Here is a 922,746-nt window from a genome sequence, read left to right on the forward strand (position 1 = left end):
GTAAAAAAAGGGCCGGTATCGCTACCAGCCCGTTAAAAAGGTATTTTTTTATGATTTTAGTTCGCCGCTGGCAATTGGCTTGCTGACGGGGGAGCAGATTGTCGCCTGGAGTCCGAATTTTATCCAGTACTTTTTTTCATCACTTTTTGCCATTCTATGTTAAAAGGAAAACGGTCATGACCCCGGCAGTAAAATTCCTTGAAAAACAAAAAGTAAAATTTAAGTTACACAGCTATGAGCACGACAGCGGTGATACCCACTACGGTGATGAAGCCGTTCGCAAACTAAACCAGGACGCTAACCGGGTTTATAAAACGCTGCTGGTTGCCCTGAACGGTGATGCCAAAACGCTGGCGGTTGCCGTGACGCCCGTTGCCGGGCAGCTGGATTTAAAGCACATGGCGAAATCACTGGGTGTTAAAAAGGTGGAAATGGCCGATCCACAGATTGCGCAGCGTACCACGGGCTATCAGACGGGCGGCATCAGTCCGCTGGGGCAAAAAAAACGTCTGCCTACCGTTGTTGACGAGCTGGCGCAGCACTTTCCCACCATTTTTATTTCGGGCGGCCGCCGCGGGCTGGAAATCGAAATTTCCCCGCAGGACTTAGTGCAGCAGCTGGATGCGATTTTTGCCGATATTGCGAAACGTGATTAAAAAAGCGGTTCTCCGGCCTCGTCAGCAGGCTGGTCTGAAAGCCGGTCGAGCATCCAGCGGCCTGCCGGGCCCGGGGGCGACTGGCGTGACCAGACGGCATCCACCAGAATATTCTGCGGCCAGCCGCTGACGGGCAGCTCGCGCAGTAGCCGATGTCCAAACTGCTGCACCATCCAGCGCGGCAATACCGTCCAGCCAAATCCCTGCTCTGCCATCTCCATCAGCAGCAGATAAGAAGGTGCCGACCATACGCCCTTTCCCGCCCGATAGTGCCGGTTCGCGCCCGTATTCAGACAAAGTTGCCGCACGCTTTTTAAGGCGTCCTCACTGACTTCAGGTAGCTGTGCCAGCGGATGATCCCGATGCAGATAGATAGCCAACTGCGCCTTCACCTGTAGCCTCGTCGTTGCAATATCTTCCGGATAGCCGGGCTGGACGCGGATCACTCCAATATGCGCTCTGCCCGCCTGAATCAGATCGATAATGTCGCCGTCTTCGGCAATCATGCATTCAAAATCAATTTGCGGATAACGTACCGCAAAACGCTGCAGTAGTGATTCGTGATAGTCCGCCTGCCAGAAATCAGAAATGACCATGCTTAAACAGGGTTCAACAGCGCCCGCCAGCCTGACCGCCAGCTCATCCAGCCGCTCGCTGGCCGCCAGAATTTCTCTGACCTGTGCCAGCACGCGTTGCCCGCTTTCCGTTAATACTGGCGTACGTGCTTCCCGGCTGAACAGCATCAGGCCAAGATCGGCTTCCAGATTAGCGACCGCCGTACTGACAGTTGACTGGCTTTTGCGCAATGCACGCGCGGCGGCAGAAAAGGAGCCTTTTTCGACCGTCTGAACAAAAGCCTGCAAGGATTCCGGTGAATAACGCATCAAAGTATCGCTTTTTTCGATAGGTAATCATTTCATCTTAACAAAGAAAATGGCGAGAATGCGCGTTCACTAAAATGAAGGAGAGATCATGACGCGGACGTTAAAAGAGCGTTTTTTCCACGCAGTGGGTTTTGAGCTGCTGGCGGTGCTGATAGTTTCCCCGCTGGCATCATGGGCGATGGCAAAGCCGCTGTTTCAAATGGGTGCGCTTGCCGTGATGCTCTCAACCGTAGCGATGATCTGGAATATGATTTACAACGCCGGGTTCGATTATCTGTTCCCTGCGGGTAAGCAAGGCTGGCCGCTGCGTATTTTGCACGCGCTGGGGTTTGAAGGCGGCTTTATCCTGATTGGGCTGCCGATTGCGGCCTGGATGCTGGGGATTTCGCTGTGGCAGGCGCTACTGCTGGAAATCGCGTTTTTCCTCTTTTTTCTGCCTTATACCGTGGCTTATAACTGGGTATACGACACTTTGCGCGCGCGCAGAAGATGCCAGCAATAATTTATGCGTCAAAGATGCAGATAAAGAACAACGCCCGCTGCAAAGTCAAAGGCGAGGATAATTACCCTCGCCCATTTAATGTAAATTCAGCCGCGCGACCCGCTTTCGGGATGGCCCATCACCGTTTCTACAATGGCTTTACGCCATCTTTTCAGCGGTTCAAGGCTGCTTTTCTCGGCCTCCGGCGCGGTTGCCTGCAGCGGTTTTCCCTTTTGAATTTCACCGGCTGGCGCGAAAGCAGCGGCATCCAGCGGCGAGTGCTTTTCAATATACTGCTTCAGCACTTCAGCATCGACAAAGCCCGTGTTCACATAGCCCGGAAAAGAAGTGATGACCGGATAGCCATCTCCACCCGTGGCGTTAAAACTTAGCGTGGCCATGCGATAGGTTTTCTCTTTTTGCAGAGGTTCGCCTTTGATTTTAATCTCGCGCACGCCTGTGCCATCAGCCGTCAGGCTGACGTTGGCAAACTGCGCATATGCGCCGGAATCAACCTGCTTGTTAGCCACTACCGCCAGGTATTTTTCTACCTCACTGCCCTTCATATCGACATACACCAGCGTGTTGCCAAAGGGCTGCACTTTCAGCACGTCTTTATAGGTAATATCGCCAGCTTCCATAGAGTCACGCACACCGCCGCCGCTCATGACCGCAAAGTCAGCTTTAGTCCGCTCCATCTGTGCACTTAAAATCACTCTGGCAAGGCTGGTCTGCACAAAGCGCACTTTGCTGCGGTCCCCTTCCAGCCGGCCATTGGTGCTGCCGATTTTAACGTTAAGCTGCGCTTCGCCTTTTTTCTGGAATGGCGTCAGCAGCTTCATCATGGCCGGATTTTTAACAATTTCCTGGGTGTAGTTGACCCAGCTAACGCTGCCGTCGGCATTGGTGACCTTATGACGCAGGTTAATGGGCACCAGCTCGTAATGTTCCAGCGTCAGCTTACCGTTAAGAAAGGTGAAGTCAGCGCGGCCAATATATTTTCCCCACTCGTGCGCCTGCACTATCCACGTCCCATTTTGCCTGTCCGGCTGGCACGGCGTGCCCGGCACGTAGTCGGCTTGCTTAACATTTTCTTTGGCCATACAGACCGGGTCCTGAGAGTGCCCGCCGACAATCATATCCAGATAGCCCGCCGGTAATTCACGCGCCATCTCCACATCGCCAGGCGCATTGGAGCCGTGGTTACCATTGTCGTAGTGGCCCATGTGGGTGGCTGCGATAATGACGTCCGGTTTTTCTTTCTGCCGTAGCTCTTCCACTACCGTTTTGGCTTCTGCCGCCGGCCGGTGGAAAATGATATCGTCAAAATATTCCGGGTTACCAATTTTAGCCGTATCGTCAGTGGTTAACCCAATCACGGCGATTTTTAACCCCATGCGGTTAAAGAGCGCATAAGGCTGAAACAGCCGTTTGCCCGTGCTTTTCTGGTAGATATTGGCGGAAAGCAGCGGGAACTTTGCCCACTTTTGCTGCTGGCGGAGAACGGAGAGCGGCTTATCGAACTCGTGATTGCCGATGGCCATTGCGTCGTAGCCTATCAGGTTCATGCCGCGAAAATCGGGTTCCGCATCCTGCATATCTGACTCCGGCACGCCGGTATTGATATCGCCGCCGGACAGGATCAGCACCGCGCCGCCGTGGGCCTGCACCTCATATTTGATCTGATCCATCATTGTTTTCTGTGCGGCCAGGCCATACTCATCATGCTCGTTCTGCCAGAAGCGGCCATGATGATCGTTGGTGTGCAGCACGGTAAATTTATAAACCCGATCTTTTACCCAGGCCTGAGCAACGATCGGCGCACTAAGCAACGCCAGCGCCAACAGCGTCAGCGACTTTTTCTTCAGTAAAAGCACAGCGAATCTCCTTGTTTAAAGACTTATAAAGCTGGCGTTCCGCACCTGCCGCAGAGGTTCTGCACGGCAGACAAAGAGGCGTTAAACAGCAGTCGTGACGCCATTTTATTTCATCACGCCAGGCATGAAGGAAAGATGACTCACAGATCTAAGGCTTTCCTGTGGTAACCACTATTGCAGGCATATTTCCCAGACACTTCCCCAGATAAAAACGTGCCTGATGTCGACAAAACTATGACCAGCCATCAGGAAATTCAGCAAGAATTCGGTTTAACTTCAGGTTAAGCCTCAAAAATTTGGATTGCTATAGCATTTATTTGCCGAAGGCGTTTTTTTTGCGTTTTAACCAGAATACGCCAGGCAGGCTGACTTATTATGCCATACACTTAAAACTTACATCCGGATACATTTGCACACAAAGGGAGAAAAGCATGCATCATACTACGCCGCTTATCACCACCGTCGTTGGCGGTCTTGTTCTCGCTTTTCTCCTCGGTATGCTGGCTAATCGTTTACGCATTTCACCGCTGGTAGGCTATCTGCTGGCTGGCGTGCTGGCCGGCCCTTTCACCCCCGGTTTTGTCGCTGATACGAACCTTGCCCCCGAGCTGGCCGAGCTGGGTGTGATTCTGCTGATGTTTGGCGTTGGGCTGCATTTTTCCCTGAAGGATCTCATGGCGGTCAAAGCGATAGCTATCCCTGGCGCGGTAGCGCAGATTGCCGTCGCCACGCTGCTGGGCATGGGTCTTTCGTCAGCGCTGGGCTGGCCGTGGATGACCGGGCTGGTTTTTGGCCTTTGTCTTTCCACCGCCAGTACGGTTGTGCTGCTGCGAGCGCTGGAAGAGCGCCAGCTTATCGATAGCCGACGCGGGCAAATCGCCATTGGCTGGCTGATTGTAGAAGATCTGGTGATGGTGCTGGCGCTGGTGCTGCTACCCGCCATTGCGGGCATGATGGAAGAAGGCAGCGCCAGTCTAGCCATGCTGCTGACCGATCTGCTGATTACCATTGGCAAAGTCGTTGCCTTTATGGTGCTGATGATGGTGGTCGGGCGGCGTGCGGTGCCGTGGATCCTTGCCCGCAGCGCCGCCACCGGCTCACGCGAGCTTTTTACGCTGGCCGTTCTGGCGCTGGCGCTAGGCATCGCTTTTGGCGCGGTTGAGTTTTTCGACGTCTCTTTTGCGCTTGGCGCGTTCTTTGCCGGTATGGTGCTGAATGAATCCGAATTAAGCCATCGCGCCGCGCACGATACCCTGCCGCTGCGTGACGCCTTCGCCGTGCTCTTCTTTGTCTCTGTCGGCATGTTATTCGATCCTATGGTACTGGTCGACAAGCCGCTGGCCGTCCTCGGCGTGCTGGCCATTATCGTACTGGGCAAATCACTGGCCGCCCTGCTACTGGTGCGGCTGTTTGGCCATTCGCGCAGTACCGCCCTGACCATCTCTGTTAGCCTGGCGCAGATTGGTGAGTTTGCCTTTATCCTGGCGGGATTAGGCATCTCATTGAATCTGCTGACGCAGGAAGGCCGTAACCTGGTGCTGGCAGGCGCAATCCTTTCCATTATGCTTAATCCGATCCTGTTCGCTTTGCTACAGCGCTATGGCGACAAACGCGAAGCGCGGGAAGAACAGGCTCGCGAAGAGGCGCAGGCAGAAGAACCGCAGATCCCGGTCTCCTTGTGCAATCACGCTATTATCGTGGGGTTTGGTCGCGTCGGCAGTCTGCTGGGGCGAAAGCTGATAGAAAACGGCGTGCCGATTGTGGTGGTGGAAAACAGCCGCGCGCGCGTGGAAGCATTAAGAGAACAAGGTATCAGTGCGGTGCTGGGCAATGCAGCGCGCACGGACGTCATGGAGCTGGCGCGTCTGGACTGTGCCAGCTGGCTGCTGCTGACCATTCCTGATGGTTTTGAAGCGGGAGAAATCGTCGCCGCAGCCCGTGAAAAGCGCCCGGCCATTGAGATAATTGCCCGCGCCCATTACGACGAAGAGGTGAGCTATATCACCGAGCGCGGCGCTAATCGGGTCATCATGGGCGAGCGGGAAATTGCCAGCAGCATGTTGAACATCCTGCTGGCGGAAGCAAAGCCACAGGAATGTCCTGTGTGAGCCGCGACCGGAAGAGCTTAGCGTTCCCAGTAGGACTCTTCCAGACTATCCTCACGCTCCGGCAGCCCGCGCGTTAAGCGTGGCGAATGCTGGTTAAGCACCTGATAGCTGACGCGGTTAGCATATTTACAAACCTGAGCCAGCGATGAGTACGTCAGGTAGCGGCGGCCATGCTTGCTGGAGTTTGGCACGTTGAGACGATGGTAATCGTTAGCGGTGATGTCATGCAGCAGCGCCGCCAGCGCACCGTCGCCCGCGCCGTTGGTGTTCATGATTTTTTCCGGGCCGCCCATGTAAGGCGCAATATGCGAGAAAATCCGCAGCGGCTGCTCGCAGTCCTGATGGCGCATGGCGCGGCTGAACTCATACTGGTTGAACTCCGGGATCGCGCCGGGCAGCAGTGGATGCTGCGTTTTACGTTTGCCTTCCTCTTCCGTAAAGCCAGCCATGTACAGCCCGTTTGGGCCAGCGGTACAGAGCACCAGATCTACCCAGTCCAGCGCCATATTCGCCGCCTGTAGCGGATCGCTAAAGCCGGTCAGCGCTTCGCCCTCTTCCTCATTCATCGCCACCACGGATACATGGTCGCGAAGAAAATCGCGCCAGAACTGTGGGTTATCGCCAATCACATATTTGGTTCCCAGCGTCAGCACGACCGGAATATTGTGTTTTTTAGCCCAGGCAATCGCCTGCATGGTCGCTTCCGCCATCGGCTCACCCGGCTTGCAGCGCAGCAGATAAGAAGTCAGCAACAGCGCGGAGGCACCAGCAACGACCTCTTCCGGAATGCTCTCTTTTTTCAGCTGGTTCATCATGCCGGGACTAATGGCAAAGGTGCGCTCGCCGTGCTCGCCAATCAGCGTAAAGCAGCGGCCAATCGCGCCATCAACGCCCTGCAGGTAGTTCAGATCGGTGCGGCTGGAGGTATTACAAAGATAGCGATAGGCGTAACTGCCAATCTGTACGTTGCTGCACATCACGCCCAGCAACACCGACCTGTCGTCCGCCAGTACCGAATAGTTATGCAGCGTATTGCCGATGGTGCCGCCAGCAAACTGGTGGGTAATCAGGTTTTCTCGCGTTAGCTCTTCATACAGCGCCTCGGCTACGTCATCCTCAATCACCAGCGAATGCCCCATGCTCAGACCATAGCGAGCGACAAAAGCGTCATCCACTTTCGCTTCGATATCTACCAGGATCTGATCGATGCCGGCTATCCAGCTGGTGCCGGTTTCGCTTTCCGGCTGCACCGGTTTTAACAACGGATCGCGGGCGCTAACGGGGAAATAGTGTTTGGATTTACGCTGACCGGGAAATTTCATCTTGCTGACTTCAGGAAGGGATACAGGCGGGCAATCATAGCAGGGATGGGGCTGGCTGCCCACACCCCCTGATTTTTAGCGCTGGCTGTTGACCAGTTCGACCATCATATCAATGTGCAACGCATCATCGTTTAAAGCCGGAATGTATTCAAACTTCGTGCCGCCCGCGTGCATAAAGAACTCACAGTTCTGCTCGCTGATCTCTTCCAGCGTTTCCAGACAGTCGGCGGAAAAGCCGGGACTCATGATCTGCACGTGCTTGACACCTTTTGCCGGCAGCGACTGCATCGTCTCATCGGTATAAGGCGTCAGCCACGGTTCCCGACCAAAACGGGACTGGAAGGTCAGCATCGCTTCGTCACTGCGCAGCCCCAGCGCCGCTATCAGTGCCTCGCTGGTTTCGCGACAGCGCAGCGGATAGTCGTCACCTTCGTCAGCAAAGCGCTGCGGAATGCCGTGAAAAGACATCACCAGCAGATCCGGCTTGCCGTGTACGGCAAAAGAGCGTTCAACCGAAGCTTTCAGGGCTGCAATGTAGGCCGGATGAGTAGCGTAGTCGCGTATAAACTGTACCGAAGGCAGGCTGCGATAGCCCGCAAACACTTCTGTAATGCCGTCCCACACCGCCGCTACGGTAGAGCAGGAAAACTGCGGGTAAAGCGGCAGCACGATCAGGCGGGTCACGCCCTGCGCCATCAGGCTGTCGAGAGCGCTTTTCAGGCTCGGATTGCCATAGCTCATTCCCAGCTCGACCGGCATATCCAGCCTTGCCGCCAGCGCTGCGCGCTGGCGTTTGCTGAACACCATCAGCGGCGAGCCTTCCTCCATCCAGACCGATGCATAGAGTTTGGCGACGCGCGGTGAACGAATCGGCAAAATCGCGCCGTTCAGAATCGGCCACCACAGCCAGCGTGGCGTATCCACAACGCGCTTGTCGCTGAGGAACTGTTTCAGGTAGCGTTTTACAGCAGGCGTGGTGGGCGCGTCAGGCGTGCCTAAGTTCACCAGCAGCACGCCGGGTTTATCTTGCCGCATTGTTATTCCTTATCTGGCATCTCAGGTGATGAAAACGAGAATCATTCTAGCGGAAAATCAGGGAGGGGAAACCAATTGCTGTAACAGGGCCGGCTTTTACCGGCCCGGAAAGGGATTAACCGAAGATTTTTTCCAGTTCGGCGCTGACTTCAGACACTTTACGCGTGCCGTCAATTTTGTGGTAGGCGGTGTTGCCCGCTTCCGCTTCTTTGCTGTAGTAAGCAATCAGCGGCGCGGTCATCTGATGGTATTCCACCAGGCGCTTACGCACGGTTTCTTCCTGATCGTCTTTACGCGTGGTCAGCTCTTCGCCAGTCACGTCGTCTTTGCCTTCAACCTTTGGCGGATTGAAGGTAACGTGGTAAACGCGGCCGGATGGCGCGTGAACGCGACGGCCAACGATACGCTCGACGATCAGCTCGTCCGGCACGGCGAATTCCAGCACGTTATCAATTTTAATGCCCGCTTCCTTCATGGCGTCTGCCTGAGGAATGGTGCGTGGGAAGCCGTCCAGCAGAAAACCGTTGCGGCAATCTTCCTGAGCGATGCGCTCTTTTACCAGGGCGATAACCAGCTCGTCAGTGACCAGCTTGCCAGCATCCATCAATTCTTTGGCCTGTTGGCCCAGCTCGCTATTGGCTTTTACTGCCGCACGCAGCATGTCGCCCGTGGAGATCTGCGGAATGCCGTATTTCTCCATAATAAACTGAGCCTGAGTCCCCTTACCTGCACCCGGAGCACCGAGCAGAATAATACGCATTGCGTAAATCCCCTTGCGAATCGCTTTAATCAAATTATCCAGGGCATGAACATACCATTATGACCCTGTATCCACAAGGAACCCCGCAGCTTAGCGGTGTCCGCAGGCCGCGACGTTACCGGTAACTAAAGGGAAATTCGGTATGACTGGCACAGCTTTAAGCGGTTTCTGGCGTCAGCGGCCTGAAAGCCCTGTTTTCAGACTTTTTCACCCGATTAAGTAGCAGGATGACGCATAGTGAGGTCGTCAGTGAGGGGAAAGTAACCGGCGAGGAAATAAAAACAGGGAGCAAAGGTTTGCTCCCTGTAGCTGTGACGAAATTGCAGGCTCGAGAAACGGGCGCTTTCTATAAGGAAGTAAAAAGCGCGTTTCCTGACTGCCTTAGCCTGGCAGTTGCTGGTTCATACGACGGATAAACCGGGCAGCCTTAGCCTGGCAGCAGCTGGTTCATACGGCGAATAAACCGGGCAGCCTTAGCCCAGCAGCAGCTGGTTCATACGGCGGATAAACTGGTTAGGATCTTCCAGCGTACCGCGCTCGGCAAACATCGCCTGATCCAGCAGCAGTTCTACCCACTCGGCAAAACGTGCTTCGTCCTGCGTATCGGCAGCACGCTTCACCAGCGCGTGTTCCGGATTCAGCTCAAACAGATATTTTACTTCCGGCACCGGCTGGCCAGCCGCAGCAAACAGCTTCGCCATCTGCGTGCTCATTTCGTTAGCATCCGTGGTCACAATTGCTGGCGTATCGGTCAGGCGGTGCGTCAGACGCACATCCTTCACGCGCTCGCCCAGCAGCGTTTTCACGCGGTCAACAAAAGGCTCCAGCGCTTTCTCTGCTTCCTTCTGCTCTTCGCTCTCTTCATCGGCCAGCTTGCTTAACGCTTCGTCTGCTTTGCTGACGGACTGGAAGGTTTTACCGTCGAACTCGGTCAGATAGCTCATCATCCATTCATCGATGCGATCGGAAAGCAGCAGCACCTCGATGCCTTTTTTACGGAACAGCTCCAGATGCGGGCTGCTTTTCGCGGCGGCGTAGCTGTCGGCAGTGATGTAGTAAATTTTATCCTGCCCTTCCACCATGCGACTGACGTAATCTTCCAGCGACACGGTCTGCGCGGCACCTTCGCTGCTGGTCGAAGCAAAGCGTAACAGCTTAGCGATGGTTTCTTTGTTGGCGCTGTCTTCAGCCGGGCCCTCTTTCAACACCAGACCAAACTGCTGCCAGAATTTCTGGTATTGCTCTTCGTCATCCTTCGCCACTTTTTCCAGCATTTGCAGCGCGCGCTTACTCAGCGCGTTACGCAGATTCTGGGTAATGCGGCTGTCCTGCAGGATTTCACGCGAGACGTTCAGCGGCAGATCGCTCGAGTCTATCAGGCCACGAACGAAGCGCAGGTAGTTCGGCATGAACTGCTCGGCGTCATCCATGATAAATACGCGCTGTACGTACAGCTTCAGCCCGTGTTTATGATCGCGGTTCCACATATCCCACGGCGCCTGGGAAGGGATATAAAGCAGGCTGGTGTATTCCTGCTTACCTTCCACACGGTTGTGGCTCCAGGTCAGCGGATCGGCAAAGTCGTGGGAAACGTGCTTATAAAATTCTTTGTACTCGTCGTCGCTGATTTCGGACTTGTTGCGCGTCCACAATGCCTGCGCCTTGTTGATTTTTTCCCAGCTGGAAGTTTTTTCTTCTTCGTTGTGCTCTTCGATTTCTACCGGCAGCGCGATATGGTCGGAGTATTTGCTGATAATACTGCGCACGCGCCAGGCGTCCAGGAACTCATCTTCGCCTTCACGCAGATGCAGCGTGATTTCCGTTCCGCGATCTTCTTTATTTATATCGGCGATGGTGTATTCGCCTTCACCGGCAGATTCCCAGAACACGCCCTCTTCGGCGCTGGCTCCGGCTGCGCGGGTACGTACGGAAACCTTATCCGCCACGATAAATGCGGAATAGAAACCGACGCCGAACTGACCGATCAGCTGGCTATCTTTTGCCTGGTCAGAGCCCATCGATTCCAGGAAAGATTTGGTGCCGGATTTAGCGATGGTTCCCAGGTTTTCAATGACTTCGTCTCGCGTCATGCCGATGCCGTTATCGCTCAGCGTCAGCGTACGATTTTCCTTATCAACAGAAACACGAACCCGCAAATCGCCGTCGCCCTGATAGAGATCCGGCGTGGAAAGCGCGCGGAAGCGCAGCTTGTCGGCCGCATCGGAGGCATTGGAGATCAGTTCACGCAGGAAGATTTCTTTATTTGAATAGAGGGAATGGATCATCAGGTGCAGAAGCTGTTTTACCTCTGACTGGAAGCCACGCGTCTCTTGTCCTTTCATGGTCATTGCTACCTCATAACTGGTTTACGTTGAGAAGTAGAATGGGGACAGCGGGGAAAAATTCAAGGCGGCACGACGGATCGTGCCGTTAAATAGTTAAAATTTAATCTTATGGCGCCCGGCCAGAGAGTGCGACAGCGTGGTGCCGTCGACCATTTCCAGCTCGCCGCCAACCGGTACGCCGTGCGCGATGCGGCTGGCGTCAACGCCATATTGCCCGCACAGTTCGGCGATATAGTTGGCGGTCGCTTCTCCTTCTACCGTTGGATTGGTCGCCAGAATAACTTCCTGAATCGACTCTTTTTCCAGCCTCTGTTCCAGCCGGTCCAGACCGATATCGTTCGGGCCAATGCCGTCCAGTGGTGAAAGATGCCCCATCAGCACAAAGTAGCGGCCGGCAAACTGCCCGGTTTGCTCAATGGCATGGATGTCGGCAGGGCTTTCCACCACGCAGATCAAACCGGTTTGCTGCCGCCGGGAATTGGCGCAGATGGTGCAGATTTCCTGCTCGGTAAAAGTACGGCAATCGGCACAGTGGCCAATTTCCGACATGGCTCGGGTCAGCGCCTGCGCCAGACGCATTCCGCCGCTGCGATCGCGCTGCAGCAGCTGAAACGCCATGCGCTGTGCCGACTTGGGCCCTACACCGGGCAGGCAGCGCAGCGACTCCATCAGGCTTTCAAGGAGCGGGCTGGTTTGCATCAGAACGGCATCTTAAAGCCAGGCGGCAGCTGCATACCGCTGGAAACCGCAGCCATCTTGTCTTTCTGCGCTTCCGCTACGCGACGAGCCGCATCGTTGAATGCCGCAGCGACCAGATCTTCCAGCATATCTTTGTCGTCTTCCAGCAGGCTGGGATCGACTTCCACGCGCTTACAGTTGTGTGCGCCGTTGATGGTGACTTTTACCAGGCCTGCGCCTGATTCGCCGGTCACTTCCATCGCCGCGATCTCTTCCTGTACCTGCGCCATTTTGTCCTGCATTTGCTGGGCCTGCTTCATCAGGTTACCCAGTCCGGCTTTTCCAAACATAGTTCTCTCTCTTTAAGAAGGGCCGCACGCGCGCCGGAGCGCAGGTGCAGCGTTTCAAAGGGGGCGGATACTCTCTTCATCCACATCGGCGTCAAAGAAACGACGCAGCGTCTGAATATGATTATCCGCGATAATCGACTGACGCGCCTGCGCCAGTTTTTCTTCGTAAATTTTCTGCCGCCATTCCAGCGGCGTTAACACCGCCGGATTATCGTCTTCAATCAGCGTGAGTTCAACCGTCTGGCCCGCCGCTGCACTTAACGCCTCGCTCAGCGCTTTTTGCGCCGAAGGGGAATTAAGGTGCCGCTGGCTGGAACGCAGATGCAGGCAGAAACCGTTCTCCGTCTGCTCTTTCCAGGCATTCAGCGCCAGCTGCTGTACCAGCTTAGGCAACGTCAGCGCGGCTATCTCGGCCGCCCAGGCGTCACGCTGCTGGGATTCAATGGTCAGCTTGGCCATCAGCTCAGGCGTTTTCTCGTGTTCTAACGCTGAACGCAGCGCTTTTGGCGTGGCGACCGGCTCGGGCTTGACCTCTACCGTTTGCGCTTTCCAGCGGTATGCTTCAGGTTTTACCGGCTCAGCGGCAACCACGGCGCTTTGCCGTTTCTGACCACGCTCGGTAACGGCCGCCAGCCGCTCCAGCGCCGAGCCTGCCGGCCGCGCATTGGGCGCTGCCGGCTCACTCTTTTTTAGTTTGGTCGCTCCCTGCTGGCGCATTAGCTGCGTTCGCGCCTGCAGCAGCTGGCTGGTGGCGTCGGGGAGCGGTGCGGCATCCTGAACGGTATGCACCGGCGCTGCTCCCGCTGGCGGGACCGGATTCGGCTCTGGCGGCGGCGCACTTTGTGGCCGCTGCATTTCCTGCTGTGCCTGCGGCTGAGGTTGCTGCTGCCTTACCTGCGCCTGAGGCTGCTGTGAATGCGGCTGCATCTGAGGCTGCATCTGAGGCTGCGGCTGTGAATGCGCCTGCGGCACCATTGCAGGACGCGCTACCGGCTCGGCAATCACCTGTTTAGGATGAAAGGCCAGCGCACGCAGCAGCGTCATCTCAACGCCCATTCGGCGATCCGGCGCCAGCGGCAATTCTTTCCGTCCCACCAGCAGCGTCTGGTAATAGAGCTGCACGTCAGCGGGCGGCAACACGCGAGCCAGCTCGCGTAGCCGCTGCTCAATACTGGCGAACTCTTCGTCCAGCGCGGAAGGCAGAAGCTGGATCATCGCCACGCGGTGCAGCAGCGTCAGCATTTCTACCAGCAGCGCTTCCCATTCAACGCCTCTGGAAGCCGCCTGGTTAAGCAGCGACATCACCTGTTCGCCCTCGGCGTTGACCAGCGCTTCAACCAGCGCCAGCGGCTGCTCGTCATCGAGCGTGCCGAGCATACTGCTGACGGCCTCGGTGGTGACCTTGCCCTGCCCCATGGCGATAGCCTGATCGGTCAGGCTTAACGCGTCGCGCATGCTGCCGTCGGCGGACCTTGCCAGCAGCTGGAGCGCGCGCGTTTCGGCCTCGATCTGCTCTTCATTCAGTACATGTTCCAGCTGACCGCGAATTTGCCCGACGTCGAGCGCCTTCAGATGAAACTGCAGGCAGCGTGACAGAATAGTCACCGGCAGCTTTTGCGGATCGGTCGTCGCCAGCAGAAATTTGACGTGCTCGGGCGGCTCTTCCAGCGTTTTCAACAGCGCGTTAAAGCTGTGGCGGGAAAGCATGTGCACTTCATCGATCAGGTAAACCTTAAAGCGACCGCGCGCGGGAGCATACTGCACGTTATCCAGCAGATCGCGCGTATCCTCAACCTTGGTTCGCGAGGCCGCATCGATTTCAATCAGATCGACAAAGCGCCCTTGTTCAATTTCCCGGCAGTTGTCGCACTTGCCACAAGGCGTGGCGGTGATGCCGGTTTCGCAGTTAAGGCCTTTCGCCAGGAGGCGGGCAATAGTGGTTTTTCCTACACCCCGGGTGCCGGAAAAAAGGTAGGCGTGATGGATGCGGCCAAGCGACAGCCCGTTGGCCAACGCGGTCAAAACGTGCTCCTGACCGACCACATCACTAAATGCCTGGGGACGCCACTTGCGGGCCAGTACCTGATAGCTCATTAGTGCTTCATCATTGATTTATAAAGGATAATTAATCTAAACACCGTTAACCCGTGGTTTAGCCTCGTTTCAGATTACCCGCACAGTGTACCAGTACAGTCCACGTCATTCCTGTTATTTTGCGTAAAACCGCCCGGTAAATCTCCCGATGGCGCACAGGCTAAAAAAGGATATCTGGTTTGTTTAAGAAAAAATACCTGGGGGCCGCGCCGTAAATTTCTCCTAATCATTAAATGATGACAAATAAATAAAAAACCAGTCAATACTCCTAAAATTATAAAATTAATTTACTGGCAGCACACCAGAGTATTTAATAACAAAACCCTTAAGAAGAATCAGAAAAGTCAACCAGCAATAGGAGGTAATTCAATAGCAACAGACAACCTTATTTTTAATTTAAGTTATTGAGAATAATATACTTTATAAAATAAGTATCACGGTGTGATTATTCCCCTTGTTAAGCTGAAATTAATGGATTGATAAAATGAAAATTAAGGACAATAAGACGCCCTTGAAAGTCCCCGCTGCGGGAAACAAACATAATTTAATAATGACTCTTAACGCGCTGGCGATAATGACCCTGCCCGCGCTGGCCTGTATCAATATAAGCCGGGCAGCAGAAAATATTACTGTCGGTACTCAGGGCGGTAGCGGCGGCAACGGTGGTATGGCCAGCCAGCCTGGTGGCGCGGGTAACGGCAGCAACGGCGGCGATGGAGCCAGAGCGGCAGGAAGCAACAACGCCAGCAATGGCAACAGCGGCATTGATGGAAGTCATGCAGCCAGCGGCTCAGCAGGCGTTGATGGGGTGGCGGGTACGGCTGCTTCCGCCACCGCTTCTTCCCTACGCAACGTCAAAGGTCAATCAGGGCTATTGCAAATTGGTGCTGACGGCGGCGAAGGCGGTACGGCGGGTGAAGCCTCCAGCGGTTCCAGCGGCGGCAACGGTGGCAAAGGCGGCAACGGCGGTAACGGCGGCACTTCCGGAAGCGGCGGCGATGGGGGTAACGGCGGCAACGGCGGCACGGGCGGCGACGGTGCCAGCGGTGGCAATGGCGGCAGCGGCGCAGCGGGTGGCGATGGCAGCCTGACCGTCAGCCAAAGTACGTTTACCACTACGAAGCTGGTGGTCGGCGGCGCGGGCGGCAGTGCCAGCAATGGCCAAAATGGCCAGTCGGGAGGCAACGGCGGCGCGGGCAACAGCGGTGGCGAAGCGGGTTTGCATGGCGTACAGGCCGCTGCTGGCCTTCCGGGTAACGGCGGGAACGGCGGTGACGCTGGTCAGGGAGGACGCGGGGGCAATGGTGCGGCCGGTGGCAATGGCGGTGACGGGGTTTTACTGCTCAGCAATACAACGCTGAACGTACAAAATGCTTTGACGATTGGCGGGGCGGCAAGCCACGGATCGAACGGCGGGCATGGCGGCAGCGGCGGCAACGGCGGTGATGCAGGAAGAACCGCCAGTACTAACAGTGAAACTAATATTACCGGCGAAACGGGCAATAGCGGCCAGGGCGGCGCGGGGGGTCGAGGCGGCGATGGCGGCAACGGCGCTAACGGGGGCAACGGGGGCGAGGGAACGCTGACGCTCAATAACACTATTTTAAATGCCAGATCTGTGGCTATCGGTGCCAGCGGCGCAAATGGCGGTGACGGTGGCAGCAGTGGCGGTAACGGGAAAGCTGGCGTCGTCGACAGTATGGCCGCCGCAGGTAAAAGCGGCTCCGGCGGCAAAGGAGGAATAGCAGGAAACGGCGGCATAGCGGGCGCGGGTACGCTTAACATCGACAACACCACCCTCACCCTGTTTTCAATGCAAATTGGCGGTAACGGCGGCCATGGCGGTAACGGCGGCCATGGCGGTAATGGCGGCTCCCTTCAGGGCAGTGCGGCTGTTGGTAACGGCGGTGATGGGTCAGATGGGGCTACAGGCACGCTATGGTTCAACAGCGGCAAAGTGACCAACAGCGGCCACCTTCAGCTGGGAGGCCGGGGCGGCGATGCCGGTGATGGCGGTACTGGCCAGGGTGTCAGAGGCCGAGCGGGAAACGGCGGCCAGGCGGGTAATGGCGGTAAAGGTATAGCTATTTTTACTGGCGGCAGCGGCCAGATTGGCGGCACCGTGCAGTTAGGTGGAGAAAATGGCGGCCACGACGGCGTTTTAAACAGCAGCGCTTTTGCGCAAACTGCGGGGACAGGCGGTGCCGGACTGCTGGAGATCAGAGGCGGCACCTTTACGGCAGGCACGCTGAAGATTGGTACAGCCACGGTATGGGGCGCGCTAACGGGCGTAACGTCAACGGCGGAAAGTCAGTATCTCCAGAGCGGCGGTATTTTTCAGTCTGGCGCTACCGAGCTGAACAGCGGCAGCCTGATGGTTAGCGGCGGCACTTTTGCCAGCCAGACGCTGGAAGCCAATCAGGGCACGCTGGCCGTAAGCGGCGACGGCACGCTGATTTTCGGTTCAAACGAGCTGAACGCTAACAGCTGGCAGGAAAGCGTGGCGCTTTTGCAGCAAGCGCAACAGGTAACCTGGAACGGTAAGCTGATTCTGAGCGGCAACACGACGCTCGATCTTTCCAGCAGCGATCTTTCATGGCGGATCGGCGGTAATGATGCCACCTGGGGCTTGGGATCCTCATCGCTAACGGTGATCGATGCTCGATCTTATATTGAATCCGGGAATCCTGCGCTGGCGATGGGCAGTGCGCAAATTGCTTCAGATGCCAGACTGCTGGTGCTGACGGATGATGGCGTAACCGCAGGAGAAAGTTTTATCGCCGTAGCGGGCGCAGGCGGCACAACGCAGGCGGCACCAGCCTGGGCGCAAAGCAGTATCAACACGTCCAACCGGTTGCTGACCGCAACATCTTCTGCCGGTACGGAAGGCACGCTGCTGACGCTCGGCAACGCCGATATCGCTAAGACGATGCCAAAAATGTCCGCTCGCTCGGTCAGGCTGCTTAACGCGATGAGCAGCCAGATTGGCATTAATACCGCATCAGACAACGCCGCACAGCGCTTTCTTTCCCAGACAACGGATGTTCGCTACGTCAGCGATGCCACCACTGCCGCTCGCATTATGGAATCTGCGATCAACTTTGCCTCTGTCGCCAACGTGGCCGGCACCAGTTATCAGGTAATGACCGCAACAACCAGAGCTATTTCGCAGCACTATTCACAGAGCGAGCATTTTTTTGCAGGAACGCCCCGGGAAGAAGGGTTCAATCTGTGGACGTCGCTGCTTTATAACAATGCGGCGCTAAAAGGCTATAACGCTGGCGGTTTTAACGCCAGAACGAAAACCTGGCTGAGCGGCATTTTTATCGGCGCGGAAGATACGCTGATTACTAAATACGACGCGCTGCTGAAAACCGGCGGCGCGCTGAATATCGGCAAAGGAAAAAGCAGAGCAAGCGGTAATCTTTATCCCGTGAAGAACGATCTCGATTTCTGGGGCGGCTCGCTGTACGGCAGCTGGTTAAACAATAACTGGAACCTGATGGCCGATGTAAACTATTCACGTGCGAACCATGAGATGACGCAATCGCTGCCTGCCTACGGCTATTCGAAAATATCCGGCAAGGCAAAGTCCACAATTATCAACGGCGGCCTGACGGCAGAGTATCTGTTTCCCACTCGCTATCTGGACGTAATGCCGCATATTGGCCTTCGCTATACCTCGCTCAAAACCGACGACTTTAAGGCTAAAAGCAATAAAAAAACGCTGTTCAGCAATGCCAGCAGTTCAGCAGCGCTGTGGTCAGTGCCGGTTGGCGTCAGCGTGGGACGGGAATTTAAAACCAAATCGGGTTATACGCTGAAACCTAAAGCGGATCTTTCGTGGATTGTTAACGTCGGTGATAAAACCAGCGGAACGAAGGTGACGATGGCGGACGTTAGCGGTTCAGCCTGGAGCGAGGCGCGGATTGCCGACGGTTCGGCTTTGAACGCCAGCGCCGGTATTTTGCTACAGAAAGAGAGCCTGACTTATGGGCTGCATTACGGCGTACAGACCTCTTCGCATGAGGTTTCTCAGGCCGTTTCTGCTTCATTCAACGTGAAGTTCTAAAAAAAAGGCCGGCAAACGCCGGCCTTTTTTTATCCTCGGGCTTAATGGCCCGGGAAATTAACCAGGCTAAAGCAGGTTAATCCCATCGCATTCAGACGTGCTTCACCGCTCAGGTCGAACAGGTTGATAATAAACGCCGCATCTTTCACTTCACCACCCGCACGGCGGATCAGCTTAGCGGTCGCTTCTATCGTACCGCCCGTCGCCAACAAATCATCCACCACCAGCACTTTGTCGTCCGGGCCGATCGCATCGCAATGCAGCTCCAGACAATCCGTGCCGTATTCCAGCTCGTAGCTTTCAGAAAACGTTTTCCGTGGCAGCTTGCCCGGCTTGCGTACCGGCACAAAGCCAACGCCCAGCGCCAGAGCAACCGGTGCGCCAAACAGGAAGCCGCGCGCTTCGGTACCCACTACTTTAGTAATACCGACATCACGATAGCGTTCAACCAACAGTTCAATACTGAGTGCATAGGCTTTTGGATCTTCCAGCAGGCTGGTTACGTCACGGAACAGAATGCCTGGCTTAGGATAATCCTCAATGCTTTTGATACTGTTTTTAATAAATTCAAGCTGCTGCGCAGTCGCGGTCATAGTGTTATGCCTGGTAAATACAAATCTGACTCGCGCGGCTTTATGCCCTTACGAAGAAATTCGCAGAGCAAAACAGAAGTGTCCGGATGGAAGCCACGCACGAAAGCGACCAAATCTATGCAAATTGTCCGACAATTGCAACCGCTGGAAAGCAATTCAGCGCTTTTGTTGCGCATATCGCCCTCGTTGTGAAGCATAAGAAAGCGCGTCAGAACACAGATAAGGTGAATTAAGCGTATTATAGGCACGATTCCTCGCGGAGAGAAAAAATGAAAAGTGCCAATTTGCTGGCGCAGCTGGCAGAAAAACTGGAAGAGCTGGCGCAGGCTATCGCGCCGCACGCTAATAAGCGCACCCCAAAAGCGCGTTTTGATAGTCAGCTTTTCCATTGTCATACTACACGGCTGGGCGATTATTTACTGGAAGTGCGGCAAAGTCTGGCCTTGTTAACGCAGAGCGTAAACGGGCAGCGGACGGAACGCGTTGCCTGGATGGCTGAACGTGTCGTGCTGCAAATAAGCGCATTGCAGCGCGAGCTGGCGACGTTAAAACTGCGCAGCAGCGAAACCCAGCCGGAGCCTGAACAGGAAAATCTTTATGAAAAGCTGGCCAAACATCAGGACTATGAACGACGTCTGCGGGCGATGGTAGCCGACAGGGAAAGCCAGCTGGCCCGTCAGGAAACGCTGGCGCAGCAGCAAACCCTGCAGCGTGAAATTGCCGCGCTTGAGGGGCGCCTACAGCGCTGTTTGCAGGCGCTAAAGCGTATTGAACGCGCTATCGAAAATCGTGAGCGCTACGTTTGATGCCGTTGCTATACTTGCGAATAAAACTGGCTGGAGATAAACAATGGGATTGCTCTCCTGGATAATCATGGGGCTGGTAACGGGTTTCGCCAGCCGCTACTTCTTTCCCGGCCGTCCCGGCGGCCTGGTGGCGACGCTGGTACTGGCCGTGGTTGGCGCATTGATCGGCGGCTATATCAGCGTCTTTTTCGATTATGGTACGCTGGCCGCTATCGAACCCAGAGCGCTACTGATTGCCCTGGCTGGCGCGCTGCTGATGGTGCTGGTGGTAAAAAAATTAAAGATCTAACGCCCGGAGAACGCTATGTCGCTGGAAAGTGCCCCTGAAGAAATTAAGCTGGCCGTGGATTTAATCATGCTGCTGGAAGAGAACAAGATTGCGCCACAAACGGTGCTGGACGCTTTAGCTATTGTACAAAAAGATTTTGAACAGAAAGTCAGCCGCGAAAAAGAGAGTAGCCTCTCTGGTTAACCCGCAGTCGTGCGCAGCGCCTGGCTATGCTGCAGCATGTCCAGCACGACGTCGACCAGCTGCGGCGCATCTGCCGCCAGATCGAAACTCTCAGGCATAAACAGCCAGTTTTCCATAAGGCCCGTGATATAACCCCGCATGACGACAGCCGCGCAGCGTGTGTTCAGCTTCCCGGGTATCTGCCCTGCCGCGATACACTGACGCAGGACATCTTCTATTTTGTCATAACACTCCAGATAAAGCGTTTGCTGGAGCATCTGCAGAGTGGCCATTTCCCCGACAAATTCGCACTTGTGGAAAATAATTTCCATAAGCGCGCGTCGACGCGTATCCCTTACTGTTGCTTCAAGGACATAGATAAGCATGGCGCGTAAAACTGAGAGTGGATCGCCAGGGTATTTTAATTGATACTCAAGCTCTACGTTTTCCAGCCCGGATTCAGACTGAGCCCAAATTTCATTAAGTAAGTCAGTTTTGTTTCTGAAATGCCAGTAAATAGCACCGCGCGTTACCCCGGCAGCCGTGGCAATATCAGCCAGAGACGTTTTCGCCACGCCGTGTTCGGAAAACCTTGTAATAGCGGCATCAAGGATGTGATGGCGCGTTTCCAGCGCCTGCTGTTTGGTTTTTCGTGCCATAGGGTGATGTTAACAACCAGAGTAGACTTACATACATTTGCGAATGTATGTACCATAGCACGACCATAATTTAAACGCAGCAATGGGTTTATTGGGTTAAGACCCATTGAACAATCGATATCGGACACTCGAGGTTTATTTATGAACAAAAACAGAGGGTTAACGCCTCTGGCGGCCGTTCTGATGCTTTCAGGCAGCCTGGTGCTAACAGGATGTGACAATAAGGAAGCACAGCAAGGCGGTCAGCAGAAAGCGCCAGAAGTGGGCGTGCTTACATTAAAAAGCACTCCGCTGAAAATAACTACCGATCTTCCAGGCCGTACCTCTTCTTTCCGGGTTGCAGAAGTTCGCCCGCAGGTTTCGGGCATTATTCTGAAACGTAACTTTGTAGAAGGTAGCGATGTTAAGGCAGGTCAGTCTCTTTACCAGATCGACCCTGCCCCTTACCAGGCAGCCTATGACAGCGCCAAAGGCGATTTAGCTCAGGCCGTGGCGAACGCACAAATTGCCGCCGTGACCGTGAAACGCTACAAGCCGCTGATGGGCACCAAATATATCAGCCAGCAGGATTACGATAACGCTGCCGCCACGCAAAGCCAGACCGCCGCCGCGGTGCAGGTAGCAAAAGCCAGCGTAGAAACCGCGCGTATCAACCTTGCCTATACCAAGGTGATTTCGCCTATCAGCGGTCGTATTGGCAAATCTGCCGTGACCGAAGGCGCGCTGGTGCAGAGCGGCCAGACCACTGCCCTGGCCACAGTTCAGCAGCTCGATCCTATTTACGTTGACGTTACGCAATCCAGTGAAGACTTTATGCGTCTGCGTCAGGAGCTGAACTCTGGCAAGCTGCAGCAAACCGACGGTAAAGCTCAGGTAAAACTGCTATTACAGGATGGTAGCGAGTTTGCGCAAACGGGAACATTGGAATTCTCCGATGTCACCGTGGACGAGACCACCGGCTCTATCACCCTGCGCGCCGTGTTCCCTAATCCGGATCACTCTTTACTGCCGGGGATGTTTGTACGCGCTCGTCTGGAAGAAGGGACCAATCCTTCCGCGCTGTTAGTACCACAGCAGGCGGTAACCCGCACGCCTACCGGTCAGGCGACCGCGATGGTAGTGGGTGCAGACAACAAGGTTGAGTCGCGCAATCTGACCACCGAACAGGCTATCGGCGATAAGTGGCTGGTTACCGCGGGCCTTAAAGATGGCGACCGTGTCATCACCACGGGTGTACAGCGAGCCAAAGCAGGCGCCACTGTGACTCCGCAGGAAGTGAGCGCCGACGACGTGACCAAAACGCAGCAACAACCGCAGTCTTAAACAGGAGCCGCTGATACATGGCTAAGTTCTTTATCGATCGCCCCATCTTTGCATGGGTCATCGCCATCATCATCATGCTGGTGGGCGTGCTGTCGATTCTAAAACTGCCGATTGAGCAATATCCTAATGTTGCGCCACCGGCCGTACAGATTCGCGCCACCTACCCGGGTGCCGATGCAAAAACGCTGCAGGACTCCGTAACCCAGGTTATTGAGCAAAACATGAACGGTATTGATGGCCTGATGTATATGTCATCAAACAGTGATTCATCCGGTACGCTACAGCTGACCCTGACCTTCCAGTCAGGTACAGATCCGGATATCGCCCAGGTTCAGGTGCAGAACAAACTGCAGCTGGCTACCCCGCTGCTGCCGCAGGAAGTTCAGCAACAGGGTATTCAGGTACAGAAATCCTCCAGCAGCTTCCTGATGGTGGCGGGTTTCGTCAGCGACGACGGCAGCATGACGCAGAACGATATTGCGGACTATGTCGCCTCGAATATCAAAGATCCTATCAGCCGTACGCTTGGCGTGGGTGATACGCAGATCTTTGGTGCGCAATACGCGATGCGTATCTGGATGGATCCGCACAAGCTGAACAACTATCAGCTGACGCCGGTTGACGTTATCAGCGCCATTAACTCGCAGAACGCCCAGGTAGCCGCTGGTCAGCTTGGTGGTTCGCCGCCGGTGCCGGGCCAGCAGCTGAACGCCTCCATCATTGCGCAAACGCGTCTGACCTCTACCGACGAGTTCGGTAAAATCTTGTTGAAGGTCAACACGGATGGTTCTCGCGTGCTGTTGAAAGACGTCGCGAAAATTGAGCTGGGCGGTGAAAACTACGAGATCGTCGCGCGCTATAACGGCAAGCCGGCCTCGGGTATCGGTATCAAGCTGGCTACCGGCGCTAACGCGCTGGATACGGCAGCGGCAGTAAAAGCCGAGCTGGGCAAGCTTGAGCCGTTCTTCCCGGCAGGCATGAAGGTAGTTTATCCGTACGACACCACGCCGTTCGTCAAAATCTCGATCATGGAAGTAGTTAAGACCCTGATTGAAGCGATTGTGCTGGTGTTTATCGTGATGTATCTGTTCCTGCAAAACTTCCGCGCCACGCTGATCCCAACGATCGCCGTGCCGGTGGTGCTGTTAGGGACGTTCGCTATCATCAGCGCCTTTGGCTATTCGATAAACACCCTGACAATGTTCGGGATGGTGCTGGCGATAGGCCTGCTGGTGGACGATGCCATCGTGGTGGTGGAAAACGTCGAGCGCGTGATGGCGGAAGAAGGTCTGCCGCCAAAAGAAGCTACCCGCAAGTCGATGGGGCAGATTCAGGGCGCGCTGGTCGGTATCGCGCTGGTGTTGTCAGCGGTATTTATTCCGATGGCTTTCTTCGGCGGCTCTACCGGCGTTATCTATCGCCAGTTCTCGATCACTATCGTTTCCGCAATGGTGCTGTCGGTTATCGTGGCGTTGATCCTGACGCCTGCGCTCTGCGCAACCTTGCTGAAGCCGATTAAGAAAGGCGATCACGGTAAAACCACCGGCTTCTTTGGCTGGTTTAACCGCCTGTTCGATAAAAGCACGCACCACTACACCAACAGCGTCGGCCATATTATCCGCAGTACCGGTCGCTATTTGCTGATTTACCTGGTGATTGTGGTCGGCATGGCCTGGATGTTCGTTAAGCTGCCAAGTTCCTTCCTGCCGGAAGAGGACCAGGGGCTGCTGCTGGCGCAGGCTTCACTGCCGGCTGGCGCAACTCAGGGACGTACGCAGAAGGTGCTCGACCAGGTTACGGATTACTTCCTGACCAAAGAGAAAGATAACGTTCGCTCGGTCTTTACGGTTAACGGTTTTGGTTTTGCGGGTCGTGGCCAGAACACCGGTATCGCCTTCGTCAGCCTGAAGCCATGGGATGAGCGCAGCGGTGCAGCCAACAAGGTAGAAGGTATCGCCGGTCGCGCCATGCAGGCTTTCGGCGCGATTAAAGATGCCATGGTGATCCCGTTCAACCTGCCGGCGATTATCGAGCTGGGTAACGCAACCGGCTTTGACTTCGAGCTGATTGACCAGGGTAACCTTGGGCATGAAGCGCTGACCAACGCGCGTAACCAGCTGCTCGGCATGGCCGCTCAGCATCCGGATATTCTGGTCGGTATGCGTCCAAACGGTCTGGAAGATACGCCGCAGTATAAGCTGACCATTGATCAGGAGAAGGCGGAAGCGTTAGGCGTTTCTATTTCTGATATTAACACCACGCTGGGCGCGGCCTGGGGCGGCTCTTACGTTAACGACTTTATCGACCGTGGTCGCGTGAAGAAAGTTTACGTCATGGGCAAAGCGGACTCCCGTATGCTGCCGAGCGACATCGATAAGTGGTACGTTCGCGCATCCAACGGTGAAATGGTGCCGTTCTCCTCCTTCGCCAGCGCGAAGTGGCAGTATGGTTCACCGCGTCTGGAGCGTTATAACGGTCTGCCGTCGATGGAAATCCTGGGGCAGGCCGCACCGGGCAAGAGTTCCGGCGACGCTATGAACCTGATGGAACAGCTGGCTGCTAAACTGCCTCAGGGCATCGGCTACGAGTGGACGGGCATGTCCTATCAGGAACGCCTCTCCGGCAACCAGGCTCCGGCGCTGTACGCAATCTCGCTGATTGTGGTGTTCCTGTGTCTGGCCGCGCTGTATGAAAGCTGGTCGATACCTTTCTCGGTCATGCTGGTAGTACCGCTGGGCGTTATTGGCGCACTGCTCTTTACTACCGTGCGCGGTCTGAGTAACGACGTGTACTTTGTGGTTGGGCTGTTGACCACCATCGGTCTGTCGGCGAAGAACGCGATACTTATCGTCGAATTTGCCAAAGATCTGATGGAGAAAGAGGGCAAGGGGCTGATAGAGGCGACGCTGGAAGCGGTACGTATGCGTCTTCGTCCTATCCTGATGACCTCGCTGGCCTTTATCCTTGGCGTACTGCCGCTGGCAATCAGTACCGGTGCAGGTTCCGGTGCGCAGAATGCGGTAGGTACAGGGGTAATGGGCGGTATGGTGACAGCGACTATTCTGGCCATCTTCTTTGTACCCGTGTTCTTTGTGGTGGTTCGCCGCCGCTTCAGTAAACACAAGGAAGATCTGGAACCGCACGATGTACAGAACCATTAATTAAGCATTCAGCTTTATCAGGAGGCCGCCAGCGCGGCCTCTTTTTTTATCTGCTGCATCATCCGTTTATTAACCCCTCCCCTGTCTGTATTTATGGCTGTCGCTTCAGCTTCTTCCTGTATACATCCCGTCGCGTTTCGTCCCCTTACCTGCTGCTATCGCTTCTGTCCCTTTTTTCAGGCTGCCTTTTAACCGGCCCGTGCCGTTACACGGTAAATACGGCTTTAACTTTTATCATTGCATTTTCGTCACGCGCCGAGCATACTTGCTGTTATGTTATAACGTAACAATATCTGGAGTGCTTTATGAAACAGGATATCCATCCGGCCTATCGACCCGTTGCTTTCCACGACACCAGCGCCGACAGCTGGTTTATCGTTGGCTCTACCATCAAAACAGATCGCACCATTGAGCTTGATGGTAAAACCATGCCTTACGTCGTACTGGATGTTTCTTCCGCCTCGCATCCTTACTACACCGGCAAGCAGAAAGAGTTTGCTAAAGAAGGTAGCGCACATCGCTTTAACCAGCGTTTTGGCCGCTTTTTTAAATAAGGAAAGTCCATGCAGGTACTTAACTCCCTGGCTTCTGCCAGAAAACGCCATAAAGATTGTAAAATCGTGCGCCGCCACGGGCGCGTATTTGTTATCTGTAAAAGTAATCCGCGCTTTAAGGCCGTACAGGGCGGCAAGAAAAAGCGATAGCAGGCCCAGGACGTGCCAAACGAGCCTCCCTGGATGGATTTACGGCGTGTCTGTGTTCCGCTCAGCCTTTACAGCTCTTTACTGGCCTGAACGCGGCCTGAAACGTTTATCAAAGACCTCAGGCGGACCAGCAATGGCCCGCCTTTTCTATTATTTCATGCTGTTAAGCATGGCCGTTACGTTATGGCGGAAGGCAGTGATATAGGTATCGGCCACGCCGCCTTTCTCCGTCAGCGCCTCTGGATAGAGTTCGCCACCCGGCTGCGCGCCTGTCGCCGATGCAATCTGTTTAACCAGACGTGGATCGGTCTGATTTTCAATAAAATAGCTGTGGATATGCTCGTTTTTTAACTGGGTAATCAGTCCGGCAACATCTGAAGCGCTGGCTTCGGACTCGGTAGAAAAGCCGACTGGCGACATAAAAGTCACGCCGTAACGCTGACCAAAATAGCCGAACGCGTCGTGGCTGGTCAGCACTTTCCGCTTAGCCGCCGGTATCGCGGCAAAGCTGTCTGCCGCCCACTTATCCTGTTTTTGTAGCTGGCTCAGGTAGGCCGCACCGCGCTGGCGAAATAAAGCGGCATCCTGTGGATCGGCCGCAATCAGGGCGTTCATTACGTTAGTCGCGTAGGTTTCGCCGTTTTTCATGCTGTTCCAGGCGTGCGGATCGGTAATTCTTTTACCGTCTTCTTCCATTGAACGCGTGGTAATACCTTTAGAGGCTACTACTACCTCACCTTTGTATGATGATGCTGAAATCAGGCGATCCATCCAGCCTTCCAGACCCAGACCGCTGACAAAAACGACATCTGCCTTTGCCAGCGCCTCGCTATCCTGCGGCGTAGGCTCAAAGCTGTGCGGATCGCCATTTGGCCCTACCAGGCTTTTCACATGCACACGGTCGCCGCCTATCTGTTTGACGATATCAGCCAGCACGGTAAAGCTGGCTACCGTATCCAGGGTCTTTGCCATTGCCAGCGGCGTTGCACACAGCGTTGCCAGTGCCAGCACAACAGGTAACTTCTTCATACTTTCTCCTTACCAACAAGAAAAGGACGCGCGCGCAGAATACCGCCGCACGGCCCCATTAAAATCGAGATGAAAAACAGAATAGCGGCGCAGAGCACCACGGCCGGGCCAGCAGGCAACGCTAGATAGAAAGAAGCCGTAAGCCCGCTAAGGCTGGCAATCAGTGCCAGCATGATGGCAGAGGCGATCATCCCTGGCAGTTCCTGACGCCAGAAACGTGCCGCCGCTGCCGGTAACATCATCAGGCCCACGCACATCAGCGTGCCCAGGACCTGGAAACCCGCCACCAGGTTGGTGACGACCAGTACCAAAAAAACGCCGTGCACCAGCGGCGCAGTCCAGCGGTTTTGCGCGCGTAGAAAGGTGGGATCGAAAGCATCGATAACCAGCGGACGATAAATCAGCGCCAGCGCCAGCAACGTCACGGAAGAGATAGCGCTGACCAGCAGAATTGACGGGTTATCTACGGCCAGTAAAGAGCCAAACAGGACGTGTAGCAGATCGACGCTGGAGCCGCGTAGCGAAACCAGCGTGACGCCCAGCGCCAGCGATCCCAGATAAAATCCGGCAAAGCTGGCATCTTCACGCAGCGGCGTATAGCGGCTTACCGCACCGGAAAGTAAAGCGACGGTCAAACCAGCAATCACGCCGCCCACGCCCATAGCCACCAGCGAAAGCCCGGAAATAAGGTAGCCAATGGCGGCACCGGGCAGAACCGCATGGGAAAGCGCATCGCCTACCAGGCTCATCCTGCGTAACAGAAGAAATACGCCAAGCGGCGTAGCGCTGAGCGAGAGTGCTACGCATGCCACCAGCGCGCGGCGCATAAAACCAAATTCAATAAAAGGATGGATAAGCGCCTGGATCATGCTGACTCCCGCTTCATTACCTGAGGATTATTTTCTGACCATTCGGCACAATCTGTAGTGAATCGCAGCGTTTGTGGGAAAAACCGATCGACCATAGTCTTATCGTGTAGCACCACAATCATGGTGCAGCCTGCCCGGTGTCTTGCAGTCAGTAGCGCAAGCAGAAGTTCGGTGGTCGCGGTATCGATGCCGGTAAAAGGCTCGTCCAACAGCAAAAGCGAAGCATCCTGTACCAGCAATCTGGCAAACAACACGCGCTGAAGCTGGCCGCCGGAAAGCGTGGCAGGCTGCGCTGTGGCGAAATCCTGCATATTAACCTGATGCAGCGCCGCTATGATTTTCTGCCTCATCTGACGGGTGATCCCGCCGAACCAGCCGCACTGCCGCCAGCAGCCCATGGCTACCAGATCAAAGACGCTAAGCGGAAAGTTTTTTTCAATTTCCGACTGTTGCGGAAGCCAGGCCATATCCAGCTGCGAGCGGGCTGGCGTAATATGCCCTGCTACGGGCGGAAGCAGCCCGGCCAGCGTTTTGAGAAACGTAGATTTGCCGCAGCCGTTAGCGCCAACCAAAGCGGTCATCGAACCCTGGTGGAAAACGCCATTCAATAAGGGGGTGACGGCGCGCCCCTGATAACCCGCCTCTAAATTAACCATATTTATCATCAGGATATCGCCCAATAAGTAGAGGCGCAGAGCAAAAGCGTGGCCACTGTCGCTAACAGAAGACGGGCACTGGCCGAGTGAGTAAACAGCGTATGCCGTGGGGTAAAATGCGGAAAAGCCATAAGCGTGATATCTATTATGTTATAACATAACACTAGCATATGACGTCTGCTGAAGCGGCGCAGGATAAAAATGTATCGGATTATTTCAGAAGGGACTTAACGAAGCGATAAGGTGTTATATAAAAATAATTCAACTTAAAAGGGTTTTACTGTCGCAGAAAAAGGTTTTCTCTACTAAAATAATTAACTGATAAATCATTAAGATAGTTATTTATCATTTTCAGCACCTTGATTATTTCTCTATTAGTGCCGATGATCTTTATAAGTAATTATTAACCCAGTGGAGAAAAAATGCGCAAAAGTATTACCGTCTCTTCTGCCGTTAATGCAGCAAACAGCAGCGAGCTGATTGCTATTATTCAGCAGAGCCTGCCTGAAATAGAAGATGAGCTAACCGGCTCTCTGTTATGGTATTCACAAAATGCGCGATATGTTCCCGAAACTTTAAAAATTATTTCTGTTGAACAAATGAGTGAGTCAGGCTACAAGATGACTTATAGCTTTCGCTGGAACGTCTTTAATGCCTGTCTGGATATAGATGCGGATGAAACAACCGTCCAGTCGGTAAATTTTGTGCATCAACATGGTGCATTAATTTTTGACTTTATCGACACGGAACAAGCAACCGCTGCCGATGAACTCTAGTTTTAAGTAATAGCATTAAATATAGCGCTTAAAAGGATCGTCTTTATTTATACTGTCTGAACGAAATTCAGCATCACTTCCTGGCTCGTCACGGCTGGAAAGCCCGTGACATACCATTTTTCACTCGCTATGGAGGGGAAAAAGATGGACGAATACTCACCGAAAAGGCATGATATTGCCCAGCTGAAATTTTTGTGTGAAAACCTGTATGATGAAAGTCTGGCCACGTTAGGTGACAGCCACCACGGCTGGGTCAACGATCCTACTTCAGCAATTAACCTGCAGCTCAATGACCTTATCGAGCATATTGCTGCTTTTACCATGAATTACAAAATCAAGCATATTGAAGATAGCGACCTGATTAGCCAGATTGATGAATATCTGGATGATACGTTCATGCTTTTTAGTAATTACGGCATTAACGTTCAGGATCTTCATCGCTGGCAAAAATCAGCCAAACGGCTCTTCAATGTTTTCATAGAGGAATGTGCTGTTGTCACCGCACAAGCAAGCCATTCATTTTAGTAACTTTTATTTTCTCAATGGTTTAATAATGACAGATAAACTTCTGACTAAAACTGATTATCTGATGCGTTTAAGACGATGCCGTTCAATTGACACGCTCGAACGCGTTATCGAAAAAAATAAATACGAATTATCTGATAATGAACTGGCGGTCTTTTATTCTGCTGCTGACCATCGCCTGGCTGAGCTGACGATGAATAAGCTTTACGATAAAGTACCGGTTTCTGTCTGGAAGTTCGTACGTTAATTTAATGAGAGCGGCAGGGGATTCACGGGAAGAATTGGGTGGGGGCCCTGCCAGCTACATCCCGGCACACGCGTCACCTGCTGCGGCTGCTTCCTTCCGGATCTGACCGAGTTCACAAGTTAGCGTTGCGGGAGAACCAACCGGGCCCCCATTGACGGCTCCATGTTATGGAGCGAGGGCATTATCAATGAACCCCCCGGCAATTGCAACCCCAGGGCGGACGACCGTTGTTTTCTTGCACAAAACCCGCTTTTTTACCGCCCCGCTCCCTTTTTACTGCACTTTTTGCAGGCATTCATTTCCGCTTCCGGCTGCTTCGGGCTACTGTATGGCAGGCAAAGGAGCACTCGTGACTGAACAAGATACCTTTCAACAGCGGATCTGGCAGATTGTGGCCGCTATCCCCACCGGGAAAGTAACTACCTATGGCGATGTGGCTCGCCTTGCAGGATCGCCACGTGCGGCACGTCAGGTTGGCGGCGTGCTAAAAAGATTGCCCGCAGGCAGCCGTCTGCCCTGGCATCGGGTAATTAATCGTTCTGGTGAAATCTCGCTAAAAGGTAGCGATCTGGATCGACAGCGTAATGCTCTGCTGGCTGAGGGCGTCGAGGTCGACAGCAGCGGAAAAATCGCGCTTGAACGCTATCGCTGGCAGGGATAAACCGCCCCGGCAGGGGCGGTAAGCAACGATTACAGCGAAGTTGGCGCAGGAACCGATGACGACGGACTTACCTGGGTAGGTGAAGTCGAAGGCAGCGTCGTTGCCGGGCCTGGCAACGTTGGTAACGGCGTTGAAACCACAGGAACCAGCGTCAGGTCCTGCTTTGTTCCTCCGTCAGTAATAACGGTTTTAACCGATTCGGTATTCATAACCACTTTGCCATCCACCACTACGGCAGCACTCAGCAGAATGCGGGCGTTTGGCTGGATATCGGCTGGATTAAACGGCAGGATAAACCTGAAAGGTGCCTGTTTGCCGTCGGTCAATACCACGCGTTGGGAAATAACTTTAGACGGCGCGTTAGCCACGGAAGCATCGGAGAGCGTTACGGTTAACGAGGCTTTTGGCGGCAGCATAATTTTCTGACGAATATAAACAGATCCGCTGACGTTCGGCTGACGAAGCGTGGTGGATTCCCCCGCTACTTTTGAAGCCAGCGTTGCTGTTGGCACATCTCTACCTTTATCAGCACATCCGGAAAGCGCAACCGCCAGAGCGGCGCCGGTCAGTACAGGCCAAAATTTCATTGATTTATTCTCCTTATGATCAATGCCAAAGTGATGACTTAACCGAAAGAGACAGAGAAAAGCTGTCTCGTAAGCCCTAAGTCTGGCACAGGTTAGCGATTTTCGCCTCCGGGCAGGATAACAAGTCATTAAAGGGGCAGAATATTTTGCCGGAACGTTGACGACAGCGTACCTGGTTTCGCAAACTGAAATAAGTTCGTTCACTGAGGAAGCCGCAATGAGTCAGGCACTACATGACCTGTTAAATTTATTGAATCTGGAAAAACTGGAAGAAGGTTTGTTTCGCGGTCAGAGTGAAGACCTGGGCCTGCGCCAGGTATTTGGCGGTCAGGTTGTTGGCCAGGCACTCTACGCCGCCAAGCAGACCGTTCCCGCTGAACGCATCATTCACTCTTTCCACAGCTATTTTTTACGGCCTGGCGACAGCCAGAAAGCCATTATTTATGATGTAGAAACGCTCCGTGATGGCCAGAGTTTTAGCGCACGCCGGGTCAGCGCGATACAAAACGGTCACCCTATTTTCTATATGACGGCCTCTTTCCAGGCTCCTGAGAGCGGCTTTGAACATCAAAAGCCAATGCCGCAGGTCGCAGGGCCGGATAACCTGCCGGCAGAAGGTGAAATTGCTAAACAGCTTTCACACTTTATTCCTGAAAAAGCGCGAGAAAAGTTTCTGTCGGAAAAACCTTTCGAAATCCGTCCGGTTAAGTTTCACAATCCGCTGAAGGGGCACGTTGATGAACCGGCGCGCCACGTCTGGATCCGCGCTAACGGTCCAATGCCGGATGATAAACGTATTCATCAATATCTGCTGGGCTACGCTTCCGATTTTAACTTCTTACCCGTTGCGTTACAGCCGCACGGTAAAGGTTTTCTGGAGCCTGGCATGCAGGTTGCCACTATCGATCATTCAATGTGGTTCCACCGCCCTTTCGATCTGAACCAGTGGTTGCTGTACAGCGTGGAAAGTACTTCTGCATCCAGTGCCAGAGGTTTTGTGCGCGGAGAGTTTTATACTCAGGAAGGCGTGCTGGTAGCCTCTACGGTGCAGGAAGGCGTCATACGATTACGTCAGTAGCGGCATAAAGAAACGGCTCCTGAACGGAGCCGTTTGCCTGTTACTGGTTATAGGCGTTCTCGCCGTGGCTATTAACGTCCAGTCCCTCGCGCTCGTGATCTTCCGGAACGCGCAGTCCTACCGTCATATCTGCTACTTTAAAGCCGACAAAAGCAACGACGCCAGTCCAGACAATGGTGATGCCTACGCTGTAAAGCTGTACCCAAACCTGATGCCCCATGGTGACGCCAGAAGCGTAGCCGACGCCGCCCAGCGAAGAGGAAGCAAAGATCCCGGTAAGAATACAGCCAACAATACCGCAGACGCCGTGCACGCCGAATACGTCACAAGGGTCATCAACGCGCAGCCATTTTTTCAGTACCGTCACGCCCCATAATCCTGCCAGGCCGCCAATAAGACCAATTACCAGCGCGCCGCCTACGCCAACGTAGCCGCAGGCCGGAGTGATAGCAACCAGACCTGCAATAGCGCCAGAGCAAACGCCCAGCAGCGAAGGCTTGCCGCGCAGCGCCCACTCGCCGAAGGTCCAGCTGAGCATCGCACCAGCCGTCGCCATAACGGTATTTAAAAAGGCCAGCGCCGCAATTTCGTTTGCTGCGCTTGCTGAACCAGCGTTAAAGCCAAACCAGCCCACATACAGGATTGCCGTACCGGTAAAGACCATAGGCAGGTTATGTGGTTTAAAAGCTTCTTTGCCGAAACCGGCACGCTTGCCGATCATGTAAGCGCCCACCAGACCGGCAACGGCCGCGTTGATGTGCACAACCGTTCCGCCCGCGAAGTCCAGCGCGCCATCCTGCGCCAGCAGACCGCCAGACCAGACCATGTGGGCAATCGGCAGGTAAGAAAAAGTGACCCAGATTGCCACAAAAATCAGTACCGCCGAGAAGCGAATACGTTCAGCAAGCGCGCCGACGATAAGCCCCACGGTGATACAGGCAAAAGAAGCCTGGAAAGAAACGTGGATATATTGATAAAACGTGCCGACCAGCGCGGTTAGCTGAATATTTTTTAACATCGCCATGCTGAAATCGCCAAAAAAGGCGTTACCTGCACTGAATGCCAGCGAGTAGCCGTATAGCATCCAGAGGACGCAAACCATCGCAAAAGTCACCGAAACCTGGGTCAGCATAGAGAGAACGTTTTTAGCGCGGATTAATCCGCCGTAAAAAAGCGCGATGCCGGGTAGGGTCATAAACAGCACCAGAGCGGTGCAAATCATCATAAAGGCGTTATCCGCTTTATCCGCCACGGCCGGGGTCGCCGCCATCGCAAGCGAAGGTAACAGGCAGAAGCTGGCAAGGCCAAACTTAGTCATTTTTTTCATTTATTCCATCCCATCACAATTCGTAGCCTGGAGATTACAGTGCGGCTTCGTCCGTTTCGCCCGTGCGAATCCGGATAACCCGCTGCAGTTCAGCGACAAAAATTTTACCGTCGCCAATTTTGCCGGTGTAGGCAGCTTTGCTAATGACATCAACTACTTCATCCAGCTGATCGTCGGCGATGGCGATATCGATTTTGACTTTTGGCAGGAAGTTCACGCTGTACTCAGCGCCGCGGTAAAGCTCGGCATGGCCTTTCTGGCGACCAAACCCTTTAACTTCAGTTACGGTCAATCCCTGAATGCCAATAGAAGAGAGTGCTTCTCGCACATCTTCTAATTTAAACGGTTTGATTACCACGGTAACCAGCTTCATACGATCCCCTCCAGGCAAAGAAAACGGTTGTTCCACCCTACACGAAGTGATTAAAGCAAAGGCTGTGCCATAAATATAAAAGCGGCGTGACAGGCCGTAAAATGAACGGGCGGCGCGTACGCACGGCTGTAATAAACCGCGCGGCTTGACCCATTGAGCATAGCGCATAAAAAAAACGCACCATAAAGGTGCGTCGCGCGTCAGCGTTGTGCAAAACGCCGTTTCTTTTCTGGTGGCCGCCTGCTTTTAGTGCAGCGAAGCGGCCAGCGCTGGCATTACGCTTCCTCGAGCTCCTCACCCACCAGCTGTAGCTGATACATCTGCCAGTAGCGTCCCTTCTTCTCAAGCAGCTGCTGATGGTTACCCTGCTCCGCTGCCTGCCCACGATGCAGCACCAGAATGGTGTCAGCTTCGGTAATCGTTGAAAGCCGATGTGCAATAACCACCAGCGTGGTCTGTTTACGCACAGCCTGTAGCGCTTTCTGAATGGCCTGCTCGGTGCCGGAATCTATGTTGGCCGTCGCTTCATCAAGGATCAGAATCTGCGGCGAAGCCACCAGGACGCGAGCCATCGCCAACAGCTGCTTTTGCCCAACGGAAAGGTTGTTCCCCTGTTCCCCAAGGCGGGTATAAATCCCCGCTGACAGCGAGCGCGCCAGCCCCGCCAGCTGTACCGTCTCCAGCGCCTGCCAGACGGCTTCTTCGCTAATCTCCCGCCCCAGCGCGACGTTCGCAAAAAACGTATCTGCCAGCACCACAGGATCCTGCTGTACCATCGCTACGCCCTGACGCAGCACGCTGTGGCTAAGCGAAGCCAGCGGCCTGTCGTCCAGCCTGATCTCTCCCTTACTCACCGGATAGTAGCCCATCAGCAGATTAGCCAGCGTGCTTTTGCCGCTGCCAGTGTGCCCGACCAGCGCGACGAAGCTACGCGAAGGCACTTCCAGAGTAATATCGGTAAGCACGTTACGATCGCCACGGTAGGCGAAGCTCAGGTTATCGATGGTAATACGCCCGGATGCCAGCGGCCGGATATCCTGTCCGTAGCGCTGGCGAGGCGCATCCATCAGTTCGAAAATACGTTCGCCAGCGACGACCGCCTGCTGCAACATTGATTGCTGCGTAGTGAGTTCAATCAGAGGCTCATTCAGCCTGCCAAGATAGCTGATAAAAGCGTACAGCACGCCTACTTCGAACGTGCCGTTAGCGGAAAAGCCAAACAGCATCATTAACCCACAAAGGATCAGCGCGGAAAAAAGGCTGAGGAGCGGTCGCAGGAGGAAGCCATCCAGCCGCAGCGTTTCCATTCTGGCCAGATAGTGCGAGCGGCTGGCCTCGTTCATCCGTTCGCCGAAGCGCGCCTGCTGGCGAAACTGTTGGATAACGCTCATGCCGTTAATGACTTCGTTAAAGCCATTATTGATATCGGCCAGATAGCTGCGCACGCGCCGTACAATCGGCGTGCTGTAGCGTTGGTAGATCAGCATTACGGCTATGACGGCCGGAAAAATAGTGATGGCAACCAGCGCCATACGCCAGTCCAGGCTAAACATTGCCACCAGCATTGCGCCAATCAGCGCCGCGCTGCGCAGTACCGTTGCCACAACGGTAACGTAAAGATCGCGAACCACCTCGGTATCGTTGGTCACGCGTGAGATAATTTGCCCAACCGGCTGGGTATCAAAAGCGCCAAGCGGCTGGCGCAGCGCGGCGTCCATTACGTCCGTACGCAAGCGCTGCACGACGCCAACGGCAGCTTCGTTAAATAGCAACGCCTGCCAGTAGTGCAGCGCAGCAGCCAGCGCCTGCAGCAGAATGAAACTTACCGCCAGGCCAGCGACCAGGCCAAACGGCATATGGTGTTTAGCCACCATATTGTCAATAAAATAGCTGACCAGTACCGGCCCGAGCACTTCAGCCGCGGCGGCTATCCACAGCAGCAGTACCGCCAGACCAAGCGACTTACGCCACGGCGAGCCATAGCTCAGCAGACGCCTGAGCGTCGGCCAGAGCTGATTAAGATTCGCCATGCGGTACCCCTTTCTCAATATCATCCTCGTCCAGTGCGGCTTCCAGCTGCTGGTAACGATACATATCCTGATACCAGCCTTGCTGTTCCAGCAGCGCGCCGTGCTGGCCGCGCTGCGCCACCGTCCCCTGTTGCATCACCAGGATCTCGCTGGCTTCCGTTAGCGCAGAGAGGCGATGGGCGCTGATAATCACGGTTCTGCCCGCGCCCCATTTCCTTAAATTATGCAAAATCTGGTGCTCCGTACGCCCATCAACCGCTGAAAGCGCATCGTCCAGAATCAAAATCTCGGCGTTCAGTAACAAAGCCCTGGCTATCGAAATACGCTGCTTCTGGCCGCCGGAAAGCATCACGCCGCGCTCGCCTACTTCCGTCTCGTAGCCCTGCGGCAGCCGCAGTATATCTTCATGGACATTGGCCAGCCTTGCCGCTTTTTCAATATCGCTTTGCTGGGCCGCAGGACGCCCGAGCGCAATATTGTTCGCTACGGTATCGGAAAACAAAAACGGCGTCTGGCTGACCACGGCCATCCGGCTGCGCCAGCTGTCCAGCCGCAGCTGCGTAAGGGGAATACCGTGATAGCGAATATCGCCCTGCGCAATATCAAAGTGGCGCTGGATCAGGCTCAGCAACGTGCTTTTCCCGGATCCCGTTGGGCCGCACAGTCCCAGCATCTGGCCGGGCTTAAGATTAACGTTAACGTGCCGTAGCGAAGGCTGTTGCGCACCGGGATAGCAGAACTCACGAATGGCGATTTGCAGCTGTCCGCGCTCTTCCGGCAGCGTTTTGCTGCCATCTTCAACGGCGGGTGCTTCAGACAGCAGCGCGCGGATACGGCTCCAGGCCGCACTGCCGCGCTCGACGATATTAAACATCCAGGCAAGGGCCAGCATGGGCCAGATCATCAGCCCCAGGTACATAACAAAGCTGGTCAGCTGGCCCAGCGTCATGTTGCCGTGCCAGACCAGCCAGCTGCCGCCGCCAATCGCCAGCAGGTTCGATAAGCCAATGGCAATATAGATAGTGGGATCGAAACGGGCATCGATGCGGGCCACGCGCAGGTTTTTTTGTCCGGTATCGCGTGCGATATCAGCAAACTGAGCGGACTGATGGTTTTCCAGGCCAAACGCCTTGATCATGCGGATACTGGTCAGGCTCTCCTGCGTACGGTCGTTAAGGGAGGAAAACGCGGCCTGAGCATCCTTAAACCGGTGATGCAGCTGGTCACCATAACGTTTGATGACGATAGCCATAACCGGCATCGGCAGTAGCGCCAGCAGCGTTAGCTGCCAGCTAATCTGGGTGCTCATCACTATCAGTACCGCCAGCCCCATCACCAGTGAATCAACCAGCGTCAGTACGCCCTCTCCGGCAGCAAAAACGACGCGGTCCACGTCATTGGTGGCGCGGGCGATAAGATCCCCGGTACGATGCCGCAGATAAAATTCAGGATGCTGGCGGCTAAGCTGGCGGTAAAAATCCTGGCGAAGCTCGACGGCCAGCTGATAAGAAGCCCCGAACAGCAGCACGCGCCAGACATAGCGCAGCAGGTAGACCACCACGGCCGTCAGCAGCATTACGCCAATCCACATCATCAGGCGTGGCCCGCTCATTTGCTGATGGGAGATGCCATCAACGACGGTCCCGACTATTTTCGGCGGCAGAAGCTGCAGGATGGCAATGACGATCAGCAGAAAAACGGCCCCAAGGTAGCGTCGCCACTCGCGTAAAAAGTACCAGCTCAATTGGCTAAAAAGTCGCACAATAAACGTCCTGGTTAAGTTTGGGCAGGCGCTTTACCTGAACAGGAGCGCCAGTCTATTTATCTCTTCCGCAATAAAAGCGGCTATCTTGTTCAGGCCGGCGCCAGGCTGGCCAGATGCTGACAGAAGAGCTCGGTGTTTTTATCTTTGCAGCGTAACCGGGCAATAATGCTGTCAGCCAGCCCTGTGGTAAAACGACACGGGCGCGAATATAGCTTTCCTCTTCCAGCCTTTTCAAGCCTTTCCAGCAAGGCGTGGTTGTAAAATACCCGCTTACCGCTGGCGTTTGTATCAATAGCATACAGCCCCGTTACCTTAAACGCAGGCGTTCAACATACTTTTTATCTGTTGCGGCAGAATTTTGTAGCAGAAATTTCTATTAAGTTACTACTTTACAGTGAATAAACTAAATTTTTTCCCCTTAATGCCTTATACCTTAAAACGGCGAAAATAAACGCACTGGTCTTATGCTGCCGCAGGACGAAACGGTGGCACCCGGCAAGACTACCTTTCTGGCCGGGCAGGCAGTACCATATCGCACAACAGATTAATGAGGTAAACATATGAAACGTGCAGTAGTGGTTTTCAGCGGCGGCCAGGATTCTACCACCTGCCTGATCCAGGCATTACACCAGTATGACGAGGTCCATTGCCTGACGTTTGACTATGGCCAGCGCCACCGCGCGGAAATCGACACGGCTCGGGTGCTGTCGCAGTCTCTCGGCGCACGAGCGCACAAGGTGCTGGACGTAACGCTACTGAACGAGCTGGCCGTCAGCAGCCTGACCCGCGACAGCATTCCCGTTCCGGCCTACGATCCTGATGCCAGCGGCCTGCCCAGCACCTTTGTGCCCGGCCGTAATATTCTTTTTCTGACGCTGGCTTCTGTTTACGCTTATCAGGTAGAAGCCGAAGCGGTGATTACCGGCGTTTGTGAAACCGATTTTTCTGGCTATCCCGACTGTCGCGACGAGTTTGTCAAAGCGTTAAACCATGCCGTCGAGCTGGGCATGGCGCGACCTGTGCGTTTTGAAACGCCGCTGATGTGGCTGAACAAAGCTGAAACCTGGGCACTGGCGGACTACTGGCAGCAGCTGGCGCTGGTACGCAGCGAGACCCTGACCTGCTACAACGGCATTAAAGGCCATGGCTGCGGCGACTGCGCCGCCTGTCATCTGCGTGCTAACGGCCTGCGGGACTATCAGTCTGACAGCACGGCCGTTATGCAGGAGATGCAGCGCAAAACCGGCCTGCGCTAACCGGGTAGCTCCCGTCACCGTCGGCTTATTGCACCACGGACGACAGCAGCGGCATCAGTCACCGTGGCTTATTGCGCCACGGTCGACAGCAGCGGCATCAGTCACCGTGGCTTATCGCACCACGGACGACAGCAGCGGCATCAGTCACCGTGGGCTTATTCCACCAGCATCTGCCGCATCTTCTGCTCCAGCTCTCCCGTCATCGGCTGCGCTTTTTGCGTGCGCAGATCGATGCAGACAAAGGTCAGCGTAGCGTCAGCAATGGCTTCGCCAGTCGGCTGTAGCGTGACCGTCTGGCCTATTACCCCACTTTTCCCGCCCAGTTGTAACAGCTGGCTGTTGATGGCCAGCAGATCGCCCAGTACGGCCGGTCGGCGATAGTTAATATTGATATTAACCACCACAAAGGCCAGCCGGTTGTTATTCATCCAGTGAAAAGCCTCCATTCTTTCCAGCCAGGCCCAGCGTGCTTCCTCAAGAAATTCCAGGTAGCGGGCGTTATTGACGTGCTGATAGACATCCAGGTGATAACCGCGAACTTTAATTGTTGTTTCCATAGCCTGCCTCTGAAAAAAAGGCCATACCCACTGGTATGACCTCTTACAGAATAGCAGCCCGTCACGCTACGCAAACTGCCGGAAAAGGAGCCCGCGAACTTCATCACAGTTTCCGCCATGCAGCGTGACGGTTTTACTGCATGCGTACGGCTTGCGTAATCAGGTATAGCGCTTTGGCCACGACACATTAAAGCTTTATAGCGCTTTAACTATGGTACGTTAAGGCCTCCGCAACCGGGTACAGCGCTTTGGCCATGACACATTAAAGCTTCAGCTGTATGGCATAACGCTTCAGCAACGGTACGTTACGGCTTCCGCAACCGGGTATAGCGCGCTGGCCACGCGTTACAGCTTCAGCCGTGGAAGATTGCGCTCTACCAGCGCGTTGCCTATCCCCGGTACCTCTTTCAGCTGATCTATTTGGGTAAAAGGGCCATATTGCTCACGGTAGCTGATAATGGCCTGCGCTTTTTTTATTCCAACGCCGTTCATAACGGCGCTAAGCTCTTCGGCCGTCGCATGGTTAATGCTCACCTGTTCTTGCGACGCGGCAGCTTTTTGCGTGCTCGCCTGCGGCGCGCTGACGTTATCGACAGCCGGATCGGCATAAAGCGGCGAAGCGCCCCCCAGTAACAGGGTAAAACCTAAAGCCAGTAGTTTGTTTTGCATGCTGTTCTCCTCCATGTGTTTGACAGCAGGCTCAGCCTACGCCCGGCTTTCAGTCACGACAAACGGCAGATCACAGAAATGGAAAAGGCCGCATAAGCGGCCTTTGAGTTTGCAACGGGTTGCAGAATTTTTGCGAGGCTTATTGCGCCTGCGCCGCTGCGCCGTACTTGATTTTGGCTTCCTTACGCAGATTGCTCAGCAAGGCTTCAAAGGCGATTTGCGCGTTGTTTTGCGTAATGCCCTGAACCATTGCCTTCTTCTGCGCGTCCGGCATGGTGCCGCGGCGAACCTGATCCAGCGCCAGTACCACAACATTACCTTTGCCGTCTTCGCTCACGCCATACACCGGCTTATCTTTTTCCGGCAGCGCCAGCGTAAACGCCGTCTGGGTCAGCTGGTCCTGGCCCGCACGGGTCAGCGTTTGCTGCGCGCCAAAGCTAAGGCCAGCGGCTTTCATCGCTTCATCGCCTTTGCCCGCTTTCAGCTCGGTCAGCAGTTTTTCTGCCTGCGCCTTCGCCTGAGCCTGCGCCTTCTGGTTTTTCAGCGTCGCCACGATCTCTGCGTTGACTTCATTCAGAGGCTTAACCGCTTCAGGTTTATGCGCGGTGATGCGCAGAACAAAAGCACGGTCGCCGTCTACGGTAATGATGTCGGAGTTACTGCCCGGCGCGCCATTTTCACCCAGCAGGCCGCCGTTAAAGATGGCCTGCTCAACCGGCTGGAAGTTCAGCTCGGCTGGCGGTGCATCGTGGCTGAACCAGCCTGTTTCCACCGCTTTGACGCCTGCCACTTCTTCCGCACTTGCCAGCGATTCGTTATCGTTGCTGGCGGCATCGCTGACTTTTTGCTGCAGCTTATAGTAAGCATCGACAGCGGTTTCATGCTTCACCTTAGCGGCAATTTCATCATGAACAGCGGCAAGCGGTTTAATCTGCTGCGGCTGCACATCGTCCAGACGGGCAACGATAAAGCCAACGGAAGATTTGATTACGCCCGACAGCTGGCCCTTCTGCGTCAGGCCCGCGCCTTTCAGCTCGTCCGGCGTGGTATCCGGCTCCAGCCAGCCCATATCGCCGCCTTTGCGGGCTGAGATAGGGTCAATGGACTTCTCTTTTGCCAGCGCGGCAAAATCACTGCCCTTGTTTAAAGCATCCAGCACCGCTTTGGCATCCGCTTCGGTTTTGGTCTGAATGATGCTGAAACGGCTGCGTTGCGGCTGGGTATAGTCCTGCTGATGGCTGGCGTACCAGCTCTGGATGTCGCTCTCGCTGGGGTCTTTCTGCAGCGAAGCCGCATCCAGCTTGATATAGCTGACGCGGAACTGCTCTGGTGCCATAAAGCTGTTTTTGTTCTGCTCGTAGTAGTTTTTGACTTCTTCGTCGCTGACGGTCTGCTTCGCTGCCAGCGCCGCTACGTCGATAGTCGCTTCACGCACCAGACGCTCCTGAGACACCAGCGCGGCCAGCGAATCGGTTTCGCCTGGCAGCATAAAGTCGGTGCCGGTGACGGAAGCGATCAGCTGCTGCGTGGTCATCTGCTTGCGCAGTGCCTGAGCATACTGGTCGGCCGTAATGCCCATCTGGTTGATAATTGCCAGATATTTAGCATTATCAAACTTGCCGTTGGTCTGGAAAGCCGGCTGGCTGAAGATAGCCTGCTTGATTTGCGCGTCGCTGATGGCCAGATGCAGATTTTTTGCATATTGATCCAGCAGCGCCTCATCGATCAGCTGCGAAAGCGCCTGCTGACGAATCTGCTGCAAATAGGCTGGATTGCTTGCCAGCTGAGAGAACTGGTCGCCTAACATATCCTGCTGGCGCGAACGTTCATTGCCAAACGCTCTTTCCAGCTGTGCACGGCTGATTTCTTGTCCGTTAACTTTGGCTGCATAATCCCCGTTGCCGCCGATCAGGTAGTTGCCCACCCCGGTCAACACAAAAGACAGGATGATCAGACCCAGTATAATTTTGAGCACGACATGGTTCGACGCCGCGCGTAAATTGTCCATCATGGTGTGACAACACTCCGCTGTGTAATGAATGTAAACCCTTGCGCTGGCGACCCGTTTCCCGGGGACGCGCTACGCCGCTGCGTATCAGGCTCGCGACCGTTAAAACAAAAAAGGCACATCATTGTGCTGATGTGCCCCGTATGGTACATGAGAACGTCAGGACAATCCTCATTCCACCGAAGTATTTGCGCTAAATGCCGTTAATTAACCGCGTCTTTCAGCGCTTTACCGGCGCGGAAGCCCGGTACTTTACCGGCTGGAATGGTGATTTCTTTGCCGGTCTGAGGATTGCGTCCGGTACGCTCCGCGCGGTCACGTACGGAAAAAGTACCGAATCCTACCAGCGCAACTTCATCGCCTGCTTTCAGTGAATCCGTTACCGCTTCAATGAAGGCATCTAATACACGTCCTGCCGCCGCTTTAGAAATATCCGCACTGGCAGCAATATTGTCGATCAACTGTGACTTATTCACTCAATCATCCCCTATTTTTATTCGCTTCGCCGACGGTGTTTTCCGTAACGAATGCGTATCAGTTTTCATTTGCTGAGTCGTAAAGGCACGGTTGGTACAAACCTTCACCGGCTTAACAGCCCCCTAAATTAACGGCACAAAAAAAAGCTGGCAAGTCCGAATTCGTTTGCCAGCTCTGGATTTAGGGTGTTTTTGTCTTACATCACTATTTAGCGGTAGCAACCTGCATGCCGTAAGGCGCGTTTTGCAGTGCCAGCGTCAGGACTTCTTCAATGCGCTTAACCGGGTGGATATCCAGATCGGCAATCACATTATCCGGAATTTCTTCCAGATCGCGCTTGTTTTCGTCCGGGATCAGCACGGTTTTGATACCGCCGCGATGAGCTGCCAGCAGCTTCTCTTTCAGGCCGCCAATTGGCAGAACCTGACCGCGCAGCGTGATTTCACCCGTCATTGCCACATCGGCGCGCACCGGGTTACCGGTCAGACAGGAAACCAGTGCGGTACACATAGCAATACCGGCGCTTGGACCATCTTTCGGCGTCGCGCCTTCCGGTACGTGTACGTGGATGTCACGCTTCTCGTAGAAGTCGCCGTTGATACCCAGCTTCTCTGCGCGAGCACGTACCACGGTCAGCGCGGCCTGGATAGACTCCTGCATCACTTCGCCCAGCGATCCGGTATAGGTCAGCTTGCCTTTACCCGGTACGCAGGCGGTTTCGATGGTCAGCAGATCGCCGCCGACTTCGGTCCATGCCAGACCCGTTACCTGACCCACGCGGTTTTCGCTGTCGGCGCGACCATAGTCATAACGCTGTACGCCCAGGAAATCTTTCAGGTTGTCCGCGTTAATTTCAATATGGCTAACGCTCTTGTCCATCAGCAGCGTTTTCACTGCTTTACGGCACAGCTTGGACAGTTCACGCTCAAGGCTACGCACGCCCGCTTCACGCGTGTAGTAACGGATGATGCTGACAATCGCGCTGTCATCTACCGTCAACTCGCTGGCTTTCAGCGCGTTGCGTTCAATCTGCTTGGACAGCAGGTGCTGTTTGGCAATATTGAGCTTTTCATCTTCGGTATAGCCCGACAGCCTGATCACTTCCATACGGTCCAGCAACGGAGCCGGAATGTTCATGGAGTTAGAGGTTGCGACAAACATCACGTCGGACAGATCGTAGTCAACTTCCAGATAATGGTCGTTGAACGCGATGTTCTGCTCGGGATCTAACACTTCCAGCAGCGCCGAAGCCGGATCGCCACGCATATCCGAGGACATTTTGTCGATTTCATCCAGCAGGAAAAGCGGGTTTTTCACGCCAACTTTGGCCATTTTCTGGATAAGCTTGCCCGGCATAGAACCGATATAGGTACGGCGATGACCACGGATTTCCGCTTCATCACGTACGCCACCCAGCGCCATACGCACATATTTGCGGCCGGTCGCCTTCGCGATGGACTGACCCAGGGAGGTTTTACCCACTCCTGGCGGCCCAACCAGGCACAGGATCGGCCCTTTGATTTTGCTGACGCGGCTCTGTACGGCCAAATATTCCAGGATACGGTCTTTTACCCGCTCCAGGCCAAAGTGATCGGTATCCAGCGTTTCCTGCGCTTTAACCAGGTCTTTTTTCACTTTGCTGCGCGCGTTCCACGGCACCTGCACCATCCAGTCGATATAGCCGCGTACCACGGTGGCTTCCGCAGACATTGGCGACATCATCTTCAGCTTTTGCAGCTCGGCTTCGGTTTTTTCACGCGCTTCTTTCGGCATTTTCGCCGCGTCGATTTTGCGTTTCAGCGCTTCGTTTTCGTCAGGCGCATCGTCCATTTCGCCCAGCTCTTTCTGAATCGCCTTCATCTGTTCGTTCAGATAGTATTCGCGCTGGCTTTTTTCCATCTGCTTTTTAACGCGGTTGCGGATGCGTTTTTCAACCTGCAGCAGATCGATTTCCGACTCCATCATCGCCATCAGATATTCCAGACGCTCGTTGACGTCGGACATCTCCAGCACGGACTGCTTGTCGGCCAGCTTCAGCGGCATGTGGGCCGCCACGGTATCCGCAAGGCGCGCCGCGTCTTCAATACTGTTCAGCGAGGTCAGCACTTCCGGCGGGATTTTTTTGTTCAGTTTGATATAGCCTTCAAACTGATTGATCGCCGTACGGACCAGTACTTCCTGCTCGCGTTCGTCAATCTCAGGCGAAGCCAGGTATTCCGCCTGAGCGGTAAAATGATCGCCGTTATCGGCAAGCGTGGTGATATGCGCGCGCTGCAGACCTTCAACCAGCACTTTTACCGTGCCGTCAGGCAGTTTCAGCATCTGTAAAATTGACGCTACGGTCCCTACAGAGAAGAGATCGTTAATGCCAGGTTCATCCGTTGAAGCCTCTTTCTGCGCGACCAGCATGATCTTTTTGTCATGATCCATGGCGGCTTCAAGGCAGCGAATTGATTTTTCACGGCCTACAAACAACGGAATTACCATGTGCGGATAAACCACTACGTCACGCAACGGCAACACAGGGATTTCAATGCGTTCAGAACGCTCAGGATTCATAGAGCTCTCTCTTAGTTTAATTTCCGCCAGGGTGAGGGGAACCGCAATGGTCAGGCATGCAGTTTTACCCACAGGTAGTTGAGTATATGGGGATGAATGTAAGACATTCAACGTTATGTGCGAGAGAAAAGTGAAAGGGAGAATATTTCTCCCTTTTTTGAGATAACCGCTTGGAATGATGTGGTTATTTATTCACCAGACGCCTGCTGCGTATCGCCCTTGCCGTAAATCAGCATCGGCTCCGACTCGCCCGCTATCACCGACTCGTCGATCACCACTTTTTCCACGTCGTCCATCGACGGCAGGTCATACATGGTGTCCAGCAGTGCACCTTCCACGATTGAACGCAGACCGCGCGCGCCGGTTTTACGCGACATCGCCTTGTCCGCTATCGCCTTCAGCGCTTCCTCGCGGAACTCCAGCTCCACGCCTTCCAGGTTAAACAGCGCCTGGTACTGCTTGATCAGCGCGTTCTTCGGCTCGCGCAGGATCTGGATCAGCGCTTCGGCGCTCAGCTCGGTCAGCGTTGCCACCACCGGCAGACGGCCGATGAATTCCGGGATCAGGCCGAACTTAATCAGGTCTTCCGGCTCGACCTGCGCCAGCAGCTCGCCTTCCGTCGCCTTTTCCGCCTTGCCTTTTACCGTTGCGCCAAAGCCGATGCCCGTTCCGGTATCCACGCGCTGTGAGACAACCTTATCCAGGCCCGCAAACGCGCCGCCGCAGATAAACAGGATTTTCGAGGTATCCACCTGCAAAAACTCCTGCTGAGGATGCTTGCGTCCGCCCTGCGGCGGTACTGCGGCCACCGTGCCTTCTATCAGCTTCAGCAGCGCCTGCTGCACGCCCTCGCCCGACACGTCACGCGTGATTGACGGGTTATCCGACTTGCGGGAAATCTTGTCGATTTCATCGATATAGACGATGCCGCGCTGCGCTTTCTGCACGTCGTAGTCGCATTTCTGCAGCAGCTTCTGGATGATGTTTTCCACGTCTTCGCCCACGTAGCCCGCTTCGGTCAGCGTGGTGGCGTCGGCCATGGTAAACGGCACGTCCAGCAGGCGCGCCAGCGTTTCCGCCAGCAGCGTTTTACCGCTACCCGTCGGGCCAATCAGCAGAATATTACTTTTGCCCAGCTCGATGCCGTTGCTGCTGTCGCCGTTGCGCAGGCGCTTGTAGTGGTTATAAACCGCCACCGACAGCACCTTCTTCGCGCGCTCCTGGCCGATGACGTAGTCGTCCAGATGCTCGCGGATTTCATGTGGCGTCGGCAGCGAACTGCGCTCGCGATGCGGCGCAACTTCTTTGATCTCTTCGCGAATGATGTCGTTACACAGATCGACACACTCGTCGCAAATATAGACTGACGGGCCGGCAATCAGCTTACGAACTTCATGCTGGCTTTTGCCGCAAAAAGAGCAGTACAGCAGCTTCCCTGAACCGTCTTTGCGCTTCTCTGTCATCAGTTAACCTCATGCCTTATCAACGGCCCTTACAGGCTGACTTAATCAATAGACCAGCACTTAATATAGCGCATTTTGGCGCTATTTTGTCAGCTAAAGCCCGCCCTTCTGTGCCTGTCTGTTGATATTTTTCTTTTTCGTCCACGCGCCATAAAACTATTTTTTAGCGCGTATTAAAAACGGCTTCTTTTATTAACCTGCTGTTTTGGATGGTAAAAAATCGCATGCGCGACAGTTGATTTAGCTGGTGGATGGATTATGCTAAACTCTTGTCACTTATACAGATCGTATCCGATGGAGTCTAAATAATGTCTCAGGAGCCAAAGAAAGAAAGCCCGGAAGAGAAATCCTCTCTGGCGCTTAACAAGTTACTGCAAGCCCGATCTGTGATCATTTCTGGCGAAATAGATCAGGCTCTGGCGGAGAAAGTGACCGCACAGCTGCTGATCCTGCAGGAAATGGGCGACGAGCCAATCAAGCTGTTTATCAACAGCCAGGGCGGCCACGTTGAAGCAGGCGATACCATCCATGACATGATCAAATTCGTGAAGCCTAAGGTTCAGGTTATTGGTACGGGCTGGGTAGCCAGCGCCGGCATCACTATTTTCCTGGCGGCAGAGAAAGAAGATCGTTATACGCTGCCCAACACGCGTTTTATGATCCACCAGCCGCTGGGCGGAGTCAGAGGCAAGGTTTCCGATATTGAAATTGAAGCCAACGAGCTGCTGCGCGCGCGTGACCGCATTAACCATCTGATCAGCAAGGCGACCGGTCAACCGCTGGAAAAAGTCGAGCAGGATACTGACAGCAACTACTGGATGGGGCCACAGCAGGCGATCGAATACGGCATCGCCAGCCACCTGATTACCCATTGGGATGAGCTGAAAGGTTAACCCACGCTGTTTTTCGCTAAAAAAAAGAGAGCCTGTTGGCTCTCTTTCTTTTTAGCATACCGGCTAATATTATTCGCCAGATGCCTGCTGCGTATCGCCCTTGCCGTAAATCAGCATCGGCTCCGACTCGCCCGCTATCACCGATTCGTCGATCACCACTTTTTCCACGTCGTCCATCGACGGCAGGTCATACATGGTGTCCAGCAGCGCACCTTCCACGATTGAACGCAGACCGCGCGCGCCGGTTTTACGCGACATCGCTTTGCCCGCTATCGCCTTCAGCGCTTCCTCGCGGAACTCCAGCTCCACGCCTTCCAGGTTAAACAGCGCCTGGTACTGCTTGGTCAGCGCGTTCTTCGGCTCGCGCAGGATCTGGATCAGCGCTTCTTCGCTCAGCTCGGTCAGCGTTGCCACCACCGGCAGACGGCCGATGAATTCCGGGATCAGGCCGAACTTGATCAGGTCTTCCGGCTCGACCTGCGCCAGCAGCTCGCCTTCCGTCGCCTTTTCCGCCTTGCCTTTTACCGTTGCGCCAAAGCCGATGCCCGTTCCGGTATCCACGCGCTGTGAGACAACCTTATCCAGGCCCGCAAACGCGCCGCCGCAGATAAACAGGATTTTTGAGGTATCCACCTGCAAAAACTCCTGCTGAGGATGCTTGCGTCCGCCCTGCGGCGGTACTGCGGCAACCGTGCCCTCTATCAGCTTCAGCAGCGCCTGCTGCACGCCCTCGCCCGACACGTCACGCGTGATTGACGGGTTATCCGACTTGCGGGAAATCTTGTCGATTTCATCGATATAGACGATGCCGCGCTGCGCTTTCTGCACGTCGTAGTCGCATTTCTGCAGCAGCTTCTGGATGATGTTTTCCACGTCTTCGCCCACGTAGCCCGCTTCGGTCAGCGTGGTGGCGTCGGCCATGGTAAACGGCACGTCCAGCAGACGCGCCAGCGTTTCCGCCAGCAGCGTTTTACCGCTACCCGTCGGGCCAATCAGCAGAATGTTACTTTTGCCCAGCTCGATGCCGTTGCTGCTGTCGCCGTTGCGCAGGCGCTTGTAGTGGTTATAAACCGCTACTGCCAACACCTTCTTCGCGCGCTCCTGGCCGATGACGTAGTCGTCCAGATGCTCGCGGATTTCATGTGGCGTCGGCAGCGAACTGCGCTCGCGGTGAGGCGCAACTTCTTTGATCTCTTCGCGAATGATGTCGTTACACAGATCGACACACTCGTCGCAGACATACACTGACGGGCCGGCAATCAGCTTGCGTACTTCATGCTGGCTTTTGCCGCAAAAAGAGCAGTACAGCAGCTTTCCTGAACCGTCTTTGCGTTTATCTGTCATTAACTTGCCCCTCTATTTTTACGCCGACGGCCTGCGCCATCAGCCTGCCCTCATTACGGCAGCACTCTTTTTCACCGACCAGGGCGGAAATTAGCCGCGCTGGTTCAGGATGGAATCTACCAGGCCATATTCCACTGCTTCGCTGGCTGACAGGAAGCGGTCGCGCTGGGTATCGCGCTCGATGGTCTCGACGCTCTGGCCGGTATGTTTAGCCATCAGCTCGTTCATCATCTGCTTGGTTTTGATAATTTCACGCGCGTGGATATCAATGTCTGACGCCTGACCCTGGAAGCCGCCCAGCGGCTGGTGGATCATCACTCGCGAGTGCGGCAGGCAGTAACGCTTGCCTTTTGCGCCTGCCGTCAGCAGGAAAGAACCCATCGAGCAGGCCTGGCCCATACAGATGGTGCTGACGTCAGGTTTAATAAATTGCATGGTGTCATAAATAGACATGCCCGCAGTAATCACGCCACCAGGAGAGTTGATATAAAGGTGGATATCTTTTTCCGGGTTTTCCGCTTCCAGAAACAGCATCTGCGCGACGATCAGATTCGCCATATGATCTTCGACCTGACCGGTCAGGAAGATAATGCGTTCTTTCAGCAGGCGGGAAAAGATATCGTAAGAACGCTCTCCGCGAGAAGTTTGTTCGACCACCATCGGCACCAGCGCCATGTGAGGTGCTGTTTGTTCACGTTCGCCATTGTATGACATTACCGTCTCCTGGATAAATTTCATTTGGCAACACTACCAATTCTACTTGAGAGCGTTCCGGAACACTATGTCCCCAACTTCGTTCACCGAAAGCTATCGGCGACCCTGAAGCCGTGTAACTTTTCTATCTGGGGATGCAGCCCCGCTAATTCAAGCATAACAACGTTTTTCTCAACTGCTAACCAGGAAAAGTAGCATAGTCGATAATTTGCCGGTTTAATGAACGAATAAGGCCCATATTACGGCTCGTGGCGGCGGATAAATAAAAAAAGCCCGCGGTCATTACGGCCACGGGCTTTACTTTATCCTAAAATATCAGACGATCAGGCCGGTTGGGTCTGGTTCATCAGTTCCTGGAAATTAGTTTCTTTCTCGGTGACTTTTGCTTTTTCCAGCACGGCTTCCACCGCCTGCTCTTCCAGAGCCACGTTGCGCATGTTGTTCATCAGCTCGTTGTTCTTGCTGTAGAACTCGATGACTTCTGATGGATCTTCGTAAGCGGACGCCATCTCTTCGATCAGGGTCTTCACGCGATCTTCATCAGCTTTCAGCTCGTGGGTGCGAATCACTTCGCCCAGCAGCAGACCAACCATCACGCGGCGCTTAGCCTGCTCTTCGAACAGCTCACGAGGCAGTTCCAGAGCCTGCTGCTCGTTGCCGCCGAAACGCTGTGCAGCCTGACGCTTCAGCACGTCGATTTCGCTGTCGATCAGCGCAGCCGGCACGTCGATTTCGTTAGCGTTAACCAGACCGTCGATAGCCTGAGTCTTCACACGGTTACGCACGGCGCCTTTCAGCTCGCGCTCCATGTTTTTACGCACTTCGGTACGCAGACCCGCTACGGAGCCATCTTCCACGCCGAAACGCTTGATGAACTCTTCGGTGAATTCCGGCAGCTCGCGCTCTTCAACTTTCTTCAGCACGATTTCAAACTTCGCTGCTTTCCCTTTCAGGTTTTCAGCGTGGTAATCTTCCGGGAAGTTCACGTCGATGGTAAAGGTTTCGCCCGCTTTGTGGCCAACGATACCGTCTTCAAAGCCCGGGATCATACGACCCTGGCCCATGGCCAGCACGAAGTCAGACGCTTTGCCGCCTTCGAACTCTTCGCCGTCAACAGAGCCGGAGAAGTCGATGGTAGCGCGGTCTTCAGCTTCTGCTGCGCGGTCGGTCTCTTTCCAGGTGGCCTGCTGCTTGCGCAGCGTGTCCAGCATGGTGTCAACGTCTTCGTCGGTCACGGAGACAACCGGTTTTTCAACTTCGATTGCTTCCAGACCTTTCAGCTCAACTTCCGGATAAACTTCGAACTCGACAGAGTAGGTGAAGTCTTCGCCGGTTTTGTATTCGCCCGGCACGTAGTTTGGCGCGCCAGCCGGATTGATCTTTTCTTTGATGATCGCATCAACAAAGTTACGCTGCATCAGATCGCCCAGAACGTCCTGGCGAACGGAAGCGCCGTAACGCTGTGCAACGACGGTCATCGGCACTTTCCCTTTGCGGAAGCCGTCGATGCGTACTTTTTTAGATACGCTGACCAGCTCATTTTTCACCGCGTTTTCGATCACATCTTTAGCAACGGTAATCGTAACGCGACGGCCCAGGCCCTGAGTTGTTTCTACTGAAACTTGCATCTTATTACCTCAATAAATCACGTGCTCGGTCAACTTCAGACTCGCTTTACATCAATGATATAAAGGAAGACTAAGAACCGGGACGGCCTCTGATGTCAGAACCGCATTCCCTGTTGCCAGAAGCGTCCCGAAGACATTCGGAAAAACAGACGCAGCATTATAGCGGCAACGTCAAAGCGAGTCGAGGCTGCCGCACGCTGGCATTTCGTTAAGCTTCACGCTTTTTGCACCCGAAAGCCGTAAAAAAAGCAATGGACAGGGCTTTTTCGTCCAGAAACAACAAAGCGGCCCGCAGGCCGCTTCAGATTTTAAGCGTTTTTCTCAGGCCAGCGTACCGGCTCCGCGACAGTTGGGCGAGGCCGGTACGGTATCCTGTAATCCCGCCCACTCTTTCACGGTATAGGTATGCAGCGCCAGCGCGTGGACGCTTCCCGCCAGTTCGTCTGCCAGCGCGCTATAAATAGCACGGTGCCGCATCAGAAATCGCTGGTTAAGAAAGCTGTCGCTGACGATGACCACTTTAAAATGGCTTTCTGCTCCTGCCGGAACGTTGTGCCGGTAACTTTCGTCATGAACTTCCAGATGCACGGGTGCAAAGGCCGTTCTTAACTTTTCTTCTATTTGTTCGCGGATCATAACAACACTCCTCTACGATCTGATGCGCCCCATCTCTTTAAATACTAGCCGGATTTCGCCGTCTGCCGATTCGTTTTACAGAAAAATAGCGGCCGGAAAGCCCGCTACTGTGCATTCTCTGGTTTACGGCTGCAACTGCTTACGCGATAAAAGATGGCCGACGCGTGAAAAGCGGCAGGTTAAAAAAATGTAAGGGGATGAATTTGCGCGCGGACAGGGCTTCCTCTTGTTTCAGGCAATGATATGATGACCGCGGTTTGTCGGCACTACACCCCATAAAATCGAGAAGATAAGCATGCTAAAAAAATTATTTTTCCCCCTGCTGGCCGTTTTTATGCTGGCCGGCTGCGCAACCAGCAGCAACACACTGAATATTTCGCCAGCCATTAAGCTTCCGCAGCAGGATCCGAGCCTGATGGGCATTACCGTCAGCATTAACGGTGCCGATCAGCGTAGCGATCGCGCCCTGGCGAAAGTTAACCGCGATGGTCAGCTGGTTACGCTTACGCCTTCACGCGATCTGCGTTTCCTGCTGCAGGAAGTGCTGGAGAAACAAATGGGCGCGCGCGGCTATATGATTGGGCCAAACGGCGCGGTTGACCTGCAAATCGTGGTTAACAACCTTTATGCCGACGTAACCCAGGGTAACGTGCGCTACAGCATCACCACGAAAGCCGATATTTCGATTATCGCCACGGCGAAAAACGGCAGCAAGCAGGTGAAAAACTACCGCCAGACCTACAGCGTTGAAGGGGCTTTCAACGCCACCAACGATAAGATTACCAACGCGGTTAACTCCACGCTGGGCGATGTGATTGAAGATATGGCTCAGGACACCAGCATCCACGAGTTTATCAAGCAGAACGCCCGTTAATCTCCTGCCCGCCTGACGGCGGGCATCGTTTTAAGGTTTGTATGCCCAGTCACTATCTGCACATCTTTACCCGCCGCAACGCCGCGCTTCTGCTTCTGCTGGGTTTCTCTTCCGGTTTACCGCTGGCGTTGACCTCCGGCACGCTGCAGGCCTGGATGGCCGTTGAGAACATCGATATCAAAACCATCGGCTTTTTTTCCCTTGTCGGGCAAGCCTACGTTTTTAAATTTCTGTGGTCACCGCTGATGGATCGCTATACGCCGCCTTTTCTCGGGCGTCGTCGCGGCTGGCTGCTGATCACCCAGCTGCTGCTGATTGTCGGTATTGCACTGATGGGCTTTATGCAGCCAGACCGTGACCTGACGCTGCTGGCGTCGCTGGCCGTGCTGGTCGCTTTCTGCTCCGCCTCGCAGGATATTGTCTTCGACGCCTGGAAAACGGATATTTTGCCAGCCGAAGAACGCGGTAGCGGCGCCGCCATCAGCGTTTTCGGCTATCGACTGGCGATGCTGGTTTCCGGTGGACTTGCGCTGTGGCTGGCCGACCGCTTTCTCGGCTGGCATGCCATCTGGTGGCTGATGGCCGCGATGATGGTGCCTGGCCTGATTGCCACGCTGCTGGCCAAAGAGCCGAGCGAAGCCGTGGTTCAGCCACGCACGCTGGAAGAGGCCGTCATCGCACCTTTACGCGATTTCTTTACCCGCAATAATGCCTGGCTGATCCTGTCTTTGATCGTCCTTTATAAGCTTGGCGACGCCTTTGCCGCCAGCCTGACAACGATTTTTCTAATCCGCGGCGTGGGTTTTGACGCCGGAGACGTTGGCCTGGTTAACAAAACTCTTGGCCTGTTTGCGACGATCCTTGGCGCATTGTATGGCGGCGTGCTGATGCAGCGGCTGAGCCTTTATCGCGCGCTGATGCTGTTTGGCATTCTGCAGGCGCTTTCCAATATGGCTTACTGGCTGCTGTCGGTCACCGATAAGCACCTGTACAGCATGGCTGCTGCCGTATTTGCAGAAAACCTTTGCGGCGGAATGGGCACGGCGGCCTTTGTCGCCCTGCTGATGACGTTATGCAATAAGTCGTTTTCCGCCACGCAGTTCGCTCTGCTTTCGGCACTTGCCGCCGTTGGCCGCGTCTATGTCGGGCCGGTGGCAGGCTGGTTTGTGGAAAGCTGGGGCTGGCCGACGTTTTATGCCTTTTCCGTCGCCGCCGCGCTGCCTGGCCTGATTTTGCTGGCCGGCTGTAAGCGCACGCTGGATCGGGCGCAGCATGCGGAGTTTGTGCCGCGTACGCTGTGGCCGCAAGCCTATCGCTGGGCGATCCGCCTGCTGCTGCTGGGCTGCGCGCTTGCCGCTGGCGGGCTGATCCTGCTGGCGCTTGGCGCAACCGGCCTGCTGCACAGTAACCCTCTGCTCAGCCCGCTCTTCAGCAGCGCGGCAGGCTTTGGGCTGGCAGGCGTCGTGCTGGGTACGCTACTGGATTACCTGGCCGGTCGGCAAACGGCCTGAGTCAGAAGCGATATTCCGCGCCCAGCCAGTACTGACGCCCTGACTCGTAAAAGCCTTCCGTCAGGGCGTACTTTTTATCAAAAACGTTATTGATTGCCGCGTTCAGGTTCCAGCCCGCGCCCGGACTAAGCTCTGCACGCAGATGCGTCAGGGCAAAGCCCGCCGCCTTTTGTTTTGCGGTGCTGTCGCTATAGCTGAATGAACGCGCTTCTTCAGTGATACTCAACCCCCAGCAGCGCGGTTTGCCCACAGGCGGGACGAAAAGTCGAATAGCGCTCTTTTAACGTGGGAAAACGGCTGCGATCGGAAGGTTTCGCCGGTCATCCCACAGTCGATAATCAGATTGGGCTTTAGCAACATCAACTGCTCCAGTTAAGCGTTATATAAGGCACTACACAGAGAATTACCCCATGTGTTGTCAACCGGAAAATAATAACAGATCGAAATAGTGTGGCGTTGCTCACAAAAAGAAGGCGAGTCTACAGCAAACAGGCTGCGTCAGACAGGCAACTTAAGGCAAACTACGTGGCCTGAGGAAAGCGGGCAGACGTACTAAAAAGCAGCATTTATATTAGTGGTTCTACTACGAAAGCAATATATGCTGCCCGAACGCTTCCCATAGCAGAAAAATCACTAACAGCAACGTAACAAATGCGCTTTTTTTATCGCTAAAAACAGGGGCGAGTCGCCGTATATTTGACCGCTTTTTAACAATTGTGCCGCTTCGCTAATAAAGCGCCATCCGTTATTTCTTAAAGATTCTCGCCTTTACATTTACATCTAAATGCCAAATAAAAACCGCTGCGAAACTATTTCTGCTAATTTGATTTAGATCAATTGATACAGATATGTTAAATAAATGAGTACCATTTTCGCTGTTTATAGCATCCACGATTTTTGAAAGGGCTTTTCCATCTGTTTTTGTTATATTGAGGCCAAAGCCTTGCTGTTATTCATATTTTGTCACCCTCCGCAACATCTGTGACAGTGTTTGCAAAAGGTGTCAACGCCTTGCTGACACAAGCTGTTGCTGGTTTACAGTACTGAAACGTTCCCGTAAAATGCCGCCACACTTAAACGACAATAGAGCCCTTGTCATTGAGGTCGTTAAATGAGACTCAGGAAATACAATAAAAGTTTGGGGATTTTGTCATTAATCGCAGGCACTGTATTGTTAAGTGGCTGTGATAGTGCATTGTTAAATCCCAAGGGACAGGTTGCACTGGAGCAACGTTCGCTGATACTGACAGCCTTTGGCTTGATGATGATCGTCGTTATTCCTGCAGTCCTGATGGCCGTAGTATTCGCCTGGAAATATCGGGCATCCAATACTAATGCGAAATACAGCCCTAACTGGTCACACTCGAATAAAGTGGAAGCCGTGGTTTGGACTGTGCCGATCTTAATCATTCTCTTTCTTGGTGTTCTCACGTGGAAATCAACCCACGCGCTGGAACCAAGTAAACCACTGGCTTCCGATGTGAAACCGGTCGAGATTGATGTGGTCGCGCTGGACTGGAAATGGCTGTTTATCTACCCTGAACAGGGTATTGCAACCGTTAACCAGATCGCTTTCCCGGCTAATACACCAGTGACCTTTAAGATCACATCTAACTCCGTAATGAACTCCTTCTTCATTCCTACCCTCGGTAGCCAGATTTACGCTATGGCGGGCATGCAGACTGAACTGCATCTGATTGCGAATGAAGCCGGTACGTTTGACGGTATCTCCTCTAACTTCAGTGGTCGCGGCTTCTCTGGCATGAAGTTTAAAGCAATCGCCACGCCTGATAATGCGTCTTTCAATCAGTGGGTAGCGAAAGCCAAAGAGTCCTCTAACCAGCTGATGACCATGGATGATTTCGAGAAACTGGCTGCGCCAAGCGAAAACCATCCGGTTGAGTTCTTCTCCACGGCGAATCCTGAATTGTTCAAGCAGGTTATTGGCAAATTCAAGATGAACCACGGGAACATGAACACGCCAGCGCACGAAGGCATGGACATGAACGAAGCCTCTCATGCGGGAGCCGAGGAATAATACGATGTTGGGAAAATTAACCCTTGATGCAGTTCCGTACCACGAGCCGATTATCGTGGTTACGGTTGCCGCCATCATTCTTGGTGGTCTGGCCGTTGCTGGAGCGATCACTTACTTCGGTAAGTGGCAATACCTGTGGTCTGAATGGCTGACGTCAGTTGACCACAAAAAACTCGGTATCATGTATATCATCGTGGCTTTCGTCATGCTGCTGCGCGGCTTTGCCGATGCGGTCATGATGCGTAGCCAACAGGTGCTGGCTTCGGCTGGCGGGCCCGGCTTCCTGCCGCCTCATCACTACGACCAGATCTTTACCGCGCACGGCGTGATTATGATCTTCTTCGTAGCGATGCCGTTCGTTATCGGTCTGATGAACATTGCTGTTCCTTTACAGATCGGCGCGCGCGACGTGGCCTTCCCTTTCCTGAACAACCTGAGCTTCTGGTTCACGGCTGTCGGTGTGGTGCTGGTTAACCTGTCACTGGGCGTGGGCGAATTTGCTCAGACCGGCTGGCTGGCTTATCCGCCGCTTTCCGGCGCGGAGTACAGTCCGGGGGTCGGGGTTGACTACTGGATATGGAGTCTGCAGCTTTCCGGTATCGGGACGACATTAACAGGCATTAACTTCTTCGTTACTATCCTGAGAATGCGTGCACCGGGCATGACCATGTTCAAAATGCCTGTTTTCACCTGGGCATCGCTGTGTACTAACGTGCTGATCATCGTCTCCTTCCCGGTTCTGACCGTGACGCTGGCGCTGCTGACCCTTGACCGTTATCTGGGCTTCCATTTCTTCACCAATGAAATGGGCGGCAACATGATGATGTACGTCAACCTGATTTGGGTTTGGGGACATCCGGAAGTATACATCCTGGTTCTGCCGGTCTTCGGCGTCTTCTCTGAAGTCGTTGCGACCTTCTCGAAAAAACGTCTGTTTGGTTACACCTCGCTGGTTTGGGCAACGGTGGTTATTACCGTCCTTTCCTTCATCGTGTGGCTGCACCACTTCTTTACGATGGGTGCCGGCGCGAACGTTAACGCCTTCTTCGGTATCATGACGATGATTATCGCCATTCCGACCGGTGTTAAAATCTTTAACTGGCTGTTCACCATGTACCAGGGCCGCATTCAGATGCACTCTGCGATGCTGTGGACCGTAGGCTTCCTGGTCACCTTCTCCGTTGGTGGTATGACCGGTGTTCTGCTGGCGGTACCGGGTGCGGACTTCGTGCTGCACAACAGTCTGTTCCTGATTGCCCACTTCCATAACGTAATTATCGGTGGTGTGGTGTTCGGTTGTTTTGCTGGTGTGACCTACTGGTTCCCGAAAGCGTTCGGCTTCTGCCTGAACGAAAAATGGGGTATCCGTGCCTTCTGGTTCTGGATTATCGGCTTCTTCGTTGCTTTTATGCCGCTGTACGCGCTGGGCTTCATGGGGATGACCCGTCGTCTGAGCCAGAACATCGATCCACAGTTCCACCCTCTGCTGGTTGTTGCGGCATTCGGTGCGGCGCTGATCGCTTGTGGCGTACTGTGCCAGATCACTCAGTTCTGGGTATCCGTACGTGACCGCGAGCAGCTGCGCGATCTGACCGGTGACCCGTGGGGCGGTCGTACGCTGGAGTGGGCAACCTCTTCACCACCTCCGTTCTACAACTTTGCTGAAGTGCCTGTTATCCACGAGCGCGATGCGTTCTGGGAAATGAAAGAGAAAGGTGAAGCTTACAAACGTCCAGCTAAGTATGAAGAGATCCACATGCCGAAAAACAGCGGCGCGGGTGTCATCATCGGTGGTTTCAGCCTGGTGTTTGGTTTCGCTGCTATCTGGCACATCTGGTGGCTGGTAGGCGTGGCGTTCCTCGGAATGATCCTGACCTGGATTATTAAGAGCTTTGACGAAGACGTTGATTATTACGTTCCCGTTGCCGAGATCGAAAAAATCGAGAATCAGCACTTTGACGAAATTAGCAAAGCAGGCCTGAAAAATGTCAACTGAAACTCTGACTAAACACCACGACGCCCATGCGGAGCATGGGCATCACGATGCAGGAGCCAATAAGCTGTTTGGCTTCTGGATCTACCTGATGAGCGACTGCATTATCTTCGCAACGCTGTTTGCGACCTATGCGGTTATGGTCAACAGCACCGCTGGTGGCCCTGCAGGTAAAGATATTTTTGAACTGCCGTTTGTGCTGGTTGAAACCGCACTGCTGCTGGTCAGCTCCATTACCTACGGCTTTGCCGTTATCAGCATGGAAAAAGGCGCGAAAGGCGCCGTTCTGGGCTGGCTGGTGCTGACCTTCCTGTGTGGTATCGGCTTTATCTCGATGGAAATCTATGAGTTCCATCATCTGATCACAGAAGGCTTCGGCCCGCAGCGCAGCGGCTTCCTGTCCGGCTTCTTTACGCTGGTTGGTACGCACGGTCTGCACGTGACCTGTGGTTTGATCTGGATGCTGGTGATGATGTATCAGGTGGCCACTAAGGGCCTGACTTCCACCAACCACACCCGTCTGATGTGCCTGAGCATGTTCTGGCACTTCCTGGATGTGGTCTGGATCTGTGTGTTCACCATCGTTTACCTGCTGGGGGTCATTTAATGAGCAAAACATTAAGCGATCATGGTACCTCTCACGGTAACGTGAAGACCTATATGATCGGCTTTATTCTGTCGATCATTCTGACTGCGATTCCATTCTGGATCGTCATGGAAGGCGGCGCGTCTAAAACGACGATGCTGGCCGTGGTAGTGATTGCAGCCGTGGTACAGGTGCTGGTGCATCTGTATTACTTCCTGCACCTCAGCACCTCGACCGATCAGCGCTGGAATCTGGTGGCAATCGTCTTTTCTGCCGTCATCATTCTGATTGTCGTAGTAGGCTCTATATGGATTATGTGGAACCTCAATTACAACATGATGGTCCGTTAAAGAGTCGCCTGTGATGATTAAGCAATACCTGCAAGTAACGAAACCAGGAATTATTTTCGGGAATTTAATTTCTGTCATCGGGGGATTCCTGCTGGCTTCTAAAGGCAGCATCGACTATTCCCTGTTTCTCACCACCTTAGTCGGCGTTTCGCTGGTGGTCGCATCGGGTTGTGTTTATAACAACTTTATTGACCGTGACATCGACGTAAAAATGGAGAGAACCAGAAACCGTGTGCTGGTAAAAGGCCTCATTTCCCCGACAGTCTCTCTGGTTTATGCAACCGTTCTGGGTATTGCTGGATTCGCGTTGCTGTATCTCGGAGCAAACCCGCTGGCCATGTGGCTGGCGGTAATGGGCTTTGTGATTTATGTCGGCGTTTACAGCCTGTATATGAAGCGCAAGTCCGTTTACGGCACGCTGATTGGCAGCCTGTCTGGCGCAGCGCCACCGGTTATCGGTTACTGCGCCGTCAGCAACCAGTTCGATGCTGGCGCGCTGATCCTGCTGGCTATCTTTAGCCTGTGGCAGATGCCGCATTCCTATGCGATTGCCATCTTCCGCTTTAAAGATTACCAGGCAGCGAATATCCCGGTTCTGCCGGTGGTAAAAGGTATCTCCGTAGCTAAAAACCATATTACGCTGTATATCCTGGCGTTTATGGTGGCGACGCTGATGCTGACGCTGGTGGGATACGCGGGCTATAAGTATCTGATCGTTGCCGCAGCCGTGAGCGTCTGGTGGCTGGGAATGGCGCTGTCGGGCTACAAGACGCAGAACGATCGCGTCTGGGCACGTAAGCTGTTCGTTTTCTCCATCGTCGCCATCACTGCACTGAGCGTTATGATGTCGGTAGACTTTATGACGCCGGCCTCAAAGGACCTGCTGACCTACGTCTGGTAAGCATTCCTGTTGCAGTTCTGTTAAGGGCGCGTGATACCTTAAAAGGGTATTACGCGCCCTTTCTTTTTGTTACCACTTTAATTAATAATAATTTTACCCCCCTGCCCCAACCCCTTAAAATATGCCTACCAGATAACCTGAGGTAGTAATGAACGATAATAAAATGACTCCGGTCGAACTGCGTGCGACATGGGGTTTGGGAACGGTATTCTCCCTGCGTATGCTGGGAATGTTTATGGTTCTTCCCGTCCTGACCACGTATGGCATGGCGTTACAGGGAGCAAGTGAGGCACTGATTGGGCTCGCCATCGGCATCTACGGTTTAGCGCAGGCCGTATTTCAAATTCCCTTTGGTCTGCTGTCCGACAGAATTGGCCGCAAGCCGCTGATCGTTGGCGGATTACTGATCTTCGTTTTAGGCAGCGTAATTGCCGCCATCACCACGTCTATTTGGGGCGTGATCCTGGGTCGTGCCTTGCAGGGTTCCGGCGCGATTGCGGCGGCGGTAATGGCGCTGCTTTCTGACCTGACGCGCGAGCAGAACCGCACCAAGGCGATGGCCTTTATCGGCATCAGCTTTGGGATTACCTTCGCTATCGCCATGGTACTTGGGCCTGTGATTACGCACGCGCTTGGCTTACATGCGCTGTTCTGGCTCATCGCCCTGCTGGCGAGCAGCGGTATTGTCATTACGCTGCTGGTGGTGCCTTCCGCTTCAAACCACATGCTCAACCGTGAATCGGGCATTGTGAAAGGCAGTTTCCGTGCGGTACTGGCCAACACTCGCCTGGTGAAGCTTAACTTTGGCATTATGTGCCTGCACATTTTGCTGATGTCGAGTTTTGTGGCGCTGCCTGGCGAATTTGAGCAGGCGGGCTTTCCTGCCGAGCAGCACTGGAAAATCTATTTGATTACCATGCTGATTGCTTTCTGCGGCGTGATCCCTTTTATTATCTATGCCGAAGTGAAGCGTCAGATGAAGCGGGTTTTCGTTGCCTGCGTGGCGATTATTTTAATTGCCGAAATTATCCTGTGGGGCGCGGGTAACCACTTCTGGACGCTGGTTGTTGGCGTACAGCTGTTCTTTGTTGGCTTTAACCTGATGGAAGCGATTCTGCCTTCGCTGATCAGCAAAGAATCGCCGCCGGGCTATAAAGGCACCGCGATGGGCGTCTACTCCACCAGCCAGTTTATTGGCGTAGCGGTAGGCGGCAGCCTGGGTGGCTGGCTGTATGGCCATTTTGACGCCTCGACGGTCTTTGTCGTGGGTGCGATCATTGCGGCTGTCTGGCTGCTGGTCAGCTGCACTATGCAGGAGCCGCCTTACGTCAGCAGCCTGCGTATCGTGCTGCGCGATGAGAACGTTGATGCCGCCCTGCTGGAGAAACGCCTGAAGGCGCAGCCGGGCGTGGCCGCCGTCTTTATCGTGCCGGAAGAGCGTAGCGCCTATGTGAAAATTGACAGCAAGGTGACTAACCGTCCGGAGCTGGAAGCGCTGGTCGGCAGTTGCTAATGTTGTTCACTGGTTAAGTTTGTCAGCAATCTGGAAGGGGGTTTACGACCCCCTCTCCCCTCCCCCTTCCCTCGGCTATTTTTGACCTGAGTCATCTCGCGACCAGATACCTTTGCTAAATGATAATGATTATCTTTTAATAAGCTCCGTTTTCCGCTCACATGGACGAGGCTTATGCAGATTGATTTATCCCCCTGGTTCGCGCAGCCTGGCGCGCAGGCTTTTACCGAGCGCCGCGCCGCCATGCCCTGGCGCAATACGATTCCGCTGCCTGCGGATGCAGTGCAACCTGCCTGGCACCAGCTGCTGTTAAATCCCGCTCCGCCGCACAAGCGGTTGGTTTATCTTCACATTCCCTTTTGCGCCACTCGCTGCACCTTCTGCGGTTTTTATCAGCATAAGTTTCAGCCGGATGAGGCGGACAGGTACGTTAACGCTCTTCTGCGCGAAATCGAGATGGAAGCCGACAGCCCGCTATATCAGTCCGCGCCCGTTCACGCCGTTTATTTTGGCGGCGGCACGCCGACGGCGCTGTCGGCAGCCGGGCTGTATCGCCTTATCAGCCTGCTGAAAGCGCGCCTGCCTTTGGCACCAGATTGTGAAATCACGATTGAAGGCCGCACCCTGAATGTTGACGATGCGCGCATTGATGCCTGCCTGGATGCAGGCGCTAACCGTTTCTCCATCGGTATCCAGACTTTCGACAGCCGCATTCGTCAGCGTATGGGCCGTACCGCCGATCGCCAGCAGTCGATCGCTTTTCTTAAAAAGCTGTGCCGGCGCGATCGTGCCGCCGTGGTTTGCGACCTGATCTTTGGTTTACCCGGACAAACGGCCAGCCTCTGGCGGCAGGATCTGGCTACGATACGGGATATTGGCCTGGACGGCGTAGACCTGTATGCCTTAAACCTTTTACCCACTACGCCGCTGGCAAAGGCGGCAGATAATAAGCGGGTAATGCTGCCGGATATGGCTGCGCGTCACGCATTTTATTTACAGGGCGCAGGGCTGCTGGAGGAATATGGCTGGCGGCAGCTCAGCAACAGCCATTGGGCAGGAACTACCCGCGAGCGCAATCTTTATAACTTACTGATCAAGCAAGGTGCGGACTGCCTGGCGTCAGGCTGCGGGGCTGGCGGCAGCGTCAACGGACAGGCTTATATGATCGAGCGCAAGCTGGGCAGCTATTATCAGGCGCTGGCCCGTGGCCACAAGCCTGTCAGTATGATGACGCAAGCGGCTGGAGGGACGCATCAGTGGCGTCACCAGCTACAAGCCGGTATTGAAACAGGAAGGGTCGATCTGAAATTATTGACCGCACGCGCCGCGCTGTTGCAGCCGTTAGTCGATCAGTGGCATCACTCTGGCCTGCTGACCACAAACGATCTCTGTTTGCGCTTTACCGGCAGCGGCCGCTTCTGGGCCAACAATATTATGCAGTGCCTGACGGAGATTTTACTGCGTCTCTCTACCGTCAGCGGCGAAGGGAGTGAGCACGGCTGAGGGGTGCCAGCCTGCTCTGTTGCGCAGGCTGGTAGCTGGCTTAAAGGTCAGAGCATCCGGCTCGCCAGCATTGACCGTGTTAATCGCGGAAGTTTTTAAACTGGAAAGGCTGTCCCAGATTGCCGCCACGAATCAGCGCCATAGCGCCCTGCAGATCATCGCGAGATTTGCCGGTTACGCGCACTTCCTCACCCTGAATCTGCGACTGCACTTTCAGCTTGCTGTCTTTAATCAGCTTAACGACTTTCTTCGCGACGTCAGCCGGAATGCCTTTTTTCAGTTTGGCTTCCACGCTCCAGCTTTTTCCGCTGTGCTCAATTTCTTCCGGCACATCCAGCGCGCCGTTCTCAATGCCGCGCTTGAGCAGCTTTTCGCGCAGGATATCAACCAGCTGTTTTACCTGGAAATCTGACTCGCTCAGCACCTTGATAGATTCGTTTTTCTCGTTCAGCTCGTAGCTGGCCGTCACGTTACGAAAATCGAAACGGGTAGAGAGTTCACGGTTAGCGTTTTCTACGGCGTTGCGCACTTCCTGAAGGTCGACCTCTGAAACGATATCGAAAGATGGCATGATTTATTCTCCTGATTCTGTTGTGACAGGCATAATACCTGGTTAGCAACAGTAAAAAAACCATCGGCATGGAAAGCTATAATAAGAATAGCTCTGCTGGCGCGGCCCGATGGCCGGCAGAATCAACACAACCCGCGCGCGGGGAGGATGAATGAAAATTACCGTATTGGGATGCGGCGCTTTAGGACAGATTTGGCTGGCTGCGCTGGAAGCTCAGGGCAATGAGGTTCAGGGCTGGCTGCGCGTGCCGCAGCCCTGGTGTTCGGTGAACGTCGTCAACCTTGACGGCACCATCACCAACAAAACCTTCATTGCTAACGATCCCTCGTTTTTAGCGCAAAGCGATCTGCTGCTGGTGACGCTAAAGGCCTGGCAGGTTTCCGAGGCGGTCAAAAATTTGCAGTTTATTCTGCGCCAGGACTGTCCGATTCTGCTGCTGCACAACGGTATGGGCACGCTTGATGAGCTAAAGTCGCTTACGCAGCCCCTGTTGCGCGGTATTACCACCCATGCGGCGAAGCGCGACGGCACGGTTATCGTTCACGTCGCGTCCGGTATTACCCATATTGGCCCAACCTCTGCCGATAGCGCGCTGCTGAGCGATCTGGCAGAAATGTTACAGCAGGCGCTGCCGGATGTGGCCTGGCACAATAACGTTGCCTCGGCCGCCTGGCAAAAGCTGGCGGTCAACTGCGTGATCAATCCGCTCACCGTGCAGTACGACTGTACCAACGGCGAGCTGCTCAACCATCCGCAGGAAATTGCCGTACTCTGTGACGAAGTGGCGATGGTGATGGAACGTGAAGGCCAGCATACCTCGCGCGACGGGCTGTTGGCTTACGTGAAGGATATTATTACCGCCACGTCCGCCAATACCTCTTCCATGCTGCAGGATATCCGCGCGCAGCGGCGCACGGAGATAGACTATATTACCGGTTACGTTATTCGTCGTGCACGGGCGCAAGGGTTGTCCACGCCGGAGAACAGCCGACTTTATGAAATGATTAAGCGTAAGGAACAAGATTATGAGCGCGAACGTATCGGTGCTGGTTTGCCTGGCACCTGGCAGTGAAGAAACCGAAGCCGTCACGACTATCGACCTGCTGGCGCGCGCGGGCTTTACGGTAACCACCGCCAGCGTGATGGATGACGGCAGCAAAGAGATAGTCTGTTCGCGCGGCGTGCGGCTGCTGGCGGATGCCACGCTGGTAGAGGTTGCCGATAACGATTTTGCCGCTATCGTACTGCCTGGCGGCCTGAAAGGCGCAGAGGCTTTTCGCGACAGCCCGCTGCTGGTAGAAACCGTGCGCCAGTTTCATCTGTCCGGGCGCATCGTTGCCGCCATTTGCGCGGCCCCCGGCACGGTACTGATCCCGCATAACCTTTTCCCCGTCGGCAATATGACCGGCTTCCCCGGCCTGAAGGAGACCATCCCGGAAAGTCAGTGGATGGATAAGCGCGTGGTATGGGATCGGCGCGTAAACCTGTTAACCAGCCAGGCGCCAGGTACCTCAATCGACTTTGCCTTAAAGCTTATTGACCTGCTGGCCGGGAAAGAAAAAGCATACGAAGTCGCCCGGCAGCTGGTGCTGGCTGCCGGTATTTTCGATTACCGGGAATGGGTGGAATAGCAGCGCACTGACCTGACAAAAAAGAAAAGGCGCTGAAGTCAGCGCCTTACTTAAAACAGTGCAGATTTACGGACGATAAACCTTCACGTTTTTAAAGCCCTGCTCGTGAAGATAGAGCGCCTGCAAACGGCTCATCACGCCACGGTCGCAGTAAAGCAGCCAGGTTTTGCTTTGATCGAGATCGCCGAACTGCGTGCTGAGCTTGTAGAACGGCATGCCTTTAACGTCTACGCCTTCCAGCTCCAGCGGGCTGTTGTCCTGCTCGTCCGGCGAGCGGATATCCAGCACCACGTCGTTATCGCTAAAGGAAACCACGGTTTCGATTTCTACCACTTCCTGCTCGGTTTCTTCTGCAATCTGGCGAATATCCACGTTGGTGGCTTCTTCAATCACCTTATCCAGAATGGCGAAATCAAAGTTTTGCTCTTCCGCTTCGATTCTGGCCTTCACCGCTTTTACCGTCGGGCTTTTCGAAATTACGCCGCAGTATTCCGGCATGGTACGGGCAAAGTCTTCCGTGCCGATATGGCGCGCCAGCTTGATAATGTGCTCTTTATCATGCGAAATCAGCGGGCGCAGGATCAGCGTATCGGAAGCGTTGTCGATTAACCGCAGATTGGTCAGCGTCTGGCTGGAGACCTGCCCGAGCGCTTCGCCCGTAACCAGTGCCTGCACGCCGTAACGTTCCGCAATGGTGGACGCCGCGCGTACCATCATACGCTTCAGCACCACGCCCATCTGCCCGTCGTCCACTTTCTCCAGAATCTCACCGACTACCGGTTCAAAGTTGATGGCGACAAAGCGCACCTTGTGCGAGCGGCCAAAACGGTTCCACAGATAGTGCGCCACCTGACGAACGCCGATTTCATGCGCCGCGCCGCCAAGGTTAAAGAAGCAGTAGTGTACGCGGCAGCCGCGGCGCATCAGCATATAGCTGGAAACGCCGGAGTCAAAACCACCGGAAATCAGCGACAGCACGTCTTCCTGGCTGCCAATCGGGAAACCGCCGATACCTTCATAACGTCCGGTGATCAGCAGCAGGCGATCGTCTTCAATCTCTATATTAACGGTCACCTGCGGATGGTTCAGCTTCACCTGGGCGCTGGCAACGTGCTGGTTCAGGCCGCCGCCCACGTAGCGCTCCACGTCCTGCGAACTGAACTCGTGTTTGCCGCGGCGTTTTACGCGTACGGAAAAGGTTTTGCCTTCGATACGCTCGCGGTTCATCGCCAGCGTCTGCTCAAAGATGTTGTGCATATCGGTATAAGCCCGCTCTTCAACTTCCAGAACGTGATGAATACCAGGGATGCGCGTCAGCTCATCGATAATATAGTGGCGGTGGCTTTCGTTTTTAGAACGGACTTCGATATGATCCCAGTGGCGCACCACGGCCAGCGTATCGTCACACTGTTTCAGCACGTTACGAATGTTCGTGGTCAGCATTTTAATAAAACGCAAACGCACGGACTGGCTCTTAATGGTGATTTCCGGGAATAATTTAATAATAAACTTCATGGTGGCGCGGGCTCAACGGGCAATTAGTGCTGAAATGCAGGGCACTTAGCTGGTAAAATCAGAGGATTGCAAAGCGGTTTGTCCCCTTTGCATCCGGGGGAAGCGATTGTATCACATCTGACCGACGACTGCTTCTTCTCCTGCTGTCAGAATCATTATTTTGCTAATCAATTTGAGTCGGCTACCATGAGTGACCTGACAGTAAAAAACATCACCGAGCTAAACGTTATTATGCCAAAAAAAGCCGAACAGCCCGCCAGTTTTGAAACCTCGCTTGCTCAGCTGGAGCAGATTGTTTCACGTCTTGAAAGCGGTGACCTGCCGCTGGAAGAGGCGCTGAATGAATTTGAACGCGGCGTACAGCTGGCACGTACGGGCCAGCAGAAACTGCAGCAGGCAGAGCAGCGTGTACAAATCCTGCTTAACGACGATAAAAATGGCGATTTACAGCCTTTCACGCCGGAAAACGACTGATGGATTTTAGCGCTCTTCTTAACGCGCACCACGCGCGCGTGAATCAGGCATTACAGCGTTTTATCAGCAACCTGCCTTTTCAGAAATCGCCTCTGGTTAACGCCATAGAATATGGTGCATTATTAGGCGGCAAGCGCCTGCGGCCATTTCTGGTTTATGCGACCGGCAACATGCTGCATGCGGATGACAGCGCGCTTGACGCGCCCGCCGCGGCGGTCGAATGCATTCACGCTTACTCGTTGATTCACGACGATTTACCCGCGATGGATGATGATAATTTGCGGCGTGGGCAGCCGACCTGCCACATCAAATTTGGCGAAGATACGGCTATTTTAGCCGGTGATGCACTACAAACGCTCGCCTTCACTATACTTGCCGATACACCGATGGCAGGCGTAACGGCAGAAAACCGTATTGCGATGCTTTCCGAACTGGCGCAGGCTAGCGGCGTGGCCGGCATGTGCGGCGGCCAGGCGCTTGATTTAGCCGCGGAAGGCCGCCAGGTTAACCTGAACGAGCTTGAGCAGATCCACCGTTATAAGACCGGCGCGTTAATTCGCTCCGCCGTTCGCCTGGGCGCGTTGACCGCAGGTGAGCGAGGCCGTAGCGCCTTACCTCTCCTTGACCGCTATGCCGAAGCTATCGGCCTGGCGTTTCAGGTGCAGGACGATATTCTGGATGTGGTGGGCGATACCGCCATCATCGGCAAACGGCAGGGAGCCGATCAGCAGCTTGGAAAAAGTACCTACCCGGCCTTGATGGGACTCGAAAGTGCACGGGAAAAGGCGTGGGCCCTCTGTCAGGAGTCGTTCAGCGCACTGGAAATACTTGCCGCGCAAGGCTTTGACACAACATCACTACAAGCGCTTGCAAGTTACATAATTGAACGCAATAAATAACTTCCACAATGAGTCTCTGATGAGTTTTGATACTGCAAAATATCCGACGCTGGCGCAGGCCGCGACGGTACAAGAATTACGTTCGCTTCCTAAAGAGAGCCTGCCAAAACTCTGTGACGAGCTACGACAGTATTTACTCGACAGCGTAAGCCGCTCCAGCGGCCATTTTGCCTCTGGCCTGGGCGTCGTGGAACTGACGGTCGCGCTGCACTACGTCTATAACACCCCTTTTGATCATCTCATCTGGGACGTGGGCCATCAGGCCTATCCGCACAAGATCCTGACCGGCCGCCGCGATCGCATCGGCACCATCCGGCAAAAAAATGGCCTGCACCCTTTCCCGTGGCGCGATGAGAGCGAATACGACGTGCTAAACGTCGGTCACTCCAGCACCTCGATTAGCGCCGGTGTGGGCATGGCCGTTGCCGCAGAAAAAGAAGGTAAAGGCCGCCGTACCGCCTGCGTAATCGGCGACGGCGCGATTACGGCGGGCATGGCGTTCGAAGCCATGAACCATGCAGGCGATATCAAATCCGATCTGCTGGTGGTGCTGAACGACAATGAAATGTCGATTTCAGAAAACGTGGGCGCGCTGAACAACCGCCTGGCGCAAATTCTTTCCGGCAAAACCTATTCGCGCCTGCGTGAAAGCGGCAAAAAAGTGCTGACCGGCCTGCCGCCGATCAAAGAGCTGGTTAAACGTACCGAAGAACATCTGAAAGGCATGGTTGTGCCCGGCACGCTGTTTGAAGAGCTGGGCTTTAACTATATCGGCCCGGTTGACGGTCACGACGTGCTGACGCTGGTGCAGACGCTGAAAAACATGCGCAGCCTGAAAGGCCCGCAGTTTCTGCATATTATGACCAAAAAAGGCAAAGGCTACGCCCCGGCAGAAAAAGATCCGATCAGCTGGCACGCCGTGCCCAAGTTCGATCCTGCCAGCGGTCTGCTGCCAAAAGCCGCTGAAGGCCTGCCGAGCTACTCCAAAATCTTTGGCGAATGGCTGAGCGAAACCGCCGCGGATGACCACAAGCTGATGGCCGTTACGCCAGCGATGCGCGAAGGCTCCGGCATGGTCAGCTTCTCTCGCGATTATCCGGCGCAGTATTTTGACGTGGCAATTGCCGAACAGCATGCGGTTACCTTTGCTGCCGGACTGGCGATTGGTGGCTACAAGCCTGTGGTGGCTATCTACTCAACGTTTTTACAGCGTGCCTACGATCAGCTGATCCACGATGTAGCGATTCAGAAACTGCCGGTGCTCTTTGCTATCGACCGTGGCGGCATCGTCGGCGCGGATGGCCAGACGCATCAGGGCGCTTTTGATATCTCCTTCCTGCGCTGCATTCCTGGCATGGTGATCATGACGCCAAGCGATGAAAACGAATGCCGCCAGATGCTTTACACCGGCTACCACTACAATGATGGCCCAAGCGCGGTGCGCTATCCGCGCGGTACCGGCACCGGCGCGGCACGTGAGCCGCTGCGCTCGCTACCGCTGGGTAAAGGCGTGGTGAAGCGCGAAGGCGAAAAGCTGGCGATCCTCAATTTTGGTACGCTGCTGCCGGAAGCGGCCGCCGTGGCCGACTCGCTGAACGCTACGCTGGTCGATATGCGTTTTGTGAAGCCGCTGGATGAAGCGCTGGTGATCGAGCTGGCTGCCAGCCACGAAGCGCTGATTACGCTGGAAGAAGGCGCTATCAAAGGCGGCGCGGGTAGCGGCGTCATCGAGCTGCTGATGGCAAAACGCGTGCTGGTGCCGGTATTGAATATCGGTCTGCCGGACGAGTTTATCCCGCAAGGTACCCAGGAAGAGATTCGCCACGATTATCAACTTGATGCCGAGGGTATCGAACAGCAAATTTCCCGCTGGCTCGCGCTGTAACACCGCATTATGCTCCCCGTCCGGGGAGCATATACCTGCTATGCTCAGACTCTTATGTCCTCATCTTTGGCAGGAGCACCAATGAAAAAAATTCAGTTAGGCACCACAGACCTGACCGTTTCCCGTTTATGCCTGGGCTGCATGACCTACGGCGAGCCAGACCGTGGCCGCCACGCCTGGACGCTGCCGGAAGAAAGCAGCCGTCCGCTAATCAGGCAGGCGCTGGAAGCGGGCATTAACTTCTTCGATACGGCTAATAGCTACTCCGATGGCAGCAGCGAAGAAATTGTTGGCCGTGCCCTGAAAGAGTACGCGCGCCGCGATGAGATTGTGGTGGCGACTAAAGTCTATTTCCCGATGAGTAATCTTTCCGGCGGTCTGTCCCGCGCTAACATCATGCAGTCCATTGACGACAGCCTGACCCGCCTGGGTATGGATCACGTTGACCTGTTGCAGATCCACCGCTGGGACTACAACACGCCGCTGGAAGAAACGCTGGAAGCGCTGCACGACGTGGTGAAATCCGGCAAGGCGCGCTATATCGGCGCGTCTTCCATGTATGCCTGGCAGTTTGCCAAAGCGCTTTATACGGCGGATCGTCACGGCTGGACAAGGTTTGTCAGCATGCAGGATCAGTACAACCTGATCCAGCGCGAAGAAGAACGCGAAATGTATCCGCTTTGCCGGGCGGAAAACATTGCGGTGCTGCCGTGGAGCCCGCTGGCGCGTGGCCGTCTGACTCGTCCGTGGGGCGAAGCGACCGCGCGTACCGCTTCCGACGAGTATGGCAGCACCCTGTATGAAAAAACCGAAGAAAACGACGGCGCTATTGCGCAGCGCGTGGCGGCCATTGCCGAAGCAAGGGGCGTAAGCCGTGCGCAGATAGCGCTGGCCTGGCTACTAGCGAAACCGACGGTTACGGCACCGATTATCGGCGCGTCGCGTGCGGAACAGCTGGCTGATTTGGTCAGGGCGGTTGATATCGAGCTGACGCAGGAAGAGATTGCCGATTTGGAAAGCCTTTACCAGCCGCACAGCGTGGTGGGTTTTGACTAGGCCGACCTGAAGCAGATGAAGCGCGTCGCGATATAGCTATCGCGGCGCGAGCTGGCAGGGAAGCCGCCTTTTGCCTTTACGGCTGGCCTCCCTTCCTCACGCAGGTATCTGTAAACTACAGCGCCAGATGGTGTCCGGCGTAATAGAGAATACCCGCCGAGATAATCCCGGCGATGATATCGTCTACCATAATGCCCATGCCGCCGTGCACGTTGCGGTCGAACCAGCGGATTGGCCAGGGTTTCCACATATCCAGAATACGGAAGATCACAAATCCCGCCAGTACCCATTGCCAGCTGATAACCGGGATCGCCATCAGCGTGATCCACATACCGATAAACTCATCCCAGACAATGCTGCCGTGATCGTGTACGCCCATATCCTTTGCGGTACGATGGCAAAGATAAACGCCAATGCAGATACCAAACATTACCAGCAGCGAATAGATATCCTGTGGCAGAAAAGACATCAGGTACCAGAAAGGGATAGCCGCCAGCGATCCCATCGTGCCCGGCACCACCGGACTGAGACCGCTGCCGAAGCCGGTCGCCAGCAGATGCCAGGGGTTGCTCATTTTCAGGCGGGCTTTCGCCGTATGCTTATCCAAAATGGTCAAATCCTTTCAGGTCAAACGCCACGGGTTTGCCTTCCTGCATCATCACCAGACCTTCCGCCTGTGGCCCAAGCTGGCCAATGCAGGTAAAAGGAACGCCATAATGCCCCAGCGCCACGTCAAGCGCACCGCGGTTGAGTTCCGGCACGGTAAAGCAGAGTTCGTAATCTTCGCCGCCGCTTAACGCCCAGCGAAGAGCCTGCTGCCGTTCAAAGTGGCTTTTCATCGTTACTGATAGCGGCAGCGCGTCCAGATTGAGTCGTGCGCCACAGCCGCTGGCCTTGAGAATATGGCCCAGATCCGAAATCAGCCCGTCGGAGATATCGATAGCGGCGCTGGCCAAATCGCGTAGCGCCTGGCCCTGCAAAATGCGCGGCATCGGCCGTAAATGGCGCTTGATCAGCGCTTCATGGGCGGCCGGATCGCTGATTTTAATCTTGTGCTGCAACAGCGCCAGGCCCGCCGCGCTATCGCCCAGCGTGCCGGTTACGTAGATCCAGTCGCCCGGTCGCGCGCCCGAACGCTTCAGCGCCCTGCCAGCGGGTACCAGGCCGTGAATACTCAGCGTCATGCTCAGCGGGCCACGCGTGGTGTCACCGCCGATCAGCTGCATATTGTAGTAGTCCAGCAGCTCAAACAGGCTGTCGCTGAACTCTTTCAGCCAGGCTTCGTTGACCTCAGGCAGCGTTAACGCCAGCGTCAGCCACGCCGGATCGGCACCCATGGCGGCGAGGTCGCTGAGGTTGACTGCCAGCGCTTTGTAGCCCAGGTCGGCCGGGTGGATATCACGCAGAAAATGGACGCCCGCCACCAGCGTGTCGGTACTGATCGCCAGCGTTTGTTTCTCTGGCAAGTTCAGGAGTGCGCAGTCATCGCCGATGCCTTTTTCCACATCGCGACGAGAGCTTGTTACGCGATCAAAATAGCGCGTGATAAGTTCGAATTCGCCACATGCCATAATGCGTTCCAGCAGAAAAAAAAGAAGGCCGGATAAAACCGGCCTGGGAGGATTACTTCTTGTTAGGGCGGATATGCGGTGCGGCTTTATCCAGCACGCCGTTAACGAATTTATGGCTGTCTTCAGCACCAAAGACTTTCGCCAGCTCAATGCCTTCGTTAATCGCCACTTTATAGGGAACGTCGGAGCGCTTGCTCAGCTCGTACAGCGAAATACGTAGAATCGCTTTCTCCACCTGGCCCAGCTCTTCCAGCTGGCGGGAAAGATACGGCTTCATCAGGCCGTCAAGGTACGCGCTGTTGGTCGCAACGCCGCCCAGCAGCTCGCGGAAATAGCTGATATCAACGTCTTTGACGTCTTGCTCCGCCAGAAACTGGTATTCGACATCGGAGATGTCATTTTTGGACAACTGCCAGGAGTAAAGCGCCTGGACAGCACATTCACGGGCGCGGCGACGAGCAGCAGGTTTCACAAAATTCCCCTTAAAATCAGGCTTTAATGGCTTTCAATACGTTAATCATTTCGAGTGCGGTCAGGGCAGCTTCAGCCCCTTTATTACCCGCTTTGGTTCCGGCGCGCTCGATGGCCTGCTCAATGTTTTCCGTGGTCAGGACGCCAAAGGCAACCGGAATATCGCTGTTCATGGCGACGCTGGCCAGGCCAGAGCTGGCCTCACCCGCTACATATTCGAAGTGGGCAGTACCGCCACGGATCACGGTGCCCAGCGCGACAACCGCGTCATGCTTGCCGGCGTTAGCCAGCGCGCGCGCGGTCATTGGCATTTCATAAGCGCCCGGAACCCAGATAACGGTGATGTTTTCATCTTTTACCTGGCCAATACGCTTCAGCGCATCCAGGGCACCGCTCAACAGGCTGTCGTTGATAAAGTTGTTGAAACGCGCAATAACAATGGCCACGCGCGCATCAGGAGTAGCAACAGCAGCTTCAATAACGTTCATAATCTTCCTTTCAGGGTTTGTTATAGCCCCGCAGGGGGGCGGATTCTATCACACTCTTTAGCACTCTGCTTCCGCTTTCTACAGAGCCTTATCGTGGCGTCAGCGTCAGGCGTAAATCTGGCCCAACCTGACGAATATCGCTGAATGTAAACGCTGGCGCTTCAGCAAGTTGTGCTAAAGCGGGCAGATGGCACAAACCGCGTGCCGCATCGCCCAGTAATTTTGGGGCCAGATAAATAATCAGCTCGTCGACTACGCCAGCGGCCAGCAGCGCGCCGGCCAGCTGTGCGCCCGCTTCTACCCAGACGTTATTAATCTGGCGGCGTCCCAGCAGCATCAGCAAAGAGACCAAATCTGTCTGCCCGTTGAGACGCGGCACCGGGAGCTGCGTAACGTTTGCTGGCCACTCTCTTTCATCAGGCTGCTGGCGCGCCAGCCAGGTTTCGCCAGGCTGGGTAATCAGACGATGCTGTGGCGTGACGCGGTTATCGCTGTCAATCACCACCCTTATCGGCTGCCGCAGATCCTGTTGCGCGTAATCGGTCTGAATATCGCTGTTCAGCTCATCCCAACGCACGGTCAGGGAAGGATTGTCCGCCAGTACGGTGGCGCTGGTGCTCAGGATAGCGGAGCTTTGCGCCCGCAGACGCTGCACGTCGCGTCGTGCTTCGGGTGAAGTAATCCACTGGCTTTCGCCACTGGCCATCGCGGTGCGGCCATCCAGCGAGGCACCCAGCTTGAGCTGTACCCAGGGAAAACCGGTGCGCATGCGCTTAAGAAAGCCGCGATTGAGCGCCTCCGCTTCCTGCATCATCAGCCCGTGACTGACTTCAATGCCGGCCTGCTGCAAACGATACAGCCCGCGCCCTGCCACTTCCGGATTGGGATCCTGCATGGCGGCGACTACGCGGGTAACGCCAGCGGCAATCAGCGCGTCGCAGCAAGGCGGCGTGCGTCCGTGATGGCTACAGGGTTCCAGCGTAACATAAGCCGTTGCCCCGCGAGCTTTTTCGCCCGCCATCCGCAGCGCATGCACTTCGGCATGCGGTTCGCCCGCGCGAAAGTGATAGCCTTCGCCCACCACCTCGCCGTCCCGGACAATGACGCAGCCTACGTTGGGATTGGGTGTGGTAGTAAAGCGCCCGCGCCTGGCCAGTTCCAGCGCCCGCGCCATATAGAGTTCATCCATGCCTTAATCCTGTAGCCGGGCGATTTCTTCGCCGAATTCGCGGATATCTTCAAAGCTGCGGTACACCGAGGCAAAGCGGATATAGGCCACCTTATCCAGCTTCTTAAGCTCATCCATCACCAGATTGCCGATCATTTTGCTGGGCACCTCGCGCTCGCCGGTAGAGCGCAGCTTGCTTTTGATATGGCTGACGGCGTTTTCCACGTCGTCGGCGCTAACCGGCCTTTTCTCCAGCGCTTTCATAATGCCGCTGCACAGCTTGTCTTCGTTAAACGGCTCGCGGATATCATTGCTCTTCACCACGCGCGGCATCACCAGTTCGGCAACCTCAAAAGTGGTAAAGCGCTCATGGCATACCAGACACTGACGACGACGGCGCACCGAGGTTCCTTCCCCCACCAGGCGAGAATCGATGACTTTGGTATCCACAGCAGAACAGAACGGGCAATGCATGATAATTCCTGGATCCTGGAAAATTGTCCACAGTGTAGCGCGAAGTGGCGATCAACAAAATATTAGCCCGGTCTTTTGCTGTTCTTTCTGAACCGGGAGAGCTTTTCAGACAGCGGCGCGGCGCTGAAGCCGGAAGGATTTGTTAAACCCGCTATAATAACCAAACGCAACAGCGTTATTTTTTTTAAAACAAGGACTAGCCGGAGGATATATGGGTTTATTTAACTTTGTAAAAGAAGCTGGCGAGAAATTATGGGATTCAGTGAGCGGCGCGGGTGAAGACCAAAGCGCGAAGCTGAAAGAGTATATCCACAAGCTGGGCCTGCCGGGCAGCGATAAGGTTGACGTCAAGGTGGATGGCGATAAAGCCAGCATCAGCGGCGACAGCATTTCGCAAGAGCTGAAAGAAAAGATCCTGGTGGCCGCCGGTAACGTAGCCGGTATCACCCACGTTGAAGATAACGTCAAGGTTGACCAGGCAGCGCCAGAAGCCAAATTCTACACCGTGAAAAAAGGCGATACGCTGAGCGCGATTTCCAAAGAAGTGTATGGCGATCCAAACAAGTACAACCAGATTTTTGAAGCCAACAAGCCGATGCTCTCCGATCCGAATAAAATTTATCCGGGTCAGACCTTACGTATTCCTCAGTAGGCGCACATGGCCAGATACCTTAAAAAGGCATTGCTATTGCCTCTGGTTACGCTGCTGGCAAGCTGCGCTTCGCCGCAGCAGCCGCAGATTAACAAGCTGCATAACCAGGTTGGTAAACTGAATACGGAGATGCGCCAGCTGACCCAACAGGCCACCGCGCTTACCCAGCAGAACATGCTTAACAGCAATTCTAACCAGGGCGCGTGGCTGCTGCCGAGCACCAACACGGCAGTAGAGCTTGCAAGTCAGCTGGGTAAGGTGCGCCTGTCGCTGAGCCATATCGAAAGCGAAGCTAACGGCACGCGCGCGATACTGCATATTCGCGCCGCCGCCGATAATACGCTGCCCGCTTTTACCGCGACGGTAGAATGGGGCGAGCTGGATCCGGTGACCGGCAAACCGCTACAGGCTAACAGTCAGAACCAGACCTTTAGCGTGGCTGCCTCCCTGTTGCCGCGTAGCGAGGTCACCGTCCCGCTGCGCCTGAGCAATGTGCCGCCGGAACAGCTTGGCTACGTGCGCGTTCACGATCTGGTGACGCAAACGGCGCCAGCGCCATAAAAAAAGCGCCGCATTAGCGGCGCTTTTTCATATCGACAACAGCTTAAGGCAGAATCGAAGGCTGGTCCGCGCCCTCTTTCTCCACTTTTTGCTGCAGCAGATGCTCACGCTTCATCCCCAGCTTCAGCGCCAGCGCCGATGCCACGTAGATTGACGAGATGGTACCGATGGAGACGCCAATCAGCATGGTCAGCGAGAAGCCTTCCAGCAGCGCGCCGCCAAAGATAAACAGCATCAGCACCACCACCAGCGTGGTGGCGGAAGTCATAATGGTACGGCTCAGCGTCTGCGTCAGCGAGACGTTAAATATTTCGTAAGGCGTGCCGCGACGGATCTTGCGGAAGTTCTCACGAATACGGTCCGATACCACGATGCTGTCGTTCAGCGAGTAGCCGATAACCGACATTAACGACGCGATAATGGTCAAATCAATCTCAATGTGGAACAGAGAGAGAATGCCCATAGTGATAATCACGTCGTGCGCCAGCGCCAGTACCGCGCCTAACGCCAGGCGCCACTCAAAGCGGAAGCCGACATAAACGAGAATGGCGATCAGCGCTACCAGCAGCGCCATGCCGCCGGTCTGCGCCAGATCGCTACCCACGCTCGGGCCAACAAACTCAATGCGCTTAACCGTTGCGTTCTGCTGGGTAGCCTGGTTGAGAATGCTCACCACCTTGTTACCCAGCTCCTGGCCCGCGTTCCCCTCGTGAGGAGACATACGCACCAGTACGTCACGGCTGCTGCCGAAGTTCTGCACCTGCGGATCGGTGAAACCCGCTTTCTCCAGCGCGCCGCGCAGGTTGTCCAGCTCGGCCGGTTTTTCCAGGGTAATTTCAATGACCGTACCGCCGGTGAAATCCAGTCCCCAGTTAAACCCTTTCACGCCCATGATCACAAAAGAGGCGATCAGCAGCAGGCCGGAAAGGGTAAAGGCCAGTTTATCCCAGCGCATAAAGTCATGCACTTTACGCCCGTAGTTTAGTTGTTCAACGCTATAGTCCTGTGCCACAACGCACTCCTCAAATAGACAGCTTGTTGATGCGTTTACCGCCGTACAGCAGGTTGACGATGGCGCGAGTACCGACAATAGCGGTAAACATAGACGTCACCACACCAATTGCCGTGGTGATAGCAAAGCCTTTGATGGACCCTGTACCAACAGCGTAAAGAATGATCGCCGTGATAAGCGTGGTCACGTTAGCATCGATGATACTGGAGAACGCGCCGCTGTAGCCCTCATGGATGGCCTGCTGAACGGAACGCCCGTTCTTCAGCTCTTCCTTGATACGCTCGTTAATCAGCACGTTAGCATCCACCGCGACCGCCAGCGTCAGGACGATACCGGCAATACCCGGCATGGTCAGCGTTGCGCCCGGCAGCAGCGACATGATGCCGACAATCAGCACCAGGTTAGCAATCAGCGCGGTAGTGGCGATCATGCCGAACTTACGGTAGTAAACCACCATAAAGACGATAGAAGCGATCAGGCCCCACAGGCAGGCTTCCAGACCCTGAGTGATGTTCTGCGCACCCATCGTTGGACCAATGGTGCGTTCTTCCACAATCTGGATTGGCGCAATCAGCGCACCGGCACGCAGCAGCAGCGACAGCTGACGCGCTTCGTTCGGGTTGCTGATGCCGGTGATACGGAAGCTGTTACCCAGTCGGGACTGGATATTCGCCACGTTAATCACCTCTTCCTGCTTCGCCAGGATGGCGCGACCGTTAGCATCTTTCTTACCGCTGTCTTTGTATTCCACAAACAGCGTTGCCATTGGTTTGCCGATATTATCCTTGGTGAAGTTGGACATGATGTTGCCGCCCGCGCTGTCCAGCGAGATGTTTACCTGTGCCTGGTTGTACTCATCCTGGCTCGACGTGGAGTCAGTGATGTGGTCACCGGTCAGGATCACGCGCTTGTACAGCGTTACCGGCTGGCCGTCACGGGTATTCTTCACTTCAGAATCGCCCGGTACGCGACCGTTGGCCGCCGCCGTTGGATCAACGGAGGTGTTAACCAGACGGAATTCCAGCGTTGCGGTTGCGCCCAGAATCTCTTTCGCCCGCGCCGTGTCCTGAATACCAGGCAGCTCGACCACGATGCGGTCAGAGCCCTGACGCTGCACCAGCGGTTCAGCCACGCCCAGCTGGTTAACACGGTTACGTAGAATAGTGATGTTCTGCTGAACAGCATATTCCCGCGCTTCACGCATGCGATCGTCAGACATCACCGCTCGCAGCATGTTGCTGCCGCTGGCGTTGATCACCAGGTCACGGTGGCGACCGGTCAGATAGCTAACGGCGGCATCACGAGACTGTTCATCGCGAAAGCGAATCTCCAGGCCGTAATTGTCCGTTTTGCGCACGTTGGTGTAGGGGATATTTTTGTCACGCAGGTCGCTTCTGAGGTTGTCGATGTTCTGTTCCTGGAGCTTGCCCAGGGCAGTGTCCATATCGACTTCCATCAGGAAGTGTACGCCGCCGCGCAGATCGAGACCGAGTTTCATCGGCTCTGCGGCCAGCATGCTCAGCCAGGTCGGCGTTGCAGGCGCAAGGTTAAGTGCCACCACGTAATCTTCGCCCAGCACTTTGCTGATAGCGTCACGGGCGCGCAGCTGCACGTCGCCGTTAGCGAAGCGCGCCATGATAGCGCCGTTTTCCAGCGCGATAGATTTGCTCTGGATATTGTCTTGTTTTAAAGCTTCCTGGATCTGATTCAGCGTCTGCTCACTGGCGGCGCTTCCGCGCGCGCCGGTGATCTGAACAGCCGGATCCTCACCATACAGGTTGGGCAGTGCATACAGCAGGCCGACGAGCAGTACGGCGACCAGCATGATGTACTTCCACAAAGGATAACGGTTTAACACGGCAGTTCCCTTAGGGAAAACAAAAAATTACAGCGCCTTCATCGTACCTTTCGGCAGAACGGCAGCCACGAAATCACGTTTGACCACAACTTCCGTTGTATCGTTCAGCGCGATAGCTACATAGCCGGTTTCCGCGACTTTGGTTACGCGTCCAACCAGGCCACCGGTGGTCAGCACTTCGTCCCCTTTGGAGATTGAGTCCATCAGTTTTTTGTGTTCTTTGCTGCGCTTCTGCTGCGGGCGCAGGATCATGAAGTAGAAGATCAGACCAAAAACCACCAGCATAATCACCAGCGAATACGGGCTTCCCTGTGCTGGCGCGGCGGCTGCCACTGCGTCGGAAATGAACAAGCTCATTAATTTTCCCTCATTGTTTAATTATCAGACGTTTAACGGTGGAACCGTCTTGCCCGTCCGCTCGTAGAATTCGGTAACAAAGCGCTCTAATCTACCCTCTTCAATAGCCTTGCGTAAACCCGCCATCAGGCGCTGGTAATAACGCAGGTTATGAATCGTGTTCAGACGCGCGCCCAGTATTTCGTTGCAACGGTCAAGATGATACAGATAAGCGCGGCTATAATGGCGACACGTGTAGCAATCGCACTCTGCATCCAGCGGCGACGTGTCATCTTTATATTTCGCGTTACGGATTTTCACTACGCCGTCGGTAACGAACAGGTGGCCGTTACGAGCGTTTCGGGTAGGCATCACGCAGTCAAACATATCAACGCCGCGGCGGACGCCTTCAACCAAATCTTCCGGCTTGCCGACGCCCATCAGGTAGCGCGGTTTGTCTTCCGGGATTTGCGGGCAAACGTGCTCAAGAATACGGTGCATGTCTTCTTTTGGCTCGCCGACCGCCAGGCCGCCCACAGCGTAACCATCAAAGCCGATCTCTACCAGCCCTTTTACCGAGACATCTCGTAAATCTTCGTAAACACCACCCTGAATAATCCCGAACAGCGCGTTTTTATTACCAAGCGAATCAAAGCGGTCGCGGCTGCGTTTTGCCCAGCGCAGCGACATTTCCATGGAATTTTTTGCGTAATCCCAGTCGGCAGGATAAGGGGTACATTCATCGAAGATCATCACGATATCGGAACCGAGATCGAATTGGATCTCCATCGACTTTTCGGGATCGAGGAAAATTTTGTCGCCGTTGATTGGGTTGCGGAAATGCACGCCCGCTTCGGTGATTTTGCGGATATCGCCCAGGCTAAAGACCTGAAAACCGCCGGAATCGGTCAGAATAGGGCCTTTCCATTGCATAAAGTCATGCAGATCGCCGTGCAGCTTCATGATTTCCTGGCCCGGACGCAGCCATAAATGGAAGGTGTTGCCAAGGATAATCTGCGCGCCGGTATCCTGTACCTCTTCCGGCGTCATGCCTTTTACCGTGCCGTAGGTACCCACAGGCATAAATGCCGGGGTTTCCACCACGCCGCGATCGAAGACCAAACGGCCACGGCGCGCGCGCCCGTCAGTAGTATCTAATTCAAACTTCACGTTACCTCCACCAGAGAGACAGTCTGATGATTCAGAGTAAATCACCGCGCAAGATGCGCGCTGAGTATCACAACCGGCCAAACCGGCTGCTAAAAATTATTGGCTGACCTGCTCGTTAATTGCCTGCGGGTTGCGGGTAATAAACATCGCATCGCCATAGCTGAAGAAACGGTACTTTTCGGCCACGGCCTGCTGATAGGCGTGCATGGTATTGCGGTAGCCCGCAAACGCCGAGACCAGCATAATCAGCGTCGATTCCGGCAGATGGAAGTTAGTGACCAGCGCATCGATAACCTGGTATTCGTAGCCGGGATAGATAAAAATTTTGGTGTCGTCAAAAAATGGCGCAATCAGCGCATCCTTTGCCGCCGCCGCCGCGCTTTCCAGCGAGCGAACAGAAGTTGTCCCTACGGCAACCACGCGATTGCCGCGCGCTTTACAGGCCAGCACCGCGTCTACCACTTCCTGCGGCACTTCGGCATATTCGGCGTGCATAATGTGATCTTCAATGCTTTCTACGCGAACCGGCTGGAAAGTACCGGCACCCACGTGCAGCGTAACGAAAGCCGTTTCAATCCCTTTAGCGCGCAGCGCCTCCAGCAGCGGCTCATCGAAATGCAGCCCGGCGGTAGGGGCCGCTACCGCGCCCGGACGTTCGCTGTACACGGTCTGATAAAGCTCGCGGTCCGCGTCTTCATCAGGACGGTCGATATAAGGCGGCAGCGGCATGTGGCCAACGGCATCCAGAATATCCAGTACGGCACGTTCATCATCAAAATGCAGCTCAAACAGCGCGTCGTGACGGGCAACCATCGTCGCCTTCACGCTTTCATCATCACCCAGCAGCAGTTCAGCGCCAGGCTTAGGCGCTTTTGAAGCGCGAATGTGCGCCAGTACGCGATGCTCATCCAGCATGCGTTCAACCAGCACTTCTATTTTTCCGCCGCTGGCTTTACGACCAAACACGCGCGCCGGGATCACCCGCGTATTATTGAAAACCAGCAAATCGCCCGGATTGAGTAAATCCAGCAAATCGGTGAACACCCCATGCGTTAGCTCGCCGTCCGGCCCGTTAAGGGAAAGCAGACGGCATCCGCTACGCTGGGCCTGCGGATAATGGGCAATCAAAGATTCGGGTAACTCAAAAGAAAAATCGGCAACGCGCATGGTCATTCACTGTCAGAGAAATCAGGGCGCACATTCTAGCTGAAATCCCGTCGTTTCTAAACAATCCGCGTTATCTAATGACCGATGCGGCTATAACATAACCACAATCAAAGTAAAAAACAGCTGATGACCTGCGCAAATCAGAGGTTGTTAAGAGAGTATCAGGACAAACTGTGCGCAACGGCGGTTTGAAAATCTCCCCTGCCCCTTTCATTTTCCGCAAACGTGAAAGAAGCAGGTATACTGCCGCGATGAACTTTCTTGCACATCTTCATCTGGCCACGCTTGCCGATAGCTCGCTGCTTGGCAACCTGATGGCCGATTTCGTTCGTGGCAATCCACGAGAAGTCTGGCCCGACGAGGTCGCGCTCGGCATTTTGCTGCATCGCCGCATTGACGTTATGACCGATGCCTTGCCGGAAGTCCGCACTGCGCGTGGCTATTTCCGGGCAGAAACCTATCGCGTTTCGCCTATTGCGCTGGACGTCATCTGGGATCATTTTCTGTCACGTCACTGGGATAAAATCGTTCCGGAAACGTCTTTACCAGACTTTTTACAGCAGGCCAGGACGCTAATAAGCCCCCACCTGCCCGGCACGCCAGAACGTTTTCAAAATTTGAACCGCTATCTGTGGACCGATCGCTGGATGGAGAAGTACGCCGAAGCGCCTTATCTGCAAAATGTGCTGAGCGGGATGGCCAGCAGACGGCCTCGCCTGGCGGCGCTGGCGGACTGCTATCAGGATTTTACCGACAATTATCAGCTATTCGATGAGCTATTCTGGCAGTTCTACCCGCAGATGATGGCGAAAGCGCGACGGCAGTCGCTGTGAAAATTGATTGCTTCTTGCCCTTTTCATAAAAAAGGTTATTGTAGGCGATTGCCTTGAAAAAACATGGATTTTGATAGGTAAGACCTATCCGAGAAATCGGCGCTTATCGCTGGTTTGCAAACCGATGTCGCCCCATACTGGCGACCGTTTCCCTTAATTTATCCTTACAGGAGTGACTATGGTTCTCGTAACTCGTCAAGCCCCTGATTTTACTGCTGCTGCCGTACTGGGCAACGGTGAAATCGTTGAAAACTTCAACTTTAAAAAACACACCGCTGGTAAAGCCACCGTTGTGTTCTTTTGGCCAATGGACTTCACCTTCGTTTGCCCTTCTGAGCTGATCGCTTTCGACAAGCGTTACGAAGAGTTCCAGAAGCGCGGCGTGGAAGTCGTTGGCGTTTCCTTCGACTCCGAGTTCGTGCACAACGCATGGCGTAAAACGCCGGTTGAAAAAGGCGGCATCGGCGAAGTGAAATACGCAATGGTTGCTGACATCAAACGTGAGATCCAGAAAGCTTACGGTATTGAGCATCCGGACGCGGGCGTTGCCCTGCGCGGTTCTTTCCTGATCGACAAAGCCGGTGTGGTTCGTCATCAGGTTGTTAACGATCTGCCGCTGGGCCGTAACGTTGACGAAATGCTGCGTATGGTTGACGCGCTGCAGTTCCACGAAGAGCACGGCGAAGTGTGCCCGGCTCAGTGGGAAAAAGGTAAAGAAGGTATGGGCGCTTCTCCGGACGGCGTGGCAAAATACCTGTCTGAACACGCTGCCAAGCTGTAATTTTACTTAGCAGAACAAAGCTCGCTTCGGCGGGCTTTTTTATGTGCCAAAAATGGTCGGGAGATAGTTACGTGTGGGATTATTACGTTATTGATGTTGCGAAAGTGTACTTAACTGCTCGCTGTGCTACCCTGTCGACAGGTACACCTTAACGAGGGAAACAAGTGCCCCCAACAAAACCCGCTTATTCTTCAGAAATTTGCGCTCTTATCGGCAGGGCCGTTACCGAACTGCTGGAAGCCGGAGAGCCTGTAGGCAGACATAACATCCTGATTCGTCTTCAGGTTTATAGTGCACAAACCCGCGATGAACAGATGCAGGCCATTATCCAGCAAGCTTTCCGCTCACTTCTCGAACGCTTCCACTGATTTCTTACCCCGCCAGAAACGCCCGAGCGGCCGTTCCCCCGTTTACCTGCCACGGCTCACTGAGGCTACTCAGAGCGTCCCTATGGGTTATGCGTCATCAGGTGTACGGGCGACCACCACTTCCAGCGCCTGACGATAGATATCAAGCTGCACAACATCAGAGGTGTTTTCCAGCTTTTCTATCAGTTTCAGGATGATGCTTTTATTGGTGACATAGCCGCCTGCCGCGACGATCTCTCTGATCACCGCACCAATAACTTTTGTTTCCTGAGCCAGTAATTCGCCTTCCTTCTGGAAGTGTTCGAGGATCCCGGACTCTGAAGATTGCTGCTGCATAATTTTCGCCTTTATAAAGGGGCGGAACAACGCCACCTGAAGTTATTCAATGTTTTTTAGTGCCGTTCGGCGGGCCTTCGCTGGTAAACAGATGCGTGACGTTATCGGTGTCACGGATCTCGTGCGTATAGCGATTGCTGCCGGATTTGATATTGTTTCTGACGTCGGTAATAGCCTGACGGCAGGCACGCTGTCGGGTCGCGTTTTTCTCTACCGCGCTCATCGCCTGCAGCTGGCGTATAAGAGCAGCGTTATTAATGGCGGCATCGCCTTTCAACAACGCGAGAACGGCCTCACCCAGAACTATATCAACCAGTTTTTCTTCGTCGTTTCTGTACATAACCGCTTCTCTGATTCAGTGATGTGAGCCCATAGAAGGGGTCACAGTTCCCGGTTGCCTGTTGTGATACGCAAAAAATTTGCCAGCCGCCGCCGACAAAGCATTAGCGAGAAAGCAGACCGGACCGAGCAGAAAAGTTACGAACTTTTATAATCATTCAAGCCCAGGAACTCAGTCCTCACGGCCAAACAGCATGCCAATCAGCTCGTGGTAATGCTTTTCCTGCTCTGCATCTGAAGCCAACTCAAGGCGCCTCAGTAATTTTGAGCAGATCGCTTTGCGATTAATATTTCTGCCAGAGCGCAGAATCTCAACAACAATCTGCCCCAACGTCTCTTGTTGAGAGGGCATCATCGCCTTACTGAAGTAACGACTGATATCGTCTTCAGTTTTCGGGTTAGATCCATCCTGACGCATACAGCCCCCTTCAGTCGGTAGGTTAAAACGTATTTAAATTTTTCTGCGCTTAAGTTAACCATTTTCAGTAAATGTGTACAGCTATTTTGAAGTTGTACAACGAAAAAAAGTTGTTGCAAAAGGGGCTGCTGACAGGGTATTGCTCTGTGGTTACGGGCAATGAGAGGGTTATTTTGGCTCTTCATGCTCATATCTCTTTGTTTTTTACTCTTTCTGCTCACATTTAGCACAATCGACCGCTGCGGTTTAATAACAGGGACTTTACGCATGTACAAGTTTGCTCTTTGGTCATCTGGCGTGCTGCTCTCGGCTTTGTCCATCCTGGTTTGCCCCTGTGCAAAGGCCGAAACGCAGTATGTTCTGGAGAAAGTGGTTGAGGTTAGCCGACACGGCGTTCGCCCTCCTTCACCAGATAACCGTAGCGCGATAGAAGCGGGTTCCGCCAGGCGCTGGGCCAGCTGGCAGACAACGGATGGCTACCTGACGGGACACGGCTATACCGCCGCCTGGCTGAAAGGCCGTTTTGAGCGTGATGGCTATCTTAAAGCGGGACTGTTAAGGACAGGCTGCCCGGCTAAGGGGGATTTTTACGTGCGCGCCAGCCCTATGCAGCGTACCAGAGCAACGGCTCAGGCCATAGCCGAGGCGGCTTTTCCCGGCTGTGGCGTAGTGGTTCATTCGGAAGAGAAGGACGACCCGCTATTTCATTATCCGCCGGGCAGGGCCAGCAAAGCCGAGGCTGCCGCTCATTACCAGCAGGCACTTCGCGCTTTGGGCGGTAATGTGCAGGAAGCACAGCGGCGCTTATGGCCACAAATTGCCGCATTGAAACAGGCCGTCTGCCTGCCACAGCAGCCCTGCCCCGCTTTTAGCCAGCGCTGGCAGCTTACCGTCTGGTCAAACGGTACGATTGGCATGCAGGGACTGGATACGCTGGCGGCTATGGCGGAAACGCTGCGGCTGGAATGGAGCGAAAACAAGCCGCTGAAAGATGTCGCTTTCGGCAACGTGACGAGCCAGGCCGATCTGGTGAAGCTGCTGCCGCTGCTGAGTTTTAAGTATGATTACACCAATGATTTGCCCGGGGTGGCAAAACGTGGTGCCTCGCTGTTAATGGCGCAAATCGACAGCGCCCTGGCTTCAGGCATAAATATTGCGCCGCACCCTTCTTCCATAAATAGTCCGCCGGACGTGCGCTGGCTATTCTACGTGGCTCACGATATCAATATTGCCTGGCTGCGTACGATGCTGAATTTTAGCTGGCAGCAGGAGGACTATCCACACGGCAATATCCCCCCTGGCGGCAGTCTGGTTTTTGAGCGCTGGCGGCTTGGCGACAAGCGCTTTATCCGTATTTATTTTCAGGCACAGAGCCTGACGCAGCTGCGCCAGCTGACGCCGCTCGGCCCGACAAATTTGCCGCTGCTGACAGAGCTAAATTTTAAAGGCTGTGCAAAAACACCGGTCGGCACGCTTTGCCCTTTTCAGACCGCCATGCAGCGTATCGCGAAGAACATAGACCCATCATTGCGGCAGCCCGTCGCTTATCCTGATTAAAGCGTAAATATTACCGGGCCGGGTAATTTGCTGCGGCCCCGCCTGCGTTTGCCCTACTTATTGCGCTGGGGTTTGTCAGCCTGACGGTCAGCGCGGGCATTGTTGCCGATCGGCATACTCCCGGCAAACAGCAGCCAACTATCATCCACTCCGCTAACGGCACGCCGCAAATCAATATCCACACGCCCGGTAATAGCGGTAAGGCCATCAGCGGTGCAGCCTCACCCTACCTTGCTGAGCAGATACACAAGCTGACCGAAGGTAACCCGTAAGCAAAAGCGATGGCCCATACGGTCGTCGGGGCGGTAGCGTCTTACGTGCACGCTAACTCAGTTCTGGTGGTATGCCAGACGCCCAGACCGAGAAGAATTATCGCAATGAATAAAGGTTAGGAGTAATAAATTATTGTTTTACTTTTAAAGCCGTTATAAAAATAACGCCAGACGGCAGTATCTGGCGTTAACTTTATCACTACAGTAAAAAACGCTTATAACGATCAGCGGTCTTCAATCTGAATAAGGGCGCCCCAGGTATCTATTTTAATAACGCGAATATATTTCCCTGAAAGCTCATCATAGATAGCCTTCCCGGGCAGTAAAGGCGCATCTTTATTAGACGAAGTTTCAGGCGTGGTGTCGACAAGTACGCTTTTAACCGAGCTGCCGCTGTAGTGCATTACACGCACAGTAACGCCGTTAACAAAGGGATCATTGCTGTCCCACTTTTCAAAAGTCCCCTTCGGCTGGCGATACTCCAGCACCAGGACAGAGCCATCATTACGCTTAATCCGATAGCCTCGTCGACCGTCTGAGCGGCTAACGGGTACGATCATATTTTCTGAAAAAAGAGGATAAAGATTATAAATGCCCGCTTTTGTAATAACAGGCATCTCTGTGTCATTTAACCAGGTGGTGTAATGCTGATAGTTCGCCGGATAGAGTTTGCTACCTCCGCCACCCATGGTGTCTGTAGCGTCACCTCCGCCACCTTGCGTACAGGCCGAATTAAGCTGGACGATCCCCCCTGTAACCGGACAGCTTTTTAAGGTTGCGGAATGCTGAAAACCTAAATTATGGCCAAACTCATGGGACCACATCCAGACTTTATGACCGACATTATTAGAAATAATCCAGTTCCCCGGCATGGCCGCTAAACCTTCAAACGAACAGGCGGAAGTGCGCGAAATATCCACGAAAAGATAATCATAATCAGCCGGATTTACCCCCAACTTTAGCGCGGCAGCACGAGCGCTCGACAAAATATTGCTGGAGCTGCAGGTAGCAGGACGGTCGCCAATATTGACGTTACGCAGAAATATCCCTGTAAGATTAAGCTTCCCATGAGAGGCCTGCTTCACATAGTTACGAAGTGAGGCATCGCTATCCCGTTCCCCTAATACTGCTTTGCGAATGGGTTCCGGATCGTTTGGCGTAACGCCATTAAAGTGCGTTGCCATTAACAGAACTTTCTTTGTCCCCGTTATTGCTCGTACTGGCGCAGGGATCTCGCCAGCATAGTGCCATTGCATCTGCTCTACGTTGCTGGCGGTTGACATACCGATATTGGTGGCGGAAGTCGCATTAAGCGTTTGTTTTTTCCCCAAATCGTTATTGTATTTATTTCTTAAGGTAATAACGCCTGCCCTTCCTTCTTTTATATCCCATAGCCGCATTGAGGTATAACCGTCGCCGCTACAGGTGCCCAGTTTAACGGTAGTGCCGTTACCCAGAGTGCGTAAACATTTTTCCGAGGATTTATTGCGTATATAGTAATATGCTTCAAATTTTTCCAGCTTCCACTGTTGTGAACTAACGTCACTACAGGCCGAAAAAAGTAAACTGGCTCCATCACTCGCAAGGGTTAAACAGGACGCATTGCCGATAGCGTTATTTTTCAGGGGATAAAAATCTTGCTGTGCGGCTGAGGCAAAAAAGCTGACGGCGAGGCTCGCAACGATTGGCGATAATAGTTTCCTTACTTTCACAGATATATCCTTATAAAAAAAAGAATAGTCTATGAGAAAAATATCCCTAACGAATAAGTTATCCCATTAATTAATATTTTCTGCCCTCTTCTGTTAGCAGATAACAGGATACACAGTCTGAATAAGGCAGTTCATCAGGTCAGGTTGTTGGCACAAGCCAGAAACGTAGAGGAAAGCGTCAATATTGCCGCCGCCTTTAAGTTATCTCTTTCCACTGGGTTCGTGTCTTACTGAGAGCATCTTGCAGGCGTGGAAGCGAGGAAGGAAGCCGCCTTCATCGAAGGCGGCTTTTTATTATGCTTTGATTCTCTTTTTCACCAGCATCCAGCTTGCCAGCAGCAGCACTATCCAGCCGATGCCGACGTAAAGCGACACGCGGGTATCCGGGAAGTAGCCGATCAGGCCGATGATAAAGAACAGGAACAGAATGCCGACGATAGCGGTAAACACGCCGCCAGGCATAGCGAACTTAAGCTCTTTCGCCTGGGCTGGCGTCAGCGAGCGGCGGAAGCCAATCTGCGCGAACAGGATCATAATCCACACCCAGACGGTTGCAAAGGTGGCCAGCGAGGCGATGACCAGGAAAACTTTTTCCGGCATCAGGTAGTTCAGATAGACGGCAATCAGCATGGCTACCATCATCACCAGCACCGTGATCCACGGAATGCCGCGACGAGATACGGTTGCAAACATCGCGGGCGCATGGCCCTGCTCTGCCATACCGTGCAGCATACGACCAACGCCAAACACATCGCTGTTAATCGCCGAAAGCGAAGCCGTAATGACCACAAAGTTCAGAATGGCCGCCGCTGCCGCAATACCCATATGCTGGAAGGTCAGCACAAATGGGCTGCCGTTGGTGCCCACCTGGTTCCATGGATAGATCGACATAATCACAAACAGCGTGCCTACATAGAACACCAGAATACGCAGCGGCACGGTATTAATTGCGCGGGGAATAGAGGTAGCCGGATCCTTCGCTTCGCCAGCGGTAATGCCGATAATCTCAATACCGCCATAGGCAAACATCACAATCTGTAGCGACAGCACCATCCCGATAACGCCGTGCGCAAAGAAGCCGCCGTTCGTCCACAGATTACTGATGCCGGTCGGCTTACCGCCGTTGCCGATACCCCAGAAGATAATCCCGATGCCCGCCACGATCATAATGATGATGGTGGCTACCTTGAACAGCGACAGCCAGAATTCGACTTCGCCAAAGACTTTGACCGTCGCCAGGTTAATGGCGCCGATAATAAGCACCACGCTCAGCACCCAGGCCCAGTGCGGCACGTCCGGAAACCAGACGCTCATATAGATGCCAAAGGCGGTGACGTCGGCAATAGCGACAATCAAAATTTCAAAGCAATAGGTCCAGCCAGTGATGTAACCCGCCAGCGGGCCGAGGTAGTCCTGGGCATAGCGCGAGAAGGAGCTGGACTGGGGGTTATTAACCGACATTTCGCCCAGCGCGCGCATGATGATATAGGCGATAGCGCCGCCGATAATATAGGCGAGGATGACGCTCGGACCGGCCATTTTCATCGCATCGGCCGAACCGTAGAACAGGCCGGTGCCAATGGCAGAGCCCAGTGCCATAAAACGAATGTGGCGGGTACTCAGGCCCTTTTTGAGGGTATTATTTTCCATTTTTCATCTGCTTAAGTTCTGTCGACTTCTCCTGCCGGAGATGGGCAGGAGAAGGTATCACATTTTACTGCTGATGCGCATTCACAGCCTTCTGTCCCATGACGCGGTCGCACAGAACAACGACAACCAGCATAGCCAGCGAAGGCGGCAGCCAGGCCAGGCCTTGCTCAGCCAGCGGCAGGCTGCTGGTAAAAGCAGGCAGCGCGTCTTTAAAACCGGTGGTTTTAATGCCGTCAATAATGCCGAAGATCAGGCTGACCAGCATGGTCGGCGCGATAATACGGCTGCTTTTATTCCACCAACGCAGCGTAAAGCTCAGCAGGATCAGCACGATACAAGGCGGATAGATCGCCGTCAGTACCGGAATAGAGAACTGAATCAGCTGGCTAAGACCCAGATTAGATACCAGCATCGAGAACAGGCCCAGAATAAACACCAGCTGGCGATAGCTCAGCGGCAGATACTGCTGGAAGAACTCGGCACAGGCGCAGGTCAGGCCCACCGCCGTTACCATACAGGCAACGAAAATGAGCGCGGCAAGGAACAGGCTGCCTACGCTGCCAAAAGTATGCTGTACATAGGCGTGCAGGATGGCCGCGCCGTTGGCATTCTGATCGACGATAGAAGCACTGTCGGAACCCAGCTTAAACAGGGTCAGGTAAACCAGCGTCAAACCCACGCCCGCAATCAGGCCGGCAATGATGGTGTAACGTGTCAGCAGACCCGCTTCGCTTACGCCGCGGGAACGGGCTGCGTTAACGATAACGATACCGAATACCAGCGCGCCCAGCGTATCCATGGTCAGATAGCCGTTAATAAATCCGCTGGAGAACGCGGCATGCTGATACGATTCCGTTGCCGGAGCCAGGCCGCCTGCGGGCCAGATCAGCGCGGCGATGCCCAGCACGCCCAGCGCAACGATCTTCAGCGGTGCCAGAATATGGCCAACGGTATCCAGCAGTTTGCCCGGATAGAGCGAAATGCCAATCACCAGCGAAAAGTAGATCAGGCTATAAATGAACAAAGGCAGTGCGCCATCGCCGGTCAGCGGAGCAATACCCACTTCGAAAGAGACGGTCGCGGTGCGCGGTGTGGCAAACAGCGGCCCAACGGCCAGATAGCAGACTGTCGCCAGCACAATGCCTGCTGCTTTACCGATTGGCGAGCTAAGCGCGTCGATGCCCCCGCCGACTCGCGCCAGCGCAATGACGGTAATAACCGGCAGTCCAACCGCCGTCAGCAAAAAGCCAAGCGCCGCAATCCAGACATGTTCCCCGGACTGAATACCAACCATAGGTGGAAAAATAATGTTACCGGCACCAACGAACAGGGCAAAAGTCATAAAGCCCAGCGCGAGGATGTCTTTAGAAGTTAAACGTTTTGTCATAAGAAGCGGATATGCCTGTACTGGTGTTAAGTGAATGCGTGATGTTGGCTTTATTTCCCTGCACGCATCGATCGCTCAGTCTCCGTCGCGGCAGTCGATTTCCTGCTGACGTCGAACGGCGTGATTACGCTGTTTATGTTCTTTTTTCCAGGGAAATAAATTTAAAACGGCGCTAAGTAAAACGTTTATAGCGGAGAAAGACAATACGGGATCGAGAAACCAGAGTAATATAACGCAGAAATAGTACACACCAGTTAATAAGTCTGGTTTAACGGCTGGATGCCTTACATGATTTGTATCTTTTTTGCGCTTTGCGGCGTTATTTTCTGCACGAATTTACCGCTGGATGCACAAAAGGCGCGTATAAACGCGCCTTTTGCATTATTTGCCTGGCTTACCAGACCTGTTTAGCGATATCGACAACCAGACGCAGCTTGGCCCACTGCTGCTCTTCCGTCAGGCTGTTGCCCTCTTCCGTCGAGGCAAAGCCGCACTGCGGGCTCAGGCAAATCTGCTCCAGGCTGACAAACTGTGCCGCCTCGTTAATGCGCTTTTTCACCGTTTCCGCCTCTTCCAGCTCACCGTTTTTCGTGGTGATCAGGCCCAGCACAACCTGCTGCTTGCCCGGCCTGATAAAGCGCAGCGGCTCAAAACCGCCAGAACGCTCATTGTCATATTCCAGGAAGAAGGCGTCGACCTTCACCGTGCCGAAAAGGATCTCCGCCACCGGCTCATAGCCGCCTTCAGAAATCCACGTTGAGCGGAAGTTGCCGCGACAAACGTGCAGGCCTACGGTCATATCTTCCGGTTTGCCTTCCAGCGCTTTGTTCAGTACCTGCGCATAAATGTTAGCCAGCTCTTCCGGATTGTCACCGCGTTCGCGTATCTGACGCTTTTGATCTTCAGAACATAAATAGGCCCAGACGGTATCGTCCAGCTGTAGATAACGGCAGCCCGCCTCATAAAAGCCTTTAATGGCCGCACGGTACGTCAGCGCCAGATCGTTAAAATACTCTTTCAGGTCCGGATAAACGTTGGCGTCAATAACCTTACGACCACCGCGAAAATGCAGCACGCTCGGGCTTGGGATGGTCATTTTTGGAATAGCGTCGCCGCTGATGCTTTTCAGGAAACGAAAATCTTCCAGCATGGGATGATTGCCAAAGCCCAGCTTGCCGGTCACCTTCACGCCGCGAGCCTTGGTCTGCACGCCGTTGAATTGAATACCCTGCTCCGCCTCATAACGCTCTACGCCTTCCAGGCCGTCGAAGAAATCAAAGTGCCACCACGCACGGCGGAATTCGCCGTCGGTGACCACTTTCAGCCCGCTGGCGCGCTGTTGCTCAACCACGTCACGGATGGCTTCATCTTCAATCTGGCGCAGCGCGGCGGCGTCGATTTCACCTGTCTGAAACTGTTCGCGAGCCTGTTTAATCGCAGCAGGACGCAGGAAACTGCCAACAACTTCGGCGCGATACTGGGCTGATTCTCTTTGCATTTTCGGTCACTCCTGGCCTGCGGACGGGCACATCATTTAACGGTAAAAGTGTTATCTCTAAACATCACCAGACTTCTGGATGTCTAAATGGCTGGAAGTAAGAATGTCATGAGAAAGATTTAACGGCAAACGAAGAAATTTCACATTACATGAAAAAAATTCATGTTGATGTGAAGAAGCCGGTATAAAACCGCTATGAGCAGGCGTAACGGAAACTGGCAAAACCGCTACGGGCGGGCCGAAGCGGATATATGCAGGATAAGGTGGATACGGACAAGAGCAGCAAACACGTACAGGATACGGCGGATTCAGCAATTATAACGGACAGAGCATAACAGCCAGCCTTACTCGCCGATCATCGCCCTGACCCTGTTGAGCTGCTCATCAGAGAGCGGCAGATAGCCCGCCTGCCGCACCAGTGCCTGACCCTGCGGCGACAGCGCATGCTGTAAGAAAGCTTTGGTCAATGGCTCAAGCGGCTGACCCGGCGCTTTATTCACATAGATATAAAGCGGGCGGGCATAGGGATAGCGTCCGCTGCGAATACTGGCGACGCCAGGCGCTATCCAGTTAACGCCGTCGGGCGAAACCAGCAGCGTTTTTACTCCCGTCAGATGCGCGCCCATGCTGGCGTAGCCGATGCCGTTCAGCGTGCTCGCTACCGCCTGAATGACGGCCGCAGATCCAGGGTATTCACCGACATCATTACGGAAATCGCCGTTGCATAATGCCTGCTGACGGAAAAAGCCCCAGGTGCCGGACGCCGAGTTACGGCCAAAACGCTGTAGCGGCCGATGCTGCCACGCCGGTTGTTTTAACTGTAAATCGCCCCAGCTATGGACGGTGAAGTCTGCGCCGCAGCGGCGGGTAACGGAAAAAATAGCGTCGAGCTGCTGAGCGTTTATCCTCTCAAGCGGATTATCCTGGTTTACCACCACCACTAAGGCATCCAGCGCCACCGGCACGGCCAGCGGCGCATAGCCATAGCGTTTTTCAAACAGCTGGCGCTCAACGGCCTGCATTGGCCGACTCATCGCGCCCAGCTGCGCTGCGCCTGCCGACAATGCCGTTGGCGCGGTAGACGAACCCGCAGCCTGAATCTGCACGTTGACGCCCGGATACTGGCGGTTAAAACTTTCTGCCCACAGCGCCATCAGATTGCCTAACGTGTCTGATCCCACGCTGCTAAGGTTGCCAGACAGCATCCCCTCGGCCGCCCCGGCTTTTACGCAACACAGCAGCATAAAAGCCAAAAGTAACTTTTTCATTAATCTTGTCCGCTCACTCAGTGAACCGCATTCTGAGTCAATTGCTCACTCACGATCAACCTTGCCGGCAGTAAGAAGCTAAAACTGGTCTCTTTACCCGGCTGGCTGGCGATCTCCAGCCGCGTATTGTGATGGCCAAGCGCGTGCTTGACGATGGCTAGCCCCAGCCCGCTGCCACCGGTCTGCCGGGAACGGGCTTTATCAACCCGGTAGAAGCGTTCGGTCAGACGAGGAATGTGCTCCGCAGCAATACCAGGCCCGTTATCCTTCACTTTAAACAGCGCACCCTGCGCCGTTTTTTGCCAGCTGATATCAATGCGCGTGCCTTCCGGCGTATGGTTAACGGCGTTGTAAACCAGATTGGAAATGGCGCTGCGCAGCTGTTCATCATTACCAAAGACCCGCAGATGCGGATCGAAAGAGAAATGAATATCGTGCCGCCCCTGGCTAAGCGTCTCCGCCTCGCGCTGTAACAGTCGCAGCATCAGCGGCACATCCACTTTTTCCTGCAAATCCAGCGCGGGTGCCGCTTCAATCCTTGAAAGCGTCAGCAGCTGTTTAACCAGCGCATCCATGCGGCGCGTTTGTTCCTGCATAGTGTGCAGCGCTTTGTCCCGCGAAGGGCCTTCCAGCACCGCATCGCTCATCATCTCCAGATAGCCCTGCAGCACGGTAAGCGGCGTGCGTAGTTCGTGGCTGACGTTGGCGAAGAAGTTACGGCGTGCGCCTTCCAGCTGATGCATTTGCGTGACGTCACGCGATACCAGCAGCCACTGGCCTTCGCTGTAGGGCATTACCCGAAATTCCAGATGGCGATGGCTGTTCAGCACCAGGGTTAAAGGGCGAGAAAAATCGCGATCGCGCAGGTAGTGAGTAAATTCCGGATAGCGCAGCAGATTTAAAATATTCTGTCCGTTATCTTCCGGCCAGCGCAGTCCCAACAGCTGCTGCGCCAGGCCGTTACACCAGAAGATGGTGCCCTCTTCCGTGGTCAGCACCACCGCATCGGGCAGGGATTCTGCGCCGCTGCGAAAACGTTTAATCAGATGCCCCAGCTCGCGACGACGACGACGGTTACGCGCCTGCATCTGATAAAGACCATAGAAGAGCGGTTCCCAGCTGCCGCGTCCCGCTGGCGGCGTGATACTGCGATCGATCCAGAGCCAGTGGGAAAGACGAAGCAGGTTAGAAAAATGCCAGCCCAGCACGGCCAGCACGGCCAGCAGCAGCAGCCACGGCAGATAGCCGGTGAGCAGACCGATAATCAGCGCTGGCAGACAGGCGAGCAGCAGCTCAAGCAGCAATCTCTTCCAGGAGAGGCGTTCCAGCACGGTGAAAACTCCAGTGGGGACGATCAGTAACGTGCGGAGAAACGGTAGCCCGTACCGCGAACGGTCTGCACCATACGATCGTGCCCGGTCAGTTCAAGCGCTTTACGCAGGCGGCGGATATGCACATCAACGGTACGATCTTCCACGTAAACGTTAGTGCCCCAGACATGATTAAGCAACTGCTCGCGGCTGTAGACGCGCTCGGGGTGGGTCATAAAGAAGTGCAGCAGCTTATATTCGGTCGGCCCCATCTCCAGTGGCTGCGTTTCTGACATCACGCGGTGCGAAGACGGGTCCAGGCTCAGGCCCTGGATCTCAATCACCTCCTCCACCGCCATTGGCGAAATCCGGCGCATCACCGCTTTAATGCGGGCAACCAGTTCCTTAGGTGAAAAAGGTTTAATAATATAGTCGTCAGCCCCCACTTCCAGGCCCCGCACGCGATCCTCTTCTTCGCCGCGCGCCGTCAGCATCATCACCGGAATATCGCGGGTCATGGCTTCGCGCTTTAAATGACGGATAAACTGAATACCGGTGCCGCCTGGCAACATCCAGTCCAGCAGGATCAGATCGGGCCACGGCTCAATTAACATGCTGATCGCGCTGTCATAATCTTCCGCTTCTATTGGCTGATAGTCGTTTTGCTCCAGAACAAAACACAACATCTCACGGATTGGGGCTTCATCTTCGACTACCAGAATGCGCTTAGCCATCATTGCTCCTGCGTTTGTGACGGGATGTCACTGGATATGCGGCGTCATTATGCGTCAGATTTATGACACTTTTATGAAAAAAGCCTCAGCCATTCATCAGTTTTATAACACTTTCAGCAGGATGGAAATGCGTAGCTGAGGTTTTTTAGCCAGGCGTTTATAATCGGCCTTTCGCTTTTGCCATCCTGAAGGGATTCTATGCGACTCATTCATACCGCCGACTGGCATCTGGGCCAGTTTTTTTATACCAAAAGCCGTGCGCCGGAGCACGAGGCTTTTCTGACGTGGCTGGTCGCGCAGGTTGAGCTGCATCAGGTTGATGCCGTTATCGTGGCCGGCGACGTTTTCGATACCGGTTCGCCGCCCAGCTATGCGCGCGAGCTGTATAACCGCTTTGTGGTCAGGCTACAGCAAACCGGCTGCCAGCTGATTATTCTGGCGGGCAATCACGACTCGGTAGCCATGCTGAATGAATCCCGCGAGCTGCTGGCCTGCCTGAATACGCGCGTGATTGCCGCCGCCAGCGAAGATCCTGCCGACCAGGTGTTGGTACTGAATCGTCGCGACGGCCAGCCGGGCGCGCTGCTTTGCGCCATTCCTTTTTTACGCCCGCGCGATATCACGCTCAGCAAAGCGGGACAGTCGGGACGAGAGAAGCAGCAGACGCTGCTGGAAGCGATCACCCACCACTATCAGCGCAGCTACGCAGCCGCAACAGAAATGCGTGCGAAACTGAACGGCACGCTGCCCATCGTGGCGACCGGCCATTTGACCACCGTCGGCGTGACTAAAAGCGATGCGGTGCGCGACATCTACATCGGCACGCTGGACGCTTTTCCCGCCCAGGCTTTTCCGCCAGCGGACTATATCGCGCTCGGTCATATTCATCGTGCGCAGCGCATTGCCGATACGGACCATATCCGCTACAGCGGCTCCCCCATTCCGCTCAGCTTTGACGAGCTGGGCCGTGAAAAAAGCGTTTTCATGGTCGATTTTGCCGACGGTCAGCTTAGCCAGGTCAGGCCGCTGGCGGTGCCGCTCTTTCAGCCGATGCAGATGATTAAAGGCTCGCTGGCGGAGATTGAACGGCAGCTGGCAGCGATTCAGCCGCCGGAAACGGGCCAGAAGGTGTGGCTGGATATCGAAATCGTTTCGCAGACCTGGCTAAACGACCTACAGCGCCATATTCAGGAGCTGACTGAAAAACTGCCGGTCGAAGTTGTGCTGCTGCGCCGCAGCCGCGAACAGCGCGACAGCATCATTAACCGGCAGAATAACGAGACCCTGAGCGAGCTGAGCGTGGAGGAAGTGTTTCAACGCCGCCTGGCTTCAGAAGAAGAAGATCCGCAGCGCATTGCGCGCGCTACGCTGCTGTTCAGCCAGACGCTGGCCGAGATTGATGAGGAGCAGCCATGAAAATCCTGACGCTACGGTTTAAAAACCTCAACTCGCTAAAAGGTGAATGGAAAATTGATTTCACCGCCGAGCCTTTCGCCAGCAACGGCCTCTTTGCCATTACCGGGCCAACCGGCGCGGGTAAAACCACGCTGCTGGACGCTATCTGCCTGGCGCTCTATCACGAAACGTCGCGGCTGGGGAAGCTGTCGCAGACGCAAAACGATTTAATGACGCGCGATACTTCCGAATGCCTGGCTGAAGTCGAATTTGAGGTGAAAGGCGTCGCCTGGCGCGCATTCTGGAGCCAGAACCGGGCGCGAGGCGCGGTGGATGGCAACCTGCAGGCGCCGCGCGTAGAGCTGGCGCGCTGTGAAGACAATAAAATCGTCGCGGATAAAGTAAAAGACAAGCTGGAGATGCTTACCGAGCTGACCGGCCTGGACTTTGATCGCTTCACCAAATCGATGATGCTTTCGCAAGGTCAGTTTGCCGCTTTTCTTAACGCCGATGCCAACAGCCGTGCGGAACTGCTGGAAGAACTGACCGGCACGGAAATTTACGGTCGTCTTTCCGCCAGCGTGTTTGAGCGGCACAAAAACGCCAGAACCGCGCTGGAGACGCTACGGGCGCAGGCTGGCGCGATGGCCCTGCTGGATGAGGAACAAGTTCAGCAGCTTACCACCCAGTCTGAACAGCTGTTGGCAGAGGAGCAGGCGCTTACTTCTCAGCATCAGCACCAGCAGTCGCTGCTGCAGTGGTACCAGCAGTATCAGGCGGTGGGACACGCCCAAAAAGCGGCGGAAGCGGAGCACGAGCAGGCGAAAACGGCCTGGCAAGATGCAATGCCGCAGCTCAACCTGCTGGCACGAGCAGAGCCGGCCGAGAAGCTACGTCCGCAATGGCTCCTGCGTAACCAGCAGCAGCAGGACAGGCAGCGCCTTAACGAACAGCAGCAGCAAATTGAACAACAACAGCAACAGCTCGGCGAGCAGCTTGCAGCACTTGACGGGCAACTAAAAACGGCCGAAGCCGCCCGGCTCCAGCACGAAGCCGATCGTCAGCAGCAGGAAGCCTTAATAGCGGACAGGTTGCAGCCGCTGGATAACAGCATCGTCACGCTGACGCAGCAGAATCAGCAGCTACAGAAAGAAGTAAGCGATCACCAACTTTTTCTTGCGCAGCGGCGTCAGGCGCTTGAGCAAACGCAGCGCGAGCAGACGGAAAAAACCGCGCAGCAGCAGGAACATCAACGCTGGCAGCAGCAGCACGACCAACTTGCACGCTGGGGCGAATCACTGCCGCTGTGGCGCGCGCGCTTTGAACAGCAGCAGCAGAGCGAACAGGCGCTGGCGGCACTTCGTCAGCGCAAGCTTGAACAGCAGCAGGCAACAGAACAGCTACGAACGCAGCTTGCTCAGGCAGAGCAGCAGGCCAAACCAAAGCAGCTACAGCTTGAAGAAACGCGACTGCGCGTAACCGAAGCGCAGGCGGCGCTTGCTCATCAACAGCAACAGCATTCAGAAGAGCAGCTTCAGGCCTCGCTGGCCGCTCTTCATCAGCAGCGGCCGCAGCGGCAGAGCCTGGCGCTGATTGCATCGCAGTGGCAGCCGCTGATGCAGCGCATGCAGAAACAGCAGGCCAGCCAGCAGGCGCTGCAACAACAGCTTCAGCAGGCGCAGCTCGAACTGCAAAACCTGCGCACGGGCTGGAAGGAAAAACAGCAGCATTTGCAGGATCTGGAAAAACGCTGCGAGCTGGAACAGCGCATTGCCGACCTGGAGCAGCACCGCGCCCTGCTGGAGCCTGAGCAGCCCTGCCCGCTGTGCGGCTCCTGCCAGCATCCTGCCGTGGCGGCATACCAGGCGCTAAAACCGTCAGAAAATCAGCAGCGTCTTGCAGTATTAAAAAACGAAGTGGAGATGCTGAAAGATCGCGGTACGGCCAGGCGCGAACAGGTCAAAAACCTCGAGCTACAGTCGGGAAAACTACAGCAGGAACAGGCGGAAAACGAAAACGAAGCCGCCCGTTTACGCGACCAGTGGCAAACGATAGTGCAGGCCCTGAATCTTACCTTCACGCCTGATGAGACCACGCAAACCGCCGCCTGGCTGACTGCTCAGGAAAAGCAGGAAGACGACTTCCAGGCACGGCTGCTGAGCCTACAGCAAAGCGCCCGTCTGCTTCAGCAGCAGAAGGAAAAACTGGCCGTCCAGCAAAACGAGCTTAACGATATCCAGCAACAGCAAAAGCTGACCGGTCAGCAACTGCTTACTTACACTAACGCGCTGGAAGATCAGGAAAAAGCGCTGGCGACGCAGCAGCAAAGCGTAACGCAGCAGCACGAAGCCTTACGCGCCTCGCTGGCTGCGGTGGCACTGGTGCCGCCAGAGCCGGAAAGGGTCGAAAGCTGGCTTGGCGCTCGTCAGCAGGAGTGGCAAGAGTGGAACAGGCGCGCGCAAACGTTGACGGAGCTGGCTTCTCAACTGACCGCTCTGACAACGCAGCAGCAGGCGCTGCTGGCGGAAATCAACCGCGAGCAGGAGCAGGTAACCGAGCTGGAAAAACGTAGCCAGAGTGGGCAACAAGAGCTGGCCGCTTTACGCCAACAGCGCCGGGAACTATTTGGCGATAAGGTGATAGCCGAGGTTATGCAGCAGCTTCGTACGCTGTCGCAGCAGCATACTGAACGCTGTCAGCAGCTCCAGCAGCAGTGGCAGCAGCGGCAAAATCAGTTAAATACCCTGACCGGACAGCATAATTCACTGACTGAGCAGCTTCATGCGCTAACGCAGCGGTTGACGCAGGCACAACAGGCTTTTGACGCCGCGCTTCTGGCCAGCGATTTCAGCGACGAAGCGGCCTTCACCCGGGCTTTACTGGATGAAACGGAGCTCTTGCGCCTGCAAACCCTGCAAAAAACACATGAACAGCGGCTTCAGCAGGCCGCCGCGCTTCTTAGCCAGGCGGAAAAAAACCTGGCGGCGCTGGCAGAAAAACCGCAGGCGATGCCGGAGGATCCGCAAACCTTGCCTGCCACAATAGAGAACCTCGCCCGGCAGCTAAGGGAAAATGCGCGCCAGCAGGGCGAAGCGCAGCAGCAGCTTACCAGCGATGCGCAGCGGCGCGAGCAGCAAAAGCAGCTGCTGACCACTATCGAGCAGGAAACGCAGCAGCTGGAAGACTGGAGCTACCTGAACCAGCTAATCGGTTCGAAAGAAGGCGATAAGTTCCGTAAGTTTGCCCAGGGCCTGACGCTGGATCACCTTGTCTGGCTGGCGAACAACCAGCTAAACCGGCTGCACGGTCGCTATCTGCTACAGCGTAAATCGCAGGAGGCGCTGGAGTTACAGGTGGTCGATACCTGGCAAGCTGACGCCCTGCGCGATACGCGTACCCTTTCCGGCGGCGAAAGCTTTTTGGTAAGCCTGGCGCTGGCGCTGGCGCTTTCCGATCTGGTTAGCCACAAAACGCGCATTGAATCGCTGTTTCTGGACGAAGGTTTCGGCACGCTGGATGCCGCCACGCTGGACGGCGCGCTGGACGCGCTGGACGCGCTGAATGCCAGCGGCAAAACGATTGGCGTTATCAGTCATGTCGAAGCGATGAAAGAGCGTATTCCGGTGCAGATCAAAGTGAGGAAAGTTAACGGGCTGGGCTACAGCAGGCTGGAAGTGCCAGAAGCTTAAAAATAAGGGCACCGACAGGTGCCCTCTGTCCGGCAACCTAGGGTTTTACAGCCTTAGCCCGTGGGCCAGGCAGGATGGCGCCGTCGTCACCAGCCGTCAGCAGACGCGCACTGGTAATGGCCGCGATGTCATGTGCCTTATCCGTTACGTTACTGGCGATCTGGTTAATGGCGGCACCCACCAGCATGCCAAGCAGCGACTGGTTGTTGTTGTTGCCTTCATTATCGGAAGCCGCAGCCAGCCCGCTCCAGATTTGCTTGCCGCTGCGCAGATCCACCAGCCTCGCCGTGGCCGACACACGCGTTGTGCTGTCTACAACCATGTATTTGGTGCCGTAATCGGTGATATCGATGTACAGCGCCGCGTCGGCGTTGAAAATAGCATGCAGCTTTTGCGTCGGTACGTTCTGGATATCAGCAGCGTTAGTTAAGCCGTTCTGTTTAAAGGTTTCTTCAACCACCGCAACCGGGAAAACGTAATAGCCGGATTCCGCCAGCGGCTGCGTCACCAGCGAAACAAAGCTGTGCGCCGCATTAACGTCCGGCGTGCTGTTTTGCGCAGGAAGTACCAGAATGGAGGCGGGTTTACTGGCGCGAAACGCGCTGTAATCGTATGGCGTTTTCTTTGCACAGCCGGTCAGCGTCATCACAGCCAGCAGCGCGATAAAGGCGAAAAGCTTTTTCATTATTTTGCTCCCTGCTTATTACGCATCAGGAAATCCATATAGGCCGAAGATTCGGGAAAGGCGATTTTCTCATTGGTAAACTGCTGGAAAGCTTTATCCGGCTGGCCGGCATTGACATAAAGCAGACCCAGCTGAGCATGCAGCCCGGGCGGCAGCGGTTTATTTTTCGCTTTTGCCTGCTCAATAACTTTATTTAATGTGGCAATATCTTTTTCCGGCGCGCTGCCGTTCTGCCAGGCGCTATAAAGGGAGGACTGATAGTCGCCCCAGTAATAGACAGGTTCTTTTTTCTGCGCGCAGGCAGTCATCAGCAGTGCCGTCGCCAGCATGCCGGTTACTTTTAATAAACGCATTATTTTCTCCGTTATTTAACCGGGCGCCATGCACCAGACTGCAGGCCGTTGACCAGATGATTGACCGCTTCACGTACGGCCAGATCCATGACTTTGCCGTTAAGCGTCGAGTCATAGCTGGCGGTGCCGCCAAAGCCAATAACTTCACGGTTAGATAAGGCATATTCGCCCGCGCCCTGTACGGAATAGACCACTTCCGAGGTAGCGACATCCACTACGTTCAGGTTAACTTTTGCGTAAGCGACCTGAGTTTTGCCGCGTCCCAGAATGCCCCACAGCTGCTGATCGCCAACCTCTTTGCGACCGAACTCGGTGATATCGCCGGTAATAACGTAATCGGCACCTTTAACGGATTGTACGCTGTGCTTATAGCCCGCTTCGGTCTTTAGCTCATCAAGATTGGCGCGATCCAGCACGTTAAAGCGGCCGGTCTGCTGCAGGTGGGTAATAAGGATGGTTTTAGACTGATTGCCCAGACGATCTACGCCGTCCGAAAAAATGCCGTTCATATAAGAGGAGCGATTATCGAATTTGCCCACGGCGACAGGGCTTTTTACGCCCTGGTAAACCGGCTGGCTGGCAGCGGCCACCTGGGGAGCTTCAATCGCGCGGGAAGATTCAGTGGCGCAGCCGCTAAGAAGCGTGCAGCCTAATAAAGAGCATGCAACAAGGTTAGTGTGAAATTTCATTCTTTTCTTTTCCATGAATTAAAACATATCCAGACTTCGCGCACAGAATACAGGGATCAGGCCAAAAGTTCTGGATAATATTTGCGGCCCCCATTACAAAAAATTAATTATTCCTGTCAGGATGCCTGGTGAATAATCTGTAAATAGCTTACGGCCGCCGGAATACGCTGTCAGCCTGACGCTAACAGGGTAAACTATCGGCTTTCATCAGAAATTCTTTAGTAATCATGGGAAGAAAATGTCATCGGCGAAAATTAAAACGGGCGCGCTGGCGCTTTTAACGCTGCTGCTGGCGGCCTGTCAGAGCCGCACAGAGCCGCCTTTGGTCGCCGCCACGCCGCAGGAAATGCAGCAGTGGGCGCAAAAAAACTGTAGCCAGAGTAAAGATGAACACTGCGCTTACTTTGCACAGATGCAGTACGGGATCCAGCGCAATTTTTATGATGCGCACCGCTATCACGGACGCGAATGTGCGGTGACTATCAGCTGGGGCCAGAATGGCCGCTACAACGTGCAGAGCACGGCCGGGGACGAACAGCTGTGTCTGAAAACCTGGGGCGTGATTAGCAGCGCCAAAAACCTGCCGCCGCCGCCAGAGAACCTGCCCGCCACGATGGTGCTGGATTTTAAGCCGGACTAGCTGGCCTGGCGCCACTGGCGCGGGCTGACGCCAAACCAGCGGCGGAAAGCCCGCGAAAAGGCGCTGACTTCAGAGTAACCCAGCAATAGCGCCATTTCAGAAACGGGCAGCTGCCGCTGTTGCAGATACCAGGTTGCCATCTCGCAGCGCACCTGATCGACCAGTAGGGTAAAGCTCAGGTTTTCGCTGCGCAGGCGACGCTGTAGCGACCAGCTGGACATGCCCATCTTTTCCGCCACCTCCGGCAGTGCGGGTTCGCCCTGCATCAGCATCAGATGCACCTGCGAGCGCGCCTGATCGACAATGCTTTGCTGTGAGGTTGTGCTGTTGAGGCGGCGAATGGCATCCTGCATCACGGTTAACAAAACGGGATCGCTTTCCGGCATCGCGCGCAGCAGATCCTTCTTGGGGATCACCAAAGAATTAAAAGGCTGATCGAACCAGACTGGCGCATCGAATACTTTGCAGTGCTCGTGCCACTGTTCAGGGCGTGGATGCTCAAAGTGGACTTCGCGCGGTGCCCAGCTTTTACCGGCAACGTGGCGAATAAGATTCATAAACATGCCCAGCGTCAGCTCCGCATCCTGACGGCGGCACAGAATAGCGCCGTGACGAACCTGATAGTCCAGACGCCAGCAGTCGCCCTTGTCGGTCAGCCGCGTCAGCGTATCGTGCTGGTGCCAGGGGAAAGCATTTACCACGTTGTGCAGCGCCTGCTCCAGCGTGGCGGAACAAAGCCCGACATAGCCAATCAGGCCCAGCGACTGCGGCTTAAACTGCCTGCCGTAGTGCAGGCCAAAATTATCGAAGCCTGAACAGCGCGCCGCCTCCTCCATCACCCGGCAATAGTTCACCAGCCCCAGGCTCATGGTCGGGCTGGCCAGCTGCTCGGGATCGATGCCGCTGACGCCAAAAATCCTGTCGGCGTCACCGCCTTTTTCAGCAATAAACTCGCTCAGGCCGCTGGCGGCGGCGGCCAGTACGCCGCGATGGCTGGCAAAACTGGCGTTAAGCGCCGCCGTCATTTCAGGCTGTTTAATGACTCCGCTTTCCATGATTATTGCCCCGCTGCAGAAAACATACTGCTTAACTCAGCAATTTTCATACCAGCTCTGTTGGGCGGGCGAGAAACCCTCAGGCACCGATCGGCAACTCGCTGGTTTCAAGATAGCGATGGCATAGCCGCACCGAGTGGTCTGCCCACTGTGGCCCCAGGCTAAGCGCCATCTCCGTTTGCCGGTGGGAACCGACCCAGGCCAGCAGCTGAATGCGGCGCTGGATCAGCAGCGTCGGCACCATCTCCAGTTCCTTATCGCTGATATGGGCAACCTGTTCGTAGCCTTTGATCCAGTTCTCGACCCACTGTGCTGCACGAGGATGGTGCTCCACGAAGCTAATGGCTGCTGCAAGATCGTGCAGATACCAGCCCATGCCGCAGTCATCAAAATCGATCACCCGCGTTTCGCCTTTATGCAGCAACAGATTAGTTAACCGAAGATCCGCGTGGATCAAACCATAGCGGGAGGGATCTTTGCCAAACGCGTCCAGCTCGCTGCCTGCACGAGCAATCGCCTCTTCTACTACGGCGTCATCGCTGCGGCGCAGGCCTGGCGCATCACGCCAGTCGCCCCAGTGGCTTTGCGGGCTGACCATTGTCTGATGATCCCAGATAATGCGCTGAAAGCCAGCCGGTTTATGCCAGCTTTTGCTGTGCTGGTGCAGTTGCGCCGTAATGCGGCCCAGCTGCTGGAAAGCGCGCGGATCGACATCCGTTCCCGGCATGTCGCCTTCAATCCAGTCAAAAAGAACGGCATGCCGTACGCTACCGTCCTGCAAGGTCAAATCCTGGATCCTTTGCCCTTCTCTGTCCACAATCGCCTGCGGTACCACAATGCCCGTTTCACGTAGCGCGTCCAGCCACTGAAGCTCGCTTTCTATATCCGCGCGCTGATGATAGTTGCCGCGATGCAGGCGTAGCGCATAGCGTTTTCCGGCCGCTTCAAGCAGAAAAGTGGCGTTTTCCGACCGACAAAGCAGGCTGATTTTGCCCTGGAGCACTGCCGGATAACGCGTTATCGCCTGCTGCGCAAGCGCCAGCAGCGTGCTGCCGTCAAGATTGTCATATTGGCTGGCTGTCATATTTCTGTCTCCGGAAAAAAGGTAACGACCTGATGCCAGCATGGCGCGACGCCTCCCGATCTGCCTGACCGCAGGCCGCACTCTTTTGACCGCAGAAGACAGCAGGCACTTTTTTTGCTTCTGGTTTGACAGCAGAGCGCAAAAATCCTTATGCCCGCGTCAAGTTTCCTGACGGCGTCGGCTGCATTATCGACTGACACTAACTGGCGGGAAGAGTAATGATGACAACCAGGCTAAAGCCCACTCTGGGCACGATACATCTGTGGGGCATTGCGGTAGGTTTAGTGATTTCCGGGGAATATTTTGGCTGGAGCTACGGCTGGGGCGTGGCGGGCACGATGGGGTTCCTGGTCACCACGGCGCTGATTGCCACCATGTATACCTGTTTTATTTTCAGCTTTACCGAGCTGACTACCGCCATTCCGCACGCGGGCGGCCCTTTCGCCTATAGCCGCCGCGCCTTTGGTGAAACCGGCGGATTAATTGCCGGTATGGCTACGCTGATTGAGTTTGTGTTTGCTCCACCGGCCATTGCCATGGCCATCGGCGCTTACCTTAACGTGCAGTATCCGGACCTGAACCCTAAATATGCGGCGGTCGGGGCCTATCTGGTGTTTATGACGCTAAACATCCTTGGCGTAAAGCTGGCGGCGATGTTTGAACTGGTCGTCACCGTGCTGGCAGTCATCGAACTGCTGGTGTTTATGGGCGTAGTCGCACCGGGCTTTAGCCTGACTAACTTTGCGGCGCACGGCTGGTCGGGCGGCGACAGTTTCGGTATGCCGGCGGTTTCAGGCATTTTTGCCGCCATTCCTTTCGCCATCTGGTTTTTCCTGGCGATTGAAGGGGCAGCGATGGCGGCCGAAGAAGCCAAAGATCCCAAGCGTACCATTCCCAAAGCCTATATCGCCGGTATTTTGACGCTGGTGGTGCTGGCGATTGGCGTGATGTTGCTGGCGGGCGGCGCGGGCGACTGGCGCAAGCTGTCCGATATCAACGACCCGCTGCCGCAGGCGATGAAAATGATCGTCGGCGAACATTCTAACTGGATGCACATGCTGGTATGGATCGGTTTATTTGGCCTGATCGCCAGCTTTCACGGGATTATTCTGGGCTATTCACGCCAGTTCTTTGCGCTTTCACGTGCGGGCTATTTGCCTGCCGGACTGGCAAAGCTCTCCCGTTTCCAGACGCCACATCGCGCTATTATCGCAGGCGGCGTGATTGGCATCGCCGCGATTTTTAGCGACGGCTGGATTAATCTGCAGGGCATGACGCTGACGGCGGCGATGATTACCATGGCCGTCTTTGGCGCTATCGTGATGTATCTGATGAGCATGCTCAGCCTGTTCCGCCTGCGCCGCACGGCACCACAGCTGGAACGCAGCTTCCGCGCGCCCGGCTATCCTGTTGTCCCCGGCATTGCGCTCGTGCTGGCGCTGGTCTGCCTGGTGGCAATGCTGTGGTTTAATCCGGTTATCGGCGGCATTTTTGTGCTGTTTATGGCGGCAGGCTACGGCTATTTCCTGCTGACCAAAAGCCAGCGTGCCAGCGCGCCGCGTGATGCCATGCTGGCGGGAGAATAACGCGGAAAGGCAATGAAACCCCGTCGCCGATTCGCTATCATGCGCGCTGACTTTGAATAAGCGCGCATGGCGCGCCGGAGAGGGAAAGTACAATGCTGTGGTTTAAAAATTTGATGGTATATCGTCTGAATCGCGAGATCCCGCTGGCGGCAGACGAAATGGAAAAACAACTTGAGGCATTCTCTTTCACTCCCTGCGGCAGTCAGGACATGGCGAAAACCGGCTGGGTTTCGCCAATGGGCCCGAAAAGCGATGCGCTGACGCACGTCAATAACGGCCAGATCCTGATTTGCGCTCGCAAAGAGGAAAAAATCCTGCCGTCGCCCGTGATTAAACAGGCGCTGGAAGCCAAAATCGGCAAGCTGGAAGCGGAACAGCAGCGCAAGCTGAAGAAGACGGAAAAGGATTCGCTGAAGGATGAAGTATTACACAGCCTGTTGCCGCGCGCCTTCAGCCGCTACAGCCAGACTTTTTTGTGGATCGACACCGTTAACAACATGATTATGGTCGACTGCGCCAGCGCTAAAAAAGCGGAAGATACGCTGGCGCTGCTGCGTAAAAGCCTGGGGTCTTTGCCGGTGGTGCCGCTGACGCTGGAAAGCCCGATTGAGCTGACGCTGACGGAATGGGTACGCTCCGGCGAGACGCCAGCAGGCTTTGCGCTGATGGATGAGGCCGAACTGAAGGCGCTGCTGGAAGATGGCGGCGTGATCCGCTGTAAAAAGCAGGATCTGGTTTGTGATGAGATCGCCAATCATATCGAAGCGGGCAAGCTGGTTACTAAGCTGGCGCTGGACTGGCAGGAACGCGTTCAGCTGGTGCTGTCTGATGATGGCTCTCTGAAGCGGCTGAAGTTTGCCGACACGCTGCGCGAACAGAATGATGATATCGACAGAGAAGACGTGGCGGCACGCTTTGATGCGGACTTCATTCTGATGACAGGTGAACTGACCGCGCTGATAAGCAACACCATAGAAGCGCTGGGCGGCGAAGCGCAGCGTTAAGCGTAAAAAAGGCCGGATCCCCGGCCTTTTTCTTTTAATCTTTCAGATAGCGGCACAGATAGGCGGAAGGCTCGGCAACCTGCAGGTGGAATTCGCTGTGGCCCGGCACGTGAAAAACTTCGCCGGGTTCATAATGGCGCCATTCGGTTTCTTCCGGCAGCAGCACCTTCAGCGATCCGCTCACGACGGTCATCTCTTCCGGCTGGCCGGTGCCAAAGGTGTATTCACCTTCAGCCATCACGCCCACGCTGGCGCGGCCGGTGCTGGCGCTGTCAAACCCAATGGATTTTACCTTTCCTTCAAAGTACTCACTGACGTTGAGCATAAAATTATCCTTAACCAGTAAAGAACACAGATTGGCCGGCTTCCGCCTGCAATGTTAATCCACCAGATCCGCTGCCAGCTTGGCCAGCAACGCATTGGAAAGCAGAACGGGAATACCCAGCAGTTTTTGTAAAAAATCACGATGGCGCTGGTGATAGCCAAGGCAGTCAAGCACCAGAACGTCTGCGCCCTGCTCCTGTAGCTGTAAAGCCGCGTCAATCAGCTCATCATCATCAATCGCCCACGGGCTGGCCACGGCGAAGCACGGCGTAGAGGCCAGGCCCTGCCATTTGTAAGCCTGCTCGCCCAGATACTCTTCCCGCGCAACCATCACGCCCGGTTGCTGGCCGCCGATAATGGCATCGACCAGCGGAGGCAGCATGCGGTACGAATCCAGCAGGATGGCGTTTTTAGTCTTCAGGCCTTTATATTCGCCAGCGCACAGCACAAGGATATTTTCAAATCCTTTGCGCTCAAGCTCGCCGATCAGATTCTGTAACGCGGCTTCCACTTTTGCTGCTGACAGCACCACGTAAGAGCCATCTTCCATATGCGTCATCGCCATTTTCTCACCTGCTACCGGCCCATACAGACGCTCGATTTCGGCCATGGAAAGGCCATCAAGCAGTCCAAAATGGACAATATTTTCTTCAGGCAGGTGTTCCAGCAGCAAAGGAATCAGATCTCTGCGAGGCGCCTTTCCTAACGTTAAGGTAGCCACTTTTTTAAAGTTACTTTCCGCATCATTCAACATATCCGACATAAAGCTTCCGGAAAACAGAGAATTCATTCCGGAAAAAGTCGGCTGTACAGTGCTGGAAGGTAAGGTAGTGATGATGTCGGTCAATGGTCTGTCCAGTTGATGGCTGATGGAAAGCGTCAGGCTTTTTTCGTAAAACCGTTCAGCGAAAATAGGTTGCTGAGCAGGGATGGTCAAGCCTTAATGCCGATAATTTTCTAAGAGCAGACAGCAAAATATATTGAAAATAAAGGAATTAAATAAAAATCCTCTCTCTTTTCTCCCGACCGCCCGAAAAAGAAACGTTTATTGCCCTTTGGGCAGCAGCATTACCTGAACTCTCCATGGTAGCGCTTACATTACTTTTCTGAGTCGGGGTAAAGAATCACGCGGCATCCCTGCCGGCACGCCCTACTCTTTTTCGACGTCTTCGTAACGGGCTTTGGCGTCAATAGCTTCCTGTTCGCTTTCGTGTTCGCTAATTAACGTATCTGGCTTAGGGTGATCGGCACGCAGTTCGTACCATGTTTTACTATTGTCAGCCGTTCCTTTTTTGATCGGAACAACATGCGCTTCACGAGGATATGGCGGTCTGCCTGGCATACAACTTCCCTCCTTAAAGAATTAGAGCTGGCCGCAATAAAGCTGGCGGGCAACTGTCGTTCTTCAAGTATAGACAAAGGCTGACAATTCTCTGCACATCAGGAATAAGTTGAGAAAAATCGTCGCTAGCTGGCACGAGCAAGGGAAAGCAGGCTGATAATTTTTTCTATGACGGCATCCGGATGCTGCATGGCATTGACCACGTAGTGGGCAGCTTGATGGTAAAGCGCCTCGCGGGCGGCCAGCACCTCGACCATTTCATCTGCGATAGGACGTCCGGTCAACGTAGGACGCTGCGCCTGCTCCGGATAGGCTTCCAGCCTTGCAGCAAGCACGCCAGCTTCGGCCTGCAGATAGATAACCTGCCCTTGTTCGCGCATGTACTGACGATTTTGCTCTGCCAGCACCATGCCGCCGCCGGTGGCGATCACGGTATTTTTTGCCGTTACCGCCTGCAGCGAAAGCGACTCGCGCTGGCGAAAGCCTTCCCATCCTTCCGTTGCCACAATCTCCGTCACGGTTCGTCCCGTAGACTGCTGTAGGTGGCTATCGGTATCGCAAAAAGCGTAACCCAGTACCTGAGCCAAAGCATGACCAACGGTAGTTTTTCCGCAGCCGCGTGCGCCGATAAGATAAATGGGTAAGGACATAACAAGTGCTCCTCAGCGCTACATACGGGCTATTTTGATAGCGACAGGCGTTAATAATGTGTGCCGGGCATCATACCGAGAATTCTTTCTGCTCACCAGTAGTCACTTTTTCTTTACACCCTTCCCCCGCTATCAATAGAACATGTCATTGATCGTAAACAATAAAAACCGTGTAATGATAACGTTACACGAACTTTAAATAGCCGCAAGGCACGGCAACATTTTCTTACCCGAAGGCCGTTTACTTTCCCCTGAACTGTCCCAAAATAAACAGTACAGCCCGTAATTAAGGATCTCCTATGCAGAGCGAAGAACAAAAGTTAATTGAAAGCCTGTTTGGCCGACTAAAACAGGCTGAAACACAGTCTGGCCCGCGCGACGCGGCGGCGGAAAAACTGATCCAGCAGCAGCTACAGCAGCAGCCAGGCGCGCCTTACTATATGGCGCAGGCAATCCTGATCCAGGAAGCGGCAATGAAGCAGCTAAACAATCGGGTAAGTGAACTGGAAGCCCGGCTGGCCCAACAGCAGCAGCAGCCACAGCAAAGCAGCGGCGGCTTTCTTTCGGGTCTTTTTGGCGGCGGTCGTCAGCAGCAGCAGCAGGCGCAATCTGCACCCTGGGGTAATGCGCCGCAGCCACAGCAGCAATCCTGGAATAACAACCAGCAGCAGCCAGCGTGGAATAATGCGCAGCAACAGCCCTATTCTGCCCCGGCCGCGCCTTCTGCGACCAGAGGCTTTTTAGGCGGCGCGCTGCAAACGGCGGTTGGCGTGGCGGGCGGTGTGGTCATGGCGGATATGCTGACCAGCATGTTCCATCATTCTCAGCCGGAAGAGATCGTTAACATCATTAACGAACCGGCGATGCCGCAGGAAAGCTTCGACAATAATCTGGATACCTTTAACAACGGTACCGACGCGCCATTTCTGAATCAGGACGCTGGCCTGCCGCAGGATTACACCAGCGACTACAGTAATGATGATTTTGGTAGTGACGATTTTGACGACGACAGCTTTGTCTGACCGCTTTCCAGGCTTTTATCCGAGCAGATAACGGCGTTGATTGAGTAACAAAAAGGCGGGATTTTCCCGCCTTTTTTGCCTCTGGTGCTCCCCAAGGCGCTGAGGCATACCGGTTTTACAGGCTATTTAGCTTTCTGCGCCTGTAGCCATTTATCCAGCTCGTTGGCAAACTGCTGGCGATCGCGCTGGCTCAGCGTGGCCGGGCCGCCGGTCTGCACGCCGCTTGCCCGCATCGTATCCATAAAGTCGCGCATCGTCAGCCTTTCCCTGATGGTGGCTTCGCTATAGCGTTCTCCGCGAGGGTTCAGCGCCACGGCCCCTTTCTCCATGACTTCTGCCGCCAGCGGAATATCGCCGGTAATCACCAAATCGCCAGGCTCTGCACGACGAACAATCTCATTGTCCGCCACGTCAAACCCGGCCGGTACGCGCAGCGTACGTAAAAATTTTGAAGGCGGGACGCTTAAGGACTGGTTGGCGACCAGCGTTACCATTATTTGCTCACGCTCCGCCGCACGGTAGAGCACCTCTTTAATCACTTTTGGACATGCGTCCGCATCTACCCAGACCGGCATCGCCCTTTCCTTTTATCAGCACATACTGACAGCGATCTTGCCTGCCTTTTCAAAAATGGCAACCCTTCTGCACCGCCGGATACTTATTTATGCAGCGGGCGGGCTAAAAATGCGTTACTTCATGGGAATGATGCTGATTTTGCCATTGGTCTCCAGAATGGCGAATTTGATTTGATCTAAACGCTCCAGACCTGCCGAGGTGCGGGCGGAGTTAAGAATATCGTCTTTTGAAATGCCCGCCCGCTGCGCCCGTTCCGTCAGTAAATTGCCATTCTCCACCAGAATCAGCGCGCTGCCGTTAATCAGCAGGTCCAGACGTGGAAAGCGTGCTTTCATCATGCCAAACAGGATGTCGACCACTATCAGCGTAATAATCGTCAGCGAAGCACCCGTTACGGAGAAATCATTACCCAACAGCGCCTGCTGGGTAGCTTCACTGATAATCAGCAGCAGGATCAAATCAAACGAGGTCATTTCAAGCAGCGTGCGGCGTCCGGCAATTTTTAGCACCACCATCAACACAAAATAGATGCTGGTAGCCCGTAAAACGGTTTCCATATCTGCTCCTAAGGGTAGATCCACTGGGTAAAATGCACGCTGGCCTGCTGGTCCAGCGTAACGGTGACCGGATAGCGGCCAGGATTTTGCGCCTGCAGGCCAATCCAGACCGTCGCACCGGCAGGACTGCGCGGCATATCCCAGCTCAGTTCCAGCGCATTTTTGCTGCTGGTAGCCCGTTGCGGTTGCGGCTGTAGCGACTGGATCTGGAAATTATCCATCTCTTCCCCGCTGATCTTCAGCGTAAAGTGTTCCTGCTGCGGCTTCACCCTGATGGTCATCGCCATATCGCTGTCGAGCCGCCCAAAACGCTCGTACTCAACCTGTAAGCTTCCATCGTCAGTAGCCTTTCCCGTATCGCTTAATACGCCCTTAGAAAACAAACCGCACGCGCCAAGCAGTACGATGGTAAACAGGCAGGCATAGCCGATACGCTGTATTTTCCACTCCAGAATTTGCCAGCGCATATGTTCCACCACCGGATAGCGGCGGCTGCGCTCTTCATCTTTATTTTTCACTGCCACCTCGGACCGTCTGCTGTTGTTTAAGCGTAGCCGAAGCTGAATTAACCAGCTTAATGACGTAAGCTGGAAGCGATGAAAATGCAAAAAGGTATCGAGATGGAGAAGAAGATTGGTTTTATTGGCTGCGGCAATATGTCTAAAGCCATCATTGGCGGGCTGGTTCGCGCAGGCCAGGTGAAAGCAGAGAACATCTGGGTTTATGACCATAAACCTGAGACCAACCAGGCGATGCATAAAGAGTACGGCATCACGCCGGGCAACAGTGCGGAAGAGGTAGCAAAGCAGGCGGATATTCTGTTTGGTGCGGTCAAACCCAACGTTATTCTCAGCGTGCTGAAGGAGATCTCCGGCTGTTTAAACAAAGATACCCTTGTCGTTTCTATCGCTGCTGGCGTGACGCTGGACTCGCTGGCTCAGGCGCTGGGTCACGATCGTAAACTGGTGCGCGTTATGCCTAACACGCCTGCGCTGGTTAACGAAGGCATGACCTCCGTTACGCCAAACGTTCTGGTTACCAAAGAAGAAGCGGACGAGATCGTGGCCATTTTCAACGGCTTTGGTAAAGCGGCGCTGGTTCCGGAATATCAAATCCACGCGGTGGTGGGCGTCAGCGGTTCCGCACCGGCCTACGTGTTTATGTTTATCGAAGCGATGGCCGACGCCGCCGTGCTTGGCGGCATGCCAAGAGCCCAGGCTTACCAGTTTGCGGCACAGGCGGTAAAAGGCTCGGCGCAAATGGTGCTGGAAACCGGCAAGCATCCTGGCGAGCTAAAAGATATTGTCTGCTCGCCGGGCGGTACCACTATCGAAGCGGTAAAAGTGCTGGAAGAAAAAGGCTTTCGTGCGGCGATTATAGAAGCGATGCAGCAATGTATGGCGAAATCAGAACGTATGAGCAAAGCCTGATATAGCGCGCCCCTCATCAGCGAGGGGCGCAACGTCGTCAGCCCAGCACGGCTTTTTGCGCCAGCGCCGCCGCCTCCGCCATGGTCATCGGTTTTTGCATTCTGCGCACCAGTTCGGCGGTAAAGGTGTACATTCCGCATGAAGTCACGGCGGCAAGCTGGCCTTTCTGGCCATACAGCGCCACAAAGGTTTTCTCCTTCAGCGAGCCAATCAGCTGGAAATCGTCCCATTCCTGGGCATGTCCCAGATATTCGTAGCGCGTACCAAACTGCGCCGTCCAGAAAAAGGGAACGCGATCGAAAGCCTCGCCTCTGCCGAGCATATTTTTGGCGGCGACTCTGCCCTGCTGCTGCGCCACGCGCCAGTGCTCAATACGCATCGAACCAGAAGCGCCAGGGAATTTAGCAATATCGCCAGCGCTCCAGACGTTATTGGCAATTTCAAGAAACTCATTGCTGGTCAGGCTGCCGTCATCGTTAAGCGGGATATCGTGAATAAAGCCGGTGCCTGGCGCGACGCCCGTTGCCAGCAGAACAACATCGGCAGGAACAACGGTGCCGCTTTTCAGCACCACGCCGCTTACTTTGCCGTTATCGTTCTGCAATTCTGCCACTTCGCCCTCAATAAACTCCACGCCTTTCTCTTCGTGCAGTTCACGAAAGTAAGTGGCGATCTGCTCACCAAACTGCTTTTTAAACGGCAGCGGATCGCGCGCAATAACCTGAACTTTAACGTTTTGCGCACGTAAAGCAGAGGCCAGCTCCATAGCGATAAAACTGTTGCCCACTATCGCCAGCTGGCTCGTTTCATCCACTTCCTGCAGCAGCGTTGCCGCCTGTTCGAGACTGCGCAGTACGTGCACGCCAAACAGTGCCTTGCCGTTAAAATCGGGCCGCTGTGGAATGCCGCCGCTCGCAATCAGCAGCTTGTCATATTTCAGCGTTGAGCCGTCGGCGAAGCGCAAAAGCTGTTCGCGGCTGTCCAGCTGCTCCACATCTCCCTGTTTGCGTTCGGCATAGTGCCAGAAATCCTCATCCAGCAAAGGCGGAACATCTTCAATCGCCATGTTACCGGACGGCACAAACTTGGTTAATACGGTGCGGTCGTAAGGGGCTTCAGCTTCCCGGTCTACCAGCACCAGACGTCCTTTGAACCCTTCCCGACGTAGTGTCCAGGCCGCCGCCGCGCCTGCCGCTCCCGTCCCTAAGATAACGAAAACCGGTTCATCATCTTCTTCAGAAAAACGATAAAGCGGAGGAAGCGCCTGCGGACTTACCTGGATCATGCCGTTTTCAATTCTGACCGGGTAACGTTGCAGATCGCTTAAGGCCAGCGGCTCACAAAGGCTACCGTCGCTGATAGCAAAGTTGGCTTTATGCCAGGGACAAACCAGATAGCCATCATAGATCGCGCCTTGTTCAAGCGGCGCGCCGGAGTGAGGACATTTCGCCTGGTAGGCTTTCACCTCTTCTTTTTCGCGAATAAGCAGAATCTCCTGCTCGCCAATCGGTACTCTCACCGGTGTCAGCTGCGGTAAATCCTGCAAAACCATAGCATTTTGATAGCTCACGACAGGCTCCTTTCTTTTTATCTTATGCATTATCAGAACTAATAAGCCTGGCATTTACAGGGGGAACGGCCATAACAAGAAAGGAAAGTCAGGGGAATTAACGATTAACCAACTGTTTTATAAAAACTATTTCCCTGGAAAAATTATTACGCCAGGCGGGATGATGGCCACCACAAGATAACGTGCAGAAGACGTCCCGGTAAATTGCGGCCAAAAAAAACCGGAGAAATTTTCTCCGGTTTTCTCATTATCAGTGAGGGCCTTGTGAGAAGCCGCCGCGAGGACCGCCGCCGCCGCCCCAACCACCGCCGCCGCCACCACCCGGAGGTGGGAACAGACATCCACTGAGTGCTGTTACCAGCGCAACCACACTTACTGCTTTAATCAAACGACTCATAGCTCTTTCCTCGTGGTAACAATGGCGCTGATAGTAAGCGTCGTTGTTGCTGGCGACAATGCAGAAAACTCCTGTTCGGGTCCGTTTTTACGCGGCGTAACCGCGCTTAACGCTTTCATTGCACAAACCAGCAGATAACCTTAAGTAAAGGACAGCTTTCCGGAAAAAGCGCAGATAATTTGCTGCGAGATGCCTCGCAACTTGAACGCATTCAGCTTTACAGGTTTCCCGTTTCAAATCAGTGTGAGCGCAGAAAAACAATGAGGTATCAATCATGAGATCGCTCTCTCTGCAACAACGGCTCAGTGATCGGGACTGGGAAAACCCTGGCGTAACGCAGCACCATCGCCTGGCCGCGCATCCCCCTTTTTCCAGCTGGCGCTCGCTTCAGGCGGCAAAAGAAGATCTGCCCAGCCAGCAAAGGCAATGGCTGAACGGCTACTGGAACTTTAGCTATTTCACACGACCAGAACAGGTGCCGGAAAGCTGGCTCTTGCAGGATCTTGACGACGCGAGTCCGCTGGCCGTGCCCTCTAACTGGCAGCTCGCGGGCTATGACGCGCCCATTTACACCAACGTGCAGTATCCTTTTCTGGTTAATCCGCCGTACGTGCCCGCGGATAACCCAACCGGCTGTTATTCACGAACCTTTCAGTGCGACGAGGCGTGGCTGGCAGCAGGGCAAATCCGTATCCAGTTTGACGGCGTCAGTTCGGCCTTTTACCTGTGGTGCAACGGCCACTTCATTGGCTATTCACAGGACAGCCGCCTGCCCGCTGAATTTGAACTGACTCACGCCGTGCAGGCGGGCGAAAACCGTCTGGCAGTGCTGGTGCTGCGCTGGAGCGACGGTAGCTACCTGGAAGATCAGGACATGTGGCGCATGAGCGGTATTTTCCGCGACGTAAGCCTGCTGCATAAGCCTGACGTGCATCTTCAGGACGTGCAGATTGCAACGCATCTCAGCCCGGAACTGCTCAGTGCCCGCCTGCAGGTTTTGGCCGTCTGCTCGCAAACGGCGGCGGAAGGTTATCAGGCGGAAGTCACGCTGTATCAGGGCGATAGCTGCATTGCACAACTTCGGCAGCCGTTCGGGAGCCAGGTCATTGACGAGCGCGGACGCTATCCGGATCGCGTTACCCTGAATCTGCATATTGACCGCCCGGCGTTGTGGAGTGCGGAAACGCCTGCGCTCTATCGCGCTACCGTGGCGCTGTTCGATGCCGAAGACAGGCTGGTGGAAGTGGAAGCCTTTGACGTGGGCTTTCGTAAAATAGAAATTGACCGGGGGCTGCTGAAGCTCAACGGCAAACCTTTGCTGATCCGCGGCGCTAACCGCCACGAGCATCATCCGGAAAATGGCCAGGTAATGGATGAAGCGACGATGCTGCGCGATATCCGGCTCCTGAAACAGCATAACTTCAACGCCGTGCGCTGCTCGCATTACCCTAATCATCCGCTCTGGTATCGCCTGTGCGATCGTTACGGCCTGTATGTGGTGGACGAAGCCAATATCGAAACGCACGGCATGCAGCCGATGAATCGCCTGTCTGACGATCCGCAATGGTTCCATGCCTTCAGCGAACGCGTGACCAGAATGGTGCAGCGCGACAGGAACCATCCCAGCATTATTATCTGGTCGCTGGGTAATGAGTCGGGCCACGGCAGCACGCACGATGCGCTGTACCGCTGGGTAAAAAGCAGCGATCCCACGCGGCCCGTTCAGTATGAAGGTGGCGGCGCGGATACGGCAGCTACCGATATTATTTGCCCGATGTACGCCCGGGTAGATCAGGACCAGCCTTTTGAGGCCGTTCCTAAATGGGCAATTAAAAAGTGGATTGGCCTGGCGGAAGAAAACCGGCCGCTGATCCTGTGCGAGTATGCGCACGCGATGGGCAACAGCCTGGGCGGGTTTGCTGACTACTGGCAGGCGTTTCGCCAGTTCCCACGCCTTCAGGGCGGTTTCGTCTGGGACTGGGTTGACCAAAGCCTGACCCGCTATGATGAGCAGGGCAACGCCTGGCAGGCCTACGGCGGCGACTTTGGCGATAAGCCAAACGACCGCCAGTTTTGCATGAACGGGCTGGTTTTTGCCGATCGTTCGCCGCATCCGGCGCTGTTTGAAGCGCAGCGCGCCCAGCAGTTCTTCCAGTTCGCTCTGGAAAGCAGTACGCCATTGCGGCTAAAAGTCACCAGCGAATACCTGTTCCGCTCCACGGATAACGAGCAGCTACACTGGCAGATTGAACAGAACGGACAAAAGATTACCGGTGGCGAACTGCCGCTGAAGCTGATGCCGCAAGGGACGGCGACGCTGGATTTAGGCGAGCTGCCAGCGCTGGCCGGTGAACTTTGGCTAAACGTGGCCGTTATACAACCGGGCGCTACCAGCTGGTCAGACGAAGGCCATCGCGTGGCGTGGGATCAGTGGCAATTGCCTGCACAGCTTGCCCTTCCCCGGCCGCTGCCAGATTTGCCCGCGCCACGGTTAGACCAGACTACTGCGGAAATTACCGTTACGCTTGGTCAGCAGAGCTGGCATTTTTCACCGCAAAGCGGCGAGCTGGTGCAGTGGCATATTGACGGAGAGCCGCAGCTGCTTTCCCCCCTGCGCGATAGCTTTGTGCGTGCGCCGATTGATAACGATATTGGCATCAGCGAGGTGACAAAGGTCGATCCCAACGCGTGGATTGAGCGCTGGCAGCGTGCCGGTTTTAACCAGCTGGAAAGCGAGCTGCTTGAAATGCAGTGTGATTCGTTAAGCAATGGCGTACAGCTGACCACGCTGCATGCCTGGCGCGCCCAGAACGAGCTGAAATTCCTTAGCAGTAAGCGTTACCGCATTAACGGCGCGGGCGAAATGACGCTGGACGTTGAGGTCAGCGTGGCGGCAGGTTTGCCTTCACCGGCGAGGATTGGTCTGCGCTGCCAGCTGAATCAGCGCCCTGAAACCGTAAGCTGGCTTGGCCTTGGGCCCCATGAAAACTATCCGGATCGGCAGCTCTCGGCGCAGTTCTCCCGCTGGACGCTACCGCTGGAAGATCTTTATACCCCGTATGTTTTCCCCTGCGAAAACGGCCTGCGCGGCGGCACTAAAGAGCTGACTGCGGGCGCGGTGCATATCAGCGGCGACTTCTGTTTTTCGCTGGGTAGATTCGGCCTGGAGCAGCTGCGGGATACCTCGCATCGTCACCTGCTTAAAGCGGAAGAAGGCTGCTGGCTGCACCTTGACGGCTGGCATATGGGTATTGGCGGGGATGATTCATGGAGCCCGAGCGTCAGCCCGGCGTTTTTGCTCTCCGCCCAACGCTATCGCTATGCTGTCACCTTTGCGCCGGTATCTCTACGACGCCAGACCAGCGCCAGCTGAACGGTATTGATCAGCACCACTACCGCCGTGGCGGCGAAGACCCAACGGAAGCCGCCAATGGCGGAAACACCTGAGCCAATTAGCGGGCCAACCACGTTACCCAGATACATAAACGACTGGTTGTAGCCAAAAATACGGCCCGTTATGCGCTCGCTGGAATAGCGCAGCAGCAGGGTTTGCACCGCAGGCATCATCGCGCCTTCAGCAAACCCCAGCAAAAAGCGCAGCGCGCCCAGCTGTAGCGCGCTTCCGGCCCAGGACATGGCGATAAACAGTACGATGGTCAGCGTCAGCGCGGCAAAAAGAATGCGCTGAGCGCCAATTCTGTCACCCAGCTTGCCCAGGCGCGGCGCGGAAAAAAGCGCCGATACGCCCGGGATCGCCGCAACCACGCCGCTGATAAACGCAATATTTTCTACGTTCGGCTCCAGCTGCCGCACAAACAGCGTCAAAATTGGGCTAATGGAGCCGTTGCAAAGCTGGATAACCAGCGTGGTCATAAACAGGCTGATAATCAGACCAGGATGGCTAAGCGAACGAAACACCATGCTGCCGCTGAGCTTCTCCGCCTTGCTGATTTTACGGTGTCCGGTCTCTTTGATCAGAAACAGCGTGATCAAAAAGCTGGTTAGCAGCAGGCAGGCGGTAATCAGAAAAACAGCGCGCAGCCCCACCCAGTCGGCCAGAAAGCCGCCCAGCAGCGGCCCCATGATGACGCCGCATATCTGCGCGGTTGATACCATACTCAGCGCCCAGCCGCTACGATCGCGCGGTACCTGAGAGGCCACCAGCGCCATTGCGTTAGGAATATAGCCGGAGGTCAGCCCCATCAGCGCACGCAGCAGCAGTAGCTGCCAGACGTTGCTGACAAAAGCCTGGAGGAAAATTACCACGCCCATGCCCAGCGAGGCGCGCAGCAGCATCAGCTTACGGCCTTTGCGATCGGCAAGGCTGCCCCACATGGGTGAAACCACGGCGGAAACCATAAAAGTGATACTGAATATCAACCCGGACCAGAGCGTCAGCGAAGCGGGATCGGTAACGCCCAGCTGTTCCACATAAAGCGGCAGAAAGGGGATAATCTGGCTGATAGCCAGCCCGGTAAACAGACAGCCAAACCAGACCGAAATAAGGTTAACCTTCCAGGATTCCATCTTATTTTTATGCGCCTTGCAGGAGAGTGCGAGCAGTGAGTGTAACAAGGCCGGGCTTAAACGCAAAAAACCCGCCAGAGGGCGGGTTTTTGGTCTTCAGAGCGCGTTGCAGAACAACGGCCTGAAAGATTCTCTCGAATTACAGTGCAGTTACGTTAGCAGCTGCAGGGCCTTTCTGGCCGTTTTCGATAGAGAATTCAACTTTCTGACCTTCTTCCAGAGTTTTGAAACCCTGGTTCTGGATTGCAGAGAAGTGTACGAACACGTCTTTGCTGCCGTCAGTTGGGGAGATAAAGCCGAAACCTTTCTCAGCGTTGAACCATTTTACTAAACCAGTCATTTTGTTAGACATTTGTCTTTCCTTCAAAAGTATTAAGCCACAAAGGGCGCGGGGTTTGTCAACAGCATGGACTTATGAGGCACTCAAGAAGGAAGTCAGGAAGAAGAGATATCTGAGATAACGCTTTAACTGAAAACTGCTTTACTAAAATTGCTCGCATACGTTGTCTGTTTCAAAACCGACGGTGCATTTACTCATAACCGGCGTCGCAGCACAAGCCCCGCAGACCAAAAAAAGGTAATTTAATGTCAATCCGCTAATTTTAAAGGAAATAATTTTATGTTGTGCGACAGGAAATAAGATTATGCCCGCGCAATTCTTCACCGGGACAGTACGCCTGCGCTGTTTAAAGATAAAAATATTTTTGCGGCGGCTGGACATTCTTCCACGCCCATCCAGACTAATAAAATCCCCGCCTGTTTATTTTCCAGGCTAAGTGGCGATTTGCCTTTTCGGTAAATCAGGTCTGTCCGTTCCGTTTCCGATCTTATTGTCAGGCTACCCGGCCTGCGATAGCGCTTTGCTGGAGGTTTACCATGGTATATCACGCACCCGGCGCAGGCCGTGCTATTACAGATTACTTTAACAGTCCGGCATTCAGCGCGCCAAAAGAGAGCGAGCTGTTAGCGGCTATTATGACCGAGCTAATGCGTAGCGGCAGGCGCGGCACCAGTAACGCCTTAATCGCCACCGTCATTGCAAGGCTGGAGGGAGAGACAGACGAAGTACGCCTGCAAAGTTACCGCAGCTTATTGAAGCAGCTGCTTGAAGAAGAAGCGCCCTGAGCAGGTTAACTATCCGGCAAGCCCACCGGGACAACTCGGCCAACTCTGGCAAATCGGCCAACTCTGGCAACCCGGACAATTCAGGCAACCCGGACAATTCAGGCAACCCGGACAATTCAGGTAATTCAGGTAATTCAGGTAATTCAGGTAATTCAGGTAATTCAGGTAATTCAGGAAAAATGCACTAAACCGCATACGGCGAGCGGGCATATCGGTAGTGAGATCAAAACATCACCGCTGGTAGTAAGCTAAGGTAGCGCTTTGCTGTTGCAGAAATGTGACGTTCAAGACCTTTCATAACATGAAAGAGTCTTACCAAGAGAAGGTTAAAATGATGCTCCTGTCACTTTAACCTGTCAGCAGCGGATGGATCCGCTGCGTCTGTTCAGGTAAATGGAAATGCTAATACGCTCAACGCTGCGCAGGCAGCTAACGTCGTGGTTTTCTTCCTCTGGTTTTTACCCCCGCAACAATGTCAGCCAGGGCTTGCGTACCCTTTTTCTCCTGCTGCTGTCGATAGCGCTGCTGCTGTGGTTAATCGATCTTTTTCGCGCGCCAACAGCGCCTGAAGGGTTTGCGCAGCAAAGTCTGCATACGATTGATGGCCGAAAGCTTACCATTGCTGAACTCAGCGCAAGAAAACCTCTGCTTATTTATTTCTGGGCCAGCGGCTGTAGCGTCTGCACCTATACGACCAGCAACCTTATTGCGATGAGCGATAGCGGTTATAACGTGCTGGCCATCGCACAGCATTCAGGAAATGATATTCAGATTGTCCGTCTGCTGCGAGGCAAGCATTTAACCATGCCGGTGGTTAACGATCCTGCTGGCGAGATAGCAACGCAGTGGCGAATCAGCGTTGTGCCTACGCTGCTGATCGTGACTAAAGGCCGGGTGGTGCAAAGCACCACCGGCTGGACCAGCACCACGGGCATGCAGCTGCGCCTGTGGTGGGTAAAGAAATGGTATTAACCGGCTGCTAGCCGCAGTACACGCGGGTAATCTTATCCTGCTTGTCGCCTAAAAAGTTCAGACGGTTAAGATTAAAGTCCATTGTTACGGCTGAATTATAAGGTATCGCACGTACCGGCTGTTCAAAGCGCAGATCGCTGATAGCCGAAAGCGGTTTACCCACGTATTGCTGATAATCCGCAGCACCGCAGCGGTCTTCATCATCTACGTTAGCGCTTTTATGCGCGGCAGACTGACAGCCGGCCAGCGCCAGCAGTACGGCTACGCACGCCATCTTTTTCATTAAATGCATGATTTCTCCCCGATCCGTTTTTTCATCTTGCCGCAAGGGTAGCAGATCTGCGCAATCGAAGAAAAACGCGCGCTGACGGCAACAGTAAACGGCACATATTGTTCAAATAAAACGCAGGCAAAGCGCTAAAATTTAGGAATTATCTTAGCAATGGAGAAGATCATGGAACTGGTAATTTTTGTGCTTTTTGCAGCTATGATGACGCTGATAGCGGTAAAAGTCCGCTAAACAACAGCCCGCTTTATGCGGGCTGTTCACGTTGTGGGTAAGGTGTTTTCAGGAGGGAAGTTCAGGCGCATCCAGCAAGCGGTTAAAGCGTTCCAGCGGCATAGGTCGTCCAAGATAGTAGCCCTGCCCTTCCTGACAGGCGATGGCCTGTAACTGCTGCAGCTGTTCCCGCGTTTCAATACCTTCCGCCGTCACCGTTAACGAGAAAGCTTTCCCCAGCCCGATAATACCTTCCACAATGGACATGGCCTGGGAGGAGTGAGGAAAATCGTTCATATAGGAACGATCCATCTTCATCCCGTCAAACGGGAACGTTTTCAGATAGCCCAGCGACGCATGGCCTGCGCCAAAGTCATCTACTGTCAGCTTAACGCCCAGCGCTTTCAGCGCCTGCATGACCTCAAGCGCGCTCTGCGGATTCTCCAGAGTAATATTTTCCGTTATTTCCAGTTCCAGACGACTTGCTTCCAGGCCGCTGGCCTGTAAAGCCTGAGCGACCCGTACCGCCAGGTTACCGTCGCGAAACTCCATTGGCGAAATATTCACTGAAACGTACATCGACTTCGGCCAGCTCAGCGCATCCTGACAGGCTTTGTGCAACACCCAGTTGCTGATATCAAGGATCAGGCCGGTTTCTTCCGCCAGCGCAATAAACTTATCCGGCATAATCAGGCCGCTGGTCGGATGTTCCCAGCGAATCAGCGCTTCGGCACCGTCCAGCCGGGATTTATTCAGACAGTAGCGCGGCTGGTAGAATAAACGCAGCTCGTTACCGGCAATCGCTTTACGCAGGTTTCGCTCCATTTCCCGGCGCAGCACCAGCTGTTCCGCCATTTCTGCGCTGTACCACGTCCAGCGATTGCGCCCTTCACGCTTCGATTTATAGAGCGCGATGTCCGCCAGCCGCAATAGCTCGTCGGCCTGGATGGCATCATCCGGCGCCAGCGCAATCCCCATACTCGCCCCGATAAAAATATCCTGCTGGCCCAGCTGGAAAGGCCGACAAATTTCATCCAGCAGCGCCTGGCAGCAGGCGTCAATCTCCTGTTCGCCATGCAGATCCGACACGATAATAATAAATTCGTCGCCGCCCTGGCGTGATACCAGGTCGCCCGCCTTAAGCACGCTGCGTAACCGGTGAGCCACCTCATTCAACACGCTGTCACCCGCCGCATGGCCCCACGTATCGTTGATCGGTTTAAAATGATCGAGATCGAGACTGATCAAGACCAGCGGACGATCCGCCGTAGGATGCGCCTGTAGCCGGCTTAATAAAAACTCGCTCATATAGAGCCGATTGGGTAAGCCGGTCAACGTATCGTGCTGCGACAGATAGTGAATACGCGCCTGCGATTCAATCTCTTGCGTTACGTCGGATACGGTACCGCGATAACCGACGATCTGGCCATTAACTGCCACCGCGTTGGCTACCAGGCTACAAATTCGTTTTTCACCGCTGGCGGTAATCACGTAGCAGCGTAGCGACTGGCGGTAACAATCTTCCAGTCGCAGCTGCAAAAGCCAGCAGGAAACCGGCTGCGTATCGTGTTGCAAAAGATGATCGAGAGATTTATCCAGCAGCTTTTCTACCGCATAGCCCGTAGCCGCCACAAAGCGCCCGGATAGATAGCTGATCACGCCCGCTTCATCCGTTTCCCAAATCCAGTCCGAAGCCGTTTCCGCCACGTCACGGAAACGTGCTTCACTGGCGGCCAGCTCGCGCTGGCTGTGCACCAGCTGCAAAAACCGCTCGTCACAAAGCAGGGCATTTTGCATCGCGTGATTAATGACGCGGCGCGCCACCAGCCCTAACACGATGGCGGCCGCCAGCAGCATCGGCAGCAGCACCCAGAGTAATTCCCGGCCCGGCTCATCTGAATCCCAACGGATTACAATGGGCATAGCATCCGCAACGGGCTCCTGGATAAAAGGCGTCATGAAAGCATCCTGCGAGCTTTCCGGAATACGGGCATTGGCTACCCCAACGCTGTCGCCAAAAATTTTCAGTTTTTCCGGCGTAAAGCGGCTAACGAATACCATGACCGAAGGCGGCCCCGGCAGCGTTTTCAGACCAGGCACTTTACCCGTAGTAATGGGGGCCGCCGCCACGATAGCGGGCGTTGAGCCAATCATCGCATTCATCGTAGTAGCGCCTTCGTCTGCCGCCAGCAGCCTTACTTTGGCAATCAGCGGCGCGGCATAAATACCCAGCCAGCTCTCCAGCGGTAAATCACTGAGCTTACCGTTAATGACTGAATAGGTAGTGCGGCCCTGGCCATCTACCACAAACACGCCTTCATAATGATATTCGCTGTATAAACCCGGCCCCAGGTTCTGCTGATCGAAAGCCCAGACCTTGTCCATTTTCAGATGCAGATGGTTCCAGGCCTCGCCCCAGAAAGAGTAATCCCGGATATTGGTCATTAAATCCTGGCGCGTATCCTTCCAGGCGTTGTGCAGCAGAAAGCTCTCTTGCTTAACGGACTCTTCGTTCTGCCGCCAGGCAATGCCGACAACCATCATCATCGAAAGCAGCATCATGACGCTGAGCAAAAGCGATAGCGCCATCAATATTCTTCGGGTAAAAAAAGTCGTTTTCTGCCCGTAGGGCAACTGGTGATTTAATATAGGAAAAAAATTCATTTAATTCGGACCTTATCCTGCAGGCTGACGAATACTTCCTGTTCGTGAAACCCTGACTGGCATCTGAAAAAATCGCAGGTCCATTTATCCTCCAGACGCGATCGTTAAAGCACTATCGGCCTGGAAGCTGAACAATTTAGATACCGTCGCGAGTAATTCCATCGTCTCGACACTGCGGATGACGCTTGCTACCATCCGCGACTCCGCCGCCAGAAATAAAATGATGAATAAACTCACGGACAAAGCTGCTGATGCCCTGCTGTGTGCAGGCATTTGCCTGATCTGGTACAGCATTACGATGGTCGTAGGCACGCCGCCGCTTCGTTCTTTTTTGACCGCACACGGCATGCTGATGCCGGCGCTCTGCCTGCTGGAACTGGTCGTGCTGGTGCCGCTCTATTGCCGCTATCGTCAGCGCTGCGGCATCGCCTGGGGAACATTTTCCCTGCGCCCGTGGCTGATATTTAGCCTGCTACTGCTTGGTCTGATTTATTCCCAGTCTTTTTGGTTACTGCAGGAAGGCTGGACGGCCAGCCAGCTGGGCGGTGAAACGCAGGTATCGGCCTGGCGCGTGGCAGGCTTTTCGCTGGCGGTGGTGGTGCTGGCCCCGCTCGTGGAGGAGATTGTTTTTCGTGGTTTTCTGTTACAGGGTTTACTGATTGCCGTTCCCGGACAGCGGCTGGCCTGTGCGCTGCTGACCTCTTTTATTTTTGCCGCGCTGCACACGCAATATACTCATCTGCAAACGCTGTTCGCACTGGCGGCGCTCTCTTTACTGCTTTGCTTTGCCCGGTTTTACGGCGGCCTGAAACTCTCTGTCACGCTACATATGCTCAATAACTTTATTGGCGTAGCGCCCTGGCTATGGATAACCTTTGTGCATTGATAGCGAAATGTTGAGTTTTTATAACCTATAGGTTTTGCTTATAACTATTTCGCATATCGATAGCGGATAATCTACTATTTATCCGGCATCCAGGTAATCTACACTCGCCGACAAATTACAACAGGGTAAGGAAACGTCATGAAACTTCTGCTTCCAGCCATCGCCGTCGCGCTGGCCAGTTCTTTTGCAGCGCAGGCCGCCACGCCGCCGGATACGCTGGTTATTGCACAGTCTATCGATGATGCTAACAGCTTCGATCCCGCTCAGGGCTTCGAGCTGACCTCGGTACAGGCGTTTACCAACCTTTATCAACGTCTGGTTCAGCCAGACCCGAAAAACCCTGTCGATTTACAGCCTACGCTGGCCAGCTCATGGCAGGCTGGCAGCGATAACCGCAGCCTGACCTTTGCCCTGCGCGACGGCGTGAAGTTCTCTTCCGGCAATCCGCTTCGCCCGGAAGACGTTATTTTTTCATTAGGCCGCGTGGTTAAACTTAACCTTGATCCCTCTTTTATTCTGACCCAGCTGGGCTGGACCAAAGAGAACGTTGATTCGCACCTGAAAAAGATTGATGACCAGCACGTGCAGATTAGCTGGACGGCTGACGTTAGCCCGACCTATGTGCTGAGCCTGCTTGCCGCGCCGGTCTCCTCTATCGTGGATGAGAAATCCGCGATGGCCAACGCGCAGAAGAACGACTTTGGTAATTCCTGGCTGATCGCCCACTCTGCCGGTAGCGGCCCTTATCAGATCCGCAAATATATCCCGCATGAAGTGCTGCTGCTGAGCGCCAACCCGACCTCACCGGCCGGTGCACCAAAGCTGAAAAACGTTTTGATTAAAAACGTGCCGGAACCGGCTGCCCGTCGTCTGCTGCTGGAACAGGGCGACGCGGATATCGCCCGTAATTTAGGCGCCGATCAGATGGCGGCGCTAAAAGGTAAAACGGACGTCAAGCCGATGGCGATCCCAATGGCTTCGCTGTATTACCTGCAGTTCAATATCGATGCCAGCCCGGCCCTGAAAAACCCGGCCTTCTGGGAAGCGTCCCGCTATTTGTTTGACTATAAAGGCATTGCCGACGACCTGTTAAAAGGTCAGTTCCAGGTACATCAGTCCTTCCTGCCGCAGGGCTTCTTAGGCGCGCTGAACGACAATCCTTACACGTACGATCCGGCAAAAGCGAAAGCGATTCTGGCGAAAGCCGGACTGCAAAACGTCAGCTTTAAGCTGAGCGTCAGCAACCAGCCGCCATACCTGGATATTGCCCAGGCGTTGCAGGCAAGCTTTGCCCGCGGCGGCGTTAAGGTTGAGCTGATTCCGGGCATCAGTACCGAAGTGGCTACCGCCGTGAAAGCGCACCAGTACCAGGCCACGCTGAATGCCTGGGGTGCCGACTACTTCGATCCGAATACCAATGCCTCTGCTTTCGCCTACAACCCGGAAGACGGCAGCAAAACGCTGGCCTGGCGCTCCAACTGGCATATTCCAGAGCTGAACAAGCAAACGCTGGCGGCCACGGCGGAAAGCGATAAGGAAAAACGCATCAAGCTGTATGAAAATATGCAGCGCGAAGTGCAGAAGAATTCGCCGTACGTGGTGGGCCTGCAGGCGCGGAACCTGATTGCGCTGCGCGCTAACCTGACGGGCTATATTCAGGGCATCAACCCGGATATGGTGTACTACAACCAGGTCAGCAAGTAATGGCGGGTTTTACCGCTGAAGCCGGGTCCGCCCGGCTGTTCTGGCTGCGCGGCGGCCGTCTGCTTACCGGTCTGCTTTCGCTGGCAGTGACGCTGCTGGGCCTGCTGGTTTTCACCTTTATCCTTTCTCATCTGTCGCCGGTCGATCCTGTTTTACAGATTGCGGGCGATCACGCCAGCGAATCGACCTATGTTCAGGTTCGCCACGAGTTAGGGCTGGATCAGCCGCTGCCGGTCCAGTTCTGGCGCTATCTGGTTCATCTTGCGCACGGTAACTTAGGGATTTCCCGACTGACCAACTCGCCGGTAGCCAGCGATCTGCTGCGCACCTTCCCGGCAACTTTTGAACTGGCGACCTGCGCGATGATCTTCGGCGCATTTTTCGGCATTCTGCTGGCGCTGGTGGCCGCATGGAAACCGGGTAGCGTGGTCGATAACATTGCGCGGATGATTTCGCTGCTGGGCTATTCCGTGCCGGTTTTCTGGCTGGGGCTGCTGGGGCTGCTGCTGTTTTACGCCGTGCTGCACTGGTCGGCCGGACCGGGTCGTCTGGACGATATCTGGATCTATACGCTGGAGCCGAAAACCGGACTGATGCTGGTCGACAGCTGGCTTTCCGGCGACAAAGAGATGTTCCGCAACACCATTGCACACCTGTGGCTACCGGTAGTGGTATTGGGTCTGCTGGCGATGGCGGCCATCACCCGACTGCTGCGCGCCGCGCTGCTGGAAGAGAGCAGCAAAGAATATGTGACGCTGGCGCGCGCCAAAGGTGCCAGCCGTGGCCGCATTTTGCTGCTGCACGTTTTTCCTAACGTGCGCGGCACGCTGATTACCGTGCTGGTACTTTCTTATACCTCGCTGCTGGAAGGGTCAGTTCTGACCGAAACGGTCTTTGCCTGGCCGGGCGTGGGCCGCTACATGACTACCGCGCTGTTTGCGTCCGATACGCCTGCTATCCTTGGCTCCACGCTGCTGATTGGCGGCTGTTTCATTACGCTGAATGCGCTGGCGGATGCGTTAACTTATCTCACCGATCCGAGAACCCGATGACGCAAAATCTTACCGACCTTGATATCGCGCCGACAGGCCGACGCCGTCGTCCGCGAGTCACCTCTCTGGCGATTGGCGGAACGCTGGTTGCCATTTTACTGCTGGCGGCGCTGTTTGCGCCCTTGCTGGCTCCTTTCGACCCCAACGCGCAGATTATATCGGCCCGCCTGCTCCCGCCTTCCGCCACGCACTGGCTGGGCACCGACGGCTTTGGTCGCGACTTGCTTTCCAGGGTCATTTACGGCTCACGCCCTACGCTGCTACTGGTGTCGCTGATCCTGCTGCTAACCATTCCTGTCGGTATGCTGGTTGGCATCTGCGCGGGTTACCTGGGCGGCTGGACCGAGCGCGTGCTGATGCGCATAACCGATATTTTTCTGTCGCTGCCCAATCTGGTGATCGCGCTGGCGCTGGTGGCCATGCTGGGTCCTGGCCTGATGAATGGCGCGCTGGCGCTGGCGTTAACCAACTGGCCGCCGTTTGCCCGCCAGGCGCGCGCCGAAACGCTGGCGCTGCGCCGCAGCGACTACCTGGCCGCCGCAAAGATGCAGGGCATTAACGGCCTGCGCCTGATGTTTGGCCATATTCTGCCGCTTTGCCTGCCAAGCGCCGTGGTGCGCGCTGCGCTAAGCCTTGGCGGCATTATTCTTTCCGCCGCCGGCCTGGGCTTTTTGGGCATGGGCGTGCAGCCGCCGACGGCAGAGTGGGGCTCGATGGTGGCGGAAGGCAGTAAGGTCATCTTCGATCAGTGGTGGGTTGCCGCCGCGCCTGGCGGAGCGATTCTGTTTGCCAGCCTGGCTTTTAACCTGACGGGCGACGGCCTGCGCGATCGACTGGATACCCGAAATGCCAACTGAACATTCCCCGCTTGTGGTAGCAAAAAACCTGACCATCAGCAGCCCAGCTGGTGCGACGCTGGTCAACAACATCAGCTTCAGCCTGGGCCGCGAACGCGTGGCGCTGGTGGGCGAATCGGGTTCCGGCAAATCGCTGACTGCCCGCAGCCTGATGGGCCTGCTCTCCCCTGCTTTGCATTTACAGGCCAGCACGCTCAGCGTGGCGGGAGAAAACGCGCTGACGCTAAATGAGCGCCGCTGGAGCCAACTGCGCGGCAGTAAGCTGGCAATGGTGATGCAGGATCCTAAATATGCGCTGAATCCGATGCGCACTATCGGCTGGCAGGTAGCGGAACCGCTGAAGCTGCACGCCCGCTTCAGCCGTGCGGAAATCAAAGAAAAAGTCTGCGATATGCTCAATGCGGTTGGCCTGCCGCAGCCTGCCGAGCTGATGAAACGTTATCCCCATCAGCTTTCCGGCGGCATGGGGCAGCGCGTCATGCTGGCCATTGCGTTGATTGCCGATCCGCAACTGCTGATTGCCGATGAACCGACCTCCGCACTGGATCACGCCATGCGCGATCAGGTGCTGGCGCTGATACGTCGACTGGTAGAAGAGCGCAATATGGGACTGCTGCTGATCAGTCACGATTTGCAGCAGGTCTCTGAGCATTGTGAGCGAGTGATGGTGATGTATCAGGGCGATATTCTGGATACGCTACCCGCCGCTGAACTGCCGCAGGCAACCCATCCCTATACCCGTACGCTATGGTCATGCCGACCGAGTAAAGCAACCCAGGGCAAACCTTTACCGACGCTGGATCGCGCCGCGCTGGAGGCTCATCGTGAACATGATTGATCTGCAAAACCTTAGCGTGGCGCATCGCCAGGGCTATGAAAAGCGCACCGTGGTGCATGAGGTAACGCTTCAGGTTAAGGCCGGAGAATGCTTTGGCCTGGTTGGGCCGTCGGGCTGCGGTAAATCTTCCCTGCTGTGGGTGATGGCCGGGCTGAATCCAGAATGGCAAGGCGGCATGACGCTGGCCGGCCATCAGGCCAGACCGGGTAAAGCCTTCACCGGACAGCTGCGCCGCGATGTACAGATGGTCTTCCAGGATCCTTATGCTTCGCTGCATCCACGGCACCGCCTGCGTCGTACGCTGGCTGAACCGTTAAAGCTACTGAAAGTACGGGATATCAATGACCGAATTGAGCAAGGTTTTCGTCATGTCGGCCTGGATCCCGCGCTGGCGGATCGCTATCCGCATCAGCTTTCCGGCGGTCAACGTCAGCGCGTAGCCATTGTACGAGCGCTGCTGCTGGAGCCCAAAATCCTGTTGCTGGATGAACCAACCTCCGCGCTGGACATGTCGGTACAGGCCGAAATTCTTAACCTGCTGAACAACCTTAAGCAGCAGGATAACCTGACGATGGTGCTGGTCAGCCACGATCCGGACGTTATCGATCACATGTGCGATCGGGCGGTCAGGATGGCGCGCGGCCATATTACCTGACCCCGCTGGCCGATCGTTAAGATCGGCCATAAGCAATTGATCTGGCTAATATCTTAAACAGCTAACCCTTGCCGGAATTCGCATTTCCCTGCCGCTTCTTTCGCCCTATAGTCCTGCTATCCCCCTACTCAGGACATGCCGATGCGCAAGACCACTTTTGCTCTTCTCGCCACGCTTTACGCTGCCCAGACTTACGCAGCCACGCCAGCCGATACGCTGGTGGTGGCAATCCCGCTGGATGGTATTATCAGCTTTGATCCGGCCGAAAGTTTTGAAACGGTCAGCAGCAGCAGCCTGGTTAATCTCTATCAGAAACTGGTCGATGCCGATCGCACCGACTCACGCAAGCTGGTGCCGCAGCTGGCCAGCGCCTGGCAGCCCGGCAGCGATGACCATAGCCTGATCTTTACCCTCAGGCCCGGCGCCACGTTTGCCAGCGGTAACCCGGTGACGGCGGATGATGTTATCTGGTCATTAAGCCGCGTCATTAAGCTGAACAAAACGCCCTCTTTTATCCTGGCGGAGTTTGGCTGGACGCCGGAAAATATTGGCCAGCAGCTGATTCGCCGTAGCGACAGCCAGGTTGAAATCCGCTGGCCTGCCGCTATCGGTCGCGATCTGGCGCTGCGCCTGCTGAGCGCGCCGGTCGCTTCCATTGTCGACAGCAAGCTTGCTCAGCAGCATGCCAGTAATCAGGATTACGGTAACGGCTGGCTGCGCGATCACTCCGCAGGCGGCGGCGCTTACAGCATTCGTAACTTCGTTCCACAGCAGGCGCTGGTGCTGGAGGAAAACACCCATGCCGTGCCGCTACCTAAGCTAAAACGTATTCTCCTGAAAGGCGTAGCCGATGCGGGTTCGCGTCGCCTGCTGCTGCAACAGGGCGATGCCGACGTGGCCTACGACTTAGGTGCCGATCAGTTCGCCGCGCTGAAAAACCAGCCCGGCGTGAAGATTGCCAGCTTCCCTTCCAGCCTGGTTTATTATCTTGGCTTTAATACTCAGGACAAACAGCAGCCCGCGCTGGGCAATCCGGCGCTCTGGCAGGCCGCGCGCTGGCTGGTAGATTACGACGCTATCTCTAAAGATCTGCTTAAAGGGCAGTATCAGGTGCATCAAAGTTTTCTGCCGCAGGGCTTTGATGGCGTGCTGGAAGATAAACCTTTCCATTACGACCTGGCTAAAGCAAAGCAGATTTTGCAGCAGGGCGGCATTAAGCCCGGCACCCGCTTTTCGCTGACAATCATTAACCAGCCGCCTTATACCGATGTGGCGCAGGCGCTACAGGCCAGCTTTGCCAAAGCGGATATTCAGCTTGCCATTCAGCCAGTGGCGGAAGCCGAGCTGTGGGGGAAAATGCGCGGGCGTGATTTTCAGTCGATCTTTATCTATTGGGGCGCGGACTATATCGATCCCAATACCAACGCCAGCGCCTTTGCGTATAACGTGCCGGGCGGGCCAAAAACGCTGGCGTGGCGGCTGGGCTGGGCTATCCCCAAACTGAGCGAAGAAACAAAGGCGGCTGCCGCTGAAAGTAACGTACAGAAGCGCAACGCGCTTTATCAGCAGCTACAGCAACAGATTCAGCATGATTCGCCTTATGTCGTCACGCTGCAGGGACAAAAACTGGTGGGATTACGCGATAACGTGCAGGGCGCGCAGCAAAGTATCGGCGTGAGCATGCTTTATTATGACAGCGTCAGCAAACGCTAAGCCTTGTAACGGGGGATGCCTGACAGAGGACGCTTGCTCCCGGAGCCTGCGCTTTAAATCTCAAACGGGCGGTAAACCGCCCGTTTGTCACCTCAGGAGATAGCAGAGTCAGAAGCGTGTTTATGCTTATCGGACTCAAAATGCGCCTTAAACTGCTCATAGATAGAGATCATGTTTGAAGCGTCGCCCTGCATCGGGCTGAGTTTACCTGCGCGTACCAGTTCGATAACCAGTTGCAACGCGGCCTGTTTAGGGCTGCTGGAGGGGTGAGCGATTTCAGATGACATAGCGGCTTCCGTGAAAAAGAGTAAAGGCTAATTTTAACAACTTTCCCCACTCTCGGTGGAAGTTTTTCACCGTGCCCGGTTCGCTTTGCTTTTACCTCTTTTACCTTGTCGGTGACCATCCATCCGGCGCAGAAAAAATCAGCGGGAAAAGTGAATAATTATGCACTTAGCAAACTTTGTACAACTTTCAAATTAAACTTGTACAACGTCTCAAAAACGTCTACATTTCAATCCGTAACGTATTATGCATTTGCATAGCCTCAGGAAGTGCAGTAGGGTTTCCCACTTCCCGAGGCAATTTTTTCCTCTCTACCGACCACGTTTTTTCCCTCCTAAGGCAAATTTAATTTTTCCGCTCAATACTTTACCTTATTTTGGCACTGAAAATAGCCACATAGCGCCTTCACCGTCAGCTAGCCCGTATTTTACTGCCTGAAAACAGAGGTTTTCCTCTGTAAATCCCACGGTTTTGTTAAGACCAGCCAGTTTAAGACTATTCCAGCGGATCTCCCCAGGCTTCCTCCGATATTATTGTGCGAGGCTTGCAGGCCGCCGTAACGTAGCGCTAACTTCATAGCTTATGACTGGCAGTGCCCCTTAAAAGCAGAGCCGGCCCTTTTATCAACTTCTGGCTTTTTATTATGACTAAATTTATTACGCTGGTAATACCGGTGTTTTTTGCCGCGACGCTGTCGACGGCTACCCAGGCAAAACAGGTGACGCTGAACCTGTCACAGGAGCAGGATGGCGGGTCTGCAGGACGCGCCTGCATGTATATTCATCAGGGCCAGGCGGAATATCGCATCGTCAAAGCGGGCGAAAACTGTCCATCAACGGTCACCATTGAAGCGATAACCCACCGTACCTGAGCGCTTTTTTCCTGTCCGGAGATACGTCTGCCGCACGGAGTATGTTACCTTTAGCCTAATGGCTATAGTCTGACTGCTTGCGTCCGATTGTGCTTCCTGACAAGGAGTTAAGTGTTGAAAAAAATTAATATTAAGCTGCTGACCGTGGTGGCGACATATTTGGTTATTTTGCTGCATACGGCCGCTATCCCTTTTAGCTATTTTCATCTTGCCTGGTCTGTTTCGGTAATGTATGAAGCGCTTGGCCGCATTGCTTTCCCGCTATTTCTACTGATTGCCGGCTATGTATCCTTAAATAAAAATGAATCATTGCTCAGTACGTTAAAAACGCGCGTGCTGGATTTGGTTATTCCCCTTATCGCCTGGTCAATAATCTATATTATTTATAATAAAGAGGTGAATGCCGATACCACGCCGGTCAGCCTGCTGGAGCTGCTCAGCAAGCCCGCCTACCCGCACATGTGGTTTATTTATACAATGATTTTGCTTTATCTGGTCACGCCGCTCCTTAATACATTTATTCAAAACGGCAGCCAGCAGCGCGTTAACTATACGGTTACCGTCTGGTTTGTGCTGGCTTCGGTTTATGTATTATTTGATAATGTGAAGGCTAACCTTCTGGAACACAAGGCTATTCCTGTGGCCAGCAATATCGATATGGTGGTGTATCTGTCGGGGTTTTATATTATAGGCGGGGTGGCAAGACGTTTTGATATTAATCCTAAGGTCGTTATTTCGGGCGTTATCTTTATTCTTTCTACCGTATTAACGGCGGTCATGACCTATTCGCTTTCCATCAGTACATTTGCGCCAAACGAGGTTTTCCTGTTCTACTCTGCCCCGACGCTGGTTGTCGTTTCGCTGGCAGGCTTTTTTATGCTGCTGAATGCGCCTTTCCAGTACGGCAAGCGAGCTATCAGAGTGGTGCATGGATTGTCCAGGCTGAGCCTCGGCATCTTCTTTGTGCACATGATGGTGCTGGAAGCAGTTCTGCGTTTACTGCACATGGAATTTGAAAGCTACTATTCTGCGCTGACGATCCCGCTTATCGCCCTGCTCTGCTTTCTGGTTTCTGCGGCGATTGTCTGGCTGCTACGCTTAATCCCCTGGCTGAGGCGCATTACCTGAATAGTCGAAAACGGCCGCGCATCCAGGCGGCCGCTCTTCAGGTAAGGCACCGGAACGCCACGGGCTGTCAGTATGCTGCTGCAGCAAATCTGTGTGGCTGATTGATTGCTCTGCGTGCAATCCAGTAAAGCAGGATCCTCTCTTCATCGCCGTCCTGATCCGCCATCGCTAATAGCTTGAGCGCCAGCGTAGCTTTGTTAACAGGCTGCCCGGTAATACTCAGGTCAACCACCGCTTTACCAATTATGGTGCAAACTTCTTCATCACTTGACGTAGGGATATGATAGTCGGTGCTCATTCTCTCCTCCTGTTTGATGTAAACTTTAAGTCTGGCAGAGCCTCGCAAGATTGCCATCTCAAAGTGGTTTTCTCTGTCGGCGAGCACCTTGCCGCTATATTTCGCTTTTCTGAGTAAAATCAGGAGGTGACCCTCGCCACCGTCATTTTTTGGTCACATTTGCTAACCACAAAACACATTGATACATACCTGTGTTTCTTTTACGCCGGATTTTCTGCCCTGGCGCGGGAAACCGGCGACATTTTTTGTCATCGTTTATTCTGAAAATGAGGTTGAGAATATAGATTCTACTGGCACTTATTTATGTCCAGCATTGCTATTTTTTCCTGACCGGTCGCCGCCCTCCTTATTAAGATAATTCTGTAAATTTGAGTGCTCTCCTTTTATTCCCTGCCGCCCGGCTGCAAAAGGATTTTCTGCATCGGTCAGGCCAGCGCTGTTTACTTTAATAAAAGGTGGAACTGTTTGCAGAGGGCGTTAGTGGAAACGCGCTGAAAATTACTTTTTGCCTCTATTTGCAATGTCGAAATTTAAATCTAAGCTTTCCGGCAACAACACCTGTTTACACCCAAGGATAAATATAATGAAAAAAATCACCGCACTGGTTCTGTTTTTAACGATGGCAGGCAGCAGCAGCGCTTTTGCCGCACCAGCACCCGCAGCAGCAGGCGTTGCGGCCGGCAGCGAAGCGACCACCATGTCCAGCGGCAACTCTAACGCAGTCGGCGTAGGCGCGGTTGGCGCACTGCTGGGTATCGCTCTGGCCACCATGGGCGGTGGCGGCGGCGACGGCAGCAACGGTGCTGGCTCTACCACCACCACGACCACCACTACCGCGACGATGGCACCATAATCGCGGCAGGCCAGCCTGTTGACCGTAAACAGGCTGGCTGTTCCCCCCTCGCCTCGGGACAGTTATCATCTTCGTCCCCGATCAGCTTTGCCCGCAGCCGCCTCGCTTTTCACCTATACTTGGGACTGATTTGGATTCACTATGGAGAGGCTATGTTAATCGGCTTCGTTTTACTGGTCAGCGCCTGCGGTCATGATGCCTGTGACGCCCTGCCCGTGTCTGACCATATTTTCCCCACGCGAGCTGCCTGCCAGCAGATGGCTAACCGTATTCACGAACGGCGGCCTTCTGCGGTGCTGTTATGCGGCGAGGTTTACCGTAATCACGGCGCTGAAACCACATCGGTTAACTAAGCAATCGTTTATCCCGCCTGGTTTTTCAGCGATCGATGCCTGCGCGAATTCAATTTATATTCACAAATAATGCAAGGTTATTTTCTGAGGCGAGATGCCAGGCTGTGCCTTTCGCTGGCGGTTGCGGCGGTTTTAGCAGCTGGGCGGTTTTAGTAGTTATGGCAGTTGTGGCAGATATTGACAGGCCCGCTTTGCTCAGGCCATTCGCTGAGATTTACAGGCCCGGTGCACTCAGGCCATTTGCTGAGATTTACAGGCCCGGTGCGCTCAGGCCATTCGCTAAGATTCACAGGCCCGATTTGCTCAGGCCACTTGCCAGGATTGACAGGCCCGGTGCGCTCAGGCCACTTGCTAAGATTGACAGGCCCGGTGCGCTCAGGCCACTCGCTAAGATTTACGGGCCCGATTTGCTCAAGCCACTCACTAAGATTTACAGACCCAGTTCGCTCAGGCCAGCATGCTCGTCAGGACGACGCCCCAGCGGCCAGTGGAATTTGCGCTCTGAAGGCTTTATCGGCAAGTCATTAATACAGGCATAGCGGCGCGACATCAGGCCGTTCTCGTCGAACTCCCAGTTTTCATTGCCGTAAGAGCGAAACCAGTTGCCGGAATCATCATGCCACTCATAGGCGTAGCGCACCGCGATGCGGTTACCTTCAAACGCCCACAATTCTTTAATCAGACGGTAATCCAGCTCTTTAGCCCATTTACGGGACAGAAAATCTTCCGCCTGCTGACGGCCATCAACAAATTCGGCTCGATTGCGCCACTGCGTGTCCCGGGTATAAGCCAGCGCGACCTTTTGCGGATCGCGGCTGTTCCAGCCATCTTCCGCCAGGCGAACTTTTGCCATAGCGGTTTCACGGGTAAAGGGTGGCACAGGTAAACGACGTTCGATCTCAGCCATCAAAGCGCTCCTTAAGGTTTAGCTTTGTTCCGCATTGGCGTTTTCGTCGACATAACGGGTAACCGCCAGTAAACGATTGACGTGGGTAAGCAGCAGATCGACATCGGATTGCAAAAAGCTTTTGCCCGATGTGGTTGCCGTAACGATAGCGTTTTGAATATTGTCGGAAATGGTGGCTGCGTTATCCCCTTTACCAGCGGTTAGCAACAGCGCGGAAATCAGTAAAGACTGCGCCTCAACCTGAGCCGTCAGTTCTTTAGCGCTCACTTCAATCGTGGCCATTTTCATTAAAATATCGATAACCAGCTGCTTCATAATCTATCCCCGGAGTTTATTGTCTCAGAAATTACCATTACGTTCCGAAACGAGCAAACTGAAACAGCGTGAAAACCGCAGCAGGCTGAACCCTGTACCGTATCCGGTATGACTTTTAGCCTGCCTGGCTGTTTTTTCGTACAAAACCGCTTTTTTCCTGCCGTTACACAATTATATTTCGCCGTTTCCTGGCTAAATGCCCAGCGTGGATTAAATTTATTGCTGTGATCCTTATCACACCACTATCACAATAATAATACTGGCAAGGGAGTAACTTGTGACTGAGACCTCAAACGGCGGTTCAGCCAGCGCGGCAGCCACGCCAACCGAACCGCTTGTAAAAGTTATCGCGTTTATCGCGACGCTTGGCGGTTTACTGTTCGGCTATGACACCGGGGTTATCGCTGGCGCACTGCTTTTTATGAAGCACGATCTGCATCTGACTTCGCTGACCACCGGCATGGTAACCAGCTTTCTTATCCTGGGGTCAGCTATCGGTGCCGTCTTTGCCGGACGCGTAGCCGACCGCTTCGGACGTAAAAAAATCATTCTCACCATGGCGCTGATTTTTATGGTCGGCTCGCTGGGTTGCGCTACCGCGCCCAACGTCGTCATGATGATTACCTTCCGCTTTATCCTTGGCTTAGCCGTTGGCGGTGCTGCGGCTATTGTGCCTGTTTATATCGCGGAAATTGTTCCGGCTAACCGACGCTGGCAGTTTGTGACGTTACAGGAACTGATGATCGTTTCCGGCCAGCTTATTGCCTATACCAGCAATGCCGCCATTAACGAAATCTGGGGCGGTGAAACCACCTGGCGCTGGATGCTGGGCGTCGCCTGCGTGCCTGCCGTCATTCTGTGGGTTGGCATGCTGTTTTTACCGGATACGCCACGCTGGTACGCCATGCATGGCCGCTATCGCGAGGCTCGCGACGTGCTGGAACGCACCCGCCATTCTCGTATGGTAGAAAAAGAGATGGGCGAAATCCGTAAGTCCATGAGCTCCAAAAGCGAGAAGAATGCGCTTCGTAAGAAAACCATTTCCACCTGGATGAAGCGGCTGGTCGCGCTGGGTATCGGCGTTGCCATGCTGCAACAGCTATCCGGTGTTAATACCATCATGTTCTATGCGCCGACCATGCTACAGGCGACGGGACTTGGCACCAATGCTTCGCTGCTGGCCACCATCGCTAACGGGGTAATTTCGGTCCTTATGACCTTTGTCGGCATTATGCTGCTTAGCCGTTTCGGCCGTCGCCCTCTGCTGCTGACTGGCCAGATCGGCTGTACCTGTACGCTGCTGGCTATCGGCCTGCTGACCTGGCTGATGCCGGAAACCGTCGACGGGCATCCGGACGTGTTACGCAGCTATCTGGTGCTGGCCGGGATGCTGGTTTTCCTTTGCTTCCAGCAGGGCGCGCTGTCGCCGGTTACCTGGCTGCTGCTGTCGGAAATGTTCCCGATGCGTATCCGCGGTATGGCTAACGGCATCTCCGTTTTTGCGATGCAGATGACTAACTTTGCCATCGCGTTTCTGTTTCCCACGCTGCTGGAGAAATTTGGCCTGACCAACACTTTCTTCGCCTTTGCCGCTATCGGCATTGCCGGCGGTATTTTCGCCGTGCTTTTCGCGCCGGAAACGCAGGGGAAAACGCTGGAACAGATTGAAAAACACTTTAAAAAGCATCTTCAGGACGACCCTGCCCCGCAGACGGGCAACTAAGCGATGCGCCAGGGAGGGCGCATTTCATCACTTTCTGACAGAAAAACCAGCCTGAACCTGCCAGGTTAACAGCAGGATTGACGGATAAAGAGGCCTGAAATGGGAACGGCGATATTTATGGTTTTGATGGTTTGCGGCTACTGGTATACCAGCCGCGACCTTTCGACACGCTTTAAAATCAAACGATCTTTCGGCTGGGACGTCTATTTCCTGGTTGCGCTTTATGGCTGTATCTTCGTTTTGCAGGGCCTCTTTGCTACCGCCCTGGTATGGCTGATTCTGCTTGCCCTCTCCAGCCTGTTTAACCTTATGCCAGGGTCAATCGGCATTCATCATCATCACTGGCAAATCGAGTTTATGAACTGGAGCTTTTTAGGTATCCAGGCACCGGTTGTAGTGATGCTAAGCTTTGCCGTCGCTTTTTGTCTTTATCGTTCTAACTGGTCCGGCAGCGCCCGGCTCAACAGCACCGGCCGAAAAAAACTGTATAAAGAGCTTTCCCGCTCTAACGGCGTGGAAGGTTTGCTGTTTCAATGTATGGAAGAAGGCGAACTGGCGTGGGTGACGCTAAAGTCACGTCGTATTTATATCGGTATGGTGCATACCGCCTCTTATGAAACCGAAAACACCGCGAATATCGTAATAATCCCTATGCTGAGCGGCTATCGCGATGGTAAAACGCTGAACCTGTGCGTAGAGCATAACTACAGCAAATGGTATGCCGAACACGATATTACGCTGGATTCAGAACCGAAATCCGCTATGGCCTTCCGCAAAGTTATTCTGCTCGATCAGATAGAAAGCCTGTCGTTATTTGATGCGGCCAGCGCCAGCGCTCTGGCTTTCGACAGCGATGAGAGCAGGATTATTAAACCTGCTGAAGTCTGAACAAGGCATGCCACCAGCGGGTGGCATATGTCAGCCCAGCAGTAGCGTGATGAGCCAGAATCCGGCAAAAGTCATCAGCAGCGAGCCCATTACGTGGGTGATAACCGAGATCATCGCCCATAGATAGTTGCCCGCCTGCAGTAGCGTGACGATTTCCAGCGAGAAAGTAGAAAAAGTGGTCATTCCGCCGCACAGGCCGGTAGTAATTAACAGTTTCCAGCTGGGATCGACCTGCGGGTGACGTAAAAACCACGCCGTTGCCGCACCGATGATAAAGCCCCCGACTAAATTAACCAGCAGCGTGCCGGGCGGTAGAGTGGGAAACAGAGCGTTCAGGCGTACGGCCAGTAGCCAGCGAATAACGCAGCCAGCGGAGCCGCCGATAATGACGGCAATCAGGGGTTTTATCATGGTGGTCCTCGGTACGGTGTGAGAAGAGCGTAAACATTCCATCTTCGCTTTGCAAGTCTCGCCCTGTCGCCGTTGTAGTGTCGCTTAGCAAGGTTAAGTAAGTTGAATTTACTGATTTTTATACGTTAATACATGGACTGCGCTACGCTTTTTAGCGTTGCGCTTAATGGAGGATGTCGCCAGCCTATGCGTTTTTTTGCCGTTCCCAAACAGGATATGCTGCTGGGTTTTTGTTGCCTGCCCGCGTTGATAGCTATTTATCTGGTCGGCTTCACTTTCCATCAGGTTCCGGCTGCCGGCCTGATGGCGGGCGGCGCGCTTACTCTTGCTTTTGGCGCGAATAAAACCTGGGGCAATTCTTCCTTCTCTTTGCTGTTCACTACCACGCTGGGCCTGGCTTTTTCTTCATGGCTTGGTTGCCTGACGGGAAACATTCTGCCGCTGTATATCGCTGTTGCCATGCTTTACGCCGGGATCTACGTAACAATGGCGAACGTTGACGGCAGCGCCTGGTGGATGCTGCTGCAATGGTCCATTGCCTATCTGGTCTCTGGTTATTTCGCCGGTTCGGTTGAACACGCGCTGGACCGGGCGATGCTGGTGGGCGGCGGCGGCCTGGTGCAGATGGTTTTCCTCTACCTTGTTTTCCGCCGCTTTCCCTTTTATCTGAAGAACTTCTATCCGCGCGCGTGGGTGCGTTTTTTGCGGGTAACGACCGGCAAATATAAGCACAAAATTCATCTACAGTGGTCGGTATTTTTTGCGGTTTTAGCTATGCTGCTGGCGCTTTCAACGGTAGAAATTCTGCATCTGAAAAACGGTTACTGGGCAGGCATGACCTTGCTGATTTGCCTGCGCAACAACTACCGCGACTCAATATCGCGTGTACGGGCTCGCGTAATGGGTACGCTGGCAGGAAGTCTCTTTGCGGCAGTGCTTATTGATATCTACCATTCGCCTCTGTTTTTGGTCGGCGGCTTTCTGTTTTTTGGCTATGCCGCTTTTACCTGGTCCTACTCGCTGATTACTAAATCTTATTTCGTTTTTGCTTTTATCGTGACCGTCATGGTGGTGTTTATGATTGCCAGTCTGGGCACATCGCAGATTGCTGTTGCCACCCATCGGCTGGAAACCACTACCATTGGCGGGATTTTTGCCCTGTTTGCCCTTACGCTAACGCGCCTGTTCACCCGCAAACAAATTTTGCTTAAGCGTTCCTCATCGGCCGACTGAAAGATACTGATCAGCCCCAGGGCATGCCCTGAAGCAATCCCCCCAGCGCGCCGAAAACTGGCATGCCGGGGTTAACTCATCGGCCCGTTTAGCTGACGGCTTGCTGCTCCTGCGGCTCTTCGCTATTAACCATGACCGCCTGAATCTCTTCTTCATCCAGCGTAGGATTAAGCGCCGCCGCCAGCGGGGAGCTGGCCAGGCTGTCCGGGACAGCCACGTGAGGCGTAGGATTCTCCGCATTCTCCTGCTGGATTTTACTACGGTGCCAGCTCATTCCCGCTATCGCCACTCCGCAAAGCGCGAAAAACAGATAGAGCATCTGACCGCCCAGCGGCTGCATCAACGCACCGGTCACCATCGGCCCTATACAGGCACCAATACCAAAAGCCATCAGCAGACAGGCCGTCAGGGAAACGCGCCTTTCCGGTACCACGCTGTCGTTTGCCATTGCCACGACCAGCGGATAAAGAGAGAACTGCATCATGCTGGTAATAAACGCCGCGCCGGTTACCCAGACAAAGGTAAAGTGTAAAGGCAGCGTCAGCAGCAGAGCCGTCAGGGAGTAAAGCAGTGCGGTGCCGCCCAGTAAGCGATGGCGATTAAACCGGTCCGACAGCCAGCTGAGCGGGAATTGTGAAATCAGTCCCGCAAAAATAGTGATAGCCATAAATAAACCGGTTTGCCGCGTAGTAAAACCCAGCATGCTGGCATAGACAGGTGCCATACCGTAAAACGCGCCGACCGCCATTCCCGTTGCCAGAGTAATTAATAAAATGCGCGGGATAGTACGAAAAAAGTAGCCCAGCTCCATCGGTGCCGGCGACATAGGATGCGCATTGGTACGGGTAGTCAGCGCAATCGGCACCAGGCAAAGCGCAAAGCAGAGCGCCACGATCAGCAGGCTGGCGCTGCCTGAAGCGGCCTGGGTCATCAGGATTATCTGCCCGGATGACAGGCCCAGATAGGTCGCGACCATATAGAAGCCAAAAATCAGCCCGCGCTGCCCCGGCTCTGCCTGGTCATTCAGCCAGCTTTCCAGCACCATATACTGGCACATCATGCACAAACCAATGATCAGGCGTAGAAATATCCATACGGGCAGCCATTCAGTTAAGCCATGCCCCAATACGGATGCGGTAATAATGCCCGCACAGGAGACGTAAGCGCGAATATGGCCAACGCGCGCAATCAGGTTGTGACCAACTTTTCCGCCAATCACCAGGCCGATATAGTTTGCGGCGGTGATACCGCCAATAAGCGTGCCGCTAACCTGTTCATGGGCAAGGCGCAAAGAAACATAGGTAGTAAGCAGGCCGGAACCAAGTAACATCAAGAGCGTGGTGGTATAGAGAGGCAAAAACGTGCCGAGGACTTTTTTCATTGCGGCTTCCTGTCACTTCATTCCAAAAAAGCAAACCTGAACCTTAAAAAGTAGTCGTGCTTTAGCGACTGCGGCAAGCTGTAAGCGGAGAAAAATAAGTCAGAAAGTAAAAAGCTTGCCGTCCCGCCTTTCGCTCAGGACGGCTGTCAGCTTAAATCGTTACCGATAGCGCTTTTGTTATTGCCCTAAATCCCGCAGCTTGTTGCCTGCCAGCAGATTCTTTTCAATATGCTCCAGCGTGATATTTTTGGTTTCCGGTACCAGCAATATCGTAATAACAATGAACGCCAGATTAAACCCGGTATAAAGCCAGAAGGTACCTGCCGCGCCAATGTTGCCCAGCAGCGTAAGGAAAGTTGCGCCGATAATCATATTCGCTACCCAGTTGGTCGTGGTAGAACAGGTAATGCCAAAATCACGGCATTTTAACGGCTGAATTTCAGAGCAGAGTATCCAGACCACCGGCGCCGCGCTCATCGCATAGCCCGCAATACAGAGCATCGTCATCCCTACTGCCACCCAGGAAAGATTCATGGTGGCTTCGCCCTCGCCCACTTTCATCAGGCAATAACCCAGCACCAACGTGGCGAAAGCCATCACCGAGAAGCCAATTTTCAGGATAGGTTTTCTGCCCGCTTTATCTACGGTAAATACCGCGATAAACGTAGCCAGCATAAAGGTGACGCCAACCACTACCGTCGCCATCATCTGCTGCTGCGTACTTTGAAAACCAGCCATTTTAAAAATCTGCGGCGCGTAATACATAATGATATTCATGCCCGTAAACTGCTGCATCGCCTGTAGCAGCATCCCCAGAAACACGGCGCGGCGCACGTTGCTGTTCTTACGAAACAGCGATAAGCCGCCCTGCTTCATTTTCAGGCTTTCACGAATCTCATTCAGTTCCTGTCGGGCTTTATCGGAAGTATCACGCAGCATACGCAACACCTCTTCCGCTTCCACGTGCAGGCCTTTTGCCGCCAGCCAGCGCGGACTATTAGGCAGAAAGATCACCATGATAAACAGGACAATGGCCGGAAGCGCCAGGATCCCCAGCATGGCGCGCCAGTTGCCGCTGTAGCTAAAAGCCGTATCGGATAAAAATGCCAGTACGATGCCAAAGGTGATCATTAGCTGATAGGTACTGATCATTTTCCCCCGGATATTTTCCGTTGCCATTTCAGAAAGATAGAGCGGCGCCGTATAGGAAGCGATACCCACGGCCACGCCCAGCAGTACCCGAAAAGCGAGTAATATTTCCAGGCTGGTCGACATGGCCGACCCCACCGATCCCACGATAAACAGCACCGCGCCCGCCATCAGGCTATATTTACGGCCAAGACGATGCGAAACCCAGCCGTTACAGATAGCGCCAATTGCCGCGCCCAGCATCATGCTGCTGACTACCCACTCCTGCTGGTGGCTGTCTAAGGTAAAGTGCTGCGTGATAAAAGGCAGCGCGCCCGAAATCACGCCGATATCCAGACCAAACAGCAATCCGGCCAGCCCTGCCGAAAACGAAATAAATATATTCATCCGGCGGACTTTATTTTTTTGCGCCTTTGGCAGCGCTAAACTGTCATTGATTGAAGCCATCATTACACTCCAGTTTTATCCTTGTCTGCCGGTAACATACAGACCGGAGCTTTCCGGAAGTTATGTTAAAGAGTCCACAGGCATGGATAAATCTGCTGTAGCAGGCCAGGATGTGATGGCGATCTCATTGTTTAGCGGCGCTCACGCCAGTTCTTGCGTGCTCGACCAGTTATAGCTCACCAGCCTGAGCACAATTTTTCCCGTCATTTCCCCATAACGCTGCTCTCTTCGCTGTGCAAAAAAGCGTTGTAAACGATCGGGTAAAACCGTCGCGTTATAGCGCAAAATTGTGCTGTGCCAGAAAAGCGGTGGCTCCTTTCCGCCATACCTTTGTTGCAGCAGCCCGGCCCAGTCAGAATCCTGTAGCTCGCGCCAGAACGCGGTTCGCTGCACGCTATTTTCCGCATCGGGGATCCCGGCTATCAGCAGCTGATTGGGCAAAGCCACCAGCCGTAGATCCCGAACGCGTAAGGTTTGATGCAGATATTTTTCGGCTATTTTTCGCAGGCCACTAACGGCTTCGGGCTGACGATGGTTGTTATACAGGGCAGGCGTAATGGCAAGAAAGGTTAAATGAAAATGGTCTGGATGCATCACGTCGGCCAGCGGATCGCCCTGGCTTAGCTGTCCCAGCTCGGCCAGAAGTTCGCTTATCTGTGGGTTTAAAGCAGGCTGGATGCCGGTGGCAATAGCGCTCAAATTTTCCGGGTAAAACCCCGAATGCGTTTTTTGCTCAGGGTTTTCTTGCCAGATACGCTGCGTCTCTTGCGAGCGCTGCCGATAAATTTGCTCCAGGCTGGCGGCGACGTCAGACATGCTTTCCTCAATATGAAGGGACAAAATTTGCTATAGAGTGGAGGGAGTTTAGAAAGAATGAGCGGCCTTAGCAAAAGCAGAAAAACGAAATGAACTGCCCTCAACCTGCGCGGGCAGTCCACTATTCATCCTTTAGCAATCAGACATCCTCCTCCAGATCGTCGTCATCCTCTTCATATTCGTCGTCCTCTTCCTCATCCTCCTCTTCCAGAGGCGCATCGATTTCTTCATCGTCATCAAGCGGATCGACAATTTCATCGCTGCCTTCGGGAATATCTTCACGATCTTCATCTGCTGGATATTCAGCGTCATCAGGAACGGGTTCCTGGTAATCCGGACGTTCAGACATAGCTACCTCGATCAATCCACAGGGTCAGTTAACTATAGAGGCTGGGTATGAACATAGCCCGCGTTGCATCACAGATCCGATAAAATCAGCTGGGCTTTACTCTGGCAGTTTGTCGCCCGACTCCGGGGCCTCATCCGGGTTGTCTTTTTTGTCTTCCGGATCTTTTTCGATCCGGGTCAGGAAATATTGCTTCCCGCAATTTTTACGATAAACGCTGGCGTAAGGGGAATAAATGAACATGGCAATCTCCTGCATAGCGAATGAATACTCATTATAAACGCCATTTTAAGATCTGAGTCCCAAAAGCGCTGGAAACGAATCCGAAACCTTAGCGCAAAGCTGGTAACTTGTTCACTTGCCTGCTCTACTCATTTAACGGGTCTGTGCGCTTTATTTTTCAGGTCAACGCCTTAAGGGGAAAATCATGGAAAAAATCACGGTTCAGTATGGCACTTTAACCTTTCCGGCTGAATACAGCGAAACCAGAATCGGGAAGAACAACTTTGATAAAACAGTGCTTATTGCTAAAAATGAGCAAAGCACGGCGTTGTTTAGCGGCGCGCTGCGGGAAACATTTAATTTTGATTCCGAGCGGCTGGGAGATGAAGAATATATTCTTAGCGATGAAGTGCCGCAGCATTTTATTTTTACCAATATTCCCGGTAAAACAAACAGTGCCGGTGACAAATAACATTCCCCTTTTAAATCAAAAATTTTAGCCATAAAAAAACCCGGCCGGAGCCGGGTTTGCTGAAGCGACAGAACTTACTGCAGCAGAGACAGAACGCCCTGTGGAACCTGGTTGGCTTTTGACAGCACGGAGGTGCCAGCCTGCTGAAGGATCTGCGCCTTCGACATGTTTGACACTTCTGTTGCGTAGTCCGCATCCTGAATACGTGACTGAGACGCGGTCAGGTTGGTCACAGAAGTGTTCAGGTTGTTGATGGTAGATTCAAAACGGTTCTGAATCGCACCCAGGCCGCTACGTGCGGTGTCAACGTCCTTGATGCGCGCATCCAGGTCTGACAGGTCGCCGCCGGTCACGCTGAACGTTGCGCCCAGGCCAGAAGTCTGGAAGCCAGCGCCGGACAGGTCGATGCTGATAACGTTAGCGTCGGTAGAGTCGTTAGCGCCAACCTGGATGTTTACGCTGCCGGTAGAGTTGAAGATTGCCGTGCCGTTAAAGGTGCTTGCCGCGCCGATACGGTTGATTTCAGACAGGCGTGCGTCAACTTCTTTCTGGATTGAGTCGATGTCGTCGGCGCTGTTGGTGCCGTTTTTCGCCTGCACGGTCAGTTCACGGATACGCTGTAAGTTGGTGTTGACCTCGTCCAGTGAACCTTCAGCGGTCTGGGTCAGAGAGATACCGTCGTTGGCGTTACGTGATGCCTGAGTCAGACCCTTGATCTGTGAGCTCATGCGGTTAGCAATCGCTTCGCCCGCGGCGTCGTCTTTAGCGCTGTTGATACGCAGGCCGGAAGACAGGCGTTCGATAGCGGTGCTCAGAGAAGCCTGTGATTTGTTCAGGTTGTTCTGAGTGGTCAGTGACATAATGTTAGTGTTGATAACGGACATGATCGTTTCCTTAAAATTTTACCAGGGTTCGGATACGGCGCCAGGATGCCCGTCACCGTCTGTATTATTTATCGTCACCACCTGGTAAAACTTTAAAACGAGTTGAGAAAAAGCAGGCAAAAAGGTCATTTTGATAAAAAACATTATATTATCAAATTCTTAGCATTTACGCAGAGAGAGGTTAGCAATACTCAGGCTCGTATCGGTCGAAATTTGAGGTATGCTCTTGTATTCATGTACTAGCCATAAGGTTCAGAGAATGGTTTTTTCTACGATAGAAGATGTCAGAACCCAGATTGATCGATTAGATAGCGAGCTGGTCAAAATTATTGCCCAGCGCGCCGAGTGTGTTAAAGCAGCCGCCACGTTCAAAACCGATCGCTCAGCCGTTCGCGCCCCGGATCGTGTGCAGCAGGTTATAGATAAGGTTCGCAAGAAAGCGGTTGAGGCAGGACTTTCAGAAGTCATTATTGAGAAAGTTTACCGGACCATGATAAATGCGTTTATTGAGTACGAGCTTGAGCAACACGAGCGGTTACAGCAGGAAAAAACTAACTCTGTATAACAATTTCAAACAAGGGGGGAAGTAAGGCTGCGCTTGTGCCATGCCTCTATATATTCCCCCCTGAAAGCGAAAGCGCTCAGGTCTGGACTTTTAATCCTCGGGATCCGTCAGCGTGGCCCTCATGCGAGGAAGACTCTGAGGATAGTTTTGCTGAATAAACTCAATCATTTTTTCCCTTACGTAACAGCGTAAATCCCAGGCCGTAGGGGAATTCTGCGCCGTCATCAGCATTCTGATTGTCATGGTCTTATCATCAGTATCGGTAACCTGAAGCACCTGGGTTTCCCGATCCCAGAGTTTTGTCTCACTGAGGACTTTTTCAAAATGCTTGCGCAGAGGTTCTAACGGCATGGAATAATCAAGATAAAGAAAAACCGAACCTAAGATTTGTGCATTATTACGCGTCCAGTTCTGGAACGGATTTTCTGTAAAGTAGGTAATGGGCAAAACCAGTCGACGCAGATCCCAGAGACGTACCACCACATAAGTCAGGTTTATCTCTTCAATCCAGCCCCATTCTTTTTCAACCACAACCGCGTCATCGATTTTAATAGGTTGCGTAAAAGCTATCTGGATACCGGCAAACAGGTTAACGAGCGATTTTTGTAGCGCAAAACCAATTATTATTCCGGCTACCCCTGCACCCGCCAGGATTGTCGTGCCAAACTGCCGAACGCCAGGAAAGCTAAGCAGGATAAGGGAAAGACAAACGGTTACCAGGATAACGATGGCAACCTTTTTAACGTACATTATCTGCGTACGTATTTTTCGGGCGCGAAGATTATTTGAAAGATTAATATCATAGCGTATGAACAGCATATCCTGCGCCACGTTAATCAAGCGGATAAGCACTGAGCAAAACGATAATATAATAAATATATGAATAGTAGATGTAATAAAGCTAATGGATTCAGGTTCAATATTTACATAATTAAGCCCTATGCTGATCAGCAATAAAGGAATAAAAAGAAACATTGATCCATGCAGATGCTTTTCAAGCGATTTAAACAGCTTTCTGTCTCGATTCTGCCAGTAGCGGATGAATCTGAGCAGCGTAAATCGCGCCAGAAACCCCAGTGCGAGGGAGAGCGTGACGAGCAATACAGCAGGCACCCATGATGGCGCGCCAGATAACTCACCAAATAGCAATGGCATCATTTTCCCTTACGTTAAGCCCACGACCTTTCGTCGTCAGGCAAGTTAAAAATCAGTAACCCTTTTCTTCCAGGTTATCTGCGGATTTCTTCTGTTCACCGCGTTCGCTTCTTCAGCGTGGTCGCCTCCGCTTCTGGTACGAAGCGGACGCAGGTCTAATAAGCTTATACCCCTTTTGGCAGACCGGTAGTTTTTGCCGGTTCCCTGGCGATGTTTCATGGCTTTATTTTTTAGTTTTATAGATATATATCAGTAGGTTAAATGCTATTGCGACTAACTGAAAGCATGTATCCTGACCGGGTTAGCATTCGGGAAATTCGGTCTTTGACAAATGCCTTTGTAGATTCGCGATCTACCATTCGATCGCCAGGCCCAGGACATCCAGTTAAGAGAAGTACGACAGCCAGTAATCCAGCGGCGAGCGCTCGCGCTTTCATTCTGAGGGGATTTAATATGGATAAAATCAATAGAATAGAGATGACTGGTGCCGATAATAGGAGTAAAAAAACCTCTTAAGCCATTGTTTTATTGAGTATTTCCAAATAAAAATAAAACCATGCCCCCACTTATGCCCCTTTTACCACCCAAGCACATGAATCGTATAAATCGCTTTAAAAAAAAGCAAATGCCCCAATGACTTTTAAAAAACATCCTTGTTTGGCTAGTAACTATCCTTTTCTGCTTCCACCAGTTGGCGGCGAGCTAGGTCGCGGTGGTGCTGATGGCGGCGTTACTTTTCCACCTCTTACATTTCTTGGTCCTGGTCCTGGCGGAGGCGAAGGCGGGGGCCTGTTACCTGTACTCATAGAAGTTTCTCCTCTCAAAATAGCTGGCTTAAAAATTTTAAAAAATTAACATTATCATTTGTAGATGATAATTGACAAATACTAAAACAAATAAAACCAAAAAAAGAAAGAAAAATAATTATGGTAATAAGCACTAATGACTTATATATATAATCAAGCCTCAGGTCATTATTCTTAGAATTAATAGTAGAATATGTTACATAACTATCCCTCATAAATTCATCAAAATACTTATCAACCAAATCATCTTTATCGGCATAACTATCATAAGTGGCACATAAAATATCATGGTAGTTCTTTAACTCTTGAGCGTCGGGCATTAATTTGTCCACAAACCCATATAATGACCTTGTAAGAAAATAAAACATCACAGAGACCGCAGCGAATGTCAGAATTATAAAGAGCAAAAACAACCCGCCCCATATGGTTCGCTCATTAAGGGAGAATGATTTAACCATGTATGCCCACCCCCCTAAAATAGCAGTGATCAAAGCAATTGGCAGACTCATTCTAGATAGTAACTTCTCCCTTCTTTCGACCTCAGCCTTGTATATACTTTCATACAAAACAAGTTCATCTTTAACTACCATAAAACCCCCTTGAAATATTCACTTAAAGCAAAAATTGAGTAAAAAATTAGTTTATATCCTCGGCACTTCTTGATTGACCTATTACAACCAGAGTTAAGAGAGCTATATGAATTAAATTAACAACAAATACAGACAATGTTAACTTAAGCATGACAAAACCAATACTAATCATGGAGTTAGCCACGCAAAGCACGAAAGTTAACAATAAAAAAACTATACACATGCCATAAAGGTGATAAAAAGGTCGTATGTATCCATTCACCTTCCATTTAACAAAAGAAACTTTATGACTAATAGAAATTATATAAGCACCAATTGCCGCCACAAATCCAGTCATTGTAATACTAAAGCTGCTAAGCATAGTCATTATTTCTTTTACAGATTCACTTTTAACTTCAATAAAACTCATATCAAATAATTGTCTGACTATCCAAAAACTAACGTATATAATAAAAACTAACAGGACGGAAAGAACCCATAAGAGAAAACACGTAACATTTATTTGCCTCGCTGTAATTTTCATAAACCTTCGCTAGCTCTTGTGGAAGTCAGCTTCTTTCATTTCATCCCAATCTGAATCGTTGAAGGAAGCCTTCACTCTGTCAGAAAAAGAGGATACAATCCCATTCATTGCTTCTACCACCTCCTGATTTTTGTATCTTTTTCCAACAATTTGCTCTTCCATTGTTGTCTTTAAATTCGGATTTAGGAAGTCAAACATCACACCGCTTGAATCTAGCATATACTCTTTTACATTTGATTGAAATTCGTCAGCCTTAGCTTTTAGGTATACTTCTGCATAACTTTTATCGTTTTCATCTGCAAGAGAATCTAAAAGGGGTGATATAAACTCTTTAATATTTTCTTTTCTATCCGTTCGTTTAACAATCACCTCAACAACCATGTTGTCCGAAGGGCTTTTACCAAGGAAACCGCCTAAAATCCCCTTTGCTTTATTACTTTCAAGCCGAACCCTTGCACTAGTAATGAGTTTAAAGTTACTTGCATCCCCTTTCATTACTTTGTTCCTGATTGGCTTCAAATCAATAGCATACCTTTTCTTACTTTTCTTATCATTAATCACTTCATTAATAAAAAAGCACAAGTCGTCTATATCAGCACATCCGCGCCCTGAAGCGAATCCAATAATAGGGAATTTAGGATCAAGATATACATATGCTACTTTCTCAAGGCTATCAGCCCCTAAGACAGAGACCAAATCTTTAATTACACCTTGCAGCCTATCTACAGCTTTAAACCCCCCTAATGGAGCTGGAGTCATAAGATAAAAAACGTTAGCATGCATTAAGGGTTTAGCTAAATATAATTTTTTTAGTTTATGATCTTTCGCCAGCAGGTTTTTATTTTGATGCTCGCAATAATGATCAACTATAGAGGATATGTTTTCAAAAGCTGAATGACCAGTTGAAGCATCGTCAATTGAGTAAGAAAAGTAATTCACCTTCATCATTTTTCCTTTGTTGTAGTTTCGAGCTTCTAGGCCTATGCGCGCAATGCTATCCCCGCCACGCCTGCCCGCTTTGTGCATCGCTTTTCATGCAGCTGCATGCACAGGCTCCGGCCGCACCGGTACTGGCCCCGTTCGTGCTTCTGACACGCATCTTTTACATGCAAAACCATGCAGCTCTTGCATGCATCACTATTTATACTCGTCAATGTACAGAAAATCTTTAGCTTTGCGCAAAAAAAAATCCCTGCCGGATGGCAGGGAGTAAGTGCGGTTTTGGGTCAGTGTCGGAAAGCGCTTCCGTAGCGGCCCAGCGTCTGTGACTGGCGTTGAGGCGGCGGGAGTGGAGCCTCGCAGACTTCGGGCTGCGGTGGCGCGGTGATTACCCGGGTAATACTTTCGCTGGTCTTGAACGCGCACGAGCAGTCCAAATTCGTGCACTGATGATAACGTTCCTTAACCTGTTCGGACATGTAGCGGCTCGATTTGGCGTGCGCCGGGCTTTTGCAGTACGGGCAGTGCATCATGCCTGGCTCTCCTTCTGCTGTTTCTCAAGCTTCTCTTTACGCTCGTATACCAGTTTGTGAATGGATGCCGGACTGTTATGCAGCTTCATATCCACGCCGGTCAGCGCCGGGCGATAAACGCCAATTTCCGACAAGACCGGCTCTGCATCCATATCCAGCCGCGCGGCCTCCGCCTTATCGGCCAGCACCTTACCGACCTCGCGGGCGAGTATGACTTCCGGCTCCTGGTGAAGCGGGTCGGTATGGCGTCCCCGGTCGTTGAGCCGGAGCGACAGCAGCTTAAGGCGCACGGCGCGTACCAGCGTCGGGCTGAGGTTGCGCATGGCGGCCTCCCACTGGCCCTCCACATACTGCGTAAAAGCCGCGTTGTGTGCGTTAACGTAGGCGTGGCCGGTCTGTACGGCCTTTATCATCTCCCCCTCGTGCTCAAACTCCAGCTCCTCAATCAGGCCGGTGAACTCTTCGGCCAGCTCGCGGCTGACGATGCGCTGGCTGTGCTGTGCCCTCAGCTCGTCGGTAAGGTTGCCGCGCAGGCTGCGAAAGCGGGTGCGCCAGTTCGTTTCCGCTTCTTTCCCGTTCTCGATGGCCGCCTCGCGCTCTTTCTTGCTGCGGGCAATGGCGGCGGTGATGTCGTTGATTTTCATCATCTGCGCGGTATGTTCGTTTCTGGCTTCGGTCAGGCGAATGACGGCGGGGCTTTTATTCTCGCTCATGATAATTTTCTCTCTGTAAAGGATGTTTGTATTCTGCCGTGGCCCAGCGGACAACGCCTGCTCTCCCCGTCTGCTCATGGCTCAGCAAACAAACCCGGTGGCCCGCCAGGAAAAAGGCCCGGAAGGGCGTGTCGCCTGCGTCTCTGTCGGCAGCGGGGTGTAACAGGGGTAACACGGGTTACATCACTGTTTTAAATGGACTTTCAGTAAATTTCTCTGTGTAACAACAGGGGTTACAGCGGGTAACAGATGCGGTGTTACACCTGTTACCCTTTTGCTTTTATGCGGTGTAACAGCGCCAGCGCCCGGATGACGCGGTTGTTACACCTGTTACCTCTGTTACCCTTGATAAATAAGACTCGCGCACCGTTAACCCGGTACCTCGCTGTTAAAGACGTAGAGCCTGCGCACGTTCATCTCTGGCGGGCGAATGCTGGTCTGTAGCTTGCCGTCGTTGGCCGCCAGCAGGTAACCCTTGTCCGCACAGAGCCGGGCCACCTTGCGCGGGTCAAAGCCCCGGCAGATTTCCTTCCAGCCCGACGGCATCACGTAGAAGGTGGTCACCGTTTCACGGCCCTGCGCGGCGTTGCCTTTTTCCACCCTGCGCCAGCCCACCATGTTGCCGGGACGGTTGCGCTCGTCGTGCCAGTCGGCGAAGCGGCTGTACTGGTTGGCGGTGAAGAAGGTGCGCACCTGCTCCAGCGCGGCCATGTCTTCCTGGTTGGCCGTGTGTCCCCGGTCTTTCAGCCAGGCATTCAGGCAGACCCGCGTTGCCCGTAGCGCTTCGCCCTCCGGCCAGCCGGTGATACCCATGCGCGTCGCCAGCTCCCCGGCCATCGCCACCAGGGCAAAGCGGTTGACCGCACGACCCACCTGATTGCCCGCGTCCTGCGGGGCCAGCGCGGCGGTGTACTCCTTCATCAGCGCCTTGGCCTGCGCCGTCAGCCCGTTGAGGTCGGCGGTCAGCGCCTTCAGCCACTCGCGGAACGGCGAGCCGTAGTAGCTGGCGGTGGCCCATTCCAGATGCTCCGCCAGCGCCTTGCCGCTCTCAAAGCCGTGCAGCTCCTCAAACACGCCGAACTTACCGGAGTCGCTGGGTATCTGTATCATCCTGACCTCCATCCCGGCGAAGGTGCGCTCGCCCGCCTTTGCGGCGTGCTCCGTCAGGGACAGCTCGCCCGTGGAGAGGAACAACAGCCGCCACTGCTTACGGGTGCGCAGCTCGCCGTCGGTTCCGGCCCGGCCCTTGCCCTGGCCGTTTGCCAGCATATAGGCAATGTTGCCCGCCTCGCGCCCGTCCACCTCGCGAATTTCATCGAGCATCATCGCCGCGTCGTTGCGGCGGCTGGCGGAGCCTTCCAGCGAGTTGCCGGTCGCCCGCCACGTCTGCCAGTAGTCCGGGCCGCCGCATACCGAGGTGGCCGCCTTCATGGTGGTGGTCTTGCCGTCGGTGGATTCGCCCTTCAGATGATAGCCGCCGCCGTCCATGCCAATCAGGCGCAGCAGCGGCGCGGCAAAGGCCAGGCTCACCGCAAAGGCGACGCGGGAATTCCCGGTGCAGTAGCGGGAGACGTGCTCGCGCCACTCTTCGGTCGTGCCCGCCACCCGGAAGTCGCGCCCCTGCACCGAGGTGGTCTGGAGAATGACGCCCTCCGCGTCCTCGCCGTTCACCTCGTCCTGAAGGACGTAAACCTGTCCGTGCCAGCCGGTACGGCTCACGCAGGTAACGCGCCGCTCCGGCTTGCACAGCGAGATGTACTCCATCAGCCGGGCGCGGGCCTCGCCGGTGGTGCTGATATACGACAGGCCGTTAACCAGCAGTACCCGGCGCAGCTCCTCGCCACTGCCGCTGAGCATCTCCATCGGCATCGCCCATTTACGCCGCTCGCCCCAGGTGTCCTCCCACTCCAGCAGGCGGCCAAAGTTGCCGCCGTCGGCGTCGCAGGTAATGGCGGTGACGCGCAGCGGGTTGCAGATTTTCACGTTCTGGATTTCCGTCTCGCCGTTGCGCTGCACCTGCTTTTCATACCAGAGGTAATCCTGCGTCAGCCGGAACCCCTGCGGCAGACGCGTGCGGCCCTCACCGCACATCACCAGACCGTTACGGAAGGCTTCGCGGGCGCGGGTCACGCCGTGCTGGCGGTGAAAGTCGTTCCAGTCGGCGCGAATTTCGCCCGGCGGCAGCGTCACCCAGCCGCCCACCGCCTTTGCCGCCTTTTCTGCAAACGCCTTGCCGGGATTCTCGCCGCCGTCCTGAAAGTCGTTGTCCCCGGCGAGGATAATTTTCACCTCCGGCCAGCGGGCGCGCAGCGCCTGCGCCACGTTCGGCAGGTTCCCGGCCGCCACGGCCGCCACCACGTACCCGGCGGTCAGCTGGCTCACGGTCAGCGCCGTGGCCCAGCCTTCGGTAATCACCGCCTGCACCGGCGGCTCTGCGGGCAGCGGGGCGAGCGTCACGAACGCGCCCTTCATGGTGCTGCCCGGCAGCAGGCTTTTTTCCCCGCCGGGCGCTATCAGCTGCGCGCCGGTGACCGCGCCGTCCGGGGTCACCAGCGGCAGCAGCACCGAACCCGCCGGGAACGTCGTGCCGCTGATGCGCTGCGCCTGGCCGGTCAGCGTCACCGGATGCCCGGTAAAGCCCTTAGCGCCAAGATAGTCGCTCTCGCCGGTGTGGCCTGCTGCCAGCAGCGCGTTCACCGTGGCGGTCATGTCGCGCTTCGGGGCTTTTTCCCTGGCAGGCTTAACCGGCACGTCCTGCACGTCGCGGAACGCCAGCACCTGCGCCACGGCCTGCGCCGCCTTCTTCACGCCGTCGCCCGTGACCCGTTTGACCAGGTCGAGGCCGTCGCCGTTGCCGCAGTGGCTGCAAATCCACGTCCCGCGCCCCTCCATATCGTCAAAGCGAAAGCGGTCTTCTCCGCCGCAGTGCGGGCAGGGGCCGTGCCGGCCGTTGTCCGGCACCGTAATACCCAGCAGCGGCAGAATAACCGGCCAGCGGCCTCGTGCGGCCGTGGCAATCTGTGTCACCGTCATAACTCTCCCTTACCGGTCGTACAGCGAAATGCCGGTATCGCAAAAATCATCGAAGGCCGCCGGTAATACCTGATACAGCTCCGTCATCACCTGCACGCCGCGCGCCGTGAGTACCGGCGGCGCGGTCAGCAGCTCCGGCCTGACCATATCGCTCATGAGCGCCAGCGCGGCGGCCGCGCCCCGGGCCTCGCCGTACTCGTTCACCATCACGCTTTCAATGTGCAGGGCCACGGCCATTTCGATGCGCTCCACCGACAGCTTATGCGGCCCCAGAATTTCGCTGCCGGTGTCGGCCTGCACCTTTTCCCGCCAGGCGGAAGCGATGGCGCGACGGTACAGGGCGGTGGTCAGCTCCGCCGGGAAAACCGATACGTGATGGCTCATACCTTTGCCTCCGTCAGCGGAGCGCAGTGGCGCGCCACCTCTTTCAGGTCGGCGTACAGGTAGTCCATCAGCGCGGCCACGCCCGGCACGCTGCCGCCGAACGGCAGGCCGTCGTTCTGCGGGTGCTGCGCAAACAGCTGTTGCAGCAGGTCGCAGGCGTCTTTGGCCCGCTCCAGCTTCTCGAATGCGTCTTCCGGCAGGCCGTAAGCGTAGAAACGGCGGTTTAACGGCAAGGGGCGGCCCTGAGCAGCATGCTGCCCGTTTGATGTGTTCATGGATAACTCCGTTACTGAATGCGGTTACGGCTTACAGAAAGCGCGAATAGTGGTCTGCGCCCGGTGTCGGGCGTGGGCTGACGTCGGCGGTACGCTGGCGAACAAGCGTCACGGACGGATGCAGGGACAGGGGGCCGGAGCCGCCTTTCCCGCCGGTAGCGTCGGTCAGCCTGCGCGGTGCCGCCGCGATACGCTGATAGAACGCCTCAAACCACGCCAGCGGGCCGGACGTCAGCTGGCCGTCGCTGTCGTGGCGATAGAGCACCTCGTGGCTGAACGCCGGGCTGGCGGCCGCCACGGCAAAGGGCGCTGCGGTCAGGCAGATAATGCAGACCGTCCAGCCCTGCTTATGCTGCCAGCGCTCGCCGGGTTGCGGATATTCACGCATGACGACCTCCCGGGCATGGCAGACGACCGGCAAAAAACAGCACGTAATCGGCGGCCAGACGACGGCGGGCGCTGCGCTCGTCGTTTGCGGTTACCCGCAGCATCACCGGGCGGCAGGAGCGCTGCGCACGGTTGATTGCGGCGAAGATCCAGGTACACTTTGATGTAGCCATTTTATTGTTCCTAAGCATATTTGGTTAGATGCCCGTTATGTGTTGCAGCACAAGCGGGCATTGTCTTTTCAGTTTCAGGCAACTACAATGGTAATTACCATGTAGGTCATCATAGATTAGGGTAATTACCATGTCAACACCACAAGAGAAACGTTCTCCTCCTTTCCAGATGCGCTTAACCGATGAGTTTCGCCAGCAGTTAGAAACTGAAATGCGCAAAGACGGTGATACCGCGCTTGCCTCATGGATAAAGCGTGTTTTGCGTAAAGAGCTACAGTCACGTGGTATTAACGCTAAAGGATAAGTAGCGCAAACTCACGCAAAACATTTTGCGGCTTTATCATGAGCCGCTCAACTCATACCTTGCTGTAGTCTTTTAGCTTTATTTCGCATGCAATCGTATTGCTGAGCTGATTTAACTTCATGACCATCGCGCCATCCATAATAATCAGCAACACGCCAGCGAGACATACGACCGATTTTAATGGGCCGTGGAAAGCGATTTAAAGAAATAAGCCGATAAATCCATTTATCACTTAAAAGACAGTCAGCAGTAATGAACTTCATGTCAATTAAAGCATCCATAGGCGGGCGCTGGCTAATCAAAGTGTCAGGGGATAGGGGCATATCTTTCTCCGTAATGTCATGTCTACTGGCTTCAATACGAAGAATTTAATCACAGGGAAGTAAAGGCTAAAATGCGACTAAAAGATTTTATTGAAATTTCTATTAGTCGCCAAAATTGTTACTTAAATGTTAACCCGTCTTTTTTCAGACAGCTCCGCAGAAGGCTAACCACTGTCTCATAGCTTAGTGGCGGATCCCCTTTTTCCGGCCAAAAATCAGTAGCATGTGAAAAAAGATGTTCGGCTATCGCTGCCGGACTTTCTCTGCGTAGCTTCATATCACGATGGAATAGTGAAATTACAGCCATAAGGATTTCTGTACGAGGAACGGCATGCTTTTGTTTCTGAGCATCGGATTGTGATTTATAGTTTTTCTCTGTATTTTTAGGTTTTTTATTTTCTATAACAGCATTTAAAAAATTACCAATTTGGTTTTTAGCAATCCATAAAGTATCCATCAAAAAATAATTTTCTCGCTCGTCGTAATTAACATAAAATTTCACAGGAAAATCAAGCGTGGTGCTACCGGAAATAATAAAATACTCTGGCCATTCATCTGGTTGCCCTTCATGTTTTATTAGCACATCTTTATACTCGGCATCCAAGGCAAAGTAGCCTTTTAAATAGCATTTTAAAAAGCCATAATCATCGAAATTATCGCTATCATTTTTAATTCGTAGTGCAGAATGTTCAGATAGAGTATAGTATCCGTTATCATCCCTCTCTAAGGAGTGAAGTTTCTTTATCAAATCTTCGTTATCAATGTCAGCTCTTAAACCGCTAGAGACATCAAGATCGTCATCATAAAATTCCATGCAAATCTCTACGTTTTTATGACGAGCAAACCATAGAAGATCTTTTACGTCACAACCTAGTATTTTTGCTGCTTCATCCAATTGATAGTAATCGCGCAAAAGTGAGTCGGTATTCTTTATTTTTAAAAAATCCATTCAAACTGCCTTTAACCCTGATAAATAATCCGAATACCATTGCATCATTTCCTTTCTCCCATCAAAATATTGAGCATGGTTGTAAATGCCACGAATACTATTTTTATCCAAGTGTGCAAGCTGTGTTTCAATCCATGCAGTATTAAAGCCTTGCTCATGCAAGATAGTACTCATCGTATGTCTAAAACCATGACCAGTGACGCGCCCACTGTATCCGATCCGTTTGAATATCTGGTTGATACTCGCTTCGCTCATGCATTTTCGCGTGTCATTACGCCCCGGGAACATCAATGGATATGCGCCGGTTAATTCTTTAAGCTCAATAAGATAGTCTATAACCTGTTTTGACAAGGGTATAATATGCGATCGCCGCATCTTCATACGCTCTTTTGGTATCTCCCAAATCGAATTTTTAAAATCCACCTCACGCCATTCGGCTGCGCGTAATTCACCTGTGCGCAATCCTGTATGGATAAGCAAGTAAGCACCAAGCAATACAACAGGACTACCTGTATAAGCATCCAGCTCAAAGAAAAATTCGGAGAGTTCATTAGCCTTAAGGAAGGGGTAGTGAACGGCTTCATGTCCTTGCATGGCACTGGCAAGATCTGGTGCTGGATTATAGATAGCGCGACCAGTCACAATGGCATAACGGAACACCTCGCCACAGCGCTGACGTACTTTTTTGGCCTTTTCTGTCGCTCCCCTATTCTCGATAAGCTTGAGCACATCAAGTAGTTCGAGGGGCTTGATATCAGCTATTGGTCGTTGGCCGATATAAGGGAAAATATCCTTTTTAAAAGCCTCCATGATGTCGGAAGCATAACCCTCTGACCATCTTGGTAACTTTGCTCGATGCCATTCCAACGCCACATCCTGAAAAGGATCGGTTATCTGGTTTTCAGCACGTAGAGCCAGCTTTTTGGCTTTCTTCACCTCACCAGGATCTTCTTGTGCGGCGAGAAGCTTTTTAGCCTCTTCTCGTTTCGCTCTGGCATCGGCTAGCGTAACGGTAGGATAAACACCGAAAGACAGACGCTTTTCCTTGCCTGCAAAACGGTATTTCATACGCCAGTACCGAGAACCGTTAGGCTCAATCTGTAAATAGAGGCCACCGCCATCAGAGAGCTTGTAACTTTTTTCTTTTGCTCTAGCAGCGTCGACCTTTCGCGCATTTAGCATCATTGGGGGCACATTTCCTGAACCGAACAGAGGATGCCCCTGATTGTGCCCCCAAAGGCAGGTTGATTTCAATAGATTCCAGTTGACCTCAAATGACTGAGACTACAGTAAATTTGTTGTTTTAAAAGGATTTTGTTGATTTGAATGGGCTTGAGAATACTTTAGGCTGGTGCCGATAATAGGAGTCGAACCTACGACCTTCGCATTACGAATGCGCTGCTCTACCAACTGAGCTATATCGGCTTTGAAGAGAAGTCCTGCGGGGATATAAAGTAGGAAAAAGCGTGGAGAGAGTCAAGAGCCTGCCAGCTCAGGTGACGGTTTTCTCAGCAATTTTTCACCCGGACGATGTGCAAGGCAAAAAAAGGCGAGGCCGCAGCCTCGCCAAAAATTATACTGGAATCAATCGTAGTAAGGGATCTTGTGATCCGTACCATTGATATTCACCAGTACAAATCCAGTCGGCGTTGTTTTATTTGTTGGTGTCCCGGCCGCCGTTGCCAGGGTCAATACACCTTTCTCATTCGCACCGATACCCGCCAGTCCGTTGTGCAGCCCAAAGCGCGCCTGAGGTTTCAGCGTGCCCAAAGTGCTGGTATCTGTAACGACCGAGAAGTCAGGCTGGAACAAAGAACAGGAACCAGACTCAAAACGCGTTGGTCCTGTGGTTTCCAGGTTAAACATGGTATCGCCGCTGTTCGCCGCCAGTTTCACGTAGATAGCCACATAGGTTGTGCCTACACGCGTATAGCGAATATCCAGCACCGCTGGCGTTCCCATGTGATAAGCCTCTACCCACACCGTATCACCACGCTCCATATTGATGATGGTTCTACCGCTCCCTGGAGAAGTGATTGGGCTGGCCGCCGTACTGGATGGCGCCGTGGTATCGGCTTTACCGATCATCTCCATCACCCATTGCTGATTAGCTTTAGGGAAGAAGAATTGCCCCACTTTGTACCAGTTGTCGGTCGCAGTGGTGTTAGTGATTTTGTGACCGCTGTAATAGCCAGCTTTTAGCGAGCCAGAAAGATAGGAACCGAAGTTCTCATCACGGCGATAGCCATACTCAAACGTAGAGAGCCAGCGTCCTGTAGAAGTCAGGTTGGTCGAGATGGCTGCGCCCGCCTGCAGATTTAACTGACGTACCATCATGCGGCAGTTATCCAGCACCATTGGATTACTACAACCTTCGATATTCAGCGTATCGATAGTCCAGCCGCCATCTGACAGGTCGCCAGGGAAACGGGTATGTTCTATCCAGACGTTACGAATAATCCCCTGAGTCATACGCGGCATATAAAGAGTGGCGTCGCCGTAACCGGTCTGGAAGTTGGCGTTGCTCAGCTCAATGGCCGTAGAGTGGTCCCAGGAGCCGCTGGCGGTATCCGACCAGCCCACATCAAAGACGCGGCTATAGGTTGAAACGGTATAGATTTGGTCAAACTTACTGTCGAGCGTATCCTGCAGTTTGAACACCGTACCGCCGGTATACTGTGCACGGAAGCAGTAAATGTTTACCGTCTGGCCCGCGGTAATAATGTTCTCAAAGAAGGGTTGGGTATTATTCAACATGGTCGCAGTAATAGCAGCCGTGTTGGTGGTGGTATTGGCAGTTGCCTGACCATCCCACTGAATACCTTTAAACAGTGTGCGGCGCGCATTCACTTTGAAAACGGTAGAGGTACTTTTGTCAGAGATGATGATGGTGCGAGGAATAGATCCCAAATCCACATCATCGCCAACAACCCCAAAGAAACCGTATTCAGTTGCGCTGATATCAATAGGCTTAATCAGGAACTTACCGCCCGGCAAACGCACCGGCAGATCGCGAATATTCGAGTTATATTTCAGCGTCCACGCCAGCATACGTTTAAAAGGCTCGGTATCATCAGCATAGCCGTCACCTACTGCGCCAAAGTGGAGAATATTAATATTCTCCGGATTATCAATAATACGCTTCCAGTAAAAATTGGTGCCAACGGCGATAGTCCCGTTATCGTCAGTGACCGAAGGGGTAGTCAGATAGCCAACAAATTGACCGCCGCCGCGGAAATTACCATCGTTCGCACTCCAGCGTTTCAGATAAGCCGTATCACCCGTTTTGGTCGGTGCGGTGGTGCGCAGGTCAGCAAAGCTGTTTACATCAATCATAGATTCCTCCTCAGGAATACTCAGGCATAAAAAAAGCCCTGCGCAGCAGAGCTTTTTGACGGTAAAGATAAATCAGGGAGTCGGGGTCTTTTGACAAAGCAGATCCCAGGTTTCGTTGTGGGTAGTGATGGCTTTTACGGTGCGAATATCTAAAAGTTTTGCATCGTTGCCGTGGGTAGTAATGGGTGCTAACAGAGTACAGGCCGAGTCGCTGATAACCGGCTTACGGCTGGTTGTGTTTTGACTGCTGCAGCTTATCGCGAGCGGCAGCGTCATCAAGATTGCTATTAATTTGTACGACACGTTTCGCCTCCTGTTGATTTTGCTGCTGCTGTTGTGCAACGGCGGCGGCCTGAGCAACCTCTTTCTGGGCGCTTTCAGTATCGGATTTGGCTTTTTGCTGCACTTTGCCGATTTTTTTACCGCCGAAATAGCTGGCGCCAACCGCAACGACCAATGCCCCCAGCGCGGCCAGCCAGTGCCAGCCGCCGCCAATCAGTGTGTTGATGAAAGTCATTTTGTTTTTCCTTCTAATGCATCCTTTTGCTGTGCCAGTGATTTCTGCCGTACAAATTGCGCCATCACCCCCATCGCCACCATAAAAGCGCCGAGCATGCCGAGAAAGTTATGCGGCAAGAAACCTTTGATGTCTTCCGGCATGCCGTTCCAGGCATCGAGGGCAGACTGAGGAAAAGATTGCGCCCAGGCGCTGAGCGCTGAACCAAGCGAAGCCAGCCAGACCGACCAGGTTTTAAATAACAATTTGGCGTGCGCAACAAACTGCAGCGTGGTAAAGCGCTGCAAAAGCAGCAAAATAATAATCGCCAGTAAAACAGCGGTAAGAAACAGCATCCATTTCATATTAATCCCCTGTAGATATCGTAATTGCCAGTACGCATGACCTCGGCATGACGCCGTGCCCGGCCTTTATTGTTCTGCGCCCATGCGCTGTCGAACATTGCTTTGGCCGCCCCATGAAAATCCTCCTGAGCGATTAACTTCAGCATCTCTTTAAACTGTGCCAGATTTTCAATGCCAGGCTGGCAGGCCATGCTGTAAAGCACGTCGCTGCGGGCGCGGTTGCATTTCTTCAGCGCCTGGCTGATAAGGTCATATTTCTTCATTTCTTGCAGTTTGCTTTCCAGAATGCACAGCTTCCAGGTATCGCCCACTAAACGAGGCATAAGAAAGTGATAATTACTCAATGACGCGCCCTGTGGCCCAATACGAATCCCTCCCGCCACCGCCGGAAAGCCCTGAGTATCCAGATAGGGAGACTCCACGTAGCCTTCCTCAAAATTTAAAATAGCGATGATTTGGCTCATACATTTCCTCATTTAAATCAACAGACATACGAAAACGCCATATGGCTAAATGGCCTAAAAAGACGAAAGAAAACATAAACACTGCTGATCAGTCCCGTTAATAAGGACAGCGTCACTGCCGTGACAATGAAGTCAGACTGAAGAATGAGAAAAAGAAAGATGTTCCAGTGAGAAATGGAAGTAACAAGGAATAGTGTTACGCCTGAAGGCGTTACCAGGACCAATGTTTAACGAATGGCGTAAAGGTGAACCAATGGTAAACAGCAGTTATCGAAACTTGCCTGATCGATAATTCGTTGACCGGGTGAGGTCACTGCACGGTCGACACGAGAAATAACCTGTCGCTGACAAATCCGTTCAGCGTTGCGTAACGTAAGGGTCTCCTGTTCGGTTGTAAACGCATTATCCATACTGCATTTGAGATGATTGTGAGACTGGCGCCGCCGATGGCGACGAGTACGCGCATTACCAACAAACACTGACTTACCGTAGTGAATGATCGCCATAACTCCTCCTGTGAATGAGTCTTTGGCGATGAGGCGGATGCGCATGCTTTCGGTTGCCCGAAGAGCCACAGAGTATCCTGCCACAATCACACCTACCCCGCCCGGCTGTAAAAACAGCCAGGAGAGGAGTGACGATTGAGGGGAGCAGGCATCTGAAGACGCTGCAATCTGCGCATCCACCCCATCCCAAAGCCTTATTTGCTTTCGGATGGTTTGTGTCGCGCTTGTGCAGCGCCTCAATTGTTTAAGAGCGGTACATCCGTGTGGGTCAATGTGTTTCATCCATGATCAAATTATTAACAGGTTCTTATGCTTTATCAAACACTGATGGTTAATTTTTTATTTACTGCTGGTTAAATTTTTGAATTACTGCCATTTATTTTTTTACTGACCCGCAGATGGAAAGGCACGGCGGGCCGGTTAACCCAGCAGTTGGTAGTCGCGAGACTGGCTCATAATCACTTTGGCGTGCACCTGCATCTCTGCCGCCTCATCGTGCGTAAGATACCAGGTTTCATAGCGTTTATTATCTGAAATGACAGCAATTTTCTTATGCTGCAGCTGAAGGCGTTTAAGGTAGAGCTGGTTATCCAGCGTAAAGAGGTAGATACCGTCACCGTCGAACATGCGGATACTGATGTCGACAAACAGCTGATCGCGGGGCGCAAAAGTGCCCGCCATAGAGTCGCTGTTGATAGCGATTAAGCGAAGATTTTCTGCCGGGCGACCGTTGAACAGAACCCTCGCCTCATCGAGGTCATACTCGATAGCCTGAATCGTCTCGACAAATTCGTCGCGAGTGTGCAGGCCGCTGGCGGTTTTCTGTCCAATATCCAGACTTTCAATACGAAATACGCCCTGATGCAGCGGCAGCGAAGTCAGCCCGGACGAAACGGCCGACTTCTCCATGCCGTACTGCAACCATTCAACGCGAACCCCCAACAGTTCGCTTAATGCCAGCAGGTTGGCATTATCGGGAATTGACTGTGCGTTAAACCATTTCCACACTCCCGGCGCGGAGATTTTACACCCCTCCTGCTGCAGCGCTTTCGTAATCTGTTTATTACGTCCGTGTCCGATAAACCCCGCGCTATCGCAAGCGGCAATCAGCCTGGCAGTAAAAGCTTGTTTCGTACTTTCTTTTTTAACCATTAGTTAATAATCTGCCATAGGAAAAACACTTAATGTTATTTTCATTTTTGCTACCAGTTCATTTTATATTACCGTTTGTTTACTACCCAACAGCTTTTGTAAAGCATTCCTGATAATCATAATCTCCCTTGCGTTGCCCGGTGCCAGGAACGATTGCCATCAAAAATGAATGCAGTACGTTTTTTATGCTGCTTTTGTCAGCCTGCGGGTACGGCGCGCCTTTCTGGCTCTTTCTGACACCATTCGGACCATATAAAGATGGCAGAAGAGCAAAATCAGCGAAAATAAGTGGTCCGAAAAAAAACGGAGATAAAAAAAGGCGCCCCTTTGGGCGCCCGTTTATTAAGCGGAAGGAAACTATGCGCGCAGGGAATCATCGCCCCAGGCTATCCATTTCCAGGTAGTCAGCGCCTCCAGCCCCATTGGGCCGCGCGCGTGGAGCTTCTGGGTACTGACGGCAACTTCCGCGCCCAAACCGAACTGGCCGCCATCGGTAAAACGGGTGCTGGCGTTAACGTAAACCGCCGCTGAGTCGACCTGGCTGACGAAGCGTTGCGCATTTTCAATGCTGCGCGTCAGGATGCCATCGGAATGTTGGGTACCGTGCTGGCGAATATGCGCCACCGCTTCGTCAAGGTTATCTACCAGACAAACGTTCAAATCCAGCGTCAGCCACTCATCGTCAAGATCGCCATCGGCCAGTTCAACCACGCTGGCCGGACCGCTTTTCAGCTGCGACAGCAGTTGGGCCTCGGCATGTAGCGGAATATTTTCCTGGGCCATGCGGGCGCTAAAGGCCGGTAAAAAGCGCGGCGCGATAGCCTGATGCACCAGCAGCGTTTCCAGCGAGTTACAGGCGCTTGGGCGCTGCTTCTTGGCGTTAACGATCACCTCCAGCGCGGCGTCAATATCCATGCTTTCATCGACAAAAAGATGGCAAACGCCGATCCCGCCGGTGATCACCGGGATCGTCGACTGTTCACGGCAAAGCTTATGTAAACCTGCGCCGCCTCGTGGGATCAACATATCGACATAGCGATCCAGCTTCAGCAATTGGTTAACCAGTTCACGATCGGGATTTTCAATTGCCTGCACCGCCGCAGTGGGCAAGCTATGCTGCTGCAGCGCCTGCTGGATAACGCGCACCGTTGCGCTGTTGGTACGGAAAGTTTCTTTACCGCCACGCAGGATTGCCGCGTTACCGGTTTTCAGGCAAAGAGTAGCAACATCAACGGTAACGTTAGGACGTGCTTCGTAAATTACACCGACAACGCCCAGCGGCACGCGACGACGCTCGATGCGCAGGCCGCTGTTGAGCTGGCCGCCATCAATCAGCTGGCCGACCGGATCGGCCAGGCTGCATACCTGACGGACGTCATCGGCGATCGCTTTTAACCGCTCCGGCGTCAGCGTCAGCCTGTCCAGCAGCGCGGCGCTCATATTATTTTGCCGCGCATCGGCCAGATCCAGCTCGTTAGCCGCCAGGATCGCCCCGCTTTCCGCCTCAAGCAGTCCGGCAATGGTCAGCAGCACCGCATTTTTTTGCGGCGCGGAGAGCGTCGCCAGTTGATATGACGCGGCACGCGCCGCTTTACCCATTTCTTCAAGCATCTGCTGCTCCTTAACTGACAATCATGTCGTCACGGTGAATCGCGACCGGGCCATACTCATAGCCTAAAATCTCGCTGATTTGCTGCGAGTGATGGCCAGCAATCATCCGCATCGCATCGCTGTTATAGCGGGAGACGCCATGCGCCACATCGCGCCCTTCCAGGCTACGAATGCGGATAACTTCACCGCGCGAAAAATTGCCGGTAATGGTGCGAATGCCCTTCGGTAAAAGGGAACTGCCGCGCTCCAGAATAGCCACCAGCGCGCCGTCATCTACCGTTAATTCTCCGGCTGGCGGTGCGCCAAAAATCCAGCGTTTCCGATTTTCCAGCGGCGTTTGCAGCGCGTGAAAACGTGTTCCGACCGGCTTGCCGTCAATCACGTCGCCAATGACGCCAGCACGGCTGCCGGCGGCAATAATGGTATCAATACCCGCACGACAGGCGACGTCCGCCGCCTGGAGCTTGGTCGCCATTCCCCCGGTTCCCAGACCGGAAACGCTGTCACCGGCCAGCGCGCGCAGCGCATCGTCAATGCTGTGTACATCGCTAATAAGTTCGGCCTGCGGATTACTGCGCGGATCGGCGGTAAACAATCCGGGCTGATCGGTCAACAGCAGCAGCTTGTCTGCACCGGCCAGAATAGCGGCCAGCGAGGAAAGGTTGTCATTGTCGCCTACCTTGATTTCCGCCGTGGCTACCGCGTCGTTTTCGTTAATAACCGGAACGATATGGTTATCCAGAAGCGCCCGCAGCGTATCGCGCGCGTTTAAAAAGCGCTCGCGGTCTTCCAGATCGGCACGCGTCAGCAGCATCTGCCCGATATGAATGCCGTAAATAGAGAACAGCTGTTCCCACAGCTGAATTAACCGGCTCTGCCCCACCGCAGCCAGCAGCTGCTTTGAGGCGATGGTCGGCGGCAGTTCCGGGTAGCCCAGATGTTCACGTCCGGCGGCCATTGCGCCTGAAGTGACGATCACAATCCGGTGGCCTGCCGCATGCTGCTGCGCGCACTGACGCACCAGCTCGACAATATGTGCCCGGTTCAGCCGACGCGATCCGCCGGTTAATACGCTGGTCCCCAGTTTGACGACCAGGGTCTGGCTGCTGCTCATTGTTTCCTGCCATAGCAATTATTAATAGAAGGAGACTTTTTATCAGGTGTCACCCCGGATGCCAACAGCCGCTGCCCGAAAAGGCGTAAAAACTCCCTGCGCATAAGTAGTCTAAAAATGACCAATTAACAAGAAGTGCGAACAAATGTAATAAAAAGTTCATCTCCGCAGGGTAAAACGTTCGTGCCCTGAACGAAGACGTCGGGCCATTTAAAATTTTACTCATTTGGGAATGATAACAAAATGAAGAAAAGCGCACTGGCAATCCTGACCGCCGCTCTGGCTATGACCACGGCAGCACAGGCCGCAGAAATTTATAACAAAGATGGTAATAAGCTCGATTTCTACGGCAAACTGAAAGCCATGCACTACATCAGCGATACCGCCAGCAATGACGGCGATAAATCCTATGTACGTATCGGTTTTAAAGGACAGACCCAGATTAATGACCTGATGACCGGCTACGGTCAGTGGGAATATCACGTTCCGTTGAACAATGCGGAAAGCGACGGCACTACCGGAACCAAAACGCGTTTAGGTTTTGCCGGTCTGAAATTTGGCGACTACGGTTCTATCGACTATGGCCGTAACTACGGGCTGATTTACGATGTAGAAGCCTACACCGATATGATGCCGGAGTTTGGCGCTACCGCGTATACCAAAGCCGATAACTATATGTTGACCCGTACCAATGGCGTGGCGACCTACCGTAATACCAACTTTTTTGGCCTGGTCGACGGCCTGAAATTCGCCCTGCAATACCAGGGTAAAAACGAAAGCACTACCCGTACCGGCTCAACGGCTAACGGCGACGGCATGGCCGCTTCATTAAGCTATAAAATTATCGACGGCCTGACCATTAACGGCGCGATTTCATCTTCCGATCGTACCAACGCGCAGCGCGCCAGCACTTACGGCACCGGCGATAAAGCCGACGCGTGGGCATCCGGCCTGAAATATGACAACAACGGCGTCTATCTGGCAGCAACCTATGCCGAAACGCGCAACATGTCGCCAATTAGCGGTACGGCGCAGGTGAACGGTGCCAGCGTAGCGGTAAGCGGTTACGCTAACTATCTGCAGAACATTGAGCTGGTGGCGCAGTATCAGTTCGATAACGGCTTCCGTCCTTCTCTGGCATACGTGCAAACCAAAGCGAAAGACATTGAGAACGGCGTGGGCGATGCGGATATTTACAAATTTGCCGACGTGGGCGCGACATACTACTTCAATAAAAATATGTCCGCGTTTGTGGATTACAAAATTAACCTGCTGAACGATGACAACAAGCTTGCGCAGAATACCGACGACATCGTCGCTATGGGCGTGACCTACCAGTTTTAAATGTGAGCCGCACGGATGCGGTAGCAGTGCCCCTCGTTATGTGTCCGTAAGCAAAGGCTGGCAAACGCCAGCCTTTTTTATTCTCAGCCTCAGGCGGTCAGTTTAACCGGCTCGTCAGCGAAGTCCGCAGCGGGTTTCAGACCCAGCTCCAGCTCTTCCAGCAATGCTTTTAACCGCACGTGAAAATTACGCAGCGTCTCTTCCAGCCGTTCAAGGTTTTCCTTCCCTTTCACCGTTGCAGGCTTCCAGTTTCCTTCCTTATCAAACAGGCCGAAATGATACTCATAGGTAAAGTGATCTTCCTGTGCTTCCAGCTCCATCCACCAGCCCCAGAATTCACGCAGTTCCGGCGCAGGTTTTACATTGACGCAAACGGCCAGACAGTCGAAGAAGAAACGGTCTTCGACACATTTAGCCTCGCGGATATAAGGCCCTAATGCGCCAAAACGCTTCATTAAGCGGCTCTTGGGATGCCCACTCGGTAACGCCATTGTTAAAACTCCTTTGTTGAGCCCGTTAGTTTTAGCCGAATGTTAAGAATTAACGACTCAGCGTGTTAATCGTTTAGCTAACCAGTCAACAATATCACGTAATGCTTTATCAAAGTTGCTCATTATCGGCGAAAGTGCAATTGGCATCAGCTTGCCGTCGGTAGAAGAGCTGACGATCAGTTTTGACTCCTCTTCCGGGCTGAAAATATCCCCCGGCCAGTAAGCGGAAAGCATTGGCGTAGGACAGCGCCTGCCCAGCAGTCCCTGCATTTTTAGCGAATAGCGATTGAGTTCGACGCGCAGCGCAGAATCGGCAGCCGAAGCCATCCCCAGTCGGCTTGCCAGCACGTCCATATACATTTCCGGGATGCGATCCTGTAACGCCCGATCGCACAGTAAACCGTGAACCACCGGGCCCAGACAGGCCACGGCCCGCAGGCGAGGCGACTCAAGATAAGCCAGCCGTACGGCGGTATTAGCCCCAAACCGGTAGCCAAAAGCGCCAACGCGCGCGTGGTCGATCCACGGTACGGTTTCCAGCTGCTTAAGCACCTGCTGATGCAGAAAACTGGAATCCTGGGAAAGCTTCCATTTAGCGGAAAACCCAACTGACGGCATATCGATGGTTAACATTGCGATACCGCGCGGGGCGAGATAATCGTGGAAAAGCCGATAATGGTCGGTTTGCAGTGAATCAAGGCTGCCGCACAGCAGGACGGTAGGATAAGGCGCGCGGACCTTTTCTGGCATATGCAGAAAGCCAAAAATCGAGCTGCCGCCGGGAATGGCAAATTCCAGCTCCTTCAGTTCGCCCGGCAGGCGCGACGTCGCCTCTTCGTAAGCCCGGTTCGCCAGCAGCTGCGCCTGCTCTGCCAGCTCATCCCCTTTCAGATGGGGATAACCCGCTATGCCGTACAAATTGGCGGCATGAAGCCAGCACTGACCCGCCTTTGCATCGTTCTCTGCCGCAGCGGCCTTTTCCTGCCAGCCTGCCGCCTGTTTAGACCATTCGTAAATCCAGTTACCGCCGCGATAGCCAACGACCGTATCCAGCAGCTTTTCATCAGTGCGCTCGGCCTGGCTACCGGCGATCCTCGCCAGCACCTCACCGATTTCCAGCTGCGCCACGCCACGCCACGTCCACAGCAGACGGTTAACCATGCGATACCAGCCCGCATGGCTTTCACCTTCCAGCGCGGAATGCAGCGGCAGCGGCTTGTGATGATGTAAACGGCGAACCAGAGAGGAGGTTTCAGGATGCTTGAAGCGTGGCTTGAACAGCTCTTCGCTAAGGTTTTTTGGTGACATAGCTACGATCCTTCGGCACACGGAGAATCGTTGTAGTTTATAGCAGCGCGACGGCGGCTGCGAACCTTAAAAAGCACAACGCCCGGCGGAACCGGGCGTTTTGATTGAGCTAAATCAACCTTTTACGATTGGCGGGATATAAACCACGCCCATATCCCACGGCTGCTCAATCCAGGTATTCTGTGGAATATCCACAACATAGTCATCCACCAGCGGGCGACCGGCCGGCTTAGCGAAAATCGTCACGAAACGCGCTTTAGGGTACATATCGCGAATCGCCTGAGCGGTGCCGCCGGTATCAACCAGATCGTCAATCACGATAAAGCCTTCGCCATCGCCTTCCGCACGTTTCAGCACGTGCATTTCACGCTGGTTATCGTGGTCGTAGCTGGAGATGCAGACGGTATCGACGTAGCGGATGCACAGCTCGCGAGCCAGCAGCGAGGCAGGAACCAGACCACCACGGCTGACCGCGATAATGCCTTTCCACTGCTCAACAGGAAGCAGGCGCTGAGCCAGTTTACGGGCATGAATCTGCAGCATGTCCCAGGTGACGACGTATTTTTCACTCATAAAAGGAGTCCCGGCCGGTGATATCGGCTTAAAAATGTACAATGGGAGGGGTTGCGCGGAATTATAGAGATCTGAGCCGCTAAAAACCAGCACCGGATGGCACGAACCGCGCTTTTTTACCGCCGCGAACTAAGCATCCCCCTGGAAACAATGATATTCTTTTACTTTGTCGCGTCAGATCCTGACCTCCCCTATCACAAATGCTCACCATCCCACGCGCCGCTGGCCGAGGATGCCGACACAGGAGATTTAACGTGTCTGAACTATCTCAACTGTCACCACAGCCGCTGTGGGATATCTTTGCCAAAATCTGCTCGATTCCGCATCCCTCTTATCATGAAGAAGCGCTGGCCCAGTACGTTCTTGCCTGGGCAACGGAGCAAGGTTTTTATACCAGTCGTGATGAAGTGGGCAATATCCTGATCCGCAAGCCTGCCACTCCCGGCCTGGAGCACCTGAAGCCTGTAGCGTTACAGGCGCATCTGGATATGGTGCCGCAGAAAAACAACGATACCGTTCACGACTTTACTAAAGACCCGATTCAGCCATGGGTTGACGGCGAATGGGTTAAAGCCCGCGGCACCACGCTGGGTGCCGATAACGGCATCGGCATGGCTTCCGCGCTGGCGGTGCTGGCGGACAAAAACGTTGAGCATGGCCCGCTGGAAGTGCTGCTGACCATGACTGAAGAGACCGGCATGGTGGGCGCTTTTGGTCTGCAACCTGACTGGCTGCAGGCGGATATCCTGATCAATACCGACTCGGAAGAGGAAGGTGAAATCTATATGGGTTGCGCGGGCGGTATTGATTTCACGACCACGCTTGCCGTAACTCGTGAGGCGGTGCCCGCTGGTTATCAGCATGTTCAGCTGATTTTAAAAGGCCTGAAAGGCGGCCACTCCGGTGCGGATATTCATCTGGGCCTGGGTAACGCCAACAAGCTGCTGGCACGTTTCCTGTTTGCGCATGCCAAAGCGCTGGATCTGCGTCTGGTGGACTTCGTTGGCGGCACGCTGCGCAACGCTATCCCACGTGAAGCTATGGCCACGCTGGCCGTGCCTGCCGATAAGCTTGACCGACTGAAAGGCCTGGCGCTGCACTATCTGGAAACGTTGCAGAACGAGCTGAGCCTGAAAGAGAAAAACATCAACGTGGTGGTAGAAAACGTGGCCGCCAGCGAGCAGGCGTTGACCACGGCCAGCCGCGATGCATTTATCGCCCTGCTGAACAGCACGCCGAACGGCGTCATCCGCAATTCTGACGTGATGAAAGGCGTGGTGGAAACGTCGCTGAACGTTGGCGTGGTCGCTCTGAAAGATAACGAAGCCCGCATCAACTGCCTGGTGCGCTCGCTGATTGACAGCGGCAAAGATTACCTGGTCGAAACGCTGACCGCGCTGGGCGATCTGGCCGGAGCAACAACCGTGGCCAAAGGCAGCTATCCTGGCTGGCAGCCCGACCCTTCTTCACCAGTGATGGCGCTGGTAGAAGAAACCTATAAAAAACTATTTAACAAAACGCCAAATATTCAGGTGATCCATGCGGGTCTGGAATGCGGCCTGTTTAAAAAGCCGTATCCGGAAATGGATATGGTCTCTATCGGCCCGACCATCACCGGTCCCCACTCACCGGATGAGCAGGTGCATATCGCAAGCGTTGGCCTTTACTGGCAGCTGCTGACGGCGCTGCTGAAGGCAATTCCGGCGAAATAAAAGCGACAGGCGGAGCAGAACTCCGCCTGTTTTACTTTTCAGTGCCGCAGCCGTCTGCCGTGGCCGCTACAGTCCCAACAGCAGTTGCCTTTCCAGCTGCGGATTGAGCAGCGTTACGTGCAGCCCCACCAGCCTTACGCCCCGCCCGGCACGACGCTCTTCCCACGTCTTTTTCGCAACGTTGATAAAATCTTCTTTGTTCAGCATCGGCCAGACATGTTCCTGGGTAGTCTGCTGAAAGTCGTTAAACTTCAGCTTAACGCCCTGCCTGGCAATCTGTAAGTCGGGCTTTACCGCTTTCAGACGCCGCTCCAGCTCTGCATAGAGATAGTCGATAATTTCCAGACAAGCTTCCCATTCGTGAATGTCCGCCGACAGCGTTCGCTCCACGCCCAGCGATTTGCGCAGGCGATCCGTCACCACTTCACGCTCATCAATGCCGTTGCAGCGCTCCCATAAAACCCGCCCAAACTTGCCAAAGCGTTTCAGCAGCATGGCCAAATCCGTTTTCTGCACGTCGGCACAGTTATAGAGGCCCAGCTCTTCAAGCTTTTTCGCCGTGACTTTGCCCACGCCAGGAATTTTTGCCAGCGGCAGCGTCAGCAAAAACTGCGGTAGCTCTTCTGGCGTAATGACAAACTGCCCGTCAGGCTTATTGAGATCGGAGGCGATTTTGGCGACAAACTTAATCGGCGCTACGCCTGCCGAAGCGGTAAGGTTTAATTCTTTGGCAATAGTCTGGCGGATTTCACGCGCCATCAGCGTGGCAGAACCGTGGCAGTGCGGGCTGTCGGTAACGTCCAGATAGGCCTCGTCCAGCGACAGCGGCTCAATCAGCGCCGTATAGCGCGTAAAAATTTCCCGAATATGCGCGCTGGCTTCTTTATACGCGTCGAAACGGCCGGGGATAACTTTCAGATGAGGGCAAAGCTTGAGCGCGGTGGCCGTCGCCATCGCGCTGTGTACGCCAAATTTTCTGGCGGGATAGTTGGCGGTGCTGATAACCCCGCGCTTCAAATGACTGCCGCCAATCGCAATAGGGATATGACGCAATGCGGGATTATCGCGCATCTCTACCGCTGCGTAGAAGCAGTCCATATCCACGTGTATGATCTTACGCATCCACCCCTCCAGTAACACTGGATAAGTATACAGCCGGAGAGTGCAATTTCAACAGGTTAATTCTTTGTGAAAGCGCAGCGGCAGCGGGCTGGCGCAATTTTTCTCTGTTTTTATGCGTGGCTCTCTTGATAAAAAAATAGACAATGATAATGTGGCGCAGCTTTTACGGACATTTCCTAAAAAGCAGTTAACAGCGTCTTCGGACGTAGCATCCAACCCTACTATCAAGGGAACCAGAATGGGCAAAATCGCACTGCTGTTTGCGATGTTTTTTCTGCCAGCCGTTGTTTTCGCCAGCGTCCCTGTTGCACAGATCGCACCGCTGGCACCGGTAAGCAAAGAGTTAAAGAAGCAGCTCCTCGGCACCCCCGTGTATATTCAAATCTTTAAGGAAGAACGTACGCTGGAGCTGTATGGCAAAATTGGCAATGACTACCGTCTGCTGAATAGCTACCGTATCTGTAATTTTTCTGGCGGCTTAGGCCCTAAGCGTCGTCAGGGCGATTTTAAAAGTCCGGAAGGTTTTTATAGCGTGGGCCTTTCCCAGCTTAAGCCGGACAGCCGTTTTTATCGGGCCATTAATACCGGTTTTCCTAACGAATATGACCGCCAGCAGGGTTATGAAGGTAAATACCTGATGATCCACGGCAGCTGCGTATCAATTGGCTGCTATGCGATGACGGACACCAACATTGATGAAATTTATCATTATGTGGAAGCAGCGCTGCGCAACGGCCAGCCGCGAGTGGAAGTCAGTATCTACCCGTTCCGCATGACGGACAGCAACCTGCAGCGTCACCGCTATTCGGTTTACTACAGCTTCTGGCAGCAGCTACAGCCGGGCTATGCTGAATTTGTGCAGAACCGCCAGCCGCCTTCCATAAGCGTCAGCGGCGGGAAATACGTGCTGAACAACGCGGTTCTGAACAGCACGCCGGTCAATCAGTCAGCGCTCGCGCTCTCCGAGGCAAAATAACGCCCAGTCGCCTGGCGCAATCTTGTGCCAGGTTTCATTCCCCGTTAAGGGCTGAGTGGCGATTACCGTGACCACGTCGTCTGGCGTGGTCTGCTTCTGAAAATCAATTTCCACGTCCTGATCCAGCAATGTCGCTTTGCCGAACGGCGCGCGGCGCGTGATCCAGAACAGATTGGTCGAACAGAACGCCATCAGATAGCGGCCGTCCGACAACAGCATATTAAAGACGCCCTTTTCCCGCAGTTCCGTTGCCAGCTCTGCAATATAGCGAAACACCGCAGGCCAGTTGCCCGGCGTTCGCGGATAACGCGTGGTCAGCTTGTGCAGTAGCCAGCAGAAAGCCTGCTCGCTGTCCGTTTCACCAACCGGCCGAAAAGGTCCCGTCTCCAGGCCGCGATAGCCTTTCAGCTGGCCGTTATGCGCATAGGTCCAGTTACGTCCCCAGAGTTCGCGCGTGAACGGATGCGTATTCTCCAGCGAAACTTCGCCCCGGTTTGCCTGACGAATATGCGCCACCACCGAACAGGATTTGATCGGGTAATCCTGCACCAGCCGCGCTATCGGCGAATTAAAGCTGGGCTGCGGATCTTTAAACGTCCGGCAGCCTTTGCCTTCATAAAAGGTAATTCCCCAGCCGTCTTTATGCGGGCCGGTTTTTCCGCCGCGCTGTACAAGCCCGGTAAAGCTAAAACAGATGTCCGTAGGGACATTCGCGCTCATCCCGAGCAGTTCGCACATAGATGTTCCTCGTGGGTTACTTAGCCATCTCTTTTTCAATCAGCAGGATCAGGATATGGATCACTTTGATATGGATCTCCTGAATGCGATCGGCATAGCCAAAATGCGGCACGCGGATTTCAACATCGGCACTGCCTGCCATTTTTCCGCCATCTTTGCCGGTCAGCGTAACCACTTTCATGCCCTGCGCGCGCGCTGCTTCCACCGCTTTAATAACGTTAGCAGAGTTGCCGGAAGTCGAGATCCCCAGCAGCACGTCGCCAGAACGACCTACCGCTTCTACATAGCGCGAGAAAATAGCGTCGTAGCCGAAATCATTGCCTACGCAGGAGATATGGCTGACGTCAGAAATCGCAATGGCCGGATAGCCCGGACGATTGTCGCGGTAGCGGCCGGTTAACTCTTCTGCAAAGTGCATAGCATCGCAGTGTGAACCGCCGTTGCCGCAGGAAAGCACTTTGCCGCCGGCTTTAAATGAATCCGCCAGCAGTACCGCAGCACGCTGGATAGCATGGATATTTGCTTCATCGCTAAGGAAATTAGTGAGCGTGTCCTGTGCTTCATTTAACTCGGCGCGAATGATGTCCTGGTACATAGGAGAGTCCTTTTAGGTGAGGTCTGCGGCAGTTTAGCAAGTTGCCGCGCGGGCGAAAAGCGCCCCGCCTGCCCGCCGTCGGCTTTAGGGTGCCCTGGCCGCGCTTTGTGAGCCAGGTTGTAATTATTGTGTAAATAGATTGATAAAGAAAATTATCTCCATTAGATCTGTAAGCAACAGGTCAGACCTCTTACAACTTGCGGAGCGATGGTTATGATGGTTTTCAGTTGCGTTGCAACAGTGGTGCTGATTGGCGCACTGTTTTATCACCGTGTAGGTCTGGGGCTGGCAAGCCTGATTGTGCTGGTGTGGACCGCAGCCTGGGCGATGGCGCATCTCTGGACGCCATGGTTACTGCTGCCGTTAATCATTATCCTGTTGCCCTTTAATCTGCTGCCGCTGCGCCGCGCCCTTTTTTCCAGGCCGATGATGAATACTTTTCAGAAGGTCATGCCGCCAATGTCGCGTACAGAGAAAGAAGCGATCGACGCAGGCACAACCTGGTGGGAAGGCGATCTGTTTCGCGGCAAACCTGACTGGAAAAAGCTGCACGACTATCCGCAGCCACGGCTGACGCCGGAAGAACAGGCGTTTCTGGAAGGCCCGGTCGAAGAAGCTTGTCGGCTGGCTAACGATTTCCAGATTACGCATGAAATGGCTGACCTGCCGCCAGAACTGTGGGCTTATCTGAAAGAGCAGCGTTTCTTTGCCATGATTATCAAGAAAGAGTATGGCGGCCTGGCATTCTCCGCCTATGCTCAGGCTCGCGTACTGCAAAAACTGGCTGGCGTTTCCGGTATTCTGGCCATCACCGTGGGCGTTCCCAATTCGCTTGGCCCCGGCGAACTGTTGCAGCACTACGGCACAGAAGAGCAGAAAGATCGCTATTTACCTCGCCTGGCGCGCGGCGAAGAGATCCCCTGCTTTGCGTTGACCAGTCCGGAAGCGGGTTCTGACGCGGGCGCAATCCCCGATACCGGTGTGGTGTGCATGGGCGAATGGCAAGGCCAGCAGGTGCTCGGTATGCGTCTGACCTGGAACAAACGCTACATTACCCTCGCTCCTGTCGCCACGGTGCTTGGCCTGGCGTTTAAGCTTTCCGATCCCGAACATCTGCTTGGCGAGAAAGAAGAGCTGGGCATTACCTGTGCACTGATCCCAACGCAGACGCCGGGCGTAGAGATTGGCAAACGCCACTTCCCGCTGAACGTACCTTTCCAGAATGGCCCGACGCGCGGCAAAGATATTTTTGTTCCTATTGATTACATTATTGGCGGGCCGGCGATGGCCGGTCAGGGCTGGCGGATGCTGGTGGAATGCCTTTCCGTTGGGCGCGGCATCACGCTGCCTTCCAACTCTACCGGTAGCCTGAAAAGTATTGCGCTGGCGATTGGTGCCTATGCTCATATCCGCCGTCAGTTCCGTTTGCCTATCGGCAAAATGGAAGGTATCGAAGAACCGCTGGCGCGTATTGCGGGTAACGCTTACGTAATGGATGCGGCGGCGTCGCTGATTACCAGCGGCATTATGCTGGGCGAGAAACCAGCGGTGCTTTCCGCTATCGTAAAATACCACTGCACCCACCGTGGACAGCGCGCCATTATGGACGCGATGGATATCGCTGGCGGCAAAGGCATTATGCTTGGCAAAAGCAATTTCCTGGCCCGTGCTTATCAGGGGGCGCCTATCGCCATTACCGTTGAAGGCGCAAATATTCTGACGCGCAGTATGATCATTTTCGGCCAGGGCGCCATTCGCTGCCATCCTTATGTGCTGGCGGAAATGGCGGCGGCACAAAGCCATGATGTAAACGCTTTTGACCGGGCGCTGTTTAGCCATATCGGCCACATTGCCAGCAATAACATGCGCAGCCTGTGGCTTGGGCTGACAGCCGGACGCACCAGCAGCACGCCAACCCGCGACGCGACGCGCCGTTATTATCAGCATCTGAACCGTTTAAGCGCCAACCTTGCACTGCTTTCCGATATTTCTATGTCGGTGCTGGGCGGTAGCCTGAAGCGTCGCGAACGTATTTCGGCACGGCTTGGCGATGTGCTTAGCCAGCTCTATCTGGCTTCTGCCTCGCTGAAGCGCTATGAAGATGAAGGCCGTAACGAAGCCGACCTGCCGCTGCTGCACTGGGGCGTGCAGGATGCGCTGAACCAGGCGGAAACGGCTGTTGAAGACCTGCTGCGTAACTTCCCGAATCGCGCCGTTGCCGGTTTGCTCCAGTTTGCTATTTTCCCACTGGGTCGCCATTGCCGCGCGCCTTCCGACCGTCTGGATCACCAGCTGGCGCGCATTCTGCAAATTCCTTCGGCCACCAGAACGCGCTTAGGCCGTGGTCAGTACCTGACGCCGGGCGAAAATAATCCGGCGGGCCAGCTGGAAGAAGCATTGCAGGACGTGATGGCGGCAGAGGTAATTCACGACCGGCTGAACAAGAAGCTGAAAAAACCGCTCTCATTTACGCGTCTGGATAAGCTGGCGCAAAAAGGGTTACAGGAAAAATGGCTGAACGAAGAGGAAGCCGCCGTGCTGACCCGTGCCGAAGCCAGCCGCCTGCGCTCCATTAACGTTGACGAATTTGAGGCGGATGCGCTGGCGACCCAGCCGGTAAAGACGCAAAAAGATGAAGCACAGCAAACCACTCTAACGCAGGAAGAAGAGCACCAGGAAGGTGTAAGAAAAACGGAAGCGGCCTGAAACGGGCTTAAATTTGACGGATAAAGTTAAGATCGCTTGCTGGCAGATTTAACCTGTTAAACAGGGAAATATTTTTATTAACGTGTGGAGGCAGGCTATCTGGTGATAGCCTGCCTTTTTGGCCGCACGAAGCGTTTTGAAGTACTGGTCATCCCTCAGAACGGAAAAGCTTTTATCCGATAAAAAGCGCTGCCCGTGCCCTGCTTAAAATTTTTTGGAAATTGGGACACTGCACAGGGTCTGGCGCACTGCAGTTAGCTACATGCTTCAGCCCCTCGCTGGCCTTTTTCAATTGCCCAATCGTTTTATCCAGCTCTTCCGCCTTATTGAGTAATAACATTGAATCAAGAGACGGATTACCCTGCGCATCAAACATCTCGCCAATTTCATTAAGCGTAAAGCCTGCCGTACGCCCCAGAGTAATAAGAGCCAGTTTATTTAAAATATCCGGCCCATATTGTCTTCTCAGACCATTGCGTCCAACAGAGCGAATCAGCCCTTTTTTCTCATAAAACCGTAGTGCGGAAGGCGCAATATTCGTTAACTTTGCGACTTCGCCAATATCCAGTTCTTTCATGGTTGACCTGAAGCGAGCTTTAAGTTGCACAATGCCCGTCAGCTTAACATCAGAACAACCGGAGAAGGAATGACCATGGAAATGCTCTTGCGTGTCGCACTAATCGGCATTAGCGCCACGCTTTGTATGGATGGCTGGGCATTGTTATTAAAGCGCCGATGGGGAATTGCTTCCTTTGATTATGCTTTAGCGGGCAGATGGCTTTTATGGATGGGGAAAGGCCGTTTTATACATCACTCTGTTATTAATACGCCTTCGCTGGCAGGAGAAAAGCAGACTGGCTGGATGCTTCATTATGTTATCGGCATTGGGTTCTCGTTTGTTCCGCTGCTGTTTTCCGGCACGACATGGTTGCACCATCCCGATTTAAGCGTAGCGATATTGAGCGGATTAGTAACGGTCGCTGCGCCCTGGTTCATTATGCAGCCCGCGCTAGGCTTTGGCGTGGCGGCTTCCCGAACGGCAAACCCATCGAAAGCACGGCTTTTCAGCCTGCTGGCGCATCTGGCTTACGGCGGCGGGCTTTATTTTTCCGGGATAGTGATAGCGATATGGCCATTTTAAGAAAACCATAATGATATTATCGATTTAATACCGACCTTTTTGACTACCATTGCCGTTGACGCAGCAAAGTTAAATAACTTCAGCGAGTTGAAACTCCGTCACGATTAACTCCATGTCTTCAGCAAAGGTACCTTCCGCTTTAAAAAAATCCCGATGAGCGGCCAGGAAATTAATTTTATACTTAGCCATTCTGTCTGACACGAGCAATTAGCGCCTCAATATCCTCTACGCGGTCAGCGGCCAGAATCAGCGTCCTGCCCAGCGTTACCGCCTGACGCACGCACTCCACCTTCATCGCTTCATCCTGAATAGTTTTGATATCGGCAACCTGCGACATACCAACGGTACGGCGAATCAACTCCGTGCCGCAGTAACCCAGCGTATCGCGCCAGACTTTACCCAAAAATTCTGCGGCATAGCCGGGATAAGCCAGTGCGCGATCCTGCGTTTTCTCAGTCGCCAGTGCCAGGAACCCCTCGGCGAAGCTCTGCCAGGTAGTACGTACATCATTAAGACGCTTTTCACGGGCATCGGCCGCTTCGCGCGGTGCTAACAGGCCTGGCAAAGCGCAGTAGTTGAGCAGTAGATTACCCAGGGCACTGCCCACGTCAAAACCAATCGGACCGTAGAAACCAAATTCGGCATCAATGACCTTCAGACTGCCTTCGGCCACAAAAATCGATCCGCTATGAACATCACCATGCAGCAGCGCTTCCGCATTCGACAGGAAACGATGCTTGAGACCGGCAACCTTATGGCGCAGCTCATTATCACTGCGAAGTTGCGCAACCAGCGGCTCCAGCGCGCGCGGATAGCCGTTGCGTTCGTGTACTTCATACGGCTCGTTAAAGAAAAGCTCTTCCGTGATGTCGCACAGTTCAGGATTGGTAAAGCGGACGACGTCTGCTTTTTTCTTGTAAGGATGCTGATAAAAATCGGAAGTATGAAACAGCGTTTGCGCCAGATATTCACCCAGCTGTGCGGCAGCCTGCGGATAATCGACGCCCTTGACTTGTTCGCCACGCCAGATTGCATGACTGGAAAGATCTTCCATTACCATCACGGCCAGTGCAGGATCGTAATGCAGAATTTTCACCGTATGTTCCGGGCAAAACTCGCTATGAATTTGCAGCACTTCTGCTTCAATACGGACGCGATCGAGCGATAACGGCCAGGATTCGCCTACACAGCGTACATACGGCAAGGCCTGCTTAACGACAATTTTACTGACGCCATTGTGGTCAAAGATTTTGAAAACGAGGTTAAGATTGCCGTCACCGATTTCCTGCGCATCGACCAGGCTATCAGGTTCAGCCACGCCGCCAAACTGGCGGGCATATTCCACGGCGTCCGCTGCGGTGAAAGTACGATATTGCGACATTAACTCACCTCATCAAAATTTATCACTGGCCGATAAGGCCCTGACCGGTTTCTTTTATTTAGGCCGTGCAGACGTCTATACATCTGCCAGGCATGTTGGCACAATATGGCCTGATTACGCAACCGGGATTTAACCTTCATGCAAACACTGAGCACAACCAGCTTACAAGTTCGTGATAACCAGCTCTGGATCCTTGACCAGCAGGCGCTGCCGCAAAAGAAAATCTGGTGCCCGACGCCCGGCGTAGCGGAGCTGGTAGACCATATCCGGGCGCTGAGAGTGCGCGGTGCGCCACTGATTGGCCTTTCTGCAAGCCTGTTGCTGGCGCTGCTGGCGGAAAACGGCATGCCGAAACCGGCCCTGCATGAAGCACTGGAAGTATTGCGAGCCGCGCGGCCAACGGCCGTTAACCTGATGAATAATCTTGACAGAATGAAGCAGGCACTGACGCAGGAAAACTTTGTTACGGCGCTGACCTTTGAAGCGCTGCGCCTGGTCGAAGAAGATAAAGCACTGTGCGATAACATTGCCGCTGCGGGCGCAAAGCTGATTAAACCCGCCAGCCGTCTGCTGACCCACTGCAACACGGGCGGTCTGGCAACGGCGGGCGTAGGCACGGCGCTGGGCGTAATTTCGCGCGGCTGGCAGGAAGGCAACGTGGAAAAAGTTTGGGTTGATGAGACTCGCCCGCTACTGCAAGGCGGCCGTTTGACCGCATGGGAACTCGGTGAGCTTGGCGTACCTTATCGCCTGATTTGCGATAGCATGGCGGCAAGCCTGATGGCGCAAAACCAGGTCGATGCTGTCTGGGTTGGTGCAGACCGTATTGCCGCAAACGGCGACGTGGCCAATAAAATTGGCACCTATAGCCTGGCGGTGCTGGCGCATTATCACAATATCCCGTTTTACGTTGCCGCACCGCATACCACGTTGGATCCCAACTGCCCGAACGGCGAAGCTATCCCTATTGAGCAGCGGGCTGCCAGTGAGGTCACCGGCGTGGCGGGTAGCTTTGGTGCCGTACAGTGGGCGCCCGAAAATACGCAGGTTTTTAACCCGGCCTTTGACGTAACGCCTGCGGCGCTAATTAGCGGTTGGGTGTTGGATACGGGCGTGGTAACGCCTGCGCAGGTGGAAAACGGGATTTTTCAGCCTGCTGGCGACAAAAGAAACTAAGTGAGCAACCCGCGCTGCCGGCCTGCCGCAGCGCTATTACTGATAGCGACTGAGGTATAGTGTTGAGTCGCTTTTTCAGGCGACTGCTGACCTCATTTTTCGCAGGAAGTAGCGCATTTATTTTATCGCGGCAGCAGATCGCTTTGCCACCTGATTCTGGTAACAGCAGTTTTATGATGCAGTCATGCTTAAAACTCATACTTAACGCCGCCATCACGGGTGCGCCAGATAGTCATAAGTATGTTTTTATCAATACAGTTTCGTGGCGGTTTTATATCATTAAAACATAGCCTGTCTTCTTTTCCTTCTTCCTGATAGCCTTCTCCAAAGGCGAATACAGCTATCAGAAATGGGCCTTTATTACCGGAAGGGATACGGTATTTGCTTCTGATTTTACCCTGATTGCTCAGCCACCAGTCGATTTTCGCCGATTTACTGAAAGGCAGTCTGTCAACGATGATTTGCGCGGTATGCCCATCATAATGCGCATCAATAACCGTCACGTCCTGCCGGTTAAGAAATGAACTGAAAAAGTAGATCGCTAATGCCGCTATAACGATAATGACAATATGGCGCTTCAACGGTTTTCTCCTATAGTTATTACTGCTTCCATATTGGTAAAAAATGGGCAAAAACCGAATCGGTTAAAGCGCTGCAGGACAAACCATATTTTAAAGAACTGGAACTGGTTAAATTTTGTATTGCGTATATCTTCTTCATCCAGACCAAAGTGATCCTGACCTGTAAACCTGACGGTAGCTCTCCAGCTTTTCTCATTTACATCCAGCTGTAATATATCTATTTTGGTGGCATAAACGCCATGAACGGTTATACCCATTCCATTGATTTTATCGAGTATAAGAGAATCGAACATGGGAAGAACTGTAATCCTTAACGCCGATTTCACATCCGCAATCTTTTCTTGCGGAAAGCCCTTATTTTTATAGTCAATAAAACTTGCAATACTTTCCTGAAGTTTACGCCTGGTATTGTTAGTCGCGTAATCAGAATCGAGCTTTTGACGGTAAGCAGCATTAAGCTGTGGATCGCAAAAAGGTGTCCCGACAGAATGCTGGAAGTGCCTGAGCATCTGGTTGATTAAATGCCGGTATGGCCCTGCCCAGGAATAAGGCAGCGAGGTTATCTGCATCTCCTGAAATAATAAGCTGGCGCACTCCTGAACACTGACTTTTTCCCGACGGTGACCACGACCATAGACACCCGCAAACCTTGACTGCGGATTATCAAAGGCGGCTAACCGGGTTAGCGTATAGGGATCGACCACGTTTGATATATTTTCCAGGTCGAGTTCCTTCCTTAGCTTCTCCGCCGACATATCACCGTAACGCATATCATTAGCACCATAGTCGTTGAAGCGGCGCTGAGTCATAAATATTGTTTGTGGAAATATCGTATTGGTCATAAACAGTAATCCTTTACTGAGTTTGAGATCAAACTGAACGGGTACGCAAGCTGGCCGTTCGCGGCTAAAAAGCGTGTTCAGACGCTGACATCCGGGTTAACGCTGTACTGTAGTGTATTCTTTTTAACCAGTATGGACAAAAGAAAGGTTCACTCCCTGCCGGATGGTATTTGTCCTGAGGCTCCGGCCACCGCTTAAGCCTGTGTCAGGCAGCCTGTCTCCCTGTCAAAACGACCGCTGTTTTAGATCCAATAAAAAAGCGGGCGCTGAACGCTGTACCGCCGCAATCGCGACAGTGCATTGTTCAGAACCCGCTTTTAAAGCTGAAAAACTATCAGGCGTAGCCGTAGCTCATCAGGCGCTGATAGCGACGATCCAGCAGTTCTTCTTTAGTCAGTTCATCCAGTTCGGCCAGGTCAGCCAGCAGCTGCGCCTTCATGGAAGCACCGATAGCCAGCGGATTGCGGTGCGCGCCGCCCAGTGGCTCCGGGATTACCGTATCGATCAGCTTCAGCTCTTTCAGGCGCGGTGCAATAATACCCATCGCTTCTGCAGCCAGCGGCGCTTTATCCGCGCTTTTCCACAGAATTGACGCACAGCCTTCCGGTGAAATCACCGAATAGGTGCTGTACTGCAGCATATTCACTTTATCGCCAACGCCAATCGCCAGCGCGCCGCCGGAACCACCTTCGCCGATAACGGTACAGATGACCGGCACGGTTAACCCGGACATCTCACGCAGGTTGCGTGCGATAGCCTCAGACTGTCCACGCTCTTCTGCACCCACGCCCGGATAAGCCCCCGGCGTATCGATAAAGGTGATGATCGGCATATTAAACCGCTCGGCCATCTCCATCAGACGCAGCGCTTTGCGATAGCCTTCCGGTGCCGGCATACCAAAGTTACGACGAATTTTCTCTTTGGTTTCGCGTCCTTTCTGATGACCAATGATCATCACCGGACGTCCTTCCAGACGAGCGATACCGCCAACAATGGCTTTATCATCCGCATAGGCACGGTCGCCTGCCAGCTCGTCAAAGTCGGTAAACACGTTGCGGACATAGTCCAGCGTGTACGGACGCAGAGGATGACGCGCCAGCTGCGCGATCTGCCATGCACCCAAATCGGAGAAGATTTTACGGGTCAGCTCAACGCTTTTTTCGCGCAGACGCTGAATCTCTTCATCCAGATTAATATCCAGTTTTTCATCCTGACGGCCAACCGACTTGAGCGAATCAATTTTCGCTTCAAGTTCTGCGATTGGCTGTTCGAAATCCAGGTAATTAAGACTCATAATATTCCTGTTTTAGTCAAACTCCAGTTCCACCTGCTCCGACCCTATCAGCGATCGCAGTTCATTTAATAAACGATCGCTGGGTGACACGCGCCACGCTGCGCCAAAGCGCAACTTCGCCCGCGCATCCTCTCTCTGATAATAGAGATGTACCGGAATAGTCCCCGAACGGTGAGGTTCAAGGGATTGCCGGAGACGGTTTAAAAGCTGGTCATCAATTTGCCTGTCCGTCAGCGAGATAGCAAGCCCGCGCGCATATTTTTCGCGAGCTTCATCAATGTCCATCACATCGCGAGCGGTCATTTTCAGGCCGCCGCTGAAGTCATCGAAGCTGACCTGTCCGCTGACGATCAGGATACGGTCTTTTTCCAGCAAATGCTGGAACTTATCAAGTGCATCGGTGAAGAGCATTACTTCCAGACGGCCTGAGCGGTCATCCAGCGTACAAATCCCGATGCGGTTACCACGCTTTGTTACCATTACGCGGGCCGCCACCACCAGACCAACAGCCATGGTCATCTTGCCACGTTCGGTCGGGTGCATGTCTTTCAGGCGCATTCCTCCAACGTAGCGCTCGATCTCTTTCAGATACTGATTAATCGGGTGCCCGGTTAAGTAAAGCCCTAAGGTTTCTCTTTCGCCATCCAGCCTGACCTGTTCCGGCCACGGCGTGACGTCAGCATAGGATTTTTCAATCTGCTCCGGCTCTTCTGCCAGCACGCCAAACATATCCGCCTGGCCGATGGCTTCTGCCTTCGCATGCTGATCTGCCGCTTTCAATGCATCGTTGAGCGCGCTCATTAATGCAGCACGATGCGGCCCAAGCCTGTCGAACGCGCCGGACATAATCAGCTTTTCCAGCACGCGGCGGTTCAGCTTTTTGGTATCGGTACGCGCACACAGATCGAACAGTTCCCGGAAATAACCGTCTTTATTACGCGCTTCCAGGATGGCTTCAATCGGGCCTTCGCCTACGCCTTTAATCGCGCCGATGCCGTAAACGATCTCGCCGTCATCATTAACGTGAAACGGATAAAGCCCGGAGTTGATATCCGGCGGCAGCACTTTCAGCCCCATCCGCCAGCATTCGTCTACCAGACCAACCACTTTCTCGGTGTTATCCATATCGGCAGTCATGACCGCAGCCATAAACTCAGCCGGATAGTGCGCTTTTAACCACAGCGTCTGATAGGAGACCAGCGCGTAGGCGGCGGAGTGCGATTTGTTAAAACCATAACCGGCGAATTTTTCTACCAGGTCAAAGATTTTAATCGCCAGCTCGCCGTCCACGCCGCGCGCCTTCGCGCCGTCTTCAAAACCGCCGCGCTGCTTGGCCATTTCGACCGGGTTCTTTTTACCCATCGCACGGCGCAACATATCCGCGCCGCCAAGGCTGTAGCCAGCCAGCACCTGAGCAATCTGCATCACCTGTTCCTGATACAGGATAATGCCGTAGGTCGGCTCCAGTACCGGCTTCAGTGACTCATGCTGCCACTGAATATCAGGATAGGAAATGGCTTCACGCCCGTGTTTACGGTCGATAAAGTTATCTACCATGCCCGATTGCAGCGGCCCCGGACGGAACAGCGCTACCAGCGCGATCATATCTTCAAAACAGTCCGGCTTCAGGCGCTTGATCAAATCTTTCATGCCGCGCGATTCAAGCTGGAATACCGCCGTGGTTTCCGAGCGCTGTAGCATATCGAAACTTTTTTTGTCATCAAGCGGAATCGCCGCGATATCGATTGGCGGCTCGCCGTGCTTTTTGCGGCGGGCATTAATCATCGCCAGCGCCCAGTCGATAATGGTCAGCGTACGCAGACCCAGGAAGTCGAACTTGACCAGACCGGCATATTCCACGTCATTCTTGTCGAACTGCGTCACCGGATGGTTGCCGTTTTCGTCGCAGTAAAGCGGCGCAAAATCGGTGATCTGCGTTGGCGCGATGACCACGCCACCCGCATGCTTACCGGCGTTACGCGTGACGCCTTCCAGCTTGCGTGCCATGTCGATCAGCGCTTTAACTTCCTCGTCGGCTTTGTAGATTTCCGGAAGCTGCGGCTCGGCGGCAAAGGCTTTTTCCAGCGTCATGCCCGGATCGGGCGGCACCAGCTTGGAGATACGATCGACAAATCCGTACGGATGCCCCAGTACGCGGCCCACGTCGCGAATTACCGCTTTCGCCGCCATCGTACCGAAAGTAATAATCTGCGATACCGCTTTCCGGCCGTACATTTCGGCGACGTGCTCGATCACCAGATCGCGTTTTTCCATGCAGAAGTCGACGTCAAAGTCAGGCATGGAGACACGTTCCGGGTTAAGGAAACGTTCAAACAGCAGGTCGAACTCCAGCGGATCGAGGTCGGTAATCTTCAGCGCATAGGCCACCAGCGACCCGGCGCCGGAGCCACGTCCTGGCCCGACCGGCACGTCGTTGTCTTTCGACCACTGGATAAACTCCATCACGATCAGGAAGTAGCCGGGGAAGCCCATCTGGTTAATAACGCCCAGCTCAATATCGAGGCGCTCGTCGTACTCAGGCCGTTTCTGCGCACGCTCTTCTGGATCGGGGAATAAAAATTCCAGACGCTCTTCCAGTCCCTCTTTCGACTTCATCACCAGAAAATCTTCGGTGGTCATGTCGCCAGTAGGAAACTGCGGCAGGAAGTATTCACCCAGGCGGATGGTGACGTTACAACGCTTAGCAATCTCTACGCTGTTGGCCAGCGCTTCAGGAATGTCTGAGAACAACTCACACATTTCTTCTTCGCTGCGCAGATATTGCTGAGGACTGTAGAGGCGCGGACGCTTGGGATCGTCCAGCGTAAAACCGTCGTGAATAGCCACGCGGATTTCGTGCGCGTCAAAATCGCCCTCTTCCAGGAAGCAGACTTCGTTGGTGGCCACCACCGGCACGCCCTCGGCAATCGCCAGCTCAACGGCGGCATGCAGCCAGGACTCTTCGTCAGGACGACCAGTACGGCTTAGCTCAAGGTAGTAGCGGTTGGGGAAATACTGCTGGTAAAACGCCAGGCATTCGGCCACCAGCGTTTGGTTGCCGCGCAGCTGCATCTTGCCCACGTCACCGCGACGACCGCCGGAAAGCAGGATCAGGCCCTCGTTCAGCTCAATCAGCCAGTCGCGATCGATAACGGGGCCGGCCGCGCCATAGCCACGCTGATAGGCGCGGGAAATCAGCAGGGTAAGATTTTGATAGCCGGTATTAGTCGCTGCCAGCACGGTAAGCTGCGAAAGCTCATCGCCCATCGCCTCGCTGGCAACGTTAAAGTCCGCGCCGATAATCGGCTTGATACCCTGCCCGTGCGCCGTTCCGTAAAACTTCACCAGCCCGCAAAGGTTGGTGAAATCGGTGATCGCTATTGCGGGCATGCCCATCGCGGCCGCTTTTTTCACCAGCGGGGCAGTCTTGGCTAGTCCATCTACCATGGAATAGTCGCTGTGTACGCGTAAATGAATAAAACGAGGTTCGGCCATCTTTAATCCTGCTGAAAACTAACTGTGAACGCGGGCAAGAACTTCTGCATCCAGCAGCGCATTGCGCACCGGCGCGAAGCTGCGGCGATGATGCGGCGTGGCACCATGGAGCGCCAGCTTTGCCATATGCAGCGCTGTAGGATAGCCCTTGTGTTGGGCAAAACCATATTCCGGGAACAGCAGATCCAGCTCCGCCATCTCGCGATCGCGCGTTACCTTGGCAATGATCGACGCGGCGCTGATTTCCGCGACCAGGCTATCGCCTTTTACCACTGCCTGAGAAGGCATTGGCAGTGCCGGACAGCGGTTGCCGTCAATCAGCACAAAATCTGGCGTAATGGCCAGGCCCGCCACCGCTCGCTGCATGGCCAGCATGGTGGCATGCAGAATATTGAGCTGGTCGATCTCTTCCGGCTCTGCGCGGCCCAGACTCCAGCTCAACGCTTTCTCTTTGATCTCGTCAAACAGCGCCAGACGGCGTTTTTCCGACAGCTTTTTTGAGTCGGCCAGGCCAATAATTGGCTTTGCGGGATCGAGGATCACCGCAGCGGTAACGACCGCCCCCACCAGCGGGCCGCGCCCTACTTCATCCACGCCGGCAATCAACGCGGCCTGAGGATAGATAAAACTCATTTACATAGCTCCAGTACGGCCGTGGCAGCCTGTTCGTCCGCATTCCAGCGGATCTGGTGGTGCAGCTCGGCAAAGGTTGCCAATAGCTGGTCACGGGTGTCGCCTTTTGCCAGCAGCGGCTCCAGCGCGGCAGCCAGCTGCTCTGGCTGGCATTCGTCCTGCAGTAGCTCTTTCACCAGCTCGCGTCCGGCCAGCAGGTTGGGCAGAGAAACGTAGTCAGTTTTTACCAGCCGCTTCGCCAGCCAGAAGGTAAACGGCTTCATCCGGTAGCCTACGACCATTGGACATTTTGCCAGCATACATTCCAGCGCAGCCGTACCGGAAGCCAGCAGCGCCGCGTCGCTGGCAACCATCGCCTGACGTCCTTTGCCATCCAGTAAATGCACGGGTAAATCGGGGGCGACTTCAGCCTTAATTTTTTCAAACTGCTCGCGGCGGCGTGGATTGACCAGCGGCACCACGATTTCGAGATCGGGCCATTTTTTGCGGAGCAAAATCGCCGTTTTCAGAAAGTCCGCGCTCAGCATTTCTACTTCTGCATTGCGGCTGCCTGGCAGCAGAGCCAGACAAGGGACGTTATCCGCAATACCCAGCTCCCGGCGAGCGGCGCTTTTGTCCGGCTCAATCGGCATCGCATCGGCCATTGTATGACCAATAAAGCGGCAGGGAACGTTATAGCGATCGTAGAAAGCTTTTTCAAAAGGTAAAAACGCCAGCACCAGATCGGTAGCACGGCCAATTTTGAAAACGCGCTTTTGACGCCACGCCCAGACGGAAGGGCTGACGTAATGAATAGTACGGATACCACGCGCTTTCAGCCGACCTTCCAGCGTGATATTGAAATCTGGCGCATCAATGCCGACGAAAACATCGGGTTTGAGCTCGCTAAACCTTTGCGTTAAATCGCGGCGGATTTTTAACAGACGCGGCAGCCTTTCCAGCACTTCCACCACGCCCATTACCGCCAGCTCTTCCATTTCATACCAGGCTTCGCAGCCTTCAGCCTGCATCAGCGGCCCCGCAACGCCAACGAAACGCGTATCGGGATGCTTTTCTTTCAGCGCGCGGATCAGGCCGGCACCAAGAATATCGCCGGAGGTTTCTCCGGCGACCAGGGCTATCGTTAAAGGTTTTGGCATGCGTTAACGAATCAGGCCCCGCGTAGAGCGGGCAAAGAAATCAAAGAAAGGCTGCACTTCAGGATGCTCGCGAGCGATGTCGGCGATTTCCGGCTTCGCTTCATCCAGCGTTTTACCGCTGCGGTACAACACTTTGTAAGCGTTACGGATCGCGTGTAGCGCTTCTTTGCTGAAGCCGCGACGCTGCAGGCCAACCAGGTTGATACCAAATGGCGTGGCGTGATTTCCCTGCGCAATAACAAAAGGAGGAACGTCCTGTGCAACGCCGGAACAGCCGCCAACCATGACGTGTGCGCCAATGATGCAGAATTGATGAACTGCCGTCATCCCGCCAATAATAGCGAAGTCATCCACGGTAACGTGACCGCCAAGCGTAGCATTGTTGGCCAGAATGCAGCGATCGCCGATAATGCAGTCGTGTGCGACATGCACGTTAACCATCAGCAGGTTATCGCTGCCGATTTTGGTCAGGCCGTCGGCCTGTGAAGTGCCACGATGAATCGTTACGCTTTCACGAATGCTGTTGCGATCGCCAACTTCTACGCGAGTAGGTTCACCCGCATATTTCAAATCCTGGTTAACTTCACCAATGGTCGCGAACTGGTAAATCGTATTGTCTTTACCAATTTTGGTATGGCCGTTGATGACCACGTGCGACTTCAGCACGGTGCCTTCGCCAATTTCAACGTTCGCGCCGATAAAGCAGAACGGGCCAATATGAACGCGAGCGCCAATAACGGCACCCTCTTCAATTACAGAGCTGGGATGGATCACAGCAGTTTCATCAATCACGAATTACGCCTCCCGGCTGCGGGCACACATCATGGTTGCTTCGCAGACAATTTTACCGTCAACGGTCGCCACGCCTTTAAAGCGGGTCAAACCCCGGCGGGTTTTCTCGAAGGTGACTTCCATAATCATCTGATCGCCTGGGACAACCGGACGCTTGAAGCGGGCTTCATCAATACCAGCAAAGTAGTAAAGTTCGCCTGGTTCCAGCTTACCTACGCTTTTAAACGCCAGAATACCGGTCGCCTGCGCCATGGCTTCTAAAATCAGCACGCCTGGAAAAATCGGTTTACCAGGGAAATGGCCCTGGAAAAACGGTTCGTTGACCGATACGTTCTTGACCGCGCGTAAAAACTTGTGCTCTTCAAATTCAAGTACGCGATCGACCAGCAGAAACGGATAGCGGTGCGGCAGCAGTTCAATAATCTCTTCAATTTTCAGAGTATGAGTTTCAGTAGTCAAAATACTCTTCCTGTCCTAAAAAATTCTGATGGCATCAATAACACGGCCTGCAACGAAAGTGTCGTTCGCAGGCCGCAAATCAGTTTCCGTGCCCCAGCCTTCCATGCTTAGCATTCTTTTTATATTCCGCTTCAGGGCGAAATAGTGAAGGCTGGTCGACCGCTGGTAAGGCGCCTAGTCCTTGTGGACTTTGCGCTCGATGGCTTTTAAGCGCTTGCTCATTTCATCGATATTCATTACCAGCGCGGCGGTCTTGCGCCAGTTTTTGTTGGGCTGCAGCGGAATTCCGGAGGAGTATACCCCAGGTTCGGTAATTGGTCTCATGACCATTCCCATTCCCGTTACCGTCACTTTGTCACAAATTTCCATATGGCCATTAATGACGCTGGCACCGCCAATCATGCAGTAGCGGCCGATTTTCAGGCTGCCCGCCATGATCACGCCGCCCGCCACCGCGGTATTGTCGCCAATCACCACGTTGTGTGCAATCTGGCACTGGTTGTCAATGATAACACCATTCCCGATCTGAGTGTTATCCAACGCGCCGCGATCGATGGTAGTACAGGCACCGATTTCAACACGATCGCCAATAATCACCGTGCCAAGCTGGGGGATTTTCACCCAGTTGCCGCGATCGTTAGCGTAACCGAATCCGTCCGCGCCGATGACGGTGCCGGACTGGATCAGGCAATTTTCACCGATTTGCACTTCGTGATAAACAGAAACGTTGGCCCACAGGCGAGTTCCCGCACCGATGCGGCTATTTTTTCCAACAAAGCAGCCAGCGCCAATGACCACGTTATCGCCCAGCGTGACGCCGGATTCGATAACGGCGTTAGCGCCGATTGCCACGTTGTTGCCCAGCGTCGCAGCGGCATCAATAACCGCGCTCGGCGCGATATTGGCAGCAGGCTGCGGCGTGGTATCAAGAATTTGCGCCATACGCGCATAGGTCAGATAAGGATCTTTTACGACCAGTGCAGAGCCCTGGAAGTAGTCAAGATCAGCAGCCAGTAACACTACGGCTGATGCCTTACAGGCAGCAAGCTGATCGCGGTAACGACTGTTAGAGAGAAACGTGATTTGGCCGGCCTGGGCGGAGTGCATAGAAGCAATGCCGGAGATGACGATATCGCCATCTCCGTGCAAATCTGCATCCAACTGCTGGGCTAAATCAGCCAGTCGAATTGAAGACATTGATTATTTAACCTGTTTCAGTACATCAGCAGTGATGTCTTTAGATGAGCTGGCGTACGCTACAGCGTTAGCGTCAACAACGACGTCGTAACCTTCGTCAGCCGCAACTTTCTTCACTGCATCCTGAATACGGCTCAGGATTTTGTTACGCTCTTCTGCCTGGCGACGACGGTTATCCTGCTCGAAAGCCTGCGCTTTGCTGGAGAAGGTTTCACGCTGCGCCATCACGTCTTTTTCCAGACGGCTGCGCTCGCTTGCTTTCATGGTAGAACCATCGCGCTGTAGACGCTGCATTTTGGTTTGCAGATCGCGCTCCATGCCCTGCAGCTCAGTTGCCCGGCCTTTGAACTCATTTTCAAGCTGTTTCGCAACTGTCGCACGCGCCGGTAACTGTTGGAAAATGCTGGAAACGTTTACCACTGCAATTTTGTCAGCGGCCTGAGCACCGGCGGAAACCGCCAGAGCGAGAGAGAGGCCTGCGGCACACAACAACTTTTTCACTATAAACTCCTTACCATCAACGTTTGTGTCAAAGACACATGTGTTGCGCGTTAAGGCAGCCGGAGCTGCCCGTGAACGGCGCGATACTCGCGGTGCAACACCGCGAGCGTTGAGAAAAGTCAGACTTCTCTTTTCTCAAAGTTTGCCAGCCGCGGCAGTTTACCAGGTTTTACCGATATTAAACTGGAACTGCTCGGCTTTGTCTCCATCGTACTTCTTGAACGGCTGGGCGTAAGAGAACACCAGCGGCCCCAGCGGCGACATCCATTGTAGTGCCAGACCAGCCGACATACGAATGTTGCCCGGATCGCTATAGTCCGGAATACCTGCCGCGCGCGTTTCCGCCGTATTTTCCCATGCGGTATCCCATACGGTACCGGCATCGACAAACAGCGAGGTACGTACGGAATTTGCATATTTTTCGCTCAGGAACGGCGTTGGCGTAATCAGCTCGGCGCTGGCTGTAGCCATCGCGTTACCGCCCACCGCATCGCTTGAGTCACACAGCGTACCGGTTGAGCAGGTGCTTGAACCGTTATTGTAGTAAGCCGCTTTTGGACCAATGGTATTGGAGCGGAAACCACGTACGGTGCTGGAACCACCGGCGTAGAAGTTCTCGTAGAACGGCAGCTCTTTGCCATTCAGGCCATCACCGTAACCAACCTTACCGCGACCCAACAGCACCCAGGTACGATCCTGGTTGAGCGGTACGTACTGCTGCGTATCCAGCGTCGCTTTGTAGAAGGCGTTATCCGAACCAGGAATCGTTACTTTACCATTCAGGTTGGTGCGGTTACCGGAAGTTGGGAAGAAGCCGCGGTCCAGCGTGTTGTACGTCCAGCCGTAGTTAAACGTGAAGTCGTCAGCTGAATAGCTGGCGTTCTTATCGAAACTCGGGTTCTGTCCTACAGATTGCAGATAGCGGAACATCGCGATCTGCGGCTGAATGTGGGACAGGTCGTTATGCACGTAACCCAGACCCACGCGCAGCGTGTTGTTTTCGTTAACCGGGAAGCCCAGCGTACCGTCTGTACCGTAACTTCTGTTGGTATAGTCGGAAAGATCTGCATCATCTGCTTTAAAATCGTTGTAGAAGATGCGGCCGCCCAGGCTGACGCCGTCGACCGTAAAGTACGGATCGGTCAGCGAGAACTCAGCATAGGTCTGGTAGTCGTTTTTGGTGCCGCTGATGCCAACGGTGTTACCCGTGCCCAGCCAGTTATCCTGGGTCACACCAACCTGGAAGCTAACGCCGCTTTCGGTGCCGTAACCTACGCCAAAGTTAAAGGTACCGGTATTACGTTCCTTAACTTTATAAACCACATCAACCTGGTCAGGCGAGCCCGGTACGCGCTGCGTATCGGTATCAACCGTTTCGAAATAACCGGTACGGTTCAGACGCTCTTTACCCTGCTCAACCAGATCGCTGCCCAGCCATGCGCCTTCCATCTGGCGCATTTCGCGGCGCAGCACGGAATCTTTTGAGGTATCGTTGCCTTCAAAACGGACTTTACGTACGTAGTAACGGTTGCCCGCATCAACGTTGACGTGCAGCTTAACGGTTTTATCCGCATCGTTGATTTCCGGCTGCGTTACCACGCGCGGATAGGCATAGCCATAGCGACCAAACATCTTCTTGATGTCGTCTTCCATTTTGGTGACTTTGGCACCGTTATAGAGTTCGCCCGGCTGGATTTTAGTCAGAGACTCAACTTCCGCCGAATGGCCCGCCATGCTGCCGTTCACCACTACGCTTGAAAGCTTGTACTTATCGCCTTCGGTAATGTTAATGGTGATGTAGATGCCTTTTTTGTCCGGCGTCAGGCTGACCTGCGTCGAATCAATATTAAAGCGCGCATAGCCGCGATCCAGATAGAAGCTGCGCAGCGTCTCTAAGTCGCCAGCCAGCTTTTGCTTCTGATATTTGCGATCGCCAACCAGGTTCCACCACGGCACTTCATCACGCAGCTGGAAGCGAGAGATCAGTTCGTCGGAACTGAACGCTTTGTTGCCGACAACGTTAATCTGCTGGATTTTAGCGGAAACGCCTTCGGTAAAGACCAGTTTAAGATCGACACGGTTACGCGGCAGTGGCGTAACAACCGCTTTCACGCTGGCGCTGTATTTACCCACGCTGTAGTAGAAATCTTCCAGCCCTTTCTCGATAGTCGAGATGGTGGTGCGATCCAGTGCTTCGCCCACGCGCACGCCAGAAGCCTCAAGGTTCTGCTTGAGCATGTCGTCCTTCACCGCCTTGTTGCCGGAGAAGGTGATGCTGGCAATGGTCGGGCGCTCTTTCACCTGCACGATTAGCGTATTGCCGTCTCGCAGAACCTGAACATCCTCAAAGTTCCCGGTCGCGAAAAGAGCGCGAATGGTATTACTGATATCATCATCGGAGACGGTATCTCCCACGCGGACAGGCATACTGAGCAATGCCGCCCCGACGGCGACTCGCTGCAGGCCTTCGAAATGGATATCCTTCACCACGAAGCCGTCTGCCGCGTATACGGTGGCGCTGCTAAACAGCAGCGACGCTATGAGCAACTTTTTCATCGCCATCGTTGTTATGCATTCTTCCTAACTGGTTCTCGCATCAAACGGTCAGGCCGTTAAAGACGCGAGAAATCATTGAATAGTGCAAGCCCCATTAACAGCACCAGCAAAACAGAGCCAATGCGATAACTGAAGTCCTGAACTCGCTCAGACACCGGCCCACCTTTGATCTTTTCGATCGCCAGAAACAGCAAATGTCCACCATCTAGTACCGGCAAGGGGAACAGATTGATAATTCCAAGGTTCACGCTGATTAAAGCGAGGAACATCAGATAATAAATCAAGCCATATTCCGCCGACATCCCAGCACCCTGGGCGATTGAAATCGGCCCGCTGAGATTGTTCAACTTCACTTCGCCGACAATCAGCTTGCCCAGCATCGTTACCGTCAGCTTCATTAGCTGCCAGGTTTTCGCGCTGGCCTCACCAACGGCCGCAAACGGTCCATACTGGCGTACCGTTTTGTATTCATCCGGCAGAGGAATAATACGCGGGATTACGCCCGCAAAGCCTTCTGCTTTATTTCCCGGTCTTGCGTCCGGCGTCAACGTCAAGCTTACAGGGCTGCCCTGACGCTCGACCTCAACCGCCAGCGGTTGACCAGGATTATCGCGAACCAATGTGACAAACTGCTGCCACTGGTCCAGCGGCTGACCATCGACTTTAACGATCCTGTCACCTGCTTGCAAACCTGCTTTGGCCGCCGCCGAGTTGGTCTGGATTTCAGCCAGCACGGTTTCTACCTGCGGCCCGCGTGGCCGAATGCCCAGCGAAGCGACCGGATCCTGCCTGTCAGGCTCAAAATGCCAGTTGCGCAAATCGAGCCGGACGTCACGAACCTGAGCAGTGCCAAACGGCGCCACGCTGAGCGTAGTCTGCTGGTCGCCAATTTTAGTTACCAGCGCCATACGCACAGCTTCCCAGTCAGGCGTTTCGATGCCGTCAACGGCCTTAAGTTCCATTCCTGGCGTAATTTGCGCTTCTGCAGCCTGCGAACCGCTTACTATTTCGCCAACTACCGGGCGAACACCCGGTACGCCGATAATAAAAACGAGCCAGTAAGCCACGATAGCGAACAGGAAATTGGCCAGCGGCCCGGCGCTGATAATCGCCGCGCGTTGCAGCACGGTTTTATTATTGAAGGAGAGATGGCGGAGTTCAGGCGGGACGCTTTCGACGCGTTCATCCAGCATCTTAACGTAGCCGCCCAGCGGGATCAGCGCGATGACATACTCGGTACCCTGGCGATCGCGGCGTCGCCACAGCGCTTTGCCAAAGCCAACGGAGAACCGCTCTACCTTGACGCCGCAGCGGCGAGCCACCCAGAAATGCCCAAATTCGTGCACGGTTATCAGAATACCCAGCGCAACGATAAAAGCGCCAAGGCTCCAGAGTATACTCAACATAAAGTCCCTTATAGCGTGCCGAACACCAGCAGCAGCAGGCAGGCAAACACCGGCACCGCCGCCGTCAGGCTATCGATACGATCCAATATCCCACCGTGGCCAGGAATAAGCTGGCCGCTGTCTTTGATGCCTGCTTCGCGCTTGAACATACTTTCGGTCAAATCGCCTAACACGGATGCCAGCGCCGCGACGAGAGAGCAGGTTAGCAGAACACCGGGCGAAATGCTCAACGGTGCCCACAGGCCGAACAGCCAGGCGATAACGGCTGAAGTGACGAGACCGCCAAAAAAACCTTCCCAGGTTTTTCCTGGCGATACTTTCGGCGCCAGTTTGTGCTTGCCGAACAGGCGGCCAAACATATACGCGCCCGAATCTGCACCCCATACCAGAAGCATGACGTACAGCAGCCACCAGGCACCACTAAAGTGGTCAGTTTCATAATGGTACTGGCGCAGCGCCACCATACCCCAGAAAAACGGCACGATAGTTAATACGCCAAACAGCAGGCGCAACACGCGAGAGCGACGCCATAGCGCCGCAGAACCAGGATAGGTTAGCACCAGCAACAGCGCCGCAATCCACCAGACCAGGGCCGCCCATAGCGAACCGGCAATCTGCGTCAAATGAACGGAATGATGATAGGCAGGAAGGGTAAACATCATCACAGCAAGCAGCAGCCCGCACAGGACGGCCAGCCAGACGCGCTGCGAGCGCGAGGCCAGGCCAGCGAACTGTCCCCATTCCCAGGCCGCCAACATGCAGACGGCCAGCGTGACAATAGCAAATCCGGGAGGCGGCAGCAGAAACAGCGCTGCAATCACGATCGGAATGAGTATTAATGCGGTAATCAGGCGTGACTTCAGCAAAGATTACCTCCAGTGCGCTCAGGCGCCGCCGGGTGCTGCACCGCCAAAGCGGCGCTCTCGTTGTGCAAACGCATTCAGTGCACCTTCAAAAACTTGTTCATCAAAATCAGGCCAGAGAACATCGGTAAAAAAGAACTCCGCATAGGCAACCTGCCACAGCAAAAAGTTACTGATTCGATGCTCTCCCCCTGTCCTTATTACCAGATCCACCGGCGCCAGGTCATTGAGACAAAGGTACTGACCGAGATTTTCTTCCTCGATCTGGTCTGGACGAATCAGACCTTCCTGCACCTGCTCTGCGATTTTCCTGACACCATGAATAATATCCCAACGTCCGCCATAATTCGCGGCAATGTTCAGGGTGAGTCCATTATTTTGCTGAGTAAGTTCCTCGGCACGGCGAATACGTTCCTGTAAACGGGCGTTAAAGCGGCCGGTATCGCCAATGATCCGCAGGCGAACATTATGCTTATGGAGGCTTTTTACCTCACTGTCCAGCGCCCAGACAAACAGTTCCATCAACGCCATCACTTCTTGTGGCGGACGATTCCAGTTTTCGCTGCTGAAAGCATACAGGGTAAGCGCGTCCAGCTTATTGCTGACGGCAAAGCTGACGGCACGACGGACCGATTTTACACCCGCCTTATGCCCCGTAATGCGCATTTTGCCCTGGTTTTTGGCCCAGCGGCCATTGCCATCCATAATGATGGCCACATGACGGGGATGTTCACCCTGCTGGTCATCGGTTTTTATTTGATTTTCGGACGACATAACGCGTAATTATTTCCTTTAATCAGAAATACAATGGTTTCTGAAATACCTTACCTGCTCGACGTAAACAGCCGTATCCTTCACGGCAATGGCAACCAGTTTGTGGCTACTACGCTATACAGGCGGCCGAAGATTGTACCATCTCCGCCCTCACCTCACAAATGGACGCTACCCGTACCAGAAAAACGCGACAGGCATGTTTGTGCCGCTTCTCGCGCCTGGCGATCGATATCCAACACGGCCTCTACGCTTGCTGGCTCACGACAGGAAAGCATTTCCAGCACGCTCATATTTACGCTGGCAATATCCGTAAAGCGGATCTGCTTAGCCAGGAAAGCCGCCACGGCAATTTCATTCGCGGCGTTCAGTGCTGTAGTAGCCGCCTGGCCCGTTTTGCAGGCGTCGATAGCGAGCTTTAAACAGGGATAGCGCACATAGTCTGGCTCAGCGAAGGTCATTGCGCCCATGCGGGTAAAATCCAGCGGCTTTGCACCGGACTGCACGCGCTGCGGCCATGCCATAACATGAGCAATCGGCGTACGCATATCTGGCGAACCCAGCTGCGCCAGTACGCTGCCGTCACGGTAACGAACCATTGAGTGGATAACAGACTGCGGATGCAGGATCACTTCCATTTGCGCGTCGGTAGCGTTAAACAACCAGCGGGCTTCGATATATTCCAGACCTTTATTCATCATGGTGGCCGAATCGACGGAAATTTTTCGTCCCATCGTCCAGTTCGGATGCGCGCAGGCCTGGTCTGGCGTCATTGTTGCCAGCTCGGCTAACGGCGTTTCGCGAAAAGGGCCACCCGATCCCGTAAGGATAATGCTTTCAATGCCATTATCCCGCAGAGAAGCGTATCCTAACTGGCGCTGGAGGGAAGCGGGCAAACTCTGAAAAATGGCATTATGTTCGCTGTCGACCGGGAGAAGCTGCGCCTTATACTGGCTGACGGCCTCCATAAATAGCTGGCCGCATGTGACCAGCGACTCTTTATTGGCCAGCAGCACCTGTTTACCGGCGCGAATGGCCGCCAGCGTTGGCAACAGTCCCGCCGCGCCAACAATTGCTGCCATCACCTGATCCACATCGTCCAGGGCAGCCAGTTCACAGGCTGCTTTTTCACCGCTCATGACTTCCGTCGCAACATTTAAATCCGCCAGCTTCAGGCGCAACGCAGCGGCAGAAGCCTCGTCGGCCATGGCTGCGTAAGCGGGCCGGAAAATATGGCACTGTTCAGCCATCAGCTCAACGTTGTGACCGGCAACTAACGCCTTAACGGCAAACAGTTCGGGATTCGCTTTAATCACGGCCAGCGTGCTGGTGCCGATAGAACCGGTGGAACCAAGAATGGTCAGTTGCTTCATGAGGATGCTCTGTGTAGTAGCCCGCGAGAGCGACTCGCCAGGCAAAGGAATAAATGCAAAACGCCGTAAGACTGCCCGATAAAAGCGGCAATCTGTACGGCGTTAAGTCACGATACCGATCGACTCAGAAGTCCATCAGTTCCGCTTCTTTTTCTGCCAGCGCGGCATCAACTTTCTTGATGAACACGTCGGTCATTTTTTGAATATCATCCTGAGAACGACGCTCTTCGTCTTCGCTGATCTCTTTGTCTTTCAACAGAGCTTTCACTTTGTCGTTAGCATCACGGCGTACGTTGCGCACGGAAACGCGCCCCTGCTCCGCTTCGCCACGAACGATTTTAATCAGGTCTTTACGACGCTCTTCCGTCAGCGCTGGCAGCGGAACGCGGATATCGCTGCCCGCCGAGCTTGGGTTCAGGCCCAGGTCAGAAGCCATAATGGCTTTTTCTACCGCTGCGCTGATTGAACGGTCAAATACGTTGATTTTCAGTGTACGGGAATCTTCAACCGTGACGCTTGCCAGCTGGCGCAGCGGCGTGGAAGAACCGTAGTAATCAACCATAATGCCATCAAGAATACTTGGCGAAGCGCGGCCGGTACGGATTTTGCTGATGTGGTTTTTAAACGCTTCCAGGCATTTGTCCATGCGCGTTTCGGCATCTTTTCTGATTTCGTTAATCACGTTGTAACCCTTGGATTCTGGTTAACCTGCCAGGCTCTGCGACCAGAGCCCGTTTTAAGTCATAATATGGGTGCGTTCAGCACTATGAAGGCAGAATATACCTTATTTTACGCGCTAACAGATATTATTGCGTAATCAGGGTGCCTTCTTTTTCGCCCATCACTACACGGCGCAGCGCGCCCGGCTTGTTCATGTTGAACACGCGAATCGGCAGTTTATGGTCACGAGCCAGCGTAAAGGCGGCCAGATCCATCACTTTCAGTTCACGTTCCAGCACTTCGGTGTAGCTCAGCTGATCGTACAGGGTAGCGTCCGGATTTTTGACCGGATCTTCAGAGTAGACGCCGTCTACTTTGGTTGCTTTCAGTACGACGTCAGCTTCAATCTCAATACCACGCAGGCAGGCTGCTGAGTCGGTAGTAAAGAATGGGTTGCCGGTTCCCGCAGAGAAAATCACCACGCGGTTGTTACGCAGCAGGCTGATGGCCTCTGCCCAGCTGTAGTTATCACAGACGCCGTTCAATGGAATAGCTGACATCAGGCGAGCGTTGACGTAGGCACGATGCAGCGCATCACGCATGGCCAGTCCGTTCATTACGGTCGCCAGCATGCCCATGTGGTCACCCACAACGCGATTCATGCCGGCCTGCGCCAGACCTGCGCCACGGAACAGATTACCACCACCGATAACCACACCCACCTGAATGCCCAGCTCTACCAGTTCCTTCACTTCCTGAGCCATACGATCCAGCACGCTTGCATCGATACCGAAGCCTTCGGCACCTTGCAGGGCTTCGCCGCTCAGTTTTAGCAGGATACGTTGATAAACAGGTTTTGCATTGGTCGCCATGGTTTTTTTTCCTGGAAGATGTCTGTCGATGTGAGGAGTTAAATCTGCACTATCATCCCGCGGGCATTGAAAAAATACTATTGGGATGAGGCTGAAAATTGCCTGAGAAGGCAGATAAAAAAGAACCGCCGGTTGGCGGTTCTTTTCAAGCGATTAAGACTGCTTGGACATTGCCGCAACTTCTGCAGCGAAATCTGTTTCAGCTTTCTCAATACCTTCGCCCACTTCAAAGCGGATGAAGTTAACGACGTCAGCACCCTGCTCTTTCAGCAGCTGGCCAACGGTTTTAGACGGGTCGATAACGAAAGGCTGACCGGTCAGAGAAACTTCGCCGGTGAATTTCTTCATGCGGCCTTCAACCATTTTCTCTGCGATTTCTTTCGGCTTGCCGGACTGCATAGCGATGTCCAGCTGAACCTGGTACTCTTTTTCTACTACTTCAGCAGAAACGTCTTCTGGCTTAACAAACTCAGGCTTGCTTGCAGCAACGTGCATAGCCAGCTGCTTAACCAGCTCTTCGTTAGCGCCGGTTGCAGAGATCAGTACGCCGATACGCGCGCCGTGCAGGTAGCTGCCCAGCACGTCGCCTTCCAGGGAAGCTACGCGACGGATGTTGATGTTCTCACCGATTTTAGCAACCAGTGCAACGCGCTCTTCTTCGAACTGTGCTTTCAGCACTTCGACATCAGTGATTTTGCCGGCAACAGCCGCGTCCAGCACTTTGTCAGCGAACGCCTGGAAACCGCCATCTTTAGCAACGAAGTCGGTCTGGCAGTTAACTTCCAGGATCACGCCGTAGTTGCCGTCGATTTTGGTTTTGATCACGCCGTCAGCAGCTACGTTGCCTGCTTTTTTCGCCGCTTTGATCGCGCCAGATTTACGCATGTTTTCGATGGCCAGCTCGATGTCGCCGCTAGCTTCAGTCAGCGCTTTCTTACAATCCATCATGCCAGCGCCAGTGCGCTCGCGCAGTTCTTTTACCAGAGCAGCAGTAATTTCAGCCATTCTCTAATCCTCGGTTAGCTCAGCACCTGCCCGGTTCGCCGGATGGCGCCACGACAGATACCTGTTTCTCGGGAGAAATATTGCCCCGCCGATGGGTCACCAGCGGCAAAGCGAATTCAAAATAAAGGGGCCAATCAAGGCCCCTTACAGATTAACATCTGATTTTACCCTGACGGGTATAAGGGCTCTCTGTGGAGCAAACCTTATTACTCAGCTTCAGCGAAGCTTTCTTCAGCCTGCTGAGCCAGGTCCTGAGAGCGACCTTCACGCACGGTGGTAGCCACAGCGGTCAGGTACAGGCTTACAGCACGGATTGCATCGTCGTTGCCTGGGATGATGTAGTCAACGCCGTCTGGATCAGAGTTAGTATCAACGATAGCGAACACCGGGATACCCAGGTTGTTAGCTTCTTTGATTGCGATGTGCTCGTGGTCAGCATCAACAACGAACAGCGCGTCTGGCAGGCCGCCCATGTCTTTGATACCGCCCAGGCTGTTTTCCAGCTTGGCCAGCTCACGATTACGCATCAGCGCTTCTTTCTTGGTCAGTTTATCAAACGTACCGTCCTGAGACTGAGTTTCCAGATCTTTCAGACGCTTGATGGACTGACGAACGGTTTTCCAGTTAGTCAGCATGCCACCCAACCAGCGGTGGTTAACGAAGAACTGATCGCAGCTCAGAGCGTGCTCTTTTACCGCTTCGCTTGCAGCGCGCTTGGTACCAACAAACAGGATCTTACCTTTACGGGAAGAGATCTTGGTCAATTCAGCCAGAGCTTCGTTGAACATTGGTACGGTTTTTTCAAGGTTGATGATGTGAACTTTGTTACGAGCGCCGAAAATGAATGGCTTCATTTTTGGGTTCCAGTAACGGGTCTGGTGACCGAAGTGTACACCAGCCTTGAGCATGTCGCGCATGGAAACAGTTGCCATGATTACCTCTGTAAATTGATTGGGGTTAAGCCTCCATGTATCCCATACGACCGACCTCGCAGACTGCTTGCGCAGTGATTAAGGCACCCCGGCGTATGTGTCGATACATGTGTGTTATTTACACATAGTGAGATTTATGCGTTTCTCTGCAAACTTTCCCACAGAGAATCGTCGGCGCGCTTTATACCATAAAGCTGCCCGTGAAGCCAATGATTGTTAGCTATCCGTCCCCTGCCGCAAACTGCAATTGGCAGCAGCAAGGTGGGCTGCTAACATTGCTGCACTTCCTTTATTATTGTCGAAAATAGCGACAGCTGCGGACTAAATTAATGGCAATTACAATCAAAACCCCTGAAGAAATCGCAAAAATGCGCGTCGCCGGACGCCTGGCGGCCGAAGTGCTGGAAATGATCGAAGAGCACGTTAAACCCGGCGTCAGCACCGGCGAGCTTGACCGTTTGTGCCACGATTACATCGTTAACACCCAGAAAGCGGTGTCGGCCAGCCTTGGCTATCACGGTTTTCCTAAATCGGTCTGTATTTCAGTCAACGAAGTTGTTTGCCACGGTATCCCGAGTGACGAGAAAATCCTGAAAGATGGAGATATCGTGAACATCGACGTGACCGTCATTAAAGATGAATATCATGGCGACACGTCAAAAATGTATATCGCGGGCAAGCCGACTATTCAGGGCGAACGTCTGTGCCGCGTAACGCAGGAAAGCCTTTACCTGGCACTGCGCATGGTCAAACCGGGTATTCGACTGCGCACCATTGGCCGTGAAATCCAGAAATTTGTTGAAGCACAGGATTTCTCTGTGGTTCGTGAGTATTGCGGACACGGCATTGGGAAAGGCTTCCACGAGGAGCCTCAGGTGCTGCATTACGATGCGGATGATGGCGGCGTAGTGCTGCAGGCCGGTATGGCTTTTACCATTGAGCCAATGGTTAACGCAGGCGATTACCGCATTCGCAGCATGAAAGATGGCTGGACGGTAAAGACCAAAGATCGCAGCCTCTCTGCACAATATGAGCACACTATCGTGGTTACGGAAGACGGCTGCGAAATTATGACGCTGCGCAAAGACGATACCATTCCGGCTATTCTGACTGCCGACGCTTAATTCTCTTCCTTGCCAAACCCGGCGGCCATTCCGCTGTCGGGTTTTAACAACGCATCAACTCTGCTGCTACTGGTTTATCTGGCCCGCCCGTGCGTCCACACTGCAAAAGCATCACGTTAAACGCATTATGGAATCGGATTTTTCTGCCCATTCCAACGCCCGCTTTCCGTTAAAAAGGCAGCTTTTGCGTGATATGCCGCATTTCCTTACCGAAAGCGAAATCAGCCGGTCCTTTTCGATAGACATCAACAGGCGTTTGGTTATAAATTGCACGGACCATAAAGAGTGTAAGGGCATTCCCTTTTTTGCAGGACGCAAGACATTCATACAAGGAGATCGACTTATGGAAACGCCAGTTCCCTTCCTGAACAGATACAGCGATTTTTTATTTTCTGTTTTCCAGAAAAATGGCCACGGCATGAGCGGCTTTACTTTTAGTCAGACTGCAAGCAACTTCCTTTTTTATCCATTCCGCAACAGGTTTAACGTCAGAATTCCAGGCCTCTGCCTTATGCCAGCGATAATCGGGCAGCCAGAGAAGGGAAGAAATAAAGGAGGCAACCATGGGTTATGCGCTCAGGAATGCCACCGCGAATGAATGCAACGAGGATGGTAAGTCCGCTTTACCTGTTTTGCCTGTGTCTGACTGCAGGAGTGATGAAGGAGGAAACGTGACGGAAAATCTTGAACCAAGGGTGAAGAAACTTGAGAGCGACGTGGCCACTATCAGTAAAAATCTGGCTACCCTTACCGTTCGCTCTGAAAGTTTTGCCACCCACGCCGACGTCGCGAACGTTCGTACTGAAATGACAGCTTTGCGCGGCGAGCTGAAAGAAGATATTGCTTCACTGCATGGCGAGCTTAAAGCAGATATTGTTTCACTGCGCGGCGATCTTACCGGACAAATCATCGCTTCACGCGGTGAGTTGCGGGAGGAGCTGCAAAAAGCCATCAACAGGCAAACCGTCCTGCTGCTAACCGTTATCCCGGCAACGCTTGCCGCTATCGCCGCCGTCGCCGCCTGGTTCAGGTAACTACCGTAGACGAACGCCCATCGTTTTCTTTGATCTCTGGTGCCCTGTGACGCTATTGTCACTGCTTGTCTTGATGCCGACAGGCAAACTGCAGGAGCTCTGGCGTGAATACCACAATGAAAGAATACGGGCAGGCTTCTTCTCCTGCTGACTGGCAAGACGCTGAACTGACGCGCGATACGCTAAAACAGCATCTGGAAGATTTTCAGCAGTATCTGGCTGGTGCCTTTGACGCGGGTAAAAATGTTGAGCAGCTAATCGCCGCACGCACGTTGTTTATCGATCGCCTGCTGCGCCGCCTGTGGCGTTTTTACGGTTTTCCCGAGCAGGAAGACATCGCGCTGGTTGCCGTTGGCGGCTATGGTCGCGCCGAACTGCATCCGCTTTCCGATATCGACGTGCTGATCCTCAGCCGCTACCCTCTTTCTGCAGAAGATGCCCAGCGTACCAGCGAGCTGCTCACGCTGATGTGGGATCTCAAACTGGAAGTGGGCCACAGCGTTCGAACGCTGGAAGAGTGCCTGCTGGAAGGTCTGTCGGATCTTACCGTTGCCACTAACCTGATTGAGTCCCGTTTGCTGACTGGCGACGTCGCGTTATTTCTGGAGCTGCAGAAAAACGTTTTCAGCGAGGGCTTCTGGCCTTCCGATCGCTTTTTCGCGGCTAAAATCGACGAGCAGCAGGAACGGCATCAGCGCTATCACGGCACCAGCTACAACCTTGAGCCGGATATCAAAAGCAGCCCGGGTGGATTACGTGATATCCATACCTTGCTGTGGGTAGCGCGCCGCCATTTTGGCGCGACCTCACTGGATGAAATGGTTGGCTTTGGGTTTCTGACCGAGGCGGAACGGAACGAGCTTAACGAGTGCCAGACCCTGCTCTGGCGGATCCGTTTTGCGCTGCATCTGACATTAAACCGGTACGATAACCGGCTGCTGTTCGACCGTCAGCTAAACGTGGCGCAACGCCTGAACTATCAGGGCGAAGGCAACGAACCCGTTGAGCGGATGATGAAAGATTTTTACCGCGTCACCGGCCGTATCAGCGAGCTAAACCAGATGTTGCTACAGCTGTTTGACGAAGCGATTCTGGCGCTGGGCGAAGATGAAAAGCCGCGCGCTATTGACGAAGAATTTCAGCTGCGCGGCACGCTGATCGATCTCATTGATGAAACGCTGTTTACGCGCGATCCTGTCGCTATTATGCGCCTGTTCTACACCATGGTGCGGACGCCAAACATTACCGGCATCTATTCCACGACGCTGCGCCAGTTAAGATACGCGCGCCGTCATTTGCAGCAGCCGCTCTGCACCATCCCTCAGGCTCGTCAGCTCTTTCTGTCAATTCTGCGCCATCCCGGCGCGGTCAGCCGCGCGCTGGTGCCGATGCATCGGCATAGCGTGCTGTGGGCTTATATGCCGCAGTGGGGCAATATCGTTGGGCAAATGCAGTTCGACCTTTTCCACGCCTATACCGTAGATGAACACACCATCCGGGTGCTGCAAAAACTGGAAAGCTTTGCTGATGAAGCTACCCGGCCGCGTCATCCGCTCTGTGTGGAAATCTGGCCGCGCCTGCCGCAGCTTGAACTGCTGTTAATGGCCGCGCTGTTTCATGATATCGCCAAAGGGCGCGGCGGCGACCATTCGGTGCTTGGCGCGCAGGATGCGCTGGAATTTGCCGAACTGCACGGGCTTAACTCACGGGAAACACAGCTCGTCGCCTGGCTGGTACGTCACCACCTGCTGATGTCGGTCACGGCACAACGCCGCGATATTCAGGATCCGGCAGAAATCCAGAAGTTTGCCGAGGCGATGCAGAATGAAAACAGGCTGCGCTACCTGGTTTGCCTGACCGTGGCGGATATCTGCGCCACTAACGAAACCTTGTGGAACAGCTGGAAGCAGAGCCTGTTGCGCGAGCTCTTTTTTGCTACGGAAAAACAGTTGCGCCGCGGGATGGAACACAGTCCCGATCTGCGTGAACGGGTTCGGCATCATCGTTTGCAGGCGCTGGCGCTGCTGCGCATGGATAACCTGGACGAGCAGGCGCTGCGTGACATCTGGGCACGCTGCCGGGCGGATTATTTTCTGCGCCATACGCCCAATCAGCTGGCCTGGCACGCCCGTCATCTGATGGAACATGACCTGTCTCAGCCGCTGGTGTTATTAAGCCCGCAGGCCACGCGCGGCGGTACGGAAATCTTTATCTGGAGTCCCGACAGGCCCTATCTGTTTGCTACGGTGGCGGGTGAGCTGGATCGCCGTAACCTCAGCGTGCATGATGCGCAAATTTTCACCAGCCGCGATGGAATGGCGATGGATACCTTTATCGTGCTGGAGCCGGACGGCAGTCCGCTGGCCGCAGATCGCCATGAAACTATCCGCCAGGCGCTGGAGCAGGCCATTGGGCAAAGCAGCTTCCAGCCAGCCAGAACCCGACGCCAGTCGGCCAGGCTAAAGCATTTTAGCGTCGATACCGAGGTTAAATTTCTGCCGAACCATACCGACAGACGCACCTATATGGAGCTTATTGCCCTGGATCAGCCTGGCTTGCTGGCCCGGGTAGGTGAAATTTTTGCCGATTTAAACATTTCGCTTCACGGCGCGCGTATCAGCACCATCGGCGAACGAGTTGAGGATTTATTTATTCTGGCTAACAGCGACCGCCGCGCGCTCAAGCGCGAATTGCGGCACGAGTTGCAACAACGGTTGACAGAGGCCCTTAATCCAAACGATAAAGTGTGACCGAGATTTAATTTTACCCCCGTTTTCGGACAGGGCCCGCTCGCTCGCCGTTTCTATTCTGGCGGGTTACAGGCTTTTTCCGGAACATGATTTGACACAGGAAATCGGAATTAATGCAACAATTACAGAGTGTTATTGAGAGCGCCTTTGAGCGCCGCGCCGACATCACCCCCGCCAGTGCCGATGCGGTTACGCGGGAAGCGGTCAACCAGGTTATCGCGTTGCTGGACAGCGGTGCTCTGCGCGTAGCGGAAAAAATCGACGGTCAGTGGGTGACGCACCAGTGGCTGAAAAAGGCCGTGCTGCTCTCTTTCCGTATCAATGACAATCAGGTGATTGATGGCGCTGAAAGTCGTTATTACGACAAAGTACCCATGAAATTCGCCGATTATGACGATGCACGCTTCAAAAAAGAAGGTTTTCGCGTCGTTCCGCCAGCGGCCGTTCGTCAGGGTGCTTTCATCGCGCGCAACACCGTATTGATGCCTTCTTACGTCAATATTGGTGCTTACGTCGATGAAGGCTCTATGGTCGACACCTGGGCTACCGTAGGTTCCTGTGCGCAGATCGGTAAAAACGTTCACCTTTCCGGCGGCGTCGGCATTGGTGGCGTGCTGGAACCGCTGCAGGCTAATCCAACCATTATCGAAGACAACTGCTTTATCGGCGCGCGTTCTGAGATTGTGGAAGGTGTGATTGTAGAAGAAGGCGCGGTCATTTCCATGGGCGTTTATATTGGCCAGAGCACCAAAATCTACGACCGTGAAACCGGCGAAGTCCATTATGGCCGCGTACCCGCTGGTTCCGTAGTCGTTTCCGGTAACCTGCCTTCTAAAGACGGTAGCTACAGCCTTTACTGTGCCGTTATCGTGAAAAAAGTAGATGCTAAAACCCGCAGTAAAGTAGGGATCAACGAACTTCTGCGCACCATCGACTAATTTCCCCACGGGCTGCTTTCCGCAGCCCGTCATTTTTTCTTTACAGTTTCCCCGCCCAAAAGATGTTTTCCGACGCAAAATAAGTAATGCTATCGCACACTATCCAGGCGATAATTCGCGCCGTCGCATCAACTAATCATTTCTGACGTACTTCGTGCTGTGACTTTTACGACTACATTTATCGCATGAGTCCGGAACAAGCGAGCCCGGTGAAGACAAGGCGTAAGCGCGCAGCCCGTTTATGGATTATCGGTCCATAAATAGGGCGAGCACTGCACAACGCAGTATTCACGACGCGCGGCCGGAACGACATTAACTTCACTCAGGAACAAAACCCATGTATGACAATCTGAAAGGTTTAGGCATTGCTAACCCTGATGACATTGACCGCTACAGTCTGCGCCAGGAAGCCAGCAACGACATTCTGAAAATCTATTTTCGCAAAGACAAAGGCGAATTTTTTGCCAAAAGCGTGAAGTTTAAATATCCGCGCCAGCGCAAAACCGTGGTCGCTGATAACGTTAATCAGGGCTTTAAAGAAATTCAGGAGATCAGTCCTAACCTGCGTTACGTGATTGATGAGCTGGATCAGATCTGCCAGCGGGATCAGGTGGAAGTCGATCTTAAGCGCAAGATCCTGGACGATCTGCGTCACCTGGAAAGCGTTGTCACTAATAAGATCCAGGAGATTGAAGCCGACCTGGAAAAACTGACGCGCAACAGCCGTTAAATGCTACCGGCTGCGCCAGGGAAAACTCCCCTGCCCAGCCGGCTTACCTACGCCTCATCATCCAGCTGTAGCGCCACGTACAGCAGCAGACGGTCGTCAAAGCTGCTCAGGTTAAGCCCCGTCAGTTCCGAAATCCGGTTTAGCCGGTATTCCAGCGTATTACGATGAATATACAGCGCTTTTGCCGTAGCGGAAGGCTGCACGTTATTGCTAAACCAGGCGATAAGCGTTCTTCTGAGCAGCCCGTTGTTATCCATGGTCTTCAATTTTGCCAGCGGACGGGAAAGCTCACCCGCCTGCCAGCCGCCGCGCAGGCTGTCGAGCAGGACAGGCAGCACCAGGTCCTGATAAAAATAGCTGCGTTGCTCCGGCATCCGTTGCTTGCCAACCAGCATCGTTGTCTGCGCGGTACGGTAAGAGCGCGCGATACTGCCAGGGCCGGTAAAAAAATTGCCTAAGGCAATCCGCATTCTCAGCTGGCCGCTGTCCTTCATTCTGGATTGCAGTAGCGCAATGCGTTTGCGGTGATCTTCGGCATCAAAGCGGCCATGCGCATTAAAAGCGGGTTTTAACACCACCATTTCCGTTAGCGAAACGATGGCGATCAGATTATCCCTTTCCGGCGTGGTCAATAACGTTTGCAGCTGCTGAAGCTCCGACATAGCGCTGTCTACGCCAAGCTGACCGCTGTCGACTTCTACCACGGCAACCACGCGCGGTTGATTTAGATCGATACGTAAACGCTGCGCCCATTCGGTAAGTGCCGGAGAAATCGTCTCGCTGCGGATCAGATTGAGCACCAGCTCCTCTCGCAGACGGCTGTCCTGCGCCAGCATATGCAGCAGCCGGGCCTGTTCCAGCATCATTTCCGCCGTCATACAGACCAGCTCGCCATAGTGCCGCAGCGATTCTGGTTCGCCGGTCAGGCCAATGACGCCGACAATTTCGCCATCAATACGCATAGGAAGATTAATGCCGGGACGAACGCCGTGCAGATGTTTTGCTACCGCATCGTCAATATCCACAACTCGCGCCTGCGACAGCGCCAGCAGCGCACCTTCGTGCATTTCTCCAATACGTTCGCGGTCGCCGCTGCCGATAATACGGCCGCGCGCGTCCATCACGTTGACATTGCTGTCAATTATTTTCATGGTACGGGCAACGATTTCCTGCGCCAGGCGGGCATCAAGGTGATAAGTGGCCATCCGTTACTCCTGAAAAGGCTTATCGGGCCAGCATACTCGCAGGCTCGTGGCGCGACATCAGGCAAATGCACCAGGCGTGATCCAGGCTGGAAAAATAACGGCAAGGCCAGACAGGCGGATGCTGGCTGCAATAAGCCAGCATCCTGAGGAAGTTACTGCATTAACAGATAGATAGTGCTGTCACCACGCTGGATATTCAGCGCCAGAACCGAAGGCTTGCTGTCGAGGATTTTACGCAGTTCGCCAAGGTTAGCGACGGCCTGCTGGTTAACGCCCAAAATCACATCGTCTTTTTTCAGACCGACACGTGCCGCGGCCGAACCAGCCTTCACGTTATCGACCTTAACGCCCTTCACGCCTTTTGCGTCGTAGTTGCTCAGGTCGGCACCTTCAATTCCGACATAGATATTGCCGGAATCGACCTTCGCCTGGGAGCTTTGCTGTAGCTCGACGTTAACCGTCAGCGGCTTGCCGTCGCGGATCAGGCCCAGCGCCATTTTGGTGCCAACCGGTAGCGAGCCAACCTGGGCACGCAGCGCCGCAAAGCTGGAAATAGGTTTCCCGTTGATGGAAACCACGACGTCACCCGCCTTCACGCCGGCCTTGGCCGCAGAAGACTTTGGCAATACCTGACTGACAAAGGCGCCGCGCTGTGCGTCAACCTTCATGGCTTTTGCCAGCTCGGAGTTCAGCTCGGTGCCCATAATGCCCAGCTCGCCGCGTTTTACCTGGCCATATTCAACCATCTGCGCCGTCAGGTTTTTGACCATGTTGCTGGGGATAGCGAAACCGATGCCGATATTGCCGCCGTCCGGTGCCAGAATCGCGGTATTGATCCCGATTAATTCACCGTTAAGGTTGACCAGCGCGCCGCCCGAGTTGCCGCGGTTAATGGCCGCATCAGTTTGAATAAAGTTTTCATAGTTTTCCACGTTCAGGCCGCTGCGTCCCAGTGCAGAAACGATGCCGGAGGTCACGGTTTCACCCAGGCCATACGGGTTACCGATAGCCACGGTATAGTCGCCAACGCGGAGATCGTCAGAATCGGCGACTTTAATTGCGGTCAGGTTTTTCGCATCGTTAAGCTGGATAAGCGCAATGTCGGAACGCGGATCTTTGCCAATAACCTTGGCATCATATTTACGACCGTCGCTCAGCTGCACCTGAATTTTGGTGGCGTTATCTACCACGTGATTATTAGTGACGACATACCCTTTTTCAGCATTGATCACTACGCCCGATCCCAGCGCGCGGAATTTTTCCTGCTGCGTATCGGCACCGCCGCCCTGCTGGCCGCCACCCTGACACATTGGCGAACTCTGGAACGGCGAACCGTCCTGGCAGAATGGCGAATTGCCGCCAAAGAACTGCTGGAATTGCTGAGGTAAACGTGGTGTACGTACCGTTGTGCTGCCTTCAACGTTGATACTCACCACTGACGGCATCACTTTTTCTAACATAGGTGCCAAACTGGGTAACTGCTGGCTGGTGGAAGAAGCCGTTTCGGCTGCTATTGCTGAGGGGCCAATTGCCATTCCCAGGCTCAGGGCCAACGCGCTGGCTAAAAGTGTTTTTTTCATGCGTTTGTTTCTCTTCTGTTCCGGTCAGGAAAAATTAAGACGAATGTGCTGTTGAGATTCAATTTTTAGCGCTAAGTTCATGTATAAGTTTCAGCAAAAGGTAAAAATTTATTCGCTACCTTTACAAAGTTGCCGAACAGGATGTTTATTCCAGCGCCATTAACCGCCGATATTCATCCCAGGCATAGAGATCGGTCATGCCGCTAACATAATCCTGCAACAGCCTGGCGCGATAATAACGCTCCCAAAGAAGACGTTCAAATCGCTCTTCAATTTTTACGTTCTTCATGTGGACAAGATAGGCTTTACGATGCTTGCCGGAGAGTTTATGAAACAGTCGTGTTTCAATCGGGTAATCTTTATGGAAGTCTTCATTTATCAGTATGTTAAAATCTGTATAAGACATTTTAAGCAGCGGCTGATAAATATTTAACAAGCCTTTAATGATTTGATAGCCCTGCAGCTCAAGCTGCTCGACCTCTGCATGATTAAATACATGCTTTCTGGCCACGACTTTAAATAAATTCAGCAGCTGATTTTCATCACCTTCATCTTCCAGCAGCGAATGATTAAAACTCCCCTGCCAGATTTGATCGATATTATCGACAAAACGTTTTACGGCATGTTCAACAAGAGCAGACTGCACCTTTACCCGTAACTTCATAAAAAAGGTGTCGCTTCTGCTGCGAAAGCGCTCTTTACTTTGCGCCTCCGTGTAAGCAAAACCGACTATCTTTACAAAAAGCTCGTCAGAACTGACCTTGTTCTGTTTTTTTAACAATAGCCACTCGTCCTGCAAAAATTTATACAGCTGGTCGACGCTAAAAATGGCTTTTTCTACCGCATCGTCAAGGTCGGCAATGCAGTAAGAAATATCGTCAGCGGCTTCCATAATATAGGTTAGCGGGAAACGGTGATATTGCTGTGTATTGGTGGCTCTTAGCAGATCGGCGACATATTTTTCTTCCGAAAGATAATACCCCGGCTTTTTCATTAGCGTACTGAACTGCTCCGGTTTCTTTCCCTGAAACCAGGCGGGTGCCGTATATTTTAATATGCAGGCAACCTGCACATAGGAAAGGTTAAGCTGAAGCAACGTATGCACCAGGCGAATAGCCTGCGCGTTACCTTCAAAATGGCAAAGATCCTGGCGAAGACGCGCATTCATAGCGAGAAACTTTTCATTCTGCTCGCTGCTTTCCACGCCAGCGGCCTGCGGTTCAATCAGCATGCCGGGAAGATTAACGCGAAACCAGTCGTTAATTGCCGCTTCGCCAAAATGTCCAAAGGGCGGATTGCCAACGTCGTGCAGCAGACAGGCCATCTCAACCAGGCTTTCAAACGCGCCGGTCAGCTCGGTCAGGCCATATTGCTCCAGGCCGCCAGGCTGTTTTTTTAACGCCTGAACGATCTCTTTAACGATATAGCGGCCGGTTTGCTGTACCTCCAGCGAATGCGTCAGCCGGGAACGCACCGCAGCGTTACGCTCCAGTGGAAACACCTGTGTTTTCTGCTGAAGTCGGCGGATTGCTGCGGAATTAATAATGCGCCCGCGATCGCTTTCAAAATGGCGGGTTATATAATATTCACCCTCAGGCTTTTCCCGATTATTAAAGGGGCGCTCGAAACTGAATTTCGTCCTGAAATCTGTCGCTGTCATAATAGCCCTCGCCTGACCGGCTCTGGTGAGTTTATGCAATCAATCATGATAAACTATGTACCACATTTGTCAGGTTCTACAACAATAGCGAGTATCCGTATGAAAGCAGGCATTATTGGTGCAATGGAGCAGGAAGTTACGCTGCTGCGCGACAAAATTGAAAATCGTCAGACTATCGCGCTGGCCGGTTGTGAAATTTATACCGGAACGCTGAACGGCGTTGAGGTCGCTCTGCTGAAATCAGGCATCGGCAAAGTGTCGGCGGCAATGGGTACCACGCTGCTGCTGGAACTGTGCAAACCAGACTTTATCATCAATACCGGCTCGGCAGGCGGCCTGGCCTCGACGCTGAAGGTGGGCGATATCGTGGTGTCGGACGAGGTGCGCTATCACGATGCCGACGTTACCGCTTTCGGTTACGAGCCAGGCCAGATGGCGGGCTGTCCGGCCGCTTTTGCCGCCGATGAAAAGCTGATTGCCGCAGCGGAAAGCTGCATCAGCCAGCTGGGGCTAAACGCCGTGCGCGGCCTGGTGGTCAGCGGCGACGCCTTTATCAACGGCGCCGAGCCGCTGGCGCGAATTCGCTCAACTTTCCCGCAGGCTGTAGGCGTTGAAATGGAAGCAACCGCCATCGCACACGTCTGCCATCAGTTCGCTACGCCGTTTGTAGTCGTACGTGCAATTTCTGACGTTGCGGATCAGGAATCTCACCTCAGCTTTGATGAGTTTCTGGTCGTGGCCGCTCAGCAGTCATCCCTGCTGGTTGAAACGCTGCTGACGCATCTTCGTGGCTAAGCTGTTTTGGTTGCTGCTGCTGTATTGCACGGCGGCAGCCGCCGCACCTCGCGTCATAACTCTTGCGCCAAATTTAACCGAGCTGGCGTTCGCGGCGGGGATTACGCCCGTTGGCGTCAGCGCGTATTCGGATTACCCGCCCGCAGCGGTCAATATCGAACAGGTGGCCAACTGGCAGGGTATTAACGTGGAACGCATTCTCAGCCTGAAGCCGGACGTGGTGCTGGCGTGGCGCGAAGGAAATCCACAGCGCCAGGTCGAGCAGCTGGCCGCTTTTGGCATCAAAGTTATCTGGCTGGCGCCGAAAACGGTAAACGAGATGATAGCCAGCGTGCGCAGCCTGAAAAGCTGGAGCCCACAGCCGCAAAAAGCGGAACAGGAAGCCGCGCAGCTGCAACAGCAGTGGAATGGTTTAAAACAACGTTATAAAAACGCTTCGCCGGTATCCGTGTTCCTGCAGTTCGGCCAACAACCGCTTTTCACCGCCTCGCGCAATACCTTACAGAATGAAATTATTGAGCTTTGCGGCGGAAAAAATATCTTTGCCGACAGCCGCGTTCCCTGGCCGCAGGTCAGCCGCGAGCAGGTACTGATGCGGCATCCGCAGGCGATCGTTACCGGCGGCGAAGCAACTAAAATAGCGGCGATTAACGCCTTCTGGCAACCGCAGCTCAATGCCCGCGTAATTGTAATAAAGGATGACTGGCTTAGCCGACCTGGACCCCGTATTATTCAGGCCGCTCAGCAATTGTGCAGCGAACTACAGCCTTAGAGAGCAGAGCACTGTACTAAAGTCGTGTAAAGTTTCAACGAAGTTGGTCGTTAACTTAAGTACGAGGCGGCAAGCAGTTATAAACGCCACCCGGAAATTCAGGGCTATGCCCTTTACACCAGGAAACTACAGCAATGAAAGCCGCTTCACTGGCCTTAGGCCTGATGATGGCTGGTCAGGTCTGTGCTGCTTCGATTACCGGCAGTATCGGCGTCAAACTGACCATTTACTCGCAATGTCACATTGACGGGCGAAGTACTACATCAGCAGCAACACCAGCAGTAGATTGCGGTAAGCAAATTGCCGCGCAGCCAAAAGTAACGCAGACGGTGCTTTCGCAAGACCGCAAAATGCACCAGACGTCGAAACTGGTTACAGTAGAATGGTAAGTAAAAACCCCGGCCGTCAAACGTCGGGGTTTTTTATATCAGATGCTGAATGAAGAACCGCAGCCGCATGTCGTTTTGGCATTGGGATTGGTTACGATAAAGCGTGAGCCTTCCAGCCCTTCGGTATAGTCCACGGAGCCGCCAACCAGATACTGCAGGCTCATTGGATCCACTACCAGCGCCACGCCCGATTTTTCAATGGTCATATCGCCATCGTTGACCTTGTCGTCAAAGGTAAAACCGTACTGGAAGCCGCTGCAGCCGCCGCCGGTGATATAAACGCGCAGTTTCAGATCCGGATTCTCTTCATCTGAAATCAGGTTTTTGACTTTACTGGCCGCTGCTTCGGTAAATTGCAGGGGCAGAGCTACATCGTCACTCATTTGATACTCCATCAGGCACTCGGGCCGGTCATATTTCGACCATTAATTGCACCATTATCTTACACACCAGTATAGCAATCAAGTATCGGCCCTTCCTGCGGCTGGCGTGTTGGCACTACGTGCGGCGGCGTCATCGGCCTGCTGCTGCTTTTCCAGCGTGCGGGCCAACAGCGAAGAGTAAAGCGGTTTGCCGCCAAGGAACTGCGCCAGCAATGTTGCCCCAAGACAGGTGATAATCATAGGCAGAATAAGCTGGTAATTATCGGTCATTTCCAGCACCAGTACGATGCCGGTCAGCGGCGCTCTGACCGAAGCGGCAAACAACGCGCCCATGCCGGCAATGGCAAAAGTGCCCGCTTCCAGATGATAAGCGGGAAACAGCGATGCGCTGGCCATTCCAAAGGCGGTGCCCAGCAGCGTGCCGAGCGCCAGCATCGGTGCAAAAATGCCGCCCGGTGCGCCGGAGCCAAAGCAGAGCAGCGTGGTAACCACTCGCGCAATAAAGATAAACAGCAGCGTGCCTACGGTGTAATTGCCCGCCGCCGCGATAGGGATCAGCTCAAAACCACCACCGGCCGCTTCCGGCTCGATAACGCCAAGCACGCCGCACACGCCGCCCAATATTGCACCGATAATCAAAACTTTACGTAAATTGCCGCCGTGAAAGCGCTGAAACATATCCTGCGTTTTAAAAATCAATGCGTTAAACGCCACGCCTACAATGCCGAAAATCATGCCTAACAGCAGATACAGCCAAAGCGTATTAACAGGAGAAATAGAAAGTTTGCCGACCGCGATGACCGCGTGTTCGCCATTGAATACGCGAAAAACGATGCTCGACATAATAACGCCGATGAACACTGCCTTAATTGAAATGACGCTGTAGCGAAACTGCAAACGCATCTCTTCGATAATAAACAGTATGCCTGCCAGCGGCGCATTAAAGGCCGCCGACAGTCCCGCCGCCGCGCCGGTCGCCAATAGTGAGTGGCGGGCTTCGGCGCTTTTCATGCGGAAAATATCCAGCACCATGCGGCCAATATTGCCGCCCAGCTGTACCGTTGGCCCTTCACGGCCCAGCACCATACCTGCCCCCAGCGATCCCATGCCGCCGATAAACTTAACGGGAATAACGCGCCACCAGCGCACCGGACGCAACTCTTCCAGCGCGCCTTCGATTTCAGGAATGCCGGACCCTGAAGCTTCCGGCGCAAAACGCCGCACCAGGTAATAACCGATAACGGCCAGCAGCGCAGAAAGAATAAACGCCAGCGGGAAAAGCAATATCCAGTGTTTTTCTACGTCAGCCAGCAGGGAGAGCCGCCAGCTGCTCACCGCATGCACCGCTTTTTCAAAAACAACGCCAACCAGACCGGCCAGCAAACCGACAATACCCGCCATAATTAGCACGATGACGGGCGTTTTATCACGTCTTAACAACAGGCGGAGAAAGTCACCGCGGCGGGCAGGCACAACGTTTAACTGGTCGGAGGAAGAGGTTGTCTGGTGCATATTCCATTCGTTATCAGTTCAGTCGAAGCAAATAGTTTACTCATCCTGGCGCTGATGTCGCGGATAAATCCTTGTCGTTTCGTGTCAAAAGCGCGACTGGCCTTCCAACGCGGCCGCATGTTCCCTTAGAATGGCAGCGTTTTTTTAATGCATCCTCAGGAGCGGAACCATGAGTAAGTCTGAAAATCTCTATGCTCAGGCACAGCAAGTTATCCCCGGTGGCGTTAACTCGCCGGTGCGCGCCTTTACCGGCGTTGGCGGTGTACCGCTCTTTATTGAACGCGCGAACGGCGCCTACCTGTACGACGCCGACGGCAAAGCCTATATCGACTATGTCGGTTCCTGGGGACCGATGGTGCTCGGCCATAACCATCCCGCTATCCGTAATGCGGTCATTGAAGCCGCCGAGCGCGGGCTAAGCTTTGGCGCGCCAACCGAGATGGAAGTGAAAATGGCCGAGCTGGTGACCGAACTGGTGCCAACGATGGACATGGTGCGCATGGTTAACTCCGGTACCGAAGCGACCATGAGCGCTATTCGCCTGGCTCGCGGCTTCACCCATCGCGATAAAATCATCAAATTCGAAGGCTGCTACCACGGTCATGCCGACTGCCTGCTGGTGAAAGCCGGTTCCGGCGCGCTGACGCTGGGCCAGCCAAACTCGCCTGGCGTCCCGGCAGATTTTGCTAAGCATACGCTGACCTGTACCTATAACGACCTTGATTCCGTACGGGCCGCTTTTGAGCAGTATCCACACGAGGTGGCCTGTATCATCGTTGAGCCGGTTGCGGGCAACATGAACTGCATCCCGCCGCTGCCGGAATTTCTGCCGGGCCTGCGTGCGCTGTGCGACGAGTTCGGCGCGCTGCTGATTATCGACGAAGTGATGACCGGCTTCCGTGTGGCGCTGGCTGGCGCGCAGGCGCACTACGGCGTGGTACCTGACCTGACCTGCCTGGGTAAAATTATCGGCGGCGGCATGCCGGTTGGCGCGTTTGGCGGACGTCGTGAAGTGATGGAAGCGCTTGCCCCAACTGGCCCGGTTTATCAGGCGGGTACGCTTTCCGGTAACCCAATCGCTATGGCCGCTGGTTTCGCCTGCCTGAGCGAAATTGCGCAGCCCGGCACGCATGAGACGCTGGACGAACTCACTACGCAACTGGCGGAAGGCCTGCTTAAGGCAGCAAAAGAGTGTGGTATTCCGCTGGTCGTCAACCACGTCGGCGGTATGTTTGGCCTGTTCTTTACCGACGCCGATAAGGTCACCAGCTACCAGGATGTTACTCAATGCGACGTTGAGCGCTTCAAAAAGTTCTTCCATCTGATGCTGGAAGAAGGCGTGTACCTTGCACCTTCCGCTTTCGAAGCGGGCTTTATGTCGCTGACACACAGCCCGGAAGACATTCAGCGCACGGTAGATGCCGCGCGCCGTAGCTTTGCAAAGCTGGCCTGATCGGCCCCCTGGCGCATGGATGCGCCCTTCACACTTTCCGCAGCAGATAAATAAAATAAGGCGCACCGATAAACGTCGCCAACAGCCCCGCCGGCACCTGCGCCGGGAAGGCCACCATGCGTCCGCACCAGTCTGCAATCGTCATCAGCCCGCCACCCAGCAACACTGCAATGACCAGCTGTGGAAGCGCACGCCGGAAGCCCAGCATCCTCGCGATATGCGGTGCCATCAGGCCCACAAAGCTAAGCGGCCCGATGGTTAGCGTTGCTGCCGCCGTCAGCGCCGCTGCCAGCAATAAAAGCGCCATCCGCGACGTTCTGAGCGCCACGCCGAGCGAGCGAGCCGTTTCCCCACCTAACGGCAACAGCGTCAGCCAGCGTCGACACAGCGGCGTCAGGGCCAACAGGACCGTCGCGATAATTGCCGTGCGCATCGCCTGGCGACCATCAACGTTATAGGTTGAACCAGAAATCCACGTCATCAGCTCGGCCATGCGCGGATCGCCGCTGGCCATCAGCAGCAATAACAACGTGGCGAAAGCGGTACTCAACGCCATTCCCGCCAGCAACATTCGCTCCGGCGAAAAGCCGCCACGACCGCCAACAAAGGTAATGATCAGCAGCGTCGCCGCCGCGCCAAGACTGCCAGCGGGTAACAGCCAGCCAAAGGCATCGCCCGGCACCAGGAACAGCATCACCACCACGCCAAACGCCGCGCCGGAGCTGATCCCTAACACCTCCGGGCTGGCCATCGGATTCCCGGTTAAACGCTGCACCAGACACCCGGCTGCGCCAAGCATCATGCCCGTGGCTAAGGCGGCTACCAAACGCGGCATCCGCCACGGCAGCAGCTGTTGCCATAGTTCACCGCTCGCCCACTGCCAGCCGTGTGCCCCCCGGCCAAAGCTGAGCGAGACCAGGGTCAGAATCAACAGCAATGCTACACCGCCAAGGCTCCACCACCACAGATGATGCCGCTCGGCCGGAACGCGATCGCCCTGATTCATAGCAGGTGCCGCAGCAGAGGCGCGCAGCCGTGGCAGCAGCCACAGCAGCAGCGGCGCGCCGATAATCGCGGTGGCCGTGCCGGTTGAAACTTCCTGCCAGCGAGCGGCCAGCCAGAGTACGCTTTGGTCAGCCAGCCACAGCAGCAGCATGCCGATAAAAGGCGCTAACAGCATCCGGCTAAGCAGCCGCCTTGCGCCCAGCATTTTTGCCAGCAGCGGCGCAAACAGACCGATAAAGCCAATTACGCCAGCGGCGTTGACCAGCTGCGCGCTGAGCACAATCGCCAGCGTCAGTACGCCAAACCTTGCCAGTGAAAGCGCCAGGCCAAGGTTTTTCGCCACGCCGTCGTCCAGCCCCATCAGCGTCATCGGCCTTCGCAACAGCAGCGCCAGCAGAAAACTTACCAGCAGCTTTGGCCAGAGAAACGTGACGTTATTCCAGTCCATCTGGTTAAGCGAACCCGTTCCCCATAGAAAAATATTTTGTAGCCGGTCGTGATGAAATAAGCCAATAAGCTGGTTAACCGCGCCGCAGTACAGCGACAGCACCAGGCCCGCCAGAATCAAGGTGACCGGAGAAAGCCTCTTGCCCCAGGCAATGCCAAATACGAGCAGACCGATAACCAGCGCGCCGAGCATCGCGGCAATTTGTTGACTGAACAGCGGCAGGCTCCACAACGCGGCTACCGTCAGCCCAAGCTGCGCACCGGTTGCCACGCCAAGCGTCGTGGGTTCTGCCAGCGGATTACGCAGCACCTGTTGAAACAGCAAACCAACCAGTCCCAGCCCCGCGCCGACCAACAGCGACAGCGTCAGGCGCGGCAGCAGGCTGTAATGAAAAAGCATCTGGCTGACGTTATCCGGGCTGGCGGCTTTTATCGCGCCCAGCCACTGCGCAGGCGGCAGCTGCTGGCTAAAGTTTTCATAAGTCAGGCCGAGCGCCAGCAGCAGCAACAGCGCCAACAACAGGACAGGAAAGCGTAATGGTTTCATAGCGACTCCAGCGCGCGGTTAAGCGACTGGCAAAAACGCATTGCGGAAAGCGTCGCGCCATAAAACCAGACCTGGGGAACGCGGCAGAAACGCTTCTCGCGCACAAAGGCAAAAGATTGCCAGAGCGGCGTCGCGCTTACCTGCTGCATTAAATTATCGTCACCGTGGGCAAAGCAAATCACATCTACATTATCCATGGTTGCCAGCCGCTCCAGGCCCACTACCGCGCTTCCCCAGAAGTTAGTTTCGCCTTGCCAGGCGCTGGTTAGCCCCAGCTCGTCCATGACCTGTAAAAACAGGCTTCCTTTGCCAAAAACCAGCGCGTGGCGCGCATCCAGCAGCGACATCAGCAGCACGGGCCGCTGCGCCTTACCAGCAATACGCGCTCTGGAAGTGGCCATAAAGGCATCAAACTCCAGCAGATGCTGCTGTGCCTGCGGCACGCGATCGAGACGTTCGGCGAGCTGCATTAAAGATTTTCGCGCCATCGTCAGCGGCTTACCGCTGGCATCGCTGAAGGCGAAACCCATGGCTGGCGCAATGCGCGCAATCTTTTCCGCAGACGGGCCATAGCCGGAAGAGTAGAGAATAAGGGAAGGCCGCATCTGGATCATCAGTTCCAGATTGGGTTCCGTACGCAGACCAACGTCTACCGTGGCAGCGGGCAGCTTTGGTTCGCCGACCCACAGCTGATAGTTGTACATTTCCGCCACGCCCATCGGCATCACGCCAAGCGCCAGCAGCAGCTCGGTCGGCAGCCACTCCAGCGAGATAATACGGCTGTCGTCAACGGATGCGGCGCGTGCGCCGAGCGCGGGCAGCCACGGCGATAGCGCCATCGCCATCAGCAAACGGCGGCGAAAAAAGTCCGGCATGGTCGTCCCTTTAATAAACAAAGCTCACCGGCGTACCGCCGTCCGGATGCGGCAAAATCCCCATCGGAATACCATAGATTTCTTGCAGTACCCGTGGCTGCATAATTACGCTGGCATCGCCCTGCGCTATCATCTCGCCGCTGCGTAGCGCCACCAGACGATCGCAATAGCGCGCGGCCATATTGATATCGTGCAGCACGGCGATAACCGTTAATCCGCGCTCGCGGCTAAGGCGTTGAATAAGCTTCAGCACTTCTACCTGATGCGCAATATCCAGCGCAGAAGTGGGTTCATCCAGCAGCAGGCAGCGGCTGTTTTGCGCCACCAGCATCGCTATCCACGCACGCTGGCGCTCGCCGCCGGAAAGGCTGTCGACCAGACGTTGCGCAAAAGGTTTGAGTCCCACCAGCGCAATAGCTTCCTCGACGCGCTCACGGTCTTCCACGCCAAAGCGGCCCAGCGCGCCATGCCACGGATAGCGCCCCATCGCTACCAGCTCCCGTACCGTCATGCCTTCGGCTGGCGGCAGCTGCTGCGGTAAATAAGCCACTTCACGGGCGAAAAGCTTGCCGGGCCATTGTGCCAGCGCCTTATCGTTAAGCGTAATTTCGCCGCCGGTTGCCGCATGATGACGACCTAACAGTTTTAATAACGTGGATTTGCCGGAGCCGTTATGGCCTATCAGGCCACAAACTTTCCCGGCCGGAAAAGTCAGCGACAGAGGCTGAAGCAGCACTCGTCCAGGCACGGCAAAAGTAGTTTGATGCAGCGAGAAGGTGCTGTCGGTAAGAGGATGCATAACAATCTTCTGTCTGACGGGCGCGGCGAACCGCGCCCGATGTCGATTAGAAACGGAAGGTAGCAGTACCGACAATTTGACGCTCGGCGCCCCAGTAGCAGGCGTAATCGCGGTAGCAGCTGGCAACGTAATCGCGATCGAAGAGGTTGCTGACGTTCACGCCAACCGACGAGCCTGGCAGCCCGAAACGGCCCAAATCGTATTTCACTACGGCGTCAACGGTAGTGTAACCCGCTACGCTAAAGTTCTGGTTAGCATTGGTGCCGGTGCTGTACAGGCTCTTGCTTTCACCCACGTAACGTAAACCTGTCCCCACGGTCAGGCCGGACAGCGCCGTTTCGTGGAAGGTGTAATCCGCCCACAGCGATGCCATATTTTTCGGCACCTCTACCGGCGTTTTGCCTTTCAACAGCGTATCGTGGGTATATTCCGCGTCGGTATAGGTGTAAGACGCCGTCACGTTAACGTTAGCATTAACGGCCGCTTTCGCTTCCAGCTCAACGCCGCGCGAACGGATTTCACCGCTCTGCACGCTATAAGCTGAATTAGCTGGATCGGCCGTAAGGTTTTTCGTTTTGGTCAGCTGATAAAGCGCGCCGGTAATAACAATCGGACGGTCTTTCGGCACGTATTTCACGCCTGCTTCATACTGCTTCGCGCGTGAAGGATCGAACACCTGCCCTTCTTTAGTCGTACCCGAAGTTGGAATAAAGGATTCGCTGTAGCTGAAGTACGGCGCAACACCGTTATCAAAGACGTAGTTCAGACCGCCGCGCCAGGTAAAGGCCTGGTCGTGGCTTTTCGTCAATGCACTGGAGTCGCGGTTATACGCCGAGGTCATAGCGTAATCGTAGCGGCCGCCCAGCGTCATTACCCAGCGATCCCACTCCATCTGATCCTGCGCATAAAGCCCGGTCTGCTGCTGCTTGTTCAGATAGTGGTAAGGGAATGTGATGGTGGTGCTGTCGTTGCCGTACTGCGGATTCAGCGCATTGAGGGACGACGCCGTTCCAAAGCCCGCGTTGATATCGTTGCGCGTGCGCTGATAGTCGACGCCCAGCAGCAACGTATGATCCAGCTCTCCGGTGGCAAATTTAGCCTGCGCCTGGTTATCCAGCGCAAACTGGTTCAGCTCTTCTTCTGAACCGGCGTAAGCGCGGGTAATCGAGTTGCTCGCGCTGTCATAGCCGTTGCCATAGATGCTGCGATAGTCGGTACGCAGATCGGCATAGCGCAGATTCTGGCGCACGGTCCAGGTATCGTTAAAGCTGTGCGAGAAGTTATAACCCACCATTTTGGTGTTGCGGGAGATCTTGTTGCTCGCTTCGCCTTCGTCAAAGTCGCTAGAAAGCTTGTGCTGCTTGCCGCTGGCATCGGTAATAGGCACCACCGTGCCTTCACGCGGCAGCCAGCCGTAATAGCCGGTTTCAGGTTCGTTCTGGAAATAGGTCAGCAGCGTGAAGTTGGTGTTTTCATCGGGCTGCCAGCTGAAGGAAGGCGCAATGGTATAGCGCTTTTCTTTCTGCATATCCTGCTGCGCATCCTGGCTGCTCGCCTTGCCGGTCAGACGATAAGAGTAAACGCCATTGTCATCCAGTGCGCCGCCAAAATCGAAGCCGGTCGAGAACAGGTTATCCGTGCCCATCTGAAACTGCACTTCGCGCAGCGTTTCCGTGGTTGGACGCTTACTGACCAGCGCTACGACGCCGCCAGGGTTGCTCTTGCCGTAAAGTACGGAAGCCGGGCCGCGCAGCAGTTCGGCGCGCTCCAGGAAGTAAGGATCGATGGCAAATTCAGAATAGTTGTCGCCCTGGAGCTTCAGGCCGTCCAGATATTGATTGGTGTTAGTTTCGCTAAAGCCGCGGATTGACAGCGCATCAATCACCTGTGAACTGCCACGGTTGCCGGTCAGCACGCCTGGCGTGTAGCTAAAAGCTTCTTTAACCGTATTGGCATTACGCAGCGACATCTCTTCTTTAGTCACTACCGAAACGGACTGCGGATTTTTTTCAATCGGCGTATCCGTTTTCGTGCCGGTAGCGCTGCGTTTGGCGGCGATAGTTGGCGCCGGCCCCCAGGCATTTTCGCTGCCCGTATCGGCGCTGGCGCTAACGGTAATCGTCTTTTCGCTGGCGGCAAAAGCGGAAGAAGAAAGCGCGAGAGCAACAAAACAGGCCAGACGGCATAAATGTGTGTTCACTGGCAAAGCTGATGATTTCAAAGCTGAAAGAGCCATTTAGCGATTCTCTGGATGAAAAAGTTGAATGTAAACGAGAATTATTATTATAACGAGAGGATATTATGCGAATTGGCGAAAGTTTCGCAAGAGAAAATCCGCTGCTTTTTGACCAGATCACGGTAAAAACGCGCTTAAAAATGTGAAAACGAAGGGCTGATTTTTGTGTCAGGACGAAAGGCGTGTTTTATGACTTTCAGAAGCAACCGGTAAGCGAGGTTGAGAGAGTAAACGTTCCAGTGCCGATAATGTAGTGGCTTGCATCAGGCTGTCTTTCATTGCGATCGTGCGGACAATGCTCCCCATAAAAAAACCGGCCCACAAGGAGCCGGTTTTCTTTATCACGTCAGTTACTTACCAAACATATCTTTAATCCAGCCCGCCACGCCATCGGCGTCCTTTTGCTCATTCTGCGGCGGCTGTTGCTGTTGCTGTTGCTGTTGCTGCATTTGCTGTTGCTGCTGCTGAATCTGCTGCTGCTGGCAGAGCGCGTTGGCATCGGTCGTCCAGACCGGCAATGTCCGCCAGCTGCTGCTGCCCGTGCCGCAGACAAAATTGCCTGCCGAATCAACGTTCATCGGCGCAATATCTTCCGGTGGCGTTGGCATCAGCGGCATCGGTGCCTGGTTGTCCAGATAGCGACGGTAAATCTGCATCGCGCCGCTGGCACCATACAGTTTGGTGGTCTGGTTGTTATCGCGGCCAATCCAGGTGATAGCGACTTCTTTACCATCCACGCCCGCAAACCAGCTGTCGATTTGGTTATTGGTGGTACCGGTTTTCGCGGCCAGATGCGCTTTCGGATAACGTACACCCAGCGCGTGCGCCGTGCCCTCTTCCGCAACCTGCTGCATAGCGTACAGCGTCAGGTAAGCGGCCTGAGCCGGAACGGTGCGTTCAGCCTGCGGGAAGCTCTGATAAAGCACGGTGCCATCTTCCGCAATAACCGAGCGCAATGCCGAAAGCTGCGCACGGTTACCGCCGCTGGCGATGGTCTGGAACGCTTGCGCCACTTCAACCGGCGTCAGGTTCAATGCGCCCAGCAGCATCGCCGGAACCGCCTGCAGCTGATCTTTCGACACGCCCAGTTTACCCCAGGTATCTACAACCTGCGGCAGGCCCAGCGTCATCCCCAGGTTTACCGTTGGCACATTCATTGAGTGCGCCAGCGCGTCTACCAGCATGACCTGGCCGCTAAAGCGATGGTCATCGTTCTGCGGTTTCCAGATCTGCCCATTTGGCTGCTTCAGCGCAATCGGGTTATCGGCAATCCAGGTATTCAGGCGGTAGCTATCCGGCTGGCTCAGCGCGGTCAGATAGGTCGCAGGCTTCGCCAGAGAACCAATTGAGCGGCGCGCCTGAAGCGCACGGTTATAACCGGCAAACTGCGGATCGGCACCGCCCACCATAGCGCGGACTTCGCCGCTGAAGCGGTCAACGATCACCATGGCGGTTTCCAGATCCTTCAGGCCACGCTGTTTGCGCAGGGCAGGAATTCCCTCTTCCACCGCTTTTTCTGCCGCATCCTGCGACACGGGATCCAGCGTGGTGAAGATTTTCACGCCGGACAGATCTTTCACCTTATCGCCCAGCTTCGCTTGTAGCTCGTTGCGCACCATCTGCATAAAGGCAGGCTGTGGCGTAATCACGCCGCCTTTCGGCTGCACGCCAAGCGGACGCGCGCTAAGCATGTCATACAGCTCCTGGTCGATCACCTTCTGCTGTTGCAGCAGGCGCAGCACCAGATTACGACGCTCCAGCGCCAGCTTTGGATTACGCCACGGATTGTACAGCGACGCGCCTTTCACCATGCCCACCAGCAGCGCCTGCTGATCCAGGCTCAGCTCATCCACCGGACGGCCAAAGTAGTAAAGGCTGGCCAGCGGGAAGCCGCGGATCTGATCGTTGCCCGCCTGCCCCAGGTAAACCTCATTCAGATAGAGTTCAAGAATGCGGTCTTTGCTGTAGCGCGCGTCCATGATCAAAGCCATATAGGCTTCGTTGGCCTTACGCCACAGCGAACGCTTGTTGGTCAGAAACAGGTTTTTTACCAGCTGCTGCGTCAGCGTACTGCCGCCCTGCACCGCTTTACCCGCCGTGATGTTTGCCAGAAACGCGCGGCCAATAGAGTAAAGGCTGATGCCGTCATGCTGATAGAAATGGCGGTCTTCGGTCGCGACCAGCGTATCCACCAGCAGATCCGGGAAACCTGCGCGCGGCACAAACAGGCGCTGCTCGCCGTTTGGCGATTGCAGCATGGTAATCAGGCGAGGATCGAGGCGGAAGAAGCCAAAGTCACGGCCGCTGTCGAGGTTTTTAATCTCGGTCAGCGAGTCGTTATTAAAGCTCAGGCGCGCGCGGATTTGCCCTTCTTTGCTGTCCGGGAAGTCAAACGGACGGCGGATCATCTCAATGCTGTTACCCTGAACGGTAAACTCGCCGGGACGCGTCATGCGCGTGACCTCACGGTACTGCGTCCCTTCCAGCAGCGCGATCATCTCTTTTTTGTTATAGGCCATGCCGGGTTCAAGGTTGACCATGCGGCCATAAACCGTGGCGGGCAACTGCCAGACTTTGCCGTCAATACGGCTGCGGATCTGTGAATCCAGGTAAACGCCATATACCGCCATCACGACGATAAATATCAGCAGCAGCTTAATCATTAAGCTTAGCCAGCCTCTTTTTTTACGCGGCGGGCCTCCCTTTCCTGTTCCTTTTCCTTTACGTGGCACGGCTACTGTCTCCTCGTTATCCTGGTCATCCTGAAAATCAACATTCTCAATATCCCTGCGGCGACCTCGGCCCGTTGTTTTACGCGGGGGTGTGGGCTGTTTACCTTTACGCCCAATAGGTTCGCGATCGTCTGACATTCGTTTTTTTCTCCGGCGCCGCAGTCGGCAAGGCCGACTACTTTGTTCTTACATCAACTGCTGTGGAACGGGAACCTTCCGAAACGCGGATCAGGAAGGTGCAGAATACTTTTTGGTTCGCCGCGTAGGCTGGGCGTTTGCCGGATCGTCCGGCCAGAGATGCTTGGGATAGCGTCCCTTCATCTCTTTTTGTACTTCACGGTATGCACCTTGCCAGAACGCGGCCAGGTCACGGGTGATCTGTAACGGCCTTTGCGCAGGTGAAAGAAGCTCTAACACCAGCGGAATACGGCCGTTAGCCACGCACGGGTTCTGCGCTTCGCCAAACATCTCCTGTAACCGCACGGCCAGCACCGGCGGCTTCTCTTCGTCGTAACGGATCGGCAGCCGACTTTCGGTGGGCACAGTGTAATGAGTTGGCAGCACAGTATCCAGCAGCTGACGTTGCGGCCATGTGAGTAATTGTAATAACGCGTTGACACAATCTATCTGTTTTAACCCTTTTGCATCACGCACGCCGTTCATCATCGGCAGCAGCCATTTTTCCAGACTGGCCAGCAGTGCGGCCTCGCTGGCCGCTGGCCATGCCTGCTCCGGTAACCACGTAGCGGCACAGACCAGCCGTACGCGAAGCTGTTCCGCAGCGGTAGTCCAGTTCAGTACCGACAGTCCTTTATGGCGGATCCAGCGTAATATCGCCGGATGCAGCACTTCATCATCTGGCTTGCTCAGGGGCTGATTTTTTAAAACCAGCTCGCCGATCTGCTCGCGACGCCAGGCCGAAAGCGTGCCGCGTTCATCGTGCCATTCAACCTCGACGCGCTGCTCAAGGAGCTGCGGCCGCTGCTTAATCAGCGTCTCTATTTCCAGCGGCAGAGCCTGTAGCACTCTGGCATCCGGCTGCGCGCCGGTTTGCAGCAGTGCAGGCGCTATTAACCACTCATAGCGGGTTAACGCCGCTTCGCTGTCGAGCATGGCGCCCGTGCCGTTCGCCAGCTGGTAGCGACCATCGGCACCGCGACGGCGGGCGATACGGTCGGGAAAAGCGCCAGCCAGTAAAGAAGGCGCTAAATCAGCATCAACGACACCACCGCTAACGCGAAGCCGCCGCTGGAGCTGAACGGCTCGTTTCTGCCAGTTTGGTTGCTGACGATGCAGCGCGTCACGCAAATCGACATTGCCGCGCGGCGGTTCTTCCAGGATAGCGACCAGCAAGGCCGCCGTGGCAACGCTGTCGGCATGTTCGCCTGCATCGGCCAGCATGGCAGCAAAACGAGGTTCGCTACCCGTCGCGGCCATGCGCCGACCTTTTGCCGTTAGCTGGCCTGCATTATTGGTTGCGCCAAGCTGTTGCAGCAGGCGCTGCGCCTGGGCAAGACTGGCGGCTGGTGGCGTATCCAGCCAGCTTAACTGGGTAACGTCGTGGCAGCCCCACTGCAATAAATCCAGCCACAGCGAGCTTAAATCGCTTTGCAGGATCTCCGCATCGCCGTGGGCCGCCGCCCGTTCTGCCTGCTCCCTGGCAAGCAGATGAACGCAGATACCCGGCTCCAGACGGCCAGCGCGACCGGCGCGCTGGGTCATCGAAGCCTGGCTGACCCGCTGTGTTTGCAGCCGTGTTAAACCGGTACGCGCATCAAACAGCGCCGAGCGTTCCAGCGCGCTGTCCACGACCAGCCGGATACCTTCAATCGTCAGGCTGGTTTCCGCAATATTGGTTGCCAGTACCACTTTACGTCGACCGGCCGCAGCGGGAAAAATAGCCTTACGCTGTTCTGCCAGCGGCAGAGCGCCATATAAAGGACAAAGGTCGATATCGTTAGCGACCAGTGAAGAAAGATGCGTTTGCACGCGCTGGATCTCGCCTACGCCCGGCAAAAATAGCAGTAGCGAGCCGGCCTCTTCGCGCAGAAGCTGGCTGACCTGGCGCGCCACCGCCTCTTCAAAACGATAGCCGGATGATAAAGCAGCGTAACGCCGCTCGACCGGAAAAGAGCGGCCTTCTGAGCAAATCACCGGCGCATCCGGCAGCAGCGCCTGTAACCGTTGATTATCGAGCGTGGCCGACATCAGCAGGATTTTCAGATCGTCACGCAGCCCCTGCTGCACATCCAGCAGCAGCGCCAGCGCCAGGTCAGCCTGCAGGCTGCGCTCGTGAAACTCATCCAGGATGACCAGCGAAACGCCTTCCAGCATCGGATCCTGTTGCAGCATGCGCGTAAGAATACCTTCCGTGACCACTTCAAGCCGCGTTGACGGGCCGCTGCGGCTTTCCGAACGCATCCGGTAGCCCACGGTTTCGCCGGGCTGTTCCCCCAGCAGTTCTGCCAGCCGCTGCGCCACGTTGCGTGCCGCCAGCCTGCGCGGTTCCAGCAGCAGAACGCGGCCGCTAACCTGCTGGAGAATTTGCAGCGGCAGCCACGTCGATTTCCCTGCGCCCGTCGGCGCTGCCAGCAATACCTGGGGTGATGTCTGCAATGCTGTCAACAGCTGAGGTAAAACCGCGCTGATAGGTAGTGAACTCACGTCTCTGCTCCTGGCCTTAAATTGCCGGGCATTGTAGCATTCCCGCATCGGTAATACCGGAGAGCATCATGAGTGAGCAAAAAAGGCTGTTTTTCGCCGTTGAACTGCCAAAAGAGAGCAGCCAGAGCATCGTTCAGTGGCGGGCCGCCACCTTTGCAGAAGAAGCCGGTCGCCCGGTAGCGGCGGCTAATTTACACCTTACGCTGGCCTTTTTGGGCGACGTCAGCGAAGAAAAAACGCAGGCGCTAAAGCAGATGGCGGGCAAAATTAAGCAGTCGCCGTTCGATCTTAAGCTGGATGATGCCGGACACTGGCCGCGTTCCGGCGTGGTGTGGCTGGGGCCAAAGCAGGCCCCGCGCGGGCTTTTACAGCTGGCGGCTATTCTGCGATCCCAGGCGGCTCGCAGCGGCTGTTATCAAAGTTCGCTCCCCTTTCATCCGCATGTAACATTACTGCGCCATGCTCTCCAGCCGGTTGCGTTGCCGCCGCGTAATTTTAGCTGGCAGTTTCGCGTCAGCCGCTTTGCGCTCTTTGAATCCGTTTTTGCCAAAGGCCGCACGCGTTACCGGGAACGGGCTGGCTGGACGCTGCAACAGGAAATTTTATGAATTTTTATCCTCCTTTGCGCCAGGCCACGCTGGTTAAACGCTATAAACGTTTTCTGGCCGACGTCATCACGCCAGAAGGTGCGGAATTAACGCTGCACTGCGCCAATACCGGCGCGATGACAGGTTGCGCCACGCCCGGCGACACGGTGTGGTATTCCACGTCACAGAGTCCGACAAGGAAATACCCGCACAGCTGGGAACTGACGCAGACGCAGCAGGGGCACTGGATTTGCGTCAATACGCTGCGCGCCAATACGCTGGTGAAGGAAGCGCTGCTGGCGCAAAGGATTCCGGAATTATCCGGTTATGCCAGCCTGCAAAGTGAAGTCAAATACGGCGCTGAAAAAAGCCGTATTGATTTCCTGTTAAAAGCAGATCAACGCGCCAACTGCTATATTGAAGTCAAATCCGTAACGCTCTTACATCTTGGTAGGGGATATTTTCCGGATGCGGTGACCGAGCGGGGCCAAAAGCATCTACGCGAACTGGCGAAGATTGCGGAAAATGGCGAACGCGCGGTACTTTTCTTTGCCGTTCTGCACTCGGGGATTGAGGACGTCACCCCGGCACGTCATATTGATGCGCAATACGCAGAACTTTTGGCTCAGGCACGCTTAAGCGGCGTTGAGGTGCTTTGCTATAAAGCAGGCTTTTCACCTGAAGGTCTTTTGCTTGAGAGGAAACTGGCGGTAAATCTGTAATGCACTGTATACGAAGACTCTTATCGTGCGCCAGATACGCTTTTCCTCACGCTCTTGTCAAGGGATGTTCAGGAATAATTGCCAACCTTAACCGCTTCTGCTATTTATAGCGGCCTGTTTTTATCCCCGTTGGGGATCGATAGTGCGTGTTATCCAGGAGAAACAACATGCAAGAAGGGCAAAACCGTAAAACCTCGTCCCTGAGTATTCTCGCCATTGCTGGTGTGGAACCCTATCAGGAGAAGCCGGGCGAAGAGTACATGAATGAAGCCCAGCTGGCGCATTTCAAGAAGATCCTTGAAGCCTGGCGTAACCAGCTTCGGGATGAAGTTGATCGCACCGTCACGCATATGCAAGATGAAGCCGCTAACTTCCCCGACCCGGTTGACCGGGCAGCACAGGAAGAAGAGTTCAGTCTTGAACTGCGTAACCGTGACCGCGAGCGCAAACTGATTAAGAAGATCGAGAAGACGCTGAAGAAAGTGGAAGATGACGATTTCGGCTACTGCGATTCCTGCGGCGTTGAAATTGGTATCCGACGTCTGGAAGCGCGTCCGACCGCCGATCTTTGCATCGACTGTAAAACGCTGGCGGAAATCCGCGAAAAACAAATGGCCGGTTAATGGCTAATGGATTGCGCAGTGAGGCTTCTGCTTCACTGCCTGTCTTTACTTCTATGTCGTCTTACATCGGGCGTTTCGCCCCCTCTCCTTCCGGTGAACTCCATTTTGGCTCGCTGGTTGCCGCCCTTGGCAGCTATCTACAGGCACGCGCGCAGCACGGCAAATGGCTGGTGCGTATTGAAGATCTCGATCCGCCTCGCGAAGTACCAGGTGCTGCCCGGCGTATCCTTGAGCAGCTGGAACAGTACGGGTTGCACTGGGACGGCGAGGTGCTCTGGCAGTCGCAGCGGCACGCAGCCTACCGTGAAGCGCTGCACTGGCTGCAACAGCACGGCCATAGCTATTACTGCACCTGCACGCGCAGCCGTATTCAGCAAATCGGCGGCCTGTACGATGGCTACTGCCGGACGCGTAACTGCGGCCCCTCTGACGCGGCATTACGTTTGCGCGTCGATCGTCCCGTTAAGCATTTTTCTGATAATCTGCGTGGCGAAGTTGTCGCCGATGCCGCCCTGGCGCAGGAAGATTTTATCATTCATCGCCGCGACGGGCTGTTTGCCTATAACCTGGCAGTGGTAGTGGACGACCATTTTCAGGGCGTGACGGAAGTGGTCAGAGGCGCCGACCTGATTGAGCCGACGGTAAGACAGATAACCCTTTATCAGCGCTTCGGCTGGCCGGTGCCGGACTATCTCCACTTACCGCTGGCGACAGGCGATAACGGCAGCAAGCTTTCCAAGCAAAACCACGCGCGGCCTTTACCACAGGGCGATCCGCGTCCCGTGCTGGTCCGGGCGTTACGGTTTCTTGGCCAGCCGGTCAGCGACGGCTGGCAGGATGAGACGCTTGCCCATTTACTGGAACAGGCTGTCATCAAATGGAACCTGGCAACCGTGCCGCAGCAAAATGCACTGGTTCAGGATGTTTAACTTTCTGTTGTTCACGCCCGCCGGTGCGGCAGAGAAATATTGCCGTCAGCGCCCTTCCGAACCCAAAAGATACAGGGGATTCGAGATGATCATTCTCAAATGCGCCGCACTGAGCTATGATTAGCCGCTGTTTTTTATCGCTACGCGTAAACGTCACTATCGAGGTGTCCCATTTTTACCCGAGTTGCTAATTTTTGCCGAAAAGTTTTGAGCCGCGAAAGCGAAGCGCCAGTCGAGGTGGAAGAAGCGCCTCAGATGACCGTGATCCCGCGCGACGGTCATACTATCTCGCGTAAAGACATCAGTGAAAATGCCCTCAAGGTACTGTACCGACTGAATAAAGCCGGGTATGAGGCTTATCTTGTGGGTGGTGGCGTTCGCGATTTACTGCTGGGCAAAAAACCGAAAGATTTTGACGTCACCACCAACGCCACGCCGGAGCAAATGCGCAAGCTGTTTCGCAACTGCCGTCTGGTTGGACGTCGTTTCCGTCTGGCTCACGTCATGTTTGGTCCGGAAATCATCGAGGTTGCTACCTTCCGTGGCCACCACGAGGCCGAACAGCCGGAGTCGGATCGCAACAATTCGCAGCGTGGCCAGAACGGTATGCTGCTGCGCGACAATATTTTCGGTTCGATTGAAGATGATGCCCAGCGCCGCGATCTGACGATTAACAGCCTCTATTACAGCGTGGCTGACTTTAGCGTGCGCGACTATGTGGGCGGCCTGAACGACCTGCAACAGGGAATTATCCGCCTGATTGGCGACCCTGAAACGCGCTACCGTGAAGATCCGGTGCGCATGCTGCGCGTGATCCGCTTTGCCGCCAAGCTGGATATGAGCATTGCCGCTGAAACGGCAGAGCCGATTCCGCGCCTGGCGACGCTGCTGCATGATATTCCGCCAGCGCGCCTGTTTGAGGAAACGCTGAAGCTGCTGCAGGCTGGCTATGGCTACACGACCTATTTGCAGCTACGTGAATACCAGCTGTTCCAGCCGCTGTTCCCGCTGATTACCCGTTACTTTACGGAAAAAGGCGACAGCAATATGGAGCGGATGGTGATTCAGGTGCTGAAAAACACCGATAACCGTATTCACAACCAGATGCGCGTTAACCCGGCGTTCCTGTTTGCGGCAATGTTCTGGTATCCACAGCTGGAAATGGCGCAGAAGATCGCGCAGGAAAGCGGGCTGGCCTACTACGACGCCTTTGCGCTGGCCATGAACGACGTGCTGGACGAAGCGTGCCGCTCGCTGGCCATTCCAAAACGCATTACCACGCTGGTGCGCGATATCTGGCAGCTACAGCTTCGCCTGTCGCGCCGCCACGGCAAACGCGCCTGGAAGCTCATGGAGCATCCTAAGTTCCGCGCCGCCTACGATCTGCTGGCGCTGCGTGCGGAAGTGGAAAATAACCAGGAGCTGCTGCGTCTTTCCGCGTGGTGGGGTGAATTCCAGGTTGCCGCGCCGCCGCAGCAGAAAACCATGCTTAACACGCTGGGCGACGATCCGGTGCCGCGTCGCCGCACTCGCCGTCCGCGCAAGCGCGTTCCCGGTCCACGCCGCGACGGTAACAATACCAACGCATGAGGGCGTATCTCGCCTTAGGCAGTAACCTGGCGGATCCTTTGCATCAGGTGCGGGCCGCGCTTGATGCGCTGGCCGCCCTGCCGCAAACCCGGCTGCTTGCCACCTCTTCGCTTTACCGCACGCCACCTTATGGCCCGCCGGATCAGCCGGACTACCTTAATGCCGCCGTCCTGCTGGAGACCACGCTTGCGCCAGAAGCGCTGCTGGACCTTACCCAGCGCATTGAGCTGGAGCAGGGCCGCGTGCGCAAGGATGAACGCTGGGGGCCGCGCACGCTGGATCTGGACATCATGCTGTTCGGCAATCTCACGCTAAACACGCCGCGCCTGACCGTGCCGCATTACGATATGCATAACCGCGCCTTTATGCTGGTACCGCTGTTTGAAATCGCACCGGATCTTATCTTCCCCAACGGCACCTCGCTTAAAAGCCTTATCGCCACCCTGGACAGCAGCGCCATTCAACCCTGGTAGCCAGGCTTACGCACTTCCATTAAGATACGCCCACTAAAAAACTTTCTCAGAGGTTGCGATGAAACCGACGACGGTCTCTACTCTTCGCCAGTGGAAAAAAAGCGGGCGCAAATTCGCCTCTATTACCGCTTATGATTACAGCTTCGCCCGGCTGTTTGCCGACGAAGGGATCCAGGTAATGCTGGTTGGTGATTCGCTTGGCATGGTCGTGCAGGGACACGATTCCACGCTGCCCGTAACGCTGGAAGATATCGCTTACCACACTCGCCTTGTCCGTCGCGGTGCCCCGGCGGCGCTGCTGATGGCCGACCTGCCTTTTATGACCTTCGCTACCCCTGAGCAGACGTTTGCCAGCTCGGCTGAGCTAATGCGCGCCGGGGCCAATATGGTCAAAATTGAAGGCGGCGCGTGGCTGAGCGACACCGTTCGCCAGCTGGCAGAACGCGCGGTGCCGGTTTGCGGCCATCTGGGCTTAACGCCACAGTCGGTAAATATCTTTGGCGGCTATAAAGTTCAGGGCCGGGAAAGTGAAGCGGCAGAAACGCTGCTGGCCGACGCGCTGGCGCTGGAAGCCGCTGGCGCACAGATGCTGGTGCTGGAGTGCGTACCGGTGGCGCTGGCGCAGCGCGTAACCGAAGCGCTGGCCATTCCGGTTATCGGTATCGGTGCGGGCAACGTTACCGATGGTCAAATCCTGGTGATGCATGATGCCTTCGGCATCACCGGTGGGCACATTCCTAAATTCGCTAAAAATTTCCTGCTGGCAACCGGGGAAATGCGCGCGGCCGTCCGACAGTATGTGGCGGAAGTCGAGGCGGGAACGTATCCTGCCGATGAACACAGTTTTTACTGAGACGGGGAACTGCAAGTGCTGATTATTGAAACGATACCGATGCTGCGCCGTGAGATTCGTCGCTGGCGGCAGGAAGGCAAGCGCATTGCGCTGGTGCCGACGATGGGCAATCTGCATGACGGTCACATGACGCTGGTAGATGAAGCCCGCGAACGCGCCGACATTGTAGTCACGAGCATTTTTGTTAACCCCATGCAGTTTGAACGCGCCGACGATCTGGCTCGTTATCCGCGCACGCTGCAGGAAGATTGTGAAAAGCTGAACCGCCGCAAGGTAGATCTGGTGTTTGCACCCGCGCCTGCCGCCGTCTATCCCAAAGGGCTGGAAGAGCAAACTTTTGTCGAGGTGCCGGGTCTCTCTTCACTGCTGGAAGGTGCCAGCCGCCCGGGCCATTTTCGCGGCGTCTCCACCATTGTCAGTAAGCTTTTTAACCTTGTGCAGCCCGATCTGGCCTGCTTTGGCGAAAAAGATTTTCAGCAGCTTGCGCTGATCCGCAAGATGGTCACGGACATGGGCTACGACATTGAAATTGTCGGCGTACCTACCGTGCGCGCGAAAGATGGCCTTGCGCTCAGTTCGCGTAACGGTTATCTGACCGCTGACGAGCGTAAAATTGCGCCCGCGCTCAGCCGCGTAATGAACAGCATGGCGGAAAGATTGTCCAATGGAGAACGCTATGTGGACGAGATTGTCGCTGATGCCGAGGCCGCGCTGGCTATCCTGGGCTTGCGTGCTGATGGTCTGGCTATCGTTGATGCAGAAACGCTGCTGCCGCTGACGGTAGAAAGTAAAACGGCGACGATCCTGATGGCGGCCTGGCTGGGTAAAGCGCGTCTTATCGATAACCAGCAGGTTGATTTAACCGAATAAAAATTGCCGGCACGCGCTGGTATTGATGGGTTTTCACCAGAGGTAAATGATGAACCGTACTATGCTGCAGGGCAAACTGCATCGGGTTAAAGTGACTCAGGCAGATCTGAACTACGAAGGCTCCTGCGCCATTGACCAGGATTTTCTGGACGCTTCCGGTATTCTGCAATATGAAGCGATTGATATCTACAACGTGACCAACGGCCAGCGCTTTTCTACCTACGCTATCGCCGCCGAGCGCGGTTCGAAAATTATCTCCGTTAACGGCGCAGCCGCTCGCTGCGCCTGCGAAGGCGATATTCTGATTATCTGTTCATACGTTGAGATGCCGGATGCCGAAGCTCGCACATGGCAGCCGAAGGTAGCCTACTTTGAAGGCGATAACGTGATGAAGCGCCTGGCAAAAGCCGTTCCGGTCCAGGTTGCCTGATCCACAGGCGGGGGATCACTCCCCCGCCCTTTTTTGCAGCTTACCCTCTCTTTTCCTGCCTGCTGGCTTACGCCTGTTTACTCTTACCCAATGGCTGCATTTCAATATTCTCCGTTACCGACTGTGGACGAGCAGCTGCGCTTTGCGGCGCTGGCCTTGCAGCTGGCGCAGACGTTGACGCCTGCGCGGTTTGTGCTGCGACCCGTGCGGCTGGCGTGGATGTTTCGGCCTGCACGGGTTGCGGTGTTGGTCGGGCAGCTGGCGTGGATGTTGAGGACTGTGCCGTTTGTGCTGCTGCCCGTGCGGCTGACGCGGATGTCGAAGCCGGTGTGGGTCGTGTTGTTGGCCGAGCGGCAGGCGTGGACGTTGAGGCCTGTGCGGTTTGTGCTGCTGCCCGTGCGGCTGACGCGGATGTCGAAGCCGGCGTGGGTCGTGTTGTTGGCCGAGCGGCAGGTGTGGACGTTGAGGCCTGTGCAGGTTGCATTGTTGGCCGTGCCGCTGGCGCGGACGTTGAAGCCTGCGCGGTTTGTGCCGCTGGTGCGGACGTTGAAGCCTGAGCGATGTGGGCCGCTGGCATTGCAGCTGGTGCAGGCGTGGAAGCCTGGCCGCCGTGTGTAACTGCCTGCAAAGGTATGGGTGCCGCAGGCTGTGGCTGAGGAGCAAACTGTCGTCTTATCTGCTCTCCCGCCCACTGATGAACGGAGGTTGCGGTATCAGAAACGTTGTTTTTCATTCTCCTCAGGCCATCGTCCAGTCTGTCGCCCGTCCTGACGGCGCTGTCCGCCAGTGAGTGAGCACCTTGCGCCATCAGGTCTTTGGCCTGTACCGCTTTATGTCCGGCTCCGGTCACGCCCTGCTGTAGCAGCTCCACGCTCTTATCTCTCAGCTCGCCGGTTTTCTGCCCGGCCAGGCTGTTCACCACTTTATCTGCCAGAAAATCGACCGCCTCATCGTTGCGGGTGGGTGCCGGCCCCGCTAACGCTCCGGCTACGCCCTGAAAAGCATAAGCCAGCGCGGCACCCACAAGGTTAACAGCCTGGTCTTTAGCAATTTCTTTGGGCGAGGTCAGTTCACCCGCGCCAATTCGCCCGGTTGCCGCATCGATTGCGGCAGAAGAAGCCGAGGTGACCGCCTCGCTCACGCCCGGATTACGGACAATGTTACGCAACGCGTTGTTTCCTGCCAGCGCCACTGCCAGCGCGCCAATTTCCGACACCATATTGCCGGAGGTAATATTTAGCGCGCCTTTCGCATAATTACGCGGCGTCATCAGGCTAAGCAGCAAGGTTTTTAATCTTTCCGCTCCGCCGGACGTCATCTGCTGCTTCACGCTGGTGTTTTTCAAAGACTCATACTGCGCTTTCCAGTCGGTACGCCCTAATAAGTATTCCGGGCCATGAGAAGCGCTGAACTTGTTAGTCAGTACATTTCCCGCCGCGCCTGCCGCCATACTCAGCACGTTGCTGGTATGCGACACCGCCTGGGGATTATTATGCGAAACCGTGGCGACCGTCCCTACCACGGCGTTACGGCCATCAAAGCCCAGGCCTCCCAGCGGAGCCAGTTTCAGGCTCTCTCCCAGTCCCTGGCGCTTTTTCAGCGCTTCCTGCATCTCAGGCTCCAGTTTTTCCGCATCGGCAGCCAGCCACATCGTATCCTTTACCACGTTAGCAAAAACCTTATCACCTACCGATTTGAGTACCATTGCCGTGGCCCCGTCGATCGCCCCCGCCAGGGCTTCCGATCCGGGCGACGTACCGGAGACGCCAGCCCCCAGCTTAAGTGCTCCCGACGCGTAGCCAGAAATAGCAAACGGAAAAGCCTTGACCGCGCCGCCTACCGCATCGCTGATGTAATCCATTTTCTGCGCTTTGGCCATGTTTGCAGCGATAGTTTCGGGCGTTTCTCCCATTGAATGCAGCTCGGCGGCACGATCCTGCACGATATCATTCATCCCGCTGCTGCCGGGGAAATAGTTATTCAGATGGGTGGCAATATCACTGATAGCCTGCTGACGCGCGGCATCTGCCGTGGCAACGGTAGATCCGGATGGGCCTGCGGTGGTGTGTCGGGCGCGCGGCCCGTGGCTGGACGACGCCTGCGCTGAAGGCTCGGAGGAGGTCGCCTGCCTAACGGTTGAGGGTAATGAATTAATACCGGCCATAAGTAAGTTCCAGGTTAAACAAGAAGATAACAGGCGCGCAGCCTGCCTGGTTTATCGTGATAACACTGGCCGTTCGGATACCAGAACAACGTATTCGCGATACGGTTGAGTGGCGATATGCGGGAGAGAGTTTGCGGCGAAATAAGGTTTTCTTATATTTAGTGATCGGTATCAAATAATTTCGGCTGGGAAATAGCACAAAGCAGAAGCTAAAAACGGGGTGTTTATCCCTTCCCGTTGCAGGAAGGGATAAAAGCTGAAGCTTAGGTTCGCAGACCTCTACCGCGCTGGATCAGCGCCCAGACCAGCATATAAAACACCGCGATAAAGGCCACCAGTACCGCCAGGGTAAACACCAGCGGCACGTCGGAAATGCCCAGAAAACCAAAGCGGAAGCCGCTGATCATATAGACGATCGGGTTCAGCTTCGACACCATCTGCCAGAACGGCGGCAGCAGCGTCAGCGAATAGAACACGCCGCCCAGATAGGTTAACGGCGTCAGCACAAAGGTGGGAATAAGGCTGATATCGTCAAACGTCCGCGCAAACACTGCGTTCAGCAAGCCCGCCAGCGAAAACAGGATCGCGGTCAGCACCAGCGTTACCGCCACCATCAGCCAGGAATGCACATGGAAAGGCACAAAAAACAGCGAGATAGCCGTCACCAGCACGCCTACGCAGATGCCGCGCGCCACGCCGCCACCAACGTAACCGGCAATAATGACGTGCGTCGGCACCGGTGCCACCAGCAGCTCTTCAATGTTGCGCTGAAACTTGGCGCTAAAGAAGGAAGATGCCACGTTGGCATAGGCATTGGTGATAACCGCCATCATGATCAGGCCCGGCACAATAAACTGCATATAGCTAAAGCCGTGCATATCGCCGATGCGTGAACCAATCAGGTTACCAAAGATAATAAAGTAGAGCGTCATGGTGATCACCGGCGGCACCAGCGTCTGGATCCAGATGCGGGCAAAACGGTTGATCTCTTTTCCCCAGATACTTTTCAGGGCGACCCAGTACAGATGTGTCATGCTTTTTCTCCTTTGCGACCGTTCACCAGGTCAACAAACAGCTCCTCAAGACGGTTAGCCTTGTTGCGCATACTTAATACTTTTACGCCCTGCTGGCTAAGCTGGCTGAAGACGCTGTTCAGTCCCTGCTCGCGCATGACTTCGACTTCCAGCGTTGACGTATCGACTAAGCGGTACTGAAAACCTTCCAGCTCCGGCAGCGGGCTTTTTGCCGCCAGATCGAGAATAAAGGTTTCCGATTTTAGCTTGGACAGCAGCCCCTTCATGGTGGTGTTCTCCACCAGCTGACCATGCTGAATAATGCCGATATTGCGGCAAAGCATCTCTGCTTCTTCCAGGTAGTGGGTCGTCAGGATAATGGTGGTGCCTTTGGCATTCAGATCCTGAAGGAAGCTCCACATTGAACGGCGCAGCTCGATATCCACGCCCGCGGTTGGCTCATCCAGAATCAGCAGCTTGGGCTCATGCATCAGCGCGCGGGCAATCATCAGACGCCGTTTCATCCCGCCGGAAAGCATGCGCGCCCGCTCGTTGCGTTTATCCCACAGGTCCAGCTGCTTAAGGTATTTTTCCGCTCGCTTCAGCGCATCAGCCTTTTCCACGCCGTAAAGGCCTGCCTGGCTGACCACAATTTGCAGCACGGTTTCGAACTGGTTGAAGTTAAATTCCTGCGGCACCAGGCCCAGCTGACGCTTGGCGTTGACCACGTCCTGCTGCAAATCGTAGCCAAACACCCGCACTTTACCGGCGGTTTTGTTTACCAGCGAACTGATAATGCCGATAGTCGTGGATTTGCCCGCCCCGTTTGGGCCAAGCAGCGCATAGAAATCACCCGCCTCTACGTTAAGGTCGATTCCCTTCAAGGCCTGAACGCCACCCGCATAGGTTTTGGTCAGTTTTTCGAGTTCCAGTGCATAAGTCATAGGTAAAGGATTGCCCTGTTTTGTATGGTTTTCTTGTTTAGCGTTTTAAATCACAGTTTGATGGCCTATATTACTGCCACGCATATCAAGTTATTGGCGCTATAAAAATGAAAGATATCGATACTCTCATTAGTAACAATCGCGAGTGGTCTCGCCTGCTGAAAGAAGAAAACCCGGCTTTTTTTGAAGGCCTGTCAGTGGCACAAAAGCCGCGTTTTCTCTGGATTGGCTGTTCTGACAGCCGTGTTCCCGCCGAACGTCTGACCGGCCTTGAGCCTGGCGAACTGTTCGTCCATCGCAACGTGGCTAACCTGGTTATCCACACGGATTTGAACTGCCTTTCCGTTGTGCAGTACGCTGTTGAAGTGCTGCAGGTAGAGCACATCATTATCTGTGGCCACTACGGCTGCGGCGGCGTCCAGGCGGCAGTTGAGAACCCGGAACTGGGCCTGATCAACAACTGGCTGCTGCATATCCGCGATCTGTGGTACAAGCATAGTTCTTCATTGAAACAGCTGCCGACACCGGAAGCGCGTTTTAACAAACTTTGTGAAATCAACGTGATTGAACAGGTTTATAACCTCGGCCACTCCACCATCATGCAGTCAGCATGGAAGCGCGGCCAGAATGTTAAAATTCACGGCTGGGTTTACGGTCTGCAGGATGGTCATCTGCACGACCTTGAGGTCGGCGCATCCAGCATGGACGTGCTTGAACAGCGCCACCATGATGGGATTGCTAACGCGCTGAAAGGCCTGCAAAACCCGAACTGATTTTCGGGCTGCATCATATATCAGGCCGGATAATCCGGCCTTAGTCGATCGTGCGGCAGAGGTTACTCTTCCAGCATCACCACGTGGCCTACATAAGGCAGATGACGATAGCGCTGGGCGTAGTCAATGCCGTAACCGACCACAAATTTATCCGGGATGGTAAAGCCGACATACTCCACCGGCACATCCACTTCACGACGTTCGGGCTTGTCGAGCAGCGTACAGATTGCCAGCGATTTTGGCTGGCGCAGGCTGAGGATCTCCCGCACTTTGCTCAGCGTGTTGCCGGAATCGATAATATCCTCCACGATTAACACATCCTTGCCGCGAATATCTTCATCCAGATCTTTCAGGATTTTCACATCACGCGTGGTAGACATGCCGCTGCCATAGCTGGAAGCCGTCATAAAATCGACCTCGTGCGATACCTCTATCTTACGGCACAGATCTGCCATAAACATAAAGGAACCGCGCAGCAGCCCCACCAGCACCATTTCGCTGCCGCTATCGCGATAGTTTTCGGTAATCTGCTGGCCCAGCTCAGCGATGCGTTTAGCAATCTCCTGTTCAGAGATCATGACTTCTACAGTGTGTTTCATAAATCACATATCTCACTGATTTTATTCAGTTAAAAACCATGTAAAGCGTGTATAAAAAGTGAATATTGGTACGCCGAATATCGCACAATCCAGTACAGCAGCGATAGCATGAGAACTTTTCCAGGCGGGGATTATATCAGGGATTCCTGTTACGGTCAGAAAGCCTAAAGAAGCCTGCCCGTAACCTGCTTTAAAACACAACCAACTTAATAAGAAGAAGCCAGCATTCATATTGCTTCTATAAAAAATGTAACTTAGTATGTCCCAAAAGACCCTGCATAATTAATGGTTTTTTATAACCGCAACAATTAACACCTGAAAATGAGAGTTCAGGGTCAGGTGTTTGTATAGCCTGATTTCTTTGACAAGGATTCGTCAATGCCGAGATTTTCTCTTCTCGATCTTTTGCGCTATAAAAGCGCTTACCTTGTTCCTCTCGCGCTCTTTGTCGCGCCGCTGCCGATGGCGCAGGCTGCTGAAATCAACGAGCCACTGCTTCTACACCAGCAGCGCCAGAAAGCGCTGGAACAACAGCTGACGCCGCCCGCGCCGGATGTGCGGCTTTCCCCGCCCTCTGCCGGTTTTGACCTGTTGTTTCCCGATGAAAAACCCTGCTTCCCGATTTCGCGGGTGAGCCTCAACGGCAACGACGCTCTGCCACACTGGCTACCTCTGCAACGCCTGAGTAATCAGGCCGCTGGTCGCTGCCTGGGCGGCAAAGGCATTAATCTGCTGATGAGCACGTTACAAAATCGCCTGATCGACCACGGCTATATCACTACTCGCGTGCTGGCTCCGGCGCAAGATCTAAACAGCGGTGAACTAAAGCTGACTATCGTGCCGGGCAAGGTTCGTAAGGTTATCCTGATGCCTGACAGCGGCCAGTATATTTCGCTGTATAGCGCTTTTCCGGTTCACGCCGGTGCGCTGCTGGATTTGCGCGATATCGAACAGGGGCTGGAAAATCTCCAGCGGCTGCCGACCGTACAGGCCAGCATGGAGATTATGCCGGGCGCGCAGCCGGGTGAAAGCGACGTAGAGCTGCGCTGGCAGCAGAGTAGAATGTGGCGCGTCGGCGCCTCGCTGGATGATTCCGGCACCCGCAGTACCGGTCGCTATCAGGGCGGCCTCACGTTCTCGCTGGATAACCCCTTTTCCCTCAGCGATCTGTTTTATATTTCCGCCAGCAGCAGCCTGGAAAAGCATCACGATAAAGGCAGCAGCAACCTGACCGGGCATTACTCGCTGCCCTTTGGCTGGTGGACCGCCGGGCTGACCGTTAACAGCTATGACTATCACCAGCTGGTGGCAGGGCTAAATCAGGACTACCGCTACAGCGGCAAAAGCCAGAACCTGAATTTTCAGCTGAGCCGCGTGCTGCACCGTAGCGGCAGCCAGAAAACCACGCTGAGCTGGGACATGCTGGCGAAGGAGTCGAAAAACTTCATTAACGATACCGAAGTCGAAGTACAGCGCCGCCGTACCTCCGCGTGGCGCGTTGGCTTACAGCATCGTCACTATATTGCGCAGTCCACGCTGGATGCCGGAATAAGCTGGCAGCGCGGCACCCGCTGGTTCGGAGCGCTTTCCGCGCCGGAAGAATACTTTGGCGAAGCCACCGCGCTGTCCAAAATTCTTCAGCTATCCGCGCAGCTGGATATTCCTTTTGCGCTGGGCCAGCAGCAGTTCCGCTACAACGTGCAGTATCAGCGCCAGCTCAGCAATACGCCGCTGACGCCACAGGAACAGTTCACTATCGGTAGCCGCTGGTCGGTGCGCGGTTTTGACGGTGAGCGCTCGCTAAATGCCGATCGCGGCTGGTTTGTGCGTAACGAACTGGCGTGGACAACGCCACTGCCGCAGCAGGCGCTCTACCTGGGCATTGACTATGGCGAAGTCGGCGGCAAAGGCACGGAAAACCTGGTCGGCAACCATCTGGCCGGTGGTGCCATCGGCCTGCGCGGACAGGCGTTTAAAACGGGTTATGAGCTGTTTGCGGCCGTGCCCTTTTCAAAACCGAACGGCTTTAAAACCGACCCGGTTTCGCTGGGTTTCAATCTCAACTGGCAGTACTGAATGAGCTGACAAGGACGCAGCCATGAACAAGAACTTCTACCGTATCATTTTCAATAAAGCCCGTGGCATGCTGATGGTCGTGGGCGAATTCGCTATTTCGGCACACGGCACTGCCTCTGCTTCTTCTGAACCCGGTCAGATACCGTGCCTGATAAGCAGACTCACTGCACTGCAATTTGCGCTGCTGGTTTCTTTAAGCTGCGTCAGCATGACCTCATTTGCCGCAGTTGTTGCGGACGCCCAAGCGCCGGGTAATCAACAGCCGACCATTATTAGCTCGGCCAACGGCACGCCGCAGGTCAATATTCAGACCCCGAGTAGCGGCGGCGTCTCGCGCAACGTCTATAGCCAGTTTGACGTCGATAACAAAGGCGTGGTGCTGAACAATTCCCACGTCAGTACGCAGACTCAGCTGGCCGGCATGGTTAACGGCAACGGCAACCTAGCCAGAGGCGAAGCGAAAGTTATCCTTAACGAAGTCAATGCGCGCAACGCCAGCCGGCTCAACGGCATGATTGAAGTAGCCGGACAAAAAGCCCAGGTGGTTATCGCCAATCCTTCCGGCATTACCTGTGACGGCTGTGGCTTTATCAACGCACACCGCGCCACGCTGACCACTGGCCAGGTGCAGATGAATAACGGCCTGATCGCCGGTTACGATGTGAATAACGGTGAGATTGTGATCCAGGGCGCGGGCATGGACAGCCGCCAGCAGAATAGCACCGATCTGATTGCCCGCGCGGTAAAGGTTAATGCCGCTATCCACGCAAAAGAATTGAACGTGACCGCTGGCCGTAACACTGTCGACGCCGCGCATCAGGAAGTCACCGCAAAATCAGCAGACGGCAGCGAGCCCCCGCAGTTCGCCGTGGATGTTGCTCAACTGGGCGGCATGTATGCCAACAAAATCCGCCTGCGCGGTACCGAAAACGGCGTGGGCGTGCACAATGCCGGAAGCATCGGCGCTTCCGCCGGTGAGGTGGTGGTCAACGCCGACGGCAGCATCAGCAACAGCGGCCGCATCACCGCGTCACAGAACCTGCTGCTGACTTCTCAACGTCTGGTAGAGAACAGCGGCAAGGTTTATGCCGCAGGCAACACGGCTATCACGGCCGGGGGCATGCTGAATAACAGCGGAATTATTGCCGCAGGCAATAACACCACGCTGAACGCCGCATCGGTTGCCAGCAGTTCCGCTGCGGCACTGGCGGCGGGAATGAACAGCGACGGCACTCTGGGGTCGGCCGGTAACCTGAACGTGACCAGCCAGGGCGAGCTGAAGGTCAACGGCCAGGCTCTGGCGGCCGGTCAGCTGACCGCGACGGGTACCGCGCTTGATTTCAGCGGCAGTCAGACCTTTGGTAATGACATCTCATTACGGGCCAGCGCAGGCAACATCAGCACGGCAAAAGCTACCGTGGCCGCCACGCATCAGCTTACTGCGTCAGCCCGTGATGCCATTAATAACGATAGCGGCAAAATTTCGGCTGATGCACTGAACCTTAGCGCCCGCTCGCTCTCCAGCCAGCAGGGACTGGTACAACAGCTCGGCACTGGCGACCTGCGGTTATCCTTTATCAACGGTCTGAATAACGCCGGTGGCACCCTTGCCAGCAAAGGCCTGAATCTGACGCTGAGCACCTCATCATTCAATAATCAACAGGGTTCGCTACTGCACACCGGCAGCGGTGACCTGTCGGTGGTGGTCAACGACCTGCTGGACAATCAGAAAGGCAGCATTACGGCTAACGGCAATATCCTGCTAACAGCAGAAGCCTTGAATAATCATCAGGGACAGCTGATTGCCGCGCAGAACGGCGATTTGCAGATTACTACCCGGGCTCAGCTTAACAACCTGCAGGGTGTGATGGCCGCAGCCGGGGATCTGTCGCTACAAAGCACTGGCCTGAATAACGCGGGTGGCATGCTGCAGTCCGGCACAAATATGACGCTGACATTATCGGGTGGCGATCTTTATAACCGTGATAGCGGCAGCAACGGCGGCATTCTCAGCGGTGGAACCCTGTCCGTTGAAGGTGGAAATATTGATAACACCGCCGGGTTTATTGCCGCAGGCGGTCATGCCTACCTGAGCGGGCTAAGTCTGACCAACCAACGGGGCACGCTTGCCAGCGACGCGAACCTCAGCCTGACCACTGGCGCAATGAATAACCAGTCCGGCCGCGTGCAGGCAGGCACCAGCCTGAACCTGAACACGCAGAACAATACGTTGACCAATACCGGCGGTGTGTTCAGCGCGGGCAAAACCCTGACGCTGTTGACGGGCGCACTGCTCAACTCGTCAGGGCAGTTAATCAGCGCAGGCGGGCTGCAGCTCAACACGCAGGGCCAGCAGCTGGATAATACCAGCGGCACCATTACGTCATCCGTTGATGCGCGGCTGAATACCGGTACGCTGTCGAACATCGGCGGTCAGATGCAGATAGTGGGTAACGCGCTGATTGACGCAGCCGGCGCCGGTCTGGACAACACCGCCGGACTGATACGCGGCGGCGCAAGGCTGGCGCTCACCACCACTTCGCTCAACAACCGTAATACTCAACGCGAAAACACCGGTATCGAAGGCCAGTCGGTCATTCTCACCAGCGCCGAACTCGATAACTCAGGCGGTGCAATTCGGGCAAACGACCTGCTCGATATCACCACCAGCAGCACGCTGAATAACAGCGGCGGCCTGATTTCTTCGGCTTCCCGGCTCAGTTTCAACGGCGGCGGCTCGCTGGCTCTTACCAACACCGCCGGCACGCTTATTGGCGGAAGTAACCTTAGCCTGACCGCATACTCATTAAGTGGCGATGGCCGGGTACTGTCTCAGAACGCCATGGATCTGGTCTTACAGCAGGCCTTTTTCAATCAGGGCCAGGTCATTGCTAACGGTGATATGAATGTCACCTTTAGCGGTGGCCTGGTGAATCAGTCGCTGATCAAAGCCGGTGGCGTGCTTAACCTGCATACCGCAGAGCTGGAAAACCAGCAGTCGGCGGAAATCAGCGCCGCAGAAAATCACCTGCTGATTTCCGGCAGCGTTACCAACCGTGGCCTGCTTGATGGCGGACTGACGCATGTCTCCTCCTCTGTCCTGACCAATACCGGCACCGGACGCATCTACGGCAACCATATTGCGCTACAGGCCGGGACGCTGAATAACCTGGCCGAAAATGGCGCCGCCGCAACCATTGCCGCTCGTGAGCGGCTGGATATCGGTGCTAACCAGATAAACAACTATGAACATGCGCTGATCTACAGCCAGGGCAATATCGCCGTCGGCGGCGTGCTGGACGACAGCTGGCAGGCCAGCGGCAAAAGTGCCGTGTTTAATAACCACAGCGCCACGCTGGAATCCGTCGGAGATATGACGCTGGATATCGGCGAAATTAACAATATCAACGACCATCTCGTCACCGAAGTGGTGATGGTTGAGCGGTCTTCTCATCACGAAGCGGTGCTGAGCGGCTCAACCATCCGTTTTGACTGGGACGATGTGGATACCAGTACCAAAAACAAATACAACGTTCACGCGGCCATCATGCCTGACGGCTCAAGCGGCCGGACCTTCTACGAATATCAGTACGAGCGCACCATCACCGAAACGCAGGTAAAAGAGAGCGATCCGGGCCAGATTATGGCCGGCGGCAATCTGACCATTAACAGTGACCGGGTCAATAACCACGACAGCCGCATCGTGGCTGGCGGCCTGCTCGGTGGCGCGATTAGCGAGCTGAACAATATCGCCACGATGGGCCAGCGCGTCATTACCGATATCGGCACGCAGGTCCGCTGGTATGCCAAAAAGTCCAGCAACGGCAGGGGCGGCACGAAAACGTCACAGGGTAAGGACTACAGCGGCTACAGCCCCGAGGACGTTATTCAGACCATCGACCTGCAGACCATGACGTGGCAGGGAAATACGGCCATCAGCGGCAGCGGAACAACCGTCGCCGGGCGTGATACCTCAGGCGCAGACACCACTATTATTCATGCCGGTGATATCACTGCGGATAGCGGACAGACACCGCTGACCCCACCTTCCGGGCACCTGGTGGAAATCGCTCAGCCAGACGGCGATGGCAACACCGCAATCAGGGCGATCGTCCCAAACACAACGCTGCCGGATAACAGCCTGTATCAGCTGCATCCCGGCAGCAACGTGCCGTTCCTGATCGAGACCGATCCCCGCTTTACCGATAAAAAGCAGTGGCTGGGCAGCGACTATATGCAGAACCGGCTCACGCAGGATCCGGACAACGTGCTGAAGCGTCTGGGAGACGGGTTTTACGAGCAGCAGCTTGTCCGCCAGCAGGTGGTGGCGCTGACCGGCAACCGCTACCTGAGCGGCTATAGCAGCGACGAGGCACAGTTCCGGGCGCTGATGGATACCGGTGTCGCCTTTGCCGAAAAGTACAGCCTGACCGTCGGCGTGGCGCTGACTGCGGCACAGATGGCGCAGTTGACCAGCGACATGGTATGGCTGGTGAAACAGACCGTCACGCTGTCCGACGGCACCACGCAGGAGGTACTGGTGCCGCAGCTGTATGCCCGCGTTAAACCAGGCGATCTGGACGGCAGCGGCGCGCTGCTGGCGGGTAACAATATCTCGCTGAACGTCAGCAACGATCTGACCAACAGCGGACATATTAAAGGCCGCGACGTCACGCGGCTGACGGCAGATAATCTGAACAACAGCGGCTTTATCGGCGGCGACCGCGTTGACCTGCGAGCCCGCACCGATATCAATAATACGGGCGGAACGCTGCTGGGCAGCAGCAGCCTGACGGCAATAGCGGGCCGCGATATCAACAGCATCAGCACGCTGGGCGGTCGCCCGGACAATATCACCTTTGATCGTCCGGCGGGCATCTACGTGCAGAACGACAGCGGCACGCTGGTATTGCAGGCGATGAACAACGTTAACCTCACCGCGACACAAATCAGCAACGGCGGCGCAGGCAGCCAGACGCAGATTGTTGCCGGAAACGACCTGAACCTGGGCACCCTCACCCTCACCGGCAGCGAGAGCGCCAGCTGGGGCAAAGGCAACGACCGCACGCTGACGCAGAGCACGGATATCGGCAGTCAGATTATCGGTAACGGCGACGTGCTGCTGTCGGCGGGCCACGACCTGAATGCCACAGCGGCCACGGTCAGTGCCGGTAACGCGCTGCGCGTGGCGGCGGGCAATGACATCAGCCTCACCAGCGGTAACGCCTCTTATCACCTTATCGAGAACAGCCACCAGACCAGCGGCGGCATGCTGTCGAAAAAATCGGTTACCACGCATGATGAGGTGCAAAGCCGGAGCGCGGTAAGCAGCAGCTTTGATGGCGAGACGGTCAGGATGCAGGCGGGACATGACCTGAGCATCTCAGGAAGTAACGTGGCAGGTACGCACGATGTAGCCCTGGCGGCAGGCAACAATCTGACCCTCACCACGACGGAGGAAACGCGCCGGGAAAACCATCTGCGCAAGGAGACAAAAAGCGGCCTTTCCGGCACGGGCGGCATTGGCGTCACGGTCGGCAGCAGCTCGCTGAAAACCACCGACGATGCGGTAACCCACGGTAATCTCGGCAGCATGGTCGGCAGCTCACAGGGCAGCGTGACGCTGAGCGCGGGCAATAACCTGCTGGTTCAGGGTTCGGACGTGCTGGCAGGAAAAGACCTTCGCCTGAGCGGGAAGGAAGTGAATATTCTGGCAGCGGAAAACCAGTCTTCACAGACTCATACCACCGAGCAGAAAACCTCCGGCCTGACGCTGGCGTTGTCGGGGGCCGCAGGCTCCGCGCTGAACGCGGCGGTCACCACGGCGAAACAGGCCAGCGAAGAAAGCGACGGCCGCCTGGCGGCGTTGCAGGGCATGAAGGCAGCGCTTTCGGGCGTCAGCGCCACCCAGGCGCTCAGGCTGGACGAAGCGAAAGGTAACGACCCGTCGAACAACAACACCGTCGGCGTCAGCCTCTCTTACGGCAGCCAGAGCTCGAAATCGGAAAGCGTGCTGGCACAGACTACCCAACGAGGCAGCAGCCTGACGGCGGCCGGCAATCTCAGCATTACCGCAACCGGCAGCGGCGTAAAAGGCGAAAGCGGCGATATCACCGTGGCGGGCAGTCAGCTTCAGGCGGGCCAAGACCTGCTGCTGTCGGCCAGCCGCGACGTCAATTTGTTTTCAGCCGAAGAAACCAGCAGCACGCGCAGCAATAACAGCAGTAAAGGCGGCAGCCTGGGCGTCGGCATCACGGCGGGCAGCGGCGGCACGGGCCTTAACGTCTCGGCCAGCGTTAACAAAGGCAAAGGCCATGAAAATGCGGACGTCGTCAGCCACGTGGAAACGCAGCTGAACGCAGGCAACCAGGTAACGATAGCCAGCGGCCGCGACACCACGCTTGCCGGCGCGCAGGTCAGTGGCGAAACGGTGAAGGTCGACGCGGGCCGCAACCTGACCATCGCCAGCGAGCAGGACAGCGAAACGTTTGACGCGAAGCAGCAGAATGCCGGTGCCGGTGCCGGTTATACCTTCGGTGCAGGCACGGTAACGGCCAGCGTAAACGCCTCACGCGATAAAATGAACAGCGACTGGCAGTCGGTGACGGAGCAGTCGGGTATTTTCGCCGGCAGCGGCGGCTTTGATATCACCGTGGGCAAGCGCACGCAACTGCACGGCGCGGTTATCGGCTCGACGGCAGAAGCGGACAAGAACAAACTGGACACCGGCACGCTGGGCTTCAGCGACATTCACAACCACGCGGAATACGAGGTTGAACACGTCAGCGCGGGTATCAGCACGGGCGGCAGCATCGGCAGCCAGTTCGCCGGGAATATGGCAAATGGCCTGCTGGCGGGCCTGAACGGTTCGGACAGCGCGGACAGCACGACAAAAGCAGCCGTGTCGGAAGGCACGATTGTAATCCGCGACGGGGAAAAGCAGCAGCAGGATGTTGCAGACTTAAGTCGGGATGTGGAAAATGCAAATCCGGGGCTTGCACAAATCTTCGACAAGGAGAAAGAGCAGAACCGGCTGAAGGCGGCGCAGCTTATTGGGGAGATTGGCAGTCAGGTCAGTGATATCGCCAGAACGCAGGGGCAAATAATTGCGACGAAGGCCGCAAATGAGAAGATGACGGATGTGTCGCGGGAGCAAATGAAAGCGGCAGAGTCTGACTGGCGCAAGACGAATCCGGGCAAAGAGCCGACGGCAGACGACATCAGCAACCAGGCGTACCAGAACTTCTATAACCAGGCGTTTAATGAAAGCGGGTTCGGTACGGGAGGTAAGATGCAGATGGCAATCCAGGCGGCGACGGCGGCGGTGCAGGGTCTGACGGGAGGAGACCTGGCGAAGGCTGCTGCGGGCGGCTCTGCACCGTATATCGCGAACATCATTGGGAGCAGCGGGCTGGATGACTCAGGTAAGGTGCTAGCCCACGCCGCGGTGAATGCGGCACTGGCGGCGGCGCAGGGCAACAGTGCGCTGGTTGGTGCGGCAGGCGCGGCGACGGCAGAGATAGCCGGAATGATAGCCACAGATGTCTACGGCAAACCGGTCAGCGAACTGTCAGAGACAGAGAAACAGACGGTGAGCGCACTGGCGATACTGGCAGCAGGTCTGGCAGGCGGGTTAACCGGTGACAGCACGGCGGATACGGTGGCTGCGGCTCAGGCCGGGAAAACGACGGTTGAGTCTAACTGGCTGAGTTCAAAAGAAGCCCGTCAACTGGACAAGGAAATGAAGGACTGCAAAGCCTCCGGCGGTGACTGCGGGAAAGTGGCTGAGAAGTATATCGAAATCAGCAACCAGAATAGTAAAGAGCTTCAGGAAGCCTGTACTGACGGCGGTGTTACCTGTGTATCCTGGCAGGAGTTGATACAGGGTGCCACAAATGTGGCGAATGACGCTAACCCGTCACAAATTCGACTCGATGAAAAACTGAAAGATCCGACTGCGGCAGCACTGGTTAATTATCTTAATGGAAGCGATCTTAAATTCCTGGAAGAAAATATAACGACAGGTGATCGTATCTTATCAGTAATAAGTGATCCAACCTCTTGGCCAGTGGCCATAATGGGCGGCAAGGCTATTATTACCAACGCAGTAAATAATACCAAAGAGCAGCTTATTGCGGTGGGTGTGGGTGTAGCCGCAGGGGCAGGTATCCAGTACGGAACAACAGGTGAAGTAAAATTATCAGACGTGATCGGTTCCGGAGTGATCGGGGCCATTACGGCAGGTAAAGGTTATAACCCCACAATGGCCTGGAATGCTGCGGGCGGCTATTACCAGGCTGAAATCAGCGGGGACGATCCCTTTATGGCGGCTCTGTTGAGTAAGGCGGGTGCAACAGCCGGATATGCGACTGGCAATGTTATCAAAGTACCAATGGATAAAATACTTAACCCCGTATCGAAACAGTATGAATGGGTGCCGACAGGTGTCTGGACAATCACAAAACCAGCATCCCAGCATCCTTTACCATCTGTTGTTGGAAATATGGGTGACTCTGTTGCATCCGGGCTGGCGCCAGGATATTTGGAAAAAAAACCGGAGACTAAGAAATGATAAAAAGTCTCATAGTGCTAGCCAAGGTTTTTTTACTAATTGAATTAGCATTGAGTTTCATTGTTGTAGCGTTTTTCATCTTTTTTGAGGGGCTGAATTATTTAACTGAAGGCATCTTTTATTTTGATAACTTATGGCGTGGCTTAAAAGGTGCTACCATTGGTGCTATTTCTGCAAGCCTGATTTTTTGGTTTGCTTGTCACCTTTTACCTTTATTTAAAAGGTGATCTCTATTCATTAATAAGTGACAAATCCCAGCCCTTCCCGGCTGGGATCTTCACTTTATAACCAGCCACTTAAGCCGGGATGTGGAAAATGCGAATCCGGGCCTTGTGCAAATCTTCGACAAGGAGAAAGAGCAGAACCAGCTGAAGGCGGCGCAGCTTATTGGGGAGAGTGGCTCGCAGGTTGCGGATATCGTGCGGACTGAGGGTCAGATAGTGGGCGAGAAAGCGAAGTGCGCCCCGATGGCGCTTCAGGCCGCGAAGGAAACGCTGGTCGAAAAGGCAATCTGAACCAGACAGAGAAACAGATAGCCGACCAGGCTTACAGTACGGCGATGGCCCCGTTCGGCACGGGCAGCAGCCTGCAACAGGGTATCCAGGCGGCCACGGCAGCCACCAGGGCCTGGCGGGCGGAAATATCGGTCAGGCCATCAGCGGTGCAGCCTCACCCTACCTTGCTGAGCAAATTCACAAGCTGACGGAAGGCAATCCGGAAGCACAGGCGATGGCCCATGCGGTTGTCGGGGCGGTAGCGTCCTATGCATCCGGCAACAGCGCCCTTGCGGGAGCCGCCGGAGCAGTCAGCGGCGAACTGATGGCGCAGCTGGTGATGAAGCAGCTGTATCCGGATAAAACGGACGTAAGCCAGCTGACCGAGACGGAGAAACAAACCATCAGCGCGCTGGGTACGCTGGCGGCAGGACTCGCAGGTGGTGTGGTCAGTGACAGCATGGCGGATGCTGTGGCCGGGGCGCAGGCCGGGAAGAACGCGGTTGAGAATAATACGCTGGGAAGTGTGCTGGCGGCAGCAAATAAACAGAAACCAGGAATTGTGGCTAATTATGAATCGGGAACCCAGGCCGCTATCAAAGAAGCCTGTAGCGGCGGAACGCCGGTATCCTGTGAAACGGCGATGGCAGCAGTGGGCAGCGCAATAGCCTGGCCGCTGCTGCCGGGTGCAGCAGCAACAACCAGCCTGATCGGCGCGGGCGCTAATGCTGGGGTGGGCTTGCTGATTAATGGTGAAGTGAATCCAAATGATGTGATTCTGGGGTACTGGACAGGCGCATTTACAGCCGGAACGAGGCTGTGGGGTACGATGGCCGTGAATGCTGGCAGTGGTGCCACATCAAGTTACCTTAAAGGTGACAATCCGCTGAAAGGTGGATTGATCAGCGGGGCTGCATCTGGCCTAGGTTATGGTGCAGGTAAATTGGTTGAATTGCCATTTGATAAAGTCCTTAATCCAATGAAGCCATGGAAAGACTGGATCTGGACGGATGTCGGGATGGGAATATCCAAACCGTTGCCGATTAATCCAGTGCCAGGTATGGCTGGTAATGCCTCGGGTAGTACGGCGACAGAAATCTTCAATGATCAAGCAGGTAAAGCAGATGCGAAATTCCAAAAAAGGAACCAAAAATGAATACAAAATCTTGGTTCTTCATTTTTTTCTATCTGTTTTTTGCTTGCAATGTAGCAATGATCGTATTGTTTTTATTTTTATACGTTCTCATTAGAGGTTATCTCTTATTGGTTTACCACATCCCATTTGAGCTGACCTGGAGTGATTCATGGAAGTATACCAAAGCTGCCTGTTTCACAGGGTCGTTGATAGCTACTGGTTGTTGGTGGATTTATTACCAGCATTCAAAAAAAAAGTAGATACAAGTGACCTGACAGATACTCTTTAGCAATCAGCTGCAATAATGTTGTTGAGAATAACCGGCTGGGTGCGGCAGCAGGCTCGGACCTGGGGTTCTGGTTCGGGAAAACACCGGACTGTGATACCGCATGTAAAGCCGAACTTGCCGGAGATGTGGCAAAAGGGAATGCTGTTGTCTCTGCTCACCTGGCAGGAACAGCAGGATTAGGAGTTTTACCGGGTGGTGTACAAATATATCGGTCAGGCCATCAGCGGTGCAGCCTCACCCTACCTTGCTGAGCAAATTCACAAGCTGACGGAAGGCAATCCGGAAGCACAGGCGATGGCCCACGCGGTTGTCGGGGCGGTAGCGTCTTATGCCTCGGGCAACAGCGCCCTGGCGGGAGCCGCCGGAGCAGTCAGTGGCGAGCTCATGGCGCAGCTGGTGATGAAGCAGCTGTATCCGGATAAAACGGACGTAAGCCAGCTGACCGAGACGGAGAAACAAACCATCAGCGCGCTGGGCACGCTGGCGGCAGGACTGGCAGGTGGTGTGGTCGGTGACGGCATGGCGGATGCTGTGGCCGGGGCGCAGGCAGGACAGAACTCGGTTAACAACAACCTGTTTGGTGGTAACGAAGAGACACAGGCAGAAAAAGCCAGGCAGCACGGCGCGGACATACTGTCCTGTGCCGATAATCCTTCCGGTGAAGCCTGTCAGCACGGCCTGGCGGAAAATAAAACCTATGCAGCCGCACTGGCAACGGGTGGTGTGGCCTCCCTACCGGGAAGCGCTCAGGCCATGTGGGCGCTGGGTGCCGGGGCTAATGCAGGCATGCAATATGCCAGTAGTGGCGAAGTTAATCCGGTGAACTCTGTTGTGGCTGGCTGGACAAATGTTATCACTATGGGAAGTGGGCTGACCGGAACAGTGATCTGGAACGCTGGCAGTGGTGCATTAGTTAATCAGATTAATGGTTATGATCCGCTGACTGGTGCCATTACAAATGGTTTTGGTGCAAGCTTAGGTTATGGCGTTGGCAATTATATTGTGAAACCGATTACCAACACGGCGGGTAAATTGATAACCGGAGGATGGGATCCCAAGTTCGATCCTAATCTGTTGAAATATACCGAAGTGAAAGGTCAGCTTGGGATCTCTAAGGAAATGTTGCCGAGTAATATCCCAAGTGCTGCTGGTAACGTTACTGGTTCATTTAGCTCAGAATATGGAAGTGTAGAAGCACAAAAAATCATTGATAAGGTGACAAAATGAGCTATCAACCCAGCGCCTTAAGAAAAGAGTTAATCATCAGCTTGTGCATATTTACTGCCTGTTTTCTCTCAGTTGTTATTGCTGGAATCTTGGTGAAACTGTTTTTTTCTACAATATTATGGCTTCTGAATGGCGAGTTTGAGCTAACTTGGCATGAGGTTTTTCGTGGAATAAAAATAGCTGGAGTTGGCGGCCTTATATTAGGTGGGGGAATGGTCTTATTCCGCCTTTTAAAAGTAAAAGGCTTTTAAGGCCCTCTGAAAAAATCCCGGCCAGCGAGCCGGGATCTTTACCTTATAACAAATTTTCGGCAAGGAGAAAGAGCAGAACCGGCTGAAGGCGGCGCAGCTTATAGCGGAGATAGGAGCGGAGGTCGGGGATATCGCACGGACGGAAGGTCAGATAGCGGGCGAAAAAGCGAAGCGCGACCCGGCAAAACTGGCCGAAGCGAAAGCGCAGCTGGAAAGCAAAGGTAAAGCATTCACGGATGAAGACGTTGCGAAGCAGGCTTACAGCAACGCAATGGCATCCTGGGGAACCGGCAGCGCCATCCAGCAGGGGATCAGCGCGGCCACGGCGGCGATACAGGGCCTGGCGGGCGGTAGCGTGGCGCAGGCGGTCAGCGGCGCGGCGGCACCGTATCTGGCGGAAGTGATCCACGACATGACCACCACGAAAGGCCCGGACGGCAAAGATGTGGTGAACGTCGAAGCGAACCTGATGGCGCACGCGGTGGTCGGTGCGGTCACGGCGTACGCAGCAGGCAACAGCGCGCTGGCAGGCGCATCCGGTGCAGCAATGGGCGAGTGTTTATCGCACAGCAGCTTTATCCGGACGTTGATCGCAAAAATCTGACCGAGGATCAGAAGCAGACGATCAGCGCACTGGGCACGCTGGCGGCAGGTCTTGCGGGTGGCGTTGCCGGTGACAGCACAGCCGATGCTGTGGCCGGAGCTCAGGCGGGTAAGAATTCGTCCGAGAACAATAACCTTGGCGGGCTTGGCAGTTACGGCCAGGCAGCGGCTTCGCTGGGAACTTCTATGCTCCAGACCGGAGCGACAACGGAAGAAATCAACGCCGCGCTGAGTAAGAATGCGAAAGGTGATTTACCCGAAGGCGCAAATATATCCAAAGCCATTGTTGAAGGTTATAAAGATGGCGTACTGATTGCCGTAGCAGCTTATTTAGGCCCGGCGGCAACGGCAGGTAAAGTAATAGCGGGTTCTACAATTGGTGCTATCGCAAATGGTACTTATCAGTGGTTCGATATCAACAGCGAACAAAATAAGAGCCTGCCGGAAAATCAGCAAAAAACCTGGGATTACTGGAGCAGCGCATCAGCAACAATCACCGGTGGTCTGGCTCCGGGACGCGAACTCTGGCAAAACGTAGGAATAGCGGCAGGTAGTGCGGTATTTACTGACGGGACGAATGTAGGGGCTGTTAGTGGTGCAGCAATAGGCGCTGGAGTTGGGGGAGCATTTGGGAAATATATACCTGTTGAGGTTGATAAAATTATGGGGAGTAATAAATTACCAGGTTTTATATTTGATATTACTGGCTCCCTGGGGGGTGAAGTTTTAGGCGGATATATCAAAGATGGAATGAATGGTGAACAACATACTTCCGAAATAAAAAAGGAAGATAAAAAATGAAAGCTTATTTTAAATTGCTAATTTATTCATGCTTTTTTTGCGTCCTACTAGGCTTTTTTCTTATTGGCGCTGGCGCGTTATTTATTTATTTTACGAAAGGATATTTGTTTTTTCCTGCCTATCATGTGAAAAGAGTGGTTGTGTTTGGTTGTATTGCCGGAACGTCTATCACTCTGTATGTGTTGATCGTTAATTTAATGAATAAATTTAAAGCCCGTAAAAATCCCCCGTCAGATCCTGAATAACGTCCTCAAATCCCGGCCATCGTGCCGGGATCTTCACTTTATAACCAGCCACTTAATCCAGACTACACCACTCCACCGTCCCTGCCGGGATCTTGCGTGGCCGCGTCTGCGGCGTGGCGATCATCTGAATAAACTCGCCGATCTGCTGCTGCTTGCGGGCCGACAGCTTCTTGCAGGCCCGCTTCAGCGTGCTCACCACTTCCGGTTCTGCGGGTAGCCCCGGCTGCGGATCCTGGCGGGTGATAATCAGACAGTCCTGCATTACCCGCACGTTAACCGGCGTTCCCGTCGCAAATCCCGCATCGCTCAGCCAGTGCCCCTTCAGCGTAATGGACGGCAGCGGCTGGTACTTTGCGTCGCTGACATAACCCACGGTATAACAACGGGTTGTGAGTATGGTGCTCTCTGGCTTATGATGTGTCCAAGAACAATAACCTCGGCGGGCTAGGAAGTTACGGCCAGACGGCGGTTTCACTGGGCACCTCAATGACCGAAGCCGGAGCGACGACGGAAGAAATCAACGCCGCGCTGAGTAAGAATGCGAAAGGTGATTTACCCGAGGGCGCAAATATAACCAAAGTTATTGTTGAAGGTTATAAAGATGGCGTACTGATTGCCGGTGCTGGTTATTTAGGGCCAGCGGCATCGGTGGGTAAAGTTGTGGGTGGTGCAGTTATTGCCGAAATAGCCAATGGCACCTATCAGTGGTTCGATAGAAGCCAGCCGGGTAATGAAAATAAAACCTGTGATTATGGCAGCAGCATATCAGCCGGAATAACCGGTGCGCTGGCTCCGGGGCGTGGCGTCTGGCAAAACGTTGGCATAGCGGCAGGTGGCGGGGTGTTAACGGATGGCGCTAATGCCGGGGCTGTTGGTAGTGCCGCCGCCGGAGCCTGGGCTGGCGGGATGTTCGGAGAATATGCGCCGGGTCTGGTGAACTCAGTAACTGGTAAAGAATTACCTGGATTTATCTACGATGTTGGAAGCGCTTTCGCCTCAGAGGCCGCAACAGACGCAAGCAAAAGCATTATCAAAAAACAGGAGAGCGAAAAGTTATGAAAACCGTTCTCAAATATATTCTGCTTTTTAGTTATTTTACAGTTGGTTTTTTCTTCCTGGGTTTACTTATAAAAATTATCATCGGCTTTATACATATAGGTGCTTTTTTCTTGCCATTTGAGGAGATCACAAAAAATTTCTTCAAAAGTATTATTGCCGGCACAGCCATAACAGTAGCAGCAATCGTCTTTAATCTGATTGATTATTTTAAAGCCCGAAAATCACCCCCGTCCGCTCCGAAGTAAACAACGATCCCGGCCCAAACGAGCCGGGAGTTATCTTCGACTAGGAGAAAGAGCAGAACCGGCTGAAGGCGGCGCAGCTTATTGGGGAGATTGGCTCGCAGGTTGCGGATATCGCGCGGACTGAGGGTCAGATAGCGGGCGAAAAAGCGAAGCGCGACCCGATGGCACTTCAGGCAGCAAAAGAAACGCTGGCCGGAAAAGGCAACCTGAACCCGACAGAAAAACAGATAGCCGACCAGGCTTACAGTACGGCGATGGCCCCGTTCGGCACGGGCAGCAGCCTGCAACAGGGTATCCAGGCGGCCACGGCGGTGATACAGGGCCTGGCAGGCGGAAATATCGGTCAGGCCATCAGCGGTGCAGCCTCACCCTACCTTGCTGAGCAAATCCACAAGCTGACGGAAGGCAACTCGGAAGCGAAAGCGATGGCCCACGCGGTTGTCGGGGCGGTAGCGTCGTATGCTTCGGGCAACTCAGCGCTGGCAGGCGCAGCTGGTGATGAAGCCGCTCAATATACGCCGCGATCTCCCGCTGCTTACGGTCAGACAGCTTCTTACAGGCCCGCTTCAGCGTGGTCACCACCTCCGACTTTGCGGGCAGTTCCGGCTGTGGCTCCTGCCGGGTAATAACCAGGCAGTCCTGCATCACCTGCACGTTAACCGGCGTTCCCGTCGCAAGCCCTGCCTTTTCCAGTCGCCAGTATTCAAAGCAAAAAATGCTGAATAAACACCAACACAAAAATTCTTTTCATTTATTAATTTTAAAACCGAAGAAATAATTTAACTAAAAACGCCAAAAAGAAAAACCATATATTTTACTTTCAAGGTGTTTTTGTAATCTATTTTAATATCGTTATGGCTTAGAGAAGCCAGCAAAGTTCATCATATGCTATGGCTTTTTTATTCGCCTGACCACCCTCGCCTTTCTACGGCCATGCAGACATACAGACTTCTAAATGCAGTTTTACCCATATTTAATAATGCATTAAGTTTTAACGATAGAATTTTAATTCATATAAGAACGTCATGTCCTCCGTGTTAGCTTATGCTGAAAATAATTTGTTATCGCATGCCTTGTTGGCAGGAGATCGTATGGCTGTGCAACACTCAAAAAAAACACATCTCGGTAATCGTGAGCTGCAACCCGAAACGCAAATGCTGAATTACGGTTTTGATCCGGCGCTCTCTGAAGGTGCCGTTAAGCCGCCAGTATTTCTGACTTCTACCTTTATTTTTAACAGCGCGGAGGAAGGCCGGGACTTCTTTGATTACGTCTCCGGGCGTCGTGAACCGCCAGAGGGCGAAGCGAACGGCCTGGTTTACTCGCGCTTTAACCATCCCAACAGCGAAATTGTCGAAGATCGCCTGGCGATCTATGAACGCACCGAAAGCGCGGCGCTATTCTCTTCCGGCATGTCCGCCATCTCTACTGCGCTGCTGGCCTTTGTCGAGCCTGGCGACGCAATTCTGCATTCGCAGCCGCTCTATGGCGGCACCGAAACGCTGTTGAGTAAAACCTTTCATAAACTGGGCGTGGCCTCCGTTGGCTTCGCTGATGGCGTGGACGAAGCCTCGGTGCAGGCTGCCGCTGATGAAGCGATGAAGCAAGGACGCGTCTCCGTCATCCTGATTGAGTCGCCAGCTAATCCAACCAATAGCCTGGTCGATGTTGCGCTGATTAAACGGGTGGCGGACGTGATTGAACAACGACAGCAGCATCGTCCGGTCATCGCCTGTGATAACACGCTGCTTGGACCAGTATTCCAGCGTCCGATTGAGCATGGGGCGGATCTGTCCCTTTATTCTCTGACCAAATACGTTGGCGGTCACTCCGACCTGATTGCCGGTGCGGTAATGGGCAGCAAGGCGTTAATTAAAAAGATTAAGCATCTGCGTAGCGCTATCGGCACACAGCTCGATCCGCACTCCTGCTGGATGATTGGCCGTTCACTGGAAACCCTGGCGCTGCGCATGGAACGTGCCAACGAGAATGCGGCCGCCGTTGCGGCATTTTTACGCTCGCACGAAAAAATTGAAAAGCTGCACTATTTGCCGTTTCTGGAAGCGGGCTCCCCTGCGGCCAACGTGTTTCAAAAACAGTGTAGCGGCGCAGGCTCTACGTTTTCATTTGATGTCGTGGGCGGCCAGGCGGCAGCTTTTAAGCTGCTGAATGCGCTACAGCTGTTTAAGCTGGCGGTCAGCCTTGGCGGCACCGAATCGCTTGCCAGCCATCCGGCCAGCACCACGCATTCTGGCGTGCCGGTAGATGTCCGGACGCGTATCGGCATCAACGAAGCGACCGTGCGCGTTTCGATTGGCATCGAAAATAAAGACGATTTGATTGAGGATTTACGGCTGGCGCTGGCGGCGGTGTAATTTACTTCCCCGTTCCGCTTCTGTTTTCCAGCCATTTCTCATAAGCCCGGGGCCATGCAGCAGCAGGCGTGCCGGGCTTGCCCATGCCAAAACCGTGACCGCCGCTGGCGTAACGGTGCATTTCAACCGGTACACCTGCTTTCTGGCAGGCTGCATACATAATTAAGGTGTTTGCCGGATCGGAGACAGGATCGTCTTCTGCCTGCACCAGAAAAAAAGGCGGTGCGGCGGGCGTGACGTAGTTCTGCACTGACCAGGCGGCTTCCGCTTTTGCTGTCGCATGCGGGCTGACAAGAATACGGTGGACAGAAGTGTGCGTATAAGGTTTTTCGAGGGTAATCACCGGATAGATCAGCGCGGCGCTGTCTGCCTGTGCGGGCTGGCTGTCGAGCTTATCTGTCGGTGGGTAAGACTGGAATTCAGGGCGTGCGGCGGCCATGCCCAACAGATGACCTCCGGCGGAAAATCCCAGCACGCTGACGGATTTTTCACGCTGCCTGATAATGCGTAAAGCCCGCTGCGCGTCCTGTAGAGCAACTAATGCCCCATCGTTCCAGCCTTCACTCGGCAGGCGATAACTCAAAATGTAGCAGGTATAGCCGCGCCGGGTCAGCCACTGCGCGGCCGGCAGCGACTCTTTACCCGTTTCAATCCGCTTGTAGCCTCCTCCGCCCGCGATCAGTACCGCCCGCCCGTCCGGATGCGCCGGAGTCATTACGGTCAGCGTCGGGACAGCAATCTGGTGCTGAGCGCCCGTTGCAGACACGATCATCTTACTCTCAGGCCCGCCGCCGCCCGGTGGAACGCCATCCCACAGTGGGATTATCTGGCTTTGCCCATACAAAGAGGAGGCAAATAACAGCTCGCTTTTAGTAGCGACGAGAGTGGCCGCAACGCTCGCCAGAAAATGACGCCGGTTCATCTGATTCTCCTTAACGCTGCCGGAAATGACGTCTTATTATCGCTGGCTGAAGATAAAAACGCCGTGTTTCTTTGTTTCGGTGTATGCCTGCGCGGGGCGTGCCAGATGCTACAGCGTCATTGAGATGGTCACTGCTGTTTATCCCCGCTCAAGCGGGGAACATTCAATCAGCGTCTACCGTTCCTGATTATTCATCGGTTTATCCCCGCACGCGCGGGGAAAGCGTATGCGGCTGTCAACGGACTATTGCAAACTATTTATCCCCGCGTACGCGCGGGGAAAGCCAAATCCTTCTCACCATATCCCGCATCAACGGCTTTATCCCCGCGTACGCGCGGGGAGAAAGCTTTCTACCAGACGCGATAAACCTTTCCGCTATCAATACCTTCCAGACTTCGTCGATAGGCCAGGGCAACGCGGCTGGCCGACGCGCTTTCGAAACCGGGAAAAAACGGGCCATATTTATCCAGCGCTTCGGTCAATACCGTTGGGCTGACTGCGTTAATCCGGAAATCCAGCTCGTTTGCCGCCGCCAGAACAAACCCCTCCAGCGCGGCGTTTACCGCTGTCGCGTTAACGCCGGTACGGATGGGATGTTGCGTCAGAATACCGGTGGTCAGGGTAAAAGAGCCTCCCGCATTCAGATACTCTTTGCCAATCAGCACCAGCCGCACCTGCCCCAGCAGCTTATCCTGCAAGCCAGCATTAAACTGTTCGCTGCTCATCTCTGACAGCGGCCCGAAATGCACGCCGCCGGTTGCCGCGATAACGGCGTCGACCTTGCCGCTTTTCGCAAACAGCTGCTTTACGCTGTTTTCATCCGTTAGATCGACCTGTAAATCGCCCTGCGTTTTACCCACACATATGATTTCATGATCTCTCTTCAGATCTTCAACAATCCCGCGCCCGACCGTGCCGCTCGCGCCAATCACCATGACCTTCATTTTTTATCCTCCGCTTTCACCAGATTCCATACTGCAATATTGCAATTAAGGGAAAAATGGCCGAAAACTTTAAAGATAAAAAACCTGAGGTTAGGAATAATGAATAAGCTGCGCTGGATGGAAGTCTTTGTCGCCGTTGTTGAGAATGGCAGTTTTAGCGAGGCGGCAAAGCAGCTGGATATCTCATCGGTCATGGTGGGGAAAATGGTAGCGCAGATGGAAAAAGCGCTACAGACCAGTTTATTGCAGCGCAATACCCGTCGTCAGGCCCTGACGGAAGCCGGTCACGCCTGGTATGAAGAGAGCCTGAATATGCTGGCGGCAATGCGCAGTGCAGAAAATCGTCTCGAAAGCTTGCGCCGTTTCCCGGCCGGAAGCCTGCGCATATCGGCTTCGACCACGCTTGGGAGCTGCGCCATTGCGACGCTGTGCAGCGAGTTTCAGCTGCATTTTCCCGCTGTGCATATTGAGCTGGAGCTAAGCGATCGCTTTGTAGATCTTACCGCAGAAGGCTTTGATTTTGCCTTCCGCATTGGTCAGTTGCCTTCAGACAGCCCGCTGATTGCGCGCCACGTTGGTGACTATCGTATGGTGATTGCTGCCGCGCCGTCTTATCTTGCAAAGCACGGCACGCCAGAAAATCTGGCCGATTTGGCAAGCCATCGCTGCCTGCGTTACAGCAACTGGAACAAGCGCAACGCCTGGCGCAGCGATGACGGACTTATCTGGCCAGAGAACGCAACGTTTAGCTGTAACGATGGCCAGGCTCTGCGCCGCGCCGCACTTTCCGGAGCCGGACTGATCCTGCAACCCGCTATTTTACTGGCGGAGGATATCAGCAGCGGCCGCCTGATCTCACTGCTGGAAAGTGAATTGCCTGCGCCACGCCCCGTTTCCCTGCTTTGGCGTCAGGATTTGCATGCCAGCGCTAAACACCGCAGTTTTATTGACTGGATACTGGTACGCGTCCCGGAAAGGCTGGAAAGAAAATAAAACGTGCTGTTGCCTGCCGATATAAAAGCGCAAACAGGACTGCGGCAGCTACCGTCACAAAACTGTCTGACAGGAAGACCGTTCCTGTCGTAAGGTAAAGTGTTCAGGCAGCGCTGCGTTCAATCATAAAATCAAATTTGATAGCGTCGAAGGGAAAAACAATTTTACCCTCTTCCAGGCAAATGACGTCTGCCGCAAGTAAATCCTGCACATCACGATAAACCGCTTTAAAATCTCGATTTATCCGGCGCGCCAGCTCCCGAATAGACATCGCTTGCGCACCAGCCATCGTATGAAGAATGGCGAGCCGGTTTGGTGCCAACATTACTTTTGCCAGTTGCTCAATTGAACTAAAACTATGCACAAAAGGCTCGTCAGCTAACTTGCCGGACATGACTGAAATAAAATTATTTTTCATTATGCTACGCGCTCACCGTAAAACCGAGCATCATGCCGGTGTCTTCATGCTCCAGCAGATGGCAGTGCGCCATATAGGCCCTTTCTCTGTCGGCCAGATGATTAAAGCGCACCAGCACTTCACTACGCCAGCCCTCCACGCGCACCGTGTCTTTCCAGCCGCTGCGGTGCGGCGCTGGCGGTTTGCCGTTTTCGGAAATAATGCGGAACTGCGTGCCGTGGATATGAAACGGATGCAGCATTTCGTCACCTTCGCCGGAAATCGTCCACTTTTCCGTAATACCCTGTTTGACGTCGAAAGAAGGCTTGTTCATATCGAAGGCAACACCGTTGATTTTGTTGCCGTTGTGAAAATCATATGGCGCGGCAGGCTGAGAAGAACCGGCGCCGGACGAGTTTATTGCATGGCTGTCGCCGTTCATTCCGGCCATTGGCTGAGAGGCGTTATCTTTCATGCCGGACATGGCCTGAGAAGCATTATCCTTCATGCCGGACATCTCGCCATGCATGCCGTCCATCGATTCATTGTCGTGCGCATCGCCGCTCATTCCGGCCATCGCCGTACGGCCATATTTCTCCATCAGCGCCAGCATGCCGCGACGATCCAGCTCCGCATCCATCGACAGCTGTAGCCAGCGATTTTTCAGGCCATCCTGCGGCGGCAACGGCGGCACCTCTACCAGCTTATCCGGCAGCGAACCGCTGGCCATCACCTGAAGGGGCTGAATGCTCAGCAGCGGCAACGGCTGGTCGAAAGGTGCCAGCGTCATACCCATTTGCCGCACGGGCAGCGTTTGTAGATCAAAAGGCTTACCGTCCAGCGTATCCACCAGCACTTCAAAACGCTCGCCCGGCATCATCGACAGCTCGGTTAGCTTGACCGGCTCGCTTAACAGGCCACCATCGCTGCCGATAACGTAAAGCGGGCGGCGATCGCAGGTCGTGATGTTCAGCGAACGGGCGTTACAGCCGTTCAGTAATCTCAGGCGTAACCAGCCGCGCGGGACGGCATGCTGCGGATAAATTGCGCCGTTGGTCAGCATAGTGTTGCCAAACCAGCCGATGGCCGCGCTCATTATATCCAGCTCGTAATCGATCTTGCCGTCGTGCAGCCTTTTGTCCTGCATGATGACCGGAATATCGTCAATGCCCCAGATTTTCGGCAGCAGCAGCTTTTCCGTCGCGTCGTCTTTCACGATAACCAGACCGGCCAGGCCTTGCGCGACCTGATAGCCAGAACGGCCATGCTGATGCGGATGAAACCAGCAGGTTGCACCGGGCTGATCGGGCGTAAAACTCACGGTTCGCGTTGCGCCAGGCGCAATTTGTGCCTGCGGGCCGCCATCCACTTCGCCCGGCAGTTCAAGCCCGTGCCAGTGCACCGTCGTCGCTTCCGGCAGATGGTTACGCAGGTTCAGCGTCACCGGTTTGCCTCGCTCCAGCACTACCGCCGGCCCCAGCAGGCTGCCGTTATAGCCCCAGGTTGCGACTTTCTGACCCAGCCAGCTTGTGCTGCCCTGCTGCGCGGTAAGATTCATTACGCCACGCGCGTCCGGCGTCAGTAAAGCAGGTATCGGCAGCTCCGGACGCTGTTGCGCCGCCATCAGTGAACGGCTCCATAGCGGCAGCGCGCTGGCCGCGCCCAGCGCTGTAGTCAACTTTATAAACTCACGACGTTGCATCAACTTTTCCTTTACTGGCCAGTTATCGTTGCAGCATAAACCTTTCCCCGGCGGGAAGGTCAAGTTTCGTGGCTCATCGGCAGGCACTCCGGCAGAAAAAAAGTCCTCTATGGATATTTCTCTGGTGAAATTGACTGTCGCCAGGCGGTAACTGTGCTAACGTCAGAGTATTGTTATCAGTTGAGTACAATTATGAAGAAAAGCATTAAGGCTCTGTTGTTACTGGGTCTGTTTGGCTTCTCATCGACAAGTTTTGCGCTGAGCGAGTCGGAAGCGGAAGATCTGGCGGATCTGACCGCCGTCTTTGTTTATCTGAAAAATGACTGTGGCTATCAGGCGCTGCCAGACGATCAGATCCGCCGCGCGCTGGTCTTTTTTGCCCGACAAAACCGTTGGGATTTAAGCAATTACAGCACGTTCAATATGAAATCGCTGGGCGCAGACAGCTATCGCGATTTAAGCGGTATCGCCGTTCCTAATGATGCCAAATGCAAATCACTGGCCCGCGATTCGCTTAGCCTGCTCGCCTACGTGAAATAACCCCCGCCTGCTTTTTCAGCTTATAATTTGACCGTGCAACCACGGTCAGAGTTAGCTATGATATCGCCCCCATTTTTGTGGCTGTAATAACCAGGAGAGCCTCGTCATGGCTGATAACGAGATGTGGCATGAAACGCTGCATACCGGCTTTGGGCAGTATTTTGCTGTCGATAAGGTATTGTATCGCGAACAAACCGATCATCAGGATCTGGTCATTTTTGAAAACGCCGCGCTGGGCCGCGTGATGGCGCTGGACGGCGTGGTGCAAACCACCGAGCGCGATGAGTTTATCTATCATGAAATGATGACGCACGTGCCGCTGCTGGCGCATGGCGCAGCAAAACGCGTGCTGATTATCGGCGGCGGCGACGGCGCAATGCTGCGTGAAGTCAGCCGCCATAAGAACATCGAACAGATTACGATGGTAGAGATTGATGCTGGCGTGGTGACGTTCTGCAAACAATATCTGCCCAACCATAACGCAGGCGCTTATGACGATCCGCGCTTTCGCCTGGTGATCGACGACGGCGTCAACTTTGTCAGCAGCTGCAACGAAAAGTTTGACGTGATCATTTCCGACTGCACCGATCCTATCGGGCCTGGCGAAAGCCTGTTCACCTCAGAATTTTATGCAGGCTGTAAGCGCTGCCTCAATGAAAACGGCATTTTTGTCGCGCAGAATGGCGTCTGCTTTCTCCAGCAGGATGAGGCTATCAACAGCCATCGCAAGCTGAGCCACTACTTTGGCGATGTCAGCTTCTACCAGGCGGCGATCCCGACCTATTACGGCGGCATCATGACCTTTGCGTGGGCAAGCGACAACCCGGCGCTACGCCAGCTGGATACGGCAACGCTTGCGGCTCGCTACCAGCAAGCTGGCCTGACCTGCCGCTATTACAATCCGGCGATCCATACTGGCAGCTTTGCCCTGCCGCAATATCTGTTGAATGCGCTGGCCGACTGACCGCGCATTTTAAGGGGGTGAACGAAATTGCAAAAGCTTAAACTACATGGCTTCAACAACCTGACGAAAAGCCTGAGTTTTTGTATCTACGATATCTGTTATGCGAATACCGATGCGGAGCGTGACGGATACATTGCGTACATTGATGAGCAGTATAATGCTAACCGCCTGACGGAGATCCTTAGCGAGACCTGCTCGATTATTGGGGCCAACGTGCTGAATATCGCGCGTCAGGACTATCAGCCGCAGGGTGCCAGCGTCACTATTCTGGTCAGCGAAGAGCCGATCGATCCAAAAGATATTGATAATTCAGAACATCCTGGCCCGCTGCCGGGTTCGGTGGTTGCGCATCTGGATAAGAGCCATATTTGCGTGCACACCTATCCGGAAAGCCATCCGGAAGGCGGCCTTTGCACTTTCCGCGCGGATATTGAGGTTTCGACCTGCGGCGTGATTTCGCCGCTGAAAGCGCTGAACTATTTAATCCACCAGCTTGAATCCGATATCGTCACCATCGACTACCGCGTGCGTGGTTTTACGCGCGACGTCAACGGCGTGAAGCACTTTATCGATCATGAAATCAATTCGATTCAAAACTTTATGTCGGAAGATATGAAGTCGATGTACGACATGATGGATGTGAACGTCTATCAGGAGAATATCTTCCATACCAAGATGCTGCTGAAAGAGTTTGACCTGAAACACTACCTGTTTAACACCAGACCGGAAGACCTGACGCCGCAGGAGCACAAGCGTATTACCGATCTGCTGTGGAAAGAGATGCGGGAAATCTATTACGGACGCAATATTCCGTCTGTTGGCTTTAAAACGCTATAGGTTTTACGAACGGGCCGCTGACGGCCCGTTTTTACTTTGCCAGCGTCAGCGTAAAAGGCTGGCCGCTGAGTTCCTGCACTTCCTTCTCGCCCAGCTGCTCGTCGGTAATGATATCGGTCAGATTTTGCAGCGGCGTCGCGCAAAACAGCGACCACGACCCATATTTGCTGCTGTCCGCCAGTAAAACTTTGCGGCGCGCATTGGCCAGCAAATCCTCTTTCAGCCCCGCTTTTTCCTCGGTCGGCGTGGTAATGCCCTTTTCCAGACTCCACGAGTTACAGCTGACGAAAGCCACATCCGGATAGATATTGCGCAGCAGCCTGCGGCCATGCTCACCGACACAGGACTGGCTGGAATCGTCAATCCGTCCGCCAATGATAGTGACTTCAATCTGCCTGAACTCCGACAGAAACAGCGCGATATGCAAATCTGCCGTAATCACGCGCAGCGGCAAATGCGTTAACTGACGCGCCAGTTCCAGCATAGTGGTGCCCGCGTCCAGCACGACGGAATCGTTAGCCTTCACCAGGCCGGTGGCCGCTATGGCGATAGCCTGCTTTTCCGTCAGGTGACGCTGCATTTTCTCAAGCGTGGTAGGCTGCGCGGGAATAAAACGGTTAAGCGTAACGCCGCCGTGCGTACGGCTGATTACGCCTTCCTGATCGAGCTTGATGAGATCACGCCGAATCGTGGCTGGCGACGCGGATATCGCGGCAACCAGCTGATCGACGGTAACCAGATTATGACTTTTCAGATAGTCCATAATCTGGTCGAGGCGACTTTGTCCCTTCATATATCCTTATGCAAGCTGCATCGCTAGCTGAATGGAAATCGCCATGCTCTCAGACTTCGCTTTACCTGTCCAGGCAATATCAAACGCCGTGCCGTGGTCGGCCGAGGTGCGGATAAACGGCAGGCCAGCGGTGATATTGACGCCGTCGTAAAAGCCCAGCAGCTTCAGCGGGATATGCCCCTGGTCATGGTACATTGCGACCACTATATCGTACTGCCCTTCATAACATTGCAGAAAGACGGTATCCGGCGGACAAGGGCCAGACACGTTGATGCCCTGCTCCTTCATCGCCTTAACCGATGGCCCGACGATGGTTATTTCTTCGTCGCCGAACAGGCCGTTTTCGCCCGCATGGGGATTAACGCCAGCGACCGCGATACGCGGTTTCTCGTAGCCAACGCGCTTGAGGAAGGTTTCTGCCATACCGATTACCGTTTCTACGCGCTCGCGGTTCAGCGTATCCAGGAACTTACGCAGCGCGATGTGCGTGGTGACGTGGATGACTTTCAGCCTGTCGGTATAAAGTACCATCGCGTAGTTTTTAGTGTCGGTCAGCTTCGCCAGCAGTTCAGTATGGCCCGGATAAAGATGGCCAGCGGAATGCAGCGCTTCCTTATTCAGCGGCGCGGTAGCAATCGCCTGAACTTCGCCCGCCAGTGCCAGTTCGGTGGCGCGTTTCACACAGCGCCAGGCTAAATCGCCCGCCGCGACCTGGACCACGCCAGGCTTTAACGCGGCGGGATCGGCCAGCGGCTCGTCAATAATATTGATAATGCCTGGCGCAAAATGCGCGTCGGCCACGCTGTTTAATACCCGTAGTTCTGCCTGCGGCGTAATACCTAATGCCATAATGCGCTGCAGCGTACTGGCGCAGCCCACTACCACGGCTGACGCGCCGGACAATGCTCCCTCGGCCAGAGATTTGATGATAATTTCCGGGCCAATCCCTGCCGGATCGCCCATAGTTACGGCTACAACTTTATTTTGCCTCACTGTACATCTCCTCTATATAGCAGATAGCTTCACGCAATATGTTTTCACTGCCAAACCCGCCTGCTTTGGTAATCACAGGAAGATCGTCAATATCACTTTGAGTAAACGTTCCCCAGGGGATGCAGGGTGCAATCTCTCCGGCAATGCGGTAGCCCTGCGCGTTGAGAATTCGGGCAACGGCAATAGCGATATCGCCGCCCGTCAGAAAGAGGCTGCCGACCTGCGCCCGGTCCAGAATAGCCAGCGTCAGCTCCGCCAGCCGCTGGCTAATGATTTCGCCCAGCGCCTGCCTGGTCAGCTGCCACTGCTCACACAAAGTATTAATTTGTTCCCTGTCACGCTCGTCGCGGCAGGTTCTCAGCACACAGTGCTGCCGCTGATGCAGTATGCGGGCGGCAATCCCGGCCAGTTCATCCACCTGCCGATGCGGTTCGCTACCGAGCAAGGCCTGCACCTCAATATCAACAATCCGTAGATTTTCCTGCTGGCTAACGCAGGCAACCTGGCGCCGTGTTGCTTCGCTCATCGATCCGGCAACAATGAGCATTGGCAGTTTTGCGCGCGCCGTAAGGTAAGCAGAGCAAGGTAAGGCATTGGCCAGACCTGCCGCGCCCGCCAGCACATAACGACAGTCAAGACGTACAGCAGCCTGAGCCACAGCCTGCAAATCTTCTTCGGTTACGGCATCGACAACGACGAGGGTTGGCTCATCTTTGGCCAGCAGTTTTAACGTTTGATCAAGGTCTGGTGAGCGAACCTGCTCAAGATAAAGCTCCTGTACCTTCAGGCCAGCCTGCTGCGCCAGAAGATCGGCAATGCGAGAGGTGGCTACCGGCGTTTTAGGATCGCTGGCGAATTCGGTTTGATGAACAGGGATCTGGTTTACCAGACAGTGTCCGTTCAGGGTTACTCTTCCTGCGGCAGGGATGGCGGCGGCCACGATAGCGATACGGGCATGCACCGCCTGCATTGCAGCCGCGATTTCCGCACCCACGTTACCGCGAAAAGTGGAATCTATTTTTTTATAAATTAAAGGTGCGTCCATGGCTGAAAGCAGCCCGGCAATTGCTTTACTGACCCGGTTCGCCGCCGTCAAAGCATCACAGGCACGGCTATCCGTATTGACCACAATAACGTCTGCGTGCCTGTTATAAGCGCTCCCATCGCGGAGCAGAACATCAGTACGGGCACCCTTTTTGGCCAGCTGCACGCCGGTATCGTTAGCGCCGGTGAAATCGTCGGCTATCACTAACATCTTCATCGCATAGGATCCTTTTTTACTGGAGCAAGGCGAGCATTGCGCCTGGCTACCCATGATGTCAGCAACGGCGTTAATATCGCGGTCGTGATTACTGAAGCAGCAATCAAGGGAGCCGCCGCCGAGGCTGCCGAAGCCAGCGTCGGATCGGCCTGGGCAATCGCCAGCGGCGTGGCGACGGCATTACCTGCCGTACTTGAAGCCGCTGCGCCCGCTACGCCAGTCCCGCCCGCCAGGCGATCGGCTTTAATGTTAAAAAATCCCCCGACCACGGTGGTTAAGATGCCCAGTAACACGCCCGCCATCCCTCCTTCCAACAGCATGCCAAGATTGATTCCGGCACCAAGCGCGAAGGCAAAGAACGGGATCAGTAGCGGGCCACCTTTAGTCAGGAAATGGCGCATATCGCTGTCTATATTCCCAAGGATCATGCCTACAACCAGTGGTATCAGCACTGCCACCAGCGCCATTATTGGAATATTTGCCATCCCGGCAGCACCCAGAGCAATCAGAGTAAAAAACGGACCGTCATTCAGTGACAAAACGGATATTGCGCCTACATCACGCTGGTTGCCAAACTCCCCCACTAACGCCGCATAAAGCCCACCGTTAGAGTTACTCATGGCAGAAATAATCGCGATGCTGGTCAGGCCAAACAGCCCGCTCTCTCCGGCAAAACGTTCGACCAGCAGCCCGACCCCGGTTGCTACCAGCAGTTTAGTCAGCGTAATGCTTCCGCCCTGCAAAATCGTATGAGGGGCGGCCCTGAAGCTAATGCCGGCTCCCATACAAAGCAGAAAGGCCCCGATTAAAGGCGCGCCGCCATTTTTGAACAGCGCGGTGGTAAACCCACCGATCTCCAGCGCATGCGGCGCAAACGTATTTATGGCTGCCCCCATGACCAGCGGAACGACCATCATTCCACCTGGTATTCTTTCTATGCCCTGTTTTATCTTCATTGGCTTCCCTGCCTGCAAGTAGTAGCATACCGCAAATTGATTATACTCAATCATAATTGATTATATGTGAGCATGATCAAATTAATCAATATCGATTTGCCCTATAAATTTATCAGGCCTTGCTCAACACTGACGAGCAAATGACTAAATATAATCAATTCACTCATCAGCAGGACAGGACGCATGACCATCAACAGCACCGTGATTAGTGGCTATCAGACGCTTAACGACATCGGCTATCTGCTACAAAACCATCAGCACGTACTGCTGGTGACGGATAAGAACATCGCTGGCATCGCAGCGGTACAACAGCTTATCGGGCAGCTTCGCAGCAAAACGACGCTGAGTATTGTGGACACCGTTCCGCCGGAACCCAGTCAGCATGACGTGGCAGCCGTTGTAACTTCGTTACAGGTACAAAACGTGGATCTGGTGATTGGCATCGGCGGCGGTAGCGTGCTGGATGTTGCTAAGCTGCTTTCCGTGCTGTGCTGTACCGGTGCGCCTTCGCTGGATGCGCTGTTAGCGGGCGAAAAACCGCAGCGCCGCACTGCTTCTTTATTAATACCTACGACCGCCGGAACAGGTTCCGAAGCCACGCCGAATGCGATTCTGGCAATCCCGGAAAAGGAAACCAAAGTCGGCATTATTTCGCCCGTGATGCTGCCGGATTACGTCATTCTTGCGCCCGAACTGACCACCAGCATGCCGGCGCATATCGCTTCTTCTACCGGTATTGATGCGCTCTGCCATTTAATTGAATGTTTTACCGCCACCGTGTCGAATCCGGTCAGCGACAACTATGCGCTGATCGGCCTGAAAAAGCTGTTTACCAGCCTGGAAACGGCAGTGGCCGACCCGAAAAACCTGGCGGCGCGTCTCGATATGCTGTGGGCTTCTTACTATGGCGGCGCGGCTATCGCCCATGCGGGAACGCATCTGGTGCATGCCATGTCCTATCCGCTTGGCGGCAAATACCATATTCCACACGGCGTGGCGAACGCCATTCTGCTGGCACCGTGCATGCGCTTTGTGCGCCCTGCCGCCGTCGGCAAATTTGCTCAGGTCTATGACTTACTGCCGGACGCGGATGCTTCGCTAAGTAAAGAAGAGAAGTCCGTGGCGCTGGTGGACTACTTCGCCGCGCTGGTAAAACGCCTGAAACTTCCCGCCAGCCTGGATGAGCTGGGTATCAATGCCGACCATCTGCCGTACCTGGTCGAAGCCGCGCTGGACGTACAGCGCCTGATGAAGAACGTTCCTGCCCCGGTTAGCGCCAACGACGTCCGCGAGGTCTACCTGACGCTGTTCCCGGCCCTGAATCACTGACAAATTACGAGGACACCATGAGCAAAAAAATCACTGGCGTACTGACTGCCATCGTCACGCCGTTTACGAAAGATGGCGACTATAACGAAGCGGCCATGCGCGTACAGATCCGGCGCCAGCTGGCAGCGGGTAACGGTATTTTCTGCGGCGGCACCAACGGCGAGTTTTTTGTGCTGAATGCACAAGAGAAGCTGGCCGTAGCGAAAACCTGCGTGGAAGAAGTGGCAGGCAAAGCACACGTAGTGGCGCACATTGGCGAGATCTCCACTCGTGAGACTATCCGCCTTGGCAAACAGGTAGCCGCGCTGGGCGTAGACGCCGTTTCGGTGATCACACCGTGGTTTGTGCCGCTGAAGCAGGAAGAGCTGATTGCGCATTATGAAGAAGTAGCGGATGCGCTGGACGTACCGATTTTCCTCTACAACATCCCGGCCCGCACCGGTAACACGCTGCAACCTGAAACGGTGCGCAAGCTGGCCGCTCACCCGAACATCATCGGCATCAAGGATAGCGCGGGCAGCTATGAAAGCCTGAGCGGCTTCCTGCAGGCGGCGGAAGGCATTGATAACTTTGACGTTCTGAACGGCCCTGACTCGCTGATCCATCAGGGTTTTGTTGACGGCTGCTCTGCCTGTATCTCCGGGCTGGCCAACGTCGCACCGAACGAGATCAACGCTATCTGGGCACGCTTCCGCGACGGCGATATTGCCGGTTCGCACAAAGCGCAGGAAAACGTCACCGGCCTGCGTACCGACCTTTACAGCGTGGGCTTCTCGCCTGCGGCCGTGAAAAAGGCCGTCGCGCTGATGGGCCATGACGTAGGCGAAAGCCGCTATGCCGTCCGCTTCAGCGCGGAAGAAGAACAGCGTATTCGCCAGATCGTTAATCAATATATTCACTAATTTGCGGCGGCGTTGCCGCCCGCTTTGATACCAGGACACGCAAGATGAAAGTGATTTGCACTTCCCCATCCTTCGCGAAATACGATACTCAGCCGATCGACACGCTGCGGCAGCAGGGATTTGAGCTGATCAAACTGCCTGCCGATGCACCGCTGAGTGTCCTACAGCCACACCTGGCGGAAACCGTGGCGATGATCGTTGCCTTTACCGACGTGAATGAAGAACTGCTGGCGCTGGCCCCGCAGCTTTCCATTGTCTGCAAGCACGGCGTAGGCGTCGATAACATCGATCTGGCTGCCACCAAAGCACGCGGTATCTATGTGACCAACGTGCCGGATGCCAACAAGCACGCGGTGGCCGATTTTGCTTTTGCGCTGATCCTTAACGCGGCACGTCAGGTCACGACGGCAGCGGTGGAAACCCGTGCCGGGCAGTGGCCGCGCATTTTCGCCACAGATGTTTATGGTAAAACGCTGGGCATTATCGGCCTTGGCAACATCGGTAAGCAGGTTGCACTGCGCGCCAGCGGCTTCAATATGCGTGTGCTGGCCTTTGATTTCTATCCCGACCAGCAATTTGCCGCCGAACACAACGTTGAGTTTGTCAGTCTGGATCGGCTGACGGAGCAGTGTGACTTTATCACCCTGCACACGCCGCTGACCGCTGAGACACGTAACCTGTTTGATGCCGCCAGAATCGCAAAGATGAAGAAATCCGCCTTTCTGATCAACGTTTCACGTGGTGGCGTGGTGAACGAAACCGATCTGTTTAACGCGCTTTCCGACAACGTGATTGCCGGTGCCGCAGCAGACGTCTTTGACCATGAGCCGCTGGAGTCGCATCCCCTGTTCTCGCTGAATAATTTTATCCCTACCTCACATATCGCGGGCTATACCGACGGGGCGATCAGCGCCATCGGCGAGCGCTGCGTGCAGCAGATTATTCAGTGTGTGAAAGAGCAGCAGCGGCCGGCCAACGTCATGAATTCACTGTAAGCAGGCCCGGGGCGTCGTTCCCGCCCCCTTAAATAAAGCTGGACGCTGCTCCAGCCTATAACAACCTCTGTATCGGGCTCAGACTATGAATACTCTTGCTGGAAATACCCGTATCCGCTGGTGGATTGCAGGCCTGATGTGGCTGGCAATTGCCATAAACTATATCGATCGCACCGTGCTGTCGGCGGCGGCACCGCACCTGATTGACGAGCTAAAACTGACGCCCGAGTTGATGGGCTTCATCATGGCGGCGTTTTTCTGGTCTTACTCGCTATTGCAAATCCCGGCAGGCTGGTTCGCTGACCGCTTTGGCCAGAAAAAAGGCCTGGGGCTGGCCGTTGCCTGGTGGTCTATCGCTACCTCAATAATGGGCCTGGCGACCGGCTTTAAATCCCTGCTGGCGTTGCGCCTGGCGCTAGGCGTGGGCGAGGCAGCGGCCTATCCAAGCAATGCCGGGATTACCGCTCGCTGGTTCCCGGATAAAGAACGGGCCACCGTTTCCGGCCTGTTCGACAGCGCCTCGAAGTTCGGTGGTGCGGTGGCGATGCCGCTGATCGTCTGGATGATCTATATGTTCGACTGGCGGCTGACCTTCCTGATTATCGGCGCCGTCGGCCTGCTATGGGTCATCGCCTGGTACTTTATCTACGCAGAAAATCCCGAAGATCATCAGTACATCAGCAAACATGAAGTCAGTCTGATCCGCGATGGCCAGGCCCGCAAGCACGGCGATAAAAGCGTAAAACCAATGAAATGGTACAAGCTGCTGCGCTACCGCAACATCTGGGCGATGTGCATCGGTTTTTTTACCATTAACTACACCTCCTATTTCTTTATCACCTGGTTGCCCACCTACCTGGTAAAGGAAAAAGGCATGGACTTCATCAAGATGGGGATGATCGCCGCACTGCCGCTGCTGTGCGGAATGATTATAGAAGTCGTGGCTGGCTGGGCCTCTGATCGCATGGTGCACAAAAAAGTGCTGTCGCTGACCGCCACCCGCAAACTTTTCCTGACTATCGGCCTGTTAATGGCGCTGTGCATTGGCTTTGCGCCATTTACTGACTCGGTATTTATGACCGTATTCCTGCTGTGCGTGGCCAAGTCCGGCACCACCGTGGCCGCCTCTCAGGTCTGGGCGCTGCCGGGCGACGTGGCACCGAAAAACAGCGTCTCAATCGTAGCCGGATTACAGAACACCGTCTCTAACCTTGGCGGGGCCATCGGGCCAATTGTTACCGGCGCCATTGTGGCCGCCACGGGCTCCTTCACCTGGGCGCTGGTGTTCTCCGCCGCGCTGGTGGTGATTGGCATCCTTAACTATCTGTTCCTGATGGGCAAAGTCGAGCCGATTTCCGACGACGAAACCGCTCTGGCTCATCGGGCTTCGCCCGGACACGCTTAACGTTCCGGTTCACCGTTTTACGCAGGCGTTCGCCAGAACGCTTTACCCTACACGGGCGCGAAAAGAGCCATAAGGCCACCGCGCTCTTACTCATCGTGAGGCATCACAATGAAAGAGTTTTCAACCGAAGGTACGTTAATTATTATCGGCATGGTGGTCATTTATATTCTGTTTACTACCTGGCTAACCTGGCGATTAAGAAGCAAAAGCTCCGGCGATTTTATGGAAGGCTCGCGCGCCATGCCTGCCTTTATTGTCGGTATCATGCTGATGTCAGAATATATCGGTGCAAAATCAACTATCGGCACGGCGCAGGCGGCCTTTGAAGGTGGTTTCGCCGCGTCCTGGTCCGTCATTGGTGCGGCTATTGGTTTCCCCATCTTCGGGCTGCTGCTGGTTAAACGTATTTATAATACCGGCAAAATTACTATTTCCGGCGCGATAGCGGAGAAATATGGCAGCACCACCAAAAACATTATTTCTATTATTATGATTTACGCGTTGCTGCTGGTGAACGTCGGTAATTACGTCAGCGGCGCGGCGGCTATTTCTACCGTATTAAAAGTCAACTTACCCGTAGCGGCTTTTATTACCGCCGTGGTCAGTACCTTTTATTTCGTCTTTGGCGGAATGAAAGGGATGGCCTGGGTTACCATGCTACATAGCGCGCTGAAGTATATCGGCATTCTGATTATTCTTGGCGTGGCGCTGAAAATGACCGGCGGCATTACGCCAATGATACAGAAGATGCCGGACTTTTACTGGACGTGGGATGGTCACATCGGTGCCAGCACCATTGTCGCCTGGCTGATTGGCACCATCGGTTCCATTTTCTGTACTCAGTTTGTTATTCAGGCTATCTCTTCCACTAAAAGCCCTGCGGCGGCGCGGCGCGCGACCTGGGTTGCGTTTTTCTTTTGCCTGCCAATTGGTATTGCGATTGCCATAATCGGCGTGGCGGCAAAATATCTGCATCCGGATATAAAAAGCCTTTATGCCCTGCCGGTGTTTTTACAGGATATGAGCCCGTGGTTAGCCGGAATCGTCACCACTTCTCTGGTCGCTTCTATTTTTGTCAGCGTTGGCACCGTGGCGCTGGCTATCGCCTCGCTGATCGTGAAAGATTTTTATGTGCCGTACCGCAAGCCTACACCAGAGCGTGAGTTTAAAATGACGCGCTGGCTGTCGTTGGGGATCGGCTTTGCGCCGCTGATTTTTGTGCTTTTCGTGCCGGAAGTGCTGAAGCTCTCCTTCTTTACTCGCGCTATTCGCCTGTCCATTTCCGTAGTAGCGATTATCGCCTTCTATCTGCCCATGTTTAAAAGCGCACGCGGCGCGAACTGGGGACTCATTGGTGCCTGCGTCATGACGTCCGTCTGGTTTGTGCTGGGCGATCCCTTTGGCATCAACAATATGTATATCGCGCTGATTACGCCAGCCGTGATTATGGCGATTGACCACCTTATTCCGGGTCGTCAGACCGTGAAAAAAACCGACAACAGCATGCAAAAAAGTGGAGCCTGATATGACCGAAACCCCGACCGTAGAACGTAATGGCCTGGTGCACAACGCGGACAGCGATCCACATCTGCAAACGGCGATGCTGCCTTCGCCTTGTCCGCAAAACCACGCGGCTAACCTGCTGCCGCTGCCGGACGGCGATCTGCTGTGCGTCTGGTTTGGCGGCACGCAGGAAGGCATTGCCGATATTTCTATCTGGTGCTCGCGGCTGGTAAAAAACAGCAACCGCTGGAGCGAACCGCAGAAGCTTTCAGAAGACAGCAGCCGTTCTGAACAGAATCCGGTGCTGTTTCTGGCACCCGATAACATGTTGTGGCTACTCTATACCGCACAGAAATCGGGCAATCAGGACACGGCGATTGTGCGCTATCGCCAGTCTACCGATTTTGGCAAAAGCTGGGGGCCTATCGCTACGCTGCTGGAAAATCCCGGCACTTTTATCCGTCAGCCAATTGTGGTGCTGGCGAACGGTAACTGGCTCCTGCCGGTGTTTTACTGCACCACCCGGCCTGGTGAAAAGTGGGTCGGCAGTTACGACACCAGCGCGGTAAAAATCTCTGAGGATCAAGGCAAAAGCTGGCGCGATGTGCCCGTACCGCAAAGCACTGGCTGCGTACATATGAATATCACGCTGCTGAAAGATGGCTCGCTGCTGGCTCTTTACCGCAGCCGCTGGGCGGACAATATTTACTTCAGTCGTTCCACCGACAATGGCGAAAGCTGGACGGTGCCACAGCCGACGGAGCTGCCCAACAACAACTCGTCGATCCAGGTCACCACGCTGGCGAACGGCGATCTGGCGCTGGTATTTAACGCGATGAGCGCGGAAGGGGCCAGCGAGCGCCGTCTTTCACTGTATGACGAAATTGAAGATGAAGATGGCGACGTTGCCACGGCGCTGGAGCCGGTGGTGCACAGCGGCAAAACGGCTTTCTGGGGCGCGCCGCGAGCGCCGATGACGCTGGCGATTTCAAAAGACGGCGGCAAAAGCTGGCCGTGGCAGTACAATCTGGACGAAGGCGACGGCTACTGCATGACCAACAATTCACAGCAGAAGCTGAACCGCGAGTTTTCCTATCCCTCTGTTAAAGAAGGTATAAAAGGTGAACTGCATATTGCCTACACCTACTTCCGTCAGGCGATTAAATATGTGCGCATAGATGAAGCATGGCTGCGGGAGGCGCAATGATTACCGGCAATCTGACAGCGCTGAAAATGGCCATGTTACCGCCTTCGCTTGCTGCCATATTAGCGAACCCGCAACATAGCCTTGCAGCTCTGCGGGCGCGGCAGGATGGTAAATTTCAGTCGGAAGAGAACGGCTGGTTCTGCAATATTGGCGTAGCGCAAACCGCGCCACGGGAAACGCGCCATACTGAATTTCACCGGCACTATCTGGATATTCAGATCGTGCTGGCTGGCGAAGAGATCATTCATTTTTCCTGCCTGGATGCGCGAGACCAGCAGGCGGAAGAACGCAAGCCGGACCTGTTTATCCTGACTCAGCCGCAATTGCCACATTCTGTCCATTTGCAGCCTGGCGACTTCGTTATTTTCTCTCCTGGTGAGTCGCATCAGGCACTGTGCGCCGTTGGTGAACCGGCCGCGGTACGCAAAGCCGTGTTTAAAATCCCCTTAACGATGCTGGAGGAAGCATGAGCCGTCACGTGTTGATAACCGGCGTCAGTTCAGGCATTGGCGCAGCGATTGCCGAACAGCTGCTTAACCAAGGCTGGCAGGTCACCGGGTTAAGCCGGACGCTGGTCAAGCGTGATAACCCACGATTTACCTCGTTATCGGTCGATCTTTTTGATGTGGTCGCGCTGAAGCAAATGCTGGCGACGCTACCGCAGGTAGATGCGATTATCCACGCCGCCGGCATGATGAAGGCCGCGCCGTTGGGCGATCTTGATGAAGGGATTAGCGAAAAGCTTTGGCAGCTGCATATTCGGGTTGCGGAAGTGCTGGCAAACCAGCTGGCGCAACAGTTGCCAATGGGTGGCCGCATCGTGCTGATTGGAAGCAGAACATCAACCGGCGCGGCGGGACGTAGCCAGTATGTCAGCACGAAAGCGGCAATGAAGGGCATGGTAAGAAGCTGGGCGGCGGAACTGGCACCGCGCGGCGTCACCGCGAACATCGTTGCGCCTGGCGCCACGGAAACGCCGATGTTAAGCCAGCCGGGACGCGAAAGCTCGCCGCCAAAACTGCCGCCGATTGGCCGCTATATTCAGCCGCAGGAAGTCGCTGCGCTGGTCTGCTACCTGCTTTCGCCTGCCGCCGATGCGATTACCGGGCAGGAGATTGTGATTTGCGGCGGGGCATCGCTGTAACAATTCTTTTTAGATAAAAATCTATAGCCTGGTACGCTGCTTTATAAGCTTATCAGGCTTACTTTTACACTGGATCCAACATGTCGACACAGGGTTTTAGTATGTTGTAACTATCTGCCGCTGCGCTGTAAAAAGCGTTAACGTGATCGATTTTTCGCCAGCCAGGCCGATGGATATTGGCTGTCCGCTAACTTTAACGACCTTGCAGAAAGCTTCTGTAAGCGGCAATAACTGCCAGAAAATCTTCTACACCGCAAAAGCACAGGCTTTCTTCGTCGTAGTAGCTCATGCCCTCCTCCATCTCATCGCCTTCGATGCTCAGCAAATTAGCGCGAACGATAACCTCTTCTTCATCCAGCCAGATGGTGTATTCACGGCCTACGCGCTGCCACTGCCGCTCGCTGCCTTTAACCTCTTTTACCGCGGCTTCGACCTCCTCCAGCAGCGGCAGGTTGTCTACCACTTCCTCATTAAACCAGTGGCCGATTGCTTCATGCCCCATCGACATACGTACCTTTACGCTGCCGGTGACATCTCTTAAAAATTCATATTCCATGCTGCTTTCCTTTGAACTGCCAGACCCGTTATAAGCTAACGCGCGTGCGCTTGCCACGTAAACGGGAAACGGGTTTTATTATCGCAGCATTGAAAAGGAAAATCAGCGGTACTGGTTGAAGACAGAAGACACTGGCAGTGTGCACGTCACATAATATCAACGGCATGAATTTGATACGGCCTGTAGAGCGTAAGCACCAGCGTTATAGGTTATTTCCAGGCTGCCTGTACGGCAGTGAACTGCTTTGCCGACTCGAGGAAAAAGCCTTACTTTTCTTAAGCTGCCTGTACGGCAGTGAACAAAAACGCTTCGGGGCTAATTCTGTAGCACGATTTCTAAGCTGCCTGTACGGCAGTGAACGGTGTGCCGGAGGTCACAGAGCAGGGAATTAATTTCTAAGCTGCCTGTACGGCAGTGAATATCTGCAAATGGCTGGTTATGCAGCCGCACTGTTTCTAAGCTGCCTGTACGGCAGTGAACTTCATCGTCCATCGGCTGAATGCCGGTCTTCATTTCTAAGCTGCCTGTACGGCAGTGAACCTGGCGCAGCAGGTGCCATCACTGGCGGCAATTTTCTAAGCTGCCTGTACGGCAGTGAACTCAACTCAGGCAGAGCGCCAAGGCCCCTTATTTTTCTAAGCTGCCTGTACGGCAGTGAACATGAAGCTCTTATTCTGATTATCTCTACAGTTTTTCTAAGCTGCCTGTACGGCAGTGAACAACGTCTTCCCCGTTAACAGTCAACGTTTTGATTTCTAAGCTGCCTGTACGGCAGTGAACATCGATTTGAACGCCACGCAAGCGGCCATTCGTTTCTAAGCTGCCTGTACGGCAGTGAACACACTGAGCAGCTATACGTTTGAGAGCCTGATTTTCTAAGCTGCCTGTACGGCAGTGAACGAGATGGTGTTGAGTGAAGTAGTTCGCGTAACTTTCTAAGCTGCCTGTACGGCAGTGAACGTCGAGAACATCCATTTCATCTATCTCAACAATTTCTAAGCTGCCTGTACGGCAGTGAACCTCGTCAGTCATGGCGGTGAGAAACGCCTGGCGTTTCTAAGCTGCCTGTACGGCAGTGAACATCGATATCTCGTTCATTGAGCATCTGTCGCATTTCTAAGCTGCCTGTACGGCAGTGAACACAACAGTCTCTCGGCATCACCGAAGGCATCTTTTCTAAGCTGCCTGTACGGCAGTGAACTTGATGGAGTGCGTGCAGGCCGTACCGAGTCATTTCTAAGCTGCCTGTACGGCAGTGAACCCTCGGTTCGTACTCATCATGACTGAGTTGTGTTTCTAAGCTGCCTGTACGGCAGTGAACGCGATTCCAAGGATAAAGCCCGGTGGGCTGTTTTTCTAAGCTGCCTGTACGGCAGTGAACGCCGAGATTGAGCGGGTAAAGCGTCTGTATCATTTCTAAGCTGCCTGTACGGCAGTGAACTTCCGGCACGCTGAAGCGCACGCCAAACTGCCTTTCTAAGCTGCCTGTACGGCAGTGAACTGTTGCGTGAACAGTTTAATCCAATGTTTTACGAAGAAAATTGAGCAATCCCAGGTTAAAACCCTTTTTTTATCTTTCTTTAAAAATAATTTAAAATCAAATAATTAAAATTACGTTCAGGAAAAGGGTCTTAGTGATGTATCGAATTTTATGCCTGGCTATCATCTTTCGCCCGAAAGCATAAAAAAATCCGGTACTGCTTCCAGTCCCGGATTTTTACTTTTAATCAGCGTTATTCGGCTCTGAATAACGCTGATTGCTGTTACACCGCCGTCTGGAAAATCACGCCGTCGGCTTTTTCAGTATATTGATTCAGCTTGTCGAAGTTCAGATAGCGATAGGTATCCACCGCCGTCTTATCAACCTGATTCATAAACTGCTGGTACTCTTCCGGCGTTGGCAGCTTGCCTAACAGCGAAGCGACCGCAGCCAGCTCGGCCGAAGCCAGAAAGACGTTTGCGCCGTTGCCCAGACGGTTCGGGAAGTTACGCGTAGAGGTAGAAACCACCGTTGCGCCATCCGCCACGCGCGCCTGGTTACCCATGCAGAGTGAACAGCCTGGGATCTCAATACGCGCGCCGCTCTTACCGAATACGCTGTAATAGCCTTCTTCCGTCAGCTGCGCCGCATCCATTTTGGTCGGTGGAGCTACCCACAGACGCGTTGGCAGCTGGCCTTTATGACTGTCCAGCAGTTTGCCCGCCGCGCGGAAGTGACCGATGTTGGTCATGCAGGAACCGATAAAGACTTCGTCAATCTTTTCGCCCTGCACGTCAGACAGCAGACGCGCATCGTCCGGATCGTTCGGCGCACACAGAATTGGCTCTTTGATCTCAGCCAGATCGATATCGATCACCGCCGCGTACTCTGCATCCGCATCGCCTTCCAGCAGCTGTGGATCCGCCAGCCATTTTTCCATGCCCTGAATACGACGTTCCAGCGTACGGCGATCGCCATAGCCTTCCGCAATCATCCACTTCAGCAGAACGATGTTGGAATTGAGGTACTCGATGATCGGATCTTTACCCAGCTTGATCGTACAGCCCGCTGCCGAACGCTCAGCGGAAGCATCAGACAGTTCAAACGCCTGCTCAACCTTCAGTTCCGGCAGGCCTTCGATTTCCAGAATGCGGCCAGAGAAGATGTTTTTCTTACCTTTCTTCTCTACGGTCAGCAGACCCTGCTTGATAGCGTACAGCGGGATGGCGTGAACCAGGTCACGCAGCGTGATACCCGGCTGCATTTTGCCTTTGAAGCGCACCAGCACAGATTCAGGCATGTCCAGTGGCATAACGCCAGTTGCCGCAGCAAACGCTACCAGGCCAGAACCCGCCGGGAAAGAGATGCCGATTGGGAAACGGGTATGTGAATCGCCGCCCGTACCAACGGTATCCGGCAGCAGCATGCGGTTCAGCCAGCTGTGGATGATGCCGTCGCCAGGACGCAGCGAAACGCCACCGCGGTTCATAATGAAGTCCGGCAGCGTGTGGTGCGTGGAAACGTCAACAGGCTTTGGATAAGCCGCCGTATGGCAGAATGACTGCATCACCAGATCGGCAGAGAAGCCCAGGCACGCCAGGTCTTTCAGCTCGTCACGGGTCATTGGCCCGGTGGTGTCCTGAGAACCTACAGAAGTCATTTTTGGTTCGCAGTATGCGCCAGGACGCACGCCTTCCGTACCGCAGGCACGACCAACCATTTTCTGTGCCAGCGAGTAGCCGCGGGTGCTTTCCGCCACGTCTTTCGCCTGACGGAATACTTCGCTGTGCGGCAGACCTAAAGCTTCACGGGCTTTGGTAGTCAGACCACGACCGATAATCAGCGGAATACGGCCACCGGCACGAACTTCATCAAGCAGAACGTCGGTTTTCAGTTCGAAATTCGCCAGTACTTCGCCCGTTTCGTGGTTACGCACTTCGCCTTTATAAGGATAGATGTCAATAACATCGCCCATATTCAGCTTATCAACGTCCACCTCGATTGGCAGCGCGCCCGCATCTTCCATCGTGTTGAAGAAAATTGGCGCGATTTTACCGCCCAGCACGACGCCGCCGCCTTTTTTGTTTGGCACGTATGGGATGTCGTCGCCCATAAACCACAGCACCGAGTTAGTAGCGGATTTACGGGAAGAACCGGTGCCGACTACGTCGCCGACGTAGGCCAGCGGGAAGCCTTTGGCCTGCAGCGCTTCAATCTGTTTGATTGGGCCGACGTTGCCTGGCTGGTCCGGCTCGATACCTTCGCGGGCATTCTTCAGCATCGCCAGCGCGTGCAGAGGGATATCCGGGCGGGACCAGGCGTCAGGAGCAGGAGAAAGATCGTCGGTGTTGGTTTCGCCAGTGACTTTGAATACGGTAACGGTAATTTTTTCCGCCAGCTCCGGGCGAGAAAGATACCATTCGGCATCAGCCCAGGACTGCATAATCTGTTTCGCGTGCGGGTTGCCAGCTTTGGCCTTCTCTTCGACGTCGTAGAAGTTGTCGAACATCAGCAGCGTGTGGGAAAGTGCTTTAGCGGCAATCGGTGCCAGCGTTTCGCTGTCCAGCGCGTCAATCAGCGGATGAATGTTGTAACCGCCCTGCATGGTGCCCAGCAGCTCAACAGCTTTTTCAGGAGTAACCAGAGGAGAGGTCGCTTCGCCTTTGGCGACAGCAGCCAGGAATCCGGCTTTAACATAGGCCGCTTCGTCAACGCCCGGCGGAACTCGATTGATTAACAAATCGGACAGGAATTCTTCTTCACCCGCTGGCGGGTTTTTCAGCAGTTCAACCAGCGCGGCCATTTGGGAAGCATCTAATGGTTTAGGAACGATCCCTTCAACAGCACGCTCGGCAACGTGCTTACGGTATTCTTCTAGCACGACGTTCTCCTCGCTCACATTGTAATGACCGGGCGCCTTCAGGTTTACCGCAAATTGATTTGCTCATTCTGTAGGGTAAGGTGCCCGGTTTCGCGAGGGCCAGCATAGCAGGATTTTAGGGTGGTGTTAATCTGTTTACAAAAAAGCAACATCATTAACAGCACAAAACGCAACCGGGTTTGGCTGCAAAAGGGCCGCATATACGGGAAACTGGCGTTGTATGCAGGATCGTAAAAACAGTAAAAAATCTGCTGTTTCTGAACAATTTATTGCCTACGGTTAAGCTAAGCGGGTTTTTAATAAATTTACGTTAGTGAATGCGCTAAAGGCGTAGCGCATGCTTAATGCTGCCTGTACGGCAGTGAACCTCTATCTCGTCTGCAACTACGCCCGCGCCCATTTCTAAGCTGCCAGTACGACAGTGAACATCACGACTCAGGTAATGATCGCCACGTTTTATTTCTAAGCTGCCTGTACAGCAGAGAACGCTTTACCAGCTCTTTAATCTTGCTCATTTGCTTTTCTAAGCTGCCTGTAGGCAGTGAACAGAAAACACAAAAAGCGGATGCGATCGCTCAGTTTCTAAGCTGCCTGTACGGCAGTGAACAAATGAAACGTGGCTGACAGTTTCCAGCTCAATTTCTAAGCTGCCTGTAGGGCAGTGAACACCAGCTTGTCGGGATTAGCCTCAATGCTGTCTTTCTAAGCTGCCTGTACGGCAGTGAACTCAGACATCATCTACTCAATGGCCTATCAAATTTTCTAAGCTGCCTGTACGGCAGTGAACTCAATTTGCCTGCCTGATGTAGCGAAGTATCATTTCTAAGCTGCCTGTACGGCAGTGAACTCTGGGCCATTAATCATGGTAATGTGCTAGAATTTCTAAGCTGCCTGTACGGCAGTGAACTTCGATTCTCTTAATGCTGAACCGCTGCCGGGTTTCTAAGCTGCCTGTACGGCAGTGAACCAAAGCATTGCACGCCCGACCAGATGGTTGATTTTCTAAGCTGCCTGTACGGCAGTGAACCGCAAGCTGCGTGAATACCTGGCTACGTTCCGTTTCTAAGCTGCCTGTACGGCAGTGAACAATGTTTCGTTTTGAAGTTATTACGCGCGGAATTTCTAAGCTGCCTGTACGGCAGTGAACTACACTAACCCTCTTGATCTGCAATCCCTGACTTTCTAAGCTGCCTGTACGGCAGTGAACGGTAGATATATGAGGATCAATGTTGACGTATTTTTCTAAGCTGCCTGTACGGCAGTGAACTCGTAATTGAGCATCTGGTTTCGCAGTACCTCTTTCTAAGCTGCCTGTACGGCAGTGAACGGTATTCGCAAGGATTGCGCGGCCTTCAACCTTTTCTAAGCTGCCTGTACGGCAGTGAACGTGTTGGTGTAGGCTGCATCCGTATTTAATTCTTTCTAAGCTGCCTGTACGGCAGTGAACGTAACACCGAAAATAAAAGTGGCGCTGGTATCTTTCTAAGCTGCCTGTACGGCAGTGAACAGTTAGCATTAGTGCCTTGTCGATTGAAAATAAAGCTATTTCCACCTTTTCCTTCAAAATACCCTTTTTCCAGCCTCGAAATAATAATCTTATTTTTCAAAATACTAAAAAAGCGGCCAGAAAAAGGGTTCCCAACGTTAAAACCACGGAACTGTTGCTACCGCACTCAGGCCATAGCTGCTAAAAGTGCCTTCGGTTGGTTTTTCCTGTAGCGGCCCATGCTCAAAAAAAAGCAGCCACGTATGCCCATTGGAAAGGCTTTTAATCGGTAAGAAAGGCAGCTTGCCGCGCTTTTCGCTTAACACGCTGATTTTTTGTATCGCCTCCTCCTCCGTCAGCCAGCCTTTTTTCACTGAGCGACGCCGCAGCCGATCAGCGTTACTTTTATATTGCACCCGACGCACGGTGCGGTATCGACAGTTTTCCGGCACCGCGCGAACGGATTTGCAAAAAATGTACTCTTCAAGCTTGCTGTACCAGCGAGTGGCGGCAAGCTTTGTTAAGTCATCCTGCGTGCCGTGCAGCCGCAAACGGCTTCCTGGCGTCAGGCCAACCGTCGGAAAACTAATTCCTATCCGGCCTTCACCAGCCTGGCGTAATTTGAGATGGAGTTGTGCAAAAAGCGCCGCCATCATTACCTGATCCGTAATCTCGGGATCCGGCAAAATAAGGATATCCTGGTAATAATTCATGCGGCCATCCTATTCACCTTTCTCGCCAAAGACGCCGCCACGAACCAACGTAGCGATAATGTAATGCTGCTGCTCAACCGCTGGCGCTTCCCCTTTCGTCACCCAGTTATCCAACAGCGTGTAAAAATCCATTTTCTGTTTGGGCTGCCGGTAAGCCAGACCGCGACTGGTCACGGAGCCGTAAGGTTCCACCGCAATCGGCCCCATATCCGGCTCTTCAGCCTGCGGATACCAGGTATCTATAGTGCGCAACGCGTTACCGATTTTCTGCGAATGCATAGCTGCAATGCCATCAACCTGATACAGCACCTTGCTTTTTTTGCTGTTGCTGTCCAGCACCAGCTCCTGAGAAGGAAAAACTTCCTGACCGTTACCCAGACGTACAAAAGCTTCCACGTTCAGCAACACAAATGCTTTTCCCGCCAGCCCTTCGGCAATGGCATCAGCCAGATGCGCCAGGTCGCCCTTTGGCTGAGAAAAACGACGTAGATTGTAGTCATGTGCATCAAACGCCCAACTTTTTTCGCCGCTGGTGATGCATACTTTTATCGCCTCTGCACCAATTCGGTTACGCCAAAGAAAACGTCCATTGGCGATATTTTCAGCATAACGCGCAGCCAGCTCACTGAAACCATGCTGTTCCACATAGCCGTTAATAACTTTTGTTAGCTCAGCCTGATAGGCTTGATCATTACAGACCGAAGGCGTAGCCAAATCGCCCAGAATACGCAGCGTAAAAACCACCTTTAGCGTATCGGCATCCGCTGGCAGTGCAGCGACATCCACGCGCTGAAGGTTAGCTTTCTGGATCTCAGCATCCAGTTTCGCTGGATCGCTGGCCAGCGCATTTTTCAGACGGTTAGAGATAGTTCCGCGTACCGCTTTTTCCTTTATTGCTATCGGCTGCCACAGCTCTTTCTGTTGCCATTTCCCGGCAAACATCACGCCGTCAGAGGTTGCTAATTTTTTCTCAAAAGCCAGTACGGAAGCGGTTTTGATTGTTGCTTTAGCCATGTTCAATTTCCTTATCAATTAGTCGTCGTTAAATTCGTCTTCAGGCTCATCATAATGCTGCTGCGTTACGTCCCGAATGCTGCGGCACAGGTAGTGCCCGTCTTGATATTCATTAAGCCAGAGAAGTTCATCAAGCTGGTTGATACGATGCAGGCCGCGCCATTCACCCACGCCGTATACCGCCTCGGCAAAGCAGAACGGCGTGGTGTTATCGCGCGCGTTTGCTACCTGGCCTGGCTCCAGCAGAGGCGCGATAGCGCGATAGCCGGTCATTAACGGCACCAGAAATCCGCCTTCCGGTTTTGGCTGATATTCCCAGCGAGCCTGATCTCCCGGCTGAGGATCGTCAGTTTCCGCCACGGCCCGCATTTTCAGGCTGGCGAAATCAAGCCAGGCATCCAGCATTTCTGCCTGCGGATTTGTCTGAAGAAGATCGGTGAAATGCGTTTTCAGCAGCGGCGAGCGGTCCAGAAGTGCAAAACCGGGCAATAAACGACGCAGGATCTTACGCGTCGCCCGTTCATCTTCCGGCCAGCCGATCACGCTAGCCTGCGCAAGCTGGGTAATTAAACCTCCTGCCAGCCGCTGCATCTGACAACATTGAGAAAGATGCTGTGCCAGCGCGGCTGCGCCCTGCTCACCGCCTGCAATGCTGCCTTCGCACTTTAGCAGCAGCGAAACGGTCAGATGCATGCGGCCTTCTTCGTTAAACGACGCCGTCTTTGCTTCTCTGGTTAACGGGTTACGCGTTAGTGAAAATACATGGTCATAGCCGGAAGAGTGCGCGTGAATCTGCTGCTGATGACAAACAACGCCGCAGCCGCTCAGGCTTAAACCATGACTTTTTTCCAGCTTGCGCGACAGGGCGTGAGTAAACCCAAGAAAGTGGGTTATCGCGGGAAAACCCCAGGTTAATCCGGCAATGGCATTGGCATTTTCCACGCGAAGACGGCGCAAAATAATCAGATGGCTCATAAAAGTTCCTCTTTTAAATCCTGCTCCATTTCGCGCAGACGTTGTTTAAACAACGCTGCGGTTGAAAAATAGCGCCGCTCTGTTTCCGCCATATTAAGAATATTTTTGGCGACAGCGCCGGGTTGATAGCTGAGCTGACGGCTAAGCCAATAGCCAAAATCTCTCGCCACCTCTTTCTTCCAGTCGCCCACCTCGCGCTCAAAGCGGAAATCATCGTCGGTTTTACTACGTAACGGATCGAGCCAGAGCTGCTGCGATCGCTTTAGCTCACAACTTTGATCTTCGCTCCATCTGGCAAAGTCAGGCTGCTGAACACCGACCACATAGTTAAATAATATATCGATAATTTCATCGACGTAGCTCAGGCGTTTCTGGCGGATTTCCTGGTTGTTTTCTTTGCTGTAAACGTTTAGCAGGTAGCGCTTCAGTCTTTCGGTAGTGGGTCGCGCCAGGCGTGAAAATTCACTGTAAGCATGGAAAATAGTTTTGTGTTGTAAAGGCGGCCTATTGACGGATTGCCAGACCGGTGCGGCACAGGATAAAAGCCGGACTTTGCCGCCGCGTGCGCTGTTAAGGTAAGAGATATTTTGCGGTTTAGTGCCGCCGAAATTTTGAATCGCGGTTTGAAGAAAGATTGTTTTGGGCTGGCTATGCCAGGTTCCAGCTTTAACAGCGGCGTTAATCTCTTTTGCTTCTTCGCTAAAGCGCGAGTCAGTGAGGCGCTTGTGCAGGGCTTGCGCTAATGAAGTGGCAAAAAGCGGGCTGAGAAGATGGTACTGGCCATCGTCTAGCGGGAAGTAAATTTGCTTTGCCAGTTTATGCGAAGCCGGATTTGACGTAGATAAAACCTGTTTAAATCCATTCACCCATTCTGCCAGCTGCTGCTCGTTTTCCGCCAGCGCGGCCAGCGCTGAGGTATCATCACGGATCATGCTCGCGATCAACGAGTCGCCGTGGTAATCGGTTTGCAATAATTTGGCAACATCAAGCGCCGCCGCATTCCCAATAGCATCAGTTAAGGAATTTTTTAATGAGGCTGAAGAGAGATAATCAGGGTTATTCTTATCAGAAGACTGAAAGATGCTGCTGCCTTTTGCATCGCTATGGGTAAATTTCAGCGCATGCGTTACCAGGCTAATTTGTCCGGCGCGCCTGGCTGCATCGCTTAACCAGGTTCGTACTTCATACTTCTGATCCAGTTCTGCATACTGGCTCGCATAATCGCTTTTAATTGTGGCCTGTTCCGCTGCCGACTGCGTACCAGCCAGCGCTTTTGCCTCTTCTTTTTCCAGAGACTCGCGTTTGGGAATCTTACGCTCATTGATATATGAAATGATGAAAGATGAAAGTTCGTCTTTTGGCATCCTTTGCCTCCTTTTGGGTACGGCGCTATTTGTTTAAGAACACATTAAATAATGAGAAAGAAAGATTTTTTCCCGAAATTTCACTATCAGTAATGCTCATAGATTCAATACCCGGTTTGGAAACCAATACGCAAACTGCCGTTAAAACAGCCATGCTGGCTACCACTAACCAAACCACAGTCAACAATCCTTTTAATCCCTGACGCTTCATTTCTGCCTCCAAGTAGCAATTCCTATTTCAAACATCCTTTTTAGCGAACGCAGTAATTAACTACCAAAGGAACAAAAAGATCAAGACTACCTTTACAATTTAGTAGCGAAACGATTCAGCCTTTATTTTCTTAGTATTATTTTTGTTTTTATTTTCAAAACGCTATTATCTTCAAACTGCCGAGTAGGCAGCTTAGCAAAAGTATCAATTAATTAGATATGTTACTCTTTTATCCTGCCGTACAGGCAGCGGCGCACTCAGTCGAGTGCGCCAAATACCCCTAACAATGGATGGAAATACCACTCCTCATCACTCTTATACAACCGAATCTCACCAAACCTTTTGCTGACCTCCGCCAGCTCCATGCCAGTTTCGTCAGCCAGACTGGCATACAGCTGCTGATAGTCCGGCGCTATCCATATCACCACGCCGTTTGCCAGTTCCGGCATCGCAACGTAATTAATCATGCTCGTTTTACGACCGGCAAAGCCATCATCCGGCTGCCAGAACTGTCCTTCGTCGCCGTCATCTTCTATCAACAAATAATGCAGCTCATCGGGCGAAGACTGTCGGAAAGGACGTCGCTTTTGCATTTCTCCACACCAGCTGACCGGTTTACGCCACCATAGCGCCGCGCAATATTTTTCTGGTTCGCGCTTTTTGCCCAATAGTTCTGTACGCAATCGGGCATGCTCCAGATCGACAAGATGCTTAAAAGGCCCACACGTTCGCATCCCGCCAGGTTCCTGCACCCGCGGCCTGGCATCAATCACGGTGTATTCCTCTTCGCGCAGCAAGTTCTGCAAATCGTGACTGGCAAAAAGAAAATCGCCCTGTTCAAAACCGGGACGGTTATAAGCCGCTTTATTCGGGAAGCGCAACGCGCGAAAATTTTTCCGCAGCAGATGGATATTAGGTTCGGCTGGCGCAGCCTGTCGATGCCGCTGTACGCGTCCTGCCAGCTGAATAATGGCGCGCATAGAGCTGGGTTCGACGATGGCCCAGTCCAGATCGAGATCCCTGCCAACTTCTATAACGGGGCTCGCCAGCACTACAAACAAATGCTGCTGCGCTTCGCTGTTTTCCAGCGCCTGCTTAATTTCTGCAACCTGCCAGAGCGCCTGCGGATCGTGACGCGTCAGCGCGGCTTCCAGACGATTTTCTATATATGAGCGCATCGCTAAAGGGTGGCGGCTGTGGTAGAGGCAGTAATGAATTTGCGTATTTTCCGCCGCAGACATTGTCAGCAAACGTTGCGCTACCGCAACCAGCTTATTGATATTCGCCATGCGAATGACGCCCAGCGAGACGCATTTTCCACTCGCTTCGTGCAGCTGATGATGAGCGGCATGCAGCTGCTGCATCGAGCGATAAAAGGTTGCTGCTAAGGCATTCAGTACCTCGCCCTCTTTATTACATGCTGGAGTCACGTCCACCAGCAAACCTTTTCTTAACGCTGCGGACTGCTGCAACTTTTTAACCCGCTCTGCGACAAAAGCATCATGCTGCTTGCGGAAGTCGCTACCCGTGGCGATATCCTGATGTGCAGATTCATATTCATCAAACCAGGCGCAGCAAACAGGCGGCGCTTCCTCGGTCAGTCCGGCATTTTTATGCCATTCAGCGCGACCGTTGCGGTAAGCGTTATAAAGTGCCAGTACCAGCGAAGGCGGCAACGTGGCGGAAGAAAGCAGTACGCGCGAACCAAGCATACCGGCCCAGTTCACCAGCCGACAAAGCGCGGGAAGATCGTTGATATCAAAGTCATCCGGTTCATCCAGCACCAGATCGCCTGTTAACAGCCGAAGCATTGGCGCAATCTGCTTGCCGCCGCGCAGCCCTTCCGTTGCAGGAATCAGATAATCGATAGTGCTGACTAATACCGGCGCGCTCAGCAAACGGTGCAGCGGCGCCTTGTTTTGTAACCAGCGGCTAAGCCGCCCGTCATCCAGACTACCATCATAGCGAACATAGTGATGCTCGTGGAAAAGCGCCTCAGCGGACTCGCTTCCTGCATCTACTTCTTCTTCATCTTTGACATCATAATGCTGATGCAGATCTTTGACCGCCTGCGAGCCAATCATCACCGCTAAATCTTCATCGGCCAGCTTTAGCCTGTCGCGTAAGACATCGCCAGTTTGTAGCGTCAGCGTGCGCAGTCCTAAGGCGACAGAAAAACGGCAGCCCAGTTTTTCATCGCTTAGCGCATACATAATGCGGGCATTGGCAAAAGTTTTTCCGCAGCCGGTTGAAGCCATGTTTATCCCAAAAAAACCCTGGTTTGCGGTTTGTTCACGCAGTGATGCGGCCAGGTCGAATGCGCGATCCTGCCAGCGGAAGCTAGTTTTTGCGCTGCGTTGCCGAAAGGCCTTGTGCCGCGTTATTGCCGGTAACGTTTTTCGTAAATGAGGCAGGCTGGCACCCAGCAATAACGCATTCTGCGCTACTGCGATATTGTGTTCGTCCAACTTTTGCTTGCCAGTTCGGCTTCCCGGTTCACTGTTGGCATAGGCACCATATTCTCCGTCCTGCCAGCCGGGCGTAGCTGGCAAAGAAGAGTAATGGTGGTCGGCCAGCATTAACGCCAGCCGCGCCATATGGCAGGTAAACAGTTGATCGAGCCGTGCAAAACGCAGCAGCGCAGGCTGAGCGAGCGCGCGACGGGCAATTTTTTGCGCTTTAACGCGCCAGGTCCGGCTTTTTATCGGCGTGCCTTGCGCAAATGACCACTGTTTTTTCAATTCCTGACGCTGCCATTCATGCTTCAGATGATTTAGCGCGTTCCAGACAGGTTCCAACTGATGATTTAGCCAACTCTCTGTTTCCGTGAGCTGCGGCGGATTACTGCGACCCATGGGATAAACCGGCAGGCGATGGTGTGACAGGATCAGCCAGGCGATCGTCGCGGCCATCGGCGGTAAGGTAGCGAAAGGATTCTCTAAAGCCGGATCCTTTATTATTCTGTCCACCATAGCTGCCTCATCGTCAGCGCTGATATTCGCTAACGCCTGAAGCCACTGCGCATCGTCACGTTCGCCAACCCAGGCGCAAAACAGCCGCAGCGACACCCATTCATGTCGATAAGGCTGAAAGCTTTTGCCTTCGCCAAACAGATTCTGCTGAAAAAGCTGGTTGGCTTTGCCGAAATCATGAAACAGACCGGCGATAGCCGCTATCAGCCCGATTGCCTGTGCGCTTTGCCAATGGTTTTCATCGTGGCTTTTTAATATATCGCGTTCCGTCGAGTGAGTTGGCGCACTCCCGTCATGATTAAAGCGGCGCAGATTTCCGATAATCCACAGTAATTCAGTCTGTCCTGAGCTTTTTATCCAGTGACAGGCTACAGCAGTATTTCTTCTGGCGGTTTTACGCAGCAATTTTCTTAAGGTGTTAAGACCCTCCTGCGTGATAGCTGTCTGCCAGGTTCTTTCACCTTTCCGCTCGGCAAATTGATCGATAATACGACGTGTTTCATCCAGCGCGTGCTTATTGCATTGGGAGACCAGTAAGATATTCATTTATCCGTCCGACCAAAATATTCTGCCGTTGATTGTAGCGTTTCAATCATCAGATCTAACGCCTCGGCCTTTTGTAATCCGGTAATGCAGCGCTGGCGGAATTCCTGCTCGTCCTCGCCTGCCATTGCAGAAATAAAAGCCTGCGGCAGGATCAGCGCATCTTTAATGATATCTGCCACGTCAAATACCAGCCCACCGCGCCGGGTCTTGCCGTGTAATACGGCCAGGCCATGCGGCAAGCCTGTAACCCAACATGCCGTGGCGGCAAGCCCGTAAGCTAAATAGTTACCGTGGTCTAAATAACGATTGGCAATATCCGCGCCGCCGCCGCGTTTTGCCCGCGTAAATTCGCCATATTTTGTGGTTTCTGCCGCCAGCTTATATAACGCCTTCGTCAATACGGCTTCTTGCGCTAAAAGGTATTGTACGCTAGTGCACGTAATCAGACTATTTTCATAACGCTCTAATAAACTCTGCAAAACGGGTTGCTCGATAATAAATTTTTCCTGTTTGTTCCGTCGTTCGTTTAACCAGTGTTTTTTTATTTGCGCAATGCGTACTCGCTGAAAAGCTATTGCCGCCTCTACTCTTTTTTCATCATCAAACCAGAAGCTCATCCAGTTTTGCAGATATTCATTCGGACGATATTCGCTTTGCGACGTTAACCAGGAGACCGAAACTTCGACCTCATTAGCAGCATAAAGCGGCGTACCATTTCCGCCACAAAATCCCACCAGGACGCCAGCCCTGGCAAATTCCCGCATGGCAGCCTGGGTTACGGAAGTGCCGGTACCTAACATGATTACCGTGGTATTGGCGATAGGGATATTCCAGTAAAGCGAACGTTTCCCTTCATCGGTGACATATTCCACGCGTCCGCCGTTAACCAGTACGCGGCAATACTGCAGGTAATAGATATTGCTGCGTTTTGAATGAAGAATAGTTTTTAAATCAGAGGGTTTAAGAGGTTCCATACGCATTCCTTGCGTTTGTCTGACGAGTATCGTTATTGATATGATTTGTGGTACGACAGCATATTAAATCATCAGCAAGAGTAAAGTGTAAAGCGGTTGCGCTCTTACGATGGACCGCTGAAAGTGAAAACGAATCGGGTAAGAACGGCGCTTACGGTCGGTCATAAAGTATTAAGACTTATTAGTTTGGTTGGTAATGCATATTTGTCAGTGACATCCTTTTCAGGCATCAGCTTTTTGATCTGCCTGTACGGCAGTGAATGGTTTTGATATCTCTGAACCGGGAGAGGGCTGTTTCTAAGCTACCTGTACGGCAGTGAACCTGTTCAGCGCGTATGCGGGCACGGTGACGCTTTTCTAAGCTACCTGTACGGCAGTGAACAGTGCGCGCCCAGAAGTCGCCACGCGTCATCATTTCTAAGCTACCTGTACGGCAGTGAACCTACATCGCCTGATATACCAGGTTCCCTCTGTTTTCTAAGCTACCTGTACGGCAGTGAACCAGAACATTAGGTGAGTTACTTAATATCTGGTTTTATAAGCTACCTGTACGGCAGTGAACTTTGATTTAGCTGGCTCAGACAGAGAGCGGGATTTCTAAGCTGCCTGTACGGCAGTGAACTATTTTTTAAATCGATGTGAAACGATGCAAACTTTCTAAGCTGCCTGTACGACAGTGAACTTTAACAGCCCGGCACTGGATTCATAATCAATTTTCTAAGCTGCCTGTACGGCAGTGAACTGATAGTTTCACCTTTTTTACTCTTGGATTCATTTCTAAGCTGCCTGTACGGCAGTGAACAACCGTAAGCGGGATATCTTCAGGCGTTTTCTTTTCTAAGCTGCCTGTACGGCAGTGAACATTGATTCTTTATTGAACTCTTTACTGGCCGTTTTCTAAGCTGCCTGTACGGCAGTGAACCGTTGTGCCACCGATTACAGGGCTGTGATGAATTTCTAAGCTGCATGTACGGCAGTGAACGAGCTGTCGGCAGGAGAACCAGATTTGGCTGATTTCTAAGCTGCCTGTACGGCAGTGAACTAGTTCCACTGCTCACGATGGCGAACGTAAGATTTCTAAGCTGCCTGTACGGCAGTGAACCTTATCTGACATGCAAATTCAGCAGCGCACAGTTTCTAAGCTGCCTGTACGGCAGTGAACTGTTTATTTCAATTCCGAAAGGAGACCCGGACTTTCTAAGCTGCCTGTACGGCAGTGAACCGGTTCGCTGGCGAGGATGCGCTGCGCTGACTTTTCTAAGCTGCCTGTACGGCAGTGAACTTTATTCATATATATCACTCGATAATGACGTTTCTAAGCTGCCTGTACGGCAGTGAACTATTCAGGCTTCTGCGCCATCATTGCCAGATATTTCTAAGCTGCCTGTACGGCAGTGAACATTTCATTATCCATAATCGGGCGGATGATTTTTTTCTAAGCTGCCTGTACGGCAGTGAACGTTATAGCGCTGCTACTTGAGGACGCCAGGCGTTTCTAAGCTGCCTGTACGGCAGTGAACTTGAGCTTGAGTAACCCCTGCGTCTTTGCAATTTCTAAGCTGCCTGTACGGCAGTGAACACTGCACTCGAAAAATTGATGCTGTCCGGGCATTTCTAAGCTACCTGTACGGCAGTGAACTGGTCTTATTCGCAGGGCCAGCACGCACTGATTTTCTAAGCTACCTGTACGGCAGTGAACGCGTACAGCTCACCAGTGGTTATATGGTTGATTTTCTAAGCTACCTGTACGGCAGTGAACCCGAAGAGGTATGGGCGAAATGGAGTGCAAGCTTTCTAAGCTACCTGTACGGCAGTGAACGCAAGGAGCCGTCGCTGACGTTCAAGCGTGAGTTTCTAAGCTACCTGTACGGCAGTGAACTCAGCTTCATGCCCGTGCCAGCCTTTCAGCCATTTCTAAGCTACCTGTACGGCAGTGAACAGTTGACGACATAGCATAAGCAACTTATTACTGAAGAATTTTGACCCAAACCCGGTAAAAACCCTCTTTTTTAGCCACCAACTAAATACAAGTAAAAACAATAAATTAAGACGGCCCTGAAAAAAAGGGTTTCGCCAGGCAGAGACCTTACCGCCCCAATAAAAAACGGCCCCCGCAGGAGCCGTTTTTAAGCGTGGTTAACGCTTACTTCTTCTTCGCTTTCGGGTTTGGCAGATCGGTGATGCTGCCTTCGAAGATTTCTGCCGCCAGGCCCACGGATTCGTGCAGCGTTGGGTGAGCATGGATGGTCAGCGCGATATCTTCGGCGTCGCAACCCATTTCAATAGCCAGGCCAATTTCGCCCAGCAGCTCGCCGCCGTTGGTGCCGACAACCGCGCCGCCGATAACGCGATGCGTCTCTTTATCGAAAATCAGCTTGGTCATACCGTCCGCGCAGTCGGAAGCGATAGCACGGCCGGAAGCCGCCCACGGGAAGGTGGCCGTCTCGTAGCTGATGCCCTTCTCTTTCGCTTCTTTCTCGGTCAGACCAACCCAGGCAACTTCTGGCTCGGTATAGGCGATAGATGGAATCACTTTCGGGTCGAAGTAGTGCTTCTTACCGGAAATCACTTCTGCCGCCACGTGGCCTTCATGCACGCCTTTATGCGCCAGCATTGGCTGACCAACGATGTCGCCGATAGCGTAGATATGCGGCACGTTAGTGCGCATCTGCTTGTCGACGCGAATAAAGCCGCGATCGTCGACTTCCACGCCCGCTTTGCCCGCATCCAGGCCTTTGCCGTTCGGTACGCGGCCGATAGCAACCAGCACCGCGTCGTAGCGCTGCGGTTCAGCTGGCGCTTTTTTGCCTTCCATCGTCACGTAGATGCCGTCTTCTTTGGCTTCTACCGCCGTGACTTTGGTTTCCAGCATCAGGTTGAACTGCTTGGAAATACGTTTAGTGAAGACTTTCACCACGTCTTTATCGGCAGCCGGAATAACCTGGTCAAACATCTCCACCACGTCAATCTGAGAACCCAGCGCGTGGTAAACGGTGCCCATTTCCAGGCCGATAATCCCGCCGCCCATCACCAGCATGCGCTCTGGCACTTCTTTCAGTTCCAGCGCAGAGGTAGAATCCCACACGCGCGGATCGTCATGTGGAATAAACGGCAGTTGAATAGGACGAGAACCGGCAGCGATGATCGCATTGTCGAAGTTGATGGTGGTGCCGCCGTTTTCGCCGTCAACGAACATGGTGTTCGCGCCGGTGAATTTCGCTTCGCCAGTAACGACTTTAACCTTACGGGCTTTCGCCATGCCAGCCAGACCGCCGGTCAGCTGATTGATGACTTTCTCTTTCCAGGTACGGATCTTGTTGATATCGGTCTGCGGCTTGCCGAACACCACACCGTGTTCTTCCAGCGCTTTCGCTTCTTCAATCACTTTCGCCACGTGCAGCAGCGCTTTAGAAGGGATACAACCTACGTTCAGGCAAACCCCGCCCAGGGTGCTGTAACGCTCAACAATGACGGTCTCCAGACCTAAATCGGCAGCGCGGAATGCCGCAGAATAACCTGCCGGACCTGCCCCAAGTACCACGACCTGAGTTTTGATTTCTGTACTCATCATGACCTCTTAGTTAACTGGAGGATATCCATCCACCGGTTCGTATTCAGGGCAAGAGTTTACAGAATTGTTAACAGAGTGCAAACAACCTGCCCCAAACGACTGTACTATCTTGTCGACTAAAACAGCAGAGTCGGCTAATTAAGAAGGCCGGCATAAGCCGGCCAGAGTACTGTTACATCACCAGACGGCGAATATCAGACAACATATTGTTGATGATGGTAATAAAGCGGGCACCATCAGCACCGTCAATGACGCGGTGGTCGAAGGAAAGAGAGATTGGCATCATCAGACGCGGCGCAAACTCTTTACCGTTCCAGACCGGCTCCATAGCGGATTTAGAAACGCCCAGGATAGCCACTTCCGGCGCGTTGACGATTGGCGCAAAGTGCGTGGTGCCAAGACCGCCAAGGCTGGAGATAGTAAAGCAGCCGCCCTGCATATCGCTGGCCGTCAGTTTACCATCACGCGCTTTTTTCGACGTTGCCATCAGCTCGCGAGAAAGCTCGGTGATGCCTTTCTTGTTCACATCTTTAAACACCGGAACCACCAGGCCGTTTGGCGTATCTACTGCCACGCCGATGTTGATGTATTTTTTCAGCGTTAGCTTCTGTGCATCTTCAGACAGCGAGCTGTTAAAGCGCGGCATCTGCTCCAGCGCGGCAGCAACTGCCTTCATAATGAACACGACTGGCGTATATTTCACATCCAGCTTGCGCTTTTCGGCTTCGGCGTTCTGCTGTTTGCGGAACGCTTCCAGATCGGTGATATCCGTCTTGTCGAAGTGCGTAACGTGCGGGATCATTACCCAGTTACGGCTCAGGTTCGCGCCAGAGATTTTCTGGATGCGGCCCAGCTCGACTTCTTCGACTTCGCCGAACTTGCTGAAGTCGACTTTCGGCCATGGCAGCATGCCTGGCAGACCGCCGCCGCTTGCCGCAGCAGCCGGTGCCGCTTCGGCGCGTTTGACCGCGTCTTTCACGTAAGACTGCACGTCTTCTTTCAGGATACGGCCTTTACGACCCGTGCCTTTTACCTTCGCCAGGTTTACGCCAAACTCGCGCGCCAGACGACGAATAACCGGCGTGGCATGCACGTAAGCATCGTTCTCGGCGAAGTCGCCTTTCGCTTCCGCTTTTGCCGGAGCCGGAGCAGCCGGAGCCGCTTTGGTTTCCTGCGCTGCCGGTGCCGGAGCAGCTTCCTGCTTAGCGGCTGGCGCTGGTGCCGCGCCTTCTACTTCGAAGACCATAATCAGCGAGCCGGTGCTGACCTTGTCGCCGGTGGCAATTTTAATCTCTTTCACCGTACCGGCAAATGGCGCAGGCACTTCCATAGAGGCCTTGTCGCCTTCTACGGTAATCAGCGACTGCTCGGCAGCCACTTTATCGCCTACTTTCACCATCACTTCGGTCACTTCAACTTCGTCACCGCCGATGTCAGGAACCTGAACTTCTTTCGCGCCGCTGGTTGCCGCTGGTGCCGCCGCCGCTTCTTCTTTCATTGCTGGCTTCGGTGCCTGTGCAGGCGCTGCGCCTTCCGCTTCGAAAATCATAATCAGCGTGCCGGTGCTGACTTTGTCGCCGGTAGCAATTTTGATCTCTTTTACGGTGCCTTTAAACGGCGCTGGTACTTCCATTGAGGCTTTATCGCCTTCAACGGTCAGCAGCGACTGCTCGGCTTCGACTTTATCGCCCACCTTGACCAGAATCTCGGTAACTTCCACTTCGTCACCGCCGATATCCGGCACGTTAACTTCTTTGCTTTCGGCCTGGGCGGCAGGTGCTGGTGCCGCTGGCGCTTCCGCTTTTTTCTCTTCTGCCGGCGCGGCAGCCGCACCGTCAGCCGCTTCGAAGATCATAATCAGCGAGCCGGTTTCAACTTTATCGCCGGTAGCGATTTTGATCTCTTTAACCACGCCCGCTTCTGGCGAGGGCACTTCCATAGAAGCCTTGTCGCCTTCTACGGTAATCAGCGACTGCTCGGCTTCCACCTTATCGCCAACCTTGACCAGGATCTCGGTAACTTCCACTTCGTCTGAACCGATGTCCGGTACTTTAATTTCGATAGCCATTAATCTTTACCTCTTATGCCAGACGCGGGTTGACTTTATCGGCATCGATATTGAATTTGGTAATAGCATCCGCCACCACTTTCTTATCGATTTCACCGCGTTTAGCCAGTTCGCCCAGTGCTGCAACCACGACGTAAGATGCGTCCACTTCGAAGTGGTGACGCAGGTTTTCGCGGCTGTCGGAGCGGCCGAAACCGTCAGTGCCCAGTACGCGATAGTCGCTGGCTGGCATGAAGGTACGGATCTGCTCGGCGAACAGTTTCATATAGTCGGTTGAAGCTACTGCCGGTGCTTCGTTCATGATCTGCGCAACGTAAGGCACACGTGGCTCTTCAGTAGGGTGCAGCATGTTCCAGCGCTCACAGTCCTGACCATCGCGGGCCAGCTCGGTGAAGGAGGTTACGCTGTAAACGTCGGAACCTACGCCGTAATCCTTCGCCAGGATCTGCGCGGCTTCACGCACGTGACGCAGGATAGAACCCGAGCCCAGCAGCTGTACTTTACCTTTGCTGCCTTCCAGAGTTTCCAGCTTGTAGATACCTTTACGGATACCCTCTTCCGCACCCTGCGGCATTGCAGGCATGTGGTAGTTTTCGTTCAGCGTGGTGATGTAGTAGTAAATATTTTCCTGCGCTTCGCCATACATACGTACCAGGCCGTCATGCATGATGACAGCAACTTCGTAAGCGTAAGCAGGATCGTAAGAGATACAGTTAGGAATAGTCAGCGACTGAATGTGGCTGTGGCCATCTTCATGCTGCAAACCTTCGCCGTTCAGCGTGGTACGACCGGAAGTGCCGCCGACCAGGAAGCCGCGCGCCTGCTGATCGCCCGCCGCCCAGCAGAGATCGCCGATACGCTGGAAGCCGAACATAGAGTAATAGATATAGAACGGGATCATCGGCAGGTTGTTGGTGCTGTAAGACGTTGCCGCCGCCAGCCATGATGCGCCCGCACCCAGTTCGTTGATACCTTCCTGCAGGATCTGGCCTTTCTCGTCTTCTTTGTAGTAGGCAACCTGCTCACGGTCCTGCGGCGTGTACTGCTGGCCGTTCGGGCTGTAAATGCCGATCTGGCGGAACAGGCCTTCCATACCAAAGGTACGCGCTTCGTCAGCGATGATTGGCACCAGGCGATCTTTGATCGACTGGTTCTTCAGCATCACGTTCAGGGCACGCACGAAGGCGATAGTGGTAGAGATCTCTTTGTTCTGCTCGTCCAGCAGCTGGCGGAAATCTTCCAGCGCAGGCATGGATAGCTTCTCGCTGAAGTTTGGCTGGCGAGTTGGCAGATAGCCGCCCAGCTTCTGGCGCTGGCCGTGCAGATATTTGTACTCTTCAGACTCTTTGCTGAAGGTCACGTACGGCAGGTTTTCGATGGTGTCATCAGTGACCGGCACGTTGAAGCGATCGCGGATGTAGCGAACGCCATCCATGTTCATCTTCTTCACCTGGTGCGCGATGTTTTTACCTTCCGCCGTGTCGCCCATACCATAACCTTTAATGGTATGCGCCAGGATGACCACAGGTTTGCCTTTGGTGTCCTGCGCTTTTTTCAGCGCCGCGTAGATTTTCTTCGGATCGTGGCCGCCACGGTTCAGCGCCCAGATTTCGTCGTCGGTCATATCTTTGACCAGCTCGGCGGTTTCCGGATATTTGCCGAAGAAGTGCTCGCGCACGTAGGCACCGTCGCGGGATTTAAAGGTCTGGTAGTCGCCGTCAACGGTTTCGTTCATCAGCTGGATCAGCTTGCCGCTGGTATCTTTACGCAGCAGCTCGTCCCAGCGTCCGCCCCAAATCACCTTGATCACTTCCCAGCCAGCGCCGCCAAAGATGCCGTCCAGCTCGTTGATGATTTTGCCGTTGCCGGTAACCGGGCCGTCCAGGCGCTGCAGGTTACAGTTGATGATGAACACCAGGTTATCCAGCTTCTCGCGGGTCGCAATAGTGATAGCGCCTTTGGATTCTGGCTCATCCATTTCGCCGTCGCCCAGGAAGGCGTAAACGGTCTGCTGTGAAGTATCTTTCAGGCCGCGATGCTCAAGATACTTGAGGAATTTCGCCTGGTAGATCGCGCCGATTGGGCCAAGGCCCATCGAAACGGTCGGGAACTGCCAGAAGTCCGGCATCAGTTTTGGATGCGGATAAGAAGAAAGACCTTTACCGTGAACTTCCTGACGGAAGTTATTCATCTGATCTTCAGTCAGACGGCCTTCCAGGAAGGCACGAGCGTACACGCCCGGCGAAATATGGCCCTGGAAATAAACCAGGTCGCCGCCGTCTTTTTCGCTGCGCGCGCGGAAGAAGTGGTTAAAACACACTTCATAGATGGTTGCGGAAGACTGGAAAGAGGACATGTGGCCGCCCAGCTCCAGATCTTTCTTCGAAGCGCGCAGAACGGTCATGATGGCGTTCCAGCGGATCGCGGAACGAATACGACGCTCCAGTGAGGTATTGCCCGGATAATCAGGTTCGTCTTCAACGGCAATAGAGTTGATATAGTTGCTGGCCCCAGCGCCCGCAGCTACCTTCACGCCACCTTTGCGTGCCTCGCTCAATACCTGGTCGATCAGGAACTGCGCGCGCTCTACACCTTCTTCACGGATGACCGATTCGATCGCCTGTAGCCAGTCGCGAGTTTCGATCGGATCCACGTCATTGTGTAAACGTTCTGACATGGGGGGTATTCCTTATCTGTGTCTAATACGTTGAATTGTCTGGAGCCTGTCTCTCTGTGCTCTGATTCTGTCCAGAACACAGAGAGACAGGCCCGTCGTGGTTGTCGCGTTATGATTACGCGTTATTCCTTACGTTGCTGTAAGCGTCGAAGGGAGCGCTCTCGGCGGCTCTGCTCACGACTTCTGTCCAGCAATATTTCCTCAATAAACGCCAGATGGCGGTGTGAGGCTTCGCGCGCCTTTTCGGGTTCGCGTGCCACAATTGCCTCGAAAATTCTGGCGCGGTGACCGCTCACTTTTGCCAGCATTTCGCGGCGCGAGTAGAGCAATTCAAAATTCTGTCGGACGTTTTGCTGCAGCATGGGCCCCATCGAGCGTAGCAGATGCAGCAGAACCACATTATGCGCGGCTTCCGTTACGGCAATCTGATACTGCATAACGGCGTTGGCTTCAGCATCGAGATCGCCGCTGGCCTGCGCGGTTTGAATCTGCAGATGGCACTGGCGCAGCCTGTCTATGTCTTCGTTGGTTCCCCGCAGCGCGGCGTAATAGGCCGCAATCCCTTCCAGCGCATGGCGCGTTTCCAGCAGGTCGAACTGGGATTCAGGATGACCGGCCAGCAGTTCTACCAGCGGATCGCTCAGGCTTTGCCACAGGCTGGTTTGCACAAAGGTGCCGCCGCCCTGACGACGTAGCAGCAGGCCTTTCGCTTCCAGACGCTGGATAGCTTCACGCAAAGAGGGACGGGAGACATCGAACTGTTTTGCCAGCTCGCGTTCAGGGAGTAGCTTTTCACCGGGACGCAGCGTCCCTTCCATAATCAGGGATTCAAGCTGCTGCTCGATAGCATCGGATAGCTTCGGTTGGCGGATTTTGCTGTAGGCCATCATCCCTTCTTCGTGCCGTTTGCCCGAGTAAATTGGTCATACCAATTGCCAAAAGGAGCCCGTAAAGTAACAAAGTATTCACCTGATGTCTATATGGCACCGCCGTGAAACCAGACGCACGTCTCGTTTCTGCAGAAGGGATTAGCGCCAATAATTGCCTGAAAAAGGGCTGGATCTAAATGTTAAATTTTTTAACTTTTCTGAATCGCGACAACTGTTTAATTCACGTCGATTTCGCCATCCATAAGTAAAACCTTTTCGTCTTTTGCCAGCGTTTATGACAAAAACATGAAGATTGTCGGAGCGCCTTTTTTTGTGCGATCTTTCACCCTTCACGAGAAAGCGAGTGCATTGGCGAGCGCTTATCACTATTCTTGTCGCGAAGGTAGCATTTGCCCTTTTTTGGTTGGCAACTGACTGTAAATATTTAAATACGTAATCGTAAAAAAAATAAGACAGCGGCTCGTCCTTCGTAAAAATAACAACATCATGAGGATGATTATGGAACAACAGCAGGGCGAAACGCTGAAGCGCGGGCTTAAAAACCGGCATATTCAGCTGATTGCATTAGGCGGTGCCGTGGGTACTGGCCTGTTTCTGGGAATAGCACAAACGATTAAAATGGCCGGGCCGTCAGTACTGCTGGGCTACGCCATTGGCGGTTTTATCGCCTTTATGATTATGCGTCAGCTGGGTGAGATGATCGTTGATGAGCCCGTCGCCGGTTCTTTCAGCCATTTTGCCTATAAATACTGGAGCAGCTTTGCCGGTTTTGCTTCCGGCTGGAACTACTGGGTGCTGTATGTGCTGGTAGCGATGGCCGAGCTAACCGCCGTTGGCCAGTATATTCAGGTCTGGTATCCCCAGTTTCCATCGTGGGCCGCAGCCGCCATTTTCTTTGTGCTGATCAACACCATCAACCTGACCAGCGTAAAAATCTTTGGGGAAATGGAGTTCTGGTTAGCCATTGTCAAAGTGATAGCCGTTGTAGCGATGATTGTGTTTGGCTGCTGGCTGCTGTTTAGCGGTCACGGCGGACCGGAGGCGGCGGTAAGCAATATCTGGGCGATTGGCGGCTTCTTCCCGCATGGCGTCAGCGGACTGGTCATGGCGATGGCGATTATCATGTTCTCTTTCGGCGGCCTGGAGCTGGTGGGCATCACCGCTGCCGAGGCGGACAAACCGGAAAAAAGCATCCCTCAGGCTACTAACCAGGTTATCTGGCGTATTCTGATTTTTTACGTCGGCTCCATTATCGTGCTGCTGTCGCTCTATCCCTGGACCAAAGTGACCGCCAACAGCAGCCCGTTTGTGATGATTTTCCACGACCTGGGCGAAAGCCTGGCGGCTAACGTGCTGAATCTGGTGTTCCTGACCGCCGCGCTCTCCGTGTACAACAGCTGCGTGTATTCAAACAGCCGCATGCTGTACGGCCTGGCCCGTCAGGGAAATGGCCCGAAAGCGTTGCTGAAAGTCGATCGTCGCGGTGTGCCTTACGTCGCGCTGGGCTTCTCTGCCACCACCACCGCAATCTGTGTACTGGTCAACTACCTGATGCCGGGCGAAGCGCTTGGGCTGTTTATGGCGCTGGTGGTTTCCGCGCTGGTGATTAACTGGGCGATGATCAGCTACGCTCACCTGAAGTTCCGTCAGGCCAAAAACCGCCAGGGCGTGCAGACCCGCTTCAAGGCGCTGTTCTATCCTGCCGGTAACTGGGTATGCCTGCTGTTCATGGTTGGTATTCTGGTGATCATGGCGATGACGCCAGGCATGGCGATTTCCGTCTGGCTGATCCCGCCATGGGTAGCCGTTCTGGCCATCGGCTATGCGGTAAAAAACCGTCTGCAAAAAGCCTGAATCCTGGGGACGCTTCGGCGTCCCCTTTCCCCTGCCTTTTAACTCGCCGCATTACTCTCCAGCCCGCCTTATCTTTTTTCGCCATCCGGCTGATTTGCCAGCTTACTCACACTTTTCTCTTCACAGCCGTTTTATCCATCTCTGCAACCTTTTCCGCCAGCGCGATACGCCGCTAAGCCAGTGATACTGTTTACTTCATCTGGTGCAGGAGAATGATCCATGAAGGTCGCGGCGCTTTCGATAAAAGAGAAAATTGGCTACGGCATGGGGGACGCAGGCTGCAATATGATCGGCGGCGCTATCATGCTTTTCCTTAACTATTTTTATACCGACGTCTTTGGCCTTGCTCCGGCGCTGGTTGGCGTGCTGCTGCTTTCGGTGCGCGTGGTGGATGCGGTTACCGATCCCATTATGGGTGCCATTGCCGACCGTACGCAGAGCCGCTGGGGGCGGTTTCGTCCATGGCTGCTGTGGATCTCATTGCCTTACGTGCTGTTCAGCGTGCTGATGTTTACCACGCCAGACTGGAGCTACGACAACAAGGTTATCTATGCCTTTGCCACCTATTTCCTGATGTCGCTGACCTATACCGCCATCAATATTCCTTATTGCTCGCTTGGCGGGGTGATCACCAACGATCCCGGCGAACGCGTTTCCTGCCAGTCTTACCGTTTTGTGATGGTCGGCATCGCCACGCTGATCTTATCCCTTTCGCTGCTGCCGCTGGCGGAGTGGTTTGGCGGTGCGGACAAGGCGCGCGGCTATCAGATGGCTATGAGCGTGCTGGCGTTTATTGGCCTCTGTATGTTTCTGTTTTGCTTCGCCACCGTGCGAGAGCGCATTCACCCTGCCGTATCGAGCAACAGCGATTTAAAATCTGATTTGCGAGACGTATGGAAAAACGATCAGTGGGTGCGCATTTTGCTCCTCACCTTCTGCAACGTCTGTCCCGGCTTTATCCGCATGGCGGCTACCATGTATTACGTGACCTGGGTGATGGGGCAATCTACCCATTTTGCCACGCTATTTATCAGCCTGGGCGTGGTAGGTATGATGCTGGGCAGCACGCTGGCAAAAATCCTGACCGACCGCTGGTGCAAGCTGAAGGTCTTTTTCTGGACCAATATTATCCTGGCGCTGTTTTCCAGCGGCTTTTACTTTCTGAACCCTCATGCCACGGTACTGATTGTGGTGATGTACTTTTTGTTAAACATCCTGCATCAGATTCCTTCCCCGCTGCACTGGTCGCTGATGGCGGATGTGGATGACTACGGCGAGTGGAAAACCGGTAAACGCATTACCGGGATCAGCTTCTCCGGTAACCTGTTTTTTCTGAAGGTCGGGCTGGCGGTGGCCGGGGCAATGGTCGGCTTTTTGCTCTCCTTTTATGGCTACGACGCGGGTGCAAAAGCTCAGTCGCCGGTAGCGGTTAACGGTATTACCTTACTGTTTACCGTCATTCCGGGCGTCGGTTATCTGATTACCGCGGGCGTGGTCAGGCTGCTAAAAGTTGACCGCCCTACCATGCAGAAAATTCAGCTGGAGCTGGAACAGCGTCGCCATAATTTCCGCGAGCTTAACGACTATCATCACGGCAAAGCGCCGGTTAAACCAGAAGGAACAGGAGCATGAGCCAGTGGCCCATTCCGCTTATCGAACAACGCGCTGACCCCTTTATCCTGCGTTATCGGCAGCATTATTACTTTATTGCCTCCGTGCCGGAATACGATCGGCTGGAATTACGTCAGGCCACCACGCTGGCCGGGCTGGCTGAAGCCCGAGCCGTTATCGTCTGGCAAAAGCACGACAGCGGGGAGATGAGCGAGCTTATCTGGGCGCCCGAACTGCACCGTATTGATGGCGTCTGGGTCATCTATTTTGCCGCTGCGCCAACAAGAGAGATCAAAGACGGCCTGTTTCAGCACCGCATGTTTGCTATCGCCTGCCATGATGAGGATCCGCTTAGCGGCAAATGGCAGGAGTGCGGTCGTATCACCACGCCGATTGACAGTTTTGCGCTGGACGCTACCCATTTTGTGCATCAGCAAAAGAACTGGTATTTGTGGGCGCAAAAAGATCCGGCCATTCCGGGTAATTCAAACCTTTATCTTGCCGAACTGGAGACGCCGTGGTCGCTGAAAGGCGCGCCGGTAATGCTAAGCCGTCCGGAATATGCATGGGAATGCGTGGGGTTCTCGGTGAATGAAGGGCCGGCGGCTATCCATCACGGCAATCGTTTATTCGTCAGCTATTCGGCCAGCGCGACGGATGAAAACTATTGCATGGGACTGTTATGGATTGACAGCGATGCCGATCCGCTACGGCCAGAAAACTGGCAGAAATCGCCGGAACCGGTATTTAAAACCAGCCGGAAAAATCGTCAGTTTGGGCCGGGCCACAACAGCTTTACGGTGGCGGAAAACGGTGGGGACGTGCTGGTTTATCACGCAAGGAACTACACCGAGATTGAAGGCGATCCGCTGTACGACCCCAATCGCCACACCTGCATTAAAATTTTTGGCTGGGATGATAATGGCATGCCGCTGTTTGGCGAACCGCCCAAAAACAGCGCTACGGAAAAAGACTAACGCTGGATGAATTGATAGCCATCAAAGAAATGTTAAAGCGAAGCGGAAACCGCTCACTATAAATTGAGATTTATCCTGTCCGGGATTATAAGACTTTAACCTCATTTACGTTTTAATAAGGAGATTAACGATGAGAGAATTAACCTATCAGGAAGTTGTTGCCGTCAACGGCGCGGGCATCATTGCCGATACCACCACCTGGCTGGGCGCTCAGGCCGGTGATTTTATCGGCAACGCCATTGGCAGTCTGACCACTGTCCCCATCCTTTCCACCCTTATCTCTAAAGCAACCGGCTTCATTGGGAAGCAAATTGGCGGCTGGATCGGGGGAAGCATAGGTAATCTGTTGGAAGGCTTGTTGGGCATGGGAGACGACAGCACTACTGCCTGATCCACGATATTGTTAACAACCTGAAAAGATCCGGCCCGTTGACCGGATCTTTTTACGCCAGTACTAAACAAGCGTGCCATAAATGGTTAACAGCGCCACCACTACCACGATCACCAGCGAAACTTTTTTAGCCAGCGCCACGGCAACACGCGGCGTCTCGACCTTGTCGGTATGCGGATCGCGCGCCAGCGAGAACTGAGCAAGGCGGGTCAGCACCTGATATTGCGGCGTGTGCCTGTCGCCCAGTGAGGCAAACCAGGCGGGCAGCGCCCGCTCGCCGTGGCCCAGCAGCGCGTAGGCTACACCAGCGAGCCGTACCGGGATCCAGTCTACGCAATGCAGAATGGCATCCACCGCAGACTGCGAACGCTCCAGCGGAGTATGATGCCGCGCCAGCCAGCTTTGCCAGGCGCGCAGAAAAGCGTACCCCACTAACAGCACTGGCCCCCATGCGCCGCCTACTACAAACCAGAACAGCGGTGCCAGATAAAACCGGTAGTTAATCCACAGCAGCGCATTTTGCAGCTCACACAGATATTCGCGTTCGTTGCACTCTATCGGCAAGCCATGGATCAGCGTTAGCTCTTCCGCCATTGCCTTATGCGCATCCGTATCGTTGTGGCTGGCGGCTTTCAAATAGGCATGGTAGTGCAGCCGTACAGAACCCGCGCCGATACAAAGTAAGCCGACACCAATCCAGAACAGCAGCTGTAAAACGCCAAAAAAGAGCCCCTTAAGCGCCCACAGGCAAAGCGTGACCACCGCCATGGCGGCCAGCGTCATCAGCAGCGTGCGCAGCAATGAAAAACGACGCTGCCCGCGAAAAAACTTGCTCAGATGGCTGTCCAGCTGCCAGTGCTCGCCCATTTTAAACAGGCGTTCCCAGCCCAGAACCAGTAACAAACTAAAAAGCGTCATGCCTGCTTACTCCTGCTGTGAAACGGGAGACTCTTTGTCCAGCCCGCTCCAGAATCTTTTCCAGTCAAACGCCGGACCCGGATCGCTCTTTCTTTCCGGCGCAATATCACTATGCCCGGTAATATTTTCGGCTATTTGCGGAAAATGCTGTATCAACAACCGGGTAACCGTCTGCAAGGCCTGATATTGCTCAGCGGTGTAAGGCAAAACGTCGGTGCCTTCCAGTTCAATACCGATGGAAAAATCGTTGCAGGCCTCGCGTCCCTGATAACGGGATACGCCCGCGTGCCAGGCACGCAGATGAAAAGGAACGTACTGGACAATTTCGCCATCGCGGCGGATCAGGCAATGCGCGGAAACCTGGAGATGGGCGATACCCGCAAAATAAGGATGGGCATCGGCATCCAGCTGGCCGGTGAACAACGCATCGATCCAGGGGCCGCCAAACTCGCCTGGCGGCAGGCTGATATTGTGAATCACCAGCAGCGTGGGCGCTTCATTCTCCGGGCGCTGATTAAAATGGGGTGACGGAACCCGCCTGACGCCGGTCAGCCAACCTGCCTGCAAATGCATGCCCTGCTCTCCTTTTTTGTCGATAATCTCAGAGTAACATGAATCCTTTTCCAGAAAGCCCCCGATTTTTATCAGAAAAAGCGCAGAAAGAATTTTGCATCCGGCTCGTCCGACGGGCCTGTCATATTCAGCGGCCAGCTAACCACGATCTGCTCAAGCAACTCGCCAGCCTTGGGTAAAAAAGCTAGCATGGTCAAACTTTCAACCCGCCCTATCGGAGTTTGACTATGACAACCCGTCGCTACGATCCGGCCAGCCGCCGCCAGGCGCTGCTGGAACGTATTAAGGATGATATTCCCCCTGCCGTCGCCCAGGCGCTGCGAGAAGATTTGGGTGGCGAAATCGACGCCAGGAACGATATTACCGCTAGCCTGCTACCGGCCGATAACCGTTCTCATGCCGTTGTGATTACCCGCGAACCCGGTATTTTTTGCGGCAAGCGCTGGGTAGAAGAAGTCTTTATCCAGCTGGGTAATAAAACCGAGCTGATCTGGCACGTGGACGATGGTGATGCAATAAAAGCAGACCAGCCGCTGTTTGAAGTTACCGGCCCGTCCGCGCTGATTTTAACCGCCGAGCGCACCGCGCTGAACTTCGTACAAACCTTATCCGGCGTGGCGACGGAAGTCAGCCGCTATGTTGCGATTCTGCAAGGCACCAACACCCAGCTCCTTGATACCAGAAAGACGCTGCCGGGCCTGCGCACCGCGTTGAAATATGCCGTATTGTGCGGCGGCGGCGCAAACCACCGTCTGGGGCTTGCCGATGCGTTTCTGATTAAAGAGAACCATATTATCGCCGCTGGCTCTATCCGTCAGGCGGTGGAAAAAGCCTTCTGGCTGCATCCCGACGTGCCGGTAGAGGTAGAAGTGGAGTCGCTGGACGAGCTTAACCAGGCCATTGATGCAGGCGCGGATATCATCATGCTGGATAACTTCAGCGTTGAGCAAATGCAGGAAGCGGTGCGCCAGACCGATGGCCGCGCGCTGCTGGAAGTTTCCGGCAACGTGACGGATGAAACGCTGCGAACTTTTGCCGAAACCGGCGTGGATTATATTTCCGTCGGCGCACTGACCAAGCATGTCCATGCGTTAGATCTCTCTATGCGTTTTCGCTAGGGACTCGCGCCTTCCTGCGGAGCGATGCGTATTAAAACCGCACGTTATCTCGCAGGAAGGTGAAAACCGCACAATTTTGCGAGCTGGCTTCCCGCAAAACTGCTTACTGATGTAACGCACTAATATTCTCTGCAACGCTTCTCCACAAGGCAACTTTCGCCGCTGGTTTCGCTTTTTTCCGGGTTGTACCTTGCTGGCTTCTTAACCACAAGGAGTCAACGTTATGGAAAATCAGCAAGGATTCACCCTGGTCGAACTGATGATAGTGATAGCTATCATTGCCATCCTCAGCGCAATAGGCCTGCCAGCCTATCAAAACTATCTTCAGAAAGCGGCGCTCACCGACATGCTGCAAACGGCCATGCCGTTTAAAACGGCGGTTGAGCTTTGCGCCATTGAACATGGCGGCGCGGAAAACTGCAGCGAAGGCAGCAATGGCGTGCCGAACGGAAAAGGTTCCCGTTACGTCTCTGCGGTAGCGATTAAGTCCGGTGCGTTGACGCTAACAGGCCAGGAAAGCCTGAAAGGCCTGACGGTCACCATGACGCCGCTCTGGGACGGTACAGAAGGCCAGATCGGCTGGCAGCGCACCTGCGCCACAGAACAGAGCGGACTGAAAGAAGCCTGCGAAAACATCTTCCGCTTCGATGACGTAGCAGAGGTGGCAGAATGATCGCATCCTCTTCCCAAAGAGCCGTAGAGGCCCTTTGCCAGCGCTATCAGGCGGTTGTCCTTTCTTTTACGCCTCAGCGTTTACGTATTGCGGTAGCGGCACCTCCTTCCGCCGATATGATGGCCGCGCTACGCTTCACCGCCCAGGGCGCCATTGAAGTCGAGTACTGGCCGCCGGCGCGGCTGGAGCAGTTCAGGCAGGAGCGGCCTGCCAGCGTGGAGCCAACCGCCGAGAACAGCGAGACAACTATCCAACGCATCGACAGCCTGCTGACGCTGGCTGTCCAGCAGCGCGCTTCCGATATTCATATCGAACCGCAGGCCGATAAGCTGCGTATACGCTTTCGCGTAGATGGCGTCTTACAGGCTGTTCCCGTTAGTCCCGGCGACAGCGGCGCGGCGCTGCTGGCCCGGCTCAAAATTCTGGCCAGCCTGGATATTGCCGAACGCAGAATGCCGCAGGACGGACAGTTCACGCTGGATTTATCAGGCAAACCGGCCTCTTTTCGCCTCTCTACGCTGCCAACGCGCTGTGGTGAAAAAGCGGTTATCCGGCTGCTGCAAACCGATACTCAGTCCGTGGCGCTGGAAAACCTGGGGATGCCACCAGCGTCGCTGCGCCTTTTCCGCGAGGCGCTGGCGCGGCCGCAGGGGATGATTCTGGTCACCGGCCCAACCGGCAGCGGCAAAACCTTTACGCTGTATAGCGGGTTAAGCTCGTTGAACACGCCAGGACATAATCTGTGCAGCGTGGAGGATCCGGTAGAAATTCCCTTGCCGGGCGTCAATCAAACCCAGGTTCATCCCAAAGCAGGCCTGGATTTCAACCGGGTGTTGCGGGCCTTACTGCGCCAGGATCCTGACGTAATTATGATTGGTGAAATCCGCGACGGTGAAACGGCAGAAATTGCCGTCAAGGCTGCGCAGACAGGCCATCTGGTGCTTTCGACGCTGCATACTAACTCCACCATGGAAACGCTGACGCGGCTAAGGCAAATAGGCATTCCTGGCTATCTGCTGGCTTCCGCCCTGAGGCTGGTTATTGCGCAGCGCCTGGTACGACGATTGTGCCCCCACTGTCGCGAACCAGCGGAAGCGCTGGCGCATTTTCCACCCGATATATGGCCGGGTACGGTGCAGAACTGGCGAGCGCCAGGCTGTGACCGCTGCTATTCCGGATTTTACGGCAGGCTGGCGCTGTTTGAACTGCTGCCGATTACCGCAAAGCTGCAAAATGCCATCGCGGCCGATAGTCCGCAGGAAACGCTGTTGGAGATTGCTCGCCAGCAAAATATTAACTCGCTGTTTATTGAAGGGCTGCACAGCGTTAACCGGGGAGAGACCACGCTTGCAGAACTAAACCGCATTGTGGGAATGGATGATGGTTAACCCATTATTAATTCGCTGGCAGGCAACAGATCGAGAGGGTGCTTTCCATCAGGGCGCTTTCTTCTGCAGTGGGCCGCAGGAGGCAATGGAGCGCCTGCTGGCGATGGATCTGTTGCCGCTCCGGCTAGTTAAGGGAAAGCGTTATCGAGCCGGCGACTGGAAATGGCAGCATAAAATTAACTTCTTCCGCGAACTGGCTACGCTGTTAAAGGCCGGCATGACACTGTCGGCCAGCCTGAAGCTGACTGGCGAGGGACACAGTGATGCTGGCTGGCAGGCACTGCTGGCTCAGATAGAGCAAAGCGTGGCGGAAGGCGTGCCTTTCTCCGAAGTGTTGACCGGCTGGCCTGCGGTGTTTCCTCCGCTCTACCCTGCCCTGATCCAGGTTGGCGAATTAACCGGCCAGATGGATGAGTGCTGTCTGCGTCTTGCCCAACAGCAAGAGAGGGAGCAGCAGCTGCAAAAAAAGGTAGTTAAGGCGTTACGCTATCCGCTGTTTGTGGTTGCGGTCGCGTTAGCTGTCAGCCTTGGCATGCTGATTTTTGTGCTGCCCGAATTCGTTGCCATCTATCAGGCATTCAATGCTCCGCTTCCGGCTTTTACCGCCGCTATTATTGCGCTGTCGGAAGGCCTTCAGCGTTACGGATTGATCGTCTTGCCAATATTGATCGGCGGCTTCTGCCTTTGGCGCAGGCTTTGCCACCGACTGCCCGCGTGGCAGCGCACCGAGCAGCGGTGGCTGTTACAGCTGCCTCTGGTTGGTCGCCTTTATCGTGGCGGACAGCTCAGTAAAATATTTTTAACCCTGGCGCTGACGCAGCAGGCAGGGCTTACGCTGTCGCAAGGTTTATCCGCCGTAGAAAAAATTCTGGACCATGTATTATGGCGTGATGCCATCACCACGCTACAGCAGCATATTGCGGACGGTAATCCGCTACATCAGGCGCTGGCCGCGCATCAGCTTTTTACGCCGTTATGCTATCAGTTGATTAAGGTTGGCGAAGAGGCTGGCGCGCTGGACAGTCTGATGGTGCGGTTGGGCGAGTGGCATGAGGTAAATACGCATGAGCTGGCAGATAATCTGGCCGCCGCGCTGGAGCCGCTGATGATGGTGGTAACGGGTATTCTGGTTGGGATGCTGGTTATTGCGATGTACCTGCCCATCTTTAACCTGGGGGATGCGCTGGGGTAACGAGTTGTCACTATATATCTACCCATCTGTAATCCGGAGGATGGGCTGGATAACAAGTTGTCACCATATATCTGCCCATCTGTAAGCCGGAGGATGGGCTGGATAACAAGTTGTCACCATATATCTACCCATCTGTAAGCCGGGGGATGCGCTGGGGTAACGAGTTGTCACCATATATCTACCCATCTGTAAGCCGGAGGATGGGCTGGATAACCTGTCTCTGGCGAAAACCAGCCGCGCGAGAACGCGGCTGGCTGGCTTAGCGATTGAAAACCCGGTTCTCCTGCTCCGCCACGCGGATAAAGGTAGTGCGTTTCGTCAGCTCCTTGAGGCGTTCGGCGCCCACATAGGTACAGGCAGAACGCAGGCCGCCTAAAATATCACGGGCCGTATTGTCTACCGGGCCACGAACGGGCAGCTTAACGGTCTTGCCTTCTGCCGCGCGATAGCCTGCAACTCCACCTACATGGCGCTTCATCGCAGATTCGGAACTCATGCCGTAAAACAGCATAAACTGCTCGCCGTTTTCTTCTACCAGCGAGCCTTCGCATTCATCATGCGCGGCCAGCATGCCGCCAAGCATCACGAAATCCGCGCCGCCGCCAAACGCTTTTGCCACGTCGCCCGGTACGGAACAGCCGCCATCGCTGACAATCTGGCCGCCCAGACCGTGTGCCGCATCGGCGCATTCAATCACGGCGGAAAGCTGAGGATAGCCAACGCCGGTTTTGACGCGGGTGGTACAAACAGAACCAGGCCCGATGCCTACTTTGACAATATCCGCACCGGACAGGATCAGCTCTTCGACCATTTCGCCCGTCACCACATTACCCGCACAGATAGTTTTATCCGGGCAGGCCTCGCGGGCGCGCTTAAGAAAGTCGACAAAGTGTTCGGAATAGCCGTTAGCCACGTCGATGCAGATAAAGTTTAGCGCCGGAGAAAGCGCCAGAATCTGCTGCATTTTCACAAAATCGGCGTCGGAGGTGCCGGTCGAAACCATTACGTGTTTCAGTACGCTTTCCGGTACGCGGGCAATAAACTGCTGCCATTGCGCCACGCTGTAGTGCTTGTGCACGGCAGTAAGCAGATTGAACGTCGCCAGCGCTTCCGCCATGCTGAACGTGCCGACGGTATCCATATTCGCGGCGATAATCGGTACGCCTGACCAGGCGATCCCGGAGTGCTTAAAGGTAAACTGACGCTCCAGTTCAACCTCCGAGCGGCTCTTTAACGTCGAGCGCTTAGGGCGGATCAGTACATCTTTAAAACCCAGCTTAATATCTTCTTCAATACGCATAAATCCCTTCCTGGTTGATGGCGCAATCTGATGATTGGAGGCTGCAGCCAGCTCCAGTAGAATTATCATACGCGCTAAAAACGCGCGGGCAAGACTGCGAAAACAGGTTTATTTACGCTACAATCCGATAAATTTATCTGTGATTCTCTCATGTGATCTGCACCTCAGTTTGAGCCAGTAAACGCCAGAAACGTTGGTTACTTTACCGGATGCATCCACATCAGAGCCGTGAGAGTCGAGGCTTATGAGCTATACTGTTGCGTTGACCGGTGGTATCGGCAGCGGAAAAACCACCATTGCCAATGCCTTCGCCGCAAGAGGCGTGGATATCGTTGACGCCGACGTCATTGCCCGTCAGGTTGTGCAACCCGGGCAACCTGCCCTTGAGGCTATCCGTGAAAAATTCGGTACGGCCGTGATACAACCTGACGGCACGCTGGATCGTGCCGCTTTGCGCCAGCGAATTTTCAGTGCCGAAGCGGACAAGGCCTGGCTGAATGCGCTTCTGCATCCGCTGATCCAACTTGAGACTCGTCGCCAGCTGGCGCTTAGCCGCTCGGTCTGGTGTTTGTGGGTCGTTCCCTTGCTGGTTGAAAATAACCTGTGCCATTTGGCTGACCGGGTGCTGGTGGTTGATGTTGATCGCGAGACGCAGCTGGCAAGAACCATGGCACGAGATGCCGTCAGCCGGGAACAGGCTGAACAAATTTTGGCGGCGCAGGCAACGCGTGAAGCGCGGCTTGCGGTAGCCGATGACATAATTGATAACGGTGGCTCACAAGATGATGTGGCTGCCAGAGTTGCCCTGCTGGACAGGCGTTATCGCCAGCTGGCGGAAGCAACAGACCAGGATTAACAAGCATGAGCACAACGGTTTTATTTGAGTACCCTTTGAATGAAAAAATGCGTACCTGGTTGCGTATTGAATTTCTTATCAATCAGTTAGCAAGCAGCACTACCATTGTTGATTCGCTTAGCGCGCTGACCTTTTTCCGCAACGCGGCAGAGCTGCTGGATGTCTTTGAGCGAGGCGAACTGCGTACCGAAATCGTTAAAGAGTTAGATAAGCAGCAGCAGAAACTGCGCGCCTGGGCCGAAGTACCGGGCGTTGATATGAATGTAGTTCACACTCTGCATGACAGTCTTAAGTCACGTTCAGCCGCGCTGATGGCGGCTCCACGCATGGGTCAGCTACTGCGCGAGGATCGCCTGATAGGCCTGGTTCGCCAGCGTCTGAGCATTCCGGGCGGCTGCTGTAGTTTTGATCTGCCTACGTTGCATATCTGGCTTCATATTGAGCAAGAGAGACGTGACCGCCAGGTAGCGCTGTGGATGGAATCCCTGTCGCCAATCCGCGAGGCGTTAACGCTAATCCTTGATCTGATCCGCCAGTCGGGCGCTTTTCGTCATCAAACCAGCCTGAATGGTTTTTATCAGGACAATGCCGAAGGTGCCGATCTGCTTCGTTTGCAGCTGGTGCTGGAAGACTCGCTTTATCCGCAGGTTTCCGGCCACAAAAGCCGCTACGCAATTCGTTTTCTGCCGCTCGACAGTGAGCACGGCGAGGTACCGGCGCGCCTCGATTTTCAACTTGCCTGCTGCTGAGGTAACTATCCATGAATGAAGTAATGACCGTTAACTGCCCAACCTGTAACAAAGAGGTAATCTGGGACGAGCTAAGCCCCTGGCGACCTTTCTGCAGCAAGCGCTGTCAGCTGATCGACTTAGGCGAATGGGCCAATGAAGAGAAACGTATTGCCAGCGAGAGCGACCTTTCAGACAGCGATGAATGGAGCGAAGAGCCGAAAGATCGCTATTAAAGAGGCGCGGCCGGCATTGGATTTTCTCTGCTGCCCGTTGATACTGGCAGCAGAGTCATAACAGGTTAGATTAACCCGGACTGCAGGCGTGCAATCAGATCCGCATTAGCGGGAGGAAACTCCGATGCCAGCAGGGCCTGCTGGGCAACCCAACGCTGCGGCTGCCCTTCACGGCCGTAAGGTTCGCCACGCCACTCTTCTACCAGGAAAAAATGCAGCGTTATCTGTAGCCCGGTTTCCGCATGGATGGCGCTCCCGCAGGCCTGGACATCCAGCGCATCTATCCCCGTTTCCTCCTGTAACTCACGTTTGAGCGCCTGTCCTGGCGTCTCGCCCGCTTCGATTTTCCCGCCGGGAAACTCCCAGCGGTTGGCCATGTGCCCTTTTGCTGCACGCTGGGTCAAAAATATATTTTGATTTTTATCGCGGATAATCCCTACTGCTACCTGCAACTGTTTCATAAGTACTCTCTGAATAGCTTCAATACTCCGCCACTATTCCAGCCGCGCCGCGTAATGACAAGTCATGGCCGTAATTTGCGGCACGTTTCGAAAACCCATTATGTAACGACATGAAAACAGCCGCACGGCGATACAACGCTGAAAACAGCAGGTAGAATTTTGCTCGGCCGCCTTTAACGAGGCGCAAAGGAAACGGCGTAAATCGCCGGCTTATGGATAAGGCAAGGGGTGAAAAATGGGTCAGATATTTAGCCGTCGGGAACAGATACTAATCATGCTGGTGTTGCTGGCGATGGCGCTGGTGGTGATATGGCAGATGCCCGTCAGCCTGTGGTTACTGGCGATATTGCTGAGCTGGACGCTGTTAATACTGGCGCTGACGGACTGCAAAACGCTGCTGCTGCCAGACGTGTTGACGCTGCCTCTGCTATGGCTTGGGTTACTGGCAGTAGCGGCAGGCGCACTGCCGGGGCTGAAGCCAGAACAGGCTATTTACGGCGCGGCAGGCGGTTATGGTGCGCTCTGGCTGCTTTCAAGAGGCTACTGGCTGTTAAGAAATAAAGAGGGGCTGGGGCTGGGCGACGCCAAGCTGCTGGCGGCATTAGGGGCGTGGACAGGCCCAGAGCGGCTGCCGTGCATCGTACTGGTGGCAACGCTTATCGCCATAGCGGCACTGTTCGCCGCATGGTTAACGAACGGTCACCCGCTGGATACGCCTTTTCCGTTTGGGCCAGCGCTGGCTTTTGCCGGCTGGGCAGTTTTTCTCTGGCAATACGGCTAGCAGTCAGCCTGTTAAAATGCAAAAAGCCGGGGAAATCCCCGGCTCTGGTTATGCTACCTGCCGCTGACTTACGCCAGGCGACCGTGGCACTGCTTGTATTTCTTACCTGAACCGCATGGACAAGGATCGTTACGGCCTACTTTGCGCTCGCCGGTTTGATCAGCCAGCGCTATTGCCGCTTCCGTTTCTGTATCCACATGGCTTAGCTGCTGCTGCTGCGCCAGACGCTCGGCTTCTTCGCGGCGCTGCTCTTCCATTGCCTCTACTTCTTCCGGCATGCGTACCTGAACCTTGCACAGCGTGCTGATCACTTCATACTTCAGCGACTCAAGCATTGCAGCAAACATAGCGAAGGATTCGCGCTTGTACTCCTGCTTAGGATCTTTCTGCGCATAGCCGCGCAGGTGAATACCCTGGCGCAGATAGTCCATGGCCGCCAGATGCTCTTTCCACAGCGAGTCCAGCGTTTGCAGCATCACGCCTTTTTCGAAGTTACGCATCATCTCAACGCCAACCACTTCTTCCTTACGCTGATACTGTTCGTTCGCCTGCACCATGATGCGCTCACGCAGCGTCTCTTCATGCAGTTCCGGCTCTTTATCCAGCCATTCAGCAATCGGCAGCTCCAGGTCAAAGTCGTTTTTCAGACGTTCCTGCAGACCAGCCACGTCCCACATTTCCTCCAGCGACTGCGGTGGAATATAGGTATCAATCGTGCTTTTAAACACGTCTTCGCGGATGCTGGCAATGGTTTCAGAAACGTCTGCCACATCCAGCAGTTCATTACGCTGGGTATAAATGGCGCGGCGCTGGTCGTTAGCCACATCATCATATTCCAGCAGCTGCTTACGAATATCGAAGTTGCGGCTCTCAACTTTGCGCTGAGCGTTGGCAATGGCCTTGGTCACCCACGGGTGCTCAATCGCCTCGCCTGGCTTCATGCCCAGTTTACGCATCATGTTAGACACGCGGTCGGAAGCAAAAATACGCATCAGCGCATCTTCCATCGACAGATAGAAACGGGATGAACCGTTATCGCCCTGACGGCCGGAACGACCACGCAGCTGGTTATCAATACGGCGTGATTCATGACGCTCGGTACCGATAATATGCAGACCGCCGGATGCCAGTACCGCATCGTGACGGATTTTCCATGCGCTCTTAATCGCGTCAATCTGCTCTGCCGTTGGCGATTCCAGCTCGGCGATCTCCGCCTGCCAGCTACCACCCAGCACGATATCCGTACCGCGACCCGCCATATTGGTGGCGATAGTTACTGCGCCAGGCTGACCGGCCTGAGCAACGATATCCGCTTCGCGTGCGTGGAACTTGGCGTTCAGAACCGCGTGCTTGATGCCGGCGCGGGTCAGCTCTGCTGATACCACTTCTGATTTTTCAATGGAGATAGTCCCCACCAGCACCGGCTGGCCGTTAGCGGTACGCTCGCGGATGTCTTCGATGATCGCGTCGATCTTCTCTTTTTCAGACATGTAGACCAGATCGGGCAGATCTTTACGTACCATCGGACGGTTGGTAGGCACCACGATGGTTTCCAGCTTGTAGATAGAGCTGAACTCGAAGGCTTCTGTATCGGCCGTACCGGTCATCCCGGCCAGCTTGTTATAAAGACGGAAGTAGTTCTGGAAGGTAATGGAAGCCAGCGTCTGGTTTTCGTTCTGGATCTCGACGCCTTCTTTCGCTTCTACCGCCTGGTGCAAACCGTCAGACCAGCGACGCCCCTGCATGGTACGGCCGGTATGTTCGTCGACGATGATGACTTCGCCATCTTTAACGATATAGTCAACGTCACGCGTAAACAGGGCGTGAGCACGCAGCGCCGCAGTAACGTGGTGCATCATCATAATGTTGCCAGGCGAGTAAAGCGACTCGCCCTCTTCCATGATGCCTTCGCTGACCAGCAGCTCTTCTACCTTCATCAGACCGCGTTCGGTCAAATGGACCTGGCGACCTTTTTCATCCACGGAGAAGTGGCCTTCGCCCTGGAAAGTATCGGAATCTTCTTTTTCCTGGCGGATCAGATAAGGAATGATTTTATTAACTTTGATGTAAAGTTCAGAGCTGTCTTCTGCCGGACCGGAGATGATCAGCGGCGTACGCGCTTCATCAATCAGGATGGAGTCGACCTCATCCACCAGCGCATAGTTCAGCTTACGCTGTACGCGATCTTCAGGGCTGAAGGCCATGTTGTCACGCAGGTAGTCAAAACCATATTCGTTGTTGGTGCCGTAAGTGATGTCGGCCGCGTAAGCTTCACGCTTGGCTGGCGCTGGCATGCCCGGCAGGTTAATGCCGATAGTCAGTCCCAGGAATTCAAACAGCGCACGGTTATTTTCCGCATCGCGCTGCGCCAGGTAGTCGTTCACCGTGACCACGTGTACGCCTTTGCCGCTGAGCGCGTTCAGGTATGCCGGTAGCGTTGCGGTAAGGGTTTTACCCTCACCGGTACGCATCTCCGCGATGCAGCGATCGTTTAACACCATGCCGCCCAGCAGCTGAACGTCAAAGTGGCGCATGCCGAAAACACGTTTACTGGCTTCGCGGACGGTAGCGAAGGCTTCCGGGATCAGCGCCTCCAGCACTTCGCCTTTTTCCAGGCGGGCGCGAAACTCGACGGTTTTCGCTTTCAGCTCGTCGTCGGAGAGCTTCTCGAAATCCGGTTCCATCTTGTTGATCTGCTCAACCACTTTGCGCATGCGGCGCAGTGTACGATCGTTGCTGCTGCCAAAAACCTTGGTTAATAATTTGATTAACATAATAAAAATATTCTCTCAGCCACTGCTTCACAGTGCATCACTAAACTTTTAAGGGGGAACTATAGTTGATTTATGCGAGTGAAGCAGGCCCGGCACGGATACCCTGAACGCGTGCCAGCCACAGGCCTGGCTGATAGCGAGGCGTAGCAGAGGTTTGCTGCTGTGCCGTATAACGCACGATTGCCGGAGGCCGGGCTTCGTGGGTCAGCAAGGCATTCAGCGTATCCAACAGTGCCAGCTGGTGAACATCAAGCGGCGAAGCCTGCTCGACCACCGTGCTGACGGGCGTTAACGTGAAAGAGAGATGGCGGATGACGGTGCGGATGGCATGCTGATGCCAGTAATCCACATTGAAGCTGGCCCGGCGAACCTGCAGCAGCGCGAGGCTATCGAAACGCACGCTGCTGTTGATATTAAGGCTTCTGGAAGCCGTTTCTGGTAAGGTATCACCCGAGGCGTGAGGCAGACCAAAGCTCGCCGCGACCATCCCCAACAGGAGATGCGGCCAGAAATAGAGTCTGCCAAATTGTCGCCAACGATTAAGAATACCCACTGTTTTCCGCCGGAGCCTGCTATGCGCGATAGTCGCCCGCAATCAATTGAAAGTTTTTTCGAAGCTACCGAAGGCCAGAGTATGCTGCAATCCATTCAGCAACGCGCAATCGCGCTGAACAAGCTGAACCGTGCGCTGCAGGGAATTATCCCGGCACAGCTACATCCCTGGTGCCGCGTGGCTAATTTTCGCCAGGGCGTTCTGGTGCTTGAAACGGCTAATGCCAGCTGGATGATGCGCTTACGCTATGAACAATCCAGCCTGCTGTCAGCTTTACGAGCGCAAATATTACCATCATTGACGTCAATCGACATCAGGATAAATCCAACGTTAGCGGCAAAAGCTCAGGAAAACGTGCAGGAAAGCAGCGATCGACATCAAAAGGAGCAAAGCCCGGGTCGTCAGCTCAGTGAACAAAGTGCGGAAATATTACGGGGAGTCGCGAGCCGTAGCCCGGAAAAACTGAAGAAAACATTAGAACGACTGGCCTTGCTGGCCGGAGAGAGTGCCCGCTCAACCAGTCGTAATAAATAGGCTTATGCCAGTACCAGATTCGGTGCCTGGAAAGTTACCGGAAGTTCGGCTTCGTCTTCAAACGTTGCCCATTCCCAGGCTTCCTGCCTTGCCAGCACGGTCTGCAGCAGCTTGTTGTTCAGCGCGTGACCACCTTTGTATGCGGTAAACGCACCAATGATGTTGTGACCGCACATAAACAGGTCGCCAATAGCATCCAGCATTTTGTGACGTACGAATTCGTCTTCAAAACGCAGGCCGTCTTCGTTCAGCACGCGATAGTCATCCACCACGATAGCACAGTCCATGCTGCCGCCCAGGCAGAGACCACGAGACTGCAGCGCTTCGATATCGCGCATAAAGCCAAACGTACGAGCACGGCTAATCTGGCGAGCAAAGGCTTCAGCGGAGAAATCCATGCTGTAGCGCTGCGAGCTGGCATCGATTGCCGGGTGTTTAAAATCGATAGTAAAATCGAGTTTAAACCCGTTATGCGGCTTCATTTCGGCCCATTTGTCACCATCTTCAACCCGCACGGGCTGTTTGATGCGCACAAATTTTTTCGCCTTGTTCAGCTCCTGGATACCGGCGTCCATCAGCAGATAGATAAAGGGGGCGGCGCTACCATCCATAATAGGAATTTCAGGCGCATTCACTTCCACCACGATATTATCAATGCCAAGGCCTGCCAGGGCTGCGTTCAGGTGTTCGACCGTTGAAATACGCACGTCATGCTCATTGACCAGGCAAGTACAGAGCATGGTATCACGCACGGATTTGGCATCAGCCGGGAAATCAACCGGTGGATTCAAGTCAGTGCGACGATAGATGACCCCGGTATTAGCCGGCGCAGGGCGTAGCGTCAGGGTGACTTTTTTGCCGGTATGCAAACCGACGCCAGTCGCCTGAACAGTACGTTTTAGTGTCCGTTGTTTGATCATCGCATTATCTCGCAAAATTACTCATCCGACCGTCAGTATAAATCACTGACGGGCGAACACTTTAACACAAAGAGCGGAGAACCCCAACTTCAGGAAATTCTTAGTCCGCCTGCTTGCGCAGGAAGGCCGGAATATCCAGATAGTCAGGCTCTTTGTTAGTTTGCGTGCCAGGCTCGTTGACCACTTTTGCCGCTGCAGGTTTTTGCTCCTGCGGCAGCGGTGCCATACCGTGCTGCTGATAGCGGTGATCCATGACCGGTGCCTGAGTCTGCTTATTGGTCACCAGCGTGATTTCCGGACGTTTGTCCATGCCGATACCGGTCGCAACTACGGTTACACGCAGCTCGTCGTTCATTTCCGGATCCAGCGACGTACCAATTACCACGGTCGCATTATCGGAAGCAAAGGCGCGGATAGTGTTACCCACGGTTTCAAATTCATCCAGGCGCAGATCGAAACCGGCCGTGATGTTAACCAGCACGCCGCGAGCGCCAGAAAGGTCGATATCTTCCAGCAGCGGGCTGGAAATGGCCATCTCGGCAGCTTCTTCCGCACGGTCTTCACCGCAGGCGACGCCGGAACCCATCATCGCGTAGCCCATTTCGGACATCACGGTGCGCACGTCGGCAAAGTCGACGTTCATCAGGCCAGGACGGGTAATCAGTTCAGCAATACCCTGCACCGCGCCTTTCAGCACGTCGTTGGCCGCGCCAAACGCGTCCAGCAGAGAGATACCGCGACCCAATACTTTGAGCAGCTTGTCGTTTGGAATAGTAATCAGAGAATCGACATGCTTGGACAGCTCGGCGATACCCTGCTCCGCGAAGGCCATACGCTTTTTGCCTTCAAAATTGAAAGGCTTAGTAACGACGGCTACGGTCAGGATACCCAAATCTTTTGCCACTTCGGCAACCACTGGCGCAGCACCGGTACCGGTACCGCCGCCCATGCCTGCGGCGATAAACACCATATCAGCGCCTTCCAGCGCCTGACGCAGGGCTTCACGGTCTTCTTCGGCTGAATTGCGGCCTACTTCCGGGTTTGCACCCGCACCCAGACCTTTGGTAATACCGTTACCGATTTGAATGGTCTGGCCTACTGCCGTTTTACGCAACGCCTGGGCATCGGTATTCACGGCAAAGAATTCAACGCCTTCGATGCGCTCACGCACCATATGCTCTACGGCGTTACCGCCGCCGCCGCCGACGCCGATGACTTTAATCACCGCGTCATTGGTTAATTCCATAGGTTCAAACATAATTTCTCTCCGTTATGTGCCTGTCGCCTGGAGATCACAAAATAAGCCTAGCATGATCTCCTTTTCTCTAAATTAAAACTCTTTTCTCAGCCAGCTGTTGATTCGCTTGAACCAGTTGCCCACTGAGGCTCTTTTTTCCACATCCGCCTCACCGCTAAGGTGAGACTCTTTTCCGTAGTGCAGAAGCCCTACCGCCGTTGAGTAGTAAGGCTCCTGCGCATAATCTGTCAGGCCGGTAATGTTCAGCGGCTGGCCGATACGTACCTGGGTATGAAATACCCGCTGGGCACAGGCCGCCAGGCCTTCAATCTGCGCCGCGCCGCCGGTAAGAACAATACCTGCGGCCAAATGATGCTTCACGCCCTGCTGGCGAAGCTGCTCTTGCAGTTGCAGGATCTCGTCATTAACCAGGTTTAGCAGCTCGGTATAACGCGGCTCGATAACCTCAGCCAGCGTCTGCCGTTGCAGGCTACGCGGCGGACGTCCACCTACGCTCGGCACCTCGACGTTTTCGTCTTTGCCAACAATTGAACCCAGCGCGCAGCCGTGACGAACCTTAATGGCTTCTGCGTCGGTTGGCGGCGTGCCAAACGCGTAAGCGATGTCGCTGGTAACCACGTTACCTGCATACGGGATAACCTTGGTATGGCGCAGCGCACCGCCAGTATAGACAGCAATGTCCATTGTGCCGCCACCAACGTCCACAACGCAAACGCCCAGTTCGCGTTCATCTTCCGTCAGGACGGCAAAACTGGAAGCCAGACCGGCAAAGATCAGTTGGTCAACTTTCAGGCCGCATCGTTCAACTGCTTTTACGATGTTTTTCGCCATATCGTTATGACAGGTGATCAAATGCACCTTTGCCTGCATGCGAACGCCGGACAATCCTACCGGGTTTTTGATCCCTTCCTGGTAATCGATAGCGTATTCTTGCGGAATAACGTGCAAAATTCGGTGTTCGTCACGAACACGCACGGATTTTGCGGTGTGCACCACATTTTCCACATCTTCCTGGGTCACTTCTTCTTCGGAAATAGGAACCATCCCTATTTCGTTCTGGCAACTGATATGTTTTCCGGATAAGGCGAGATAAACCGATGAAATCTGGCAATCCGCCATCAGCTCCGCCTGATCGATAGCGCGCTGCACGCATTTTACTACCGATTCCAGATCGTTGACGCCGCCTTTGTCCATGCCGCGCGAAGGACAGCTGCCCACGCCGATGATGTTAACCATGCCATCGGGCAAAATTTCCCCTACCAAAGCGGCGACCTTCGCGGTGCCGATTTCCAGTCCAACTACCAGTTTTCTGTCCGTCGCCTTGATCATTGTTGTTTAACCTGTGCCTGATTCTGTTGCTTATTACCGTCAGTGGTCGGAATGAGTGGCGGCGCCCAGCCTACTGCCGCGCCAGAGTCATATCGCAGGTCCACGTAACTGATACGCTTATTTTCCGTTTGCGCCTGCTGCTGCAACGTTGGATAGAGCTGAATAAACCGTTTCAGCCGCTTGATATCCTCGTTGCGTCCCAGCTCCAGGCGCGTATCGTCTTCCAGCACCAGCTGCCATGAGCGCCGCGCGGTCATTGACGCCGCCTTCAATTTAAATTTGCTGGCGGCCAGCAGGTCGCTCATCTGGTGATAGCCCGCCAGCACTTCTGATTCGCTGCCTTCCGGACCATACAGCATCGGCATAGCCTCTTTGCCGAGATGGTTAGCCGGTACGCTAAAAGACTTTCCGCTGGCATCCACCAGGTGCAGGTCATTCCAGCGGGCAACCGGCACATATTCAACCAGATGAATCTTTAATTCGTCCGGCCATTGCTTACGTACGCTAACCTGCTGAATCCAGGGCAGACGTTCAATCTGTTGCTGGATCACGTCCACATCCTGCGACATAAACGTGCCGGGCGAACCTAACGATAAAATTGCCTGGCGAATGTCGTCGTTAGTGGTGTAGTGCATCTGTCCCGTGACCACCAGCCTCGACAGCGGCAGCCGGGAGGCGTCGTTCATCCATTTGACCACGACATAGCCACCGGCCGACATGATACCAAGCACGATAATCAGGAAAAGAATGCCGGCCAGCCGCGAACCGTTGCTGCGGCCGGTGCGCACTTTTTCCTGCGCCTCGCGATTGCGAACATTCAAAGCAGCCTGGGACATATCAGTCCGCCAGTTCCAGAATGCGCGCGACCAGCTGTGAGAAGCTCATGCCGGCCTGTTTAGCCGCCATTGGCACCAGGCTATGGCTGGTCATGCCGGGTGACGTATTCACTTCCAGCAGATAAAACTGGCCGTCGCCGCCCATCATCAGGTCAACGCGTCCCCAGCCGCTACAGCCCAGCGCGCGCCACGCCTTAATCACGATTTCGCTCAGTTCAGCTTCCCGTTCAGCCGTTAAACCGCTTGGGCAGAAGTACTGAGTATCGTCAGAAAAGTATTTAGCTTCATAGTCATAGAACTCAGAAGCGACCTGAATGCGGATTGAAGGCAGAATATCGTCGCCAAGCACCGCTACGGTATATTCCGGGCCGCTGAGAAAGGCTTCCACCAGCACGTCGTCGTCATGGCGAAAAGCCTCATCCAGCGCGGCCTGAAGCGAGTCAGCCTGGTTAACGCGGCTGATGCCAACACTGGAGCCTTCGCTGCTTGGTTTGACAAAAAGCGGCAGGCCCAGGGCAGTAATCCGCGAACGCGTCTCTTCGCTCAGTCCGGCATCCATCTCTTTACGGGTAATCGCTACGTAAGGCGAAACCGGCAGGCCGCAACCTTGCCAGAGCTGCTTGGTACGCAGCTTGTCCATCGTAATAGCCGAAGCCATTACGCCGCTACCGGTATAAGGAATGGCGAGAAACTCCAGCAGGCCTTGCAGCGTGCCGTCTTCGCCGCCGCGGCCGTGCAGCGCGATAAAGGCTTTATCAAAGCCCTCTTCTTTCAGGCGCGTGACCGGGAAATCACGAATATCGACGGCGTGCGCGTCAATACCCGCTTCAGTCAGCCCTTTCAGTACCGCGTTGCCCGACATCAGGGAAACTTCTCTTTCCGCAGAAGTACCACCCAGCAATACTGCTACTTTCTCAGCCATGATTACCTTCTTTCATCTGCGGTTGTAACTTTTCATCAGCAAGCTTGCGGGCAATGCGCCCAACGTTGCCTGCGCCCTGCACCAGAATTAAATCGTTGCCGGACAGCTTTGGCGCCAGCATTTCCAGCACGGCGTCATGATCTGACACCAGAATAGGATCGACCTTGCCGCGACCGCGAATAGTACGGCACAGCGAGCGGCTGTCCGCGCCTGGAATCGGCGTTTCGCCAGCCGAATAGACATCCAGCATCAGCAAAACGTCAACCTGCGACAGAACGTTGGCAAAATCGTCATAGAGATCGCGTGTACGCGTATAGCGATGCGGTTGGAAAATCATCACCAGCTGCTTGTCAGGCCAGCCAGCGCGTGCCGCTTTGATCGTTGCGTCAACTTCCGTTGGATGGTGACCATAGTCATCAACCAGCATCGCGGTGCCCTGTACGCCGTTAACTTCCTGTAGTGGATACTCCCCCAGGAAATCAAAGCGGCGACCGGTGCCCTGAAAGCTTTCCAGCGCGCTCAGGATCTCATCGTCGTCAATGCCTTCTTCCGTGGCAACGGCAACCGCTGCTGCCGCGTTGAGCGCGTTATGGCGGCCTGGCGCGTTCAGCGTAACGCGCATCAGCGGCTTATCGTGACGAGCCAGCGTAAAGTGCCCCTGCGCGCCATGCTGCTCGTAGCTGGCAATGCGCACGTCGGCATCTTCACTAAAGCCGTAAGTGGTAATCTGACGTCCTACGCGCGGGATCAGATCGCGGATGACCGCGTCATCAACGCACAGCACGGCGCGGCCATAGAACGGCAGATTGTGCAAAAAGTTGATAAAGGTTTGCTTCAGGTTTTCAAAGTCGCCCTGATAGGTATCCATGTGGTCAGCTTCGATATTGGTGACGATGGCCACCATCGGCTGTAGGTGCAGAAACGAAGCGTCGCTTTCGTCCGCTTCCGCGATCAGGTAGCGACTGCTGCCCAGGCGCGCATGGGTACCGGCCGCTTTGACCAGACCGCCGTTAACAAACGTCGGATCCAGGCCGCCTTCGGCATAAATACTGGAAACCATCGCCGTGGTGGTGGTTTTACCGTGCGTACCGGCTACGGCGATACCGTGGCGAAAGCGCATCAGTTCAGCCAGCATTTCTGCGCGGCGAATGACCGGAATACGGGCTTCACGCGCCGCAATGATTTCCGGGTTGTCTTGCGATACGGCGGTGGAAACGACCACCACGCTGGCGTCGCTGACGTTCTCCGGACGATGATTAAAATAGATCGTCGCGCCTAACGCGCTCAGATGCTGCGTAACCGCGTTTGGTGCCAGATCGGAACCGCTAATTTCATAGCCTTCATTGGCCAACACTTCGGCGATCCCGCCCATGCCGGCACCACCGATGCCAACAAAGTGAATGTGCCGGACGCGACGCATCTCGGGCACGATAGAACGCAGTTTCGCCAGTTGTTGTGTATTCATTTCTTTTGCCTGTCGGTGCTTTACCGCACCCGTGTCAAGACGAATGCTCATATTTATAACGCCGCTTTGCTGACTTCAGCCGCAACCCGTTCGGTTGCATCCGGGATTGCCACGGCCCTGGCTTTCGCCGCCATCGCTAAAAGCGTTTGCCTGTCCCATGCGGCCAGCGTCTGCGCTACTGCCTGTGCAGTGAACTGCGGCTGCTCGTAAATTTTTGCCGCGCCCGCTTTTTCCAGCGGCAGCGCGTTCCAGTATTGCTGACGATCTTTATGCTGAAACGGCACAAAAATGGCCGGTAAACCTGAGGCCGCCACTTCGCTTACCGTCAGCGCGCCAGAGCGGCAGACAACCACGTCTGCCCAGGCGTAGGCCGCCGCCATATCGTCAATAAATTCGGTTACTTTATGCTGCGTCTGGCCAACCTGCCGATAGGCTTCGTTAACCTCGGCCAGCGCGCCTTTGCCCGTCTGGTGCCATAGGGTGATGCTGTCGCCAAGCGTTGCCGCTACCTGCGGCAGAGTCTGGTTCAGTACGCGAGCGCCCTGGCTACCGCCAATGACCAGTACGCGAACCGGGCCGCTACGGTTGGCCATACGCTCGGCAGGCAGTGGCAGAGCCAGCACGTCAGTACGCACAGGGTTACCCACGACATCCGCAGTGGGAAAGGCGCCAGGAAAGGCCTGCATGACCTTTTTGGCAATTTTCGCCAGCCATTTGTTGGTCAGACCGGCAATGCCGTTCTGTTCATGCAGCACCACCGGGATGCCGCAGCTCCACGCAGCCAGACCGCCAGGCCCGGAAACGTAGCCTCCCATGCCCAGCACCACGTCGGGCCGATACGCCTTCATAATGGCTCTGGCCTGACGCACGGCGTTGAAAATGCGTAGCGGCGCGGCGAGCTGCGCTTTCAGCCCTTTACCGCGCAGGCCGCTAATGCGAATAAAATCGATGTCGATACCGTGTTTTGGCACCAGATCGGCTTCCATACGGTCAGCCGTGCCGAGCCAGCGCACCTGCCAGCCCTGCGCCATCAGATGGTGTGCGACCGCCAGTCCCGGGAACACATGTCCGCCGGTGCCGCCTGCCATCACCATCAGCCGCTTCCCTTTCATCGACTACCTCGCGTAAACGCCTGGGCTTTTGCCAGACGCGTTTCATAATCTATACGTAATAAAAATACGATGGCGGTGGACATAATAATCAGGCTGGAGCCGCCGTAACTGATTAGCGGCAGCGTCAGCCCTTTGGTCGGCAGCATACCTGCTGCTGCGCCAACGTTAACCAACGCCTGGAAGCTAAACCAGACGCCAATTGAACAGCCGAGAAAGCCAGCGAAACGCTGGTCAAGCTCCAGCGCGCGGCGCCCGATGGACATCGCGCGAAAAGCGACGAAGAATACCATTAACAGCGCTAAAACCACACCGATATAACCCAGCTCTTCACCGATTATCGAGAAGATAAAGTCCGTGTGCGCCTCGGGTAAATACTCCAGTTTTTGCACCGAGTTCCCCAGGCCCTGCCCCCAGAATTCGCCGCGGCCAAACGCCATCAGCGACTGCGTCAGCTGGTAGCCGCTGCCGAAAGGATCTTCCCACGGGTTCCAGAAGGAAGTTACGCGGCGCATACGGTAAGGTTCGGCAATGATCAGCAGGCAAACGGCAAAGATACCGGAGCCGATAATCGCCAGAAACTGCCAGAGTTTCGCGCCAGCCAGAAACAGCATCGCCAGCGTGGTGACGAACAGCACCACCACGGTTCCCAGGTCAGGCTGGGCCAGCAGCAATACTGCCAGCACTACCATCACGCCCATTGGCTTACAGAAGCCCCAGAAGTTGTTACGCACCTCATCAACTTTGCGCACCAGATAGCTGGCGAGATAGCAAAACAGCGAGAGCTTGGAAAGCTCCGCAGGCTGAATACGCAGCGGGCCAAGCGCAATCCAGCGCGATGCCCCGTTAACCGAGCTGCCGACGACCAGAACGATCAGCAGCATCACTACCGTTATCAGCAGCATGACGTTGCTATAACGCTGCCAGAAAGCCATCGGCACGCGCAGCGTCACCAGCCCGATACCAAACGCCAGCACGATATAAAACGCATCGCGCTTGGCAAAATAGAAAGGATCGTCCGACAGGCGCTGGCCAACCGGCATCGAAGCCGAAGTCACCATCACAAAGCCGATAATCGCCAGCCCTATCGTTAGCCAGAGCAGCGTGCGGTCATAAAGCACCATGGTGCTGGCGTCGCTTTCGCGCGAGCCCATCACCCACTCTTTCAGGCGCTCTGATAACCAGTTGGCAATGCCTAAACCAGGTACACGCATCAGCCAAGCTCCTTTGCCAGTTGGGTGAAGATATCGCCGCGCTGCTCGAAGTTTTTAAACTGGTCAAGACTGGCGCAGGCTGGCGACAGCAGAACCATATCGCCCGGCTGCACTTTTGCAGCTATCTGCTGCATAGCTTCCTGCATCGTGGCGGTTTGTACCGCCGTTTCCGGGCGCAGTGCGGCAAGCTCTGCGGCATCACGTCCAAAACAGTAAATCCGCACGTTATCTTTTTGTAGATAAGGAGCCAGCGGGCTGAAATCGGCTGATTTGCCGTCGCCGCCCAGCAGGAGCCAGAGCGTGCCCTTAACCTGCAGGCCGTTTAACGCCGCTTCGGTGCTGCCAACGTTGGTCGCTTTTGAATCATTTATCCAGCGCACGCCGTTATGGTCATACGCCAGCTGAAAACGGTGCGCCAGCCCGTTAAACGTGGTTAACGCTTTCAGGCTGGAAGAGCGCGGCAATCCGACCGCATCGGCCAGCGCCAGCGCCGCCAGGGCGTTGGTATAGTTGTGCTGACCCGTGAGCGTCATTTCATCTGTATTCAGCACTTTTTCGCCTTTTACGCGCAGCCAGATATTTCCCTGCTGGCGATTGAGATGATAATCGCCCACGTCCACGCCAAAGCTGACGCAGCGTTTGTCCGCACCGCGCACCGGCATGGTCATCGCGTCATCTGCATTAACTACGCAAACGCTCGCCTGCTCGTAAACGCGCAGCTTGGCCGCTCGATACTGCTGCATGCCAAGCGGATAGCGATCCATATGATCTTCCGTCACGTTCAGGATGGTCGCCGCCGCCGCCTTCAGGCTGTGGGTGGTTTCCAGCTGGAAGCTTGACAGTTCCAGCACGTAAAGCTGCGCGGGTTTCTCAAGCAGGGTCAGCGCGGGCAGGCCAATATTACCGCCAACGCCAACCTGCCAGCCTGCGGCCTTCGCCATTTCACCAACTAACGTGGTCACGGTACTTTTACCGTTAGAACCGGTAATAGCTACAATCGGTGCCTGGGCTTCACGGCAGAAAAGCTCGATGTCGCCCACGATTTCTATGCCCGCTTCCGCCGCCGAAATCAAGGACGGGGAACTCAGCGCAAGACCGGGACTGGCCACAATCAGATCGGCATTTTGCAGCCAGCTATCGTTCAGTGAACCCAGCCAGCGCTCAACGCTTTTCGGCAGCTTTTCCAGCCCTGGCGGCACGATTCGGGTATCCATGACGCGCGGCGTAACGCCACGCGCTAAAAAGAAGTCAACGCATGACTGGCCCGTTACGCCCAGACCAATAATGACGACTTTTTTACCCTGGTAATCAGCCATCATCACCGTACCTTCAACGTCGCCAGGCCAATCAGCACCAGCATCAGTGAAATAATCCAGAAACGCACGATAACGCGCGGTTCCGGCCAGCCTTTCAGTTCGTAATGGTGATGGATAGGCGCCATACGGAAAATACGCTGTCCGCGCAGTTTGAACGAGCCAACCTGCAGGATCACCGACAGCGTCTCTACCACGAAGACGCCGCCCATGATCACCAGCAGAAACTCCTGACGCAGCAGCACGGCGATAGTGCCCAGCGCGCCGCCCAGCGCCAGTGAGCCGACATCGCCCATAAAGACCTGAGCCGGATAGGTGTTAAACCATAAAAAGCCCAGCCCGGCGCCGACAATTGCCGTACAGACAATCACCAGTTCGCCCGCATGGCGCAGATAAGGAATATGCAGGTAGTTGGCGAAGTTCATGTTACCGGTTGCCCAGGCAACCAAAGCAAAACCAGCGGCAACAAACACGGTAGGCATAATCGCCAGGCCATCCAGCCCGTCAGTCAGGTTAACCGCGTTGCCTGTACCAACGATAACGAAGTAGGCAAGCACGACGTAAAACAGACCAAGCTGCGGCATTACGTCTTTGAAGAACGGCACCACCAGCTGGGTGGCTGGCGTTCCCTTACCCGTCGCATACAGCGTAAACGCCACGCCCAGGGAGATCACCGACATCCAGAAGTATTTCCAGCGTGCAATGAGCCCCTTGGTATCTTTACGTACCACCTTACGGTAGTCATCAATAAAACCGATAATGCCGAAACCGATCAACACCACCAGCACGCACCAGACGTAAGGGTTAGAAGGATAAGCCCACATCAGCACGGAAACGGTGATAGAGAATAAAATCATTACGCCGCCCATCGTGGGTGTGCCGCGCTTGCTGAAATGCGATTCCGGGCCGTCGTTGCGCACGACCTGGCCAAATGACATCTCCTGCAGGCGGGCAATCATGCGCGGGCCCATCCACAGCGAAATAAACAGCGCGGTCAGCAGGCTGACAATGGCGCGAAACGTCAGATAGGAAAAGACGTTAAAGCCAGAATAAAAAGTGACCAGATGTTCGGCCAGCCAGACTAGCATGTTCCTTTCTCCTGTAAGCTCTGTACTACCTGCTCCATGGCGGCACTACGTGAACCTTTAACTAAAATGGTGATGACAGGCTGTTCCGCCAGCAGCGTCCGCAAGCGCGCCGTGACGGCAGTTTTTTCGGTGAAATGCTCACCGGCTCCGCTGGCCTCGCTGATAAGGCGGCTTAGCGTGCCTGCGCTGAGCACTTTATCAATCCCGGCCTGGCGGGCCGCTTCGCCCACTTCACGGTGGCAATGCTCGCTTTCATCACCCAGCTCGGCCATATCGCCAACGACCATCACCCGATAGCCCGGCATCTCTGCCAGAACCTGCACGGCCGCAGTCATTGAACCCACGTTGGCGTTGTAGCTGTCGTCCAGCAGCAGCTTGTTTTCGGCAAGTAATACCGGGAAAAGTCTACCCGGCACCGCCTCAAGCTTGCTCAGGCCTTGCCGAACGGCTTCCAGAGAAGCCCCAACGGAAATTGCCAGCGCGGCAGCGGCCAGCGCATTAGCAATGTTGTGCCGGCCCGGCAGCGGTAATTGCACCGCGATACTGCCCGCTGGCGTTTTCATAACAAACTGCGTGCCTTTACTGGTCACCTGCACGTCGCTGGCGGAAAAATCGTTCTCTGCCTGCGGCTGCGGCGAAAAGCGCCAGACCGTTTTACCGGTCAGCATCGGCTGCCAGTTTGCGATGTCGTTACTGTCGGCATTAAAGATCGCCGTGCCGTTATCCGGCAGTCCCTGAAAGATTTCGCCTTTGGCTTTGGCTACGCCAGCCAGCGAACCGAAGCCTTCAAGATGTGCGGCCGCCAGGTTATTCACCAGCGCCGTTTCGGGACGGGTAAGATGCGTGGTCCAGGCGATTTCGCCCTGATGATTAGCACCCAGTTCAATTACCGCATATTGATGTTTGGCGTTCAGGCGCAGCAGCGTCAGCGGCACGCCGATATCATTATTAAGATTGCCGGCCGTATAGAGGGTTTCACCGCACTCGCGCAAAATGGCGGCGGTCATCTCTTTCACTGAAGTTTTGCCGGAAGAGCCGGTCAGGGCAACCACGCGCGCGGTTGACTGTTGACGCACCCAGGCCGCAAGCTGGCCCAGCGCGATGCGGGTATCGGCAACCACTACCTGCGGGACGGCAACAGGTAAGTGCTTACTGACTAACAGAGCTGCCGAACCGGCCGTTATGGCGTCGCCGACCATGTCGTGGGCATCGAAGCGCTCGCCTTTCAGCGCGATAAACAGCGCACCCGCGCTGACTTTGCGCGTATCCGTGGTGACTTCGCTGAAGGTAAGGTCGCTGCCGAACAGTTCGCCGCCGGTTAGCTCAGCCAGTTTTTGTAGAGAAAGTGCGATCATGCCATCACTCCCAGCAGACGCGCGACGGTATCACGGTCGGAATAGTCCAGCCGACGATTGCCGACAATTTGATAATCTTCATGGCCTTTACCGGCCACCAGTACAATATCTTCTTCTTTGGCCTGCATAACGACGTTAGTGACCGCTTGCGCACGGCCAGCAATCACGTGGGCGCGGCCGGGATCAAGCAAGCCCGTCAGCACATCCGCCACTATCGCCGCAGGATCTTCGCTGCGCGGATTATCGTCCGTAATCACTACCACATCGGCAAACTGTTCGGCTATCGCACCCATCAGGGGACGTTTGCCCTTATCGCGATCGCCGCCGCAGCCAAAGACGCACCATAATTTGCCCTTGCAGTGCAGGCGCGCAGCCTCCAGCGCTTTTTCCAGCGCGTCAGGCGTATGCGCATAGTCAACCACGACGGTTGGTCTGGCCGGGGCGGCAAAAACTTCCATCCTTCCCGTGACCGGCTGTAGCTGACTGCCGGTTGCCACCAAATCATGCAGCGGATAACCTAGCGCCAGCAGCGTTGCCAGCGCGATCAGCAGGTTGCTGACGTTGAATGCGCCCATCAGACGGCTTTCCAGCTCGCCGCCGCCCCAGCTCGAATCGAAGCGGATGCTGGCGCCGTTGTCGTGATAGTGCACCTCGGTGGCTTTTAGCCAGCGTCCACGGCAGCCCGGCTGCAGATTGTTTTCCATGGTAACGGCGACCGCATCCGGCAGCTTAGCCAGCCAGCGGCGGCCCGTTTCGTCATCCGCATTGATAATAGCCTGGCCGACCATATGTTCAGAAAAGAGCAGCCATTTGGCGGACTCGTAGCGAGTCATATCGCCGTGATAGTCCAGATGGTCACGGCTCAGATTGGTAAAGGCAGCGGCCGCGAAAGGCAGTGCGGCCACGCGATGCTGCACCAGCCCGTGCGAAGAAACTTCCATCGCGGCCAGCGTTGCGCCCTCTTCCACCAGCGAGCTGAGCGTGCGCTGAATATCGACGGCCGAGCCGGTAGTATTCTCGGCAGGGGCAAGCTTGCCGTACAGGCCGTTGCCCACGGTGCCCATGACCGCGCCGGTTTCACCCAGGAGCTGACCCCACTGTGCAAGCAACTGCGTGGTGGTCGTTTTGCCATTGGTGCCGGTAACGCCAATCAGCCGGAGATGTTCGCCCGGCTGCTGGTAAAAACGTCCGGCCAGCGCGGATAGGCGCTGGCTCAGCTGCGCCAGGTAAATAACCGGCACGTTGTGTACGATAGCGATATCGCCATCTTCCGCCTCGCCTTCCGCTTCAGCGATAACCGCCGAAACGCCCTGGGCGATAGCCTGTGGAATAAAACGACGACCGTCCGCCAGATGACCTTTTACGGCCACAAAGAGATCGCCGGAAGCCGCAAGGCGGCTGTCCAGGATCATTTCGCGCAGCGGCAGCGAAGGCGCGGCGGGCACCCAGGGCGCCAGTAAATCGCGCAGATTACGATCTGTCACTTGATCCCTCACTTCTGTTGTCTACCATCTCGTTTTTCTCAATGACCGGTAGCGCATCAGGTTCAATATTCATGGTGCGAAGCACACCGCCCATAATGGCGCCGAAAACCGGAGCGGAAACCGCACCGCCATAATATTTACCGGCTTGCGGATCGTTAATCACCACGACCAGCGCAAAACGAGGACGGCTCGCCGGCGCCACGCCAGCGGTATAAGCAATATATTTATTAACGTAACGCCCGTCCGGTCCGACTTTTTTCGCGGTACCGGTTTTAATCGCGATACGGTAGCCTTTGATCGCGGCCTTCACGCCGCCGCCGCCGGGCAGCGCGACGCTTTCCATCATATGCATGACGGTGCGTACCAGATTCTCCGGGAAGACGCGCTGACCGCTCACGGGCGGATCAACTTTGGTGATCGACAGCGGACGATAGACGCCGTAGCTGCCAATCGTGGCGTAGACTCGCGCTAACTGTAACGGGGTTACCATTAGCCCGTAGCCAAAAGAGAAGGTGGCCCTCTCTATGTCAGACCACCGTTGTTTTTGGGGATATAAGCCACTGCTTTCTCCGACCAGTCCCAGATTGGTCGCTTTACCCAGTCCAAAGTGCGAGTAAGTTTCTACTAACGCTGAGGACGGCATCGCTAACGCCAGCCTGGAAACGCCGACGTTACTCGATTTTTGCAAGACCCCGGTCAGGGTCAGTTCGTTGTAGCGCGCCACATCTTTGATTTCATGCCCGTTGATACGATAGGGCACGGTATTCAGCACGCTGTTTTCCCGCACCACGCCGTGCTGTAGCGCGGTCATCACCACCATTGGCTTCACGGTAGAGCCTGGCTCAAAGATGTCGGTGATCGCGCGGTTGCGCATTACGTCTTTGGTGGTGCCGGAAAGATTGTTGGGGTTGTAGGCGGGGCTGTTTGCCATCGCCAGCACTTCGCCGGTATTGACGTCAACCAGCACGGCCGTGCCGGACTCTGCCTTGTTAAAGGCAACGGCATTGTTTAACTCACGGTAAACCAGAGCCTGCAAACGCTCGTCGATGCTCAGCGCGAGGTTGTGAGCAGCGCGGCTGTCTACAGAAGAGACATCTTCAATAACGCGGCCGTGGCGGTCTTTACGTACGGTGCGCTCGCCCGGCTGGCCGGTCAGCCATTTATCAAAGCTTTTTTCAACGCCTTCAATGCCCTGGCCATCAATATTGGTAAAGCCGATTAAATGCGACGTTACCTGACCAGCCGGATAGTAGCGGCGCGATTCCTCACGCAGAAAAATACCGGGTAGCTTGAGCTTTTTAACGTAGTCGCCAATGGCGGGATTTACCTGACGGGCCAGATAGACAAAACGGCCTTTTGGATTGGCGTTGACGCGTGCTGCCAGCTGATCCAGCGGAACAGAGAGCGCATCAGACAGCGCCTGCCAGCGGCCATCCAGCGTGATGCCGCCCTTCTCGTTCAGCTCTTTCGGATCGGCCCAAATCGCATTGACCGGTACGCTAACGGCCAGCGGTCGGCCAGCGCGATCGGTAATCATACCGCGAGAGGTAGGCACGGCCTGCACGCGCAGCGAGCGCATATCGCCTTCGCGCACCAGTTTCCCCGGGTTGATAACCTGCAAATAGGCCATGCGTCCCAGCAGTCCACCGAGCGCCAGTAAAATGCAGCCGCACAGCAACGCAAAACGCCAGCTGACAAAGCTGGCCTGATCTTCCTGACGTTTTGACTTAGTCTTCACTGCGGCTTTCATTTATGCCCTTATGGCTGTACCACAATATTTTCCTGCGCCGGATCGACATGCTGCATCTGCAATTTTTCCGTTGCCGTTCTTTCAACGCGACTGTGATCGCCTAATGCGTTCTCTTCCAGAATCAGGTTACGCCACTCGATATCCAGCGCATCGCGTTCCAGCACCAGCTGCTCGCGTTGGGCGGTGAGCAGGCGGGTTTTATGCGCCGTGGTCACCACCAGTACCGCAGAAACCAGCACGGCGACGGCCAGGATCACCGGAAGCTTGCCGTGACGTAAGAGATCGCCTGCAATAACGCCGGGTAAACTGTGTCGCTCGTTGCCAATCATGAGGCGGTCCTCTCAGCAATACGTAATACGGAGCTGCGCGCGCGTGGATTTTCGGCCACTTCTGCGTCGCCCGGCATCATTTTGCCCAGCGCTTTTAGCTGCCGCCCGCCCAGCTTGCTTAACTGGGCTTCCGTCATCGGAATCCCCGCCGGAACCTGCGGGCCACGGCTTTGCTCACGCATAAAGCGTTTAACAATGCGGTCTTCCAGTGAATGGAAACTGATTACCGACAGGCGACCTTGCGGTGCCAGAGCGGAAAGTGCGCCTTTAAGCGCCTGCTCTATCTCTTCCAGCTCGCTGTTTACCCAAATACGAATAGCCTGGAAGCTACGCGTGGCCGGATGCTTAAATTTGTCCTTAACCGGCGTAGCGTGGTAGATAACGTCAGCCAGCTCTTTGGTACGCGTCATCGGCTGTTCGCGGTTGCGCTCAACGATTGCGCGGGCGATTCGCTTAGCAAAGCGCTCTTCGCCAAAGGTTTTCAGCACAAAAGCGATATCGCTTTCTTCCGCCTGCATCAGCCACTGTGCGGCCGACAGACCTTTGGTCGGATCCATGCGCATATCAAGCGGCCCATCGCGCATAAAAGAGAAGCCGCGTTCGGCATCGTCCAGCTGTGGTGAAGAGACGCCAAGATCCAGCAAAATGCCATCAACACGCCCGGTCAGTCCGCGCGCTTCGGCATAGTCAGCCAGCGCGGAAAAAGGACCGTGAATAATGGTAAAGCGCGGATCGGTAATCTCGGCCGCGGCGGCAATAGCCTGTGGGTCGCGGTCAATGGCGAAAAGGTGCCCCTGTTCTCCCAGCGCGGAAAGAATCAGTCGGGAATGCCCACCTCTGCCAAAAGTGCCATCGATATAGATGCCGTCAGGTTTGATGTTGAGGCCGTTAACCGCCTCGTCCAGCAGCACCGTGGTATGTTTGAAATTTTCCTGCATAGTTATAATGACAAGTCCTGCAGGCGCTCAGATAGCGGTTCCTGAGTCGACTGTTCCGCGTCAATATCCTCCCTGACTTGTTGATACCAGGTCTGTTCATCCCACAGCTCAAACTTGTTAAACTGCCCAACCAGCATCACTTCTTTGGTCAGATTCGCATGCTGGCGTAGCGTACTCGCCACCAGCAAACGACCTGCATTATCCATCTGGCACTCGCTGGCATGGCCCAGTAATAAACGCTGAATACGGCGCTCAACGGGGTTCATGCTGGATAAGCTGGCCAGCTTACGTTCAATAATTTCCCATTCGGGCAGGGTATAAAGCAGCAGGCAGGGCTGATGAAGGTCAATGGTGCAAACCATTTGTCCCTGAGACTCTCCGATCAGCATGTCGCGATAGCGTACGGGCACGGCGAGCCGCCCTTTGCTGTCGAGATTGACTAACGTTGCTCCACGGAACATGCCAGCCTCCCTCTCCGGTTGCCCTTAAGTTCCACTTTACACCACAAATTCCCACCCGGAGGAGTTTACGGAGCGGAGGAAATCATTGTCAAGCGACAGCGCGGGCCGCGAGAGAATATTTCTTTTTCGGAACAAGCGTTAACAAGTTAAAAAATAAGGCGCTTAAGAGAGAAATTTAAAATTAACCTGATGAATAATGGCGGGAATTTTTTAGAAATTTTAAATTGTTCAAAAATATAGCGCCGATGCTGCCTAAAAAAAGTCAGGCGGGCTTTACCCGCGACGAGGCATTTTAAGGAATTTCCTAATTGGCGAGGGAGAGGCACCGATGCGGACTGGGGTGGCTAATCGTTACCAGCGTTAACATTTTAATAATGAGCGTGTTTCATTGCGCGAAGAGGACTGATAGCTGCGTCTTTACTTTTATTTACGTGAAGCGTAACGGTTGAAAAAAACGGACACTCTTTATCCGTTGTCTTTCCGGTTGAATAAAAAAGCGCGCGCCTGAAAAAAAGCGGTAACCACTGGTGTTACCTCTTTTGGTTTGAATTAATCGACTTTACGGCTTAAACGGCCGCGCCGATAGAGATTACGCCGGATACGGGTAAGGCCAGGCTTGGGTTTGCGAGGTTCATCCAGGCTGGCAAGCACCAGTTCCAGCACCCTTTCCGCAACGTCACGGTGCCGTTGCCCTACCGCTAACACCGGGCAATCCAGGAAATCCAGCAGCTCGTGGTCGCCAAAGGTCGCAATCGCCAGATCGGTTGGCATACGCCCTTCACGTTTCAGCGCCACATCCATTACGCCCTGCAGTAAGCCGAACGAGGTAGTGAACAACGCATCCGGCATGGCGTGCGTCTCCAGCCACTCTTCAAACAGCGCGGCAGCCGCCGTACGTTCAAAGCTGTTGGCATAGATAAAATCGATGTGGCGTTCGTCACCCTGCCAGGCCTGGCGGAAACCCATCTCACGCAGAAAGCTTACCGACAGCTCTGGCAGCGCACCCAGATAAAGAATGGATTCAGCGGGCTGTTTACGCAGCTCGGCGGCCAACATTTCTGAATCGTCCTGATCTGCACCGACTACGCTGGTGAAATGTTCCCGATCCAGCGCGCGATCCAGCGCCACAATCGGTAAAGGATCGTTGACCCAGCGCTGATAAAAAGGGTGCTCGGGCGGTAAAGAGGTAGAAACAATAATGGCATCTACTTTGCGCTGGAGCAGATGTTCCACGCAGCGCATTTCGTTATCCGGCTGGTCTTCTGAACAGGCAATCAGCAGCTGATAGCCGCGCTGGCGAGCCTGTCTTTCCAGATAGTTGGCGATACGCGTATAGCTGGTATTTTCCAGATCGGGGATCACCAGGCCTATCGAACGGGTTCGCCCGGCTCTCAGGCCAGCGGCAACCGCGTTAGGATGGTAATTATGCTCGCGCACAACCGCCATGACCTTTTCTACGGTTTTGTCGCTGACACGATACTGCCGGGCTTTACCGTTGATAACGTAGCTGGCCGTCGTGCGCGATACACCAGCAAGACGCGCAATTTCATCCAGTTTCACAATAACCCCACGCTTAAGGCACCGGGACGGCGCAAAAAATAGCCACGTCGCGGCTAAGGATAAGAGATTCTTTACATCTAACAGCAGATTAATTGGGCTGGCAACCGCTTTTAACGCCAGGCGAGAGCTTTCTGGCAAAATAAAAAACCCGACATTCCGTCGGGTTAGAAATATTTAGCCATAGTCACGCAACGCAATTAACGCATAATACGCTCACCGCGAGCCACGCCGACCACGCCAGAACGGGCAACCTCAACAATTTCCGCTACCTCGCGCACGCTGCTTAAAAAGGCGTCCAGTTTATCGCTGGTGCCGGCAAGCTGAACCGTATAAAGCGAAGGCGTCACGTCGACGATCTGGCCACGGAAAATTTCAGCGTTGCGCTTCACTTCTTCACGGCCGTAACCGGTCGCCTGAATTTTTACCAGCATGATTTCACGCTCAACAAAAGCGCCCTGCCCCAGTTCGGTAACGCGCAGCACGTCTACCAGCTTGTGCAGCTGCTTTTCAATCTGCTCCAGCACTTTTGCATCGCCCACGGTCTGGATAGTCATCCGGGAAAGCGTAGGATCGTCAGTTGGCGCTACGGTCAGGCTTTCAATGTTGTAGCCGCGTTGGGAAAATAGTCCGACAACACGCGACAATGCGCCGGATTCGTTTTCCAGCAGTACCGATAAAACACGACGCATAATTAAGTCCTCTCCGTTTTGCTCAACCACATTTCGTCCATCCCGCCGCCGCGAATCTGCATCGGGTATACGTGCTCGCTACCATCAACATTAACATCGACAAAGACCAGACGGCCTTTGCGCAATTCGGTCAGGGCCTCGCTCAGCTTTGCTTCCAGCTCGTGCGGGTGGTCAATACCGATGCCGACATGGCCATACGCTTCGGCCAGTTTGATAAAGTCCGGCAGCGATTCCATATAAGATTGTGAATGACGACCCGAATAGATCATGTCCTGCCACTGTTTTACCATGCCCAGATAGCGGTTATTCAGGCTCAGTACCAGTACCGGCAAATCGTACTGCAGCGCGGTAGAAAGCTCCTGAATATTCATCTGGATACTGCCGTCGCCGGTTACGCAAACCACGGTTTCCTCCGGCAGTGCCAGCTTGACGCCCAGCGCGGCTGGCAGGCCAAAGCCCATCGTGCCCAGGCCGCCCGAGTTAATCCAGCGGCGTGGCTTGTCGAACGGATAGTAAAGAGCGGCAAACATCTGATGCTGACCCACGTCGGAGGTGACATAGGCGTCGCCGTTGGTTAAGCGCCAGATAGTCTCAATCACCGACTGCGGCTTAATCTTTTCGCTGCTGCGGTCAAAGTCCAGGCACTTACGCGCGCGCCATTGCTCAATACTCTGCCACCAGTCGCGCAGGCTATCGAAATCCTGTTCGCTGCTCGATTTTGTCATCTCCAGCATCTGCTGCAGGACATCGCGCGCGTCGCCGACGATCGGTACATCTGCCGGCACTGTCTTGGAGATAGAAGCAGGATCGATATCAATATGTAATACGGTGGCGTTCGGGCAGTACTTCATCAAATTATTGGTAGTACGATCGTCGAAACGCACGCCAACGGCAAAGATAACGTCGGCGTTATGCATTACCATATTGGCTTCATAAGTCCCGTGCATGCCTAACATGCCAAGGCTTTGACGGTGCGTGCCGGGAAAAGCCCCCAGCCCCATCAGTGAACAGGTAACTGGCAGATTTAGCTTTTCGGCTATTTCCCGCAATTCATCGGCACAGGCCGCGTTAATCACGCCGCCCCCGGCATAAAGCACGGGTTTTTTCGCCGCCAGCAGAGTTTGCAGCGCGCGTTTGATCTGGCCTTTATGCCCTTGCGTCGTCGGATTGTAAGAGCGCATGCTGACCGATTCCGGCCACTGGTACGGCAGTTTATTGGCCGGATTCATCATGTCTTTTGGCAGATCGATAACTACCGGGCCAGGACGACCGCTGGCTGCCAGCCAGAACGCTTTTTTTACTACTCCAGGAATATCTTCGACCTGCCTGACCATAAAGCTGTGTTTAACGATAGGCCGGGAGATACCGACCATATCGCATTCCTGAAAAGCATCGTAGCCAATCAGGGAAGAAGGAACCTGACCGGACAGGACGACCATAGGAATGGAATCCATATAGGCAGTAGCGATACCGGTAATAGCATTGGTAGCGCCAGGCCCGGAGGTCACCAGCACTACGCCCGTTTCACCCGTTGCGCGGGCATAGCCATCGGCCATGTGTACAGCGCCCTGCTCATGCCGCACCAGAATATGGTCGATACCGCCCACCGTCTGTAACGCGTCATAAATATCCAGTACAGCTCCACCGGGGTAGCCAAAAACATGTTTTACGCCCTGATCGATTAACGATCGGACTACCATTTCGGCTCCTGACAACATCTCCATTTTTGCCTCCAGGCTTTAAGGTGCTGATTTATCACCGCGCAGCAACTTTCTTGCCACAAGCTACCGCTGGGTAATAAGTTCAAAACCTGTGTTTATTCAGACGCTGAAAAATTTTCAGCCGCCGGGTACAGGGCGCGGGCCCTTTTATTTTTGCTTTAAATGAGGAATTACCATAACCGTAGAAAACCTGGCAGGCAAACGCTATACCGTCAGTCCCACTCTCTCTGCACATGCTAAGGCACTGCTTATTTCGCTGGCATAACAACTATTACACTGAATCACGCGCATGAAAAAAGCGGTTTATGCTGATTGAGCATTCTTTTTCAGCGCAATCGTTTTGTTATTAGCGGGAGGTTAATAAATAATTAAGCTTTCCCTTTCAGGTATCGCCGTCGATTTAGTTTTATCTGCTGGCTCAGCATATTCCAATAAAATAATTCACTAAGGAAGAGGAAAATGCCAGTAAAACAACCGCGTGAGGGGGGCATTGCATAACTAATTGAATTTTAAATATTTTATAAATAAAAATCGCGTTTTTTACGCCACATTTTTTTCTGATAACAATATGGCTACCTTTTTCTTCTGTTTGTCGCCCTCGCCGTAGAATATTTTCCCTGAAACAGAAGATTTATAACCTTGCGGCTCGCCTTGACATCCGCCCCTGCTTTCAAGTATCAATAAGGGAACAGCAAATTCATAAGGCCTGACTCAATGATTCGTACCCTCCTCCTACCTGGTCTACTACTCAACGCATTTTTATGCGCGGTAGACTTGTGGGCGGAATGAATCACTGATTCAGGCTTGCAAACTAAGAAACCCGCGCTACTGCGCGGGTTTTTTTATGCTCGTAGCACTAGCGATGCAAACATGAAAGGAATTTACCGATGAGCCAACAAGTTATTATTTTCGATACCACGCTGCGTGACGGCGAACAGGCATTACAGGCCAGCCTGAGCGTGAAAGAGAAATTGCAAATAGCGCTGGCGCTGGAGCGTATGGGCGTTGACGTGATGGAAGTTGGATTCCCTGTGTCTTCCCCGGGTGACTTTGAATCCGTACAGACTATCGCCCGCCAGGTAAAAAACAGCCGTGTTTGCGCGCTGGCCCGCTGCGTAGAAAAAGATATTGATGCGGCTTACGAAGCGCTGCGCGTGGCCGAAGCCTATCGTATCCATACTTTCCTGGCGACGTCGCCAATGCATATTGCCACCAAGTTGCGCAGCACGCTGCCGGAAGTGATTGAACGTGCGGTAAAAATGGTAAAACGCGCTCGCAACTATACAAATGACGTCGAATTTTCTTGTGAAGATGGTGGCCGTACGCCAATTGACGATCTGTGCCGCGTAGTGGAAGCCGCTATCAACGCTGGCGCAACCACTATCAACATTCCGGATACCGTCGGCTACACGCTGCCGGACGAGTACAGCAATATCTTTACCCAGTTACGCAACCGCGTGCCGAACATCGATAAAGCGATTTTGTCCGTGCATACCCATGACGATTTGGGCATGGCCGTCGGCAACTCTATCGCTGCCGTTCAGGCTGGCGCGCGTCAGATTGAAGGCACCATTAACGGTCTGGGCGAGCGTGCCGGTAACTGCGCGCTGGAAGAAGTTATCATGGCGATCAAAACCCGTAGCCAGCTGATGAACGTGCATACCAATATCCATCATCAGGAAATCTATCGGACCAGCCAGCTGGTCAGCCAGATCTGCAACATGCCGATTCCGGCTAACAAAGCGGTTGTCGGTAGCGGCGCCTTCGCTCACTCTTCCGGCATCCATCAGGATGGCGTGCTGAAAAACCGTGAAAACTACGAAATCATGACGCCGGAATCCATTGGTCTGCACCAGATCCAGCTGAATCTGACTTCGCGCTCCGGCCGCGCCGCCGTGAAGCACCGCATGGATGAGATGGGCTATAAAGAGCACGATTATAATCTGGACAGCCTGTATGACGCCTTCCTGAAGCTGGCCGATAAAAAGGGCCAGGTTTTCGACTACGATCTGGAAGCGCTGGCGTTTATCAACAAACAAAACGAAGAACCTGAACACTTCCGTCTGGACTATTTCAGCGTGCAGTCCGGTTCCAGCGTAATGGCGACCGCCTCCGTCAAACTGGGCTGTGGCGAGGAAGTAAAATCCGAAGCAGCCACGGGTAATGGCCCGGTCGATGCTGTTTATCAGGCCATTAACCGTATTACCGATTTCGATGCCGAGCTGGTGAAGTATCAGCTGACCGCTAAAGGCCACGGCAAAGATGCGCTGGGCCAGGTAGATATCGTCGTGAACTATAACAACCGTAAATTCCATGGCGTAGGCCTGGCGACGGATATCGTTGAGTCCTCCGCTAAAGCAATGATCAATGCGCTGAACAACATCTGGCGCTCACGCCAGGTTGAGCAAGAGCTGCAACGTAAAGCCAACGAGAAGGAAGCCGTATAATGACAAGGACTTATCATATTGCCGTACTGCCTGGCGACGGCATCGGCCCGGAAGTGATGGCTCAGGCCGCTAAGGTGCTGGATGCGGTAAGAGAGCGTTTTGGTCTGCGCATCACCACCAGCGAATATGATGTTGGCGGCATTGCGATTGACCGTCACGGCGAACCGCTGCCGCCCGCTACCGTCGCAGGTTGTGAACAGGCTGACGCCATTTTATTCGGTTCCGTTGGCGGCCCTAAATGGGAACATCTGCCGCCAGCCGAGCAGCCAGAGCGTGGTGCCCTGCTGCCGCTGCGTAAACATTTTAAGCTGTTTAGCAATCTGCGTCCGGCCAGCCTGCATCAGGGTCTGGAAGCGTTTTGCCCATTGCGTAGCGATATCGCTGCAAAAGGCTTTAATATTCTGGTGGTGCGTGAGCTGACCGGCGGCATCTATTTTGGCCAGCCAAAAGGCCGTGAAGGCAGCGGCCAGCACGAGCGGGCGTTCGATACCGAGGTTTATCACCGCTTCGAGATTGAGCGTATTGCCCGCATCGCTTTTGAATCCGCCCGCAAGCGCCGTAAGAAAGTGACCTCTATCGATAAGGCCAACGTGCTGCAATCCTCTATTTTGTGGCGGCAAATTGTGACGGAAGTGGCGCAGGATTATCCGGATGTCGAACTGCATCATATGTATATCGACAACGCCACCATGCAGCTGATTAAAGAGCCTTCACAGTTTGACGTGATGCTTTGCTCCAACCTGTTCGGCGATATTCTTTCTGACGAATGCGCGATGATTACCGGTTCAATGGGCATGCTGCCTTCAGCCAGCCTTAACGAGCAGGGCTTTGGCCTGTTTGAACCGGCAGGCGGCTCCGCGCCGGATATCGCCGGGAAAAACATTGCTAACCCTGTTGCCCAGATCCTGTCGCTGGCGCTGCTGTTGCGTTATAGCCTGGATGCAGCGGCGGCGGCCGACGCTATTGAGCAGGCCATCAGCCGCGCGCTGGCGGAAAACTACCGCACCGGCGATCTGGCTGGCAACGGCCAGGCCGTCAGCACTGAGGAAATGGGTTCCGTCATCGCCCGATTTATCAGCGAAGCCTGATTATGAAAACACTATACGAGAAGCTGTTTGACGCGCATGTCGTCTATGAAGCACCCAACGAAACGCCGTTGCTCTATATTGACCGGCATCTGGTGCACGAAGTGACATCGGCGCAGGCTTTCGACGGCCTGCGCGCGCATGGCCGTCCGGTACGCCAGCCAGCCAAAACGTTCGCCACCATGGATCACAATGTCTCCACCCAGACGCGAGACATTAATGCCAGCGGCGAAATGGCGCGTATCCAGATGTCGATGCTGATCAAAAACTGCGAAGAGTTTGGCGTGCGTCTGTATGACCTGAAGCACCCGTTTCAGGGCATCGTCCACGTTATTGGCCCTGAACAAGGCATGTCACTGCCGGGCATGACAATTGTGTGCGGCGATTCTCATACCTCTACGCACGGCGCGTTCGGCGCTCTGGCGTTTGGTATTGGCACTTCAGAAGTCGAGCACGTGCTGGCTACACAAACGCTGAAGCAGTCTCGCGCTAAAACCATGAAAATTGAAGTGGTTGGTCAGACTGCGCCGGGCATTACCGCTAAAGATATTGCGCTGGCAATTATTGGCAAAACCGGCAGCGGCGGCGGCAACGGTCACGTAGTGGAATTTTGCGGCCCGGCGGTAGAGCAGCTCAGCATGGAAGGCCGCATGACGCTGTGCAATATGGCGATTGAACTGGGCGCGAAAGCGGGCCTGGTTGCGCCAGACGAGACCACGTTTAACTATGTTAAAGGTCGGCAGTTTGCGCCAAAAGAGCAGGACTGGGAGCAGGCGGTCGCCTGGTGGCGCACGCTGAAATCAGACAGCGGCGCGCACTTCGATAAGGTTGTTACGCTGAACGCGGCGGAAATAGCGCCGCAGGTTACCTGGGGCACCAATCCAGGACAGGTGATTGCCGTCAACGACACTATTCCCGATCCGGCCAGCTTTAGCGATCCTGTTGAGCGCGCCTCGGCCGAAAAGGCGCTGGCCTATATGGACCTTAAGCCCGGCATCAGGCTAACCGATGTCCGTATCGATAAAGTGTTTATCGGTTCCTGTACCAATTCACGTATAGAAGATCTGCGTGCGGCGGCCTCGGTGGTTAAAGGTCATAAAATTGCCGCAGGCGTACAGGCGTACGTGGTGCCTGGCTCTGGCCCGGTCAAAGCTCAGGCAGAGGCGGAAGGGCTGGATAAAATTTTTCTGGATGCCGGTTTTGAATGGCGGCTGCCGGGCTGCTCGATGTGCCTGGCGATGAATAACGATCGCCTCAGCCCCGGTGAACGCTGCGCTTCCACCAGCAACCGTAATTTTGAAGGTCGCCAGGGCCGGGGCGGACGCACCCATCTGCTCAGTCCGGCAATGGCGGCGGCGGCGGCGGTTGCCGGCCATTTTGCTGATATTCGCGAGCTGAGTCAGGAGTAGTTATGGCGAAAAAATTTACGCAGCATACCGGCATCGTGGTGCCGATGGATGCCGCCAACGTCGATACCGACGCCATTATTCCCAAGCAGTTTCTGCAAATGGTGACGCGTACCGGCTTTGGCCGCAATCTGTTTTTCGACTGGCGCTATACGGATGCCGAAGGCCAGAGCCCCGATCCGGATTTTATTCTGAATAAGCCCGTATTTCGCGGCGCCAGTATTATGCTGACTCGTGAAAACTTTGGCTGCGGTTCTTCGCGTGAACATGCGCCCTGGGCGCTGACCGACTACGGCATCCAGGCCATTATCGGCAGTGATTTCGCCGATATTTTTGCCAACAATTCGTTTAACAACCAGCTACTGCTGGTGACGTTAAGCGAAGAGGAGATGGAAGAGTTGTTTCAAAAAGTCGCCGCCGAGCCGGGCATTAGCTTTACGGTAGATCTGGAAAAACAGGAAGTGATTGCAGGCGAGAAGCATTATCCTTTCAGCATCGACGCTTTCCGCCGTCACTGTTTGCTGAACGGGCTGGATAATATTGGCCTGACGTTACAGCATGAAACCAGCATCAGCGATTACGAGCGGCGCCAGCCAGTGTTTTTGCGTTAATGACTGACCGGGGCTTCGGTCCCGGTCATACCCTCGGTAAAAATGGAGCCGGGCAAATCAAGGCTCAAATTTTCAGAATCGCCACCTTAACGAACCAGAGAATAATTGCCGTCAGGGCTGGCAGCAGCAACGTCCAGGTGATGCGGTTGTTGATAACGTCAAATTTAGTATTCAGGCGTTGTTCAGAGGCGGAGATTTCTTTCAACAGCTCAACGCGTGTTGAGCCAATCTCTCTATAAAGGTCGGCTTTAGTCGCAAACTCTTTATAAAGATCGGCTTTAGTTGCAAAGTTTTCCGAGCGCTCAATCAGTTTGTCCAGCGCAGCCTGGCTGGCAAAACCTTCACATCGCTCCGCTAAGGCATCCAGAGAGGCCTGGCTGGCAAACCCTTCACAGCGTTCCGCTAAGGCGTCCAAAGAGGCCTGGCTGGCAAACCCCTCACAGCGTTCCGCTAAGGCGTCCAGAGAAGCCTGATTAGCGGCGTGCTTCGAACGTTCTACCAGCGCCGCAACGTCCACCCGGATCTGACTGGTTTCGCTTTCCAGCCTGGCTATTTTGTCATTTATGCTGTCCATGCCTTTTCCTTCCTGATTTACCCCTGTGGAAAAATACCGATATCCCGTTTGTGCCGCCCGGCGGCGCTCAGCAACTTCCTTAAATGCCAACATGTTGCTTCCATTCATTCCTTTAAAAACCGCCGCATCTGCCAGAGGTCGACGCATCCTTGTACAAATTACAGTCGGCCAAATTTTGCGGCTGGCGCAGGTTTTTTGCAAGAAAAATAAGCAACATTAGGCGCTTTTTTAACCTAAACGTCTTTTACTTTAGCGGACATGGCCAGCGCGGCGACCGATAAAATTAGCGCCCCCCAATAGACGAAATAGTGTCCGAACGTTTCAGCCAGCGCACCTTGCAGTACCCCTGCCAGAATCACCCCGGTAGAGATACTATTGGTAAACAGCGTGGTGGCCGCCCCAGGCCTGCCGGGCATCAAATCCTGGAACCAGAGCATGCCGATACCGGCGATAATACCAATAAAGATGGCGTTGAAGATCTGCAAGGCCATCAGCGCCGTACGTGAATGAAACAGCACCAGCCCCAGATAAAACAGCAGCCCCGCCGCGACGGCGAACAGCATCATTTTGCGTTTGCCAAAGCGCTTCACGTAATGACCGGCCAGCAGCATCACCGGAATTTCCAGCCCTGCCGCTACGCCCATCAGCAGGCCAGCCAACCGCTCCGGCAGTCCCAGTACGCTGCTGATATAGATCGGCATATCAATGATATACATGGTATTGCAGGTCCACATCAGCAGCGACGCGATAAACAGCAGCCGCACGTCGCGGTTTTTCCAGGCGCCGACCTGAGTAATCACGACTTCAGGCGGCTGTTCAACCCGCGGCACGGAAGGCAGCGCAAACCAGACCAAAGCAATACAGACAACAAACAGCGCGGCGGCGATGGCAAACATAGTGGTAAAGCCGTAGTTCAGCGCCAGCGCAAAAGAGAGCGGCGGCCCGACCACCCACGCCAGCGACAGCTGCGCGCGCATTACCGAACTGAACATCACCACTTCTCTGGCGGAGCTGTCGGCATATTCGCGCGCCAGAGCAAAAATCTGCGGCATAGCCACGCTGGCCAGCGCCGACAGCAGCACGCCAAAGGTAATCAGCGTCAAATAATGCCGGTTAAAAGCAAATAACAGCGCGTTACCTACCGCCATAAAACAGCAAAAAAGGATCAGCATGCGGCGATCGCCATGGTTATCCGACCTTTTTGCCAGCAGAATACTGACCACAATGCCGGCAATGGCGTTAACGGTATAGAAAAGCCCTACCCAAAATGGCCGCACCGCCACTTCATGCGTTAAAAACAGGCTTAGCGTCGGCGCCTGCAAGGCCCCCGCCACGCCAACCATAAAAGAAACGAGCATAAAAGCGAGATAGACAGGGTTAATGCGACGGCGACGCGTCAGCAGCGATTTCATACCGAATCCCTTTTAAAGAAGCCTCTGGCGATAACCAGGCACAAACAGCAAGCATAGAAGAAAACGGGAAATGAAAAAAGCCAGCGGGCAATACGCGCGCTGGCCGGTGAAAAAGCACCTTACTCAGATATAAAATCGTTGAAAGAGCGCCACTCCGAAGAATGCCTCCCGCTCTTCCATCGCAGCCAATTATTGCCTTAATATAAGGCAGGAAAAACAGATGACTTTCACTGAAGAGTTCCTCTTTTATGACCTCAAAGCGATTACAGCAGCAGTTTATCCGCCTGTGGGCGATATGCGATGGTCAGTCGCAGGAAACGACGCTTGACCAGCTGGCCGCACAGCTCAGCTGTTCACGCCGCCACATGCGGAATTTGCTCAACGCGATGCGGCAAGCGGGCTGGCTGGAATGGCAGGCTGAAGCCGGGCGCGGCAAGCGCTCAAAGCTCAATTTCCTCTATACCGGCCTGGCGCTCCAGCAGCAGCGGGCGGAAGATCTGCTCGATCAGGACCGTATCGACCAGCTGGTACAGTTGCTTGGTGATAAAGACGCCGTACGGCAGATGTTGATCTCTCATCTGGGCCGCAGCTTTCGCCAGGGGAAACATATTCTGCGCGTGCTCTACTATCGCTCTTTACTGAATCTGAATCCCGCTACGCCGCTGCGCCGTTCGGAAACGCATCTGGCGCGCCAGGTTTTCAGCAGCCTGACGCGGATAAATGAGGAAAACGGGGAAATCGAACCGGACATCGCTCACCACTGGCAAGCGCTTACGCCACTGCAATGGCGCTTCTATTTGCGTCCGGCTATCCGTTTTCATCACGGGCGCGAACTGACCATGGCGGATGTCATCTCTTCGCTGGAAAGAACGCTCGGGCAGCCGCTGTACAGCAACATAGCGCGTATTCACTCCCCTTCGCCCTGGACGCTGGATGTCCATCTGCGTCAGCCTGACAGCTGGCTTCCCTGGCTGCTGGCTGCCGTCAGCGCAATGATCCTGCCGCAGGAATGGCCTTCACTGCCGAATTTCAGTCGCCAGCCGGTTGGCACCGGGCCTTATGCCGTCGTGCGCAATCAGCAAAGCCAGCTGCGTATCCAGGCGTTTGACGACTACTTCGGCTACCGCGCGCTTATTGATGAAGTTAACATTTGGGTTTTGCCGGAGATTAGTGAAGAGCTGGTTTACTCCGGCGTGAAGCTGGAAGGCGGTCAGCTGGGAGAGAAATCAGAAGAAGCCCGGCTTGAGGAAGGCTGCTATTTTCTGCTGTTTGACCAGCGTTCCTCGCTGGGCCGCGATGAGCAGGTTCGTCGCTGGCTTAGCACCATCGCCAACCCCATAGCCTTATTAAACCACGCGGGAATGGACTACCAGCGCTACTGGTTTCCGGCTTATGGCCTGCTGCCACGCTGGCATCATCGCCGTGACCTGAGCCCGAGAGAAAAACCCGAGGGGCTAACCTCGTTGACGCTGACCTGGTATGGCGATCATGTAGAGCATCAGGCCATTGCTAATGCTCTACAGCCGCTGCTGGCGGCCGAAGGCGTAGAGCTGATCATGCAGCAGGTTGATTACGAAAGCTGGCATCGCGGAGAGGCGCAAAGCGATATCTGGCTGGGCAGCGCCAATTTTACCCTGCCGCTGGCGTTTTCGCTGTTCGCCTTGCTCTATGAAATTCCCCTGTTGCAGCACTGTGTGCCCGTTGACTGGCAGCGCGACGCCAGGCTTTGGCGCGAGCGGGAATTGTCGCTGGCGGACTGGAGCAAACAGCTGGTCACCGACTGTTATCTTCATCCTGTTTTTCATCACTGGCTGCTGCTGGAAGGCGAACGCAGCATGCGCGGCGTGCGCATGAATACGCTTGGCTGGTTTGACTTTAAATCTGCCTGGTTTGCGCCACCTGAACATGATGCTTTCGCTAATGCGCCGAAATCATTAGACTAGTGCGTTCTCAACGGGGTGCGTGGCGCAAGCCGACGCTGAGATAAACCCGTCGAACCTGATCCGGCTAATACCGGCGTAGGGATTTGAGAGTCCCCCGCTCAGATCATGCGTCGCCCTGACCACCAAGGAACGCAAAGTGCTAAAAAAAGTCCTGCCTCTGCTGCTGCTCTGTTCGCTCCCTGCCGTTGCTGCCAAACCTGTGCTGACGGTTTATACCTATGATTCATTCTCTTCCGACTGGGGGCCTGGCCCGGCAATTAAAAAGGCCTTCGAAGCCGGGTGCGGGTGCGAGCTGAAATATGTGGCGCTGGAAGATGGCGTATCGCTGCTGAACCGCCTGCGTATGGAAGGGAAAAACAGCAAGGCCGATGTGGTGCTGGGCCTGGACAACAACCTGCTGGACGCCGCCAGAAAAACCGGCCTTTTTGCCGAAAGCCACGTTGATACGCATGGCGTTACTCTTCCCGGCGGCTGGCACGACAGCACGTTTGTTCCCTATGACTATGGCTGGTTCGCCTTTGTTTACGACAAAACTAAGCTGCAAAATCCGCCGAAAAGCCTGAAAGAGCTGGTGGAAAGCGATCGTCCTCTTAAAGTGATTTATGAAGATCCGCGCACCAGTACGCCGGGACTTGGCCTGCTGCTGTGGATGCAAAAAATCTATGGCGACCAGGCCCCTGACGCATGGCAAAAGCTGGCGAAAAAAACCGTTACCGTGACTAAAGGCTGGAGCGAGGCTTACGGTCTGTTCCTGAAAGGCGAAGCCGATATGGTGCTGAGCTACACTACCTCTCCGGCTTATCATCTGATTGAAGAGAAGAAAACGCAGTATGCCGCGGCCGACTTTAGCGAAGGCCACTATTTACAGGTGGAGGTTGCCGGTCAGCTGAAAACCAGCCAGCAGCCGCAGCTGGCGCAGGAGTTTATGCAGTTTATCCTGGCTAAGCCGTTTCAGCAGACCATCCCAACCGGCAACTGGATGTATCCGGTAACGGCCGAGAAGCTACCTGCCGGATTCGATACGCTGAACGTGCCGAAAACCTCGTTACAATATTCTGCTGCGGATGTTGCGGCGCATAAAAGCCAGTGGATCAGTGCATGGCAAAGCGCCGTCAGCCGCTAGGTAGCCTGCTTCCCGGCGCGACGGCGGCCATGCTGTTGACCGCTACTGCCGCCCTCGCCTTTACGGCGCTGTGGCGTAACGCGCCGGTTAGTGGCCCAGAACTCTGGCACGACAGCTATCTGTGGCACGTGTTGCGTTTCTCTTTCGGGCAGGCTTTTCTTTCCGCCATGCTGGCGCTGCTGCCCGCGGTGCCGCTGGCGCGCGCGCTTTATCGCCGTCGGTTTCCGGGAAGAACGCTCCTTCTGCGCCTTTGCGCCATGACGCTGGTTCTGCCGGTGCTGGTGGCCGTGTTTGGCATTCTGAGCGTCTACGGCCGTTCGGGCTGGCTGGCCTGGCTTTGCTCGCTGCTGCATATTCACTACACCTTTACGCCTTATGGCCTGCAAGGCATTTTGCTGGCGCACATCTTTTTTAATCTGCCGCTGGCGGCCAGGCTGCTGCTGCAAACGCTGGAGCAAATTCCGACGGAACAGCGGCAGCTCGCGGCCCAGCTTGGGCTTAACGGCTGGAACAGTTTTCGCCTGATGGAATGGCCATGGCTACGGCGGCAGCTGCTGCCTGCTGGCGCACTCATTTTTATGCTCTGTTTTGCCAGCTTTGCGACCGTACTGGCGCTGGGCGGCGGCCCGAAGGCGACCACTATCGAACTGGCCATTTTTCAGGCGTTAAACTTTGATTACGATCCCGGCCGGGCTGCGCTGCTGGCGCTGGTTCAGATGCTGTGCTGCCTGAGTCTGGTGCTGATCGGCCAGCGGCTAAGCAAAGCGCTGCCGTCCGGTAGCGCCAGCCTGCAAGACTGGCGCAATCCGCAGGACAGTCTGAGTGCAAAAATCCTTGACGGTACGCTGCTGGTACTGGCGCTGCTGTTGATCCTGCCGCCGCTGCTGGCCGTTATCGTCGATGGTCTTAACCCTAATTTGTTGACGGTACTGCAACAGCCTGCGCTCTGGCAGGCAACTTTTACTTCGGTACGTATCGCGCTTGCTGCTGGTCTTCTCTGCGTCCTGCTTACCGTTATGCTGCTGTGGAGCAGCCGCGAGCTGCGCCTGCGCCAGCAGCTTTTCTACGGTCAGCTGCTGGAGTTAAGCGGCATGCTGATTCTGGCGATGCCGGGAATTGTGCTCGCTACCGGTTTTTTCCTGCTGTTAAACAGTACGGTTGGTTTGCCGCAGTCGGCGGACGGTATCGTTATCTTTACCAACGCGCTGATGGCCGTACCCTATGCCATGAAAGTCCTCGAAAACCCGCTGCGTGATATCGCCGAGCGTTATAACCGACTTTGTCTGGCGCTGGATATTCGCGGGCTAAACCGCCTGCGGCTGATTGAGCTGCGCGCTTTAAAACGGCCGCTGGCTCAGGCGCTGGCTTTTGCCAGCGTGCTTTCGGTTGGCGATTTCGGGGTAGTGGCGCTGTTTGGCAACGAAGATTTCCGCACGCTGCCCTTCTGGCTTTACCAGCAGATGGGGTCTTATCGCAGTCAGGATGGTGCCGTTACCGCCCTGTTGCTGCTGCTGTTGTGCCTTCTTTTATTTACCCTGATTGAGAAACTGCCGGGACGCCATGCTGACGCTGAATAACCTCACCTGGATTTATCACCACCTGCCGATGCGCTTTTCTCTGTCTTTACAGGCTGGGGAACGTCTGGCGATCCTTGGCCCCAGCGGCGCGGGCAAAAGCACGCTGCTGAGCCTGATCGCCGGGTTTCTCAATGCCAGCAGCGGCGAATTACGGCTTAACGGTGAGGATCATCGGTTTACGCCACCAGCGCGGCGGCCGGTTTCCATGCTGTTTCAGGAGAATAATCTTTTCCCGCATCTTACCGTGACGCAAAACATTGGGCTGGGGCTGCATCCCGGCCTGCGGCTGAACAGCGAGCAACGTCACGCTTTATCAGCTATTGCAGCGCGCGTCGGGCTGGAAGATTACCTTGAACGTCTGCCGGGCGAACTTTCTGGCGGCCAACGTCAGCGCGCCGCACTTGCCCGCTGTCTGGTACGCCAGCAGCCCATTTTGCTGCTGGATGAGCCTTTTTCCGCTCTGGATCCGGCGCTGCGTAAGGAGATGCTGGCGCTGGTCGACGAAGTCTGTCAGGAAAGAAATATTACGCTGCTGATGGTTTCGCACAGCATTGAGGATGCCGCGCAAATTACATCACGCAGCGTGCTGGTCGTTGATGGGCGGATTTACTGGGATGGCAGTACGTCGGCTCTGCTTAACGGCGAGGTTAAGGCAGCGACCGTATTAGGAATTAACGTACGCTAAATATTCGGCGGCGGCGCGCTGGACGCCGTGTATGCGTACCGTCACAAAATAGCAAACTCGTGTTGGACGCAAATTTACTAAAAATTTTCCTTCTGAAAAGAAAACGTTAATAAATCCAGCGGCTTTTAACCGCTTCCGCACTATCAATGCTCGCAACGCATCAATCCATGCGTTAATTGCACTTATTTACGCCGTTCTCCTCCTCCAGTCTGCAAACCAGGCGCAGCGAAAAGCGTCACTGACAAACTGGAGAACACTATGCAACTTACTTCTGGCTCACCCCTGACTACCCGCGCCCGCATCGGCGCGATACTCCGCGTCACGTCAGGCAACTTCTTAGAACAGTTTGATTTCTTTCTGTTTGGTTTTTACGCTACCTATATCGCGCATACCTTCTTCCCGGCGAGCAGTGAATTCGCCTCGCTGATGATGACGTTTGCCGTGTTTGGCGCGGGCTTTCTGATGCGGCCTGTGGGTGCCATCGTGTTAGGTGCGTATATCGATAAGGTCGGCAGGCGCAAAGGGCTGATTGTTACCCTGTCGATTATGGCCGCTGGCACCTTTTTGATTGTGCTGATCCCGTCTTATCAAACTATCGGGCTTTGGGCACCCTTTCTGGTGCTGATGGGCCGCCTGCTACAGGGTTTCTCTGCCGGTGCGGAATTAGGCGGCGTGTCGGTTTATCTGGCAGAGATCGCCACCCCCGGCCGTAAGGGCTTTTATACCAGCTGGCAGTCGGGTAGCCAGCAGGTCGCGATCATGATTGCGGCCGCCATGGGCTTTGCGCTGAATGCGGCGCTGGCGGAAACGACTATCCGTGAATGGGGCTGGCGCATCCCGTTTCTGTTTGGCTGTCTGATCGTGCCTTTTATCTTTGTTCTGCGTCGTAAGCTGGAAGAAACCCAGGAATTTAACGCCCGCCGTAAACATCTGGCCATGAAGCAGGTTTTCAGCACGCTGCTGGCTAACTGGCCAGTGGTTATCGCAGGCATGCTGATGGTGGCCATGACCACCACGGCCTTTTATCTGATCACGGTTTATGCACCGACCTTCGGCAAAAAAGTGCTGATGCTCAGCGCTTCCGACAGTTTACTGGTTACGTTACTGGTCGCCGTTTCAAATTTTTTCTGGCTGCCCATTGGCGGCGCGCTGTCCGATCGCTTTGGCCGTAAACCGGTCCTGATTGGCATGACGCTGCTGGCGCTCTGCACCTCTTATCCTGCGCTAAGCCTGCTGGCCGCAGCGCCCGATTTTCACATGATGCTGGGCGTGCTGCTGTGGCTCTCCTTTATTTACGGTCTTTATAACGGTGCGATGATCCCGGCGCTGACGGAAATTATGCCGTCAGAGGTCAGGGTCGCCGGATTTTCGCTGGCCTACAGCCTGGCTACGGCAGTTTTTGGCGGCTTTACCCCGGTCGTCTCCACCGGCCTGATTGAGCTGACGGGCGATAAAGCCTCGCCGGGATACTGGATGAGCTTTGCCGCCGTGTGCGCTCTGGGAGCAACACTTTATCTCTACCGCCGCAGCGCCGTCCCTTTTCAACCAGCACCTAAACCATTCAGTTAAGGAAAAATCATGGGCAAAACATCTCGCTGTTTATCGCTGGCAGCTCTTTTCTTTCTTAGCGCGGGCGCTCAGGCACAAGAGCTGACGATAATGATATCCGGCGGCTTCAACGCCGCATGGCAAAAACTCGCACCGCGTTTTGCCGCGCAGGAAGGCTACAAGGTTGTGACGGTAACGGGGCCGTCGATGGGCAACTCGGCTCAGGCCATTCCTACCAGGCTGGCACACGGTGAAAAGGCAGACGTCGTGATTATGGTCGGTGACGCGCTGACAAAGCTGGATAAGGCAGGCTGGATCCTCAAAGACTCTCGCGTCGAGCTGGCCGACTCAACCGTCGGCGCGGTGGTCCGTAAAGGCGACGCGCCGGTTGATATCAGCACGGAAGAGGCGTTGCGCAATGCTTTATTAAAAGCCCGCTCTATCGCCTATTCAGACAGCGCCAGCGGCAGATATGTCAGCGGTCAGCTGTTTGAAAAGCTGGGCATTAAAAATGAAGTGCAGAACAAGGCGCACCAGATAGAAAGGGTTCCTGTGGCTTCCATGGTGGCTGACGGCAAGTATCAGCTGGGCTTTCAGCAGGTCAGCGAACTGCGTCCCGTTTCTGGCGTTACCTTTATTGGCGAGCTACCTGCCAGCATGCAGTACACGACCCGTTTTGCGGGTGCCGTGACGAAAACCTCCGCCCATCGGCAGGAGGCGCAAAAGCTGTTGCAGTATCTTTCCTCAGCGGCTGTACAGCCCACCGTACAGGCAACCGGTCTGAAAACGGTAAAAGCATCGCAGGCTGCTAAGCAGACGGATACCGTTCAGTAATCAGCTTTTCAAGCTCGGCGGCGACGTGAGACAGCACGCGCCCGCTGCGCCTGAGCAGGCCAACCGTTCGTTTCACTGCCGGTTCGGTCAGCGGCAGGCTGGTCAGGATGGAGTGGCCGGAAGACGGCAGCGACATAGCGGGCACGGCAGCAATGCCCAGTCCCGCTTCAACCATTCCCAGCATGGTGGTGACGTGCCGGGTTTCGCAAATGCTGGGGCGTTCCGGAACGATTTGTGCCAGCGCCTGATCGAGCAGATTTCTGTTACCGGACGTTTTATCCAGCCCGATCCACGCCTGCTGGTAAAACTCACGCCATGTCAGGCTTTTTCGCCCCGCAAGCGGATGCTCATGCCGACAGGCCGCCACATAGCTGTCCTCCAGCAGCGGCAGAAACTCGATATCCGCCTGCGTCCTGCCAGAAAAACTGATGCCGAAATCTGCCTGGCCGCTCACAACCGCGTCGTAAACATTGCTGGCGCTGCTGTCGATAAGCTTAACGCGCACACGCGGATAGCGAATTTGAAAACGGCGAATAACGTCAGGCATAAAATAGTAGGCCGCAGAAGGGACGCTGGCGACGGTGACCAGACCAGTACGGTTCTGGCTAACCTCGCTAAGATCCCCGACCACGTCCTCAAAGTCAGCCAGCAGCCGTTCCGAACGCTCGGCAAAACTCTGCCCGGCAAGCGTCAGGCTTACCCGCCGCGTGGTGCGTTCAAACAGCTTCAGACCCAGCGCGCCTTCCAGCTTGTCTATTCTGCGGCTTAGCGCCGACTGGGAAAGACAGATCGATTCTGCCGCAAGGCGGAAGCTGCCATATTCCACCAGCGCCCGAAAGGCATACAGATCGTTTAAATCAACATTTACCGGCATGGCTGCTCCTTGCGCTTGCAGCGCTAACCGATAAACACCTGCCACAACAGATTGCGGAATATCGGCATCATAGGATGGAACTGGATAGCCACCAGGCTCCCCACGCCTGCCACCATCATCAACGGTGACAGCCAGCGCAGACGGCTGGCTGGCAGATAAGGCGTTACCCAGTCGTTTTGCTTTTTAGCCCGTAGCCAGCGCCAGCAGAGCCAGCCGCCCAGCCATACCAGCAGCGCCACGCCTAACAGTAGCCATTTAAACATGCTGCTGCTGGCGTCTTTCGGTACGTCTATCGCCACGCCAGCCAGAATGCCCGGCAGCAGATATAAAGGCGGCCACAGCACGCAGCCAATCAGGTTAGGCGGAATAAATTTCTTTACCGGCAGCTCAAGCATCCCGGCGACCAGCGGGATCAGCGGCCGCGTCGGGCCAACAAACCGGCCAATGATAATCGTAAACATGCTGTGCTGATGCAGCGCATGTTCGGTTTTATCCATTAAAGCCTGATATTTTTTAATAAACGACCAGCGGTGCAGCGGCCCTTTAAACTGCCAGCCGATAAAATAGGAAAGCCAGTCGCCCAACAGACAGCCCACAATCCCCACGCCCCAGGCGGGATAAAGGCTAATTTGCCCACTACCGATCAGCGCGCCCAGCGAAGCCATTAACACGGTACCAGGCAGCAGCAGGCCGACCAGCGCCAGAGATTCAAAAAAAGCGACCAGCCCCACGGCCATCAGCGACCACGCAACGGATTGAGTTATAAGATGTTGTAGCCAGGCTTCCATACTTTTCACATTCTGCTTATCAGGAGGTCGGATTGTCCCGACCATCCCGGGATCCGTCAAGCGCTGTTTTGTATGGGGATGCGGAGATTTTCAACTGCTGCGGCAGTAAAAAAAGGGCCGTTAACCGAAGAAAAAATCGACAGCCCAGAGTCAGGAACTGTATAAATAAACATGTTATTATACGGACCAGCAGATTTTACGTCCGAAAGTATTCTGTTGAGGCCGCTGACAACATTAAAGTATCCCGGGTGTCCGCGCCCCGCATAGCGTTGTTCTGGATCCTGCCGCGCCCTTGTGAAAAGCGCGCGCCGGGATTTTCTCAGCACCCGCATTTTATCTATTCCTTCAGGAGGCTCAGGTGAACGACGCGCGCGCAGGCTTTCTGCTTACCCGCCACTGGCGAGATACGCCCGACGGCACGGAAATCGTGTTATGGCTGGCCACGGATGCCGGACCGCAGCGTGTGGTTCTGCCGCCGCAGGAATCGGTCGCTTTTATTCCGCAGTCGCAGCTGGCTCAGGCAGAAACGCTGCTAAAGACGGAGCGCGATTATCGTCTGGCTGCGCTAAAGCTAAAAGACTTTCGCCAGCGTCCGGTCGCCGGACTGTATTGCAAACAGTATCGCCAGCTGCAAAAGCTGGAAAAGCTGCTGCGGGAAAACGGCGTAATGGTTTATGAAGCCGACGTGCGCCCACCTGAGCGTTTTTTGATGGAGCGCTTTATCACCGCACCGGTCTGGTTCAGCGGCGAGACGGTCGGCAACAGCGTGACAAAAGCCCGCCTGAAGCCCAATCCCGACTATCGTCCGCCGTTAAAATGGGTATCGCTGGACATCGAAACCACGCGTCACGGCGAGCTCTACTGCATCGGCCTTGAGGGCTGCGGCCAGCGCGTGGTTTACATGCTGGGGCCGGAAAACGGCGATGCCAGCGGCCTGGATTTCGAACTGGAATACGTCGCCAGCCGTCCCGCGCTGCTGGAAAAGCTCAACGCCTGGTTTGCCAAGCACGATCCGGATGTGCTGATTGGCTGGAACGTGGTGCAGTTCGATCTCCGCATGCTGCAAAAACATGCCGATCGCTATGGTATCCCGCTGCGCCTCGGCCGTAATAATGAAATGCTGGAGTGGCGCGAGCACGGCTTTAAGCCGGGCATCTGGTTTGCCCAAGCGACCGGGCGGCTGATTATCGACGGCATTGACGCGCTAAAATCCGCCTTCTGGGACTTTCCGTCGTTTAGCCTGGAATCGGTCTCGCGCGAGCTGCTGGGTGAAGGCAAAGCGATCAATAACCCGTGGGACAGAATGCAGGAGATTGACCAGCGCTTTGCGGAAAATAAACCTGCGCTGGCGCACTATAACCTGAAGGACTGCGAGCTGGTGACGCGCATTTTCCAGCGCACCGAGATAATGCCTTTCCTGCTGGAGCGCGCCACCGTCAACGGGCTACCGGTCGATCGTCACGGTGGTTCAGTGGCCTCTTTCAGCCATCTTTATCTGCCGCGCATGCATCGCGCAGGTTTTGTCGCGCCTAACCTCGGCGAGGTCGCGCCACAGGCCAGCCCCGGCGGTTACGTTATGGATTCCCGTCCGGGGCTTTACGATTCGGTGCTGGTGCTGGACTACAAAAGCCTTTATCCGTCCATTATTCGTACCTTTTTAATCGATCCGGTTGGCCTGGCGGAAGGCATGGCGCGCCCCGACGAGAAAGAGTCGGTGAGCGGCTTTCTTGGCGCACGTTTTTCCCGTACTACCCACTGCCTGCCGGACATTGTTAGCCAGATCTGGCTGGGTCGCGAAGCCGCCAAAAAAGAGGGCAACAAGCCGCTGTCGCAGGCGCTAAAAATTATCATGAACGCGCTGTACGGTGTGCTTGGTACCAGCTCGTGCCGCTTTTTCGATCCCCGGCTGGCCTCTTCCATTACGCTGCGCGGCCACGAGATCATGCGCCAGACCAGAGAGCTGGTCGAAGCCGAAGGCTACGACGTGATCTATGGCGATACGGACTCTACCTTTGTCTGGCTAAAAACGCCGCATGACGAAGCGTCAGCAGCGGCCATCGGTCATCAGCTGGTAGAGAAAATCAACGGCTGGTGGCGAAACCATTTGCGGGAAGAAGCCGGACTGGAAAGCGCGCTGGAGCTGGAATTTGAAACGCACTTCAGCCGTTTCCTGATGCCGACTATTCGCGGTGCCGAACAGGGCAGCAAAAAGCGCTACGCCGGATTAGTACGCGAAGGCGCGACAGAAAGAATGGTCTTCAAGGGACTGGAAACGGTGCGCACCGACTGGACGCCATTAGCGAAAAATTTTCAGCAGGCGCTCTACCTGCGCATTTTTAAACAGCAGCCGTGGCAGGACTACGTGCGGGAAACTATCCGCCAGCTGCTGGACGGCGAGCTGGACGATCAGCTGGTCTATAGCAAAAAGCTGCGTCGACCGCTGGCGGAATACCAGCGCAATGTTCCGCCGCACGTCCGCGCCGCACGCATCGCCGACGAGCAAAATCAAAAGCTGGGGCGGCCTTTGCAGTATCAAAAAGGCGGAAAAATTCGCTACGTGATGGCGACCTCAGGCCCGGAACCGCTGGAAGTACGCCTGACGCCACTGGACTACGAACACTATCTTTCGCGACAGCTCCAGCCCGTGGCAGAGGGCATTCTTCCTTTTGTTCAGGGTGACTTTGCTACACTGGTAACTGGTCAGTTAGGGTTATTTTGACAGGTGACGAACGCGCCACCTTCCAGTACCATAGCGCCCTTCCTGCAAAACGAAACGAATCTGCCGGGCATGCATGCCGGGTGGTAGTGCTATTGCCTGAAATAACCTCTACGAGAATCGAGCCGAATATCTATGCCTTTTACACTTGGTCAACGCTGGATCAGCGATACGGAAAGCGAACTGGGATTAGGAACTATTGTTGCGGTAGATGCGCGCATGGTCACACTGCTTTTCCCCGCCACCGGCGAAAACCGTCTTTACGCTAAAAATGATTCGCCTATTACTCGTGTGATTTTTAATCCGGGCGACACCATCACCAGCCATGAAGGCTGGCAGCTGGAGGTCACGGAAGTCCAGACGGAAAATGGTCTGGTGACCTATATCGGTACGCGACTGGATACCGAAGAGTCTGACGTGGTGATGCGTGAAGTGATGCTCGACAGCAAGCTGGTATTCAGCAAGCCGCAGGATCGCCTGTTCGCTGGCCAGCTGGACCGCATGGATCGCTTTGCGCTGCGTTTCCGCGCCCGTAAATACCAGAGCGAGCAGTATCGTCTGGCAGTTAGCGGCCTGCGCGGCATGCGTACCAGCCTGATCCCGCACCAGCTGCATATCGCTCATGATGTGGGCCGCCGCCATGCGCCACGCGTGCTGTTGGCTGACGAAGTGGGGCTGGGTAAAACCATTGAAGCCGGGATGATTATCCACCAGCAGCTGCTGGCTGGCCGCGCCGAACGCGTGCTGATCGTGGTGCCGGAAACCTTGCAGCACCAGTGGCTGGTTGAAATGCTGAGGCGCTTTAACCTGCGTTTTGCCCTGTTCGATGACGACCGCTATGCGCAGGCCCGTCTCGACAGCGATAACGCTTTTGATACCGAACAGCTGGTTATTTGTTCGCTCGATTTCGTACGTCGTAATAAACAGCGTCTGGAGATGCTGGCAGAAGCAGAATGGGATCTGCTGATCGTTGACGAAGCGCACCACCTGGCCTGGCAAGAAGGCGAGCCAAGCCGCGAGTACCAGGTTATCGAGCAGCTGGCCGAGCAGATCCCGGGCGTGCTGCTGCTGACCGCAACGCCAGAACAGCTGGGAATGGAGAGCCATTTCGCCCGTCTGCGCCTGCTGGATCCAGATCGCTTCCACGACTTTGCTGCCTTTGTTGAAGAACAGCAGCATTTCCAGCCGATTGCCGACGCCGTTTCCGGCCTGCTGGCCGACAAAGCTATCGATAATGAGCAGATGAACAGGCTCAACGATCTGATGGGCGAGCAGGATATCGAGCCGCTGCTGCAGGTCGCCAACAGCGATCGCGAAGGCAAGCTGGAAGCGCGTCAGGAACTGATTAGCATGTTGATGGATCGCCACGGCACCAGCCGCGTGCTGTTCCGCAACACCCGTAACGGCGTCAAGGGCTTCCCAAAACGCGAACTGCACCAGATTCGCCTGCCGCTGCCGACGCAGTACCAGACGGCAATCAAGGTTTCCGGCATTATGGGCGCGCGTAAAGCGGCCGATGAACGCGCGCGCGACATGCTCTATCCGGAGCAGATTTATCAGGAATTTGAGGGTGATAGCGGCACGTGGTGGAACTTCGATCCGCGCGTCGAGTGGCTGATGGGCTTTTTAACCAGCAACCGCGACAGCAAAGTGCTGGTAATCTGCGCCAAGGCCGCTACCGCACTGCAGCTTGAACAGGTTCTGCGCGAGCGTGAAGGTATTCGCGCCGCCGTGTTCCACGAAGGTTTGTCCATCATCGAGCGCGACCGCGCTGCAGCCTGGTTTGCCTCGGAAGAGGACGGTGCCCAGGTGCTGCTCTGTTCGGAAATCGGTTCAGAAGGCCGTAACTTCCAGTTTGCCAGCCAGATGGTCATGTTCGATCTGCCTTCCAACCCGGATCTGCTGGAGCAGCGTATCGGCCGTCTCGATCGTATTGGCCAGGCGCACGATATTCAGATCCATGTACCTTATCTGGAAAAAACCGCGCAGTCGGTACTGGTGCGCTGGTATCACGAAGGGCTGGACGCCTTTGAGCATACCTGCCCGACTGGCCGTACGGTTTACGATAGCGTCAGCGGCCAGCTTATCGACTATCTGGCTTCGCCGGAAAACACCGAAGGCCTGGATGACTTTATCAGCGAGTGTCGCGAACTGCACAACACGTTGAAAAGCAAACTGGAACAGGGCCGCGATCGTCTGCTGGAGCTGAACTCCAACGGCGGCGAAAAGGCGCAGGCGCTGGCGGAGAAAATTGGCGAGCAGGATAACGACATTGAACTGGTCAACTTTGCGCTGAACCTGTTCGATATTGTGGGGATTAACCAGGAAGATCGCAGCGATAACCTGATCGTGCTGACGCCGGGCGACCACATGCTGGTACCGGACTTCCCTGGCCTGCCGGAAGATGGCTGTACCATTACGTTCGATCGCGGCCAGGCGCTTTCGCGCGAAGATGCGCAGTATGTCACGTGGGAACACCCGATCATTCGTAACGGTCTGGATCTGATCCTTTCTGGCGATACCGGAAGCTGCGCACTATCGCTGCTGAAGAACAAAGCGCTGCCGGTCGGCACGCTGCTGGTAGAACTGATTTATGTCGTGGAAGCGCAGGCGCCAAAACAGCTACAGCTCACCCGCTTCCTGCCGCCAACGCCGGTACGCATGCTGGTTGACAGCAAAGGCAACAACCTGGCGGGAAAAGTCGAGTTCGAAAGCTTTAACCGCCAGCTGAACGCGGTAAATCGTCATAACGGCAGCAAGCTGGTCAACGCGGTGCAGCAGGATGTGCATGCGATTCTGAAACTGGCAGAAAGCCAGGCGGCAGAAGAAGCGCGCAAGCTGATCGACATCGCCCGCGAAGAAGCCAACGAGAATCTGAGTGCAGAACTGTCACGTCTGGAAGCGCTAAGCGCCGTCAACCCTAACATTCGTCAGGACGAAATTGACGCGCTGGAAAGCAACCGCGAACAGGTTCTTGCTGCACTGAACGATGCGGGCTGGCGCCTTGACGCGCTGCGGCTCATCGTTGTGACGCATCAGTAATGACGGGGCGGCCTCGCCGCCCCAAACAGGCAAAAAGATGGAACCCTATAATCCTTCGCAAGATCCGTTGCCCGTGCTCTATCAGGATGAGCACATTATCGTGGTAAATAAGCCGAGCGGGCTGCTGTCGGTACCTGGCCGCCTGCCGGAGCATAATGACAGCGTGATGACGCGTATCCAGCGCGATTTTCCTGCGGTGGAATCCGTACATCGTCTGGATATGGCGACCAGCGGCATTATTCTCGTGGCGCTGAACAAGGCGGCCGAGCGCGAGCTCAAGCGGCAGTTTCGTGAGCGCGAGCCGAAAAAAACCTATCTGGCGCGCGTCTGGGGGCATCCTGAGCACGAGGAAGGGCTGATCGATCTGCCTTTAATCTGTGACTGGCCGCAGCGGCCAAAGCAGAAAGTCTGTTTTGAAACGGGCAAACCGGCGCAGACGGAATACCGGGTTTTAGAATATGGCAGCGATAACAGCGCGCGCGTGGAGCTAAAGCCTATTACCGGACGCTCGCACCAGCTTCGCGTTCATCTGCTGGCGCTGGGCCATCCCATTCTGGGCGATAACTTTTATGCGCATGAAGAAGCCAGAGCAATGGCGTCGCGTCTGCTGCTGCATGCGGAAATGTTAACGATTACCCATCCCAAATATCAGACGCCGATGACCTTCCGTCAGCCCGCTGATTTTTAATCTTTCCCTCCGGCTGTCCGGAGGGAAATTTTTCTGGTCAACAAATCAGCCAATACATTCCGTCAACACACAGGCATCCTTAACCCGCACGCCTTCGGTTTAGCTACAAAAGGCTGTTTATTTAAACCCTTTCTCGCGCTTGATTAAATCGTAAGCTGCCTGAATTTCCTGCGCTTTCTGCTTGGCCATCTCCATCATTTGCGGCGGCAAACCTTTTGCCACCAGCTTGTCAGGATGATGTTCACTCATCAGTTTACGATAGGCACGCTTGATGGTTGCCGCATCGTCGCCGCTTTTTACTCCCAGCACGCTACAGGCATCTTCCAGCGTTGGCCCGCGCTGCGCCTGAGCATAGCCTTGCGAACTGCCCCCCTGCTGATAGTGTCCCCCGCCGCCAAACTGCTGGCCGCCCTGCATCATGCGTAAAAATTGATCGAACTGGCTGTGTGAAATTCCCAGCTCTTCAGCAATGACATAAAGCACCTGGCGTTCATTGGGATGCAGTGAACCGTCCGCAAACGCCGCCTGGATCTGTATTTCCAGAAACATCCTAATCAGATCGAAACGGCCAAAGCAGGCGCTACGCAGTTCCCTGAGTTTGCTGCGCAAAGGATAATCGCCCTCTTTCCCCTGACGAAAAGCCTGCTGCGCCGCCGTCCTGGCCTCACCATGTAGCTGCATCCGGTCCATCAATAAAGAGGCCATCTGAATATCCGCATCGGTCACGCGCCCTTTTGACTTGGTCAGATGGCCCATAACCTGAAAGGTGGTGCTAAAAAAAAGCGCCTGACGCGTTTGCTGATTGGCGAAATAACCCTGTCCCTGAACCGCTCGCGCCTTATCAATCAGATGTCCAAAGAGCAGGCCGATAGCGAGTCCCCAAAAACCGGTGCCGCTTAACAATCCCAGCACAAGCCCAATTACTTTTCCCCAATAGCGCATATACTCCTCAATTCGCCATGCTGAAGGCTAAAAATTGCATTATCATACCCGTCATTTATCTCAGAGCCTAACGGCAACGCGGTCAAACAGTCCGGATAACACTAGCGCAACGCAGTTGAGTGCGTTAGTCTCTGACCGTTTGTCGGCATGATGCCAGCTATCACGGAATTTTCGATACCGCGTATGAAAAAACGACTACCTACTTTGCTGGCCACGCTTATCGGCTCAGCGCTCTACAGCCAGCAAGGTCTGGCAGACGATCTCACCTCACAGTGTATGCTGGGAGTGCCGAGCTATAACCGTCCTCTGGTTCAGGGTAAGAACACCAATGAACTGCCGGTTACTATCAACGCGGATCAAGCGAAAGGCAACTATCCTGATGACGCGGTCTTTAGCGGCAACGTCGATATTAAGCAGGGCAATAGCCAGCTGCTTTCCGACGAGGTGCAGCTGCACCAGCGGCAGCAGGCGGGTCAGCCGGCGCCGGTGCGCACCGTGGACGCGTTGGGTAATGTGCATTACGACGATAATCAGATCATCCTGAAAGGTCCGAAAGCCTGGTCTAATCTGAACACCAAAGACACCAACGTCTGGAACGGCACCTATCAGATGGTAGGCCGTCAGGGACGCGGTAGTGGCGATCAGATGAAGCTGCGCGGACAGAACCGCTATACCATTCTGGAAAACGGCACCTTTACTTCCTGCCTGCCCGGCGATAACAGCTGGAGCGTAGCGGGAACGGAAGTGATCGAAGATCGCGAGGAGCAGGTTGCGGAAATCTGGAACGCCCGCTTTAAGATCGGTGCGGTGCCGGTGCTGTACAGCCCCTATTTACAGTTGCCGATTGGTGACCGCCGCCGCTCGGGCTTTTTGATCCCTAACGCCAAATACGGTAGCTCTAACGGCTTCGAGTTTTTGCTGCCCTATTACTGGAACATCGCACCACAGGCCGATGCCACCCTCACGCCGCACTACATGAGCAAGCGCGGCATGCAGTGGCAAAATGAGTTCCGCTACCTGACGACAGCGGGCGCGGGCCTGGTTGAGTTCGATTATCTGCCTTCCGACAAGCAGTACACCAACGATGCGGCTACGCGCGGCATTAATGATGATAAAGACTCCAGACGCTGGCTGTTCTTCTGGAAGCATTCGGGCGTTTATGAGCAGAACTGGCGCTTTAACGTCGACTATACCAAGGTCAGCGATCCTTATTACTTTACCGATCTGGACTCTACCTACGGTGATTCGACCGACGGCTACGTCACGCAAAAATTCAGCGTAGGCTACGCAGAGAAAAACTGGGACGCGACGCTGTCGACCAAACAGTTCCAGATCTTCTCTACCCAGGCGAGCAACGACGTATACCGCGCCGAGCCGCAGTTCGATTTTAACTATTACCAGAACAGCGTTGGCCCGTTCGATACGCATCTTTATGCGCAAGCGGTCAAATTCACTAACGTTAACGAAGAATATCCGGACGCAACGCGTTTGCATCTGGAACCAACCATCAACCTGCCGCTGGCTAACGGCTGGGGCAGCATTAATACCGAAGCCAAACTGCTGGCGACGCACTATCAGCAGGATGATATTGAGTATTACAACAACAACGTCGATACCAGCAAAGTTAACCAGCTGAAAAGCAACGTTAACCGCGTTATGCCGCAGTTTAAGGTTGACGGCAAAATGGTCTTTGACCGCGATATGGACTGGTCAGAAGGCTATACGCAGACGCTGGAACCGCGTATGCAGTACCTTTATATCCCTTACCGCGATCAGAGCATGATCCGCGCGTACGACTCTACCTTGCTGCAAAGCGACTATACCGGCCTGTTCCGCGACCGTACTTACAGCGGCCTGGATCGTATCGCTTCCGCCAACCAGCTGACCAGCGGCGTCACTACGCGAATATTTGATAACGATTTGGTTGAACGTTTTAACGCTTCTGTAGGTCAAATCTACTCGTTTACCCCATCCCGTACCGGGCTGGAGAACGTAGACAGCGACGATCGCGGCAGCCTGGTTTGGGCTGGCGATACCTACTGGAAGATTAGCGATCGCTGGGGTGCGCGTGGCGGTGTGCAGTATGACACGCGTATCGACAACGTTTCCCAGGGCAACGCCGTACTGGAATATCGCCGTGATGCAGACCGCATGGTGCAGCTGAACTATCGCTACACCAGCCCGGAATATATCCAGCAGACGCTGAGCCAGATCACTAACCCTGGCTACCAACAGGGAATTTCGCAGGTAGGCGCGACGGCAAGCTGGCCAATCGCCGATGCCTGGTCGGTCGTTGGCGCCTGGTATTACGATACCAAGGCCAAACAGCCTGCCGATCAGCTGCTCGGCGTGCAGTATAGCTCTTGCTGCTACGCTATTCGTCTGGGTTACGAACGTAAGATCACCAGTTGGGAAAACGACAGCAGTACCTATGACAATAAAATCTCGTTCAACATTGAGCTACGTGGTCTGAGCCCGAGCTATAGCCTGGGCACCGGCCAGATGCTGCGTCAGGGCATTTTGCCTTATCAGCGCTCTTTCTGATGTTGTGATAATTAGTATGCCAACCCGCCGTGCGGATAGAAGAATGGAAAAAGTATGAAGAACTGGAGAATGCTGATCCTTGGTGCAGCGCTGACGGCAAGCACCGCGTTTGCAGCACCGCAAGTTGTTGATAAAGTAGCCGCCGTAGTCAATAACGGCGTCGTTCTGGAAAGCGACGTCGATGGCATGATGCGCTCGGTAAAAAGCCAGTCGCAGCAGGCCGGTCAGCAGCTTCCGGATGACAAAACGCTGCGTCACCAGATTATCGAACGTCTGGTAATGGATAATATTCTGCTGCAGATGGCAAAACAGGCCGGTATCCAGATTCAGGACGATCAGCTCGATCAGGCGATTGCTAATATTGCCGCGCAGAACAAAATGAGCGTCGATCAGCTGCGTAGCCGCCTGGCTTATGACGGCATGAACTATGCGACTTACCGCGAGCAAATCCGTAAAGAGATGACGATTGCCGAAGTGCGCAATAACGAAGTCCGTCGTCGCGTTACGATCCTGCCGCAGGAAGTGGATTCGCTGGCTACCCAGGTGGCCTCGCAGAACAACGCTTCTACCGAACTAAACCTCAGCCACATTCTGCTGCCGCTGCCGGAAAACCCAACGCAGCAGCAGGTCGACGATCAGGAAAAGCTGGCAAAACAGCTGGTTAGCGAAGCGAAAGGCGGTGCTGACTTCGGCAAACTGGCTATCACCTACTCTGCCGATCCACAGGCGCTGAAGGGCGGCAATATGGGTTGGGGACGCATTCAGGAGCTGCCTTCGCTGTTTGCTCAGTCGCTGGTTGTGGCGAAAAAAGGCGATATTATTGGCCCAATTCGTTCCGGCGTTGGCTTCCATATTCTGAAAGTGAACGATATTCGTGGCGATAAGCAGAATATCTCCGTCACGGAAGTCCATGCGCGCCATATTCTTCTGAAACCATCGCCGGTCATGACCGACGACCAGGCTCGCCAGAAGCTTATTCAGGTGGCTGCCGATATCAATAGCGGCAAAACTACCTTCGCTCAGGCAGCTAAGCAGCTTTCTCAGGATCCGGGCTCTGCTAATCAGGGTGGCGATCTGGGCTGGAGCTCGCCAGAAGTGTACGATCCCGCTTTCCGCGACGCGCTGCTGAAGCTGAAAAAAGGCCAGATGAGTGCGCCTGTACACTCTTCCTTCGGCTGGCATTTAATTCAGTTGATAGATACGCGTCAGGTTGATAAAACCGATGCGGCGCAGAAAGAGCGCGCCTACCGCCTGCTGTTTAACCGTAAATTCGCAGAAGAGGCGCAAACCTGGATGCAGGAGCAGCGTGCTTCCGCCTATGTGAAAATTCTGGATGCCAATGCTCAGTAATATGCGCGTGGCGATCACTCCCGGCGAACCTGCCGGGATTGGTCCTGATGTCACTCTGCAACTGGCCCAGCACAACTGGCCGGTTGAACTGGTAGTTTGTGCCGATCCCGCTTTGTTACGCGAGCGTGCAGCAAAGCTGGGTTTACCTTTGACCCTGCGCGAATACCAGCCGGGCGTTGCGGCGCAGCCGCAGATTGCCGGTACGCTGACGGTATTGCCTGTTGCTACAGCGCAGCCGGTAAAAGCCGGCGAACTGTGCGTTGCCAACAGTCAGTACGTGCTGGAAACGCTGGCGCGCGCCTGCGATGGCTGCCTGAACGGCGAATTTGCCGCGCTGGTTACCGGACCGGTACATAAAGGCGTCATAAACGATGCCGGTATCCCGTTTAGCGGCCATACGGAATTTTTCGCCGAGCGCGCTGGCTGTTCACGTGTGGTTATGATGCTGGCGACGGAAGAGCTGCGGGTTGCCCTGGCAACCACGCATCTGCCGTTAAAGGACGTTTCGGCCGCGATCACCCGTGACAGCCTGCACGAAGTCATCACCATTCTTCATGCCGATCTACAGAGCAAATTTGGCCTGCCCTCACCCCATATTTTCGTCTGCGGGCTTAATCCGCACGCCGGTGAAGGTGGTCATATGGGCCGGGAAGAGATTGATGTTATCATTCCCGCGCTGGACGAATTAAGGCACAGGGGAATACGGCTGACCGGCCCGCTTCCGGCCGATACGCTGTTCCAGCCAAAATATTTACAGCATGCTGACGCGGTTCTGGCGATGTATCACGACCAGGGTCTGCCGGTGCTGAAGTACCAGGGTTTTGGACGAGCCGTGAATATCACGCTCGGCCTGCCTTTTATCCGCACTTCCGTAGACCACGGCACCGCTTTAGAGCTGGCAGGCCTGGGTCAGGCTGATGCGGGCAGCTTTATTACGGCGCTTAATCTCGCCATCACCAATCTCAAGAGCAGTAATGAATAATCGCGTCCATCAGGGCCATTTTGCCCGCAAACGTTTCGGACAGAACTTCCTTAACGATCAGTATATTATCGACAGCATCGTCTCTGCGATCCACCCACAGTCCGGCGAAACCGTTGTCGAAATCGGCCCTGGCCTGGGCGCGTTAACCGAACCGGTTGGCGAGCGGCTGGAAGCAATGACGGTGATTGAACTTGACCGCGATCTGGCGGCTCGTTTACAGACTCACCCTTTTTTAGGGCCTAAGCTGACGATTTTCCAGCAGGATGCCATGACCTTTGACTTTGCGGCCTATGCCCGGGAAAAAGGCCAGTCTCTGCGCGTCTTTGGTAACCTGCCCTACAACATCTCTACGCCATTGATGTTTCACCTGTTCAGCTATACTAATGCGATCCGCGACATGCACTTTATGTTGCAGAAAGAAGTAGTGAACCGTCTGGTGGCGGGACCAGGCAGCAAGGCCTATGGTCGTTTAACGGTCATGGCGCAATATTATTGCCAGGTGATCCCGGTGCTGGAAGTACCGCCGGAATCCTTTACGCCTGCGCCTAAAGTCGATTCCGCCGTGGTTCGCCTGGTGCCTCACGCCTCTATTTTGCATCCTGTACAGGACATTAAAATCCTGAGCAGGATCACTACCGAAGCTTTTGGTAAACGCCGTAAAACTCTGCGCAATAGCCTTGGCCATCTGTTCTCGCTGGAGGCGCTACAGGAGATGAACATCGATCCGACACTGCGTGCGGAAAACATCTCTGTGGCCCAGTATTGCCAGCTGGCAAACTGGCTGTCTGCGCATCCCGAGCAGCCGCAGGAGAGTTAACCCGATGAACGATACGCCCCGAGTTTGTGTGCATGTACAGAGCGCTTATATTTCGTCGCAGTCTGCGCCGGAAGAGAACCGCTACGTTTTTGCCTACACCATTATTATCCGTAACCTGGGGCGTACCGCCGTGCAACTGCTGGGCCGCCACTGGCTGATTACCAACGGTAACGGTCGCGAAACGGAAGTTCAGGGCGAAGGCGTGGTCGGCGAGCAGCCCCATATTCAGCCCGGCAGTGAATTTCAATATACCAGCGGGGCCGTCCTTGAAACCCCGATGGGCACCATGCAGGGACACTATGAGATGATCGACAGCGAAGGCGAAACCTTTCGCGTGGCGATCCCGGTGTTCCGACTGGCCATTCCCAGCCACATACACTAATTCTGATTGCGATTCGGGCTTTCCCGACGCAGAGGTTCGGATTGTTTATGAGCACTTACCTGATTGGCGATATTCACGGCTGTTACGATGAACTGCAGTCGCTACTGGAGCAGGTGGCTTTCGATCCTGCTCAGGACACGCTATGGCTAACGGGCGATTTAGTGGCTCGCGGTCCTGCTTCACTGGAAGTTCTGCGCTACGTTCGCTCGCTTGGCGACGCGGTTAAGCTGGTGTTGGGCAATCACGATCTCCATCTGCTGGCCGTTTTTGCCGGTATCAGCCGCAATAAACCCAAAGATCGCATCACTTCACTGCTGCAGGCGGAAGATGCTGACGAACTGATTAACTGGCTGCGCCGCCAGCCGCTGCTGCAGGTAGATGAAGAGAAAAAACTGGCGATGGCGCATGCCGGGATTACCCCGCAATGGGATATTGAAACGGCAAAAAGCTGCGCGCGTGAAGTGGAAGCCGTCCTCTCCAGCGACACCTATCCCCTGTTTCTGGACGCTATGTATGGCGATATGCCAAATAACTGGTCGCCGGAGCTAAGCGGCCTGGCACGTCTGCGCTTCAGCACCAATGCGCTAACCCGTATGCGTTATTGCTTTCCCAATGGTCAGCTGGATATGATCTGCAAAGATACGCCCGCTTCCGCACCGGCCCCGCTAAAACCCTGGTTTACCATTCCCGGTCCCGTCGCGCGTGATTACACTATCGTGTTTGGTCACTGGGCTTCGCTGGAAGGGAAAGGCACGCCGGAAGGCATCCTGGGGCTTGATACGGGCTGCTGTTGGGGAGGAAACCTGACCATGCTGCGCTGGGAAGATAAGGCGTGGTTCGTGCAGCCGTCAACGCTTAAAAGCACGGTGGAAGAATAATCTTCAGGGCGGATAATTATCCGCCCTGAAACTTAACGGCGATCGAGGATTTCGAAGCAGTAGCTGTGGGTGTTCTTTTCGTCAGCGTCATGAAATTCGCTGAAGGTTGACTGCCACTGATCCGGCTCGTAGTCAGGAAAGGTGGTGTCGCCTTCAACTTCAGCATCAATATGCGTCAGATAAAGCCTGTCCGCTTTCGCCAGGAATTGCTCGTAAACGCGACCGCCGCCAATCACCATAATCTCTTCCGCCCCGCCTGCGGCCTGCAGAGCATCTTCAATCGATGACACCCAGGTAACGCCTTCGGTCTGGCCCGGCTGGCTACTGATGACGATATTCAGCCTGCCCGGTAATGCACGACCAATAGACTCGAAAGTACGGCGTCCCATAATGACCGGCTTGTTCAGGGTGTTCTTTTTAAACCAGGCCAAATCGGCTGGCAGATGCCACGGCATGGCATTTTCCATCCCGATAACGCGGTCGGTCGCCATGGCTGCAATCAGGCTTATCATCTGAGAATACTCATAAGGTGTAAAATTGGCGTCATCATACGGAAAGGCGAAAGTTTCGTCGATAGCTAAGCAGAGGGAATTAAGTAAAGGTTTATCAGGATATCGTTTGCGTGTATTTTGCCAGAACTTCAGGCTAAAATAAGCTCAGCAACGTGCTTAAAAACTCCCCTTTCCTGTAGAAGCCTTAGAACATCATGTTAGAAACCAGCTTACTTATTTTCACTATCTCTGCGCTGGGCATGCTTTCGCCCGGCCCGGATTTTTTTCTGATTATTAAAAACGCCGCACGCTATCCGCGCCGCGCCGCGCTGATGACCGCGCTTGGCGTTAACTGTGCTGTGGCAACGCATATGACCTACTGTGTAGCAGGCCTGGCAGTCGTCATTACCACTACGCCATGGCTGTTTATGCTGCTTAAGTACGCGGGCGCGGCTTACCTGATTTATGTGGGCATCCAGGCACTGCTTTCTCGCGGCAACAGCAAAATGGATCTCAGCAATGTTGCGGCGGAAAACACCTCGCTGAAAAAAGCTTTTATGCAGGGCTATCTTTGCAATCTGTTAAATCCTAAGGCGACCTTGTTTTTCCTGTCTATGTTTACTCAGGTTCTTAACGTCCATTCAGGCCTGGGCGAAAAAATCTGGTACGCGGGCATTATTCTGACGCTTTCATCAATCTGGTGGCCAACGCTGGTAGTGCTTATTCAGAGTGCGCCGGTGCGTCGCGGCCTGGCTAAAGCGCAAAAGATTATCGACCGGTTATTGGGTACGGTGCTTATCGCCTTCGGTATTAAGGTCGCCCTCTCCTGATGCTCTTTGTTCCGCTGGTTTACGACTGGCGGAACCTCTCCCCTTTCCGCTTTTCTTCATCCTGCGTATAGCTTTTTCAACCGACTTGCGAGACATCACGCAGCATCGACATTTCATGGCGGCATTCAGGCGGTTCTACAGGCAAAATAGCGCCTGAAATTTGATCGAAAGCATAGAACCATCCTTCAGATGGGGATAGTTTATCCAAAGAAAGGAGATAAGGCAGTGGACGCCATCTTTATTGAGTTGCCACCTTTTGCACGTCATCGTGCAGAATATCTTTCTGATGAAGCTTTTCGTAGCCTGCAAAATTTATTGCTGCTTGCTCCCTGCTGTGGCGATGTGATGCAGCACACGGGCGGACTGCGTAAGCTCAGGCTGGGCGACGATCGTCGACATAAGGGAAAGCGAAGCGGCCTGCGGATTATTTATTACTGGTGGCCGGAAAAGTCGCAGTTTCTGCTTTTCACGCTGTATAGCAAAGGCGAAATGGACGACTTAACGCTTGCCCAACAAAATCTGCTGCGCCAGCTACTGGATTACCATCTAACGGGAACGGAACCATGAAAAAACGTCAGCTATTTACCGAACTGGTCGAGGGAATGGATGCCTGGGGCGAGATGAACGCAGGTAAAAAAACCCTTAAAACACACCGACTAAGCATTGAGCGCGATATTGCAATGCCTGCCAGCGAACTCCGTCAGATCCGCGAGTCGCTGCAGCTTTCGCAGGGGCTATTTGCCCAGTATCTGCATACCGGGCTAACCACCTATCAAAACTGGGAGCAGGGCCGCGCCCGGCCTAACAATCAGGCTATTTTACTGATTAAGATGGTGGAAAAAGATCCAGCGCTGCTGCAAAAACTGGCCAGCCTCTCACGGTAAAACGGATGGGGTGAAACATTGGTCACATACAGCCAGCATCAGCGGTGAACGGCCAGGCATAGATGCACGGTTAAATTCAGCATTGAACAACCAGGCATAGATGCACGGTTAAATTCAGCATTGAACAACCAGGCATAGATGCACGGTTAAATTTAGCATTGAACGGTCAGGCATAGATGCACGGTTAAATTTAGCGGCGAACGGCCAGGCATAGATGCACGGTTAAATTCAGCGCTGAACGGCTGAGCAGCCTGGAAACCGGCGGCGAAAACTCGCCGCCGGCCGGGCTTATGAAGCGGATGACAGGCGTTTAAATTCCGCTTTTGCCTTTTGCAACTGCTGGGTGAAGCCGACATCCGCATGCAGGCGCGCAACGATAGCGCCGCCAAGCAGGCGGGCTGCGTCAACGTCGCTTTGCCAGTGGTAGCCACAAATTACCCGGCTTTGCCCCATTTCATAGCCGCGTTTCAGTATTTCGTTTTGCCTGGCCGGATTAATCTCGGCAAGCACCAGCGCAGTCGCCCAGCCGATAGATGTATGACCAGAAGGATAAGAGCCGTTTTTCATCAGGGCGGCCTCATCATCAGCGCGGCAGAGCGGTTCGTTGTAAAAAGCGAAAGGTCTGATACGCATGTAGTGATTTTTTGCGCTTCGCGTTGCCAGATCGCCCGCATCCTCGCGCATTTTCACTATCAGTCGCTGTATCTCCGGCGTTTTTTTATCAATCTTTAAACCAAATGCCGCTGAAAAAATTTCGGCAACGCCATCACCGCTGATGTGCGCATCTTGCGAGGCCAGCTTACCGCGCGGCGTACTCCTGAGCATTTTTCCCACTCTGTACTGCGCCTTGTCGTTTAAAAATGCGATGCTATCTACAGCAGGAGGTGGAGGTAACAGAGTCAGGCTGTCCGCTGACTGGGATTCCTGTAGGAAGTAGAAGTCAGGCTGTGTCGTAACGTCTACGGCGGCAAACGAAAACTGCACTATAGCCGTCCAGGCAAGCGTAGCCAGTACTATTTTTTTCATTAGATCTTCCTTGTTAATGAGTGATAATGGTAAAGAAAATAACAGAATAAAGCCGGAAAAGTTTATCGCACTAATCACCAGCCCAACTTTACACAGCTCACAAAATAACCATTTCGATGAGTAAACTGCCCTTCCTTCGCTTTATTTGATTCATCGGGTAATCTGGAAATACGGATAAAACTCGCAGCAGCAGTTAGCTGGAGGCTGGAGGCTGGAGGCTGGAGGCTGGAGGCTGGAGGCTGGAGGCTGGAAGTTGGAAGTTGGAAGTTGGAAGCTGGAAGTTGGAAGCTGGAAGCTGGAAGTTGAAAGCTGGAGGCTGGAGGTTGAAAGCTGGAGGCTGGAGGCTGGAGGCTGGAGGCTGGAGGCTGGAGGCTGGGGCTGGCGATGGCGATGGCGATGGCGATGGCGATGGCGATCGTTATTGAAATGCGGTGATACGCAGAGGCAACGTTTATTGGCTGGCGGCTTAAAAGAAACGGGAGTAGCCCGGCTGCCCGGACGTTTTACCACCGCATAAAAAAACCAGGCTCCAGAGAGCCTGGTTTCAGGTTATTAATGATGCACTACGCGGCTTTCCTTAGCCGTTAATCTGCGCGTGCATTTCCTGTACGGAGATAACCTGCTCGGTCGGATCGGCATTCAGCGACATTGCCGTGGCAAAACCACCGTTCAGCGTGGTGTCGTAGTGCACTTTATACTGCAGCGCGCTGCGGCGGATCAGTTTGGAATCCTCAATCGCCTGACGTCCGGCCGTCGTGTTAACAATGTAGGCATATTCACCGTTCTTCAGGCGGTCCTGAATATGCGGACGTCCTTCGTGCACCTTGTTAACCAGACGCGGGTTAATGCCTGCTTCACCCAATACCACAGCCGTGCCGTGCGTTGCATCCAGCTCGAAGCCGAGCTTTTGCAGCTTGGCCGCCAGATCCACAATGCGCTTTTTATCACCTTCGCGGACGGACAGCAGCGCGCGGCCGCTCTTTTTCATGTTGCTTTGTGCGCCCAGCATCGCTTTAGAGAAAGCTTCCGCAAAAGTACGGCCCACGCCCATGACTTCGCCGGTTGAACGCATTTCCGGGCCGAGGATAGGATCAACGCCCTGGAATTTGTTGAACGGCAGTACGACTTCCTTAACCGAATAGTACGGTGGAATAATCTCTTCCGTTACGCCCTGCTCGACCAGCGTTTTGCCCGCCATAACGCGCGCGGCAACTTTCGCCAGCGGCACGCCCGTAGCTTTAGAGACAAACGGCACGGTACGCGCGGCGCGAGGGTTAACCTCAATCAGATAGACTTCGTTATCTTTGACCGCGAACTGCACGTTCATCAGGCCGCGTACGCAAAGCTCGAAGGCCAGCTTTTCGACCTGCTGACGCATCACGTCCTGAATCTCTTTGCTCAGCGTGTAGGCCGGCAGTGAACAAGCGGAGTCACCGGAGTGCACGCCAGCCTGCTCAATGTGTTCCATAATGCCGCCAATCAGCACACGCTCGCCGTCACAGATAGCATCGACGTCGACTTCTACCGCGTCATCCAGGAAGCGATCCAGCAGCACTGGCGCATCGTTAGATACGGAAACGGCGGTCTGGAAATAGCGTTTTAGATCGATTTCGTCATAAACGATTTCCATCGCGCGGCCGCCCAGCACGTAAGAAGGACGCACCACCAGCGGATAGCCGATTGTGGCTGCTTTCTCTACCGCCTGCTCCAGCGCCGTTACCGTGGCGTTGGCAGGCTGCTTCAGGCCCAGGCGATCGACCGCCTGCTGGAAGCGTTCACGGTCTTCCGCACGGTCAATAGCGTCCGGGCTGGTGCCGATAACCGGTACGCCTGCGGCTTCCAGCGCGCGCGCCAGCTTCAGCGGCGTCTGGCCACCGTACTGGACGATCACGCCCTTCGGCTTCTCAATACGCACGATTTCCAGCACGTCTTCCAGCGTAACCGGCTCAAAGTAAAGACGGTCAGAGGTATCGTAATCGGTAGAAACGGTCTCCGGGTTACAGTTAACCATAATGGTTTCGTAACCGTCTTCGCGCAGAGCCAGCGCGGCGTGCACGCAGCAATAGTCGAACTCAATGCCCTGGCCGATACGGTTTGGCCCGCCGCCCAGCACCATGATTTTGTCGCGATCCTGGTTTGGGTTGGCCTCGCACTCTTCTTCATAGGTAGAGTACATATAGGCGGTGTCGGTCGAGAATTCCGCCGCACAGGTATCCACGCGCTTGTAAACCGGGTGCAGGTTGTACTGATGACGCAGCTTGCGCACTTCCGATTCCGCCACGCCAGCCAGCACGGCCAGACGCGCATCGGCAAAACCTTTACGCTTCAGCGTACGCAGGAAATCAGCCGTCAGGCCGTTGATGCCTTCACGGGCAACCTGCTCTTCCAGCCGCACCAGCTCTTCAATCTGCACCAGGAACCAGCGGTCAATATTGGTCAGGTTGAATATACCGTCAACGGACAGGCCCGCACGGAAGGCATCGGCTACGTACCAGATGCGGTCGGAACCGGCATCTTTTAGCTCGCGGCGGATAGTGGTCAACGCTTCCGCATCGTTCAAATCAACTTTTGGATCGAAGCCGTGCGCGCCGACTTCCAGCCCGCGCAGCGCTTTTTGCATAGACTCCTGCAGCGTGCGGCCAATCGCCATGACTTCGCCCACGGATTTCATCTGCGTGGTCAGGCGGTCGTTGGTGCCCGCAAATTTTTCAAAGTTGAAGCGTGGAATTTTGGTCACGACGTAGTCGATGGAAGGCTCAAACGACGCAGGCGTGCGGCCGCCGGTGATGTCGTTCATCAGTTCATCCAGCGTGTAGCCTACGGCCAGCTTGGCGGCAATTTTTGCAATCGGGAAGCCGGTTGCTTTGGACGCCAGCGCGGAAGAACGGGAGACGCGCGGGTTCATCTCGATGATGATTAAACGACCATTCTCCGGGTTAACCGAGAACTGGACGTTAGAACCGCCGGTTTCCACGCCAATTTCACGCAGTACCGCCATCGAGGCGTTACGCATAACCTGATATTCTTTATCGGTCAGCGTCTGCGCTGGTGCTACAGTGATAGAGTCGCCGGTGTGGATACCCATCGGGTCAAAGTTTTCGATGGAGCAGACAATGATGCAGTTATCATTTTTGTCGCGCACCACTTCCATCTCATACTCTTTCCAGCCGATCAGCGATTCATCAATCAGCAGCTCGTTGGTTGGCGACAGATCCAGGCCGCGCTCGCAAATCTCTTCAAATTCTTCGCGGTTATAAGCGATACCGCCGCCGCTACCGCCCATGGTAAAGGAAGGACGGATAATGCACGGAAAGCCAACGTCTTCAGCAACTTTCAGCGCTTCTTCCATCGTGTGGGCAATACCGGAACGTGCGGTTTCCAGACCGATTTTTTTCATTGCCACGTCAAAGCGACGGCGATCTTCCGCTTTATCAATCGCGTCAGCCGTTGCGCCAATCATGGTGACGTTGAACTCTTCCAGCACGCCCTGACGTTCCAGCTCCAGCGCACAGTTCAGCGCGGTCTGGCCGCCCATCGTCGGCAGTACCGCATCCGGACGCTCTTTCTCAATAATTTTGCGTACAACTTCCCAGTGAATAGGCTCGATATAGGTCGCATCGGCCATTTCCGGGTCGGTCATAATGGTTGCCGGGTTGGAGTTAACCAGGATAACGCGGTAACCCTCTTCGCGCAGCGCTTTACAGGCCTGCGCGCCTGAGTAATCGAATTCACAGGCCTGGCCGATAACGATCGGGCCAGCGCCAAGGATCAGGATACTTTTTATGTCGGTACGTTTTGGCATTCTCTCGCTCCTGATTATTTGGTTGAACGGTAAGCTTCAATCAGTTCGATAAAGTGATCGAACAGCGGTGCGGCATCGTGCGGGCCGGGGCTGGCTTCAGGGTGGCCCTGGAAGCTGAACGCCGGTTTATCCGTGCGGTGAATCCCCTGCACCGTATGGTCAAACAGCGAGGTGTGAGTAATACGCAGGTTCGCTGGCAGATTGTTATTATCTACGGCGAATCCGTGGTTCTGAGCGGTGATCATCACGGTATCGTTATCATGATCTTTGACCGGATGGTTGCCGCCGTGGTGGCCCAGCTTCATTTTCACCGTTTTAACGCCGCTCGCCAGCGCCAGCAGCTGATGCCCCAGGCAGATGCCGAACACCGGTACTTCGGTTTCCAGGAAAGTTTTGATAGCAGCAATCGCGTAGTCACAAGGCTCCGGGTCGCCAGGGCCGTTGGAAAGGAAGATACCGTCCGGATTCATCTTCAGCACTTCTTCCGCTGGCGTTTGCGCCGGAACCACGGTCAGGCGGCAGCCACGGTCGACCAGCATGCGCAGGATATTGCGCTTTACGCCATAGTCATAAGCGACCACGTGGAAAGGCAGCTCTTCTTCTTTTTTCGCGGCGGGCAGGCCGTCGAGCGTCCAGCTTCCCTGCGTCCAGCTATAGGTTTCCTGCGTGGTAACTTCTTTTGCCAAATCCATCCCTTTCAGGCCAGGGAAAGCTTTTGCTTTTTGCAGCGCCAGCCCGGCATCCGGCGCGTCGCCCGCGATAATGCAGCCGTTCTGCGCGCCTTTTTCACGTAGCAGGCGGGTCAGCTTGCGCGTATCGATATCGGCAATAGCGACAATATTCAGACGCTTGAGGTAAGCCGACAACCCTTCCTCATTACGGAAGTTGCTGGCAATCAGCGGCAGGTCGCGAATAACCAGCCCCTGCGCATGTACCTGAGCAGACTCTTCGTCAGCGGTATTGGTGCCGACGTTGCCGATATGGGGATAAGTAAGAGTAACGATCTGGCGGGAATAGGAAGGATCAGTGAGGATTTCTTGATAACCGGTCATTGAAGTGTTGAAAACAACTTCTCCTACAGCCGAACCCGTTGCCCCGATGGCCCGACCGTGGAATTGGGTTCCGTCTTCCAGAACCAATAGTGCTGACTTAATCAAAACATCCTCCAGAGAATAAACAGTCACATTATTTGCATATTAATTCAGAATGAGGCTCCAAATCAATGCAAAAACCGCCTGACTGCTCGATTTTTGGCAAATTGCGCGCATTCTAATGATCGCTCCCTGGCTTGTCTACCCTGAGGCGCTATTTTTCATGCTTTTTTGCGTCACTGATAGAGAAACAGGAAGATAGCGACCAAAAACAACAGCTATCCGGCTGATAAAAACGGTTGCCTGGCGAAACTAAGCGATAAATCTGAAAGAAGGCGGTAAAAACCGGACCAAATGGTCAAAAACAGCGTTTCCCAGGACGCTAACAGAGGCAATTCATGTTAAAAAATGGAATTAGAATCATAAGATACAAATAGCACATATTTATGAAAAGGGTGACAATAAACACCCTTAAAATCAAAGAGATGAGTAATTATTTTTTACTAAATCTCATCCAGATTAAGCACGTCACGCATATCGAAGAGACCTTTTTTACGATCGAAAACCCATTCAGACGCTTTAACTGCGCCTTTTGCAAAGGTCATGCGGCTTGAGGCCTTGTGCGTTATCTCTACACGTTCCCCAATATCTGCAAACATTGCCGTGTGCTCGCCAACGATATCGCCAGCACGAACGGTGGCAAAACCAATTGTCTGCGGCTTGCGTTCGCCGGTGTGGCCTTCACGGCTATAGACGGCATGCTCATTAAGATCCCAGTCCATGGCGTCCGCAATGGCCTCACCCATTGCCAGCGCGGTGCCGGAAGGCGCATCAACTTTATGGCGGTGGTGCGCTTCGGTTATTTCGATATCCGCATAGTCGCCCATTACCTGAGCGGCTTTTTCCAGTAGTTTTAGCACCAGATTAACGCCGACGCTAAAGTTGGCGGCAAACACAATAGCAATTTCTTCTGCCGCCGCTTTGATTGCCGCTTTTCCGGCCTCGTCAAACCCCGTGGTACCAATAATCATCGCTTTTTGATGCTGACGGCAGAAAGCCAGATAGTCCAGCGTGCCTTCTGGCCGGGTAAAATCGATCAGCACGTCAAAGTCATCGGCAACCAGCTTATCGCTGATTTTAACCCCCACCTGACCGATGCCTGCCAGCTCACCCGCATCCGTACCCAACAGTGAAGATCCCTCACGCGCCAGCGCAGCGCCCAGGCAGACGCCCTCCGCCTCGTGGGCAGCCTGAATCAGCTGACGCCCCATACGTCCCGGCGCGCCCACGATAGCCAGGCGGATTGGTGCATTATTCATAATAAGTCCCTCAGGTCTGTGCATACAAAACGCAGACAGGTTAACCACGGGTTAACTCCAGCGCCACTATAAAAATGACGGGATTAGAATTTATGCGGCCGATCGGAAAATTATTAAAATCCGTGAGGGGAAAAAGATGGGAAGATTTCAGGCAAATGCGCTGCTATCAAACGGGTAGCAGCGCGCACAACCTTAACAGGCTAGCTTAAAGCAGCGCAGAGTTTGCTATATCTTAAGATGCAACTTCCGGGTTTGCCGTATCTGATTTTGCTGAAGAGTAAGCTATACCTGTCAGAGCAGCAATAGTCATCAGGCCAGTACGCCCTACGACGACGCCCGTATACAGGGCTGCGGCAGTCACACCGACGACAACGGCACCAGCAGCAATAGCACCAGCAACGGCAATGCCAGCCGCACCGATAACACTGACAGCGCCAACAACGCCGACAGCCCCAACCCCCACTACACCGGCAGCAATAGCATTAAAACCCACCACGCAGACAGCCAGGCAGCCTATGGCCACCGCGCCGATTCCCAGACCTATGCCCATGTCATAGAACCCGCCACTTACTTCGTCACATTCGATATTGGTTAATTCTTTCATTTTAACTCCTTTTAAATAATAAAATCCCTGAGGCAGCCATCACCTGAAAAATAGTTCTATTTTGATGGCGAAATATAATTGACGCAAGCAGGAAGCACATCAATTCACTTTACATTAAATTACAAACAAAAAAAATAAAACTCGCTTTACTATCAAGATTAATAAAATATAAATTCTTAAAATAATCAACCTTACTGGAAATAACGCTAATAAAAAACAAACAGGCAGGGAAAATAAAAAAACAGGAAATCCTTTCGAAGAATTAAAGTACAGCGCAATAATATAATCTAAATAAATTCACCTGCGAAAGACGTAACATAACCCAGCTAAATTATGCCTTTTTACTAACAGAGCTGATTTATTGTTAGTCATTCTGTCTGAAGGATGCAGGAGCCTGTTGAATTCCCTTGCTGAACCAGCGCCTTTTTTCGGTAACACTTTTTTGACGCCGGGGCGGATATTTTCCCGGTGCGCCCGTTTCGAAAATAAAATTGACGCGTTTTTTAGCTCTCCCGGCATTGTTAGCATAGCCAGCCGGGAGCTCGCCAATGTTGTTACCTGTGTCCCTCTCTGGCCGACTAAGCCAGGATTTACGGCAGGCGTGGATAGGCATCCGCAATGCTGTCGCCGGTGAAGTTAGCGATCCAGCCTTCCTGATTATCAAAGATGCGAATCGCAGTAAAGTGCGGTGAAGAGCCCATATCAAACCAGTGCGGCGTCCCTGCCGGGACGGAAATTAAATCATTCTTCTCACAAAGGATCTGGTAAATATGGCCATCCAGGTGCAGGCAAAAAAGGCCCGCGCCTTCCACAAAAAAACGCACTTCGTCTTCGCCATGCGTATGCTCGGAAAGAAACTTTTCACGCAGCGTCTGTTTCTGCGGATTGTCCGCACGCATGCTGATAACGTCCCAGCTTTGGTAGCCTTTTTCTGCTACCAGCCGATCGATAGCGTGCTGATAAGCCTTAATAACCGTTTCCGGTTCAGGATTACTGCCCAGATCGCGATCCGCCTGCCAGCGCTCAAACCGGACGTTTTTACTGTTCAGCTTCTGGCGGATCTCTTCAGCATCGCGGCTCTGCCAGACGGGCGTAGCTGCTTCGCTCTCGGTAAAAATAGTCAGTGCGCTCATAGAAACTGCTCCAGGTTAATAGCGTCAAAACGGTTGACCTGACGATGACGACTGCCGTCGTCCGCGGCGTCACGAATAAGCTGGATGGTCTGCCATCCTGCTTCCTGCGCGGCATCCAGCTCCTGATGTATATCCGATAAAAACAGCAGCTCGTGGCCAGCCAGGCCGATATCGGCAGCAATATTCTGGTAGGAAGCCGTTTCGCGTTTGGCCCCCACGCGCGTGTCAAAATAGCCGCTGAATAGCGACGTGATATCACCCTTATCGCTGTAGCCAAATAACAATTTCTGCGCAGCTACTGAGCCAGATGAATAAACGTAAAGCTGAATGCCCTGCCCCTGCCAGGCCTGTAGCGCGGGCAAGACGTCAGGATAGAGATGCCCGGTAAAGCTTCCGTTAAGATAGCCGTCACGCCAGATCATGCCCTGCAAGGCTTTTAGCGACGTAGATTTACGGTCTTCATCCATAAACTGAAACAGTACGGTAATTAAGTCTTCAATGGTGGCCTGTGGCTGGGCGATCTCGTCGCGCAGGTCGTTTAGCGCCGCGGCAACATCTTCCCGGTGCTGGAAAGCAGCGATAAAGGCCGCCAGGTTTTCACGTGCGTAAGGAAAAAGCACGTTATGCACGAAGCGAATATCGCTGGTGGTGCCTTCGATATCGGTGACAATGGCGCGGATCATTTGGCCTCCAGAAGCCGACGTTGTAATTCACACTGGAACAGGAATTCCAGTCCTTCAAGATGGCGACGCGCTTCATTGACGTCACGCCCCCAACAGGTCAGCCCATGCCCGCGCAAGAGAAAAGCGTAGCGCAGCGGCTGAGCGGCAGCAAAGCGTTCAATACGTCCTGCCAGCGCCTCAATATCCTGATCGTTGTCAAACAACGCAACAGAGACGCTATCAAGATGCGAGTTTTGCCCGGCCAGCGTCTTCTGCATTTCATAACCTTGCAGCGTTAATGCGGCGCTCTTCTCAACTCTCGACAACACGGTCGAGTTGACCGTATGGGTATGTAGCACCGCGCCCGCGTCGGGAAACAGCCGATAGATAAGCGTGTGTAATCCCGTCTCGGCAGAAGGTTTGCGGCCGGAAGGAACGTTGTTGTTGGCAATCTCAACCTGAATAAAGTCATCGCGGGTTAGCGCGCCTTTATCTTTACCGGACTCGCTAAGCAGGCAAAACTTATCATCCTGGCGCACCGACATATTGCCGCCTGTGGCGGGAGCCCAACCTTTCGCACCAATCCAGTGGCAGGCCGCCACTAACTGCTCTAACTGCGACGTTGTCATAGCCTTCCTTTTTAGCCGTTTAGCGCGGCATAGCGTTAGCGTTTAGACGTCTAAGCGTCTTGATTGCCAAATACTAGCACTGACGGTATAGTGGCGGCAACGGTCTGATACCTCACAAATAACGTTCCGCAAGGGTGACTGATAATGAGCCAGATGTCGATTTCGCCCGAGAGCAAGCTTCCTGCTCTTGGCACCACCATTTTTACGCAGATGAGCGCGCTGGCGCAGCAGCATAACGCCATTAACCTTTCCCAGGGCTTTCCGGATTTCGACGGGCCAGACTACCTGAAGGCGCGGCTGGCGCATCACGTGAACGCCGGGGCCAATCAGTACGCACCAATGACCGGCGTACAGCCGCTGCGCGAGGCAATCGCGGCTAAAACAGCGGAGCTATATGGACATCGTCCAGATGCCAACAGCGAAATTACGGTAACGGCAGGCGCGACCGAAGCGCTCTATGCTGCCATTACCGCGCTGGTTCGCCCGGGCGATGAGGTTATCTGTTTCGATCCCAGCTACGACAGCTATGCGCCAGCCGTGACGCTGGCTGGCGGCGTAATGAAGCGCATCGCCCTGCAGCCGCCAGCATTTTCCGTCGACTGGCAGGAATTTGCCGCGCTGCTTTCTGCGCGTACCCGCTTAGTGATTCTGAATACGCCGCACAACCCTTCCGCAACCGTCTGGCAAAAAAGCGACTTTGCCGCGCTGTGGCAGGCGATAAAAGCGCAGGAAATTTATGTGCTGAGCGACGAAGTTTATGAGCACATCTGTTTTGCAAAGGAAGGCCATGCCAGCGTGCTGGCGCATCCACAGCTGCGTGAGCGCGCGATCGCCGTCTCATCCTTTGGCAAAACCTTCCACATGACCGGCTGGAAGGTAGGTTACTGCGTCGCGCCAGCGGCACTGACGGCGGAAGTGCGCAAAGTTCATCAGTACCTTACCTTTGCCGTTAACACGCCTGCCCAACTGGCGCTGGCCGATATGCTGAATGCCGAGCCGCAGCACTATCGCGAGCTGCCTGCTTTTTACCAGGCGCGCCGCGATCGTTTCATCCAGGCGCTGGCGAAAAGCCGACTGAAAATTTTGCCGTGTGAAGGCACCTATTTTTTGCTGGCCGACTACAGCGCTATTTCTGAGCTGGACGACGTTGCCTTCTGCCAGTGGCTGACCAAAGAGGCTGGCGTGGCGGCAATCCCGCTATCGGTTTTCTGCGCCGGGCCATTTCCTCATAAACTGATCCGCCTGTGCTTTGCCAAGCAGGAAGCCACGCTGGATGCGGCAGCGGAGCGCCTGTGTCAACTCTGAACCTGAGCCTGTTACAGCAGCCGCTGGTCTGGATGGATGGCGAAGCTAACCTGCGTTTTTTTGACGGGCTGCTGGCAACCTTGACGGGGCGGGATCTTATCGTGCTGCCAGAAATGTTCACGACCGGCTTTGCTATGGAAGCGGCAAAAAGCTCGCTGCCGGAAGGGCGCGTGATTGCGTGGCTACGGGAAAAAGCGGCTGCCGCCGACGCTATGATTGGCGGCAGCGTGGCGATGCAAACCGATAGCGGCGCGGTTAACCGTTTTCTGCTGGTTGAACCGGACGGTACCGTGCATCGCTACGACAAACGCCATCTGTTTCGGATGGCCGATGAACATCATCACTATCTGGCGGGCGATCGGCGGGAAATTATCCTCTTCCGCGGCTGGCGCGTTCTGCCGCAGATCTGTTATGACCTGCGCTTTCCGGTGTTTTCGCGCAATCGCAACGACTACGATCTGGCGCTTTACGTCGCTAACTGGCCGGAAGCGCGCGCCGCGCACTGGCAGGCGCTGCTGCTGGCGCGAGCAATTGAAAACCAGGCTTATGTTGCCGGCTGCAATCGGGTTGGCACGGATGCCAACGGCCATCGCTACAGCGGCGACAGCCGAATTATCAGCCCGCAAGGTGAAGTTCTGGCGGCTGGCGAACCGCATCAGCCCGCCGTACTTGATGCAGAATTGTCGTTGACGGCGCTACAGCAGTATCGGGAACGTTTTCCGGCGTGGCGCGATGCGGATGATTTTCGCTTTTAGCAGCTAAAACAGGCATCTGAACACCCGTGCCGGCATACGTCGCTGAACGCGTATGCTGGCCGTGAACGATCCTGATATAACCCTGCTTTTCTTTATTCTGTCTCTTTTAGCGCCAGCGCATTTATTTTTCCTGAACTGTTAAACACCACATTCAGCGCCACGGAAACCAGGCAGGCGGCGCTGATGCCGGAATGGAAAATCGTTCTGACCCACCCCGGAAACTGGTCGTAAAACGTGGGCATCACGATCGGGATCATGCCAAAAGCGATAGCGGTGGCGACCACCACCAGATTCATATTGTCTTTGTAATCTACCTTTGCCAGCGTACGGATGCCGGATGCCGCAACCGTGCCGAACAGCACCACGCCAGCACCGCCCAGAACAGGTGCGGGCACGGCTGCTATCAGACGTCCCAACACGGGTAAGCAGCCCAGTACAACCAGAATGACGCCGCCCGCAGCCACCACATAGCGGCTTTTAATTCCGGTAATCGCAACCAGGCCAATATTCTGGGCAAAAGCGCTCTGGGGAAACGAGTTAAACAGCGGCGACAGCGCGCTGGTAAGCATATCCGCCCGCAGCCCGCTGGCTATACGTTTACCGTCAACTTCCGTGCCCACAATTTCGCCAATCGCGATCAGGCCGGCGGTGGTTTCGGTGAGCAGCACCAGCACAATCAGCGTCATCGACAGAATGGCCGCCACGTCGAAAACCGGTGGCCCAAAACTGAGCATGCCAGGCAGCGCCACTACCTTGCCGTGCAGCACGCCGGAAAAATCTACGTTTCCGTTGGCAAACGCAAACAGCGTGCCGAAAGCCATCGCCGCCAGCACGGCCAGCCTTTTTATCGCCGCATTGCCTAACCGATTAAACAGCAGCACCAGGCATAGCGTCAGTGCCGACAGCCCTATATTGCCGGGCGATCCCCATTCAGGCGCGTGAGGATTACCGCCCATTGCCCAGCGTGCGGCGACGGGCATCAGCGACAGGCCAATCACGGTGATCACGGTGCCGGTTACCACTGGTGGAAAAAAACGGATGATATGGGCAAACAGCGGCGCAATCAGCAGGCCGATAAGCGACGAGGCGATAACCGCACCAAACACCATTGGCAGACCGCCGCCGTTGGTCACCAGCGTCACCATGGTGGCAACACCCGCAAAGGAAACGCCCTGTACCAGCGGCAGACGGGCGCCGAACCCCGGAACGCCCAGCGCCTGTAGCAGCGTAGCGCAACCGCTGACAAACAGCGCCGCCGTAACCAGCATGCCAAGCTGTACCGCCGTCAGTCCGGCCGCCGAACCGATAATCAGCGGCGGCGCGATGATACCGCCATACATCGTCAGCACATGCTGCAAACCCCAGGCAAAGGATTTGCCTGCCGGATAACGCGTATCTTCTGGCCTGACCATAATTTCACCCTTTGCTGCTTAGCTCATGGATAGTGCTGAAACGGCCTTTAACTTTTTCTGAAAGAGCATATTTTGCTGAGAAAATCAGCTGCCGCGATAGGTCGACCACGACCACGGCGAAATCAAAAAAGGCAGGTGATAGTGGCTACCTGTGGCCGCCAGCACGAAGTCGATCTGCGCGCTGACATAGAGCGCATCACGGCCTTCAGCGGCGAAATAGTCGCCAATCTCGGCAATCAGACGATAATGGCCAGGTGCCAAAGGTTCAGGCGTGAGATCCTTAATTCTGCCATCTGCATCAGTGTCGCCCTGCGCTATCGGCAGCCAGCCCTGGCTGCTGTTCTGCTCCAGCGAGACGGCGACGCCAATCGCCGGTTTGCCCAGCGCGGTATCCAGAATATGGGTAGTAATGGTGCTCATTAAGCGCTCTCCTTTACTGAAAAGTGTCACGCAGCCGCAGCAGCGTAATTTCCCGCAGCTGATCCAGCGCTTCCTGCTGCTCGCGCTGCGGATCGTTGCCCAGTCGGCGATGCAGTTCCGCCAGCATTTCCTCGCCGCTTCGCCCTTTGGCGCGGATTAAAAAGACCCGGCCAAAACGTTGCTCGTAAGCAACATTGCCCAGGCGTAGCGCTTCTTTAAGTTCGTCGTCGGCATGCTTTACGCTGCCCTGTTCGCTGGTCGACAGCCTGGCCTCTTTGCCGTTGCCCTGCGCTTTTTCACCGATGCGCGGATGCGCGGCAAGCGCCTGGCTCAATGCCCGTTCATCCCAGCCGCGTGCCAGCCTGTCGCCGGTTTGCAGCAGGTCATCCAGCGAGGAAAAAGGACGTGCGGCCACCAGCGCCTTAATCCAGCTTTCCAGCGCCACGCAGTGTGCAATCAGCCTGCAGGCTTCATCAGCCATAGCCTGGTTAAATTGTTCAGGCGTCATGGCAGGCTCCCACCAGATGGCCATGAGGTTGCGACATCATTCACGGCTTGTGCATAAGCACGCACCGCTGTCGCTACGTCTGCCGCCTGCACCGACTCTGCGGGATGATGGCTGATACCGCGATCGCAGCGTACAAACAGCATGCCGACCGGCCAGCGTTCCGCTATGGCGATAGCGTCATGGCCTGCACCGCTCGGCAGTGAAAGCGAACGTCCCTGCACCTGTGCAACCGCCTGGCTCAGTACGGCCTGGAGTTTTTCATCGCAGCGCGTGGCCGGGATCTGGTAATACTCTTCGGCGCTAAAGCTTAAGCCGCGCCGCAGCGCTATCGCCTCGGCCTGGGTCAGCAGTGCCGACAGCAGCTCTGCCAGCGCACGATCGTCCGGCCCGCGTACGTCCAGACTTAGCTTCACTTCACCCGGGATCACATTCACCGCGCCCGGCAAAGCCTGTAGCGTGCCAACGGTCGCCACCAGCTGCGGGCTATGTTGTGGCGCGGCCTGTTCAATAAACACCATCCATTCCGCCGCTGCCGCCAGCGCATCTTTACGATGGGACATCGGCACCGTACCCGCGTGCCCCGCCTCGCCAACAAAGCAGCAGTTCAGGCGGCGCGCGCCGTTAATCGCCGTAACCACGCCCAGCGCCAGGCCTTCCTGCTCCAGGCACGGGCCTTGTTCGATATGCAGTTCCAGATAGGCGGCAATGTCTTTTACTTCGCGCGCTGCCAGGCCAATCTCGTGCGCATTCAACCCCACGTCGTCCATCGCCTGGGCCACGGTAATGCTGTTGCCGTCAGGATGGCTGACCCAGCTTTCTGGCCAGCTTCCGGTCAGGCCGCGACTGCCCAGCAGTGTAATGCCAAAGCGCGTGCCTTCTTCATCGCCAAAGCCCACGATTTCAATCGCCAGCGGTAGCCGTCGCTGCTGCTGCTGTAGCGCCTGCACGGTTTCGATGGCGGTAAGTACGCCAAGCATACCGTCGTAGCGGCCTGCGTTACGTACCGTGTCCAGATGTGACCCCAGCAGCAGCGCAGGTGCGTCCGGCTCCAGCGCCTCATAACGGCCACAGATATTGCCGACGCTATCCTGCCAGACGCGCATACCGGCGGCCTCCATCCATTCCCCTACCAGCTGGTTGGCCTGAAGATGCTCTGGCGAAAGATAAACGCGCGTTAACGCGTCCGGCGTTTCGCTGATTTCCGCGAGCCTGTCGCAGCGCGCCATCACCCTGGCCGCTGCCTGCTGCGCATCTGCAAGGCTTAGCAGGCTCATCAGCAGCTCCCGGCGGTATAGTGATCCCAGGCAGCCTGCATCGCCGCGCCCTGGGCGGTTTTATAGCCAAGGTACGTCAGCACCGATTCCAGCGCGCTCAGGGTCTGCATTACGCAGTCTTTGCGAGCGTTGTAGCCCATGGTGCCAATACGCCAGACCTTGCCATGCAGCGGGCCAAAAGAGGTGCCGATCTCAATGCCAAAGTCTTCCAGCATCAGCTTGCGTACCTGGTCGCCGTTAATATCCTGCGGGATAACCACGCCCAGCACGTTGTTCATCTTGTGCTGCAAATTACCGAACGTTTCCAGCCCCATGCCCTGAATGCCTTTCAGCAATGCGTCGCCGTGCAGCTTGTGGCGCGCGATACCGTTGTCCAGGCCTTCCTGCAGGATTAACCGCGCACATTCACGTGCACCGAACAGCGCCGAGGTAGCTTCGGTATGGTGGTTTAGCCGTTCCGGCCCCCAATAATCCATGATCATGCCGAGATCAAAATAGTTGGAGTAGATCATCTCGTCATCACCGTCCTGATGCGCGGCGGTGCGGATCCCCTCTTCAACGCATTTACGTTTGCGAATAACGGCTTCCATCTCTGGACTCAGCGTAATCGGTGATGTACCTGACGGGCCGCCCAAACATTTCTGCATACCGGCGGAAACTGCATCCAGTCCCCATGCGTCAGTTTCCAGCGCGTTGCCCGCAAACGAGGCGGTGGCATCGGTGTAAAACAGCACGCCATATTTTTTGCAGATAGCGCCCAGTTCAGCCAGCGGCTGTAGCATGGTGGTTGAAGTGTCGCCCTGCACGGTCAGCAGCAGACGCGGACGCACGCTTTTGATCGCATCTTCGATCTGATCGGGCGTAAATACTTCGCCCCAGGGGACTTCAATGGTGTGAACCTCTGCCCTGCAGCGCCGGGCTATTTCACACAGCAAATGTCCGAAGCGGCCAAATACCGGTACCAGCACTTTGTCGCCAGGTCGAATTGCCGACAGCAAAATCGCTTCGATCCCGGCACGAGAGGTACCATCAATCAGCAGCGTCCAGCGGTTTTGCGTGCGGAATACGCCGCGGTATAGCTCCATAACTTCATTCATGTAGTGCGTCATCGCCGGATCGTACTGCCCAAGCAGCTGGCTGGACATGGCGCGTAATACGCGCGGATCGGCATTGATTGGCCCAGGCCCCATTAGCAGGCGCTGTGGCGGATTGATTTGCGGATATTTCGCTACGTCCATTTTCTTTTCCTCTTAACAATCAGCGCGCTAGCTCAGGCCGCGCACCGATGAGATAAACTGTTTGAGTTCCTGCGTTTGCGGGCTGGCAAACAGGTTTTTGCTGTCGCCCTGTTCCCAGACGCGGCCCTGGTGCATAAAGACTACGCGGTCGCCCACTTCACGAGCGAAATTCATTTCGTGCGTCACCAGAATCAGCGTCATTCCCTCACGCGCCAGCTGCTCAAGCACCTTCAGCACTTCGCCCACCAGCTCCGGGTCGAGCGCGGAGGTGATTTCATCGCACAGCAGCACTTTCGGCGTCATTGCCAGCGCACGGGCGATAGCTACACGCTGCTGCTGGCCACCGGAAAGGTTCGCCGGGTAATAATCCATCCGCTCCCCCAGCCCCACTTTTTCCAGCATCTGCGCGGCCAGCTCACGGCATTCCACCTCTTTCTTTTTCAGGACGCGGCGCGGTGCCAGCATGACGTTTTCCAGCGCGGTCATATGTGGGAACAGGTTAAAGTTCTGGAACACCATGCCAACGGAACGGCTGATTTCACGAGCCTGCGAATCACGGTCTGTAATGGTCATACCGCCCAGCTTGATGCTGCCTTCCTGATAACCTTCCAGCCCGTTGATGCAGCGCAACAGCGTACTTTTTCCCGACCCGCTACGGCCGATAATCGAAATCACTTCACCCATGTCGATATCCAGGTCCACGCCTTTCAGCACGTGATTGTCGCCGTAATATTTCTGTACCTGATTAATGGTGATGAGCGGCATTGAATTTTTTCTCCAGGTACTGGCTGTAGCGCGACAGCGGATAGCAGATCAGGAAATAGCCCAGCGCCACCAGCGCAAAGACCTTAAAAGGTTGATAAGTGACGTTATTTAAAATGGTGCCCGCTTTGGTTAGCTCGACAAAGCCAATAATCGACGCCAGCGCGGTGCCTTTTACCACCTGAACCGCAAAGCCGACGGTAGGAGCGATGCCAATGCGTAACGCCTGCGGCAGCACCACGCGGTACAGCGTTTGGGAAAAGCTGAGGCCCAGACAGCGTGAGGCTTCCCATTGTCCTTTCGGTAACGCCTGAATGCTGCCGTGCCAGATATCGATTAAAAAGGCGCTGGTATAAAGCGTTAACGCCAGCGAGGCCGCCGTCCACGGTGAAACGTCCACGCCAAACAGGGCCACGCCAAAAAAAGCCAGAAACAGCTGCATCAGCAGCGGCGTTCCCTGAAAAAGCTCAATGTAGGCGCTAATCAGCCGGTTGGGCCAGCGGCGGCGCGTCAGGCGTACCATCACCAGCGGCATCGCAACTATCGTGCCGCCGAAAAAGGCGGTCAGCGACAGTAACAGCGTCCAGCGCGCTGCCAGCAGCAGATTGCGTAAAATATCCCAGTCGGTAAACGTGTTCATGGCGCCCTCAACCATTTTCGTCCGGCCGCCAGCAACAGCTGCCGCATGGCTATCGACAGCACCAGATAAACCAGCGTGGTGACCAGATAAACTTCAAAGCTCAAAAAAGTGCGCGACTGGATCAGGTTGGCAGCAAAGGTCAGCTCTTCATATGAAACCTGCGACACGACCGAAGAACCCAGCATCACGATGATGCACTGGCTAACCAGCGCCGGATAAATACGTTTCAGCGAAGGCGGCAGTACCACGCGAAAAAAAGTTTGTGAACGCGTCAGGCCCAGCACGCGGCCGGCCTCCCACTGTCCTTTCGGCGTTACCTGAATACCTGCGCGAATAATTTCCGTACTGTAGGCACCCAGGTTAATCAACATGGCCAGCAGCGCCGCCTCGCCTGCGGTCAGCTTTAAGCCCAGATTTGGCAAGCCGAACACGATAAAAAACAGCTGGACAACAAAAGGCGTATTGCGGATCAGCTCAACGTAGCAGCCCCACAGACGGCTAAGCGCGGAAGGCCGACCGCTGCGCAACGCCGCGCCCAGAATGCCCAGCGCCACGCCGCCAACGGTTGCCAGCACGGTCAGCTGGATGGTGACCCAGAGACCAGCCAGCAGCTGCGGCCAGTAAGGCAGCAGTGCAGGAAAATTGAGTTGCTCCGTCATCGTCGACCCTTACGCGCTAAAGTCAGCGGGCAGCGGTGCTTTCAGCCACTGCTGCGAAAGCCCGTTCAGGGTTTTATCTTTAACTGCCTGCTCAATCAGCGCATCTACCTTCGCTTTCAGCGCCGGCTCGCCTTTGCGCATGCCGATAAAGCACGGTGAATCTTTCAGCATAAATTTCGCTACCGGCGCTTTATCCGCGTTCTGGCGAGCGATGGCCGCGACTACCAGGTTGCCGGTGGCGACAAACTGCACCTGACCCGACAGGTAAGCCGACAGCGTCGTATTGTTATCTTCATAGCGTTTCAGCTGCGCATCTTTTGGCGCGAGATCGCTCAGCACCATATCTTCCACCGCGCCGCGAGTGACGCCAATCGACTTGCCGCTCAGCGCCGCCGCATCTTTTAGCGTGGCTTCTTTCGGCCCAAATACGCCAAGGAAAAACGGCGCGTAGGCGCGGCTGAAGGCAATCACTTTTTCCCGCTCGGGATTTTTGCCCAGGCTGGAGATCACCAGATCCACCTTATCCGTTTGCAGGTAAGGCACGCGGTTAGCGCTGGTCACCGGGACCAGCTGTAACTTAAGTTTCATCTGGCTCGCCAGGTATTTCGCCATATCAATATCGTAGCCCTGCGGCTGTAAATCGGTGCCGACCGAGCCAAAAGGTGGAAAATCTTGCGGCACGGCAACGCGGATGACGCCGCGCTTTTCAATATCCTGTAATTGATCTGCCTTTGCCGTTTGTGCAAACAGCAACGTCGCGCCGATCATCATCAGTAATGCTTTTTTCATTTTGCCCTTCCCCGATTAACTCAAGATGAAACGAAAGATTCCTGATAGAGGTATCTGCAACTAATGTGCCAGTCGCAAAAAGTTGTCATCGGGTTTTTTTAGCGTCCGGTCATGGAGGGTAAAATAAATGAGAAAAGGCTTTAAAAGCAGCCGGAAAGTGATAATTCACATGATGCGGAAGAGAAGATTTATCAAGAAGAGCAAAGTCAGCACAGGTTATTTCAGGGCGCCAGCAGCAGCGCCCTAAAACGAAGCAAAGCACCAAAAAGGTGCCCCATTAGCGCTGTTCCAGTTCGTCCAGCTGGTTATAAAGATCGGCAATGCGGTGAATGCGCTGACGGCCTTTGCTCAGTAATTCATGTAGCAGCGCGTTGGTCAGCAAATTGATCAGGCTGTTGGCGCAGGCGTAGCTGTCAAAGGCAGATACGCTGTCCAGCGGCGTGCAAAGGTGCCAGCGTGCCAGCGCGGTAATCGCCTGTGCAGGCTCGCAAATCACCAGCGCTGGAATAGTCTGCTGCTGAAGCTGCTGCAACAGCGGTTTGATAATGCGTGGTCGACGACGGAAGGCAATGACCACCACCATATCTTCCGCCGTAATGTCCACCAGCTCTTCTGACAGCGTTTGGCCGGGCTGGGGTGCCAGATGAACATCGCCCCGTACCTGAAGCAACTGCTGCCGGAAATGCAGCGCGACCGGCCAGGAGTTACGCATACCGACGATAAAAATACGTTTGCTGTCCGCCAGTTTCTGCACCACCTCGCTGAACTGGCCCGCATTCAGCTGGTTCACCCACTGCGTCAGATTGGCCATCTCTTGTTTATAGTGCCGGGCAAGTAATGTATTCCCCTGAACCGCGTCGCGGTTATCGGTCAGTGGCATACCGCTCTGGCGTAGCGTACGCAATTCATCGCGCATATCGCGATATTTTTCATAGCCAAGCCGCTTAAACAGACGGCTTACGGTAGCTTTGGAAACGCCGCTAAGCCGCGCCAGCTCCGCGCTGTTGTAGCTAATCAAATCGTCAAAATGATCGAAAATGAAGTCAGCCGCGCGCTGCTCCTGTGGCGAGAGCTGGGGATAGTAATTTCTCAGGCGTTCATCGAGCTGCTTCATAGCGTGAACCTTGTAACTTTCGTTTCAGAGAATATGGCCTATACAAATAACGTGCCTGGTGAAAACCAGGCCGCGCACAATCAGTGCTTATCTTCCGTGCCGCATGCGCTTTTTTCAACACCATCAGTGAGAAGCGGCAAACTGGAACAGCTCTTGCTTTACGTTAGTTATCTGTCTTTGGAAATGAGAACGTGATGATACAAAGTAACCTTGCTCCGCTCGGCATGGCGGTGACGCCTCATCACCTCGCCAGCGAAAGCGCGCTGGCCGTGCTGCGCGAAGGCGGCAACGCTATTGAAGCGATGGTGGCTGCCGCCGCTACGATTGCCGTGGTTTATCCGCATATGAACGGTCTCGGCGGCGACGGCTTCTGGCTGATTATGCCGCCACAGGGCGATCCCATTGCTATTGATGCCAGCGGCGCGGCCGGTTCGCTGGCCGATTTCTCTTTTTATCAAGGCACGTCGGCCATTCCCCATCGTGGGCCGAAAGCGGCGCTGACGGTGGCCGGAACCGTCAGCGGCTGGGCAGAAGCGCTGGAAGTCGCTAAAGAGTTGGGCGGTGCCGCGATGCCGGTTTCTCGTCTGCTGGCCGACGCCATTCGTTATGCGGCTGACGGTATTCCCGTTACGCAGTCGCAGGCCGCTGCCACCGCCAGCAAATATCATGAACTCGCCAGTCAGCCTGGCTTCGCCGCTACGTATCTGCCGGATGGCGAAGTGCCGCGCGCGGGCAGCCGTTTTACCCAGCCAGAACTGGCAAACACGCTGGCCATCCTCACCGAGCAGGGTCTGGAAAGCTTCTATCGCGGCCCGCTGGCCAGCAAGCTGGCTGGCGAAATGTCGGCGCTCGGTATGCCCATCACGCTGGAAGATTTACATAGCCATCGGGCAAAACGCCGTAAGCCGCTAAGCATTCAGCATGAATATGGCGAAGTTTTTAATATGACGCCGCCGACGCAGGGCCTGGTGTCGCTGGCCATTCTCGGTATTACCAATCATCTGGATATGGCCCAGGCGGACGAAGTCCAGACCGTGCACCGCATTGTCGAAGCGACCAAGCTCGCCTTCGGCCTGCGCGACCGCTATATCACCGACCCGCTGCATATGCGTGAAGAGATGCAGGCGCTACTGGATTCTGACCAGCTGGCAACGCTGGCGGCAACAATCAGCAATCGCCGCGCCGCGCCCTGGGGAACCGGTAAAGGACCTGGCGATACCGTCTGGATGGGCGTGATGGACAGCAGCGGCCTGGCCGTCTCCTTTATTCAAAGCATTTATCACGAATTCGGCAGTGGCGTAGTGCTGCCGGATACCGGTATCACCTGGCAGAATCGCGGCGCGGCGTTTAGCCTCGATCCCGATCACCTGCTGGCGCTGGCACCGGGCAAGCAGCCTTTTCATACGCTGAATCCCGCCGCCGCGCGTCTGAACGATGGCCGCACCATGGTTTACGGCTCGATGGGCGGCGACGGCCAGCCGCAAACGCAGGCGGCTATCTTTACCCGTCACGTGGTGCAGGGCATGCCGCTACAGCAGTGCGTCAGCGCCCCTCGCTGGCTGCTGGGCCGCACGTGGGGCCAGTCTTCCGATTCGCTAAAGCTGGAAGGCCGCTTTGCCGCCGAAACCTTGCAGCAGCTGCGCGAGCTGGGCCACGAGGTCGAAGCGCTGGAGGATTTCAGCGAGGCAGTGGGTCATGCGGGTGCGATTGTTCGTCATACCAACGGCATGCTGGAAGGCGCAAGCGATCCACGCAGCAACGGCAGCGCTGCCGGTTTTTAACAGGAGAACATCATGACATCTTCAACAGACTGGGCGCTTTACATAGCGCAGATGGAACAGATCTTAGGCGTGCCTCTTGATGAGCAGCGTCGCGCCGAACTGCTGGTTCAGTTTTCTCGTATTGCCGGCATGGCCGAGCCGCTGATGGCTTTCCCGCTCGACGAACGGGTAGAAGTAGCAGGAGTATATAAAGCATGACGTTACCTTTTCTCTCCATTGTCGAACTGAAAAGCGCGTTGACCAAAGGCGAGCTGAGCGCGCGTGAAATCGCGCAACAAACGCTGGACAGGATCGAGCAAAACAATCCGACGATCAACGCCTGGACCGCCGTCACGCAGGATCGCATGCTTAGCGAAGCCGATCGTATCGATCGACTGCGCAAGGAGGATCGTCCTTTGCCCGCGCTGGCTGCAATCCCTTACGCTGTGAAAAATCTTTATGACGTGGCGGGCCATACCACGCTGGCGGGTGCCAGTTTGTTCAGCGATCGTCAGGCGGCTAAAAACGACAGTTGGGCCGTGCGTAAGCTGAGTGAATCGGGGGCACTGCTCTCCGGCATGCTGAATATGGATGCCTATGCCTACGGCTTTACTACGGAAAACAGCCACTACGGCGCGACGCGGAACCCTCACGATTTGAACCGTATTGCCGGTGGATCTTCCGGCGGCTCTGCGGCAGCCGTCGCCTCTGGCCTGGTGCCTTTCTCATTAGGAACGGACACCAACGGCTCTATTCGCGTTCCGGCTTCGCTGTGCGGCATCTTCGGTCTGAAGCCCACCTTTGGTCGGTTGGCCCGTAGCGGCAGCCAGCCTTTTGTCGCCAGCCTCGATCATATCGGCCCTTTCGCCCGCACCACGGCAGATCTGGCGCTGGTTTACGATGCATTGCAAGGCCGCGATCCGCAGGACAGCTTTCAGGCAGAAAAGGCGCTCCATCCGGTACACCGTTTGCTGGAACACGGCATGGAAGGCCTGCGCTGCGCCGTACTGGGCGGCTATTTTCAAACCTGGTGTGACGATAACGCGCGCGCGGCTGTCGCTCTGGCGGCAAAGGCACTGGATGCACAAGAAGAAATTGAATTCCCGGAAGCGGCGCTGGCCCGCACTGCCGCATTTATTATTACCGCCAGCGAAGGCGGCAGCGCCTATCTGCCTGAGCTACGCGCGCAGCCGGAAAGGTTCGAGCCGCTTTCGCGCGAGCGTCTGCTAGCTGGCGCGATGACGCCTTCCGCCTGGTATGTCAAAGCCCAGCGCTTCCGTTACTATTTCCGTGAGCAGGTGCTGCCACTGTTTGAGCAGTTCGACGTGCTGATTGCGCCCGCCACGCCCACCAGCGCCACGCTTATCGGCCAGGAAACCATGCGGATTAACGACAGCGAACTGTCGATCCGCGCCAGTATGGGCATGCTGACACAGCCCATTTCATTCCTGGGTTTGCCGGTAACCACCGTGCCGCTGCAAACGCCACAGGGATTACCGCTCGGCCTACAGCTCATTGCCGCACCGTTTAAGGAAGAGGCTTGCTTACGCGCTGCCTGGGCGCTGGAAAAAATGGGCATTGCGAAAGCGCCCGTGGCGAAAGGATTAATAAAATGATGGATCGGATCAATCGCCCGTCGGTACTGGCAGAAGTTACCGACGCTTTTTATCGCTATGAGCAAGCGCTGGTCAGCAACAATGTTGACGTACTGGACGAGCTGTTCTGGCATGACGAGCGCACCGTGCGGCTGGGAGCCGGAGAAAACCTGTACGGCATTGAGGCCATTCGCGCTTTTCGCGCCGCACGGCCTGCTGCAGGGCTGGACCGCCAGCTGCGCAATACGGTTATTACCACTTTTGGTGACGATTACGCAGTATGCAGCACGGAATTTACGCGCAAGGGAACAGAAAAGATTGGCCGACAGCAGCAAACGTGGGTGAAGCTGCCCGAAGGCTGGCGGATTGTAGCGGCACAGGTGAGTTTGATGAGCTGACACAGGCAGAGCTGCTGTCGGGTTCAGGAACACCGGAACACGACAAGCGGCAGCGTTGGCAAAGCCACGGCCGATTGGCAGGCACGGTTCATACGACGCTTGTTATTTTGTGAAAAGCAGTTGATAAGCCTCAAAGCCAGTTGAAAGTTTTGGCGATTAAGCTGGCCAGCCCCAGTGAAACGAAGATGATAGCGCTGAACAGCAGCCGAAAATCCGCCCTGGCTTCTTTCCTCAGGCTGGTGGTTTCACGTATAAGATCTTCCCTCAGGCTGGTGGTCTCACGTATAAAATCTTCCCTCAGGCTGGTGGTCTCACGTATAAAATCTTCCCTCAGGCTGGTGGTTTCACGTACCATATCCTGCCTCAGGCCGGTCGTCTCTCGTACCAGATCCTCTTTTAGCAAAGTCGTTTCCCGTACCAGATCTTTACGTATTTCACGCAGGTCAGTTTTAATATCACTGATATTACTTTTAACGTTATCCATATCAGACTCAAGCCTGGTCACTCTCATTTCAAACATAGTGCCTCCGCTATATTAACGAGCGTCCTTTCACGAGAAACAGCAGGTAAATGAAAACCCCATCACTATATTCCTTAATTTAGCCCCGTCAATAACGCTGCGGCCTTTTCCTGTGGCAAAAAAAGACTTCTTGTTCACTCTGGAAGACAGAGTGAAGAAATATGCAATAGCATGAAAATGCATGACTTTATTTGCGATCTCGCTCGAAAATAAAAGCAGGGTAATCAAAGCGGCAATAAATAACATGAATGAATTAGAAGAACGTTTAAGGCCTGTTATTAACAGCTAACGCTTTTCTGTTAAAAACCTTATTAAAATACCGCCTCCCCTGAAGGTAGATTAACCTTATAACAGCGAGCCGGGCGCTGGTTTGAAAGGATGACTCCCCTTTCAGCACCCGGCACGGCTTTTAAACTTCTGGTGCCGGATGCGTTTTTATCCAGTGATCCGCAATCTGCTGGCGCGTGCAGATCCAGACCTTTTCATGCTGCTGGATGTAATCCAGAAAACGCTGGAGCGCGCGAAAACGGCCGGGCCGTCCGAGCAGGCGACAGTGCATACCGATGGACAGCATTTTCGGTGCGGCTTCACCCTCTTCATATAGCACATCGAAACTGTCTTTAAGATAGGTGTAAAACTGTTCGGCAGTATTAAAACCCTGCGGCGTGGCGAAACGCATATCGTTGGTTTCTAAGGTATAGGGAATAATCAGATGGGGTTTGACCGTACCGTCCTGGCAGGTGACCTTGCTCCAGAACGGCAGATCGTCGCCATAGTAGTCGCTGTCGTAGGTAAAACTCCCGTGCTCTACCACCAGCCTGCGCGTATTAGGGCTGTCACGTCCGGTGTACCAGCCGGTAGGCGCTTTACCAAAAAGATCGGTCAGGGTATCAACAGCCTGCTGCATGTGCTGGCGCTCGGTTTTGGCATCCATTCCCTGATAGTGGATCCAGCGCCAGCCGTGGCTGACCACGTCATAATCAGCATTTTTAATAGCCTCGACGATTTCCGGATGACGCGCCAGCGCCATCGCCACGCCAAACACACTCAGCGGCAGGCTACGCTTCTGAAATTCATTGTGGATGCGCCAGAAACCGGCTCGCGAGCCATATTCATAGAGCGAATCCATCGACATATGCCGCTCGGGATAGCTGGCCGCGCCAATAATGTCCGATAAAAACTGTTCGGAACCCGTGTCGCCATGCAACACGTTATTCTCTGCGCCTTCTTCATAGTTCAGAACAAACTGTACGGCGATGCGCGCATTATCAGGCCAGGCAGCATGCGGCGGTTTGCCCGCATAGCCGATCAGATCGCGAGGATAGTTTTTATTAAAGCTGTACTCTTTTTTTTCTTCGTTGTCGGTCATGATCGCAAGTCCTGTTCCAGAGCAAGATACCTTAGTTTAGGTGCTGAAACTGACCCGACAGGGTTTTTCGCACCGGATAGTCCAGATCGCCATGCTTACTGGTCGATAGCCCCAGCGCCACCAACGATTCCACCATTTTTACCGCGGCCGTTACGCCATCAATAACCGGCATGCCCAGCTCATGTGTAAGTTCTCGCGCCAGCTGCGCCATGCCACCGCAGCCAAGGACAATAGCGCCGCTACCATCTTCTTTTTTGGCCCGCAGACACCGTTCCCGCACCTTTTCCTGCGCCAGGCCACTGCCATCTTCCAGCGCCAGGACCGGGAGATTGATAGCATGTAGCGCAGCGCACTGATGCTCAAAGCCATACTGCTGAAGCAGGTGGCGCGCAATGATCACCGTGCGCGGCAAGGTGGTCACAATTGAAAAACGTGTGGCGACCAGAGTAGCCAGGTGCATGGCGGCTTCGGCGATGCCAACTACCGGCCCGGTGGCCAGCTCGCGCGCGGCCAGCAGTCCCGGGTCGCCAAAACAGGCGATAACGTGCCCACATACGCCCTGCTCTCGCCCGGCTTTGACCTGTTCCAGTACGCCAATCGCCGCAATAGCTTCATCAAAATGACCTTCAATTGACGGCACGCCTTGTGACGGGCAAACCGCTAAAATTTCCGTAGTCGGCGCCGCCACCGAGCGAGCCGCCGCGCCGATCGTTTCAGTCATTGCCTGGCTGGTATTAGGGTTGATCACCTGAATGATTTGCTTAGTTGTCATAACTGGCTCCGAACTGGCTATGCGGGCTGGCAAAAACCCTCTGCATTATTCGATTAGCGTTCATTGCGTTCTCCAAAGTCAGCAAACAGGCTGGCAAAATCCGGCAACATCTCACCACCGCGCTCAAAATGCAGGCTTGCCACTATATGGGAGAAATGTTGCTGCATGGCTTCAGTAAGCGGCATCAGCGCTTTTTGCCTGAGCAGCTCGATTAACCTGTCGTGGTCGTCGCAGCGGCAACCTTGTTGCCACGCTTTTCCCCAGGCAGCAATCACCAGCGACGATCGCTGGGTCAGTCGCGTGACCATTTCGGTCAGCACCTGATTCCCTGAAATGGCCTGAAGTTGAATATGAAAAGCAGCGGAAAGGCGGATAGCTGCCGGACCGTCGCCATCGGTATGGGCCTGCTGTTCCTGCCGGTTCAGTTTTTCCAGCGCGACGAGATGCGTTGACTGGCAGCGTGCCAGCACGGCTGGCAGATTGGCGCATTCAATGAGCTGGCGGGTCTGGAAGATATCCTGTGCCTCTTCCACAGAGGGTGTGGCGACATATGCACCGCGTTTGGGCGCGAGCGTAATCATTTGCACTGCGGCGAGGCGCGTTAGCACTTTACGAATGCCGGTGCGGCTAACGCCAAATACTTCTGACAAAGCCTCTTCCGGCAGTTTGCTCCCCGGTAGCAGCTGACGCTCCACTATCGCTTTCATCAATGCCTGAAAGATAAGTTCATCCTTATCGGAAGCCGTTTTCAGTCCGGTTTCAGTTTTCATTTCCTGTTCCATTCAGGTTTATCACTCGCAAATCGTATACAAAATTTAGCAGTCTTGTATACGAGCATGTAAATTCTGGCCTGGATCCTGCAATCACTTTCTCAACCCATTCGGTCATCAGGTGCATTGTTGAGGAGCAGATTTCATGCCAAAGAGTCAAAAGGTTTCTCCGGCGTCGGCAGAGAGCGTTCACGTCAGCTACAGCCCGCGGCTGTGCAATGAAGATTTGGCGCCCACGCGCGAACAAAACTGGAGCTGGTACAACATCTTCTCTTTCTGGATGTCGGACGTACACAGTATGGGCGGCTATGTGGTAGCGGCCAGCTTTTTTACCCTTGGCCTGGCAAGCTGGCAGGTATTGCTGTGCCTGCTGGCGGGGATCTGCATCGTGCAGTTTTTTGCTAACCTGGTAGCTAAACCCAGCCAGATAAGCGGCGTGCCTTATGCCGTTGTTTGTCGTCAGGCTTTTGGCGTTTTCGGTGCAAATATTCCGGCGGTGATCCGTGGCCTGATTGCCTTCGCCTGGTATGGTATCCAGACTTATCTGGCCGCCAATGCGCTGATGCTGGTCTCGCTAAAGTTCTGGCCGGCCTTAATACCGCTGACCCACTCTTCCTGGCTCGGTTTGTCCCAGCTCGGCTGGATCTGCTTCGGCTTTATGTGGCTGGCCCAGGCGCTGGTTTTCTGGCACGGCATGAAGGCGATTAAGCGCTTTATCGACGTAGCCGGTCCGGCAGTCTATGTGGTGATGGTGGCGCTGGCAGGATGGATTGTATACAAGACAGGCTTTAACGGAATTTCGTTTACACTTTCCAGCAAGCAGCTAAGCGGCAGCGAGCAGCTCTGGCAGATGATTACCGCCACCGCGCTGGTCGTTTCCTATTTTTCCGGCCCGCTGCTTAACTTTGGCGACTTTGCCCGCTACGGCAAAGATATGCAGGCGATCCGCCGCGGCAATCGCTGGGGGTTGCCGTTTAACTTTCTGCTTTTTTCGGTAGTGACCGTGGTGATTGTTTCCGGTACGCAGTCGCTGTTTGGCCATATGATTACCGATCCTATCGAAACGGTGAGCCGCGTAGGCAGCGATCTGGCCGTTGCCATTGGCCTGCTGACTATGATTACCGCCACTATCGGCATCAATATCGTCGCTAACTTTGTTTCGCCCGCGTTTGATTTTTCTAACTGTTCGCCGCAGAAAATCAGTTTCCGCACCGGAGGGATGATTGCGGCGGTAGGTTCGGTGCTGCTGACGCCGTGGAATCTGTTCCAGTCGCCCGAGCTGATTCACTATACGCTGGACGTGCTGGGCGCCTTTATTGGCCCGCTGTTTGGGATTTTACTGTGCGATTTTTATCTGATTAAGCGCGGGCAGATTTCCGTCGACGATCTTTTTGACGATACGCCAAAGGGGAAATACTGGTATCGCGGCGGCTTTAATCCAAAAGCGATTGCCGCGCTGGTACCCTCGGTACTGATTGGGCTGGTTGTGAGCTTTACGCCAGCTTTACATGAAGTTGCCAGCTTCAGCTGGTTTATTGGCGTCGCGCTGTCGGCAGGTTGCTATCGCTGGCTGGCACGCGAAGGCGCTCAACAGTATGCCAGTCGCGTCGTGGTGCAGAAGCAATAAGACAAAAAGCGGCGTTAACACAACGCTGATTCTCTGTTCTGCACGGGCGACAATATTGTCCTGCGTACAGGAGAAGTACCTTAAACGCTTCGGGGAGTGCTGGATAAGGAAGGATGGCGATATTTTAGCGCCGCTGAAATGACGAAAGCCTGATGCATTTCTGCATCAGGCTTTCCGGATACTTGGCGGAACGGACGGGGCTCGAACCCGCGACCCCCTGCGTGACAGGCAGGTATTCTAACCAACTGAACTACCGCTCCGCGCTTTGTTCCCCGTCGGGAACGGGGCGAATATTACGGTGAGCTTTGGGTTCCGTCAATGCTTTTTCTTTGACGCCTTTACCGACTGCCTGTTTTTTCATCTTCCCGTATTTTTCTTGCGCGTTTCGGCGTTTTCAGGCGCGCCACAGGCAGCTTCCGCCCTTTTTCATTACCAGATCGAGCCGCGATTCATGGTCGGCGACTTCTTCTTCCGTCGCGGTTACCACGCGTAATCCGGAAGCAGGACGCGTGATGCGATAAATCGCCTCGTCGTTGCTTTGCTCCTGCCTGTCCCCTTCCATCGAAAATTTTAACGAGGTTTGCCCGCCGGTCATGGTCAGGAAAACTTCGGCCAAAATTTCGGAGTCGAGCAGTGCGCCGTGCAGCGTTCGCTTGCTGTTGTCTATTTCATAACGCGAGCAAAGCGCATCCAGACTGTTACGCTTGCCGGGAAAGAGCTTGCGCGCCATCGCCAGGCTGTCGGTTATCTGGCAGAAGGTTTCCGTTTTGGGGATATTGCGGCCAAGCTTGCCGAATTCATAATCCATAAAGCCAATATCGAACGAGGCGTTATGGATGACCAGCTCAGCCCCTTCTATATAGGCCAGGAAATCGTCAGCAATCTCGGCGAAAGTAGGCTTATCGGCCAGAAACTCATCGGCAATGCCGTGCACGCCAAAGGCTTCGGGATCGACCAGGCGATCCGGCTTGAGATAAACGTGAAAGTTATTGCCGGTGAGACGACGGTTTACGACCTCAACGGCACCAATTTCAATGATGCGGTGCCCCTCATAGTGCACCCCGATCATGTTCATACCGGTTGTTTCAGTATCGAGAACGATCTGCCGCGTTGTATTTACTGTGCTCATAGGACCCGTTTATGTCAGACTTGGCGTTTTTCAACAGAGAGTCTACCAGAGATGCCTAAACAGGTAGAAATTTTCACCGACGGTTCTTGTCTTGGTAACCCCGGCCCTGGCGGCTACGGGGCCATTTTACGCTATGGCGAACATGAAAAAACCTTCAGCGCCGGTTATTTCCTGACAACCAATAATCGCATGGAGCTGATGGCCGCTATCGTGGCGCTGGAGGCATTAACCCAGCAGTGTGAAGTGGTGCTGAGTACCGACAGCCAGTACGTCCGTCAGGGGATTACCAGCTGGATCCATAACTGGAAAAAGCGCGGCTGGAAAACGGCAGATAAAAAGCCCGTTAAAAATGTCGATTTGTGGAAACGGCTGGACACGGCGCTTAGCCATCACCAGATTAAATGGGAATGGGTAAAAGGCCATGCGGGCCACGTCGAAAACGAGCGCTGTGACGAGCTGGCGCGCGCCGCAGCAGGCAGCCCGTCCTTTGAAGATGTTGGCTATCAGTCCGAATCCTGATGGCGCTGGCGCATCCTGCTGGTTGCGCCAACGGCTGGACTCAGCCTTCTTTGCGCCGCCGCTTTTTTTGCCGGATTCATAATTAACGGAAAAGTCCTTTTGCGTGCAACCACGATGCTCAGGCAGCCAAGCGCCGGAAAATGGGTGCTGATGACCTTGCCGCCTTGCCGGTTCCATGGCAGCACCTGAAACCGCGTGCGCTGGATAACCTCATAATTCAGCAAGCTCAGCCAGTCCATCAGCCTCATCTGGGTAAACATACGGCTGTTCCAGGGAATACGCCGATGCAGCCCCGGAACCAGCTTGCCGATGCCTAATACGCTAAACGGATTGAAGCCGCTGATAATCATCCAGCCATCGTCAATCAGCACGCGATCGACTTCGCGCAGTATGCGATGCGGATCGTCGCTCCAGGCCAGACAGTGGGCCAACAGGCAGGCATCTACCGATTTTGATTCAAACGGTAAACTGCCCGGTTCGGCTACTACCTGAAGATTGCTACCGCTCAAACCCACGTTAACCTGATGCGAAATAGCGCAGTGTTCCGTGTTGATTTCTGCACTAAGCTGCCCCACTTTCAGCAGATGAAAGCCGTACATCTTGCCGAGACAGGGCTGCAAATGGCGAGTTAGCGCGTCACGGTAATATTCTCCCCAGGGCATCTCTTCCCAGGTTTGCGGCACGTGACGAATATGGCGTGTTTTAGCGGGCTTCATGCTTTACCATCTTCTTTCCATTGCGATCGGGCTAACGAGGCGATAATGAATCTTACCAGCATTCCTGCTTTTCAGGATAACTACATCTGGACATTAAATAACGAGCAGGGCCAGTGCCTGATTGTTGATCCGGGCGAGGCGGCTCCCGTTCTGGCAGCGCTGAAAGAGCACCAGTGGCAGCCGGTGGCGATTCTGCTTACACATCACCACCAGGACCACGTTGGCGGCGTAAAAGAACTTCTGAAAAATTACCCTTCTCTGGTGGTGTTTGGTCCCGAAGAGACACAAGATAAAGGAGCGAACCGGATCGTTAGTGAAGGCGATAAGGTCGCTATTTTGGGTCTCGAATTTACTATTATTGCTACGCCGGGTCACACTTTAGGACATATCTCATACTACAGTAAACCTTACCTTTTCTGTGGTGACACCCTGTTTTCAGGCGGCTGCGGCAGGCTTTTCGAAGGCACTCCTGAACAAATGTTTCAATCATTTCAAAAGATTAATGAACTTCCCGCCGAGACGCTAATTTGTTGCGCGCATGAATATACTTTATCTAATATGAAGTTTGCCGCTACGCTTCTGCCACAGGATCGGGAGATTACCGCCTATTATCATAAAATTAAGGAGTTACGCGCAAAAAACGAGGTTTCCTTGCCCGTAACGCTGGCTTCAGAGCGGCAAAAAAATATTTTTCTGCGTACGCAAGAGCATGAATTACAAAAAGTTATTGGGTACGAAACACCTCCGCAACATGAATGGCAAGTATTTGCAACTCTACGCGAGAAGAAAGACCATTTTTAATTTTTCGGGTTGTGTTGTCCGGGGCGAGCACGTATAGTTGCTCGTCTTTTAAGCGAACAATGACACACACATGAAGGCTAAAGCGATATTACTCGCCTCGGTCTTGCTGGTTGGGTGCCAGGCGTCAAAGCACGATGCACCTGAACAGCATGCACAGAGTTTGTCTTCAGCACAGAGCAGTCAGAACGCAGATCGGTTGTTATCCCCACGTTGGCAGGATGACGGGACCAGCCTGGCGCAAGAGCAGGATCTGTGGAATTTCATTAGCGATGAGCTGAAGATGAAGGTTCCGGAAAACCCCCGGATACGCGAACAAAAACAAAAGTATTTAAGAAACAAGAGCTATCTCCACGATGTAACGTTACGGGCTGAGCCGTATATGTACTGGATAGTCGAGCAGATTAAGCAACGTAAGATGCCGATGGAACTAGTACTATTACCCATAGTGGAGAGCGCTTTTGATCCTCATGCGACCTCTTCTGCCAATGCCGCGGGCATCTGGCAGATTGTGCCGCAAACGGGGCGTAATTACGGTTTGAAACAGAACCAGTGGTACGATGGCCGTCGCGATATCGTCGCGTCAACCAAAGTGGCGCTGGACATGATGCAGCGCCTGAACGGCATGTTTGGCGGCGACTGGTTATTAACCGTCGCGGCTTATAACAGCGGTGAAGGACGCGTGCTGAAAGCCATAAAGAACAACAAGGCACGCGGAAAGCCAACCGATTTCTGGTCACTTTCTCTGCCGCGCGAAACGACGGTTTACGTACCGAAAATGCTGGCATTAAGCGAGCTGCTCAAAAACAACAAGCGTTATGGTATTCGCTTACCAGAACCTAACGAGACCCGAGCACTGGCCCGCGTTGAGGTAGGACAGCAGATAGAGCTGACGCAGGCGGCGGAAATGGCCGGCATGTCGCTGAGCAAGCTGAAAAGCTTTAATACCGGTTATAAGCGTGGAATGACGGCACCAAACGGCCCGCATTACATTATGGTGCCGAAGTCGCATGTAGCGCAGTTGCGTAACTCCCTGGCAACGGGCGATATCGCAGCGGTACAGCCAACGGCTCTGGCGAGCGCGACGACATCTTATAAGGTGCAAAATGGCGACACGCTGTCAGGTATTGCCAAACGCCTGAACGTTTCGGTGAAGACGCTCCAGCAGGCGAATAACCTGCGCGGTGGCGTGATTAAACCGGGACAGACGCTAAGCCTGGTTGGCAGCGAGAACGCGACCAAACTGGCCGATAATGGCAACAGCATCACCTATAAAGTTCGTAAAGGTGATTCTCTGGCCAGCATCGCAAGACGTCATGGTGTGAATACGCGAGATCTGCTGCGCTGGAACAGCGGCGGTTCGGCAAATATTCAGCCCGGCGACAGGCTCACGCTGTTCGTGAATAACGACAGCACGCCCGATAGCTAACGCATCATTTTAAAAAACCAGTCTTCGGACTGGTTTTTTTATGCCTGCCGTTCCCTGCCCTTTTCAGCTGTGCTTTACTGCGTCTCTTAGCTTCATAAGGGGAACGCCATGACTAACGATTTAGTTACGCTGCTGAACCAGCATCGCCTGATTGAATTAAACCATCTCTATGAAGAGCGAATGCCGGTATGGCCCGGCGATGGTCGCTTTTTTCTTAACAGCGCGGAAGATTTCGCAGCAGCTGACGGCAATTACAACTGCCAGCTTAGCCTGGGCGATCACTGCGGCACACATATAGACGCACCGGTGCATTTTATAGAACAAGGCAAAAGCATTGACGCGATCAATATTCGTCAATTGATGGGGCGTGGTCGCTGTCTGGATATGGCACATTTGCCGGAGGACAGTGAAATTACCCATGCCGCAATTGTGGAATGGGAAGCCCAATATGGTGACATTGCAGCCAAAGACATTGTTTTATTTCGTACCGGCTATGATAAAAAATGGCGGCTTCGTCCCGATCATAATGACTTTATGTCTGGCTGGGCGGGACTTTCCGGCGATGGCGCGAATTATCTTCTGCATAAAGGCGTAACGGTATTTGGTACGGATTCGATGTCGCTGGACTGTTGTAATAGCGCAGACTATCCGGCGCATCAGGCCGTGCTGGGTGCGGGCGGACTGATTATTGAAAGCCTGGCGAACCTTTACCTTTTGCCGACGGCTTTTACTTTCATCGCGCTGCCCTTGCGTATTAAAGGAGGGTCAGCTTCGCCGGTACGCGCTATTGCCCTGGTATCGGCTTAGCTGCTTTATATCGTTAAGGCGTAAACTCAACCAGTAGCGGATTGTGATCGGAAGCGCGTGTCACCAGTACAGAAGCCTCTGTCACTGTCATATCACGATAAAAAACGAAGTCGAGCGGGCGACCAAACGCTTTACGACGGTGATCGTCAGTAAAATTCACCTCTTTTAAACCCATGTTGTGAGCAAAAGCGTAAAGTGCATTAATACGCTGGCGGCTCCAGGCGTTGAAATCTCCAGCCATAATTACCGGCCCCTTATGGTGAATGATTTGTTCGCCGATAGGGCCAAGCTGCTTGCTATAGACATCGATTCCCAGGCTGAAATTTACAGCGTGAATATTGACGACCATCAGCATTTTATTGCCGGGTAAAGGATAAGCCGTTACCAGCGCGGATTTTGCCAGACGCAACAGCGGCTCGCGCTCGCGCAAAGGATAGCAGTAGACAGGATGCGCAGAAGCCAGCGTCATCACCCCGGAAGGATGCTGCGGCAGTACGAAAGCGGGAACCTGATCGGCAGCCAGATAATTGCTGGTAGCAAACCGAATCAGCTCCGGCGTGGTCTGGGCCTCCTGGAGTAAAACCAGCTGCGCGTCCTTACCAAAATTCTGCAGTACTGACAGCCATTCCGCGCGCTGCTGTTTAAATATATTCCAGACGAGCACGTGTAACGTTGGCTGGGTTGTCAGCGGCGCGCCAGCGGGTAACGCTTTTCCCATGTGTAACATCGCGCCCGGCGGAAAAATACGCTCCGCTGGCTGACCTGCTACATATCTCATGGCATAGGTTTTTTTGCGCACTTTACCGTCTGACCTCTGCATGTTAACTAATAGTATCTTCCAGTTATAGGGACTTTATGGCCGGGTTTCAATCAGAGGGGACTAATAAGTGCCAATTGAAGATAAGCATCGTTGATCGGGCCAGCCTGGCGCATATTTTTTACCCTGTTGCTGTAACCAGAAAGAGGGTAAGCGCTAAAGCCGTCTGGTATACGGGATCACCCCATGCTTTAATGACGCTCTTTATCGCAAAATAACGGTAAGTTTGTACAGGAAGCGGTAATGAAGGCACACTCTGAGGAACTGGCGATTTTTGTCGCCGTAGTGGAAAGCGGCAGCTTCAGTCGGGCTGCTGAAAAATTGAAAATGGCTAATTCTGTTGTCAGTCGTACGGTAAAGAGGCTGGAAAATAAGCTTGAGGTCGAACTGCTTACGCGTACAACCAGACAAATAAAGCTGACTCAGGAAGGCGAAGCCTACTTTAAGCGGGTACAGGCTATTCTGCAGGAGATGGCAGCGGCAGAGAACGAGCTGGCAGAGCGTAAGAAGATGCCACAGGGTTATCTGCGCATTGATGCGGCTACGCCAGTTGTACTGCATTTACTGATGCCGATGATTAAGCCTTTTCGTGAACGCTATCCGGAAATTACGCTTTCTCTGGTGTCATCAGAAACCTTTATCAACCTGATTGAACGTAAAGTGGATGTCGCCATCCGCGCGGGCAATCTTACCGATTCCAGCCTTCGTGCACGCCTCCTTTTTAATAGCCGTAGGAAGATCGTCGCCAGCCCGGCTTTTATACAGCAGAATGGCATGCCACAAGTCGCAGCAGATCTTGTTCACTATCCCTGCCTGGGCTTTGTTGAGCCGCAGAGCCTTAACCGCTGGCCATTGGCTATGCCAGACGGGCAGCTTTATGACATTACCCCAGCCAGCACGTCAAACAATGGTGAAACCCTCCGGCAGCTTTGTCTCACCGGCAACGGCATCGCCTGCCTGTCAGATTTCATGATTGACCGGGATCTCAGAGAGGGAACATTAGTTGAACTACTGGCGGATAAGCTGGTACCGGTTGATATGCCTTTTAACGCTGTCTATTACGGCGACCGTTCCGTTAACGCGCGCGTTAGTTCATTTATCGATTTCGTCAGCGAATGGCTAAAAACCAGGCCGGTTGGCAGGGTAAATTAAAGGCTCCTGCCCGCCTGTTAGCGATTGGGGCCTTAATTTATTAAGGCTAAACGGGAAAAACAGAGAGTTTTCAGCAAAAAAATGCCCTGAGCTGTTAATTCCCAGGGGCGTTTCGGGAAGAAATACACAGCACCGATTAGGCATTTTTTATCGATCCAGCGCAACATGACATACCCCTTCGATACTTTTTAATGTGGTATAAAGAGCATATATGGTCAACTTACTTTTGGTAGACATTTTCATTTTCATAATGATTTTTCCTTTTTTACTATCAAGGATATTTAGTGTGTCTATATAACAATTTAGATCACGTATACGCGAGGTAACAGCATAAATAGAGTCACTATTCATAATAACCAAACTGACAGAGACTTTATGAAAATGACCATCATTCAGTTTAAACCATGTAATTAAGTAACTGAATCGTATTGCAAGAAATAAAAGCAGTGTACCAACCGCAGCATGCATATAGAATGCTGAACCACAGGCTATTCCTATCCCTGCTGAAGCCCAGATAATTGCCGCAGTTGTTAAACCTGAGATGTTGTCACCCTGCCTGTGCATTATGACGCCAGCACCAAGAAACCCAACGCCACTGATCACCTGAGCAGCAAGCCTCATTGGATCCGTACGGATGTTGCTGGCCATTTCAGCATAATGTTCAGCTGACTGGATTGAAACCTGTGTTAACATACAGCTGGTAACAGCAATAATAATGCAGGTTTTAACTCCTATGGGTTTATTTTTGGACTCTCTTTCCCATCCAATTACTGCGCCGAGAATAAAGGAAACGCCGAATTTTAGTAGGGCCTGGCTGTGATTGACAAAAAAGTCCAGAAAATCAGAAAGTCCAACTCCCATCATAATACATTCCTTTGTAATAAAATCAGGATGGTAATATTAAAAACCTTATCGCCTGTCAGGAAATTATATATTAATTTTCTTCCAGCTTGCAGTTTTCTTTATTTTTTAATGGTTCATCCTTGAAAAATAGCAGGAAGACAATCGAAACTGCTACAGCAATTATCATTGGATAAATCCAGAAGCTTTGCCATTGCATTAGTGCATCCGGACTAGTATCGGTAACTGTAGTGTTAAAAATCTTACCCGCGGCAAACGAAGCGAACATCACGCCAAAACCATTTGAAACAATGAAGCGTAAGCTTTGCGCTTGAGATCTTATCTTTTCACTAGCCTTACTATCGACGTAGATATCACCGGCAGTAAAGAAAAAGTCCCAACATATTCCATGAAAAATCAGGGCGGTGAAGATAAATATTGCATTATTATCTAATGATGCTTGAGATAAAAGCAGGCATCGGAATATCCAACCAATAGCACCTGCAACGATAACTTTTTTAAATCCAAATTTATGTAGGCAAAATGAAAGAATAAACATAAATAAAATTTCTGACACAGAGCCAATTTGTAATAAGGTTGCTGCATTATCAAAACCTGAGCTTTTCAGAAAGACGGGAACGTAAGCAACATATGTTGTCTTGGGAATCATCAAAAAAAGAGTACAGAGCATATAGATACTAAAGTACCTGTCCTTGAAAAGTGATAAGGCATCGAGAAAAAAAAGGTCCCGTAAGGATAATTTCTGGCCTTTTGCTTTAGGTGGTGTTTCAGGGAGTGTGAAGCAGTAAAAGCCAAAAGTGATTGCAATTGCGGAAGCAACATACCAGACTATGACACTGGCGGATAAGCCCATCTCCCCTAATATAAACCCAATTGTTATGAAACCAAAGGTTCCGAAAACACGAATAACAGGAAATAACTTAACCCCGTTAATGTGGCTGAAGCTGATACTATTAGCCAATGCAGAAGTAGGATAGAAAAGCATGCCGACAATAAAAAGCATAATCAGGAACATGGGATTATTATGACTTTCTACAAGCATGGGGAGTGAAAGCAATACCCCTGCATTGATTATATGCAATATTCCAAGCACCTTCTGTGCCGGAAAAAACCTGTCTGCGACCATGCCAACAAACAGTGGGGAAAGAATAGTTGCCAAGCCTAACACACCATAAGATGCACCAATAATTTCAGACATGCCAAAAGTACTTAAAACAAGGCCCAAAGTCATATTCCATGCGCCTTGCATAAAATATTGCAAGAACATCATAATGAACAGTCTGAGAGGGGTGTTTTTTGCCATTTCCATATGCAATATTCTCTTTAAATAGTTATTTTCAATCCATCATAGGCGATTGAAATACGATGAGACCTCATCAGGTTTTCCAGCTCATGATGATTCATCTCTATATTGTGTGAAATATGTGAAAGTATAATCTGACTGTCATTGTCATAGCATCCAATTTTCATCATATTTTCTTGTACTGCCAGAATTGTTTCGATACTCATATGATTATTACTGCGTTCGTTTTTATTAAACCCTGTTGTACATTCCAGAACAATAAGGTCGATTTTTTTTTGTGCAAGCCATTCCCAGGTTAAATCGGGATACCACCCGGAGTCATGACCATAGAAAAATGACTTCCCGTCTTTTTCTATAAAGTAAAGATAACAAAATTCCCAGACAGCATGATTAGCTAACAGCGGGGTAATTCTGTAACCTTGAGATTCAATTGTGACAAAAGGGATGACAGGCTGGAGATGAAAGCGCTCCCGACTGTAGCCTTGCAAAAATTGTGCACAATTACTGATGGCAATATCATTACCATACACATTAAGAGGATGAGTAATATGATGACTAAAACCTGCCATCCTACTATATAGTTCGGAAATATTAAAATGGTCAAGATGAGTATGAGTGAATAGCAAATTAGTAATTTTCCTGGCATCAGTGCCGTCGCGCATAAGCTGGTAACTGAATTCAGGAGAGATATCAATCTGCATAACTTCATCAATTATCACTGATGAGCGCGTCCGGACGTCCTTACCGCCGCTGGCTCTGGTCTGATCACACAGATGGCATGAACAATAGGGGTTTGGGATGCCCTCCGATGCTGCGGTGCCCAAAAAGTGAATCTGCATTATTATCCTCACATATTGTAATGCTTTCATGTTGCAACCATCTAATAATCATTTTTGGTACGTGTCAACTTGCGATCAGCGTTTTGTGGTACGTGTCAAAATAGCTATGATTCTTTAAGTTTATGCAGCCCGTTTTTACGTTCTGGATTGGTATCCCTGAACCGCTCAGGGAACTCTGGAGGCTAAACTTCTTGAAAGAGGTAACCGGATGATTAAAAATGTTTTTTTTCAGAGGTGCGTTAACAGGCCGTTCCGGCAGTAACCGTGGTAATACTGGTTCGGGCAGAGTATGAACCGAGTTAGAAATTACCAGGATAATAGTCTAATGAAATACTTCTTCCGAAGTCTGAAGAACAAATGGGGGCCAGTGACGGGCTGTGTAAACTTGAGCGATGCAACTCACGCCATGACGGACCAGGTCGATGGATATTACAGCGCACTCAGGCCGCACGATTGTAACAGTGGGTTGCCACCAAACGAATCAGAAAATCGATACAGGAAAAACGCTATCGCAGTGGCCAGTTTTGTTGACCACTACAGATTACATCTGGACAAGGCAATTGTTCCCCTCAGGCAGGGACGGTATATCAACTCATTGCAGCGAGCTTTTGATTTATTTGAAATATTGCACGTTCCACATTTAAATTACCCTTCAACACTTCTTTAATATGTTGCCCAATTATATTTTCAGCATGAAACAAATCGAAACTCACATCTTCTACGGTGATTGTTTCTCTGATACTCGATATTGAAGACGTTAAAGCCAATTTAATCCAGGAATAGGTATCCATTATTTTTCTGTTATGAAATTGCTTTTGTGACGCTGAACCACCACCCAGCAAGACGATTTGCTCCATAATCGTGTCAGAAAATAACCACTGCAAAAATAGTGCAGACTGGTATTTATTTTTTGAATGTTTTGATATACCAATTGCTCCACCTCCTGCTAATGGTGTACCTCCCGGCACCGGAGCGTAACCTGTTAAAGGGAATATTTCACTGTGGGCGACGTCGGTGAAAAGATTCATATATACAATCAACATTGCTACATCACCACGTTCGAAACTGGCTACAGATTCGTGCCACCAGTTACTCTCCAGGCATTGGCTATGTTCCAGGTTTTTTTTGTACTCACTTAGCGCTGATATCGCTATTTCCAGTGTTAACTCCGGCAGACTTTTGGGATGCAACAATCTTCCACCCAGTGAATAATAACGCAGCAAAAATTCGGTAGCGAGTGTCTCAACTCCCCCAATAGTGGCACAGGAACCATAGGTTCCAATCTCGCCTTTTTCACGGAGTTCTGAAAAAAACATCGATAAGCGGTCAAACTGTTCAAAATTTTTCGGCAGATGCATTTCCTGGTGGAAACGCTCAAAATAAATCCTTTTAACTTTCTGATTTTCAAAGATGTCACGTCGATAGAACAATATTTGTATACTGGGGTCGAATGGCAGCGTGTAATAATTACCCGCTACGTTGCTGTAATGCTTAACAATGTTTTCAGGAAAATCATTAAGAATGGATAATAATTCCGGTGAAATGTTATTTAATGGCTCGAACAAATTTTCCGCCAGCTTTGGTAAAGTTGCCATATCAATTCTTAGTACATCGCAATCAAGATGGCGTTTATTCTCCTCAGTAATCTTTACGATTTTTTCAAAGGGATATCGGATGATATCTACTGTTATACCTGTCATTTTTTTGAAATGGGGTAACAGCTTTTCTAAAGCATTTGTAGAAGGGCTATCTATGGTTAACATGGTGATGTTATTTTTGTCTTCTCTGATAAGCTGGTTATTGAAGAGTTTTGCAGGTGGTTCAAAAATAACGGGTTCAATAATTTCTTTTTTCTCTGGATGATAAATTAATGAAGAGGCAACATTCTTACCTAAATTTTCATAGCTTATTGAATAGCAGAAAAGATCAGGTTCACTACGCAGCCCTTCACCAGATAGTGTATAAACAGGAGGACAGGTGTGTTTGTGGCCTAAATAGTAAGCATTCCTGATATGACGCACTTTTTCAAAATCAGAGCAAACAATGGCATCTAATTTTTCTGATTTACAAAAATCATATGCTGCTTTGTGTGCCTCTGCATCAGATGAAGAGACATGATGCAATGTCGCTTTTTCAGATGTCTTTTCCTTTAATGCATGAATGAAATCATTTATATTTGAATGAGAGGACACATCAGTAAAAACACCAATTCTTGTGAATTGGTTTCGGTTTAACTCTTCACCAATATGTCTGGCCATTACCGCCATATCAATATCACAAAATTCTATTGCATTCGCAGGCCGCCTATAAACGAATAATATTTTCTCCGGGGGTATATTTAAACGATCGTAATATGTTACAGCGTCTGTAAGACAGCTGACAATTATTACGCCCTGGCATCGACGAGTTGCCAGTGTTTCTAGCTGTTTTTTTTCTATTTCTTCACGGTCATAAGTCAAAAAAACTTCCAGCGTATAGTTTTTTTCTGACAGCAATCGACTGATACCACTATACAATTCATGGTAACGCTCTGCGCGCATATCAGGTATTACTAAAGCAAAAGCGTTAGATGTACCAACGCGCAAGGTTTTCGCCTGTGCATTCCCCTGGTAACCGAGCTGTGCGGCTGCAGCTTTTACCGCATTGATTTTTTTTACACTGACATTTCCGCGCTGACTCAGTACGTTAGATACTGTTCCATGAGAAACCCCAGCCAGTCTGGCTATATCCTTAATCGTTGCCATCTACTATCTCCAGAAAACACCGCATATCATTTTATTATAGCCGAACCCGTATCATATTAGGCAATGCTTTCAGATAGTTGGCTTTTGGGATAATGTTTCTGATTAGTTAAACCTGAAGTATAATGCCCGATTTTGTGATGAGGCACCTGACCGGGATTAAGAAACAGATCACCTGAATGGCTTTCAATGGTGCCAGCGTTCGCGATACCGCCAGAGTACTGAAGATAGATATCAATGCCGTCATACGGACCTTAAAAAACCCGCACCGAAACAGGGGACATCTTCGCCAATCGCTCATACCGACGCGGCCCTTATCTGTGAACGAGATGACCAACGGAGCTTTGTTGGCAGTAAGGCCTGGCAACAATGAGGTATGGAAAAAGAAAGTGGTTTATCACCGGCGTTCAGTGGCAGAAACGGTGATGTTCCACATAAAAAACTGTCGGAGCCTGCGTGACTACGAGGCGCAGGTGAATGAAGCGACGGCGATGGTCAAAGCGTTGAACCGGATGACGCTGTTGGGTATACCGGACAGCACCCGGATCGCATAACGGGTGCAGCGGCGGCGGCTACTGTCGACTAACTCTGTTTTATTCAACAAAGCCCACCGGCTATTACAACATAAACAGTGAGAAACATAATATCCGTTAATTTATTCTGCGCTGGCCAGCCAGTGAGCCAGCTTCCAGAATACCACCCGGTCGTTATAACTGAACGCTTTGGCCTTAAAATCAACAAACTGATAGAACGCTGCTCAGCTCTTCAGTTTCCGGTTGAGTCTTTCAACGGCTTTGTTGAATAAATCGAACTTTCAGGTGATTGAGGGATCTGAGAGCTACGGTCGTTTCAATATCGGGACTCTATGGCAAAGCAAAAGTTTAAAACCACCAACCGACATGCATACAACAAAGCTCTTAGGAAACGTGGCTCTCTTGCGGTATGGCTTGCTTGATGAGTCAGCCGTTGCTGCATGGACTGACAGTGCACAGCCTGAACGTGGTGGTCGACCGCTTCACTACTCCAATATGGGGTTATCACAGTCCTGATGATAAAGCGCGTATTTAACCTTTCGCTCCGGGCACTACAGGGTTTGTAAAAATAAGGGAAGCTTCGGCAGACGGCGTTTATGACGCACGTTACTGCCAGGATATTCATCATGAAGAGTACAGGCAGCCGCCAGCGAGATGGCAGGATAATAGCCGAGCGTGATATTGGTTCGGGCGGTGAAGTCTGGATGCTGGTAACGAAAACGCCTGATCTTTTTTCCTGAAGTCCGGATCGAAAGCATTAGCCCGTGATCGTCTGGCAGGTCGTAATCATTATCAGAAATTTCGGACGAAAAAAAACCGTATCACTATAATAGCGATACGGTTTTTGATCATCTCAGGACGTATAATTACCCCCTGAGAAAGGTAAGTGGCGGAACGGACGGGGCTCGAACCCGCGACCCCCTGCGTGACAGGCAGGTATTCTAACCAACTGAACTACCGCTCCACCGATTCTGTACTGAACTCAGAATGTTGCTTCTGATATCAGGTGTTTCGCCCTTCCCACGTCACCGGGGGGTCTGAGCGAAGATGGTTAACACACATCTACTGCTCTAAATTGATGCCTGGCAGTTCCCTACTCTCGCATGGGGAGACCCCACACTACCATCGGCGCTACGGCGTTTCACTTCTGAGTTCGGCATGGGGTCAGGTGGGACCACCGCGCTAAAGCCGCCAGGCAAATTCTTTTCCGAACTCATGCCATATTAGTGGTGCTGATACCCAGAGTCGAACTGGGGACCTCACCCTTACCAAGGGTGCGCTCTACCAACTGAGCCATATCAGCACGCTTATTACTGACAGCAAGCGGAATATTCACGCCTGATGTTTAATTTGATGCCTGGCAGTTCCCTACTCTCGCATGGGGAGACCCCACACTACCATCGGCGCTACGGCGTTTCACTTCTGAGTTCGGCATGGGGTCAGGTGGGACCACCGCGCTAAAGCCGCCAGGCAAATTCTGTTCTTCACGCCGCCACAGGCCGCGCAAAGTTATCCGGGAACAAAGCTGAAAATTGTGTGTCTCTCAACACTGCCAGAACGCTTCTGGCGTTGTAAGGTTAAGCCTCACGGGTCATTAGTACCGGTTAGCTCAACGCATCGCTGCGCTTACACATCCGGCCTATCAACGTCGTCGTCTTCAACGTCCCTTCAGGTGGCGTAAAGCCACAGGGAGAACTCATCTCGAGGCAAGTTTCGCGCTTAGATGCTTTCAGCGCTTATCTTTTCCGCACTTAGCTACCGGGCAATGCCACTGGCGTGACAACCCGAACACCAGCGGTGCGTTCACTCCGGTCCTCTCGTACTAGGAGCAACCCCTCTCAATTCTCCAGCGCCCACGGCAGATAGGGACCGAACTGTCTCACGACGTTCTAAACCCAGCTCGCGTACCACTTTAAACGGCGAACAGCCGTACCCTTGGGACCTACTTCAGCCCCAGGATGTGATGAGCCGACATCGAGGTGCCAAACACCGCCGTCGATATGAACTCTTGGGCGGTATCAGCCTGTTATCCCCGGAGTACCTTTTATCCGTTGAGCGATGGCCCTTCCATACAGAACCACCGGATCACTATGACCTGCTTTCGCACCTGCTCGAGCCGTCACTCTCGCAGTCAAGCCAGCTTATGCCATTGCACTAACCTCACGATGTCCGACCGTGATTAGCTGACCTTCGTGCTCCTCCGTTACTCTTTGGGAGGAGACCGCCCCAGTCAAACTACCCACCAGACACTGTCCCCACGCCGGATTACGGCGCCAGGTTAGAACATCAAACGTTAAAGGGTGGTATTTCAAGGATGGCTCCACGCAGACTGGCGTCCACGCTTCAAAGCCTCCCACCTATCCTACACATCAAGGCTCAATGTTCAGTGTCAAGCTGTAGTAAAGGTTCACGGGGTCTTTCCGTCTTGCCGCGGGTACACTGCATCTTCACAGCGAGTTCAATTTCACTGAGTCTCGGGTGGAGACAGCCTGGCCATCATTACGCCATTCGTGCAGGTCGGAACTTACCCGACAAGGAATTTCGCTACCTTAGGACCGTTATAGTTACGGCCGCCGTTTACCGGGGCTTCGATCAAGAGCTTCTCCTTGCGGATAACCCCATCAATTAACCTTCCGGCACCGGGCAGGCGTCACACCGTATACGTCCACTTTCGTGTTTGCACAGTGCTGTGTTTTTAATAAACAGTTGCAGCCAGCTGGTATCTTCGACTGGCTTCGGCTCGGGGAGCAAGTCCCTCCACCTACGCGCCAGCGTGCCTTCTCCCGAAGTTACGGCACCATTTTGCCTAGTTCCTTCACCCGAGTTCTCTCAAGCGCCTTGGTATTCTCTACCTGACCACCTGTGTCGGTTTGGGGTACGATTCTGTGTTACCTGGAGCTTAGAGGCTTTTCCTGGAAGCAGGGCATCTGTTACTTCAGCACCGTAGTGCCTCGTCATCACGCCTCAGCCTTAAGCATCCGGATTTGCCTGGATGCTCAGCCTACACGCTTAAACCGGGACAACCGTCGCCCGGCCAACATAGCCTTCTCCGTCCCCCCTTCGCAGTAACACCGAGTACAGGAATATTAACCTGTTTCCCATCGACTACGCCTTTCGGCCTCGCCTTAGGGGTCGACTCACCCTGCCCCGATTAACGTTGGACAGGAACCCTTGGTCTTCCGGCGAGCGGGCTTTTCACCCGCTTTATCGTTACTTATGTCAGCATTCGCACTTCTGATACCTCCAGCAGCCCTCACAGGCCACCTTCGACGGCTTACAGAACGCTCCCCTACCCAACAACGCATAAGCGTCGCTGCCGCAGCTTCGGTGCATGGTTTAGCCCCGTTACATCTTCCGCGCAGGCCGACTCGACCAGTGAGCTATTACGCTTTCTTTAAATGATGGCTGCTTCTAAGCCAACATCCTGGCTGTCTGTGCCTTCCCACATCGTTTCCCACTTAACCATGACTTTGGGACCTTAGCTGGCGGTCTGGGTTGTTTCCCTCTTCACGACGGACGTTAGCACCCGCCGTGTGTCTCCCGTGATAACATTCTCCGGTATTCGCAGTTTGCATCGGGTTGGTAAGCCGGGATGGCCCCCTAGCCGAAACAGTGCTCTACCCCCGGAGATGAATTCACGAGGCGCTACCTAAATAGCTTTCGGGGAGAACCAGCTATCTCCCGGTTTGATTGGCCTTTCACCCCCAGCCACAGGTCATCCGCTAATTTTTCAACATTAGTCGGTTCGGTCCTCCAGTTAGTGTTACCCAACCTTCAACCTGCCCATGGCTAGATCACCGGGTTTCGGGTCTATACCCTGCAACTTAACGCCCAGTTAAGACTCGGTTTCCCTGCGGCTCCCCTATACGGTTAACCTTGCTACAGAATATAAGTCGCTGACCCATTATACAAAAGGTACGCAGTCACACCACAAGGGTGCTCCCACTGCTTGTACGTACACGGTTTCAGGTTCTGTTTCACTCCCCTCGCCGGGGTTCTTTTCGCCTTTCCCTCACGGTACTGGTTCACTATCGGTCAGTCAGGAGTATTTAGCCTTGGAGGATGGTCCCCCCATCTTCAGACAGGATATCACGTGTCCCGCCCTACTCTTCGAACTCACAGTAAGTGTATCTTCGTGTACGGGAGTATCACCCTGTACCCTGCGACTTTCCAGACGCTTCCACTGACACACAAACTGATGATGGTTCCGGGCTGTTCCCCGTTCGCTCGCCGCTACTGGGGGAATCTCGGTTGATTTCTTTTCCTCTGGGTACTTAGATGTTTCAGTTCCCCAGGTTCGCCTTGCAGCACTATGTATTCATGCTGCAATGATGCACAAGTGCACCGGGTTTCCCCATTCGGGTATCGTCGGTTGTAACGGTTCATATCACCTTACCGACGCTTATCGCAGATTAGCACGCCCTTCATCGCCTCTGACTGCCAGGGCATCCACCGTGTACGCTTAGTCACTTAACCTCACAACCCACAAGCGTCCCGAAAGACACGTTGCTGTTGCAGGCATTGAGAGACTCGACCACATCGCTCCGTTCATTCTTATTACGGAGAATGAACGCGACGCGTCGTTTCAATTTTCAGCTTGTTCCGGATTGTTAAAGAGCAAATATCTCAAACGTGACTTGACCCTGAGGTCTTAATCAGTTTTGAGATACTGTTGATAATGTCTTTCACTCATTATCAGATATGGCGTCCCCAAGGGGATTCGAACCCCTGTTACAGCCGTGAAAGGGCAGTGTCCTGGGCCTCTAGACGATGGGGACTCTGTACTACTTGCTCGTTATTTTCTATCAGACAATCTGTGTGAGCACTACGCACGACGGTATCTTCAGGTAAGGAGGTGATCCAACCGCAGGTTCCCCTACGGTTACCTTGTTACGACTTCACCCCAGTCATGAATCACAAAGTGGTAAGCGCCCTCCCGAAGGTTAAGCTACCTACTTCTTTTGCAACCCACTCCCATGGTGTGACGGGCGGTGTGTACAAGGCCCGGGAACGTATTCACCGTGGCATTCTGATCCACGATTACTAGCGATTCCGACTTCACGGAGTCGAGTTGCAGACTCCGATCCGGACTACGACGCACTTTATGAGGTCCGCTTGCTCTCGCGAGGTCGCTTCTCTTTGTATGCGCCATTGTAGCACGTGTGTAGCCCTGGCCGTAAGGGCCATGATGACTTGACGTCATCCCCACCTTCCTCCGGTTTATCACCGGCAGTCTCCTTTGAGTTCCCGACCGAATCGCTGGCAACAAAGGATAAGGGTTGCGCTCGTTGCGGGACTTAACCCAACATTTCACAACACGAGCTGACGACAGCCATGCAGCACCTGTCTCACGGTTCCCGAAGGCACTAAGGCATCTCTGCCAAATTCCGTGGATGTCAAGGCCAGGTAAGGTTCTTCGCGTTGCATCGAATTAAACCACATGCTCCACCGCTTGTGCGGGCCCCCGTCAATTCATTTGAGTTTTAACCTTGCGGCCGTACTCCCCAGGCGGTCGACTTAACGCGTTAGCTCCGGAAGCCACGCCTCAAGGGCACAACCTCCAAGTCGACATCGTTTACGGCGTGGACTACCAGGGTATCTAATCCTGTTTGCTCCCCACGCTTTCGCACCTGAGCGTCAGTCTTCGTCCAGGGGGCCGCCTTCGCCACCGGTATTCCTCCAGATCTCTACGCATTTCACCGCTACACCTGGAATTCTACCCCCCTCTACGAGACTCTAGCCTGCCAGTTTCGAATGCAGTTCCCGGGTTGAGCCCGGGGATTTCACATCCGACTTGACAGACCGCCTGCGTGCGCTTTACGCCCAGTAATTCCGATTAACGCTTGCACCCTCCGTATTACCGCGGCTGCTGGCACGGAGTTAGCCGGTGCTTCTTCTGCGGGTAACGTCAATGACAAAGCGTATTAAGCTCCATCCCTTCCTCCCCGCTGAAAGTACTTTACAACCCGAAGGCCTTCTTCATACACGCGGCATGGCTGCATCAGGCTTGCGCCCATTGTGCAATATTCCCCACTGCTGCCTCCCGTAGGAGTCTGGACCGTGTCTCAGTTCCAGTGTGGCTGGTCATCCTCTCAGACCAGCTAGGGATCGTCGCCTAGGTGAGCCGTTACCCCACCTACTAGCTAATCCCATCTGGGTTCATCCGATAGTGAGAGGCCCGAAGGTCCCCCTCTTTGGTCTTGCGACGTTATGCGGTATTAGCCACCGTTTCCAGTGGTTATCCCCCTCTATCGGGCAGATCCCCAGACATTACTCACCCGTCCGCCACTCGTCACCCGAAGAGCAAGCTCTTCTGTGCTACCGTTCGACTTGCATGTGTTAGGCCTGCCGCCAGCGTTCAATCTGAGCCATGATCAAACTCTTCAATTTAAGTTTGATTTGCTGCAACAAGTGCAGCGATGCTCAAGTGTAAAACGTCATAATGAATTTTCATTATGTGTTCACTCTTAAGACTTGATATTTTTTTGCGTCCGGAGACGCTGATATCAATCCTGCGAGTGCCCACACAGATTGTCTGATAAATTGTTAAAGAGCGTTGCGGTAAGCGCCGTGGCGACTTACTGCGAGGTGGCGTATCTTACGCTTTCCTCCTTCAGAGTCAACTTCTTTTTGAGAAGTTTTTCTCCGGCGGTTCAGCTTCCTGAACCTCTCAACCCGGCGGCCGGTAAGCCGTTGTTCCGTGTCGATGGAGGCGCATTATAGGGAGGAAGCGCAGGAAGGCAAGCATAAAAACAATCTTTTTTATCGTTCGCTGCTATTTTGCGCGCAACGCTGCTTTTTAGCGCTTTTTAATGCGTGAAGGCAGGTCAGCCAGGCTATCCAGCACCCAATCTGCTGCATTTTCGCCCTCTTCCATAACCGCTTTCCCGCTACGTACTAATACCTTTATACCTACCCCGGCCGCTTTGCCTGCCAGCATGTCATCAATTTTGTCGCCAACCATATAAGAAGCGGCCATATCGATGTTCAATTCCTTCTGTGCCGAAAGCAACATGCCCGGCTGAGGTTTACGGCAGTCGCACTCCTGGCGATACTCTTCTACCGTTCCTTCCGGATGATGCGGGCAATAGTAGATACCATCCAGGTCAACTTCCCGATCGGCCAGCGACCAGTCCATCCATTCCGTTAGCTGCATAAAGGTATCTTCAGTAAAGATGCCGCGAGCAATGCCGGACTGGTTGGTTACCATTACCAGCGCGAAGCCCATTTTTTTAAGTTCGCGCATTGCCTCAATGACGCCGTCGATAAACTGGAAGTTGTCGATCTCATGCACATAGCCGTGATCGACGTTCATGGTGCCGTCACGGTCAAGAAAGATTGCTGGGACTTTATTGGTCACGTAGAAACTCCTGCTACAAATGTTAAGACCAGTATCGCACGTTTGCGCTCCGCCAGAGAATGCCCTTAAGCGTGCATCGATTGATTCAGACGTCTGGATGCCTTACCATCCACTCGCATCTCGCTGTATGAAAATGCAGACGAATATTTGCCACGGCTAACCTTATTACGATAATAAAATGATAAAACTTCAGAATATCAGCAAAGTGTTCCAACAGGGCACTCGCACTATCACCGCGTTGTCGGACGTCAGTCTGGAAGTGCCCGCCGGCCAAATCTATGGCGTTATCGGTTCGTCTGGTGCCGGTAAGAGCACGCTTATTCGCTGTGTAAATCTGCTTGAACGCCCGACTTCCGGTACCGTACTGGTAGACAATCAGGAGTTAACCGCTTTTTCAGAAAGCCAGCTGACTCAGGCGCGACGTCAAATCGGCATGATATTCCAGCATTTTAATCTGCTTAACTCCCGTACGGTGGCGGGCAATGTTGCTCTGCCGCTGGAGTTGGGCAAGCTTTCGCGGACGGAAATCAACGCGCGGGTTAGCGAATTACTGGAACTGGTCGGTTTGGCAGATAAGCATGACGCCTGGCCAGCCAATCTGTCCGGCGGCCAGAAACAGCGCGTGGCGATTGCTCGTGCGCTGGCTACCAATCCCAAAATCCTCTTGTGCGACGAAGCCACCAGCGCGCTGGATCCGGCTACTACCAGAGCGATTCTGGAGCTGCTTAAAGACATCAACCGTCGTTTGGGCATCACTATCCTGTTAATTACCCATGAAATGGATGTAGTAAAACGTATCTGCGATCGCGTTGCCGTTATTAGCCAGGGGCAGTTGATTGAGCAGGACACGGTGAGTGAGGTGTTCTCTCATCCTAAAACGCCTCTGGCACAGCAGTTCATCCAGTCAACGCTGCATCTGGATATCCCGGAAGATTATGCGCAACGTTTATCAGTCGCGCCAAAACCAGAAAGCATTCCTTTATTACGGCTGGAATTTACCGGCCAGTCCGTGGATGCGCCGCTGCTGTCTGAAGCCGCCCGCAACTTTAACGTGAATAACAACATTATTAGCGCGCAGATGGATTACGCCGGCGGCGTGAAATTCGGCATTATGCTGGCCGAAATGCACGGTGCAAAAGCAGATACTCAGGCGGCAATCGCTTTTCTTCAGGAACATCATGTAAAGGTAGAGGTATTAGGTTATGTCTGAGGCGATGATTCTTCTTCTTTGCCGTGGCGTTTGGGAGACGCTGGTCATGACCTTCGTTTCGGGTTTCTTTGGCTTTGTGCTTGGACTGCCGCTCGGCGTGCTGCTCTACGTTACTCGTCCGGGCCAGATTATTGAAAACCGTGCGCTGTACCGCTTTTTATCGGCAGTGGTCAATATCTTCCGCGCTATTCCGTTTATTATTCTGCTGGTGTGGATGATTCCTTTTACCAGACTGATCGTGGGCACTTCTATCGGCCTGCAGGCGGCCATCGTACCCTTGACCATCGGCGCGGCACCTTTTATTGCGCGAATGGTGGAAAACACACTGCTGGAACTGCCGCACGGCTTGATTGAGGCTTCACGTGCGATGGGCGCGACGCCCTTGCAGATTGTGAAAAAAGTCCTGCTGCCGGAAGCCCTGCCCGGCCTGATTAACGCGGCCACTATCACGCTAATCACGCTGGTAGGCTATTCTGCCATGGGCGGTGCCGTCGGCGCAGGCGGCCTTGGTCAGATTGGGATCCAGTATGGCTATATTGGCTACAACGCGACGGTAATGAATACCGTGCTGGTGCTGTTAGTGGTGTTAGTTTATTTAATTCAGTTCTGCGGCGACCGCATTGCTCGTGCTGTCACCCACAAATAACTGTTCTGACAAATAAAGGAAAGGATATGTCTTTTAATTTTAAAACGTTTGCCGCTGTGGGCGCGCTGATTGGTACTCTGGCGCTGGTAGGATGCGATCAAAAAGAAAAAGATCCTAACCATATTAAGGTTGGTGTGATTGTAGGTGCGGAGCAACAGGTGGCTGAAGTCGCTAAGCAAGTCGCTAAAGATAAATATGGCCTGGACGTAGAGCTGGTCACTTTTAACGACTATGTATTACCTAACGAAGCGCTGAGCAAGGGCGATATTGACGTTAACGCTTTCCAGCACAAGCCTTATCTGGATCAGCAAATCAAAGACCGCAACTATAAGCTGGTTTCTGTCGGTAGCACCTTTGTCTATCCAATCGCCGGCTACTCTAAAAAAATCAAGTCGCTGGACGAGCTGCAGAACGGCGCGCAGGTTGCGATTCCTAACGATCCAACCAACCTGGGCCGCTCGCTGCTGCTGCTGCAAAAAGTAGGGCTGATTAAGTTGAAGGAAGGTGTCGGCCTGCTGCCTACCTCACTGGACGTGGTTTCCAATCCTAAAAACATCAAGCTGGTTGAGCTGGAAGCGCCGCAGCTGCCGCGCTCGCTGGACGATCAGCAAATTGCGCTGGCGGTGATCAATACTACTTATGCCAGCCAGATCAACCTGACACCGGCGAAGGATGGTATCTTCGTTGAGGATAAAGACTCGCCTTACGTGAACCTGATTGTCGCTCGTGAAGACAATAAAGATGCTGAAAACGTGAAGAAATTTGTTGAGGCCTACCACTCGGATGAAGTTGAACAGGCCGCTAACAAAATTTTCAACGGCGGTGCAGTAAAAGGCTGGTAAAGACAATTCCGTACCGATTAATTCTTTCGGTTACGTAGCTGTTACTTCAACAAAGCGGGCAATAGCCCGCTTTGTTCATTTATCCCCGCTTGTTATTTGCCGTCGGGCTTGCTTCAATAACGCCTCTTTTACCGACAATGAGGATGTTCCCATGCGTGTTGTACCGCTCTGTTTGTTAGCCCTTTCGCTAACAGGGTGCTCATTGCTGCATAAACCTTATAAGCCTGTGGAGCCTTTCAGGCAGCCTGCACAGACTGAATCAGCCCATGTTAAGCCTGCGCCACGTCCTGTGCCGGTAAAACTCTATAGCGATGCCAGCGATCTGGTCAGCAAACCTTTCCGCGATTTGGGCGAAGTTTATGGTGAAGATTGCCAGAGCAGCCGCCAGGGTTCGCCACCCAATATTGCTACCGCTCGTAAAAGAATGCAGATACGTGCATCGGGTATGAAAGCCAATGCGGTGTTGCTGCACAAATGTGAAATCGTCACCAATTCTCAGGGCTGCTATCGTCAGGCGGTCTGCCAGGGTTCCGCGCTGAAAGTTAGCGGCCAATGAGTTTCACCTTCCAGCCAGTCGGCATTATCCACTCTCCGTGGAAGGAAAAGTTCGCTGTTCCTCGCCAGCCCGGTTTGGTTCAGGATGGCGGCGGCGAGCTGCGACTGTTGCCGCCCTACAATCAGCCTGAAGCCGTAAGAGGACTGGAAGCGTTTAGCCACCTCTGGCTGCTGTTTGTTTTTCATCAGACGATGGCCGGCGGCTGGCGACCAACCGTACGACCGCCACGGCTGGGGGGCAACACACGAATGGGCGTTTTTGCCACCCGCTCTACCTTTCGCCCCAACCCAATCGGCATGTCGCTGGTTGAGTTAAAAGGGATCCGCACCGCAAAAGGCGAGGTGATTCTGGAACTGGGCAGCCTGGATCTGGTCGACGGCACGCCGGTTGTGGATATCAAGCCCTATCTGCCTTTTGCCGAAGCAATCCCTTCAGCGCAGGCGGGCTTTGCTCAGGATGCGCCCCCGGCGGCTATGCCCGTCGCTTTTTCAGCGCAGGCAAAACAGCAGATTGCTCAACATGGTAAACGCTATCCCCATCTTGAACGTTTTATTGCCGAGGTTCTGGCGCAAGATCCCAGACCGGCCTACCGCAAAGGTGAAGAGCCGGAGCGCGAGTATGCCGCGTGGCTGCTGGATTTCAACGTACGCTGGCGCGTTGATGCCGCAGGTACCCTGGTAACTGCCGTGGATAGCCGTTAATTTATCTTCCGTGTCTTTTGAGTCTTTGGTCACGCTGGTACACTAGCCGCCAGCATTTTTTTAGCCTGGCTTAATGTCGCTTTCTGCTTAACTGGAATCGTAACTCATGCGTACTACTCAATACCTGCTCTCCACCCAGAAGGAGACTCCTGCCGACGCTGAAGTCATCAGCCACCAGCTGATGCTGCGCGCCGGGATGATCCGTAAACTGGCTTCTGGTCTTTATACCTGGCTGCCTACCGGCCTGCGCGTACTGAAAAAAGTCGAAAACATCGTGCGTGAAGAGATGAACAACGCCGGTGCTATCGAGATCTCTATGCCGGTTGTGCAGCCTGCCGATTTGTGGCAGGAAAGCGGACGCTGGGAGCAGTACGGGCCCGAGCTGCTGCGTTTCGTCGATCGTGGCGAACGTCCTTTCGTGCTTGGCCCAACGCACGAGGAAGTGATCACCGATCTGATCCGTAACGAGCTGAGCTCTTATAAGCAGCTGCCGCTGAATCTTTTCCAGATCCAGACCAAATTCCGTGATGAAGTACGTCCGCGCTTTGGCGTCATGCGTTCGCGCGAGTTCATCATGAAAGATGCCTACTCGTTCCATACGTCGCAGGAATCCCTGCAGGCGACCTATGACGATATGTATCGTGCCTATAGCCAGAGCTTTGCGCGTATGGGACTGGACTTCCGCGCGGTACAGGCTGATACCGGTTCAATCGGCGGCAGCGCCTCGCATGAGTTCCAGGTACTGGCGGAAAGCGGCGAAGACGATATCGTTTTCTCTACCGGTTCAGACTACGCGGCAAACATTGAGCTGGCGGAAGCCGTCGCGCCAGCCGGTAGCCGTGCCGATGCTACCCAGCCAATGACGGAAATCGACACGCCGAATGCTAAAACCATCGCGGCGCTGGTTGAGCAGCACAAGGTAGCGATTGAAAAGACGGTGAAAACGCTCCTGGTCAAAGCGACCAAAGAGAGCGGTCACTCGCTGGTTGCGCTGATGGTACGTGGCGATCACGAGCTGAATGAGATCAAAGCGGAAAAAATCGATATCGTCGCCGCGCCGCTGACCTTCGCTACCGAAGAAGAGATCCGCGCTGCGCTTGGCGCCGGTCCTGGTTCACTCGGCCCGGTTGGCCTGACGCTGCCTGTGGTAGTCGATCGTACCGTGGCGATGATGAGCGACTTCTGTGCCGGTGCCAACAAAGACGGCAAGCATCTGACCGGTATCAACTGGCAGCGCGACCTGCCGCTGCCGCGCGTGGCCGACCTGCGTAAAGTAGTGGAAGGCGATGCCAGCCCGGATGGTAAAGGCACGCTGCTGATTAAGCGCGGTATCGAAGTAGGCCATATCTTCCAGCTTGGCACCAAATATTCCGAAGCGATGAAAGCGTCCGTACAGGGCGAAGATGGCCGCAACCAGACGCTGACCATGGGCTGTTACGGCATTGGTATTACCCGTATCGTGGCCGCCGCTATTGAGCAGAACCACGACGAGCGAGGCATTATCTGGCCTGCGGCGCTGGCGCCATTCCAGGTTGCTATTCTGCCCATGAATATGCACAAATCTTTCCGCGTGAAGGAACTGGCAGAGGAGCTCTACAGCCAGCTGCGCGCCAGGGGCGTTGACGTTATTCTGGATGACCGTAAAGAGCGTCCTGGCGTAATGTTTGCCGATATGGAGCTGATTGGCGTGCCGCATACCGTGGTGATCGGCGATCGCAATCTCGACAGCGAAGAGGTGGAGTACAAGTCCCGTCGCGCGGGCGAGAAGCAGATGATTAAAACCGGCGAAATTCTGGATTTCCTGCTGGCTGAGATTAACGGCTAAAAGTCAGCGGCGGGCGCTCTGTCCGCCGCTTCAGCTTCCCGCTTCAACCGGCCTCAGCCGATAACTCATCGTTGTCGAGATAGCTTTCCCGCTCGCATCCGTCATTTCCAGTCCGTTAGCCTGCGGATGAAAATAGTGCTTTTCCCCTTCGTCTGAAATCAATACCAGCTTCTCTGCCGTGCGCGACCAATGCCCCTGTTCGTCATTGTGGACATTATCAGATGCCAGATAATACTCGTTCAGGCTATAGCGTCCGCCCTGCTGTAAAGAGAGCGTGACCCGAATGCCGGGACAGTCGGCACAGGGGATCACACCCTGATATTTTTGCACGGTCGCTGCACGCGGCTGCACCGTGGCAGCCACATCGTAGTTCTGGCAGCCCATCAGCGGGCCAAAAAACAGAGATACCACCAGAACAATCAGGATTTTTTTCATTTATTCTCCTGTGCTTCAGACTCAATCCGATACGCGTCGCATTTTTCCACGTAGTGATTTGGTCGTGGCTTTACGTGCCTTGCCCTCCAGCCGGCGCTTTTTTGACGCCAGCGTGGGTCGCGTTGCCCGCCGCGTTTTTTCCACCACCGTCAGCTCCTGAATCAGGTTCTCCAGCCTTTTTAGCGCCGCTTCGCGGTTCATCTCCTGGCTGCGATACTCCTGGGCTTTAATAATGACGATGCCTTCCGGCGTAATCAGATGATGGCTGGCAGAAAGCAGACGCTCTTTGTAAAACTCCGGCAGGCCCGAAGCGCGGATATCAAACCGCAAATGGATAGCCGTAGAGCTTTTATTCACATTCTGACCACCATTACCCTGCGCTCTGATTGCCGTTAACTCCAGTTCGCTGTCCGGAATAGTGACGTTACGTGACAGAACAATCATGCCGCTTTGCCGTCAATCAGCCAGTCGGTAAAGCGCAGCTCCAGATGATGCTGGTCGTCCGACAGCCAGATAGTGCCGTCCTGAATAGTCGCCTGGAGCGTCATCGAGCGCGAAGCCAGCTGGGTCAGCGCTTTTAGCTGTTCATCATCCAGAAAACGCACGGTCAGGTTTTCCTGCTGTAGCTTGCTCTGGTTCTGCTGCCACCAGATCTGCGCGGCGCGAGCGTTATAAGTATACAAGTATACGCGGGCTGCGCGATTGCAGGCTTTTTTTAGCCGGCGCTCATCCGGCAGGCCCAGCTCGACCCAAACTTCAATGCCGTTATGGTCGTTCATCAGCCAGATTTCCGGTTCGTCTTCCGCGCTTAAACCCCGGGTAAAAGTCAGGCGTTCATGCGCGTTAACCAGCCATGCCAGCAGCCGCAGCATTAGCCTTTCTTCCGTTTCGGAAGGATGACGAGCCAGCGTCAGGGTGCTGTCGAGAAAAACATTTTTGTCCATATCCGCCACGTTGACCGTGGCTTTATAAATGGTCGCTTTAAGTGCCATGAGAATCCTTGTTGTTGTTATCCGCTATTGTAACCCGTCAGCGTAGCAAATCACGCTTCGCCGGACTGATTTCCCCCAAAATCCTGTGGTATAGTCGGCAAGTCGCCACTGAAAATTCTTGAGGTGCCTGTGCATTATTGTGAATTAATTCGCCGTAAATATGCTGAAATCGGCAGCGGCGATCTGGGATACGTGCCGGACGCGTTGGGTTGTGTGCTAAAAGCGCTTGATGAGGTAGCGGCTAATCCTGAGCTACACTCTTCAATCAGGGAACAGGCAGCTTTTGCTGCTGCTAACTTATTGGTGAGCGATTATGTTGACGAATGAATACCAACCGATCAATTGCGATGATTACGACAACCTGGAACTGGCCTGCCAGAAAGAGTGGACGCTGGCGCTGTCGATGAAAGACGGCGAGCAGCTGCAGGCCAAAGCGACCGATCTGCTGTTACGCAAAAAGGTCGAATATCTGGTTGTCGATCTCTCAGGCGAGATCCGCGAACTGCGTCTCGATCATATTGCCAGCTTCAGCCATCCTGAACTGGGCACCGTCGTCGTCAGCGAGTCTGACTAAATCCCTCGGGCGGAAACTCTTCCGCCCCTTTCGCCATTATGGCTTTAAACTGGCGTAATACGCCGCTAAATCTGCCATATCGTCATCGCTTAATCCCGCCACGAAAGCCTTCATCACTTCCGCCTGACCATTACTCCGATCGCCTTTTTTATAAGCTTGTAGCGCATGGACCAGATAGTCGCTGTTTTGTCCGGCAAGGTTGGGATAAAGCGACACGGATGCTTTTCCACTCGCGCCGTGACAGCCCTGACAGCTGGCGGCTTTTTGCTGCCCTGCCTGCACGTTGCCAGCCGCCATGGCTGGCAAACTGGCTGCCAGCAGCAGCGCCGATACCACTATTTTTTTCATTGCTCTTCCTGTTGCCAGCAAATGTGCCAGCCGGGTTGTTGCTTCGGGTCGCCTTCACGGGTAACGAAAACGCCTGGGGCGGCAATCAGGCGATCGCCATAAAACAGCAGAGGCGTGCGTTCACGCTGCCACGGCGGAATACCCAGCTCCTGCCAAATTTTTTTTATCGGGCGGCTGCCCGCGCGGCCAAGAATATGAAATTTTCCCTGTGCCTGAAACCGCACGCTGACCGCTTCACCAGCCTGCGGCGCGCGCACCGGGGTACCTTTATCAGCTCGCTCCAGCCTGCCGATCTTTGCGGGCAAGGTCAGAAACGACGCCGTAACCGGCCAGTCGAGAATTTGGTCGCGTACTGAAGGATGGCGTGCCAGCCAGTAAAGCCTGTCGCGAAAGCGCCGCACTTCAAAATTACCTAACTGCAGGCGCGGCTCCGCATCTTCGCGGCTGCACGCCACCTCCTGCCAGATACGCGACAAAGCGTCCCGCGACGGCATCAGGCCATGATGATGCGCTATCCAGCGCCGCAGCAGTGCCGCACGACGCACGGCGCTCATCGGTTCCAGCGTCTGAATGGCCAGCGCGCCTTGCTTATCGATTAGCGCATGCAGCGATTCGGCAAGCAGTTCATCCAGCAGCTGCTCCTGCTCACCGCACAGCGCCGCACTGCGCGCCGTCGCCTGGGCAAAGTGCGGCCAGCGAGCCGCCAGCTGCGGAAGGATTTGCTGACGCAGGAAATTGCGGTCGTAGCGCGTGTCCTGGTTACTGTCATCCTCGATCCAGCTCAGCTGCTGCTCTGCCGCCCACAGTTCCAGCTGCGCGCGCGTCTGCCTGAGCAGAGGCCGTAAATGCACATAAGCACCGGCGTGCATTTTATCCGGCATCGCGGCAAGCCCGGCCGGGCCGCTGCCTCTTTTTAGTGCCAGCAGCAGCGTTTCACACTGATCGTCCAGGTGCTGCGCGGTCAGCAAAGCTTCGCCCGGCTGAATATGCTGTCGAAAAGCCCGGTAGCGAGCTTCACGCGCCGCCGCCTCGATGCCTTTTTCACGACCGTCAACCTGCACGTTGACCACTTCCAGTTCCACCTGCCATCGTGCGCACTGCTGCTGACAGTGCGCAACCCAGCTCTCCGCCAGCGGATTAAGCCCGTGGTGAATATGGATAGCGCGCAGCGAAAAAGGCTGCTGCTGCCGCAAACAAACCAGCTGATGCAGCAGCACGGTAGAGTCCAGACCGCCGCTGTAGGCCACCAGCAGATGAGTCTGGCCAGCAATATGCTGTTGAAGATCGGGCAGTGACATGCAAATTCCTGCAAAAAAGGCGGCGCGCTATTTTACGCCTGGTACAGCTCCAGCGGCAAACCATCCGGATCTTTAAAGAAGGTGTAGCGCTTATCGGTCAGCGGATCGATACGAATTTCTTCGCAGACCACGCCCTTCTCTTCAAGATGGCGCTTTGCCGCGTCAATATCATCCACGCTAAACGCCAAATGGCGCAGTCCGCAGGCTTCTGGTCCGTTGGGGCGCGCTGGCGGTGAAGGGAAAGAGAACAGCTCAATAACGTAATCACCGTTCAGCGCCAGATCGCCTTTCCAGGAATCTCTTGCCTCACGATACACTTCGCCCATCAGGGTAAAACCCAGCACGTTGCAGTAAAAGGCCTTACTGGTTTCGTAATGACTGGCGATAATAGCAATATGGTGAACCTGCCTGATAAACATCTCTTCTCCTGAATAATGGCTTCCGGCTACCTTACGCAGACCGGAAGCTTACGACAATGGCACAATTCCGGAACTACGCTTTCAGTACGCGCACCAGATATTGTCCTTCGTCAGTCAGGGTTGCGCCATGAATATCGGTTTCAAAGCCGGGATAGTGGCGGCCGATGGTGCAAAGCATCAGCAGAAAGTCGAGCACCGCGCGGCTCTCTTCGGTAATCATCTCGCCCGGCATCACTACCGGAACGCCAGGCGGATATGGCAGGATCATATTGGCCGAAACCCGGCCCACCAGCTTGCTGATATCCACCGTTTCCACATTCCCCTTCACCTGCTGCTGGAACATCTGGTGCGGCGTCAGCTTCATCTCCGGCAGCTTATCAAACGCCTGTAGCATCAGCCTTGGCAAATCGTGATCGCGGATTAGCGTATGGATCCCCTGGGCCAGCGTCTGAATACGCATATTGCGGTAAAACTCAGGTGCCTGCGCGTAGAGATCCGGCAACATATTCCTTACGCGCAGATTGAGATCGAAAGCGCGTTTGAATTCCGTTAACCCGCGTAGCACGCTCATCGCTTTGGTTTTATCAATGCCGATGCTGAACAGGAACAGCAGATTATAAGGCCCGGTTTTTTCGACCACCACGCCGCGCTCGTCGAGATATTTTGCCACCAGCGCAGCCGGGATCCCTTCATCCGCCATCACGCCCTGCTCGCTCATGCCCGGCGTGAGGATAGTGACCTTAATCGGATCCAGATACATGTGGTCAGCATCGGCATCGTTAAAGCCGTGCCAGTCTTCTTCGCCCGGCTGGATTGGCCAGCACTGCGGTTCATCCACGCCTTCCGGCTGCCAGATATCAAAGAACCAGCCGTCCGACTCTTCCCGTAACCGCTGCACTTCGCGACGGAAATGCAGCGCCCGCTCGACGGAGCGATTGATCAGCCGCTTGCCGGGATTACCGCGCAGCATCGCCGCCGCCGTTTCGATAGAGGCCACAATCGGGTAGTTAGGCGAAGTGGTGGTGTGCATCATGTAGGCTTCATTAAAGGTCTGTTCGTCATACTCGCCCTTAATGTGGATCAGCGAAGCCTGGGAAAAGGCCGCCAGCAGCTTGTGCGTTGACTGGGTTTCGTAAATCACTTTTCCCGGCGTGCGCTCGCCGCTCATGCCGCTTAATCCGCTGTAGATAGGGTGGAAATTGGTATAGGGCACCCAGGCAGAATCAAAGTGGATTGACGGCACGTCCAGCGTCTCTTTGATGTACTGCGTGTTATACAGCAGCCCGTCATAGGTAGAGTTGGTGATCACCGCATGCACCGGCCAGCTGGCGCGCTCTGTCTGCTCAACCTTCTGCGCTATGCTTTCTCGCGTAAATTCCCGTTTCGGGATACCGCCCAGAATGCCCAGCGCGTTGCGGGTTGGCTTGAGCCACAGCGGCACAATATCGCTCATCATCAGCAGATGCGTCAGCGATTTATGGCAGTTGCGGTCAATCAGCACCGTGCTGCCAGTCGGCGCGGCGTACATACCAACAATCTTATTTGATGTTGAGGTGCCGTTGGTCACCATGTAGCTCTGCTCTGCGCCAAAGGTACGCGCAATGTACTCTTCTGCTTCCAGATGCGGGCCGGTATGATCGAGCAGCGATCCCAGCTCGGTAACGGAAATCGATACGTCCGCCTTCAGCGCGTTACCGCCAAAGAAGTCATAAAACAGGCTACCGACCGGGCTTTTCTGGAACGCCGTTCCCGCCATATGGCCTGGCGTACAAAAGGTGTATTTCCCTTCTTTCACATAGGTAAACAGCGCTTTGGTCAGCGGTGGCGTAATGGTATCGACATATTCATCAGTATATTGACGAATACGCTGCGAGATATCTTCCGCTGCGCCCAGGCCATACTCAAAGAACCAGATCGCCATACGCATCTGATTAACGCTGACGTCCATGGTTGAATGGGTATTGATAAAGGCGTACAGCGGCAGATATTCGTTAAGCTGATTGATTTCACTGCAAAGTTCGAAGCCGTGCTCGTCCCAGTCGAAGATAACGCCGCAGATGCGTGGATTGTGCTCAATCAGCTTTAGCAGGTCCGCCGCGTCTTTTGGATAAATGGTTTGAAAGCCCTGGGCGCGTAATGCGTCATCCAGTTCGCGGATGGGTTCATCCTTATAGAACGCGTTGTGCGGTCCCATGATCGCGATAATATTCACTGCAAACTCCTTAAAATTACGGCAAGGAGTAAGCATAGCGAAGTTGCGATGCGGAGGCAGGATTAATCACCTCCGCGGGTGGTCAGGTTTTATCGCGCACGTCTTCAGATGGGGCGTTAGCGCGCACGGATTTAATCCCGTTCAGTGCGCTCTGCTTGCTGGCGTACATTTCGCTGACGGCAATGACTTCATGGTTGCTGGCGATCAGTACAAAATACCAGGGCTGCTGCGTCTGCTTGTGTGATTTTCTTAATTCGTAGTATCCCATTTTTCCTCCTGTTTATTTATTCCCGCAGTTATAACAAACGGCTTCGCTTTTCAGAGCAAGCTAAATCATAAGAAAAGTTGATCGATACGGCTTTTTTAAAACGGGAAAGGCGTGACAAATTCAGGAAAGGCAGGAAAATAAAAAGCCCGAAGTAAAAACAGGATTAATGTTTTACTTCGGGCTTAAGAAGAACTTCCAGCGTAGCCGCGGGCCTTAATCGACCTGTTTAACTTCCACGCGCAGCTCTTTCGGCACTTCAAAAACGATGTTTTCTTCGCGACCAATCAGTTCAATGGCGACGTCGCCACCCAGCTCGCGCAGACGCTGGATCACTTCCTGTACCAGGATATCCGGTGCAGATGCGCCAGCCGTGACGCCCACGCAGCTCACGCCTTTTACCCACTCTTCCTGAATATCTTCAGCAGAGTCAATAAGCCTGGCCAGCTTGCCTGCGCGCTGCGCCAGCTCGGCCAGACGGTTGGAGTTAGAGGAGTTACGCGAACCCACTACCAGCACCACGTCGGCATCTTTCGCCAGCGTGCGTACGGCCTCCTGACGGTTAGTCGTGGCGTAGCAGATATCATCCTTACGCGGGCCGACGATTTTCGGAAAGCGCTCGCGCAGCGCGTCGATAACTTCCGAGGTATCGTCAACGGAGAGCGTGGTTTGCGTCATAAAACAAAGGTTCTCTTCGTTTTTGACCTGCAGCTTGTAAACATCCGCTGGTGACTCCACCAGATACATACCGCCAGCAGGATTGCTGTACTGGCCCATGGTGCCTTCCACTTCCGGATGTCCGGCGTGGCCAATCAGTACCGCTTCCGTTCCCTTACGGCTGGCACGCGCAACTTCCATATGCACTTTGGTCACCAGCGGGCAGGTTGCGTCAAACAGCATCGTCAGGCTGCGTGCTTTAGCCTCGGCGCGGACTGCCTGTGAAACACCGTGTGCGGAGAATATCAGGATAGAATTATCCGGCACTTCGCCAATCTCTTCGATAAAGATGGCGCCGCGCTCCCGCAGGCTGTTGACGACGTAGCGGTTATGTACCACTTCGTGACGCACGTAGATAGGCGCGCCGTACATTTCCAGCGCGCGCTCCACGATGCTGATGGCCCGATCGACACCGGCACAAAAGCCGCGGGGATTAGCCAACAGGATTTGCATTGCTCGCCTCCATCACCGGATCGATTTCCAGCACTTCTACATCAAAATGGATCGTCTGCCCGGCCAGCGGATGGTTGAAGTCCACGGTCACGGATTCACCGGAGATTTCGCGGATGACGCCCGGCATTTCGTTACCGTCCATACCGCTGAACAGCATGATGGTACCGATTTCCGGCTCGCCCGCCTCGTTAAAATCACGGCGCGAGAAGTACTGAATCAAATCCGGGCTGGTCTGGCCAAACGCGGCGTCCGGCCCCAGCGAAAAGGCTTTCTTATCGCCCGGCCGCAGGCCCAGCAGCTGATCTTCCAGCTCGGTCGACAGGCTGCCGTCGCCCAGGCTGAACAGCGCGGGCTTGCCGTTATCCCGCGTTGATTCCGCCGTGGAGCCGTCGGACAGTTTTAAGGTGAAATGCACCAGCACCGCGCTGTTGCGCTGTACAGAATCAGTCATGCCCTGCCCTTTTCGCTTTGCCGGCAGGCGTAAGGAAGCCTTCCAGCACAATCAGCGCGGCACCGATACAGATGCCGCAGTCCGCGATGTTGAAGGTGGCAAAATGCCAGTCGCCAACGTAAAAGTCGATGAAATCGACTACAAAGCCGTGATACGCGCGGTCGAACAAATTGCCTAACGCGCCGCCGATAATCAGCGCGTAGGCGATATTGTTCAGCTTTTTACCGGCCTCGCTGCGGTACATCATCACCAGCAGCGCAACGGCTATCGCCACCGCGATAGCGGCGAAGAACCAGCGCTGCCAGCCGCCTTTATCGGCCAAGAAGCTGAAGGCCGCGCCGTAGTTATGCGCGTAAAAAAAGTTGAAGAACGGCATAACCGACATCGACTCATGCAGCATCAGCGTATGCATAATCCACTGCTTGCTGCCGAAGTCGACGGCGATCACCACCAGCACCAGCCATAGCCAGCGCAGTCCGGTAGAAAGAATCGGCCGGCTCATCAGGCGTACTTACGCTGTTCGCCAGCGCCGCTCACGTTGGTGACGCAGCGGCCACAGATTTCAGGATGCTCTGCGCTCTGACCGATATCGGTGGCGTAATGCCAGCAGCGCGGGCACTTCTCGCCTTCCGCTTTATGCAGCGCGATCTTCAGGCCTTTCAGCAGCTCGCTCTGCTGCGCTTCTTCCGTAGCCAGCGCGTAATCCGCAACCTGCGCGCCGGAAGTCAGCAGCACAAAGCGCAGCTCGTCGCTCAGGCTGGTTAGCTTCTGTGCCAGTTCCGCATCGGCGTACAGCGTTACCGTAGCTTCCAGCGAGCCGCCCACGCGCTTATCGGCACGCGCCTGCTCGATGACTTTGTTAACTTCGCCACGCACTTTCAGCAGCTCGGCCCAGAAATCATCGTTCATCGATTCGCTTTCCGCCAGGCCAAACAGGCCGTCGTACCACTCTTCGGTAAAGACATACTTCTCGCGTTTGCCCGGCAGCTCGTTCCAGATCTCATCGGCCGTGAAGGACATGATTGGCGCCATCCAGCGCACCAGCGCTTCCGCAATATAGTAAAGCGCGGTCTGGCAGCTGCGGCGCGCAAGGCCATCGGCCTTCGCGGTGTACTGGCGGTCTTTGATGATATCCAGATAGAACGAACCCATCTCAACCGAGCAGAACTGCATCAGGCGCTGCACAACTTCGTGGAAGTCGTAGCTGGCATAGGAAGCGATGATATCGTCCTGTGCCGCTTGCGCACGGCCTACGGCCCAGCGATCCAGCACCACCATCTCTTCTGGCTTGACGCTGTCCGTTTCCGGATTGAAGCCGTTCAGGTTAGCCAGCAGGAAGCGCGCGGTGTTACGGATACGACGATAGGCATCCGCCGAGCGCTTCAGGATTTCGTCCGACACGGCCATTTCGCCAGAGTAGTCGGTAGAGGCGACCCACAGGCGCAGGATATCGCCGCCCAGCTTGTTCATAACGTCCTGCGGCGATACGGTGTTGCCGATCGACTTGGACATCTTGCGGCCCTGACCGTCCACGGTGAAACCGTGCGTCAGTACCTGACGATAAGGCGCCTTGCCTTTCATCGCCGTTGAGATCATCAGCGAGGACATGAACCAGCCGCGATGCTGGTCGGAGCCTTCCAGATACATATCCGGCGAATGGCCACCGAATTCCGGACGGGCATCAACCACGGAGTAGCTGGTAGAGCCGGAGTCAAACCACACGTCCAGCGTATCAGGCACCTTGACGTAGTTATCCGCATCGTCGCCTAACAGCTCTTTCGCATCCAGATCCCACCAGGCCTGGATCCCATCCTGCTCAACGCGCTGCGCCACTTTTTCCATCAGCGCCAGCGTATCCGGATGCAGCTGCTCGGTCTCTTTATGCACGAACAGCGACATCGGCACGCCCCACGTGCGCTGGCGAGAGATACACCAGTCCGGGCGGTTAGCGACCATTGATTCGATACGCGCCTGGCCCCAGTCAGGGATCCACTGCACGCCTTTGATCTCTTTCAGCGACTGCTCGCGCAGGCCTTTCTGATCCATGCTGATAAACCACTGCGGCGTCGCGCGGAAGATAATCGGCGTTTTGTGGCGCCAGCAGTGTGGATAGCTGTGCAGCAGTTTTTCAACGTGCAGCAGGGCGCCTTTCTCACGCAGCAGCTCAACGATCATATCGTTGGCTTTGAAGACGTTAACACCATCCAGCGTTGGATAAGTGCCCGGCAGATAGCGGCCGTCCGGGCCAACCGGGTTAGCCGCTTCGATACCGTATTTCTGGCCGATGACGTAGTCATCCGGGCCGTGAGCTGGCGCCGTGTGCACCGCACCCGTACCCGCATCCAGCGTGACGTGTTCGCCCAGCACTACAGGCGAAGTCAGCTCGAGGAAAGGATGCTGGAAAGGCTGTAATTCCAGCGTTGCGCCCTTGGTTTCGCCCAGCACCTGCCATTCGCTGATGCCCGCGCGTTTCATAACGCTCTCAACCAGGTCCTTCGCCAGGATTAGCGCACGGCCTTCGATCTGCACCAGCTGATAGTCAAACTCAGGATGCAGAGAGATAGCGCGGTTAGCCGGCATCGTCCAGGGTGTAGTGGTCCAGATCACCAGTGAAATCGGGCCTTCCACGCTGTCTACGGCAAACTTAGCGCGCACGGCATCTTTATCTACGGCATTAAACATGACGTCGATAGAAGGGGAGGTTTTGTCGTAATACTCAACTTCCGCTTCCGCCAGCGCGGAACGGCAGTCCAGGCACCAGTGCACCGGACGCGCGCCTTTATGCAGATGGCCATTGCCGATGATTTTACCCAACGCGCGAATGATATTAGCTTCGGTCTGGAAGTTCATCGTCAGGTAGGGACGATCCCAGTCGCCCAGCACGCCCAGACGGATAAAGTCTTTCTTCTGGCCTTCGACCTGCTCTGCCGCGTAGTTACGGCACGCTGCACGGAATTCCGCAGCCGTGACCTTTTCGCCCGGCTTGCCGATCATCTGCTCAACTTTGTGTTCGATAGGCAGCCCGTGACAGTCCCAGCCCGGTACATAAGGCGAATCGAAGCCCGCGAGGCCTTTGGACTTCACAATAATGTCTTTCAGAATCTTGTTAACTGAGTGACCAATATGAATGCTGCCGTTCGCGTAAGGAGGGCCGTCATGCAGGATAAAGGTTTTTTTCCCTTTTTTGGCTTCGCGGATGATGCCGTACAGATTGTCATCATACCAACGTTGCAGCATTCCCGGTTCGCGTTTGGCCAGATCGCCACGCATCGGGAACCCCGTTTCCGGCAAATTCAGGGTAGATTTATAGTCACTCATCAGATTCTCGATTCCGTATTTCGCTTCTGTTTAAACCGGTGCGTTCAGCCCAAAAAAGGTTCGGGCCGCCACCACGTCTTTAGCAATTTGCTCTTTGAGCGCGTCAAGCGAGGCAAAACGCTGCTCGTTTCGTATTTTCTTACACAGCACCACGTCTATATGGCGCCCGTACAGGTCAATTGCAACATCCAGCAGATGCACTTCCAGCTGCTGACGTATGCCCGCTACCGTGGGACGCGTGCCGATATTGGCGACGCCGGGCAGCGGCTTCTCGCCGAGGCCGTGAACCTCGACGGCATAGACGCCTTTTACCGGTGAAACACAGCGCCTTAACGGCAGGTTTGCGGTCGGAAAGCCGATAGTGCGGCCTAACGCATCGCCGTGCACTACGCGGCCGGAAATGCTGAAAGGATGTCCCAGAAGCGCGGCCGCCAGCGGTAAGTCGTCCGCTGCCAGCGCCTGGCGCACCGCCGTGCTGCTGATGCGCTTGCCGTCGTCACAAAAGGTCTGGGTGCTGATAACGTCAAAACCGTAATCGGTACCCGCTTTCTGTAATAACAGGAAATCCCCTTCGCGACCAGCGCCAAAGCGGAAATCATCGCCTACCGCCAGAAACCGGACGTCCAGCTTGTCAACCAGCAGATCGGTGACAAAGCTGTGCGCCGAAAGCGCGGCAAACCGGCGATTGAATCGCAGGCAGAGAACCGCGTCAACGCCCGCCTCGCTCAGATAGCGAAGCTTTTCACGCAGTCGCGTCAGTCTTGCGGGCGCTTTATCGGCGGCAAAAAGCTCCAGCGGCTGTGGTTCAAACAACATCACCACTACCGGTAGATTACGCCTGCGTCCTTCTTCGCACAGCCGGGCCAGCAGTGCCTGATGGCCGCGATGCACGCCATCAAAATTACCAATGGTCAGTACGCAGCCGCGATGCTGCTCCCGGAGGTTATGTATGCCGCGGATAAACTTCATGGCTGGCTCAGGTTTGTGGAAATCGGCGGATTATACCAAGTACCGTCGGGAAGGTTAACCCGCGAATGCGCCTTTCCCGCGATGACAGCGGCTTTTTCTGCGCTCGCCGTTGGGCAATACCATTTTTCTTGTGAATAAGCTGTATTCATCTGCATGAAGCTGGTAGAATCTTGCGCCATCGAAACGTAACCAGGCGTCGTTGTTTCAGCGGCGCTTATTTGCACAAATCCATTGACAACCACGGGCTAAAGAGGCATATTCCTCGGCCTTTGAATTGTCCTCATAGAACTATTTGGGAGTTGGACCTTGGCTAATATCAAATCAGCTAAGAAACGCGCCGTAACGTCTGAGAAGCGTCGTAAGCACAACGCTAGCCGTCGTTCAATGATGCGTACTTTTATTAAGAAAGTATACGCGGCTATCGCTACTGGCGATAAAGCAGCTGCGCAGACTGCGTTTAACGAAATGCAGCCACTTGTGGACCGTCAGGCAGCTAAAGGCCTGATCCACAAAAACAAAGCAGCACGTCATAAAGCAAATTTGACTGCTCAGATCAACAAAATGGCTTAATCGCCACGCTGTTAATCGGCTTTGATAAAGAAACCTGCTCAGGCAGGTTTTTTTATGCCCGCCGTTTGGCTACGCCTTTCCCTGCCCTGTCCCTTCCGCAGTTTCGCCTCATTTCTTATGCCGTATAAAATTATTTTCTCTGACCAGAACGGTAACTAACGTTCCCGACGCTGGCCAAAACGACCGTTCGGGAACGTCAGGCTTTAGCGTAATTTAATGCGCAACAGCGTATAGCCAGCTATAGCCGAAATAATCGAGCCGGTTAAAATGCCTAACTTGGCTAACGTGACCATCTCTTCATGCTGCGCATCAAAAGCCAGCGAAGCGATAAAAATCGACATGGTGAAACCGATGCCGCACAGTACGCCTACCGCCGAGATATCGCGCATACGCGTGCTTTCAGGCAGCGCCGCAATTCCCAGCTTCACCGCCAGCCAGCAGATAAGCGTAATGCCTAAAGGCTTACCGACGACCAGCCCCAGGATAATGCCCAGCGGCACGGCAGAGAACAAACCGTCCAGCGATACGCCGCTTAGCGACACGCCTGCATTAGCGAAAGCAAACAGCGGCAGGATCAGCCAGCTTACCCAGGGAGCAAGACCATGCGCCAGATGGATAGCCGGAGAATGGCCGTTCTGTTTTTCCAGCGGCACGAAGAAACCAACAATAACTCCGGCCAGCGTAGCGTGTACGCCCGACTTCAGCACGGCTACCCACAGCACCATGCCAACCAGCATGTAAATAGCGATATTGCGCACGCCAAGCCTGTTCAGCAGCGCTAATACCACTATGGCACCAGCAGCCACGCCAAGCGACGCCAGTGAGAGATCTTGCGTATAGAAGAACGCGATAATCAGGATGGCACCAAGGTCATCAATCACCGCCAGCGCCATTAAGAACATTTTCAGCGCCGGCGGCACGCGGCTACCGAGCAATGCCAGGATGCCCAGCGCAAAGGCGATATCCGTGGCGGTAGGAATTGCCCAGCCGTTGACGGCCAGCGGATCATGATGATTCAGCACAGCAAAAATCGCGCCCGGCGCAACCATACCGCCCAGCGCGGCGATAAGTGGGAACATGGCGCGCTCACGCGTTGCCAGCGATCCGGAAACCAGCTCGTGCTTAACTTCCAGGCCTATCATCAGGAAAAACAGCGCCATCAGCGCATCGTTAATCCACAGCAGCAGATCCTTGCTGATATCCAGTGCGCCAAAGCGAAACTCAACCGGTGTGGCAAGAATTGACTGGTAAGCCTGTTGGGTACTGGCATTGTTCGCCAGAAACATGGCAACGGCGGCGGCGATAATCAGCACCACGCCGCCGGTTGCTTCGTTATTCAGTAGTCGCTTAAGCGCGGATTTCATTCCTGTTCTTCCTGATAAAGATTAATGCGGCCTGACAGCATACGCGTTTCTGATGACGGGAAAAAATAATTTGTAACGAGAAACGAGCCGTTGCGAGACGCGCCGCATAGTCGCGCTGTCCGGCTTAATCCGGTTACGGGAGTGTGGCAAAGTGCCCTCTATTCTTTTTCTGACTCAGGATCGATGATGAAAGCCGTTACGAGCGTACCCCACAATGGACTATTTAAAGCAGGCTATATCTATACGTTGATGGAGCACCAAAGCAGTAGCTGATAAAGCCCCAAAGCAGTAGCTGATTGAGCACCAAAGCAGTAAAGGTCATAAATCTGCCTGCCTGCCGCTATTTTGATCGCTTACCCGGTCAGAAGCGCAAATAAAAAACGGGCAGCTTTACGCTACCCGTTTTAGATCCCTAACAATTCTGGCCCTTCCCAAAGCTGCATACGGATAAACGCACTACAGCTTTACGGCAACCTAGCGAGTCAAGTCATCAAAAAACTTCTTCACGCCATCGAAAAAGCTTTTTGAGCGCGGGCTGTTTTTCTCGCCGCCTACGCCGCCAAAGCTCTCTTCCAGCTCGCGCAGCAGGCTTTTCTGCTTCTCGCTAAGGCTGACCGGCGTTTCCACTACCACGCGGCACAGCAAGTCGCCCTGAGCGCCACCGCGCACGGATTTCACGCCTTTGCCGCGCATGCGGAACAGTTTGCCGGTCTGCGTTTCCGCAGGCACTTTCAACTTAACGCGACCGTCCAGCGTTGGTACTTCGATTTCGCCGCCCAGCGCTGCCATCGCGAAGTTAATAGGCACTTCGCAGTAAAGATTGTTCTCTTCGCGCTCAAAGATAGGGTGCTTACGTACCTGTACCTGAACGTAAAGATCGCCCGCCGGTGCGCCGTGCTCGCCCGCTTCGCCTTCGCCAGAAAGGCGGATGCGATCGCCGGTATCCACGCCCGCCGGAATTTTTACCGACAGCGTTTTAGATTTTTCTACGCGGCCATGTCCGTGACAGGCGTTGCACGGATCTTTAATGACAGAACCGCGACCGTGACAGGTCGGACACGCCTGCTGTACGGTGAAGAAGCCCTGACGCATCTGAACCTGGCCCTGACCGTGACAGGTAGGACAGGTTTGCGGCTGCGTGCCCGCTTTCGCGCCGCTGCCGTGGCAGACGCCGCACTCTTCCAGCGTAGGGATGCGGATCTCTTTGGACACGCCGCGGACGGCTTCTTCAAGCGTCAGCTCCATGTTGTAGCGCAAATCGGCTCCGCGCGCAGCACGCTGCTGACGGCGTCCTCCGCCAAAGATATCGCCGAACACGTCGCCAAAGATATCGCTGAAGTCTGCGCCGCCGCCGCCAAAACCGCCGCCGCCGCCACCCATTCCACCTTGTTCAAAAGCGGCATGGCCATACTGATCGTAGGCCGCACGCTTTTGCGCGTCGGTCAGAATTTCGTAGGCTTCTTTGACTTCTTTAAATTTGGCTTCTGATTCCTTGTCACCCGGATTGCGATCGGGGTGATGTTTCATCGCCAGGCGTTTATAAGCCTTTTTGATTTCGCGCTCGTCCGCCGATCGCGAAACGCCCAAAATCTCGTAATAGTCTTGCTTCGCCATTATGGTGATCCTGCCCTCAACATGCGTGAACGGGCGTGGAGAAAACTCCGACGCCCGTAGGTTTCACTGGGGGGCCTTGCGGCCCGCCGTGCCCGCTCAAGGGCGATTATTTTTTGTCTTTAACTTCTTCGAACTCGGCGTCAACAACGTCGTCATCTTTCTTCGCAGAAGCGTCGGCTGCATCAGCTGCGCCGCCAGCGGCCTGCTGCTGCTGAGCAAACTCCATCAGCTTGCTGGAAACTTCCATCAGCGCCTGCATTTTCGCTTCGATTTCCGCTTTGTCTTCGCCTTTCAGCGCGGTGTTCAGCTCGGTCAGCGCGGCCTCGATTGGCGCCTTGTCGTCTGCCGGCAGTTTGTCCCCGGCTTCGTCCAGCTGCTTGCGAGTGCTGTGCGACAGATGATCGGCCTGGTTGCGAACCTGTACCAGCTCTTCGAACTTACGGTCGGACTCGGCGTTAGCCTCGGCATCACGAACCATTTTTTCGATTTCATCGTCGTTCAGACCAGAAGAAGCCTTAATGGTGATCTTCTGCTCTTTACCGCTGTTTTTGTCTTTAGCAGACACGTGCAGAATACCGTCGGCGTCGATGTCGAAGGTAACTTCAATCTGCGGCATGCCGCGTGGCGCGGACTGAATGCCGTCCAGGTTGAACTGGCCCAGGGATTTGTTATCCGCTGCGCGTTTACGCTCACCCTGCACCACGTGAATGGTTACCGCAGACTGGTTGTCTTCTGCCGTCGAGAACACCTGGCTGTGTTTGGTTGGGATGGTGGTGTTCTTCGCAATCAGCGAAGTCATCACGCCGCCCATGGTTTCGATACCCAGCGACAGCGGGGTTACGTCCAGCAACAGCACGTCTTTCACGTCGCCAGCCAGCACGCCGCCCTGCACCGCTGCGCCTACCGCTACCGCTTCATCCGGGTTCACGTCTTTACGTGGCTCTTTGCCAAAGAACTCGGCAACTTTCGCCTGCACCATTGGCATACGAGTCTGACCACCAACCAGGATAACGTCGTTGATGTCGGAAACGGACAGGCCAGCATCCTGCAGAGCAACTTTCAGCGGCTCGATAGAACGCGCAACCAGATCTTCTACCAGCGATTCCAGCTTCGCACGGGTCACTTTGATGTTCAGGTGTTTAGGACCTGTTGCATCAGCAGTGATGTACGGCAGGTTGACGTCGGTCTGCTGCGCGGAAGAAAGCTCGATTTTCGCTTTTTCTGCTGCTTCTTTCAGACGCTGCATCGCCAGCGGATCGTTGTGCAGATCGATGCCCTGATCTTTCTTAAATTCTGCAACCAGGTAGTTGATCATACGGCTGTCGAAGTCTTCGCCGCCCAGGTGGGTGTCACCATTGGTCGCCAGAACTTCAAACGTTTTTTCGCCGTCAACTTCGTCGATTTCGATAATAGAGATATCGAAAGTACCGCCGCCCAGGTCGTAAACCGCGATAGTACGGTTGCCCTGACCTTTGTCCATACCGTAAGCCAGCGCGGCTGCGGTTGGTTCGTTGATGATACGTTTTACGTCCAGACCTGCGATACGGCCGGCATCTTTAGTTGCCTGACGCTGCGCATCGTTGAAGTAGGCTGGTACGGTGATAACCGCTTCAGTTACCGGCTCACCCAGGTAATCTTCCGCCGTTTTCTTCATTTTTTTCAGCACTTCAGCAGAAATCTGCGGCGGTGCCAGCTTCTGGCCTTTTACATCGATCCAGGCATCGCCGTTGTCGGAGCCAGCGATTTTATAAGGCATGATTTTAATATCACGCTGCACTTCTTCGTCCTGGAAGCGACGGCCAATCAGGCGCTTGATCGCAAACAGGGTATTCTGTGGGTTGGTTACGGCCTGACGTTTAGCAGGCTGGCCAACCAGCGTTTCACCATCCTGGGTGTAAGCAATAATGGAGGGCGTGGTGCGATCGCCTTCCGCGTTCTCCAGTACACGCGCTTTGCCGCCATCCATAATGGCGACACAAGAGTTAGTTGTACCTAAGTCAATACCAATAATCTTGCCCATTTAAACGTCTCCCACTTAAATTCATTTCAAATCAGGTTATGCACAATTAATGCGGGCGGTTTCTGCCGTTTCAACTCCCGGCGCCGCGCTTTTTTTCCGCTACATAGCCTCGGATGCCAACTAAGATGGGGCCGCCGCACCCGGCATCAAGGGGCAAGGTGAAAAAAATTTTGTTTTTATCCTTCTTCAGATCAAAGTCTGCCGCTCCCCTGCTCATTATGATGCCCCGCACTTTGCAGGAAATACGTACTTTTCCTGCCTGATAAACACAAGTTGTCATTAAATTTTGAATTTTTTGTTATAGCAGGGGAATTATGCACCACAATAACTTAGCCAATCCGGGGCCGTTGGGACTGATGGGATTCGGCATGACCACTATTCTGCTGAATCTGCACAATGCAGGCTTCTTTCCGCTGGTCTCGGTCATCATCAGCATGGGGATTTTTTTTGGCGGCCTGGCGCAAATACTGGCAGGGCTGCTGGAATATAAAAAGGGCAACACTTTTGGCCTGACAGCGTTTACTGCCTACGGCTGTTTCTGGCTGAGCCTGACAGGAATTTTGCTGCTGCCGCAGATGGGGCTGGCAGAGAAAACAGACGCCGTTTTCCTGGGCGTCTGGCTGGCCTTGTGGGGGGTATTTACCTTATTTATGTTTTTCGGCACGCTAAAAGCTAACCGGGCCCTGCAGTTTGTTTTTGCCAGCCTGACGCTGCTGTTTGCCCTGCTGGCAATCGGCAATATTACTGGCGAAAAATCGGTCCTGACCGTCGCCGGGTATGAGGGCATGATTTGTGGTGCCAGCGCCATTTATCTGGCGATGGCAGAGGTGATTAATGAGCAACTGGGGCGTAAAGCGCTGCCTGTGGGCGAGATAGCGAAAGCGTAATATCCGCATTACTTCAGGCCAGCACGCTACCCGTCGCGCTATAGCCTCCTTCAGCAAACGGCCTCATTAATTTATGAGGCTGATTCTTATCTGCTTTAGCTCTGCGTTTCGCGCCTGGCGCTTTTAGGCCGAAAAGCCGCCACTACCGCCTCATGGGTTTCAACGTAAGGCCCATCCAGCAGCTGAACGCAGTAAGGCACGCTGGCGAAAATACCGTGAACCTTCGCTTTGCCTTCGCTATCTTTTAAGCCTTCCAGCGTTTCTTTAATCGATTTCGGCTGGCCCGGCAGGTTGATAATTAACGATTGTTTGCGGATAACGCCGACCTGGCGTGACAAAATCGCCGTGGGCACAAAATTCAGGCTGATTTGCCGCATCTGCTCGCCAAAACCGGGCATTTCACGATCGGCGACGGCCAGCGTGGCATCGGGCGTCACGTCACGTCTTGCCGGGCCGGTTCCGCCCGTGGTTAGCACCAGATGGCAGAAAAATTCATCGACCAGCTCGCAAATAGCGTGCTCGATCATCGGCTGCTCATCAGGCACCAGCCGTTTTTCAATCTCAAAAGGCGTCGCCAGCGCCTGCGAGAGCCAGGCTTCCAGCGCCGGTAAACCTTCGTCCTGATAAATGCCGTTGGCGGCACGATCGGAAACGGAGATCAATCCTATGCGTAAAGTATTCATGGTGTCGTCACTGTCATTCCGGCTGTCAAAAAGAGGGCGCGGTTTTATAAGAGAGATAAAGAAAGGATAAACATTGCGGCGTGTGATGTACAGAACGCGGCCGGTTAACCGACCGCGTGAGGAAATTACAGCAGCTCGGCGAGCATTTTATCCAGTTTGCCCTGGTCTACGGCAAAGTTGCGGATACCCTGCGCCAGCTTATCAACGGCCATTGGATCCTGGTTATGCTCCCACAGGAACTCAGATTCGGTCATTCTTTCCGGACGCGCTTTCACTTCACCGGTGTAAGAAAGCTTACGCTCCAGCGTGCCTTCGCTTTCCGCCAGCTCTTTCAGCAGCGCCGGGGAGATGGTCAGGCGATCGCAACCGGCCAGCTCAATAATCTCGCCCACGTTACGGAAGCTTGCGCCCATTACCACGGTTTCGTAACCGTGCTGCTTATAGTACTGGTAAATTTCAGAAACGGAGACCACGCCTGGATCTTCGTTTGCCGCGTACTCTTTTTTGTCGGTATTGGCTTTATACCAGTCCAGAATACGGCCAACAAACGGCGAAATCAGGTAAACGCCCGCTTCGGCACAGGCACGCGCCTGGGCGAAAGAGAACAGCAGCGTCAGGTTACAGTTGATGCCTTCTTTTTCCAGCTGTTCTGCGGCACGAATGCCCTGCCAGGTGGAAGCCAGTTTGATCAGAATACGATCGTTGCTGATGCCGGCATCGTTGTAGAGCTTAATCAGCGCGCGCGCTTTGTTGATGCTGCCTTCGGTATCGTAAGAGAGACGCGCATCCACTTCTGTAGAGATACGGCCCGGCACCAGCTTCAGGATTTCCAGACCAATCTTTACGTTCAGCATATCGGCCGCGTACTGAATCTGTTCTTCTTTTTTGCTGCTCTGCTCGCGTGCCCAGACCACCGCTTCGTCAATCAGCTTACGATATTCCGGAATCTGTGCCGCATTCAGGATCAGCGAAGGGTTAGTGGTGGCATCTTGCGGCTGGTAAAGCTTCATGGCAGCGATGTCACCGGTATCGGCAACAACGGTAGTGAGCTGGCGCAGGGAAGTCAGTTTGTCCGTCATGGTTGTCATTCTCTCAGAAGAGTTATCAGGTTCTTGAAACTGTCTGCCACGGATGATATCACGCGAAACCCGCCATGCAAGGTAAGCTTGCGGCCAGGCCACTGAGTGCTAAATTACGGCAGAATCCTCCTGATTTTTCAGGTGGATTAGCAATAACGATGGCAGCGATTTGCTTTTTCGCCGTGCTTTTTTGTTACACTAGCCCCGCTTTTATTTGCCGTCAGTCGGCGTATTACATAAGGATCCTGCCATGCTAATGGTGATCTCCCCGGCCAAAACGCTGGATTTTGCAAGCCCGCTGGCGACCACCAGCTTTACACAGCCTGCGCTGCTGAATGATGCTGAAAAGCTAATCAACGTGGCCCGCGATTTAACCCCTGCGCAGCTCGGTTCGCTGATGAGCATCAGCGACAAGCTGGCCGACCTGAATGCGGGTCGCTTCCAGAGCTGGCAGACGCCTTTTACGCCGGATAACGCACGCCAGGCAATTCTGGCTTTTAAAGGTGACGTCTATACCGGGCTGGCGGCAGAAACGTTGCAGGAAGACGATTTTGCTTTTGCCCAGCAGCATCTGCGCATGCTTTCCGGGCTGTACGGCCTGCTGCGCCCGCTGGACTTAATGCAGCCTTACCGCCTTGAAATGGGCACAAAGCTGGCGAATCCGGCCGGCAAAGATCTGTATGCGTTCTGGGGCGACAGGCTGACCGAAGCGCTTAACGCAGCGCTGGCGGATCAGGGCGATGACGTGTTGATCAACCTGGCCTCTGACGAATATTTTAAAGCAATCAAGCCCGCCAAAGTGCAAGGCCGCATCGTTAAGCCCGTTTTTCTGGATGAGAAAAACGGCAAATTCAAAATCATCAGCTTCTATGCCAAAAAGGCTCGTGGCCTGATGAGCCGTTATATTATCGAACACCGTTTAAGCCAGCCGGAACAGCTAAAGAGCTTCAACGTTGACGGCTACTTTTTTGCCGCCGACGAAAGCAGCGAGCATGAGCTGGTGTTTAAACGTCGTGAAATTGCCTGATCCTTTCTTTGCGGGCGGTTATCAGGCCGCCTTAGCTCGCTGACAAACTTAATGGGTGTAGCGTGCTGTTTTTTTTGCAGCAACCCATGAGTCAGGTAAAGCAGCAGAGGCTAAGCGGATAAACGGACCGTTTTCGCGCATGGACGCGCGAAAAGAGCCCCCAGGGACGGGTTTACGGCGTGTCCGTGTTGCGCTCAGCCTCTGCTGTTATTCACCTGTCTGGAAGCGACCCGATCATGGAATATAAGAATTTATCAACAGTCCCGGGCAGTTATCAGGCCGCCTGCGTCCACGCTATCCATATCTTTTTGTTATAAAACCCGCTGTAACAGAACCGTAATCATATTTACGCCACGCAAGGTTTATCTAAACCAGCCGCGAGGTAATTATGGATCGGCAAGCGCTTCTCAAGACCGTAACGGAACGAGCCTGGCACGCCGCCCGTTCACCCGTCGAAAACACCGTTACGCCCGAATTACGTAATCCGTTACCTGCCGCTTCACGAGACTGGCTACGGGCGACGGCCGAACTGTTTGACGCAGACGAGCAGACGCAGCAGCAGTTTGCCGAAACGGGTTTACTGCGTCTGGATGCCCTGCATGTCGTTGTCCTTTGTCAGAGCGAAAAACCCGTTCCGCTGTGGCTGGCCGTAGGCTATTTGCGAACGCCTGCCGTTCATCCTGAAACCTGGCAGCAGATAGTGCTGCGCGCTAACGGCGTGGCTATGGCAATGAACGGGATTAGCCTTTCGCTGAATGAACAAGGCGTGACGCTGCTGACCAGACGGCTGGCTTTTGACACGCCGGGTGATGCTATGGCGCTGGCGGAAATTCTTAACGATATCGACTCGCTTGCCGCCAGCCTGATCGATTTGCTGTTTTCTTTGCGGCAACCCGAAGAAGCGCCAGAAGAGCATGAAGCGCCCGCGCCTTCTGCCCGGATGACGGCCTGGCAACAGGAGACGGCGCTGAAGATTGATGCGCTGGCGCAACAGGCACTGGCCGCGCAATGGCATTATCCGCTGATACATCAGGCGGTTAAAGCCCTACAGCTTTCCCCGGCGCAATACGATCTTGATGGCTGTTTTTGTTCGCTGCGCTTCCCTGAACGCGAAATAGCGATAACGGCAGATGGCGATGGTCGACACCTTTTTTTGTCTACGCCGCTAACGGTGCCATCCGCTGCGGGCCACCAGTTATTGCTCGCCAACGAAAACCTACAGGTACTGACGAACTGCTCATCAGGACTGATTGATGAGCGCATTAGCCTGCTGTCGCGCTGGGATTCCTTTGGGCTGGACGGCACAGATTTGGCCGAATGGCTGGCCAATTTTATGACGCTGACCGTGGCTTTCGACGGCGATAAGCAGAGAGGCAAACTATGAGCGATCTGATCCAACGCGCGCCAGCCCTTCAACCCATGACGGTGCAAAACAGCAGAGGCGATATTGAAAGCGGCCCGCTGCCTGATGCTGCTCCGGCTCGCGCCGCCAGGGCCGGCCAGAATGCCAGCCAGTTTTTTAGCGACATGGCCGACGGCGCGAAAAAGGGCTTACGAGCCACCTCAGGCGGCCTGCAAACAATGGGAAATGCCACGCTGGGCGGGATAAAAACCGGCGGCAACTATGCCGCAGATAAGTTAACGGTGATGGGTAAAGCGGGCTGGCAAGGGACAAAATATGTTGGCGGACAAGGCTGGAAAGGCACGAAAATCGTGGGCAAAGCGGGCTGGAACGAGACCAAAAACTCTGCCGTCACGCTGGGCAAGTTTGCCTCTGCACCGCTGCAAAACAAGGCCTGGGGCGCGCTGGGTGGCCACGCATTGCAGCAAATGATTACCTGCGGCCTGCCGACGCTGATGCGCGAAGAAGCTTTTATTGAAGCTTATAACATGATGCTGCCGCATCTGGCAGAAAAACATCCTGCCGCCGCGGTGGGACTGCAGGTAGCCGTTTCGCTGGCCAACATCGCGGCTCACCACCATATCAGGGAACCGCGTCTTGCCCGCGATCCCCAGCACAACGCCGTAGCGGTTCGCGGCCAGTTTGGCCTTAGCCCGGATCAGGCGGCCGTGATCCAGCGCGATAAGCCGCAGGAATGGCAGAGCATGGTGGATAAACATCATAAAGATTCGCAGCGTGTTACCGGACAGCAGGTTGCGGCCGAGCTGATGAATATAGGTATGTCGGCAGCCGGCGCGCTGACCGGCAATTCCGGCCTGACCGCCCGCGTTCTCAGTACCCAACTGCGTAACGTAATTTATGCGGTTTCAAGGGAATCTTTGCAGGCTACAGGCAGTATGGTGGCGTCACGCGACGGCAAACCCAGTCACGGCGTGAGCGATGGCGATATGCGTACCAACGGCGCCTGGTACACGCTGAACACGCTGGCGATGGGTATGCTTCAGGATGGCCTGATCCAGAAGGCGCTCCCGCAAGGCTATACCGTTTCGGGGCCAGAGATTCGTGATGCGGCAGGCGCACGCCTCAGCGGCAAGGAGCTACACGAAATGGCTGCGCTGGTCTCCGGCATTCGAGCCGCCTGCAATAGCGTTATTGAAACGGGCGATGCCTTTCTGGGTAAACATTACGATGCCAAACGCGCGGGCGACTCGCAAAAATTTTCGCCCTCCCTGCCGCTAAAGGACTATGCCCGCCTGCTGGATCACTCGATTGCCCGCCTGAGCTGGAATAACTTCGCCAACGGCAGCACGCTGGCTGCGCAGCAGGTACTGAACGCCGCAACCAAAGGCAATCTTTCCCCCTGTTGTCCAGCCTGTTAAACAACGGCGGAACCGCTGCCGCTTTTGGGCTGACCTACAAGATGGTGAATCAGATTTATCAGGCGCACAGTAAAGTGCGTGGTGCCGTCGCTGCGGCGACAAGTGGCCCGGTGAATATTACCGCCGCAGGACAGCCCAACCCGGCGGCTGCGGTACAGGGCCAACAGGGAAACAGCGGGACGGCATAGGATGGCATAAATAGCGGAAGCGGCCCTTGCCAGACAAGGGCCGAAGCGGTTACTTGTACAGCAGAAAATTACGCAGCTGGGCAAAATCGGCCGCCATTTTGTGCGACAGCAGCGGCAGATCGGCACGATCCGCCAGCTCTTTCGGCAGCGGCAGCGGCTGGCCCAGAATCTCTTCCACGCTCTCTTTAAACTTGGCCGGATGCGCCGTGCCCAGGAACAGGCCAAACTCGCCTTCCTGCAGCTGATCGCGCAGCAAACGATAAGCAATGGCCGCGTGCGGCTCGGAGATATAACCCAGATCGGCCAGCTCGCGCATGGCTGCACGCGTGGTTTCGTCATCCACCGCGCCAAAGCCCAGATCGGTCAAGCGCCAGGTTTTACGACGGAACAGCTCTTCAACGCGTGGCCAGTTATTTGGCTGGCTGACATCCATTGCGTTAGAAAGCGTCGAGACGGTGGCGGCAGGCAGCCATTCACCGGCCTGCAAAAAGCGCGGCACAGTATCATTGGCGTTGGTGGCGGCGATAAAGCGCTTCACCGGCAGTCCCAGTGATTTCGCCAGTAAACCTGCAGTCAGATCGCCAAAGTTGCCGCTCGGCACGGAAACCACCAGCTGATTACGTTTTTCCTGCGGCAGCTGGGCTACCGCTTCAAAGTAGTAGCAGATTTGCGCCAGCAGGCGGCTGATATTGATAGAGTTCGCCGAGTTCAGGCCAATAGCCTTTTTCAGCAGTTCATCGTCAAACGCCTGTTTTACCAGCGACTGGCAGGTATCAAAATCACCGTCGATGGCGATGGTCTGGATATTACCGCCCAGCGTACAAAACAGTTTTTCCTGCAGCTTGCTGATTTTGCCCTGCGGATAAAGGATGACGACGCGAACGTTTTCCATGCCGTAAAACGCATGGGCAACCGCTGCACCGGTATCGCCGGAGGTTGCGGTCAGGATAGTGATTTTTTCATCCGCGCCGCTGACATAAGAGAGCATCTGCGCCATGAAACGGCCGCCGAAATCTTTGAAAGCCAGCGTCGGGCCGTGGAACAGCTCCAGTGCGGAAATATCGTCGGTCACTTTTGCTACGGGCGCAGGAAAAGCAAAAGCGTTTTTAACGCGCTCGTGCAGCTGGTGCGCTTCAATTTCGTCGCCGATAAACGCAGAAAGGATTTTGCTGCTGCGGCTGACGAAATCCATTTCCAGCATCTCATCGATGTCGGTCAGCTCAAACTCCGGCAGTTCCAGCGGAAAAAACAGCCCTTGTTGACTACCAAGACCCTGCTTTACCGCCTGCGAAAAGCTGACCTGTTCGTTGTGATCTTTCAGATTATAAAGTTTCATGCGTTATCCCAGTTTACGTGCGCCAGCCGTGTCTAAGCGGCAAATATGGACGAAGCCTTCCTCATTTTGCAGATAGTGCTGGCGTAGCCAGTCTGCCATACGCTGAGCGGTGTCTTCCTGATTACAAACAGCAAAGAGCGTTGGGCCAGAACCGGAAATCCCGCAGGCCAGCGCGCCAATATCTTTGGAGGCCTGGCGAGCCTCGGCAAAGCCCGGCAACAGTCGGGTGCGGTAAGGTTCTGCCACCACGTCGCGCATTAGCTTCAACGCCAGTTCCGGCTGCTGAGTATGACAGGCGTGAATAAACCCGCCCAGATAGCGACCATGTTTAATGATATCTTCTTTACGGTACTGTGCAGGCAGGATTGCTCTGGCTTCTGCGGTGGAAACTTTGATGCCGGGATAAGCCATGACCCATAGCCAGTCATCAAAGCATGGAACGGACTGGCTGATGATGCCGTTCTCTTCCAGCATCAGCTGCAGGCCGCCCAGATAGCAGGGGGCGACGTTATCAAAGTGTACGCTGCCGGAAATACGCCCTTCCAGCTCGCCCATCAGCGCCAGCAGTTCGGTATCGCTTAGCGGCTTGCCGCAGTGCTCGTTCATCGCCATCAGCCCGGCGACCACCGAACAGGCGCTCGATCCCAGCCCGGAACCAATCGGCATATTTTTTTCCAGCGTCATTGCCACCGGCACGCGTTCGCCAATGGCCTCGCAGAAGCGATCCCAACACTGCCAGACAATATTTTCCTGCGGATTAGCAGGCAGTTTGCTGACAAAACGCCCCTCGTTACGCAGGCTGAATTCGCTGGCTGCGATCACCGTCACGCAGTCGCCCAGCAGCGTGCCGTCGACTGGCGATACCGCCGCGCCCAGCACATCAAAGCCCACGCTAACGTTGCCGATTGAGGCAGGGGCATAGATCTTAACCATGTTTAAACTCCCAACTTCCATGACAAGGTGCGTAACAGATCGGCAAACACGCCTGCGGCGGTTACATCGTTACCCGCACCGTAACCGCGCAGCACCAGCGGAATAGGCTGATAGTAGCGGCTGTAAAAAGCCAGCGCGTTCTCGCCGTTTTTGACTTTATAAAGCGGATCGTTACCGTCTACCGCATCGATTTTTACGCGGCAGCGCCCGCCCTCTTCAATGGCACCGACAAAGCGTAACACTTTGCCTTCTTCTGCCGCGCTGCGTACACGTGCGGCAAAATCATTATCCAGCTCGGGCAAACGCTGCATAAACGTTTCTACGTCAGCGATAGCCGTTAAGGCTTCCGGCAGCACGGCTTCAATTTCAATGTCGCTCAGCTCTAACTGATATCCGGCCTCACGCGCCAGAATCAGCAGTTTACGCGCCACATCCATACCCGAAAGATCGTCACGCGGGTCTGGCTCGGTAAAACCCATCTCTCGCGCCATGCGGGTGGCGGCAGAAAGCGATACGCCTTCGTCCAGCTTGCCAAAAATAAACGACAGCGATCCGGAAAGGATACCGGAGAAACGCAGCAGTTCATCACCGGCGTTCAATAAGTTTTGCAGATTTTCAATAACCGGCAGGCCTGCGCCGACGTTGGTATCGTAAAGGAACTTACGACGCGATTTCGCCGCCGCCGCACGCATCTGCTGGTAATACTGCCAGGAAGAGGTATTCGCCTTTTTGTTTGGCGTCACCACGTGAAAACCGTCGGCCAGGAAATCGGCATACTGTTCGGCGACCGCCTGGCTGGAGGTACAGTCAACGATCACCGGGTTAAGCAGGTGGTACTCTTTTACCAGCCGGTTCAGGCGATCCAGATTAAAAGGTTCTTTCGCTTCCTGTAATGCAGCCTGCCAGTTGTCCAGCGGAATGCCGTGTACGTTAGTTAAAAGCGCGCTGGAATTAGCAATACCGCAAACGCGCAGATCGATATGCTTGTTTTTCAGCCACGCCTGCTGACGGAAAAGCTGCTCGATCAGCGCGGTGCCGACGCCGCCGACGCCAATCACAAACACTTCAATGACCTGATCGGTGGCAAACAGCATCTGATGGACTACTCGCACGCCGGTAGTGGCTTCATCATTATTCACGACCACGGAAATAGAACGCTCGGAAGAACCTTGCGCGATAGCAACGATATTGATATTGGCCCGCGCCAGCGCTGAGAAAAATTTGGCGGAGATACCGCGCAGCGTACGCATGCCGTCACCCACCACGGAGATGACCGCCAGGTTTTCCATCACGTCCAGCGGCTCCAGCAGGCCGTCTTTCAGTTCCAGTAAAAACTCATCTTCCAGCACGCGGCGCGCGCGCAGCTGCTCGTTTTGCGGCACGCAAAAGCTGATGCTGTATTCAGAAGAAGATTGCGTAATCAGCACAACGGAGATGCCGCTGCGGGACATCGCGGCAAACACGCGCGCAGCCATGCCGATCATTCCCTTCATGCCCGGGCCAGAGACGTTAAACATCGCCATATTATTAAGGTTGGTGATGCCTTTTACCGGATTATCTTCGTCGGAGCTGTCGCCGCCAATCAGCGTACCCGGTGCCTGAGGATTGGCCGTATTTTTAATCAGGCAAGGGATTTGAAACTGGGCAATAGGAGCGATAGTACGTGGGTGCAGTACCTTGGCACCGAAGTAGGAAAGCTCCATCGCTTCCTGATAAGACATCGTTTTTAGCAGCCGCGCATCAGGCACCTGACGCGGGTCGCAGGTATAAACGCCGTCGACGTCCGTCCAGATTTCGCAGCAGTCCGCGCGCAGACAGGCGGCCAGCACGGCGGCGGAGTAGTCTGAACCGTTACGGCCCAGCACCACCAGTTCGCCCTTGTCATTGCCGGCAGTAAAGCCAGCCATCAGGATCATATTTTCCGCCGGGATTTGTCCGGCAGCGATACGGCGAGTAGATTCAGGAATATCAACGGTGGATTCGAGGTAGTGGCCGACGGCCAGCAGCTTTTCAACAGGATTAATGACGGTAACGCCGTAGCCGCGCGCCTGCAGCAGCCCTTCCATAATGGCGATAGACAGTTTTTCGCCACGGCAAATGATGGCGGCATTGACGCTGTCCGGACACTGGCCAAGCAGGCTGATACCGTGCAGCACCTGCTTCAGCTGAGCAAATTCTGCATCGACCAGGCTTTTCAGCCGTGCATAATCAAACTTCGCTTCCGCTTCCGCCAGTCCTTTCAGCAGCGAGTCAAAAATGTGTTCGGCGTCGAGCAGGTTAGCCAGCGCATCCTGCCCGCTGATGGTTTTCTCAATCATCGCCACCAGGTGATTGGTTATTTTTGCCGGCGCGGACAATACGGTAGCAACCTGTCCCTGCTTAGCATTACTCTCCAGAATATCCGCCACGCGCATAAATCTTTCCGCGTTGGCGACTGAGGTTCCACCGAATTTCAGCACTCGCATAATCATCTCCTGAATTTTTGCCGAAAAAAAAGCCCGCACTGTTTAAGGTGCGGGCTTTTTTTATTTTTTCCTGTATGCGTCAGCCCGCACCGTTACCTGTGGTAATGGTGGTGGTAATAATAATGATTGTTGTCATCAGGCTGTGAGTACGCATTTTAGATTTACTGTCTGTCTCGAATTTGTCCGCTTCCAGAAGTAAAGCAAAGCGCCTGTTAAGTCAATTTTTTTATCCGCTTCCCGGTAAGCGCTGACCAGATGCCCGCCGGGCATTTGGGCCGAAAACAAAACGTTACGGGTACAAAATCGCTCAATCATCAGCATGACGTACCAGAGCAAGAGAATCAGGCAGATTTTTTATCTATAAGTTTTTTTTCTACATCTTTTAGCAAACGATGCAGCATCGCCGTATCGCGCTGCTGTAGTAAGCCGATACGCTGATGTAGCCAGTCGACAAGTTTTTGATCGTCACTGACGTCCAGACGATCGATCAGCTGGCCAACGCGCTGGCGTAGCGCCGTCAGCTGCTGTTCATCCGCAGGGGCAGGCAAGGAAGCCGTCACCTGACGCAAGCTGGACAGCTGATAACAGTAAACCATTACCGCCTGCCCCAGATTCAGCGAAGGGTAGTCTGCCGCCATCGGGATACCGGTTAAAACGTCCACCAGCTCCAGCTCTTCGTTGGTCAGGCCGGTATCTTCGCGCCCAAACACCAGCGCCGCGCTGCCAATCCACTGCAGCTTCTCCTCCAGCAGGCTTTCTACCTGCTGCGGCGAGGCATAATAACGAAACTTTGCCCGGCTGCGCGCCGTAGTGGCAATACTGAAATCAATATCGGCCAGCGCGGCGGCAAGCGTCGGCCAGGATGTCGCATTATCCAGAATTTCGCCTGCGCCGTGCGCTACCCAACGTGCCGCAGGCTCCAGGTGTGCCTGGCTGTTAACGATGCGCAGTTCATCAAATCCCATGGTCTTCATCGCGCGTGCGGCGGCACCGACGTTTTCTGGTCGCGCCGGGGAAACAAGTATTAAAGGGAAACGCATTTCGGCCTTCTTAAGATTAATTTAAATCATTTCTGATAAGGATTATGACATAAGACGAGCGCCAGATGATGGACGTTGTTTTTAACAAATCAATAACATAACCATTCTGCAGCAGACCTTCGTTAATTGAAAACTACGCCTTTCTTCCTCATATATCAGGGATAAAAACATTTATCTTAAGATAACCTTATTTACTTCAGTTAATTATGAAATGTTAAAATTTAGCTATACTCTTTTAATCCGCTTCCGTTTTTTTCGTCGCAAAAAAATGGCATTTTGTGAGCTAAACCGCCCTTCCGCGAGGCATTTTTCAACGCCAGCTCAACGTGCTACAATTGGTTTGATATAAGTCAATTAAGCTTTATTTATTGGCTGTTGGCTGTGGCTTGTGCTGTTATGTTGCTGTTAATGAGGTTAGGATATACGCCACTTTTTGACCTTGCCGAGACAGGGCGTCTCCTTTTTTTACCAGGGGATTTCCCGGTCCATGAATGGCTTGTGAACATATTCCGTACAGCCCGCGTTACGCGTCAGTTGACGCCTGCGTATTATCAGATACGGTAACCGCTGTATGCCCCATATCGTTTTTTGGCAATTTTAGGTAGCGAACACATGCAGACCCCGCACATACTTATCGTTGAAGACGAATTAGTTACTCGCAATACTCTCAAAAGTATTTTTGAGGCCGAAGGCTACATGGTTTATGAAGCTACGGACGGTGCTGAAATGCATCAGGTTTTGACCGAGAACGACGTCAACCTGGTCATTATGGACATAAACCTGCCCGGTAAAAACGGCCTGCTGCTGGCGCGTGAACTGCGCGAACAGGCTAACGTGGCGCTAATGTTCCTGACGGGCAGAGATAATGAAGTCGATAAAATTCTTGGCCTGGAAATCGGTGCAGATGACTACATTACCAAGCCTTTCAATCCGCGTGAGCTAACTATTCGCGCGCGTAATTTGCTGTCGCGCACCATGAACCTGGCACCGCACAGTGAAGAGCGCAAGCTGGTTGAAAGCTATCGCTTCAACGGTTGGGAGCTGGATATTAATAGCCGTTCGCTGGTCAGCCCGCAGGGTGAACAGTACAAGCTGCCGCGCAGCGAGTTCCGCGCAATGCTGCACTTCTGCGAAAATCCCGGCAAGATTCAGACCCGTGCCGATTTGCTGAAAAAAATGACCGGTCGCGAACTGAAGCCGCACGACCGTACCGTCGACGTGACTATTCGCCGTATTCGTAAGCATTTTGAATCCACGCCGGACACGCCAGAGATCATCGCCACTATCCACGGCGAAGGTTACCGTTTCTGCGGCGACCTGCAGGAGTAAGCGGGTGTGGTGTTAAAGGGCCATATCGGACGGCCCTTTTCATATCGGCTACAGGCTAGTGGTTCCAGGGCATGATAGGGACGGCGCTAAGGGCGTTTTTAGGCGAACCCTCTACGACCTTATCGGAATAGCTAAGGTAAACCAGCGCGTTACGTTTTTTATCGTAAAAACGGACTACCTGCAGCTTTTTAAAGACCAGTGAAGTACGTTGGCGAAAGACAACTTCACCCTCCGCTTTACCCTGAGCAATTTTGTCGCTGAGCGCGATCGGTCCAACCTGCTGGCAGGAAATCGCGGCGTCCGACGTATCCTCAGCCAGGCCTAATCCTCCTTTGATACCGCCGGTTTTTGCCCGGCTGATATAACAGGTTACATTTTGGACATCCGGATCGTCGAAGGCTTCGACGATAATTTTATGATCTGGCCCAAACACCTTAAAGGTAGTATCTACCGACCCCACAACCTCCGCGCGGGCGATAAAGGGTGAAAAAATGACGGCGGTGACTATTAACATTTTTTTCATTGTCATAACGTTACCATTGCATTGAAAATAGATGACACTGTAAGTTAACCAGCTTAGCGCACCTGTTGCACGCGGCGCACCACGGTATACCATAACAGCCAGCTGACCTGATAAAATAACCGTGCGCCGTCAGCCCTTTTAGCAATCTTACTGTACGACGATAACCCAGGATGAGGACGATTTATGGATCAAGCCGGTATCATTCGCGATCTGCTTTTCTGGCTTGAAGGCCACCTTGACCAGCCGCTGTCTCTGGATCACGTTGCTGCCAGAGCAGGCTATTCAAAATGGCACTTGCAGAGAATGTTCAAAGAGGTCACCGGTCATGCGATTGGTGCCTATATTCGCGCCCGCAGGCTGTCGAAAGCGGCCGTCGCGCTGCGTCTGACCAGTCGTCCTATTCTGGATATTGCTTTGCAGTATCGGTTTGATTCACAGCAAACCTTTACCCGCGCGTTTAAAAAGCAGTTTAGCCAGACGCCTGCCTGGTATCGCCGCTCTTCAGACTGGCACTCCTTTGGCCTGCGTCCGCCTATCCGGCTCGATGATTTCCAGCTGCCGGAAGCCAGCTATGTCAGCCTGCCGGAAACGGTACTGGTGGGGCAAACGCAGACCTATACCTGTACGCTTGAGCAAATCTCCAGCTATCGTGATGAAATGCGCCTGCATTTCTGGCGTCAGTTCCTGACGGAAACAGACACCATTCCACCCGTGCTGTACGGGCTGCATCAGTCTCGCCCGAGCGTGGAAAAAGATGACGAGCAGGAGATCCTCTATACCACGGCGGTGCCGTCCGACAAGCTTTTCCAGCCTGTCCCGGCCACACAGACGGTCTTACTGGAAGGCGGCGAGTACGTACAGTTTGTCTACGAGGGGCCAAGGGTCAACCTGCAGGAGTTCATCCTGCTGCTCTACGGCACCTGCATGCCGACCCTGCAGTTAACGCGCCGCCACGGCCAGGATATTGAGCGTTTTTATACGCACGGCGGCAAAAAACTGCCGGAACCGCCGGTGGACATTCGCTGCGAATATCTGATCCCGATTCGCCGAACGGCGGAGTAAATAGCGCGGCGACCGCCTGCCAACGGTCGGCACGGGCTATTTTTCGTAGCCTGCTGGCGCGTGATTCCGCTAGCGCTGGAGCTCGTCCAGCGCCGGTGCATCAAGATGCGCGACATCACCAGCCGTCTCCACCACCCATCCGGATGCCAGCCAGTCGCTCTGCTGATAATCAACGCGGGAAAGAGAACAGTTACGCAGCCGCAGCCGCCGCTCAGCATAGGCCGGCAGTCCCAGCAGCGTACTGACCAGCACGCCCAGTGCCATACCGTGACTGACCAGCAGCGGACGGCTTCCGGCGGGCAACGCCAGGCAGGCGTTAAGCGCTTCATGCATGCGCGCGGCCATTTCCGACATAGATTCGCCACCGGGAATGCGCCCGTTTTCCGTGCCGTTGACCAGCGTGGCACGCCAGCTCTCTTCTTCTGCCGTCAGTGAAGCTAACGGCCGCTGCTCCAACACGCCCATGTTCAGCTCGCGCAGGCGCGGATCCAGCCTGACGCGACAGCCACAGGCGTCTGCAATAATTTCTGCCGTATGCCTGGTGCGTCCCAGATCGCTGGCAATCACGTGGGTGATACCCAGCTGCTTGACCCTGTCGCCCACCTGCTGTGCCTGCTCTATTCCCTTTGGCGTCAGCGCGCTGTCAGACTGACCCTGAATGCGTCGCGCCGCATTCCAAAGCGTTTCTCCGTGACGAACAAGATAGACCTGTACCATTATTATTTTCCGTTATACTGCGGCTAATTTGCGTAAGGGGTTCAAACAATTATGTACCATGTTATCGCTGCGACCATTAATCCGGCAAAAATTAAGGCAATTTCTCTGGCTTTCAGCGATATTTTCGGGGAAGGATCCTGCCATATTGAGGGCGTGGAGGTCGATAGCGGCGTGGCGCTACAGCCTCTCACGGATGCAGAAACGCGAACCGGCGCACGCCAGCGCGTGGCAAATGCCCGCCGGCTTCGTCCACAGGCCGATTTTTGGGTAGCCATTGAGGCAGGCATTGAGCAAAAGGACGCTTTTGCATGGATGGTGATAGAAAGCCCTCAGCTGCGTGGCGAATCGCGTTCTGCCAGCTTTACGCTGCCGCCTGTGGTGCTGAAAGGTATTGAGAGCGGCCAGGAGCTGGGAGAAGTGATGGCAAACCTGACCGGCATTGAAAATATTAAACATAAAGGCGGCGCTATCGGTGCCTTCACCGCAGGTCAGCTGACGCGTACCAGCGTTTATCACCAGGCGCTCATCCTTGCGCTCTGCCCGTTTCACAACGCGATTTACCAGCAGGGATCAGATCTTTTCTGAACCGTTAAGCAGCTGCGTCTCCAGCCAGGCTTTTAACGCTGGCGGCGCGCTCTTCAGGCTGTTTGAGCCTCTGGTTATGGTCGCAATCCCTACGCCTAAATCATTTTTTAGCTCGCGCTGGCTCATTTCGCCGCGCATCAGCTCTTCAATAATACGCAAGCGCGTGCCCAGCGCTTCGCGCTCGTCCGGCGTCATCATCAGCTGAAGCAGCGGCAGGTGGAGTCCGCTTTCAAAAGCAAGCTGCAGCAGCGCGACAAAACGCTGCCACTCTTCATTATGCGGTTCCATCGTCACAGGAACAGAAGGTTCGATCATAGGTAGCCCATACTCTTTAACTAGTACAGTAGCATAGCACAGGCTACCCGGGATCAGTAGCGCCGTTGCCATTCACTGTCAGAGAGAATGTTGTCAGATTTGTTCATAAAATGACGATAGTAAGCATCATAAGCCAACACGTTCTTCACATAGTTACGCGTTTCAGAAAAGGGAATAGTTTCGATAAAGGCTACCGAATCAAGTCTTCCGGCGCTGTTGCCCAGCCAGGTTCTGACCCGCGACGGTCCGGCGTTGTAAGCCGCCGATGAGAAGATACGGTTCTGGCCAAACTGCTGGTATACCGACTCCAGATATTGCGTACCGATCTCAATATTGGTTTCCGCGTCCAGCAGCTGGCTGCTGTTGCTGTAGCCGGGCAGGCTATAAACCTTCACCGTATGCTGCGCGGTGGCGGGCATTACCTGCATCAACCCGGCTGCGCCAACCGGCGAGCGAACTTTAGGGTTCCACGCGCTTTCCTGACGGGCGATGGCCATTGCATAGCTGATGGGTATCGCTTTTCCTTGCGTATAACGTTCGAATTGCTCCTTATAGGCCAGCGGGAAACGCTCTTTCAGGCTGTTCCATAGCTTGCCGGAAATGGTTGCCTGTACGCTAAGCACCCACCAGTTCTGTTCATAAGCGTAGCGCGCCAGCTGCTGCTGCTGACTGCGATTTTTGCTGCCGACCAGGTAGCTCCACTCCGTGCGGGCCAGGTTGTCCATATTCCAGTACATCAGCTCACGCACGCGGGCGATTTCCGCGCCCTGCGTCAGGCTGCCGTCCACCGCCGGCGCTTCATCAATCTGCAAAGGATAGGCCACGCCAAGCCGCTGGGCCGCCACCATCGGATAGAAGCCGCGTTCCTGCATCAGGCTGCGCAGAATCTTATCGGCCTCTTCTTTCCGGCCCTGCTCTAACAGCAGATCGGCCTGCCAGTATTGCCATTCATCCTTTTGCTTCGCCTCTACCGGTAAACGTGCAATCCAGGTATTCATACCCCGACGATCGTTGTTGCCCAGCGCCATGCGGATCCGGCGCTCAATCAGGGAATCGGAGTCGCTACGCATCACGACGTTATCGCGCCAGCGAGCCTGCTCCGTGGTGACGCTATTGTCCATCAGCCGCCACGCCACCGCTTCGTCCAGCTCTTGCTCCTGCTGTTCGCTCATCTTTTGCAGACGAACCAGCGAAGGGATCATCGCCCTGGCGTTTTCCACGTCGTCACGCGCTACGCGAGCAAAGGCGACGAGGGTTGCCTGACGAGTAAAATTGGTCGGGCCAGCCACGCGGGCAAACGCCTCTATATTCTGCGGATTGTTTTGCAAATCCATCACCGCATTGGCAATAGTCTGGTAATCCTCGGGAAGCTGCTTCGCCAGGAAATTCACCAGGTTGCTGTTGCCCGCCACCATAGCCAAACGAATGCGTTCCAGCGTGGTGATCGGCGTTTGCTCGCCAGCCGCCTGCCAGGCATCAAACAGCTTGTCGCAGGCCGCAGGCAGAGAGGTGCCGCGCAGCCAGATAGATTTCGCGCCGTCCCAGGCAACCTGCTGTTCGCCAGTCGCCCATTTGGCGTAATACCAGTTACAGCGGGCGGCGACCGGTTTCGGCTCGGTCGGACTGAAAACCAGCAAACCGCGCCAGTCCTGCCGCCGCGCCAGCTCGTTGACAAAGCGTGAAGAGAGCGTGCGCACCGGCGGCAACGTCGGATACTTTTTAATAAAGTCGTTGATCACGAAGCCGCTTTGCTGGTCAAGATTTTGCGCCAGAACGCGATATTCCAGATAGGGATAGAGAGGATAGTCGCGCAGTCCAGGCATTAACTGCGCCACCTGATCCATTTGATTGCTGTCCCATGCCTGCTTAATTTGCAGATAGCGGGTGCGTTGCGCATCCAGTGAGTCGGCCTGTGCCGAACCTGCCACCAGCGCCAGGCAGGCACCTGCTATCCAAAACTGCCACTTGTCCACCATGACTTTCCTCACGTTAGCGCCTCTCTTTGCCCTGTTATTACTATTCAAATTATTAACATGCTAACCAGGGCTGGCCCGTCTCGCTATGTCGCAACAAAAATTTACTCTACGTTGACAGGTTAAACGGTGGTTAAATCAGCATCGGTTAAGCAAAGCTTGCCCGATAAATATTAACGTCGATCAACACTCCCCTGCCCCCTTTCCTTCAGCATGGCCCTCCCTGCGCTCATCGCGCAAAAACAACTTTCTGCCTGCACCCGTAAGCGGCCCCGGCCGAGCTTAAGAGGTTGGCAGGCCTGTTTTGTTATTAACCTTCCCGGCAAGGATTTCCCGTGATACAGAAAGTAAAACCAGCGCCAGCCTGGTATCGCCATGATGTGGCTGGCGTAATACAAAGAATGCAAAGTCATCCGTCAGGCTTAACGGCAGAAGAAGCCCGGACACGCCTGAGCGTCCTGGGCGCGAACCGGCTACCTTCCCGACGGAAAAAAAATCCGCTGATGCGTTTTCTTAGTCACTTCAACGACTTGTTGATTTATATCCTGCTAACCACAGCTGTACTAACCGGCCTGATGGCGCAATGGGTAGATACCAGCGTGATCCTGGCCGTGGTCTTTATCAATGCGCTGATTGCCTTTATTCAGGAAAATAAAGCGGAAAAATCTTTAGCCGGTATCGAAACCATACTGCCGCTGCGCGCGCTGGTGAAACGCGATAATAGCCGTCAGCTGGTGAACGCTGGCGAGCTTGTACCGGGCGATATCGTTATTTTACAGGCGGGGGACCGCGTGCCCGCCGATATGCGTTTAACAGAAGCACATTATTTTCGGGTAGAGGAAGCAATGCTCACCGGTGAACCTGCTCCCGTGTTCAAGCATACAGCCGCGATGGAAGCCGAGCTAACTATCGGCGAACGCGAAAATATGGTGTTTTGCGGCTCCACTGTTTTATCCGGTAGCGCGACCGGTATCGTGGTGGCAACCGGAGAAAAAACCGAGCTGGGCAAGGTTACTCATCTGATGGCGGATATCGGGCAGTTACGGACACCGCTGCTGATGCAGTTGCACAAGCTGGGCCGCACTATTTCCGTGCTGATCGTGTTATCGATCGTTTTGTTGTGCTTCTGTTCGCTCTCGCTACATAAAATGTCGTTTGCCGAACTGCGACCCACGTTGACTGGTCTGGCCGTGGCCGCCGTGCCGGAAGGGTTACCGGCAATAATCTCGCTTATCCTGTTGCTGGGCGTACAGACTATGGCGAGAAAAAAAGCCATGATCCGCAAGCTGCCGAAGGTAGAAACGCTGGGCGCAATGACCGTGATATGCAGCGACCAGACCAGCATGCTGACCACAAAAGAGATGACGGTCAAAGCCATTGCCGACTGCCATCGTGCTGGCGTTCGGGTAAAAATGATGACGGAGGAGAGTCCGGATACGGCGATAGCGACGGGTCGAACGCTGGGTATTGGCACAAACAACGGTGCGCTAACCGGCCAGCAGCTTGAACAGATGGATGATAAAGAGCTGGCTCAGGCAGCCTGCCGCCATGATATTTTCTCGCGTATCAGCCCGCAACATAAGCTGCGTCTGGTCAGGGCCCTGCAAAGCCAGGGGGAAGTGGTCGGCATGACGGGCGACAACATTGGCGATGCACCTGCGCTGAAGCAGGCCGATGTCGGTATTGCGATGGGCATCAGGGGCATGGAAGGTACCCGAGCCGCTGCCGATATGGTTTTAACCGACGACAGTTTTGCCACGCTTGCTAACGCAGTAAAAGAAGGCCGCCGCGTCTGGAACAACCTGAAAAAAACCATCCTGTTCGTGGTGCCGTTTTGTCTGGGCCAGGCGCTGCTGCTGATTGCCGCCACGCTACTGGGTAAACCGATGCCGCTGACGCCGGAACAGATTTTGTGGGTGAACATCGTCATGTCGGTCATGCTCTCTTTCGGCCTTGCGTTTGAAACTGCCGAGCCGCAGGAGAGCGATCTTAAACCCCACAAGGCAAATCGTAGCATTATGGATGGCTGGGCTATCTGGCACGTAAGCTTTGTCGGTGCGCTGATTGCGCTAAGCGTTTTTCTACTGGAAGCAGGCCTTCAGTCACGCGGCTACGACGCGGCATTTATCCGTACCGTCCTGCTGCAAGCCGTTGTTACCGCTCAGTGGTTCTATATGCTCAACTGCCGCGATAATGAACATTTTTCGCTGAACATCACCCTGCTAAAAACAAAGAGCCCGTGGGTTATCGGCCTCTCGCTTGCGCTGTTACAGTTGGCCATCACTAACCTGCCGTTGCTAAAGACACTGTTTGGCATTGGGCCGCTACCGCTGCACTTCTGGCTGTTAACGCTGGTTATTGGCGCGCTGCTGTATGTAATAGTGGAAATTGAAAAGCCGCTGACGCGCCGCTGGCGTAAATCCTGATGCGAAAACGAGGCAATTGAAAAGCCGCTGGCGTAAATCCTGATGCGAAAACGGGGCAACTGAAAAGCCGCTGGCGTAAATCCTGATGCGAAAACGGGGCAATTGAAAAGCCTCTGGCGTAAATCCTGATGCGAAAACGGGGCAAGCGTTTTGCCCCGTTTTATCTTTGCGGCCATCAGGCTACTGGTCAAACTTTTTCCGCGCCTGATAAACCCGCAGTACTGATGCAGGACACAGTCAGGCAACAACCAGTGAGGGCAAACCTCTCGACACTATTTCCCTGTTAAACCTTCTATTACCCATCATATTTTAAAACCCCGAAAGTTAATTCTCGCCAATAATTAAACCTGCGTATTTAAAAAAGATATTGATCTCATTACGAGGAAGTGACCACCACAAGCAATTAACCACAATTACATTAACGTCTTAAAAAAAGAAGACTATCTCTTTATTACCTCAACCAGCTGTTTATCCGGGATAATAACATTCCGGCGCTCACGGAATTTAATTTATTCATAACAATTACTAAATATTTTATTATCATCCTATTAAAAAATTAATATACTTAAGTCCCTTGTTACCGCTTTGAACTTTTTTGCTATCCCTTATCGGAGGTCTACTCGTGTCCGTATTCTCTTTGACTACCGTGCAGCAGGCCGTCTGGCTTGATCAGCAACTGATGCCCGACACGCCCTGCTATAATATCGGCGCGCTGTGGCATATTGATAAGTCTCTGGATATTGCGTTATTTCATCAGGCTATCCGACATGTTATGCGGCAGCACGACGCATTAAATATTGTCCTGAATGAAAATGAAAACGGCATTAATCAGACTACCGTCTATAATAAAGAACCGCTTCTCGAATACCACGATTTGAGTAAGGGATCTCTTTCTTTAACTCAGGCCAAAGATTTTTTAAATAATCACTTCATCCAACCTTTTAAACTGTATGGAGAACTTCTCTGGCGAAGCTTTACGGTAAAAGTGAATGATGAGACCACTCTCTGGCTGCTTAATGCGCATCACCTGATTATTGATGGCACCTCCATTTCGGTATTAAGTAAGGCAGTAATGGAGTGTTATAAGTCACTACGGTCAAAAGAATTGACGGCGATGACGCCTCTGCCGGGCTACCGTGAATTTATTGCCAGCGACGGCGACTATTTACAGTCAGCCCGCTACCAGCGTGACCGCGAATACTGGCTGCGTCATTTTGACCAGGCACCCGTTTCGCAACTCGTTCGCCGTCCAGGCTTTTCTGAGCACAAGGTCTGGCCCAGCACCCATACCGTTCGGCGGCTCCCAGCCGCTCGTTACCAGCAGCTTGTGGCGTTTTCCCGGCACGCTGGTGGCTCCGCAATGCACTTTTTCAGCGCGTTGATCGCCTGCTGGTACGCTCGCCAGTGGCAAACCGACGAGGTGGCTCTGGGCGTGCCGGTGCACAATCGTAGCGGCGCGCGCTATAAGCAGATGGCCGGCATGTTCTCTTCCATGATCCCGGCGAAACTCACTATCGATACGGCACAGCCCTTTACCCTCGTCATTAAGCAGATAGCCGACGAACTGCGACGTAACTATCGTCACCAGCGTTTTCCCATCGCCGAGCTAAATCGTCATTTACGGCTTGCCCAGCAGGGCCGCCGCCAGCTGTTTGACCTGAGCTTTTCGCTGGAGGAATTTTCGACCAATATCGACCTTGATGGCGTTCCGCTAAAAACGGAGGCGCCGCATCATTACCATGAGCAGATGCCGCTGGCGGTCTATCTGCGTCATTACCATCCCGGCGACGATCCGCTGCTGGAGTGCAACGTTAACCTGGCCTGGTTTAGCGAAGCGGAAGCGGAGCAAATCGCCGACCGTCTGGTGCAGATGATGAACGCCATTCTTGACGGCCCGGAAAATTTGCCCGTTGCCCAACTGCCGCTGCTGCTGCCTGATGAACAGCAAAAAATTTTCGCCGAATGGAACGCCACGGACGAGCCCTGGCCGTTTCCGGAAGGCATTCATCGCTGGTTTGAGCAACGGGTCGCCGCGCAGCCAAAAGCCGTGGCACTCTGCGGCTACGCTGAACCAACCAGCTATCAGTCGCTTAATCGCCAGGCCAATCAGCTCGCAAGACATCTGCGGCGGCTTGGACTTAAGCCGGACGACCGCGTTGCGCTGTGCGTAGAACGCGGCAAAGAGATGGTCGTAGCCCTGCTGGCCGTGCTTAAAGCAGGTGGCGCCTATGTGCCGCTCGATCCCGACTATCCGCAGCATCGCCTTGACGCAATGCTCAGCGACTGCGGCGCGGCGATATTACTGGTTGATGACGCGGGAGAAAAAGCGTTACGGGGAACAGAGCAAAGCGCCCTTCTTTGTCTGCATCTGCACAATGACAGAGTACGCTGGCGCGAGGCCCCCGGAGAAAACCTTCCCGCAGCCTGCGCCAACCCCCAGCGGTCGCTGGCTTATGTTATTTACACTTCCGGCTCTACGGGAAAACCGAAAGGCGTGATGAACGAACACCTTGCCGTGATGAACCGGCTAAAGTGGATGCAGCAGGCTTATCAGCTCCAGCCGAATGAAACGGTGCTGCAAAAAACGCCGTTTAGCTTTGACGTGTCGGTCTGGGAGTTTTTCTGGCCGCTGATAACGGGCGCGCGGCTGGCGCTGGCAAAGCCTGGCGGCCATCGCGAACCGGATTACCTCAGCGAGCTGATCCGCGAGCAGCAGGTCACTACGCTGCACTTTGTGCCATCCATGCTGCAACTCTTTTTGCACCACGGCGTGATGACCCACTGTAACAGCTTAAAACGCATAATCTGTAGCGGAGAAGCTTTGCCGCTGGCTACGGTGCAGCGCTGCCACCAGCTGCTGCCGCATGCTGAATTACATAATCTTTACGGCCCAACGGAAGCCGCTGTTGACGTTTCCTGGTGGCACTGCCAGCCTGGCGATCCGCGCCCGCTGGTTCCTATCGGCAGGCCCATTGCCAATACTCGCCTCTATATTCTCGACGCGCAGCTACAGCCCGTCCCGCCCGGTGCCAGCGGTGAACTGCATATTGGCGGCATTCAGGTAGCCAGAGGCTATCTCAATCGTCCGGACCTGAATCAGGAACGTTTTATCGCCGATCCGTTCAGCACGGGCCAGGAAGCCAGACTGTACAAAACGGGCGATCTGGCGCGATGGCTGGACGACGGCAGCATTGAATATCTGGGGCGTAACGATTTTCAGGTAAAAATTCACGGATTACGCATTGAGCCAGGCGAAATCGAGCTTCAGCTCTCTCATTGCCAGGGCGTAAAAGGGGCGTTGGTACAGGCTTGCGATGATGGACAGGGTGGAAAACGGCTGGTGGCGTGGGTAGTAGCGCAGCAGGAAGCCGATCTTAGCCAGCGTCTTCGCCAGGCGTTAAAAGGAACGCTACCCGATCACATGATCCCGGCGGTTATTGTGCAGCTGGATGCCTTTCCGCTGTCGCCAAACGGTAAGCTGGACCGCAAAGCGCTGCCGCAACCGCAGGCCAGTGAGGAGAAATCTTTTGTGCCGCCAGCTGACGATGACGAACGACTGCTGGCCGAATGCTGGCGTGATTTACTGGGCGTTGGCCAGGTAAGCCGTGACGATGATTTCTTTGCGCTTGGCGGCCATTCTCTGCACGCCATCCAGCTGATGATGCGGCTTAAAAAGCAGGGAATAGCGATAGAGATGAAAACGCTGTTTTCCCATACCACGCTGCAAGCACAGGCCAGCGCGATACGTGCCGGTAGCCCGCTCGCCATAGCCGCCACCCCGGATCCGCTGCAAAAGCTTCTTAAACAGCTTAATCAGCATCAGGAAGATTTCTGTTTATTGCAGCCGTTGAATGCACATTGTGCCGAACAGGATTTGTGGATGGTGCATCCTGCCGTCGTCGGCTGCGAAATTTATCGCGAGCTGGCGTTAAGTCTTGAAGGCAAGATGAATGTTATTGGTATTAATAACTACAACTTGTTTAACCAACCGCATATTGCCGCGCTTCCTGCGCTGGCCAGCTATTACTTACAACATATACGGCAGCGCGGTTTACCGAAAAACCGTCCTGTTTACCTGCTTGGCTGGTCGCTGGGCGGTCTGATTGCGCTGGAAATAGCCGCGCAGCTTGAGCAGGCTGGCTATCAGCATATTCATGTCTTTATGCTGGATAGCTTTTATCAGACGGCCATACAGCAGCATATCGTGCCGGGCATGCTGGCTTCCTTACTGGCTTCTCTTGGCCTGGAGGGTAACGTGGTCAGACGCGCACTTGCTGCTGAAGAAACCGAAATAAGGCTCAATAACCAGACGCTAAGCGCCAGGCTTTTCCACACGCGGGTCACTCTGTTTAAGGCCACGAAGTTCCTCGGCCTGACCCTTGAAAGCGAGGCTGACGGGCGCGAAGTTCTGGCCATTGCCGATAACGGACTGAGTAAAATTTGTTCGCATCTGAAAGTGATACCGCTGGCAGCCGACCACCACTCCATTATCTCCTGCCATCAGGAAATTATTGCCGCCCTGACCGTGGTCCCACAGGTAACGCCTACGGCCTGATACTTTTGCCGCAAACGGGGTAGTTTGCGGCCTTTTCCCGATGCAGGTAAGATGATTCTTCTGCCTGCTTCTCTTCCTGCAACCTGCTAAAACAGCATCGTTTTATCCGGAAAAGCGGCTTCCAAAACTCAAAGGAAATTCGTCCATGGAAACCCGTAGCAGTGAGCGAGTAAAAAAACTGGCGCAGGCGCTCAAGCGCACTGACAAAATCCATCTAAAAGAGGCGGCGCTGATGCTGGGCGTGTCTGAAATGACTATTCGCCGCGATCTTAACGAGCAGCCTTCCACCGTGGTTCTGCTTGGCGGCTACATCGTCAGCGATCCGAAAGCTACCCAGCGCCACTATTTTGTTTCCGATCAGCAGACGCACAACGTCGACAAAAAACGGCGGCTGGGCCAGCTGGCGGCCACGCTGATCCAGCCGGGCGATACGGTATTTTTCGATTGCGGCACGACCATGCCGTGGATTATTGAAGCTATCGATAACGATCTGGAATTTATCGCCATCTGCTGCGCGGTCAATACGTTTCTGGCGCTGAAAGAAAAACCGCGTTGCCGGGTGATCCTCAACGGTGGCGAGTTTCACGCCGATAACGCGATTTTCACGCCGCTGGGCCAGGGATCGGTGATCGACAATCTTTGTCCCGGCAAAGCCTTTATTTCGGCAGCGGGCATCGATGTGGATCAGGGCGTAACCTGTTTTAATCTCAATGAACTGCCGATGAAACACCAGGTCCTGGTGCGCGCCAGCCATAAAATTCTGGTGGCCGACAGCAGCAAATTTGGCAAAGTGCTGCCTGCCCGCATTGGCGATCTGGCCCTGTTTGATACGTTAATCAGCGATGAGGCCGCGCCGAAAAAGCTGGCGCAGCAGCTGGAGCTGGCTGGCGTTACGCAATACCTGTCGGCCACGTCGGGATAAACTGTCGTTTCACGGCTGTGATTGCCGGGTGAAACCAGCTAAACTTCGGGGTCTGAGTGGGCAGTGAATGCCCCGGTTACTAAACAGACATCAAGAGGCTCATCCTACGTGGCTCAATTCGTCTATAGCATGCATCGCGTCGGCAAAGTCGTTCCGCCGAAGCGTCATATCCTGAAAAACATCTCCCTGAGCTTTTTCCCTGGCGCAAAAATTGGCGTGCTGGGTTTAAACGGCGCGGGTAAATCCACGCTGCTGCGCATTATGGCCGGCATTGATAAAGATATCGAAGGCGAGGCGCGCCCGCAGCCCGGTATCAAAATCGGCTATCTGCCGCAGGAGCCGCAGCTCAATCTGGAGCACACCGTTCGCGAATCGGTGGAGGAAGCGCTGGCCGAAGTCGTTGGCGCGCTGAAGCGTCTGGACGAGGTGTACGCGCTGTACGCAGAAGAAGATGCGGATTTTGACAAGCTGGCCGCTGAGCAAGGTCGTCTGGAAGAGATTATCCAGGCGCACGACGGCCATAACCTGAATACGCAGCTGGAACGCGCCGCCGATGCGCTGCGCCTGCCGGACTGGGATGCAAAAATCGCGAATCTTTCCGGTGGTGAACGCCGCCGCGTCGCGCTGTGCCGTCTGCTGCTGGAAAAACCGGACATGCTGCTGCTGGACGAACCAACCAACCACCTGGATGCTGAATCCGTGGCGTGGCTGGAACGCTTCCTGCACGACTTTGAAGGCACCGTAGTTGCAATTACCCATGACCGTTACTTCCTGGACAACGTGGCTGGCTGGATCCTGGAGCTGGACCGTGGCGAAGGTATCCCGTGGGAAGGCAACTACTCTTCCTGGCTGGAGCAGAAAGATGCTCGTCTGGCGCAGGAAGCGTCAAGCGAAGCGGCTCGCCGTAAATCGATTGAGAAAGAGCTGGAGTGGGTGCGCGCCGGTACCAAAGGCCGTCAGTCTAAAGGCAAAGCCCGCCTGGCGCGTTTTGAAGAACTGAACAGCACCGACTACCAGAAGCGTAACGAAACCAACGAACTCTTTATTCCACCAGGCGCGCGCCTTGGCGATAAAGTGCTGGAAATCAGCAATCTGCGCAAATCTTATGGCGATCGCGTACTGATTGACGACCTCTCCTTCTCCGTACCGAAAGGGGCTATCGTCGGCATTATCGGTCCAAACGGCGCGGGTAAATCAACGCTGTTCCGTATGATGTCCGGTCAGGAGCAGCCTGATTCCGGCAATATCGTGCTGGGCGACACCGTGAAGCTGGCGTCCGTGGACCAGTTCCGCGACAGCATGGATAACTCTAAAACCGTCTGGGAAGAAGTGTCCGGCGGCCAGGACATCATGCGCATCGGCAACACCGAAATGCCAAGCCGCGCCTACGTTGGCCGCTTTAACTTTAAAGGCGTCGATCAGGGTAAACGCGTGGGCGAACTGTCCGGCGGTGAACGCGGTCGTCTGCATCTGGCCAAGCTGCTGCAGGTTGGCGGCAACATGCTACTGCTCGATGAACCGACCAACGACCTGGATATTGAAACCCTGCGCGCGCTGGAAAACGCCCTGCTGGAGTTCCCGGGCTGCGCGATGGTTATCTCGCATGACCGCTGGTTCCTGGACCGTATCGCCACGCACATTCTGGACTATCAGGATGAAGGCAAAATCGAATTCTTTGAAGGTAACTTCACCGAATACGAAGAGTACAAGAAGCGTACGCTGGGCGCGGATGCGCTGGAGCCAAAACGCATCAAGTACAAGCGTATGAGCAAGTAAGAAGTTAACTGCATCAGCGTGCGGGAGCGCTTAGCCCGCACGCTTTTTATTACCGGTAAAACTCCCGAAACACCTCGGACTCCAGCGCAAAGTCGACAAAGCGTACCAGCGCGGGCGAATTCAGCTTGCGGCTCGGATAAACCAGCCACAGTTCATTGCCTGATACTTTCCAGTCCGGCAGCACGTCTACCAGCGTTCCCGCCAATAGCGACTCTTCTGCCAGAAATCGCGGCAGCAAAGTAATACCGGCACCTTCCAGCGCGCACTCTCGCGCATAAACCAAATTATCGGTGATATGTACCGGCGGCAGCAGCCAGCGGTAAAACTCCTCATCCTTTTTTAATACCCACTCATTCCACGCGCGATGTGCAATACAGCGATGCTCCGCCAGCTGCTGCGGATGCGTAATCGCTTTATAGCACGCCAGATAATCGGGCGAGGCCACCATCAGGCGATCGCAATAGCCTATCCGACGGCCAATCAGCGATGAATCCTGCGGCTGGCCGGTACGTAAAGCGATGTCATAGCCCTCCTGGACAATGTCGCGCACCTCGTCCGAAACGGCAACCTCCAGCGTGACGTCCGGATAGGCCTGTTGAAAAGTGGCGTTAAACCGCGCCAGCAGCGTAGCGCCAATACCGGCTGGTGAAGTAATGCGTAGTCGCCCGCTGGGATTATCCCGTAGCCGCTCGATAGTCATACTGGCTCTTTCACTGGCCTGCAGCATCTCGCTGCAGTGCACAAGATAGCGCTCTCCGGCAAAGGTCAGATTGAGCTGTCGGGTCGTACGGTTAATCAGACGCAGTCCCAGCGTCTGCTCAAGTTGACTGATACGCTGGCTAACGCTGGACTTCGGCAGTCCCGCGCGCTTAGCCGCCCCGGTAAAACTGCCGCATTCGGCCACCATGGCGAAAAGGGCCATAGCCTGCAGCTGCTTAAACATGATTGTTCACCTGACACGAACACTGAGTTAGTAATTGTACGGCTTATCATTAGCCTGCTTAGCTTCTACACTCAATTAACACAACTTAAAGGAAATGCGCTATGACAATCCGAGCTATTGCTGTAAATCCAGAAAAACCGGATCAATTTATTGAAATACAAACAGATAAACATGGCCCTGAAGATTATGACCTGCTGGTAGAGGTCAAAGCCGCCTCGGTAAATCCGGTTGATACCAAAGTGCACAAAGGCGCACAAAAAAATGGCCTGCAGCAACCGCGTATTCTGGGCTGGGATGCCAGCGGCGTTGTGCTGGAAGTGGGCAGTAAAGTCAATAATTTTAAACCCGGTGATGAAGTTTACTACGCCGGTGACATCACTCGTCCGGGCAGCAACGCGACGCAGCAGCTCATCGATTCCCGTATTGTCGGTCATAAGCCAGCCTCGCTGAACTGGGCGGAGGCCGCTGCTATCCCGCTGACGGCGCTAACCGCGTGGGAAGGACTGTTTGACAGACTCCATATCGACCAGGCCGCAGAAGGCAAAACGCTGTTGATTGTCGGCGGCGCGGGCGGCGTAGGTTCGCTGGCTATCCCCTTTGCTAAGCTGCACAGCAAAGTAAAAATTATAGCTACCGCTTCACAGCCGGATTCTGCCCAGTGGTGTAAAGATCGCGGAGCCGACCTGGTTATTAACTATAAAGATATGCCAGCAGAGCTGGAAAAACACGGCCTGAAGCAGGTTGATTATATCTTCTGTCTGAACGATACAGATGGTCACTGGAACACGCTGGCGCAGTTGATTGCGCCACAGGGCCAGATTTGCACCATCGTGGAAAACGAAAAGCCGCTGGACATGGAGCAACTCAAGCTAAAAAGCGCGGCGCTGCACTGGGAATTCATGTATACCCGCAGCATGTACACCACGCCGGATATCGCTAAACAGGGCGAAATTCTGGCCGCGACGGCAAAACTGCTGGATGAAGGGAAAGTCACTACTTCACTCAGTAAAACGCTGCACGGTTTAAGCGTAGAGACGTTGACGCAGGCACACCAACTGGTGCTGGAAGGCCACATGCGCGGCAAAGTGGTGCTGGTTTACTAAGTAAAAAAGACGTTTTCGTTTTTTCAGGCTGCTAACCCACCTGAAATTATGAGCGCATAGAGGTTACCAACAATCTAAAAGGGCGTTTTCGCCCTTTTTATTAAAAGCCGGTAATCATAAACCCGCCAAGCTCTTCTTTTAATTTATTCATTTCAATCAGACTGTTACTGCTCCACCGCTTACCGACCTGCTTAAAGAAACTGGCAATTTGAAGACGCAGCGGCAGGCCAGCCACTTCCTCTTTTTGCAGGCCTAATACATTCGCCAGTAAAGTGTTATTGCCGATTGTCATACCCAGATCCCATAAATTATCGAACCTGTGGCTATTAATTTCTTTATCGCTGAACCAGATATCGACAGCGTCCTGCCTTCCTTTTTCCGCCAGCAGCATCCCCTGAAAAACCATTTTCAAGTAACGGCGGGTTCCTTTAAGCAAAGGGGACTGATACATGTTCACTTCGAGTTGTTGCAGAAAAGTGATCTGTTGCGAAGGAGAAACCTGATTGAATAACAGCTCAAAAGCCTGTGCCGCGTAAGTTTTTTCACAGGTTATCGCGTGAAAATAATCACTCATGGTTTGTTTTTTATCGATAGCAACAGGAGCAATGGAGAGATAGCGATCGAGCAGCTGCTGCAGATTTTCCTGCGCGCGCATACTGTAAATATACTCTTTTGTGGCTTCAGAAGTGCTGAGGTAAGCAAGATTGGCGGCCTGTTCATTATGGCCTTCAACAGGCAAAACCAGCAGGCGAGCCTGACAGGCTACCTGACGATGTAAATAGCGAAACTCACCACAGGTACCCGCACCTGCAGTGGTTATGCCATCCGCATCGGCGAGGTAACAAAGATGTAAGGTGTTTAAATTACCTGTCGCGCCAGAGCCGCAGAAAATAAAAACTCGGCAGCTATAATCCGGATGATTCTGTGCCAGCCTGGTTTGAATATGCTGTGCAATACTGTTTGTTTTCTTGTGGGCATAAATATAAACGATATTTTTTTTGCTGTAATCTCTGGTAACGTTCTCCGAACAGATAGCCCCAACAAAAGCCGCGCCGGTTTTAAGGCAATTCTGCAATTTTGCAGCGGCGGCGTTTGCAGAAAGCAGATGCTTTTCTATTTCTTTCATTATCCGCTCCTGGGCAACAGCAACGGGTATACCAGCGTTTATCTGTAGCCTGGCGGCTGTATCGATCATATTCCCAAGCGTATTTTTTTCGCCTGGCGCAATGTGAGATATTTTTTCGCCTGTACCACCAAGCACTTTGGCTAAAAGGGCATATTTTGGCAAAAAATTAATTTGCGTATGGATGGTTTCCAGCAAAATGGCGTGATTTTGCTGGTCCAGACGATGGTGCCCGGGAATGCCAATACAGGCCGCCGCTTTTTGCAAAGCAAAATCCATATCCGTCAGCACGTACACTCGATTAAAAAGCGTTTCCCGGCTCAGCACCCGCAGCAAACTGCTAAATAAAACCTTACTTTCTATTAGCGGCAGGCTATGTATATCCATTCCCGGTTGATAAATAACGCACTGCCCCAGACCATCAACACAGCTATTTCCCTGCGGTTTCATTCTGTTGCGTAGAGGATAACAGGCCAGCCTTTCAAGGATCATCGCATCATTCGATCCTCCGGTTTTATCATCCAGATAGCCGTAAACAGGCCTGGTTGCTTCAGCCAGCACCACCGCAATCCCTTTTTGTAAGAGCTTACGGCATAAAACATCCAGCTCGGCTCGCCGGGGGATGTTCTCCCACACTGGCGGTACGTGAAAAATAACGACACAGCCGGAAGTGAAAGCACCTTTTTCTAAAGCATGACCAATAATATTTAATAAACGTCCCGTATGTCCGCCGCCCGTTGGAGAATAACCGACAACTAAAATTTTCGCTCCCCGGTTGTGGTTTGCCGCCTGTAGAACAGTGAGAGGATCACTAAAGGTAGTAGCCGGTTTCGTGCTAAACATTTTTAACCTCTGCTTAACGGTTTATTGACCGTGCCAGACGTGAATAAGTGTGTCGCACACCTCTGATGGCAATGCCGTAGGCCAGAATGTTCTCCGGTAGCGCTATTCCCATATACCCCGTATCACCAATATGATGTAGGTCTGCTCCCGCCATTTTACTCATTAAGGCAATCTGTCTGATGGTATTGATATCGCTTCCTTCCTGTGAGGTTCCCACTGCGGTCATCGCCATGATGCCCTGCTGATGGGCACAGGCAATCAGCGACTGTACCCGTTCCAGACTCATGCCGGGCAGCGTACCTGGTGCAGGCACGAGCACAATATCAGCGCCATGCCGGGCAAAGTTGGCTATATCGGTTTCGGTAATGATGGCCTGCGCGCTTTCACTGATGACGCCCGCACCGTGCATTTTTCCACTTATCAAAACAACATTGCTTCCTACCGCCTCTTTTAATTCTCCCAGCGCTTTGGCCAGCGCCAGATTACTGATGCCGTTGCCTGGATTACCAGTAAGCACAATGATTTTCGCCCCCATTTCTACCACGCGCCTGGCATTTTCGGCGGTGGCTTCCCGCCCGGCGCTCATTTGCCATATTTCTTTATGGTTGTTTGCAAAATTCGGGTCCACGGCCTCAAGGTTAACGCCAATAATTCGCCCGGTCAGATGCTGTAGCTCAGAGAGCATTTTTTCCGATGAAATACCGGCAGGCATTCCCTGTATTAATGGATTCAGACAGTCGAACATGTTAACGAGCAAAATATCTGCGCCCTGTGCGGCAGCCAGCTCTGCATTAGTGACATTATTTAATAGTGGCTGCGTGATAGCGATAGTTTCGCTAACCAATATACGCCCTTCGCTGGCGCGTATAGCATACAGCAGCTCGTCTTTATTCACCGCCGCCAGATCCGAGGCGCAGCAATCCAGAAATCTTTTCTGTTTCATTTACTATTCCTTGTTATTAACAAGCTCGCGAAGTTCACCAGAAACAATCTCAGCCTGAGCGCCAATAATAACCTGCACGCCATTGCTTCCTTTTTTAACTACGCCTAACGCACCCAGCTCCTTTAATTTTTTCTCGTTAACCTGCGCCATATCGGCAACCTCAAGACGAAGACGAGTAATACAGGCATCGATAACAATAAGGTTACTTTTTCCACCCAGCGCTACCAGATAGTCTGCCGCAATTTCCGATACGCCTTTTTTCTCTGCCATGACGGTATGATCCTCTCTGCCTGGCGTAGCAAGATTAAAACGCCGGATAAAATAGCGGAACAGCAGGTAATAAATCAGCGCCCATACCATCCCTACAGGGATTATCAATAACGGCGAGGTCGCCAGACCAAAAGAAAGCCCATAGTCAATTAATCCGGCAGAGAAAGTGAAGCCAAGCTTAATCCCCAACAGCTGACATACGGCCATAGAGACGCCTGTTAACAGCGCATGGATACCATAAAGAAGTGGAGAAAGGAAGAGGAAGGTATATTCTACCGGCTCGGTGATACCGGTCAGAAAAGTCGTCAGCGCCAGGGATAAAAACAGACCAGCGACGGTAGAACGTTTATCCATCGGCGCGGCATGGTACATAGCCAGGCAGGCGGCCGGCAACGCGAACATAAATACCGGGAAATAGCCGGTCATAAAGTCGCCCGCCAGAGGGTCACCAGCAAAAAAGCGATGGATATCGCCCGTTACGACACCGCCTTCCGCCGTGCCGTACGACCCAAAAACGAACCAGACCAAAGAATTGATAATATGGTGCAGCCCGACTACCCGCAGCAGGACGTTCAGAATGCCATAGACGAAAGGGCCAACCGGGCCGGAAGTGACCAGCCAGTCTCCTGCGCTGCTAACACCGTGCTGTAGCGGTGCCCAAACCCATGCGAAAACAATGCCCAGCAACAGGCAGCTCATGCCGGTAGCGATCGGAATAAAGCGTTTGCCGCCGAAAAAAGCAAGATATTCCGGCAGGCGAATATCCTGATAGCGATTGTAGAGCACGCCTGCCAGAATGCCGCCAACAATACCCGCCAGCACGCCCATATCCAGCTCCGGATTAATAGCCTTCATTACCGAAGTGAGAACCAGATAGCCGACGGTGCCTGCCAGACAGGCCGCGCAGTGATTATCTTTAGCCAGGCCGCCAGCAATACCTATGGCAAAAAGCAGCGGTAAATGCTCAAAAAGCGTCTGCCCCGCTTTGGTAATAAAAGCGATATCCAGTACGTCGGGTTGCCCTAACCGCAGCAATAGGCCAGCAATAGGAAGCACGGCTATCGGCAGCATCAATGCTTTGCCGAGCCGCTGCATAATAGCGAAGAAGTAACTGTTCATAGGTTTACCTGCGCAAATCAGAAGAGGAAAACATGTACCTTTTGTGTACCACTTTGCGCACCATACAGTTGTCTTTCGCCTGTACGCTATCTGTTCCATTCTGTATTGTGACTGGCATGACAAAATTTATGGCATTTCATCCCCTTGATAACAAAAGATAAATAGAAATTTAATCAATTAGCCACATTCGGGCTTTATCTCTTCAGGAGCTACGATGACCAAGACTTTATCTCCCCTGTTTTATGTTGATAACGACAGCACCATGCCGCTCTATATGCAGCTGGTAAAGAGCTTGCAAACGGCCGTGCGGAAAGGGAAAGTGCAGCCTGGCGATATCATTCCTTCTGAACGCACGCTGGTAAAAACGCTGGGTATTGCGCGTGGTACTGCCCGCAGGGCATATCAGACGCTGTTGGAAAACGGCACTATTGTGCGCAAGCGCGGATCGGGTACATTTATCGCCCCGCTGGTGCGCCAGCTGCCTGGCGTGCTGGAAAGCTTTAGCGAGATGGCGGAAAAATGCGGCGGCACGCCACAAAGTGAGCTGCTGGGCTGCCAGCGTCGAGAATCTACTGCGGAAGAGCAGCAGGCCCTTTGCCTGACGGAAAATCAGAAGGTGCTTGAGATAATCCGACTACGAAAAATCAACGATATTGCCATTTCTTTGCAGCTGGCCGTGCTTCCTGACGATCTGCTGGAAGAGCTTAGCAATGCCAATACGTCGCTTTATCTGCTGTTGGCGCAAAAAGGGATGCCGGTAGTACGGGCTATCCAGCGCTTTAGCGCCGTCGCGGCAAACGGTAAGCTGGCTTGTCATCTGCAAATCAAAGAATCAGACCCGCTTTTACTGGTAACACGCACGGGTTACAGCCATTGCGATCGACCGGTGGAATATACCCGTACCTGGTGCCTGAATGAATATTATGATTTCACGGTCGCGCTACACAGAGATCGGGATGATGCCAGGCCCCTGCTTCTGTGACCCGTCCCGCAGCCGCTTAGCCAGATGCCAAAATTTGACTTATCCTGCCGCGCTATCCTTGTGCGGCTGAACGATGCCCCAGCCTGACCTCCTTTTTATACTGAAGCGGCAACATGCTTACCCCACTGGTCCGGCGGCACTCTTATAGCTGATTACAAGCCGCTGACCGCCCTACATAAAGAGGTTTCCGGCATGAAAATCAGTCAAATTGAGGTCATCCGCCTCGCTATTCCTTTTGCCAGCGATCGTGAAGCGCCAGTACCAGCGGCGGAAACGGCATGGAACGCGGCGTCCCCCGCGCTGAAGCAGATGGAAACGCTGTTGGTACGCGTCACCACCGATCAAGGCGAGCAAGGCTGGGGAGAAGGTTTTGGTCATTTATGTAATCCGGTTACGGCCGGGGCGCTGGAAGCGCTGGTTATTCCGCTGTTTCTGGGCAAGGCCGTGCCGGAAAGCCGCGAAGCGCTGCTGTTGCTGATGACCGAAGCGGAGCAGGCGCTGCACGCTTTTGGCCGCAGCGGGCCGGTTCGCTATGCGCTGTCGGCGATAGATATTGCGCTGTGGGATCTCCTTGGCCAGCGGCTGAAAAAACCGCTGTGGCAGCTGTTGGGCGCACAGCGTCAGGAAGTGGAGCTGTATGCCAGCCTGGTCAGCTATAACAATCAGCCGGACGAGGTCGCCCGTCAGGTACAGCGTGCATGGCAGGCCGGATTCCAGATGCTTAAGCTGCATGAAACCGACTACGCTGCGATTGCCGCTGCCCGAGCCGCGCTGCCAGAAGAGGCCACGCTAATGGTCGACGTTAACTGTCCGTGGTCGGTCGACGAAGCCGGTCATCGCGCCCGGCAGCTGGCAGAGTTAAAGCTGGGCTGGCTGGAAGAGCCGGTATGGCCGCCGGACGATATTGCCGGACTGGCGCAGGTTCGTCGTGCCGGCACGCCGATAGCCGCGGGCGAAAACGCCTCTGGTGAATGGGGATTCGAACCCTTTTACGGTGCGCAAGCCGTCGATATCCTCCAGCCCAGCGTCACAAAAGTGGGTGGGATTACCGCCTCGCTGCGCGTTTTTGAACGCGCTAAACAGCATGGTATCAAGGTTGTTCCCCACTGCTTTTACTACGGCGCAGGTCTGTTGGCTACCGCGCATCTGGTTGCCACCCTGCCTGCCGATATCCGTCTGGAGGTGCCTTTTATCCGCTTCACGCCGCTGCTTTATCCCCAGTTAGAGTTCGCGCCGACGATGCGGCTTCCCACAGTGCCGGGCCTGGGTTTTCAGCCGGATGCAGAAGTACTGCAAAGGCATACCCTCAGCCATATCACCCTGAGCATGGGGGCTAATCATGTTTAAAAACTATCGAAGCGTAGTAGCGCTACTGCTGTTTTTTGCTGGCGTGCTGAACTACCTGGATCGTGCTGCCCTGTCGGTAATGGCTCCACTGGTTAAAAAAGATCTGCAAATCGATGATGCGCAGATGGGTATCTTATTCAGCTGCTTTTTTATCGGCTACTGCCTGTTCTGTTTTCTGGGCGGCTGGGGAGCGGACCGCTACGGCCCGCGCAAAGTGTTTGGCTGGGCGGCGGCCATCTGGTCGCTGTTTTGCGGTGCCACGGCACTGGCGGGTAGCTTTGCCCATCTGCTGATCGTGCGCGTACTGTTTGGTATCGGCGAAGGGCCAATGGGCACCACCACCAATAAGTCGATCTCTAACTGGTTTCCTCGTCAGGAGGTTGGCCGCGCAGTCGGCTTTACCAATGCGGGACAGCCGCTCGGCGCTGCCGTTGCCGCGCCGGTCGTTGGGCTGGTCGGGCTGCATTTTGGCTGGCGCGTCTCTTTTATTGTGATTGCCGCGCTGGGCTTCGTCTGGCTGGCTTTCTGGCTATGGCTGTTCCGCGACAGACCAGAACAGCATCCGCGCGTTAGCGAACCAGAACGAGCAATGATTGCTGCCCAGCGCCCCGCCACACGCGTGACCAAATCGGGTAACGCTCAGCAAACTAAACTCTGGCACTACGTTTTTTCACTGCCGGTACTGGGCGTCGCCGCGGCCTTCTTCTGCTTTAACTATATCCAGTTTTTCTTTCTCTCGTGGCTGCCCAGCTACCTGACCGATTTTCAGCATCTGGATATTAAAAGTATGAGCCTGATCGGTATTCTGCCGTGGCTGGGCGCAACGGTAGGCTTTATCGGCGGTGGCGTCATTTCCGATGCGCTGTTCCGCCGCACCGGCAATTTTTTGCTGTCGCGTAAGCTGGTGATCTTTTTTGGCCTGGCGGTGGCGGCGATCTGCGTCATGCTGACGGCCTGGGCCAGCAGCGTTACGCTGGCAGTGACGCTAATCACGCTTGCCAGCGTATTTGCCTATATGACCCCGCAGGCATGCTGGTCGCTGTTGCAGGATATCGTTCCGGCTGAACGTATCGGTACCGCGGGCGGTTTTGTACATCTGCTGGCGAATCTGGCGGGCATCCTGTCGCCGGGAATTACCGGTTTTTTGATTCAGTATGGCGGCGGGTACTCTTCAGCCTTTCTGTTAGCTAGCGTGCTGGCACTAACCGGTATGGCAATGCTGGCGCTGTTTGTCCGCCAGCAGAGCGTTAATGCGCTGCGCTCGCTGGCGTAACGACAATAAAAAAGCCCGTTCGGCATGAGCAAACGGGCTTCTCCAGTGCTTGTTTATTATCTCGTCACAGCGGGCTATTGCCCAACATCTCCTGCACCAGCTCCACACAGCGTAGAAAACGCTCGTCGTAGTTATCCTGTTCCACATGCACAAAATCGATGTTGTTCGCCTTGAGCATCTCCACCAGCAATCCCTGAAACTCTTTGCGATCTACCGAACTGCCAAGGCTGCGCAGCCCGTCCGCTATCCACGGCACGTTATTTTCCACCAGGATCACCAGATCGAAACGATATTCGTCAATCAGCGCCTGCACAAAAGGATGTTCGCGCCCTTCATATTTTTTGCAGAAAGCTTGAGTAGTCACAAAGTCGGTATCGATAAAAGCGACCTTGTTGGCATATTTAACGGCAAAATCGATGTACTGTGCCTGCCCCAGCGCGATTTTGTCATAGTCGGAATACTGTAGCGCCATCTCATCGCCGCCCAGATGGGAAAAGACGTAGTCGCGGCCAAACTCCCAGGCGCTGGTGGTGTTAAAAATATTTGCCAGCTTGTTAACCAGCGTCGACTTGCCGCTGGATTCGCCGCCCAGAATCGCCACCGTGCGTACAAAGAACGGTTTCACTTCCGTAGGAATATATTCCCAGTAGCGAAAAGGATCCTGGCGGATCTGGCCGCCGCTGATGTTCATAAAGGATCGTTTGGGATCGATTAATACCGCCTCGATGCCCAGATGCTGCTGATACTGCGGCGCGTCCAGCTCTTCGCTGGTGTAAACCCGGTTCGGTATGATGCCGTGGTTTTCCATAAAGTCATGGATGCCGCGGCTCCAGATGTCCCAGCCGTGCGGATAGGGTTCCATGCCCTCTTCGTTAAACGAATGGATGCGGATATTTTTCTGATATTTAAAAGTTTGCAGCAGCCAGCGCAGACGGTCGCTGACCGTGGGCTGCTGGGACATGGCGCTGGCTTCAAACAGCTCGCGGTCGCGCGGCTCGTCGTAGCCCATGATGATATGCAGCTCGTCAACCTGGCTACAGGCGCGCTGGATCAGATAGATATGGCCGGTGTGCAGCGGGTAAAACTTACCAAAAACCACGCCTACGGTTTTTTCGCGACGCGGAAACTCCAGGCCAAGATAGCGGTGTAGCGCCTCCAGCTTCTGCGCGCTGGGGCTTTTGATTTTGGCATTCAGCAGCTGGCTGAGATAGCCCTTGGTCATGCCGCTGGCCTCCGCCACCTGCTGTAGCGTGCAGCCCTGCTGGCGAATAGCCGTTTTCAGATAATCAAATGACGACACCGGGTGCCTCCTGCATAACGGGCGAGCTTTCCGCCGCTTTGAAGTGCGGAGCGCTGTTGCGCCCCGCAAGGGTAAGCCGCGCGCTAACGTCCCTGCTTAATTACAGTTCATCGAGGATCGACAGCGCGTCGGCCAGTTTCTTCACGCCGTAAACTTTCATATTTTCCGGCACTTTTTTTGGCACGTTGGCGACAGGCACAATTGCGCGGCGGAAACCGTGCTTGGCCGCTTCGGCAATGCGTTCCTGACCGCTCGGCACCGGACGAATTTCACCGGCCAGGCCGACCTCGCCAAACACCACCAGGTCCTGCGGTAAAGGACGGTCGCGCAGGCTGGAAACCATCGACAGCATCAGCGCCAGGTCGGCGCTGGTTTCGGTGACCTTGACGCCGCCGACCACGTTGACGAACACATCCTGATCGGCCATTTGCAGGCCACCGTGGCGATGCAGCACCGCCAGCAAAATGGCCAGACGGTTCTGCTCCAGCCCGACCGCTACGCGTCTTGGATTGCCCAGCATGGAGTGATCGACCAGCGCCTGAATTTCTACCAGCAGTGGCCGCGTTCCTTCCCACAGCACCATTACCGAGCTGCCGGAAGTCACCTCTTCGCCGCGGCTAAGGAAGATGGCGGAAGGATTGCTGACCTCGCGCAGGCCCTGTTCGGTCATGGCGAACACACCCAGCTCGTTTACCGCGCCGAAGCGGTTTTTATGACTGCGCAGCGTACGGAAGCGTGAGTCCGCATCGCCATCCAGCAGCACGGAACAGTCGATACAGTGCTCCAGCACTTTTGGCCCGGCCAGCGAGCCATCTTTGGTGACGTGGCCGACCATCACAATCGCCACGCCGCGCGTTTTGGCAAAGCGCGTCAGGTAAGCGGCGGTTTCCCTGACCTGCGCCACGCTGCCCGGCGAGGACTGGATATCCGCCATATGCATTACCTGGATAGAGTCAATCACCATCAGCTTCGGCTCTTCCTGCTCGGCAATCAGGCAAATTTGCTCGATGCTGGTTTCGGAAAGCATATTCAGATTGGCGGTCGGCAAGCCCAGCCGGTGCGCGCGCATCGCGACCTGCTGCAGCGACTCTTCGCCCGTGACGTAAAGCGTCTTCATGTTTTCCGCAAGCTTGCAGAGCGTTTGCAGCAGCAGCGTACTTTTACCGGCACCGGGATTACCCCCGATAAGAATGGCGCTGCCCGGCACCACGCCGCCGCCCAGCACGCGGTCAAACTCTTTGAAACCGGTGCTGAAGCGCGGTAAAGCTTCCAGACTGATTTCCGAAAGCTTCTGCACGCGGCTGGGGCCAGCGCTGCCCGCGTAGCCGCTCAGCCGTTCGTTACGCGCGACCGTAGGCGACGCCGCCAGGCGCACTTCGGTAATGGTATTCCAGGCGTGACAGGCGCTGCACTGCCCCTGCCAGCGTGGATAATCTGCGCCGCATTCGTTACAAACAAAGGCGCGCTTTGCCGCTTTGGCCAAATCTTTTCCTTAACGTTCTTCGTGAATCAGGCTGCCGCTGAGAATGCAAAACACCCCCATCAGGTCGGCATGACGGATAGTAACTTCGGTTTTTTCATTAACTTTTGGCTTGGCGTGATAGGCGATGCCCAGCGCGGAAGCCTTGATCATCAGCAGATCGTTCGCGCCATCGCCAATCGCCACGGTCTGTTCCGGCGCGATATCAAACCGTTTTGCCAGCTTGCGCAGCGTGTCGGCTTTATATTTCGCATCGACGATATCGCCCAGCACTTCGCCGGTCAGCTTGCCGTCGCGGATTTCCAGCTCGTTAGCCACGATGGCCGAGAGATGCAGCGTGTCACGCAGGTACTCTGCAAACCAGGTAAAACCGCCGGAAGCGATGGCAATGTGCCAGCCCAGCGCCTGTAGCTTATGCACCAGCGAAACGAGGCCCGGCATCAGCGGCAGTTCATTGCGGACCGTGCTGAGGATATTCGCATCGGCACCTTTCAGTGTAGCCACGCGCTGGCGCAGGCTGTCGGTAAAGTCGAGCTCGCCACGCATCGCTCTTTCGGTCACTTCCGCCACCAGCTCGCCGCAGCCGGCCAGTTTGGCGATTTCATCAATGCATTCGATTTCAATCGCGGTGGAGTCCATATCCATCACCAGTAAACCTGGCGTTTTCAGATGCGGAATACGGCCCAGCGGCGCGACGTCCAGGCCGGCTTCGTGCGCCAGCTTTGTCGCGCGCGGCGTCAGCGAACCCGCCAGGCGAATCACCTGGTAATCCTCCACAGACCAGGCGCTGACGATAACCATCGCCGCGCCCAGCCTGTGCTGCAACGCCGTCAGACGATCTTTATCAAGATTTCGTCCATACAGAAGCCAGCCGGTACGGCCAGCACGGTAATCCAGCGGCATAACTTCATCACCGCTGAGGGAAAGAGGCAAACCCGGCCAGAAAGAGACATCGGAAGGCAGGTCGCACCAGGTCAGACTATTTGGCATTACAGCTCCTGTAGGGACATATTAACCACGCAAGAGGCTACCTTGTCTCGCCTGCTTCTGGCAACATAAAAGCACGAAGCAAATCCTGCTTGAACTGATAAAGTGTGAAAGAAAGATGGCTAAAGCCAAACTAACATTTCGGCTGCACCGCACGGCGATCGTACTGATTTGCCTGGCGCTGCTGGTGGTGCTGATGCAGGGCGCATCCTGGTTCAGTATGGGCCACCAAATGGCGCGCTCTGAACAGGTCGAGGAACTGGCGCGAACGCTGACCCGCCAGGTAGCGTTTAGCCTGACGCCGATGATGGAAAACAGCGACGATAATCACCAGAAAATCGTCAATATCCTGACGCAGATGACTACCGAAAGCCGCATTCTGGACGCTTCTGTCTATGATGACAGCGGCACGCTGATTGCGCACAGCGGGGAAAGTATTAACGTACGCGACAGGCTGGCGCTGGACGGACAGCGAGCGGGCAGCTACTTCAACCATCAGCTGGTAGAACCTTTATCCAGCCCGGACGGGCCGCGCGGCTTTCTGCGCGTCACGCTGGATACGCACGTGCTGGTAACGGATTCCCGCCAGGTGGATAACACCACCAATATTCTGCGCCTGATGATGCTGCTGGCGCTGGCTATCGGCATTATTCTGGCGCGTACTCTGCTCAGGGATCGCCGTACCCGCTGGCAGCAGTCGCCGTTTCTGCTGACGGCGAATCGTCCGGTGAAAGAAGATAACGACGAAGCGCCAGAGGAAAAGTAGCGTGGTTATTTCAGACATAGCGGCTAACCGGGAATAGATATTCATTACGTAATCTAGTGTCTGCAAACAATAAATTTGAATTAAAAAACGGAAAGGTGAACAGACTCTTTATAGGAAAGCTGGCCGGTATAACCGGCCAGTAGGCTTACCGCTACAGGCGAGCGGCGTCACGCTTAATCAGGCTTTGTCGCCCAGTAGAACGGATTCCAGAGCGATTTCAATCATCTCGTTGAACGTCGTCTGGCGTTCAGCCGCCGTGGTCTGCTCGCCACTGCGGATGTGGTCAGAAACGGTGCAGATTGCCAGCGCTTTTGCGCCAAACTCTGCCGCTACGCCATAGATACCGGCCGCTTCCATTTCCACACCCAGGATGCCGTATTTTTCCATTACGTCAAACATCTGCGGGTCTGGCGTGTAGAACAGGTCGGCAGAGAAAATATTGCCAACGCGCGCTTCCACACCCAGGTTTTTCGCTGCGTCGACCGCGTTGCGCACCATATCGAAATCCGCAATCGCTGCGAAATCGTGATCTTTGAAGCGCATACGGTTTACTTTTGAATCGGTGCTCGCACCCATACCAATGACGATATCGCGCAGTTTCACATCGCTGCGTACCGCGCCGCAGGAACCCACGCGAATAATTTTCTTCACGCCAAAATCGGTAATCAGCTCTTTGGCATAGATTGAGCAGGAAGGAATGCCCATTCCGTGGCCCATGACGGAGACTTTGCGGCCTTTATAAGTACCGGTATAGCCCAGCATGCCACGCACATTATTGACTTCCACGGCATCCTGCAAAAAGGTTTCCGCAATGTGCTTTGCACGCAGCGGGTCGCCCGGCATCAGCACTACGTCAGCGAAATCACCCATTTCTGCGTTAATATGAGGGGTAGCCATCTTTTAATCCTTATTGCTATTGCCGACTCGCGTCGGCACGTTATGTTGCGCTGATTACAGCATGCTTTTGCCATATTCCATTGCGGACAGGCCAAAATAGTTTGCGATAGTCTGACCGATATCCGCAAAGGTGTCACGATATCCCAGCGGGCCTGGCTTCACGTTCGGGCCATAAATGAGCACCGGAATATGTTCGCGGGTATGCTCCGTGCCTTGCCAGGTTGGGTCGCAGCCGTGATCGGCGGTCAGGATCAGAATATCGCCCTCCTTCACCAGCGCCATCAGCTCCGGCAGACGACGGTCGAACAGCTCAAGGCCGCCAGCGTAGCCAGCCACGTCACGACGGTGGCCCCAGGTGGAGTCAAAATCAACAAAGTTGGTAAAGACGATGCTGTTGTCCGGTGCCGACTGCATTTCCTGCACGGTAGCGTCAAACAGCGCGTCCAGGCCGGTCGCCTTCACTTTTTTAGTGATGCCGACGTGGGCATAGATATCCGCTATTTTGCCTACGGAAATCACTTCGCCGTTCTTTTCTTCCACCAGCTTTTTCAGGATGGTCGGCGAAGGCGGTTCGACCGCCAGATCGTGCCGGTTGCCGGTACGTTCGAAATGACCGGCTTTGTCACCGACAAACGGACGGGCGATAACGCGGCCAATGTTGTAACCCCCTTCCGTCAGCGCTTCGCGTGCGATTTCGCACAGATCGTAAAGACGCTGTAGCCCGAAGGTCTCTTCGTGGCACGCTATCTGAAACACTGAATCGGCAGAAGTATAGAAAATCGGCTTGCCGGTTTTCATGTGCTCTTCGCCCAGCTGGTCAAGAATGACCGTGCCGGAAGAGTGGCAGTTGCCCAGATAACCCGGCAGATCCGCTTTTTCTACCAGCTCATCGAGCAGGGCCTGCGGAAAACTGTTTTCCTTGTCGGTAAAGTAACCCCAGTCAAACAGCACCGGCACACCAGCGATTTCCCAGTGGCCGGAAGGCGTATCTTTCCCGGAGGAGAGCTCGCTGGCCCAGGCGTAAGCGCCGATAATATCGGCATTCTCGTCCAGCCCCGGCGGGAATTTGCCGGTGGACTCTTCTGCCGCTTTACCCAGACCCAGCGCGGTCAGATTGGGCAGATGCAGCGGCCCTTTGCGTCCAATATCCGCTTCGCCTTTAAAACAGGCTTCGGCAATGTGCCCAAGCGTATCGGAACCTTCATCACCAAACTTGTGAGCGTCTTTGCTTGACCCAATGCCGAAGGAGTCGAGCACCATAATAAATGCACGTTTCATCGTGGTCTCCTGCGTTGTTAACGCGATAAGCTAAATTTTATCGATCAGAACAGTATGCCGTTTATCCGGCGACTCTGCGATAAATAACTGGCGTCGGTGGCGATGATTTTTCTGCCAGCGTAATGGCCTGTTTTACCGCCGCTGCGGCCTCCTGCCAGCCCGCTTCGCTGGCAGCGTGGATCACGGCAAGCGGCCGCTGACCATCCACGTGGTCGCCCAGCTGCGCCATCTCACTCAGCCCAACGCTGTAGTCAATAGTATCGCTGGCACGACGGCGACCGCCGCCCATCGCCACAACGGCCATGCCCAGCGCACGCGTATCCATCGCGCTTACCACGCCAGGCCGATCGGCGTAAACCGCTTTACTGAGCATTGGCGCAGGCAGATAGCGATCCAGATTATCGACAAAGTCCGCTGGGCCTTTTTGCGCGGCCACCATACGCGAGAAAACTTCCGCCGCGCGACCGTTATCCAGTACCGCCTGCAGTTTGCTGACCGCGTCGTCGTTATCTGTCGCCAGCCCGCCGGAAATCAGCATTTCTGCGCTGAGCGCCATCGTTACCTCCAGCAAACGCGGATTACGGTAAGCGCCAGTCAGGAAATGCACCGCTTCACGAACCTCCAGCGCATTGCCTGCGCTGGAAGCCAGCACCTGGTTCATATCGGTCAGCAACGCCGTTGTTTTGCAGCCTGCGCCGTTCGCCACGCCAACAATCGACTGCGCCAGCAGCTCGGACTGCTCAAAGGTTGGCATAAAGGCACCGGAGCCGACTTTGACATCCATCACCAGCGCATCCAGGCCTTCGGCTAATTTTTTCGCCAGAATCGATGCGGTAATCAGCGGAATGGAATCAACGGTTGCCGTAATATCGCGCGTGGCGTAAAAACGTCTGTCGGCAGGCGCCAGCGAGCTGGTCTGGCCGATTATTGCTACACCGACCTCGCTGATAATCTTACGGAAGGTCCGATCGTCCGGAAAAATATCGAAACCCGGAATCGCTTCCAGCTTGTCCAGCGTGCCGCCGGTATGGCCCAGCCCGCGCCCGGAGATCATCGGCACATAGCCGCCGCAAGCCGCCACCATCGGCCCCAGCATCAGCGACGTCACATCGCCCACGCCGCCGGTAGAGTGCTTATCCACTACCGGCCCGTTCAGGCCAAGGCTTTGCCAGTTCAGCACGGTGCCGGAATCGCGCATCGCCATGGTCAGCGCCACGCGTTCCGGCAGCGTCATATCGTGAAACCAGATAGTCATCGCCAGCGCGGCAATTTGTCCTTCCGATACGGCGTTATCACGCACGCCGTTAATAAAAAAGCGGATTTCTTCTTCGCTCAGCGCCTGGCCATCTCTTTTTTTACGGATAATTTCCTGTGGCAAAAACACGTTGCCCCCTGGTGAGGTGTCGCCCGGGATCCGGGCAGATTTTACCGGCAGGCGCCCGCCTTTTTATGCTGGCGGGCGGCCTGGTATTAGTAGGCTGAATCGCTTTTGGCAGAAGAATAGCCCGCGGCATTCAACAGGCTGGCCAGCAGGCTGGAGGCGCCAAAACGGAAATGACGGGCGTCTGCCCACTCTTCGCCCAGAATATCATCGGCCAGTTGCAGATAGAGAGCGGCATCCTCCGCCGTTTTCACGCCGCCAGCAGGCTTAAAGCCCACCTGATGCTTCACGCCTTTTTCGGCAATCACGCGCAGCATGATCTCGGCTACCTGCGGGGTGGCGTTGACCGCCACCTTACCGGTGGAGGTTTTAATAAAATCGGCCCCGGCATCGATAGCAATTTCAGAAGCTTTGCGGATCAGCTCTTCCGTTTTTAGCTCGCCGGTTTCAATAATGACTTTCAGCAGCACGCCAGCGTCGGCGCAGGCTTCTTTGCAGGCGTAAACCATGTCGTACCCTACTTCTTCATTACCGGCCATCAGCGCACGATAAGGGAAAACGACGTCAACTTCATCTGCGCCATAGGCGATAGCGGCATGCGTTTCTGCCAGCGCGATTTCGATATCGTCGTTGCCGTGTGGAAAGTTGGTTACGGTTGCAATGCGGATATCCGGCGTATCCTGCTCGCGCAGGGTTTTGCGCGCAACCGGAATAAAACGAGGGTAGATACAAATGGCGGCAGTATTGCCAGCGGGTGATTTAGCCTGACGGCACAGGGCAACCACTTTGGCCTCCGTATCGTCGTCGTTCAGCGTGGTTAAATCCATCAGTTTCAGCGCGCGAACGGCGACAGCGGTTAAATCAGTCATAGTATTCTCCGGAAAAATCAGCAGGCCTCGCTGCAAGGTCACGATGCAAGGTCACGATGCAAGGTCACGATGCAGCGGTAATGTTATAATAGTAACATTACCGCTGCGCTACATCAGTGATTAATCTCACACGGGTTTGCATGCGATTGCAAAAATTGCGCGAAAAATAGCATAACACTCACAAAACATGCCCTGACTGCCCTTGCAGAACGCTCAGAGGAACATAACAAAATGTTATGATGGTAACATTTTACAGCAGGGAAAAATTTTCACGATGGCATAACGGTGACAGCGTAATTTTTGCGCGAGGAAGCAGGCGATAATCATGCGCGCCTTCTCTTTTAAAGCCTTCATAGTCAAGAAGTGCATCCGTGAAGCTTCTGTTTACGCCTGGCAGAGAGGCTAGCGGGAAGGTAAACACTTTCAGGTTGTTTCTCCACATAATTTCTTTTACAACGCCAATATCTTTCAAAAGAATACGTTTATCAATGAACCCTTCTGAAAATTCGCCTCGCCTTAACGACCCCAGAATACAATAAGGTATATAAGTTATTCCCTTCAGTTTCACCCTGGCTGATGGCGGAAAGGAAAAATGTGCCTGTATCCCCGGTCGGCCGAGCAGGGTAACGGCTGAACGCTCTTTTTCTTTTTTGCTTCTGTTCCTGAAACTTTCTGGGCTACATATTGAGCAATCATGTTCTTTATTTTTGCTTTGAGCTTGTCTTGCCCCTTCGCCATCGTTATCTGCCCCTGGCTGAAATGCCTCTCTGCCGTAAATACTATTATGTATCTTTCTCGCCTGACGATGGCCCACGTTGGGGTTTACAGAGGCGCCGATAATATTTTGCACCGGTACGCTAAGATCAAGATGGATTACGTTACTCCCACTAAACCTGGGCAACTTTCCCGGAGAAGGAACGGGCAGGCAACTGACCGTAAAATTATCCATCGCGCTAAATACATGCTCTGCTGGTTGGGTAAGAAACGGGGCCTGATCGGGCCAAACCCGGGCACGGGAGGAAGAGCTTGACGAATTGGCTGAATCAAATGAGCGGTACGACTCAGCAGAGCTAACCGAGCAGCCGTCAAAAGCATTATATTCGCCAATATCATGATTGGCCGAACGGTTCAGGACATAAACCAGTTTCAGGTCTGCGCCTGGTAAATTCAATGCCTTATCCCACATCTTTAGCAATGCCGTTTTTTCTTCTATTAATAGATTGCGATCGTGGTTTCTTTCATTAAATAGTTTCAGTTTTCTTGATGAAACCTTCTTCCTGAATTTCACGTCCAACATACAATACCTCAGCTTAGTTTTTTTAAAAATTAAATAAACCTGAAAGAATAGAAAAGAGGCTATTAAAATATATTTAACTTAAATAAAAGCCCTATCTAATATATTTTATAACAACCTCAAAAATGCGACAGCACAAAACACTTAAGCGGTAAAGGTAAGGGGAGTAAAAGAATCAATTTTGTTAATTCAGCTCAGGTAACAACAATAATTAACCGTTATTTAATATCACCGTAACGCCAATGCGCTGGTCATTTAATATTCCCACTATTTTGCATTTTAAAATCGACCGGTCTGTTTTTTTTAAAACGGACAATACTAAATACCAAACAGCCTGCGGCTATTTTCACGAATTGTTTCCGCTATTACCTGCGGTGCTTCCTGCCGGATTTCGCACAGGCTCTGCCAGACGTTTTTAATCCTTTCAGGACGATTAGGTTCTCCCTGAAAACCCTGTACAGGCATATCCGGCGAGTCGGTTTCCAGCAGCAGCGACGAGAGCGGCAGACGAGCAATAGCATTACGGGTTTTGCTGGCGCGCTCGTAGGTAATGGTGCCGCCAACGCCGATGGCAAATCCTTCACGGATAAAAGCCAGCGCCTGCTGCTCGCTTCCGGCAAAGCCATGCACGACGCCGCGCGCGGGCAGATCGAGCTTACGTAAGTGCATCGCCAGCTTGTCATGGGTACGGCGCGAATGCAGAATAACCGGCAGATTATAGTCGCGTGCCAGCCGCAGCTGCGCATCCAGCACCGCCTGCTGCTTGTCGAACTGCGGGTTTTCAATATAGAGATCCAGACCGATCTCACCAATCGCCACCAGCTTCGGCGAGCGCTGCCGCAAATAATTTTCCAGCTGCTGCAAATGCGCTTCCTGATAGTCGGCTATCGCCATCGGATGCGTGCCGAGCGCGGCATATAAAGGCTGATATTTTTCAGCCAGCGCCATTACGCCAGCAAAACGAGCGGCCGCAACGCCCACCACGATAATCTTCTCCACCCCTGCTTCTGCCGCCAGCCGCAGGCTTTCCGCCTCGTTGCCGCTAAAAGGTGCAAAATCAAAGTGGCAGTGCGTATCAACAAAAACAGTCATGCCAGAGACCCTTCAGGAAAATCATCATCATTACTTGCCAGCGGTTCCGGAAAAATAACCGGTTCATTAGCTGGCGGCATGGCCGGGACAACGGGTTCCACGCCAGGCGCATCATTATGTAGCCACTGCCCTATTGTAGCCAGGAAATAGCGGCCGCAGCGACGGCCCAGATGGTAATCCTGGTTTAACGACGCCACCCGGCTGCCCAACGCCATACTTGCCAGCGCGCGCGGCGGGAAAATTTCGATAATGTTCAGATCGCCCGGCGGCTCGTGAATAAATTGTTGGGTCTGTCGATAGCTTTCTTCATGCAGATGGATAATGTTAACCAGCGGCTGTAGCGCACCTTTATCCAGCCACCGCTCAACACGCTTTATCCACTGGGGCGTATAGGTCATCTGCGACGGCACGGTGCGGATCACAACTATAGTTCGGGCACCGCGCCGCGCGGCTTCGCGTACCGGAATGGCATCGCTGATACCGCCGTCAAGATAGCTGATGCCGTCCAGATCCACGCCCGGCCGATACATGCCGGGAATAGCGCTGGAGGCTTTAATAATATCCAGCCAGTTTGCTGCCGTGGGGGCAAAATAGCCGGGCGAGTAGTCGTCGCTGCGGCAGGCGCACATATAAAACTCTCGTCCCTGGGAAAACGCTTTTTCACCTGCCGTCATTGCCAGCGGAAACTCTTTCGCAGTGATATCCACCAGCCAGTCCAGGTCGATCAGATGGCCGCCACGGACAAAGCGCAGCGGATTGAAAAAGAGCTTGCTGGTGGTATAGCGAGTAATAACGCGTCGCGCATAGCCGGGCTGACCGCAAATAAAGGCAGAAAGATTCTGTGCGCCCGCAGAGGTACCAATCAGGAGGTCGAAGGGGTTAAAGCCGCCGCGTTGAAACTCGTCCAGGACGCCAGCGGTGAAAATGCCGCGCTGGCCGCCGCCTTCACAAACCAGTGCGAGTTTGCCCGGATGAAAAGGCGTTAACGCCAGTGGCGCGATATTGCCGAGCGTGACTGGAATGCGCTGTCCCACCGTGCTCTCCTCTGGAATGTGATGCAGTGAGAGTACGCCTGACCAAAGGCCTGGTGTTTGACGCTTATTGCTACAGATGTTAATGCATGATGAAAAAATGTAGCGATGAGTGAATGCGAGGTTTAAAACAGAGGCAAAAAGGGAAGACAGGGGACGGAAACAGAGAGACCTGCTGCAAGCGGGCTTTGCAGCCCGCTTTAACTTCCCGATGGCAGGCCTTAGCCCGCCGGGAAGATTTTTAAATCTATAGCTTCTTCCGGCCGGTAAACAGGCTGATCAGGAAGATGATGATACCCACTACGAAGACGATTTTAGCTGCCCACGCGGCTGTACCTGCCAGACCACCGAAACCTAAAGCAGCGGCGATCAGTGCGATAACCAGAAAGATAATACCCCAACGAAACATAAGCCTCTCCTTACCCTATATTAAAATCGAACATCATCTGTTATTGATTTCTGCCTGAGTTCAGCATGACTACTGTGCTCCTGCGGTAGTTCTGTCGCGGGCGACCCTTACAGAGTCAGCCCGCGCCGGTCTTACGATTTTACTGACAGATCGTTTTTCACGCTCTTAACGCCGTCGATCGCTTTGGCGATGCCTTCAGCACGGTCAGACTGTGCTTTGGTTTTCACCGCACCGGAAAGCTGAACCACGCCATTGGTCGTTTCAACCTTGATGTTGCGGGACGGTACGATGTCATCCGCTAACAGTTTAGCTTTAATTTCGCTGGTTGTTGCTGCATCACCGGCATAGCCGCTAACGCTGCTTTTTGTGCTGTCTTTTACGTGCAGTTTGTCACTGACGGATTTAACACCCTCAACTTTTTTCGCTTCGGATACGGCCAGCTCGGCCTGATCCTGTGAAGCGACAAAACCGCTCAGCGTGACGACACCGCTATGGGTTTTGACTGAGATATCCGTACTTTTAATGGCTTCGTTATCTACCAGGGCAGCTTTCACCTTGGCCGTAACGCCGCTGTCATCCATGTATCCACCGACTTTTTTCATAGAGCTATCGATCTTAGAACCCGCGCTGTCAGTAGTAGACTGTGCTTTCGGGGTAGTGGTGTCTTCTGCCATCGCAGCGCCACTAACCAGTGCAGAACCTACCAGAGCAGCCATCAGAGTTTTAGCAATCTTAGTCTTGTTCATCGATCTCTTCCTTCTTGGTTATTGCACTCACAACTGTGAGCTTTCAGCCACAAACGGCGTGACTGCAGTAATCAGGCGTTGTAGCAACCGCGCCACATATTTTGCGTCCTGTTGAAATAAATATAGACGCGTATCTGGATTTTGCTGTCCTTTGTGATTGATATGGCGGATAAATGGTCAAAAGCAGAATTTTTTAAGATGAGTCTGTAGGCAAGCGTCAGGGAAAAAGTGGGGAGAAAGCCTGAAGAAAATGCGGTGCAGGGTGCAGCAGATAAAGACATAATCAGAGCAGATTACGCCTTACGGTTTCGCGCTATGGCCAGGGTACGAAATGCCTGCCCGCAGTACCAAATGCTTGCCCACAGCACATTTTGCACTGCGGGCAGGCGAACGTTAGAGCATTAATGCTCGCGCGTTTTGCGGAATACCACTTCAGGATAGCGTTCTTGAGTAATATTGAGGTTGACCATAGTAGGAGCGATATAGGTCAGGTTATCACCGCCATCCAGCGCCAGGTTTACTTCGTTTTTGCGCTGGAACTCGTCAAACTTCTTCACATCACTGCATTCTACCCAGCGAGCGGTAGAAACGTTTACCGATTCGTAAATCGCTTCCACGTTATATTCACTTTTCAGGCGGGCAACGACCACGTCAAACTGCAGCACACCTACTGCGCCAACAATCAGATCGTTGTTATGTACAGGACGGAACACCTGTACCGCGCCCTCTTCCGACAGCTGTACCAACCCTTTCAACAGCTGTTTTTGCTTCAGCGGATCGCGCAGGCGAATACGGCGGAACAATTCCGGTGCGAAGTTCGGAATACCCGTGAACTTCATGTTCTCGCCCTGGGTAAAGGTATCGCCAATCTGGATGGTGCCGTGGTTATGCAGGCCAATGATATCGCCAGGATAGGCTTCTTCAACGTGCGAACGGTCACCGGCCATAAAGGTCAGCGCGTCGGCAATCACCACGTCTTTACCCAGACGTACCTGGCGCAGCTTCATGCCCTTTTCATATTTGCCGGAAACCACGCGCAGAAACGCCACGCGGTCGCGGTGTTTCGGGTCCATGTTCGCCTGAATCTTGAAGACGAAACCGGTAAATTTATCATCTGCCGCGGTGACGGTACGGGTATCGGTAGCGCGCGGCATCGGTGATGGAGCCCATTCCACCAGACCATCCAGCATGTGGTCCACACCGAAGTTGCCCAGCGCGGTACCAAAGAATACCGGCGTCAGCTGTCCGGCCAGGAAAGCTTCTTTATCAAATTCGTGAGAGGCACCCTGCACCAGCTCCAGCTCTTCACGCAGCTGTGCCGCCAGCTCTTCGCCGATAGCCACGTCCAGATCCGGATTATCCAGACCTTTTACTATGCGGACTTCCTGAATGGTGTGGCCTTTACCAGACTGATAAAGATAGGTTTCGTTTTTATAAAGATGGTACACGCCTTTAAACAGCTTGCCGCAGCCGATTGGCCAGGTGATAGGCGCACAGGCGATTTTCAGCTCGTTTTCTACTTCGTCCAGCACTTCCATTGGATCGCGAATATCGCGGTCCAGCTTGTTCATAAAGGTCAGGATTGGCGTATCGCGCAGGCGGGTTACTTCCATCAGCTTGCGGGTACGATCCTCAACGCCTTTTGCGGCATCGATAACCATCAGACAGCAGTCAACCGCCGTCAGCGTGCGATAGGTATCTTCTGAGAAGTCTTCGTGTCCCGGCGTGTCCAGCAGATTGACCAGGCTTTCGCGGTAGGGAAACTGCATCACGGAGGTGGTAATTGAAATTCCACGCTGCTTCTCCATCTCCATCCAGTCTGACTTGGCATGCTGGCTGGAGCCGCGGCCTTTGACCGTACCGGCCGTCTGGATAGCCTGTCCGAACAGCAGCACCTTTTCGGTGATGGTGGTTTTACCGGCATCCGGGTGAGAAATGATGGCAAAAGTGCGGCGACGAGCCACCTCTTGCATAAAAGGTGCATTAGACATGAAAAAACTCTGTTTGGTGCTGGGCCGCCACTGCGCGAAGTGCACAGGAAGACGCAGGCGATTAATCATCAATGGCCGGCATTTTCGCCGATCCGGCCGCTATACACAATCCACAACGCGGTTTGCAGAGAGGAAATGGCAGAAAGGCCGCAAAGCCTGGCATGTTGTCTACAGGATTTGCAGTCATTGTGCAGCCGAGATTCCAGCATGGCCGGTAAAATACCGCTGAAAAAAACAGAAAATATTTAAAGACAAAAACAAAAAAACCGCCATAAATGGCGGTTCTTTTGTGCTGGTCAGGTTAAGCGGCCTTTCCAGCGAAGCTTTGTTACGTATGTAACGCAAGCACGACCTCGTGCGCATATTTTGAGCAGTTTATCACACAGAGTCAAGTGTTCTGCCTGCAAAGACTGGTATAAAATATCGCCGGGCCTTTTCGCCGCCTTAAGCAAGCGGGCACCGGTTTAAGGAAAGGAATTCCAACGACCGTAAACGTAAGCACGACCTCGTGCTTGCTTTCATGGTAACAGCATCGGTGGTGTCGCCGTGAAGCGGTCTGTGCAAGGACCGCACAATGAAACGGTACATTTGTATTGTCATCGTTGTATCTGGTGCATTGTTATCAACCGTAAACGGGAAATGGAGCATCTCTCATAATTCGATTACGGTTATCGTCAATGCAGCAGGCAAGTAAGCTGAAAACCGCCCCTTGGGGCGGTTTTTTTAAGCAGCATGAAGCAGAGGCTTAGCTTTCACTCTGTAATCTTCTGGCGTTCTTTTTCTCTTCTCTCGCGACATTCGCACCCCGTTAAGTGGTCATTAACCAGCCCCAGTGCCTGCATCAAAGAGTAAGCCGTAACCGGCCCGACCCACGTCCAGCCACGTTTTTTCAGCGCTTTTGACATACTTATCGCTTCCGGCGACGTTTTGGTTTGCTGCCAGTACGCCAGATCGACAATGGCCGGACGATTTTCTGGCACAGGAGCAAACTGCCAGAACCAGCTTGCCAGCGAACCCGCTTCTTTAATCAGTTCTATGGCTCGATGCGCATTGTTGATAGCAGAAAGGATTTTTGCCCGGTTGCGAACGATTCCTTTATCGGCCATTAGCCTGGTAACATCTGCATCATTAAATTTGGCCATCTGGCAGAAGTCAAAATCGGCAAAGGCGCGTCGGAAATTTTCACGCTTGTTATAGATAAGCTGCCAGGACATACCGGAGTGAAAGCCTTCAAGACAAACCTTTTCAAAGATACGGCGATCCTCCATCACTGGTTTGCCCCATTCGTTATCGTGATAGTCCGGCATTGACGGCTGCCAGTAACAGCAAACACGGCCATCATCCGTTAAGGTCAGCCCGGCCTGTTTCAGTGCGGCAAGATCCATTTTGTCTCCTTACGGAAGTTTCTTAATTATCAGCACGATTGCTCTTTACAGATAAACAGGCGCGCGACGGCAATGCTATACCTGACATCAGATGTAACAACCGCTTTTGGTGACGAGCGGTAATCGACGCTATTTTGAGACCAACCCCGGCGTGACGTTAGTCCCGTTGCGTAATCCAACCATGAAAAGGGAAAATTTATGAGTAACAACGATTATCAACCAGCTAAAGTCTGGACAGAGAACAAGAACGCGGGCGGTACCTGGAGCAGCATCAATCGTCCGACCGCAGGTGCACGTCACGAAGCTGCACTGCCAGTTGGTAAACATCCTTTACAGCTTTATTCCATGGGCACGCCTAACGGGCAGAAAGTCACTATTCTGCTGGAAGAGCTGCTGGCACTGAATGTCAACGATGCGGAATATGATGCGCATCTTATCCGTATCAGCGATAGCGAACAGTTTTCCTCCGGTTTTGTTGAGGTCAACCCAAACTCCAAGATCCCTGCCCTGCTGGACACGTCTACCACACCAGCGACGCGCGTATTTGAATCCGGCGCTATCCTCCTTTATCTGGCAGAAAAGTATGGTCACTTCCTGCCAAAAGATCCGGCTGCACGCACCGAAACGCTGAACTGGTTATTCTGGCTACAGGGTTCCGCACCTTATCTGGGCGGCGGCTTTGGTCACTTCTACAACTATGCGCCAGTAAAAATTGAGTACGCAATTGACCGCTTTACCATGGAAGCGAAACGCCAGCTTGATTTGTTAGACCGTCAGCTGGCAGAAAACCGTTATATTGCTGGTGAAGATTACACCATCGCCGATATCGCCATCTGGCCATGGTATGGTGCGCTGGTGCAAGGGCAATTGTACAACGCTGCCGAATTCCTGGACGCGGGTTCCTATAAGAATCTGCAGCGCTGGGCTAATGAAATTGCCCAACGCCCAGCCGTACAGCGTGGCCGCATCGTAAACCGTACCTGGGGTGAACCCGCTGAGCAGCTGCATGAACGCCATGACGCTTCTGATTTTGAGTTACGTACCGAAGACAAACTGGCTAAATAGTGCTGCATCCTGATTCAGGACGACCCGGAATAGCGTATAAATTTGCTACAGGGCGCTTCTGATTCGCAGTTACTCAAAGCAATAAGCACTATTTATACCGAACGCGGTTTCCCTGAGGAAATCGCGTTTTTTTCTGCGCATCAGGCATCAGGCATCAGGCATCAGGCATCAGGCATCAGGCATCAGGCAAATTATATAAATTCAATGCAAGCACATTCTCTACCTTTTAAATATCAACCAATATAAGTTTTTTGATAATTATTTCGCTCCACTGCCTGAGCTGAATGAATTTTTAAATAATTCATTTTTACCTTCATTTGGCTACCTGGCATATGAAAACAATCTAATTCTATCTCCGCTCAGCCAGGAATCAAATGAAATTTAACGGTAAGAATCAAAATTGCGTAACAACTCGCAAAATTAGGCGGAAAACTAAAAATAGCAACATATAACAGTTAACTATAGGAAAAACAGACCATAAGAAATTTTCATTGAATAATGATATTGAAAATTACTATTTATTATCGACAGGAGCGTATTATTTCAGATCCAGCTCGCATTTATTAGTTTATCTACAAAAAAGCCAGGCATTTACGATTTATAAAGGACTCTCAGAAGGGTATAAAAGGGGAAGTTATTTTGCAGGCATTCCTTTAGCAGAGAGTAATTTTATTAACATGGTATTACTTCAACAATTACACAGGACTTAGCTATGACTACAAGCAAACGTAAATCGGAACGGGTTATTTCAAGAACGGAACGGCATCTGCAGGTCGGCTACCGTCCAAATCAGGGCGACACCAGCATCCCGATGATAAGTTTTTCTGGAAAATGGCTGCTGGAGGCGGGCTTTGAGCCAGGCATCGGCATCAGCCTCAAAGTCTTAGAGGGTTGCCTGGTGCTGATTGTGGATAGTCGTGAACAAAAGCGACTGAAAGCACTGGAAAAAGTGCTGGTACGGCAGCGGACAGCCCTTGAGCAGGCCCGGCAGCAGATAAAAGCATCGATATAAACAGCCAGGCAGTCAGTCTGCACACCAAAGTTTTTTTAACTAATTGTGAAATAAGGAAAATGCGTACGCAAACCGGCCTCTATAGTTAGTTTACCCATCCGGGCTAGTGGAGGTTTGTATGTCTGAACATGATGATTTTTTAGAACCAACTCATGATGATGCTAACGTTCCTGCGAAAAGCGACGCCGGAACCAGTACATCTTCAAAAAGCGATACTGGCACCACGGCTTCTGCGAAAAGCGATGCCGAAACAACTGCGGCTGCAAAAAGCACTGATGGCACCAGTACGGTTAAAGCAAGCGATGCGGGAACTGCAACGTCTTCTAAAAGCGCTGACAGTGCAGCTACAAGTAAAGGAAGCGATACAGGGAAAGCCGCGTCTTCGGCAAGTGCTGACAAAACTGCCAGTACAACTACAGGGAGCGATGCGGGAACCGCTACGTCATCAAAGAACACTGACAGTACCAGTGCAGCCGCAGGAAGCGACACGTCGTCAAAAAGCACCGACAGTACCAGTGCAGCCGCAGGAAGCGACACGTCGTCAAAAAGCACCGACAGTACCAGTACAGCCGCAGGAAGCGACACGTCGTCAAAAAGCACCGACAGTACCAGTACAGCCGCAGGAAGCGATACGTCATCAAAAAGCACCGGCAGCACCAGTGCGACTGCAGGAACCGCTACGTCATCAAAGAACACTGACAGTACCAGTGCAGCCGCAGGAAGCGACACGTCATCAAAAAGCACCGACAGCACCAGTGCGGCTGCAGGAAGCGATACGACCAGTACGTCCGCGAAAAGCGGCGATGGGACCACCTCATCTGCAGGAAGCAGCGCTACGACCAGCAAGGCTGCGGAGTATGAGGATGACGAACATGGTGCGACTTCGGCAGGCGGCCGTAAAACCAGCACTTATACAGGCACTAAAGCTGAAACTATTACGCCTGCGGAAAGTGATGCCATAGCCGATGCGCTGCCTGTCATTGATAATGGCACCGGCAGGCCTTCAGTAGAAGGTGATAAAGCCAGTGCTTCTTCAGACAGCGATGATGCCGTCGATAAATCTAAGGAAGATGCTGCCATAGCCAACGCTCCGCCTGTTATTGACAATGGTACCGGCAGGCCTTCCTCGAATGATGACAAAGCCAGTGCATCTGTAGATAGCGATGCGCCTGTCGACAAATCTAAAGAGGATAAGGCGATGGCTGACGCGCCTCCGGTCATTGATAACGGTACCGGCAGACCTTCAGCAAATGATGACAGCACCAGCGCGTCGACAGGAAGCGATGCGGGAACCAGCCCGGCAACAGGAAGTGATAGTAAATCAACTACCTCTTCAACCAGCGCGGCTGATACTGGCACATCTGCAACAAGCGATACCGGCAGCACTTCAACAGGCACCGATACTACAACCAGCGCACCATCCACAAGCGATAGCGCCACTGCTACTAAAGCTACCGCGTCATCAGCAGACGACGCTGCTACCTCTGCTGGAAGCAATGCTACAGCCGATACGGCTTCGAAAAGTAGTGACAGCACCAGCACGTCTACCGGAAGCGACACCGGAACCAGTACGGCAAAGGATAGTGCGGCTACAGCTGCTCTGGATTCGAAAAGTAGTACCAGTACGTCCGCAGGAAGCGATACCGGAACCAGTACAGCGAAGGACAGTGCTACCAAAGCTGATGCGGCTTCGAAAAGCAGTGACAGCACCAGCACGTCTACCGGAACCGACACCGGAACCACTACAGCGAAGGACAGTGCGGCTACAGCGGCTCTGGATTCGAAAAGTAGTACCAGTACGTCCGCAGGAAGCGGTGCGGATGCCAGTAAAGCATCTGATGGCGATAAGGATAAAAGCAAGTAAGTCGAGGCTTTAGACGATTCCGGTAAATACAAAAAAACCTGTGAGCAAACCGCCTCTTGAGGCGTCCCTTGATCTTTAGCGCTTGAAGGGGGCGGTTTTTTTACTGTTCATACATTAAGGATAAGTAGAAATTGTGATGGACTAAAGATAATTATTTATAAGCTAAGGGGAAATATCGGAATTGCTTTCATACGCGACCCCTCAGAATTTATAACGTTTTATACTTCTTAAGTTTTCTTACTAAGGCAAGTTCTGCTCGCGTCAGCATTCGTATGCTATCCGAGCTAAAAATATATAACCCCAATTTTTTAGAACCTATATTTTTATTTTACACATTACTTAAGAAGTCCTATTTTCATATTTATTGATTATTTACTTTAACTCATTTTTATCGCCGTAAATAAATCTTACATTACTTTAATGATATTTATCTGATGCATAATATTTTTCTTTCACATGGATTGAAGACAAAGAATCATCATGATAATTAAACTTCAAGACTGCCCCCCATCATACCTTTATTCAATAGAATTTCCTTCCCCTTTTTGTTATAAAACGAGATAGTGGTTTTAGCTTAAAAGAACCAATTTCCTGGAAAGTTATCCTTTCTATAAAATTACTAGTATAAAAGTAAAAAGACCTGCTATTTACTCGATTACCTGCCAAAATCTCTTCAGTTATAACTAATTTTTTCCTTTATCAAAATAAATCTTTTTCAATGGCCCTTCTATTTTTTCTGGAGCTTTTATTTCACACCTTTTATTTATCCAGAAATTTCATCTTCGAAAGGGTACATTTCAATTAATGACGTATTTGAATATTTTAAATAATTAATTTTAACTTCAGCTTGTGATAGAAACTCGTCATGCTTCACTTTCTGATTTGCTATTAAAAAAAGCAAAGGTTCTATTTACTTCGTTCATAAAACAGCTTCAATAATTAAAACTACTGCTCACAATTGAATTCCTAATACTTTCTAAATAAGCTATAAATTCATCAGCATTTTTAGTCAGGATTAATCTATCGTATACATTTTATTTTTAAATATTAGTGTGTATTTTGCTATGGGCTGGACTAATTGCATCTGAAAGAAGTTTTTCGAGGTTGTTGGTAAAAATACACCGTTATAAAAATCGTTAAAATGCAGATAAAATTCAGCCATTTTTAACAATAATTCAACCATCCTCAAATCTTTTGGGTTGGACATGACAATATAGTGTGCTGCATTTTTATAAGCAGGTGCGATCATACCTGCTTCTGCCATATTATTTCTTAATGTTTCCGTACCTGTCGAGCAACTAATCCCCCCCAGGTTAGCCGATCGCCCACATAACTATAAGTATTAACCTTATCCGCCAATCCTATCTGGTCAATCTCGATAAACCGCCCGGCAACCGGGCCGTAATATCGAAATAGATGGTACATCCAAAATTAAAATATAATCAATGAAAGCGAATGTTATGCGATGTAACCTGAAAGCTAATCACGCTTCCAGGCTACTTCCGCACTTAACACTAACTAATATTTATAACTTTCCTTCAAACACATTCCATTTTAACCTTTGAAGAAGATTTATATACCTCTCAACGCGGGTATACGACTACCTGAGCCTCTTTTTTATTAAAGTAAATCTTTTTAATTATTCCATTTTCATCATATTCGCATAGCAAAGTCACGTATGGTAAAGGGGAGTTTTTGCTTACTGCTAAAATCTCATTTATTTTATCATTTTTATAAAAATAATAATAGCCAGACACATTGCCATCTTCACTTGCGAAGTATGAACTTAAAGGACATTTATTGCCATCAAAAAAAGTTTGACTGAGAGCTATAAAGTCACCTCGGAAATCTTGTCTTACTTCAATAGAACTGTTACCTTCTCTAATTATATATGACGTATCCTCTACATTTCCTTTTGAGTTATAACTTATTACTTTATTTATTTCACCGCTATCTTCATCCATAAAGTAGCAATATACATTTTTTTTATTTTTTGGCTCTTTATGCTGCATTTCGCCAGTTTTAAAACCTGTTAACTCATTATAAAATGGTACAATGCTGAAGGCATTAGTTTTTGACCATAGCATTTTTTCTTTATTACCAGTATGAAATTGAGAAAGCTTTTGATTTAATGCATCTTCAGACGATAGCAATGATATCAGACTATCAAATTTCTCTCTAATATCCTCAGCCATTTCTAACATCGTTTTATTTTTCATAATATAGGAGTTTTACCATTTGCAAGTGGGAAGACTTTACCTGTTGCAAGCTCATTTTTTATTTGCTTGAGAGCGGATAAGAATTCCTTATCTGTTTGACTATTAATTAGTTTGTCGTAAACATATTGCTTATATGCATTTCCATGAACACCATTACCTTTATGAGCAGTAGTGAACGTTTCTTCAATACGATCTGCTCGCGTATTTGGTAGCCAAACGCCATTTTTCGAATTGTTTATATCAATATCGAAATCATCCATTCGTTTTCTCAATGCAACCATACGAGCATCTGAAGAATTGGACATTACAATATGATGAGCATCGTATTTTCCACCACCTAACGGTTGGGGCCCTAAGTTACGAGCAAGCTTGGCCGCATCTGTCGAGCAGCTCATCCATCCCAGCGGATCCACCCACGTCAGCGGGTCCCCGACATACGCATAAGTATTAACCCCACCCGCCAACCCTATCGGGTCAACCTGCGTAAACCTGCCCGCAACCGGGTCGTAATACCGAAATAAATTGTAATGAAGGCCCGTCTCTCTGTCCAGGTACTGCCCCTGAAAACGCAGATTCTGCGGCACAGCCTGGAAACCCGTCACGCTTTCCCGCTCCGTTTCGCCCCAGGTGGAGAAGCGGCCGCGCCACACCACTTCGCCATGCGCGTCGGTCATGCGTTCCGGCAGGCCGTTCAGTTCGGTGTGATACCAGAACGTTTCCGACTGCTCGCCGATGCTGTCCACGCGCGCCAGCGCTTCCCAGCTGTTTTCGCTGTAGATATACTGCGTATTGCGTTCCGGCGTCAGGCTGCTGCTTTCGCCCACCATCCGCAGCCCGCTCCAGATAAAGGTGATGGTTTCTGTTTCTCTGCCATGACGATGCAGAATTTTGCGCGTGCGGCGGCCAACGGCATCGTAACGGTATTCCACAAGGCTGAACTCTTTGTGGCCGTCAAAACGTACTTCGCTGACGCGGTGCTCGTCGTCATAGCTGAAGTGCTGTTCGACTGCATCAGAAGAGGCTTTCCGCCACGTCATGCGGCCAAAGCCGTCATAGTGCCAGCGCGCCCCTTTCAGCCGCAGCAGCAGGTTGCGCCATACCGTTTCGCCCGGCCTGTCGGTCTGGTTTCCGGCGGCATCCCAGCTGAAATGCTCTTCTTTATAAGCGCGGACTTCACGCGTGACCTGACCCGCCGCGTCGTAACCGAAACGCTGCTGCTGGCTGGCCCATTCGTTCTGCCGCGTTGCGCCGTCCACGACCAGCTGCTGCATCACCTGATCCAGACGATCCCAGCGATAGCGGCGCTCAAACACCACGCCGGATTTGTCGATAAAGCCGCTGCGGCGCATTACGATCCTGCCCGCCGGATCGTAATGCGTTTCCTGATGCAGTGCGCCCTGGGTACGATCGATCTCACGATGCAGCTTATCGCGCTGATAACCTGCGATTTCCCTCTGCCTGCCGTGCTGTTTCAGGTTCATCTGTAGCAGATGACCGGTTCCGTAACGCAGACAGTTCAGCTCACGGCCATCCGGCAACGTGTTGCCGAGCAGGTTGCCCAGTGCGTCGTACTGATGCGTGAACAGCCCACCATTATTTTCTTCACTGAGCAGATTCCCCAGCGCGTCGCTGGTCAGGATCAGCACTTCCGCTTCGGCTTCATAGCCTGCCGCCTGCGCCTTCTGCCATTCCGCCAGCGCCATTTTCCTGATTTCTACACTGTCCGGGCCGTAGCGGTACTCGGTGCGGTGTTGCTGCGTAGTTTTTACCGTCAGGCGATTTACGTTGTCATATTCAAATTGCGTACGGTGAGGCGGCAAGTTTTCGCCTTCAGCAGACAGCGGATGCTGCACGACTTCCGCAACCAGGCCCAGCTCGTCATATCCATAGATTTTGCGACGGCCGGCATAGTCAGTCTGCGCCAGCAGGCGCTGACTGTTGTCATACTCGAACTGCCAGCGATCGCTGTTTGGATTAATTAACGCCGTCAGCCGTCCGAACCGATCGTACTGATAGCGAGTAATGTTCCCTGCCGGATCGGTTTCGCTGACAATCTGCCCGCGCACGTTACGGGCTACGTGCCGCTCTGAAAAGCTGTCGATATTTTCCCCGACCAGCATTCCGGCGCGATCGTATTCATATTCCGTTTCGCGTCGGTCAGGACGTATCAGAGATTGCAGACGCCCCGCAGTGCTCCAGCGATAGCGCGTGGTGTTACCCTCTGCGTCCGTGCTGCTCAACAACCTTCCCGCATCATCATACAGCCGATAACTTTGATGGCCTGAACAGTCTTCATCGCGCTGTAGCTGGCCGCGCTCGTTCCACCAGAAGCGATGCGTATTATCCAGCGCGTCGGTGCGCGTGATTAAATCGCCCTGCTCGTTCCAGGTAAAACGGCTTATGCCGCCGAGCGGATCGGTTACCGCGACGACATCGCCAGCATTGTTGTACTGGTATTGCCACACCGCGCCGTCGGGCTGGACTTCTTTTAGCGGGAACGCATAGGAAGGATGCCAGATGGTGGTCGATGTTCGACCAGCCGGATCGCGCACCATTGCCAGATTCGCGCGTTCGTCGTAGTCATATTCCCAGGTCCGATCGCCAGGCGCATGCGTTGCCATCAGCAAATCGCCCTGTTCCGCCCAGCGATACGACCAGTGCGCCCCGTAGCTGTCGACATAGTCGGTAATACGGCAAAGCTCATCCCAGCGATGCTGCGTGGTCCCTCCAGAGAAGCAGGTTACCGTGGCGCTGCGAGCTTCCTCATCGGCATCTATCAGCCAGTGCTCAAGGCAGTTTTGCCCTTCGTCCATCACCTGGTATTCACAGACGCGCCAGTAGCGCGGATCGCTGGCTGGCTGCCATTGATAAGCCACGGTCAGGCCGGTGGCATAGCTGTGCGATGCCATCAGATCGCTGGCGCGATCCCAGCTGAAACGACGGGTTTCAACGCCGTCGGCATCCTGTACGGCAATCAGCTGGCCCTGCGAGTTGTAGTTGTAACGCATCAGCGGGCGCAGTTCGCCGCCGACAACCTGATCTATCGCCGTTACTCTTCCATGCTGCTGTTCATAGCTGAGACGAATGTCCAGCGCCTCGTTATCGCCCGCAATGGCGACCAGCTGTCCCCTGTCATTCCACGTAAAGTGCTGGCAATTTTCATGGCGATCGTAGATGCGGCCAATACGCCATTCGCCTTCACGCAGCGGATCGGGTTCGTACAGATGAAATTCGCCCTGCGCGGTTTGCATGACGATAACGCCCTGCAGCGAGCAGAACAGCGTAAAGCCCTCTTCATCAAAACGAACCACGTCGCCCGGTGCAATCTCGCCAAGCCCCAGTTCCTGACCGGTTATGTCGCGCCAGGCAAACTGGAAAGTACCGTCCTTGTGAAGAAAGCGAATCAGGCGCGTTTCGAACGGCATCATCCAGCCGGTACCGAACATGCCGGTAGTCAGATTGCGACTGTGGTAAATACGCTGCCAGTAAAGCGGGATGCGGTCTTCCAGCACGAAATCGAGATCGTCCCGGTCGGCCAGAATTTTAGCGCCGGTCGCATAATTAACCGGGTGAGCGCTCTGCATTGCAGCGGAAGCAATAGCGCCAGACGCAACTGCTTCTCCGGTTTCAAAAACAACAGTACAGGCGATTTGACGCAGCGCGCGCCGTGCCGCAATGCGCGAGAAAAGCTGTTCCAGTAGCTTAACGCCTTCCTTGCCAATACCACCGCTCAGGATGGTGCCGACAAGATAAGCCAGCATGTTTTTGCCGCTGCGGATATCACGTACCACGATGCTGTCGCCGCCGATACGCACGCGCGGATTTTCACTGACCTGGACGGTTGCTTCACAGGTACTGCGATCGCCGTTACGTACGGCGGGGTGGCCGTTGATGAAAACCTTTTTCGACCCTTCCGCCAGAAAGTTGGCGTTCTCGGCCAGATGGCCTTTCGTGCAGGCGACGGTATCTTTGTTTGCTGGCGTAGCGCAAGGGCTGGCGCTGGCAACGGTTGGCTGCACCACATCGTCCCAGAGACTGCCAAGCCAGCTGCCCACCGATGCCGCGCTAAGATGACTGACTTTATCCAGCGCGGAACTGATGGCGTCGCCCGGATGGCGAATAGTCGAAGCAATGCCTCCTGCAACGGCCATCGCAATATCTTTCAGGCCTGGTTCCTCTGTGCTACCAACGGAAAGCGCGGCCATCATGTCGCGATTGACCGTTCCTGCCGCACGTGCCGCCGGTTTGCCCATGATTTTTACGTTGTCAGAGCCGCTGGTTATTACCGCATCCGGTGGGCCGCGCATGCCCAGCGTATCAAGCAGGCCGTCTACGGCATCGCTGGCCTTATTGCCGAGTTTTTCGGGATAGCCGGAAGCCATTGCGCCAATCATCAATCCCGCGCCGACAGCGATGCCAGCGACGGGATTGACGGCAAACAGCATACTGGCCCCTACCAAAATGCCAGTGTAGACGGCGCCTTCCACCAGCCCGCTAACCAGATCGGCCAGTGCAGAACTATGAATTAAAGGATCGTCTAAACGTGCTGCTGTTAAATCGGACATGCTCAGGCCTCCGCTCCTGCAGAAGGAATAAATCCACTTTTGATAACCTGCCAGGCGGCCAACGAATCCGCATCGAAAGTGCCTGCACGACTAAAAGTCAGCATCATCAGATGGGTTTCAGTTTTTGCTATTAACAATTTTTGAACCACCATTACGCCCTGATTTTCAAAACGCATTGCGACTTCTCGCGCAGATAGCTCGCCGAAAAACGTTTCTTCTGTCTCTTGTGCAGCAAACTTTTTCATATCGCGCTTCACTTTTGCCAACTGCTGCTGCAGATAATTCTCTTCTTCGCCTTCTTTAACATCCCATGCACGGGTTACTACCAGCGTGGCACGCGTTTTCGGCAGACGGAAAATCGTAATGCTCTGATCCTGGACCGCTTCAGGCAGCGTCAGCGCTCCTTCTGACAAAATATATTTCATGTGTTACTCCCTTTTTTGTCGAAGGCCTGAAGAATTTCATAACCGATAGTGAATGGCGTAGGGTCTGGCGTATCACCGGCTTTTGGCTCATTAATATTGAGATCGAGCGTACCGCCAGTGTTGATCTGCCCATTTCCAGTCGCGTTGATCTGGAACTGATCGCACTGCAACGAAATCGTGCCGTTGGGATCGAGTGTCAATACGCTGCTGCCCGAGACAAAGCTAATTCCTTTCCCGGATGCTATTTGCAGACCATCCTGTGCCCACAGCTGGTAATCACCGCCGACCAGTTCATTACGCGATTTTTGAGTATTCTGTACGTAAGTGCCGCTGACTTTGCTGATAAAGTCCTTATCAATCGCGACCGTTTGATTACCCCCTACCGTGTGGGTTTCATCATTTTTGATATTGGTATCCATATTCTTCTGCGCCTGGATCCACACCTGCTCCTCGCCCGCCTTGTCTTCAAAGCGCAGCGCGTTGGCGTTGTCCGGATTGCCGTCCTTGGTGCGGCTCAGAAAGCCCATCTGCGTGGCCGCTGCCGGCAGCGCCCATGGCGGCATGCTCGCCTCGTTGTAGACCCGCCCCGTGACGATTGGCCGATCCGGGTCGCCGTTGATAAAGTCAATCACCACCTCGTCGTTCACGCGCGGGACCTGCACGCCGCCATACCCCTGGCCCGCCCACGCGCTTGACACCCGCACCCAGCACGAGCTGGTGTCGTCGCCCTTCGCCAGCCGGTCCCAGTGGAACTTCACCTTGATGCGGCCATATTTGTCCGTCCAGATAGATTCGCCCTTCGGCCCCACCACCTTTGCCGTCTGCGGCCCGTGCGTGCGCGGCCACGGCGTTTTCGGCGGCGCGCGGAACGTCACCTCTGACGGGATAACCTCAATGGCGATGTTGTGCTTCGTGCTGCCGTCACTGCCGCTGGCGTAGCGGTTCTCCTCGAAGTCGTAGTACGCACTCACCGTCAGGTACTCGCCGTTGTCGCTGAAGAACGGCGCGTTCAGCAGCGTAAAGGTGCTGCCCGGCGCCAGGCCCAGCGCGGTGCCCACGGCGCTGATTTGCTGATGCTCCACCTGCCACACTTCCTGGCGGATTCTGGCATAAAACTCGCCGTGGTCGTGGTCAACGAAGTGCCCCGGCCAGTCGTAGACGTCAATCTGTCCCGGTACCGGCGACGCCGGGTTCTGCCGCGCCTGCAGCATCCACGCGTTCGGCTTGCGGAAGTCGTAGTCGTCGATGCTGTAGATGCCCGGCGTCACGCTGTCCTGCAGCTCCCAGACGCTGATGCCCTCCTCGCCGGTGCTGCCGCCGGACGGCGTGGCGTGGTACGGAATGACCTCGTAGCCCGCGAACGGCTGGTGCTGCCGCGCGCTGTCCGCCAGCACCATCGTGTGTTTGTCCATCTCGTGGCGGAAGCCGTAGTAGATGCCCTCCAGCTCCATCAGGCGGCTGATAAAGTCGAAGCTGCTCTCCTGATACTGCACGCAGTAGTCCCACACGCGGTAGCTGCCGGTCAGCCTGTCCTCCACCGTCACGCCGTACTCGCCCAGCAGGGTTTTCAGTATCTGCACCACCGTCTGGCCCTGGAAGATGCGCAGGTTGCGGTCGCGCTTCATCGGCCACAGGTCCGGCTCCATCACCAGGCGATAGACCGCGTAGCGCGTGCCGCTCAGCTCCTGGCTGTAGACGCCCGCCTGGGTGATTTTGCCGTTCAGGTAGCGCGTGGTGGTTAATCCCTGCGTGGGGATGCAGACGGTTATCGGCTGGCCCAGCAGCGTTTTGCGGTCAATGCGCGCGTCGGTGCTGAGCAGCTCCACGGTCAGCTCAAAGGATTCGGAAAGCCGCTCGCGGCCGCTGAGCTTCCAGAACAGCAGACCCTCGACCGGCAGGAGGACGGTGATACGATCAAACATAATTTTTTCCCGGACTGGCAGGCCCGGCGAGGCCGGGCGGGTAAGATTTTTGGATCGAGCAATAATATTGTTAGCAGCCTAAAATTCGTTTTTTATAAGTAACCTGTCGACTGGGCATGCATTCCCATGCCGTGATATAAAAAACAGGCAGCCAGTATAAATAAGGACAATCAGTAACGCCTTCGCCATAAAAAATCAGTATTTTTTAAATTTAGCCAGAAAACACCACTTAGAATAAATTACTTAAAATTAAAACTCAATGTTGCCAAAATAATTTCCACACAACGCTTATTAGCTTCAAAATTATAGCTTTTATTGGTTCGGTGCTGCCCTACCAGCTCAACATAACACCATACGCCTGAATAGTTAAAAATATAGCTTTGATAAAATGCACGCATTTTATCTTTTTCACTATAAACCTCACCAGTACAGGTGGTTATTTTACCCAGCCTGTCATTAATATCATTGGGGTAATCTTCCAGCTCGTTTGCTACAAGCGTTACAGAATCATCGTGCTGATGAAAACGTGCCGTTGACTTATTAAAAGCGTTTTCTACTGAATAGCATTCCGATGCAGAATAGAAGTAAAAATTAATCACACCATAATTTATACCTTCTATCGTATGATCAACAACTATTCGATTTTCAGCGATAGTTTTTGCATGCCAGGACAAGGGGATTTTAAAGGCGCTTTCGCCGCCAAGATCAACTGAAGTGAGTAATTCAGCTAGTGGTAAATTACTGCGGTGCAAAAGATCCCAGCTAACTACCGTAAAATAAATATCATTCGCAAGCGCGGCATAGTCACGTGAGGCACAGGAGGCTTTCAGCAAAAAATAATTTCCGCCGCCTTTATCCCTGTTATAATCCTTTTGCACAGTAAATCGGGATATTACCTCATCACCGGAAGAGTGCGTTTTAACGGTTAAAACATCGGCAAAAATACCATTCTCGGCAGCATTACCGACCAGACGCCGGTGCAGAACTTTTTCTCCCGTCAGCGCGAGTTTTTTAAACAGCCAGTCAGACGCATTCATTTCCCACTGACAGCGCTCATAGGCTACCCAGACTTCCAGGTACGGTGATTCATCAGTAGTGAAATAGCGGCCAATATTTGTTAAGCCCGTTCCGGGGAAAGCCATCGGTTCCAGCTCTGCTGGTTTGATATTTTTTGGCAATACAACCCAGTAGTGCAGCATTTCCTGTTCGGAAGAAGTATAAAGACACTTCCAGAAATGTTGTTGCATCTCTTCCTTAGTCAAATCTGAAGAAACAGGAAAAGCATAGTTAACTTCAATATCCATAGACTATCTCCCTTCTGGTTTAAGGCGTAAACCAAACTCCGTAAAGCATCAATACGGCGCCGAAAGAGACTGCACATTTGGCAAACAGAAGCAGGCCAGGAGCCAGCTTGCTGGTAACTGGTGAAAACTTTTTGTAATTCTCGAAATTATGTTCCTCGTGAAACCCCATAATTCGGCTAAATATGGTCGATATTGCTGTGACCAGGAATCTCATTCCCCACACCACGATAAATGATGCGCCAGTCTCCTCCATTAAATCCCCGGCAGCGTCATTAGTAAAACCGGGAATAATAGCCACCAGAAGCTTAAGAAGAAAACCTAGTGCAATAATCGCGACAAATACACCAATCAGGCCCTTACCCGCACCTGTTAATGATTTTTTCCCGTAAGAGACGTTACCGCGCCAGACACAATAAAGCGTCACAGCTAAAAAAAACAAAAAAGCTATCATTTTCATAAAATACCAGCCCCATACTAAATTTAGTCGCCGATTAAAACTGTCGCACAGCCGTCGATAATAACACCATCGCCATCGCCGCTTTTCTCGGCATCATCTGAATTATCATCTTTACCAAAGAACAACTCACGCAATGGCTTAACGAATATTTTCAGGTCAAAACCCGTTCCTAACCCCAGCCAAAAAGCAAATTTACCGCTGGCTTTTAAGTTGATTGAATGATCAGTGTTATCCTTGTAAGCGGCTAAACTCGCTGAGGTGCCTATTGCTCCCAGATTTACTTCCGCTCTTGCACTTCCTATCACGATTCCATACAAGTTAACTTTCCGCTCAGCTTCTTCTTTAACTGCCGCTGCTTCTATGCCGCCTTCAAGATTGATTCCGTAACGCCCTTGATTACCGGTGTAAACTTCAGCGACTAGTTTCGTTTCGGCAGTTGCCAGAGTAACGCCAGCGCTGGCAGAGCCATATAGCGTATTTTCTTTCCCGGCTGAGCCTGTAATACTATATTGCATGCCTGTTGCTTTCGCATTGGTATTGATGCCATAAATATTGCCGCCGCCGTTATAATAAGAGCCGCTGGCATTAGCCTGGCCTATCTTATTTTTTAGCTCACCTTTTAACAGGCCGTCGCTGTCAACAGCCCTCAAGGTCAAATCTTCAAGAACAAATCCTGTCGAAACAGTATCGTAGCTCCCATCGCTGGAACCATCTTCCAGGCTGGCGTAAGCCCCTAATATACGAGCATCATAAAGATCGCCATGTAGCATCCCATCTTCACCAGCTTTCCTGGCCAGCGAACCGCCCCAATACTGCGGCGGCGCAGGCTTGGGTTTTGCTGCAGCGGCGGCGCCGCACTGCGTTTTATCGCCCATACGGGCCAGCGAAACACCATTAACCAGTACGCTACCTGAACCGCCGACGATAATGCCGCTGCCGTGCTGTGTACAGGAGAATGAATCTCCTTTCCGCGCGGCGGGGAAACCGCCAATAATAACATCCGGGCTTCCAGACTGAATTGGGCCACTATGCGCCGCTTTATCTATAGAGGCTCTGGCCGCAGGCTTACCCATGCTTATGTTCCTTATCCTGAGCCACTAACTGTTAATTTTTACCATAGCGCCTTTAATATCGGTGACGTTGGTTCCGTTAATGCTCACCGTACCATTTGCTTTCAGCTCGGCATTTTTCCCGTCACCCAAACTAGTCAACTCATTACCTTTAAATAGCGCCTGTTGCTCACTTTCAGCATGGATACTCCCCTTATTTACCTGAATTTCGATAGAATCCGGGGAAATCAAAATATAGTTATCTTTAACCTTTAGCTTTATGCTCGTATTTGCCTCAAGCAGCGCGTTGCCTTCCTTGTCCATAGTAAGCACCGTCTCGCCTTCACCAACATTAATGACATGCCTGCTACCCGTATTGCTTAGTGCATTTTCGCCAACGTTAGCCTGACGATTGCGTTTTATCGTCACTTTTTCATCACGACCAACAGTTTTTAAACGATCTACGCCCACATGATGCGTTTCGCAGCTTTCGACTTCGGTATCCATATTTTTTTCTGCATGGATCCAAATCTGCTCGTGGCCCGCTTTATCTTCAAAACGCAGCGCGTTGGCGGTATCTCTGTGTCCATCTTTACTACGACTGTAGAACCCCATCTGCGTGGCCGCTGCCGGTAATCCCCACGGCGGCATGTTTCCTTCGTTATATACACGCCCGGTTACCATCGGACGATCGGGATCGCCATTGATAAAGTCGATAACCACTTCATCTCCCACGCGAGGAATTTGTATGCTTCCATACCCCTGGCCCGCCCACGCGCTTGACACCCGCACCCAGCACGAACTGGTGTCATCGCCCTTCGCCAGCCGGTCCCAGTGGAACTTCACCTTGATGCGGCCATATTTGTCCGTCCAGATGGATTCGCCCTTCGGCCCCACCACCTTTGCCGTCTGCGGCCCGTGCGTGCGCGGCCACGGCGTTTTCGGCGGCGCGCGGAACGTCACCTCCGACGGGATAACCTCAATGGCGATGTTGTGCTTCGTGCTGCCGTCGCTGCCGCTGGCGTAGCGGTTCTCCTCGAAGTCGTAGTACGCGCTCACCGTCAGGTACTCGCCGTTGTCGCTGAAGAACGGCGCGTTCAGCAGCGTAAAGGTGCTGCCCGGCGCCAGGCCCAGCGCGGTGCCCACGGCGCTGATTTGCTGATGCTCCACCTGCCACACTTCCTGGCGGATTCTGGCATAAAACTCGCCGTGGTCGTGGTCAACGAAGTGCCCCGGCCAGTCGTAGACGTCAATCTGTCCCGGTACCGGCGACGCCGGGTTCTGCCGCGCCTGCAGCATCCACGCGTTCGGCTTGCGGAAGTCGTAGTCATCGATGCTGTAGATGCCCGGCGTCACGCTGTCCTGCAGCTCCCAGACGCTGATGCCCTCCTCGCCGGTGCTGCCGCCGGACGGCGTGGCGTGGTACGGGATAACCTCGTAGCCCGCGAACGGCTGGTGCTGCCGCGCGCTGTCCGCCAGCACCATCGTGTGTTTGTCCATCTCGTGGCGGAAGCCGTAGTAGATGCCCTCCAGCTCCATCAGGCGGCTGATAAAGTCGAAGCTGCTCTCCTGATACTGCACGCAGTAGTCCCACACGCGGTAGCTGCCGGTCAGCCTGTCCTCCACCGTCACGCCGTACTCGCCCAGCAGGGTTTTCAGTATCTGCACCACCGTCTGGCCCTGGAAGATGCGCAGGTTGCGGTCGCGCTTCATCGGCCACAGGTCCGGCTCCATCACCAGGCGATAGACCGCGTAGCGCGTGCCGCTCAGCTCCTGGCTGTAGACGCCCGCCTGGGTGATTTTGCCGTTCAGGTAGCGCGTGGTGGTTAATCCCTGCGTGGGGATGCAGACGGTTATCGGCTGGCCCAGCAGCGTTTTGCGGTCAATGCGCGCGTCGGTGCTGAGCAGCTCCACGGTCAGCTCAAAGGATTCGGAAAGCCGCTCGCGGCCGCTGAGCTTCCAGAACAGCAGACCCTCGACCGGCAGGAGGACGGTGATACGATCAAACATAATTTTTTCCCGGACTGGCAGGCCCGGCGAGGCCGGGCGGGTAAGGATTTATTGCGGAATGGAGGGTAAAACCGAATAGCTAATGCAGGCTCAGCTTTGTGGATTCAGCAGCCACACGCCTTCGCTGTCAACGGTGATGGTCTGGCTACGCGTCTGGCCGTTGTTGCTGACGCTAAAGCGGTAGTCGCCCGGCGGCAGTTGCAGCATAGCGAAACCGTTTGGCGACGGCACCAGCGCCTGCGGATTGCCGTTCATTGCCACTTTGTCGCCCGGCAGCAGCTTAAGATAAACCTGCGCGACAGGTTCCGGCGGCGGTGGCGGTTCAGCCGCCTGCGGCGCAGCGGCCGTTTCTACAGGTTGTGCAGCGGCCGGCACAGCAGAAGAGGCGGCCGAAGCCTTAGCGACTTCCGTTGGCGATGACGCGGCATCCGTACCCGCAGCCGTTGCTGCTGGAGCAGAACTCACAGCCGTTTGCGGTGAATTATCACTACCGCCACCGGCGATTAGCGCGCCGACGCCAATACCCACCAGCACACCCGCCGCAATCAGTCCCGGCACCATAAAGCGCTTCAGGCCAGTTGCTTTCGGCACGGGCTGCTCTTCTTCAGCCACCGGCACCAGCATGGTGCCAGGCCCGCTGACCTTCACCTCATGGATCTCGTTGATATCGCTGGCGGAAAGCTCCATCAGCGCGGCAAACTGATCGACCGTCTGCGGACGATCTTCCGGCTGGAGCGCCAGCGCGCGATCGATAGCATGCAGCAACGGCAGCGAATATCCTTCCGGCTTCAGCTGCACCAGCGGCTTATAGTTATCTTCAATGCTGCGCACCACGCTGACCGGCGGCGGCGAACCGACAATCAGCGTATGCAGCACCGCACCCAGCGCATAGATATCGGTCCAGGTGCCCTGCTCGCTTTCGTTATCGTCGCTGTACTGCTCAATCGGCGCAAAACCCGGCTTAAGCATGGTTTCGGTTTCGTCAGAAAGGTTGCCGATAGCCTTACGCGCCGAACCGAAGTCCAGCAGCACCGGCACGCCGTTTTCCTGAATCTGGATATTATCCAGCGAGATATCGCGGTGCAGGTAGCCTTCGCGATGAATAGTGTTGATGGCCCCAAACAGCGGCGGCAGCAGGCAGCGGATCCAGGCTTCGCTAATCATCTCCGGGCGACGGTTGTGCAGCTGCGACAGCGTTGTGCCGGTATAAAACGCCGTGCCCATATAGGCGGTATCGTTCTGCACCCAAAACCGCAGCACATGCAGCAGGTTGGGATGATTAAAACGCGCCAGCAGCCTCGCTTCCTGAATAAAGCTGTTCAGCCCGGCGTGAAACGTTTTGCTGAAACGTTCGCTGCGCAGCACCAGCGTCAGGTCGTCGTTACGCACCGCCAGCGAGGCGGGCATAAACTCTTTGATGGCGATGGTGCGCTCAAGCTGGTGATCCCAGGCACGGTAAACGATGCCGAAGCCGCCACCGCCAATCACCTCTTTAATTTCAAACTCGTTAAAGCGGTAGCCCACCGGCAGCGCATTCGGAATGGCTCGCGGAATATCTTGTTCTGACATATTGGACAACTCTCTCTAGGGCGCGATCGCCGCAAACTGACACTGAAACTCGCCGTCGTGCAGGGTTACGCGCAGGCGTTGATACTGTTGTTCACGCCGCTGAGCATCCAGCAGTAGCTGGCTCATCTGCGGCAGCAGCGTGTTGGTAAGGATGGCATCGACCATGCGGCCGCCGGATTCTACCTCGGTGCAGCGCTGAACAATACAGGCAATAACGCTGTCATCCACTTCGGAAACGATGCCGTGATTCTGCTCCAGACGGCGCTGGATGCGGTTCAGCTGCAAACGCACAATGCTGGCGAGCATCTCATCGCTCAGCGGATAGTAAGGCACTACCAGCAGGCGGCCCAGCAAGGCTGGTGGGAAGACTTCCAGCAGCGGCCCGCGCAGCGCGGCGGCCAGCGCATCCGGCTCCGGCACCAGTTCCGGATCGGCGCACATGGCACCGATCAGCTGCGTACCTACGTTGGAGGTAAGAATAATCAACGTGTTGCGGAAATCGATATGGCGTCCCTCGCCATCTTCCATCCAGCCTTTATCAAAGACCTGGAAGAAGATTTCGTGCACGTCGGGGTGCGCTTTCTCGATCTCGTCCAGCAGCACCACACTGTAAGGTCGACGGCGCACGGCCTCGGTCAGCACGCCGCCTTCGCCGTAGCCCACATAGCCCGGAGGCGCGCCCTTCAGCGTGGAAACGGTATGCGCTTCCTGGAACTCGCTCATGTTGATGGTGATAATGTTCTGCTCACCGCCGTACAGCGTTTCGGCCAGCGCCAGCGCGGTTTCGGTTTTGCCGACGCCGGACGGGCCGCACAGCATAAATACGCCAACCGGTTTATTAGGGTCATCCAGCCGCGCGCGGGAGGTACGTACGCGTTTGGCAATCAGATCCAGACCGTGACGCTGACCGATAACGCGCTCGTTCAGCGTGTCGGCCAGTTTCAGAACCGCCTCGATCTCGTTTTTAACCATGCGGCCCAGCGGGATACCCGTCCAGTCAGAAACCACGGCGGCGACTACGTTGGCATCTACTGCCGCAAACAGCAGCGGCGCTTCGCCCTGAAGCGTTTTCAGCTGCTGCTGCTGCCCGGCAAGCTGTTGGTGAACGGCAGCAACGTCTTCTGCTTCGTCGTCATGCAGCTGCGCGCGCAAGGCGATAATCGCATCTACCAGCTCGCGCTCGCGCTGCCAGCGGGCGTTAAGCTCGTCACGCTGACTGGCCAGTTCAGCAAGCTGCCCGTCGATTTTCACCACGCGGCCTGCGTCGCCAATGGCTACTTTCGCTTCGCGTTCCGCTATCTCTCTTTCGATCTCCAGCGCGTGAATGCGATGCAAACAGTCTTCCAGCTGCGGCGGCTGAGCGCTCTGGCTGACGGCGACGCGTGCGCAGGCGGTATCCAGCAGCGCCACGGCTTTATCAGGCAGCTGACGCGCCGGAATATAGCGATGGGAAAGTTTTACGGCCGCCGCTACCGCTTCATCCAGTAGCAGCACGCGGTGATGCTTTTCCAGCGGGCTTACGGTGCTGCGCAGCATCAGCAGCGCTTTTTCTTCATCGGGCTCCTGTACCTGTACGGTCTGGAAGCGACGGGTCAGCGCCGGATCTTTTTCGATATATTTTTTATATTCCGCCCAGGTTGTCGCGCCGATGGTACGCAGCTGACCGCGAGCCAGCGCAGGCTTCAGCAGATTTGCGGCGTCGCCGGTGCCTTGCTGGCCGCCTGCGCCAATCAGGGTATGGATCTCATCGATAAACAGAATAATCGGCGTTGGGCTGGACTGAACTTCGTTGATCAGCGCCTGCAGCCGCGCCTCAAATTCGCCCTTCATACCCGCACCGGCCTGCAACATGCCGATATCCAGCAGCCACAGCTGTACGTTCTGCAACGGTTCCGGCACGTCGCCAGAGGCCATACGCAGCGCCAGCCCTTCTACCACCGCCGTTTTGCCGACGCCCGCTTCGCCAGTCAGCAAAGGGTTGTTCTGACGACGGCGCATCAAAATATCCACCATCTGGCGGATCTCTTCGTCGCGTCCGGCGATCGGGTCGATCTTGCCGTCACGCGCGCGCGCCGTCAGATCCTGCGCATACTGCGCCAGCGTGCTTTGCTGCGGCGGCACCGCGCCATCCTGTACAGGCGCTGCGGTAACGTTGGTCTCTTTGCTGTTGCCGAAGACGCTATCGAACTGCTCCAGCAGCGCGTCGGCGCTGATGCGGCCAAACTGCGGAGAAATGCCCTTCAGCACGTTCGCCAGGTTAAAGGTTTTTAGCAGGCCAATCAGCAAATGACCGCCGCGAATTTTCTGCACGCCAAACTTCAGCGAGCCGTAAACCCACGCGCGCTCAACCGCGCTATCGATATGTTCCGACAGATCCGAAACCGCACTGGCTCCACGCGGCAAACGATCCAGCGCTGCCACGATATCGCGCGTAAGCGCCGCTTCATCCAGGGAAAAATAGCGGATCAGCTGTTGCAGATCGCCGTCCTGCTGTTGCATAAGCTGATGCAGCCAGTGCACCAGCTCCACATAGGGATTGCCGCGCAGTTTACAAAAGGCGGTGGCGCTTTCCAGCGAGGTAAATAACAGCGTGTCCAGTTTGCCGAACAGTACGGCGCGGCTAATTTCTGACATGGTGGTTCCAGATAGTTGATGACTGATGGAATAGCATTGCCGTGAAGCAGAGAGAGTGGCCTGTTTACCGGGTAGCAATCTGCTCCGCCGGTTCCGGGCTGAAGGTTAAATCATGCAGCGGTCGGTCTTCTTTTGTATGGCCGAGCCAGCTGTTAAAACCCAGTCGTGACGAATCGCCTGGCCGGATACCGCGCGCGTCGTTCTGCGCTAAAATCAGCCGGAGTTCCCAGACGTATTCAATGCCCAGATATTGACGTACCCAGTCGCGCAGCGCGATTGTCCAGGGTTCGCCAGGCAGAAAGCGGTTATAGGTTTCCAGCGGCATCGGGCCCAGCTCAATACGAAACTTATGCTGCACGTCGCGTACCGCCACGCCCAGAAACATTGACTCGCCCAGCTTTGGCGCGCGTCTTCCCGCCCCCAGCTTTGCCCGCTCGCGGTTATCAATCGGCAGCCAGTGCGGCACGTTTCCCACCAGCTTTACCGGCACGTTGAAATAGTGGCTAAGGATTTTTTGCAGGCCTTCGATATCGCGTCCATGACGAGTCAGATGTCCGGCCACCGCATAGCGCGAGTGGTCGCTCAGGCTGCCTTTTTCCAGCTGGCCCGGCTGGCCCATGCCGATCAGGCTGGCCAGATAGCGATCGAAGCGCTGGTTGTCTTCGCGATCCAGCGACACCGTCGGCTGCGCATCGGCCCAGGCGCGATAGAACAGCAGCGTCAGGCGGTGATGGAACAGATCGGCAAAGGCCGACATGCTGCTGTCCTGATGGTGCGTGATGCGCTCGCGGGCATATTCCGTCAGGTGCGTTGGCAGCGGGCCGTTGGGGCCAAACAGGCCAAAGCTTAAAATCGAGATATCGTGCAGTGGCGTATTGTCACGCGGGGCGGCCTTTGACAGCGTGGCGGGCGCAAAAGCCAGCGACGGCTCCTGACCAATACGCAACGGTTCGTGGCGCGGCAAAGGCGCACGGCCCAGCGGATAACGCTCGCCGCTCTGGGCATCCAGCCGACGCAGCAGCTGAAAGAGATCATAGCGCCAGGGCGCCTGCGTTACCCCTGACCAGAATTCTTCCGGCAGCCGCTGCGCTTTGCGAATTTGCAGCACGTTCATATCAGCGCCCTTTTCCCCATCCGCGCCGGCCAGTAGCCGACCTCGCCGCGCTGCTGGCTGGTTAGCGTCAGCTCGGTAAAGCTGTTAATTGCCACCAGTCTGGCAAACACCTGCTCCAGCACGCTGCCCAACAGCCACGGGCTTGCACCGGAAAACGCCTGCTCGTCAACGCTCAATTCAATGCCGATGCCGCGCGCAAACACAATCGGGCCCGGCTCCGGCACGCGGCGGCTTACCGGTTTAAGCTGGCAATGACGAATGCCTTCAATCTGTCGTGCGACCGGCGCTTCCGCCAGGTTGGCATACAGCCCCAGCAGCTGGCGCAGCGCCGTTGCGCCCTGGCCGTCGTCACTGTCCATCAGGCTTAAATAGTTCATCTGCAAATGGCTGATCAGCCGCCAGGTAGCCAGCCCTTCCGCCAGCGCCGGACGCGGCGGCGTGGGGCCTTTCCGCAACGTCAACTGGCTGACCGGCACCGAGTCCGCCATCATAAAGTTGCCCTGCTCCTGCGCCAGCAGCATTAGAGGCAGATCGCGGCTGGTGCACATCACTTCCGCCGTCAGATGACGTAAATCGTTACGCCACGGCGAATGGCGTTCATCCACCAGCGACAGGAAAACTTCTGAACCAATATAGCCGGTACGCGTGCCGTAGCGCTGCGCCCGTTCCGACAGCGTGCGCTGCTCGCGACGCAGCGAGAAATAAGCACCATAGTCGCCTTCGTCGCGGCTGAACGTACTCCAGAACGGCCTGAATATCTGTTCTTGCTGCTGCCGATCGCCCGTGGCGTAAAGCTTCTTCACCGAATAGATTTCGTAATCCAGCGGGCGGATGTTGTCGACCACCAGATGATATTCATGCACGCTGTCGCTGATTTTCTGCCGCTCCGCCGTTTTCGGAAACAGATTAATCACCGGCGTACAGTGCAGCGCCAGATGGCTTTTATCGATCACTCTTTCCAGCGCCGCGTCGGCCTTGTCGAGCAGCAGCACGATTTCAAACGCGTTTACCTCTGGCCCACAGCGCAGCGGCAGATCGCCCAGGCCGCTGACGCTGACAAACTGGAAGCGCGCCGGAAAAGCAAAATATTCCTGTAGCAGCCGATAGCCGTCGAAGTTGCGCAGATCTTCCGGCAAGAGCGCCTGATCGGCAGCAAAACCTTCCTGCTTCAGCGCGTCGTCGTCCAGCACAATACGCTGTGGGTTTTTCTCTACCGTCTGGCAAAAGCTGCCGACGGTGTGCTGCATTATTAGCTCCAGCAGCTGCTGTGCCTGAATATCGGGGCCGCTTAAGAAAAACATCAGGTCTTTGAAAGTAAGATGGTTTAACGCCACCTCGCTAAAGCATTCCAGCCGAATACGCAGCGCGCTGACCGCGCCGCGCTGGCTCAGTCCCATCCCGGCAAGCGGGATATCCGCAGGTACGCCGCCCAGTTCTACCTGGCTAATCCGCAGCGGTTGCAGCACGACGTCGTGCGCCGTGGCGTAGCTACAGGTGACGCCGCTTTTTTTCAGCGTCTGGCTATCCATCATGGTGCCGCGCGGCACCAGAAAGCCGCCGCTGATATCGCCTTTTTTGCCGTCGGGATGCAGTTCGGCAATCGCCATCGAAGGCACCGGTGACAGATAGTTAGGCGCAATCATCTCCAGCATGCGCTGGGAAAAGCGCGGGAACTCGGCGTCCATTTTTAGCTGTACGCGAGAGGTCAGAAAGGCGAAGCCTTCCATCAATCGCTCGACGTAGGGATCGGCCACATCTATGCCGCTCATGCCCAGCCGCCCGGCGACTTTGGGATAGCGCTCGGCAAACTCCGCCCCCATTTCGCGCAGGTACGCCAGTTCACGGTTGTAATAATCGAGCAGTTTGCTGTCCATGATTACCCTACATCTTTCAGCTCAAAATGGCCGTTTTCTAAATCTAAATCGGTACGAAACAAGAACTCTAACGGATAAGGCACGCACCAGAGCCGCCCTTTAATCTCTATCGACAGCACGTTGTGCAGCGTCAGCGAGCTGGTATCCGACACGCAGCGTACCTGGAGACCCGCAGGCAAAATACGCGGCTCGAAATGCAGAATAGAGTTGGTCAGCTTGCGCTGAATGTCAGTCAGCTCAATATCGGACATGCGCTGTCCGGCCAGCGGCGCCACGCCAAAGTTATAGGCAGAGCGCTGCACGTGCGGAAACGGCGAGAGATCCTGTTGCGCTTCGTTGTTGATACTGTTGAACAACCACTGCAAATCGCGCAGGACGCTGCGCCTTAACGCGTTATGCGAAATAACGCGGCTGCTGGCGGCTTCCTGCTGCTTGTCCGGCGCGTTATCGGTCAGTCTGTCCAGCAGCGACGGCTGCATTTTGTCGCGAGCCGTCATGGTTTCTTTGCCGCGCTGGCGGTAGCCGCCGTGCAGCAGTTCCCTGCCTTCACTCATGGTCGGCTAACGCTCCGGCAAAAACGAGATGCGTCAGGCTCAGCAGCGGAAAACTCAGCTCTGCGCTCAGCCAGGTTTTCTGCCCGTGACCGATAAACTGCTGGTCATCCAGCGGCGTCCATTCCGTCACGCTGGCCATCCGCAGATTGTCAGCAGCCATATCCGTAAACGGATAGCGTACCGGCAGCTGGCAAACCTGTTCGCTACCGTCGGTCAGCGTAACGGCGGCGTGACGCCACACCAGATCGGTCACGCTGGCCGGAGCCTGAAAACGAATCTCGTGGATGGCGGCAAACGGCAGCCAGGTATAGTGTCCGTTGACGATCAGCTCGCAGACTGGCCCAAGACGGCCATCGCCATCAATCAGCCATTCCACCGCCTGCGCGGCGTCCTGCGTCGTAACGCGAGCCGGGCTGGGCTGGGCTGCGGCAAAAGCCGCCGCGCGCAGCTCAACGGCGTCGTCTGCATGCTCTTTACGCAGCGCTTTCAGTAAATCTTCCGCCCAGGCAAACGCCTCACCGGGCATTCTCGGCATCGCCAGGCCATCAAAGACCGCCGCACGCTGGATTTCGCCGGTGATGGTTTGCTCCAGCAGCGTGACCGTTGGCTGTGCCTGCGGTTTTAACGCCAGCCAGGATTTCAGCTGGGTTTTCGCCCGCGGCCAGTGGCCCGCCAGGCAAAGCAGCTGTACAAAGGCCGCGCGCAAATCGGCATCCGCCGGGCGGCTCTTAATGTCGTTTTCGACGCGCGCCAGCGTTTGTGCAAGCGTGTCGCCGGACATCAGTTCAGTCAGAGATTTCATAGCTTTCCTTTGGCGGGCAATCAATTAGTTAAGCGTTTGGTAAGCACCGGCAGCCGGGTCTTTCAGCTGAGGATGGATTTCATCCACCAGCCGGATAGTCAACTTGCCGTTGGTCAGGTATGGCGACCAGACTTTACGCACCTCATCCAGACGCGCTTTTAACGTGCTGGCGTCGCTGGCTTCCTGCTGGCTCATCGCCACCACGACGGTGCCGTCGGCCTGCCAGCCGTTTAGTGTGGGCGCATAAGGCACAATCATCCAGCTTTGCGGCGACCTTTCATCGCTCAGTACCATACGCTCGTTGTTGACGGTGGTAATCTGCATATCGCGACCCGCCGCTTTGCTATTCAGACCAGACACCGGGAAGCCCTGCAAAAAGCTGACCTGCTGCTTTCTGGCCGCGCCTTTGCCCAGCCGCGCAATCTGGCTGTCGCCACTGAGCCAGCCGTCGCTGCCGCAGGTAACGCCACCTTTTGCCGGAACAAACAGCGCGCTGGTCTGGCTATTGCTGTTCCAGTAGGTGCGGAAGTGACAACCGTCCAGCAGGCTGAACTGGATCCACGGCGTGGTATCTGCTGGTGGCGAAAGATCTGCTGGATCGACCGGCGCGGCGGTTTCCGTTACCGGTGCAGCTGCTGGCGCAGTCGGCGCAGTCGTAGGCACTGCTGCCGGCGCTGGCGTAGCAACTTCGATCTTGCTCAGCCAGCCTTCTGCCTTAGCTGCACTACCGTGCGCCAGCGCCGTACCGTTAATGTCGGTCAGCTGCCACTGGAACGAGGCCAGTTTTGCACAGTTTTGCGACATCAGGTTGGCAACCTGCGGCAGCAGTTCTTTGACCTTCACCGGATTTTTATTGCCGTTTGCCACAATACGCAGCGGGATTTCGCGCCTGCACCAGCTGGCAGGCCTCTGGTCTTTGACATTATCAATCCAGACATCCATTTGCAGTGTTTTCGCGTTCACGACGCGGTAATCCTGTGCCCAGGCACCGGATGCAATCAGCAGGGAAAGTGCTGGTAGCCAATATTTCATAATCGTTTCTGAAGGCCTTAATTTAATCACGAAGAGGGAAAAACTGCGCTGCGGCCTCAAGCGAATGCATCAGCGTGGTGTCCTGTGGATCGCCAACCCAAACGGCGACGGCGCTGTAATTGTCCTGGCTGACGGCGGATTGCAGATCGTTTTTGCGGATGACTTCCTGCATCAGCGTCAGCCATTCGTCCGGCGTATTTACCATATGCAGCGACTCCTGCATATTTTCTTGTGATAGCCCATGCCAGAAACCGTCGGTGCAGAGCAGAAAAGCGTCGCCGTCTTCAATCTCTACGACATCGCTATAGCTGGCGTCACGCTCTTCGTCGCCCATGCCAAGCGCAAAGTAAAGCAGGTTGCTGTTGATGCCTTCGGTCTGGTGTCCGGCGTCTTTCATCTGCTGCACCAGGCTGTGGTCGGTAGTGACGTGGTACAGATAGCCGCGACGAAACAGATACAGGCGGCTGTCGCCCGCGTGTGCCCAGTAGGCCAGGTCAAAATCCCTGTCGATAAACAGGCTGACCAGCGTGGTGCCCATGCGCTTGTAGTCGCTGACCGCCTTTTGCTGCTGGCGGATGGCGCGGTTAGCGTCATTGACGTACTGGCGAATGCTTTGCGCATCCAGATGCCGCTCGCCGTCAAAGCGCTGGAGAATGGTGTCGCGCGCCAGCTCTGCCGCGACGTCTCCGCCCGGCAGCCCCGCCACGCCGTCGCACACCACAAAACAGGCCGATCGTTCACCGATGTGCTCGCCGGTCTGATCCTGGTTGCTTTCGCGTGCGCCCTGATGCGACATAGAGGCAATGGTGATATTCATCATTCTTCCGATCTGATTTGAGAATCTTTGTACTGGTTCACTTCCATGTCGTAGGCGTGCAGGAAGGCTTCGCCAAATAAGGTGTGGAAGTCATCCTCGATTTCACCCGCCGTTTCGCCGTAGCGTTTAGTGAAGTGTTCCCACAGCGCGGCTTTGCGGCTGTTCGGTAAAGAAAGACGAGAGATCGCCCCTTCCTCACGCGCTTCTTCTTCCAGCTGCTGCGGGTTAAATGATTGCAGCATGGAGGCGATGATGGCGCGGATCCCGGCGATCATGCCCAGCTGGTGGGCCTGAAGGTCGACCAGCGCATCGCGGACCGACTGCTTCGGCGGCATAAAGCCCGGCATGCGGCTGCCGAACATCTGCATCAGCACTGATTTACCGGAAGGCAGCAGCTTGAACGGGTTATTGGCCTCGTCAAGGATCACCGTCATTTCTGCTTTCACGCCGCGCTTGAGGATGGAGCGTGACGACAGCAGCGCAACGGTGCCCTGCGAGAACATGCTCAGCATTTGGCCCAGCTCCTGCATCGCCTCGCTGTCGAAACGCGGCGTTGGTTGCAGATCGTTAAGCCCCATACCGCCCATCAACGCGTCCAGCAGCTCGCCGTCCAGGCGTTGACCGTTGCCTGCTGTGCTATTTTGCTGCGCGGCCGTATTAGCCACCGGATCGATACGCAGGCGGCCCTTTGGCGGCGGCGTATTGTTGCGTGCGACGGCCTGCGGCGTTGGCAGCGTGATGCCGCCGTAGTCCTGCTGCTGCTGCGCGGCCGGTTGCTGTGCCGCCTCGTCAAACGGCACTGACTGACTACGATTTGCGCTTTCCTCTGACTGCATTGACTGATGGCGGCTGGTGCTTTCATCAAATAACGGTGACTTGCTGAGATCTGCGCTTTCATCGAACAGCGGCGATTTGCTGAGATCCGCACTTTCACCAAACAGCGACGATTTGCTGAGATCCGCATTTTCACCAAACAGCGACGTGCTGCCGAAGTCGGCATCATCCTGCGCGCTTTCTGCAAGCGGTGCACGATTGGCGTTTTCATTAAACAGCGGCGACTTAAGATCTGCATTTTCAGCAAACAGCGGTGACTTGCTGAGATCCTCGCTTTCACTAAACAGCGGTGACTTATTAAGATCTTCGCTGTCACCAAACAGCGGTGACTTATTAAGATCCTCGTTGTCGCCAAACAGCGGTGACCTGTTGAGATCGGTACTTTCATTAGACAGCGGCGAGCTGTTAAGACTGGCGCTGTTATCCTGACGCGGGCTTTGCGGCGCGGCGGCTTTCGGTTTTTCGCTATCCAGCGCTTTTGGCGTTGGCGGCACAAAGGCAGGCTGCGGCTCGTCCAGCGGCGTTAACGGTACGGCGTTGCCCATCATCAGCCCCAGCGGATCGTTACCTCCCGCTGGTGTGCTATTGCCCTGGCCAAACAGCGCCATTGGGTCCAGGCTCTGCTTTTTATCCTGCGGCTGGCTTAGCGTGCCCGGCGTGCTGTCGTCGAATATGCTTTTTTGATCGAACAGCGATTCGCTGCTGAACAGGGAATCCGGCGTACGATCCCGACGATCCAGGTTTAGCGGATCCTGCTTTGCTGCCAGCTGCGCCAGCGGATCGACCGGATTACGATCTTCCGCTTTTTCCGTTAACGGATTAGCGCCCGCTGGCGTTGGCTTGCCGCGGCTGGAAAGACTGTCGGTAATCGAAAATTCTTGCGCAAGGCTGTCCCAGATTTCAGTAGGAATGGCGGCTGGCGCATTTTCTGGCTTCGGTGCCGCGACAGCGGGACGCGCCGCCGGGGCAGGCCTGGCCGCAGGTTGCGCCGAGTGCAGCTCGGTAACCTGCAAACGATAATCATCAATACTGAGGATATCGCCATCCTGCAAATCAACCTGGCGACCGCGCTCCAGCGGAATATCGTTCAGGTGCACCAGCGTGACGTTGCCGCGATTGGTAATGCGGCACTCGCCGTCGGCGGTAATATGCACAATCGCCTGCAAACGAGAGATAGTACGGTCATCGTCCGGCAGCACCAGATTATTATCGGTGCCACGACCGATGGTGCCGCCTGGCGGCAGAAAGTCGCAGCTGCTCTGCGGCGGCAGCTGACCGGGTTTGGTCGCTATTATCGTAAATCGCATCACGTTTTCCTGCGTTGAATGTCGGGCCGCACCGGGAAAGGTTCACCGGCGGGAGTTGAAACTAAAATTTGGCTTATTGTGCCGACACAAAGAACCTGGTCAGGTGCATGACATGAGGGCGTCGCGTCGTGCCTTTTTCCTGTTGTTCAGATCTGCCAGCCGCTTTTAAATGGTTTTGCTAATGCGCGTTAGCGAAGCGTTCCGTCTACGCTGTCGATAACCTTGCCGTCTTTGAAAATATCCAGCGTTAATCCGCCCACATCGTTGTCGACGAAGTAATAGAGATAGCCATTATTTTCAAATTTATATCCGCGGAAGTCGCAAACATCCGGGCAGTTAACATTAACGGTGGAGCCATGCAGAAAAATGCTTTTTCCACTGATTTTGCTTTTTGAATCCAGCGTGACATCATCGCAATCGAGGTTCCCCTCTTCGCACCAGGTGGTAATCCTGGCGATGTATTTTGGGCTATCAAAAATACCAGTGCTCTCAGGATGCGTAGCATAAAAGCGGCGGATTTTCGCTATGCTATCCATTGATGCATCATTCACTCTTTGCGACAGCGCGTTATCCACGACCAGAGAGCGGGACTGCGGATCGTATGCCAGCACCACAGCGACCAGCGAGGTTTCAACCAGCGTGGTGGCGGTATAAATCACCGCAATTTTCACTTCGTTATCACCAGGCGGAGAGATGACTCCAACGCCTTTTACGTCTTCACAAGCTTCGCCGTTAAAGCGTTCAAAGCCAATGGTCGGCAGCAGATTTGCCAGGCTTTCGCCATCGCGCGACCAGCCAATAAAGCAGGCGTTCATATCGGCCCGCAGCAGACCTTTGCCCGGCACCATTACGCCCAGCAGATGACCGTTATCCCGTACGGCAAAGGTCTGCTGGCCGAACGGCTCTGCGCCAGCGATATCCAGCGACAGCGCTTTTTCCGCTAGCGCTGGAGTAAAAGTATCGGCATCCGCTGCCACCAGATGCGGGCTGGCTGCGGCGACGTTGGTAAATAAAGCGAGAGAAAGTAAAACGCGTTTCATGCTGGGTTCCGGTGGAGATGAAAATTAAATAATTAGAAAGTCGTCGTACGAAGAATCAATAGTTTTCGCTGAGTTGGTCAATACGATTAAACATGCTTTGATACAGGCACTGCTTGTCCTCACCACATTTTTCGCGCTGTTTTATCCAGGCCTGCTGAGATTTCACCGTATTGTTAAAAGCCTGCTTATCGTCCACCTGCTTTAATTGCCATTTGGCAGCGCCATAAGCATCGTTAACGCTCATATCCCATGCAGCTAAATCAAATGAGCCACAAATCGTTTTTTCGTCGACTTTTGTTGCTTTATTACACTTAAAAGAGGGCGACGGTAACGCATCAGCAGGTAATCTTTTTAAGGTCAGAATACTGCTCATATTGCCTGACACCAGCAGCGTATTTTTATCTGCCACAACCAGCCAGGCTTTGATGTTGACTCCCTCATCGGCGAACTTTCCCTGCTCGCAGCTAAGCATCATCGGTGTAACCTGCTGGCTTCCCGGGAATGCAAGATCAAAATCTTTAGCGACTGGCTTCGCCGGTGCCGACTGGCGATTGCCCCTGGTCATTTCAACAAGTTTATCAAGCGCCATAGTCGGGCCACTGTTGATTGCTGGTGTTTTACAATCTGCCACAGTACTCATTGGTGAACTGATTTCGACGTTGCTTATTACTACGCGACGGCCAACCAAAAAAGGATCATCCGGTATGCCGTAGTGTGTGCTTGTATTCCAGTCATCGATACCAACATGTTCTATTTGCCAGTTGCCGATAAGCGCTGTCGGCAACGTTTGAGCTACTGCGGTGTAGTCCGCTGTCAGTAAAAGAGCCGCTAAAATAATTTGAATACGCACATAATTTCCTTCGGCTTTTATTAATTTCAGTTTGCAACTACAGATTTGCGAATATAGCAACGATATAAGGCTTGTGTATATTAATACCGTGCTTCCTTCAGCAGCCAGAACATAACGTGTCTGTATTATCCTGCCGGTAACAGTGGAGTAAAAGTACCGTCAACCTGGGTATCTTTATCGCTAAGCATCTGCTTTGTTTTTTGATCGACGTATACACTAAAAAGACGATGTTCAATGGCAGGATCGCCCGGACAGCCATCACTGTGTTTTTCTACTATCTCGACCAAATCAACACCAGGCTCGTCATTTTTCGTCAGCAGATAATCAACACAGCCCGGATCGGTTACCAGCTGGCGAGCCTTAACAATGTTTTCTACCTGTAGCAGCGAGCCATCTTCCGAAGGCTGCTGCTTTTCTGTTTGTGGCTGTACGCTATGTTCTGCTGGCTGCGCTACCACTACTTCTGGCTTCGCGTTGTTTGTTACAGGCTGCTGTACCGCTTCTGGTTCTGGCTTCGCGTTGTTTACAGGCTGCTTTACCGCTTCTGGCTTCGCGCTGTTTGCAGGCTGCTGTACCACTTCTGGCTTTATGCTGTTTATTACAGGCTGTGGTTTCTCAGTTTCTGATTGCGCATTACTGCTTGCAGGCTGCTGCTTGTCTGTCTCTGATAGCGCTTTATTTTCCGGTAGCTGCTGCTCGCGCTGGTACAGTCGCCTGAGGCTACCAAGCGAGGTTGCACCCTGTGAACCAATTTTTTCAGTCAGTGCCTGATCCAGACGTAGCGTTTGTTTTTCTTTATCTATAGAGAAAATTATCGACTCTGTAGCCAAAGCATTGGGAGACTGCGCTAAATAAATGACCCCGACTTTAATCTGCGGCTCTTCATCTTTTGATAAAATGCCTACTGCGATGGTCTTATTACAGACTTCCGCTTCCCAATCAGCCTTTCCTATCGTTGGCACCAGCAGATCAACTTTTCCGGCTTGCGTCGCCCAGCTGACAAAACAGATATTAGTATCTTTATCACTGAAGCCTTGGCCGGTAATAAAATCACCCAACTTTTTATTATCTGAGGTAAGCGAAAAACTTTGCTTGTCCAGAGGAGCAGCGTTCTCAATAGCGAGCTTCTCTCCCTCTTCGTAAACAGATTTTTCATAAGAGGTAACGCTGGTTGCGCCTAGCGTCACGCTGGCGCTGGCAAAAAAAGGAATGTATAAAAAAAGAGAGAGAAGCAGACGGCTCATTTATTTTTCACTGGTATTTAGTTATTGTGATTTGTGCTCTGATATTTTTTTCGCATAACGGCGACAGTGTTTAAATAAGAAAACAAATCGAATTAACGTATCGAATTTAACGCTTACCTTAAACTACAAGGGAAATATCAGCTACGATAAATTTCAATATAGCATAAAAACCTCAAACTTATTTTTTCAGGAAAATTTTCTACTCAGGTATATGTTACAAGTATTTTTACGGTTAGTTTAAGGAGGAAAAATGACTAATTAACCATATCTAAATCTTTAATATTCAAATACCCTTTTACTTTAGATTGCGAATCTGGCTGAGACGCATCATATAATGAAACATATACCCAATTATTATTAACGGTTCTAATTTTCACTAAGGGTTGAGATACAGGTTTATCAATAACATTATCGCTCAGGCTTTCAGGCCTGGATTTTAAAAAAACGTCTCCGTGCCCTTCTTTTACTGTGAACATAACTGAATATGGTTGTGGGTCGCAGCCGGATTTCAATTCAAGTTCTTTTATATCAAAATTATTTACTGAAATCGGTTTAAAAGAACTAAATTTCGCATAAGTCTTTTTGCTGTCACATTCAGCAATCACCATTTCATCAGAAAAAGTCAATGTGCCGGCCTGCTCTGTATGACCCTCTTTGAACTTAAAAAACTCTTCAGGAGTATCTTTAAAATTACTCTTAATGAATTTTTCAGTTTCTTGTAATTTGAAATAATCTTTCACCCCGTTCTTCTGTTTAACATCATAAAGGTAGTATGTTCTATTTTTTTTACCATCCGTTTCGAAAAACCGCATCATTATAAGCGGTGCCTTTGGACTTCCTTCATCTGTCCATTGTGGGAACCAATAAGCCTGTAAGACACCTGTGGTACTTTGTTGATTGCTCGCAAAAGCAATTGAGCTAAAAAAGAATAAACAAACCGAAACCAAAGCAGCGATTAATAAATTAAGCTTTTTCATAATTTCTCCTTAAATTTTATTCATATTGCGAGCTTATTATTAATTTAAAATTTTCAATGCCATTCTTTTGTAAGAATAACTTTAGCTCTTTTAGTTTACCGACACTTCCTCCGATAAAATCTATCGCTTTTGAACTACCAATCAGAAGGCATCCATCAGTATGCTCGGGTTTATTTCCGTTATGTATTAAAATATAACGGGTTAAAGAAACTTCTGAATTGTATAATTGTGGGAAGGGGCTATATGCTTTAATTGACCCTTTCATGGTTGCATGCCATTTAAGATGATAAATTCCTTCCGGAACCCTTAACCTTTTATTAGGCGTGGTCGTATCAGGGCCAGGCCTTTCTAACATGTAACCGGAAATTTTTGTACCCGGGATACTATAGCGTGAGATAGTCGATTTTTCAGTCTGTAATATTCTTTTAACCAGAATGGTTCCTTTCATAAACAAATCCTTTTATATCAAAATGATGCAATCCCCTGCTAAGGGGATTGCAATAATATTAAGCTTCTTTATTCTCTTTGATATTCCAGCCAGCGCTGCTTTCTGCGCCTTTACCACCGGAAGAGCTCTGCTCCCAGTACTGCTGCTTCACTTTAGAAGCCTGGAAGGAGTAGCTCATGCCAACGGTGTCGCCGTTGTCTGCGCCAACGTACTGCACGTTAGTCACCAGCACGTCTTCCAGCGTAATGCGAGAATATTCAACCTGAGAGCCACCTGCTTTGCAGATAGACAGCTCAACTTTAGTGATGTGCTTGCCGCTGGCGCAGTTTTTCAGCAGTGCGGTAGTAGACTTATCGATCAGCGCCTCTACGTGCAGATCGTTGAAGTTTACTTTACCTGCACCGCCGCCGCCGCCAACAGACATGTTGCCAGGCTGAGAAGCGCCCCAGGAGAAAGAAGTGATATCGGTCCAGCCGGTGTGGTTAGAATCTTTAGATTCACCGGTGACGCCGTCAACCTTCATAAACATATCAATAGCCATTATTTTCTACTCTTTATTGATTTAACATTTTGCTTTTAATAAAGCAGCGACAGGACAAAAGAAAAGCGGGGAGAACAAGTCGCCCCCTTTTCCTTCGCCTATTTCCGAAGATTCCCTAAGGCTTCATTCAGAACCAGGATTGCTCGCTCCGGAGCATAATTTTGTCAGCAAAAGCGCCGCGTTAGCGGCCAGCGAGAGGTCGCTCACCGTAAACGTTGTTAAGCCGCTTTGCCGTTAAGCATCGTCACTCTTCAGTGAAGGCAGCTTAGAAACCAGGCGCAGCGAAACGGTCAGGCCTTCCAGCTGGTAGTGCGGACGCAGGAAGAATTTCGCGGCGTAGTAGCCTGGATTGTCTTCCAGCTCTTCCACCAGCACTTCGGCAGCGGCCAGCGGCTTGCGGGATTTGGTTTCCTGCGAGGAGTTGGCCGGATCGCCATCCACGTAGTTCATCACCCAGTCGTTTAGCCAGCGCTCCATCTCTTCACGCTCGCGGAAGGAACCGATCTTGTCGCGCACGATGCACTTCAGATAATGCGCAAAGCGGCAGCACGCGAACAGGTATGGCAAACGCGCGGCCAGACGGGCGTTAGCGGTTGCATCCGGATCGTGATATTCGGTCGGCTTTTGCAGCGACTGCGCGCCAATAAACGCGGCGAAGTCGGAGTTTTTACGGTGTACCAGCGGCATAAAGCCGTTTTTTGCCAGCTCGGCTTCACGACGATCGCTGATGGCGATTTCGGTCGGGCATTTCATATCCACGCCGCCGTCGTCGCTTGGGAACGTGTGACAAGGCAGATTTTCCACCGCGCCACCGGACTCCACGCCGCGAATCGACGTACACCAGCCAAACTCTTTGAACGAGCGGTTGATATTGGCGGCCATCGCGTAAGCGGCGTTCGCCCAGGTGTAGTTGTTGTGGTTCGCGCCTTCGGTTTCTTCTTCAAAATCGAAGCTGTCGACCGGATTGCTGCGAATACCGTAAGGCAGACGCGACAGGAAGCGCGGCATCACCAGGCCCAGGTAGCGAGCGTCTTCCGACTCACGCAGGCTGCGCCATGCGGCATATTCGCTGTTCTGGAAGATTTTGGTCAGGTCGCGCGGGTTCGCCAGCTCCTGCCAGGATTCCATCTGCATCACTTCCGGCGCGGTGCCGGTGATGAACGGGCAGTGAGAAGCCGCGCCGATACGCGCCATCTCGCTCAGCAGCTCCACATCCTGCGGGCTGTGATCGAAGTAGTAATCGCCCACCAGGCAGCCAAACGGCTCGCCGCCAAACTGGCCATACTCTTCTTCATAGATCTTTTTAAAGATAGGGCTCTGATCCCAGCCCACACCTTTAAAGCGCTTCAGGGTGCGGCCCAGCTCTTTTTTAGAGATGCTCATAAAGCGAATTTTCAGCATCTCGTCGGTTTCGGTGTTATTCACCAGATGATTCAGGCCGCGCCATGCGCCTTCCAGCTGCTGGAAGTCTTCGTGATGAATAATCTGATTGACCTGTTTTGACAGCTTTTCGTCAATTTCGGCAATCAGCGCCTGAATGGTGCGATAGGCATCGTCAGAAGCGGTAACGGTGTTTTCCAGCGCCTGCTGTGCCAGCGTTTTTACCGCACTTTCCACCGCCGTCCGCGCCGAGTCGGTCTTGGGACGAAACTCTTTGTTCAGCAGCGAGCTGAACTCGTCCTGGCTCCAGGCCTGCTGGCCCTGCTGTTCAAGCTGGGTTGGATTCATTACGCATCCCCCTCTTTGGCCGCGTCATCAGCCTGCTTTGGCAGATGGCTTAACGACTTCAGCAGCGTTGGGTCCTGCAGGATTTTGGCAATCAGCTCTTCCGCGCCGTTTTTGCCATCCATATAGGTCAGCAGGTTAGAAAGCTGAGTACGCGCGTCCAGCAGTTTGTTCAGCGGTTCGACGTTGCGCGCCACGGCGTCCGGCGAGAAGTCTTCCATGCTGTTAAAGGTCAGATCGATATTCAGGTTGCCTTCGCCGGTCAGGGTGTTCTGCGCCTGGAAAGCCACGCGAGGCTTCAGCGCCTTCATGCGTTCATCGAAGTTGTCGATATCGATTTCCAGAAACTTGCGCTCGTCAACGGGAGGCAGGTTGTCGACCGGCTTGCCGACCAGATCGGCCATCACGCCCATCACAAAAGGCAGTTCGATTTTGCGTTCTGCGCCGTAAATCTCCACGTCGTACTCGATCTGTACGCGCGGCGCGCGGTTACGGGCGATGAATTTCTGCCCGCTGGATTGACTAGCCATAATATTCTCCATTGGTATGCGCGTTGGGGAGTTGTTTTAGTCGCGACGGCCGAAAATGTTTTCCAGCTGGTGTACGCCGTCCGGCGCGAGGTCGCGGATAATGCTCATAAAATCCATTTCGATCATGCGCTGCACGCGATCGATCATCAGCGGTGCCGGATGACTCGGTTCGTGCTGCACAAAATACTGTTTTACTTTTTCCAGCATCAGCTGAGCGTCAGCACGGGATTCCGGCTGTACGCTGCGCCAGTCGGTATGCGCTGCTTTCACTGGCTGCTGCTGAACGGGCGCGCCTTCAGCTTCTTCCTGCGCGGCTGGCATCAGGGTGGCGAGGTCGGTCATTTCACAGGCCTGGGCCACGGTATTAACCATTTTCAGCAGCTGTTCCATTTCCGGGACGCCGCTTTCGCCCAAATGCTCGCTCAGCGTTTCACGAATAGTTTGTAAACGCTCACTTATGCTGAGAATAGCGGCAATTCCGGGCTGTTCTCCACGAGCCAGCTCATCCATTAGCCGTGCGCGGCCGCCCGGGAACTCTTCACATTCGCTTTTGCTGCCGTCGAGCAGCGCACAGGCGTCGCGTAGCGAAAGCTGGTCAGAAGCGTTACGCAGCAGCGGAGACTGGCGCAAAGCCACCGTCAGCGCTGACTTATCACTTAAAGCCGCCAGCGCGTTGATGCGGTAAAACGGGTCATAGTCGCCGTCTTCGGTCAGCACCGGCCACAGCGGTTCCCAGTACAGCAGCAGCGACTGCTTAATCAGTTGCAAACCATCGGCGTAGCCGTTTAATCCGCGCAGCTGCGTCCAGGCCTGGGTCAGCGCCAGCATCACGCGCAGATCTTTAGTGCGCGTCAGCAGCCCGCTGGCCAGCTTCTCGACCTTGTTCCAGTCCGCCGGTTCGGCAGGAATGATGGTGTCGCCAAACTGCTGCTCCGCTTTGCCCGCGCTGGCCTGCTCCATCGCCATATAGTCAGCGTCATATTCAAGGTTTTCCCCGCACGGCTGGTCGTTGCCAATCGGTGCGAGTAGCGCGTCAAGATTCATATGGATTCCTTATTCAAACATCGGCGGATAAAGCCCGTGGCGTCCCGGCTTCGCGCCAGCGGCGGGATCGAACAGCATGCTAAATAGCTGTCCGGTGAAGTTGCCGCTGTGAACGTGGGTATAAAGCGGATTGCCGTCGACCTGGTTAGTCCACCAGAAGCTGGTGTAGTGCTGCGGGTCAAAACAGTCTGAAACGCGACGCCAGCTCAGCGTGCTCGGCCTGTCCTGATAGCCAATTACGTCCAGAATTTCCGACTGCCTTTGCGGCACCGGGGCCAAAGGCAGCGACAGCAGCGCCTGATCCAGCTGCGCGGCGGGCCAGCTTTCGCGAACGGCATTCAGCAGGGTTCGCCCCAGCTGCTGATACCACTCGCCCGCCATCGCCAGCTGCTGCTGCGCCCACTGCGAGGGTGAAAAGGTCATTAGCGCGCACAGGGGATAAAGCCGACCAACGCTGTCGCGGGACGGGAGCAGACAGCCCATCTGGATTTGCTGGCTACCCAACATTGGCGGCACCACAAAATTCCACACCGGCGCGCTGGCAAATTGCCTGTCGTCCTGTCTGTCGCTCTCCTGACGGTGTAGCAGCCCGACCTGAAACCAGCTCGTCCACTGTTGCAGCAGCGCCTCCGGAAAGCGGCGTTTTAAAAAGTCACCGCCGCTCGGCAGTTTTCCATACCAGCAAGGTGCGGACATCGGGTTATCTCTGTTCATGGGCAGGCAAAACCGGGCAGCTGGAACGGGTTACGAATGCTGTTCGGCGTGAATTCGAGCGTGACGTGGTGGCCGCTGACGTTAAACGAAGCCTGACGGCTCAGGCCGCTGCTACCGGCGGAAAGCTGCGCGCGGTCAAAGAAGCGGTTCAGCGCCCAGGCACCGTTGGTCACCAGCGTCGCCGTGGTGCCGTTGGCAAGGCCAAGCTGTAAACGAACCTGGCTGGTGCCGCCAGGGCCGGGCCAGCTCATCAGCTGTACCGCCTGCGGGCCGTGGCTGTACTGCAACAGCTGGCCATCCACATCCAGCGTCATGGTTAAAATATCGTTGTCCATCTGGCCGGTACGTACCGTTACGCGATAAGAAGGCGTGGTAGCACCGTTAGCAAAGAAGGCGTCACGGATGCTCTGCGCCTGCTGGAAGGGCCGCAGAACGCTTTCGCCACCCGGCAGCGTTTTGCCGTCAATGCCCGGCATAAAGCGCCAGTTAGCCTGGGTGGTATCAACTTTGTTCGCCAGGTTGTCACGGAAGAAGCTGTCCATCAGGCCACTGCCCGGCGCAAACATGCGTGCCAGATCGTCCGGGGTCACTTCCGCACGGGCGGAATGCGTCAGCGGATAGCGTCCGGCAATCGCCTGACGGCAGAAGCTGCCAACTTCCACATTGATACGCTTGCGAATGTTGTCCATATCGCGCAAGCGCGTATCGCTGCTGGCGCCCACGGCCATACTGGTAAACATGTTCTGTAACGAACCGGGCAAACGTCCTGCGCTGGCCTGTAAGCGAGCAATCGCTTCGCCCGCTGGCGGCGGCATACCGCTGTTGGCTGCGTCCTGTACGGCAGTCAGATAGCGATAGAGATCGTCGATCTGATGCAGGAAGTCGTCAAAGGCAATGGTCTTGCCGTCTTTCTCCAGCGGCTGCGCCAGCTCGGTAATCGGTGCGAAGTGAGCGGTCACTGACTGTTCTGGCGTCTGCGGCTGTTCGGCGGCGGTCGCGACCTTACGCGAATGGAAGAGTGCTTCCAGCGTGCTGCTGCTGCTCTCTTTGTCCGCTTCGCCTTGCTTCTGCGCTTCCGGCGCGGCCTTATCCAGCACCAGATAGTGGCTAAGGTTTATCACCAGCTTGCGCAGCGGCGAGTTATTGCTGGAAAGCAAACGCGCCGTGTTGATACGCTGCGAGAGATCCGCGCTGTTGTTCAGCTGGATATCCTGTAGCAGGCCATCCCACTGGCGCATGTAATCGCTCATATAGAGCTGGCGCACGGCGTAATCGGTCTGCTGCGGCGTTTCGCCCTGCACCGTTCCGCCCAGCACCCACTGGTCGTCGTCGTGCAGCGATTTGGTCACTTCCGCAATGTTTTTATCGAAGCTGTTCCAGTAGCCTTCCGGCGTAAACAGGCCCGGAATGCCCTCGCCAATCGACTTACCGCTTTTGCGTGAAAACACCAGTTCGCTCTGCGGGCCGCCCAGCGAGGCCAGCGAAACCGGCTTCAGGCTCTCATCGTTTTCCAGCAGGCGCTTGAGTCGACCATAGACGCGCTGGGAACGCGGCATCTGGTTAATCAACGCCTGCTCGCGCTTTACCAGCGCGTCATCCCTCGCGTAAGGCGAAGCCTGAATCTGCGTTTCCAGCAGCTGCGCCAGGTGCCAGTCGAGCTGTTTGGTTTGCGCCTGCGTCACGTTCTGCGGCTGGTTGCGCCTGATATTCAGCATTACCCAGGCATGCAGGAATTTGCCGTCATAGTGCTTCGGCTGATAGAGCATCTGGTAAGCCTTCAGCGCTTCGTAGCTGTAGTCCGCGTCGCTGCCGTTGTCATTGCGCAGCCAGGTCGTTATCAGCTGCGCTACCTGCGGCATCAGCAGCTGCTTCAGCGATTTCTGGTAGAGCGACTGCGTGGCGTCGCTGACCTCTTCGCCGCGATACAGCCCCATCCGGCGCGTTACCGGCGGATTATTCAGATCGAAATCTTTGCTGTCCGGCAGATGCAGCACGCCGTTCAGATACGGCAGCAGCGAATAGAGATCGGCGGCCTGCAACTCTTTGCTCAGCGCCGTGACTTCCGGCACTTTGGCCTGGACTTCCGCCAGATAAGCTTTGTTGTTGCGATAGCTGGTGCTCCACAGCAGCGTGGCGATGACCAACGCGCTCGCCAGCAGAATATAGCCAGACCACAGCACCGCGCGGTTACGCAGTTCCCACCAGCGGTTACTGCCCGCCAGGCCAGCTTCCTGGAAGATGACGTTTTGCAGCAAATCCTTCAGGAAGAAGCTTTGTCCTTTATTACCGGGGATAGGCGCGGCTTTATCTACTTTGTCCCAGGCTCCGCTGCTGCCGCCTTCGCTTTCCGGCAGCTGTAGCGTGCGGCTCAGCTCCCCCATTACGCGGTCAAACGGCAAACCTTCCTGCGTGCCGCTGGCAAAATAGATGCCGCGCGGCGAAAACTCGGTTTCAAAGTTAGAGCGGCTAAATACCGTTTCCAGGTAATCTTTAAGCAGAGGGCGTAACGCCGCGAACTCCTGCGGGAACAGATAGCTTTCCGCACGAGTTTTGGCGTCGCTTTCCTGCATCAGCGTGTCCGGCAAACCGGCATCCAGACGCTGTTGCAGCAGCGCGTATTCCTGAGTAAAGGCGCTGAGCAGATCGAAGTCAGCCTGCTTTGCGCGCTCCCACGGAAACGTAAAGCCCCAGACCTGATCGCGCTGCGCTTTGTCAAACTTGCTGAAATAGGCGCGAAAGCCTTGCAGCAGGTCGGTTTTGGTTACCAGCACGTAAACCGGGAAGCGAATGCCAAGCTGTTCGTGCAGCTCCATCAGACGCTGGCGCAGGGAAAGCGCCTGCTGGCGAGAAGCCTCTGCCGACTGGGTCATCAAATCGGAGACGCTGACGGTGATAATGACGCCGTTAACCGGCTGGCGGCCACGGTATTTCCGCAGCAGCTCAATGAATTTATGCCACTCACCGGCGTCCTGCTGCTGTTCGCTTTCCTGCGTGGTGTAGCGGCCAGCCGTATCCAGCAGCACCGCTTCGTTGGTAAACCACCAGTCGCAGTTGCGCGTGCCGCCAATGCCGCGCAGCGCCGCCTTACCGAAACGATCGGCCAGCGGAAATTGCAGTCCGGAATTGACCAGCGCCGTGGTTTTGCCCGCGCCCGGCGCGCCGATAATCATGTACCAGGGAAGCTGATACAGATACTGACGGCTGAAGCGCTGCGTCCAGCGACGGTTGCCCGCGCGGCTGAAGTGCGCTTTTTTCAACAGCTCGGCGGCCTCGGTGAAACGTTCCGCCAGCACGCGATCTTCGCTGGTCAGGCGCTTAACGTTCACATCGTTCTCGTCCGGCGCGGCGTTCAGGCTGCCCATCAGCTTGCGGTTGAGCCAGGCGTTATACAGGCGCGGCACGACGTTGCTCAGGCCCCAGGCGATATAGAGCAGCGCGATACTGATCTGGCGATTGACTTCGGGTTCCAGCGGCCGGGAATCGACAATAGAGAACACCGGGCCAATCACCCAGATAATGAATGACAGCGCGGTGATGCCGATAAAGCCCCACATCAGCCGGTTGGTCATAATGGCGAACAGAATATTCATCATCCGTTAATTTCCTTGCTGCGACGTCAGTTCCGCGCGGGTGTTATCGGGAGAAACCAGCAGCGTGATATCGACGCGGCGGTTGCGCGCGCGGTTGGCGGCAGTCGTATTAGGCACCAGCGGATTGCTTTCACCCCGCCCTTCCGCCTTCACGCGTGCAGGCTGGCTTAGCGTCTGCTGCAGGCGTTCCTGCACCGATTTCGCCCTGGCCAGCGACAGTTCATAGTTAGAAGCGAAGCGAGCGCTGCGGATCGGCACGTTGTCGCTGTAACCAATTACCAGGATGCGGCCGCTGACGTTGTTCATCGCCTGCGCAATGCGGTCTAACACTTCTTCATAGCGTCCACGCACGGCGGTAGAACCCGATGTAAACAGGCCATCGCCTTTCAGCGTCACCACGCTTTGATCCGCTTCGTCTTTCACCGAGACCAGCCCTTCGTCGATTTCCGGCTTAAGGAAAGCCTTCAGGTTTAGCGCGGGTGGCGCAGGCGGCGCGGGATTGTGAATGGTTACTTCAGGCAGCGGCGTTTGATAGACCGCCGCCAGGACCGGACTGGTGGCGTCGCCGAGCCGCCAGTTCAGCAGGATATAGAGCAGACAGGCCAGGAAACCGACCAGCGCGGTGCAGGCCCACAGCGGCACCACCGGACGCCATAGCTTGCGCGTTACCGGATGATCTTCAGGATGCACAGAAAGCGGCGGCGCGTAGCCGCCGCGCACCGAGCGGATCATTTGCAGCAGACGGCTTTTAATCGTCTCCAGCTGCGAACGCCCGTTGTCCAGCACGCGATAACGCCCTTCGAAGCCCAGCTGCAGGCAGTAGTTCAGCAGTTCCAGCAGGACTATCTGCTCGCGCGGATTCTGCGATAGCTTGGCCAGCAGCTGGAAAAACTTTTCGCCGCCCCAGGTTTCGTTATGAAAGGTGACCAGCAGCCCCTGGCCTGGCCAGACGCCACGGCTGCCCCACGGCGTCAGCGCCGCCGCTTCGTCAATGGCGGTACAGAGGCAGTAGCGTGCGCCGATAATCACTTCATAAGGCAGTCCGGCGCGCTGGCAGCTCATTTCAAACTGGCGCATTTCGTCGATCAAACGCTGGCGCAGTCCGGCAGGATCGGCATGGGTAACCGAATGGCGGATCTGCGGAATAGCGTTCAGCAAAGGGTTAGCGGCCGCAACCAGCGGATTCAGGCTGCTGGCACCCTGTACGGTGGCCTGTCGTTGCTCCATGTTTGTTGCTCCTGACGTCAGGCTGAATGACTACGAATGGCCCAAAACTCCATGGCAAGTCCCGGAAAATCCCCGGCGAGATGGAGTGCGAAGGTGCCGGATTTTTCCATTTCCTGCCAAAGCTCGCTGCCCTTATCCAGCTCGAAATAGCTGTAGCCGGCGTGCCACGGGATCTGCGGCGGCGCAACCGACATTGCGCGCAGGATCATGCCCGGCAGCTGCAGCTGAACCAGATCGCGGATTTTAGTCACCGGCGCGACCTTCATCTGCGCCGGGAAATGGGTCAGCAGCGTATCGGCCGGCACGTTGGCCCGTACCGCCAGCACAAAGCCAAACTCGCGTACCATCGACGTTTCGGGCACGGTAGCCACGTTCAGGCCGTGTGAGCGTTCGGTCAGCGGTAGCTGAATGGCATTCTCTTCCAGCACCTGCGATAAGCCCTGGCGCAGCATCAGCATCAGCTTGCCGAAGCACCATGCCAGGTCGTCGTGGTCATAAACCGGCAACGACGCATCAGGAAAACGCTGCGGCGTATAGGTTGCCAGCTCGCAGGCAAATGCCAGCCAGTTGGCGAACAGCTGTTCAGGATGCAGCAGCGGCAAATTTCTCAAATGGCTAACGTGGCCCAGATGGTGGTTAACCAGCGCCAGCAGCATAAAGTCGAGCATATCAGCGGTGTTGAAGCGGCCCGGCTGCTGCAGGCGCTGGCCAATCTGCTGGCTGCGCTGTTGCAGCAGGCCCGGCATATCGTTGAGATAATCGTAAAGCTGCGGGCTGGCGGCGCAGTTCAGCATTGGCGGAATGTAGCTGTTGTCCAGGCGTACCTGGCCGTTGCGTTTCTCTACCACCTTCACTACGGCCATCGCCGTCCATTCGGCGGACAGCTCGCTTTCCAGCATCAGCCGCAGGCGCAACTTGCCAAACTGCACGGCAGCCGGACTGACCGAGAGCGCGTTACAGTCGTCCACTTCCTGCTCGAAAGTCACATAGCGAGCCAGCGAGTCGGCGGTCTCAGCAAAGATAACCTCTTCACGACCGTTGCGGCGCGCGGGCAGTGCCAGCACCACCTTTTCTTTGCCCTGATTCTCAGGAATAACCAGCGGCGGCGGGCCATCACGTCCGTTACGAAAAGAGAAAAAGGTGCCGTCAGGCAGCAGCCCGCTGGCCGAGCTCAGCGCAATTTTTCCCTGGCGTAACATGGCCTCGTCAATTTCGCAGTCCAGAAAGCCCCACAGATAAGGCCGCTGAGCCTGTATCTGGTTATTCAGTAGACTTTGCTGATAGCTTTCCGCCTGTTGAAAATGGTGTGGCCGCAGGAACATGCCTTCGGTCCAGACCACTTTTTCTGCTTTGTTCATAAAGGGTTCCGTTTGGGCATCAGTGAACGGCGATCAGGCCGCTGTCGTTAGCGATAAGGCTGGCGCGCAGCTCGTTATCCGTCTGCTGCCAGACCGATTGCTTTTCCGCGCCCACGGGCAGCGGCAGCGCAAGACGCCATTTTTTGCCGTCGAGCGTCTGATATTCCGCCAGCACGCCGATATAGCGAGCCTCGGCAGGAAGAGGGCCTTGCAGGGTTTTATTGCCTTTTCCAGGCATCAGGAAGAGTTGTTCGCTGTTCAGCAACGCCCCGCCTAACAGGGCAGAAGTTTTGTTTTGCAACGAATAAAAATCAGCAGACATGAAATCGGCATCCGATCTCAGCAGCAACACGCGAACCTTAAGCGGCGCGCCGTTGTTAACCTGCGGAGAGTTTTGGAAGACCAGGCTGTAATGAGTGGGTACGCTGTGCGAAGTGCAGCCTGTCAGCACGCTAAATGCCATCAGGAAAAACGCCTGAAAGCTCAGGCGTAAAAAGTTTCTGTTCATAATTACTGGCCGTCGGCCCGTTTATTAATCGATAACCCAGGTTCCGCTGTTGCTGTTCTGGCAAGCTTTGCTGTCGCCATCTACCGCCACGCAGGTTTTTTTCGCCGGTGCGCGAGCGCGCTTGCGGCGTGAATCTGCCTTAACGGTTTTGTCGTACAGGTCGCTTTTGACGACCGCGCGCAGCGGCACGTAGCCAATCAGCTGCTCTTCACCCTGTTCAGCAATGGCAAACCAGTTGTTTTCCACCGCGCCTAAAACGGTATAAGGCTTGCCGTTTTCCAGATGGCTGACCAGCTTGCCGCCGAAATCAGGGCGCGTCATGACCGAAGCGGCATACAGCGCGCGGTACTCTTCACCCATCGGCGTAAAGGAAGTTGGCGGCTGTACCGCATGGCGGTAGGTCAGCTTTACGCCGTCTACGGTGCTGGAAACGATAGTGTCGTCCGTTACTGGCGGCGGTGGCGCTTTACATCCCGCTACCGTCAGAACAAAAAGCAGACTTAATGCGATTTGAATTTTCACCCGGGTCCTCATGAAGTGTTGGTTGAAAAAGGCGTATACAGACATGCGTGTCGGCCCGATGGTTACCGCGCCGAATAAAAAAGGGTCTGGTTAGCGCTGGTTGCGCCAGAGTAATAAAGAGTCGTTTGGTCCAGCGCGTTACGGCTTTCATTAACAAAACCGTAAGTTGGCGTTAACCCGCACAAAATGGGCGGGCTAACGATTAGCGGATTAACTATCAAGCAAGGTGATGGATTTTTCCGCTATCACATAAATAAATTGCGTCGCGTAGGCACGCCTTCAGGCATTTCCCCTACCTTCGGGTTTTGAAATCGAGTAGGTTTGACACACTTTTTTTCAGACTTTCTTTATTGATTATTTGCAGATATTTCATAGTAGCAATGCGCGTAAGCTGAGAAAAACGTTCATCTTTACGCCACGCCGCGCGCCACCATAGCTACCGCACGAGCCAGCACTGAAGCAGGCTGCCCGTAAGAATGTAAGCATTCGAGAGAAAATTTGCGGCAAGTTTACAGAGTCCTTCCAATTATTCAACGCTTGCCACAAACGCGCAAAAACGTTAGCGATTCTAATGTTAAAAAATAAAGTAAATTCTGTCTGAATGGCGGGCTTTTTCCAGGAATTTTCCCTGTCTGGTGACGAACCGTTAACCTTAATAGCAAGATAAGCTACTAAAATTAATTTTTTTAATAACTAAATATTATAAATGCGCAGGCGGGGCTGGCACTAGACTTTGGTATAGTCGCGCGAAGTAATTTTGAGGGAAAAATAAAAAGGATAATGTATCGCTGTTTGCCAAACTGGCCGCATAACAGCGATACCAATGCCGCACATTTGATTTTAGAGAGGGATAAAAACCAAAAAAGGCAAACTTAAGCGTTAAGAATATCTTGTAGTTCAGAGAGCGTAGCGACCTGCCAGTCTGGTTTAATGCCCTCAGGTAGAGGACGGTTATCCGCATTTAGCCAGCAGGTTGCCAGTCCGGCACGCATGCCGCCGAGGATATCGGAATCGGGATTGTCACCCACCATCATCACCCGCTCACGGGGCGGCTGGCCCATCTTTTCCAGCGCGTAGTCAAAAATGGCCGGATGCGGCTTGGCGTGACCAACCTGTTCCGAAATCACCAGCAGATCGAAATAGTCCAGGAAGCCGGTACGCTCCAGGCGAACCTGCTGTAACGCCGTAAAGCCGTTGGTAATAATCCCCATCTTTACTTTGCCTTTCAAACTGTTAAGCAGATTGACCGCGCCGGTCAGCGGCAGGCAAAGCTCGCCCATCGCGCTTAAAAAGCCGTTATTCAAATCAAGCGGGGTAACGTTTAGCTTGTCTGCCCAGCCTTGAAAACGCTGGTGCTGAAGCTGCAAGGCGGTGATCGCCCCGTTCTGATACTCTACCCACAACGGCTTATTAACAGCCTGATATTCCTGATAATCATCCGGCGAGAATACCACGTCGTACTGTTGAAAAAGACGCTGTAAACCGGCGAACGCATCAAAGTGAAACAGCGTGTCGTCGGCGTCAAATAAAATCCAGTCCCATTCTTTAAGCATGCCTGGCCCTTAAATTGTTAGCGCCATAATGATGGCGTCTTCTTTCCCCTCGGCGGTGGGATAGTAGTTGCGGCGAACCGAAACCTCATTGAAATCCAGCTGCTGATAAAGCGCGATGGCAGCATGGTTCGAGGCGCGAACTTCCAGCCACAGCGTCAGCACGCCGCGCTGTTCAAGCTCGGAAATCAGATGTTGCAGCAGCGTGCGGCCAAGGCCCCGACGCTGATATGCCGGATCGACGGCCAGGTTAAACAGCGTGGCTTCATCCAGCACAACCTGGGTGATGGCGAACGCCGCCATTTCCGTGCCGACATCCAGCCGATAGTTCAGATACCGTTCGCCCTGATTGCTGGCAAAGGTTTTTTCACTCCAGGGAAAAGCGTGGCTGCGCTGTTCAATGGCAAACGCACGGTCAAGATCTTGCGCCGTCAGTAAAGAAATCGGATTCATAGTGGGAGATCTGCTGCCATAGCGCCCGTTTGGCGTCGGCATTGTGATAAAGCTCCGCCAGTACGGGCGAAGCGAGTTGAGAACCGTTAACCGCTACCGGCACGTTTAGCCCCAGGCACCAGCTGATACAGCGGGTTTCATCGGGCAACATCGCCAGCTGGTCGGGCGTCAGCGCCATCACTTCGTGCTCGCGCACCAGCATGGCGGCAAGCACGTCGCGGATTAACGGATCGCTTAATGGCGGCGGCACCTCAGCCACAATCAGCAGTCGCGTCTGCTCCGGCAATGAGATGGATACCTCGCCGTGCAGCGCGCGCGGACGCCGCAGCGTATATTGCGTAATCCCCATCTGCTGTAATAACCAGTCACGTCTGGAAGACATCATTTTTCCCGTCTGGTCGCCCAATTGCGACGCTATGCTAGCAAACCCATCGAATCTGCGCCAACAAACCACTATAATCGCCGCTCTGATTTGTAAGGAGCCACCGATGTCCGCATTTACCCCGGCCAGTGAAGTGATACTGCGCCACAGTGATGAATTTACTCAACGCCGCGTGCTGTTTGCTGGCGATCTGCAGGATGACCTGCCCGCCCAACTGGAAACCGCGCTGAGCCGGGTACATACCCAGCAATATCATCACTGGCAGATCCTCAGCCGTACGATGGGTGAACATGCCTGCTATGGCCTGGTGGCGACGCCGGAAATGGTCGCCGACTGCGACACGCTGGTCTATTTCTGGCCAAAGAATAAGCCGGAAGCGCTGTTCCAGCTGGAAAACCTGCTTTCTTTACTGCCCGTGGGCAGCGAACTGTTTATCGTTGGCGAGAACCGCAGCGGCGTGCGTAGCGCAGAACAGATTGTAGAAGGCTGGGCGAAGCTGAATAAAATCGACAGCGCGCGCCGCTGCGGACTTTACCATGGTCGTCTGGACGAGCAGCCGACGTTCGATGCTAAAGCATACTGGAATGAGTATGAGCTGGGCGATCTGACGATCAAAACGCTGCCTGGCGTCTTCAGCCGTGACGGTCTGGATGCGGGCAGTAACCTGCTGCTTTCTACGCTGACGCCGCATATGAGAGGCAAAGTGCTGGACGTAGGCTGCGGCGCAGGCGTGCTTTCCGCCATGCTGGCGAGTTTCTCGCCGAAAGTGCGACTGACGCTGACCGACGTAGGCGCGGCGGCGGTGGAAGCCAGTAAGGCTACCCTGGCCGCTAACGATTTGCAGGGCGATGTTTTTGCCAGCAACGTTTATTCCGAGGTGCAGGGCCGTTTCGATCTGATTATCTCAAACCCGCCATTCCATGACGGTATGCAGACCAGCCTGGACGCGGCGCAAACGCTGATCCGCGGCGCGGCGAAGCATCTGAATATGGGCGGCGAGCTGCGTATTGTTGCGAACGCCTTCCTGCCTTATGCCCAGGTGCTGGACGAAACCTTCGGCAGCCATGAAGTGCTGGCGCAGACGGGTCGCTTTAAGGTTTATCGCGCCGTCTGGTCGCGCGCGGCAAAAGCTCAGCGCTGATTCGCGGTTTTTTGCCTCACGCGGATGCCGGATTTGAAGCGAGGGGAACACGGGTCGATCGGAAAGCGTATCGCGGCAGGGACGCCGCGCCCCGAACTGCCAGGGATGGCGTCTTTTGTGTCTTTCCGAGCGGCCCGGGTTCCCTGAGCCTGACGCTGGCGCTGGCAAAAAACGTGGCCTTTGTGTGCAGAGTTCTACACGAAGAACGGGTGCGTTCGTAAAATGCCGCTTTTTGCAGCGATCGCCGCAGCAACGTTAAATAACTGTTGACGCGCCGGGGAAAATCTCTAGAATGCGCCTCCGTGGTTGCAATATAACGTTGTTATGTTGACGGTACGCGAAGGTGGCGGAATTGGTAGACGCGCTAGCTTCAGGTGTTAGTGTCCTTACGGACGTGAGGGTTCAAGTCCCTCTCTTCGCACCAAAAACCACGTTATTCATGTTACGCGCACTGCGCGAAGGTGGCGGAATTGGTAGACGCGCTAGCTTCAGGTGTTAGTGTTCTTACGGACGTGAGGGTTCAAGTCCCTCTCTTCGCACCAATGCGGTGATATGAATAGACAGTTCAACACGATGCGAAGGTGGCGGAATTGGTAGACGCGCTAGCTTCAGGTGTTAGTGTTCTTACGGACGTGAGGGTTCAAGTCCCTCTCTTCGCACCACGTTGAACAACTTTTTCTGCTCTCCCTTCCCTGTTACAATCTCTCGCTGTTAAAGCATATTTTTACTTTCACCGCTCCCTGTTACACCATCTCCTTTACTGTTACCGTTTCCTGTTAAACCATCTCTTTTGCTCTTACCGCTCCCTGTTAAACCATCACTTTTACTCTCATCGCTCCCTGTTAAACCATCTCTTTTGCTCTCACCGTTCCCTGTTAAAGCACCACAATGCTGTTTCTCATTGTGTATTAGCCACCTTTTCCCTGCTGATTCGATCTGTCTGAACCCACTCAATAAAAATTTGCCTTTATTTTTCCATGGCCCTTTTTCGCACCTGTTTTTATCATTTAAAGCATGCCGAAATTAACCGAAATCGCCGCCATGCCGCCGGCCAGCGCAATACAGGAAGGCAACAGCAGATAGTGCCGTAGCCGTTTGTGATACAGCATCACCACGGTCGCCAGCAGCGCGATCACCATCACTATGCGCCACTCGCTGAAAGAAAGATTTAGCAACGTAATCAAAGGGATGATTGCACAAGGGAGCAGCACGCCCCACGCGCTATCAAGTTTTTTGCCCAGCATCCAGCTCACTCCCCATAATCCGCAGGCGGTTATCATTGCCGTCAGCATCGTATCACCCACCCTTCTTAATGATAATGATTACCAATAGCATATAAGAACTTTTATCGTTTTGCAGCAAGAATTGTTTGCCTGCCGTTTAATAATTACGCTTAAAGATGACACCACACTTATTAAGTGTTAAATTGTCAGTGCTTCTGTACCCACTAAAAACCTTATAATAATTACAGCAACTATTCCCGGCTCTGCCTTTTTCCTGGCAACCGTATGCTATTCAGGCAGTCATGAGTAGAAAAGAATGAAATTACAAAGCTATAATGAATTGCTTCACAGCAAATATCGGCTTTCGCTGATGTTATTCCTTGTTTTAAACACCGCTGCGTCTTTATTTTATATTTACAGCAAAAAACAAAGTAAGGGTTTATCCGGCTTTCCTGCGCTAATTATTGCCGCCTTTAGCGCCTTCCTGTTAATCTGGATGCTTTTGCGGCCCAGAGTTAAATTTCCGATATTAAATGTCGCCTCGCTGGCAATCGGCCTGCTGTGGGCGTGGCAAATTGTCCTGACTTTTGATTTAGTCTTTTATTTTGACAACAGCTTTCTGCTGATAAGCCTGTTCAGCGCTTTCTTTATTGGCGCCGTTGCGCTGAGCGATCATCTGCTGGCATTTTGCCTGCATACCCTGCCGCCTTCCATGACGGTTATCGTGCTGGATCGTGGGCAAAATACGCTGCTCATCCTGTTTACTATTCTGCTGCCGCTGGTCGGTTTTACGCTGCATCATATCCTGCAACGGCGGCGCGACCGCTTTACTCGTCGTCTGGTCAGCCAGCTGTATGAAGAGAAGCAAAGCTGGAGCGATTTGAGTATGCTCGACCCGCTGACCGGGCTTTATAATCGTCGCGGCCTGGACAACAGGTTGAAAAATGTTTTTGAAAATCATAGCGGTAATCACTATATCCTGATGCTGGATATCGACCACTTTAAGGCTTATAACGACAACTACGGGCATGCGATGGGCGACCAGGCGCTGGCGCGAGTGTCGATTGCCATTCGCGATGCGGTGCGTTCACGCGACATTGTCGCCCGCTATGGTGGTGAAGAGTTCCTGGTATTGCTGACCAACGTTAACGAAGCCATTGCGATGAAGTTGTCAGAGCGCATCCGCCAGTACATTCAGGAACTGGAAATCCCGCACCTGTTCAATGAGCAGGTCGCCACGCACGTAACCGTCAGCGCGGGTTTTGCGCCGATAGTGGACAACAATTTTGCCGACGCGCTGGCTAATGCCGACCGTGCCCTTTATGTGGTAAAAAATCGGGGCCGTAATGCTATTCTTTCATGGGAAAAATTATCTCATGGAGATTTGGCAAAACCGGCCGATGCGCTTTAATTTCCCTGGCCGATCTGAATCCTCAGATCGGTAAAATCATTTCTCAATTTGTCTTAATTTATCCTGTGTACAGGGCCGGCATTGTCTCGCGAATTAAAACATCGCGCGCTATATTTATTTTGACAGAGACGGTAGCCTGAGGATATTTCCGTTAAGTAAACAGCAAGCCTGTCGTTATTAATCCTCCCTAAGTAAAATCATTATTACCTGCTAAAAAACGAACTAAAAGCAAATCCCCATAATAATGGTCAGGAAATTCTGTTGTCTGTTTACCGGCTATAACGATATTAATTCAAATCGGCATGGCTTCTCTCTGCCCCGCCGGATCGCCACACTAAATGCGGCTTGTGCGTTCCACTACCCTCAGATACAATCAAGAACGATTATCATTTGTTTTCCCACTCAGATATTGCGGAATAGCCCATGAGCACCGTCCGTTATCAGAGCGCCGAGTATGGCTCTCACCCGCTGATATTTTTGCAGAGCCATCGACCGCTGGCCGGTTCGCTACGCGCGCTGTTCAGCGAGCATCGGGCCTACTTTCTCGATACCATCAGGCTAAACGAGGCGGCTCCCGCAGGCTGTATGACGCTGGCGCAGTGGTCGCAGCCGGAGAATTTCTCTCGCCTTAATACGCTTTACAGCGATTTTATCTATCGGGAGCATGGCGAACAGCCAAGGGAGAACAAGCCGCTGCAATCGCTCTGGGCGCAGTGGTATTTTGGCCTGGTTCTACCGCCGCTGATGATGGCGCTGCTGCTGGAAAACCGCGCGCTGGACTGCTCGCCGGAACATATCCACGTTGAGTTCCACGAAACCGGCCGTGCCGCCGCGTTCTGGATTGATGTGCAGGAATATGAAGAGGCGCGTTACCTTAGTCCCCGTCGCCGCATGGACCGGCTGATCCAGCAGTTTCTTATTCCCGCCGTAGAAGGTATCGAGCGGCACGGCGACATCAACGGCAAGCTTATCTGGAGCAACAGCGGATTTGCCGTTCACTGGTTCCTGGGTGAGCTGGCACCGCTGCTTGGGGCAGGCCTGCACGCCGAGTTGGAACACGCCTTTTTCTTTTCACGCTCGCTCTCTGACGGTTCCGATAATCCTTTCTACCGCACCATGCTGCCGCGTGATGGCGAAATGCAGCGCCGCACCTGCTGCCAGCGCTATCGCCTGCCCGCCGTACAGCAATGTGGTAACTGTACGCTAAAGCCGGTTTAATTTTCGCCGCCTCCGTTCCCGAAATATCTCATTTTCCCGTTCCCCGTTTACAGCCCGCTCGTGCTGTGGCAGCTTTATCGGCCTGAATGTAAAGGAGCTGAAGTATGAGCCTGGAGTCTGTACGGCAGTTCTTTGCCGAACGCGCGCCGGATATCGGTATTATTGAACTGGCGGAAAGCACCGCTACGGTGGCGCTGGCGGCGCGTGCGCATCACGTGAAGCCCGGTCAGATAGCCAAAACGCTGTCGCTAAAGGTGAAAAACCAGGTGATATTGATTGTCACCTGCGGCGATTTAAGGCTGGATAATCGTAAGCTGAAAGCGATGCTGGGCAGCAAGGCCCGCATGCTCAGCAGCGATGAGGTAGTCAGCTGGACAGGTCATCCCGTTGGCGGCGTCTGACCTTTTGGTCTGGAAACGCCCTTGCCGGTTTTTTGCGACCTGTCGCTGAAGCAGTATGAGGAAGTGTTGCCGGCAGCCGGTTCAATTTACAGCGCGGTGCGCATTTCGCCGCAGCTGCTGGCGGAACTGACCGACGCGACCTGGGTTGACGTCTGCCAGCCAGCACAATAATCCGGCGATTCGGCAACATGGCGACAGATTTCAAGCCACGTTGCCGGACGCGCTATTTCTTCTGCGCGGTGATCTCAATCCCTCTGGTTTCCTTACCGCAGGCGACAATCAGCGCAATCAGCACAGCAACCGTTCCGGCGACTATCGCCATCGCCAGCCCATAGTTGTTGTTGTGCGCTTCGGCGATATGCGACTGTAGCGTGGCGTTAACCGAAGCAATAAGGTTACCCAGCTGATAAACAAAGCCCGGCAGTACCGCGCGCGTATTGGCAGGTACCAGCTCGGTAAGATAGGTTGGCACCACGCCCCATGCGCCCTGCACCATAAACTGCATTAAAAACGCGCCCAGGCCGATAGTCAGCGAACCGGTTGAAAAAGCCCACAGCGGCAGTACCGGCAACGCCAGCAGCGCGGCAATCATCATCGCCTTCTTACGGCCAATTTTTTCCGACAGCGAACCAAAAAAGACGCCGCCCATCATCGCGGCAATGTTGTAAGCGATGGCAATCAGGCTGACCGTATGCGGATCGAAACCGTGCTGAACCTTAAGGAAGGTCGGATAAAGGTCCTGCGTACCGTGACTAAAGAAGTTAAAGCAGGCCATCAGGCCGACCAGATAGAGGCAAAGCTTCCAGTGTTTGCGTATCACCGGCAGCAGCGCCACGCTCTCCTTCCGCGCTCTGGCGGCCAGCCATACCGGCGATTCCGGCACCTTAAACCAGATAAACGGCAGCAGCAAAATCGGCATCGCGCCAATCAGGAACATCCCACGCCAGCCGACGTAGCTGTAGCAGAGGCCAAAAATGATGGAGGCCAGCAGATAGCCCGCCGGATAACCCGCCTGAAAAATACCGGACATCAGGCCGCGGGATCGATCGGGGATCGTCTCCATCGCCAGCGACGACGCCACGCCCCAGACCCCGCCCATAGCGATACCGTAAATTACGCGAAAAATAAGAAAGGTAGCCAGCGTCGGCGACCAGGCGGAAAGCAGCTCGAACAGCGAAAACAGGGTGATGTTAATCATCAATATGGGGCGGCGGCCATACTTCTCCGCCAGGCGACCAAACAGCAGCGCCCCAATCGGCCTTACCGCCAGCGTCAGCATAATCGCCAGCGAGACTTCAGAAACCCCGACGTGAAAATTCGTCGCGATATCGCTTAAAACAAAAACCAGGATAAAAAAGTCGAAGGCGTCCAGCATCCAGCTGGCAAAACTGGCGAAAGCCACATTGCGCTGTGTCGAAGTCCAGTCAAACATAATGATTCTTCCTGTCTCAAAGACGACAAAGGTCCGCCCGTCACGACGGCATAAATGTTAATCATTTGTTTATATCATGCTAAATGAAGTGAGAGAGGGAAGCAGTTGTCACGCTTTAATGCAGGATGTAAGCAACCTTTTCAAAACGGCACGACGCCGCTGAGGAAAAACGTTACCGGGCCAGCGCCTGCTCCAGCATCGCCAGTAGCCGCGCGTTATCCACCGTTTGCAGGACGTGAACCAGGCCGCCGCTCGGTTCACCCGCCGCAATATCAATCCGCAGCGGCAAACGATAACGCCACGATTTTCCGCGCGTCATGCCGGGCCGCACTTCGACGTCGACATAGTAATCTGCCGCTGTAGCAACCTGCTGATTGATCAGCCAGGCGACCACCAGCACATCGTGGATCCAGCAGCCCGGCAGCCGACGGACCTGCATAGAGTAATCAAGCCAGGGACGCAGCGTTTCGCCGACAAATTTCGCCAACGGCGTATCTGCCGCTTCAATGCGCTGTAAATCCTGATGGGTTAACATGGTTTGCGTGGTTACATCCATTGGCACCAGCGTAATGCACGCCCCGCTGTTCAGCACCCGCTGCGCGGCTTCCGGATCCAGGCCAAAGTTGGTGTCTTTGATAAAGTTATCCAGTGCAAACACGCCGCCCATAATCGCGATTTCCTGCACCGCTTCCGCCATCTGCGGATAACGCTCCAGCGCCAGCGCTACGTTAGTCAGCGGCCCGATAGCAACCAGCGTAATCTTCCCAGGATTGGCGCAGATCAGTTGCCCGATGGCATCCGCCGCCTCTTCGTCCGGTGCCTGATAAGCGCGAGGCTGGCGAACGCCCTGCCAGAGGTGATCCAGCTGCGAGTGCCAGACGCGATTATCCAGCGCCTCGCGCCAGGGCTCCGGCGGCTCAAACAGCGCGCGCGTTGCACCTTTCCGTACCGGTATATCCAGATCCAGCCTGTTCAGCAGATCTTTAACCACGTTATAACCGGTTTCGCACGGCGTATTGCCCGTCACAATCGTGATCAGTTCCAGAGAAATAGCCGGCGAACCGATGGCCAGCGCCAGCGCCAGTCCGTCATCCACGTTGGCACCGATAATGCCGTTGCCCGGATCGCAGTCGATAATCACTCTTTTCATGGTTTTATCTTTCTTTGCGGCGTGTTGGCAGCAGCCAGCGTACAGCCGCAGGATTCGCCAATTTGTAGCTGGTGTGCAAATTCGCTTAGCTGCACGTCGTTTTGCGGCGACGCCAGCATCGCCAGCGCTTTTTTCGCCATCGCTTCTACCGGCTGACGCACGGTCGTTAATGAGGGAACATGGTAGGCCGACTGCTCCGTACCGTTAAAGCAGACCAGCGCGATATGCTCCGGCACGCGAAGCTGCTGCTCTGCCAGCGCACGGATGCAGCCAATAGCCTGCATCTCATTGGCGATAAACAACGCCCGGGGCAGCTCTCCCTGTAGCATTTCTTTTGCCGCCTGATAGCCGCCTTCGCGCGTATAGGGTGCCGGAAAAATCCATTCTGGCCGTTCTGTCACGCCGTATTCCGCCAGCGCCTGTCGCCAGCCTGCCAGGCGGTCCTGGGCGTTAAACATCTCCAGCGGCCCGCTGATCATGCCTGCCTCTTTATAACCGTGGCTAAGTAAATGTAGGGTGACCTGACGGGCAGCTTCGCACTCATCCACGCGCAGGATATTGACGTTTAGCGCAGGATCAACCCGATCGAGCATCACCAGCGGCGTGCCGCTGGCCTGAATAATATCAATATAGGGATGACGATCGACGCTGTTGTAAAACAGCCCATCAACCTGCTGGCTGAGCAGGCTGTTAATCAGCTCCAGCTCGCGCTGGCGGCTGTCGCCCGCATCGCCAAGCAGCATAACCATGCCGTTGCTCAACGCTTCCTGCTGCAAGGCATGCGCAAAGGAAGCAACGAACGCGTTGCTGATATTGGGCACGACCAGCCCGTAAGTTTTTGTGGAGCCCAGCGCCAGCGCTCTGGCCAGGCTGTTAGGTCGATAGCCGGTCTTCTGTACCGCTGCCAGCACGCGCAGCCGCGTTGCTTCCGCTACCGGCCTGGGGCCGTTATTGATTACGTAGCTGACTACAGCGACAGAAGTTCCGGCTTCTCTGGCTACGTCGGCTCGTGTTGCGCGTAAACCCTGTCTGGCCAACGTCTTACCTCATTTCCTGAAGGGCCGACGCTTATCGGCCCGCATATTTTAAATAGCATCTTCCGGCGCGTTGAGATCGCGGCCTCGCGTTTCCGGCGCCACGAACGTGGTCAGAAAACCGATGCCTGCCATCACCGCAAAATAGGTTGCAATAACCCACCAGTGGCCGGTCCAGGAGAACAGCGCGGCCGCAACCAGCGGCGCGGTTCCGCCAGAAAGGATGGAACCCAGTTCTTTTGCCGTGGCCATTTTAGTGTAGCGGTGTTTAACGCCAAACAGCTCAACGCCCCACGCCGCCTGCACGCCATAAATACCCAGCGAGGCTAACCCCATGCCGACAACGATAACCGCCATCACCACCGCTGGCTCGCGAGAATCCAGCAGCATAAAAGCCGGGAAGGCATAGAGAATTAATAGCAGGCAAAACCAGCGATAGGTAATGCGGCGGCCAAAACGGTCCGAGAGCCAGCCGGCAAGAGGGATAATTAAGAAGCCGAGCAGCGAAGCGATAAAGACGGCGGAGGTCGCAACGGATTTATCTACCGCCAGGACTTTAACCACGTAACCAATCATAAAGCCCTGCGCCAGATAGGACGGGCCATTTTCACCAATACGCAGGCCGAGCATCACCAGAAAGGAGCGGCTACGCTGCCAGAAGGTGCGGGGAATTTCAGGCTGATAAGCTACCAGCTTGCCTTCGCGCTGCGCCTGCATCTCTGCATTTTTACGTTCAAAAACCGGCGTTTCCTTCAGGTGACGGCGGATCCACAGCGCCACCAGCGCTATCAGCGAGCTGCACAGAAAAGGAATGCGCCAGCCCCACTCCTGCAGCTGTTGCTGATCCATCTGTACTACCGCCAGCCAGACCAGCGAGGCGATCAGCGTGCCGCTGTTTGAGCCAAGCGCGATAATCGATGAGACCAGCCCGCGCTTTTCGGCAGGCGCATATTCGCCCAGCATCACCGTGCCGCCGGAAAGCTCTGCGCCAGCACCAAAGCCCTGGCTAAAGCGCAGCACGACCAGACAGGCAGGCGCCCACAGGCCGATAGAGGAATATCCGGGGATGACGCCGATCAGCGTGGTAGAGAGACCCATCAGAATGATGGTGGTGACCATGACAACTTTGCGCCCTTTCCGATCGCCAAGCCAGCCAAAAAACAGTGCCCCTATCGGACGAGCGATAAAGCCCACCGACCAGGTCGCAAAGCTTGAAAGGAGCGCCATTGCGGGCGTCACGTTCGGGAAAAATACGTCGCCAAAAATAATACCGGCGGCAAGGCCGTACAGGGCAAAGTCGGCATACTCCATCGCCGTACCCAGCCAGCAAGAGACGGTAGCCCGCCAGAAATCTTTACGTCCTTCCGGAGTGGTTAAACGTTCATCCGCTGCCGAAACAGAGGAGGAGGCTTCCTGTCGGACAGGTTGTGTCAACATGAAAAAATCCCTGAGATGAGAGGTCTGTTTTGCCTTCCCTGGCTGCCCCGCAGAGTACGGAGGATTCGCCAGTGATGACACGCTTTTGCTGAGCCATAATTAAAGGTCAGTAACGGGTTCCCTGGTGTTGGGCTTCGTTTTGTTTACTTTGCGCCCGCCGGTTTTGGTAACCGGTCGATTAAAACGTAAAGTAAATTTGACCTTCGCTGCACAGACAAACATCAACACTGTGAATTCTTGCTACCGGTGCATTCTATCTACGCGCGTAGATAAAGCAAGTAATCTGACGCAATAAATTAGAATAACTTTACATTCATACAGAAAACAGGATATATATTTTCTTGCAAATCATAAAGTTAATTTATCATAGCGCAAAATGTTTTGTGCCTTTGCCGTGCAGCATAAATAATCTTTATTAACGCTTGGTCCTGGTACGGGCTACAGCGTCAGCAAGATAACCTTTACAGATGACAATGCTGTGACGCTATGGCAATAACCATCTTCCCCCGGCGGAACGCCCTTCGTCTGAGACCCTTGAGGAAATTTATGACCATCATTCTTATGCGCCACGGGAAACCCGATCATCATTCCGGCGGTCGCCTGCCCGCGCTGGCAATGGCCGAATGGTGCGAAGCCTACGATATGTCGCTGGTGGCGGACATGCCGCCGGACAGGTGCCGGGAAGTTGCCGCCACGGCGAATTATATTGTCGCCAGCCCGCTGCCGCGCGCGCGCTCTTCACTGGAAAAGCTGGGGCTGGAACTTGATGCTGTCGATCCTCTTTTTAGTGAGGTTTCGCTGCCCATCATGCGTCTGGGCTACCCTAACCTTCCTCCTTCTCTCTGGCTTTTTGCATTACGCCTGATGTGGCTGTGCGGCTATGCCGGTTCCGTGGAATCTTATCAGCAGGCCGAGCAGCGAGCAGAACAGGCTGCTGCGAAGCTGATCGCGCTTTCCGCACGCGGCAATGTGCTGCTGGCCGGACACGGCATTATGAATAAGCTGATTGCCCGGCAGCTGCGCAAACAGGGCTGGATGGCCGAAAAACATGCCAGCAGCCGTTACTGGAGCACCGCGATTTATCATCCACCTTTTATTACCGGTGATGATAAGTAAGGAAGCGACCTGCTTTAACGGGACTGGATACAGGGATACACACGGGAGATAACGCTCAGGTAACGGATTGTTATTTAAACAGTTACAATGCTTAAGGATATGCGCAAAAAACAGGCACTCAGCAGCGGATCGCTGGATTGCAGCGGCAAGTTACATTATAATCCCGCGCCACAGGCCCCTTAGCTCAGTGGTTAGAGCAGGCGACTCATAATCGCTTGGTCGCTGGTTCAAGTCCAGCAGGGGCCACCAGATTTAATGATGAAAATCATGCAGTTAAGCCACCTTTTACGGGTGGTTTTTTTGTTTGTGATTTTTGAGTGGCGATGAAATGGCGATGAGTTTTTTCTTCGTTTGCAGGATGCAGGCGTAAAAAAACCTGCTTTCGCAGGCTTCGTTATCAGGCTCTATCAGTGAAGCAGCGACGGCTGCTGCTGATTGTGGGTAAAGATCGGCACTCTGTTAGTCTGGCCTGGCGAAACAATCATTCCCGCTATGCTTTCATGCGTTTTGAAAGTACAGCTGCAATTAATGTTCTGGCACTGGTGATAACGTTCTTTTGTCTCGCGTGAAATATAGCGGCTGCTTTTAGCGTGGGCAGCGGTCTGGCAAAGCGGGCAATGCATCATTTCTTTTTTCTCCCTGAAGACACCAGGCCTTTAATACATGCTTTTCACAAAAAGGGCAATAAAATTCACTTATTGTGAATCATCATTTTCTGATTCTGCCACATACTCTACGTTGGATAGCAAAACCTCAAACTCCAGCGTCGTCGTGTAGCCGCTGCCGCTCAGGCTGTGCGTCACCTTGCTGATTAACCACGGCTGCGCGTCAATCACCGCCTTAAACCCGCTGACCTTTACCGGCGTTTCCGGGAAGAGATCCGCACGACCCATTGCCAGCGTTAACGAAAACTCGGCGACGCCGCGCTGGAGCTTGTCCCATTTTGCCTTTGCGGCGCGCATGGCGGCGGCCCTGGTGGCGTAAACCGTGGTCAGCGCAAACACGTTGTCCTCAGTCCCGGCCAGATAGTCGCCTTCCTTTGCCTCCGGCGTTTTCGTGGCTGTGGTCTTTTTCTTTTTGGCCGCCGGATGCTCCAGCGCGCGCAGGTGCTTCTCTTTTGGCTTGCGCTTCACCTTGACCTTTTTCGGCTTCGGGTCTTTAGTGTGCAGCCAGCTTGCCGACACGCCGGTATACGCGCCCCGGTCGGCAATGCTGAAGCTGTGCCGGTCGCCGTCCTGCCGCGTAAGAGTCAGCTGCGGAATGGGTTTACCGCTGGCCGTCACGCCGCTGCCCGGTCGCAGGAACAACAGTTTCCCCGCCTTCACGGCGGCCACCGCGCCGTACAGCGTGGCAAGGCGCGTCAGGAATGCCGCATCGGTTTCCTGAGTCTGATCGATATGGCTTACCGCCAGCGCGGCGAACCCGTCGGCCAGCAGCGGGCTGAGCTTGTTGCGCTCCGCTACCTGCTTCACCACATCGCCCAGGGTGGTATCGTGATACGACACCTCGCGCCGCGAGTTAAGCGTGCCGCGAAAGTCCGCACTGCGCGCCCGGATGGTCATGGTGTCCGGCGCGCCATGGTGCTCCACTTCATCCACGGTAAACTCGCCCTTACCGATAAGCGCCTGGCCTTTCCAGCCGAGGAAAAGCTTTATCACCGCACCACGTACCGGCATCGCCAGCAGCCCGTCGGCATCGTCCAGCTCAATATCCAGCTGGTCAGCCTCAAAGCCCCGGTTATCCGTGAGCGTCAGCGAAAGAAGCCGGTCTCGGATGTTCGCGGTGACGTCTTTTGAGTTGACCGACAGCATAAAGTCCGGCGCGAGCTGCGCGCCCGCCTGTATTGCCAGGCTGCTGATGCTCATGACAGCAGCCCGCCTACGGTGGCCGTCACGCTGGCGGCGGCGCTCTTCGCCTGGCTGATAACGGACGTCACCTGGCCCGGCAGGCTTCCGGCACCGCTTATCAGTTCGTCGGCCTGTTTTTTCAGGTCGCCATACATTGACGTTAACGACTCGTCGACGCGCTTCAGGCTCAGCGTAAAGGTGATTTTCAGCGCGCTGCCGTTGCTTAAAAACTCACTGTGCGAGGCGGAAAAGTTCTCCGTGACGTACATCCCGTAAATCGTGCCGTTGCCGCCAATCAGCGGCCACGCCCGGCCCTCGTCGGCCAGCAGCTTAAAGCTCAGCAGCGAAATTGTGCCGCCGGTGACTTCCGGGCGCAGCTCGCCGGTCAGCGTGATTTTTTCATCACCCACGCCGAGGAACTGCGCCGAGGCCCGCTGGCCGACGCGGCTGTTTGTGGGCCAGCGATAGTCGATATTTTGCTGCATTTCCGCATAGGGCAGCGTCTGGCGCATAAACGGCAGCAGGCCATAAATCATCATCATATTATTCCCATCCCATTTTGCTGCGGCTCTGTGCCTGGCGGTTGCGTTCATTGCGCGCCTGCTGCTGCGCAATCAACGCCAGCGCGTCGTCTTTGGTCATCCCCGGATGCATGTTGATAGTGTACTCATGGCTGTTCTGGCTCTTGTCGCTGTAACTGCCTGCTGCCGGTGACGTAACCGGCTTATAGGCCGGGCCGGTGTCGGCCAGACTCCACGGCAGCCCGTTCGGCGCAACCGGGTCGTGCCTGTTCTCCGGATGGCCTGGGTCGCCGCCCGGCACCTTGTCCTTCAGGTCGCCGGATTTGGTGTCGATAAGGTGCAGCTTTTCCAGCATCCAGCTGATGCCTTTCGTAAGCTGTTCAAGTGCCTTGCCGGGTATCTTCAGCCCCTCAGCCAGCGCGTTACCGAATTTTTTCCCCATGTCTCCGGCGCTTTTCAGCTCGGCCTGCGTGGACTTCACCGGCTCCAGCAGCTTTTTAAACCAGCCCCATGCGGCCTTTACCTTTTCCGTTATCCAGTTTAAAACGGGCTTCAGCGGGGCAAAGGACTCACCAATCGGGCCTGTCGCGGCTTTAAACCCTTCGGCTACGCCGCCCATAAATGCCTTAATCGGTTGCCAGTATTTACGGATAAGCAGCGCACCGGCGACAACGGCAGCGACAACGGCCACTACCGGCCATGAAATCAGGCCCATTTCCGTTACGATAGCCTCACCCGCTTTGGTGAAGGCGGTACGAAGCAGGCCAGCCCCTCCGATAAGCGCATTAATCCCGGTTACAACCGGCCAGGCAACCAGCCCGATAGCGCCCAGCGCCCCGACCAGAATCAGGCCCGCCGTGGCCGCGATGGCAATACCTTTAGCCAGCACCGGATTTTTCTGTATCCAGCCGTCCACGTTCAGCAGAAACTTTGTGGTTTCTTTGGTCAGCGAGCGCAGGGTTTTATTAAGATCGTCATACAGGTCGGTGCCAATAGCCTCTTTAGCTGATTGCAGCTCTTTGAAGTCGCCGCCGAGGTTATCCTGCTGCACGTTAACCAGCTTCGCCGTGCTGCCGTCCGAGCCTTTAAAGGTTTTTGTCAGCCTGTCCAGTTCGCCGCTCGCGGCAGATTTCATCAGCGTGACCGCTGCCGAGGCGGCCTCTTCGCCGAAGATGGTCTTCAGGTATTCCGCCTGCTGGGCATCGCCGAGCTTGTTTTTTACAAAGGACTTCTGCATCTCCCTCAGGATGGTGAAGAACGGTCGCATGTTGCCTTTGCCGTCGGCGGTCTTCACGCCCAGCTCTTTAATCGCTTTGAACGCCTCGCCGGTCGGTGCCTGCACGCGCAACAGCATGGCGCGGATGCCCGTCCCGGCCATGCTGCCGGTGGTGCCGTTGTTTGCCAGCGTGCCAATCATCGCTGCCGTCTGCTCCGGGCTTACCTTTGCATTTTTAGCCACCGAGGCGACGTAGGGCATGGCGTCGCTCAGGTCTTCAAATTTGGTCGCGGTTCTGTTGAGCGTCGCGGAAATCACGTCGCCCAGGTGCGCGACCTCGCTGTTTGCCAGACCAAACGCGTTTTTGGTACTCATGAGTAAATCGGCGCTTTCCTCCATCGTGCGGTTGTTCGCCAGCGACATATTCAGCGTTACCGGCGTGGCCGCCCTGATGTCGTCAATGCTTCCGCCGGATTTGGCGATAACAATTTGCGCCTGCGCGGCGTCATTGGCCGAGGCGGCGGTGTTGTCGCCGATGTTGCGCGCCTGGGTACGCAGTGACTGGAAATCAGCGGAGTTTTTATCCACGCCAAGCGTTGCCTGTAGCGTGGAGTTAGCCAGCGCGAAGTCGTAGCCGGGACGCAGCACCGACGTTGCCGCGATTGCGCCGACCGTGGCCGCACCGACACCGGCTGCACCGGCGTTGCGCACTTTTGCCGACAGCTCCTGGCCTTTGCGGTAGCGCTCACTGGTGTGGTTCAGCCGCTCCTGCTGCTGACTCAGGCGCTGTAGCTCGGCTTTCTGGCGGCTCAGGCTCAGCGTCGCCTGCGCAGCGGCACTTTTCAGCCGCTGCTGCTCGCTGCTCAGGCTTTTGGTGGAGACTCCGGCGGCTTTCAGCGCCTCGCGCTGCTGCTGCACCGACAGGCGCAGGCCGTTGGTTTTTGTCTGTAGCTCGCTGGCCGCCTGCCGGGCTTTTTCCAGCGCGCGGGCCTGCGCCGTGGTGGGCCTTTCGGTATTTTTAAAGGCGACCGCCAGCGCGGTGGCCTCGGCTTTTGCGTCTTTGAGCTTTTGCTGCGTGACGGCAAGCTGGCCGCTGGCTTTACGAAAGCCGTCAATCTTCGCCGCCTGGGCATCCAGCTCCTTAAGGCTGCTCTGCGTCTCGCGGATATCGCCCGCCAGCCTTCGGGTCTGGTTCTGAATCGCTTTAAACGGGCGCGTCGCCTGGTCTACCGCCTTCAGCAGTACCTGTAATTTAAGGTTATTCATCGGTTTTTGCTCCGCTGCGAATGATGGCCTTGTGCCGCCAGTCGATAAGCTCGGCCAACGGCATGGCGTACATTTCGGAAGGCGGCCAGTGAAACACTGTAGCGATATCCGCCATCAGGTCGTTAACGGACATATCGCCGGGCCAGCTTACTCGTCCGACTTCGGCGACAAAAAACCGATCACCTTACCGGCCAGCGCAATCAAATCCGCCGGGTCGAGGTTCAGACATTCCGCTTTTGTCAGCGTCGGCAGCGTGATGCGCGGCAGCACGGTGATCAGCGCGTCCACGTCCGAGCCTGCAAGGTCGGCCAGGCGGGTGCCGCGTAGCGCGCCGGAATTCGGCTTAATCACTTCAACGGTGTTGATTGCCTGCTCGCCGCGCATGACCGGAGTTTCCAGGGTGACGATATTTTCTTTGTTTTCCATGACTGTTCTCTTTTCAAAAGGGGATAAGGCCAGCGCAGGGCGCTGGCATAAGGGTTAAACAAGGCCGATATTTTTGCGGCGCTGCTCCAGGCGGTCGGTGCCGTTGACCTTCTCCACCATGTTGATGGTGTCGATTTCAATCAGCTCTTTGCCGTTAAAGGTCATCTTGTAATAGGTGCATTTGGTGGTGATTTTGGTTTCGGTATCCTCGCCCTGTTTGGCCTCGCCAAAATCAAACGCCTGATGCTTGCCGCGTACCTCAATCTCTACCGCAATCTCCTCGCCGGTGTCGTCGCGCTGATAAGAGCCGGTAAAGCGCAGCGGCACGGAGGTTGCGCCCCACTGCGTCAGCACCAGATCGTCGATGCCGCCAATGCTCCATTCAAAAGCCAGCGCGTCGTCGTCGAGACCCATATCAATATGCGCCGCGCCGCTCATGCCGCCGCCCCGGAACGCGTCAAGCTTGCGGCTCAGCTTCGGCAGCGTGACGCTGTTAACAACGCCCTGATAGCTGTTGGAATCGTTAAAGAGGTTCATCCCCTTGAGTTTTCGTGGCAGTGCCATTGTTCAGTCCTCAGCTGTTAACGGACGCGGCGAAGTTCGCCAGGTAAGAGTCGGTGATGCGCTGGCGCAGGGTTAAATCTTCCAGCGGCGGCACCGGCGTATAGTCGTAATCAATAAAGAGCTTGCCCGCCTTCAGCGTGTCCTTATCGTTGGCGCTGTCGTCATACCAGCAGGTCGCACCCAGCAAATAACCGGCGTTGACCAGCTCGCGGAATTTGGCGTTGATGCCCGCAATAATCTCGCGCACCAGTACCGGCGTCAGCGGCCTGTCGTTCGCCCACATGTGCGCTTCGGCCATCGTATCGGCCAGCACCTGCGCGGTGCGGGTGTAGTTTTCAAAGGCGAAAAGCGGATCGTCGCTACAGGTGCGGTTTCCCCAGAAGCGAAAGCCGTCCTTGCGGATAAGCGTGGTCACGCAGGCTTCGTTAAGCAGATCGGCGTCGGTGCCGGTCTGCTGCAAATCCCAGAACACCCCGGCAGAAATCCCGGTCACGCCGTTAACGCCGACGTTAGAAAGCGTTTTGTGCCAGCCGGTGTCGTTGTCGATTCTGGCGCGCAGGCCCAGCGCGCGGGCGGTGGCATACGCGGTTTCGGACGCGTTGGCCGTGGTGTTCCAGGCGATAAAGTCCGGCCAGATAACCATGATTTCACGCTGGCTGAAGTTCTCGCGGTACTTCATGGCGTCGGACACGGTTTTGCAGTTCCACGCCGAGACGTAGCAGAAGGCGCGCAGCTGCTGCGCGATGCTGACAAGGGCAGTCGCCACTTCCAGCGAGTCGAGGCCCGGTACGCCGAGAATGCGCGGCTTGACGTCGAGCTGCGTCTGCGCGCTTAACAGCGCCTTCATGCCGGTATACTGGCCGTTTTCGTCGGTGGTGCCGATGATGTTAGAAATGGTTTCTGCGTCGGTCGCGCCTTCGGCCACGCGCACCACGACCGTAACGGGCTTGGCCTGGTCGGCAATCGCCTGAAGGGACGCGGCCAGCGTGCCTTTTGTCCCGGCTTTGGCAATACCGGCCTGCACATTGGTCAGGAGTACCGGCGTATTCAGCGGAAACGCGGTGGCGTCGGCGTCTTCGGCGGTACAGACCAGCCCGACAATCGCGGTTGAGACGGTGGAAATGGTGCGCGTGCCGTCGTTGATTTCGACGACGCGGACACCGTGATGGTAATCAGACATTTGATGCACTCCGTTAAACAGGTGCGCTCAGATTGCCTGCTCAGGCGGGGCAGTGCATGCGATTGCCGTTTGGTGAAGGACACACGGACAAAATTAAATCCCCCGTCAGGCGGGGATCGGTATCAGGCTGGCTTTTCAGGCCAGGTTACATCAAGCGCGACAGTAGTATCGACCGCCTGCACCTCCTGCACGTACTTCATCCATGCGGTCAGCGACGCTTTATCCGCATCGGTGATAATGTCGAGCCTGAGCTGGGTCTGCCACGCCTGCGTCGTGTTGTTGGCCTCTGCGATACGTGCGGCCTTTTCAGCCTCTGCCGCCTGTACCGCTGCGGCCTGCTGCGCGTCCATATCCGTTACCCATTTCCCTCCGACCCACTGGTCATAGCTGGTTGCCGGTGCCTGCGTGGTGGTGTCTGCCGGATAGTCGCCCGGCGCGGTGATTTCTGTAGCCGAGCCGTCGGTGATGGAATACACCGTTTCACCACGGTGATCGGCAACGCTCTGCCAGCCGCCGTCGCGGTAAACCGCCACAAATCCGGCACCAATAACAGGCGGCGCGCTGCTGCATGCATTGGCCGGAACGCCCACGCCCTGCGGTAAATACTCCCCCGTGGTGCCGGTGAATTCGCCGCTTTGGGCGTCAAAGTTATAGACCGCCAACGTGCCGGAAGCCTTCGCCAGCCCGTTTTTATCCAGGGTAATCGTTGCCATTATGCGGCCCTCACGATGTAGTTAAATGCGATGTTGCGCGGACGGGTTTCATTACCCCCGGTCATGCCAATAGATTTCCCGGTGCCGGTATTGCCTGCCGAGTTTGTCGATCCCTGAATCTGGCCACGCGCCGGATCGCCATCATCAGTAGACGAAGTAACGGACGAGGTAGTGCGGATATAGTGGTTATGGCTGGCAAAGGCATCAGCCTGGGCGCTCAACAGCACACGCCCGCTGTCCACGCCTCGCCCGTCGTCCCAGCCACGGATAAACTCGCCGCGCAGGTCAGGCAGCTTCAGCGACGGATAGACCTTTGCCAGCAGCGGATAGGCCGTGGCGCTGAACGATGCGCCGTTGCACTTCAGCCAGCCGTCCGGTGCGGTGGCTGCCGGGTAAGGCAGTGGCACACCAACCGGCACCGCCGAGCCGTCACCCAGGCCGAGCGCCGCCAGCGCTTTCGATGCCATCCCGGCGGCTTTAATCTCCGCCAGCGCACTCGCGGTCTGAAGGTACTGACCGTGCGGGTTCGCTGCCGTAACGTGCGCAGCCAGCGCTTTGTCGGCGTAAGCCTCTACCTCAATCACTGCGTTATCGACGTACTGCCGTGTTGCCAGCACCACCGACGGGTCGATTTTCAGCGTAACGGCGCTCGTGCTGTTAACGATTAAAATCATGCGCACCGTCTGCGTGCGGCCGCTGCCCTCGGCAAGCTGCGGCTTGTAGGTTTCCGCGCAGTTAGCCACGGCAATCATCACGCCGTCGGCATCAAACAGGCCGATTTCGCGTATCCAGAAACCGCCCTCGCTTTCGGGAATAATCTGCTCGGCGATAATCTGGCTGCTGTTGGCCGCATCTACCGTCAGCGCGTTAAGCGAGGCACGACGTTTTTCGCCGACAAGCTTTGTTTGTGCCGCGTCGGGCGTGGGCAGCGTGCCGCCGCCGTCACCCACGGCCATTTCGGTAACCTGTACCTTTGTCCCCAGCGCGGCGGCATTGGCAAGCTTTGCCGCGCCCTGGCTGGTCAGCAGGGCAAAATATTTCGTTGTCATGTGCTTACTTCCGTCAGGTCAATAAGATGCACCGCCGCGCCGGTGTAGCCCGGCCCGCCGACGCTGATAAGTTCAGGGGTATAGGGGTAAACGGTCAGCTCGTCGCCGCTGTAGCAGGCGGCGGCAACCGGCAGCGCGCCGCTGGCATCCAGATTAATCGACAGCCCGATAAGGTGGCGGCTGCACGGCTTCGCGTCGGCAATCAGGCGTTCCAGCTCGTTATACATTTCCTCCGTTATGCCGGTATCCAGCACGCCCACATCGAGGCGAAACGTGCCCGGCTCGCCGCCGGTTTTCCACCATTCAACGATGCGGATCAGGTAGCCGAGCGGCTCCACCACGCGCCGGATCGAGCCGAGCGTCCCCTTGTGTTTATGCACGTACTGCGAAGCCGACACGACGGCGCGTTTTGTTGACTCGTTCCAGTCCGAGTCCCAGCGATCAACCGACCACGCCCAGGCGAGATACGGCAGCAGCTCAACCGGACAGGTTTGCGGGTTCCATAACCGGCGCAGCGGCGCGGGGATGGTTTCAATCACGGCGCAGGCTTCAGCGGCGGCTACCTCCAGCGCCGACGAGCCAGCCGGTAAAAGGCGGTCACTCATCCGAACCCCCGACCGTGATGCTGTAGCCGGTGCAGTAGGCGGCCTGGGTTTTATCCAGCACCACGTCGGCAGCGGGCTGCCCCAGCTCCACGCGCTGCACGCCTTCAACGTGCAGCGCCGCGTATAACGCCGATTTGCGGATATCCCTGCCGAGCCTTGCCTGCGCGCTGACAAAGGCGGCAAGCTTTGCCTCGGCGGCGGCACGTATCGGTTCGGCTTCCGGCCCCGGATAGAGATAAAGCACCGCCTCAATGCTGTAATCGACAATCGCCGCCGACTGCACCGTGACGCGGTCGGCCACCGGGCGCACGTCCTCGTCATTTAAGGCAGTATCCACTACGGCCAGCAGGTCGGCAGCGGCTTCGCCATTGCCCTCGCGCGACAGTACGGTGATGGTCACGCAGGCGGGCGACGGGCTGATGGCAGACGCGTCCGCCACGCGACCGTCGGCGCTTTTTGCGTGGTACTCGTAAGCGCCGGACGGCCCGGCCACGCTCAGACCTTCAAACGCCGACGCGATGCGCAGGCGAAAATCATCATCGCTTTCCATCACGGCGGCGGTCGGCGGGATCGTCGTTTCATCCGCCGCCGTCAGCGTCAGGCGGGCGACGCCGTTATTGGCGCCGAGCTGGTCTAAATCATCCGCCAGGGCATACGCGACCATCACGGCGCTGGCCGCCTCGTTAATGCGCTGGCGCAGGATCACCTCGCGGTATGCGTTTTCTTCCAGCAGCTTAACAATCGGCTCGGATTCCAGCGCCAGCGTGCGGGTGACAGCGTCCTGCTGGTCAGGCGGGTACAGCGATACCAGCGTGGCCTTGCGCTCGGCAAGAAGGGTTTCATAGTCCAGCGCTTCCACCACGTCGGGCGCGGGTAGCTGGCTCAGGTCGATAGTTGCCATATCAGCTCACGGGAACGGTTAGGGAAAAATCCTGCACAGAGTCGGTGCGGCTGCCGGTGATTTCGACCACCATGCCGCCGTCGAACGCGGATTCGTAAGAGATGCCGGTCAGCTTTACGCGCGGTTCCCACTGCAAAATCGCCATGTAGCAGGCCGACATAATTTGCAGGCGCAGCGCCTCGTTTTGCGGCTGGTCAGTCAGCGCGGACAACAGCGAGCCATAACTGCGGCGCATCACGCGGGAACCAACAGGCGTTAACAGAATGTCGTGCACCGACTGGCGGATATGGTCGAGGTCGGTCACGGCCTCGCCGGTGTCGCGGCTCATGCCGCTGTATTTCACGGTCATGACTGCGGCCCTGCTGACGTGTCGCCGCCGGACTTCACGCCGCCGTGTTTGTGAGAATCAACGACCACGCCGTTAGAGCTGAAGCTGCCGCCACTGTGCTGAACGTCGCCTTTCATCGTGCCGCCTTGGGTGACTTCCAGCATGGCGGTTTTCAGCAGCGCCGAGCATTCGACTTCGGGCGAATCCAGCATGATTTTGACGGCGGCCTGTATGGTCGCGGACTGAATGCCGGTTGCCTTCAGCGCGCCGTTTTCCGGTTCGTACTCAATCACCGCGCCGTCGGGAAACGACCAGTGCAACGCGTCAGCCGAGGCCGACGGGGCGGGATTTTCGTCAGAGAACACGCCCGGTAAAACGAAGCCGGTATCCAGCTCGCCGCCCAGGCACAGGACAAGTACCTGCTCGCCGACGGAAGGCGCATTCCATGAACGGGTGCGACCGGCACGGGCGGCCAGCCAGTGCAGCCAGTTGGTTGTATTATTACCGGTATCCACGCGGCACAGCCCGTCGTCAAGATTGACGGCGGACACGGTGCCGATGCGGATCAGGTTGCGCAGCAGGCGCAGGATTTCGGAAGTTTGTGAGTTCATAAGGAAAGTTTGCTTAATAAAGTGAATAGCTTCAAAGCATTCACTTTTGCTAGTTGATGAACAGACAAGTTGTAGATATGTTGTAGAAATAAGCGAAAAGGAGGGGAACAGTGAAAAGTTTAGCCTTAGTCATAGGAAATGGTTTTAGCATAGGTTTTAATGCTTATCATAACATCTCTTATAATACTCTTAACCCTTTGGCGTGGGATGTTAGAAACCCTGAACGAGAAGAACTGCTTATAGATGCTTTACCTAGCCTAAAAAATTTTATTAGGGCGACTCACCATAGTAATGACTTCGAGCTTTTTGATGCTGCATTAGCTTTGTATAATGAAAGGGACGACTACGAGACATGCATTTTAATTAGCGAGTGCAGGCATTTTTTGACGCTGGCATTCTCCCAATATTCATTAGCTATAGCTAACACCCTAAAAAAATCATGGCCGTGGTATCGGTGGATAAAAGAACATAGGCAAAATATTAAATGTATATCTTCATTTAACTATGATCTTTTAATCGAGAAATTATTAAAGAAAATAGTTATCTCATTTTATGATGCATCATCCCCTCCCTTAACCGGTCGCGTTATGCTGCATAAACCTCATGGTTCAAGCAATTATGACGCGCATCCGCGTAGCATTGTCTTTAATGAAGATTATCGTTACCCGTTAAAGAACTGTAACGATAGAAATGACACGGCCTTTGTAAGGATTGGTGATTTTAATCTAAATAAATCCAGGCTTGAACCTCTTTGTGTCATCCCCAATGAGCATAACATTTACTCACATTATCAAACCATGCTACCTCATGATATTAGTTTTCACAAAAAGTTATCAAGCTGTGATTTTTGTTTAATTATAGGTCATTCATATGCCCCCTGTGATCGCCCGGAAATTGACAAAATGTTATCCTCCTTACCGTTGGATGCCAAGGTAATTATATGCAATCCAAAACCACCCGAAGACCTTAAAAAGAAAATAAAAAGCATAGGATTAAAAATGGTGGAGTGGAAAAACCCCTCTGGACCAATTGATGAAAATGGCGAGCTTATCTATATATAACTAAAGGAATAATCAATTATTGAAATAGTTTATAAGGTTTTCTTCGATAAAATCCCAATCATTCCCACTAAAGCCTAAAAGCGGCCTCATCTCATACTGTACCGCTTTCCCGCCACGGGCTGGCCGGTCGCGCAGCCCGTAATGATGCACGCGGGCCATGCGCTGCACGTTGCCGGTAAACTCCACCACGGCGTCGTCGGCGCTGCCTTTTGCCTTCATGTATTTGGCCGTGCGCAGCTTTGCGAACATCTCACGCTTTATCCGGCCCGTTTTTTTGCGGGCGGGTGCCTTACGCGGCTTAAACGGCGTGCCGTCCGGTGCCTGTTGGCGTTTGATATTTTGCTGCTGCGTGGCGCGCAGGCGCTTTGCGATGTTACGCACCATCTCTTTTCGCGCCGCCGGTGACAGGTTTCCGATCAACGCGCTTAGCCTGGCGTCGAACGCCTCCAGCCCGTTCACAGCCGCAACCCGCTGACCAGCTCGCCACCCGCGTACAGCTGCGCTGGCCGGGTCACGTTATCCGGCAGTGGATTCTCGCCCGCGTGCGTGACGTGCAGCGCGTCGCCGTCCTGTTTCACAATCACGCGCTCGGTCAGTTGCAGGTCAATGCTGATATCGCACAGCGTGTCGCTTAACACATCGACCTTAAAGGTGAAGCCGGTGCGGCGCTTTTCTTCCGTCGCCATAATGTCCGGCTGGTTCTCGCGCAGCCACGCCAGCAGCGGCACCATCAGCAGGTCGATATCGTCGCCGTAGTCGGTCACCACCAGATTAAGCTGATACTGATACTCAAACGACAGTGAGCTGGCGAGCGTCGAAACGATGCGCCCGCCGTCGATAAACATATTCAGCCCGTCAGGATTTCGTTGCAGCAGCGGCACGCTGTCGGTCAGCGCCCGGCGTAGTTGTTTCGGCTTCAGCATCGTGCTGCTCCTGGCATTCTTTGATGATTTCAACCTGCAACCCGCACGACGCAAGCGCAGCCTCTAACTGGCGGTTATCCGCCGCTAAGTCGCCCTGGGTTTGCAGGCTGTTGCCCGGCAGCGGGCAGCTTGTCACGCGCGGACAGCCAGTCCAGATAATCTCGGGCGTTGCTGAAAGCGGGACGCGCGTGCAGCCGGATAACGTCAGCAGGCAAAGCAGCAGCAGACCAGTCGCGCAAAGTCGCATTGGCATCGGTTTCCCTCTGTAGGGTCAGTTCACGGTTAAGGGCAGCCGTACCGGCCCGGCCCTGTAGCAGTCGCAGTGCGGCCTCGCGTTTCTGGCCCGCCTTTGCCTCGTCGTTTAAGCGACCAATAGCCTTATCGCGGCTTTCAATCCCGGCGGACAGCGTGCCGATAATGCGCTGCGCGTCGGTAAGCTCGCCGCGTGCCGCATTCAGCCGCCAGCCCGTCAGGCCCAGCGCAATCAGCGCCACGGCAAGCGCGGCCACTAAAAGGCGCATCATGTCGCCCCCTTTAAACACCAGGCCTTTTCCCGCTGGCGGCGGTTTTCCAGCCCGGCGTTGCGGATGCCGTTCACGTAGACCCAGCGACTGAGCTGATCGCACGCCTGCTGCCACTGCTGGCGCTTCAGGTAGCTGACCAGCGTTGACCCACAGGCCGCGCCAGTGCCGACGTTAAACGAAAAGCTCACCAGTGCGTCATACACCGGCTGCGGCATATCGACCGGCGCGCAGACGGCAAGCTGGCGCTCCAAGCGCATCACGTCATAAACCAGATTAACGGCGGCCTGCCGTTCGCTGACCCGGCTGTGCGGCGTTACGCCTGCAGTGTGTCCAATGCCGTTAGTCCAGACACCGGCGCTGCACTGGTATGGCGAGGTGCGGCACCCTTCGGCGTCGGCAATCAGCCGTAATCCGCCCTCGGATATCTTCAGCGTTTTAAACTGCGGTAACAGCGCGGCCATCGCCAGCACGGCTATCACGGCGCAGTGTTTAGCAGCCTTCATGGTTTCCCCCCTGCCGCTGTAATTCATACGTTTTGCGGCGGTAATGCCAGTTGATAAAAAACGTCGCCACGTTAATCACCAGCGTCACCACGGCGACGCCGGAACCGACCATAAAGGCGATATCCTGCGGCGTGTGGCGGCCAAACCACATCAGCACCAGGCCAATCAGGTAGTTAATCAGCGAGTTGATTTTCTCCATTTTTTTCAGTCCCACAGGTTGACGGTTTCATCTGCTGACACGTCAGGCAGGTCGGGCAGCGTGACCTCGCAGCCGTGCATTAATACCGGCCCGCTTTCGGCCAGCCCCGGATTGGCGGCATAGACCAGCTCGACCGCCTCCTGGGTGCGCCCGTAATAGCGCCAGCAAATCTGGTCTACGGTGTCGCCCTGTTGGGCGTAAATAATCACAGCAGGCTCACAATGCAGCCGGAACGCCCGGCGATGCGGCTGATACTGAAACGCGCATCTCGCCAGTACTCGTCGGCGCTCGCCTCCACCTCGGCGCCCTTTTTGCCGCTGGCGTCATAGCCGCGATAGCGCTCAACAATCGCCGCCCCCGTCAGGGCGCTGACGGCGGCAAAATAGTGCGTCGCCTTTTCGCTTTCGCCGTCGAACGTTTCCGCCGGGACATCGTTAAGCGTTGAAAAGCCCGCTGCCATCTGCGCGGCGCGCCAGTCGTACAGCTCGGCATTCACTTCGGAAATCGCCGTTTTCACCGCCAGCCGCAGGCGCTGCGCGGTCACGGTGCCTTCATAACGCAGCGTGCTTCTGAGCTGCTGCAAATCAACGTCAGGCCAGAAAAAGGTATTCTTTACCGGCGGCTCGGCAGCGTCTGCCGGTCGCGGGGCGGTTATTACTACCGTGCTCATAAGTGGCCTCTGAATAGGTGGGCGGTGGAGAGCCGCGCAGACATTAAAAATGCGTTGCAGCTCTGCCGCCCGGCGCGGGGCGCGTTCGTTAACGGCGGGCAATGGCCTGCTTTTTCAGCTCAGTTGCCAGCCGCTCTATGTCTTTTTTAACGCCGCAGCCGTAGTGCAGCTGTAGCGCCCTGGTAAGGTGTTGCATCGCATCCAAAGCCCTGCCCGCATCGCGCAGGACGTACCCGGTTATCTTGTGCAGCTTGGCGCGCACCTGATCGGGCATATCTGCGGATTTCGTCAGCGCAAGCGTTGCCAGCAGCGGGTCGATATCGACGGCCTGCTGTAGCGTCCGGGCGCGCGTCGCCGCGTCGGCCACCTCTTCGGCCAGCAGGTACGCCGTGGCGTCACGCTTAAAGCCGGGCGGCGGCACCAGACCGTGCGCCAGCGCGTAGCGGGCAATCTCCAGCGCGCCGGGCACGTCGCCCGCATCCAGCCGCCAGATCATGACGGTCATCAGCACGGCGTCCTGTGCGCCATTCCCGTTAGCGAGCACGCCCGCCACCCAAGGCAGATACTCCGGCAGCATCTGGCGCTTAAGCTCCGCCTTACGCTCCTGCGAGCGGACTTTTTTCAGGCGGCGCTTGTCGTCGTTGAGCTTCAGCAGCATCAGCTCGTAACCGTTCGCATGGCGCAGCGGGTTGCTGGCCCGCTGCGAGGCTTCGACGGCCTGCTGGCGCATAAGGTGACGTCGGGCAGGGCTTAACATGCGTTATGCTCCCGTCACATCCGACAGGGTGATTTTTTCAATCAGGCAGCCCGCCGCGTAATCCTCAATCACATAGTCCTCATTGATGGACTCGTAATTTTCGATGCGGTCGCGCTTCGCCACCTCGTCAATCAGGCGACGGTGCGTGCCTTCCTGAAAATAAATCGACAGGTTGTCCAGACGGGTAATCAGCAGCGCGTCCGCCGGGAAGTACGGCACGCGCACGGCGGGCAGGTTGCCGATACGCTTCTGGCTGACAATCAGATCGCCCGCCAGCGCTTCGGTGTTGGCCTGCGACTGGTTAACCAGCGGGAAATACTTGTCGGCCAGTAGCTGACGACCGCAGATGACGACCAGCTCCGGGTCTTCCTGATACCACGGCTCGATCAGGTTATTGGTCGCGTCCATCACCACGGCGTCGAGGTTCACATAGGTGCGGCCCTTGCCGACCAGCACGCCGTCGGTCACGGTGCCGTCTTCCGCCGTGGTGGTATTCATTACGCGCGTTGGCGCGTCGTTGCGGTACTTTTGCAGCCAGCCGATTGCCACGTCCTGCAACATCGGGTTTTTGGCGCGGTCAGAGGTTTTGGCACGCGACACGCCGTTAAAGCCGATCATGATGCGGTCAAGGCTCTGGCGCTTGATGATGGCATCACGCAGGCGGGCCTGAAAATCTTCATAGCGCGCCCACAGGTCAAGCGTGTTGTAGCGAATATGGAAGTCGTAGTTCACCTGCACGCACTCATAGCCGGTGCTGTCCAGCGCGGAGAAATCAGCTGTTTCGCGCTCGTCGCCGCCCGCCGTGTCGGTGGTGCTGGCAATCGAGCCGGACACGCCAATCCCGATTTTTTCGCCCTTCATTTCGGACACCGGCACGATGTTAATGCGGGTTAAAAAGTCGGAGGACTCCTGCACGCGGTTCATCAGCGTTTGCGTCACCGCTGGCTCAACGGTGAATTTCTTGTTCATGTCGCCGGTTTCGACACCGTTCAGCTCGGCCAGGCGGGACATAAAGGCGTTAAATTTAAAGCGGGTGTTCTGGCGCATGGGCGCTCCTGTATTCATTTAAATGTTTTAATCAGCGGTCGGTCTGCACGCTTAAACGTTCGGTTAATCAGCAGTCGGTCTGCACGCTGGCGGTGTTGTCGCCGCCGGTGGCGGCAGGGCGACGGGTAAAGCCGCCGTCGGTTTTTGCAAGCTGCGCCTGCAAGGCGGTAAAGGCGGCGCGGTCGTCTCCGGCCTGCTGCTCCAGCGCGTCAATCCGCCCGGTTAATGCTGTTTCCAGCGCAGAGAGCTTTTGCGTCTGCGTCTCGCCGTTCTGCTGCACCTGTTCGGCCACGGCAGTGACCGCCGCGCTGACGTCAGCGAACTGCTCGCCGTCGGTTTTTTTCTTCGCGGAAAACATCGCGGTAATGCGTTCCATCAGCGACGGCACCGGATCGGCTTCTTCGGTGAATTCAATCAGCGTCTCTTCGGCGGCGGTAAACAGGTTATCTTTATGCTGTTTGCGGGACGCCAGCGGGTTTGCGGCGGCGCTGGCGCTGAAGCTCAGGATTTCGGTGCCGAGGCTCGCCGGGTCGTCGGTCACGGCCAGGCCAATCAGGTACGCCTCGCCGGTGTCGGCGAACTTCGGATTCACCTCAATGGAGGTGTAAATTTTCTGGCGGGCTTTGGTCAGCTCGACCAGCTCCGGCGTCGGGCTGATGTCGCCGTACAGCGCCAGCTTGCCTTTCAGCGGGCCGTCCACGATTTCTTCCGCGCTCAGGGCGGTAACGTCGCCATAGCGGCGAAACGGGCTGTCCGGCGTATAGCCTTTGATGTGCTCCATATTGATGCGCGCGCCGTACATCGCCGGGTCATAATTCGCCGCCATCTGGGCAATCCAGTCGCAGGAAATCACGCGGCCATCGGTGGTTGCGCCTTCCACGGCGATACGAAAACGCTTTGCTTTAAGTGTTGCCATTAACAGGCTCCGGTCAGTGAAGTGGTTCAGGTCGGGGCCAGTTTCACCGCCACGGCCAGTTCACTCAACGAAAGCCAGCCCGCTCAGCGACCAGCAAACAGGCACAGCGGGCGCGCCTTTTTGCGCCCCGGTAGCCTTGTTGCCATGAACATACAAACCACCATCAGCGATCCGCGCCGTCAGGCTGCACTGCTTTACTGGCAGGGTTATTCCGTGCGACAGATTGCGGAGACGCTCGGCCAGAAAACACCGACCGTGCAAAGCTGGAAGCTGCGCGACGCGTGGGAAGACATTGCGCCCATCAGTCGCGTCGAGGCCAGCATGGAGGCGCGGTTGATTCAGCTCATCATGAAAGAGGTCAAAGGCAACGGGGATTACAAGGAGATAGACGCGCTGGGCCGCCAGATTGAGCGCCTGGCCCGAGTGGAGCGCTACCGCAGTTCGGGGAATGAGGCGGACTTAAATCCCAACGTGCGCAACCGCAACAAAGGCGAGCGCCAGCCGGTGATAAAAAACATCTTCAGCGAAGAGCAGACCGACAAACTGACCGGCCTGTTTATGGATAACTGCTTTGAATACCAGCTCAACTGGCATAAGGCCGGGCTGGCGCATCGCATCCGCAATATTCTTAAATCCCGCCAGATTGGCGCAACGTTCTACTTTGCCCGCGAGGCGCTGATTGATGCGCTGACCACCGGGCGCAACCAGATATTTTTATCCGCCAGCAAGGCGCAGGCGCACGTCTTTAAAAACTACATTATCGACTTCGCCCGGCAGGTTGACGTTGACCTGAAGGGCGACCCGATTGTGCTGCCGAACGGCGCGCGCCTGATTTTCCTGGGGACGAACGTGCGCACCGCGCAGAGCTACACCGGCAACCTGTATCTGGATGAATATTTCTGGATCCCGAAGTTTCAGGAGCTGCGCAAGGTCGCCAGCGGCATGTCATTACACAAGAAATGGCGCACTACCTATTTCTCCACGCCGTCGAGCCTTTCACATAGCGCGTACCCGTTCTGGTCAGGTGAATTATTCAATAAGGGACGTCGCAGCAAGGACGACCGTATCGAGCTGGATTTGTCGCACTCGCATCTGGCTAAGGGCGCGCTGTGCGGCGACGGCCAGTGGCGGCAGATTGTCACCGTTGAGGACGCGCTGACCGGCGGCTGTAACCTGTTTGACCTTGACCAGCTTTCGCTTGAATACAGTCCGTCGGAATACCAGAACCTCTTGATGTGTGAGTTTGTCGACGACGAGGCCAGCGTGTTTCCGTTCGCCGAGCTGCAGACCTGCATGATCGACAGCATGGAAGAATGGACGGACTTTAACCCTTACGCGCTGCGCCCGTTTGATTATCGCCCGGTATGGATTGGCTATGACCCGTCGCACACAGGCGACAGCGCGGGATGCGCCGTGGTTGCGCCGCCGCTGGTTGCGGGCGGGAAATTCCGCGTGCTGGAGCGTCACCAGTGGCGCGGCATGGACTTTGCCGCACAGGCAAAATCCATTGAGGACTTAACCAGAAAATACACTGTGGAATATATCGGCGTGGACGCTACCGGCATTGGTCAGGGCGTTTTTCAGCTGGTCCGGCAGTTTTACCCGGCAGCGCGGGAAATACGCTACTCGCCGGAAGTGAAAACCGGGATGGTGCTGAAGGCCAAGGACACCATCAGCAGCGGACGGCTGGAGTACGACGCGGGCAGCACGGATATCACGCAGTCCTTTATGGCTATCCGCAAAACCATGACCGCCAGCGGCAACCGCTCAACCTATGAGGCAAGCCGCAGCGAGGACGCCAGCCACGCCGACGTCGCCTGGGCCATCATGCACGCGCTGTTAAACGAACCGCTGACTGCCGCCAGCGGCGGCGCTAACCCTTCAATTCTGGAATTTTACTGATGAACAAACGCAGCCGTAAGGCATTTAAAGTACAGCAGCCCGCCCCGGCGGCCCCGCAGCAGGTCGAGGCTTTTACCTTTGGTGAACCGACGCCGGTGATGGATAAGCGCGACATTCTGGATTATGCCGAGTGCATCGGTAACGGGCGCTGGTACGAGCCGCCGGTGAGCTTTCACGGGCTGGCAAAAAGCCTGCGCTCGGCGGTGCATCACAGCTCACCGGTTTACGTTAAGCGCAACATTCTGGCCTCAACGTTTATCCCGCACCCCATGCTGAGCCAGCAGGAATTTAGTAAGTTTGCGCTGGATTATCTGGTGTTTGGTAATGCCTTTGCCGAACTCAGGCGTAATAGCCTGGGCGACCCGTGGCGGCTGGAAACTACTCCGGCCAAATTCACGCGCAAAGGCGTGAAAGAGGGTGAATACTGGTTTGTGAACGACTGGAAAGAGCCGCACCAGTTTGCCAGCAACAGCGTTTTTCACCTGATTGAGCCGGACATTAACCAGGAGCTTTACGGCCTGCCGGAATACCTCAGCGCACTAAATTCCGCCTGGCTAAACGAGGCGGCCACGCTGTTTCGACGCAAGTACTACCAGAACGGCGCACACGCGGGCTACATCCTGTATATGACCGACGCGGCGCAAAGTTCCAGCGACGTTGACCGCATGCGTCAGGCGATGCGCGACACGAAAGGCCTGGGCAACTTCCGTAACCTTTTTATGTATGCGCCCAACGGCAAGCCGGACGGGATTAAGATCCTGCCGCTCAGCGAGGTGGCAACAAAGGATGATTTCTTTAACATCAAGAAGGCGAGCCGTGACGACTTGCTGAGCGCGCACCGCGTGCCGCCGCAAATGATGGGGATTATCCCGGATAACTCCGGCGGGTTCGGGGATGCGGTGAAGGCGTCGCAGGTGTTCGTCAGGAATGAGCTGACGCCATTGCAGGAGCGACTGAAGGAGATCAACGACTGGATGGGGGAAAAGGTAGTCGCATTTCGGGAATATTCGCTATAAGTGTTTATTCCAAAGTAAGTGTTATTCATAATAACTAATATGGCACTTCGCCAGACTAAAAAATCTTATTTTGATTCATCTCCTGATTTGAATAAAAGAAAATGCAGATTCGGGGGCACTACAGTGACTTTTTTGTCTTTGTAGTGCCCAATTTTTTATAAACAAAACAGGCTTGGAATTATGTATTCAGTTTGTAATATCAGAAGCTCTGCCAATTGTTATCGTCCAGTGTAACTGCGGCGGGTGTAGTACGCAAAGCCGGTGCCGGTGCTGAATTAGTTACAGGGGGGCGGGCAGACTTCCTTGCCTTGGGAGCCGTAACAAGAGTAAATGTATTAACCAGTTCATTCATAGACGTGGCTTGCTCCATTAACGAGCGTGAAGCGGCTGATGCCTCTTCAACCAAAGCTGCGTTCTGTTGCGTCACATCGTCCATTTGATTAACGGCTTGATGGACCTGAGTAATCCCCTGCGACTGTTCATTTGCAGCTACAGATATCTCATCGACCAGATCGGTCACCTGACGCACAGCATTGTTCATACGCGTAATATTTTCCCCAACACCTTCAGCCTGCTCAGAGCCGGATACAACAAATTCTGTGGACGACTCAATCAGCTCTTTAATTTCGCGTGCAGAAGAAGAAGAACGCTGTGCAAGATTGCGCACCTCACCGGCCACAACGGCAAAACCGCGACCCTGTTCGCCTGCCCGGGCCGCTTCGACGGCGGCATTCAGAGCCAGAATATTGGTCTGGAAAGCGATCCCTTCAATCAATGCAATGATGTCAGTAATTTTTGCTGAGCTTCCCTTAATGTCATTCATAGTGGTAAGTAGCGTACGAACACGGCTGGCGCTATCTTGTGAGATTTCCTGAGCATTTTTTGCCAGTTGACTTGCCAACCGAGTGTTTTCTGCGGTCTGACGTACTGTTTCACTGAGTTGGGACATGCTCGCTGCTGTCTGTTCCAGTGACGCTGCCTGCTCCTCTGTTCTTGAAGACAGGTCCTCATTTCCTGCTGAAATTTCTGCCGACGCGGCACTGACTGACTGGGCGGATGTTTCAACCTTTAAAAGAGAGGCGGATACATTTTCAATAAGGTGGTTAAAAGCCTTTCCGGTCAGGCCAATTTCATCCCGACGCGATTCATCAACCCGAAGCGTCAGATCAAGGCGTTCGCTGGCAGTTTCCATGGTATGCCGCATCCCATTTAGCTGATTCCGAATGGCAAAAATAGTCTTAAGCGCGAAGAGGCCAAGAATAATGATGACCAATGCGGAACCACCTACAAGCGTCATGATGGTTGTTTGATAAGTAATATCGCTTTCTTTACGGAGCTGGTTACCGATATCGACATTTAGTTTGAGCTGCTCCTTGTAGCCAGCTATGAGCTGTCTCGCTGCTTCGCCGACCCCATCGTGCCCCTGAAGTGCGCCAAGAGCCACAGAATCATTCTGTGCCCTTGAACCTGAGAGAAACTCCGGAAGCGTTAATTCAATTTTTTTGATTGTGGCAAAGGCGGTTTCTGACATACGACGATCTTCATCATTTGAAACATCGTGAGTCAGGTAATACTGATTGGAAGATTTAATTCGTTCAATAACGCCATCAATCTCTTTTTCAACTTCAGCCTGTCGCCTGGGATCCGTCGCACTTTGATGCCGGTAAAGCCAGATGATAAGGAAGTTACTGTCGTCAACCATCTTGCCAATATCAAGAATTGAGGGAATTGTGTTTTCCTGAACGTATTGAAAACGGGACTGAAAACCTCCGGCCACTGTGATAGCTACTATGACAATCGCAACAAGTGCGGTAGAAAGAAGAGAAAAAGTAAGCATTAACCGCTGTGTGATAGTCATAACAATCCCCTGCCATTTTGATCGTGTCGAAAGTTAATAGGATTTGAACTTAAAGCAAACTGCAGGGTTAAACATCGGCGCAAAGAGAGAATGTATTAGAAAAAAAAGGTGACTTTAGCTATCACCATGAAATTAATGGATTTAAAAATTTAAGTGCGACTAAACAGTGCTAATGGAACTAAACCCAGTCCTTCCAAAACAATCAAGCTATTAGAATACATGTTTTCAGATTCATTCTTGAATGGCAATCGATGCATTACATGGCCCAAGCAATACATGTTTCCCCATCTGCGCGCAATGCTATCCCCGCCACGCCTGCCCGCTTTGTGCATCGCTTTTAATGCAACTGCATGATCCATGAAAAACGGCACCCTGCCTGGTGCCGTAATGGTGTTTTTGCTGTTAGTTGTTCATGCAGATCCATGCAGCTGATGCATGCATGGCTATAAAATTTGTTTCGGAACTGTAGCCACAATCAACCAGGGATTATCTTTCAATCGGCAAAGCCGAAAATACTACCGAAAAATGATTATTAGTAAGGTTTCTGTTGGCTGCAATGTCGGCGATTAGATTCAACGCTATTTCCCTGTCGCGCTCTTGCGAGGCTCCCTCATTAGTTAGCCTCGCAATGAGTTCTACCCGCTCAAGCATCACCTGTTTTTGTAATTCACTGTCCATAATTCCCCCCTTCAATAATCACTGTACATACATACAGTAGCACAGCATTCACATTGACATAAAGTATTTCAGGAAAGTTCTCAATAATTATATCACCTTGATAGAAATGATATTTTTATAAACTTTCGTAACGAGCATTAATCAAACTGGCTGGCGTTTTTCCTAAGCACGGGCAAAATTTCGTGATGTCAGTCAGAGCAACCAAAGCATCTTTTCATGGAAAGCTTCTTAAGCTTTTCGACCCTGGCTAAAAGCTTTCCTGATTCGATGTGCTTTGCTGGTCTGAACAACTCACCACCGGCAGAGCTGCGGAACCAATGTCCGGCGATTTTGGTTTCTGTACCGCCGATAAGACGCACAGCAACTGCCCGACTGATGGTTTCGCGGGTGATATCACGTATCTGGCCGATCACGTTATCGCAGGCCGCTTCGATTTTGTCTGGCCGCCTTAGCTTCAGGTGCCTTTTTACCGGCGCATCAGCTCTTACCCTGGCTAACATCTGCCGCCGTTCCTTGCGGCTCAGCGCTGAAAAGTCTTTATTACCTACACTTTCCGGCAGTTTCGAATCCTGCGATCTCAAACCTCCCGTACAGTTATTGACAGAACTCCGAGAGGACGCGGACGCGTCCTTAAAATCAACGGCCAGGTCAACGGCACGCTTCGGCACAATCTTCCACTGTGCGAGGCGGGTTAAAATCGGGGTATCTTCGCCAACTGACGTGGCGTAAACGCCTTTAATACGCACGGTTTCCTCGCCGTACTCGTTACAGTCTTCGCTTGTCTGATACCAGGTGCGCACGGCCAGCTCGTCGCGCTTCACAAACGGGCCGCCCTGGGCGTTGACGTATTCCGCCCAGTCGCCCGCGTCCGCTGCATCGTGTGCGGCGGCAAATTCAATGCTTAAGCCCTGCGCCGTCTCACTGTCGGCCATACGGCGCAGCTCACGATAAACCGTGACCGGCGCACCGCCGATAAACTGGAATTGCCGGATATGCCAGCGCGCCGCCCAGGCAGACACGGCGGGCGCGGTTTCCTTCAGCTCTTTACCGCTTTCGTCGTCCAGCTCGCCATCAAGCGCATAGCCGTCGATATTCTTGGAAATATATTTAGCCACGTAGCCGGTGGCGCTGCCTTTCTCCGGGTCGATGGCCTCCGCGTGAAAGCGGGCCTTTCTGGCTTTATCCGTGGTCAGCTCGTAGCTGTCCTGCTGGTATGCGTAATCGCGGATAATCTGGCGCACGCACTGCACGTCTTCCGGGCGCATAAACATCAGCATATGCCAGTGCGGCGTGCCGTCGTGATGCGGCTCGGCCACGCGAATACCAAAGATGCGGATCTCTTCCCGGTGCAGTTTGGCGCGAACTTTCTGCCAGACATTGCAGAGATAGCGCTGCGTTTCCGCCGGGCTGGCACCGCTCCATTTGCGGTTGCGGTAGCCGGTCTTGATAGTGGCGTGATAGCGGGCGGGCGCGGTCAGCGTGTAGAAATCGCCGACAAAGCCCATATCATTGCAGATATTTTCAAAGCCACGGATGCGGGTCATTAGTTCACAGCGACGGATCGCCGGATTCGCCACGCTGCCGTCGTATTTCTCAATCAGGCTGATGCGGTTGCCTTCCTCGTCTTCCAGCTCCATGCCCTTCAGGAATTCGCGCGTGCGGCGCTTTTGCTCGCGCCATTCGTTGACCGTCATGTTACTGGCGTAGGGCGTGTGCTTTTTGCTGACGTTCGCAAGCGCGATTTGCAGGTGTTCGCGCCATGAAGCGGCCACGCGACGCAGCCGACCTTTCCACCATTTTTCTGTCTGCATACGCATAATGGCGGGCGTTACGTCTTCCGGGCAAAACAGTTGCGAGGTGACTTTCTCCCACAGCGGCGGCGTCTGCTTCAGCTCGCGCGTGATGGCCGCAGCGGTCATATAAACGCGATGCGTGTATTTGTAATCTGATTCATCCTCAGACTGACCGTGCGCCTGCACCATTTCCGCCAGGATAAAGCTGGCGATGTCGCCGGCCAGTAAATCCACATCGGCGCGGGCTAAATCTGCCAGGCGGTTAAAACGGTTCATCAGCTCCCACAGCGTACCCGCTGCACTGGCCGCGCCTGTTTTATCAGAAGCGTTGCCGGTCAGGTGGGTAAAAATACCCTTGCTCATTTCACCGAGGCGATACTGCGAGCTGACGCTTTCAACGCGTGGCAATGTGCGCTCAACGAAGGTTTTCGTTAAGTACGCATTGGCACGGGCTGTGCCGTGTGTTTTCTCCAGCTCACTGGTACGGCGCTTTACGTCGAGCTGGACGAGCGTCGGCTGCTTTTCAAGTAAATCCTGCGCATGCGACAAAGCCGCAATCATCCGATCGCGGCTACGTTCTTCCTCATAAGTAGGGTAAGGGCTGGCGATTGCCTCCCGTGGAACGTTCCACGGGTAAGCGTATTCCTGTATCATTGCGCGCTGCCCTGGCGATGTCTGCTTTGCAGCTCGTCCATTTCCTGACAGGTCACACAACGGATAACGCCCTGCACGGCGCGTCGGCGCGCTTCGGGAATTGGCGCGTCACAGTCTTCACAGAAAGAGGCGCTGACATTTACCGGACGGTAAACAACCTGGGCGATATTGCGCGCCAGCATTTCGTCGGTGCGCTGCTGCACCAGATCCATTGAATCGGCCATTAGTGCAGCTCCTGCGATTCATTGCTGTAACGCTCGGCTTCACGGCGGATAAGCTCGGCGGCTTCAGTGCCGTTCAGCTCCTGCTGATGGATATGTACGGCCATCTCAATGAGACGGTCGGAAACAGCCAGCGCGCGGTCTTTACGTTCCTCAATGCGGGCTTTATTTAGCAACATGGTCAGCGCTTCTGTTTCGCTGTCAAAATTTCGGATTTCAATATTTCGCATTTTTCTTTTCCTGAATTTGGGCAAAGCGATGCCCGACGGGTTAACGTCATTTATTTAAAAAGAGTGATTAATTGGGCAGAGTCATTCTCTTGGGAAATAAGCTCACAACTGCACGAAAATGGTTCATCGCACGTATAAGCGCATTTCTTTCATCAGTGGTCAGTTCATTAAAATCAAGCTCGTGACGTTCTGTCCGAATATTCGCCAGATAGAAAATGGCGCTTAATGCCCGCTTGTTTTCCTGATAGTTCCTGTCGGTGGTATCGCGCATTTCATCAAAAAAACGGGTGATATCTTTTCCGCAGTCGTTGCCCCAGAATTTTGAACGTAGTTCGGCAACGTGATTCAGTCCGGCCACTCGCGCGCCCGTTTTTATTTCAGCCAGTACTGCTTCAGCTTCGATAGCCATGATTTACCTCTTTTACTTACTGCCATATTTCCGGGGGCGTTTTGTTTACTTAATGTCGGGTGCCAGCGCTGGCCTTCTTTAGTCATAATCCAGCCATGACCGTATGCGGGCAGCGGACTTCGGCGCTTCAGTAGCGCAGCCATTGAGATTGTCATATTTAGCTCAGTCCGATAGTTGCGCCGATACCGCTAATTGCATCCACTGTCGAAGCCATTGCCGGATTAGCGTGAATGCGGGCCTGGACTGCGAGAGCGGCAAGAGTAAGGCAACGAATGCCAGTATTAACGTTCTGAAGCAGGCCACGCTTACAACTATTTGTGAGCGACTCGGAAGATATCGCACCGGCAGCCAGCTGCCCTACTTCTGCTGTAGCTTTCATGACATACACTGGCAATTTTTCGTTTGCGACTTCATTTACTGGCACACAAGGCAGGCATTGCAGTTGCGCTAACATGCCATCTATCAAAGATGCATCTTCGGTTATGTCAGTAAGCACCAGTACTTCTGCAACCGTCAGTTGGTGCAGTTGCTCAGGGTTTAGCTTATTGCGCAGGGTCTGCACTCGCATGTCAGCGCGCTTCGCCAGTTCGGCCATATTGTGAGCTAACGCAAATCGGCGGCAGGCTTCATCGAAGTGTTTATGGGTGGAAATCCTAAAATCAAACATATTCGTATTTTCCCTATTCACTTAATGTGAACTAAACGCCGACAATGATTTGGAAGCGGGAATGGCCCAAGGCTTCCTTGACCTGTTTTTCTTTCCATTGGGCATAGAGGATTTTTACGCGCCCGGTAGCTTTTTTCTGACCTTTTTTGATGGTGCGGGTTTCGATAGGAAGGCAGGGGTTTTCGCCAGTTGTCCAGCGGCGAATCGTTCGGATTGAAACTCCCTCCAGCGCTGCAAACTCAGATGCATAGACCTTTTCACGGGGGATTTTGACGATTGTAATTTCATTAGCCATATAGCATGATTCCCAGTTAACAAAACAACGCCACTAAATGCCAAAGAGTGCCAACTGGTGACATTAGTGACTTCGATAAACAGAAATTTACTACGGATTTTCTAAGTAGTCAATGCAGGAAGCCGCCATGAAATACGATACATCGAATTTAGATAACGTAAAAATCCTCGACCGCATTTGCTCCGTCTATGGTTTTCATCAAAAAGTACAGCTGGCAAACCACTTTGGTATAGCAGCCAGTTCTCTTACAAACCGCTATACACGCGGCAATGTGTCTTATGATTTTGCGGCACTGTGCTCTTTAGAAACGGGGGCCAGCTTGCACTGGATACTAACCGGAGAAGGTGAAAACGGTGCTGAAGAAAAGCGGAAAAATGATGGAAGTAATGAATTTCTGGCCTTAGAGAAATTCACTTTAAGTGAATCCCGCTTAGTCAAAAGTGGTTTTTTCAACATCGACCGTAGTGTTTTGAGTAAAACGTCTGCGCGTGTTTTCTGCGTCGAGACAGAAAACGGGCTAAATCTTTTGGAGGAAACCACTACCATATCGGATGGATTTAAGCTTGTTGACATAGATGGGGCCGTAAGCATTCGTGAGATTGCCGTGCTTCCAGGCAAGAAACTTCACGTAACAGGCGGCAAAGTTCCTTTCGAATGTTCAGTTGGTGACGTCCAAATATTAGGTCGCGTAATAGGGATTTATTGCGAGGTTAAATGATGGCGGTGCGTAAGAATGCTGGCGGTGGATGGATTTGTGAACTTTATCCGAATGGAGCGAAGGGAAAGCGCATCCGTAAAAAGTTTGCTACCAAGGGCGAGGCAATAGCTTTTGAGCAATATACAAATCAGACTCCCTGGACAGAAGAAAAAGAAGATCGCCGCACCCTGAAAGAAATTGTAGATGCATGGTATAGCGCACACGGAATAACTTTGAAAGACGGACTGAAAAGACAAAGTGCAATGCACCATGCTTATGAATGTATGGGCGAACCGCTGGCGCGCGATTTTGATGCACAAATGTTTTCGCGTTATCGTGAGAAACGCCTCAAAGGCGGTTATGCAAGATCTAACCGAGTAAAAGAGGTTTCACCTCGCACTCTAAATCTTGAACTGGCCTACTTTCGAGCCGTTTTTAACGAGCTGGCCCGCCTAGGTGAATGGAAAAGTGAGAATCCGTTAAAGCTAATCCGCCCTTTTCGTACAGAAGAAGCGGAAATGGCTTATCTTACCAGCGACCAGATCGGCCTACTTTTGAAAGAATGCCACTATAACGAAAGCCTGTTGTGCATTGTCAAAATTTGCCTGGCTACAGGTGCTCGCTGGTCTGAAGCGCAAGACCTTAAGCTAAGCCAACTAACTAAGAACAAGATCACTTTTACCAAAACCAAAGGCCGAAAAAACAGAACGGTGCCCATTAGCCAGAATCTCTATAATTCACTGCCTAAAACTAAAGGTGGCCTGTTTCAGGAAAGCTATGGCGCTTTTCGTTCTGCTCTGGAGCGAACAGGCATAGAGCTTCCTGCTGGTCAGTTGACACATGTTTTAAGGCACACATTTGCATCGCACTTTATGATGCGTGGTGGCAACATACTGGTATTACAAAGAGTTTTAGGCCATACAGACATTAAAATGACTATGCGATATGCGCACTTTGCCCCGGATCATTTAGAAGAGACGCTTCGCCTTAATCCTTTCGATGGAAGTGGCGATGAAATGGCGATACAAATGAGTAACCAAGGCACTTAATGGCATCAATTGGCACTCGTAAGCTATTGAATATAAAGATAAGTAATTGTTTTTATGAGATTACCGAATCTACTCATAATCGCTTGGTCGCTGGTTCAAGTCCAGCAGGGGCCACCAGATTTTACCTGTTAAATCAGGACATTAAGCCACCTTTGAAGGGTGGCTTTTTTGTTTCTATGGTGGTCATTGGCAGCAAAGTGGTCAACCTGCAAAACAGGCTACCACTTCTTGAAAAATTACGACCATACCTGACGAGGGAGCACTGCCAATGCTAATATCATGACTATAACCACTGCCCCGCCTCAGCAGAATCAATCAACATCTGGATAGTCAACGCTTCAGGTTGATGGCGATCTGTGCGCAGATATTTTGGTAAAACAGCATTTGGTAGAAATGGTATTCCTGTGACTGGGAAATAGCGGCGAAATTCAAACCCAGTCATATCGACGTGAAATGATTCAGCGTACTCTTCAAAAAAATCATGTGCCTCTTCAGGTAATACACTATTTTTACCTGTACTTAGGGATGCGTCATCTGGCATTTCCCAAAAATACTTAGTAACCAGGCGACGAACCCTTTCAGCAGTACTCATACTGCCCTTGTCCTTTTTCACCTGCAATCACCTTATAGGGGTTGATTAAGTTCATTTTAATACATCGAGAATGACCACCACAAAGCTCAACTACATTACTTTCTTTTAGATTTAAATTGTATTTTATTGAAAACCTTAACGCTTAATACGAATATTACAACAATGGTAATTAGCAACAACCTTCCCCAGTAATTCGGGAAAAACACTACATAAAACGCCCCGGCAACTATTACTAACAATACAGGCACGTAATCAATAGCAATGTTTAATATAAATTTAGTTAAAAAATTCAATTTATACCGTCCAGTAGTCTGATGATATCTTGTTCAGTTGGCGATGTTCTTCCGCTTAACTTCATGTTGAAAGAGTTGATAACCTTTTCAATATAAATATAGAGCATTTCAAGATTATTTCTGTAAAGAGCCTGATAAAATAAAGGGTTAGTTGAGCGCAGGCGTCGAGCGGCCATAGCTGATTTTTGTACTTTTCCATAAAAACCTAATCCGGACAAAGCAATATAGCTGGTACCATTGATAGCCGTTCTGATAGCCATAGAAATTGGCGCGGCTTCTGCCATCCCTTTAGCCATTGCATACGAGATAGCCATTTTCGTGACTTTTGATGCTTTGCCGTTCGCAGCAAATCCAGCAATAGCCATTACTTTTTTCTGTATTGGTGAATCAGGGCTTTCAAGTCTTCTTGCATCCTGATCGCGCAACAGATAGGCGGTGTAAAGTTGAAACATATCCAAAAAAACATCTTTCCTTTTATATGCTTCATAGATAGAGAGGAACATCCTTTTATCTTCCATATTCAACTCGCTGCAAACATCACTATACTTATCTGTGAAGCACGAGCTGCGCCATGAAAGCCGTTCTGTACCCGAATATATGTCACTTAAATTCTCTCTGGCTACATTACCTACCCCCTGCAATCCTTTACTGAAGGCATCGGCAATCTTCTTATCTGCTGTGATCTTTAATTTTAAATATTGTGATAGCGCCATTAGTAATCATCCTTTTTTAATGGCGAATTATTATACAGAACTATATTCAAAAGAAAACTGAAGAGTTTGGCGCTGGTCTTGAAAAACACATAAGGGGAGATGTAGGACTACCGTGGCAAGGAGTGCATTAGATGAGCCAAAATACTACTGTAGCGCAGGTGATGCAGACCAGCCGGACATAAACCTGCCCGACAGGTATAAGACTGTTAACGCCTGGCTTTTCTGGCCAGATGATATCCTGCACAGTGGCAGTATCAAGGCTTGATACTGCCTGAACGTATTTCATCCATGCGGTCAGCGATACCTTGTCTGCGTCAGTAATGAGGCCCAGCAATAGCTGGGTTTGCCATATTTGAGTCACATTATTAGCCTCAACAATATGGGCCGTTTTTTCAGCTTCTGCAATTCTTATGGTTGCCGCCTGTAGTGCGTCCGTATCTGTGACCCACTCTTCACCGTTCCATTTATCCAACACAGTTGCAGGAGCTAACGTAGTGGTAGCCGTAGGGTGATGTTCATCGTGTCCAGTCTGATACGAGGTTCCCAGTGGCTTAATGCACCATAAACCGCCGCCATAATTTGCAGGTTTAACGCGTCGTTGTGCGGCTGATCCGTCAGGGCAAACAGAAGCGAACCATATTGCCGCCGAGCTATGCGGCTGCCCTGCGGCGTCAGCAGAATGTCCCACACTGACTGGCGGATGTGATCCATGTCGGTGAGAGCCAGCCCGCTCTGCTGGTTCATTCCGGTATACATCGTCATTGCGGTCCCCCGGAAGTGTCACAGCCAGCCTTTACGCTGCCATGTTTATGCGAATCCACAACAACACCATTTGAACTCATCGCACCGCCGCTCTGTTTAACACTGCCGGTAATTACCATTTCGCTGCTGATATGCGTCTGGCTGGCATTGATAGACAGCTTTTCAGTGTTCAGCTCGATGCTGTCCGCCGCATCAATGCGGATGCTTTTAATACCAGAGATCGCTAATTAGCCGGTTTTAGGTTCATATTCAAACCGGGCACCGTCCGGGAACAGGGTTACGCAACCCTCTTCAGAATCAGAGGGAGGTGGACAAGCGTCGGAATAGATGGCAGGTAGTGCAAAAGCGGTATCCCACTGGTGCAGCGCCTTACGTCGAGCTGAACGAGCGTCGGCTGCTTTTCGAGTAAATCCTGCGCATGCGACAAAGCCGCAATCATTCGATCGCGTCTAACTGGCCAGGGGCTTAAGCACAGTGACGGCGAGCTGGATGTTTTAAATTTACTGCGTCACAAAATCGTGGATGGGCAGCTGTTTGATGATGGCAACTTCATGCTTTATAAAAACGCATTCCTGTCTGGAAAAGTTTTCCCCAAAGAGCCTGTTTATGTTGTAGAGGGTTCTACGCAGTACATTATCGATAAAGATTTTGGCGAAATTTACGATAACAGTTGGTTGATTGAGATTGAAGACAAAACCAGCGTGAGAGTACTTACACGTATTCCTGTTAAAAAAGTACGCGTGTCCGGTGTTGGTGCAGGAGCATCTTTCGACTGCTCACTTGATGAAATCAATATAATCGGCCGCGTTGCTTTGACGATAAATTAGCTAAAGGATTGATTATGTTAGACTACGCAAAAGCAACTGAAGCACAATTAAAAGAAGAATTTAAAAGGCTTGCACAGGTTGTAGGCGATATTCCTTTCGGAACAAAGAAAGAATTTTTTCACTTGCCCAAAATCCTGAATGCATCGGAGCAGCCTTTAGCCATTGCCAGCGGCATGATGGACGGAAATACATGGCTAATTACTTTAACTAATCACCGCATCATCTTCCTGGATAAAGGGATGATATTTGGCGTTAAGCAGGTTGATGTGAACCTTAAAAACGTCGTCAGTGTCGGAGGTAAAACCGGCGTATTGCTTGGTGAAATTTCTATCAGCACAAGCGGACAAAATTACACTATTAAGAATGTACAAAAAGGCACCGTTGTCCCCTTCACTAACCTTATCAACGCTACCCGCAATGCTCTTGATGAAAAGCCGCGCTCCGCAGAAAACAGCTCCCCAGCTGATGTTGTCTCACAGCTTGAACGCCTTGCCGCGCTAAAAGAGAAAGGTATTTTGAGCGATGAAGAGTTCCAGCAACAAAAACAAAGGATTTTAAACGGCTAATTATGCCAGTCAGGAAACTCCCCGACGGTCAATGGATCGCTGATTTTTATACCGTTGACCCTAGTAGTGGAAAAGAAGGTAAGTGCGTCCGCAAGAAGTTTGCGGCCAAAGGTGAAGCCTTAGCGTTTGAAAACTATACGCTTGAGAAAATCGAAGCGGGTCCCTGGTTGGGCGAAGCGAAAGAAACGCGCCGCCTGACTGACCTGATAGAACTCTGGTTCAGCCGTCACGGCATTACGCTAAAAGACGGGGATAAGCGCAGAAGCGCTATGACCTGGGCATGTGAATGCATGGGCTACCCTCTTGCAGCAGAATTTAATGCCCAGCTCTTTACTTCCTACCGTGCTAAACGCCTTGAAGGCCACTTTGCCCAAACCAGGCGGATAATTAAGGTAGCGCCCCGCACTTTAAATCTGGAGCTGGCTTACTTTCTTGCCGTCTTTAACGAGCTTAAAAGATTAGGTGAATGGACGTTGCCCAATCCTCTCGAAAACGTTCGCCACTTCCGCGTTGACGAAGGCGAAATGGCTTACCTGACCGCTGAACAAATCACGCTTTTATTAGAAGCCTGCAAAGCGAGTTCAGCGAAGGATCTGCTGATGATAGTTAAGGTGTGCCTGGCAACGGGTGCGCGCTGGAGTGAAGCGGAAGGTTTAAAGCGATCGCAAGTTTCAGGACAGCGCATTACCTTTGTAAAAACCAAAGGGAAGAAGAACCGAACCATTCCCATTTCGTTGGCTTTGGCTGGCGAGTTGCCTAAAAAGAACGGCGCGCTTTTCACACCTTGTTATTACGCTTTCCGTTAATTATTTACCCAGCCAGTGACCGGCCCGCGCAGACTCAACCAACAGACGAATAGTCAGCGGATCATGTGACCTGGTAAAATCTTCCGGGAAATATTCGGCAAATGTAATAGTTTCGGGGGCAATACCAAACTTTTCAGCATAGCGTTCCAGCAACTCATATGCCTCCATAGGATCCATGCGAAAGTCGTTGTTCAGATCGGTGTCCAGCTCAAGCTTATAACGTCTGAACGTGAACAGACTTCTGCCATTATAATCTTCAACCAGTGCAAATACGGCCTTTTCTATATCCTCTGTCACCATATTCTGTCATCCTTATTGGCAATGCGATTATATTTCACTACAGCTTTCCAGCTAATCTCAGCTACATCAGCAGCCAAAATTGCCCAGCCCAGAACCGGAATTGTACGACCAACAAATGTTCCCAGCTTATGGGTCATTATTCTTTTTATTTGCAAAGGGTTTTGCGGGTTTTGTATCCACGTGGGCAACCTGAACGGAAGACGATAATCGCGTAACAGCTTAGGAATAAACCGAAGCATAAGAGGTGCCTTTCCATGCCCCGTTTAGCTTACCTGATACATCAATAACGTTTTGCCCGGAGTAAATAGCCGCTATTGCAACGATATCTTTCGCCTCACTGAAATGCTCAGCTGTTACGTCGACCATAATCCAGAAGAATAGCTTTCCGGCAGAAAGGTTCGTAAAACCACCATAGAAGTAAGTCCCGCTTAGCTGCTCAGTTGTATCCATCTCATTCCCTTAAATGGCTCACCGTATCGCTCAAAACTTTACCACATCGAATTCAGTCAATGCCAGATGTCACCTGACGCCTCAAACGCACTTTGCGAAGCCGTTGCACTTCACGGCCTCTTCACCGCCTTCAAACTATTGTGTACGCCTCCGGGGCATTGACGCGGCCAACATGCCTTTTATCCCGGCTTTATCTGCTTTCAGGTCGAGACCTTAAGCGGTAGATTTTTCCTACAACCGCAACGGTGATGAGAGCTAAAATAATGGAAAAAAGACCCAGAAAAATCAGTAATGAAAGGAAAGGATTTAGTATACCTCCTAAGCTCGTAAAATCACTGGCTCTGGCAAGCTGCTCTGAAGTCAATATGCGGAGAAAAAACTCCGGGATAAACACAAAGAAAACGATTACGGTAGCGATATAAATGAGTATTTTTTTCATTTTTTCCATCTTCTTTCTTGCCCCCATTTACGAACATGCTCAAAAATTGGGTAAATGATATAGCAAGGAGCTAAGGTATGTCACAAACGTATTTGCAGTTGAAGATTTTTGTCATTACGTGAAGTCATAAACAACCTGGACGATCACGGTTTTTTCACCTCTCAACATTCCGACATATATGATTTCTTGAGGATCAGTACCGCGCCAGCATACTGACTCTGCATCGCATTCGTCCTGTCGTTTGTACCCTGTTGATGCCAGGTAAGTATTAATCCTGCGGATGTCCTCAGTATCATAAAATTTCACCGCATATACGTGTGTTGCAGGCCCAGTGATATTTGCAAAATCAAAGTCATAACGGGGGGAAATACGAGGAATTTTTTTTAAAATATCAGGCGTATAGAAATTATATTCCCGCTTATCCTGCTCGGTGTAGTGCGCACTTCCTGCAAACTCCATTTCTATGTAAGGCCAGGCATACGTGAGTACGGCAGTAATCACGACAACAATTATAACGAGTACCTTTAGTAATTTACGCATAGGGTAATGTCCCTTTTTTCGCGCTATCGATGTACGAACCATCAGCTGTAGCAATGCCAACCTTTCCAGAGTGGAAGTCACCCCACGGCCTGATCGTTGTCATAAAATCCGGTAAAACGCCTCTACGCGGTCTGGCGTTAGGGTATTTCTGTGGGTCTGGAAAAAGAAGAGGTAAGAAGGAATCATTTTTGAAGGAACCTATTGGACCGTAACGATCCCAGCGCCTGAGCGCCTCTTCCTTACTGACAGGCCGCAATGCAGGAAAAAGGTTTTTACTGGATATTGCGCGATAGAAACCCAGCAGATCGGAAACCAGATCTTCACCGCTAAATCCGCTGTCAGTGACCATATTGAAAGGGAATGATGCTTGAAACCCTTCAAAGTTCCGCGCAAGTACCATCATCATTGCCAGCGCAATGCTTTGCCGTTCTGAATACGAACGGCCTTTCCTGATGCGCCAGGTGATAAACTTGCCGGTTTTAATGATGTAAGACGGATCCACCATAGATTGTGAATAGCTGACATCATAACGCTCTTGCCCGGATGATTCTCCATCATCAAATTTTCTCAACAGAGCCTTTATATCCGTACCCTGTGCATGGCCTAAATCAATCCATCCTAGTACTTCTGTATAGATTAATCCATATTTCAGATGACTTTGGCGACCATCCAGAATGTTGCTCCTTTTACTCATTCTTGAAACTCCTTTCCTTTTCTGTCCTTGCCTGTTAAAAGCCAATAAAATAATAACCAGTAGACAATATTTTTTCCATTTTTTATTTTCATTTTTGGAGCCAAGCTCAACTGCTTTTTAGCATGCAGGAAATCATCAATATATACTTTTTGATGTTAAATCCTCCCTCGGCCTTTAGATCATAACGATAAATTAAAATAAACCCCTCGCTATTTCATATAAATAAATTCTCAATGTAATTTCCAGATACTTTTTAAAATTAAAAAATAGTGAAATTCAACTCGTAAATAAGATAATTTGATTTCTTCCGTCCCTAACACGTCCAGCTCCTGTCGCCAGACTAAAAATTTACGCGTTATCAACCGCACTATTTGACCACCCAGCCGACAAATGATAACTATTATCAGTTATATTTTTAGCCGGACAAGACCTTATGAACGCCGATCGCCACCGCTCACCTTCTTCCTGCTGCATCGTCGGCGCTGGCCCGGCCGGGCTGATGCTTGGTTACCTGCTGGCGCGCAACGGTATTCCCGTCACCGTGCTGGAAAAACATGGTGATTTCCTGCGGGATTTTCGCGGCGATACCATCCATCCTTCCACGCTGGAGATCATTTGGCGGCTGGGTTTTCTGGAAGAATTTTTAGCGCTACCGCATCAAAAAGCCGAAAAGCTTTACGGCGAAATAGGCGGTCAGACCGCCACAATGGCGGATTTCAGCCGCCTGCCTACGCGCTGCAAGTATATTGCCTTTATGCCGCAATGGGATTTTCTAAACTTTCTCAGTGCTAAAGCTCTTCAGCTACCGAATTTTCGGCTAATCCAGAATGCGCGGGTTCAGGAACTGGTTGAAGAGCAGGGACAGATAAAAGGCGTCAAAGCCATCATTGATGAACAACTACAGGAAATCCGCAGCGAACTGGTGATCGCCTGCGATGGTCGTCACTCTGTAGTACGGGAACTGGCCGGATTGCCTCTACGGCGATTTGGTTCACCGCGCGATGTGCTATGGCTGAAGGTTGCTAAACAACCTGAAGACCCCGAATGGACGCCCGGCCACCGCGGCCCTAAAAAGCATTTTATTATGATCGACCGCGGAGATTACTGGCAGTGCGGTTACTCCATTCCTCAGGGAAGTTTAGCAACCCTGCAAACCGCCGGACTTAGCGCTTTTTTACAGCAGGTTGCCGCCGCTTCACCCTTTTCTGTCATTCGGCTACAACAGGAAATTACCGACTGGCAGCAGGTAAAACTGCTGAAGATTCGCATCGACCGTTTGCAACAGTGGGCAAAACCGGGGCTGCTTTGCATTGGCGATGCAGCGCATGCTATGTCGCCAATTGGTGGCGTCGGCGTCAATCTGGCTATTCAGGACGCAGTGGCGGCAGCCAATATTCTGTCAGCGCCACTGAAAAAAGGCACGCTAAGCCTGAAAACATTGCAAAAAGTACAGCGTCGGCGCGCTTTTGCCACCTGGGCAACGCAATCGCTGCAAATTATGATTAGCAAAGCGGGACAAAAGCCGCGCAGCAAGCCACCGGGAAAAATGGAGCTATGGCTGCGCCGTCGGTCTTTTCTTCCTTTCCTGTTTGGCAGACTGATTGGGATGGGATTTTATCGCGAGATCCCGAAAGGATTATAAAAAAACGGCCCTGCGGGGCCGTTTGAAGTTTTTGATAATATTCAGGCTCAGAGAGCATAGGTCTGCCAGCAGTCTGAAACAAGACCGCAGGTTTACTCTTAATCAGACGCCCGGTGGCGTTTTGCCTTCTTCAATAAATTCCTGATCCAGCTCTTCGCTGTTGCCTTCGTGGTCGCGTCCGGAAAGCAGGTTCCAGCAGGCGATAAACATTGCGGCAATCAGCGGACCAATGACAAAACCGTTAATGCCGTAGATTTCCATCCCGCCCAGAGTAGAAATCAGGATTAAGTAATCCGGCATTTTGGTGTCCTTGCCAACCAGCAGCGGTCGCAGGAAATTGTCTACCAGACCGACAATCACGACAAAGAATACGACCAGGAAAACGCCTTTCCAGATCAGACCGGTCGAGAAAAAGAAGATAGCGGCAGGTACCCAGACAATAGCGGAACCAATAGCCGGAACCAGCGACAGAAAAGCAATCAGCGCTCCCCAAAGCAGGCTGGCATCAATACCGGTAAAGTAAAATGCCAGGCCACCGAGCGCGCCCTGCACTATGGCGACCACTACCGTCCCTTTAACCGTGGCACGCGCTACCGCCGCAAATTTTGCCAGCAGGTGGTGCTTTACATAGCGCGTCAGAGGCAGCGACCTGAGGATAACGTTTACCAGCCAGGCACCATCTTTCAGCAGGAAAAACAGCAGATAAAGCATGATGCCAAACCCAAGCGCAAAGCTCAGGCTACTTTTGCCAATCAGAAAAACGCTTCCCGCCAGATACTGGCTGCCGCGCACCGCAACCTGAGAAAGCTTTTGCTGGATGCTGTTTGCCGTATTCAGCTGATGATTGGCCAGATAGTTTTGTGCCCATTGCGGCAGATGGTGTATGGCATCCGTTACCATTGTGGGTACCGGCGTGCTGTTAGCCTGAATTTTGCTGTAAACCACGTTAGCTTCAACCGCCAGTGAAGACAGGATCAGCGCCAGCGGCGTGATTACGATCAGGCAGATAATCGCCACGGTCAGCAGGGAAGCCGCGCCGTTCCTTTCGCCCATCCACTGGCGCAGTTTATTTTTCATCGGGTGAAAGATCACCGCCAGAATCGCCGCCCACAGCACGGCGGAATAATAGGGTTGTAGTACCTCGAAAAAAGCCACGGTTACGATAAGCAGGATCAGGATAAAAAATCCCTTTGTCAGGCCGTTAAATCTCATTTTATTTTCCCTGGAACAACAATTTGCTAACGCAGCATAGAAGGCTGCGCTGCTTTTGCAATACCGTGGGGAAAATAGATCGAAAGGGTGCTCGCGGATCATGCTACAACATCCAGCTGGCGGGACGGATCCCGCCGCCGGGTTGCCCTTACCTTCCGGCTTCGTAAGCCAGGCTGGCGACAACCTCCGTTTCTCCCTGTCTGATGTTGAGTTCACACAGTGAGCCGCGCGTTATCCATGTAAATATCAACAGCGTTACACAGAACACGATCAGGCTCAAAAAGAGTAACTTTGCTGCCTTCACTGGCTTCCTCCTCCGTTGCTTTTCAGCGGGTAAAGGACTACCTTTATGTTGTGGAGCATAAGGGTTGACCTCACTTTGATTTTATCAGGTGGGGTCTTTCTGTCCCTTGCGTATGCTCAGGACCGAAAGATCCAGAGCACCCGCCGCGCAGTTTACTCCCCTTCTTCTTTTATCCCAGCGACAAAAGTCAGAGTTGCGTGAGCACTCGATAAACCGTGCAACGACGTATTCGGGTTTAATGAAAAATTGTCGGCCCGTTCAAAAGATTGTCCTGACGGCCGAACCAATCCCAATACCGACACCGACACCGACACCAATACCAATACCAATACCAATACCAATACCAATACCAATACCAATACCAATACCAATACCGATAAAGGCGTAAGTCATTCAAAACCTGAATAATTATTTTATGCCTGAGTAACCTGGCAGCGGAAAAATAGAAAGGGTGCTCGCGGATCATGCCGCAACATCCGGCTGGCGGGACGGATCCCGCCGCCGGGTTGCCCTTACCTTCCGGCTTCGTAAGCCAGGCTGGCGACAACCTCCGTTTCTCCCTGTCTGATGTTGAGTTCACACAGTGAGCCGCGCGTTATCCATGTAAATATCAACAGCGTTACACAGAACACGATCAGGCTCAAAAAGAGTAACTTTGCTGCCTTCACTGGCTTCCTCCTCCGTTGCTTTTCAGCAGGTAAAAGGCTACCTTTATGTTGCTACGCATAAGGGTTGACCTCACTTTGATTTTATCAGGTGGGGTCTTTCTCTTTCTGTCCCTTACGTATGCTCAGGACCGAAAGATCCAGAGCACCCGCCGCGCAGTTTACTCCCCTTCTTCTTTTATCCCAGCGACAAAAGTCAGAGTTGCGTGAGCACTCGATAAACCGTGCAATAGCGTCTCCAGGTTTAATCACTAAATGCAAACTCGTGCAAAAATAGCGCCTTTACCTCTTTACAACTCACTTTTGCCAATTGCGTAACGACCAAATCATCTACCCATCTTTAGCTGTCAATACACCATTCTCAGAAATGGTCCCGTCCGGCTCGATTAACGACACCACAGAAAGCGATGCGCCTCACACAATAAACAAAACTCATATCTCTATAACCATTTTATGGCAGACAAAGGCCAGCCTGCCGCCTAATTTGGTATGGCCAGCTCGCAATGCATTAAATTTAATTATTTGTTTTATATAAAAAAATACAAAAACCCTTACCTCAAACAGTTTTTTTAAAGCCTGCTGTCAGTCCTGGGACCAGAGCATTTTTTTTACTCAGACCCGGCATTGATAAAAAAAACAGAGAGCGTGCCTATGAGCGATAACAACATTGTTGATGTGAAAGCGTGGATTGATTCCCGCCCCATCTCCGCAAAACAGTGGCTGATTTTAGCCCTGTGTTTCACTATCATCTTTTTTGACGGCTATGATGCCGCCGTGATGGGATTTATCGCTCCGGCCCTGATTGAGAGCTGGAATATATCCCGTAGCGAAATGGGGCCAATTCTGGGCGCGGCGATGTTTGGTGTAGCGCTTGGCGCGCTGATTGCCGGGCCCTGGTCGGATCGCTATGGACGTAAAAAGATCCTGCTGCTCGCCATTAGCGGTTTTGCCTGCTTTAGCCTGGCCAGCGCTTTTGCCCGTTCGCCCTTCGAAATGGCTTTGCTGCGTTTTTTGACCGGGCTAGGGCTGGGGGCCGTTATGCCGAACTGCGTCACGCTACTGGCGGAATATATGCCGGAACGCCGTCGCAGCCTGGCGATTGCCATCATGTATGGCGGATTTAATATTGGCTCCGGCATGAGCGGCTTTATTGCCGCCGCGCTGCTGCCCCATTTTGGCTGGCAATCGGTACTGATTTTTGGCGGCGTGGTACCGCTGTTAATGCTGCCCGTGCTCCTTTTTATGCTGCCGGAATCCGCCATGTATATGGTGGTGAATAAGGTTAGCCGCGAAAAAATAGCCGCCACGCTCAATAAGATCGGCGGGCATTTTACCGCTGCTACCGCTTTTGTGCTGCATGCGCCGGTGATGCCGAAAAAAGCACGCGTTTTACAGCTTTTTTCCGGCGGCTACGCACGCGGTACGCTGATCCTCTGGCTGACCTATTTTATGGGCCTGTTTGTGATCTATCTGCTGAACGGCTGGCTGCCTACCATTCTGCGTTCCGGCGGCGTATCGCTTGAACGCGCTGCCATTGTCTCCGGGCTTTTTCAGCTGGGTGGCGCGCTCGGAGGCCTGCTGGTCGGCGCATTGATGGATCGCTTGAAAGCCAAATATGTTATTGGCCTGTTTTATCTGGCGGGCTGTATCTGTCTGCTGGCGCAAGGTATCTGGGGTTTTGGTCCCGCCGCGCTGGCAGTGCTGGTGTTTATCAGCGGCATCTGTATTAACGGCGCGCAAAATGGCCTACAGGCTTTTTCTCCTGTCTTCTACCCCACGGAAATGCGCGCCACTGGCGTATGCTGGATGCACGGTGTTGGTCGCAGCGGGGCAATACTTAGTTCCTCGCTGGGCGGCGTGCTGCTGGGAATCTTTCCAGGCCAGTCGACGATTTTTATCATTTTAGCGCTGCCGGCTCTGTTAGCGGCGCTGTCCATTATTCAACACAAAAACGTCCGGATTTCCCGGCAGATAAAAGGCGCCGGGCTGAACGATCTGCCAGCCCTGTCGCGCACCTTCAATAACCGATAAGTGAAGAGGCTTAAAATGGCGAAAATTATTGGCGGACTGGCGGTTTCACATACGCCTACTATTGGCTTTGCCGTTGATCACCATAAGCAGAAGGAAGCGGCCTGGTCACCTATTTTTGATGGCTTCGCACCTATGCAGCGCTGGCTGGAAGAAAAAAAGCCGGATGTGTTGGTCTATGTCTTTAACGATCATGTTACCTCTTTTTTCTTCGATCACTATTCCGCTTTTACGCTCGGCATCGACAGTAGCTATGCGGTGGCGGACGAAGGCGGTGGTCCACGCGATCTGCCTCCCGTGCAGGGCCATGCGGAGCTGTCTCAGCATATCGGTTCCAGCCTGATGGCGGATGAATTTGATATGTCATTCTTTCAGGACAAGCCGCTGGACCACGGGCTGTTTTCGCCGCTTTCGGCGCTGTTACCTCACGAAAACGGCTGGCCGATGCAGATTGTCCCATTACAGGTTGGCGTATTGCAGTTCCCTATTCCAAGCGCGGCGCGCTGCTACAAGCTGGGCCAGGCGCTACGTCGCGCTATCGAAAGCTATCCCGAAGATCTTAAGGTTGCGATTGTCGCGACGGGCGGCGTTTCACATCAGGTGCACGGCGAACGCTGCGGTTTTAATAATCCGGACTGGGACGCGCAGTTTGTCGATATGCTGGTTAACGACCCGCAGCGCCTGACCGAAATCACCCTGGCGGAATACGCCACGCTTGGCGGGCTGGAAGGCGCTGAAGTCATTATGTGGTTGATTATGCGCGGCGCGCTGTCGGCCCAGGTTGAGAAGCTGCATCAGGCTTACTATCTGCCTTCGATGACCGGCATCGCCACGCTGATTCTGGAAAACCAGTCCAGAGAAGCGCCGGCGGAAATCCATCAGCGCCAGCGCGATAAAATTAACCTACAGCTTAGCGGCGTTGAGAAACTGCCGGGAACCTGGCCTTTTACACAAGCGCGCAGCCTGAAGGCATTACGTATTAACCGCTTCCTGCACAAAATGATCCAGCCAGCCTGGCGCGAGCGTTTTAAAGCTACGCCACAGGCGCTGTATGACGAAGCGGGGCTGACTAAGGAAGAACAGCAGCTGCTGAACAAGCTCGACTGGCGCGGCATGATCCATTATGGCGTCAGCTTTTTCCTGCTGGAAAAGCTGGGCGCGGTGGTTGGCGTTTCCAATCTGCATATCTACTCGGCGATGCGCGGCCAGTCGCTGGAAGAATTCCAGAAAACGCGCAATCAGCAGGTGCTTTATTCCGTAGCAGGCAAACCGGCCTGATGTAGGCGCTTTGCTCAGCAGCAGGAAAACCGGTCTGATTTAGATGCTTTGTTCCGTAGCAGAAAAACCGGCCTGATGTAGGTGCTTTATTCTGCAGCAGGTAAACTGACCTGATGTAGGTGCTTTATTCCGTAGCAGGAAAACCGGCCTGATATAGATGCATTGCCCAGCAGCAGGAAAACCAGCCTGATATAAGCGCTTTGTTCCGCAGCAGGAAAACCAGCCTGACAGATTTGCCTGCCGAGGCGATCATCCGATGCGCGTTCGCGACGTATCTTTTACCCAGGCTGGCAAACCTCGCGCAGAAAACCAATCAGCGCTTGTGCCGCAGGTGAATGCAGGCAGCCTGCACGATAGCTCAGGCCGATGGCCCGCCGGGTATCCGGCAGGGCTGTCGGCAGCGCTACCAGTTCTCCCGATGCCAGCTCCACTTCCAGCTGATGCGCCGAAACGGCGGTCAGCATATCGGAATCGCGCAGCAGGCCGCGCACCAGCGCCAGATCGCCGCTTTCCACCACCGGATCGGGCGCGGGCATGCCCATCGCATTAAAACAGCTGTCGAGCAGGTGGCGGGCGGGCGTGGCGGAACGCGGCAGCACCCAACGCGCTTCGCGCAGCATCTGAAGGTCAAGCGGCTGCCGGGTTAAAGGATGGTCGCGTCGGGCCACCAGCACCATTTCTTCCGAAAAAAGCGTTTCGCTGCTGATGTCCTTAAGGGTGTTGCTGTCTCGCAACGCGCCAAAAATAAAATCGATATCGCCAGAGCGCATCTCCGCGCTCAGCATTTCCCACGCGCTTTCGCTGGTTACCACTCTGACACCGGGATAGCGGCTGGTCAGCTTTACGATGGCCTGCGGCAGCAGTCGCGTTCTGCCCAGCGGTAGCGCCCCAATCCTGACCGTTCCCTGCAAAATTCCTTTTCTTGCAGCAAGATCGGCAGGGATATGGCGTAGCTCGTTTAGCGCACGACGGATGGAAGGTTCAATTTCCTGTCCGGCCAGCGAAGGGGCCATGCCGCGCGGTGAACGTTCCAGCAGTGCCGTTTGCGCGCCGTTTTCCAATACTTTCAGCGCGGCGCTAACGGCAGGCTGGCTCAGCCCCAGCTTCATTGCCACCGTCTGCATGTGTCGCGTCTGGCAAAGGGTAACGAAAATTTGCAGGCGGCGGACGTTAAACAGCCACAGCGGTTCAGATTCGCCTCGCCAGTTTTTTCCGGAAAGCCGGGCCAGCAGTTGCGGGATCAGGTGCAGCTCCGCCAGCGCCCTCTCCGCTCGCGGCAAAATACATTTCCCGGCATCGGTCAGCCGCATTCCGCCCGCATGACGTTCAAACAGCGGCGTGGACAACGTCTCTTCCAGATCGTGAATGGCCCGCGTAATAGCCGACTGGGTACGAAATAATTCATTTGCCGCCTTCGATACGCTGCCGTGCGTCACTACCTGACAAAAAGCTCTGACCTGCATCAGGTTTATCAGTTCCTGCCGGTCGACTTGCTGCACCATTTTTCGCCTCGTCTTTTGCGTGACCCAATCGGCAATATAAATAAAACGCATACCTGCTGCAATCAAATGAATTATCGTCAGCCGGAGCGAAGTGCCAGCATAAAGAAAACGCAAAGGAGCCTGGACATGACTGAAACTTCGATAAAAACCGCGCTGGTGGTCAGCGCCCATTCCGCTGATTTTGTCTGGCGAGCTGGCGGTGCCATTGCGCTGCACCAGCAGCAGGGTTATCAGGTACACGTTGTCTGCCTCTCTTTTGGCGAGCGCGGCGAATCGGCAAAACTCTGGCGCAAAGGCGAGATGACGGAAGAAAAAGTGAAGCAGGCGCGACGCTCAGAAGCCCAGGCTGCCGCTGATATTCTTGGTGCCAGCATCGAATTTTTTGATATGGGCGACTATCCGTTACGCGCCGACAAAGAGGCACTGTTTCGCCTGGCCGACGTCTATCGTCGCATCCAGCCGCATTTCGTGCTGACCCATTCTCTGCACGATCCTTATAACTACGATCACCCTATGGCGACAAACCTGGCGCAGGAAGCCCGTATCATTGCCCAGGCGGAAGGCTATCGCCCCGGCGAAAAAATTATCGCGGCGCCGCCCGTTTACTGCTTTGAACCGCATCAGCCGGAACAGTGCCACTGGAAGCCGGACGTTCTGCTGGATATCACTAGCGTCTGGGATAAAAAGTATGCTGCTATCCAGTGCATGGCCGGTCAGGAACATTTGTGGGAATACTATACCCGCGTGGCGCAGCAGCGAGGCGTACAGGCTAAACGTAACGTTGGTATCACGGCGGCACGCGATATCATTTACGGCGAAGGCTACCAAAGCATCTTCCCACGCGTAACGGAGGATCTGTCATGAAAGGTCTTACGCAGAAAGGCGTAGTGGTACGTAATATCCAGCGGGCGGATGCGGCGGATATCGCCGCGCTGGCGGTTTCGGGCGTGGCGACGGTACATGAAGCCCAGGGCCGCAAAGGGCTGCTCGATCCCGCTATTCGGCCCATTCAGCAGAACAAAAGCCTGGCCGGTAGCGCGATAACGGTACTGCTGGCACCGGGCGATAACTGGATGTTTCACGTTGCGGTTGAACAGTGTCAGCCCGGCGATGTCGTGGTGGCGGTGCCTGGTTCACCTTGTCTGGATGGCTTTTTTGGTGACCTGCTGGCGACCTCGCTACAGGCGCGCGGCGTGGTGGGTCTAATCGCCGACCACGGCGTACGCGATACGCGAACGCTACGCGAGATGGATTTTGGCGTCTGGTCACGGGCCGTTTACGCTCAGGGCACGGTAAAAGAGACGCTGGGATCGGTTAACGTACCGGTGGTCTGTGCCGGACAGCTGATTATGCCAGGCGATGTCATTGTGGCCGACGACGATGGCGTAGTGGTGGTCGCACGCGCCGATGCCGCGCACGTGGCCGATAAAGCGCGTCAGCGTGAAGAGCTGGAAGAGAGCAAACGTGCCCGGATGGCAAATGGCGAGCTGGGCCTGGATATTTATCAGATGCGTGCGCGGCTGGCGGAAAAAGGGCTGCGCTACGTAGAAACGCTCGACGATCTGGAGGGGTAATCATGCGCCAGCGCCGAATTCCCTGTCTGCTGATGCGCGGCGGCACGTCAAAAGCCGCCTGCTTTCTGGCCGAAGATCTCCCGCAGGATAAAGATCTTCGCGATCGCGTACTGCTGGCGGTGATGGGATCGCCAGACCGTCGCCAGATCGATGGCCTGGGCGGCGCCGATCCGCTCACCAGCAAGGTGGCGATTATCCGTCGGTCAACGCGCCCTGATGCCGATGTAGATTATCTTTTCGCTCAGGTTAACGTCGATCGGGCCAGCGTGGACTACGGACAAAACTGCGGCAATATCCTGGCTGCGGTTGGCCCGTTTGCCGTGGAGCGTGGGCTGGTGGCCGCCAGCAGGCCCGTTACCGAAGTGCGCATCTTTATGGAAAATACCGGGCAGTTGGCTACGGCGCAACTGGCCACGCCGCACGGCGAAATCGACTACGACGGCGATTTGCAAATTGACGGCGTGCCGGGCACGGCAGCGGAAGTGTTGCTGAATTTTAGCGATATCGCCGGATCGAGCTGCGGCTCGCTGCTGCCGACCGGCAATGTCCGCGACCTTTTTGACGGTGTACAGGTCACCTGTATCGACAACGGTATGCCGGTCGTGCTGCTTCGCGCGGCGGATCTTGGGCGCAGCGGCTACGAAACTCGCGAGCAGCTGGATAACGATGAGCAGCTAAAAGCACGCCTTGAAGCTATTCGCCTGCAGGCAGGCCCGCGCATGAATCTGGGCGACGTTAGCCAGCGCACCGTGCCGAAAATGACATTGCTGGCTGAACCGCGTGCGGGCGGCACAATCAGCAGCCGCACTTTTATTCCGCACCGCTGCCACGCTTCAATCGGGGTGCTGGGCGCGGTCAGCGTGGCCAGCGCCTGCCTGCTGCCGGGTAGCGTGGCGGATGGCCTGGCAAGAATCAGTAATGAACGCGATCAGCGGCTTAGCGTGGAGCATCCGGGCGGAGAGTTTAGCGTTTTGCTTCAGCGTGACTCGCAACATCAGCTTACCGGTGCGGGCCTGCTGCGTACGGCAAGGCTAATTTTTTCTGGCGATGTGCAGATCCCAGGTTACATCTGGCCCGAGCAGTATGGAGAAGCGTGATGAACAAGATTACGATTATTGGCTTTGGCGAAGCGGGGGCTATTTTTGCCGCCGGGCTGGCAAAAAAAGCGGCTGTCACCATCTGGGATCGCAAACTAACGCAGCCCGAAACCCGTCGGGAAATGGAGAGCAAAGCTGCCGCCTGCAACGTACGCGTCGCCAGTTCGTTAAGCGATGCGCTACGTGATGCCCGGCTGATCTTTTCTGCCGTCACCGCTGCCGAAGCGCTAAACGTGGCGCAGGAAGCGGCGGCGGATCTGCGAAGCGGCCAAACTTTTTTCGATCTTAACTCTGTCGCGCCGGCCACTAAAAAGGCTGCCGCAAGCGTTGTCGAAGCGGCTGGCGCTGCCTATATCGACATCGCGGTAATGGCACCCGTGCCGCCAAAGGGTATGCAGACACCCTTGCTGATCGGCGGCCCAACGGCAGAAACAGCCAGTGCCGAATTAACTGCGCTGGGGCTTAACGGCCGCTACCGTAGCCGCGAAGTGGGCGAGGCATCGGCTATCAAAATGTGTCGTAGCATCATGATTAAGGGACTGGAGGCGCTGACTACCGAATGCCTGAGCGCCGCCCGGCAGTACGGCGTGGAGCAGGCGGTCCTGGATTCACTGCACGCCAGCTTTCCTTCGCTGGGCTGGAACGACGCGCTGCCGGATTATCTGGTCAGTCGCGTTGCCGAGCATGGACAGCGCCGCGCGGAAGAGATGCGGGAAGTGGTGCAGACGCTGAAAGACGTCAATGTATCTCCGGCAATGAGCGAAGGGATTGCCTGCACCCAGCAAGGTTTGGTTGACGCGCTGGCCAGAAAAGGCGTGCGCTACCAGCAGTTAACGCCTTTCCGCTGGCAGCAGGCGCTGGATCGTATTCGAACCGATTAGCCGGACGCGCGTCACATTTCTGTTCGTGACGCTTTCGGAATTTTTGCGCCGCCGCTACAGTGAACTCATCCGACCACTTTAGCGGCCCCCGCCTATGAGTCATTCTCTTTTTTCTCCTTTAGATCTGGGTTTCACGCAGTTGAAAAACCGCGTGCTGATGGGCTCGATGCATACCGGGTTGGAAGAGCATCCTGACGGGCCACGCCGTCTCGCCGCATTTTATGCAGAGCGTGCCGCCGCAGGCGTGGCGCTGATCGTCACCGGCGGCATTTCACCTTCGCCGGAGGGCGTGGTGATGGCCGGCGCTTCCGTACTCAATCATCCCCGGCAGCTGGCGCATCACCGTATCGTCACCGATGCCGTGCATCAGGCTGGCGGAAAAATAGCGCTGCAAATTTTGCACGCTGGTCGCTACAGCTATCAGCCCGCGCTGGTTGCGCCTTCTGCCCTTCAGGCTCCCATCAACCCTTTTATGCCGACAATGCTGACGCACCATGCCATCCTGACGCTTATTGACGATTTTGCCCGCTGCGCACGCCTTGCGCAGGAGGCGGGCTACGACGGCGTGGAAATCATGGGGTCGGAAGGGTATCTGATTAATCAGTTTCTGGTGACCAGAACCAACCAGCGCGACGATGAATGGGGCGGCGATGAGCAAAGGCGCAGCCGTTTTGCGCTGGAAATTGTTCGTGCGGTGCGCCAGGCGGTCGGTGAAAACTTTATTATTATCTATCGCCTGTCGATGCTTGATCTGGTGGAGCAAGGCAGCACGCTACCCCAGACGCTGCGGCTGGCGAAGGCCATTGAGCAGGCTGGCGCGACGCTTATCAATACCGGCATCGGCTGGCATGAAGCACGCGTTCCCACTATCGCGACGTCCGTGCCGCGCGGCGCTTTTGGCTGGGTAACCAGACAGCTGAAGCAGCATCTTACCCTGCCGGTGATTACCACTAACCGCATCAACCATCCTGCGGTGGCACAGGCGCTGCTGGATGAAGGCTGCGCCGATATGGTGTCGATGGCACGCCCTTTTCTGGCCGATGCGGCGTTCGTCAGCAAAGCGCAGCAGGGGAAAAGCGATGAAATTAATACCTGCATTGGCTGTAACCAGGCCTGCCTCGATCAGATTTTTGCCGGAAAAGTGACTTCCTGCCTGGTTAACCCTCGCGCCTGTCACGAAACCGAGATGGTAAAAATAGCGGCGCAGCAGCCGCAAAACCTGGCCGTCGTCGGGGCCGGGCCTGCCGGACTGGCCTTTGCCGTCAATGCCGCCGAGCGCGGCCATCGCGTCACCTTGTTTGATCGGTCGCCCACTATTGGCGGCCAGTTTAACATTGCCCGACAGATCCCCGGCAAAGAGGAGTTCAGCGAAACGCTGCGTTATTTTAACCGCCAGCTGACGCTGAACGGCGTGACCCTGAAGCTTGATCATACTGTCGAAGCCAGCGATCTGCTGACGTTCGATCAGGTTATTCTGGCAACCGGGGTTTCGCCGCGTATCCCGGAAATTGCGGGCATCGATCATCCCTGCGTGCTGAGCTATCTGGATGTGCTACGCGATAAAAAAGCCGTGGGCCGGCGCGTGGCGATTATTGGCGCAGGCGGGATTGGTTTCGATACGGCTGAATTTCTGAGCCAGCATGGCGAAGCCACCAGCCTGAACATTGCGGCTTTTTGCCGTGAATGGGGCATCGACCAGACGCTGCAACAGCCCGGTGGCCTGGTCGCGCCGCAACCGCCAGACTCCGCGCGGGAAATCTGGCTGCTGCAGCGTAAACCCGGCAAGCCCGGCGCAGGTCTGGGGAAAACCACCGGCTGGATCCACCGCGCCAGCCTGCAGATGCGTGGCGTCGCTATGTGGGGCGAGGTGCAGTATCTGAAAATTGACGATGAGGGCCTGCATATTCTGCATCAGGGCAAACCTGTGCTGCTGGCGGTAGATAACGTGGTTATCTGTGCGGGCCAGCAGCCAAACCGCGAGCTGGCAGAAGCGCTTCAGGCCAGCGGTATAGCGGTGCATCTTATTGGCGGCGCGGATAAAGCGCTGGAGCTGGACGCGCGTCGCGCTATCGAACAGGGCACGCGGCTGGCTCTTTGTCTCTGACAAGACTATCCCTTCAGGCCGCCGCCAGGCTAAGCTGGCATCGTTTCTGCTCAATGTTGAAAAGGATGCCCGATGCCGCACGCTTACCGCTCCGCCCTGCTCTCTTCCTTCGACTGGCTGGATCACGCCTTTCAGCCTGCCGGTGAACCGTCGCCGCCGGAGAGCGTTCTGAACCAGCAGCGCCACAGCGCAACCGTGCTGCTGGACAGCGAAGCTCTGCCGGTAAAAAGCCATGAGGCGGACGGCCTGATCGGCACAGGATCGCGTCCCGTCGCCGTTTATACCGCTGACTGCCTGCCGGTGCTGATTGCCGACAGCAGGCAACGGCAGGTCGCCGCCGTGCATGCAGGCCTTAACGGCGCGCTGAAAGGCGTACTGATTAATGCGCTTCGTCTGCTTTGCGAACGCGGCGCCACGCCAGAAAGCTTATATATTGCTATCGGGCCAGCGATTGGGCCTTGCTGCTATGAGCTGGGCGAGGATCGTCTGACGGCGATCGGACAGGAAAATCCCAATAACCTGCGACCGCTGCTGGCCTTTTCCACCAGACAATACCTGAACCCGCACGCGGTAAGGGCGCAGGCCGTTGCCACGACGCAGGGCATCTGGTTCGATTTACCGCAGCTGGCTAAACGGATGGCAATGCGGGAAGGCGTGCCGGAAGCGCAGATTGAGCTAAGCCAAATCTGCACCTACTGTATGGCGGAAGAGCAGGCCAGCTATCGCCGCAACGGCCATTTTCAGCATGGCTATCAGCAGCGATATTCCTGGATTAAACGGCTAAGCAACTAGCGCAGCTTGACCGAACGCAGGATCACAAACTTCTGGTTGGAAGCGACGGTGGTGCAGTTGCCGAACAGCTTTTTCATTTTGCGATAGTAATCAAGATGACGATTACCCACGATGCGCAGCTCGCCACCATATTGCAGACAGCGACGCGCGTCGCGGAACATCTGCCAGGCGATATGATCGGTCAGCGTGTTTTGCTGATGGAACGGTGGATTGCACAGCACCGCATGCAGGCGATCGGAAGGAAAACCGGCTAGCGCGTTGTTCACCGCAAAGTGGCTGCGGGCTAAATCCTCTGGCCGGTTAACTTCCACGTTCATGCGGCTGCTGGCTACCGCCATCCAGGATTCATCAACAAAATGCACCTCGGCCTGCGGATTCTGTTCCAGCGCAATCAGACCAATCACGCCGTTACCGCAGCCCAGATCGACAATTTCGCCATCGATGTTGTCCGGCAGATGCGCCATAAAGAAGCGCGCACCGACGTCCAGCCCGCTGCGGGCAAAGACGTTGGCATGGTTATGAATATGATAATCGGTGCCGTCCAGCGGCCAGGCGTAGGTTTCAGCCCCGTCGGCCAGCGCAGGCAGATCTGGCGTGCAGTAGATCAGGCGCGCTTTTTTTACCGCCAGCGAAGTGGTGGTTTTGCCCAGCACGCGTTCAAACAGCTGAAGCGTTGAGGTATGAATATCCTTTGCCTTGCCCGCAGCGATAACCTGCGTTTCCGGCGTCACGACCAGCCGCAGCGCGCGCAGCTGCTGCTCCAGCAAAGCCATAGTCTTAGGGATTTTAATCAGCACGCGAGCCGGATTTTCGGGCAGCTTTGCCAGACTGTCCAGAAAATGCACGTCGGCTTCATCCATGCCGTTTTCCATCAGGTTTTGCCGCGTCGCCTGCTGGCTAATCCACGAGTCGCTAATACTGAAAAGCTCTTCGCCCACCAGCGCACAGGCCAGCGCGCCAAAGGTGTCGTTGAAGATTAACGTCGCGCCGTTAGCGGGCGTTTCGCTTACCTGCTTCAGCAGATATTCATCGGCGGCGTCCCACGCCTGCAGCGGGCTTTCGTCGCGCATCTGGGGGAAACGATGCAGCGTCAGCGTGCGGTGGCTCAGTTCGAGTTGGCTCATGGGATCTCCGGCAGGATAAAAATTCCCGCGAGTTATCCCCTAAAACGGGCCGACAGTAAACTTTTTTCTTAATCAGTAGCGCTTTGGGAGCCTTATCACGCTTTTTTCGCCAGGTACCGCCAGCCGTAATCGACTCTTTTTTTCATATCCTTATCGACTGAAATTTCTGCTTTTTTCCAATAGCGCCTGTAATCCATCGCGCCGCTTCGCTCGCGCCAGGCCTGATTGTTACCTATATATTTGATTATACGTAAATAGCCTGGAGCGCAGCACGGCTGTGTTAACTGTAGTGATTAAGCCGTATCGTTTTGAATCCACCACGCTGTTCGTCTGGCTCCTGGTTGCCGCCGCAGGCGTCACCGATGCGCTGCTCTACCTGCACAGCAAAGAGATGCTGGCGGTCTATATGACCGGCAATAGCTCCAAAATGGCGCGTTTTTTTCAACAGGGCGATCTGGCGAAAGCGCTGCCGCTGTTAACCATCGTGCTGACTTTTATCGCCGGAACCACGCTGGCGGCCTGGCTGGGCAACAAAGCGGCCTCGTGGCGCGCGCCGCTGTTGCTGTTGCTGGTCGCCGTACTGCTGGCGCTGGCCTGCCCTTTTACCAGCGAGAAGTTTTCTTTAGGCCCTGTGCTGTTAATCAGTGCGGCGATGGGCACGCTGAATCAGGTTCGCCGTAGCGAAGCGGGCGTCACCTTTATGACCGGCACGCTGGTCAGGCTGGGTCGGGCGCTGGCCGCCGGACAATTTCGCAGCGCCGGAAACTACGCGTTACGCTGGCTGATTTGGGTTATCGCCGCTTTTTTCGGTGCGCTGCTTGATAGTCACTTCGCCGCATCTGCCCTGCTTGCCGTGCCGCTCTGGTGCCTTGCGCTGGCGGCTGTCGTTACCGCTAACCATTTTGTGTTGACGCATAAGCTGAAACAGCGTGCCGCGCAGCAGCATTCATCTTAATTTCAACGGAGATCCGCATGTCTAAAACTCAGCGTCATTACGCCCCTTCCGGGCCGGGAACGAAAACCGGGCCAGCGCTACCGGCCGCTGGCAAAGCGCTTTCACCCAACGCGATTGATGTCGGCCAGGTCGCCGACCATGCCGTCACCTTTGAGAACTGGAAAGGCGCAGCCGACAGGCCCGAGCCGCAGCCCGCCACGCCGCTGCCGCCGGATGAGCGTTTAGGGATTGCCATCGTTGGTCTCGGACGTCTCTCTTTAAACCAGATCCTGCCCGCGCTGAACGAGAGCCAGTTTGCCCGTCCCGTGGCGCTGGTTTCCGATCGGCCTGAAAAAGCGCAGGCGGTCGCCCGGCAATACGGTATCGATCCCAATGCTATCTACCGTTATGACGAAATGCACAAGATGGCCGATAATCCGAAGATTCAGGCGGTTTATGTCGTGACGCCAAACGGGCTGCACCGCGATCACGTTGTCGCGGCGGCTAAAGCGGGCAAGCACGTTCTTTGCGAAAAGCCGATGGCCAACACGCCGGACGAGGCGCGCGAAATGATTGCCGCCTGCCAGCAGGCGAAAGTGAAGCTGATGATTGCCTATCGCTGCCAGCACGAGCTGTTTAACGTTGAGGCGGCGCGCCTGACGCAAAGCGGCGAGCTGGGCCAGCCGCGCGTAATAGAAGCCATCACCAGCCAGGTTCAGGGGCCGGGCGATCAGTGGCGGATGCGCGCGGCGCTTTCCGGCGGCGGCGTATTGCCCGATATCGGCCTCTACTGCCTGAACGGCGTGCGCACTATGCTGGCGGAAGATCCGATCGAGGTTTACGCGCAGATTATTAATCCTACCGACGACGACCGCTTTAGCGAAGTGGAAGAAACGATAGCCTTTACGCTGCGTTTTCCATCGGGCGCTATCGCCAACTGTTTCAGCAGCTACGGTACGCACGAGGCGAAAGATATGCGTATTCGGCTGGAGAAAGGCTGGATCGCACTGGATAACGCTTTTGCCTATGAGGGCCAGCGTTTGCAGGTTGCGCAGCGCCATGAGCAGTCTGAACAGGTGAACGAGCTGCGGCTGTCGCCAAAGAATCAGTTTACGCTGGAGATTGACCATTTCGCGCATTGCGTGCTGCATGACGCCACGCCGTATTCGCCTGGCGAAGAAGGGCTACAGGATCATATTCTGATGGAGGCGATTTATCGCTCCGCGCGCGAGGGCGTGCCGGTGAGGTTTACCCACGATTCGCCGCATCCGCCGCTGAAAATCGCCGAGCGCTCTGCAAGATAATCTGGCGCGGTGACTACTGGTACGCAGAGATTAGGGCACGAGAAGCTTCTGGCGCTTATCGCTGGGACAAGGAGCTGCCTGCTGGCCGGGCGATTAGCCTGGGCAGGCAGCTCCCGGCTTGCATATAGCGTTATCTGCCGTAGTAGCGATAAACCAACAACGTCCCGGCAAAATACCCCGCATGTCTGACGCAACCCGCCATCGCCAACTCCGGAATCAGCTCGCGCTTTTCCCGGGTAAACCGGCTGTCGTCATCCCTGTGATTCAGCGCGGTTTTTCTCAATAATTGCCAGAATATCTTCCACGGTTTCGTGCAGCAGCTCACCTTCGCGATACGCCTGCAGTTCCGCCTCGCCGCCGTTAACGACTTTTTGCGGTCTTTCTACAAAGGTGCCGATCTGCTCGAATCTGCCGTTAAGCACGACGGTAAAGGGAATCCGTACTTTATCCAGCGCCAGCGCCGGCAGCAGGCTGCGTTCAGCACGGCTTTTACTGATGATTGCCTGCGAAACCGTCGGCTGCAGCTCGCTGATAAACTGCATGGCGGTCACGTTGCGCTGGCAGTCGGGACACCACAGTTCGGCAGCCGTCAGCAGGTAATATTCACCCTGTATCTGCTTCACTCGCTCTTTCAGCTCATCCGTAACCTCAGCCGCCAGCTTTGCCCGCGCGGCTTTGACAGCAGCCACTTCGCCCGCCAGCCCGGTTCTGGCAAACGCCTCGAAACCCGCACCCGCGCTAAATAGCTCTCGGTAATCAATCATGATAACTTCCCCATAATTTCCAGAAATGACAGTATGCGAAAAGCCGTCGATACTGGCAATTGCCGGTGGCGAAAATGGTATCATGGCACTTATTTACGAGTTTCCCGATTTTATGACGCAATTACGTTATCTTGATGGCTATCCCGCCACGATTATCACCCAGGTAGAAACGCTGTTTAAACAAGGCAAGCTTGGCCTGTGGCTGGAAAAGAAATACCCGGATGGCCATGCGATTCAAAGCGATAAGTCGCTGTACCAGTTTGTGGGCGAGCTGAAGCAGCGCTATCTGAAGAATGCGCCCGCCCTGTCAAAGGTGCAGTTCGATAATAAACAGAACCCGATTAAAGGCACGCTCGGCACCAATACGTTTACTTCACGCGTGCAGGGTGGCAAGCTGAAGGCCAACAACGAAATCCGCATTGCCACGCTGTTTCGCGACGGGCCGGAAGATTTCCTGCGGATGATCGTGGTTCACGAGTTGGCCCATCTGAAAGAGAAAGATCATAACAAAGCGTTCTACCAGCTGTGCTGCCATATGGAGCCGGACTATCACCAGCTGGAGTTTGATATGCGCGTCTGGCTGAACTGGCGAGACCAGCGCCAGCAGTAAGCCGTCAGAGAAAATCCTTCGCTTTCTGAATCAGGCTGGTTTTCGTCAATGCGCCGAGAAACCGGCGTTCAACAGGATTGTTCAGCACCGGCAAGCGCTCCAGCGTAATTCTGGCGAACGCTTCCCAGCCTTCAGTAATGGTCTGATTTTCAAAAACATAAGGAAAAGAAGCGTCGGTGACGCAGCTTACCGGCGAGTTCAGCGTGATCTCTTTATCCAGCACTTTACGTGAGATGTCGTGGATGGAGACCGCGCCCAAAAACTGCCCGGTTTCGTTAATCACATAGACAAAGCGTTCGCGCTTTAATGAACTAACCGCCAGCGCTTTTCCCACCGAATCATCCGGCTGGAGCGCCGCGCCGGAAACGATAAACTGCGAAATAATGCCGTTATCAAACTCGAATTTGGCATCTGAACGGCTGAAGTGGTTTTTAATAACCGGGTAAGTGCTGTTAGATTGCAGCTGATAAACTACCATAAACGCCAGCGCGCAGGCGATCATTGTCGGAAAAAGCAGGCTGCTGTTCAGCGTCATTTCCAGCACCATCAGCATGGCCATTAACGGCGCCTGGCTGACCGAAGCCAGTACCGCGCCCATGCCGACGGCAGCAAAGATTATCGCGTTATCGACCGGAAATCCGGCCAGCGCGGCCAGGCTGGCGACTATCACGCCCAGTACCGCGCCAATCAGCAGGGAAGGCGTAAACAGACCGCCGACCGCATTCGACCCGACGGAAACAGCGGTCGCCAACATTTTTAGCACCAGCAGAATAACCAGCCCCGCCAGCAAAAAGCGGCCGGCCATGATTTCCACAATCACTTCATAACCGTTGCCCAGCACGTTAGTACTGCCGATAGCCAGAATACCAACCAGCAGGCCGCCGGTGCCCAGCCGCAACGGTAAACTTTTTATGCGGCTAAACCGCCTGCGGCTTTGGGCTATCAGCCAGATTAAGGCCCAGCCGGCCAGACCAGCCAGTAAACCGATGACCACCGCCAGCAGCATATTCTGCGGCGTCAGCGCAAACTGCGCATGGGAAAAAGGATAGATAGCGGAACGGTAGCCCAGCGTCGACATGGTTAACACGGCCATGCCTGCGGCGATAATCAGCGGGATCAGTCGCTGTAAGGCAGAGATGCCAAAAGCGATTTCGGCGACAAAAATCGCGGAGGCGAGCGGCGCATGGTAAACCGAAGAAAGCCCGGCGGCGGCGGCCATCGCGACCACGTCGGTATTTTTCAGCGGTAGCTTTTTAAACCAGAAGCGTCCCATCAGGCTGCCGACCAGCGCGGAAAGCTGCACCATCGGTCCCTCTTTACCAATAGAGGCCCCGCTGCTGATGCTGGCGATGGAAGAGAGCGCGCGAAACAGCGAAGTTTTGGTAGGTACCGCATCCAGCCGGGCGTTGATCACTTCCAGATAGTCGGTGCGCACCGTCTCTTTCTGTTCAATTGCGGTGGCGTAACGCAGGAAAAAACCGGCCAGCAGGCCGCCAGCGCCGACGATCAGGGGCCAGCTGTACCACGGCCAGGCGTGAATAGCCTGCGTGACATCCTGGCGGCTGCCAAAAAACAGTAAATTAAGATGTTCAATCAGCAATCGGAAAGCCAGCGTCACCAGCGAAGCCACCAGCCCGACAGGAATGGCGACCAGCAGGCTGGTCCAGTTAAGTGCGTGTTTACTGCCTGAGGACATAGTGTTGTTTTGCCTTTTTACGCTTCTTTATGTTTATCGTGAAAGAGGATACGTTAAAAATCAAACAGGCAGGCAGACGCCGTGTAAATATTTCTAAATATGTCTGAAAAGAATTGACCGCTGTCGTACTACTCTCTATCTTCAGTACAGCAAAGGGGAGTAACTTCTTCGTCGGATAATCGTCATTACGATGCGCAAGCATCCGGTTACCGGGCAGTCAGCGTTCTGACTGTAAGTGAGACCTTGCCGGAAGGCGAGGTTTGCACACGATCAAAATAGTGTGGCTGGCGTCTTCTGACGTCAGCCATTTTATTTTGTACAGGACAACGTGATGAATACTGTAGGCACGCCGTTACTCTGGGGCAGCTTTGCTGTCATAGTGCTGATTATGCTGGCAGTCGACCTGTTGTTGCAGGGACGACGCGGCGCACAAACCATGTCGCTTAAGCAGGCCGCCATCTGGTCGCTGGTGTGGATATCTCTTTCGCTGCTGTTTGCGGCCGGGCTGTGGTGGTACTTAAAAGGCGCTGTCGGCCCGCAAATCGCCCATAGCCAGACGCTCGCCTTCCTTACCGGCTACGTGCTGGAGAAAGCGCTGGCGGTAGATAACGTTTTCGTCTGGCTGATGCTGTTCAGCTACTTCTCTGTGCCAGCCGCGTTGCAGCGGCGCGTGCTTATTTACGGCGTGCTTGGCGCGATCGTACTGCGCACCCTGATGATTTTCGCGGGAAGCTGGCTGGTTACTGAATTCAGCTGGATCCTGTATCTGTTTGGTGCCTTTTTGCTGTTCACCGGCGTCAAAATGGCGATGGCGGGCAAAGACGATGAGGGCGCGGTCGGCGATAAACCAATCGTTCGCTGGCTGCGCGGCCATCTGCGCATGACCGACGATCTGCAAGGCGAAAAGTTTTTTGTCCGCCGTAGCGGTCTGCTTTACGCCACGCCGCTGCTGCTGGTGCTGATTATGGTCGAGCTGAGCGACGTTATTTTTGCCGTCGACAGTATTCCCGCGATTTTTGCCGTCACCACCGATCCTTTTATCGTGCTGACCTCTAACCTGTTCGCCATTCTTGGCCTGCGGGCCATGTATTTCCTGCTGGCCAACGTGGCGGAACGTTTCTCGATGCTGAAATATGGCCTGGCTATCGTACTGATCTTTATCGGCGTCAAAATGCTGATTGTCGATTTTTACCATATTCCGGTTGCCGTTTCGCTCGGCACGGTTGGTGGGATCCTGGCCGTCACGCTGTTGGTGAACGTCTGGGTCAATCGCCGTAACGATCGTAAGATGCTGCGAAAATAACGCAGTTACCTGCAGGCCTGGCGGCGATGCTCTGCCGCCAGGCCATTTTTCATTTCCCCTGTCAGCACATTTCCTTATACTGCCTGCGCAAACACAAAGATGCCGCCTTATTCAGCGCATACGACGCTGACGCGCATTCCATCACTTTAACAGCTGGTTTTTATATGAGTATTCAAAAGAATCGTCCCGGCCTGTGGCAACGTTTGATGCAGGCAGGTTTGGTCACCCAGATTATGATTGGTCTGGTGGCTGGCGTTGCGCTGGCCTGGTTTTCGAAAGAGAGCGCCCTGTCCGTTAGCCTGCTCGGCTCACTGTTTGTTAGCGCGCTGAAGGCTGTCGCGCCGCTGCTGGTTATGGTGCTGGTGATCTCCTCTATCGCTAACCACAAGCAAGGCCAGAAAACCAATATCCGTCCTATCGTTATTCTTTATTTGCTGAGCACCTTTTTTGCCGCCGTGGTTGCCGTGGTTTTCAGTCATCTGCTGCCGCAGACGCTGACCCTGACCGCAGCCAACAATGAGATCATCCCGCCTTCCGGTATTCTGGCCGTATTAAACGGTCTGCTGATGAGCATGGTTTCCAATCCCATCGATGCGCTGATCCACGCCAACTATATCGGTATTCTGGTATGGGCTATCGGGCTGGGTTTTGCCTTCCGTCACAGCAGCGACACCACGCGCGCTTTCCTGAACGATGCTTCCGACGCGGTCACGTATCTGGTACGCATTGTGATTCGTTTCGCGCCAGTGGGGATTTTTGGTCTGGTGGCCTCGATTCTGGCCTCAACGGGCTTTTCTGCGCTGTGGCAGTATGCGCATCTTCTGGGGCTGCTGCTGGGCTGCATGCTGCTGATGGCGCTGGTGGTTAACCCGATTCTGGTTTACTGGAAAATCCGTCGCAATCCTTATCCCCTGGTCTTTACCTGCCTGCGTGAGAGCGGCGTAACCGCCTTCTTTACCCGCAGTTCGGCGGCGAATATTCCGGTGAATATGGCGCTGGCGAAAAAACTGAATCTGGATGAAGACACCTACTCCGTCTCGATTCCCATTGGTGCCAATATCAGTATGGCCGGTGCCTCTATCACTATTACCGTATTGACGCTGGCGGCGGTTAACACCCTGGGCATTCATGTTGATACCGGTACGGCTATTCTGCTGAGCCTGGTCGCCTCTGTTTGCGCCTGTGGTGCTTCCGGCGTGGCGGGCGGCTCGCTGCTGTTGATCCCGGTGGCCTGTAACATGTTTGGCATTCCTAACGATGTGGCAATGCAGGTTGTAGCCGTTGGCTTTATTATTGGCGTACTGCAGGATTCTGCGGAAACGGCGCTGAACTCGTCTGCGGATATTCTGTTTACCGCCGCAGCCTGTATGGCCGAAGAACGTCGTATAGAGCAACAGGCTTAACGGGTTGGGCCGCCGCGCTTATGTGCGGCGGCTCGCTTTTACAGAACTTTTTCAAAACGATTTTTTTACTTAACCTCTGTTTTTTACCGCGCTATTTTGCGCGGCGTCAGTCACTTTCCTGTCAAAATACCCTCCAGACATTAAAACCCATGCCAGACGGCAATAAACTCGTTTCTTTATCATGGAAACTGCCCTTTATAGTGAAATAAATTGCAATTGTGTCAGCCTGTGTAAAACTTCTTTGCAGCGGTCTGCTGCGCCTGTACAACATCGCTAACGCTGGCTTTAGACTTTTTTCAGGTTAAACAGGTCGTTTATCCATTTTCAGCTTTAAGGCCGGGGGCGATTCTTTCTTAACGCCTTAAATTGCTCGTGTTAATAAACCGTTCAGCACGCATACTTACTGGCAGTGTGGCCGGGGCCGGGCTAAAAATACGATTCAGGGACACGTTATGGATATCTTAAAAGCGCTGGTCCATGCTCTCTGGCAGCAGGACTATGCAATGCTGGCCGACCCTTCTCTGGTCTGGGCAATCTATCTGGTGCTGTTTATGATCCTGTTTCTGGAAAACGGCCTGCTGCCCGCCGCTTTCCTGCCTGGCGACAGCCTGCTGATTCTGGTTGGCGTGCTGATTGCCAAAGGCACGATGAGTTTTCCGCTGACGCTGCTTATTCTCACTACCGCCGCCAGCCTGGGCTGCTGGCTGGGCTATATTCAGGGACGCTGGCTGGGCAATACGCCTACCGTCCAGCGATGGCTGGCCCACTTGCCGGCTCAGTATCATCAGCGCGCTCATGCCCTTTTTCACCGGCACGGCCTTTCAGCCCTTTTAATTGGCCGTTTTATTGCCTTTGTCAGAACGCTGCTGCCGACCATTGCCGGTATTTCCGGGCTGAGCAATACACGCTTTCAACTGTTTAACTGGTTAAGCGGCCTGCTGTGGGTGCTGATCCTTACCGTGCTTGGCTTCGCGCTGGGTAAAACGCCGGTCTTCCATAAATATGAAGATCAGCTGATGCTCTGCCTGACGCTGCTACCGCTGGTGCTACTGGTTATCGGCCTGTTTGGCTCACTCTATGTTTTATGGAAAAAGAAACGCACGATGAATGGGAAAGGAAACTCATGATAAAAAAAGTTTATACGCGTCGGCGTCTTTTCGGCTTGCTGGCGCTGATTTGTCTTACGCTGACCGTAGCCAGCTTTCTGCCAGCCCTGTTTCGCAGCGAAACGGCCATACAGATACGGGCTTTTCAACAGGGCAGCACGCTGCCAGACGGCTTCTACGTTTACCAACGTCTGAATGCTGAAGGCATTCATATCAAAAGCATCACGCCCGATCGCGACACGCTGGTGATCAAATTCGATTCTCAGGAGCAGAGTATTGCCGCAGAGAAGATGTTGCGCCGTCTGCTGCCGGAAGGCTTCTCTATCGCCCAACCGGAGCGGACAGACTCTTCGGCATGGTTAAGCCACCTTCACGCGCATAAGCAAAATATCGGCTAAATATCGCGCCCGAAAGCCCTTTTCGGGTCGCCTATCCCTAAGAATCTTCTCTCTTTTTGAGCTTTCCGTATTTTCTGACTATGCTTAACTGGCCAGAGGTAACCAGCAAGCTTTACAGGATTAACGGGGTTGTACCTGACCCAAACAACGGAAGGTCACTTTATGAGATACCGCACCATTCTTGGCATTAGTCTTTTATCCCTGACCACTTTCGCCCAGGCGGCCGAGTCGCTGTGTCTGCAAAAAGAGCAGGATATTCAGCATGAGATTGAGCTGGCTCGCCAGCACGACAATCAACGCCGCGTGACGGGCCTGGAGCGAGCATTGACGGAAGCTCGCGCCGGCTGCACGGACGACAAGCTGAAGACTCGCCATCAGGAAAAGATTAAAGAGCAACAGCAGAAGGTGGAAGAGCGGCAAAAGGAGCTAAGTCAGGAAAAGGCGGACGGCAATGATAAAGAGAAAATTGCTAAGCGCGAGCGAAAACTGGCAGAAGCACAACGTGAACTGAAGGAAGTCCAGGCGGCGCCCTATTAAGGCCGGGCCGGATTCTCATTACTGACTAAGAAAGGAGTTTATTATGTCAAAAGATATCACTTCCGATAATTTACGTGCGGATTTACGGACCCTGGCCGATACGCTGGAAGAAGTGCTGAGCAGCACTACCGACAAATCCAAAAACGAACTGGATAAGCTGCGCAGCAAAGCGCAGAGCGCGCTGAAAGACACGCGTGCGCGCCTGGGCGATTCCGGCGAACGTATTGCCAAAACGTCACGCGAAGTGGCCGACAATGCGGACGTTTACGTACGTGAAAATCCGTGGACCAGCGTGGGCATCGGTGCCGCCATCGGCGTGGTACTGGGCGTCCTGCTGACGCGTCGATAACGATGGCAGATTCCCGGCAAAGCCAGGGCCCAGGCAAAGGGGTCATCAACATCGGGCAGCGCATTGTCACCACTCTGGTCGGGATTGTCGAAACCCGCGTCAGGCTGGCGGTGGTAGAGCTGGAAGAAGAGAAGGCGAACCTGATTCAGCTGTTGATTATGGTTGGCCTGACCATGCTCTTTACCGCTTTTGGCCTGATGAGCCTGATGGTGCTCATTGTATGGGCTGTGGATGCGCAATATCGTTTAATGGCGATAGGCATTACCACAGCGGTGCTGTTTGCGCTGGCCATTATCTTTGGATTGTGGACGCTGGCGAAATCGCGCCGTTCTACGCTTCTGGGCGTTACCCGTAAAGAACTGAAATCCGACCGTAAACTTCTGGAGAATGATTAATGAGTCGCGAGCGTGACGAGCGAAAAGCCGAACTCCTGCGTCAGATTCAGCAGCAGCGGCTGGATCTTAGCCTTGAAAAGAAATTCTGGCTGGAGAGTACTGCCCGTTACGATCGCGGCTGGTTAACGCTGCTTAACCTCAAGCGCTATATTGCGGTTGGCAGCGGCCTGGCCGCTATCTGGTCCGTACGCCATCCACGCCGCATTTCGCGCTGGGCTAAACGAGGCCTTGGCCTCTGGAGCACCGTGCGTATGGTGCGCAATTTTATGCCCGGCCGCTAAGCCTCTCTTTTCAGGTTCGGCTATGTCGAACCTGAATAATCAATTTTTCTGAAAGACTTTAACAGTTTATCTCGCTTACAATCTTTCCCCTCCGCGAATATTATCTTCCTCAACAACCGGGAGTTAGCGCTAATCGCCTGCTACAACCGGGTTTAATACGGCCAGGGCCTTTCCTGCTCGCATCAAATTCACTGGGGAATAACATGAAAAAATTAGAAGATATTGGCTTTCTGGCCGCGCGTATTTTAATGCCGATCCTGTTTATTGTGGCAGGCTGGGGAAAAATTACTGGCTATGCGGGTACGCAACAGTACATGGAAGCGATGGGCGTACCGGGCTTTCTGCTGCCGCTGACGATTTTACTGGAGTTTGGCGGCGGCTTAGCCATTCTGTTTGGCCTTCTGACGCGCTTTACGGCTATTTCGACCGCAATTTTTACGCTGATCACCGCGTTTGTGTTTCACAGCAACTTTAGCGTCGACGGTAACTCCATTAACTTTATGAAGAACCTGACTATCACGGGTGGTTATCTGCTGCTGTTTATTACCGGCCCGGGAAAATACAGCATCGACCGCGTACTGAAGAAAAGCTGGTAACGCAATCTAAAAAGCAGGGATTTCAACCCTGCTTTTATTATCTGTTTCCATAAAAATCAATAACAGCGGCTATATTAATTACGCATTTTAGAAAAGGTAATTGCATAGCCGCTTTATTAACAATGCCCTGCATCCGCTCAATCAGGAAGACGCGGGCGTTTTATTAAAAATCTGCGAAACAGCGCTAATGCCAAAATTAACAATACCTACAATACCGGTACCGATATTGGAAATAGCATTCACCACATCCAGTTCAAGGATGCTGCCAATACCTGACCCAAGCTTTCCTGCCGGCGTGGCGGCATCGGTAGTCAGGCCACCAGCAGCGGTACCGGCATCAACAATATTACCGATGGCCGTGCCGATACTTTTTCCCAGGTCGGCAAAAAAACCTGCACCTGAAACCGCTTCCACTTCCTGAATATTTAATTCACGCATAACTTACTCCTTGTTAAAAAAGAGGCCGCGTTGATAAAAACGCAAAGCGATTCTAATAACACAAGGCAAATAAAGTCAAATCTTAAATAACATGCCACGATAAAAGACAATAAGAAAATTTACCAGGTCAGGCGGAAGAGAATTTTAATAACAATTACAAACCTGTTTTAGATATTAATAACAGTTTTATTGGCCTGCACTGGAAAATATAAAATATTTACCGAACGGTTGGTTTACACAAATTAAGGCAAGAAAAATACCTGCAAATTAACGAGCTTTTTCCTGACAACAAGTTATATTTTAAACTGTTTTCTAAGATTATGGAGTGAATATGGGACAGCTAATTGATGGCGTATGGCACGATAACTGGTATGACACTAAGTCAACCGGCGGACGTTTCAAGCGTTCTGAATCCGCATGGCGTAACTGGGTTACCGTTGATGGCCAGGCTGGCCCAACGGGAGACGCGGGCTTTTGTGCCGAAGCAGATCGCTATCATCTTTACGTTTCCCTCGCCTGCCCCTGGGCGCACCGAACGCTGCTGATGCGCCAGCTAAAAGGGCTGGAAAAGCTGATCTCCGTTTCCGTTGTTCATCCGCTGATGCTGGAGAACGGCTGGACGTTTGATGAGGATTTTGAAGCCGCGACGGGCGACAGCCTTTATCAAAATGAGTATCTGTACCAGCTTTATCTCCATGCCGATAAGGACTATACGGGGCGCGTTACCGTACCGGTTTTATGGGATAAGCAGCAGCAGACTATTGTCAGCAATGAATCGGCCGATATTTTACGAATGTTCAACAGCGCATTTGACGCGGTTGGCGCGCGCGCGGGCGACTACTATCCGGCAGATCTGCGCAGCAAAATCGATGAAGTGAACGGCTGGGTTTACGATACGGTAAACAATGGCGTCTATAAGGCAGGTTTCGCCACGACGCAGGCGGCCTATGATGAAGCGGTCAACGCGCTGTTTCATTCACTGGCAAGGCTGGAACAGATGCTGGGACAGCATCGCTATCTTACTGGTGACCGCCTGACCGAAGCAGATTTACGCCTGTGGACGACGCTGGTGCGCTTCGATCCGGTTTACGTCACGCATTTTAAATGCGACAGGCACCGCATTAGTGATTATCTGAACCTGAGCGGCTTTTTGCGGGAAATTTACCAGCTGCCCGGCATCGCAGAAACGGTCGATTTGGCCCACATCCGCCATCACTACTATTGCAGTCATAAAACCATTAACCCTTACGGCATTATTTCTACCGGTCCGGCTTTTGACTGGAACGAGCCGCACGGGCGCGACGAGCGATTTCGCTAGCGGGGAAGCGGGCGTCTCGCTATTTCATTACCGCGTGACGCTTTGCCAGCAGCTTAGGAACTTCTCTTAAACACCAGGCTTTGGCCTCGCCCATACTGTCGCGACGCCAGGCCATGATAATATCCACTTCTTTGCTGTATTCGGGGCTGACCACGCGCAGTCGCCCCTCGGCTATATCCTTTTCCACCAAAGGATAAGGCATGGACGCCACGCCAAGGCCGGCCAACAGGGCACGGTGCTTGTCTTCTATAGAACTGACGGTCAGCCGCTGCTGCTTGTCCAGTAACTGTACGGTCAGCACTGGCCGCTCGCGGGCCGTATCGGCAACAGCTATACCACGGTATTTAACGCGGGATACTTCGGAAAGCGGTTCCGGTTCCTGATGGATAGGATGATCGGGACTGGCGACGATAACGCTTCTGATGCTGTAAAGCTTGCGGGTATTGATTTCCGAAGATGCCCGAAAATGCATATCCGGCGCAATAACAATATCGGCTCTTCCCTGCTCAAGCCGCTCCCATGCCCCTGCCAGAACTTCGGTTATCAGCGCGATTTGCGTATTGGCTTTTTCAGCAAGCTTATCGATTAATGGAAAAAGATATTCGCAGGGCACCAGCGCTTCGGTAACGATGGTCAAATGCGTTTCCCAACCTCGCGCCAGCGCTTCTGCATCCGTGGTCAGTTTGTCGGCCGCCTCCAGCAGAACGCGGCCTCGCTCCAGCAACATGCGCCCTACGTTGGTAAATTTTGTGCGGTGTCCGGAGCGGTCAAACAGGACGACGTCCAGCTCTTCTTCCAGTTTCTGCATCGTATAGCTGAGCGCAGAAGGCACGCGACCCAGCTCGTCTGCCGCCGCAGCAAAACTGCCGCGTCTATCGATAGCGTCCATCACTCGTAGCGCTTCCAGCGTAAGAGCGCGATCTTTAGCCATAGCGGGTCTCTGTCAGGAATTTTGAATATGGTAAGCAGATTAACTGGCTAACAATCTGCCGTCCAGCGCCTTATTATAGCGACATAAGAAACGGTCGGTGCGGTATGCCGATCGATAAGGGGGAAAGGTATGATTATTAGTCGTAGCGTGCAGCAGTGTGGTAAAGCTGATTACGGCTGGCTGCAAGCGCGTTATACCTTCTCCTTCGGCCACTATTTTGATCCAAAATTACTGGGCTACGCTTCTTTACGCGTGCTCAACCAGGAAGTGCTGACACCAGGGGCTTCCTTTCAACCCAGAACCTATCCTAAGGTTGACGTTCTTAACCTGATTTTGCAGGGCGAGGCGGAGTACCGCGATAGCGACGGTAACGACGTGGTGGCGCAGGCAGGTGAAGCTTTGCTGCTGGCTACGCAGCCGGGCAACAGCTATAGCGAACACAATATCAGCAAAGAGCAGTCGCTGACGCGTATGCAGCTGTGGCTGGACGCCTGCCCGCAGCGAGAAAATGCGGCGATACAACGCCTGTCCATTCCTCAAAATGCTCGCTGCACGCTGCTGGCTTCGCCAGACGGTGCGCAACAAAGCCTGCAGCTGCGTCAGCAGGCGTGGGTTTACCATTTGCAGCTCCAGCCGGGCGAAGCGCACACGCTACCGCTACACGGCTCGCGAGCCTACCTTCAATCAATTCACGGTAGTTTGCAGGTGACGGCGCCCTCGCACGAAGAACAGGCACTTGCCTGCGGTGACGGCGCGTTTATCCAGGAGGAAAGCAACGTCACGGTTAAAGCTTTGACGCCTGCTCGCGTGCTGGTAATTGATTTATCAGAGTAGGCTGCCTGGCCTCTGCATAACGGACCTGACTGCTCGCCTTATTCTCCGTTCAGGTTAAAAAGATCGATCGGCACTTCTACTCTGTCGCCGATCGACCAGCCTTTTTTACCCAGAATATGCTGCGGCGTGTTATCAGGCACGTTGAAGTAAAAGGTCGTCTTTTCTTCGTCGACTTTCCCTTCATCCAAATCTTCCGCATCCAGATCCATTTCATCCAGCTCTTCTTCGGTCAGGCCTAACCTGGCGGCCAGTATCGATCTTTTCATCGGCTATCTCCTGTTGTTTACGCCTTACAGTTAAGCAAAGATTTTTCCTTAGCGCAGTCTGACGCTACATTTTTCTTATAGCAGGAAACATATGGACGCTCGTTAACCCTGGATTGACGGTGATGGGCGTAGCGTGGTCGCAGGTATATAAGGAGTTTCATCAATGAAAAAGCTGTCTGTCGCGTTTTCCCTTCTTTTGCTGTGTGGGTGTGTTGATATGGGACGAGTGGGTATGCATCCTGAGCTGAAATCTTTTTACCTGGACGGCAGCCCGCATGAAGTTGCCGGTTGTCTTTATTCGGCCGCTTCGCATCAGCATCTTTTCCTGGAGCGGGACGATCCGCTGCCCGGCGGTACGCGCAGGTATAAGTTAAAAGATACCGATAATGAGGATGTGGCGTGGGTTGAGATTTCATCTGCGCCCCATAAGCAGTCTCACGTTAACGTTTATCAGGCCAGAGAGGCCGATGTTCGCACAGCCGTTTCCGCGATGGTGGCCCGGTGCCAGTAAATCCGCTGACGGTGAACAAGCATCTTCCCCCTGCGCCAGAAAGCAAAAAACCCGCCGAAGCGGGTTTTTTACTGTAAATGTTGAGGCTGACCGGTAGAAGCCAAAGCAAGGAGACTGAGCCAGTCCGAAGCGGCGCCTGAATTGGGCTTGAGCCTGCTAACAATCAAGCGTAACTGGAACATCAAAGAGGAATAAATTTGGATAAGTCCAGGCCTGAACTGACAGTTTTCGCGGACAAAGCAAAACCAGTTCTGATGGTTGGCTTTGAGCAAAAAGCGGAAATTCGGCATGCTGCATAAAGGTTCTGTAGAAATAAACGACGTTTCAAAGGAAATTTGACGAAATCTGTGAAGTGCAGAAGTATAAACCCCACGATCTAAACGCTTTTCAAAGGAGTGATAAGTGCTTATCGAAGAAGAATTATTTCTTGATGATTATGCTTTAAGAAGAAAGAAGTTCATCTATGATCGTCGTGTTCATCATAGCTACGTCTTTGTTGCAGGAAATCAATTATATACGGTGATTGTCGGCAGCCTGTCTGACGAGCTAACCTTTAATCGCATTGGATATCAAATGCCGGCTGACGTTCCCTTTCCTGGAAACGGAATGGCTGAAGTCTATTTTGACGTATTCGACGGAATGGAAAATTTGGCCGATTTTCGTCACGTAAATTTTGAAGGATTGGGGGCCGCCGTCGTTTTGCAAAGGGTCTCATTAGCATTAATCGCTCACTTTGAAAAATTCAATATAGGTGGTTTTGTTTTCCAGGCTGCATCCGGTGGAATTGTTGATGTCGGTCGCCGTACTACTCTGGAAGAGACATATGACTACATGCTTGGGTTAAAAAGTGAACCGCGCTATAATGAGCGAACAGGATTGCCAAAGAAAGCTCCGCGATCGTTGATACCGGAAGAATTGCATTCGTATAAGACAGTTACAGAGGGGAGAGCCTGCTATGTCGTCTTACAATAAGCAAAAACATTCAGCGTTTCTCGCCCCTATAAACGGCGAGAAAAAAGTATTTAAGGCGTTAGTTTCTGCTGAGTTGAAAACTCGCTCTATGAATGCTGAGGCGCATTTGTGCGACCTTAAAACCAGCCTGACGATTAGTAAAAGACATTCTTCTGCTACCTTATTGCGTAAGAAGTTAAAAGGCCATCTTGTGCGTGAACTACAAGAAATTTAACAGAATTCCTTTGACAACAGGGCCCGATAACCGGGCCCTGTTTGTTTTTTCGCGATCCGTAGCTTCAATTGAATTGCTTTGAATTATGCTAATTGACGTGTCTGAAATGCCACTCAGCAACCTCCGTTTTTGGCACAAAGTTGCCTGTCAGCTTAGGCTATGCTCAATAAAGTCTTTCCCCTGTGCCAGAAAGCAAAAAACCCGCCGAAGCGGGTTGTCTACTGAAAATGTTGAAGCTGACCGGTAAGCCGCTTTCTTTTTGTGAAGAGCGTCGTGGACAGTCATCTTTCCCCTGCGCCAGAAAGCAAAAAACCCGCCGAAGCGGGTTTTCTACTGAAAATGTTGAAGCTGACCGGTAAGCCGCTTTCTTTTTGTGAAGAGCGTCGTGGACAGTCATCTTTCCTCTGCGCCAGAAAGCAAAAAACCCGCCGAAGCGGGTTTTCTACTGAAAATGTTGAAGCTGACCGGTAAGCCGCTTTCTTTTTGTGAAAAGCGTCGTGGACAGTCATCTTTCCTCTGCGCCAGAAAGCAAAAAACCCGCCGAAGCGGGTTTTCTACTGAAAATGTTGAAGCTGACCGGTAAGCCGCTTTCTTTTTGTGAAAAGCGTCGTGGACAGTCATCTTCCCCCTGCGCCAGAAAGCAAAAACCTGCCGAAGCGGGTTTTCTACTGAAAATGTTGAAGCTGACCGGTAAGCCGCTTTCTTTTTGTGAAAAGCGTCGTGGACAGTCATCTTTCCCCTGCGCCAGAAAGCAAAAAACCCGCCGAAGCGGGTTTTCTACTGAAAATGTTGAAGCTGACCGGTAAGCCGGGTTCTGTCGTGGACAGTCATTCATCTAGGCCAGCAATCGCTCACTGGCTCAAGCAGCCTACCCGGGTTCAGTACGGGCCGTACCTTGTGAACCCCTATTTGGCCTTGCTCCGGGTGGAGTTTACCGTGCCGCGAACTGTTGCCAGCCGCGCGGTGCGCTCTTACCGCACCCTTTCACCCTTACCTGATCCCACAAGTGGGCCATCGGCGGTTTGCTCTCTGTTGCACTGGTCGTGGGCTTGCGCCCCCCAGGCGTTACCTGGCACCCTGCCCTATGGAGCCCGGACTTTCCTCCCCTCTGTCTGTCTCCCCCGAAGGAGGACGGCAACAAAGCGGCGACTGTCTGGTCAGCTTCGGCGCGGATAATAGGGCATTCCGCGCGGTTTGTCACCCCTCTTGCTGCTCCAGCGCATACTTATATAACGCATTTTTCTTTACGCCGTGGATTTCAGCAGTCAGGCCAGCCGCTTTTTTTAACGGCAGCTCTTTCTGCAACAGCGCCAGCGTGCGCAGTGCTTCCGGCGGTAAAGCGTCTTCCTGCGCATGGTAGCCTTCTACAATCAGCACCATTTCGCCCTTGCGACGATTTTCATCCTCTTTTACCCAGGCAAGCAGTTCGCCAACCGGTGCGCCATAAATGGATTCCCACGTTTTGGTAATCTCACGCGCCAGCACAACGTAACGCTCTGTTCCCCAAACTGTCACCATATCCTGTAAACTCTCCAGCAGGCGATGGGTCGACTCATAAAAAATCATGGTGCGGGATTCCTGCTCAAGCGCACGCAGCGTATCGCAGCGGCCTTTACTTTTAGCAGGCAGAAACCCTTCGTAACAGAATCGATCGGACGGCAAACCCGCAGCGCTTAATGCTGTAATGGCCGCGCAGGCACCGGGCAACGGTACGACGTTAACGCCTGCCTCGCGGCAAAGACGTACCAGATGGTAACCAGGATCGTTGATCAGCGGCGTGCCGGCATCGGAAACCAACGCTATGCTTTGCCCGTCCCGTAGCTTTGCCAGTAGCGTTTCCGCCTTCTGCTGCTCGTTGTGATCGTGTAATGCGAACAGGCGCGCATTGATGGCGAAATGTTGTAGCAACAGCCCGGTATGACGTGTATCTTCCGCTGCGATCAGGTCGACACCTGACAGCACCGCCAGCGCACGCTGGGTGATATCGCCCAGGTTGCCAATCGGTGTAGGAACGATGTAGAGCGTGCTGGCCGAAATCTCTTCGCGTTGTTTCATTGTTTGATCCGAATTGCCGATTTAATATTGAGCATCTTGAAAAAAACATAACTGGATACAGTATGCTTCCTTCGAAAGTCATTCATAACAAAGCAGGACGCTGCGTGCCTCTGCTGCTGGCGGCCCTGATTTTTGCCGGCTGTTCCGGCCAGGGACCGCAAACCTCCTCGGTCGACGTGCAGGGCGCGGCGACGGGCACTTCCGACTCTTATTTGCAGCAAATGCAGCAAAGTTCAAATGATAACAAGGTTGACTGGCAATTACTCGCAATCAGGGCGCTGTTGAAGGAAGGAAAAATTCCTCAGGCCAGCGATCAGCTTGCCAGCCTGCCGCAACAGCTAAGCGACACGCAGCATCAGGAGTCTCTGCTGCTACAGGCACAGCTAAAGGCGATGCAGCAGGATACAGGCGGTGCCGCCCAGCTTTTACAGCAGGTTAATACCGGTTCACTGTCAAAAGATCAGCTGGCTCGCTACTATCAGTTGCAGATAGCTGCGGGTCAGGGCCGTCCCTCTCTCGATCTGCTGCGTGCCTATATTGCTCAGGAACCTTTGCTAACGTCGCCAGCGGATAAGCAAAAGAATATTGATGCTACCTGGCTGGCGCTGACCCAGCTGACGCCAGCGCAAACCGGCAGTTTAGTGATCAACGCGGATGAGAACACGCTGCAGGGCTGGTTAGATCTGCTCAACGTCTATAAAGCCAACGTCAGCGACCCAACTATGCTGAAAGCGGGCATCAGCGACTGGCAAACCCGCTACCCTGAAAATCCTGCGGCCAAAATGCTGCCAACGGCGCTGAGCCAGGTACAAAATTTCCAGCAGTCCTCTACGGGTAAAATTGCGCTGCTGCTGCCGTTAAATGGCCAGGCGCAAATTTTTGCCAAAGCGATTCAGAAAGGCTTTGACGATGCCAGAAACGGTGCGCTGGCGCAGGCAGCCGTGCCGCCGCAGACTGACGGCAGTAATGCGGCAGCTGCTGCCGGAGCCAATCCAGCAGCCAACCCTTCTTCTGCCACCGGTCAAAACGCAGCAGCCAGCCCCGCTTCTGCCACCGGTCAAAACGCAGCAGCCAGCCCGGCTTCTGCCACCGGTCAAAACGCAGCAGCCAACCCTGCTTCTGCCGACGGTCAAAACGCAGCAGCCAGCCCGGCTTCTGCCACCGGTCAAAACGCGGCGACTAACTCTTCCGCTGCGCAGCCTGCCGGGAACACGACACAGCCTGCCGCTACTGACGGCGCAGCGCAGCCTGCTGCGTCAGGCGGTAACGTGGCGCAAACCGCGCCGCCATCAAGCTCGGCACAGGTTCAGGTTTACGACACCAGCAGCCAGCCGATAGATCAGGTCCTGGCGCAGGCACAGAAAGACGGCGCCACGCTGGTAGTCGGCCCGCTGCTGAAAAGCAACGTCGATCGCTTAGCCTCTTTACCGACACCGTTAAATATCCTGGCTCTTAACGAGCCGGAAGCGGTGCAGAACCATCCGAATCTTTGCTACTTTGCGCTTTCTCCTGAAGACGAAGCACGTGATGCCGCGCATCATATGTGGGATCAGGGCAAGCGTTCGCCGCTTTTAATGGTACCGCGCAGCTCGCTGGGCGATCGCGTCAGCAAGGCATTTGCGGCTGAATGGCAAAAGCTGGGCGGCGGCACCGTACTGCAGCAGCAGTTTGGTTCTCAAAGCGAGCTGAAGCAGGGTATCAATAGCGGCGCAGGCCTGCGTCTGACCGGTACGCCAATCGTTTCCCAGCAGACACAGCAGCCGCAGGGCGTAACCGTGGCTGGCCTGACCATTCCGGCGCCACAGGCACCTGTATCGAGCGGTGACGGCAGTGTTGATTCGCTGTATATCGTGGCTACCCAGGACGAGATGGCATTGATTAAGCCGATGATCTCTATGCGCGTCAGCAGCCGCAGCATGGCGCAGATTTATGCCAGCTCGCGCAGCTACCAGGCCGGAAGCGGCCCGGACTATCGTCTGGAAATGGAAGGCGTGCAGTTCAGCGACATTCCACTGCTGTCGGGCAGTAATCCGGCGCTGATGCAGCAGGCAGCAAAAAGCTTTAACAATGATTATTCTCAGGTTCGCCTGTATGCGATGGGCGTGGATGCCTGGACGCTGGCCAACCATTTTAACGAGGTACGCCAGCTACCGGGCTTCCAGCTGAAGGGAGAAACCGGTAGCCTGAGCGCCACTCAGGACTGCGTCATCAACAGGAAGTTGGTATGGAGCCAGTATCGTCAGGGACAAATCGTTCCGGCATCCTGAATCGTCAGCAAACGGGGGCGGGCTATGAACAACAGGCCCGCCGCCTGCTGGAAAAAGCAGGATTAATTTTTGTCGCGGCTAACGTTCGCTTTCGCGCCGGTGAAATTGACCTGATTATGCGCGATGGTGCAACGTGGGTTTTCGTGGAAGTGCGCTACCGCCGTAACGATCTGTTTGGCGGTGCCGCAGCCAGCGTAACCCGCAGCAAGCAACGGAAGCTACTGAAAGCCGCAGCCTTATGGCTAAACGGACGCCAGAGCAGCCTTGAGTGCGCCAGCTGCCGTTTTGACGTGGTAGCGGTAACCGGCGTACGGATTGACTGGCTGCCCAATGCCTTTACGGCGGAGTAACTCTTCGCCACTATTTGCCAGGTGAAAAACGTGCTGGAAAGAATAAAAGTTTGTTTTACCGAAAGTATTCAGACGCAGATCGCGGCGGCAGAAGCACTGCCGGACGCCATTTCACGCGCGGCGATGAGCATCGTGCAATCGTTGTTAAACGGCAATAAAGTGCTGAGCTGTGGCAACGGCACGTCGAGCGCCAACGCCCAGCATTTTGCAGCCAACATGATCAACCGCTTTGAAAGCGAACGCCCCAGCCTGCCTGCGGTAGCGCTGAGCGCGGACAACGTGCTGTTGACGGCTATCGGTAACGATCGCCTGCACGACGAAATTTACGCCAAGCAGGTGCGGGCGCTGGGCCACGCTGGCGACATTCTGCTGGCCATTTCAACACGCGGCAACAGCCGCGATATTGTGAAGGCCGTTGAAGCAGCGGTGACGCGCGATATGACGATTATTGCGTTAACCGGTTATGACGGCGGCGAGCTCGCCGGTTTACTGGGTCCACAGGACGTGGAAATTCGTATTCCTTCGCACCGGAGCGCGAGGATTCAGGAAATGCATATGTTAACCGTAAATTGCCTGTGCGATTTAATCGATAACACCTTGTTTCCCCACCAGGACGTTTAAAGGAGTTTACATGAAGCTATTATCTGCAACCGCTGTAATGCTGGCAGCGCTGCTGCTACAGGGCTGCGTCGCTGCGGTCATCGGCAGCGCCGCCGTAGCAACCAAAACGGCAACCGATCCCCGTACCGTGGGAACGCAGGTTGATGACGGTACGCTGGAACTGCGCGTCAGCAATGCGCTGGCGAAAGATGACCAGATTAAAAAAGAAGCCCACATCGTGGCTACGGCCTATCAGGGCAAAGTTCTGTTAACCGGCGAGGCACCGAGCGCGGATGTTGCCAGCAGGGCTAAACAAATTGCCGTAGGCGTTGATGGCGCAACCGAGGTTTATAACGAAATTCGTACGGGCGCAAAAGCCAGTTTCGGTACGGCCTCTTCCGATACCTGGATCACCACCAAGGTTCGCTCAAACCTGCTGTCGAGCGACCAGGTTAAGTCCTCTAACGTAAAAGTAACGACCGAAAACGGCGAGGTCTTTTTGCTGGGTCTGGTGACAAGCGCAGAAGCCAAAGCGGCGGCCGACATTGCCAGCCGGGTCAGCGGCGTGAAGCATGTCACCACCGCGTTTACCATTCTGCAATAGCCGTTTTTTAAAACGCCATCCAGACTGTAAATCCGTATCAGGTACTGATACGGATTTATTTTATTGTTGTTTGAATCAGCTTAGTTAATAATTCTTTGTCTCAACATCACGTTTCTTTTCTTCAATAAGGTGTTGTTATCAATAATGGCCTGAATCAATGATTCGCCCGGAAAGTCAGCCATAACAATGCCAATTGTCCTTTCACTTGTATCCGCGTTTATCATTCCGATGATAGCCGCCATCCCCGTTTCCGGTTTGTTAAGACGCTTTATATAATCCCGGGCAAGAATATTTGTGCCTTCAAAAGCTATTGAACAGATACCGATGAAACAGCTAACCCTGGGGAAATCAGGATAGGAATTTTTCCATCCCGGCGTAGTTAATCCCGTAAGTAATCGTGGTGCAGAAGTCTCGCTGGAAGAGTGCCCACTTGCTACAAAGTAGGGGAACGTCCCTCCCGAGCCCGAAAGATAATTAATGAAAAACGTGCCAAAGTAGCCTTTTACAGCTTTATCAAAATGCGCTTTGATTTTCAGCCATTTATTATGGAGATCCCAGTTGGTGCCGAGATAGTAATCATCCTGCGCTCTGAAATAGCCATAATTTATTCCACCCAGATAATAGTTAGCGCTTAATAAAATAAACTTTCCTCTGGCTGACCCAAGCTTAATACTTTCATTTGATGTGTCCAGGTAATGGGCAGATTTATTCAGATATTCTTTCAGCGTATATCTTATATCGCGAGTATTATTGCTGTCCTGCTTATGCTCTTCAGCGATTCTCACCAACACGGTTTCCGTAGGGTTTGCCTGTAAAAAATCATCAATTTGATTAATAACTTCGCCAAACATCAGATGGAGATAGACAGAGCCATGATGGACGGCAAGTTTATTACCAGTATGTCTGACTCTGATATCCAGGACCCTGATACCATATTCAAGCTGTTGTTTAATTGTTAACACCTGAGTGCGAACGATTGGCCGTCCGGACATTTTGTAGGTTCCGCTGTCGTGTGTTCCGGGTAAAGCCATTTCACTTAGCCGGGTTTCATCGCTGATCGAAGCCATCCAGTTCTTTTTATAAGTAAAAGCATTATCAGCACGATGAAAGTACGCATCATCATAGTGAGAAAACGCAGGGAACGAAAGAAAAGCGAGCAGAAAAACCACCCTGACCTTTAAATAAATCATGTTATTCCTTTAAGATTTACTAAACCAATTGCCGGGCTACACCGAGGATCCTCCGGCTATTTTCAGAATGGGGTAAGCTAGCAATGAAGAATTTATTTAGAAAGGAAATAGTCCGCAATTAAGTATTAAACAGGCAGAAAGCATTTTAAATACCATCTTAAGGAAATGATTATTCTCAGATGGCAAAAAAATCACATCCGGCTTAAACACTCTGCCGCCACCTGTTTAAAACTGGCAAAATCTTGACTGTCGCGCAGGCGCGGCATTGCTCTTTCCCGCAAAAAGGTGACGAACAGATCGTAAATCGCCATCGCTTCTTCATATTCGCTTTTACTGATAGCCAGCAGGAAGATCACCGAGGCCGTCTCATCTCCCCATGAAATACCCTGCGGTGCCAGCACGGTATAGACAACGCTTTTTTTTGCCAGCAGGCCCAGCGAGTGAGGCAGCGCGATGCCTTCACCCAGCATCGTGCTGACAATGGCTTCACGCTCTACGACCGAAGCATGAAACTCTTGATCTACGGCACCTTCTTTTTCCAGCTTATCGCACAGCGTTCTGAACAGCTCCGCCTGAGTCATTGGACGATCGATGATTAAGAAGTGACTGGCATCAAAAAATTTTTCCAGCATATAAGGCCGGGTGCGATCGACCAGCACCAGTTTCCCGATCTGCTCCAGCTGGTATTCGGTCGGAAACGGCGACATAACCACGACAGGTTTATTTTTTTCACCAAGCCTGGCTGTAGAAACCACAAAATCTTCTTCTATATTTTCTTGCTGCTCATATTCGCGTAGCGACAGGATACTGGTGACCACAATTTGTGGGTACTTGCGCATCAGCATGGCCTGAATCATCCGCGCGGTTGAATTTCCGCTATCGCACACCAGCAGGATCTGCGGGTGACGCTGATAGCCGACGTTATAATGTCGCTCCAGGCCGACACCAATGTGCAGGACCAGAAAACCAATCTCGTTTTCGCTGATGGCATAAGGCGTATATTTCCCCCAGCTGGAAACGGCAGCCAGCGTGACGTCCCACGCCATCGGATAGTGCTGTTTGATATTAGCCAGCAGTGGATTAGGAATATTAATCTGGTAGCGCACGCGAGTAATCATGGTTTTAATATGCGTTAACAGATCGGCGCGCAGCTGATTATCGTCCAGCAGATTAAAGTTATAATGCGTGTTGATGTAACTGAGGATGTAATTGACCAGCGACTCGCCGTCATCCGGACTGATAGCATCTGGCGAAATCTCTTCAATACGCCGCGCCGCAATATTAACGCGCAGGTAAGCTTCCTCAGAGGGTGATATCGCTTTTCCGGCAAGCGGCCGCAGCAGCGTAATCAAATGGCGAGCCGCATCGCGCACTTCCGTATCCACATCATCAGCGCTGAAATCGGAAAGCGGATAACCTTCGCTGATACGTCGAATGGCTACCGCGCAGTAAAGGCGCAGATAGAATTCGCCGTCGTCCGTCACTCTGATATTAAAATGGCTAAGGCAGTGGTTCAGCAGCGGCTGTAGCGTGACCAGTATGCCGCTGTTTAACGCTTCCTGGTTGAGCAGCGGATCGTCGACGTCCTGCTGGGCAATTTCATAGAGCAAATCAGTCAGGCAGGTTCGTATTGCCATTTCGCTGCCGAACAACTTCATGCCATAGCGCGGCCGGGTTTCAATCACCAGCTGATAGCGTGCCAGATGTTCTCTTACCTCAGCCATATCGCTCTGGAGCGTGGCGCGGCTGACGAACCACTCATCGGCCAGATCCTCCAGCTTGAGCGAAAAAGCTGAGGTGAGAAAACGAGTCAGAAGATAGCGTACCCGAGCGGTAGAACTTCGCGGAATACGTAAGGGAGATGGCGACTGATGCTGTAACCTGCCGTAGCGCTTCGCATCTTCTATTTTAAGCTGATAGCCTTCGCCGCGATTTAATACAAAACGGACGCCGTGATCGGCCAGCAGTTCATTCAGCGTGGTGATATCTGTACGTACGGTGCGCGTTGAAACCGCAAAGCGTCGCGCCAGTTCATCCTGAGGCAGCGTTTCGTTTTGCAGCGTGGCAAACAGCCGGGCAAGGCGTTGGTTGGGAAATCTCACCGTTTCTCCTGTCGTTAGCGTTTTTTATATAGCCCGGCCGACGCGGGCCTGTAAAAAGGCAAAACGGGCCGACACGATCCGGCCCGCGCTTGTCCGTTTATCCAGCCAGTTTTTTAGTTATCTTCAGCAGCGTGCTGACATCTTCTGGTCGAGTATTACCCGTATCTTTATCAATAATCGAGCTGTAAATATGCGGAATGATCTTGCTGACGCCTGCCTCCAGCGCAATTTGCAGGATGGTCTCGTAATTTTCTAAATCGATACCGCCTGTCGGCTCCAGCCAGAAATCCTGTTCTGCACAGGCTTGCGCTACCGCTCTATATTCGGCTACCGCTTTCAGGCCGCCCATTGGAAAATATTTTACCGAGCTGCCGCCCATATCCTTCAGCAGCGCTATCGCCGTGGCTATCGGCACAATACCGTCCGCCGCCGCCGAGCTGAGCGGGCCGGTAGAAATTTTCACCATACCCGGCGTGCCCGTTGGGGAAATAAGGCCGTTAACCACCGTCTGGCTCTGGCCCAGCAGCGCGCGGCTGGTCGCTACGCCGGTAAAAACCTGGTTAACGTGCTGCGGCTGAATCTCTGCAGAAATGGCGCTGACCATCGCCGACTGGTTGGGATCGCCTGCGCCCAGCCCAACGGAAAGCGCGTTATCGATTAGCGCAGCATATTCGCGCATATCGGCCACGGCACTCGCCACGCTGTCGTAATTTTTTGACAGTACGCCGACCAGCACATGCCCTTCTGCCGCCTGCCAGATTTCCCGTGCATTCTCTTTGCTACCGGCAAGGACGTTCAAACATACGCGGTCGCGATAAAAATCGGGCGTCAGCTTCATTTTTTCTCTCCTGATAACAAAGCTTTAATATTCAAATAAATGGTCTGGAGCTGTTCCGGCGTTACGCTGCGGACATCCGCTTCCACAATGCCTTCATTCGCTTTATAGCCACGGAAATAGATTGCCACCTCGCCGGTTTTCAACGCCTGCACAATTGCGCCGGCGGTTAATCCAGTCACCGCTTCATCAAAATGAATCTCCGCACGGGCAATATCGCGGCCTGCGGCATCCCATACTACCCGGGCACTGACGCCGTTAAGCGTGTTAAGGCTATCGATAAACGGCGACATGTTTTCTACCATCTGCGCGCCGGAAACTTTGTTCTGCTGCAAATAGTTTTCTATCGCCTGCGTCAGCCCCAGGATGCCTTCTTTGCCGACTTTCATGGCCCGTCCAATGCCCAGCGACTGGCGTTTTACCCACTCTACGTATTGCTTACGACCGATTACCAGCCCGCTGGTTGGCCCTTCAATGGCTTTCGCGCCGCTATAAATCACTAAATCCGCGCCAGAACGGTAATAGCACTGCAGATCTTCTTCAGCGGCGGCATCTACAATCAGCGGTAATCTGTGCTGGCGTGCCACGGCTACAGCCTGTTCGACGCTCAAATGGCTTTTCTGCACACAGTGGTGCGACTTGATATAGAGGATGGCGGCGGTCTGCGGTGTAACGGCAGCGGAAAGCTGCTCTGCCGAGCACTCGTTGGCATAGCCTGCCTCTACCAGGCGACCGCCGCCTAAGGCGACCATGGTGCCTACCGGCGCGCCATAATTTACGTTATGGCCTTTTGGCACCACGATGTCATGCGGCACATTGAGCGGCGCGGCGTGCAGGTTTTCCAGCAGCCAGTCGTTATCTTTTACTATCACTGCCGCTATGGATTGTGCTATCCCGGCAGAAGCGCAGGAAACTACCACCGCATCTTCCGCGCCAAGCAAGCCTGCAATATAAGCGCCGGTTTTGTTGACCAGGTCCTTTATTTCGAAGTAGTGCTCAAGACCATATTTTACCGTCTCAACCACGCTGGCCGCCGGGGTCGAGACGCCCAGAATAGTCATGCGTCCCGAGGCGTTAATGACCCGTTTTAAACCGTATTTCTCATAAATCGAAGACATGTTGCTTTTTCCCTTCTTCGGTAACAAACCAGCGACCGGCCACCACGGCGGCCAGCGGCAACAGCTGCTTCTCTCCCGACGCCGTAACGCCTTCGGAATCAATAAATGAACAACCCTGTTGTTGCAGGTCAAAAATCGTGAAGTCGGCGTCAAATCCCACCGCCAGCCGTCCTTTCTGCGCCAGCCGCAGTCCTTGCGCCGCGTTAACGGTCACGCAATCTATAATCTGCGGCAGCGTCATGCCCACGCTAAAAAATTTGGACATCACGTGCGCCAGCGAGCGTACCGGGCCGTTCAGACGGTTGCGGCAGTAGATATCAGAGCTGATGGTATGTGGCAGGATCCCCTGCGCAATGGCGGCTCGGGCAACTTCAAAGCTGAAGCTGGCCGTACCGTGGCCTACATCCAGCCGCACGCCACGCTGCAAAGCCCGATGGACAGAGGCGCGCAGCTCACCAGCGGGCGTCAGAATGCGGTTTGGCTTGCCGTTGTAGCAGTGGGTAATGATGTCGCCGCTGGTCAGCAAGTCGGCTATCTCGTCCAGATCGGGCGGGTTATTGCCAATATGCACCATCAGCGGCAGCCCGCCGTTTTCCTGCTGAATAGTTTTGGCCAGCGCCAGCGGCCGTATGCCGTTCGCGCCGACCACGCTGCTGCTGATGCGGGCCTTAATGCCGATAATAAAACCAGGCAGTCGCTGTACGGCATCGCGTATCCCAACGCGGTCGATCTGCGTCATATCCGCCAGCTCGTTCTGCGTAACAATGCCGGTACGGGCGATATTCAGCAGCGCATAAACCCGGGTGCTGGCGCTGCGGGTCAGCTGGTAAAAATCGTCGATGTCGTCAGCGCCGGTGCTGCCTGCATCGACTACGGTGGTCACGCCGGTTGCCACACCAATGCAATCTGCCTCATCATGATAAATGGGCGATTTGGGATAGCAGTGAACGTGAGAATCTATCCAGCCTGCGCTCAGGTAAAAGCGCCCCGCCAGATCGTACTCATGCGCGGCCTGCTCTTTTATCTCACCAAGTGCGGCGATCTTGCCGTTCGCAACGGCAACATCGTTCAGGCTACCGTCGATAAAGCGCGCGCGACGGATAATCAGGTCAAACATAATTTGTTCCTCTGTCAGCGGAAGCTCCCGCCTTAACGGGCAGCTAGATCGCTACAGGGAAAAACGCGCCAAGCAGCATTGCGCCCAGGATGGCACCGCCGGTAATCGGCTTGTTCCAGAGATAAAACAGTAGCGCGCCAAGCAGCGATCCCAGACCAATCGGAATGGAAGCAGCCATGGCGGAAAGGATAATCAGCGGCCCCAGAAAACGTCCGGAGGCGTTACCCGCGCCCATCATCACATCAGCGCCGTAGGTGGAGTCGCTATTGCTGATGGTAAATTTGCGAGCCAGCACGATGACATAGCCAATAGCCACGCCAAGGATCAGGCCGCTCAGCAGCGAGGCGGCAAAATTAGCCACCGGAAAAACAATGCCCGCGCCCAGCAGCAAGGCAGGAACGCCAAGCCCTACGCCGGTCTGAATAGCGCCGCCGATATCCAGAATGCCGACCAGCGAACCTTCAATAATGCGCGCAAACAGAAAGCTGGCGCCAAAGGCCGCTACGGCACCATACACGCCGGTTTCCATGCCCGACCGCAGCATTGAGACGAAGGCGACCTCGTTAAACGCGCCAAGGCCATAGACGTAATACATATGCGTACCGGCAAAAACCCCGGCGGAGAGTAGCCCAACAAAAATCGGGAAAGACCAGTCGGCATACCAGAAACCGCTTTTTGACTCTTCCATTCTCTTTTCTCCTTATTTGCCGCTCAGGGTTTGGTGAATAATCGACAGCCAGTCCGGCACGCCAAGGCGGAAGGATTCCAGCATTTTCATGTCGAAGCCGCGGAAAAAGCCGCTCAGGACAAACAGCAGCACGATAGCAACCATCATTACTTTGGTAATGCGGTTCCAGCCGCTCTCCTCTACGCCTTTGCCAATCAGAATACCCAGCACCAGGCCCGGCACCGCGTTGCCCATGATCAGTTGGGCAAGGCCGCCAAAAATGGTTGCCCAGAAACCCGACTTTTTACCGGCCTCTATAGCCGCCAGCCAGAAAATGACCGGCATCACGGTATTCACCAGCAGATTTGCCGCAGGTACCAGTACCTTGACCGCGGTAACCTGCAGCGCCGCCGGGACAGCAGAAGCGGTAGAGTTAAGGAAGGCAACGACCACCATGCCGATCAGGCCGCAGGCTATCGCCATTTTTTTGGGATTGTGCAGCGTTTCCGCCAGGTCGCGGTTTTTGATCATCAGCGCCGCTGCGCCCCAGTGAGGAATAATGCGGTGGTCAACATCCTGAGTGAAGGAACCCGCCGCCACCGACGATGCCCAGGCGTTGAAAAAGAAACCCAGACCAAAAGAGAAGTGAGAGGCGGGATCGCCTTCACAGGAATTTAGTTCACCCAGCGTACGAAACGCTCCCATACCCTGCGTTGTCGGCGCGTGGAACATTCGTGCGGCACCTGCGCCAACACCCACGCCGACGAGGCCGCCGATAATAAGAGATTTAAAAAGAATAATTAAAAACATCACACTGTCCTTCCAGGCTGTACTAACGTTTTTAGATTACTGGCTCGTGATGAAATCGACTTTGCTGACGTCAATCGCGCTCACGCTGACGGTAATTTCCAGTTCGACGCTGTAACTCCGCCGTTCCCTTGCCAGAAAGAAAAAGAGAAACCGCTCTTTTCTGACGCTTTCCCGCGCCAGCACCACCCTGACGTCCTGCGGTTCAATACGCAGCAGGACTTTACCGCTCGACTTTAAGAGCGTGCTCTGTACCCGGCTTAGCGCATCGGCAAACGCTTTTTCCTTGCTGTCGCCTTTGCCGCTGACGTTTACCGTTGAGGTAAATTGCTCCTTCATGGGTCAGGCGCCGTACTTCTTGTTCCAGGCTTCGACCAGACGCTCGCCCAGCTCTTCTTTATCCATAAAGCCGAATCCCAGCACCGTCGCGCCTTCGTTGATAGCGGTGACGCCTTCTTCAACCGAGCGCATGCCGTACTTCGCTTTATAGCCATGCTTTGTCTGGGCGGTAATAGCGCCTGCGCCGCCGCTGCCGCAAAAAGAGATACCGAAGGTGGCGTTTTCCGCTTTCATCGCATCTCCCAGCTTCATATCCGCCGCTACGCCAGGCACCACCACGGCTTTGCCGCCCGCCTTTTCCACGCCAGCCGCAACCTTCTGCCCTTTACCTAAACGATCGCCGATAACCACTACAACCTGTGACATATTCCATTTCTCCAGTGAGGATTAATTTTCTTTTGCTACTTCAAAATGAACGGAGAGCAGCCAGGCTTCTTCTTTTGGTAAGTTGCCAAAGAGATCGACCACCTGCTGCGCCAGTGACATAGAGTCTGGCGAGATATCTTCAAACAGGTCCGCCTCCACTTCCGGCAGCGGTTCTCCGGTTAGCGAACGTAGCGCCATCGCCCGCACGTGCGACACCAGCATTTGCTGCTGTACGGCGTTGGGATAAATTTTTCTGACGGCAAAAAGCTCCGTGATTTGCGCCATTACTTTATCCGCCAGTGCCTGAATGGCCTGTTTCTCGTCGGCTATTTTCTCTGCCACTGCTCCATCTTTCACGCAACGCCCCTTTATTTTCCATTTCATCCCAGACCAGGCGCCTGGGTTAATTACGAGAAAATAAAGTAGTCTCCTCAGGAAGTTGTGTGTAGGCCGTATTTTTCCGTTTCAAAGTGGAAATAATGACAGCGGCAGCGTAACCGTTCACAGAATGGTAATTTGTCAGGTAAGAATGTTGAAAATGGAAGATAAATCACAGAACACCAGTAAAAAATGCTGACGAATGATTTCGTAGCGGGTTGAGCGGCTCTCTTTATTGCTGGCTATTCGCCAGAGCATAGGAATAGCTTATGAATACTTCCAAAAATAGAGAAAAGCAACAGCCTCCCCCAAAATTCATAAAAAATTCGCATTAATGAAATATATATTCACATGCAAATATCATTTTATTTTTAAATTTATAACACACCTTACCTTCAATAATTCAGGCTAAAATTTCAGGCCGTGGGGAATTTATCTTTGCATGTGATGTAAGGCGAGAAGTTTCACATTAGCGTATCAAACTGATATTGCGATTTTCTTTACCAGAGCCCGCCCCAACCCATCAAATAATACTTAACTTTTCATTACAATAAGAAAAACGCCAGGGTAGCGATCATTTTAAAAAGCACCCAATAATTTAAATAAAATAAATAAAAACAAATAGTTAATAAGACACCCTCTACGTACCCTCCCATAGATCTTTCTTTAGAAACACCTTGAAACATAATTAAAACTTATGTATATCTTGAGTTTGTTAACAAGATGTTTAAGATATGTGCCGCTTAATATACTGTATGGATGAGAAATTTTTAATGAGCGAAAGAGTAAAAGATATTTTTGTAAAGGGTAATGAATACATAGCGGCGGAAAATAGCGGCCAGTATCAGGATATTTTCCGAAAAGAATATGACAGGCTAAAGCCTGATACTTACGCAAAGGGAGAAATAAGAAAACGCGCTTATCAGCGATATACCTACAGCGTTGAAAAAGGCCTTTCCCCTGCCGATAGCTCTGACTATTTTCAAACATACGATTCAAATAACGTTGACGGCGGAGTAGATAGAAAGTTTGGACCAATGCCTGAGAACTTGCTTTCAAACGACCTTTTCAACGATATTCTGGCAAAAGACGTTAACTATATTGTTACTAGTTTCCCTCACCTCCGAAAAATGAATATCGGCGTCCATCCAATACGCTATTGTGCAAAATTTAATGCGCCATCCTATAGCTCTCCTCTGTGGCTACATAAAGATGATGAAGAGTTAGTTTTTTTGCATTTCCTGTCTAAATCAGATAACGCCGTTGGCGGCGATTCCATCATTTCGGAAAACGGAAAATCTATTGAAGGCGTTCTAAACTTATCAAACTTTATGGATACGCTGATTTTGACAAGGGATTTTTTGCATGCGGTAACGCCGTTGGGCTGTAAAAATGAGGATGAATTAAGCTACAGAGATATCCTGCTTGTCACCCTGGAAAGTAAGGTTCAGGAGAAATGAGTCATTATTTAATTTTTGGGGGAGCCAGCGGGATTGGAGCAGAAGTAGCGTCAAAATTACTTGATGAAAACCATCAGCTGACGATCTTTGACATCAAAAAACCCGATGCCAAACATGCTGGAAACGACTACTTTTTTGTTGACCTGTCAAAACCGGAAGAGGTGGAAAAAACATTAAGAGCGTTGCCGGATGACTTAGCACTGGATGGCATTATTTACAGTGCCGGAATCAGAGAAATTTGTTCACTTTCCGATCTTACCTACAAAGAATGGAAAAAGGTGTTTAGCGTTAACGTAGACTCCTTTTTCATCGCTGTGCAGTCGTTACAAGGCAGGTTAAAGTCTGGCGCTTCCGTCGTAAATATCTCATCGGTTTCAGGTGTTTTAGGCGAGCCTGACAGAAGCGCCTACGTTTCCAGCAAGCACGCCCTTATCGGCCTGACAAAATGCCTGGCCGTTGAACTGGCGCACAAAAACATCAGGGTAAATTCGGTAGCGCCGGGCGTAATCAGAACATCGTTGACTGAGCAATATTACAGTGATGATGCGTTAATGCGGAAGATAAATAACAATCATATTTTAAAAAGAACCGGCACAGTAGCAGAGGTAGCCGAAGCCGTTCTTTTTTTACTGTCGTCAAAATCCTCTTTTACCACCGGAAGCACTCTGTTTGTCGATGGCGGCTGGTCTGCATTTAAGGATATCTAATGGATACAAAATTTATACTTAGTGCCCTTTTGGTTAATTTACCTTTGGCTCTCTCTCCGGGTCCAACCAATATATTGTGTTTAAGCCTTGCATCATCAGCCGGTTTTAAGAAGACATTAAAGTTTATCGGAGGCCTACAGGTTCTTCCGTTCATTTATTCTTTAATTGTGGCGTTTGGCGCAGAGGAAATATTAAGCAGATTTACGATGCTTTCGCTCGTAGCTAAAGTCCTGGGCAGCGGCTACATGCTCTATATTGCTTACCTGATGCTGACTTCTAAATCTGACGTTAATAAAAAGAAAGAGGTTCGCGGCGGCTTCTTTCATGGTGTTTTAGCCCAGGCGCTTAATCCTAAAAACATCACTATCATCATCACGATTTTTTCTTTGTTTTCACAGCAGGCTACCAACCACGTCTACGGAATTGCCTTAGCCGTCATCATTACGCTCTGTAACTTGCTGTCCCATCTGGTCTGGAGTTATTCAGCGGATGTCATTCTCAAAAACAAAGAGAGCGCGTTCAGTAAAAATCAGGATAAGATCTTTGGCCTGCTGCTGTTAGTCGCCGTAGTCTTTTTATGGATTTAACCTCAGCGGCGTGAAGCCCGCAATGAAGACTTAAGCAGATTTAGAGAAAAGCTTTGATAAGATTGCGCTGTAAAAAAGAAGAGGCCGGGCGGCCTCTTCTTGATTGCGTTACTGACCGGCGATTTTCATTTCCGGGATCAGAACGGAACCACACTGAATATTACTGCGGGTTTCGATATCGCTGCCGATGGTGACCATGTTGCGCCACATATCTTTCAGGTTGCCTGCGATAGTAATTTCACTGACCGGATACTGGATCACGCCGTTTTCAACCCAGAAACCCGCCGCGCCGCGTGAATAGTCACCGGTGATGCCGCTGACGCCCTGCCCCATCAGTTCAGTCACCACCAGGCCCGTGCCCATCTTTTTCAGCAGCTGCTCAAAGCTGTCGCCCTGGCCGTTAATACGCCAGTTATGGATGCCGCCCGCGTGGCCGGTGCTTTTCAAGCCCAGCTTGCGCGCTGAGTAGCTGGTCAGCAGCCAGGTTTGCAGCACGCCGTCCTTAATGATGTCGCGCTTCTCGGTCCGTACGCCTTCACTGTCAAACGGCGTCGACGCCAGCCCTTTAAGCAGATGCGGCTGTTCCTGAATCGTCAGCCATTCAGGCAGGATCTGCTGGCCCATCGCATCAAGCAGGAAGGTAGATTTTCGGTAAACGCTGCCGCCGCTGATGGCACCGACCAGATGGCCAAACAGTCCGGTCGCCACTTCAGCAGCGAAAATAACCGGTGCCTTCATCGTGGAAAGCTTGCGTGGCGAAAGGCGCGACAGCGTGCGGCGTGCACACTCTTCACCTACCCATTCCGGCGATTTTAAATCTTCCATCGCGCGGCCAATGGTGTAGGCATAGTCGCGCTCCATGTCGCCGCCGGCTTCGGCAATCACGCTGGCCGAAACAGAGTGGCGGCTGGAAGAGTAGCCCTGGATCATACCGTGGCTGTTGCCAAATACCTTCATGCCGATATGGCTGTTAAAGCTGCCGCCTTCGGTATTGGTAATGCGCTCGTCGGCTGCCAGCGCGGCCTGTTCCGCGCGGGCCGCTATTTCAATCGCTTTATCCGGATCGAGATCGGAAGGATGGAAAAGATCCAGATCCGGTGCGTCAAACGCCAGCAGCTCACGATCCGCTACGCCAGCGAAAGGATCGGCTGAGGTGTAGCGAGCAATGTCGACAGCGGCCTGCACGGTGCGCGCAATCGCATCCGGACTGAGATCGGTGGACGAGGCGCTACCTTTACGGTTCTGGTGATAAACGGTGATGCCCAGCGCGCCATCGCTGTTAAATTCAACGTTCTCTACCTCGCCGTAGCGGGTGCTTACGCTGATACCTGTGGTTCTGGTCACGGCAACTTCCGCCCCATCGGTGCTGGCTTTGGCCAGTTCGAGTGCTGTCGCTACCGCCTGTTCGAGGGTTTTACGCTGTTCTGCAACTTGGGAGAGTAATTTCATTGACCTACCATATAATTAACAGAGGGTTTTTCTGGGTGTAAATCACCAGATTTCCGGACTCTTCAGGGGTTGAGGTTTACCTGAGTCTAACAGACTCAGAGAACAATTTCGCAGTAGCCTGAGTTTCCTGATAGCATTAGCCTCTTTTTTAGGGAGCCTCCCATGACCAAGCAGCCTGACGACTGGCTCGATGAAGTACCAGATAGCAACGAAGAAGATGACGATGAGATTATCTGGGTCAGTAAAAGTGAAATCAAACGTGACGCCGAGGAGCTAAAGCGCCTGGGTGCCGAGCTGGTGGATCTGAGCAGCAATTCGCTGGATAAAATCCCGCTGGACGAAGATCTTCGTGCCGCCATTGAGCTGGCGCAGAAAATTAAAAAGGAAGGACGCCGCCGTCAGCTGCAGCTGATTGGTAAAATGCTGCGTTCGCGCGATGAAGACCCGATCCGCCAGGCGCTGGACAAGCTGAAGAACCGTCACAACCAGCAGGTTGCGCTGTTCCACAAGCTGGAAATGCTGCGCGATCGTCTGATTGCCGAAGGCGATGACGCGATGGCCGACGTGCTACAGCTTTATCCGGATGCCGACCGCCAGCAGCTGCGTTCGATGATCCGCAATGCGCAAAAAGAAAAAGCGGCCAATAAGCCGCCGAAATCTGCCCGCCAGATTTTCCAGTATCTGCGCGAACTGGCCGAAGCCTCCTGACAACGCTGCGGGTTGATACGCCCGCAGCGCCCCGCAGCGTTACTTAGCCAGCCTGTCCAGCAGTTTCTGGTGAATGCCGCCAAAGCCGCCGTTGCTCATTACCAGAATGTAGTCGCCCGGCTGCGCGGTTTTCGCAATCATCTCTACCAGCGTATCTACATCTGCGCTCCAGTGTGCTGGCTGCACGCAGGCTTCCGCAACTTCCGCTACCTGCCAGGGAATATGGTGCGGCTGTAGCAAAAAGACTTCGTCCGCTCTTCCCAGCGCCGGGGCCAGATCGTCCTTGCTCACGCCCATTTTCATGGTGTTGGAACGCGGCTCCAGTACCGCCAGGATACGCGCTCTGCCCCCCACTTTGCTGCGCAGCGCCGTCATGGTTGCCAGAATAGCGGTAGGATGATGGGCGAAATCGTCGTAAACCTTGATGCCGTTGGCTTCGCCACGCAGTTCCAGACGACGGCGCGCGTTAATAAAGTCATCCAGCGCTCGTCCTGCATCTTCTGGCCTGACGCCAACATGGCGCGCGGCGGCGATAGCCATCATGCCGTTATGCATGTTGTGTTCGCCCACCAGCGACCAGTTCACTTCCGCTACGCGCTCGCCGTCCAGCCAGACTTCCCAGTGCGATGCGTCCGGCGTGAGCTTTTTCGCCTGCCAGCGTCCGGCTTCCCCGGTACTTTCCTGCTCGCTCCAGCAGCCCATCGCGATAACCTGTTTCAGATTGCTGTCATGTTCCGGCAGGATAATGCGGCCCTGGCCCGGTACGATACGTACCAGATGGTGGAACTGACGCTGAATGGCGCGCAGATCGTCAAAAATATCCGCGTGATCGAATTCCAGGTTATTGAGGATCAGCGTACGCGGGCAGTAGTGCACAAATTTGGAACGTTTATCGAAGAAGGCGCAGTCATATTCGTCCGCTTCAATTACGAAGAATGGGCTTTTTCCTAAAGTTGCCGATACGTCGAAGTTCCCCGGCACGCCGCCGATAACAAAGCCCGGTTCCAGCCCGCAGGCCTGTAGGATCCATGCTGTCATGCCTGCCGTCGTGGTTTTTCCGTGCGTTCCGGCAACCGCAATTACCCAGCGGTCACGCAGCACAAAATCGTGCAGCCACTGCGGCCCGGAAAGGTAAGGAATATTACGTTCCAGCACCGCTTCGACACAGGCGTTACCGCGGGTCATCGCGTTGCCGATAATCACTAAATCGGGCGCTGGATCGAGCTGGGATGCATCGTATCCCTGAATTAAATCAATACCTTGCTTTTCTAAAAGCGTGCTCATCGGCGGATAAACGTTGGCATCAGAACCGGTCACTTCATGGCCCAGCGATCGGGCCAGCATTGCCAGACCGCCCATGAAAGTGCCGCAGATACCGAGGATGTGAATACGCATAAAAGGTCCGTTTACTGAAAGGGTCGGTGCACAGTGTAGCGTCCTCATCGTGCGGAAGAAACGGAATTTGCCCTATGTTCTTTACCCCTCATTCAGCTAAACTGCCTCGACATACGTTGGCAGTTTGTTTCACAGGCTGCTGTTCAACCGCAGATTCAGGGATTGTGTTATGAAAACGTTAGGCGAATTTATCGTCGAGAAGCAACACGACTTTCCTCACGCCACAGGTGAGCTGACGGCGCTGATTTCAGCTATCAAGCTGGGCGCAAAAATCATTCACCGCGACATTAACAAAGCGGGCCTGGTCGATATTCTGGGCGCCAGCGGCGTAGAAAACGTTCAGGGCGAACAGCAGATGAAACTCGATCTGTTTGCCAACGAGAAACTGAAGGCCGCACTGAAGGCGCGCGGCATCGTTGCCGGTATCGCCTCTGAAGAAGAAGACGAAATCGTCATTTTCGAAGGCGTGGAAAACGGCAAGTATGTGGTGCTGATGGATCCGCTGGACGGCTCTTCAAACATTGACGTAAACGTTTCCGTAGGCACCATCTTCTCTATCTACCGTCGCATCACGCCGCCGGGCACGCGCGTAACGGAAGAAGATTTCCTGCAGCCGGGCAGCCAGCAGGTCGCTGCGGGCTACGTGGTTTACGGCTCTTCCACCATGCTGGTTTACACTACCGGCTGTGGCGTCCACGCCTTTACCTACGATCCTTCGCTGGGCGTGTTCTGCCTCAGCGCAGAAAAAATGGCGTTCCCGGAAAAGGGTTATACCTATTCCATTAACGAAGGAAACTACATCCGTTTCCCTCAGGGCGTGAAGAAGTACCTGAAATTCTGCCAGGAAGAAGACAAGCTTACCCGTCGTCCTTATACCTCGCGCTATATCGGCTCTCTGGTGGCGGATTTCCATCGCAACCTGCTGAAGGGCGGTATCTATCTCTACCCAAGCACCGCCAGCCATCCACAAGGCAAGCTGCGCCTGCTGTATGAGTGCAACCCGATGGCGTTCCTGGCCGAGCAGGCCGGCGGTAAAGCCAGCGACGGTAAAAACCGTATCCTGGACCTGGTGCCGGAAACGCTGCACCAGCGCTCGCCGTTCTTTGTCGGCAACACCGATATGGTCGACGACACCGAACGTTTCCTGCGCGAATACCCGGACGCTTAAGACAAAATTTCGGTTAAGGGCGATCTCAGCATCGCCCTTTTTTATGGCTTAAAACCCGCTTTTTCTACCGGATTTTATCGCCATAGGCAGCGCATACGCACGCCATACTGGAGCATTCCGAAAGCCCAAAAAGGGGGAATACTTTTATATCCAGTTGGCTATAATGAGCGTCACTTGATTTAAGACGATTAAAGGAATTCACCATGAGTTTAAACCAGGTTCCAGCGGGTAAAGATCTGCCAGAAGATATCTACGTTGTGATCGAAATTCCGGCCAATGCCGATCCGATCAAATATGAAGTAGATAAAGACTCCGGCACGCTGTTTGTAGACCGTTTCATGTCTACCGCCATGTTTTACCCGTGCAACTACGGCTACATCAACCACACCCTGTCTCTGGATGGAGATCCGGTAGACGTGCTGGTGCCGACGCCATACCCACTGCAGCCGGGTTCGGTTATTCGCTGCCGTCCGGTTGGCGTGCTGAAAATGACCGATGAGTCTGGTGAAGATGCCAAGCTGGTGGCGGTTCCGCACACCAAGCTGACTAAAGAATACGATCACATTAAAGATGTGAACGACCTGCCAGAACTGCTGCGCGCACAGATCACCCACTTCTTCGAGCAGTATAAAGCGCTGGAAAAAGGCAAATGGGTTAAAGTGGAAGGCTGGGACAACGCTGAAGCGGCGAAAGCTGAAATCGTTGCCTCTTTCGAACGCGCTAAGAAGTAAGCTTCTGCGCTTTCGGACAGATAAAAAAACACCGCTCAATGAGCGGTGTTTTTATTTATGACTATCTGGAAAAAAAGCATTGTCCATAAGCTGTTCCCAGCTCCACGGCAGCTTCTGTGGAAAATCGCTGGCTTCTGCCCCCGTTTCCCTTGCGGCAGAAAGTAGCACATCCCCCCAAACATCCACCGTCAAATCTGCTAATTCACTTTTCAGACTGGGATTGCGCGCCAGCCGACGGACTATTTTTCTGCGCTGTTCCGCGATTGCCAGCTGCCAGCTGCGTCCCCGATAAGCAGGCTGATATTGCCATTTCAGCAGATGCATAAATAACACCTCAAGGCGCGATTCCAGTTCGCGGCGTTCACTGTTGCCCATGCTTCTGATTTCCTCAAGCAGGTTCCTTGTGTCCAGCTGATCCAGGTTACCCGTTTGCAGTAACCCCGCCTGTTCCAGCGTCCAGCCATAAAAATCACTTTCATATTGAGAAGCCATGGTTTTCTCTGCTAAAGAATCAATATTGATGACAAGAAGTCTGTCAGAGTTTGAAAATGCCGTCAAAATAACGCTTCATTTTTGCGCAGCACGCCGCAGCGGACAGATAAAAAAACACCGCTCAGTGAGCGGTGTTTTTATTTATGGGTTAAGCCGGATCCTGGTCGTCCCGCCGTAGCCAGTCTCCGCTGGTTATACGTTGCTTTCCTTTTACCGAACGTTGATAAACGTAGAGCCAGGCGCTGCCGTAAGGCGTTGGCATCAGCTCACGTTTATACTCGCCGCCTTTGGTTCTGAGCGCATCAAGCTCGCCCAGCGTAGAGGCGTCCACCCGGTAAACTTCACAGTAAACCTGGCCGCTACCCGCAATGACGCCGGGATAGAGGCCCAGATTGTATAGCTCATAGCCGTCGATTTGGTGATCGCCCAGCCACTGCCCGTTGGTCATCCAGTGACTGTTGCCTTGCTTTCGTCTCAGGCTGCCGTAGACAATTATTCGCATTGCTAGAACTCAAACTGATAAAGCACATCGAGGGCCTGGTCAACACCAGACACCGCTTCCAAATAGAGTTTGGGCATCAGGCGATAACGTAGAGTTAACGTCGCCAGTGAATCAAATATGCCGACACCGTATTTTACCTGTAGACCCGGCAGCACGTAGCCGCTGACCTGCACCTGCTGGCTGTCGCCAACGCCTGCCGTATCCAGCGCGAGATTACTTACGCCGAAAGTCTCCCCGATTTTACCCACAACCTGCCCACTTTGTGCAAGCCCTAATCCCACAAGTGCCGAGGTTAATGCGCTACTGTCGCTGCCGGTGGCATCTAAACCCTGTCCGCGCAGCAGATAAGAGAGCGCTTCCTGCTGCGACATGGCCGGGTCGGAGAAGACCTCTGCCTTAGGCTCATCCGCCAGACCGGTCACGCGTACACCAACAGTGACGTCATCTTCCGTCGCTTCCGGGTTACGGATCGCCTCGATATTAAGATAAGGCTGGTCCGCCGGGCCGGAGAACTGCAGCTCGCCTTTGCGCACAATCAGGTCCTGACCATAGGCATGGAAGCGGCCTGAAGGGATATTGATCTGTCCATTCAGCCCCAGCCCGCGCTTATCCTGCGCCAGCTTAAGATCGCCATTCAGTTTGGCTTTCAGACCAAAGGCGCTGAGCCGTACGTCGTCGCCAACGTGGATCACCAGGTTACTGTTGATTGGGATCGACGTGCTTTTCGGCGCAATCGGCTTCAGGTTTTCATCCAGCATGACTTCGTCAGAAGAGACGCCCACCGCGCTTTCCGGAACTTCCTGCACGATAACGCGCGCCCATGGAATATCAACGCGACCATTGAGGTTAAACGCCTCCGGCGTGGCCTCGAACTCCAGATCCGGCGAAACATCCATACGCACCATCGGCGGTACGGTGACGCGGATCTTGCTACCCTTCGCGGCGATACGCGCTCGCCAGGCGTTCAGCTGCGCCCAGTCGGCGTTGCCGTTTAGCGCCAGCTGCCCGTGAGAAGTCTGAATCAGCCCTTCCAGCGTAGAGCTCATGCCGTTAAAGACCATATTGACGTTCGCGCCCGTCAGGTCAACCGGCATAAAGCTGCCGTTAATATCGACGTTTCTCAGGCCGAGCTGGCCGAAAATCTGCGGTTTTTGCAGGCTACCGCCCAGGCGTAGCGCGCTGTTTAACATGCCAGCGGCCTTTTCACCCTTCATCAGCGCCGGATTGATCAGCGCCAGATCGATATTTTTGATATTAACGTTGCCGGAAAGACCGCGTTTAACCTGCGGATCGGTAATCTGCACGTTGCCATCCAGCTGGCCGTTTTTCGCAATGCGGATTAACCAGTCGAGCTGCGCGCGGCCGTTACGCAGCGCGGCATTCAGGTTTAGCGTGTCGAAAGCTATCGGCAGCGTATTGCCATCGACATTCTGCGCCACCTTCACGCCGTTGCCTTTCAGCGAGACGCGACCCTGTGGTAAACCGCCATCCGCCGTCCAGCTGACATCAGCATCGCCGCTGAATACGCCACTGAGCTGCGTATCATCGCCCAGGAAAGGTTTAATCATCGCCAGATCGAAACGGTTCAGCGTGACCTTCGCATGGCCAGCCGGGCCAGCTTCGATAGTTTGCGGTACGCACAGCTCGGCATTGGGGTTTTGCCAACAGTGTGGCCCCACTGAAACCGTCTGGCTGCTGTTAAGGTAGTCGAGCGCGATAGCGCGCGTTAAGCGCCATTCTCCTACCGGCGTGTCAAAGTGCGTGTTATTGAGCGTGCCGCGCCAGCGCTGCTGGCTACGATCGAAGCTGCCGTTCAGCTGTAGCTGACCGGAAACCGGTTTGCCGTTAACCGTCAGCTTCAGCTGATGCGCCTTTTCATCACCGCTGGCGTCCAGATCCAGACGGTTAATTGTCAGTGCATCCTGCTTCACGCCATCAACACGTAGCGACACCTTACCCTGAACCTGTTCGGCTGATTTGACGTCGCCCTGCAACGCCACGCGAGCGATACTCATCGCCTGCCAGCGCAGACCGGTCGCGGTTAAGTCGGCCAGCAGTTGAGGCGCTTTCAAATCTCCACGCGCTTTAACTGTGCCTTTGGCTACGCCGCCGAGGCCCGGCAGCGCGTTATCCAGATGCTGCGCATCGATATTGGCATCCAGCGCCAGCTTGTCGCCCAGCGAGCCTTTCAGGTCGATATTATTACGGCCCAGTACCAGCCTGATGCCGGGAATATCCCACTGGTTATAGCTATTGCCGTAAAGCGAGCCGTCGGCGCTGACCGCATTCTGTTTTACGTTGCCGCGCAGCTTCAGCTCCGGCACGCGCATTTGCCAGCTACCGCCATACAGGCTGCCGCGCGTGGTGATTTTACCGTCCAGCTTCGCTGGCCAGTCCGGATATTGCCGCGCGGTATTGATGCCGGTGAGCTGAAGCTCGCTGCGCCAGCTGATTGCTTTGCTCCAGTCCACCAGCGCGGTGAGCTCGGTGGTGCCTTCCAGCGCCGCCAGCCGTAGCTTATCCAGCGAGAACTGCTCCACGTTGCCTTTGCCGTCCAGCGTCAGCGTGGCTGGCGGAATCGACTGGCCGCGCAGCGCGGTTTTCAGCGACATCACATAGTCCGTCGCCTTGCCTTTAAAGCTGAAGTTCAGGTTATCCGCCTGATACTGCGTTTCGCCGCTTAGCGGCCAGCGCAGCTGCGAGCTTTGCAGCGTCATTGCCAGAGGCAGGCCAGCTTCCGCCAGCTTTGTGTGGGCATCAAGCTGCATGCGTACCGGACCGGAAAGATTCAGCGCCAGATCCAGCTGCTCACGCAGGCCGCCGCCGACGGTCATTTTGATCTTTTCGCCCTTCAGCGGATCGATATTCAGCGAGCTGGTGAGGTTAAAATTAACCGGCCAGTTATCGGCGAGCTGCGCCTGCCCGCTGGCATTGAGCTGTCCCTGTGGCGAATCCACATCCAGCGTCTCAAGATGCAGCAGCCGCGCCTGAGTTTGCGCTTTAACCAGCAGCCGCGTGATGGCGATATCGGTATCGCCGGTAATGCGCAGCTGTTCGCCAAGAATCTGCTGGATATTCACATCCAGCGGCATTTTAAAGTCGGGCAGAGCCGGTAACAGCGGTTTAGCAAACATCGCTTTCAGGGTTTCGCCCAGCGGCGGCTCCTGCGTTTTTGGCTGCTGCACCTTTGGCTGGACGATTTGTTCATCAGCGACTTTAGCCGCCTTCGGTAGCGCAATCAGCAATCCCTGAATGTGGGTCGGCGTTAAGGTTAACGCGCGCTGCTGCCAGCCCAGACCAGAAGTGAAATCCGCCAGCGAAATCGCTGTGTCATCTACTTTGACCGTAACGTTATGCAGCGCCAGATGACGCAAAGTAATGGGATAAGGCGTGCTGAGATCGCCAGAAGAAGCATCGTCTTCTTTGGTATCCGGTGCCGCGGGCGCCATCTTTTTACTGTCCACCACCACGCTAACGTCCCGCAGTGCCAGATCGTTAACGCAGAAGGCGCTGTGCTTCAGGCAGCCCAGATTGAGCGCCAGATGAAATTCGCCGGCGTTGACCGTCACGCCCGGCATCTCATACTGCACGCCCGTCAGCCGCAGATCTCGCCAGCCGCCGTTGACCTGTTTGATAGCCAGCCCCGGCACCCAGCGCGTCGCGCCTTTCAGTACCAGATGCAGGCCGGTCGTCGTACCAATTAAAAATGCCACGCTGCCGAGCAGCACGGCCAGGAAAATCAGGATGCCAATAAGGACCTTTTTCCAGAGCTTCATAGTTCAGGCCCCAAACCGATATAGAACTGTAGATTTCGATTTTCGCTATCGCCAATGGGCCGGGCGATATCCAGCTTGATCGGCCCAACCGGCGACTGCCAGCGCACGCCGAAGCCCGCACCGGTTTTAAAATTGCTTTGGGCGATGTCGTTGACCGCTTCCCCGGAATCGATAAAGACCGCGCCCCACCATTTGCCGGTGACGTTGTACTGGTATTCCACCGAGCCCGTAGCCAGTTTAGAAGCACCGGTCAGCTTGCCATCGTCATCGCGCGGCGAGATGCCTTTATATTTGTAGCCGCGAATGCTGCGATCGCCCCCCGCGAAGAAGCGTAAATCAGGCGGCACGCGGTCGAAATCGCTGGTTTCTATCCAGCCAAGGTTGCCGCGAAAAACAAAGCGATGCTTGTCCGCCAGCGTGCGTATCCAGACGTTCTGCGCCTGAACAACGGCAAAGTCGATGTCCGAGCCCCAGGTGGTATCGGAAACGTCCAGCGAGTAGCGCTGAGAATCGCCCCATGTCGGCATCAGGCCGCCGCGCGAACGCGTACGATTGACGCTGACGCCGGGGTAAATCAGCATGGTGGTATTGGTCACGTTGCCCTGGGTAAAGTGATCCAGGCTCCAGTGCAGGTTAACGGCGCGCTGCCAGCCCGTAGACGATTCCCAGTAGCGCGAGGCGGCCAGCGTAGTCGAATCGGATTTGGTATCGTTCAGATCCGTTCTCTTCAGGCCGCCCTGCAGCAGGTAATACTGCTCTACCGGATTTTTTAGTAGCGGAATTTTATAGCTGAAATCAAGCTGCTGCTCCGGCGCGGAAATATTCGCGCTGGTGGTAAAGCTATGGCCGTAAGAGTTAACCCACGGCCTTTTCCAGGTGGCTTTGACTCTTGGCCCGACGTCTGTGGAATAACCCACACCGGTTTCAATGGTGTTTTCGGTGCGCGGACTGACTACGCCGTGCAGCGGTAAAATTTTGTCTTTACGGCCCTTATCAAACTGCGGAGCAACGACCACGGAGTTAAACCAGCCGGTAGCGGAAAGGCGACGGTTCAGCTCGGCCAGATCGCGCGAGTTGTAGTAATCACCCTTTTTAAACGGCACCAGGTTTTGCAGATACTCTTCGCGGATTTGCGATCCTTCAAAGCTTACATCGCCAAAGCGATAGCGCTGGCCGCTGTCATAATCGATGTCCCAAAAGGCTTGGTGCCGCGCGACGGAGACGCCCAGCTGGCTTTTGCGGTAGTCGCCGTCGAAGTAGCCTTTACGCAATGCCAGATTGCCTAACGAGCTTTTAAAGCTGTCATAGTCGCTGTGGTTAAGCACGCCGCCAATTTTGCCTTTCCCTTTGCTGAGCAACTGCTGGTAATCTTCGTCAGTGCGGGCTTCGCCACGAATAATGACCGTTTCGCCCGCGAGCTTGACCGGCTGGCCCGGCGTGACTTTAGTCAGCAGGACCGGACGTTTTCCGCCCGCAGGCGGCGGCTGCAGCTCAAACTCAATCTCCGGCTCGTAGTAGCCCAGCGCCTTGAGTCCCTCTTTTATCGCTTCGCTTACGCGCGCGCGAAAGCGGCCATCGGCAGAGATCTCCTCGCTGGAGATAGTCGACAGCCTGGCACGCACGTTTTTTTGTAATTCCCCGGATAAGCCAGTGACCTGCAAGCGCACCGTAGCCGCCTGAGCGACGGGTGCGGCAGCGATCAGACATAACATGCAATAGACATGAATTCGTGGCACGCTAACTCCTGATTTTGTTGCCAGCCCAGATTCCAGATGGGCACAACCGCTAAATAAAGGGTGAAATGGCCCGCTTAAGCATGGCAATATTTTGCGGGCTCAGAGGCTCTTTTTCTTCGAAAAGCCAAATTTTGCGTTATTGTGTGCAAAGAATCGCCAGGTTACAACCGGGGATCGTGAAGGAATGGCCTGTCGCGAGCGGGATTGGCCGTATACTCGGATAAATCTTACCTCCCTTAACCTGCGGTCCCTCTTACAGCGCCGCAATTGTAAGCAATCCTCACCACGGTTATAATCCACTGCGAAGGCCGCGCTGCGGCCCGATAACGTAATTCTGCCCTTCCAGTGGTGCAGACATTTTTGGCACGGATAGCGTTATTCAACAGTACAGGATGTGCGCTACGCGCTGCCCAGGCCAAAAATGACAGGTATTCAACTCAAGGCCTGCTTCAGCGCCTTTTTAGCAAAAGCGACTGACCCGGCCACTTAACGGATGTTCTATGTTAGACAGCTTGCTTGTCATCTTAATGCTGATTGCGATCAGCTCGTTTTTTCTCTTTCAGAAATCTCTCTGGCGGCTTCACGCAAAATTAAACTCAAGCTGCTGGCGGACGACGGCAATATCAACGCCCAACGGGTATTGAAGATGCAGGAAACGCCCGGCATGTTTTTTACCGTGGTGCAGATTGGCCTTAACGCCGTGGCTATCCTTGGCGGTATTGTGGGCGACTCTGCCTTTTCACCGGTTTTCCGTACGCTTTTCGATCGCGTAGCCAGCCCGGAGCTGGCAGAACAGCTCAGCTTTATCGCTTCCTTTACGCTGGTAACCAGCCTGTTTATCCTTTTCGCCGACCTTTTTCCCAAGCGGCTGGGGATGATTGCGCCGGAAGTTATTGCGCTAAAAATTATTAATCCAATGCGGCTGTGCCTGTTTATCTTTCGCCCGCTGGTCTGGTTCTTTAACGGTGGCGCCAATATCATTTTCCGCCTGTTTAAAATTCCGCTGGTGCGCAAAGACGATATTACTTCCGATGACATTTATGCGGTCGTAGAAGCGGGCGCGCTGGCTGGCGTACTGCGCAAGCAGGAACATGAGCTGATTGAAAACGTGTTTGAGCTGGAATCGCGCACCGTGCCCTCCTCTATGACCTCGCGTGAAAACGTAGTGTGGTTTAACCTGCACGAAGAAGAAGCCAGCCTGAAGGAAAAAATCGCTAACCATCCTCATTCCAAGTTTCTGGTCTGTAATGATGATATCGATCACATTGTCGGCTATGTGGATTCCAAAGAGCTGCTGCTGCGCGTGCTGGGCAACCAGAGTATGGCGCTCAACAGCGGCGTGCAGATCCGTTCAGCGCTTATCGTGCCGGATACGCTGACGCTTTCGGAAGCGCTGGAAAGCTTTAAAACCGCCGGGGAAGACTTTGCGGTGATCATGAACGAATATGCGCTGGTAGTAGGGATTATCACGCTGAACGACGTGATGACCACGCTGATGGGCGATCTGGTCGGTCAGGGTATGGAAGAGCAGATTGTCGCGCGCGACGAAAACTCCTGGCTGGTCGAAGGCGGTACGCCAATTGATGACGTGATGCGCGTGCTGGATATTGATGAATTCCCGCAGTCCGGCAACTACGAAACCATCGGCGGCTTTATGATGTATATGCTGAGAAAAATCCCTAAGCGCACCGACTTCGTGAAGTTTCACGGCTACAAGTTTGAGGTGGTGGATATCGACAGCTACCGTATCGATCAGCTACTGGTGACGCGAATTGATGAGGCCCGCACCAGCGCGACGGCGGTGCTGAGCAAAATAGTCGAAGAATAAAAACAGAAAAGGCGCGAATATCGCGCCTTCTTCTTATGCCTTCCAGCCTTGCGGCTGTCTCACTGGCGTTAGTTGAACTCGGTCTGCAGCCGCAGAACCTGACGGTTCACTTCTGACATCACGCTGTAGTGCTGCTTATCTTTAATGCGTGGGATCAGGATTTTGCCCTTATCAAATTCAAATGCGCCTACGTCTTTAATATAAATTCTGCCTCGAAACAGGGTTTTGACGTATTTAGCTACCTGCAGCGGATTATATCGCTGGAAAATCTTCATGTTACTACTCCTGAAAGATAATACGTGCTGTGTCGTGTCCAGGCTCGGTACGAATCTTTGCAGCACAAAGTGGGTACACTATAGACCAGGTTTCACTTCCAATATTCCGAAAGCTGACTTTTTTTACTGTTTTTACACATCATGACAGTAGGCTCTGTCAGCTTGTGGCGTTGAGGCAGTATAAACCTTCAAGCATGTCGGAATTGTGCGTTGTGTTGCAAAGATGTTGTATCCCGGCGACAGACGCATCATCCACGTTTATTATTGCAGGAACATGACTACTCATTCCGGCATTAAAATTATGTTTGTTCGTCTTCTGCTAACGCTGTTTATCCTCTTCCCGCTGCTCGCCAGCGCCCATAATCTGGTTACCGGACAGCGCGTGCCGCCCGTAGGTATAGCCGACAGGGGCGAACTGCGCTATCAGCAGGATGAATTTAGTTACCAGAACTGGAACAGCGCGGCGCTGCCCGGGAAGGTCAGGATTGTTCAACACATCGCTGGCCGCGCCTCGGCTAAAGAAAAGAACGCGGCGCTGATCGAGGCGATTACCGCCGCCCACTTTCCTCGCGACCGTTATCAAACCACCACGCTGATTAATACCGATGATGCGATTCCCGGCACCAGCATGTTTGTACGCAACAGTATCCGTACCGGCAAAAAACAGTATCCGTGGTCGCAATTTATTATCGACAGCAACGGCATCGCTAAAAAAGCGTGGCAGTTAGAGGATGAAGGGTCGGCTATTATCGTGCTGGATAAAACGGGGCGAGTGCGTTTTGTCAAAGATGGGGCGCTGACGCAGCAGGAAATACCGCAGGTTATTGAGCTGGTACGTACGCTGCTGCGTTAGTTTTTTGCCGTGGAGGCAAACTCGCCTCCACTAAAAGCGGCTAGAAGATCGACACGCGAAAGCCAGGATTCAGAAAAGCTTCGCGCGGGGCATAGTCGAGCGTTTTACCCTGCCAGTCGTGTACGTGTGCGCCAGCCGCAATCGCCACCGCATGGCCTGCGCCAGTATCCCAGATGTTAGTTGGCCCAAAACGCGGATAGAGCTGCGCTTTGCCTTCGGCCACCAGGCAAAACTTCAGCGAAGAGCCAATAGCAATGGTCTGGTGCTCGCCCAGCTGGTTCAGATAGTCTTCCAGCTCGGTATCGCTGTGAGAACGGCTTACTACGACCAGCGGCGGACGAGCTTCGCGCACGTGGATCTGATTTTTCACCCCGCCCTCTTCTTTCCACGCCTTACCTTCAGCGGCAGAGTACATCACGTCCATCACCGGCGCATAAACCACGCCCAGCACCGGCTTGCCGTTTTCAATCAGCGCGATGTTAACGGTAAACTCACCGTTACGCTTGATGAACTCTTTGGTGCCGTCCAGCGGATCAACCAGCCAGTAGCGCTGCCAGTGCTGGCGAATTTCCCAGCCTGGCGGATCCTCTTCCGACAGAACCGGAATATCCGGCGTCAGTTCACCAAGCCCCTGCAGAATAATTTTGTGTGCGGCAATATCCGCAGCGGTTACCGGAGAGTCATCCGATTTCTTTTCGATGTCCAGCGGCGTCTGGCTATTGTAGATCTGCATAATAGCGGCACCCGCATCGCGTGCCAGCTGACATATAGGGTTTAACATTTTTCACCTCTTTATTAGCGTTGGCCGTCGGCGGTCGATCGCTGCACGTCTTTACGCCAGTACTCAGTATGATCTTAGCCTGGTGCCGCAGGCTGACCTAACCGCAATCCGTCAGGGCTTAATTATCAATAGCATAATTTATTTTATGCCGCAGGAGCTGCTGTTTTTCCACTAAATCTGGCCGCTCGTCGTCCTGAAGGCTTCGCCATCAGCGGCATATCGTCACTATAAGAGAAAAATATTTGTCGCTGGTCACATATCTGTGAGACAGAAGGTATTAGTTTTATGAAACTTTGCGACGTTATGGACTGAATACACCCAATCAAGGAGAAGAGATGAGCAAACACATTGTGACGCTGGGCGCTCTACTGGTAAGCAGCGTTCTGCATGCCGCCACGCTGGATTTCCGTCTGTTGGAAACGACCGATCTACACAGCAATATGATGGACTATGACTATTACAAAGACAGCGCCACCGAAAAATTTGGCCTGGTGCGCACGGCGACGCTGATTAAAGCGGCTCGCGGCGAGGTGGCCAACAGCGTGCTGGTTGATAATGGCGACATCATTCAGGGCAGCCCGCTTGGCGATTACGCCGCCGCTAAAGGATTGCAGCAGGGTGAGGTTCATCCGGTTTACAAGGCGATGAATACGCTGGATTACACCGTGGGTAACCTGGGCAACCATGAATTCAACTACGGCCTGGACTATCTGCATAAAGCCATTAGCGGCGCCAGGTTTCCCTATATCAACGCGAATATCATTGATACCCATACGGGAAAACCGATGTTTACACCTTTCCTGATCAAGGCCGTGGAAGTAACCGATCGGGAAGGAAAAACGCACCAGCTCAAGGTTGGCTATATCGGTTTTGTGCCGCCGCAGATCCTGACGTGGGATAAAAAAAATCTTAGCGGCAAAGTTACCGTGGAAGATATTACCGAAACCGCACGCAAATGGGTGCCGGAAATGCGTAAACAGGGTGCCGATCTGATTGTGGCCATCCCGCATTCTGGCCTTTCCAGCGAACCCTGGCACGCCATGGCGGAAAACTCCGTTTACTACCTGAGCCAGGTGGCGGGGATAGACGCTATCCTGTTTGGTCACGCTCACGCGGTTTTCCCAGGCAAGGATTTTGCCGCCATCAAAGGCGCTGATATTGCCAAAGGAACGCTGAACGGCATTCCTGCGGTGATGCCGGGTATGTGGGGCGACCATCTTGGCGTAGTCGATCTGGTGTTAAATAATGATTCAGGGCGCTGGCAGGTTATCGACGCCACGGCGCAGGCGCGTCCGATTTACGATACGGCCGCCAAAAAATCACTGGCGGCCGAAGACAGCGCGATACTGAAGGTCATGGAGCCGGACCACAAAGCCACGCGCGATTTTGTCAGTAAACCCATCGGCAAATCGGCTGACGTGATGTACAGCTATTTATCACTGGTTCAGGACGACCCGACGGTGCAGATAGTCAATAACGCCCAGCGGGATTACGTGGAGCGCTTTATTCAGGGCGATCCGGATCTGGCGCGGCTGCCCGTGCTGTCCGCTGCCGCGCCTTTTAAAGCGGGCGGCCGTAAGAACGATCCTGCCAGCTATGTGGAAGTTGAAAAAGGCCAGCTGACGTTCCGTAACGCAGCGGATCTCTACCTTTATCCTAATACGCTGGTGGCCATGAAGGTTAGCGGTAAAGAAGTTAAAGAGTGGCTGGAGTGCTCGGCCGGGCAGTACAACCAGATAGATCCGGCCAGCGCTAAGCCGCAGTCGCTGATTAACTGGGATTTCCGCACTTATAATTTTGACGTGATTGATGGCGTTAACTATCAGATTGACGTTACACAGCCTGCGCGCTACGACGCTGAATGCCAGCTGATTAACGCCAACGCTTCGCGTATCCGCGATCTGACGTGGCAAGGAAAGCCGATTGCTGAAGACGCTGTTTTTCTGGTAGCAACCAATAACTATCGGGCCTACAGCGGTAAATTCGCCGGGACGGGAGAAAAGCATGTGGCTTTTGCTGCTCCGGATGAAAACCGCGCTATTGTCGCCGCCTATATCGAATCCCAAACGAAAAAGTTTGGCAAAGTTAATCCGCAGGCTGATAAAAACTGGCGGCTGGCAAAAATTCACGGCCAGACTCCTCTGGATATCAGGTTTGAAACTTCGCCTTCGGAAAAAGCAGAAAACTTTATAAAAGAACGAGCGGATTATCCGCTGAAAAAAACCGGAAGTGACGATATTGGTTTCGCTATTTACCAGATTAACCTGCATCAATAAGCAGTAAAAAAAGCCAGCATTTAACATGCTGGCTTACCTACATAGTTTAAAGGCGCTGGAATATAGTTCTCATACGGCACAAGCCGCATTGCTATCTTTCTTTATATCGTCTAAGGCGCCTGATAAGCTTATTTTTACGTTTTATCTGCATTGTCCAATAAAGAAGCCATGCAAAACGTCAGCTTAAATATTTTTACTGTGATTTATAAATTAGAGCTTAGTGTCAGAGCTGGAAAAAAACGAGGTAATCGCGCCAACCATATCAGAAACACTGGTATGGAGATTGTCCATCGCATCGCTGAAGTTCAACTCAAAAAATTGCCCGATACCTTTGCCCATTTGCGCAGAGATGCTGGCAAAAGTCGTTGTTTTACCGAATAAAGCTGCGGCTGAATCAACAACATTACCAATGGCGTTGCCAATGCCAGCAGACATATCGGCAATAATACCTGCACCTGAAACGGCTTCTACTTCTGAGGTTTTTAATTCACGCATGATAAACTCCTTGTAATTGATAAAAGATCTAATTAAACGCTATATCATTCATAGGATTTAATTGACTCATATAACTCTTTATTAGTCCATAAAGAGTGTGACTTAAGCCACGGAAGGGAGGTTAGGGCATATTTTAAAATAAGTCAACCATGAAAATTAAACAGGTGAATTAATTACAGAAAGGAATGAATATAAATTTCTCTCTTTAAAGATAATTATTAAATTAATCTATTTTGATATTTCTATTTAAGTACGGCCATTATAAATAGCGGTGACAACACAGTGTTAGTGCGTTGCCACTACTTTTAACCAATCAATTGAGATTAGTTAACCCTATAATACAAAATTATAAAATTTCTAACAGCTCGACTTCAAATACCAGCGTGCTGAATGGCGGAATAGAGGCGCCCGCACCGCGCTCGCCGTAGGCCAGGTTTTGTGGGATCACCAGCTGCCATTTGGAGCCTACCGGCATCAGCGTCAGCGCTTCAATCCAGCCAGGGATCACGCCGCTTACCGGGAATTCTGCCGGTTCGCCGCGCGCAACGGAGCTGTCGAAAACGCTGCCGTCAATCAGTTTGCCAGTATAGTGAACGCGTACGCGGTCCTGACGAGACGGGATAGCGCCGTCGCCCTGCTTGATAACGCTGAACTGCAGGCCAGATTCGGTGCTGTTCACGCCTTCGCGCTGGCCGTTCTCTTCCAGAAATTTCTGGCCTTCCGCAGCCATCGCCTGCTGACGCTCGCGACGAACGCCGTCGGCACGCTCATGCACTTCACGCAGCGCGCGATGTACCACATCTACAGGCACGGCCGGGGAATTCCCTTCCAGCGCATCACGCAGGCCCGCCAGCAATGCTTCTGGCTGCAAACCTTGCAGACCAGACTCCAGCAGCTGCTGGCCAACCTGTAAACCGATACCGTAACTTGCTTGCGCTTCTACGCTGTCTAAAGAAGGGGTAGTCATGGATTTTCCTTTACGAGTAATAAAACTGAGGACGAAGCATAACAGCGCAGGCTACGAGGGTAAAACACCATCTTCTTCAGGTGACATTTCGGCGTGAAAAGGAAACAATATCGCTGTTCCATTAATGGCATACAGGCCGGACGGAACGCGCGCTATCAGCTATATTTCAGTAGAGGTCAACATGGGCCATATTGCCCGCAGACGAAGGAAACGCCGGCCGCTTTCGGCTTTTTTTAAGCGGTATTTTTCATTCGCGCGAGGATCGCGCAAGGAGGACGATGCCATGTCCAAATCCAAAGCGACTTCACCATCGCGCTGGCACCAGCTCTGGCAGCTGGCTGACTCAGCACGCTGGATGGATCCGCTACCGCCCTTCCATCGTCGTGGCATTATCATTGCCGGGGCGCTGGTTTTACTGGCCTTTCTCTGGCCGTCGCCTTCACCACAGCAGTCGCCGCAGCCGGCCAACGTGGAGCGAACGACGACGGATGTGCCGCTGCAGGCCGAACTTGAGCCTGCCAACAAGGCAGCGCCGGTAAAAGGAGATTCACAGGGCGCGTGGCTTAACTACCAGATTGCAGCCGGGCAAACGCTGGCGCAGCTGTTCCGCGACCAAAATCTGCCGGTGAATGATGTGTTCGCGATGGCTCGCGTGGAAGGAAACGATAAGCCACTGAGTAACTTACAGGCTGGTCAGGCGGTACGTATCCGCCAGAACTCGCACGGTGTTGTCACCGGTCTGGCCGTTACGACAGAGGGAGGGGAAATTCTGTTTACTCGTCAGCCGGATGGCTCTTTTCTGCGGATCCAGTAATCTGCAAAAACAAAAACGCCGGCACAGGGCCGGCGTTTTCAGGCAGTAGCGAAGCGATTAAGCTTCAGCTACCACGTTTACAGTTACTTTAGCGAATACTTCGCTGTGAACCTGGAAGTCCACTTCGTGCTCACCGGTGGTGCGCAGAACGCCGTTCGGCAGGCGAACTTCGCTCTTGGCCACTTCAACGCCAGCTGCAGTTACAGCGTCAGCGATGTCGCGAGTACCGATGGAACCGAACAGTTTACCTTCGTCGCCTGCTTTAGACGCGATGGTAACGGTGCCCAGTGCGTTGATTTTCTCAGCGCGAGCGTTAGCAGCGGACAGAACGTCAGCCAGTTTGGCTTCCAGCTCTGCACGACGCGTTTCGAAGAACTCAACGTTTTTCTTGGTAGCAGGAACAGCTTTGCCCTGTGGTACCAGGAAGTTACGAGCGTAGCCCGCTTTAACGTTTACCTGATCGCCCAGGCTGCCCAGGTTTGCTACTTTATCAAGCAGAATAACTTGCATTACCTTATCCTCTTAAAGTCGTTAATTGACAACAGCCGTTACTGATGACGATCGGTATACGGCAGCAGAGACAGGTAACGCGCGCGCTTGATAGCACGAGCCAGCTGACGCTGGTATTTAGCGCGAGTACCAGTGATACGGCTTGGTACAATCTTACCGCTTTCAGTAATGTAGTTTTTCAGCGTTGCGATATCTTTATAATCGATCTCTTGAACGCCTTCCGCGGTGAAACGGCAGAACTTGCGACGACGGAAATAACGTGCCATTTGGCTAGTCTCCAGAATCTATCAATTCAATCTGCTCGGCATGCAGTACCGTTTTGTTCAGTCCATTGCGCCCTTGATGGCTGCTAATGAAGCCTGAAACGGTAACCGGCGTGCCGACCGTTATACTTTGAGTAATGGCCTGATGGGCTTTGCCGCTGATAATCACCGGCATCCGACACCAGGCCTGCCGGGTAAAACCGGCCTCCACCTGCATCGATCGGTGCTCAAGCACGAACTGGCAGTGTGGAATACCTGAGGGGCTTACCTTACGCATCGGCGTCTTGCACACGGTGCCAGACAGCGTCAGTCGATTAGCCTCCACGGTCAATTACTCTTCAGAATCCCCAGCATCTGCTTCATCAGAGGTTTCGTTAGCAAAATCTTCACGACGCTCACGGCGCTCGTCTTTCGCTTTAACCATCGGAGAAGCTTCAGTTACCGCGTGCTTAACGCGCATAACCATGCTGCGGATAACGGCGTCGTTGAAGCGGAAGTTAGTTTCCAGCTCATCGATCGCTTCCTGCGGCGCTTCAACGTTCAGCAGAACGTAGTGAGCTTTGTGCAGTTTGTTGATCGGATAAGCCAGCTGACGACGGCCCCAGTCTTCCAGGCGGTGGATCGTACCTTCTGCACCAGTGATGGTGGCAGAGTAACGTTCGATCATGCCAGGAACCTGTTCGCTTTGGTCAGGATGAACCATAAAAACGATTTCGTAATGACGCATCGAATTTGCTCCTTACGGATTATTCAGCCTCCTGTCAGGGTCAACCGTGGCCCATGGAAGCAAGGAACGTGTTTGTGTGCGGCTGAAAAATTGACGCGTAATCATACTGACGGCGGGGGGAAACTCAAGGTAAAGTCGCGCGTGGAGGTAAATTATTTGTCAGCCTGGCTGACCTCAGGCATCGGCAGTGAAAAAAACCCTCACGTTAGTACAACATTTACGCAAACAAGCGTGACGGTAAAAAGCAAGAATTACTAATACACTTTATGCCGAATGGCGCTACAATTGAAAAGTTGTGACAAGACCCTGACGCCCGGCGTCAGATTGATGACCTGATTGTGGAGTTGAACCATGAAAACCATCGCAATCGCTACCTTACTCGGACTCGTACTTTCCACTCCCGCCCTTGCCAGCAACCCTGGCTGCGTGCAGCAGATGAAAAGCCATACCAGCAAAGCGGCGAACAGCTACGTTTATATTAATCGTATCGAATCACCCACAGGCCAGTCGGTTGAGAAGCCTTTTGTAGCCACCACTGCCGCCCAGAGACTGGCGCAGCAGCTGTAAAGCAGATAAACCGTAATCGAAGGACTAGAGATGATGTTGAAAAAACGCCGCGACCGCCTCAAGTGCCGGTGGCGTAATGCGATGCCCGATGCCTTTCTCCGTTAAAAACGTCAGTCTGGCGTCGAGCTTCGCTTCTCTCAGCGCTTTTTCCAGCCGGACACTTTCTGCCGCAGGCACGACCTCGTCCGCTTCGCCATGCCAGACCAATAACGGCCTGTCGGCCAGCTTTTCCAGCTGCTGACTGACGTCATATTCCGCCAGCGGCGCCATTCTGGCTGCAAACGTTTTTTTCTGTTCGGGCGTGGTGACGACCAGCGGTGGAAAAAGCGTATGGGAAAGCGACATAAAGTAGCCGGACCCCATCAGGCAGGCGACGCTGGCTAAGTGCGAATAGCGAGCCATTGCGCCCAGCGCCGTCATGCCGCCCATCGACGCGCCCGCCACGGCAAGACGGCCGGATGCCACTAAATTCTGCTGGCGCAGCGCGGCCTCCAGCAGCGGCAATTCATCAATATTGCTTTTCAAAATGTCCCAGAAAGCGCCCAGCCGGGTTTCCGTATCGCCGCTATAACGCGAACCGTGCATAGCGGCATCGGGTAAAATCACCCGAAAGCCTGCCTGCGCCAGCGCCACGCCAAAATAGCTATAAACCTCTTTTGAGGAGGTAAAGCCGTGATAAAAAAGAATGGTCGGTAAAGGCTCATCCCTTTTTCCGGCTGGCGTCGCGTGCAGGCACTCAATATTAGCAAAAATTTCCGTACTGACTTCAATCATCATTCCTCCTTAAGGCGTTGCGCTACAGGTTATAAAAACAAATAGCCAGCCAATAATGCTGTTATTTGAGTTTATGGCTCATCTCTTTGACCTGCGTGCGGAATTCGTCACTAAATATTTTCTTATGCTGGCCGTTAACCGTTATAAGCCCTCCCCTTATCTAACAGGTTATCTTATGAAAAACTTCGCTTTTGGCCGTTGGAGCCTTGGCGTTAAGCTGTCGGTGATCACTTCTCTCAGCGTCGCCGCGCTTTTCTTAGTCTTAACGCTGGCGCTCACCCACAGCGCGTCAAATCAAATGCAGGCGCTAACCCTGGAGAATATGGAGAACCAGGTCGACGGCATTGGCGATATGGCCACCATGTTTAACAGCACGCTGCGCGAAGAAGTCGCCAACTATACCGCGCTGTTTCAAAGCTTTTTACCCAAGCAGTTTTCTATCGAGCAAGGTCAATTTATTACCGTTGGCACAGAGCAGGCTCCAGTGCTGCGTGCGGGACTGAAAACGTTGAACCTGGACGCCACGCTGGTTGACGATTTCCTGGCGCGTACCGGCGCGATTTCTACCATTTTCGTGCGTACGGGCGATGACTTTCTGCGCGTCTCTACCTCGCTGCGCAAAGAAAATGGCGACCGCGCTATCGGTACGCGCCTGGATCGCAGCAGCCCGGCCTGGAAGCTGGCACAGCAAGGCCAGATTTTCCAGGGCGTAGCGATGCTGTTCGGCAAGCGCTATATCACGCAGTATCAGCCGATGAAAGATGCCAGCGGTCAGGTCGTCGCGATTCTGTTTGTCGGCGTCGACATTACAAAACAGTACGCGCTAATCCGTGAAAAAGTGCTGTCGAAAACGCTGGGTGCCAGCGGGCATTTCTCCGTGCTGAACGATACCGAAGGCAAAAACCGTGGCCAGTATGTGTTCCACCCGGAACGCGAAGGCCAGCTGCCACTGTGGTCTGAAGCCACTCGCCAGCAGCTGTTGAATCAGGCTTCCGGCACTATCCAGGTTCAGGACGCCAGCGGCGAAACGCAGTTTATGACCTGGCATCATCTGCCGGACTGGCACTGGGTGATTCTGGGCGAGGTGAACAAATCCAGCCTGCTGGCGCCGATTGAGCATACCCGTAACCTGTTTCTGACTTTAGGCGCTGCGTTAGTAACGCTGTTTGCGCTGGGCTTTGTAACCACGACTCATCGCTGGGTCAGCGTGCCGCTACAGCAGGTCATCGATCTGGCTCGCCACTATGCGGCCGGTAACCTACAGTCGACGCTGGAGACTAAACGCCATGACGAGGTAGGCCAGCTTATCGTGGCCATTAACGGTATCGGCGATGGCCTCAACCGCATCGTTTCCCAGGTGCGTGAAGCGGCTCAGGAGATCAGCAGCGGCACCGACGCTATCGCCTCCAGCAGTGAAAATATCAGCGAGCAGATTACTCGCCAGGCGGCCAGCGTGGAAGAAACCTCCGCCAGCATGGAGCAGCTGAGCGCCACCGTATCGCAAAACGCCGCGAACGTTTCTCAGGCGCTGACGCTGGTAGGCGAAGCCGCCACGGCGGTGGGCAAAGGCGGCGAAACGGTATCGCGTTCGGTGCTGACCATGACCGATATCAAGAGCGCCTCACAAAGCATTGCCGATATCACCCACGTGATTGAATCCATTGCTTTCCAGACCAATATCCTGGCGCTTAACGCGGCGGTTGAAGCCGCACGCGCGGGCGAACATGGTAAAGGTTTTGCCGTCGTCGCTGCAGAAGTTCGCGCGCTGGCGCAGCGTAGCGCTACGGCGGCCAAAGAGATTGATGGGCTGATTGAAAACTCGCTGAGCAAAGTTGTTCAGGGGCATGACCTCTCTGAACAGACGCGTCAGTCGATGGAAGATATCGTTGGCCGGATTGAGCAGGTGAAAGTGCTGATGAGCGAAATCAACGTCGCCTCAAAAGAGCAGTCTGCCGGGATCGGCCAGGTTAACATTGCCATGAACCAGATTGGCCAGGCGACGCATGAAAGCACGGAGCTGGTCGCCACGTCGGAACTGACCGCCCACGAGCTGAGCCGCAAAGGGCACCATCTGACGGATCTGGTGCAGGTTTTCCAGGTAAGATCATAAAACAGCGGGATAGCTTACACTTGAGGTTATCTGTGAGGAGGAACCTTTATGCGTTGGCTATCTCTGCTTGTTGTTCTGCTGCTGTCTGGCTGTAGCCTGTTTGCAACCCGGCCCGAGCCGCCGCCACCGGTGCAGGCTCAGGCGCAGGAAATTACCCGGGCGCAAAGTATGACGTTAACGCGGCTGGGCACGGTCAGCGTGTCCGTTCGCGGTTCGCCGGACGATGCTGAACGCGCTATTGCCGCTAAAGCTAATGCGGCCGGCGCGAAGTTTTACGTTGTGCAGATGGTTAGCGAAACCGTCATGCCGGGACGCTGGTACTCTACGGCTATCCTGTATGGCCCTTCAGCTTCCGCCGCTGGCACGCAGTAGCAGACGCTGGCAAACTTTTTCCGGCAGTGAAACAAACCCGCGTGGATCGAGCATTTGCCGACACCAGGCATCGGCCACGCAGGGTTCCAGATGCGTCATTACCTGCACGCCGCACGCGAGGTTAAACAGCCTGTCGCACAAGTCGTGCGCCCGCGCTTCCTGTGGTTGCCGCAACAGCAGCCGTAACTGCCGCCAGCTACTGTCAAAGTACCGGTTTTGCCCTTTTACCGCCTCAAACTCGCCAGCCAGCAGCTCCAGCGCCGCAGGTTGCCTCGTCAGCACGCGCAGCACGTCCAGGCACATTACGTTTCCCGCTCCTTCCCAGATACTGTTCACCGGCATTTCCCGGTAAAGCCTTGGCAGCTCGCTCTCTTCGCAGTAGCCAATGCCGCCCAGGATCTCCATTGCCTCCGCCACGAAGCCGATACCTCGTTTGCAAACGCTATATTTTGCCGCAGGCGTAAACAGCCTGCTGAAGATTTTTTCCGCCGTGTTGCCTGTTGTCGACCAGGCTCTGGCAAGCCGTAGCAGCATTGCCGTTTGCCCTTCCAGCACCAGAGCCTGCGTACAAAGCTGCTGACGCATCAGCGGTTGCTCTAGCAGGCTTTTGCCCTGCACCTGACGCTGATGCGCATGGTAAAGCGCAACGGAGAAGGCGCGCCGCATCATCGCATGGCTGGCCAGCGCGCAGTCAAAACGCGTATAGCCGCCCATTTGCAAAATCTGTTTTACGCCCTGGCCTTCTTCACCAATCAGCCAGGCGCTGGCGGCAGAAAATTCCGCTTCGCTGCTGGCGTTCGAGCGGTTGCCCAGCTTCTCTTTCAGGCGTTCGAGGCTGACCGCGTTTCGGCTGCCGTCCGGTAGCAGACGCGGCAGAAAAAAGCAGGAAAGTCCGCCTTTGGCCTGCGCCAGCACCAGATGCGCATCGCTCTGCGGCACCGAGAAAAACCACTTATGCCCGGTCAGGCGATAATCGCCGTTGCCCATGGCTTCGGCGCGCGTGGTGTTGCTCAGCACATCGGTGCCGCCCTGTTTTTCGGTCATGCCCATGCCGATAAGCAACCCACGTTTTTGCGCGCCCGGCTGTAAGTGCGCATCGTAGCGATCGGAAAGTAAAGGCGTTAGCCAGTCACGAAACATCGCGGGCAGCTGCGCTTTCAGCAACGGCACGGCGCCAAAGGTCATGGTTATCGGGCAAAGCGTGCCGGCTTCTACCTGCGCATGCAGCATAAAACGCGCCGCGCGTGCGACGAAAGCAGCCGGAGGCGCATCGTCCTGCCACGCAAGGTTATGGACACGGTTGCTGCACAATCCCTGCATCAGCAAATGCCAGGCCGGATGGAAGCGCAGATCGTCCAGCCGCTCGCCGCAGGGATCGTAACGCAGCAGCTCGGGCGGAAAACTGTTGGCAAGGCGGCCCAACTCCAGCGATTCGGCGCTGCCCAGCTGTTGTCCCACCGAGGCCAGCAGATCGTGGTCCCATCCGGCCCCTTCGCGCATCACGGCTTCGCGCAGCGGCGTATCGGAAAGAAAAAGATTGCTGTTGGTCAGCGGACGAGGCTGATTAAAAACGGTGTGGGTTTTGTTCATTCCGGCGTCCTTCTCGTTAACACACCCATTGAGTATGCAAAAGAGAACGCGGCAGGCGAGCGGCAGAGGAAAATTTCGGGGCGCAGCTCACGCCCCGGAAAGATTATTTACCGCGCTGGCGCACGGCTTCAAACAGGCAGATACCGGTAGCGACCGAGACGTTCAGCGAAGAAACGCTGCCCGCCATCGGAATGCTGATCAGTTCATCGCAGTGTTCGCGCGTCAGACGGCGCATGCCCTCACCTTCAGCACCCATTACCAGCGCCATCGGGCCGGTCATTTTGCTCTGATAGAGATGGTGATCCGCTTCGCCCGCCGTGCCGACAATCCACACGTTCGCTTCCTGCAGCATACGCATGGTGCGCGCCAGGTTGGTGACGCGAATTAGCGGCACGTTTTCCGCTGCGCCGCTGGCAACTTTTTTCGCCGTGGCGTTAAGCTGTGCCGAGCGATCTTTCGGCACGATTACCGCATGCACGCCAGCCGCATCGGCGCTGCGCAGGCAGGCACCCAGGTTATGCGGATCGGTGACGCCGTCCAGAATCAGCAGGAAAGGCGTTTCCAGCTTTTCCAGCAGGTCGGGCAGATCGTTTTCCTGATACTGGCGGCCCGCCTTAACGCGCGCCACGATGCCCTGATGGACGCCGCCTTCTACCTGGCTATCGAGCCACTGACGGCTGGCCATCTGGATCACGATGCCCTGGGCTTCCAGCGCTTTCACTACCGGCTGCAGGCGACGATCGTCACGGCCTTTAAGGATAAAAACTTCCTGAAAGCGTTGCGGATCGCTGTCGAGCAGCGCCTGTACGGCGTGGAGTCCAAAAACTATTTCACTCATTCACTGTTACTCAATTGGTCGTTGCGTGCCGCATCCGGGATGCGGCGAGGTTGTGCTTCTGGCCGCCTTCAGGATGCGGCGGTATCGTTTTTCTTCGACGCGCGTTTGGAACGGGCTGCGGCGGCGATTTTACGGGTTTTATCCGACTGCTTGCGCGGTTTTTTCTCGCTTTTCGCGCCTGCTTCGGCAGGAGCCGTTTTGCCTTTACCGCTACGGAAGGCACTGTCCGGCTCAAAATTTACCTTTTTGCCCTGGTCACGACGACGCTTGCCGCTGTGCTGGGCAGCCGGTTTTTTAGCCCGGTCGCGTTCGGTTTTACCTTCGCCACGCGGTTTACGCGCGCTGGAGATCAGGGCGAAGTCGATTTTGCGCTCGTCCATGTGTACCGCGTCCACGCGTACTTCGACCGTGTCGCCAAGGCGATAGGTTTTTCCACCCGATTCGCCAATCAGGCGCTGGCCGATGGCATCAAAGCGGTAGTAGTCGTTATCCAGCGTGGAGACGTGTACCAGGCCATCAATAAACAGATCGTTGAGACGAACAAAGAAACCGAAGCCGGTAACGCTGGAAATAACGCCGGTAAAGGTTTCGCCCACCTGATCCTGCATAAAGTCGCACTTCAGCCAGTCGGCAACGTCACGCGTCGCTTCGTCCGCACGACGTTCGGTCATGGAACAGTGCTGGCCAAACTGCAGCATCTGCTGCATTTCATAGTGGTAGCCGCCGGTTGGCGTGGTGTTGCCTTGCAGCGTGTTATTTTCTTTCGCCAGCAGATATTTGATGGCGCGATGCAGCAGCAGATCGGGATAGCGGCGGATCGGCGAGGTAAAGTGCGCATAGGAAGCCAGCGCCAGGCCGAAGTGACCACGGTTTTCCGGATCGTAAACCGCCTGCTTCATTGAGCGCAGCAGCATGGTTTGCAGCATTTCGGCATCCGGACGCGACGAGATCTGCGTCAGCAGCTCGGCATAGTCCAGCGGATGCGGTTTCGCGCCGCCGCCCAGCGTCAGGCCCAGCTCGTTGAGCACCGAGCGGAAGCTCTTGATGCTCTCTTCCGTCGGACGATCGTGGTCGCGGAACAGTGCCGGCTCATGGTTTTTCTCTACAAAGCGCGCGGAAGCGATGTTCGCCAGGATCATGCACTCTTCGATAAGTTTATGCGCATCGTTACGCGTGACCTGCTCTACCCGTTCAATGCGGCGGTCGGCATTAAAGACAAACTTTGCCTCGTCCGTTTCGAAAGAGATGCCGCCGCGCTGCTCGCGAGATTTTTCCAGCACCAGATACATGCGATGCAGCTCTTCCAGATCTTTTACCAGCGGCTGGTACTGCTCGCGCAGTTCCTGATTACCCTGCAGGATGCTCCAGACCTTGTTATAGGTCAGGCGCGCCCAGGAGTTCATCACCGCTTCATAGTGTTTATAGCCGGTGAGCTTGCCCGTTGCGGAGATGGTCATCTCGCATACCATACACAGGCGATCCACCTGAGGGTTCAGCGAGCAAAGGCCGTTCGACAGAACTTCCGGCAGCATAGGGACAACCTGCGACGGGAAGTAAACGGACGTCCCGCGATTGACGGCTTCGTCATCCAGCGGCGTGCCCGGACGCACGTAGTAGCTCACGTCAGCAATCGCTACCCATAAACGCCAGCCGCCGCCGCGCTTTCTTTCACAGAAAACGGCATCGTCAAAGTCGCGGGCGTCTTCACCGTCAATCGTTACCAGCGGCAGATCGCGCAGATCGACACGGCCCACTTTGGCCTCTTCAGGCACTTCTTCTTTCAGTTTGGCAATCTGGCGTTCCAGCGCTTCCGGCCAGACGTGTGGAATATCGTGCGTGCGCAGAGCCATTTCTACGGCCATGCCGGTGCCCATGTTGTCGCCCAGCACTTCTACAACCTTACCGACCGCTTTGCTGCGGCGTGTCGGACGCTGCGTCAGCTCCACCACCACCACGAAGCCCATGCGGGCGTTCATTAATTCTTCTGGTGGGATCAGGATATCAAAGCTCAGGCGGCTATCGTCCGGCACCACGAAGCCAACGCCAGCCTCGGTGAAGTAACGGCCAACAATCTGATTATTACGTGGCTCAAGCACGCGAACTACACGCGCTTCACGACGGCCTTTGCGGTCCGCGCCCATCGCCTGGGCCAGGATCACGTCGCCGTGCATGCACATTTTCATCTGCTCGGCAGAGAGATAAAGATCGTCTTTGCTGCCTTCGGCGCGCAGAAAGCCAAAGCCATCGCGATGGCCGATAACTTTGCCGCGCAGCAGGTCCAGACGTTCCGGTAGCGCATAGCACTGGCGGCGAGTAAAGACTAACTGACCGTCGCGCTCCATGGCGCGCAGGCGACGACGCAGCGCCTCGGTCTGCTCTTCGCCAGAGATAGACAGCTCGGCTGCCAGCTCTTCGCGGCTGGCCGGTTTTTCGCGCTTATCTAAGTGCGCCAGGATAAATTCGCGGCTGGGAATAGGATTCTCATATTTCTCAGCTTCCCGTTCCTTAAAAGGATCTTTTGACATAGCGGTTCCTCCGTTGTCATCAGCTGCGGACTGAAGGGTGTTCAATCTGCAGCAATTGGTAGAGCGGATGGTTGTCGGCAACCAAATCAGCCAGCGTGTAGCCGTCCAGCACGGCCAGAAAACTTTGCACGGCCTCGTGCAGCGCGGTTTTCAGGCGGCAGGCTGGCGTTATGTGGCAAAAATCACTGTGACAGTTCACCAGCTGCAGCGGTTCCATATCGCGAACAACCTGGCCAATGACGATCTCGCGGGCCGGTTTACCGAGACGGATACCGCCGTTTTTTCCGCGTACCGCGGCAATATAGCCTGCCCGGCTAAGCTGATTGATAATTTTAACCATATGGTTACGCGATACGCCGTAAGCCTCGGTGACTTCCGTAATGCTGGTCATTCTGCCCGCGGGCAGAGCGGCCATAAAAATTAGCGCGCGTAAACCATAATCAGTAAAACTCGTTAGCTGCACGGTTACCTCAACGGCATGGCGCTAAAAACGCCAGCAATCCGCTCAAAATGAGTGTGTTGTAAATGATGATAAACCAGCCTTCGCGTTCGAGGCCATTTTATTTCAGTAAGCGCTGATAAAGAGAAGACGGGACGAGAAAGCGGGAGAAAGGATCAGGCCGGGCAGATGCCCGGCCTTACTATCTTATGCGTCAAATGGGTCACGCAGGATCATCGTTTCGCTACGGTCAGGTCCGGTAGAGATAATATCCACCGGCACGCCCGTTACTTCTTCTACGCGCTTGATGTAGTCGCGCGCCGCCTGCGGCAGTCCGTCCAGCGTTTTCACGCCAAAAGTGGTCTCGGACCAGCCCGGCAGGGTCTCATAAATTGGCTCGATGCCTTCCCAGCCTTCAGCGGCCAGCGGCGTCGTGGTCATTTCGCGGCCATCCGGCATGCGGTAAGCCACGCAGATTTTAACCTCTTTCAGGCCATCCAGCACGTCCAGCTTGGTCATGCAGAAGCCGGAGAGCGAGTTAATCTGCACCGCGCGGCGTACGGCAACCGCATCCAGCCAGCCGGTACGACGGCGACGGCCGGTGGTTGCGCCAAACTCGTTACCTTGTTTGCACAGGAACTCGCCGGTTTCGTCAAACAGCTCGGTCGGGAATGGGCCTGCGCCAACGCGGGTTGAGTAGGCTTTAACAATGCCCAGCACGTAATCAACATAGCGAGGACCGATACCGGAACCTGTCGCCACGCCGCCTGCGGTGGTGTTAGAAGAGGTCACGTACGGATAGGTACCGTGATCGATATCCAGCAGCGTGCCCTGCGCGCCTTCGAACATGATCAGCTCGCCTTTCTTACGCGCGCCGTCCAGCAGTTCAGAAACGTCTACTACCATGCCGGTCAGGATATCGGCAACGGCCATGATATCGCTCAGCACTTTGTCGTAGTCGACCGCTTCTTCTTTATAGAAGTTCACCAGCTGGAAGTTATGGTATTCCATGACTTCTTTCAGCTTGGTAGCAAAGGTTTCTTTATTGAACAGGTCGCCAACGCGCAAACCGCGACGGGCAACTTTGTCTTCGTAAGCCGGGCCGATACCGCGACCGGTGGTCCCGATAGCTTTGGCGCCACGCGCTTTTTCGCGCGCCACGTCCAGCGCTACGTGATACTCCAGGATCAGCGGGCAGGCTTCGGAGATAAACAGGCGGTCGCGTACCGGAAAGCCGCGATCTTCCAGACCTTTCATCTCTTTCATCAGCGCAGCAGGAGAAAGCACCACACCGTTGCCGATGATGCTGGTCACATTTTCACGCAGGATGCCAGAGGGAATTAAGTGGAGGACGGTTTTTTCACCGTTGATGACCAGCGTGTGGCCGGCGTTGTGACCGCCCTGATAGCGAACCACGTATTTCGCACGTTCGGTCAGCAGATCAACAATCTTTCCTTTACCTTCGTCACCCCATTGGGTGCCCAGTACGACGACGTTCTTACCCATTTTCAAAATCACCGATTGCTTAAAAATGGATTCTACCATCGTAAAACACGTCTTTCAGCTCTTTTAGCACACGTTTGCGTACTTTTTTGCCCGACGCGCCCTCTGGCCGCGACGGGCGCATTTGCACCGCGTTACCCGCCGCCGTGGACGCTGACCATGTACCAGATTACCACGCCAGCTACCACCAGCCCGCCGCCAAAACGGCGCAGCAGCCTGTCGGGCACCTGGGCCATCGTGAGGATCATCCGCCGCCAGATACGCGGCAGCAGCATCGGGCCAATCCCTTCTAAAATAAGCACCAGCGCCAGCGCCAGCCAAATAGTTGCGTTCATAAAGACCGTCCGGAAAAAAGAGCCGTAGTATGCCACGGCTTTTTATCGGTTTGGTTCGGAAAATGAAAGAATTCATGTTCAGAGCCTGTCAGGCAGATAATCACCTTAAAACGCCATTAATATGCATCGCTGGGCACGCCAGCGGCATGGCCACCCTCGCCTAGAAACGGACCTCCGCCTTCAGCCACCACGAGCTGGCGCTGCTGGCACGAGGGCTATGGCGTTTAGAACCGTTATAAAAACGAGAAGAAGGCGCAAACCAGGCGGCGCTGGCTTCCAGCTTCAGGTTTTGAGCAGGCCGCCAGCCCGCAACCACATCCAGCGCCGAACCGAGCTTTTTCGTCGTCATGCGATCGTATTTAGCATCTAAGCCAGTACTGTTTTTTACCAGCGCGGCCAGCCGATCCTGACGGTAAAAGTGATAAACAACGTCCAGCGAGACGTTGCTGGCCAGCTGGATGCCCGTTCCGGCAGTAAAAATATGGATATTGCTTAACTCAGGATCGAGCGTTTCGCCATAAATTTTATATCTGGTATCGCCGCCGAACAGGGCTTCATTCCCTTGTAGCCCCGTCTGGCGATAGCGTCTGGAGATATGTTCACTGCCGTCATCCCCGCTTCCCCAGGCATAGCCCAGCGTCAGCCGTGGCTGTAGCGGTAGCGCCGTAAAGGTCAGGGTAGCGCCGCCGTCCAGCGCATAACCTCGCAGGGACTGTTTCTCGCTTTGCCCGCGTACCGCGCTGATATCCAGCCAGTGGCTCAGCCGCTGTCGGGGCGGCGAGTATGAACGCAGCCCCATATTCAGCTGCCTGTCACTTGCCGCTGCCCGGTTGCGCTGCCAGAACGCATAGCCGCCCACGCGCCAGTGCTGCTGTATTTTATAGCGTGAAAACAGCAGCAGAAAATTGGTTTTATCCCCGCGCGTGCCGCTGTCCAGCAGGTCACGCTGCCAGTAATTGACGCGCCCTGCGCCTGCTTCGGTTTTCAGCCTGTCGCCAAAGCGCGCGTATACCCCGTCCACGTTTTCATCAATCAGCCATTCCCGCTCGTCGCGCAGCAGCCAGCGCCCCAGGCGAAGGTCGACGTCAGGAATAAGCGACTCATCAAAGCGCAGCCAGGCCTGGTTAAAGTTAAGCGTATTGGCGGTAGTGGCCTGGCTGGCCGTTTGCCGCTTTCTTTTCTGAATAAACTCCAGCTCGCTAAAAAAGGAAACCGGTGCGCCCTGAAAACCGCGCGCGTTGAGCCGCAGCGTGGGTTCCAGCTCAATTTTATTGTTGCGGTCATCGCCATACCTGAGCCTGTTGTTTTTTACCTCCTTCGCCTCATAGATAGCGCGCCAGTGGAATTTTATCGGCGCGTCTTTATCCGCAGCCAGGACGGATGAAAAGCAGAGCAGCAAAAAAGGAAAAAGAGAAAAGCAACGCCAGCTCATCAACGCGCTCCTCTTGCCAATAACGCTAACCGCGCTTCGCATAAGGTAATCAACGCTTCAGTCGTGTGGTGTCGCTCAGGGAAAAGCAGGCTGATAGCGATATGGCGTGCCAGCGCCAGCGTGGTAAACAGGCTGATATTGGCAATGTCACCAACTTCTGCATCCGCCAGCCAGACCGTAAGGAAGGCATCTTCATGTAGGATCAGGGCTTTTTCATCGCCGTAGCTGCGTAGCGCCTGCTCGCGAACGTGCGCCACGTAGTTTCCAGCATCCAGCGCAGCCGGCCCTGCGGCGGCCAGGTCGAAATCCAGTACCGCCAGCCGGGCTGGATTTCCCTCGACGAGCAGCAGCTGGGCCGGATAAAAATCCCGATGAAGAAACAGGCTGGTCGCTTCGCTGAACGAGCCTGCCAGCCGTTCACAACCTTTACCGACATTGTTGATCCTTGTGGCCCAGGCCGGACGCGCCGCCGCTGCCTGCGCCAGCCGCTGCCGCAGCATTGCCAGCTCGTTGGCTATCGTCCATGTTTTGCCTGCTACGGCCTGCCGGGCGCTCAGGCTATGCTGTAGCTTTACTAACGCTCTGCCAGCCAGGTAACCCGTTTCTGCCAGCCTGCCGCCGTCAGCTGTCAGGCAATCCGTCATGCGCTTGCCTGCCACCCTTTGCTGTAGCCAGAGTTTTTCTTCGGCCAGCGCCGCCAGCGGCTGCGGCACGATAAGCTCGCCGGTGCCGTTAAAGCCGTCACGCCAGAGCGCCTGCTGAACGGTAAAGCAGTGAGGGTTAAATCCTTTATGCCGATATTTACCAATGGTGGTTAGCTCGCCCTGCGCGGTATCCCAACGGTATTCGAGCACGGCACGACGGCCTGGCTTGCAGGCTAAAATCGTTGCCGACGCCAGCACAGCGGAAGGCGGCAGCCCCAACACCTGCCTCAGCGGCTCCGCTATCCGCGTTTTATCCAGCAGGGGTAACAGCGCAACGTCTGGCCGTGCCGCTTGCCTGGCCTCTTCCGTTAACAGCTGTTCAACGCGCCAGAGCAGCGCCGCAAGCTGTTGCGCCCAGTTTCCGGCACGCTTGCGGAACGGCTCAACGGCAAGCTGCATAAGCGCCAGCGCGACCTGTGCAGCAAGGCAAGGCGGTAAATCCCCACGCTGCTGGCGATAACCCGCATGCAGTGCGGCAACGGCGGCGCTGGCCTGAGGCTGGCTCAGGGTCTTTTCTATAGCCTGCAGCTCCAGCCTGGCCTGAAAGGTAGCCAGGTCGACAGCAGGATTACCTGTCCTGGCCCTGTCCCAGTCAATAAGCCGGAGCTGTCCGTCTACTGTCCGCCTGACGACCTGGTCGAGCGTAAAATCACCGTGGATCGGCGTAGCGGTGAAAACGTTATTTGCCAGTCTGTTTTCCAGCGTCTTCAGCAGCGAAATAAACAGCGCTTCCTGCTGCGGCGCTACGGCGCGCAGCGTATTGAAAACTCGTAGGGCTTCTGCAATGCCGCTGCTGGCCGTGGCAGGAATCAACGCTGGTCGGGAATGTACGCTTGCCAGCCTGCGTCCCATTTGCAAAACGTCTCGCTCAGATAGCTCACCGCCCTGCTCGGGACAAAGCGTCTTACCCTCAATCCAGCGGGTGATAAGCAGCCGGTAGTCCGGCAACGCTGCCAGCAGGCTGATTTCCCCAAGCGCCTGCCCCAGCTGGTTTCCGGCCAGCATCGCCTCATAGCGCCCGGCGCTGGCAAACCGCAGCGTGGCAAAGGGCTGGCCGTTGCGGCTCAGCAGCGCCAGCAGGCGACGCTCGGGCTTGTAGCGCAGTATTTTAATGTCGAGCGCCGCTTCGCCTGTTTCAGGCAGCCAGCGTCGCAACAGCGCATCGCGTTCCGGCGTAGCGTTCAGCAACCAGAGATGAGGAAGCTCCCGGTCATGCTGCGGGTAGCTAAGGATTATCGCCAGCTCGTGCAGCGCTACCGGCGCGAACGGATCTTGCCGTATGACCAGCCGCTGTCGTTTGGGATGCTGCCATGAAAGAGGAAAGCGCTCGGTGCTCAATGCCTTGGCGCAAAGGTAGCACCTGTTGCCATCAGCCATCTGCAACACCAGCGTGGCGACACAGCTGGTCGCAGGCTTATAGCGCAGATAATCAATGGTTAATGTCCGCAGCCCGGCAAACTGCGGCAAACTGCGCAGGCGAGCGAGTAAGAGTTTGCTATCAAGCAGCGCGGCAAGCCCCGGTAAAACGCTATCCTTGCAGGCAAGCTCTCTGTCCAGATCCTGTAACATTGCTTTCTTCCTTGTTGTGGCTCGCCTGCTGTATTGCCCACAGCCCGGCATAGCGTCCTTTTTTTGCCAGCAGCACGTCGTGCGTTCCCTGTTCCACAATTTCCCCCTTTTCCATAAAGAGGATCCGCTGCGCCCGCGCGGCAAAAGAGAGATTGTGGGTAACGATAAGCGTGGTGCGCTGGCGCATCAGCTGCGTCAGCGCAGCCATCAGCAGGTGCTCGCTTTCGCTGTCCAGCCCGGTGCCCGGCTCGTCCAGCAGCAGCAGCGGGCTTTGCCTGATAGCGGCGCGGGCGACGGCAATACGCTGACGCTGCCCGCCGGAAAGCGAATGGCCCCTTTCGCTCAGAACCGTGTCGTAGCCTTGCGGCAGCTGCATAATAAAGTCATGCGCCAGCGCCTGCTTTGCGGCCTTATAAACCTGCTCGTCGGTAACCTCTTCCAGCGCCGCCAGCGCAATGTTTTCACGTACGCTCAGGCCAAACAGGAGACTGTCCTGGGGGACATAGCTGATATTTTGCCGCACGCTTTTAATCTTACAGCGGCGCAGATCGTGGCCGTCCAGCATGATGCGTCCCGCGAGCGGATCGTACAGGCGCAGCAGCAGGCTAAGCAGCGTCGATTTACCCGTACCGGAAGGCCCCACAATCGCCAGCGACTCGCCAGCGGCCAGGCGAAAGCTGACGTGATGCAGCGTCTGCCTCTCCGCCCCCTGCCGCTGCGGATAGTCAAAACAGACGTTGTCAAAGCAGACTTCGCCACGGAGATGGCTTAGCGTCAGCGCATCAGGGCTATCGGTAATCTCCGGCCTGACGTCCATCAGCACGGTGACGCGCTCCCCCGCCGCCAGCGCTTTGGAAAGCCGCCCGGCGTATTTGGCGTATTCGCGCACGGGCCGAAAAGAATTTTTCAGGTAGGAAACAAAGATCAGCAGATCGCCTGGCGACATCCGGTTTTTCAATACCTCGCTCGCGCCGTAGTAAAGTACGAAAGCGGTGGCGGTCGCGATAATCAGATCGACCTTGCACTCCAGCGCGGCCAGTAGACGGCGAGATTTGACGTTCTGCTGCAGGCTTTGCCCGTCGTCGCTGGCGAAGCTTTTGATCGCCACCGGCTCCAGCGACAGCGCCTGTACCACGCCTATCGCCCCCAGAAACTCTGACGCGCTGGCCGCCAGCGCGCCTTCCCGCTTGCGCTGGTCGCGGCTGACCGTATGCACTCTGCTGCTGGTGCGGCCCGTGCTCAGCAGCAGTAGCGGCATTAACATCAGCGACAGCAGCGTCATTCTCCAGTTGATATAGAGCATCATGCTGAACATGCCGGTCAAAATCAGGATGTTTGCCAGCATGGGCACCATCGCCGTGATAATCGCTTCGCGCAGCATGCCGATATCGTTAATCAGCCTGGTGGTCAGGTCGCCCGTTTTCGCCCGCTGGTGAAAAGCTGGCGACAGCGTTTGCAGATGGCGAAACAGCGCCTGACGCAGCTCACTGATGATGCGGCTACCGGCAATAGCCAGGCCGACTGTACTGCAATAGCTAAGGCCGGCTTTGGCTGCCGCAATGAGGATAACGCTGACGGCACACAGCAGCAGGAGATTCGCCACCCCAGCAGACGCCACCAGGTCATTGAGCCTGCCTTCGACCGGAATATTATGCTGCGTCAGCAGATCATCGATGATAAACGCCAGCGGCCACGGCTCAAGCAGGCGCGTGCCGGTCGCCATCAGCAGGCAGAGCAGCGAGCGAATAATCAGGCCACGCTGCTGGCGGATCCACGGAGCGAAACGGGAAGCGACCCGCAGCCACGACAGGCGCATTACGGCATGCTCCCGTTCGACAGATCGACGATGCGCAGGATCTCTTCCGCCACGCTGTCCCAGCTGTGGTTGTGCATAACGTAGCGACGGGCATTTTTGCCCAGCCGCTGGCGCATAACCGGATCGTCTACCAGCGTGAGTAAGGCTTCGCACAAAGCTTCAGGATCGTCCGGCGCTGCCAGCATACCGGTGTGTCCATCCGCTACAACGTCGGCAAGATGGCCCACGCGCGTGGTGACGACCGGCAGCGCTGCGGCCATATACTCATAAATTTTTAACGGCGAGAAATAAAACTGCTCCAGCCGGGGATAAGGCGCGACGGCAATATCCGTTCTGGCCAGCCACTCAGCAACCCTTGTCGGACTCACGGCTCCGGTAAACACCACGTTGTTCAGACCCAGCCGCATGGCCTCATCCTGCAACAGCTTGCGTTCCGGGCCGTCGCCAATAATCAGCAGGCTGGTTTGCGGGCGCTGCGCCTGTAGTAGCGCGAAAGCGGTTAATAAATGCTCCAGACCGTGCCAGGGTTTTAACGTGCCGAGAAAGCCAATCACGGTGGTATCTGCATGAACCTGCGGATGCGCGGATGCGCTGGCGAAACGCCGTGGATCGACGCCATTTGCAATGATATGGATCCGTTCGGGTGAGGAAGTAAAACCGCTAAGATAGCGTTTGACGCCCGGGGAAACGGCGATGACCGCCGCCGCGCTGGCAAGCAGGTTTTGCAGCACTTTTACCGCCGCTTCTTCTGCCACCAGCTTGCGATATTTGCGCTGCTCCTCAATCAGCGGCGCGTTGACCTCCAGCACGGTACGCCAGCCCCGCTGACAGGCGTACGTTATGCCTGCAAAACTCCACAGCGAATAACGCTCGTACACCAGATCGAACGGGCCTTCTGCCTTTAAGGCGTTCTCCAGCTGTAGGTTAGCGGCCAGCGCGGCTGCCGACCTGACCTGCGCATCACCCGCCGGTAGCGGATCGAGCTGCACTACAGGGATCGCCCGCAGATCCGCTGGCGGCGTGCCGATCCTCCTGGCAAACAAAACGATCTCCGCGCCCTTCCTCAGGAAGGCGCGCAAGATCTCCTGAACATGCACCGATGCCCCTTTACAGCCAAAAACAGGAATGCCGGCGTCGGCACAGATATAGGCAATTCGCATGGGTAAAATCCTTTTTTACAGCAGCAGAATTCATTTCTGCGCCAGACTGAAAATCTCTCTCATTGTTAGCGTATTCCGATCGACATCGTAATCGCGTACGATCGTTTTACGCGCCTGCCTCGCCAGTTTTTCCCGCATATCCTGCCCGCTCAGCAGCAGCGTTATCGCCTCGGCCAGTTCTGGCGCGTTGTCTGGCGCCACGCACAGACCAGTTTGCCCATTGATAACCAGCTCCGGAATACCCGCAACCGTTGTTGAGACGACTGGCGTACCCAGCGCCATCGCCTCGACCAGAATGGTGGGCAATCCGTCACGGTCGCCGTCGTCGCTGATAACGCAGGGTGCAACCACCATCGCGCTACTCTGGATGGCGGCCGCGACTTCGTGCCGAGGCAGCATACCGGTAAAGGTGACGCGATCCTGTAGTTCGCCGACACGAACGGCTTTTTGCAAAACCTGTCGCTCTGGCCCATCGCCAATCAAAGTGCAGTGAAAGGCGATACCATGAGCCTGCAACAGCCCAAGCGCGGTAATTAATAACCGAAAGCCCTTTTTCGCTACCAGGCGGCCTACCGCTACGATTTCTGCCGGCCGTTTTAGCGGCGACAGCCAGGGAAACTGGCGCAGATCCAGACCGTTATAGAGGCGGCTGACTTTCTGCCTGTTACCCCCATAGCGCTCGCAAAGCCAGCCAAGATTGTAATCGGAGACGGTAATTACATGGCTGGCGTCGTCGATCTTACGGGCCAGCTGAATATCGGTCTCGTAGCGGTAATAGATATCTTTCGCATGGGCAGTGAAAGACCAGCTGATGCCGCTAAACCTGGCCGCAAGACGGGCAACTGTTGCCGCCTGGGTAGCAAAATGCGCGTGCAGATGCTGTAAACTATCTGCCTGAACGGCCAGCGCAATCATAATGCCCTGCGCCAGCTCGTGTACATCGTGCTCGCGCTCTTCTTCGAGCCGTGCCGCAAAATCGGGTAGCTTCTCCAGGCCCTCTTTTACCAGGGTCCAAAAGTGCTCCGCGTTGCGCTGCTTGTCCAGCCGCGTCACCGGCGCTTTCACCAGGCCGATATCGGGCTGAAAACGCGCTTCCATGACCGGCCCCAGCGCAAAAATGCTGACCATCAGGCCTGCCCGTTCATGCGCCAGGATCTCATTGACGATAAACGTCTCTGAAAAGCGCGGGTAGCGTTTCAGAACGTAGCCTACACGCAACGGTTGTAGCGACATCACGCGTTCTCCCTGATGCTCAGTATCTGGCGCACGCGGCAGGCAACCTGCTCAAGGCCGTCAAAACGCAATTTATCCCGGGGATTGCTAAACTGACGGGGTTGGGCAAACCAGGCGCTAAGATGCTGTGGCGACAGGTTAGCGGGATGAAGGCAGTCAAGCAGCCCCAGCCCGGCGAGGCGGCTTGCCCTAATCCATTGTTCCTCGCGCGGCGCAACGCGCGGCACTATCAGCGCAGCTTTATGAAAAGCCAGGATTTCCGTTAGCGTGTTATAGCCGCCCATCGCCACCACGCAGGCGGCGTTGCACAGCAGCCTGGTGGGCTCCGCGACAAATTCCACGACTCTTTTTTCCGGACTGGCAAGCTGCTTCAGAGCAAGGCGCTGCGCTTCCGGCATCATTGAACCCGTTACCAGAATGCCCTGCATGCCTTTGGGCAGTTCCGCTCTGGCAAAGGCCTCTGCCAGTTGAAAGCCGTCCTGGCCGCCGCCGACAACACAAAGCGCATAAGGCGAGGCTGCCGGGGCGATGGCATCATAGTCATTTCGGCTACGAACCCGCTGCGTGGCGTCCAGATAGCCGGTAAACGTAATTTTATTATTGATTGCGGCATCGAAATTATATTCTTTGCGTAAGTCATAGAGACGATTATCGCCATACACCCAGATAGCGGAATAGAAGTCGCGTAGCGCCGCGCTGTTTTCCTGCTTATCCCATTGCGCTTTCACCGACAGAGGATTATCGAGAATATCCCGCAGGCCGGAGACCATGTACGTTTTCTTTCTGGCGAGAAGCGGCAGGCTAAGATCGAGTTCGCGCATTGCCCCGCGCGGTACGTTATCCACGATCATAATATCTGGTGAAAAGGCGTTGAGCGCCGCATAAATAATTTGCGCGCGTAAATGAACCAGCGGCTTTATCTTTTCTCCCAGCGCACGCGGGCAATATTTTCCCTCCGGGGTTTTCTGGTAAGAAGGCAGGATGAGGCTGTCTGCGCCTTTCGGCAACGTAAAGGTTCCGGCTTCGCGAACGCCTGATATTAATAATATTTCGGCATCGGGGCAGGCTTGCAGCACCGACTGGCTAAGCAGCATGTTGCGACGAATATGCCCGAACCCCATCGTATCGTGCGAATAAAATACGCACCGGGGCTTTCTGGAAGAGTCCATTTCCAATTATCCTGTTATTAATGCTGCTTTCTTTGCAATTTTTCCAGCCATTATCCTTCAGGCCGAAAGAATATGATGTTTTATAAAAGAAGAACGATATTGATAGCCACTAAAATATGACAAAGACCTGAGGAGAAAAAAGGCTACACAAACCTAAACCAAAGGTCAACGGAGGGAGTAAAAATACGGAAGAATCACATTTCAGGCAGGCAATTAATTAAAAAACCCGCAACATATAATTTACTCAACGCGGGCTTAATAATAAAAAAGCCGGAAGAAAACTTCCGGCTGCAGGGTGTTACCGTTAACGCGTCGTTTTGGAAGGCGACTGCATAAAGCGGAAGAAGTCGCTATCCGGACTAAGCACCATGACGTCCTGATTGTTGTTAAAGCTGTTGTCATAGGCACGCAGGCTGCGGATAAAGGCGTAAAAATCCGGATCCTGACTGAACGCATCGGCAAACAGCTTCGCCGCTTCAGCATCGCCATCACCACGCGTCATCAGGGCGGTACGCTGCGCTTCCGCCAGCGTGCGGGTTACTTCATAGTCCGCCGCCGCGCGCAGTTTTTCCGCCTCTTCCTGACCTTGTGAACGCTGGCTACGGGCTACAGCCTCACGCTCGGCGCGCATACGGTTGTAGATAGCATCGGAAACTTCCGTCGGCAGGTTGATCTGCTTGATGCGCACGTCCACAACCTGGATGCCCAGCGCCGCCATACTGTTTGGATTCACCGCAGGCTCTTTGCTGCTGGTTTCACGCTCTACGCGCGCTGCCGCAGAGGCAATGGCATCGTCTGCCGCTGGCGTAGCGATTTCATCATCCTGTCCTGCACTACCGGTGTTCAGCGCATCACGCACGTCGGTGGTCAGGCGTCCACGGGAATCGGTAACGATATCCTTAACGTCCAGACGACCAATTTCAGAACGCAGACGGTCGCTGAACTTGCGTTTCAGCAGCACTTCCGCCTGGGAAACGTCGCCGCCGCCGGTGGCCAGATAGTAGCGGCTGAAGTCGCTGATACGCCACTTGATATAGGAATCCACGATCAGATCTTTCTTCTCTTTGGTGACGAAGCGATCGGCCTGGTTATCCATGGTTTGCAGACGCGCATCCAGCGACTTTACCGACTCCAGGAAAGGAATTTTAAAGTGCAGGCCTGGCGCATAAACCAGCGGTTTATTTTCATCATCGCGCAGCACTTTACCAAAGCGCATAACGATGCCGCGCTGGCCTTCCTGTACCACAAACAGTGACGCGTAAAGCACCACCAGCACAACAATCAATACGACGATTAATGGCTTACGCATCCTTAATTTCTCCCTTCGCGCTGGGTATCGTTACGCTGAGCGTTGACCCGACGCTGGTCCATAATGCTTTCCGGGCTATAAGACGAGCTGCTGCTGGCCCGCTCGTTGCCGCCTGATGCTGGCGGTAAGCGAAGCAGGTTGCTGCTGCTGTCCTGGCTCGTTGACGAGGTGCCGCTCTGGCCCCGCATCAGCTGGTCCAGCGGCAGCACCATCAGGTTATTGCCCTTGTCGTTAACCAGCACTTTACGGGTGTGGCTAAGCACGCGTTCCATCGTTTCAATGTATAAGCGCTCACGCGTAATTTCCGGCGCGGCTTTGTACTCAGGCAGAATTTTGGCAAAGCGAGCCACCTCGCCCTGCGCTTCCAGCACGGTACGGGTTTTATAAGCGCGCGCTTCTTCCAGGATACGCTGCGCCTGGCCGTTAGCACGAGGCTGGACCTCGTTAGCATAGGCTTCCGCTTCACGTACGTACTGCTCGCGGTTTTCACGTGCCGCGATAGCATCATCAAACGCAGCTTTTACTTCTTCTGGCGGACGAGCAGCCTGGAAGTTAACGTCCAGCAGCGTGATACCCATGTCGTAAGGGCGAATTGTCTCTTCCAGTTCGCGCTGGGTGTCGCTACGCACTACGGTACGCCCTTCGGTAAGGATGCGGTCCATAGTAGAACGGCCAATCACGCCGCGCAGCGCGCTGTCGGTGGCCTGACGCAGGCTGTCGTCCGCGCTGGTTACCGCAAACAGATAGCGCTCTGGATTAGTGACGCGATACTGTACGTTCATTTCCACGCGCACGACGTTTTCGTCCGAGGTCAGCATGGTGCCGGAAGCAGCCAGCTCGCGCACGGCTTCAACGTTAACCGCGCGAACCTGATCGATAAAGGTCGGCTTCCAGTTCAGACCGGGTTCCACCAGATGGCTGAATTTGCCAAAGCGCGTTACCACGCCGCGCTCCGCCTCTTTGATGGTATAGAAACCGCTGCCGGCCCAGATAACCACGGCCACCACGGCCACGATGCCGAGCAGGCGTCCACCGCGTCCTGGCGTTTGCTGTCCGCCCTCGTTTTTACCGCCGCCAAAGCCGCCGAGCTTTTTGCTCAGCTTGCGGAAAATATCATCCAAATCAGGTGGCCCTTTATCGCGACCTCCTTTGTTTCCCCCGGAGTTGCCGCCTTGATTATTGCTGCTCCCCCACGGGTCGCGGTCCTGTCCGTTATTCCCGGGCTGATTCCACGCCATGTTTCTGCTCCATTTATTGTGTATGCGGTGTTATCCCAGGGCCGGGATACGCGTGTCGGGCGTCAAACAATGTAGTCCACCAGCTCCGGCTGCTGCTTGCACAGGCGGCGCCAGTCGACAATGGGCATGCGTACTTGCAACCCTACGCTGCCGTCATCTTCATTCCACTCTTTTTCTATCGCCTGCAGCTGGTAAAAGCGGCTGCGTAGTCGCCCCGCTTCCGGCGGCAAACGCAGGTTATATTCGGCAATTTCACCCGCCAGGCGTTCGCTTAGCGCCTGAAATAACAGCGGAATGCCTTCACCGGTCTGTGCAGAAAGCCAGACGCGCACGGGCAGATTTTCTTCGTCACGATCGATCCTGGGGACGAAATCTTCCAGCGCGTCTATCTTATTCATTATTTTTAATGTGGGAATGTCGTTTGCTTCGATCTCTTCCAACACTTCTTCAACGGCTTCGATATTTTCTTCGACGCGCAGATCGGCGGCGTCAATCACGTGCAGCAGCAGCGTCGCCTGTCGGGTTTCCTGCAGCGTTGCTTTAAAAGCGGCCACCAGATCGTGCGGCAGATGACGGATAAAACCAACCGTATCCGCCAGCACCACTTCGCCGACATCCGCCACGTCCAGGCGACGCAGCGTGGGATCGAGCGTGGCGAACAGCTGGTCTGCGACGTAGACTTCCGCCGCGGTAATACGGTTAAAGAGCGTTGATTTACCGGCGTTGGTATAACCCACCAGCGACAGCGTCGGCACATCGGCCTTGTTACGCGCCTGACGTCCCTGGTCACGCTGCTTCTCTACTCTTTCAAGACGGGAAAGGATTAACGTAATGCGATTACGCAACAGGCGACGGTCGGTTTCCAGCTGGGTTTCACCAGGGCCGCGCAGGCCGATACCGCCTTTCTGGCGCTCAAGGTGCGTCCAGCCGCGTACCAGACGCGTGGCGAGATGACGCAGCTGCGCCAGTTCGACCTGAAGCTTCCCTTCATGGGTACGCGCACGTTGGGCAAAGATATCCAGGATCAGGCCCGTGCGATCGATCACCCGGCACTGGCACAGCGCTTCGAGATTGCGTTCCTGTGCCGGACTCAGGGCGTGATCGAACAGCACCACGGAAGCGCCGCTGGCTTTAACCGCCTCGGCAATCTCCACGGCCTTACCTTCGCCGACGAAATATTTTGGGTGTGGCGCCTTGCGGCTGCCGGTAACTACACGTAGTGCTTCGACACCAGCGGAAGAAACAAGAGTTTCAAACTCCTGCAGATCTTCCATATCTCTGTCCTGGGAGAAATAGATGTGTACCAGTACGGCCTGCTCACCGGCATCATAACGGTCAAACAAACTTAAAACCTCTCAGTACCTTGTTGAACCTGCTTTACGATGGCCATACTGCTTTATCAGATGCTAATGCACATTCACGCCAGAGCGGCGTATGGTCTTTTCGCCCGGCGTTATTAACATAACGGGCGTGAACGTCATTGCCAGGACGGGCGCTGGAAAACCGGTCAGCCCGCCCTGAAAGAACAGTGATTACTCTGCGTCGTCACTCTCTTGCTGAGGCTGAGAAGAAGCCCCCTGATTGCTGCCACCATGATGATAGTTGCTGCTTCCGCCACCCGCATTGTTGCTGTGATGGGATACCGGACGGGACGGAACCACGGTAGAGATAGCGTGCTTGTAAACCATCTGGCTGACCGTGTTTTTCAGTAAAATTACAAATTGGTCAAATGATTCAATCTGACCCTGCAGTTTAATACCATTCACCAAATAAATCGAAACCGGAACACGTTCGCGACGCAGTGCGTTCAAGAACGGATCTTGCAATGATTGCCCCTTAGCCATTCTATCTTTTCCTTATATGCTTGTTGTTTACTACTTAAGAGCCTGCGCTCTGAAATACTGCGTAAAAATTTGCGCACGATAACGCACCAATTGTACACAATCACCCGGCCTTCGCACTAAGAACCTGTAATACGTTTGCCAGCGCGGCCTGCGGCTGTTCGCTATCCAGCCAGTGAACATCCTTCCAGCCACGTAGCCAGGTTATCTGACGCTTGGCCAACTGTCGCGTTGCGCAAATTCCTCGATAAACCATTTCATCGTAATCGATTTCACCCTGTAAAAATGACCACATCTGGCGATAACCGACACAACGAATGGAAGGCATGTCCGTATGCAAATCACCTCGTGCAAAAAGCGCCCGAGCCTCCGCTTCAAATCCTGACGCCATCATCTGTTCAAAACGCAGTGCAATACGCTGATGAATCAATTCGCGGTTTTGCGGTGCAATAGCGAATTGCGTCACATCGTACGGCAGGGTTTCTCCGGCTGTTTTAGTCAGTTCTGTTAAAGTTTTACCTGAAATAAAAAAAACTTCCAGTGCTCGCGAGAGTCTCTGGGGATCATTCGGATGAATACGACTCCCCGCAATGGGATCTATTTCACATAACTGGCGATGAAGCGCTTCCCAGCCCTCTTCTCTCGCGCGTTGCTCAATACGCTGGCGCACGTCAGGATCGGCCGGGGGCAACGGCGATAATCCTTCCAGCAGCGCCTTGTAATAGAGCATAGTGCCACCAACAAGCAACGGGATACGCCCGCTTTGGGTAATCTCTGCCATTTCCGCCAGCGCATCGCGACGAAACTCCGCCGCTGAATAAGACTCGGCCGGATCGCGAATATCCAGCAGGCGATGCGGTGCCAGCTGCCGTTCTTCAGCGGTTGGCTTGGCGGTACCGATATCCATACCGCGATAGATCAGTGCGGAATCAACGCTTATCAGCTCAACCGGCAGCTGCTGGCGCAGGGCTATTGCCAGCGCCGTTTTACCGGAAGCCGTTGGTCCCATTAAAAAAATTGCCTTTGGCCGGCCAGCCCTGGATAATTCACTCATGTTTCAGCGTATTCATCGCTATTTCAATATCAACATACTGCAATAAGTCCGAAGGTGACGACTTCAGCAGCTGCGGGCAGAGCCTTTCGACCTCGGCCAGCAGCGCAATCGCCTGCGAGTGATTCCAGAGCGGACGATCGGCCGCCGCGTGACGCGCTAACCAGTGCGCCACCTGACCGACAGATAAGTCCGGCTGTTCGGCCAAATAGCCTAACAGTTCTGGAATCAAGTTTTGTAAATTTTGTTGGCGCAATGGTAAAGGTACGGCGCGTAGCGTGACGTGCTGCCCTTCCGCTTCCAGCTCAATGCCCATCTGCTTTAGCAGCGCGGAAAAGTGTCCGATGGCATCCCTTTCCGGCTTTGCCATTTTCATTCTGACCGGGATTAGCAGCGGCTGAGGTTTCAGGCCCTCTTCGCCGGGCACAAGCTGCGCCTGCTTCAGCCAGCGCTCCGCCACCGGCAGCGAAATCAGGGCCAGCCGCTGGTTCGATTCCACCAGCGCAACATCATTTTGCAACACGGTTAACACGCGGCCAAAGCTTTGGCTGTGGCCGTTAAGCGGTGCCTCCTGCTGCTGCTCACGCGGGTCTGGCCGTGGCGGCGTGGCTTCCCGCGCGGCAGGGAGATCGGGCGTTTGCAGAAGCTTTTGATACAGCGCGCCTTCTTTTTTCTGATAGCCGGGCTCCTGGCGCTGCCAGCTGGCTACCGGTTTCCCTGACCCTGCTCCAGCGCCCAATCCTGAACCTGCGCCTGGACCTGTCTGCCCTCTGGAACCTGAACCCATACCGGTGCCGGAATCCCTGCTCGAGCCTGCTCCTGGCTCCGCACCTTTAGCTGATGCTGGGGAAGAGAAGTGATTGCCGCCCGCCGCCTGACGGTTTTCCGGCTGCCAGCGTTCACCAGGCTCCTCGCTCTCTATACCCGGTAACGTTGCCGCACCGGTTTCCTGAAGCACGCTGATGACGCCCTGATAAATAAAGTCATGCACCAGCCGCGACTGGTGAAAACGCACCTCGTGCTTGGCAGGATGCACATTAACGTCAACCTGATGGGGATCGATTGTTAAGTAGAGTACGTAAGCCGGTTGGTGGTCGTCGCCCAGCTTGTCCTGATAGGCCTGGCGGATGGCGTGGTTAATCAGGCGGTCACGCATCATACGGCCGTTCACGTAGCAGTATTGCAGGTCGGTAACGGTACGGGAACCAGCCGGATCGGCTACCCAGCCCTGTAAACTCAGATCGCCATGCTGCCACTCAATCGCCAGCGCGTGAGTGAGAAAAGTCGTACCGCAGATGGCCCCCAGCCGACGTTCACGCTGTTTTACCTCGCTGACGCCGCGATACTGTCTGATTAGCTTGCCGTTATGCGTCAGCGAAAACGCCACATCGAACCTTGCCAGCGCGATACGGCGGATAATTTCATCAATATGGGTAAATTCCGTCTTTTCCGTGCGCATAAACTTGCGGCGGGCTGGCGTATTGTAAAACAGGTCCAGAACTTCCAGCGTGGTGCCAACCGGATGCGCAGCGGGTTTGACGGTAACCGCCATATCGCGCCCCTCCGCGTAGGCCTGCCAGGCTTCAGTCTGGTCTGCCGTACGGGAAGTTAACGTCAGGCGGGAAACGGAGCTGATACTGGCCAGCGCCTCGCCGCGAAAGCCCAGGCTCATAATCGCTTCGAGATCGTCAAGCGAGGTGATTTTACTGGTGGCGTGACGAGCCAGCGCCATCGCCAGCTCCTCTTTATTGATCCCGCAGCCGTTGTCACGAATACGGATCAGCTTTGCGCCGCCTTTATCAATTTCAATGTCGATTCTGGTCGCACCGGCATCAAGGCTGTTTTCTACCAGCTCCTTCACCACCGACGCCGGACGCTCTACAACTTCACCGGCTGCGATTTGGTTAGCAAGCTGTGGCGGCAGTACCTGAATCGGCATAGGGGATCCTTGTTAAGAAGTTGGAATCGTTAACGTCTGCCCCAGCATAACATTTTGCGATTTCATATTGTTGGCCTGCTGTATCGCTTTAGGGCTGACGCCGTAGCGGGCAGCAATCCCGGTCAGCGAGTCGCCGCGGACAACTTTATGCCGCTTCGGCCTGCTGGCGCTGACAGTAGCGCTGGCGCTGCTGGCCGGTACTTTTAAGCGCTGCCCAACCCAGACTACATCCCGTTTCAGCGAATTCATTGAGCGCAGCATCGCCATGCTCACGCCATAGTGGGCGGCGATGCCGGAGAGCGTTTCGCCCCTTTTGACCACATGACGCGTAACCGCACCGGAGTAACTGGTATTAGCCGGTGCGGGATTAGGCTGCACATCAACCGCCGTTGCGGACTGCAACGGTCGGTTTTCCTCCTTTGGGACGGATTGCAGCGGATGCGCCAGGAAGTAGTTGCGCAGGCCTTTATATATCGACTCCGCAATCTTCTGCTGGTAAGCGCTACTGCCAAGCAGTTGCTCCTCCGAAGGGTTACTGATAAAGCCGGTTTCCACCAGCAGCGAAGGAATATCCGGCGAACGCAAGACGCCAAGGCTGGCATGTTCGGGACGCCGTTTGTGCAGTGAACCCACGCGCTGTAGCTGGGCGATAACCTTAACCGCGACGTCGTAACCTACCCGCTGCGAATGACCGAATTGCAGATCGAGCACTGCCTGGCTGAGATACGGATCGGCCTGGCTGTTTGCCAACAAATCGCCAGCACCGCCCAGTAATTCAGATTGCTTTTCATGCTGCTCCAGCCAGCCCGCCATTTCGCTGTTAGCGCGACGGTTAGAAAGCACCCACACTGAAGCACCAGATGCGCTACGGTTCGGCGCGGCGTCGGCATGGATAGAAACCAGCAGGTTAGCGTTTTGCTTACGCGCCACGTCCGAGCGCCCCATGACGGAAATAAAATAGTCGCCGTCGCGCGTCATTACGCCCTTAAACATCGGGTCGTCGTTTAACAACGCTTTCAGTTTGCGGGCAATGGCGATAGTAACGTTTTTCTCTTTCAGTCCGTTGGCACCGATAGCGCCGGGATCCTGACCGCCGTGTCCGGCATCAATCGCGACGATAACGGCTTCATCAGCTGCGCTAACCTTTCTGCCTGGCGCAGCCACTTCGTCACCGCTACTGACAGCCGTAACCGGATTGCCTTTAAAAGGGTTTTCTTTCGGCGAACGCGATACCGTGCTGACGTTAGCTGTCGCGCGCGGTGCGGGACGGGAGCCGGTAACGGTAAAAACGACGTTATAGCTGTTGCCGTTACGCTGCGTGACGGCGCGCGTTTTACCACGCTGCGTCAGCTCAAACACCAGCCGGATACTCTGGCTGTCTTTCGGCGTGCTTGCCCGAATACGTTTTAACAGATTATCGCCGCTGAACGTCAGAGGTAGCCCTTTAATCACGCCGCTCTGGCGGATATCCAACACCACGCGATCCGGATTATGCAGCGGAAAGAAACCGTAGACTGGCTGACCGTTAAAGCTCAGCGTCACCGTCGCTTTGTCGCTGCCGTTGGCCACCTGGATATCGGATAAGCTGGCGGCAAGCGTGGAAAAAGTGCTCAGCAAAACGGCCAGCAATACGCCCAGTTTCATACGCAACATCATTGTTCGCCCTTTTCCAGCATGGCTAACATCTCTTCGCCCAGGGTCGAACAAGCTTTCAGTTCCGCCTGACGCGCCGCGCCCTGATAGCTAAGAAAGAGTTCAACATCCGGCTCAGGCAGGAAACCCGCGCCCTGCTGCGGCCATTCGACCAGACAAAGGCTGTCGCCGCTGAAATAGTCGCGGATGCCCATAAACTCCAGCTCTTCAGGATCGGCCAGGCGATAGAGGTCGAAGTGGTAAACGCGGCGATCCGGCAGTACGTAAGGCTCCACCAGCGTATAGGTAGGACTTTTTACGTTGCCCTGGTGTCCCAGCGCCTGCAAAAAGCCCCGGCTGAAGGTGGTTTTCCCCGCGCCCAAATCTCCATATAAGTAAAGTGTTGCCGCGCATGGACAGGCGCGGGCCAGGCTGGCTCCCAGTGCGAGGGTTGCCGCCTCGTCGGACAATGCTATTACACGGCTCTTCATTCTTTTCTGTTCAGGATCTCTGGGTTAACAAACAGGTACAGCTCGGAAAACAGATCGGTCGCCAGCATGCCGCGCGTGCCAAGGCGTTGCGATACCGCCTGGGCGGCAGCGCCATGCGCTACGCAGCCAGCGCAGGCTGCATCATACAGCGAGAGCTTTTGCCCTGACAAACTGCCAATGATGCCGGAAAGCACATCGCCCATACCGCCGGTCGCCATGCCCGCGTTGCCAACATCCGCAATCGCCATTTCGCCCGTTTCGCTGGCGATAATCGTGCCCGCGCCTTTCAGTACCACGACGCCACCATAGCGTTTCACTAGATTTTGCGCTGCAAGTAAGCGGTCACTCTCTATTTCGCTGGTCTTTACGTTCAGCAGCCGCGCCGCTTCGCCCGGATGCGGAGTAATAACGCGATTTTGACGTTTATCGCCATTGATTGCCAGCAGGTTAAGCGCGTCCGCGTCCCAAAGCATCGGTTTAGCGCTATTTTTTACTTTTTCCAGCGCTTCTTTACCCCAGTCCCGCTGCCCCAGCCCTGGCCCGATAACAATGACGTCGGCCCATTCCAGCGCTTCATCAATCGCCTGCGCGCTTAGCTCCTGTACCATTAATTCAGGCCGCGCCGTCAGTAACGCCGTCAGATTGTCTTTGTGAGTAAGTACTCGCACCAGGCCAGCACCAGCGCGTAACGCAGCTTCGCCCGTCATGCGGATAGCGCCAGCCGTGCCGTGATCGCCGCCGATAATTACCAGCTTGCCATGATCGCCTTTATGCGAGGTTGGCTTACGAGGCGGCAGCCAACGCGCCAGCGCTGAAGCGTCGTAACGCGCAACAGGAGCAGTTTGCCCGGTCAGCCAGCCATCGAGGCTCAGCGCGTGAAAGTGCAGCTGCCCCACAACATCACGAGCTTTGCCCGTCAGCAGGCCAGGCTTAAGCGCAATAAACGTCAGCGTATGGGCAGCATTTATTACGGAGCCGGGCGTTGTACCGTTAGCGGCCACTAACCCGGAAGGAATATCTATGGCAAAAACCGGCGCGCTGGCGGCGTTTGCTTTGTCAATAAGCTGCGCGTATTGCTCGCCCGGCGCGCGGTTAAGCCCCGTTCCCAGCAGCGCATCGACAATCAGATCGGTTTGCTCAGGCCATGCCATTTCCGGCGCATGAATTTCCCCGCCTGCGTTCAGCCAGGCTTCCCGCGCCTGGTTTGCCTCATCAGGCAGCGATTTTGATCCTTCACAGGCAATTAACGTGACCTCAAGGCCGGCCGACTTTGCCAGACGAGCCACGATAAACCCGTCTCCACCGTTATTACCGTGACCGCAAAGGATTAGCCAACGCTGCTTATCAGGCCAGAGCGTACGGATCCTGGTGAAAGCCGCTTCGCCCGCACGCTGCATTAGCTCAAACAGCGTGATGCCCATCGCGTCAGCGCCCTCACGCTCAAGTTGCGCTATCGCCTCTACAGGCCACACGGAATAGGGTAAACTGGTCGGGTTATTTAGCTGGTTCAGGTTAGTCATGTCGCATCCTCTCGATCTTTTTCAATTCGCCCTGGATATTAAACAATGGGGGCTGGAGCTTGGCTTTCAGCAGGTTGGTATCTGTGATACCGATCTTAGTCTGGAAGAGCCGCGTCTGCAGGCGTGGCTGGACAAGCAGTATCATGGCGAAATGGAATGGATGGCCCGTCACGGTATGATGCGCGCCCGCCCCCATGAGCTACAGCCCGGCACGTTACGCGTGATTAGCGTGCGTATGAATTACCTTCCCGCCAAAGCGGCTTTCGCCAGCACCCTGAAAAACCCTCAGCTAGGTTATGTTAGTCGTTATGCGCTGGGGCGTGATTATCACAAAGTATTACGCAATCGCCTGAAAAAGCTTGGCGATCGCATTCGCGAGCGTTGTGAAGAGGCTGAATTCCGCCCCTTTGTTGATTCCGCCCCGGTGATGGAAAGGCCGCTGGCCGTCAAGGCTGGCCTGGGCTGGACCGGTAAACACTCGCTGGTGTTGAACCGTGAATCCGGCTCGTGGTTCTTTCTTGGCGAGTTGCTGATCAATCTGCCTCTGCCAGTTGACCAGCCGCAGCAGGAGCAGTGTGGTCGCTGCGTCGCCTGCATTACCACCTGCCCGACCGGCGCCATCGTTGAGCCTTACGTGGTTGACGCCAGACGCTGTATTTCCTATCTGACTATCGAACTGGAAGGCGCGATCCCTGAAGAGTTCAGGCCGCTTATTGGCAACCGGATTTATGGCTGTGATGACTGCCAGCTGATCTGTCCGTGGAATCGTTACGGACAGTTAACTGATGAGGATGATTTCAGCCCTCGCGCGGTACTGCATGCGCCACCTCTGACCGAGCTTTTTGCCTGGGATGAGGAGACATTTTTGCGTGTCACGGAAGGTTCGGCGATTAGACGTATCGGCCACCTGCGCTGGTTACGTAACGTTGCCGTTGCGCTGGGCAATGCACCATGGTCACCGGAGAATGTTGCTGCATTAGAGCGCCGTCATGGCGAAAATGCCATGCTGGATGAACATATTGAATGGGCGCTTGCTTGCCAGCTGGCAAGACGTGCTGAGAATGCGATTGAGGTGCAGAGTTCTCAGCAAAAACGGCTGGTGCGCGTCATTGAAAAGGGTTTACCGCGCGATGCATAAGTGAGCACGCAGGCTTTTCCCTGCGGAAAAAGGGTTTTCCACATGCTGTGCATAAAAATAAAAAGTTGTTGTCATTCAACTGACACAGAAACCGCAAGCGATCTGAATAACAATTTGAAATATTAATTCCATTAATTAAAACAGCAAGTTAAACGCGAGGCGTTACGCTTTTTACTTACAGGCGATAAACGAAGCGCAGCGGCATCCTGTGGATAACTCTGTTGAAGAAGATTTTTTACGGCGGCAAAAAGCCTGCCCCAACCCTTTCCGGGCTGTGGATAACTTAAAAAGAAATTATTTGTCTGGAGCGGGAAACGAGACTCGAACTCGCGACCCCGACCTTGGCAAGGTCGTGCTCTACCAACTGAGCTATTCCCGCAAAGAGGTGACGTTCACTGCCTGACCGCAAAACAACTAACCTGTTGTTTTAAAAGAAATTCTTTTTCTTAAACGGTAGAGCGGGTGCGATTATGACCGTATCCACAGGCAAAAACAAGCTTTTTTCTGCCTCTGGCGTGGTGTGAAAGCGAAATTGTTTGGGCCACGACGGCTTTGCAAATATAAAAAAATACGCCCTGAAAATCAGGGCGTACACTACAGGCCGCTAACAAAACTAAAGCGATGAAAGCTGTTTGTTAACATCCTCGCATCGATAAGCATGGGCAGCGTTACCCGCTGCCCGCTACAAGGTTAATTATTTTGTTGGCTTCTCGATGGTTTGGTTATCCATCAGCACTTTCCACTTTCCTGCATCAGCGCCATCATGTGCTGGCGAACCGTTAGCAGGTTTTACGGAGTTGGCAAAATTGCCGCCATCCGGACGAGAAGAACTGCCCGGGCCGCCTACGATAGGTTTTGTAGGCTGCACCGTCGGCCATTTTTTGGCTGGCGTTGTGCTGTCCGCAGTACCGGCATTTGCGGAAGGACGTCCTGGTTTTACATTGGCCGAATTATTGTCCGGCCTCTGATAGGCTGGAGAATTATTGGCGGGTTTGACGGAGTTGGAAAAATTCCCGCCCTCGGGACGAGAGGAGCTGCCCGGCCCGCCTACGATAGGTTTCGCAGGCTCAACCGTTGGCCATTTTTTGGCAGGTTTAGTCGAGTTCGGGCCGGCAGGATCCGTAGAAGGGCGTCCGGGTTCAACGCTGGCGGAGTTATTGCTTCCCGGCTTCTGCTTAACTACGTTACCGCTGTTGCCAGAATCAATCGTATGCGAAGGCTTGCTGGCTGGCCTGCTGATGTCCGGCTGCTGCGTAGATAAGCCGCCGCTGCCCGGCCTCTGCTTAGCTGAGTTATTACTATTGCCAGAATCTATCGTATGCGAAGGCTTATTAGCAGGCGTGCTGTTGCCTGGCTTCTGCGGAGTTGATCCATTGCCGCTGCCCGGTCTTACTGTAGTATTACCGCCGTTGCCCGGTCTTACGAAAGCCGAGTTATTGCCGCTGCCAGGCGTTACAGTATGTGGGGGTTTAGTAGCATTATTGTCAGTTGGTTTTTTTATATCTGCGCCGCTGTCCGGTTTTTTACCTTTATTCTTCGAAGGCACGCCAATAGTATAAGAAATATTATTTCCTGCTTTCTTATCATCCTGGGTTACCGTTGACTTTTTATCAATATCTGTGTTGATGTCGCCTTTTACATTATTACCGGAAAGATCCAGGTTAATGGTATTGTTCTGCTGCTCTTTTTTATGAACCTCATCAAGCGTGTCGACATAAAAGTTCCCGGTTGGCGTCCCTTTATAACTCATGCCGAAACCGCCACCACCATAGGTGCCTGAAGAATCGATGTTGTCTACCAGTTCCTGTGAATTTATCACCCCGCCCACGTCAATTGAGCCCGTCTGATTTTCAGAAATAACATGCGCGCCAGTCATATTAAGATCGCCGCCTGCTTTGATATGGACTTCTCCAGTCGCGGCAATTCCGGATTGTTTATTTGTGACATTGCTATTGTGATCTTCACTTCCTCCCCCCCGCTTACTGCTGCGGTAGGCAAAATACCCTGGGAGGTTATAGCCACACCCACTGAGCCACCCCACTCTCCACTGCTGGCTGTTTCGCGATACGTGTCCTGAATGGAGGCAATCTTGAGATCGCCGTCAACGTTAACATCAGCAGTTTCCGCCTTGATGTTCGCGCCCTTCATTTCCATATTGCCTTTGACTTTTACGTGAACACTATTAGCGTCAATGCTTGAATTGCTATATAACGTGGCATCAATATCGCGCTGGCTGGTGGAACCGCTATAATCTACTGAAACACCCGCACCCGCACCGGTAGGCCCGCCGCCGGCGCTGCCCGCTAAGCTGACATTATGTGATGATGTGCTGGTTGATTCAGTGGTGCGGCTCTTCGCTGCCGCCATGTTAAAATCTCCACCTACGTCTATATCTACTTGATCAGCTTTGATATCGACGCCGGTCAGCGTAGTATCTTTTTTAGAATTGAAAATGAATTGTCCGCCATAAAACTTATTGACATTTTCTGTTCTGGTTTCAGTTTCCGTTTTCTCCGTTTTTTGCGACCAGCCAGCAGAAACCGAGCCTCCGGCCAAATCATTTAGCAATACGTTAGAAACATTGCCGCCCATCTCAACTGCCGCCATAAGAACATCAACTTCCATGTCCTTATTGAGTGATTTATCTATAAGGCGGTCTGTTTTATTATAGGAATCTATTAAGGAGCTATGAACCTCTCCTTTAATCCCGCTAAACGTTTCCTTAACTTCAGTGGAGGACTTATTCACATCCTCATATTTTGTGGAAATAATATTTTCAGCACTAAGACTAGCCGTTGCGCTATCGCCTACGGTTAAATCCATACCCCCGATATCCAGCGTATTTCCGGCCTCAATATCAACGCCGTTAGTGAAATTAAAGTTAGCGTTTTTATTGGTAATTTTAGAATCCCTGGTCACCGTTTCCTTTGTTTTTAAGCCGGCTTTAAAAGAAGCCGTGTCCGCTGTTGCAGCCGCGCCGGGGCGTTTGGTATTAGAGTTACTCATATTACCTTCAGGCCCTTGGGAATTATATTCCGCCTCTTTTGTATCTACACCATCCAGTGAACTATAGGTAGTTTCAGAGGCTTCGAGACCTGGTATATCAGTTTTATAACCAAACTCCAGACTGCTTTCCGTAACCTTACGTTCTTTATACGAATGATCCTGAGAGGTTTTAGTAATGACATCATTACCGGCCATAATAGCTCCGCTGGAAGCATTGTATTCACCCCCAGCGAAAACGGCATCCTGAGCAGCATCAACAATAAAGGCGCCGCCGGTCTTAACCGTATTAGCTTTAGCTTTAGCTGAGGATTCGGCGACTTCTTCCGTGCGGGTAGTCAAAATACCATTAGTTTGATAGTCGTAGCTATAAGAAGAATTTACTTCATGAACATCATTAAAGTTCACGTTACCTTCAGTGGCCGTGACGCGTATGACATTGTCTTCCTTTTCTCCGCCCGTAATTTCAATACCGGTAATATCCACCTGTTTGGCTTTGATATTAATATTGCCTTTCGCGTTAAGACCATCGTTATAGGCACCAATTTTTTGATTGCCGTCTTCGTCTCGTCCTACGCTAGCGATAATATTGACATTACCCTCTTCGGCATACATATTAATATCTTTACCCGCTTTGAGTCCGCTACCGCTATTGGTGATATCACCAGATTTGCTGACCATAGTGGCGGAACCGCCTGCCGTTATACCGGCATTCATCCCGCTGCTGATATTATTTATATCGCCTTCCGCCATCAGCCAGGTATCGTTGCCAGAGCTGATAGATCCATTAATATTATTAATATTCTCAGCATCTACAACAACATTATTACCAGCATGGATAGCCGCCGACCCGGTTTCATTATAGGTTTTAACCTCTTCAACGGTGTTACTGGCAAGATAGATGCGCGGTACCATCACATCCACACCGTCAATAGACTCCGTGACAAACCAAACGATGTCCTGTTTCAGGTTAGTAATCTGATCCTGAGTTAACGGCTGGCCGGTGACAAAATCGGCTCCCGCCTCGCTGCTTACCAGCTCGATGGTATTATCCAACATCATTTTTACAAGGTCAGCGCCTTCCACGTTGTATTTTACCGCGAAAAAACTTCCAGTGGATTCGTTGAGCTGGCGACGAATAAGTTCGGAGACAAAATAGTTGTCGCCAATAACTATCGTGGGCTGCGAGCTGTTATAACCTATGGAGTTGAAAAAATAATCAGATCCATAATATTTTGACTGGTCGATCATAGGCAAACGCGTTTCATACATAGGTATAACAGTATGGGTTGCGCCCGTGTCCGAGTTTACCGATGAAGTACTTGCAATGGAGGCCAGGTGGTCAATAAAAGCCTGTGATTTTTCAAATAATCCCTTAATTTCCGTTAGCGTGGCGATCGTGGGCAGCGTACTGATGCCCATACTGATTTCGGAAATGTTCTTTTTGTTGACCTTAACTTCATAACCCTGCTCAAGAGTGGAGACTTGTTCTTCACCTATTTCAACATTAACAACTTTGTTTTCCATCGCGCCATCTGCCATTTCTGTTGCGATGCCATTGTTAAAACTTCCGCCAGTATGAACGAAATTTTTCCCTGCCACGATGGAGGCTTTTTCAGCAGGCAGGAAATAAATTTTCATTTTTTCTAAAAGCGATATTTCTCGCGATGCTCCCCCCTCTCCTGCACCTGAAGAACCCACGGACTCCCCGGAACCTTTAACCAATTCCCCCCAGCGCTGGATCATATAAGAATGATCGGTGGCTTTCCATTGCTCGCCGAACATCTTATTCATCATTTCATTTAAAAGGGCGTGGCTTGACGCTAAATCTTTAATGGTTAAATCATACTTCATCCGACTACTGGAGTCGACTTGTTCATAATGTCCATCCCTGTCAGCTCCGTTGCCGTAGAGGTAATTTAACATGTCATAGAATGTATCAAATACTAAATTTACCTCTTTTTCCCAGCTAGCCTGCCAGTGGTAGAAGTACAATGCTATTTTATCTTGCAGCGGATTCTTTAAATACTCCAGCATGTTAATACTAGCGGATTTTGACGAGTTATACAGATCGCCTCTGACCATAACATTATCTTTAGCCTGGATTAAACCCCCTTCGTTTTTAACAATCGCTGGCGTCTCACTATCTTGATTAATATATAAATTAGCGCCAGATGAAATTTCTGCCTGCACATCGAGTGCAATATCAGAAGAAAGCCCCGGCAGACTTATATAAACGGAGTGCGTTTTTCCCCATGTAAGATTATTACCTTCTTCTCGTGTCTTTTTGCCAGTTTGATAGCTACTGTAATCCCAACTCTCACCCTTATAGGTGCTTTCATTGTAAATGTTGGCCGCGTCCAGGAACATATTTCCTTCCGAGCGGATAACACCAGCCTGATTGTGGATGGTTCCGGCCTCCATTACCATTTGCTGCTGGCTAAGAATGTTGCCTCTCAGCATATTAATAATAGCATCGCTGGCTTTGAGGATAGTATTACCCATAGAGTAAATAAGAGAGTTAATATTATTTACAATTTTAACTCCAGTTATAACAATATTATTCGCACTAACAATAGATTCATTATTGTAAATATTTTTACCACTGATATTAACTGTACCAAAAGATTCCATTGCCTTATCAATACTAACATTACCAGTAGCGTTAATGTTGAGATTATTAGACGAAATCATAGTACCTTCAGCGTTACTAAAATCACCCTCTTTATTTAGGATTAATGACCACCCGCCAAAAACATAGCCATCTTCATTCTTAATATCTGTAGCGGAAATTTCCAGGCTACCCATATTACTTATTGCGCCAGACTTATTATCTAAAGAAGTTACTTTAATTACGCTATCGCCATAGACATCTTCAGAAACAATAACGCCTGAATTTTTTAAAGAACTTGCCTCCAGGTTATAATTAACCGCGCTGATTTGTGCTTCAGTACCGTTATCAATGACATCAGCAGTAATAGAGAGATTATTATCGGATACTATAACCGCCTGATCGCTGTTATTAACTTTATCTGCTTTAACAGAAAGTTCATCAATCCCGAAAATCGTACTTTCGTAACCGGTATTGGTGATTTCTTTGGCAGAAATGGATAAATTATCCGCCTGGATAAGGGAAGCAGCTTCGTTCAGCAGAGAATTAATCTCGGTTAGCTTTAAAATATTCTCCGCAAGAATATATGCGTTATTCTGGTTAACGACGCTGGCCACTTTGCTAATAATTATATCCAGAGCCTGTAAATTCGCCAGCTCACCTTTGTTTACAAGGCTGTTAATGTTATTCATTATCAGGCTGAGGCTGGTCAGAATACCACCTGCGTTTTCAACGGTCTGGATATTTTCCAGGCTAACCCCCCCCATTGACTGGAGAGTCGCATCACTACTGTTCTGCAGAAGACCAATATCACTGGCAACAATCATACCAGCAGCTTCTAATACCGAACCTGAAATATTTTTCAAATTTTCCAGCGTGGAGAAATAGAGCGATCCGTTGAGAGAAGAAATAACGCTCTTATTGCTGTTGGTTAACAGATCCACACCGGTGAATTTAATATCACCATAAGCATAAATGGCGCCCAACTCGTTTAATACTTTTTTTATGTTATTGATGGAAATTTCTTTATTAGCCGCTATTTTACCCTCTTTATTTTCAAGGGTGTTGACATTTTCAATAGAAATATTTTCACCAGCGAGCTTGCCGTTATCATTAATAACTTTATCGGCGTTGCTCACCTTCAGCGCGCCTTTTGCAATAATAGTTGCGTTACGGTTGTTAAGGGAATCGATATGGCTGAGCGTAAGGTCGCCCTCGGTGCTTTGTATCGTAGCTCCATCGCTATTGCTAACCACAAGCTTACCGGCAGTGGTGCCGTCCAGCGTCATTTGATCCGCAGAAATGAGCGCCGTTTCGCCGGTATTAGTCAGTTCATCTGTAGTAATTGTTACCCGCTCTGCGTACATTGAACCCGTGTTCTCTACCGTGCCCAGCGTCAGTTTCAGATCGTCAGTCGTGGCAAATATGCCACCATTTTTCAAACGGCGGCCTTTTAGTTCAATTGATCCATTGGCCTGTACCGTACCGTTGTTGACCAAACTATCGGTCAGATTAAAAATCAGGCTACCTTTTTGCGCTGCCAGTACAGCCTGGTTATTTTCCAGCATCCCGGCCGTGATAGTGATATCCCCGTTAAGACTGGTCAGGCGGGCATCAGACATCACAATGGCGTTGTCGATGGTCTGAGCACCGACTTTTACAACATATTTGCCTTTGCTGAGGACCACCTGAGCACCCTCAATTCTGTTACCGTGACTATCGACGGCATAGAGAGTGCCGCTAATGACATAGCGGTCTGCAACGTTTATCTGAATAGAAGGAATCGCACTACTGGTTCTGGCACCGCTTTTCGCCACCAGGCTCGCAGCACTTTGTAGTAGTGAACCCGCATTGATACGGATAATACCCGTTTCAGCTATGACGTTACTTTTCAGGTCAAGTTGGGCTAACGCCTGTAGAATGACGTCGCCCTGCGCACTGAGACCGCCCACGCCCGTGCTGGCATTGTTTTGCAAGGTAATGCTCTTGCCTGCAATTTCGATATTGCCATTTTTGCTGACGGTAGCAGCCAGGTTGATCTCCCCATCTGCCGTAATCTCAATGCCCTGACTTCCAACGATGCTGCCTTCATGCGTTACGCCAGCGCCGCTTTCAGTACTGATGAGTTGAATTCTGTTACCGTACATCGAGCCTAAATTGGTGCCGCTTATGGCGACTTTAGGCGTATCGTTGCCCGTCAGGCTGCGTACGGAATGGGTTCGCGAAGCCGTATCATAGTCATTAAGCCCGGTAACTATTTTGACATCGGCAGTACCTGCAATCTCTCCGGATAATGTTGCGCTACGGCTAACGATATCAAAATAGCTCAACCCATCCGTGTTGATTCCCGTACCTTCAACAGCGACATTGCCGCGTTCAACAGCCAGCTGGATATTCCCCGCCTGATCGAAATTCACTCTTCCGGTGCTTAGCGTAAGATTATTAGCATTAACGGTAGAAACGCCGTTTACCGTAATACCGTTCTCATTGGCTACGATTAGATCTGCCCTACGACCAAAAACCTCCATCGAACCTGCAAGATGGCTGCCTTTTGCGCCGGTAACTTCGTTAAGGATCACCTGGGCCTCAGAAGAGAGCTGGTTATTCTTAATGACAAAACCACCTGTAGCAGACACGCCGTCCTGCATACTGTTGTTAAAAATTATCCCCTGTTGGCCAACATTGAAATCCGCGTATTTGTTATGAGAAATGCCTTTATTATTGGGATCGTTAATGTTGATAAGCGGAGTACCATTGGCAGCAGCACCCACGTTTAGCTTTCTTTCTTCATTGGTGTCAACCACGATACTGGCCATTACCTGGCATGGAAAAATTGCCGCCATGGCCAGCATGACAGGCTTCAGGCGTAAATTGGCTTTATTTCTTGCAACGAATTTCAACTTTCTATTTTTCATTATCATTCCCTAATTAAAAAAAATTAAAAACCAACATTCAAATTCATATACATCGCGTAATTATCTACCTCTGAATTACTTAGCGAGGCAGGTTTTTTAACAGGCCAGCCTGCTGCGACAGAGCCTGAAAAATCTTTTCCGCTTAACTTAACGCCTGCAACTGCCCCACTCATATAATCTCTTTCACAGTATGAAACTGTCGATACACAGTTTTTCCTGGCCATGCCTATATCAAAGCCGGTAAAGGGTGAAACTGCATAAATTCGGGCATAGTTGATTTGCACGGGTAATTTTAACGTGTTCGAAATCCAGATGGCTCTTTCGGCCGAAACAATCTGTTCTTTATAACCACGAACGCTATATTCATCGCCTAAGCTATATTTAGCATCGCTAACCAGCCTGTCATTGGTGAACTGCCATCCGCTGCTTAACTCATAATCTAACGCGACCCGGCCACTATCGTTAGCGGCAAGCCGTGTTCCCCAGTTGAGCGTGCCGTTAAACTTTTTATAATTCAGGTCAAAACCTGTTAAGTCGCTGTCCCCTTTCCAGGCAGCGCCAAACCACGGCATGCCGGCAGTCATGTTTAAATCAGCGTAGCCCCATCCCCCGGCCAGACTGCCTACCCATGTTAAGCCCGTACTTAAACTGCTGTATTTCTTGCTGGATACAGCGATGGGAAAGCCCATAATGTTATTTTCATTATCTTTCTTTTCAAATTTTAACCAGCCTGAATATTTCCCGGAAGCGTTACGAAAAAGCGTTCTGGTCGCTTTTAAGGAAAAGCGTTCTGACTGGCCATCGCTGACATAACCACCATACATGCCACCGATAATCTTCTTATAGGCTGACTTATAATAGCTGCTGTCAAACAGCCAGTAACCTAACGGAACGTTAAAAGAGAAACTCTTTGCGGACTGGCTATCTGTGTCAGCGTAAAGATCGTTGTAAGAATAGTAGTATGTGAAAGTATCATTTAAACCCAATACATTTTTTAATGAAGTGTTCAGAGAATACTGATACCAACCGCTATCTCGATAGCCAGAATTATTCATACCCAGATAAACAGAAAGAGGAAAAACGTTTTCCCCGGTATGGTTTATCAGCGAGTAGCCACTTTTTTCACTGGCTTCTATAACAAGCTTATCCGACTGGGAAACACGCAGCAGGTTGTCCAACCCCTGATCGATATCGCTCATACTTAATAAGCTTTCTTTGGCGAAAGGCATGGCGCTGAACATACGCGTTTTTTCTCGCCAGCCGGCAGCTTCCCCATTGTGCAGAAAGCCTGCAATTTTCCCCCACAATATTCTCAATACCAGCTTCCCGCTGCGCAATGAGCCAGGGGCAATAGTAACCTGCGTCGTGGCATAACCCTGGCCGATATAAAAATCAGTCAACTCTTTGACCAGTGCCAGGACTTCTTGCTCCCCCATATTAGTATTGAGATAACGCTTAATAATCTTATTTCTTTGTGCAGAAAACTCGAACTTACTGTCGTTTTCGATAAGTATCTCTTTAATATCGAACTTATAACGGCTTTCAGATTTTAATGCTTCGTCGTTTGCATCCTGTTTTTGATTTTCCCTTTGTATCTCTCTTTCCCTCTGTTTTTCCGTAGTGATCTGTTGCTGTAGCCTTTCTCGTTCTAAGCGATCGATATTACGTTGTGCATCATTAACAGAAGGAACGGTTTCCGCCAGGCTGGAGTAAGCTATGCCGCTAAACATAAAAAATAAAAAGGCTTTTTTCCCTGAGGTTAATTTCATACTATTTCTCATCCCTGTTAATCCAGCGTTAAGGTATAAACGATATTCGCAACTACACTGCCTGCCGTAGCATTAGGCCTGGTGGAATTACTGAAATACATCTCTCCGGCGTAGGTAACCGTTCTCTTTCCTGTAAAGGAAGCTGAACTACCAAAACTTGCAGACGTATTTAGTGCTTTAGCGGTGTATCGCGTACCGCTTTTTTGATAAAGCTTTATATAAGCATTTTGGGCGCTGCCCGCATTTTCTATCACGCCGGTTTCCATCCCCCATGCTGTTTTACCTTCAAACGTAATTTTTGCCGACGTTTTCTCAGGGCAATCAACCGTTATTGAAAAATCTTTTTTATCGCCGGTAAAACCTGATTTGATAACGTCAGCCAGGCTATATTTGCCAAGATCGATACTATTAGTACTTGAGTAAATAGAACAGCTACGTACGTTTACCGTGATACCGTGAGTGTTTATATTTAACAGGGGTAAGGTGTTTTGTGGCGCGTCATCAGAAGAAACAACTACGGTGGCTATCCGCCCGGCATATACTTCCCCGCTGTTAGTAACATTCCCCGTCTGTACCACTTCCAGCAAAACTTTATCGGCAGCTTCATTACAGCTGCCTCGACAGCTATAATTTCCTGGGATCCAGCTATTATCGCCCCTGCTCTGCGGCCATCTGATGCGTACGCCTATTCCACTGATATTAGTCGAATATACGTTAGTAACGCTGGTCTTCGTCATTTCTGGTCGGCTATAGGAAGAGTACCAGGTAGACGCAACATTTTGCCCACAAGAGTAGTTTATTTGCCCTATCGGCATGGTTACTGAAGCTAATACGGTACCCACGCTTCCTTTTTCAGAAGGTGTTACGGTAATCGCAGGAAAAGTAACGGTCTGAAGCTGGGAACCCAGACTACAGGAGGCGCGGGCACCAAAGGAAATACCTGCTGAAGCCAGAACCACCAAGAGCAAGGCCCTCGACCATATTGATAGCTTCTCCATTTTATTTACTCTCCTTACAAATAAGCGTTATCGATCTGTTTTCTGCCTGCCTCTGTTTTTCTATCTCTTCTTCCCACGGTTCGATATAACAACTTTTTGTTTTGTTATCTTTTTTCCATTTAGCCACGACTGGTTGCCATTTATCCGGCAATGAAATAATGACTATTCCGGCTTGTCCGACCGTTCCTATATCTCTGCCCTGCTCATCCTGAACACGCGTACCGAAGGGTAAGCTTTTACCATTAACATCTTTTATCCTGGCCAAAAAATTATTTTTATATTGGGCATTACTTTTGTACTCCAGCTTTATTACTGCGCCAGCGGTTGGAACAATAATATATTCATCATCACCTGTATCGAACCCTAACGGTGAACCTTTAGTATCAAGGAAAATTTTGTTTTCTTCATAAGGCGAAAGATTAGCCAGCAGCCCATAACCGTTTTTCTTTATTTTTGAATAAATATTCCCTGAAACTGTGGCACCCTCGCCACCGTGAGCTTTCAGTAAAGCAACGGTATCACCCAGGTAAGGTGAAAACTGCATTCCTTCGGCATGAATCAGTAATGCTCCTGCAAGCGTGCCTGAAAAACCATAGCCATCCTTTCTCTGATTAAAGCCAACTCCTTTTTGTAAAACTGTATCGGTATGGCTAACATTAATGCCGAAGTCGGACTGCTTCGTGCTTGTCTGGCTAAAATAGCTGCTAAATCCTGAACTATAATCTTTACCCTGATGGCTACCATTCACTGATGTTGTCAGTTTTGCCTGTTCATTGTTATAACTTACGGCAGCGCGTAGTACAGGCGGCGATTTTTTTGTATATCCTAACGGCATTGAAACGTTAGCAAAAAAAGCAGTATCGCTGTTTCCGGATGCAGTATATGTTTTATTTATACTCAGACTGTAATTAACAAAATCATAATTATTTCTATAGCCTAACAGATAAGAAGAATGGCCCCCCCAGGCATCGCTATACCTGCTTTTTTCCCACAAACCAATAAGTGATAATTCGCCCCACCCCGGTGTAAGTTGCTGAGAAAGTGTGACCTCCAGGCTGTTATTACTGCGGCTATTCCGGCCATTTTTTGTTTCTCTGGCCCCTAAATAATCATTCAGGGAATAGAAGCTATCGCCCAGGTGATGATAACCAGATACGTTAATAAAAGTGTCGGTTTCGCTGAGTTTTTTCGCCAGCCCAATTTTAACCCTGCTGTTATCACGTAGGTTATTTTTGCTTTTTAGCGCCCCATCCATAATAGTTGACTGGGTTAGCTCAATACTTATTGCGCCGGGTACGGCATTAAACACCACACCACCACTCATAGAAAAATAGGATTTATCGGTGGTTAATCGATTGCCGCCATATATTGTCAAGTTGTGCATCAGGCCATACCTCAAACCAGACTCCAGTAAACCGGGGGTGTTAATGCTGGTATAATGGCGTATTTTTCCGGCGGCCAGTGAATAGTTAAAATGGCCTTTGCGCACAAGTTGCGGCAAACTGTTATACGGCACTTTAAATTTCTTTATGGCACCATTACTTTCTCTGATCGTTACTTCCAAATCACCACCCAAGCCTGGGGCAATCAGATCTGTTATTTTAAACTCGCCTGGTGGGATATTTTTTTCATAAATAATGTTATTATTTTGTGTAATAGTAATCGTTGCATTGCTGTAAGCTATGCCGCTTATCTGCGGCGCATAGCCTTTTATCGACCACGGCAGCATTCTTTCATCACTTTTTAACATTGCCCCCCGTAAAGGGATAGTTTCAAAGAAATTGCCGCTGGTACTAAAGTCGCCCAGCGATAGTTCAGCCAGACCGGTAGCAATCGCTCGTTGCGCATAAGCCTGCAAATGCTGCAATTTATTTTTATCAGTGCTACCACCGGTAAGCGCATCCAGCGTAGTAAAGCGCCATGCCCCTGCACGCATTTGCGTTTGCAAATTACCGTAATACGCCGAGTAATTAGAATACCTCCCTGAACTGGTGGTACCGCTTAAAGAATAGTTCAGGCTTAACGCATTAATCCCCTCGTCCCAACGGGAAGGATCGATAAACCCCTCAATATCGCTTGCTAAATAAATTTGCGGGACTGTGATCCTTAAGGTTTCGCTATCATAATCGTACTTTGCCGTCGCGCCTTTAAACACATTGGAAAGATTAATGCAGCCTGTCTCCCGCCAGTTGTTTGGTAAATCACTTTCATTTAACGTAACATATTTAAACACATCGGCAGGAATGCAAGGGGAAACACTTTCTTTTTCCTTAACAAAACGTATCGTGTAGGTTTTCGTCTTCTTTCCATTAATAAACACCTTAACACGATAAGTACCCGGCGTGATTTTCGCTCCCTCCTCTAGCCAGCTTATATCTATATCTTTATTAAATTCAGTTATGAATGCCGTATTGAACTTAACTTTTCTGCTTTCGGTTACAGATGCCTGATCACCTGTTATCTCTTCAAGTGCAATACAGCTTTCACATACCACGAACATAGCCGAGCCTAAAAAGATACTTTTTATCTTATCTTTTATTTTCATTATGTCATGCCATTGTTAATTCAAGTAATTACAAGACAATTCTTTTTGGTATATAGGCGCCGAGATCAGAAATATACTGGTAATTTAATGATGCACTGGAATCAGATACGTTTTTAAATTTGTATTTTTTTATTTCCCATGGAGCAATCACATCGCCAGGCAATGAGGATATCGTTTCCTCCCCTTTTTTCAGTGAAAAATCAACTACGGAAATATGATAAGGAGAGTTATTATTCACGGTATAAACTAAATTATTTGCTTCTTTACTCATTGACCATTGCAAATTCTCTCCTGCTTCTATTAGGGTTCCTTTAATACCACTGGGGCGGTAAAATGCCTTTATCCTCGTCCGAAAGGCAATATTTAACTTATTTTCAGCCACGTTTTCATCATCAACAGCAGGGACATCCAGCGCATTTATCCAGAACATACTTTCCCGATCTGCTGGCAAAGCGGCCGATGCTTTCTCTGTGGGAAAGAATCTGAACACCTTAGAACTGCCTGCATTAATGCGCGCGATTGGCGGCATAATCGCCAGGGGAATATCATCCGTAATATTCATGCTGCTGTTATCTTTTTTGGATAACCAAATCTGGACTAACGATGGTGCATCGCCCGTATTTCTTATAGTAAATGACTGTTCTTTTTCCGCTTCGTATAAAATAACCCTGGTTGCAAGAATTTGTATGGCCGCACATGAACAGGCCGACCAGCATAGCGCTGACAATAATAAAATTGGTTTTAACATTACAACTTCCTGGTTAAACGGGTACGGTCCAGAAAGGGGATTAAATCCCCTTTTTATTATTGATAAGTGATAGAGTAGATCACATCACTTTTAACCGTACCGGCTGTTGCAGCATTACCAACGGCAGCATATTGTCCCCAGTACTTAAAACTGGCTTTTTTACTATCGATAGTAACAGGTTGATGCTGCGCATTAGCCTGCGTCAGGTTCAACCCCTCTTTATTGTGGTTCAAGATACGCACAAAGACGTTTTTGGCCCCTCCGGTTGTTTCCGTATTCTTAAGGTAACCCGTAGCACTATCAATATTTGTGCTCTGCGCGCGTTCAAAAATTACATTAGCAACTTTACCAGTCGGGCAATTTTCGCCGCTTAAATTGATATAAAAGGGTGTATCCCCGGCAAATTGCCCCGGTTTTGCTAAGGCGCTAACGCTTACTTTGGGCAAAGTTACTGTAAAATTAGCCCCCTGATCGGGATCAATATCGTCCCCACCGCTGATTTCACAGGTTGCATCTTCAATTTTGCCTTCAAAAGTAATTGTGCCATCATTTGCTGTGGCGGCTGTTGATGAAAAACCTACACAAGCAGCAAGCAATAAATACTTTCCATTTATAGCCTTCATTCTATCTCCTTAAATATAAAAACCAAAATGCAATATCCTTAACATTTTAATTACCAACTATCTTCCTGCTCAGCTATCGCAATGAGAAGTGGTGAAACTATCTTAAATCCCTCTATAGGATAAATCTAATTTTTACTTATTAATTATTTATTAATCTGATAAAATCCTATGAGAATCATATACATGAATCTAATTATAATAAATTTTGCACTTTTTAAATCTTTTCTGGAAATTACCTCCCGATAATGACTTAAGACTAAAACCGCTTTGATTAATCTTTTCAGATTTTCATTACAATAAAACAAAACTCATTAATACGCTGCCAACATGACCTTCTGCCCATTTGTAATAAAGTTCCAACGGACGAGCGTCCTGGCTCCTGATTACCCTATTTATTAAAATCTACTATTACAAAATATTACCTTATCAATCCTGCAACAATACATCATAATCCGGTAAGTCATCGGATCAGCAAAAAAATCGTTGAATGTAAAAAAGAATGCATTCACACTTACGTTAAGGTTTACTGTTCTCTCGCTTAACATAACTAAGATTAAGTAAGTAGTTTCTTTACCGGTTAAATATTAGCTTCTAAACTATATTTTAAAAAATAAAAGTTTATAATCGCTCCTGCATGAATTACATAAACTGACATCAAAATAGTTATCAGTTTGGCTTGCTTCTGGCATAATGCATTTAGTATGATTTCCGGCCAAACGGCTTTTTTTAATAATAATTATAATTCTTTAAACATGTTCGATATTAAGGATGATTAACACCATGGATAATAAAGATTATATTGTTTATTGCATCAATGATCAGGTCTATTTTATTCCACAGCAAAACAAAATTATTTCCTGTAAGACAGGAGAAGAGTTTACCACCTATGTTACTGCTGCCCGCTGTTTACATTTGCTGATCTATCAAAGTGGGAAAATAGTAACGCATAACGATTTATATAAGGTCGGCTGGGAAGATCATGGAAAGATTGTTACGCCTAATACGCTATACCAGACCATATCTAAACTAAGGAAACAGCTACAGGATGCGGGGATTAGTGAAGATATTATTCAAACTCACCCGCGTCGCGGATGGCGTATTTGCGATAGCCTGCCTCTGGAAGAAAAAACCCTGAGTGCGATACCGCGTAAAACGGTAAACCAGACGGAAACACAACATGGCCTGAAGAATTTTTGTCGGAAGATCTTTAATTCTTACCCTAAAAAAATGCTGATATCTATCGCGCGTTTCCGCTGATTTTGACGGGTAACTATTGCCGTAAAAACATGTGATCAAACAGGGCCTGACTTAGCAAAGAGTCAGGCCTTTTTTGTATACGTCTGCATATTATATTTATTGTGCGACGTAGCTTTACGGAGAATACGCGACAGGTTTAAGAAAATGAAGGTTAACGGGCAGGAAGCAGGAAAGGCTGAGTGTTTGGGTGGCAAAGCGATTGGGTGGCAGAGTAACAGCCTGACGGAGGGACGGCGTAACCGAACGGTTGCACGGTCGGAATACGATGGCACTGCAAGGCAGTCAGGCAGTCAGGCAGTCAGGCAGTCAGGCAGTCAGGCAGTCAGGCAGTCAGGCAGTCAGGCAGTCAGGCAGTCAGGCAGTCAGGCAGTCAGGCAGTCAAATCCAACAGCACAACAGCACAACAGCACAACAGCACAACAGCACAACAGCAGCTTATAAAGATTTTAAGGCTGTTAAAACAGAGAAAAATAGAAAATGTAAGAAGGATGATACGGATAGAGAAAACAGAGGATGTAAGAAGGATGGTACGAATAGAGAAAACAGAGAATGTAGGAAGGATGGTACGAATAGAGAAAACAGAGAATGTAGGAAGGATGGTACGAACAGAGAAAAACAGAGAATGTAGGAAGGATGGTACGAATAGAGAAAACAGAGAATGTAAGAAGGATGGTACGGATAGAGAAAACAGAAGATGTAAGAATGATGGTACGAATAGAAAGAACAGAGGATGTGAGAATGATGCTAAAAAAGCAGAAAAACAGAGGATGTAAGAAGCATATACGAGGAGAGAAATTCTGGAGCGGGAAACGAGACTCGAACTCGCGACCCCGACCTTGGCAAGGTCGTGCTCTACCAACTGAGCTATTCCCGCTTGGGGTGGTGCAGTAAAACTTTGGAGCGGGAAACGAGACTCGAACTCGCGACCCCGACCTTGGCAAGGTCGTGCTCTACCAACTGAGCTATTCCCGCTTAGGGTGGTGCAATAAAACTTTGGAGCGGGAAACGAGACTCGAACTCGCGACCCCGACCTTGGCAAGGTCGTGCTCTACCAACTGAGCTATTCCCGCTTAGGGTGGTGCAGTAAAACTTTGGAGCGGGAAACGAGACTCGAACTCGCGACCCCGACCTTGGCAAGGTCGTGCTCTACCAACTGAGCTATTCCCGCTCTGCGTACCGGTTAAAAACTCTTCCTGTACGGGGAGCGCATTATACGAGAAATGGAAATCGTCGCAAGCCTGTAGCGGCAATTTTTTTCGTTTTCACGCTTAACTGCTGACAAAACCAGCTTAATGCCGATTTTGTCAGCACGGTATTACAGGCGGATAAAGTTTTCGCGGTAGTACGCCAGCTCAGCGATAGATTCCCGAATATCGTCCATGGCCTGATGCGTACCCTGCTTTTTAAAGCCGTCCAGCACTTCAGGTTTCCAGCGACGCGCCAGCTCTTTCAACGTGCTGACGTCCAGATAGCGATAGTGGAAGTACGCTTCCAGTTCCGGCATATATTTAAAGAGAAAACGGCGATCCTGGCCGATACTGTTGCCGCAGATAGGCGAGGCGTTTGCCGGTACCCACTCTTTCAGAAAAGCGAGCGTTGCCAGCTCGGCTGCGCGATCGTCATGCTGGCTGGCCTTCACTCTGGCTACCAGCCCGCTACCGGTATGGGTTTTTACGTTCCAGTCGTCCATCAACGCCAGCTGCTCGTCAGACTGGTGAACGGCAAAAACCGGCCCTTCCGCCAGAATATTTAAATCAGCATCGGTCACCAGCGTGGCGATTTCGATAATGCGATCCTGTTCCGGATCCAGGCCGGTCATTTCAAGGTCAATCCAGATCAGATTATTGGCATTTACTGTCATAGGGTTTCTCGCCGTGGCTTATATCGTCAAACGTTAGGGTGTATCATAAACGTTTTGCCCTGTCAGGGCGAAGCAAAGCCGTGTGAGGAAGAGTGAGCAAAAACAAACTGTCTAAAGGTCAGCAACGTCGCGTCAGCGCCAACCATGAGCGCCGTCTTAAGCAGCGCGCCGATAAGCCAGAACCGGATGATAGCCTGTTTGGCGAAGCGCGTGATGGCGTGGTAATCAGTCGTTTTGGCATGCATGCGGACGTAGAGGATGCGGACGGCAGCGTTCACCGCTGTAATATCCGCCGCACTTTACGCTCTCTGGTTACCGGCGATCGCGTACTCTGGCGGCCCGGCGCAGAAGGTAGCGCAACCGTGAAAGGCATTGTAGAAGCGGTACACGAGCGCACTTCCGTACTAACCCGACCTGACTTTTACGACGGCGTAAAGCCTATCGCCGCCAACATCAATCAGATTGTGATTGTTTCGGCTATTTTGCCCGAGCTGTCGCTAAACATTATCGACCGCTATCTGGTAGCGAGCGAAACGCTGGATATCGAGCCGCTGCTGGTGCTGAACAAAACGGATCTGCTGGATGAAGAAGGCATGGCGTTTGTTGAAGAGCAGATGGCTATCTACCGTAAAATTGGCTATCGCGTCATCATGGTTTCCAGCCATCGCAAGCAGGGTCTGAGCGAGCTGGAAGCCGCGCTGATTGGCCGCGTCAGCATTTTTGCCGGTCAGTCCGGCGTAGGAAAGTCCAGCTTGCTTAATGCGCTGCTGGGGCTGGAGCTGGAAACAGAAATCCTGACTAACGACGTTTCCGACGTTTCCGGCCTGGGACAGCACACCACCACCGCTGCTCGTCTGTACCATTTCCCTCACGGCGGCGACGTTATCGACTCACCGGGCGTGCGCGAATTTGGTTTATGGCATCTGGAGCCGGAACAAATCACGCGCGGCTTTGTCGAATTCCGTGAGTTTTTAGGTCACTGCAAATTTCGTGATTGCAAGCACGACACCGATCCGGGCTGTGCTATTCGCGAAGCGGTGGAACGGGGTGATATTGACGAGTCGCGTTTCGAAGACTACCACCGTATTCTGGACAGCATGTCAGAAATGCAGCAAAAAACACGACGCAGCTTTTCAGAGAACAGCGACTAAAAACCGGGGAGCGGGCGTCATAGCCTGAACGACCGGACACTGTTACAATCCGCACCCTTAATTTATTTCAGAAAGCCAGGAGGCTACTGTGTTGGATCGTCTGAAACTCGGCCTGAATGCTGTTTTGCCTAAAAAAGGCCTTACTGAACTGGCTGGTTGGGGCGCGAGCAAGCGCGCCGGCTGGCTGACCAAAGCCGTTATTGATATTTTTGTCTGGTTCTACAAAGTCGATATGAAAGAGGCGCAGAAGCCGGATACCGCCAGCTATCGCACCTTTAACGACTTCTTTGTTCGCCCGCTGCGCGACGATGCCCGTCCGCTGGAAACTGACCCGAACCTGCTGGTGCTGCCGTGCGATGGCGCAATCAGCCAGCTGGGCCATATCGAAGGCGACCAGATCTTCCAGGCCAAAGGCCACACCTATACGCTGGAAGCGCTGCTGGCGGGTGATGTCGCCATGACCGATATGTTCCGCGACGGCGAGTTCGTCACGACTTACCTGGCACCGCGTGACTATCATCGCGTGCATATGCCGTGTAACGGTATTCTGCGCCAGATGATCTACGTGCCTGGCGATCTCTATTCCGTTAATCCGCTGACGGCGCAGAACATCCCTAACCTGTTTGCCCGTAACGAACGCGTCATCTGCCTGTTTGATACCGAATTTGGCCCTATGGCGCAGATTCTGGTCGGTGCCACCATTGTAGGCAGCATCGAAACGGTCTGGGCCGGTACCGTTACGCCACCGCGTGAAGGCGTGATTAAACGCTGGAGCTGGCCAGGCGCGGATGAAGAAGGCTCGGTCGTGCTGCTGAAAGGTCAGGAGATGGGCCGCTTTAAGCTGGGCTCTACCGTTATTAACCTGTTTGCCCGGGATAAAGTGAAGCTGGCGGAAAGCCTGACGCCGGAAACCAAAACGCGCCTGGGTCAGACGCTGGCGATCGCACTGCAAAAAACCAGTGCTGAAGAAGTTCTACATCACCCATAGCAGAGACGCATGTTACGCCTGATAGTTACTCTTTTGCTGGGCTGGGCGCTGCTCCAGCCCGCCTGGGCCGCCACCGCGCCCGATGTTGCGCAGCTCAAGCAGGCCCTGGAAGAGGCAAAGTCCAGTCAGGAGCCTAACCAGGCGGACATGGTAGATGCGCTGCAGTCGGCGTTAAACTGGCTGGACGATCGGCAAAAGTCGCTGGCCAACGCCAGCGACTATCAACAGGTCATTGACGACTTCCCGCAACTTTCTCGCGATTTACGCCAGCAGCTGGCCGCGCTTAGCGACAGCAGTAAAGCCGTGCGTAACACGATGACGGCATCTGAACTGGATCAGGAAATCCTTCAGGTCAGTAGCCAGCTTCTGGAGGAAGGACGCCAGGCGCAGCAGGAACAGGACCGCGCCAGAGAAATCAGCGACTCCCTTTCCCAGCTGCCGCTACAGCAGTCGGACGCCCGGCGCGCGCTAAACGAGATCGAACGACGTCTACAGGGACAGCCTGGGCCGACTACGCCGCTTGCCCAGGCGCAGCTGTCCGCCCGTCAGGCAGAAGCGGCAGCGCGCAAAGCGCGGGTCGATGAACTGGAACTGGCGCAGCTGTCGGCCAACAATCGCCAGGAGCTGGCACGCATGCGGGGTGAAATCCATCAGCGCAAGGCGACCCAGCTCGATACTTATTTGCAGGATCTGCGTAATCAGCTTAACAGCCGTCGTCAACGCGAAGCCGAAATTGCCCTGGAAAAAACAGAGCAGCTGGCGGAAAACAGCGGCGAACTGCCGAAGAAACTCAGCGAACAGTTTCGCGTTAACCGCGAGCTTTCTAATGCGCTTAATCAGCAGGCGCAGCGGATGGATCTGGTCGCTTCGCAGCAGCGTACGGCCGTTAACCAGACCATTCAGGTTCGTCAGGCGCTGAGCACCATTCGCGAACAGTCGCAGTGGCTCGGCGTTTCTACCGTACTGGGCGAAGCGCTACGCGCGCAGGTTGCGCGTTTACCGGAAATGCCCAAGCCGCAGCAGCTGGATAATGATATGGCGCAGCTGCGCGTACAGCGGCTGCATTATGAAGATCTGCTGGAACGACAGCAGCAGCTCCGCCAGCTCCGACAGGATGACGGCTCGCCGCTTACCAGCGAGCAGCGCAAAATTCTTGATGCCCAGCTCAAAACCCAACGCGAACTGATTGGCTCACTGCTTTCCGGCAGCGATAACCTGATTCTGGAAGTCACCAAGCTCAAGGTAGCCAACGGCCAGCTGGAAGACGCGCTAAAAGAGATTAAAGATGCAACGCACCGCTATCTTTTCTGGACGGCCGACGTCAGCGCGCTACATCTTGATTTCCCGATCCTGTTGATGCGCGACCTGCGTAATCTGCTGTCGATAAATACGCTTGGCCAGCTGGGCGGTGCGCTGGTGATGATGTTTACCAGTCGGGAAACCGTTCTGCCGATTATTGGCGCAGTGCTGCTGGTTGGCTTTAGCCTGAGCTCACGCCGTCACTATCGCGATTTTCTTGATCGCTCTGCCAGTAAGGTGGGCAAAGTTACCCAGGATCGCTTCGGCTTAACCATGCGCACCGTGTTCTGGTCGATCCTGGTTGCCCTGCCGCTGCCGGTGCTGTGGATGGCGCTCGGCTATGGTTTACAGCACGCGTGGCCCTACCCTGTCGCCGTGGCGACGGGCGACGGCATTACCGCCACCGTGCCGCTGCTGTGGGCCTTTATGATTAGCGCAGGCTTTGCCCGTTCGAAAGGCTTGTTTATCGTCCATTTCCGCTGGCAGCAAAACCGTGTAGCACGAGCGATGCGCTTTTATACGCTCTGCATCGGTTTTGTGGTGCCGCTGATCATGCTGCTGATCGGCTTTGATAACCTTGACGAACGCCATTTTTCCGCCACGCTTGGCCGCGTCTGTTTTATCCTGATTTGCGGTGCGCTTAGCCTCGTTACCGTTAGCCTCAAGCGAGCGGGCATTCCTCTCTATCTGGATAAAGAAGGCAACGGCGAAAACTTTATCAGCAATATCCTGTGGAACGTGATGATCTGCATTCCGCTGATCGCCGCGCTGGCCTCCTGTATTGGCTATCTGGCGACGGCGCAGGCGCTGCTGGCCCGAGTGGAAACCTCGCTGGCCATCTGGTTCCTGCTGCTGATTATCTACCATATTATTCGTCGCTGGATGCTGATTCAGCGGCGGCGAATCGCCTTCGACCGCGCCCGTAATCGCCGTGCGGAAATTTTGGCCCAGCGCGCCAAAGGTGAAGAAGAGGCAACGGCCACGCAAAGTTCAGAGACGGATGTGGATGAACCGGTTATCGATCTGGATGCCATTAGCGCCCGCTCGCTGCGGCTGGTTCGCTCCATTCTGACGCTGATTGCGCTGGTGTCGGTGATTGTACTCTGGTCGGAAATCCACTCGGCGTTCGGTTTTCTGGAAAATATCCGGCTGTGGGACGCCAGCACCACGGTACAGGGCGTTGAAAGCCTGGAGCCTATCACGCTGGGTTCGGTGCTGATTGCTGTTCTGGTGCTGATTATCACCACTCAGCTGGTGCGCAATATGCCGGCACTGCTTGAGCTGGCGCTGTTGCAGCATCTTAACCTGACGCCCGGCACCGGTTACGCCATTACCACGCTGACCAAATATGTGTTGATTCTGATTGGCGGGCTGACCGGCTTTTCCATGATCGGCATCGACTGGTCGAAACTGCAATGGCTGGTCGCGGCGTTAGGTGTGGGGCTGGGTTTTGGCCTGCAGGAGATCTTCGCCAACTTTATTTCCGGCCTGATTATTCTGTTTGAAAAACCGATTCGCATCGGCGATACCGTGACCATTCGCGATTTGACCGGCAGTATTACGCGCATCAATACGCGTGCGACCACTATCACCGACTGGGATCGCAAAGAGATTATCGTGCCGAATAAGGCTTTCATCACCGAGCAGTTTATTAACTGGTCGCTGTCCGATTCGGTGACGCGCGTGGTGCTGACGATTCCGGCAGCCGCAGAGGCAAACAGCGAAGAGGTGACTGCCGTGCTGCTGACCGCCGCGCAGCGCTGCCAGTATGTTCTGGATACGCCGCAGCCAGAAGCGTTTCTGGTTGATTTGCAGCAGGGGATTCAGCTGTTTGAACTGCGTATCCACGCCGCGGAAATGGGCCACCGCATGCCGCTGCGCCACGAGCTTCACCAGCTGATTTTACGCGGCTATCATGAACACGGTCTGGAAATGCCTTTCCCACCGTTCCAGGTGCGGATGGAAACCATTGGTCGTAAAACGCCGGTTAACAACGGCGCGCCAGCGGCAAGAACCTACAGGTCAGGCGGGTTATAAGCCAGCGCCCTGCGTTTTTCGGCAGCCCGGGGCGCCTGTTTTTCGCTCCTCGGGCTACCGTAAAACTCAGCAGCGGTCGACGGAAAACGCGATCACTTCACTAAGCTGTGTGGCCTTTAGCGCCAGCATGACGATACGATCCACCCCCAGCGCGACGCCGGAGCACTCCGGCATGCCGTGTGCCAGCGCATCCAGAAGATTATTGTCGATGGGCTGTTGCGGCAGGCCAAGCGCCGCTCGCTTGCGGTTATCCTGCTCAAAGCGCTGACGCTGCTCGCGGCTGTCGGTCAGTTCACGGAAGCCGTTAGCCAGCTCAATCCCTTTGAAATAGACCTCAAAGCGTTCCGCTACGCGATGATCTTCCGTACTGATTTCCGCCAGCGCGGCCTGGCTCGCCGGAAAGTGGTAAACGAAGGCCGGTTTTTCTTTCCCGATCTGCGGCTCCACGCCGGTCACAAACAGCAGCTGTAGCAGCGTGTCGCGATCTTCTTCGCGGTTGGCTAAGTCGCCCACGCCCAGCTTTTCCGCCACTTCACGCATCTGGGCTTTATCCGCCGACAGCGGATCCATCTCCAGGTGGCGAATAAACGCCTGCTGATAGGAAAGCGTTTCGGCTGGCGCGCAGTCCAGTACCTGCTGCAACAGATCGTCAACTTCATTCATCAGCCGATACATATCGTAGTGCGGGCGATACCACTCCAGCATGGTGAACTCTGGATTATGATGGCGACCCGCTTCCTCATTGCGGAAACAGCGGCAGAGCTGATAAATCGGCCCGCTTCCCGCTGCCAGCAGCCGCTTCATGTGGTATTCCGGGCTGGTCATCAGATAGAGGTCCAGTCCCTGCGCCGCTCCCGGCCCGACAAAACGCGTCTGAAAAGGAAACAGGTGGATATCGGTCACGGTCGCCTGGCTCATCGCCGGGGTCTCCACTTCCAGTACCCCACGATCGGCAAAGAAACGCCGGATTTCAGCCATAATCGCCGCCCGTTTTAACAGGTTGGTCACGGGCGCGCTCGGCTGCCAGCTGGCCGTATCGCTCATAGTTTGTACTCCGCAGAGGAAAGGGTGAAGCAGTCTACCCGAGGCGCAGCGGACAAACAAACCTGCGCCGATAAAAATTATCCGGGCGCAGACAGCAAGCCCGGTGTGAAAACCGTTAGCTCCTTAACATTTTTGCCGCGTTTTTCTTGGCTGAATACCTGAACACATCAATTTTGCCCTGCATTGCCGGTCTTATACTGGCTCACCGAGGCCTTCCCTCATCCTTTCCATGACAGCCTGACAGGGAGAATACCGTGCAAACTTTTACTGCCGATTTAGTCATTATCGGCGCAGGTGGCGCTGGACTCCGCGCAGCTATTGCCGCAGCGGAAGCGCATCCCACGCTTTCCATCGCGCTGGTATCAAAAGTTTATCCGATGCGTAGCCATACCGTGGCGGCCGAAGGCGGATCGGCCGCCGTCACCCAGCAGCATGACAGCTTTGACCTTCATTTTCAGGATACCGTTTCCGGCGGCGACTGGCTGTGCGAGCAGGATGTGGTGGATTACTTCGTACAGCACTGCCCGCAGGAGATGGCCCAGCTGGAAATCTGGGGCTGTCCCTGGAGCCGTCGCGCAGACGGGTCGGTTAACGTGCGGCGTTTTGGCGGCATGAAGATCGAGCGTACCTGGTTTGCCGCCGACAAAACCGGCTTTCATATGCTGCATACGCTGTTCCAGACCTCGTTAAAATATCCGCAGATTACCCGTTTCGATGAGCATTTCGTTCTCGACCTGCTGGTAGACGATGGCGAAGCGCGCGGCGTGGTAGCAATGAACATGATGGAAGGCGCGCTGATACGGCTCCAGGCGAAATCCGTGGTGCTGGCGACCGGCGGCGCGGGCCGCGTCTACCGCTATAACACTAACGGCGGCATCGTCACCGGCGATGGCATGGGCATGGCGCTGCGGCATGGCGTACCGCTGCGGGATATGGAATTTGTGCAGTACCATCCCACCGGCCTGCCCGGCTCCGGCATCCTGATGACGGAGGGCTGCCGCGGCGAAGGCGGCATTCTGGTAAACAAAGACGGCTACCGTTATTTGCAGGATTACGGCATGGGGCCGGAAACGCCGCTCGGCGAACCAAAAAACAAATATATGGAGCTGGGGCCGCGCGATAAGGTGTCGCAGGCTTTCTGGCACGAATCGCAAAAAGGCCGCACCATTCATACGCCGCGCGGCGAAGTGGTGCATCTGGACTTACGCCATCTGGGCGAGAAAAAACTGCTGGAGCGGCTGCCTTTTATCTGCGAGCTGAGCAAAGCCTATGTCGGCGTCGATCCGGTAACCAGCCCTATCCCCATTCGTCCTACCGCGCACTACACCATGGGCGGCATCGCCACCGATGCACGCTGTGAAACCGCCATTCGCGGGCTGTTTGCCGTGGGCGAATGCTCTTCTGTCGGGCTGCATGGCGCTAACCGGCTCGGCTCTAATTCGCTGGCGGAGCTGGTGGTGTTTGGCCGCCTGGCTGGCGAAAACGCGGCCGCACGGGCGCTGGAAAGCCGTGCGCAGACCACCAGCACGCTGGATGCCCAAAGCCGCGACTGCGAACAGCGCCTTAAAGCGCTGGTCAATCAGCCCGGCAACGAGCGCTGGTCAGCCATCAGAGATGAAATGGGCATGGCGATGGAGGAAGGCTGCGGCATCTACCGCACGCCGGAACTGATGCAGCAGACCATCGACAAGCTGGCGGAGTTAAAAGAACGCTTTGCTCGCGTGCGCATCAGCGACAGCTCCAGCATATTCAATACCGAGCTGCTCTATGCCATTGAGCTGGGTCATGGCCTGAACGTGGCGGAGTGTATGGTGCATGCCGCTTTTGCGCGTAAAGAGTCACGCGGCGCGCATCAGCGTCTGGACGAAGGCTGCCGCGAGCGGGATGACCAGCGTTTTTTGCAGCACTCGCTGAGCTATTTTAATCCGCAGGGCGCGCCGACCATCGACTGGGGCAACGTTAATATCACTAGCCTGCCGCCTGCCAGACGCGTTTATGGCGCAGAATCAGAACACAAGGAGGCGCAGCATGGCTGACCTGCCGCATTGTCGTATCGCTATTCAACGCTATAACCCGGAGACGGATACCGCGCCGCACGTTGAAACCTTCAATGTTCCCTTTGATGAACAAACTTCGCTGCTGGATGCGCTGGGGTACATCAAGGATAACCTGGCGGGCGACCTCTCGTTCCGCTGGTCCTGCCGCATGGCTATCTGCGGCTCCTGCGGCATGATGGTCGATGGCATCCCTAAGCTCGCCTGTAAAATTTTTCTGCGTAATTATCCACGAGGCATGCGCGTGGCCCCGCTGGCGAATTTTCCCGTCGAGCGCGATCTGGTAGTTGATATGAGCCGCTTTATTGAAAGCCTGGCGGCCATTAAGCCCTACATCATTGGCGACTTGCCCGCAGCCCAGGGCGGTGCCGGCAAGCAAATGCCCGCACAGATGGCCCGGTATCACCAGTTTTCCGGCTGTATTAACTGTGGCCTTTGCTACGCCGCCTGCCCGCAGTTTGGCCTCAATCCGGAATTTATTGGCCCGGCCGCCATCACTTTAGCGCATCGCTACAACCTGGACAGCCGCGATAAAGGCAAAAAGCAGCGCATGCCGCAGCTAAATGGCGATAACGGCGTCTGGCCCTGCACCTTTGTCGGCTTCTGCTCGGAGGTCTGCCCTAAACATGTCGATCCGGCGGCGGCCATTCAGCAAAGCAAGGTGGAGAGCGCCAAAGACTTTCTGATTACCAGCCTCCGGCCTCAATAAGGAATTGCCAGATGATATCAAAACGTAACCCCTGGCACGCGCCTGTCGCGGCCAGCTGGTGGAGAAACAACGGCTTTTATCGCTTTTATATGCTGCGTGAAGGCACCGCCATCCCCGCGCTGTGGTTCAGTATCGAGATGATTTTCGGCCTGTTCGCCCTCAAGCGCGGCGCGGAGAGCTGGGATGTTTTTATCGTCTTTTTGCAGCATCCCGTAGTGCTATTTTTGAATCTGGTCGCGCTGGCGGCCGCGCTGCTGCACAGCAAAACCTGGTTTGAGCTGGCGCCAAAGGCTGCCGTTATCGTGATCAAAGAGAAAAAACTGTCGCCCCGGCCGCTGATTATCGGTCTGTGGATCGCTATGGCGGTAATAAGCATGGCCGTTCTGGCTGCCGCGTTGCTGCTACAGGAGGGATAATGAAAAACCAACACCGTTCCGATGAACCGCTATTCTGGGGACTGTTTGGCGCTGGCGGTATGTGGGCCGCACTCGTTTCGCCAGTCGTGGTGCTGCTGGTAGGGATCATCCTGCCGCTTGGGCTGGCCTCACCGCAGGCGTTTAGCTATGAGCGAATTCTCAGCTTTGCGCAGGCCTGGCCCGGACGCCTGTTCCTTTTTCTGGCTATCGTTATGCCGCTCTGGTGCGCGCTGCATCGGCTGCATCACCTGATGCACGATATAAAAATCCACCTTCCGGCCAGCAAATGGTTTTTTTACGGTCTGGCCGCCATCCTTACCGTCGTCACCGCTATTGGCGTTGTCACGATCTGATTAACAGGCGGCTACCGGCCGCCTGCATAAAATGGCCTATACTTAAGCTATTCAAACGCAAAGGAATCGCTTATGTCTCTGTGGAAAATGCTGGCCGCCGGTGCTGGTGCCCTTCTTTCTGTTGCCTGCGCCACTACGCCGCCAAAAGGCGTGACGCCCGTGGAAGGCTTTAATGCCGATCTTTATCTGGGCAGCTGGTATGAAATTGCTCGTCTGGATCACCGCTTTGAGCGCGGGCTGGACCACGTTACCGCGACCTACAGCAAGCGCGATGACGGCGGGCTGAAAGTCATCAACCGCGGCTTTAACGTGAAAAAACAGCGTTGGCAGGAAAGTATCGGCAAGGCGTACTTTACCGGCTCGCCCAGCCAGGCGGCGCTGAAAGTCTCTTTCTTTGGCCCATTCTATGGCGGTTATAACGTTATTGCGCTGGACAACGCTTATCAGCACGCGCTGGTGTGCGGGCCGAACAGGAATTATTTATGGATATTGTCGCGTACGCCGCAAATTGACAGCAAGGTGAAAGAAGAGCTGACCGCGAAAGCTCGTCAGGCCGGTTTTGACGTCGCTAAGCTTATCTGGGTAAAGCAGGATTAAGAGCCTGTCGTGCCTGAATGGATAAAGACATAACAAAATGGCCGGTGTTTAACACCGGCCTGCTTTTTTACTGTGCGGTGCGCTGAATAGCCCGTCCGCCCGCGGAAACATCTTCACCTACGCCACGCGTCGTATTACAGGCGGTGAGTGCAGAAGAAAGCACCAGGACGGCGAAAAACGCAACAATACTTTTCTTTAACATAGCAAGATCCTTTTAGGCAGAAGTAAAGTACAGCGTAGTAAGCATAGCCGTAATTTTGCGAACGCGTCCGGTGAGATACGGGAGAAAAAAGAGAAGTCAGCTGGCCGCGTGTGAGATAGCGCCGCCCAGATGCTGGACGTCCTCACCAAAGCCGTGGAAGGTATTGCAGGCGCTGAGCGCGCAGGTCATTAACAAAGCAACAGCAAGAAATTTAATGCGGTTAATCATCAACGAGGGCTCACTAATAGGGGCCTGAATAATCAGGCCCATACGGCTTATTTTACGCGAGAAACGTATTCACCTGAACGGGTGTCTACTTTAATCACTTCGCCAATCTGTACAAACAGTGGCACTTTAACAACCGCGCCGGTAGACAGCGTGGCTGGCTTGCCGCCGGTTCCTGCGGTATCGCCTTTCAGGCCTGGGTCGGTATCAACGATCTCCAGCTCAACAAAGTTTGGCGGCAGTACCTGAATAGGTTTGCCGTTCCACAGCGTCACGATACACTCTGCGTTATCCAGCAGCCATTTTGCCGCGTCGCCTACGGTCTTCTCTTCAACAGGATGCTGTTCAAAAGTTTCCGGGTGCATAAAGTGGTAGAACTCACCGTCGTTGTACAGGTAGTTCAGGTTAGTATCTACAACGTCCGCGCCTTCGGCAGAGTCGGTAGATTTAAAGGTCTTCTCAACGCGAGTACCGGTCAGCAGACGACGCATTTTCACACGTGCGAAAGCCTGGCCTTTGCCTGGTTTAACAAACTCGCTGGCTTCGACGGCGTAAGGTTCGCCTTCGAACATGATTTTAAGACCGGGACGGAAATCGTTGCTAGAATAAGTCGCCATAAAGGCCCTCTACAATTTAATACTGGTACTTAGCCAAAAAAATGGCACACATTGTAACCCTAAATACCCCTTCGCGAGAAGAATGGTTGCATCAACTTGCTGATGTAATCACTGACCCTAATGAATTACTGCAACTTTTAGGCCTTGATTCCCATCCTGAGCTGCTGGCTGGCAATGATGCACGCCGCCTTTTTGCGCTGCGTGTCCCGCGCGCCTTCGCGGCAAGAATGCGAAAAGGCGATGCGCAGGATCCGCTGCTGCTGCAGGTCATTACCAGCAGCCGGGAGTTTATTGATGCTCCAGGTTACAGTACCGATCCGCTCGACGAGCAAAGCAGCGTAGTGCCGGGACTGTTACATAAATATCATAATCGCGCGCTGCTGCTGGTAAAAGGTGGCTGCGCCGTCAATTGCCGCTACTGTTTTCGTCGTCATTTTCCTTACTCTGATAATCAGGGTAACAAGCGCAACTGGCAGCAGGCGCTGGAGTATATCCGACAGCAGCCGCAACTGGATGAAATTATTTTCTCCGGCGGCGATCCGCTGATGGCGAAAGATAGCGAGCTGGAGTGGCTGATTAGCGAACTGGAGCAGATCCCCCACCTGAAACGGCTGCGTATCCATAGCCGTTTACCGGTGGTTATCCCTGCGCGAATTACCCGGCGCTTCTGTCAGCGGCTGGCGGATTCTCGTCTACAAACGCTGCTGGTTACCCATATCAACCACGCTCAGGAAATTGACGACGAGCTGCGGCAGGCCATGCAGCAGTTAAAGCAGGCTGGCGTAACCTTATTAAATCAAAGCGTTTTACTGCGCGGCATCAACGACAGCGCCACTACGCTGGCCGAGCTAAGCAATGCGCTGTTTGATGCAGGTATACTGCCTTATTATCTGCACGTGCTGGATAAGGTTCAGGGCGCGGCGCACTTTTACGTTTCTGACGAGCAGGCCAGGGCGATTATGCGGGAGCTGTTGAGCAAGGTGTCCGGCTATCTGGTGCCGAAGCTGGCAAGGGAAATTGGCGGGGAGCCAAGTAAAACACCGCTGGATTTACAGCTGCGCCAGCTGTAGATAAAAAAACAGGAGAGGGTTTTTGCCTCTCCGCAGGCCGCTGACAAACTTAAAGTCCTTTATCATCAGCCTCTCTCCTGTCTGCCGCCACGTCAGGCAGTGCGTTCTGACTGTCGGTTTACGGGCACTTATAAACCTGGCCGCTCATCTTACTGTCCAGCGGAGCGAAGCCTGACCAGATGTTCTGGGTTGGGCTGGTTGCGCCGTAAATAACATTGCCGCCCATTTCTGCCGCACGGTTGCGTAAATCGTTTGCTGCCCCGCGTAATGAGCTGCTTTCGCCGCCGCCAGCACCGCTAAACCAGTTGCTTTGCGAGCCGGTCAGGTTGCCCAGCAGCTGACAGCTGCTGGCTGGCTGCCGATCGGTAAAGGTGACGCGCTGACCCGCAGAACTCAGTGTGGTAGAGCTGCTACAGCCTGCCAGCAGCAGCAATGCCGCTACAGAGAGTCCCGGCAAGACGTTAATCCGCATTTTAATCTCCATTATTATTAACAGAATCCTCCGCAGATTATCATAAAATCACCGGCACGCCTGTACTTCTGGTGGCGATAGCGTGAAAAAGCGCAGGGTCAACAGGGACCTCAAAGGAGGCAGCCGGGAAAGTATCGCTACAGGTAACGTCACCATTTAATAAAAAAATATATCCAGTCCCAACAATAAAATAACGAAAACCGCTATGAATAGAAATTAATTAACACCTGACTCTCTTCTCTGGTGATGTTTCGTTTAATTTCCCCCCGACCGATACTGTTACCATCAAAAAGAATAGCAGAATTATCTTAAACTCATTTCATCAGGTGATTGTTATGTTATTGCTACCCATAATAAAAAGATTGAGGTTGCCAGCGAGACCATCAGCCCTGCTTCTTCTGGCAATCAATTTACCCTATGCCTTTGCAGAGCCTACGGTAGTTAATATAGATAATGAACATATTCATATAAATTCAATAACAGCAAATGAAGCTATCTATAACATCACTAACGGCGGCAGTTTAACGGTCAGTAATTCCCGCGCCGGTTTTACCTCCAGAAGGCAGACGCATTCCCTTAGCGATGCAACGCTCAAGCTAGGCAGCGGCGCCATTTTCTCCGGCGATATTAACAGTAACAATAGCCATATAATGTTTTCAGGCAGTACTTACACGGGTAATATCCTTGCCTCGCCTGAATCAAGTCTGGGCGACGTCTATATTAATAGTTCCACCTTTAATGGCGGTATCAGAACCGGAAGCAACAATGCGAACTACACGGTAGCGATTAAGGATAGCGAATTTAATGGCCAGGGAATAATCTCACCGCTGGCTATTTATAGCGGCAGGCTTAACATTGAAAACAGTGATTTCAACAACCATAACTTTCCCGTCATTGATATCAGAAACAGCACCTCGGCGGTACTGAAAAATGCCACAGTGAACAGCACCAGCGATTATAATGATGCAAACGTGATTGGTATATCAGGCATTTATCTACAAGATGTCGCCAGCACCACTATTATGGATTCTACCATTGTCAGCGACGGCACGGCGGTCAGAGCCTACAACAGCGTTAATGCCGGAGATATAAATATTCTTTTTATTGGCAACTCTACGCTGAAGGCCAAAGCAGCAGCAGCGCTTGAGGCGAGAAACAGCGATATTATTATCTATGAATCAACGCTAACTACCGGCAGCAATGGCGATACTGTTGCCTGCTATACCGGTTCATCCGCAATAAACGGCTGCGGCGCTTTGAATCTGGCAGGCTCTACGGCTATAGTCAGCCAGCGCTCCGCGCTTAACAGCGATAACGTGGGCGTATTTATTACCGGCAGTGACGCCACCGAGCTTGATATAAGCAACTCTTCTGTTCATGCGGAAAAAGCCGCCTTCAGCGTTAACAGCGGTAATGCCACTATATCTGTGCGTAATAGCCATGCAGCCCTGCCTTCTGTTGTCAGCAACGAAGGTGTGATTCTGGAAGCGCTTAATAATAGCCAGGTCGACCTGTCGCTTTCTAACGTTAACGCTAAAGGGGATATTTATGCTGATGAAAGCAGCCGGGTAAGGACGTCTTTAAAAGGCGCAAGCTGGCTGGAAGGCAGTATTTTTGGCGCGAACAAACTTGAGGTTAGCCGTGAGGCGACCTGGAAAATGACCGCAGATAATCATATCAAAGAACTGTTATTCACTGGCGGCACTGTGCGCCTGCCGGATGCCAGCCCGGATAATCAGTTTCACACTTTAACAATTGACAGCCTTACGGGTAGCGGGCACTTTGCCCTTAATACCAACCTGCAAACTATGCAGGGCGATAAGCTGCATATTACCAAAGATCTTTTTGGCGCCTTTACCCTGGGAATTGCCAACAGCGGTGCGGAGCCTGACGATCCTGATGCCATACTTAATGTTATTCAGGGACCATCCAGCACGGCGCTGTTTTCGTTATATGGCGGCAAAGTCGATGCGGGCGTCTGGCAGTACAACCTTGTGCAGAAAGGCAATGACTGGTATCTGGTAAACAGCCATCGCTCCGAAGCGCCTGATATGCCCGGCACACCGGATACGCCTGATATGCCTGGCACACCGGATGCGCCGGATACGCCCGACGCCGCTGATGGAGATAGCGCTGTCGTTCCACAGCCTTCGCTTACTCCCTCTGCCAAAACCTTATTGAATATGGCGGCCGCGCCCGTCTATATCTTTAATAACGAACTGCAAAACAGGCGGCAACGTCGTGGCGAAAGTCAGAGCAAAGATGACGGCGTATGGGGACGCTATCTTCAGCAAAGTACTTATGTAACTACCGAGATGAATGCCTGGCGGCTGGCTCAAAACGGGTTTGAACTGGGCGGAGACAAAGCGATACCGGTGCAGGACGGCAGGCTGCAGGTCGGCTTGCTGGCTTCGATAACCAGTAATGCCGTCAGACACGAAAGCGGCACCACCAGCCAGGTCAACAGCTACAGCGCTGGTGCTTATGCCAGCTGGTTTAAAGACAACGGTATGTATATGGACGCGGTAATAAAAGCGAACCGTTTTAATAATCAAGTGTATACACGGATGAGTAATGGCGTCGCTGTTAACGGTAGCTATAGCCAGAATGGCGTAGGGGGTGCACTGGAAAGCGGCTGGCGCGTTGCGCTGGCGAACAATTACTGGGCCGAGCCCTTTTTTCGCGTCACCGCCTTTCGGGCAGGCAGTAAAAACGTGACGCTGAGTAACGGTATGACGGCGCACGTTCGGCATCCGGCTTCTGCGCAGGTGCAAACAGGTCTGCATCTGGGTAAGCGCCTGAAGCTTAATAAAGCCGTACTCAATCCTTACCTGAAAGCCAGCGTGGCTAAAGAGTTTGTTAAATCCAGTAAGGTTCGCCTGAATCATCGCTGGGATTTTAATGATGCCGCTGCCGGTAGTGCGGCACGCTATGGCGCAGGTATTGATATCTGGCTGGCGAAGGAAGCTGCCCTGTTCAGCGAAATCAATTATCAGAATGGCCGCCATATTGAATCACCGCTGGCCGCTAACCTGGGTGTCCGTATCGGCTTCTGATACGGGCCGGCAACGTTCTCTGGATAACCGCCATAAAAAAAACCTGCCGTTTCCGGCAGGTTTTTTTGGCTTACGAGCGATAAGCGACGTATGTCGACTTACATCATGCCGCCCATGCCGCCCATTCCACCCATGCCGCCGCCAGCGCCTAAGTCTGGTGCGTCACCTTTTGGCAGGTCGGTAACCATGCACTCGGTGGTGATCATCAGGCCAGCAACGGAAGCCGCGTACTGCAGAGCAGAACGGGTTACTTTAGTTGGATCCAGGATACCGAAGTCGATCATGTTGCCGTATTCTTCGGTCTGCGCGTTGTAACCGTAGTTACCTTCGCCCGCTTTCACCATGTTCGCTACAACGGAAGGTTCTTCACCCGCGTTGGAAACGATCTGACGCAGTGGAGATTCCATCGCGCGCAGCGCAACTTTGATACCCACGTTCTGGTCTTCGTTCTGACCAGTCAGGCCAGCCAGTACGGCCGCAACGCGAACCAGCGCTACGCCACCACCGGCAACCACGCCTTCTTCTACTGCCGCACGGGTAGCGTGCAGAGCATCTTCAACGCGGGCTTTCTTCTCTTTCATTTCAACTTCAGTTGCTGCGCCAACTTTCAGTACGGCCACGCCGCCTGCCAGTTTAGCTACGCGCTCCTGCAGTTTTTCACGATCGTAGTCGGAAGTTGCTTCTTCGATCTGCTGACGGATCTGAGTCACGCGACCGGAGATTACAGACTCTTCGCCCACGCCATCAATGATGGTGGTGGTGTCTTTGTTGATCACTACGCGTTTTGCCTGACCCAGGTCTTCCAGCGTCGCTTTTTCCAGCTCCATACCGATCTCTTCAGAGATAACGGTACCGCCGGTCAGCACAGCGATGTCCTGCAGCATAGCTTTACGACGGTCGCCGAAGCCAGGTGCTTTAACCGCAGCCACTTTCACGATACCGCGCATGGTGTTCACCACCAGCGTAGCCAGCGCTTCACCTTCAACATCTTCAGCGATGATCAGCAGCGGCTTGCTTGCTTTTGCCACGGCTTCCAGCACTGGCAGCATTTCGCGGATGTTGGAGATTTTTTTGTCAGCCAGCAGGATGAACGGTGATTCCAGCTCAACCGCACCGGTTTCTGGCTTGTTGATGAAGTAAGGAGACAGGTAGCCGCGATCGAACTGCATACCTTCAACCACGTCCAGCTCGTCCTGCAGGCCGGTACCTTCTTCAACGGTGATAACACCTTCTTTACCGACTTTTTCCATTGCCTGAGCAATCAGGGTACCCACGCTCTCATCGGAGTTAGCGGAGATAGTACCTACCTGGGCAATCGCTTTGGAATCAGAGCAAGGCACGGAGAGTTTTTTCAGTTCTTCAACAGCGTGAACCACGGCTTTATCGATACCGCGCTTCAGATCCATTGGGTTCATACCAGCGGCTACGGCTTTCAGACCTTCGTTAACGATAGACTGAGCCAGTACGGTTGCGGTAGTGGTGCCGTCGCCCGCAGCGTCGTTCGCTTTAGAGGCAACTTCTTTCACCATCTGCGCGCCCATGTTTTCGAACTTATCTTCCAGTTCGATTTCACGAGCTACGGAAACGCCATCTTTAGTGATGGTTGGTGCGCCGAAGGATTTATCCAGCACCACGTTACGGCCTTTCGGGCCCAGGGTTACTTTTACCGCGTCTGCCAGTACGTTTACGCCACGGAGCATTTTTACGCGTGCGTCATTACCGAATTTTACGTCTTTAGCTGCCATTATCAATATCCCTTAAATTCGTTTGGTTCAATGAGTTACGTAAATTACGCTTCAACAATTGCCAGAATGTCGCTTTCAGAAATGATCAGCACTTCCTGGTTGTCGATTTTCTCAGTTTTCGCACCGTAGCCTTCGTTGAAAATCACGATATCACCGACTTTTACGTCCAGGGATTTCACGTCACCATTTTCCAGGATACGGCCATTGCCAACAGCCAGCACTTCACCGCGGGTAGATTTACCTGCAGCGGAGCCGGTCAGAACGATGCCACCAGCTGATTTAGATTCCACTTCTTTACGCTTGACGATAACACGGTCGTGCAATGGACGAATTTTCATTGATAGTTCTCCTTTGAGAAGTCAATCAGTCAGTTTTGGATGATTGCCGGGCTTCACTGGCACCGGCCTCGTGACGGAAGAGATAGGGACAGAGGGAAGGGCTTTCAAGGGGCAAAAAATAAAAATTTTGCTTCTGCTTCACAATTGACCAATTAACCGCCACTTTCTGCAGGAGAAAACCAAAAGGCGGGGATCCCGCCTTTTTGACCGATTAACGATCGTCGCGCTTGTCGTCGTGTTCAATCAGCGTGGTGTCTTTGCGCTCATATTCGCCGTCCACGGTGTAACCGCTATCCGGCCCTGCACCCGCCCCGCGCCAGACGCGCAGATGCGGCATCAGCTTCAGCGTTAAATGTTTTTGCACCGGTGGCAACAGCAGCAGCAGACCCAGGAAGTCGGTAAAGAAACCGGGCAGCAGCAGTAAAAAGCCGGCCAGAATCAGCGAGACGCTTTTCAGCATCTCCGCCGCCGGGCTTTCGCCCACCGCCAGCTTTTGCTGCATCAGCATAAAGTTCTTCATGCCCTGGTTTTTCACCAGCGAAATACCAATAGCGGAACTGAAGATCACCAGCAGCAGCGTCATCAGTACGCCCAGTACGTGAGCAACCTGGATAAAAATGCTGATTTCGATCCAGGCGAGAAGAATAAGTAGTAAAAACGGTAGCCAGCGCACCGCAGTCTCCTGTCGGTTAGAGCTATCACGCAGCAGGCGTAACGGCATAAAAAAGAGATCGTTTATCGATCAAGTCTATAAAAGATGGGCACGCTGCGTAACCTTTTCAACCTTAACCGACGAATTAGCGCGTAAACAGCCATAAACGGCCGGGCGGCTCCACTATTATTAGCGCAGACAAATGTCTATTAGCGCAGACATTTGTCGCTTAAGAGAGAAACCGTTCATGCTTCACAGAATATAGTCGTGTGCTGTTTAAGACAAACAGCTAACATGTGGCACCAGACTGGTGACGATTTAACTATCACTCTACTACTGTTTATCAAAGTTATAACCGGCAGCAATAACAAGAAGGTGCTCATGGCTAACGACATTCGTATCGAAGAAGACCTGTTAGGTATGCGAGAAGTTCCTGCGGATGCTTACTACGGTGTTCACACTCTGCGTGCGATTGAAAATTTTTATATCAGTAACAGTAAAATCAGTGACATTCCGGAATTCGTCCGCGGCATGGTAATGGTGAAAAAAGCGGCGGCAATGGCCAATAAAGAGCTGCAAACTATTCCACGAAATATTGCCAATGCAATTATCAAAGCCTGCGACGAAGTATTAGATAACGGCAAATGCATGGATCAGTTTCCGGTTGACGTCTATCAGGGCGGCGCGGGCACTTCCGTCAACATGAACACCAATGAAGTACTGGCGAACATCGGTCTGGAGCTGATGGGACACCAGAAAGGCGACTATCAGTTTCTTAACCCCAACGATCACGTCAATAAATGCCAGTCGACCAATGATGCCTATCCCACCGGTTTTCGCATCGCCGTTTACAGCTCTATTTTAAAGCTGCTGGACGCTATCGGAAAACTGAGCGAAGGCTTTGAGCGCAAGGCGATTGAATTCACCACCATTCTGAAGATGGGTCGCACCCAGCTTCAGGATGCGGTGCCGATGACGCTGGGCCAGGAGTTCCACGCGTTTAACGTGCTGCTGAAAGAAGAAATTAAAAATATTCTGCGCACCGCTGAACTGCTGCTGGAAGTTAACCTGGGCGCCACGGCTATCGGCACACGTCTTAATACGCCGGATGGCTATCAGCAGCTGGCGGTACAAAAACTGGCGGAAGTCAGTAACCTGCCTTGTGTACCTGCAGAAGATTTGATTGAAGCCACCTCGGACTGCGGCGCTTACGTGATGGTTCACAGCTCGCTGAAGCGTCTGGCGGTGAAGCTGTCGAAAATATGTAACGACCTGCGCCTGCTCTCTTCCGGCCCGCGCGCTGGCCTGAACGAGATTAACCTGCCGGAACTGCAGGCCGGCTCTTCCATCATGCCCGCCAAGGTAAACCCGGTCGTGCCGGAAGTTGTTAACCAGGTCTGCTTTAAGGTCATTGGTAACGACGTAACGGTAACGATGGCCTCTGAAGCCGGACAGCTACAGCTGAACGTGATGGAGCCGGTGATTGGCCAGGCACTGTTTGAGTCGGTGGATATTCTGACCAACGCCTGCCTCAACCTGCTGGAGAAGTGCGTAGACGGCATTACGGCTAACAAAGCGGTATGCGAAGCCTACGTCTTTAATTCGATCGGTATCGTAACTTACCTGAATCCCTATATCGGCCACCATAACGGCGATATCGTCGGCAAAATCTGTGCTGAAACAGGTAAGAGCGTGCGTGAAGTGGTGCTGGAGCGCGGTCTGCTGACCGAAACCGAACTGGATGACATCTTCTCAACGCAGAATTTGATGTATCCGGTTTATAAAGCGAAACGCTACACCGATGAAGATTAATCTTCATTGAGAAGCGCAAAGGCACGTTGGTTCACTGAACAACGTGCCTTTTTTTATGCTGCCGTTTACATGGTATCAACGAACTTCTAACCGGGAGAGAACACATTATGATTTTACCAGAGCTGATTGTCGTGCTGGCGGCAATATATCTGGGCGCGCGGCTTGGCGGTATCGGCATTGGCTTCGCTGGCGGCGCAGGCATGCTGATCCTGACGCTGGCTTTTCAAATCAAACCGGGCGCGATCCCCTTTGACGTGATCGAAATTATTATGGGGGTAATCGCGGCCATTGCGGCAATGCAGGTCGCGGGCGGCATGGATTATCTGGTCAGCCTGGCCGAACGCCTGTTAAGGAAGCATCCGCGTTATATCACTTTTCTGGCACCGCTGGTCACCTATACGATGACGCTGTTGGCCGGTACTGGCCATACCGCGTTTTCTACGCTGCCGGTCATTGCTGAAGTCGCTAAAGAACAGGGCGTCCGCCCTTCCCGGCCGTTATCGATTGCCGTTGTCGCTTCGCAGATTGCGATTACCGCATCCCCTATTTCGGCCGCTGTGGTTTTCCTCTCCGGCATCCTTGAGCCAAAAGGCGTCAGCTATCTGAGCCTGCTGGCGGTGGCTATTCCCTCCACAATGGTTGCCCTTTTCCTTGCCGCTCTGCTGACTAACTTCCTGGGGAAAGAACTAAAGGACGATGCGGTTTACCAGCAGCGACTGGAAAAAGGCGAAGTCACGCTGCGCGGCGCGACGGTGTTCGAAGAAAAGCCCGGCGCGAAACGTTCGGTGCTGCTCTTTCTGTTGGGTATTGTCGCCGTGGTGCTCTATGCGACAGCGATCAGCGATACCGTCGGGCTGATTAAAAATCCGGTATTGCCGCGCAATGAAGCTATCGTGATATTTATGCTGACCATTGCCGCGCTGATCTGCCTGAGCTGTAAAGTCGATACGGCGAAAATCCTTTCGGCCAGCACCTTCCGTTCGGGGATGAGCGCCTGCGTCTGCGTGATGGGCGTTGCCTGGCTCGGCGATACTTTTGTGAAGGCCCATATCCATGAAATTCAGGACTTCGCGGGTAATTTGCTACAGGAGTACCCCTGGATGCTGGCCGTTATCCTCTTTTTCGCTTCTACGCTGCTCTATTCCCAGGCCGCGACGACCAAAGCGCTGATGCCCGCCGCGCTGCTGCTGGGCGTGTCGCCACATACCGCTATCGCTTCTTTTGCCGCCGTTTCCGCGCTGTTTGTGCTGCCGACCTACCCTACGCTGCTGGCTGCGGTAGAAATGGACGATACCGGCTCCACGCGCATTGGGAAATTTGTCTTCAACCACTCTTTTATTATTCCAGGTACGCTGGCGATTGCGCTGTCTGTGGCCTTCGGCTTTATCTTCGCCCATCTTGTGCTGTAACGATCTGGCGGGCCGTGACGGTCCGCTTCGTTTTTGTTTGTTAAATCCCGCCTCAATAAACGCCTTGCACGCCAGGCGCATTTACATCCTGAAAAAGCGTCGGCCATAAGGCCGTGATATAGTTTGCGCCTTACGGAGCATTGCCGGGCCCGGACGCGTCGGGATCGCCCGTTTTCTTAATTTCGTCACCGGAAAAATGATTCCCGCTATGACTAAGCGCCTTACATCCTACTTGCTGCTGTTGATGGCCATTCTGCTCAGCTTTAACGCCAGCGCCTCGCTGTTCGGACAGCATAACAACAGCCACTTCGGCACCGTCGATCAGGCTTTCAGCTTCGATTTTAATCAGCGAGCCGACCAGCTGACGCTGAGCTGGCAGGTGTCGCCCGGCTACTATCTTTATCGCCAGCAGATAACCCTTGCCGCTCAGGGCGCAAAGCTGGCCGACTGGACGCTGCCGCCCGGTAAACCGCATGAAGATGAGTTTTACGGGAAAACGCAAATTTATCCCGATAGCCTGAAACTGCCGTTAACGATTTTGCAGGCCGATAAAGGCGCTACCCTTAGCGTCACTTATCAGGGCTGCGCCGCTGCGGGCTTCTGCTATCCGCCGGAAACCCGTTCCGTGCCGCTGAATGAAGTTATGGCAGGCGGCCAGGCTCCTGCCACGGCCCAGTCCGTGCCGGTACAGCACAACGCCGCCTCGCCTGAAGTACAGCCCGCTGATAACAAGCTTCCTTTTTCGCCGCTGTGGGCTTTGCTGATCGGTATCGGCGTCGCTTTTACGCCGTGCGTGCTGCCCATGTATCCGTTGATTTCCGGCATTATTTTGGGCGGTAACCGCCATTATTCGCTAAAACGTCTGTTCGCCCTGGCGATGCTTTACGTTCAGGGAATGGCGCTGACCTATACGGTGATGGGCGTGATCGTCGCCGCTGCCGGACTGCGTTTTCAGGCCGCGCTGCAGTCGCCCGTGGTGCTGACTGGCCTCTCTGTTCTGTTTATCCTGCTGGCGCTGTCGATGTTTGGTCTGTTCACCTTGCAGCTGCCTTCTGCGCTGCAAACCAGGCTGACCCTTCTCAGCAATCGTCAGCAAGGCGGCTCGCTGCCCGGCGTCTTCTTAATGGGCGCGCTGGCCGGACTGATCTGCTCGCCCTGCACTACCGCGCCGCTTAGCGCCATCCTGCTTTATATCGCGCAAAGCGGCAATCTGCTGGCTGGCGCAGGCACGCTCTGGCTATATGCGGTTGGGATGGGCTTACCACTGATTGTCGTTACCCTGTTTGGTAATCGCCTGTTGCCGAAAAGCGGCGCCTGGATGCAGACCGTCAAAGAGGGCTTTGGCTTTGTTATCCTCGCGCTGCCGGTATTTCTGCTGGAGCGAGTGGTCGGTGAAGCCTGGGGGCTACGTTTGTGGAGTATGCTGGCCGTGGCTTTCTTCGGCTGGGCTTTTATCAGCCTGAAAGCCGCTAACGGCTGGCAGCGCGTGGGGCAAATCCTGATGCTGGCCGCGGCGCTGGTGGCTGCGCGACCGTTGCAGGACTGGGCGTTCGGCGCACCGGTCAGCGAGAATCACGCGGCTTTGAGCTTTACTCGTATTAACGACGTCGCCCAGCTTAATCAGGCATTACGGCAGCACGATGGGCGGATCACCATGCTCGACCTTTATGCCGACTGGTGCGTGGCCTGCAAAGAGTTCGAAAAATATACGTTCAGCCAGCCGCAGGTACAGAACGCTCTGAATAAAACGCAGCTGTTACAGGCAAACGTCACGACAAATAATGCGCAAGACAAAGCGCTGCTGGCGCAGCTGAAGGTGCTGGGGCTGCCGACCATTCTGTTTTTTGATGCCGAAGGTAAAGAAATACCCGGCTCGCGCGTTACCGGTTTTATGGACGCCACGGCTTTTCAGCAGCATTTGCAGAAACTGGCGCAGTAAACGACACTAGAGAAGAATTTTACGGCCACGGTCGTAAATAATGCATTCAAGAGGAGAGTCACTTGCAACGTGAACAGGTACTCGAGCATGCACTGAACGTACTCGAGCAAAATGGGCTGGCCCCTTCAACATCTTTTGCCATGATGGCGAACGCGGCGGCCTGCCAGCAGGAAGATTTACAGCGCTACTGGCCCGACCGCGAGGCGCTGCTGTATGACGCTCTGCGCTACCATAGCCAGCAGATCGATATCTGGCGGCGCAAGCTGCTGCTGGATGACACGCTAAGCACGGAACAGAAGCTGCTGGCGCGTTATCAGCTGCTGGAAGAGGCGGTAAATAACAATCGCTATCCTGGCTGCCTGTTTGTGGCGGCGTGCAGCTTTTATCCGCAGGCGGATCATCCCGTCCATCAGATTGCCGATCAGCAAAAGCGCGCCTCCTGGCAATATACCCATCAGCTGTTAACGCAGCTGGAGACGGATAATCCCGAACTGGTTGCGCACCAGATGGAGCTGATACTGGAAGGTTGCCTCAGTCGCCTGCTGGTTAAGCGCAACGTGCAGGAAGTGGCAACGGCTCGCTCGCTGGCAGAAGATGTGCTGAGCATCGCGCTTTGCCGTCGAAACGGCGCGCTGAGCTAAAAAGATCAGGTGCCAGAAGTGATGCGCTAGCCTGAAAAGCGGAACCGGGTGGCGGAAGTGATGCACTGGCCTGAAAAGCGGAACCGGATGCCGGAAGTGATGTCCCCCCCTGACTAACTTTCAGCCTTAGCGCCCAAAAAGCAGGCGATCGGTCACGATTTCCCGCTTTTTTATGACAAAGCCGTTGACGCCGTACGCCCTTTACGGTTTAATGCGCCCCGTTGCCCGGATAGCTCAGTCGGTAGAGCAGGGGATTGAAAATCCCCGTGTCCTTGGTTCGATTCCGAGTCCGGGCACCACTAATTTAGTTTCATGGCGTTCTTATAAGTCCTGAAACGCTAAAAAATAAGTAATTTAAAAAACCTGATGGTACTGAAAAGTTCCGTCAGGATTTTTGACATCAAGAGTTTCTAAGCGCCGTTGGTTTAATAAACGCCGTAGCCTCCGTCACGCCACTTACCGATATTGCTGTCCGCAACGCCAGGCCGCTCTATAACCCCTACAAACTCTGCGATGCTTACCAACATTTAATGCCTTACGATGTGTGTACTACCTGAACAAAATCAGGGGCACGCTTATCAAATACCGTACGAATAATCTGGGCCAGATAGAGTATTAAACTGCACTATACCCTTGCTTCGGGTCATTCTTATACTGCGGAAACGCCAGCTTCAGGGCCCCTTGTTCCACCAGCGGTTTTAAGTACTGCTGACGCAGTGCATTAGGATTACGACTAAGGATCTGCCCCAGTGCAGCAACGGAAATATACTGTCCCTGACACACATCCAGGATCACACTCTTCATCAGCTCTTTATCCCCCAAACGCAACTTTTCACGCGGAACTGCGGCTAAAGTAAATAACGAATCCCGGAAAGACTCGATAAGATTGTCAACATCATCAATATAGGGTCTATCGATAAAGCGGTTAAGCAAACGTCCATACTCATCTCGGGACGCAGGTTGATCGCCTTCGGCGTTATATATGGAGCTTTCCCCATTATATGTGGACCTCTGCTCGTTATGTGTGGAGCTCCCATCGTTATGTGTGGACCTCTGCTCGTTATATGTGGAGCTCTCATCGTTATGTGTGGACCTCCGCTCGTTATATTTGGAGTCCTCTTCGTTATGTGGAGAGCTTACCACCGCACCAAGTGAGAACACCTCATCCGGTGTCATGACCGATACACCGGGCAAGGTATAATATTTGCTTTTCTGCTCGCCCCCTGCGACCAGAAAATCTTTACTTTCCAGACGAGGAAGCGTCAACGTGACTTCGCGAGAGTGTCGGGTTGTTAACAGACAAGCTCGTTCATGGTTGACCCAGCCTTCAATCGCCGCCGTTGCAACAATTACCTGTTCAAAGTCATCAAGCAGATCGAAGGTTTCGCCAAATCGTTGGTGCAGGTCATCCAGAACATGCTGCGGGATCAGGCTAGCGGTAGAAAGCTCTAATAGCGTCTGTGCAGGAAACGTTTTTTCCCAAAGTTTGGGGGTTCGCCAGTTAGCCGATTTCCAGCCGCTGAAAATCTTCGGCATCCCTGAACCCGCTTTTTCGCCTAGCCCAATTAACAAAAACATCTGATGTAACAACCTGTTGCGGCAATCACTGACGCCACCTGCAATCACATCCTCTAACGGCAGGCGCATCAAGCCGGGGTTACGAAAGCCAAACATATCGGGACGTTTGACGATCAAAATAGAAACCCGGTCGGTAAAATCTGCATGGACCAGCGTGTTTACTAACGCTTCACGCAGCGCGATATGTACTGGCGTATCCGTTCTGCGCTGGCCCTCTTCAAGCGTAAAGGGTACTTTCAAATCAGCGGCTAGTTTTTGGTATACTTTACGGTAAAAATCAAACAGGTTTCCTGACCATGTACCGTCCGGACACACCCTGTCTACCCAACGAAGCTCCGTTTTTGCCTGGGGCCTTTCCTGATAATCCACCATGTAGTTAGGTGCAGCAGCAGTAATCGCATCCCATTTGCCAAACATGAGAATACCGGCCAGTGTTATGCCCTCTTTTCCGGTTTCTCTGTCTTTACGCCACCCACCCACTATTTTAAATAGTTCAAACGGCTCACAGGCCAGATAAGGATGCTGCGGGTTATTTGCCGAAAGCAGATTGCGGTAAACTTTTAAACTGTCCAGATCGATATCTTCCTGAAAAGTGTAGTGCTCAGAAAGCACTTCGTTATCACGGCTATCGTGGATCTGCTCAGCAAGCATCCGCTTGACGGTCATATCATCACAAAGGCGATCGCCTTCGTGCAAACGTTGATAGGTGTTACCAAATGGAGACTTTTTCAGGTGAACCGGCTTTTGTTTACGCATCGCCTGTGGAATATGGATTGCCAGAACGTCCGTTCCCTGCAAAGAGACCCATTGCACATCGTTTTCCGACCTCAGCACATTCGTACTGACTCGATCGCGATCGTTTAACTGATTAAACAAATCGGTCTTAATCTTTTCGGGATCGGCAATACCAACTGGTGTAAATTTTCCGGCCTGTTCTTTTACACCAAGAACTACCCAACCGCCCCGCCCATTTGCCATTGCGGAATAGGTGGGCCAGAAGTCTTTCGGTAGTTCGCCTTTGCCGTCTTTCCCCCCTGCCAGCTTGAACTCTACCTGTTCCGACTCGACAAGGGTTTGCAGATCTATAATGTCTTTTATTTGCAAAGGCATACAGATTCCTCAGGCTGAAAATATTTGGTTATAACATACCGCATCTACCAAATATCCGGTAGATTGCTAAGGATACTGATGGATCCTTCGGCCTTATATAACGCCTTCTGCCACATGACCCGTTCCTCTTCCACTATTCCCGCAGGCAAGAATTCCCGCTCCAGACGACCACGTGGCAAACGGGTCAAGTGGCGATAAAAATCGACTCTTCATTAAGCAAGTCATCAGGTATTGCTTGCTGCGCTTTTACCGGTTCAGGAACGTCGCTATGGCTGGCATATTGATCAAACAACTCACGATCCATGAGCAGGATATCAGGCGTTGCGCGACAGTGTCTGGCTCTCACCGGCATCGGTAGCCCCAGCTATCCCTATCTCCTTAACAGGCAGCGCAGAACAGAGCTGGATGCTCATTGCACGTCAAGACCGCACCCTAAAATCGAGATAGTGTCGGATAACGCTGAAAGTTGATGCTGACACTGTTCATTTTTAATCACCAGCACACGCCACGCGGGCAATGTCGTTCCCGCCGGTTCTGCTGTTGTTATCAATCCTTTCTAAAATTCGATGAATTCCGCCAGTGAATCTGTGCATGTAAAAGCGTTGCGCTGGCAGGTTCATCCGGCTTCTGTAACCTGTTAAGCAGGCGCTCCACGATATTATCAGCGAGCAAATCGATCTGGACCTCTGCCGTGGTCAGTGAAGGCAGCCATCCCTCTGCGTCGCTCAGACCATCAAAACCCGTTACCGCAATCTCTTCGCCCGGCTTTTTACCCAGATACTGCAGCGCATTCATGGCACCAAAGGCGACCACGTCCTGATAGCAAACGAATGCCGTTATGGCTTCGTCAGCGTTAAACAGCGCTAAGGTAGCCTTGCTCCCGGCGCTGATGCTTGAAGCGCAGTAAACCGCGCGAGATTCATGCCAGTCCAGCCCACAGTCTTCATGAGCATCCTTCCAGCCCTGCAGGCGTTGACGCCGCAGACGCGAATTCTGGCTCCCCCCCATAAAGGCAATATTTTTATGGCCATCCTGGATTAAACGATGGGTAATATCGTAAGCAGCCTGGTAGTTATCAATACCAATAAAATCGCTGTCGTGACTGCCGGTTGGGCGCAGGAAGGTGACGGTCGGTGTGAGATTACGCCAGGCCTCAAGGTGCTCACGCGTTGTATCCCAGGTCGGACACAACAGCACGGCAAGCGCATTGTGGCGCTGCATCAGATGCAGATACTCCTGCTGGCTTTCAAGCCTTTCATCCGAACAGGCCAGAATGGTGGCATACCCTTTTTTCGCCAGCTTGCGGTTAACTCTGGCGAGCAGCTCGGTGTAATATGGATTACTCAAATCATGAATAACAAGCCCAATGATATTGGACTTGTTACTTCTGAGCGTGGCGGCCGTTTCGTTATAGGTGTAGTTAAGCGTGTTAATTGCATCAAGAACGCGCTGGCGGGTTTTTGCTGAGACTTTGCCCGCCCGGTTACTGATAACGTTCGATACTGTGGCCACCGAAACGTTAGCCAGTGCTGCAACATCGACGACCGTCGCACGTTTTGTCATGCTTTATCACACTCCACTAAAAGATGCCTGTAAACGCGCCGACGCCCGCAACCGCAAGAGTAACAAGCATGGCCCTGACCACTGACTGACGATATCGGGTCAGTAGAAAACACGCTCCCGGGACCGCGGGCAACGGTAACAATGCGGGAAAATGTCGTCAAGAATGTTTTGTACGTACGCCCGCACTCAAATCGCCTTCCACGATTCAATCTCGCTCATCAACTTCCGTCCACGGCGCGGCGTGAATGTGCTTCATGCTACGTACTCAGGCAGGTCCCCCTCGTTAGCCGAAGTCACGGTCACAGAACTCTGGTTTGCTAAAACGCTGGCTGCTGTACCGGTCGTAAAATGGCTCGCTGCGGATTCTACTCTGTAAATCCCGGAATAAAAGGAAGCAAGATTATTCGATTTACCTTTTCACTGTCGAACATCCTCAATTAAAGTTCTGACCACGATCACGAATTACGTTATTGCTGGCACCGCCCTTTTTATTAAAACAATTTAAAATCAAAAAGATATTTAATTCACTCTAAATTCAGCCTCTGTTTAAAGAATTTATTTTAGTTTAGACTCCTCACCAATTAAGGTTAATCGTTTAACTAAAGAGGCGGACTATGGGTTATCTGAAGCATCCCGTTAACTACGACAAGTTTCCGGCCGTAAAGGTAAATGGCGTGAATAGCGCTTATCAGGGGTGGCAGCCTGTCGCAGAACAAATCATTAAAAAACTGTCGGCTCGTGAGAATGCAATCGTCGTCATCGATTGTTATCCCGGCGTAAGCCTTTCCGCTATCAAATCCGCATTGGGTGCCACAGCGGTGTTCAGCAATGCCAGCTGGTTTGATGCCGATAGCTGCTTTATGCAAGGGGCCGAACTGGAAGCCCGTCTGGCAGATACGCTGACCGACGATCGCGTTTTTGGCGTGATGAGCTGCGCGAAGCTGGCAGATTATCTACTCCCCGGCGCGTCGGAGAAGATGAAGAATAGCGTTGCGGCAACGAAGGGGTTACGCGTGGTGATGGGCACTGGCGCGGCACTGCTGGTTGAAGGTGATGTCCTGATTTATGCCGACTACCCGCGCTGGCAGCGACAGCTCGACTGGCGGGCCGGCAGTAGCAACTGGCAGGCAGAAAATCCAGATGAAGACATTCTGAGAAAATATAAGCGTGGCTTCTTCTGGGAGTGGCGGGTTGCCGATCGTCATAAGCGCGAGCTGTTCACACGCTTTGATTTTTACCTTGATGTCCTGGCGCAGCCGGCGGCAATGATCGATAACGCCGCCTTTCACGCCGGTCTGGATGCTTGCCTTAAAACCCCTTTCCGCCTCAATCCGTTTTTCGATCCCGGTGTCTGGGGAGGAAAGTGGATGGAAGAGGTCTGTGCTTTACCGCCGGGCGAAAAAAACTACGCATGGTGCTTTGATGGCGTACCGGAAGAGAACAGCCTGACGCTAAAATTTGCTGCGACAGCCATCACCATGCCCGCCATCAATCTGGTGCTGGCGCGCCCGGAAGCGCTGCTCGGCCAACGCAACTATGCACGCTTTGGCGCAGAGTTCCCGATTCGCTTTGACTTCCTCGACACCATGTCGGGCGGCAACCTCAGCCTGCAGGTGCATCCTTCCACCGACTATATCCAGCAAAATTTCGGCATGCACTATACCCAGGATGAGAGTTATTACATCCTCGATGCGGGCAGCGATGCCAGCGTGTGGCTGGGATTGCGGACGGGAGTAAAACAGGAAGAGTTAGTTACGGCGCTGGAAGAAGCACAGCAAACCGGCACCTTCGATGCTGAAAAATACGTCAACCAGTTCCCGGTAAAGAAGCACGATCATCTGCTGATCCCTTCCGGCACCGTACACTGCTCGGGCAGCAACGCAATGATTCTGGAAATCTCCGCGACGCCCTATATTTTCACCTTTAAATTGTGGGACTGGGGCCGTCTGGGGCTGGACGGCAAGCCGCGCCCGGTGCACCTCAACCACGGCAAAAAGGTAATGCGCGAAGAACGAGACACCGAGTGGTGCCGTCGTGAACTGGTCAATGTCATTACGCCGCTGGAAGAACATGCAGAATGGCGCAGCGAGCGCACAGGGCTGCATGAGCTGGAATTTATTGAGACCCGTCGTTACTGGATTAACGGTGCGGTAACGCTAAATACCGGCGGCGAATTCCAGATGTTAAATCTGGTCGAGGGCCAGGCCGTACTGATTGAAAGTCCTGCTAACCAGTTTGAGTCCTTTACTGTCCACTACGCCGAAACCGTGATTATACCGGCAGCGTCAGGCGAGTATCGCCTGCGTGCTCTGCACCAACATGAGACTGGCGTGATTGTTGCCAGTGTCCGTCAGGCGGAGCAGGCATGATGATGACGCATGCTCAACAGTTTGTTTCGTGGATAAAAAACAGCGCGCTACCGCTATTTTTACAGCAAGGTGTCAAAACGCTGCCGGACGGAGCCGTTTGTTTCCGCGAAACGTTACCGGATGAAGGTTCGCTGACGCGCAGCCGGGTACAGACACGCCAGCTATATGTCTACGCCCATGCCACGAGAACGGGCTGGCTGGATGCACGCCAAACGCTGGATGCCGTAGCAAATCGCGGCCTCAGTCATTTCACCAATGCTCAGGGAGCATTTTTGTTTGCCGACGGAAACACGCCACTCGCTCATCAAACTAATGCCTACGAGCAGGCATTTGCCCTGCTGGCCTATAGCGAACTGTATGCCCTGACCGGCGAAGCGCAGTTTCATCAGCGTGCCATGGCGCTATATGACTGGATGCAGACCAATCTGGCCCTGGCGGAAGGAGGATATGCCATCAATACCCGACGCCCGGCGATGCTGAGTCAGAACCCCAACATGCATCTTTTTGAAGCCATGCTTGCCTGGTGGCGTCACACCGGGGAACCATGCTGGCAGCAGGAGGCGCATCGCCTGTTTAACCTGTTTACCGATCGCTTATTTCATCATGAACGGCATTGCCTGGTTGAGTTCTTCTCACCCGGCTGGCAGGCCGATGCCCCTGAATCGCCGCATGTTGACCCGGGCCATCACCATGAATGGACGTGGCTGCTTTACGAGTATCAGAAGCTTTCCGGTGTGGATACCCTCTTCTGGCGCGATGCGTTGCAGCGCTTTGCTATACAGGCAGGCGAGAACCCGCGTACCCTGGCGGTAACGAATGAGGTTTACCATGACCAGACGCCGTACCGTGAGGGGAGCCGCCTGTGGTGCCAGACCGAACGCCTGAAGGCCGACGTTGTGGCCTGTGAGACACAGCAGGAAGACGCTGCTTACCGCAGGCTGGATCGGCATGCTGCATTGATGATGGCGCAGTATGTCAACGGAGAGAACAGCCGTCCTTATTGTGATGAAATCGATGCCAGCGGCAGGCGTCTGGCGCAGGCTTCACCGGCTTCGACGCTCTATCACCTCTATGTGGCTTGCCGGGAAATCGACAACCTGATGCAAAATTGTAGCAAATTAAGTTAATCGAATAACCTTTTTTATTTAAAAACCACCTGTTAAAAGATTTTTATAAGAGATAACAAAACTCAACTTATGGATTTTGCGGGGTTAATCACTTTAACAACATACATTAAATAATATTAATCGATTAATCTAAACTCAGCTAACATGGAGACAGAATATGCGAATAACTCACCATAAACGCTCTGACATTATGGGTCAGGAATATAAACACCCGGGCAACGCTTTTGCCTCTTTCCCCCTCCGCTGCGCCGGGAAGTTTATTATTCCCGCCATACATTTCACTATCAGCAAGAAGCCTCGGGCAGCGGCGCGCCACGCTAAAAGCCTGGGTAAGAGAGGAAGCTTATGATCGCCTTTATTATTGCCACCCACGGCCCTCTGGCTGAGGCGCTGCTCGCCAGTGGCCAGATGGTGTATGGCGAATTGCCGCATGTTTCCGTAGTGACGCTTAGCGAACAGGCGGGGATTGAAGGATTCAGGCAGGATTTCACTAAGGCGCTGGCCAGCGCTGGCCAGAATGCCGACGGCGTGGTGGTTTTGTGCGATCTGCAAAGCGGTACGCCGTGGAACGTCGCCTGCCAGCATGCCTTCTCCCCGCAGATGACGCCCCCCGTCGCCGTGCTGGCGGGCGTCAATATCCCCATGCTGCTACAAACCGAAGAGGTCAACCACCTGACGGACGTTCACGATGCGGCGGCAAAACTGCTGGAACTGACCGTGCCAACCCTGACAAAGGCAGCCCCCGTTCTCTCTGTCCAGTCATCTGATTTTTAGGAGGAAATAACGATGAGTATTTCTTTTGTTCGCATCGACGATCGGGTTATCCACGGGCAACTCGTGACGCGCTGGGCTAAAGAGTTACCCTGCGAAGGGATTATCGCCATTGATGACGCCGTCGCAGCCGATCCCCTGCTCTCATCAGTGATGAAAGGCGCGATTCAGGATACCAAAGTCTGGCTGTTCGACGTCGCAACGGCCATTGAAAAACTGCCGAAAATCATCGCCAGCGAGAAGCGTTACTTTGTGATTTGCAAGTCCCCCGTCACGCTACAACGTATTGAAGAAACCGGGATCGACCTGAAAAACGCCAGCGGTAAAATCAACGTAGGGCCAATGAGTTCACGCGCCGATACCATCACCATTGGCCCCAATCAGTCGGTCAACGCTCAGGAAATTGCCGCTTTCGACTGGCTGGTACAGCGCGGGCACCGGGTAGAATTCCGCCTGGTTCCGGATGCCAGTAGCTATAGCTGGCAGGATGCCCGTCAGAAGCTGAAATAAGGGAATGAAAGATGATTATTGAAGCGGCTTTAATTGGCCTTCTTTGTTATCTGGGGGCGCTTAGCAGCCCCTGGCTTCTGGGCGTAACCGGCGGCTGGTATCTGATCACCCGACCGCTGGTTTCCGGAATGCTGGTCGGGCTTATTCTGGGCGACCTGAAAACCGGGATAATCATTGGGGTGGCGGTTCAGGCGGTCTATATCGCCATGGTGACGCCCGGCGGCTCTATGCCTGCGGATCTGAACTTTGTTGCCTATCCGGCAATCGCACTGGGTATTCTGTCGGGCAAAGGACCGGAAGTGGCGGTGGCGCTGGCGGCAACCATAGGTATTGCCGGCACCATTTTATTCAACGCGATGATGGTGCTGAACTCCTTCTGGAACCATCGTGCCGACGTTGCGCTGGAACAAGGTGACGTGCGTAGCCTTTACCTTAATAGCGCCATCTGGCCGCAGGTCACTAACTTCCTTCTGCGCTTTGTTCCTACCTTTACCGGCGTCTATTTTGGCGCGCAGTATATCAGCGGCGTGATGGACAGCCTCCCGCAGGTGGTGCTGTCAACCATGAACGTGCTGGGCGGTATTCTTCCCGCCGTAGGGATCGCGATCCTGCTCAAGCAAATTATTAAAAACTACAGCATGCTGATCTATTTTCTCGTGGGTTTCATCTGCATCGTTTTTCTAAAACTCAATATGGTTGCGCTGGTCATTGTTGGCTCACTGCTGGCGCTGCTCCATTACACCTATAAGCCGGAACCTGCGACGGCCGCAGGGGCAAAACCGCTCGCTGCTGATGAGGATGAATTCTGATGGAAGAAAGGAGACTAACCCGTAAAGATCTACGCCGCTGCTGGCGAGCCTGGATGATGCACTGCCTGTCATCAATGAGTTTTGAGCGTATGGCATCCTTTGGCTTTTGCCTCAGCATGCTGCCGGTGGCGAAAAAGCTCTATCCGGACGTCACAAAGCGCATGGAAATGCTGCGCCGCCACGCTTCGTTCTACAATACGGAACCGCAGATTGGCGCTATCGTCAACGGCATGGCCCTGGGACTGGAAGAGAAAAAGGCTAATGGTGAACCGATTGACGGTGAAACGATCAACACGCTAAAAGTTGGCCTGATGGGCCCCATTGCAGGGATCGGGGATTCGATGATCCCCGGAATGCTAATGCCGATATTGTTGAGCATCGGTATGGCGCTGGCGGCTGGCGGTAATATTCTTGGGCCACTGTTCTACACCGTCGCCTGGCTGGGCATTATCCTGCCCGGCTCCTGGTTCCTGTTTTTGAAAGGTTACAAAATGGGATCCGGATCGGTCGAGATGCTGGTGAGCAGCAAGTCGGCTCGCCTGCGTGAAGCGTTGTCGCTGCTGGGTGTATTCGTGATGGGCGGCGTCGCGGCAAGCTACGTTAAGCTCAGCTCCGGGCTGGAGTTCATTACCAAAGACGGGGTGAATATTCATCTTCAGCAAATGCTGGACGGCATCTTCCCGCAGCTGTTACCCCTTGGCATAGTGCTTGGCACCTGGTATGTGATGGCAAAACGAGGGGTTTCGCCGGTAAAAGCGATGGCCATACTGTTGGTTTTGGCCGCTCTTGGCGTGGCCACCGGCGTGTTTCAGGGCTAATTCATTTTCTCTCTTACGGATGTATTCCTGTCCAGATGCCGCCGTAAGAAGCCCTGCGGGTGATAGTCACGAAGTAAATCTTGATGCCGCGTTTGGCGGTGATGTGGTGCAGATAAACGGCACTGGAGAAGTTGTTTGACTGCTGTAGGTGGCGGGGCAGCATCCTGAACAGATGCTGTCCCGATCTAGCAGTTCGTGCTGACTATCTGAAAGCGATGACGTTGCCTTCAGCTATTATGGCCGTGATGCTGTACCATCCGGAATGCGTGCCAGAGTCCATAAAGGGATCCCGCCTTCACAAGGGTACTTAGCCGCCAGCCGCTCATCGATATCAATCCCCAGGCCGGGTTTGTCATTGAGATAGGCATAGCCTTTTTCTATCTCAGGACAGCCCGGGAAGACTTCACAAAGCGCATCGTTCATCGGCGTATACTCCTGAACGCCCAGATTTGGCGAGCTCATATCAAGATGCATATTGGCGCAGACGCCCACCGGTGAAATATCTCCGGGGCCATGCCAGGCCGTTCTGACACCGTTAAGCTCGCTATATACCGCCAGCTTTTTCGCGGGCGTAATACCGCCGATGGTGCTGACATGGCAGCGGATATAATCGATCAGTTTGTTATCTATCAGCGGCTTCCACTCGTTAATATTGACGAAAAGCTCTCCCATCGCCACCGGCGTAGCGGACTGCTGACGCAGCATTTTCAGCCAGTCGGTATTTTCCGGCGCGACCGGATCTTCAAGGAAGAAAAGCTGATAGGGTTCCAGGTTCTTCGCCATCTGTATCGCAGCGACAGGGGTAACCCTTTCATGAACATCGTGAATAAATTCGACGCCGAAGCCCAGCTTATGGCGTAAATGCTCAAATAATCGGGGTACTGCACGGGCGTAGGCATCCGGATCGAAATAGATCCCCGGGGTCTTTGTGCGGGGTGAAACCTTTGGCTGAATATTACGCGCTTTCGCCAGCTTTCCCGCAATCAATTTCAGATCCTCGGTACCGGCTCCCCCATACATCCCCATCTGGCAACGTACGTACTGATACCCTTCTTCCATGCGAGCGCGAATGTTATCTTCAACCTCAACTTCGTCAGCTCCATCGCAGTGGCGATACAGTGGGATGCCATCCCGGCATTTTCCGCCCAAAAGTTGATAAACCGGTAGCCCGGCGACCTTACCTTTAATATCCCACAATGCCATATCAATTCCGGACAGGGCGTTATTCATAACGGGGCCATTACGCCAGTAACCGCTCACCGCAGCCGACTGCCAGATATCTTCAGTTCTCAGCGGATCCTTACCTGTCAGGAAAGGTTTCATGTAATTTTCTATCGCAGCCTCAACGGCGAACACCCGCTGGGTAAAAGTGGCGCAGCCTAAGCCATAGAGGCCCGGCTGGTTAGTTTCAATTTTTACCACAACCAGATCGATCCCGCCTGGCGCGGTAAGAATCGTTTTGACGTTGGTAATTTTCAGATTATCCATGAAGTCCTCCGGCTTGACCGCCAAGATGTAGGATGTCCTACATGTTATGTTATTAAAAAACCTCGCGGAGAGGTTTTATAAACTACTTATCCAGTAATCGAGATTCTTCTATTACGTTAACGTTATGAGCCATGGCGCTATTAAGCGTTTCGCTGGCGGTTACCGCATCCCGATTCTTGAGCGCCATATAGACTTTAATATGCGCTTCAATACTTTCCAGCGTGACGCCGAGAACCCGATTCAGCTCCTGAAGATAATGGATATAAATGCTTTTCAGGGATTCCATGACGTGAATAAAGACTTTATTGTGGGACGCTCTGACAATGGCCAGATGGAAATCATAATCGGCCTGGGAGTATTTTTTATAATCATCTTTTGCCACCAGCATGCGGTTCAGGGCCTGCTCTAAGCGAGAAATATCTTCGTCAGTGGCCTTCTCTACCGCCAGCGCCATGCAGCGAAATTCTACGGTCTGGCGGAAAATACGCATATCTTCGAACTCTTCTTGCGAAAGATGCAGCAGCGGCTGGCTATCGCTGAATTCACCAAATCTGGCTATATCCCGGGTTACATATGTCCCTTTCCCCTGGTGAGTTACCACTACGCCAAGGTCACGCAGTTTTTGTACCGCGCTGCGCACGCTAACCCTACTGACATTAAAAGTGGCTACCAGCTTTGCTTCAGAAGGAAGTTTACAGCCCGGTTCCCAGACGCCGTCCTGAATATTCTGTTTCATCTGTTGGTAAACAACATTGACCACATTATGTTTTTGTACGCTTTCCAGAGTCACGAGATTCCTCATTTATCAACAGATTCGACACTATCATAGCGTTTTCAGTACGGATCGCTCAGCAATAATTACGCTACCCGGCCAGCCAGCGACAACCTGTCCTACAAGTTTTACCATCACTGACGCGTCGACTGCAAGCCAAAACCGGGTAATTTTCTGTAATGTGATGCCGATCACCTGAAGAAGAAAAAGTGAGTTACAGTGCCGTATAGCGGGCTTTATAAGGGTTTAAATTCGCCAGTATGTGAACTGCCCGACATTTTTTTACTCTTCCCATTGTTCATTTTAACATCCTCAAGTAGATCTTTAAGGCGCAACTTGTTAGTCATGTTACACCGACGAGGTCACGCTACGTTTCCCGTCTTCTTAAGTATTAAAAACGACTTCAAATAACGGTTGTATGCGCAAACCACTATTTGCTTGCACTCAGGGTTTGGCGGCGGCAGAAACAACGAGAACCTGATGGAATGCAGGAAGCTCGCCGTCCTCAAAAGACATAAAATCGCGGCGTTAAGCAACATAAAAAGAGTGCGGCATCCCTTTTTATGTTCTGACAAATCAGAGGTTAGAACGATGACAACAATGAAGCCTACGCGCTCAAGACTCTTAATTCTGGCAATGCTCTTTATCGTTACGGCGATTAACTATATGGACCGCGCTAACTTATCCGTTGCCGGTTCTCATATTCAGGGGCAGTTTGCCCTCTCCCCTACGCAACTGGGGCTGCTGTTTTCTATGTTTACCTGGGCATACGCTTTGAGCCAGATCCCTGTCGGCTACATCCTGGACCGGGTAGGTTCGAGGGTGCTTTACGGCAGTGCGATCGTGCTCTGGAGCCTGTTCACCTTTATTATGGGACTGGCCTCTCACCAGCTTTTCACCACCGTCACTGCTTCATTTGCGATGCTGCTGGTTTGCCGCGCGCTGATTGGTATAGCGGAAGCCCCCTCTTTCCCGTCAAACACTAAAATCATTGCTACCTGGTTCCCGGATCACGAACGTGCCCGCGCGACGGCATTCTACGCCAGCGCCCAGTATATCGGGCTGGCGTTATTGACCCCTGCCCTCTCATTTATTGTCGCCACCTGGGGCTGGGAAATGTCATTTTATATTTCCGGGACGGCAGGTATTTTATTTGGTATTTACTGGCTTCTTGTTTACCGCGATCCTCAACATAGCCGTAGAACGAACGAAGCCGAACTGCGCTATATACGGGAAGGCGGCGGCTATGGCTCAGCAGCTCAACAGGGAAACAGCACGACGGTCAACTGGGCCGATATACGCTACATCCTTAAACAACGTACCGTCTGGGGCTTGTTTATTGCTCAATTTGCGGCGTCTTCTACCCTCTATTTTTTCCTGACATGGTTCATTGTTTACCTGGAAAAAGGGCTGGGTCTGTCGATTGCCAAAGCCGGTATCGGGGCGATGTTTCCGTATCTGATGGCGATGGCGGGCGTTATCTGCGGCGGTACTCTGAGCGATATGTTGCTGAAGAAAGGACGCTCAAAAACCTTCGCCCGTAAGCTACCGGTAATGTCGGGTTTACTGGTTACGGCGTCGATTGCGCTGGTGAATTTTTTCCAGAATAGCCCGACTATTGCCATTACTATTCTTTCTGTCGCTTTCTTTGCCAACGCCTTTTCTAATCTGGGCTGGGTGGTGTGCAGCGATATTATCCCTCGCCACCTGATCGGCACCGTTGGCGGCATGCTCAATATCTTTGGCAACCTTTCGGGCATTATCAGCCCCATCGTCATCGGCATCATTTTGCAGAAGACCGATAATTTTCAGTACGCAATGTGGTATATCGCCGCCGTCGCGCTGGTTGGTTTTCTGGCCTATCTGCTGCTGGTGGACAAAATAGAGGTTATCGCCCTTCCTCATTCCACATCAAATCAGCAACAGGGGCAAAAAGAGGTTTCCAGGTCTTTTCGTTAACAGCCTTTTACGCAATCGTGGGGTACGGCAGAACGTTCAGGCCCCACGCATGCGGGCCTTTTCGATACATCAAAAAGACGAGACGAGAAAAGCCGTGGCTTTTCCGGCTCTCTGTTAAGTGAAGGCAACCGCTAAGGCTATTCCTCGGGCCGATATCGCGAAGGCCAGATTTGTTCTGGCTGCACGCCTAACGCTTCGGCAATTAATCTTTCGCCTTTCGGCCAGCGGCGATTTAACGCGTTCGCCAACGTAGACGACGCCAGCCCTGCCTCGCGAGAGACAGCGGAAAGTGAAGTTCCCTTCTTTCTTAGCCCAGCAATGATGTCCGCCGGGTGCCAGTCCTTGTCAATGTTCTCCATCATCCTCTTATGCTTCAGCTGAAAAATTCATGTTAAGGATCTCTAAACAACTACCATGTTAAGTAATGCTAAACAGTAAGTCAATGTACGATCGTTGATGGTGTTACTGATGATTCCAGCTCGTCTTAAAGCGGCCCGAACACGTGCTGGTCTGACTCAGGAAAAACTGGGGGTTCTGGCTGGTATTGAGGAAGAAACGGCGCGCTCGCGCGTTTCTCAATATGAAGGTGGTGTACATCGCCCCACGTTTGAAATGATGTGCGCCTTTGCCAGAATACTGAACGTTCCGGAAGGCTATTTTTATACCGTCGATGAGCGTTTCGCAGAGGCTATTCTGGCGCTTTATTTAAAGCAGCAAAACCAGCCCTGATATCTGTTTTGCAAAACGATCCGCTTTTGTGCTCCCTCTTTTTTATCTTTTCACTACCGCCCGGATGCTCAGGCCAGGCAGCGCGAATACAAGCTTTTCTTATTGTGTAGCGCATAGCTATTACCCGCTATTGTAGCGGGTTTAGCTTCTGGTTAATTCCCCGATGCCAGCCATCAAAAATAGTCCTGCAATATTCTCTTTTTGTGCAATTAACTTAATATTATCTTGCTTATCAGGTCAACAGAAAAAGAGACAAAATGATGATAAAAATGGATACTGCCTTCTGAGATCCTCAGCAAGGTACTGATTTTAATCATAATTAAAGGAAAATCCCCTGTGCAGAAAAAAAGGGATATTCTTAAATCTGTCTGTTTATGTAAATAATACCGTTGAGTTACATTAAGAATTCTTATACCATGCCACCCAAAACGGCGTCCGGGCTATTTTGCTATGAAGATTTCGGCATCAAGAAGAAAAGACAATATAATCAACAACATTGATTATATTATAAAAAGCCGGGGCGAGACGAAAGTCTCTTTTTCTCATCGTACTGGCGTTACCCGCGCAACGCTGTATAAAATTCTGGAAGGCAAAGTAAATAATGTGCAGCGCTCCACCATAACCCGCATTGCGGATTTCTTTGGCGTTAGCTGCGAAGTTATTGAAAATTATGATTTAGCGCATATCGAAACCGTTGAAAGAACCTTGTCCCCTGACGGCGATAAAAATCCTGCCGCTATCCCGGTTATTCCACAATCCGCGTTTTTAGCCAGCTCGGAAAGCAGGATTGGACAACTTGTCACACAATACCCCGTCACCTGGTATTTTGGTGACACGTCCAATACCGTGGCTTTGCAGGTTGAGAACAATATTAATAATATGTTCTTTCCAGAAGATATCTTAATTATTAAACGCAACGCGCTCCCTTCAAAAAAACAGCTTGCTCTGGTTTACTCACCGCAAAAAGAGATTTTTTTAACATCACATGGCGATCCAGCCACTTTTGACGCTGAACAGGATAGTATATTACTGGGCGCCGTTATAGAAGAAAGAATAAGATAAATAAAGCTTAAGGGCATAATTAAAATGGGACAAAACAAAAAGTATAAGCTGCTGGGATTTAATCGTTCCGATGTTATCACGGCGAATGTCATGGTGCTGGCAACCGGAAAACATATCAGCATAGGATTACAGGAACTTGAGAGCAGTGAAATAACCGATGACTTTAACAGGCATGAGTTAAAATCTCTTTATCGTCGGCTTTATGGCAGTAGTGATACAAAAACCTCTTACGACCTTGGCGACAGGCATGAGCGCTCCTGGTACGCGTATCTGATTATTACCGTTGCGCTTACCGTCATCTACATCGTCAGTACCGTGAGCGGCGTCAAGCCGGTGCACATTCCGGTCGTTAACTTTGTGGTACCGCCAGCCATCTTTTTCTATCCGCTGTCGTTTATCCTGGTGGATATCGTCAATGAGTTTTACGGCCTGAAAATGGCGAGACGCACTATTTTTATCTCTTTTTTCTCTAATATGCTTTTTGTCATGGGACTGTGGCTGACCAGCCTGTTACCTGGGCTGGCGGAGTGGGAGCTGAATATCTCCTATACCACTTTCGTTAATAATATTATCGCCGTGCTGTTCGCTTCTTCTGTTGCCTATCTCATTTCTGAGAATGTCAATTCGCTGATACTCTGTAAAATAAAGAAGCTGACCAACTCTCGCTACCTTTTTATCCGCGTACTGACCAGCAATATTATTGCTTCCGCTATCGATAGCGCGATATTTTGTACGCTGGCGTTTTATAAAGTTCTTGACATGAATACGATCAAAACAATGATTATCTCGCAGTTTATTATCAAGCTGGGCTATGCGCTGGTTGGCGTCGGCCCTATTTATGCCACGCGCGAGCTGTTCAGAAGATATATCAATAAAGAAACCCAGGTTAATCGCACAGAGGAACTGGCATGAAAACAGAAGAAATTACGCTGCTGGGCAAAAACACGGGTTACGTCCAGCATTATGCTCCGCAGCTACTGGAAGGCCTGCCGCGCTCGCGCGGCCGTGACGAAATCAATCTTCGTGCAGCAACGCTGCCGTTTGCCGGATTTGATTTGTGGACGGGATTTGAGCTTTCCTGGCTGAACGCAAAGGGCAAGCCAGTCGTGGCCGTCGCCGAATTTTTTATTCCGGCCACCAGCCACAATTTAATTGAGTCGAAATCTTTTAAGCTCTATCTCAACAGCTTTAATCAGACGAAGTTTGCCTCACCGGGTTTAGTAGCACAAACGCTGCAAAAAGATCTGTCGCTCGCCGCTGTGGGCGAAGTGAAGGTAAAAATCTATCCGGACCTGGATGACTATCCGGCTTTTGCATCCACGTTGCCTGGCGAATGTATCGATCATATCGATATCGAAGTGGCTGATTACGATTTTAATCCAGCACATCTGCAAGGGGCCGCCGTTGGTGAAACCGTGACGGAAACGCTGTCATCCAACCTGTTAAAATCAAACTGTCTGGTAACCAATCAGCCGGACTGGGGAAGCGTTATTATCACCTATGAAGGGAAAAAAATTAGCCGGGAAAAACTGCTGCGCTATCTGATCTCTTTCAGAATGCACAATGAGTTTCATGAGCAGTGTATTGAACGTATTTTCAGCGATATTAAGCAGTACTGCCAGCCGGAGAAGCTTAGCGTCTTTGGCCGCTATACGCGCAGGGGCGGCCTGGATATCAACCCGTTCCGTAGCGATTTTGAAGATGCGCCGGTAACCGGACGTTTGGTGCGCCAGTAAAGTAACAGCGTCCCGAAAGGGACGCTTGTCCCCGCCTAAACGCCCAACCGATCGCGAATGCTGTAATACGCCGCGCCCATTGCAGTAAGCGGAATACGCATATTACGTCCGCCAGGGAAGGGATAGTGCGGCAGTTTAGCAAAGGCATCAAAACGCTCGGCATCGCCGCGCAGCACTTCGGAAATTAATCTTCCCGCCAGATGGGTACAGGTCACGCCGTGACCGCTGTCGCCCTGCATGTAATAGATGTTATTTTCCAGACGACCAAACTGCGGCATCCGCGACAGCGTCAGCAGGAAATTGCCCGTCCAGCGGTAGTCGATTTTTACCCCGGCCAGCTGCGGGAAGGTTTTCAGCAGCTTCGGCATAATCAGCCGGTCGATATCATCCGGATCGCGCGCGCCGTAAACCACGCCACCACCGTACAGCAAACGATGGTCTGCGGTCAGCCGGAAATAGTCCAGCAGATAGTTACAGTCTTCTACGCAATAGTCGGAAGGAATAAGAGAAGCCGCCAGCTCCGCACTGAGCGGTTCCGTGGTCAAAATCTGCGTGCCGCACGGCATGCTGCGCTTTGATAACGCCGGTTCCAGCTTGTTGCCGAGGTAGGCATTGCCCGCCACTATCACATAGCGTGCCGTTACCTCCCCCTTCTCTGTTTTGACGATAGCCGGACTGCCGTGCTGAATGTGCACGACCGCAGATTGTTCGAAGATTTGACCGCCGTTCAGCTCTATTGCTTTTGCTTCGCCAATTGCCAGATTCAGCGGATGAAGATGGCCGCCGCGTTTATCCAGCAGTGCGCCAACGTAGCGTTCGCTGTCTACCTGCTGGCGAATTTGCTCCGCATCCAGCAGTTCCAGCTGGTCATTACCATATCGCTCCCAGTTTTTCTTTTGCTCTTCCAGCGTCGCAAGCTGCCTGGTATTCAGCGCCACAAACAGCCCGCCGGGACGATAATCGCACTTGATGCCGTAGCGCTTAATACGCTCGCGAATAATGTCGCCGCCCTCAAACATCATGCTGCCCAGCATGCGTGCCGCATCTCTGCCATAGCTTTTTTCGATTACGTCTACGTCACGGCTATAGGAGTTAACGACCTGGCCGCCGTTGCGTCCGCTGGCGCCAAAGCCAACCCGCGCCGCTTCCAGCACCACTACCTTATAGCCGTTTTCCGCCAGATGCAGCGCCGAAGAAAGGCCGGTGTAGCCAGCGCCGATAATACAGACGTCACAGGAGAGTGCCCCTTCCAGCGCCGGATAGGGTTGATAGTGGTTGGCACTGGCGGCATAGTAACTTTGCGTATGTTCAGTCATGGTTACGACTCCAGGTAAATCCCGATAGTTGTCAGTTTAATGACGTTTTCCAAAGCCTGAAAAAAACGTCAGAACGTCGTTGGCGTATGGGCGCTGATAATGCGGCAAACCGAGGCTGACGTGTTGCTGAAGCTGTGTGGGATGCCGGTATTTATGGCGTAGCTCTGTCTGGCGACCAGATGATAGTTCTGGCCGTTAAACTTCAGCACCACTTCGCCTTCCAGTAACGTGCCTATCTCTTCCCCATGATGCTTAATTCGCTCTCCCGTCGTCGCGCCTGGCTGATAGGTTTCGATCATCATAGCCAGGGTACGATCGGGCGCGCCGTTGTGGATCAGCTTCATGGAGACGCCCTGGCTGTCGATTTCAATCAGATCTTCCGGATTGATCACGACTTTCGGTTCGGCCGGGTTAGCCGGCTCGGCAAAAAATTCCGACAGCGACAGACCATAAACCTTAAGAAGCTTTTGCAACGTACTGATGGCAGGGCTGACTTTATCCTGCTCAATAGTGCTGATAGCGCTGTGGGTTAATCCAGACAGTTCAGCTACCCGGCGCTGTGACAGACCCCGCTGCTGGCGGATTGCAGCCAAACGCTTGCCGGGGGCCAGGCCGTCGTTGTTCATAGGCGAGTTTCCTTTCATGAAGGTCAGATCTGTTGCTTAGCCGCATGATGACTCTCACATGCCGCAATAAAACTTTCGAGCAGGATGCGCGATAAAGCATATTCACTGCTTTTCCATTCGGGATGCCACTGTACGCCCAGCGCATAGGGATGACCCGGCACGCTGACCGCCTCTACCAGTCCATCCTGCGAACAGGCTTCCACGCGCAGCGTCGGCCCCAGAGTTTTTGCGCCTTGTCCGTGCAGCGAGTTAACCCAGAACGTTTTACTTTCGGGGATTAACTGCGCAATCAAACCGCCCGGCTGAATTTTAATTTCGTGCGACGGCGCGTACTGCTGCTCAATCGGCAGATCGGGATCTTCACGGTGTTCCAGAAACTGCGGATGGTCATACAGGCGACGATAGAGCGAGCCGCCCGTCGCCACCACCAGCTCCTGCAAACCGCGGCAAATGGCAAAAAGGGGGATGCGCCTTTCGAGCGCCTGCGTAATCAACGCAATGCTCAGAAGATCTCGCCCGGGATCGGCATCAGGCTCATCGCCGTTTTCACCATAGTGGTGCGGCTGCATATTGCTGGGGCTGCCCGGCAGCAGTATGCCGTCTAACAAGGGCAGCACGCTTGCCAGTAATTCCGGCTGCGAAAGCGCGTGCGGCAAGGCTATTGGCACACCACCCGCCTCCAGCACGGCATTCAGGTACTTATTTTGCAAGGTATGACTTTGTTGGCCTTTTACCGGGTTACTACACATCACCACACCGACTACTGGCCTGTAAAATATATCGACCATGATTACCCCTTCATTCCGGACTAAATTTTTTACAAAGGCGCCCAAAAGCGCCTGAATCGTACAATATTTTTATCCTTGGCTATTTTGATAACCCTTTTTTAATTGTAATGCAACATTTGAAAAACAAATTATTCCGGTATAGATTCTTTTAATGTGCATTATATTTAACATCTCAGGGGCAGTCCCGTTACCCAACCAAAGGCCAGCAGTGGTGAATCATGGAAACTAATATCGTAACAGTTGAAAATTTTGTGCAGCAGGTTGAAGAGAGACGAAGTAGCGCGTTCGCCCGGGAGGTAGAAGAGTACCTTCAGCACTACCCGGAAACCCAGTACGTTGACGTTATGCTTACTGACCTCAACGGGTGTTTCCGCGGCAAACGGATCCCAATTAACGCGCTACGTAAGCTGGAAAGGGGCTGCTACTTTCCGGCTTCCGTCTTTGCCATGGATATCCTTGGCAACGTGGTGGAAGAAGCCGGGCTGGGTCAGCAATTAGGCGAGCCGGATCGTACCTGTATCCCTGTTCCCGGCACGCTGACGCCTTCCGCCAGCGATCCCCAGGCGATTGGCCAGCTTCTGCTGACAATGCAGGATGAAAACGGCGCGCCCTTTGATGTCGAACCCCGCAACGTGCTCAATCGCTTGTGGCAACAGCTGCGCCAGCGCGGCCTGCATCCGGTCGTCGCCGTCGAGCTGGAATTCTATTTACTGGACCGCCAGCGCGACGCCGAAGGCTATCTACAGCCGCCTTGCGCGCCCGGTACGTCAGACAGAAATATGCAGAGCCAGGTCTACTCGGTAGATAACCTGAATCACTTTGCCGACGTGCTGAGCGATATCGATGAGCTGGCGCGTTTGCAAAAAATCCCGGCCGACGGCGCGGTAGCAGAAGCCTCGCCGGGCCAGTTTGAAGTCAATCTGCATCATACCAGCGATGTTTTACAGGCTTGCGACCACGCTCTGGCGCTCAAACGCCTGGTACGTCTGGTGGCAGAGAAACATGATATGCATGCGACTTTCATGGCCAAACCCTATGAAGAATATGCCGGAAGCGGCATGCACATCCATATCAGCATGCTCAACGAGCAAGGCGAAAACGTGCTGGTTAACCATGCAGGCGACAACTCCACTATTCTGCAGCGCTCGCTCGCCGGGATGATCGATTTAATGCCGGCTTCCGTTGCGCTGCTCGCGCCCAATATCAACTCTTACCGCCGCTTTCAGCCGGGTATGTATGTGCCGACGCAGGCCTCCTGGGGACACAATAACCGCACCGTTGCGCTGCGCATCCCCTGTGGCGATCGCGATAACCATCGCGTGGAATATCGCGTTGCTGGCGCAGATGCCAACCCGTATCTGGTGATGGCCACTATCCTTGCCGGCATTTTGCACGGCCTGGATAACGAACTGCCTCTGCCACCCAAAGTCGAAGGCAACGGGCTGGAGCAGGACGGTTTGCCGTTCCCGATCCGCCAGAGCGACGCGCTGTGGGAATTCGCCCAGCACGAAAAGCTCTGCCAGCTGCTGGGCGAACGGTTTAGCCACGTCTGGCACGCCTGCAAAAACAATGAGCTGATTCAATTTGAACGGCTGATTACCGATACGGAGATTGACTGGATGTTAAAAAACGCCTGACCAGCAATGCGGCAGCGGACGCCTTACAACAACATCATAAAGAGGTCCGGAAATGTGCATGTTACCTGCCCTGTATAATAAAGGCGGCCTGAACCCGCCTGCTCTTCTGTCTCCGGTTGCCGTTTCTGCGGTGCAAGGGTTGCCGAACGTCGTGCATCGGCAAGGAGGTTATCAATGACGCCCACCACTCTGGAAAAACCCGGGCTGAAAAAATCCCTTAAGCTTTGGCAAGTCGTGATGATGGGGCTGGCGTACCTGACGCCAATGACGGTTTTCGATACTTTCGGTATCGTTTCCGGTATCAGCCAGGGCCACGTCCCGGCCTCTTATCTGCTGGCGCTGGCTGGCGTGCTGTTTACCGCTATCAGCTACGGCAAGCTGGTACGCCAGTTTCCGCAGGCGGGTTCTGCCTACACCTATGCGCAGAAAGCCATTAATCCGCACGTTGGTTTTATGGTCGGCTGGTCATCGCTGCTGGACTACCTTTTCCTGCCGATGATTAACGTTCTGCTGGCGAAGATTTACCTCTCCGTTCTGTTTCCGTCCGTTCCCCCCTGGGTTTGGGTAGTGGGATTTGTAGCGATAATGACCGCCGCCAATCTGAAAAGCGTTAACCTGGTCGCAAATTTCAACACGCTGTTTGTGCTGGTACAGGTCGCGATCATCACGGTATTTATTTTCCTGGTGGTTCACGGCTTATATAAAGGAGAGGGGCTGGGAACGGTCTGGTCCGTGCAACCTTTTGTCAGTCAAAATGCTCACCTGCTGCCGATTATTACCGGCGCAACCATCGTCTGCTTTTCGTTTCTTGGTTTTGATGCGGTGACCACGCTTTCGGAAGAGACGTTTAACGCGGCAAAAACCATTCCGCGCGCCATTTTCCTGACGGCGCTCTATGGCGGGCTAATATTTATTGCGGCTTCCTTCTTTATGCAGTTGTTTTTTCCGGACGTCAGCCGGTTTAAGCATCCTGACGCCGCGCTGCCCGAAATCGCGCTTTACGTAGGCGGTAAGCTTTTCCAGTCGGTATTTCTCTGCACCACTTTTATCAACACGCTGGCTTCCGGACTGGCTTCACACGCCAGCGTTTCCCGCCTGCTGTATGTGATGGGCCGGGATAACGTATTTCCGGAAAAGGTTTTTGGCTACGTGCATCCCAGATGGCGAACGCCAGCGCTAAACGTCATTATGGTCGGGGTTGTAGCGCTTTCCGCCCTCTACTTTGATCTGGTTACGGCCACCGCGCTGATTAATTTTGGCGCTCTGGTTGCTTTTACCTTTGTTAATCTCTCCGTGTTTAACCACTTCTATCGGCGCGAAGGCCGTAATAAAAGCTGGAAAGAGAAGCTGCATTATCTGGTCTTGCCGATGGTAGGTGCCGCAACGGTCGCTATCCTATGGGTAAATCTGGAGGCCTCTTCCCTGACGATGGGGTTAACCTGGGCCATTCTGGGCGTGATCTACTTAACGTATTTAACTCGCCGTTTCCGTCAGCCGCCGCCACAGTTTGATAAATTACATGCCGAGCTGCCCGGAAAATAAAAAAATCCCCGAAGGCAGGTTTCCTTCGGGGATCGTTTGTTCCTTTGCCGATCTTTTTATGCTTTAAAGATCGTCGTCAGAATGGTTAATGATTCTTTGAACTGCGCATCCGGGATCGTCAGCGGATACAGAAAACGGATCACGTTGCCATGCACGCCACAGGTCAGCAGAATCAGACCTTTTTCCATCGCGCGTTTTTGTATGGCGCGAGCAATCTCACCGCTCGGTGCGCCGCTGGCCGGGTCGTTAAACTCAACGGCGATCATTGAGCCACGTCCGCGAATCTGCGCGATAGCCGGATTGCCGGTGCTTTCCAGCGCTTCACACAGCTGTGCGCCCAGCCTGTTGGCTCTTGCGCACAGCTGCTCTTCAGCAATGACGTCAAGCACGGCATGCGCCGCCGCAATCGCCACGGGATTGCCCGCATAGGTGCCGCCCAGCCCGCCTGGCGCTGGCGCATCCATCAGATCGGCACGACCCGCCACGCCGGAAATTGGAAAACCGCCGCCAAGGCTTTTTGCCATAGTAATCAGGTCGGGTTTCGCATCCGGATAGTATTCGCTGGCGAACATTTTGCCGGTACGCGCAAAGCCGGACTGAATTTCATCGGCGACCAGCACAATGCCGTGTTGGTCACACAGGCGGCGCAGCGCGCTAACAAATTCCGGCGGTGCAACGTTAAATCCGCCTTCACCCTGGATAGGTTCGAAGATGATGGCGGCAACTTCCTGCGGCGCAATATCACAATGGAAGAGATCGTCCAGGCTTTTCAGTGCATCTTCCACGCTGACGCCATGCAGCGCATTAGGATAGCGGGCATGAAACACCGAGCCGGGAAACGGCCCAAACCCTGTTTTATAAGGCGCTACCTTGCCGGTCAGCGCCATGGTCATCATGGTGCGGCCATGAAACGCGCCGGTAAAAGTAATGACGCCCGCACGGCCCGTCGCGGCACGCGCTATTTTCACGGCGTTCTCTACAGCTTCTGCACCCGTAGTAAAAAAGGTGGTTTTCACTTTACCTTCGACAGGCACCAGCGCGTTCAGCCGCTCGGCCAGCGAAATGTAGTTTTCATAAGGAATCACCTGGAATGCAGTATGGGTAAAGCATTCCAGCTGCTGCCTGACGGCATCAATCACGGCAGGGTGACGATGTCCGGTGTTCAACACGGCAATACCGGCAGCAAAGTCGATATACTCGCGCCCTTCGCTATCGGTAAGCGTCGCGTTTTCGGCCTGTTTGACCAGAAAATCACACATTACCCCGACGCCGCGCGGCGTGGCATCAAGACGGCGCTGCTGGACACTGTTGCTCATGTTTGGCTCCTCGTTACGGATAGAAGATAGTGATTACCCTGATTTTTAGCGCCTTTAGGGTGCTATTATCCAGAGCCAGTTTTGACTATTTTAAGGAGCCACTTTGCGCACACTCGTCGGCGATCTGGTTGCATACCGCATTGAGCAGGCCATGCCCGGCACGTTGGGCAAGCGTCTGTACGATGCGCTACAGCAAGCCATTCAGGAAGGAATGATCTCACCGGGAACCCGCCTGCCTGCGTCCAGGGACCTGGCTGCGGAGCTGGCCGTGTCGCGTAATACGGTGCTGGCCGCTTACGAACAGCTTCAGTCCGAAGGTTATCTGAAAACCCGGGCGGGCAGCGGCACCTTTGTTAATAACGTACTGCCAGAACGCGATATGTCTGGCGTCGGTGAGACCAGCAATGACCACCCCTGCCCGGCGCAGATAACGCTATCGCAAAGAGGCGAACAGCTGCTGAGCCGTGCCGGAGCCAGCCAGCGCCAGTGGGGCGCTTTTATGCCTGGCGTGCCGGACGTACGTCATTTTCCCCATCATACGTGGAGCAAAATTGCGCGACGTATTAACGTGCGGCTTCCGGTGGAAATACTGAGCTATTCGCAGCACGGAGGTTATGCGCCGCTGCAAACTGCGCTGGCAGAATATTTGCGCGTCTCGCGTTCCGTCAAATGCCGTGCGGAGCAGATCCTCATCACTTCCGGCACGCATCAGTCGCTGGATCTGCTGGCTAAAATGCTGTGCGATCATGGCGATCGGGTCTGGGTAGAAGAGCCCGGTTACTGGGGGCATCGCAGCGTGCTGGAAGTCAACGGCCTGCGGATTGTCCCGGTTCCGGTGGATGACGAAGGGCTGACGCTACCGCCAGAGGCCACGCCGCCGCGCCTGATTTGTATTACGCCTTCTCACCAGTATCCGACAGGAGCCGTGATGAGCCTCAACCGGCGTAAGGCATTACTCGATCGGGCGAAAAAATGGGGTAGCCTGGTCATTGAAGATGACTACGACAGCGAGTTTCGCTATGGCGAAAACCCGATTCCGGCTTTACAGGGGTTGTCGCCGGATGAAAGCGTTATCTATCTGGGGACATTCAGCAAAACCCTTTATCCGGGGCTGCGCATCAGCTATATGGTTCTGCCGCCTTCGCTGACGGAGCGGCTTAAAATTGCCCACTCTGAACTTTATCGCGGCGGCTACGGCCTTACCCAGTTAACGCTGGCCGAGTTTATCCGTGAAGGCCATTATGCGGCGCATATCCGCCGCATGCGTCAGCTCTATAGCCAGCGGCGCGCTGCCCTGGTCAACGTTATCTGCCATGAGCTGGGCGCTGAATTTATTGGTCAGGACAGCCATGCCGGCCTGCACCTGATTTTAGCGCTGCCGCAGGCGGTCGATGATATTGCCCTCAGCGCCGAGCTTGAGCAGCAAGGCGTATGGACTCGCCCGCTTTCAGTCTATTACGCTGGCGAAGCAAAAAGGCACGGTCTGATTCTGGGCTACGCCTGCGTCAGCGCCGAGGCGATGGCAGAGACGTTTATGCCCATTGCCCGCTGCGTTAAAAGTCGCCTTGCAGGTCACTAAGCCCATTGCTCGCTGCGTTAAAAGTCGCCTTCCAGCCCGCGGGCCGCAAAACGCTACGCTGATTTTGCGGTCCGCCGTTTTTCAGAATACTCCCTTTTTTCATCCCGCTTTCCCGTGCTGGCAGGCCCGGCCGCCCGTTTTCTCCCCTTCCTCCCTTTTAGCGATCCTGAAAAAAAGCGTCGGCAAGCTTGATTGATTATCGGAAAAGGTAATACTGTATTTATATACAGCCCTTTTCAGGATAACCCTATGAATCTCCTTCGCCCTGCTGAGGTACGCGCGCTGGTGCAGCGACCGCTATTTCTGTACCGAGTGCCCTGCGGATCGCCCGGCGGCGCACACGATCATGTCGAACAGCGTCTGGATTTAAACGATCTGCTGGTGCAGCGGCCAGAGCACACTTATTACATTCGGGTCAGCGGTGACTCTATGAAAGACGCCGGTATTGATGACGGCGATTTGCTGGTCGTCGATAACGGCCTCACTGCCGATCATGGTGATATCGTGGTGGCAGCCGTTAACGGCGAGTTTACGGTAAAAAAATTACAGCTGCGCCCGGATGTGCGGCTGCTGGCAATGAATCAGGCATGGCCGCCGATTATTCTGGCCGAAGAAGAGCAGCTGGAAATATTTGGCGTTGTTACCTTTACCATCAAGGCAATGGAGTAATGACATGAGCGGATTAAAAAATCGGGTGTATCGCTCGTGCGTTGCTGCCAGCGCCGCAGAACAGAATCTGGCTTCCACCCACCAGATAAAGTTTTTGTTTAGCAAACTTCAGGATCTTATTCCTACCAACGATGATTGCTACCTTAGCGCCTGCAACGGCAGCTTCTGTATTATTGACCGCTATCGCCCTGCCGTCGCCGGTAGCCGGGTATTGATTGAGGTGGCGGGCGACTGCAACTGGGCGTACGTCAGACGCCATCCGGAGCAGATCATAACGGATGAGGGGGTAATCATTGAGGGTAAAGCCTTAAGCGAGGTCACCATTATCGGCGTGGCCATCCGTGAAATCATCCCAACCAGCCAGCGTTCTTCGCTATGAAATAGCCTTAATTAACCGGCGAGAGCATTTTACCGTCAGCTTTATTGCATCAGTAACAGGGTAATCTTTGCCGCATTTTTATTGGTAATGATTCAGAAAACCGATAAGAAATTAGCCTTTGAAAAATTTAGCTTCATACAGATAGACTTTATAACACAAATCATATAAATATATCTTCAGGACTGAACTTTTAGGAAGAAGCTGAATAATAAACTCTCCTTTCATAATTTTTCCTGAAAAGAAGGATAAAAACCACCTTTCTGACTGCCAGGATGGCATCAGAGTTCATCATGGAAAGAACAATGTATAACAGAGATAAATGCGACGCCTGTTTTTATATGATCGACAATAAGGTGTTATTTACACCTTATAAAAAGAAGCTGATGGTCGTGAAGGATAACAGCGTCAGTAAAACCATTTTTATTAATGCTCCCGCAAGCCGCTGCTTACTCCTTTTGCTACAAAACCCGCAAAAAATCATCTCCAGAAAAGATTTTATCGAAGAGGTCTGGAGCCGACAGGGTATCGTCGTCGCCCAGAACACCTATTACCAGAATATATCCTTACTGAGAAAAGCGCTCAGACAAGCAGGCCTCTCTGAAGATTTTATTGTTACCGTACCGCATAAGGGGCTAACGATAACCAGAAAAATCGAGGTAAAAGAAGTTGAGAAAGAGGATGAGTTGATCAGGAATATCGATGCTTTAGAGCTGACCGATCCCGATCGGAATTTAGCCCACTTTCCTCCTGAAAAAATCCTGTTAACCAAACAAAGCAGCGACAGAGCCAGCAAAGTCAAAAATACTCATCCCTGTTTGCTTATATTTATTGCCGCTCTCGTTTCATTTATCATCACCCTTACCACCCATTATCTATTTTCCGCAAACGCCTCCTGCTCCATCTTTGGGATAGAAAAAAATCATGTCATCCCACCCTCTGCATTGACAGAATATAAAAATCACAGACCCTATGATCTTCATGAAGCGTGAAAATTTATACTTTCATATCTGGATTAATAAAACAGGTAAGGTTTAGATTACCGACGCTGTAATTATCCAGATTGCAGAAAGATGGGCACCCGCCTGTAAAGGAAAGCCACAAATTTTAGCCTGCATGCCCGATAGACAGCATCCAGGATAAAATTAAAAAGGAATAACTTCATGAAAAAACTTTGCACCGCACTGACTACCGTAGCCTTAATGACTATGGGTTTATCTGCCGCCGCCGCCGATGGCGTCATCAATTTTAAAGGCAGTATTATAGATGCAGCCTGTACCGTCGATCTGGACGGCTCAGGGGCATCAACAATGAATGTAACGCTGGGAAACGTCAATAAAACGGCTTTTAGCGGCGTGGGCTCTACCGCAGGCGGTACTGCCAGCACCACGCAGTTTAACGTTTTGCTGAAAAACTGCCCGGAATCGGTCACTACGGCTAAGGTGAAATTCGATGGTATCGCTTATGCAGGTGACAATACCGTGCTGGCGCTGACCCAGGAGAAAGGCGTCGCGACCGGCATTGGTATCCAGCTCTCCGACAGTAATGGCATAAGACCTCTCTTCACCGAGTCTACTCCCTATGTCCTGACCTCCGGCTCAACGACCAATAAGCTGGACTTCTACGCTCGCTACATCCAGAAAGCGGCCACCGTCACCGCAGGCCCTGCCAATGCTGTTGCCACCTTCACCGTGAATTATTAAAAGATAGATTGCAACACCATCCCTTAGCGGATGGTGTTGTTGATATTTATTGAGAAACATCATGCAAAAACTCTGTATTGCTCTTATCTCACTGCTCTTTTTATTGGCAAATAACGTTAATGCCGGAATAATTATTGGCAGCAGCCGCCTGATTTACCACGGCGATAAAAAAGAAAGCGCCATTAATATAGAAAATCCCGACCCGGTGCCTTTTCTGATTCAGTCATGGACGGAAGACAGTGACGGCAAGCCGATAAAAGCCGATAACGCTTTTATTGTGACCCCGCCACTGTTTCGTCTTGACGGCAATCAAAAAAACTTATTAAGGATAATCAGGACGGCCAGCGCACTGCCACAGGACAGAGAAAGCCTGTTCTGGCTGAATATAAAGTCGATTCCGTCCTCTTCCAGAGAAGACAGCAACACGCTACAGATAGCGGTACGCTCCCGTTTAAAGCTTATTTATCGCCCCTCGCCGCTTAAAAATGACATGCCGGAAAGCGTTACTCATCGTCTGAGCTGGAAAAAAGCCGGCGACCGCCTTGAGGTTACCAATCCCACCGGTTATTACATGAACTTTTTATATATAAAAGCGGGCAATAGCAAAATAGCGGATGGCGGCCTGGTAGCGCCTTACTCCTCTGCTTCGTTCGCAGGTGCAGAAAAAATTCATAGCGGAGAAATCAGCTGGAAAATTATTAACGACTATGGCGGATTCGGGGAAGTTCATCGTGCAACGCTATAAAACCCACAGAGGCCCCCTCAAGGATAAACGCGCTTAAAAACGATCTTTATCATTTCACCCACGCAAAGGAATGCGAAAATGAGTTCAATTCCTGAAAGAAACAACCCCAGAAAGCTATGGCCTATCGCCATCCCTCTGTTCTCTGCGTTTTTTCTGAACTGTGAAGCGCTCGCGCATGAGATGTTTAATCCGCAGTTTTTGCACTCCAGCGGGGATAACGCTGATAAAACCGATCTCTCTGTCTTTGCAAATAGCCAGTCACAGGCACCTGGTGATTACGTTGTTGACGTATGGCTAAATAATCGTTTTATAGAAACCCGCACGATAAATTTCAGGCTCGACGGCGGCGGTAGCAAAATGCTTCCCTGCCTGACTCTGCCGTTACTGACATCATGGAACGTTCGCACCGGCGCTTTTCCCGATTTGCAGGAGGATAGCCAGGGATGCGTTAATATCAGTGCTATCCCCCAGGCAACAACCTCGTTCATTTTTAACACCCAGCGGCTGATGATAAGCATTCCACAGGCTGCCCTGCATGCCAGCGCGCGAGGGTATATTTCGCCTGATCGCTATGACGAAGGCATCACTGCATTCTTACTTAATTACCGTTTTTCTGGCGCTAACAGTTCTACGACCAGTCGTCGTCTGGTCAGTCAGGATAGCCAGTATCTGAGCTTACAGCCGGGCTTAAACGTTGGCGCATGGCGACTGCGTAATTATACGACCTGGAATCGTAGCAGCAGCGCTGCCGAACAGGGAAGGTGGGCATCGATATATACGCTTCTGCAACGTAATATTATTCCCCTTAAGGCTCAGCTGACCCTGGGCGAAAGCCATTCGCAGGCCGATATTTTTGAAAGCGTACCTTTTTTGGGGGGACAACTGGTATCGGATGATGAGATGCAGCCGGAAAGCTTACGCGGTTATGCGCCAGTAGTACGCGGCATAGCCAAAACTAACGCCCAGGTTATCATCAGGCAGAACGGTTATATTATTTATCAAAGCTACGTTGCGCCGGGCGCTTTCGCCATAACCGATCTGTATGCAACAGGCGGCAGCGGCGATCTCTACGTGACGATAAAGGAAACGGACGGCAGTGAACAAAATCTGACCGTGCCGTTTGCTTCCCTGCCGGTTCTGGTAAGAGAAGGATATTTTAAATACAACGTTACTACCGGACGATACCGCCCCTATAACAGCGCGGTTGATAAAAAGCATTTCGCCCAGGCTACGGCTATTTATGGCCTGCCGTGGAATATGACGCTGTTTGGCGGAATGCAGGCGGCGGCCAACTACCGCTCTTTTGCGCTTGGCATGGGTAAAAACTTTGGTCGTGCCGGGGCTATTTCCGCCGATATCATCCATGCACAATCAAGCCTTGCCGATAAAAGTAAGGCCAGCGGCCAGTCTCTGCGCGTTCGCTACAGCAAAAACTTTTATCAGACCGGTACCAACTTCGCTATCGCCGGTTATCGTTACTCAACGCGTGACTATTACTCTTTGCCTGAGCTAATGGCCAGCTGGCGCGCAGATTACCGTCGCTACCCGCGCGAGCAGGCGAGAAACAGAACCGAGCTGACGCTTAACCAGAATCTGGGCGATCGGGCCGGTTCACTTAGCCTCAGTTTGCTCAGAGAAGACTACTGGCGCACCGAGCGCCGAACGGAGTCTTTTTCAACCAGCTACAACAATAGCTACAACGGTATTACCTGTAGTTTTGCCTGGGGCTTTAACCGCAATTCGTTAAATCGCGCCAGCCCTCGCCGCTATGAAAAAAACCAGACCTTCTCTTTTACCGTTTCCGTTCCCCTGGATCGCTGGCTGTCCGGCAGCTGGGCAAACTATATGATAGCCAGCGGCAAGCCGGGTAACACCAGCCATAGCCTGGGTATCAGCGGCGTGGCGCTGGAAGACAGTAATCTGAACTGGAGCGTCCGGGAAGGTTATACCAGCCAGGGAGCAGGAAACAGCGGCAACCTTGACGCTGTTTATCGTGGAACCTATGGCGAACTGGCCGGCGGCTATGGCTATAACAAGCAAACGAGGAGAATCAATTACGGTATAGAAGGCGGCGTGCTCTTACATAAAAATGGCCTCACGCTGAGCCAGCCGTTCCGTAATACGGCAGCGTTAGTCATTGCACCAGATGTCACCGGCGTCAGAGTAAATAATCAAACAGGCGTGAAAACAGATTTTCGCGGTTATACGCTGGTGCCGGATTTACCCCCGTATCGTCTTTCCGATGTGGTGCTTGATAGCACCACGCTACCTGACAATGTCGATCTGGATCTCACAAACCAAAGCGTGGTGCCAACCAGAGGCGCTATTGTCGCCGCGCATTTTTCAGCCCAGACCGGTGCCAGAGTAATCATGACCCTTACCTACCATCATCAGCCGGTTCCCTTTGGCGCGACCGTAGTCGACCTGGCGGCAAGCAAGCAGGCAAGTATCGTTGGTGATGAAGGCCAGGTTTATCTGAACGGCCTTAAATCTTCCGGCACGCTGCTGGTGCAGTGGGGCAAGACTGCGGATAAACAGTGCCGGGTGAGCTATGTACTGCCAGAAGAAAAGAATAAAACCGGTATTCACATGCTGAACGGCCTCTGTCAGTAAATATTGCGATAATGCTAAAGCCGCTGGAGCTATAAAATGGACTTATTAAAGATCGGCCTCAAAATAAAACTACTGTTGCTATTGTTATCTTTTTCCACGCTGACTCACGCCGGCTCCTGTCTTATGGGTGCTTACATTAAAGGCACTACCGGCATCATAAAACTCTCTATAGATCCTCGTGTAGCCGTAGGTGAAGTACTGGCCTATCGCTACAGTAAAAGTTTTGCCGGTAAGACGCTGGCTATAGCCTGTACCGGTTCTTCGCCCTACCGTTCGTCTTCGGTTTTAACGGCCAGTACTACGGTTGCTGACGCATACGAAACAGGAATTCCGGGCGTGGGCGTCATTATTGGCGACCTCTATAAAAACGGAATGGGCCTCCCCTACAGTACTTCACTGTCGGCCGGCTTCTTAACGCCGTGGACAAATCAGAATGAAGTCAGGCTAACCTTTGTAAAAACAGGGGCTATTACACCCGGCACCGTAGGCAGCAAGCTGTACGCTAATTTTTATCTTAACTCGAAGGTCTTTGCTAACCTGACGGTAAATAGCCTCACCGTCGTACAAAAAAGCTGTCTTGCTGATGTGAATTCACAACTGCAAACGATAAATTTAGGCAGCCCAAACCGTAATGAATTTACCGGGATTGGCAGTACGAGCGCGTCATCAGAGCGTAACTTTTCTGTCATTCTGCAATGTGAAGCTAACGACACTCCCGTACAGGTAACTTTCGATGCCGTTGGTAGCACAGCCGGTACCGGCATGCTGGCAATTAATAATGATACCGGTGCCGCAACCGGCATTGCGGTAGAAATGCTGGATGAAAACAGAACGCCCATACGCTTTGGTACGGCCACAACCAAACACGCTCACGCCGAACAGCGCATCGAAATACCCTTAACTGCACGTTATAAGCAAACCGGTACGATTAAACCCGGTACGGCAGACGCGGCAATGACGTTTACCATTACGCAAAATTAATGCTAACCCTTTTGCCGAAAGTCCTCTACGGACTGACAGATTACTTTAATATCCGCAAAATAAGATTAAGAGGAAAATAATTCTTTCACCATTGTGAAGTAGTAATACTTCACTTGAAAAAAAGGGCAATAAAAATCAGAATCCTCCCGCCTGATTAATCAGAGCAGCTAAAGGAATACCCTTAATAATGAGGGGATAAAATAAAAAGGAGTAGTAACATGAAAGAAATTTCCGTAATGGAAATGGCTGAAGTTTCTGGGGCGTACAGCTGGGATTTTACAGATGTACAATCATTTATGAGCAGCCTGGCCAGTAATACTTTGGAGCTATTTGGTGCTGCCACCGTTGGCGCGACGATGGGTGGCGCAACCGGCGCACTGATTGGTGGCAAGCACGGTGGTGACGGCGGTGGTATTTTCGGTTTAGGCATAGTGGGCCAGGGCATAGGTATGATTGGTGCCGGTATTATTGGTTCTATCTGTTTTGGTCTTTATGGTGCCGTGGTTGGCTGGGAGACCATCAATAAAGCAGCAAACACGGCTATAGAAGGCATGATTAACGGCACTATCGGATAATAAACGCTTGAAAAGAGCCACTTCGGTGGCTCTTTTTTTATGGATACGTTATGGAAAACAATAAAAAGAGTATTTTCCGCACGGATGCAATAGATTATCAGCGTCAGAAATGGGTTGGCAAAGCACTCTTATTGTCAAAAATTCCGGCGGTGGTGATTACCGGCCTCTGTTTTCTTTTTGTCATAACCCTTGCTCTGGCGATGATTTTCTTTGACTACAGCAGAAGGATCGACGTTGAGGGGGAAATTATTACGCTTCCCCACTCTGTTAATATTTACTCGCCGCAACAGGGTTATATTATTAACCGTTTCGTGCAGGCTGGCGACAAAGTTAAAAAAGGCGAAGCGTTATATGAACTGGATGTCTCCAGAACCACCTCTTCAGGCAACGTAAGCAATGCCGCTATTGGCGCCGTGCAGGCGCAGATAGAAAATCTACAGCAGGTCATCACCCGCTTAAAAGCCAATAAAGCCTCCACCTTGCAGAACCTTCAGGCGCAAATCGATGAGTATGCCGCTGCCCATAAAGAAACGCAGAAACTGGTCACCAGCGTGCGTGAAGGCGTGCGGAAAATGAATCAAAGCCTGAACGACTATGAACAGCATCTTAAGAAAGGCTTAATCACCCAGGATCAGCTTAACTATCAGCGCGCGCAGGCGCTTTCTCAACAAAACGCCTGGCAGGGACTGAATAATCAAAGCATTCAGGAAAGCGTTCAGCTTTCGCAGCTGCGCAGCGATAAGCTTACGCGCGCCGCCGACTTTGATAATCAAATCACGCAAAGTGAATCACAGGTAAACGATCTGGAGCGCCAGCTTGCCGAATATAAAGCCAGCAGCAGCATCATTATCAGCTCAAGGACAGACGGCATTGTTGAGTCGCTTAGCGTCACGCCGGGCCAGATGGTGGAAGCCAGCGCCAGCCTGGCGCAGATAAAACCTACGGAGAACGTACGCTATTATTTGCAGCTCTGGCTGCCTGACAATAGCGTGCCCTACGTCAAAAAAGGCGACGGTATCAATATCCGCTATAACGCTTTCCCGTCAGATAAATTTGGGCAATTTCCCGGAAAGATTGATTCCATTTCACTGATTCCCGCGACGCCACAAGAGATAACCAGCTACAGCAGCGGAACACAGCTCGCCAAAGGCTCCTACTACAAAGCGCTGGTTTCTATCAGCGCCACCGAATTTAGTGATAAAGGGAAGAAGCTGCAAATCTCCAGTGGACTTCAGGCGAAAGCAATCGTCTTCCTGGAGAAAAAGCCGCTGTATCAATGGGCCGTAGCACCCATAAATAAAATCAAAAATAGCGTAAGTGGGTACGTCGATGAAAACTAAAGAGCTGTTTGATAAAATAAACAATAAAATCAATTTTTCATTATATCGCAAGGTGCCAAAGATATTACAATCTGAATCCTCAGAATGCGGGTTGGCCTGCCTGGCCATGGTTTCAGCTTATTATGGTTTAAACGTTGACTTATTTAATCTTCGCAACAAGTTTGGCGTATCAACTAAAGGGGCAACCTTAAATCTGGTAGTCAATATCGCCAGTCAGATGCAGTTAAAGACCCGTGCGCTTTCGCTGGACATGAATGAAATAAAACAGCTTAAAACGCCCTGCATTCTCCACTGGGATATGAACCATTTTGTGGTGCTGGTGAAAGTCCGCCATAACTCATTTGTTATACACGATCCCGCATTCGGGCGGCGCGTGGTGGGCATGAAGGATATGTCTAACCACTTTACCGGCGTCGCGCTGGAACTGTGGCCGGATAAAGAGTTCCATAAGGAAACGGTTAAAACCCGCCTGCGCCTGCTCGACCTGATGAAAAATATTGATGGCCTGCCGGGCGCGCTGCTGAAAATATTCGCCCTTTCGGTGGTCATTGAATCCATCAATTTATTATTACCCGTGGGTACTCAGCTGGTTACTGACCATGTGATTCAGGCACACGATCACGATCTGCTGACGGTCATCTGTCTCGGACTCATTATCTTTACCCTGTTTAAAGCTTTTGTCAGCGTCGTCAGGGCCTGGACCTCCATTGCGCTGGCTACGCTAACGGATATCCAGTGGAAAACCACGCTGTTTGATCACCTGATAAAATTGCCTTTATCCTTTTTTGAAAAAAGGCATCTGGGCGATATTCAGTCCCGCTTCTCCTCTCTGGATGCGATACGCACAACCTTTACCAACAGCATCGTCTCCGGGATCATTGATACCATTATGACTCTCGGCCTTTTTGCCATGATGATGGTGTACGGCGGCTGGCTGGTATGGGTCGTGATGGGCTTTACGCTGTGCTATGCGCTGATGCGCCTGTTTACCTACCGCATTTATCGTCAGCTCTCTGAAGAGCAGATAGTGAAAGGCGCTAAATCCAGCTCACATTTTATGGAAACGCTGTATGGCATTTCTACCGTTAAAGCGCTGGGCATTAACAATGTACGGTCAAATTTCTGGCTGAACCTGAATATTGATGCCACCAATACGGGCATTAAAATTACGCGTTTTAATATGATGTTTGGCGGTATCAATACGCTTATCGCTACGCTGGATCAGGTAGCTATTCTCTGGCTGGGCGCCATGATGGTTATTGATAATAATATGACGCTTGGGATGTTTATGGCGTTTAACTCCTATCGCGGCCAGTTTTCGCAGCGCGCTTCCAGCCTGATAGATTTGCTGCTAAGCCTGCGGATGCTCTCCCTGCATAACGAAAGGATCTCCGACATTATCTTCACCGAAGCGGAAGAAGAAACCTCTGCGCAAACCGTTTTTCAGCCCGGCGTCGGCATCGCGCTGGAAGTAAAAAATCTTACTTACCAGTATGATGCTTTGTCTAAACCGATCTTTGTCGATCTTGATATCGCCGTCCAGCCAGGCGAAAGCGTGGCTATCGTTGGCCCATCCGGGGCGGGTAAAACTACGCTGCTTAAGGTTATGAGCGGTCTGCTGACGCCGACCAGGGGACAGGTGCTGGCGGGAAGCCTGGATATTCACAAAATCGGGCTGAACAATTACCGGCAGGGTATTGCCTGCGTACTGCAGGACGATCGCCTGTTTTCAGGCTCGATTGCCGATAATATCAGTGGTTTTGCGGCGGATGCCAACAGGGAAATGGTGATGGCCTGTGCCGTTTACAGCAACATTCATCATGAGATTATGGCCATGCCGATGGGCTATGAAACGCTGATCGGCGAGTTAGGTAGCGGTATTTCCGGCGGCCAGAAACAGCGCCTGTTTATCGCCCGCGCGCTTTACCGTCGCCCCAGCATTCTGTTTATGGACGAAGCGACCAGCCATCTGGATATCGATAACGAAACGGCAATTAATAACGCGATTTCGTCGTTAAAAATTACCCGCATTATTGTTGCCCACCGCCCTTCTACTATTGCTTCAGCCGACAGGGTAATTACGCTTTAAATCCGTGCGGTCGCGCCTGCCGGTTTCACCTACGCCTTAAACGCGTAAAGCCTGCCCGCATCGGGCAGGCTTTGGGCGCAAAGATTACTTCGCGTAAGCTTCGGTGGTGATCGTCAGCTTCACATCGTCGCTGACAGCCGGTACATATTTATCCAGCTTAAAGTCAGAACGCTTAAAGGTAGTGGTGGCATCAAAGCCCACTGCCTCTTTTTTCACCATTGGGTGCATACCTTGCTTATTCAGCACCGCGTGCAGAACCACAGGTTTGGTAATGCCTTTAATGGTCAAGTCGCCGTGCACGTCCATTTTGTTTTTACCGGTGCTGACCACTTTGGTACTTTTGAAGGTCGCATTCGGGTATTTAGTCACGTCAAAATAGTCCGCGCCTTTAAACTCTTCGGTCAGCTTGTCTACGTGCGTATCGATGCTGTTAACCGGGATCGTTACGTCAACTTTAGAGTCGCTAACTTTGCTGGCATCAAAATCAATGTTACCGGTGATACCGGAAAGATCGGCCGTTGGATGAGAGAAACCAAAATGGGTCCAGGAAACCACGACGGAAGTGTGGCCCGTGTCCATGGCATAGTTTACAGGAGCCGCAGCAGAGAACTGTGACCATAATGCCGTGCCGATTAATAACGGTAGGGTAACTTTTTTGATTAATGACATGCCGATTATCCTTATTTCCACAAAGAGTGTTTAAGAATAGTGCAAGATTATGCGCTCGCCCGATAGTGAAGATATTTGACCGCCTTTGTCAAAAAGATTAGGCAATTAGCACGGGGCGATCCTGGCGATCGCGCCAATCCGTCAAAGATCGCCGATTGACAATGCCTTCTACTCGCCTGACACTTCAACCACTATGTGGACAATTAAACCACCATACGGATATCTGTTGAAGAGGTGAAGAAGCCAATGAAAAAGCTTTCTGCTGTGGGATCCTTTACGTTGCTGGCCATTGCCTGCCTGACGATTATGGTTGGCTGCGTCATCGTTCCGGGCCTGCCTTCCATTGCCGCACGGCTGGGCGTGCCTGATGCCGCCAGCTGGCTGGTCACGCTTCCTTCGCTTGGCGTTGTGCTGCTGGGGCCGCTGGCAGCACGGCTTATCGCGCGTGCCGGACTTTATCGGGCGCTGCTAGTGGGCTTATTTAGCTACGGCCTGCTTGGCCTGGCCGGCGCCTTTCTGCACGGGCCAGGGCTGGTCTTTACCGATCGATTTTTGCTTGGCGGCGCGACGGCGCTGGTCATGGCTGCCGGAACCGGCCTGCTTTCCAGCTTTTTCAGCGGCGGGCAACGGCTGAAAATGATCGCGCTGCAAGGCATGTCGATCGAGCTGGGTGGCGTCCTGTTTCTGTTTGTTAGTGGACTACTGGCAACGCTGGGCTGGCGCTGGCCGTTTGCACTGTATCTTTTTGCCTGGCTGTTTATCGCGATGCTGCTGCTGTTTGTTCCCCAGCCGCCGCAGGAAGAGACGATAAACGAAGCTGGCAAAAATAGCGTGCCGGCCCGTTCGCTCCGCCCCGTTTTTGTAGCCGCGCTCTCTTCTATGGTCTGCTTTTTTACTGCGGTGATCGTACTGCCGCTGCATCTGCACGCGCAGGGGTTCAGCGAGGCCGAAACCGGTTATTTTCTCTCTTTTGTTTCGCTGGTTGCCGTGGGTGCCGCCTGGATAATGCCGCACGGCGTGAAGAGGCTGGGAGAGTACGGCACGCTCTATAGCGCTTTTGCTGCTTATGCCGTTGCGCATCTGCTGTTTGCCACGGCAAACAGCACGCTACAGCTGATTGCTGGCGCAATCCTGATGGGCTGCGGTTTTGGCCTGTCGGTGCCGTTGGTTAACCATATGGTCGTAGAGCACAGCCCGGTTAACGTACGAGGGAAAAACCTGGCCGGTTTATCCATGGCCATTTTTTCCGGACAGTTTCTTTCCTCATTTCTGGCCCTGATCCCGGGCAGCTTTTCGCGCATCTTTACAGGCGCGGCTCTTATCGCCGTTACGGCTATTTTTTTGCTGTGGGTATGGCAGAAACGGCAAAAGAAAATCCGCGTGTTTTCTTAAGCCGTTCTGTGTCGTTTTATAGCCCTGGCGGCCTTACGCCAGGCTTGCAGACATTCAAATCTTAGCAACAAAATCCCGGACTACATCCTGCCAGCGCGTGGTCGGACGGCCAATCAGCTTGCTCAGCGTATGGCTCTCGTCATACAGCGCGCCTTTGGCCGCACCGGCATCTGAATCGGCCAGCATCTCGGCCAGCGCCTCCGGCAATCCCGCTGTTTTTAAGGCGGCGGCAAAATCCGCCTGCGGCAGATTCACGTAGCTGACCTCTTTGCCGCTCGCGCTGGCGATTTCAGCAGTAAACTGCGCCAGCGTATAGGCGCTGTCGCCTGCCAGCTCATAAATTTTTCCTGCGCTGTCATTAGCCGTCAGCACCGCTGCTGCCGCTTCGGCATAATCTTCACGACTGGCCGACGCGATTTTCCCCTCTCCCGCCGCGCCAATAAAAGCGCCGTGCGTCAGCGCGGGAGCAATACTGGCCGCATAATTTTCGCTGTACCAGCCGTTACGTAAAATGGCATAGGGCACGCCGGAGGTTATTAACGCCTGCTCGGTGCCGCGATGCTCTCCGCCCAGCCCCATTACCGAACTGTCAGCGTGCAGCAGGCTGGTATAAGCCAACAGCTTAACGCCCGCTTTTTTGGCCGCATCAATTGCTGCCTTGTGCTGCGCTTCGCGCTGGCCTATTTCGTTAGAAGAGATCAGCAGCACTTTATCTACGCCGCTGAAAGCGCTAAGCAGCGTCTGGGGCTGCGTATAGTCGGCCTGGCGAACCTGCACGCCCAGCGCGGCCAAATCGGCGGCTTTTTCTGGCGAACGCACGGCGGCAACGATTTCACTGGCGGACACTTTTTTTAATAAGGCGTGAATAACCAGGCGGCCAAGCTGGCCGGTAGCACCGGTGACTGCAATCATGATTTTTCCTCTTGAAAGTTAACCACGGCGACATGCCGTAGAATTGCGTCAGATCAGCCTATGCTATACACTTACCGAAAGTAAGTACTTACAGGTTTGTTAGTATGGAAAAAGATTTTTTACCTGGCGCCAGATTTCGCCGGGGCGAATTGTTAAACCGTGATTGCCCTTCCCGTGAGGTGCTGAAGCGCCTGACCAGCCGCTGGAGCCTGCTGATATTGATTGCGCTGGATGGCAATACGCTGCGCTTTGGTGAACTGCGGCGCAAAATCGGCGGTGTTAGCGAAAGAATGCTGGCGCAGACGCTGCGCCTGATGGAAGAGGATGGCTTCGTAAAGCGCATCCCATATGAAGTCATCCCGCCGCACGTCGAGTACCAGCTTTCACCGTTGGGCCAGGAAGCGCGCGAGAGGATTATTGGTCTTGCCGACTGGCTCGAAGAGAATCTACATCAGATTATCGATAACCGAGGCGACGTTTCTGCCGACGCTGAGCAAAGCTAAGCCAGCGTTACCAGCCGCCCCTCTCTGGCGCTCAGTAAGGCGGCATCCAGCACTTCCAGCGTAAGGATCCCCTGCTCCGCCGTGACCGGTGGCTCGCTACCGTTTTTAACGGCTTCGGCAAAGGCTTCGTAGTAAGCGTGATAACAGCCCTGCTCGGAAGGAATTTTTTCTTCGCCCTCGGCGGTATATAGCGTGCCCCAGTGCGAAGGTTGTTCAAACCCCCAGCCAGCCGGATCCTCTGCCGGACGCTTACCGGCAAAAAGCGCCTGCGCCTGCACGTCCGTACTGTTGGCTTGATAGCTGCCTTTATCGCCATAAATACGTAATTCGCGTCCGGCAAGGTAATTGATCTTGCTGGAAGAGATATGTGAATGCACGCCGCTGGTGTGCACAAGGGTAATCACAAAGCTGGCATCGGTCTCGCCTTCCGGGCGCTCCACGCGGTCCAGCTGAGCAAAAACCGACTTTACCGGTCCCAGCAGCCAGATATTTTGATCTATCAGGTGACTACCCAGATCGCGCAATAGTCCGCCCGTTTCGCCGCCTTCCAGCGTATGCGGTTCGTTCATATCCATACGGTTATGCAAACGCCACAGCTGACCTACGCGCTGCTGCTCCAGCAGGGTACGCAGCGTGCGGATATCGGCATCGAAGCGGCGATTGTGATAAACCCCCAGCACCACCCCTTTGGCTTTCGCTGCCGCCGCCAGTTCTCGCCCGGTTTTGGCATCCGGCGCAAAAGGTTTATCGGCGATAACCGCCACGCCTGCGGCTATGGCTTCCAGCACCAGCTCACGGCGGGTTTGCGGCGGCGTAGTGATAGTGACGATATCCACTCCAGCGGCCAGCAGGTCAGTCAGGCTCTTATAAATGGGCACGTCCGGGAAATCGGCTCTTACGCGCTCAATGGTGGCCGGTGCGCGGGCTACAATGCCGGCCAGCTCAACACCTTTGGCCGCTTCGATAAACGGCGCGTGAAAATGGCGTCCGCCCGTTCCGTAACCTACTAATCCAATTCGCACTGTTTTCTCCTTGTTATTAATGGTCAATAAAGTTCAATATTTATAGTTATGGCATATTTTTTCCATTTAATCAGTGTGGCGCACAGAAAAAAAGCCTTCGTTATGAAGGCTTTCAGGTAGCAGGAAATAACATTACAGGCAGGACTAGCGTTGTGGCGCGGCATCCGGATACATAGCTAACAGACGACGAGTAACGCCGTTAGTCCAGCCAAAACCATCCTGTAACGGATATTCACCGCCGCCCGCCAGCACCGGTGCCCGTCCGGCGACGTTATATTTCTCTACCATTTTGTGATGACGATGATAGGTCGCCCCCGTCACCTGTAGCCAACGTGCAGCAATTTCTTTCGCCAGTAACTCTTCGCCATAATTATTAAGCCCTTTAATCGCCATCCACTGAATCGGCGCCCAGCCGTTAGGCTTGTCCCACTGTTCACCCGTCTCTTCTACCGTGGTCAGCACGCCGCCGGGCGCTAACAGGTGTGAACGAATAGCCGCAGCCGTAGAGACTGCCTGCTCCAGGCTGGCCATGCCCACGTAAAGGGGCGTTACCGCCGCTGCCGAAAACGCACCTTTCTCACGCTGACGCCAGTTATAGTCGCGGTAAAGCGCCGCCTGCGCGTCCCATAGCCAGCTATCTACCGCTTTGCGACGGCGTATCGCTTTCTGCTGGAACAGCTCGGCGGTGGCGTTATCGTTCTTGCTGGCCGACAGCCGGGCAATCGTTGTTTCCAGTTTATAAAGAAACGCGTTCAGATCGATTGGAACAATGCTGGTGGTCTGAATGCTTTCCAGTCGTCCGGCTTCGCTTAGCCAGCGCGATGAGAAGTCCCAGCCGGAAGCCGCGCCAGCGCGCAGGTCACGATAAACCTCGCTGGAAGGCCGCGCCGAATTTTTTGCAGTTTCGACGTCTTCAATCCAGGATTCGTCACGCGGCGTATCACGATCGTCCCAGTAACGGTTCAGGACAGACCCATCGGGCAGCATCACTACATGGCGACAGGCTTCATTTGGCGTTAGCGAATCCATGCCATCCATCCAGAAAGCGTATTCGCGTTTCAGCTGCTTGAGATAGCGGTGCGCGGGCTTAACGCCGTCTTTTTCAAAGAGTTCGACCATCAGAGCGAAAACTGGCGGCTGCGATCGGCTCAAATAATAAGTTCGGTTGCCGTTAGGGATGTGCCCATAGGTATCAATCATCCAGGCAAAATTGTCCGCCATCTGCCGCAGCAGTTCGCTTTGACCACCAGCGGCAAAACCCAGCATGCTGAAGTAAGAGTCCCAATAATAGGTCTCGCCAAACCTTCCACCAGGCACCACATAAGGTTCCGGTAACGGCAGCAGCGAAGAGAATTCAGAATGTTTTTCTGGCTTACGCGTCAGTACCGGCCACAGCGAGTCGATATGTTCGCCCATACTTTTCTGGGGATCGGCCACATAACGGCTGTCGTTAATTTTTGGCAGATCGAAGTTTTCCAGCACGAAGGCAAGCAGGTTAAAGTCTTCCCGCTCGCGCTGGATAAAGTAGCGATAAAGGATCCGTTCTGGCTCGATTTTTGGCGCACAGTCCGCAAAGGTTTTACTGTCGGTAAATATCCTGGCGCTCTGCACCGCTTCGAAAAGCTCCTGATAGCGATCGGCAGGCGTCAGGATATCTGGCGCGGGCAGCCCGTGGATCGGTTCGGGCTGAGGCTCAATCGTCGTATCCGGCGTTTCGTAGTCGTAATAATAAGCTTCATAATCCGCCAGGTTATTGTCAACTGTCAGGTCGTTCTGATTAAAAGCGATAAAAACCTCCTGATGCCGATGATTGACAACGCTATATTCGGTTTATTTTGCGTAAAGGATAAGTGTAGTACTCCGGTCTCATAATGCAAATTTGAAATAATATGACAGGCTATAAAATGATATTTCAAAAGATAAACAGAAAAGGCTATAAAGATATTCCCTCACCTTATAAAAAATATTCCCGGCGCTTAAAACCAAATTTGCATTTCAGATAAAAATGAAACAAGCCAGCTGATTTGTCTGATTATCAACCATAATAAAAAAGTAAAAAAACCTGAATCACCGCCGATAAACTGCGGCCAGGCCTGGCTTTTGCTATTACAGCGCCTGGCGATACCTGCCTGCCAGCATGCCCGATTTTTTCTACCGCCCGTTTGTAAAAATAATTCACTTTCTCATTTACATTATATTTAAACAGCAGAATACTATTACGCGTCAGCGCGCTGAACATTGCCGCTCGTAATAACTTTATCTGATAGCCAGCCAACCTTTTAAATACAACTAAGGAATTCTCGTGGCACCGGTAGTAAATAAGTCCGTGGCGTTGCACCCGGAAAGTCTCACAGATGATGACAGTCTCGTCTCTCCCGTCGACAGTTCTGATATAAATAAAACCTATATTATGCGAGGCACCCGCAGATTTATGCATGCCACGCTGGCGCTTTTTTGCGCCGGGCTGTCCACCTTTGCCGTTCTCTACTGTGTGCAACCGATTTTGCCCGTATTTTCACAAAGCTTTCATCTGACGCCGGCGCAAAGCAGCCTGTCGCTGTCGGTGACTACCGCGATGATGGCGCTGGGGTTGCTGGTAACCGGCCCGCTGTCGGACGCGATTGGCCGGAAGTCGGTTATGTCGGTTTCTCTGCTGCTGGCCGCCTTCTTTACGCTAATCTGCGCCACGATGAGCAGCTGGGAAGGCGTGCTGACCATGCGCGCGTTGACTGGCCTGGCGCTGAGCGGCGTCGCGGCCGTCGCCATGACCTGGCTTAGCGAGGAGCTGCATCCGGGATTTCTCTCTTTTTCAATGGGGCTCTATATCAGCGGTAACTCAATCGGTGGGCTGGTTGGCCGACTGTCGACCGGGATGCTGGCAGACCATTTCTCCTGGAACGTTTCGCTGTTTGTGGTAGGGCTGTTTGCGCTGACCGCCGCCATCCTCTTTTTCCGCCTGCTGCCGCCTTCGCAACATTTCCGCGCCAGCTCGCTGCATCCGCGTAAGCTTTTAATCAATTTTATGTTTCAGTGGCGAGATATGGGATTACCGATGCTGTTTATAGTCGGCTTTATCCTGATGGGCAGTTTTGTCACGCTGTTTAACTATGTCAGCTATCGCTTTCTTTCCGCGCCTTTCTCGCTGAGCCAGACGGTAGTAGGGTTGCTTTCCGTGGTTTACCTGACCGGCACTTACAGTTCGCCAAAAGCAGGCGTGATGACGGCTCGCTACGGACGCGGCGTAGTGCTGATGGCATCATTACTGCTGATGCTAACCGGCCTGATCGCCACGCAGTTCACTACGCTGTGGCTGGTGCTGCCGGGCCTGATGCTGTTTGCCGCAGGCTTCTTTGCCGCGCATTCGGTTGCCAGCAGCTGGGTTGGCCATCGCGCCCGTCGCGCACGCGGTCAGGCTTCGTCGCTCTACCTTTTCTTCTACTATCTGGGGTCGAGCGTTGCCGGGACGCTGGGCGGCGTTTTCTGGCACGGTTACGGCTGGGCCGGCGTCTCCGCTTTTATTGCGGTCATGCTGCTGGGCGGTCTGGTGTTAGCCAATAAACTGCGCCAGATCCCCGTGCTGGTCAAAAAAGTACGCTAATTTTACGGGGCGGCTCGCATTCTCCGCCCCTGTCCGCTTTTGCTCAATTTACTTCCCTCTGTTCAACCATTAAGCTACGGCCACTCGTAAGGATCCTGCCACGTCAGGATGACCGTTCAAGGAATATTGTCATGTCGCTTCATCTCTGGCTGGCCTACGCCGGCATTATCACGGTGCTGATCGCCGTGCCCGGCCCTTCTGCCCTTATCAGCATGACGCACGGCCTGCGCTATGGACGCCGACGCGCGCTGGCGACGGTCACCGGCGGCGTGATGGCGGCGATGACGTTAATGACGGCCTCCGCGCTGGGATTAGGAGCCATTCTGGCCGCCTCCACGACCGCGTTTATCGTGCTGAAAGTGGTCGGCGCCGCCTATTTGATCTGGCTGGGGATCTGCGCCTGGCGCAACAAGACGCCCACGGAAGCGGTGGTGCTTTCCGGCCAGCCGCAGGAAATGCCCGGCATGCTGAAGCTGTTCCGCAAAGGCTATATGGTTGGCATCAGCAATCCCAAAGACCTGCTGTTCTTTGCCGCGCTGTTTCCTAATTTTGTTGATGCCAGCCAGCCTCATGCGGTGCAGTTCGCCACGCTGGCCGTGACCTGGGCGGTCACCGACTGCGGACTGATGTTCGCCTATGCCTGCGCCGGTCGACGCCTTTCCGCCGTTTTCGCCAGTCCGTCGCGCCTGCGTTTATTGAATCGCGCCGTGGGTAGCCTGTTTGTTTTTGCGGGCAGCACGCTGGCCCTCTCTGCCCGCTAGCATGAGCGACGTCGAAAATCTGCACGCCATGATTATCTTTGCCCGCGTGGTAGAGACGCTGAGCTATACCGAAGCGGCAAAACGGCTGGGGATTTCCAAGTCGGCGGTAAGCAAAGAGATTTCCGCGCTGGAAGTTCGTCTTGGCACAAAGCTATTGCAGCGCACCACGCGCAAAATTGCCGTCACCGAAGTCGGCATGACCTGGTACCACTACTGCGCCCGCATCCTTAGCGAAGTGAAAAGCGCGGATCTGTTTATTCGCCAGTTCCATGAAGAGCCAACGGGAAGCCTGCGCGTCGTCGCGCCAGTGACTTTTGGCTGCCAGTGTATCGTGCCGGTGCTGAACCAGTTTGTGGCAAATAACCTGCACGTCAGCGTCGATCTCGATCTGACCGACAGGCCAGTCAATCTGGTGGATGATAATATCGATCTGGCGGTAGTGATCCGACGCGACAGGCCGGAACACCCACACTGCCTGCCGCTGATGGATATCAGTTGGGGACTGTACGCCGCGCCGGAGTACCTGGCGCGTTTTAACCCCATCGGCAAGCCGGAAGATCTCTCGCGACACGATTTTATTCTGTTTCGCGGCCCCGCCCACACCATCTCGCTGCCTTTCCGTAAGGAGAAGCAAAAGCGGGATATCGAAGTTCGCAGCCGCTTTCGGGCCAATAACAGTACCGCACTGGTCAATTCCGCCGTAGCGCAAACGGGTATCGCCTATTTGCCGGACTACATTGCTTTGCAGGCGGTAGAAGAGGGAAAGCTAAGTAGGGTACTGCCGGAATGGGAAATGGATCTTTATAAATCCTGGATTTTGACAAAGGATAACGGATTAATTTCGCCGCGCGTCAGGCTGTTTATCGCCGCGCTACAGAAGGCGCTACGGTAAAAAGGCGGAACCAGAGTTCCGCCCTGTCAATTTAGTAGTAGTTACCGTGACGGTAATCCCACGTAGTAAAGATATCTGACAGCATGGACATAATCTTATCCACGTCCAGACCTTTGCGAATCAGCACCGGGCAAGGGGTAATATTGCGCTCGCCTTTCTGCTCCGGTACCAGCTTGCCGTTTTCATCTACCATCGCCACCATAACGCCCTGCTCATAGCGCGTTTTTTCGGACTCGTTCGGCTGGATAGATTTTACATAATCGTTGGCCGCGATAATCAGATCCGCCTGGGATTCGATACGCTCGCCGATACCTTCAACCAGGCCACGGTTGCCTTTACCCGACGGGTTAGCGGAGCTGGCAAAAGAGAACTTACCGTGGTTTTCCCACAGCTCTTTCGCCAGGTTTTCGCCGGGTACGCCAAATTTAATTACGAAGCAGCTGGTCTGACGGCGATCCATCATCAACTCTTTCGATCCGTCTTCCGGAATACGCGCCACGGCTTCTTCTTTCCACGGCAGGATACAGCCCAGCAGGACATCTTTGTCCCAATGCTGCTGATACAGCGCTTCAATTTCCGGATTCAGCTGCGCCAGCTCTTTCAGCTGCTCCAGTGAGCCGCACAGCACTACGCCTGGCTTGTTGCGGTTACGCTGTTTGGCATCGAACTTGCGTTCTAAGCCTTTGGCGTCAGAAGTCATAATGATATAGCCCACTTTAGTCGGGCAAACGATCATGCCGCCTTCGGCAGACAGGATTTTAACCGCTTCTGGCTGTAAGCCACCGTTCCACTGAATCGTCTTGTTGCTCATGGTTGCACCTGCATATCAAAAAGTAAATTTGTGGGTCAGCTCACTAAGGGTAGCCCGTAAATAACAGCGCCCGCTGACCGGATAAATTCATCCTAACGCCGCGGGTATTTTTCGCAACAGTAAAGGGGTGATTGCGCTCATTGTTTCCATCAGGAAACAATTGTTGCCGACGACGAAAATCGTGGTCATCAAGCACATTGCTCTTTGTAGACTAAACCGCCTGCGGTAATCGACAGTTCAAACAAAAAACCATGCCCGATGCAGAATAACAATGCTTAGCCAGCAACGGTGTCAGCCGCTGACGAATGAACTAATCTCATTTCTCTGCCACCCACTTTTTTACCGCAAGCGGAGAGTTTTATGCAGATCGCCTTTTTCACCGCCGAAGACCGCTTTACCTTAAGCGGCTGGTTTTCCTCACAGGCAGACGTTACGCAGTGGGCCGGTCCTGGCGTTGCCTGGCCGCTGGACGACACTTTTCTTGCCACGCTGCTGGATTCCGGCCAGCAGCAGCCCGCTCGCCTGCTGACTTTCTCCGGTCGGATTAACGAAGAGTTGGCGGTTGTGGCACAGCTGGGGTTTGACTGGGATAACCATCTGGCATGCGTGTGCCGCGTGGTGGTGAATCCGGCGATGCGAGGAAAAGGGCTGGCAGAAAAAATGCTGCAACAGCTTATCGCTACCGCTTTCAGACAGGAAGCCATTGAGCGTATTGAACTGCGCGTTTACACCTTCAACGCTGCGGCGATAAGAACTTATGAGAAGCTGGGTTTTATGCGGGAAGGCGTGCAAAGACGATGCGTGGCGGTTGGCGACGAACGCTGGGACTGCGCGATTTATGGCATGTTGCGGGAAGAAAGCCCGGCAATCAAACAAGGCGTAAAGCAGCCTTTGACGGCCTGACGAGGTAAATTATGCCGCGCGTTTTGCGCGGCATCGTCTGCAAACAGCCGTGACCGCCTGGTCAGCAGTTCGAGCCGCTTAATCAGGCCGGAATCAGGCGTTCCGCCTTCAGCTTATCGAACAGCGCGATAAAAGCATCGCGGGTGCATTGATAGCCGGTAAAGCCCGCCTTGCGGCTTTTGCTGATGTCGGTGATAACCTCCATCGGGCGGCCAAGGTCGGCGTCGGTATGCCACCAGGACGCCAGCTTGCTGACATCGGCTTCTTTAAGGTTGAACTGCTGCGCTATAGCCTGCCACTGCTCCGCCGCCGCATCCATTCGCCCTTCCAGCGGCTGCATTTCGCCAGGGAAAGGTGCCGCTTCGATACCGAAGTAGTTGGCGATTTCGCCCCACATCCACTTCCAGCGGAACACATCGCCGTTCACGACGTTATAGTCTTCGTTTTGCGCCGCGGGCGTAGTGGCTGCCCACTCCAGCTGCTGCGCCAGCACGCTTGCGCTGGTCATATCCGTAACGCCTTCCCACTGGGTTTTGGAACCAGGGAAGATAAACGGCTGGCCGGTCTGTTTGCACAGGCTGGCGTAAACGGCCAGCGTCTGGCCCATATTCATCGCGTTGCCGGTCGCAAAGCCGATAATGGTATGCGGACGGTGTACGCTCCAGCTGAAGCCATATTTTTCGGCCCCGGCGAAGACTTCGTCTTCCTGGGCATAGTAGAAATTATCGACCGGCTGACGGCCCTGCTCTTCACGGAACGGCGTCATCGGCACCGCGCCTTTACCATAGGCGTCAAACGGGCCAAGGTAATGCTTCAGACCGGTGACCAGCGCTACATGGCCGCCTTTTAGCGTATCGCCCAGCGCTTCAATCACGTTACGCACCATCGCACCGTTGACGCGAATATTCTCTTTCTCATTTGCCTGGCGCGCCCAGACGCTGAAAAAAACTTTATCGACCTTAATATCCGCCAGCGCTTTTTTAGCAGATTCGCTGTCGGTCAAATCGGCCGTCAGCGACGTGCAGCCTGCCGGTACGGCAGTCCGTCCACGAGAAAGACCATAAACTTCCCAGCCATCGCCAAGCAGCTTTTCTGCCAGCGCGCTACCAATGACGCCGCTGACGCCAACAATCAATGCACGTTGTTGCATAATTCTCTCCTGATAAGACCTGACACTAAGCTTAATAGAGAATTAAAATCTCATCTCAGGTATAAATTCATACTATTTAAGAAAATGAGTCATCAATCATGGCTAACCGCGATCGCCTGAAAGACATTGCCCCTTTTGTTGCCAGCGTGGAGCACGGGAGCTTAACCGCCGCTGCCGAGTATCTTCATCTGACCAGTTCAGCCATCAGTAAGAGCGTGGCGAGGCTTGAAGAACGACTGGGGTCACGGCTGTTCGAGCGTACTACGCGCCGCCTGGCGCTGACCGATGCCGGACAGGCATTTTATGAAACCTGCACCCGCGTGCTTGGCGAGCTGGCGGAAGCGGAATCGGTACTGGCCGCACAGCGCTCCATTCCCGTTGGCCGACTGCGTATTGCCGTACCCAATACGTTTGGCCGCCTGCAGGTGATGCCTTTAATCAACCAGTTTTGCCTGCAAAATCCGGAGATGCAAATCAGCCTGGCGTTTTCCGATCGCTTTGTCGATCTGTTCGAGGAAGGGGTTGATATCGCTATACGCATTGGCGGATCTACAAACTTTCCGCCCTCGCTGGGCTTTCGCTTTTTGGGCAATGAGCGGCTAATCTTCTGCGCGTCGCCTGACTACCTACGGCAGCACGGGACGCCAGCCTCCTTACAGGAGCTGACCGAAAGACGCGCTATTGTTTATGATCGCGTGGACGGCAGTACCGGTCCGTGGCATATCGTTTCGCCGGACGGACGCACCGTAACCAGAACAATGTCCTACCGTATGGCGCTGGGGGAAGGTGAAGCCCAGGTCTCCGCCGTGGTGGCCGGGCTGGGCGTGGCGCAGATGGCAACCTGGCTGTTAGACAAAGCGCTGGCCAGCGGCGCGCTGGTACCGATTCTGCCAGAACTGGCGGTAGATGGCCTGCCGCTGTATGTGGTCTGGCCGCGCAGAAAGCAGCTGATGCCAAAAGTTGACGCGCTGCTGACTGCGCTGGCAGAACTAAAAATCAGTCCGTAGACGGTTTATTGACGTTGATGCGCCACGGCACGCCAAATTTGTCGATTAACGTACCAAAACCGGCTGCCCAGAAGGTTTCTTCCCACGCCAGCGTCACCTTGCCACCGGCGGCCAGGTTATCGAACCAGCGCTTGCCTTCAGCAGGATCGTCACTGGAAAGGCTGACGGCAAAGCCGCTGTAGTTAACCGCTTCGACGCTGTCGCTCATCTGCAGTTCGCCATCGCCGATATGCAACAGCGCGTGCATAATCTTATCGTCGGCAGGCTGTTCTGCGCTCGGGCTGTTCTGCTTCTGCGGCTGCTGTTTTTTCTCAGCAGACACGTCGCCCCAGGTCATTTTAACGCTCAGCCGTCCACCCGTTGCCTGCAGGTAAAAAGCGATAGCCTCTTCACAGTTTCCTGAAAAGTACAAATAAGGCGAAAGTTGCATAACATCTCCCTGATTTGAGGTTGAAGTTGAAAAACAAACATCGAGGAAAGTGTAGCAGGCGAATGATACTTGTTGATTTTTTTGGAAAGATTAAGGCAGATAGTGCAATAAAATACGCCCTGAGGATGCAGTAACATCGTCAGGGCGTTTAAGCTTTCTGCTGGCGAGATGACGTTATAACCAGGTCAGATTTTGCAGCCTGCGCGCCGCCTCAGGCCTTTTTTGTCCGACGAAAAATAACCTTTTCCGCCAGCGTTTCCAGCACCACATAACCGACGCAGGCCACGATAAAAGAGTTGATGGTAGAAACGCCCCACAACACATTCAGCCCGACATAGCCGCCCAGTAGCGTGGCGATAATAGCTGGCCAGCCGGTAAAAATAGTTTCTTCCGGCAGGCGGCCATCGTGTCGGTCAAGCCGTAACGGCAGGCTGTACTTCTTCAGCCAAAAGTACTCCGTCAGCATCACGCCCAGCGCTGGCGGCACGATTACCCCCAGCAGGTTCAGGAAATCCACAAAGTGATCCAGAATGCCCAGCACCGACAGCGTGGTGCCGAGCACGCCGAGCAGCAGCGTTACGTGACGATACTTTAGCTTTATGCCGCTCAGGCTTTCCACCGCGTTGATAATGCCCAGCGCCGACGAGTAAAGGTTGAGATCGTTAACCCTGAGCGTAGAGAAAATCACCGCAAACAGGCCTGCCGTGCCGGAGGCCAGCGTGATAATCGACATCACATCGCCGGTATTCAGTTTACGGGCGATAAAAATGGCCAGCCCGTTAATAATAAATTCGCCCAGGATAATCGTTGCCAGCGTCACGCCAAAAACATGGCTACCCTTTCTGGAATAGCGCGTGAGATCCGGCGTCATCAGGCTGGCAAGGATAGCGCCGCCCACCACCAGCGTAATGCCTGCATTGACCGACAGCATTTCTTTACCCGGCGTGACAACCGCCAGCGCGTGTACGTGATCGGTGGCGAGCGTCTGCCAGGATATCCAGGCGATCAGCGCAACAAATACCGGCACCGCTATCCGTGCCGTAAAGCGCAGCGCTTTAAAACCAAAAGCCACTAGCGTCGTCAGAAACAAGCCGGAAATCGTTGCTGCCGTTTGAAAGCTCAGAACGCTGGAAAACGCCGTACTTAAAGATTTAGCAAAGATGGCGTTCTGAATGCCGAACCAGCCCAGCAGGCTAATTGCCACCACGACGCCAATCAGCGCTGACCCCGTACGGCCAAACCCGCACCAGCGTGCCAGCAGGCTGCCTGACAGCCCCTCTTTCATGCCGATATAGCCAAACCCAAAGGTAATCAGGCCAAACAATAAGCTGCCCACCAGAATCGCGGTTAGCGCCGCCGACAAGGTCATGCTGTCGCCCAGTACGGCACCCAGCATAAACTGGTCGAGCGCGGTCAGCATGCCCATATGCACAATAGCGACGCTAAAAAAAGAGACTCGACTGCTTTCCGGCACGCGCTCAAGCGGAAAATCGTTGATTTGCATGGTTGGCTATTCCGTATTAAATAAAGTGAATCCCTTTCTTAATAAGACGGACAGGGATATAGTTTTCCAGGTTATGAGCGATACAATATTCTTCAAACTGCTTCAGGGAATGCACATCGGCTTTTTGATATATCGTATAAACCCGGTTTTCAATGGTTTTGACGCTGGCGTTATAAATATTAGCGATCTCTTTCGCCGTATAGCGTTGCAGCATCAGAAAGATAATATCCAGCTCGGATTTAGTAAATGATTTATTATCCGTAACGGTTGTCAGCACCCCAGGCTTTTTCTGATTAATAAACTTTAATGGCGTCAGCGTGTCCAGCGGTTTGGCGCTCCAGACCGTGCCAATACAGTTTCCGCGTTCGTCAAATACCGGCAGTTTTTCACTGATAAAAGGCGAAAGGGTTTCTCTGCCGTACCAGTAATGCGTTTCAATGACCGCTACCCTTTGCTGGCTCTCTTCCGTCCGGCGATCGTGTTCCTGTAAATCTTCCGCGCACTCTGCCCAGCTGGCCGGAAACTCATGGTCGAACGCGCCTTCAACAGCAAAAGAAGAAGGCGTACTGGTATATAAAAAGGCGGCCTTGTTCATATAGATATGTCTTGAATCAAGGTCTTTGATGCCCCACGGCTCATTCAGATGCTCCATCGTGGCGATGAAGCTATTAAAATGTCTGTATTTCTCGCTGGCCTGCGGCATACCTTTTCCCTTTTATGAGAACGACTTGTGCAAATAAAACCGCGTGTGCTTGCCCAGATACCCCCCAAGGCTGCCGTAGACGCTGTAGCCCAGCTTCTCGTAAAAGCCTCGGGCCTGGAAATCGAACGTATCTACATAGGCCATCTGACAGCCGCGCTCTTTTGCTACTTCTTCTGCTTTGAGCATGAGTTCCCGCCCTTTCCCCAGGCCGCGCGCGGCTTCACCCACCCACAGATACTGTACTTCTAAACCTTGCCACCAGGTTCTGGCGACCAGGCCGCCGAGAATATGGTTTTGCTCATCGCGCAGCGTAAGAAAAAGCGGCTTAATATCGACTTCATCGAACTGGCTGTTGTGTTTCCATAGACCAGCAATAACAAACTCTTCATCCTGAACCGATGGCTTATCCGTGACAACAATTTTCATTCTTACTCCAGATATTAATTAATAGTAAGCCGTGTCAGATAACACTTTGCAAAGAATAATTCAAGAGGGGTTTATACGGTATAATAAATAGCGAGTTATTGCTTACTATAATGTCATAACTACTACGATACTGCCTTTGCTTTACTTTTAGCTTAATGCCAACACCCGGGAACTATTCCCTTGCGTAATTAAAAATTGATACTGTAAAAATAACCGATGTTTATAAGCTATACACAAACAAACTTTCACTGCGTCACTTTCCCATAAGGAAAGCATTTTAAAAATTAGTTTTAATCACATAAAAAAACGGCCGGGAAACCGGCCGTTTAACATTTTAGCGTGCTTAGCTGCCTGTAAAGGTTATTTCACCTCGGTCAGCTTCTCAATATCCACGCTACCCTGCTGCTCAGCATCGTTTTTACGCACTTTCGCCACGTCGCTGGCGCTGACCTGGTTTTTCGCCGTATTGCCCCAGCTGGTACGAATAAAGTTCACCACATCGGCAACCTGCTGGTCGTTCAACCGCCAGCCGAAAGCGGGCATGGTAATAGCAGAAGGTGCGCCCTTCACGCCTGGCAGCGTTGCTCCACTCAGAACAATGTGGATAAGCGAGGTCGGATCCTCAGCCAGCACGACGGCATTACCGCTGAGCTGCGGGAAGGCGCGCTTATAGCCCTTGCCGTCCGTTCGGTGGCAGGCTCCGCAGCTGTCGACATAGAGCGCCGCGCCAGCCTTGCTGTCATCGCCTTTCCACAGCGCTTTCGCCACCGTATCATCCGGCGTGAAGCCAACCTGGTTTGGATCTTTTGCCCCCAGCGATTTCAGATAGTGCGCAATAGCAGTGATATCTTCATCGCTCAAATGTTGCAGGCTATGCTGCACCACTTCAGTCATGCCGCCAAACACAGCGGTATGGTCATTGCGGCCGTAGCGCAGAAACTGCGTCAGCTCATCTTCGCTCCAGCGACCCAGCCCATCCCGGTTATCGCCGCGCAGATTGTTAGCGGTAAAGCCGTCAATGGGAGTAGCGCTGCCGGAAAGATAGCTGCTGCCTTCGCTGTCGTTAAGCGCTTTTTCCTGCATGGTAAAGCTGCGTGGCGTGTGGCATGCGCCGCAGTGCCCCAGTCCTTCCACCAGATATTGACCGCGAGCCAGCACCGCATCCTGGCCTTTCATCGGCTGGAAAGCTTTTACATCCGGTGCAAACAGGCCGCGCCAGATCGATAACGGCCAGCGCATCGACAGCGGCCACGGAATATCGCTTTTATGGTTAGCGGCCTCAACCGGTTTTACGCCGTGCATAAAGTAGGCGTACAGCGCATGCATATCTTCATCGCTGACGACGGCGTAAGAAGGATAAGGCATCGCCGGATAGAGCGTATCGCCATTCTTCGCTATGCCGTGACGTACCGCTTTTTGAAAGTCGTCATAGGTGTAGTCGCCGATGCCGGTTTTCTTGTCCGGCGTAATATTGGTCGAATAGATATTGCCAATCGGCGTCGCCATCGACAGGCCGCCAGCAAAAGTTTCTCCGCCCATTTTCGTGTGGCAGGCTACGCAGTCACCGGCGCGCGCCAGATATTCGCCGCGCTTAATCAGATCGGCACTATTGTCTTCTGCCGCCGCAGCGGCAAAAGTTGTCATACCCAGCAGCAAAGCCGGGATCAGCATTTTCATCATGGTTATCCTTAAGCCTGCACCAACGGACCCGGGTTCTTCAGGTACTGTTCACGAATCGCTTTGGCTGACCAATAGGTCAGCGCCGCCACCATGCCGGTTGGGTTGTAGCCCAGCCCCTGCGGGAAGGCGGAAGCGCCCGGAACAAACACGTTAGGCACATCCCAGCTTTGCAGATAGCGGTTAATCGCGCTGGTTTTCGGATCTTCGCCCATGATCGCGCCGCCGTTCATATGCGTCGTCTGATAAACGGTGGTGTCGAAATGCGTGCCCGGCATTTTCGGCGCGCCGCTGATCAGCTTCGGATTCATTGCCTCAGCGATTTTGTGCATCTGTCCATGCATAAACTGCGACATCTTGATGTCGTTTTCCTGCCAGTCAAAAGTCATACGCAGCAGCGGCTGGCCGAAAGCATCCTTGTAGTTCGGATCCAGATCCAGATAGTTATTGCGATAGGACTGGTGCGCGCCGTGCGCATCCATAGAGACGTGATGCGTATAGTGATCAGCCACCGATGCTTTCCATTGGCTGCCCCAGGTCGGCGTGCCCGGAGGCGTTGGCAGGCCTGAAATCGGCTTAACGCCCGCCTGGTTTACCCACATTGGTGAGCCACCGACAAAACCGTATTTCCCGTGGTCAAAGTTGTCGGCGTTAAAGTCATCGACGCCCACGCCCGCGCCGCCAGCACCAATAAAGTTATTGGTAAACACGTCTTTATCAAAGAAGGCTTTGATCGTAGAGATGTTCTGGTAGGCGAAGTTACGGCCTACGGTACCTTCGTTAGTCACCGGGTCGTAAGGCTTACCGATACCGGAAAGCAGCATCAGGTGCACGTTATGGAACTGGAAGGCGGACAGGATCACCAGGTCGGCTGGCTGCTCAATCTGACGGCCCAGCGCATCAACATAGGTTACGCCGGTCGCGCGCTTCTTGTCATCGGTCAGATTAACGCGCAGCACGTTAGCGTTTTCGCGCAGTTCAAACTTAGCTTCCTGACGCAGCGACGGCAGCACGTTGACGTTCGGTGACGCTTTGGAATACATGTAGCAGGCGTAGCCGCTGCAATAGCCGCAGAAATTACACGGCCCCATTTGCGCACCATAGGTGTTGGTGTACGGGCCGGAGGTGTTAGCAGACGGCAGATCGTAAGGATGCAAACCGATAGATTGCGCCGCCTGTGCAAACAGCTGCGCAGAGAAAGTCCGCTTCTGTGCCGGCAGCGGGAACTTATCGGAACGATCGGGCGCAAAAGGGTTGCCTTTGCCCTGACCGATAACTTTGCCTTTGACGCTCCATTCGGAACCGGAGGTGCCGAACACTTTTTCCGCCTTATCAAAGAACGGTTCCAGCTCGTCATAGGTGATGCCGAAATCCTGGATGGTCATGCCTTCCGGAATAAACTTTTTACCGTAGCGCTCTTCATAATGGCTGCGCATGCGTAGCTCAATCGGGTCGACGCGGAAATGCACGCCAGACCAGTGCAGACCAGCGCCACCGGTGCCGGTGCCGGGTAAAAACGCGGCAAGCTGGCGATAAGGCTGCGCGGTTTGCGCCGAATTATGGCGAATGGTCACGGTGCTTTTGGACAGATCCTGGAACAGCTTTTTACGGATGTTATAGGTGAGCTCGTCAATCACCTGCGGATAGGCACCGTCAGGATAGGTATCACGATGCGGGCCGCGCTCCAGCGCTACCACGTTTAAACCCGCTTCGGTCAGCTCTTTCGCCATAATCGATCCCGCCCAGCCGAAGCCGACGATCACCGCATCTACTTTTTTCATCTGGTTTGCCATTACGCTCTTTCCCCACGAATTGATACCGGAGGAAACGGATAGCGCTCGCCACGTTCAACCCAGTCCATAAAATCGGCGCGTGCACCAGGGAAGCCAATCAGCTTCCAGCCGACCATGCCCTGATTGCCGCCGTGAATCGGATCGCTGAAGAAGCCTTCGCGAGTATTTTGTAACAGGAAAGAGAAGAAAACCTTCGCCGGCACCTGTTTAAACTCCGCTTTCCCGGCTTCAAACGCCTGTAGCAGCGCATCCTGCTGGTCGTGGTTTAGCTCAGCAAACACTTTGCCATGCTGCGCTTTCGCAAAGGCATCCGCGTCGGCCAGGCCCAGGCGATAGATATCGCGCGGGATTAGCGGATACTGGTACCCCAGCTCTTTATCCGCATCCGGGTGAAAAGGACCCTGCATATACCAGTTTGCGCCCGTGGCGTACGGCGTATTCATCTGGCGATCGATATATTCCGGCACACCAGCTTCCAGTGCGCCAGGGCCGCGATCGTCAGCGGGGATCAGGCGCGCCACGGCCGCTTTTACCAAAGCGTATTCTTCCGGCGTGAACCAGGTGGGCTGATAGTCCCGTGCCTTTTGCGGGCCTGCGGGTTCAGGCGCGGCGGCGGCGGGTGTAGGTGCAGTTAAAGCGCCAAGGCCGGTACTGCCGATGGCGACAGCGGGCGCGAGCGTAATAGTTTTTAGCAGAAAATCCCGGCGGGAGTTTCTGATGGTTTCTTCCGACATGTCATTGCCTTTATCAAAAATTGCCTGGTACAACAGCTAATAAGAATTTGCGATTTATGCCCCGTTAACCTGTTTTTTTATAAAAATCGAGGGCTGGCGTGATTTGCATCAATGTTACCGGTAACAAAACGTGCATTTTAACAGGTATAGCTGCAAAAATTTAGATCAAATAAACAAAATCGCACAATTTTATTAACATTCAGGACGCACTGAGAATCGCTTATCCACAGTGCTGAAAAACAATTTATGCAGGCGGCGTAAGGCCTGGCTTCTGGCGTGGCGTGCTTCTGGCTTTGCTTGCCTCTGACCTGACGTGCTTCTGACCTGGCTTGCTTCTGACCTGGCCTTGCCTGGCCTGGCCTGGCGTGACCTGACCTGACCTGACCTGGCGTGACATGGCGTGACATGGCGTGGCGTGGCGTGGCGTGGCGTGGCGTGCGGATTTTAACCATGTACGGAAAGGAAGAGTGTATACGGCTGAATGGGGTAAACACCAGCAGGCGGCATTCTTTTCCCGCCTGCTGGTGTTGATAATTTTATTAATTATCATTTACTTATGTGAGAAAAAGGAGTGGTTTTCTCCTGCCAGCTTCTCCGTTGAGTTGAACAGCTTCAGGCGCGTTTCCGACGGCTGTGGGCGGCCAAAATAGTAGCCCTGGAACAGCGTACAGCCCTCTATTTTCAGCTGTTCAAACTGCTCACTGTTTTCTACGCCTTCCGCCGTAATTTGAATATCCAGGCTGCGGCTCATGCCGGTAATGGCGCGAATTATTGCCAGCGCCTCACGGCTATCTTTCATATCGTTAATAAACGACTTATCGATTTTGATTTTATCAAACGGAAAAGAGCGTAAATAGCTGAGTGAAGAGTAGCCGGTGCCGAAATCATCCAGCGCGATACGCACACCCAGCTTCTTCAGCTTTTGCAGAATGCGTATATTGACCAGCGTGTTATCCAGCAAGACCGATTCGGTTATTTCCACTTCCAGCCGGTAAGGTGCCAGCCCGGAATCTGTTAACGCCGCTTCGACCACCGACACCAGCGAGCTGTTTTTAAACTGGAGCGGCGACAGGTTGACCGCCACGCTCTGATCTTCCGGCCATTTCACCGCTTCGCGACAGGCTTCGTGCAGTGCAAACGCGCCGAGTGAATGGATCAGCCCGGTCTCTTCCGCCACGGGAATAAAGTCCAGCGGCATAATCAAACCCTGGCGGGGGTGATGCCAGCGCATCAGCGCCTCATAGCTGATAATTTTCTGGCCTTCGCCATCGGTAATCGGCTGATAATAAAGCTTAAGATGCCGATGGGTCATCGCTTCACGCAGATCGTTTTCAATCATGCGCCGTTTGCTGGCGGCCTCGCCCATTTCGCTGGAGAAGTGTTCAAAACGATTGCGCCCGTTGCGCTTGGCTTCATACAGCGCCATATCGGCGCAGCGCAGCAGCTCGTCCGGCGTGGTCAGGCCAGCCGACGCCAGAGAGATACCAATGCTCAGCCCTACGGTCAGATTATGTCCGTCCACGTTGAAAATGGGACGGATCGCGTCAATCAGCCGGCTCGCTACCGCCTCGGCCTCTTCCACCTGCGTCAGGCCCGGCAGCACGATGGAAAACTCATCGCCGCCGTTACGCGCCAGCGTATCCTGCTCGCGCAGTACGCTACGCAGACGGCTGGCAACGGCGCGCAGCAGATCGTCGCCAACCTGATGGCCCAGCGCGTCATTCACATTTTTAAAATTATCCAGATCCAGGCAAAGCGCCGCCGTCTGTTTGCCGGCGTCAAAATCCTTACGCAGCGCTTCATTTAGCCGCTGGCTAAACAGTACGCGGTTTGGCAGGCTGGTGAGATTGTCGTGATGCGCCATATGATGAATACGCGCATCCGCCGCACGCTGATCGGTCACGTCGTCAGCAATCAGCAGCACGTAGCTGTTACGCGCGTCGTTACCGTTAATGATGGAGGCCGAAGCGTTAATAATTCGCTCGCCGCCACGGGTTCGCAGCAGCTGCTCGTTTTTATGCAGGCCTTCGTTACGCTGCGCGGCGGTTGCCAGCTGAGAAAAATAGCTGCTCAGTTCCGAAGGCATAAAGCTGTCCAGCTTTTTGCCGGTAATCTCTTTGGTCTTGACGCCCAGCAGCTGTTCCGCTTTGCTGTTCAGCAGCAGGACTTCACGCGACACCACGTCTTCTACTATCACGCACGAAGGAATATTAGCGATGATGGTGTCCAGAAATTTCGACAGCGAAGCCATGCGCGCGCTGTTCTGCTCGGCCAGATCTTTCGCCCGCAAAATTTGCTGCTCATATTCGCGCAGTTCGGTGCAGTCACGGGTAATTTTGGCGAAGCCCAGCAGATTGCCTTCGTCATTATAAATTGCCTCAATCACCACATGTCCCCAAAAAGCGCTGCCGTCTTTACGATAGCGCCAGCCCTGGTCTTCGAAGCGCCCAACGGTTTTGGCAATAGAGAGGTTGTTATCCGGTAAGCAGGCCAGCCGATCCTGGGCGCTATAGAAACAGGAGAAGTGTTTGCCGACGATTTCATCAGCGGTATAGCCTTTGGCGCGATGCGCTCCGGCGTTCCAGTTAACAACATGCCCTTTGGGATCGAGCATGTAGATAGCGTAATCGGTTACGCCTTCTACCAGTAGCCGGAAAACCTGTTCTCTTTCGCGCTGTTCGCGCAGCGTGCGCTGTTGTTCGGTACAGTCGCGGGTAATTTTGGCATAGCCAATTAGCTTGCCGTCATCGTCATAAACAGCATCAATCACCACGTGCGCCCAGAAGGAAGTGCCGTCTTTGCGATAGCGCCAGCCCTGCTCTTCAAAGCGACCGGTGCGATAGGCGGTTTTCAGATTGGTTTCCGGCAGTTTCGCCAGCCTGTCCTGCGTGCTGTAGAAACAGGAGAAGTGTTTGCCGACGATTTCCTCGGCCGTGTAGCCTTTGGAGCGCCGCGCGCCTTCGTTCCAGTTCACTACGTAGCCATCCTGGTCGAGCATGTAGATGGCGTAATCGGTCACGCCTTCGACCAGCAGCCGGAATTTCTGTTCCTGCGCGCGCTGTTCGGCAAGCTGGGCCTGCTGTTCGGTACAGTCGCGGGTAATTTTAGCGAAGCCAATCAGTTCGCCGTTATCGACAATAGCGTCGATAACCACGTGTGCCCAAAACGCGCTGCCGTCTTTACGATAGCGCCAGCCTTCCGTTTCATAACGGCCGATTTTGCGGGCACTGGCAAGGTTGCGCTGTGGCACACCTTTGTCTTGCTCTTCCTCGCTGTAAAAGCAGCTAAAATTTTTGCCGACAATCTCTTGCGCCACGTAGCCTTTTGCCCGTTCGGCACCGGTATTCCAGTTAGCCACGGTTCCGTCAGGTGTCAGCATATAAATGGCGTAACCCGCTACGCTTTGCACCAGCAGCCGGTACATTACATCATCATTGTTATTCATTATTTTTCCGCCTGGGGAACAGTGTCCCAAAGAAGGCTCCGGCCTGTCGATAAGCCTGTACAGACAGCCCTGCCGGTAGAAGCGCGCCTTCTTATCCCGTGCCGCTGTTGCCTGTCACCGGATCGGGAAAACCAAAGCTCCTGAAGGCGCTTATCCGATTATCGGCCTCGTTTAAATAATATTCAGGGTTTATTTTGCCGAACCGATAAACAGAACTTAAGTGGGTATTGTGCCGGGACGGCTGGCGGATGTCATACATAACCAACCTTAGCCGCTGTTTTATTACTAAATCAGACAAACCGACACCTGCGGATACAATCTCAGCAAGACCATTAACATCCAGTCGGGCTATAAGAGGACGTAACCGTTCTGGAGTCGCTATGTTTAAATCCTTTTTTCCCCGGCCCGCACTGTTCTTTAGCAGCGCCGCCATCTGGTGTCTTTTTGCTGTTTTGCTGTGGTTTGAAGGCGGCAAAAGCTGGTTTTCTCATTTTTCGTTATTCGCGCATGCCGCGCCTTTACCCAATAACGCGCTGCGTTTTATCGCCCCCTCGGAAATCGCTTTTTACCTTTATTATCTGGCGGCCTTTGCGCTGTTTGCCGGATTCTGGCGCTGGTTCAGTCCACATCCGTGGCAGCGCTGGTCGGTAGCCGGAACCGCGCTGATTATCTTTGTGACCTGGTTTTCCGTGCAGATGAACGTGGCTATCAACGCCTGGTATGAACCATTTTACGATCTGATTCAGCGTGCATTAACCCATCCCAATACGGTGCAAATCGCCACGCTTTACCAGCAGCTTGGCGGTTTCCTCAGTATTGCGCTGATTGCCGTACTGCTCGATGTGCTGAATATGTTTTTTATCAGCCACTACGTTTTCCGCTGGCGCACGGCCATGAACCAGTACTATATGGCGCACTGGTCGCGGCTACGAGGGATTGAAGGAGCCGCGCAGCGCGTGCAGGAAGACACTATGCGCTTTGCCTCTACGCTGGAAGACATGGGGGTTAGCCTGATTAATGCCGTAATGACGCTTATCGCCTTTTTGCCGGTGCTGGTTGGGCTATCCGTTCACGTAAAGGATGTTCCGCTATTGGGCAACCTGCCTTATGCGCTGGTTATTGCGGTGGTGGTCTGGTCGCTGCTCGGCACCGGCTTGCTGGCTGTGGTGGGCATTAAATTGCCGGGCCTGTCGTTTCGCAATCAGCGCGTGGAAGCAGCCTATCGTAAGGAGCTGGTCTATGGCGAGGACGACGCCGCGCGCGCTACGCCGCCGACGGTGCAGAATCTGTTTGGTCTGATCCGCAAAAATTATTTTCGGCTCTATTTCCACTATCTCTATTTTAATATTGCCCGTTCCCTCTATTTGCAGCTTGATGTGGTGTTTGGCCTGGTGATCCTGTTCCCCTCTATCGTTAGCGCGGCGATTACCTTTGGCCTGCTTCAGCAGATCAATAACGTTTTTGAGCAGGTACGTGGCGCTTTCCAGTATCTGGTTTACTCCTGGACGACGCTGGTAGATTTGCTTTCCATTTATAAACGCCTGCGGTTGTTTGAACAGGTGCTGGACAGCGAGTCGACAACGGAAGAGGCGGTCTGAATCGACGGATAATGCGGCTGGCGTTTTGAAAAGCCAGCCGTAAACGGCTGGACATAGCATTTTGAATAGCCTGCCGTTAGCGGCTGGAAATAGCGTTCTGCAAAGCCTGCCGTTAACGGCTGGAAATAGCGTTCTGAATAGCCTGCCGTTAACGGCTGGAAATAGCGTTCTGAAAAGCCTGCCGTTAACGGCTGGCAGAATGCCTTCTCTGCCAGCTTTCACAACAACAGGCTTTTAACGCTGTGCGGCCAGCCGGGCAAAAACCTGTTCAACCGCGTAAGCGCCCGGATCTTTCACGCCGTTCAGGCTCTCCTGATTCAGATAGGAAGAGCGCCCCGCATTTGCTTTACCCATCTGCGCCGTTTTTTCCGCGCCCTCTTTGGCCGCTGCGGCTGCATCATTGAGGCTTTTTCCGGCCGCCAGCTCGCTGAAAGCGGGGTCGAGCGCATCAATCATAGTGCGATCGCCAGGCCGCGCGCCGCCGTAATGCTGCATGCGCTCCAGGCCATAGCTCAGCGCTGCGGCCAGCTTCTCGCCCTCTTCCAGCTTCTGCCCGGCAGAGGTGAACATAATCGACATCAGCACGCCGCTGGAGCCGCCCATCACTATTGCCAGCTCTTCGCCGATTAGCGTTAACAGGCTTTCCGTTTCGTTTAGCGGCAGCTTTTTCGCCTCCAGCTCCTGCAGAATTTTTTTCGCCCCGGCGGCAAAAGTTGACCCGGTATCGCCGTCGCCGACTTTGGCATCCAGCTGATTAAGCTCGTTTTCCAGCTCAATCAGCGTGCCGCAGATGCAGGCCACCACGGCGGCCGCCTGGGCATTTTCCGACGGTTTAAATGTTTGTTGGCGCTCGGCCCTCTTGCCCTTAACTGATTTGCTCGCCTGTACCTTCAGCGCTGGCTGCCAGCCGCTCGCCTCTACCGGCGACAAGAGGGCCTGTGTCAGCTCGTCGGTCAGCCGCAGCGTGGAAAGCGAAAAGCCCTTCATATCCAGCGCGCTTACCAGCGTGGCTGGCCCAATCAGTAACTCAACGTTTTCCTTCAACGAAGAGTGTAAAACCTCACGCGTCAGCACGGCCATCTCCAGCGCGGAGAAGCCGCCAAGGTTGTTGATTAACAGCGCAACCTTTTGCTTGTGCGGGTTATGCTCAGCCAGTTTTTCCACCATCAGAGAAACGATTTCACGACTGTCCTGCGTTTTTAGCGTGGTGACGCCAGGCTCGCCGTGAATGCCCATGCCCAGCTCGCTTTGCCCTTCTTTAACGCGCTCGTCCCGTTTTTCTCCGGGTACGTGGCAGCTGCTGAAGGCCAGACCGATGCTGGCCGTGGCGGCTATCGCTTCACTGGCGATGGCGGCGACCTCTTCCAGCGATTTACCGCTGGCGGCAGCGTGTCCGGCAACTTTATGCACCAGCGCCGTTCCCGCTATGCCACGCGGCTGAGGGTTGTCCGGCAGCGCGATATCGTCCGTGACCATCACCAGCTCGACCTTAAAGCCAAGCTTTTTGGCTTTTTCTGCCGCCAGGCCGAAGTTTAATCGGTCGCCGGTATAGTTTTTAACGATCAGCAGGCAGCCTTTTTCACCCGTAACGTTAATAATGGCGCTGAGCACCGCCTCCACGCTCGGCGAAGCAAAAATATCGCCGCAGACGGCGGCGGTAAGCATCCCTTTGCCGACGAAGCCCACGTGCGCCGGTTCATGGCCGGAGCCGCCGCCGGAAATCAGCGCGACTTCCTTTTTATCCCAGTCGTTACGTACCACCACCCGAATATCCGGCCCGGCATCAAGCAGGCTGAGGGTGTGATAAGGGTTAGCGATCAGCGTACCTTCAATGGCTTCGCTGACCACATCGCTTTTCTGATGCATAAAAAACTGACTCATAAAACTTCGCTCTCCCGGATGAAAAAGACGTGCCTGAGCCACTAACTGTAGCCGAATTATTCAGCTGGCCGCGCAGGAAAAAGAGTTGATAGTGGGCAGAAATTTAAATGAAACAGGCGCTTTGGCTCTGTCATATTTTTTTACCTTTGCAGACACAAAAACAACAGAATTTTTTATATTTTGGCCAAAAAAAACCCGCCAGTGCATTTACCCCTTACTGATCTGACCAGTAGCAATAAACCATCGGATAAATCTGAATAAGGCAAATTAGTACCGTGATATATAAGGGTTTATAATTGTCACGGTCCGGCATTAATCCTAATTAGCCCGGCAGTTTGTTTTTGAGATTGCAGTACAACTGCAAATTAATATACAGTTTTGGTTATCGTTCTGCGGCAATGTGTAATAAAGCGTTTGCTGTTAACCTTGCCCGACAGACGATGTTTGACCCTCTGAGCAGAATAAGCTTCATCTCGCCACCACCAGGGCGTTACACGGGGCAGGTCGCAAGACCTGCTCTTTTTTTCAGGCGTCACTTTTACGCTACAGGCTGTCAGTTTTGCGCCAGCCAGCGGCAACCCGGCCTGACAAAATGGCAATTCCCCCTTCAGGAGAACTGCCATGTTATTGCACCCTAATGAAAAATATATTGCCTTTCCCCCTCAGCCATTAACGAACCGCCAGTGGCCGGATAACGTGCTGCACCGGGCACCGCGCTGGCTTTCAACCGATCTGCGCGATGGCAATCAGGCACTGGCCGAGCCGATGGATATTGGCCGTAAAAAAGCGTTCTGGCAGCTTTTGTTACAGTGCGGCTTTAAGGAAATTGAGGTGGCATTTCCTGCCGCTTCACAAACTGATTTTAATTTTGTCCGCGAGCTAATCGAAAAGAATCTGATCCCTGACGATGTCACCATTCAGGTGCTGACGCAGGCCAGAACAGAGCTCATTGAAAGAACCTTCAGCGCATTGCAAGGTGCAAAGCGTGCCACGCTGCATTTATATAACGCCACCGCGCCGCTGTTTCGCAAGCTGGTATTTTGCCAGAGCCGCGAAGAGATTGTTGCGCTGGCGGTCAAGGCAGCGCGGCAAATCAGAACGCTTTGTGAAGCGCATCCTGAAACGGAATGGACGTTCGAATATTCTCCGGAAACCTTCTGTTTTACTGAAATGGAGTTTGCACTGGAAATTTGCGAAGCCGTTGCCGCTGTCTGGCAACCTGACGCCTCCAGGCCAATGATTATCAATTTGCCCGCGACCGTGGAAGTTAATACGCCAAACGTGTATGCCGACCAGATTGAGTATTTCTGCCGTCATTTTTCCGTGCGCGATAAGGTCTGTATTAGCGTGCATCCGCATAACGATCGCGGAACCGGCATCGCCTGTGCCGAACTGGCGATGCTGGCCGGAGCGGATCGTATTGAAGGCTGCCTGTTTGGCAACGGCGAACGTACCGGCAACGCCGACCTGGTGACGCTGGCGCTGAATCTTTATAGCCAGGGCATTGCGCCCGGCCTGGATTTCAGCCAGATAAAACAGGTGGTCGACGTGGTGGAACAGTGCAATCAACTGCCGGTACATCCGCGCCATCCCTATGCTGGCGAACTGGTCTTTACCGCCTTTTCCGGCTCGCATCAGGACGCGATTAAAAAAGGCTTTGCCGCACGCCAGCAAAATGCCACGGCGCTGTGGGAAATGCCCTATCTGACCATCGATCCGGCCGATATCGGCTGTAGCTACGAAGCGGTTATCCGCGTTAACAGCCAGTCAGGGAAAAGCGGCGCGGCGTGGATGATTGAGCAAAATCATGGTCTGCAACTGCCGCGAGCGCTGCAACAACATTTTAGCCTGCACGTGCAGGAGCAGGCTGACAGCGAAGGTGGCGAAATGACCCAGGCGGCTATCTGGCAGCTGTTCCGCCAGCTGTACGGCCTGGCTTCACCCGCTTTACAGTTGAGCGACTACGCTACGCGCAGCGAAGGCGGCGAGCTGCTGTTTCAGGGCGACATTGTGCATCATGGCAAACGGCAAAAGCTTGAGGGGAAAGGCAACGGTCTGTTATCCGCAGCGACTACGGCGCTAAGCCGACATTTTCACCTGTCGCTGTCGATTCAGGACTATCACGAGCACAGCCTGGGCCAGCGCAGCGACAGCCGTAGCGCCACCTGCCTGCGCTGCATATTGCCTGACGGCAGCAGCAGCTGGGGCGTTGGCATCAACAGCGACGTCGCGCGAGCTTCACTACAGGCTTTGCTCAACGCGGTTGCTTACTGGCTGCCTCTTTCCGGAAAATAGTCGCTGGGCGACACGCCTAAAATACGGCGGAACATAGCGCTAAAGGCGCTGTGGCTTTCGTAGCCCATATCCAGCGCTACGCGCAGGACCGAATCTCCGGCTGCCAGCCGCGTCAGCGCCGCCATCAGCCGGGCGCGCCTGACCCAGTCACTGAACTGCAGCCCGGTTTCCTGATAAAAACGCCGCGCCAGCGTCCGACTACTGATATTCAGCTGCGCGGCGCTGTTTTCCAGCAGCCAGCGCCCGGCGGGTTCCGCCTGAATGCGCTGGCACAAAGCCAGTATAGGGGCGCTATCGGGCTCGGGCAGGTTAAACGGCAGCACGTTCATCACCCGGATTTCGTCCAGAATCAGTTCATAAATCCGCTCGGTGCGCGTGGCGGGCCGATAGCTTTCCGGCAGCGCCAGCGAAGCCACAATCAGCTCACGCAGCAGCGGCGAGACCTGTACCACCTGACAACTGGCGGGAAGATCGGCACGGGCCAGCGGATCGATAAACAGCGTTCGCGCCGCCACTTTTCCTGTTATCTGCAACGCATGCCGGACACCGGCGGGCAGCCAGACGCCACGGCCCGGCGGCACTATCCAGCTACCCGCATCGGTGGTCACCTTAATAACACCGCTCAGGCTATGCAGCAGCTGAGCACAGTCGTGATGGTGCAGCGGTTCGCTTTCGCCATGCTGGTAGTCGTGCGCCAGCGGCACCAGCGGACGAGTGGTAAAACAAGGAACAAAGGTGGTCGACATAGACTTTTCCGATCGGCAAGGGCCGGAAAAAGTTAGCATATTTTACGCGAACTGACGTTATTCAGCGGCGGCCAGTTTTAGCTGTCCCGTTTCAGAACCGGAAGGCTTAATGACTATCTCAATATCGCACCCCAGGCGATTAAGGCAATCCATCAGCTTACGTTCTGACAGATTGGTAAAATCTCCCCGAAGTAAATTAGACACTTTTGCCTGGCTTATTCCCATCCGTTTTCCAGCCGCTACCTGAGACAAATCAAGCAAACGCATGGTCTTAATAATTTCAATCGCCAGGCCGGATTTAATTTTAAGTTTGTCCGCATCTCGCAGGCCAAGATCGGCAAATACATTGCCAGAACTGTGCTCAACGGCAATACCGTTAATGGTTTTGTTTTTCATTTTTTATCTCCTGTGCGACTACAGCAGCTACTTTGAGACGGTTTCGGATAATTTCCATATCTTCCTTTGGCGTAGCGATGCCCTGCTTACTTTTCTTCTGAAAAGCATGTAGCACAAAGACAGCCTCAGCAAACTTAACGGTATAGACCGCACGATAAGTTCCTCCTGTATCATCTTCAACCACTTCCAATACGCCAGCGCCGCCAAACCCCTTCAAAACTTTAGCACCAGGATGTTTTTCACCGCGTTGGGCAAAATCCAGCGCAAAACCAAAAAAGTGCTGCACATTCTTTGGCAGTGATAGCAGATCCTTCTTACTACTGCCGATCCAAATCAGCGGTTTCTCTCCCTGAATAATCATTTCCTGTACCTTTCCTGGTATTCATACACGCCCCATACCTGAAAAGGTATAGCACAGAAGTAAGGGCAAAGGAACGATCTTTAACGACTATATGCTAATGACAGGACAGGAAATTTTTATCTGAAAGGGCGATCAAAAGCGCGGGTTATGGCAGAAGGCACAGAGTGACCAACCATAACCCGCCGTACTGTTAGCGAAACACGCTAATCGCTTCGACCAGACGCGTCGCCTGCCAGGTCATACGATCGGACGCCTGCGCGCCTTCTTCTACCTTTTCGGCATTCTGGTGCGTGATGTTATCCAGATCCTCTACCGCCAGGCTGACTTCGCTTAGCGCCGTCGCCTGTTCGGAAGTGGCCGCGCTAATCTGCGCAATCAGCGAGGTGACGTTCTGCACCTGAGAAACGATGTTCTCCATCGTTTTACCCGCGTCATTCACATGTTCGCTGCCCGACTCTACCTTCAGCGCGCTGTTTTCAACCAGCGTTTTGATTTCGCTGGCGGCTTTTGCGCTGCGCTGGGCCAGGCTACGTACTTCGCCCGCTACCACGGCAAAGCCTTTGCCCTGCTCTCCGGCACGTGCAGCTTCTACGGCGGCGTTTAACGCCAGAATATTGGTCTGGAAAGCGATCCCGTCGATCACGCTGGTAATGTTAGCGATCTTCTTCGAGCTGTCGGCGATCTCCGCCATCATGCTGACCATATCCTTCATGACGATGCCGCCTTTAGTCGCCGCATCGCGCGTGCTGGCAGACAGCGTGTTCACCTGCTGCGCCGTCTCGGTATTGCTTTTTACCGTGGCGGTCATTTCGTTCATGGTGGCCGCGGTTTGCTGCACGTTAGCCGCAGCCTGCTCGGTGCGGCGGCTAAGCTCGTTGTTACCCTGGGCGATAGAATCGCTGGCGCTCAGCACGTTAATCGCCTGGCCGCTGACGTCATCCACCAGCCAGCGGAACATCAGGCCCAGCTGGCCGACGGCCCGCAGCGTGGTGCCAATTTCATCTACGCGATCCATTTGATCAACCTGATGGCAGGCCCCTGTCGCCACGCTCAGCGCCTGTTTGCACAACCGCTCCAGGGGACGGGAAATCTGCTGTTCCAGCCAGCCAGACGCCAGCAGCAGTAGCACGGCCAGCAGCGCGCTGAATATCGCCAGCGACGAATCAGGCAGCCCCAGCGCCCAGACGCCACCAACGGCCAAAGGCCACAGCGCCATCAGCGTGGAACGGATACGCCAGCGCAGCGGCATGGTTTTAAATATCGACGCCCAGCGCAGCATGCCGGTACGCACCAGCAGCCCTTTGTGAAAACGCCAGCCTGTACGTTTACCTTCGTTGAATTCTTTATAAAGCTTTTCGGTTTGTTTAACTTCCTGCGCCGCAGGTTTAGTACGCACGGACATATAGCCCTGCACCTGACCCTGCCGCACGACGGGAATGGCGTTAGCGCGCACCCAGTAGTGATCGCCGTTTTTACGCCGGTTTTTTACCAGCGCGCTCCACGGTTCGCCCTGCCTGAGCGTTGTCCACATATCGGCAAAGGCTTCTGGCGGCATATCCGGATGGCGCACCAGGTTATGAGGCTGACCATTAATCTCTTCCGGCGTAAAGCCGCTGACTTTAATAAAAGCATCGTTTGCGTAGGTGATATGGCTGCTGGTGTCGGTGGTCGACATGAGCGTGGCATGATCGTCAAACACAAATTCCTGCTGTGTTACGGGTTGGTTCGTGCGCATTGGGTAAATCCTTGAAGCGATGACCAGGATTGGGCTTTGAGTAAATGAATTATCTTTTTTTATATTTTCGGCGCGGCAGGCACGAACTTTAGCTTTTTAAGCCAATTTTTGTCCAAACGGTAAAAAGTGAGAGGTGCGTCAACGCATTGACTATAAAGAAAAGTCTTGATTTTCCAGGCCAGGAAGACCTTAGAAAGGGTAAGCTATTATTATGCAGGAAAATTTTAGTTTCCCCGCCATGCAGACGGATAAAAAAGCGGGCCAGCAAATGCTTGCCCGCCGTGTTAACTCAGAACGTCCACCTTACGCCCGCGTTGTAGCCCCAGCCTTTAGCGCCGTTGCCGTTAATCTCTTTGCGGTAGTCAGCTTCTGCATAGAGCGAAACATTGTTACGGAAGGTCGTGGTGCCGCCAACGCCCACTTCCCACATCTGGCCGAACTCCCCGCTGCTGAAGGTACTTTCAAGCCCATCAACGTTTTTCGCGCCAACGGTGGTTTTGGCTTTGCCGCCCCAGCCTTTGTAGTAGTTGGTGCGCAGGTAAGGCGTGTACTGACGTCCGCTGTCATCGCTCCAGCGGCGATCCAGCTTCGCGCCGACGCGGCCAATGGTCTGGTTGTAGTCGTCGTAGCTCACCGCCAGGTTATCTTTATCGCTGAAGTTATCCATCCCCAAATGCAGGTAAGTTAGCTGGGCCTGCGGCTCCAGACGAACGCCGCTACCCAGTTCAAACGGATAGCCGCTCTCCAGCGAGGCGCTCCAGCCCTTGCCTTTGATCTTCGCCACTTTTTGCTGACGAGCGATATCCGTTTCGCCGCGATGCCAGCTGTAAGAAAGCGTGCCGTCCAGGTAGAAGCCGCTCTCCTGAAGCCAGGTGGAATAGAGCGCCAGCGTGTCGCTGTCAAAGGTCGTACTGCTGTAACCATCTGCCGCATCCGGACGGATCCGGCTATTGCCGCGCGTATAGGCTACGCCGCCGCGCAGGCTGCTGCTTTCGCCATCCAGACGCAGGACGTTGCCGCCAACCTGTAGCGCGCTGTAATCCATATCAAAGTTATAGCCAAAGTCCTTAAAGCTCTGGCTGGTGCTGTAGCGCATGTTAGAACCGGTATAGCGCAGGAACATCTCGCCGCCGATATCGCCCTGCTGTTGGCCCTGACGCAGTTCGCCAAGACGGTTATGCAAATCGTTAAGCGTTGCCGCCGAGTAATAAGCCAGGCCAACCGGGGCGGAGACGTAGGAAGGAACCTGCGGCATAACGGCCGCGCGTGCAGAATCGCCGTGGCTGACAAAGCCGTTAGCCAGACGATAGTCCCAGAACTGATTGCCGCTACCGTCGACCAGCCGCTGGCTGGCGTCGCTGCTGCCTGGCGCAAAACTGTAAAGGTCATAGCGCCACGGGCCGGCCGCCAGATAGCCACCTTTTAGCGCAAAGCTGCTGGCGCTGGCGCTGCCCGCTACCTGCGCCAGCGAGGTACCTTCGTTCGCTTCGGTCATGCCGTTCTGGTTAACGTCGCTTATTGCCCCGGTGCTGCCCACCGCTGGCGTGACGTCTATCAGCGTAACGCCGTTAGCGTCGCCCGTTACGCGTAAGGTGTCGCTGCTCTGGCTGCTTAACGCTCCGCCGCCGTTCAGCGCGCTGGCCAGCTTCAGCGTGCCGTACAGCGAGTTCAGCGTGCCGTCGATGGTGAGCGTGTTGCCCGGCGATCCTGCCCCGTTGGTCAGGTCCAGCGTACCGGCGTTGTTAACCACCAGCGAATCGTCCGTCCTGCCCGCCAGCACCGGGTTAACGTTGTTACCGGCATACAGCGTTGAGGTGGCGTCGATATTGATGGTGCTGTGTGCCAGCTTCAGGTTATTGGTCAGCGTCCAGTCGGTGTCATAGAAGTTGATGGTGCTCCAGCCCGCGCCCAGGTTGACGCCGCGGCTTGCATCATCGCTGGCCAGCGAGGCACCGCTGGCCGAGATGTTACTGAAGTTCAGCGTACTGCCTTCGCCGCCATCCGTGGTGATGTGGCTGACGTTGGCCAGGCTGACGTTTTCCACATAGGCCTTATTGTCCACGCCGCTGCCCATGGTCACGCTGCCGTCAATGGTGCCGCCGGTTAACGCCACCACGTCGCTACCATCGCCGGTGGTGACGTTACCCACTACCGAGCCATCCAGCAGCAGGATCCTGTTGCCGGAGGTGCCGCCAGCAACCAGTACCGTATCCGGATACTGCGCGTTGAGCGTGCCTTCGTTGATAAATAGCGTGGTGCCGCCGCGCAGATCGATGACCGGCGCTTCGGTACTCCAGGAGAAGATATCTCCCCGGTTAATGACTTCGCTGGCGGTGCTGGTCACTATCGCCGAGCCGCCGGTTTCGGTGGTCACATAGATATTGCCGTTGGAAGTGACTGTACCGGTCGTATTCGCCCGGATCCCCGTACCGCCGCTGCCGACCAGAATGGTGCCGCCCGAGACCAGATCGTTGCTGGTGGTAGAGCCATCGGCATTAGCGAAGGTGTAGCCCGTCGCGCCGTCTGAAGGTTCAATTACCGGAGAACTTTGTGGATTGAGCGAGGTGGCGGAGCGGATACCGCTGCTGCCTGCGCCCCTGGCGTAGATATAGATGTTAGCCAGGGTAATATTGCTGATTTCACCCAGGTTATTAACCGCGCTGCCACCGCCTTCCGCCGTCAGGGTCGTGCCATCGACATAGAGCCCCGCGGCCCCTTTATCGACCCGAATAGCATCCGCGCCGTTTTGCCCGGTAATCTGGTTTTGGAAGACGCCATCGCCAGAGACTAAAACGTTGCCGTTATCGCCTACGCGAATGGCTGCGGTGCCGCCCGCGACAAGCGTTGCGCTCGTCGGGAAGTACTGCACGGTGCCGTCAGTCACGTCCATGCCGATACCGGAGGCCACGTTGACATTGCCAGCGTTGAAGATAGTGCCGCCGTTGGTCACGCGAAAGGCGGTGCTGCCACTGCCGGTCAGATCGACGGCGGAACCAAAGGCCAGCGATGCGCTTGCGCCGTTGCTGAGATCGTAAGCGGTAGACTGGGTGCCTCCGCCCGAGATCGTAGAAATGTTATAGACCGACGTGTATTCACCATCGGCAGAAACCGCCGTGGAACCGCTGCCGGAACTCAGCATAACAGGATTAGTAATCGTTGCGCTTGACCCGCTGCGCAGCTTGATAGCGGTTGCGCCGTTACTGATATTAAAGACATCCGTTTCGCCAATATAAGAGTTATCAGAAGCATCAAGACCGACGCTGTGAGGAGCGGACAAGGTAATATCCGCTGGCGTCATGGACTCAAACCAGGCACCGTTGGTCAGGCGGTATAACGTTGACGCACTCATATCAATAGTGGTCTGCCCGCCGTTGCTGGTGATGTTAGAAAAAGCGCCGTCTGCCCAGTACCCTGTCATCCCGTCATTTTTATAACTAAAATTAATGCTGCTGCTGTCGCCCACAAAGATCTTCCCGCCATTTATCGCTTTACCGCCTACGGCCTCCGTGTCTTCCAGATAAATGTGGCCATTCTGATAAACCTGGGCCAGCGGCCCGTCGGCTACCACGCCGTAGGAAGGCTTATTAATAATGGAAAGATCTATCGCTCCCGTATTGGTGATAACGGTTGGCGTCGCGCCATCGCCTTCAGAATAGTCGCCTCTGGCGTACAGCCCGGTGCTGCCGTCCCAGATAGAAATCTGGCCGCTGTTGTTTACCGTTGCCCCGCTCTCGGCGCGAATGCCTGTGGCCTGACCGTACAGATTAATTCTTCCCGTATTGGTCAGGCTTGCCTTGTTTATCGCCCTCAGCCCGGTTTCGCCAGTCAGGCCGACGCTGGTGAATTCATCGGTGATGTTGGCGCTGCTGGTTAGCGTTGATCCCTCACCATCCACTACCGCGCCTGTGGCATTACTCCCGCTTAGATGAAGAGTAGTTGCCTTAGGCTGCCCGCTCGACGTGCCGTTATTTAAAGAGGCATGAGCCCCGTTGGTAATGCTAAGGCCGGTGGCGTTCTCACCGATATTAAACGTTGTACCGTTGGTATTGACCACCGTACCGCTACCGCTGGCGGCAATGCCGGTAGAGAACGCGGTCTGCGGCTCAATATAAAGATCACTGCCGCCCTCAAAATCAGCGCCGTTTTCAAAGCGAAAAATCGTCGCGTAGCTGGCTTTATCGTATGTTCTGTAGGTACCGTAATTCAGATCGTTAATTTTCGCGTTGGCCCCGCTAACCAGATAGCCAATCTGGTAGCCAGCGTTATGCAGCTCTATCTGCTTGTCGAGATCGACAGTTGCATTCCCTTCGGCGCGAACGCCCACCGCGCCAGTGCCGTTAAGATTAATTGTCCCGCTAACATGCGCGTAAGCGTTTCCACCGTCTTCGCCTTGTACCCAAACCGCCGTATTCCAGTTGTCGCTTTCCGGGCTGGCATTGCCGTTGACGTTAATGGTACCGTCCGACCAGGCGCTGGCGCTGTTGCCGCTGGAGGCCACTACTTTCAGGCCGGTGCCGTTGTCACCGTTCAGATTGATGGTTCCCGAATTACCGACCTGCCCACCGCTGCCGGAATCGGTTACCAGCATGGCGATATTTTCGTCCGCGCTGGTGCCTGTATAGCCGTTAACATCAATAACGCCTTTGTTTTGCACGCGCGCGTTCGGGCCGTTGATCACTTCCATCGCGGTGCTGCCCTGGGTCAGCGAACCGAGTACGATATGGCCATTATTGATGGCGGTGCCGTCCCCAATAATATAAATCCCTTTGGAACCGTTCAGGTGGGTATCGCTTGTTTTACCCTTTACGCTGTTTTGCGGCGTGCGCCCAAGATAGAGCGTGCCGTCAGCGGCATTGGTGAAGCTGGCGCCTTCGCCGTTAACAAAAACGCCCTGCGTTGAACTGTAATCCGCCACGCCAACGTTAATGTTGCCGTGGTTGGTGACACGGCCCTCAAATATCCCCAGCGCGCTGCCGTTGCCTGCGGCATTGAGCACGCCCATATTATAAAAAATGCTGTCACGCCCCGTTAACCTGACCGCGTTGCTGAAACTGTTGTAGCCGATGGTTGAGGTATCCACGCCGGTGCCGTTGGCATTATTGAAAAAACCGCCGTTAATCACGCCGTTGTTATAGCCTGTACTGCCGCTCAGCAGATCGAGCGCGTCACCGTCTGTCGTGCTTTGGCTGGTGCTGGAGAGTTTGCCATTAACGATAGCCCTGGCGCCGTTTTCGGCCAGCATCGCGCTGCTGGCGTTCGCCACTTCCAGCTTGCCGTTAATCCGCGCGGTAGCGTTTTTGCCGTCGGCGCTAATCACCACCAGTTCCCCGATCGGCTGGGCGGCCTCGTCATCCAAATCCTGCGCAACAATGCCATAAACAAGCTGCCCGCTGGTAATGGTCACCGCTTTATCCAGTTCAGTGGTATAGCTGTCCGGATCGAGCCTGCTCAGGCTTAGCTGTTTGATGAGCCAGTTATTGTAACTTTTAAAGCCTTCGAAGCTGGTGATATTGAAATTGGTGGTGACGTGATCGGTAGTAGTAACGCTGAACTTCCCTTTGTAGTAGGCGACATTATCAACCGGCAAGGTTAGATAAGGCCCGCCGTAAGGCGGAAGCTGCGCGGTAAAGCTGATGCGGTTGCTGGCGTTCCAGTTCATCGTGCCGCTGCCGGTGGCAGTGAACAGCCGGCTCTGTTTGGCCGCCATGCTCCAGGCGTTGGTCTCTGCCGTGCTTGCCGCGCCCGCCTTGCCGATATCAACGTTGATAGTGCCTTTGCTGACCTGCGCTACGCGGGTATTGATATATTGCCCGCCTTTGACGTCAACATAGTTTGGCACTTCGGTATCCAGCCCAATCGGCGGGGTTTCCACCATACCGGCAGAATTGTAAGCGTAGAACTCCTTATAGCCGCCGTTCTCCCAGTCCGGAATTTCAACGACGTAATCCGGCATGCCGGGATCGAGTCCTGGCCTGGTTGCCAGCGACAGGTCCGGGTTGCTGACCATGCTTTGCAGCTCTCGCAGCGTAAAGCTCTGCGCGCTGCTCAGGCCAGGGGCAAACTGCTGGATACCGCTAAGCGTTTGCGTCGATCCGTTGCATACGCAAAAGACGCCGACTTTATTATCGTTAACGTAAGGCGAAAACGGTTTAAGCGTCGCCGCCAGGGTGTCAGAAACAGGGATAACCACTCCCTGCGCCGCAATAAGGCTTATGACAAGGGGATGTAATTTGAACAAGGATATTTCCTCCAGAGAAGAAGAAAAAAAACCGTAAAATATCTCGCCGTAATTAATGTCCTGATGTAAGAACATTACGCAGCGTGGCGAAAGATTAAGAAATGTTAATGCCAATAACATCACCGCAGACAGGAAAGATCCATACAAAGTTGCGGCCATTATCCGCAAACGCAGTAATTTAAGAATAATACCGTTAGCCTTTATATTTATGGCTGGCCCGTTAAATACTGGCTATTCTCTTTATTAACAGGATAATTACCGCCTGATTCAGTCGCGATAAAAGGCAGAGAAAAAAAGGGGGGAAATAGCGTGAGAGAAAAGGATTACCGACTACAAAAAATTTATAGCAATTTTAAAAATAATACGCCAGCCGGTTTATTAACAATTTAAAACAGGTAATTGTGTATGCATAAAAAAGAACAGCGCCATGTTAAATAATCCAGCAGCACGGCGGGTATTTGCTGAGCCAAAAAAAAATGGCCCGCAGGCCATTTCTTAAAGCGGGTCATTAATCAGGAAGCCGCGCCCAGGCGCTTAAACTTCGCTTCATAGGCCACCGCCTGCTCGGCATCAAACTGGTTTTCCCACTTGGCAATCACCAGCACCGCCAGCGCGTTACCTACCACGTTGAGCGCGGTACGAGCCATATCCATAATGCGGTCAACGCCAGCGATAAACGCCAGGCCTTCCAGCGGAATACCCACGCTACCCAGCGTAGCCAGCAGCACCACGAAAGAAACGCCCGGTACGCCGGCAATCCCTTTAGAGGTTACCATCAGCGTCAGTACCAGTACGATTTCCTGACCGATAGAGAGGTCGATACCGTACAGCTGCGCGATAAAGATCGCGGCGATACTCTGATAAAGCGTGGAACCATCCAGGTTAAACGAGTAGCCGGTCGGCACCACAAAGCTGGTAATCGACTTCGGCGCGCCGTAAGCCTCCATCTTTTCCATGATCTTCGGCAGCACCGTTTCAGAGCTGGAAGTGGAGTAAGAAAGAATCAGCTCATCTTTCAGAATGCGCATCAGCGTGGTGATGCGCAGCTTGCAGATACGCGCCACCGAACCCAGCACCACAAAGGCAAAGAACAGAATGGCGACGTAAACCAGGATCACCAGCTTGGCCAGCGGCCACAGCGAGGCAAAACCAAAGTTAGCAATGGTCACCGAGATCAAAGCAAACACCCCAATCGGCGCATAGCGCATGATCATGTTGGTAACTTTAAACATGGTTTCCGAAGTGGAACGGAACACGTTCAACAGCGGCTCACGCTGCTCTTTAGGCAGTGATGACAGCCCCAGACCAAACAGAACCGAGAAGAAGATAATCGGCAGCATGTCGCCTTTGGCTATCGCCGCAAAAATATTCTGCGGGATCAGCGAAAGGAGCGTGGTGACCAGGCTATGCGCGCCGCCCTGCACCTGCGCCGTGGTGGCTTCATACTTAGAGATGTCCACCGTTGCCAGCGTCGACATATCAATGCCGTAGCCAGGTTGAAACACATTCGCCAGGGTAATCCCTACCACAATGGCAATGGTGGTTATCACTTCAAAATAGAGGATGGTTTTGACGCCAATCCGCCCCAGTTTTTTCGCATCGCCCACGCCGGCGATCCCGACAATAAGCGTGGAAATCACGATAGGCACAACAATCATCTTGATCAGGTGAATAAAGATATCGCCAGCAGGACTAAGAATATTAGCGATTAACCATTCACGATCTGACGGTTGATTATGCAGTATCGCGCCAACGATGATCCCCAGTACCAACGCCGTCAATATTTGCCAGGCAAGGCTGAATTTTGCAGCTTTCATAATAGTTTTTTCCTTAACAAAACCCGCTCTCCGCGTCTTTAATGCGGAGTACTCACTCTCAAGGGAAGCAGGCCGATGTCGGCGAATTCGCGGATAATGGATAGTTGATACCTGATTTGCAGGCGCGTAATCAGTACCATTTTCACGGGTATAAATGCAACCCTAAGTGATATATGGCTAAACTATCATCACTGTGCAGGATAAAGCTCTGGAATTTCAGCGTATTATTAAGCCGTTGTTATAATTAGTAATATTTGGCTGATATCGCGCATAGCTATGCAGCCGTCAGAAAAGTTATCGCCAGTCCTTCCCGGTTCGGTTGTACTTTTTTTAGCCATAAAATTTAGCTTAAGTGCAAGCCAGCCCGGCCAGAACGGCGGAAAATTTCATCATAACGCGCTAACTTTTTCACCGTTTCCGCCCTCCCTTGTGATCCGTGGCGCAAAAAGCGAACAAAGCCCGGCGGCTCGCTCCATCCAACCTTTGATTGACATATTATTAACAACTTCAAGGAGAGTAGCCATGAGCCAACAACACCGACATCCCGTTCCCGCAAATATTGCGGAAAATACGCTGATTACTGCCCAACAGTACCAGTCGATGTACCAGCAATCCGTGCAGGACCCTGATGCATTCTGGGGCGAACAGGGCAAAATCCTCGACTGGATTAAACCCTATACCCGCGTAAAAAATACCTCGTTCGCACCGGGCAACGTTAACGTTCGCTGGTATGAGGACGGCACCCTGAACCTGGCGGCCAACTGTCTGGATCGCCATTTGCACAACCGTGGCGACCATCCGGCCATTATCTGGGAAGGCGATGACGCCAGCGAAAGCAAAACCCTGACCTTTCGGGAACTGCACCGCGAAGTCTGCCGCTTTGCCAATGCGCTAAAAGAGCTGGGCATCAACAAAGGCGACGTAGTAGCTATTTATATGCCGATGGTGCCGGAAGCCGCGGTCGCCATGCTGGCCTGCGCACGCATCGGCGCGGTGCACTCGGTAATTTTTGGCGGCTTTTCGCCAGAGGCCGTGGCGGGCCGCATTATCGACTCCGCCGCTAAGCTGGTGGTGACCGCCGACGAGGGCGTGCGCGCCGGACGTACTATTCCACTAAAGAAAAACGTCGACGAGGCGCTGGCTAATCCAGGCGTTACCACCATTACCAACGTAGTGGTGTTCCGCCGTACCAGCGCGGATATCAGCTGGAACAGCCGCGATCTCTGGTGGCACGAGCTGGTTAACAAAGCCAGCGCCCACCACCAGCCGGAAGAGATTGGTGCGGAAGATCCGCTGTTTATCCTCTATACCTCTGGTTCCACCGGCAAGCCGAAAGGCGTGCTGCATACCCCCGGCGGCTACCTGGTTTATGCCGCGACAACCTTTAAATACGTTTTTGACTATCACAACGACGACGTTTACTGGTGCACCGCCGACGTCGGCTGGATTACCGGCCACAGCTATCTGCTGTATGGCCCGCTGGCGCTGGGCGCGACCACGCTGATGTTTGAAGGCGTGCCCAACTGGCCAAAACCAAGCCGTATGGCGGAAGTGGTTGATAAGCACAAGGTGACGCTGCTCTATACCGCGCCAACCGCCATTCGTGCGCTGATGGCCGAAGGCGACAAAGCAATTAGCGGCACCGACCGCTCGACGCTGCGTATTCTGGGTTCGGTCGGTGAGCCAATCAATCCGGAAGCGTGGGAGTGGTATCACCAGAAAATCGGCAACGGCCGCTGCCCGATTGTGGATACCTGGTGGCAGACGGAAACGGGCGGTTTTATGATTACGCCGCTGCCTGGCGCCACCGAGCTGAAAGCCGGTTCGGCCACGAAACCTTTTTTTGGCGTCCAGCCCGCGCTGGTCGATAACGAAGGTAACGCGCTGGAAGGCGCATGCGAAGGCAACCTGGTGATTGTCGATTCCTGGCCAGGCCAGGCGCGCACGCTGTTTGGCGATCACGACCGCTTTGAACAGACCTACTTTTCTACCTTCCGCAATATGTATTTCAGCGGTGACGGCGCGCGGCGCGATGAGGATGGCTATTACTGGATCACCGGCCGCGTAGATGATGTGCTGAACGTTTCAGGGCACCGTCTGGGAACGGCGGAAATCGAATCCGCGCTGGTTTCACATCCCAAAATTGCCGAAGCGGCGGTGGTTGGCATTCCACACAATATTAAAGGTCAGGCTATTTATGCCTATATCACGCTGAACAGTGGCGAAGAACCGTCGCCGGAGCTTTATAGCGAGGTACGCGCCTGGGTACGTAAAGAGATTGGCCCGATTGCCACACCGGATATTTTGCACTGGACGGATTCGTTGCCAAAAACCCGCTCCGGCAAAATCATGCGCCGTATTCTGCGCAAAATTGCCGCCGGAGATACCAGCAATTTAGGCGATACCTCTACCCTCGCCGATCCGGGCGTAGTGGAAAAACTTCTGGAGGAGAAGCAGGGAATTGCCATGCCCTGACGGCAGCAGGAAATAACAGCAGCAAACGGGCAGCGGATTAAAAAAATAACGCTGCCCTTTATTTATCCCTTTCAACTCGTTTTCCGATGATGAGGCATTACTGGCGCGCGCGGCTGATAAATGGCGAGCAAGGCCAGTTCCTATAATTTCTCTGGAGATTTGGTGATGAACGATATTTATCAGCGAATTGAAAACAGCGCGCGCTTTAAAGAGCTGGTTAAAAAACGCCAGGCTTTTGCCCTGCTGCTTTCAATCATTATGCTTGTTCTCTACGTCGGCTTTATTCTGTTAATTGCCTTCGCCCCTGGCTGGCTCGGTACGCCGCTCGATGCCCATACCAGCGTGACGCGAGGTATTCCCATTGGTATTGGCTTAATTATTATCTCCTTCGTACTTACCGGCGTTTATGTGTGGCGGGCAAATGGGGAGTTCGACCGCTTAACGCGCGAGCTGCTGAACGAGGTGAAGGGATGAAACTTTTATATTTACTCCCGCTACTGCCTTTTTCTGCGGCGGCAGCCGATACCCTTAGCGGCGCGGTGCAAAAACAGCCGGTGAATAGCGAAGCCATCGTGATGTTTTTGATTTTTGTCGCGGCTACGTTGGGTATTACTTACTGGGCATCCAGGCGTACCCGTTCGCGCAGCGACTATTACACCGCCGGTGGCAATATTACCGGTTTGCAGAATGGCCTGGCGATGGCGGGCGACTTTATGTCGGCGGCTTCGTTTCTGGGTATTTCCGCGCTGGTTTATACCTCTGGCTATGACGGGCTGATTTACTCGCTGGGCTTTCTGGTCGGCTGGCCAATCATTCTGTTTTTAATCGCCGAGCGCTTGCGCAATCTGGGCCGCTATACCTTTGCTGACGTTGCCTCTTACCGCCTGAAGCAGCTGCCGATCCGCACGCTTTCCGCCTGCGGTTCGCTGGTCGTAGTAGCGCTTTATCTGATTGCGCAGATGGTTGGCGCGGGCAAGCTGATCCAGCTGCTGTTTGGCCTGGACTACCACGTCGCCGTGGTGCTGGTAGGCATTCTGATGATGCTTTACGTACTGTTCGGCGGCATGCTGGCCACGACGTGGGTGCAGATTATCAAGGCGGTGCTGCTGCTGTTTGGCGCCAGCTTTATGGCCATTATGGTGATGAAAACCGTCGGCTTCAGCTTTAATAATCTTTTTACCCAGGCGATGGCGGTGCACCCAAAAGGCGTGGCGATTATGCGGCCTGGCGGACTGGTGCAGGATCCGGTTTCCGCACTGTCGCTCGGGCTGGGACTGATGTTTGGTACGGCGGGCCTGCCGCATATTCTGATGCGCTTTTTTACGGTTAACGATGCCCGCGAGGCGCGTAAAAGCGTTTTCTACGCCACCGGTTTTATGGGCTACTTCTACTTCCTGACCTTTATTATCGGCTTTGGCGCAATCCTGCTGGTGGGTGCTAATCCAGCCTTTAAGGATGCGGCGGGCGTGCTGATTGGCGGCAACAATATGGCTGCGGTGCATCTGGCTGACGCCGTGGGCGGCAGTCTTTTCCTCGGCTTTATCTCCGCTGTTGCTTTCGCCACCATTCTGGCGGTGGTCGCCGGGCTAACCCTGGCGGGTGCATCGGCCGTGTCGCATGACCTGTATGCCAGCGTGGTCAAAAAAGGTCAGGCGACGGAAAAACAGGAGTTGCGCGTCTCAAAAATCACCGTGCTGGTGCTGGGCGTGGTCGCCATTGCGCTAGGGATTTTATTTGAGAAACAGAACATTGCGTTTATGGTCGGGCTGGCTTTCTCTATTGCGGCAAGCTGTAATTTCCCGATTATTCTGCTGTCGATGTACTGGTCAAAGCTGACCACGCGGGGCGCGATGGTAGGCGGCTGGCTGGGGCTGCTGACCGCGGTCCTGTTAATGATCCTTGGCCCGACGGTGTGGGTACAGGTGCTGGGTCATGCCAAAGCCGTCTTCCCTTATGAATATCCGGCGCTGTTTTCCATGCTGGTTGCGTTTATTGGTACCTGGCTTTTTTCCGTGACGGATTCTTCAAAAGAAGGCGAGCTGGAACGCCAGCGTTTTCAGGCGCAGTTTATTCGTTCGCAAACAGGCGTGGGGATTGAAAGCGGCAAAGGCCATTGAGGATTAAGCAAAACGAGCCTGGCTAACACCAGACTCGTTTTCAGGGGGATTTGCGCTCAACCGGGCAAATCCCTTATCCGTATCAGAAGTGTACGGATGCGCCAACGTATGGACCATCGGCAACAACGTTGTCTTTACGACCGTCTTTACCATCCATCGTCATGTACTGATAGCCAACGCGTACGTCAACCAGCGAGATTGGCTGGAAGCTGATGCCGCCAGACGCTTCCTGGTAGTCGTTGATATGGCTGGAGAACGAGTCCGGCGAGTAGTAGTACTGGCCGAATACGTTAAACATATTGGTCACAGGCAGATGAACGCCAACGCCTACTGCAATCGCATAACCATCTTTGTTATCTTTCGGATTGGTAGAAATGGCCTTCACGCCTGGCGTGATAAACGCGTCGCCCAGGCCAACATTGTAGCCAAGACCCAGGCTACCCATGCTGCCGTCGTGATCGCTGCGCAGCCAGTTGCCTGAAACCGCAAAACCGGTCGATGTAGTGCCCAGGCCAGCGTGCAGGTTGGTATAGTCACGACCTACGTCAATTCCGCCTTCAATCGCCTGCGCTGAACCTGCCAGCACCAGTAGCGCCAGAGCGCCTGCGGTAGTTGCCACTGCTTTCATTTTCTTCTCCTGATGAATTTTTTCTCGCCGTTTCCCGACGGCACCGGAGAGTAAACCATCATCAGCCAGAAGAAAATGAGAAAGCGACGAATACGGGCGCTCATTTAGTTAACGTTGCGGTCTGGCCGTAACCGAATATGTCAACTACACGACCGCCCACATGATACGTCCAATAAGCGGCGCAACCACAACGGTGACTATCCCCGACAGCATCATCACCAGGCTGGCCACCACGCCCTCCTCCTGACCGATTTCATAGGCGCGAGCCGTACCGGCCCCGTGGGAAGCCGCGCCGAAACCGGCCCCTTTCGCCAGTCCTTGCTTAACGGCCAGGCGAATAAACAGCAGATCGCCGACGGCCATGCCAAATACCCCGGTGATCACCACAAACAGCGCGACCAGATCGGGCTGGCCGCCCAGCTGTTTCGCTGCCGCCAGCGCAAAAGGTGTGGTAATAGAACGAACGGCCAGGCTACGCTGGATCGCTTCCGGCAGCGTCAGCAGCCTTGCCAGCCAGACCGAGCTGCACACGGCTACCAGCGTCGCGGTAATCACGCCAGCGCTTAACGACAGCCAGTGACGGCGGATAATCGCCATGTTCTCGTAAACCGGCACGGCAAAAGCCAGCGTGGCCGGGCCAAGCAGCCACAGCAGCCAGTGGCTTTCGCCAATATAGTTTTGCCAGGAAATGCGCGTCAGCAGCAGCAGCGCCACCAGTACCATCGGCGTCATCACCAGCGGCATCAGCAGCAGTTTATGCCAGCGCCGGTAAAGACGTTTATTGAGAAAGTAGATCAGTAACGTTGCCGCCAGGCAGAGCAGGCTGATGATAAAATTATTCACCACGACGCTCCTTTTTGCGTTCTGCCAGCCAGATTTCAAAGCGGTAGACGCGATCGACCACCAGTGCGGTAGCGGTCAGCACCAGTAGCGTGCTGATCGTAATCACGATCATGATGCGCCAGCCGTCCACGCGCAGCAGCTGTGAATAATTGACCACCGCTACCACCGCCGGAATAAAAAACAGCAGCATTTCCGCTAGCAGCCAGCGCGACCCCGCCTTTACCCAGTTTAGCGGCAATATCCTTAACATAATCAACGCCAATAGCAGCAGCATGCCAACGATATTGGCGGGCAACGGCAGATGTAGCCAGTCAACTAACTGCTGTGCGACGATAAAAAAACCAATGTACAAAACAACCTGTAACGGAACCTGAATACGTTGCAGCCAGCCCGCTCTGTGCGGACGTATTGCCAGCGTCATGATGGTCTCTCTCTGAATAATGCGTAAAGAGAGTATAAAGCGATAACAAAGGGTGAAATAAATGACTTAATATTATCTGAACTATGCCTTACAGGAATGTTTATGGACGTCCGAGCCCTGCGTTATTTTGTGGAAGTGGTGCGCCAGCAAAGCTTTACCCGCGCGGCGGAACAGCTGTTTGTCACCCAACCCACCATCAGTAAAATGCTGCGCCAGCTGGAAGAGGAGCTGGGCTGCACGCTGCTTATCCGCGAAGGACGCAAGCTGCATCTGACCGATACCGGCCAGGCGGTTTATCAGCGCGGGCTGACGATTTTACAGGAGTTCAAGCAGCTGGAAGCGGAAATCAACGATATTAACGATCTGAAAACCGGCGAGCTGCGGCTGGGTATTCCGCCCATGGTCGGCATGCAGATAGCGGGATCGATCTCCGCGTTTCGGCAGCGTTATCCGGGCGTCGAGCTGAAAATTTCTGAATTTGGCGGCCTGACCGTGCAGCAGGCGGTGCTTTCCGGCACGCTGGATATCGCCATGACCGCGCTGCCGGTAGCGGACGATCTGCCGCTGAACGCGCTGCCGCTGATGAGCCATCCGCTGTGCGTGCTGGTGCCCAAAACTCAGGAATGGCTACGCCGCAGCCATATCCCGCTGGCCGAACTGGCCGGGCACCCTATCCTGATTTATAACGAGGAGTTTTCGCTGAATCGCCAGCTAATGCGCGCCTTCCAGGCCAGCGGCTTTGCGCCGCAGATTGCGGTTCGCAGCGGGCAGTGGGACTTTCTGGCCGCCATGGTGCAGGCGGGCATGGGCGTCGCTATCCTGCCAGAGCCGGTTTGCCAGCGGCTGGATAAAAGCCAGCTGCTGTGGCTGCCGCTGGAGTCGGAGCTGGTGTGGCAGCTGGGACTGATCTGGCGCGAGGGGAGCTACCTGTCAAAAAGCGCCCAGGCCTGGATCGCCTGCTGTCGCCAGTTTTGGCCAGGCCATACGCAAACGTTGTCGGTGTAGGCAACGGTTTTCCGGCAGCGCTTTAGCCTCTGTCGGGAACTATGCCATCAGGCTCTCAACACCTTGTTTAACCCGATCTCGCTCTTCGTTTTTACGGCTGACCAGGTAGACGTCAATATTCAGGGCGTCTGCCGCTTCACTCGTCAACGCACGGTAACAAAGTCCCTGTTGGTTAAAAGTACACATTGAGCGAGGCATCAACGCAAAACCTTTGCTTTTAACGATGCTGGAAAGCAAAACTAAAGAGTCATCCGGCTCTTTTACCTTGCGGATAGCAAACGGCAGCTGCTGGAAATATTTTTCGCACTTGTCATAGAAAGCCGGGTTGGCATTGCGTGGAAACCAGAACAGCGGAAGATCGGCCAGATCGGTAAAAGAGACTTTTTCCTGCAGGCTGGCTGGATGAGCCGAAGGCATGGCAACGAATAAAGGTTCTTTATAGAGCCAGTCAAATTTAAAATCCTGTTCGCCATGCAGGCTTTTTTCACCGGTAATCACCAGATCCATCTGCCCTTTAGAGAGCGATTGCAGGAGCTGACTGGAGGTTTGATTTTGTATTTCCAGCTCCTGATTATTTATCAGAATTTGTATTTTATTGGCAATCTGCGGAATATTATCAAAGTTGAGCGTGCGGGTAAGCCCGATACGTAAATGGGTATTTTCTTTATTTACATCGACAACAAACTGTTCTAGTTCACCAAGTAAATGAGTCGCTTTTTCTACCAGCTGAATACCAACCGGCGTCAGGCGAACCTCATGGGTATTGCGAATAAACAGCGCGCAGCCCAGCGTTTCTTCCAGCGATTGTATCTGCCGCGTTAAAGGCGGTTGCGTCATCCGTAAACGCTCAGCGGCCTTCCTGAAATTTAGCTCCTGGGCAACAATCAGAAAGCATTGCAACTGCTTTATGCTGGGTAACTTGCTGTTGGTAATAGACAAAATTTCTCCGTAGCTGCCTTTCGAGGCAGGGATAACCAGCTAATTAAACTTACCTTATCCTGAAGAAGCCCGAACTGTAAATGGATGTCTGCGGGTGACAGAAATGGCTGTTGATACCAAAAAGGAATCACAAAAGTAACAATTCTCCCGAGAAACTGAGGTGATAAATTGGCTTTAGTGATCCACCGCATAAGGAAACTCACCATGCCTGAATATTTATAAAGTCAGCAAGCTGTTTTAAACAAAGCTCACTCCTGAAAACGCCCGCTTATCGCCGGATAAAATTATTTTAATCCAGCAGATAATACTGGCGACATAATGTAAAAAATAAAAGGTAATTATTATGTCAACCGTTATTAAAGAGACGGCTATGTCGATACGAGCATGGCTGGCGCTATTTATTCTGGCTCTTGCAACATTCACTATTGTTACCACCGAACTGGCCCCGGTTGGCCTGTTAACGCCTGTCGCCAATGGCCTGCATGCTTCTGAAGCTGAAATCGGCATGACCGTCTCGCTTTATGCCTGGGTGGGTGCTTTGAGTGCGCTTTTCGCTTGCGTATTTTTAGGTAACTTACCGAAAAAAGCTCTGTTGCTTTCGCTAACGGTCATTCTTTTTATCTCTAATGTCGGGTCTGCCACCGTCAGTTCTTACGAGATGCTGTTAGCGGCTCGTGTCGTCGGAGCACTGGACCAGCATTGTTTATCACGGCAGGTGCTGCTATCGCCCTTTCCTTCCTGCTGGTCGCGTTCATTCCTGCCAAAACCGTTATTGAAAAATATGTGGACGTGAAAGTATAAAAATTTAAGGAGCAGTAAATGGTTGCAGCAGAGTGAAAAAAATCGGAGCCATAACAGGCTCCGGCTTTCTGATAGTTGGCAAACTAAAAGTCATCTTGATCGGCAAAGAACGATCATGCGTTAACCCCTTTCATACCTTCTTCACTGTAGCGGCTTCCCTTAATTTCAATAGTACGTTGCAGGGTGTTTAGCGCCTCGATATCACATATATCAAGAACGAGGTTAGCCGCGGCGGCATTTTCTGCCAGATACTTTTCGCTTTTGGTGCCGGGGATGGGGACGGTTTTCTCATACTGCGCCAGCAGCCACGCAAGCGCGATCTGTCCGGAGCTACAGCCATACTTCTCGGTCAACGGTTTGATGACGTCAAGCAGCTTACGGTTATGATTTAAGTTTTCCTGCTGGAATCGCTCGTTACCTTTGCGGAAATCGCCTTCGGCAAAATCGCTGGTGCTCAGATATTTGCCGGTCAGGAAACCTCGACCCAGCGGAGAATAAGGGACCAGGCCAATATCCAACGCTTTGATGGCGGGTAAAACGCTTTCTTCAATATCACGCGTCCACAATGAATATTCTGTCTGCACGGCCGTTACCGGAAATACCGCATGGGCTTTCTTTAACGTCGCGGCAGAGACTTCACACAATCCTATATGACCAATTTTTCCTTCTTTTACCAGATCGGCCAGCGTTTGCATGCTTTCTTCAATATTCGCACCTGTATCAACGCGATGAAGATAGAAAAGATCGATTTTCTCTACGCCCAACCGCTGTAGTGACTCGTGGCAGCAGCGCACAATATAGCCCGGCGTATTGTTTATCTTTCTGGCGTAAGCGGCATCAGGGCCACGCTCAATACCGCATTTGGTGGCAACTTTGAACGCCTGCCGGCGCTGGTTGTTCAACTTCGCCAAAAAATGCCCGATTAATCGTTCGTTATGACCACGACCATAAAAATCGGCGGTATCAATAAAATTGACGTTAAGATCCAGCAGCTTATTCAGTAAGCTGAGCGATTTTTTGTCGTCAGTCTCACCGTAAAATTCGCTCAGCCCCATAGCACCGTAGCCTATCGCGCCGACGTTCAGATCCCGAGCAAGATGTCTGTTTTCCATAGCCCCTCCGTAAGTGAATCGTCATTGTTCCACAACGGTCTATGGGGCTGAATTTCAATTCAGGAGATACCTTTCAGGTATCAACCCTTTTAAAAAAGCCGCCTGGCTGTTTAAATACGCAATGTCGTTCAAAAAACAAACAGTTAAAATAGTCAGCCACGAAGGGCAGTGACGCCCCAATCACCCTTACAGGAAGTAAAAAGTGAAGCCGATTAAGTTGGTTTTCCCTGCCTTTGTCCTCGCGATTTGGCTCTATGTGATTACCACCATGCTGCAACCTACGGAGATTGTGGCAGTTCATCAGAGTGATATTCTGGTTAAAAACTTTCCTCTTACTGAACCGGGAAGGATTCGCTGGTGGCAAGAGAACCGGGCAACGATCAAAGAAAAATAGGGTCTGCCTGAGGAATACGACGATAAAAGCCGCGAGCCATACGGCTCGCGGCCCTGGGGTTACTCTTCTTTCTCTATCAGCAGCGTTTCCAGCAGATCGAGATCGTGCAGCATCTTCTGCATGGTTTCGTTGCTGATCTTCTGCGTGGCGCGCAGATGATACAGCTCGCCGCGCTCGGCGCGCAGTGCAGTCAGGCGGAAGCGGCGCTCAAGGTTTTCCGCGTAGAGTGCACGCTCCAGATCGGCTTTGCCATCAACGCGACGGCGCATGTTGCCAATCACCCGCGAACTCACCTCTTTCACCAGCTCCGGATCGATATTTTCTTCGGTATCCGCAACCAGCCGCTCTTCCATTTTATACAGGCTGTCGATAGCGGTTTCGGCCATGACCGCGCGCGCCATCTGCATTTCATGGCGATGTGCCGTTTTATCATGCCCGGCTACGCCGCGCAGCAGCAGCGGCAGGATCACCACGCCAACCAGCAGCGAGAAGAGGATCACGCCCGTCGCCAGAAACACCAGTTCATAGCGCGCCGGGAAAGCGTGGCCTGTCGGCAGAAACAGCGGAATCGACAGGACACCGGCCAGCGTAATCGCGCCGCGTACGCCAGCAAAAGAGGCGATAAGCAGCTCACGCAGGCTGTAGCTGGTAAACTCCATCGGCCTTTTTTTCAGCAGGCGCTGGCTAATCAGTCGCATGGTCCACAGCCAGGCGAAACGTACGACCATCAGCGCGGCATAAATCAGCACCACGGAAAGCACCAGCATCCATAAGTCAACGTTAGGATCGGCTTCGGCCTGGCTAACGGAGATTTGCAGGATGTCCGGCAGCTGCAGACCCAGCATCAGGAACACCATGCCGTTAAAGACAAATTCCAGCATTTGCCAGACGCTGTTAGCGCGCAGGCGCATGGCCAGCGGTGCCTGGCGGATAATGCCGGAACGCGTAATGGTCATGCCTGCCGCCACGGCGGCCAGAATGCCGGAAACGCCAATGTGTTCGGCAATCAGATAGGAAGCGAACGGCAGCAGCAGCAGCAAGACCGTCTGCGTTGCCGGATCGTCCCCGCTCCAGCGGCTGAGCAGGCGCAGCGATTTCCCATACAGCCAGCAGACGGCAATCCCCGCCAGCAGGCCACCCACGGCCACTTTGACAAACTCCAGCGACGCGCCGGAAACGGTAAAGACCATCGTGCCCATCGCTACCGCAACGGCAAATTTTAGCGATACCAGGCCAGACGCATCGTTCATCAGCGCCTCGCCCTGCAAAATGGACATGATTTTCTTCGGGATCCGTCCTTCGCCGACGATACCGGAAAGCGCCACGGCATCGGTTGGCGACAGCACGGCCGCCAGCGCAAACGCAGGCAGCAGCGGAATGCCGGGCACCAGCCAGTAAATCAGGTAGCCAATACCAACGACCGTAATCAGCACCAGCACCAGTGCAAGGCCGATGATTTCCCGTCCGTGATGCAGAAACTCGCTGGTCGGGGTCTTCCAGCCGTCGGCAAACAGCAGCGGCGGAATAAACAGAACCAGAAACAGTTCCGGGTCAAAGTCGACGTGCAGACCGAACGTCGGCCACGCCAGCAGCGCGCCCATGGCAATCTGCACCAGCGGCAAGGGAATTTGAAAAGGAATGATGCGAGCGGCAACGCCCGAAAGCGACACCACCAGCGTGAGGATTAGAATAGTAAAAAAGATTTCCATGTTGTCCTTACATAGCTTCCAGATAACGATAAAGAAACAGCTCAGGACAAAAAATGCCCCGCCTGATAGTAAAGCAAAAATGGATTAGCTTGAAAAACCGGAAATGCGTTATCGGGCAGGAAAAGGCACAAATCTGGAACAGAGGCCGGAAAACCGGCCTCGCAGGAGGGATCAGATAGCCCAGCCGCCCGCGTAGAAAGCGACCAGCGCAACGGCAATCACCACGGTGCCAACGTTCAGCTTGCGCCATTCGCCCGCAAAGATGCGGCCAATGACCAGCGAGCCGAAGCCCAGCATAATGCCGGTCACGATATTACAGGTCAGCACGATAAACACCGCCGCCAGCAGACCGGACATTGCATCGACAAAATCGCTAAAGTCGATTTTTGATACGTTGCTCAGCATCAGTAGGCCAACGTACATTAGCGCAGGCGCGGTAGCGTAGCCTGGCACTAAGTAAGCCAGTGGCGAAAGGAACAGAATCAGTAGAAACAGCACGCCGACTACGATAGCGGTAAGACCGGTTTTACCCCCCGCCGCCGTTCCCGCCGCTGATTCGATATACACGGCCGCAGGCGATGCACCGACCAGACCAGAGAAAATGCTGCTGACGGAATCGGTCGTCAGCGCTTTGCCGCCGTTAATAATCTGATTGTCTTTATCCAGCAGATTCGCCTGTCCCGCCACGGCACGGATAGTACCGGTCGCATCAAACACGGCGGTCATCACCAGCGCCAGCACGCTTGGCAACACCGCAGGTTTTAGCGCGCCCAGAATATCCAGGCTAAAGACCAGCGAATGGCCCTGCGCGTCAGACAGCGAGGGCATAGCGAACAGCCCCTGATACTTCACGGCAGGATCAAAAATCAGCCCCAGCACGGAAATAGCGATGATGGTCAGCAGAATGCCGCCCGGCACGCGCAGCTTTTCCAGACCGAAAATCACCGCCAGGCCAGCCAGCGACATCATCACCGGGAAAGAGGCGAAATCGCCCAGCTCGACCGGCAGCGCGCCAGGGATAGGATTTTTCACCACCAGCCCGACGCCGTTGGCGGCAATCAGCAGCAGGAACAGGCCGATACCCACACCCGTCCCGTGCGCCACGCCCATCGGCAGGTTACGCAAAATCCAGCTGCGGATACCGGTTGCGGAGATCAGCGTAAACAGCACGCCCATCAGGAACACAGCGCCCAGCGCGACCGGCACGCTGATATGCTGGCCCAGCACCAGGCTAAAGGCCGTAAAGGCGGTCAGCGAGATAGCGCAGCCGATAGCCATCGGCAGATTGGCCCACAGGCCCATGATCAGCGAGCCAAAGCCAGCGACCAGGCAGGTAGAAACGAAAACGGCAGTGGGCGGAAAACCCGCTTTGCCCAGCATGGATGGCACAACAATCACCGAATAGACCATGGCAAGGAACGTCGTGAGGCCGGCCAAAATCTCCTGGCGAACGGAACTGCCGCGCGCAGAGATTTTAAACCAGGCGTCTAACGAGCCGCCGGTCTGATGATGAGTCGACATAATGAAGATCCCCTGAAATTTCTTATGAGTTATCGATACGTGGCGACAGGTTTTTTCCACGTTCACATCCCTGAGTAGCCATCGCAGATCGACAACCCCTCGAAACGAGGCGGCGATCGTAAAAAAGCAAACGTTTAACCTGGCACATATATCGCGCCTTTTCTGAAGGCAAACGATTATCCTGCCTTTAAGGGCATATTTTCAACTGCTGTTGCCGCTAAGTTTGCATATTTTCGTCTCTTTTACGCGCCTGCTGTGCAGAGACGACTCTACCCATCTCGCCTGCATGACCGAAATAGCACTTTCTTATGGCTGCAAAGCGGCTGAAACGCGAACGGCGTTACGTGAACAATCATTTCAGCCAACAGAGAAGTCTGGGATTTGACGGGATACGCTAGTCGAGCTTCACCGCACCGCCTTTTTGCAGCGCGCGCTGCCAGGCCGCACGGTTTTGTACTTTCTCCAGCCATGCCTGAATAGCAGGTGAACGGCCCGCGCCGCCGCGCGCGCTAAGTGCCTGTAGCGGAAAGCTCATCTGCACGTCAGCGATACTGAACTGTTTTCCGGCAAACCATTCATTGGCGGCAAGATGCTGCTCAATAAAGTCACGATGGGTAGCCAGCTGCTTATCCAGATAAGCTTTTTGCACGCCCTTGCCAAAAGCCCCGCCGATGGGCCGCAGTAACCAAGGCACCGGGGCCTGTCCCATACGGCTGAAGATCAGCTTCATCACCAGCAGCGGCATCAACGAACCTTCGGCATAGTGCAGCCAGTAGCGAGACTGAAGCCGCTCCTCTTCATCAGAAAGTTTCAGTCGATTTTCCGCGTCGTAGCGTTCTGCCAGGTATTCAAGGATTGCGCCAGATTCGGCAATGACCCGGTTACCGTCGGTAATGACCGGAGACTTTCCTAGCGGATGGACTTTTTTTAACGAATCGGGGGCCAGCATGGTCGCTTCGCGCTGGTACTGTTTGATTTGATAGGGCGTCTCAAGCTCTTCCAGCATCCAGAGAACGCGCTGCGAACGCGAGTTGTTCAGGTGGTGAACCGTGATCATGACCTTTCCTTGTAGAAACGTGAGTGCTATCAGTATAGAGCGCTACTTAGGTTCAGGTTCCAGCAGGATAGCGCCAGTCCCGCGCGCGCCCAGGCGATCGTCCGGGTTGCGCAGTGGACAGTCTTCCATAGATAAGCAGCCGCAGCCGATGCAGCCGTCAAGATCGTCCCGTAAGCGAGTCAGCGTTTCGATGCGCCCATCCAGTTCCTCGCGCCATTTTTGCGTCAGCTGCGTCCACTCTTTCGGCGACATGCGCTTGCCTGACGGAAACTGCACAAGGTGTTCACCGATAGTGGCAAGCGGAATACCAATGCGCTGGGCAATTTTGATCACCGCCACTCGCCGGAGTACATCACGATGATAGCGGCGCTGGTTGCCGCCGTTGCGGAAACTGGTAATTAAACCTTTGCTTTCATAAAAATGCAGCGTCGAAACGGCAACGCCGCAGCGTGCCGACACGTCGCCAGGGGTGAGCTCGCGTTTATTCAAACCGGCGGGACTTTTTTTCATTTTGCGCTTTACCTCAAGTTAACTTGAGGAATTATACTCCAGCCCTTAATAAGGCAATGTCCTTTTTTCCGCCTTTGTTTAACTCACCACCGGCCGCCAGGGAGAAGAAAAGTATGCATGACGATATCATTCACACGCTTACCGACTGGATTGAAAGCAATCTTGATAAAACGCTTTCTATAGATGAGGTCGCCGCCCGATCCGGCTATTCGAAATGGCACTTACAGCGTATGTTTCGCGCCGTGACCAAACAGACGCTGGGTAACTATATTCGTGAACGTCGCCTGACGCTGGCGGCAGAAGAGCTGCGCCAGACGCAGCGCCCGGTATTCGATATAGCGATGCAGTACGGCTACGATTCGCAGCAAACTTTTTCGCGCGTTTTTCGTCGCCAGTTTTCTCAGACGCCTACGGCCTATCGCCATACGATGCGCCGTCCGCAGAAGCGTCACCTCTATTTTGACTGCAGCGAGTTCCCCTCCGCCGCTTATGCGCTGCCCGCTAATGGTGCCGCCTGTCGCTAACTGTCTTCATAGGCAAGCGTTGCCGTCGCCTGTCGCTGTTCCCATAGCGCTGGCGAAAAATACCAGCCGCCGCCCAGCGCTTTAATGTGATACATCGCTGCATCAGCCTGGGCAATGGTCGCCTCGCCCGTATGGTGATTTTTTGCCAGCGCTATTCCTACGCTGAGCGACTGGGTAACGTGGGTAGCGTCGTCCAGCCAGATAGGTTCGCGCATTGCTTCAATCAGATTTTGCGCTACGCAACCCGCCTGTTCGCCGCTGTCAATCGCCACCAGCAGTATGGCAAACTCATCGCCACCAAGCCGGGCGACCAGATCGCCTTTACGCACGCGAGCGCGCAGGCGCTGGGCGGTTGCCGTCAGCACATGATCGCCAGCCGCGTGCCCATAGCGGTCATTCACTTCCTTAAAGCGATCGCCATCAATAAAGAGTACGGCTACCCGCTCGGCAGTAAGCGGATCGCTGAGCTGCTTATGCAGTTCCTGTTCAAAGGCAGTACGGTTAGGTAAGCCGGTGAGCGCATCGTGCCGCACCTGATGGGACAGCGTATCGTTTTCACTCTGCAAATGACGCTGCCAGTCCGCCAGCTCGTCCAGCAGACTGTTAAAATCGCCGCTGAGCTTATTCAGCTCCGCAATAGAAGAAGAAGGTACGCGCAGTGAAAAAGCGCGTCTCTTACGAACTTCATGCGTAACGCAGGCGATATTCTGTAAGGCGCTAACGATGCCCGAATGCATACGGCGCGACAGATAAAAAGCCAGCGTCGCCGAAATCAGCATACTGCAACTTAGCCACGTCAGTGCCTGAAACAGATAATGCATAACGCGGCGGCCGTCGCCGGTCAGCCAGACCTGCCCCACTTCTTTCCCGTCATAATGCACCGGAATATGGACGGGTTTTGGAAATAGCCAGCGGGCAACGACCTTCGTGAACGACTGCGCGGAGCGCTCGTCGGATGCAGACCAGCTTGCCAGCACCTGATGCTGTGCATCCACTATCCTGGCCTGGCCAACCTGTGTTTCCGTACCGATATCCCCCAGGATAGCCTGTGCCGCAGTGGCATCGTGCGTAGCCACCGCATAGCCAGCACTGTAGCTGATAGTCTTTGCGACCAGCTCTGAGTTGTTCTCCGCATAGTTGCGTAGCGCCACCACGGATAACAGGGAAAGCGAGATACCGCTGAAGGTTAGCGAAACCAGGATAATGATTAAATGGATCCGCCGTAGCGATTTACGTAGCGTCGGTAGTGGTTTTTCTGTGGGTTGCGCCCTGAAGCGCTTTCCGAAATGGACATGATTCATGCATCCTCCCTTGCCAGGCAGACACAAGGAGCAATACTGAATCGGCCAGATAAGTTCTCTGCAGGCAGAGACGGCTTTTCAATCCTGAAAGCCACTGGCAAACATACAGGCCCCTGTTATCGTGCTTAAAAGTAGTCCTGCTGTCGGCCAGCGCCGAATAATGTTGGGTTACAGTCCTGTGATACGCAAAATAAAATCAGCAGAAAATAGTTATCAAAAATCCTACAACTCATCTGCATTTGGTACAACTTCCCGTTCGTGAGATTCCTCTTAAAGGATCCAGTTATTACCAAAAAGATTTATAAAATGCTTATCCGCAGGGCATTGTCAAAAATGTCAGCAGAGCAAAAATAATAAACAACTCATTCTCGATGGCTTATTAATGACAATTATTATCATTAATTGTCTCAAAAAAAATAGCCTGCCCTTTTCCGTTAAAATATCATTAACGATTACATTACTTTGTGAAAAGGTTAATTAACACAGAGGCGTAAAGCCAGCGCCTGCCAGGATTCTTTTATCTCCGCTGAACAAAAAACGTCTAAAACCGGCTTTAAAACTGTTCAATTCTCACTTTACCCGGTGCTATAATGTGACCGTCATCACACTTACCTTTGCTAACCGTTCAGATGAAAAGCATTCCTGGCCTTTTCGTCCGGTCAGATGACGTCCAATTTTCACTGCCAGGCCTGTTTTGTCGGAGTTTTAAAGATATGGGTACCTTAACCGCTAGCCTGGTGCTGATGAGATGGGAACTGGTTAGTGCAGTCATGATGTTTATTGCCAGTACGTTTAACGTAAAGTGCCGCCAGAGTAGCCGTAACGGCATGGCGTTCATTTTTACCGGTGTAGGAATAGGCATGTCATGCTGGTTTGTTACCGGCCTGCTGGGTATTACCCTGAGCGTGGATAATCTGCTTAACTTTTGGCATATCACCAAAGACGTATTTGTTGATGTGATGAGCCATACGCCAGCCGATTATCCGCTGCCTTAACAAACCGGCAAGCCGCATTCTGAAGATGCGGCTTGTTGTTTTTAGATTTTCTTTAACGCTGCTGGCAGTGCCGCCGTTTCACCACCGACGGATTTCAGCGTCTTTGGTTTACGTTCCTGCAACCACATGTCGCCCATGATCTTATCCAGTCCCTGATCCAGTCCGGTCACCATGCCTGCACCCGGCGTAAACGTCAGCTCGCCAAAGTAAATCTGCCCTTCGCTGATGTACCAGTCCACGCGAACATAATCGAAATCACTGGCCAGCTTTTTACTGAGCGCCAGCGCTTTTTCCAGCGTTTCCATATCGCCACTGATGTCGAAACCGGTATCGCGGATCTTGTAAAAGCACGATTTCAGCGTATTGACGTAGAAGTTCATCGACAGCGGTGAGTTACCGCTACGGTTATAAATCAGCTGCAAAACATATTCAAACGTGCCGTCTTTTTTGTTGAACATATGAAACTTGTAGTCAACGGCAGCAAACTTGCCGTCGCCAACATACTGTTCAACCAGGATACGCGGCTTAATATAGCGGTAGTGAATTTCACGCGCTTCATGGGAGAAATCGCGACTCAGCCACTCTTCACAGCGGCTGATTAACAGCTGCTTCTGAATGCAGTCGGGTTCTTCCAGAAAAATTTCCACCATTCCCGAACCGTGATTCGGTTTTACCACGGTGTTTTTCAACGAGCCCAGTCCCAGCAGCGTGACGGGATCGGCCGTTTCATGCAGCAGCGGGATCAGGTATTCGTCGCCGATCATCTGCGAGATATAGTCCCGCACCAGCAGCTTGTCTGACAACAGGCCGTAACGCATATAGTCGCCGGTGACAAATTTGCGATACAGGACTTTCTCATTAAACAGTTTTGGCTGGTGTATGTTTGGTAACTTTTTAAATTTATGCAGATAATAAATTCTGTCCTGGTAAGACCAGGGCATTTTTTTGAAAAGGTAAAAGATTCCTTTTCTTATTTCTGCCTTGAGTTTTAACATTTTTTACCTCATATGCAGGCTTTATAATTGTGTGTGAAAAGCTGTGTTCGGGAGCCGTACCATCATCGTGTCTTGCGTTCCGGAACAGCGACACTCTCGTCTCATTTTTACCAGTAAGCATAAAAAACCGTCAGTTGCTTTACTCCGCGGGTAAAAAAACTTACCTGCGACCTCTGTCCTGTATTACGGCTCCGGGTTCATGTCCCTGGTGCCAGGAGAAAGATGAAAACAGCTGACGAAAAATGCTCTTCGACCTTGCCGTATCAAGCCTGAAAGCTTGCTGTTTACGGGTCAGACGCTGCGAGCTTACCTGTACTCTTTAACGAATTGCCTTATCCGGCGGGCCAGATAAGGCCTGTTAGCTTTAGCTTCTTATTAAACGCTTCTTAACGGGACAACCGATGCGGTTTGCGTACGTTCTGGCAGAGTGGCAGAGCGTCCATCCTGTATCCACATGTTGCCCATCATCTCATCCAGCCCATGCTTCAGTACCGGCATCAGGCCAGCGCCAGGCGTGAAGGTCAGCTCACCGAAGTAAACTTTGTCCTGGCTGATATACCAGTCAATGCGCACATAGTCGAAATCGCTGGCCAGTTTTTTGCTCAGCGCCAGCGCCTTTTCCAGCGAGGCTCTGTTAGCGCGAATATCCAGCCCGGTATCGAAACGCCGGTAAAAACAGGTATCAAGGTTGTTTACATAAAACAGCATTGACAGCGGCTGGTTATCACTGCGATTGAAAATAACCTGCAGAACATATTCGAAATGGCCATCCTGCTTGTTAAACATATGAAATTTATAATCAATCGCGGTGGATTTCTCATCACCGATGCGCTGTTCAACCATGATCTGCGGCTTGATATAGCGATAGTGAATTTCGCGTGATTCGTGCGAGTAATCGCATTTCAGCCACGCTTCACAGCCTTCAATAAGCTTATATTTTTCAATGAAGTCTGGTTCTTCGGTAAAAACTTTTACCATGCCTGAACCGTGATTAGGTTTAACCACCGTATCTTTCAACGTTTCCAGTTCGAATAAGGTTTCCGGGTTATCTGTCGTATGCAACAGCGGTATCAGATATTCCTCACCAATGGTGTGGGAAATATAATCTCGTACCTGGATCTTATCTGATAACGCTGCGTAACAGTTATAATCGCCTTTAATAAACTTGCGGAACAATACTCTTTCATTAAAAGATTGAGGATGCCGAATGTCGGGCAGCCGCTTAAAGCGATGAAAATAATATAATCTGTCCTGACAAGACCACGGCATAATTCGGATAACGCTTAGCGCAGCCTTCTTGATTCCCGTTTTTGCATTTAACATTTTTTTGCTCACTTATAGGTTTTGTAATTGAGTGAGGAAAGCTGCATTTTAAGAATGACACCATTCTTAAAGAAATAATTCATCAGCGTCAGAGACAAAACTTCCGTCGCCAGCACGCTCCATGCTGCGCCTGAAAGTCCCCAGGTTCGAATGAAAAACCAATTGGTTACCACGCTGAGCGCTACCAGTAAGACAATTTTTACCAGCAGATAGTTAAAGCCGCCTTCTTTCACCATATAGCGGTAGGCTACGGTACCCATCGCGGAAAAACAGGTTGCCAGTGACAGCAGCGTGACCAGGTTACCGGCCGCAATATAGTCATGGCCATACAGCATGCTGACTAACTTTTCGCCAAACACGGCGATGACGGCCAGTATCAGTAGTGACACTGCGGCAACATAGCCGTTGAGTCTGCCAGCCAGCTTTAGCGCCACATCCGCACGCTCTCTGAAGATCTCGGAGAAGCAGGAGGTGATGATGGCCACCGGGATAAATATCCAGGAAGCGGCCAGCGTATTCGCGGCGGTAAACAGTCCCAGCTCATGGGCCGAGCCTACGCCTACCAGGAAAAACTGCGCCAGCTTGACCTGGATTGAAATAAAGACGCTGGATATCGCCAGCGGTAGCCCTGCATGAAACAGGTAGCGCAGATAGCTACGATGTTTACGTTTTGAAGGCGGGCTGAGGCTATTTTCCTGATAAAACGTTGCGCGCTTAATCAGATAAGGCACCAGCGTCACCGCGACGATAGAAAGCGACAACAGCAGCGGGCTAAGTTTGAACCAGGCAATCGCAAAACTGATAGCGAAACTGATAATCATTCCCGTTGCGTTGGCGACGGTATTCATTCGTGATTCAAGTCGGGCATTGTTGTAAACGCTGAAAATATCCTGCGTGACAAAAATCGCCGACAAAAATGAAGCAACGGCAAAAACCAGAAAATTTTCCCGCATCATCAGCCATACCCAGGCCAAAACGGGTAACGACATCAACAGCAACAACGCCATACGTAACTGCTTTGCTACTGCCATCAGGCGGATGCCTTTCGCCGTGTTCTTACTGATACTTTTGAACAGAATGGTTTCCGTACCAAAAATAGCAATGGTCTGCACAATTGAAAAAATTGACGCTGAAAAGGCGATTTGGCCAAAAACAGAGGGCCCAAAAGATTTCGCAACATAAGATGTAACAAATATCACGCCAAATACTGAGACGACCTTCTCTGACATCATCCAGGCAGCGTTAGAGACGACACTGTGTTTCATTGAAGCTTCCTTTGTAGGACTAATAACTTATAGCGACAGTCAATACATCCTTGTCTACAACAGAGAAAGTGAACCTGGACTAAACCTGGCAAAATAAAAATCCGGGATATTATTTTACGGACAAAGGGAGGCCGCTCTTATTTAAAAGATTTATCTTTATCAGATCGTTTTTTAACGAATCGTCTGATTTTCCCTGGACTTGATTACAAACAACGCACACATGGCAGCACGGAGGCTGCTGGAGAATATCCTGGCACACATTTTTTGGTTCGCCTGCTGGATCATTCTGAATTACACACTGGCCTTGCTGCTGGCATGAATCGAATTTATAACAAAAACCCGCATATCGAAAGCTAAGCAGTGGCTTTGCAAATAAAATAGGAGAAATCCCATGATGATATTTATTCATAATCCCTTAACTTAAAGCCTGCAATTCAAATCGCGCACTTAACGTCGCTGTCCCGATTAATGGATAAATTAGTTCCATTTTTTAGTTCAGCCATTCTCATCACTTTATAGTTAAGAAAGGTAATAGCATTTATGAGAAAGTCACGATATACCGAAGAGCAAATCACCAGTGCCATTAAAGCATCTGAATGCGGCGTAAAGGTTAAGGAGATTTGTGAAGAACTGGGGATTTCCGAGGCCACCTTCTATAGCTGGAAAAAGAAATATGCCGGATTGTTTTCTGAAGAAGGCAGGAGAATCAAAATGTTAGAGGAACAGGTTCACAGCATGGAACGTGAGCTCCAGATGCTCTCCTCCGACAAAGAGATGCTACAGAGCGTGTTGAAAAACTTCTTTACTACCAACGATAAACGTCAGGCTGTTAATTTTCTGCAGGATACGTTTGATATCGGGACGCGTCGCAGCTGCCGTTTACTGGATATTAGCCGTAGCGTTTACCATTATCCCTACAACTGTGAAAATCAGTAATTGCAGGACAGTACGTTTTTTATTACCCAGGACCAAATTAAAATATTCTGATCCTTTATTAATAAACGCCGTTCTTTTTTGTGGAGTCCTGAATCAGTGATGAGTTTATTCTCATAGTCATCCCTGCCCAGACTATTGAAATTGATTGCCACCAGAAAAAAAATCATTTTTTCAGATAGTTATGAGCGCATTTGTCTTTGTCGCGAAAGATAAATGCGCCACTTCTGACATAAACCTTACTTACAGATAGCCCCAAAAATCGGCCGCCAGCTCCAGTTATGGTAATCATTCTCTGTTTATGAATGGTTTATGATTCTCATTATTCTTCTCAGTTACAGGCCATCTCGCCATGGCCCCAACCCTTTACTGAAGCGGTTCAGCGTCAATGACGTACATTATCAATACCATAAATTATGCAAAAAACCTTAAGTGTACTGATGAATAGGGATGAAAAGGGTAATGCTGGCTAAACATTTATCCTGTATTTTTAATGTATTCAGGTTTACCTGAGGTCGTCTTAACGACTTCAGGCGGCCAAAAATTTGAGTTTAAGGTGGTTTGTTATCTGAAAAACCGTCTCAAAAAAACAGGTTCAGGAAATGTACAGCCTGAATGGACTGTGCAAAAAATAGGAGAAACAGGATTAGCGATTATTCTTATAGCGGAACAATCTGGTGTTGTGTCATAGAGGATTTGCCGTGCCCTGACTTTTTCCTGTATTAAAAACAGCCATAAAATTTGAGCAATATCACAAAAACGGGCAGAAGCGTCAGATTATTACGACCAGCGGCAACAAAAAAAAAGCACATAACGTGCTTTTTTTTACAATTTTAACCACTGATATTATTTTTAGCCCGGCAGGGTATTTTTTAACGCTTCCGGTTTTATACGTGTGGCGAGCACAACGCCGACAATTAAAGCAGTAATGCCGCAGCTGGTCATTAGCGGAGGCCAGCTTTGACGAAGAATAAAGGTATATGAAAGCGCGGCCAGCGTTTCAAAAACAATCAACGGCCCCACCAGCACGGTGGGCAGGCGCTGGCTGGCTTCGTTCCAGCACAGCGCGCCAAGCCAGGAACAGAGCAGCCCAATCGTAATCATTAACGCGATAAAAATGATGGGCGTTGGGCCAAACGGTAAAGGGAAATCAGGCCGGGTAAGATGCAACTGCAAACTGACCAACAGATAGCCCACCAGCGATAGCGGCAAGGTTGCCATACCCTGCGCTGTTGCCCAGGTGGTAGCTTTATGATGAGGGTGCTGACGCAGCCATCGAGCATTACGCAGTGGATACCATGTCCAGCAGATCATCGCCATAACGGCCATGCCAATGCCGCTAAAATAGCGTAATAGATCGTTATGCTGAAAGCTGCCCTGCCATTCTGCAACATTAACGCAGCCCAGTCCCAGCGCGACTAACAGTAAGACCGGCGCAAGCTTACGCCACGGCAGCCGCCCTTCATGATGGCCATAAAGCAGATTTGCACTAACGGAAATTACCACCGGCAGCGTACCGATAATCATACTGGAAACGGGCGCGCCGGTACGCTGAATCGCGCTTGCCAGAAAGGTGTAATAAAGAAGGTTACCCGTTAACGCCAGCTTTAATGCCTCTGTCCAGTCGCCGCGCGATAGCTGCCGCAAACGGTGGCGATCCTGCCAGGCCAGGGGTAAAGCAATCAGCCCAAAGGCAACGTACCGGCCGACTGACTGTAGCGCCCCCGGGTAATCGGGTATCAGCAACGGCCCAATAAAGATCAGTCCCCACATTAATCCTGCGCACAGGGCAAACAGCACTCCAGCCAACATAAAGATTCCAAAACTTTCGGTACGGGAAGTTTCAGATTACGACGTTTGCGCAACGCTATCTATATTTTCACCAAACATCGCCGTTACGTCATCGCCGTATTTTTACTTAATCTACTTATTTTCCTCAAAAAATTTGCGTTAAAAGTCGAGAAAATTAAACATTTTATCAACCACTAAACGAAAGCATTAACTTGCAAAATCCCATTGAGCTTACGTTGAGGTTGCCGGTGTTCAACTACCGCTTTTACACTGGAGCACCAGCATGTCCGATACCATTCTTACGCCTGGTCAGGAAAGTAGCCTGACTCTTTTTTGTCGCTGGTAACGGGCAAGCTAAAACCGGGAAAGCTCTGGTATGACCGCGAGTATCGCCTGAAATACCTTGTGCGCTCTCTGTCCTGCCCCCTGCAAACGATGAAGATCGTTGGCGCGATTACCCGCGAGCCGGTAATGCGCGAAATGTTGGCGGTCCAGCATACGCTGCCAAGCAAAATTCATCGCCCTTACCTGTATGGCGGCATGCCGGTCGCCTCACGCGCGCAGGCGATTATCGATCACTACCAGTTCGCGAAGACGCTGCGCTTTGCGCATCTGCGCCAGGCGCTACTGAGCCAGCAGGGTGCGGAGTTGCTGAATTTTGCGGGCAAAAATGGCGAGCGCTTCTCTATTACTATGGCCTGTACCGGGCGCTGTGAGAGAGAAGGCGAGGTGAATCTTTATTTCAGCCAAGACGATATTAAGCTGGCGATAGTGACCTTTGCCGTAATGGAACAGCAAGGAAAACAAGTGATGGTGATTGGCGGCATCCAGGGTGCCCATCGCGATACGCCACATGAGATGATCCGTACAGCAACCAAAGCCTGCTACGGCCTGTTTCCTAAACGTCTGCTGATGGAAACACTAACATTGTTCTGCCACGCTACGGGTATTACGCAGATTCAGGCCGTCAGCGACAGCGGCCATATCTTCCGCAGCTGGCGCTATCGCCTGAAAAAGAAAAGCCTGTTTCACGCCAGCTATAACGAGTTCTGGGAAACGCTGAACGCCAGCCCGCTCTCATCAAAACTGTATGCTGTCCCGCTGGCGTTTTCCCGTCGGCCGCTGGAGGAGATCGCCAGCAAGAAACGCTCAGAATACCGCAAACGTTATGAACTACTGGACACGCTCGCGCAGCAGTTCAGTTCACATCTCCAGTAAGCAGCACCCTGCCAGCACTTTGCTGGCTGGCAGGATTATTTTTCCTCTTTGACTACGTCATCGATCTTCCAGCCTTCACGATCTTTTCGCATCGTGACCAGCAGCAGTTGTCGATCGTCAGGATCTTTGCCCAGCACAACATCGCCCGATGCCGTTTCTCCGTTAATGGTAAAGCGGCTAACGCTGACGTTACCTACCCAGGCATCACTGTAATCCTGATCCTGCAGGAAAAAGTCATCATCCATGCCTTCCGGACTTTTGATCAGGACGTTAATTTTTTGCAGCAGCTGCGGCGTAACGTACTGGTTTAATACCGGGTCGTGCTCATCAATTGGGCTTTCATCTTTGCTTAGCGCGTCCAGATACCAGCTATAAAAATTTTTGCTGGACGTCTGCGGATCCAGCTCCGCCGCGCTGGCCTGTGTTGCCAGTAGCGCTATACCCAGCGCCAGTATCCATTTCTTCATTAATGCTATCTCTGCCCGTTACTCTGTCGCGTGGTGGCTCCGCGCTGCCCGGTTAATTTACCCTGCCGTTTTCATTAATGAATAAATTTCTGCATTATTTTTAGTAAATGTTTATACGATGTAACCAACCACCAGTGGTTTCTGCCAGCAGGCGGCTGTGCCTATCCTACTATGATCCATACATTACGTCAGGAGCGAAAAGCCTCCGTGCAACACACCAGGAGAAATGCGAGCCGCCTTCTGTTTGCTGATATTGTTTTTCTCTGCTGCCTAAAAAAAGTACCGTCTCCTTTAGCAAAATTGTAAGACCGCCACCTTCAAGGGATGCGGAGAACGCCATTAAAAATGTAGTGAAGCCTGACTCGAAAGTGACAAAGCTGGAAACCGATGTCAGATATGTTCAGTGCGATATTTCAGAAATGAAAAGCGACGTGCGCGATATTAAAAAGGATGCTCGCCGGGATTTCCGTCTGCTGTTTGGGGTAAACCTTACCACCACACCAGGGCTGGCTGCGCTGATGGCAAAAGTCTTTCACTGGATTTGATAAACGGGCGCCAGGCAGAAAAGACAGCCCCATAACTCTTTGCCACGCAATAGTCCTTTCCGCAGCAGGAAAAGGTCAGGGATTGCGTTACCGATTGTCAGCATCGGACCCGGAAGGATCCCGCTTCAGGCCGCCCGGATCAGGCTCGGGATAGTCAGCATCAATGCGTAACGGTTTCGCGTAACAGCTTTGCCACAGTTGCAAATAGAGCGCGTTCAGTCGTTTTGCCATAGCAGCATCGTTTTGCACCAGCTCCAGATTACGCGAATGATCAAAATAACCGCCGCGCCAGTTGCTGGTGCCTACCCACGCCAGCTCGTCATCTATCGTCATGATCTTACTGTGCACGACGCGGGCCCAGGGAATAAAACCGCTGCTCGCCTCGGGTATGGTCACCACTTTTATCGTCACGTCAGGCACCAGCGCCAGGCTTTTTAGCCAGTCAATTTCAGGCTGTCCGGTATTCCAGCTGGCCACCATCAGCTCAACCTGCACGCCACGTGCCGCCGCAGCTCGCAGCGCATTGTCGATAACGGCGTAAAAAGGACGGCTACGCTTTTCGCCACAGGAGAGCGGTGCATACTCCATCACCTGTACCCGAATACGCTGCCTGGCAGACGCCAGCAGCTGCGGTAAAACCGTTTGCGAATCTGCAATGCCTGCCGGATTCCAGGCTCGTGGGCTGGCGATAAGGTAACTTCCACGACGAAGATCTTCCGGTAACCAGTCCGTACCGCTTTCCGGCACCTTTTCTCCTGCGGCCAGCAGCGGTTGCGCATGCCAGTCATGGTTAAAGATAGCGGCAATTTGCGTGACAACCCGACCGCTATTAATCAATAAACCGGTTTCCTGAATATGTTCCAGCGCCCGCCAGTCAAAGTTCTGGCTACCGACAAAGCTCTGTTTGCCGTCCACCAGAATATATTTAGCGTGGATGATGCCGCCGGCCAGCTTGCTGAAGGGAATGACGCGCAGCGTCAGGCCTGGAATGGTTTGCAGCTGCGCTATTGTCTCTGCCGTACTCATCTTCACGCCTTTCTGGTCCAGCAGAAAACGGATTTTAACGCCGCGTTCGCCAGCCTGCCGCAGCGTATGGATAACCTTATCCAGCCGTGAACCGGCTTCGTTAGCCACGTAAAACTGCGCTATATCGATTTTCGTCTGCGCATTAGCAAACATCTCCTGCCAGACGGCAGCGCTGCTGCGTAAATCGGGTGCGGCCAGCGTTGTTTCCGCTGGCGCGTCGTATACCAGCTCAAAGTCTGCTGTTTTAGCCTGGCTGACAGCCGGTATACTCGCTGCCAGCGCTTTAAAAGTATCAATCATTCTCATCCTCGTTTTAAACAAATATAGAGAGGGTTATGATTGATTCATATTCTAATCTTCTTCTTACCCACCTTTATCGCAGGAAAAGTATGCCGTTACATCTCACTACGCCGCTTGTCCAGTCAACTCCTCTTAGCCTGATTACCGGAAGTGATGTCTGGTTAAAAATGGATGCGCTCCAGCCACCCGGCTCTTTTAAAATTCGCGGCATAGGGCTGGCCTGTCAGCATTACCAAAGCAAAGGCGCTAAGCGCTTTGTATCTTCATCCGGCGGCAACGCGGGCCTGGCGGTAGCCTGGGCTGGCCGTCAGCTGGGCGTTCCCGTTATCGTGGTCGTGCCTGAAACGACTTCCGCTCGGGCTGTCGAACTGTTGCGTCAGGAAGAGGCAGAAGTGGTGATACAGGGCGCCTCATGGCAGGAAGCCAATCAGCATGCGCTTTCACTGATGGGCGACAATGATGCTTTTCTGCATCCGTTTGACGATCCGCTACTCTGGCAGGGCCATGCCAGCCTGATTGACGAGGTGGCCGCCACGGAGGTTAAACCCGACGCGGTAATCCTTTCCGTCGGCGGCGGCGGCCTGATGAGCGGCATAGTCGAAGGTCTACAGCGCAACGGCTGGCATGATGTGCCGGTGATAGCGGTAGAGACAGAAGGCGCGGCATCTTTTCATGCTGCTCTTCAGGCAAACTCCACGGTAGAGCTGGCCGCCATCACCAGCATCGCGGGTTCGCTGGGCGCGAAACGGGTTTGCGAACAGGCGTTACGCTGTGCCGCTACGCATCCAATACATAGCGTGCTAGTTTCCGATCGCCAGGCCATCACCGCCTGTAGCCGTTTTCTGAATGACCACCGGGTGCTGACGGAATTAGCCTGCGGCGCAAGCCTCGCCTGCGTTTACGATAATCATCCCCTGCTGGCTTCCTTTAAAAAACCGCTGGTGGTCGTCTGCGGTGGCGCGACGATGACGGCAGAACAGCTACGGCATCTTTCTGAAAATAGCTGAAGCGCTGGATTCCGTCTGGGTAAAGCGGACGAAAAACGCTAACCTTTTTGTTCATTTAACAACAAGAAGAAACAAGTGCTATGGCAGATCGCGAGCATCACTATCACGTCACCGTTGAGTGGACCGGTAATAAAGGACAAGGTACCGAAACCTACAGGACGTATGACCGCCAGTTTAAGGTAACCGCCAGTGCTAAAGCGGATATTGCAGGTTCATCCGATCCCGCTTTTCTGGGCGATGCCAGCCGCTGGAATCCGGAAGAGATGCTGCTGGCTTCAACGTCAGCCTGCCACAAGCTCTGGTATCTGCATTTGTGTGCCGAAGCAGGGATCTGTGTGGAAAGCTACTGCGATAAAGCCGAAGGCACGATGACCGAAGGCAAGCAGGGCCGCTTCACGCAGATAGTCCTGAAACCGCAGGTTACCCTGCGTGCCGGTGATGATATTGAACAGGCGAAAGCGTTACACCACCAGGCTCACGAACAGTGCTTTATTGCCAACTCGCTGAACTTCCCGGTGCTTTGCGAGCCGGAAATTAAGCACGTTTAACCTGAACGGCCGACCTCATCTGGCCAGGCTACCGCGGAGCCTCGCTTCTTCGTTCCGGGATTAGCATAATCATTTTGAGCGAGCGGTTACTGGTCAGCTGCCAGCTGAGATGGCGATAGTGCAGTTCGCCAAGGTTCTGGTGGCGAAAGGATCGCTCGCCGCCTTCGCGCACAATGACCTGCTGTAGCGACCAGAATGCGCGAAACGTGGCGTTTTCCTGCATCCGGCTGACAAAAGCCGTTAACTGCTGGTCATGCGGGAAATGCATAGTATCCGCACGCAGCTCGGCCACAATGCGTTTTGCGCGCCCTTCCCAGTCGATTACCAGGCTTTTTGCCAGCGGATGCTGAAACATGAACGCCATCATATTCGGCTGGCTATCGCTATCCAGCCAGCCCTGAAACAGGGTAGCTGTCGGCGCGTTCCAGGCCAGCATATTGCAGGTTAAATCAAGCAGGTAGCAGGGATCGCTAACCTGATGTACCGCCGCCAGCACCGCCTGCTCAATGGCCGGTACCTGTTCCTGTTGCGGATCGCTCTGCTGCGCCAGCCGAAACAGATAGTCTCGCTCGACCGACTTCATTTGCAACGTGCTGGCAATGTTAGCCAGCGTCTGTGCCGAGACGACAATTTCCCTGCCCTGTTCAATCCAGGTATACCAGGTCGTACTGATACCGCTTAGTAGCGCCACTTCCTCACGCCGTAGCCCTTTGGTTCTTCTTCTGGCCGCTATCGGCAAGCCCAGCTTTTCCGGCGAGGTATTTTCACGCTGGCTGCGTAAAAAATTGCCCAGCGCTTTTGGGCCAAAAAGCGGTGTCTGACTCATGGTGGTCACTCCTGATACCAGTATAAACACCTATATTGTACCCCCTTAAGGCAGGTCGTATAGTCTTTATCTACTTCTGGAAAAAGGCGTTTTACCATGAAAAACAGTCACGAAGTTTTAGTTGAAAGTCAGTTTGGCGACCAGGCTCAGGCTTATCTGGACAGCACCGTTCATGCTCAGGGTGCCGATCTGCAAAGGCTGGTGCAGTGGTTAAGCGATGATGCGCAGGCCACGCTGCTGGACATCGGCTGCGGCGCAGGACATGCCAGCTTTGCCGCCGCCAGCCGGGTAGCTCAGGTAACCGCTTACGATTTGTCAGAAAAAATGCTGAAGGTAGTGAGTGAAGCCGCTGCCGAACGCGGTTTGCACAACCTGGCCACCGCGCATGGGCCAGCGGAAGCCCTGCCTTTTGCTGCTGCCAGCTTTGATATTGTCATTAGCCGCTATTCGGCGCATCACTGGCACGATGTGGGTATGGCGCTGCGTGAGGTCAAACGCGTTTTAAAGCCCGACGGAAAATTTATCCTGATGGATATCGCTTCGCCCGGTCTGCCCATATTAGACGTCTGGCTGCAAACGGTTGAGATGCTGCGCGATCCTTCCCACGTCAGGGATTATTCACAGGGCGAATGGCTGTCGATGGTGAATGAAAGCGGCATGGCCGTTAACCGCCTGGCCGTCGATCGTCTGGATCTGGAGTTCAGCAGCTGGATCGAAAGAATGCAGACGCCGGATGAACTGACGCAGGCAATCCGCCTGTTGCAGGCTAAAGCTTCGGACAGCGTAAAACACCACTATGCCATCCAGCCGGACGGATCGTTCAGCACCGATACCATTATGTTTCAGGCAGGCTAGCCGGCGGCCTGGTTTTAATCGCTGCGGCGCGGTGGGTTTTTACGCACCTTTCATCTTCGCTTCTGGCATAGTGGCGGGTACGTCAAGACCAGGCCATAGTAGGTAAGCGCCGCTAACCTTTTATTAATCAGGAAGAACAGAATGAGAATTGCCTGCCTTGGCTGGGGATCGCTAATCTGGAAGCCCGGCGTGCTGCCGGTTGCCGGTGAGTGGAAACAGGATGGCCCCCGCCTGCCAATTGAATTTTCCCGTATCAGCGACGGCGGTGAGCTGGCGACGGCCATCTGCCTGAATGCCGACCCCGTACCCGTGTTTTGGGCATGGCTTGACGTTGATAATTTGTCTACTGCCATTCAGTTATTAAAACAGCGCGAAGCTATTCCGGCGGAACGCAATGACGGCATTGGTTCGCTGAAGGTAACGGATACGTCAGCTGGCCTGCTGGCAGAGTGGGCAAAAGCCAGAAACATTGATGCGCTAATCTGGACCGCACTGCCGCCGCGTAACGATCATGTAGAAAATTGCATTCCGCCGATCGAACAGGCGGTAGCTTATCTTACTGCTTTGCAGGGTGAAACGCGTGAGCATGCCAGGGATTATATTCAGCGCGTCCCGACACAGATTGATACCGCCTATCGCCGGATTATCGTGGAAAGCTTAGGCTGGCAGAGCTGAGATTTCAGGCATAAAAAAACCCGCTCGGAGGCGGGTTTTTTGCTGTCTGTCATTTCTCGCTTAGCTGCTCAGGCTGTTGCCTTCATCGCTATCGTAAGCGCAGGGATCACATTACAGCAGAATTATGGTCGTAATATTACAGCGCAACAACGTTAGCGGCTGAAGGACCTTTAGCACCATTCTCGATGGTGAATTCAACCTTCTGACCTTCGTCCAGCGTTTTGTAGTCATTACCCTGGATTGCAGAGAAATGTACAAACACGTCTTTGCTGCCGTCTTGCGGAGAAATGAAGCCGAAACCTTTATCCGCGTTAAACCATTTTACTAAACCAGTCATTTTACCAGACATCGATATTTCCTTAATTTTTGAGCCACTTGAAATGGCATGAAGGCCTGTTTCCAGAGCATAACTTATGGGCACTTAGAAGAAGATCAGGAGAAAGGATATCTTTGGATAACGCTTGCGCTGAGGACTGCTTTACTAAAACTGCTTTCATAAGGTCTGTATTCCAAACCGATGTCGCTATTAAGTCATGCCTGACTCAGTTAAGCAATGTTTATTTTTACTGCCCCTTCCTTCCATCGCGGTTAAAGGGCGCTACGACGGGCCTGAGCCGCAAAAGAGGCATGAAAATAAACTTTACGTCACGGCCGCTCGGCCACCGTTTAAGATTTAAAAGCGATAATCAGGCGACGATTCGTACGCAAAACTGCTTTCGCCTGCCAGACGGTTCAGGCTGTTTGATTACGAAACTTTACCAAAAGAGGCCGACCATCTAATCAACGGCCGCTGGATATTACCTTTCAGGGCCACGATGTCGCCGCCATGGCGTTGTTTATTGCTGCAGACGATGCACCAGCCGTACCACGCTCAGTTTATTGTTGATGCCGGTATTCTGCTTAGCTAAGCCCGTTTAACATTAGGTTCTCACTGGCTCAGGTTAAAAAAGGCAGTAACGCCGTCAGCGTTTTTTCCGGTATTTCTTCCTGCGGTACATGACCACAGGGCAAAGCGTGGCCGCTGACGTCTTGTGCTTTTTCCCGCCACGTGGCAATAACGTCATAGAGCTGGCCGACCGTGCCTTTTTCTCCCCATAGCAGCAATAAAGGGCACACAATGCGCTTATCACTGTCCGCCCTGTCATCTTCCAGATCGATAGTGGCCGCCGCGCGGTAATCTTCACAGGTCGCGTGGATCATTGCCGGATTCTGATAACAGCGCAGATAGTCGGCAAAGATTTCCGGCTCCGTCGCACCGGGCGTTTTCAACTGGTCCTCGATATGTTTTTGCAAAAAGAAAGCCGGATCGTTACCGATCATCCTCTCCGGCAGCGGCGCGGGTTGGATCAGGAAAAACCACCAGAAATAACGTGTGGCAAAAGCTTTATCCGTTAATGCATACATAGTTGCCGTCGGCGCAATATCTATAAAGACGCAGCGATCGACACGATCGGGATAATCAAGGGCCAGCCGATGCCCTACCCGTCCGCCGCGATCGTGGCCAACAAAAGAGAACTGTTGATAACCCAGCGCGGCCATCAGCTGGACAATGTCTTCGGCCATCACCTTTTTTGAATAGCAGCGGTGTTCAGCGTCGCCTTCAGGTTTGTCGCTGTCGCCATAGCCGCGCAGATCCGGCATCACTACCGTAAACCGTCTGCTTAGTTCAGGCGCAATTTTGCGCCATGTCAGATAGTTCTGCGGATGTCCATGCAGCAACACTAAAGGCCTGCCGGTGCCCATCACTGCGGCGCGCAGCCTGATGCCGTTTGGCAGAGTGACATCTTTGAGGGCGCAATCGGGAATAAAGGGGGAATCGCCAGCGTTAACTACGTTATTTTTCAGGTTCATGCTTTCTCCTTTTCAATAAGGATAGACGGCGCGGCCTGTTTTACTCGCTGTTCCGCTAAGGCTCTTTTCTTTGCTCTCTGATTAACATTCATCCTCGTCACATTATGAAAATTATCGCTCATAAATATGGACAAATGCAGGAAGGGCACCCGTCGCGTTACTGGATAATAGTCGTCGCTGGTCGACTATATCCAGAGCAGAATGAAGTCCAGAGCGGAATGAATAAAAGCGACAGGCACTAATGAGCATAACGTAGCGAGACGTCAAAACGCAGGAAAAACCTCCCACATGATAAATATGAAGGGATATCGCGCTTGACCGGTTCTAAATGGTAAATTTAACTATATAGCCAGAAATAAAAGTTACTCTACCGTATGTTAATCTAAGCATTGTGGCGACTTTACCAAAACCGTCGTGTTCCCCCAGTAAATAAACCGCCCTGTTTGGATCATACCAATATATTTTATTATTTATTTTTAACAGGGCTGCTGCATGAAGATCAAGATTGTCTCCATAGTCAATACTGAATATCATGCCCTGCGTTTTACCGTTTTTTTCCCTGAAAAAATTCTCCAGATAGCTTCTTTGCTCGTTAAAAAAACCAATCATTTCAAGCTGTAGCGCAGGTAATCCTAAGTTTTTTGCTATGGCGTTATGTGCTTCAATTTTTTGCATGAAAATCGAAAAAGTTCCACCACGACTAGCGTAACGTTGGGCTGAAAAGGCTTTTTCATAAAATTCAGTACTGCTATTCAAGAGAGCATCTTGCGTGTATCTGTTAATATTTCGAGTTCTCATATTTGATGCCAGCCAGGTATAGCATGCGCCAGAACAAACGCCTCCCCGCTTGTATATAGCCGGAGAGCTTTTTACAAACTCGCGATATTTTTTAGTAACGGACACAATCACTATCATTTAAAATTCCCTTTTATTAACGATCCTTTAATTTTTCCTGAAATTAAGCGAACCTGACTGGCACAACAGGATTTTTTCGATTGAAACTATATAAATTATGGTTTGAAAGTCAAGACAGGAACCAAAACTCAACAGTTGTAGTCAGTTATTATTATTGACCACTACGATATGACCCTGAATAACCGTGAGGCTTAGATAGCCCGAAACCTATTATGAATGAGGATTTAACCCATCAGGCTTAACCATTTGGGTTTGCAGCGGCTGGCGCAAAGGAGGTAATTCCCCTCGCGACCAGCCTTTTCCTGACGTGCTACGCTTCCCTTCCTCTTTCGAGGTTTAAACCCATTACCGGGTAAGGACAAGCTAGGCCTGCATCAGGCTTACCAGCAGCCTGCGGTTAGCTCAATAAATCAAGTTAACCCTTTGATTTAGCTATTTATATCAGACAATCAGAACGGAATATCGTCGTCAAAATCCATTGGGGGCTCATTGCCCGCTGGTGCGCTGTTCTGCTGCGGCTGCTGTGGGCGAGACTGCTGCTGACCGCCGCTGAACTGGTTGCCGCCCTGTGGCTGCTGAGGCTGGCCCCAGCCGTTGTTGTTGCCCTGGCTCTGACCGCCACCGGCCGGTGCGCCGCCGCCCTGACGTCCACCCAGCATCTGCATGGTGCCGCCAACGTTGACCACAACCTCGGTAGTGTACTTCTCTACGCCCGCCTGGTCAGTCCATTTACGCGTTTGCAGTGCACCTTCGATATAGACCTGGGAGCCTTTGCGCAGGTATTCGCCTGCCACTTCTGCCAGCTTGCCGAACAGCACCACACGGTGCCATTCCGTTTTCTCTTTGGTTTCGCCGGTCTGCTTGTCACGCCAGCTTTCGGACGTGGCCAGAGTAATGTTGGCAACGGCGCCGCCATTCGGCATGTAGCGGACTTCCGGATCCTGACCCAGATTTCCCACCAGGATTACTTTATTTACGCCTCTGCTGGCCATGTTCGTCTCTCCGATAAATGTTCTTAGCTTAAGGATGAAATTCTAACACGCCCCACCGGGAGTTAATACCCAGAGATCCCGCTTTACGAGGCGGATCGCAAAGGCTCGCTCCCGGAGAGAGCTTAAACGCCAGGCGTCTAAGCGGGCTGGCAAATTTCCTGCCGCAGCCTGGCCGCGCCAGCATCCTGTGACGCATTATACATCAAACCACTGTATATCCATTCAGGTTTTTTTGTGCCATACTAACAGGCTTAATTCTGGCCGTGCCGGACCGGCATGGTGACGTCCGTGTTAATCCGGGAATTGTGAATGGATAAGATCGAAGTACGGGGTGCTCGCACCCATAATTTGAAGAATATCAACCTGATCATCCCTCGCGACAAACTGATCGTTGTTACCGGCCTGTCAGGTTCGGGCAAATCCTCGCTGGCGTTCGATACGCTATATGCTGAGGGACAGCGTCGCTATGTGGAGTCGCTTTCCGCCTATGCGCGTCAGTTTCTTTCGCTGATGGAAAAACCGGATGTCGATCATATAGAGGGGCTGTCGCCCGCGATTTCTATCGAACAGAAGTCAACGTCGCATAACCCGCGCTCTACCGTCGGCACCATCACGGAAATCCATGACTACCTGCGCCTGCTGTTTGCTCGCGTGGGCGAACCTCGCTGCCCGGACCACGACGTTACGCTGGCGGCGCAGACGGTCAGCCAGATGGTGGACAACGTGCTGTCAGAGCCGGAAGGCCGCCGCCTGATGCTGCTTGCGCCTATCGTCAAAGAGCGTAAGGGCGAGCACACCAAAACGCTGGAAAACCTGGCTTCTCAGGGATATATCCGCGCGCGTATCGACGGCGAGGTTTGCGATCTCTCCGATCCACCCAAGCTGGAGCTACAGAAAAAGCACACCATTGAAGTCGTTATCGACCGCTTTAAGGTACGCGAAGACCTGAAACAGCGCCTGGCGGAATCGTTTGAAACGGCGCTGGAACTTTCGGGCGGTACGGCGGTGGTAGCCGATATGGACGATCCACAAGCGGAAGAGATGATTTTCTCCGCTAACTTCGCCTGCCCGATTTGCGGCTACAGCATGAGCGAGCTGGAGCCACGCCTGTTCTCGTTTAACAACCCGGCGGGCGCGTGCCCAACCTGTGACGGGCTGGGCGTGCAGCAATATTTCGATCCGGATCGCGTGGTGCAAAACCCGGAGCTGTCGCTGGCGGGCGGCGCAATCCGCGGCTGGGATCGCCGTAACTTTTACTATTTCCAGATGCTGCGCTCGCTGGCCGAACATCTGAACTTTGACGTTGAGGCGCCGTTTGACTCGCTGAGCGATAAAGCGCGCAAGATCATTCTGTACGGCTCCGGCAAAGAGAGCATTGAATTTAAGTATATTAACGATCGCGGCGATACGTCCGTTCGGCGTCATCCGTTTGAAGGCGTGCTGCATAATATGGAACGCCGCTATAAAGAGACGGAATCTAACGCCGTGCGTGAAGATTTGGCGAAGTTTATCAGCAACCGCGCCTGCGCTACCTGTGAAGGTACGCGCCTGCGTCGCGAAGCGCGCCACGTTTACGTTGAGAACACCACGCTGCCGACCATCTCTGATATGAGCATCGGCCATGCGATGGAATTTTTCCAGAACATGAAGCTCAGCGGGCAGCGCGCAAAAATTGCTGAAAAAGTGCTGAAAGAGATTGGCGACCGCCTGAAATTTCTGGTTAACGTAGGGCTGAACTATCTGTCGATGTCCCGCTCTGCCGAAACGCTGTCGGGTGGCGAAGCGCAGCGTATCCGCCTGGCCAGCCAGATCGGTGCCGGACTGGTCGGCGTAATGTACGTACTGGACGAGCCGTCAATAGGCCTGCACCAGCGCGATAACGAGCGCCTGCTGGAAACGCTGGTTCATCTGCGCGATCTTGGCAACACGGTTATCGTGGTTGAGCATGATGAAGATGCGATCCGCGCCGCAGACCACGTGATAGATATCGGGCCAGGCGCTGGCGTGCACGGTGGCCAGGTGGTGGCAGAAGGCACGGTTGACGACATCATGGCGGTAAAAGAGTCGCTGACCGGCCAGTATCTGAGCGGCGAGCGCGGCATTCGGGTGCCTGAAGAGCGCGTCAAGGCGGATGCCAACAAGGTACTTAAGCTGAGCGGCGCCAAAGGTAATAACCTGAAAGACGTTACGCTGACGCTGCCGGTTGGCCTGTTCAGCTGCATTACCGGCGTATCGGGTTCCGGCAAGTCGACGTTGATTAACGATACGCTGTTCCCGATTGCTCAGCGTCAGCTAAACGGCGCTACCATCGCCGAGCCTGCACCCTATCGTGAAGTCAGCGGCATGGAGCATTTCGATAAGGTTATCGATATTGACCAAAGCCCCATCGGCCGTACGCCGCGTTCTAACCCGGCCACCTACACCGGCATCTTTACGCCAGTGCGTGAACTGTTCGCGGGCGTGCCGGAGTCGCGTACGCGCGGCTATACGCCAGGCCGCTTCAGCTTTAACGTGCGCGGCGGGCGCTGCGAGGCCTGCCAGGGCGACGGCGTGATTAAGGTAGAGATGCACTTCCTGCCGGATATCTACGTACCGTGTGACCAGTGTAAGGGCAAGCGCTATAACCGCGAAACGCTGGAAATTAAATACAAAGGCAAGAGCATCCATCAGGTGCTGGAAATGACTATCGAAGAAGCACGCGAATTCTTCGATGCCGTACCTGCACTGGCGCGTAAGCTGCAAACGCTGATGGACGTGGGGCTTTCCTATATCCGCCTCGGCCAGTCTGCTACTACGCTGTCGGGCGGTGAGGCGCAGCGCGTGAAGCTGGCTCGCGAGCTGTCGAAGCGCGGCACCGGTCAAACGCTCTATATTCTTGATGAGCCGACCACCGGCCTGCACTTCGCCGATATCCAACAGCTGTTGGCCGTTCTGCATCAGCTGCGCGATCAGGGCAACACCATTGTGGTAATTGAACACAACCTTGACGTGATCAAAACCGCCGACTGGATTGTTGACCTGGGGCCGGAGGGCGGCAGCGGTGGCGGCCAGATTCTGGTTTCCGGCACGCCGGAAACGGTGGCGGAGTGCAAGGAGTCGCATACTGCACGCTTCCTGAAGCCTTTACTGGCAAAATAAGCGCTACAGCGTGGGCAGATTGCTGCTCACGCTGGTTTTCCCTGAGCACCCGCTGGCGGGTTTAGATTCTGGCACTGGCTTAGATCCAGGCTTAGATTCAGGGTTTGACCTGGGCGTTGGCTCCATCTGGACTTTCGCTTTAGCTTTATCTGGACTTTCGCTTTGGCTTTATCTGGACCTTCGCTTTAGCTTTGTCTGCCCTTTAGCTTCCGTTGTGATTTTGTCTTTAGTTCGGGTTCCCGACTCTGCCGCACCGTTTTATAACCGCGCTTTTTCTACTGCAATTTCTTCCTTCTCTACGATAAACCTCTGCGATTTTTCCCAAAATTATGCTCTTTCAACCAAAGGTTTGCAGGATTGGGCAAGATTTAAAGAGGTTCCGGCATACCTCTGTACGGCGATGACCATTATGCTTAACGGGCTGCTGCCGACGATTTTCTTACACGGCATCAGCATTTTTCCGTACGCTTTGCCATTCCCTTTACAGGAGAGATCATGAACATTACCCATGCTTATGCCGCGAAAAGCGCCGATTCCAGACTCGCGCCGTTTGAGTTCCAGCCGCGCGAACTGCGTGAGCACGATGTACAGATCGAAATTCTTTACTGCGGCGTCTGCCATTCCGACCTGCATCAGGCCCGTAACGAGTGGAAAAACACGATTTTTCCGGTCGTTCCTGGCCATGAAATTGTTGGCCGCGTTACCGCCGTCGGCAGCCATTCGCACAAATACAAAGCAGGCGATCTGGTGGGTGTAGGTTGTCTGGTTGATTCCTGTCGTACCTGCGATAACTGTAAAGAAGACCTGGAGCAGTATTGCGAAAATGGCTTTACCGGCACCTATAACGGTGAAGATCGTGAAACGGGTGATATCACCTACGGCGGCTACTCAACCCAGATCGTTGTGAACGAAGATTTTGTGCTGCGCGTTCCGGAAAATCTGGATCCTGCCGGTGCCGCCCCGCTGCTTTGCGCCGGTATCACGACTTTTTCACCTTTAAATCACTGGGGCGTAGGCCCGGGTAAAAAAGTGGGTATTGTGGGCCTGGGCGGCTTAGGCCATATGGGCGTGAAGATTGCGCATGCGATGGGCGCGCACGTCGTGCTGTTCACCACTTCTCCTTCTAAAGTGGAAGACGGTAAGCGTCTGGGCGCGGATGAAGTCGTTATCTCTAAAGACCCGGAGCAGATGGCGCAGCATACCAACAGCTTCGACTTTATTCTGAATACCGTTGCTGCCCCGCACGATCTGAACCCGTTTATCAGTCTGTTGCGCCGGGACGGCACGCTGACGCTGGTTGGCGCGCCGGAACATGACCATCCATCACCACAGGTATTTAACCTGATCTTTAAGCGTCGCAGCGTGGCTGGCTCACTGATTGGCGGCATTAAAGAAACGCAGGAGATGCTGGATTTCTGCGGCAAGCACAATATCACCTCCGATATTGAGATGATCAAAATGGATGAAATCAACGAAGCCTACGAGCGCATGCTGAAAAGCGACGTGAAATACCGCTTTGTGATTGATATTGCTTCGCTGCGCGGCTAGTTTCCCGCCTGGTTTTTAGCGAAGTAACGTTGTTATAGCCTGTTGGCCCGGTAAATGCTGTAAGCAGCGTCCGGGCCATAGCGGGCGGGGCTGGTGTCGGTACAGCCAGTCTCTGCGTCATGCCGCCTGCAAAAGTGATAAAGCAACGCCGGGCGGATGCCATCTTGCACAGGCAATAACGCAGCGCCAGTTCGCATGCTTTCCTATGCCGTCTTCGTTTCCAGCGCCTGCTGAAGCGAGGCATCCACCAGATAGTAAATCTGTGAGTCCTTCAGCGACCCGTCGAGCAGCACGGTGCTCCAGTGCGATTTGTTAAGGTGTTCGCTGGGTACAACATCATCATGCTTTTCACGCAGTAAATCCGCCAGCGCAGGCGTTGCTTTTAGCGCCACGGCAGGCCGTCCGTTGACCTCATGCACCATCGCAAACAGCACGTCATCCACTTTAATTTGCGTTGCCTTCCAGTTGCTATTAACAGTTTGCTCCGCCCCGGGCTTATCCATGCAGTAAGACAGAAGATCCGATACGTTCATTCTTTGTTCTCCATTAGCCTGATCCCGCCTGAGAAACTTCAGGATGGGGGTTATCTAACTATAGTCGGAGTCGGTATAACTGAAGGCAAAGCGTCTCCCGAAAACGGATATTTTGCACTAACCATAACCATCCTGCATGGTCCGCGTAAAATTATATTATTTCCCACCTCACACAGAAAACCTTATTTTAATTATCCAGCCAACCCTCGTATGGAGATCATAATGTCTACCGAGACAAAAATCAGTCAGGATATAAGAATAACCTCACCTGTCCCTATCGCGTTTATATTACTGTGGAGCTCAGGGTATATTGGTGGTGCATTTGGAGTGCGTTACGGCGAACCCTTCACCATGACCTTTTACCGTTTTGCTTTAGCCGCCATTATTTTCCTTGGCGTTGCTTTAAAAATAAAATCAAAATGGCCGAAAACAGTAAAACCTTATATGCATGCTGTTGTAGTGGGTGTGTTATTACAGGCGTTACAGTTCGGTGGACTTTACACTGGGATCAGCCGTGGTGTACCTGCCGGACAGGCTGCATTGATAGTCGGGCTAATGCCAATATTTGTTATTATCGGCGCATCGCTTTGGCTCGGTGAAAAGCTTAACTGGCGCGATTTACCCGGTTCGCTCTTAGGCGTAGGCGGTGTTGCTATTGTGGTTGCCAGCAGCCTGCTTGAAAGGAGTACCTCTTTATCTGGCTATGCCGCCGTCTGTCTGGCACTAGTTGGTATTACTACAGGTACGCTTTATCAGAAAAAGTTCCTGAGCGGTATCGATTTATGGGTTGGCTGTTTTATACAGATGGTAACGGCCTCGATCATTATGTTCGGTTTAGCCTATTTTACTGAAACAATGCACGTGACGCATGTCGTTCCCTATATTGCCTCTATTGGCTGGGTTACGCTAATGAACTCAGTAGGTGCATTAACACTACTGTATATAATGATCAGACGGGGCGAGACCAGTAAAGCAACCAATTTATTTCACGTTATTCCTGCGACGACACAGATAATGGCTTCACTTACTCTTGGAGAAATCCCGAGCGGTATGGCAATTCTTGGATTTATTGTTTCTGGTGCAGGCGTTTATCTGATGAATCATCAGCGTAATAAATAAAAACCCCAATCTAAAGGAAAAAAAATGCTGCAAGGTTTAACAATTAATAATTTATTCACTGCTCTAACTGATACGAAAAATAACAGCTTCCCAATACATGATTTTAAAAGTTTACCGTTTAAACCCTATGAAGTTGAAGGCCGTGAAGGTGTTTCAGTATTCATGCTTTATGACGACAAAGGCAGTGAGGGGCAAGGCCCGTCGGCTGCGCTGGTAAACTATGTACCGGGAGCCAAAACTCCGACTCATCTTCATCCGGGATGGGAACTGGTTCTGGTGTTGGAAGGTGAATTAATTGACGATCGTGGACGCCATGTGGCTGGGGTACTTCAAACGTATCCGCCGGGATCAAGTCATGCCTTGTCATCAGAATTGGGTTGCACATTTTTGGTGGTATGGGAAAAACCGGTACAACCAGTATCTGCTTACAGCAGCGCAATAAGCCATTAATTCACAGGATATTAATCCATTATGCAGGTTATTAATGAACAAGAAGCAGCCAGGCTGCTTCAGGATCAATGGACTGTGGTTCCTGGCGGATTCGGCAGCTGTGGACATCCAGATTCACTGACTCGCGCCATCCGTAGCAGATTCGACGATGAAGGCGCGCCAAAAAACCTCTCCTTATTATTTGCTTCTGCAGCAGGAGATCGGCTCGGCAAAGGCGTTGACGCCCTGGCATTGCCTGGCCTGGTTGCGAAAGCCATTGGTGGATTTTGGGGGCTGGTCCCCGCGCTAAGCAATATGGCGACTCAGGGAACGATCGAAGCCCATAACTGGCCACAGGGAATCGTAAGCCAGCTGTTCAGAGCTATTGCATCAGGCAAATCGGGCATTTACTCAAAAATTGGATTAGAAACTTTTGTCGACCCGGACCGTGATGGGGGTTTATTAAACTGCGGCGGGTCACCATCACTGGTAAAAAAGCTTGCTCTGGATGATGAACAAATTCTTTTTTATCCGTCAATTAAAATTGATTGTGCATTGTTAAGAGGTTCCTGTAGCGATCGGGAAGGGAATATCTCAATGTATAACGAAGTCTCATACAGCGATGCTCTGTCACAAGCCATGGCGGCTAAAAATAGCGGCGGTATCGTCATCGTTCAGGTAGAAAAGATAGTTGAACATGATGAGTTACAACCTCACCATGTCAATATCCCGGGTATTCTTGTTGATTATGTGGTAGTTGCTAAAGAAGGAGACCACCCCCAAACTTATGGCAATATTAACAATCCTGAATTCGTTACGCGTGGTAAGAAGAAACATAGTTCTGAAGAAATCAGTATTGCCGAAAAAATTATTGCTCGACGTGCGCTAGCAGAAATCAATCATACCAATGCAAAGGTAGTCAATCTGGGGATAGGTATCCCGGCACTAATAGGAAACCTCGACCAGGAAAATAACACTAAACGCCGATTTTGCCTTACGGTAGAGTCCGGTATCATTGGCGGAGATCCTGCTTCAGGACTCTCATTTGGCGCAAGTACACATCCTGATGCCATCATTGAGCAAGCGGCACTCTTCGACTTTTATGAAGGTGGAGGACTCGATCTTTCCTGCCTCGGCTTTGCCGAAGTTGATACTTTTGGGAATATCAACGTATCGAAATTCAATAGCCGTGTTTTTGGTGCAGGGGGGTTTATCAATATTACCCAGTCGACAAAAAATATCTTATTCTGCGGAACTTTCACAGCTATTGGCCTTGAAGTTTCTTTGGCTGACGGGAACCTTATAATAATAAAAGAAGGGAGCGTGAAAAAATTCGTGAAAAATGTATCACATTTAACATTTAATGGTAATTACTCAGCAAAGCTAAAGCAAAACATAAAACTAATTACTGAACGAGCTGTTTTTACTTTAAAAAATAGTGTCATATATCTTGACGAATACGCACCTGGAATTAACATCAATACAGATATAATCGCTAACATGGATGCAAACGTAGTCATTTCCGCCGATTGTAGAATGATGGATAAAAAAATATTTTATTAAATAGAGCACTAGAAAGTACTAAAAAGATTATATTACATCAAGGATAAACCCCATGTCTGGCAAAGTTATTACCATTATCGGAGGCGGTGCCTCAAGTGTGTCGATGATTCATTCATTACTGAATGGCATTGAAAAGAAAAACACAAAAGAAAACTTAACTATATTCATGATAGAGAAGCGCTCTGGATTCGGTCGAGGTCTGGCTTATTCGGAAGATGTAACAACTAATCTTCTGAACACCAAAGCGGGTTTTATTACGCCTTTTACTGACAGGCCGGGCCATTTTTACCAATGGCTTGATGAAAACCGCACCGTTTGGGAAGATGATTTCCCAGATATTGATATTAATCAGGATGCATTTTTGCCACGTCCACTATTCGGACACTATCTTTCAAACATGGTACAGCATCTTTGTTCAAGAGCACTAAGTTTGGAATGCCGATTAATCCCTGTAAAAGATGAAGCTATCAGACTAAGTTTTTCACATGATGGGCATGTTGTTGTTTCCACTAAAAATAATTTATCATTCTCAAGCGATCATGTTGTGGTCAGCTGCGGAAATGGTGGCAGCCTGGAGTATAGCGCTCTGGATGGCGAAAAAAACTTTTTTTCAAGTCCTTACCCTGTAAAACGTACCGCGAGAAACGTTCCTAAAGATGCCCGGGTTGCCATTATCGGTTCCAGATTGAGCGCAATTGATACTGTTTTGGGTTTGAAGAAAAATGGACATACTGGGAAGATTACCCTTCATTCCCGCACTGGCGCCCTGCCTTCAGTAAGAGGCTCACAGGGTCGCTATCAACCTCAGTACCTTACGCTGGAAAAGGTACATGCTCATCTTAAAAAACATAATGAAATCCGTCTGGGTGATGTAATTACCTGGGTTATCCAGGAGCTGGCTGCGGCTGGCGAGAACATAAAATTATCTCCAGATAACCTTATCGCTAACTGTACTCAACCTAATCCACTGGACTATTTGAAAAGTGAAATTATAAAAGCAAAAAGCCCACGCCTCTGGCAGGCCGTTCTTTATGCCACAAACAGTATTATTGATCTTGTTTGGGCTTCGATGCCTGAAGAGGATAAGAAAAAATTCTGGCCTTACTTCTCATGGTGGGTAACCTATCGTGTTTCAATTCCTGTTGAAAATGCAATCAAAATGCGAGACCTTCTTCTTAACAAAGAGATGGCTATCATTCCTGGTACCGTAAGTATCATAAAAGAAAAAGATTCTTTTATCGTCAAAACACAGCACGAAACAGTCGTAAAAAATTATGAATATGATGTGGTCATTGCTGCAACGGGAACGCCAAGAAATATAAAATATCTGGATAATCCTCTTGTACAGGACATGTTGGAACAAAAAATCGCAACACCAAATCCTTTTGGTGGGATTGACGTTACCATTTCCTCAGGAAATATTATTAATGCCAATGGAAATATAGATGAAAGGATAACAGTACTTGGCGAGCTAACGAGTGGAACTTTTCTTTTTACCAGCGTATTGGAAATTAATGCACGCCACGCCGCAGATCGGGCACAAAACATCCTTGCAAAGCTTGAAAAGCTGAACCTACCGAAAGAAGACAAGGATCAGATGCGCCGCGTTGGTTAATAAAAAATGATGGCAGATCAGTAAATTATTTTTGCCATCATTTCATTAAGTAATAAGTATATGCAAAAAGAATCTAAATTTAGGATTTATCATATAATTCTTGATTAATTACTGTAATCAAGATTACATTATAGAAACTTTTCGTCACCAATACTTACATTATTGTAAATCAACAACATGTTAATGTATTTTTAAATAACCCTTCCTGGTGACATATGAGAGTTAACCTGGACGTTCAATCTCTGCGAAGCTTTATTAAGGTTGCAGAAGTTAAAAATTTCACGCGTGCAGCAGAATTAATCAACCTTACCCAACCTGCCATAAGCCAACAAATCCGGCGGCTTGAAGAGCTTCTTGATACACCTCTTTTTGCCAGGCAGAATAAACAGGTTTTACTTACGCCTGCCGGGGAACAGCTATTAAAACATGCCAGAGAAATAGTTGAGTCCAATGACCGAATCGCCGAGCTTTTTCACAGTAAGAATAAAAAAGAAGTCGTGACCTTGGGTATGCCTGAGCATTTCTGCGAAATGATCCTGCCGCAAATCATTGCCAGCATGGCAGCCAGACTCCCGGCTGTGCAAATTGTGGTTAAAGTCGCCCGCTCAGCTTTGCTTTCTGATGCCGTCAACGAAGGAAAGATTGATATTGGCTTGGTTATCGATGAAGCCGAAAAAATGCAGGAAAATGTCTGGCATAACCTGGCTATTAAATGGTGTGTCAGCGAAGAAATCGATATTTCAGATAAGAATGAGGTTCCGCTGGCCTTATTCAAAGCCCCCTGCGGCTTTCGTAACCTGGCGATCAAAAGCCTTGAAGATCAGGGAATAAGCTGGCGTTGTGCTTACGAATCGGAAGATCTGATCTCTTTACGCTCTGCGGTTAAAGCAGGAATTGGCGTCACCGTGCTTCCCTGGCTGGCTGAACAACCGGGCCTGAAGAGCTTCGAGACTTTCTCGCACTTCCCCCAATTGCCACATTTTGCCGTCGGGCTAAAGCAACGCGACGGCTGGAATCCTGCCTGGAAAGAGGAATTAATCGATCTGATTCAGACAGCATGGTCAACGCAATATCAAAAAAGAGAGTGTTTTCCTGAGCCGGGCTCCACTATTCCCTCATAAGAATCGCCGCCTATTCCCCTTGCAGCGTGGCGACGATACGCCGGGCACCGCCATGAACCCGGTGTTCGCCCAGCCAGATGCCTTGCCAGGTGCCCAGCAGCAATTTCCCACGGCTTACCGGCAGCGTTAGCGAAACGCCCAGCGATGAGGACTTGATATGCGCTGGCATATCGTCTGCGCCTTCGTAATCGTGTTCATAACGTGCATTTTCCGGCACCTGACGCAGAAAATGGTTTTCCATATCGCTTCTGACCGTAGGATCGCAATTTTCATTCAGCGTCAGCGAGGCGGAGGTATGCTGCAACAGCAGATGCAACAGCCCTACCTGTACATCGCCAAGTCGTCGCAGCTCCTGCGTTATTTCATCCGTAATCAGATGAAAACCTCGGGTTTTAGGGTTCAGGGTAAGCGTTTGCTGATACCACATTGTGATGCTCCTTAGCTGAGTGAGTCCCGTTAAGTGTGCAGCAAGCGGCCAAAAGGTAAACCCGAAACGGCAAAAAGAGTGCTGCTCTGACTCAATGGTTTAAAGCAGATGACGTAACAAAGCCGTCGCGACTACGCTAATCACTACAACAGGTAACAGGGAAAAGCGCATCGCAGCCAGCAGAGAAATAGCTAACGCCAGCAGATCTGCCGGACTGGTCGTCACAAAGTGAGGCGCAACGATCGTAATCAGGACACAGCCGGGCGCGGCTTCCATGATTGCTTTGGTACGGGCGCTAAGCACTCTGTCACGCAATAACAGGTAACCCGCGATACGCGTCAGATAAGTAGTTGCGGCCATTAATACAATAGTCAGTAACGTCAGGCTCATGAAACTTTCCTGTTCAGCAGCAGGATGGCAATAATGCCGCTGGCCGCGCCAACCGGCACGTAGGCGGCACCGGGAAAATAGTGATAGGTTGCGCCTGCGCAAATCAGGCTTACCAGCCACGGCAAACCGGAGCGAAAGCCTTTCCACATGCCTTTCAGCAGAACCAGAAAAACGGCCGGAAACGCCATATCAAACCCCCAGCGCGTGATATCCCCTAACACTGGCCCAACAATTACGCCCAGCCCGGTGGCAAATATCCATGTAAACCAAAGCGACCCCGCCACTCCGGCATAAAAACCCGTACTGAACGAAGGATAAAGGCCTGCCGCTCTGCGTCTGGCGACATCCGTTATGCTCATGGCCCAGCTTTCATCACACATCAGGAAAAGCGCGAAAAGCGCTTTACGCGGCGGCAGATGCGCCAGAGAAGGAGCCAGCGCCGCGCCCATCAACAGATGGCGGCTATTGACCAGCAGAGTGACCAGCACAATAGTCAGCAGAGGCGGTGGCGAAGCCCACAGCGCTACAGCCGCAAACTCCGAACCGCCAGCGAAGTTTAGCCCTGTCATTAACGTCAGGTTAAACAGCGAGAACCCCTGCTGCTGCGCCTGCGCACCAAGCAAGAGACCAAATGGCAGTATGCCAATAAGAATGGGAAGAGTGGCAAGCATGCCACGCCATACTTCTTCAGAAAAAGAGCGTTCGGACAACGCCTGAGAGTTGCTGCTGGACATAAACGGTCTCCGTATGAGCCGTTTAGTATATAAAAATTGTATGAGGTTGGATTGTTATCGTTCGGTTAATATTTATCGCCGCAGGCCGGTGGGGACGAGAAAAGATGGCCACAGTCAGAACGACGGTGGCCAGAAAAAATTACATCACCGCAGCAAAAGCCTCGGCAACCTGATGCACGTTATCACTGTTCAGGCCAGCCACACACATACGTCCGCTGGCGATCAGGTAGATACCGAACTCGTCGCGCAGGCGATCGACCTGCGCCGCGCTCAGGCCGGTATAGCTGAACATGCCGCGCTGCTTTAACAGATAGTCAAAGTTTTTGCCCGGCACTGCCGTAGTCAGCACGTCCACCAGCGCCTGACGCATCGTGGAGATACGCACGCGCATCGCCTCAACTTCCGCCAGCCAGTCCGCTTTCAGCTGTGCATCATTCAGCACGCAGGCAACGACCTGTGCGCCAAAGTTTGGCGGGCTTGAATAGTTGCGGCGCACGGTAGCTTTTAACTGACCAAGCACGCGGGAGGCTTCTTCTGCATCTTCACAGACCACGGACAGGCCGCCGACGCGCTCGCCATACAGCGAGAAAATTTTGGAAAAAGAGTTGCTGACCAGCGCAGGCAAACCGGCGGCGGCAATAGCGCGGATCGCATAGGCATCCTCTTCCATTCCGCTACCAAAACCCTGATAGGCGATATCCAGGAACGGGATAAGGTCGCGCTCTTTCAGCACTTCCGTCACGTTGTCCCACTGCTCGTTAGTCAGATCGGCACCGGTCGGGTTATGACAGCACGGATGCAGCAGCACGATACTCTGCGGCGGCAGCGTTTTCAGCGCGGCAACAAGCTCTTCGAACTTCACGCCGTTAGTGGCATCGTCATACCACGGATAGGTATTTACCTGGAAACCTGCGCCGGAAAAAATGGCGATATGGTTTTCCCAGGTTGGGTTACTGACCCAAACCTGAGATCCCGGAAAATAGGCCTTCAGGAAATCAGCGCCAACCTTCAGCGCGCCGGAGCCGCCAACGGTCTGGATGGTGGCGATACGTCCCGCTTTCAGTGCCGGATGATCCTGACCAAACAGCAAAGGCGCTACCGCACTACGATATGCCGGCAAACCTTCCATCGGTAAATAGAGAGAGGCGTCGTGCGCCTGGGCATTCAGACGTGCTTCTGCGGCGGCAACCGCCTTCAGCTGTGGGATAACGCCCTGTCCGTCATAGTAAAGCCCGATGCTCAGGTTAACTTTATGCGGGCGCGTATCCTGCTTATAGGTTTCCATCAGGGAAAGAATTGGATCGCCAGCGTAGGCGTCGACGTTTTGAAACACGGTGAAAATCTCCATTGATAAGTTAGGTCAGGCTGCCACGGCAACGGACGCCTTGCCTTTGTCATTCTTCAGACAGAATAGCGGCCAGGACGGTGGTTCATCGCAATAATCAGATTGAGGATCGCTGCGCCCGCGATGGAGGCCGCCAGCATCGGCAGCGACACCACAAACAGCGAGGCCAGCACCACGCAGGTATCAACCGCCATTTGCAGCTTTCCGGCACGGATACCGTAACGATCCTGCAGCCACAGCGCCAGAATATTTATGCCGCCCAGGCTAGCCTTGTGCCGAAACAATACTATAAACCCGACGCCCATGACGACGTTACCGAACAGTGTCGCATAAAAGGGATCCAGCGCGGAAAAATGGATAAAAAGCGGATGCAGGTGGCTGAACAGCGACACCAGCCCAACCGCGCAAAAGGTTTTGACCGTGAAAACCCAGCCCATTCTGCGTGCGGCCAGCCAGTAAAACGGCAGATTAATCAGAAAGAAAGCCACGCCAAAAGAAGTATGGGTCAGATAGCTGATAAGAAAGGCGATACCGGCGGTGCTGCCGGTTAACGCTCCGGCGCTTTTCAAAAGCATCACGCCAAAAGAAACCATTAACGTGCCAAACAGTAGTGCAAGCGCATCTTCGACAAAGGTATGCGGGATGCTGGCGGGCTGAACGACATTATCCATGATGCTGATCCTCCGGGAAATAACCTTATTTCCAGCAAAAAGCGCACCACTTTACCCCTGAAAAATCTATATTTTCAAAGGATTGATTAACTTACTGATAAACCAGCAATTAAATTTTCTGTTTTGTGTATGGAAACACTAAAAAAACAGAAATGACGTGCATGAAATTTGCTTTTTCTGCACAGATTACGCATAAGTCCGGGTTTACGTGCACCAGATTGATCCACAGCGCCCGCAACAGCTCTTTAAGCACAGCCTGGCGTCATCATGCCGTTTTCTTTCAGACGGCTAAGCACCACGGACGTTTTCACATGCGACACGCTTTTGTGCCCCGCCACCAGCTGGCTGATTAAAGCGCTTAAACCTGCCAGATCGGCCACGGCGACCTTTAACAGATAGTCAGCGTCGCCCGTGGTTTTATAGGCGTCCACAATAGCTGACTGCCCGGCGACCATATGGTGGAAGCTGTCGACGTATTCTTCGGTGTGGTTGATAAGGCGAACTTCGATCAGGCCAATCATGCCCAGGCCAACCGCATCGGGCGATAGCCGGGCATGGTAGCCGAGGATCAGCCCGGCCTGTTCAAGATTGATACGACGACGGGAGCATTGGGAAGCAGAAAGCCCGACTAAATCGCTCAACTCCTGATTGGTCAGGCGGCCGTTGCTTTCCAGTAAGGTCAATATCTTGAGATCATAATCATCAATCTGGGTCATTATTCGTCCGGCGGCTAAGCATTTCCTGCCGGACAGATAACCCCAGTTGCCGCTCTGTTGTCCAACACTATTTTATTCGTCGTCGTACTGCGGCCCGGCGTAGTTGTCAAAGCGCGACCACTGGCCGTTAAAGGTCAGGCGTACCGTCCCGATAGGACCGTTACGCTGCTTGCCCAGAATGATTTCTGCAATGCCTTTCAGATCGCTGTTCTCGTGATAAACCTCGTCACGATAGATAAACATAATCAGGTCGGCATCCTGCTCGATAGAGCCGGACTCACGCAGATCCGAGTTGACCGGGCGTTTATCCGCACGCTGCTCAAGAGAACGGTTAAGCTGCGACAGCGCCACCACCGGCACCTGCAACTCTTTAGCCAACGCCTTTAGCGAGCGTGAGATTTCTGCAATTTCCAGCGTACGATTATCGGAAAGCGCCGGCACGCGCATCAGCTGCAGGTAGTCGATCATAATCATGCTCAGCCCGCCGTGCTCGCGGAAAATACGGCGCGCGCGCGAACGTACTTCCGTTGGCGTCAGGCCGGACGAATCATCGATAAACATGTTCTTTTTCTCCAGCAGAATACCCATCGTGCTGGAGATACGCGCCCAGTCCTCGTCGTCGAGCTGGCCGGTACGAATACGTGTCTGATCGACGCGCGAAAGGGAAGCCAACATACGCATCATCAGCTGTTCGCCGGGCATCTCCAGGCTGAAGATCAGCACCGGTTTATCCTGTAGCATCGCCGCATTTTCGCAGAGGTTCATGGCAAATGTGGTTTTACCCATCGACGGACGAGCCGCGACAATAATCAGATCCGAACGCTGCAGGCCAGCGGTTTTCTTATTCAGATCCTGATAACCGGTATCCACGCCGGTTACCCCATCGTGAGGCGTCTGATAGAGCGATTCGATCCTGGAGATCGTCGCTTCCAGAATTTGATCGACGCTTTTTGGCCCTTCATCCTTGTTGGCGCGATTTTCTGCGATCTGGAAAACGCGTGATTCGGCCAGATCCAACAAGTCTTCACTGGAACGGCCCTGCGGATCGTAACCCGCGTCAGCGATCTCATTTGCCACTGCGATCATTTCGCGGACAACTGCACGTTCACGCACGATATCGGCATAGGCACCGATATTCGCCGCACTTGGCGTATTTTTAGATAGCTCGGCCAGATAAGCAAAGCCGCCAACCATGTTCAGCTCGCCCTTGGTTTCCAGGGATTCTGAAAGCGTGATCAGATCGATAGGCTTGCTCATTTCCAGCAGGCGCTGCATTTCGCTGAAGATCATGCGGTGCGGACGACTGAAAAAGTCCTGTGCCACCACGCGCTCGGACACGTTATCCCAGCGTTCGTTATCCAGCATCAGTCCGCCCAACACGGATTGCTCCGCTTCCAGAGAATGGGGCGGCAGCTTCAGCCCTTCCATTTGCCGGTCGCGCGGCTCACGGTTTTCATTGGATTTGTTGGTGGGTTTATTTCCTGCCATAGTGATGTAATACCTTGTGTGGGGACGCGCCAGTATACCCGTTTGGCGACCTTTCGTCCTCCCCGAATGACGCCGAATCAACAGGAGTGACCATGCCAAAACGTATACAAATCAGCCAGCACGGCGGGCCGGAAGTGATGCAGGTGATTGACGTTGCCATGCCTGAACCAGCGGCGGGCGAAGTGGTAGTTGAGAACAAGGCCATCGGCATCAATTACATTGATACCTATGTACGCAGCGGGCTTTATCCGGCATCTTTGCCCTGTGGACTGGGCACGGAAGCGGCAGGCATAGTAAAAAGCGTGGGCGAAGGCGTGACGATGGTAAAAGCGGGCGATCGCGTGGTCTATGCACAATCTGCTCTCGGCGCTTACAGCGAGTATCATGCCGTTGCAGCCGATAAGCTGGCTATCTTGCCTGACAGTATCTCTTTTGAACAGGCGGCGGCTTCGTTTCTGAAAGGCCTGACCGTACATTATCTGCTGCGCCAGACTTATGTCGTGCAGCCGGATGAAACTTTCCTTTTCCAGGCGGCGGCCGGCGGCGTGGGACTGATAGCCTGCCAGTGGGCGAAAGCGCTGGGCGCGCATCTGATAGGCACCGTAGGCTCGGCGGAAAAAGCGGCCAGAGCGCAAGAGGCTGGGGCCTGGGCCACCATTAACTACCGTGAAGAAGACGTAGCGAAACGCGTGCTGGAACTGACCAACGGCAAGAAAGTGCGCGTTGTTTACGATTCGGTAGGTAAAGATACCTGGGAAGCTTCTCTGGACTGCTTACAGCGGCGGGGTTTGATGGTCAGCTTTGGCAATTCGTCAGGCCCGGTTAGCGGCGTAAATCTGGCCATTCTTAACCAGAAAGGTTCGCTGTATGTTACCCGTCCCTCTTTGAACGGCTATATCACTACAGCGGACGCGTTGACTCAGGCCAGCAACGAGCTGTTTTCGCTGATTGCCAGCGGCGCGATTAAAGTAGATGTGCCGGAGCAGCAGAAGTTCGCGCTGACGGATGCTCAGCAGGCGCACAAAACGCTGGAAAGCCGCGTCACGCAGGGTTCCAGCCTGCTTATCCCCTGATTCGCTTCTCGCGTTTCAGATGCCGGAAATAAGCTGGGCTTCCCGAAGGAAGCCCATTTTTCTTTTTTATAGTTCGCGCTGTTTGTAGGGTCAGCGGCGATGAATTTTGGAAATTCAGTGGAGCCATCCTGGCAGAATTGATAAGTAAAAAATATGCTTAATTGCAAAATCATCTATGAAAACTGTCAGGTTGTGATCGATACCGCATTACAGTCTGCAACTTTGTCGACAACGCATTGATATTAGCGAGATATCCAACGCTTTGTTGTTGCCGACGGCTTTTTATAGGCGCGATAAATCCAGACGACGGCCACGGCAAGCGCCAGCCATGGCAGCATTTTAACTACCATCATTAGCAATCCCGCAAACATCATCACCACGCTGGCAACGATTACCGCCAGGATAATACCCAGTAGAGAAACGCCGGTGAGTAGCAACATGACAAAGAAGCCGAGAACAAAGAAAATTTCCATAGCGTACTCCTGATTAAAGATATTCTTCTTTATTACAAGATGCGTGCCAGGTTTCTGTTTATCTAATATATTGAAAATAATGCGGATAATCAAAAGGACTACCGGCGACGTAGTCAATATCGTCACTACCTGGCGCGATATTGACCAGGTTTTGAGAAAACAGATTGTCTGGCACCGAGCCCGAGGTCTTGCCTAACGGCTTAGTCGCCTGACCAGCAACAATAGCCGTAGCGCCCATAACGATTTACAGGCTAACAGCGATGCCACATTAATATTTACCGCGACTCAGCCGCTTAACCAGTAACAAGAGCTACAGCACACGTAACGATTTACAGGCTAATAACGATGCCGCATTAATACTTACAGCGACTCAGCCGCTTGACCAGTAACAAGAGCTACAGCGTCATAACGATTTACAGGCTAACAGCGATGCCACATTAATACTTACAGCGACTCAGCCGCTTGATCAGTAGCAAGAGCTACAGCGCCATAACGATTTACAGGCTAATACCGATGCCACATTGATATTTACCGCGACTCAGCCGCTTGACCAGCAGCAAGGGCCATGCGGATAAGCGGACTGTTTTCGCGCATGGACGCGCGAAACAAGCCCCCAGGGACGGGTTTACGGCGTGTCCGTGTTCCGCATGGCCCTTGCTGCCTTTTCACCGATATCAAAGCCACAGTAACAGCGGTCCGGCGGCCCTTGCTACCTTTTCCCCGGTATCACAGCAACAGTAACAGCGGTCCAGCGGCCCTTGCTGCCTTTTCACCGATATCAAAGCCACAGCGGCCCTTGATACCTGACACTATTAATACAGCGCCAGCGCCAGCAACTCCGTTAAACCCCGGCCGGCACCTTATCCGCTACCAGCGCCAACGCCGCTTCTACCGTTTCGACGTTCGCACCCGCTTTATGCGCATTTTCGCTCAGGTAACGCCGCCACTGACGCGCACCCGGAATACCCTGGAACAAACCAAGCATATGCCGCGTAATGTGTCCCAGATAGGTTCCCTGCGCCAGCTCACGTTCAATATAAGGATACATTGAACGCACCACGGCCACCGGATCGACAGCAGGAATATCGCTGCCAAACAGCTCGCGATCGACCTGCGCCAGCATCCCCGGATTTTGATAGGCTTCGCGACCTACCATCACCCCATCCACATGTTGCAAATGCACCTTCGCTTCCGCCAGCGATTTTATGCCGCCATTAATGGAAATAGTGAGGTGTGGAAAATCGCGCTTAAGCTGATAAACACGCTCATAGTCCAGCGGTGGGATCTCACGGTTTTCTTTCGGGCTCAGGCCAGAAAGCCAGGCTTTACGCGCGTGGATAATAAACATCTCGCAGCCGCCCTGCTCCGAAACCTGACGAATAAAATCGCAAAGAAACGCATAGCTGTCCTGGTCATCAATGCCAATACGCGTCTTTACCGTAACCGGAATCGACACGCGATCGCGCATTGCTTTCACCGCGTCCGCCACCAGCGCGGCCTCGCCCATCAGGCAAGCGCCAAAGCGCCCGTTCTGTACACGATCTGAAGGACAACCGACGTTCAGGTTAACCTCGTTGTAACCGCGAGCCTGCGCCAGTTCGGCACATTGCGCCAGCGCAAGCGGATCGCTGCCGCCAAGCTGTAACGCGACCGGCTGCTCTTGCTGGTTCCACGCCAGATAGTCGCCTTTGCCATGAATAATGGCGCCGGTGGTCACCATCTCGGTATAGAGCAAGGCCTCGCGGCTCAGCTGACGATGGAAATAGCGGCAGTGACGGTCGGTCCAGTCCAGCATTGGCGCAACGGAAAAACGGTGGGCGGGTAAATTATGGGTCATAAAGCGCAAAAACTCTGATTAACAAATGACGATAATGTGCGCAATGATAGCATGACTGCCCGCAATCGCTAAGCGGACGATGCGGGCGCACCGGGATGCGCCCGAAAGGAGACTCAGAACGTAAAGTTAAGCTGCGCCACGGCACCCCAGGTATTGTCGTTGCCGCGCATACCGGCCAGATCCAGGTGCACCTTATTAAACGGTGACAGACCAAAACCGGCGGTAACAACGTTAGTGTCGTTAGATTTCATATCGGCGCGATAACCTGCACGCAGCTGTAACCAGCTCAGTACACGATATTCCGCACCTATACCCGCATACTGGCTATCTTCCACCGTTTTGAAGCGTTTAGTTGGCGTGGCATCGACATCCAGCGCCGCCGTCAGCCGCTCGGTGTGGTAAGAAACGCCAGGCGTTACGACCGGACGGATCTGGTAGGTATCCTTATAGCCGTTAACTTCACGGGTATCGATATCGCGTGCAATCAGGTTCTGCGCGCTTAAACCCAGCGTCCAGTTATCGCCCAAATCGGTGGCGGCACCGGCATCCATGTTGAAGCCGGTGTTAGAGTTCTTATAACGGCCTTTGGTAAAGTCCGACTTATCGTAGTTATAAACAGAAGCGCTGTAGTTATAGAGATAAGTTTTCTGAATCTTCGGCGTAATACCAAAAGAAACCGGATGCCCGGCGATATTAAATTCGTGCGCCACGGCAACGCCATAGTCATAAACGATCGCACCACGTCCCAACGCTGCCGAGGTCAGTGAGCTCTGATCGCCCGGCAGTGGGATGCGGGTGCCGTCAGCTATACCCTGAAGGTAATTAATATCATTCTGGCTAATATCTGTCGCAACGTGAGCCGTACCGTAGGCTTTTGCTACAAAGGCGAAAGGCAAAACTTCATTAGGTACGGTCACGGCAACGGCTGCGCCCGCTGTCGCCCAGGCCTTACTGCCCTTAATTCCACGTAGCTGGTTGGCCAGATCGCCTGCGGCAGACTGTACCCGCGGGTAATCAGCGAGGCTAAAGATCCCCTGGTTGGCGATATCGCGATAGTTATCAACGCTGTCGGTTAAATCATCAACCTTATCAATCAGCTTGTTTTTATCCGTCAGCTGCGCGCCAACGGCGGGAAGAATGATACTGACATCGTCATCCGGCTGGGCTTTGGTCATCAGCGCCGGGTTAGCCAGCACGGCCGTACCATAAGTTGATGAAGCCACGCCCGTTCCACCCATTGCATCGTTACGGGCATCGTAATAATTACCGGCGGCAAGCGCGCTCAGCGGTGCCAGAAACAGGACGGGAAAAGCAATCGAACGGGGAAGCTTGCTCAGTTTACGTGTTTTTTTGACCATTTACCTTGAACCCTTCAAAAAGGAGACAACGCCTGAAGCGCGCCGAAGATGACTGCCTGCATAATGAACCTTAAGTCAAATGGCCATTGCCCGGAACTAAACCAAAATAGTGTGGTTTTTCTACGCATTGCGCTTCTTTTAATCTGTTAGCTGCCTTAAAGCAGAGCCAGTATTTCCCTGTAACCACCAAAATTATTAACAATTACTTAAGTAAATGTACATAAAATATCGCTAATTACAACCGTCTCCTTGATTTTCGAATGGTACAGCCTCTCTCATCATAGGATTGAATGATAAGCACAGGAATACCCTGCAAAAAGCCTGATAATTTCGCCATCGGCAAGAGAGGGATCTTAAGATGAGCAAGGCAGCCTTCGACCACGCGGAAGCGCGGCGTTTTTAACGCCATTGTGATAACATAACGTTCTAAGCTGGCCTGGGGAGAGCTATGAAGATAAACAGTCCTGAAAAAATCCTGTCGCAGGCAGAGTCTATCTGCCAGCAGCGCAACGTCAGGCTGACGCCTCAGCGTCTGGAAGTGCTACGGCTAATGAGCCAGCATCACGGCGCAATCAGCGCTTACGATCTGCTGGACCTGCTACGCGCAAGCGAACCACAGGCCAAGCCGCCGACGATTTATCGCGCGCTGGATTTTTTGCTGGAGCAGGGGTTCGTGCATCGGGTGGAGTCGACCAACAGCTATGTGGTATGCCATCACTTTGAAGAGCCTTCACATACCTCGGCGATGCTAATCTGCGACCGCTGCGGGGCCGTGACTGAACAACATGCCGAAGGCGTAGAGGCTATTTTGAAGTCACTGGCAAAAAGCACGGGTTTTGCGCTGACCAATAGCGTTATTGAAGCACACGGTTTGTGCCTTAATTGCGTTGAAGTTGAAGCCTGCCAGCACCAGGATGAGTGCCAGCACGATCACACGGTTGTTGCCAAAAAGCGTGGCCGCTAAGTAGCTAACCCTTCAAATATATTTAAGCCATGTCTGACCAGTGTCAATGACGTGCCAAAGGCCATAAACAAACAAGGGCGGTGCCGTAAGCACCACCCTTGTTAAGCAGACTGATTATTTAGCCTGCCAGCGACTTACTTAACATCCTCAGAAGCGATGTTTATTCGTCGTTTCCCAGTCACCGAGTTCTTTTTCGGCCTGGTCTTTAGTGTAGCCATAGCGTTCCTGGATTTTACCTACCAGCTGATCGCGTTTGCCTTCAACGATGGTCATATCATCGTCGGTCAGCTTGCCCCACTTCTCTTTCACTTTACCTTTTAACTGCTTCCAGTTACCGCCGGCTTCGTCTTTATTCATCTTGTCTCTCCTTAACTTAGAACCTTAGGTGATAACAGCTTATCGTTACAGCAAAACGGCTGACAGCAACATAAAACGCTGCCTAAATGCTTAACGTACTAATAATTGTAGTAGATGATGGCGGTTTTGCATGGCGACCAGCAAAAAAAAGCGAAGCGGTGTGAAAGCAAAGGTAACAAGCCTGTACGACGTGCGGAGACAGTAGCCATTAAGAAAGACGGCAGTAGCAGTAGCAGTAGCAGTAGCAGTAGCAGTAGCAGTAGCAGTAGCAGTAGCAGTAGCAGTAGCAGTAGCAGTAGCAGTAGCAGTAGCAGTAGCAGTAGCAGTAGCAGTAGCAGTACAGCAAACACGGGGAAGGCAGTCACGGTCAAATGCCGTGTTAAAAGAAAGGAAAATCTGTGCTGCTAAGAGAAGATCTGAAACTCAGGAAAGCCGCAACGCGCCGTTATAGAAACGACGCGTGGAGAAATCACCAGAAGCGGTGGCTCAGAGCCAGTTACCGTTACGTATCACGCCAACCGCCAGGCCTTCAATTGAAAAGGTTTGCTGACGCAGGTCAACCACAATAGGCTGGAACTCGTTGTTTTCCGGCAGTAAATGAACGATGTTACCCTGCTTTTTCAGTCGCTTGACGGTAACTTCGTCATCAATACGCGCAACCACTACCTGACCGTTACGCACGTCCTGCGTTTTATGTACGGCCAACAGATCGCCATCCATAATACCGATGTCTTTCATCGACATGCCGCTAACGCGCAGCAGGAAATCGGCACCCGGCTTGAATAAATCCGGATCGACCTGGTAATGTCCTTCAATGTGCTGTTCCGCCAGCAGCGGTTCGCCCGCAGCCACACGGCCAATCAGCGGCAGGCCGTCTTCGTCTTCCATCATCAGGCGAATACCGCGTGATGCACCGGAAACGATTTCGATAACGCCCTTGCGCGCCAGCGCTTTAAGGTGCTCTTCAGCCGCATTCGGGGAACGGAAACCGAGCTGCGTAGCGATCTCTGCCCGCGTCGGCGGCATGCCGGTTTGGTTAATATGCTGGCGAATCAGGTCATAAACCTGTTGCTGCCTTGCCGTTAGTGCTTTCATCCCGCCCCCTGGTTGTTTATACAGTCACTTGTAAGTATATACAGGTATTTCGCCGTTGAAAACCTTAAGCTGTGCAAAAAACGACAATTACTTTACGGGCGTTCAGCGTGAAAGCAATATGCTCAGCCAGACGAAAACGGCCAGCAAGATAGCCAGCAGCACCGCCGCCGACCCCATATCCTTGGCGCGTCCGGACAGCTCGTGAAACTCGTTGCCCAACCTGTCGACCACGGCTTCAATGGCGCTGTTAAGCACTTCGACGATAATCACCAGCGCGACGGACCCGATCATCATGACTCTTGCCAGTACGCTGACGTCCAGCCAGCAGGCGATAATGACCGCAATCACTGCTGCCACCAGCTCCTGGCGAAAAGCGGCTTCATGCTGCCATGCCGCTCGTAATCCTTTCCACGAATAACCGGCAGCTTTGATAATCCGCGTGATACCGACGGCGTTATTTGTCATATCAAGGGAACCCTTTGTAATGTTTAACGTCAATGTCAGGGTAGCGCACATTTTGTAACATCACAGATCTCATGCAAGGATTCTGGTATGCTTGCGGCGCTTTGCTAACGAGAGGCTTCATGTTGTCTATGTCAGGTTGGCGTAAATTATATTATAAATTGTTGAATTTACCGGTAAAAATGCTGGTAAAGAGTAAGGCGATCCCCGCCGAGCCGGTCGCTGAACTGGGGCTCGATACGTCGCGCCCTATTATGTATGTACTACCGTATGATTCAAAGGCCGATCTGCTGGCGTTGCGCGAGCAGTGCCGCAAAGAAGATCTTCCCGATCCCTTAGATCCGCTGGAAATCGACGGTACGCTGCTGCCGCGTTACGTGTTTATCCACGATGGCCCGCGCGTGTTTCCTTACTATGCGCCGAATCTGGAATCCGTTAAAACGTTCCATGACTATCTGGATTTGCACCGTAGTCATCCTCTGCTTGATGTGCAGATGGTACCCGTTGCGGTGATGTTTGGCCGCGCACCAGGCCGCGAAGTTCAGGGCGAAAGCCAGCCGCATCTGCGCGTATTAAACGGTATCCAGAAGTTTATCGCCGTCCTGTGGCTGGGACGCGACAGCTTTGTGCGCTTTTCACCGATGGTGTCACTACGCCGGATGGCAACAGAGCACGGCACGGATAAAACTATCGCCCAGAAGCTGGCACGCGTAGCCAGAATGCATTTTGCCCGCCAGCGCCTGGCGGCGATTGGCCCGCGCCTGCCCGTTCGTCAGGATTTGTTCAATAAGCTGTTGCAGTCTAAAGCGATTGCAAAAGCCGTTGAGGATGAAGCGCGCAGCAAGAAAATCTCCCATGAAAAAGCGCAGCAGAATGCCGTTGAGCTGATGGAAGAAGTGGCGGCTGATTTCTCCTACGAGGCGATTCGTCTGACCGACAGAATTATGGGCTGGACGTGGAGCAAGCTCTATCAGGGCATTAACGTTAACGGCGGCGAACGCGTGCGGCAGCTGGCACAGGACGGACACGAGATTGTCTATGTACCGTGCCATCGCAGCCACATGGACTATTTGCTGCTCTCCTACGTGCTCTATCACCAGGGGCTGGTGCCGCCGCATATTGCCGCCGGTATCAACCTGAATTTCTGGCCAGCCGGCCCGATTTTCCGTCGTCTGGGCGCGTTCTTTATTCGTCGTACCTTTAAAGGCAACAAGCTTTACTCCACCGTATTTCGCGAATACCTGGGCGAGCTGTTTACCCGAGGCTATTCAGTAGAATACTTTGTGGAAGGCGGTCGCTCACGTACGGGCCGCCTGCTTGATCCGAAAACCGGCACGCTGTCGATGACTATCCAGGCGATGCTGCGCGGCGGTAACCGTCCGATTACGTTAGTGCCTATCTACATTGGCTACGAGCACGTAATGGAAGTGGGCACCTATGCGAAGGAGCTGCGCGGCGCAACTAAAGAGAAAGAAGGCTTTATGCAGATGGTGCGCGGCTTGCGCAAGCTGCGTAATCTCGGCCAGGGTTATGTAAACTTTGGCGAACCGCTGCCGCTGGTTACTTACCTTAATAAACATGTGCCCGAATGGCGTGATTCTATCGATCCGATCGAGTCCCAGCGCCCGGCCTGGCTGACGCCTGCGGTAAACGATATCGCCCAGCGCGTAATGGTGCGGATCAATAACGCGGGTGCGGCTAACGCCATGAACCTGTGCGTTACTGCCCTGCTGGCTTCTCGTCAGCGCTCGCTGACCCGCGAGCAGCTGGTCGAACAGCTTGACTGCTATATTCAGCTGCTGCGCAACGTCCCTTATTCGCCAGATTCGACCGTGCCGGACATGACGCCGGATGCGCTGCTGGATCATGCGTTAAGCATGAATAAGTTTGAAATCGAGCAGGATAATATCGGCGAGATCATTGTACTGCCGCGCGAGCAGGCGGTACTGATGACCTATTACCGCAACAACGTTCATCACATGCTGGTAATGCCTTCCGTGATTGCGGTGATCCTGATGCAGCATCAGGAGCTGACGCGCGCCGAGCTGCTGCGCCAGGTTAGCGTGATTTATCCAATGCTGAAGAGCGAGCTGTTCCTGCACTGGGAAAAAGACGAGCTGCCGGGCGTGCTGGATTTGCTGGTCAGCGAAATGGCCCGTCAGGGCTTGCTGACCGCCGACGAGCACACGCAAACGCTGCGCCTTAGCCCTGCCCGTTTCCATACGCTGCAGCTGCTGGCGGCTGGTGTGCGTGAGACATTGCAGCGTTATGCCATCACCTTCTCTATTCTTAGTGCCAATCCGTCGATTAATCGCGGTACGCTGGAGAAAGAGAGCCGGACGATGGCGCAGCGTCTTTCCGTGCTGCACGGCATCAACGCACCGGAGTTCTTTGATAAGGCTGTGTTTTCAACACTGGTGCTAACGCTGCGCGATCAAGGCTATATCAGCGATAGCGGCGATGCGCATTATGAGCAAACGCATAAGGTTTATCAGATGCTGGCTGATTTGATCAGCCAGGAAGTGCGGATGACGATTGAAAGCGCGCTGACCCACGGATAAGTTCAGCGATAAAAAAAGGCCAGCGAGATGCTGGCCTTTTTTATTTCATCAACACTATCAAAAAGGCGCGCAGCTCAGCGCGATACCCACGAAAAGTATCAGCCCTACATAGTTATTATTCAGGAACGCTTTAAAGCAGGCATCTCGATCGCGGGCGCTAATCAGCTTTTGCTGATAAATAAACAGCGCGCAGGCTGCTGCCAGCGAACAGTAAAACGGCATGCCCAGTTGCATCAGCTGACCGATAGCCACCAGCAGTACCAGCGTAACCAGCTGCAATAACCCGATAATCAGCTTGTCAAAACGGCCAAAGAGTATTGCCGTCGACTTCACGCCGATCTTCAGGTCATCATCTCTGTCCACCATCGCGTATTGCGTATCGTACGCCACCGTCCAGCAGATATTAGCGAAGAACAGCAGCCAGCAGGTTAGCGGCACCGTTTCGCTAACGGCGGCCCATCCCATTGGAATTGCCCAGCCAAACGCCGCACCCAGCACTACCTGCGGCAGATGGGTATAGCGTTTCATAAAGGGATAAATCCACGCCAGCGCCAGGCCGCCAAATGACAGCAGAATCGTCATCAGGTTCATGGTCAGCACCAGGCAAAACGACACCAGCACCAGCCCGCCGAACAATAATTTGGCTTCGGTCGAGGTTACCGCGCCGCTTGGCAACGGGCGGGCGCGAGTGCGCTTTACATGACCGTCAATTTTGCGGTCGGCAAAATCGTTTACCACGCAGCCCGCCGCGCGCATAAAAAAGACGCCCAGCACAAATACAATCAGCACGTTGAAAGGCGGAATACGCAAACCAGCCAGCCACAGTGCCCAAAAAGTGGGCCACAGCAACAGCAGCGATCCAATAGGTTTATCGATACGCATCAGGCGGCTATAGGCCTGAAGCTTACTTGTCTGCAGAGATTTCTCCATGCTACATCTTCCTTTCAGCCTGCGCTGACGCGTAAAGCGGCGCGGACGGTAAAAACAGTTCGGTCAGCAGCAGCGGCTTGCCGGAAAGGCGCAGCAGTGAGCGACGTCCCCATAAGTCATCGCTTCTTCCCGGTTCGATAAAATCACGAGTTAGCGTTGAAGAAGCGAAAAGATAGCGACCTAAAGGCTGAGTGCCAAGCTGCTGTAGCTTTTGTTCCGGCCCGTGCAGCGTGGATTCGGGCAACAGCGTGCAGGCGGCCAGCCATGGCTCGTTGTCACCGCACAGCAAAATTTCGCGCAGCCAGTAGCGCGACTCCGCAGGCAGCAGCCCGGCATCGGCACCTGCTTCTTTTGCACTGACAAAGCCTTCACGCAGGATTTTCACCGTCACTTTCTGGCAATGGCGCTCAAAACGGCGGGTCATGGAGTCTTCTTCCATCAGCCAGTCGAGCAGCGGCGCGGTCAGCGCTGGTGCAGAAAGAGGGAGCCACTCAAGGGCGCGCAACTGTGTTAGCGCGGCATCGGTCATTGCGCTTCTCCGGACAGTTAAATAAGGTGCCCTAGTGTAGCGCAAGGCAAAAGACGTTAAACAGAATTTTAACCGAAAGGCGAAGCGGAAAACCGCCCCGCAGGACGGTCTCCTGGCTTACTTGCCTGCTACGTTGACGATCACCGTGAATGAATTACTGGAAATTGACCAGTTTCCACTTCCGGATGACCACAGCGCACCAGAAACAATGAGCACAATACAAAAGTACCGTTTCATTGTGCGGCCCTGATAAGACCGCTTCACCATGCCACCACCGGAGCTGGCAGCGTGAATGCAAGCACATGGGTGTGCTTACGCTTACGGCCATTGGAAATCCTTTTCCTGATCCGGTGCCCGCTTGCTTAAGGCGGCGAAAAGGGCCGCGGGGATTGTACACCAAACCAGCAATTCGTACACTTGACATACAGCACTTGAAGGCACACTATGTTGCTGCATGGGTGTGCTTACGTTAGTTTCGTGACGCAACATCGCTGGTAAGGCCGCTTAACCTGACCAGCACAAAAAAACCGCCGTTAATGGCGGTTTTTTTTGTATCCGTAAGATCTGCAATTACCTGCCGCTATTCGCGCTTTAGCCGGCCACCTGTAGCGCAAGGCAAAAGACGTTAAACAGAATTTTAATCGAAAGGCGAAGCGGAAAACCGCCCCGCAGGACGGTCTCCTGGCTTACTTGCCTGCTACGTTGACGATCACCGTGAACGAGTTACTGGAAATTGACCAGTTCCCACTTCCGGATGACCACAGCGCACCAGAAACAATGAGCACAATACAAAAGTACCGTTTCATTGTGCGGCCCTGATAAGACCGCTTCACCATGCCACCACCGGAGCTGACAGCGTGAATGCAAGCGCTTGAGAACGCTTACGCTTACGGCCGTTGGAAATCCTTTTCCTGATCCGGTGCCCGCTTGCTTAAGGCGGCGAAAAGGGCCGCGGGAATTGTACACCAAACCAGCAATTCGTACACTTGACATACAGCACTTGAAGGCACACTATATTGCTGCTTGAGAGCGCTTGCGTTAATCAACATTGCTGGTAAGGCCGCTTAACCTGACCAGCACAAAAAAACCGCCGTTAATGGCGGTTTTTTTGTACCCGGAAGATCTGCAATTACCTGCCGCTATTCGCGCTTTAGCCGGTTGCTGTTAGCCAGCCACAGCGTGACAACCAGAATCAGAATCGCGACGGAATAGGCCAGCGTATCAAACGGGTTTTTATGATCGACGATGATCAGCCGGATAATCGCGGTGATGCCGATATAAACAAAGTAGCGCAGCGGAAAATGGTAGCCGGACTGAAAATACTTCACGATCAGCGCAATAAATTCGAAATAAAGAAAGTAGATGACGATACCTTCGATCAGCAGATAGGAAGAGGTCTGCTCGCCGGTATTCAGCAGGACGTTAGCCAGATGCAGCGTCTCTTTTCCCAGAAACACCGCCAGAATGCAGGCCAGGCTAATCAGTCCCACATTCAAAACCATTTGTAATAACCAGGCGATACGCGTGGCGTTCATCATTAACATCCTCTGCAAACACATATTTCCGTCAGCCATCCTGACCGCCACAATATGCTTTAGTGTGAGCAGCTTCACAAGTTTTGCTTTAAAAAGTCGCCTGTCAGCCACATACCGACTACCGGACGCGGGCAGGCATCACGCATAAAAAAAGGGACGAAATTATTCGTCCCTTTTGCACCTTAGCGGAAGTTTTTATCCCGATCGGTAGTGATGTCATACAGCTGGTATTTACGGCCCAGCATCTGTCCACCGTCGCGCGTCAGCGGCGTCCAGTTAACCTGCGCACGGCCACGCGTTGGCGTCGCGGTAAACAGATCCATTGGAATAGAAATGTAGAAGCCCTTGGTGAAGTCGCCCTCGCCGTACTCTTCTGCCGAGACGTTAGTTTTCGTTGCGTAAGCGCCCACAATTACCCCGCTGTCGAACTGGCGGGAAACATCGATAGTTGCACCCTTATCTTCAGCCAGATATTGACCCACGCTCGCCTTCACCAGCACCTGATGGTCGAAGAAAGATGGCCGCCAGTAGGCGGTCAGATTGCCAACCTTCGCGTTGTAGCTGGTAAACTGCATCATGTTGTCCCAGTCGCGCTGCTTGACGTAGTTGGCATCGACGCCAACCGCCCAGTCAGAATCGAGCGGACGATAAAGCACCTCGCCACCCACGCCACCGTACATGGTTTCCAGATAGCCGCCATAAACCTGACCATAGAAACCATTGCCCAACTCGTGCATATAGTTGGCCTGCAGGTTATTCACATAGACGTTGTTTTCAACGTAATCGCGAATGTGCGTACGCACGCGCGGCAGCGAAGAGTCGGATGGTGCGCCGTTATAGCTAAACTTGTCGTAGTTGTTCGCCAGGTTGCCAAAAACACTGCCGTCAATTAACAGATGGTCGGTCAGCCAGTAGCTGGCGCTGGCCATCACGCCAACCTGGTAAAGGTAGAAGCTTTCCGGACCGCCAACGGACTGATTAAGCACCGGCGACAGGTTAAAACTGAAGCGATCCGCATCAATAAAATAGCCCTGCTCGGTATGGCCCGGACTGACCGGCTCTACTCGCTTCTGATCCAGCTCTTTTTCTTTGCCCAGCGGATAACCTTCCAGCTGCTGGCGCAGACTGTCAGCGCTGGTTTCCGTGGTAACCTGCGGCATACCATCGCGAGTTTCGGTCACGCTCAGCTTGCTGACGTTCTGCGGCAGCGCATTCATCATGATCAGGTTGGCACGCTCGACGCCCTCCTGCGTATCACGATATTTTGACTGCTGGCCGGAGACATACATAGTGTCGCCGTTGACCTGAATTTTCGGTCCGGCCAGGCCGGCGTTGTATTTCAGATCCGTCAGCTGCTCTGCCACTACCGTTTGCTCCAGGAACTCGCCCTGCGGCTGCGGGTGGTAAGCAGGCTTAGGCACATCAACCGATGCTGAATGCAGATCGTTGAAGTTGGTGCGTAGCGTAAAGCCAGCCATCAGCGTGTTGCCGCGCTCGTAGCTGACGTTTACATCGGCCCAGTCGGTAATACGGTAAATTGCGCCGACGTTAACCTTGCTTTTCTGCTCCAGGCGACCGGCGAAATCATCCTGATAGTCGTTACCTTCGTACTCGACCTTCAGGCGCAGCGGCTGCCACGGCGTCTGATATTCAATACCGCCAAAGATGGCCGCAGGACCTCTGAACAGGTCTTTATCGCTAACCGAACCCGCCGTCCCGCTGCTGTCAGAGCGATAGCAGTAGCTGCTGTCCGCTTCACAGAACGGGTTTTTCACCGTGCCGCTGTTGCCCAGATAGCCAAACCCGAGACCGAGGGTAAAATCAAACGGGCCCCAGGCTTTGGTCGCCACGAAGTATTCGCTGTCGAACAGGCCAGTACCGCCCAGATCGCGTGCGCCAACAGCCACTTCCGGCAGCCAGTAGCCTTCTTTCCACAGCCGCGCTTTCAGATCGAACGCCTTGTCTTTATAAGACTGGCTGCCGCTGAAGCTTGCCACGTTGCTGTACTGACGGGTTTTAACATCGGTATAGCGGATAGTTGCTTCCAGCCACGGGAACAGCTGCACCGAAGAAGAATAGAAACGATACTGATCGTTATAGCGATAGTTGAGGCTGAACTCGCCGTCTTTGGCCATTCTGGCAGTAGGGACCTGCAGCAGGCCGACGCCACCAAAATCGGACTGCGACGGCCCGACCGGATCCGGAAAAGTTTCGGCCTGAGCCTGACACGCGCAGGCGACGGAAATCGCCAGCAGGCTGAGAAGATAGGTTTTTTTCATCAGTCAGGCACCCGGTGCGTCAAAACGGAAATAATTTGTTGATTAAGGTCTCCCTCACCGCCTGGTAACGACCACGATGAGAAGCCAACGTAAATAATACTGCCCGCTTCGGGTTCAACATGGCGGCGGTTCCAGTAAGCGATCGGTACCTGCTTCGTCTGGCCAGAAGGCGCAATTACCGTAGCAAAATTCCGTTCTGCACCATCCAGACGCTCGTGAGCATCCAGATAATCCACTACGCTGCGTCCCGGCACCCATGTGGTTTTTCCGGTACTGCTAACGACGCCCGCAATGGTCAGGCTGGTAGGTTTTTGTAGCGTATAAACGCTGTAGTCACCTTCCAGACGGCGGTTCTCTTCAGGACGAAGGCGTACCCAGTCCGGATCGAGATTGGCCATCTGGCGGCCGGTAACTTTAATAGCGGCTATTTGCTGATAAAGATTGTCGACTACCGCAGCTTTTTCGCCGTCGTCGTCAACACGCAGCTCCGCGCTCCAGCCTTTAAGCCGAGCCAGCAGCTGTTGCTGCTGCTGTACCGCAACGGCGGTGGCCAGCTTTTCGCTGATTACCGTGCCGGGCCACCATGTTTTTCCGGCCAGCGCCGGGCTGGCGACCAGCTGTGATAAATTCTGTGCGTGACTGACCAGCGCGGTTTCACTCTGGCCCGGATAGAAGACGGTCACCTGGCTTTCGGCGTGCACGTTTGCCGCGCAGGCAGCAAGACCCGCGAGAAGGTAGGTTAATTTTTTCATGATTTCGCAGGCTTCAGGATAGTGGTTTCAACAGAGAAGTCGTCGCCGCCCAGCATTTGCTGCGACTGGCGAACCTGACCCGTGATGGCGTCGATCCAGAACGTGTTGTGCCAGGATTCGCCGTCGGTGGTCACGTCTTCCCGCCAGACTCGGCAGGCTACGTTATGTCCGGCGATATCCAGCACGGCATCCTGAAGACGCGTGAAGTGCGACACCGCCGTGGCCGAACGGAAGCGGCCCGCTTCTGACCAGCTCAGCTGGCGAGTCCAGCTGGCGCCTTCCGTTAGCTGCAGCGGATTGCTCAACGGATCCTGAGCAAGAGCGGTAACCTCATGCAGGTTATCTGTTAACCCCAGTGTTTTCACTACGCGACCGTGCTCCGTGACCACCATAGCGCGGTCGCGTGTAATCCATTTTTGCTGGCCGTTTTCGTCAAAGCCGAGCACCACGAAGATACGCTGGCCGTGATTAACGCGAAGATACATGCTGGCATATGGCAGGCTTTCAACTTGTTCCGCCGTGACCTCGACGTCGTCCGGCCCGAGCAGAGCCAGCTCTACCGTTTCGCCCAGGCCTTTTTGTGTTTGTGTGCAGCCCTGGGCAAGCAGGCATAAAAATAGCAGTGGTAGGTAGCGCACTGGTGTAAGTCCCTGAATCAAGTCTGACAATGTAAAAAATAACCACACAAACGTGTGGTTATGATTAATTTACTGCACTTAACGAGTGGTGCTCGTCGTTGTCGTAGTGGTGGTTCCGGTGTTAGAACCATTGCCGCCGCTGCTTGCTGCCAGCGCTACGCCAACCAGCGCGCCAAGCGCACCGATACCGACAGCCGTCGTTGTCCCGGAGGAGAGCGTACCGGCCGAGGTGCCCGCTGCGGCACCCGCTTCTTCAGGCGCGGCAAACGCGACGGAAGCAGTCGCTAAGTACGCTACAGCTGCAGCAGCACATAAGACTTTTTTCATAAAAACCCCTTCACAGAATGAATGGATAACCTGCCTGAAGGGTTTCAGGCTGGCTCATTATAAGGCAATAAATTACCAGAATTCAGAACAAGGGAGAGGACGTTCGGCGAGAGTTCCGTGACACAAAAAAGAAACATTTTCAGGAATATAAGACAGGCATAAAGCGATAAACGCACGATATTGCTATTTATCGCTGCCATAACGCAGCAAGTTAGCGCCATTCACTGCCAATGTTGATTAAGACGGGGAATTTACCGGGAAACAGCCCGCCAAAGCGGCATTAGCGTTAAAGTCGCCATTTTTCATGACCTTAACACCATTGTAACCTGTAGCGGCATGAAGTAACGCAGTATCAGTTTCAGACTAATCTTGTAAAAAAATCTTTCATTCGGCTAATTTTTAAGAATTTCCTTAGCCATGCTCTGTTTTTTTTAACAATATTCGGAAGGGAAAACGGCCAGCAGCGACGCTCTTACGCTTTATCCTACAAGGCTCACGCTCGTCGTCACCTTGTCAAACAGGACCAGAGATGGTTAAGCGTGGATCTAATTTAAAAGCAGCCTGTAGAAAACTTCAGAGCATGGCTGGCATGCGGTGCGCGTACCAGCCGTGCCTGTCTTTTGCTAACAGCTTAAAAGCCGGTGGAAATACCACCAGCTTTATCTGCTGTAACGTCAGTTTACCGCCAGTTTTTATAGAGGTTGATCAGCCCGTTGGTAGAGCTGTCGTGGCTCGCCACCGGCTCGCTGCCGGAAAGCTCAGGCAGAATACGGTTAGCAAGCTGTTTACCCAGCTCAACGCCCCACTGATCGAAGGTAAAGATGTTCAGGATGGCACCCTGGGTAAAGATTTTATGCTCATACAGCGCAATCAGCGCGCCCAGGCTAAACGGATTGATTTCACGCAGCAGGATCGAGTTGGTTGGGCGGTTGCCTTCGAATACCTTGAACGGCGCAACGTGCTCAACGGATTTGGCATCTTTGCCTGCATCCGCAAACTCTTTCTCTACCACTTCGCGCGATTTGCCAAAGGCCAGCGCTTCGGTCTGCGCAAAGAAGTTAGACAGCAGTTTGGCGTGGTGATCGCCCAGCTGGTTATGGCTGACGGCTGGCGCGATAAAGTCGCACGGGACCAGCTTGGTGCCCTGGTGGATCAGCTGATAAAACGCATGCTGACCGTTGGTGCCGGGTTCGCCCCAGATAATTGGGCCGGTTTCGTAGTTCACCGGGTTGCCGTTGCGGTCGACATATTTACCGTTCGACTCCATGTTGCCCTGCTGGAAATAAGCAGCAAAGCGATGCATGTACTGGTCGTAAGGCAGGATCGCTTCGGTTTCGGCACCAAAGAAGTTGTTATACCAGATGCCAATCAGCGCCAGGATCACCGGCAGGTTTTTCTCTGCTGGCGTGGTAGCAAAATGCTGGTCCATCGCGTGGGCGCCGCTCAGCAGCTGCTCAAAGTTGTCAAAACCGATGGACAGAACAATCGACAGGCCAATAGCGGACCAGAGCGAATAACGGCCGCCAACCCAGTCCCAGAATTCAAACATGTTGGCGGTATCGATGCCGAACTCGCCGACCGCTTTAGCGTTGGTGGAAAGCGCGGCGAAGTGTTTCGCCACGTGCTGCTCATCGCCAGCCGTTTTCAGGAACCAGTCGCGCGCGCTGTGGGCGTTGGTCATCGTTTCCTGAGTGGTAAAGGTTTTAGAAGCCACCAGGAACAGCGTGGTTTCCGGGCTGAGATCTTTAACCGTTTCCGCAATATGCGTGCCGTCAACGTTAGAAACGAAGTGCATATTCAGGTGATTTTTATAAGGACGCAGCGCTTCGGTGACCATAAACGGCCCCAGATCGGAACCGCCGATACCGATATTCACCACATCGGTGATCGCTTTGCCGGTATAGCCTTTCCATTCGCCGCTGATAATGCGTTCAGAGAAGGATTTCATCTTCTCCAGCACCGCATTCACTTCCGGCATAACATCTTTGCCATCGACGACAATCGGCGTATTGCTGCGGTTGCGCAGAGCAACGTGCAGCACGGCGCGGTCTTCGGTGCGGTTGATCTTCTCGCCGGAGAACATCGATTTAATCGCGTCCTGCAGGTCAGTCTCTTTCGCCAGAGCCTGCAGCTTGTCGAGCGTTTCACTGGTAATGCGGTTTTTCGAGAAGTCCACCAGCATCTGATCGTCAAAGGTGGCGGAGAACTTGCTGAACCGATCGCTGTCTTTAGCGAACAGGTCGGCAATTTCTACTTCTTTCATCTCTGCAAAATGCTGCTGCAGCGCTTGCCAGGCAGCGGTTTGTGTCGGATTGATATTTTTCATAGCAACACACTCTTTTTATTTAAGAACCGTAAAACAGACCGGACGCCATGGTACCTGTTACGCGTTAACCGCTCGCCTTTCCCTGCAACAGGTGGTGGCTATCGAAGGAGAAGTTTTCCTCTCTTTTGCCCGGAGCTATTTATAATTCAGGCGGCGGGCTAATGCCCGATGCGTTTTAGTATGACTATTCTTGCGGTTGAAAGGAAAAATTTTATGGAGCTTTCTGCGCCACTTCTGTTGGTTATCATTGGATTAAGCTCGCTGGTTGCCCAGTGGCTGGCCTGGTTGCTGCGTCTGCCGGCCATTTTGCCACTGCTGATTTTCGGTATTCTCCTGGGGCCGGTAGGCCATATCCTGCAGCCGGACGCGCTGTTTGGCTCGCTGCTGTTCCCGCTGGTGTCCCTGTCGGTCGCCATCATTTTGTTCGAGGGCGCATTAACGTTGCGCTTCGATGAAATTCGCGGTCTGGGCAAGGTGGTACGTAACCTTGTGACGGTGGGTATGCTGGCCACGTTTCTGGTGGTCAGCGTAACCTGTTGGCTGCTGCTTGGCTTCCCGTCCGAGCTGGCGGCACTGGTTGGTGCCGTCACCGTAGTGACAGGCCCGACGGTTATAGCCCCGCTGATGCGCGTGGTGCGCCCTAACAAAGCGATTAACCAGATCTTGCGCTGGGAAGGCATCGTCATCGATCCGGTCGGCGCTATTTTCACGCTGCTGGTTTTTGAATTTATTGTGCTACAGCAAAAAGCAGAGTCATTAACGCACCTGTTCTGGACTTTTGGCGTCACCGTAGTGGTTGGTACCGTCGGCGGCGCGCTGTTTGGCTGGCTGATGGGGCTGGCTTTAAAACGCGTCTGGCTGCCGGGCTATCTGCAAAACTTTGCGGTGCTGGCCGTAACGCTGACCGCTTTTGGCGCGTCTAACGCCATTGCCGACGAATCGGGTCTGTTAACCGTCACGGTGATGGGCATCTGGCTGGCAAACATGCGCGACGTAGATTTAAGCGAGATTATCGCGTTTAAAGAAGAGCTGTCGGCGCTGCTGATCTCCGCGCTGTTTATTATTCTGGCGGCGAGGCTGGATATTAACGCGCTGATAGCAATGGGCTGGCCGCTGGTAGGTCTGCTGCTGGCAGTGCAGTTTATCGCTCGCCCGCTCTGTATCCTGCTTTCCACATGGGGCTCGAAGCTGCCGTGGCGCGATAAGCTACTGCTGAGCTGGATTTCTCCGCGCGGGATCGTGGCGGCGGCGGTCAGCTCGCTGTTTGCCTTAACGCTGGAGAAAACAGGTTATGAAGGCGCCAGCAGGCTGGTCACGGTGGTGTTTGCCGTGATTATCGGCACAGTGGTACTGCAAAGCCTGACCAGTTCGTTTCTGGCGCGCGCGCTGCGGGTACAGCAGCGTGAACCGCGAGGGATTCTGATTATTGGCGCCAACAGCGTTGCCCGCGCTCTGGCCGCCGCGCTGCAAAAGCTGGACCTGCCTGTTCTGGTTACGGACAGTAGCTGGGAATATTACCGGCTGGCGCGCATGGAAGGTATCCCGGCCTATTATGGCAATGCCTGGTCAGATCATGCCGAAAACTTTCTCGATCTCAGCGAAACGGCGCAGGTGCTCGCCCTTTCGCCTAACCGCCATCAGAATGCGCTGGCCGTCTATCACTTCAGCCATATTTTTGGCAATAACAACGTGGCGGCGATTCGCTCTGGTGCCGCGCTGAAAGGCCGTCGCGACAGTGAAAGCCCGCGCTTCCGCCGTCATGAAGTGTTGTTTAGCCAGGAACATACCTATGCGCGCCTCAGCAGTTTGCTGGCAAAAGGTGGCGTGATTAAAGCCACCAGCCTGAATGAAAATTTCGGCTGGCAGGAATATCTGGAAAAGCATCAGACGGCGCTGTTACTCTTTATCCAGGATGAGCACGGCAAGCTGAAAATGTGCGACGGAAACGCGCCAAAACTGCCCTGCACGGTCATCGCCCTGGTACAAAATGAAGAATCCGCCAATACCCGGGATTGACAGCGACCCAATAACCCGGTATTTCTGGGCGGCTAGCTGCGCATCTGATGCGCAGGCCAGAAGAGGCGCGTCGCCCAGGCAGTGTGTGGGAGGAACCGAATCCAGTGATAACACATCAGGGGGAGCGACGCCGAGGTACAAACCATGCGGTATGGGGCGTATCGACCACAGGGGCTGAATCCTCTGGGTTGTCACCAGGATCGTTCACCGGTTGAACGATTTACAAGGTGGAGCGCTTCTGGGTGACTCGTAGTAATCCCTTTCTACGTCTACCCCGTTTCTGCTCTTCCCTTGTGCCAAGGCTGATGGAATCTAACCTGACACGAGGTATGTCAAGACATGTCCCAATCATTAATCGTGGCGAAATTTGGCGGCACCAGCGTTGCCGACTTTACCGCCATGAACCGCAGCGCCGACGTGGTGCTGGCCGATCCGAATGTCCGTCTGGTGGTACTTTCCGCCTCTGCGGGCGTCACCAATCTGCTGGTTTCACTGGCGGAAGGCCAGGATCAGGAGCAGCGTGCTTTCCTGCTGGATGAGATTCGCCGTATTCAGTACGCCATTATCGATCGTCTGCCGCACTCCGAGGTGCTTTATGACGAGATCGATCGCATGCTGGAGAACATCACCACGCTGTCGGAAGCCGCCGCGCTTGCAACGTCGACGGCGTTGACCGATGAGCTGGTGAGCCACGGCGAATTAATGTCGAGCCTGCTGTTTGTGGAAGTCCTGCGTCAGCGTCAGGCCGCCGCCGAGTGGTTCGACGTGCGTAAGGTACTGCGCACCGATGACCGCTTTGGTCGCGCGGAAGCGGATATTGCGCTGCTGGCCGAGCTGGCACAGGCGCAGCTGGCACCGCGCCTCGAAAAAGCGCTGATTGTGACCCAGGGCTTTATCGGTAGCGAAGCCAAAGGGCGTACAACCACCCTGGGACGCGGCGGCAGTGACTATACCGCGGCGCTGTTGGGCGAAGCGCTGCACGCCAGCCGGATTGATATCTGGACGGACGTGCCGGGGATCTACACCACCGATCCGCGCGTGGTGCCAACGGCCAAACGCATCGACGAAATCACTTTTGAAGAAGCTGCCGAAATGGCAACTTTTGGCGCCAAGGTGCTGCATCCTGCTACGTTGCTGCCTGCCGTGCGCAGCGATATTCCGGTATTCGTGGGTTCCAGTAAAGACCCTGCCGCTGGCGGCACGCGCGTCTGTAACGAAACGCAGAATCCACCGCTGTTCCGCGCGCTGGCACTGCGCCGCAAGCAAACGCTGCTGACGCTGCATAGCCTGAACATGCTGCACGCTCGCGGCTTCCTGGTGGAAGTTTTCACTATTCTGGCGCGGCACAATATCTCTGTTGACCTGATCACTACGTCAGAAGTAAGCATCGCGCTGACGCTGGACACCACGGGATCAACGTCTAACAGTGACGGATTGCTGACCCAGGCGCTGCTGACGGAGCTTTCCTCGCTTTGCCGCGTAGAGGTTGAAGAAAATCTGGCGCTGGTGGCGCTGATTGGCAATCAGTTGTCCAAGGCCTGCGGCGTTGGCAAAGAAGTGTTTGGCGTGCTGGAGCCGTTTAACCTGCGTCTGATTTGCTATGGGGCCAGCAGCTACAACCTTTGCTTCCTGGTACCGGGCAATGATGCCGAACAGGTTGTGCAGGCGCTGCATAAAAACCTTTTCGAATAACGCTAGCGGCGTCATACAAAAACCGGGCTTTGCCCGGTTTTTTTACTTTAGTGGCTGCCCGTTTTCTTATCTTTACCCCATCTCACCTCATAGTTTGATCTGCCTCAAAGCTACTGCATAAATCTACCTTCACACCGCCCATTCTCCATTCCGTTGAATTGCGGGTGTAGCAAGCCAGGGATAATCGCGGCGTCAAATCAAACTATGGAGTCTGTAATGCGTAGGTTAGTTGCTGAAGCGCTGGGAACCTTTGTTCTGGTTCTTGGTGGATGTGGTAGTGCGGTTCTGGCCGCGACGTTTCCCGGACTGGGCATTGGCTTTGCTGGCGTCTCGCTGGCGTTCGGGTTGACCGTCTTGACCATGGCTTATGCCGTAGGCCATATCTCGGGCGGCCATTTTAATCCGGCGGTCACGCTGGGCCTGTGGGCAGGCGGCCGCTTTCCCGCCTCACAAATTTTTGCTTATGTGCTGGCGCAGGTGGTCGGCGGCGTGCTGGCGGCGGGCGTGCTTTATCTGATTGCCAGCGGTCACGCCTCTTTTAATGCGGCAGCAAGCGGCTTTGCGGCAAATGGCTATGGCGAGCATTCGCCGGGCAGCTTTTCGCTGCGTTCCGGCATGATAACGGAAGCCGTGCTGACTGCCGTTTTCCTGCTGGTGATCCACGGTGCCACCGGCAAGCGTGCGCCAAAAGGATTTGCTCCCGTCGCTATCGGCCTGGCGCTGACGCTGATTCATCTTGTCAGCATTCCGGTGACCAACACGTCGGTTAACCCGGCCCGGAGTACCGCCGTGGCAATCTTTCAGGGTGGCTGGGCACTGGATCAGCTCTGGATGTTCTGGGCAATGCCGATTGTCGGCGCTATCGTTGGCGGCCTGATCTATCGCGGTTTGCTGGCTGAAAAGGAGTAATCTGCGGCGGCGGTATTGCTGGCTGACAAAGAGTGAGCTGCGGCGACGGTATGCTGGCTGAAAAGGAGTGCTCTTCGGCGACGGCATTGCTGGCTGATAAGGAGTGAGCTGCGGCGATGGCATTGCTGGCTGACAAAGAGCAATCTTCGGCGGCGGCATGGCTGGCTGACAAAGAGCAATCTTCGGCGATGGCATTGCTGGCTGACAAAGAGCAATCTTCGGCGGCGGCATGGCTGGCTGACAAAAAGTAATCTTCAGCGGCGGATGCTGTTCGCCGCTTCCTGCCTTTTTCCGGTTTTAACGCGCTGGCAGCTTTGCCTGCATGTATGGATGACTTCCCGATCTGCTTTTCCCGAAGGCGCTGCTTTCCGACCTGCCTGCTGCCGGGCTTCAAGCCTTCTTTTCCTGGCCGCTAATGTTATGATTCAACGTCCGCTTTTCCCCCGTTCCGGGAAAACGGCTCATCATACTAATACAACATCAAAAGGAAGTCTGGCTATGCTCGCCACCGTTACCCGGCTGTTCCCTTTATGGGCAGTCCTGCTTTCCCTTGCCGCTTATTACACGCCAGCCACCTTTCTGGGGATTGGCCCGTGGGTGACTTATCTGCTGATGCTGATTATGTTCGGCATGGGCGTTACGCTGAATATCAACGATTTTAAACGCGTATTAACACGCCCTGCGCCAGTCATCGCCGGAACTTTTCTCCATTATCTGGTCATGCCGCTGGCCGCGTGGGCGCTGGCAAAGCTGTTTAAGATGCCGCCGGATCTGGCCGCCGGTATGATCCTTGTAGGCAGCGTCGCCAGCGGTACGGCTTCTAACGTAATGATCTATCTGGCCAAAGGTGACGTCGCGCTGTCGGTCACTATCTCTTCCGTTTCTGCGCTGGTGGGGGTTTTTGCCACGCCGCTGCTGACCAAACTCTATGTGGATACGCATATTCAGGTGGACGTTGTCGGCATGCTGTTAAGCATTGTGAAAATTGTGGTGGTGCCTATCGGCATCGGCCTGCTTGTTCACCATACGATGAATAGCGTAGTCAGACGCGTAGAGCCTTACCTGCCCGCTTTTTCTATGGTCTGTATCCTGCTGATTATCAGCGCCGTGGTGGCGGGCAGCCAAGGCTTTATTGGCTCGGTCGGCCTGGTGGTCATTGCCGCGGTTATTCTGCATAACGCGATTGGCCTGCTGGGCGGCTACTGGGGTGGAAAGCTGTTTGGCTTTGATGAGTCGACCTGCCGCACGCTGGCGCTGGAGGTAGGCATGCAAAATTCCGGCCTGGCGGCAACCCTGGGCAAGCTTTACTTTTCCCCGCTGGCGGCGTTGCCCGGCGCGCTGTTTTCCGTCTGGCACAACCTTTCCGGCTCGCTGCTGGCGGGTTACTGGTCTGGTAAACCTATCAAGAAAAAGTAGCGCTGTTTCCCCTGCATCATGCAGGGGAACTGCTATTCCTCTCGCTCGTCGTCGGGCTGCTCCAGTACGCTGTAGGCTACGGCGCAAAACAGTGAATTCAGACGGTTCATATCGCCCAGCAGCCCCAGATGCAGCGAACTGGTTTCGATGCTCTGGACGTTCTGCTGATGCAGCCTGTCCACATGCTTATGGGAATAGCGGCGATTAGTGATGCGAAAGCGGTATTTGGCTCGACGCAGCCGTTTGGCACTGGTGATATCTCGCGATAAAAAGACCGACAGGCCGAGGCGCAGGTTAGCGTTAATTTGCTCAAGCAGGGCATCCAGTTCACCCAGCCCCTCCACAGAAAAATTACGGTTCACGTTTAATGACTTATCTACTACCGAGCCGCTCATCCGCTCCAGAATATCCCCGGCCATCTCCAGGTTCAGCGCCATTTCAATAATTTCTGCCCAGCGTCGCGAATCCTCTTCCGGCAGATCTTCTTTTGGCATTTGCGCCAGATAGAGTTTGATAGCGGTATAAAGCACATCCACATCATCATCCAGCCTGCGTATTTCCCGCTCCTCCCGTAGTTCGCCATGCACCACTTTACTGAAGGAGTTCAGCATTTGCTCCAGCACGTCGCCCATACGCAGCGTTTCGCGCGAAGCATTTGCCAGCGCCAGCGCGGGGGTATCAAGCGCACCGCTGTCCAGGTGTTTGGGTTTTAACCGCAAATCGGTTTCCGGTTCTTCCCGGATAAGACGACGGCATAAGTCGGCCATCAGATCGGTAAAAGGCACCATCAGCAAACAGCGAAGAAGGTTGTAGAAGACGTGAAAGAAAATAACCAGCTCTTCGTTGTTTACCGGCAGCTTTTGCAGCCAAACTGCCAGTAAATCGATAAAAGGCAGGACAATCAGCGAACCGATAAATTTAAACAGCAGGCTGCCCAGCGCCACCTGTTTACCTGCGGCATTGGAAGTACTGTTGTTCAGCATCGCCAGCAGGCCGCTGCCCAGATTCGCGCCAATCACCAGGCATAACGCCACCTTAAAAGAGATAACGCCGGTCGCAGTCAGCGTCGCGGTAATCAGTACCGCCGCCAGGCTGGAATAGCTGATAATGGCGAAGACCGCGCCAATCAGCGCATCAAGCATTACGTCGCCCGTCAGCGAAGAGAAGATGACCTTGACGCCCGCCGCCTCGGTAATGGGTTTAGCCGCCGCGACGATCAGCTGCAGCGCCAGCAGAATGAGTCCCAGTCCGATACTTGCCCGGCCAAGCTGCCCGGCGCGCGTCTGCTTGCGCCCCAGAAAAAAGACGACGCCAAAAAAGATAAACAGCGGTGAAAGCCAGGAGAGGTCGAACGTTAAAATACGCGCCATCAGCGCGGTCCCGACATCTGCACCCAGAATAATAACCAGCGCGGGGGTCAGCGCCACCAGCTCCTGCGCGACAAAAGAAGTGACCAACATTGTGGTGGCATTACTGCTCTGGACCAGCGCGGTAACGCCAATTCCGGCCACAAAGGCGAGCGGTTTTTTCTCCACGCTCCGGCTAAGCACACGACGTAAATCTGCGCCATAAACTCGCATTATGCCGGTACGAACAATGTGCGTTCCCCAGACCAGTAACGCAATGGCGGAAAGTAAGTTAAGCAGGGTTAGCACCGATATTGACCTCACTATTTTCAGACCTGACAACGCAAACGGACGTTTGCGTTATGACCATCTCAGTTTAGCCGCTTTATCGAAAAAGCTTCGTTATCAGCGTGATATTAAAAGCCAGAATGGACAGGCCGTGAAGCGGCGGCGTCGGTTGCTCTCGTAGAAAGCGAAGAGAAGGAGAAAGGCAGGGCGGCTCTTTCCGCCCCTCCTGATGAAAACTTAGTCTGCGTCATAGCCAAGATTCGGAGCCAGCCAGCGCTCAACTTCGCTCACCGACATGCCTTTGCGCCTGGCGTAGTCTTCAATCTGATCGCGCTGAAGCTGGGCAACGGCAAAATATTTACTTTGCGGATGGCTGAAGTACCAGCCGGCGACCGACGCGCCAGGCCACATGGCAAAAGATTCGGTCAGCTTCATGCCGGTGTGCTTTTCCACCTCCAGCAGCTGCCAGATGGCGGCTTTTTCCGTATGTTCGGGACAGGCCGGATAGCCGGGCGCCGGGCGGATCCCCTGATAGTTTTCCCGAATCAGCTCTTCATTGCTCAGGTTTTCCGTGGGCGCAAAGCCCCAAATCACCTTACGCACGCGCTCATGCAGATATTCCGCAAAGCCTTCCGCCAGGCGATCGGCCAGCGCCTTCACCATGATTTTGTTGTAATCATCGTGCGCCATAGCGAAAGCTTCGGCCAGCGAGTCTTCTTCCAGGCCACCGGTCACGGCAAAGGCCCCCAGATAGTCTGCTTTGTGGCTGGAAGCGGGAGCGATAAAGTCGGCCAGACAATAGTTAGCAAAGTCCGTTTTCTCGGTTTGCTGACGTAAGTGATGGCTTACTTGCATAACATCCTTGCGCGACTCGTCCCGATAAATAACGATATCATCGCCGACGCGATTGGCCGGGAAAATACCGACCACGCCACGCGGAGTAAGCGCCTGCTTCGCGCTTAGCTCATCCAGCATGGCGTTGGCATCGGCAAGCAGCCGCGTCGCCTCTTTACCAACGATTTCATCTGTCAAAATGCGCGGATATTTACCGGCTAACGACCAGGTCATAAAGAACGGCGTCCAGTCGATATAGTGGCGCAGCGTTTCTATGTTAGCACTTACTTCGCTTACACCCAGCCGGTGGGGTACGGGCGGCGCATAATTCTCCCAGTCCAGCGCCAGCTCGTTGGCTCTGGCTACCGCCAGCGATACCGGCGGCGTTCGCGGTTTTTTACGTGCGTGCTGAATGCGCACCGTTTCATACTCTTTACGCGTGCGGGCAATAAAATCAGCGCGTTGAGTAGCAGACAGCAGCGCTGAAACCACGCCGACTGTTCGTGAGGCGTTCTGCACATACACCGTCGGGCCGCTGTAGTTTTGCTCGATTTTCACTGCCGTATGGGCTTTTGAAGTAGTGGCCCCGCCTATCAGCAACGGCAGCGTAAAACCCTGCCGCTCCATCTCTCTGGCGACGTTGACCATCTCATCCAGCGACGGCGTAATCAGTCCGGAAAGGCCAATCATATCCGCGTTGTGCTCTCTGGCAGTTTTCAGAATTTTATCGCCGGGCACCATCACGCCAAGATCGATAATTTCATAGTTATTGCATTGCAGCACAACGCCAACGATGTTTTTACCAATGTCATGCACATCACCTTTTACCGTCGCCAGCACGATTTTCCCGTTAGTGCTGCCCTTCTCTTTACTCGCCTCAATATAAGGCTCCAGGTAAGCCACCGCCTGCTTCATTACGCGTGCGGATTTAACAACCTGCGGCAGGAACATTTTGCCTTCGCCAAACAGGTCGCCCACGACGTTCATGCCCGCCATCAGCGGCCCCTCGATGACCTCTATCGGGCGGCTGGCGTTCTGCCGCGCCGCTTCGGTGTCCTCTTCGATAAATTCGGTAATACCTTTGACCAGCGAATATTCCAGCCGCTTTTCTACTTCCCAACTCCGCCATTCCGCCTGCGGTTTGTTTTCGTCATCCGCTTTGCTACCGCGATATTTTTCCGCAAGGTTTAGCAGCCGCTCCGTACCGTCTTCACGACGGTTCAGCACCACGTCCTCTACCGCATCGCGCAGTTCAGGCGCCAGATCGTCATAGATAGCCAGCTGGCCAGCGTTAACTATCCCCATATCCATGCCGTTGCGAATGGCGTAGTAAAGAAACACCGCGTGGATAGCTTCCCGTACCGGATCGTTACCGCGAAAAGAGAATGAAACGTTGGAGACGCCGCCCGAAATCAACGCATGCGGCAGCTCGCGCTTGATATCCTCACAGGCACCGATAAAGTCCATTGCATAGTTGTTGTGCTCTTCAATACCGGTGGCAACGGCAAAAATATTGGGGTCGAAAATAATATCTTCCGGCGGGAAACCCACCTCTTCGGTCAGAATTTTATACGCGCGGCGGCAGATTTCGATTTTGCGTTCGCGCGTGTCCGCCTGGCCAGCTTCGTCAAACGCCATGACCACCATTGCAGCACCATAGCGACGCACCAGGCGGGCGTGGTGGATAAAAGTTTCGACGCCTTCCTTCATGGAAACAGAGTTAACAATGCCTTTGCCTTGAATGCATTGCAGACCCTTTTCAATAACCTCCCATTTGGAAGAGTCGATCATCACCGGCACGCGGGCGATATCCGGCTCGCCAGCAATCAGGTTGAGGAAGCGCACCATCGCCGCTTCGGCATCCAGCATGCCTTCATCCATATTGATATCGATGATCTGCGCGCCGCTTTGCACCTGCTGCAGCGCCACTTCCAGCGCTTCGTGATATTTTTCTTCTTTAATCAGCCGCTTGAATTTTGCCGAACCGGTGACGTTGGTTCTCTCGCCCACGTTGACGAACAGCGTTTCCGGGCCGATGGTTAACGGCTCCAGGCCTGCGAGCCGACAGGCAACGGGCAAGTCTGGCAGCGGACGTGGCGCGACCCCTTCGACTGCAGCGGCCATCGCAGCAATATGTGCTGGCGTGGTGCCGCAGCAGCCGCC

At 53.6% G+C, this 922,746-nt stretch carries 838 protein-coding genes, 15 tRNA genes, 4 rRNA genes, 2 other RNA genes, 17 pseudogenes, 3 CRISPR repeat arrays, 2 riboswitches and 2 other annotated features (2 of these 883 cut by a window edge); of the genes and pseudogenes, 341 read left to right on the forward strand and 535 right to left on the reverse strand.

Features of this window, described 5'->3' with window-relative positions:
• Together ACMGGR_RS15730 and ybaK are read left to right on the forward strand one after the other, a co-directional pair.
• A protein-coding gene (locus tag ACMGGR_RS15730) for a TraB/GumN family protein (protein WP_414147300.1) crosses the window boundary here: on the forward strand, positions 1–4 show its 3' end. The gene continues 794 nt to the left of window position 1, outside the view; 4 of the gene's 798 nt are visible here — the last part of the coding sequence; its start codon lies off the left edge, out of view; it ends in the stop codon at positions 2–4.
• Between the two features lie 172 nt (positions 5–176).
• Entirely contained in the window at positions 177–656 is a 480-nt protein-coding gene (ybaK, locus tag ACMGGR_RS15735) for a Cys-tRNA(Pro)/Cys-tRNA(Cys) deacylase YbaK (RefSeq protein WP_414147301.1), read from the forward strand.
• Here ybaK and ACMGGR_RS15740 read toward each other — a convergent pair.
• Complete coding sequence (locus tag ACMGGR_RS15740; RefSeq protein ID WP_414147302.1) at positions 653–1,540, reverse strand: LysR family transcriptional regulator; 888 nt, start codon at positions 1,538–1,540, stop codon at positions 653–655. The two genes, ybaK and ACMGGR_RS15740, sit on opposite strands and share 4 nt — an antisense overlap.
• Positions 1,541–1,625: 85 nt before the next feature.
• On the opposite strand from ACMGGR_RS15740, the gene ACMGGR_RS15745 reads away from it, so the two are divergent.
• Positions 1,626–2,042: a multidrug/biocide efflux PACE transporter gene (locus ACMGGR_RS15745; protein WP_246758684.1), complete on the forward strand. Its 417-nt coding sequence runs from the start codon at positions 1,626–1,628 to the stop codon at positions 2,040–2,042.
• A gap of 86 nt (positions 2,043–2,128) precedes the next feature.
• Here ACMGGR_RS15745 and ushA read toward each other — a convergent pair whose 3' ends face one another.
• Positions 2,129–3,889, reverse strand: a complete 1,761-nt coding sequence (ushA, locus tag ACMGGR_RS15750; protein WP_414148981.1) for a bifunctional UDP-sugar hydrolase/5'-nucleotidase UshA — start codon at positions 3,887–3,889, stop codon at positions 2,129–2,131.
• A gap of 440 nt (positions 3,890–4,329) precedes the next feature.
• Between ushA and ybaL the strand changes: the two genes are divergently transcribed.
• Complete coding sequence (gene ybaL / locus ACMGGR_RS15755) at positions 4,330–6,006, forward strand: YbaL family putative K(+) efflux transporter (protein WP_414147303.1); 1,677 nt, start codon at positions 4,330–4,332, stop codon at positions 6,004–6,006.
• Positions 6,007–6,023: 17 nt separating this feature from the next.
• On the opposite strand, the gene ACMGGR_RS15760 is transcribed toward ybaL, so the two are convergent.
• The 7 genes from ACMGGR_RS15760 to dnaX form a co-directional block, all read right to left on the reverse strand.
• On the reverse strand, positions 6,024–7,328 hold the full coding sequence (locus ACMGGR_RS15760) for an inosine/guanosine kinase (RefSeq protein ID WP_246758604.1): 1,305 nt from the start codon (positions 7,326–7,328) through the stop codon (positions 6,024–6,026).
• 75 nt (positions 7,329–7,403) lie between these two features.
• On the reverse strand, positions 7,404–8,363 hold the full coding sequence (gene hemH / locus ACMGGR_RS15765) for a ferrochelatase (protein WP_414147304.1): 960 nt from the start codon (positions 8,361–8,363) through the stop codon (positions 7,404–7,406).
• 115 nt (positions 8,364–8,478) lie between these two features.
• Positions 8,479–9,123, reverse strand: a complete 645-nt coding sequence (adk, locus tag ACMGGR_RS15770) for an adenylate kinase (RefSeq protein ID WP_246758602.1) — start codon at positions 9,121–9,123, stop codon at positions 8,479–8,481.
• A gap of 473 nt (positions 9,124–9,596) precedes the next feature.
• Complete coding sequence (gene htpG / locus ACMGGR_RS15775; RefSeq protein ID WP_414147305.1) at positions 9,597–11,471, reverse strand: molecular chaperone HtpG; 1,875 nt, start codon at positions 11,469–11,471, stop codon at positions 9,597–9,599.
• Between the two features lie 90 nt (positions 11,472–11,561).
• Positions 11,562–12,167 (reverse strand): recombination mediator RecR, encoded by a 606-nt coding sequence (recR, locus tag ACMGGR_RS15780; RefSeq protein ID WP_246758598.1) that lies wholly within the window; start codon positions 12,165–12,167, stop codon positions 11,562–11,564.
• Complete coding sequence (locus tag ACMGGR_RS15785; RefSeq protein WP_246758597.1) at positions 12,167–12,496, reverse strand: YbaB/EbfC family nucleoid-associated protein; 330 nt, start codon at positions 12,494–12,496, stop codon at positions 12,167–12,169. The genes recR and ACMGGR_RS15785 overlap by 1 nt, the downstream gene beginning before the upstream one ends.
• A 54-nt stretch (positions 12,497–12,550) precedes the next feature.
• A complete protein-coding gene (gene dnaX / locus ACMGGR_RS15790) occupies positions 12,551–14,590 on the reverse strand; it encodes a DNA polymerase III subunit gamma/tau (protein WP_414147306.1) in 2,040 nt (679 codons plus the stop codon).
• Positions 13,145–13,206: a sequence feature (DnaX frameshifting element), on the reverse strand. (Overlaps the previous gene by 62 nt.)
• Positions 14,591–15,140: 550 nt before the next feature.
• Here dnaX and ACMGGR_RS15795 point away from each other — a divergent pair.
• Complete coding sequence (locus ACMGGR_RS15795; protein ID WP_414147307.1) at positions 15,141–18,662, forward strand: hypothetical protein; 3,522 nt, start codon at positions 15,141–15,143, stop codon at positions 18,660–18,662.
• Positions 18,663–18,703: 41 nt separating this feature from the next.
• Here the strand turns inward: ACMGGR_RS15795 and apt are convergent, their stop codons facing one another.
• On the reverse strand, positions 18,704–19,255 hold the full coding sequence (gene apt, locus ACMGGR_RS15800; protein ID WP_246758592.1) for an adenine phosphoribosyltransferase: 552 nt from the start codon (positions 19,253–19,255) through the stop codon (positions 18,704–18,706).
• A gap of 86 nt (positions 19,256–19,341) precedes the next feature.
• Between apt and ACMGGR_RS15805 the strand changes: the two genes are divergently transcribed.
• Genes ACMGGR_RS15805 through rsmS form a run of 4 tightly spaced genes read left to right on the forward strand, consistent with a single transcriptional unit; the run spans position 19,342 to position 20,533 of the window.
• Complete coding sequence (locus ACMGGR_RS15805) at positions 19,342–19,488, forward strand: hypothetical protein (RefSeq protein ID WP_246758591.1); 147 nt, start codon at positions 19,342–19,344, stop codon at positions 19,486–19,488.
• Between the two features lie 36 nt (positions 19,489–19,524).
• Positions 19,525–20,061 carry a primosomal replication protein PriC gene (priC, locus tag ACMGGR_RS15810; RefSeq protein WP_246758590.1) on the forward strand — a complete coding sequence of 179 codons (537 nt, stop codon included), beginning with the start codon at positions 19,525–19,527 and terminating at the stop codon, positions 20,059–20,061.
• Between the two features lie 43 nt (positions 20,062–20,104).
• Positions 20,105–20,350, forward strand: a complete 246-nt coding sequence (locus ACMGGR_RS15815) for a GlsB/YeaQ/YmgE family stress response membrane protein (RefSeq protein WP_246758589.1) — start codon at positions 20,105–20,107, stop codon at positions 20,348–20,350.
• A 15-nt stretch (positions 20,351–20,365) separates the two neighbouring features.
• Positions 20,366–20,533, forward strand: a complete 168-nt coding sequence (rsmS, locus tag ACMGGR_RS15820) for a pleiotropic regulatory protein RsmS (RefSeq protein WP_246758587.1) — start codon at positions 20,366–20,368, stop codon at positions 20,531–20,533.
• Here rsmS and acrR read toward each other — a convergent pair.
• On the reverse strand, positions 20,530–21,171 hold the full coding sequence (acrR, locus tag ACMGGR_RS15825) for a multidrug efflux transporter transcriptional repressor AcrR (RefSeq protein WP_246758586.1): 642 nt from the start codon (positions 21,169–21,171) through the stop codon (positions 20,530–20,532). The genes rsmS and acrR overlap by 4 nt on opposite strands.
• A gap of 141 nt (positions 21,172–21,312) precedes the next feature.
• Here acrR and ACMGGR_RS15830 point away from each other — a divergent pair, with 141 nt between their 5' ends.
• The 4 genes from ACMGGR_RS15830 (at position 21,313) to ykgO (ending at position 26,359) form a co-directional block, all read left to right on the forward strand.
• On the forward strand, positions 21,313–22,494 hold the full coding sequence (locus tag ACMGGR_RS15830) for an efflux RND transporter periplasmic adaptor subunit (protein ID WP_246758585.1): 1,182 nt from the start codon (positions 21,313–21,315) through the stop codon (positions 22,492–22,494).
• A 17-nt stretch (positions 22,495–22,511) separates the two neighbouring features.
• Positions 22,512–25,655, forward strand: coding sequence for an efflux RND transporter permease subunit (locus ACMGGR_RS15835; RefSeq protein WP_246758584.1), 3,144 nt, complete (start codon positions 22,512–22,514; stop codon positions 25,653–25,655).
• A 305-nt stretch (positions 25,656–25,960) separates the two neighbouring features.
• Positions 25,961–26,209, forward strand: a complete 249-nt coding sequence (locus ACMGGR_RS15840) for a type B 50S ribosomal protein L31 (RefSeq protein ID WP_246758583.1) — start codon at positions 25,961–25,963, stop codon at positions 26,207–26,209.
• A 9-nt stretch (positions 26,210–26,218) separates the two neighbouring features.
• On the forward strand, positions 26,219–26,359 hold the full coding sequence (gene ykgO / locus ACMGGR_RS15845) for a type B 50S ribosomal protein L36 (protein ID WP_246758582.1): 141 nt from the start codon (positions 26,219–26,221) through the stop codon (positions 26,357–26,359).
• Between the two features lie 150 nt (positions 26,360–26,509).
• Here ykgO and ACMGGR_RS15850 read toward each other — a convergent pair whose 3' ends face one another.
• Genes ACMGGR_RS15850 through ACMGGR_RS15860 form a run of 3 tightly spaced genes read right to left on the reverse strand, consistent with a single transcriptional unit; the run spans position 26,510 to position 28,913 of the window.
• Positions 26,510–27,388, reverse strand: a complete 879-nt coding sequence (locus ACMGGR_RS15850) for a metal ABC transporter substrate-binding protein (RefSeq protein ID WP_414147308.1) — start codon at positions 27,386–27,388, stop codon at positions 26,510–26,512.
• Positions 27,385–28,257: a metal ABC transporter permease gene (locus tag ACMGGR_RS15855; protein WP_414147309.1), complete on the reverse strand. Its 873-nt coding sequence runs from the start codon at positions 28,255–28,257 to the stop codon at positions 27,385–27,387. Before ACMGGR_RS15855 ends, ACMGGR_RS15850 begins: the two co-directional genes overlap by 4 nt.
• Positions 28,254–28,913 carry a metal ABC transporter ATP-binding protein gene (locus ACMGGR_RS15860; RefSeq protein ID WP_414147310.1) on the reverse strand — a complete coding sequence of 220 codons (660 nt, stop codon included), beginning with the start codon at positions 28,911–28,913 and terminating at the stop codon, positions 28,254–28,256. The genes ACMGGR_RS15855 and ACMGGR_RS15860 overlap by 4 nt, the downstream gene beginning before the upstream one ends.
• Before the next feature lie 422 nt (positions 28,914–29,335).
• Here ACMGGR_RS15860 and ACMGGR_RS15865 point away from each other — a divergent pair, with 422 nt between their 5' ends.
• The 3 genes from ACMGGR_RS15865 to ACMGGR_RS15875 all read left to right on the forward strand — a co-directional run bounded on the left by ACMGGR_RS15865 (position 29,336) and on the right by ACMGGR_RS15875 (position 30,461).
• Positions 29,336–29,689: a hypothetical protein gene (locus tag ACMGGR_RS15865; RefSeq protein ID WP_246758576.1), complete on the forward strand. Its 354-nt coding sequence runs from the start codon at positions 29,336–29,338 to the stop codon at positions 29,687–29,689.
• Positions 29,690–29,833: 144 nt separating this feature from the next.
• Positions 29,834–30,214 carry an Hha toxicity modulator TomB gene (tomB, locus tag ACMGGR_RS15870; RefSeq protein WP_246758575.1) on the forward strand — a complete coding sequence of 127 codons (381 nt, stop codon included), beginning with the start codon at positions 29,834–29,836 and terminating at the stop codon, positions 30,212–30,214.
• 28 nt (positions 30,215–30,242) lie between these two features.
• Positions 30,243–30,461 (forward strand): HHA domain-containing protein, encoded by a 219-nt coding sequence (locus ACMGGR_RS15875; RefSeq protein ID WP_125288446.1) that lies wholly within the window; start codon positions 30,243–30,245, stop codon positions 30,459–30,461.
• A gap of 45 nt (positions 30,462–30,506) precedes the next feature.
• Here ACMGGR_RS15875 and ffs read toward each other — a convergent pair.
• Positions 30,507–30,603, reverse strand: an RNA gene (ffs, locus tag ACMGGR_RS15880) — signal recognition particle sRNA small type.
• A 207-nt stretch (positions 30,604–30,810) separates the two neighbouring features.
• On the opposite strand from ffs, the gene ACMGGR_RS15885 reads away from it, so the two are divergent.
• A complete protein-coding gene (locus tag ACMGGR_RS15885; protein ID WP_246758573.1) occupies positions 30,811–31,122 on the forward strand; it encodes an MGMT family protein in 312 nt (103 codons plus the stop codon).
• A gap of 29 nt (positions 31,123–31,151) precedes the next feature.
• On the opposite strand, the gene ACMGGR_RS15890 is transcribed toward ACMGGR_RS15885, so the two are convergent.
• On the reverse strand, positions 31,152–31,709 hold the full coding sequence (locus ACMGGR_RS15890; RefSeq protein ID WP_246758571.1) for a YbaY family lipoprotein: 558 nt from the start codon (positions 31,707–31,709) through the stop codon (positions 31,152–31,154).
• A gap of 217 nt (positions 31,710–31,926) precedes the next feature.
• Here ACMGGR_RS15890 and tesB point away from each other — a divergent pair, with 217 nt between their 5' ends.
• Positions 31,927–32,787, forward strand: coding sequence for an acyl-CoA thioesterase II (tesB, locus tag ACMGGR_RS15895; RefSeq protein ID WP_414147311.1), 861 nt, complete (start codon positions 31,927–31,929; stop codon positions 32,785–32,787).
• A 40-nt stretch (positions 32,788–32,827) separates the two neighbouring features.
• On the opposite strand, the gene amtB is transcribed toward tesB, so the two are convergent.
• The 5 genes and pseudogenes from amtB to ACMGGR_RS15920 form a co-directional block, all read right to left on the reverse strand.
• The gene (gene amtB / locus ACMGGR_RS15900) at positions 32,828–34,114 is read right to left on the reverse strand and encodes an ammonium transporter AmtB (protein WP_246758569.1); all 1,287 of its coding nucleotides are present in this window, start codon (positions 34,112–34,114) and stop codon (positions 32,828–32,830) included.
• A 34-nt stretch (positions 34,115–34,148) separates the two neighbouring features.
• Positions 34,149–34,487: a P-II family nitrogen regulator gene (gene glnK, locus ACMGGR_RS15905; protein ID WP_007886947.1), complete on the reverse strand. Its 339-nt coding sequence runs from the start codon at positions 34,485–34,487 to the stop codon at positions 34,149–34,151.
• Between the two features lie 275 nt (positions 34,488–34,762).
• The gene (locus ACMGGR_RS15910) at positions 34,763–36,517 is read right to left on the reverse strand and encodes a SmdB family multidrug efflux ABC transporter permease/ATP-binding protein (RefSeq protein WP_246758568.1); all 1,755 of its coding nucleotides are present in this window, start codon (positions 36,515–36,517) and stop codon (positions 34,763–34,765) included.
• A complete protein-coding gene (locus ACMGGR_RS15915) occupies positions 36,504–38,279 on the reverse strand; it encodes a SmdA family multidrug ABC transporter permease/ATP-binding protein (RefSeq protein ID WP_246758567.1) in 1,776 nt (591 codons plus the stop codon). Before ACMGGR_RS15915 ends, ACMGGR_RS15910 begins: the two co-directional genes overlap by 14 nt.
• Positions 38,280–38,460: 181 nt before the next feature.
• Positions 38,461–38,580: pseudogene (locus ACMGGR_RS15920) on the reverse strand (transcriptional regulator); the annotation flags it as partial.
• Between the two features lie 262 nt (positions 38,581–38,842).
• Here ACMGGR_RS15920 and queC point away from each other — a divergent pair.
• Positions 38,843–39,538, forward strand: coding sequence for a 7-cyano-7-deazaguanine synthase QueC (gene queC, locus ACMGGR_RS15925; RefSeq protein ID WP_414147312.1), 696 nt, complete (start codon positions 38,843–38,845; stop codon positions 39,536–39,538).
• 155 nt (positions 39,539–39,693) lie between these two features.
• Here the strand turns inward: queC and ACMGGR_RS15930 are convergent, their stop codons facing one another.
• The 6 genes from ACMGGR_RS15930 to clpX (ACMGGR_RS15955) all read right to left on the reverse strand — a co-directional run bounded on the left by ACMGGR_RS15930 (position 39,694) and on the right by clpX (ACMGGR_RS15955) (position 47,271).
• Positions 39,694–40,095, reverse strand: coding sequence for an acyl-CoA thioesterase (locus ACMGGR_RS15930; protein ID WP_246758565.1), 402 nt, complete (start codon positions 40,093–40,095; stop codon positions 39,694–39,696).
• A gap of 345 nt (positions 40,096–40,440) precedes the next feature.
• On the reverse strand, positions 40,441–40,764 hold the full coding sequence (locus ACMGGR_RS15935) for a ComEA family DNA-binding protein (protein ID WP_414147313.1): 324 nt from the start codon (positions 40,762–40,764) through the stop codon (positions 40,441–40,443).
• Between the two features lie 139 nt (positions 40,765–40,903).
• Complete coding sequence (gene ppiD, locus ACMGGR_RS15940) at positions 40,904–42,775, reverse strand: peptidylprolyl isomerase (RefSeq protein WP_414147314.1); 1,872 nt, start codon at positions 42,773–42,775, stop codon at positions 40,904–40,906.
• A 200-nt stretch (positions 42,776–42,975) separates the two neighbouring features.
• Positions 42,976–43,248, reverse strand: coding sequence for a nucleoid-associated protein HU-beta (hupB, locus tag ACMGGR_RS15945; RefSeq protein ID WP_246758560.1), 273 nt, complete (start codon positions 43,246–43,248; stop codon positions 42,976–42,978).
• 205 nt (positions 43,249–43,453) lie between these two features.
• Entirely contained in the window at positions 43,454–45,808 is a 2,355-nt protein-coding gene (gene lon, locus ACMGGR_RS15950; protein ID WP_246758559.1) for an endopeptidase La, read from the reverse strand.
• Between the two features lie 188 nt (positions 45,809–45,996).
• Positions 45,997–47,271: an ATP-dependent protease ATP-binding subunit ClpX gene (gene clpX, locus ACMGGR_RS15955; protein ID WP_246758558.1), complete on the reverse strand. Its 1,275-nt coding sequence runs from the start codon at positions 47,269–47,271 to the stop codon at positions 45,997–45,999.
• A 308-nt stretch (positions 47,272–47,579) separates the two neighbouring features.
• Between clpX (ACMGGR_RS15955) and ACMGGR_RS15960 the strand changes: the two genes are divergently transcribed.
• Entirely contained in the window at positions 47,580–48,164 is a 585-nt protein-coding gene (locus ACMGGR_RS15960) for an ATP-dependent Clp protease proteolytic subunit (protein WP_246758557.1), read from the forward strand.
• A 69-nt stretch (positions 48,165–48,233) separates the two neighbouring features.
• Here ACMGGR_RS15960 and clpX (ACMGGR_RS15965) read toward each other — a convergent pair whose 3' ends face one another.
• From clpX (ACMGGR_RS15965) to bolA, 4 genes are all read right to left on the reverse strand, one after another.
• On the reverse strand, positions 48,234–49,508 hold the full coding sequence (gene clpX / locus ACMGGR_RS15965; RefSeq protein ID WP_246758556.1) for an ATP-dependent protease ATP-binding subunit ClpX: 1,275 nt from the start codon (positions 49,506–49,508) through the stop codon (positions 48,234–48,236).
• Positions 49,509–49,598: 90 nt separating this feature from the next.
• Positions 49,599–50,222 carry an ATP-dependent Clp endopeptidase proteolytic subunit ClpP gene (gene clpP / locus ACMGGR_RS15970; RefSeq protein ID WP_246758555.1) on the reverse strand — a complete coding sequence of 208 codons (624 nt, stop codon included), beginning with the start codon at positions 50,220–50,222 and terminating at the stop codon, positions 49,599–49,601.
• A gap of 323 nt (positions 50,223–50,545) precedes the next feature.
• A complete protein-coding gene (gene tig / locus ACMGGR_RS15975; RefSeq protein WP_246758554.1) occupies positions 50,546–51,850 on the reverse strand; it encodes a trigger factor in 1,305 nt (434 codons plus the stop codon).
• 321 nt (positions 51,851–52,171) lie between these two features.
• Positions 52,172–52,486, reverse strand: coding sequence for a transcriptional regulator BolA (gene bolA / locus ACMGGR_RS15980; protein ID WP_246758553.1), 315 nt, complete (start codon positions 52,484–52,486; stop codon positions 52,172–52,174).
• A 295-nt stretch (positions 52,487–52,781) separates the two neighbouring features.
• Here bolA and ACMGGR_RS15985 point away from each other — a divergent pair, with 295 nt between their 5' ends.
• Complete coding sequence (locus ACMGGR_RS15985; protein ID WP_246758552.1) at positions 52,782–53,360, forward strand: lipoprotein; 579 nt, start codon at positions 52,782–52,784, stop codon at positions 53,358–53,360.
• Between the two features lie 41 nt (positions 53,361–53,401).
• A complete protein-coding gene (gene ampG, locus ACMGGR_RS15990) occupies positions 53,402–54,871 on the forward strand; it encodes a muropeptide MFS transporter AmpG (protein ID WP_414147315.1) in 1,470 nt (489 codons plus the stop codon).
• A gap of 1 nt (position 54,872) precedes the next feature.
• Here the strand turns inward: ampG and ACMGGR_RS15995 are convergent, their stop codons facing one another.
• On the reverse strand, positions 54,873–55,097 hold the full coding sequence (locus tag ACMGGR_RS15995; RefSeq protein WP_414147316.1) for a hypothetical protein: 225 nt from the start codon (positions 55,095–55,097) through the stop codon (positions 54,873–54,875).
• 885 nt (positions 55,098–55,982) lie between these two features.
• On the opposite strand from ACMGGR_RS15995, the gene cyoA reads away from it, so the two are divergent.
• The 7 genes from cyoA (at position 55,983) to hutW (ending at position 63,755) form a co-directional block, all read left to right on the forward strand.
• Positions 55,983–56,909: a cytochrome o ubiquinol oxidase subunit II gene (cyoA, locus tag ACMGGR_RS16000; protein WP_246758544.1), complete on the forward strand. Its 927-nt coding sequence runs from the start codon at positions 55,983–55,985 to the stop codon at positions 56,907–56,909.
• 4 nt (positions 56,910–56,913) lie between these two features.
• The gene (gene cyoB / locus ACMGGR_RS16005) at positions 56,914–58,905 is read left to right on the forward strand and encodes a cytochrome o ubiquinol oxidase subunit I (protein ID WP_246758543.1); all 1,992 of its coding nucleotides are present in this window, start codon (positions 56,914–56,916) and stop codon (positions 58,903–58,905) included.
• Positions 58,895–59,509, forward strand: a complete 615-nt coding sequence (locus tag ACMGGR_RS16010; RefSeq protein WP_246758542.1) for a cytochrome o ubiquinol oxidase subunit III — start codon at positions 58,895–58,897, stop codon at positions 59,507–59,509. Before cyoB ends, ACMGGR_RS16010 begins: the two co-directional genes overlap by 11 nt.
• The gene (locus ACMGGR_RS16015) at positions 59,509–59,838 is read left to right on the forward strand and encodes a cytochrome o ubiquinol oxidase subunit IV (RefSeq protein ID WP_125288421.1); all 330 of its coding nucleotides are present in this window, start codon (positions 59,509–59,511) and stop codon (positions 59,836–59,838) included. The genes ACMGGR_RS16010 and ACMGGR_RS16015 overlap by 1 nt, the downstream gene beginning before the upstream one ends.
• A 13-nt stretch (positions 59,839–59,851) precedes the next feature.
• A complete protein-coding gene (gene cyoE, locus ACMGGR_RS16020) occupies positions 59,852–60,739 on the forward strand; it encodes a heme o synthase (RefSeq protein WP_246758683.1) in 888 nt (295 codons plus the stop codon).
• Between the two features lie 148 nt (positions 60,740–60,887).
• On the forward strand, positions 60,888–62,252 hold the full coding sequence (locus ACMGGR_RS16025; RefSeq protein ID WP_414147317.1) for an MFS transporter: 1,365 nt from the start codon (positions 60,888–60,890) through the stop codon (positions 62,250–62,252).
• Positions 62,253–62,426: 174 nt separating this feature from the next.
• Positions 62,427–63,755, forward strand: a complete 1,329-nt coding sequence (hutW, locus tag ACMGGR_RS16030; RefSeq protein WP_414147318.1) for a heme anaerobic degradation radical SAM methyltransferase ChuW/HutW — start codon at positions 62,427–62,429, stop codon at positions 63,753–63,755.
• 79 nt (positions 63,756–63,834) lie between these two features.
• Here the strand turns inward: hutW and ACMGGR_RS16035 are convergent, their stop codons facing one another.
• Entirely contained in the window at positions 63,835–64,326 is a 492-nt protein-coding gene (locus ACMGGR_RS16035) for a YajQ family cyclic di-GMP-binding protein (protein ID WP_414147319.1), read from the reverse strand.
• Positions 64,327–64,477: 151 nt separating this feature from the next.
• Between ACMGGR_RS16035 and panE the strand changes: the two genes are divergently transcribed.
• Together panE and yajL are read left to right on the forward strand one after the other, a co-directional pair.
• Positions 64,478–65,398 carry a 2-dehydropantoate 2-reductase gene (gene panE, locus ACMGGR_RS16040; RefSeq protein WP_246758537.1) on the forward strand — a complete coding sequence of 307 codons (921 nt, stop codon included), beginning with the start codon at positions 64,478–64,480 and terminating at the stop codon, positions 65,396–65,398.
• Positions 65,352–65,957, forward strand: coding sequence for a protein deglycase YajL (yajL, locus tag ACMGGR_RS16045; RefSeq protein WP_246758536.1), 606 nt, complete (start codon positions 65,352–65,354; stop codon positions 65,955–65,957). Before panE ends, yajL begins: the two co-directional genes overlap by 47 nt.
• Before the next feature lie 66 nt (positions 65,958–66,023).
• Here the strand turns inward: yajL and thiI are convergent, their stop codons facing one another.
• Positions 66,024–67,472 (reverse strand): tRNA uracil 4-sulfurtransferase ThiI, encoded by a 1,449-nt coding sequence (gene thiI, locus ACMGGR_RS16050; protein WP_246758534.1) that lies wholly within the window; start codon positions 67,470–67,472, stop codon positions 66,024–66,026.
• Positions 67,473–67,703: 231 nt separating this feature from the next.
• Here thiI and xseB point away from each other — a divergent pair, with 231 nt between their 5' ends.
• The 4 genes from xseB to ACMGGR_RS16070 all read left to right on the forward strand — a co-directional run bounded on the left by xseB (position 67,704) and on the right by ACMGGR_RS16070 (position 71,786).
• Entirely contained in the window at positions 67,704–67,946 is a 243-nt protein-coding gene (gene xseB, locus ACMGGR_RS16055; RefSeq protein WP_246758682.1) for an exodeoxyribonuclease VII small subunit, read from the forward strand.
• A complete protein-coding gene (gene ispA, locus ACMGGR_RS16060) occupies positions 67,946–68,845 on the forward strand; it encodes a (2E,6E)-farnesyl diphosphate synthase (protein WP_246758533.1) in 900 nt (299 codons plus the stop codon). Before xseB ends, ispA begins: the two co-directional genes overlap by 1 nt.
• A gap of 19 nt (positions 68,846–68,864) precedes the next feature.
• The gene (gene dxs / locus ACMGGR_RS16065; RefSeq protein ID WP_246758532.1) at positions 68,865–70,730 is read left to right on the forward strand and encodes a 1-deoxy-D-xylulose-5-phosphate synthase; all 1,866 of its coding nucleotides are present in this window, start codon (positions 68,865–68,867) and stop codon (positions 70,728–70,730) included.
• Between the two features lie 81 nt (positions 70,731–70,811).
• Complete coding sequence (locus ACMGGR_RS16070; protein WP_246758531.1) at positions 70,812–71,786, forward strand: aldo/keto reductase; 975 nt, start codon at positions 70,812–70,814, stop codon at positions 71,784–71,786.
• A gap of 115 nt (positions 71,787–71,901) precedes the next feature.
• Here the strand turns inward: ACMGGR_RS16070 and pgpA are convergent, their stop codons facing one another.
• The 6 genes from pgpA to nrdR all read right to left on the reverse strand — a co-directional run bounded on the left by pgpA (position 71,902) and on the right by nrdR (position 75,958).
• The gene (pgpA, locus tag ACMGGR_RS16075) at positions 71,902–72,402 is read right to left on the reverse strand and encodes a phosphatidylglycerophosphatase A (protein WP_246758530.1); all 501 of its coding nucleotides are present in this window, start codon (positions 72,400–72,402) and stop codon (positions 71,902–71,904) included.
• Positions 72,386–73,357 carry a thiamine-phosphate kinase gene (thiL, locus tag ACMGGR_RS16080; protein ID WP_246758529.1) on the reverse strand — a complete coding sequence of 324 codons (972 nt, stop codon included), beginning with the start codon at positions 73,355–73,357 and terminating at the stop codon, positions 72,386–72,388. The genes pgpA and thiL overlap by 17 nt, the downstream gene beginning before the upstream one ends.
• A 52-nt stretch (positions 73,358–73,409) precedes the next feature.
• Positions 73,410–73,829: a transcription antitermination factor NusB gene (gene nusB / locus ACMGGR_RS16085; RefSeq protein ID WP_125288408.1), complete on the reverse strand. Its 420-nt coding sequence runs from the start codon at positions 73,827–73,829 to the stop codon at positions 73,410–73,412.
• Positions 73,830–73,845: 16 nt separating this feature from the next.
• Positions 73,846–74,316 carry a 6,7-dimethyl-8-ribityllumazine synthase gene (gene ribE / locus ACMGGR_RS16090; RefSeq protein ID WP_246758528.1) on the reverse strand — a complete coding sequence of 157 codons (471 nt, stop codon included), beginning with the start codon at positions 74,314–74,316 and terminating at the stop codon, positions 73,846–73,848.
• 88 nt (positions 74,317–74,404) lie between these two features.
• Positions 74,405–75,505, reverse strand: coding sequence for a bifunctional diaminohydroxyphosphoribosylaminopyrimidine deaminase/5-amino-6-(5-phosphoribosylamino)uracil reductase RibD (ribD, locus tag ACMGGR_RS16095; RefSeq protein WP_414147320.1), 1,101 nt, complete (start codon positions 75,503–75,505; stop codon positions 74,405–74,407).
• 3 nt (positions 75,506–75,508) lie between these two features.
• On the reverse strand, positions 75,509–75,958 hold the full coding sequence (nrdR, locus tag ACMGGR_RS16100; RefSeq protein ID WP_246758526.1) for a transcriptional regulator NrdR: 450 nt from the start codon (positions 75,956–75,958) through the stop codon (positions 75,509–75,511).
• A 211-nt stretch (positions 75,959–76,169) separates the two neighbouring features.
• On the opposite strand from nrdR, the gene lysM reads away from it, so the two are divergent.
• Together lysM and ACMGGR_RS16110 are read left to right on the forward strand one after the other, a co-directional pair.
• Positions 76,170–76,610: a peptidoglycan-binding protein LysM gene (gene lysM / locus ACMGGR_RS16105; RefSeq protein ID WP_246758525.1), complete on the forward strand. Its 441-nt coding sequence runs from the start codon at positions 76,170–76,172 to the stop codon at positions 76,608–76,610.
• Between the two features lie 6 nt (positions 76,611–76,616).
• Entirely contained in the window at positions 76,617–77,171 is a 555-nt protein-coding gene (locus ACMGGR_RS16110) for a DUF3251 domain-containing protein (protein ID WP_414147321.1), read from the forward strand.
• Between the two features lie 43 nt (positions 77,172–77,214).
• Here ACMGGR_RS16110 and secF read toward each other — a convergent pair whose 3' ends face one another.
• The 5 genes from secF to queA all read right to left on the reverse strand — a co-directional run bounded on the left by secF (position 77,215) and on the right by queA (position 82,714).
• Positions 77,215–78,183, reverse strand: a complete 969-nt coding sequence (gene secF, locus ACMGGR_RS16115; RefSeq protein WP_246758523.1) for a protein translocase subunit SecF — start codon at positions 78,181–78,183, stop codon at positions 77,215–77,217.
• A gap of 10 nt (positions 78,184–78,193) precedes the next feature.
• Entirely contained in the window at positions 78,194–80,041 is a 1,848-nt protein-coding gene (gene secD / locus ACMGGR_RS16120; protein WP_246758522.1) for a protein translocase subunit SecD, read from the reverse strand.
• Between the two features lie 27 nt (positions 80,042–80,068).
• A complete protein-coding gene (yajC, locus tag ACMGGR_RS16125; RefSeq protein ID WP_246758520.1) occupies positions 80,069–80,398 on the reverse strand; it encodes a preprotein translocase subunit YajC in 330 nt (109 codons plus the stop codon).
• A gap of 24 nt (positions 80,399–80,422) precedes the next feature.
• The gene (tgt, locus tag ACMGGR_RS16130) at positions 80,423–81,547 is read right to left on the reverse strand and encodes a tRNA guanosine(34) transglycosylase Tgt (RefSeq protein WP_414147322.1); all 1,125 of its coding nucleotides are present in this window, start codon (positions 81,545–81,547) and stop codon (positions 80,423–80,425) included.
• 96 nt (positions 81,548–81,643) lie between these two features.
• Entirely contained in the window at positions 81,644–82,714 is a 1,071-nt protein-coding gene (gene queA / locus ACMGGR_RS16135) for a tRNA preQ1(34) S-adenosylmethionine ribosyltransferase-isomerase QueA (protein ID WP_246758679.1), read from the reverse strand.
• A gap of 251 nt (positions 82,715–82,965) precedes the next feature.
• Between queA and ACMGGR_RS16140 the strand changes: the two genes are divergently transcribed.
• Positions 82,966–83,547, forward strand: coding sequence for an ACP phosphodiesterase (locus ACMGGR_RS16140; RefSeq protein ID WP_246758518.1), 582 nt, complete (start codon positions 82,966–82,968; stop codon positions 83,545–83,547).
• Positions 83,548–83,725: 178 nt separating this feature from the next.
• Positions 83,726–84,328 carry a peroxiredoxin C gene (locus tag ACMGGR_RS16145; protein WP_246758517.1) on the forward strand — a complete coding sequence of 201 codons (603 nt, stop codon included), beginning with the start codon at positions 83,726–83,728 and terminating at the stop codon, positions 84,326–84,328.
• Between the two features lie 455 nt (positions 84,329–84,783).
• On the opposite strand, the gene ACMGGR_RS16150 is transcribed toward ACMGGR_RS16145, so the two are convergent.
• The 3 genes from ACMGGR_RS16150 to ycgZ all read right to left on the reverse strand — a co-directional run bounded on the left by ACMGGR_RS16150 (position 84,784) and on the right by ycgZ (position 85,789).
• Positions 84,784–85,032 carry a biofilm/acid-resistance regulator YmgB/AriR gene (locus ACMGGR_RS16150; RefSeq protein ID WP_246758516.1) on the reverse strand — a complete coding sequence of 83 codons (249 nt, stop codon included), beginning with the start codon at positions 85,030–85,032 and terminating at the stop codon, positions 84,784–84,786.
• Positions 85,033–85,078: 46 nt separating this feature from the next.
• A complete protein-coding gene (locus tag ACMGGR_RS16155; protein ID WP_246758515.1) occupies positions 85,079–85,372 on the reverse strand; it encodes a hypothetical protein in 294 nt (97 codons plus the stop codon).
• 171 nt (positions 85,373–85,543) lie between these two features.
• Positions 85,544–85,789: a regulatory protein YcgZ gene (ycgZ, locus tag ACMGGR_RS16160; protein WP_246758514.1), complete on the reverse strand. Its 246-nt coding sequence runs from the start codon at positions 85,787–85,789 to the stop codon at positions 85,544–85,546.
• A gap of 267 nt (positions 85,790–86,056) precedes the next feature.
• Here ycgZ and ACMGGR_RS16165 point away from each other — a divergent pair, with 267 nt between their 5' ends.
• Both ACMGGR_RS16165 and ACMGGR_RS16170 read left to right on the forward strand, forming a co-directional pair.
• Entirely contained in the window at positions 86,057–87,346 is a 1,290-nt protein-coding gene (locus ACMGGR_RS16165) for a histidine-type phosphatase (RefSeq protein WP_414147323.1), read from the forward strand.
• A 29-nt stretch (positions 87,347–87,375) separates the two neighbouring features.
• Positions 87,376–87,546 (forward strand): annotated as a pseudogene (locus tag ACMGGR_RS16170) (filamentous hemagglutinin); the annotation flags it as partial.
• A 296-nt stretch (positions 87,547–87,842) separates the two neighbouring features.
• Here the strand turns inward: ACMGGR_RS16170 and ACMGGR_RS16175 are convergent.
• The 7 genes from ACMGGR_RS16175 to phoB all read right to left on the reverse strand — a co-directional run bounded on the left by ACMGGR_RS16175 (position 87,843) and on the right by phoB (position 97,177).
• Complete coding sequence (locus ACMGGR_RS16175) at positions 87,843–89,330, reverse strand: RICIN domain-containing protein (RefSeq protein ID WP_414147324.1); 1,488 nt, start codon at positions 89,328–89,330, stop codon at positions 87,843–87,845.
• 294 nt (positions 89,331–89,624) lie between these two features.
• Positions 89,625–90,980, reverse strand: coding sequence for a proline-specific permease ProY (proY, locus tag ACMGGR_RS16180; RefSeq protein ID WP_246758510.1), 1,356 nt, complete (start codon positions 90,978–90,980; stop codon positions 89,625–89,627).
• Between the two features lie 64 nt (positions 90,981–91,044).
• Positions 91,045–92,367 (reverse strand): branched-chain amino acid transport system II carrier protein, encoded by a 1,323-nt coding sequence (gene brnQ, locus ACMGGR_RS16185; RefSeq protein ID WP_414147325.1) that lies wholly within the window; start codon positions 92,365–92,367, stop codon positions 91,045–91,047.
• A gap of 394 nt (positions 92,368–92,761) precedes the next feature.
• Positions 92,762–93,865 (reverse strand): cobalamin-independent methionine synthase II family protein, encoded by a 1,104-nt coding sequence (locus ACMGGR_RS16190; protein WP_414147326.1) that lies wholly within the window; start codon positions 93,863–93,865, stop codon positions 92,762–92,764.
• 344 nt (positions 93,866–94,209) lie between these two features.
• Complete coding sequence (locus tag ACMGGR_RS16195) at positions 94,210–95,133, reverse strand: PstS family phosphate ABC transporter substrate-binding protein (protein ID WP_246758505.1); 924 nt, start codon at positions 95,131–95,133, stop codon at positions 94,210–94,212.
• A gap of 17 nt (positions 95,134–95,150) precedes the next feature.
• Positions 95,151–96,464: a phosphate regulon sensor histidine kinase PhoR gene (gene phoR / locus ACMGGR_RS16200; protein WP_246758504.1), complete on the reverse strand. Its 1,314-nt coding sequence runs from the start codon at positions 96,462–96,464 to the stop codon at positions 95,151–95,153.
• Between the two features lie 23 nt (positions 96,465–96,487).
• Positions 96,488–97,177, reverse strand: coding sequence for a phosphate response regulator transcription factor PhoB (gene phoB, locus ACMGGR_RS16205; RefSeq protein WP_246758503.1), 690 nt, complete (start codon positions 97,175–97,177; stop codon positions 96,488–96,490).
• 198 nt (positions 97,178–97,375) lie between these two features.
• Between phoB and sbcD the strand changes: the two genes are divergently transcribed.
• A complete protein-coding gene (gene sbcD, locus ACMGGR_RS16210) occupies positions 97,376–98,593 on the forward strand; it encodes an exonuclease subunit SbcD (RefSeq protein ID WP_414147327.1) in 1,218 nt (405 codons plus the stop codon).
• Positions 98,590–102,261: an SbcC/MukB-like Walker B domain-containing protein gene (locus tag ACMGGR_RS16215; RefSeq protein ID WP_414147328.1), complete on the forward strand. Its 3,672-nt coding sequence runs from the start codon at positions 98,590–98,592 to the stop codon at positions 102,259–102,261. Before sbcD ends, ACMGGR_RS16215 begins: the two co-directional genes overlap by 4 nt.
• Positions 102,262–102,298: 37 nt before the next feature.
• On the opposite strand, the gene ACMGGR_RS16220 is transcribed toward ACMGGR_RS16215, so the two are convergent.
• Genes ACMGGR_RS16220 through ACMGGR_RS16230 form a run of 3 tightly spaced genes read right to left on the reverse strand, consistent with a single transcriptional unit; the run spans position 102,299 to position 103,988 of the window.
• Positions 102,299–102,946, reverse strand: coding sequence for a DUF799 domain-containing protein (locus ACMGGR_RS16220; protein WP_414147329.1), 648 nt, complete (start codon positions 102,944–102,946; stop codon positions 102,299–102,301).
• A complete protein-coding gene (locus ACMGGR_RS16225) occupies positions 102,946–103,299 on the reverse strand; it encodes a DUF4810 domain-containing protein (protein ID WP_414147330.1) in 354 nt (117 codons plus the stop codon). Before ACMGGR_RS16225 ends, ACMGGR_RS16220 begins: the two co-directional genes overlap by 1 nt.
• Positions 103,300–103,310: 11 nt before the next feature.
• Positions 103,311–103,988, reverse strand: a complete 678-nt coding sequence (locus tag ACMGGR_RS16230) for a CsgG/HfaB family protein (protein ID WP_246758494.1) — start codon at positions 103,986–103,988, stop codon at positions 103,311–103,313.
• A 238-nt stretch (positions 103,989–104,226) separates the two neighbouring features.
• Here ACMGGR_RS16230 and ACMGGR_RS16235 point away from each other — a divergent pair, with 238 nt between their 5' ends.
• The gene (locus ACMGGR_RS16235) at positions 104,227–104,628 is read left to right on the forward strand and encodes a cell envelope integrity TolA C-terminal domain-containing protein (protein WP_414147331.1); all 402 of its coding nucleotides are present in this window, start codon (positions 104,227–104,229) and stop codon (positions 104,626–104,628) included.
• Here the strand turns inward: ACMGGR_RS16235 and ACMGGR_RS16240 are convergent.
• Positions 104,625–105,653: an AraC family transcriptional regulator gene (locus ACMGGR_RS16240; protein WP_246758678.1), complete on the reverse strand. Its 1,029-nt coding sequence runs from the start codon at positions 105,651–105,653 to the stop codon at positions 104,625–104,627. The genes ACMGGR_RS16235 and ACMGGR_RS16240 overlap by 4 nt on opposite strands.
• Positions 105,654–105,762: 109 nt before the next feature.
• Entirely contained in the window at positions 105,763–106,767 is a 1,005-nt protein-coding gene (locus ACMGGR_RS16245; protein ID WP_414147332.1) for a phosphotransferase enzyme family protein, read from the reverse strand.
• A gap of 221 nt (positions 106,768–106,988) precedes the next feature.
• Here ACMGGR_RS16245 and eat point away from each other — a divergent pair, with 221 nt between their 5' ends.
• The gene (gene eat / locus ACMGGR_RS16250; protein ID WP_246758677.1) at positions 106,989–108,353 is read left to right on the forward strand and encodes an ethanolamine permease; all 1,365 of its coding nucleotides are present in this window, start codon (positions 106,989–106,991) and stop codon (positions 108,351–108,353) included.
• Positions 108,354–108,445: 92 nt separating this feature from the next.
• Positions 108,446–109,357, forward strand: a complete 912-nt coding sequence (gene rdgC, locus ACMGGR_RS16255; protein WP_246758489.1) for a recombination-associated protein RdgC — start codon at positions 108,446–108,448, stop codon at positions 109,355–109,357.
• Between the two features lie 34 nt (positions 109,358–109,391).
• Here the strand turns inward: rdgC and ppnP are convergent, their stop codons facing one another.
• The 4 genes from ppnP to aroL all read right to left on the reverse strand — a co-directional run bounded on the left by ppnP (position 109,392) and on the right by aroL (position 111,673).
• Complete coding sequence (ppnP, locus tag ACMGGR_RS16260; protein ID WP_246758488.1) at positions 109,392–109,682, reverse strand: pyrimidine/purine nucleoside phosphorylase; 291 nt, start codon at positions 109,680–109,682, stop codon at positions 109,392–109,394.
• 54 nt (positions 109,683–109,736) lie between these two features.
• Entirely contained in the window at positions 109,737–110,444 is a 708-nt protein-coding gene (locus ACMGGR_RS16265; protein ID WP_246758487.1) for an AroM family protein, read from the reverse strand.
• Positions 110,445–110,831: 387 nt separating this feature from the next.
• Complete coding sequence (locus ACMGGR_RS16270) at positions 110,832–111,023, reverse strand: YaiA family protein (RefSeq protein WP_246758486.1); 192 nt, start codon at positions 111,021–111,023, stop codon at positions 110,832–110,834.
• A 125-nt stretch (positions 111,024–111,148) separates the two neighbouring features.
• Positions 111,149–111,673 carry a shikimate kinase AroL gene (gene aroL, locus ACMGGR_RS16275; RefSeq protein WP_246758485.1) on the reverse strand — a complete coding sequence of 175 codons (525 nt, stop codon included), beginning with the start codon at positions 111,671–111,673 and terminating at the stop codon, positions 111,149–111,151.
• A 299-nt stretch (positions 111,674–111,972) separates the two neighbouring features.
• Between aroL and ACMGGR_RS16280 the strand changes: the two genes are divergently transcribed.
• Positions 111,973–112,695 (forward strand): DUF2076 domain-containing protein, encoded by a 723-nt coding sequence (locus ACMGGR_RS16280; RefSeq protein WP_414147333.1) that lies wholly within the window; start codon positions 111,973–111,975, stop codon positions 112,693–112,695.
• Positions 112,696–112,817: 122 nt separating this feature from the next.
• On the opposite strand, the gene ACMGGR_RS16285 is transcribed toward ACMGGR_RS16280, so the two are convergent.
• The 3 genes from ACMGGR_RS16285 to ACMGGR_RS16295 all read right to left on the reverse strand — a co-directional run bounded on the left by ACMGGR_RS16285 (position 112,818) and on the right by ACMGGR_RS16295 (position 114,346).
• A complete protein-coding gene (locus ACMGGR_RS16285; RefSeq protein ID WP_246758481.1) occupies positions 112,818–113,270 on the reverse strand; it encodes a YaiI/YqxD family protein in 453 nt (150 codons plus the stop codon).
• Positions 113,271–113,384: 114 nt separating this feature from the next.
• Positions 113,385–113,828: a DUF421 domain-containing protein gene (locus ACMGGR_RS16290; RefSeq protein ID WP_246758479.1), complete on the reverse strand. Its 444-nt coding sequence runs from the start codon at positions 113,826–113,828 to the stop codon at positions 113,385–113,387.
• 8 nt (positions 113,829–113,836) lie between these two features.
• Positions 113,837–114,346, reverse strand: coding sequence for a hypothetical protein (locus ACMGGR_RS16295; RefSeq protein WP_414147334.1), 510 nt, complete (start codon positions 114,344–114,346; stop codon positions 113,837–113,839).
• Between the two features lie 102 nt (positions 114,347–114,448).
• Here ACMGGR_RS16295 and proC point away from each other — a divergent pair, with 102 nt between their 5' ends.
• Positions 114,449–115,258, forward strand: coding sequence for a pyrroline-5-carboxylate reductase (gene proC / locus ACMGGR_RS16300; RefSeq protein ID WP_414148982.1), 810 nt, complete (start codon positions 114,449–114,451; stop codon positions 115,256–115,258).
• A 37-nt stretch (positions 115,259–115,295) separates the two neighbouring features.
• Here the strand turns inward: proC and ACMGGR_RS16305 are convergent, their stop codons facing one another.
• A complete protein-coding gene (locus tag ACMGGR_RS16305; protein ID WP_414147335.1) occupies positions 115,296–116,828 on the reverse strand; it encodes an FAD-dependent oxidoreductase in 1,533 nt (510 codons plus the stop codon).
• Between the two features lie 250 nt (positions 116,829–117,078).
• On the reverse strand, positions 117,079–117,225 hold the full coding sequence (locus tag ACMGGR_RS16310) for a hypothetical protein (protein ID WP_414147336.1): 147 nt from the start codon (positions 117,223–117,225) through the stop codon (positions 117,079–117,081).
• Between the two features lie 274 nt (positions 117,226–117,499).
• Here ACMGGR_RS16310 and ACMGGR_RS16315 point away from each other — a divergent pair, with 274 nt between their 5' ends.
• Positions 117,500–120,598: a beta-galactosidase gene (locus ACMGGR_RS16315; protein WP_414147337.1), complete on the forward strand. Its 3,099-nt coding sequence runs from the start codon at positions 117,500–117,502 to the stop codon at positions 120,596–120,598.
• On the opposite strand, the gene ACMGGR_RS16320 is transcribed toward ACMGGR_RS16315, so the two are convergent.
• Together ACMGGR_RS16320 and cspA (ACMGGR_RS16325) are read right to left on the reverse strand one after the other, a co-directional pair.
• Positions 120,544–121,752 carry a multidrug efflux MFS transporter gene (locus ACMGGR_RS16320; protein ID WP_414147338.1) on the reverse strand — a complete coding sequence of 403 codons (1,209 nt, stop codon included), beginning with the start codon at positions 121,750–121,752 and terminating at the stop codon, positions 120,544–120,546. The genes ACMGGR_RS16315 and ACMGGR_RS16320 overlap by 55 nt on opposite strands.
• A 139-nt stretch (positions 121,753–121,891) precedes the next feature.
• Positions 121,892–122,104, reverse strand: a complete 213-nt coding sequence (gene cspA, locus ACMGGR_RS16325) for an RNA chaperone/antiterminator CspA (protein WP_125288360.1) — start codon at positions 122,102–122,104, stop codon at positions 121,892–121,894.
• A gap of 524 nt (positions 122,105–122,628) precedes the next feature.
• Here cspA (ACMGGR_RS16325) and ACMGGR_RS16330 point away from each other — a divergent pair.
• Together ACMGGR_RS16330 and ACMGGR_RS16335 are read left to right on the forward strand one after the other, a co-directional pair.
• Positions 122,629–122,877, forward strand: coding sequence for a biofilm development regulator YmgB/AriR family protein (locus tag ACMGGR_RS16330; protein ID WP_246758471.1), 249 nt, complete (start codon positions 122,629–122,631; stop codon positions 122,875–122,877).
• 399 nt (positions 122,878–123,276) lie between these two features.
• Complete coding sequence (locus ACMGGR_RS16335; protein WP_246758469.1) at positions 123,277–123,849, forward strand: redoxin domain-containing protein; 573 nt, start codon at positions 123,277–123,279, stop codon at positions 123,847–123,849.
• A gap of 7 nt (positions 123,850–123,856) precedes the next feature.
• On the opposite strand, the gene ACMGGR_RS16340 is transcribed toward ACMGGR_RS16335, so the two are convergent.
• Together ACMGGR_RS16340 and ACMGGR_RS16345 are read right to left on the reverse strand one after the other, a co-directional pair.
• On the reverse strand, positions 123,857–124,141 hold the full coding sequence (locus ACMGGR_RS16340) for an I78 family peptidase inhibitor (RefSeq protein WP_246758467.1): 285 nt from the start codon (positions 124,139–124,141) through the stop codon (positions 123,857–123,859).
• A gap of 276 nt (positions 124,142–124,417) precedes the next feature.
• Positions 124,418–126,937: an EAL domain-containing protein gene (locus tag ACMGGR_RS16345; RefSeq protein WP_414147339.1), complete on the reverse strand. Its 2,520-nt coding sequence runs from the start codon at positions 126,935–126,937 to the stop codon at positions 124,418–124,420.
• A 295-nt stretch (positions 126,938–127,232) separates the two neighbouring features.
• Between ACMGGR_RS16345 and ACMGGR_RS16350 the strand changes: the two genes are divergently transcribed.
• From ACMGGR_RS16350 to ACMGGR_RS16380, 7 genes are all read left to right on the forward strand, one after another.
• A complete protein-coding gene (locus ACMGGR_RS16350) occupies positions 127,233–127,898 on the forward strand; it encodes a lysostaphin resistance A-like protein (protein WP_414147340.1) in 666 nt (221 codons plus the stop codon).
• A 138-nt stretch (positions 127,899–128,036) separates the two neighbouring features.
• Positions 128,037–129,602: an ABC transporter substrate-binding protein gene (locus ACMGGR_RS16355; protein WP_414147341.1), complete on the forward strand. Its 1,566-nt coding sequence runs from the start codon at positions 128,037–128,039 to the stop codon at positions 129,600–129,602.
• Entirely contained in the window at positions 129,602–130,654 is a 1,053-nt protein-coding gene (locus ACMGGR_RS16360) for an ABC transporter permease (protein ID WP_246758463.1), read from the forward strand. The genes ACMGGR_RS16355 and ACMGGR_RS16360 overlap by 1 nt, the downstream gene beginning before the upstream one ends.
• Positions 130,651–131,511 (forward strand): ABC transporter permease, encoded by an 861-nt coding sequence (locus tag ACMGGR_RS16365; RefSeq protein WP_414147342.1) that lies wholly within the window; start codon positions 130,651–130,653, stop codon positions 131,509–131,511. The genes ACMGGR_RS16360 and ACMGGR_RS16365 overlap by 4 nt, the downstream gene beginning before the upstream one ends.
• On the forward strand, positions 131,501–132,349 hold the full coding sequence (locus tag ACMGGR_RS16370; protein ID WP_414147343.1) for an ABC transporter ATP-binding protein: 849 nt from the start codon (positions 131,501–131,503) through the stop codon (positions 132,347–132,349). The genes ACMGGR_RS16365 and ACMGGR_RS16370 overlap by 11 nt, the downstream gene beginning before the upstream one ends.
• Entirely contained in the window at positions 132,342–133,004 is a 663-nt protein-coding gene (locus tag ACMGGR_RS16375) for an ABC transporter ATP-binding protein (protein WP_246758674.1), read from the forward strand. Before ACMGGR_RS16370 ends, ACMGGR_RS16375 begins: the two co-directional genes overlap by 8 nt.
• 141 nt (positions 133,005–133,145) lie before the next feature.
• Positions 133,146–134,717, forward strand: coding sequence for an ABC transporter substrate-binding protein (locus tag ACMGGR_RS16380; RefSeq protein ID WP_246758459.1), 1,572 nt, complete (start codon positions 133,146–133,148; stop codon positions 134,715–134,717).
• A 92-nt stretch (positions 134,718–134,809) separates the two neighbouring features.
• Here ACMGGR_RS16380 and ACMGGR_RS16385 read toward each other — a convergent pair whose 3' ends face one another.
• Positions 134,810–135,004, reverse strand: coding sequence for a hypothetical protein (locus ACMGGR_RS16385; RefSeq protein WP_246758457.1), 195 nt, complete (start codon positions 135,002–135,004; stop codon positions 134,810–134,812).
• A gap of 641 nt (positions 135,005–135,645) precedes the next feature.
• Between ACMGGR_RS16385 and ACMGGR_RS16390 the strand changes: the two genes are divergently transcribed.
• Both ACMGGR_RS16390 and ACMGGR_RS16395 read left to right on the forward strand, forming a co-directional pair.
• Positions 135,646–135,873, forward strand: a complete 228-nt coding sequence (locus tag ACMGGR_RS16390; protein ID WP_246758455.1) for a hypothetical protein — start codon at positions 135,646–135,648, stop codon at positions 135,871–135,873.
• Positions 135,874–135,984: 111 nt separating this feature from the next.
• A complete protein-coding gene (locus ACMGGR_RS16395; RefSeq protein WP_414147344.1) occupies positions 135,985–137,001 on the forward strand; it encodes an acyltransferase in 1,017 nt (338 codons plus the stop codon).
• 67 nt (positions 137,002–137,068) lie between these two features.
• On the opposite strand, the gene ACMGGR_RS16400 is transcribed toward ACMGGR_RS16395, so the two are convergent.
• Complete coding sequence (locus ACMGGR_RS16400; protein WP_246758452.1) at positions 137,069–137,299, reverse strand: hypothetical protein; 231 nt, start codon at positions 137,297–137,299, stop codon at positions 137,069–137,071.
• 583 nt (positions 137,300–137,882) lie between these two features.
• Between ACMGGR_RS16400 and yjbE (ACMGGR_RS16405) the strand changes: the two genes are divergently transcribed.
• Both yjbE (ACMGGR_RS16405) and ACMGGR_RS16410 read left to right on the forward strand, forming a co-directional pair.
• Entirely contained in the window at positions 137,883–138,152 is a 270-nt protein-coding gene (gene yjbE, locus ACMGGR_RS16405; protein ID WP_281434489.1) for an exopolysaccharide production protein YjbE, read from the forward strand.
• A 152-nt stretch (positions 138,153–138,304) separates the two neighbouring features.
• The gene (locus ACMGGR_RS16410; RefSeq protein WP_246758451.1) at positions 138,305–138,505 is read left to right on the forward strand and encodes a hypothetical protein; all 201 of its coding nucleotides are present in this window, start codon (positions 138,305–138,307) and stop codon (positions 138,503–138,505) included.
• A 430-nt stretch (positions 138,506–138,935) separates the two neighbouring features.
• Here ACMGGR_RS16410 and ACMGGR_RS16415 read toward each other — a convergent pair whose 3' ends face one another.
• Positions 138,936–139,412, reverse strand: a complete 477-nt coding sequence (locus tag ACMGGR_RS16415; RefSeq protein ID WP_246758450.1) for a DUF1348 family protein — start codon at positions 139,410–139,412, stop codon at positions 138,936–138,938.
• Between the two features lie 18 nt (positions 139,413–139,430).
• Positions 139,431–139,727: an anti-adapter protein IraP gene (gene iraP / locus ACMGGR_RS16420; protein ID WP_246758449.1), complete on the reverse strand. Its 297-nt coding sequence runs from the start codon at positions 139,725–139,727 to the stop codon at positions 139,431–139,433.
• 277 nt (positions 139,728–140,004) lie between these two features.
• On the opposite strand from iraP, the gene ACMGGR_RS16425 reads away from it, so the two are divergent.
• A complete protein-coding gene (locus tag ACMGGR_RS16425) occupies positions 140,005–141,450 on the forward strand; it encodes a sugar porter family MFS transporter (RefSeq protein ID WP_246758448.1) in 1,446 nt (481 codons plus the stop codon).
• Positions 141,451–141,549: 99 nt separating this feature from the next.
• Positions 141,550–142,338, forward strand: coding sequence for a hypothetical protein (locus ACMGGR_RS16430; protein WP_414147345.1), 789 nt, complete (start codon positions 141,550–141,552; stop codon positions 142,336–142,338).
• Positions 142,339–142,368: 30 nt separating this feature from the next.
• Here the strand turns inward: ACMGGR_RS16430 and crcB are convergent, their stop codons facing one another.
• Positions 142,369–142,749, reverse strand: a complete 381-nt coding sequence (gene crcB / locus ACMGGR_RS16435) for a fluoride efflux transporter CrcB (RefSeq protein ID WP_414147346.1) — start codon at positions 142,747–142,749, stop codon at positions 142,369–142,371.
• 186 nt (positions 142,750–142,935) lie between these two features.
• Between crcB and ACMGGR_RS16440 the strand changes: the two genes are divergently transcribed.
• A complete protein-coding gene (locus ACMGGR_RS16440; protein ID WP_414147347.1) occupies positions 142,936–143,982 on the forward strand; it encodes an FUSC family protein in 1,047 nt (348 codons plus the stop codon).
• 88 nt (positions 143,983–144,070) lie between these two features.
• Here ACMGGR_RS16440 and ACMGGR_RS16445 read toward each other — a convergent pair whose 3' ends face one another.
• From ACMGGR_RS16445 to ACMGGR_RS16465, 5 genes are all read right to left on the reverse strand, one after another.
• Complete coding sequence (locus ACMGGR_RS16445; protein ID WP_414147348.1) at positions 144,071–145,363, reverse strand: MFS transporter; 1,293 nt, start codon at positions 145,361–145,363, stop codon at positions 144,071–144,073.
• Between the two features lie 177 nt (positions 145,364–145,540).
• Positions 145,541–146,959, reverse strand: coding sequence for a sugar porter family MFS transporter (locus tag ACMGGR_RS16450; RefSeq protein WP_414148983.1), 1,419 nt, complete (start codon positions 146,957–146,959; stop codon positions 145,541–145,543).
• 141 nt (positions 146,960–147,100) lie between these two features.
• Entirely contained in the window at positions 147,101–147,775 is a 675-nt protein-coding gene (locus ACMGGR_RS16455) for a hypothetical protein (protein ID WP_414147349.1), read from the reverse strand.
• Between the two features lie 139 nt (positions 147,776–147,914).
• Positions 147,915–148,124, reverse strand: a complete 210-nt coding sequence (locus ACMGGR_RS16460; protein ID WP_246758441.1) for a hypothetical protein — start codon at positions 148,122–148,124, stop codon at positions 147,915–147,917.
• A gap of 96 nt (positions 148,125–148,220) precedes the next feature.
• The gene (locus ACMGGR_RS16465; RefSeq protein ID WP_246758440.1) at positions 148,221–148,364 is read right to left on the reverse strand and encodes a hypothetical protein; all 144 of its coding nucleotides are present in this window, start codon (positions 148,362–148,364) and stop codon (positions 148,221–148,223) included.
• 184 nt (positions 148,365–148,548) lie between these two features.
• Between ACMGGR_RS16465 and ACMGGR_RS16470 the strand changes: the two genes are divergently transcribed.
• Positions 148,549–148,815 carry a hypothetical protein gene (locus ACMGGR_RS16470; RefSeq protein WP_246758439.1) on the forward strand — a complete coding sequence of 89 codons (267 nt, stop codon included), beginning with the start codon at positions 148,549–148,551 and terminating at the stop codon, positions 148,813–148,815.
• Positions 148,816–148,889: 74 nt separating this feature from the next.
• On the opposite strand, the gene ACMGGR_RS16475 is transcribed toward ACMGGR_RS16470, so the two are convergent.
• On the reverse strand, positions 148,890–149,699 hold the full coding sequence (locus ACMGGR_RS16475; protein WP_281434488.1) for a flagellin: 810 nt from the start codon (positions 149,697–149,699) through the stop codon (positions 148,890–148,892).
• Positions 149,700–149,958: 259 nt separating this feature from the next.
• On the opposite strand from ACMGGR_RS16475, the gene ACMGGR_RS16480 reads away from it, so the two are divergent.
• Positions 149,959–150,264 carry a chorismate mutase gene (locus ACMGGR_RS16480; protein WP_414147350.1) on the forward strand — a complete coding sequence of 102 codons (306 nt, stop codon included), beginning with the start codon at positions 149,959–149,961 and terminating at the stop codon, positions 150,262–150,264.
• Positions 150,265–150,354: 90 nt separating this feature from the next.
• On the opposite strand, the gene ACMGGR_RS16485 is transcribed toward ACMGGR_RS16480, so the two are convergent.
• The 11 genes from ACMGGR_RS16485 to ACMGGR_RS16535 form a co-directional block, all read right to left on the reverse strand.
• Positions 150,355–151,419, reverse strand: coding sequence for a mechanosensitive ion channel family protein (locus ACMGGR_RS16485; RefSeq protein ID WP_246758435.1), 1,065 nt, complete (start codon positions 151,417–151,419; stop codon positions 150,355–150,357).
• Positions 151,420–152,239: 820 nt separating this feature from the next.
• The gene (locus ACMGGR_RS16490) at positions 152,240–152,815 is read right to left on the reverse strand and encodes a hypothetical protein (protein ID WP_414147351.1); all 576 of its coding nucleotides are present in this window, start codon (positions 152,813–152,815) and stop codon (positions 152,240–152,242) included.
• Between the two features lie 46 nt (positions 152,816–152,861).
• Positions 152,862–153,224: a hypothetical protein gene (locus tag ACMGGR_RS16495; protein WP_414147352.1), complete on the reverse strand. Its 363-nt coding sequence runs from the start codon at positions 153,222–153,224 to the stop codon at positions 152,862–152,864.
• 123 nt (positions 153,225–153,347) lie between these two features.
• A complete protein-coding gene (locus tag ACMGGR_RS16500) occupies positions 153,348–154,364 on the reverse strand; it encodes a hypothetical protein (RefSeq protein ID WP_414147353.1) in 1,017 nt (338 codons plus the stop codon).
• A 200-nt stretch (positions 154,365–154,564) separates the two neighbouring features.
• Positions 154,565–154,810, reverse strand: a complete 246-nt coding sequence (locus tag ACMGGR_RS16505) for an ogr/Delta-like zinc finger family protein (RefSeq protein ID WP_414147354.1) — start codon at positions 154,808–154,810, stop codon at positions 154,565–154,567.
• On the reverse strand, positions 154,807–155,523 hold the full coding sequence (locus tag ACMGGR_RS16510) for a hypothetical protein (RefSeq protein WP_414147355.1): 717 nt from the start codon (positions 155,521–155,523) through the stop codon (positions 154,807–154,809). Before ACMGGR_RS16510 ends, ACMGGR_RS16505 begins: the two co-directional genes overlap by 4 nt.
• 369 nt (positions 155,524–155,892) lie before the next feature.
• Entirely contained in the window at positions 155,893–158,556 is a 2,664-nt protein-coding gene (locus tag ACMGGR_RS16515) for a DUF927 domain-containing protein (protein WP_414147356.1), read from the reverse strand.
• 9 nt (positions 158,557–158,565) lie between these two features.
• The gene (locus tag ACMGGR_RS16520) at positions 158,566–158,940 is read right to left on the reverse strand and encodes a DUF5375 family protein (RefSeq protein WP_414147357.1); all 375 of its coding nucleotides are present in this window, start codon (positions 158,938–158,940) and stop codon (positions 158,566–158,568) included.
• On the reverse strand, positions 158,937–159,215 hold the full coding sequence (locus tag ACMGGR_RS16525; RefSeq protein ID WP_137764774.1) for a hypothetical protein: 279 nt from the start codon (positions 159,213–159,215) through the stop codon (positions 158,937–158,939). Before ACMGGR_RS16525 ends, ACMGGR_RS16520 begins: the two co-directional genes overlap by 4 nt.
• 31 nt (positions 159,216–159,246) lie before the next feature.
• The gene (locus ACMGGR_RS16530) at positions 159,247–159,603 is read right to left on the reverse strand and encodes a hypothetical protein (protein WP_414147358.1); all 357 of its coding nucleotides are present in this window, start codon (positions 159,601–159,603) and stop codon (positions 159,247–159,249) included.
• Positions 159,596–159,775 (reverse strand): host cell division inhibitor Icd-like protein, encoded by a 180-nt coding sequence (locus ACMGGR_RS16535; protein ID WP_414147359.1) that lies wholly within the window; start codon positions 159,773–159,775, stop codon positions 159,596–159,598. Before ACMGGR_RS16535 ends, ACMGGR_RS16530 begins: the two co-directional genes overlap by 8 nt.
• A gap of 130 nt (positions 159,776–159,905) precedes the next feature.
• Here ACMGGR_RS16535 and ACMGGR_RS16540 point away from each other — a divergent pair, with 130 nt between their 5' ends.
• The gene (locus tag ACMGGR_RS16540) at positions 159,906–160,079 is read left to right on the forward strand and encodes a hypothetical protein (protein WP_346456286.1); all 174 of its coding nucleotides are present in this window, start codon (positions 159,906–159,908) and stop codon (positions 160,077–160,079) included.
• Positions 160,080–160,126: 47 nt separating this feature from the next.
• Here the strand turns inward: ACMGGR_RS16540 and ACMGGR_RS16545 are convergent, their stop codons facing one another.
• From ACMGGR_RS16545 to proB, 12 genes are all read right to left on the reverse strand, one after another.
• Positions 160,127–160,402 (reverse strand): helix-turn-helix transcriptional regulator, encoded by a 276-nt coding sequence (locus tag ACMGGR_RS16545; RefSeq protein ID WP_414147360.1) that lies wholly within the window; start codon positions 160,400–160,402, stop codon positions 160,127–160,129.
• 118 nt (positions 160,403–160,520) lie between these two features.
• Positions 160,521–161,351, reverse strand: a complete 831-nt coding sequence (locus ACMGGR_RS16550; protein WP_414147361.1) for a hypothetical protein — start codon at positions 161,349–161,351, stop codon at positions 160,521–160,523.
• Positions 161,352–162,536 carry a tyrosine-type recombinase/integrase gene (locus ACMGGR_RS16555; protein WP_414147362.1) on the reverse strand — a complete coding sequence of 395 codons (1,185 nt, stop codon included), beginning with the start codon at positions 162,534–162,536 and terminating at the stop codon, positions 161,352–161,354.
• Positions 162,537–162,700: 164 nt separating this feature from the next.
• Positions 162,701–162,776 (reverse strand) — tRNA-Thr (locus ACMGGR_RS16560).
• 159 nt (positions 162,777–162,935) lie between these two features.
• A complete protein-coding gene (locus ACMGGR_RS16565) occupies positions 162,936–164,687 on the reverse strand; it encodes an amylovoran biosynthesis protein AmsF (protein WP_414147363.1) in 1,752 nt (583 codons plus the stop codon).
• A 223-nt stretch (positions 164,688–164,910) separates the two neighbouring features.
• On the reverse strand, positions 164,911–165,204 hold the full coding sequence (locus ACMGGR_RS16570) for a hypothetical protein (protein WP_414147364.1): 294 nt from the start codon (positions 165,202–165,204) through the stop codon (positions 164,911–164,913).
• Complete coding sequence (locus ACMGGR_RS16575) at positions 165,201–165,548, reverse strand: hypothetical protein (RefSeq protein WP_414147365.1); 348 nt, start codon at positions 165,546–165,548, stop codon at positions 165,201–165,203. Before ACMGGR_RS16575 ends, ACMGGR_RS16570 begins: the two co-directional genes overlap by 4 nt.
• On the reverse strand, positions 165,545–166,012 hold the full coding sequence (locus tag ACMGGR_RS16580) for a hypothetical protein (protein WP_246758332.1): 468 nt from the start codon (positions 166,010–166,012) through the stop codon (positions 165,545–165,547). The genes ACMGGR_RS16575 and ACMGGR_RS16580 overlap by 4 nt, the downstream gene beginning before the upstream one ends.
• Positions 166,013–166,239: 227 nt before the next feature.
• A complete protein-coding gene (locus ACMGGR_RS16585) occupies positions 166,240–166,800 on the reverse strand; it encodes a hypothetical protein (RefSeq protein WP_414147366.1) in 561 nt (186 codons plus the stop codon).
• A gap of 138 nt (positions 166,801–166,938) precedes the next feature.
• Entirely contained in the window at positions 166,939–167,670 is a 732-nt protein-coding gene (locus ACMGGR_RS16590) for a helix-turn-helix transcriptional regulator (protein ID WP_246758331.1), read from the reverse strand.
• Positions 167,671–168,027: 357 nt separating this feature from the next.
• Complete coding sequence (gene proA, locus ACMGGR_RS16595) at positions 168,028–169,281, reverse strand: glutamate-5-semialdehyde dehydrogenase (RefSeq protein WP_414147367.1); 1,254 nt, start codon at positions 169,279–169,281, stop codon at positions 168,028–168,030.
• A gap of 10 nt (positions 169,282–169,291) precedes the next feature.
• Entirely contained in the window at positions 169,292–170,395 is a 1,104-nt protein-coding gene (proB, locus tag ACMGGR_RS16600) for a glutamate 5-kinase (protein ID WP_414147368.1), read from the reverse strand.
• Between the two features lie 243 nt (positions 170,396–170,638).
• On the opposite strand from proB, the gene ACMGGR_RS16605 reads away from it, so the two are divergent.
• Positions 170,639–171,739, forward strand: a complete 1,101-nt coding sequence (locus ACMGGR_RS16605; RefSeq protein WP_414147369.1) for a porin — start codon at positions 170,639–170,641, stop codon at positions 171,737–171,739.
• 89 nt (positions 171,740–171,828) lie between these two features.
• Here the strand turns inward: ACMGGR_RS16605 and crl are convergent, their stop codons facing one another.
• The 3 genes from crl to gpt form a co-directional block, all read right to left on the reverse strand.
• The gene (gene crl / locus ACMGGR_RS16610) at positions 171,829–172,230 is read right to left on the reverse strand and encodes a sigma factor-binding protein Crl (protein ID WP_246758327.1); all 402 of its coding nucleotides are present in this window, start codon (positions 172,228–172,230) and stop codon (positions 171,829–171,831) included.
• A 57-nt stretch (positions 172,231–172,287) separates the two neighbouring features.
• Positions 172,288–173,538, reverse strand: coding sequence for an esterase FrsA (frsA, locus tag ACMGGR_RS16615; RefSeq protein ID WP_414147370.1), 1,251 nt, complete (start codon positions 173,536–173,538; stop codon positions 172,288–172,290).
• Between the two features lie 114 nt (positions 173,539–173,652).
• Positions 173,653–174,111 (reverse strand): xanthine phosphoribosyltransferase, encoded by a 459-nt coding sequence (gene gpt / locus ACMGGR_RS16620; protein WP_125289117.1) that lies wholly within the window; start codon positions 174,109–174,111, stop codon positions 173,653–173,655.
• A gap of 254 nt (positions 174,112–174,365) precedes the next feature.
• Here gpt and pepD point away from each other — a divergent pair, with 254 nt between their 5' ends.
• A complete protein-coding gene (pepD, locus tag ACMGGR_RS16625) occupies positions 174,366–175,823 on the forward strand; it encodes a beta-Ala-His dipeptidase (protein WP_246758324.1) in 1,458 nt (485 codons plus the stop codon).
• Positions 175,824–175,889: 66 nt separating this feature from the next.
• Here pepD and dinB read toward each other — a convergent pair whose 3' ends face one another.
• Positions 175,890–176,945, reverse strand: coding sequence for a DNA polymerase IV (gene dinB / locus ACMGGR_RS16630; protein WP_246758323.1), 1,056 nt, complete (start codon positions 176,943–176,945; stop codon positions 175,890–175,892).
• A 238-nt stretch (positions 176,946–177,183) separates the two neighbouring features.
• On the opposite strand from dinB, the gene dpaA reads away from it, so the two are divergent.
• Positions 177,184–177,921 carry a peptidoglycan meso-diaminopimelic acid protein amidase gene (gene dpaA / locus ACMGGR_RS16635; RefSeq protein WP_246758322.1) on the forward strand — a complete coding sequence of 246 codons (738 nt, stop codon included), beginning with the start codon at positions 177,184–177,186 and terminating at the stop codon, positions 177,919–177,921.
• Here the strand turns inward: dpaA and ACMGGR_RS16640 are convergent.
• A complete protein-coding gene (locus tag ACMGGR_RS16640; protein WP_414147371.1) occupies positions 177,892–178,659 on the reverse strand; it encodes a class II glutamine amidotransferase in 768 nt (255 codons plus the stop codon). The two genes, dpaA and ACMGGR_RS16640, sit on opposite strands and share 30 nt — an antisense overlap.
• A gap of 16 nt (positions 178,660–178,675) precedes the next feature.
• The gene (lpcA, locus tag ACMGGR_RS16645) at positions 178,676–179,254 is read right to left on the reverse strand and encodes a D-sedoheptulose 7-phosphate isomerase (RefSeq protein WP_246758320.1); all 579 of its coding nucleotides are present in this window, start codon (positions 179,252–179,254) and stop codon (positions 178,676–178,678) included.
• 213 nt (positions 179,255–179,467) lie between these two features.
• Here lpcA and fadE point away from each other — a divergent pair, with 213 nt between their 5' ends.
• On the forward strand, positions 179,468–181,960 hold the full coding sequence (gene fadE / locus ACMGGR_RS16650; protein ID WP_414147372.1) for an acyl-CoA dehydrogenase FadE: 2,493 nt from the start codon (positions 179,468–179,470) through the stop codon (positions 181,958–181,960).
• Positions 181,961–182,132: 172 nt separating this feature from the next.
• Here the strand turns inward: fadE and ACMGGR_RS16655 are convergent, their stop codons facing one another.
• Positions 182,133–182,537 (reverse strand): helix-turn-helix domain-containing protein, encoded by a 405-nt coding sequence (locus ACMGGR_RS16655; protein WP_414147373.1) that lies wholly within the window; start codon positions 182,535–182,537, stop codon positions 182,133–182,135.
• 75 nt (positions 182,538–182,612) lie between these two features.
• Between ACMGGR_RS16655 and ACMGGR_RS16660 the strand changes: the two genes are divergently transcribed.
• Positions 182,613–183,101: a DUF2938 family protein gene (locus ACMGGR_RS16660; protein WP_414147374.1), complete on the forward strand. Its 489-nt coding sequence runs from the start codon at positions 182,613–182,615 to the stop codon at positions 183,099–183,101.
• 181 nt (positions 183,102–183,282) lie between these two features.
• On the opposite strand, the gene mtnK is transcribed toward ACMGGR_RS16660, so the two are convergent.
• A complete protein-coding gene (gene mtnK / locus ACMGGR_RS16665; RefSeq protein WP_414147375.1) occupies positions 183,283–184,482 on the reverse strand; it encodes an S-methyl-5-thioribose kinase in 1,200 nt (399 codons plus the stop codon).
• Between the two features lie 138 nt (positions 184,483–184,620).
• Between mtnK and mtnA the strand changes: the two genes are divergently transcribed.
• Positions 184,621–185,658, forward strand: coding sequence for an S-methyl-5-thioribose-1-phosphate isomerase (gene mtnA, locus ACMGGR_RS16670; protein WP_414147376.1), 1,038 nt, complete (start codon positions 184,621–184,623; stop codon positions 185,656–185,658).
• A 188-nt stretch (positions 185,659–185,846) separates the two neighbouring features.
• On the opposite strand, the gene ACMGGR_RS16675 is transcribed toward mtnA, so the two are convergent.
• From ACMGGR_RS16675 to rpsB, 19 genes are all read right to left on the reverse strand, one after another.
• On the reverse strand, positions 185,847–186,239 hold the full coding sequence (locus tag ACMGGR_RS16675) for a DUF943 family protein (RefSeq protein ID WP_414147377.1): 393 nt from the start codon (positions 186,237–186,239) through the stop codon (positions 185,847–185,849).
• A complete protein-coding gene (locus ACMGGR_RS16680) occupies positions 186,236–187,081 on the reverse strand; it encodes a DUF3289 family protein (RefSeq protein WP_414147378.1) in 846 nt (281 codons plus the stop codon). The genes ACMGGR_RS16675 and ACMGGR_RS16680 overlap by 4 nt, the downstream gene beginning before the upstream one ends.
• A gap of 334 nt (positions 187,082–187,415) precedes the next feature.
• Entirely contained in the window at positions 187,416–188,375 is a 960-nt protein-coding gene (gene accA, locus ACMGGR_RS16685; protein ID WP_246758305.1) for an acetyl-CoA carboxylase carboxyl transferase subunit alpha, read from the reverse strand.
• Between the two features lie 12 nt (positions 188,376–188,387).
• Positions 188,388–191,870 (reverse strand): DNA polymerase III subunit alpha, encoded by a 3,483-nt coding sequence (dnaE, locus tag ACMGGR_RS16690; protein ID WP_414147379.1) that lies wholly within the window; start codon positions 191,868–191,870, stop codon positions 188,388–188,390.
• Positions 191,871–191,888: 18 nt separating this feature from the next.
• The gene (gene rnhB / locus ACMGGR_RS16695) at positions 191,889–192,503 is read right to left on the reverse strand and encodes a ribonuclease HII (RefSeq protein WP_246758302.1); all 615 of its coding nucleotides are present in this window, start codon (positions 192,501–192,503) and stop codon (positions 191,889–191,891) included.
• Complete coding sequence (gene lpxB, locus ACMGGR_RS16700; RefSeq protein ID WP_414147380.1) at positions 192,500–193,642, reverse strand: lipid-A-disaccharide synthase; 1,143 nt, start codon at positions 193,640–193,642, stop codon at positions 192,500–192,502. Before lpxB ends, rnhB begins: the two co-directional genes overlap by 4 nt.
• A gap of 3 nt (positions 193,643–193,645) precedes the next feature.
• Positions 193,646–194,434, reverse strand: coding sequence for an acyl-ACP--UDP-N-acetylglucosamine O-acyltransferase (lpxA, locus tag ACMGGR_RS16705; protein ID WP_246758300.1), 789 nt, complete (start codon positions 194,432–194,434; stop codon positions 193,646–193,648).
• 3 nt (positions 194,435–194,437) lie between these two features.
• The gene (gene fabZ / locus ACMGGR_RS16710; protein WP_024965665.1) at positions 194,438–194,893 is read right to left on the reverse strand and encodes a 3-hydroxyacyl-ACP dehydratase FabZ; all 456 of its coding nucleotides are present in this window, start codon (positions 194,891–194,893) and stop codon (positions 194,438–194,440) included.
• 174 nt (positions 194,894–195,067) lie between these two features.
• Positions 195,068–196,090 carry a UDP-3-O-(3-hydroxymyristoyl)glucosamine N-acyltransferase gene (gene lpxD / locus ACMGGR_RS16715; RefSeq protein WP_246758298.1) on the reverse strand — a complete coding sequence of 341 codons (1,023 nt, stop codon included), beginning with the start codon at positions 196,088–196,090 and terminating at the stop codon, positions 195,068–195,070.
• A gap of 3 nt (positions 196,091–196,093) precedes the next feature.
• On the reverse strand, positions 196,094–196,591 hold the full coding sequence (gene skp, locus ACMGGR_RS16720; protein ID WP_125289099.1) for a molecular chaperone Skp: 498 nt from the start codon (positions 196,589–196,591) through the stop codon (positions 196,094–196,096).
• Positions 196,592–196,750: 159 nt separating this feature from the next.
• Complete coding sequence (gene bamA, locus ACMGGR_RS16725; protein WP_246758297.1) at positions 196,751–199,153, reverse strand: outer membrane protein assembly factor BamA; 2,403 nt, start codon at positions 199,151–199,153, stop codon at positions 196,751–196,753.
• Positions 199,154–199,203: 50 nt separating this feature from the next.
• Positions 199,204–200,553 (reverse strand): sigma E protease regulator RseP, encoded by a 1,350-nt coding sequence (rseP, locus tag ACMGGR_RS16730; protein WP_246758296.1) that lies wholly within the window; start codon positions 200,551–200,553, stop codon positions 199,204–199,206.
• An 8-nt stretch (positions 200,554–200,561) separates the two neighbouring features.
• Positions 200,562–201,419: a phosphatidate cytidylyltransferase gene (gene cdsA / locus ACMGGR_RS16735; RefSeq protein ID WP_246758295.1), complete on the reverse strand. Its 858-nt coding sequence runs from the start codon at positions 201,417–201,419 to the stop codon at positions 200,562–200,564.
• 18 nt (positions 201,420–201,437) lie between these two features.
• Positions 201,438–202,190 carry a (2E,6E)-farnesyl-diphosphate-specific ditrans,polycis-undecaprenyl-diphosphate synthase gene (ispU, locus tag ACMGGR_RS16740; RefSeq protein ID WP_246758294.1) on the reverse strand — a complete coding sequence of 251 codons (753 nt, stop codon included), beginning with the start codon at positions 202,188–202,190 and terminating at the stop codon, positions 201,438–201,440.
• Between the two features lie 155 nt (positions 202,191–202,345).
• Positions 202,346–203,560 carry a 1-deoxy-D-xylulose-5-phosphate reductoisomerase gene (ispC, locus tag ACMGGR_RS16745; protein ID WP_414147381.1) on the reverse strand — a complete coding sequence of 405 codons (1,215 nt, stop codon included), beginning with the start codon at positions 203,558–203,560 and terminating at the stop codon, positions 202,346–202,348.
• A gap of 124 nt (positions 203,561–203,684) precedes the next feature.
• A complete protein-coding gene (frr, locus tag ACMGGR_RS16750) occupies positions 203,685–204,242 on the reverse strand; it encodes a ribosome recycling factor (RefSeq protein ID WP_246758290.1) in 558 nt (185 codons plus the stop codon).
• Positions 204,243–204,366: 124 nt separating this feature from the next.
• Positions 204,367–205,092, reverse strand: a complete 726-nt coding sequence (gene pyrH / locus ACMGGR_RS16755) for a UMP kinase (RefSeq protein WP_246758288.1) — start codon at positions 205,090–205,092, stop codon at positions 204,367–204,369.
• 153 nt (positions 205,093–205,245) lie between these two features.
• Complete coding sequence (tsf, locus tag ACMGGR_RS16760; protein ID WP_246758287.1) at positions 205,246–206,097, reverse strand: translation elongation factor Ts; 852 nt, start codon at positions 206,095–206,097, stop codon at positions 205,246–205,248.
• A 206-nt stretch (positions 206,098–206,303) separates the two neighbouring features.
• Positions 206,304–207,029, reverse strand: coding sequence for a 30S ribosomal protein S2 (gene rpsB, locus ACMGGR_RS16765; protein WP_158781750.1), 726 nt, complete (start codon positions 207,027–207,029; stop codon positions 206,304–206,306).
• A gap of 329 nt (positions 207,030–207,358) precedes the next feature.
• Here rpsB and map point away from each other — a divergent pair, with 329 nt between their 5' ends.
• The 6 genes from map (at position 207,359) to ACMGGR_RS16795 (ending at position 213,605) form a co-directional block, all read left to right on the forward strand.
• Positions 207,359–208,153 carry a type I methionyl aminopeptidase gene (map, locus tag ACMGGR_RS16770; protein WP_246758286.1) on the forward strand — a complete coding sequence of 265 codons (795 nt, stop codon included), beginning with the start codon at positions 207,359–207,361 and terminating at the stop codon, positions 208,151–208,153.
• 343 nt (positions 208,154–208,496) lie between these two features.
• A complete protein-coding gene (locus tag ACMGGR_RS16775) occupies positions 208,497–208,751 on the forward strand; it encodes a hypothetical protein (RefSeq protein ID WP_414147382.1) in 255 nt (84 codons plus the stop codon).
• 73 nt (positions 208,752–208,824) lie between these two features.
• A complete protein-coding gene (locus tag ACMGGR_RS16780; protein ID WP_414147383.1) occupies positions 208,825–209,187 on the forward strand; it encodes a hypothetical protein in 363 nt (120 codons plus the stop codon).
• A 116-nt stretch (positions 209,188–209,303) separates the two neighbouring features.
• The gene (glnD, locus tag ACMGGR_RS16785) at positions 209,304–211,937 is read left to right on the forward strand and encodes a bifunctional uridylyltransferase/uridylyl-removing protein GlnD (RefSeq protein WP_246758663.1); all 2,634 of its coding nucleotides are present in this window, start codon (positions 209,304–209,306) and stop codon (positions 211,935–211,937) included.
• 113 nt (positions 211,938–212,050) lie between these two features.
• Positions 212,051–212,875, forward strand: coding sequence for a 2,3,4,5-tetrahydropyridine-2,6-dicarboxylate N-succinyltransferase (gene dapD, locus ACMGGR_RS16790; RefSeq protein ID WP_246758283.1), 825 nt, complete (start codon positions 212,051–212,053; stop codon positions 212,873–212,875).
• Positions 212,876–213,212: 337 nt separating this feature from the next.
• Positions 213,213–213,605 carry a DUF3461 family protein gene (locus tag ACMGGR_RS16795; protein WP_246758282.1) on the forward strand — a complete coding sequence of 131 codons (393 nt, stop codon included), beginning with the start codon at positions 213,213–213,215 and terminating at the stop codon, positions 213,603–213,605.
• 47 nt (positions 213,606–213,652) lie between these two features.
• Here ACMGGR_RS16795 and ACMGGR_RS16800 read toward each other — a convergent pair whose 3' ends face one another.
• The 3 genes from ACMGGR_RS16800 to dgt form a co-directional block, all read right to left on the reverse strand.
• The gene (locus ACMGGR_RS16800; protein ID WP_246758280.1) at positions 213,653–214,810 is read right to left on the reverse strand and encodes a CdaR family transcriptional regulator; all 1,158 of its coding nucleotides are present in this window, start codon (positions 214,808–214,810) and stop codon (positions 213,653–213,655) included.
• 152 nt (positions 214,811–214,962) lie between these two features.
• On the reverse strand, positions 214,963–216,390 hold the full coding sequence (gene degP / locus ACMGGR_RS16805; RefSeq protein ID WP_246758278.1) for a serine endoprotease DegP: 1,428 nt from the start codon (positions 216,388–216,390) through the stop codon (positions 214,963–214,965).
• A 145-nt stretch (positions 216,391–216,535) separates the two neighbouring features.
• Positions 216,536–218,050 carry a dGTPase gene (dgt, locus tag ACMGGR_RS16810; protein WP_414147384.1) on the reverse strand — a complete coding sequence of 505 codons (1,515 nt, stop codon included), beginning with the start codon at positions 218,048–218,050 and terminating at the stop codon, positions 216,536–216,538.
• Between the two features lie 99 nt (positions 218,051–218,149).
• On the opposite strand from dgt, the gene mtnN reads away from it, so the two are divergent.
• The 3 genes from mtnN to ACMGGR_RS16825 all read left to right on the forward strand — a co-directional run bounded on the left by mtnN (position 218,150) and on the right by ACMGGR_RS16825 (position 220,006).
• A complete protein-coding gene (mtnN, locus tag ACMGGR_RS16815) occupies positions 218,150–218,845 on the forward strand; it encodes a 5'-methylthioadenosine/S-adenosylhomocysteine nucleosidase (protein WP_246758275.1) in 696 nt (231 codons plus the stop codon).
• Positions 218,838–219,617, forward strand: a complete 780-nt coding sequence (gene btuF / locus ACMGGR_RS16820; protein WP_414147385.1) for a vitamin B12 ABC transporter substrate-binding protein BtuF — start codon at positions 218,838–218,840, stop codon at positions 219,615–219,617. Before mtnN ends, btuF begins: the two co-directional genes overlap by 8 nt.
• A gap of 134 nt (positions 219,618–219,751) precedes the next feature.
• Positions 219,752–220,006 (forward strand): hypothetical protein, encoded by a 255-nt coding sequence (locus ACMGGR_RS16825; RefSeq protein WP_246758273.1) that lies wholly within the window; start codon positions 219,752–219,754, stop codon positions 220,004–220,006.
• 38 nt (positions 220,007–220,044) lie between these two features.
• On the opposite strand, the gene erpA is transcribed toward ACMGGR_RS16825, so the two are convergent.
• Together erpA and clcA are read right to left on the reverse strand one after the other, a co-directional pair.
• Positions 220,045–220,389, reverse strand: coding sequence for an iron-sulfur cluster insertion protein ErpA (erpA, locus tag ACMGGR_RS16830; protein WP_246758272.1), 345 nt, complete (start codon positions 220,387–220,389; stop codon positions 220,045–220,047).
• A gap of 78 nt (positions 220,390–220,467) precedes the next feature.
• Positions 220,468–221,901 (reverse strand): H(+)/Cl(-) exchange transporter ClcA, encoded by a 1,434-nt coding sequence (gene clcA / locus ACMGGR_RS16835; RefSeq protein WP_246758270.1) that lies wholly within the window; start codon positions 221,899–221,901, stop codon positions 220,468–220,470.
• Between the two features lie 169 nt (positions 221,902–222,070).
• On the opposite strand from clcA, the gene hemL reads away from it, so the two are divergent.
• On the forward strand, positions 222,071–223,354 hold the full coding sequence (hemL, locus tag ACMGGR_RS16840; RefSeq protein ID WP_414147386.1) for a glutamate-1-semialdehyde 2,1-aminomutase: 1,284 nt from the start codon (positions 222,071–222,073) through the stop codon (positions 223,352–223,354).
• A 28-nt stretch (positions 223,355–223,382) separates the two neighbouring features.
• On the opposite strand, the gene fhuB is transcribed toward hemL, so the two are convergent.
• From fhuB to hrpB, 6 genes are all read right to left on the reverse strand, one after another.
• Positions 223,383–225,353 carry a Fe(3+)-hydroxamate ABC transporter permease FhuB gene (gene fhuB, locus ACMGGR_RS16845; protein WP_414147387.1) on the reverse strand — a complete coding sequence of 657 codons (1,971 nt, stop codon included), beginning with the start codon at positions 225,351–225,353 and terminating at the stop codon, positions 223,383–223,385.
• Entirely contained in the window at positions 225,350–226,228 is an 879-nt protein-coding gene (gene fhuD / locus ACMGGR_RS16850; protein ID WP_246758265.1) for a Fe(3+)-hydroxamate ABC transporter substrate-binding protein FhuD, read from the reverse strand. The genes fhuB and fhuD overlap by 4 nt, the downstream gene beginning before the upstream one ends.
• Before the next feature lie 10 nt (positions 226,229–226,238).
• On the reverse strand, positions 226,239–227,027 hold the full coding sequence (fhuC, locus tag ACMGGR_RS16855; RefSeq protein WP_414147388.1) for a Fe3+-hydroxamate ABC transporter ATP-binding protein FhuC: 789 nt from the start codon (positions 227,025–227,027) through the stop codon (positions 226,239–226,241).
• 46 nt (positions 227,028–227,073) lie between these two features.
• A complete protein-coding gene (gene fhuA, locus ACMGGR_RS16860; protein ID WP_414147389.1) occupies positions 227,074–229,263 on the reverse strand; it encodes a ferrichrome porin FhuA in 2,190 nt (729 codons plus the stop codon).
• Positions 229,264–229,613: 350 nt separating this feature from the next.
• Positions 229,614–232,133 carry a bifunctional glycosyl transferase/transpeptidase gene (gene mrcB, locus ACMGGR_RS16865; protein WP_414147390.1) on the reverse strand — a complete coding sequence of 840 codons (2,520 nt, stop codon included), beginning with the start codon at positions 232,131–232,133 and terminating at the stop codon, positions 229,614–229,616.
• A 90-nt stretch (positions 232,134–232,223) separates the two neighbouring features.
• Positions 232,224–234,659 (reverse strand): ATP-dependent helicase HrpB, encoded by a 2,436-nt coding sequence (hrpB, locus tag ACMGGR_RS16870; protein WP_414147391.1) that lies wholly within the window; start codon positions 234,657–234,659, stop codon positions 232,224–232,226.
• Positions 234,660–234,727: 68 nt separating this feature from the next.
• On the opposite strand from hrpB, the gene thpR reads away from it, so the two are divergent.
• The 9 genes from thpR to panD all read left to right on the forward strand — a co-directional run bounded on the left by thpR (position 234,728) and on the right by panD (position 241,736).
• Complete coding sequence (gene thpR / locus ACMGGR_RS16875; protein ID WP_246758258.1) at positions 234,728–235,267, forward strand: RNA 2',3'-cyclic phosphodiesterase; 540 nt, start codon at positions 234,728–234,730, stop codon at positions 235,265–235,267.
• Positions 235,264–235,968: a DNA/RNA nuclease SfsA gene (sfsA, locus tag ACMGGR_RS16880; protein WP_246758257.1), complete on the forward strand. Its 705-nt coding sequence runs from the start codon at positions 235,264–235,266 to the stop codon at positions 235,966–235,968. The genes thpR and sfsA overlap by 4 nt, the downstream gene beginning before the upstream one ends.
• A 167-nt stretch (positions 235,969–236,135) precedes the next feature.
• Positions 236,136–236,591 (forward strand): RNA polymerase-binding protein DksA, encoded by a 456-nt coding sequence (dksA, locus tag ACMGGR_RS16885; protein ID WP_246758256.1) that lies wholly within the window; start codon positions 236,136–236,138, stop codon positions 236,589–236,591.
• Positions 236,592–236,644: 53 nt separating this feature from the next.
• Positions 236,645–237,520 carry a tRNA glutamyl-Q(34) synthetase GluQRS gene (gene gluQRS / locus ACMGGR_RS16890; protein ID WP_246758662.1) on the forward strand — a complete coding sequence of 292 codons (876 nt, stop codon included), beginning with the start codon at positions 236,645–236,647 and terminating at the stop codon, positions 237,518–237,520.
• A 171-nt stretch (positions 237,521–237,691) separates the two neighbouring features.
• Entirely contained in the window at positions 237,692–239,110 is a 1,419-nt protein-coding gene (pcnB, locus tag ACMGGR_RS16895) for a polynucleotide adenylyltransferase PcnB (RefSeq protein ID WP_246758661.1), read from the forward strand.
• Positions 239,107–239,583 carry a 2-amino-4-hydroxy-6-hydroxymethyldihydropteridine diphosphokinase gene (gene folK, locus ACMGGR_RS16900; protein WP_246758255.1) on the forward strand — a complete coding sequence of 159 codons (477 nt, stop codon included), beginning with the start codon at positions 239,107–239,109 and terminating at the stop codon, positions 239,581–239,583. Before pcnB ends, folK begins: the two co-directional genes overlap by 4 nt.
• 58 nt (positions 239,584–239,641) lie before the next feature.
• The gene (panB, locus tag ACMGGR_RS16905; RefSeq protein WP_414147392.1) at positions 239,642–240,436 is read left to right on the forward strand and encodes a 3-methyl-2-oxobutanoate hydroxymethyltransferase; all 795 of its coding nucleotides are present in this window, start codon (positions 239,642–239,644) and stop codon (positions 240,434–240,436) included.
• A 15-nt stretch (positions 240,437–240,451) separates the two neighbouring features.
• Positions 240,452–241,306, forward strand: coding sequence for a pantoate--beta-alanine ligase (panC, locus tag ACMGGR_RS16910; RefSeq protein WP_246758253.1), 855 nt, complete (start codon positions 240,452–240,454; stop codon positions 241,304–241,306).
• Positions 241,307–241,355: 49 nt separating this feature from the next.
• The gene (gene panD / locus ACMGGR_RS16915; RefSeq protein WP_246758660.1) at positions 241,356–241,736 is read left to right on the forward strand and encodes an aspartate 1-decarboxylase; all 381 of its coding nucleotides are present in this window, start codon (positions 241,356–241,358) and stop codon (positions 241,734–241,736) included.
• 67 nt (positions 241,737–241,803) lie between these two features.
• Here the strand turns inward: panD and ACMGGR_RS16920 are convergent, their stop codons facing one another.
• The 3 genes from ACMGGR_RS16920 to ACMGGR_RS16930 form a co-directional block, all read right to left on the reverse strand.
• Complete coding sequence (locus ACMGGR_RS16920) at positions 241,804–243,900, reverse strand: hypothetical protein (protein ID WP_414147393.1); 2,097 nt, start codon at positions 243,898–243,900, stop codon at positions 241,804–241,806.
• Between the two features lie 263 nt (positions 243,901–244,163).
• A complete protein-coding gene (locus tag ACMGGR_RS16925) occupies positions 244,164–244,934 on the reverse strand; it encodes an ABC transporter permease (RefSeq protein ID WP_246758251.1) in 771 nt (256 codons plus the stop codon).
• On the reverse strand, positions 244,931–245,857 hold the full coding sequence (locus tag ACMGGR_RS16930) for an ABC transporter ATP-binding protein (RefSeq protein WP_414147394.1): 927 nt from the start codon (positions 245,855–245,857) through the stop codon (positions 244,931–244,933). The genes ACMGGR_RS16925 and ACMGGR_RS16930 overlap by 4 nt, the downstream gene beginning before the upstream one ends.
• Before the next feature lie 107 nt (positions 245,858–245,964).
• Here ACMGGR_RS16930 and can point away from each other — a divergent pair, with 107 nt between their 5' ends.
• On the forward strand, positions 245,965–246,630 hold the full coding sequence (gene can, locus ACMGGR_RS16935) for a carbonate dehydratase (RefSeq protein ID WP_246758248.1): 666 nt from the start codon (positions 245,965–245,967) through the stop codon (positions 246,628–246,630).
• A 62-nt stretch (positions 246,631–246,692) separates the two neighbouring features.
• Here can and hpt read toward each other — a convergent pair whose 3' ends face one another.
• The gene (gene hpt, locus ACMGGR_RS16940; RefSeq protein WP_246758247.1) at positions 246,693–247,229 is read right to left on the reverse strand and encodes a hypoxanthine phosphoribosyltransferase; all 537 of its coding nucleotides are present in this window, start codon (positions 247,227–247,229) and stop codon (positions 246,693–246,695) included.
• A 462-nt stretch (positions 247,230–247,691) separates the two neighbouring features.
• Between hpt and ACMGGR_RS16945 the strand changes: the two genes are divergently transcribed.
• From ACMGGR_RS16945 to ACMGGR_RS16990, 10 genes and pseudogenes are all read left to right on the forward strand, one after another.
• Positions 247,692–249,305 (forward strand): ShlB/FhaC/HecB family hemolysin secretion/activation protein, encoded by a 1,614-nt coding sequence (locus ACMGGR_RS16945; RefSeq protein ID WP_414148984.1) that lies wholly within the window; start codon positions 247,692–247,694, stop codon positions 249,303–249,305.
• A 22-nt stretch (positions 249,306–249,327) separates the two neighbouring features.
• Complete coding sequence (locus ACMGGR_RS16950) at positions 249,328–257,877, forward strand: hemagglutinin repeat-containing protein (protein WP_414147395.1); 8,550 nt, start codon at positions 249,328–249,330, stop codon at positions 257,875–257,877.
• Positions 257,874–258,104: a hypothetical protein gene (locus ACMGGR_RS16955; RefSeq protein ID WP_414147396.1), complete on the forward strand. Its 231-nt coding sequence runs from the start codon at positions 257,874–257,876 to the stop codon at positions 258,102–258,104. Before ACMGGR_RS16950 ends, ACMGGR_RS16955 begins: the two co-directional genes overlap by 4 nt.
• 81 nt (positions 258,105–258,185) lie before the next feature.
• Complete coding sequence (locus ACMGGR_RS16960; RefSeq protein WP_414147397.1) at positions 258,186–258,392, forward strand: hypothetical protein; 207 nt, start codon at positions 258,186–258,188, stop codon at positions 258,390–258,392.
• Between the two features lie 214 nt (positions 258,393–258,606).
• Positions 258,607–259,527 (forward strand): VENN motif pre-toxin domain-containing protein, encoded by a 921-nt coding sequence (locus ACMGGR_RS16965; protein WP_414147398.1) that lies wholly within the window; start codon positions 258,607–258,609, stop codon positions 259,525–259,527.
• 475 nt (positions 259,528–260,002) lie between these two features.
• Positions 260,003–261,022: pseudogene (locus ACMGGR_RS16970) on the forward strand (VENN motif pre-toxin domain-containing protein); the annotation flags it as partial.
• Positions 261,019–261,273 (forward strand): hypothetical protein, encoded by a 255-nt coding sequence (locus ACMGGR_RS16975; RefSeq protein ID WP_414147399.1) that lies wholly within the window; start codon positions 261,019–261,021, stop codon positions 261,271–261,273. The pseudogene ACMGGR_RS16970 and the gene ACMGGR_RS16975, both read left to right, overlap by 4 nt.
• A gap of 271 nt (positions 261,274–261,544) precedes the next feature.
• A complete protein-coding gene (locus ACMGGR_RS16980) occupies positions 261,545–261,877 on the forward strand; it encodes a hypothetical protein (RefSeq protein WP_414147400.1) in 333 nt (110 codons plus the stop codon).
• A complete protein-coding gene (locus ACMGGR_RS16985) occupies positions 261,829–262,677 on the forward strand; it encodes a VENN motif pre-toxin domain-containing protein (protein WP_414147401.1) in 849 nt (282 codons plus the stop codon). The genes ACMGGR_RS16980 and ACMGGR_RS16985 overlap by 49 nt, the downstream gene beginning before the upstream one ends.
• On the forward strand, positions 262,674–262,922 hold the full coding sequence (locus tag ACMGGR_RS16990) for a hypothetical protein (protein ID WP_414147402.1): 249 nt from the start codon (positions 262,674–262,676) through the stop codon (positions 262,920–262,922). The genes ACMGGR_RS16985 and ACMGGR_RS16990 overlap by 4 nt, the downstream gene beginning before the upstream one ends.
• A gap of 52 nt (positions 262,923–262,974) precedes the next feature.
• Here ACMGGR_RS16990 and ACMGGR_RS16995 read toward each other — a convergent pair whose 3' ends face one another.
• A complete protein-coding gene (locus ACMGGR_RS16995) occupies positions 262,975–263,295 on the reverse strand; it encodes a SymE family type I addiction module toxin (protein ID WP_414147403.1) in 321 nt (106 codons plus the stop codon).
• Positions 263,296–263,408: 113 nt separating this feature from the next.
• Here ACMGGR_RS16995 and ACMGGR_RS17000 point away from each other — a divergent pair, with 113 nt between their 5' ends.
• From ACMGGR_RS17000 to ACMGGR_RS17010, 3 genes are all read left to right on the forward strand, one after another.
• Positions 263,409–263,981 carry an adhesin gene (locus ACMGGR_RS17000; RefSeq protein WP_414147404.1) on the forward strand — a complete coding sequence of 191 codons (573 nt, stop codon included), beginning with the start codon at positions 263,409–263,411 and terminating at the stop codon, positions 263,979–263,981.
• Complete coding sequence (locus ACMGGR_RS17005) at positions 263,978–264,226, forward strand: hypothetical protein (RefSeq protein ID WP_414147405.1); 249 nt, start codon at positions 263,978–263,980, stop codon at positions 264,224–264,226. The genes ACMGGR_RS17000 and ACMGGR_RS17005 overlap by 4 nt, the downstream gene beginning before the upstream one ends.
• Before the next feature lie 161 nt (positions 264,227–264,387).
• Complete coding sequence (locus ACMGGR_RS17010) at positions 264,388–264,852, forward strand: hypothetical protein (RefSeq protein WP_414149019.1); 465 nt, start codon at positions 264,388–264,390, stop codon at positions 264,850–264,852.
• A gap of 28 nt (positions 264,853–264,880) precedes the next feature.
• Here the strand turns inward: ACMGGR_RS17010 and ACMGGR_RS17015 are convergent.
• Positions 264,881–264,964, reverse strand: a pseudogene (locus tag ACMGGR_RS17015) (hypothetical protein); the annotation flags it as partial.
• A 353-nt stretch (positions 264,965–265,317) separates the two neighbouring features.
• Between ACMGGR_RS17015 and ACMGGR_RS17020 the strand changes: the two are divergent.
• The gene (locus ACMGGR_RS17020; RefSeq protein ID WP_246758238.1) at positions 265,318–266,601 is read left to right on the forward strand and encodes a cystathionine gamma-synthase family protein; all 1,284 of its coding nucleotides are present in this window, start codon (positions 265,318–265,320) and stop codon (positions 266,599–266,601) included.
• 1 nt (position 266,602) lies between these two features.
• Here ACMGGR_RS17020 and ACMGGR_RS17025 read toward each other — a convergent pair whose 3' ends face one another.
• Together ACMGGR_RS17025 and ACMGGR_RS17030 are read right to left on the reverse strand one after the other, a co-directional pair.
• A complete protein-coding gene (locus ACMGGR_RS17025) occupies positions 266,603–267,523 on the reverse strand; it encodes an alpha/beta hydrolase (RefSeq protein ID WP_414147406.1) in 921 nt (306 codons plus the stop codon).
• Positions 267,524–267,873: 350 nt separating this feature from the next.
• The gene (locus tag ACMGGR_RS17030) at positions 267,874–268,467 is read right to left on the reverse strand and encodes a short chain dehydrogenase (protein ID WP_246758225.1); all 594 of its coding nucleotides are present in this window, start codon (positions 268,465–268,467) and stop codon (positions 267,874–267,876) included.
• Positions 268,468–268,566: 99 nt separating this feature from the next.
• On the opposite strand from ACMGGR_RS17030, the gene ACMGGR_RS17035 reads away from it, so the two are divergent.
• Positions 268,567–269,460, forward strand: a complete 894-nt coding sequence (locus tag ACMGGR_RS17035; protein WP_414147407.1) for a LysR substrate-binding domain-containing protein — start codon at positions 268,567–268,569, stop codon at positions 269,458–269,460.
• A gap of 103 nt (positions 269,461–269,563) precedes the next feature.
• Here ACMGGR_RS17035 and ACMGGR_RS17040 read toward each other — a convergent pair whose 3' ends face one another.
• The gene (locus ACMGGR_RS17040) at positions 269,564–269,878 is read right to left on the reverse strand and encodes a transcriptional regulator (protein ID WP_246758223.1); all 315 of its coding nucleotides are present in this window, start codon (positions 269,876–269,878) and stop codon (positions 269,564–269,566) included.
• Between the two features lie 4 nt (positions 269,879–269,882).
• Positions 269,883–271,559 (reverse strand): multicopper oxidase CueO, encoded by a 1,677-nt coding sequence (gene cueO / locus ACMGGR_RS17045; protein ID WP_414147408.1) that lies wholly within the window; start codon positions 271,557–271,559, stop codon positions 269,883–269,885.
• 192 nt (positions 271,560–271,751) lie between these two features.
• Between cueO and ACMGGR_RS17050 the strand changes: the two genes are divergently transcribed.
• The 3 genes from ACMGGR_RS17050 to speD all read left to right on the forward strand — a co-directional run bounded on the left by ACMGGR_RS17050 (position 271,752) and on the right by speD (position 273,900).
• Entirely contained in the window at positions 271,752–272,099 is a 348-nt protein-coding gene (locus tag ACMGGR_RS17050; RefSeq protein WP_246758221.1) for a YacC family pilotin-like protein, read from the forward strand.
• Positions 272,100–272,205: 106 nt separating this feature from the next.
• The gene (gene speE, locus ACMGGR_RS17055; protein ID WP_246758220.1) at positions 272,206–273,063 is read left to right on the forward strand and encodes a polyamine aminopropyltransferase; all 858 of its coding nucleotides are present in this window, start codon (positions 272,206–272,208) and stop codon (positions 273,061–273,063) included.
• A 27-nt stretch (positions 273,064–273,090) separates the two neighbouring features.
• Complete coding sequence (speD, locus tag ACMGGR_RS17060) at positions 273,091–273,900, forward strand: adenosylmethionine decarboxylase (RefSeq protein WP_246758218.1); 810 nt, start codon at positions 273,091–273,093, stop codon at positions 273,898–273,900.
• Positions 273,901–273,931: 31 nt separating this feature from the next.
• On the opposite strand, the gene ACMGGR_RS17065 is transcribed toward speD, so the two are convergent.
• The 4 genes from ACMGGR_RS17065 to ACMGGR_RS17080 are packed head-to-tail and all read right to left on the reverse strand — an operon-like array spanning position 273,932 to position 277,903.
• A complete protein-coding gene (locus ACMGGR_RS17065; protein WP_246758217.1) occupies positions 273,932–274,693 on the reverse strand; it encodes a DeoR/GlpR family DNA-binding transcription regulator in 762 nt (253 codons plus the stop codon).
• A gap of 6 nt (positions 274,694–274,699) precedes the next feature.
• Complete coding sequence (locus ACMGGR_RS17070; RefSeq protein WP_414148985.1) at positions 274,700–275,656, reverse strand: D-threonate 4-phosphate dehydrogenase; 957 nt, start codon at positions 275,654–275,656, stop codon at positions 274,700–274,702.
• Positions 275,657–275,672: 16 nt separating this feature from the next.
• A complete protein-coding gene (gene dtnK, locus ACMGGR_RS17075; protein WP_414147409.1) occupies positions 275,673–276,947 on the reverse strand; it encodes a D-threonate kinase in 1,275 nt (424 codons plus the stop codon).
• Positions 276,944–277,903 (reverse strand): 2-keto-3-deoxygluconate permease 1, encoded by a 960-nt coding sequence (locus tag ACMGGR_RS17080; RefSeq protein ID WP_414147410.1) that lies wholly within the window; start codon positions 277,901–277,903, stop codon positions 276,944–276,946. Before ACMGGR_RS17080 ends, dtnK begins: the two co-directional genes overlap by 4 nt.
• Before the next feature lie 183 nt (positions 277,904–278,086).
• On the opposite strand from ACMGGR_RS17080, the gene ACMGGR_RS17085 reads away from it, so the two are divergent.
• The 8 genes from ACMGGR_RS17085 (at position 278,087) to ACMGGR_RS17120 (ending at position 286,388) form a co-directional block, all read left to right on the forward strand.
• Positions 278,087–279,232, forward strand: a complete 1,146-nt coding sequence (locus ACMGGR_RS17085; RefSeq protein WP_414147411.1) for an iron-containing alcohol dehydrogenase — start codon at positions 278,087–278,089, stop codon at positions 279,230–279,232.
• Between the two features lie 17 nt (positions 279,233–279,249).
• The gene (locus ACMGGR_RS17090; RefSeq protein ID WP_246758215.1) at positions 279,250–280,134 is read left to right on the forward strand and encodes a dihydrodipicolinate synthase family protein; all 885 of its coding nucleotides are present in this window, start codon (positions 279,250–279,252) and stop codon (positions 280,132–280,134) included.
• Between the two features lie 44 nt (positions 280,135–280,178).
• Positions 280,179–281,129 (forward strand): phosphoglycerate dehydrogenase, encoded by a 951-nt coding sequence (locus ACMGGR_RS17095; RefSeq protein ID WP_414147412.1) that lies wholly within the window; start codon positions 280,179–280,181, stop codon positions 281,127–281,129.
• An 85-nt stretch (positions 281,130–281,214) separates the two neighbouring features.
• Positions 281,215–282,534, forward strand: a complete 1,320-nt coding sequence (locus ACMGGR_RS17100; RefSeq protein WP_414147413.1) for an MFS transporter — start codon at positions 281,215–281,217, stop codon at positions 282,532–282,534.
• A gap of 108 nt (positions 282,535–282,642) precedes the next feature.
• On the forward strand, positions 282,643–284,058 hold the full coding sequence (locus ACMGGR_RS17105; protein WP_246758211.1) for a sodium:solute symporter family protein: 1,416 nt from the start codon (positions 282,643–282,645) through the stop codon (positions 284,056–284,058).
• Position 284,059: 1 nt separating this feature from the next.
• On the forward strand, positions 284,060–285,244 hold the full coding sequence (locus ACMGGR_RS17110; protein WP_414147414.1) for a sialidase family protein: 1,185 nt from the start codon (positions 284,060–284,062) through the stop codon (positions 285,242–285,244).
• On the forward strand, positions 285,241–285,714 hold the full coding sequence (locus ACMGGR_RS17115; RefSeq protein ID WP_414147415.1) for a YhcH/YjgK/YiaL family protein: 474 nt from the start codon (positions 285,241–285,243) through the stop codon (positions 285,712–285,714). The genes ACMGGR_RS17110 and ACMGGR_RS17115 overlap by 4 nt, the downstream gene beginning before the upstream one ends.
• Positions 285,711–286,388 carry an SDR family NAD(P)-dependent oxidoreductase gene (locus ACMGGR_RS17120; RefSeq protein WP_246758208.1) on the forward strand — a complete coding sequence of 226 codons (678 nt, stop codon included), beginning with the start codon at positions 285,711–285,713 and terminating at the stop codon, positions 286,386–286,388. Before ACMGGR_RS17115 ends, ACMGGR_RS17120 begins: the two co-directional genes overlap by 4 nt.
• Positions 286,389–286,581: 193 nt before the next feature.
• Here ACMGGR_RS17120 and yacL read toward each other — a convergent pair whose 3' ends face one another.
• From yacL to pdhR, 13 genes are all read right to left on the reverse strand, one after another.
• The gene (gene yacL, locus ACMGGR_RS17125; protein WP_246758207.1) at positions 286,582–286,944 is read right to left on the reverse strand and encodes a protein YacL; all 363 of its coding nucleotides are present in this window, start codon (positions 286,942–286,944) and stop codon (positions 286,582–286,584) included.
• A gap of 212 nt (positions 286,945–287,156) precedes the next feature.
• Positions 287,157–288,445: a CRISPR direct-repeat array (repeat unit 28 nt; unit sequence TTTCTAAGCTGCCTGTACGGCAGTGAAC).
• Between the two features lie 262 nt (positions 288,446–288,707).
• Positions 288,708–291,305: a bifunctional aconitate hydratase 2/2-methylisocitrate dehydratase gene (acnB, locus tag ACMGGR_RS17130; protein WP_414147416.1), complete on the reverse strand. Its 2,598-nt coding sequence runs from the start codon at positions 291,303–291,305 to the stop codon at positions 288,708–288,710.
• Between the two features lie 579 nt (positions 291,306–291,884).
• Positions 291,885–292,812: direct repeats of the CRISPR family, unit length 28 nt; unit sequence TTTCTAAGCTGCCTGTACGGCAGTGAAC.
• A 137-nt stretch (positions 292,813–292,949) separates the two neighbouring features.
• Positions 292,950–293,504: a type I-F CRISPR-associated endoribonuclease Cas6/Csy4 gene (cas6f, locus tag ACMGGR_RS17135; RefSeq protein WP_414147417.1), complete on the reverse strand. Its 555-nt coding sequence runs from the start codon at positions 293,502–293,504 to the stop codon at positions 292,950–292,952.
• A gap of 9 nt (positions 293,505–293,513) precedes the next feature.
• Positions 293,514–294,518, reverse strand: a complete 1,005-nt coding sequence (csy3, locus tag ACMGGR_RS17140; protein ID WP_414147418.1) for a type I-F CRISPR-associated protein Csy3 — start codon at positions 294,516–294,518, stop codon at positions 293,514–293,516.
• A gap of 18 nt (positions 294,519–294,536) precedes the next feature.
• Positions 294,537–295,493 (reverse strand): type I-F CRISPR-associated protein Csy2, encoded by a 957-nt coding sequence (gene csy2 / locus ACMGGR_RS17145; protein ID WP_414147419.1) that lies wholly within the window; start codon positions 295,491–295,493, stop codon positions 294,537–294,539.
• Complete coding sequence (gene csy1, locus ACMGGR_RS17150; RefSeq protein ID WP_414147420.1) at positions 295,490–296,857, reverse strand: type I-F CRISPR-associated protein Csy1; 1,368 nt, start codon at positions 296,855–296,857, stop codon at positions 295,490–295,492. The genes csy2 and csy1 overlap by 4 nt, the downstream gene beginning before the upstream one ends.
• 25 nt (positions 296,858–296,882) lie before the next feature.
• Positions 296,883–297,068, reverse strand: a complete 186-nt coding sequence (locus tag ACMGGR_RS17155) for a hypothetical protein (RefSeq protein ID WP_414147421.1) — start codon at positions 297,066–297,068, stop codon at positions 296,883–296,885.
• A gap of 257 nt (positions 297,069–297,325) precedes the next feature.
• Positions 297,326–300,586, reverse strand: a complete 3,261-nt coding sequence (gene cas3f / locus ACMGGR_RS17160) for a type I-F CRISPR-associated helicase Cas3f (protein ID WP_414147422.1) — start codon at positions 300,584–300,586, stop codon at positions 297,326–297,328.
• A complete protein-coding gene (cas1f, locus tag ACMGGR_RS17165) occupies positions 300,583–301,560 on the reverse strand; it encodes a type I-F CRISPR-associated endonuclease Cas1f (RefSeq protein ID WP_414147423.1) in 978 nt (325 codons plus the stop codon). Before cas1f ends, cas3f begins: the two co-directional genes overlap by 4 nt.
• Before the next feature lie 234 nt (positions 301,561–301,794).
• Positions 301,795–303,499: direct repeats of the CRISPR family, unit length 28 nt; unit sequence TTTCTAAGCTGCCTGTACGGCAGTGAAC.
• Positions 303,500–303,703: 204 nt separating this feature from the next.
• Positions 303,704–305,128 carry a dihydrolipoyl dehydrogenase gene (gene lpdA, locus ACMGGR_RS17170; RefSeq protein WP_246758204.1) on the reverse strand — a complete coding sequence of 475 codons (1,425 nt, stop codon included), beginning with the start codon at positions 305,126–305,128 and terminating at the stop codon, positions 303,704–303,706.
• 175 nt (positions 305,129–305,303) lie between these two features.
• A complete protein-coding gene (aceF, locus tag ACMGGR_RS17175) occupies positions 305,304–307,199 on the reverse strand; it encodes a pyruvate dehydrogenase complex dihydrolipoyllysine-residue acetyltransferase (RefSeq protein ID WP_414147424.1) in 1,896 nt (631 codons plus the stop codon).
• A gap of 13 nt (positions 307,200–307,212) precedes the next feature.
• Positions 307,213–309,876 (reverse strand): pyruvate dehydrogenase (acetyl-transferring), homodimeric type, encoded by a 2,664-nt coding sequence (aceE, locus tag ACMGGR_RS17180; RefSeq protein ID WP_246758201.1) that lies wholly within the window; start codon positions 309,874–309,876, stop codon positions 307,213–307,215.
• Positions 309,877–309,998: 122 nt separating this feature from the next.
• Positions 309,999–310,763: a pyruvate dehydrogenase complex transcriptional repressor PdhR gene (gene pdhR, locus ACMGGR_RS17185; protein ID WP_246758199.1), complete on the reverse strand. Its 765-nt coding sequence runs from the start codon at positions 310,761–310,763 to the stop codon at positions 309,999–310,001.
• 501 nt (positions 310,764–311,264) lie between these two features.
• Here pdhR and ACMGGR_RS17190 point away from each other — a divergent pair.
• From ACMGGR_RS17190 to ACMGGR_RS17205, 4 genes are all read left to right on the forward strand, one after another.
• Positions 311,265–312,620 carry an amino acid permease gene (locus tag ACMGGR_RS17190; RefSeq protein WP_246758197.1) on the forward strand — a complete coding sequence of 452 codons (1,356 nt, stop codon included), beginning with the start codon at positions 311,265–311,267 and terminating at the stop codon, positions 312,618–312,620.
• 219 nt (positions 312,621–312,839) lie between these two features.
• Positions 312,840–314,252, forward strand: coding sequence for a glycoside-pentoside-hexuronide (GPH):cation symporter (locus tag ACMGGR_RS17195; RefSeq protein WP_246758196.1), 1,413 nt, complete (start codon positions 312,840–312,842; stop codon positions 314,250–314,252).
• Entirely contained in the window at positions 314,249–315,208 is a 960-nt protein-coding gene (locus ACMGGR_RS17200) for a family 43 glycosylhydrolase (RefSeq protein ID WP_414147425.1), read from the forward strand. Before ACMGGR_RS17195 ends, ACMGGR_RS17200 begins: the two co-directional genes overlap by 4 nt.
• A 130-nt stretch (positions 315,209–315,338) precedes the next feature.
• The gene (locus ACMGGR_RS17205) at positions 315,339–315,599 is read left to right on the forward strand and encodes a hypothetical protein (RefSeq protein ID WP_246758194.1); all 261 of its coding nucleotides are present in this window, start codon (positions 315,339–315,341) and stop codon (positions 315,597–315,599) included.
• Positions 315,600–315,662: 63 nt separating this feature from the next.
• Here ACMGGR_RS17205 and ampE read toward each other — a convergent pair whose 3' ends face one another.
• Both ampE and ampD read right to left on the reverse strand, forming a co-directional pair.
• Positions 315,663–316,517 carry a beta-lactamase regulator AmpE gene (ampE, locus tag ACMGGR_RS17210; RefSeq protein WP_246758193.1) on the reverse strand — a complete coding sequence of 285 codons (855 nt, stop codon included), beginning with the start codon at positions 316,515–316,517 and terminating at the stop codon, positions 315,663–315,665.
• Positions 316,518–316,523: 6 nt separating this feature from the next.
• A complete protein-coding gene (ampD, locus tag ACMGGR_RS17215; RefSeq protein ID WP_246758192.1) occupies positions 316,524–317,090 on the reverse strand; it encodes a 1,6-anhydro-N-acetylmuramyl-L-alanine amidase AmpD in 567 nt (188 codons plus the stop codon).
• A gap of 227 nt (positions 317,091–317,317) precedes the next feature.
• On the opposite strand from ampD, the gene nadC reads away from it, so the two are divergent.
• The 4 genes from nadC to hofC all read left to right on the forward strand — a co-directional run bounded on the left by nadC (position 317,318) and on the right by hofC (position 321,461).
• The gene (gene nadC, locus ACMGGR_RS17220; protein ID WP_414147426.1) at positions 317,318–318,208 is read left to right on the forward strand and encodes a carboxylating nicotinate-nucleotide diphosphorylase; all 891 of its coding nucleotides are present in this window, start codon (positions 317,318–317,320) and stop codon (positions 318,206–318,208) included.
• Between the two features lie 223 nt (positions 318,209–318,431).
• Positions 318,432–318,881, forward strand: a complete 450-nt coding sequence (gene ppdD / locus ACMGGR_RS17225; RefSeq protein WP_414147427.1) for a prepilin peptidase-dependent pilin — start codon at positions 318,432–318,434, stop codon at positions 318,879–318,881.
• Entirely contained in the window at positions 318,881–320,269 is a 1,389-nt protein-coding gene (gene gspE, locus ACMGGR_RS17230) for a type II secretion system protein GspE (protein ID WP_414148986.1), read from the forward strand. The genes ppdD and gspE overlap by 1 nt, the downstream gene beginning before the upstream one ends.
• Complete coding sequence (gene hofC / locus ACMGGR_RS17235) at positions 320,262–321,461, forward strand: protein transport protein HofC (RefSeq protein WP_246758651.1); 1,200 nt, start codon at positions 320,262–320,264, stop codon at positions 321,459–321,461. Before gspE ends, hofC begins: the two co-directional genes overlap by 8 nt.
• 259 nt (positions 321,462–321,720) lie before the next feature.
• Here hofC and ACMGGR_RS17240 read toward each other — a convergent pair whose 3' ends face one another.
• The gene (locus ACMGGR_RS17240) at positions 321,721–322,761 is read right to left on the reverse strand and encodes a GMP reductase (RefSeq protein ID WP_414147428.1); all 1,041 of its coding nucleotides are present in this window, start codon (positions 322,759–322,761) and stop codon (positions 321,721–321,723) included.
• 244 nt (positions 322,762–323,005) lie between these two features.
• Between ACMGGR_RS17240 and coaE the strand changes: the two genes are divergently transcribed.
• Genes coaE through yacG form a run of 3 tightly spaced genes read left to right on the forward strand, consistent with a single transcriptional unit; the run spans position 323,006 to position 324,581 of the window.
• Positions 323,006–323,617, forward strand: a complete 612-nt coding sequence (coaE, locus tag ACMGGR_RS17245; RefSeq protein ID WP_246758187.1) for a dephospho-CoA kinase — start codon at positions 323,006–323,008, stop codon at positions 323,615–323,617.
• Positions 323,618–323,622: 5 nt separating this feature from the next.
• A complete protein-coding gene (gene zapD, locus ACMGGR_RS17250) occupies positions 323,623–324,366 on the forward strand; it encodes a cell division protein ZapD (protein ID WP_414147429.1) in 744 nt (247 codons plus the stop codon).
• An 11-nt stretch (positions 324,367–324,377) separates the two neighbouring features.
• A complete protein-coding gene (gene yacG / locus ACMGGR_RS17255; RefSeq protein WP_246758185.1) occupies positions 324,378–324,581 on the forward strand; it encodes a DNA gyrase inhibitor YacG in 204 nt (67 codons plus the stop codon).
• Between the two features lie 65 nt (positions 324,582–324,646).
• Here the strand turns inward: yacG and mutT are convergent, their stop codons facing one another.
• Positions 324,647–325,042, reverse strand: a complete 396-nt coding sequence (gene mutT / locus ACMGGR_RS17260; protein WP_414147430.1) for an 8-oxo-dGTP diphosphatase MutT — start codon at positions 325,040–325,042, stop codon at positions 324,647–324,649.
• Positions 325,043–325,277: 235 nt separating this feature from the next.
• On the opposite strand from mutT, the gene ACMGGR_RS17265 reads away from it, so the two are divergent.
• Positions 325,278–325,823 carry a prepilin peptidase gene (locus tag ACMGGR_RS17265; protein ID WP_414147431.1) on the forward strand — a complete coding sequence of 182 codons (546 nt, stop codon included), beginning with the start codon at positions 325,278–325,280 and terminating at the stop codon, positions 325,821–325,823.
• 68 nt (positions 325,824–325,891) lie between these two features.
• Here ACMGGR_RS17265 and secA read toward each other — a convergent pair whose 3' ends face one another.
• Both secA and secM read right to left on the reverse strand, forming a co-directional pair.
• Complete coding sequence (gene secA, locus ACMGGR_RS17270) at positions 325,892–328,597, reverse strand: preprotein translocase subunit SecA (RefSeq protein ID WP_414147432.1); 2,706 nt, start codon at positions 328,595–328,597, stop codon at positions 325,892–325,894.
• Between the two features lie 70 nt (positions 328,598–328,667).
• Positions 328,668–329,150 carry a secA translation cis-regulator SecM gene (secM, locus tag ACMGGR_RS17275; protein ID WP_246758180.1) on the reverse strand — a complete coding sequence of 161 codons (483 nt, stop codon included), beginning with the start codon at positions 329,148–329,150 and terminating at the stop codon, positions 328,668–328,670.
• Between the two features lie 21 nt (positions 329,151–329,171).
• Here secM and ACMGGR_RS17280 point away from each other — a divergent pair, with 21 nt between their 5' ends.
• Positions 329,172–329,684 (forward strand): DUF721 domain-containing protein, encoded by a 513-nt coding sequence (locus tag ACMGGR_RS17280; protein WP_246758178.1) that lies wholly within the window; start codon positions 329,172–329,174, stop codon positions 329,682–329,684.
• A 2-nt stretch (positions 329,685–329,686) separates the two neighbouring features.
• On the opposite strand, the gene lpxC is transcribed toward ACMGGR_RS17280, so the two are convergent.
• From lpxC to ilvI, 19 genes are all read right to left on the reverse strand, one after another.
• Positions 329,687–330,604, reverse strand: coding sequence for a UDP-3-O-acyl-N-acetylglucosamine deacetylase (gene lpxC, locus ACMGGR_RS17285; RefSeq protein WP_246758177.1), 918 nt, complete (start codon positions 330,602–330,604; stop codon positions 329,687–329,689).
• Positions 330,605–330,704: 100 nt separating this feature from the next.
• Entirely contained in the window at positions 330,705–331,862 is a 1,158-nt protein-coding gene (gene ftsZ, locus ACMGGR_RS17290) for a cell division protein FtsZ (protein ID WP_246758176.1), read from the reverse strand.
• 72 nt (positions 331,863–331,934) lie between these two features.
• Entirely contained in the window at positions 331,935–333,191 is a 1,257-nt protein-coding gene (gene ftsA, locus ACMGGR_RS17295) for a cell division protein FtsA (RefSeq protein WP_024967068.1), read from the reverse strand.
• A complete protein-coding gene (gene ftsQ / locus ACMGGR_RS17300; RefSeq protein WP_246758175.1) occupies positions 333,188–334,027 on the reverse strand; it encodes a cell division protein FtsQ in 840 nt (279 codons plus the stop codon). The genes ftsA and ftsQ overlap by 4 nt, the downstream gene beginning before the upstream one ends.
• A gap of 1 nt (position 334,028) precedes the next feature.
• Positions 334,029–334,949: a D-alanine--D-alanine ligase gene (locus ACMGGR_RS17305; protein WP_246758174.1), complete on the reverse strand. Its 921-nt coding sequence runs from the start codon at positions 334,947–334,949 to the stop codon at positions 334,029–334,031.
• Positions 334,942–336,414 carry a UDP-N-acetylmuramate--L-alanine ligase gene (gene murC, locus ACMGGR_RS17310; protein ID WP_246758173.1) on the reverse strand — a complete coding sequence of 491 codons (1,473 nt, stop codon included), beginning with the start codon at positions 336,412–336,414 and terminating at the stop codon, positions 334,942–334,944. Before murC ends, ACMGGR_RS17305 begins: the two co-directional genes overlap by 8 nt.
• Before the next feature lie 53 nt (positions 336,415–336,467).
• The gene (gene murG, locus ACMGGR_RS17315; protein WP_414147433.1) at positions 336,468–337,526 is read right to left on the reverse strand and encodes an undecaprenyldiphospho-muramoylpentapeptide beta-N-acetylglucosaminyltransferase; all 1,059 of its coding nucleotides are present in this window, start codon (positions 337,524–337,526) and stop codon (positions 336,468–336,470) included.
• Positions 337,523–338,737 carry a cell division protein FtsW gene (gene ftsW, locus ACMGGR_RS17320; RefSeq protein ID WP_246758170.1) on the reverse strand — a complete coding sequence of 405 codons (1,215 nt, stop codon included), beginning with the start codon at positions 338,735–338,737 and terminating at the stop codon, positions 337,523–337,525. Before ftsW ends, murG begins: the two co-directional genes overlap by 4 nt.
• The gene (gene murD, locus ACMGGR_RS17325) at positions 338,737–340,053 is read right to left on the reverse strand and encodes a UDP-N-acetylmuramoyl-L-alanine--D-glutamate ligase (RefSeq protein ID WP_414148987.1); all 1,317 of its coding nucleotides are present in this window, start codon (positions 340,051–340,053) and stop codon (positions 338,737–338,739) included. Before murD ends, ftsW begins: the two co-directional genes overlap by 1 nt.
• Positions 340,054–340,055: 2 nt before the next feature.
• Positions 340,056–341,138 carry a phospho-N-acetylmuramoyl-pentapeptide-transferase gene (gene mraY / locus ACMGGR_RS17330; protein ID WP_246758169.1) on the reverse strand — a complete coding sequence of 361 codons (1,083 nt, stop codon included), beginning with the start codon at positions 341,136–341,138 and terminating at the stop codon, positions 340,056–340,058.
• On the reverse strand, positions 341,132–342,493 hold the full coding sequence (murF, locus tag ACMGGR_RS17335) for a UDP-N-acetylmuramoyl-tripeptide--D-alanyl-D-alanine ligase (protein ID WP_246758168.1): 1,362 nt from the start codon (positions 342,491–342,493) through the stop codon (positions 341,132–341,134). Before murF ends, mraY begins: the two co-directional genes overlap by 7 nt.
• Positions 342,490–343,977 (reverse strand): UDP-N-acetylmuramoyl-L-alanyl-D-glutamate--2,6-diaminopimelate ligase, encoded by a 1,488-nt coding sequence (gene murE, locus ACMGGR_RS17340; RefSeq protein WP_414147434.1) that lies wholly within the window; start codon positions 343,975–343,977, stop codon positions 342,490–342,492. Before murE ends, murF begins: the two co-directional genes overlap by 4 nt.
• Positions 343,964–345,727, reverse strand: a complete 1,764-nt coding sequence (locus ACMGGR_RS17345) for a peptidoglycan glycosyltransferase FtsI (RefSeq protein ID WP_414147435.1) — start codon at positions 345,725–345,727, stop codon at positions 343,964–343,966. Before ACMGGR_RS17345 ends, murE begins: the two co-directional genes overlap by 14 nt.
• A gap of 8 nt (positions 345,728–345,735) precedes the next feature.
• Positions 345,736–346,056 carry a cell division protein FtsL gene (ftsL, locus tag ACMGGR_RS17350; RefSeq protein WP_246758165.1) on the reverse strand — a complete coding sequence of 107 codons (321 nt, stop codon included), beginning with the start codon at positions 346,054–346,056 and terminating at the stop codon, positions 345,736–345,738.
• Complete coding sequence (rsmH, locus tag ACMGGR_RS17355) at positions 346,053–346,994, reverse strand: 16S rRNA (cytosine(1402)-N(4))-methyltransferase RsmH (RefSeq protein ID WP_414147436.1); 942 nt, start codon at positions 346,992–346,994, stop codon at positions 346,053–346,055. Before rsmH ends, ftsL begins: the two co-directional genes overlap by 4 nt.
• Positions 346,995–346,996: 2 nt before the next feature.
• Positions 346,997–347,455 carry a division/cell wall cluster transcriptional repressor MraZ gene (gene mraZ, locus ACMGGR_RS17360; RefSeq protein WP_246758163.1) on the reverse strand — a complete coding sequence of 153 codons (459 nt, stop codon included), beginning with the start codon at positions 347,453–347,455 and terminating at the stop codon, positions 346,997–346,999.
• A gap of 549 nt (positions 347,456–348,004) precedes the next feature.
• Positions 348,005–349,015 (reverse strand): catabolite repressor/activator, encoded by a 1,011-nt coding sequence (gene cra / locus ACMGGR_RS17365; protein WP_246758161.1) that lies wholly within the window; start codon positions 349,013–349,015, stop codon positions 348,005–348,007.
• Between the two features lie 197 nt (positions 349,016–349,212).
• Positions 349,213–349,704 (reverse strand): acetolactate synthase small subunit, encoded by a 492-nt coding sequence (gene ilvN, locus ACMGGR_RS17370; RefSeq protein ID WP_246758159.1) that lies wholly within the window; start codon positions 349,702–349,704, stop codon positions 349,213–349,215.
• Positions 349,705–349,706: 2 nt separating this feature from the next.
• Positions 349,707–351,428: an acetolactate synthase 3 large subunit gene (gene ilvI / locus ACMGGR_RS17375; RefSeq protein WP_246758157.1), complete on the reverse strand. Its 1,722-nt coding sequence runs from the start codon at positions 351,426–351,428 to the stop codon at positions 349,707–349,709.
• 884 nt (positions 351,429–352,312) lie between these two features.
• Here ilvI and leuA (ACMGGR_RS17380) point away from each other — a divergent pair.
• The 4 genes from leuA (ACMGGR_RS17380) to leuD are packed head-to-tail and all read left to right on the forward strand — an operon-like array spanning position 352,313 to position 356,974.
• Entirely contained in the window at positions 352,313–353,872 is a 1,560-nt protein-coding gene (leuA, locus tag ACMGGR_RS17380; protein WP_246758156.1) for a 2-isopropylmalate synthase, read from the forward strand.
• Positions 353,872–354,960, forward strand: coding sequence for a 3-isopropylmalate dehydrogenase (gene leuB, locus ACMGGR_RS17385; RefSeq protein WP_246758155.1), 1,089 nt, complete (start codon positions 353,872–353,874; stop codon positions 354,958–354,960). The genes leuA (ACMGGR_RS17380) and leuB overlap by 1 nt, the downstream gene beginning before the upstream one ends.
• A 2-nt stretch (positions 354,961–354,962) precedes the next feature.
• Positions 354,963–356,366, forward strand: coding sequence for a 3-isopropylmalate dehydratase large subunit (gene leuC, locus ACMGGR_RS17390; RefSeq protein WP_246758154.1), 1,404 nt, complete (start codon positions 354,963–354,965; stop codon positions 356,364–356,366).
• Between the two features lie 2 nt (positions 356,367–356,368).
• Complete coding sequence (leuD, locus tag ACMGGR_RS17395) at positions 356,369–356,974, forward strand: 3-isopropylmalate dehydratase small subunit (protein ID WP_414147437.1); 606 nt, start codon at positions 356,369–356,371, stop codon at positions 356,972–356,974.
• A 64-nt stretch (positions 356,975–357,038) separates the two neighbouring features.
• Here the strand turns inward: leuD and ACMGGR_RS17400 are convergent, their stop codons facing one another.
• Together ACMGGR_RS17400 and ACMGGR_RS17405 are read right to left on the reverse strand one after the other, a co-directional pair.
• Positions 357,039–357,548, reverse strand: a complete 510-nt coding sequence (locus ACMGGR_RS17400) for a hypothetical protein (RefSeq protein ID WP_246758152.1) — start codon at positions 357,546–357,548, stop codon at positions 357,039–357,041.
• Between the two features lie 233 nt (positions 357,549–357,781).
• The gene (locus ACMGGR_RS17405; RefSeq protein WP_414147438.1) at positions 357,782–358,960 is read right to left on the reverse strand and encodes a sugar efflux transporter; all 1,179 of its coding nucleotides are present in this window, start codon (positions 358,958–358,960) and stop codon (positions 357,782–357,784) included.
• Between the two features lie 248 nt (positions 358,961–359,208).
• Here ACMGGR_RS17405 and sgrR point away from each other — a divergent pair, with 248 nt between their 5' ends.
• The 6 genes from sgrR (at position 359,209) to ACMGGR_RS17435 (ending at position 366,670) form a co-directional block, all read left to right on the forward strand.
• The gene (gene sgrR, locus ACMGGR_RS17410) at positions 359,209–360,903 is read left to right on the forward strand and encodes an HTH-type transcriptional regulator SgrR (protein ID WP_414147439.1); all 1,695 of its coding nucleotides are present in this window, start codon (positions 359,209–359,211) and stop codon (positions 360,901–360,903) included.
• A 1-nt stretch (position 360,904) separates the two neighbouring features.
• Positions 360,905–361,003, forward strand: a riboswitch (TPP riboswitch).
• A gap of 36 nt (positions 361,004–361,039) precedes the next feature.
• Positions 361,040–362,026 (forward strand): thiamine ABC transporter substrate binding subunit, encoded by a 987-nt coding sequence (gene thiB, locus ACMGGR_RS17415; RefSeq protein ID WP_414147440.1) that lies wholly within the window; start codon positions 361,040–361,042, stop codon positions 362,024–362,026.
• Complete coding sequence (gene thiP, locus ACMGGR_RS17420; protein ID WP_246758146.1) at positions 362,002–363,603, forward strand: thiamine/thiamine pyrophosphate ABC transporter permease ThiP; 1,602 nt, start codon at positions 362,002–362,004, stop codon at positions 363,601–363,603. The genes thiB and thiP overlap by 25 nt, the downstream gene beginning before the upstream one ends.
• On the forward strand, positions 363,587–364,288 hold the full coding sequence (thiQ, locus tag ACMGGR_RS17425) for a thiamine ABC transporter ATP-binding protein ThiQ (protein ID WP_414147441.1): 702 nt from the start codon (positions 363,587–363,589) through the stop codon (positions 364,286–364,288). The genes thiP and thiQ overlap by 17 nt, the downstream gene beginning before the upstream one ends.
• 258 nt (positions 364,289–364,546) lie before the next feature.
• Positions 364,547–365,857, forward strand: a complete 1,311-nt coding sequence (locus ACMGGR_RS17430) for an MFS transporter (RefSeq protein WP_246758144.1) — start codon at positions 364,547–364,549, stop codon at positions 365,855–365,857.
• Positions 365,858–365,866: 9 nt separating this feature from the next.
• The gene (locus tag ACMGGR_RS17435; protein WP_414147442.1) at positions 365,867–366,670 is read left to right on the forward strand and encodes a molybdate ABC transporter substrate-binding protein; all 804 of its coding nucleotides are present in this window, start codon (positions 365,867–365,869) and stop codon (positions 366,668–366,670) included.
• On the opposite strand, the gene ACMGGR_RS17440 is transcribed toward ACMGGR_RS17435, so the two are convergent.
• Entirely contained in the window at positions 366,645–367,544 is a 900-nt protein-coding gene (locus ACMGGR_RS17440) for a LysR family transcriptional regulator (protein ID WP_414147443.1), read from the reverse strand. The two genes, ACMGGR_RS17435 and ACMGGR_RS17440, sit on opposite strands and share 26 nt — an antisense overlap.
• A 23-nt stretch (positions 367,545–367,567) precedes the next feature.
• On the reverse strand, positions 367,568–368,332 hold the full coding sequence (locus ACMGGR_RS17445) for a DedA family protein (protein WP_246758649.1): 765 nt from the start codon (positions 368,330–368,332) through the stop codon (positions 367,568–367,570).
• A 358-nt stretch (positions 368,333–368,690) separates the two neighbouring features.
• Here ACMGGR_RS17445 and polB point away from each other — a divergent pair, with 358 nt between their 5' ends.
• The 3 genes from polB (at position 368,691) to rluA (ending at position 374,778) form a co-directional block, all read left to right on the forward strand.
• Complete coding sequence (polB, locus tag ACMGGR_RS17450; RefSeq protein ID WP_414147444.1) at positions 368,691–371,051, forward strand: DNA polymerase II; 2,361 nt, start codon at positions 368,691–368,693, stop codon at positions 371,049–371,051.
• A gap of 132 nt (positions 371,052–371,183) precedes the next feature.
• The gene (gene rapA, locus ACMGGR_RS17455) at positions 371,184–374,090 is read left to right on the forward strand and encodes an RNA polymerase-associated protein RapA (protein WP_414147445.1); all 2,907 of its coding nucleotides are present in this window, start codon (positions 371,184–371,186) and stop codon (positions 374,088–374,090) included.
• Positions 374,091–374,127: 37 nt separating this feature from the next.
• Entirely contained in the window at positions 374,128–374,778 is a 651-nt protein-coding gene (gene rluA, locus ACMGGR_RS17460; protein WP_414147446.1) for a bifunctional tRNA pseudouridine(32) synthase/23S rRNA pseudouridine(746) synthase RluA, read from the forward strand.
• Between the two features lie 117 nt (positions 374,779–374,895).
• On the opposite strand, the gene djlA is transcribed toward rluA, so the two are convergent.
• Positions 374,896–375,720, reverse strand: a complete 825-nt coding sequence (gene djlA / locus ACMGGR_RS17465; RefSeq protein ID WP_246758137.1) for a co-chaperone DjlA — start codon at positions 375,718–375,720, stop codon at positions 374,896–374,898.
• Positions 375,721–375,867: 147 nt separating this feature from the next.
• Between djlA and lptD the strand changes: the two genes are divergently transcribed.
• The 6 genes from lptD to apaH are packed head-to-tail and all read left to right on the forward strand — an operon-like array spanning position 375,868 to position 382,673.
• Entirely contained in the window at positions 375,868–378,264 is a 2,397-nt protein-coding gene (gene lptD / locus ACMGGR_RS17470; protein ID WP_414147447.1) for an LPS assembly protein LptD, read from the forward strand.
• A gap of 54 nt (positions 378,265–378,318) precedes the next feature.
• Positions 378,319–379,614, forward strand: coding sequence for a peptidylprolyl isomerase SurA (gene surA, locus ACMGGR_RS17475; protein ID WP_246758135.1), 1,296 nt, complete (start codon positions 378,319–378,321; stop codon positions 379,612–379,614).
• A complete protein-coding gene (gene pdxA, locus ACMGGR_RS17480) occupies positions 379,604–380,596 on the forward strand; it encodes a 4-hydroxythreonine-4-phosphate dehydrogenase PdxA (protein WP_414147448.1) in 993 nt (330 codons plus the stop codon). The genes surA and pdxA overlap by 11 nt, the downstream gene beginning before the upstream one ends.
• A complete protein-coding gene (gene rsmA / locus ACMGGR_RS17485; protein ID WP_246758132.1) occupies positions 380,589–381,413 on the forward strand; it encodes a 16S rRNA (adenine(1518)-N(6)/adenine(1519)-N(6))-dimethyltransferase RsmA in 825 nt (274 codons plus the stop codon). The genes pdxA and rsmA overlap by 8 nt, the downstream gene beginning before the upstream one ends.
• 4 nt (positions 381,414–381,417) lie before the next feature.
• Positions 381,418–381,795: a Co2+/Mg2+ efflux protein ApaG gene (apaG, locus tag ACMGGR_RS17490; RefSeq protein ID WP_246758131.1), complete on the forward strand. Its 378-nt coding sequence runs from the start codon at positions 381,418–381,420 to the stop codon at positions 381,793–381,795.
• Between the two features lie 47 nt (positions 381,796–381,842).
• A complete protein-coding gene (gene apaH, locus ACMGGR_RS17495; RefSeq protein WP_414147449.1) occupies positions 381,843–382,673 on the forward strand; it encodes a bis(5'-nucleosyl)-tetraphosphatase (symmetrical) ApaH in 831 nt (276 codons plus the stop codon).
• 32 nt (positions 382,674–382,705) lie between these two features.
• Here the strand turns inward: apaH and folA are convergent, their stop codons facing one another.
• Positions 382,706–383,185: a type 3 dihydrofolate reductase gene (gene folA, locus ACMGGR_RS17500; RefSeq protein WP_246758129.1), complete on the reverse strand. Its 480-nt coding sequence runs from the start codon at positions 383,183–383,185 to the stop codon at positions 382,706–382,708.
• 194 nt (positions 383,186–383,379) lie between these two features.
• Here folA and ACMGGR_RS17505 point away from each other — a divergent pair, with 194 nt between their 5' ends.
• From ACMGGR_RS17505 to ACMGGR_RS17515, 3 genes are all read left to right on the forward strand, one after another.
• Entirely contained in the window at positions 383,380–383,994 is a 615-nt protein-coding gene (locus tag ACMGGR_RS17505; protein ID WP_246758128.1) for a LysE family translocator, read from the forward strand.
• A gap of 225 nt (positions 383,995–384,219) precedes the next feature.
• Positions 384,220–384,561 carry a toxin gene (locus ACMGGR_RS17510; protein ID WP_246758127.1) on the forward strand — a complete coding sequence of 114 codons (342 nt, stop codon included), beginning with the start codon at positions 384,220–384,222 and terminating at the stop codon, positions 384,559–384,561.
• Positions 384,558–384,878, forward strand: a complete 321-nt coding sequence (locus ACMGGR_RS17515; RefSeq protein ID WP_246758126.1) for a helix-turn-helix domain-containing protein — start codon at positions 384,558–384,560, stop codon at positions 384,876–384,878. Before ACMGGR_RS17510 ends, ACMGGR_RS17515 begins: the two co-directional genes overlap by 4 nt.
• A 288-nt stretch (positions 384,879–385,166) precedes the next feature.
• Here the strand turns inward: ACMGGR_RS17515 and ACMGGR_RS17520 are convergent, their stop codons facing one another.
• The 8 genes from ACMGGR_RS17520 to ACMGGR_RS17555 form a co-directional block, all read right to left on the reverse strand.
• Positions 385,167–385,904: an acid phosphatase gene (locus ACMGGR_RS17520; RefSeq protein ID WP_414147450.1), complete on the reverse strand. Its 738-nt coding sequence runs from the start codon at positions 385,902–385,904 to the stop codon at positions 385,167–385,169.
• Between the two features lie 577 nt (positions 385,905–386,481).
• Positions 386,482–389,706, reverse strand: coding sequence for a carbamoyl-phosphate synthase large subunit (carB, locus tag ACMGGR_RS17525; protein ID WP_246758123.1), 3,225 nt, complete (start codon positions 389,704–389,706; stop codon positions 386,482–386,484).
• 14 nt (positions 389,707–389,720) lie between these two features.
• Positions 389,721–390,863, reverse strand: coding sequence for a glutamine-hydrolyzing carbamoyl-phosphate synthase small subunit (carA, locus tag ACMGGR_RS17530; RefSeq protein WP_414147451.1), 1,143 nt, complete (start codon positions 390,861–390,863; stop codon positions 389,721–389,723).
• 437 nt (positions 390,864–391,300) lie between these two features.
• Entirely contained in the window at positions 391,301–392,116 is an 816-nt protein-coding gene (gene dapB / locus ACMGGR_RS17535) for a 4-hydroxy-tetrahydrodipicolinate reductase (protein ID WP_414147452.1), read from the reverse strand.
• Between the two features lie 232 nt (positions 392,117–392,348).
• Positions 392,349–392,720, reverse strand: coding sequence for a hypothetical protein (locus ACMGGR_RS17540; RefSeq protein WP_414147453.1), 372 nt, complete (start codon positions 392,718–392,720; stop codon positions 392,349–392,351).
• Positions 392,721–393,310: 590 nt separating this feature from the next.
• Entirely contained in the window at positions 393,311–393,853 is a 543-nt protein-coding gene (locus ACMGGR_RS17545; protein ID WP_246758117.1) for a 1,2-dihydroxy-3-keto-5-methylthiopentene dioxygenase, read from the reverse strand.
• Complete coding sequence (gene mtnC / locus ACMGGR_RS17550) at positions 393,850–394,536, reverse strand: acireductone synthase (protein ID WP_246758116.1); 687 nt, start codon at positions 394,534–394,536, stop codon at positions 393,850–393,852. The genes ACMGGR_RS17545 and mtnC overlap by 4 nt, the downstream gene beginning before the upstream one ends.
• Positions 394,533–395,144, reverse strand: a complete 612-nt coding sequence (locus tag ACMGGR_RS17555) for a methylthioribulose 1-phosphate dehydratase (protein WP_414147454.1) — start codon at positions 395,142–395,144, stop codon at positions 394,533–394,535. The genes mtnC and ACMGGR_RS17555 overlap by 4 nt, the downstream gene beginning before the upstream one ends.
• A gap of 144 nt (positions 395,145–395,288) precedes the next feature.
• On the opposite strand from ACMGGR_RS17555, the gene ACMGGR_RS17560 reads away from it, so the two are divergent.
• Positions 395,289–396,449 carry a pyridoxal phosphate-dependent aminotransferase gene (locus tag ACMGGR_RS17560; protein ID WP_414147455.1) on the forward strand — a complete coding sequence of 387 codons (1,161 nt, stop codon included), beginning with the start codon at positions 395,289–395,291 and terminating at the stop codon, positions 396,447–396,449.
• On the forward strand, positions 396,437–397,204 hold the full coding sequence (locus tag ACMGGR_RS17565; protein ID WP_246758113.1) for an amidohydrolase: 768 nt from the start codon (positions 396,437–396,439) through the stop codon (positions 397,202–397,204). The genes ACMGGR_RS17560 and ACMGGR_RS17565 overlap by 13 nt, the downstream gene beginning before the upstream one ends.
• A 92-nt stretch (positions 397,205–397,296) precedes the next feature.
• On the opposite strand, the gene ACMGGR_RS17570 is transcribed toward ACMGGR_RS17565, so the two are convergent.
• The 10 genes from ACMGGR_RS17570 to hpxU all read right to left on the reverse strand — a co-directional run bounded on the left by ACMGGR_RS17570 (position 397,297) and on the right by hpxU (position 406,020).
• Entirely contained in the window at positions 397,297–398,619 is a 1,323-nt protein-coding gene (locus tag ACMGGR_RS17570; protein WP_414148988.1) for a nucleobase:cation symporter-2 family protein, read from the reverse strand.
• An 81-nt stretch (positions 398,620–398,700) separates the two neighbouring features.
• Positions 398,701–399,036, reverse strand: a complete 336-nt coding sequence (uraH, locus tag ACMGGR_RS17575) for a hydroxyisourate hydrolase (RefSeq protein ID WP_246758112.1) — start codon at positions 399,034–399,036, stop codon at positions 398,701–398,703.
• Between the two features lie 13 nt (positions 399,037–399,049).
• Positions 399,050–399,544 carry a 2-oxo-4-hydroxy-4-carboxy-5-ureidoimidazoline decarboxylase gene (uraD, locus tag ACMGGR_RS17580; RefSeq protein ID WP_414147456.1) on the reverse strand — a complete coding sequence of 165 codons (495 nt, stop codon included), beginning with the start codon at positions 399,542–399,544 and terminating at the stop codon, positions 399,050–399,052.
• Positions 399,541–400,818, reverse strand: a complete 1,278-nt coding sequence (gene hpxK, locus ACMGGR_RS17585) for an allantoate amidohydrolase (RefSeq protein WP_414147457.1) — start codon at positions 400,816–400,818, stop codon at positions 399,541–399,543. Before hpxK ends, uraD begins: the two co-directional genes overlap by 4 nt.
• Positions 400,818–402,056, reverse strand: coding sequence for a pyridoxal-phosphate-dependent aminotransferase family protein (locus ACMGGR_RS17590; protein WP_246758109.1), 1,239 nt, complete (start codon positions 402,054–402,056; stop codon positions 400,818–400,820). Before ACMGGR_RS17590 ends, hpxK begins: the two co-directional genes overlap by 1 nt.
• A gap of 27 nt (positions 402,057–402,083) precedes the next feature.
• On the reverse strand, positions 402,084–402,821 hold the full coding sequence (locus tag ACMGGR_RS17595) for an amino acid ABC transporter ATP-binding protein (RefSeq protein ID WP_414147458.1): 738 nt from the start codon (positions 402,819–402,821) through the stop codon (positions 402,084–402,086).
• Positions 402,802–403,458, reverse strand: coding sequence for an amino acid ABC transporter permease (locus tag ACMGGR_RS17600; RefSeq protein WP_246758106.1), 657 nt, complete (start codon positions 403,456–403,458; stop codon positions 402,802–402,804). The genes ACMGGR_RS17595 and ACMGGR_RS17600 overlap by 20 nt, the downstream gene beginning before the upstream one ends.
• The gene (locus tag ACMGGR_RS17605) at positions 403,455–404,117 is read right to left on the reverse strand and encodes an amino acid ABC transporter permease (RefSeq protein WP_414147459.1); all 663 of its coding nucleotides are present in this window, start codon (positions 404,115–404,117) and stop codon (positions 403,455–403,457) included. Before ACMGGR_RS17605 ends, ACMGGR_RS17600 begins: the two co-directional genes overlap by 4 nt.
• Before the next feature lie 9 nt (positions 404,118–404,126).
• Positions 404,127–404,906 (reverse strand): transporter substrate-binding domain-containing protein, encoded by a 780-nt coding sequence (locus tag ACMGGR_RS17610; RefSeq protein ID WP_246758104.1) that lies wholly within the window; start codon positions 404,904–404,906, stop codon positions 404,127–404,129.
• 277 nt (positions 404,907–405,183) lie between these two features.
• Positions 405,184–406,020, reverse strand: coding sequence for a MurR/RpiR family transcriptional regulator HpxU (gene hpxU, locus ACMGGR_RS17615; RefSeq protein ID WP_414147460.1), 837 nt, complete (start codon positions 406,018–406,020; stop codon positions 405,184–405,186).
• A gap of 194 nt (positions 406,021–406,214) precedes the next feature.
• On the opposite strand from hpxU, the gene ACMGGR_RS17620 reads away from it, so the two are divergent.
• From ACMGGR_RS17620 to hpxZ, 4 genes are read left to right on the forward strand one after another with little or no spacing between them, the layout of a single operon-like run.
• Positions 406,215–407,801 (forward strand): gamma-glutamyltransferase family protein, encoded by a 1,587-nt coding sequence (locus ACMGGR_RS17620; protein WP_414147461.1) that lies wholly within the window; start codon positions 406,215–406,217, stop codon positions 407,799–407,801.
• A 12-nt stretch (positions 407,802–407,813) separates the two neighbouring features.
• On the forward strand, positions 407,814–407,999 hold the full coding sequence (gene hpxX / locus ACMGGR_RS17625; RefSeq protein WP_414147462.1) for an oxalurate catabolism protein HpxX: 186 nt from the start codon (positions 407,814–407,816) through the stop codon (positions 407,997–407,999).
• Positions 407,996–409,396, forward strand: a complete 1,401-nt coding sequence (locus tag ACMGGR_RS17630; protein WP_414147463.1) for an AtzE family amidohydrolase — start codon at positions 407,996–407,998, stop codon at positions 409,394–409,396. Before hpxX ends, ACMGGR_RS17630 begins: the two co-directional genes overlap by 4 nt.
• The gene (gene hpxZ / locus ACMGGR_RS17635) at positions 409,393–409,773 is read left to right on the forward strand and encodes an oxalurate catabolism protein HpxZ (RefSeq protein WP_246758099.1); all 381 of its coding nucleotides are present in this window, start codon (positions 409,393–409,395) and stop codon (positions 409,771–409,773) included. The genes ACMGGR_RS17630 and hpxZ overlap by 4 nt, the downstream gene beginning before the upstream one ends.
• 130 nt (positions 409,774–409,903) lie before the next feature.
• Here the strand turns inward: hpxZ and ACMGGR_RS17640 are convergent, their stop codons facing one another.
• The 4 genes from ACMGGR_RS17640 to ACMGGR_RS17655 form a co-directional block, all read right to left on the reverse strand.
• Positions 409,904–410,293 (reverse strand): hypothetical protein, encoded by a 390-nt coding sequence (locus tag ACMGGR_RS17640; RefSeq protein WP_414147464.1) that lies wholly within the window; start codon positions 410,291–410,293, stop codon positions 409,904–409,906.
• Positions 410,294–410,702: 409 nt separating this feature from the next.
• Positions 410,703–411,662, reverse strand: a complete 960-nt coding sequence (puuE, locus tag ACMGGR_RS17645) for an allantoinase PuuE (protein ID WP_246758097.1) — start codon at positions 411,660–411,662, stop codon at positions 410,703–410,705.
• 31 nt (positions 411,663–411,693) lie between these two features.
• Positions 411,694–412,434, reverse strand: coding sequence for an allantoin racemase (gene hpxA / locus ACMGGR_RS17650; protein ID WP_414147465.1), 741 nt, complete (start codon positions 412,432–412,434; stop codon positions 411,694–411,696).
• Positions 412,435–412,487: 53 nt separating this feature from the next.
• Positions 412,488–413,204 (reverse strand): GntR family transcriptional regulator, encoded by a 717-nt coding sequence (locus ACMGGR_RS17655; RefSeq protein WP_246758095.1) that lies wholly within the window; start codon positions 413,202–413,204, stop codon positions 412,488–412,490.
• Positions 413,205–413,349: 145 nt separating this feature from the next.
• Between ACMGGR_RS17655 and ACMGGR_RS17660 the strand changes: the two genes are divergently transcribed.
• The gene (locus ACMGGR_RS17660) at positions 413,350–414,831 is read left to right on the forward strand and encodes an NCS1 family nucleobase:cation symporter-1 (protein ID WP_414147466.1); all 1,482 of its coding nucleotides are present in this window, start codon (positions 413,350–413,352) and stop codon (positions 414,829–414,831) included.
• A gap of 183 nt (positions 414,832–415,014) precedes the next feature.
• Here the strand turns inward: ACMGGR_RS17660 and ACMGGR_RS17665 are convergent.
• Positions 415,015–415,091 (reverse strand) — tRNA-Asp (locus tag ACMGGR_RS17665).
• Between the two features lie 134 nt (positions 415,092–415,225).
• The gene (dnaQ, locus tag ACMGGR_RS17670) at positions 415,226–415,960 is read right to left on the reverse strand and encodes a DNA polymerase III subunit epsilon (protein WP_246758092.1); all 735 of its coding nucleotides are present in this window, start codon (positions 415,958–415,960) and stop codon (positions 415,226–415,228) included.
• A gap of 51 nt (positions 415,961–416,011) precedes the next feature.
• Here dnaQ and rnhA point away from each other — a divergent pair, with 51 nt between their 5' ends.
• Complete coding sequence (gene rnhA, locus ACMGGR_RS17675) at positions 416,012–416,479, forward strand: ribonuclease HI (RefSeq protein WP_246758091.1); 468 nt, start codon at positions 416,012–416,014, stop codon at positions 416,477–416,479.
• Here the strand turns inward: rnhA and ACMGGR_RS17680 are convergent.
• Positions 416,464–417,195, reverse strand: a complete 732-nt coding sequence (locus ACMGGR_RS17680; protein ID WP_246758090.1) for a class I SAM-dependent methyltransferase — start codon at positions 417,193–417,195, stop codon at positions 416,464–416,466. The two genes, rnhA and ACMGGR_RS17680, sit on opposite strands and share 16 nt — an antisense overlap.
• A 45-nt stretch (positions 417,196–417,240) precedes the next feature.
• Here ACMGGR_RS17680 and gloB point away from each other — a divergent pair, with 45 nt between their 5' ends.
• The 3 genes from gloB (at position 417,241) to ACMGGR_RS17695 (ending at position 420,229) form a co-directional block, all read left to right on the forward strand.
• Positions 417,241–417,996, forward strand: coding sequence for a hydroxyacylglutathione hydrolase (gloB, locus tag ACMGGR_RS17685; protein ID WP_246758089.1), 756 nt, complete (start codon positions 417,241–417,243; stop codon positions 417,994–417,996).
• 70 nt (positions 417,997–418,066) lie between these two features.
• On the forward strand, positions 418,067–419,422 hold the full coding sequence (gene mltD, locus ACMGGR_RS17690; RefSeq protein ID WP_246758088.1) for a murein transglycosylase D: 1,356 nt from the start codon (positions 418,067–418,069) through the stop codon (positions 419,420–419,422).
• Between the two features lie 108 nt (positions 419,423–419,530).
• A complete protein-coding gene (locus tag ACMGGR_RS17695; protein WP_414147467.1) occupies positions 419,531–420,229 on the forward strand; it encodes a cyclase family protein in 699 nt (232 codons plus the stop codon).
• A gap of 13 nt (positions 420,230–420,242) precedes the next feature.
• On the opposite strand, the gene ACMGGR_RS17700 is transcribed toward ACMGGR_RS17695, so the two are convergent.
• On the reverse strand, positions 420,243–421,028 hold the full coding sequence (locus ACMGGR_RS17700; RefSeq protein ID WP_246758646.1) for an endonuclease/exonuclease/phosphatase family protein: 786 nt from the start codon (positions 421,026–421,028) through the stop codon (positions 420,243–420,245).
• A 261-nt stretch (positions 421,029–421,289) separates the two neighbouring features.
• Here ACMGGR_RS17700 and yafC point away from each other — a divergent pair, with 261 nt between their 5' ends.
• On the forward strand, positions 421,290–422,198 hold the full coding sequence (yafC, locus tag ACMGGR_RS17705) for a DNA-binding transcriptional regulator YafC (RefSeq protein WP_414147468.1): 909 nt from the start codon (positions 421,290–421,292) through the stop codon (positions 422,196–422,198).
• A 147-nt stretch (positions 422,199–422,345) separates the two neighbouring features.
• On the opposite strand, the gene ACMGGR_RS17710 is transcribed toward yafC, so the two are convergent.
• The 3 genes from ACMGGR_RS17710 to ACMGGR_RS17720 all read right to left on the reverse strand — a co-directional run bounded on the left by ACMGGR_RS17710 (position 422,346) and on the right by ACMGGR_RS17720 (position 425,201).
• Positions 422,346–423,059: an MgtC/SapB family protein gene (locus tag ACMGGR_RS17710; RefSeq protein ID WP_414148989.1), complete on the reverse strand. Its 714-nt coding sequence runs from the start codon at positions 423,057–423,059 to the stop codon at positions 422,346–422,348.
• Positions 423,060–423,132: 73 nt separating this feature from the next.
• Entirely contained in the window at positions 423,133–424,362 is a 1,230-nt protein-coding gene (locus ACMGGR_RS17715) for an MFS transporter (RefSeq protein WP_414148990.1), read from the reverse strand.
• A gap of 20 nt (positions 424,363–424,382) precedes the next feature.
• On the reverse strand, positions 424,383–425,201 hold the full coding sequence (locus ACMGGR_RS17720; RefSeq protein ID WP_414148991.1) for an MBL fold metallo-hydrolase: 819 nt from the start codon (positions 425,199–425,201) through the stop codon (positions 424,383–424,385).
• 271 nt (positions 425,202–425,472) lie between these two features.
• Between ACMGGR_RS17720 and ACMGGR_RS17725 the strand changes: the two are divergent.
• Positions 425,473–425,703 (forward strand): annotated as a pseudogene (locus ACMGGR_RS17725) (IS3 family transposase); the annotation flags it as partial.
• 85 nt (positions 425,704–425,788) lie between these two features.
• On the opposite strand, the gene ACMGGR_RS17730 reads toward ACMGGR_RS17725, so the two are convergent.
• The gene (locus ACMGGR_RS17730) at positions 425,789–427,945 is read right to left on the reverse strand and encodes an extracellular solute-binding protein (protein WP_414147469.1); all 2,157 of its coding nucleotides are present in this window, start codon (positions 427,943–427,945) and stop codon (positions 425,789–425,791) included.
• 176 nt (positions 427,946–428,121) lie between these two features.
• Here ACMGGR_RS17730 and ACMGGR_RS17735 point away from each other — a divergent pair.
• Positions 428,122–428,309: pseudogene (locus ACMGGR_RS17735) on the forward strand (IS1-like element transposase); the annotation flags it as partial.
• Positions 428,305–428,496 (forward strand): annotated as a pseudogene (locus ACMGGR_RS17740) (IS5/IS1182 family transposase); the annotation flags it as partial. The pseudogenes ACMGGR_RS17735 and ACMGGR_RS17740, both read left to right, overlap by 5 nt.
• Before the next feature lie 113 nt (positions 428,497–428,609).
• Here the strand turns inward: ACMGGR_RS17740 and ACMGGR_RS17745 are convergent.
• A pseudogene (locus tag ACMGGR_RS17745) lies at positions 428,610–428,729 on the reverse strand (hypothetical protein); the annotation flags it as partial.
• Between the two features lie 78 nt (positions 428,730–428,807).
• On the opposite strand from ACMGGR_RS17745, the pseudogene ACMGGR_RS17750 reads away from it, so the two are divergent.
• Positions 428,808–429,035 (forward strand): annotated as a pseudogene (locus ACMGGR_RS17750) (transposase); the annotation flags it as partial.
• On the opposite strand, the gene ACMGGR_RS17755 reads toward ACMGGR_RS17750, so the two are convergent.
• The 9 genes from ACMGGR_RS17755 to gmhB form a co-directional block, all read right to left on the reverse strand.
• Complete coding sequence (locus ACMGGR_RS17755) at positions 429,027–429,233, reverse strand: hypothetical protein (RefSeq protein ID WP_414147470.1); 207 nt, start codon at positions 429,231–429,233, stop codon at positions 429,027–429,029. The pseudogene ACMGGR_RS17750 and the gene ACMGGR_RS17755 sit on opposite strands and share 9 nt — an antisense overlap.
• A gap of 129 nt (positions 429,234–429,362) precedes the next feature.
• Positions 429,363–429,439 (reverse strand) — tRNA-Asp (locus ACMGGR_RS17760).
• A gap of 116 nt (positions 429,440–429,555) precedes the next feature.
• A 5S ribosomal RNA gene (rrf, locus tag ACMGGR_RS17765) occupies positions 429,556–429,671 on the reverse strand.
• Between the two features lie 31 nt (positions 429,672–429,702).
• Positions 429,703–429,778: transfer RNA gene (locus tag ACMGGR_RS17770), tRNA-Thr, on the reverse strand.
• A 52-nt stretch (positions 429,779–429,830) separates the two neighbouring features.
• Positions 429,831–429,946, reverse strand: a 5S ribosomal RNA gene (gene rrf / locus ACMGGR_RS17775).
• 102 nt (positions 429,947–430,048) lie between these two features.
• Positions 430,049–432,951, reverse strand: a 23S ribosomal RNA gene (locus ACMGGR_RS17780).
• Positions 432,952–433,177: 226 nt separating this feature from the next.
• A tRNA-Glu gene (locus ACMGGR_RS17785) sits at positions 433,178–433,253 on the reverse strand.
• A 70-nt stretch (positions 433,254–433,323) separates the two neighbouring features.
• Positions 433,324–434,865: ribosomal RNA gene (locus ACMGGR_RS17790) — 16S ribosomal RNA — on the reverse strand.
• The 16S, 23S and 5S rRNA genes sit together here with 3 tRNA genes alongside, the layout of an rRNA operon.
• 409 nt (positions 434,866–435,274) lie before the next feature.
• Positions 435,275–435,835, reverse strand: coding sequence for a D-glycero-beta-D-manno-heptose 1,7-bisphosphate 7-phosphatase (gene gmhB, locus ACMGGR_RS17795; protein WP_414147471.1), 561 nt, complete (start codon positions 435,833–435,835; stop codon positions 435,275–435,277).
• Positions 435,836–436,013: 178 nt separating this feature from the next.
• Between gmhB and metN the strand changes: the two genes are divergently transcribed.
• The 6 genes from metN (at position 436,014) to proS (ending at position 441,615) form a co-directional block, all read left to right on the forward strand.
• On the forward strand, positions 436,014–437,045 hold the full coding sequence (gene metN, locus ACMGGR_RS17800) for a methionine ABC transporter ATP-binding protein MetN (RefSeq protein WP_414147472.1): 1,032 nt from the start codon (positions 436,014–436,016) through the stop codon (positions 437,043–437,045).
• A complete protein-coding gene (locus ACMGGR_RS17805) occupies positions 437,038–437,691 on the forward strand; it encodes a methionine ABC transporter permease MetI (RefSeq protein WP_246761930.1) in 654 nt (217 codons plus the stop codon). Before metN ends, ACMGGR_RS17805 begins: the two co-directional genes overlap by 8 nt.
• Positions 437,692–437,717: 26 nt before the next feature.
• Positions 437,718–438,533, forward strand: a complete 816-nt coding sequence (locus ACMGGR_RS17810; RefSeq protein WP_246761932.1) for a MetQ/NlpA family lipoprotein — start codon at positions 437,718–437,720, stop codon at positions 438,531–438,533.
• 151 nt (positions 438,534–438,684) lie between these two features.
• Positions 438,685–439,089, forward strand: a complete 405-nt coding sequence (gene rcsF, locus ACMGGR_RS17815) for an Rcs stress response system protein RcsF (RefSeq protein ID WP_246761933.1) — start codon at positions 438,685–438,687, stop codon at positions 439,087–439,089.
• A complete protein-coding gene (tsaA, locus tag ACMGGR_RS17820) occupies positions 439,086–439,790 on the forward strand; it encodes a tRNA (N6-threonylcarbamoyladenosine(37)-N6)-methyltransferase TrmO (protein WP_414147473.1) in 705 nt (234 codons plus the stop codon). Before rcsF ends, tsaA begins: the two co-directional genes overlap by 4 nt.
• Before the next feature lie 106 nt (positions 439,791–439,896).
• Entirely contained in the window at positions 439,897–441,615 is a 1,719-nt protein-coding gene (proS, locus tag ACMGGR_RS17825) for a proline--tRNA ligase (protein ID WP_246761936.1), read from the forward strand.
• A gap of 30 nt (positions 441,616–441,645) precedes the next feature.
• Here the strand turns inward: proS and ACMGGR_RS17830 are convergent, their stop codons facing one another.
• Genes ACMGGR_RS17830 through ACMGGR_RS17840 form a run of 3 tightly spaced genes read right to left on the reverse strand, consistent with a single transcriptional unit; the run spans position 441,646 to position 443,042 of the window.
• Positions 441,646–442,050, reverse strand: coding sequence for a copper resistance protein NlpE N-terminal domain-containing protein (locus ACMGGR_RS17830; protein WP_246761938.1), 405 nt, complete (start codon positions 442,048–442,050; stop codon positions 441,646–441,648).
• 21 nt (positions 442,051–442,071) lie between these two features.
• Complete coding sequence (arfB, locus tag ACMGGR_RS17835) at positions 442,072–442,494, reverse strand: alternative ribosome rescue aminoacyl-tRNA hydrolase ArfB (protein WP_246761940.1); 423 nt, start codon at positions 442,492–442,494, stop codon at positions 442,072–442,074.
• Positions 442,491–443,042 carry a YaeQ family protein gene (locus ACMGGR_RS17840; protein WP_246761941.1) on the reverse strand — a complete coding sequence of 184 codons (552 nt, stop codon included), beginning with the start codon at positions 443,040–443,042 and terminating at the stop codon, positions 442,491–442,493. Before ACMGGR_RS17840 ends, arfB begins: the two co-directional genes overlap by 4 nt.
• Before the next feature lie 129 nt (positions 443,043–443,171).
• Between ACMGGR_RS17840 and ACMGGR_RS17845 the strand changes: the two genes are divergently transcribed.
• Together ACMGGR_RS17845 and rof are read left to right on the forward strand one after the other, a co-directional pair.
• Positions 443,172–443,369, forward strand: coding sequence for a YaeP family protein (locus ACMGGR_RS17845; RefSeq protein WP_246762045.1), 198 nt, complete (start codon positions 443,172–443,174; stop codon positions 443,367–443,369).
• Positions 443,356–443,616: a Rho-binding antiterminator gene (gene rof, locus ACMGGR_RS17850; protein WP_281434700.1), complete on the forward strand. Its 261-nt coding sequence runs from the start codon at positions 443,356–443,358 to the stop codon at positions 443,614–443,616. Before ACMGGR_RS17845 ends, rof begins: the two co-directional genes overlap by 14 nt.
• Positions 443,617–443,652: 36 nt before the next feature.
• Here the strand turns inward: rof and ACMGGR_RS17855 are convergent, their stop codons facing one another.
• The 10 genes from ACMGGR_RS17855 to ribF all read right to left on the reverse strand — a co-directional run bounded on the left by ACMGGR_RS17855 (position 443,653) and on the right by ribF (position 454,066).
• Complete coding sequence (locus ACMGGR_RS17855) at positions 443,653–443,964, reverse strand: c-type cytochrome (protein ID WP_246761943.1); 312 nt, start codon at positions 443,962–443,964, stop codon at positions 443,653–443,655.
• Entirely contained in the window at positions 443,961–445,262 is a 1,302-nt protein-coding gene (tilS, locus tag ACMGGR_RS17860) for a tRNA lysidine(34) synthetase TilS (protein WP_414147474.1), read from the reverse strand. Before tilS ends, ACMGGR_RS17855 begins: the two co-directional genes overlap by 4 nt.
• 32 nt (positions 445,263–445,294) lie before the next feature.
• Positions 445,295–445,681, reverse strand: coding sequence for a VOC family protein (locus ACMGGR_RS17865; RefSeq protein WP_246761946.1), 387 nt, complete (start codon positions 445,679–445,681; stop codon positions 445,295–445,297).
• 73 nt (positions 445,682–445,754) lie between these two features.
• Positions 445,755–447,893 carry a lysine decarboxylase LdcC gene (locus ACMGGR_RS17870; RefSeq protein ID WP_414147475.1) on the reverse strand — a complete coding sequence of 713 codons (2,139 nt, stop codon included), beginning with the start codon at positions 447,891–447,893 and terminating at the stop codon, positions 445,755–445,757.
• Positions 447,894–447,975: 82 nt separating this feature from the next.
• Entirely contained in the window at positions 447,976–448,161 is a 186-nt protein-coding gene (locus tag ACMGGR_RS17875; RefSeq protein ID WP_246761950.1) for a YegP family protein, read from the reverse strand.
• A gap of 213 nt (positions 448,162–448,374) precedes the next feature.
• Positions 448,375–449,328 (reverse strand): 4-hydroxy-3-methylbut-2-enyl diphosphate reductase, encoded by a 954-nt coding sequence (gene ispH, locus ACMGGR_RS17880; RefSeq protein ID WP_246761952.1) that lies wholly within the window; start codon positions 449,326–449,328, stop codon positions 448,375–448,377.
• Positions 449,309–449,779, reverse strand: coding sequence for an FKBP-type peptidyl-prolyl cis-trans isomerase (gene fkpB / locus ACMGGR_RS17885; RefSeq protein ID WP_414147476.1), 471 nt, complete (start codon positions 449,777–449,779; stop codon positions 449,309–449,311). Before fkpB ends, ispH begins: the two co-directional genes overlap by 20 nt.
• Entirely contained in the window at positions 449,772–450,281 is a 510-nt protein-coding gene (gene lspA, locus ACMGGR_RS17890; RefSeq protein WP_414147477.1) for a signal peptidase II, read from the reverse strand. Before lspA ends, fkpB begins: the two co-directional genes overlap by 8 nt.
• A complete protein-coding gene (gene ileS, locus ACMGGR_RS17895) occupies positions 450,281–453,097 on the reverse strand; it encodes an isoleucine--tRNA ligase (RefSeq protein WP_246761957.1) in 2,817 nt (938 codons plus the stop codon). The genes lspA and ileS overlap by 1 nt, the downstream gene beginning before the upstream one ends.
• Positions 453,098–453,127: 30 nt before the next feature.
• A complete protein-coding gene (ribF, locus tag ACMGGR_RS17900; RefSeq protein ID WP_246761959.1) occupies positions 453,128–454,066 on the reverse strand; it encodes a bifunctional riboflavin kinase/FAD synthetase in 939 nt (312 codons plus the stop codon).
• A 306-nt stretch (positions 454,067–454,372) separates the two neighbouring features.
• Here ribF and rpsT point away from each other — a divergent pair, with 306 nt between their 5' ends.
• The gene (gene rpsT / locus ACMGGR_RS17905; RefSeq protein ID WP_246761960.1) at positions 454,373–454,636 is read left to right on the forward strand and encodes a 30S ribosomal protein S20; all 264 of its coding nucleotides are present in this window, start codon (positions 454,373–454,375) and stop codon (positions 454,634–454,636) included.
• Positions 454,637–454,839: 203 nt separating this feature from the next.
• On the opposite strand, the gene nhaA is transcribed toward rpsT, so the two are convergent.
• The 3 genes from nhaA to dnaK all read right to left on the reverse strand — a co-directional run bounded on the left by nhaA (position 454,840) and on the right by dnaK (position 459,634).
• Positions 454,840–456,000, reverse strand: coding sequence for a Na+/H+ antiporter NhaA (gene nhaA / locus ACMGGR_RS17910; RefSeq protein ID WP_246761962.1), 1,161 nt, complete (start codon positions 455,998–456,000; stop codon positions 454,840–454,842).
• A gap of 474 nt (positions 456,001–456,474) precedes the next feature.
• Entirely contained in the window at positions 456,475–457,614 is a 1,140-nt protein-coding gene (gene dnaJ / locus ACMGGR_RS17915) for a molecular chaperone DnaJ (protein WP_246761966.1), read from the reverse strand.
• A 106-nt stretch (positions 457,615–457,720) separates the two neighbouring features.
• Positions 457,721–459,634: a molecular chaperone DnaK gene (dnaK, locus tag ACMGGR_RS17920; protein ID WP_246761968.1), complete on the reverse strand. Its 1,914-nt coding sequence runs from the start codon at positions 459,632–459,634 to the stop codon at positions 457,721–457,723.
• 314 nt (positions 459,635–459,948) lie between these two features.
• On the opposite strand from dnaK, the gene satP reads away from it, so the two are divergent.
• Positions 459,949–460,521 (forward strand): acetate uptake transporter, encoded by a 573-nt coding sequence (gene satP / locus ACMGGR_RS17925; protein WP_246761970.1) that lies wholly within the window; start codon positions 459,949–459,951, stop codon positions 460,519–460,521.
• A 95-nt stretch (positions 460,522–460,616) separates the two neighbouring features.
• Here the strand turns inward: satP and mog are convergent, their stop codons facing one another.
• Together mog and tal are read right to left on the reverse strand one after the other, a co-directional pair.
• Positions 460,617–461,204 carry a molybdopterin adenylyltransferase gene (mog, locus tag ACMGGR_RS17930; protein WP_246761972.1) on the reverse strand — a complete coding sequence of 196 codons (588 nt, stop codon included), beginning with the start codon at positions 461,202–461,204 and terminating at the stop codon, positions 460,617–460,619.
• Between the two features lie 125 nt (positions 461,205–461,329).
• A complete protein-coding gene (tal, locus tag ACMGGR_RS17935; RefSeq protein WP_246761974.1) occupies positions 461,330–462,283 on the reverse strand; it encodes a transaldolase in 954 nt (317 codons plus the stop codon).
• A 250-nt stretch (positions 462,284–462,533) separates the two neighbouring features.
• On the opposite strand from tal, the gene yaaA reads away from it, so the two are divergent.
• The 4 genes from yaaA (at position 462,534) to ACMGGR_RS17955 (ending at position 466,279) form a co-directional block, all read left to right on the forward strand.
• Positions 462,534–463,310, forward strand: coding sequence for a peroxide stress protein YaaA (yaaA, locus tag ACMGGR_RS17940; RefSeq protein ID WP_414147478.1), 777 nt, complete (start codon positions 462,534–462,536; stop codon positions 463,308–463,310).
• Between the two features lie 388 nt (positions 463,311–463,698).
• Positions 463,699–464,694, forward strand: a complete 996-nt coding sequence (locus ACMGGR_RS17945) for a type III secretion system chaperone (RefSeq protein ID WP_414147479.1) — start codon at positions 463,699–463,701, stop codon at positions 464,692–464,694.
• Positions 464,691–466,091 (forward strand): hypothetical protein, encoded by a 1,401-nt coding sequence (locus ACMGGR_RS17950; RefSeq protein ID WP_414147480.1) that lies wholly within the window; start codon positions 464,691–464,693, stop codon positions 466,089–466,091. Before ACMGGR_RS17945 ends, ACMGGR_RS17950 begins: the two co-directional genes overlap by 4 nt.
• Positions 466,076–466,279 carry a hypothetical protein gene (locus ACMGGR_RS17955; RefSeq protein WP_414147481.1) on the forward strand — a complete coding sequence of 68 codons (204 nt, stop codon included), beginning with the start codon at positions 466,076–466,078 and terminating at the stop codon, positions 466,277–466,279. The genes ACMGGR_RS17950 and ACMGGR_RS17955 overlap by 16 nt, the downstream gene beginning before the upstream one ends.
• 49 nt (positions 466,280–466,328) lie before the next feature.
• On the opposite strand, the gene thrC is transcribed toward ACMGGR_RS17955, so the two are convergent.
• The 5 genes from thrC to ACMGGR_RS17980 all read right to left on the reverse strand — a co-directional run bounded on the left by thrC (position 466,329) and on the right by ACMGGR_RS17980 (position 472,053).
• Entirely contained in the window at positions 466,329–467,615 is a 1,287-nt protein-coding gene (thrC, locus tag ACMGGR_RS17960) for a threonine synthase (protein WP_414147482.1), read from the reverse strand.
• Between the two features lie 3 nt (positions 467,616–467,618).
• On the reverse strand, positions 467,619–468,548 hold the full coding sequence (gene thrB, locus ACMGGR_RS17965) for a homoserine kinase (RefSeq protein ID WP_414147483.1): 930 nt from the start codon (positions 468,546–468,548) through the stop codon (positions 467,619–467,621).
• Positions 468,549–468,550: 2 nt separating this feature from the next.
• Positions 468,551–471,013 (reverse strand): bifunctional aspartate kinase/homoserine dehydrogenase I, encoded by a 2,463-nt coding sequence (gene thrA, locus ACMGGR_RS17970; protein ID WP_246761984.1) that lies wholly within the window; start codon positions 471,011–471,013, stop codon positions 468,551–468,553.
• A 22-nt stretch (positions 471,014–471,035) separates the two neighbouring features.
• Positions 471,036–471,160: a sequence feature (Thr leader region), on the reverse strand.
• Entirely contained in the window at positions 471,093–471,167 is a 75-nt protein-coding gene (gene thrL / locus ACMGGR_RS17975) for a thr operon leader peptide (protein WP_414148992.1), read from the reverse strand. (Overlaps the previous feature by 68 nt.)
• Before the next feature lie 187 nt (positions 471,168–471,354).
• Entirely contained in the window at positions 471,355–472,053 is a 699-nt protein-coding gene (locus tag ACMGGR_RS17980) for a tRNA/rRNA methyltransferase (RefSeq protein ID WP_246761986.1), read from the reverse strand.
• A gap of 612 nt (positions 472,054–472,665) precedes the next feature.
• On the opposite strand from ACMGGR_RS17980, the gene arcA reads away from it, so the two are divergent.
• The gene (arcA, locus tag ACMGGR_RS17985) at positions 472,666–473,382 is read left to right on the forward strand and encodes a two-component system response regulator ArcA (RefSeq protein ID WP_246761988.1); all 717 of its coding nucleotides are present in this window, start codon (positions 472,666–472,668) and stop codon (positions 473,380–473,382) included.
• Positions 473,383–473,437: 55 nt separating this feature from the next.
• On the opposite strand, the gene creA is transcribed toward arcA, so the two are convergent.
• On the reverse strand, positions 473,438–473,911 hold the full coding sequence (gene creA, locus ACMGGR_RS17990; RefSeq protein WP_246761990.1) for a protein CreA: 474 nt from the start codon (positions 473,909–473,911) through the stop codon (positions 473,438–473,440).
• Between the two features lie 177 nt (positions 473,912–474,088).
• Between creA and robA the strand changes: the two genes are divergently transcribed.
• Positions 474,089–474,967: an MDR efflux pump AcrAB transcriptional activator RobA gene (robA, locus tag ACMGGR_RS17995; protein ID WP_246761991.1), complete on the forward strand. Its 879-nt coding sequence runs from the start codon at positions 474,089–474,091 to the stop codon at positions 474,965–474,967.
• 69 nt (positions 474,968–475,036) lie between these two features.
• Here the strand turns inward: robA and gpmB are convergent, their stop codons facing one another.
• Positions 475,037–475,684 carry a 2,3-diphosphoglycerate-dependent phosphoglycerate mutase GpmB gene (gpmB, locus tag ACMGGR_RS18000; RefSeq protein WP_246761993.1) on the reverse strand — a complete coding sequence of 216 codons (648 nt, stop codon included), beginning with the start codon at positions 475,682–475,684 and terminating at the stop codon, positions 475,037–475,039.
• A gap of 51 nt (positions 475,685–475,735) precedes the next feature.
• On the opposite strand from gpmB, the gene yjjX reads away from it, so the two are divergent.
• Positions 475,736–476,269, forward strand: a complete 534-nt coding sequence (yjjX, locus tag ACMGGR_RS18005; RefSeq protein WP_414147484.1) for an inosine/xanthosine triphosphatase — start codon at positions 475,736–475,738, stop codon at positions 476,267–476,269.
• Here the strand turns inward: yjjX and trpR are convergent.
• Positions 476,255–476,584 (reverse strand): trp operon repressor, encoded by a 330-nt coding sequence (trpR, locus tag ACMGGR_RS18010; RefSeq protein WP_246761996.1) that lies wholly within the window; start codon positions 476,582–476,584, stop codon positions 476,255–476,257. The genes yjjX and trpR overlap by 15 nt on opposite strands.
• Before the next feature lie 53 nt (positions 476,585–476,637).
• Positions 476,638–478,560, reverse strand: a complete 1,923-nt coding sequence (gene sltY, locus ACMGGR_RS18015) for a murein transglycosylase (RefSeq protein WP_246761998.1) — start codon at positions 478,558–478,560, stop codon at positions 476,638–476,640.
• A 332-nt stretch (positions 478,561–478,892) separates the two neighbouring features.
• Between sltY and ACMGGR_RS18020 the strand changes: the two genes are divergently transcribed.
• The 4 genes from ACMGGR_RS18020 (at position 478,893) to ettA (ending at position 488,236) form a co-directional block, all read left to right on the forward strand.
• Positions 478,893–480,983, forward strand: coding sequence for an HAD-IC family P-type ATPase (locus tag ACMGGR_RS18020; RefSeq protein WP_246762000.1), 2,091 nt, complete (start codon positions 478,893–478,895; stop codon positions 480,981–480,983).
• 622 nt (positions 480,984–481,605) lie between these two features.
• Positions 481,606–485,538 carry an amino acid adenylation domain-containing protein gene (locus ACMGGR_RS18025; protein WP_414147485.1) on the forward strand — a complete coding sequence of 1,311 codons (3,933 nt, stop codon included), beginning with the start codon at positions 481,606–481,608 and terminating at the stop codon, positions 485,536–485,538.
• 145 nt (positions 485,539–485,683) lie between these two features.
• Positions 485,684–486,460, forward strand: a complete 777-nt coding sequence (deoR, locus tag ACMGGR_RS18030) for a DNA-binding transcriptional repressor DeoR (protein WP_246762003.1) — start codon at positions 485,684–485,686, stop codon at positions 486,458–486,460.
• 108 nt (positions 486,461–486,568) lie between these two features.
• Entirely contained in the window at positions 486,569–488,236 is a 1,668-nt protein-coding gene (ettA, locus tag ACMGGR_RS18035; protein WP_246762005.1) for an energy-dependent translational throttle protein EttA, read from the forward strand.
• Between the two features lie 49 nt (positions 488,237–488,285).
• On the opposite strand, the gene ACMGGR_RS18040 is transcribed toward ettA, so the two are convergent.
• Entirely contained in the window at positions 488,286–489,182 is an 897-nt protein-coding gene (locus ACMGGR_RS18040; RefSeq protein WP_246762048.1) for a LysR family transcriptional regulator, read from the reverse strand.
• A gap of 98 nt (positions 489,183–489,280) precedes the next feature.
• Between ACMGGR_RS18040 and ACMGGR_RS18045 the strand changes: the two genes are divergently transcribed.
• The gene (locus tag ACMGGR_RS18045; RefSeq protein WP_246762007.1) at positions 489,281–490,282 is read left to right on the forward strand and encodes a zinc-binding alcohol dehydrogenase family protein; all 1,002 of its coding nucleotides are present in this window, start codon (positions 489,281–489,283) and stop codon (positions 490,280–490,282) included.
• A 100-nt stretch (positions 490,283–490,382) separates the two neighbouring features.
• Here the strand turns inward: ACMGGR_RS18045 and ACMGGR_RS18050 are convergent, their stop codons facing one another.
• The 3 genes from ACMGGR_RS18050 to nagE are packed head-to-tail and all read right to left on the reverse strand — an operon-like array spanning position 490,383 to position 494,580.
• Positions 490,383–492,248 (reverse strand): hypothetical protein, encoded by a 1,866-nt coding sequence (locus tag ACMGGR_RS18050; protein WP_414147486.1) that lies wholly within the window; start codon positions 492,246–492,248, stop codon positions 490,383–490,385.
• A gap of 13 nt (positions 492,249–492,261) precedes the next feature.
• A complete protein-coding gene (locus ACMGGR_RS18055) occupies positions 492,262–493,191 on the reverse strand; it encodes a haloacid dehalogenase-like hydrolase (RefSeq protein ID WP_414147487.1) in 930 nt (309 codons plus the stop codon).
• A 3-nt stretch (positions 493,192–493,194) separates the two neighbouring features.
• Positions 493,195–494,580, reverse strand: a complete 1,386-nt coding sequence (nagE, locus tag ACMGGR_RS18060) for an N-acetylglucosamine-specific PTS transporter subunit IIBC (RefSeq protein ID WP_414147488.1) — start codon at positions 494,578–494,580, stop codon at positions 493,195–493,197.
• Positions 494,581–494,794: 214 nt separating this feature from the next.
• Between nagE and ACMGGR_RS18065 the strand changes: the two genes are divergently transcribed.
• The 3 genes from ACMGGR_RS18065 (at position 494,795) to ACMGGR_RS18075 (ending at position 498,182) form a co-directional block, all read left to right on the forward strand.
• Positions 494,795–495,562: a GntR family transcriptional regulator gene (locus ACMGGR_RS18065; RefSeq protein ID WP_414147489.1), complete on the forward strand. Its 768-nt coding sequence runs from the start codon at positions 494,795–494,797 to the stop codon at positions 495,560–495,562.
• Between the two features lie 192 nt (positions 495,563–495,754).
• Positions 495,755–496,909, forward strand: coding sequence for a mandelate racemase/muconate lactonizing enzyme family protein (locus ACMGGR_RS18070; protein WP_414147490.1), 1,155 nt, complete (start codon positions 495,755–495,757; stop codon positions 496,907–496,909).
• On the forward strand, positions 496,902–498,182 hold the full coding sequence (locus ACMGGR_RS18075) for an MFS transporter (RefSeq protein WP_246762017.1): 1,281 nt from the start codon (positions 496,902–496,904) through the stop codon (positions 498,180–498,182). Before ACMGGR_RS18070 ends, ACMGGR_RS18075 begins: the two co-directional genes overlap by 8 nt.
• 64 nt (positions 498,183–498,246) lie before the next feature.
• Here ACMGGR_RS18075 and nadR read toward each other — a convergent pair whose 3' ends face one another.
• The 3 genes from nadR to serB all read right to left on the reverse strand — a co-directional run bounded on the left by nadR (position 498,247) and on the right by serB (position 501,952).
• Positions 498,247–499,482 (reverse strand): multifunctional transcriptional regulator/nicotinamide-nucleotide adenylyltransferase/ribosylnicotinamide kinase NadR, encoded by a 1,236-nt coding sequence (gene nadR / locus ACMGGR_RS18080; RefSeq protein WP_246762018.1) that lies wholly within the window; start codon positions 499,480–499,482, stop codon positions 498,247–498,249.
• 100 nt (positions 499,483–499,582) lie between these two features.
• On the reverse strand, positions 499,583–500,965 hold the full coding sequence (radA, locus tag ACMGGR_RS18085) for a DNA repair protein RadA (RefSeq protein WP_246762020.1): 1,383 nt from the start codon (positions 500,963–500,965) through the stop codon (positions 499,583–499,585).
• Positions 500,966–500,974: 9 nt separating this feature from the next.
• Positions 500,975–501,952 (reverse strand): phosphoserine phosphatase, encoded by a 978-nt coding sequence (serB, locus tag ACMGGR_RS18090; RefSeq protein WP_246762022.1) that lies wholly within the window; start codon positions 501,950–501,952, stop codon positions 500,975–500,977.
• 115 nt (positions 501,953–502,067) lie between these two features.
• Between serB and ACMGGR_RS18095 the strand changes: the two genes are divergently transcribed.
• On the forward strand, positions 502,068–502,715 hold the full coding sequence (locus ACMGGR_RS18095) for a YtjB family periplasmic protein (protein WP_414147491.1): 648 nt from the start codon (positions 502,068–502,070) through the stop codon (positions 502,713–502,715).
• 177 nt (positions 502,716–502,892) lie between these two features.
• Here the strand turns inward: ACMGGR_RS18095 and deoD are convergent, their stop codons facing one another.
• From deoD to ACMGGR_RS18150, 11 genes are all read right to left on the reverse strand, one after another.
• Positions 502,893–503,612, reverse strand: a complete 720-nt coding sequence (gene deoD / locus ACMGGR_RS18100) for a purine-nucleoside phosphorylase (RefSeq protein WP_246762025.1) — start codon at positions 503,610–503,612, stop codon at positions 502,893–502,895.
• A 54-nt stretch (positions 503,613–503,666) separates the two neighbouring features.
• Positions 503,667–504,890 (reverse strand): phosphopentomutase, encoded by a 1,224-nt coding sequence (gene deoB / locus ACMGGR_RS18105; RefSeq protein WP_246762027.1) that lies wholly within the window; start codon positions 504,888–504,890, stop codon positions 503,667–503,669.
• A 61-nt stretch (positions 504,891–504,951) separates the two neighbouring features.
• A complete protein-coding gene (gene deoA / locus ACMGGR_RS18110) occupies positions 504,952–506,274 on the reverse strand; it encodes a thymidine phosphorylase (protein WP_414147492.1) in 1,323 nt (440 codons plus the stop codon).
• A gap of 86 nt (positions 506,275–506,360) precedes the next feature.
• A complete protein-coding gene (gene deoC / locus ACMGGR_RS18115) occupies positions 506,361–507,140 on the reverse strand; it encodes a deoxyribose-phosphate aldolase (protein ID WP_414147493.1) in 780 nt (259 codons plus the stop codon).
• Positions 507,141–507,390: 250 nt separating this feature from the next.
• A complete protein-coding gene (locus ACMGGR_RS18120) occupies positions 507,391–508,437 on the reverse strand; it encodes a hypothetical protein (RefSeq protein WP_414147494.1) in 1,047 nt (348 codons plus the stop codon).
• Positions 508,438–508,752: 315 nt separating this feature from the next.
• On the reverse strand, positions 508,753–509,526 hold the full coding sequence (locus ACMGGR_RS18125) for a TatD family hydrolase (protein WP_414147495.1): 774 nt from the start codon (positions 509,524–509,526) through the stop codon (positions 508,753–508,755).
• Positions 509,523–510,560: a patatin-like phospholipase family protein gene (locus tag ACMGGR_RS18130; RefSeq protein ID WP_414147496.1), complete on the reverse strand. Its 1,038-nt coding sequence runs from the start codon at positions 510,558–510,560 to the stop codon at positions 509,523–509,525. Before ACMGGR_RS18130 ends, ACMGGR_RS18125 begins: the two co-directional genes overlap by 4 nt.
• A gap of 244 nt (positions 510,561–510,804) precedes the next feature.
• Positions 510,805–510,966, reverse strand: coding sequence for a DUF1328 domain-containing protein (locus tag ACMGGR_RS18135; RefSeq protein WP_071995405.1), 162 nt, complete (start codon positions 510,964–510,966; stop codon positions 510,805–510,807).
• A 131-nt stretch (positions 510,967–511,097) separates the two neighbouring features.
• Positions 511,098–511,712, reverse strand: a complete 615-nt coding sequence (gene osmY, locus ACMGGR_RS18140) for a molecular chaperone OsmY (protein WP_246762038.1) — start codon at positions 511,710–511,712, stop codon at positions 511,098–511,100.
• A 401-nt stretch (positions 511,713–512,113) separates the two neighbouring features.
• Complete coding sequence (gene prfC / locus ACMGGR_RS18145) at positions 512,114–513,703, reverse strand: peptide chain release factor 3 (protein ID WP_246762040.1); 1,590 nt, start codon at positions 513,701–513,703, stop codon at positions 512,114–512,116.
• 752 nt (positions 513,704–514,455) lie between these two features.
• Positions 514,456–515,088, reverse strand: coding sequence for a DNA-3-methyladenine glycosylase I (locus ACMGGR_RS18150; RefSeq protein WP_246762042.1), 633 nt, complete (start codon positions 515,086–515,088; stop codon positions 514,456–514,458).
• A gap of 198 nt (positions 515,089–515,286) precedes the next feature.
• On the opposite strand from ACMGGR_RS18150, the gene yghU reads away from it, so the two are divergent.
• Together yghU and ACMGGR_RS18160 are read left to right on the forward strand one after the other, a co-directional pair.
• Positions 515,287–516,153, forward strand: coding sequence for a glutathione-dependent disulfide-bond oxidoreductase (gene yghU / locus ACMGGR_RS18155; RefSeq protein ID WP_246762044.1), 867 nt, complete (start codon positions 515,287–515,289; stop codon positions 516,151–516,153).
• A 712-nt stretch (positions 516,154–516,865) separates the two neighbouring features.
• Positions 516,866–517,165: a SymE family type I addiction module toxin gene (locus ACMGGR_RS18160; RefSeq protein WP_414147497.1), complete on the forward strand. Its 300-nt coding sequence runs from the start codon at positions 516,866–516,868 to the stop codon at positions 517,163–517,165.
• A gap of 150 nt (positions 517,166–517,315) precedes the next feature.
• Here the strand turns inward: ACMGGR_RS18160 and ACMGGR_RS18165 are convergent, their stop codons facing one another.
• From ACMGGR_RS18165 to ACMGGR_RS18355, 39 genes are all read right to left on the reverse strand, one after another.
• Positions 517,316–518,011, reverse strand: a complete 696-nt coding sequence (locus ACMGGR_RS18165; protein ID WP_246762630.1) for a hypothetical protein — start codon at positions 518,009–518,011, stop codon at positions 517,316–517,318.
• Positions 518,012–518,074: 63 nt separating this feature from the next.
• Entirely contained in the window at positions 518,075–519,061 is a 987-nt protein-coding gene (locus tag ACMGGR_RS18170) for a hypothetical protein (protein ID WP_246762631.1), read from the reverse strand.
• 983 nt (positions 519,062–520,044) lie between these two features.
• Entirely contained in the window at positions 520,045–520,293 is a 249-nt protein-coding gene (locus ACMGGR_RS18175) for a hypothetical protein (protein ID WP_246762632.1), read from the reverse strand.
• Between the two features lie 8 nt (positions 520,294–520,301).
• Entirely contained in the window at positions 520,302–520,454 is a 153-nt protein-coding gene (locus tag ACMGGR_RS18180; protein ID WP_414147498.1) for an RHS repeat-associated core domain-containing protein, read from the reverse strand.
• A 158-nt stretch (positions 520,455–520,612) separates the two neighbouring features.
• Entirely contained in the window at positions 520,613–521,248 is a 636-nt protein-coding gene (locus tag ACMGGR_RS18185) for a hypothetical protein (RefSeq protein ID WP_246762633.1), read from the reverse strand.
• Positions 521,245–525,813 (reverse strand): RHS repeat-associated core domain-containing protein, encoded by a 4,569-nt coding sequence (locus tag ACMGGR_RS18190; RefSeq protein WP_414147499.1) that lies wholly within the window; start codon positions 525,811–525,813, stop codon positions 521,245–521,247. The genes ACMGGR_RS18185 and ACMGGR_RS18190 overlap by 4 nt, the downstream gene beginning before the upstream one ends.
• Before the next feature lie 2 nt (positions 525,814–525,815).
• Entirely contained in the window at positions 525,816–526,238 is a 423-nt protein-coding gene (locus ACMGGR_RS18195; protein ID WP_414147500.1) for a DcrB-related protein, read from the reverse strand.
• Entirely contained in the window at positions 526,235–528,160 is a 1,926-nt protein-coding gene (locus tag ACMGGR_RS18200; protein WP_414147501.1) for a type VI secretion system Vgr family protein, read from the reverse strand. The genes ACMGGR_RS18195 and ACMGGR_RS18200 overlap by 4 nt, the downstream gene beginning before the upstream one ends.
• Positions 528,161–528,399: 239 nt before the next feature.
• Positions 528,400–529,464, reverse strand: a complete 1,065-nt coding sequence (locus ACMGGR_RS18205; protein ID WP_414147502.1) for a hypothetical protein — start codon at positions 529,462–529,464, stop codon at positions 528,400–528,402.
• Between the two features lie 19 nt (positions 529,465–529,483).
• Positions 529,484–529,921 (reverse strand): hypothetical protein, encoded by a 438-nt coding sequence (locus ACMGGR_RS18210; RefSeq protein ID WP_414147503.1) that lies wholly within the window; start codon positions 529,919–529,921, stop codon positions 529,484–529,486.
• Between the two features lie 23 nt (positions 529,922–529,944).
• Positions 529,945–530,994, reverse strand: a complete 1,050-nt coding sequence (locus ACMGGR_RS18215) for a PAAR domain-containing protein (RefSeq protein ID WP_414147504.1) — start codon at positions 530,992–530,994, stop codon at positions 529,945–529,947.
• Between the two features lie 24 nt (positions 530,995–531,018).
• On the reverse strand, positions 531,019–532,980 hold the full coding sequence (locus ACMGGR_RS18220; RefSeq protein ID WP_414147505.1) for a type VI secretion system Vgr family protein: 1,962 nt from the start codon (positions 532,978–532,980) through the stop codon (positions 531,019–531,021).
• 90 nt (positions 532,981–533,070) lie between these two features.
• Positions 533,071–534,549 (reverse strand): serine/threonine protein kinase, encoded by a 1,479-nt coding sequence (locus ACMGGR_RS18225; RefSeq protein WP_414147506.1) that lies wholly within the window; start codon positions 534,547–534,549, stop codon positions 533,071–533,073.
• Between the two features lie 15 nt (positions 534,550–534,564).
• Positions 534,565–537,183, reverse strand: coding sequence for a type VI secretion system ATPase TssH (tssH, locus tag ACMGGR_RS18230; RefSeq protein ID WP_414147507.1), 2,619 nt, complete (start codon positions 537,181–537,183; stop codon positions 534,565–534,567).
• A gap of 64 nt (positions 537,184–537,247) precedes the next feature.
• Entirely contained in the window at positions 537,248–538,297 is a 1,050-nt protein-coding gene (tssG, locus tag ACMGGR_RS18235; RefSeq protein ID WP_414147508.1) for a type VI secretion system baseplate subunit TssG, read from the reverse strand.
• Positions 538,294–540,171 (reverse strand): type VI secretion system baseplate subunit TssF, encoded by a 1,878-nt coding sequence (gene tssF / locus ACMGGR_RS18240; protein ID WP_414147509.1) that lies wholly within the window; start codon positions 540,169–540,171, stop codon positions 538,294–538,296. Before tssF ends, tssG begins: the two co-directional genes overlap by 4 nt.
• Before the next feature lie 2 nt (positions 540,172–540,173).
• A complete protein-coding gene (tssE, locus tag ACMGGR_RS18245) occupies positions 540,174–540,725 on the reverse strand; it encodes a type VI secretion system baseplate subunit TssE (protein WP_246761011.1) in 552 nt (183 codons plus the stop codon).
• A complete protein-coding gene (locus ACMGGR_RS18250; RefSeq protein ID WP_414147510.1) occupies positions 540,718–541,527 on the reverse strand; it encodes a type VI secretion system accessory protein TagJ in 810 nt (269 codons plus the stop codon). The genes tssE and ACMGGR_RS18250 overlap by 8 nt, the downstream gene beginning before the upstream one ends.
• A gap of 24 nt (positions 541,528–541,551) precedes the next feature.
• On the reverse strand, positions 541,552–542,559 hold the full coding sequence (locus ACMGGR_RS18255; protein WP_414147511.1) for a hypothetical protein: 1,008 nt from the start codon (positions 542,557–542,559) through the stop codon (positions 541,552–541,554).
• A 22-nt stretch (positions 542,560–542,581) separates the two neighbouring features.
• Complete coding sequence (locus tag ACMGGR_RS18260) at positions 542,582–543,376, reverse strand: PP2C family protein-serine/threonine phosphatase (RefSeq protein WP_414148993.1); 795 nt, start codon at positions 543,374–543,376, stop codon at positions 542,582–542,584.
• Entirely contained in the window at positions 543,376–545,517 is a 2,142-nt protein-coding gene (gene tagH, locus ACMGGR_RS18265; protein WP_414147512.1) for a type VI secretion system-associated FHA domain protein TagH, read from the reverse strand. Before tagH ends, ACMGGR_RS18260 begins: the two co-directional genes overlap by 1 nt.
• Before the next feature lie 188 nt (positions 545,518–545,705).
• A complete protein-coding gene (locus tag ACMGGR_RS18270) occupies positions 545,706–546,557 on the reverse strand; it encodes a hypothetical protein (protein WP_414147513.1) in 852 nt (283 codons plus the stop codon).
• A 55-nt stretch (positions 546,558–546,612) separates the two neighbouring features.
• Complete coding sequence (locus ACMGGR_RS18275) at positions 546,613–547,407, reverse strand: lysozyme inhibitor LprI family protein (RefSeq protein WP_414147514.1); 795 nt, start codon at positions 547,405–547,407, stop codon at positions 546,613–546,615.
• Positions 547,408–547,532: 125 nt separating this feature from the next.
• A complete protein-coding gene (locus tag ACMGGR_RS18280; protein ID WP_414147515.1) occupies positions 547,533–548,651 on the reverse strand; it encodes a hypothetical protein in 1,119 nt (372 codons plus the stop codon).
• A 254-nt stretch (positions 548,652–548,905) separates the two neighbouring features.
• Positions 548,906–549,628: a hypothetical protein gene (locus ACMGGR_RS18285; protein WP_414147516.1), complete on the reverse strand. Its 723-nt coding sequence runs from the start codon at positions 549,626–549,628 to the stop codon at positions 548,906–548,908.
• Between the two features lie 16 nt (positions 549,629–549,644).
• Positions 549,645–550,076 (reverse strand): DUF5675 family protein, encoded by a 432-nt coding sequence (locus ACMGGR_RS18290; RefSeq protein WP_414147517.1) that lies wholly within the window; start codon positions 550,074–550,076, stop codon positions 549,645–549,647.
• A gap of 58 nt (positions 550,077–550,134) precedes the next feature.
• The gene (locus ACMGGR_RS18295; RefSeq protein ID WP_414147518.1) at positions 550,135–550,617 is read right to left on the reverse strand and encodes an Hcp family type VI secretion system effector; all 483 of its coding nucleotides are present in this window, start codon (positions 550,615–550,617) and stop codon (positions 550,135–550,137) included.
• Between the two features lie 234 nt (positions 550,618–550,851).
• Positions 550,852–552,345 (reverse strand): type VI secretion system contractile sheath large subunit, encoded by a 1,494-nt coding sequence (gene tssC, locus ACMGGR_RS18300; RefSeq protein WP_414147519.1) that lies wholly within the window; start codon positions 552,343–552,345, stop codon positions 550,852–550,854.
• A complete protein-coding gene (gene tssB / locus ACMGGR_RS18305; protein ID WP_246760993.1) occupies positions 552,345–552,872 on the reverse strand; it encodes a type VI secretion system contractile sheath small subunit in 528 nt (175 codons plus the stop codon). Before tssB ends, tssC begins: the two co-directional genes overlap by 1 nt.
• Before the next feature lie 36 nt (positions 552,873–552,908).
• Complete coding sequence (gene tssA / locus ACMGGR_RS18310) at positions 552,909–553,916, reverse strand: type VI secretion system protein TssA (protein ID WP_414147520.1); 1,008 nt, start codon at positions 553,914–553,916, stop codon at positions 552,909–552,911.
• A gap of 9 nt (positions 553,917–553,925) precedes the next feature.
• Positions 553,926–554,630 (reverse strand): type VI secretion system-associated protein TagF, encoded by a 705-nt coding sequence (gene tagF, locus ACMGGR_RS18315; protein ID WP_414147521.1) that lies wholly within the window; start codon positions 554,628–554,630, stop codon positions 553,926–553,928.
• Positions 554,627–558,223 (reverse strand): type VI secretion system membrane subunit TssM, encoded by a 3,597-nt coding sequence (tssM, locus tag ACMGGR_RS18320; RefSeq protein ID WP_414147522.1) that lies wholly within the window; start codon positions 558,221–558,223, stop codon positions 554,627–554,629. Before tssM ends, tagF begins: the two co-directional genes overlap by 4 nt.
• Positions 558,224–558,226: 3 nt before the next feature.
• Positions 558,227–559,447: a DotU family type VI secretion system protein gene (locus tag ACMGGR_RS18325; protein ID WP_414147523.1), complete on the reverse strand. Its 1,221-nt coding sequence runs from the start codon at positions 559,445–559,447 to the stop codon at positions 558,227–558,229.
• A gap of 17 nt (positions 559,448–559,464) precedes the next feature.
• Positions 559,465–560,805 (reverse strand): type VI secretion system baseplate subunit TssK, encoded by a 1,341-nt coding sequence (gene tssK, locus ACMGGR_RS18330; protein WP_414147524.1) that lies wholly within the window; start codon positions 560,803–560,805, stop codon positions 559,465–559,467.
• 19 nt (positions 560,806–560,824) lie between these two features.
• Positions 560,825–561,316, reverse strand: a complete 492-nt coding sequence (gene tssJ / locus ACMGGR_RS18335; protein WP_414148994.1) for a type VI secretion system lipoprotein TssJ — start codon at positions 561,314–561,316, stop codon at positions 560,825–560,827.
• 21 nt (positions 561,317–561,337) lie between these two features.
• Positions 561,338–561,847, reverse strand: coding sequence for an SH3 domain-containing protein (locus ACMGGR_RS18340; RefSeq protein WP_281434647.1), 510 nt, complete (start codon positions 561,845–561,847; stop codon positions 561,338–561,340).
• Between the two features lie 860 nt (positions 561,848–562,707).
• On the reverse strand, positions 562,708–563,388 hold the full coding sequence (gene yjjG, locus ACMGGR_RS18345; RefSeq protein ID WP_414147525.1) for a pyrimidine 5'-nucleotidase: 681 nt from the start codon (positions 563,386–563,388) through the stop codon (positions 562,708–562,710).
• Between the two features lie 9 nt (positions 563,389–563,397).
• A complete protein-coding gene (rimI, locus tag ACMGGR_RS18350; RefSeq protein WP_246760981.1) occupies positions 563,398–563,838 on the reverse strand; it encodes a ribosomal protein S18-alanine N-acetyltransferase in 441 nt (146 codons plus the stop codon).
• On the reverse strand, positions 563,801–564,220 hold the full coding sequence (locus ACMGGR_RS18355; RefSeq protein ID WP_246760979.1) for a DNA polymerase III subunit psi: 420 nt from the start codon (positions 564,218–564,220) through the stop codon (positions 563,801–563,803). Before ACMGGR_RS18355 ends, rimI begins: the two co-directional genes overlap by 38 nt.
• 106 nt (positions 564,221–564,326) lie before the next feature.
• On the opposite strand from ACMGGR_RS18355, the gene rsmC reads away from it, so the two are divergent.
• The 4 genes from rsmC to ACMGGR_RS18375 all read left to right on the forward strand — a co-directional run bounded on the left by rsmC (position 564,327) and on the right by ACMGGR_RS18375 (position 566,023).
• The gene (gene rsmC / locus ACMGGR_RS18360; protein WP_414147526.1) at positions 564,327–565,361 is read left to right on the forward strand and encodes a 16S rRNA (guanine(1207)-N(2))-methyltransferase RsmC; all 1,035 of its coding nucleotides are present in this window, start codon (positions 564,327–564,329) and stop codon (positions 565,359–565,361) included.
• A 337-nt stretch (positions 565,362–565,698) separates the two neighbouring features.
• Positions 565,699–565,785 (forward strand) — tRNA-Leu (locus ACMGGR_RS18365).
• A 31-nt stretch (positions 565,786–565,816) separates the two neighbouring features.
• Positions 565,817–565,903: transfer RNA gene (locus ACMGGR_RS18370), tRNA-Leu, on the forward strand.
• Between the two features lie 33 nt (positions 565,904–565,936).
• Positions 565,937–566,023 (forward strand) — tRNA-Leu (locus ACMGGR_RS18375).
• A 49-nt stretch (positions 566,024–566,072) separates the two neighbouring features.
• On the opposite strand, the gene ACMGGR_RS18380 is transcribed toward ACMGGR_RS18375, so the two are convergent.
• A complete protein-coding gene (locus ACMGGR_RS18380; RefSeq protein ID WP_414147527.1) occupies positions 566,073–566,315 on the reverse strand; it encodes a hypothetical protein in 243 nt (80 codons plus the stop codon).
• Positions 566,316–566,368: 53 nt separating this feature from the next.
• Entirely contained in the window at positions 566,369–566,653 is a 285-nt protein-coding gene (locus ACMGGR_RS18385; RefSeq protein ID WP_246760974.1) for a DUF1435 domain-containing protein, read from the reverse strand.
• Between the two features lie 247 nt (positions 566,654–566,900).
• Between ACMGGR_RS18385 and ACMGGR_RS18390 the strand changes: the two genes are divergently transcribed.
• The 3 genes and pseudogenes from ACMGGR_RS18390 (at position 566,901) to ACMGGR_RS18400 (ending at position 569,785) form a co-directional block, all read left to right on the forward strand.
• On the forward strand, positions 566,901–567,995 hold the full coding sequence (locus ACMGGR_RS18390; protein WP_414147528.1) for a GGDEF domain-containing protein: 1,095 nt from the start codon (positions 566,901–566,903) through the stop codon (positions 567,993–567,995).
• Between the two features lie 423 nt (positions 567,996–568,418).
• On the forward strand, positions 568,419–569,213 hold the full coding sequence (gene fhuF, locus ACMGGR_RS18395; RefSeq protein WP_414147529.1) for a siderophore-iron reductase FhuF: 795 nt from the start codon (positions 568,419–568,421) through the stop codon (positions 569,211–569,213).
• A 104-nt stretch (positions 569,214–569,317) separates the two neighbouring features.
• Positions 569,318–569,785 (forward strand): annotated as a pseudogene (locus tag ACMGGR_RS18400) (YbaK/EbsC family protein).
• Positions 569,786–569,837: 52 nt separating this feature from the next.
• Here the strand turns inward: ACMGGR_RS18400 and ACMGGR_RS18405 are convergent.
• The 4 genes from ACMGGR_RS18405 to ACMGGR_RS18420 all read right to left on the reverse strand — a co-directional run bounded on the left by ACMGGR_RS18405 (position 569,838) and on the right by ACMGGR_RS18420 (position 574,667).
• Positions 569,838–571,046, reverse strand: a complete 1,209-nt coding sequence (locus ACMGGR_RS18405; RefSeq protein ID WP_246760967.1) for an MFS transporter — start codon at positions 571,044–571,046, stop codon at positions 569,838–569,840.
• 172 nt (positions 571,047–571,218) lie between these two features.
• A complete protein-coding gene (locus ACMGGR_RS18410; protein WP_414147530.1) occupies positions 571,219–572,196 on the reverse strand; it encodes a nucleoside hydrolase in 978 nt (325 codons plus the stop codon).
• A complete protein-coding gene (locus ACMGGR_RS18415) occupies positions 572,193–573,233 on the reverse strand; it encodes a LacI family DNA-binding transcriptional regulator (RefSeq protein ID WP_246760964.1) in 1,041 nt (346 codons plus the stop codon). Before ACMGGR_RS18415 ends, ACMGGR_RS18410 begins: the two co-directional genes overlap by 4 nt.
• A 48-nt stretch (positions 573,234–573,281) precedes the next feature.
• On the reverse strand, positions 573,282–574,667 hold the full coding sequence (locus tag ACMGGR_RS18420; RefSeq protein ID WP_246760962.1) for an MFS transporter: 1,386 nt from the start codon (positions 574,665–574,667) through the stop codon (positions 573,282–573,284).
• A 546-nt stretch (positions 574,668–575,213) separates the two neighbouring features.
• Here ACMGGR_RS18420 and ACMGGR_RS18425 point away from each other — a divergent pair.
• Both ACMGGR_RS18425 and ACMGGR_RS18430 read left to right on the forward strand, forming a co-directional pair.
• Positions 575,214–575,783 carry a histidine phosphatase family protein gene (locus ACMGGR_RS18425; protein WP_414147531.1) on the forward strand — a complete coding sequence of 190 codons (570 nt, stop codon included), beginning with the start codon at positions 575,214–575,216 and terminating at the stop codon, positions 575,781–575,783.
• 173 nt (positions 575,784–575,956) lie between these two features.
• A tRNA-Ile gene (locus ACMGGR_RS18430) sits at positions 575,957–576,032 on the forward strand.
• Between the two features lie 158 nt (positions 576,033–576,190).
• Here ACMGGR_RS18430 and ACMGGR_RS18435 read toward each other — a convergent pair.
• From ACMGGR_RS18435 to ACMGGR_RS18500, 14 genes are all read right to left on the reverse strand, one after another.
• Positions 576,191–576,409 (reverse strand): ogr/Delta-like zinc finger family protein, encoded by a 219-nt coding sequence (locus ACMGGR_RS18435; RefSeq protein WP_414147532.1) that lies wholly within the window; start codon positions 576,407–576,409, stop codon positions 576,191–576,193.
• A 69-nt stretch (positions 576,410–576,478) separates the two neighbouring features.
• On the reverse strand, positions 576,479–577,648 hold the full coding sequence (locus ACMGGR_RS18440; protein WP_414147533.1) for a phage late control D family protein: 1,170 nt from the start codon (positions 577,646–577,648) through the stop codon (positions 576,479–576,481).
• Positions 577,645–578,172, reverse strand: a complete 528-nt coding sequence (locus ACMGGR_RS18445) for a phage tail protein (protein ID WP_414147534.1) — start codon at positions 578,170–578,172, stop codon at positions 577,645–577,647. The genes ACMGGR_RS18440 and ACMGGR_RS18445 overlap by 4 nt, the downstream gene beginning before the upstream one ends.
• A gap of 1 nt (position 578,173) precedes the next feature.
• On the reverse strand, positions 578,174–580,633 hold the full coding sequence (locus tag ACMGGR_RS18450; protein WP_414147535.1) for a phage tail tape measure protein: 2,460 nt from the start codon (positions 580,631–580,633) through the stop codon (positions 578,174–578,176).
• The gene (locus ACMGGR_RS18455; protein WP_414147536.1) at positions 580,626–580,766 is read right to left on the reverse strand and encodes a GpE family phage tail protein; all 141 of its coding nucleotides are present in this window, start codon (positions 580,764–580,766) and stop codon (positions 580,626–580,628) included. The genes ACMGGR_RS18450 and ACMGGR_RS18455 overlap by 8 nt, the downstream gene beginning before the upstream one ends.
• A gap of 14 nt (positions 580,767–580,780) precedes the next feature.
• A complete protein-coding gene (locus ACMGGR_RS18460; RefSeq protein WP_414147537.1) occupies positions 580,781–581,059 on the reverse strand; it encodes a phage tail assembly protein in 279 nt (92 codons plus the stop codon).
• 54 nt (positions 581,060–581,113) lie between these two features.
• Positions 581,114–581,623, reverse strand: a complete 510-nt coding sequence (locus ACMGGR_RS18465) for a phage major tail tube protein (protein WP_414147538.1) — start codon at positions 581,621–581,623, stop codon at positions 581,114–581,116.
• A 10-nt stretch (positions 581,624–581,633) separates the two neighbouring features.
• Entirely contained in the window at positions 581,634–582,803 is a 1,170-nt protein-coding gene (locus ACMGGR_RS18470; protein WP_414147539.1) for a phage tail sheath protein, read from the reverse strand.
• 122 nt (positions 582,804–582,925) lie between these two features.
• The gene (locus tag ACMGGR_RS18475) at positions 582,926–583,516 is read right to left on the reverse strand and encodes a tail fiber assembly protein (protein ID WP_414147540.1); all 591 of its coding nucleotides are present in this window, start codon (positions 583,514–583,516) and stop codon (positions 582,926–582,928) included.
• Complete coding sequence (locus ACMGGR_RS18480) at positions 583,516–584,565, reverse strand: phage tail protein (protein WP_414147541.1); 1,050 nt, start codon at positions 584,563–584,565, stop codon at positions 583,516–583,518. Before ACMGGR_RS18480 ends, ACMGGR_RS18475 begins: the two co-directional genes overlap by 1 nt.
• Positions 584,562–585,170: a phage tail protein I gene (locus ACMGGR_RS18485; protein ID WP_414147542.1), complete on the reverse strand. Its 609-nt coding sequence runs from the start codon at positions 585,168–585,170 to the stop codon at positions 584,562–584,564. The genes ACMGGR_RS18480 and ACMGGR_RS18485 overlap by 4 nt, the downstream gene beginning before the upstream one ends.
• Positions 585,163–586,071: a baseplate assembly protein gene (locus ACMGGR_RS18490; RefSeq protein ID WP_414147543.1), complete on the reverse strand. Its 909-nt coding sequence runs from the start codon at positions 586,069–586,071 to the stop codon at positions 585,163–585,165. The genes ACMGGR_RS18485 and ACMGGR_RS18490 overlap by 8 nt, the downstream gene beginning before the upstream one ends.
• Position 586,072: 1 nt before the next feature.
• Positions 586,073–586,420 carry a GPW/gp25 family protein gene (locus tag ACMGGR_RS18495; RefSeq protein ID WP_414147544.1) on the reverse strand — a complete coding sequence of 116 codons (348 nt, stop codon included), beginning with the start codon at positions 586,418–586,420 and terminating at the stop codon, positions 586,073–586,075.
• Complete coding sequence (locus ACMGGR_RS18500; RefSeq protein WP_414147545.1) at positions 586,417–587,010, reverse strand: phage baseplate assembly protein V; 594 nt, start codon at positions 587,008–587,010, stop codon at positions 586,417–586,419. The genes ACMGGR_RS18495 and ACMGGR_RS18500 overlap by 4 nt, the downstream gene beginning before the upstream one ends.
• A 110-nt stretch (positions 587,011–587,120) precedes the next feature.
• Here ACMGGR_RS18500 and ACMGGR_RS18505 point away from each other — a divergent pair, with 110 nt between their 5' ends.
• Positions 587,121–588,071, forward strand: coding sequence for a hypothetical protein (locus tag ACMGGR_RS18505; protein ID WP_414147546.1), 951 nt, complete (start codon positions 587,121–587,123; stop codon positions 588,069–588,071).
• A gap of 12 nt (positions 588,072–588,083) precedes the next feature.
• On the opposite strand, the gene ACMGGR_RS18510 is transcribed toward ACMGGR_RS18505, so the two are convergent.
• From ACMGGR_RS18510 to ACMGGR_RS18560, 11 genes and pseudogenes are all read right to left on the reverse strand, one after another.
• Positions 588,084–588,530, reverse strand: a complete 447-nt coding sequence (locus ACMGGR_RS18510) for a phage virion morphogenesis protein (RefSeq protein ID WP_414147547.1) — start codon at positions 588,528–588,530, stop codon at positions 588,084–588,086.
• Positions 588,527–588,994: a phage tail protein gene (locus ACMGGR_RS18515; RefSeq protein ID WP_414147548.1), complete on the reverse strand. Its 468-nt coding sequence runs from the start codon at positions 588,992–588,994 to the stop codon at positions 588,527–588,529. Before ACMGGR_RS18515 ends, ACMGGR_RS18510 begins: the two co-directional genes overlap by 4 nt.
• Positions 588,927–589,247, reverse strand: coding sequence for an Rz1-like lysis system protein LysC (gene lysC / locus ACMGGR_RS18520; RefSeq protein ID WP_414147549.1), 321 nt, complete (start codon positions 589,245–589,247; stop codon positions 588,927–588,929). Before lysC (ACMGGR_RS18520) ends, ACMGGR_RS18515 begins: the two co-directional genes overlap by 68 nt.
• Positions 589,168–589,518, reverse strand: a pseudogene (locus ACMGGR_RS18525) (LysB family phage lysis regulatory protein); the annotation flags it as partial. The gene lysC (ACMGGR_RS18520) and the pseudogene ACMGGR_RS18525, both read right to left, overlap by 80 nt.
• Positions 589,515–590,021 (reverse strand): lysozyme, encoded by a 507-nt coding sequence (locus ACMGGR_RS18530; RefSeq protein ID WP_414147550.1) that lies wholly within the window; start codon positions 590,019–590,021, stop codon positions 589,515–589,517. The gene ACMGGR_RS18530 and the pseudogene ACMGGR_RS18525, both read right to left, overlap by 4 nt.
• Positions 590,008–590,220 (reverse strand): HP1 family phage holin, encoded by a 213-nt coding sequence (locus tag ACMGGR_RS18535; RefSeq protein WP_414147551.1) that lies wholly within the window; start codon positions 590,218–590,220, stop codon positions 590,008–590,010. The genes ACMGGR_RS18530 and ACMGGR_RS18535 overlap by 14 nt, the downstream gene beginning before the upstream one ends.
• 5 nt (positions 590,221–590,225) lie before the next feature.
• Positions 590,226–590,429, reverse strand: coding sequence for a tail protein X (locus ACMGGR_RS18540; protein WP_414147552.1), 204 nt, complete (start codon positions 590,427–590,429; stop codon positions 590,226–590,228).
• The gene (locus ACMGGR_RS18545) at positions 590,426–590,890 is read right to left on the reverse strand and encodes a head completion/stabilization protein (RefSeq protein ID WP_414147553.1); all 465 of its coding nucleotides are present in this window, start codon (positions 590,888–590,890) and stop codon (positions 590,426–590,428) included. The genes ACMGGR_RS18540 and ACMGGR_RS18545 overlap by 4 nt, the downstream gene beginning before the upstream one ends.
• A gap of 88 nt (positions 590,891–590,978) precedes the next feature.
• A complete protein-coding gene (locus ACMGGR_RS18550) occupies positions 590,979–591,647 on the reverse strand; it encodes a terminase endonuclease subunit (RefSeq protein WP_414147554.1) in 669 nt (222 codons plus the stop codon).
• 3 nt (positions 591,648–591,650) lie between these two features.
• Positions 591,651–592,694, reverse strand: a complete 1,044-nt coding sequence (locus tag ACMGGR_RS18555) for a phage major capsid protein, P2 family (protein ID WP_414147555.1) — start codon at positions 592,692–592,694, stop codon at positions 591,651–591,653.
• Between the two features lie 67 nt (positions 592,695–592,761).
• Positions 592,762–593,610 carry a GPO family capsid scaffolding protein gene (locus ACMGGR_RS18560; protein ID WP_414147556.1) on the reverse strand — a complete coding sequence of 283 codons (849 nt, stop codon included), beginning with the start codon at positions 593,608–593,610 and terminating at the stop codon, positions 592,762–592,764.
• 144 nt (positions 593,611–593,754) lie between these two features.
• Here ACMGGR_RS18560 and ACMGGR_RS18565 point away from each other — a divergent pair, with 144 nt between their 5' ends.
• Together ACMGGR_RS18565 and ACMGGR_RS18570 are read left to right on the forward strand one after the other, a co-directional pair.
• Entirely contained in the window at positions 593,755–595,512 is a 1,758-nt protein-coding gene (locus ACMGGR_RS18565) for a terminase ATPase subunit family protein (protein ID WP_414147557.1), read from the forward strand.
• Positions 595,512–596,528, forward strand: a complete 1,017-nt coding sequence (locus ACMGGR_RS18570) for a phage portal protein (protein WP_414147558.1) — start codon at positions 595,512–595,514, stop codon at positions 596,526–596,528. Before ACMGGR_RS18565 ends, ACMGGR_RS18570 begins: the two co-directional genes overlap by 1 nt.
• A gap of 199 nt (positions 596,529–596,727) precedes the next feature.
• Here ACMGGR_RS18570 and ACMGGR_RS18575 read toward each other — a convergent pair whose 3' ends face one another.
• From ACMGGR_RS18575 to ACMGGR_RS18615, 9 genes are all read right to left on the reverse strand, one after another.
• Positions 596,728–598,386, reverse strand: coding sequence for a methyl-accepting chemotaxis protein (locus ACMGGR_RS18575; protein WP_414147559.1), 1,659 nt, complete (start codon positions 598,384–598,386; stop codon positions 596,728–596,730).
• A gap of 486 nt (positions 598,387–598,872) precedes the next feature.
• On the reverse strand, positions 598,873–599,064 hold the full coding sequence (locus tag ACMGGR_RS18580; protein WP_414147560.1) for a hypothetical protein: 192 nt from the start codon (positions 599,062–599,064) through the stop codon (positions 598,873–598,875).
• Positions 599,065–599,252: 188 nt separating this feature from the next.
• On the reverse strand, positions 599,253–601,511 hold the full coding sequence (locus ACMGGR_RS18585; protein ID WP_414147561.1) for a replication endonuclease: 2,259 nt from the start codon (positions 601,509–601,511) through the stop codon (positions 599,253–599,255).
• Positions 601,508–601,735, reverse strand: coding sequence for a TraR/DksA family transcriptional regulator (locus ACMGGR_RS18590; protein ID WP_414147562.1), 228 nt, complete (start codon positions 601,733–601,735; stop codon positions 601,508–601,510). The genes ACMGGR_RS18585 and ACMGGR_RS18590 overlap by 4 nt, the downstream gene beginning before the upstream one ends.
• Complete coding sequence (locus tag ACMGGR_RS18595; protein ID WP_414147563.1) at positions 601,735–601,962, reverse strand: DUF2732 family protein; 228 nt, start codon at positions 601,960–601,962, stop codon at positions 601,735–601,737. The genes ACMGGR_RS18590 and ACMGGR_RS18595 overlap by 1 nt, the downstream gene beginning before the upstream one ends.
• Before the next feature lie 67 nt (positions 601,963–602,029).
• Positions 602,030–602,371 carry a DUF5347 domain-containing protein gene (locus ACMGGR_RS18600; protein WP_414147564.1) on the reverse strand — a complete coding sequence of 114 codons (342 nt, stop codon included), beginning with the start codon at positions 602,369–602,371 and terminating at the stop codon, positions 602,030–602,032.
• Positions 602,335–602,526 carry a phage filamentation protein Fil family protein gene (locus ACMGGR_RS18605; RefSeq protein WP_414147565.1) on the reverse strand — a complete coding sequence of 64 codons (192 nt, stop codon included), beginning with the start codon at positions 602,524–602,526 and terminating at the stop codon, positions 602,335–602,337. Before ACMGGR_RS18605 ends, ACMGGR_RS18600 begins: the two co-directional genes overlap by 37 nt.
• Before the next feature lie 2 nt (positions 602,527–602,528).
• Positions 602,529–603,038, reverse strand: a complete 510-nt coding sequence (locus ACMGGR_RS18610) for a phage regulatory CII family protein (protein ID WP_414147566.1) — start codon at positions 603,036–603,038, stop codon at positions 602,529–602,531.
• A gap of 31 nt (positions 603,039–603,069) precedes the next feature.
• Positions 603,070–603,333 (reverse strand): hypothetical protein, encoded by a 264-nt coding sequence (locus ACMGGR_RS18615; RefSeq protein ID WP_414147567.1) that lies wholly within the window; start codon positions 603,331–603,333, stop codon positions 603,070–603,072.
• Positions 603,334–603,460: 127 nt separating this feature from the next.
• Between ACMGGR_RS18615 and ACMGGR_RS18620 the strand changes: the two genes are divergently transcribed.
• A complete protein-coding gene (locus ACMGGR_RS18620) occupies positions 603,461–604,051 on the forward strand; it encodes a phage repressor protein CI (RefSeq protein WP_414147568.1) in 591 nt (196 codons plus the stop codon).
• Positions 604,051–605,079: a tyrosine-type recombinase/integrase gene (locus ACMGGR_RS18625; RefSeq protein ID WP_414148995.1), complete on the forward strand. Its 1,029-nt coding sequence runs from the start codon at positions 604,051–604,053 to the stop codon at positions 605,077–605,079. Before ACMGGR_RS18620 ends, ACMGGR_RS18625 begins: the two co-directional genes overlap by 1 nt.
• A gap of 283 nt (positions 605,080–605,362) precedes the next feature.
• Here ACMGGR_RS18625 and ACMGGR_RS18630 read toward each other — a convergent pair whose 3' ends face one another.
• The 5 genes and pseudogenes from ACMGGR_RS18630 to ACMGGR_RS18650 form a co-directional block, all read right to left on the reverse strand.
• Positions 605,363–605,671, reverse strand: coding sequence for a DUF1493 family protein (locus ACMGGR_RS18630; RefSeq protein WP_414148996.1), 309 nt, complete (start codon positions 605,669–605,671; stop codon positions 605,363–605,365).
• Between the two features lie 289 nt (positions 605,672–605,960).
• Positions 605,961–606,677 carry a hypothetical protein gene (locus ACMGGR_RS18635; protein ID WP_414147569.1) on the reverse strand — a complete coding sequence of 239 codons (717 nt, stop codon included), beginning with the start codon at positions 606,675–606,677 and terminating at the stop codon, positions 605,961–605,963.
• A gap of 127 nt (positions 606,678–606,804) precedes the next feature.
• Positions 606,805–607,149 (reverse strand): tail fiber assembly protein, encoded by a 345-nt coding sequence (locus ACMGGR_RS18640; protein WP_414147570.1) that lies wholly within the window; start codon positions 607,147–607,149, stop codon positions 606,805–606,807.
• A gap of 35 nt (positions 607,150–607,184) precedes the next feature.
• Positions 607,185–607,439 (reverse strand): annotated as a pseudogene (locus ACMGGR_RS18645) (GPW/gp25 family protein); the annotation flags it as partial.
• Complete coding sequence (locus ACMGGR_RS18650; RefSeq protein WP_414147571.1) at positions 607,436–607,558, reverse strand: hypothetical protein; 123 nt, start codon at positions 607,556–607,558, stop codon at positions 607,436–607,438. The pseudogene ACMGGR_RS18645 and the gene ACMGGR_RS18650, both read right to left, overlap by 4 nt.
• Before the next feature lie 399 nt (positions 607,559–607,957).
• Here ACMGGR_RS18650 and ACMGGR_RS18655 point away from each other — a divergent pair, with 399 nt between their 5' ends.
• The 3 genes and pseudogenes from ACMGGR_RS18655 to ACMGGR_RS18665 form a co-directional block, all read left to right on the forward strand.
• Positions 607,958–608,266: a transcriptional regulator gene (locus ACMGGR_RS18655; protein ID WP_414147572.1), complete on the forward strand. Its 309-nt coding sequence runs from the start codon at positions 607,958–607,960 to the stop codon at positions 608,264–608,266.
• A 14-nt stretch (positions 608,267–608,280) separates the two neighbouring features.
• The gene (locus tag ACMGGR_RS18660; protein WP_414147573.1) at positions 608,281–608,832 is read left to right on the forward strand and encodes a PH domain-containing protein; all 552 of its coding nucleotides are present in this window, start codon (positions 608,281–608,283) and stop codon (positions 608,830–608,832) included.
• A gap of 2 nt (positions 608,833–608,834) precedes the next feature.
• Positions 608,835–609,635 (forward strand): annotated as a pseudogene (locus ACMGGR_RS18665) (tyrosine-type recombinase/integrase); the annotation flags it as partial.
• 3 nt (positions 609,636–609,638) lie between these two features.
• On the opposite strand, the gene ACMGGR_RS18670 reads toward ACMGGR_RS18665, so the two are convergent.
• The 5 genes and pseudogenes from ACMGGR_RS18670 to ACMGGR_RS18690 all read right to left on the reverse strand — a co-directional run bounded on the left by ACMGGR_RS18670 (position 609,639) and on the right by ACMGGR_RS18690 (position 612,061).
• Positions 609,639–609,938 carry a DUF1493 family protein gene (locus ACMGGR_RS18670; RefSeq protein WP_414147574.1) on the reverse strand — a complete coding sequence of 100 codons (300 nt, stop codon included), beginning with the start codon at positions 609,936–609,938 and terminating at the stop codon, positions 609,639–609,641.
• Positions 609,932–610,388, reverse strand: a pseudogene (locus tag ACMGGR_RS18675) (STM2901 family protein). Before ACMGGR_RS18675 ends, ACMGGR_RS18670 begins: the two are co-directional and overlap by 7 nt.
• Before the next feature lie 190 nt (positions 610,389–610,578).
• Positions 610,579–610,836, reverse strand: coding sequence for a hypothetical protein (locus ACMGGR_RS18680; RefSeq protein ID WP_414147575.1), 258 nt, complete (start codon positions 610,834–610,836; stop codon positions 610,579–610,581).
• A 105-nt stretch (positions 610,837–610,941) separates the two neighbouring features.
• Complete coding sequence (locus tag ACMGGR_RS18685) at positions 610,942–611,367, reverse strand: hypothetical protein (RefSeq protein ID WP_414147576.1); 426 nt, start codon at positions 611,365–611,367, stop codon at positions 610,942–610,944.
• On the reverse strand, positions 611,360–612,061 hold the full coding sequence (locus ACMGGR_RS18690) for a hypothetical protein (protein ID WP_414147577.1): 702 nt from the start codon (positions 612,059–612,061) through the stop codon (positions 611,360–611,362). Before ACMGGR_RS18690 ends, ACMGGR_RS18685 begins: the two co-directional genes overlap by 8 nt.
• 433 nt (positions 612,062–612,494) lie before the next feature.
• On the opposite strand from ACMGGR_RS18690, the gene ACMGGR_RS18695 reads away from it, so the two are divergent.
• Positions 612,495–613,703: an FAD-dependent oxidoreductase gene (locus tag ACMGGR_RS18695; protein ID WP_414147578.1), complete on the forward strand. Its 1,209-nt coding sequence runs from the start codon at positions 612,495–612,497 to the stop codon at positions 613,701–613,703.
• A gap of 102 nt (positions 613,704–613,805) precedes the next feature.
• On the opposite strand, the gene ACMGGR_RS18700 is transcribed toward ACMGGR_RS18695, so the two are convergent.
• Both ACMGGR_RS18700 and ACMGGR_RS18705 read right to left on the reverse strand, forming a co-directional pair.
• Positions 613,806–614,915 carry an AI-2E family transporter gene (locus tag ACMGGR_RS18700; protein ID WP_246760904.1) on the reverse strand — a complete coding sequence of 370 codons (1,110 nt, stop codon included), beginning with the start codon at positions 614,913–614,915 and terminating at the stop codon, positions 613,806–613,808.
• Between the two features lie 148 nt (positions 614,916–615,063).
• The gene (locus ACMGGR_RS18705) at positions 615,064–615,219 is read right to left on the reverse strand and encodes a Hok/Gef family protein (protein ID WP_246760897.1); all 156 of its coding nucleotides are present in this window, start codon (positions 615,217–615,219) and stop codon (positions 615,064–615,066) included.
• A gap of 246 nt (positions 615,220–615,465) precedes the next feature.
• Here ACMGGR_RS18705 and ACMGGR_RS18710 point away from each other — a divergent pair, with 246 nt between their 5' ends.
• Positions 615,466–615,627 (forward strand): hypothetical protein, encoded by a 162-nt coding sequence (locus ACMGGR_RS18710; protein ID WP_414147579.1) that lies wholly within the window; start codon positions 615,466–615,468, stop codon positions 615,625–615,627.
• Between the two features lie 104 nt (positions 615,628–615,731).
• Here the strand turns inward: ACMGGR_RS18710 and ACMGGR_RS18715 are convergent, their stop codons facing one another.
• Positions 615,732–615,887 (reverse strand): Hok/Gef family protein, encoded by a 156-nt coding sequence (locus ACMGGR_RS18715; protein WP_246760897.1) that lies wholly within the window; start codon positions 615,885–615,887, stop codon positions 615,732–615,734.
• 648 nt (positions 615,888–616,535) lie between these two features.
• On the opposite strand from ACMGGR_RS18715, the gene ACMGGR_RS18720 reads away from it, so the two are divergent.
• Positions 616,536–617,915 carry an MFS transporter gene (locus ACMGGR_RS18720; protein ID WP_414147580.1) on the forward strand — a complete coding sequence of 460 codons (1,380 nt, stop codon included), beginning with the start codon at positions 616,536–616,538 and terminating at the stop codon, positions 617,913–617,915.
• Positions 617,916–617,930: 15 nt separating this feature from the next.
• Positions 617,931–619,190 carry a gallate dioxygenase gene (locus ACMGGR_RS18725; RefSeq protein ID WP_414147581.1) on the forward strand — a complete coding sequence of 420 codons (1,260 nt, stop codon included), beginning with the start codon at positions 617,931–617,933 and terminating at the stop codon, positions 619,188–619,190.
• A 278-nt stretch (positions 619,191–619,468) separates the two neighbouring features.
• On the opposite strand, the gene ACMGGR_RS18730 is transcribed toward ACMGGR_RS18725, so the two are convergent.
• Positions 619,469–620,692, reverse strand: coding sequence for a LysR family transcriptional regulator (locus ACMGGR_RS18730; protein WP_414147582.1), 1,224 nt, complete (start codon positions 620,690–620,692; stop codon positions 619,469–619,471).
• Positions 620,693–620,818: 126 nt separating this feature from the next.
• Between ACMGGR_RS18730 and galB the strand changes: the two genes are divergently transcribed.
• From galB to ACMGGR_RS18760, 6 genes are all read left to right on the forward strand, one after another.
• Complete coding sequence (galB, locus tag ACMGGR_RS18735; protein ID WP_246760891.1) at positions 620,819–621,556, forward strand: 4-oxalmesaconate hydratase; 738 nt, start codon at positions 620,819–620,821, stop codon at positions 621,554–621,556.
• Complete coding sequence (locus ACMGGR_RS18740) at positions 621,553–622,266, forward strand: 4-carboxy-4-hydroxy-2-oxoadipate aldolase/oxaloacetate decarboxylase (protein ID WP_414147583.1); 714 nt, start codon at positions 621,553–621,555, stop codon at positions 622,264–622,266. Before galB ends, ACMGGR_RS18740 begins: the two co-directional genes overlap by 4 nt.
• Before the next feature lie 2 nt (positions 622,267–622,268).
• The gene (locus tag ACMGGR_RS18745; RefSeq protein WP_414147584.1) at positions 622,269–623,363 is read left to right on the forward strand and encodes a 4-oxalomesaconate tautomerase; all 1,095 of its coding nucleotides are present in this window, start codon (positions 622,269–622,271) and stop codon (positions 623,361–623,363) included.
• The gene (locus ACMGGR_RS18750; RefSeq protein WP_414147585.1) at positions 623,363–624,244 is read left to right on the forward strand and encodes a DUF1932 domain-containing protein; all 882 of its coding nucleotides are present in this window, start codon (positions 623,363–623,365) and stop codon (positions 624,242–624,244) included. Before ACMGGR_RS18745 ends, ACMGGR_RS18750 begins: the two co-directional genes overlap by 1 nt.
• Positions 624,245–624,338: 94 nt before the next feature.
• Positions 624,339–626,348 carry an FAD-dependent oxidoreductase gene (locus ACMGGR_RS18755; RefSeq protein WP_414147586.1) on the forward strand — a complete coding sequence of 670 codons (2,010 nt, stop codon included), beginning with the start codon at positions 624,339–624,341 and terminating at the stop codon, positions 626,346–626,348.
• A 72-nt stretch (positions 626,349–626,420) separates the two neighbouring features.
• The gene (locus ACMGGR_RS18760; protein WP_414147587.1) at positions 626,421–627,140 is read left to right on the forward strand and encodes a polyphenol oxidase family protein; all 720 of its coding nucleotides are present in this window, start codon (positions 626,421–626,423) and stop codon (positions 627,138–627,140) included.
• Here the strand turns inward: ACMGGR_RS18760 and rlmG are convergent.
• Complete coding sequence (gene rlmG, locus ACMGGR_RS18765) at positions 627,137–628,264, reverse strand: 23S rRNA (guanine(1835)-N(2))-methyltransferase RlmG (RefSeq protein ID WP_246760883.1); 1,128 nt, start codon at positions 628,262–628,264, stop codon at positions 627,137–627,139. The genes ACMGGR_RS18760 and rlmG overlap by 4 nt on opposite strands.
• Before the next feature lie 277 nt (positions 628,265–628,541).
• Here rlmG and ACMGGR_RS18770 point away from each other — a divergent pair, with 277 nt between their 5' ends.
• Both ACMGGR_RS18770 and ACMGGR_RS18775 read left to right on the forward strand, forming a co-directional pair.
• Positions 628,542–629,219 carry a YoaK family protein gene (locus tag ACMGGR_RS18770; protein WP_414147588.1) on the forward strand — a complete coding sequence of 226 codons (678 nt, stop codon included), beginning with the start codon at positions 628,542–628,544 and terminating at the stop codon, positions 629,217–629,219.
• A 17-nt stretch (positions 629,220–629,236) separates the two neighbouring features.
• Positions 629,237–630,502 (forward strand): Gfo/Idh/MocA family protein, encoded by a 1,266-nt coding sequence (locus tag ACMGGR_RS18775; RefSeq protein ID WP_414147589.1) that lies wholly within the window; start codon positions 629,237–629,239, stop codon positions 630,500–630,502.
• A gap of 251 nt (positions 630,503–630,753) precedes the next feature.
• On the opposite strand, the gene ACMGGR_RS18780 is transcribed toward ACMGGR_RS18775, so the two are convergent.
• The gene (locus tag ACMGGR_RS18780) at positions 630,754–631,266 is read right to left on the reverse strand and encodes a thioredoxin family protein (protein WP_414147590.1); all 513 of its coding nucleotides are present in this window, start codon (positions 631,264–631,266) and stop codon (positions 630,754–630,756) included.
• Between the two features lie 112 nt (positions 631,267–631,378).
• Here ACMGGR_RS18780 and ACMGGR_RS18785 point away from each other — a divergent pair, with 112 nt between their 5' ends.
• Positions 631,379–631,876 (forward strand): M48 family metallopeptidase, encoded by a 498-nt coding sequence (locus ACMGGR_RS18785; protein ID WP_414148997.1) that lies wholly within the window; start codon positions 631,379–631,381, stop codon positions 631,874–631,876.
• A 4-nt stretch (positions 631,877–631,880) separates the two neighbouring features.
• Here ACMGGR_RS18785 and ACMGGR_RS18790 read toward each other — a convergent pair whose 3' ends face one another.
• On the reverse strand, positions 631,881–633,572 hold the full coding sequence (locus tag ACMGGR_RS18790; RefSeq protein WP_414147591.1) for a chloride channel protein: 1,692 nt from the start codon (positions 633,570–633,572) through the stop codon (positions 631,881–631,883).
• 331 nt (positions 633,573–633,903) lie between these two features.
• On the opposite strand from ACMGGR_RS18790, the gene ACMGGR_RS18795 reads away from it, so the two are divergent.
• From ACMGGR_RS18795 to ACMGGR_RS18835, 9 genes are all read left to right on the forward strand, one after another.
• Positions 633,904–634,875 (forward strand): TerC family protein, encoded by a 972-nt coding sequence (locus ACMGGR_RS18795; protein WP_414147592.1) that lies wholly within the window; start codon positions 633,904–633,906, stop codon positions 634,873–634,875.
• 164 nt (positions 634,876–635,039) lie between these two features.
• Positions 635,040–636,278, forward strand: coding sequence for a serine/threonine transporter SstT (gene sstT, locus ACMGGR_RS18800; RefSeq protein ID WP_414147593.1), 1,239 nt, complete (start codon positions 635,040–635,042; stop codon positions 636,276–636,278).
• A gap of 452 nt (positions 636,279–636,730) precedes the next feature.
• Entirely contained in the window at positions 636,731–637,405 is a 675-nt protein-coding gene (locus ACMGGR_RS18805; protein ID WP_246760876.1) for a DedA family protein, read from the forward strand.
• Positions 637,402–637,782, forward strand: coding sequence for an EnvZ/OmpR regulon moderator MzrA (mzrA, locus tag ACMGGR_RS18810; protein WP_246760875.1), 381 nt, complete (start codon positions 637,402–637,404; stop codon positions 637,780–637,782). Before ACMGGR_RS18805 ends, mzrA begins: the two co-directional genes overlap by 4 nt.
• Before the next feature lie 162 nt (positions 637,783–637,944).
• Positions 637,945–638,319 (forward strand): DUF1090 domain-containing protein, encoded by a 375-nt coding sequence (locus ACMGGR_RS18815; RefSeq protein ID WP_246760874.1) that lies wholly within the window; start codon positions 637,945–637,947, stop codon positions 638,317–638,319.
• A 43-nt stretch (positions 638,320–638,362) separates the two neighbouring features.
• Entirely contained in the window at positions 638,363–638,668 is a 306-nt protein-coding gene (locus tag ACMGGR_RS18820) for a DUF883 family protein (protein ID WP_246760873.1), read from the forward strand.
• A 2-nt stretch (positions 638,669–638,670) separates the two neighbouring features.
• Entirely contained in the window at positions 638,671–639,063 is a 393-nt protein-coding gene (locus ACMGGR_RS18825; protein WP_246760872.1) for a phage holin family protein, read from the forward strand.
• Positions 639,063–639,344 (forward strand): YqjK-like family protein, encoded by a 282-nt coding sequence (locus ACMGGR_RS18830; protein ID WP_414147594.1) that lies wholly within the window; start codon positions 639,063–639,065, stop codon positions 639,342–639,344. The genes ACMGGR_RS18825 and ACMGGR_RS18830 overlap by 1 nt, the downstream gene beginning before the upstream one ends.
• Before the next feature lie 203 nt (positions 639,345–639,547).
• Positions 639,548–639,940 carry a DoxX family protein gene (locus ACMGGR_RS18835; RefSeq protein WP_246760870.1) on the forward strand — a complete coding sequence of 131 codons (393 nt, stop codon included), beginning with the start codon at positions 639,548–639,550 and terminating at the stop codon, positions 639,938–639,940.
• 141 nt (positions 639,941–640,081) lie between these two features.
• Here the strand turns inward: ACMGGR_RS18835 and ACMGGR_RS18840 are convergent, their stop codons facing one another.
• On the reverse strand, positions 640,082–640,378 hold the full coding sequence (locus ACMGGR_RS18840; protein ID WP_414147595.1) for a hypothetical protein: 297 nt from the start codon (positions 640,376–640,378) through the stop codon (positions 640,082–640,084).
• A gap of 331 nt (positions 640,379–640,709) precedes the next feature.
• Between ACMGGR_RS18840 and ACMGGR_RS18845 the strand changes: the two genes are divergently transcribed.
• Positions 640,710–641,696: a glutathione S-transferase family protein gene (locus ACMGGR_RS18845; protein ID WP_246760868.1), complete on the forward strand. Its 987-nt coding sequence runs from the start codon at positions 640,710–640,712 to the stop codon at positions 641,694–641,696.
• Between the two features lie 19 nt (positions 641,697–641,715).
• Here ACMGGR_RS18845 and ACMGGR_RS18850 read toward each other — a convergent pair whose 3' ends face one another.
• Positions 641,716–642,627: a LysR family transcriptional regulator gene (locus ACMGGR_RS18850; protein WP_246760867.1), complete on the reverse strand. Its 912-nt coding sequence runs from the start codon at positions 642,625–642,627 to the stop codon at positions 641,716–641,718.
• Between the two features lie 129 nt (positions 642,628–642,756).
• Here ACMGGR_RS18850 and ACMGGR_RS18855 point away from each other — a divergent pair, with 129 nt between their 5' ends.
• Complete coding sequence (locus tag ACMGGR_RS18855) at positions 642,757–643,461, forward strand: pirin family protein (protein ID WP_414147596.1); 705 nt, start codon at positions 642,757–642,759, stop codon at positions 643,459–643,461.
• Between the two features lie 38 nt (positions 643,462–643,499).
• Here ACMGGR_RS18855 and ACMGGR_RS18860 read toward each other — a convergent pair whose 3' ends face one another.
• Positions 643,500–643,727, reverse strand: coding sequence for a hypothetical protein (locus tag ACMGGR_RS18860; protein WP_414147597.1), 228 nt, complete (start codon positions 643,725–643,727; stop codon positions 643,500–643,502).
• A 163-nt stretch (positions 643,728–643,890) separates the two neighbouring features.
• Between ACMGGR_RS18860 and ACMGGR_RS18865 the strand changes: the two genes are divergently transcribed.
• The 3 genes from ACMGGR_RS18865 to ACMGGR_RS18875 all read left to right on the forward strand — a co-directional run bounded on the left by ACMGGR_RS18865 (position 643,891) and on the right by ACMGGR_RS18875 (position 645,424).
• Positions 643,891–644,238: a hypothetical protein gene (locus ACMGGR_RS18865; RefSeq protein ID WP_246760864.1), complete on the forward strand. Its 348-nt coding sequence runs from the start codon at positions 643,891–643,893 to the stop codon at positions 644,236–644,238.
• 402 nt (positions 644,239–644,640) lie between these two features.
• A complete protein-coding gene (locus ACMGGR_RS18870; protein ID WP_414147598.1) occupies positions 644,641–645,210 on the forward strand; it encodes a hypothetical protein in 570 nt (189 codons plus the stop codon).
• The gene (locus ACMGGR_RS18875; RefSeq protein WP_414147599.1) at positions 645,194–645,424 is read left to right on the forward strand and encodes a hypothetical protein; all 231 of its coding nucleotides are present in this window, start codon (positions 645,194–645,196) and stop codon (positions 645,422–645,424) included. Before ACMGGR_RS18870 ends, ACMGGR_RS18875 begins: the two co-directional genes overlap by 17 nt.
• A 393-nt stretch (positions 645,425–645,817) precedes the next feature.
• Here ACMGGR_RS18875 and ACMGGR_RS18880 read toward each other — a convergent pair whose 3' ends face one another.
• From ACMGGR_RS18880 to rsmI, 3 genes are all read right to left on the reverse strand, one after another.
• A complete protein-coding gene (locus tag ACMGGR_RS18880) occupies positions 645,818–646,156 on the reverse strand; it encodes a hypothetical protein (RefSeq protein ID WP_414147600.1) in 339 nt (112 codons plus the stop codon).
• 55 nt (positions 646,157–646,211) lie between these two features.
• Positions 646,212–646,589, reverse strand: an RNA gene (gene rnpB / locus ACMGGR_RS18885) — RNase P RNA component class A.
• A 32-nt stretch (positions 646,590–646,621) separates the two neighbouring features.
• Entirely contained in the window at positions 646,622–647,479 is an 858-nt protein-coding gene (gene rsmI, locus ACMGGR_RS18890; protein ID WP_246760862.1) for a 16S rRNA (cytidine(1402)-2'-O)-methyltransferase, read from the reverse strand.
• 62 nt (positions 647,480–647,541) lie between these two features.
• Between rsmI and ACMGGR_RS18895 the strand changes: the two genes are divergently transcribed.
• The 4 genes from ACMGGR_RS18895 to dolP are packed head-to-tail and all read left to right on the forward strand — an operon-like array spanning position 647,542 to position 651,300.
• Positions 647,542–649,746: a penicillin-binding protein activator gene (locus ACMGGR_RS18895; protein WP_414147601.1), complete on the forward strand. Its 2,205-nt coding sequence runs from the start codon at positions 647,542–647,544 to the stop codon at positions 649,744–649,746.
• Entirely contained in the window at positions 649,704–650,096 is a 393-nt protein-coding gene (locus ACMGGR_RS18900) for a YraN family protein (protein ID WP_414147602.1), read from the forward strand. The genes ACMGGR_RS18895 and ACMGGR_RS18900 overlap by 43 nt, the downstream gene beginning before the upstream one ends.
• Before the next feature lie 30 nt (positions 650,097–650,126).
• Positions 650,127–650,717 carry a DnaA initiator-associating protein DiaA gene (gene diaA, locus ACMGGR_RS18905; RefSeq protein ID WP_246760859.1) on the forward strand — a complete coding sequence of 197 codons (591 nt, stop codon included), beginning with the start codon at positions 650,127–650,129 and terminating at the stop codon, positions 650,715–650,717.
• Positions 650,718–650,727: 10 nt separating this feature from the next.
• The gene (gene dolP / locus ACMGGR_RS18910; RefSeq protein WP_246760858.1) at positions 650,728–651,300 is read left to right on the forward strand and encodes a division/outer membrane stress-associated lipid-binding lipoprotein; all 573 of its coding nucleotides are present in this window, start codon (positions 650,728–650,730) and stop codon (positions 651,298–651,300) included.
• A gap of 80 nt (positions 651,301–651,380) precedes the next feature.
• On the opposite strand, the gene ACMGGR_RS18915 is transcribed toward dolP, so the two are convergent.
• The 10 genes from ACMGGR_RS18915 to ACMGGR_RS18960 form a co-directional block, all read right to left on the reverse strand.
• Positions 651,381–652,490, reverse strand: coding sequence for a phosphatidylinositol-specific phospholipase C (locus ACMGGR_RS18915; protein WP_414147603.1), 1,110 nt, complete (start codon positions 652,488–652,490; stop codon positions 651,381–651,383).
• Positions 652,491–652,681: 191 nt separating this feature from the next.
• Complete coding sequence (locus ACMGGR_RS18920) at positions 652,682–654,592, reverse strand: BglG family transcription antiterminator (RefSeq protein ID WP_414147604.1); 1,911 nt, start codon at positions 654,590–654,592, stop codon at positions 652,682–652,684.
• 97 nt (positions 654,593–654,689) lie between these two features.
• Positions 654,690–655,430, reverse strand: coding sequence for a 2-dehydro-3-deoxy-phosphogluconate aldolase (gene dagF / locus ACMGGR_RS18925; RefSeq protein ID WP_246760855.1), 741 nt, complete (start codon positions 655,428–655,430; stop codon positions 654,690–654,692).
• A complete protein-coding gene (locus ACMGGR_RS18930) occupies positions 655,427–656,545 on the reverse strand; it encodes a DgaE family pyridoxal phosphate-dependent ammonia lyase (RefSeq protein WP_246760854.1) in 1,119 nt (372 codons plus the stop codon). The genes dagF and ACMGGR_RS18930 overlap by 4 nt, the downstream gene beginning before the upstream one ends.
• Positions 656,529–657,662 carry an amidohydrolase/deacetylase family metallohydrolase gene (locus tag ACMGGR_RS18935; protein ID WP_414147605.1) on the reverse strand — a complete coding sequence of 378 codons (1,134 nt, stop codon included), beginning with the start codon at positions 657,660–657,662 and terminating at the stop codon, positions 656,529–656,531. The genes ACMGGR_RS18930 and ACMGGR_RS18935 overlap by 17 nt, the downstream gene beginning before the upstream one ends.
• A gap of 43 nt (positions 657,663–657,705) precedes the next feature.
• Complete coding sequence (locus ACMGGR_RS18940; RefSeq protein WP_246760852.1) at positions 657,706–658,350, reverse strand: DUF4310 family protein; 645 nt, start codon at positions 658,348–658,350, stop codon at positions 657,706–657,708.
• Positions 658,351–658,362: 12 nt separating this feature from the next.
• Entirely contained in the window at positions 658,363–659,139 is a 777-nt protein-coding gene (locus tag ACMGGR_RS18945) for a DUF4311 domain-containing protein (RefSeq protein ID WP_246760851.1), read from the reverse strand.
• Positions 659,140–659,175: 36 nt separating this feature from the next.
• Entirely contained in the window at positions 659,176–659,475 is a 300-nt protein-coding gene (locus ACMGGR_RS18950) for a DUF4312 family protein (protein ID WP_246760850.1), read from the reverse strand.
• Positions 659,476–659,478: 3 nt separating this feature from the next.
• On the reverse strand, positions 659,479–659,841 hold the full coding sequence (locus ACMGGR_RS18955; protein ID WP_246760849.1) for a glycine-rich SFCGS family protein: 363 nt from the start codon (positions 659,839–659,841) through the stop codon (positions 659,479–659,481).
• Between the two features lie 21 nt (positions 659,842–659,862).
• Positions 659,863–660,225, reverse strand: a complete 363-nt coding sequence (locus ACMGGR_RS18960) for a glycine dehydrogenase (protein ID WP_414147606.1) — start codon at positions 660,223–660,225, stop codon at positions 659,863–659,865.
• A 767-nt stretch (positions 660,226–660,992) separates the two neighbouring features.
• On the opposite strand from ACMGGR_RS18960, the gene ACMGGR_RS18965 reads away from it, so the two are divergent.
• From ACMGGR_RS18965 to ACMGGR_RS18975, 3 genes are read left to right on the forward strand one after another with little or no spacing between them, the layout of a single operon-like run.
• Positions 660,993–661,679, forward strand: coding sequence for a 2OG-Fe dioxygenase family protein (locus ACMGGR_RS18965; protein ID WP_246760848.1), 687 nt, complete (start codon positions 660,993–660,995; stop codon positions 661,677–661,679).
• A complete protein-coding gene (locus tag ACMGGR_RS18970; protein WP_414147607.1) occupies positions 661,676–662,386 on the forward strand; it encodes an SDR family NAD(P)-dependent oxidoreductase in 711 nt (236 codons plus the stop codon). The genes ACMGGR_RS18965 and ACMGGR_RS18970 overlap by 4 nt, the downstream gene beginning before the upstream one ends.
• Complete coding sequence (locus tag ACMGGR_RS18975; RefSeq protein WP_414147608.1) at positions 662,386–662,973, forward strand: LysE family translocator; 588 nt, start codon at positions 662,386–662,388, stop codon at positions 662,971–662,973. Before ACMGGR_RS18970 ends, ACMGGR_RS18975 begins: the two co-directional genes overlap by 1 nt.
• A 108-nt stretch (positions 662,974–663,081) precedes the next feature.
• On the opposite strand, the gene pmbA is transcribed toward ACMGGR_RS18975, so the two are convergent.
• Positions 663,082–664,422 (reverse strand): metalloprotease PmbA, encoded by a 1,341-nt coding sequence (gene pmbA, locus ACMGGR_RS18980; protein WP_414147609.1) that lies wholly within the window; start codon positions 664,420–664,422, stop codon positions 663,082–663,084.
• A 162-nt stretch (positions 664,423–664,584) separates the two neighbouring features.
• On the opposite strand from pmbA, the gene yjgA reads away from it, so the two are divergent.
• Positions 664,585–665,130, forward strand: coding sequence for a ribosome biogenesis factor YjgA (yjgA, locus tag ACMGGR_RS18985; protein ID WP_246760844.1), 546 nt, complete (start codon positions 664,585–664,587; stop codon positions 665,128–665,130).
• A 39-nt stretch (positions 665,131–665,169) separates the two neighbouring features.
• Here the strand turns inward: yjgA and mpl are convergent, their stop codons facing one another.
• Entirely contained in the window at positions 665,170–666,525 is a 1,356-nt protein-coding gene (gene mpl / locus ACMGGR_RS18990) for a UDP-N-acetylmuramate:L-alanyl-gamma-D-glutamyl-meso-diaminopimelate ligase (protein ID WP_246760843.1), read from the reverse strand.
• A 169-nt stretch (positions 666,526–666,694) separates the two neighbouring features.
• Here mpl and fbp point away from each other — a divergent pair, with 169 nt between their 5' ends.
• Together fbp and ppa are read left to right on the forward strand one after the other, a co-directional pair.
• Entirely contained in the window at positions 666,695–667,693 is a 999-nt protein-coding gene (gene fbp / locus ACMGGR_RS18995) for a class 1 fructose-bisphosphatase (protein WP_246760842.1), read from the forward strand.
• Positions 667,694–667,896: 203 nt separating this feature from the next.
• Positions 667,897–668,424: an inorganic diphosphatase gene (gene ppa / locus ACMGGR_RS19000; RefSeq protein WP_147194572.1), complete on the forward strand. Its 528-nt coding sequence runs from the start codon at positions 667,897–667,899 to the stop codon at positions 668,422–668,424.
• A gap of 51 nt (positions 668,425–668,475) precedes the next feature.
• Here ppa and ACMGGR_RS19005 read toward each other — a convergent pair whose 3' ends face one another.
• The 4 genes from ACMGGR_RS19005 to tamA all read right to left on the reverse strand — a co-directional run bounded on the left by ACMGGR_RS19005 (position 668,476) and on the right by tamA (position 674,930).
• Complete coding sequence (locus ACMGGR_RS19005; protein WP_414147610.1) at positions 668,476–668,916, reverse strand: DUF29 domain-containing protein; 441 nt, start codon at positions 668,914–668,916, stop codon at positions 668,476–668,478.
• A 148-nt stretch (positions 668,917–669,064) separates the two neighbouring features.
• Positions 669,065–669,418, reverse strand: a complete 354-nt coding sequence (locus ACMGGR_RS19010; RefSeq protein WP_246760840.1) for a gamma-glutamylcyclotransferase — start codon at positions 669,416–669,418, stop codon at positions 669,065–669,067.
• Positions 669,419–669,420: 2 nt separating this feature from the next.
• On the reverse strand, positions 669,421–673,194 hold the full coding sequence (gene tamB, locus ACMGGR_RS19015) for an autotransporter assembly complex protein TamB (protein ID WP_414147611.1): 3,774 nt from the start codon (positions 673,192–673,194) through the stop codon (positions 669,421–669,423).
• Positions 673,191–674,930: an autotransporter assembly complex protein TamA gene (gene tamA / locus ACMGGR_RS19020; protein WP_414147612.1), complete on the reverse strand. Its 1,740-nt coding sequence runs from the start codon at positions 674,928–674,930 to the stop codon at positions 673,191–673,193. Before tamA ends, tamB begins: the two co-directional genes overlap by 4 nt.
• Positions 674,931–675,430: 500 nt before the next feature.
• On the opposite strand from tamA, the pseudogene ACMGGR_RS19025 reads away from it, so the two are divergent.
• Positions 675,431–676,758, forward strand: a pseudogene (locus ACMGGR_RS19025) (hemolysin family protein).
• 68 nt (positions 676,759–676,826) lie between these two features.
• Here ACMGGR_RS19025 and ACMGGR_RS19030 read toward each other — a convergent pair.
• On the reverse strand, positions 676,827–677,033 hold the full coding sequence (locus tag ACMGGR_RS19030) for a DUF1107 domain-containing protein (RefSeq protein WP_246760837.1): 207 nt from the start codon (positions 677,031–677,033) through the stop codon (positions 676,827–676,829).
• Positions 677,034–677,334: 301 nt separating this feature from the next.
• Here ACMGGR_RS19030 and ACMGGR_RS19035 point away from each other — a divergent pair, with 301 nt between their 5' ends.
• Complete coding sequence (locus tag ACMGGR_RS19035; protein WP_246761018.1) at positions 677,335–677,886, forward strand: YtfJ family protein; 552 nt, start codon at positions 677,335–677,337, stop codon at positions 677,884–677,886.
• Between the two features lie 40 nt (positions 677,887–677,926).
• On the opposite strand, the gene cysQ is transcribed toward ACMGGR_RS19035, so the two are convergent.
• Entirely contained in the window at positions 677,927–678,667 is a 741-nt protein-coding gene (cysQ, locus tag ACMGGR_RS19040) for a 3'(2'),5'-bisphosphate nucleotidase CysQ (protein WP_246760836.1), read from the reverse strand.
• A 335-nt stretch (positions 678,668–679,002) separates the two neighbouring features.
• Here cysQ and ACMGGR_RS19045 point away from each other — a divergent pair, with 335 nt between their 5' ends.
• Complete coding sequence (locus tag ACMGGR_RS19045) at positions 679,003–680,943, forward strand: bifunctional 2',3'-cyclic-nucleotide 2'-phosphodiesterase/3'-nucleotidase (protein WP_414147613.1); 1,941 nt, start codon at positions 679,003–679,005, stop codon at positions 680,941–680,943.
• 210 nt (positions 680,944–681,153) lie between these two features.
• On the opposite strand, the gene ACMGGR_RS19050 is transcribed toward ACMGGR_RS19045, so the two are convergent.
• Together ACMGGR_RS19050 and fklB are read right to left on the reverse strand one after the other, a co-directional pair.
• Complete coding sequence (locus tag ACMGGR_RS19050) at positions 681,154–681,438, reverse strand: hypothetical protein (RefSeq protein WP_246760834.1); 285 nt, start codon at positions 681,436–681,438, stop codon at positions 681,154–681,156.
• Positions 681,439–681,784: 346 nt separating this feature from the next.
• Positions 681,785–682,405, reverse strand: a complete 621-nt coding sequence (gene fklB / locus ACMGGR_RS19055) for an FKBP-type peptidyl-prolyl cis-trans isomerase (protein WP_246760833.1) — start codon at positions 682,403–682,405, stop codon at positions 681,785–681,787.
• Positions 682,406–682,688: 283 nt separating this feature from the next.
• Between fklB and ACMGGR_RS19060 the strand changes: the two genes are divergently transcribed.
• The gene (locus tag ACMGGR_RS19060; RefSeq protein ID WP_414147614.1) at positions 682,689–683,219 is read left to right on the forward strand and encodes a LysM-like peptidoglycan-binding domain-containing protein; all 531 of its coding nucleotides are present in this window, start codon (positions 682,689–682,691) and stop codon (positions 683,217–683,219) included.
• Positions 683,220–683,276: 57 nt separating this feature from the next.
• Here the strand turns inward: ACMGGR_RS19060 and rplI are convergent, their stop codons facing one another.
• From rplI to rpsF, 4 genes are read right to left on the reverse strand one after another with little or no spacing between them, the layout of a single operon-like run.
• A complete protein-coding gene (rplI, locus tag ACMGGR_RS19065; protein ID WP_246760831.1) occupies positions 683,277–683,729 on the reverse strand; it encodes a 50S ribosomal protein L9 in 453 nt (150 codons plus the stop codon).
• A gap of 38 nt (positions 683,730–683,767) precedes the next feature.
• Positions 683,768–683,995, reverse strand: a complete 228-nt coding sequence (gene rpsR, locus ACMGGR_RS19070) for a 30S ribosomal protein S18 (RefSeq protein ID WP_000135199.1) — start codon at positions 683,993–683,995, stop codon at positions 683,768–683,770.
• A gap of 4 nt (positions 683,996–683,999) precedes the next feature.
• The gene (gene priB / locus ACMGGR_RS19075; RefSeq protein WP_125290423.1) at positions 684,000–684,317 is read right to left on the reverse strand and encodes a primosomal replication protein N; all 318 of its coding nucleotides are present in this window, start codon (positions 684,315–684,317) and stop codon (positions 684,000–684,002) included.
• A gap of 6 nt (positions 684,318–684,323) precedes the next feature.
• On the reverse strand, positions 684,324–684,719 hold the full coding sequence (gene rpsF, locus ACMGGR_RS19080) for a 30S ribosomal protein S6 (RefSeq protein WP_125290324.1): 396 nt from the start codon (positions 684,717–684,719) through the stop codon (positions 684,324–684,326).
• 351 nt (positions 684,720–685,070) lie between these two features.
• On the opposite strand from rpsF, the gene ACMGGR_RS19085 reads away from it, so the two are divergent.
• Positions 685,071–685,286 carry a hypothetical protein gene (locus ACMGGR_RS19085; protein ID WP_414147615.1) on the forward strand — a complete coding sequence of 72 codons (216 nt, stop codon included), beginning with the start codon at positions 685,071–685,073 and terminating at the stop codon, positions 685,284–685,286.
• A 24-nt stretch (positions 685,287–685,310) separates the two neighbouring features.
• On the opposite strand, the gene yjfP is transcribed toward ACMGGR_RS19085, so the two are convergent.
• On the reverse strand, positions 685,311–686,060 hold the full coding sequence (yjfP, locus tag ACMGGR_RS19090; protein ID WP_414148998.1) for an esterase: 750 nt from the start codon (positions 686,058–686,060) through the stop codon (positions 685,311–685,313).
• 175 nt (positions 686,061–686,235) lie between these two features.
• Here yjfP and ACMGGR_RS19095 point away from each other — a divergent pair, with 175 nt between their 5' ends.
• Positions 686,236–688,170, forward strand: coding sequence for a methyl-accepting chemotaxis protein (locus ACMGGR_RS19095; protein ID WP_414147616.1), 1,935 nt, complete (start codon positions 686,236–686,238; stop codon positions 688,168–688,170).
• Between the two features lie 48 nt (positions 688,171–688,218).
• Positions 688,219–688,542: a biofilm peroxide resistance protein BsmA gene (bsmA, locus tag ACMGGR_RS19100; protein ID WP_246760827.1), complete on the forward strand. Its 324-nt coding sequence runs from the start codon at positions 688,219–688,221 to the stop codon at positions 688,540–688,542.
• On the opposite strand, the gene ACMGGR_RS19105 is transcribed toward bsmA, so the two are convergent.
• The 21 genes from ACMGGR_RS19105 to nnr all read right to left on the reverse strand — a co-directional run bounded on the left by ACMGGR_RS19105 (position 688,516) and on the right by nnr (position 715,876).
• Positions 688,516–690,132 (reverse strand): isovaleryl-CoA dehydrogenase, encoded by a 1,617-nt coding sequence (locus ACMGGR_RS19105; RefSeq protein WP_246760826.1) that lies wholly within the window; start codon positions 690,130–690,132, stop codon positions 688,516–688,518. The genes bsmA and ACMGGR_RS19105 overlap by 27 nt on opposite strands.
• Positions 690,133–690,235: 103 nt before the next feature.
• Positions 690,236–690,970 (reverse strand): 23S rRNA (guanosine(2251)-2'-O)-methyltransferase RlmB, encoded by a 735-nt coding sequence (gene rlmB / locus ACMGGR_RS19110; protein ID WP_414147617.1) that lies wholly within the window; start codon positions 690,968–690,970, stop codon positions 690,236–690,238.
• Between the two features lie 68 nt (positions 690,971–691,038).
• A complete protein-coding gene (rnr, locus tag ACMGGR_RS19115) occupies positions 691,039–693,495 on the reverse strand; it encodes a ribonuclease R (RefSeq protein WP_246760824.1) in 2,457 nt (818 codons plus the stop codon).
• Positions 693,496–693,514: 19 nt separating this feature from the next.
• Positions 693,515–693,958, reverse strand: a complete 444-nt coding sequence (gene nsrR, locus ACMGGR_RS19120) for a nitric oxide-sensing transcriptional repressor NsrR (protein WP_246760823.1) — start codon at positions 693,956–693,958, stop codon at positions 693,515–693,517.
• Positions 693,959–694,141: 183 nt separating this feature from the next.
• The gene (locus ACMGGR_RS19125) at positions 694,142–695,440 is read right to left on the reverse strand and encodes an adenylosuccinate synthase (protein WP_414148999.1); all 1,299 of its coding nucleotides are present in this window, start codon (positions 695,438–695,440) and stop codon (positions 694,142–694,144) included.
• A gap of 131 nt (positions 695,441–695,571) precedes the next feature.
• A complete protein-coding gene (locus tag ACMGGR_RS19130) occupies positions 695,572–695,772 on the reverse strand; it encodes a DUF2065 domain-containing protein (protein ID WP_246760822.1) in 201 nt (66 codons plus the stop codon).
• Positions 695,773–695,932: 160 nt separating this feature from the next.
• Entirely contained in the window at positions 695,933–697,204 is a 1,272-nt protein-coding gene (locus ACMGGR_RS19135) for an alginate export family protein (protein ID WP_414147618.1), read from the reverse strand.
• Positions 697,204–699,477 carry a phosphotransferase family protein gene (locus ACMGGR_RS19140; RefSeq protein WP_414147619.1) on the reverse strand — a complete coding sequence of 758 codons (2,274 nt, stop codon included), beginning with the start codon at positions 699,475–699,477 and terminating at the stop codon, positions 697,204–697,206. The genes ACMGGR_RS19135 and ACMGGR_RS19140 overlap by 1 nt, the downstream gene beginning before the upstream one ends.
• On the reverse strand, positions 699,437–701,293 hold the full coding sequence (locus ACMGGR_RS19145; RefSeq protein WP_414147620.1) for an ABC transporter ATP-binding protein: 1,857 nt from the start codon (positions 701,291–701,293) through the stop codon (positions 699,437–699,439). The genes ACMGGR_RS19140 and ACMGGR_RS19145 overlap by 41 nt, the downstream gene beginning before the upstream one ends.
• Positions 701,293–702,453: a glycosyltransferase family 4 protein gene (locus tag ACMGGR_RS19150; protein WP_414147621.1), complete on the reverse strand. Its 1,161-nt coding sequence runs from the start codon at positions 702,451–702,453 to the stop codon at positions 701,293–701,295. Before ACMGGR_RS19150 ends, ACMGGR_RS19145 begins: the two co-directional genes overlap by 1 nt.
• Before the next feature lie 30 nt (positions 702,454–702,483).
• A complete protein-coding gene (locus tag ACMGGR_RS19155) occupies positions 702,484–703,686 on the reverse strand; it encodes a glycosyltransferase family 4 protein (protein ID WP_414147622.1) in 1,203 nt (400 codons plus the stop codon).
• Positions 703,686–704,855, reverse strand: coding sequence for a glycosyltransferase family protein (locus ACMGGR_RS19160; RefSeq protein ID WP_414147623.1), 1,170 nt, complete (start codon positions 704,853–704,855; stop codon positions 703,686–703,688). Before ACMGGR_RS19160 ends, ACMGGR_RS19155 begins: the two co-directional genes overlap by 1 nt.
• 304 nt (positions 704,856–705,159) lie before the next feature.
• On the reverse strand, positions 705,160–706,164 hold the full coding sequence (hflC, locus tag ACMGGR_RS19165) for a protease modulator HflC (protein WP_246760815.1): 1,005 nt from the start codon (positions 706,162–706,164) through the stop codon (positions 705,160–705,162).
• 2 nt (positions 706,165–706,166) lie between these two features.
• Positions 706,167–707,402, reverse strand: coding sequence for an FtsH protease activity modulator HflK (gene hflK / locus ACMGGR_RS19170; RefSeq protein ID WP_246760814.1), 1,236 nt, complete (start codon positions 707,400–707,402; stop codon positions 706,167–706,169).
• A gap of 62 nt (positions 707,403–707,464) precedes the next feature.
• Positions 707,465–708,745 carry a ribosome rescue GTPase HflX gene (gene hflX / locus ACMGGR_RS19175; protein ID WP_246760813.1) on the reverse strand — a complete coding sequence of 427 codons (1,281 nt, stop codon included), beginning with the start codon at positions 708,743–708,745 and terminating at the stop codon, positions 707,465–707,467.
• Between the two features lie 189 nt (positions 708,746–708,934).
• Positions 708,935–709,246 (reverse strand): RNA chaperone Hfq, encoded by a 312-nt coding sequence (gene hfq / locus ACMGGR_RS19180; protein WP_246760812.1) that lies wholly within the window; start codon positions 709,244–709,246, stop codon positions 708,935–708,937.
• Between the two features lie 100 nt (positions 709,247–709,346).
• Positions 709,347–710,297: a tRNA (adenosine(37)-N6)-dimethylallyltransferase MiaA gene (gene miaA / locus ACMGGR_RS19185; protein WP_246760811.1), complete on the reverse strand. Its 951-nt coding sequence runs from the start codon at positions 710,295–710,297 to the stop codon at positions 709,347–709,349.
• Positions 710,290–712,233, reverse strand: coding sequence for a DNA mismatch repair endonuclease MutL (mutL, locus tag ACMGGR_RS19190; protein ID WP_414147624.1), 1,944 nt, complete (start codon positions 712,231–712,233; stop codon positions 710,290–710,292). Before mutL ends, miaA begins: the two co-directional genes overlap by 8 nt.
• A gap of 12 nt (positions 712,234–712,245) precedes the next feature.
• Entirely contained in the window at positions 712,246–713,889 is a 1,644-nt protein-coding gene (amiB, locus tag ACMGGR_RS19195; protein WP_414147625.1) for an N-acetylmuramoyl-L-alanine amidase AmiB, read from the reverse strand.
• Positions 713,886–714,356, reverse strand: a complete 471-nt coding sequence (gene tsaE, locus ACMGGR_RS19200) for a tRNA (adenosine(37)-N6)-threonylcarbamoyltransferase complex ATPase subunit type 1 TsaE (RefSeq protein ID WP_246760808.1) — start codon at positions 714,354–714,356, stop codon at positions 713,886–713,888. Before tsaE ends, amiB begins: the two co-directional genes overlap by 4 nt.
• Entirely contained in the window at positions 714,353–715,876 is a 1,524-nt protein-coding gene (gene nnr / locus ACMGGR_RS19205; protein ID WP_414147626.1) for a bifunctional ADP-dependent NAD(P)H-hydrate dehydratase/NAD(P)H-hydrate epimerase, read from the reverse strand. The genes tsaE and nnr overlap by 4 nt, the downstream gene beginning before the upstream one ends.
• Here nnr and queG point away from each other — a divergent pair.
• Positions 715,875–717,014, forward strand: coding sequence for a tRNA epoxyqueuosine(34) reductase QueG (gene queG, locus ACMGGR_RS19210; RefSeq protein WP_246760806.1), 1,140 nt, complete (start codon positions 715,875–715,877; stop codon positions 717,012–717,014). The genes nnr and queG overlap by 2 nt on opposite strands.
• 303 nt (positions 717,015–717,317) lie before the next feature.
• Here the strand turns inward: queG and ACMGGR_RS19215 are convergent.
• The 8 genes and pseudogenes from ACMGGR_RS19215 to ACMGGR_RS19250 all read right to left on the reverse strand — a co-directional run bounded on the left by ACMGGR_RS19215 (position 717,318) and on the right by ACMGGR_RS19250 (position 732,226).
• A tRNA-Gly gene (locus ACMGGR_RS19215) sits at positions 717,318–717,393 on the reverse strand.
• A gap of 315 nt (positions 717,394–717,708) precedes the next feature.
• Positions 717,709–719,055 carry a hypothetical protein gene (locus ACMGGR_RS19220; RefSeq protein WP_414147627.1) on the reverse strand — a complete coding sequence of 449 codons (1,347 nt, stop codon included), beginning with the start codon at positions 719,053–719,055 and terminating at the stop codon, positions 717,709–717,711.
• 17 nt (positions 719,056–719,072) lie between these two features.
• A pseudogene (locus tag ACMGGR_RS19225) lies at positions 719,073–725,549 on the reverse strand (hemagglutinin repeat-containing protein); the annotation flags it as partial.
• A gap of 17 nt (positions 725,550–725,566) precedes the next feature.
• The gene (locus ACMGGR_RS19230; RefSeq protein WP_414147628.1) at positions 725,567–727,312 is read right to left on the reverse strand and encodes a ShlB/FhaC/HecB family hemolysin secretion/activation protein; all 1,746 of its coding nucleotides are present in this window, start codon (positions 727,310–727,312) and stop codon (positions 725,567–725,569) included.
• Positions 727,313–727,329: 17 nt separating this feature from the next.
• Positions 727,330–728,310, reverse strand: coding sequence for a fimbrial protein (locus ACMGGR_RS19235; protein ID WP_414147629.1), 981 nt, complete (start codon positions 728,308–728,310; stop codon positions 727,330–727,332).
• Position 728,311: 1 nt separating this feature from the next.
• On the reverse strand, positions 728,312–730,855 hold the full coding sequence (locus ACMGGR_RS19240; RefSeq protein WP_414147630.1) for a fimbria/pilus outer membrane usher protein: 2,544 nt from the start codon (positions 730,853–730,855) through the stop codon (positions 728,312–728,314).
• Positions 730,856–730,883: 28 nt separating this feature from the next.
• Entirely contained in the window at positions 730,884–731,603 is a 720-nt protein-coding gene (locus tag ACMGGR_RS19245) for a molecular chaperone (RefSeq protein WP_414147631.1), read from the reverse strand.
• A 56-nt stretch (positions 731,604–731,659) separates the two neighbouring features.
• Positions 731,660–732,226 carry a fimbrial protein gene (locus ACMGGR_RS19250; protein WP_414147632.1) on the reverse strand — a complete coding sequence of 189 codons (567 nt, stop codon included), beginning with the start codon at positions 732,224–732,226 and terminating at the stop codon, positions 731,660–731,662.
• A gap of 780 nt (positions 732,227–733,006) precedes the next feature.
• Between ACMGGR_RS19250 and ACMGGR_RS19255 the strand changes: the two genes are divergently transcribed.
• On the forward strand, positions 733,007–733,483 hold the full coding sequence (locus ACMGGR_RS19255) for a winged helix-turn-helix domain-containing protein (RefSeq protein ID WP_246760799.1): 477 nt from the start codon (positions 733,007–733,009) through the stop codon (positions 733,481–733,483).
• 798 nt (positions 733,484–734,281) lie between these two features.
• Here the strand turns inward: ACMGGR_RS19255 and ACMGGR_RS19260 are convergent.
• From ACMGGR_RS19260 to orn, 5 genes are all read right to left on the reverse strand, one after another.
• A tRNA-Gly gene (locus ACMGGR_RS19260) sits at positions 734,282–734,357 on the reverse strand.
• A gap of 22 nt (positions 734,358–734,379) precedes the next feature.
• Positions 734,380–734,455, reverse strand: a tRNA-Gly gene (locus ACMGGR_RS19265).
• A 22-nt stretch (positions 734,456–734,477) separates the two neighbouring features.
• Positions 734,478–734,553 (reverse strand) — tRNA-Gly (locus tag ACMGGR_RS19270).
• A gap of 22 nt (positions 734,554–734,575) precedes the next feature.
• Positions 734,576–734,651: transfer RNA gene (locus ACMGGR_RS19275), tRNA-Gly, on the reverse strand.
• A 147-nt stretch (positions 734,652–734,798) separates the two neighbouring features.
• On the reverse strand, positions 734,799–735,344 hold the full coding sequence (gene orn, locus ACMGGR_RS19280; RefSeq protein WP_246761400.1) for an oligoribonuclease: 546 nt from the start codon (positions 735,342–735,344) through the stop codon (positions 734,799–734,801).
• Between the two features lie 92 nt (positions 735,345–735,436).
• On the opposite strand from orn, the gene rsgA reads away from it, so the two are divergent.
• The 3 genes from rsgA (at position 735,437) to mscM (ending at position 740,819) form a co-directional block, all read left to right on the forward strand.
• Positions 735,437–736,495, forward strand: a complete 1,059-nt coding sequence (gene rsgA, locus ACMGGR_RS19285) for a small ribosomal subunit biogenesis GTPase RsgA (protein WP_246761399.1) — start codon at positions 735,437–735,439, stop codon at positions 736,493–736,495.
• 88 nt (positions 736,496–736,583) lie between these two features.
• On the forward strand, positions 736,584–737,483 hold the full coding sequence (asd, locus tag ACMGGR_RS19290; protein ID WP_246761398.1) for an archaetidylserine decarboxylase: 900 nt from the start codon (positions 736,584–736,586) through the stop codon (positions 737,481–737,483).
• A gap of 9 nt (positions 737,484–737,492) precedes the next feature.
• The gene (gene mscM, locus ACMGGR_RS19295) at positions 737,493–740,819 is read left to right on the forward strand and encodes a miniconductance mechanosensitive channel MscM (protein ID WP_414147633.1); all 3,327 of its coding nucleotides are present in this window, start codon (positions 737,493–737,495) and stop codon (positions 740,817–740,819) included.
• A gap of 66 nt (positions 740,820–740,885) precedes the next feature.
• Here the strand turns inward: mscM and epmA are convergent, their stop codons facing one another.
• Entirely contained in the window at positions 740,886–741,863 is a 978-nt protein-coding gene (epmA, locus tag ACMGGR_RS19300; RefSeq protein ID WP_246761396.1) for an elongation factor P--(R)-beta-lysine ligase, read from the reverse strand.
• A 254-nt stretch (positions 741,864–742,117) separates the two neighbouring features.
• On the opposite strand from epmA, the gene frdA reads away from it, so the two are divergent.
• From frdA to ACMGGR_RS19325, 5 genes are all read left to right on the forward strand, one after another.
• The gene (gene frdA, locus ACMGGR_RS19305) at positions 742,118–743,899 is read left to right on the forward strand and encodes a fumarate reductase (quinol) flavoprotein subunit (RefSeq protein ID WP_414147634.1); all 1,782 of its coding nucleotides are present in this window, start codon (positions 742,118–742,120) and stop codon (positions 743,897–743,899) included.
• Positions 743,892–744,626, forward strand: a complete 735-nt coding sequence (locus tag ACMGGR_RS19310) for a succinate dehydrogenase/fumarate reductase iron-sulfur subunit (RefSeq protein ID WP_414147635.1) — start codon at positions 743,892–743,894, stop codon at positions 744,624–744,626. The genes frdA and ACMGGR_RS19310 overlap by 8 nt, the downstream gene beginning before the upstream one ends.
• A gap of 11 nt (positions 744,627–744,637) precedes the next feature.
• Complete coding sequence (gene frdC, locus ACMGGR_RS19315; protein WP_246761393.1) at positions 744,638–745,042, forward strand: fumarate reductase subunit FrdC; 405 nt, start codon at positions 744,638–744,640, stop codon at positions 745,040–745,042.
• Complete coding sequence (frdD, locus tag ACMGGR_RS19320; protein ID WP_246761392.1) at positions 745,042–745,395, forward strand: fumarate reductase subunit FrdD; 354 nt, start codon at positions 745,042–745,044, stop codon at positions 745,393–745,395. The genes frdC and frdD overlap by 1 nt, the downstream gene beginning before the upstream one ends.
• Before the next feature lie 72 nt (positions 745,396–745,467).
• Positions 745,468–745,992: a lipocalin family protein gene (locus ACMGGR_RS19325; protein ID WP_246761391.1), complete on the forward strand. Its 525-nt coding sequence runs from the start codon at positions 745,468–745,470 to the stop codon at positions 745,990–745,992.
• Positions 745,993–746,059: 67 nt separating this feature from the next.
• On the opposite strand, the gene ACMGGR_RS19330 is transcribed toward ACMGGR_RS19325, so the two are convergent.
• From ACMGGR_RS19330 to efp, 3 genes are all read right to left on the reverse strand, one after another.
• Positions 746,060–746,194: an entericidin A/B family lipoprotein gene (locus ACMGGR_RS19330; RefSeq protein WP_246761390.1), complete on the reverse strand. Its 135-nt coding sequence runs from the start codon at positions 746,192–746,194 to the stop codon at positions 746,060–746,062.
• A 96-nt stretch (positions 746,195–746,290) separates the two neighbouring features.
• Complete coding sequence (locus ACMGGR_RS19335) at positions 746,291–746,422, reverse strand: entericidin A/B family lipoprotein (RefSeq protein ID WP_246761406.1); 132 nt, start codon at positions 746,420–746,422, stop codon at positions 746,291–746,293.
• A 47-nt stretch (positions 746,423–746,469) separates the two neighbouring features.
• Positions 746,470–747,036: an elongation factor P gene (efp, locus tag ACMGGR_RS19340; RefSeq protein ID WP_246761389.1), complete on the reverse strand. Its 567-nt coding sequence runs from the start codon at positions 747,034–747,036 to the stop codon at positions 746,470–746,472.
• Positions 747,037–747,077: 41 nt separating this feature from the next.
• On the opposite strand from efp, the gene epmB reads away from it, so the two are divergent.
• Positions 747,078–748,106: an EF-P beta-lysylation protein EpmB gene (epmB, locus tag ACMGGR_RS19345; protein WP_246761388.1), complete on the forward strand. Its 1,029-nt coding sequence runs from the start codon at positions 747,078–747,080 to the stop codon at positions 748,104–748,106.
• Positions 748,107–748,224: 118 nt separating this feature from the next.
• Here epmB and ACMGGR_RS19350 read toward each other — a convergent pair whose 3' ends face one another.
• Entirely contained in the window at positions 748,225–748,578 is a 354-nt protein-coding gene (locus ACMGGR_RS19350; RefSeq protein ID WP_414147636.1) for a DUF4156 domain-containing protein, read from the reverse strand.
• Positions 748,579–749,228: 650 nt separating this feature from the next.
• Between ACMGGR_RS19350 and ACMGGR_RS19355 the strand changes: the two genes are divergently transcribed.
• Positions 749,229–751,634: an autotransporter outer membrane beta-barrel domain-containing protein gene (locus ACMGGR_RS19355; protein ID WP_414147637.1), complete on the forward strand. Its 2,406-nt coding sequence runs from the start codon at positions 749,229–749,231 to the stop codon at positions 751,632–751,634.
• Positions 751,635–751,732: 98 nt separating this feature from the next.
• On the opposite strand, the gene groL is transcribed toward ACMGGR_RS19355, so the two are convergent.
• The 3 genes from groL to ACMGGR_RS19370 all read right to left on the reverse strand — a co-directional run bounded on the left by groL (position 751,733) and on the right by ACMGGR_RS19370 (position 754,390).
• Positions 751,733–753,379 (reverse strand): chaperonin GroEL, encoded by a 1,647-nt coding sequence (gene groL, locus ACMGGR_RS19360; RefSeq protein WP_246761385.1) that lies wholly within the window; start codon positions 753,377–753,379, stop codon positions 751,733–751,735.
• Positions 753,380–753,423: 44 nt separating this feature from the next.
• Positions 753,424–753,717, reverse strand: a complete 294-nt coding sequence (locus ACMGGR_RS19365) for a co-chaperone GroES (protein ID WP_246761384.1) — start codon at positions 753,715–753,717, stop codon at positions 753,424–753,426.
• A 211-nt stretch (positions 753,718–753,928) separates the two neighbouring features.
• Complete coding sequence (locus ACMGGR_RS19370; protein ID WP_246761405.1) at positions 753,929–754,390, reverse strand: FxsA family protein; 462 nt, start codon at positions 754,388–754,390, stop codon at positions 753,929–753,931.
• A gap of 360 nt (positions 754,391–754,750) precedes the next feature.
• Between ACMGGR_RS19370 and aspA the strand changes: the two genes are divergently transcribed.
• From aspA to ACMGGR_RS19395, 5 genes are all read left to right on the forward strand, one after another.
• On the forward strand, positions 754,751–756,181 hold the full coding sequence (gene aspA, locus ACMGGR_RS19375) for an aspartate ammonia-lyase (RefSeq protein WP_246761383.1): 1,431 nt from the start codon (positions 754,751–754,753) through the stop codon (positions 756,179–756,181).
• Positions 756,182–756,288: 107 nt separating this feature from the next.
• A complete protein-coding gene (locus tag ACMGGR_RS19380) occupies positions 756,289–757,590 on the forward strand; it encodes an anaerobic C4-dicarboxylate transporter (protein ID WP_246761382.1) in 1,302 nt (433 codons plus the stop codon).
• A 208-nt stretch (positions 757,591–757,798) separates the two neighbouring features.
• Positions 757,799–759,529: a protein-disulfide reductase DsbD gene (locus tag ACMGGR_RS19385; RefSeq protein WP_414147638.1), complete on the forward strand. Its 1,731-nt coding sequence runs from the start codon at positions 757,799–757,801 to the stop codon at positions 759,527–759,529.
• Positions 759,530–759,591: 62 nt separating this feature from the next.
• Positions 759,592–760,170, forward strand: coding sequence for a division control transcriptional repressor DicD (dicD, locus tag ACMGGR_RS19390; protein WP_246761380.1), 579 nt, complete (start codon positions 759,592–759,594; stop codon positions 760,168–760,170).
• A 223-nt stretch (positions 760,171–760,393) separates the two neighbouring features.
• Positions 760,394–760,469 (forward strand) — tRNA-Phe (locus ACMGGR_RS19395).
• Between the two features lie 316 nt (positions 760,470–760,785).
• Here ACMGGR_RS19395 and ACMGGR_RS19400 read toward each other — a convergent pair.
• The 3 genes from ACMGGR_RS19400 to ACMGGR_RS19410 all read right to left on the reverse strand — a co-directional run bounded on the left by ACMGGR_RS19400 (position 760,786) and on the right by ACMGGR_RS19410 (position 764,421).
• The gene (locus tag ACMGGR_RS19400) at positions 760,786–762,858 is read right to left on the reverse strand and encodes an RNA-binding domain-containing protein (RefSeq protein ID WP_414147639.1); all 2,073 of its coding nucleotides are present in this window, start codon (positions 762,856–762,858) and stop codon (positions 760,786–760,788) included.
• Between the two features lie 409 nt (positions 762,859–763,267).
• Complete coding sequence (locus ACMGGR_RS19405; protein WP_414149000.1) at positions 763,268–763,360, reverse strand: hypothetical protein; 93 nt, start codon at positions 763,358–763,360, stop codon at positions 763,268–763,270.
• 44 nt (positions 763,361–763,404) lie between these two features.
• Entirely contained in the window at positions 763,405–764,421 is a 1,017-nt protein-coding gene (locus tag ACMGGR_RS19410; protein ID WP_414147640.1) for a LacI family DNA-binding transcriptional regulator, read from the reverse strand.
• Positions 764,422–765,035: 614 nt separating this feature from the next.
• Between ACMGGR_RS19410 and ACMGGR_RS19415 the strand changes: the two genes are divergently transcribed.
• The 6 genes from ACMGGR_RS19415 (at position 765,036) to ACMGGR_RS19440 (ending at position 770,825) form a co-directional block, all read left to right on the forward strand.
• A complete protein-coding gene (locus tag ACMGGR_RS19415; protein WP_414147641.1) occupies positions 765,036–766,790 on the forward strand; it encodes a class I mannose-6-phosphate isomerase in 1,755 nt (584 codons plus the stop codon).
• Positions 766,787–767,917, forward strand: coding sequence for an AGE family epimerase/isomerase (locus ACMGGR_RS19420; protein ID WP_414147642.1), 1,131 nt, complete (start codon positions 766,787–766,789; stop codon positions 767,915–767,917). The genes ACMGGR_RS19415 and ACMGGR_RS19420 overlap by 4 nt, the downstream gene beginning before the upstream one ends.
• Positions 767,918–768,262: 345 nt before the next feature.
• Entirely contained in the window at positions 768,263–768,691 is a 429-nt protein-coding gene (locus ACMGGR_RS19425; protein WP_246761375.1) for a PTS sugar transporter subunit IIA, read from the forward strand.
• 12 nt (positions 768,692–768,703) lie between these two features.
• Positions 768,704–769,198 (forward strand): PTS system mannose/fructose/N-acetylgalactosamine-transporter subunit IIB, encoded by a 495-nt coding sequence (locus ACMGGR_RS19430; protein WP_246761374.1) that lies wholly within the window; start codon positions 768,704–768,706, stop codon positions 769,196–769,198.
• Positions 769,199–769,209: 11 nt separating this feature from the next.
• Entirely contained in the window at positions 769,210–770,007 is a 798-nt protein-coding gene (locus ACMGGR_RS19435; RefSeq protein WP_414147643.1) for a PTS mannose/fructose/sorbose/N-acetylgalactosamine transporter subunit IIC, read from the forward strand.
• The gene (locus tag ACMGGR_RS19440) at positions 770,007–770,825 is read left to right on the forward strand and encodes a PTS system mannose/fructose/sorbose family transporter subunit IID (protein WP_246761372.1); all 819 of its coding nucleotides are present in this window, start codon (positions 770,007–770,009) and stop codon (positions 770,823–770,825) included. Before ACMGGR_RS19435 ends, ACMGGR_RS19440 begins: the two co-directional genes overlap by 1 nt.
• A 13-nt stretch (positions 770,826–770,838) precedes the next feature.
• On the opposite strand, the gene ACMGGR_RS19445 is transcribed toward ACMGGR_RS19440, so the two are convergent.
• The 3 genes from ACMGGR_RS19445 to ACMGGR_RS19455 all read right to left on the reverse strand — a co-directional run bounded on the left by ACMGGR_RS19445 (position 770,839) and on the right by ACMGGR_RS19455 (position 773,103).
• Positions 770,839–770,988 carry a hypothetical protein gene (locus ACMGGR_RS19445; RefSeq protein WP_414147644.1) on the reverse strand — a complete coding sequence of 50 codons (150 nt, stop codon included), beginning with the start codon at positions 770,986–770,988 and terminating at the stop codon, positions 770,839–770,841.
• A 71-nt stretch (positions 770,989–771,059) separates the two neighbouring features.
• Positions 771,060–772,313, reverse strand: a complete 1,254-nt coding sequence (locus tag ACMGGR_RS19450) for an enolase C-terminal domain-like protein (protein ID WP_414147645.1) — start codon at positions 772,311–772,313, stop codon at positions 771,060–771,062.
• A gap of 82 nt (positions 772,314–772,395) precedes the next feature.
• A complete protein-coding gene (locus tag ACMGGR_RS19455) occupies positions 772,396–773,103 on the reverse strand; it encodes a FadR/GntR family transcriptional regulator (RefSeq protein ID WP_246761370.1) in 708 nt (235 codons plus the stop codon).
• Positions 773,104–773,685: 582 nt separating this feature from the next.
• Here ACMGGR_RS19455 and ACMGGR_RS19460 point away from each other — a divergent pair.
• Positions 773,686–775,044 carry an MFS transporter gene (locus ACMGGR_RS19460; protein ID WP_414149001.1) on the forward strand — a complete coding sequence of 453 codons (1,359 nt, stop codon included), beginning with the start codon at positions 773,686–773,688 and terminating at the stop codon, positions 775,042–775,044.
• A gap of 137 nt (positions 775,045–775,181) precedes the next feature.
• On the opposite strand, the gene ACMGGR_RS19465 is transcribed toward ACMGGR_RS19460, so the two are convergent.
• Positions 775,182–775,403, reverse strand: coding sequence for a helix-turn-helix domain-containing protein (locus ACMGGR_RS19465; protein WP_414149002.1), 222 nt, complete (start codon positions 775,401–775,403; stop codon positions 775,182–775,184).
• 109 nt (positions 775,404–775,512) lie between these two features.
• Here ACMGGR_RS19465 and ACMGGR_RS19470 point away from each other — a divergent pair, with 109 nt between their 5' ends.
• The 4 genes from ACMGGR_RS19470 to queF all read left to right on the forward strand — a co-directional run bounded on the left by ACMGGR_RS19470 (position 775,513) and on the right by queF (position 778,571).
• On the forward strand, positions 775,513–775,773 hold the full coding sequence (locus ACMGGR_RS19470) for a helix-turn-helix domain-containing protein (RefSeq protein ID WP_246761368.1): 261 nt from the start codon (positions 775,513–775,515) through the stop codon (positions 775,771–775,773).
• A gap of 450 nt (positions 775,774–776,223) precedes the next feature.
• Positions 776,224–776,835, forward strand: coding sequence for a helix-turn-helix domain-containing protein (locus ACMGGR_RS19475; RefSeq protein ID WP_246761367.1), 612 nt, complete (start codon positions 776,224–776,226; stop codon positions 776,833–776,835).
• 24 nt (positions 776,836–776,859) lie between these two features.
• Positions 776,860–777,747: a queuosine precursor transporter gene (locus tag ACMGGR_RS19480; protein ID WP_246761366.1), complete on the forward strand. Its 888-nt coding sequence runs from the start codon at positions 776,860–776,862 to the stop codon at positions 777,745–777,747.
• Positions 777,744–778,571: an NADPH-dependent 7-cyano-7-deazaguanine reductase QueF gene (gene queF, locus ACMGGR_RS19485; protein WP_414147646.1), complete on the forward strand. Its 828-nt coding sequence runs from the start codon at positions 777,744–777,746 to the stop codon at positions 778,569–778,571. The genes ACMGGR_RS19480 and queF overlap by 4 nt, the downstream gene beginning before the upstream one ends.
• Positions 778,572–778,606: 35 nt before the next feature.
• Here the strand turns inward: queF and ACMGGR_RS19490 are convergent, their stop codons facing one another.
• From ACMGGR_RS19490 to puuD, 3 genes are all read right to left on the reverse strand, one after another.
• Positions 778,607–779,887, reverse strand: a complete 1,281-nt coding sequence (locus tag ACMGGR_RS19490) for an NAD(P)/FAD-dependent oxidoreductase (RefSeq protein WP_414147647.1) — start codon at positions 779,885–779,887, stop codon at positions 778,607–778,609.
• Between the two features lie 68 nt (positions 779,888–779,955).
• Positions 779,956–780,513: an HTH-type transcriptional regulator PuuR gene (gene puuR / locus ACMGGR_RS19495; RefSeq protein WP_246761363.1), complete on the reverse strand. Its 558-nt coding sequence runs from the start codon at positions 780,511–780,513 to the stop codon at positions 779,956–779,958.
• A 23-nt stretch (positions 780,514–780,536) separates the two neighbouring features.
• A complete protein-coding gene (gene puuD / locus ACMGGR_RS19500; RefSeq protein ID WP_246761362.1) occupies positions 780,537–781,301 on the reverse strand; it encodes a gamma-glutamyl-gamma-aminobutyrate hydrolase in 765 nt (254 codons plus the stop codon).
• Positions 781,302–781,519: 218 nt separating this feature from the next.
• Between puuD and ACMGGR_RS19505 the strand changes: the two genes are divergently transcribed.
• Both ACMGGR_RS19505 and ACMGGR_RS19510 read left to right on the forward strand, forming a co-directional pair.
• The gene (locus tag ACMGGR_RS19505) at positions 781,520–782,938 is read left to right on the forward strand and encodes a glutamine synthetase family protein (protein WP_414147648.1); all 1,419 of its coding nucleotides are present in this window, start codon (positions 781,520–781,522) and stop codon (positions 782,936–782,938) included.
• 174 nt (positions 782,939–783,112) lie between these two features.
• The gene (locus ACMGGR_RS19510) at positions 783,113–784,480 is read left to right on the forward strand and encodes an APC family permease (RefSeq protein WP_414147649.1); all 1,368 of its coding nucleotides are present in this window, start codon (positions 783,113–783,115) and stop codon (positions 784,478–784,480) included.
• Between the two features lie 56 nt (positions 784,481–784,536).
• On the opposite strand, the gene ACMGGR_RS19515 is transcribed toward ACMGGR_RS19510, so the two are convergent.
• Positions 784,537–785,796, reverse strand: coding sequence for a 4-aminobutyrate--2-oxoglutarate transaminase (locus ACMGGR_RS19515; protein ID WP_414147650.1), 1,260 nt, complete (start codon positions 785,794–785,796; stop codon positions 784,537–784,539).
• 103 nt (positions 785,797–785,899) lie between these two features.
• Here ACMGGR_RS19515 and ACMGGR_RS19520 point away from each other — a divergent pair, with 103 nt between their 5' ends.
• From ACMGGR_RS19520 to ACMGGR_RS19570, 11 genes are all read left to right on the forward strand, one after another.
• Positions 785,900–787,375 (forward strand): PLP-dependent aminotransferase family protein, encoded by a 1,476-nt coding sequence (locus tag ACMGGR_RS19520; RefSeq protein ID WP_414147651.1) that lies wholly within the window; start codon positions 785,900–785,902, stop codon positions 787,373–787,375.
• Positions 787,376–787,624: 249 nt separating this feature from the next.
• A complete protein-coding gene (umuD, locus tag ACMGGR_RS19525) occupies positions 787,625–788,044 on the forward strand; it encodes a translesion error-prone DNA polymerase V autoproteolytic subunit (RefSeq protein ID WP_246761357.1) in 420 nt (139 codons plus the stop codon).
• A gap of 4 nt (positions 788,045–788,048) precedes the next feature.
• Positions 788,049–788,423, forward strand: a complete 375-nt coding sequence (locus ACMGGR_RS19530) for a hypothetical protein (protein WP_414147652.1) — start codon at positions 788,049–788,051, stop codon at positions 788,421–788,423.
• Between the two features lie 302 nt (positions 788,424–788,725).
• Positions 788,726–789,412 carry a winged helix-turn-helix domain-containing protein gene (locus ACMGGR_RS19535; protein ID WP_414147653.1) on the forward strand — a complete coding sequence of 229 codons (687 nt, stop codon included), beginning with the start codon at positions 788,726–788,728 and terminating at the stop codon, positions 789,410–789,412.
• A gap of 171 nt (positions 789,413–789,583) precedes the next feature.
• Positions 789,584–790,123 carry a fimbrial protein gene (locus ACMGGR_RS19540; protein ID WP_246761354.1) on the forward strand — a complete coding sequence of 180 codons (540 nt, stop codon included), beginning with the start codon at positions 789,584–789,586 and terminating at the stop codon, positions 790,121–790,123.
• Positions 790,124–790,184: 61 nt separating this feature from the next.
• The gene (locus ACMGGR_RS19545) at positions 790,185–790,868 is read left to right on the forward strand and encodes a molecular chaperone (RefSeq protein WP_414147654.1); all 684 of its coding nucleotides are present in this window, start codon (positions 790,185–790,187) and stop codon (positions 790,866–790,868) included.
• Between the two features lie 78 nt (positions 790,869–790,946).
• Positions 790,947–793,481: a fimbria/pilus outer membrane usher protein gene (locus ACMGGR_RS19550; RefSeq protein WP_414147655.1), complete on the forward strand. Its 2,535-nt coding sequence runs from the start codon at positions 790,947–790,949 to the stop codon at positions 793,479–793,481.
• Positions 793,482–793,604: 123 nt separating this feature from the next.
• Positions 793,605–794,462 (forward strand): fimbrial protein, encoded by an 858-nt coding sequence (locus ACMGGR_RS19555; protein WP_414147656.1) that lies wholly within the window; start codon positions 793,605–793,607, stop codon positions 794,460–794,462.
• A 218-nt stretch (positions 794,463–794,680) separates the two neighbouring features.
• Complete coding sequence (locus tag ACMGGR_RS19560) at positions 794,681–795,037, forward strand: hypothetical protein (protein ID WP_246761350.1); 357 nt, start codon at positions 794,681–794,683, stop codon at positions 795,035–795,037.
• 50 nt (positions 795,038–795,087) lie between these two features.
• Positions 795,088–796,377, forward strand: a complete 1,290-nt coding sequence (locus tag ACMGGR_RS19565) for an HlyD family secretion protein (RefSeq protein WP_414147657.1) — start codon at positions 795,088–795,090, stop codon at positions 796,375–796,377.
• On the forward strand, positions 796,367–798,466 hold the full coding sequence (locus ACMGGR_RS19570; RefSeq protein WP_246761348.1) for a peptidase domain-containing ABC transporter: 2,100 nt from the start codon (positions 796,367–796,369) through the stop codon (positions 798,464–798,466). Before ACMGGR_RS19565 ends, ACMGGR_RS19570 begins: the two co-directional genes overlap by 11 nt.
• 84 nt (positions 798,467–798,550) lie before the next feature.
• Here ACMGGR_RS19570 and ACMGGR_RS19575 read toward each other — a convergent pair whose 3' ends face one another.
• Positions 798,551–799,135, reverse strand: a complete 585-nt coding sequence (locus ACMGGR_RS19575; RefSeq protein ID WP_246761347.1) for a YceI family protein — start codon at positions 799,133–799,135, stop codon at positions 798,551–798,553.
• A 246-nt stretch (positions 799,136–799,381) separates the two neighbouring features.
• Here ACMGGR_RS19575 and ACMGGR_RS19580 point away from each other — a divergent pair, with 246 nt between their 5' ends.
• The gene (locus ACMGGR_RS19580) at positions 799,382–800,527 is read left to right on the forward strand and encodes an MFS transporter (RefSeq protein WP_414147658.1); all 1,146 of its coding nucleotides are present in this window, start codon (positions 799,382–799,384) and stop codon (positions 800,525–800,527) included.
• 54 nt (positions 800,528–800,581) lie between these two features.
• Here ACMGGR_RS19580 and ACMGGR_RS19585 read toward each other — a convergent pair whose 3' ends face one another.
• On the reverse strand, positions 800,582–801,439 hold the full coding sequence (locus ACMGGR_RS19585; RefSeq protein WP_414147659.1) for an SDR family oxidoreductase: 858 nt from the start codon (positions 801,437–801,439) through the stop codon (positions 800,582–800,584).
• 104 nt (positions 801,440–801,543) lie between these two features.
• On the opposite strand from ACMGGR_RS19585, the gene ACMGGR_RS19590 reads away from it, so the two are divergent.
• Positions 801,544–801,942 (forward strand): winged helix-turn-helix transcriptional regulator, encoded by a 399-nt coding sequence (locus ACMGGR_RS19590; RefSeq protein WP_414147660.1) that lies wholly within the window; start codon positions 801,544–801,546, stop codon positions 801,940–801,942.
• On the opposite strand, the gene ACMGGR_RS19595 is transcribed toward ACMGGR_RS19590, so the two are convergent.
• The 3 genes from ACMGGR_RS19595 to ACMGGR_RS19605 form a co-directional block, all read right to left on the reverse strand.
• Positions 801,939–802,964, reverse strand: coding sequence for a Gfo/Idh/MocA family protein (locus tag ACMGGR_RS19595; protein ID WP_414147661.1), 1,026 nt, complete (start codon positions 802,962–802,964; stop codon positions 801,939–801,941). The genes ACMGGR_RS19590 and ACMGGR_RS19595 overlap by 4 nt on opposite strands.
• Before the next feature lie 144 nt (positions 802,965–803,108).
• A complete protein-coding gene (gene treF, locus ACMGGR_RS19600; protein WP_414149003.1) occupies positions 803,109–804,752 on the reverse strand; it encodes an alpha,alpha-trehalase TreF in 1,644 nt (547 codons plus the stop codon).
• Positions 804,753–804,999: 247 nt separating this feature from the next.
• A complete protein-coding gene (locus tag ACMGGR_RS19605; RefSeq protein WP_414147662.1) occupies positions 805,000–805,203 on the reverse strand; it encodes a hypothetical protein in 204 nt (67 codons plus the stop codon).
• 63 nt (positions 805,204–805,266) lie between these two features.
• Here ACMGGR_RS19605 and ACMGGR_RS19610 point away from each other — a divergent pair, with 63 nt between their 5' ends.
• From ACMGGR_RS19610 to ACMGGR_RS19620, 3 genes are all read left to right on the forward strand, one after another.
• Positions 805,267–806,562: an MFS transporter gene (locus ACMGGR_RS19610; protein WP_246761341.1), complete on the forward strand. Its 1,296-nt coding sequence runs from the start codon at positions 805,267–805,269 to the stop codon at positions 806,560–806,562.
• A gap of 131 nt (positions 806,563–806,693) precedes the next feature.
• Positions 806,694–807,323, forward strand: coding sequence for a LysE family transporter (locus ACMGGR_RS19615; RefSeq protein WP_414147663.1), 630 nt, complete (start codon positions 806,694–806,696; stop codon positions 807,321–807,323).
• A gap of 1 nt (position 807,324) precedes the next feature.
• Positions 807,325–808,215, forward strand: coding sequence for a LysR family transcriptional regulator (locus ACMGGR_RS19620; RefSeq protein WP_246761339.1), 891 nt, complete (start codon positions 807,325–807,327; stop codon positions 808,213–808,215).
• 31 nt (positions 808,216–808,246) lie between these two features.
• On the opposite strand, the gene ACMGGR_RS19625 is transcribed toward ACMGGR_RS19620, so the two are convergent.
• Complete coding sequence (locus ACMGGR_RS19625) at positions 808,247–809,026, reverse strand: L-threonylcarbamoyladenylate synthase (protein WP_246761338.1); 780 nt, start codon at positions 809,024–809,026, stop codon at positions 808,247–808,249.
• A gap of 360 nt (positions 809,027–809,386) precedes the next feature.
• Here ACMGGR_RS19625 and ACMGGR_RS19630 point away from each other — a divergent pair, with 360 nt between their 5' ends.
• The gene (locus ACMGGR_RS19630) at positions 809,387–809,929 is read left to right on the forward strand and encodes a GNAT family N-acetyltransferase (RefSeq protein ID WP_246761337.1); all 543 of its coding nucleotides are present in this window, start codon (positions 809,387–809,389) and stop codon (positions 809,927–809,929) included.
• Positions 809,930–810,011: 82 nt separating this feature from the next.
• On the opposite strand, the gene ACMGGR_RS19635 is transcribed toward ACMGGR_RS19630, so the two are convergent.
• Positions 810,012–811,079 (reverse strand): SDR family oxidoreductase, encoded by a 1,068-nt coding sequence (locus ACMGGR_RS19635; RefSeq protein ID WP_414147664.1) that lies wholly within the window; start codon positions 811,077–811,079, stop codon positions 810,012–810,014.
• A 98-nt stretch (positions 811,080–811,177) separates the two neighbouring features.
• Here ACMGGR_RS19635 and ACMGGR_RS19640 point away from each other — a divergent pair, with 98 nt between their 5' ends.
• Positions 811,178–812,086 (forward strand): LysR family transcriptional regulator, encoded by a 909-nt coding sequence (locus tag ACMGGR_RS19640; RefSeq protein ID WP_414147665.1) that lies wholly within the window; start codon positions 811,178–811,180, stop codon positions 812,084–812,086.
• Here the strand turns inward: ACMGGR_RS19640 and yjdN are convergent.
• The 8 genes from yjdN to ACMGGR_RS19680 form a co-directional block, all read right to left on the reverse strand.
• A complete protein-coding gene (gene yjdN / locus ACMGGR_RS19645; protein ID WP_246761335.1) occupies positions 812,076–812,516 on the reverse strand; it encodes a VOC family metalloprotein YjdN in 441 nt (146 codons plus the stop codon). The genes ACMGGR_RS19640 and yjdN overlap by 11 nt on opposite strands.
• A 211-nt stretch (positions 812,517–812,727) precedes the next feature.
• Positions 812,728–814,020, reverse strand: coding sequence for a cytosine permease (locus ACMGGR_RS19650; RefSeq protein ID WP_414147666.1), 1,293 nt, complete (start codon positions 814,018–814,020; stop codon positions 812,728–812,730).
• Between the two features lie 16 nt (positions 814,021–814,036).
• Positions 814,037–814,723: a helix-turn-helix transcriptional regulator gene (locus ACMGGR_RS19655; protein WP_414147667.1), complete on the reverse strand. Its 687-nt coding sequence runs from the start codon at positions 814,721–814,723 to the stop codon at positions 814,037–814,039.
• Between the two features lie 12 nt (positions 814,724–814,735).
• Positions 814,736–815,149: a GNAT family N-acetyltransferase gene (locus tag ACMGGR_RS19660; protein ID WP_246761332.1), complete on the reverse strand. Its 414-nt coding sequence runs from the start codon at positions 815,147–815,149 to the stop codon at positions 814,736–814,738.
• A gap of 360 nt (positions 815,150–815,509) precedes the next feature.
• Entirely contained in the window at positions 815,510–816,826 is a 1,317-nt protein-coding gene (locus ACMGGR_RS19665; RefSeq protein ID WP_414149004.1) for a c-type cytochrome, read from the reverse strand.
• 11 nt (positions 816,827–816,837) lie between these two features.
• Entirely contained in the window at positions 816,838–818,619 is a 1,782-nt protein-coding gene (locus tag ACMGGR_RS19670) for a GMC family oxidoreductase (protein WP_414147668.1), read from the reverse strand.
• A complete protein-coding gene (locus ACMGGR_RS19675) occupies positions 818,619–819,353 on the reverse strand; it encodes a gluconate 2-dehydrogenase subunit 3 family protein (RefSeq protein ID WP_246761329.1) in 735 nt (244 codons plus the stop codon). Before ACMGGR_RS19675 ends, ACMGGR_RS19670 begins: the two co-directional genes overlap by 1 nt.
• A 550-nt stretch (positions 819,354–819,903) precedes the next feature.
• A complete protein-coding gene (locus ACMGGR_RS19680; RefSeq protein ID WP_414147669.1) occupies positions 819,904–822,798 on the reverse strand; it encodes an EAL domain-containing protein in 2,895 nt (964 codons plus the stop codon).
• Positions 822,799–823,178: 380 nt separating this feature from the next.
• On the opposite strand from ACMGGR_RS19680, the gene sbmA reads away from it, so the two are divergent.
• Positions 823,179–824,396 (forward strand): peptide antibiotic transporter SbmA, encoded by a 1,218-nt coding sequence (gene sbmA / locus ACMGGR_RS19685; protein ID WP_414147670.1) that lies wholly within the window; start codon positions 823,179–823,181, stop codon positions 824,394–824,396.
• Positions 824,397–824,630: 234 nt separating this feature from the next.
• On the opposite strand, the gene ACMGGR_RS19690 is transcribed toward sbmA, so the two are convergent.
• Positions 824,631–826,277 carry a dihydroxyacetone kinase subunit DhaK gene (locus ACMGGR_RS19690; RefSeq protein WP_414147671.1) on the reverse strand — a complete coding sequence of 549 codons (1,647 nt, stop codon included), beginning with the start codon at positions 826,275–826,277 and terminating at the stop codon, positions 824,631–824,633.
• A gap of 621 nt (positions 826,278–826,898) precedes the next feature.
• Between ACMGGR_RS19690 and leuA (ACMGGR_RS19695) the strand changes: the two genes are divergently transcribed.
• Positions 826,899–828,572, forward strand: coding sequence for a 2-isopropylmalate synthase (leuA, locus tag ACMGGR_RS19695; protein WP_414147672.1), 1,674 nt, complete (start codon positions 826,899–826,901; stop codon positions 828,570–828,572).
• Here leuA (ACMGGR_RS19695) and ACMGGR_RS19700 read toward each other — a convergent pair.
• From ACMGGR_RS19700 to gltP, 6 genes are all read right to left on the reverse strand, one after another.
• The gene (locus tag ACMGGR_RS19700; protein WP_414147673.1) at positions 828,545–829,318 is read right to left on the reverse strand and encodes an AraC family transcriptional regulator; all 774 of its coding nucleotides are present in this window, start codon (positions 829,316–829,318) and stop codon (positions 828,545–828,547) included. The genes leuA (ACMGGR_RS19695) and ACMGGR_RS19700 overlap by 28 nt on opposite strands.
• A gap of 57 nt (positions 829,319–829,375) precedes the next feature.
• The gene (locus ACMGGR_RS19705) at positions 829,376–829,714 is read right to left on the reverse strand and encodes a helix-turn-helix domain-containing protein (protein ID WP_246761323.1); all 339 of its coding nucleotides are present in this window, start codon (positions 829,712–829,714) and stop codon (positions 829,376–829,378) included.
• Positions 829,695–830,075, reverse strand: a complete 381-nt coding sequence (locus ACMGGR_RS19710; RefSeq protein ID WP_246761322.1) for a type II toxin-antitoxin system RelE/ParE family toxin — start codon at positions 830,073–830,075, stop codon at positions 829,695–829,697. The genes ACMGGR_RS19705 and ACMGGR_RS19710 overlap by 20 nt, the downstream gene beginning before the upstream one ends.
• A gap of 190 nt (positions 830,076–830,265) precedes the next feature.
• Positions 830,266–831,810 (reverse strand): methyl-accepting chemotaxis protein, encoded by a 1,545-nt coding sequence (locus ACMGGR_RS19715; protein ID WP_414147674.1) that lies wholly within the window; start codon positions 831,808–831,810, stop codon positions 830,266–830,268.
• Positions 831,811–832,099: 289 nt separating this feature from the next.
• Positions 832,100–838,048, reverse strand: coding sequence for an autotransporter outer membrane beta-barrel domain-containing protein (locus tag ACMGGR_RS19720; protein WP_414147675.1), 5,949 nt, complete (start codon positions 838,046–838,048; stop codon positions 832,100–832,102).
• Positions 838,049–838,560: 512 nt separating this feature from the next.
• Positions 838,561–839,865, reverse strand: a complete 1,305-nt coding sequence (gltP, locus tag ACMGGR_RS19725; protein WP_246761319.1) for a glutamate/aspartate:proton symporter GltP — start codon at positions 839,863–839,865, stop codon at positions 838,561–838,563.
• Positions 839,866–840,387: 522 nt separating this feature from the next.
• Here gltP and acs point away from each other — a divergent pair.
• From acs to ACMGGR_RS19740, 3 genes are all read left to right on the forward strand, one after another.
• Positions 840,388–842,340 carry an acetate--CoA ligase gene (acs, locus tag ACMGGR_RS19730; RefSeq protein ID WP_414147676.1) on the forward strand — a complete coding sequence of 651 codons (1,953 nt, stop codon included), beginning with the start codon at positions 840,388–840,390 and terminating at the stop codon, positions 842,338–842,340.
• A gap of 165 nt (positions 842,341–842,505) precedes the next feature.
• On the forward strand, positions 842,506–842,814 hold the full coding sequence (locus ACMGGR_RS19735) for a DUF485 domain-containing protein (RefSeq protein ID WP_414147677.1): 309 nt from the start codon (positions 842,506–842,508) through the stop codon (positions 842,812–842,814).
• Positions 842,811–844,457, forward strand: coding sequence for a cation acetate symporter (locus tag ACMGGR_RS19740; RefSeq protein ID WP_414147678.1), 1,647 nt, complete (start codon positions 842,811–842,813; stop codon positions 844,455–844,457). The genes ACMGGR_RS19735 and ACMGGR_RS19740 overlap by 4 nt, the downstream gene beginning before the upstream one ends.
• Before the next feature lie 82 nt (positions 844,458–844,539).
• Here the strand turns inward: ACMGGR_RS19740 and ACMGGR_RS19745 are convergent, their stop codons facing one another.
• The 3 genes from ACMGGR_RS19745 to ACMGGR_RS19755 form a co-directional block, all read right to left on the reverse strand.
• Positions 844,540–845,085: a YfaZ family outer membrane protein gene (locus ACMGGR_RS19745; protein WP_246761315.1), complete on the reverse strand. Its 546-nt coding sequence runs from the start codon at positions 845,083–845,085 to the stop codon at positions 844,540–844,542.
• A 144-nt stretch (positions 845,086–845,229) separates the two neighbouring features.
• Entirely contained in the window at positions 845,230–845,928 is a 699-nt protein-coding gene (locus ACMGGR_RS19750; protein WP_246761314.1) for an LrgB family protein, read from the reverse strand.
• Positions 845,921–846,349 carry a CidA/LrgA family protein gene (locus ACMGGR_RS19755; RefSeq protein WP_246761313.1) on the reverse strand — a complete coding sequence of 143 codons (429 nt, stop codon included), beginning with the start codon at positions 846,347–846,349 and terminating at the stop codon, positions 845,921–845,923. The genes ACMGGR_RS19750 and ACMGGR_RS19755 overlap by 8 nt, the downstream gene beginning before the upstream one ends.
• Positions 846,350–846,451: 102 nt before the next feature.
• Between ACMGGR_RS19755 and ACMGGR_RS19760 the strand changes: the two genes are divergently transcribed.
• On the forward strand, positions 846,452–847,354 hold the full coding sequence (locus tag ACMGGR_RS19760; protein ID WP_246761312.1) for a LysR family transcriptional regulator: 903 nt from the start codon (positions 846,452–846,454) through the stop codon (positions 847,352–847,354).
• 39 nt (positions 847,355–847,393) lie between these two features.
• Here the strand turns inward: ACMGGR_RS19760 and ACMGGR_RS19765 are convergent, their stop codons facing one another.
• Complete coding sequence (locus ACMGGR_RS19765) at positions 847,394–848,293, reverse strand: LysR family transcriptional regulator (protein WP_246761311.1); 900 nt, start codon at positions 848,291–848,293, stop codon at positions 847,394–847,396.
• Positions 848,294–848,663: 370 nt separating this feature from the next.
• On the opposite strand from ACMGGR_RS19765, the pseudogene ACMGGR_RS19770 reads away from it, so the two are divergent.
• Positions 848,664–848,984, forward strand: a pseudogene (locus tag ACMGGR_RS19770) (MFS transporter); the annotation flags it as partial.
• Positions 848,985–849,207: 223 nt separating this feature from the next.
• Here ACMGGR_RS19770 and ACMGGR_RS19775 read toward each other — a convergent pair.
• The gene (locus tag ACMGGR_RS19775; RefSeq protein ID WP_414147679.1) at positions 849,208–850,206 is read right to left on the reverse strand and encodes an aldo/keto reductase; all 999 of its coding nucleotides are present in this window, start codon (positions 850,204–850,206) and stop codon (positions 849,208–849,210) included.
• A 202-nt stretch (positions 850,207–850,408) separates the two neighbouring features.
• On the opposite strand from ACMGGR_RS19775, the gene ACMGGR_RS19780 reads away from it, so the two are divergent.
• Positions 850,409–850,600 (forward strand): DUF943 family protein, encoded by a 192-nt coding sequence (locus tag ACMGGR_RS19780; RefSeq protein WP_414147680.1) that lies wholly within the window; start codon positions 850,409–850,411, stop codon positions 850,598–850,600.
• 59 nt (positions 850,601–850,659) lie between these two features.
• Here ACMGGR_RS19780 and ACMGGR_RS19785 read toward each other — a convergent pair whose 3' ends face one another.
• The 4 genes from ACMGGR_RS19785 to soxR all read right to left on the reverse strand — a co-directional run bounded on the left by ACMGGR_RS19785 (position 850,660) and on the right by soxR (position 855,397).
• Positions 850,660–852,309 carry a Na+/H+ antiporter gene (locus ACMGGR_RS19785; protein ID WP_246761308.1) on the reverse strand — a complete coding sequence of 550 codons (1,650 nt, stop codon included), beginning with the start codon at positions 852,307–852,309 and terminating at the stop codon, positions 850,660–850,662.
• Positions 852,310–852,480: 171 nt separating this feature from the next.
• Complete coding sequence (locus tag ACMGGR_RS19790; protein ID WP_246761307.1) at positions 852,481–853,830, reverse strand: NCS2 family permease; 1,350 nt, start codon at positions 853,828–853,830, stop codon at positions 852,481–852,483.
• Between the two features lie 394 nt (positions 853,831–854,224).
• Positions 854,225–854,887 carry a glutathione S-transferase family protein gene (locus ACMGGR_RS19795; protein WP_246761306.1) on the reverse strand — a complete coding sequence of 221 codons (663 nt, stop codon included), beginning with the start codon at positions 854,885–854,887 and terminating at the stop codon, positions 854,225–854,227.
• A gap of 42 nt (positions 854,888–854,929) precedes the next feature.
• Positions 854,930–855,397, reverse strand: a complete 468-nt coding sequence (gene soxR / locus ACMGGR_RS19800; protein ID WP_246761305.1) for a redox-sensitive transcriptional activator SoxR — start codon at positions 855,395–855,397, stop codon at positions 854,930–854,932.
• 113 nt (positions 855,398–855,510) lie between these two features.
• Here soxR and soxS point away from each other — a divergent pair, with 113 nt between their 5' ends.
• The gene (gene soxS, locus ACMGGR_RS19805) at positions 855,511–855,921 is read left to right on the forward strand and encodes a superoxide response transcriptional regulator SoxS (RefSeq protein WP_246761304.1); all 411 of its coding nucleotides are present in this window, start codon (positions 855,511–855,513) and stop codon (positions 855,919–855,921) included.
• Here the strand turns inward: soxS and ACMGGR_RS19810 are convergent.
• Complete coding sequence (locus ACMGGR_RS19810; protein WP_246761303.1) at positions 855,918–857,222, reverse strand: diguanylate cyclase domain-containing protein; 1,305 nt, start codon at positions 857,220–857,222, stop codon at positions 855,918–855,920. The genes soxS and ACMGGR_RS19810 overlap by 4 nt on opposite strands.
• 713 nt (positions 857,223–857,935) lie before the next feature.
• On the opposite strand from ACMGGR_RS19810, the gene ACMGGR_RS19815 reads away from it, so the two are divergent.
• Positions 857,936–858,217 (forward strand): YjcB family protein, encoded by a 282-nt coding sequence (locus tag ACMGGR_RS19815; RefSeq protein WP_246761302.1) that lies wholly within the window; start codon positions 857,936–857,938, stop codon positions 858,215–858,217.
• 41 nt (positions 858,218–858,258) lie between these two features.
• Here the strand turns inward: ACMGGR_RS19815 and ACMGGR_RS19820 are convergent, their stop codons facing one another.
• From ACMGGR_RS19820 to ACMGGR_RS19830, 3 genes are all read right to left on the reverse strand, one after another.
• A complete protein-coding gene (locus ACMGGR_RS19820; protein ID WP_246761301.1) occupies positions 858,259–859,212 on the reverse strand; it encodes an ATP-grasp fold amidoligase family protein in 954 nt (317 codons plus the stop codon).
• 375 nt (positions 859,213–859,587) lie between these two features.
• Positions 859,588–860,535, reverse strand: coding sequence for an ATP-grasp fold amidoligase family protein (locus tag ACMGGR_RS19825; RefSeq protein WP_414147681.1), 948 nt, complete (start codon positions 860,533–860,535; stop codon positions 859,588–859,590).
• 8 nt (positions 860,536–860,543) lie between these two features.
• Positions 860,544–861,800: a polysaccharide biosynthesis protein gene (locus tag ACMGGR_RS19830; RefSeq protein WP_246761299.1), complete on the reverse strand. Its 1,257-nt coding sequence runs from the start codon at positions 861,798–861,800 to the stop codon at positions 860,544–860,546.
• Positions 861,801–862,340: 540 nt separating this feature from the next.
• On the opposite strand from ACMGGR_RS19830, the gene ACMGGR_RS19835 reads away from it, so the two are divergent.
• On the forward strand, positions 862,341–862,736 hold the full coding sequence (locus tag ACMGGR_RS19835) for a transposase (protein ID WP_246761298.1): 396 nt from the start codon (positions 862,341–862,343) through the stop codon (positions 862,734–862,736).
• Positions 862,737–863,585: 849 nt separating this feature from the next.
• On the opposite strand, the gene ACMGGR_RS19840 is transcribed toward ACMGGR_RS19835, so the two are convergent.
• Positions 863,586–864,545: a DMT family transporter gene (locus ACMGGR_RS19840; RefSeq protein ID WP_246761297.1), complete on the reverse strand. Its 960-nt coding sequence runs from the start codon at positions 864,543–864,545 to the stop codon at positions 863,586–863,588.
• Positions 864,546–864,857: 312 nt separating this feature from the next.
• Between ACMGGR_RS19840 and ACMGGR_RS19845 the strand changes: the two genes are divergently transcribed.
• On the forward strand, positions 864,858–865,742 hold the full coding sequence (locus ACMGGR_RS19845; protein ID WP_414147682.1) for a VirK/YbjX family protein: 885 nt from the start codon (positions 864,858–864,860) through the stop codon (positions 865,740–865,742).
• Between the two features lie 35 nt (positions 865,743–865,777).
• Here ACMGGR_RS19845 and ACMGGR_RS19850 read toward each other — a convergent pair whose 3' ends face one another.
• Positions 865,778–866,209, reverse strand: coding sequence for a DUF3828 domain-containing protein (locus ACMGGR_RS19850; RefSeq protein ID WP_246761295.1), 432 nt, complete (start codon positions 866,207–866,209; stop codon positions 865,778–865,780).
• A gap of 368 nt (positions 866,210–866,577) precedes the next feature.
• Between ACMGGR_RS19850 and ACMGGR_RS19855 the strand changes: the two genes are divergently transcribed.
• The gene (locus ACMGGR_RS19855; protein WP_414147683.1) at positions 866,578–866,754 is read left to right on the forward strand and encodes a hypothetical protein; all 177 of its coding nucleotides are present in this window, start codon (positions 866,578–866,580) and stop codon (positions 866,752–866,754) included.
• Positions 866,755–866,841: 87 nt separating this feature from the next.
• Here the strand turns inward: ACMGGR_RS19855 and ACMGGR_RS19860 are convergent, their stop codons facing one another.
• Complete coding sequence (locus ACMGGR_RS19860) at positions 866,842–868,080, reverse strand: phospholipase D-like domain-containing protein (protein WP_414147684.1); 1,239 nt, start codon at positions 868,078–868,080, stop codon at positions 866,842–866,844.
• Between the two features lie 89 nt (positions 868,081–868,169).
• Here ACMGGR_RS19860 and ACMGGR_RS19865 point away from each other — a divergent pair, with 89 nt between their 5' ends.
• Together ACMGGR_RS19865 and ACMGGR_RS19870 are read left to right on the forward strand one after the other, a co-directional pair.
• Positions 868,170–869,087 carry a pyridoxal-phosphate dependent enzyme gene (locus ACMGGR_RS19865; RefSeq protein WP_414147685.1) on the forward strand — a complete coding sequence of 306 codons (918 nt, stop codon included), beginning with the start codon at positions 868,170–868,172 and terminating at the stop codon, positions 869,085–869,087.
• Positions 869,088–869,167: 80 nt separating this feature from the next.
• A complete protein-coding gene (locus tag ACMGGR_RS19870) occupies positions 869,168–869,635 on the forward strand; it encodes an OsmC family protein (protein WP_414147686.1) in 468 nt (155 codons plus the stop codon).
• 28 nt (positions 869,636–869,663) lie between these two features.
• Here ACMGGR_RS19870 and ACMGGR_RS19875 read toward each other — a convergent pair whose 3' ends face one another.
• Entirely contained in the window at positions 869,664–870,461 is a 798-nt protein-coding gene (locus ACMGGR_RS19875; protein ID WP_414147687.1) for a helix-turn-helix transcriptional regulator, read from the reverse strand.
• Between the two features lie 96 nt (positions 870,462–870,557).
• Between ACMGGR_RS19875 and ACMGGR_RS19880 the strand changes: the two genes are divergently transcribed.
• Together ACMGGR_RS19880 and ACMGGR_RS19885 are read left to right on the forward strand one after the other, a co-directional pair.
• Complete coding sequence (locus ACMGGR_RS19880; RefSeq protein WP_414147688.1) at positions 870,558–871,316, forward strand: class I SAM-dependent methyltransferase; 759 nt, start codon at positions 870,558–870,560, stop codon at positions 871,314–871,316.
• Positions 871,317–871,457: 141 nt separating this feature from the next.
• A complete protein-coding gene (locus ACMGGR_RS19885; protein WP_414147689.1) occupies positions 871,458–871,991 on the forward strand; it encodes a hypothetical protein in 534 nt (177 codons plus the stop codon).
• A 136-nt stretch (positions 871,992–872,127) separates the two neighbouring features.
• Here ACMGGR_RS19885 and cspA (ACMGGR_RS19890) read toward each other — a convergent pair whose 3' ends face one another.
• The 4 genes from cspA (ACMGGR_RS19890) to ssb1 all read right to left on the reverse strand — a co-directional run bounded on the left by cspA (ACMGGR_RS19890) (position 872,128) and on the right by ssb1 (position 875,749).
• Positions 872,128–872,340, reverse strand: coding sequence for an RNA chaperone/antiterminator CspA (gene cspA / locus ACMGGR_RS19890; RefSeq protein ID WP_125290184.1), 213 nt, complete (start codon positions 872,338–872,340; stop codon positions 872,128–872,130).
• Positions 872,341–872,927: 587 nt separating this feature from the next.
• Positions 872,928–873,842, reverse strand: coding sequence for an alpha/beta fold hydrolase (locus ACMGGR_RS19895; protein ID WP_414147690.1), 915 nt, complete (start codon positions 873,840–873,842; stop codon positions 872,928–872,930).
• A gap of 324 nt (positions 873,843–874,166) precedes the next feature.
• Positions 874,167–874,757, reverse strand: a complete 591-nt coding sequence (locus ACMGGR_RS19900; protein WP_414147691.1) for a hypothetical protein — start codon at positions 874,755–874,757, stop codon at positions 874,167–874,169.
• Between the two features lie 449 nt (positions 874,758–875,206).
• A complete protein-coding gene (ssb1, locus tag ACMGGR_RS19905; protein ID WP_246761286.1) occupies positions 875,207–875,749 on the reverse strand; it encodes a single-stranded DNA-binding protein SSB1 in 543 nt (180 codons plus the stop codon).
• 309 nt (positions 875,750–876,058) lie between these two features.
• On the opposite strand from ssb1, the gene uvrA reads away from it, so the two are divergent.
• From uvrA to ACMGGR_RS19920, 3 genes are read left to right on the forward strand one after another with little or no spacing between them, the layout of a single operon-like run.
• Positions 876,059–878,887 carry an excinuclease ABC subunit UvrA gene (gene uvrA, locus ACMGGR_RS19910; RefSeq protein WP_246761285.1) on the forward strand — a complete coding sequence of 943 codons (2,829 nt, stop codon included), beginning with the start codon at positions 876,059–876,061 and terminating at the stop codon, positions 878,885–878,887.
• A 19-nt stretch (positions 878,888–878,906) separates the two neighbouring features.
• Entirely contained in the window at positions 878,907–879,386 is a 480-nt protein-coding gene (locus tag ACMGGR_RS19915; RefSeq protein WP_414147692.1) for a hypothetical protein, read from the forward strand.
• On the forward strand, positions 879,383–880,435 hold the full coding sequence (locus ACMGGR_RS19920; protein WP_246761284.1) for an NAD(P)-dependent alcohol dehydrogenase: 1,053 nt from the start codon (positions 879,383–879,385) through the stop codon (positions 880,433–880,435). The genes ACMGGR_RS19915 and ACMGGR_RS19920 overlap by 4 nt, the downstream gene beginning before the upstream one ends.
• Positions 880,436–880,638: 203 nt before the next feature.
• Here the strand turns inward: ACMGGR_RS19920 and ACMGGR_RS19925 are convergent, their stop codons facing one another.
• Positions 880,639–880,968, reverse strand: a complete 330-nt coding sequence (locus ACMGGR_RS19925) for an MmcQ/YjbR family DNA-binding protein (protein WP_246761283.1) — start codon at positions 880,966–880,968, stop codon at positions 880,639–880,641.
• A gap of 222 nt (positions 880,969–881,190) precedes the next feature.
• On the opposite strand from ACMGGR_RS19925, the gene ACMGGR_RS19930 reads away from it, so the two are divergent.
• The 5 genes from ACMGGR_RS19930 to ACMGGR_RS19950 all read left to right on the forward strand — a co-directional run bounded on the left by ACMGGR_RS19930 (position 881,191) and on the right by ACMGGR_RS19950 (position 886,815).
• Positions 881,191–882,087 carry a DMT family transporter gene (locus ACMGGR_RS19930; RefSeq protein ID WP_414147693.1) on the forward strand — a complete coding sequence of 299 codons (897 nt, stop codon included), beginning with the start codon at positions 881,191–881,193 and terminating at the stop codon, positions 882,085–882,087.
• A 24-nt stretch (positions 882,088–882,111) separates the two neighbouring features.
• Positions 882,112–882,537, forward strand: coding sequence for a cupin domain-containing protein (locus tag ACMGGR_RS19935; protein WP_414147694.1), 426 nt, complete (start codon positions 882,112–882,114; stop codon positions 882,535–882,537).
• Between the two features lie 21 nt (positions 882,538–882,558).
• The gene (locus ACMGGR_RS19940) at positions 882,559–884,079 is read left to right on the forward strand and encodes an acyl CoA:acetate/3-ketoacid CoA transferase (protein WP_414147695.1); all 1,521 of its coding nucleotides are present in this window, start codon (positions 882,559–882,561) and stop codon (positions 884,077–884,079) included.
• Positions 884,080–884,131: 52 nt separating this feature from the next.
• Positions 884,132–885,694 carry an FAD/NAD(P)-binding protein gene (locus ACMGGR_RS19945; protein WP_414147696.1) on the forward strand — a complete coding sequence of 521 codons (1,563 nt, stop codon included), beginning with the start codon at positions 884,132–884,134 and terminating at the stop codon, positions 885,692–885,694.
• A gap of 215 nt (positions 885,695–885,909) precedes the next feature.
• On the forward strand, positions 885,910–886,815 hold the full coding sequence (locus ACMGGR_RS19950; RefSeq protein WP_414147697.1) for a LysR family transcriptional regulator: 906 nt from the start codon (positions 885,910–885,912) through the stop codon (positions 886,813–886,815).
• 10 nt (positions 886,816–886,825) lie between these two features.
• Here ACMGGR_RS19950 and ACMGGR_RS19955 read toward each other — a convergent pair whose 3' ends face one another.
• The 7 genes from ACMGGR_RS19955 to dnaB all read right to left on the reverse strand — a co-directional run bounded on the left by ACMGGR_RS19955 (position 886,826) and on the right by dnaB (position 892,586).
• Entirely contained in the window at positions 886,826–887,242 is a 417-nt protein-coding gene (locus tag ACMGGR_RS19955) for a secondary thiamine-phosphate synthase enzyme YjbQ (protein WP_414147698.1), read from the reverse strand.
• Positions 887,243–887,341: 99 nt separating this feature from the next.
• On the reverse strand, positions 887,342–887,632 hold the full coding sequence (locus ACMGGR_RS19960; RefSeq protein ID WP_246761281.1) for an AzlD family protein: 291 nt from the start codon (positions 887,630–887,632) through the stop codon (positions 887,342–887,344).
• Entirely contained in the window at positions 887,629–888,366 is a 738-nt protein-coding gene (locus tag ACMGGR_RS19965; protein WP_414147699.1) for an AzlC family ABC transporter permease, read from the reverse strand. The genes ACMGGR_RS19960 and ACMGGR_RS19965 overlap by 4 nt, the downstream gene beginning before the upstream one ends.
• A gap of 139 nt (positions 888,367–888,505) precedes the next feature.
• Entirely contained in the window at positions 888,506–889,699 is a 1,194-nt protein-coding gene (locus tag ACMGGR_RS19970; protein ID WP_246761279.1) for an amino acid aminotransferase, read from the reverse strand.
• Between the two features lie 68 nt (positions 889,700–889,767).
• A complete protein-coding gene (locus ACMGGR_RS19975; RefSeq protein ID WP_414147700.1) occupies positions 889,768–890,382 on the reverse strand; it encodes a YitT family protein in 615 nt (204 codons plus the stop codon).
• A gap of 245 nt (positions 890,383–890,627) precedes the next feature.
• Positions 890,628–891,098 (reverse strand): Lrp/AsnC family transcriptional regulator, encoded by a 471-nt coding sequence (locus ACMGGR_RS19980; protein WP_246761277.1) that lies wholly within the window; start codon positions 891,096–891,098, stop codon positions 890,628–890,630.
• A 72-nt stretch (positions 891,099–891,170) separates the two neighbouring features.
• Positions 891,171–892,586: a replicative DNA helicase gene (gene dnaB / locus ACMGGR_RS19985; RefSeq protein ID WP_246761276.1), complete on the reverse strand. Its 1,416-nt coding sequence runs from the start codon at positions 892,584–892,586 to the stop codon at positions 891,171–891,173.
• 92 nt (positions 892,587–892,678) lie between these two features.
• Here dnaB and ACMGGR_RS19990 point away from each other — a divergent pair, with 92 nt between their 5' ends.
• A complete protein-coding gene (locus ACMGGR_RS19990; RefSeq protein ID WP_246761275.1) occupies positions 892,679–893,659 on the forward strand; it encodes a quinone oxidoreductase in 981 nt (326 codons plus the stop codon).
• A 242-nt stretch (positions 893,660–893,901) separates the two neighbouring features.
• Here the strand turns inward: ACMGGR_RS19990 and pspG are convergent, their stop codons facing one another.
• The 3 genes from pspG to ACMGGR_RS20005 form a co-directional block, all read right to left on the reverse strand.
• On the reverse strand, positions 893,902–894,132 hold the full coding sequence (gene pspG, locus ACMGGR_RS19995) for an envelope stress response protein PspG (RefSeq protein ID WP_414147701.1): 231 nt from the start codon (positions 894,130–894,132) through the stop codon (positions 893,902–893,904).
• A gap of 841 nt (positions 894,133–894,973) precedes the next feature.
• Positions 894,974–895,969, reverse strand: coding sequence for a tRNA dihydrouridine(20/20a) synthase DusA (dusA, locus tag ACMGGR_RS20000; RefSeq protein WP_414147702.1), 996 nt, complete (start codon positions 895,967–895,969; stop codon positions 894,974–894,976).
• A gap of 113 nt (positions 895,970–896,082) precedes the next feature.
• Complete coding sequence (locus tag ACMGGR_RS20005; protein WP_246762417.1) at positions 896,083–897,327, reverse strand: conjugal transfer protein TraF; 1,245 nt, start codon at positions 897,325–897,327, stop codon at positions 896,083–896,085.
• A gap of 454 nt (positions 897,328–897,781) precedes the next feature.
• Between ACMGGR_RS20005 and zur the strand changes: the two genes are divergently transcribed.
• On the forward strand, positions 897,782–898,291 hold the full coding sequence (gene zur / locus ACMGGR_RS20010) for a zinc uptake transcriptional repressor Zur (protein ID WP_246762426.1): 510 nt from the start codon (positions 897,782–897,784) through the stop codon (positions 898,289–898,291).
• A 147-nt stretch (positions 898,292–898,438) separates the two neighbouring features.
• Here zur and ACMGGR_RS20015 read toward each other — a convergent pair whose 3' ends face one another.
• From ACMGGR_RS20015 to ACMGGR_RS20025, 3 genes are all read right to left on the reverse strand, one after another.
• Complete coding sequence (locus ACMGGR_RS20015) at positions 898,439–898,648, reverse strand: CsbD family protein (protein WP_246762415.1); 210 nt, start codon at positions 898,646–898,648, stop codon at positions 898,439–898,441.
• 486 nt (positions 898,649–899,134) lie between these two features.
• Complete coding sequence (lexA, locus tag ACMGGR_RS20020) at positions 899,135–899,743, reverse strand: transcriptional repressor LexA (protein ID WP_246762414.1); 609 nt, start codon at positions 899,741–899,743, stop codon at positions 899,135–899,137.
• Between the two features lie 102 nt (positions 899,744–899,845).
• A complete protein-coding gene (locus ACMGGR_RS20025; protein ID WP_246762412.1) occupies positions 899,846–900,208 on the reverse strand; it encodes a diacylglycerol kinase in 363 nt (120 codons plus the stop codon).
• Between the two features lie 128 nt (positions 900,209–900,336).
• Here ACMGGR_RS20025 and plsB point away from each other — a divergent pair, with 128 nt between their 5' ends.
• Entirely contained in the window at positions 900,337–902,766 is a 2,430-nt protein-coding gene (plsB, locus tag ACMGGR_RS20030; protein WP_246762409.1) for a glycerol-3-phosphate 1-O-acyltransferase PlsB, read from the forward strand.
• A gap of 57 nt (positions 902,767–902,823) precedes the next feature.
• On the opposite strand, the gene ubiA is transcribed toward plsB, so the two are convergent.
• The 8 genes from ubiA to pgi form a co-directional block, all read right to left on the reverse strand.
• On the reverse strand, positions 902,824–903,696 hold the full coding sequence (gene ubiA, locus ACMGGR_RS20035) for a 4-hydroxybenzoate octaprenyltransferase (protein WP_414147703.1): 873 nt from the start codon (positions 903,694–903,696) through the stop codon (positions 902,824–902,826).
• Position 903,697: 1 nt separating this feature from the next.
• Entirely contained in the window at positions 903,698–904,225 is a 528-nt protein-coding gene (ubiC, locus tag ACMGGR_RS20040; RefSeq protein WP_414147704.1) for a chorismate lyase, read from the reverse strand.
• Between the two features lie 1,139 nt (positions 904,226–905,364).
• Positions 905,365–905,763: a phosphate-starvation-inducible protein PsiE gene (gene psiE / locus ACMGGR_RS20045; protein WP_246762398.1), complete on the reverse strand. Its 399-nt coding sequence runs from the start codon at positions 905,761–905,763 to the stop codon at positions 905,365–905,367.
• 179 nt (positions 905,764–905,942) lie between these two features.
• On the reverse strand, positions 905,943–908,039 hold the full coding sequence (locus ACMGGR_RS20050) for a YjbH domain-containing protein (RefSeq protein ID WP_414147705.1): 2,097 nt from the start codon (positions 908,037–908,039) through the stop codon (positions 905,943–905,945).
• The gene (locus ACMGGR_RS20055; RefSeq protein ID WP_414147706.1) at positions 908,039–908,791 is read right to left on the reverse strand and encodes a capsule biosynthesis GfcC D2 domain-containing protein; all 753 of its coding nucleotides are present in this window, start codon (positions 908,789–908,791) and stop codon (positions 908,039–908,041) included. The genes ACMGGR_RS20050 and ACMGGR_RS20055 overlap by 1 nt, the downstream gene beginning before the upstream one ends.
• Positions 908,788–909,429, reverse strand: a complete 642-nt coding sequence (locus tag ACMGGR_RS20060) for a YjbF family lipoprotein (RefSeq protein WP_246762387.1) — start codon at positions 909,427–909,429, stop codon at positions 908,788–908,790. The genes ACMGGR_RS20055 and ACMGGR_RS20060 overlap by 4 nt, the downstream gene beginning before the upstream one ends.
• Positions 909,430–909,507: 78 nt before the next feature.
• Entirely contained in the window at positions 909,508–909,756 is a 249-nt protein-coding gene (gene yjbE / locus ACMGGR_RS20065; RefSeq protein ID WP_246762385.1) for an exopolysaccharide production protein YjbE, read from the reverse strand.
• Between the two features lie 679 nt (positions 909,757–910,435).
• A complete protein-coding gene (pgi, locus tag ACMGGR_RS20070; RefSeq protein ID WP_414147707.1) occupies positions 910,436–912,082 on the reverse strand; it encodes a glucose-6-phosphate isomerase in 1,647 nt (548 codons plus the stop codon).
• Between the two features lie 213 nt (positions 912,083–912,295).
• Between pgi and ACMGGR_RS20075 the strand changes: the two genes are divergently transcribed.
• From ACMGGR_RS20075 to panS, 5 genes are all read left to right on the forward strand, one after another.
• Positions 912,296–914,098, forward strand: a complete 1,803-nt coding sequence (locus tag ACMGGR_RS20075; protein ID WP_414147708.1) for a cation:proton antiporter — start codon at positions 912,296–912,298, stop codon at positions 914,096–914,098.
• A gap of 52 nt (positions 914,099–914,150) precedes the next feature.
• A riboswitch (Lysine riboswitch) is annotated at positions 914,151–914,344 on the forward strand.
• Positions 914,345–914,437: 93 nt separating this feature from the next.
• Entirely contained in the window at positions 914,438–915,790 is a 1,353-nt protein-coding gene (gene lysC, locus ACMGGR_RS20080) for a lysine-sensitive aspartokinase 3 (RefSeq protein WP_246762380.1), read from the forward strand.
• A 204-nt stretch (positions 915,791–915,994) separates the two neighbouring features.
• Positions 915,995–916,699 (forward strand): aquaporin Z, encoded by a 705-nt coding sequence (gene aqpZ / locus ACMGGR_RS20085; protein ID WP_414147709.1) that lies wholly within the window; start codon positions 915,995–915,997, stop codon positions 916,697–916,699.
• A 116-nt stretch (positions 916,700–916,815) separates the two neighbouring features.
• Positions 916,816–916,950, forward strand: coding sequence for a hypothetical protein (locus tag ACMGGR_RS20090; protein ID WP_414147710.1), 135 nt, complete (start codon positions 916,816–916,818; stop codon positions 916,948–916,950).
• A gap of 247 nt (positions 916,951–917,197) precedes the next feature.
• A complete protein-coding gene (gene panS / locus ACMGGR_RS20095; RefSeq protein WP_414147711.1) occupies positions 917,198–918,115 on the forward strand; it encodes a ketopantoate/pantoate/pantothenate transporter PanS in 918 nt (305 codons plus the stop codon).
• A 32-nt stretch (positions 918,116–918,147) separates the two neighbouring features.
• On the opposite strand, the gene ACMGGR_RS20100 is transcribed toward panS, so the two are convergent.
• Complete coding sequence (locus tag ACMGGR_RS20100; protein ID WP_246762369.1) at positions 918,148–919,770, reverse strand: Na/Pi cotransporter family protein; 1,623 nt, start codon at positions 919,768–919,770, stop codon at positions 918,148–918,150.
• 216 nt (positions 919,771–919,986) lie between these two features.
• Positions 919,987–922,746 carry the 3' portion of a methionine synthase gene (gene metH, locus ACMGGR_RS20105; RefSeq protein WP_414147712.1) on the reverse strand. It continues 921 nt past the right edge of the window, so only the last 2,760 of its 3,681 coding nucleotides appear in the window; the start codon falls outside the window, past its right edge; the stop codon is at positions 919,987–919,989.

Origin of the sequence: Erwinia sp. BNK-24-b, from assembly GCF_047456155.1 — a bacterium.
GTDB classification, from domain to species: Bacteria; Pseudomonadota; Gammaproteobacteria; order Enterobacterales; family Enterobacteriaceae; genus Erwinia; species Erwinia phyllosphaerae.

Excerpts from the sequence above, each read along its gene's own strand:
- hpxZ (WP_246758099.1), top strand. The coding sequence starts at position 409,393 with ATGATGGATCGGATCAATCGCCCGTCGGTACTGGCAGAAGTTACCGAC.
- ileS (WP_246761957.1), bottom strand. The coding sequence starts at position 453,097 with ATGAGTGACTATAAATCTACCCTGAATTTGCCGGAAACGGGGTTCCCG.
- nrdR (WP_246758526.1), bottom strand. The coding sequence starts at position 75,958 with ATGCATTGCCCGTTCTGTTCTGCTGTGGATACCAAAGTCATCGATTCT.
- cyoA (WP_246758544.1), top strand. The coding sequence starts at position 55,983 with ATGAGACTCAGGAAATACAATAAAAGTTTGGGGATTTTGTCATTAATC.
- ACMGGR_RS17830 (WP_246761938.1), bottom strand. The coding sequence starts at position 442,050 with ATGAAAAAAATCCTGATTGTTCTGGTGGTATCTCTGTTTTTTGGCCCG.
- lpxC (WP_246758177.1), bottom strand. The coding sequence starts at position 330,604 with ATGATCAAACAACGGACACTAAAACGTACTGTTCAGGCGACTGGCGTC.
- ACMGGR_RS16800 (WP_246758280.1), bottom strand. The coding sequence starts at position 214,810 with ATGGCCACTTATCACCTTGATGCCCGCCTGGCGCAGGAAATCGTTGCC.
- ACMGGR_RS17345 (WP_414147435.1), bottom strand. The coding sequence starts at position 345,727 with ATGAAAGCCGCAGTGAAGACTAAGTCAAAACGTCAGGAAGATCAGGCC.
- ACMGGR_RS16495 (WP_414147352.1), bottom strand. The coding sequence starts at position 153,224 with ATGAGTTTTATTGAAGTTAAAAGTGAATCTGTAAAAGAAATAATGACT.
- ACMGGR_RS18700 (WP_246760904.1), bottom strand. The coding sequence starts at position 614,915 with ATGAGATTTAACGGCCTGACAAAGGGATTTTTTATCCTGATCCTGCTT.
- ACMGGR_RS18530 (WP_414147550.1), bottom strand. The coding sequence starts at position 590,021 with ATGAAGGCTGCTAAACACTGCGCCGTGATAGCCGTGCTGGCGATGGCC.
- apt (WP_246758592.1), bottom strand. The coding sequence starts at position 19,255 with ATGACCGCGACTGCGCAGCAGCTTGAATTTATTAAAAACAGTATCAAA.
- ACMGGR_RS17520 (WP_414147450.1), bottom strand. The coding sequence starts at position 385,904 with ATGAAAAAAATAGTACTGGCTACGCTTGCCTGGACGGCTATAGTGCAG.
- mscM (WP_414147633.1), top strand. The coding sequence starts at position 737,493 with ATGTTACGCCTGATAGTTACTCTTTTGCTGGGCTGGGCGCTGCTCCAG.
- ACMGGR_RS17035 (WP_414147407.1), top strand. The coding sequence starts at position 268,567 with ATGAATAAGCTGCGCTGGATGGAAGTCTTTGTCGCCGTTGTTGAGAAT.
- sgrR (WP_414147439.1), top strand. The coding sequence starts at position 359,209 with ATGACCTCAAAGCGATTACAGCAGCAGTTTATCCGCCTGTGGGCGATA.
- ACMGGR_RS19050 (WP_246760834.1), bottom strand. The coding sequence starts at position 681,438 with ATGCGTGAATTAAAAACCTCAGAAGTAGAAGCCGTTTCAGGTGCAGGT.
- crcB (WP_414147346.1), bottom strand. The coding sequence starts at position 142,749 with ATGATAAAACCCCTGATTGCCGTCATTATCGGCGGCTCCGCTGGCTGC.
- gpmB (WP_246761993.1), bottom strand. The coding sequence starts at position 475,684 with ATGGTACAGGTCTATCTTGTTCGTCACGGAGAAACGCTTTGGAATGCG.
- ACMGGR_RS17695 (WP_414147467.1), top strand. The coding sequence starts at position 419,531 with ATGACTAACGATTTAGTTACGCTGCTGAACCAGCATCGCCTGATTGAA.
- ACMGGR_RS19975 (WP_414147700.1), bottom strand. The coding sequence starts at position 890,382 with ATGGATAATGTCGTTCAGCCCGCCAGCATCCCGCATACCTTTGTCGAA.
- ACMGGR_RS16825 (WP_246758273.1), top strand. The coding sequence starts at position 219,752 with ATGAAAGCCGCTTCACTGGCCTTAGGCCTGATGATGGCTGGTCAGGTC.
- ACMGGR_RS18750 (WP_414147585.1), top strand. The coding sequence starts at position 623,363 with ATGAACAAGATTACGATTATTGGCTTTGGCGAAGCGGGGGCTATTTTT.
- ACMGGR_RS20055 (WP_414147706.1), bottom strand. The coding sequence starts at position 908,791 with ATGAAAAAATTAACCTACCTTCTCGCGGGTCTTGCTGCCTGCGCGGCA.
- ACMGGR_RS19935 (WP_414147694.1), top strand. The coding sequence starts at position 882,112 with ATGCTGCAAGGTTTAACAATTAATAATTTATTCACTGCTCTAACTGAT.
- ACMGGR_RS19870 (WP_414147686.1), top strand. The coding sequence starts at position 869,168 with ATGGCAGATCGCGAGCATCACTATCACGTCACCGTTGAGTGGACCGGT.
- ACMGGR_RS16110 (WP_414147321.1), top strand. The coding sequence starts at position 76,617 with ATGGCCAGATACCTTAAAAAGGCATTGCTATTGCCTCTGGTTACGCTG.
- proS (WP_246761936.1), top strand. The coding sequence starts at position 439,897 with ATGCGTACTACTCAATACCTGCTCTCCACCCAGAAGGAGACTCCTGCC.
- ACMGGR_RS18475 (WP_414147540.1), bottom strand. The coding sequence starts at position 583,516 with ATGGCAACGATTACCCTGGATAAAAACGGGCTGGCGAAGGCTTCCGGC.
- ACMGGR_RS19010 (WP_246760840.1), bottom strand. The coding sequence starts at position 669,418 with ATGCGAATAATTGTCTACGGCAGCCTGAGACGAAAGCAAGGCAACAGT.
- deoR (WP_246762003.1), top strand. The coding sequence starts at position 485,684 with ATGGAAACCCGTAGCAGTGAGCGAGTAAAAAAACTGGCGCAGGCGCTC.
- ACMGGR_RS17840 (WP_246761941.1), bottom strand. The coding sequence starts at position 443,042 with ATGGCACTTAAAGCGACCATTTATAAAGCCACGGTCAACGTGGCGGAT.
- cas3f (WP_414147422.1), bottom strand. The coding sequence starts at position 300,586 with ATGAATATCTTACTGGTCTCCCAATGCAATAAGCACGCGCTGGATGAA.
- ACMGGR_RS17945 (WP_414147479.1), top strand. The coding sequence starts at position 463,699 with ATGGATCGGCAAGCGCTTCTCAAGACCGTAACGGAACGAGCCTGGCAC.
- ACMGGR_RS16430 (WP_414147345.1), top strand. The coding sequence starts at position 141,550 with ATGGGAACGGCGATATTTATGGTTTTGATGGTTTGCGGCTACTGGTAT.
- ACMGGR_RS18875 (WP_414147599.1), top strand. The coding sequence starts at position 645,194 with ATGTCGTCTTACAATAAGCAAAAACATTCAGCGTTTCTCGCCCCTATA.
- ACMGGR_RS19035 (WP_246761018.1), top strand. The coding sequence starts at position 677,335 with ATGTTTGTTCGTCTTCTGCTAACGCTGTTTATCCTCTTCCCGCTGCTC.
- rsmC (WP_414147526.1), top strand. The coding sequence starts at position 564,327 with ATGTCCGCATTTACCCCGGCCAGTGAAGTGATACTGCGCCACAGTGAT.
- aspA (WP_246761383.1), top strand. The coding sequence starts at position 754,751 with ATGGCTAACGACATTCGTATCGAAGAAGACCTGTTAGGTATGCGAGAA.
- ACMGGR_RS18450 (WP_414147535.1), bottom strand. The coding sequence starts at position 580,633 with ATGAATAACCTTAAATTACAGGTACTGCTGAAGGCGGTAGACCAGGCG.
- deoB (WP_246762027.1), bottom strand. The coding sequence starts at position 504,890 with ATGAAACGTGCATTTATTATGGTGCTCGACTCCTTCGGCATTGGGTCA.
- ACMGGR_RS18550 (WP_414147554.1), bottom strand. The coding sequence starts at position 591,647 with ATGTTAAGCCCTGCCCGACGTCACCTTATGCGCCAGCAGGCCGTCGAA.
- ACMGGR_RS19700 (WP_414147673.1), bottom strand. The coding sequence starts at position 829,318 with ATGTCGACCACCTTTGTTCCTTGTTTTACCACTCGTCCGCTGGTGCCG.
- ACMGGR_RS18390 (WP_414147528.1), top strand. The coding sequence starts at position 566,901 with ATGAAATTACAAAGCTATAATGAATTGCTTCACAGCAAATATCGGCTT.
- surA (WP_246758135.1), top strand. The coding sequence starts at position 378,319 with ATGAAGAACTGGAGAATGCTGATCCTTGGTGCAGCGCTGACGGCAAGC.
- ACMGGR_RS19815 (WP_246761302.1), top strand. The coding sequence starts at position 857,936 with ATGGGTACCTTAACCGCTAGCCTGGTGCTGATGAGATGGGAACTGGTT.
- ACMGGR_RS19710 (WP_246761322.1), bottom strand. The coding sequence starts at position 830,075 with ATGATTATTCAGGGAGAGAAACCGCTGATTTGGATCGGCAGTAGTAAG.
- bsmA (WP_246760827.1), top strand. The coding sequence starts at position 688,219 with ATGCGTTGGCTATCTCTGCTTGTTGTTCTGCTGCTGTCTGGCTGTAGC.
- dagF (WP_246760855.1), bottom strand. The coding sequence starts at position 655,430 with ATGAAGCTGACGCCCGATTTTTATCGCGACCGCGTATGTTTGAACGTC.
- ACMGGR_RS19450 (WP_414147645.1), bottom strand. The coding sequence starts at position 772,313 with ATGGATAATCTGAAAATTACCAACGTCAAAACGATTCTTACCGCGCCA.
- ACMGGR_RS19955 (WP_414147698.1), bottom strand. The coding sequence starts at position 887,242 with ATGTGGTATCAGCAAACGCTTACCCTGAACCCTAAAACCCGAGGTTTT.
- cyoB (WP_246758543.1), top strand. The coding sequence starts at position 56,914 with ATGTTGGGAAAATTAACCCTTGATGCAGTTCCGTACCACGAGCCGATT.
- ACMGGR_RS19920 (WP_246761284.1), top strand. The coding sequence starts at position 879,383 with ATGAACATTACCCATGCTTATGCCGCGAAAAGCGCCGATTCCAGACTC.
- mraY (WP_246758169.1), bottom strand. The coding sequence starts at position 341,138 with ATGCTAGTCTGGCTGGCCGAACATCTGGTCACTTTTTATTCTGGCTTT.
- ACMGGR_RS17430 (WP_246758144.1), top strand. The coding sequence starts at position 364,547 with ATGCAACTTACTTCTGGCTCACCCCTGACTACCCGCGCCCGCATCGGC.
- hpxA (WP_414147465.1), bottom strand. The coding sequence starts at position 412,434 with ATGACAACTAAGCAAATCATTCAGGTGATCAACCCTAATACCAGCCAG.
- ACMGGR_RS16640 (WP_414147371.1), bottom strand. The coding sequence starts at position 178,659 with ATGTGCGAACTGCTCGGGATGAGCGCGAATGTCCCTACGGACATCTGT.
- ACMGGR_RS19670 (WP_414147668.1), bottom strand. The coding sequence starts at position 818,619 with ATGGCAAACCAGATGAAAAAAGTAGATGCGGTGATCGTCGGCTTCGGC.
- ribD (WP_414147320.1), bottom strand. The coding sequence starts at position 75,505 with ATGGATGAACTCTATATGGCGCGGGCGCTGGAACTGGCCAGGCGCGGG.
- ACMGGR_RS20050 (WP_414147705.1), bottom strand. The coding sequence starts at position 908,039 with ATGAAAAAAACCTATCTTCTCAGCCTGCTGGCGATTTCCGTCGCCTGC.
- tagF (WP_414147521.1), bottom strand. The coding sequence starts at position 554,630 with ATGAACAGAGATAACCCGATGTCCGCACCTTGCTGGTATGGAAAACTG.
- csy1 (WP_414147420.1), bottom strand. The coding sequence starts at position 296,857 with ATGCCAAAAGACGAACTTTCATCTTTCATCATTTCATATATCAATGAG.
- leuD (WP_414147437.1), top strand. The coding sequence starts at position 356,369 with ATGGCGAAAAAATTTACGCAGCATACCGGCATCGTGGTGCCGATGGAT.
- ACMGGR_RS18290 (WP_414147517.1), bottom strand. The coding sequence starts at position 550,076 with ATGAAAGGAACCATTCTGGTTAAAAGAATATTACAGACTGAAAAATCG.
- ACMGGR_RS17730 (WP_414147469.1), bottom strand. The coding sequence starts at position 427,945 with ATGGCAACGATTAAGGATATAGCCAGACTGGCTGGGGTTTCTCATGGA.
- ACMGGR_RS19615 (WP_414147663.1), top strand. The coding sequence starts at position 806,694 with ATGTCGCTTCATCTCTGGCTGGCCTACGCCGGCATTATCACGGTGCTG.
- recR (WP_246758598.1), bottom strand. The coding sequence starts at position 12,167 with ATGCAAACCAGCCCGCTCCTTGAAAGCCTGATGGAGTCGCTGCGCTGC.
- ACMGGR_RS18470 (WP_414147539.1), bottom strand. The coding sequence starts at position 582,803 with ATGTCTGATTACCATCACGGTGTCCGCGTCGTCGAAATCAACGACGGC.
- acrR (WP_246758586.1), bottom strand. The coding sequence starts at position 21,171 with ATGGCACGAAAAACCAAACAGCAGGCGCTGGAAACGCGCCATCACATC.
- ACMGGR_RS17545 (WP_246758117.1), bottom strand. The coding sequence starts at position 393,853 with ATGAGCGCACTGACTATTTTTACCGAGAGCGAAGCAGCTACGCCCGTC.
- lspA (WP_414147477.1), bottom strand. The coding sequence starts at position 450,281 with ATGAGCCGGCCGATTCTTTCTACCGGACTGCGCTGGCTATGGCTGGTG.
- arcA (WP_246761988.1), top strand. The coding sequence starts at position 472,666 with ATGCAGACCCCGCACATACTTATCGTTGAAGACGAATTAGTTACTCGC.
- ACMGGR_RS16455 (WP_414147349.1), bottom strand. The coding sequence starts at position 147,775 with ATGTCTGACGTCGCCGCCAGCCTGGAGCAAATTTATCGGCAGCGCTCG.
- ACMGGR_RS20015 (WP_246762415.1), bottom strand. The coding sequence starts at position 898,648 with ATGAATAAAGACGAAGCCGGCGGTAACTGGAAGCAGTTAAAAGGTAAA.
- ACMGGR_RS16920 (WP_414147393.1), bottom strand. The coding sequence starts at position 243,900 with ATGGCCGGTATTAATTCATTACCCTCAACCGTTAGGCAGGCGACCTCC.
- ACMGGR_RS18820 (WP_246760873.1), top strand. The coding sequence starts at position 638,363 with ATGTCAAAAGATATCACTTCCGATAATTTACGTGCGGATTTACGGACC.
- ACMGGR_RS17720 (WP_414148991.1), bottom strand. The coding sequence starts at position 425,201 with ATGCAGATTCACTTTTTGGGCACCGCAGCATCGGAGGGCATCCCAAAC.
- ACMGGR_RS18825 (WP_246760872.1), top strand. The coding sequence starts at position 638,671 with ATGGCAGATTCCCGGCAAAGCCAGGGCCCAGGCAAAGGGGTCATCAAC.
- trpR (WP_246761996.1), bottom strand. The coding sequence starts at position 476,584 with ATGATCGAACCTTCTGTTCCTGTGACGATGGAACCGCATAATGAAGAG.
- fhuA (WP_414147389.1), bottom strand. The coding sequence starts at position 229,263 with ATGGCTCTTTCAGCTTTGAAATCATCAGCTTTGCCAGTGAACACACAT.
- aqpZ (WP_414147709.1), top strand. The coding sequence starts at position 915,995 with ATGGAGTCTGTAATGCGTAGGTTAGTTGCTGAAGCGCTGGGAACCTTT.
- ACMGGR_RS16945 (WP_414148984.1), top strand. The coding sequence starts at position 247,692 with ATGGCGCAGGCTGCTGAAATCAACGAGCCACTGCTTCTACACCAGCAG.
- ACMGGR_RS19835 (WP_246761298.1), top strand. The coding sequence starts at position 862,341 with ATGAGAAAGTCACGATATACCGAAGAGCAAATCACCAGTGCCATTAAA.
- rlmG (WP_246760883.1), bottom strand. The coding sequence starts at position 628,264 with ATGAGCCAACTCGAACTGAGCCACCGCACGCTGACGCTGCATCGTTTC.
- ACMGGR_RS19850 (WP_246761295.1), bottom strand. The coding sequence starts at position 866,209 with ATGAAGAAATGGATACTGGCGCTGGGTATAGCGCTACTGGCAACACAG.
- ACMGGR_RS19425 (WP_246761375.1), top strand. The coding sequence starts at position 768,263 with ATGATCGCCTTTATTATTGCCACCCACGGCCCTCTGGCTGAGGCGCTG.
- rseP (WP_246758296.1), bottom strand. The coding sequence starts at position 200,553 with ATGTTGAGTATACTCTGGAGCCTTGGCGCTTTTATCGTTGCGCTGGGT.
- hfq (WP_246760812.1), bottom strand. The coding sequence starts at position 709,246 with ATGGCTAAGGGGCAATCATTGCAAGATCCGTTCTTGAACGCACTGCGT.
- dapD (WP_246758283.1), top strand. The coding sequence starts at position 212,051 with ATGCAACAATTACAGAGTGTTATTGAGAGCGCCTTTGAGCGCCGCGCC.
- panE (WP_246758537.1), top strand. The coding sequence starts at position 64,478 with ATGAAAATTACCGTATTGGGATGCGGCGCTTTAGGACAGATTTGGCTG.
- ACMGGR_RS18500 (WP_414147545.1), bottom strand. The coding sequence starts at position 587,010 with ATGAACTCACAAACTTCCGAAATCCTGCGCCTGCTGCGCAACCTGATC.
- ACMGGR_RS19150 (WP_414147621.1), bottom strand. The coding sequence starts at position 702,453 with ATGCGAATTGCCTATATCTGTGCCGACGCCGGCATTCCTGTTTTTGGC.
- ACMGGR_RS18830 (WP_414147594.1), top strand. The coding sequence starts at position 639,063 with ATGAGTCGCGAGCGTGACGAGCGAAAAGCCGAACTCCTGCGTCAGATT.
- ACMGGR_RS16605 (WP_414147369.1), top strand. The coding sequence starts at position 170,639 with ATGAAGAAAAGCGCACTGGCAATCCTGACCGCCGCTCTGGCTATGACC.
- panD (WP_246758660.1), top strand. The coding sequence starts at position 241,356 with ATGAACCGTACTATGCTGCAGGGCAAACTGCATCGGGTTAAAGTGACT.
- murG (WP_414147433.1), bottom strand. The coding sequence starts at position 337,526 with ATGAAAGGGAAGCGGCTGATGGTGATGGCAGGCGGCACCGGCGGACAT.
- ACMGGR_RS19085 (WP_414147615.1), top strand. The coding sequence starts at position 685,071 with ATGAAAACCATCGCAATCGCTACCTTACTCGGACTCGTACTTTCCACT.
- apaG (WP_246758131.1), top strand. The coding sequence starts at position 381,418 with ATGAACGATACGCCCCGAGTTTGTGTGCATGTACAGAGCGCTTATATT.
- ACMGGR_RS17025 (WP_414147406.1), bottom strand. The coding sequence starts at position 267,523 with ATGAACCGGCGTCATTTTCTGGCGAGCGTTGCGGCCACTCTCGTCGCT.
- mog (WP_246761972.1), bottom strand. The coding sequence starts at position 461,204 with ATGAATACTTTACGCATAGGATTGATCTCCGTTTCCGATCGTGCCGCC.
- ACMGGR_RS19795 (WP_246761306.1), bottom strand. The coding sequence starts at position 854,887 with ATGATCACGGTTCACCACCTGAACAACTCGCGTTCGCAGCGCGTTCTC.
- ACMGGR_RS18620 (WP_414147568.1), top strand. The coding sequence starts at position 603,461 with ATGAAATACGATACATCGAATTTAGATAACGTAAAAATCCTCGACCGC.
- ACMGGR_RS18555 (WP_414147555.1), bottom strand. The coding sequence starts at position 592,694 with ATGCGCCAGAACACCCGCTTTAAATTTAACGCCTTTATGTCCCGCCTG.
- ybaL (WP_414147303.1), top strand. The coding sequence starts at position 4,330 with ATGCATCATACTACGCCGCTTATCACCACCGTCGTTGGCGGTCTTGTT.
- ACMGGR_RS19630 (WP_246761337.1), top strand. The coding sequence starts at position 809,387 with ATGCAGATCGCCTTTTTCACCGCCGAAGACCGCTTTACCTTAAGCGGC.
- proA (WP_414147367.1), bottom strand. The coding sequence starts at position 169,281 with ATGCTTGAAGAAATGGGTAAAGCGGCGCGTGCCGCGTCATATCAACTG.
- ACMGGR_RS18775 (WP_414147589.1), top strand. The coding sequence starts at position 629,237 with ATGTCTAAAACTCAGCGTCATTACGCCCCTTCCGGGCCGGGAACGAAA.
- ACMGGR_RS19830 (WP_246761299.1), bottom strand. The coding sequence starts at position 861,800 with ATGAAACACAGTGTCGTCTCTAACGCTGCCTGGATGATGTCAGAGAAG.
- ACMGGR_RS16010 (WP_246758542.1), top strand. The coding sequence starts at position 58,895 with ATGTCAACTGAAACTCTGACTAAACACCACGACGCCCATGCGGAGCAT.
- mzrA (WP_246760875.1), top strand. The coding sequence starts at position 637,402 with ATGATAAAAAAAGTTTATACGCGTCGGCGTCTTTTCGGCTTGCTGGCG.
- ACMGGR_RS19245 (WP_414147631.1), bottom strand. The coding sequence starts at position 731,603 with ATGTTAAAACCAATTTTATTATTGTCAGCGCTATGCTGGTCGGCCTGT.
- ACMGGR_RS19640 (WP_414147665.1), top strand. The coding sequence starts at position 811,178 with ATGGCTAACCGCGATCGCCTGAAAGACATTGCCCCTTTTGTTGCCAGC.
- ACMGGR_RS16475 (WP_281434488.1), bottom strand. The coding sequence starts at position 149,699 with ATGTCCGTTATCAACACTAACATTATGTCACTGACCACTCAGAACAAC.
- ACMGGR_RS16550 (WP_414147361.1), bottom strand. The coding sequence starts at position 161,351 with ATGGATTTTTTAAAAATAAAGAATACCGACTCACTTTTGCGCGATTAC.
- zapD (WP_414147429.1), top strand. The coding sequence starts at position 323,623 with ATGAGCACAACGGTTTTATTTGAGTACCCTTTGAATGAAAAAATGCGT.
- ACMGGR_RS18720 (WP_414147580.1), top strand. The coding sequence starts at position 616,536 with ATGAGCGATAACAACATTGTTGATGTGAAAGCGTGGATTGATTCCCGC.
- ACMGGR_RS18755 (WP_414147586.1), top strand. The coding sequence starts at position 624,339 with ATGAGTCATTCTCTTTTTTCTCCTTTAGATCTGGGTTTCACGCAGTTG.
- fkpB (WP_414147476.1), bottom strand. The coding sequence starts at position 449,779 with ATGACTGATTCTGTACAGCGCAACAGCGCGGTGCTGGTGCATTTCACC.
- ACMGGR_RS18465 (WP_414147538.1), bottom strand. The coding sequence starts at position 581,623 with ATGGCACTGCCACGAAAACTCAAGGGGATGAACCTCTTTAACGATTCC.
- ACMGGR_RS18255 (WP_414147511.1), bottom strand. The coding sequence starts at position 542,559 with ATGAAATATTGGCTACCAGCACTTTCCCTGCTGATTGCATCCGGTGCC.
- galB (WP_246760891.1), top strand. The coding sequence starts at position 620,819 with ATGACTGAAACTTCGATAAAAACCGCGCTGGTGGTCAGCGCCCATTCC.
- fklB (WP_246760833.1), bottom strand. The coding sequence starts at position 682,405 with ATGACTACCCCTTCTTTAGACAGCGTAGAAGCGCAAGCAAGTTACGGT.
- ACMGGR_RS17600 (WP_246758106.1), bottom strand. The coding sequence starts at position 403,458 with ATGAACACGTTTACCGACTGGGATATTTTACGCAATCTGCTGCTGGCA.
- ubiA (WP_414147703.1), bottom strand. The coding sequence starts at position 903,696 with ATGGAGAAATCTCTGCAGACAAGTAAGCTTCAGGCCTATAGCCGCCTG.
- lpdA (WP_246758204.1), bottom strand. The coding sequence starts at position 305,128 with ATGAGTACAGAAATCAAAACTCAGGTCGTGGTACTTGGGGCAGGTCCG.
- ftsA (WP_024967068.1), bottom strand. The coding sequence starts at position 333,191 with ATGATCAAGGCGACGGACAGAAAACTGGTAGTTGGACTGGAAATCGGC.
- ACMGGR_RS18445 (WP_414147534.1), bottom strand. The coding sequence starts at position 578,172 with ATGATGATGATTTATGGCCTGCTGCCGTTTATGCGCCAGACGCTGCCC.
- ACMGGR_RS15830 (WP_246758585.1), top strand. The coding sequence starts at position 21,313 with ATGAACAAAAACAGAGGGTTAACGCCTCTGGCGGCCGTTCTGATGCTT.
- ACMGGR_RS16310 (WP_414147336.1), bottom strand. The coding sequence starts at position 117,225 with ATGAGTCGTTTGATTAAAGCAGTAAGTGTGGTTGCGCTGGTAACAGCA.
- rsmA (WP_246758132.1), top strand. The coding sequence starts at position 380,589 with ATGAATAATCGCGTCCATCAGGGCCATTTTGCCCGCAAACGTTTCGGA.
- ACMGGR_RS18065 (WP_414147489.1), top strand. The coding sequence starts at position 494,795 with ATGACCAAGACTTTATCTCCCCTGTTTTATGTTGATAACGACAGCACC.
- ACMGGR_RS17155 (WP_414147421.1), bottom strand. The coding sequence starts at position 297,068 with ATGAAGCGTCAGGGATTAAAAGGATTGTTGACTGTGGTTTGGTTAGTG.
- ACMGGR_RS17595 (WP_414147458.1), bottom strand. The coding sequence starts at position 402,821 with ATGCCGCTCATCACCATTAATCAGGTACAGAAATATTACGGCGACAAT.
- proY (WP_246758510.1), bottom strand. The coding sequence starts at position 90,980 with ATGGAAAATAATACCCTCAAAAAGGGCCTGAGTACCCGCCACATTCGT.
- ACMGGR_RS17435 (WP_414147442.1), top strand. The coding sequence starts at position 365,867 with ATGGGCAAAACATCTCGCTGTTTATCGCTGGCAGCTCTTTTCTTTCTT.
- thiI (WP_246758534.1), bottom strand. The coding sequence starts at position 67,472 with ATGAAGTTTATTATTAAATTATTCCCGGAAATCACCATTAAGAGCCAG.
- mtnA (WP_414147376.1), top strand. The coding sequence starts at position 184,621 with ATGCAAACACTGAGCACAACCAGCTTACAAGTTCGTGATAACCAGCTC.
- ACMGGR_RS18405 (WP_246760967.1), bottom strand. The coding sequence starts at position 571,046 with ATGTTTGACTGGACTTCGACACAGCGCAATGTGGCTTTCGCCAGTTTT.
- amiB (WP_414147625.1), bottom strand. The coding sequence starts at position 713,889 with ATGATGTTGCGTATGAAACTGGGCGTATTGCTGGCCGTTTTGCTGAGC.
- rsmH (WP_414147436.1), bottom strand. The coding sequence starts at position 346,994 with ATGCAGGAAAATTTCAAACATACCACGGTGCTGCTGGACGAGGCGGTT.
- ACMGGR_RS16240 (WP_246758678.1), bottom strand. The coding sequence starts at position 105,653 with ATGACGGCGGCGCTTAACGCCAGTTTTGCCAGCCATCGCGGCGTACTG.
- ACMGGR_RS16380 (WP_246758459.1), top strand. The coding sequence starts at position 133,146 with ATGCGCAAGACCACTTTTGCTCTTCTCGCCACGCTTTACGCTGCCCAG.
- ACMGGR_RS18480 (WP_414147541.1), bottom strand. The coding sequence starts at position 584,565 with ATGACAACGAAATATTTTGCCCTGCTGACCAGCCAGGGCGCGGCAAAG.
- ACMGGR_RS15855 (WP_414147309.1), bottom strand. The coding sequence starts at position 28,257 with ATGATCCAGGCGCTTATCCATCCTTTTATTGAATTTGGTTTTATGCGC.
- accA (WP_246758305.1), bottom strand. The coding sequence starts at position 188,375 with ATGAGTCTTAATTACCTGGATTTCGAACAGCCAATCGCAGAACTTGAA.
- prfC (WP_246762040.1), bottom strand. The coding sequence starts at position 513,703 with ATGTCTAATGCACCTTTTATGCAAGAGGTGGCTCGTCGCCGCACTTTT.
- glnK (WP_007886947.1), bottom strand. The coding sequence starts at position 34,487 with ATGAAGCTGGTTACCGTGGTAATCAAACCGTTTAAATTAGAAGATGTG.
- mtnN (WP_246758275.1), top strand. The coding sequence starts at position 218,150 with ATGAAAGCAGGCATTATTGGTGCAATGGAGCAGGAAGTTACGCTGCTG.
- ispU (WP_246758294.1), bottom strand. The coding sequence starts at position 202,190 with ATGTCGTCCGAAAATCAAATAAAAACCGATGACCAGCAGGGTGAACAT.
- ACMGGR_RS18895 (WP_414147601.1), top strand. The coding sequence starts at position 647,542 with ATGCTTCCTTCGAAAGTCATTCATAACAAAGCAGGACGCTGCGTGCCT.
- ACMGGR_RS19140 (WP_414147619.1), bottom strand. The coding sequence starts at position 699,477 with ATGTTACAGGATCTGGACAGAGAGCTTGCCTGCAAGGATAGCGTTTTA.
- ssb1 (WP_246761286.1), bottom strand. The coding sequence starts at position 875,749 with ATGGCCAGCAGAGGCGTAAATAAAGTAATCCTGGTGGGAAATCTGGGT.
- ACMGGR_RS16480 (WP_414147350.1), top strand. The coding sequence starts at position 149,959 with ATGGTTTTTTCTACGATAGAAGATGTCAGAACCCAGATTGATCGATTA.
- serB (WP_246762022.1), bottom strand. The coding sequence starts at position 501,952 with ATGCCAAATAGTCTGACCTGGTGCGACCTGCCTTCCGATGTCTCTTTC.
- ACMGGR_RS19155 (WP_414147622.1), bottom strand. The coding sequence starts at position 703,686 with ATGTCGCTACAACCGTTGCGTGTAGGCTACGTTCTGAAACGCTACCCG.
- ACMGGR_RS18175 (WP_246762632.1), bottom strand. The coding sequence starts at position 520,293 with ATGGCAGAAGCAGGTATGATCGCACCTGCTTATAAAAATGCAGCACAC.
- thrB (WP_414147483.1), bottom strand. The coding sequence starts at position 468,548 with ATGGTTAAGATCTATGCCCCTGCCTCAATCGGCAACGTTAGCGTGGGC.
- ycgZ (WP_246758514.1), bottom strand. The coding sequence starts at position 85,789 with ATGCGTCAGGATGGATCTAACCCGAAAACTGAAGACGATATCAGTCGT.
- ACMGGR_RS18280 (WP_414147515.1), bottom strand. The coding sequence starts at position 548,651 with ATGAGCCGTCTGCTTCTCTCTCTTTTTTTATACATTCCTTTTTTTGCC.
- ACMGGR_RS19335 (WP_246761406.1), bottom strand. The coding sequence starts at position 746,422 with ATGATTAACCGCATTAAATTTCTTGCTGTTGCTTTGTTAATGACCTGC.
- ACMGGR_RS16500 (WP_414147353.1), bottom strand. The coding sequence starts at position 154,364 with ATGCACAAAGCGGGCAGGCGTGGCGGGGATAGCATTGCGCGCATAGGC.
- panS (WP_414147711.1), top strand. The coding sequence starts at position 917,198 with ATGCTCGCCACCGTTACCCGGCTGTTCCCTTTATGGGCAGTCCTGCTT.
- ACMGGR_RS19135 (WP_414147618.1), bottom strand. The coding sequence starts at position 697,204 with ATGAGCTGGCGTTGCTTTTCTCTTTTTCCTTTTTTGCTGCTCTGCTTT.
- ACMGGR_RS18045 (WP_246762007.1), top strand. The coding sequence starts at position 489,281 with ATGACAATCCGAGCTATTGCTGTAAATCCAGAAAAACCGGATCAATTT.
- ACMGGR_RS17205 (WP_246758194.1), top strand. The coding sequence starts at position 315,339 with ATGAGAGAATTAACCTATCAGGAAGTTGTTGCCGTCAACGGCGCGGGC.
- ACMGGR_RS17755 (WP_414147470.1), bottom strand. The coding sequence starts at position 429,233 with ATGCTTTCGATCCGGACTTCAGGAAAAAAGATCAGGCGTTTTCGTTAC.
- tomB (WP_246758575.1), top strand. The coding sequence starts at position 29,834 with ATGGACGAATACTCACCGAAAAGGCATGATATTGCCCAGCTGAAATTT.
- ACMGGR_RS19690 (WP_414147671.1), bottom strand. The coding sequence starts at position 826,277 with ATGAGTCAGTTTTTTATGCATCAGAAAAGCGATGTGGTCAGCGAAGCC.
- ACMGGR_RS17855 (WP_246761943.1), bottom strand. The coding sequence starts at position 443,964 with ATGAAAAAAATAGTGGTATCGGCGCTGCTGCTGGCAGCCAGTTTGCCA.
- ACMGGR_RS18075 (WP_246762017.1), top strand. The coding sequence starts at position 496,902 with ATGTTTAAAAACTATCGAAGCGTAGTAGCGCTACTGCTGTTTTTTGCT.
- tssB (WP_246760993.1), bottom strand. The coding sequence starts at position 552,872 with ATGGCTAGTCAATCCAGCGGGCAGAAATTCATCGCCCGTAACCGCGCG.
- ACMGGR_RS17110 (WP_414147414.1), top strand. The coding sequence starts at position 284,060 with ATGACCGAAACCCCGACCGTAGAACGTAATGGCCTGGTGCACAACGCG.
- dtnK (WP_414147409.1), bottom strand. The coding sequence starts at position 276,947 with ATGAAGATGTTAGTGATAGCCGACGATTTCACCGGCGCTAACGATACC.
- ACMGGR_RS16590 (WP_246758331.1), bottom strand. The coding sequence starts at position 167,670 with ATGGTTAAAAAAGAAAGTACGAAACAAGCTTTTACTGCCAGGCTGATT.
- tssF (WP_414147509.1), bottom strand. The coding sequence starts at position 540,171 with ATGGACAGCAAACTGCTCGATTATTACAACCGTGAACTGGCGTACCTG.
- ACMGGR_RS18865 (WP_246760864.1), top strand. The coding sequence starts at position 643,891 with ATGAAAAAGCTGTCTGTCGCGTTTTCCCTTCTTTTGCTGTGTGGGTGT.
- ACMGGR_RS19620 (WP_246761339.1), top strand. The coding sequence starts at position 807,325 with ATGAGCGACGTCGAAAATCTGCACGCCATGATTATCTTTGCCCGCGTG.
- ftsL (WP_246758165.1), bottom strand. The coding sequence starts at position 346,056 with ATGATTGGCAACGAGCGACACAGTTTACCCGGCGTTATTGCAGGCGAT.
- rnr (WP_246760824.1), bottom strand. The coding sequence starts at position 693,495 with ATGTCAAAAGATCCTTTTAAGGAACGGGAAGCTGAGAAATATGAGAAT.
- ACMGGR_RS19250 (WP_414147632.1), bottom strand. The coding sequence starts at position 732,226 with ATGAAGGCTATAAATGGAAAGTATTTATTGCTTGCTGCTTGTGTAGGT.
- ACMGGR_RS17070 (WP_414148985.1), bottom strand. The coding sequence starts at position 275,656 with ATGGGCGATCCGGCAGGGATTGGCCCGGAAATTATCATCAAATCTCTG.
- ACMGGR_RS19940 (WP_414147695.1), top strand. The coding sequence starts at position 882,559 with ATGCAGGTTATTAATGAACAAGAAGCAGCCAGGCTGCTTCAGGATCAA.
- ACMGGR_RS18095 (WP_414147491.1), top strand. The coding sequence starts at position 502,068 with ATGGCTAAAGCCAAACTAACATTTCGGCTGCACCGCACGGCGATCGTA.
- ftsZ (WP_246758176.1), bottom strand. The coding sequence starts at position 331,862 with ATGTTTGAACCTATGGAATTAACCAATGACGCGGTGATTAAAGTCATC.
- satP (WP_246761970.1), top strand. The coding sequence starts at position 459,949 with ATGCACCACAATAACTTAGCCAATCCGGGGCCGTTGGGACTGATGGGA.
- ACMGGR_RS15815 (WP_246758589.1), top strand. The coding sequence starts at position 20,105 with ATGGGATTGCTCTCCTGGATAATCATGGGGCTGGTAACGGGTTTCGCC.
- ACMGGR_RS18425 (WP_414147531.1), top strand. The coding sequence starts at position 575,214 with ATGACCATCATTCTTATGCGCCACGGGAAACCCGATCATCATTCCGGC.
- ACMGGR_RS19470 (WP_246761368.1), top strand. The coding sequence starts at position 775,513 with ATGATTCCAGCTCGTCTTAAAGCGGCCCGAACACGTGCTGGTCTGACT.
- ACMGGR_RS19755 (WP_246761313.1), bottom strand. The coding sequence starts at position 846,349 with ATGACGCTGGCAATACGTCCGCACAGAGCGGGCTGGCTGCAACGTATT.
- ACMGGR_RS17095 (WP_414147412.1), top strand. The coding sequence starts at position 280,179 with ATGAAAGTGATTTGCACTTCCCCATCCTTCGCGAAATACGATACTCAG.
- fhuD (WP_246758265.1), bottom strand. The coding sequence starts at position 226,228 with ATGCCGGACTTTTTTCGCCGCCGTTTGCTGATGGCGATGGCGCTATCG.
- ACMGGR_RS16465 (WP_246758440.1), bottom strand. The coding sequence starts at position 148,364 with ATGTTCATTTATTCCCCTTACGCCAGCGTTTATCGTAAAAATTGCGGG.
- ACMGGR_RS17115 (WP_414147415.1), top strand. The coding sequence starts at position 285,241 with ATGATTACCGGCAATCTGACAGCGCTGAAAATGGCCATGTTACCGCCT.
- ACMGGR_RS19380 (WP_246761382.1), top strand. The coding sequence starts at position 756,289 with ATGATTTTACCAGAGCTGATTGTCGTGCTGGCGGCAATATATCTGGGC.
- ACMGGR_RS19735 (WP_414147677.1), top strand. The coding sequence starts at position 842,506 with ATGAACGATATTTATCAGCGAATTGAAAACAGCGCGCGCTTTAAAGAG.
- ACMGGR_RS17560 (WP_414147455.1), top strand. The coding sequence starts at position 395,289 with ATGAGCCAGATGTCGATTTCGCCCGAGAGCAAGCTTCCTGCTCTTGGC.
- ACMGGR_RS18615 (WP_414147567.1), bottom strand. The coding sequence starts at position 603,333 with ATGGCTAATGAAATTACAATCGTCAAAATCCCCCGTGAAAAGGTCTAT.
- ACMGGR_RS15865 (WP_246758576.1), top strand. The coding sequence starts at position 29,336 with ATGCGCAAAAGTATTACCGTCTCTTCTGCCGTTAATGCAGCAAACAGC.
- ACMGGR_RS19590 (WP_414147660.1), top strand. The coding sequence starts at position 801,544 with ATGGAAAAAGATTTTTTACCTGGCGCCAGATTTCGCCGGGGCGAATTG.
- ACMGGR_RS16950 (WP_414147395.1), top strand. The coding sequence starts at position 249,328 with ATGAACAAGAACTTCTACCGTATCATTTTCAATAAAGCCCGTGGCATG.
- ACMGGR_RS18690 (WP_414147577.1), bottom strand. The coding sequence starts at position 612,061 with ATGAGTAAAAGGAGCAACATTCTGGATGGTCGCCAAAGTCATCTGAAA.
- nhaA (WP_246761962.1), bottom strand. The coding sequence starts at position 456,000 with ATGAAATCCGCGCTTAAGCGACTACTGAATAACGAAGCAACCGGCGGC.
- tsf (WP_246758287.1), bottom strand. The coding sequence starts at position 206,097 with ATGGCTGAAATTACTGCTGCTCTGGTAAAAGAACTGCGCGAGCGCACT.
- queF (WP_414147646.1), top strand. The coding sequence starts at position 777,744 with ATGAAAACAGAAGAAATTACGCTGCTGGGCAAAAACACGGGTTACGTC.
- yjbE (WP_246762385.1), bottom strand. The coding sequence starts at position 909,756 with ATGAAAAAAGTCTTATGTGCTGCTGCAGCTGTAGCGTACTTAGCGACT.
- dnaK (WP_246761968.1), bottom strand. The coding sequence starts at position 459,634 with ATGGGCAAGATTATTGGTATTGACTTAGGTACAACTAACTCTTGTGTC.
- rapA (WP_414147445.1), top strand. The coding sequence starts at position 371,184 with ATGCCTTTTACACTTGGTCAACGCTGGATCAGCGATACGGAAAGCGAA.
- ACMGGR_RS16575 (WP_414147365.1), bottom strand. The coding sequence starts at position 165,548 with ATGAAATGGATGCTGTTTCTTACCGCTGTTTTACTGGCGATTATTATT.
- cysQ (WP_246760836.1), bottom strand. The coding sequence starts at position 678,667 with ATGTTAAACCCTATATGTCAGCTGGCACGCGATGCGGGTGCCGCTATT.
- ACMGGR_RS17080 (WP_414147410.1), bottom strand. The coding sequence starts at position 277,903 with ATGAAGATAAAACAGGGCATAGAAAGAATACCAGGTGGAATGATGGTC.
- ppdD (WP_414147427.1), top strand. The coding sequence starts at position 318,432 with ATGGAAAATCAGCAAGGATTCACCCTGGTCGAACTGATGATAGTGATA.
- ACMGGR_RS16540 (WP_346456286.1), top strand. The coding sequence starts at position 159,906 with ATGTCAACACCACAAGAGAAACGTTCTCCTCCTTTCCAGATGCGCTTA.
- ACMGGR_RS18545 (WP_414147553.1), bottom strand. The coding sequence starts at position 590,890 with ATGAGCACGGTAGTAATAACCGCCCCGCGACCGGCAGACGCTGCCGAG.
- ACMGGR_RS19880 (WP_414147688.1), top strand. The coding sequence starts at position 870,558 with ATGAAAAACAGTCACGAAGTTTTAGTTGAAAGTCAGTTTGGCGACCAG.
- rcsF (WP_246761933.1), top strand. The coding sequence starts at position 438,685 with ATGCGTGTTGTACCGCTCTGTTTGTTAGCCCTTTCGCTAACAGGGTGC.
- ACMGGR_RS17065 (WP_246758217.1), bottom strand. The coding sequence starts at position 274,693 with ATGAAGGGACAAAGTCGCCTCGACCAGATTATGGACTATCTGAAAAGT.
- ACMGGR_RS16530 (WP_414147358.1), bottom strand. The coding sequence starts at position 159,603 with ATGCGTGAATATCCGCAACCCGGCGAGCGCTGGCAGCATAAGCAGGGC.
- cspA (WP_125290184.1), bottom strand. The coding sequence starts at position 872,340 with ATGTCTGGTAAAATGACTGGTTTAGTAAAATGGTTTAACGCGGATAAA.
- ACMGGR_RS19095 (WP_414147616.1), top strand. The coding sequence starts at position 686,236 with ATGAAAAACTTCGCTTTTGGCCGTTGGAGCCTTGGCGTTAAGCTGTCG.
- ACMGGR_RS16520 (WP_414147357.1), bottom strand. The coding sequence starts at position 158,940 with ATGAGCCATCACGTATCGGTTTTCCCGGCGGAGCTGACCACCGCCCTG.
- tssC (WP_414147519.1), bottom strand. The coding sequence starts at position 552,345 with ATGAATCCAACCCAGCTTGAACAGCAGGGCCAGCAGGCCTGGAGCCAG.
- ACMGGR_RS18850 (WP_246760867.1), bottom strand. The coding sequence starts at position 642,627 with ATGGCTAAAGATCGCGCTCTTACGCTGGAAGCGCTACGAGTGATGGAC.
- ACMGGR_RS19410 (WP_414147640.1), bottom strand. The coding sequence starts at position 764,421 with ATGACAAAACGTGCGACGGTCGTCGATGTTGCAGCACTGGCTAACGTT.
- ACMGGR_RS16925 (WP_246758251.1), bottom strand. The coding sequence starts at position 244,934 with ATGACACATCTGTACTGGGTCGCCCTGAAAAGTATCTGGGGAAAAGAG.
- ACMGGR_RS19145 (WP_414147620.1), bottom strand. The coding sequence starts at position 701,293 with ATGCGCCTGTCGTGGCTGCGGGTCGCTTCCCGTTTCGCTCCGTGGATC.
- folA (WP_246758129.1), bottom strand. The coding sequence starts at position 383,185 with ATGATAAGCCTGATTGCAGCCATGGCGACCGACCGCGTTATCGGGATG.
- ACMGGR_RS18515 (WP_414147548.1), bottom strand. The coding sequence starts at position 588,994 with ATGCTGAAGCCGAAACAACTACGCCGGGCGCTGACCGACAGCGTGCCG.
- ACMGGR_RS18420 (WP_246760962.1), bottom strand. The coding sequence starts at position 574,667 with ATGTTGACACAACCTGTCCGACAGGAAGCCTCCTCCTCTGTTTCGGCA.
- ACMGGR_RS15840 (WP_246758583.1), top strand. The coding sequence starts at position 25,961 with ATGAAACAGGATATCCATCCGGCCTATCGACCCGTTGCTTTCCACGAC.
- robA (WP_246761991.1), top strand. The coding sequence starts at position 474,089 with ATGGATCAAGCCGGTATCATTCGCGATCTGCTTTTCTGGCTTGAAGGC.
- ACMGGR_RS16220 (WP_414147329.1), bottom strand. The coding sequence starts at position 102,946 with ATGAAAAAGCTTTTCGCCTTTATCGCGCTGCTGGCTGTGATGACGCTG.
- ACMGGR_RS16280 (WP_414147333.1), top strand. The coding sequence starts at position 111,973 with ATGCAGAGCGAAGAACAAAAGTTAATTGAAAGCCTGTTTGGCCGACTA.
- mrcB (WP_414147390.1), bottom strand. The coding sequence starts at position 232,133 with ATGTCAGACGATCGCGAACCTATTGGGCGTAAAGGTAAACAGCCCACA.
- ACMGGR_RS15910 (WP_246758568.1), bottom strand. The coding sequence starts at position 36,517 with ATGGCGAATCTTAATCAGCTCTGGCCGACGCTCAGGCGTCTGCTGAGC.
- clcA (WP_246758270.1), bottom strand. The coding sequence starts at position 221,901 with ATGCACCAGACAACCTCTTCCTCCGACCAGTTAAACGTTGTGCCTGCC.
- ACMGGR_RS17630 (WP_414147463.1), top strand. The coding sequence starts at position 407,996 with ATGACGTTACCTTTTCTCTCCATTGTCGAACTGAAAAGCGCGTTGACC.
- leuA (WP_414147672.1), top strand. The coding sequence starts at position 826,899 with ATGTTATTGCACCCTAATGAAAAATATATTGCCTTTCCCCCTCAGCCA.
- ACMGGR_RS18575 (WP_414147559.1), bottom strand. The coding sequence starts at position 598,386 with ATGACTATCACACAGCGGTTAATGCTTACTTTTTCTCTTCTTTCTACC.
- ACMGGR_RS18125 (WP_414147495.1), bottom strand. The coding sequence starts at position 509,526 with ATGACTGTTTTTGTTGATACGCACTGCCACTTTGATTTTGCACCTTTT.
- amtB (WP_246758569.1), bottom strand. The coding sequence starts at position 34,114 with ATGAAAAAAATGACTAAGTTTGGCCTTGCCAGCTTCTGCCTGTTACCT.
- yjdN (WP_246761335.1), bottom strand. The coding sequence starts at position 812,516 with ATGCAACTTTCGCCTTATTTGTACTTTTCAGGAAACTGTGAAGAGGCT.
- rpsB (WP_158781750.1), bottom strand. The coding sequence starts at position 207,029 with ATGGCAACTGTTTCCATGCGCGACATGCTCAAGGCTGGTGTACACTTC.
- hemL (WP_414147386.1), top strand. The coding sequence starts at position 222,071 with ATGAGTAAGTCTGAAAATCTCTATGCTCAGGCACAGCAAGTTATCCCC.
- ACMGGR_RS17190 (WP_246758197.1), top strand. The coding sequence starts at position 311,265 with ATGGAACAACAGCAGGGCGAAACGCTGAAGCGCGGGCTTAAAAACCGG.
- queG (WP_246760806.1), top strand. The coding sequence starts at position 715,875 with ATGTCGCATCCTCTCGATCTTTTTCAATTCGCCCTGGATATTAAACAA.
- ACMGGR_RS16335 (WP_246758469.1), top strand. The coding sequence starts at position 123,277 with ATGCTAATACGCTCAACGCTGCGCAGGCAGCTAACGTCGTGGTTTTCT.
- rpsR (WP_000135199.1), bottom strand. The coding sequence starts at position 683,995 with ATGGCACGTTATTTCCGTCGTCGCAAGTTCTGCCGTTTCACCGCGGAA.
- ACMGGR_RS19665 (WP_414149004.1), bottom strand. The coding sequence starts at position 816,826 with ATGAAAATGCTGATCCCGGCTTTGCTGCTGGGTATGACAACTTTTGCC.
- cas1f (WP_414147423.1), bottom strand. The coding sequence starts at position 301,560 with ATGGAACCTCTTAAACCCTCTGATTTAAAAACTATTCTTCATTCAAAA.
- tesB (WP_414147311.1), top strand. The coding sequence starts at position 31,927 with ATGAGTCAGGCACTACATGACCTGTTAAATTTATTGAATCTGGAAAAA.
- ACMGGR_RS19480 (WP_246761366.1), top strand. The coding sequence starts at position 776,860 with ATGGGACAAAACAAAAAGTATAAGCTGCTGGGATTTAATCGTTCCGAT.
- sltY (WP_246761998.1), bottom strand. The coding sequence starts at position 478,560 with ATGGTGGACAAGTGGCAGTTTTGGATAGCAGGTGCCTGCCTGGCGCTG.
- ACMGGR_RS18970 (WP_414147607.1), top strand. The coding sequence starts at position 661,676 with ATGAGTCATTATTTAATTTTTGGGGGAGCCAGCGGGATTGGAGCAGAA.
- ACMGGR_RS17100 (WP_414147413.1), top strand. The coding sequence starts at position 281,215 with ATGAATACTCTTGCTGGAAATACCCGTATCCGCTGGTGGATTGCAGGC.
- ACMGGR_RS16660 (WP_414147374.1), top strand. The coding sequence starts at position 182,613 with ATGGAAATGCTCTTGCGTGTCGCACTAATCGGCATTAGCGCCACGCTT.
- lysC (WP_246762380.1), top strand. The coding sequence starts at position 914,438 with ATGTCCCAATCATTAATCGTGGCGAAATTTGGCGGCACCAGCGTTGCC.
- ACMGGR_RS18595 (WP_414147563.1), bottom strand. The coding sequence starts at position 601,962 with ATGCGAAATATTGAAATCCGAAATTTTGACAGCGAAACAGAAGCGCTG.
- ACMGGR_RS19680 (WP_414147669.1), bottom strand. The coding sequence starts at position 822,798 with ATGAATAACAATGATGATGTAATGTACCGGCTGCTGGTGCAAAGCGTA.
- soxS (WP_246761304.1), top strand. The coding sequence starts at position 855,511 with ATGCATGACGATATCATTCACACGCTTACCGACTGGATTGAAAGCAAT.
- ACMGGR_RS19990 (WP_246761275.1), top strand. The coding sequence starts at position 892,679 with ATGCCAAAACGTATACAAATCAGCCAGCACGGCGGGCCGGAAGTGATG.
- ACMGGR_RS15935 (WP_414147313.1), bottom strand. The coding sequence starts at position 40,764 with ATGCAAAACAAACTACTGGCTTTAGGTTTTACCCTGTTACTGGGGGGC.
- ACMGGR_RS20005 (WP_246762417.1), bottom strand. The coding sequence starts at position 897,327 with ATGGTCAAAAAAACACGTAAACTGAGCAAGCTTCCCCGTTCGATTGCT.
- ppa (WP_147194572.1), top strand. The coding sequence starts at position 667,897 with ATGAGTTTAAACCAGGTTCCAGCGGGTAAAGATCTGCCAGAAGATATC.
- ampG (WP_414147315.1), top strand. The coding sequence starts at position 53,402 with ATGCCCAGTCACTATCTGCACATCTTTACCCGCCGCAACGCCGCGCTT.
- ACMGGR_RS20075 (WP_414147708.1), top strand. The coding sequence starts at position 912,296 with ATGGAGCTTTCTGCGCCACTTCTGTTGGTTATCATTGGATTAAGCTCG.
- ACMGGR_RS16930 (WP_414147394.1), bottom strand. The coding sequence starts at position 245,857 with ATGACTTATGCACTGGAACTCGAAAAACTGACCAAAACCTATGCGGGT.
- ACMGGR_RS19465 (WP_414149002.1), bottom strand. The coding sequence starts at position 775,403 with ATGGAGAACATTGACAAGGACTGGCACCCGGCGGACATCATTGCTGGG.
- ACMGGR_RS16410 (WP_246758451.1), top strand. The coding sequence starts at position 138,305 with ATGTTAATCGGCTTCGTTTTACTGGTCAGCGCCTGCGGTCATGATGCC.
- sbcD (WP_414147327.1), top strand. The coding sequence starts at position 97,376 with ATGCGACTCATTCATACCGCCGACTGGCATCTGGGCCAGTTTTTTTAT.
- ACMGGR_RS18845 (WP_246760868.1), top strand. The coding sequence starts at position 640,710 with ATGGGACAGCTAATTGATGGCGTATGGCACGATAACTGGTATGACACT.
- glnD (WP_246758663.1), top strand. The coding sequence starts at position 209,304 with ATGAAAGAATACGGGCAGGCTTCTTCTCCTGCTGACTGGCAAGACGCT.
- ACMGGR_RS17030 (WP_246758225.1), bottom strand. The coding sequence starts at position 268,467 with ATGAAGGTCATGGTGATTGGCGCGAGCGGCACGGTCGGGCGCGGGATT.
- yaaA (WP_414147478.1), top strand. The coding sequence starts at position 462,534 with ATGCTAATGGTGATCTCCCCGGCCAAAACGCTGGATTTTGCAAGCCCG.
- aroL (WP_246758485.1), bottom strand. The coding sequence starts at position 111,673 with ATGTCCTTACCCATTTATCTTATCGGCGCACGCGGCTGCGGAAAAACT.
- ACMGGR_RS18660 (WP_414147573.1), top strand. The coding sequence starts at position 608,281 with ATGTTAGACTACGCAAAAGCAACTGAAGCACAATTAAAAGAAGAATTT.
- hflC (WP_246760815.1), bottom strand. The coding sequence starts at position 706,164 with ATGCGTAAGCCATTAATCGTCGTATTGATTGTTGTGCTGGTGGTGCTT.
- ispC (WP_414147381.1), bottom strand. The coding sequence starts at position 203,560 with ATGAAGCAACTGACCATTCTTGGTTCCACCGGTTCTATCGGCACCAGC.
- ACMGGR_RS18600 (WP_414147564.1), bottom strand. The coding sequence starts at position 602,371 with ATGGCTATCGAAGCTGAAGCAGTACTGGCTGAAATAAAAACGGGCGCG.
- hpt (WP_246758247.1), bottom strand. The coding sequence starts at position 247,229 with ATGAAACACACTGTAGAAGTCATGATCTCTGAACAGGAGATTGCTAAA.
- map (WP_246758286.1), top strand. The coding sequence starts at position 207,359 with ATGGCAATTACAATCAAAACCCCTGAAGAAATCGCAAAAATGCGCGTC.
- ACMGGR_RS17715 (WP_414148990.1), bottom strand. The coding sequence starts at position 424,362 with ATGGCAAAAAACACCCCTCTCAGACTGTTCATTATGATGTTCTTGCAA.
- ACMGGR_RS18160 (WP_414147497.1), top strand. The coding sequence starts at position 516,866 with ATGACTACAAGCAAACGTAAATCGGAACGGGTTATTTCAAGAACGGAA.
- ACMGGR_RS19445 (WP_414147644.1), bottom strand. The coding sequence starts at position 770,988 with ATGCTGCCCCGCCACCTACAGCAGTCAAACAACTTCTCCAGTGCCGTT.
- ACMGGR_RS18725 (WP_414147581.1), top strand. The coding sequence starts at position 617,931 with ATGGCGAAAATTATTGGCGGACTGGCGGTTTCACATACGCCTACTATT.
- pmbA (WP_414147609.1), bottom strand. The coding sequence starts at position 664,422 with ATGAAATTACTCTCCCAAGTTGCAGAACAGCGTAAAACCCTCGAACAG.
- apaH (WP_414147449.1), top strand. The coding sequence starts at position 381,843 with ATGAGCACTTACCTGATTGGCGATATTCACGGCTGTTACGATGAACTG.
- rplI (WP_246760831.1), bottom strand. The coding sequence starts at position 683,729 with ATGCAAGTTATTCTGCTTGATAAAGTAGCAAACCTGGGCAGCCTGGGC.
- ACMGGR_RS18840 (WP_414147595.1), bottom strand. The coding sequence starts at position 640,378 with ATGCGTGAATTAAATATTCAGGAAGTGGAAGCGGTTTCAGGTGCAGGT.
- plsB (WP_246762409.1), top strand. The coding sequence starts at position 900,337 with ATGTCAGGTTGGCGTAAATTATATTATAAATTGTTGAATTTACCGGTA.
- ACMGGR_RS19860 (WP_414147684.1), bottom strand. The coding sequence starts at position 868,080 with ATGATTGATACTTTTAAAGCGCTGGCAGCGAGTATACCGGCTGTCAGC.
- ACMGGR_RS18225 (WP_414147506.1), bottom strand. The coding sequence starts at position 534,549 with ATGTCAGAACAAGATATTCCGCGAGCCATTCCGAATGCGCTGCCGGTG.
- dpaA (WP_246758322.1), top strand. The coding sequence starts at position 177,184 with ATGGGCAAAATCGCACTGCTGTTTGCGATGTTTTTTCTGCCAGCCGTT.
- proC (WP_414148982.1), top strand. The coding sequence starts at position 114,449 with ATGGAGAAGAAGATTGGTTTTATTGGCTGCGGCAATATGTCTAAAGCC.
- ACMGGR_RS19945 (WP_414147696.1), top strand. The coding sequence starts at position 884,132 with ATGTCTGGCAAAGTTATTACCATTATCGGAGGCGGTGCCTCAAGTGTG.
- ACMGGR_RS16015 (WP_125288421.1), top strand. The coding sequence starts at position 59,509 with ATGAGCAAAACATTAAGCGATCATGGTACCTCTCACGGTAACGTGAAG.
- uraH (WP_246758112.1), bottom strand. The coding sequence starts at position 399,036 with ATGAGCACCATTACTACCCATATTCTGGATACCGCGCTGGGCAAACCG.
- ribE (WP_246758528.1), bottom strand. The coding sequence starts at position 74,316 with ATGAACGTTATTGAAGCTGCTGTTGCTACTCCTGATGCGCGCGTGGCC.
- ACMGGR_RS17040 (WP_246758223.1), bottom strand. The coding sequence starts at position 269,878 with ATGAAAAATAATTTTATTTCAGTCATGTCCGGCAAGTTAGCTGACGAG.
- ACMGGR_RS18835 (WP_246760870.1), top strand. The coding sequence starts at position 639,548 with ATGAAAAAATTAGAAGATATTGGCTTTCTGGCCGCGCGTATTTTAATG.
- mpl (WP_246760843.1), bottom strand. The coding sequence starts at position 666,525 with ATGCGTATTCACATCCTCGGTATCTGCGGCACTTTCATGGGCGGTCTG.
- ACMGGR_RS18050 (WP_414147486.1), bottom strand. The coding sequence starts at position 492,248 with ATGTTTAGCACGAAACCGGCTACTACCTTTAGTGATCCTCTCACTGTT.
- ACMGGR_RS17085 (WP_414147411.1), top strand. The coding sequence starts at position 278,087 with ATGACCATCAACAGCACCGTGATTAGTGGCTATCAGACGCTTAACGAC.
- ACMGGR_RS18220 (WP_414147505.1), bottom strand. The coding sequence starts at position 532,980 with ATGTTTGATCGTATCACCGTCCTCCTGCCGGTCGAGGGTCTGCTGTTC.
- hflK (WP_246760814.1), bottom strand. The coding sequence starts at position 707,402 with ATGGCGTGGAATCAGCCCGGGAATAACGGACAGGACCGCGACCCGTGG.
- ACMGGR_RS19745 (WP_246761315.1), bottom strand. The coding sequence starts at position 845,085 with ATGAAAGCAGTGGCAACTACCGCAGGCGCTCTGGCGCTACTGGTGCTG.
- pdhR (WP_246758199.1), bottom strand. The coding sequence starts at position 310,763 with ATGGCCTACAGCAAAATCCGCCAACCGAAGCTATCCGATGCTATCGAG.
- ACMGGR_RS18960 (WP_414147606.1), bottom strand. The coding sequence starts at position 660,225 with ATGAAATGGAAAATAAAGGGGCGTTGCGTGAAAGATGGAGCAGTGGCA.
- ACMGGR_RS18410 (WP_414147530.1), bottom strand. The coding sequence starts at position 572,196 with ATGAAAAGAGTGATTATCGACTGCGATCCGGGCAACGGCATTATCGGT.
- psiE (WP_246762398.1), bottom strand. The coding sequence starts at position 905,763 with ATGATGAACGCCACGCGTATCGCCTGGTTATTACAAATGGTTTTGAAT.
- ACMGGR_RS18340 (WP_281434647.1), bottom strand. The coding sequence starts at position 561,847 with ATGAGGACCCGGGTGAAAATTCAAATCGCATTAAGTCTGCTTTTTGTT.
- fhuB (WP_414147387.1), bottom strand. The coding sequence starts at position 225,353 with ATGAAACCATTACGCTTTCCTGTCCTGTTGTTGGCGCTGTTGCTGCTG.
- folK (WP_246758255.1), top strand. The coding sequence starts at position 239,107 with ATGAGGGCGTATCTCGCCTTAGGCAGTAACCTGGCGGATCCTTTGCAT.
- sstT (WP_414147593.1), top strand. The coding sequence starts at position 635,040 with ATGAGTATTCAAAAGAATCGTCCCGGCCTGTGGCAACGTTTGATGCAG.
- brnQ (WP_414147325.1), bottom strand. The coding sequence starts at position 92,367 with ATGACAAAACGTTTAACTTCTAAAGACATCCTCGCGCTGGGCTTTATG.
- ACMGGR_RS19550 (WP_414147655.1), top strand. The coding sequence starts at position 790,947 with ATGAGTTCAATTCCTGAAAGAAACAACCCCAGAAAGCTATGGCCTATC.
- ACMGGR_RS18795 (WP_414147592.1), top strand. The coding sequence starts at position 633,904 with ATGAATACTGTAGGCACGCCGTTACTCTGGGGCAGCTTTGCTGTCATA.
- rsmS (WP_246758587.1), top strand. The coding sequence starts at position 20,366 with ATGTCGCTGGAAAGTGCCCCTGAAGAAATTAAGCTGGCCGTGGATTTA.
- pspG (WP_414147701.1), bottom strand. The coding sequence starts at position 894,132 with ATGGAAATTTTCTTTGTTCTCGGCTTCTTTGTCATGTTGCTACTCACC.
- xseB (WP_246758682.1), top strand. The coding sequence starts at position 67,704 with ATGCCAAAAAAAGCCGAACAGCCCGCCAGTTTTGAAACCTCGCTTGCT.
- ACMGGR_RS19885 (WP_414147689.1), top strand. The coding sequence starts at position 871,458 with ATGAGAATTGCCTGCCTTGGCTGGGGATCGCTAATCTGGAAGCCCGGC.
- thrC (WP_414147482.1), bottom strand. The coding sequence starts at position 467,615 with ATGAAACTTTATAATCTGAAAGATCACAACGAACAGGTCAGCTTTTCG.
- ACMGGR_RS18535 (WP_414147551.1), bottom strand. The coding sequence starts at position 590,220 with ATGGAGAAAATCAACTCGCTGATTAACTACCTGATTGGCCTGGTGCTG.
- ACMGGR_RS19505 (WP_414147648.1), top strand. The coding sequence starts at position 781,520 with ATGGAAACTAATATCGTAACAGTTGAAAATTTTGTGCAGCAGGTTGAA.
- queA (WP_246758679.1), bottom strand. The coding sequence starts at position 82,714 with ATGCGCGTTGCCGATTTTTCTTTTGAGTTACCCGAATCTTTGATTGCC.
- mltD (WP_246758088.1), top strand. The coding sequence starts at position 418,067 with ATGAAGGCTAAAGCGATATTACTCGCCTCGGTCTTGCTGGTTGGGTGC.
- ACMGGR_RS17640 (WP_414147464.1), bottom strand. The coding sequence starts at position 410,293 with ATGTTTGAAATGAGAGTGACCAGGCTTGAGTCTGATATGGATAACGTT.
- gloB (WP_246758089.1), top strand. The coding sequence starts at position 417,241 with ATGAATCTTACCAGCATTCCTGCTTTTCAGGATAACTACATCTGGACA.
- ACMGGR_RS18250 (WP_414147510.1), bottom strand. The coding sequence starts at position 541,527 with ATGAAATCTCTGACTGAACTGATGTCCGGCGACACGCTTGCACAAACG.
- dolP (WP_246760858.1), top strand. The coding sequence starts at position 650,728 with ATGAAGCTATTATCTGCAACCGCTGTAATGCTGGCAGCGCTGCTGCTA.
- ACMGGR_RS17445 (WP_246758649.1), bottom strand. The coding sequence starts at position 368,332 with ATGGAAGCCTGGCTACAACATCTTATAACTCAATCCGTTGCGTGGTCG.
- queC (WP_414147312.1), top strand. The coding sequence starts at position 38,843 with ATGAAACGTGCAGTAGTGGTTTTCAGCGGCGGCCAGGATTCTACCACC.
- ACMGGR_RS19580 (WP_414147658.1), top strand. The coding sequence starts at position 799,382 with ATGAAAAAGCTTTCTGCTGTGGGATCCTTTACGTTGCTGGCCATTGCC.
- ACMGGR_RS19230 (WP_414147628.1), bottom strand. The coding sequence starts at position 727,312 with ATGAAATTAACCTCAGGGAAAAAAGCCTTTTTATTTTTTATGTTTAGC.
- ACMGGR_RS19325 (WP_246761391.1), top strand. The coding sequence starts at position 745,468 with ATGTCTCTGTGGAAAATGCTGGCCGCCGGTGCTGGTGCCCTTCTTTCT.
- leuA (WP_246758156.1), top strand. The coding sequence starts at position 352,313 with ATGAGCCAACAAGTTATTATTTTCGATACCACGCTGCGTGACGGCGAA.
- rsmI (WP_246760862.1), bottom strand. The coding sequence starts at position 647,479 with ATGAAACAACGCGAAGAGATTTCGGCCAGCACGCTCTACATCGTTCCT.
- leuC (WP_246758154.1), top strand. The coding sequence starts at position 354,963 with ATGAAAACACTATACGAGAAGCTGTTTGACGCGCATGTCGTCTATGAA.
- ykgO (WP_246758582.1), top strand. The coding sequence starts at position 26,219 with ATGCAGGTACTTAACTCCCTGGCTTCTGCCAGAAAACGCCATAAAGAT.
- ACMGGR_RS17050 (WP_246758221.1), top strand. The coding sequence starts at position 271,752 with ATGAAGAAAAGCATTAAGGCTCTGTTGTTACTGGGTCTGTTTGGCTTC.
- rdgC (WP_246758489.1), top strand. The coding sequence starts at position 108,446 with ATGCTGTGGTTTAAAAATTTGATGGTATATCGTCTGAATCGCGAGATC.
- yacG (WP_246758185.1), top strand. The coding sequence starts at position 324,378 with ATGAATGAAGTAATGACCGTTAACTGCCCAACCTGTAACAAAGAGGTA.
- ACMGGR_RS18965 (WP_246760848.1), top strand. The coding sequence starts at position 660,993 with ATGAGCGAAAGAGTAAAAGATATTTTTGTAAAGGGTAATGAATACATA.
- djlA (WP_246758137.1), bottom strand. The coding sequence starts at position 375,720 with ATGCGCTATTGGGGAAAAGTAATTGGGCTTGTGCTGGGATTGTTAAGC.
- ACMGGR_RS16440 (WP_414147347.1), top strand. The coding sequence starts at position 142,936 with ATGCGTTTTTTTGCCGTTCCCAAACAGGATATGCTGCTGGGTTTTTGT.
- ACMGGR_RS19515 (WP_414147650.1), bottom strand. The coding sequence starts at position 785,796 with ATGAGCAACAGTGTCCAGCAGCGCCGTCTTGATGCCACGCCGCGCGGC.
- tssM (WP_414147522.1), bottom strand. The coding sequence starts at position 558,223 with ATGATGAATATTCTGTTCGCCATTATGACCAACCGGCTGATGTGGGGC.
- ACMGGR_RS19400 (WP_414147639.1), bottom strand. The coding sequence starts at position 762,858 with ATGCCTTTGCAAATAAAAGACATTATAGATCTGCAAACCCTTGTCGAG.
- ACMGGR_RS19840 (WP_246761297.1), bottom strand. The coding sequence starts at position 864,545 with ATGTTGGCTGGAGTGCTGTTTGCCCTGTGCGCAGGATTAATGTGGGGA.
- dnaE (WP_414147379.1), bottom strand. The coding sequence starts at position 191,870 with ATGGCCGAACCTCGTTTTATTCATTTACGCGTACACAGCGACTATTCC.
- ACMGGR_RS19650 (WP_414147666.1), bottom strand. The coding sequence starts at position 814,020 with ATGCAAATCAACGATTTTCCGCTTGAGCGCGTGCCGGAAAGCAGTCGA.
- sbmA (WP_414147670.1), top strand. The coding sequence starts at position 823,179 with ATGTTTAAATCCTTTTTTCCCCGGCCCGCACTGTTCTTTAGCAGCGCC.
- ACMGGR_RS18955 (WP_246760849.1), bottom strand. The coding sequence starts at position 659,841 with ATGTCACAGGTTGTAGTGGTTATCGGCGATCGTTTAGGTAAAGGGCAG.
- ACMGGR_RS17280 (WP_246758178.1), top strand. The coding sequence starts at position 329,172 with ATGCGCGATAGTCGCCCGCAATCAATTGAAAGTTTTTTCGAAGCTACC.
- soxR (WP_246761305.1), bottom strand. The coding sequence starts at position 855,397 with ATGAAAAAAAGTCCCGCCGGTTTGAATAAACGCGAGCTCACCCCTGGC.
- ACMGGR_RS15850 (WP_414147308.1), bottom strand. The coding sequence starts at position 27,388 with ATGAAGAAGTTACCTGTTGTGCTGGCACTGGCAACGCTGTGTGCAACG.
- ACMGGR_RS19925 (WP_246761283.1), bottom strand. The coding sequence starts at position 880,968 with ATGAACGTATCGGATCTTCTGTCTTACTGCATGGATAAGCCCGGGGCG.
- ACMGGR_RS18635 (WP_414147569.1), bottom strand. The coding sequence starts at position 606,677 with ATGGCGCTATCACAATATTTAAAATTAAAGATCACAGCAGATAAGAAG.
- ACMGGR_RS15985 (WP_246758552.1), top strand. The coding sequence starts at position 52,782 with ATGCTAAAAAAATTATTTTTCCCCCTGCTGGCCGTTTTTATGCTGGCC.
- ACMGGR_RS19585 (WP_414147659.1), bottom strand. The coding sequence starts at position 801,439 with ATGATTGCAGTCACCGGTGCTACCGGCCAGCTTGGCCGCCTGGTTATT.
- ACMGGR_RS17010 (WP_414149019.1), top strand. The coding sequence starts at position 264,388 with ATGGCACTTCAGGCAGCAAAAGAAACGCTGGCCGGAAAAGGCAACCTG.
- hpxK (WP_414147457.1), bottom strand. The coding sequence starts at position 400,818 with ATGAGCCTGCTAAGCCTTGCAGATGCGCAGCAGGCAGCGGCCAGGGTG.
- ACMGGR_RS16415 (WP_246758450.1), bottom strand. The coding sequence starts at position 139,412 with ATGGCTGAGATCGAACGTCGTTTACCTGTGCCACCCTTTACCCGTGAA.
- lpxD (WP_246758298.1), bottom strand. The coding sequence starts at position 196,090 with ATGTCTTCAATTCGACTGGCTGATTTAGCCCAGCAGTTGGATGCAGAT.
- thpR (WP_246758258.1), top strand. The coding sequence starts at position 234,728 with ATGAGTGAGCAAAAAAGGCTGTTTTTCGCCGTTGAACTGCCAAAAGAG.
- ACMGGR_RS18670 (WP_414147574.1), bottom strand. The coding sequence starts at position 609,938 with ATGGTGACAGAGGATATAGAAAAGGCCGTATTTGCACTGGTTGAAGAT.
- ACMGGR_RS16070 (WP_246758531.1), top strand. The coding sequence starts at position 70,812 with ATGAAAAAAATTCAGTTAGGCACCACAGACCTGACCGTTTCCCGTTTA.
- ACMGGR_RS19385 (WP_414147638.1), top strand. The coding sequence starts at position 757,799 with ATGACTAAGCGCCTTACATCCTACTTGCTGCTGTTGATGGCCATTCTG.
- dapB (WP_414147452.1), bottom strand. The coding sequence starts at position 392,116 with ATGAATAATGCACCAATCCGCCTGGCTATCGTGGGCGCGCCGGGACGT.
- can (WP_246758248.1), top strand. The coding sequence starts at position 245,965 with ATGAAAGATATCGATACTCTCATTAGTAACAATCGCGAGTGGTCTCGC.
- ACMGGR_RS19440 (WP_246761372.1), top strand. The coding sequence starts at position 770,007 with ATGGAAGAAAGGAGACTAACCCGTAAAGATCTACGCCGCTGCTGGCGA.
- cyoE (WP_246758683.1), top strand. The coding sequence starts at position 59,852 with ATGATTAAGCAATACCTGCAAGTAACGAAACCAGGAATTATTTTCGGG.
- ACMGGR_RS16245 (WP_414147332.1), bottom strand. The coding sequence starts at position 106,767 with ATGACAGCCAGCCAATATGACAATCTTGACGGCAGCACGCTGCTGGCG.
- uvrA (WP_246761285.1), top strand. The coding sequence starts at position 876,059 with ATGGATAAGATCGAAGTACGGGGTGCTCGCACCCATAATTTGAAGAAT.
- rnhA (WP_246758091.1), top strand. The coding sequence starts at position 416,012 with ATGCCTAAACAGGTAGAAATTTTCACCGACGGTTCTTGTCTTGGTAAC.
- ACMGGR_RS16955 (WP_414147396.1), top strand. The coding sequence starts at position 257,874 with ATGATAAAAAGTCTCATAGTGCTAGCCAAGGTTTTTTTACTAATTGAA.
- ACMGGR_RS15890 (WP_246758571.1), bottom strand. The coding sequence starts at position 31,709 with ATGAAATTTTGGCCTGTACTGACCGGCGCCGCTCTGGCGGTTGCGCTT.
- ACMGGR_RS18070 (WP_414147490.1), top strand. The coding sequence starts at position 495,755 with ATGAAAATCAGTCAAATTGAGGTCATCCGCCTCGCTATTCCTTTTGCC.
- ACMGGR_RS17105 (WP_246758211.1), top strand. The coding sequence starts at position 282,643 with ATGAAAGAGTTTTCAACCGAAGGTACGTTAATTATTATCGGCATGGTG.
- arfB (WP_246761940.1), bottom strand. The coding sequence starts at position 442,494 with ATGATTGTTCTGTCACGTAACGTCACTATTCCGGACAGCGAACTGGAG.
- murC (WP_246758173.1), bottom strand. The coding sequence starts at position 336,414 with ATGAATACACAACAACTGGCGAAACTGCGTTCTATCGTGCCCGAGATG.
- ACMGGR_RS19365 (WP_246761384.1), bottom strand. The coding sequence starts at position 753,717 with ATGAAAATTCGTCCATTGCACGACCGTGTTATCGTCAAGCGTAAAGAA.
- thiL (WP_246758529.1), bottom strand. The coding sequence starts at position 73,357 with ATGGCATGTGGCGAATTCGAACTTATCACGCGCTATTTTGATCGCGTA.
- cas6f (WP_414147417.1), bottom strand. The coding sequence starts at position 293,504 with ATGAATTATTACCAGGATATCCTTATTTTGCCGGATCCCGAGATTACG.
- ACMGGR_RS16510 (WP_414147355.1), bottom strand. The coding sequence starts at position 155,523 with ATGAGCGAGAATAAAAGCCCCGCCGTCATTCGCCTGACCGAAGCCAGA.
- aceF (WP_414147424.1), bottom strand. The coding sequence starts at position 307,199 with ATGGCTATCGAAATTAAAGTACCGGACATCGGTTCAGACGAAGTGGAA.
- htpG (WP_414147305.1), bottom strand. The coding sequence starts at position 11,471 with ATGACCATGAAAGGACAAGAGACGCGTGGCTTCCAGTCAGAGGTAAAA.
- epmB (WP_246761388.1), top strand. The coding sequence starts at position 747,078 with ATGGCACACATTGTAACCCTAAATACCCCTTCGCGAGAAGAATGGTTG.
- ACMGGR_RS16975 (WP_414147399.1), top strand. The coding sequence starts at position 261,019 with ATGAGCTATCAACCCAGCGCCTTAAGAAAAGAGTTAATCATCAGCTTG.
- ACMGGR_RS16370 (WP_414147343.1), top strand. The coding sequence starts at position 131,501 with ATGCCAACTGAACATTCCCCGCTTGTGGTAGCAAAAAACCTGACCATC.
- ribF (WP_246761959.1), bottom strand. The coding sequence starts at position 454,066 with ATGAAGTTTATCCGCGGCATACATAACCTCCGGGAGCAGCATCGCGGC.
- ACMGGR_RS15860 (WP_414147310.1), bottom strand. The coding sequence starts at position 28,913 with ATGGTTAATTTAGAGGCGGGTTATCAGGGGCGCGCCGTCACCCCCTTA.
- ACMGGR_RS17240 (WP_414147428.1), bottom strand. The coding sequence starts at position 322,761 with ATGCGTATTGAAGAAGATATTAAGCTGGGTTTTAAAGATGTACTGATC.
- lpxB (WP_414147380.1), bottom strand. The coding sequence starts at position 193,642 with ATGCCAAAACCTTTAACGATAGCCCTGGTCGCCGGAGAAACCTCCGGC.
- tal (WP_246761974.1), bottom strand. The coding sequence starts at position 462,283 with ATGACGGACAAACTGACTTCCCTGCGCCAGCTCACTACCGTTGTTGCC.
- tig (WP_246758554.1), bottom strand. The coding sequence starts at position 51,850 with ATGCAAGTTTCAGTAGAAACAACTCAGGGCCTGGGCCGTCGCGTTACG.
- clpP (WP_246758555.1), bottom strand. The coding sequence starts at position 50,222 with ATGTCATACAATGGCGAACGTGAACAAACAGCACCTCACATGGCGCTG.
- ACMGGR_RS19820 (WP_246761301.1), bottom strand. The coding sequence starts at position 859,212 with ATGTTAAAACTCAAGGCAGAAATAAGAAAAGGAATCTTTTACCTTTTC.
- ACMGGR_RS18325 (WP_414147523.1), bottom strand. The coding sequence starts at position 559,447 with ATGGAGCAACGACAGGCCACCGTACAGGGTGCCAGCAGCCTGAATCCG.
- ACMGGR_RS18950 (WP_246760850.1), bottom strand. The coding sequence starts at position 659,475 with ATGAAGGAGCAATTTACCTCAACGGTAAACGTCAGCGGCAAAGGCGAC.
- ACMGGR_RS15930 (WP_246758565.1), bottom strand. The coding sequence starts at position 40,095 with ATGGAAACAACAATTAAAGTTCGCGGTTATCACCTGGATGTCTATCAG.
- gluQRS (WP_246758662.1), top strand. The coding sequence starts at position 236,645 with ATGTCGTCTTACATCGGGCGTTTCGCCCCCTCTCCTTCCGGTGAACTC.
- ACMGGR_RS18205 (WP_414147502.1), bottom strand. The coding sequence starts at position 529,464 with ATGGATATTGAAGTTAACTATGCTTTTCCTGTTTCTTCAGATTTGACT.
- ACMGGR_RS16375 (WP_246758674.1), top strand. The coding sequence starts at position 132,342 with ATGATTGATCTGCAAAACCTTAGCGTGGCGCATCGCCAGGGCTATGAA.
- ACMGGR_RS19635 (WP_414147664.1), bottom strand. The coding sequence starts at position 811,079 with ATGCAACAACGTGCATTGATTGTTGGCGTCAGCGGCGTCATTGGTAGC.
- uraD (WP_414147456.1), bottom strand. The coding sequence starts at position 399,544 with ATGACGCCTGAACAATTTAACCAGGCTATGGCTGATGAAGCCTGCAGG.
- ACMGGR_RS19875 (WP_414147687.1), bottom strand. The coding sequence starts at position 870,461 with ATGAGTCAGACACCGCTTTTTGGCCCAAAAGCGCTGGGCAATTTTTTA.
- ACMGGR_RS18900 (WP_414147602.1), top strand. The coding sequence starts at position 649,704 with ATGGAGCCAGTATCGTCAGGGACAAATCGTTCCGGCATCCTGAATCGT.
- bamA (WP_246758297.1), bottom strand. The coding sequence starts at position 199,153 with ATGGCGATGAAAAAGTTGCTCATAGCGTCGCTGCTGTTTAGCAGCGCC.
- ACMGGR_RS18805 (WP_246760876.1), top strand. The coding sequence starts at position 636,731 with ATGGATATCTTAAAAGCGCTGGTCCATGCTCTCTGGCAGCAGGACTAT.
- ACMGGR_RS16470 (WP_246758439.1), top strand. The coding sequence starts at position 148,549 with ATGGAAAAAATCACGGTTCAGTATGGCACTTTAACCTTTCCGGCTGAA.
- bolA (WP_246758553.1), bottom strand. The coding sequence starts at position 52,486 with ATGATCCGCGAACAAATAGAAGAAAAGTTAAGAACGGCCTTTGCACCC.
- ACMGGR_RS17680 (WP_246758090.1), bottom strand. The coding sequence starts at position 417,195 with ATGAAGCCCGCTAAAACACGCCATATTCGTCACGTGCCGCAAACCTGG.
- ACMGGR_RS16490 (WP_414147351.1), bottom strand. The coding sequence starts at position 152,815 with ATGGTAGTTAAAGATGAACTTGTTTTGTATGAAAGTATATACAAGGCT.
- yghU (WP_246762044.1), top strand. The coding sequence starts at position 515,287 with ATGAGTAACAACGATTATCAACCAGCTAAAGTCTGGACAGAGAACAAG.
- ACMGGR_RS19415 (WP_414147641.1), top strand. The coding sequence starts at position 765,036 with ATGGGTTATCTGAAGCATCCCGTTAACTACGACAAGTTTCCGGCCGTA.
- ACMGGR_RS18355 (WP_246760979.1), bottom strand. The coding sequence starts at position 564,220 with ATGTCTTCCAGACGTGACTGGTTATTACAGCAGATGGGGATTACGCAA.
- ACMGGR_RS16155 (WP_246758515.1), bottom strand. The coding sequence starts at position 85,372 with ATGTACAGAAACGACGAAGAAAAACTGGTTGATATAGTTCTGGGTGAG.
- yjjG (WP_414147525.1), bottom strand. The coding sequence starts at position 563,388 with ATGCTTAAAGAATGGGACTGGATTTTATTTGACGCCGACGACACGCTG.
- ACMGGR_RS19560 (WP_246761350.1), top strand. The coding sequence starts at position 794,681 with ATGAAAGAAATTTCCGTAATGGAAATGGCTGAAGTTTCTGGGGCGTAC.
- ACMGGR_RS16330 (WP_246758471.1), top strand. The coding sequence starts at position 122,629 with ATGGTATATCACGCACCCGGCGCAGGCCGTGCTATTACAGATTACTTT.
- cspA (WP_125288360.1), bottom strand. The coding sequence starts at position 122,104 with ATGTCTAACAAAATGACTGGTTTAGTAAAATGGTTCAACGCTGAGAAA.
- ACMGGR_RS18495 (WP_414147544.1), bottom strand. The coding sequence starts at position 586,420 with ATGACCGTGAAATACAGCGGCATGAGCCGCGACACCGGCGAGGCCGTG.
- ACMGGR_RS19775 (WP_414147679.1), bottom strand. The coding sequence starts at position 850,206 with ATGGAAAACAGACATCTTGCTCGGGATCTGAACGTCGGCGCGATAGGC.
- tssH (WP_414147507.1), bottom strand. The coding sequence starts at position 537,183 with ATGTCAGAAATTAGCCGCGCCGTACTGTTCGGCAAACTGGACACGCTG.
- ACMGGR_RS15785 (WP_246758597.1), bottom strand. The coding sequence starts at position 12,496 with ATGTTTGGAAAAGCCGGACTGGGTAACCTGATGAAGCAGGCCCAGCAA.
- ACMGGR_RS19575 (WP_246761347.1), bottom strand. The coding sequence starts at position 799,135 with ATGTCATTAATCAAAAAAGTTACCCTACCGTTATTAATCGGCACGGCA.
- ACMGGR_RS19675 (WP_246761329.1), bottom strand. The coding sequence starts at position 819,353 with ATGTCGGAAGAAACCATCAGAAACTCCCGCCGGGATTTTCTGCTAAAA.
- yjgA (WP_246760844.1), top strand. The coding sequence starts at position 664,585 with ATGACCAAGCAGCCTGACGACTGGCTCGATGAAGTACCAGATAGCAAC.
- ACMGGR_RS18605 (WP_414147565.1), bottom strand. The coding sequence starts at position 602,526 with ATGACAATCTCAATGGCTGCGCTACTGAAGCGCCGAAGTCCGCTGCCC.
- tsaA (WP_414147473.1), top strand. The coding sequence starts at position 439,086 with ATGAGTTTCACCTTCCAGCCAGTCGGCATTATCCACTCTCCGTGGAAG.
- ftsW (WP_246758170.1), bottom strand. The coding sequence starts at position 338,737 with ATGCGTGTACCTGGTTTAGGCATTGCCAACTGGTTATCAGAGCGCCTG.
- lysM (WP_246758525.1), top strand. The coding sequence starts at position 76,170 with ATGGGTTTATTTAACTTTGTAAAAGAAGCTGGCGAGAAATTATGGGAT.
- thiQ (WP_414147441.1), top strand. The coding sequence starts at position 363,587 with ATGCTGACGCTGAATAACCTCACCTGGATTTATCACCACCTGCCGATG.
- ACMGGR_RS19030 (WP_246760837.1), bottom strand. The coding sequence starts at position 677,033 with ATGAAGATTTTCCAGCGATATAATCCGCTGCAGGTAGCTAAATACGTC.
- ACMGGR_RS19510 (WP_414147649.1), top strand. The coding sequence starts at position 783,113 with ATGACGCCCACCACTCTGGAAAAACCCGGGCTGAAAAAATCCCTTAAG.
- ACMGGR_RS16320 (WP_414147338.1), bottom strand. The coding sequence starts at position 121,752 with ATGGAATCCTGGAAGGTTAACCTTATTTCGGTCTGGTTTGGCTGTCTG.
- gltP (WP_246761319.1), bottom strand. The coding sequence starts at position 839,865 with ATGAAAGCTGCAAAATTCAGCCTTGCCTGGCAAATATTGACGGCGTTG.
- hpxU (WP_414147460.1), bottom strand. The coding sequence starts at position 406,020 with ATGAAGCAGCTCGATGAACGCCTGAGAAATTACTATCCCCAGCTCTCG.
- ACMGGR_RS15805 (WP_246758591.1), top strand. The coding sequence starts at position 19,342 with ATGGAAGCCACGCACGAAAGCGACCAAATCTATGCAAATTGTCCGACA.
- ACMGGR_RS17305 (WP_246758174.1), bottom strand. The coding sequence starts at position 334,949 with ATGGCTGAGAAAGTAGCAGTATTGCTGGGTGGTACTTCTGCGGAAAGA.
- ACMGGR_RS16965 (WP_414147398.1), top strand. The coding sequence starts at position 258,607 with ATGGCCCATGCGGTTGTCGGGGCGGTAGCGTCCTATGCATCCGGCAAC.
- hpxX (WP_414147462.1), top strand. The coding sequence starts at position 407,814 with ATGACATCTTCAACAGACTGGGCGCTTTACATAGCGCAGATGGAACAG.
- ACMGGR_RS19570 (WP_246761348.1), top strand. The coding sequence starts at position 796,367 with ATGAAAACTAAAGAGCTGTTTGATAAAATAAACAATAAAATCAATTTT.
- ACMGGR_RS16385 (WP_246758457.1), bottom strand. The coding sequence starts at position 135,004 with ATGTCATCTGAAATCGCTCACCCCTCCAGCAGCCCTAAACAGGCCGCG.
- ACMGGR_RS18580 (WP_414147560.1), bottom strand. The coding sequence starts at position 599,064 with ATGGACAGTGAATTACAAAAACAGGTGATGCTTGAGCGGGTAGAACTC.
- tamB (WP_414147611.1), bottom strand. The coding sequence starts at position 673,194 with ATGAAGCTCTGGAAAAAGGTCCTTATTGGCATCCTGATTTTCCTGGCC.
- ampD (WP_246758192.1), bottom strand. The coding sequence starts at position 317,090 with ATGCATTTGCAGGCAGGTTGGCTGACCGGCGTCAGGCGGGTTCCGTCA.
- yjfP (WP_414148998.1), bottom strand. The coding sequence starts at position 686,060 with ATGATTGAAGTCAGTACGGAAATTTTTGCTAATATTGAGTGCCTGCAC.
- ACMGGR_RS17555 (WP_414147454.1), bottom strand. The coding sequence starts at position 395,144 with ATGACAACGTCGCAGTTAGAGCAGTTAGTGGCGGCCTGCCACTGGATT.
- efp (WP_246761389.1), bottom strand. The coding sequence starts at position 747,036 with ATGGCGACTTATTCTAGCAACGATTTCCGTCCCGGTCTTAAAATCATG.
- ACMGGR_RS17000 (WP_414147404.1), top strand. The coding sequence starts at position 263,409 with ATGACCGAAGCCGGAGCGACGACGGAAGAAATCAACGCCGCGCTGAGT.
- ACMGGR_RS18585 (WP_414147561.1), bottom strand. The coding sequence starts at position 601,511 with ATGATACAGGAATACGCTTACCCGTGGAACGTTCCACGGGAGGCAATC.
- ACMGGR_RS18180 (WP_414147498.1), bottom strand. The coding sequence starts at position 520,454 with ATGTACCATCTATTTCGATATTACGGCCCGGTTGCCGGGCGGTTTATC.
- ACMGGR_RS16235 (WP_414147331.1), top strand. The coding sequence starts at position 104,227 with ATGTCATCGGCGAAAATTAAAACGGGCGCGCTGGCGCTTTTAACGCTG.
- ACMGGR_RS16680 (WP_414147378.1), bottom strand. The coding sequence starts at position 187,081 with ATGACCAATACGATATTTCCACAAACAATATTTATGACTCAGCGCCGC.
- ACMGGR_RS18880 (WP_414147600.1), bottom strand. The coding sequence starts at position 646,156 with ATGACTGTCCACGACGCTTTTCACAAAAAGAAAGCGGCTTACCGGTCA.
- aceE (WP_246758201.1), bottom strand. The coding sequence starts at position 309,876 with ATGTCAGAACGTTTACACAATGACGTGGATCCGATCGAAACTCGCGAC.
- ACMGGR_RS19810 (WP_246761303.1), bottom strand. The coding sequence starts at position 857,222 with ATGAATCATGTCCATTTCGGAAAGCGCTTCAGGGCGCAACCCACAGAA.
- ACMGGR_RS18780 (WP_414147590.1), bottom strand. The coding sequence starts at position 631,266 with ATGATTGATTACCGAGAGCTATTTAGCGCGGGTGCGGGTTTCGAGGCG.
- ACMGGR_RS18940 (WP_246760852.1), bottom strand. The coding sequence starts at position 658,350 with ATGGAAGAGTCAAAAAGCGGTTTCTGGTATGCCGACTGGTCTTTCCCG.
- tagH (WP_414147512.1), bottom strand. The coding sequence starts at position 545,517 with ATGCGATTTACGATAATAGCGACCAAACCCGGTCAGCTGCCGCCGCAG.
- phoB (WP_246758503.1), bottom strand. The coding sequence starts at position 97,177 with ATGGCTAAGCGCATTCTGGTAGTCGAAGATGAAGCCCCAATCCGTGAG.
- ACMGGR_RS16450 (WP_414148983.1), bottom strand. The coding sequence starts at position 146,959 with ATGGCTTCAATCAATGACAGTTTAGCGCTGCCAAAGGCGCAAAAAAAT.
- ampE (WP_246758193.1), bottom strand. The coding sequence starts at position 316,517 with ATGACGCTTTTTAGTTTGTTACTGGTTCTGGGCTGGGAACGCCTGTTT.
- deoD (WP_246762025.1), bottom strand. The coding sequence starts at position 503,612 with ATGGCTACCCCTCATATTAACGCAGAAATGGGTGATTTCGCTGACGTA.
- ACMGGR_RS18930 (WP_246760854.1), bottom strand. The coding sequence starts at position 656,545 with ATGTCTTCGATTTATGAGAAATACGGTTTAAAACGGGTCATTAACGCC.
- ACMGGR_RS19535 (WP_414147653.1), top strand. The coding sequence starts at position 788,726 with ATGTATAACAGAGATAAATGCGACGCCTGTTTTTATATGATCGACAAT.
- ilvI (WP_246758157.1), bottom strand. The coding sequence starts at position 351,428 with ATGGAGATGTTGTCAGGAGCCGAAATGGTAGTCCGATCGTTAATCGAT.
- ACMGGR_RS17540 (WP_414147453.1), bottom strand. The coding sequence starts at position 392,720 with ATGAAAGAATTAACCAATATCGAATGTGACGAAGTAAGTGGCGGGTTC.
- ACMGGR_RS19160 (WP_414147623.1), bottom strand. The coding sequence starts at position 704,855 with ATGGACTCTTCCAGAAAGCCCCGGTGCGTATTTTATTCGCACGATACG.
- mtnC (WP_246758116.1), bottom strand. The coding sequence starts at position 394,536 with ATGATCCGCGCCATTGTCACCGATATCGAAGGCACCACCAGCGATATT.
- ACMGGR_RS19565 (WP_414147657.1), top strand. The coding sequence starts at position 795,088 with ATGGAAAACAATAAAAAGAGTATTTTCCGCACGGATGCAATAGATTAT.
- dksA (WP_246758256.1), top strand. The coding sequence starts at position 236,136 with ATGCAAGAAGGGCAAAACCGTAAAACCTCGTCCCTGAGTATTCTCGCC.
- ACMGGR_RS17200 (WP_414147425.1), top strand. The coding sequence starts at position 314,249 with ATGAGCCAGTGGCCCATTCCGCTTATCGAACAACGCGCTGACCCCTTT.
- tilS (WP_414147474.1), bottom strand. The coding sequence starts at position 445,262 with ATGTCACTGCCCGATCTTCAACAGCATATTGCTGGCCAGACTCATCTG.
- ftsQ (WP_246758175.1), bottom strand. The coding sequence starts at position 334,027 with ATGTCCCAGGCTGCTTTGAATGTTCGCAATCGCGAGGCGCAGGAAAAA.
- ACMGGR_RS19475 (WP_246761367.1), top strand. The coding sequence starts at position 776,224 with ATGAAGATTTCGGCATCAAGAAGAAAAGACAATATAATCAACAACATT.
- dxs (WP_246758532.1), top strand. The coding sequence starts at position 68,865 with ATGAGTTTTGATACTGCAAAATATCCGACGCTGGCGCAGGCCGCGACG.
- eat (WP_246758677.1), top strand. The coding sequence starts at position 106,989 with ATGACAACCAGGCTAAAGCCCACTCTGGGCACGATACATCTGTGGGGC.
- ACMGGR_RS16360 (WP_246758463.1), top strand. The coding sequence starts at position 129,602 with ATGGCGGGTTTTACCGCTGAAGCCGGGTCCGCCCGGCTGTTCTGGCTG.
- ACMGGR_RS16570 (WP_414147364.1), bottom strand. The coding sequence starts at position 165,204 with ATGACTTTCATCAACACACTGATTGGCGGCGGCTGGCACTGGCTGGCC.
- ACMGGR_RS16445 (WP_414147348.1), bottom strand. The coding sequence starts at position 145,363 with ATGAAAAAAGTCCTCGGCACGTTTTTGCCTCTCTATACCACCACGCTC.
- ACMGGR_RS15740 (WP_414147302.1), bottom strand. The coding sequence starts at position 1,540 with ATGCGTTATTCACCGGAATCCTTGCAGGCTTTTGTTCAGACGGTCGAA.
- ACMGGR_RS18135 (WP_071995405.1), bottom strand. The coding sequence starts at position 510,966 with ATGTTTCGTTGGGGTATTATCTTTCTGGTTATCGCACTGATCGCCGCT.
- ACMGGR_RS18460 (WP_414147537.1), bottom strand. The coding sequence starts at position 581,059 with ATGGAAAACAAAGAAAATATCGTCACCCTGGAAACTCCGGTCATGCGC.
- lysC (WP_414147549.1), bottom strand. The coding sequence starts at position 589,247 with ATGCCAATGCGACTTTGCGCGACTGGTCTGCTGCTGCTTTGCCTGCTG.
- yjjX (WP_414147484.1), top strand. The coding sequence starts at position 475,736 with ATGTACCATGTTATCGCTGCGACCATTAATCCGGCAAAAATTAAGGCA.
- ACMGGR_RS19105 (WP_246760826.1), bottom strand. The coding sequence starts at position 690,132 with ATGAACAAAACCCACACCGTTTTTAATCAGCCTCGTCCGCTGACCAAC.
- ACMGGR_RS19430 (WP_246761374.1), top strand. The coding sequence starts at position 768,704 with ATGAGTATTTCTTTTGTTCGCATCGACGATCGGGTTATCCACGGGCAA.
- ACMGGR_RS19005 (WP_414147610.1), bottom strand. The coding sequence starts at position 668,916 with ATGGCTTCTCAATATGAAAGTGATTTTTATGGCTGGACGCTGGAACAG.
- ACMGGR_RS18485 (WP_414147542.1), bottom strand. The coding sequence starts at position 585,170 with ATGAGTGACCGCCTTTTACCGGCTGGCTCGTCGGCGCTGGAGGTAGCC.
- puuR (WP_246761363.1), bottom strand. The coding sequence starts at position 780,513 with ATGAACAACGACGGCCTGGCCCCCGGCAAGCGTTTGGCTGCAATCCGC.
- ACMGGR_RS16515 (WP_414147356.1), bottom strand. The coding sequence starts at position 158,556 with ATGACGGTGACACAGATTGCCACGGCCGCACGAGGCCGCTGGCCGGTT.
- miaA (WP_246760811.1), bottom strand. The coding sequence starts at position 710,297 with ATGAGTGAATTATCCAGGGCTGGCCGGCCAAAGGCAATTTTTTTAATG.
- ACMGGR_RS19900 (WP_414147691.1), bottom strand. The coding sequence starts at position 874,757 with ATGATAGTGATTGTGTCCGTTACTAAAAAATATCGCGAGTTTGTAAAA.
- ACMGGR_RS19540 (WP_246761354.1), top strand. The coding sequence starts at position 789,584 with ATGAAAAAACTTTGCACCGCACTGACTACCGTAGCCTTAATGACTATG.
- secA (WP_414147432.1), bottom strand. The coding sequence starts at position 328,597 with ATGTTAATCAAATTATTAACCAAGGTTTTTGGCAGCAGCAACGATCGT.
- ACMGGR_RS17810 (WP_246761932.1), top strand. The coding sequence starts at position 437,718 with ATGTCTTTTAATTTTAAAACGTTTGCCGCTGTGGGCGCGCTGATTGGT.
- ACMGGR_RS17020 (WP_246758238.1), top strand. The coding sequence starts at position 265,318 with ATGGCTGTGCAACACTCAAAAAAAACACATCTCGGTAATCGTGAGCTG.
- lon (WP_246758559.1), bottom strand. The coding sequence starts at position 45,808 with ATGAATCCTGAGCGTTCTGAACGCATTGAAATCCCTGTGTTGCCGTTG.
- ACMGGR_RS15875 (WP_125288446.1), top strand. The coding sequence starts at position 30,243 with ATGACAGATAAACTTCTGACTAAAACTGATTATCTGATGCGTTTAAGA.
- ACMGGR_RS18745 (WP_414147584.1), top strand. The coding sequence starts at position 622,269 with ATGCGCCAGCGCCGAATTCCCTGTCTGCTGATGCGCGGCGGCACGTCA.
- ACMGGR_RS20090 (WP_414147710.1), top strand. The coding sequence starts at position 916,816 with ATGGCATTGCTGGCTGACAAAGAGCAATCTTCGGCGGCGGCATGGCTG.
- ACMGGR_RS18855 (WP_414147596.1), top strand. The coding sequence starts at position 642,757 with ATGATTATTAGTCGTAGCGTGCAGCAGTGTGGTAAAGCTGATTACGGC.
- murD (WP_414148987.1), bottom strand. The coding sequence starts at position 340,053 with ATGGCTGATTACCAGGGTAAAAAAGTCGTCATTATTGGTCTGGGCGTA.
- ACMGGR_RS19930 (WP_414147693.1), top strand. The coding sequence starts at position 881,191 with ATGTCTACCGAGACAAAAATCAGTCAGGATATAAGAATAACCTCACCT.
- ACMGGR_RS18790 (WP_414147591.1), bottom strand. The coding sequence starts at position 633,572 with ATGTCCTCAGGCAGTAAACACGCACTTAACTGGACCAGCCTGCTGGTC.
- ACMGGR_RS19555 (WP_414147656.1), top strand. The coding sequence starts at position 793,605 with ATGGGTGCTTACATTAAAGGCACTACCGGCATCATAAAACTCTCTATA.
- ACMGGR_RS16775 (WP_414147382.1), top strand. The coding sequence starts at position 208,497 with ATGGAAACGCCAGTTCCCTTCCTGAACAGATACAGCGATTTTTTATTT.
- yafC (WP_414147468.1), top strand. The coding sequence starts at position 421,290 with ATGAAGGCACACTCTGAGGAACTGGCGATTTTTGTCGCCGTAGTGGAA.
- mtnK (WP_414147375.1), bottom strand. The coding sequence starts at position 184,482 with ATGTCGCAATATCGTACTTTCACCGCAGCGGACGCCGTGGAATATGCC.
- ACMGGR_RS17440 (WP_414147443.1), bottom strand. The coding sequence starts at position 367,544 with ATGCCGGTAAATGTTGATTTAAACGATCTGTATGCCTTTCGGGCGCTG.
- ACMGGR_RS19545 (WP_414147654.1), top strand. The coding sequence starts at position 790,185 with ATGCAAAAACTCTGTATTGCTCTTATCTCACTGCTCTTTTTATTGGCA.
- ACMGGR_RS18295 (WP_414147518.1), bottom strand. The coding sequence starts at position 550,617 with ATGGCTATTGATATGTTTATGAAGGTTGACGGCGTCACCGGTGAATCT.
- groL (WP_246761385.1), bottom strand. The coding sequence starts at position 753,379 with ATGGCAGCTAAAGACGTAAAATTCGGTAATGACGCACGCGTAAAAATG.
- mraZ (WP_246758163.1), bottom strand. The coding sequence starts at position 347,455 with ATGTTCCGTGGAGCAACGTTAGTCAATCTCGACAGCAAAGGGCGGCTC.
- ACMGGR_RS19895 (WP_414147690.1), bottom strand. The coding sequence starts at position 873,842 with ATGAACCTGAAAAATAACGTAGTTAACGCTGGCGATTCCCCCTTTATT.
- ACMGGR_RS16580 (WP_246758332.1), bottom strand. The coding sequence starts at position 166,012 with ATGAGCCAAATCATCGCTATTTTAAATTTTGAGGAAGGCTACGTGGAG.
- tssG (WP_414147508.1), bottom strand. The coding sequence starts at position 538,297 with ATGAACGTGCTGCAAATTCGCAAAGCGCAGCGGCTGCCGGAAGAATTC.
- ACMGGR_RS19660 (WP_246761332.1), bottom strand. The coding sequence starts at position 815,149 with ATGAAAATTGTTGTCACGGATAAGCCATCGGTTCAGGATGAAGAGTTT.
- ACMGGR_RS17980 (WP_246761986.1), bottom strand. The coding sequence starts at position 472,053 with ATGCGTTTCCCTTTAATACTTGTTTCCCCGGCGCGACCAGAAAACGTC.
- ACMGGR_RS16555 (WP_414147362.1), bottom strand. The coding sequence starts at position 162,536 with ATGATGCTAAATGCGCGAAAGGTCGACGCTGCTAGAGCAAAAGAAAAA.
- ACMGGR_RS16400 (WP_246758452.1), bottom strand. The coding sequence starts at position 137,299 with ATGAGCACCGACTATCATATCCCTACGTCAAGTGATGAAGAAGTTTGC.
- ACMGGR_RS16345 (WP_414147339.1), bottom strand. The coding sequence starts at position 126,937 with ATGGCGCTATCGCTTTTGCTCAGCGTCATGATGCTGCTTTCGATGATG.
- ACMGGR_RS19715 (WP_414147674.1), bottom strand. The coding sequence starts at position 831,810 with ATGCGCACGAACCAACCCGTAACACAGCAGGAATTTGTGTTTGACGAT.
- tsaE (WP_246760808.1), bottom strand. The coding sequence starts at position 714,356 with ATGAAGAGCCGTGTAATAGCATTGTCCGACGAGGCGGCAACCCTCGCA.
- ACMGGR_RS17610 (WP_246758104.1), bottom strand. The coding sequence starts at position 404,906 with ATGAAAAAAGCATTACTGATGATGATCGGCGCGACGTTGCTGTTTGCA.
- dgt (WP_414147384.1), bottom strand. The coding sequence starts at position 218,050 with ATGACAGCGACAGATTTCAGGACGAAATTCAGTTTCGAGCGCCCCTTT.
- ACMGGR_RS18270 (WP_414147513.1), bottom strand. The coding sequence starts at position 546,557 with ATGAAACGCGTTTTACTTTCTCTCGCTTTATTTACCAACGTCGCCGCA.
- ACMGGR_RS18740 (WP_414147583.1), top strand. The coding sequence starts at position 621,553 with ATGAAAGGTCTTACGCAGAAAGGCGTAGTGGTACGTAATATCCAGCGG.
- hemH (WP_414147304.1), bottom strand. The coding sequence starts at position 8,363 with ATGCGGCAAGATAAACCCGGCGTGCTGCTGGTGAACTTAGGCACGCCT.
- ACMGGR_RS16485 (WP_246758435.1), bottom strand. The coding sequence starts at position 151,419 with ATGCCATTGCTATTTGGTGAGTTATCTGGCGCGCCATCATGGGTGCCT.
- ACMGGR_RS15760 (WP_246758604.1), bottom strand. The coding sequence starts at position 7,328 with ATGAAATTTCCCGGTCAGCGTAAATCCAAACACTATTTCCCCGTTAGC.
- panB (WP_414147392.1), top strand. The coding sequence starts at position 239,642 with ATGAAACCGACGACGGTCTCTACTCTTCGCCAGTGGAAAAAAAGCGGG.
- nnr (WP_414147626.1), bottom strand. The coding sequence starts at position 715,876 with ATGACTAACCTGAACCAGCTAAATAACCCGACCAGTTTACCCTATTCC.
- ACMGGR_RS19435 (WP_414147643.1), top strand. The coding sequence starts at position 769,210 with ATGATTATTGAAGCGGCTTTAATTGGCCTTCTTTGTTATCTGGGGGCG.
- ACMGGR_RS18195 (WP_414147500.1), bottom strand. The coding sequence starts at position 526,238 with ATGAAATATATTTTGTCAGAAGGAGCGCTGACGCTGCCTGAAGCGGTC.
- ACMGGR_RS19460 (WP_414149001.1), top strand. The coding sequence starts at position 773,686 with ATGAAGCCTACGCGCTCAAGACTCTTAATTCTGGCAATGCTCTTTATC.
- ACMGGR_RS16565 (WP_414147363.1), bottom strand. The coding sequence starts at position 164,687 with ATGATTGATGTAAACAGCTTTGCTGACCTGCGCACCACCGCACCGACC.
- csy2 (WP_414147419.1), bottom strand. The coding sequence starts at position 295,493 with ATGAGCCATCTGATTATTTTGCGCCGTCTTCGCGTGGAAAATGCCAAT.
- ACMGGR_RS18695 (WP_414147578.1), top strand. The coding sequence starts at position 612,495 with ATGAACGCCGATCGCCACCGCTCACCTTCTTCCTGCTGCATCGTCGGC.
- ACMGGR_RS16505 (WP_414147354.1), bottom strand. The coding sequence starts at position 154,810 with ATGATGCACTGCCCGTACTGCAAAAGCCCGGCGCACGCCAAATCGAGC.
- umuD (WP_246761357.1), top strand. The coding sequence starts at position 787,625 with ATGAATCTCCTTCGCCCTGCTGAGGTACGCGCGCTGGTGCAGCGACCG.
- tssK (WP_414147524.1), bottom strand. The coding sequence starts at position 560,805 with ATGAACAAAGCAGAAAAAGTGGTCTGGACCGAAGGCATGTTCCTGCGG.
- rpsF (WP_125290324.1), bottom strand. The coding sequence starts at position 684,719 with ATGCGTCATTACGAAATCGTTTTTATGGTTCATCCTGACCAAAGCGAA.
- ACMGGR_RS18120 (WP_414147494.1), bottom strand. The coding sequence starts at position 508,437 with ATGTTGGACGTGAAATTCAGGAAGAAGGTTTCATCAAGAAAACTGAAA.
- ACMGGR_RS17865 (WP_246761946.1), bottom strand. The coding sequence starts at position 445,681 with ATGTTTATCAGGCAGGTTCACCATATTGCTATTATCGCCAGTCATTAC.
- dinB (WP_246758323.1), bottom strand. The coding sequence starts at position 176,945 with ATGCGTAAGATCATACACGTGGATATGGACTGCTTCTACGCAGCGGTA.
- pyrH (WP_246758288.1), bottom strand. The coding sequence starts at position 205,092 with ATGGCGACCAATGCAAAACCTGTTTATCAACGTATCCTGCTAAAACTG.
- ACMGGR_RS19605 (WP_414147662.1), bottom strand. The coding sequence starts at position 805,203 with ATGTTCAGCGCGCTGACGCGTAATAGTATTCTGCTGTTTAAATATAAT.
- frdC (WP_246761393.1), top strand. The coding sequence starts at position 744,638 with ATGATATCAAAACGTAACCCCTGGCACGCGCCTGTCGCGGCCAGCTGG.
- leuB (WP_246758155.1), top strand. The coding sequence starts at position 353,872 with ATGACAAGGACTTATCATATTGCCGTACTGCCTGGCGACGGCATCGGC.
- ACMGGR_RS18210 (WP_414147503.1), bottom strand. The coding sequence starts at position 529,921 with ATGAAAATGATAGCTTTTTTGTTTTTTTTAGCTGTGACGCTTTATTGT.
- ACMGGR_RS18185 (WP_246762633.1), bottom strand. The coding sequence starts at position 521,248 with ATGAAAAATAAAACGATGTTAGAAATGGCTGAGGATATTAGAGAGAAA.
- ACMGGR_RS18565 (WP_414147557.1), top strand. The coding sequence starts at position 593,755 with ATGAACATACAAACCACCATCAGCGATCCGCGCCGTCAGGCTGCACTG.
- ACMGGR_RS16365 (WP_414147342.1), top strand. The coding sequence starts at position 130,651 with ATGACGCAAAATCTTACCGACCTTGATATCGCGCCGACAGGCCGACGC.
- ACMGGR_RS18435 (WP_414147532.1), bottom strand. The coding sequence starts at position 576,409 with ATGATGCATTGCCCGCTTTGCCAGACCGCTGCCCACGCTAAAAGCAGC.
- ACMGGR_RS18760 (WP_414147587.1), top strand. The coding sequence starts at position 626,421 with ATGCCGCACGCTTACCGCTCCGCCCTGCTCTCTTCCTTCGACTGGCTG.
- frsA (WP_414147370.1), bottom strand. The coding sequence starts at position 173,538 with ATGTCACCAAAAAACCTTAGCGAAGAGCTGTTCAAGCCACGCTTCAAG.
- ACMGGR_RS16460 (WP_246758441.1), bottom strand. The coding sequence starts at position 148,124 with ATGTCTGAACGTCCGGATTACCAGGAACCCGTTCCTGATGACGCTGAA.
- ACMGGR_RS19790 (WP_246761307.1), bottom strand. The coding sequence starts at position 853,830 with ATGTCGACTCATCATCAGACCGGCGGCTCGTTAGACGCCTGGTTTAAA.
- csy3 (WP_414147418.1), bottom strand. The coding sequence starts at position 294,518 with ATGGCTAAAGCAACAATCAAAACCGCTTCCGTACTGGCTTTTGAGAAA.
- hofC (WP_246758651.1), top strand. The coding sequence starts at position 320,262 with ATGGTTAACCCATTATTAATTCGCTGGCAGGCAACAGATCGAGAGGGT.
- ACMGGR_RS17505 (WP_246758128.1), top strand. The coding sequence starts at position 383,380 with ATGTTAGAAACCAGCTTACTTATTTTCACTATCTCTGCGCTGGGCATG.
- ACMGGR_RS18935 (WP_414147605.1), bottom strand. The coding sequence starts at position 657,662 with ATGTTTGACCTGATTATCCGTCGCGCGCGCTTTATCGACGGTAGCCTG.
- ACMGGR_RS16150 (WP_246758516.1), bottom strand. The coding sequence starts at position 85,032 with ATGCAGCAGCAATCTTCAGAGTCCGGGATCCTCGAACACTTCCAGAAG.
- fbp (WP_246760842.1), top strand. The coding sequence starts at position 666,695 with ATGAAAACGTTAGGCGAATTTATCGTCGAGAAGCAACACGACTTTCCT.
- ACMGGR_RS15960 (WP_246758557.1), top strand. The coding sequence starts at position 47,580 with ATGTCTCAGGAGCCAAAGAAAGAAAGCCCGGAAGAGAAATCCTCTCTG.
- ACMGGR_RS19960 (WP_246761281.1), bottom strand. The coding sequence starts at position 887,632 with ATGAGCCTGACGTTACTGACTATTGTATTAATGGCCGCAACTACTTAT.
- orn (WP_246761400.1), bottom strand. The coding sequence starts at position 735,344 with ATGACAGTAAATGCCAATAATCTGATCTGGATTGACCTTGAAATGACC.
- dnaB (WP_246761276.1), bottom strand. The coding sequence starts at position 892,586 with ATGGCAGGAAATAAACCCACCAACAAATCCAATGAAAACCGTGAGCCG.
- tssE (WP_246761011.1), bottom strand. The coding sequence starts at position 540,725 with ATGAGTGAAGGCAGGGAACTGCTGCACGGCGGCTACCGCCAGCGCGGC.
- ACMGGR_RS16290 (WP_246758479.1), bottom strand. The coding sequence starts at position 113,828 with ATGGAAACCGTTTTACGGGCTACCAGCATCTATTTTGTGTTGATGGTG.
- ACMGGR_RS17005 (WP_414147405.1), top strand. The coding sequence starts at position 263,978 with ATGAAAACCGTTCTCAAATATATTCTGCTTTTTAGTTATTTTACAGTT.
- epmA (WP_246761396.1), bottom strand. The coding sequence starts at position 741,863 with ATGAGCGATACGGCCAGCTGGCAGCCGAGCGCGCCCGTGACCAACCTG.
- ACMGGR_RS16355 (WP_414147341.1), top strand. The coding sequence starts at position 128,037 with ATGAAACTTCTGCTTCCAGCCATCGCCGTCGCGCTGGCCAGTTCTTTT.
- mutL (WP_414147624.1), bottom strand. The coding sequence starts at position 712,233 with ATGCCGATTCAGGTACTGCCGCCACAGCTTGCTAACCAAATCGCAGCC.
- fadE (WP_414147372.1), top strand. The coding sequence starts at position 179,468 with ATGATGGTTTTCAGTTGCGTTGCAACAGTGGTGCTGATTGGCGCACTG.
- ACMGGR_RS16215 (WP_414147328.1), top strand. The coding sequence starts at position 98,590 with ATGAAAATCCTGACGCTACGGTTTAAAAACCTCAACTCGCTAAAAGGT.
- carB (WP_246758123.1), bottom strand. The coding sequence starts at position 389,706 with ATGCCAAAACGTACCGACATAAAAAGTATCCTGATCCTTGGCGCTGGC.
- ACMGGR_RS19350 (WP_414147636.1), bottom strand. The coding sequence starts at position 748,578 with ATGCGGATTAACGTCTTGCCGGGACTCTCTGTAGCGGCATTGCTGCTG.
- creA (WP_246761990.1), bottom strand. The coding sequence starts at position 473,911 with ATGACAATGAAAAAAATGTTAATAGTCACCGCCGTCATTTTTTCACCC.
- gpt (WP_125289117.1), bottom strand. The coding sequence starts at position 174,111 with ATGAGTGAAAAATACGTCGTCACCTGGGACATGCTGCAGATTCATGCC.
- ACMGGR_RS19130 (WP_246760822.1), bottom strand. The coding sequence starts at position 695,772 with ATGAACGCAACTATTTGGCTGGCGCTGGCGCTGGTGCTTATTTTAGAA.
- ACMGGR_RS16990 (WP_414147402.1), top strand. The coding sequence starts at position 262,674 with ATGAAAGCTTATTTTAAATTGCTAATTTATTCATGCTTTTTTTGCGTC.
- ispH (WP_246761952.1), bottom strand. The coding sequence starts at position 449,328 with ATGCAAATCCTGTTGGCTAATCCCCGCGGCTTTTGTGCCGGTGTCGAT.
- rnhB (WP_246758302.1), bottom strand. The coding sequence starts at position 192,503 with ATGAGTTTTATCTATCCTCAGGCCGCGTTGATTGCCGGCGTGGATGAA.
- ACMGGR_RS19355 (WP_414147637.1), top strand. The coding sequence starts at position 749,229 with ATGTTTTCAGGCAGTACTTACACGGGTAATATCCTTGCCTCGCCTGAA.
- ACMGGR_RS20025 (WP_246762412.1), bottom strand. The coding sequence starts at position 900,208 with ATGACAAATAACGCCGTCGGTATCACGCGGATTATCAAAGCTGCCGGT.
- ACMGGR_RS16265 (WP_246758487.1), bottom strand. The coding sequence starts at position 110,444 with ATGTCGGATATGTTGAATGATGCGGAAAGTAACTTTAAAAAAGTGGCT.
- ACMGGR_RS18785 (WP_414148997.1), top strand. The coding sequence starts at position 631,379 with ATGACGCAATTACGTTATCTTGATGGCTATCCCGCCACGATTATCACC.
- ACMGGR_RS18815 (WP_246760874.1), top strand. The coding sequence starts at position 637,945 with ATGAGATACCGCACCATTCTTGGCATTAGTCTTTTATCCCTGACCACT.
- ACMGGR_RS16190 (WP_414147326.1), bottom strand. The coding sequence starts at position 93,865 with ATGCAAAGAGAATCAGCCCAGTATCGCGCCGAAGTTGTTGGCAGTTTC.
- yajL (WP_246758536.1), top strand. The coding sequence starts at position 65,352 with ATGAGCGCGAACGTATCGGTGCTGGTTTGCCTGGCACCTGGCAGTGAA.
- ybaK (WP_414147301.1), top strand. The coding sequence starts at position 177 with ATGACCCCGGCAGTAAAATTCCTTGAAAAACAAAAAGTAAAATTTAAG.
- ACMGGR_RS16165 (WP_414147323.1), top strand. The coding sequence starts at position 86,057 with ATGTACAAGTTTGCTCTTTGGTCATCTGGCGTGCTGCTCTCGGCTTTG.
- ACMGGR_RS19785 (WP_246761308.1), bottom strand. The coding sequence starts at position 852,309 with ATGGAAATCTTTTTTACTATTCTAATCCTCACGCTGGTGGTGTCGCTT.
- osmY (WP_246762038.1), bottom strand. The coding sequence starts at position 511,712 with ATGAACAAGACTAAGATTGCTAAAACTCTGATGGCTGCTCTGGTAGGT.
- ACMGGR_RS18610 (WP_414147566.1), bottom strand. The coding sequence starts at position 603,038 with ATGTTTGATTTTAGGATTTCCACCCATAAACACTTCGATGAAGCCTGC.
- ACMGGR_RS19255 (WP_246760799.1), top strand. The coding sequence starts at position 733,007 with ATGGATAATAAAGATTATATTGTTTATTGCATCAATGATCAGGTCTAT.
- ACMGGR_RS19420 (WP_414147642.1), top strand. The coding sequence starts at position 766,787 with ATGATGATGACGCATGCTCAACAGTTTGTTTCGTGGATAAAAAACAGC.
- erpA (WP_246758272.1), bottom strand. The coding sequence starts at position 220,389 with ATGAGTGACGATGTAGCTCTGCCCCTGCAATTTACCGAAGCAGCGGCC.
- fhuF (WP_414147529.1), top strand. The coding sequence starts at position 568,419 with ATGAGCACCGTCCGTTATCAGAGCGCCGAGTATGGCTCTCACCCGCTG.
- ACMGGR_RS17400 (WP_246758152.1), bottom strand. The coding sequence starts at position 357,548 with ATGGACAGCATAAATGACAAAATAGCCAGGCTGGAAAGCGAAACCAGT.
- ACMGGR_RS18150 (WP_246762042.1), bottom strand. The coding sequence starts at position 515,088 with ATGGATCTTGCCGCACTGAAACAGGCCGGGCTGACCTTAACGGATGAT.
- thrA (WP_246761984.1), bottom strand. The coding sequence starts at position 471,013 with ATGCGAGTGCTGAAATTCGGTGGAACCTCAGTCGCCAACGCGGAAAGA.
- ppiD (WP_414147314.1), bottom strand. The coding sequence starts at position 42,775 with ATGATGGACAATTTACGCGCGGCGTCGAACCATGTCGTGCTCAAAATT.
- puuD (WP_246761362.1), bottom strand. The coding sequence starts at position 781,301 with ATGGTCGATATATTTTACAGGCCAGTAGTCGGTGTGGTGATGTGTAGT.
- ACMGGR_RS18200 (WP_414147501.1), bottom strand. The coding sequence starts at position 528,160 with ATGTTTGATCGTATCACCGTCCTCCTGCCGGTCGAGGGTCTGCTGTTC.
- ACMGGR_RS18860 (WP_414147597.1), bottom strand. The coding sequence starts at position 643,727 with ATGAAAAGATCGATACTGGCCGCCAGGTTAGGCCTGACCGAAGAAGAG.
- ACMGGR_RS19865 (WP_414147685.1), top strand. The coding sequence starts at position 868,170 with ATGCCGTTACATCTCACTACGCCGCTTGTCCAGTCAACTCCTCTTAGC.
- ACMGGR_RS16225 (WP_414147330.1), bottom strand. The coding sequence starts at position 103,299 with ATGCGTTTATTAAAAGTAACCGGCATGCTGGCGACGGCACTGCTGATG.
- ACMGGR_RS19310 (WP_414147635.1), top strand. The coding sequence starts at position 743,892 with ATGGCTGACCTGCCGCATTGTCGTATCGCTATTCAACGCTATAACCCG.
- pdxA (WP_414147448.1), top strand. The coding sequence starts at position 379,604 with ATGCTCAGTAATATGCGCGTGGCGATCACTCCCGGCGAACCTGCCGGG.
- speE (WP_246758220.1), top strand. The coding sequence starts at position 272,206 with ATGGCTGATAACGAGATGTGGCATGAAACGCTGCATACCGGCTTTGGG.
- ACMGGR_RS18630 (WP_414148996.1), bottom strand. The coding sequence starts at position 605,671 with ATGAGTACTGCTGAAAGGGTTCGTCGCCTGGTTACTAAGTATTTTTGG.
- ACMGGR_RS18625 (WP_414148995.1), top strand. The coding sequence starts at position 604,051 with ATGGCGGTGCGTAAGAATGCTGGCGGTGGATGGATTTGTGAACTTTAT.
- puuE (WP_246758097.1), bottom strand. The coding sequence starts at position 411,662 with ATGACCGACAACGAAGAAAAAAAAGAGTACAGCTTTAATAAAAACTAT.
- lptD (WP_414147447.1), top strand. The coding sequence starts at position 375,868 with ATGATGCCAGCTATCACGGAATTTTCGATACCGCGTATGAAAAAACGA.
- rluA (WP_414147446.1), top strand. The coding sequence starts at position 374,128 with ATGGAACCCTATAATCCTTCGCAAGATCCGTTGCCCGTGCTCTATCAG.
- clpX (WP_246758558.1), bottom strand. The coding sequence starts at position 47,271 with ATGACAGAGAAGCGCAAAGACGGTTCAGGGAAGCTGCTGTACTGCTCT.
- pgi (WP_414147707.1), bottom strand. The coding sequence starts at position 912,082 with ATGAAAAATATCAATCCGACACAAACCGCTGCCTGGCAAGCGCTGCAG.
- ppnP (WP_246758488.1), bottom strand. The coding sequence starts at position 109,682 with ATGCTCAACGTCAGTGAGTACTTTGAAGGAAAGGTAAAATCCATTGGG.
- ACMGGR_RS17805 (WP_246761930.1), top strand. The coding sequence starts at position 437,038 with ATGTCTGAGGCGATGATTCTTCTTCTTTGCCGTGGCGTTTGGGAGACG.
- dnaX (WP_414147306.1), bottom strand. The coding sequence starts at position 14,590 with ATGAGCTATCAGGTACTGGCCCGCAAGTGGCGTCCCCAGGCATTTAGT.
- deoC (WP_414147493.1), bottom strand. The coding sequence starts at position 507,140 with ATGACTGATTTAACCGCTGTCGCCGTTCGCGCGCTGAAACTGATGGAT.
- ACMGGR_RS18490 (WP_414147543.1), bottom strand. The coding sequence starts at position 586,071 with ATGGCAACTATCGACCTGAGCCAGCTACCCGCGCCCGACGTGGTGGAA.
- ACMGGR_RS19060 (WP_414147614.1), top strand. The coding sequence starts at position 682,689 with ATGTCCAAATCCAAAGCGACTTCACCATCGCGCTGGCACCAGCTCTGG.
- ACMGGR_RS19965 (WP_414147699.1), bottom strand. The coding sequence starts at position 888,366 with ATGTCCAGCAGCAACTCTCAGGCGTTGTCCGAACGCTCTTTTTCTGAA.
- ACMGGR_RS16655 (WP_414147373.1), bottom strand. The coding sequence starts at position 182,537 with ATGAAAGAACTGGATATTGGCGAAGTCGCAAAGTTAACGAATATTGCG.
- tssA (WP_414147520.1), bottom strand. The coding sequence starts at position 553,916 with ATGAATCTTGACGCGCTACTCGCACCGATTGGCAACGACCAGCCGTGC.
- ACMGGR_RS18590 (WP_414147562.1), bottom strand. The coding sequence starts at position 601,735 with ATGGCCGATTCAATGGATCTGGTGCAGCAGCGCACCGACGAAATGCTG.
- nadC (WP_414147426.1), top strand. The coding sequence starts at position 317,318 with ATGACAACCCGTCGCTACGATCCGGCCAGCCGCCGCCAGGCGCTGCTG.
- ACMGGR_RS19125 (WP_414148999.1), bottom strand. The coding sequence starts at position 695,440 with ATGGGTAAGAACGTCGTCGTACTGGGCACCCAATGGGGTGACGAAGGT.
- ACMGGR_RS16350 (WP_414147340.1), top strand. The coding sequence starts at position 127,233 with ATGATGAATAAACTCACGGACAAAGCTGCTGATGCCCTGCTGTGTGCA.
- ACMGGR_RS17195 (WP_246758196.1), top strand. The coding sequence starts at position 312,840 with ATGAAGGTCGCGGCGCTTTCGATAAAAGAGAAAATTGGCTACGGCATG.
- ACMGGR_RS18285 (WP_414147516.1), bottom strand. The coding sequence starts at position 549,628 with ATGAAAAAGCTTAATTTATTAATCGCTGCTTTGGTTTCGGTTTGTTTA.
- ACMGGR_RS19530 (WP_414147652.1), top strand. The coding sequence starts at position 788,049 with ATGAGCGGATTAAAAAATCGGGTGTATCGCTCGTGCGTTGCTGCCAGC.
- ACMGGR_RS19625 (WP_246761338.1), bottom strand. The coding sequence starts at position 809,026 with ATGAGCAACAAGACGATTCAGTGGAACGGTGGCTTACAGCCAGAAGCG.
- ACMGGR_RS17950 (WP_414147480.1), top strand. The coding sequence starts at position 464,691 with ATGAGCGATCTGATCCAACGCGCGCCAGCCCTTCAACCCATGACGGTG.
- ACMGGR_RS17655 (WP_246758095.1), bottom strand. The coding sequence starts at position 413,204 with ATGAAAACTGAAACCGGACTGAAAACGGCTTCCGATAAGGATGAACTT.
- ACMGGR_RS17710 (WP_414148989.1), bottom strand. The coding sequence starts at position 423,059 with ATGGGAGTTGGACTTTCTGATTTTCTGGACTTTTTTGTCAATCACAGC.
- ACMGGR_RS19760 (WP_246761312.1), top strand. The coding sequence starts at position 846,452 with ATGGACGTCCGAGCCCTGCGTTATTTTGTGGAAGTGGTGCGCCAGCAA.
- ACMGGR_RS19740 (WP_414147678.1), top strand. The coding sequence starts at position 842,811 with ATGAAACTTTTATATTTACTCCCGCTACTGCCTTTTTCTGCGGCGGCA.
- dnaJ (WP_246761966.1), bottom strand. The coding sequence starts at position 457,614 with ATGGCGAAGCAAGACTATTACGAGATTTTGGGCGTTTCGCGATCGGCG.
- ilvN (WP_246758159.1), bottom strand. The coding sequence starts at position 349,704 with ATGCGTCGTGTTTTATCGGTACTGCTGGAAAACGAATCCGGCGCATTG.
- ACMGGR_RS18680 (WP_414147575.1), bottom strand. The coding sequence starts at position 610,836 with ATGGAAAAAATGAAAAAAATACTCATTTATATCGCTACCGTAATCGTT.
- degP (WP_246758278.1), bottom strand. The coding sequence starts at position 216,390 with ATGAAAAAAACACTTTTAGCCAGCGCGTTGGCCCTGAGCCTGGGAATG.
- thiP (WP_246758146.1), top strand. The coding sequence starts at position 362,002 with ATGGCAAAGCGCCGTCAGCCGCTAGGTAGCCTGCTTCCCGGCGCGACG.
- dusA (WP_414147702.1), bottom strand. The coding sequence starts at position 895,969 with ATGACCCATAATTTACCCGCCCACCGTTTTTCCGTTGCGCCAATGCTG.
- ACMGGR_RS18570 (WP_414147558.1), top strand. The coding sequence starts at position 595,512 with ATGAACAAACGCAGCCGTAAGGCATTTAAAGTACAGCAGCCCGCCCCG.
- ACMGGR_RS15795 (WP_414147307.1), top strand. The coding sequence starts at position 15,141 with ATGACTCTTAACGCGCTGGCGATAATGACCCTGCCCGCGCTGGCCTGT.
- ACMGGR_RS16525 (WP_137764774.1), bottom strand. The coding sequence starts at position 159,215 with ATGAACACATCAAACGGGCAGCATGCTGCTCAGGGCCGCCCCTTGCCG.
- ACMGGR_RS16795 (WP_246758282.1), top strand. The coding sequence starts at position 213,213 with ATGTATGACAATCTGAAAGGTTTAGGCATTGCTAACCCTGATGACATT.
- ACMGGR_RS18190 (WP_414147499.1), bottom strand. The coding sequence starts at position 525,813 with ATGTCCGATTTAACAGCAGCACGTTTAGACGATCCTTTAATTCATAGT.
- clpX (WP_246758556.1), bottom strand. The coding sequence starts at position 49,508 with ATGACAGATAAACGCAAAGACGGTTCAGGAAAGCTGCTGTACTGCTCT.
- coaE (WP_246758187.1), top strand. The coding sequence starts at position 323,006 with ATGAGCTATACTGTTGCGTTGACCGGTGGTATCGGCAGCGGAAAAACC.
- ACMGGR_RS16035 (WP_414147319.1), bottom strand. The coding sequence starts at position 64,326 with ATGCCATCTTTCGATATCGTTTCAGAGGTCGACCTTCAGGAAGTGCGC.
- ACMGGR_RS18260 (WP_414148993.1), bottom strand. The coding sequence starts at position 543,376 with ATGAATATCACCATTGCCTCTATGTCGCATCAGGGCGCACGCGAAAGC.
- ACMGGR_RS16390 (WP_246758455.1), top strand. The coding sequence starts at position 135,646 with ATGACTAAATTTATTACGCTGGTAATACCGGTGTTTTTTGCCGCGACG.
- ACMGGR_RS19980 (WP_246761277.1), bottom strand. The coding sequence starts at position 891,098 with ATGACCCAGATTGATGATTATGATCTCAAGATATTGACCTTACTGGAA.
- dnaQ (WP_246758092.1), bottom strand. The coding sequence starts at position 415,960 with ATGAGCACAGTAAATACAACGCGGCAGATCGTTCTCGATACTGAAACA.
- ACMGGR_RS19330 (WP_246761390.1), bottom strand. The coding sequence starts at position 746,194 with ATGTTAAAGAAAAGTATTGTTGCGTTTTTCGCCGTCCTGGTGCTTTCT.
- ACMGGR_RS16195 (WP_246758505.1), bottom strand. The coding sequence starts at position 95,133 with ATGAAAAAGTTACTTTTGGCTTTTATGCTGCTGTGTTGCGTAAAAGCC.
- yacL (WP_246758207.1), bottom strand. The coding sequence starts at position 286,944 with ATGGAATATGAATTTTTAAGAGATGTCACCGGCAGCGTAAAGGTACGT.
- rlmB (WP_414147617.1), bottom strand. The coding sequence starts at position 690,970 with ATGAGTGAAATAGTTTTTGGACTCCACGCCGTACAGGCGCTGCTCGAC.
- ACMGGR_RS16025 (WP_414147317.1), top strand. The coding sequence starts at position 60,888 with ATGAACGATAATAAAATGACTCCGGTCGAACTGCGTGCGACATGGGGT.
- crl (WP_246758327.1), bottom strand. The coding sequence starts at position 172,230 with ATGGCGTTACCGAGTGGGCATCCCAAGAGCCGCTTAATGAAGCGTTTT.
- acs (WP_414147676.1), top strand. The coding sequence starts at position 840,388 with ATGAGCCAACAACACCGACATCCCGTTCCCGCAAATATTGCGGAAAAT.
- ACMGGR_RS17590 (WP_246758109.1), bottom strand. The coding sequence starts at position 402,056 with ATGGACGTAGCGAAATATCCGCAAATCAATCCGCCACAGCGCCTGCTA.
- ACMGGR_RS17405 (WP_414147438.1), bottom strand. The coding sequence starts at position 358,960 with ATGAAATCGCTGCTGACGCGTCGCCGTCGCATTAACCCTGTCTATCTC.
- ACMGGR_RS18945 (WP_246760851.1), bottom strand. The coding sequence starts at position 659,139 with ATGTTTTTAATTATTCTTTTTAAATCTCTTATTATCGGCGGCCTCGTC.
- ACMGGR_RS17605 (WP_414147459.1), bottom strand. The coding sequence starts at position 404,117 with ATGACGGAGCAACTCAATTTTCCTGCACTGCTGCCTTACTGGCCGCAG.
- ACMGGR_RS18650 (WP_414147571.1), bottom strand. The coding sequence starts at position 607,558 with ATGGTAATTACCGGCAGTGTTAAACAGAGCGGCGGTGCGATGAGTTCA.
- lpcA (WP_246758320.1), bottom strand. The coding sequence starts at position 179,254 with ATGTACCAGGACATCATTCGCGCCGAGTTAAATGAAGCACAGGACACG.
- ACMGGR_RS19240 (WP_414147630.1), bottom strand. The coding sequence starts at position 730,855 with ATGAAAATAAAAGATAAGATAAAAAGTATCTTTTTAGGCTCGGCTATG.
- ACMGGR_RS19235 (WP_414147629.1), bottom strand. The coding sequence starts at position 728,310 with ATGGAGAAGCTATCAATATGGTCGAGGGCCTTGCTCTTGGTGGTTCTG.
- lexA (WP_246762414.1), bottom strand. The coding sequence starts at position 899,743 with ATGAAAGCACTAACGGCAAGGCAGCAACAGGTTTATGACCTGATTCGC.
- sfsA (WP_246758257.1), top strand. The coding sequence starts at position 235,264 with ATGAATTTTTATCCTCCTTTGCGCCAGGCCACGCTGGTTAAACGCTAT.
- ACMGGR_RS18975 (WP_414147608.1), top strand. The coding sequence starts at position 662,386 with ATGGATACAAAATTTATACTTAGTGCCCTTTTGGTTAATTTACCTTTG.
- ACMGGR_RS18385 (WP_246760974.1), bottom strand. The coding sequence starts at position 566,653 with ATGCTGACGGCAATGATAACCGCCTGCGGATTATGGGGAGTGAGCTGG.
- iraP (WP_246758449.1), bottom strand. The coding sequence starts at position 139,727 with ATGAAGCAGCTGGTTATCGATATTTTAATGAAAATGGCCACGATTGAA.
- ACMGGR_RS16230 (WP_246758494.1), bottom strand. The coding sequence starts at position 103,988 with ATGAAATTTCACACTAACCTTGTTGCATGCTCTTTATTAGGCTGCACG.
- ACMGGR_RS19655 (WP_414147667.1), bottom strand. The coding sequence starts at position 814,723 with ATGCCGCAGGCCAGCGAGAAATACAGACATTTTAATAGCTTCATCGCC.
- ACMGGR_RS16585 (WP_414147366.1), bottom strand. The coding sequence starts at position 166,800 with ATGAAACACATTGACCCACACGGATGTACCGCTCTTAAACAATTGAGG.
- hutW (WP_414147318.1), top strand. The coding sequence starts at position 62,427 with ATGCAGATTGATTTATCCCCCTGGTTCGCGCAGCCTGGCGCGCAGGCT.
- ACMGGR_RS17265 (WP_414147431.1), top strand. The coding sequence starts at position 325,278 with ATGGGTCAGATATTTAGCCGTCGGGAACAGATACTAATCATGCTGGTG.
- ACMGGR_RS18455 (WP_414147536.1), bottom strand. The coding sequence starts at position 580,766 with ATGTCCGTTAACGACCTGATGGCGGATATCGCTACAGTGTTTCACTGG.
- murF (WP_246758168.1), bottom strand. The coding sequence starts at position 342,493 with ATGATCGCACTTTCTCTACAAAAACTGGCTGAGCTAACCGGCGGCGAA.
- ACMGGR_RS18730 (WP_414147582.1), bottom strand. The coding sequence starts at position 620,692 with ATGGTGCAGCAAGTCGACCGGCAGGAACTGATAAACCTGATGCAGGTC.
- ACMGGR_RS17515 (WP_246758126.1), top strand. The coding sequence starts at position 384,558 with ATGAAAAAACGTCAGCTATTTACCGAACTGGTCGAGGGAATGGATGCC.
- ACMGGR_RS17090 (WP_246758215.1), top strand. The coding sequence starts at position 279,250 with ATGAGCAAAAAAATCACTGGCGTACTGACTGCCATCGTCACGCCGTTT.
- mutT (WP_414147430.1), bottom strand. The coding sequence starts at position 325,042 with ATGAAACAGTTGCAGGTAGCAGTAGGGATTATCCGCGATAAAAATCAA.
- frdD (WP_246761392.1), top strand. The coding sequence starts at position 745,042 with ATGAAAAACCAACACCGTTCCGATGAACCGCTATTCTGGGGACTGTTT.
- ispA (WP_246758533.1), top strand. The coding sequence starts at position 67,946 with ATGGATTTTAGCGCTCTTCTTAACGCGCACCACGCGCGCGTGAATCAG.
- ACMGGR_RS16270 (WP_246758486.1), bottom strand. The coding sequence starts at position 111,023 with ATGCCAGGCAGACCGCCATATCCTCGTGAAGCGCATGTTGTTCCGATC.
- metN (WP_414147472.1), top strand. The coding sequence starts at position 436,014 with ATGATAAAACTTCAGAATATCAGCAAAGTGTTCCAACAGGGCACTCGC.
- ACMGGR_RS18215 (WP_414147504.1), bottom strand. The coding sequence starts at position 530,994 with ATGGGTAAGCCTGCGGCCAGAGCCTCTATAGATAAAGCGGCGCATAGT.
- fhuC (WP_414147388.1), bottom strand. The coding sequence starts at position 227,027 with ATGCATCCTCTTACCGACAGCACCTTCTCGCTGCATCAAACTACTTTT.
- ACMGGR_RS17620 (WP_414147461.1), top strand. The coding sequence starts at position 406,215 with ATGATACAAAGTAACCTTGCTCCGCTCGGCATGGCGGTGACGCCTCAT.
- ACMGGR_RS16285 (WP_246758481.1), bottom strand. The coding sequence starts at position 113,270 with ATGCCGGTCTGGGTAGATGCGGACGCATGTCCAAAAGTGATTAAAGAG.
- priC (WP_246758590.1), top strand. The coding sequence starts at position 19,525 with ATGAAAAGTGCCAATTTGCTGGCGCAGCTGGCAGAAAAACTGGAAGAG.
- ACMGGR_RS17660 (WP_414147466.1), top strand. The coding sequence starts at position 413,350 with ATGCCAAAGAGTCAAAAGGTTTCTCCGGCGTCGGCAGAGAGCGTTCAC.
- ACMGGR_RS18560 (WP_414147556.1), bottom strand. The coding sequence starts at position 593,610 with ATGGCAACACTTAAAGCAAAGCGTTTTCGTATCGCCGTGGAAGGCGCA.
- ACMGGR_RS19825 (WP_414147681.1), bottom strand. The coding sequence starts at position 860,535 with ATGTTAAATGCAAAAACGGGAATCAAGAAGGCTGCGCTAAGCGTTATC.
- ACMGGR_RS16535 (WP_414147359.1), bottom strand. The coding sequence starts at position 159,775 with ATGGCTACATCAAAGTGTACCTGGATCTTCGCCGCAATCAACCGTGCG.
- ACMGGR_RS16145 (WP_246758517.1), top strand. The coding sequence starts at position 83,726 with ATGGTTCTCGTAACTCGTCAAGCCCCTGATTTTACTGCTGCTGCCGTA.
- rimI (WP_246760981.1), bottom strand. The coding sequence starts at position 563,838 with ATGAATCCGATTTCTTTACTGACGGCGCAAGATCTTGACCGTGCGTTT.
- adk (WP_246758602.1), bottom strand. The coding sequence starts at position 9,123 with ATGCGTATTATTCTGCTCGGTGCTCCGGGTGCAGGTAAGGGGACTCAG.
- ACMGGR_RS18440 (WP_414147533.1), bottom strand. The coding sequence starts at position 577,648 with ATGAGCATCAGCAGCCTGGCAATACAGGCGGGCGCGCAGCTCGCGCCG.
- ubiC (WP_414147704.1), bottom strand. The coding sequence starts at position 904,225 with ATGACCGATGCCGCGCTAACACAGTTGCGCGCCCTTGAGTGGCTCCCT.
- ACMGGR_RS17120 (WP_246758208.1), top strand. The coding sequence starts at position 285,711 with ATGAGCCGTCACGTGTTGATAACCGGCGTCAGTTCAGGCATTGGCGCA.
- ACMGGR_RS16545 (WP_414147360.1), bottom strand. The coding sequence starts at position 160,402 with ATGCCCCTATCCCCTGACACTTTGATTAGCCAGCGCCCGCCTATGGAT.
- ACMGGR_RS19045 (WP_414147613.1), top strand. The coding sequence starts at position 679,003 with ATGAGCAAACACATTGTGACGCTGGGCGCTCTACTGGTAAGCAGCGTT.
- ACMGGR_RS18915 (WP_414147603.1), bottom strand. The coding sequence starts at position 652,490 with ATGATTTATTTAAAGGTCAGGGTGGTTTTTCTGCTCGCTTTTCTTTCG.
- yajC (WP_246758520.1), bottom strand. The coding sequence starts at position 80,398 with ATGAGCTTGTTCATTTCCGACGCAGTGGCAGCCGCCGCGCCAGCACAG.
- ACMGGR_RS17875 (WP_246761950.1), bottom strand. The coding sequence starts at position 448,161 with ATGGGATACTACGAATTAAGAAAATCACACAAGCAGACGCAGCAGCCC.
- ACMGGR_RS15835 (WP_246758584.1), top strand. The coding sequence starts at position 22,512 with ATGGCTAAGTTCTTTATCGATCGCCCCATCTTTGCATGGGTCATCGCC.
- ACMGGR_RS19490 (WP_414147647.1), bottom strand. The coding sequence starts at position 779,887 with ATGACTGAACATACGCAAAGTTACTATGCCGCCAGTGCCAACCACTAT.
- proB (WP_414147368.1), bottom strand. The coding sequence starts at position 170,395 with ATGAGCAGCAGCCAGACCCTGGTCGTCAAACTGGGGACCAGCGTATTA.
- ACMGGR_RS18685 (WP_414147576.1), bottom strand. The coding sequence starts at position 611,367 with ATGCGTAAATTACTAAAGGTACTCGTTATAATTGTTGTCGTGATTACT.
- yjbE (WP_281434489.1), top strand. The coding sequence starts at position 137,883 with ATGAAAAAAATCACCGCACTGGTTCTGTTTTTAACGATGGCAGGCAGC.
- ACMGGR_RS16340 (WP_246758467.1), bottom strand. The coding sequence starts at position 124,141 with ATGCATTTAATGAAAAAGATGGCGTGCGTAGCCGTACTGCTGGCGCTG.
- cueO (WP_414147408.1), bottom strand. The coding sequence starts at position 271,559 with ATGCAACGTCGTGAGTTTATAAAGTTGACTACAGCGCTGGGCGCGGCC.
- ACMGGR_RS18055 (WP_414147487.1), bottom strand. The coding sequence starts at position 493,191 with ATGAAACAGAAAAGATTTCTGGATTGCTGCGCCTCGGATCTGGCGGCG.
- ACMGGR_RS19705 (WP_246761323.1), bottom strand. The coding sequence starts at position 829,714 with ATGAAAAACAAAACCATTAACGGTATTGCCGTTGAGCACAGTTCTGGC.
- ACMGGR_RS16980 (WP_414147400.1), top strand. The coding sequence starts at position 261,545 with ATGGCATCCTGGGGAACCGGCAGCGCCATCCAGCAGGGGATCAGCGCG.
- ACMGGR_RS16315 (WP_414147337.1), top strand. The coding sequence starts at position 117,500 with ATGAGATCGCTCTCTCTGCAACAACGGCTCAGTGATCGGGACTGGGAA.
- nagE (WP_414147488.1), bottom strand. The coding sequence starts at position 494,580 with ATGAACAGTTACTTCTTCGCTATTATGCAGCGGCTCGGCAAAGCATTG.
- ACMGGR_RS19950 (WP_414147697.1), top strand. The coding sequence starts at position 885,910 with ATGAGAGTTAACCTGGACGTTCAATCTCTGCGAAGCTTTATTAAGGTT.
- rof (WP_281434700.1), top strand. The coding sequence starts at position 443,356 with ATGTTGACGAATGAATACCAACCGATCAATTGCGATGATTACGACAAC.
- ACMGGR_RS16140 (WP_246758518.1), top strand. The coding sequence starts at position 82,966 with ATGAACTTTCTTGCACATCTTCATCTGGCCACGCTTGCCGATAGCTCG.